The sequence below is a fragment of the Botrimarina mediterranea genome (assembly GCF_007753265.1).
Classification (GTDB): domain Bacteria; phylum Planctomycetota; class Planctomycetia; order Pirellulales; family Lacipirellulaceae; genus Botrimarina; species Botrimarina mediterranea.
In genome coordinates this window covers 1,654,325-2,577,070 of the sequence record NZ_CP036349.1, presented here as the reverse complement: position 1 = coordinate 2,577,070, position 922,746 = coordinate 1,654,325, and the positions used below count along the sequence as shown (strand labels likewise).

At 62.8% G+C, this 922,746-nt stretch carries 723 protein-coding genes, 5 tRNA genes, 5 pseudogenes and 2 riboswitches (2 of these 735 only partly in view); of the genes and pseudogenes, 349 read left to right on the top strand and 384 right to left on the bottom strand.

All coding sequences use genetic code 11. The features are described 5' to 3' along the window. The 3 genes from Spa11_RS10180 to Spa11_RS10170 form a co-directional block, all read right to left on the bottom strand. Positions 1–290 carry the beginning of a glycoside hydrolase family 28 protein gene (locus tag Spa11_RS10180; RefSeq protein ID WP_145111681.1) on the bottom strand. It extends 1,015 nt beyond the left edge of the window, so the window shows 290 of its 1,305 coding nt (coding positions 1–290); its start codon is at positions 288–290; its stop codon lies beyond the left edge, outside the window. Between the two features lie 95 nt (positions 291–385). Continuing rightward, the gene (locus Spa11_RS10175) at positions 386–1,111 is read right to left on the bottom strand and encodes a PEP-CTERM sorting domain-containing protein (protein ID WP_231933233.1); all 726 of its coding nucleotides are present in this window, start codon (positions 1,109–1,111) and stop codon (positions 386–388) included. Between the two features lie 123 nt (positions 1,112–1,234). After that, entirely contained in the window at positions 1,235–4,573 is a 3,339-nt protein-coding gene (locus tag Spa11_RS10170) for a beta strand repeat-containing protein (RefSeq protein WP_145111674.1), read from the bottom strand. A 633-nt stretch (positions 4,574–5,206) separates the two neighbouring features. Between Spa11_RS10170 and Spa11_RS10165 the strand changes: the two genes are divergently transcribed. The 5 genes from Spa11_RS10165 (at position 5,207) to Spa11_RS10145 (ending at position 10,744) form a co-directional block, all read left to right on the top strand. Beyond that, positions 5,207–6,742: an alpha-N-arabinofuranosidase gene (locus Spa11_RS10165; RefSeq protein ID WP_145111672.1), complete on the top strand. Its 1,536-nt coding sequence runs from the start codon at positions 5,207–5,209 to the stop codon at positions 6,740–6,742. A gap of 455 nt (positions 6,743–7,197) precedes the next feature. Next, on the top strand, positions 7,198–7,491 hold the full coding sequence (locus tag Spa11_RS10160) for an ArsR/SmtB family transcription factor (RefSeq protein ID WP_231933232.1): 294 nt from the start codon (positions 7,198–7,200) through the stop codon (positions 7,489–7,491). Positions 7,492–7,642: 151 nt separating this feature from the next. Then, positions 7,643–8,437, top strand: coding sequence for a sulfite exporter TauE/SafE family protein (locus Spa11_RS10155; protein ID WP_145111666.1), 795 nt, complete (start codon positions 7,643–7,645; stop codon positions 8,435–8,437). 46 nt (positions 8,438–8,483) lie between these two features. After that, positions 8,484–9,923: an MBL fold metallo-hydrolase gene (locus Spa11_RS10150; RefSeq protein ID WP_145111663.1), complete on the top strand. Its 1,440-nt coding sequence runs from the start codon at positions 8,484–8,486 to the stop codon at positions 9,921–9,923. A gap of 269 nt (positions 9,924–10,192) precedes the next feature. After that, entirely contained in the window at positions 10,193–10,744 is a 552-nt protein-coding gene (locus Spa11_RS10145) for a TspO/MBR family protein (RefSeq protein ID WP_231933231.1), read from the top strand. A gap of 37 nt (positions 10,745–10,781) precedes the next feature. Here Spa11_RS10145 and xylA read toward each other — a convergent pair whose 3' ends face one another. Next, complete coding sequence (gene xylA, locus Spa11_RS10140; protein WP_145111661.1) at positions 10,782–12,095, bottom strand: xylose isomerase; 1,314 nt, start codon at positions 12,093–12,095, stop codon at positions 10,782–10,784. 49 nt (positions 12,096–12,144) lie between these two features. Then, positions 12,145–14,241, bottom strand: a complete 2,097-nt coding sequence (locus Spa11_RS10135; protein WP_197529882.1) for an endo-1,4-beta-xylanase — start codon at positions 14,239–14,241, stop codon at positions 12,145–12,147. Between the two features lie 342 nt (positions 14,242–14,583). Between Spa11_RS10135 and Spa11_RS10130 the strand changes: the two genes are divergently transcribed. From Spa11_RS10130 to Spa11_RS10100, 7 genes are all read left to right on the top strand, one after another. After that, the gene (locus tag Spa11_RS10130) at positions 14,584–15,582 is read left to right on the top strand and encodes a LacI family DNA-binding transcriptional regulator (protein WP_145111657.1); all 999 of its coding nucleotides are present in this window, start codon (positions 14,584–14,586) and stop codon (positions 15,580–15,582) included. A gap of 153 nt (positions 15,583–15,735) precedes the next feature. Next, a complete protein-coding gene (locus tag Spa11_RS10125) occupies positions 15,736–17,112 on the top strand; it encodes a hypothetical protein (protein ID WP_145111654.1) in 1,377 nt (458 codons plus the stop codon). 125 nt (positions 17,113–17,237) lie between these two features. After that, entirely contained in the window at positions 17,238–18,359 is a 1,122-nt protein-coding gene (locus Spa11_RS10120) for a DUF1559 family PulG-like putative transporter (protein WP_145111652.1), read from the top strand. A 64-nt stretch (positions 18,360–18,423) separates the two neighbouring features. Continuing rightward, the gene (locus Spa11_RS10115) at positions 18,424–18,852 is read left to right on the top strand and encodes a hypothetical protein (protein ID WP_145111650.1); all 429 of its coding nucleotides are present in this window, start codon (positions 18,424–18,426) and stop codon (positions 18,850–18,852) included. Positions 18,853–18,942: 90 nt separating this feature from the next. Further along, the gene (locus Spa11_RS10110; protein WP_145111648.1) at positions 18,943–21,234 is read left to right on the top strand and encodes a glycoside hydrolase family 3 N-terminal domain-containing protein; all 2,292 of its coding nucleotides are present in this window, start codon (positions 18,943–18,945) and stop codon (positions 21,232–21,234) included. Positions 21,235–21,769: 535 nt separating this feature from the next. Then, positions 21,770–24,334, top strand: a complete 2,565-nt coding sequence (locus Spa11_RS10105) for an autotransporter outer membrane beta-barrel domain-containing protein (RefSeq protein ID WP_145111646.1) — start codon at positions 21,770–21,772, stop codon at positions 24,332–24,334. A 37-nt stretch (positions 24,335–24,371) separates the two neighbouring features. Then, positions 24,372–26,762, top strand: coding sequence for a glycoside hydrolase family 127 protein (locus Spa11_RS10100; RefSeq protein WP_145111644.1), 2,391 nt, complete (start codon positions 24,372–24,374; stop codon positions 26,760–26,762). 36 nt (positions 26,763–26,798) lie between these two features. Here the strand turns inward: Spa11_RS10100 and Spa11_RS10095 are convergent, their stop codons facing one another. The 3 genes from Spa11_RS10095 to Spa11_RS10085 form a co-directional block, all read right to left on the bottom strand. Further along, positions 26,799–29,498 carry a glycosyl hydrolase gene (locus tag Spa11_RS10095; protein WP_197529881.1) on the bottom strand — a complete coding sequence of 900 codons (2,700 nt, stop codon included), beginning with the start codon at positions 29,496–29,498 and terminating at the stop codon, positions 26,799–26,801. Between the two features lie 34 nt (positions 29,499–29,532). Further along, a complete protein-coding gene (locus Spa11_RS10090) occupies positions 29,533–31,221 on the bottom strand; it encodes a GH39 family glycosyl hydrolase (protein ID WP_145111640.1) in 1,689 nt (562 codons plus the stop codon). Positions 31,222–31,301: 80 nt separating this feature from the next. Beyond that, positions 31,302–33,809, bottom strand: coding sequence for an alpha-L-arabinofuranosidase C-terminal domain-containing protein (locus Spa11_RS10085; RefSeq protein WP_145111638.1), 2,508 nt, complete (start codon positions 33,807–33,809; stop codon positions 31,302–31,304). Between the two features lie 164 nt (positions 33,810–33,973). Here Spa11_RS10085 and Spa11_RS10080 point away from each other — a divergent pair, with 164 nt between their 5' ends. Further along, positions 33,974–35,395 carry a glycoside hydrolase family 27 protein gene (locus Spa11_RS10080; protein ID WP_197529880.1) on the top strand — a complete coding sequence of 474 codons (1,422 nt, stop codon included), beginning with the start codon at positions 33,974–33,976 and terminating at the stop codon, positions 35,393–35,395. A gap of 233 nt (positions 35,396–35,628) precedes the next feature. Here the strand turns inward: Spa11_RS10080 and Spa11_RS10075 are convergent, their stop codons facing one another. Next, positions 35,629–36,828, bottom strand: coding sequence for an AraC family transcriptional regulator (locus Spa11_RS10075; protein ID WP_145111632.1), 1,200 nt, complete (start codon positions 36,826–36,828; stop codon positions 35,629–35,631). Between the two features lie 545 nt (positions 36,829–37,373). Here Spa11_RS10075 and Spa11_RS10070 point away from each other — a divergent pair. The 7 genes from Spa11_RS10070 (at position 37,374) to Spa11_RS10040 (ending at position 46,436) form a co-directional block, all read left to right on the top strand. Next, positions 37,374–38,828, top strand: a complete 1,455-nt coding sequence (locus tag Spa11_RS10070; protein WP_145111629.1) for a LamG-like jellyroll fold domain-containing protein — start codon at positions 37,374–37,376, stop codon at positions 38,826–38,828. 56 nt (positions 38,829–38,884) lie between these two features. Then, complete coding sequence (locus Spa11_RS10065; protein WP_145111626.1) at positions 38,885–39,838, top strand: LamG domain-containing protein; 954 nt, start codon at positions 38,885–38,887, stop codon at positions 39,836–39,838. Positions 39,839–39,923: 85 nt separating this feature from the next. Further along, a complete protein-coding gene (locus Spa11_RS10060) occupies positions 39,924–41,402 on the top strand; it encodes a LamG-like jellyroll fold domain-containing protein (protein WP_145111623.1) in 1,479 nt (492 codons plus the stop codon). Positions 41,403–41,458: 56 nt separating this feature from the next. Continuing rightward, the gene (locus Spa11_RS10055; protein WP_145111620.1) at positions 41,459–41,884 is read left to right on the top strand and encodes a hypothetical protein; all 426 of its coding nucleotides are present in this window, start codon (positions 41,459–41,461) and stop codon (positions 41,882–41,884) included. Between the two features lie 114 nt (positions 41,885–41,998). Further along, positions 41,999–43,159, top strand: a complete 1,161-nt coding sequence (locus tag Spa11_RS10050) for a DUF1559 family PulG-like putative transporter (RefSeq protein WP_419184800.1) — start codon at positions 41,999–42,001, stop codon at positions 43,157–43,159. Between the two features lie 184 nt (positions 43,160–43,343). Then, positions 43,344–44,354 carry an arabinan endo-1,5-alpha-L-arabinosidase gene (locus tag Spa11_RS10045; protein WP_145111613.1) on the top strand — a complete coding sequence of 337 codons (1,011 nt, stop codon included), beginning with the start codon at positions 43,344–43,346 and terminating at the stop codon, positions 44,352–44,354. Between the two features lie 39 nt (positions 44,355–44,393). After that, entirely contained in the window at positions 44,394–46,436 is a 2,043-nt protein-coding gene (locus Spa11_RS10040) for a PQQ-dependent sugar dehydrogenase (RefSeq protein WP_197529879.1), read from the top strand. A gap of 19 nt (positions 46,437–46,455) precedes the next feature. On the opposite strand, the gene Spa11_RS10035 is transcribed toward Spa11_RS10040, so the two are convergent. The 7 genes from Spa11_RS10035 to Spa11_RS10005 all read right to left on the bottom strand — a co-directional run bounded on the left by Spa11_RS10035 (position 46,456) and on the right by Spa11_RS10005 (position 62,453). After that, on the bottom strand, positions 46,456–47,274 hold the full coding sequence (locus Spa11_RS10035; RefSeq protein ID WP_145111606.1) for a hypothetical protein: 819 nt from the start codon (positions 47,272–47,274) through the stop codon (positions 46,456–46,458). Continuing rightward, entirely contained in the window at positions 47,271–51,323 is a 4,053-nt protein-coding gene (locus Spa11_RS10030; protein WP_145111603.1) for a PQQ-dependent sugar dehydrogenase, read from the bottom strand. Before Spa11_RS10030 ends, Spa11_RS10035 begins: the two co-directional genes overlap by 4 nt. 170 nt (positions 51,324–51,493) lie before the next feature. Beyond that, on the bottom strand, positions 51,494–53,116 hold the full coding sequence (locus Spa11_RS10025; protein ID WP_145111599.1) for a hypothetical protein: 1,623 nt from the start codon (positions 53,114–53,116) through the stop codon (positions 51,494–51,496). 26 nt (positions 53,117–53,142) lie between these two features. Then, a complete protein-coding gene (locus tag Spa11_RS10020) occupies positions 53,143–53,664 on the bottom strand; it encodes a sigma-70 family RNA polymerase sigma factor (RefSeq protein ID WP_197529878.1) in 522 nt (173 codons plus the stop codon). 342 nt (positions 53,665–54,006) lie between these two features. Continuing rightward, positions 54,007–55,128 (bottom strand): DUF1559 family PulG-like putative transporter, encoded by a 1,122-nt coding sequence (locus Spa11_RS10015; protein WP_197529877.1) that lies wholly within the window; start codon positions 55,126–55,128, stop codon positions 54,007–54,009. A gap of 97 nt (positions 55,129–55,225) precedes the next feature. Next, entirely contained in the window at positions 55,226–57,142 is a 1,917-nt protein-coding gene (locus Spa11_RS10010) for a PEP-CTERM sorting domain-containing protein (protein WP_145382605.1), read from the bottom strand. 1,159 nt (positions 57,143–58,301) lie between these two features. Beyond that, positions 58,302–62,453 (bottom strand): CotH kinase family protein, encoded by a 4,152-nt coding sequence (locus Spa11_RS10005; protein ID WP_145111585.1) that lies wholly within the window; start codon positions 62,451–62,453, stop codon positions 58,302–58,304. A 335-nt stretch (positions 62,454–62,788) separates the two neighbouring features. Here Spa11_RS10005 and Spa11_RS10000 point away from each other — a divergent pair, with 335 nt between their 5' ends. From Spa11_RS10000 to Spa11_RS09985, 4 genes are all read left to right on the top strand, one after another. After that, positions 62,789–64,237, top strand: coding sequence for an alpha-L-fucosidase (locus tag Spa11_RS10000; RefSeq protein ID WP_145111582.1), 1,449 nt, complete (start codon positions 62,789–62,791; stop codon positions 64,235–64,237). Between the two features lie 216 nt (positions 64,238–64,453). Beyond that, complete coding sequence (locus Spa11_RS09995; protein ID WP_145111579.1) at positions 64,454–65,236, top strand: conjugative transfer relaxase/helicase family protein; 783 nt, start codon at positions 64,454–64,456, stop codon at positions 65,234–65,236. 2 nt (positions 65,237–65,238) lie between these two features. Beyond that, a complete protein-coding gene (locus Spa11_RS09990; protein ID WP_145111576.1) occupies positions 65,239–65,634 on the top strand; it encodes a hypothetical protein in 396 nt (131 codons plus the stop codon). Between the two features lie 57 nt (positions 65,635–65,691). Beyond that, positions 65,692–66,027, top strand: a complete 336-nt coding sequence (locus Spa11_RS09985; RefSeq protein WP_145111573.1) for a DUF1580 domain-containing protein — start codon at positions 65,692–65,694, stop codon at positions 66,025–66,027. Between the two features lie 56 nt (positions 66,028–66,083). Here the strand turns inward: Spa11_RS09985 and Spa11_RS09980 are convergent, their stop codons facing one another. Next, positions 66,084–66,356 carry a hypothetical protein gene (locus tag Spa11_RS09980; RefSeq protein WP_145111570.1) on the bottom strand — a complete coding sequence of 91 codons (273 nt, stop codon included), beginning with the start codon at positions 66,354–66,356 and terminating at the stop codon, positions 66,084–66,086. A gap of 641 nt (positions 66,357–66,997) precedes the next feature. Here Spa11_RS09980 and Spa11_RS09975 point away from each other — a divergent pair. The 5 genes and pseudogenes from Spa11_RS09975 (at position 66,998) to Spa11_RS09960 (ending at position 72,514) form a co-directional block, all read left to right on the top strand. Next, positions 66,998–68,116 (top strand): Fic family protein, encoded by a 1,119-nt coding sequence (locus Spa11_RS09975; RefSeq protein ID WP_145111567.1) that lies wholly within the window; start codon positions 66,998–67,000, stop codon positions 68,114–68,116. Between the two features lie 311 nt (positions 68,117–68,427). Continuing rightward, positions 68,428–70,485, top strand: a complete 2,058-nt coding sequence (locus Spa11_RS09970) for an AAA family ATPase (protein WP_197529876.1) — start codon at positions 68,428–68,430, stop codon at positions 70,483–70,485. Further along, positions 70,485–71,522 carry a 5-methylcytosine restriction system specificity protein McrC gene (locus tag Spa11_RS09965; protein ID WP_145111560.1) on the top strand — a complete coding sequence of 346 codons (1,038 nt, stop codon included), beginning with the start codon at positions 70,485–70,487 and terminating at the stop codon, positions 71,520–71,522. Before Spa11_RS09970 ends, Spa11_RS09965 begins: the two co-directional genes overlap by 1 nt. A 713-nt stretch (positions 71,523–72,235) precedes the next feature. After that, positions 72,236–72,289, top strand: a pseudogene (locus Spa11_RS23615) (Fic family protein); the annotation flags it as partial. Between the two features lie 45 nt (positions 72,290–72,334). Further along, the gene (locus Spa11_RS09960; protein WP_231933230.1) at positions 72,335–72,514 is read left to right on the top strand and encodes a hypothetical protein; all 180 of its coding nucleotides are present in this window, start codon (positions 72,335–72,337) and stop codon (positions 72,512–72,514) included. Positions 72,515–72,854: 340 nt separating this feature from the next. Here the strand turns inward: Spa11_RS09960 and avs2 are convergent, their stop codons facing one another. Next, positions 72,855–77,363: an AVAST type 2 anti-phage system protein Avs2 gene (gene avs2 / locus Spa11_RS09955; RefSeq protein WP_145111557.1), complete on the bottom strand. Its 4,509-nt coding sequence runs from the start codon at positions 77,361–77,363 to the stop codon at positions 72,855–72,857. A gap of 332 nt (positions 77,364–77,695) precedes the next feature. Between avs2 and Spa11_RS23450 the strand changes: the two are divergent. Both Spa11_RS23450 and Spa11_RS09950 read left to right on the top strand, forming a co-directional pair. Continuing rightward, positions 77,696–78,022, top strand: a pseudogene (locus Spa11_RS23450) (DUF4365 domain-containing protein); the annotation flags it as partial. A gap of 150 nt (positions 78,023–78,172) precedes the next feature. Next, entirely contained in the window at positions 78,173–79,558 is a 1,386-nt protein-coding gene (locus Spa11_RS09950; protein ID WP_315851348.1) for a tetratricopeptide repeat protein, read from the top strand. A gap of 211 nt (positions 79,559–79,769) precedes the next feature. Here Spa11_RS09950 and Spa11_RS09945 read toward each other — a convergent pair whose 3' ends face one another. Then, positions 79,770–81,680 carry an acyl-CoA dehydrogenase family protein gene (locus tag Spa11_RS09945; protein ID WP_145111551.1) on the bottom strand — a complete coding sequence of 637 codons (1,911 nt, stop codon included), beginning with the start codon at positions 81,678–81,680 and terminating at the stop codon, positions 79,770–79,772. Positions 81,681–82,210: 530 nt separating this feature from the next. Here Spa11_RS09945 and Spa11_RS09940 point away from each other — a divergent pair. Genes Spa11_RS09940 through Spa11_RS09925 form a run of 4 tightly spaced genes read left to right on the top strand, consistent with a single transcriptional unit; the run spans position 82,211 to position 92,338 of the window. Then, entirely contained in the window at positions 82,211–83,416 is a 1,206-nt protein-coding gene (locus Spa11_RS09940) for a M48 family metalloprotease (protein ID WP_145111549.1), read from the top strand. Beyond that, positions 83,413–88,563, top strand: coding sequence for an AAA domain-containing protein (locus tag Spa11_RS09935; RefSeq protein WP_145111546.1), 5,151 nt, complete (start codon positions 83,413–83,415; stop codon positions 88,561–88,563). The genes Spa11_RS09940 and Spa11_RS09935 overlap by 4 nt, the downstream gene beginning before the upstream one ends. Beyond that, positions 88,560–91,892 carry a DUF4132 domain-containing protein gene (locus Spa11_RS09930; RefSeq protein ID WP_197529875.1) on the top strand — a complete coding sequence of 1,111 codons (3,333 nt, stop codon included), beginning with the start codon at positions 88,560–88,562 and terminating at the stop codon, positions 91,890–91,892. The genes Spa11_RS09935 and Spa11_RS09930 overlap by 4 nt, the downstream gene beginning before the upstream one ends. An 8-nt stretch (positions 91,893–91,900) precedes the next feature. Further along, on the top strand, positions 91,901–92,338 hold the full coding sequence (locus Spa11_RS09925; protein ID WP_197529874.1) for a hypothetical protein: 438 nt from the start codon (positions 91,901–91,903) through the stop codon (positions 92,336–92,338). A 515-nt stretch (positions 92,339–92,853) separates the two neighbouring features. Here Spa11_RS09925 and Spa11_RS09920 read toward each other — a convergent pair. The 22 genes from Spa11_RS09920 to Spa11_RS09815 all read right to left on the bottom strand — a co-directional run bounded on the left by Spa11_RS09920 (position 92,854) and on the right by Spa11_RS09815 (position 119,003). Beyond that, positions 92,854–93,129 carry a hypothetical protein gene (locus Spa11_RS09920; protein ID WP_145111543.1) on the bottom strand — a complete coding sequence of 92 codons (276 nt, stop codon included), beginning with the start codon at positions 93,127–93,129 and terminating at the stop codon, positions 92,854–92,856. 252 nt (positions 93,130–93,381) lie between these two features. After that, positions 93,382–95,985: a polynucleotide kinase-phosphatase gene (locus Spa11_RS09915; RefSeq protein WP_145111540.1), complete on the bottom strand. Its 2,604-nt coding sequence runs from the start codon at positions 95,983–95,985 to the stop codon at positions 93,382–93,384. Next, positions 95,978–96,751, bottom strand: a complete 774-nt coding sequence (locus Spa11_RS09910) for a tRNA(His) guanylyltransferase Thg1 family protein (protein ID WP_145111537.1) — start codon at positions 96,749–96,751, stop codon at positions 95,978–95,980. Before Spa11_RS09910 ends, Spa11_RS09915 begins: the two co-directional genes overlap by 8 nt. Next, on the bottom strand, positions 96,741–97,190 hold the full coding sequence (locus tag Spa11_RS09905) for an AAA family ATPase (protein WP_145111534.1): 450 nt from the start codon (positions 97,188–97,190) through the stop codon (positions 96,741–96,743). The genes Spa11_RS09910 and Spa11_RS09905 overlap by 11 nt, the downstream gene beginning before the upstream one ends. A 7-nt stretch (positions 97,191–97,197) precedes the next feature. Then, positions 97,198–97,965 carry a nucleotidyltransferase domain-containing protein gene (locus Spa11_RS09900; RefSeq protein ID WP_145111532.1) on the bottom strand — a complete coding sequence of 256 codons (768 nt, stop codon included), beginning with the start codon at positions 97,963–97,965 and terminating at the stop codon, positions 97,198–97,200. Beyond that, positions 97,962–98,735 carry a DUF1559 family PulG-like putative transporter gene (locus Spa11_RS09895; RefSeq protein WP_145111529.1) on the bottom strand — a complete coding sequence of 258 codons (774 nt, stop codon included), beginning with the start codon at positions 98,733–98,735 and terminating at the stop codon, positions 97,962–97,964. Before Spa11_RS09895 ends, Spa11_RS09900 begins: the two co-directional genes overlap by 4 nt. After that, the gene (locus Spa11_RS09890) at positions 98,732–99,682 is read right to left on the bottom strand and encodes a nucleotidyltransferase domain-containing protein (RefSeq protein ID WP_145111526.1); all 951 of its coding nucleotides are present in this window, start codon (positions 99,680–99,682) and stop codon (positions 98,732–98,734) included. Before Spa11_RS09890 ends, Spa11_RS09895 begins: the two co-directional genes overlap by 4 nt. Continuing rightward, positions 99,679–101,811, bottom strand: coding sequence for a hypothetical protein (locus tag Spa11_RS09885; protein WP_145111523.1), 2,133 nt, complete (start codon positions 101,809–101,811; stop codon positions 99,679–99,681). Before Spa11_RS09885 ends, Spa11_RS09890 begins: the two co-directional genes overlap by 4 nt. Then, positions 101,808–103,220, bottom strand: a complete 1,413-nt coding sequence (locus Spa11_RS09880; protein ID WP_145111520.1) for a 3' terminal RNA ribose 2'-O-methyltransferase Hen1 — start codon at positions 103,218–103,220, stop codon at positions 101,808–101,810. The genes Spa11_RS09885 and Spa11_RS09880 overlap by 4 nt, the downstream gene beginning before the upstream one ends. A gap of 7 nt (positions 103,221–103,227) precedes the next feature. Beyond that, positions 103,228–104,574: an AAA family ATPase gene (locus tag Spa11_RS09875; protein ID WP_145111517.1), complete on the bottom strand. Its 1,347-nt coding sequence runs from the start codon at positions 104,572–104,574 to the stop codon at positions 103,228–103,230. Positions 104,575–104,681: 107 nt separating this feature from the next. Further along, complete coding sequence (locus tag Spa11_RS09870) at positions 104,682–104,849, bottom strand: SEC-C metal-binding domain-containing protein (RefSeq protein WP_145111514.1); 168 nt, start codon at positions 104,847–104,849, stop codon at positions 104,682–104,684. A 171-nt stretch (positions 104,850–105,020) separates the two neighbouring features. Continuing rightward, positions 105,021–106,247 (bottom strand): tyrosine-type recombinase/integrase, encoded by a 1,227-nt coding sequence (locus tag Spa11_RS09865; RefSeq protein ID WP_145111511.1) that lies wholly within the window; start codon positions 106,245–106,247, stop codon positions 105,021–105,023. Positions 106,248–106,829: 582 nt separating this feature from the next. After that, complete coding sequence (locus tag Spa11_RS09860) at positions 106,830–108,539, bottom strand: sialidase family protein (protein WP_145111508.1); 1,710 nt, start codon at positions 108,537–108,539, stop codon at positions 106,830–106,832. Positions 108,540–108,603: 64 nt separating this feature from the next. After that, a complete protein-coding gene (locus tag Spa11_RS09855) occupies positions 108,604–109,680 on the bottom strand; it encodes a M23 family metallopeptidase (protein WP_145111505.1) in 1,077 nt (358 codons plus the stop codon). 26 nt (positions 109,681–109,706) lie between these two features. Beyond that, positions 109,707–110,438 (bottom strand): glucose 1-dehydrogenase, encoded by a 732-nt coding sequence (locus Spa11_RS09850; protein ID WP_231933261.1) that lies wholly within the window; start codon positions 110,436–110,438, stop codon positions 109,707–109,709. Between the two features lie 170 nt (positions 110,439–110,608). Further along, positions 110,609–111,661, bottom strand: coding sequence for an NAD(P)-dependent alcohol dehydrogenase (locus Spa11_RS09845; protein ID WP_197529871.1), 1,053 nt, complete (start codon positions 111,659–111,661; stop codon positions 110,609–110,611). Beyond that, the gene (locus Spa11_RS23245) at positions 111,658–111,858 is read right to left on the bottom strand and encodes a hypothetical protein (RefSeq protein WP_145111499.1); all 201 of its coding nucleotides are present in this window, start codon (positions 111,856–111,858) and stop codon (positions 111,658–111,660) included. The genes Spa11_RS09845 and Spa11_RS23245 overlap by 4 nt, the downstream gene beginning before the upstream one ends. A 6-nt stretch (positions 111,859–111,864) precedes the next feature. Continuing rightward, a complete protein-coding gene (locus Spa11_RS09835; protein ID WP_197529870.1) occupies positions 111,865–113,349 on the bottom strand; it encodes a purine-cytosine permease family protein in 1,485 nt (494 codons plus the stop codon). Between the two features lie 206 nt (positions 113,350–113,555). Beyond that, positions 113,556–115,820 (bottom strand): beta-L-arabinofuranosidase domain-containing protein, encoded by a 2,265-nt coding sequence (locus Spa11_RS09830; RefSeq protein WP_145111496.1) that lies wholly within the window; start codon positions 115,818–115,820, stop codon positions 113,556–113,558. A gap of 52 nt (positions 115,821–115,872) precedes the next feature. Continuing rightward, entirely contained in the window at positions 115,873–116,337 is a 465-nt protein-coding gene (locus Spa11_RS09825; protein ID WP_145111493.1) for a hypothetical protein, read from the bottom strand. Beyond that, the gene (locus Spa11_RS09820) at positions 116,334–117,362 is read right to left on the bottom strand and encodes a DUF1559 family PulG-like putative transporter (RefSeq protein ID WP_145111490.1); all 1,029 of its coding nucleotides are present in this window, start codon (positions 117,360–117,362) and stop codon (positions 116,334–116,336) included. The genes Spa11_RS09825 and Spa11_RS09820 overlap by 4 nt, the downstream gene beginning before the upstream one ends. 192 nt (positions 117,363–117,554) lie before the next feature. Continuing rightward, complete coding sequence (locus tag Spa11_RS09815) at positions 117,555–119,003, bottom strand: hypothetical protein (RefSeq protein ID WP_145111487.1); 1,449 nt, start codon at positions 119,001–119,003, stop codon at positions 117,555–117,557. Between the two features lie 623 nt (positions 119,004–119,626). Between Spa11_RS09815 and Spa11_RS09810 the strand changes: the two genes are divergently transcribed. Together Spa11_RS09810 and Spa11_RS09805 are read left to right on the top strand one after the other, a co-directional pair. Further along, positions 119,627–120,721: a XylR family transcriptional regulator gene (locus Spa11_RS09810; RefSeq protein ID WP_197529869.1), complete on the top strand. Its 1,095-nt coding sequence runs from the start codon at positions 119,627–119,629 to the stop codon at positions 120,719–120,721. 81 nt (positions 120,722–120,802) lie between these two features. Continuing rightward, positions 120,803–122,023, top strand: coding sequence for an AraC family transcriptional regulator (locus tag Spa11_RS09805; protein WP_197529868.1), 1,221 nt, complete (start codon positions 120,803–120,805; stop codon positions 122,021–122,023). Here Spa11_RS09805 and Spa11_RS09800 read toward each other — a convergent pair. Continuing rightward, positions 122,006–123,367, bottom strand: coding sequence for a serine hydrolase domain-containing protein (locus tag Spa11_RS09800; RefSeq protein ID WP_145111478.1), 1,362 nt, complete (start codon positions 123,365–123,367; stop codon positions 122,006–122,008). The two genes, Spa11_RS09805 and Spa11_RS09800, sit on opposite strands and share 18 nt — an antisense overlap. Before the next feature lie 366 nt (positions 123,368–123,733). On the opposite strand from Spa11_RS09800, the gene Spa11_RS09795 reads away from it, so the two are divergent. From Spa11_RS09795 to Spa11_RS09770, 6 genes are all read left to right on the top strand, one after another. Further along, positions 123,734–124,789: a DUF1611 domain-containing protein gene (locus tag Spa11_RS09795; protein ID WP_145111475.1), complete on the top strand. Its 1,056-nt coding sequence runs from the start codon at positions 123,734–123,736 to the stop codon at positions 124,787–124,789. Next, positions 124,786–125,823 carry a dipeptide epimerase gene (locus Spa11_RS09790; protein WP_145111472.1) on the top strand — a complete coding sequence of 346 codons (1,038 nt, stop codon included), beginning with the start codon at positions 124,786–124,788 and terminating at the stop codon, positions 125,821–125,823. Before Spa11_RS09795 ends, Spa11_RS09790 begins: the two co-directional genes overlap by 4 nt. Positions 125,824–125,864: 41 nt before the next feature. Next, positions 125,865–127,625, top strand: coding sequence for a serine hydrolase domain-containing protein (locus Spa11_RS09785; RefSeq protein WP_197529867.1), 1,761 nt, complete (start codon positions 125,865–125,867; stop codon positions 127,623–127,625). Positions 127,626–127,763: 138 nt separating this feature from the next. Beyond that, positions 127,764–129,143: an L-serine ammonia-lyase gene (locus tag Spa11_RS09780; protein ID WP_145111467.1), complete on the top strand. Its 1,380-nt coding sequence runs from the start codon at positions 127,764–127,766 to the stop codon at positions 129,141–129,143. Positions 129,144–129,182: 39 nt separating this feature from the next. Continuing rightward, entirely contained in the window at positions 129,183–130,325 is a 1,143-nt protein-coding gene (locus tag Spa11_RS09775) for an aminotransferase class I/II-fold pyridoxal phosphate-dependent enzyme (RefSeq protein WP_145111464.1), read from the top strand. Positions 130,326–130,451: 126 nt separating this feature from the next. Then, a complete protein-coding gene (locus Spa11_RS09770; RefSeq protein ID WP_145111460.1) occupies positions 130,452–131,651 on the top strand; it encodes a DUF819 family protein in 1,200 nt (399 codons plus the stop codon). A gap of 566 nt (positions 131,652–132,217) precedes the next feature. On the opposite strand, the gene Spa11_RS09765 is transcribed toward Spa11_RS09770, so the two are convergent. Next, entirely contained in the window at positions 132,218–132,505 is a 288-nt protein-coding gene (locus Spa11_RS09765; RefSeq protein WP_145111457.1) for a hypothetical protein, read from the bottom strand. Between the two features lie 291 nt (positions 132,506–132,796). On the opposite strand from Spa11_RS09765, the gene Spa11_RS09760 reads away from it, so the two are divergent. Together Spa11_RS09760 and Spa11_RS09755 are read left to right on the top strand one after the other, a co-directional pair. Then, positions 132,797–133,864: an integrase core domain-containing protein gene (locus Spa11_RS09760; protein WP_145111454.1), complete on the top strand. Its 1,068-nt coding sequence runs from the start codon at positions 132,797–132,799 to the stop codon at positions 133,862–133,864. Between the two features lie 270 nt (positions 133,865–134,134). Continuing rightward, complete coding sequence (locus Spa11_RS09755) at positions 134,135–135,220, top strand: hypothetical protein (protein ID WP_145111451.1); 1,086 nt, start codon at positions 134,135–134,137, stop codon at positions 135,218–135,220. A 130-nt stretch (positions 135,221–135,350) separates the two neighbouring features. On the opposite strand, the gene Spa11_RS09750 is transcribed toward Spa11_RS09755, so the two are convergent. Then, complete coding sequence (locus Spa11_RS09750) at positions 135,351–135,623, bottom strand: hypothetical protein (RefSeq protein ID WP_145111448.1); 273 nt, start codon at positions 135,621–135,623, stop codon at positions 135,351–135,353. Positions 135,624–136,321: 698 nt separating this feature from the next. Here Spa11_RS09750 and Spa11_RS23240 point away from each other — a divergent pair. Continuing rightward, positions 136,322–137,362, top strand: coding sequence for a CHAT domain-containing protein (locus Spa11_RS23240; protein ID WP_145111445.1), 1,041 nt, complete (start codon positions 136,322–136,324; stop codon positions 137,360–137,362). A 165-nt stretch (positions 137,363–137,527) separates the two neighbouring features. On the opposite strand, the gene Spa11_RS09740 is transcribed toward Spa11_RS23240, so the two are convergent. Continuing rightward, a complete protein-coding gene (locus tag Spa11_RS09740) occupies positions 137,528–137,944 on the bottom strand; it encodes a DUF6876 family protein (RefSeq protein ID WP_145111441.1) in 417 nt (138 codons plus the stop codon). Between the two features lie 374 nt (positions 137,945–138,318). On the opposite strand from Spa11_RS09740, the gene Spa11_RS09735 reads away from it, so the two are divergent. From Spa11_RS09735 to Spa11_RS23610, 12 genes are all read left to right on the top strand, one after another. Next, complete coding sequence (locus Spa11_RS09735) at positions 138,319–139,245, top strand: ArdC family protein (protein WP_145111438.1); 927 nt, start codon at positions 138,319–138,321, stop codon at positions 139,243–139,245. Positions 139,246–139,361: 116 nt separating this feature from the next. Further along, complete coding sequence (locus Spa11_RS09730; RefSeq protein ID WP_145111435.1) at positions 139,362–139,580, top strand: MerR family DNA-binding transcriptional regulator; 219 nt, start codon at positions 139,362–139,364, stop codon at positions 139,578–139,580. 40 nt (positions 139,581–139,620) lie between these two features. Beyond that, positions 139,621–143,127, top strand: coding sequence for a helicase-related protein (locus tag Spa11_RS09725; RefSeq protein WP_145111432.1), 3,507 nt, complete (start codon positions 139,621–139,623; stop codon positions 143,125–143,127). A gap of 34 nt (positions 143,128–143,161) precedes the next feature. After that, positions 143,162–147,460 (top strand): sacsin N-terminal ATP-binding-like domain-containing protein, encoded by a 4,299-nt coding sequence (locus Spa11_RS09720; RefSeq protein WP_145111429.1) that lies wholly within the window; start codon positions 143,162–143,164, stop codon positions 147,458–147,460. 7 nt (positions 147,461–147,467) lie between these two features. Continuing rightward, positions 147,468–147,947 carry a hypothetical protein gene (locus Spa11_RS09715; RefSeq protein ID WP_145111426.1) on the top strand — a complete coding sequence of 160 codons (480 nt, stop codon included), beginning with the start codon at positions 147,468–147,470 and terminating at the stop codon, positions 147,945–147,947. Between the two features lie 22 nt (positions 147,948–147,969). Further along, a complete protein-coding gene (locus Spa11_RS09710; protein WP_231933228.1) occupies positions 147,970–148,221 on the top strand; it encodes a DUF1156 domain-containing protein in 252 nt (83 codons plus the stop codon). A 306-nt stretch (positions 148,222–148,527) separates the two neighbouring features. Continuing rightward, positions 148,528–149,007 (top strand): hypothetical protein, encoded by a 480-nt coding sequence (locus Spa11_RS09705; RefSeq protein WP_145111423.1) that lies wholly within the window; start codon positions 148,528–148,530, stop codon positions 149,005–149,007. 255 nt (positions 149,008–149,262) lie between these two features. Next, positions 149,263–150,621, top strand: a complete 1,359-nt coding sequence (locus tag Spa11_RS09700; RefSeq protein ID WP_145111420.1) for a replication initiation factor domain-containing protein — start codon at positions 149,263–149,265, stop codon at positions 150,619–150,621. Between the two features lie 67 nt (positions 150,622–150,688). Next, entirely contained in the window at positions 150,689–150,976 is a 288-nt protein-coding gene (locus Spa11_RS09695) for a DUF1580 domain-containing protein (RefSeq protein ID WP_145111417.1), read from the top strand. A 433-nt stretch (positions 150,977–151,409) separates the two neighbouring features. Continuing rightward, complete coding sequence (locus tag Spa11_RS09690) at positions 151,410–152,012, top strand: GNAT family N-acetyltransferase (protein WP_145111412.1); 603 nt, start codon at positions 151,410–151,412, stop codon at positions 152,010–152,012. A 46-nt stretch (positions 152,013–152,058) separates the two neighbouring features. Continuing rightward, positions 152,059–153,330, top strand: coding sequence for a GNAT family N-acetyltransferase (locus Spa11_RS09685; protein ID WP_145111409.1), 1,272 nt, complete (start codon positions 152,059–152,061; stop codon positions 153,328–153,330). Next, a complete protein-coding gene (locus tag Spa11_RS23610; RefSeq protein ID WP_145111407.1) occupies positions 153,309–153,953 on the top strand; it encodes an HNH endonuclease in 645 nt (214 codons plus the stop codon). Before Spa11_RS09685 ends, Spa11_RS23610 begins: the two co-directional genes overlap by 22 nt. Before the next feature lie 180 nt (positions 153,954–154,133). Here the strand turns inward: Spa11_RS23610 and Spa11_RS09675 are convergent, their stop codons facing one another. The 4 genes from Spa11_RS09675 to Spa11_RS09660 form a co-directional block, all read right to left on the bottom strand. Continuing rightward, on the bottom strand, positions 154,134–155,372 hold the full coding sequence (locus Spa11_RS09675; RefSeq protein WP_145111404.1) for a tyrosine-type recombinase/integrase: 1,239 nt from the start codon (positions 155,370–155,372) through the stop codon (positions 154,134–154,136). A 491-nt stretch (positions 155,373–155,863) separates the two neighbouring features. Continuing rightward, the gene (locus tag Spa11_RS09670) at positions 155,864–158,185 is read right to left on the bottom strand and encodes a S8 family peptidase (protein WP_145111400.1); all 2,322 of its coding nucleotides are present in this window, start codon (positions 158,183–158,185) and stop codon (positions 155,864–155,866) included. 187 nt (positions 158,186–158,372) lie between these two features. After that, positions 158,373–159,368, bottom strand: a complete 996-nt coding sequence (locus tag Spa11_RS09665; RefSeq protein WP_231933227.1) for an AAA family ATPase — start codon at positions 159,366–159,368, stop codon at positions 158,373–158,375. Between the two features lie 6 nt (positions 159,369–159,374). After that, complete coding sequence (locus Spa11_RS09660; protein WP_145111397.1) at positions 159,375–159,668, bottom strand: hypothetical protein; 294 nt, start codon at positions 159,666–159,668, stop codon at positions 159,375–159,377. 710 nt (positions 159,669–160,378) lie between these two features. Here Spa11_RS09660 and Spa11_RS09655 point away from each other — a divergent pair. The 9 genes from Spa11_RS09655 (at position 160,379) to Spa11_RS09615 (ending at position 176,229) form a co-directional block, all read left to right on the top strand. Further along, entirely contained in the window at positions 160,379–162,727 is a 2,349-nt protein-coding gene (locus tag Spa11_RS09655; protein ID WP_145111394.1) for a heavy metal translocating P-type ATPase, read from the top strand. A 170-nt stretch (positions 162,728–162,897) separates the two neighbouring features. Beyond that, positions 162,898–164,328: a TolC family protein gene (locus Spa11_RS09650; RefSeq protein ID WP_231933226.1), complete on the top strand. Its 1,431-nt coding sequence runs from the start codon at positions 162,898–162,900 to the stop codon at positions 164,326–164,328. Between the two features lie 27 nt (positions 164,329–164,355). Continuing rightward, positions 164,356–165,885: a copper oxidase gene (locus Spa11_RS09645; RefSeq protein WP_145111391.1), complete on the top strand. Its 1,530-nt coding sequence runs from the start codon at positions 164,356–164,358 to the stop codon at positions 165,883–165,885. Between the two features lie 110 nt (positions 165,886–165,995). Continuing rightward, on the top strand, positions 165,996–166,319 hold the full coding sequence (locus tag Spa11_RS09640) for a four-helix bundle copper-binding protein (RefSeq protein ID WP_145111387.1): 324 nt from the start codon (positions 165,996–165,998) through the stop codon (positions 166,317–166,319). Positions 166,320–166,438: 119 nt separating this feature from the next. Further along, on the top strand, positions 166,439–166,726 hold the full coding sequence (locus Spa11_RS09635) for a metal-sensitive transcriptional regulator (RefSeq protein ID WP_145111384.1): 288 nt from the start codon (positions 166,439–166,441) through the stop codon (positions 166,724–166,726). A gap of 1,417 nt (positions 166,727–168,143) precedes the next feature. Then, positions 168,144–170,057 (top strand): efflux RND transporter periplasmic adaptor subunit, encoded by a 1,914-nt coding sequence (locus Spa11_RS09630; RefSeq protein ID WP_145111381.1) that lies wholly within the window; start codon positions 168,144–168,146, stop codon positions 170,055–170,057. Next, a complete protein-coding gene (locus Spa11_RS09625; RefSeq protein WP_145111378.1) occupies positions 170,054–173,569 on the top strand; it encodes an efflux RND transporter permease subunit in 3,516 nt (1,171 codons plus the stop codon). The genes Spa11_RS09630 and Spa11_RS09625 overlap by 4 nt, the downstream gene beginning before the upstream one ends. Before the next feature lie 85 nt (positions 173,570–173,654). After that, positions 173,655–174,500 carry a hypothetical protein gene (locus Spa11_RS09620; protein WP_145111375.1) on the top strand — a complete coding sequence of 282 codons (846 nt, stop codon included), beginning with the start codon at positions 173,655–173,657 and terminating at the stop codon, positions 174,498–174,500. A 265-nt stretch (positions 174,501–174,765) separates the two neighbouring features. Continuing rightward, entirely contained in the window at positions 174,766–176,229 is a 1,464-nt protein-coding gene (locus Spa11_RS09615) for a TolC family protein (RefSeq protein ID WP_145111372.1), read from the top strand. Between the two features lie 345 nt (positions 176,230–176,574). Here Spa11_RS09615 and Spa11_RS09610 read toward each other — a convergent pair whose 3' ends face one another. From Spa11_RS09610 to Spa11_RS09590, 5 genes are all read right to left on the bottom strand, one after another. Next, positions 176,575–177,987 carry a PP2C family protein-serine/threonine phosphatase gene (locus tag Spa11_RS09610; RefSeq protein ID WP_231933225.1) on the bottom strand — a complete coding sequence of 471 codons (1,413 nt, stop codon included), beginning with the start codon at positions 177,985–177,987 and terminating at the stop codon, positions 176,575–176,577. Between the two features lie 116 nt (positions 177,988–178,103). After that, positions 178,104–178,769, bottom strand: a complete 666-nt coding sequence (locus tag Spa11_RS22900) for a YHS domain-containing protein (protein WP_197529865.1) — start codon at positions 178,767–178,769, stop codon at positions 178,104–178,106. Positions 178,770–178,828: 59 nt separating this feature from the next. Then, complete coding sequence (locus tag Spa11_RS09600) at positions 178,829–179,230, bottom strand: hypothetical protein (RefSeq protein WP_145111366.1); 402 nt, start codon at positions 179,228–179,230, stop codon at positions 178,829–178,831. 95 nt (positions 179,231–179,325) lie between these two features. Continuing rightward, positions 179,326–179,820, bottom strand: a complete 495-nt coding sequence (locus tag Spa11_RS09595) for a hypothetical protein (protein WP_145111363.1) — start codon at positions 179,818–179,820, stop codon at positions 179,326–179,328. 339 nt (positions 179,821–180,159) lie between these two features. After that, the gene (locus tag Spa11_RS09590) at positions 180,160–180,708 is read right to left on the bottom strand and encodes a hypothetical protein (RefSeq protein ID WP_145111360.1); all 549 of its coding nucleotides are present in this window, start codon (positions 180,706–180,708) and stop codon (positions 180,160–180,162) included. Positions 180,709–181,114: 406 nt separating this feature from the next. Here Spa11_RS09590 and Spa11_RS09585 point away from each other — a divergent pair, with 406 nt between their 5' ends. The 3 genes and pseudogenes from Spa11_RS09585 to Spa11_RS23235 all read left to right on the top strand — a co-directional run bounded on the left by Spa11_RS09585 (position 181,115) and on the right by Spa11_RS23235 (position 182,481). Next, positions 181,115–181,648, top strand: a complete 534-nt coding sequence (locus Spa11_RS09585) for an RNA polymerase sigma factor (protein ID WP_145111357.1) — start codon at positions 181,115–181,117, stop codon at positions 181,646–181,648. Further along, positions 181,645–181,749: pseudogene (locus Spa11_RS23605) on the top strand (anti-sigma factor family protein); the annotation flags it as partial. The gene Spa11_RS09585 and the pseudogene Spa11_RS23605, both read left to right, overlap by 4 nt. A gap of 267 nt (positions 181,750–182,016) precedes the next feature. Beyond that, positions 182,017–182,481, top strand: coding sequence for a hypothetical protein (locus tag Spa11_RS23235; RefSeq protein WP_231933224.1), 465 nt, complete (start codon positions 182,017–182,019; stop codon positions 182,479–182,481). 28 nt (positions 182,482–182,509) lie between these two features. Here Spa11_RS23235 and Spa11_RS09575 read toward each other — a convergent pair whose 3' ends face one another. Beyond that, positions 182,510–182,980, bottom strand: coding sequence for a peptidase MA family metallohydrolase (locus Spa11_RS09575; RefSeq protein ID WP_145111351.1), 471 nt, complete (start codon positions 182,978–182,980; stop codon positions 182,510–182,512). Positions 182,981–184,355: 1,375 nt separating this feature from the next. Here Spa11_RS09575 and Spa11_RS09570 point away from each other — a divergent pair. The 3 genes from Spa11_RS09570 (at position 184,356) to Spa11_RS09560 (ending at position 191,094) form a co-directional block, all read left to right on the top strand. After that, positions 184,356–184,601 carry a BON domain-containing protein gene (locus tag Spa11_RS09570; RefSeq protein WP_145111348.1) on the top strand — a complete coding sequence of 82 codons (246 nt, stop codon included), beginning with the start codon at positions 184,356–184,358 and terminating at the stop codon, positions 184,599–184,601. Between the two features lie 35 nt (positions 184,602–184,636). Beyond that, positions 184,637–187,033: an efflux RND transporter periplasmic adaptor subunit gene (locus Spa11_RS09565; protein WP_231933223.1), complete on the top strand. Its 2,397-nt coding sequence runs from the start codon at positions 184,637–184,639 to the stop codon at positions 187,031–187,033. A 92-nt stretch (positions 187,034–187,125) separates the two neighbouring features. Further along, positions 187,126–191,094 carry an efflux RND transporter permease subunit gene (locus Spa11_RS09560; protein WP_145111346.1) on the top strand — a complete coding sequence of 1,323 codons (3,969 nt, stop codon included), beginning with the start codon at positions 187,126–187,128 and terminating at the stop codon, positions 191,092–191,094. A gap of 499 nt (positions 191,095–191,593) precedes the next feature. Here the strand turns inward: Spa11_RS09560 and Spa11_RS09555 are convergent, their stop codons facing one another. The 12 genes from Spa11_RS09555 to Spa11_RS09500 form a co-directional block, all read right to left on the bottom strand. Then, positions 191,594–192,931: an APC family permease gene (locus Spa11_RS09555; RefSeq protein WP_231933222.1), complete on the bottom strand. Its 1,338-nt coding sequence runs from the start codon at positions 192,929–192,931 to the stop codon at positions 191,594–191,596. Positions 192,932–193,088: 157 nt separating this feature from the next. Beyond that, on the bottom strand, positions 193,089–193,298 hold the full coding sequence (locus Spa11_RS09550; protein WP_391503320.1) for a DUF5676 family membrane protein: 210 nt from the start codon (positions 193,296–193,298) through the stop codon (positions 193,089–193,091). Positions 193,299–193,365: 67 nt separating this feature from the next. Further along, positions 193,366–193,575 (bottom strand): hypothetical protein, encoded by a 210-nt coding sequence (locus Spa11_RS09545; protein WP_145111339.1) that lies wholly within the window; start codon positions 193,573–193,575, stop codon positions 193,366–193,368. A gap of 110 nt (positions 193,576–193,685) precedes the next feature. After that, the gene (locus Spa11_RS09540; RefSeq protein ID WP_145111336.1) at positions 193,686–194,093 is read right to left on the bottom strand and encodes a DUF1622 domain-containing protein; all 408 of its coding nucleotides are present in this window, start codon (positions 194,091–194,093) and stop codon (positions 193,686–193,688) included. Between the two features lie 14 nt (positions 194,094–194,107). Continuing rightward, positions 194,108–194,890, bottom strand: coding sequence for a cytochrome c3 family protein (locus Spa11_RS09535; RefSeq protein ID WP_145111333.1), 783 nt, complete (start codon positions 194,888–194,890; stop codon positions 194,108–194,110). Positions 194,891–194,901: 11 nt separating this feature from the next. Further along, on the bottom strand, positions 194,902–195,666 hold the full coding sequence (locus tag Spa11_RS09530) for a hypothetical protein (RefSeq protein WP_145111330.1): 765 nt from the start codon (positions 195,664–195,666) through the stop codon (positions 194,902–194,904). A 19-nt stretch (positions 195,667–195,685) separates the two neighbouring features. After that, positions 195,686–197,680, bottom strand: a complete 1,995-nt coding sequence (locus Spa11_RS09525; protein WP_231933220.1) for a 2Fe-2S iron-sulfur cluster-binding protein — start codon at positions 197,678–197,680, stop codon at positions 195,686–195,688. Continuing rightward, complete coding sequence (locus Spa11_RS09520; protein ID WP_145111327.1) at positions 197,677–199,026, bottom strand: Glu/Leu/Phe/Val family dehydrogenase; 1,350 nt, start codon at positions 199,024–199,026, stop codon at positions 197,677–197,679. Before Spa11_RS09520 ends, Spa11_RS09525 begins: the two co-directional genes overlap by 4 nt. Before the next feature lie 115 nt (positions 199,027–199,141). Beyond that, positions 199,142–199,612 carry a hypothetical protein gene (locus Spa11_RS09515; protein WP_145111323.1) on the bottom strand — a complete coding sequence of 157 codons (471 nt, stop codon included), beginning with the start codon at positions 199,610–199,612 and terminating at the stop codon, positions 199,142–199,144. Positions 199,613–199,669: 57 nt separating this feature from the next. Next, positions 199,670–200,512, bottom strand: coding sequence for a Spy/CpxP family protein refolding chaperone (locus Spa11_RS09510; RefSeq protein ID WP_145111320.1), 843 nt, complete (start codon positions 200,510–200,512; stop codon positions 199,670–199,672). 50 nt (positions 200,513–200,562) lie between these two features. Next, on the bottom strand, positions 200,563–201,222 hold the full coding sequence (locus tag Spa11_RS22895; RefSeq protein ID WP_197529864.1) for a YHS domain-containing protein: 660 nt from the start codon (positions 201,220–201,222) through the stop codon (positions 200,563–200,565). Positions 201,223–201,284: 62 nt separating this feature from the next. Beyond that, complete coding sequence (locus Spa11_RS09500) at positions 201,285–201,797, bottom strand: GNAT family N-acetyltransferase (RefSeq protein ID WP_145111317.1); 513 nt, start codon at positions 201,795–201,797, stop codon at positions 201,285–201,287. 484 nt (positions 201,798–202,281) lie between these two features. On the opposite strand from Spa11_RS09500, the gene Spa11_RS09495 reads away from it, so the two are divergent. Beyond that, a complete protein-coding gene (locus Spa11_RS09495) occupies positions 202,282–202,500 on the top strand; it encodes a transposase (RefSeq protein ID WP_145111315.1) in 219 nt (72 codons plus the stop codon). A 417-nt stretch (positions 202,501–202,917) separates the two neighbouring features. On the opposite strand, the gene Spa11_RS09490 is transcribed toward Spa11_RS09495, so the two are convergent. From Spa11_RS09490 to Spa11_RS09380, 23 genes are all read right to left on the bottom strand, one after another. Next, positions 202,918–205,377: a heavy metal translocating P-type ATPase gene (locus Spa11_RS09490; protein WP_145111312.1), complete on the bottom strand. Its 2,460-nt coding sequence runs from the start codon at positions 205,375–205,377 to the stop codon at positions 202,918–202,920. 74 nt (positions 205,378–205,451) lie between these two features. After that, the gene (locus Spa11_RS09485; protein ID WP_145111309.1) at positions 205,452–206,108 is read right to left on the bottom strand and encodes a cation diffusion facilitator family transporter; all 657 of its coding nucleotides are present in this window, start codon (positions 206,106–206,108) and stop codon (positions 205,452–205,454) included. Positions 206,109–206,745: 637 nt separating this feature from the next. Next, positions 206,746–207,279, bottom strand: coding sequence for a hypothetical protein (locus Spa11_RS09480; RefSeq protein WP_145111306.1), 534 nt, complete (start codon positions 207,277–207,279; stop codon positions 206,746–206,748). Positions 207,280–208,085: 806 nt separating this feature from the next. Then, positions 208,086–209,564, bottom strand: coding sequence for a trypsin-like peptidase domain-containing protein (locus Spa11_RS09475; protein ID WP_197529863.1), 1,479 nt, complete (start codon positions 209,562–209,564; stop codon positions 208,086–208,088). 58 nt (positions 209,565–209,622) lie between these two features. Then, positions 209,623–210,147 carry a hypothetical protein gene (locus Spa11_RS09470; protein WP_231933218.1) on the bottom strand — a complete coding sequence of 175 codons (525 nt, stop codon included), beginning with the start codon at positions 210,145–210,147 and terminating at the stop codon, positions 209,623–209,625. Positions 210,148–210,202: 55 nt separating this feature from the next. Beyond that, positions 210,203–210,889: a hypothetical protein gene (locus Spa11_RS09465; RefSeq protein WP_145111300.1), complete on the bottom strand. Its 687-nt coding sequence runs from the start codon at positions 210,887–210,889 to the stop codon at positions 210,203–210,205. 53 nt (positions 210,890–210,942) lie between these two features. Next, on the bottom strand, positions 210,943–214,125 hold the full coding sequence (locus Spa11_RS09460; protein WP_145111297.1) for an efflux RND transporter permease subunit: 3,183 nt from the start codon (positions 214,123–214,125) through the stop codon (positions 210,943–210,945). Between the two features lie 52 nt (positions 214,126–214,177). Then, the gene (locus Spa11_RS09455; RefSeq protein WP_145111294.1) at positions 214,178–215,587 is read right to left on the bottom strand and encodes an efflux RND transporter periplasmic adaptor subunit; all 1,410 of its coding nucleotides are present in this window, start codon (positions 215,585–215,587) and stop codon (positions 214,178–214,180) included. A 727-nt stretch (positions 215,588–216,314) separates the two neighbouring features. Continuing rightward, complete coding sequence (locus tag Spa11_RS09450) at positions 216,315–217,727, bottom strand: TolC family protein (RefSeq protein WP_145111291.1); 1,413 nt, start codon at positions 217,725–217,727, stop codon at positions 216,315–216,317. 90 nt (positions 217,728–217,817) lie between these two features. Beyond that, positions 217,818–218,960 carry an ABC transporter permease gene (locus tag Spa11_RS09445; protein ID WP_145111288.1) on the bottom strand — a complete coding sequence of 381 codons (1,143 nt, stop codon included), beginning with the start codon at positions 218,958–218,960 and terminating at the stop codon, positions 217,818–217,820. 2 nt (positions 218,961–218,962) lie between these two features. After that, a complete protein-coding gene (locus Spa11_RS09440; protein ID WP_145111285.1) occupies positions 218,963–219,673 on the bottom strand; it encodes an ABC transporter ATP-binding protein in 711 nt (236 codons plus the stop codon). Positions 219,674–219,707: 34 nt separating this feature from the next. Further along, positions 219,708–221,339, bottom strand: coding sequence for an efflux RND transporter periplasmic adaptor subunit (locus Spa11_RS09435; protein WP_145111281.1), 1,632 nt, complete (start codon positions 221,337–221,339; stop codon positions 219,708–219,710). Positions 221,340–221,381: 42 nt separating this feature from the next. After that, entirely contained in the window at positions 221,382–222,551 is a 1,170-nt protein-coding gene (locus Spa11_RS09430) for an ABC transporter permease (protein WP_145111278.1), read from the bottom strand. A gap of 48 nt (positions 222,552–222,599) precedes the next feature. Next, positions 222,600–223,151 (bottom strand): hypothetical protein, encoded by a 552-nt coding sequence (locus Spa11_RS09425; protein ID WP_231933216.1) that lies wholly within the window; start codon positions 223,149–223,151, stop codon positions 222,600–222,602. Beyond that, positions 223,148–223,819, bottom strand: a complete 672-nt coding sequence (locus Spa11_RS09420; protein WP_197529862.1) for a heavy-metal-associated domain-containing protein — start codon at positions 223,817–223,819, stop codon at positions 223,148–223,150. The genes Spa11_RS09425 and Spa11_RS09420 overlap by 4 nt, the downstream gene beginning before the upstream one ends. 1,194 nt (positions 223,820–225,013) lie before the next feature. Beyond that, the gene (locus Spa11_RS09415; protein ID WP_145111272.1) at positions 225,014–225,304 is read right to left on the bottom strand and encodes a hypothetical protein; all 291 of its coding nucleotides are present in this window, start codon (positions 225,302–225,304) and stop codon (positions 225,014–225,016) included. Between the two features lie 455 nt (positions 225,305–225,759). Next, positions 225,760–229,314 carry an RNA-directed DNA polymerase gene (locus Spa11_RS09410; protein WP_145111270.1) on the bottom strand — a complete coding sequence of 1,185 codons (3,555 nt, stop codon included), beginning with the start codon at positions 229,312–229,314 and terminating at the stop codon, positions 225,760–225,762. Between the two features lie 856 nt (positions 229,315–230,170). After that, entirely contained in the window at positions 230,171–232,753 is a 2,583-nt protein-coding gene (locus tag Spa11_RS09405) for a S8 family peptidase (protein ID WP_145111267.1), read from the bottom strand. 3 nt (positions 232,754–232,756) lie between these two features. Next, positions 232,757–233,764 (bottom strand): AAA family ATPase, encoded by a 1,008-nt coding sequence (locus Spa11_RS09400; RefSeq protein WP_145111264.1) that lies wholly within the window; start codon positions 233,762–233,764, stop codon positions 232,757–232,759. Then, positions 233,761–234,024, bottom strand: coding sequence for a helix-turn-helix domain-containing protein (locus Spa11_RS09395; RefSeq protein ID WP_145111261.1), 264 nt, complete (start codon positions 234,022–234,024; stop codon positions 233,761–233,763). The genes Spa11_RS09400 and Spa11_RS09395 overlap by 4 nt, the downstream gene beginning before the upstream one ends. Before the next feature lie 328 nt (positions 234,025–234,352). Next, positions 234,353–237,880: a YhaN family protein gene (locus Spa11_RS09390; RefSeq protein WP_145111258.1), complete on the bottom strand. Its 3,528-nt coding sequence runs from the start codon at positions 237,878–237,880 to the stop codon at positions 234,353–234,355. 3 nt (positions 237,881–237,883) lie between these two features. Continuing rightward, positions 237,884–239,125, bottom strand: coding sequence for a metallophosphoesterase family protein (locus Spa11_RS09385; RefSeq protein WP_145111255.1), 1,242 nt, complete (start codon positions 239,123–239,125; stop codon positions 237,884–237,886). A 101-nt stretch (positions 239,126–239,226) separates the two neighbouring features. Then, positions 239,227–245,640: a DUF3320 domain-containing protein gene (locus tag Spa11_RS09380; protein ID WP_145111252.1), complete on the bottom strand. Its 6,414-nt coding sequence runs from the start codon at positions 245,638–245,640 to the stop codon at positions 239,227–239,229. Positions 245,641–246,085: 445 nt separating this feature from the next. Here Spa11_RS09380 and Spa11_RS09375 point away from each other — a divergent pair, with 445 nt between their 5' ends. The 16 genes from Spa11_RS09375 (at position 246,086) to Spa11_RS09300 (ending at position 263,931) form a co-directional block, all read left to right on the top strand. Further along, positions 246,086–247,513 (top strand): hypothetical protein, encoded by a 1,428-nt coding sequence (locus Spa11_RS09375; protein WP_145111249.1) that lies wholly within the window; start codon positions 246,086–246,088, stop codon positions 247,511–247,513. Positions 247,514–247,529: 16 nt separating this feature from the next. Further along, entirely contained in the window at positions 247,530–247,928 is a 399-nt protein-coding gene (locus Spa11_RS09370) for a hypothetical protein (protein WP_145111247.1), read from the top strand. A 376-nt stretch (positions 247,929–248,304) separates the two neighbouring features. Further along, entirely contained in the window at positions 248,305–249,327 is a 1,023-nt protein-coding gene (locus Spa11_RS09365) for a DUF932 domain-containing protein (protein ID WP_145111244.1), read from the top strand. Positions 249,328–249,417: 90 nt separating this feature from the next. Beyond that, positions 249,418–249,684: a hypothetical protein gene (locus Spa11_RS09360; RefSeq protein ID WP_145111241.1), complete on the top strand. Its 267-nt coding sequence runs from the start codon at positions 249,418–249,420 to the stop codon at positions 249,682–249,684. A gap of 219 nt (positions 249,685–249,903) precedes the next feature. Then, on the top strand, positions 249,904–250,467 hold the full coding sequence (locus Spa11_RS09355; RefSeq protein WP_145111238.1) for a hypothetical protein: 564 nt from the start codon (positions 249,904–249,906) through the stop codon (positions 250,465–250,467). Then, positions 250,464–250,982 carry a DUF6933 domain-containing protein gene (locus Spa11_RS09350; RefSeq protein WP_231933214.1) on the top strand — a complete coding sequence of 173 codons (519 nt, stop codon included), beginning with the start codon at positions 250,464–250,466 and terminating at the stop codon, positions 250,980–250,982. Before Spa11_RS09355 ends, Spa11_RS09350 begins: the two co-directional genes overlap by 4 nt. 312 nt (positions 250,983–251,294) lie before the next feature. Then, positions 251,295–252,275 (top strand): tyrosine-type recombinase/integrase, encoded by a 981-nt coding sequence (locus Spa11_RS09345; protein ID WP_231933212.1) that lies wholly within the window; start codon positions 251,295–251,297, stop codon positions 252,273–252,275. A gap of 124 nt (positions 252,276–252,399) precedes the next feature. Beyond that, the gene (locus Spa11_RS09340) at positions 252,400–252,999 is read left to right on the top strand and encodes a restriction endonuclease subunit S domain-containing protein (protein WP_145111229.1); all 600 of its coding nucleotides are present in this window, start codon (positions 252,400–252,402) and stop codon (positions 252,997–252,999) included. Between the two features lie 13 nt (positions 253,000–253,012). Continuing rightward, positions 253,013–253,867, top strand: a complete 855-nt coding sequence (locus Spa11_RS09335) for a hypothetical protein (protein WP_145111226.1) — start codon at positions 253,013–253,015, stop codon at positions 253,865–253,867. Between the two features lie 21 nt (positions 253,868–253,888). After that, complete coding sequence (locus Spa11_RS09330) at positions 253,889–255,775, top strand: type I restriction-modification system subunit M (RefSeq protein ID WP_145111223.1); 1,887 nt, start codon at positions 253,889–253,891, stop codon at positions 255,773–255,775. After that, positions 255,765–256,991: a restriction endonuclease subunit S gene (locus Spa11_RS09325; RefSeq protein ID WP_145111220.1), complete on the top strand. Its 1,227-nt coding sequence runs from the start codon at positions 255,765–255,767 to the stop codon at positions 256,989–256,991. The genes Spa11_RS09330 and Spa11_RS09325 overlap by 11 nt, the downstream gene beginning before the upstream one ends. After that, complete coding sequence (locus Spa11_RS09320) at positions 256,984–257,982, top strand: CBASS cGAMP-activated phospholipase (RefSeq protein WP_145111217.1); 999 nt, start codon at positions 256,984–256,986, stop codon at positions 257,980–257,982. The genes Spa11_RS09325 and Spa11_RS09320 overlap by 8 nt, the downstream gene beginning before the upstream one ends. Positions 257,983–258,002: 20 nt before the next feature. After that, on the top strand, positions 258,003–259,517 hold the full coding sequence (locus tag Spa11_RS09315; protein ID WP_145111214.1) for a nucleotidyltransferase: 1,515 nt from the start codon (positions 258,003–258,005) through the stop codon (positions 259,515–259,517). Positions 259,518–259,520: 3 nt separating this feature from the next. Continuing rightward, positions 259,521–262,508 carry a type I restriction endonuclease subunit R gene (locus tag Spa11_RS09310; protein ID WP_145111212.1) on the top strand — a complete coding sequence of 996 codons (2,988 nt, stop codon included), beginning with the start codon at positions 259,521–259,523 and terminating at the stop codon, positions 262,506–262,508. Then, positions 262,505–263,251: a M48 family metallopeptidase gene (locus tag Spa11_RS09305; RefSeq protein ID WP_145111209.1), complete on the top strand. Its 747-nt coding sequence runs from the start codon at positions 262,505–262,507 to the stop codon at positions 263,249–263,251. Before Spa11_RS09310 ends, Spa11_RS09305 begins: the two co-directional genes overlap by 4 nt. A gap of 377 nt (positions 263,252–263,628) precedes the next feature. Beyond that, positions 263,629–263,931, top strand: a complete 303-nt coding sequence (locus Spa11_RS09300) for a hypothetical protein (protein WP_145111206.1) — start codon at positions 263,629–263,631, stop codon at positions 263,929–263,931. A 190-nt stretch (positions 263,932–264,121) separates the two neighbouring features. On the opposite strand, the gene Spa11_RS09295 is transcribed toward Spa11_RS09300, so the two are convergent. Beyond that, positions 264,122–264,817 (bottom strand): hypothetical protein, encoded by a 696-nt coding sequence (locus Spa11_RS09295; protein ID WP_145111203.1) that lies wholly within the window; start codon positions 264,815–264,817, stop codon positions 264,122–264,124. Positions 264,818–266,148: 1,331 nt separating this feature from the next. Between Spa11_RS09295 and Spa11_RS09290 the strand changes: the two genes are divergently transcribed. Continuing rightward, positions 266,149–267,216, top strand: coding sequence for an integrase core domain-containing protein (locus Spa11_RS09290; protein WP_145111200.1), 1,068 nt, complete (start codon positions 266,149–266,151; stop codon positions 267,214–267,216). A 321-nt stretch (positions 267,217–267,537) separates the two neighbouring features. Here Spa11_RS09290 and Spa11_RS09285 read toward each other — a convergent pair whose 3' ends face one another. The 25 genes from Spa11_RS09285 to Spa11_RS22890 form a co-directional block, all read right to left on the bottom strand. Continuing rightward, positions 267,538–268,740 (bottom strand): Wadjet anti-phage system protein JetD domain-containing protein, encoded by a 1,203-nt coding sequence (locus tag Spa11_RS09285; protein ID WP_145111197.1) that lies wholly within the window; start codon positions 268,738–268,740, stop codon positions 267,538–267,540. 6 nt (positions 268,741–268,746) lie between these two features. Next, a complete protein-coding gene (locus Spa11_RS09280) occupies positions 268,747–272,142 on the bottom strand; it encodes an ATP-binding protein (RefSeq protein ID WP_145111194.1) in 3,396 nt (1,131 codons plus the stop codon). Beyond that, positions 272,139–272,777 carry a DUF4194 domain-containing protein gene (locus tag Spa11_RS09275; protein WP_145111188.1) on the bottom strand — a complete coding sequence of 213 codons (639 nt, stop codon included), beginning with the start codon at positions 272,775–272,777 and terminating at the stop codon, positions 272,139–272,141. Before Spa11_RS09275 ends, Spa11_RS09280 begins: the two co-directional genes overlap by 4 nt. Positions 272,778–272,841: 64 nt before the next feature. After that, on the bottom strand, positions 272,842–274,317 hold the full coding sequence (locus tag Spa11_RS09270) for a DUF3375 domain-containing protein (RefSeq protein ID WP_197529860.1): 1,476 nt from the start codon (positions 274,315–274,317) through the stop codon (positions 272,842–272,844). Positions 274,318–275,391: 1,074 nt separating this feature from the next. Further along, positions 275,392–276,294 (bottom strand): aspartyl/asparaginyl beta-hydroxylase domain-containing protein, encoded by a 903-nt coding sequence (locus Spa11_RS09265; protein WP_145111175.1) that lies wholly within the window; start codon positions 276,292–276,294, stop codon positions 275,392–275,394. A 1,018-nt stretch (positions 276,295–277,312) separates the two neighbouring features. Beyond that, positions 277,313–277,936, bottom strand: coding sequence for a methyltransferase family protein (locus tag Spa11_RS23600; RefSeq protein ID WP_197529859.1), 624 nt, complete (start codon positions 277,934–277,936; stop codon positions 277,313–277,315). A gap of 390 nt (positions 277,937–278,326) precedes the next feature. After that, a complete protein-coding gene (locus Spa11_RS09255; RefSeq protein ID WP_145111170.1) occupies positions 278,327–278,815 on the bottom strand; it encodes a hypothetical protein in 489 nt (162 codons plus the stop codon). A 798-nt stretch (positions 278,816–279,613) separates the two neighbouring features. Continuing rightward, a complete protein-coding gene (locus Spa11_RS09250) occupies positions 279,614–280,702 on the bottom strand; it encodes a bestrophin family protein (protein WP_145111167.1) in 1,089 nt (362 codons plus the stop codon). A 69-nt stretch (positions 280,703–280,771) separates the two neighbouring features. Then, positions 280,772–281,455, bottom strand: coding sequence for an ATP-binding cassette domain-containing protein (locus tag Spa11_RS23595; RefSeq protein ID WP_145111164.1), 684 nt, complete (start codon positions 281,453–281,455; stop codon positions 280,772–280,774). A 214-nt stretch (positions 281,456–281,669) separates the two neighbouring features. Beyond that, positions 281,670–284,120, bottom strand: coding sequence for a heavy metal translocating P-type ATPase (locus Spa11_RS09240; RefSeq protein WP_145111161.1), 2,451 nt, complete (start codon positions 284,118–284,120; stop codon positions 281,670–281,672). Between the two features lie 76 nt (positions 284,121–284,196). Further along, entirely contained in the window at positions 284,197–285,660 is a 1,464-nt protein-coding gene (locus Spa11_RS09235) for a trypsin-like peptidase domain-containing protein (RefSeq protein WP_145111158.1), read from the bottom strand. Between the two features lie 122 nt (positions 285,661–285,782). Further along, positions 285,783–286,301 carry a hypothetical protein gene (locus Spa11_RS09230; RefSeq protein WP_145111155.1) on the bottom strand — a complete coding sequence of 173 codons (519 nt, stop codon included), beginning with the start codon at positions 286,299–286,301 and terminating at the stop codon, positions 285,783–285,785. Between the two features lie 82 nt (positions 286,302–286,383). Continuing rightward, entirely contained in the window at positions 286,384–289,560 is a 3,177-nt protein-coding gene (locus tag Spa11_RS09225; protein ID WP_145111152.1) for an efflux RND transporter permease subunit, read from the bottom strand. 18 nt (positions 289,561–289,578) lie between these two features. After that, positions 289,579–290,970, bottom strand: coding sequence for an efflux RND transporter periplasmic adaptor subunit (locus tag Spa11_RS09220; protein WP_197529858.1), 1,392 nt, complete (start codon positions 290,968–290,970; stop codon positions 289,579–289,581). Positions 290,971–291,735: 765 nt separating this feature from the next. After that, complete coding sequence (locus tag Spa11_RS09215; protein WP_197529857.1) at positions 291,736–293,136, bottom strand: TolC family protein; 1,401 nt, start codon at positions 293,134–293,136, stop codon at positions 291,736–291,738. A 95-nt stretch (positions 293,137–293,231) separates the two neighbouring features. Continuing rightward, positions 293,232–294,374 (bottom strand): ABC transporter permease, encoded by a 1,143-nt coding sequence (locus Spa11_RS09210; protein WP_145111144.1) that lies wholly within the window; start codon positions 294,372–294,374, stop codon positions 293,232–293,234. Between the two features lie 2 nt (positions 294,375–294,376). After that, complete coding sequence (locus tag Spa11_RS09205) at positions 294,377–295,087, bottom strand: ABC transporter ATP-binding protein (RefSeq protein WP_145111141.1); 711 nt, start codon at positions 295,085–295,087, stop codon at positions 294,377–294,379. 10 nt (positions 295,088–295,097) lie between these two features. Continuing rightward, positions 295,098–296,732: an HlyD family efflux transporter periplasmic adaptor subunit gene (locus tag Spa11_RS09200; protein ID WP_145111138.1), complete on the bottom strand. Its 1,635-nt coding sequence runs from the start codon at positions 296,730–296,732 to the stop codon at positions 295,098–295,100. A 31-nt stretch (positions 296,733–296,763) separates the two neighbouring features. After that, the gene (locus tag Spa11_RS09195; RefSeq protein ID WP_145111135.1) at positions 296,764–297,933 is read right to left on the bottom strand and encodes an ABC transporter permease; all 1,170 of its coding nucleotides are present in this window, start codon (positions 297,931–297,933) and stop codon (positions 296,764–296,766) included. 37 nt (positions 297,934–297,970) lie between these two features. Continuing rightward, positions 297,971–298,495 carry an AbrB/MazE/SpoVT family DNA-binding domain-containing protein gene (locus tag Spa11_RS09190; protein WP_145111133.1) on the bottom strand — a complete coding sequence of 175 codons (525 nt, stop codon included), beginning with the start codon at positions 298,493–298,495 and terminating at the stop codon, positions 297,971–297,973. Continuing rightward, positions 298,492–299,187: a heavy-metal-associated domain-containing protein gene (locus tag Spa11_RS09185; protein WP_145111129.1), complete on the bottom strand. Its 696-nt coding sequence runs from the start codon at positions 299,185–299,187 to the stop codon at positions 298,492–298,494. The genes Spa11_RS09190 and Spa11_RS09185 overlap by 4 nt, the downstream gene beginning before the upstream one ends. Positions 299,188–299,360: 173 nt before the next feature. After that, on the bottom strand, positions 299,361–299,825 hold the full coding sequence (locus tag Spa11_RS09180; RefSeq protein WP_145111126.1) for a hypothetical protein: 465 nt from the start codon (positions 299,823–299,825) through the stop codon (positions 299,361–299,363). 713 nt (positions 299,826–300,538) lie between these two features. After that, a complete protein-coding gene (locus tag Spa11_RS09175; RefSeq protein ID WP_145111123.1) occupies positions 300,539–300,982 on the bottom strand; it encodes a hypothetical protein in 444 nt (147 codons plus the stop codon). Beyond that, on the bottom strand, positions 300,975–301,691 hold the full coding sequence (locus Spa11_RS09170; RefSeq protein WP_145111120.1) for a ParA family protein: 717 nt from the start codon (positions 301,689–301,691) through the stop codon (positions 300,975–300,977). Before Spa11_RS09170 ends, Spa11_RS09175 begins: the two co-directional genes overlap by 8 nt. Before the next feature lie 352 nt (positions 301,692–302,043). Then, the gene (locus tag Spa11_RS22890; RefSeq protein WP_197529856.1) at positions 302,044–302,208 is read right to left on the bottom strand and encodes a hypothetical protein; all 165 of its coding nucleotides are present in this window, start codon (positions 302,206–302,208) and stop codon (positions 302,044–302,046) included. 553 nt (positions 302,209–302,761) lie between these two features. Between Spa11_RS22890 and Spa11_RS09165 the strand changes: the two genes are divergently transcribed. Beyond that, a complete protein-coding gene (locus tag Spa11_RS09165; RefSeq protein WP_145111117.1) occupies positions 302,762–304,099 on the top strand; it encodes a replication initiator protein A in 1,338 nt (445 codons plus the stop codon). A gap of 34 nt (positions 304,100–304,133) precedes the next feature. Then, positions 304,134–304,268: a hypothetical protein gene (locus Spa11_RS23445; RefSeq protein ID WP_261342290.1), complete on the top strand. Its 135-nt coding sequence runs from the start codon at positions 304,134–304,136 to the stop codon at positions 304,266–304,268. A 157-nt stretch (positions 304,269–304,425) separates the two neighbouring features. Here Spa11_RS23445 and Spa11_RS09155 read toward each other — a convergent pair whose 3' ends face one another. The 4 genes from Spa11_RS09155 to Spa11_RS09140 form a co-directional block, all read right to left on the bottom strand. Then, positions 304,426–304,761 (bottom strand): DUF433 domain-containing protein, encoded by a 336-nt coding sequence (locus Spa11_RS09155; RefSeq protein ID WP_145111114.1) that lies wholly within the window; start codon positions 304,759–304,761, stop codon positions 304,426–304,428. Positions 304,762–304,890: 129 nt separating this feature from the next. Beyond that, entirely contained in the window at positions 304,891–305,268 is a 378-nt protein-coding gene (gene ssb / locus Spa11_RS09150) for a single-stranded DNA-binding protein (protein ID WP_145111111.1), read from the bottom strand. A gap of 128 nt (positions 305,269–305,396) precedes the next feature. Beyond that, entirely contained in the window at positions 305,397–305,738 is a 342-nt protein-coding gene (locus Spa11_RS09145; RefSeq protein ID WP_145111108.1) for a hypothetical protein, read from the bottom strand. A gap of 34 nt (positions 305,739–305,772) precedes the next feature. Next, positions 305,773–306,390, bottom strand: coding sequence for an exonuclease domain-containing protein (locus Spa11_RS09140; RefSeq protein WP_145111106.1), 618 nt, complete (start codon positions 306,388–306,390; stop codon positions 305,773–305,775). Positions 306,391–306,856: 466 nt separating this feature from the next. On the opposite strand from Spa11_RS09140, the gene Spa11_RS09135 reads away from it, so the two are divergent. Genes Spa11_RS09135 through Spa11_RS09120 form a run of 4 tightly spaced genes read left to right on the top strand, consistent with a single transcriptional unit; the run spans position 306,857 to position 311,525 of the window. Then, positions 306,857–307,126: a hypothetical protein gene (locus Spa11_RS09135; RefSeq protein WP_145111104.1), complete on the top strand. Its 270-nt coding sequence runs from the start codon at positions 306,857–306,859 to the stop codon at positions 307,124–307,126. Next, positions 307,119–307,370: a hypothetical protein gene (locus Spa11_RS09130; RefSeq protein ID WP_145111101.1), complete on the top strand. Its 252-nt coding sequence runs from the start codon at positions 307,119–307,121 to the stop codon at positions 307,368–307,370. Before Spa11_RS09135 ends, Spa11_RS09130 begins: the two co-directional genes overlap by 8 nt. Before the next feature lie 7 nt (positions 307,371–307,377). After that, positions 307,378–309,855, top strand: coding sequence for a MobF family relaxase (gene mobF / locus Spa11_RS09125; RefSeq protein ID WP_145111098.1), 2,478 nt, complete (start codon positions 307,378–307,380; stop codon positions 309,853–309,855). Then, positions 309,855–311,525 carry a type IV secretory system conjugative DNA transfer family protein gene (locus Spa11_RS09120; RefSeq protein ID WP_145111095.1) on the top strand — a complete coding sequence of 557 codons (1,671 nt, stop codon included), beginning with the start codon at positions 309,855–309,857 and terminating at the stop codon, positions 311,523–311,525. Before mobF (Spa11_RS09125) ends, Spa11_RS09120 begins: the two co-directional genes overlap by 1 nt. Before the next feature lie 27 nt (positions 311,526–311,552). Here the strand turns inward: Spa11_RS09120 and Spa11_RS09115 are convergent, their stop codons facing one another. Continuing rightward, a complete protein-coding gene (locus Spa11_RS09115) occupies positions 311,553–312,260 on the bottom strand; it encodes a hypothetical protein (RefSeq protein WP_145111092.1) in 708 nt (235 codons plus the stop codon). Positions 312,261–312,400: 140 nt separating this feature from the next. Here Spa11_RS09115 and Spa11_RS09110 point away from each other — a divergent pair, with 140 nt between their 5' ends. Together Spa11_RS09110 and Spa11_RS09105 are read left to right on the top strand one after the other, a co-directional pair. Further along, on the top strand, positions 312,401–312,649 hold the full coding sequence (locus Spa11_RS09110; protein WP_145111089.1) for a helix-turn-helix domain-containing protein: 249 nt from the start codon (positions 312,401–312,403) through the stop codon (positions 312,647–312,649). Between the two features lie 371 nt (positions 312,650–313,020). Then, a complete protein-coding gene (locus Spa11_RS09105; RefSeq protein ID WP_197529855.1) occupies positions 313,021–314,121 on the top strand; it encodes a tyrosine-type recombinase/integrase in 1,101 nt (366 codons plus the stop codon). A gap of 243 nt (positions 314,122–314,364) precedes the next feature. Here Spa11_RS09105 and Spa11_RS09100 read toward each other — a convergent pair whose 3' ends face one another. Then, positions 314,365–314,589 carry a hypothetical protein gene (locus Spa11_RS09100; protein WP_145111083.1) on the bottom strand — a complete coding sequence of 75 codons (225 nt, stop codon included), beginning with the start codon at positions 314,587–314,589 and terminating at the stop codon, positions 314,365–314,367. Between the two features lie 492 nt (positions 314,590–315,081). Between Spa11_RS09100 and Spa11_RS09095 the strand changes: the two genes are divergently transcribed. Further along, on the top strand, positions 315,082–315,900 hold the full coding sequence (locus tag Spa11_RS09095; RefSeq protein WP_145111081.1) for an ArdC-like ssDNA-binding domain-containing protein: 819 nt from the start codon (positions 315,082–315,084) through the stop codon (positions 315,898–315,900). 81 nt (positions 315,901–315,981) lie between these two features. Here the strand turns inward: Spa11_RS09095 and Spa11_RS09090 are convergent, their stop codons facing one another. Both Spa11_RS09090 and Spa11_RS09085 read right to left on the bottom strand, forming a co-directional pair. Then, positions 315,982–316,452 (bottom strand): putative toxin-antitoxin system toxin component, PIN family, encoded by a 471-nt coding sequence (locus Spa11_RS09090; protein ID WP_145111078.1) that lies wholly within the window; start codon positions 316,450–316,452, stop codon positions 315,982–315,984. Beyond that, entirely contained in the window at positions 316,449–316,709 is a 261-nt protein-coding gene (locus tag Spa11_RS09085) for a hypothetical protein (protein ID WP_145111075.1), read from the bottom strand. Before Spa11_RS09085 ends, Spa11_RS09090 begins: the two co-directional genes overlap by 4 nt. Before the next feature lie 203 nt (positions 316,710–316,912). On the opposite strand from Spa11_RS09085, the gene Spa11_RS09080 reads away from it, so the two are divergent. Further along, entirely contained in the window at positions 316,913–317,398 is a 486-nt protein-coding gene (locus Spa11_RS09080) for a hypothetical protein (protein WP_145111072.1), read from the top strand. Positions 317,399–317,518: 120 nt separating this feature from the next. Here Spa11_RS09080 and Spa11_RS09075 read toward each other — a convergent pair whose 3' ends face one another. Next, entirely contained in the window at positions 317,519–317,902 is a 384-nt protein-coding gene (locus tag Spa11_RS09075; protein ID WP_145111068.1) for a hypothetical protein, read from the bottom strand. Between the two features lie 296 nt (positions 317,903–318,198). Then, positions 318,199–319,659, bottom strand: coding sequence for a hypothetical protein (locus Spa11_RS09070; protein ID WP_145111066.1), 1,461 nt, complete (start codon positions 319,657–319,659; stop codon positions 318,199–318,201). A gap of 226 nt (positions 319,660–319,885) precedes the next feature. On the opposite strand from Spa11_RS09070, the gene Spa11_RS09065 reads away from it, so the two are divergent. The 17 genes from Spa11_RS09065 (at position 319,886) to Spa11_RS08985 (ending at position 333,575) form a co-directional block, all read left to right on the top strand. Then, positions 319,886–320,212, top strand: coding sequence for a hypothetical protein (locus Spa11_RS09065; RefSeq protein ID WP_197529854.1), 327 nt, complete (start codon positions 319,886–319,888; stop codon positions 320,210–320,212). A gap of 50 nt (positions 320,213–320,262) precedes the next feature. Further along, positions 320,263–320,718 carry a DNA N-6-adenine-methyltransferase gene (locus Spa11_RS09060; RefSeq protein ID WP_145111060.1) on the top strand — a complete coding sequence of 152 codons (456 nt, stop codon included), beginning with the start codon at positions 320,263–320,265 and terminating at the stop codon, positions 320,716–320,718. A 62-nt stretch (positions 320,719–320,780) separates the two neighbouring features. Then, positions 320,781–321,092 (top strand): hypothetical protein, encoded by a 312-nt coding sequence (locus Spa11_RS09055; protein WP_145111057.1) that lies wholly within the window; start codon positions 320,781–320,783, stop codon positions 321,090–321,092. Continuing rightward, positions 321,089–321,829 (top strand): vWA domain-containing protein, encoded by a 741-nt coding sequence (locus Spa11_RS09050; RefSeq protein ID WP_145111054.1) that lies wholly within the window; start codon positions 321,089–321,091, stop codon positions 321,827–321,829. The genes Spa11_RS09055 and Spa11_RS09050 overlap by 4 nt, the downstream gene beginning before the upstream one ends. Positions 321,830–321,972: 143 nt before the next feature. Further along, positions 321,973–323,103, top strand: a complete 1,131-nt coding sequence (locus Spa11_RS09045) for a protein kinase domain-containing protein (RefSeq protein WP_145111051.1) — start codon at positions 321,973–321,975, stop codon at positions 323,101–323,103. Continuing rightward, complete coding sequence (locus Spa11_RS09040) at positions 323,100–324,434, top strand: nitrogenase component 1 family protein (RefSeq protein ID WP_145111048.1); 1,335 nt, start codon at positions 323,100–323,102, stop codon at positions 324,432–324,434. Before Spa11_RS09045 ends, Spa11_RS09040 begins: the two co-directional genes overlap by 4 nt. 199 nt (positions 324,435–324,633) lie before the next feature. Next, positions 324,634–325,020, top strand: coding sequence for a hypothetical protein (locus Spa11_RS09035; RefSeq protein ID WP_145111045.1), 387 nt, complete (start codon positions 324,634–324,636; stop codon positions 325,018–325,020). A gap of 95 nt (positions 325,021–325,115) precedes the next feature. Beyond that, entirely contained in the window at positions 325,116–325,784 is a 669-nt protein-coding gene (locus tag Spa11_RS09030) for a CAP domain-containing protein (RefSeq protein WP_145111042.1), read from the top strand. Positions 325,785–325,856: 72 nt separating this feature from the next. Continuing rightward, positions 325,857–326,609, top strand: a complete 753-nt coding sequence (locus tag Spa11_RS09025) for a hypothetical protein (protein WP_145111039.1) — start codon at positions 325,857–325,859, stop codon at positions 326,607–326,609. Next, positions 326,606–328,051 (top strand): hypothetical protein, encoded by a 1,446-nt coding sequence (locus Spa11_RS09020; RefSeq protein WP_145111036.1) that lies wholly within the window; start codon positions 326,606–326,608, stop codon positions 328,049–328,051. The genes Spa11_RS09025 and Spa11_RS09020 overlap by 4 nt, the downstream gene beginning before the upstream one ends. A gap of 386 nt (positions 328,052–328,437) precedes the next feature. Next, positions 328,438–328,704, top strand: coding sequence for a hypothetical protein (locus Spa11_RS09015; RefSeq protein ID WP_145111033.1), 267 nt, complete (start codon positions 328,438–328,440; stop codon positions 328,702–328,704). Positions 328,705–328,921: 217 nt separating this feature from the next. Continuing rightward, positions 328,922–329,122: a hypothetical protein gene (locus Spa11_RS09010; RefSeq protein WP_145111029.1), complete on the top strand. Its 201-nt coding sequence runs from the start codon at positions 328,922–328,924 to the stop codon at positions 329,120–329,122. A 431-nt stretch (positions 329,123–329,553) separates the two neighbouring features. Further along, positions 329,554–330,156: a hypothetical protein gene (locus tag Spa11_RS09005; RefSeq protein WP_145111026.1), complete on the top strand. Its 603-nt coding sequence runs from the start codon at positions 329,554–329,556 to the stop codon at positions 330,154–330,156. Positions 330,157–330,708: 552 nt separating this feature from the next. After that, the gene (locus Spa11_RS09000) at positions 330,709–331,449 is read left to right on the top strand and encodes a hypothetical protein (protein ID WP_145111023.1); all 741 of its coding nucleotides are present in this window, start codon (positions 330,709–330,711) and stop codon (positions 331,447–331,449) included. Positions 331,450–331,528: 79 nt separating this feature from the next. Continuing rightward, the gene (locus tag Spa11_RS08995; protein ID WP_145111019.1) at positions 331,529–331,876 is read left to right on the top strand and encodes a hypothetical protein; all 348 of its coding nucleotides are present in this window, start codon (positions 331,529–331,531) and stop codon (positions 331,874–331,876) included. A 179-nt stretch (positions 331,877–332,055) separates the two neighbouring features. Further along, the gene (locus Spa11_RS08990) at positions 332,056–332,910 is read left to right on the top strand and encodes a GP88 family protein (protein ID WP_145111016.1); all 855 of its coding nucleotides are present in this window, start codon (positions 332,056–332,058) and stop codon (positions 332,908–332,910) included. Positions 332,911–333,293: 383 nt separating this feature from the next. Continuing rightward, complete coding sequence (locus Spa11_RS08985; RefSeq protein WP_145111013.1) at positions 333,294–333,575, top strand: DUF1580 domain-containing protein; 282 nt, start codon at positions 333,294–333,296, stop codon at positions 333,573–333,575. Positions 333,576–333,903: 328 nt separating this feature from the next. Here Spa11_RS08985 and Spa11_RS08980 read toward each other — a convergent pair whose 3' ends face one another. From Spa11_RS08980 to Spa11_RS08965, 4 genes are all read right to left on the bottom strand, one after another. Beyond that, complete coding sequence (locus tag Spa11_RS08980; RefSeq protein ID WP_145111010.1) at positions 333,904–337,731, bottom strand: hypothetical protein; 3,828 nt, start codon at positions 337,729–337,731, stop codon at positions 333,904–333,906. Positions 337,732–338,070: 339 nt separating this feature from the next. After that, on the bottom strand, positions 338,071–340,548 hold the full coding sequence (locus Spa11_RS08975; protein WP_145111007.1) for a S8 family peptidase: 2,478 nt from the start codon (positions 340,546–340,548) through the stop codon (positions 338,071–338,073). Between the two features lie 27 nt (positions 340,549–340,575). Beyond that, positions 340,576–341,562: an AAA family ATPase gene (locus tag Spa11_RS08970; RefSeq protein ID WP_145111003.1), complete on the bottom strand. Its 987-nt coding sequence runs from the start codon at positions 341,560–341,562 to the stop codon at positions 340,576–340,578. Between the two features lie 436 nt (positions 341,563–341,998). Further along, positions 341,999–343,405 carry an IS4 family transposase gene (locus Spa11_RS08965; protein ID WP_145110998.1) on the bottom strand — a complete coding sequence of 469 codons (1,407 nt, stop codon included), beginning with the start codon at positions 343,403–343,405 and terminating at the stop codon, positions 341,999–342,001. Between the two features lie 384 nt (positions 343,406–343,789). Here Spa11_RS08965 and Spa11_RS08960 point away from each other — a divergent pair, with 384 nt between their 5' ends. From Spa11_RS08960 to Spa11_RS08940, 5 genes are all read left to right on the top strand, one after another. After that, positions 343,790–344,854: a hypothetical protein gene (locus Spa11_RS08960; RefSeq protein ID WP_145110995.1), complete on the top strand. Its 1,065-nt coding sequence runs from the start codon at positions 343,790–343,792 to the stop codon at positions 344,852–344,854. A 41-nt stretch (positions 344,855–344,895) separates the two neighbouring features. Then, positions 344,896–345,378, top strand: a complete 483-nt coding sequence (locus Spa11_RS08955; RefSeq protein ID WP_145110992.1) for a hypothetical protein — start codon at positions 344,896–344,898, stop codon at positions 345,376–345,378. Positions 345,379–345,411: 33 nt separating this feature from the next. Further along, a complete protein-coding gene (locus Spa11_RS08950) occupies positions 345,412–345,885 on the top strand; it encodes a hypothetical protein (RefSeq protein WP_145110989.1) in 474 nt (157 codons plus the stop codon). 539 nt (positions 345,886–346,424) lie between these two features. After that, positions 346,425–348,323, top strand: a complete 1,899-nt coding sequence (locus Spa11_RS08945) for an ATP-dependent nuclease (protein ID WP_145110986.1) — start codon at positions 346,425–346,427, stop codon at positions 348,321–348,323. Continuing rightward, positions 348,320–349,825, top strand: a complete 1,506-nt coding sequence (locus tag Spa11_RS08940) for a UvrD-helicase domain-containing protein (RefSeq protein ID WP_145110984.1) — start codon at positions 348,320–348,322, stop codon at positions 349,823–349,825. Before Spa11_RS08945 ends, Spa11_RS08940 begins: the two co-directional genes overlap by 4 nt. A gap of 329 nt (positions 349,826–350,154) precedes the next feature. On the opposite strand, the gene Spa11_RS08935 is transcribed toward Spa11_RS08940, so the two are convergent. The 4 genes from Spa11_RS08935 to Spa11_RS08920 all read right to left on the bottom strand — a co-directional run bounded on the left by Spa11_RS08935 (position 350,155) and on the right by Spa11_RS08920 (position 354,920). Then, positions 350,155–351,678: a PDDEXK family nuclease gene (locus tag Spa11_RS08935; RefSeq protein WP_145110982.1), complete on the bottom strand. Its 1,524-nt coding sequence runs from the start codon at positions 351,676–351,678 to the stop codon at positions 350,155–350,157. A 396-nt stretch (positions 351,679–352,074) separates the two neighbouring features. Then, on the bottom strand, positions 352,075–353,085 hold the full coding sequence (locus Spa11_RS08930; RefSeq protein WP_145110979.1) for a lipase family protein: 1,011 nt from the start codon (positions 353,083–353,085) through the stop codon (positions 352,075–352,077). A 372-nt stretch (positions 353,086–353,457) separates the two neighbouring features. Further along, positions 353,458–354,702 carry a tyrosine-type recombinase/integrase gene (locus tag Spa11_RS08925; RefSeq protein WP_145110976.1) on the bottom strand — a complete coding sequence of 415 codons (1,245 nt, stop codon included), beginning with the start codon at positions 354,700–354,702 and terminating at the stop codon, positions 353,458–353,460. Between the two features lie 144 nt (positions 354,703–354,846). Continuing rightward, a tRNA-Met gene (locus Spa11_RS08920) sits at positions 354,847–354,920 on the bottom strand. Between the two features lie 163 nt (positions 354,921–355,083). Between Spa11_RS08920 and Spa11_RS08915 the strand changes: the two genes are divergently transcribed. Then, a complete protein-coding gene (locus Spa11_RS08915) occupies positions 355,084–356,619 on the top strand; it encodes a prenyltransferase/squalene oxidase repeat-containing protein (RefSeq protein ID WP_145110973.1) in 1,536 nt (511 codons plus the stop codon). A gap of 33 nt (positions 356,620–356,652) precedes the next feature. Here Spa11_RS08915 and Spa11_RS08910 read toward each other — a convergent pair whose 3' ends face one another. Continuing rightward, positions 356,653–358,632 carry a hypothetical protein gene (locus Spa11_RS08910; RefSeq protein WP_145110971.1) on the bottom strand — a complete coding sequence of 660 codons (1,980 nt, stop codon included), beginning with the start codon at positions 358,630–358,632 and terminating at the stop codon, positions 356,653–356,655. 197 nt (positions 358,633–358,829) lie between these two features. Between Spa11_RS08910 and Spa11_RS08905 the strand changes: the two genes are divergently transcribed. Then, positions 358,830–359,576, top strand: coding sequence for a BON domain-containing protein (locus Spa11_RS08905; RefSeq protein ID WP_197529853.1), 747 nt, complete (start codon positions 358,830–358,832; stop codon positions 359,574–359,576). 35 nt (positions 359,577–359,611) lie between these two features. On the opposite strand, the gene Spa11_RS08900 is transcribed toward Spa11_RS08905, so the two are convergent. Together Spa11_RS08900 and Spa11_RS08895 are read right to left on the bottom strand one after the other, a co-directional pair. Beyond that, positions 359,612–360,388, bottom strand: coding sequence for a hypothetical protein (locus tag Spa11_RS08900; RefSeq protein ID WP_145110964.1), 777 nt, complete (start codon positions 360,386–360,388; stop codon positions 359,612–359,614). Continuing rightward, positions 360,385–363,798 carry a secretin N-terminal domain-containing protein gene (locus Spa11_RS08895; protein ID WP_197529852.1) on the bottom strand — a complete coding sequence of 1,138 codons (3,414 nt, stop codon included), beginning with the start codon at positions 363,796–363,798 and terminating at the stop codon, positions 360,385–360,387. The genes Spa11_RS08900 and Spa11_RS08895 overlap by 4 nt, the downstream gene beginning before the upstream one ends. A gap of 1,645 nt (positions 363,799–365,443) precedes the next feature. Between Spa11_RS08895 and Spa11_RS08890 the strand changes: the two genes are divergently transcribed. Continuing rightward, a complete protein-coding gene (locus Spa11_RS08890) occupies positions 365,444–366,361 on the top strand; it encodes a hypothetical protein (RefSeq protein WP_145110959.1) in 918 nt (305 codons plus the stop codon). 35 nt (positions 366,362–366,396) lie between these two features. After that, the gene (locus Spa11_RS08885) at positions 366,397–366,819 is read left to right on the top strand and encodes a hypothetical protein (RefSeq protein WP_145110957.1); all 423 of its coding nucleotides are present in this window, start codon (positions 366,397–366,399) and stop codon (positions 366,817–366,819) included. A gap of 379 nt (positions 366,820–367,198) precedes the next feature. Here Spa11_RS08885 and Spa11_RS08880 read toward each other — a convergent pair whose 3' ends face one another. The 10 genes from Spa11_RS08880 to Spa11_RS08835 form a co-directional block, all read right to left on the bottom strand. Then, a complete protein-coding gene (locus tag Spa11_RS08880) occupies positions 367,199–368,167 on the bottom strand; it encodes a hypothetical protein (RefSeq protein ID WP_145110954.1) in 969 nt (322 codons plus the stop codon). Beyond that, a complete protein-coding gene (locus Spa11_RS08875) occupies positions 368,164–369,786 on the bottom strand; it encodes a hypothetical protein (RefSeq protein WP_145110951.1) in 1,623 nt (540 codons plus the stop codon). The genes Spa11_RS08880 and Spa11_RS08875 overlap by 4 nt, the downstream gene beginning before the upstream one ends. 156 nt (positions 369,787–369,942) lie before the next feature. Next, the gene (locus tag Spa11_RS08870) at positions 369,943–371,568 is read right to left on the bottom strand and encodes a type II secretion system protein GspK (RefSeq protein ID WP_145110947.1); all 1,626 of its coding nucleotides are present in this window, start codon (positions 371,566–371,568) and stop codon (positions 369,943–369,945) included. Position 371,569: 1 nt separating this feature from the next. Continuing rightward, positions 371,570–372,472: a hypothetical protein gene (locus Spa11_RS08865; protein WP_145110944.1), complete on the bottom strand. Its 903-nt coding sequence runs from the start codon at positions 372,470–372,472 to the stop codon at positions 371,570–371,572. Beyond that, positions 372,469–372,939: a prepilin-type N-terminal cleavage/methylation domain-containing protein gene (locus Spa11_RS08860; RefSeq protein ID WP_145110941.1), complete on the bottom strand. Its 471-nt coding sequence runs from the start codon at positions 372,937–372,939 to the stop codon at positions 372,469–372,471. Before Spa11_RS08860 ends, Spa11_RS08865 begins: the two co-directional genes overlap by 4 nt. Before the next feature lie 5 nt (positions 372,940–372,944). Beyond that, positions 372,945–373,517 carry a prepilin-type N-terminal cleavage/methylation domain-containing protein gene (locus Spa11_RS08855; RefSeq protein ID WP_197529851.1) on the bottom strand — a complete coding sequence of 191 codons (573 nt, stop codon included), beginning with the start codon at positions 373,515–373,517 and terminating at the stop codon, positions 372,945–372,947. Next, positions 373,492–373,914: a type II secretion system major pseudopilin GspG gene (gene gspG, locus Spa11_RS08850; protein WP_197529850.1), complete on the bottom strand. Its 423-nt coding sequence runs from the start codon at positions 373,912–373,914 to the stop codon at positions 373,492–373,494. The genes Spa11_RS08855 and gspG overlap by 26 nt, the downstream gene beginning before the upstream one ends. Before the next feature lie 139 nt (positions 373,915–374,053). Next, positions 374,054–375,262 carry a type II secretion system F family protein gene (locus Spa11_RS08845; RefSeq protein WP_145110932.1) on the bottom strand — a complete coding sequence of 403 codons (1,209 nt, stop codon included), beginning with the start codon at positions 375,260–375,262 and terminating at the stop codon, positions 374,054–374,056. A gap of 180 nt (positions 375,263–375,442) precedes the next feature. Next, complete coding sequence (locus Spa11_RS08840) at positions 375,443–377,149, bottom strand: GspE/PulE family protein (RefSeq protein ID WP_145110929.1); 1,707 nt, start codon at positions 377,147–377,149, stop codon at positions 375,443–375,445. A gap of 165 nt (positions 377,150–377,314) precedes the next feature. Then, positions 377,315–378,094 carry a hypothetical protein gene (locus Spa11_RS08835; RefSeq protein WP_145110926.1) on the bottom strand — a complete coding sequence of 260 codons (780 nt, stop codon included), beginning with the start codon at positions 378,092–378,094 and terminating at the stop codon, positions 377,315–377,317. A 326-nt stretch (positions 378,095–378,420) separates the two neighbouring features. Here Spa11_RS08835 and Spa11_RS08830 point away from each other — a divergent pair, with 326 nt between their 5' ends. The 9 genes from Spa11_RS08830 (at position 378,421) to cdd (ending at position 386,749) form a co-directional block, all read left to right on the top strand. After that, positions 378,421–379,227 (top strand): AMP nucleosidase, encoded by an 807-nt coding sequence (locus Spa11_RS08830; protein ID WP_197529849.1) that lies wholly within the window; start codon positions 378,421–378,423, stop codon positions 379,225–379,227. A gap of 196 nt (positions 379,228–379,423) precedes the next feature. Next, positions 379,424–379,870 carry a DUF4198 domain-containing protein gene (locus tag Spa11_RS08825; protein WP_145110923.1) on the top strand — a complete coding sequence of 149 codons (447 nt, stop codon included), beginning with the start codon at positions 379,424–379,426 and terminating at the stop codon, positions 379,868–379,870. 111 nt (positions 379,871–379,981) lie between these two features. Beyond that, complete coding sequence (locus Spa11_RS08820; RefSeq protein WP_145110920.1) at positions 379,982–381,028, top strand: DUF1559 family PulG-like putative transporter; 1,047 nt, start codon at positions 379,982–379,984, stop codon at positions 381,026–381,028. 8 nt (positions 381,029–381,036) lie between these two features. After that, positions 381,037–382,047 (top strand): endonuclease/exonuclease/phosphatase family protein, encoded by a 1,011-nt coding sequence (locus Spa11_RS08815; protein ID WP_197529848.1) that lies wholly within the window; start codon positions 381,037–381,039, stop codon positions 382,045–382,047. A 162-nt stretch (positions 382,048–382,209) separates the two neighbouring features. Then, on the top strand, positions 382,210–382,911 hold the full coding sequence (gene deoC, locus Spa11_RS08810) for a deoxyribose-phosphate aldolase (protein WP_145110914.1): 702 nt from the start codon (positions 382,210–382,212) through the stop codon (positions 382,909–382,911). 132 nt (positions 382,912–383,043) lie between these two features. After that, on the top strand, positions 383,044–383,880 hold the full coding sequence (locus Spa11_RS08805; protein WP_145110911.1) for a purine-nucleoside phosphorylase: 837 nt from the start codon (positions 383,044–383,046) through the stop codon (positions 383,878–383,880). Positions 383,881–384,017: 137 nt separating this feature from the next. Then, positions 384,018–384,848: a purine-nucleoside phosphorylase gene (locus Spa11_RS08800; RefSeq protein WP_145110908.1), complete on the top strand. Its 831-nt coding sequence runs from the start codon at positions 384,018–384,020 to the stop codon at positions 384,846–384,848. Between the two features lie 186 nt (positions 384,849–385,034). Further along, positions 385,035–386,321, top strand: a complete 1,287-nt coding sequence (locus Spa11_RS08795) for a thymidine phosphorylase (RefSeq protein ID WP_145110904.1) — start codon at positions 385,035–385,037, stop codon at positions 386,319–386,321. Between the two features lie 23 nt (positions 386,322–386,344). After that, the gene (cdd, locus tag Spa11_RS08790) at positions 386,345–386,749 is read left to right on the top strand and encodes a cytidine deaminase (RefSeq protein WP_145110901.1); all 405 of its coding nucleotides are present in this window, start codon (positions 386,345–386,347) and stop codon (positions 386,747–386,749) included. A gap of 211 nt (positions 386,750–386,960) precedes the next feature. Here cdd and Spa11_RS08785 read toward each other — a convergent pair whose 3' ends face one another. The 7 genes from Spa11_RS08785 to polA all read right to left on the bottom strand — a co-directional run bounded on the left by Spa11_RS08785 (position 386,961) and on the right by polA (position 396,607). Beyond that, positions 386,961–388,388: a porin gene (locus tag Spa11_RS08785; protein WP_145110899.1), complete on the bottom strand. Its 1,428-nt coding sequence runs from the start codon at positions 388,386–388,388 to the stop codon at positions 386,961–386,963. Positions 388,389–388,706: 318 nt separating this feature from the next. Next, entirely contained in the window at positions 388,707–389,639 is a 933-nt protein-coding gene (gene ftsY / locus Spa11_RS08780; protein ID WP_145110896.1) for a signal recognition particle-docking protein FtsY, read from the bottom strand. A gap of 93 nt (positions 389,640–389,732) precedes the next feature. Further along, on the bottom strand, positions 389,733–390,146 hold the full coding sequence (gene nusB / locus Spa11_RS08775; protein ID WP_145110893.1) for a transcription antitermination factor NusB: 414 nt from the start codon (positions 390,144–390,146) through the stop codon (positions 389,733–389,735). Between the two features lie 312 nt (positions 390,147–390,458). After that, positions 390,459–390,935, bottom strand: a complete 477-nt coding sequence (gene ribH, locus Spa11_RS08770) for a 6,7-dimethyl-8-ribityllumazine synthase (RefSeq protein WP_145110890.1) — start codon at positions 390,933–390,935, stop codon at positions 390,459–390,461. A 189-nt stretch (positions 390,936–391,124) separates the two neighbouring features. Then, the gene (gene rho, locus Spa11_RS08765) at positions 391,125–392,678 is read right to left on the bottom strand and encodes a transcription termination factor Rho (protein ID WP_145110886.1); all 1,554 of its coding nucleotides are present in this window, start codon (positions 392,676–392,678) and stop codon (positions 391,125–391,127) included. Positions 392,679–393,096: 418 nt separating this feature from the next. After that, on the bottom strand, positions 393,097–393,708 hold the full coding sequence (coaE, locus tag Spa11_RS08760; RefSeq protein ID WP_145110883.1) for a dephospho-CoA kinase: 612 nt from the start codon (positions 393,706–393,708) through the stop codon (positions 393,097–393,099). Between the two features lie 166 nt (positions 393,709–393,874). Then, the gene (gene polA / locus Spa11_RS08755) at positions 393,875–396,607 is read right to left on the bottom strand and encodes a DNA polymerase I (protein WP_145116954.1); all 2,733 of its coding nucleotides are present in this window, start codon (positions 396,605–396,607) and stop codon (positions 393,875–393,877) included. Positions 396,608–397,222: 615 nt separating this feature from the next. On the opposite strand from polA, the gene Spa11_RS08750 reads away from it, so the two are divergent. After that, the gene (locus Spa11_RS08750) at positions 397,223–398,581 is read left to right on the top strand and encodes a hypothetical protein (RefSeq protein ID WP_145110880.1); all 1,359 of its coding nucleotides are present in this window, start codon (positions 397,223–397,225) and stop codon (positions 398,579–398,581) included. 20 nt (positions 398,582–398,601) lie between these two features. Here Spa11_RS08750 and Spa11_RS08745 read toward each other — a convergent pair whose 3' ends face one another. Next, complete coding sequence (locus tag Spa11_RS08745; protein ID WP_145110877.1) at positions 398,602–398,985, bottom strand: hypothetical protein; 384 nt, start codon at positions 398,983–398,985, stop codon at positions 398,602–398,604. Then, complete coding sequence (locus Spa11_RS08740) at positions 398,982–400,616, bottom strand: HEAT repeat domain-containing protein (RefSeq protein WP_145110874.1); 1,635 nt, start codon at positions 400,614–400,616, stop codon at positions 398,982–398,984. Before Spa11_RS08740 ends, Spa11_RS08745 begins: the two co-directional genes overlap by 4 nt. Before the next feature lie 246 nt (positions 400,617–400,862). On the opposite strand from Spa11_RS08740, the gene Spa11_RS08735 reads away from it, so the two are divergent. Together Spa11_RS08735 and Spa11_RS08730 are read left to right on the top strand one after the other, a co-directional pair. Further along, the gene (locus tag Spa11_RS08735) at positions 400,863–401,168 is read left to right on the top strand and encodes a hypothetical protein (protein ID WP_145110871.1); all 306 of its coding nucleotides are present in this window, start codon (positions 400,863–400,865) and stop codon (positions 401,166–401,168) included. A gap of 122 nt (positions 401,169–401,290) precedes the next feature. Continuing rightward, positions 401,291–402,109, top strand: coding sequence for a TatD family hydrolase (locus tag Spa11_RS08730; RefSeq protein ID WP_145110868.1), 819 nt, complete (start codon positions 401,291–401,293; stop codon positions 402,107–402,109). A 143-nt stretch (positions 402,110–402,252) separates the two neighbouring features. Here Spa11_RS08730 and Spa11_RS08725 read toward each other — a convergent pair whose 3' ends face one another. The 5 genes from Spa11_RS08725 to Spa11_RS08705 form a co-directional block, all read right to left on the bottom strand. Continuing rightward, on the bottom strand, positions 402,253–402,600 hold the full coding sequence (locus Spa11_RS08725; RefSeq protein ID WP_145110865.1) for a type II secretion system protein: 348 nt from the start codon (positions 402,598–402,600) through the stop codon (positions 402,253–402,255). 169 nt (positions 402,601–402,769) lie between these two features. Beyond that, entirely contained in the window at positions 402,770–403,996 is a 1,227-nt protein-coding gene (locus Spa11_RS08720) for a glycosyltransferase family protein (protein ID WP_145110862.1), read from the bottom strand. A 77-nt stretch (positions 403,997–404,073) separates the two neighbouring features. Beyond that, a complete protein-coding gene (locus Spa11_RS08715) occupies positions 404,074–405,801 on the bottom strand; it encodes a sugar phosphorylase (protein WP_145110859.1) in 1,728 nt (575 codons plus the stop codon). Between the two features lie 116 nt (positions 405,802–405,917). Beyond that, entirely contained in the window at positions 405,918–407,204 is a 1,287-nt protein-coding gene (locus Spa11_RS08710) for a glycosyltransferase family 4 protein (RefSeq protein ID WP_197529847.1), read from the bottom strand. Between the two features lie 161 nt (positions 407,205–407,365). Continuing rightward, a complete protein-coding gene (locus Spa11_RS08705; RefSeq protein WP_145110856.1) occupies positions 407,366–409,738 on the bottom strand; it encodes an HAD family hydrolase in 2,373 nt (790 codons plus the stop codon). 270 nt (positions 409,739–410,008) lie between these two features. On the opposite strand from Spa11_RS08705, the gene Spa11_RS08700 reads away from it, so the two are divergent. The 9 genes from Spa11_RS08700 to Spa11_RS08660 all read left to right on the top strand — a co-directional run bounded on the left by Spa11_RS08700 (position 410,009) and on the right by Spa11_RS08660 (position 425,869). Beyond that, positions 410,009–413,365: a golvesin C-terminal-like domain-containing protein gene (locus tag Spa11_RS08700; RefSeq protein ID WP_197529846.1), complete on the top strand. Its 3,357-nt coding sequence runs from the start codon at positions 410,009–410,011 to the stop codon at positions 413,363–413,365. Positions 413,366–413,567: 202 nt separating this feature from the next. Further along, entirely contained in the window at positions 413,568–415,463 is a 1,896-nt protein-coding gene (locus Spa11_RS08695) for a hypothetical protein (protein WP_145110849.1), read from the top strand. Positions 415,464–415,670: 207 nt separating this feature from the next. Further along, a complete protein-coding gene (locus Spa11_RS08690; protein WP_145110846.1) occupies positions 415,671–416,849 on the top strand; it encodes a DUF1559 family PulG-like putative transporter in 1,179 nt (392 codons plus the stop codon). Between the two features lie 110 nt (positions 416,850–416,959). Further along, positions 416,960–417,349, top strand: coding sequence for a hypothetical protein (locus tag Spa11_RS08685; RefSeq protein WP_145110844.1), 390 nt, complete (start codon positions 416,960–416,962; stop codon positions 417,347–417,349). A 77-nt stretch (positions 417,350–417,426) separates the two neighbouring features. Next, a complete protein-coding gene (locus Spa11_RS08680) occupies positions 417,427–418,572 on the top strand; it encodes a DUF1559 domain-containing protein (protein ID WP_145110841.1) in 1,146 nt (381 codons plus the stop codon). Positions 418,573–418,943: 371 nt separating this feature from the next. Next, positions 418,944–420,095: a PEP-CTERM sorting domain-containing protein gene (locus Spa11_RS08675; protein ID WP_197529845.1), complete on the top strand. Its 1,152-nt coding sequence runs from the start codon at positions 418,944–418,946 to the stop codon at positions 420,093–420,095. Between the two features lie 234 nt (positions 420,096–420,329). Next, a complete protein-coding gene (locus Spa11_RS08670; RefSeq protein ID WP_197529953.1) occupies positions 420,330–421,439 on the top strand; it encodes a DUF1559 domain-containing protein in 1,110 nt (369 codons plus the stop codon). A 132-nt stretch (positions 421,440–421,571) separates the two neighbouring features. After that, positions 421,572–422,336, top strand: a complete 765-nt coding sequence (locus Spa11_RS08665; RefSeq protein WP_145110831.1) for a hypothetical protein — start codon at positions 421,572–421,574, stop codon at positions 422,334–422,336. 296 nt (positions 422,337–422,632) lie between these two features. Beyond that, the gene (locus tag Spa11_RS08660; protein ID WP_145110828.1) at positions 422,633–425,869 is read left to right on the top strand and encodes a LamG domain-containing protein; all 3,237 of its coding nucleotides are present in this window, start codon (positions 422,633–422,635) and stop codon (positions 425,867–425,869) included. A gap of 29 nt (positions 425,870–425,898) precedes the next feature. Here Spa11_RS08660 and Spa11_RS08655 read toward each other — a convergent pair whose 3' ends face one another. The 5 genes from Spa11_RS08655 to serC all read right to left on the bottom strand — a co-directional run bounded on the left by Spa11_RS08655 (position 425,899) and on the right by serC (position 430,621). Further along, entirely contained in the window at positions 425,899–426,378 is a 480-nt protein-coding gene (locus tag Spa11_RS08655; protein WP_145110825.1) for a hypothetical protein, read from the bottom strand. A 65-nt stretch (positions 426,379–426,443) separates the two neighbouring features. After that, entirely contained in the window at positions 426,444–426,875 is a 432-nt protein-coding gene (locus tag Spa11_RS08650) for a hypothetical protein (RefSeq protein ID WP_145110822.1), read from the bottom strand. A 277-nt stretch (positions 426,876–427,152) separates the two neighbouring features. Further along, on the bottom strand, positions 427,153–427,398 hold the full coding sequence (locus Spa11_RS08645) for a BON domain-containing protein (RefSeq protein ID WP_145110819.1): 246 nt from the start codon (positions 427,396–427,398) through the stop codon (positions 427,153–427,155). A gap of 334 nt (positions 427,399–427,732) precedes the next feature. Continuing rightward, a complete protein-coding gene (serA, locus tag Spa11_RS08640; RefSeq protein ID WP_145110816.1) occupies positions 427,733–429,352 on the bottom strand; it encodes a phosphoglycerate dehydrogenase in 1,620 nt (539 codons plus the stop codon). A 129-nt stretch (positions 429,353–429,481) separates the two neighbouring features. Continuing rightward, complete coding sequence (serC, locus tag Spa11_RS08635) at positions 429,482–430,621, bottom strand: 3-phosphoserine/phosphohydroxythreonine transaminase (protein ID WP_145110813.1); 1,140 nt, start codon at positions 430,619–430,621, stop codon at positions 429,482–429,484. 293 nt (positions 430,622–430,914) lie between these two features. Between serC and Spa11_RS08630 the strand changes: the two genes are divergently transcribed. Beyond that, a complete protein-coding gene (locus Spa11_RS08630) occupies positions 430,915–432,852 on the top strand; it encodes a chloride channel protein (protein ID WP_145110808.1) in 1,938 nt (645 codons plus the stop codon). A 33-nt stretch (positions 432,853–432,885) separates the two neighbouring features. Here the strand turns inward: Spa11_RS08630 and rnc are convergent, their stop codons facing one another. Continuing rightward, entirely contained in the window at positions 432,886–433,617 is a 732-nt protein-coding gene (gene rnc / locus Spa11_RS08625; RefSeq protein WP_145110805.1) for a ribonuclease III, read from the bottom strand. A 176-nt stretch (positions 433,618–433,793) separates the two neighbouring features. Between rnc and mgtE the strand changes: the two genes are divergently transcribed. Next, positions 433,794–435,206 carry a magnesium transporter gene (gene mgtE / locus Spa11_RS08620; protein ID WP_315851347.1) on the top strand — a complete coding sequence of 471 codons (1,413 nt, stop codon included), beginning with the start codon at positions 433,794–433,796 and terminating at the stop codon, positions 435,204–435,206. Between the two features lie 129 nt (positions 435,207–435,335). Here mgtE and Spa11_RS08615 read toward each other — a convergent pair whose 3' ends face one another. Next, entirely contained in the window at positions 435,336–435,671 is a 336-nt protein-coding gene (locus Spa11_RS08615) for a hypothetical protein (RefSeq protein ID WP_145110802.1), read from the bottom strand. A gap of 352 nt (positions 435,672–436,023) precedes the next feature. Here Spa11_RS08615 and Spa11_RS08610 point away from each other — a divergent pair, with 352 nt between their 5' ends. From Spa11_RS08610 to Spa11_RS08595, 4 genes are all read left to right on the top strand, one after another. Further along, on the top strand, positions 436,024–436,770 hold the full coding sequence (locus Spa11_RS08610) for a pyridoxine 5'-phosphate synthase (protein WP_145110799.1): 747 nt from the start codon (positions 436,024–436,026) through the stop codon (positions 436,768–436,770). Between the two features lie 119 nt (positions 436,771–436,889). Next, positions 436,890–437,693 (top strand): UvrB/UvrC motif-containing protein, encoded by an 804-nt coding sequence (locus Spa11_RS08605; protein ID WP_145110796.1) that lies wholly within the window; start codon positions 436,890–436,892, stop codon positions 437,691–437,693. A 9-nt stretch (positions 437,694–437,702) separates the two neighbouring features. After that, a complete protein-coding gene (gene larE / locus Spa11_RS08600) occupies positions 437,703–438,551 on the top strand; it encodes an ATP-dependent sacrificial sulfur transferase LarE (RefSeq protein WP_145110793.1) in 849 nt (282 codons plus the stop codon). Positions 438,552–438,614: 63 nt separating this feature from the next. Then, positions 438,615–439,415: a 3-keto-disaccharide hydrolase gene (locus Spa11_RS08595; RefSeq protein WP_145110790.1), complete on the top strand. Its 801-nt coding sequence runs from the start codon at positions 438,615–438,617 to the stop codon at positions 439,413–439,415. Between the two features lie 204 nt (positions 439,416–439,619). Here the strand turns inward: Spa11_RS08595 and Spa11_RS08590 are convergent, their stop codons facing one another. From Spa11_RS08590 to Spa11_RS22875, 6 genes are all read right to left on the bottom strand, one after another. After that, complete coding sequence (locus Spa11_RS08590) at positions 439,620–440,090, bottom strand: hypothetical protein (RefSeq protein WP_145110787.1); 471 nt, start codon at positions 440,088–440,090, stop codon at positions 439,620–439,622. A gap of 7 nt (positions 440,091–440,097) precedes the next feature. Then, positions 440,098–441,648 carry a SpoVR family protein gene (locus Spa11_RS08585; RefSeq protein ID WP_145110784.1) on the bottom strand — a complete coding sequence of 517 codons (1,551 nt, stop codon included), beginning with the start codon at positions 441,646–441,648 and terminating at the stop codon, positions 440,098–440,100. 520 nt (positions 441,649–442,168) lie between these two features. Next, positions 442,169–443,278, bottom strand: a complete 1,110-nt coding sequence (locus Spa11_RS08580) for a DUF444 family protein (protein ID WP_145110781.1) — start codon at positions 443,276–443,278, stop codon at positions 442,169–442,171. A gap of 282 nt (positions 443,279–443,560) precedes the next feature. Then, positions 443,561–445,624, bottom strand: a complete 2,064-nt coding sequence (locus tag Spa11_RS08575; RefSeq protein WP_145110778.1) for a PrkA family serine protein kinase — start codon at positions 445,622–445,624, stop codon at positions 443,561–443,563. A 435-nt stretch (positions 445,625–446,059) separates the two neighbouring features. Next, positions 446,060–447,478, bottom strand: a complete 1,419-nt coding sequence (locus Spa11_RS08570; protein ID WP_145110775.1) for a hypothetical protein — start codon at positions 447,476–447,478, stop codon at positions 446,060–446,062. A 293-nt stretch (positions 447,479–447,771) separates the two neighbouring features. After that, a complete protein-coding gene (locus Spa11_RS22875) occupies positions 447,772–449,139 on the bottom strand; it encodes a DUF6666 family protein (protein ID WP_197529843.1) in 1,368 nt (455 codons plus the stop codon). Positions 449,140–449,464: 325 nt separating this feature from the next. On the opposite strand from Spa11_RS22875, the gene ade reads away from it, so the two are divergent. Then, on the top strand, positions 449,465–451,111 hold the full coding sequence (gene ade / locus Spa11_RS08550) for an adenine deaminase (protein ID WP_145110763.1): 1,647 nt from the start codon (positions 449,465–449,467) through the stop codon (positions 451,109–451,111). Between the two features lie 138 nt (positions 451,112–451,249). On the opposite strand, the gene Spa11_RS08545 is transcribed toward ade, so the two are convergent. Beyond that, positions 451,250–452,737 (bottom strand): cytochrome P450, encoded by a 1,488-nt coding sequence (locus Spa11_RS08545; protein WP_145110760.1) that lies wholly within the window; start codon positions 452,735–452,737, stop codon positions 451,250–451,252. A gap of 141 nt (positions 452,738–452,878) precedes the next feature. Further along, a complete protein-coding gene (locus tag Spa11_RS08540; RefSeq protein WP_145110757.1) occupies positions 452,879–453,301 on the bottom strand; it encodes a hypothetical protein in 423 nt (140 codons plus the stop codon). 159 nt (positions 453,302–453,460) lie between these two features. Between Spa11_RS08540 and hemB the strand changes: the two genes are divergently transcribed. Further along, complete coding sequence (hemB, locus tag Spa11_RS08535) at positions 453,461–454,471, top strand: porphobilinogen synthase (RefSeq protein ID WP_145110754.1); 1,011 nt, start codon at positions 453,461–453,463, stop codon at positions 454,469–454,471. Positions 454,472–454,534: 63 nt separating this feature from the next. On the opposite strand, the gene Spa11_RS08530 is transcribed toward hemB, so the two are convergent. Together Spa11_RS08530 and Spa11_RS08525 are read right to left on the bottom strand one after the other, a co-directional pair. Continuing rightward, positions 454,535–455,794 (bottom strand): NAD(P)/FAD-dependent oxidoreductase, encoded by a 1,260-nt coding sequence (locus Spa11_RS08530; protein ID WP_145110751.1) that lies wholly within the window; start codon positions 455,792–455,794, stop codon positions 454,535–454,537. A 69-nt stretch (positions 455,795–455,863) separates the two neighbouring features. Continuing rightward, entirely contained in the window at positions 455,864–456,445 is a 582-nt protein-coding gene (locus Spa11_RS08525; RefSeq protein WP_145110748.1) for a hypothetical protein, read from the bottom strand. Between the two features lie 86 nt (positions 456,446–456,531). Between Spa11_RS08525 and Spa11_RS08520 the strand changes: the two genes are divergently transcribed. The 4 genes from Spa11_RS08520 to Spa11_RS08505 all read left to right on the top strand — a co-directional run bounded on the left by Spa11_RS08520 (position 456,532) and on the right by Spa11_RS08505 (position 461,829). Then, the gene (locus tag Spa11_RS08520) at positions 456,532–457,011 is read left to right on the top strand and encodes a peptide chain release factor family protein (RefSeq protein ID WP_391503326.1); all 480 of its coding nucleotides are present in this window, start codon (positions 456,532–456,534) and stop codon (positions 457,009–457,011) included. A 105-nt stretch (positions 457,012–457,116) separates the two neighbouring features. After that, positions 457,117–457,809 (top strand): HAD family hydrolase, encoded by a 693-nt coding sequence (locus tag Spa11_RS08515; RefSeq protein ID WP_145110741.1) that lies wholly within the window; start codon positions 457,117–457,119, stop codon positions 457,807–457,809. A gap of 229 nt (positions 457,810–458,038) precedes the next feature. Beyond that, the gene (sthA, locus tag Spa11_RS08510) at positions 458,039–459,508 is read left to right on the top strand and encodes a Si-specific NAD(P)(+) transhydrogenase (RefSeq protein WP_145110738.1); all 1,470 of its coding nucleotides are present in this window, start codon (positions 458,039–458,041) and stop codon (positions 459,506–459,508) included. 530 nt (positions 459,509–460,038) lie between these two features. Then, positions 460,039–461,829 (top strand): hypothetical protein, encoded by a 1,791-nt coding sequence (locus Spa11_RS08505; protein ID WP_145110736.1) that lies wholly within the window; start codon positions 460,039–460,041, stop codon positions 461,827–461,829. An 83-nt stretch (positions 461,830–461,912) separates the two neighbouring features. Here the strand turns inward: Spa11_RS08505 and Spa11_RS08500 are convergent, their stop codons facing one another. The 3 genes from Spa11_RS08500 to Spa11_RS08490 all read right to left on the bottom strand — a co-directional run bounded on the left by Spa11_RS08500 (position 461,913) and on the right by Spa11_RS08490 (position 466,905). Beyond that, positions 461,913–464,417, bottom strand: coding sequence for a beta-propeller domain-containing protein (locus Spa11_RS08500; RefSeq protein WP_197529842.1), 2,505 nt, complete (start codon positions 464,415–464,417; stop codon positions 461,913–461,915). A gap of 373 nt (positions 464,418–464,790) precedes the next feature. Continuing rightward, positions 464,791–465,330, bottom strand: coding sequence for a CHRD domain-containing protein (locus Spa11_RS08495; RefSeq protein ID WP_145110730.1), 540 nt, complete (start codon positions 465,328–465,330; stop codon positions 464,791–464,793). A gap of 477 nt (positions 465,331–465,807) precedes the next feature. Continuing rightward, a complete protein-coding gene (locus Spa11_RS08490; RefSeq protein WP_145110727.1) occupies positions 465,808–466,905 on the bottom strand; it encodes a DUF4912 domain-containing protein in 1,098 nt (365 codons plus the stop codon). Between the two features lie 494 nt (positions 466,906–467,399). Between Spa11_RS08490 and Spa11_RS08485 the strand changes: the two genes are divergently transcribed. The 10 genes from Spa11_RS08485 (at position 467,400) to Spa11_RS08440 (ending at position 475,668) form a co-directional block, all read left to right on the top strand. Next, positions 467,400–467,822 (top strand): hypothetical protein, encoded by a 423-nt coding sequence (locus Spa11_RS08485; protein ID WP_145110724.1) that lies wholly within the window; start codon positions 467,400–467,402, stop codon positions 467,820–467,822. Between the two features lie 7 nt (positions 467,823–467,829). Then, positions 467,830–468,849, top strand: a complete 1,020-nt coding sequence (gene atpB / locus Spa11_RS08480; protein WP_145110720.1) for a F0F1 ATP synthase subunit A — start codon at positions 467,830–467,832, stop codon at positions 468,847–468,849. A 47-nt stretch (positions 468,850–468,896) separates the two neighbouring features. Beyond that, positions 468,897–469,250: an ATP synthase F0 subunit C gene (locus Spa11_RS23590; RefSeq protein WP_391503319.1), complete on the top strand. Its 354-nt coding sequence runs from the start codon at positions 468,897–468,899 to the stop codon at positions 469,248–469,250. Positions 469,251–469,343: 93 nt separating this feature from the next. Next, positions 469,344–469,928 (top strand): F0F1 ATP synthase subunit B, encoded by a 585-nt coding sequence (gene atpF, locus Spa11_RS08470; RefSeq protein ID WP_145110717.1) that lies wholly within the window; start codon positions 469,344–469,346, stop codon positions 469,926–469,928. Between the two features lie 57 nt (positions 469,929–469,985). Further along, the gene (gene atpH / locus Spa11_RS08465; protein ID WP_145110715.1) at positions 469,986–470,612 is read left to right on the top strand and encodes an ATP synthase F1 subunit delta; all 627 of its coding nucleotides are present in this window, start codon (positions 469,986–469,988) and stop codon (positions 470,610–470,612) included. Positions 470,613–470,774: 162 nt separating this feature from the next. Next, positions 470,775–472,319: a F0F1 ATP synthase subunit alpha gene (atpA, locus tag Spa11_RS08460; RefSeq protein ID WP_145110712.1), complete on the top strand. Its 1,545-nt coding sequence runs from the start codon at positions 470,775–470,777 to the stop codon at positions 472,317–472,319. Between the two features lie 90 nt (positions 472,320–472,409). Then, on the top strand, positions 472,410–473,309 hold the full coding sequence (gene atpG / locus Spa11_RS08455) for an ATP synthase F1 subunit gamma (protein WP_145110709.1): 900 nt from the start codon (positions 472,410–472,412) through the stop codon (positions 473,307–473,309). 114 nt (positions 473,310–473,423) lie between these two features. Continuing rightward, positions 473,424–474,863: a F0F1 ATP synthase subunit beta gene (gene atpD / locus Spa11_RS08450; protein ID WP_145110706.1), complete on the top strand. Its 1,440-nt coding sequence runs from the start codon at positions 473,424–473,426 to the stop codon at positions 474,861–474,863. 83 nt (positions 474,864–474,946) lie between these two features. Further along, positions 474,947–475,351: an ATP synthase F1 subunit epsilon gene (atpC, locus tag Spa11_RS08445; RefSeq protein ID WP_145110703.1), complete on the top strand. Its 405-nt coding sequence runs from the start codon at positions 474,947–474,949 to the stop codon at positions 475,349–475,351. Between the two features lie 14 nt (positions 475,352–475,365). After that, positions 475,366–475,668 (top strand): hypothetical protein, encoded by a 303-nt coding sequence (locus Spa11_RS08440; protein ID WP_145110700.1) that lies wholly within the window; start codon positions 475,366–475,368, stop codon positions 475,666–475,668. A 233-nt stretch (positions 475,669–475,901) separates the two neighbouring features. Here the strand turns inward: Spa11_RS08440 and Spa11_RS08430 are convergent, their stop codons facing one another. After that, positions 475,902–476,951, bottom strand: coding sequence for an ROK family protein (locus Spa11_RS08430; RefSeq protein WP_145110697.1), 1,050 nt, complete (start codon positions 476,949–476,951; stop codon positions 475,902–475,904). Between the two features lie 188 nt (positions 476,952–477,139). Between Spa11_RS08430 and pyrF the strand changes: the two genes are divergently transcribed. Further along, on the top strand, positions 477,140–478,048 hold the full coding sequence (gene pyrF / locus Spa11_RS08425; RefSeq protein WP_145110694.1) for an orotidine-5'-phosphate decarboxylase: 909 nt from the start codon (positions 477,140–477,142) through the stop codon (positions 478,046–478,048). Positions 478,049–478,123: 75 nt separating this feature from the next. Here the strand turns inward: pyrF and ggt are convergent, their stop codons facing one another. The 4 genes from ggt to Spa11_RS08405 form a co-directional block, all read right to left on the bottom strand. Further along, complete coding sequence (gene ggt / locus Spa11_RS08420) at positions 478,124–479,842, bottom strand: gamma-glutamyltransferase (RefSeq protein WP_145110691.1); 1,719 nt, start codon at positions 479,840–479,842, stop codon at positions 478,124–478,126. Positions 479,843–479,971: 129 nt separating this feature from the next. Then, positions 479,972–482,668 carry a CHASE3 domain-containing protein gene (locus tag Spa11_RS08415; RefSeq protein ID WP_145110688.1) on the bottom strand — a complete coding sequence of 899 codons (2,697 nt, stop codon included), beginning with the start codon at positions 482,666–482,668 and terminating at the stop codon, positions 479,972–479,974. A 150-nt stretch (positions 482,669–482,818) separates the two neighbouring features. Further along, positions 482,819–483,958, bottom strand: a complete 1,140-nt coding sequence (locus tag Spa11_RS08410; protein ID WP_145110685.1) for a serine hydrolase domain-containing protein — start codon at positions 483,956–483,958, stop codon at positions 482,819–482,821. Further along, entirely contained in the window at positions 483,955–485,475 is a 1,521-nt protein-coding gene (locus tag Spa11_RS08405; protein WP_145110682.1) for a sodium:solute symporter family transporter, read from the bottom strand. The genes Spa11_RS08410 and Spa11_RS08405 overlap by 4 nt, the downstream gene beginning before the upstream one ends. 130 nt (positions 485,476–485,605) lie before the next feature. Here Spa11_RS08405 and murQ point away from each other — a divergent pair, with 130 nt between their 5' ends. Both murQ and Spa11_RS08395 read left to right on the top strand, forming a co-directional pair. Further along, the gene (gene murQ, locus Spa11_RS08400; protein ID WP_231933209.1) at positions 485,606–486,595 is read left to right on the top strand and encodes an N-acetylmuramic acid 6-phosphate etherase; all 990 of its coding nucleotides are present in this window, start codon (positions 485,606–485,608) and stop codon (positions 486,593–486,595) included. A gap of 76 nt (positions 486,596–486,671) precedes the next feature. Next, positions 486,672–487,595, top strand: coding sequence for a BadF/BadG/BcrA/BcrD ATPase family protein (locus Spa11_RS08395; RefSeq protein WP_197529841.1), 924 nt, complete (start codon positions 486,672–486,674; stop codon positions 487,593–487,595). Positions 487,596–487,616: 21 nt separating this feature from the next. Here the strand turns inward: Spa11_RS08395 and Spa11_RS08390 are convergent, their stop codons facing one another. Next, positions 487,617–488,693 carry an anhydro-N-acetylmuramic acid kinase gene (locus tag Spa11_RS08390; RefSeq protein ID WP_197529840.1) on the bottom strand — a complete coding sequence of 359 codons (1,077 nt, stop codon included), beginning with the start codon at positions 488,691–488,693 and terminating at the stop codon, positions 487,617–487,619. Between the two features lie 326 nt (positions 488,694–489,019). Here Spa11_RS08390 and Spa11_RS08385 point away from each other — a divergent pair, with 326 nt between their 5' ends. Further along, positions 489,020–490,264: an AraC family transcriptional regulator gene (locus Spa11_RS08385; RefSeq protein ID WP_197529839.1), complete on the top strand. Its 1,245-nt coding sequence runs from the start codon at positions 489,020–489,022 to the stop codon at positions 490,262–490,264. Between the two features lie 29 nt (positions 490,265–490,293). On the opposite strand, the gene Spa11_RS08380 is transcribed toward Spa11_RS08385, so the two are convergent. Further along, the gene (locus Spa11_RS08380) at positions 490,294–491,082 is read right to left on the bottom strand and encodes a serine hydrolase (RefSeq protein WP_145110673.1); all 789 of its coding nucleotides are present in this window, start codon (positions 491,080–491,082) and stop codon (positions 490,294–490,296) included. A 115-nt stretch (positions 491,083–491,197) separates the two neighbouring features. Between Spa11_RS08380 and Spa11_RS08375 the strand changes: the two genes are divergently transcribed. From Spa11_RS08375 to Spa11_RS08330, 10 genes are all read left to right on the top strand, one after another. Beyond that, positions 491,198–492,913 carry a M14 family zinc carboxypeptidase gene (locus tag Spa11_RS08375; RefSeq protein WP_145110670.1) on the top strand — a complete coding sequence of 572 codons (1,716 nt, stop codon included), beginning with the start codon at positions 491,198–491,200 and terminating at the stop codon, positions 492,911–492,913. Positions 492,914–493,202: 289 nt separating this feature from the next. Continuing rightward, positions 493,203–493,919 (top strand): nucleoside recognition domain-containing protein, encoded by a 717-nt coding sequence (locus Spa11_RS08370; protein WP_197529838.1) that lies wholly within the window; start codon positions 493,203–493,205, stop codon positions 493,917–493,919. Beyond that, entirely contained in the window at positions 493,916–494,476 is a 561-nt protein-coding gene (locus tag Spa11_RS08365) for a spore maturation protein (RefSeq protein WP_145110667.1), read from the top strand. Before Spa11_RS08370 ends, Spa11_RS08365 begins: the two co-directional genes overlap by 4 nt. Continuing rightward, positions 494,473–495,423 carry a S66 peptidase family protein gene (locus Spa11_RS08360; protein ID WP_145110664.1) on the top strand — a complete coding sequence of 317 codons (951 nt, stop codon included), beginning with the start codon at positions 494,473–494,475 and terminating at the stop codon, positions 495,421–495,423. Before Spa11_RS08365 ends, Spa11_RS08360 begins: the two co-directional genes overlap by 4 nt. 224 nt (positions 495,424–495,647) lie before the next feature. Continuing rightward, complete coding sequence (locus Spa11_RS08355) at positions 495,648–496,709, top strand: DUF1611 domain-containing protein (protein WP_145110661.1); 1,062 nt, start codon at positions 495,648–495,650, stop codon at positions 496,707–496,709. An 85-nt stretch (positions 496,710–496,794) separates the two neighbouring features. Then, positions 496,795–497,850 (top strand): dipeptide epimerase, encoded by a 1,056-nt coding sequence (locus Spa11_RS08350; protein WP_197529837.1) that lies wholly within the window; start codon positions 496,795–496,797, stop codon positions 497,848–497,850. A 54-nt stretch (positions 497,851–497,904) separates the two neighbouring features. Beyond that, positions 497,905–499,971: a serine hydrolase gene (locus Spa11_RS08345; RefSeq protein WP_145110658.1), complete on the top strand. Its 2,067-nt coding sequence runs from the start codon at positions 497,905–497,907 to the stop codon at positions 499,969–499,971. 56 nt (positions 499,972–500,027) lie between these two features. Continuing rightward, positions 500,028–501,182, top strand: coding sequence for a dipeptidase (locus Spa11_RS08340; RefSeq protein WP_145110655.1), 1,155 nt, complete (start codon positions 500,028–500,030; stop codon positions 501,180–501,182). A 187-nt stretch (positions 501,183–501,369) separates the two neighbouring features. Continuing rightward, positions 501,370–502,788 (top strand): FAD-binding oxidoreductase, encoded by a 1,419-nt coding sequence (locus Spa11_RS08335; protein ID WP_145110652.1) that lies wholly within the window; start codon positions 501,370–501,372, stop codon positions 502,786–502,788. Positions 502,789–502,947: 159 nt separating this feature from the next. After that, a complete protein-coding gene (locus Spa11_RS08330; protein ID WP_145110649.1) occupies positions 502,948–504,348 on the top strand; it encodes a (Fe-S)-binding protein in 1,401 nt (466 codons plus the stop codon). A gap of 17 nt (positions 504,349–504,365) precedes the next feature. Here the strand turns inward: Spa11_RS08330 and Spa11_RS08325 are convergent, their stop codons facing one another. Further along, the gene (locus Spa11_RS08325; RefSeq protein ID WP_145110646.1) at positions 504,366–506,738 is read right to left on the bottom strand and encodes a hypothetical protein; all 2,373 of its coding nucleotides are present in this window, start codon (positions 506,736–506,738) and stop codon (positions 504,366–504,368) included. 557 nt (positions 506,739–507,295) lie between these two features. Between Spa11_RS08325 and hemQ the strand changes: the two genes are divergently transcribed. Together hemQ and Spa11_RS08315 are read left to right on the top strand one after the other, a co-directional pair. Continuing rightward, entirely contained in the window at positions 507,296–508,135 is an 840-nt protein-coding gene (gene hemQ / locus Spa11_RS08320) for a hydrogen peroxide-dependent heme synthase (protein ID WP_145110643.1), read from the top strand. A 243-nt stretch (positions 508,136–508,378) separates the two neighbouring features. Next, positions 508,379–509,764: a phosphatase PAP2 family protein gene (locus tag Spa11_RS08315; protein ID WP_145116946.1), complete on the top strand. Its 1,386-nt coding sequence runs from the start codon at positions 508,379–508,381 to the stop codon at positions 509,762–509,764. 113 nt (positions 509,765–509,877) lie between these two features. Here Spa11_RS08315 and Spa11_RS08310 read toward each other — a convergent pair whose 3' ends face one another. Then, positions 509,878–511,074 carry an endonuclease/exonuclease/phosphatase family protein gene (locus Spa11_RS08310; protein WP_197529835.1) on the bottom strand — a complete coding sequence of 399 codons (1,197 nt, stop codon included), beginning with the start codon at positions 511,072–511,074 and terminating at the stop codon, positions 509,878–509,880. Between the two features lie 114 nt (positions 511,075–511,188). Here Spa11_RS08310 and upp point away from each other — a divergent pair, with 114 nt between their 5' ends. The 4 genes from upp (at position 511,189) to Spa11_RS08290 (ending at position 517,630) form a co-directional block, all read left to right on the top strand. Beyond that, positions 511,189–511,818 carry a uracil phosphoribosyltransferase gene (gene upp / locus Spa11_RS08305; RefSeq protein WP_145110637.1) on the top strand — a complete coding sequence of 210 codons (630 nt, stop codon included), beginning with the start codon at positions 511,189–511,191 and terminating at the stop codon, positions 511,816–511,818. Positions 511,819–511,911: 93 nt separating this feature from the next. Further along, entirely contained in the window at positions 511,912–513,168 is a 1,257-nt protein-coding gene (locus Spa11_RS08300; protein WP_145110633.1) for a NupC/NupG family nucleoside CNT transporter, read from the top strand. A gap of 305 nt (positions 513,169–513,473) precedes the next feature. Further along, positions 513,474–514,031: a hypoxanthine phosphoribosyltransferase gene (hpt, locus tag Spa11_RS08295; protein ID WP_145110630.1), complete on the top strand. Its 558-nt coding sequence runs from the start codon at positions 513,474–513,476 to the stop codon at positions 514,029–514,031. Between the two features lie 128 nt (positions 514,032–514,159). Next, a complete protein-coding gene (locus tag Spa11_RS08290; protein WP_197529834.1) occupies positions 514,160–517,630 on the top strand; it encodes a beta strand repeat-containing protein in 3,471 nt (1,156 codons plus the stop codon). 203 nt (positions 517,631–517,833) lie between these two features. Here the strand turns inward: Spa11_RS08290 and Spa11_RS08285 are convergent. Then, positions 517,834–517,905: transfer RNA gene (locus Spa11_RS08285), tRNA-Gln, on the bottom strand. 160 nt (positions 517,906–518,065) lie between these two features. Between Spa11_RS08285 and Spa11_RS08280 the strand changes: the two genes are divergently transcribed. Both Spa11_RS08280 and Spa11_RS08275 read left to right on the top strand, forming a co-directional pair. Next, on the top strand, positions 518,066–519,787 hold the full coding sequence (locus Spa11_RS08280; protein ID WP_145110624.1) for a SpoIIE family protein phosphatase: 1,722 nt from the start codon (positions 518,066–518,068) through the stop codon (positions 519,785–519,787). A 224-nt stretch (positions 519,788–520,011) separates the two neighbouring features. After that, the gene (locus tag Spa11_RS08275) at positions 520,012–520,590 is read left to right on the top strand and encodes a hypothetical protein (protein ID WP_231933207.1); all 579 of its coding nucleotides are present in this window, start codon (positions 520,012–520,014) and stop codon (positions 520,588–520,590) included. A 392-nt stretch (positions 520,591–520,982) separates the two neighbouring features. Here Spa11_RS08275 and Spa11_RS08270 read toward each other — a convergent pair whose 3' ends face one another. The 14 genes from Spa11_RS08270 to Spa11_RS08205 form a co-directional block, all read right to left on the bottom strand. Further along, on the bottom strand, positions 520,983–522,629 hold the full coding sequence (locus tag Spa11_RS08270; RefSeq protein WP_197529833.1) for a phosphodiester glycosidase family protein: 1,647 nt from the start codon (positions 522,627–522,629) through the stop codon (positions 520,983–520,985). A gap of 473 nt (positions 522,630–523,102) precedes the next feature. Next, positions 523,103–523,423 (bottom strand): hypothetical protein, encoded by a 321-nt coding sequence (locus tag Spa11_RS08265; RefSeq protein ID WP_145110618.1) that lies wholly within the window; start codon positions 523,421–523,423, stop codon positions 523,103–523,105. Between the two features lie 20 nt (positions 523,424–523,443). After that, a complete protein-coding gene (locus tag Spa11_RS08260; RefSeq protein WP_145110615.1) occupies positions 523,444–524,343 on the bottom strand; it encodes a hypothetical protein in 900 nt (299 codons plus the stop codon). Between the two features lie 113 nt (positions 524,344–524,456). Next, complete coding sequence (gene leuD / locus Spa11_RS08255) at positions 524,457–525,074, bottom strand: 3-isopropylmalate dehydratase small subunit (RefSeq protein ID WP_145110612.1); 618 nt, start codon at positions 525,072–525,074, stop codon at positions 524,457–524,459. Positions 525,075–525,123: 49 nt separating this feature from the next. Then, positions 525,124–525,390 carry a hypothetical protein gene (locus tag Spa11_RS08250; RefSeq protein ID WP_145110609.1) on the bottom strand — a complete coding sequence of 89 codons (267 nt, stop codon included), beginning with the start codon at positions 525,388–525,390 and terminating at the stop codon, positions 525,124–525,126. Between the two features lie 252 nt (positions 525,391–525,642). Further along, on the bottom strand, positions 525,643–526,359 hold the full coding sequence (locus tag Spa11_RS08245) for a Uma2 family endonuclease (protein ID WP_145110606.1): 717 nt from the start codon (positions 526,357–526,359) through the stop codon (positions 525,643–525,645). 41 nt (positions 526,360–526,400) lie between these two features. Beyond that, positions 526,401–527,807, bottom strand: a complete 1,407-nt coding sequence (gene leuC, locus Spa11_RS08240) for a 3-isopropylmalate dehydratase large subunit (RefSeq protein ID WP_145110603.1) — start codon at positions 527,805–527,807, stop codon at positions 526,401–526,403. Positions 527,808–528,055: 248 nt separating this feature from the next. Next, positions 528,056–529,801 (bottom strand): serine/threonine protein kinase, encoded by a 1,746-nt coding sequence (locus Spa11_RS08235; protein WP_197529832.1) that lies wholly within the window; start codon positions 529,799–529,801, stop codon positions 528,056–528,058. Between the two features lie 221 nt (positions 529,802–530,022). Beyond that, a complete protein-coding gene (locus Spa11_RS08230) occupies positions 530,023–530,586 on the bottom strand; it encodes a hypothetical protein (protein WP_145110597.1) in 564 nt (187 codons plus the stop codon). 176 nt (positions 530,587–530,762) lie between these two features. Then, a complete protein-coding gene (locus Spa11_RS08225) occupies positions 530,763–531,308 on the bottom strand; it encodes a carboxypeptidase-like regulatory domain-containing protein (protein WP_145110594.1) in 546 nt (181 codons plus the stop codon). Positions 531,309–531,474: 166 nt separating this feature from the next. Next, on the bottom strand, positions 531,475–532,029 hold the full coding sequence (locus Spa11_RS08220) for a carboxypeptidase-like regulatory domain-containing protein (protein ID WP_145110591.1): 555 nt from the start codon (positions 532,027–532,029) through the stop codon (positions 531,475–531,477). 180 nt (positions 532,030–532,209) lie between these two features. Beyond that, positions 532,210–533,064: a hypothetical protein gene (locus Spa11_RS08215; protein ID WP_145110588.1), complete on the bottom strand. Its 855-nt coding sequence runs from the start codon at positions 533,062–533,064 to the stop codon at positions 532,210–532,212. Further along, positions 533,064–533,855 (bottom strand): tyrosine-protein phosphatase, encoded by a 792-nt coding sequence (locus Spa11_RS08210; protein ID WP_145110584.1) that lies wholly within the window; start codon positions 533,853–533,855, stop codon positions 533,064–533,066. The genes Spa11_RS08215 and Spa11_RS08210 overlap by 1 nt, the downstream gene beginning before the upstream one ends. A 237-nt stretch (positions 533,856–534,092) precedes the next feature. Then, positions 534,093–535,202: a M24 family metallopeptidase gene (locus tag Spa11_RS08205; protein ID WP_145110582.1), complete on the bottom strand. Its 1,110-nt coding sequence runs from the start codon at positions 535,200–535,202 to the stop codon at positions 534,093–534,095. A gap of 337 nt (positions 535,203–535,539) precedes the next feature. On the opposite strand from Spa11_RS08205, the gene Spa11_RS08200 reads away from it, so the two are divergent. Next, complete coding sequence (locus Spa11_RS08200) at positions 535,540–535,773, top strand: carbon storage regulator (RefSeq protein WP_145110579.1); 234 nt, start codon at positions 535,540–535,542, stop codon at positions 535,771–535,773. Between the two features lie 138 nt (positions 535,774–535,911). Then, on the top strand, positions 535,912–537,924 hold the full coding sequence (locus tag Spa11_RS08195) for an esterase/lipase family protein (protein WP_145110576.1): 2,013 nt from the start codon (positions 535,912–535,914) through the stop codon (positions 537,922–537,924). 131 nt (positions 537,925–538,055) lie between these two features. Here Spa11_RS08195 and Spa11_RS08190 read toward each other — a convergent pair whose 3' ends face one another. The 3 genes from Spa11_RS08190 to Spa11_RS08185 all read right to left on the bottom strand — a co-directional run bounded on the left by Spa11_RS08190 (position 538,056) and on the right by Spa11_RS08185 (position 539,914). Next, positions 538,056–538,490, bottom strand: coding sequence for a DUF6717 family protein (locus Spa11_RS08190; protein ID WP_197529831.1), 435 nt, complete (start codon positions 538,488–538,490; stop codon positions 538,056–538,058). Between the two features lie 169 nt (positions 538,491–538,659). Continuing rightward, entirely contained in the window at positions 538,660–538,812 is a 153-nt protein-coding gene (locus Spa11_RS22870) for a hypothetical protein (RefSeq protein ID WP_197529830.1), read from the bottom strand. Between the two features lie 100 nt (positions 538,813–538,912). Next, positions 538,913–539,914, bottom strand: coding sequence for a metallophosphoesterase (locus Spa11_RS08185; protein WP_145110573.1), 1,002 nt, complete (start codon positions 539,912–539,914; stop codon positions 538,913–538,915). A 246-nt stretch (positions 539,915–540,160) separates the two neighbouring features. Next, positions 540,161–540,383, top strand: a riboswitch (cobalamin riboswitch). 282 nt (positions 540,384–540,665) lie between these two features. Here Spa11_RS08185 and Spa11_RS08180 point away from each other — a divergent pair. The 6 genes from Spa11_RS08180 (at position 540,666) to arsM (ending at position 545,155) form a co-directional block, all read left to right on the top strand. Then, positions 540,666–541,661 (top strand): PEP-CTERM sorting domain-containing protein, encoded by a 996-nt coding sequence (locus tag Spa11_RS08180; RefSeq protein ID WP_145110570.1) that lies wholly within the window; start codon positions 540,666–540,668, stop codon positions 541,659–541,661. A 144-nt stretch (positions 541,662–541,805) separates the two neighbouring features. Continuing rightward, the gene (locus tag Spa11_RS08175; RefSeq protein WP_145110567.1) at positions 541,806–542,087 is read left to right on the top strand and encodes a hypothetical protein; all 282 of its coding nucleotides are present in this window, start codon (positions 541,806–541,808) and stop codon (positions 542,085–542,087) included. Positions 542,088–542,310: 223 nt separating this feature from the next. Beyond that, the gene (locus tag Spa11_RS08170; RefSeq protein WP_145110564.1) at positions 542,311–542,682 is read left to right on the top strand and encodes an ArsR/SmtB family transcription factor; all 372 of its coding nucleotides are present in this window, start codon (positions 542,311–542,313) and stop codon (positions 542,680–542,682) included. Beyond that, positions 542,676–543,101, top strand: a complete 426-nt coding sequence (locus Spa11_RS08165) for an arsenate reductase ArsC (protein ID WP_145110561.1) — start codon at positions 542,676–542,678, stop codon at positions 543,099–543,101. Before Spa11_RS08170 ends, Spa11_RS08165 begins: the two co-directional genes overlap by 7 nt. A gap of 36 nt (positions 543,102–543,137) precedes the next feature. Next, the gene (arsB, locus tag Spa11_RS08160; RefSeq protein WP_145110558.1) at positions 543,138–544,196 is read left to right on the top strand and encodes an ACR3 family arsenite efflux transporter; all 1,059 of its coding nucleotides are present in this window, start codon (positions 543,138–543,140) and stop codon (positions 544,194–544,196) included. A 71-nt stretch (positions 544,197–544,267) separates the two neighbouring features. Then, the gene (gene arsM / locus Spa11_RS08155; protein ID WP_145110555.1) at positions 544,268–545,155 is read left to right on the top strand and encodes an arsenite methyltransferase; all 888 of its coding nucleotides are present in this window, start codon (positions 544,268–544,270) and stop codon (positions 545,153–545,155) included. 64 nt (positions 545,156–545,219) lie between these two features. Here the strand turns inward: arsM and Spa11_RS22865 are convergent, their stop codons facing one another. The 8 genes from Spa11_RS22865 to Spa11_RS08120 form a co-directional block, all read right to left on the bottom strand. After that, complete coding sequence (locus Spa11_RS22865; protein WP_197529829.1) at positions 545,220–545,366, bottom strand: hypothetical protein; 147 nt, start codon at positions 545,364–545,366, stop codon at positions 545,220–545,222. A 7-nt stretch (positions 545,367–545,373) separates the two neighbouring features. Beyond that, positions 545,374–547,155, bottom strand: a complete 1,782-nt coding sequence (locus Spa11_RS08150) for an amidohydrolase (protein WP_145110552.1) — start codon at positions 547,153–547,155, stop codon at positions 545,374–545,376. 34 nt (positions 547,156–547,189) lie between these two features. Next, complete coding sequence (locus Spa11_RS08145; RefSeq protein WP_145110549.1) at positions 547,190–547,717, bottom strand: antibiotic biosynthesis monooxygenase; 528 nt, start codon at positions 547,715–547,717, stop codon at positions 547,190–547,192. Between the two features lie 230 nt (positions 547,718–547,947). Further along, positions 547,948–548,616, bottom strand: a complete 669-nt coding sequence (locus Spa11_RS08140) for a hydrolase (protein WP_145110546.1) — start codon at positions 548,614–548,616, stop codon at positions 547,948–547,950. A gap of 65 nt (positions 548,617–548,681) precedes the next feature. Continuing rightward, positions 548,682–549,380 carry a pirin family protein gene (locus Spa11_RS08135; protein WP_145110543.1) on the bottom strand — a complete coding sequence of 233 codons (699 nt, stop codon included), beginning with the start codon at positions 549,378–549,380 and terminating at the stop codon, positions 548,682–548,684. A gap of 70 nt (positions 549,381–549,450) precedes the next feature. Continuing rightward, a complete protein-coding gene (locus Spa11_RS08130) occupies positions 549,451–549,933 on the bottom strand; it encodes a MarR family winged helix-turn-helix transcriptional regulator (protein WP_145110540.1) in 483 nt (160 codons plus the stop codon). A gap of 156 nt (positions 549,934–550,089) precedes the next feature. Further along, positions 550,090–550,548 carry a DoxX family protein gene (locus Spa11_RS08125; protein ID WP_145110537.1) on the bottom strand — a complete coding sequence of 153 codons (459 nt, stop codon included), beginning with the start codon at positions 550,546–550,548 and terminating at the stop codon, positions 550,090–550,092. Positions 550,549–550,590: 42 nt separating this feature from the next. Further along, the gene (locus tag Spa11_RS08120) at positions 550,591–551,904 is read right to left on the bottom strand and encodes an APC family permease (protein ID WP_145110534.1); all 1,314 of its coding nucleotides are present in this window, start codon (positions 551,902–551,904) and stop codon (positions 550,591–550,593) included. A 253-nt stretch (positions 551,905–552,157) separates the two neighbouring features. Between Spa11_RS08120 and Spa11_RS08115 the strand changes: the two genes are divergently transcribed. Next, complete coding sequence (locus Spa11_RS08115; RefSeq protein WP_145110531.1) at positions 552,158–552,946, top strand: SDR family oxidoreductase; 789 nt, start codon at positions 552,158–552,160, stop codon at positions 552,944–552,946. A gap of 115 nt (positions 552,947–553,061) precedes the next feature. Next, positions 553,062–554,561 (top strand): alpha-amylase family glycosyl hydrolase, encoded by a 1,500-nt coding sequence (locus tag Spa11_RS08110; RefSeq protein WP_197529828.1) that lies wholly within the window; start codon positions 553,062–553,064, stop codon positions 554,559–554,561. A gap of 128 nt (positions 554,562–554,689) precedes the next feature. On the opposite strand, the gene Spa11_RS08105 is transcribed toward Spa11_RS08110, so the two are convergent. From Spa11_RS08105 to Spa11_RS08085, 5 genes are all read right to left on the bottom strand, one after another. Beyond that, on the bottom strand, positions 554,690–555,034 hold the full coding sequence (locus Spa11_RS08105) for a carbon storage regulator (protein ID WP_145110528.1): 345 nt from the start codon (positions 555,032–555,034) through the stop codon (positions 554,690–554,692). A 324-nt stretch (positions 555,035–555,358) separates the two neighbouring features. Then, entirely contained in the window at positions 555,359–556,165 is an 807-nt protein-coding gene (locus Spa11_RS08100; protein ID WP_231933204.1) for a UvrB/UvrC motif-containing protein, read from the bottom strand. 287 nt (positions 556,166–556,452) lie between these two features. Further along, entirely contained in the window at positions 556,453–556,911 is a 459-nt protein-coding gene (locus tag Spa11_RS08095) for a hemerythrin domain-containing protein (protein WP_145110525.1), read from the bottom strand. A gap of 671 nt (positions 556,912–557,582) precedes the next feature. Beyond that, positions 557,583–558,017 carry an alternative ribosome rescue aminoacyl-tRNA hydrolase ArfB gene (gene arfB / locus Spa11_RS08090; protein ID WP_197529827.1) on the bottom strand — a complete coding sequence of 145 codons (435 nt, stop codon included), beginning with the start codon at positions 558,015–558,017 and terminating at the stop codon, positions 557,583–557,585. Further along, a complete protein-coding gene (locus Spa11_RS08085) occupies positions 557,999–558,871 on the bottom strand; it encodes a sugar phosphate isomerase/epimerase family protein (protein ID WP_197529826.1) in 873 nt (290 codons plus the stop codon). The genes arfB and Spa11_RS08085 overlap by 19 nt, the downstream gene beginning before the upstream one ends. A gap of 306 nt (positions 558,872–559,177) precedes the next feature. Here Spa11_RS08085 and Spa11_RS08080 point away from each other — a divergent pair, with 306 nt between their 5' ends. Both Spa11_RS08080 and Spa11_RS08075 read left to right on the top strand, forming a co-directional pair. After that, on the top strand, positions 559,178–559,810 hold the full coding sequence (locus Spa11_RS08080; RefSeq protein WP_145110519.1) for a response regulator: 633 nt from the start codon (positions 559,178–559,180) through the stop codon (positions 559,808–559,810). Positions 559,811–559,980: 170 nt separating this feature from the next. Beyond that, complete coding sequence (locus Spa11_RS08075; RefSeq protein WP_145110516.1) at positions 559,981–561,570, top strand: AAA family ATPase; 1,590 nt, start codon at positions 559,981–559,983, stop codon at positions 561,568–561,570. A gap of 116 nt (positions 561,571–561,686) precedes the next feature. On the opposite strand, the gene Spa11_RS08070 is transcribed toward Spa11_RS08075, so the two are convergent. Together Spa11_RS08070 and Spa11_RS08065 are read right to left on the bottom strand one after the other, a co-directional pair. Beyond that, the gene (locus Spa11_RS08070) at positions 561,687–561,980 is read right to left on the bottom strand and encodes a hypothetical protein (protein WP_145110513.1); all 294 of its coding nucleotides are present in this window, start codon (positions 561,978–561,980) and stop codon (positions 561,687–561,689) included. Positions 561,981–562,150: 170 nt separating this feature from the next. Then, positions 562,151–562,603, bottom strand: a complete 453-nt coding sequence (locus tag Spa11_RS08065; RefSeq protein ID WP_145110510.1) for a ferritin-like domain-containing protein — start codon at positions 562,601–562,603, stop codon at positions 562,151–562,153. Between the two features lie 292 nt (positions 562,604–562,895). On the opposite strand from Spa11_RS08065, the gene Spa11_RS08060 reads away from it, so the two are divergent. The 7 genes from Spa11_RS08060 to Spa11_RS08030 all read left to right on the top strand — a co-directional run bounded on the left by Spa11_RS08060 (position 562,896) and on the right by Spa11_RS08030 (position 570,412). Further along, positions 562,896–563,453, top strand: coding sequence for a fasciclin domain-containing protein (locus Spa11_RS08060; protein WP_231933202.1), 558 nt, complete (start codon positions 562,896–562,898; stop codon positions 563,451–563,453). Between the two features lie 151 nt (positions 563,454–563,604). After that, positions 563,605–565,122 (top strand): deoxyribodipyrimidine photolyase, encoded by a 1,518-nt coding sequence (locus Spa11_RS08055; RefSeq protein WP_231933200.1) that lies wholly within the window; start codon positions 563,605–563,607, stop codon positions 565,120–565,122. A 158-nt stretch (positions 565,123–565,280) separates the two neighbouring features. Beyond that, positions 565,281–566,852 (top strand): cryptochrome/photolyase family protein, encoded by a 1,572-nt coding sequence (locus Spa11_RS08050; RefSeq protein ID WP_145110507.1) that lies wholly within the window; start codon positions 565,281–565,283, stop codon positions 566,850–566,852. Positions 566,853–567,146: 294 nt separating this feature from the next. Beyond that, positions 567,147–567,785 carry a peroxiredoxin gene (locus Spa11_RS08045; protein WP_145110504.1) on the top strand — a complete coding sequence of 213 codons (639 nt, stop codon included), beginning with the start codon at positions 567,147–567,149 and terminating at the stop codon, positions 567,783–567,785. A gap of 333 nt (positions 567,786–568,118) precedes the next feature. Then, positions 568,119–568,847 carry a GTP cyclohydrolase I FolE gene (gene folE / locus Spa11_RS08040; RefSeq protein WP_197529825.1) on the top strand — a complete coding sequence of 243 codons (729 nt, stop codon included), beginning with the start codon at positions 568,119–568,121 and terminating at the stop codon, positions 568,845–568,847. 154 nt (positions 568,848–569,001) lie between these two features. After that, positions 569,002–569,481, top strand: a complete 480-nt coding sequence (locus tag Spa11_RS08035) for a 6-pyruvoyl trahydropterin synthase family protein (protein ID WP_145110501.1) — start codon at positions 569,002–569,004, stop codon at positions 569,479–569,481. Positions 569,482–569,710: 229 nt separating this feature from the next. Then, entirely contained in the window at positions 569,711–570,412 is a 702-nt protein-coding gene (locus tag Spa11_RS08030; RefSeq protein ID WP_231933198.1) for a hypothetical protein, read from the top strand. A 201-nt stretch (positions 570,413–570,613) separates the two neighbouring features. On the opposite strand, the gene Spa11_RS08025 is transcribed toward Spa11_RS08030, so the two are convergent. Both Spa11_RS08025 and Spa11_RS08020 read right to left on the bottom strand, forming a co-directional pair. After that, on the bottom strand, positions 570,614–571,150 hold the full coding sequence (locus tag Spa11_RS08025; RefSeq protein ID WP_145110495.1) for an AhpC/TSA family protein: 537 nt from the start codon (positions 571,148–571,150) through the stop codon (positions 570,614–570,616). Positions 571,151–571,184: 34 nt separating this feature from the next. Then, the gene (locus Spa11_RS08020; protein ID WP_145110492.1) at positions 571,185–572,183 is read right to left on the bottom strand and encodes a sigma-70 family RNA polymerase sigma factor; all 999 of its coding nucleotides are present in this window, start codon (positions 572,181–572,183) and stop codon (positions 571,185–571,187) included. A 266-nt stretch (positions 572,184–572,449) separates the two neighbouring features. Between Spa11_RS08020 and Spa11_RS08015 the strand changes: the two genes are divergently transcribed. After that, positions 572,450–573,340 (top strand): cobalamin B12-binding domain-containing protein, encoded by an 891-nt coding sequence (locus tag Spa11_RS08015; protein ID WP_145110489.1) that lies wholly within the window; start codon positions 572,450–572,452, stop codon positions 573,338–573,340. A gap of 104 nt (positions 573,341–573,444) precedes the next feature. Beyond that, entirely contained in the window at positions 573,445–574,362 is a 918-nt protein-coding gene (locus tag Spa11_RS08010) for a PfkB family carbohydrate kinase (protein ID WP_145110486.1), read from the top strand. A 28-nt stretch (positions 574,363–574,390) separates the two neighbouring features. Here the strand turns inward: Spa11_RS08010 and Spa11_RS08005 are convergent, their stop codons facing one another. Further along, positions 574,391–574,885: a chemotaxis protein CheX gene (locus Spa11_RS08005; RefSeq protein ID WP_145110483.1), complete on the bottom strand. Its 495-nt coding sequence runs from the start codon at positions 574,883–574,885 to the stop codon at positions 574,391–574,393. 129 nt (positions 574,886–575,014) lie between these two features. Here Spa11_RS08005 and thpR point away from each other — a divergent pair, with 129 nt between their 5' ends. The 3 genes from thpR (at position 575,015) to Spa11_RS07990 (ending at position 578,714) form a co-directional block, all read left to right on the top strand. Continuing rightward, positions 575,015–575,599: an RNA 2',3'-cyclic phosphodiesterase gene (thpR, locus tag Spa11_RS08000; protein ID WP_145110480.1), complete on the top strand. Its 585-nt coding sequence runs from the start codon at positions 575,015–575,017 to the stop codon at positions 575,597–575,599. A gap of 279 nt (positions 575,600–575,878) precedes the next feature. Next, positions 575,879–577,018, top strand: coding sequence for a recombinase RecA (recA, locus tag Spa11_RS07995; protein ID WP_391503325.1), 1,140 nt, complete (start codon positions 575,879–575,881; stop codon positions 577,016–577,018). Positions 577,019–577,067: 49 nt separating this feature from the next. Beyond that, on the top strand, positions 577,068–578,714 hold the full coding sequence (locus Spa11_RS07990) for a trypsin-like peptidase domain-containing protein (protein ID WP_145110477.1): 1,647 nt from the start codon (positions 577,068–577,070) through the stop codon (positions 578,712–578,714). Between the two features lie 83 nt (positions 578,715–578,797). Here the strand turns inward: Spa11_RS07990 and Spa11_RS07985 are convergent, their stop codons facing one another. Further along, positions 578,798–579,526, bottom strand: a complete 729-nt coding sequence (locus Spa11_RS07985) for a hypothetical protein (RefSeq protein WP_145110474.1) — start codon at positions 579,524–579,526, stop codon at positions 578,798–578,800. A gap of 496 nt (positions 579,527–580,022) precedes the next feature. Here Spa11_RS07985 and thiC point away from each other — a divergent pair, with 496 nt between their 5' ends. From thiC to Spa11_RS07965, 4 genes are all read left to right on the top strand, one after another. Beyond that, entirely contained in the window at positions 580,023–581,360 is a 1,338-nt protein-coding gene (thiC, locus tag Spa11_RS07980; RefSeq protein ID WP_145116936.1) for a phosphomethylpyrimidine synthase ThiC, read from the top strand. Between the two features lie 29 nt (positions 581,361–581,389). Continuing rightward, positions 581,390–581,776: a heavy-metal-associated domain-containing protein gene (locus tag Spa11_RS07975; protein WP_145110471.1), complete on the top strand. Its 387-nt coding sequence runs from the start codon at positions 581,390–581,392 to the stop codon at positions 581,774–581,776. A gap of 159 nt (positions 581,777–581,935) precedes the next feature. Then, the gene (ppnP, locus tag Spa11_RS07970; protein ID WP_145110468.1) at positions 581,936–582,256 is read left to right on the top strand and encodes a pyrimidine/purine nucleoside phosphorylase; all 321 of its coding nucleotides are present in this window, start codon (positions 581,936–581,938) and stop codon (positions 582,254–582,256) included. An 83-nt stretch (positions 582,257–582,339) separates the two neighbouring features. Continuing rightward, the gene (locus Spa11_RS07965) at positions 582,340–583,002 is read left to right on the top strand and encodes a hypothetical protein (RefSeq protein ID WP_145110465.1); all 663 of its coding nucleotides are present in this window, start codon (positions 582,340–582,342) and stop codon (positions 583,000–583,002) included. A 67-nt stretch (positions 583,003–583,069) separates the two neighbouring features. Here Spa11_RS07965 and Spa11_RS07960 read toward each other — a convergent pair whose 3' ends face one another. The 4 genes from Spa11_RS07960 to Spa11_RS07945 all read right to left on the bottom strand — a co-directional run bounded on the left by Spa11_RS07960 (position 583,070) and on the right by Spa11_RS07945 (position 585,656). Then, positions 583,070–583,585 carry an Imm21 family immunity protein gene (locus tag Spa11_RS07960; protein ID WP_197529824.1) on the bottom strand — a complete coding sequence of 172 codons (516 nt, stop codon included), beginning with the start codon at positions 583,583–583,585 and terminating at the stop codon, positions 583,070–583,072. 35 nt (positions 583,586–583,620) lie between these two features. Then, a complete protein-coding gene (locus Spa11_RS07955) occupies positions 583,621–583,995 on the bottom strand; it encodes a DUF5615 family PIN-like protein (protein ID WP_197529823.1) in 375 nt (124 codons plus the stop codon). Next, positions 583,992–584,222 (bottom strand): DUF433 domain-containing protein, encoded by a 231-nt coding sequence (locus Spa11_RS07950; protein WP_145110461.1) that lies wholly within the window; start codon positions 584,220–584,222, stop codon positions 583,992–583,994. The genes Spa11_RS07955 and Spa11_RS07950 overlap by 4 nt, the downstream gene beginning before the upstream one ends. 75 nt (positions 584,223–584,297) lie before the next feature. Beyond that, positions 584,298–585,656 (bottom strand): MFS transporter, encoded by a 1,359-nt coding sequence (locus tag Spa11_RS07945; protein ID WP_197529822.1) that lies wholly within the window; start codon positions 585,654–585,656, stop codon positions 584,298–584,300. A gap of 337 nt (positions 585,657–585,993) precedes the next feature. On the opposite strand from Spa11_RS07945, the gene Spa11_RS07940 reads away from it, so the two are divergent. Then, positions 585,994–587,034: a hypothetical protein gene (locus tag Spa11_RS07940; RefSeq protein ID WP_145110455.1), complete on the top strand. Its 1,041-nt coding sequence runs from the start codon at positions 585,994–585,996 to the stop codon at positions 587,032–587,034. Positions 587,035–587,210: 176 nt separating this feature from the next. Here the strand turns inward: Spa11_RS07940 and Spa11_RS07935 are convergent, their stop codons facing one another. Then, complete coding sequence (locus Spa11_RS07935; protein WP_145110452.1) at positions 587,211–587,576, bottom strand: hypothetical protein; 366 nt, start codon at positions 587,574–587,576, stop codon at positions 587,211–587,213. 178 nt (positions 587,577–587,754) lie between these two features. On the opposite strand from Spa11_RS07935, the gene Spa11_RS07925 reads away from it, so the two are divergent. The 3 genes from Spa11_RS07925 (at position 587,755) to Spa11_RS07915 (ending at position 590,807) form a co-directional block, all read left to right on the top strand. Further along, the gene (locus Spa11_RS07925) at positions 587,755–588,630 is read left to right on the top strand and encodes a helix-turn-helix domain-containing protein (protein ID WP_145110448.1); all 876 of its coding nucleotides are present in this window, start codon (positions 587,755–587,757) and stop codon (positions 588,628–588,630) included. Positions 588,631–588,648: 18 nt separating this feature from the next. Beyond that, positions 588,649–589,593 carry an NAD(P)-dependent oxidoreductase gene (locus Spa11_RS07920; protein WP_145110445.1) on the top strand — a complete coding sequence of 315 codons (945 nt, stop codon included), beginning with the start codon at positions 588,649–588,651 and terminating at the stop codon, positions 589,591–589,593. Positions 589,594–589,811: 218 nt separating this feature from the next. After that, positions 589,812–590,807 (top strand): hypothetical protein, encoded by a 996-nt coding sequence (locus tag Spa11_RS07915; RefSeq protein ID WP_145110442.1) that lies wholly within the window; start codon positions 589,812–589,814, stop codon positions 590,805–590,807. Between the two features lie 118 nt (positions 590,808–590,925). On the opposite strand, the gene Spa11_RS07910 is transcribed toward Spa11_RS07915, so the two are convergent. Both Spa11_RS07910 and Spa11_RS07905 read right to left on the bottom strand, forming a co-directional pair. Further along, positions 590,926–591,873, bottom strand: coding sequence for a phosphatidate cytidylyltransferase (locus Spa11_RS07910; RefSeq protein ID WP_145110439.1), 948 nt, complete (start codon positions 591,871–591,873; stop codon positions 590,926–590,928). A gap of 89 nt (positions 591,874–591,962) precedes the next feature. Next, complete coding sequence (locus tag Spa11_RS07905) at positions 591,963–592,589, bottom strand: lysophospholipid acyltransferase family protein (RefSeq protein ID WP_145110436.1); 627 nt, start codon at positions 592,587–592,589, stop codon at positions 591,963–591,965. A gap of 289 nt (positions 592,590–592,878) precedes the next feature. Here Spa11_RS07905 and nhaD point away from each other — a divergent pair, with 289 nt between their 5' ends. Next, on the top strand, positions 592,879–594,198 hold the full coding sequence (gene nhaD / locus Spa11_RS07900; RefSeq protein WP_145110433.1) for a sodium:proton antiporter NhaD: 1,320 nt from the start codon (positions 592,879–592,881) through the stop codon (positions 594,196–594,198). A gap of 306 nt (positions 594,199–594,504) precedes the next feature. Here the strand turns inward: nhaD and Spa11_RS07895 are convergent, their stop codons facing one another. The 3 genes from Spa11_RS07895 to Spa11_RS07885 are packed head-to-tail and all read right to left on the bottom strand — an operon-like array spanning position 594,505 to position 598,203. Further along, a complete protein-coding gene (locus Spa11_RS07895; RefSeq protein WP_145110430.1) occupies positions 594,505–595,713 on the bottom strand; it encodes a glycosyltransferase in 1,209 nt (402 codons plus the stop codon). A 50-nt stretch (positions 595,714–595,763) separates the two neighbouring features. Next, entirely contained in the window at positions 595,764–597,296 is a 1,533-nt protein-coding gene (locus tag Spa11_RS07890) for a lipopolysaccharide biosynthesis protein (protein ID WP_145110427.1), read from the bottom strand. Further along, positions 597,289–598,203, bottom strand: a complete 915-nt coding sequence (locus Spa11_RS07885) for a polysaccharide deacetylase family protein (protein ID WP_145110424.1) — start codon at positions 598,201–598,203, stop codon at positions 597,289–597,291. The genes Spa11_RS07890 and Spa11_RS07885 overlap by 8 nt, the downstream gene beginning before the upstream one ends. A gap of 316 nt (positions 598,204–598,519) precedes the next feature. Here Spa11_RS07885 and Spa11_RS07880 point away from each other — a divergent pair, with 316 nt between their 5' ends. The 6 genes from Spa11_RS07880 (at position 598,520) to Spa11_RS07855 (ending at position 608,833) form a co-directional block, all read left to right on the top strand. Continuing rightward, positions 598,520–600,040, top strand: coding sequence for a GumC domain-containing protein (locus Spa11_RS07880; protein ID WP_145110421.1), 1,521 nt, complete (start codon positions 598,520–598,522; stop codon positions 600,038–600,040). A 133-nt stretch (positions 600,041–600,173) separates the two neighbouring features. Further along, positions 600,174–601,586 carry an O-antigen ligase family protein gene (locus Spa11_RS07875; RefSeq protein WP_145110417.1) on the top strand — a complete coding sequence of 471 codons (1,413 nt, stop codon included), beginning with the start codon at positions 600,174–600,176 and terminating at the stop codon, positions 601,584–601,586. Positions 601,587–601,638: 52 nt separating this feature from the next. Continuing rightward, complete coding sequence (locus Spa11_RS07870) at positions 601,639–602,472, top strand: WecB/TagA/CpsF family glycosyltransferase (RefSeq protein WP_145110414.1); 834 nt, start codon at positions 601,639–601,641, stop codon at positions 602,470–602,472. Positions 602,473–602,617: 145 nt separating this feature from the next. Then, positions 602,618–603,682, top strand: coding sequence for an alkaline phosphatase family protein (locus Spa11_RS07865; RefSeq protein WP_145110411.1), 1,065 nt, complete (start codon positions 602,618–602,620; stop codon positions 603,680–603,682). Between the two features lie 52 nt (positions 603,683–603,734). Beyond that, positions 603,735–607,493 carry a hypothetical protein gene (locus Spa11_RS07860; protein WP_145110408.1) on the top strand — a complete coding sequence of 1,253 codons (3,759 nt, stop codon included), beginning with the start codon at positions 603,735–603,737 and terminating at the stop codon, positions 607,491–607,493. Between the two features lie 29 nt (positions 607,494–607,522). After that, positions 607,523–608,833 carry a hypothetical protein gene (locus Spa11_RS07855; protein WP_145110405.1) on the top strand — a complete coding sequence of 437 codons (1,311 nt, stop codon included), beginning with the start codon at positions 607,523–607,525 and terminating at the stop codon, positions 608,831–608,833. Positions 608,834–608,903: 70 nt separating this feature from the next. Here the strand turns inward: Spa11_RS07855 and Spa11_RS07850 are convergent, their stop codons facing one another. Both Spa11_RS07850 and queG read right to left on the bottom strand, forming a co-directional pair. After that, the gene (locus Spa11_RS07850; protein ID WP_145110403.1) at positions 608,904–609,995 is read right to left on the bottom strand and encodes a tRNA dihydrouridine synthase; all 1,092 of its coding nucleotides are present in this window, start codon (positions 609,993–609,995) and stop codon (positions 608,904–608,906) included. Positions 609,996–610,109: 114 nt separating this feature from the next. Further along, positions 610,110–611,249 carry a tRNA epoxyqueuosine(34) reductase QueG gene (gene queG, locus Spa11_RS07845; protein WP_145110400.1) on the bottom strand — a complete coding sequence of 380 codons (1,140 nt, stop codon included), beginning with the start codon at positions 611,247–611,249 and terminating at the stop codon, positions 610,110–610,112. Positions 611,250–611,441: 192 nt separating this feature from the next. Here queG and Spa11_RS07840 point away from each other — a divergent pair, with 192 nt between their 5' ends. After that, the gene (locus Spa11_RS07840) at positions 611,442–611,906 is read left to right on the top strand and encodes a hypothetical protein (RefSeq protein ID WP_145110380.1); all 465 of its coding nucleotides are present in this window, start codon (positions 611,442–611,444) and stop codon (positions 611,904–611,906) included. Between the two features lie 202 nt (positions 611,907–612,108). Continuing rightward, entirely contained in the window at positions 612,109–612,453 is a 345-nt protein-coding gene (locus Spa11_RS07835; protein WP_145110377.1) for a histidine triad nucleotide-binding protein, read from the top strand. A 228-nt stretch (positions 612,454–612,681) separates the two neighbouring features. On the opposite strand, the gene aat is transcribed toward Spa11_RS07835, so the two are convergent. Together aat and Spa11_RS07825 are read right to left on the bottom strand one after the other, a co-directional pair. Then, positions 612,682–613,365, bottom strand: a complete 684-nt coding sequence (gene aat, locus Spa11_RS07830) for a leucyl/phenylalanyl-tRNA--protein transferase (protein ID WP_145110374.1) — start codon at positions 613,363–613,365, stop codon at positions 612,682–612,684. A 110-nt stretch (positions 613,366–613,475) separates the two neighbouring features. After that, entirely contained in the window at positions 613,476–614,621 is a 1,146-nt protein-coding gene (locus tag Spa11_RS07825) for an ATP dependent DNA ligase (protein WP_145110371.1), read from the bottom strand. A 268-nt stretch (positions 614,622–614,889) separates the two neighbouring features. On the opposite strand from Spa11_RS07825, the gene Spa11_RS07820 reads away from it, so the two are divergent. The 5 genes from Spa11_RS07820 to greA all read left to right on the top strand — a co-directional run bounded on the left by Spa11_RS07820 (position 614,890) and on the right by greA (position 622,076). Beyond that, on the top strand, positions 614,890–616,149 hold the full coding sequence (locus Spa11_RS07820) for a S1C family serine protease (RefSeq protein WP_145110368.1): 1,260 nt from the start codon (positions 614,890–614,892) through the stop codon (positions 616,147–616,149). A 227-nt stretch (positions 616,150–616,376) separates the two neighbouring features. Further along, positions 616,377–618,260, top strand: coding sequence for a DNA primase (gene dnaG, locus Spa11_RS07815; protein WP_145110365.1), 1,884 nt, complete (start codon positions 616,377–616,379; stop codon positions 618,258–618,260). Between the two features lie 266 nt (positions 618,261–618,526). Then, on the top strand, positions 618,527–620,257 hold the full coding sequence (locus Spa11_RS07810; protein WP_145116933.1) for a sigma-70 family RNA polymerase sigma factor: 1,731 nt from the start codon (positions 618,527–618,529) through the stop codon (positions 620,255–620,257). A 288-nt stretch (positions 620,258–620,545) separates the two neighbouring features. After that, positions 620,546–621,253, top strand: coding sequence for a zinc ribbon domain-containing protein (locus tag Spa11_RS07805; RefSeq protein WP_145110362.1), 708 nt, complete (start codon positions 620,546–620,548; stop codon positions 621,251–621,253). 343 nt (positions 621,254–621,596) lie between these two features. Then, positions 621,597–622,076: a transcription elongation factor GreA gene (gene greA / locus Spa11_RS07800; protein ID WP_145110359.1), complete on the top strand. Its 480-nt coding sequence runs from the start codon at positions 621,597–621,599 to the stop codon at positions 622,074–622,076. Positions 622,077–622,236: 160 nt separating this feature from the next. Here greA and Spa11_RS07795 read toward each other — a convergent pair whose 3' ends face one another. The 8 genes from Spa11_RS07795 to rimO all read right to left on the bottom strand — a co-directional run bounded on the left by Spa11_RS07795 (position 622,237) and on the right by rimO (position 632,232). After that, positions 622,237–622,830, bottom strand: a complete 594-nt coding sequence (locus tag Spa11_RS07795; protein ID WP_145110356.1) for an HAD family hydrolase — start codon at positions 622,828–622,830, stop codon at positions 622,237–622,239. Between the two features lie 71 nt (positions 622,831–622,901). Next, a complete protein-coding gene (gene ahr, locus Spa11_RS07790) occupies positions 622,902–623,906 on the bottom strand; it encodes an NADPH-dependent aldehyde reductase Ahr (RefSeq protein WP_145110353.1) in 1,005 nt (334 codons plus the stop codon). 263 nt (positions 623,907–624,169) lie between these two features. Continuing rightward, a complete protein-coding gene (locus Spa11_RS07785; RefSeq protein WP_145110350.1) occupies positions 624,170–627,391 on the bottom strand; it encodes an efflux RND transporter permease subunit in 3,222 nt (1,073 codons plus the stop codon). A 62-nt stretch (positions 627,392–627,453) separates the two neighbouring features. After that, the gene (locus Spa11_RS07780) at positions 627,454–628,743 is read right to left on the bottom strand and encodes an efflux RND transporter periplasmic adaptor subunit (RefSeq protein WP_145110348.1); all 1,290 of its coding nucleotides are present in this window, start codon (positions 628,741–628,743) and stop codon (positions 627,454–627,456) included. 149 nt (positions 628,744–628,892) lie between these two features. Then, positions 628,893–629,213 carry a DUF167 domain-containing protein gene (locus tag Spa11_RS07775; protein WP_145110345.1) on the bottom strand — a complete coding sequence of 107 codons (321 nt, stop codon included), beginning with the start codon at positions 629,211–629,213 and terminating at the stop codon, positions 628,893–628,895. Beyond that, entirely contained in the window at positions 629,210–630,067 is an 858-nt protein-coding gene (locus Spa11_RS07770; RefSeq protein WP_145110342.1) for a CPBP family intramembrane glutamic endopeptidase, read from the bottom strand. The genes Spa11_RS07775 and Spa11_RS07770 overlap by 4 nt, the downstream gene beginning before the upstream one ends. 3 nt (positions 630,068–630,070) lie before the next feature. Next, positions 630,071–630,691: a CDP-diacylglycerol--glycerol-3-phosphate 3-phosphatidyltransferase gene (pgsA, locus tag Spa11_RS07765; protein WP_197529821.1), complete on the bottom strand. Its 621-nt coding sequence runs from the start codon at positions 630,689–630,691 to the stop codon at positions 630,071–630,073. A gap of 152 nt (positions 630,692–630,843) precedes the next feature. Continuing rightward, complete coding sequence (gene rimO, locus Spa11_RS07760) at positions 630,844–632,232, bottom strand: 30S ribosomal protein S12 methylthiotransferase RimO (protein ID WP_231933196.1); 1,389 nt, start codon at positions 632,230–632,232, stop codon at positions 630,844–630,846. Between the two features lie 317 nt (positions 632,233–632,549). Between rimO and Spa11_RS07755 the strand changes: the two genes are divergently transcribed. Beyond that, positions 632,550–633,293 (top strand): hypothetical protein, encoded by a 744-nt coding sequence (locus Spa11_RS07755; RefSeq protein ID WP_145110333.1) that lies wholly within the window; start codon positions 632,550–632,552, stop codon positions 633,291–633,293. Positions 633,294–633,393: 100 nt separating this feature from the next. Here Spa11_RS07755 and Spa11_RS07750 read toward each other — a convergent pair whose 3' ends face one another. The 3 genes from Spa11_RS07750 to Spa11_RS07740 all read right to left on the bottom strand — a co-directional run bounded on the left by Spa11_RS07750 (position 633,394) and on the right by Spa11_RS07740 (position 634,951). Then, positions 633,394–633,822, bottom strand: a complete 429-nt coding sequence (locus tag Spa11_RS07750; RefSeq protein WP_145110330.1) for a helix-turn-helix domain-containing protein — start codon at positions 633,820–633,822, stop codon at positions 633,394–633,396. A 4-nt stretch (positions 633,823–633,826) separates the two neighbouring features. Further along, complete coding sequence (locus tag Spa11_RS07745) at positions 633,827–634,114, bottom strand: type II toxin-antitoxin system HigB family toxin (RefSeq protein WP_145110327.1); 288 nt, start codon at positions 634,112–634,114, stop codon at positions 633,827–633,829. An 87-nt stretch (positions 634,115–634,201) separates the two neighbouring features. Continuing rightward, positions 634,202–634,951 (bottom strand): sulfite exporter TauE/SafE family protein, encoded by a 750-nt coding sequence (locus Spa11_RS07740; protein WP_145110324.1) that lies wholly within the window; start codon positions 634,949–634,951, stop codon positions 634,202–634,204. Between the two features lie 101 nt (positions 634,952–635,052). Between Spa11_RS07740 and Spa11_RS07735 the strand changes: the two genes are divergently transcribed. After that, positions 635,053–636,402, top strand: coding sequence for an HNH endonuclease (locus Spa11_RS07735; RefSeq protein ID WP_197529820.1), 1,350 nt, complete (start codon positions 635,053–635,055; stop codon positions 636,400–636,402). Positions 636,403–636,473: 71 nt separating this feature from the next. On the opposite strand, the gene Spa11_RS07730 is transcribed toward Spa11_RS07735, so the two are convergent. The 4 genes from Spa11_RS07730 to Spa11_RS07715 form a co-directional block, all read right to left on the bottom strand. After that, positions 636,474–636,992, bottom strand: a complete 519-nt coding sequence (locus Spa11_RS07730) for a rhodanese-like domain-containing protein (protein WP_145110318.1) — start codon at positions 636,990–636,992, stop codon at positions 636,474–636,476. Between the two features lie 312 nt (positions 636,993–637,304). Further along, positions 637,305–637,694 carry a response regulator transcription factor gene (locus Spa11_RS07725; protein WP_145110315.1) on the bottom strand — a complete coding sequence of 130 codons (390 nt, stop codon included), beginning with the start codon at positions 637,692–637,694 and terminating at the stop codon, positions 637,305–637,307. 247 nt (positions 637,695–637,941) lie between these two features. Next, positions 637,942–639,096, bottom strand: a complete 1,155-nt coding sequence (locus Spa11_RS07720; protein WP_145110312.1) for a UDP-N-acetylglucosamine--N-acetylmuramyl-(pentapeptide) pyrophosphoryl-undecaprenol N-acetylglucosamine transferase — start codon at positions 639,094–639,096, stop codon at positions 637,942–637,944. Positions 639,097–639,666: 570 nt separating this feature from the next. Continuing rightward, positions 639,667–641,067 carry a hypothetical protein gene (locus Spa11_RS07715; RefSeq protein WP_145110310.1) on the bottom strand — a complete coding sequence of 467 codons (1,401 nt, stop codon included), beginning with the start codon at positions 641,065–641,067 and terminating at the stop codon, positions 639,667–639,669. Between the two features lie 257 nt (positions 641,068–641,324). On the opposite strand from Spa11_RS07715, the gene Spa11_RS07710 reads away from it, so the two are divergent. Continuing rightward, a complete protein-coding gene (locus tag Spa11_RS07710; protein ID WP_145110307.1) occupies positions 641,325–642,182 on the top strand; it encodes a hypothetical protein in 858 nt (285 codons plus the stop codon). An 11-nt stretch (positions 642,183–642,193) separates the two neighbouring features. Here Spa11_RS07710 and Spa11_RS07705 read toward each other — a convergent pair whose 3' ends face one another. Further along, positions 642,194–642,964, bottom strand: a complete 771-nt coding sequence (locus Spa11_RS07705; RefSeq protein WP_197529819.1) for an ImmA/IrrE family metallo-endopeptidase — start codon at positions 642,962–642,964, stop codon at positions 642,194–642,196. Positions 642,965–643,164: 200 nt separating this feature from the next. Between Spa11_RS07705 and Spa11_RS07700 the strand changes: the two genes are divergently transcribed. The 13 genes from Spa11_RS07700 (at position 643,165) to Spa11_RS07645 (ending at position 656,370) form a co-directional block, all read left to right on the top strand. Then, positions 643,165–643,881, top strand: coding sequence for an LON peptidase substrate-binding domain-containing protein (locus Spa11_RS07700; protein WP_145110301.1), 717 nt, complete (start codon positions 643,165–643,167; stop codon positions 643,879–643,881). Positions 643,882–644,146: 265 nt separating this feature from the next. After that, positions 644,147–647,086 (top strand): FAD-binding and (Fe-S)-binding domain-containing protein, encoded by a 2,940-nt coding sequence (locus Spa11_RS07695; protein WP_197529818.1) that lies wholly within the window; start codon positions 644,147–644,149, stop codon positions 647,084–647,086. Between the two features lie 125 nt (positions 647,087–647,211). Further along, a complete protein-coding gene (locus Spa11_RS07690) occupies positions 647,212–648,378 on the top strand; it encodes an aminotransferase class V-fold PLP-dependent enzyme (RefSeq protein ID WP_145110294.1) in 1,167 nt (388 codons plus the stop codon). 13 nt (positions 648,379–648,391) lie between these two features. Then, the gene (locus Spa11_RS07685) at positions 648,392–648,826 is read left to right on the top strand and encodes a YkgJ family cysteine cluster protein (RefSeq protein WP_145110291.1); all 435 of its coding nucleotides are present in this window, start codon (positions 648,392–648,394) and stop codon (positions 648,824–648,826) included. Between the two features lie 543 nt (positions 648,827–649,369). Then, the gene (locus tag Spa11_RS23220; RefSeq protein WP_231933255.1) at positions 649,370–649,927 is read left to right on the top strand and encodes an HU family DNA-binding protein; all 558 of its coding nucleotides are present in this window, start codon (positions 649,370–649,372) and stop codon (positions 649,925–649,927) included. Between the two features lie 207 nt (positions 649,928–650,134). Continuing rightward, complete coding sequence (locus Spa11_RS07675; RefSeq protein WP_145110288.1) at positions 650,135–650,392, top strand: hypothetical protein; 258 nt, start codon at positions 650,135–650,137, stop codon at positions 650,390–650,392. A gap of 147 nt (positions 650,393–650,539) precedes the next feature. Beyond that, positions 650,540–651,517: a dihydroorotate dehydrogenase gene (locus Spa11_RS07670; RefSeq protein ID WP_145110285.1), complete on the top strand. Its 978-nt coding sequence runs from the start codon at positions 650,540–650,542 to the stop codon at positions 651,515–651,517. 331 nt (positions 651,518–651,848) lie between these two features. Beyond that, a complete protein-coding gene (gene trpS, locus Spa11_RS07665) occupies positions 651,849–652,823 on the top strand; it encodes a tryptophan--tRNA ligase (protein WP_145110282.1) in 975 nt (324 codons plus the stop codon). Positions 652,824–652,907: 84 nt separating this feature from the next. Next, positions 652,908–653,204 (top strand): endonuclease domain-containing protein, encoded by a 297-nt coding sequence (locus tag Spa11_RS07660; protein ID WP_231933195.1) that lies wholly within the window; start codon positions 652,908–652,910, stop codon positions 653,202–653,204. Next, positions 653,098–653,325 (top strand): DUF559 domain-containing protein, encoded by a 228-nt coding sequence (locus Spa11_RS23215; RefSeq protein WP_231933194.1) that lies wholly within the window; start codon positions 653,098–653,100, stop codon positions 653,323–653,325. Before Spa11_RS07660 ends, Spa11_RS23215 begins: the two co-directional genes overlap by 107 nt. 58 nt (positions 653,326–653,383) lie before the next feature. Further along, positions 653,384–654,166, top strand: a complete 783-nt coding sequence (locus tag Spa11_RS07655) for a hypothetical protein (RefSeq protein ID WP_145110279.1) — start codon at positions 653,384–653,386, stop codon at positions 654,164–654,166. Then, positions 654,166–655,323, top strand: a complete 1,158-nt coding sequence (locus Spa11_RS07650; protein ID WP_145110248.1) for a trans-sulfuration enzyme family protein — start codon at positions 654,166–654,168, stop codon at positions 655,321–655,323. Before Spa11_RS07655 ends, Spa11_RS07650 begins: the two co-directional genes overlap by 1 nt. 132 nt (positions 655,324–655,455) lie before the next feature. Further along, on the top strand, positions 655,456–656,370 hold the full coding sequence (locus Spa11_RS07645) for a sugar phosphate isomerase/epimerase family protein (RefSeq protein ID WP_145110245.1): 915 nt from the start codon (positions 655,456–655,458) through the stop codon (positions 656,368–656,370). Positions 656,371–656,476: 106 nt separating this feature from the next. On the opposite strand, the gene Spa11_RS07640 is transcribed toward Spa11_RS07645, so the two are convergent. The 11 genes from Spa11_RS07640 to Spa11_RS07590 all read right to left on the bottom strand — a co-directional run bounded on the left by Spa11_RS07640 (position 656,477) and on the right by Spa11_RS07590 (position 670,346). Then, complete coding sequence (locus Spa11_RS07640) at positions 656,477–657,457, bottom strand: polysaccharide deacetylase family protein (protein WP_145110242.1); 981 nt, start codon at positions 657,455–657,457, stop codon at positions 656,477–656,479. A 221-nt stretch (positions 657,458–657,678) separates the two neighbouring features. After that, complete coding sequence (locus tag Spa11_RS07635; RefSeq protein WP_197529817.1) at positions 657,679–659,070, bottom strand: NAD(P)/FAD-dependent oxidoreductase; 1,392 nt, start codon at positions 659,068–659,070, stop codon at positions 657,679–657,681. 104 nt (positions 659,071–659,174) lie between these two features. Then, positions 659,175–660,020, bottom strand: a complete 846-nt coding sequence (locus tag Spa11_RS07630) for a glycosyltransferase family 2 protein (RefSeq protein WP_145110237.1) — start codon at positions 660,018–660,020, stop codon at positions 659,175–659,177. A 54-nt stretch (positions 660,021–660,074) separates the two neighbouring features. Continuing rightward, positions 660,075–661,127: a glycosyltransferase family 2 protein gene (locus Spa11_RS07625; protein WP_145110234.1), complete on the bottom strand. Its 1,053-nt coding sequence runs from the start codon at positions 661,125–661,127 to the stop codon at positions 660,075–660,077. Between the two features lies 1 nt (position 661,128). Beyond that, a complete protein-coding gene (locus Spa11_RS07620; protein WP_197529816.1) occupies positions 661,129–662,490 on the bottom strand; it encodes an O-antigen ligase family protein in 1,362 nt (453 codons plus the stop codon). Then, complete coding sequence (locus Spa11_RS07615) at positions 662,483–663,916, bottom strand: O-antigen ligase family protein (protein ID WP_145110226.1); 1,434 nt, start codon at positions 663,914–663,916, stop codon at positions 662,483–662,485. Before Spa11_RS07615 ends, Spa11_RS07620 begins: the two co-directional genes overlap by 8 nt. Further along, on the bottom strand, positions 663,909–665,210 hold the full coding sequence (locus Spa11_RS07610) for a lipopolysaccharide biosynthesis protein (protein WP_145110223.1): 1,302 nt from the start codon (positions 665,208–665,210) through the stop codon (positions 663,909–663,911). The genes Spa11_RS07615 and Spa11_RS07610 overlap by 8 nt, the downstream gene beginning before the upstream one ends. Positions 665,211–665,258: 48 nt before the next feature. Further along, positions 665,259–665,969, bottom strand: coding sequence for a CpsD/CapB family tyrosine-protein kinase (locus tag Spa11_RS07605; RefSeq protein ID WP_145110220.1), 711 nt, complete (start codon positions 665,967–665,969; stop codon positions 665,259–665,261). 63 nt (positions 665,970–666,032) lie between these two features. Beyond that, complete coding sequence (locus Spa11_RS07600; protein WP_145110217.1) at positions 666,033–667,607, bottom strand: GumC family protein; 1,575 nt, start codon at positions 667,605–667,607, stop codon at positions 666,033–666,035. Positions 667,608–667,631: 24 nt separating this feature from the next. Further along, on the bottom strand, positions 667,632–669,071 hold the full coding sequence (locus Spa11_RS07595) for a glycosyltransferase family 4 protein (protein ID WP_145110214.1): 1,440 nt from the start codon (positions 669,069–669,071) through the stop codon (positions 667,632–667,634). Positions 669,072–669,236: 165 nt separating this feature from the next. Continuing rightward, positions 669,237–670,346, bottom strand: a complete 1,110-nt coding sequence (locus tag Spa11_RS07590) for a sugar transferase (RefSeq protein WP_145110211.1) — start codon at positions 670,344–670,346, stop codon at positions 669,237–669,239. Between the two features lie 252 nt (positions 670,347–670,598). Between Spa11_RS07590 and Spa11_RS07585 the strand changes: the two genes are divergently transcribed. Both Spa11_RS07585 and Spa11_RS07580 read left to right on the top strand, forming a co-directional pair. Continuing rightward, positions 670,599–671,438 carry a GGDEF domain-containing protein gene (locus Spa11_RS07585; protein ID WP_145110209.1) on the top strand — a complete coding sequence of 280 codons (840 nt, stop codon included), beginning with the start codon at positions 670,599–670,601 and terminating at the stop codon, positions 671,436–671,438. Between the two features lie 276 nt (positions 671,439–671,714). Next, positions 671,715–674,747: a DUF4332 domain-containing protein gene (locus Spa11_RS07580; protein ID WP_145110206.1), complete on the top strand. Its 3,033-nt coding sequence runs from the start codon at positions 671,715–671,717 to the stop codon at positions 674,745–674,747. Positions 674,748–675,367: 620 nt separating this feature from the next. Here Spa11_RS07580 and Spa11_RS07575 read toward each other — a convergent pair. Continuing rightward, on the bottom strand, positions 675,368–676,123 hold the full coding sequence (locus tag Spa11_RS07575) for a Bax inhibitor-1/YccA family protein (RefSeq protein ID WP_145110202.1): 756 nt from the start codon (positions 676,121–676,123) through the stop codon (positions 675,368–675,370). Between the two features lie 207 nt (positions 676,124–676,330). Here Spa11_RS07575 and nth point away from each other — a divergent pair, with 207 nt between their 5' ends. The 3 genes from nth to Spa11_RS07560 all read left to right on the top strand — a co-directional run bounded on the left by nth (position 676,331) and on the right by Spa11_RS07560 (position 679,553). Continuing rightward, positions 676,331–677,041: an endonuclease III gene (nth, locus tag Spa11_RS07570; protein WP_145110198.1), complete on the top strand. Its 711-nt coding sequence runs from the start codon at positions 676,331–676,333 to the stop codon at positions 677,039–677,041. Between the two features lie 146 nt (positions 677,042–677,187). Next, complete coding sequence (gene dcd, locus Spa11_RS07565; protein WP_145110195.1) at positions 677,188–677,766, top strand: dCTP deaminase; 579 nt, start codon at positions 677,188–677,190, stop codon at positions 677,764–677,766. A gap of 242 nt (positions 677,767–678,008) precedes the next feature. Further along, positions 678,009–679,553 (top strand): SBBP repeat-containing protein, encoded by a 1,545-nt coding sequence (locus Spa11_RS07560; RefSeq protein ID WP_197529815.1) that lies wholly within the window; start codon positions 678,009–678,011, stop codon positions 679,551–679,553. Here the strand turns inward: Spa11_RS07560 and Spa11_RS07555 are convergent. From Spa11_RS07555 to Spa11_RS07545, 4 genes and pseudogenes are all read right to left on the bottom strand, one after another. After that, positions 679,509–679,913, bottom strand: coding sequence for a globin family protein (locus Spa11_RS07555; protein ID WP_145110189.1), 405 nt, complete (start codon positions 679,911–679,913; stop codon positions 679,509–679,511). The genes Spa11_RS07560 and Spa11_RS07555 overlap by 45 nt on opposite strands. A gap of 51 nt (positions 679,914–679,964) precedes the next feature. Continuing rightward, positions 679,965–680,180 (bottom strand): four helix bundle protein, encoded by a 216-nt coding sequence (locus Spa11_RS23585; RefSeq protein WP_391503324.1) that lies wholly within the window; start codon positions 680,178–680,180, stop codon positions 679,965–679,967. 1 nt (position 680,181) lies between these two features. Then, positions 680,182–680,340 (bottom strand): annotated as a pseudogene (locus Spa11_RS23580) (four helix bundle protein); the annotation flags it as partial. A gap of 68 nt (positions 680,341–680,408) precedes the next feature. After that, complete coding sequence (locus Spa11_RS07545; protein WP_231933193.1) at positions 680,409–681,875, bottom strand: ATP-binding protein; 1,467 nt, start codon at positions 681,873–681,875, stop codon at positions 680,409–680,411. 252 nt (positions 681,876–682,127) lie between these two features. Here Spa11_RS07545 and Spa11_RS07540 point away from each other — a divergent pair, with 252 nt between their 5' ends. The 5 genes from Spa11_RS07540 (at position 682,128) to Spa11_RS07520 (ending at position 690,848) form a co-directional block, all read left to right on the top strand. Then, the gene (locus Spa11_RS07540) at positions 682,128–683,066 is read left to right on the top strand and encodes an HDOD domain-containing protein (protein ID WP_145110186.1); all 939 of its coding nucleotides are present in this window, start codon (positions 682,128–682,130) and stop codon (positions 683,064–683,066) included. 89 nt (positions 683,067–683,155) lie between these two features. Next, positions 683,156–684,028 (top strand): formyltetrahydrofolate deformylase, encoded by an 873-nt coding sequence (locus Spa11_RS07535; RefSeq protein WP_145116930.1) that lies wholly within the window; start codon positions 683,156–683,158, stop codon positions 684,026–684,028. A gap of 190 nt (positions 684,029–684,218) precedes the next feature. Further along, a complete protein-coding gene (locus Spa11_RS07530) occupies positions 684,219–685,241 on the top strand; it encodes a S66 peptidase family protein (protein ID WP_145110183.1) in 1,023 nt (340 codons plus the stop codon). A 245-nt stretch (positions 685,242–685,486) separates the two neighbouring features. Next, positions 685,487–690,265, top strand: a complete 4,779-nt coding sequence (locus tag Spa11_RS07525) for a beta strand repeat-containing protein (RefSeq protein WP_145110181.1) — start codon at positions 685,487–685,489, stop codon at positions 690,263–690,265. A gap of 97 nt (positions 690,266–690,362) precedes the next feature. Beyond that, complete coding sequence (locus Spa11_RS07520) at positions 690,363–690,848, top strand: TraR/DksA family transcriptional regulator (protein WP_145110178.1); 486 nt, start codon at positions 690,363–690,365, stop codon at positions 690,846–690,848. A 156-nt stretch (positions 690,849–691,004) separates the two neighbouring features. Here Spa11_RS07520 and Spa11_RS07515 read toward each other — a convergent pair whose 3' ends face one another. Continuing rightward, the gene (locus Spa11_RS07515; protein ID WP_145110175.1) at positions 691,005–691,883 is read right to left on the bottom strand and encodes a peptidylprolyl isomerase; all 879 of its coding nucleotides are present in this window, start codon (positions 691,881–691,883) and stop codon (positions 691,005–691,007) included. Between the two features lie 239 nt (positions 691,884–692,122). Here Spa11_RS07515 and Spa11_RS07510 point away from each other — a divergent pair, with 239 nt between their 5' ends. Continuing rightward, a complete protein-coding gene (locus Spa11_RS07510; RefSeq protein WP_145110172.1) occupies positions 692,123–693,109 on the top strand; it encodes a DUF2608 domain-containing protein in 987 nt (328 codons plus the stop codon). Between the two features lie 17 nt (positions 693,110–693,126). After that, a complete protein-coding gene (rlmKL, locus tag Spa11_RS07505; RefSeq protein WP_145110169.1) occupies positions 693,127–695,376 on the top strand; it encodes a bifunctional 23S rRNA (guanine(2069)-N(7))-methyltransferase RlmK/23S rRNA (guanine(2445)-N(2))-methyltransferase RlmL in 2,250 nt (749 codons plus the stop codon). Positions 695,377–695,569: 193 nt separating this feature from the next. Here rlmKL and nadE read toward each other — a convergent pair whose 3' ends face one another. Both nadE and Spa11_RS07495 read right to left on the bottom strand, forming a co-directional pair. Next, a complete protein-coding gene (gene nadE, locus Spa11_RS07500) occupies positions 695,570–697,483 on the bottom strand; it encodes an NAD(+) synthase (protein ID WP_145110166.1) in 1,914 nt (637 codons plus the stop codon). Positions 697,484–697,649: 166 nt separating this feature from the next. Next, on the bottom strand, positions 697,650–698,837 hold the full coding sequence (locus tag Spa11_RS07495; RefSeq protein ID WP_197529813.1) for a competence/damage-inducible protein A: 1,188 nt from the start codon (positions 698,835–698,837) through the stop codon (positions 697,650–697,652). 83 nt (positions 698,838–698,920) lie between these two features. Between Spa11_RS07495 and Spa11_RS07490 the strand changes: the two genes are divergently transcribed. Beyond that, positions 698,921–699,709 carry an EF-hand domain-containing protein gene (locus Spa11_RS07490; protein ID WP_145110161.1) on the top strand — a complete coding sequence of 263 codons (789 nt, stop codon included), beginning with the start codon at positions 698,921–698,923 and terminating at the stop codon, positions 699,707–699,709. Between the two features lie 143 nt (positions 699,710–699,852). Here the strand turns inward: Spa11_RS07490 and Spa11_RS07485 are convergent, their stop codons facing one another. Further along, positions 699,853–702,822: a secretin N-terminal domain-containing protein gene (locus Spa11_RS07485; RefSeq protein ID WP_145110158.1), complete on the bottom strand. Its 2,970-nt coding sequence runs from the start codon at positions 702,820–702,822 to the stop codon at positions 699,853–699,855. Positions 702,823–703,189: 367 nt separating this feature from the next. Between Spa11_RS07485 and Spa11_RS22850 the strand changes: the two genes are divergently transcribed. Next, on the top strand, positions 703,190–703,906 hold the full coding sequence (locus tag Spa11_RS22850) for a DUF1559 family PulG-like putative transporter (protein WP_197529812.1): 717 nt from the start codon (positions 703,190–703,192) through the stop codon (positions 703,904–703,906). Here Spa11_RS22850 and Spa11_RS07475 read toward each other — a convergent pair. Then, the gene (locus Spa11_RS07475) at positions 703,791–704,534 is read right to left on the bottom strand and encodes a DUF2306 domain-containing protein (protein ID WP_145110155.1); all 744 of its coding nucleotides are present in this window, start codon (positions 704,532–704,534) and stop codon (positions 703,791–703,793) included. The genes Spa11_RS22850 and Spa11_RS07475 overlap by 116 nt on opposite strands. A gap of 367 nt (positions 704,535–704,901) precedes the next feature. Between Spa11_RS07475 and Spa11_RS07470 the strand changes: the two genes are divergently transcribed. Continuing rightward, a complete protein-coding gene (locus tag Spa11_RS07470) occupies positions 704,902–706,146 on the top strand; it encodes a trans-sulfuration enzyme family protein (protein WP_197529811.1) in 1,245 nt (414 codons plus the stop codon). Between the two features lie 147 nt (positions 706,147–706,293). Further along, positions 706,294–706,674, top strand: coding sequence for a holo-ACP synthase (gene acpS / locus Spa11_RS07465; RefSeq protein WP_145110152.1), 381 nt, complete (start codon positions 706,294–706,296; stop codon positions 706,672–706,674). A gap of 104 nt (positions 706,675–706,778) precedes the next feature. On the opposite strand, the gene Spa11_RS07460 is transcribed toward acpS, so the two are convergent. The 5 genes from Spa11_RS07460 to sthA (Spa11_RS07440) all read right to left on the bottom strand — a co-directional run bounded on the left by Spa11_RS07460 (position 706,779) and on the right by sthA (Spa11_RS07440) (position 711,504). Next, positions 706,779–707,219, bottom strand: a complete 441-nt coding sequence (locus Spa11_RS07460) for a TadE/TadG family type IV pilus assembly protein (protein WP_145110149.1) — start codon at positions 707,217–707,219, stop codon at positions 706,779–706,781. A 48-nt stretch (positions 707,220–707,267) separates the two neighbouring features. Further along, positions 707,268–708,455 carry a vWA domain-containing protein gene (locus tag Spa11_RS07455; protein WP_145110146.1) on the bottom strand — a complete coding sequence of 396 codons (1,188 nt, stop codon included), beginning with the start codon at positions 708,453–708,455 and terminating at the stop codon, positions 707,268–707,270. 55 nt (positions 708,456–708,510) lie between these two features. Next, positions 708,511–708,936 (bottom strand): TadE family protein, encoded by a 426-nt coding sequence (locus tag Spa11_RS07450; RefSeq protein ID WP_145110144.1) that lies wholly within the window; start codon positions 708,934–708,936, stop codon positions 708,511–708,513. A gap of 36 nt (positions 708,937–708,972) precedes the next feature. After that, positions 708,973–709,773, bottom strand: a complete 801-nt coding sequence (locus tag Spa11_RS07445; protein WP_145110141.1) for a DUF4114 domain-containing protein — start codon at positions 709,771–709,773, stop codon at positions 708,973–708,975. Between the two features lie 285 nt (positions 709,774–710,058). Then, on the bottom strand, positions 710,059–711,504 hold the full coding sequence (gene sthA, locus Spa11_RS07440; RefSeq protein ID WP_145110138.1) for a Si-specific NAD(P)(+) transhydrogenase: 1,446 nt from the start codon (positions 711,502–711,504) through the stop codon (positions 710,059–710,061). Positions 711,505–711,656: 152 nt separating this feature from the next. On the opposite strand from sthA (Spa11_RS07440), the gene Spa11_RS07435 reads away from it, so the two are divergent. Together Spa11_RS07435 and Spa11_RS07430 are read left to right on the top strand one after the other, a co-directional pair. Then, positions 711,657–712,163: a hypothetical protein gene (locus Spa11_RS07435; RefSeq protein WP_145110135.1), complete on the top strand. Its 507-nt coding sequence runs from the start codon at positions 711,657–711,659 to the stop codon at positions 712,161–712,163. Between the two features lie 437 nt (positions 712,164–712,600). Then, a complete protein-coding gene (locus tag Spa11_RS07430; protein WP_145110132.1) occupies positions 712,601–713,341 on the top strand; it encodes a BPL-N domain-containing protein in 741 nt (246 codons plus the stop codon). A 161-nt stretch (positions 713,342–713,502) separates the two neighbouring features. Here the strand turns inward: Spa11_RS07430 and Spa11_RS07425 are convergent, their stop codons facing one another. From Spa11_RS07425 to topA, 9 genes are all read right to left on the bottom strand, one after another. After that, positions 713,503–716,094, bottom strand: a complete 2,592-nt coding sequence (locus Spa11_RS07425) for a M1 family aminopeptidase (RefSeq protein ID WP_145110129.1) — start codon at positions 716,092–716,094, stop codon at positions 713,503–713,505. Positions 716,095–716,654: 560 nt separating this feature from the next. Beyond that, positions 716,655–717,884, bottom strand: a complete 1,230-nt coding sequence (argJ, locus tag Spa11_RS07420; protein WP_145110126.1) for a bifunctional glutamate N-acetyltransferase/amino-acid acetyltransferase ArgJ — start codon at positions 717,882–717,884, stop codon at positions 716,655–716,657. A 127-nt stretch (positions 717,885–718,011) separates the two neighbouring features. Next, positions 718,012–719,040 (bottom strand): N-acetyl-gamma-glutamyl-phosphate reductase, encoded by a 1,029-nt coding sequence (gene argC / locus Spa11_RS07415; RefSeq protein ID WP_145110123.1) that lies wholly within the window; start codon positions 719,038–719,040, stop codon positions 718,012–718,014. Between the two features lie 441 nt (positions 719,041–719,481). Continuing rightward, positions 719,482–720,108 carry a phosphopantothenoylcysteine decarboxylase domain-containing protein gene (locus Spa11_RS07410; protein WP_145110120.1) on the bottom strand — a complete coding sequence of 209 codons (627 nt, stop codon included), beginning with the start codon at positions 720,106–720,108 and terminating at the stop codon, positions 719,482–719,484. A gap of 373 nt (positions 720,109–720,481) precedes the next feature. Next, a complete protein-coding gene (gene pckA / locus Spa11_RS07405) occupies positions 720,482–722,077 on the bottom strand; it encodes a phosphoenolpyruvate carboxykinase (ATP) (protein ID WP_145110117.1) in 1,596 nt (531 codons plus the stop codon). A 233-nt stretch (positions 722,078–722,310) separates the two neighbouring features. After that, positions 722,311–722,808: a DinB family protein gene (locus tag Spa11_RS07400; RefSeq protein WP_145110114.1), complete on the bottom strand. Its 498-nt coding sequence runs from the start codon at positions 722,806–722,808 to the stop codon at positions 722,311–722,313. Positions 722,809–722,967: 159 nt separating this feature from the next. Continuing rightward, on the bottom strand, positions 722,968–723,372 hold the full coding sequence (locus tag Spa11_RS07395; RefSeq protein ID WP_145110111.1) for a hypothetical protein: 405 nt from the start codon (positions 723,370–723,372) through the stop codon (positions 722,968–722,970). A gap of 165 nt (positions 723,373–723,537) precedes the next feature. Further along, a complete protein-coding gene (locus Spa11_RS07390) occupies positions 723,538–724,215 on the bottom strand; it encodes a hypothetical protein (protein WP_145110109.1) in 678 nt (225 codons plus the stop codon). Further along, entirely contained in the window at positions 724,215–726,914 is a 2,700-nt protein-coding gene (topA, locus tag Spa11_RS07385) for a type I DNA topoisomerase (RefSeq protein WP_145110106.1), read from the bottom strand. Before topA ends, Spa11_RS07390 begins: the two co-directional genes overlap by 1 nt. A 497-nt stretch (positions 726,915–727,411) precedes the next feature. On the opposite strand from topA, the gene Spa11_RS07380 reads away from it, so the two are divergent. After that, positions 727,412–729,751 (top strand): hypothetical protein, encoded by a 2,340-nt coding sequence (locus Spa11_RS07380; protein ID WP_145110103.1) that lies wholly within the window; start codon positions 727,412–727,414, stop codon positions 729,749–729,751. Between the two features lie 869 nt (positions 729,752–730,620). On the opposite strand, the gene Spa11_RS07370 is transcribed toward Spa11_RS07380, so the two are convergent. Then, positions 730,621–732,078, bottom strand: a complete 1,458-nt coding sequence (locus tag Spa11_RS07370; RefSeq protein WP_145110100.1) for an ABC transporter permease — start codon at positions 732,076–732,078, stop codon at positions 730,621–730,623. Between the two features lie 32 nt (positions 732,079–732,110). After that, a complete protein-coding gene (locus Spa11_RS07365; RefSeq protein WP_145110097.1) occupies positions 732,111–732,380 on the bottom strand; it encodes an acylphosphatase in 270 nt (89 codons plus the stop codon). A gap of 638 nt (positions 732,381–733,018) precedes the next feature. On the opposite strand from Spa11_RS07365, the gene Spa11_RS22845 reads away from it, so the two are divergent. Further along, positions 733,019–734,170: a hypothetical protein gene (locus Spa11_RS22845; RefSeq protein WP_197529810.1), complete on the top strand. Its 1,152-nt coding sequence runs from the start codon at positions 733,019–733,021 to the stop codon at positions 734,168–734,170. A gap of 92 nt (positions 734,171–734,262) precedes the next feature. Here the strand turns inward: Spa11_RS22845 and Spa11_RS07355 are convergent, their stop codons facing one another. The 3 genes from Spa11_RS07355 to Spa11_RS07345 all read right to left on the bottom strand — a co-directional run bounded on the left by Spa11_RS07355 (position 734,263) and on the right by Spa11_RS07345 (position 737,188). Then, a complete protein-coding gene (locus Spa11_RS07355; protein ID WP_197529809.1) occupies positions 734,263–734,481 on the bottom strand; it encodes a hypothetical protein in 219 nt (72 codons plus the stop codon). 209 nt (positions 734,482–734,690) lie between these two features. After that, positions 734,691–735,362, bottom strand: a complete 672-nt coding sequence (locus Spa11_RS07350) for an HAD family hydrolase (RefSeq protein ID WP_145110091.1) — start codon at positions 735,360–735,362, stop codon at positions 734,691–734,693. A gap of 206 nt (positions 735,363–735,568) precedes the next feature. Beyond that, a complete protein-coding gene (locus Spa11_RS07345) occupies positions 735,569–737,188 on the bottom strand; it encodes a DUF6798 domain-containing protein (protein WP_145110088.1) in 1,620 nt (539 codons plus the stop codon). 466 nt (positions 737,189–737,654) lie between these two features. Between Spa11_RS07345 and Spa11_RS07340 the strand changes: the two genes are divergently transcribed. Next, positions 737,655–737,948, top strand: a complete 294-nt coding sequence (locus Spa11_RS07340) for an anti-sigma factor (RefSeq protein ID WP_145110084.1) — start codon at positions 737,655–737,657, stop codon at positions 737,946–737,948. A 99-nt stretch (positions 737,949–738,047) separates the two neighbouring features. On the opposite strand, the gene xylB is transcribed toward Spa11_RS07340, so the two are convergent. Next, entirely contained in the window at positions 738,048–739,592 is a 1,545-nt protein-coding gene (gene xylB, locus Spa11_RS07335) for a xylulokinase (protein WP_145110081.1), read from the bottom strand. Here xylB and Spa11_RS07330 point away from each other — a divergent pair. The 7 genes from Spa11_RS07330 to Spa11_RS07300 all read left to right on the top strand — a co-directional run bounded on the left by Spa11_RS07330 (position 739,552) and on the right by Spa11_RS07300 (position 747,064). Further along, on the top strand, positions 739,552–740,844 hold the full coding sequence (locus Spa11_RS07330) for a type 2 periplasmic-binding domain-containing protein (protein ID WP_145110078.1): 1,293 nt from the start codon (positions 739,552–739,554) through the stop codon (positions 740,842–740,844). The two genes, xylB and Spa11_RS07330, sit on opposite strands and share 41 nt — an antisense overlap. Before the next feature lie 191 nt (positions 740,845–741,035). Further along, the gene (locus Spa11_RS07325) at positions 741,036–742,280 is read left to right on the top strand and encodes a beta-ketoacyl-[acyl-carrier-protein] synthase family protein (RefSeq protein ID WP_145110075.1); all 1,245 of its coding nucleotides are present in this window, start codon (positions 741,036–741,038) and stop codon (positions 742,278–742,280) included. Positions 742,281–742,380: 100 nt separating this feature from the next. After that, complete coding sequence (locus Spa11_RS07320) at positions 742,381–742,641, top strand: acyl carrier protein (RefSeq protein WP_145110072.1); 261 nt, start codon at positions 742,381–742,383, stop codon at positions 742,639–742,641. Between the two features lie 99 nt (positions 742,642–742,740). Further along, positions 742,741–744,147 carry a phytoene desaturase family protein gene (locus Spa11_RS07315; protein WP_145110069.1) on the top strand — a complete coding sequence of 469 codons (1,407 nt, stop codon included), beginning with the start codon at positions 742,741–742,743 and terminating at the stop codon, positions 744,145–744,147. Positions 744,148–744,426: 279 nt separating this feature from the next. Next, positions 744,427–745,173: a hypothetical protein gene (locus tag Spa11_RS07310; RefSeq protein WP_145110066.1), complete on the top strand. Its 747-nt coding sequence runs from the start codon at positions 744,427–744,429 to the stop codon at positions 745,171–745,173. Positions 745,174–745,277: 104 nt separating this feature from the next. After that, a complete protein-coding gene (locus Spa11_RS07305; RefSeq protein ID WP_145110063.1) occupies positions 745,278–746,753 on the top strand; it encodes a phytoene desaturase family protein in 1,476 nt (491 codons plus the stop codon). Between the two features lie 14 nt (positions 746,754–746,767). Beyond that, complete coding sequence (locus Spa11_RS07300) at positions 746,768–747,064, top strand: hypothetical protein (protein WP_145110060.1); 297 nt, start codon at positions 746,768–746,770, stop codon at positions 747,062–747,064. Here Spa11_RS07300 and Spa11_RS07295 read toward each other — a convergent pair. Together Spa11_RS07295 and Spa11_RS07290 are read right to left on the bottom strand one after the other, a co-directional pair. Continuing rightward, the gene (locus tag Spa11_RS07295; RefSeq protein WP_145110057.1) at positions 747,057–747,374 is read right to left on the bottom strand and encodes a DUF5615 family PIN-like protein; all 318 of its coding nucleotides are present in this window, start codon (positions 747,372–747,374) and stop codon (positions 747,057–747,059) included. The two genes, Spa11_RS07300 and Spa11_RS07295, sit on opposite strands and share 8 nt — an antisense overlap. After that, positions 747,371–747,586: a DUF433 domain-containing protein gene (locus Spa11_RS07290; protein WP_145110054.1), complete on the bottom strand. Its 216-nt coding sequence runs from the start codon at positions 747,584–747,586 to the stop codon at positions 747,371–747,373. Before Spa11_RS07290 ends, Spa11_RS07295 begins: the two co-directional genes overlap by 4 nt. A 93-nt stretch (positions 747,587–747,679) precedes the next feature. Between Spa11_RS07290 and Spa11_RS07285 the strand changes: the two genes are divergently transcribed. The 4 genes from Spa11_RS07285 (at position 747,680) to Spa11_RS07270 (ending at position 751,932) form a co-directional block, all read left to right on the top strand. Continuing rightward, on the top strand, positions 747,680–748,114 hold the full coding sequence (locus Spa11_RS07285; RefSeq protein WP_145110051.1) for a 3-hydroxyacyl-ACP dehydratase FabZ family protein: 435 nt from the start codon (positions 747,680–747,682) through the stop codon (positions 748,112–748,114). A 56-nt stretch (positions 748,115–748,170) separates the two neighbouring features. Then, the gene (locus Spa11_RS07280) at positions 748,171–748,896 is read left to right on the top strand and encodes a 3-keto-disaccharide hydrolase (protein WP_145110048.1); all 726 of its coding nucleotides are present in this window, start codon (positions 748,171–748,173) and stop codon (positions 748,894–748,896) included. Positions 748,897–748,953: 57 nt separating this feature from the next. Beyond that, positions 748,954–749,778 carry an enoyl-ACP reductase FabI gene (locus Spa11_RS07275; protein ID WP_145110045.1) on the top strand — a complete coding sequence of 275 codons (825 nt, stop codon included), beginning with the start codon at positions 748,954–748,956 and terminating at the stop codon, positions 749,776–749,778. Between the two features lie 429 nt (positions 749,779–750,207). Next, positions 750,208–751,932: a serine/threonine-protein kinase gene (locus Spa11_RS07270; protein ID WP_231933192.1), complete on the top strand. Its 1,725-nt coding sequence runs from the start codon at positions 750,208–750,210 to the stop codon at positions 751,930–751,932. A 114-nt stretch (positions 751,933–752,046) separates the two neighbouring features. Here the strand turns inward: Spa11_RS07270 and Spa11_RS07265 are convergent, their stop codons facing one another. Further along, positions 752,047–753,075: a 3-oxoacyl-ACP synthase III gene (locus Spa11_RS07265; RefSeq protein WP_145110042.1), complete on the bottom strand. Its 1,029-nt coding sequence runs from the start codon at positions 753,073–753,075 to the stop codon at positions 752,047–752,049. Positions 753,076–753,707: 632 nt separating this feature from the next. Between Spa11_RS07265 and Spa11_RS07260 the strand changes: the two genes are divergently transcribed. Then, positions 753,708–754,451: a gamma-glutamyl-gamma-aminobutyrate hydrolase family protein gene (locus Spa11_RS07260; protein WP_145110039.1), complete on the top strand. Its 744-nt coding sequence runs from the start codon at positions 753,708–753,710 to the stop codon at positions 754,449–754,451. Positions 754,452–754,713: 262 nt separating this feature from the next. Here Spa11_RS07260 and Spa11_RS07255 read toward each other — a convergent pair whose 3' ends face one another. Further along, positions 754,714–755,295, bottom strand: a complete 582-nt coding sequence (locus tag Spa11_RS07255; RefSeq protein WP_145110036.1) for a DJ-1/PfpI family protein — start codon at positions 755,293–755,295, stop codon at positions 754,714–754,716. 96 nt (positions 755,296–755,391) lie between these two features. Next, positions 755,392–755,781, bottom strand: a complete 390-nt coding sequence (locus Spa11_RS07250) for an acyl-CoA thioesterase (protein WP_145110032.1) — start codon at positions 755,779–755,781, stop codon at positions 755,392–755,394. 222 nt (positions 755,782–756,003) lie between these two features. Here Spa11_RS07250 and Spa11_RS07245 point away from each other — a divergent pair, with 222 nt between their 5' ends. From Spa11_RS07245 to Spa11_RS07235, 3 genes are all read left to right on the top strand, one after another. Further along, entirely contained in the window at positions 756,004–756,504 is a 501-nt protein-coding gene (locus tag Spa11_RS07245; RefSeq protein WP_145110029.1) for an acetolactate synthase, read from the top strand. 79 nt (positions 756,505–756,583) lie between these two features. Further along, positions 756,584–757,288 (top strand): zinc ribbon domain-containing protein, encoded by a 705-nt coding sequence (locus Spa11_RS07240; protein WP_145110026.1) that lies wholly within the window; start codon positions 756,584–756,586, stop codon positions 757,286–757,288. A gap of 282 nt (positions 757,289–757,570) precedes the next feature. Continuing rightward, the gene (locus Spa11_RS07235; protein WP_145110023.1) at positions 757,571–758,905 is read left to right on the top strand and encodes an HD domain-containing protein; all 1,335 of its coding nucleotides are present in this window, start codon (positions 757,571–757,573) and stop codon (positions 758,903–758,905) included. Positions 758,906–758,927: 22 nt separating this feature from the next. On the opposite strand, the gene Spa11_RS07230 is transcribed toward Spa11_RS07235, so the two are convergent. Beyond that, complete coding sequence (locus tag Spa11_RS07230) at positions 758,928–759,329, bottom strand: hypothetical protein (protein ID WP_145110020.1); 402 nt, start codon at positions 759,327–759,329, stop codon at positions 758,928–758,930. Positions 759,330–759,953: 624 nt separating this feature from the next. Between Spa11_RS07230 and Spa11_RS07225 the strand changes: the two genes are divergently transcribed. The 4 genes from Spa11_RS07225 (at position 759,954) to Spa11_RS07210 (ending at position 763,856) form a co-directional block, all read left to right on the top strand. Next, positions 759,954–760,553: an RNase H family protein gene (locus Spa11_RS07225; RefSeq protein WP_197529808.1), complete on the top strand. Its 600-nt coding sequence runs from the start codon at positions 759,954–759,956 to the stop codon at positions 760,551–760,553. Between the two features lie 96 nt (positions 760,554–760,649). Next, positions 760,650–762,881, top strand: coding sequence for a 1,4-alpha-glucan branching protein GlgB (gene glgB / locus Spa11_RS07220; protein WP_145110014.1), 2,232 nt, complete (start codon positions 760,650–760,652; stop codon positions 762,879–762,881). A gap of 517 nt (positions 762,882–763,398) precedes the next feature. Further along, positions 763,399–763,593 (top strand): hypothetical protein, encoded by a 195-nt coding sequence (locus tag Spa11_RS07215; protein ID WP_145110011.1) that lies wholly within the window; start codon positions 763,399–763,401, stop codon positions 763,591–763,593. A 50-nt stretch (positions 763,594–763,643) separates the two neighbouring features. Then, positions 763,644–763,856, top strand: a complete 213-nt coding sequence (locus Spa11_RS07210; RefSeq protein WP_145110007.1) for a hypothetical protein — start codon at positions 763,644–763,646, stop codon at positions 763,854–763,856. A gap of 177 nt (positions 763,857–764,033) precedes the next feature. Here Spa11_RS07210 and Spa11_RS07205 read toward each other — a convergent pair whose 3' ends face one another. Then, complete coding sequence (locus Spa11_RS07205; protein ID WP_197529807.1) at positions 764,034–764,840, bottom strand: ABC transporter ATP-binding protein; 807 nt, start codon at positions 764,838–764,840, stop codon at positions 764,034–764,036. Between the two features lie 142 nt (positions 764,841–764,982). Here Spa11_RS07205 and polX point away from each other — a divergent pair, with 142 nt between their 5' ends. Together polX and Spa11_RS07195 are read left to right on the top strand one after the other, a co-directional pair. Continuing rightward, entirely contained in the window at positions 764,983–767,232 is a 2,250-nt protein-coding gene (polX, locus tag Spa11_RS07200; protein ID WP_145110000.1) for a DNA polymerase/3'-5' exonuclease PolX, read from the top strand. Between the two features lie 123 nt (positions 767,233–767,355). Further along, the gene (locus Spa11_RS07195) at positions 767,356–767,598 is read left to right on the top strand and encodes a hypothetical protein (protein WP_145109998.1); all 243 of its coding nucleotides are present in this window, start codon (positions 767,356–767,358) and stop codon (positions 767,596–767,598) included. 90 nt (positions 767,599–767,688) lie between these two features. Here Spa11_RS07195 and Spa11_RS07190 read toward each other — a convergent pair whose 3' ends face one another. The 4 genes from Spa11_RS07190 to Spa11_RS22840 all read right to left on the bottom strand — a co-directional run bounded on the left by Spa11_RS07190 (position 767,689) and on the right by Spa11_RS22840 (position 771,401). Next, on the bottom strand, positions 767,689–768,720 hold the full coding sequence (locus tag Spa11_RS07190; RefSeq protein WP_145109995.1) for a Gfo/Idh/MocA family protein: 1,032 nt from the start codon (positions 768,718–768,720) through the stop codon (positions 767,689–767,691). A gap of 143 nt (positions 768,721–768,863) precedes the next feature. Then, positions 768,864–769,673 (bottom strand): acyl-ACP--UDP-N-acetylglucosamine O-acyltransferase, encoded by an 810-nt coding sequence (lpxA, locus tag Spa11_RS07185; protein WP_145109992.1) that lies wholly within the window; start codon positions 769,671–769,673, stop codon positions 768,864–768,866. A gap of 46 nt (positions 769,674–769,719) precedes the next feature. Beyond that, entirely contained in the window at positions 769,720–770,628 is a 909-nt protein-coding gene (lpxC, locus tag Spa11_RS07180; protein WP_145109989.1) for a UDP-3-O-acyl-N-acetylglucosamine deacetylase, read from the bottom strand. A gap of 146 nt (positions 770,629–770,774) precedes the next feature. Next, positions 770,775–771,401 (bottom strand): OmpH family outer membrane protein, encoded by a 627-nt coding sequence (locus Spa11_RS22840; protein ID WP_197529806.1) that lies wholly within the window; start codon positions 771,399–771,401, stop codon positions 770,775–770,777. A 342-nt stretch (positions 771,402–771,743) separates the two neighbouring features. On the opposite strand from Spa11_RS22840, the gene Spa11_RS22835 reads away from it, so the two are divergent. From Spa11_RS22835 to Spa11_RS07160, 4 genes are all read left to right on the top strand, one after another. Then, positions 771,744–772,121, top strand: coding sequence for a response regulator (locus Spa11_RS22835; protein ID WP_197529805.1), 378 nt, complete (start codon positions 771,744–771,746; stop codon positions 772,119–772,121). Between the two features lie 136 nt (positions 772,122–772,257). After that, positions 772,258–774,069 carry an ATP-binding protein gene (locus Spa11_RS07170; protein WP_231933191.1) on the top strand — a complete coding sequence of 604 codons (1,812 nt, stop codon included), beginning with the start codon at positions 772,258–772,260 and terminating at the stop codon, positions 774,067–774,069. Continuing rightward, on the top strand, positions 774,066–774,839 hold the full coding sequence (locus Spa11_RS07165; RefSeq protein WP_145109984.1) for a biotin--[acetyl-CoA-carboxylase] ligase: 774 nt from the start codon (positions 774,066–774,068) through the stop codon (positions 774,837–774,839). Before Spa11_RS07170 ends, Spa11_RS07165 begins: the two co-directional genes overlap by 4 nt. 103 nt (positions 774,840–774,942) lie before the next feature. Next, complete coding sequence (locus Spa11_RS07160; protein WP_145109981.1) at positions 774,943–775,269, top strand: hypothetical protein; 327 nt, start codon at positions 774,943–774,945, stop codon at positions 775,267–775,269. Positions 775,270–775,413: 144 nt separating this feature from the next. Here Spa11_RS07160 and Spa11_RS07155 read toward each other — a convergent pair whose 3' ends face one another. Beyond that, a complete protein-coding gene (locus Spa11_RS07155; RefSeq protein WP_197529804.1) occupies positions 775,414–776,118 on the bottom strand; it encodes an MBL fold metallo-hydrolase in 705 nt (234 codons plus the stop codon). Positions 776,119–776,303: 185 nt separating this feature from the next. Here Spa11_RS07155 and Spa11_RS07150 point away from each other — a divergent pair, with 185 nt between their 5' ends. After that, entirely contained in the window at positions 776,304–777,251 is a 948-nt protein-coding gene (locus tag Spa11_RS07150) for a DUF1571 domain-containing protein (protein ID WP_145109978.1), read from the top strand. Positions 777,252–777,421: 170 nt separating this feature from the next. On the opposite strand, the gene Spa11_RS07145 is transcribed toward Spa11_RS07150, so the two are convergent. Next, a complete protein-coding gene (locus Spa11_RS07145; protein ID WP_145109975.1) occupies positions 777,422–779,506 on the bottom strand; it encodes an ATP-dependent helicase in 2,085 nt (694 codons plus the stop codon). 161 nt (positions 779,507–779,667) lie between these two features. Here Spa11_RS07145 and Spa11_RS07140 point away from each other — a divergent pair, with 161 nt between their 5' ends. The 4 genes from Spa11_RS07140 (at position 779,668) to mscL (ending at position 782,391) form a co-directional block, all read left to right on the top strand. Next, positions 779,668–780,552, top strand: coding sequence for a YfgM family protein (locus Spa11_RS07140; RefSeq protein ID WP_145109972.1), 885 nt, complete (start codon positions 779,668–779,670; stop codon positions 780,550–780,552). Next, on the top strand, positions 780,549–781,526 hold the full coding sequence (locus tag Spa11_RS07135; protein ID WP_231933189.1) for an RluA family pseudouridine synthase: 978 nt from the start codon (positions 780,549–780,551) through the stop codon (positions 781,524–781,526). The genes Spa11_RS07140 and Spa11_RS07135 overlap by 4 nt, the downstream gene beginning before the upstream one ends. A gap of 79 nt (positions 781,527–781,605) precedes the next feature. After that, positions 781,606–781,818: a DUF6199 family natural product biosynthesis protein gene (locus Spa11_RS07130; protein WP_145109969.1), complete on the top strand. Its 213-nt coding sequence runs from the start codon at positions 781,606–781,608 to the stop codon at positions 781,816–781,818. 150 nt (positions 781,819–781,968) lie between these two features. Beyond that, positions 781,969–782,391, top strand: coding sequence for a large-conductance mechanosensitive channel protein MscL (mscL, locus tag Spa11_RS07125; protein WP_145109966.1), 423 nt, complete (start codon positions 781,969–781,971; stop codon positions 782,389–782,391). Positions 782,392–782,425: 34 nt separating this feature from the next. On the opposite strand, the gene purN is transcribed toward mscL, so the two are convergent. The 3 genes from purN to Spa11_RS07110 all read right to left on the bottom strand — a co-directional run bounded on the left by purN (position 782,426) and on the right by Spa11_RS07110 (position 787,445). Further along, on the bottom strand, positions 782,426–783,076 hold the full coding sequence (gene purN, locus Spa11_RS07120; RefSeq protein WP_145109963.1) for a phosphoribosylglycinamide formyltransferase: 651 nt from the start codon (positions 783,074–783,076) through the stop codon (positions 782,426–782,428). A 135-nt stretch (positions 783,077–783,211) separates the two neighbouring features. Then, a complete protein-coding gene (ileS, locus tag Spa11_RS07115) occupies positions 783,212–786,790 on the bottom strand; it encodes an isoleucine--tRNA ligase (protein WP_145109960.1) in 3,579 nt (1,192 codons plus the stop codon). 388 nt (positions 786,791–787,178) lie between these two features. Continuing rightward, the gene (locus Spa11_RS07110; protein ID WP_145109957.1) at positions 787,179–787,445 is read right to left on the bottom strand and encodes a hypothetical protein; all 267 of its coding nucleotides are present in this window, start codon (positions 787,443–787,445) and stop codon (positions 787,179–787,181) included. Between the two features lie 383 nt (positions 787,446–787,828). Here Spa11_RS07110 and Spa11_RS07105 point away from each other — a divergent pair, with 383 nt between their 5' ends. Both Spa11_RS07105 and Spa11_RS07100 read left to right on the top strand, forming a co-directional pair. After that, the gene (locus Spa11_RS07105) at positions 787,829–788,554 is read left to right on the top strand and encodes a PIG-L family deacetylase (RefSeq protein ID WP_145109954.1); all 726 of its coding nucleotides are present in this window, start codon (positions 787,829–787,831) and stop codon (positions 788,552–788,554) included. 91 nt (positions 788,555–788,645) lie between these two features. Further along, positions 788,646–790,295 carry a Na+/H+ antiporter NhaC family protein gene (locus tag Spa11_RS07100; protein ID WP_145109951.1) on the top strand — a complete coding sequence of 550 codons (1,650 nt, stop codon included), beginning with the start codon at positions 788,646–788,648 and terminating at the stop codon, positions 790,293–790,295. Positions 790,296–790,345: 50 nt separating this feature from the next. Here Spa11_RS07100 and Spa11_RS07095 read toward each other — a convergent pair whose 3' ends face one another. The 3 genes from Spa11_RS07095 to hisE all read right to left on the bottom strand — a co-directional run bounded on the left by Spa11_RS07095 (position 790,346) and on the right by hisE (position 793,069). After that, positions 790,346–791,524 carry a serine/threonine-protein kinase gene (locus tag Spa11_RS07095; protein WP_145109948.1) on the bottom strand — a complete coding sequence of 393 codons (1,179 nt, stop codon included), beginning with the start codon at positions 791,522–791,524 and terminating at the stop codon, positions 790,346–790,348. A gap of 137 nt (positions 791,525–791,661) precedes the next feature. Continuing rightward, entirely contained in the window at positions 791,662–792,558 is an 897-nt protein-coding gene (gene hisG / locus Spa11_RS07090) for an ATP phosphoribosyltransferase (protein WP_145109945.1), read from the bottom strand. A 166-nt stretch (positions 792,559–792,724) separates the two neighbouring features. Continuing rightward, the gene (gene hisE, locus Spa11_RS07085) at positions 792,725–793,069 is read right to left on the bottom strand and encodes a phosphoribosyl-ATP diphosphatase (protein WP_197529803.1); all 345 of its coding nucleotides are present in this window, start codon (positions 793,067–793,069) and stop codon (positions 792,725–792,727) included. A gap of 225 nt (positions 793,070–793,294) precedes the next feature. On the opposite strand from hisE, the gene miaA reads away from it, so the two are divergent. The 4 genes from miaA (at position 793,295) to Spa11_RS07065 (ending at position 797,170) form a co-directional block, all read left to right on the top strand. Next, the gene (miaA, locus tag Spa11_RS07080) at positions 793,295–794,245 is read left to right on the top strand and encodes a tRNA (adenosine(37)-N6)-dimethylallyltransferase MiaA (RefSeq protein ID WP_145109942.1); all 951 of its coding nucleotides are present in this window, start codon (positions 793,295–793,297) and stop codon (positions 794,243–794,245) included. A 253-nt stretch (positions 794,246–794,498) separates the two neighbouring features. After that, positions 794,499–795,188, top strand: coding sequence for a hypothetical protein (locus tag Spa11_RS07075; RefSeq protein WP_145109939.1), 690 nt, complete (start codon positions 794,499–794,501; stop codon positions 795,186–795,188). A gap of 205 nt (positions 795,189–795,393) precedes the next feature. Beyond that, complete coding sequence (locus Spa11_RS07070; protein WP_145109936.1) at positions 795,394–795,762, top strand: PadR family transcriptional regulator; 369 nt, start codon at positions 795,394–795,396, stop codon at positions 795,760–795,762. 124 nt (positions 795,763–795,886) lie between these two features. After that, entirely contained in the window at positions 795,887–797,170 is a 1,284-nt protein-coding gene (locus Spa11_RS07065; protein ID WP_145109933.1) for a permease prefix domain 1-containing protein, read from the top strand. A gap of 20 nt (positions 797,171–797,190) precedes the next feature. Here the strand turns inward: Spa11_RS07065 and Spa11_RS07060 are convergent, their stop codons facing one another. The 8 genes from Spa11_RS07060 to Spa11_RS07030 all read right to left on the bottom strand — a co-directional run bounded on the left by Spa11_RS07060 (position 797,191) and on the right by Spa11_RS07030 (position 807,768). Continuing rightward, positions 797,191–798,219, bottom strand: coding sequence for a polyprenyl synthetase family protein (locus Spa11_RS07060; RefSeq protein WP_145109930.1), 1,029 nt, complete (start codon positions 798,217–798,219; stop codon positions 797,191–797,193). 454 nt (positions 798,220–798,673) lie between these two features. Then, entirely contained in the window at positions 798,674–799,246 is a 573-nt protein-coding gene (locus Spa11_RS07055; RefSeq protein WP_145109927.1) for a helix-turn-helix domain-containing protein, read from the bottom strand. Between the two features lie 783 nt (positions 799,247–800,029). Next, positions 800,030–803,686 carry a chromosome segregation protein SMC gene (smc, locus tag Spa11_RS07050; protein ID WP_145109924.1) on the bottom strand — a complete coding sequence of 1,219 codons (3,657 nt, stop codon included), beginning with the start codon at positions 803,684–803,686 and terminating at the stop codon, positions 800,030–800,032. Between the two features lie 84 nt (positions 803,687–803,770). Further along, complete coding sequence (locus Spa11_RS07045) at positions 803,771–805,522, bottom strand: flagellar basal body P-ring protein FlgI (protein WP_197529802.1); 1,752 nt, start codon at positions 805,520–805,522, stop codon at positions 803,771–803,773. Positions 805,523–805,734: 212 nt separating this feature from the next. Further along, positions 805,735–805,971 (bottom strand): membrane protein insertion efficiency factor YidD, encoded by a 237-nt coding sequence (yidD, locus tag Spa11_RS07040; RefSeq protein ID WP_145109918.1) that lies wholly within the window; start codon positions 805,969–805,971, stop codon positions 805,735–805,737. Positions 805,972–805,982: 11 nt separating this feature from the next. Further along, entirely contained in the window at positions 805,983–806,369 is a 387-nt protein-coding gene (rnpA, locus tag Spa11_RS22830; RefSeq protein WP_197529801.1) for a ribonuclease P protein component, read from the bottom strand. 29 nt (positions 806,370–806,398) lie between these two features. After that, entirely contained in the window at positions 806,399–806,725 is a 327-nt protein-coding gene (locus Spa11_RS22825) for a hypothetical protein (RefSeq protein ID WP_197529800.1), read from the bottom strand. A 23-nt stretch (positions 806,726–806,748) separates the two neighbouring features. Beyond that, positions 806,749–807,768, bottom strand: coding sequence for a DnaJ C-terminal domain-containing protein (locus tag Spa11_RS07030; RefSeq protein ID WP_231933186.1), 1,020 nt, complete (start codon positions 807,766–807,768; stop codon positions 806,749–806,751). Between the two features lie 107 nt (positions 807,769–807,875). Here Spa11_RS07030 and Spa11_RS07025 point away from each other — a divergent pair, with 107 nt between their 5' ends. From Spa11_RS07025 to Spa11_RS07015, 3 genes are all read left to right on the top strand, one after another. Then, positions 807,876–809,384 (top strand): CehA/McbA family metallohydrolase domain-containing protein, encoded by a 1,509-nt coding sequence (locus Spa11_RS07025; protein WP_145109910.1) that lies wholly within the window; start codon positions 807,876–807,878, stop codon positions 809,382–809,384. 281 nt (positions 809,385–809,665) lie between these two features. Next, complete coding sequence (locus Spa11_RS07020) at positions 809,666–810,661, top strand: lipase family protein (RefSeq protein ID WP_197529799.1); 996 nt, start codon at positions 809,666–809,668, stop codon at positions 810,659–810,661. Between the two features lie 636 nt (positions 810,662–811,297). Next, positions 811,298–811,762 carry a hypothetical protein gene (locus Spa11_RS07015; protein WP_145109907.1) on the top strand — a complete coding sequence of 155 codons (465 nt, stop codon included), beginning with the start codon at positions 811,298–811,300 and terminating at the stop codon, positions 811,760–811,762. Between the two features lie 69 nt (positions 811,763–811,831). Here Spa11_RS07015 and Spa11_RS07010 read toward each other — a convergent pair whose 3' ends face one another. Beyond that, on the bottom strand, positions 811,832–812,029 hold the full coding sequence (locus tag Spa11_RS07010; RefSeq protein ID WP_145109905.1) for a hypothetical protein: 198 nt from the start codon (positions 812,027–812,029) through the stop codon (positions 811,832–811,834). A gap of 217 nt (positions 812,030–812,246) precedes the next feature. After that, positions 812,247–813,761: a carboxypeptidase M32 gene (locus Spa11_RS07005; protein WP_145109902.1), complete on the bottom strand. Its 1,515-nt coding sequence runs from the start codon at positions 813,759–813,761 to the stop codon at positions 812,247–812,249. A gap of 219 nt (positions 813,762–813,980) precedes the next feature. On the opposite strand from Spa11_RS07005, the gene bshB1 reads away from it, so the two are divergent. After that, positions 813,981–814,688, top strand: a complete 708-nt coding sequence (gene bshB1, locus Spa11_RS07000; protein ID WP_145109899.1) for a bacillithiol biosynthesis deacetylase BshB1 — start codon at positions 813,981–813,983, stop codon at positions 814,686–814,688. 916 nt (positions 814,689–815,604) lie between these two features. Beyond that, the gene (locus Spa11_RS06995) at positions 815,605–816,522 is read left to right on the top strand and encodes a hypothetical protein (protein ID WP_145109896.1); all 918 of its coding nucleotides are present in this window, start codon (positions 815,605–815,607) and stop codon (positions 816,520–816,522) included. 297 nt (positions 816,523–816,819) lie between these two features. On the opposite strand, the gene Spa11_RS06990 is transcribed toward Spa11_RS06995, so the two are convergent. Together Spa11_RS06990 and Spa11_RS06985 are read right to left on the bottom strand one after the other, a co-directional pair. Further along, on the bottom strand, positions 816,820–817,431 hold the full coding sequence (locus Spa11_RS06990) for a hypothetical protein (protein ID WP_145109893.1): 612 nt from the start codon (positions 817,429–817,431) through the stop codon (positions 816,820–816,822). Next, entirely contained in the window at positions 817,409–818,176 is a 768-nt protein-coding gene (locus tag Spa11_RS06985; protein ID WP_145109890.1) for a ParA family protein, read from the bottom strand. Before Spa11_RS06985 ends, Spa11_RS06990 begins: the two co-directional genes overlap by 23 nt. Positions 818,177–819,029: 853 nt before the next feature. Between Spa11_RS06985 and Spa11_RS06980 the strand changes: the two genes are divergently transcribed. Continuing rightward, complete coding sequence (locus Spa11_RS06980; RefSeq protein ID WP_197529798.1) at positions 819,030–820,376, top strand: replication initiator protein A; 1,347 nt, start codon at positions 819,030–819,032, stop codon at positions 820,374–820,376. A gap of 36 nt (positions 820,377–820,412) precedes the next feature. Here the strand turns inward: Spa11_RS06980 and Spa11_RS06975 are convergent, their stop codons facing one another. Beyond that, entirely contained in the window at positions 820,413–821,627 is a 1,215-nt protein-coding gene (locus Spa11_RS06975; RefSeq protein ID WP_197529797.1) for a S1/P1 nuclease, read from the bottom strand. Positions 821,628–821,827: 200 nt separating this feature from the next. Here Spa11_RS06975 and Spa11_RS06970 point away from each other — a divergent pair, with 200 nt between their 5' ends. Continuing rightward, on the top strand, positions 821,828–823,003 hold the full coding sequence (locus tag Spa11_RS06970; protein ID WP_145109881.1) for a hypothetical protein: 1,176 nt from the start codon (positions 821,828–821,830) through the stop codon (positions 823,001–823,003). 8 nt (positions 823,004–823,011) lie between these two features. Here the strand turns inward: Spa11_RS06970 and Spa11_RS06965 are convergent, their stop codons facing one another. From Spa11_RS06965 to Spa11_RS06885, 17 genes are all read right to left on the bottom strand, one after another. Then, positions 823,012–823,440 carry a hypothetical protein gene (locus tag Spa11_RS06965; protein ID WP_145109878.1) on the bottom strand — a complete coding sequence of 143 codons (429 nt, stop codon included), beginning with the start codon at positions 823,438–823,440 and terminating at the stop codon, positions 823,012–823,014. Then, entirely contained in the window at positions 823,413–824,885 is a 1,473-nt protein-coding gene (locus Spa11_RS06960; protein ID WP_145109875.1) for a GNAT family N-acetyltransferase, read from the bottom strand. The genes Spa11_RS06965 and Spa11_RS06960 overlap by 28 nt, the downstream gene beginning before the upstream one ends. 577 nt (positions 824,886–825,462) lie before the next feature. Then, positions 825,463–825,789, bottom strand: a complete 327-nt coding sequence (locus Spa11_RS06955; RefSeq protein ID WP_145109873.1) for a hypothetical protein — start codon at positions 825,787–825,789, stop codon at positions 825,463–825,465. 75 nt (positions 825,790–825,864) lie between these two features. Next, complete coding sequence (locus tag Spa11_RS06950; RefSeq protein WP_145109870.1) at positions 825,865–827,439, bottom strand: type IV secretory system conjugative DNA transfer family protein; 1,575 nt, start codon at positions 827,437–827,439, stop codon at positions 825,865–825,867. Continuing rightward, the gene (locus tag Spa11_RS06945; protein WP_145109867.1) at positions 827,432–828,169 is read right to left on the bottom strand and encodes a hypothetical protein; all 738 of its coding nucleotides are present in this window, start codon (positions 828,167–828,169) and stop codon (positions 827,432–827,434) included. Before Spa11_RS06945 ends, Spa11_RS06950 begins: the two co-directional genes overlap by 8 nt. A 2-nt stretch (positions 828,170–828,171) precedes the next feature. After that, positions 828,172–828,798 carry a hypothetical protein gene (locus tag Spa11_RS06940; RefSeq protein WP_145109864.1) on the bottom strand — a complete coding sequence of 209 codons (627 nt, stop codon included), beginning with the start codon at positions 828,796–828,798 and terminating at the stop codon, positions 828,172–828,174. Between the two features lie 75 nt (positions 828,799–828,873). Then, a complete protein-coding gene (locus Spa11_RS23695; protein WP_449240233.1) occupies positions 828,874–829,713 on the bottom strand; it encodes a GP88 family protein in 840 nt (279 codons plus the stop codon). Positions 829,714–830,752: 1,039 nt separating this feature from the next. Then, positions 830,753–832,141, bottom strand: a complete 1,389-nt coding sequence (locus Spa11_RS06930; protein WP_145109858.1) for a hypothetical protein — start codon at positions 832,139–832,141, stop codon at positions 830,753–830,755. Positions 832,142–832,189: 48 nt separating this feature from the next. After that, positions 832,190–833,116 (bottom strand): hypothetical protein, encoded by a 927-nt coding sequence (locus Spa11_RS06925; RefSeq protein ID WP_145109855.1) that lies wholly within the window; start codon positions 833,114–833,116, stop codon positions 832,190–832,192. A 439-nt stretch (positions 833,117–833,555) separates the two neighbouring features. Beyond that, entirely contained in the window at positions 833,556–834,044 is a 489-nt protein-coding gene (locus Spa11_RS06920) for a hypothetical protein (protein ID WP_145109852.1), read from the bottom strand. 169 nt (positions 834,045–834,213) lie between these two features. Beyond that, on the bottom strand, positions 834,214–834,411 hold the full coding sequence (locus Spa11_RS06915) for a hypothetical protein (RefSeq protein ID WP_145109849.1): 198 nt from the start codon (positions 834,409–834,411) through the stop codon (positions 834,214–834,216). A 3-nt stretch (positions 834,412–834,414) separates the two neighbouring features. Beyond that, positions 834,415–835,488: a hypothetical protein gene (locus Spa11_RS06910; protein ID WP_145109846.1), complete on the bottom strand. Its 1,074-nt coding sequence runs from the start codon at positions 835,486–835,488 to the stop codon at positions 834,415–834,417. Between the two features lie 50 nt (positions 835,489–835,538). After that, entirely contained in the window at positions 835,539–835,898 is a 360-nt protein-coding gene (locus Spa11_RS06905; RefSeq protein WP_145109843.1) for a single-stranded DNA-binding protein, read from the bottom strand. A 144-nt stretch (positions 835,899–836,042) separates the two neighbouring features. Next, positions 836,043–836,795 (bottom strand): hypothetical protein, encoded by a 753-nt coding sequence (locus tag Spa11_RS06900; protein WP_145109840.1) that lies wholly within the window; start codon positions 836,793–836,795, stop codon positions 836,043–836,045. A gap of 137 nt (positions 836,796–836,932) precedes the next feature. After that, positions 836,933–837,427 carry a hypothetical protein gene (locus Spa11_RS06895; protein WP_145109837.1) on the bottom strand — a complete coding sequence of 165 codons (495 nt, stop codon included), beginning with the start codon at positions 837,425–837,427 and terminating at the stop codon, positions 836,933–836,935. Positions 837,428–837,522: 95 nt separating this feature from the next. Beyond that, on the bottom strand, positions 837,523–839,007 hold the full coding sequence (locus Spa11_RS06890) for a helix-turn-helix transcriptional regulator (protein WP_145109834.1): 1,485 nt from the start codon (positions 839,005–839,007) through the stop codon (positions 837,523–837,525). Positions 839,008–839,443: 436 nt separating this feature from the next. Further along, the gene (locus Spa11_RS06885) at positions 839,444–840,472 is read right to left on the bottom strand and encodes a dockerin type I repeat-containing protein (RefSeq protein ID WP_145109831.1); all 1,029 of its coding nucleotides are present in this window, start codon (positions 840,470–840,472) and stop codon (positions 839,444–839,446) included. A gap of 284 nt (positions 840,473–840,756) precedes the next feature. On the opposite strand from Spa11_RS06885, the gene Spa11_RS06880 reads away from it, so the two are divergent. The 3 genes from Spa11_RS06880 to Spa11_RS06870 all read left to right on the top strand — a co-directional run bounded on the left by Spa11_RS06880 (position 840,757) and on the right by Spa11_RS06870 (position 843,595). Then, positions 840,757–841,047 carry a hypothetical protein gene (locus Spa11_RS06880; protein WP_145109828.1) on the top strand — a complete coding sequence of 97 codons (291 nt, stop codon included), beginning with the start codon at positions 840,757–840,759 and terminating at the stop codon, positions 841,045–841,047. Continuing rightward, positions 841,047–842,192, top strand: a complete 1,146-nt coding sequence (locus Spa11_RS06875) for a tyrosine-type recombinase/integrase (protein ID WP_145109825.1) — start codon at positions 841,047–841,049, stop codon at positions 842,190–842,192. The genes Spa11_RS06880 and Spa11_RS06875 overlap by 1 nt, the downstream gene beginning before the upstream one ends. A gap of 113 nt (positions 842,193–842,305) precedes the next feature. After that, entirely contained in the window at positions 842,306–843,595 is a 1,290-nt protein-coding gene (locus Spa11_RS06870) for a hypothetical protein (RefSeq protein ID WP_145109822.1), read from the top strand. A 323-nt stretch (positions 843,596–843,918) separates the two neighbouring features. Here Spa11_RS06870 and Spa11_RS06865 read toward each other — a convergent pair whose 3' ends face one another. The 3 genes from Spa11_RS06865 to Spa11_RS06855 form a co-directional block, all read right to left on the bottom strand. Then, positions 843,919–844,362, bottom strand: a complete 444-nt coding sequence (locus Spa11_RS06865) for a type II toxin-antitoxin system VapC family toxin (RefSeq protein WP_145109819.1) — start codon at positions 844,360–844,362, stop codon at positions 843,919–843,921. Next, complete coding sequence (locus tag Spa11_RS06860) at positions 844,359–844,613, bottom strand: hypothetical protein (protein WP_145109816.1); 255 nt, start codon at positions 844,611–844,613, stop codon at positions 844,359–844,361. The genes Spa11_RS06865 and Spa11_RS06860 overlap by 4 nt, the downstream gene beginning before the upstream one ends. A 233-nt stretch (positions 844,614–844,846) precedes the next feature. Continuing rightward, positions 844,847–845,998: a DUF4062 domain-containing protein gene (locus Spa11_RS06855; RefSeq protein WP_145109813.1), complete on the bottom strand. Its 1,152-nt coding sequence runs from the start codon at positions 845,996–845,998 to the stop codon at positions 844,847–844,849. Between the two features lie 588 nt (positions 845,999–846,586). Between Spa11_RS06855 and Spa11_RS06850 the strand changes: the two genes are divergently transcribed. Together Spa11_RS06850 and Spa11_RS06845 are read left to right on the top strand one after the other, a co-directional pair. Continuing rightward, complete coding sequence (locus Spa11_RS06850) at positions 846,587–848,665, top strand: site-specific DNA-methyltransferase (protein ID WP_145109810.1); 2,079 nt, start codon at positions 846,587–846,589, stop codon at positions 848,663–848,665. After that, positions 848,658–852,077, top strand: coding sequence for a DEAD/DEAH box helicase family protein (locus Spa11_RS06845; RefSeq protein WP_145109807.1), 3,420 nt, complete (start codon positions 848,658–848,660; stop codon positions 852,075–852,077). The genes Spa11_RS06850 and Spa11_RS06845 overlap by 8 nt, the downstream gene beginning before the upstream one ends. 1,146 nt (positions 852,078–853,223) lie before the next feature. On the opposite strand, the gene Spa11_RS06840 is transcribed toward Spa11_RS06845, so the two are convergent. Beyond that, the gene (locus Spa11_RS06840) at positions 853,224–855,338 is read right to left on the bottom strand and encodes a hypothetical protein (protein WP_145109804.1); all 2,115 of its coding nucleotides are present in this window, start codon (positions 855,336–855,338) and stop codon (positions 853,224–853,226) included. 454 nt (positions 855,339–855,792) lie between these two features. On the opposite strand from Spa11_RS06840, the gene Spa11_RS06835 reads away from it, so the two are divergent. Then, a complete protein-coding gene (locus Spa11_RS06835) occupies positions 855,793–855,978 on the top strand; it encodes a hypothetical protein (protein WP_145109801.1) in 186 nt (61 codons plus the stop codon). A gap of 324 nt (positions 855,979–856,302) precedes the next feature. Here Spa11_RS06835 and Spa11_RS06830 read toward each other — a convergent pair whose 3' ends face one another. After that, on the bottom strand, positions 856,303–856,920 hold the full coding sequence (locus Spa11_RS06830; RefSeq protein ID WP_145109799.1) for a nuclear transport factor 2 family protein: 618 nt from the start codon (positions 856,918–856,920) through the stop codon (positions 856,303–856,305). Positions 856,921–857,008: 88 nt separating this feature from the next. Next, positions 857,009–858,004, bottom strand: coding sequence for a DUF1559 domain-containing protein (locus Spa11_RS06825; RefSeq protein ID WP_197529796.1), 996 nt, complete (start codon positions 858,002–858,004; stop codon positions 857,009–857,011). Positions 858,005–858,218: 214 nt separating this feature from the next. Here Spa11_RS06825 and Spa11_RS06820 point away from each other — a divergent pair, with 214 nt between their 5' ends. Further along, positions 858,219–858,923 (top strand): hypothetical protein, encoded by a 705-nt coding sequence (locus tag Spa11_RS06820; RefSeq protein WP_145109793.1) that lies wholly within the window; start codon positions 858,219–858,221, stop codon positions 858,921–858,923. Positions 858,924–860,074: 1,151 nt separating this feature from the next. Then, positions 860,075–860,893: an ArdC-like ssDNA-binding domain-containing protein gene (locus Spa11_RS06815; protein ID WP_145109790.1), complete on the top strand. Its 819-nt coding sequence runs from the start codon at positions 860,075–860,077 to the stop codon at positions 860,891–860,893. Between the two features lie 106 nt (positions 860,894–860,999). Here the strand turns inward: Spa11_RS06815 and Spa11_RS06810 are convergent, their stop codons facing one another. Further along, positions 861,000–861,212, bottom strand: a complete 213-nt coding sequence (locus Spa11_RS06810) for a helix-turn-helix domain-containing protein (protein ID WP_261342293.1) — start codon at positions 861,210–861,212, stop codon at positions 861,000–861,002. A 429-nt stretch (positions 861,213–861,641) separates the two neighbouring features. Then, the gene (locus Spa11_RS06805) at positions 861,642–861,989 is read right to left on the bottom strand and encodes a hypothetical protein (RefSeq protein WP_145109784.1); all 348 of its coding nucleotides are present in this window, start codon (positions 861,987–861,989) and stop codon (positions 861,642–861,644) included. 689 nt (positions 861,990–862,678) lie between these two features. Between Spa11_RS06805 and Spa11_RS06800 the strand changes: the two genes are divergently transcribed. Further along, positions 862,679–863,023, top strand: coding sequence for a methyltransferase (locus Spa11_RS06800; protein WP_145109782.1), 345 nt, complete (start codon positions 862,679–862,681; stop codon positions 863,021–863,023). Between the two features lie 256 nt (positions 863,024–863,279). Here the strand turns inward: Spa11_RS06800 and Spa11_RS06795 are convergent, their stop codons facing one another. The 6 genes from Spa11_RS06795 to Spa11_RS23210 form a co-directional block, all read right to left on the bottom strand. Further along, the gene (locus Spa11_RS06795; protein WP_145109779.1) at positions 863,280–864,356 is read right to left on the bottom strand and encodes a hypothetical protein; all 1,077 of its coding nucleotides are present in this window, start codon (positions 864,354–864,356) and stop codon (positions 863,280–863,282) included. A gap of 228 nt (positions 864,357–864,584) precedes the next feature. Further along, positions 864,585–864,839: a ParB N-terminal domain-containing protein gene (locus Spa11_RS06790; protein ID WP_145109776.1), complete on the bottom strand. Its 255-nt coding sequence runs from the start codon at positions 864,837–864,839 to the stop codon at positions 864,585–864,587. A 13-nt stretch (positions 864,840–864,852) separates the two neighbouring features. Continuing rightward, positions 864,853–866,478 (bottom strand): type IV secretory system conjugative DNA transfer family protein, encoded by a 1,626-nt coding sequence (locus tag Spa11_RS06785; protein WP_145109773.1) that lies wholly within the window; start codon positions 866,476–866,478, stop codon positions 864,853–864,855. Next, a complete protein-coding gene (gene mobF, locus Spa11_RS06780) occupies positions 866,478–868,958 on the bottom strand; it encodes a MobF family relaxase (protein WP_145109770.1) in 2,481 nt (826 codons plus the stop codon). The genes Spa11_RS06785 and mobF (Spa11_RS06780) overlap by 1 nt, the downstream gene beginning before the upstream one ends. Positions 868,959–868,961: 3 nt before the next feature. After that, the gene (locus tag Spa11_RS06775; protein WP_145109767.1) at positions 868,962–869,219 is read right to left on the bottom strand and encodes a hypothetical protein; all 258 of its coding nucleotides are present in this window, start codon (positions 869,217–869,219) and stop codon (positions 868,962–868,964) included. Positions 869,220–869,222: 3 nt separating this feature from the next. Beyond that, entirely contained in the window at positions 869,223–869,492 is a 270-nt protein-coding gene (locus Spa11_RS23210) for a hypothetical protein (protein ID WP_231933176.1), read from the bottom strand. A gap of 489 nt (positions 869,493–869,981) precedes the next feature. On the opposite strand from Spa11_RS23210, the gene Spa11_RS06770 reads away from it, so the two are divergent. From Spa11_RS06770 to ssb (Spa11_RS06760), 3 genes are all read left to right on the top strand, one after another. Beyond that, complete coding sequence (locus Spa11_RS06770; RefSeq protein ID WP_145109765.1) at positions 869,982–870,602, top strand: 3'-5' exonuclease; 621 nt, start codon at positions 869,982–869,984, stop codon at positions 870,600–870,602. Positions 870,603–870,671: 69 nt separating this feature from the next. Beyond that, positions 870,672–871,031, top strand: a complete 360-nt coding sequence (locus tag Spa11_RS06765; protein WP_145109762.1) for a hypothetical protein — start codon at positions 870,672–870,674, stop codon at positions 871,029–871,031. A 156-nt stretch (positions 871,032–871,187) separates the two neighbouring features. After that, entirely contained in the window at positions 871,188–871,574 is a 387-nt protein-coding gene (gene ssb / locus Spa11_RS06760) for a single-stranded DNA-binding protein (RefSeq protein ID WP_145109759.1), read from the top strand. A gap of 109 nt (positions 871,575–871,683) precedes the next feature. Here the strand turns inward: ssb (Spa11_RS06760) and Spa11_RS06755 are convergent, their stop codons facing one another. Continuing rightward, entirely contained in the window at positions 871,684–872,889 is a 1,206-nt protein-coding gene (locus Spa11_RS06755) for a tyrosine-type recombinase/integrase (RefSeq protein ID WP_145109757.1), read from the bottom strand. A 129-nt stretch (positions 872,890–873,018) separates the two neighbouring features. On the opposite strand from Spa11_RS06755, the gene Spa11_RS06750 reads away from it, so the two are divergent. Beyond that, positions 873,019–873,092 (top strand) — tRNA-Arg (locus Spa11_RS06750). Between the two features lie 122 nt (positions 873,093–873,214). Then, positions 873,215–873,288: transfer RNA gene (locus tag Spa11_RS06745), tRNA-Met, on the top strand. A gap of 225 nt (positions 873,289–873,513) precedes the next feature. Here Spa11_RS06745 and Spa11_RS06740 read toward each other — a convergent pair. Further along, positions 873,514–874,278, bottom strand: a complete 765-nt coding sequence (locus tag Spa11_RS06740; RefSeq protein ID WP_145109754.1) for a tetratricopeptide repeat protein — start codon at positions 874,276–874,278, stop codon at positions 873,514–873,516. Positions 874,279–874,604: 326 nt separating this feature from the next. Between Spa11_RS06740 and rpsD the strand changes: the two genes are divergently transcribed. From rpsD to mutY, 3 genes are all read left to right on the top strand, one after another. After that, the gene (gene rpsD / locus Spa11_RS06735; protein WP_145109752.1) at positions 874,605–875,213 is read left to right on the top strand and encodes a 30S ribosomal protein S4; all 609 of its coding nucleotides are present in this window, start codon (positions 874,605–874,607) and stop codon (positions 875,211–875,213) included. 261 nt (positions 875,214–875,474) lie between these two features. Then, complete coding sequence (locus Spa11_RS06730) at positions 875,475–877,448, top strand: hypothetical protein (RefSeq protein WP_145109749.1); 1,974 nt, start codon at positions 875,475–875,477, stop codon at positions 877,446–877,448. Continuing rightward, positions 877,445–878,575, top strand: coding sequence for an A/G-specific adenine glycosylase (mutY, locus tag Spa11_RS06725; RefSeq protein ID WP_145109746.1), 1,131 nt, complete (start codon positions 877,445–877,447; stop codon positions 878,573–878,575). The genes Spa11_RS06730 and mutY overlap by 4 nt, the downstream gene beginning before the upstream one ends. A 48-nt stretch (positions 878,576–878,623) precedes the next feature. Here the strand turns inward: mutY and Spa11_RS06720 are convergent, their stop codons facing one another. Continuing rightward, positions 878,624–879,556 carry a mechanosensitive ion channel family protein gene (locus Spa11_RS06720; RefSeq protein ID WP_145109743.1) on the bottom strand — a complete coding sequence of 311 codons (933 nt, stop codon included), beginning with the start codon at positions 879,554–879,556 and terminating at the stop codon, positions 878,624–878,626. A 154-nt stretch (positions 879,557–879,710) separates the two neighbouring features. On the opposite strand from Spa11_RS06720, the gene Spa11_RS06715 reads away from it, so the two are divergent. Then, a complete protein-coding gene (locus Spa11_RS06715) occupies positions 879,711–880,589 on the top strand; it encodes an Lnb N-terminal periplasmic domain-containing protein (RefSeq protein WP_145109740.1) in 879 nt (292 codons plus the stop codon). 143 nt (positions 880,590–880,732) lie between these two features. Next, on the top strand, positions 880,733–880,912 hold the full coding sequence (locus tag Spa11_RS06710; RefSeq protein WP_145109737.1) for a hypothetical protein: 180 nt from the start codon (positions 880,733–880,735) through the stop codon (positions 880,910–880,912). A 132-nt stretch (positions 880,913–881,044) separates the two neighbouring features. Here Spa11_RS06710 and Spa11_RS06705 read toward each other — a convergent pair whose 3' ends face one another. Both Spa11_RS06705 and Spa11_RS06700 read right to left on the bottom strand, forming a co-directional pair. Then, a complete protein-coding gene (locus Spa11_RS06705) occupies positions 881,045–881,563 on the bottom strand; it encodes a PDZ domain-containing protein (RefSeq protein ID WP_145109734.1) in 519 nt (172 codons plus the stop codon). A 185-nt stretch (positions 881,564–881,748) separates the two neighbouring features. Continuing rightward, positions 881,749–883,359, bottom strand: coding sequence for a S10 family peptidase (locus tag Spa11_RS06700; RefSeq protein WP_145109731.1), 1,611 nt, complete (start codon positions 883,357–883,359; stop codon positions 881,749–881,751). Between the two features lie 405 nt (positions 883,360–883,764). Between Spa11_RS06700 and Spa11_RS06695 the strand changes: the two genes are divergently transcribed. Continuing rightward, positions 883,765–885,126, top strand: a complete 1,362-nt coding sequence (locus Spa11_RS06695) for an SLC13 family permease (RefSeq protein WP_197529795.1) — start codon at positions 883,765–883,767, stop codon at positions 885,124–885,126. Here Spa11_RS06695 and Spa11_RS06690 read toward each other — a convergent pair whose 3' ends face one another. Further along, positions 885,127–886,209 carry a Gfo/Idh/MocA family protein gene (locus Spa11_RS06690; protein WP_197529794.1) on the bottom strand — a complete coding sequence of 361 codons (1,083 nt, stop codon included), beginning with the start codon at positions 886,207–886,209 and terminating at the stop codon, positions 885,127–885,129. 113 nt (positions 886,210–886,322) lie between these two features. Beyond that, positions 886,323–887,285, bottom strand: a complete 963-nt coding sequence (locus tag Spa11_RS06685) for an RsmB/NOP family class I SAM-dependent RNA methyltransferase (protein ID WP_197529793.1) — start codon at positions 887,283–887,285, stop codon at positions 886,323–886,325. 239 nt (positions 887,286–887,524) lie between these two features. Between Spa11_RS06685 and Spa11_RS06680 the strand changes: the two genes are divergently transcribed. Beyond that, positions 887,525–888,922 (top strand): POT family MFS transporter, encoded by a 1,398-nt coding sequence (locus Spa11_RS06680; protein WP_231933174.1) that lies wholly within the window; start codon positions 887,525–887,527, stop codon positions 888,920–888,922. A gap of 206 nt (positions 888,923–889,128) precedes the next feature. Here the strand turns inward: Spa11_RS06680 and Spa11_RS06675 are convergent, their stop codons facing one another. The 3 genes from Spa11_RS06675 to Spa11_RS06665 form a co-directional block, all read right to left on the bottom strand. Then, positions 889,129–890,472 (bottom strand): tRNA modification GTPase, encoded by a 1,344-nt coding sequence (locus tag Spa11_RS06675; RefSeq protein WP_145109719.1) that lies wholly within the window; start codon positions 890,470–890,472, stop codon positions 889,129–889,131. A gap of 145 nt (positions 890,473–890,617) precedes the next feature. Further along, positions 890,618–893,008, bottom strand: coding sequence for a YidC/Oxa1 family insertase periplasmic-domain containing protein (locus Spa11_RS06670; RefSeq protein ID WP_145109716.1), 2,391 nt, complete (start codon positions 893,006–893,008; stop codon positions 890,618–890,620). A 109-nt stretch (positions 893,009–893,117) separates the two neighbouring features. After that, a complete protein-coding gene (locus tag Spa11_RS06665; protein WP_145109714.1) occupies positions 893,118–893,870 on the bottom strand; it encodes a metallophosphoesterase family protein in 753 nt (250 codons plus the stop codon). A 234-nt stretch (positions 893,871–894,104) separates the two neighbouring features. On the opposite strand from Spa11_RS06665, the gene tsaB reads away from it, so the two are divergent. Further along, a complete protein-coding gene (tsaB, locus tag Spa11_RS06660) occupies positions 894,105–894,824 on the top strand; it encodes a tRNA (adenosine(37)-N6)-threonylcarbamoyltransferase complex dimerization subunit type 1 TsaB (protein WP_145109711.1) in 720 nt (239 codons plus the stop codon). Positions 894,825–894,842: 18 nt separating this feature from the next. On the opposite strand, the gene hemL is transcribed toward tsaB, so the two are convergent. Together hemL and Spa11_RS06650 are read right to left on the bottom strand one after the other, a co-directional pair. Then, entirely contained in the window at positions 894,843–896,144 is a 1,302-nt protein-coding gene (gene hemL, locus Spa11_RS06655) for a glutamate-1-semialdehyde 2,1-aminomutase (protein ID WP_145109708.1), read from the bottom strand. 141 nt (positions 896,145–896,285) lie between these two features. Next, positions 896,286–897,998: a serine/threonine-protein kinase gene (locus tag Spa11_RS06650; RefSeq protein ID WP_145109704.1), complete on the bottom strand. Its 1,713-nt coding sequence runs from the start codon at positions 897,996–897,998 to the stop codon at positions 896,286–896,288. A 267-nt stretch (positions 897,999–898,265) separates the two neighbouring features. Here Spa11_RS06650 and Spa11_RS06645 point away from each other — a divergent pair, with 267 nt between their 5' ends. Further along, positions 898,266–898,970 (top strand): hypothetical protein, encoded by a 705-nt coding sequence (locus Spa11_RS06645; RefSeq protein WP_145109701.1) that lies wholly within the window; start codon positions 898,266–898,268, stop codon positions 898,968–898,970. A gap of 28 nt (positions 898,971–898,998) precedes the next feature. Here Spa11_RS06645 and Spa11_RS06640 read toward each other — a convergent pair whose 3' ends face one another. Then, the gene (locus Spa11_RS06640) at positions 898,999–900,228 is read right to left on the bottom strand and encodes a hypothetical protein (protein ID WP_145109698.1); all 1,230 of its coding nucleotides are present in this window, start codon (positions 900,226–900,228) and stop codon (positions 898,999–899,001) included. 287 nt (positions 900,229–900,515) lie between these two features. On the opposite strand from Spa11_RS06640, the gene Spa11_RS06635 reads away from it, so the two are divergent. Beyond that, positions 900,516–901,343 (top strand): hypothetical protein, encoded by an 828-nt coding sequence (locus tag Spa11_RS06635; RefSeq protein WP_145109695.1) that lies wholly within the window; start codon positions 900,516–900,518, stop codon positions 901,341–901,343. A gap of 56 nt (positions 901,344–901,399) precedes the next feature. Here Spa11_RS06635 and Spa11_RS06630 read toward each other — a convergent pair whose 3' ends face one another. Further along, positions 901,400–902,317: an SDR family oxidoreductase gene (locus tag Spa11_RS06630; RefSeq protein WP_145109692.1), complete on the bottom strand. Its 918-nt coding sequence runs from the start codon at positions 902,315–902,317 to the stop codon at positions 901,400–901,402. 279 nt (positions 902,318–902,596) lie between these two features. Then, positions 902,597–902,947 carry a translation initiation factor gene (locus tag Spa11_RS06625; protein ID WP_145109689.1) on the bottom strand — a complete coding sequence of 117 codons (351 nt, stop codon included), beginning with the start codon at positions 902,945–902,947 and terminating at the stop codon, positions 902,597–902,599. Positions 902,948–903,147: 200 nt separating this feature from the next. On the opposite strand from Spa11_RS06625, the gene Spa11_RS06620 reads away from it, so the two are divergent. Next, positions 903,148–904,458, top strand: a complete 1,311-nt coding sequence (locus Spa11_RS06620) for an MFS transporter (protein WP_145109686.1) — start codon at positions 903,148–903,150, stop codon at positions 904,456–904,458. A gap of 153 nt (positions 904,459–904,611) precedes the next feature. Here the strand turns inward: Spa11_RS06620 and Spa11_RS06615 are convergent, their stop codons facing one another. Next, positions 904,612–907,728: a PEP-CTERM sorting domain-containing protein gene (locus Spa11_RS06615; RefSeq protein ID WP_145109683.1), complete on the bottom strand. Its 3,117-nt coding sequence runs from the start codon at positions 907,726–907,728 to the stop codon at positions 904,612–904,614. Positions 907,729–908,038: 310 nt separating this feature from the next. Here Spa11_RS06615 and Spa11_RS06610 point away from each other — a divergent pair, with 310 nt between their 5' ends. After that, a complete protein-coding gene (locus Spa11_RS06610) occupies positions 908,039–908,827 on the top strand; it encodes a dienelactone hydrolase family protein (protein ID WP_145109680.1) in 789 nt (262 codons plus the stop codon). Positions 908,828–908,950: 123 nt separating this feature from the next. Here the strand turns inward: Spa11_RS06610 and Spa11_RS06605 are convergent, their stop codons facing one another. Next, positions 908,951–910,822 carry a glycoside hydrolase family 13 protein gene (locus tag Spa11_RS06605; RefSeq protein ID WP_145109677.1) on the bottom strand — a complete coding sequence of 624 codons (1,872 nt, stop codon included), beginning with the start codon at positions 910,820–910,822 and terminating at the stop codon, positions 908,951–908,953. 141 nt (positions 910,823–910,963) lie between these two features. Between Spa11_RS06605 and Spa11_RS06600 the strand changes: the two genes are divergently transcribed. Next, the gene (locus tag Spa11_RS06600; RefSeq protein ID WP_145109674.1) at positions 910,964–912,547 is read left to right on the top strand and encodes a YifB family Mg chelatase-like AAA ATPase; all 1,584 of its coding nucleotides are present in this window, start codon (positions 910,964–910,966) and stop codon (positions 912,545–912,547) included. A gap of 87 nt (positions 912,548–912,634) precedes the next feature. On the opposite strand, the gene Spa11_RS06595 is transcribed toward Spa11_RS06600, so the two are convergent. After that, positions 912,635–913,933 carry an MFS transporter gene (locus tag Spa11_RS06595; RefSeq protein WP_197529792.1) on the bottom strand — a complete coding sequence of 433 codons (1,299 nt, stop codon included), beginning with the start codon at positions 913,931–913,933 and terminating at the stop codon, positions 912,635–912,637. A 159-nt stretch (positions 913,934–914,092) separates the two neighbouring features. Then, positions 914,093–914,165, bottom strand: a tRNA-Ala gene (locus tag Spa11_RS06590). A 232-nt stretch (positions 914,166–914,397) separates the two neighbouring features. Here Spa11_RS06590 and Spa11_RS23205 point away from each other — a divergent pair. Then, positions 914,398–915,288 (top strand): annotated as a pseudogene (locus Spa11_RS23205) (lysylphosphatidylglycerol synthase transmembrane domain-containing protein); the annotation flags it as partial. A gap of 53 nt (positions 915,289–915,341) precedes the next feature. Here the strand turns inward: Spa11_RS23205 and Spa11_RS06580 are convergent. After that, a complete protein-coding gene (locus Spa11_RS06580; RefSeq protein WP_145109665.1) occupies positions 915,342–916,829 on the bottom strand; it encodes a PQQ-dependent sugar dehydrogenase in 1,488 nt (495 codons plus the stop codon). Positions 916,830–916,970: 141 nt separating this feature from the next. Here Spa11_RS06580 and Spa11_RS06575 point away from each other — a divergent pair, with 141 nt between their 5' ends. Continuing rightward, entirely contained in the window at positions 916,971–917,633 is a 663-nt protein-coding gene (locus tag Spa11_RS06575) for a hypothetical protein (protein ID WP_145109662.1), read from the top strand. 432 nt (positions 917,634–918,065) lie between these two features. Here Spa11_RS06575 and Spa11_RS06570 read toward each other — a convergent pair whose 3' ends face one another. From Spa11_RS06570 to Spa11_RS06560, 3 genes are all read right to left on the bottom strand, one after another. Next, positions 918,066–919,349, bottom strand: a complete 1,284-nt coding sequence (locus Spa11_RS06570; RefSeq protein ID WP_145109659.1) for an EAL and HDOD domain-containing protein — start codon at positions 919,347–919,349, stop codon at positions 918,066–918,068. A gap of 309 nt (positions 919,350–919,658) precedes the next feature. Then, the gene (locus Spa11_RS06565) at positions 919,659–920,660 is read right to left on the bottom strand and encodes a DUF362 domain-containing protein (RefSeq protein WP_145109656.1); all 1,002 of its coding nucleotides are present in this window, start codon (positions 920,658–920,660) and stop codon (positions 919,659–919,661) included. Next, positions 920,657–921,541: a prenyltransferase/squalene oxidase repeat-containing protein gene (locus tag Spa11_RS06560; RefSeq protein WP_145109653.1), complete on the bottom strand. Its 885-nt coding sequence runs from the start codon at positions 921,539–921,541 to the stop codon at positions 920,657–920,659. Before Spa11_RS06560 ends, Spa11_RS06565 begins: the two co-directional genes overlap by 4 nt. Before the next feature lie 350 nt (positions 921,542–921,891). Beyond that, positions 921,892–921,972, top strand: a riboswitch (cyclic di-GMP riboswitch). Positions 921,973–922,219: 247 nt separating this feature from the next. Here Spa11_RS06560 and Spa11_RS06555 point away from each other — a divergent pair. Next, entirely contained in the window at positions 922,220–922,396 is a 177-nt protein-coding gene (locus tag Spa11_RS06555) for a Flp family type IVb pilin (protein ID WP_145109650.1), read from the top strand. 305 nt (positions 922,397–922,701) lie between these two features. Beyond that, positions 922,702–922,746: the 5' portion of an A24 family peptidase gene (locus Spa11_RS06550; protein WP_145109647.1), read on the top strand. The gene runs 528 nt beyond the window's last position; 45 of the gene's 573 nt are visible here — the first part of the coding sequence; its start codon is at positions 922,702–922,704; its stop codon lies beyond the right edge, outside the window.

Sequence of the window (922,746 nt, the reverse complement as noted above, 5' to 3'; positions counted from 1 at the left end):
TGGCACGTCGGGAAGTCGGAGATGTCGCCCGAGCCACGCAGCACGGCGCCCTCGGCGAGGTGCAGGTCCACGCCGGCCCGCAGCCACAAGGCGCCGCTGCGAAAGACGCCACGGGGGACGACGACCCGGCCGCCCCCCTGCTCCGCCGCCTTGTCGATGACGGCCTGGATCGCCGCCGTTTGCACGTCGTCGCTATTGGCCGTGACGCCGTGCTCGACGAGCGAGAAGTCCTTCGCGTCGGCGGTTAGGCTCACGGCAGAGAGGCTGAGGCCGAGCAGCAAGAGTCGCATCGTCTCCAACATGAATCACCCCAGGTGCAACGCAAAACAAAGAGGGGGCGGTGATCGCTCACCGCCCCCGAAGATCAATCCTGGCCCGATTGGCTCTAGCGACGACGAACGCCGAGGCCGAACAATCCGATTGCGGCCAGCAGCGCCGTTGTCGGCTCGGGGATTAATGTTTGCGGCAGCACGCCGAGCATTGGCTCAAGTAACGCGGCATTCTCCTTGGTGGCGATGTCGCCCGTCTGCGACGTATCAGAGCCGTCTTGGAACAGGAGGAAGGACACCAAGCCATTGGTGTCAGCCGACAGGACTGGTTCGAGGTCCAGCGCAGCCGGGTTCGAGATCAGCACGCCGCGACCACCGGGCAGGCCCCGGGTGTCTTCGAGTTGGATCGTACCAATCTGGAACGGGTTGGGTCGCTCCGGAGTCGGGGCGCCGGGAAAGAACAACTCGGTGGCGTCAAGGAAGTTGTTGCCAGCCGAGTCGTATGCCGATCCGCCCTGGTCCGGCTGGAGAATGCCGGGGGCGTTGGAGTAACTGGTGGTCGATTCGTCCCAATTGTCGAAGTCTTCAGCCAATGCATAAACACGCATCGTCCGGAGACGGTTGTGATTGTAATCGAAACGCAGAACCGCATCGGCGAACGATGAGCTGTCGAGCGTCGAGATGTCGAATCGCACCAGCAGCATCTTCTGGCGAGAGTCATCCGATCGCCGGAAGGGAACGTTACCGAAACCGCCGGCAACAACGGTGCTGGTGCCGCCGCTCTGGGAATCGTTCTGCAATGCCGTATCCGCGCCGTTGCCGTCGGCGGTGGTCACGAACATCGCGGCTTGGATTGAGCCTCCGCTCACGGTAGCTGCAAGCATGGCCAAGCCAAGCATGCTTCGCGTTAGGCGCCGTCTCATTGGGTCTTACCTCGGGATCACTAGAGGAGAAATCAAGAAGATTCAGCAAGCAACTCGACGGCGAACCGACAGGCCGGCCAGGACAAGAACGCCGGCGGCGATTCCTGCGGCGGGCTCGGGGACCGCTGCCGCAGTGGACACCGCGGGCGCTGCAGCGCCGTAGTTGTTGGCCCACGCCGTGTAGTCCGCCGCATCGACGACGCCTGGCGAGGCGGTCTCGTTCTGCAACGGCCCGCCGTCACGCCAGACGGTGTAGTCGGCGGCGTTCACCAGGCCGTCGTTGTTGTAATCGCCGGCGAGGACGAACGGCTCGAACGTCAAGACATTGAGCAGGCCGGAGCCCGTGATCAGTGAAGTCTGATTCGCCGCGCCCGATCCGATAGCGCCCCAGGTGCCAAGCACCTGGGAAACGCCGTCGATGAACAGCGAGTCGATGTCGTCCGTGCCCGCGAAGTCGAGGTCCAGCGTCGCCCCCGTCTCCAAGAACACGTCACCGATATCGGAGAGCGTCGCCGCATTGGTGCTAAGCGTGCCGCCGAGGACCGAGGTGTCACCCGTGTAGGTGTTGCCCGCCGCTCCGGTCAGGGTGAGCGTGCCGGCGCCGACCTTCGTGAAATTGGTCGTCGTGCCACCCTCGAAGATCGAACCAGCGAACTCAGAGGACGTGCCGAGGTTACCGATCCGCCAGGTCTTCTCCGTCGCCGTGCCGCCGCCGGCGAATCCCGAGAGGCCCGAGCCGGCGTCGCCGTTCAACTCGCCGACATCAACGGTCGAGACGGCGTTCTGCCGCAGGCTGACCGTCGCGCCGGCGCCGAGGGTTAGCACACCGTTAGGAATGCCTGCGCCAGCGCCCCCGGAGAACCGCGCGCCCATTGTCGTTGCGGCGCCGCTGGGGGCGATCGTCAGATTGCCGGTGAACTGGTCGTTGACGGCGCCCAAGTCAACCAGACGTCCTTCGACTTCGGTCGTGACGAGTAGGTCCCCAGAACCCGCGGCGTTGGGGAGCGAGATCGGATTGGTGGCTGTGTTCGTCGGCTCGCCGTTGGCGACGATCGTATTCGACGTGCTCGCCGTGAGGTTCATCACCGAGTTGGCCATGCCACCGGTGATCGTGTTCGAAGCGCGGATCGTGGCGCCCGACATTGTCAGCGGTCCCGAACCCAGCGCGCCGGGGTTGGCGCCGATATCGACCGTGCCGCCCTCGATGACCGTGGCGCCGGTGTAGTTGTTGTCTCGAGTGAGCGTCAACGTGCTGCTGCCGCGTTTGGTAAGCGTCGAGAAGCCAGAGATCCGGCCCGTCCCGCCGATCGTGTAGTCGGTCGTTGAATCGACCACGACCTCGGTGGGCAGAACGTCTTGCGGAAGGTTGACGGTGAAGTTGCTGGCCGTGTTGTCGAAGCGGACGCTATCACCGTTGAAGAAGACGTCGTTCGACGCGCTGTCGTTGTTAAAGAAGTTCTGCGTCGTCTGCACGTCCCAGTCGCCGCTGACGGTTCCCTTCCAAACAACTGAGTCGCCACTGGTAACCGTCGCATTGAAGACAAGGTCGTTGCCGGAGATGCTGACAGGCAACGAGCCCGACCGGCCCGGCCATGCGACCGACCAGCTTGCCGTCGATCCGGTGAAGCCGCCGGCCGAGTTCAGAATGGTGTACTGACCGGAGGTCGGGACCGTTCCACCAAGGAAGTTCGGCGTGATCAAACCACCGCCGGCCAGGTTGGTGGCGCCGTTGACCTGGATCAGGTCGTTGCCGGCGCCGGGCGTCGCGGCGACGTCGAAGAGGACCTCGCCACCATTGAAAGTCAGCGAGTCGGCGAAGGTCAGCGTGCCCGCGGTGCGGACGAGGTTCGCTGAATTGCCGGCGTTGTCGTCGCCGGGGGCGAGGCGGCCCTCGTCGTGGTTGAAGGCGCCGACAACCGTGCCGCCGCCGATGATCTGCTGCAGCGGCGCCGTCGAGTAGCCCGGCGAAGCCGAGACGTCCAGCGTCGCGCCCGGGCGGATATCGACCGTTGAGTAAAGAAGTCCCAACGCGCCCGTGTCGTCACGGCCGGCAGGCAACGAGGCGGCGCCCGCTAGCGCCAAGGTCCCGGCGTTGATCGATGTGACGCCCCCCCGGCGGTCGGCGTTGCCGGCTTGGCCCCCGTCGGCTGTGTTGACCGGCGAGTAGCTCAGCTCGCCCGACAGGGTCAGAGTGCCCGTCCCGACCTTGATGAGGTCGAGGCCGCCGTTGCCAGTGCCCGAGGCGATGTTCGCGGTGATCCTGCCGGCAAAGGTCGAGTCGAGGTTGTTGCCACCGATCTGGTAGCGGGCAACGCCGCCGGGGTTCGACCCGCCGGCGATCTCTGCGGTGCTCGTGCCGTGCAGCTCGGCGATGGGGATCGTGTTGCCACCCGAGTTCGTCCGGACGAAAAGCACCGCATTATCGAGATTCAGCACCGAGTTTTCGAAGCTGGCGCCATTGAAGCCACCACCGTTCGGGCGCAAGCGAAACAGGCTCAGTGGGTCTCCCGGCGAGGAGACACCCGAGACATTCACGGTGTCGAACCCCGACCAATTGCCGTGGGCCGAGAACTGTGAGCCGAGCACATCGGTCGTCTCGGAGACAACGACGTTGAGGGTTGAACCCGATCCCGCCGTTGAAGTCAGGTTATTGACAAAGGAGCCGGCGCTGCCTTGGACGGTGACGTTGGCGCCGGCCGGGACGGTGACGTTGTCGAAGCCGATGTTTTGTTGCAGGTCGAGAGTGGTTCCGTTCTGCAAGTTGATCGAGCCGATCGACTGTGCCTGAGGGTTCACTAGGTTCGTGAAGTCGTAGTAGCTGAAGCCGGTGGCGATCCGTAGTGTGCCGCCCGCCACGTTGACGACGCCCTTGAGGCTGTTGCCGGCGAGCTGCGCGGCGTCGGCGACGCCGCCGAGCGTCAAGACGCCGGCGCCCTGCTTCGTGAAGCCGTTGGCGCCGGCGAGGTACGGCGCGAAGAACACGTCATCAAAGGCCGTCGGCGTAAGCGCGTTGACGGTAATTGTCGGAGCGGCGCCCGCAAGCGTGACGGTCGAGATCGGGCTCGAAGTCGAGGAGACCTCGACCGTGCCTCCCGTGGCGAGATTCGTATCGCCGAATACTAGGTTGGTGAGGGTCCGGTTCGATCCGATGTTCACCGAGATATCACCGTTCAGGTCGATCTGGCTGAAGTCAGCCGTGGCGCCCGAACCATTGGCGATAACGCCACCGACCCAATTACCGCTGTCGTTGTAATCTCCACTCGTCGGCGCGGCCCAGGTTCCGTTCGTCTGTGCGGTCGCCGCTGTCGCCATCAGGGCCAGCGACGCCAGACTCGTGCCTAAAAAAAATCCATTCCGGAGGTTGCCAATCATCTTTTCCATGGGGCGAAGCTCGATCGACTCGCCGCGGGCAAGCTTCTATACGCACTCGCTCGAACTGGCGACGCCAGTACTGGAGACGCTTGCCGTAAGGCTGGGTGAAAAGATCGGAGGAGTGAACGTCAGATAAGGCCGGTGGAGCATAGCCGCAGCGGGACGCAGTTCAACGTCTTGCCGCACGGACCGCTGAGGCGCCTGGTCCCACCGACATTTCAGAGTATCGCCACGCCCCCTCGGTGCAACAGCCAGAACATTGTTTGCGGGATTCGGCTCTGCTTTTGCGATCATCCGGAGCGTTGACCACGCCACTCACCGACGCCGTCACGGGGCGAGTTTAGGTTTTTTTACGGCCATCAAGGAAGCGATCTAAATGCCTCAATCTGATTGGCAAGCAACTCGCACTCACCTTTGCAGACCGTCGTACGAGACTATCTCGAATCCCTTGCTCACGGCCTCGCCTCCCGTGCCCTGGCCGAGCGTTGCACGGAGATAAGGGGTGGACTAACCTCCATAAGGTCGCAACGGTCTCGCCGGGCGAAAGCGCGCCCGCTGCGACACTGCCCTCTTCGCGTCTGCTCTTCCTGCACGCCAACTGTCATCCGACGTCTCTGTCACCCCCGCGCCATGCAAGCATCGATGCGTAGCCTTCTAACTCTGCTTCTGTTTGTCGCCGGGATCGCTCGCGGCGAACAAGTCGCCTGCACGATTCACGCCACCGAGGACGGCGGGAAGATCAGCCGCCACCTCTACGGCCACTTCGCCGAGCACCTCGGCCGCTGCGTCTACGACGGCATCTGGGTCGGCGAGGACTCCGACATCCCGAACAAGAACGGCGTGCGGACCGACATCATCGACGCGCTCAAGGCGATCAAAATCCCCAACCTACGCTGGCCCGGCGGTTGCTTCGCTGACGACTATCATTGGCGTGACGGCATCGGCCCCGTGGAAGAACGCCCCAAGCGGATCAACATCCATTGGGGCCAAGAGGTCGAGACCAATGCCTTCGGCACCCATGAGTTCCTCAACCTCTGCGAAGAGCTCGGCGCCGAGCCGTACCTCGCCGGCAACGTCGGCAGCGGCACGCCTCAAGAGCTGCGCGACTGGGTCGAGTACATCACCTACGACGGCGACAGCGAACTCGCCAACCTGCGCCGCAGCCATGGCCGCGAAAAGCCTTGGAAGCTCAAGTACCTGGGCGTCGGCAACGAGAACTGGGGCTGCGGCGGCGATATGCGGCCCGAGTACTACGCCGACCTCTACCGCCGCTACGCGATGTTCTGCCGCGACTTCAGCGGCAACGAGCTCTACCGCGTCGCTTGCGGGCCGAGCGGCTTCGACAAGAACTGGAACCAAGTGGTGATGCAGCGGGCCCACCGCCAAATGCAAGGCTACTCGCTGCACTACTACACCCTCGCCGCGCCCTGGAGCGACAAGCGGCCCGCGACCGGCTTCGACGAGGAGGCTTGGTTCAGCATCCTCCGGGACTCGTTGCAAATGCGCCGCGCCATTCACGAGGCCGAGGACGCGATGGACCCGGTCGACCCCGACAAGCGTATCGGCTTGATCGTCGACGAGTGGGGAACTTGGTACCGTGGCGAACCCGGCACGCCGGGCTACGCCCTCTACCAGCAAAACACGCTGCGTGACGCGCTCGTCGCGGGCCTGACACTGCACATCTTCCACGAGAACAACGAGCGTGTCGTGATGGCCAATCTGGCGCAGACGGTGAACGTCCTCCAGGCGCTCATCCTCACCGACGGGCCGAAGATGGCGCTAACGCCCACCTATCACGTGCTCGACCTCTTCAAGGTCCATCACGACGCCAAGCGTCTGCCGGTCGATGTCGGCGCTGTCGATTACAAGTATCGAGATCAGAAGATCCCCGCGATCAGCGTCTCGGCCTCGACCAAGGAGGCGGGCGTCATCGACGTCTCGATCGTGAACACCCACGCCCGTGAAGCGGTGAGCGTCTCCTTCGACCTCGACGGCGCCACGGCAAAGGAAGTCACCAGCAAGGTCCTCAACGCCGAGGAGCTCGACGCCCACAACACGTTCGACGAGCCAGGGCGTCTTCAGCCTAAAGCATTCGATGGCGCCCGAATCGTCGATGGCGATGTCAAAGTGGATATGCCTCCGCGATCAATCGTGGTGATCGCCCTTCGCCTGGATTGATTCCGGATAGCTGCGCCGGTTGCTCGCTTACCTTCGAGCGCGCTCTCGGTCGAAGCCTGAGCCTGACCGCTACTGACGGCTGTTGGCTTCAAACGATGGGATGAGGCAGGAGAAGAGGCGCCGACGAGATTTACCAAGGGCTCCTCTACGCAGGTTTGCGCGGGCGCAGCCGGCGCCACGACCCCCTCCGCCGCCTGTGGGGCTGATCGATCGCGCCGCAGGCGAGGCTCCACTGCCCGCATTTTTCTGAAGCAGCGGGGACGGAAATCAACTTCGGCTGGGACCGGTGAGGCGTCGCAAACCGATTGACACCTCGTGACGTATCGATATTATGACGTCTTGCGATGTCCGATAGTCGAGACGGGCTGTCGCAACGGTCGGCTTCCCTCAGAGTCCTTATGCCAGATACCAATTCCACAAGGAACAAATCCGTCGAAATCGGGAGCCGAAGGCGTGTGCTCAAGGCTTTCGACTTGGAGGCGCTTGGACAAGCCGCGGAGTGTCTACGGACGCTGGCGCATCCCGTTCGCCTTCGCATTGCACAACTGTTGCTTCACGACCGGTACACCGTCGGCGAAATTGCCGCGGACTGCGGCGTGGCCGAGAACGTCGCATCGGAGCACCTCCGGCTGATGCAGCGGTGCGGCATCTTTGCGAGCGACCGGGAGGGCCGCCGCGTGTACTACCGGGTGGCGGAACCGCATCTCGGCCGATTGCTTGACTGCATCGAGGCGCGCTTTCAAACGTAAGCGGGCTTCATTGCGATAAACGCATCGACTTGTCGAGACATATCGACTCACAAGAACTGGCGGAGCGTACCCCAAGACCGCCTGCACGCACGCAGCCTTGGGTCGCAAGCGGTTTAACGATAATCCTCAGTCCCTAGCCCAGAGGCATCGAGTGGTTGGCATTGCCATCGCCGGCGGCGTCGCCATCGGGTTCGCGCTGGGGCTAACCGGCGGTGGAGGCGGCGTCTTCGCGGTTCCGCTGCTGGTTTACGGAATGGGAATCCCAGCTCGCGAAGCGGTTGGGGTGTCACTTGCCGCCGTCGGGCTGACCGCGCTGGTAGGCGCCACAGCGAGGTACTTCCGTGGCGAAATCGACGCTCGCACGGGATTGATATTCGCCGTCGCGGGAATGATTGGGGCGCCTTTAGGTTCGCAACTCTCGAAGTTGCTGCCCGAAGCCGCCCTGCTCCTGCTATTTAGCGGCCTGATGTTGATAGTCGCCGCACGGATGTGGCGTGCGTCGCGAAGTCAGGGGAGCGCCGCTGATGCCGCGGGCTTCGTCTGCCAGCGTGACGCGGCGGGGCATCCAAAGCTCGGTGGGCGATGCGTCGCCTTGCTCTTGGCCCTTGGGACCACCACAGGCGTTCTCTCCGGGCTGTTCGGTGTCGGGGGCGGGTTTGTGATCGTGCCGGCGTTGGTGCTCTTTGGAGGCCTAGCGATTCATACGGCGGTGGCCACCTCGCTGCTAGTGATCTTCCTCGTCAGCGCATCCGGCGTGACGGCCTACGTCGCGAACGGAGGCGCCCTTTCCTGGGTCCTCACGGGATTCTTCGCTCTGGGGGGTCTCGTCGGCATGCAACTGGGCGTTCGGCTATCGTCAAAGCTTTCGGGCCCGACGCTTCAGCGGACCTTCTCTGCTGCAATGGTTTTGGTCGCTGCCTTCATCGTCGTTAAGTCATTCGCCTAATCGTGGCCTATCCGGTCATTCAACTTTCGTTCTGCAGGTGCTCGCCATGTTACTCCGATATTTCTACGACCGCGCGCTCGCTCACGCCTCTTACTTGGTTGGTTGCCAGCAAGCCAAGCAGGCGCTCATCGTCGATCCCGGTCGCGATATTGGTCCCTACCTCGACGCCGCCAAGCGAGAGGGGATGGAGATTGTCGCCGTTGCCGAGACTCACATCCATGCCGACTATGTCTCGGGCGCTCGTGAGCTAGCCGAGCGAGTCGGCGCGAAGCTCTACGTATCCGATGAAGGGCCCGCTGATTGGAAGTACCAGTACCTCTCGCCCTACGATCACCAGTTGTGCAAGGACGGCGACAAGTTTCAGCTCGGCAAGATCCAGTTCGAAGTGCTGCACACGCCCGGGCACACCCCGGAGAGCATCTCCTTCGTCCTAACCGACCACGGCGGAGGCGCCGATAAGCCGATGGGGATCTTCACCGGGGACTTTATCTTCGTTGGCTCGATCGGTCGTCCTGACCTCTTAGAAAAGGCCGCCGGCTTCGCCGGGACGGCCGAGATCGGTGCACGGGAGCTCTATCGATCCGTCGAGCGATTCCATGAACTGCCCGACTACCTCCAGGTTTGGCCCGCGCACGGAGCTGGTAGCGCCTGCGGCAAAGGACTCGGGGCGATCCCCTCTTCAACCGTCGGCTACGAGAAACTCTTCAATCCGGCGCTTCAGTACAAGGACGAGAAGGAGTTTGTGCGATACATCCTCGCTGATCAGCCCGAATCGCCTAAGTACTTCGCCGTCATGAAGCGAATCAACAAAGAGGGGCCGGCAGTCCTCGGTGAGCAAACGCCACTCACGCCATTGAACGCGGTCGCGTTCGACAACGCCATCGCACAGGGTCAGGTCATCGATCTGTCGATTCCAGCGGAGTTCGCTGCGGGCCACGCCAAGGGCGCTCTGAACATCCCTGCCGGCATGCTCGCAACTTGGGCAGGGTGGCTGCTAGAGTACAACAAGCCCGTCTACCTCGTCGCCCAAGCTGGTCAAGTCGAGGAGGCCCTACGGGTGCTCAACAAGATCGGAATCGATGCGGTGGACGGCCTTTTCTTACACGAAGACCTCAGAGACGCCGGAAAACTACTCAGCACCTATCCGAACGCAACGCCCGAGGAATTGTCCGATCGAATCGCATCTGAAAAAGTTAACTTGATCGACGTTCGTTCAATTGGCGAGTGGAACGCAGGGCACATCCCTCAAGCTCAGCACCTTTTCCTTGGCGAATTGCCGGCGAGTCTTGACCAAATCGATCGAAACAAGCCGGTCGTGACCCAATGCCAAAGCGGCATGCGCTCTTCCGTTGCCGCAAGCCTGCTCGTCAACGCGGGCTTGGATGTGATCAATCTTGCGGGCGGCTACAACGCTTGGAATAGGGCCGGCCTTCCGACCCAGACGGCTTCTACCTCTTGCCATGGAGACGCTTGCCCATCGACTTGACCCTATCGCATGACAAGGATACCGCGACCAGCGCACCGATCACAATCAAACGGGCTGTCCGATCATCCAAGCTAGAGGGCACTGGTCGATCGCATCAGGTAGCGTGAAACGATACGGGCAAGGCTGTACACGACGGACGACTGCCACCGTCGTTTAGAGAGCTCGCCACCAACGGCAAAGGCTGCTTTGCCGAACGACACTCTCAGAAGAATCTCCCGCTACAATTCGGCAACTCGACGATGGCAACTTGGCGTTCGTCGAAAAGCGACATGAAAGACCAACCAAGCGCTACTGACGATCGAAGCTCGCCCGCCGCCGCGCAGAGCGAGAAGCACTCAATGCCGTCGTGGTTGCGACAGGTCGCAGCACTTGCGGGATTCCTCCTGCTCTGCTTCTCGGCCGCGGCCGTCGGCGGGATGCTGACGGCCTCGTCGGTCGGCGGCTGGTACCAAACACTTCGCAAACCGCCAATATCGCCGCCTGACTGGGTCTTTGGGCCCGTCTGGTCGGCGCTCTACACGCTGATGGCAATCGCGGCGTGGTTGGTATGGCGTCGCAGCGGTTGGCAAGCGGGGATACGACCGCTATCGCTGTTCGTTGTGCAACTCTCGTTGAACGTCGCTTGGTCTGGCGTCTTCTTCTTACTGCGAATGCCTGGAGGGGCATTCGCAGAGATTACCTTACTGTGGCTCGCAATCGCGGCCACCACTTGGCAGTTCTGGAAGCACTCGCACGGCGCCGCCCTGTTGATGACGCCGTACTTGGCGTGGGTGACGTTTGCGGCGTATCTGAACTTCGCAATCTGGCGACTTAATCCGTGAGCTCTTCGCCTGCGTCGTCGTCGGGTTCGTAACCCTGCTAGAGGTACTCGTTAATCACATTCTCAAACAACTCCTGCCGCCCGCTGGCGTTCGGCGCCGCTTCGCCCTTCTTTAGCATCAGCTCTTCGAGCGAAGCCAGCGAGTGCTTGCCGGCCTCGATTTCGGCCCCCAGGCCGCTGTCCCAACTCGTGTAGCGGTCGCGGACCATTCCTTCGATCCGCCCATCGGCGCGCATCGCCGCGGCGATCTTGAGGCCGCGCGCGAAGGCGTCCATGCCGCCGATGTGGGCGTAGAACAGGTCGATCGGCTCGAAGCTTTCGCGGCGGACCTTGGCGTCGAAGTTGACGCCGCCGGTCGTGAGCCCGCCCCACTTGAGGATCGAATGCATGCACTGCGTCGTCACGTAGATGTCGGTGGGGAACTGGTCCGTGTCCCAACCGAGCAAGAGGTCGCCCGTGTTGGCGTCGATCGAGCCGAGCGCGCCCGCCGCTCCGGCGACCTCCAGCTCGTGCTGCATCGTGTGCCCGGCAAGCGTGGCGTGGTTCGTTTCGAGGTTGAGCTTGAAGTACGGCAACAGGTCGTACTGTCGCAAGAAATTGAGGCACGCGGCGGCGTCCGAGTCGTACTGGTGCTTGGTCGGTTCCTTCGGCTTCGGCTCGATATAGAACGGCTTAGTGAAACCGATAGACTTGGCGTGATCGACCGCCAAATGCAGAAACCGCGCGAGGTGTTCTTGCTCGCGCTTCATGTCGGTGTTCCACAAACACTGGTAGCCCTCGCGGCCGCCCCAGAACGTGTAGCCCTCGCCGCCGAGCTCGTGCGTCACCTCGATCGCCTTCTTCACCTGCGCCGCGCCGTACGCGAAGACCTCGGCGTTGCAGCTCGTCGCCGCGCCGTGCATGTAACGCGGGTTGCTGAACAAGTTCGCGGTGCCCCACAACAGCTTCACGCCGGTGCGCTCTTGCTCTTCCTTGAGCACGGCAACGACCGCGTCGAGGTTCTTATGACTCTCAGCGAGCGTCTTCCCCTCGGGCGCCACGTCGCGGTCGTGGAACGCGTAGTACGGCGCGCCGAGTTTCGTAATGAACTCGAACGCGACCCGCACGCGGTTCTTGGCGTTCTCGACGCTGTCGGTGCCGTCCTCCCACGGCCGCACCATCGTGCCGGGGCCGAAAGGGTCGCTGCCGGCGCCGCGGAACGTGTGCCAGTAGACGACGCTGAACCGCAGGTGGTCCCGCATCGGCTTGCCCTCGATCACCGCTTCGGCGTCGTAGTGCTTGAATGCCAGCGGGTTGCGGCTCGTGGGGCCTTCGTAGGGGATCGACGACGCGACTTCGGGGAACGCGGGCATGGAGGTGTTGTGTAGGACTCTTACAAGGATAGGTGAAGGAGTTGAACGACTAGCTTCGATGATTGCGAAGCAAAGAAGCGATGAGAACGCTACAGGCGGCGATCGCTACGCAGGCCGGCTCGGGGATCCCCCTTACCGGGACGTCCGACGTTGTCGCTCCGAACCGCAATTGCCATAGCGCATAGTCGTTATCATCGACGACGCCGTTGTTGTCGCCGTCGGCGGCGAGGCTGGTCGTTGACCCGCGGTTGTCACGCCAGACGGTGTAGTCCGCCGCGTCGACGACGCCGTCGGCGTTGTAGTCGCCAACGAGTATCGGCACGGTGATCGTAAGGCTTTGGCCGCCATCGCTGAGCGTCGTCTCGACCGAAACACTCTGGCCGGAGGCGGACGCGGTCACTTCGTAGTCGCCGTTGAAGCCCCTGACGGCCGCGGCGCCGTCGGCGTCGGCGGCGGCCTGCTCGTCGGTCCACCACTCGTCGAACACGAGGTCGATGTACGCCTCGCCGTTGGGTTTGATCGACCAATCGCTGCGGAACATCGCGGCGTCGGGGCGCCAGTGACCGTCCTCCCAGAAGCCCCATTGGATGAAGGCGTTCATGCCCTCGTGCGCGAACACCGCCGTCATGAAGTCGCGGGTGTACTCGGCTTGGAGCTGCTCGTCGGTGGTGTTGAGGTCGAACTCGGTGACCTGCATGTCGAGGCCGAGCTGTTGAAACTGATCGAGGACTTGCCAGACCTCCTCGGGGCCGATGATGTCGCCCTCGGTGAAGTGGCCCTGGAAGCCCACGCCGGTCACGGGGGCTCCGCCAGCTTGCAACTCTTCGATGGTGTTGAAGTACTGGTTGCGATTCGCGCCGCGGCCCCACGTGTTGAGGATGCCGAAATCGTTGATGTAGAGCCCGGTCCCCGGCGCCGCGGCGGCCGCTTGCTGCATCCAGGTCACCATGGCTTGGTCCCCCTCGGCAAGTTCGCGCATCAGGTCATTGTTGGTGCGGGTCTCGTTGATGACGTCCCAGTCAACAACTCTGCCATTGGTAGCCGCTCCGATGGCGGCGATGTGGTTGGCGATCCGCGTCCGCACCGTCTGCTGCTCGGCTGGCGTGAGGTCGTTGTCAGCGAGCATCTGGCGGATGTCGTTGGGCAAATTATCGGCTCCCGGCCAGACCATGACGTGGCCGCGCGCGTCGATCCCTTGATCCGCAAGCCAATCGAGAGCGTTGATAGCGCCCTGTTGCGTAAACTGCCCTCCCCACTCGCCCTCCCAGGGCTGCCACTTGAGGTTGTTCTCGAGCGTCGCGACGTTGAACAACTCGGTGGTCTTGGCCTTGTATTGGTCGTGTTGTGGATTGTTGTCACGGAGGCGGAACGCCTGGACAGCCGTGCCGAAACCAAAATCATGCTGCTGCATAGCGACATGCACGGCCGCGCCCGGGACGGGGGCGCCCGACAGGTCGACGACGTTGACGATCAGGTCCGCCTTACGAATGGCGTCGATTCGCGACGCGGCCGTAGCGCGCCACGGCGCGTCGGCCTCGGCCCCGGGGTAAGCCGGCGGCGCCGCCGTGTCGGTTGAGACGGCGATCCGGTCGAAGCGGATGTCGAACGGGCTCGACGATCCGAACTGGCCGAGTACCTGCCACTGGCTCAGCTGGGAAAGGTTGAGGCTGCCGAAGTCGCCGATACCCGAAAGCGGCTGGGACAACGTCGTCGTCGAGACGAGCTGCGTCGGGACCCCGGCGGGCAAGCCGCCCACGGCAAAGTCCCACTTGCCGCTCTTGGTGGTCTGGCCGCCGCTTCCTTGTTCGATCAACTCGACCGTGAAGGTTGAGACCGAGTTGCCAGCCAATGGCGTGAAGTCGACGACTAGCCGTCCCTCTGCAAAGGAACTGAGGTCGAGCGGGACTCCAAAACCGCCGCCGCCCCATCCGTCGGTGGTGTCCTGGAGCCTAACCGAGGTGGGACCAATGGTCTGGCTGAAGTTGTCGAACGTGTACTCGAAGCCAGAGTTGTTGAAATCGCTGAGCACGTACTCAGCCGCCCTGCCCGCGGACGTCAGGCCTAGGGACACCACGCCAAAGAGGATCGCCAGCCTAGCGATCCGGCGAGACGTCAAGCGTCGCGTACTGCTCGGGATTCGTCGCATCGATGGCGGCTCGGGGGAGAAGGCGAGAGAAGGCGAGGAGAAGAGAAGCATAAGCGGGCCGAACGACCAATTGGGTGACCGGCGCCACCTACGGTACGGCACGACTACGACGCGGAGTTTGGCACAAATTGCCAGCGGTGTCAAAATTCCTTCGAGTTTAGTTGACATTGTTGGATAGCCGCCATAATCTCGGTATTGTGCGGCAGGGTGGCGTGAGATCCCCTAAAGCCCGCGCCAGCGGACTCGTTCCAAGAAACCTCTTCCCAAGCTTCCGGCCTGCCGACAAGTGACAGCGCCGCCGATTCGGCTTCTGACCGTCAACCATTATCCCGCATCGCGCTGATGGCCGTCACGATCGACGAAATCGCCGAACGAGCCGGGGTTTCCGCCTCCACCGTCGCGCGGGTGCTGCGCGGCGATGTGAAAGGCGTTCAAGAACGCAGCGCTCGCAAGGCGCGGGAGATCCTGCGGATCTCGGAGGAGCTTGGCTACCGCCCCAACTGGCGCGCCCGCGCCCTTTCGCGGGGGAAGACTCACACGATCGGACTGCTCTACTCGAACCCCAAATGGATCTTCGAAGACCCGATGAACGAGATCGCCTCTTCGTTCACGGAGACCCTTCAAGAAGAGAACTACGACCTTCGCTTGGTCCCCGTCACAGCGACGAGCGATTGGAAAGAGCTGGTGCTCGGCGGAGCTGTGGACGGCCTCGCCTTCCTGCTTCACGTCCCTGAACCGGCCCAGCCGCTGGTCTTGGCGGGTCGGCTCCCTACGATCCTGCTAGGCGAGAAGTTCGGCGGGCTCCAGCACGTCGTCGCCGACGATGTGGCGGGGGGCAAGCTCGCCGCTCGCCACCTCATCGGATTGGGGCACAAGCGGATCGCGCTGTACGTCAACGACTCGATACGCGACCACGTCAGCATCCATGAACGGCGCCAAGGCTTCGAGCAAGCCATGCGCGACGCCGGGCTCGAGTCGAAGGCCGAGGTTTGGCGGTGCACCACCGAAGACGCTATGCAGCGCATCCTCTCCGCCGACGCCCCCACGGCGGTGGTCTGCTACTGCCATGTCGAAGCGCTCGAGCTGACGCACGCCGCGTGGGTGAACGGCGTCGCGATCCCCACCGACCTGAGCTTGATCTCGTTCAACGACATTTCGGCGACACGCTACACCACGCCGCCGATGACGGTGATCGGATTCGACACGGCGGAGCTAGGCCGCATCGGCGCGCGGCGCCTCGCGGCACGGATTGCTTCGCCAGAAGAAGCGACCGATGAGAACACCGTCGTTCGCGAACAACTCGTGCTCCGTGGAACGACGGCGCCGCCGTCTTCACGCTAATCGATGCTTCTCAACAACTCGATGACGAAGGAGATTCCTTTAGCCGGCTTTCAAATAACTTCGTGACGCGATTCAGCGGCGTGTCTTTTCTGCGGCGATGCCTCTTCTCAACGCCTCTTCTCAACGCCTCTTCTACTCAAGCGGAGATCAACCATGCTTACCCGCATCGCAAAGCGCGCGGGCGTCGGCCTGTTGCTCGCGGCGTCTTGCCTCGCGAACAACGCCTTTGGCCTGACGTTCGCTACCCTGGACGTCCCTCAGTTCCAGGCGAATGGATTCCGTTTTGACGACTTTAACGACAACTTCTTCGGCAATTTCGACGTCAGCAACGGCTACTTCGCTCTCGATCTCACCGAAGACATCGATCTCGCCAATGGTCTCTTCGGAGGAGTCGGCTCCGATATCAGCGCCGATTTCGACGCCGAAACGACGCAGCTGGAGGTCCTGCTCCGCGTCAATCCAGACAACGTCGCCACCAACTTCCGCGTCGTGCTGGCGGACAACGACGGGGAGGGCGTCGGCGAAGAATACCAGTTCTACATCGACCTCAGCTCGCTCCCTATCGGCGAGTTCGTCACGGTCACGCAACAACTGACCAACCCGGGCCCCGTCTTCCGCCAGGCCGGCTTTGAACAAGCCGACGGCGACATGATCCAGAATTACGGCCTCCGGCAGGTGCAGATCCAGAGCGAGTACGGCAGTTCCGCCCGGCTGAATATCGACGTACAGCACGTGAAGGTCATCGACCCCGAGCTGCCCGAGAATCCATTGCTGATTGAGTTGACGCCCGCAACCTACACCACGCAAAGTCAGACGTTCACGTTTGGCACCTTTAGTGAGGAGGGCGTCGTCGATCAGACGAGTGGCAACTTTGTCATCGACACCACCCTGAGTCCGACGCCCGCAGAAGGTGGCGGCATCGGTTTCAACGGGCTCAACGTGTCGTTCGACGCGACGGAGTACCAGATCGAAGTCGAGGCTAAACTGCTGCCTAATAATACAGCAGACAGCTTCAATCTCGTGATGGGCGACAATGACGGCGACGATAGCGGGCCCGGCCTCGGCAGTGATGACTACAACTTCATCGTTCCGACTTCGGCGTTCAACACGGATGACTTCGCAACGTTCACGCTGCCGCTCGGCACCGGCAGTGAGTCGAGCATCGTCACGACCTTCGATTTTGAGAATGGCGGCGATGGCCTACAGAACTTCGGCCTCAGCCAGCTGCAGATCCAGGCCGATGCGGCCAACACCAACGAAGGCCTGGCGATCGAGATCGTCCGCTTCTCGATCGTGAAGATCCAAACGCTCGAAGGCGACTACAACGGCGACGGCATCGTCGACGCCGCCGACTACACCGTGTGGCGTGACGGCAACTCTCCGGACGACACGCAAGCGGGCTATGATCTGTGGGCCGCCAACTACGGCGCGTCGAATGCGTCGCCCGAAGCGTCGTCCGTTCCTGAGCCCGCTGGCGTGCTAATCCTGATGTCGATACTCGCCGGCGTCATGGCTTGCCGGCAGCGCTAAGCAGATGTGTGGCTGAAACTCTGCGGGGTGGTCGCCGCGGGATCGCCGGCTTGGCCTGGCGATCCCCGGCTTCCCCGCCCCACCGTATTCCTGCGCCTCCAACCTCTCGTTCTGCAGGGGACCCCATGCCTCCGATCCAATCGAAGCGTCCGTTCAACGGCTTTACGCTGGTTGAGCTGCTGGTCGTCATCGCGATCATCGGCATCCTGGTGGCGTTACTGCTCCCGGCCGTGCAGGCCGCCCGTGAGGCAGCGCGGCGGATGCAGTGTGTCTCCAACATGAAGAACCTCGCGCTGGCGACGATCAACTACCACGATCAAAACGGTCACTTTCCAGTCGATGAGAGCTATTACGACGGCGGAGATCGTGGCGCCAACGGCAACAGCGCGCAACGGGTCGATATCGGTTCGCTAACCTTTCAGTGGACATCGCGAGCCAATCTAGGTCTCCCCAAAGATGGGCTCGACGGAGGCGGCTGGATCGTTCGCGTGCTGCCGTTCATCGAAGAGCAATCGCTTTACGATCAATTTGATTTGCCGAACGAGGGAGTCAACGGACGGTGGAACGGTAGTCCTGGCAATCTCGGAATGAATAACACCGTCGATCTTAACTCTCCGTTCACGAGGGCGCTCGGTCAGCAGCCCGCGGTGCTCTCCTGTCCGTCCGACCCAAAGGCGGGCCCGGCCGCAGGCGAGCAGTTTCCCTACAACTCGGGGCAGGAGGCGCCTCGTGGCCCTCAAGTTCTCGTAGCGACAACGAGCTACAAGGGAAATGCCGGAGACGGCGTCTACGAGAATGAGCCGACACCTCTGGCCGATTGGAGCTACGTCCCCCGATTCTCTTGTTATGAAGGAGATGACTGTGTGGGACTGTTTTGGCGCGCGACCTATATCAACGGTGGCGTCAAGATGCGAACCATCACGGATGGAACAAGCCAAACCTTCCTGATGGGTGAAACCTCACCAATCGACGGCAACAGCGCCGCGTGGTCGAGCGATGGCGACTGGGCGGTTACTTCTATTGAAATCAACTTCGACTATACCACCGACGGGGCCTGCATCGACGGCAACGGCGCCGTCAACCCCGGCCAGTGCTGGGGCCTGATGCGGGGCTTCCGCAGCCTGCATCCCGGCGGCGTCAACTTTGCCCGCTGCGACGGGTCGGTCGGCTTCGTATCCGAGACCATCGAGCACGTTGTCTACCGTGCGTTATCGACGCGACAAGGTGGCGAGGTCGTCTCGGAATAGCCGTTGGCTTAGCTGATGCGGCGCCATGTCGCCGTCGAAACCGTTACGAAGTCGAGAGCCAGAAATGTTGAAGAAAGTCGCCCTCGCTGCCGGCGCGCTTTTGGTGAGCGTCGGCGCCGGCTGCAACCAAGGCCCCTTTAACGCCGACGTGAAGGGGACCGTTACCCTCGACGGCAAGCCGGTCCCCCCCGGAGTCGTCATCTTCTCCGCCGCAGGCGGCGGACGCAACTCTTCTCGTGGTCGGATCGAATCGGATGGCAAGTACTTCCTCGTGACGCGTCACAACCGCGGCATCGACGCGGGCGATTACCGCGTCGCCGTGCAGGTCTACGAGAAGGGCGACCCCCCGGGCCCCGGCGAGCGCGCACCCGCGAACCTCCCGCCGCTTGTTCCCGAGAAGTACCTGAGCGTCGATACTTCGGGCCTCGAGTACACCGTCGAACCCGGTTCGAACACCATCGACATTGCGATGACGTCCGATGGCGGGAACTAGCTGGCGTTCAACTTCGGTTCTGCAGCGCCACCCATCACCTGCCCGACCCGAACCTCCGTTCTCTCGATTCTCTGCCCCCATAGCGACCTGATGCACGTTGCTGTTGACCAACCGCGTTATCTCAACGCCACGCTGCCGATCTCGCAACGTGTCGCCGACCTGCTGGGGCGGATGACGCTCGAAGAGAAGGCGGCGCAGATGATCTGCGTTTGGAATGAGAAAGTCACCAAACTGCTCGCTGATGACGGGCGCTTCTGCCCCGACCGCGCGCGTGAGCACTTCGGGCACGGGCACGGGCTTGGACAGGTTGGCCGGCCGGGTGACGCCCACGGGGGCGCGCCGCCGGCAGAGTTCGCTGAGCTTACCAACGAGATACAACGGTACTTCATCGAGAATAGCCGCCTAGGGATTCCGGTTGCGTTTCACGACGAGTGCCTCCATGGACTCGTCGCACGGGATGCGACCAGCTTTCCCCAGCCGATCGGCCTAGCGTCGTCCTTCCATCCCGAACTGGTCCGTCGCGTCTACGAGGTAACGGCCAGAGAGGCGCGGGCTTGCGGCGTGCACCAGGCGCTAGCGCCGGTCGTCGACGTGGCGCGCGACCCGCGTTGGGGCCGCGTCGAGGAGACTTTTGGCGAAGACCCGTACTTGGTCGCCGAGTTGGGTGTCGCGGCGGTCCGTGGCTTTCAGGGAGATCGGGAGGTCGGCGCCCACGACCGAGTGATCGGCACGCTCAAGCACTTCGCCGCCCACGGGCAGCCCGAGTCGGGCAACAACTGCGCGCCGGTCAGCATCTCCGAACGCCACCTGCGAGAGACCTTCCTCTACCCCTTCGAACGCTGCGTACGCGAAGGGGGCGCCATGAGCGTGATGGCGTCGTACAACGAGATCGACGGCGTCCCGTCACACGCCAACACTTGGCTGCTCCGCAGGGTGCTCCGTGAGGAATGGGCCTTCGACGGCACCGTTGTCTCAGATTACTACGCGATCCGTGAGCTGTGGAACCGCCCCGATCTGTACGGCCACCACGTCGCCGCCAACCGTGACGAAGCGGCGGCGTTAGCGGTCACCGCTGGTGTGAACATCGAGTTGCCGGAACCCGACTGTTACGCCGACCTCGCCGACTTTGTCCGACGCGGCGTCATCGCCGAAGCCGCGATCGATGAACTGGTCGGCCAGTTGCTCGCCCATAAGTTTGAGCTCGGGCTGTTCGAGGACCCCTACGTCGACCCCGCCGCGGCGGAGTCGCTTGTCGGTTGCGAAGAGCACGCCGGCGTCGCCCTGGAGGCGGCCCGTCAAACGATCACACTGCTCAAGAACGACGGCGTACTGCCACTCCAACCCGGCAAGCATCCAACAGTAGCCGTCATCGGTCCGAACGCCCATCGCACGATGCTCGGAGGCTACAGCGGCAAGCCGAAGTCGTTCGTCACCGTGCTCGATGGCGTTCGCCAAGCGTTTGGCGCCGACTGCGAAGTCCTGTACGCCGAGGGCTGCCAGATCACCATCGGCGGCGGTTGGTTCGAGGACGAGGTCGTCCCCAGCGACCCCGAGACCGACCGCCGATTGATCGCCGAAGCGGTCGAGGCAGCGAAGCGGGCGGACATCGTGATCCTGGCTGTCGGCGGCAACGAGCAGACCTCGCGCGAGGCGTGGATGTCGAATCACCTCGGCGACCGTACCGACCTCGACATGGTGGGCCGGCAAAACGAACTGGTCGACGCCCTCCACGCGACGGGCAAGCCGATCGTCTCGCTGCTGTTTAACGGTCGCCCGCTCGCCGTCGCGAACCTTGCGGAGAAGTCCGCTGCGCTGCTGGAGTGTTGGTACCTGGGGCAGGCGTCGGGGACGGCTGTGGCCGATGTCTTGACCGGCAAGCAAAATCCCTGCGGCAAATTGCCGATCACGATTCCTCGCTCGGTCGGCCACTTGCCCGCCTTCTACAACCACCGCCCCTCCGCCCGACGTGGCTATCTCTTCGACGACACGACGCCGCTGTTCCCCTTCGGTTACGGGCTGAGCTACACGGACTTCGAGCTAAGTGATCCGAGGCTCGATTCGGCATGTATCGCCGTCGGGGAATCGACGCAGTTGCGTGTCACCGTCACCAACACCGGCCCGTACGCCGGCGCGCAAGTAGTGCAACTCTACATCCGTGACATGGTCAGCACCGTCACGCGACCCGTTCGCGAGCTCAAGGGATTCGCCCGGGTGGACCTTGCCTCTGGGGAGTCGCGCGAGGTGGTTTTGCCGATCACTCCCGACAGCCTTGCCTTCTGGAACATCGACAAGTTGTTCGTCGTCGAGCCCGGCGAGTTTGAGCTGATGGTGGGATTCGACTCACAGGCGTCTCAGAGTCTGCGACTTACCGTTTCGGAGTAAGACCGACGGCGGGGCCTCCAGGAGGTAAGCGCCGTTGCTGACAAGGCCCCCAACCCTAGGGAGTCGCCCTGTTGATTGTGTCTCCCCGCGCCCACGGCGTTTCCGAATGCGACGCGGAACGTCACCGTCGCTTGAGCGGGCTGTCGTCGGGTCTCCCCGCGGAACTTCGCTTCATCGGCCTTGTGAGACAAAGTCGCTTGCTTGCTGATGCCGTGCTACGTACACTGATGGAAGTATAAAAATACTTGCGTTTTCCTTCATCTTCTCCGAACGTCTCCACCACCACTTCTCGAGAACAATTGTCAGCGGGCTCGACCCAAGCTCCGGTGATGCGTCCAACCGCCGAAGGAGTCGCTGAGGCCGAATCTCTAATCTGGACTTCTGTGTTCAGTCGCGGCGCCAAGACCAACGGCCTTGGTGCCTGACAATTGATTCGGTTCGATGCGCCGCAGCAATGAAGTGACGCCGCTGTGTCCAACCAGCTTGACCGACGCCTTAAGCCCACGCCCTCCTATCGCTCGCGCCCTCTACAACGATGACCAATAGCCGTACGGCACTGCTGTCGATCGCGTTCGCCACCTTGATTGGTGGTTCGACTCAATGCCAAGCGCTGAGCTTCGGCCTCTTCGGCTCGTGGGACAGCCAAGCGCGGCGCGACGCGGCTCAAGCTTCGATGCAGGCGGTCGTCGATCGATTCAACGTCTACGGCGACTTCGACTGGGGCAGCGACGGGTACGTTGATGTCTATTACAACGCGGGCGTCCCCACGGCGCAGGCGAGCTACTACGGCAGCATCGACTTCGGCGGCACGTGGCCGAACGAACGCGTTACGCAACACGAATTGAACCACTGGCTGGGGACCGGCACCTTCGGCGGTTGGTACAATCAGTTCAGTGGCGGCGCGTGGACCGGGCCGAAGGTCTCCGCGCTGATGCAGCAGTTCGACGGAGAGGGCGCGGCGTTGCGGCAATCGGGCGTCCACTTCTACCCGTACGGGCTGAACTTCGACAGCGAGGTGCCCAACGACAGCATCTATATGCGGAACGTCGCGCTGACGTACGCGATGCGCCAGGACATGGGCAATGGCAATCCGGCGGACCCTTGGTCGGGCCGGCGCATCACGCTGACGGGCTCTGATCCAGTGGGGACCTCGGCATTCAACTGGTTCGGTGGCGGGTACAGCGGCAGCTACCCCGGTTGGAGCGACCTGCACTTCGCCCACGCCGGCGGCTCGTACTCGACGGGCGACTACCTGATACGGACGCCCCTCGACACCTACAACCCGGGGGCGCCGACGCCGAGCTTCACCTTCGCGGGCGACGTGCTCACGATCAACAACACCAACGGCGCCGCTGGTGGTCTTGTGTACAACGGCAAGGGAACCAGCGGCGTGGTGACGATCCCCAACCTGCAACTCAGTGATGGCTATGTCCGTCACGGCAGCGGCTCGACCGACCTCTTCCGCCTCGATGGCGCCATCACGCTGTCCGGCACATCAACCATCGACGCGGCTCAGGGCGACATCGTTGTCCGAGCGCCGATCGGCGGCGCCGGCGGACTCAACGTGACTTCGCCTGGCCGTACGGTAACGTTCGCCAGCTCGAACAACACGTACGCCGGCGCGACGAATGTCATCGGCGCCACTCTCGATCTCCAGGGCGCCACGGGCTACGGGACGACCACGCTCAGCAGCGGCGCTAGACTGTTGGCCATGGGAGCGGTCCGCGGAGCACTCGACGTGCAGCCGACATCCACAGTCCGGGTCGGACGCGCGGGCCTGTCGCAAGTCTTGCCCGGTGGGCGCGTGCTGGTGGACGACTTCGAGACGTACCCCGTCGGCGGCATCGGGGCGACGCCCAATTCAACGGGCGACGCATGGCTCGGCGTCTCCAACGGGACCGCCAACGCCGAGATCGTCGCCGAAGCCGGCAATCAGGCGCTGAGCGTGCGGGGGCTCAACGCCGCTTCCGACACTTGGCGAGGCGCTGTGTCGGACCTCAGCTCGGGCCGAGCGGGCGATGCCAGCCTGGAGAACGGCGCCACCGGCACCTATTTCTTCCGCGTTAAACGGACGACCCGCAGCACGATCGACGCCATCTTCGGTTTGAGCGATCAATCGGCGGCAACCACGACAGCGCCCGGCAACGATGTCGCCTCCCCTTGGGACGAGTACGCCGTTCAACTGTCGATCGCTGGCGGGCAAAGCACGTCAACCCTGAGGGCCTACAGCGACGGCGCGGGTGATGTTGTGGTGACGCCCGTCTCGAACGCCCAATGGCTGAATGTATGGCTGGTCGTCGATAACGACGCCAAGACTTTCCGTGTCGCCACTTCGAGCGGCGAGGACGATGGCGTCGATTCCGGGCAGAATTTTCTCTTCGGCCGCCGCACCGGAGCAACAGTTGGCGCCAGCTCGCTCACGACTTTCGGCATCCACGAAGCACTGAGCGCGCGAGCCGAGCTCGACGACCTGTACTTTGTCGACGGGGTAAACCTCTCCAATCCGCTGACGCAGACGCCGTCGTATACGGGCGAGACGCTGGCGGTCGGCGGAGACTTGACGCTGTCTTCGGGCGCCACGATCGAGATCGACCTCGCGGCCTCGGCAAGCGATCGCATCGAGGTCGTCGGCAACGCCGTTCTCGACGGGACGATCGCGGTCACCCTGGCGCCGGACTCCCCACTGACTCCGAACGAAGATTTCACCGTCCTCACCGCCGCCAGCATCGAAAGCAACATCTTACTCGGTGGGCCGGATGGCGCCTTGTTTGGCGTCGCCCGTAGCACCGACAGCGAGCTGATCCTGACTTCCCTCACTGGCCTTTCCGGCGACTTCGACAACAACGGCGTCGTCGACGCCGCCGACTACACGGTCTGGCGAGACAACCTCGGCGCCCCGACACACCGGCTCTTCAATGCGACGCTCGATGGCGTCGTTGGCTCTTTGCAGTACGACGCCTGGAACGCCAATTACGGCGCGATCGCCGCTGCGGCGTCGATGGACGGAGCAACCCCGGCGCCTGAAGCGTCGGCTTTCGCCCTTGCTTCGCTTGTCCTCGCTCTGAGCACGCTCGGTCGGCGGAGCAACGCCGATCGCTAGTGGCGCCCTGCCCGACACCTTCTGACTTGCAAGGACCATGCTTCGTCTTATCGATCGACTCCATGGGGTCTCGTCGGTCTTGCTGCTCCTGGCGGTTGCGGCGCCTTCGCTTGCCGCGGGTCCGGTGAAGCTGTTCGCCCTGGATCAAGTCGCGCTTATGCAAGGGCCCTTGCTCGACGCGGCCAAAGGGAATCGTGACCACCTCCTGCTGCACGACGCCGACCGGATGCTCGCGCCCTACCTCGAGGAGGCGGGGCTCGAGCCGAAGGCGCCGCGTTACCCCAACTGGGAGAGCACCGGGCTCGGCGGGCACACGGCCGGCCATTACCTCAGCGCGCTGGCGTGCACCGGCAAATCGCTCGACGACCAGGAGTGCCTGCGGCGGGTCGATTATATGGTCAGCGAACTGGCCCGCTGCCAAGCGGCCAGCGGCGACGGCTATGTCGGCGGCGTCCCCGACGGCCGCCGGATGTGGGAACAAGTCCGGCGCGGCGACATCAACGCCCAGCCCTTCTCACTCAACGGCCGCTGGGTGCCGCTCTACAACTTGCACAAGACGCTCGCCGGCCTTCGCGACGCCTACGTCATCGCCGGCAACGGGCAGGCCAAGCAGGTGCTGATCGACCTCGTCGATTGGTGCGAGGCCCTTGTCAGCGACTTGTCCGACGAGCAGGTCCAGCAGGTCCTCGTCACGGAGCACGGCGGCGTCAATGAGGTGTTCGCCGACGTCGCCGAGATCACCGGCGAGGCGCGTTATCTGAAGCTGGCCGAGCGGTTCTCGCACCGCACGCTGCTCGACCCCCTCGCCTCCGGCGTCGACCAGCTCGACGGGATGCACGCCAACACCCAAGTCCCCAAGGTCATCGGGTTCGAGCGGATCGCCGGCCTCGATGGGCCGGCGCGGATGCACGACGCCGCCGACTTCTTCTGGCGGACGGTTGCGCACCGCCGTTCGATCGCCTTCGGTGGCAACAGCGTCAGCGAGCACTTCCCTTCAAGCAGCCGATCGCTCGATTACATCACCAGCCGCGAGGGGCCGGAGACCTGCAACACCTACAATATGCTCCGCCTGTCGGAGGAGCTCTTCAAGGCAAACCCCCGGGCGGAATACGCCGACTTCTACGAGCGCGCCGTCTACAACCACATCCTCTCCGCCCGGCACCCACGGCACGGTGGGTACGTCTACTTCACGCCCGCGCGCCCGCGTCACTACCGCGTTTACTCACGCCCCGAAGAATCGTTCTGGTGCTGCGTCGGGACGGGCATGGAGAGCCACGGCCGTTACGGCGCGTTCCTCTATGCGCACGACGACGACGGCCTGTACGTCAATCTGTTCGCGCCGTCGTCCGTCGAGTGGGAAGCGAAGGGCGTCCGCCTGACACAACAAACCACTTTCCCCGACGGCGGCGTCTCGACACTGAAGATTGCCGTCGATACGCCGACGCGCTTCGCTCTCCGCGTCCGCCGACCGTGGTGGGCCCGGGGTGAGGCGTTTCAAATCTTGGTCAACGGCGCAGCGCACGACGTCGCGGCAGAGCCGACTTCTTATGCAACGATCGAGCGCGAGTGGCGCCACGGCGACGAGGTCGAAGTGCGTCTGCCGATGGCGATCACTCTCGAGCCATTGATGAACCGCGAGGAGTACGCGGCCGTCCTCTACGGCCCGATCGTCCTGGCCGCGGTGACCGGACGAGAGGACCTCGACGGCGTCGTCGCGGGCGAAGGCCGCATGGACCACGTCGCCAGCGGCGCGCTGCGTCCCCTCGACGAGGCGCCGATGCTTATTGGCGAACGTGACGAGTTGTCGGACCGGATTGCCCGCACTGAGGCCCCGGATCTCGAGTTCACGATCGCCGGCGCCGTCCGTCCCGACAAGTTTACCGACCTGCGGCTGGTCCCTTTCTATCGCGTCCACGACGCCCGCTACATGCTCTACTGGCGCACGGCGACGCCCGCCGAGTACGAGAGAGTGCTGGCCGAGAACCGCGCCGCCGAGGCCCAGAGGATGGCGCTCGACCGGATCACGATCGACCGCGTCGCGCCGGGCGAGCAGCAGTCCGAGGTCGAGCACGGCTATCGGGGCGAGAACACCTCGACCGGCATCTGGCGCGACCGCCGGTACCGCCATGCGGACGGCTGGTTCAGCTACACGCTCGACACTCGGGGCGAGCGCGACATCGCCCTCCGCTTGACCTACTTTGGGTCGGACCGCCGACACTTCGACATCCTCGCCGGCGGCGAGTTGCTCGAAGAGGTGCGGCTCGAGGCCCCCGAGCCCGATCGCTTCCTCCAGCGCGACTACCCGATCCCGGCGGACCGGCTCGACGCCATCGAGGGAGACGCGCTCACTGTCCGGTTCGAGGCGAAGCCGGGCTCGATGGCCGGGGGCATCTTCGAGGTGCGGCTGATCAAGAAGCCGACCGAGTAGGCTCGGGCAGGATCGAAGCCGCTCCCCGTGTCGCCGTCAGGCCGCCCTTCTCGCCGTCAGGCCGATGGCCGCCGCGACCAACAGCACGAGGCCGCTCGGCTCGGGGATCGCGGCAGCGGCTTCCCGCTCGCTCCCGTAGTTCGCCGCCCAGGTGGCGTACTGCGCCTGGCCGATCACGCCGCCGTCCGTGTCGTTGGGCAGCGAGCCGGGCGCCTCGCCAAAGCTGTCGCGCCACACGGTGTAGTCCGCCGCATCGACGACGCCGTCGTCGTTGTAATCGCCCGGCAGCAGCGTCACGACACCGAGCACGCCGTTCGTGTACAGCTGCGACGTGTCCCAACCCAGCGAACCGCCGAGAACGGGCAGGTCGAGCTCCGCGAACTGGCCCGCCGACGAGGCGAAGTCGAGGATGTCGAACGCGTCGCCGTCCTGCGGCGCCGGCGCTTCGGGGTCGAGCGAGACACGCAGCTCTCCGCCCGCGTTGAGGACGCCCGACACGATGAGCTTGTCGGAGTTCACCGGGTCGAAGAGGTCGATCTCCAACGCCGATTCCGCCAACCCAAAGTAGTCGCCCTCGACTTGCAGCACGGCCGCTTCGGCGATGACAGGCGGGGCCGTCGCGGCAAGCGGGTTGAGCAGGTTCTCGCCTGCGAGGAAGACCAGGTCATCGATCCGCACCGAGGCGGCGCCCGGGTTGGACCCCGAGCGGAACTCGGCGCCCGCAAACGTGTCGAGCGAAGCGCCCAGCGCGGGCTGACGCCCGAACGAGAACGTGTTGGGCGCCAACTGCCCGTCGTCGCCGCCAGTGGAGGTCGCGACCTGGTAAGTCTTCGACTCGTTGTCGACCACCAGCCAGACGTTAAGCCACTCGTCGGCGGCGACGCCGTTGGCGATCACGACGTCACCGCCGCCATCGCCGTCGAAGGCCCGCAGCGCCGTCGCGTCGCCGGCGCCGGTCCCTTGGAACAGCGAAAGGGTGATCGCCAGCTCCGACCAGGGGGCGTCGGTCCCGATCGCGGCGGCGTCGGTCAGTCCGAAGACGCCGTCGATGGTCTGCGTCCCCTGACGTTGGACGCGGAAGAAGTAGGTGCCGGCGCCCCCGTCCGGCAAGGAGTAATCCCCCGAGTCGAACGAACTGGCAAGGCTCGCCTGGGCGCCGCGCCAGGCCGAGCCGGTCCCGTAGAACTGGAGCGACTCGTTGCCGGCGGCGCTGACGACCTCGGCGTTGGCGGTCCCGTCGAAGACGCCGGTCCAGACGCCGCCCGTAGCGCCGGCGTTCAGCTTGCCGGCGGAGTAGCTCTCGAAGTTGTCGATGGTCGCCCACGCCGGCTTGGCGACGCCGACGCCGCCGACGCGGATGGTCGCGCCGGCGGCCGCGGTGAGACCTCCCTCGACGACGCCCTCACCCGACAGCACTGCGGCGCCAAAGGGAGAGACGGTGTTGATCGACGGCGCGGCGATCGAGCCGCCATTGAGTTCGATCGGGTGGCTGAATCGTCCCGGGCCGCCGCGGACCTCGCCATCGAACCGCAGCACGCCCCCCTCGTTGACTTGGATCGACCCAGAGCCGGTCAGCCGCGGGCCGCTGCGGAACACGAGCTCCCCATCGGCGACGACGATCTTACCGTTGTTCGTTGTGTCCGAGCTGTCGATGACGACGCGGTTGGCGCCGTCTTTGTAGAGCGTCGCCCCCGGTTGGACGCGGACCCAGCCCCCCGGCGAGACGCCCCAGTCCCCCGCTCCAGTGAGCCGACTCGCCCCCGACAGCGCGTTGACGTGGTCGAGCGTGGCCGCCGCCGAGCCGCTGTGCGTCAGCTCGCCGCCCGAGAGGTACGCCACGCGGTCGCCGAAATCGGCGCCCGCCAATTGATAGGTCTCGCCCGGCTTGATAGCGCCGACGTACTCCGCGCCGACGTTGGTCGGGTTGAGAGGGTTTCCTTCGATGAGCGTGGTCGCCGAATTCCACTGATAGAATGCGTAACGCTCGACATAGCTGCGGCTCTCTAGCCGTGGGATCACGTTCTCGAGGAATGTCGCGTTCGCGGCCCGCATCTGCTCGGGGGTGTAGTTGCCGCCCCAGTCGATGATGCCGAACTCGGTGATCCACACCGGCAGGCCATACTGGTTGTGGTACGAATCGACGCGGCTGATGAAGCTGTTGGCGGCGCCGATCGGGTCGTTGGGGGTGCTGGCGCCGTACCAGTGGAACGCGACGCCATCCATCTTGAGGCCCTCGGCGTTGACGCGGCCCATGAAGTCGGCGAGCCAGGCCTGCCCGCCATCAGCGCCCCCCGTGTCGGCGACGCCGGGGCTGATCAGCTTGATGTCGGTGCCCTGGAAGCCATTGGACAACGTCCGCCAAGCGTTGATCGCGGTGTCGACGGTGATGTTGGCTTGGTCGGGCCGTTCTGGCTCGTTGAAGCCCAGGACGTATTCGACGTCGTCGTAGCCGAGGATGCGATCGATCTCGAACTGATTCGCTTGGTAAGCGCCGAAGATCATTGGCACGAACTCGCCGTCGTAGCCGCCCGCGCCGGGCGGCTGATCGGGACGCCAGCCGTAGTACCAGCCCGCGTTCGTGGCCTGGAGGTAGTTGTAGCTCGCGCCGACGTCGGCGAAGCCGCGCTTGTTCGACAACGGATCGACCCCCAGCGCCGCCGGCGTGACGAGCGCCAGTAACGCGATGGCGCAGGCGTAGCGCGTCGCGCTCGTGGGGCGGGCGTTCGTCCTCTTCAAGAAACACATCGTTTCGCTCTCGGTTCCGCAAAAGCTACGGCCGCGTCAGCGCGACCTTGAGTAAAGCCACTCCCTGGCGAGGGAGGGTCAATTCGCATGTCGCGCTGTCGTCGGCGTCTGGCTTGGGCGCCTCGTACAATTCGGAAGCGGCCATCAGCTGCTGGTACTGCTCTCGATTGGGCGCGACGGGAGACCCCATCTCGATCCACGTCTCGTAGGCGTTCGAACGCTCTCGGTCCACGCGCCACATCGACTCGACGTCGCAGCGCTCGGCGTCTTCGAGCCGCAGCGAGACCTTGGCGTCGGGGCCTGCGACGTCGTCGTCGTGGTAATGCCAGAGCAGCACCCACAGGTGGTCGCCGTCGCGGCTCGCCAAGCAGCCGACGTCCGGCTTGTCGCGGACGCCGCGCTCGACGATCGCTTCCAACGCGACTTGCGAAGTGCTGGAGGTTTCGACGCGCTCGCCGCCCATCTTCGCCAGCATCCGGAAGACGTTCAGCACCGGCAGCGGGACGCCGTTCGAGGCCAGCTGACGGAAGCCGGCGAAGTAGGGCTGGTCCTCGAACTCGAAGGCCCACGTCAGCGCGCCGTCGAGTCGCACGCCGTGCTTGTCTTCGAGTTCGTACAGCCGCGCGAAGCTGGCCGCGGTGTAGCTGGAGTAGACCGACCCGTTGCGGTAGCTGAACTGCGATCCCTGGCAAGCCGCGCAGCCCTCGGGGTCGTACTCGCCGATGATGATCGGCGTCTGCTTGAGCTCATCGAACGACGCGACGATGCCAAAGCCACGATCGACCGTCGCGAGCTGCGCGGCGATCCCCATGCGGATGTGGCCCTCCTCCCCCTGCCCTGCCGTCCAACGCGGCGCGCCCTTGGCGTGGAAGGCGATGAAGTCGAGGGGCGTCCCCTTCTCACCGGTCGCGTGGTTCTCGCCACGCAAGCAGTGCTCGAGGAACGCCCGCGTAAAGTCGCCGCCGTCACCCGCCGTGTGTGGGCCGCCGACCCGCGCGGTTGGCAGGGCGCGGCGCACCGCCGTTACTGTGTGATCGTGCAAGGCGAAGAACTCGTCCCGCGTGCCGCCCCAGTAGCCGCCGGGGTGCATGTTCGCCTCGTTCCAGGTCTCCCAGTACCACGACGCCGCCTCGTCGGCGCCGTAGCGCTCCTTGCAGTGCGTGGCGAGTTGGTAGACGAGCTCCTCCCACTCCTTCATGTCCTCCGGCGGGTACCGCCAACCGGTCATGATGTCGCTGTAAGGCAGGCCCGGGCGCCACTCGTGGCGGTAGGGCTTCGGCCGGCTGGAGAGCGCCTCGGGCATGAAGCCGATCTCGACGTAAGGCTTCACGCCCGCCGCCAACAGCGTGTCGAAGATCCGATCGACCACTTCCCAGTCGTAAACCGGTCGGCCTTTCTCGTCCTCGGTGTAGACGTTGGTGCTCCCCCACTTCAGCGCCGGCGTCTTGTCGCCACTGGTGAGCAGGTTATGCGGGCGGAAGAAGACCTCGCCGGGCTTGAGACCGCCGAGCGTCTCGAGCAGCTTCTCGCCGTCCTTCATGTAGACGTAGTTCGGCTCGTCCGCGCCGAAGTACCGCCAGACGGGGCGCAGCGGGCCGATCTCGGCTGAGGCGTTCACCGTCACCTCGACCGGAAACGCCTCGTCGCACCGAGCCGCGTCGGCCCACGCCAACATGCCGGCGAACAACAGGCCGATCGAGGTAACGCGAATCATGTCGGACCTGGGGGTCGAGAAGTAAAAAGAGGAGCGGTGGACGGCTTCTGGAGCCGCCACCCACCAACAGCGATAAGCGACTACTTCGCCGGCTGCATCCGCAGGATTGTGAACGAGTTCGCCGGGAACTCCCGCTCGACGACGCCGTCGGACGCTTCGATCGACAGCTGCTTGGGCGCCACGCGCGTCGGCGCTTCGAACGAGTTCACGTCGCGCGGCGAGTCGGACGAGAGCTCGTAGGCGACGGCTCCCGTGACGCTCCCGCCGGCGAGGGCGACGCGCCCGGTCTGCGCGACCGCCGCGGGGTTTGCGATCGCGACGATCACTTCGCCCGTCTCGTCGTCGGCGCCGGCGGCGGCGTAGACCGGCGGCAACGGCGGCAGCTCGGCGCGGTGGATCTGTTCGCCATCGAGGTAGCAGGCGACCGACTGGGGGCCGACCTCGATGCGGACGTCGTACCAGCGGCCCTCTTCGACGCCGCCGCGTTTGCGCTCGAGTCCCAATAGCGGGGACTCCAGGCCGTGATCGACGTTGCCCCACCCGCCGAGGTTCCACCAGCTCGTCTCGCGCGGATCGGTCGAAGCGAAACTCACCAAGAACCCTTCGCGGCCGCGGAGTTTGCGGGCCTTGAGCGTGAGCGTGTAATCGGTCCAGTCCTCACTGCCGACGAACGCGCGGACGTTGGTCGCTTGGGAGGTCTGGCGCAGGACGCCGTCTTCGACGGTCCAGTCGCCGCCGTGTTGCTCCCATTCCTCGAGGTCGCCGCTCGACTCGTAGAGGACCTCGTCGCCGCGGGTGACCTTGATGTCTTTGAACTCGGCGGCGGTCTCCCACGTGCCGACGCCGATGCGGCCGCGCAACTGCGGCTGCGGGGCCGAGCCGGCTTCCACCGTGACGGGGAGCACCACGTCGGGGACGTTCTGGCCGTACATCGCCTGCACGTGGTATGAGGGCGTGCCGTAGCTCCTGGTGTTGTCGAACCAGATCAGGTCGGGCGCCCACTGCACGGCGCCTTCGCGGGCGAACAGCGGGGCGTAGCTCGCCATCGTCACGACGTCGGCGTTGCGCCACAGCCCCGTCATGAAGGCCGCCTCGGCGACCGCGGCGCGGAGCGTGCTCGCGCGGTCCGGCTCGTGCGCGGCGAACTCGCCCGCGAAGACCTTGGGCGCCGTGCGGTCATAGCCGTCGTAACGCTCGTGGTTCGACAAGAACCACTGCGGCGAGCGGTAGTAGTGCTCGTCAACGACGTCGGCCTTCACGTCCGATTGGAATCGCTTCCAGGCATAGTGGTAGTAATCGTCGTTGGCTTGCGGCCCGGAGGTGCTGACCACCTGGAGGTCCGGGTAGCGCTGCTTCAGCGCATGGTAGAAGACGAGGTAGCGCTCGAAGTAACCCTCCATCCACTGCTCGTTGCCGACGCCCAGCAGCTTGAGGTTGAAGGGTTCGGGATGGCCCATGTCGGCACGCAGCTTTCCCCACTTCGAGTCGATCGGCCCGTTGGCGAACTCCACGAGGTCGAGCGCGTCTTGCACCCAGGGGCCGAGCTCGTCCATCGGGACCACATCGCGGCCGCGAAATTGGCACCCCATCCCGCAGTTCACGATCGGGACCGCCTCGGCGCCGATGTCCTCACAGAACTGGAAGTACTCGAAGAAGCCAAGCCCGTACGTCTGGTGGTACTGCGGGTTTTCGCGGCTGGCCCACAGGTTGTCGTTCTGTTTCCGCTGCCAGACGGGGCCCACCGTGTCCTTCCAGCGGTAGGCGTTGTCGAGCGTCCTCCCCTCGACGATGCAACCGCCCGGGAAGCGAACGAACGCCGGCTTCAGCCCTTCGAGCTTCTCCGCCAAGTCCTTCCGCAAGCCGTTGCGTCGGCCACGGAAGGTGTCGGCCGGGAAGAGCGAGACCATGTCGAGGTCGTAGGCGCCGGGGCCGCCGAACTCAACCGACAGCTTCGCATCGCCTGCCGATTGCTCGGCAGTCAACTCGCCCTCAAAGCGGCGCCAATCGGACGACGCCTCGCCAAGCACGGCCCGAGCGATCTCCGCGCCCTCGCCGTCGCGCAGCACGACCGAGACCTCGGCGCCGGGCTGATCCGACCTGACATGCAGCGCCGCCAGGTATCGCTCGCCGGCCTGTACGGCGAAGCCATCGAAGCCGTCGTTGACAATCGCGCCCGATTCCGCCGACTCCGGCACACGCACCCGGGCGTAGGCGGGGTTGTTCTTGTGGAGGCCCTTCGTTGCGGCAACCTCGAGTGTGATCGAATCGTCGGAGACCGACCACGCATAGAGCGGCGCGCGGTGCTCGAAGCTCCGGTTCTGCACCATCTCCGCGTAGAGGCCACCGTCCGCCGCGTAGTTGATGTCCTCGAAGAAGACGCCGTGCATCGTGTCGCTGAACGCCGCGCCGCGCTCCCCGGCGTTGACGGTCAGCGCGAAGTCGGGCTTCGTCTCGGCGTTCGCACACGGCGTCAACGCGCTCCAACCAAGGCCCCAACCAAGAAGCGTCGAGAGACCAGCCAGGGCGAATCGCACGTTGAGCGTCGCGGCGACGCAACCGCGCGGACGCGGAAGTTCATGTGAAGTCATAGCTGCCGAAGAGAGGTGGCGTACCGATGAGAAAAGCTAAAAAACTTGTACATTTCCCGCACTCCGTCAGGCTATCATCGGGTCGCGACCGCTGCAACTCTTTTCACGCCGGAACCGCCGCTCTCTCCTCGAATACCTGCAACCGCTTGGGTTGTCTCGCACGCATGACCACACGCCTCCTATCCGCCCGCCTCGTCCTCGCCACGTGCCTCGTCGCGGTTGCCTCCTGTGTCTCTGTCGCGCGATCCGAAAGCTTCGCCGACTGGGCGCCGACGCCGCCGCGGGGGTGGAACAGCTGGGACTGCTACGGCGATTCGGTGACCGAAGAGGAAGTCCTCAGCAACGCCGAGTTCATGGCCGAGCGGCTGGCGGAGTTCGGCTGGGAGTATGTCGTGGTCGATATCCGCTGGACGGTACAGAACCCCGGGACGCGGCCGTACAACCAAACCGACCCGGTCTTCACCGTTGATGGCCACGGCCGCTTCATGCCGGCGCCGAACCGCTTCCCCTCGGCGGCGGGCGGCCGGGGCTTCAAGCCCTTGGCGGACAAGGTCCAAGACCTCGGGCTGCGGTTCGGCATTCACCTCATGCGGGGGCTCCCGCGCGCGGCTATTGAAGAAAGCCTCGGCGCGCCGGCGGGCGGCTACCCGATCGAGGGCTCGGCGTTCAAGACTTCCGACATCCCGCTCACCGATCACGGCGCCGTCTGGCTGCGCGACATGCGAGGCATGCAGAAGAGCGAAGCGGCGCAGGACTACTACGATTCGCTGATGAGGCTCTATGCCTCGTGGGGAGTCGACTTCATCAAGGTCGATGACCTCAACAATCCGTACGCCCAGCCCGGGCAGCCCAACTACTCCGGCGACGAGATCGAGATGCTCCGCGCCGCGATCGACCGCTGCGGGCGCGAGATCGTGCTGAGCACCTCGCCGGGGCCGACGCCGATCGATCAGGCGGAACACATCAGCCGGCACGCCAACCTGTGGCGCGTGTCGAATGACTTCTGGGACGAGTGGCCGGCACTCGAGCGCCAGTTCGAGCAGCTTCACCTCTGGACGCCCTACCGTTCGGAGGGCCACTGGCCCGACGGCGACATGCTGCCGCTGGGACGGCTCGCGATCCGTGGCGAACGCGGCGGCGAGCGCGGCACGCGCTTCACGCCGGCCGAGCAACGCACCCTGATGACGGCGTGGTGCATCGCCAAGTCGCCGCTCATCTTCGGCGGGGACCTCCCCTCAAGCGACGCCGCGACCATCGAACTGATCACCAACCCCGAGGTGCTCAAGGTCAACGACCACGGCGTGAACCCCAAGCAAGTCGCGCGCAGCGGATCCCGGATCGTCTGGACCGCCGACGCCCCCGCCGGCGGCAAGTACGTCGCCGTCATCCGGCTGAGTGAGACGGGCGAACCGTTCGAGGATCAACTCGATCCGCAGCTCGTCGGCCTGACGGCGCCGGTCCGGGCGCGCGACCTCTGGGCGCGGGAGGACCTCGGCGAATTCGCGGGCGCGATCCCCGTCGAGGCGGAGCCACACGGGTCTCGGCTGTTGCTGATCGAGGGCGCGGACGCGCCGGCCGGCGAGTGAGACCCTCCCTCGGATAGCGCCGCGGCACGGCGCCGATGCCCCTTCAAAAGCGGGCTTTTTGGGGACACCTCGCCTGAGCCGCCAGGAGCCACGTTGCGGCCCCTGTGGCGCGGGGTCGACGCTTGAGTCGTCCGAGTCATTTGGACGCGTTCTAGGGGCCTCTACGGCCTCCTGAACGGCTGTATATGACCACACCGCCCCGTCGTCCGCCCGGCTGCTCGCCCAGCGGTGGTTTATCGCAGCATCTCAGTCTCGGCGACCGTGAGCGTGCGGAGCTTCGAGCGGTACTTCGACGGCGTCGTGTTCAGCTCGCGCCGGAAGACCTGGATCATGTAGCTGGCCGAGCTGTACCCCGCCGCGTCGGCGACCGCGGGGATCGGCAGGTCGGTCTCTTCGAGCAGCCGCTTGGCGTTGTCGAGCCGCACCCGCTGGATCTCGGCCGAGACCGAGCGGCCGATGTTGTCGCGGAACAGCACGTCGAGCTCGCGCCGCGGCAACTCGGCTTGGTCGGCGACGTCGTCCGCGGAGATCTCCCGGCCGCGGAGCCGCTTGATCCAAGCCAGCGCCGACGCGACTTGGTGATTGGAGACGCCCGACAGGTCGGTCGAGGCCCGCGTCTCGACGCGCAGGACGTTCACCTGGATCCGGCGGGGCTGGTTCTTCCCGGTCCGCATCATCCGGTCGAGGTGGGCCGCCGCTTGATAGCCGCCCTCGACGCCGTTGAGCACGACGCTCGTCAGCGTCGGGCTGCAGAGCTCGCAGAGCAAGGAGTCATTGTCCACGCCGATGACGGCAACCTGATCAGGAACACTCTGTCGGCTCCGACGACATGCGTCGAGAACGTGCAAGCCGTGCTCGTCATTGCACGCCATGATGCCAACGGGCTTTGGCAGCGACTCGACCCAAGCGGTGAGGTTGTGGATCTCCCGATCCCAAAGGCCCACGGGGTCGGTCGATTGAGGCTCGAAGACATGCACCTCGTGACCGGCTTCGGCTATGACCTTCTTGAAGGTGCGTTGCCGGCGGTCGGACCATACCTTGCCCGGGGTGCCTACGAAGGCGTAGTGCGCGTAGCGCCGCTCCAGCAGATGCTCCGCGGCGATCTTCGCGGCGGCCTCTGAATCGACCTGCAGATCCGAGAACTTCGAGACGGGGTTGGAGGGGTCGAGTTGATCTTCGCTCTTGTCTAGCGCGATTGTCGGCAGGTCGGCCGCCAGCAGTTTCTCGGCAATGCTCTTGTTCGCTAAACGAGCCAGCACGCCGTCTCCCTGCCAGTACTGGGCCGAAGGGAAGTCTTGCTCAAAGTCACCCGGCGTCAGGTGGAAGCTCCACGGCCCGTGAAGCCGAGCAAATCGGGCGACACCAAGAGCCACATCGCGGCCGTAGCCGCGAGAAGTCTCAATTAGTAGGGCGACCAGTGGCGGCTTTCGCATGGGAGTCAGCTCTTACCTCTAACGCGGACAACTTGCCGACTTCTTTCTATCGACGATCTCTACTAATCCTCGACAAAGGAATTTAGCTTCGCGCCGAAGGAACTTAGCTTTTCGTCAGTATCTGAATCACAGATACCTTTCGCGACAAGAAGTGGTTCGGGAAGAAGGCTAAAAAAAAGTGAGAAGTCTGCTTGCCATCGTAACCAGCCGTGAGTAAGCTGGGAGACACTTCTCTAAATTATTTTGCTTCTTTCCCAAATCGCTCGCCGGCTCGGTCCTGCTCATCAAGGAGTACCGCCAGTCGATGCCGCAGCGATTGCGAGTGAAGCGGAGTCAACTCGTCTCGCTGTGTGTCCGCTATCCGGATTCTGAGTTCTGAACAAATCTGCCGCGAAGTAATGAAGCGCCGCGTGACCAAGCGTGCTTTTGATCCAAGACGCGAGAACCAACTAGCTTGTCGCTGTCGAACTCGGAATCGAATGTTTCGGCCCGTCGTGCTCTCTTCCATCCCTAGCATCGCGTGAAACTGCAACAGGGGAACCTGCATGTCTCGTCCACCTTCTCGTGTCCTGTCCCACGTCCTCTCAATCGCCGCGGTATTGTCCGGCGCGATCACCTCTCAGGCGGCGGTGACGCATAACTACCTCTTCAACTCGGGCGACGGGACTCAGATCCTCGACTCCGCAGGCGCAGCCAATGGCGTCGCACTCGACGGTGCGGTGGTCAACCCGGCGGAGAGCCGCTTGATCCTCAACGGGACCGGCGCCTACGGCGTTCTCCCGGGTCTCGACATCGCGATCAACACCTACACCGAAACATCGCTGGAGCTGTGGTTTACGCAGACCGGCAACACGGACGCATTCACCGCCGCGGCGATGCTGGGGCGCACCAGCACCGGTGAGAATGGTGAAACCAGTGGCCTCGGCTACGACTACCTGATGATGCAGCCGACGCGGGGGCCCACCGATCAAGGCAGCCGCGGCGCCATTTCCAACGGCACGTTCGACGCCGAAGCCGGCGTCACCGACGGCGCCCGCGACCTCAACGATGGCCAACTGCACCACATGGTGCTGACGGTCGACGCCACGAACGTCGGCTATTACGTCGACGGCGCCCAGATCGGCCTCGCGCCGCTCGGCGAGTTTTCACTGGCTAACGTCAGCAACGACTTGGCCTATCTCGGACGCTCGCTCTACAACGACCCGTTTTTCAATGGATCGATCTATGAGTTCCGCATCTACGACAACGCCCTGACCGACGTCGAAGTTCAAAGCAACTTCCAGGCGGGCTGTCTCGATAACTGCGGCAACCCGATCCGCCTCGAGGTCAATCGCGAGACGGGCGAGGCCGTCTTCATGAACGACCTCAGCATCCAAAATGTGGTCGCTTACTCGATCACCTCGGCGTCGGGCTCTATCGACGTCAACGGCTGGCGATCGATCACCGACTTTAGCGACGCCGACGGCGACGGCTCAATTGACGCGGACGACGCCTGGGTCATCGACTCGTCCCTTTCGACGCTCATCGGCGAGACCGACCCGCTGAACGCCGGCGCCGACGATGGCTTCCAGCTTGGCGACCCCGCGGACCTCGGCGCGTTGTTCGCCCGGTCGCCGTACGAGGACCTCGTCGTCGCCGCCACGGTTTATGACGGCTTCGTCGAGTCCACCATTAACATTCCGGTGATCTACAGCGGCGACTCCATCGGCCGCAGCGACTTCGACGCCGACGGCGTGCTCGATGCGGACGACTACGCCATCCTGCTCTCCAGTCACTTGCAGACGCTCGCCGGGACAACGGCCTACGAGACTTTCCTCGAAGGCGACGTGAATGGCGACGGCGTCAACGACTTCAACGACTTCCGTCTGTTCAAGAACGACTTCATCGCGGCCAACGGTGAGGCGGCCTTCGCCGCTCTGACCGCGATCCCCGAGCCGACGACGGCGGCGCTGGCGGCCCTGGCCTTCGCCGGGTTGGCGGGAATCCGTACGCGTCGCTGAGCTACCAAACTGTGCTGCTCTTCACAACCTGATTAGGCCTCTTCTGGAGTTGACTCGTGAACGTAAACCTTCGCCGTGTGCTTGCCGCAGCCGCGATGTGCGCTGTGGCCCCCGCCTCCCTCGCTGCAACGATCGCCCACTGGGACTTCGAGACCGATTTGATCGCCGGCTCCGCAGCGCCGGGTCAAACCGTCTCGCACCCCAGCGCCAACGGAGCCTTTGACGCCGCGATTGCGGACCTCTCAGGCAACGGCAACGAGTTGTCGGCGTTCACCGGCGCCGGCGGCTTTGCCGAGATGCGGTTCAGCGGCAACGTCGCCCCCAACGCGCAGACGGGATCGACCTTGAGCGTCACGGGCATCACCGACGAATCGACCGGCGCCAGCGTCTGCTGCGAAGTGCTTTCCACCGACGGCGACCTCGACTTCGGCGGCTCCCCTGTCGGCGAGCTCGCCGCCTGGACGATCGAAGCGTCGGTGAACTTCGCGGACGCCGGGGGCTGGCAGACCGTCGTCGGCAAGGACGGAGTCGGGCAGGCCACCAACGGCGACCTCAACCAAGCGCCCCTCTACTTCCAGAAGATGGGCGACGGCACCGAGCGATTCCGAATCAACTACGTCGATGTCCTTGGCAATGTCCACACCGCTTTCAGCACCACCACCGCGGTGGCTGACGAGTGGTACCACCTCGCCGCCACCAACGACGGCAGCACCATGAAAATCTTCGTCAACGGCGTCGAGGAACACGCGGTCGACCTGACGACGTCGGCCGACACCCGGATGGTCGCGCTCGACGAAGCGGGGCTGGCCGGCGCCGATCCCTACGGCTGGTCGATCGCCCGCGGCATGTACAACAACGGCCACGGCGACCGCGTCAATGGCTATGTCGATGATGTCCGCATCAGCAACGTCGCGCTCAGCCCGGGGCAACTGCTGTTCGTCCCCGAGCCGACCGCTGCCGCACTCGTCCTACTCGCTTCCGTCTTGAGCGTCGGCTCCCGCCGATCGTGATTCTCCTCCCCACCATCCACCGGCTGAATGCGGTCTTAAGCGCTTATCAACCAAAGGCCAAACACCTCTTGCGGAGACTGATGATATGACAATGCACTTCAGGCCCACGATGGCGAAGCGGATGGGGCTCGGCGCCTTGGCCGGCCTCGCAGCGCTGGCCGTTCAGACGGCGCCCGCTCAGACCGTGGCCTACTGGGACTTCGAAGACGGCGTCGATGGGCAGGAGTTCACTCCCGCCGAAGCCGAGCTCGGTTCGGGCGGCTCGGTGGACACTGTCAACAGCATCCTGATGCGCGGCTACAACGAGCAGTACGGACCCGCCTGGACCGCCAACACCGCCGACGGCGCTGGCTTGGCGATGAACCTCCAACTCAACGACGGACCAAACACAAGCTCCGACGGCTACGTCACCGAGGGCGCACTCCACAACTGGTCGCCTACCGCTTGGACCATCGAAACCCACGCGATGCTACGGAGCCTCGGCGGGTGGAACTCACTGATCGGACGCGATGGTTCCTCCGCCAGCGTCGCGGAATCGGATTTCTATCTCCAGAACAACGGCATCGACGACCAGTACCGCATCAACTTCCTCACCACCGGCGGCGCGCGGTGGGTCCTTGACGCGGCCCCCGCCGAGGGAATCCAGGCCAACGCTTGGTACGCCATCGCCGTCCGCAGCGACGGTCAGACCCTGAGCATGTGGATGGACGACGGCTTTGGATCCGGCTACCAGCAGGTCGGCACGCTCGACATGTCTTCGCAGACCGCCGCCAACAACGCGCTGGTCGGCTCCGAACTGGCCTGGACCTTCGGTCGCGGTTGGTACAACGGCGGCAACGTTGATCACATCAACGGCGTCATGGACAATGTCCGCTTCACCGAGGGCGCGCTCGACCCGAGCGAGTTCCTGCCCTTCGAGGTCGGCTCGACGCTGACGCTCGTCGTCAATCCCGACACGGGCGAGGCCAGCCTCCGCAACGACACCAACGAGGCCTTCGGCTTCGACTACTACCGCATCGATAGCGACGCGGGCGACCTCTCGACCGCCGGTTGGAACTCCCTCAGCGATCAGGGCGTCGACGCCGTCGGGCCCAATCCCGGCGAAAGTTGGGACGAGGCGACCGGCGCGAACTCGGCCAACCTGCTCGTCGAACAGTTCCTGTCGGGCGAGAGCGTCCTCGCTCCGGGTCAGTCGCTGTCGCTGGGGTCGCCGTACGCCGGCTCCGGCGAGGGGGACCTCGAGGTCCGCTACGCCCGCACGGGCGCCGGTCTGCAACGCTCGAAGGTCGTTTACTCTACGATCGAGCTGCCCGGCGACTTCAACGGCGACGGCTCGGTCAACGCCGCTGACTACACCGTCTGGCGTGACAACGAGGGCTCGACTTCGAGCCTCGCCGCGGACGCCAGCGGCAACGGCCGCATCGACCGCGCGGACTACAACATCTGGGCCGCCAATTACGGCGCCACGCTCTCGTCCTCGGCAGCGATCCCCGAGCCGGCCGCCGCGTTGCTGGCGTCGCTGGGCGTGGCCGCCTTGGTTGGCGGTCGTAGCCACCGCGGCTGAAGGTTTCCCACCTGTTTAACAACGACGGCAGACGTCGAATGAACTTGAGGAAGTTAATGCTGACCTCGCTCGGGAACGGCCGTCGAACCTACGCGACGCACGGGGTGGTCGTCGCGTGTTCGATCGCCGTTCTCGCGGCGGGGTGCGGCCCTTCGACGGCAGACTTGGCCGGAAAGGTCACGATCGACGGCAAGCCACTGCCCGACGACGCGAAGGGGACGCTTTACTTCGCGCCGACCAACCCCGACGCCGGCAAGGCCGTCGCCTCCGCCATCGAAGGCAGCGCCTACCAAGCCTCGGGCGTGCCGTCGGGCGAGATTAGCGTCAGCTTCGAGATCACCCAAGACGTGGGACCGAAGAAGGTCAGTCAGCGAACGGGGGCGGAGTACCAAGAAACCAAGAGCCTCGTCCCGCCCAGCGCGGCGGGGGGGCTGCGGATCGATGTCACAGGCGATAACGCGAACCAGGATTTCGATCTCTAACGGTCGCGCCGCGACGCGCGGCGGACCGGTAACGCAAAGCCCTGGGCCCTACCCCGAACGTCCATGAACGCTGAGCAGATCGCCGTACAGAACGTTGCAAAGGAGTTCCCAATCATGCTAGGCAAGAATCGGTGCGGCTTTACCCTGGTCGAGCTGCTGGTGGTCATCGCGATCATCGGCATTCTCGTAGCGCTGCTCTTGCCGGCCGTCCAGGCCGCGCGCGAGGCGGCGCGACGCGGGCAGTGCCTGAACAACCTCAAGCAGCTGAGCCTCTCGATGCTTAACTACGAGAGCACGCATGAGGGCCTGCCGCACGTCGCGAAGTTCTGGCTCACCCCCGAGGCGACCGCCTTCTACCCCACCGGCCTTGGCTTGCCCGATAACGCAGGTTGGTACGACGACCACGGGTGGTACATACCCCTAGCGCCGTTCTTCGAAGAGGCGAGCCTCGAGAATGCCGGCAACCCCGATGCCTCGCTTAGCCACGAGTCGAATCTCGCGGTTCGCAAAGCGTATGTCTCTATGATGGTATGCCCCTCCGATATCGGCCATCAGCCCAACGAATGGGACGCCGCCGACGCCCGCTACTGGGCACGTGTGAGAACCAACTACTTGGTGAATGGCGGCAACACCGTTTACGGGCAGCTCAACGTGGTCCGCGCCGACTGCCCCGCCGAGATCCCTGACTGCGGTCAGTTCAAGGGGTCGCCCTTCGTCCCCCGCAAGCCCGGCTCGATGGGAAAGATCACCGATGGGACTTCGAAGACCCTCTTGGCGTCGGAAGTGGTGGTGCTTCCGCAAACGACGAATTGGGGAGGCCCTTATTCGGATGCGCAAACCGCGCTGGGGGGTCAGGTCTTCACGGGATTCAACACCCCGAACACCAAGTCACGCGACGCTCTCGCTCGTCGTGGTGAATGGTGGGTCGCCGAGGTGCAATCGGCGTGGGCTCAGGCTCAGCTTCCCGGTTACGAGCCCGCCGTCGCCGGCGGCGCGCCGCTCGGACCGCTGCTCTCCACCTCGGTCATCCCCAACTACGGCGGACGCGGCGGCGGCGGTCCGCCGGCTGATTATGCGAACGACGGCGCGCCTGGAAACGGCGCTTCGCCGGGCAAAGAGCACAAGACGCAGCACATCGCCGCGCGGAGCCGGCACCCGGGCGGCGTCAACGCCGCGCGTTGCGACGGGTCGGTGGCGTTCTACACCGACAGCGTCAGCTTCGTCGTCTGGAACTCGCTCACCTCGTCGCGGGGCGAAGAGGCGTTCACCGAGTGAGTCGGTGATTGGAGTCTTTCGGTGAGGCGCTGGCCAAGCAGCGGAGGTTGGCTCGTCAGACGCCAACGTCCCTCGGGTTCCTCGTGATGCGTCTCTTCGTCTTCTCTATGGCCGCTGCGACCTCTCGCCGACCCGCGGCGCGCTCGCTGGCGGCGCTTCGCATCGCTCTAGCCGAGGGAGCCCGATGAGCCGCCTCGCCCGTCCGCTGCGTGTGGCGCTCGCCCTAGCGGCGGCTGCACTAACGATGCGGGCGAGCGGGTCTGATGTGGCGTCGCTGCGGGGCGACCTGCGGGCCCACGACCCCTCGTCGATCGTCAAGCAAGGCGAGCGCTATTACTTGTTCAGCACCGGCTGGGGCATGCGGACGAAGCACTCCGACGACCTCGTGAGCTGGTCGGAGGGCGCCCCGGTCTTTGCCCGTGACGCCGCGCCGCCGTGGACGCGGCAAGTCGCGCCGGGCATCCGCGGGCACTACTGGGCTCCCGACGTCGTGCGTCATGGCGACCGTTACCGGCTCTACTACTCGGTCTCGCGCTTCGGCAAGCAGACCTCCGCGATCGGGCTCGCGGAGTCCGCGTCGCTCGACACTGGCTGGGAAGACCGCGGCGTCGTCATCCAATCGCGCGCAGGCGATCCTTACAACGCGATTGACCCCTCGGTCCTGATCGCCAGCGACGGCCGGCACTGGATGGCGTTCGGCTCCTTCTGGGACGGCGTCCACCTGACGGAACTCGACCCCGCCACGGGGCGGCGACGCGACGCTTCGTACGAGCCGCGGCGGATCGCCAGCGCTAAAGAGATCGAAGCGCCGACGCTGCTCGAGCGTGACGGCTGGCATTACCTGTTCGTCAATCACGGGCTCTGTTGCCGCGGCGTCGATAGCACGTACCGAGTGCTCGTCGGCCGCAGCGAGCGTGTCGAAGGCCCGTACCTCGACAAGGAAGGCCGCCCGCTCACGGAAGGCGGCGGCGCGCCGTTCTTGGCAAGCGAGGCGCCGCGGATCGGCCCCGGGCATATCGCCCCGCTGGCGGATTCGCAGGGCGACCGCTTCGCCTTTCACTACTACGACGGCGACGACCGCGGCAGGTCGAAGCTCGCGCTGGCCCGCTGGCGCTGGTCGAGCGACGGCTGGCCCGCAGCGACCAACGTGCAACTGGCCAGCCCCGACGTGAACCGTCCCTCGCCAACTCGTTAGCAACCTCCTCTCGATAGCCCCCGCACCATGAGCCACGTTATGCGAACCTCTTCGATAGGGCTGGCAATGCTGCTGGCCGCGACTTGTTCGATGACCGTCCAGGCGGCCACCTACCACGTCTCGCGGCTGACCGGCGACCTGCACATCCCGGTGGACGCCGAGGTCGTACCGGGCTTCGAAGACAAGATCTTCATCGCCCAACTCGGCGGCGTCGCGTCCGACGGCACGGACGGCGACCCCATCACGAAATCCGAGGGGCGGATCGTCGTCTACGACCGCAACACGGGCGCCGTCGATTACGACAATCCCTTCTTGGTGATCAATGACACCAGCCTAGTCGATCCGTACGGCGTCCCGGAGGTCGGCCTGTTCTCGATGGCGTTCCACCCCGAGTTCCAGACCAACGGCAAGCTGTACGTTAACGCCGCCGTCAACCACACCGGGCCGGCGCCGACGGTGGACTCGCGCGTCTCGCCGTTCAAGACCGTGGTCCGCGAGTACACGGTCGACGTGAACAACCCCGCGTTGCCGGTCACCGGTTCGCGCACCATCCTCACGCTCGATCAACCCGCCGCCAACCACAACGGCAGCTGGATCGGCTTCAACCCGCACGAAAGTGCGCAGGGGATTCACAACCTCTACATCACCCAAGGCGACGGCGGCGATCAGCACGACCCTTTCAACTACGCGCAGAACCCCAACAACTGGTACGGGACCGTGATGCGGGTCGATGTCGACGGCGACGACTTCGCCGGCGACGCCGACAAGAACTACGCGATCCCCGCCGACAACCCGTATGCCGACGGCGTGGACGGCGCGCCGGAGGTCTGGGCCTGGGGCTTGCGCAACCCCTGGCGGGCGAGCTTCGACTCCGCGAACGGCGACATGTACATCGGCGATGTCGGGCAAGGCTGGTACGAGGAAGTGAACCTCATCCCCGCCGGCACGAGCGGGCAGAACTTCGGCTGGCGCCTCCGCGAAGGGACGGTGGCGACGCCGACCGGCGGCGTCGGCGGGCCGTCACGCTCGGCAGTCGACCCGATCTACGCTTACTTGCACTTCGGCCGACCCGGCGCCAACCCCGACTTCGCCGGCAACTCGGTGACCGGCGGCGTCCTCTACCGCGGCCCGATCCAAGAACTCGACGGCCGCTACATCTTCGCCGACAACGTCTTCGGTCAGATCTGGTCTTTCGACCCAGCCAACCCGCTCGGCACCGTGCAGAACATGAACTCGCTCTTCACGCCCGACGAGGGGCAGATCTTTGGCGTTACTTCCTTCGACCTCGACGAGAACGGCAACCTCCTGATCGTTGATGGCGCCGGCGGGCTCTACACGTTGCTAGCGAACGCGGCGCTGACGCTCACCGTCAATCGTGAGACGGGCGAGATGACCTTCAACAACTTCACGGGCGATCCGGCGGCGATTAAGTCTTATCAGCTGACCTCGTCGGTGGGAGCGATCGGCGTGACGGAGTTGACCCCCGTGACCGGCAACTACGACGCGTCTCCGGGCGGAGACGGCTCGATCGATGCGACCGGCGATTGGCAAATCCTCTCCGGTCCCAGCGACCCGTTCGTGTTCGAAGAAGGCGCGATCGGCGCCGCCCCCACCTTCGCCGATCAACAGGGCTTCCAACTCAGCGCGGCGGGAGGCTGGATTCCGTCGCCGAACGAGGACTTGGTGCTTACTGTGACGCTCGGCGACGGGACCGTCGTCCCGGCGTCTGTCGAGTACATCGGCAACGATGGCGTTCCCTACGTCGCGGGCGACATCGACTTCGACGGCGAGGTCTCCTTCAGTGACTGGGTGGTGTTCAATGACAATCACCTGACCGACATCGCCGGAATGAGCCCCGCCGCAAGCTACGGCCACGGCGACTTAGACGGCGACGGCGACAACGATTTCGACGACTTCCGCCTGTTCCAGCAGCTATTCGATTCGGCCAACGGGGCCGGCGCATTCGCCAAGGCTATCGGAGTTGTCCCGGAACCGAGTTCATTGCTGATCGGATCGGTCGCAATCCTGGCCGTTGTCTCGCGACCACAGCGACGCGTGTCCTTTGACGGCCTGTTGGCCTAGAGTCCTAGAGCATCGACGGTCACCAGCGATTCCAAAGGACTACTGCGTTCAAATCGCTTAGCTCTCGACGGCGCTTGCGTCGCTGACTTAGTAGCGCGCCGCCTACGGACGCGACCGCGAGGCAGGCGCCCGTCGGTTCGGGAATCGTTGCTAGATAACCTTCGAGGAACAGCGATGCGTGGTGAAGCTTGGCCATCGGATTGTCGCCGTCGGGGCTGAGAAGCACGTAAATGGTATTGCTTGGCTCGATCGCTGCCGACGAGGTCGAGAGAATAAACTCCAAGACGTGAATCTCATCGGCGGGGTGTGAGTTGATCTGGTAGAGCACCGCCACCTCTCTTGCCCCGCCAAATGGAACGGCTTCCATTAGCGTCACCGTGCCGAAGTCGATCGAGTCGGCCACCCCCATTGCGGCCTCAACGGTGATGAGATCCCCGGGCGCAAGCTGCGTCAGTGTCGGCGCCGTGTTCGCACCAGGCATCATCGGAGGCGATTGCCAACGAGTAACCCCTATCAACTCCAGAGACAGGCTATGCCCGAGTAGTGCTGTCGCGGCCGAAGGCGAGACATCGTACTCGGGGAGGGTGGCGTAAGCTTGATCGAGCCCCGGCGTATTTTTCCAGTGGTCGTGGATAACGTTGACGTAGGGTCGTGTGAGCGGCGCGCCATCGGATTCGCCGTTGTTTACCCCTTGTGCCTGTAGTTTGCCGTTAACGACCTCTACCGAGAAGCGGCGCCCGATGTGCGCGTCGGCAAGACTCGCTGAAAGAATCAACGCGGGCATGGCGAACAAAACCAGCAAGAAGCCCTGCTTCGGTTCTTGGTTCAAGACGCTCATTCGAACTCACCCCACACTGTTGTCAGGGCAGACTCAGACTCCGATTCAGGAGCCGACTCGGCTGCTTCAAGCCGCGACTCATGCGAAGAGTCAGACTCCATCGCAGGCGCGACGGACTGTGTATTGCTCATCAAGAGCAGTTGATCCCGGATCAACGCGTTGCTCGCTGCCAACAGTTCACGGTAGCGCGGGCGAAGAAGAGTTGGTTCAACCTCATGGCCGCCGAACAGAGAGCTCATGGCGGCATCGAGAGGCGCTAGCGGGTCTGCCCCGACTTCAGTGGTGGTTGGCTCCGGCGCGACGCCGGCAACGACCGACGGACCTGACGGGTCGATCGTCTCGATACTTGTGATCGAGGGCGATGCCGCAACAGCCGTCGCGATTGGCGCATTCAAGGCGTCAAAGGCGTCTCTCCAAACCGTGTAGTCGGCGGCGTTGACAACGCCGTCGCGGTTTCCATCCGCCCCAAGTAGCAGGTTGGACCCGTACGTCTCCTTCCATACGGTGTAGTCGTTCTGATCGATGTCGCCGTCGATGTCGTAATCGCCGGCAATCGGATTCACGTACCTCACCCGGTAGACCTTAGCCCCCGCAGCAGTAGCGCCGTTGGCGCCGCTATCTTCGTAGAGATCCGTGAAATAGAGACCGTCCGGACCGGCCGCGAGCCCCACCACGGTCGATCGCCCCGTGCCGACGTACTCGATCAGGGCGTCGGGGCCGTCAATGAGGACGCCTTCCGAATCAATGACGAACTCGGTGATCCGCTTGCCATTGGATTGTGGGCCACCCGCGTAGGTCGGTCCGGACTCGCTAACGAACGCGTGGTCCTGCATGTTGGCTGGAAACTGGCTGCCGCGAAAGGTCTCCGGCTGAACGAAGGTCACGTTGACGGGCGCCGTCGCCAATTGCCAGTTGTAGAGCGCGCCAACCTGCATTGAAGCGTTCGATCCGTCCCAACCGTAGTTCGCGCCGCGAATGACGCGGGCAAACCGGTCCACGCTCGGGCCATTCTCTACTTCGTAGTGCTGACCGTCCGAGGCGCGCCAGGCTCCGCCGAACGGATTGCGGAAACCATACGCATAAATGTAGTCCCGCGCGTTGATCCCATTGGCGGCGTTATAGAACGGGTTGTCCGACGGCGCGCTGCCGTCGAGATTCATCCGCAACACTTTGCCGCGGTACATATCGAGGTTCAATGCGGTCGAGGCGTCAAACCCATCGCCGTTGTGGACATAGAGCTTGCCGTCAGGACCGATAGAGATGTTTGATATCTGGTGGGACTGCCCCTGGGTCTCCGGCTGCATGTTCAGCAGCACCGTGCGTGAGTCGATCTCCAATCCGCCGGCGACGCTCGTGAGGCGTTCAACCTTAGGATAATGAACTGGGCCGCCGGGGGGGCTACCATTGTCGGCGAGCATGCCAACAAACAGGTGGTAGATTTCTGGATTGAGTTCGTCGCGCATCACGGCGATGCCCGTCAGTCCTTGCTCTCCCGATCCAGAGATGGGACCGGTCGGGTTGTAGTCGAGGAGACCCGTCGCAAACTCGTGCTTCGTCCCGTCGCGCGTCACGACTTGGATCGAGCCGTACAGCTCGGTAACGAAGTAGAGCGGGTCGTCCGGCTCGGCGCCGGGGTTGGGGACGAACGCGATGTTGACCGGCAACCGGTAGTCGGAACCAACCTCTTCGATCACAAAGCCGGGCTTGGTTGCGATGAAAGGCACGCTGAGGTTGGCTTCACGGGCGATCGAAGTGAAGACGGGCTCCGTCTGCCCCGGCAATCCGAAGTAGGTGCCACCGGACGATGCCACCCAAAGGATCAACTGCTCGCCGGCGGCCAGGTTGACACTCGGTAGAAACACCGTGAGATCTTGCCCATCGTCGGTGGTAACCATTAGGTCCGACGACAATAGCGACAGGCTATTCGACCCCGCGGAGATCACGATCTTGACCGACGCATGGGCGCCCAGGGTCGCGAAATTGGTCACCTCATTTCCTGAGGCGGAACTCCCGGCGATGCGAATGAACTCGTCCCCAGTGGCTCCACTAACGATCTCAAGACTGGGGGCTTCGCCGCCGGCCTCGCCCTCTCCATAGAATTGAATCTCGCTGAACTGGACCGAATCCGCCGGGCCTTCGTCACGAAGAGAAGTGAAAACGATTCGGTAGGAGGTGAACTCACCCGCCTGATTATCGACGTTGACCACCGGACCGGCGGCGAATCGAGTGATCGGCAAGTTGACCGACCCCGAATCGATGAACGTCCATGCCTCCGCCTGACCCGTGCCATGATTCACGGATTGTATCGCTTCATTCGTCCCATAGAGCGCCCATCCGGTAGGGTCGCGATCCGGTTCGTCGTTCGCAGTCCACAGCTGAAAACTTGTAACGGTCGATGGCCCCGACTCGGGGGTTACGATCAGACCGGAATTGACTTTGCCGTGGTTGATGTACTTGGTGGCGACCGAGCCGTCCACGGCGTTCTCGGGCCCTTCGCCCGGCGAAGAGTCGCTCTGTGGCGTCGCTTCAACGTCTTGGATCGGGATGATGAAATTTCCAGGCGCTAGGACATCCGGCCCCGTGCCGTTAGAGGACGTATGGAACGAGACCTCTGCAAGCTGCATGCTATTTGCGACGGCGCCATTCTTCACCGTCGGAAACACTAGCTTGTAAGACGAAAACGCCGTTGTGTTATTGAAGCTAGTCGGCGTCCCGCTGGTAAGTCGCGACGCCGGCAATGACAGTGCCCCCCCTGCGATTTGTGTCCAGTTCTCGTTGCGGCCGTTTCCGTGGGCGTTGGAAGTGATGGCGTCGTTCGTGCCATAGAGCACCCACGACGCCGGGTCTCGGTCGGCCGCGTCGTTGGCGGTAGTGATTACGAAACTGCGAACGACGGCAGGTGACGTGGGAGTGACGATGAAACCCGTGTTCTCACGGGCAAAGTTCAAGTACTTCGTCTCCGGGTCGTTGTCGAGAACATTCGACGCCTGCTCATTGGCGGGAGAGTCGCTGTCGGTACTCAGGTCGAAGTCGAAAGCTATTGTCGAATCATTCTGCCCCAAGATGCCACTACCCACGGGAAGCTCAACCGGCGCGCCGAGTGTCGTGGTCCAAACCGGCGGAGTCGCATCATCAAGGTCCTCGAACTGCATCGGGAAGATCGTCGATGCGGCGCCCGTCTGGAAAACCCGCGTCGAATAAGCGCTGACGGAACCGGCGTCGTCGCGGAACCGGACACGCAGTTCATACTCGGTATTCGCGGCCAGCTCCGTCATTCCGGCTTGAGAATTGACAAAGATGCCATCGCCCAGGTGCGTATGAAGGCGCTCGACGCCAATAATGCCAAGCGTTTGCCACACAACCTCGGCGCCCGGGCCGGTCGTCCAGATCTCCCAGTCGGTCGACTTGTGCTGGTCGTTGTCCGCATCGACAAACCCAACCGCCTCCATATGGACGTCCGCCGGGTTGGTGACCTGGCCAACGATAGACGGTTCGGTGATCGTCGGCGCCAAAGGCGAGGCGTTGCCGCCGCTTGATATGCCGACAATATGGACGAAATTGATCCGAGTCGCCTTGTCCGCTGCCCCGCCTGAGTCAATCGTCAATCGGCCGTCCGCCACGGTGACGTTGACCGTCTCGGTCAACGGACCCGGGCCGTCTGGAACAGCGTTGAAGGCGCTGACGCCTTCGACGTTAACGGTGTGAACGCCATCGTTGTTCGATGGGTCGCCCACCCCCACAGTAACCTCGTACGCGCCGTTGGCGAGCGCGAATTCCCACGACTGACCGGCCTCGATATGGATCAAGGTGTCGAACCGTTGATCGGCCGTGAGACTGCGTTCGCGCGCTTGGTCGGTATGATCGGAAGTCCACCCGTAAGTGAGGCCTCCGCCGCGAGCGCCGTAGTTCAAGCCGATGTCGCGGACATAGTGTGTCGGCGTCGTCGCTTCGTCGTTCTGAAAATTAACGAGGTAGGTGTCGCCAGCGAGTAGACGGCGTTCTTCGAGCCACTCGACCCGAGCGGCACGGTGCATTCGTGGATTGCGCATCGAAGGTGCAGAGATTGTTGCTGAGAGACATGTCAGTCAGCACAGCATGGGAGTAGCGGAGTTGTGACTTCAGTGTAAATGCCGCGGGGCCAAACGGGGCAATCGATCGCATGCGATCAACCGGCCTACCCCAATGGGTCGAGGATGCCGGTCTTCTTGGCGGCCTTCGTTTACTTGATCCAGTGGACGCGGACTCGAATCTTATCGTAGCTAGCCCGCTCGTCGCTTGCAGCGACATCGGGAGATTCGTACCCGATCTCGCAGTAGTCGGCGTCGCTTGCACGCACCTCGTGAACGAGTGGCGCTGACTCGCCCGTATCAGTCGATCCGGTCGACTGGTCTCCGTCGAGAGGGCGCCCGATGAAGCTCAGGTCCAATGGCTCGTCCGACCGATTGTCGATCGAATAGAGCCCGAACTTCTCTTCCCCCTTGCTCTCCTCGTAACGCCACCAGCGTTCCGCTCTGTTTGCGCAGAGAATGTCCAAACGACAAGGCTCGCCGCTAGGGCACGACACCTGGATCAGAATCGACTGCCGCGGCTCGACCTGAAGGGTGTAGCTATCGGCAGGCATGGGCGCTTTGATGGCCCTGACCTCTCGTTCGGGAGTGGCAACCACCTGTGACTTGCCAGACAGCTCGATGTCCTCCGGTCGGCGCAGACGGAGGATCACGCTGACGTCATTGAAGTCGCTGTCGGCTTCGAAGACTTTGTCCGGCGCCCCCGGTATGCCATAGATCGCGCCGTCATCCCACCCCAGAAACATGAGGTCGCGACTCACCGTGAGTGGCTTGAAGTCACTGTAAGCCCACTTACCGCCGTCAGCAAAGTTCGGGCCTTTGCTGACGCCACAGAGCAGGTAGTAGCGGGTCTGGTCGTACTCATTAAAGTCGACCCAATAGCCGATCCGGCCGACACGCCATGACGAACGAGGACGCGTCACGACATCGTGATTGTTGAACGAGAGAGAATGCCCGGTCAACGCTCCGTCGGCCGTGACGCGTTTGACGATCAGCGCATTTTCCTTGACGGACTCCACATCGACCAACAGCTCGATGCCGTGACCAGGCGGCAAGGCGACGAGATAGCCTTTCCCAGCGGCGCCGTTGAAGGGTTGAAGATCGACTTCGCCGGGGACCAAACGTCCATCGTGAAAATTGGCGGGGGTAATCCTTGGCTTGACTTCCGTCCACAAGCCCGCCGAGGTCGCTGGAAAGTGGCCAAGCAGATTTCCCTGTTCACTGCGTTTGGCTTCTAACCAACGCTCGGCTGCATCAATTTGCTCTTGGGTGTAGTCCGTGTCGGGTCGGCTCCACCACACCCGGTCGAGAGAGTACGCGACGATGGCGCCGCCCATGGCGGCGGCTCCCAGCGCCCCAAGAATCACCGCCGCGACCGCCACAGGGGACGGGGCACGCACCGGGAACCAGATTAGCCTCAAGAGCTTTCGAGCAAGCGCTGTCACCGCCGTCTCGGCGTCTTGCCGCGACCTACCCCGTCGGCTTTGGGAAAGCCGATTGCGGAGATGCGTCCCGGCGCCGGTTCCTTGGAAGGATGGCAACAGCTTCGACGCCTCGGATTCGCACAGCGACTCCAGCGGAGCGCCGAGGGAGTTCCACTCGACATTCAGGAGCGAATGCAGCGAAAGGTACTTGATGTACTCGTCCTGAAGACCGGGGTTGTCCCTCAGCAGCGCGTCGAGTTTGTCGAGCGCGGAGGGATCGCGGGCGTCCAGCAGTTCGGACAGCAGCGCGTCGAGTTCGCTCTGGCTTCCCGAGTTCGAGTTATTAGACATAGTGATAGTCCGTCCGATCTTGGACGTTAGTTCCTCACGTCGGCTAACTGCCGCTGCACACACGTCAGCAGGCCGCGACGAATGCGGTGCAAGGCAACCTTAATCGATGAGGAGCTCTTCCCCATCTTGCCCGCCATCTCGTCGATCGTGCTTCCGTCCCGATAACGGAGCTGGACCAGTTCAAGACTGCCCTTACTCAGCTGCGCGAGACAGTGTCGCAGCGCAAGGCGGTCCTCCGACGTGTCGTCGTTCAGTTCCGCTCGCTGCTCGAGTTGCCGCACCACCTCCTCACTGAAGACTAGCCGCTCGCGGCGCCGATCACGCACGTACGCCAGGGCCTGCATATAGGCGACGCTGCGGGCCCAAGCGACGAAATTAGTGCCAGGCGTGTAGTCTGCCCACTTCTTCAACAAGACGATGTTGGCTTCCTGGAGCACCGTCGATGCGGCATCACTGTCGCCGAGGATCGTCAGCAGGTACCGGTGCAACGCAAGCTGCATACCGACCAGTTGCTCGACGACCTCCTGGTACTCTTCCGACTTATCCATCGCTTGGTGGGGTTTCGCCACGGTCCTCATAACGTAGTCCGGAATAGGCGCGGGGGAATCAAGGTGTAACGGCCTGTGTGAAGAAAAAGAATCGGCCCCCCTGCAAAGCTGCCGCACCAGCGATCTGAGCTCAGCATGTACCGCCTAATGCTCCTGGTTGAAGCAAGATCGGCACAGGCAATCATTCGCGAATCTGCGCTGATCGCTGCAAAGAGACTTGTCGAACAATTCGCGGCGCCTGAAAGCTGCACTCGGCGACTTACGGGGTCCCTGTTAAGTACGTAGAGCTCCGCTTGCCGCCGCCGCCGGATTCGCAACGTGAAAGAGCGATCCGCGATCACGCTAGAAATCGCCGACGATCTCGCCATCACTACGGTGACCAAGGTGATTGAACAGCCGGTGATCCGTATCGTAGCTAATGTTGTGTACAGACCCATCGGCAAACCCGGCATTCATTCCAGCAGGATGGGCAGCCCCAAAACGATAACCCTGAAGGTTGCCGCTAGTCTCATTTCCGGGCGCATCACTCACAACGTCAGGTCCAAACTTGCATACACAGGAACGCACGGTGTCTGGGTCCCACCCGCCAGCCCAGCCGTGATCGTCATGCCACTCACCGCGATCGTAGTAATTGGGATTCAATTGCTTTTCTGCAACTACAAAAGTGTGGCTACTACCATCAGTGATTTTTGCGAAGTTCACTTTTGTGTAATAACCGGTTACTGTTCCTGCGGTTGCACTGGTCTTATAGAGATTACTACGTGTAATCACCCCCCAATACCCCACGTACCCCGGGCTGCCTTTCACCTTTCCACCTGGGACGTCGTGTATAGCTCCATTGCCAAGAAAACCCCATAGCGGGCGACGGGCGCACCCCTTCGTGTCTTGAGTTGTAGCGTCATCGTCGAAAAAGGGACTCGTGCCTATTTGAACATTGAATAGATCAAATAGTTGAGAGTCGCTTGGAAATGGCACCGCCGCTGCATAGTCAACTAGTGTCGGGTAGACAGGCCCGTTTGGGCTGGGAAAATCACTTGCACGCACGGCACGTGTGATTCCTCGCCGACTTGGGCAGTTGTAGCCGGCAACTGCGGTGTCCTCTAGCTGCCATTGCTCCGTGAGGTTTGTCACCGCGCCTTCTTCAAGATAGGGAAGTATCTGATAGGTCCACCCCAACCCTTGATTAGCGGTGTCTTCATCGCGATACCAATTGATGTTCGGCCACGGTATGACGCCCCCGGAAGGGAAAACCTTCTTGGCATCGACGTGATTATGCATCGAAAGCATGATTTGCTTTACTTGGTTGACACATTGCACGCGTCTGGCCGCTTCGCGCGCCGCCTGAACAGCTGGCAGCAGAAGCGCGACGAGGATGCCGATGATCGCTATGACCACGAGCAGTTCGACAAGGGTGAATGCAAGGGGTTGAATCCGATGATTTGTACGCAGGGGCGATACGCGCATCTGGCGCCTCGTTGGACAGAGCAGCCCGACCGCGGCCATGAGGGCCGCGGTCGGACCGCCAGTTAAGGTTTTGACAATCCGTACGTCAGGGGCCGCTTTAGTTTCGCTTCTGCCTCAGACCGAAGAGCGAGAGTAAACCCAGGACCATTGCCGAGGTACTTGGCTCAGGAATCGCCAACGATGCAGGCAGGCTGTAGTCCTTGCCGTAGTTCGCCACCCAAAGGTCGTAGTCCGACTGCGTAACACCGCCGCCGTCGCCGTTGCCATTCAGCGCCGACTCGTCCGGGTCGTTCAGGTTGTCGCGCCAGACGGTGTAGTCGGCGGCGTCGACCAAGCCGTCTGCGTTGAAATCGCCCAGGCTCGGCGCCGGGGTGACGATGTCGCCAAACAACTGGATGTCGGCTACCTGGAAGCCGTTATCCTGCTCGGGGTCCCGGAGGGTCGGGAACACGAACTTGTACGACGTGTACTCCGTCGAATTCGTCAGCGCCACAACGTCGCCTGTCACGTTGCGGTCCAGCGACACTTCCAAGTCGGAGAACGCCCCGGACGAGATTAGCGTCCAGTTCTCACCCTCGCCCTGGCTATTGTCCTCACTTACGATCGACTCGTTCGTGCCGTAGAGCTCCCAGGTCGCAGGGTCGCGATGCGTGGCGTCACCGCCGGTCGTGATCTCGAAGCCATCCACGATCGTGGTGCCAACCGCCGGGGTGATGATGAAGCCCGAGTTCGGGCCACCGGCGTTGAAGTTCTTGGTGGCGCCACGGTTCGTATCGATCGCTAGCAGACTTGGCGTTCCGACTTCGAGAATATCCTGGCCGGTGCCGTCGGCCGAGGTAAAGAACGAGGCCTCGGAAATTTGCATAAGACCTGCCCCGTTGGTCGTCGGGAACAGCATCTTGTAGGACGAATACGCGTTGGCGTTCGGCACCGAGACAACCGGACTGTCGGTGAACAAACCGGGCGGGACCTCGATCGATCCGCTACCAAGTTCGACCCAGTTCTCGGCATCGCCGAAGCTGTTGTCGAGTGATGTAATCGGGTCGTTCGTACCGAAGAGCTGCCACGATGTCGGATGACGATCGATTGCATCGTTTGCGCTCGTGACGATAAAGCTCTGCACCTGAGCCGGTGAGTCTGGCGTCACGATGAAGCCGCTGTTGGGTCCGCCGAAGTTCAGGTATTTCGTTCCCGTGTCGCCGTCAACAAGAAGCCCTGGATTCTCACCGGCGGGATAGCTGCTGCTGGCGGTATAGGCATAATCGACGATATTCGCGGGGGATTCATCGGCAAAGTAAAAAGACGCCGGCTGGGGAAGCTGATACGCAATTGCATAATCAGCGATGCCGAAGACGCCACTTCCACCCGCATCCGGAGCCGTGTATAGCTGGACGTCGGCTATCTGGATGCCATTAAATGCATCCCTACCGCCCGGGCCGCCTTTCGCACCTGTAAACTCAATGCGGTAATTATTGTAGGCGGTCGAGTTGGCGAAGTTGATTGCGGGCAACTGAGTGAGTCGGTCTTCCGGGAACTCGAGGGCGCCGTTCGCAATCTGGGTCCAGTTCTCCCCCCCATCGAGACCACTGTTGTCCGCACTCGAGAGAAAGTCGTTGCTGCCATAGAGTATCCAACCTGCTGGATCACGATTTACCGCGTCATCGGCGGTTGTGAATTGAATACTCTGAGCAATTGTGTTGCCAAACAACGGCTCAACCGCCAAACCAATTCCATTTGGCGGCTGGCCGAGATTCAAGTACTTGGTGTTGCTGATCCCGTCGATCGCCGAGTCCGCGCCTTCGCCCGGAAAATAGAAGCTGTCCGTTGCCGGGGGGCTGGTATTGATCGCCAGGACGGACGCGTTGGTATTCAACAGCGGCACGGCGTGGACGGCGGGCGCCGCCACCAGTAACGCCAGAGAAGGTAACAGCAAGTGTGGTGCAAAGCGAATGCAAGTCACGTCGAGAACTCCCTGTAAGAGATCGCCATAGTACGAAGGGTCGTGGGCCGCCAACGGGCTTTCGGCAAACCGTTGACCGCCCACCCAAAGGCCTATCGACAGCAACAACTAGCACCGGACCACTGCTGCGGGAGACTATCTCCTCGCCCAAGAGGTTGCGCTCGCTGACGTACCGATTGACCTGCCATGGAGCGAGCGTTTCCGAGGCGCTCGCCCCCTACTTCTCTGTCCCTGTCGCCTTTCCTCTTACCGCTTTCCACCCCGGCTCTTTCGCCTATTTAGTTGCTCAGCTCGCCCTCCGTTTTTGAATGTTTGTAAGGTCCCCACCAAGACACTCAACCCCAAAACGCTCGCTCGCCGACCACCCCGCTTCGAACAAGCGTTCCCCCGCCATCTCATCGACGCCGAGTTTCGCCGATTTGCCCGGGCGGATAGCGCGCCACCCCAACGCGCCGAGGTCCTCTCGCGAAGCGGCATTCGCCGATCCGCGACTCGCCGGACCTACCCGACCGGGCAAATCAGTGTTTTCGCCAAGCAGGACGCTTCGCAGCGGCCCCGATGTGTTGTCTGGCCTGTCGAGGCCACACGTGGTCGTACGCGACCCACCGGACCGGCGACGCTGCGCATCGTGAACGATACTTGATCGCAGCGTGCACACGCCGATGCGACAACGACCACTGGTGGCCAAGTCTCGATTGCTAAGCTGGCTAGCTGACATTCCGTCCTGGCCGTGGCGACGAGCCTCATTGAGTTACGAACACGGCCGACCTGCAAGAGGCTCAGCCGCCATTTGCGCACTGCCGCGCGCTCCGCCTCAACGAATCTGTCCCGATAAGCAGATGAGACCCACGAAGCGCAGGCACATCTGCGATTCAAGGGGGCGTAGGTTGCGACGTCGCCTAGCAAGCCGAGCAAGGGCGCCCCAAGAAGCATTCGCTGAACGCCCAGCAAGAACGAAGGCGATCCACCGTCAATTACTTGGGAAGCTACTGACCTCTCACACAAGGCAGACAAGTCGGCGACACAACTAGCCAGCAATAAATACCGAATCAAACGGCTTGGTTACGCGAATCTTGGAAAAAAACGGAACATGGCGGCCAGCTCACGCGTACATCACTCCCCTCCGGCGAGCGGCGAGTCGTAAATCGGCGCCATCACTTGCTCCTTACTCCCCAGCTGAACCGACCCCGAGGGCCCAACACGGCATCGAATCTCAATCGCTGCTGTCGAGACCGTATCTCAAGAGCCGGAATGCTCGCTCTGCCCCATCGCTGTCACCAAGCCCCGAGTCTCCGATTGACTCGAAGAGGTCGGCAAGGGCGGTATCGCGAGCGACGGCAGAGGAGATCTCTTCGTTGGATCGTCGATGATCATCCAGTTCGCGTGATCCAATCGTAGCGGGTCGATGGACGATAGCGTCCATCAAGAGGGCGAGCTCTTTGCTGCCATCCGCGAATTTCGATAGCGGTGGCCGGTATGTCGTCCTCGCAAGCCTCTCGGATGGACCGTAAGGCGGGAACGGCGTGGTCGCACCGACCGACAAGAAGGCCGCATCCAAGTCGGTACGCTCTGCCGGAGCAGGTGGTCGCTCGCTCGGACGGACCTCGGTGGCGGCCGCCATCAGAAACTCAGCGACCGGTGGTTCAGAAGTCGCCACTAGCTGTGAGAAGGTGAGGCTTTGGCCGAAGTTGTCGCGCCAGACCGTGTAGTCCGCGGCGTTGACGACGCCGTCCCCGTTGCCGTCGGCTGAAGACGAGGTCGAGCCGTACGCGTTTCTCCAAACCAGGTAATCGTTATCATTGACGACATAGTTGCCGTCGTAGTCTCCCGGCAAGACCAGCTGGTCGTAAGAAGCCTCGTTAAGTGCTGACCAAACTCCGCCCGACAGCGCCCTCGCCTTGATTGTCATGCCAGGGGCGATTGCAAACGGCCCGGTGTACGCGATCCCTGCGGGAGATCCGCTAGCGTCGCGGGGATCAGAGCCATCCGCCGTGTAGTAGATAATGCCGCTGGTGGAACTCATCCCGAGATTGAATCCGGTCAGCGGGATCGAACCGCCATGCTGGCTGAAGACCGGGGCATTGGTCGATGGGTAGAGGCCGGCGGCTCGCAACTGGTTGACGAAGACGCTTGTTCGACCGGTGAGAAAGGTGTCGATCACCGACTGCGACTCGGCCTCCCACTGAGCGGAGGTCAGCGGCGTCGAACGGTGCATATCACCCCATCGAGCGCTCTCGGCGACAATCGCTTCGTCCATCTCGGCCAACACGCTCTCGTATCGGGCGATAGCCTCATTGGGCGTTAGCGCGCCATTGTTGAAGAGGGCCCGCTGTGCCCGGTCCGCAAAGCGGAGGCGGAATTCTTCGTTCTGTCGAAGATAGCTGTACGGCTCGGCGGCTTCGACGTTTGCCCCCAAACGATTGGTGTTGACATTGGACCCGAACAAATTGAGTGTTGATTCGGCGTCCCACATGTGGAATTTGAAGCCGGTGCTCTCCGGGCCCCGTTCACGCGCGGCGTACCAGTTGCGGTGGGGCCAGTCGACGTTCCCCATGTAGAAGTTGACGATTAGGTAGTCGATGTAATTGTCAACATCCAGGAAGTCTTCGAAGGCTGGGTTGTTCGTTCCGTCCGGGTTGTTCCCTTGCAGTCTTTGGTAGGCAGCGGCCCTTGCCGTGGCGGAACCAGCGCCGGGACCGGCGGAGTAAGCAAGCGCGACCATCTCGTTCCAGGCGTCGAGGTTCCCGTCGGTCGCACTGCCGTCGTTGATGGCGTCCCAGTTGTCCTTATCGCCTCCGTAATACGACGCAGCAAACGAGGCGTCGGGCCGTTCATTCGGGTTATAGACGCCCCAGTAGACGCCGTTGATATAGAGGTGCACGCGGTTGCCGTGGGGCGCCACTTGGCCGAGCGCCGCGTGCGAACGACTGCCAAAGGCGTCGCGAGCGTATTGGGGCTGCGTCCCGGCGCCGCTCCACGCATAGCCGTCGTTGGACTCCATCCGCAGCGTGATGGTGTCGAAACTCGTGGAAGCGTCTTCACCGAAGAGCGGAAAGTTGAGCTTGGTCGGGCCGTAGTCGTCCTTGAACAAGAGCCGTAGCGAGTGCTTCTTGCTGAGGTCATGGCTCCGGAAGGCGCCCCCCTGCAAGCGGATGCCGGCGTTGATCTGGAAGCCCTCGGCGCCGTCGGGATAAATCAATTCGACCGAAGTGGCGCGTTCGTAGGCGACGCCGCCGTTGGTAGAGTTGGTGTAGATGCCGTTGGGACCGAACAGTTCGTCCGTATCCATCACGATCGACATGGTAGGGATCGATAGCAGAGAATCCTCGATCGCACCGGCATACTGCCCGCCGAAGAGATCGCCGCCGAGGGGCGCCCCGTTGGCGTCGAAGTAGCCGATCACGTCGGGGTCCATTCCGTAGTCGGGAGACACGTTTCCCCAACTTGTGGGGAAGCCTGCGGCCATCGTCGTCGAGGGGCTTTGCGAAACCACATCCCGCAGGAAGATGTACGAATTGGTGTCCGTCACCGAGTCGTAATAGTCCTCGCGAAAGGCGCCCGCCTTCACGACAGTGGTCCGGTCAATGGTGATCGGCCCCGTGTAGAGCAGCCCCGTTTCGGGCGTGGGGGCGTCACCATTCGTCGTAAAGTAGACTTGGGCGCTGGGCGTAGGCGTGGCGAGCGTTAGCGTGAACAATTCATCGTAGAAACCGTGTTCCACACTGAAGGTGGGCGTATCGACGAACCCCAACCGCCCCTCGCCGTTGGCGGCGCCCGGTGTGGGCGTCTGAAAGTAGTAGGCGGCTGGCGTTACCTCGGGTAGCAGCACCGCGCTCAGCCGCGGCGATGACAGCATCTCACTGCTGAGGTCGTTGTCATTGAGGGCGTGGATCGCCAGGACATTCGTCCCGGAGACCAACAGGCTGTGGAAGGCGCTGAGATCAAAGCGCTCGGGCGTGAACGAGTCGCCGTCGCTGCGAGGGGCGAGCGCGCTGGACTGCCAGCTGGGGCTGTCAGGACTGTTAGCGACGACGACCTTGACGCCGTTCAGATACGCCACAAAACCATCGTTGTACTGCATGTCGAGCCACATCGCGCCGAGCACGGCGGGGTCGGCGACATCAAACTCGACTCGCTGGTAAACGCTGCTCCGTCTGGTGTTCCAAGTCGCTTCGACATCGAGATCGATGATCGAGTCCATGCTGAGGTCTTGCGAGCTAAAAAGCTCGATCTCAGCCATCTGTAAGGCGACCGGCTGGTTATTGGCGGTAACTCCGTACTCGGTCTGGAAGTCGAATCGGTAATAGACGTAGCCGTCCGTATTGGAGAAGTCGTACTGCCGCGTCTCGAAACGGTCGGCGAAGTTTTGGGCGTCTCGTGTATCGACAACCGTGTAGTTGACGCCGTCGTTCGATCCGCTCAGCGTCCAGCTGTAGGGGTCGCGTTCGTCGGCGTCGTTCGCGGAGGTGATCGTGTAGTTATCAACGATCCGCGGCTGGCCATCCAAGAATCGCGTCTCGTAGAAGGTTCCCTCGGCAGTAAACGCCAACCATTTGGTCGAGCGGCTATTGTCCAGCGCCTTCGGGGGTTCTTCGCCCGTTGGCGAGTTGGTCGATGCTCCGGCCGAAATGGCGACATCTAGGACGCCATCATTATTCAGGTCGGTGAGGTCGCTGCCGCGAAGATTATTGAGTTCGATCCCGTTCGCCGGCCCCGGCTGGTGACCCGGGTCCGTGTCGAATCCCACCGCCGGTCCAGCCTCACTCTGCGCCCAGGACGCGTCATTGAACCCAATCTGCGTCCAAATCGGCGAGGCTCCGGTGTCTAGCGCTCCCGAGGTTGGCACGAGCGCCGAGGTCGTCGATGAATCGCCGATGAGGCTCACCACAGGTACGTTGACGCCGTAGGAGACATCGGTGAGTTGTTGCGGGAAAGCTGGGGCATACGACGAAACGATATTCTCGTTCGGGTCCGTCAGCCCCAGAAACTCCCCATCGGCGCCCAACGCAAAGTCGGCGTGGAGGTACCCGGCCGGGTCGATATAGGTCTCGGTCTCCTGGCTCGACGCGAAGACGATCAAGTACTCGCCCGGGCTCAGTATCGACTGTGGAACGCTCGGGAACGTCCACTTGTCGAGGTTATTGGCGCGGTCGGTCAGATGCCAGCCCGCCAAATCGATTGTCTCGCTTGTCGGGTTGTAGACCTCGATCCAGTCGCTGCTGTTGCCGTCACCATCCTCGAGCGAGTTATCGTTCGAGGCGACAAACTCTGTGATGATCGGTCCGATGTTGAAGACCATCCGGTCTTCGAGCCGCTCGAGCGATAGGGAATTGGCCTGACGACGGCGCAACGGAGTGGATGGCATTGATGACCACTCAAAGGGTGTCGATCTAGGGTGGAACCGACCGATCCTGTGGACTTCGATCAGCTCGCCGAACTTGAAGAGAGACGAGAATCCCGGAGTGAGCCATCCTTCGCTCACCGCGGATAGTCGCAGCGTAGTAAGCGAGAGGGGGGTTCGTCACCCCTTTTAGCCCTAGAAACTTTGCGTGTAACCAAGCCGCAGACTTTGGAGTCCGCCCCAATTCTCGTGTCCAGGCGAAGCCGCGACCAACTCGAATCATGCTTACGTGCGACTCGAGCGGGTTGCTATCATCGCGGAGAAGCCCCCCTCCCTGTCCACAAATCACCACTTCGACAATGCGCAATCCGATTTGGGCTGTGACGCTGGCCTTGGCAAGCTGCATGACGCATCAAACCGTGGAAGCCGGCCCACCGGAGCCGTACCGATCCGAGACTGATTTGCATACGCTGCAGCAGCGGTTTGTCGACCTGAGGTTCGGCATGTTCATCCACTACAACATGGCGACCTATCAAGACCGCGAATGGGGCGATCCCAAGGGACCAACCGAGGCCTTTGATCCCACAAGGCTCGACACCGATCAGTGGGCCGAGGCGGCGCGCTCCGCAGGCATGACCTATGGATGCCTGACAACCAAACACCACGACGGTTTCTGCCTCTGGCCGACAGAGTCGGGCGGTGACAGCGTTCGTGACACGCCAAAGAAGATCGACATCGTCCGTGCCTATGTCGATTCGTTCCGCGCAAAGGGCCTGCGTGTCGGACTGTATTACTCCATTCTCGATCTGAGGGGTGATATTCGTCACCACAACGTCGAACCGGCCGACATCGAACGCATCAAGTTCGAGCTGACCGAACTCCTCACCGACTACGGTCCGATTGACTTCTTAATCTTCGACGGGTGGGACGCTCCATGGAGTCGAATTACCTACGAGGAAGTCCCCTTCGACGACATCTACAGGCACATCAAGCGACTTCAACCCGACTGTCTCGTCGCCGAACTCAATGCCGGAGTCTATCCCTCATCAGCTCTCTACTACAGCGATATCAAAGCCTACGAACAGAACGCAGGACAGAATGTCCCGACGGACAGCCGCCTGCCGGCGCTTTCGTGCGTCACACTCAGCGACGGCTGGTTCTGGAAATCGTGGGACAACAAGGCCGAATTGAAGTCAGCCGAACAAGTCGTTGACGAGTGGCTTCTGCCGCTGAACGCACGGTTCTGCAATTTGATCTGCAACGCTGCGCCGAACTCCGAAGGTCGACTTTCACCGAATCTCATCTCGCGTTTGAAGGAGATCGGCGAACGCATCGCGTCCAAGGGCGATCTGCCACCGATGCCGCGCGCCACCCACGTGCCCGTGATTACGGCGAAGAATCTAGCGACCGGACGACCCATCCGCGCCAGCGACTCCCCCGACACAATGGGCCCCGATCTCGCCAATGACGGTTCGTTCGGCAGCACTTGGTATCCCCCCAGCGGCCAGACCGACGGCTGGATCGAGGTCGATCTGGCGCCAAAGTCTGAATTCAATCGGGTCGTGTTCGTTGAGCCCGTAGGGCGATGGGACGACTATGCGCAAAGTCGTATCGAGAGTTACAAGATCGAAGGCCTTAAGGGAGGTGAGTGGACAGAAGTCGCCGCAGGAAATTCGTCGGACACCGTCCGAATCGCCACCCTCACCCGTAGGCAGGCCGACCGCGTGCGCGTGTCAATCAAGAACAAGTCCAATCGCAACTCGGCACATATCTCAGAGATCGGCATCTACGATGAGCCGGGTCCGTAGCGGCACCCCCCTAGCCGATGGCCGATGACGGTAGCAGCAGGCGCCGCTATCAGACCACTATCGAAGGACACGCGGTGACGATGTACTTCCGCGAGAGACTGCGGCAGCGGGGGGGGCGATAGGTAAAGAAGAGCGCGAGCTGTTGAAGCTGAAGTCGCTGAACCTCAGCGACGCGGAGCGGGGGCGCCCGAGAGTTTCCGCCAAGCGGGTCTAGTCGTGCAGTTCCACCAGAACGTGAAGGGGGGCTACGTCCGCGGGGAGCGGTACCGTGTCGAGTCGGGCGAGCAGGGGCAGCCGGTGCTCGCCCCGCTCCGTGGCGGACCGAAGAAGCCCCTCCCACACGGCGCGCCGGAGCGCTTCGAGGTCTACCGCGAGGAGCGGCTCGGCCTAGCGGTTGGCGACCGGGTCCGCTTCTGCCTCGGCGGGACCGCCCTCGACGGCAAGCGACGCATCAGCAACGGACGTATCGACGAGGTCGCCGGCTTCGACCGGGCGGGGAACGTCCGCCTCAAGAGCGGGTTGGTAGTCGCCAAGGACTACGGCCACCTCGACTACGGCTTCGTCATCACCAGCCAAACCGCCCAGGGCAAGGACGCCCCCAAGGCGATCGCCGCGATGGGCGCGCAGTCGCTGCCCGCGATCAACGCCAAGCAGCTCTACGTCACCGCCTCCCGCGGCAAAGAAGACGTCACGCTCTACGTCGACGACAAGGCGGCGGTGCGGCGGGCGATCCACAGCGCGGGCCGGCAGCTCTCGGCCACCGAGATGGTTAAGGAGCAACGAGCAAGCCCGCAACAGGCGCCTTCGCGGCAGGCCCATCCGCGACGCCCCGCCCCGAAGACCATCGGCCACGCGACGTGGCGAGAGGCGGTCATCGACCGGGCGCGGCAGTGGTGGCGGCGGCGCGGGTCGTCCGTCGTGCGCGGGGCCGCCAAGCGAGCGGGCTTCCGACCGCCCGCCACGGGCCACCAGCCAACACCACAACTAGGGAGGATTTAACCATGGGCAGTCTGCCGTTTCCGTCCAACGAGAACCAAGCGAGCGGGCACGCCGTGATGGGTGGCGTCGGCGCCGCCCCCTGGCAGAAGACGATGCCGACCGAGGGGGCGCCGGTGATGTTCCAGGTCCGCTTCTGCCACGGCGGGGCCACCAGCTACGCCTACTGCGACCTGCGAGAGATCCGCGTGCGTGACGCGGGCCTCGTGCAGCTGGGATTGCTGGGGATGGAGAAGCTGTTGATCTCGATCAGCGGCCGCCACCTCACCGAGCTCGCCGAGTTGATCGCCGCGGGCAAGATCAAATCCTTCACCGAGCTGGGCCCCCGCACGTTCGACCGCCCCGAGGCGAGCCCGTCGATCGACAAGATCACCGTCGAGACGCTCACCGGCTACGAGTAACCCAAAAAAACCCTTCTTCCTATCGCCCTTCCTCACCTAACTTGCGAGAGCCGACCCATGAACAAGCCCACCCTCGACGGCGAGCAACTGGTCGCCATCAGCGAAGTCCCAACGCTCTTGCCCGCCCGCCACGGCAAGCGGCTGCACATGTCGACCGTCTACCGCTGGGTGCTCAAGGGCGCCCGCGTCAAGGTGCTCGACTCCGCCATGCTCGGGGGCGTGCGTTACACCAGCCTAGAGGCGCTACAGCGGTTCATGGGCACCAGCCCGGCGGAGCTGATCGAGGCCCGCCGGCTGGCCCGCATCCGCGCCACGCTCTCCGAGCGCGGCCTCACCAACCCGCGGAAGCCGGCCGACACGCGGCGCTCACCGCTCGACCGCCGGCAACGCTGACGCGCCAGAAAGAGCCGCCCGTCTCCGGGCGGCTCTTGGGGATACGAGGGGAGGGGTTACTCCTTGCTCGCTAGGTAGTCGGCTTCTTCGAGCTCGCGGACCTTCTCGTAGGCCAAGGCGTAGAGCCTCTGGGCCTGCAGGAGCTGGGTCCCGCTCAGAGAAGTCGTCTCTTGGTAGCTGCCGGCGTCGTCCTTGTAGCTCCGCTGCAGGGCCGAGGTCGAGTAGAAGGGGCGTCCGTTCTCGCTCTGGTTCTTCCAGATGGCGATCTGCAAGAGGCCGTCCTTGAGACGGGCGACGGGTTCGTTAGGGGTAGGGTTTTGGTTTGTCATGGTCTTACTCCTTTCATGGTTAGTTGACCTACGCATCCCCTTGGGTCCACCGCGAAGCGGGCGTGTCCAACGTCTGCCCGGAGGGACCACAAAAGAATCTCAAGCGCGAGCGTCTCGTGAGATTGTTTTTGGCGTTTGATGCGTCCGCTGCGGGGGACAGGATCGCGCTAGTCAACCTGACTTGAAAGCAGAAGGCGCCATGTCCAATCGCCTCCCCGTAGACCACTCGCGCACCGTAAGGCCCACTGGACGAGATCGCGAACGAAGGGGCTCGACCAGCCGCGTCGCCCCTTTCACGCCCTTCTGCCGCGGAGCGCGGAATACCTGCGGGGAGCAACCGCGGGTGACGGGTCCGGCGCGGAGCAGCGCCGCTGCCAGGAAGTGGAGTTATGGCCGACAGAGACCCCCGGATAGCGAGAGCCGTGTCGTCTGAAGAGCAATTCCGCCCTTACCCCCCATCCGCTGCGAACCGCCCGGCGAGGGCAGCGACCGCCACGGCGAGAGGGCCGCCGCGGTGGGAGTCCGTCATCCGGCCCGCGGAATCCCCGGTTTTCGCAGGCCCTGCGGGGTACCCCGTCCGCCCGAGCTTGCGCCGTGCGGCGAATCCGTGCTATAATCACCGCAGGAGATGCGGCGAATAGATGGCATATATCCATGAACAAACCGGCTGGCCCCAGCTGACCTGGGACAACGACGAGCTAGCGGCCCCGCTGGCGGCGGTCCGCTGCCAACAGGGCCGGCTGCTAGGCAAGATGGAGACGCTCGGCTTCGACCTGCGGAGCGAGGCGAGCCTCGTTGTGCTCACGGCCGATGTCGTGAACTCCTCGGCGATCGAAGGGGAGCGGCTCGACCCGCACGAGGTCCGCTCGTCGATCGCCCGCCGGCTGGGGCTCGACGCCGCCGGCTTGCCGCTGCCCAGCCGTAGCGTGGACGGCGTCGTGGAGATGATGCTCGACGCCACGCAGCGTTTCGATGAGCCGCTCACCGCCAAGCGCCTCTATGGCTGGCACGCCGCTCTCTTCCCGACGGCCCACAGCGGCATCCATAAGATCGAGGTCGCCCAGTGGCGGACCGACGCCGATGGTCCGATGCGGGTCGTTTCGGGGGCGATAGGGAAAGAGAAGGTTCACTTTCAGGCGCCAGTAGCGGACCGCCTACCAGAGGAGATGGAACAGTTCCTCGCGTGGTTCAACGGGAGGTCAGCGACCGACCCGGTTCTGAAGGCCGCGATGGCTCACTTCTGGTTCGTCACCATCCACCCCTTCGAGGACGGCAACGGGCGCATCGCACGCGCGATTGCCGACATGTCGCTCGCCCGCGCCGATGGTTCAAAGGACCGCTTCTACAGCATGTCGTCTCAGATCGAGGCCGAGCGCAAGGACTACTACCGACAGCTCGAACTGGCGCAGCGCGGCGAGCTCGATGTCACGTCCTGGCTGGCTTGGTTCCTGGGCTGCCTCGGCCGCGCGATCGATAGCAGCGACGAACGATTGGCAGGAGTCCTCAACAAGGCCCGTGTCTGGCAGCGGCTACAATCCCGCTCGGTCAACGAGCGCCAACGCACCGTTATCAACCGGCTGCTCGATGGCTTTGACGGCTACTTGAGCACGGCGAAGTACGCGAAGCTGGCGAAATGCTCCAGCGACACGGCTTTGCGTGACATCCGCGAGCTGCTGGAGCGGGGCGTCCTCGTGGCGAACCCCGGCCGCGGCCGCAGCACCAGCTACCGGATGGCGCCGCCGGAGGCGATTGTCGAGTGAGGCTCGGCTTGCCGATAGGTGTTCGCAGGACGTTCTTGAAACCGCGGGCGTGTTGCAGCGGTCGCAAATGCCCCTCGTACTGCAAGTGTGAGCGAGCCGTCCGTCTGTCATAATAGACGATCACACACGCTGACGCGCAGACGAAGGCGTCCCGCCAACGGGAGTTGCCTCACGCCTGAGCGACGGGACGCCCACTCTCATCCCCTCTGAGATAGCGAGACCTGCGGATGTTTTCCTGGAAGCCGTTGTACGTGGAGATTGCTGAGGCTCTATGCGGGTTTGAAGATCGACAAGGAGAGTTGGTCGCTCTGATGGCGGACTGGATTGACGCCGGTCTCAAGCCATCGGGCGTCACTGACAAAGACGTCGATGACGCCCGGTTCCAGCTGACGGAGATCGACCCTTTTACGTTCTTCGTCAACTTCAATCGCGGCACCAGCGATGACAACCGGCGGTCGATCCTCTCGGCGCTGAAAGAAGCGTGGGGGCTGCGGTCCGATCTGCCGACCGACTTCGACGCCCTACCGGTCATGAACCCCCAGAACAGCTGGTTCATGCCCTACAAGAAGAAGCGTGAGCACAACCACGTGGCGACGCTCTGGCGGTTCTATAAGCACTGCCAAAAGATTGATTCTGTCGAGCAAATGGACACCGAGTTATTCGATGCCTGCCGCCAGCTCCTACAAGTCGGCGTCGCGTCGCTGACAATGGGGATGTTTTGGAGCCGTCCCGATTTCTGGATCGCCGCGGACAGCAAGAACCGTAGCTACGCGCGGTCGCTTGGCGTAATGAGTGTTCCCGAAGACGGAAAGACGTATCTCGCCTGGCTGCGTGAGGTGAGGGATCGATCGGACAAATCGACGTGCGAATTCTCCCTTCAGGCGCATCTCAACACGCTTAAAGGGAAGGCTTCTCCGGAACCCAACGCAAGCGTGTCACCGAACGCCGACCAGGCCGATCTTTCCGACGATAGGGTCCGCTCCTACTGGCTGCTGGCGCCGGGCGAGGGGGCAAGGCTCTGGGACAACTGGTACGCCGAGGGGATCGGGGCGATCGGCTGGAACGCGATGGGCGACCTTCGAGACTACGACTCAAAGGAGGCGATGGCCGAGTATCTCCCTAAGGTCCTCGAAGACTCAGGCCCAGTTCATGTGGCCCAAATGCTTTGGGCATTCTCCCGTGAGATGAAGCCAGGGGATATCGTTTTCGCTAAGCATGGCCTCTGGAAGACCTGCGGCTGGGGGATCGTCACCGGCGATTACGAGCACGACGACAGCCAGGAGCCTTACCACAACCTCCGAAAGATTGATTGGAAGAGCGGCGTCGAAAAGACGATGCCGACAGGGGTCCAGCTCCCGCTGAAGACGATCACGCGGATGACTCCCAAAACGAAGTACCTTAGCCAACTGGCCCAGCAGTACGGAGACGTGCCAGGGCTTGAGTCGGAAAGCATCGCCACTGAACCGCCAAAGCCATCGCCTGCAAAGCCTACGCACGCCCCCTACGGCATGTCCGACGCGATGGACGATTTGTTCATGAGCGCCGAGCTGGTGGAAACATGCGTCGAACTCCTCCGCCGCAAGAAGAACCTCGTCCTACAAGGCGCCCCAGGGACTGGAAAGACGTTCGTCGCCAAGCGTCTTGCGTACTTGCTGATGGGCGAGAAGGACGAGTCCCGCGTCCAAATGGTCCAGTTCCACCAGTCGCTGACTTATGAGGACTTTGTCCAGGGCTTCAAACCGAGCGGGGAGGGGCACTTCAAGCTGGAGAAGGGGACCTTTCATAACTTCGTCGACGCGGCGCTAGCGAAGCCCGACATGGATTTCGTCTTCGTCATCGACGAGATCAACCGCGGCAACCTCTCGAAGGTCTTCGGCGAGTTGATGATGCTGATCGAGCCCGACAAACGCTCGTCGGACTTCGCAATCCCGCTGAGCTACTCGTCGGACCGCGACGCCACGTTCTACGTCCCGCCGAATGTCCACCTGATCGGGACAATGAACACCGCGGACCGCTCGCTCTCGATGGTGGACTACGCGCTCAGGCGTCGGTTCACGTTCGTGGAACTCGACCCGGGGTTTGGATCGGATACCTTTGGGCAAGTTCTCGTAAGAGCCGGCGCGTCCCCCGAGCTGATCTCCGACGTTCGGGAGAGGATGAAGCGACTCAACGAGATGATCGCGTCGGACGAGGCGAACCTTGGCCGCGGCTACCGCATCGGCCATAGCTTCTTCTGCCGCACGGACGGAGAGCCTACCGACGAAGCATGGTTAAGGAATGTCCTCTCCTATGAGATTAAGCCTCTACTTGAAGAGTATTACTGCGACGATCCCAAACTTTTGAGGTTGGCGCTCGAGGTCCTCGAGTAATGAGCGTCTCAAAGATTCCGATCCAGAACATCTACTACCTACTCGCCTACGCGTGGGACCACTTCCACGGCGGTGAAGAGTGCGACATCGATCCGACCCAGTGCCCGGATATCCACAACCTGCTGGCGATGCTGCTGGGCAATGGCGTTCGCAGATTAGCGACGCGCGGCATCGATAAGCACTACCACGCCGTTCGGGAAACGACCGCGAAGCTACGCGGGCGGGTCGAAGTGCTGGAGAGCCATCGCCGGATGACGCACGTCTCCGGCAGGATGATCTGCGAGTTCGACGAACTAACCGCCAACACGCTTCCCAACCGGATCCTGAAGAGCACTTGCGAGCGACTTCTCGCGTCCGGCTCGCAGCTCACCGTCGAGAACCGGCAGCTCATCCGTTACTCTCTGCGTCTCTTACACGACGTTGAGCCGGTGCGGATCGAGTCACGGCTTTTCCGTCGGTTCCAGCTGCACCGCAATAACCGGCACTACCGCTTATTGATGCACGTCTGCCGGCTACTGCACGACGTCCACCTTCCTTCCGAGCAGGCGGGCGGGCGCCGCTTCAAGAACATCCTCGAAGACGAAACAGTCATGCACCAGCTGTTCGAGAACTTTGTCCGACAGTTCGCAGTGCGGCATTGTCGTGATGCGAAGGTTAGCGCTATGCAGATTGTTTGGGATGGCGAGTGGGAGGAAGAGGTGGGAGCTGTACTGCCAATCATGGAAACCGACGTGACCCTTAATCGACCAGATCGCAAGACGATCCTCGACTGCAAGTATTACAAGCACGCCCTGGTCTCTAGAAATGATCGGTACCGCTTGCATTCCTCGCACCTCTATCAGCTCACGGCATATCTGCAGAACAAGTCCCGTGATCAGGGGTGGGCAACAGTTGAGGGGATCTTGCTCTACCCTGCGGTGAATCACCAGCTCGACTTAGATTTTGAGTTGCTCGGTCACCGGATTGGTATCAAGAGCATCGACCTCGACCGGCCATGGTCAGACATCCACAACGGGCTGTTGCGTCTCCTGAGTTAGAGCTGTCCTGCGATAGCTCAGTACTTGTAGACAGCGTCGTGGATGAGAGACTTCATGCCGACCCGCCCCTTGGCATGGAGCCGACATCGATAGATTGGGTGCGGTGCAAAGTAGGAGAGGCGTCGAAAAAGCGGAGGTAGGCAGACGCGGCATTCGGATAAGAGGCAAAGTCCCTACGCGATCGGCTCAGCCGCGTCGCTCTTGTCCGCCGCCCCCTGCACCAGCTCGGCGTCGTAGGCCTTCTCCATAGGCAGCGCCGCGTGGAGGAACGCGGTCCCCGGCAGGCACTCCGTGCTGTGCCACTCCTCCTGGGCGTCGCGGTAGCTCTGCGTCCCTTTGCCAGAGTAGCGGGGCCGGTCCCCTTCTGCTTGGGCTCGTAGTAGAAGATGGCGATCCGCATGCCGCCGTCACGCAACGCGCGGACGGGTCAGTTGTTGCTATTGCTCTATCAGTCGCTTCTTTCAATGTTTCAGATGGCGATCTTGCACGCGCTATCGCGAGCGGCCGGCAGGAGTCAGTCGATCCTTACCGCTGCGCTGCCCTGTCGATGTGCCGATGACCGGTCGACCGGCCAGGCCACGTCCTCAGTCAGCCTCCTCAACTTAAAGCAGCATCAGGCAGCAGTCCGGGAACGGTTCGAAGACCTGTGCCGCCTTACATCGCGATGAGCCGTTGCGGCCGGACAACGTGCGGCCCAGGCGTCCTTCTGGCTCGCTATCCACCCCTTCGGGGACGGCAACGGCCGGATCGCCCGCGCCATTGCCCACCTGTCGCTCGCCTGCACCGACGGCGCGAAGGACCGCTTCTACAGCATGTCGTCTCAGATTGAGGACCAGTGCAAGGACTCCTACTTGCAGCTCGAAATCGCGCGGCGCGGCGAGCTCGACGTCACGAAGTGGCTGGCTTGGTTCTTAGGCTGCCTCGGCCGCGCAATCGACAGCAGCGACGACCTACTGGCCCCCGTCCTCAACAAAGCACGCATCTGTCGGTGACTACAAGGCCGACCGGTCAACGAACGGCAACGTTCCGTCTTCAACCGGATGCTGGATGGCTTTGAAGGCTTTTGAGCCCGGTGAAGTACGCGAAGGTGACGAAATGCTCGGCCAACACCGCGCTGCCCGACACCCGCGATCTCGTAGAGTGGGCCGCCCTGATCCAGAACCCCGCCCGCGGCCGCAGCACCAGCTACCGAATGGCCTCGCGCGAGAACATCAGCGACTGTCGACCCCTCAGTCCGGGGCGGCTCGGCAGAACGAGTGCGACCTCGAAACTCCCGAGAAGTTTACGACCTGTGCAGATCGCGACCGCAGAAGAACCTTCTAGCTCGCATAATCACGATCCTGAGCCCCGCGTATGGAAGGTCGTGTCATAGCTACCTGTCAGCTGCTCATCTTGAAGAAGATAGACCCCACGGATCGACGTATGCCCGAGGTATTCCGTATGGGGGTCAGGGCCTCCCGACCGTCCCCGCTTGCCGCTCAGCGCCCAGAAAAGCACAAGGTCTCCTTCCCGAAGAATACGGTGAAGGCTGTCCTCTCGGAACAGCAGTGTCGAAGCCCCTTCGTTGGTAACTGACGGGTCGAAAGCCACTAGCAGGCCGTCCTTGTCGTACCAGTGCCCATCTTCCCCACCCGTCGATAGACCCAGTTGATCAACGAGGTACTTGCACGGCAAATCGAAGTAGACTCCATCGTCTAGCGCACAGTCCGACGCTGTATGCTCCTGTTGGTAGCGAGAGGTCGCAATAATGACTGGCACCGGGCAGGAATCGAAGCTGCCTCGAGTCCAGCGTTCGTCCTGATCTTCTTCCCAGGCCGAGTAGGCATAAGAACGACCCCAGTAGATCTCGCCAAGGAAGACGCTGTAGTTCCAGTTGTCGCGACTTGGCATCGCGTCCGCCTCCCATTTCTTCGTTTTCGACCATTCAAGCAAGTTTGGAAGGTCTGCTTTCCGGACGAAGTACCCCCGCACTTGGTACCAGACGTGACGCGTAGGCAATTCCCAGTGGCGATAGCCAGGGCGAGTCGGCTGCTCCCACTCGTAATATCCGTCAAGCGTCACCCAACGCACTCCGTCTGGGCCGACAACCGTCAAAAGGTCCTTCGGATCAGGTAGGTTACCGGTCGTTTCCAACCACTCGACATCGTCGACGGGCGATTGCCAAGCATCGAAGGGGACATCGAACCACCACGTCCGGGTGAAGTTCTGATAGACCTGCCGTCCGGTCGAAGCAACCAGCAAGGAGGGGTCGATGTCGCGACAATAGCCGATCTCCCACGGCCCCTCGCAGACACCGCCATTATCAAAGTTCTGATCCTTTCTTTGGTACGTGTCTGCGCATCGCGCCTGCATTTCGTAGAGGGCAATCCAGCAGTACTTTTTCCCGATGCTTTCGCGCGAGTTAACCGCTTCGATGTCAGTGCGAAAATCCTGATCGAACAACTGGAACCGCTTCGCCGTCCAGCCAAGTTCTGCGACCCGCTTCACCATCCACCGGCGCGCGGCCTGATAGTTGATCTTTCTCGCGTGATCAAAGTCCCACGGGGCTTCAAAGTAGTCAGCCAAATAGGCTTCAAACCGTAGTCGCTTTTTACTGCCGAGGCGAAGCGTGGCAAGGAACGTTTCCAGTGCTGCTTCAAATCGCTTCTCTGCTCGCGATTCTTGGCGGAAATCCGCTTCCGTGGTGGACCTCCGCCGCTGTATGCGCCGGTAGTTCCTGTGAACTCGGAGCAAGAACGCGAAACTATCGGCTTGCCTGCTCGTTAAAGACGCCTGGAATTCCTGTTGTTCACGCTTAGGGAGCCTTGGCTTTGAACCATCGAGGGGCGTATTGCACCATTCGCTGAAGTCGGTCACATATTTCGCAAAGTTGCCGTAGTCGCTGTAGATGTGGGCGTGGAACGATGTTCCCGAGAGTTTGGCGACCTCTTCACGGGAAGGAATCTCAGAGTCCTCGGGCCAACGACTGTTGTAGGGCGGTCGGAGAAGACTCAGGTTAACTTCGAAGTCAGCTCCGCGAAGGAGCGCCAGCTCGACCGTTTGGCGAGCATAATCGCGGATGAGTATGTGGACAGGCGGCTCCCCGTCCGCAAAGACTCGCTCGTAGAGATAGCGAGCCAAGCCCCAAAGGTCCTCATTCGCAGTGCTGCGAGAGCCGGCCCCGAATGTGACGGCCATCAGCCTTTCGGTGACGTAGTCATCATCGACATCCGCGAAGTGCTCAATGAGCGGCTTCAGTAACGCAAGCCGGCACGAGAACAGTCGCACAAGACCTTTCGTCGCCCTGTCTCGTAACCGCCGGTCCGAGGAGGTCAAAAACCACGTCAAGGCAACGGCGGCCAAACGGACCACTTCATTCCCAAAGGCGAGTGCGGCGCCGCGATTCTGTGCCCAGTCGATCAGCCGCTCAACGGCTCGCTTCTCGCCCCATTCGCCATTCAGGAACAGCGACCACTGCGCATCTCGATCAGGCATCGGCATCGAAGCAAGCACGCGATGGAGCCGGTCCGCGTTCAGAGGATGGCCGGGAATTGGTGCGAGCGAAACCATCGCGTTGAAAACGTCGCCTTGGCGGCTCGCCATCAACGTACCGTTGATGTAGTCAAAGCTCTCATCGCTAAAAGCGTTGGCGTTTCGCCAAACGAGGCTTTCGAGCATCGCGGTCTGCACAATGTCATTCGTCGCGACCTGAGGAGCAAGATTGGGCAACTCCCGACCGCAGTGCTCCGGCAGCTGAATCGCCAACGCCTCAATGATGCCACCGTGGTCCCAGCAAGCGTCGTCCTCGCTGACGTATTCGTCCAAATGCCCGCCTTCGCGAAAGGCAACTTCCGGTTCGTGCCGATCGACATAGTTAGTGAGGACCCGCTGCACGAAGAAATGGTCTGACATTCGCTGATAAGCAAATCGCACCACCTCTTCCGGTGACTCAGAGTTCCACGCCTGCCAGTCGGTCGTCACCGTCAGCAACGATTCCGCCGACAGCCGGCCAAGGAGTGAATTGCTGTGCCCGACACGTGGCAGCAAGTCGTCAAGCAGCTGCCTAGCAACCGCCTTGGGAACGTGGTCGTCACCAAGCTCTACCATCTTGTCGGCCAAGCGATCAACCGCTTGGCGCACGACGCGATCCTTTGCGTCGTAGTCGAGGCAGTCGGGCTGCGAGAGCTTCCGGTCCAACGCATCGACGAGGAAGCCAAAAACCTCTGATACCCCGCGGAGACCGGTAGGGACGCGTGTCTGACCCGAGTCGCGGATGCCTTTGCAAAACAGCTTGAGAAACAGCGGGTTGTCAAACTCGGGCTCCAGGAGCGGCGCTGAGGGTTCGATTCCAAACACAGCGAAGAAGTGGCTCGCTGCGGCATATGTGTTCTCGGAAAAGCCTTCGTGCTCGATCCGACAGCATCGTTTGGCGACCTCGTCAGGGACCACTTGTCCCTCGTAAACGTCTCGTACCGACAAGCACAACTGGAGCCAATCCCAAAGCTCGATCTCAGCCGCTAGGCCGGCCAAGTGCTTCTTCCAAAGACGCAGCCCTTCACCCTCGTTCAAAGCGTCGAAGTAGAGAATTGCCGGCTTGCCACTCGCTTGAGCGGCTGCTTGCAAGGCGCCGAGGAACTGCTCTCGGTCACAGTTCAATCCGGCCAAAGAGATCATCTGTCCCCAGGGGTCGGAGTTGTTGAATTGCTCTCCGAGGAAGAGAATTGCAGGTCGGCCCTGCTGGATATCCCTTAGAAGCAAGTCGCACAAGAGATGTGTCTTACCTTGGCCAGCTTCTCCAACCAACAGGTGATTCGTACTGTTGACGCCGCAACGTTCGGCATTGATGACAAAGTTGCGAAAGCCGTATACGGCAGTACCAAACTTGCTCAAACGGTGTGCTGCGTCGCGGAATGGATTGCCGTGCGTTTCGGGGCGTTGCGACGCTCCCTGTTCCGCCTGTTGCTTCTCCTCAGCTTCACTTAAGCTGGAGCGACAAGTGTCGATGGCATCGAGTGTCTCGGACACAATCTGTTCCCAATCGTCTAGCGAGACGTTTCCGATCTGTGTCCAGGTATCTCCTTCATGCTGCGCTAGCGTCCACTCGCTCAATGAGTCGACGAGGCGTTGGAACACGCTACGCAGCTGCTCGTAGGCTACGTCAATAGATGGATGCTCCCCAATATGGCTCCCAGATGGTTCAGTCGTCCGCAAGTCTCGTAGGCTATCCGAAAGCCCTTGCCAGAACGGCTCCGACCTCTTGCCAACTTCAAGACTGACTTTTGTCTGCGTATCGACGTTGAGCCATGGCGTGTATCGGTCGTGGGCGTTGGCGACGCTCTGCTCGGCAAGCTTAGCGAACCACGCCGGCGTCATCACCGTAGCATTGAACCAGTACCAATGAGCGCCGCGGGCGCTTGGCTGGGTGAGCCGCGCCGTCAACTGGTGAGAGCCCCATAGTTCGAACTGAATCTGACGCCCTTGCTTCTCAGCGTAAGTCGTCCATTTTTTTACCCACGCCTCCCACTTAGTTTGTGCCGATTTCTTCCCCTGGCCACGGGCGTCAGAAAAATCCTGCGGCAGGCAAACGTAGTACCGTCGGAGCCTTGGGTGCTTCTCAAACGCCGTCTGGAACGAACTGCTTAGCTGGTTCCACTGGCTGCTACCCAGGGAACTGAGAAACCATTTGGCCTGCCAGCACCATTCGTCGCCGGTGGCGAGGCGCCAATAGCACTCGACGCCCGCGTCTGGGGTTCCGTTACGGATAAAGCGAGCTCCATCGGCTACCGGCTCACAAGCGGCCAGTTGGCAGCAAAGCTCCTCGAACGAATGTTCTTGCGGGGCACGTAGCTGGTTCCATTGCATCGCGGAGATTCCCTTCACCTGAATCGAACGCTAGTAGAGATACCTAAATCCATCGGGTCGAAGAAGACACCCCGTCCGGATTAAGATGGCCAGCCGAGGTGCTAACGCACGAACCTTCGTCGGCGCGACCCAGATCGACCACCAGTGACAGTCACCTGTCAGGCCTGCGGTGGGATGGTCGGATATCTGACGCAATGATCGAGAGTTGGCTGCCCTTCGAAACGATCACCCTTCAACTCAAGCCGCCAAGCAGACCAGTGTCGATCAATGACCTTCCAGCCCGGGACAGCAACCACGAACTTGAAACGGAAGCGTAGCAAGCGTTCGAGAACGCGGTAGCGACGACCGGGCTGTTCTTAACACAGCAACGAGATCGGAAAGACTATGGAACGGACTTCCAAATCGAGGCCAGCCGTGAAGGGCGAATGACCAACTCCCGTGTGCACGTGCAACTAAAGGGAACCAACAAGAAGGCAAACCTTGACGGCTCGATCAGCATCTCCGTCCCTCGCACCAACCTGAACTACCTTCTGAATCAGCCGCATTCAATCTACGTCTGCTACCACGCCCCGACTGGCAGGCTCCTTGCACGCACGACCATGGACGTATTCCGGGAAGCCGAACACGCTGGGGTGGAGTGGCGTACGCAGGACAGCTTGACGGTTCGCTTCTACGCTCCTTTCGACGCAGATTTTCAATCCAGTCTTCATGCACAAACGCTTGCAGGAGTGTCAGCAAACCGTGACGAGCGGCTGGCATGGGCAGCGACGCCCTCAGAAAGGTTTCCCGAAGCGGTCGTTATTGGCGTAATGCCGATAAGCGTGCCAGAGTCACGAAAGGAAGCCTTTGCTGTGCTGAAAGGGCTATACGACAAAGGGCAAGACGCCGTCATATCCAAGTCATTTGAGCAATTGCGAGCTTGCCTGGGGCCGGACGAACCTGGGCTGGTCTTTGCCTATTTGGCCGAGATCAATCTCGGCATGCGCGGAAGCCACTTTAATCGTGATCGTGTTCTCGCCGGCATCCAGTTCATTAGAGCGTCGGGATCGGACGACTGCTGCGATGTGCTCTATTGCCTCGCGAATGCTCACAGCGCTTTGGGAGAAACCGAAGTCGCGAAAAAGCTGTATACGGACGCGATCCGAAAAGGTGGCGAAGAAGACTCTGAGTTGCTGGCGCAATGCTGGAAGAATTATGGAACCGCCCTAGAGAAGCAGGGAGACCTCGCCGAGGCCAAGCGATGCTACGAAAACGCGATTGAACTTACGCCTGATCTGCTAGAAGCCCGCATGGCGCTGGCCTATTCGGAACGCACTTCCGGCAACTTAGAGAAGGCTCTAGGCCACTACGATCAAGTGATATGGGCAGTCGATGACATTGATTCGATCATAGCGACGAGAGGACATCGTATCGAGATTTACTTCAAGCTTGGCATGATGGACAAGGCGTACGACGACATAGCGTTCATTCTGCCGCATAGTGAGAGACACCCTTGGATACTCGAACGGTGCGCGCTGCAAGTCTACAACTACGCCCGGACTGACGACTCATCGGTACCGCGGGCAATTACGTTCTGGCAAGCGTATCTAAAAAAGAGACCTACGGACAGGCGTGCTCAGAAGGAACGCTTGCTCTGCTTAGCGCATTCGAAAATGCATGGGCAACCGGTGTCGATCGACTACGATCGCTTCCTAAAAGAAGTGATGGAATACCTAGAACCCAATGACGCCAACGCTGCTCACCTGTGGGACCGCGTGGGCCATTGGGCTCAAACGGACGGCGATTGGCAAAGAGCCGAAGAGCACTACCGCAAAGCATACAACCTTGAGCCAAACCGTTATGGCTATTGCTTAGGAGCGGCCCTGAACCATCTAGATCGATTCGATGAAGCATTGCCTATCCTTCAAGAGCAGGCGACAAAGCACCAGCCGGAGGCGACGAGTTGGTTCCAAGTCGCCGTCGCTCAAGAAGGAGTTGGCGACACAGATGGCTGCATAGCTTCTTATCAGAAAGCTACCGAGTTAGACCCCGACTACGAGCTCGCGATGTTCAACCTCGGTGGCGTTTGCTGGAATTATGGATCAAGAAAGAAAGCGATTCAGTTGTGGACCGAAGCGATTGAGAAATGGCCTTCACATCCCTTGAGTGAGAAGGTCCGGAGAATGCTATCAAGTGCCGCAAACGGAACTCTATGACTCAGTCCGGATGCGTGTTTTACCTACGAGTCAAAATCGCTGAGGTGACCAAGCCACTGCGGTTTCGATTCGATTCGAATCTGCGTCGGCCCGACACGCCGAGGTCTTCTCCAAGTCCGTTGATCTCTGCGTGCGATTACGTAATCGGAGGGGCAGGATCTAAGGGCGGAATCTCGCTACTCGGAGCCTTCTGCAGTGCTTCGACGTCCAGTCACGGCTTTCGCTTGACCGCCAAGTCCCACAATTCCTTGCCGTTTTGGTAAGACCGCCGCACCACGTCCATTCGCATGACATCCGTCGTTCCGTCCGCAATCCGCAGGCCGTTGAGGTCCTGTAACCTTTCGCCGAGATCGACGTTGCCGGAGTAGCCTTCCGCGCCGAACGCTCGCGTCGCCGCGTCAACTGCCGCTAAGGCGATCTCTACGCCCTCAGCCTTCAGGCCGTTGATCAGCGGATCGGCCGCTTCGCCATCGCCGCGGTCGAGCATTTCTGCAGCTTCCCTGGCTAACGCCTTAGCCATTCGTAACTCGGTAGTACGCTGACCGAGCTGCTGCTGAAGGTGCGTAAAGCGGCCTATGGGACCTCCGTAGGCTTCGCGGGTCGTGAGCCGCTCTGCCATCTGTTCGAGCGCCTGCTCGGCAGTTCCCAAGGCCGCGGCAACCTGCATTAGCCGCCAGCAGCGGAAATGCTCAATGAAGAGGCGACTGCCCTCTCCGTTGCCCCCGAGCATTTGCCAGTTCTCCACGCGGATATCCTTGAACCGCAATCCTCCGAAGGAGTTGCCCTTCAGACCGTGGGCTTCGAAAGAGTATCGCTCTAGGCCCGGGGCGTCGATCGGCAGCACGAACGCGCTGAGCCCCTTCTTTAGACCGTTGGCCGGCTGCGTGAAGATAATGACGTGGGTCGCTTGCTCCAGTCTTGCGACGTAACGCTTCTCGCCGGAAAGCAGGTACCCGCCATCCACTTGCCGGGCGGTGCTCTTGATGGCGTAGTAGTCGCTGCCCGCGTGCGGCTCGGTCATGGTGATGGCCATGTAGCCTTCGCCTCGGGCGACCTGCTTCACAATACCGCGTACGCGTTCGTCCTGGCTTACCAGTAGTGGGCGGACGTGAGCGCCGCCGACCACGTCGCGAGAATTGAGGTTGTGCCGTCCGGCGTGGATAAAGACTTCCAGCATTTTTGAGGGCGGCCATGCCGAGCCGCCCAGCTCTTCCGGCAGGTCAAGCCCAGGGAGGCCGAACGCGGCGCTCCGCTTTCGCCATTCACGCGGCGAACGGAGATTCCCCTCCTCACGGAGCGCATAGGCGGTTCGGTCGATGCTCGCCCTGAATTGTTCCAACGTAGCGGGGGCGCCTACCGTCGCTTCCGACTTCCGCATCAAGAGCGTGAAGACGGTGTCGAGTTCGTTCGTACTGGTCGCGTTTGCCTTCGCCGGTGGGATCAGGAAAATCCGATTACCCCACTTCCCAGTGTCGCGAGGCTCTAAGGTGAAGCTTGTGCTGCGTAGCGGACTTTGCGGATCGACTGCGTAGAGCGTGTCGCCATCGACGCTCTTCAGCAGAACGAAGTGACGACCGAGCAACTCACCTTCGCTCGTGGTAACGTTGTAGGTGACAATTTTGAGCGTGCCGGGCTCAAGCGTCAGGTCTGGCGCCTCGTCTGTGGCCCATGGCTCCGCTTGAGGTGAGAAAGGCCGATGCGGCGTGGACGCCACTTCGACGCGAAGCTCCCAGCCACGCAAATGCTTCTTGGCGTAGCCTTGCAGCAGCCTGATCAGCTGCTCGTTTGTCACCCGGCCGTTCAGTAACTCATCTTGAACTGCAAATGCTTCCAGTGCTGCCCGGTGCGGGTTCTCAATCGGCTCCAGCCCCGCCATGAGTCTTAGCGCCTGTACCGCGTCGATCGCCGCCGCGCTCGCACATGCCCCGCCGCCGCCTTGCCGTATTACGGCATTCAGATCGCTTTGGAGGACGAACGCGTCGTCACCGCGTCGCTGTCGGTCCTGCAGCGAGAGAAGCGCCGCCTCACTGTTCCCGCCGCCCAGGTCTGTCTGGGCGTTCGCAGGCAAGCACGCCAAAGCGATTAGTAGCAGGCCTACACCTCCGCAAAGCTTTAACCGCATAGCTCATCCTCGGAATGAAGCGTCGAAAACATAGTCATTGTAGCGGGTACTTGCGGAGCGCGTTTCACCTGCACGGTTGACAGACGGCTGTCACCGGCGTCTCGTTCAAGTGGGAAGTAAATTGAGAATCTTGTACGCCAACGACTCACCTACAAGCGGCCGCCGTGGGTGGTCTTAAGAAAGGTAGAACGCAAACCCGCGAGACGCGCGGCGAGACATGAATCGACATGAATCGATGATGAGACCTACGATAAATCGCTGCCTGCCACGACAGAGATTGCCATGGACATGTCGCGGTTTCAGCGGCTCACAGGCGCCCGTCGCGGCGAGGTCGCCGTACTACGGACGCCGGGCTTCAACGGAGTGGCGACGTCTCGGTCTCCGGGTCCGCAGGGCACAAGGACAACGGCCGCGACAGACTCGCGGGGATTGATGAAGGGCCGACTAACGCGGCTTTGAAGACAAATAGTCGCAAGCCCGGTTTTCTGGCTATCCTATGGGCTCCAATCGCCACGGGAAGCAACGCTCTTATGTCGTTCGACGCCTCGATCCTGCCATATCACGCCGACGTCCTCGCGTACCTGCGGCGCGAAGAGAGGCAAGTTTGGGACTGGTTCGCGTCCAATCGCGTCCAAAAGGAGCATGCCGAGGCAGTCCGGTTCGACCTGCTAAAGCGCACCTACCGCATCGGCCGAGACAACCATCCGGACCTCTACCGGATCGCAGAGTCGGCGGCCGAAGCTCTTGGCGTCGAGCATGAAGTAACGCTTTATCAAGCGCAGAATTCCGAGGGACTAAACGCCTCCATCGCCTATCTACCGGAGGAGGCCCACATCGTGCTGGCGGGGCCCGTGTCGACTCGGCTCAACGAGCAGGAGCTGCAGGCGCTGTTCGCGCACGAGCTGGGGCACGTGCTGCTCTACGAAGTTGAGAACGGTGACCTGCTGGTGGCTTCGCAGGTCCTCACGGCGATGACCAACGACCGGTCGGCCGACACGCCTCACTATGAAACGATGCGGCTCTTCGACCTCTACCAGGAGGTCTATTGCGACCGCACGGGTGCGAGAGCCGTCCAGGGCGACACCGACACCGTCATCTCCATGCTCGTGAAGGTCGCCACCGGGCTCGACTCGGTCGACGCCAGGGGATACCTGAAACAGGCGGAGGAGGTGCTGAGAAGATCGCCGGGGGCGTCGGAGGGACAGACGCATCCGGAGCAGTACATCCGGGCGAGAGTGCTCGATCTCTGGAGGCAGGACCCCGCTGCCGCCGACGCCAAAATCGCCCAGTTGATCCAGGGTTCGCCGCCACTGGGACGACTCGACTTCACGGCCCAGCATCGACTGGCGGGGCAAACCAGATCGCTGCTCGACGCCTTCTTCATCGAGAAATGGGCCCGCACCGACCTGCTGCTTGCTCACGCCCGCCTCTTCTTCGACGACTACGAGCCGGCGGCCACGGCTGCCGGGCAATTCGACAACGATGTGGTGGCGGATTGCGATAGCACGGTGCGTGATTACTTCTGCTACGTCCTGATGGATCTCGCATCGGCTGACAGCGACCTCGAGGAGGCGGCCCTCGCGTACGCGCTGTCGGTGGCGGAATCGCTCGGGCTCGCCGACCGGTTCGGTGAAGTCGCGATGAAAGAGTTCCGGCTGCGAAAGAAGCAATTTGAAGAGCTCGCCAAGAACCGCGACAAAATTGTGGCCGTGGCTAGAACGGAGGCGTCGAAGTGAGCGAGTTTACTCAGTTCCTAAACGAACGCCTCGACGCAGGCGGCTTCTCGACCGAAGACGCGCTCGCCAGCTTCTTGCCGCTGGCTCGAGAGGTCGCGGAAACCCACGCGGGGGGGTGGGTGGCGCCCCTCTGCGGGGTCAACGATCTCCGTGTCGACGGCGTGCGGCTTTGGTTTGAGGAGTCGAAGCGGCGACGCCCTACGGCCGGCGAGGGCCTCGAGCGCGTCGAGCGGTCTGGGCGGGCGGTGTTTGAAGTGGTCGCGGAGCAGCGCGTCTCGACGAGCGTTGATGACGGCGTCACCCAGGTCCTAGATCTGGCGGTTGACGATGGCGAAGGCCCTGTAACCCGGCCTGTCTACTTGCCCGCCTACGAGGCGTGGGAGCACCGGCTCGGCAGGCACGACCCGCTAACGGACGTCTTCAGTCTCGGCATGCTGCTGGCGAGTCTGGCGTGTGGACTCGACCTGGCGGAGAAAGAGTCGCTGGAGCGGTTTGTTGCTAGCCGCAAGAACCTCTTCGCCTTGGCGAGTGGCCTGCACCCCGTGGTGGCTCGCGTTATCGTCCGGATGACGGAACTCGATCGTCGCCGGCGGCCCTCGGACTTGGCGTCGCTCGTTGGGGCGCTCGAAAACTACCGCGATCAAGAAATCGACTTCGACTACGACTTAGCGGCGACCGACGGGTTCGCCGAGCGGCCCAAGCAGGATAAGCGGACCGTGGTGCTGACCAAGCTCCGCGAGCGGCTGTTCGAGCTGTCGCGTCGCAATCGGTTGTTGCACTTCCAGCCCACGATGCAGAGCGTGAACCTCACGCACGCTTCGGTGCCGTTGGCGTTCAATGTCGAGAGTATTCGACCCGATCAAGTGCTGACGTGGAGCAGCCAATTCGAACGCGACGTCAGCAAGGGGGCGACGGTCTCCCTGAACAAGTACCTCAACTTCTCGGAGGTGTTGTACCTGCCGAGCCAGCTCGAGCGGCTGATCGCCGAGGCGCGCCGCGACCGGGCCGAGTTCGGGTTCGTGCAGCTGCGATTGGTCGTCTGCTTCCTCCACTGGGCGAACCTGAAGGAGAAGCCGGTCGAGCAGTACGAATCGCCGCTGGTTCTCGTGCCCGTCGAGCTGAAAAAGAAGAAGGGAATCCGCGACACCTACTCGCTGGAGCCGATCGGGACCGAAGCCGAGGTCAATCCCGTCGTCCGGCATCAGTTTAAGCAGCTCTACGACATCGATCTGCCGGAAACGATCGACCTCGCCGAAGCCCGTCTTGACGATTTTTACGAAGACCTTAAGCGACGCGTTGAGGCTTCGCAGGCCGCCGTCTCGCTCGGCAAAGTCGACCGCCCCCGCATCCAGCTGATCCACGAGAGAGCGAAACGCAAGCTCGACCAGTACCGCAAGAAGGCCCGGCTCGCTGGCCGGGGCGTCAGCAAATTCCTCGACCTCGACTACAGCTACGACGCGGCGAATTACCACCCGCTGGGCGTGAAACTCTTCAGTGCGATGGTCAAGCCTCCCGCGACCCACCTGCGGACCATTGTCGAGGAATCGCCTCGCCCGAGGACTTTCGCCGTCCCCGACTCGACGCCATCGGCCGAGAAGGAACGCCAGACTTATGTCCTCCAGTCGGGCGCGGAGGCCAGTCCCTACGACTGGACCTTCGACCTGTGCAGCGTGACCCTAGCGAACTTCAGGTATCGCCGGATGTCGCTGGTCCGGGATTACGAGGCGCTGCTGGCGACCGACGACGAGAACCCCGCGTTCGAAGCGGTCTTCTCGCTCGTGCCGCGCCCACGGAGCAGCAAACCAACCGATCCCAGGCCGCTGGGCGACCGCTTCGACGTGGTCCCTTGCGACCCAACGCAGGCCATGGCGATCGCGGACGCAGCCGGCGGCAAGAGCTACATCATCCAAGGCCCGCCGGGGACGGGTAAGTCGCAGACGATCACCAACCTCATCGCCGACTTCGTCGCCCGGGGCAAGCGCGTTTTGTTCGTGTGCGAAAAGCGGGCGGCGATCGATGTCGTCTACGCACGGCTGAAGCAGGTTGGCCTCGACGACCTCTGTTGCTTGATCCACGACTCCCAGGCGGACAAGAAAGCGTTCGTGATGGGTCTCAAGCAGACCTACGAACGGTTTGCGTTGGCAGGCGGCGCCGACGCAGGCGGCAAGAATCGACGTGACGCCACGCTCGCGGCCGTGCACGACAACCTGGCGCCGCTGGAGCGGTTCGACCGGGTGATGCAGTCGACTCCGGACAGGATCGGACTCACCGTGCGGCGTTTGATTGACCGGTGTGTCGAGATGCGGGGGCTGGCGCCTCCACTCGATCTGCTGGCGGCGGAAAGGCTCCCTACCTACGCCGAATGGTCGCAGAACTCGGCGGTAATTGGCCGGTTCGTCAATAACCTGAGGTACGTGGGAGGCGGCGCGGTGTTGGCGACGCACCCCTTGCGTCTGTTGAGCGGCAAACTGGCCGACGAGGAACGTCCTCTCGATCGGCTGCTGCAGGCGGTCGCAGCCGCCGAGCCGTGCCTAGAGCGGGCGGAAGCGGAGCTCCAGCGTTGCGGCGTGCCGAGGGAGCAGTGGGAAGGGGTGCGGCAAGCCGGACTACTGACCGACTACTCGGTGCGTCTGACGCCGCTAAGCGAGGTGGGGGCCCAGTGCGTTATGGACCCGGTACACGAGCGATCATTGGCATACCAAGAGGTCGCCAAGCGGCTCGCCCAAGCGAAGGCGGCCCTCGCAGCGAAAGAGTCGGCCAACGCCAATTGGACCGACCGCCTCAGCACTGATGAGACCGATGTAGCGCTCGATCAGGCCAAGACGCTAGAAAAGGCGCTACTGCCCTGGCTTCGGCCCGGGTGGTGGCGTCTGCGTGGCGTCCTGAAGAAGTGCTACGATTTTAAAGCCCACAAGGTGCGTCCGACGTGGTCACGCGTCCTCACGCAACTGAAGGAAGAGCACGATGCCCGGCAGGTCTACGATCGCAGCCTCGCCGAGACGGGCGACGCGCTAGGAGTGGCGCCCGGCCGGGCGGCCGATTTATCGGCGACGGTGCAGCAGGTCGCTGAGTGGTTGCTTCGTCAGCCGCCCTGGCTCCAAAAACTGCACGCCGCCGTGCTACGCAACCCGCGGGGAGGGGAGATCATCGCCCGCGTGAACAAAGCGGCCGCTCCTTTCGCCTCGGCCTTGGCGGAGCTGGACGGCGTCGCCGAAGGGCTCACTGAGATGACGCTCTCGGAGCTTCGTCATTCGCTGCGATTCGCCGCTGAGAACGCGGGTGTCGTCCCCGATTTCCTCAAGGCGCTGCGCGACCTGGAAGCCGTGCCGCCGTCCATGCGCGGCGTCCTTCGCGAGTTGCCCCACCCGGTGGCGGAGATCGAGGCGGCGGTCGCCGAACGCAGTCTTGCGGACGCCCTCCGCTTGGACCGCGAAGCGGAACGATTCAATGCGGCGGCGCTCCGCGGGCACGCGTCGGAGATCGAGTCGCACTTCGACCGCTGGCTCGGCGAGAACGCCCGCGAGGTTTGCTCACGGGTGCAGCGGCGCTTTCTCGACAACCTCGCCATCTCCGAGACGTCGGCGGCGAACCTCACCTCGGAGCAGAAGGAGTTCAAAAAAGTCTACACGCGTGGCCGCCGCGAGTTGGAGCACGAGTTTGGCAAGCAGATGCGTTACAAGCCGATCCGGGAGCTGGTGTCGGGCGAGTCCGGCGAGGTCGTCAATGACCTCAAGCCGGTCTGGCTGATGAGTCCGCTAAGCGTGTCGGACACGTTGCCCCTAGATGGCGGGCGTTTTGACGTGGTGATCTTTGACGAGGCGAGTCAGGTGACCCTCGAAGAGGCCGCCCCCGCGCTGTGTCGCGCCCCGCAGACCATCGTGGTTGGGGACGAGATGCAGCTGCCACCGACCGACTTCTTTTCCGCCAAGCAATCCGCGGGCGAAGACGATGAGACGCTTGTGGAGTCCGACGGAGAGCTTGTCCGATACGACCTCGACTCGGGAAGCTTCCTGAGCCACGTCGCCAAAAATCTCCCGTCGACGATGCTCGGCTGGCACTACCGCAGCCGGAGCGAGTCGCTGATCAGTTTCTCCAACTGGGCCTTCTACGATGGCCGACTACTCACGGTTCCCGAGGAGTCGCTGCCCGGCACGCAGCGAACGCCGATCGTCGCAAGCACGGCGACCGATGGGCGGGCCGGCGCCGGGGAGATACTGCGGCGTCCCGTCAGCTTCCACTCCGTCCCTTACGCGACCTACGACAAGAGCCGTAACCGGGGCGAGGCGGAGTACATTGCGGAAATGGTTCGCGGCCTGATCGGCGACCAAAGCCCGACGATTGGGATCGTCGCTTTTTCCGAGGCGCAGCAGGACGAGATCGAGCAGGCGCTGAACCGGCTCGCCGAAGAGGACAACGAATTTGCCAAGCGCCTGGAGGCGGAGTACGAGCGCGAGGAAGGCGGGCAGTACGTGGGCCTCCTGGTAAAGAACCTGGAGAACATCCAGGGAGACGAGCGGGACCTCATCATCTTGAGCGTCTGCTATGGCCGCCCGCTGGCCGGCAAGATGCGGATGAACTTTGGACCGATCAATAAGAGCGGTGGCGAAAAACGGCTCAACGTCGCGTTCTCAAGGGCGAAGCGGCACATGGCGCTCGTGAGCTCGATCGCCTCGGCGGAGGTCACCAACGACTACAACGATGGAGCCAACTGCCTGAAAAATTACCTCCGCTACGCCGAGGCCGCCTCCGTTGGTGACGTCGAGACCGCCAAACGCATCCTGGGCGGCTTGAGCCGCTGGCGAGACGATAGCAGCAGCGAATCCGCGGGGGATGGCGCCGTCGCCAGCCGTCTAGCAGAGGAGCTGAGAGAACGTGGTTACCGCGTTGATCTTTCCGTTGGACAATCGCACTTCCGCTGCGACTTGGCGGTTGCTTGCGAGGGAGACGAAGGCTATCGGCTCGGCGTGTTGATCGATTCGGACGCCTACTACGAGCAGTCCGACCTGATCGAACGGGACATGATGCGGCCGCGTTTGCTTCGCGCGTTCGGCTGGCGCATTTCGCAAGTGTTGGCCAAGGACTATTTCGAGAAGCCTGGCGAGGTCGTCGCCGAGTTGGTTCGTGAGCTTACGGAGGCCCGGAAATGAGCAAGACGCCCAGGATCGAACCGTTTGTGGCGGACGCTGGGGACGATCTGGCCGATGAACAGGCCCTGATCGCGGCATTCATCGAGCAGGTGAACGCCACCCGTCAGCGCTACTACCAAGACCTCGACTTGAAGAGCATTGCAGCCGGGAGGTCGCTTTTAGGCGCAAGCCCCGAGGCAGCGCGGAAGTTTGTGCTCGCCGCCGTCCAACAAGTGCGTCATTGGGACCGCATGGCGGAAAGGGTTCGTAGCCAAGGGGAGAATGAACTGGCGCGAATCAACGCGCACCACCTGCCAGGATGGGAAGAGGTTTGGGGGAAACGCATTGCCGCCGCGACGGTCGTGAAGACGCTGACTCGACGCAAGCTCCCTTTCGAAAGGGCTGACCTACTGCTGGCATTGCAGTGGTGCGCCGAAAGCAACCAGCTGAACTCGCGTTGGTACCCGATTGGCAACATTGTCCGCGCCTTGCAGCGGTTCGCCGAGGAGACGGAGCTCGACGCTGAGTTCATCAGCGCCTTGCAGGGCTTCGCGAGCCAGTTGCGCGGGGTCTACGACAAAGACACGAAGCGCTACGCAACCGTCGTGGAGCAGATGGCTGCTTCCGCAGCGGACGACGAAGAAAGCGAGCCGAACATGGCCGAGTGGCGGCCGACGCCGCGGCCCGCTCCCGTTGGGACCGAAGCGGTCCTCACTCGCCTCAAGCAGCATCTTGGCGTCCTTCATGCAGACCTCCCGTGCGAGACGTCACCGACCGGCCCCGACGCATTTGCCTTGCGGAGCGACTCGCCGCTGGCGGACGAGCACCGCCTCCTGACCGGCGTCTTAGAAGAAGTTACTGGAACCGGTGATTACCACAGCCCCAATCCGCAGAAGCTGAAGCACGGCAAGCAGCTCTCGCACCCTCCCGATGACCGAGCCGCCTCACTCTTCCTGGCGGCTGCCGAGAGGCAGATGGAGACCTTGCTCGAGCCCGAAGGTGATCTGGGAAATCCTGCCGAGTGGCAGGCCCGCTATGCCGCCAACGCGATGATCGGCATTGTCCGAAGGCTGCGTATTCCCTGGACACGTGGTGAGGCATTCGACGCCTTGCTGTACCTGTCAACGAGAAGGCCCGAGTCGCGACCGGTGGGCGATCAGACCCTCGGCGAGCTGATCGAGTTGGTAGAGCGTTACGCCGAGGAAGAGGCGCTGACTGAAGGCGAGCGGTTCGCACTGCATCGCTTTCGAATGACGCTTGTCGCTGGGCCCGCCCTCGGAAGCGTCTCGGACCATGTGCGACGCGTGACGGACCTAGTTGGCGATGGCGCTGCGTTCTGCTTAGCGCCCGGAGAGGCGTGGTCGGACGCCGTCAATCAAGATTTTTCGCGGTGGTCGCTGCGTGAACAGAAACGGTGGGTTTCCTTCTTTTCGCACCTGCTGACAGCGACGGCTTCGAAGCCATCGAGTAAGTGGCTGAAGAGCGCGTCCGAGGCGGTCGCCTTGGTGGGAGAAACGCGGCTCTTGGAGCACCTGTCGAGATGGCTTCCCGAGGTGGCGCGGGGTCGGACGGTGAGTCAGTTCGGCTACTACGCGGGCGACGCCCGCGGGGCTGCGGATACGATGCAGGACGAGAACGCCCTAGCTCTCCGCGGACTGTTGTGGCTTATGCCAACCCTCGGCGACCGCGAGCGACTGACGCGGTTGATTTCCGAGGTAACGCTCTCGGCCTACAAGAAGGTCCCCGGCGTCGGGCCGAGGGCCGTCAAGGTGGGGAACGCCGGCGTCTATGCGTTGTCCGAGATGGGAACCATCGACGCCGTTGGTCAACTCGCCGTACTGAAAGTGAGGGTCAAGTTCGGGACCGCCCAGAAGGAGATCGAGAAAGCGTTCACAAAGACCGCCGCGTCCCTCGGTCTGCCACGGGACGAGATCGAGGAGATGGGCGTCCCGTCCTACGGCCTGACGGAGGTGGGACGCCTTATTGAAGAATTCGGAGAGTATGAAGCCGAGATTGAGGTCACCGGTGCCGACGCGTGTCTGGCGTGGCGCGACCGCCATGGGAAACCATTGAAGTCCGTGCCAGCGAAGGTGAGTAAGGAGCACGCGGACGAGTTGAAGGACTTGCGGCAGTCCCTTAAGGACATCAAGGCGATCCTACCGGCTCAAAGAGACCGGATCGATTCGATGTTCCTCGCCCAGCGGACGTGGCCGATCTCGGCGTGGCGAGAAAGGTACCTCGAACACCCCCTGGTAGGGACGATTGCCGGGCGTCTGATCTGGTGTGTCGATGGCGAGCCGGTGAGTTTCATCGAAGGCGTCGCGACCGACCTCGACGGCTCGGTGGTTGGCCACGGCGCCACGGCCGAGATCACCCTGTGGCATCCGGTAGGGCGGCCGGTCGAGGAAGTGGTTGCTTGGCGGCGACGTCTGGAAGAACTGCGGATTACGCAGCCGTTTAAACAGGCGCACCGCGAGGTTTACCTGTTGACGGCCGCCGAGGAGAACACCCGCACGTATTCTAACCGATTCGCGGCGCACGTCCTTCGGCAGCACCAGTTCAATGCTCTGTGCAGCGCCCGTGGTTGGAAGAACCAATTGCGGCTGATGGTGGATGACAGCTACGCGCCGCCGACCAAGCGGTTGCCAGGTTGGGGCTTGCGAGCGGAGTTCTGGGTGGAAGGGATCGGCGAAGAGTACGAGACGGACACGAACGAGTCGGGGAGCTACCTCTACCTGGCAACGGATCAAGTCCGTTTCTATCGGGACGGGGCCGCCGAGAATTGGGCCCACGCGGGCGGCGGCGGCTACACGACAGCCGCCGCCGACGCCGGCGAACAAGGCGTCAACGAGCCCCTGCCGCTCGACCAGATTCCTCCGCTGGTGTTCTCGGAGGTAATGCGCGATGTTGACCTCTTCGTTGGCGTGGCGTCTGTTGGCAACGATCCGAACTGGAACGATGGGGGTCCCGATGGGCGATACCAGAACTACTGGACGTCCTACTCGTTCGGCGACCTGTCCGCGACTGCCGCCACTAGGAAGGAGGTGCTGGAACGCCTGGTTCCTCGCCTCAAGATCGCAAGCCGGTGTTCCTTCACTGATCGTTTCCTTGTCGTCCAAGGCGACCTCCGTACCTACAAGATCCACCTCGGTTCGGGGAACATCTTGATGGAGCCGAACGACGAGTACCTCTGCATCGTCCCGGATTCCCGGAGCCGAGCAAAAGAAGAAGAGGTCTACTTGCCGTTCGAGGGAGACAGGACGCTATCGATTATCCTGAGTAAGGCGTTGATGCTGGCGGCCGACAAGAATATCCAAGACACGACGATTCTCCGACAAATCAATCGTTAACTAGCGAAATGGCGCAGGCCTCAAGGGGTGTCCAGATGGCTATCGAATTGACGGTTCGTGACGAGACCGCTGTAGGAGAGGCCTACAACGAGATTCCGCTCGTGTTTCCGAGCGAACGAATCACGGTCCGCGACCTCATCCGAGAACGGGTGTACCAGGAAGTGCAAGACTTCAATCGCACGCGTGACGCCGAAGTCTTCCGCGGCTTGGTGCAACCAAACGACACCGAGCGCACTTTGAATGGTGCGAGAGCCGAATTTCGATTCAAAGGGCGTCGTCAGATTGACTGGAAGGATCAATACGAGAAGGCGCTGGGTGGTTTCCAGGCGAACGGCTTTTTGATCCTGGTAAACGACCACCAGGTCGAAGATCTCGACGAGGTGCTCATTCTCGGACCGGGGTCGCAAGTGGCGTTCGTTAAGCTGACCTTGCTAGTCGGCGGCTAGTTTCAAGTACGCAGAAGTCGGTGCAGGTCTAGTTGGGCGACTTGCGCCGACTTTGGAAATCACGTCCATGACTTAAGACCGCCATTATTCATGCACAGCATGAGTCTAGGCTTGCTCGGGTCGGTAGCCGGGGAGCCAGCAGGTTCGATGAGTTGCACATATCTGGCGCTCGCCCTCCCTATAGTCTCGCCACGCTGTGACTGCCCACGGCGACGTGACTCACGCCGAAAGTCGCCCCGCAACTAAGAGAGAGGAAGTGAGTAAGCGGAGCACGCCAAGTCAACTTCGGCCGATGCTATCAGAGCATTGTCATTCAAAAATAGGGCTAGCCGTTCGCCGATCCTCACGTGGCAATTCGACTCATGCAGCTGTGCAGACTTAGAAGTTCCCAAGGCGTATACGGCCTTGGCTCGCCGCTCAGACCTGCGTCGAACCGACAAGCCGAAGTCAGCTTGACGCTCAATGAACGGCGCTCGTCACGGCTGTTTCGCGGTTGAACTCAACGGTGTGTGCCGCTACGCGGTCGGTTCGGGCGGTTCCGCCTTATCGGCTGCTTTCTGAGCCTGCTCGGCGTCGTAAGCCTTCTCCATGAGCCGCGCCGCACGGAGGAACTCGGTCCCAGAGAGGTACTCAGTGTCACGCCACTCCCCTTGAGCGTCGCGGTAGCTCCGCGTCAGCTTGCCCGAGTAGCGGGGGCGGTCTCCTTCTTGCTTCGGCTCGTTGCGGAAGATCGCGATCCGCAGTCCGCCGTCGCGCACCTCCTGGACCGGTTGATTGCCGTTGTTGCTCATCACGTCACTCCTTCTGTTTTTGTGGTTATAGCAGAAGGGGTAGCGCAGGGAGCCATCGAGAGTCAAGCGGTTTCTCTTCTGCCTCCACGCTTGTGGTGCGAGTTGCCGAGTACGCGAAGCTGGCAAACTGTCCAAATGGCGCCGCCTTGCGCGTCTTCCGCGAGTTGCGGGAGCGGGGGGGCTGATCCATGAACCGGGCTGTGGAAGTAGGATGGGTCACCGGCTGCCCCCCTGAAGAAATTGAGCGATCGCCTATAGCCGAGGGTCCACCGGTTCGCTCTCTAAGGCGAGCACCCCAAAGACGCACTCGTGAACCCGTCGTAAAGGCTCGCGGCGGACTAAGCGTTCGAGGGCTTCGATGCCCAGGGCGAACTCGCGCAGGGCGAGGGACCGTTTAGCGCCAAGCCCACGGCTGCGGAGGCGGGTCAGGTTGGCCCCGCTCGTGTAGTCGGGGCCGTAGATGATTCGCAGGTACTCGCGGCCGCGGCACTTCACGGCGGGTTGGAGCAGGCCCCGCTTGCCGCGGGAGATGAAGTCGAGCGGTTTGACGACCATGCCTTCGCCGCCGGCCTCGGTCAGCTCGGTCCACCACCGCACGGCCTGGTTGACCTGCTCGGGGTCCGTCACGTCGATCACGCGGTAGGGCGTGGCGAGTAGCACTCGCGGGTCTTGCCGGCAGACCTTGGCGAGCGACTGCATGTGCCACTCGTGGTTCTGCTGGACGTGGACCCGGCCCTCGGTCGCGAGGAGGTGGAAGGGCGCCAGCCTGTAGTCCTCGACCGACTCGACCGGCCAGCAGTAATGGCGATAAGCGTCGACGAAACGGCTGGCCGCTTGCCGCTGCCCGCCAAACTTCTCCGCGAGCCCCTCGAGCAACTCCGACGCTTCGCCGTTGAGCCGTTTGGCGGTCGTTCGCAGGGCGTCAACCACCGGCGGCAGCGCCGCTTTGGCGGCGGCGCCCACGGCGGCGTACTGCGACTTCACCAGCTCTTTGGCCTTGGCGGACCAAGGCATCAGCTCGCAGTCGAGCACGACCCATTCGGTCTGGTGCTCTTCCCAAAAACCCGCGGCCGACAAGGCAGCTCGGACTCGTTCGAGCAGAGCCGCTTCCATGGCCAAGTCGTTGAAGAAGCGACGCCCGGTACGAGTGGTGATGACGCCGGCCTCGCCCTGAACGCCGAACCGTTTGGCCGCAACCTCTTCGTCACGGCAGACCACGACCACGGCTCGTGAGCCCATGTGTTTCTCTTCGCACACGACCGTCGGCACGCCTTGGCTGCGGAAGTATCCCAGCGCCTCCTCGGGGTATTCGAGGTAGCCCTCCTTCGTGCTGGTTTCCGATGGCGACATTGTGGGCGGCAGGTAAACGAGCCACCGCGGGTCGGCGGCAAATCGGCTCATCACCTCGAGGGCGGCGACGCCGTTCTCTTCGCGGATCGTGATGTTCGGGCGCAATCGGGTCGAGACGATCCGCTTGCCGGTGACATCGGCCAAGTCGAGCAGGTCGTCGTTTGCTTGCTGCGACGACTGCGCGGGCGATTTGGCATTGTCTTCCAGGAATGGCCGCGAGGGCTCGCAGTAGGTCCGCTTCGCTTTGACCGAGACCGTTTCCAGCTCAGGATAGCGCAGCGCCGTCAGGGCTCCTCCGAAGACGCAGCCGGTGTCGATGTTGATCGTCTTGTTGAGCCACTCGGCCGTCGGTACGGGCGTGTGACCGTAGACGACCATCGCCCCGCCACGGTACTCGCTCGCCCACGGGTAGCGGACAGGCAAGCCGAACTCGTCGGTCTCACCGGTCGTCTCGCCGTAAAGGGCGAACTCGCGAACCTTGCCCGAGCCGCGGCCCTGCATCGACTCCTTCATCCCGGCGTGGGCGACCACGATCTTGCCGTCGTCGAGCACGTAGTGGCTGACTAGGCTGTCGAGGAACGTCGAGAGTTCATTGCGGAATGCGTCTTGCTCTTCTGCGGCGACCGCCTCGATCTCTTCCATCGTCCCGGCGAGGCCGTGCGTGAGCTGCACGTTCTTGCCGCGGAGCTTGCGGAGCAGCTTGGCGTCGTGGTTGCCCGGGACGCAAATCGCCGAGCCGGCCGCCATCATGTTCCGCACGAGGCTTAGCGTATCGAGCACCCGCGGCCCACGATCCACGAGATCACCGACGAACGCCGCCTTACGGCCCTCGGGGTGCGCAAAGCAGTAGTCGGTCCATCCTGGGCCGGGGTCGGCAAGCGGTTGCGGTTCGTAGCCAAGACTAACGAGCAACTCCTCGAGCTCGTCGCAGCAGCCGTGAACGTCGCCAATGAAGTCGAAGGGACCCCGCTCGGATCGCTTGTCGTTCCAGAGAGGCGTCCGTTCAATGACGGCCGCTTCGACCTGCTCGGGGGAATCGAAGACGAAGATGTGCCGAAATCCCTCCCGCTTCAACGCTTTGAGCGATCGACGCAGCTGCGAACGCTGGTTGCGGATGACGTGGGGGCCGAAGTCCCGGTCGGATCGTCCCCGGTTGCGTTCTTGGCAGACGTCCTCGGGCAAGTTGAAGACGATGGCGACCGGAAGCGTGTGGTAAACCCTCGCAAGGGCGACCAGGGGCTGACGTGATTCTCGCTGCACATTGGTGGCGTCAACGACGGTGAGCCGACCTGCCCCCAGTCGCTTGGCAGCGATGAAGTGGAGCACGTCAAAGGCATCGTTTGTCGCCGCTTGATTGTTCTCGTCGTCGCTCACCAGGCCACGGCAATAGTCGCTCGACAGCACTTCCGTAGGCAGGAAGTGCTTGCGTGCGAACGTGCTCTTACCGGAGCCACTGGGGCCGATCAGGACAACCAGAGACAAATTCGGGATGGAGAAACTAGGCACGTTGGTCTGCGCCTCTCAGCAGCCCGTACACGAAATCGCTGTAATCGTCTCGCATCGGTAGTTCCAAGATGGTCTCTAGCCGTCGTCGAGTCGTTGTCACGGGCTCGCCCGTCATCTGATTAACGGCTTGCTTCTCGAACTCCCGCCACACGACACCGATGCCCCGCTTCTGCCAGCCTGGCAGATCGTTGAAATTGATCCCCCGTTGGAAGAGCAACTCGTTCTTATCGGCAACCGACAACTTCATCAACGCTGTTGTCGCTTGGTTCGCGTCCTGACCTTCCTTGCGGAGTCGCCAATAGCAGTGGGCATTGAGGGCATTGCGGTGAGCGTCTTCGTTCCGCCAGCGGAAATAGTCCACGACATCGATGGCTCTCGGCAACTGTGAGAGGCGGCAGTCGAAGCAAGCGATACCGCCCAGCAGCAGTGAGAACTTAGCACTTGCTTCGCCTGCCAGAACCGAATTGAGTTTACGAGTCTTTCTGCTGAACGCGTCGGCTTCGAGGTCCAAAAGCAATGAGATCTCATCGCTCTCCGTGTAGCCGTAGACAATCTGGAATCCGCAGTCCATCAGGTGTTGGACCGTCTGGACCATCAAATCGCGGAACCGCACGTCAAACGGGGCTTCGAATTTGTGGACCTCTTTCGTGAGCCGGGTGAAGCCTCTTCCGTCGAGACGTGCGACAATGTAGATGCCCGGAAGCACACAGTGGTCGTGCCCGGTCTCGAAAACACGCATCCGGGTGTCGAGGTCGTCAAACTTCATTGGACCAAACGCTTACAGCGAATCCCCCATCTTCTGCGATCGATACGTAGTGCAGCTCATCGAATCCCTCCTCCTTCTCTGGCAGTTGGAGCTTGCTGAAAGTACCCAGGAGCCCTTTGAGCGGCACGATCTTCGTTGCTGGTCGACGGCTGTTCCGAAGCTTGCAATCTTCGACCTTCGATGCGAAGTAGTACCCAGCCACGCGGAAGCCCGCTGCTTTAGCCGCCTGAATGTAGCCGACACGTTCAGCGCGCGTCGGGTTCGTATTGTCGACGACATAAGGCTGTTTCGCCTCGTGGCAGGCGGCAATGAGCAGCTTCTCTCGATACCGAGTCCGAAGCATGTCCATGTTGATTCGGACGTGCGATTCGAACAGATATTCTCTGCAGAAGGACGACTTGCCCGAAGCTTGTAAGCCGATGAGCACGACAGTTTCCATGCCTTCCTCACTTATTTTTGACCCGCAATCGCACGAGCAGGTCATTGAGCGCCGGCTCGCTGCTTGGTCGATCCGGCAGCCTTGACTCTTCCATCGCGACTTCCAAATCCGCGACCAATCGCCTGTACTCTCTCTCGTGGAAGGCGACGTCAGCTTCGTCGAGTCTTCCCTTCTCAGGACCAGCAAGCTTCCGTTCCACGAGCTCGACGATGTAGGGGAGCTGAGCCGTCTCGTTGAGCTTCAGAAGATTGGCTTCGACCTCGCCGGTACGCATCAGGTGGATGCCGGTCAGCAGCACCCGATAGACGTACAGCAGCGGTTTGACGCGAGGCGGCTTCTCCTTGAGTAACAGACGCCACTGGGTCTCTGCGAACCCAAGATAGTGGTGAGCGTGATGGCGAGTGATGCAGTCCTTCGCAATCGCCTTCAGTTCCTCAAGCTCGGGTGTCGTATGGACGACCAGAGGTGAGAGCAACTGCTCAAGCACATAGCCGTTCTTCTTTAGCATCAGGGTGAAGAACTTCTTGGCGTCGTGGGTCACGAGGTCCATCTCGAAGCCTTCCCTCACCCCCGACTTCTCGACGGTCTCTTCACCCACTTCAAGACCGACGACCTGGTCGAGCGGCAGTAGATGCACGCCTCGGAGGTCGAAGTCGGAGTCGGCGGATGGGAAGCCATACAGGTGAGCACCGCTGATCGTCGCGAAGACGAGCGGGTACGGGTGGGCTTCGACCTGCCGCTGAAGCAGTTCGTGCGGGATGATTTGAGCGTTCATGGCAGTTCCTCGTCAGCATTTGCAGCCTGACCGTCGATGCTAGCGAGCCGATTGACTTCATCCACACTCATATCGCCGGCTAGTACGCCCAACCTGCCACTGAGCGTGATGTAACGGATCACCCCACCGTGTGGCTTCAACAATGCTATCGAGTTCAACCGACTAGACTTGGATAGCTCGCTAACCGAGAGGTCCCTCGGCTCTGGCCACTCGATATCCGAGCTGGATATTTCTATGACCAGAATCGGGTCCACATTGTTCGGCAGCTTTGAGGCGGATACCGTGCCGCCCGGAGGAAAAAGCGTGTTGCCGCCTACGATTACGACGTAGCTCGTCAGCGTAGTGTCTTCTTCAGGACCGCAGGGACAAGCGAACCTGCTCTGTGCAACGAGCTTAAAAAGTCGACGATTGCCGGGAGCGTTCCATTCCTCGGCCATATCGTAGGCTTCATAGATGGCTCTGCCGTCGATTCCCCAGGAATCGAGGTAAGGAAGTATCAAAACTCTCCAGCTGTGAGCCGTCTTGCCATCAGGCCCTGGAAGGACTGCTGGCGGTAGTGAGCCGTGCACAGAGGCGTACTCCACCAGCGCATGCCGTAGCTTAACGAGGTTCGAATGGCACAGCGTCTCATCAACAGAGTGTCGAGCGCTCGCAATCATGGATGCGGCGACAACTCCAAGAAGAACAAAGACGAGCAGCCCTACGACGACGGGTAGAACTCGCGTTAACTTCCCTCGGCTGCTGTCTGGCACAACTTCATTAGTCGTCACGGCAGTTTCTCCGCCACGGCGAGCCGTCGTGCCTTCACGAGAAACTCGTTCGCACGTTCGTAGTCCGGCCGCTCTGGCAAGTTGGTCTCCTCCAACGCCCGATCGAACTCGGCATGCAGCTGCTTCCGCCACGCTTCGATGTCGTCCCAAGCCATCTCTTCATTCTTGATGGCGAAGAGCCGCTCCCGGTGCTGGCCGACGTCGACGGGGACGAACCCCTCACGGAGCACGTGAATGCCCGACAAGAGAAGCCGGATCAGATGCATCACATGCTTGGGCTTCACCTTGCCCTGATTACGCAGATCGGCCTCCATCCGCTTGAATTGCGACATGACGTAGCCGTTGTACGTCTGGTAGACCAGCCGAGAGAGGAACGCCTCCCGCATCGCCAGAAGTTCTTGTCCAAGCGGCGTCACGAACTCAATCAACGGCGTGTAGAGACATTCAAGAATGTTTGGGTTTCCCTTCAGGGCCATGACGAGAAACTTCTGCAGCTCCCAGTAGCATTCTTCCGTGCGTTCGTTTTCGAGCTGCTCAGGCACGCCGTACAGCGACCAGTGGAGGTCCGCTGACGGAAGGTAGACCCCACGGCGGTCGGTATCCGATTCTTCAGTCCCAAGTCCAAAGGCACGTGACCCCACCACGCAGCGGTAGATGACCCGGTCGAAGAGACCGTGGGTCGAGAGGACTTGGTTGGTGTCGTTGATGGCTCCTTGCTTGTACTCGGCCAGCAGCATCAGGTTGTCGTGATGTAACGCCGCCTCGAAGTCGTCCACGAACCGAACGCGGTAGGAGTGATGACGGTCCTGCGGCGACCGCACGATCACGCCGACGGCGCCGGCGGGGTGGGCGACTCGGCCGTTCGAACCCTGGACCGACTTAAGGACGACGACTTGAGTCCCCGCCGAGTAGATGAGGTTCGGGCTGTTGTGGACGCGGGACTTCATACGGACTCTTGCTGCGTTCGGTTTCTGCAACGATGCCAGCTGATTGCAAGGGCGACGCCTATCTTCCCAAGCCACGTGTCCGAAATTTCACCAGCCATGGTCGGATGCTTTTTGGCGAGATCCTCAGATCCAAGACAACGGAGAGCCAGTGACTCAGAAACTCTTTCGAGGTCCAAGCTCAAGACGTGACCGACCAGCCTCATCAAAAATGCTGATGGAGCGAGCTTTGACCAAGCCAGGAACAGCTGCTCCGCGAACAGAACGCCGGGGTCGCCCTCGGCTGAATCGAGCAAGCCAGGTATCAGGAACGGGTTGGACTCCAGCCGGTTGGCGACCTCTGGCCAGCACATGTTCGCCGCAACGGCCAGTACCTCGCCGTCACCACCCCAGTTCCACTCCCAGCACTCATCGGCCCACTGCAGTGCTGCTTGTCGCCACTCTTCGACTTGAGAGGCCCCAAGAAATACGGGGACCAGATTTGACGGAACCCACTTCAGGACACTTGGTACGGGGCTCTCACTATGTCCGCGTGGCCCGATGCCCCCAAGGACATAGCACGCGGCAATCGGGTCTCCGAGCCGAGCCCTTACCTCTGCGTACGGCGTGTCTTCATGCTGTCGTGGGCCGAACCACTTTTCTGCGAGCTCTGGCGACTCATGACGCAGGTTCCAAACCATTTCGACCTCTTGGTCCCAGACTTCATGGTGCGGTTCCGCAACTTGTAGCTTTGCCATGAACCGCTTACGAGCTGCTGAGTCGCCGTGATCGATGAGAATCATCTCTGCGTCGCAACGAGGGTAGTCACCACGCACGTGCTGTTGGGCGAGTGCTGTCCACTGACCGGCGTCCGCCCAACTGTCGGACCGAGCATCCCACATCAACGGGTTGCCGTAGGCGAGCAGGGCGTCGTCCGACTCCATAAACTTCTTGAGGAGCATGTCGGCATGCTTATCCAGCAGGGAGAGCTGCTCGGCAGACGGGACCGGCAGCTCTCGCTTAGGGGGGACTTTGGGCCTAAGCGGACGCTCATCAAGACGCCAGATGTCTCCCGAGTTGCCCAGGAGTTCGACGGCTTTGTCGGCAAGCTTCTCGTCGTCAGCGAGAGCTCGGCGTACGGCGTCCTCCTCGCCAGACTCGATGATCGCATTGGTGACGCTTTCCCCAAGCTCCACGGCGAACTCTCGAACGTTCCGTCCCACCATTTGCTTGGCCTCCAGGCCGACCAGCACCGTGTTCGAGTCGAGGTAGTATCCACGTTGGCTCAAGCTCCCGAAAACCGCTTTGAGAACACGGCTTCTGGAAGAGTTCAGCCTTTCGTACTGGTCTGCAAGATGGTCGCCGGCCTCCTCTGGAGTCATGGCGTGAAGTAGGTCGCGAAGCTCCCGCGACTTCGGAGCAATCTTGAACGAGTCGTACTCGTCGCTGAACTCAATCAGCATCGAGCCATCCGGCAGCTCCATTGAGGCCTTACTACTAGGCAGGCGTTGGGCGACCTTCAAGAGTGCCCGTCCGATGCGACCTTTCGGCTCGACCGCGGCGGCAAACGCTTCGGGGGACTCAAAGCTGGACTCGTTCTTCAGGGCTTTGCAGAGCCCCATCCAGCCGAGTGCGGTGAGCGGTGAATCAGAAGTCGCACCAATAGACTCCTCGTCATCCGGCCACGGCCGCTCCTCGAACGGCTCACCGAACTCCCCCAAGTGCCGCTGAGCACGTCGTTCACTCGGACCACGCAGGTAGGTGCCTTCGAACGCACGCCGCATGATTGCGACTAGGTCAGAATCAGTTACCAAATCTTGTGTGAGGTTCGCTCCCACCGAGAATTCGCTCGTCGCCCCTTCACGCATGCACAGCCAGTTTCCGTTCGGCATTCGCTGAATGGCTACCTTCTGCTTTGCCAAGTAGCGACGAATCGCGTCGACAACACGCTCGCGTCGCTCGTCGAGTACGGACAAACGACCCGCATCACCGGTAGCATCGGACCGTTGCAAGTAGTGCCATCGCTCGTCCGGCAGCATCCAATAGACGTCGTAGCCGTCGCTGAAGCGTATGCCCCAACCGCCCGGAACCTCGAAGAGGTTAAGACCGTGTTCGCGGGCGTAGTCGGCATAGGCACTATCAAGCTGATTCATGACACCCCCAGCACTTCGAACACCGCCATCTGCGAAGGAGTACCAACGCCTGCCTCCTCGGGACCGACCGGCAGATACCGAACGGCGTATCCAAACTGTTCCGCGACACCTCCGGCCCAGGCTTCAAACTCCGCTCGTGTCCACTCGAATCGGTGGTCGCTATGCCGCATCTCCCCTGCGGCGAGCGATTCCCAGATGACGTTGTAATCACGGTTGGGCGTCGTCAGCACGACGGTCCGTGGCCGCGCGTGCTCGAAGACGACCCGCTCCAGCGCGGCCAGCCGCGCCGGGTCGAGATGCTCGATGACCTCAACAAGGGCCGCGGCGTCGAAGTTGGCGAGCCGCTGGTCTCGATAGGTTAGGGCTCCGTGAATAAGCCGGATCCGCTCCCGTTGCCGCTCGGGCAGCCGATCGAGCTTCAATCGCCGATGGGCGATCTCGAGCGAACGCACCGACACGTCCATCCCGACAATCTCCGTAAACTGCTTGTCGGCGAGCAACTCCCGGAGCAGCTTCCCTTCACCGCAGCCCAGGTCAACGACCCGTTTGGCTCCCGACGATCGGATCGCGGCTAGCACGGCGCCGAGCCGCTGTTCGTGCAAGCTCAACTCGCGCTCTTGCGACGGTGTCGGTTGGTTCGTCTCAACTTTTTGCTCAAGGGCTTCCTCCTCGACCGCTTCTTCGGGAACAAGCTGCGCCAACGCTTGGCGGATGAGGCTATATCGCCTAGGCAGGTAGCGTTGGGTAATGAGGTCACGCTCGGGATGGTCCGCCAGCCATGACTGTCCCTTCGAGAGCAGCTTCTCGACCTCATCGGGCCCGATGTAATAGTGCTTCTTGCCATCGAAGACTGGGATCAGCACGTAGAGGTGCTGAAGCAGCTGGGCGACGGTGGTGGTCTGCGAAAGCGTGACCGAGTAGTAAGGGCTTTCTCCCCATTCGGGAAACTTCTCGTCGAGCGGATGCCGCGCGGCGGTGACCTCGTAGCCAAGCGGCCCGAACATCCGCTGCAGCAGCTCCACACCCCCACGAACGGGCAGCACGTCAATCCGAGCTGTCAGCGGGATGGGCGTCCCCAGCAATTCGGGACGCTCCTTTGATCGCCCCGCCAACGCCGAGCCGAAGACCTGCGAGATCGCCACGCTCATCAGCGACGACGCGACGTAGGGCCGGTCGTTGACATACTGGTCCAGCGGCCCACTCTTCCAGTTGCCCTTGCCCCGCACCAGCCCGACCGGATCAACGTCCAGCAGCAAGCACGCGGCACAGCGATCCGCGCTCGCTTCCGGGTAGAAAACGTGCGCCTCGCCGAAGCTGAGGTCAAACGACTGACAGCGGTCCGGGTGCTTGTGCAGCAGGTAACCGAGATCGGCCGCCGGCTGGTGCGTTGTAGAGATGGTCAGGAGCATGGCGGGTTCAATTGGCGGCGGGCTCTTTCGGAGAAATCTTCGCGCCCAGCAGCGTGCGTGTGAGTGAGCCACCGGCGACGAGCAGTTCACTGAGCGCCCGGTCGAGGCAGCCGTAGTCCACGACGATATCCGGGCCGTCGTGTTCTTCGGCGGACAGCACGGCCGCTTTGCGGAGCAGTTCCTTGATGAAGGCGGCGCTGGCGCCTTCGAGCCGGCGGACGAAGTCGGACCGGTCGTCGATGGCGAGCGTTAGTCCCTCGGCGTAGAGTTCAATAAGCCGCGACCGGCACGGTTCGCCAGGGAGCGGAATCTCAATGGCTTGATCGATCCGACCGGGCCGCGCCGACAGAGCGGGTTCGAGCACATCAGGCCGGTTAGTCGTGAGGATGAAGAGGACGTCGCAGTCCTCGTTGAGACCGTCCATCTGGTTGAGCAGCTCGAAGAGCAACGCGTTCGCCCCAACCGTTTGGTTTTCCCGCTCGGCGCCAATCAAGTCGACGTCTTCTAGAATCACCGTCGTCGGGGCGAGCAGCCTCGCGAGATGGCAGGCCGCCTCGATCGAGCCCATTCCTCCTCCGGTAAGAAGGATGACGGTGCGGTTCTCCAGACGCGTCGCCAAGTACGTCGCGCAGAGGGTCTTGCCGGTCCCCGGGGGGCCGTGCAAGAGGAGGCCTCGCTTCAAGTGCCTACCGCACTTCTGAAGCCGTTCGGCGTGGCGTGAAAAACTGATCGAATGACGCTCAATCCGTTCCAGTAGCTCGTTGGGAAGGATGATCTGCTCGCGAGAGATCGCCGGGAGCCGATGGAACTTGACCTCGACCTCGCCGTAGCAGTTGCGTTCCAACGAGAAGACACGGCCGCGATACGCCTTGCCGTGCTGGACCGCTTCGGTGACGCGACGGAGGAATTGCTCGGCGACGGCGCGCTCGTTCGCCATCACCTCAACGAGGATCTTGGGCGGGTACGAATCCCCGTCGCTGGCGATCAATAGCGCAATCGGGCGTCCGGCGTCGTCGGCGGTCAAATAAAGCCCACGCTTCACGCAGGCGATGCGTTCGCCGTCACCCAGGCTGACATCGACGTACTCGACGGGCCCAATGGGAAAGCTCGTCCCGAAAGTCGAATGGACGATCTGCGACAGAGTCGCGCTCGTCTGTCTCTCGACGAGGCCGATCGGCGACGGGGCTTGGGACTTCGCCAGAACCGCCTCAATCGCCAAGTGCAGATTGGGGCGTTCGTACTCTTGGAACACCTGACGGACGACAGGCGACCGAGCGGCCTCACGGCCGAGATGGGCGAACAGGCGCACTCGCGCTGAGCCGGCGGCAAAGAGTGGTGAGAACCAATTGGTCATAGCGCCGGCCTCGGATCGCTCTACGAAAGAGGCCCGCGCCTGCGTGGCGCGGGCCTCGCGAGGGTTTGTCTACCCGTCCCTAAAAGTAGTGGTCCCGCAGCGACCCGTCAAAAGCGGCCTCGCTTCAGGCAGCACCGCTTGAAGCGTTTGCCGCTCCCGCACGGGCAGAGGTCCCGCCGGCCGAGCTTCTCTTCGAGCAGCTTGTCGCCGTGGACGACGCGGACGCCGATCTTGACCTTGCTCTCAGAGGGGTAGCCTCGACGTCGCTTGCTCATCGGCTCGAAACGATGGGCTCCCTTCGATGTAAGGTCGCATGGCACACCTCCTGACTATTTTGGATAGGGTTCAGAGCCAAGCACGACCGCCTTTGACCAGGCCAGGTTCGCTCAACTTTTTTGGCGTTGAGACGGTTGCCGTGGAAGCCACGGCGCTGCCGATCGCGGCCCTCAACCAACGGAGCGAGCCACTTCTTTGGCCAAGGTCACGTCTCGCTCGGCGTAGATCTGCGTCACGTCCGTCGACTGATGCCCACAGATCACCTGAGCGGCCTCTAATCCAAACTGCTTTCGCACCTCCGTCGCCGCCGTGTGCCGCAACTGGTTGGGCGACCACTTCGCATGCCCCGCCTTCTCGCACGCCCGGTGGATCGCGATCCGGTAGGCGTTGACGTTGTAGGGTTCGAGCTTCCCACGGCCGATAGCGAAGCGGTGGGCTCGCTGCATCAGGTCGCTGTTGAGCGGCATGTCGGCTTCGTCGCCGCGACGCCGGGAGAGCCAGACGGTTTCGTCGCCGAGGAAGCAGGGGGCCATCGGGTGACGGTCGAGGTACAGCGTGAGCAGCTTTTGGGCCTTGGGGCCGATCATCACCAGCCGGCGGGTGTCGTGGTGCTCCATCTTGTGCTCGCCGGGCTCGTAGACCCAGACGTCGGCCGACTGGTCGAGGTCGCACGGGCGCAGGGAGCACACCTCCCCGGGCCGCATGCCGGTGAGCCGCTGCAGGCGGACCATGTCGGCGACGATCCGCGGCAAGTGGGGCAGGGTTTGGGCGACCACCGCGTCATCGACCGGGAGCACGGGCCCGGTCTCCCGGGCCTCGCTGCGGCCCCGCTTGAGGCCGGGGACGGTGGTGAGAGCCTGATAGACCGTCGGGCCAATCAACTCGTTCGACACGGCCCATTTGAACATCCGCGTGAGCCGCGAGACCTGCTTGTTGATGTGCTTGCGGCACCAATCGACCTCGTCGATCATCCGCTCGCGGACTTCCTTGAGCTTCACCGGGCCGAACTCGTCGGCCGCTTCGCCGCTGTGGTGGCGGACCAAGACGCGGAGCGCGTCGCCGATGATCTCGGCCTCGCGGGTGACGCGGCCGTTCTTCTTGTAGTAGCCGCGGGCGAAATCGAGGTACGCCAGGGCCAGCTCGTCGATCGTAACGGGGTAGCCGCGGAGGCGGCGGGCCTGCAGCTCCTTGAGCGAGACCTCGGGCTCGGCGGCCTCTTCGACGCAACGCTTCTGCCGGGCGGACCGCCAGTTGGCGATCTCTTCCTGGTAGCGGGCGTGGCTCTTAGCGGAGCCGAAAGGGCCCAGCTGGATGACCCTGCCATGCACGGAGACAACGGCTTGGCCGGTGCTCTTGTGGAGGCGGTACTTGGGCGGGCGGCTGAGGAGTTTGGGCACGGCGGAAACCTGCTGATTGGAAACCAAACAGCGACGACCTCGAGGTTATGAGACAGCCCTTAATTAAGTCCTATCTGCCTTGCATGAACGTGTTTCGTCGCATCTTACACCCTTCTATTCTTGTTTGCAAACACCCGCAAAATCTCGCAAGTTGACGCAATCGCTCGCACTTTTGCGAGCGAAAAAGAGGTAGTAGAATTAATACGCGATAATATCGTTTGTTTAAGTGCGGTAGCTACCGTTCTACACAACGCGCCGAAGAGCCGCTTGCAGAAGTCGATCTAACCTTATGTAGCGAGACGCCTTTGCGTAGCTCTGTTCTTGGCAGGCAGCTTTCTGCTGCTTCGTCCCGTCGATGGTCGCCCATGGCGTCGAACCGCGTAGTAGAGACGCCCCGCTGAGGCACAGCGAGGTGTGGCGGAGTCCTTGCAGCGCTAGCTGGCGAGGTCGTGGGCGTGGGGGACGGCCTCGTGCTCAAGTCGCATAGTTTACCGCCGTGATACGATCGTTTTTGGCGATCTTCCCGCCATTCGGACAGCGTCAATAACGCCAAGTGAGTGGAGCCGAAACCTGTACCACCGGCTAGAACCAGGCCAGTGATCGAAAATCCTTGACGCGATGAAAGGTCGACAGATTCGCGTCATGGAAGTGGCCAGACTCTCTACCGGTACGTGAAAGGATGGCCAGATCATTCCCGTCTATCACCATCGAGGGGTACATGAATGACTGACTGGGCGTGGCAGTGAAAGCGACACACCCCGCCGGCAGCCAGTTCTTGCCGTCATGCCCGAAGTAGAGCATCAAAAAGCGCCGATCGGGGGACACACCTTTCTTGAGAGGCCCAGCCGCCACGTTGCACGTCATCCAAAAGAGCTTCGTAACCGGGTCGTGCAGGATCGCGAATTTGCTCTGACCGCCAGGCCAAGGGTAGTGCTGGTCGTACGCGAGGATCAGATGGCCGTCTTTGTCGGTGAGGTCAAAGAGCGCCGCAATTCCAGGTGTGTCGCCAGGGCTGGGGTTCACCCTCGCGGCAATACGCAAGCGGTCGCCAACCAGCATCATGTTGCCTTCAAGATTCCAGTCGTGGAAACGTTCACGTTCTTTTGTGGCGTAGAGGCGAGTCCCCGAGGGGCGGAATTCGGGAGGGGTCATGACCGCTTCAAGAACATTGGACGCCCTCCAGGCCTTAGGGTCGAGCAGGTCTTCCGATAGATCCCCGGCGATGGCCACGACGCCTTGATGTCGTTGGTCGAGAACCCAGTAGATGTAGCCATCTTTCTCGACGAAGTTAGTCTGGCAGTTCCAGTAAGGTCCTTCTAGCACCTTCACGGGCTTGGCCCACGACTCGCCTCCGTCATCGCTCCGAGTGAAATAGACATCCTCGTGTTGCTTCATCTGGGTGAAGAGGTAGAGTTTGCCCTGGGCGATGAATGGGGTCGCCTCGGCGTAAGGGAGGTCAGGCAATCGTCGCCAAGTTCCTCCGCCATCCGTACTCTTCGTGATAATCAAGTAGCCGCCTTCGGCCTTTCCAACGCGAGATGGCCGTTTCCAGCAGGGGCTAAATGAGAGCAGGTCTCCGTTGGGTAGCCGTATCATCCCCGGATCGTGGATGAAGTAGGCCAGGTTTGGCGTTTGCGCAGCGACGGTGTAGTCTTGAGCGAGCGGCGGGCTAAATAGAGAGCGGGGTTCGGGCGAAAGGTCTCCAATTTCTCCGTTCGACCGTGGCGCATTGGCAACAAGTACAACCCACTTATGTCGCTTGTACGGAACCGAACGGACATCCTCCTCGGGCGGATAGGACTTGAGAACAATCTGTGCCGAAGGAATATCGATCCGCTCGCCCTCGGCAATCTCTTTGGAGTAGACAGAGCATGGGAGTTCTTCCCACTGTCCCTCAAACGCGTTGAACTCAGCAATGCTTTCGACACGGCGGAAGCCGAGTTGTTCGAGAGCGGGCGCCTGAGTGTATTCCTTGACCGTCGGGCTAGGAGTAATGGCATAAACGATTCCCGCCTGAAGACAGACTTTGCGTGTCCCTAGGAGATGGGTGCGTAGAAAGCTCTTTCCAGCAAGTTCTTTCGGCACGCTGTTGAAGCGGAGGTCAACATCCAGGAAGGCTCTTGCGCCCTCACGCAGTGCATCAGTTTCCCATTCTAAAGGAGCTAGCACGGCCAGCGGGCTCTCCGCCACGGGGCTCTCGGTGTCAGACCCTCGTGCTTGACCGGTAGAGAGGATGAAACCAATGAGTGTCACAACGAGAAAGTTGGCGTGACGTCTAGAGGGAATACTCATGCAGAAGTAGCGTGTGTTGCTTGGAATTGAAAAGGGGCAGAGGGTCGCGCGACAGATGCGGCGTCTAAAAACAGCTACGCCTATCATTCAGACGTCGAAATCGACCAGATGCCAAACACGAAAACAAAATTGATATCGTTCCGACCAGGGTGATCGATACTGGCTCTGGGATGGCCGGAGCCAGTAAGAACTGCTTGTTCGATATCACTATCCCGTTAACGCGTAACTCGGCGTTCCACGTCCCTACTTGCGATCCGGATATCACCGTGCCGTGCTGCCAGTAGCCGACACCGAGGGTGCGATCCTGGATCCAGGCGTAGTTGGCGTGGATGCCGCCGTCGGGGCGCCGGAAGACCACATTGACCTGGGATCCCTCCGAGACGCCGTGGACGTAGTTCCACATAACGGCAAGTCGCCCCGTTGATCCATCTGACGCCAGAAACGCTTCGTGAACGACGCCGTATTCGATTTCCGCTTGGGTCGGCCACTCACTCGCCACACCCGAATCGAGGACGCCGGCGACATCGCCAGTGTAGGGGAGCGGGTTGTCCCACCATTCGTCCGGCGATTCAAACGTCTCAACCGCCTTGCCGTTTTGTCGCACGGTAAAGTGCAAATGTGGGCCTGTCGACTGCCCAGAGCTGCCCACCTGACCGATCACCTGCCCCGCGGCAACGATGTCGCCCACGTTTACTGCTACGGAATCCTTCTTCAGGTGGCCGTAGAGAGTCGTCAGACCGTTCCCGTGATCGATGACAACCAGATTTCCGGCCTCGCCGGGGGGGGCTGGGTTCATGGCTGACCAGCGGTCATAAGCCCCGTCGTTTGCAGAGGTGATGGTCCCCGACTTGGCCGCATAGACATCGACCCCTTCTTCCATCGCACGAAAGTGGGCAAGCCCGATGTCCAAGGCGTCGTGCCCGTCGTAGGTAAGCTTACCGCCGCGGTAGTCACCTCGGGCTATAGGACGAGTATCGATATCGACGTAGTTGCCAATGACCCAGTCGTGGAAGGGAGTTCCTCCCATAGGCCACACCAGTTGCGTCTGCGCACCTGCACCTTGTGTCCCTGCCGCTAGAAGCGTAACCAACGTGGCGAAGGGGTAGGCAAACTTAAGCTGCTTGATGCTCCGGAGTTGCATTCTTATCAATCCTGTGAAGGTGTTCTTCAGGCGATGAGGTAGCCACCGTCGATAGGCAGCGTGACGCCATTGATCATTTCGCTCTGGTTACTGAGTAAGAAAGCGACCGCTTGGGCGATCTCATTCGGCTTGGCAAAACGACCGAGCGGTATTTTTGCGAGCATCCCGTCCCGCTTGGCGGGGTCTTTCCACGCCTCTTCTCCCATCGGAGTCAGAGTGACAGTTGGGTTCACAGCGTTGACCCGGATGCGGTGAGGGCCGAGCTCTAGGGCCATTACACGCGTGAGCTGGTCGAGCGCGCCTTTCGATGCGCAGTACGCGGCGTGGTCCGCTATGGCGACCAGGGACGCCTGGCTCGACACATTGACGATGGAGCCGCCAGCGCCGCGTTCAACCATGCCCTTGGCGACGATCTGACTGACAATCAGAACCGAACGCAAGTTGACAGACATCGTGCGATCGAACGCGTCGATCGTCGTCCCGAGAAACGATTGTGGTATCGAGATCCCTGCGTTGTTGATCAGCAAGTCGATGTCCCCCGCCTCTCGAGTCGCCTGAGCCGCCGCCACGGGGTTCTCCAGGTCCACCACGAGGGTTTCGCAAGAGATCTCTTCTGCCAGGGAGTGGAGGTCCTCTCCGGTGCGACTCAGCGCAACCACTTCCGCCCCGCACGACGAAAGTAGACTGGCGATGGTTCGCCCGATTCCCTTCCCGGCGCCGGTAACCAACGCCCGCCTACCCGAAAGGTCAATTGTCATGCCGCTGGTTCGGGGAGCACCCTGGGGGCGGGGGGCGGCGTGCGTTTGGGCGCATTCGGTGAGCTTGATGGACATAGCAAGGGAAGGCGGGGGAGGGAGAGTCTTGTCTTCTGGCTGAGCAATGGCGCGCGAGCCTGAAGGCGCCACGCTTGGATAGAGTCGCGACGGAATTACTGGAGGGAAATCTGCACTTTTACGCTGCTTGCCGGCATGCCGACGGCATAGTCGAAGGCTTCGACACTCTCGGCGAACGTAAACCGGTCGGTGATCAGCGGTTTTACGTCGATCCTTCCGCTGCCTAACAGAGAGAGGGCCTGTGGATAGACGTTCGCGTAGCGGAAGACATGCTCGACTCTCGCCTCTTTAACCGAAGCGCCAATCACGTCGTAGGGAATAGGGCCTGCGGGCATACCGATGTAGACCACGCACCCACCGGGTCGCAGATAGTCAAACACGCTTGCCGCTGCGCGCTCGTTGCCGCTCGCTTCAAACACCGCGTCAGCGCCCCAAGCGTCCGACAGCCGATTGACCTCTTCGGCAAGTGAGACTTCTGCAACATTCACGGCAGTGATTGGGCCTAGCGTCTCGGCGAGGTCGAGCTTTTCTTGCTGCACGTCTGAGATAATCACGCGGCTCGCTCCCGCTGCGATCGCCGACAGGGCGGTCACGATCCCAATCGGGCCGGCCCCAATTACAACGGCTAGGTCGCCGGCTCGTAGGCCGGCCTTGTTTGCAGCGTGAAGACCTACAGCCAGTGGCTCGACCATTGCCCCTTCGGCAAAGCTCACGTTGTCCGGAACCTTGAAGGTGTACGCGGCAGGATGCACCACCGATGGCCGCAAGCAGCCATGCACTGGCGGGGTTGCCCAGAACCGCACCTTCGGGTCGAGGTTGTACATCCCCAGTCGAGCCGCACGGCTCTCGGGGTCCGGGATACCCGGCTCCATGCATACCCGATCGCCGACACCGAGATGCTGCACTCGCGAGCCGACCTCGGCAACAACACCCGATGCCTCGTGCCCGAGAACCATCGGCTCTTCAACGACGAAGGGTCCGATCCTGCCATGCTGATAGTAATGAACATCGGAACCGCAGATCCCAACGGTATGGATGACTATCCGCACGTCGTTCGGCCCGAGTTCTTCGTCGATCTCGAACGGACGCAGGCTAAGTTCGCCCGCTCGTTCCAAGACGAGCGCCATAGGAATTTCCGAACCACTCATGCTTCCTCCTGGTATCCGGAAGGAGCCGTGCTCTTCAGCCCCATCCACAGCGGTGCGACTACGAACCAAGCAACCGTACCAATCAAGGTGAGAGACTTGACTTGGGGCAGATCGATAACGTTAGTGAAATACAACATCGATGGCGCGAGGACCCCGCCTATGGCGACCAGTGACAGGAACTGGGAAATAGTCTTCATAGGTGATTACGCGTTAGCGGCGGCGTGCGCTGCCTTGTCGCTCTGATAGAGAATTCGGCTCATAACGGCATAGAGCACTGCCGCTATTAGCCAGCCGGGCAGGCTGATGAAGTAGATCTGGACGCCACCCCAGATGACGCTCGCAAAGCAGAGCAACAACGTGAGGATCCACGCGATCGCTACGGCAGGATTGAAGGACCTGCCGGTCCGCTCGGCATAGTTGCTCCGAAAGCCGAGTCGGTCACTGAGCCAGAAGTCGACAAAGATTACGGCGCCAACAGGCATCAGCAGCAATCCGTACAATGCTATGAACTCTAGAAACCGCATCGCGATCGCTGGGAACATACCGGCGACGGTCGCGAGGGCGCCTGCGAACAGGGTGACTGAGAAGCGGGACGCCCGGGGAACAATCGACTGAAAGGCGAGACCCGCTCGGTAGATCGTTGGATTAGCGGTCGTCCAGCCGGCGAGCACCACGCATATCACCCCCGCGACGCCAAGCACCTTGTAGGTCATGGGGCCTGGCAGCACCTCGGTGTTACTTGGATCCTCATATAGCTGCAACGAATACAAGAGCGAAGCCGCGATCCAGGCGACGAAGTGACCCAGGTACATCCCCGAGGCCGTTGCAAATCCGTACCACGACTTGCGTGCAAATCGCAAAACTGTCAGATCAGACATTCCCAGATGCATGGCGATATTGCAAAACCAGGCGAAGAACATCACATGCCAGAACGTAAACTTTGTCTTGCCAGCGAGCGGTTCGCCTCCTTTCCAAATATCGTTGTTTGCTAGCGCCCAAAGGTCGGAGAATGACCCGATCTCGGTTCCCGTAGCGGTGATGAACTGCCGCAGCGCGATAATCCCTAAGGCAAGAAAAACCGCCACTAGCCAGGGCGCTGCGATGTTTGCAAAGTGCGATACGGTCTCGTATCCGTAGGCGGCGACGGCCGAGATCAAAGCCCCAATGCACACCACAGCCAACACCCAGCCGAGGCTGTTGGGGTAGACGTCATCCAGCTGTGGCATCGAAATATTGGTCGCTACACCCACCGCCGTTGCGGCGACGGTAATCATCGAAGCCGCCAACAAGCAGAACATGACGCCGTTGACGCAATTGTAGACAACGACAAGCTTGCGACCGCAAATCCGCTCGAGTTGGTAGTAGAGCGTTAGTCGTTCACGCGTGGCAATCGGCGCCGTGAAGAGAACCCAGGAGAGGACCGCTAGAAGATTGCCTACCAACAAACCAAGAAGCATGTCGAAGGCACTAACGCCAGCCGCGACGAACAGAGGGCCAATCATCAATTCCGTGCCAGCCGTATGCTCTCCCGCATACATGCCGACAAAGTTCTTGAAGCCTAACTGCGCTTTCTCCGGGACCGGAGTCCGCTGGTAGTCGGCGTCAGCCAGAGTAGCGTCAACAGCTTGGTGCATAACGTCCGCGTTTGTGCCAAATGGTTCTTTCCGGGACGGGCCAAACAGGCTCATCTCGGTCGATAGGCTGATTTAAAGGATGTTCACGGAACAGCCGAGCAGTCGCGCAGCTGATGCCGAGCCGTACTCAAGCAATCGCTACACAACTGCCTGGGAGCTGCTTGGGTTGTTGTCGGCAGCAGTTTTAACGGCTTCCCGATCTCCTGGCTGTAATCAGGCGGTGCGCCACTGGAGGAGAAACCGTTCGGGCGACCGCGTCCCTACGGCGAAATCGTCGAGGTGCGTGACGGGTTGTCGCTGCTGAAAGGCGTCTCCGGTAGGCCCACGGCTGGGAGCCATGAGAAGTAGGATGCGCCACCCTGACCAACGGTGGCGTAGTCTCTCAACTGCACGGTAGCAGTCTCACCGCCGCCTACTTCAAGCAGTAAAAATCCTGGGCGAGAAGGTTTGACCACGCACTTCGAGAGTGTGGACGCGTCGAGAGGGGGGATATCAGCCGTTGACTTCAGATCTTGAACGTTGATCCAACAGCCCTTTGAATCGGTGGCTTGTTCGGCGAGGACCTCGATTCTGGCGACATGTTTGCCAGGACCTAAGCCATCAAGCTTCCACTCAAAAGGCCGATCTCTCTTGGGGCCGTACTGATCGACAACGGCGACTTCTTTACCATCCACCGTTACTTTCGCTTTGCCAGCATCGTCCATATAGAAGCCACGCCATTCGAGGGTTTCGCCTTGGAACGCGATGCTGACGCTCGCTCCTTTTTCAGCAGCCGCTCGGAAGTGCCCGTAGGCCTGCCAAGTCTCGCTAAAATCAACCGCCGCCGAATTGGTTTCTTCGTAGGCCATCAGGAGAGGGCCGCGATAAATCGACGCTTTTCCATCGTAGGCCTTCTGTCCTGTCCAGCACCGGAGCGACATGTCCAACCCGACGTCGATGACGTCTCCCGAGTTCCATTCCCGATCGATCTCCAAGTAGGCGCCCGGCTCAACCGCCATCCGCTCGCCGTTGACTGAGACTTGCGTCTTCGCCGACCAGTGGGGAATGCGCAGCTTTAAACCGAAGCGGCTCGGTTCTTGCAAATCGATGCGGACCTTGACCGATCCATCGCGTGGGTAAGTGGTGTCTTGAGTGATCGTGACCGTCTGCCCGTTAACCTCTTCCGCAAACTTGGACGGTCCGTACCAATTGAGCACCAGGCCACCGCGGTCGCGCATCAACGCCCAATCAGAGATCATGCCGAACATCCGCGCGGCGTTTACGCTGCAGCAATTCAATCCCTCGCTCCCAGGGCGCACCTGGAACGCGATGTCGATGGTGCTGGGGATGCGACGACCATCCATCGGCGTGTTATAAGTGCTCCACTCGCCGCTGGGGGCGTGTGTGGCAAGTGCTTGGTTCAGTGTCGAGAGTTCCAGCTCGTCCGCGACCCGTGAATCACCGCTCATTTTGAGCATCTCGACGCTCATCGCCATCCACGCGACGGTGCAGCAGGTCTCGATGGGGCCGGGGTGGTATGGGTCGCCGTGGGCCCGCTCACCAGAGGAAAAGCCGCCGTTGTTGTGACGATCGAGTTTGACGATGCTCCACCAGAAGTGTTCAAAGACGTCGCGATAGTCCTTGTTGCCACCGTTCCAGTAAAGTTCCGCCATGCCCATCAGCGAGTGCAAGCTTTCCCATCGCGGCTTGGGGATCTGGTAGAACTCCAGCCCTTCCAGTCCGGCCTCCAGGTAGTTGCCCGCGTTCGGCGCCGAGAAGTCCAGGACGATCTCGTTGGCGAGATCGCGGTACCGAGGCTCTCCTGTACGCGTGAAGAGCATCGCCAACGAATGGACCACGGCTTGGTTCATCTCGGCGCTCCCAATGGACGAGATTTTCTCGTCCGCGCTCTGGAACTTCTCACAAAACAGGTCTCCGATCCGGCTTGCGCAAGCGAGCGCCTTCTCATCACCGGTGCGGTCGTACCACAACAACAGCCCAACCATCACGTGGTAGTGGCCCCAAGCGTCCCAAGTTCTTCCTCCCTCGGCGTTCACGCCGGTCAGCTGGCATGACTCAGGGAAGGGACCTAGGTAGCCGTTCTCGGCTTGGAGGGAAACGAGTTGTTCAACAAAATCGCCGCCTAGTTCTTCTAATCTCGTGTCATCCGAGAGACGGAGCACTTGTGACAGGCATGTCAGGTATTTGCCCGCGAACTCGCCAGACCAAGGTAGTAGGTTGCGGTAGGGACGTTGGTCACGATCGGCGAACATCGTCAGGATGGCGGGGTTGTCGCGGGGAACCCGCAGCAGCCAGTTCTCGACGACCGCCTGCACAAACTCATCGACCGGTCCAGAAAGTTCTAGCCGAGCAGTTTCCGCCGGCGTGAAGACGGGCTTCGTCTCCGCGTGCGCGGGGCTAAAGGCCGAAGCCTCGGCAATCACGAGCGCTCCGGCGATGAGCCATCGCGCTGCGACGAGCCTCGAACCAGCCGGGGTATTCTCCTGCCGAGCGATTCGCGAACACGACTTATCGGTCATAAACATTGATTGGTAATGCAGTACGCGGCAGAGCGTCAGGCTCAGTAAGGCTGGCGCCTTATTCGGCTGATGAAGTAGTGAGGGGGAAATCAAAAGTGTTGTCCGAGCTACTCGAGGCGACCGTTATCGACAGAGTCGATCCCGTGCTGTAGCGATCAGGAACGATGTTCTCGAGCAGTTCACGTTGGCCCGTCGGCGAATTGGGATCAGGCGCCATACGTCCGCTGGCAGCCATCGATGTGATCGAAACCCGATACTCGCCTCCGGCGCGTACTCCCTGCTCGACGGCTGGGACGACGTATTTGCCATTGGAGATCGAGGATCCAGCGGTGGGACCAACACTCCCGGCCGTTGGCGTAAACTGGATCTCGCCGGACTCCAACGGCTGGCCGTCCAAAGTGACGACCCCTTGTATCTGCCGTACCGGTGAGCCGCCGCAACCGATGATAGCTGAGAGCAGAGCGGCGCCCAGAAAGCGCTGAACGGTCGTGGAGACAACTACTAGTGGGTGTCGTACGTTCATAGGCTGGTGTCGGCCTCGCCGCCGTTGATGCTCCCTAGCGCGATCCAAAGTTGTGTGTCGACGCTGTCGGACACAAACGCGACCGAGCCATCCACACGGGCGCCGTTTACGCCACCTGGATGCAAGCTCCGCGCCGCCCAATAGGCGGTGCCAAAGCTTGGCGATCTGGAGCAAGGGGCCTCGGGACGCTTCTGTGTGGGGCATCCGTAGGCGTCCTTGTCGTCGAGGGTCGAATTAGGACCCAAGCGATGGGTGTAGGCGACGCCGTGGTCCACCGCCCATGTGCCGCGGAAGTCCGGCTCGCCGTCAGCGCCGCTGATTACTTCCGAGAAAGCGAACGTGTGCGATGTGCCATCTACTACGTGCTTGGTGGACCGTCTGCGGTTGAAGTTGAACAGTGCGCGTAGTTGTGAATCGACAGAAGGGTTGTAGTAGGGATGGTTGATGTTGTTGTCGGCCGACCAGCCTCCCGGCTCAACCCACGAACCGTCCGCGCTAAAGCAGGCGACGTAATTGGAGTGTGACCAGCCCCAGTCCTTCACGTAGCCGTGCTGGTCGCTGGGGCACTGCAGCGCCTTGATGTCGGTCCGGAATAGTGGACCATTCCTATCCGCAAAGCCTGCACTCCGATCGCCGTAGTCCCAATCGTAACGATCGGCGATTGCGGCCTCCTCCAGATAGGGCATCAAGTAGATCGTCCATTGATGGACGACGGTACGTTCCGCCTCGTTGTCTGCCTGCGAGCCTGGAGGAAAGTGCTGCTTACTGGCGTGGTGGTTCTGTAGAGCTAGGCCGACCTGTTTCAGAGCATTTATACACTGCGTGCGTCGGGCGGCCTCACGCGCGGCTTGGACGGCGGGCAAGAGCAAGGCGACCAGGATCCCGATGATCGCTATGACGACAAGCAGCTCGACAAGAGTGAACGCCATCGCCCTCCGACGCCCGCTGGCGGCTGGTGGTCTTGCAGCAGGCAATCGCTCGTGCTCGCTCCAGAACTGTGTCGGAGTCTTGCAAGTGTCCTTCAAGGTAACTCTCCCTTCGGCATTTCGTGGTAGACGTTGCCCCGCCCCCGACGTTACGCGCCGGGCAACTCGGGCAATCGCATGGTCTCTACGGCCACCCCGAACCGCAGAGACCAGCGATCGCGGCAGATGACGATCTTAGAAGTCGCCCGGCTGCTGGACGACGACTCCGCCAAACTTGAATCGATCGAAGTATCAACGGCGGCGGTATCCGACCATCGTCAGCATGACGATCGAAAGCGTTGCTAATGCGGCCGGTTCTGGGATACTGATCTCCCGTGACTGAACCGCCGCAGAGGACCCGTAGTTCGCCTGCCACACGGTGTAGTCGGCCGGGTCGACGCCATCGACGCCGTTGCCGGCGCCGTTGATGGCCGCTTCATCGGCGGCTCCTAGATTGTCACGCCAGACGGTATAGTCGGCGGCGTTAACAAACCCATCGCCATTGAAGTCGCCTGCGAGGGGGCCTGCCGAGGCGGGGGCGTGCTCAAGTCGGACATTGTCTAGCAGATAGATCGCCCGAGGGTCGTCGGCGAGGGGGTTGGATCCGCCGTCGGCGCCGGTGGCCAGGAGGACTAGGCGGAGCGTCTCGCCGATGTTCGGCAGCCCCTGCGGGATCTCGAGTGTCGCGGTCAAATCAGTCAACTCGACGCTGTTCGCCGCCCCCACGGCGAAAATGTTCTCACCTAGCAGGGTCACACTGCCGTTGGCCGCAACGGACTCGAAGTTAATTTGGAATGGCGAGGTCGTGGGCTCGTAGCCCGGAAAATGGGCGACACCGACCGTCAAGCTGTAAAGGCCCTCCTGGATGGTCGTCGTATCTTGGTAGAACGCCGCGCCCCAACCGCTATCAGCGCGCACTGTTAAGGCGCCAAACTGATCTCCATCTTGGTTGCTGAAAAGTGGCTCAGCGGGACGATACTGCGTTGCGTTGGCCCCACCGGATGCCGGCACTTTCCAATCGAGTGGATCGAAGGAGTGCTCGCCCACTTGGACAGATCGTGCGGGGCCGGAGGTTGGAGTAAAGGTAGCCCGCACGTTATCCATCATATAGCTAGCCCGCGGATCCTCGGGATTAGACCCACCATCAGCCCCCGTCGCGAGTAGGACAGGGCGTAAGGTTCTCCCGATCTCCGGGTGACCCGAAGGAAATTCCAATTCGACCGTGACGTCTGTCAAAGCGGTGCTGTTAAATGTACCAGTGGGAAAGGAATTTTCTTGCACCAGCACAGTGCCAAGACCATAGCCGACTGCTTCGAAGTTGATGTTGAAAGGAGCGGTGGTCGGTTCGGCTCCCGGCTCGTGTCCGACACCGATGGTAAAGCTATAGGTGCCCTCTTCGATCCGGGCGACATCCTGGTACAGAGCGGCGAATCCCGCTTCTGCCGTTACAAAGATATTGCCTAAGTAGTTGCCATCCTGATTGGCGTAAAGCGGGCTAGGGGTCTCGAACAAGGACGCAAATCCGCCTCCCCAACCTCTTCCCCATTCCCTTGGACCATCGATCACCTCGGTATTGGGATCGACAGTGACAGACTCGAAGGAGGCGTCCAGGATCGAAATGGGGTTCGCGGCGTCGGCTGCTGGGATTGCCGTAAGCAACAGGGTCGCTAGTGACCCACAGCGAAGCGTTTCTCGAAGCATCGAGGACTCCTAGTTGATTAGTCCGAAAAGAAAAGTAGCCGACAGCTCCGGCGCTAGCGGGCCGTTTTTGAAATAGCCCCCTCACCGGTCACCGCCGAACGCGGCGACATGGCCAACTCAAGCCCGGCGAGCGTCTCTATCCATGCTGGATCGCAGATGGACGCCCGCCATGAGATTGCGTGTCTGGAAAAGCGAATGATCTTGGCAGACGTGCGTCACGCCCCCAACCGTATCAAGCGACCTGGAGAAAGCAAAGGAGCTTTTGTGCCCGGGTGCATGAGTTTCTTTGCAGAGGTGCCAGGAAGGAGATGGAGCGGATCGCCGGGCAGCAACTGTCACGATCGTCCTGTAAAAAGCAGCGTATATAGGCGGGTCGCGGCTTGGGTGGCTGGCGTGCTCGGGCTGGCCGCTCGGAATGCATTGCTATGTCAGCGGAGATCTTTTACTCTCTTCGCTAGAGAATTATTCTCCCGGCCGCATCTGATCCAGGAATGTCGCCGCACAGCGTCTAGGACGCGCGACAATCCCCCTTCGTAAGACTTGGCAGAGAGACCACAGCAATGGCTCCACGTCCCCGCGTTGCCCTTGATGTCGAGACTTCCCGTGTTTATGGACGAGGAATCTTGAAGGGGATTTCCAGCTATCTCGTTTCCAGCCGACCCTGGTCGATCTACATCGAGCAACACGAGATCGGTGGTGATGTGCGCCGTCTTCTCTCACGCTGGGGCGGGGACGGGATCATCACCCGTCAGCTCACCAGCGACGCAAAAGAGGCCATCCAAAGCTTAGGAATTGCCGCCGTCGATTTGAGCAATTTCCAGCCGAGTATGGGTCTTCCTCGCATCTGTTCGGCCGACAGCGCGTGCGGGCGTGTGGGAGCCCAACACTTCATCGAGCGGGGCTTCAAACATTTCGCCTGCTGCAGTTACCGGGGGCAGTATTGGTCACAGCAGCGAGCCGAGGGATACGCCCGCGAAGTAGCCTTTTCAAACCACGACTGCGCTGTCTATGAGCAGCCGTTCCGAGTCCAGGCGCAGAAATGGGACCAAGATCAGAATCGGCTCGCCGAGTGGCTTGCCGAATTAGAGAAGCCCGTTGGAGTGCTCGCCACAAATGACCTACTAGGGCACCACGTCCTCGATGCTTGTGGGCGCGCTGGATTGATGGTTCCCGAGCAGGTCGCCGTCCTAGGAGTCGACAACGACGAACTCTTATGCAATCTAACTAACCCCCCCATGTCGAGCATTGTCCTCGATCCAGAACGTATCGGCTTTGAGGCGGCGAAAAAACTAGATCAGATCATGACCGGGGGGGGCGCTGATGCTGCAGAAGAGGAAGTAACAGAGATACCATCACGCGGCATTGTGGTGCGGCGGTCCACGGATATCTTCGCGGTGCCCGATCCCGAAATCGCCCGTGCACTGCGCTATATCAGAGAGCACGCTTGCGAGGGCGTCACCGTCCAGGACGTTCTGGATTACATGAACGTCTCAAGAAGCTGGCTCGAACGGGGATTCCGAGAGCATTTCGGCCGCTCACCCAAAGCCGAAATAAGGAACGTCCAGATCGCCAGATGCAAGGAGCTTCTACGGATGACCGATTTGTCGCTAGAAGGCATCGCGAGGCTGGCCGGCTTCAAACACACAGAGTACATGGGCGTCATGTTCAAAAGGGAGATGGGCTTGTCACCAGGTAAGTACCGCAACAGCTACAGCTAACCTACCGGCGCACATTTCTTTCCTTGCCAATTAGCCGTGATCCCATCGCCCAGGTGTTGACTCGATATGTCGAGGCATAAGATGACTGACTCGCAATCTCCAGGCCCCTCGTCGGGCATGAATGCTGACGATCGCAAGAGACAAATCACCGTCCTGATCGAAGCCGATGACGCGTGGGGAAGAAGCGTACTTCAAGCGATCGCCCGGTTCGCAAGCCAGGCAAATTGGGAGCTCTTAATTGCGCCGCGGGACGCCGAGCGCCGCCTGCGGATACCAGAGGAATGGAGTGGCGATGGCGTGATCGCTCTCGTACGAGACGTCTCACTGTTGAAGCACTTACGGCGACGAGGAATGCCTACCGTCAACATCTCGGGTATGTTCCACAACGCTCGTTGGCTGGGGCACGTGGCGACGGACAATTTTGCCAGGGCCCGTCTGGCTTACGAGCACTTCTCAAGTTTGCGAGTGACGCACTTCGCCACCTATTGCCCCTCGCTTCGTCGGGAAGCGGACCTTCGCGGGGAAGAGTTTGTGCGTTATGTGCACAGCCGAGGTTATCCTTGCGAAGTCCTCGTCTCAGAAGCAGATGCGGCGAGAACCGAAAGGTCAAGTGATCGTCAACGTATCGCCGCCAAGCTTAGCATCCTGCCGAAGCCCGTCGGGGTCTTTGTGTCGGACCCGTACCCGGCGAGAGAGCTCGTCGAAACCTGCCAGTCGCACGGTGTCGATGTCCCGGGCGAAGTCCTTGTGCTTTCTGGCGACGAAGACGATCTCTTGTGCAACCTGATTCTTCCATCGGTGTCTAGCATTGAGCTGGCAAGCCATCGGATCGGGTGGGAAGCCTGCAAGATCCTTGACTCGATGGTTCGAACGGGAACTCCACCGAGCCAGCCGCAGCTGCTGGCGCCGCTTGGTATTTGTGCGCGGCGATCGACCGACCATAACGCGATCGGCGACTCCTGCATGGAGTCGGTTCAACGGTATATTCAGCAACACGCGACGGGGCAACTCCAGATAAGAGACCTGGTACGCGTCGCCGGGATGTCTCGGCGTTCCATGGAGTTGCGATTTAGAGAGGTGTTCGGCCGAAGCCCGGCTGAAGAGATCCGGCGTGTACGAGTCGAAAAGGCGCGTCAGATGCTGCTGAATTCGTCGATGAGCGTTTCGGGGGTAGCCGCTGCATGCGGATTCTCGAGTGGCCCCTACCTAACGAGCGTCTTCCGTAAAGTTTATGGAAAGACGCCTAGCGATCTGCGAGCAGGGAGATCCGTTAAGTTGCACGGTCTATCTCGGACTAGTTGACGCCGGAAGCTCTGCAGGAGTGGGCCAGTCGGTTTCTTGCACCAAGGCGACGAGGTCGTCGAAGATCGAGTTGCAGAAGTGATCTGTGTATGGCGATTTCCTCGCATTGCAGAGCAGCGCGTAGCAGACGCCATCTCTCTGGCAAATCAGCATGGTGCTGGAGCCCGGCAGGGACCCAAGATGGGTGAGGTGCGTCCACTCATGTTGATCGTCGGTGAGAATCTTCCACCCCAGTCCGTAGTACGCCTTGGTCGGCGCGCCCTGAGGATCGTATCCCGCTGCGCCCGAGGGGCGGGCGACGGTCGCGTTGAGCAACGCGTTTGAGCGCGGAGGGCCAACCGCGTCGGCATAGTAGGTCGACGCATACTTCGCCATATCCGTGGCGGTCGCAATCCATCCCCCGTGGGCATCCATCGCTTCCAGGTTCCACACCCCATAGGGTTCGGGAACTAGCGTCTGACTATCGGGGTCAAAGACCGACGGGCCAACCCCGGGGTCGTAGTACTTTACTTCTCGCGGATCTTTGCCTTGTGACAAAGTGTGTCCTATCCGCATGTCGGTGACGCCTGCCGGAGCAAGGATTTCATCTCGCACAAACGTTTCGTAATCCATGCCGCTCACTTGCTCAATGATCCTTCCGAGCAGTAGATAGCCAAAGTTGGAGTAGCAGTACCGCTCGCCCGGCTCAAAGTCGAGTGGCTTGCTCAGCACGTAGCGAATCGTGTCGATTTGACTCGCGGGTGGTCGCTTTCGGAATGCCTGAGCGACACGGGCCGACTCGAACATAGGATCTCCCGAGATGCCGCGGTCCCATCCTGCGCGGTGTTGAAGGAGGAGTTCGACCGTGATGTCTTTGAGACGTGCGTCACTCAAGGCGTTCTGTTGCGGGAAGTAGTCGGTATCTTCCAGCAAGGGAAGCACAGGGGCGTCGAGATCCAGCTTCCCCGATTCAGAGAGACGGAAGATAGCCGTGGCCGTCAGTGGCTTCGAGAGGCTGGCGACTCGGAACAGGCTGCACGACTGAACCGGTGTTTTGTTTCCAACATCGGCCCATCCAAAGTTTCGCGCGTATAGCACCCTCCCATCGCGAACGACCGCCATCGATGCGCCGGGGATCTGGTGCTTGGCGAACTGATTGAGAAGATACTTCTCGAACGGGGGCTCCCAATCATCGGGTATTTCATTCCAGATGCGTTCTTGTGGAGTCGCGGTAGTCGAGTCCCTGGAAAGCGGCGACGGAGTATCGATGTTCTTGTCACTCTCTTGATCGCCCAGGCATGCCAGCGGCGCTAGGGCAGCCAGCAGGATGACGGAGAGTCGAAACAGCCTCTTGAACTCAACCATAAAGCATAAAGAGGGACATCGAATTCTTGATAGTAAAGCACCGCACGTGACTAGGCTGAGATTTGCGAGAAATCCGACGGGGAAAGTCGAGGTGGGCTCCCCGTGAGAGCGAGCTTCCCCGCCATAGCGTGTCCCCAGTCTTATAGCACGGTGCGATGTCCTCGCCGTGTAATGTGGGCGCGGATTACAGGAGATTTGCGCTGCAGCATAGCGTCCTCGCCGTACGGCTCTGCTAACGTCATCTTCAAGGATATCGACGGCGCCGCGTATAGGTTGCCCCGTGTCTGCCCCCCTTCGAAGTAATCACTGCGAATGTCTCAGATAGTCGGTAACGCGCCCCTTAGGACTTGTGCTGAGTCAGGCGTTATGGCGGAGGTGCTCCGCAACTACCAGCGAATTATCGTTTTCACCGAGGGGCAGGCCAACTCGGGATTCGCGAAGACCGCCATTAGTTTGTTGCGCTATCGTCAAGAGCACGTCACTGCCGTCCTCGACAGCAGCGTCGCTGGGAAGCGTTGTCAGGAGGTATTTGGAGCCGGGGGTGAAACTCCGATCTGTGGTAGTCTTGATGAGATCCCCCCGGCAGATGCTCTGTTCATCGGTATCGCCCCAGCCGGCGGAAAGCTCCCCATCGAGTGGCGGCCTGCGATCGCTGGCTGCCTGCGGCGTGGGATCGACATCGTCTCCGGTCTTCACGAGTTCGTCTCCGAAGATCCGGAGTTTGCTGAACTCGCACAACGGCACGATGTTCGGATCATCGACATCCGCAAGAACGGGCATTCGCGGGTAGCTGGCGGCGTCGCCTTCCGCAGGTCTAATCTGCGTATCCACACGGTCGGACAAGACTGCAGCGTTGGAAAAATGGTCTCGGCGATCGAAATCGACCGTGAACTTAAACGGCGCGGCCATGATTCTAGCTTTGTGGCCACGGGCCAAACGGGAATCATGATCGACGGCGCAGGCATACCTGTCGACGCCGTGGTCGCTGACTTCATCAGCGGGGCGATCGAATCGCAAGTCGTCGCGGAACAGCATCACGATTTTGTACTGATCGAGGGGCAAGGGAGTCTGGCGCACCCGAGCTTCTCTGGTGTGACGCTCGGACTGCTGCACGGCTGCGCGCCGCAAGGGCTAGTGATGTGCTACGCGCCCGCTCGGAAAGCGGTTCTCGGTCTTCCTCACGCGCAGCTTGTGCCACTGATCCGTTTGGTGGAACTGTACGAGAGGATCGCGAGCGTACGCGCCGCCGCCAAGGTCATCGGAATAGCAATCAACAGCCACGGCCTTAGTGAATCCGAAGCCGCGCATGAATGCGTCAGGGTCTCTGAATCGCTTCAGCTTCCAGCATGCGACGTGTATCGAGACGGAGCGGGTGTGCTAGTCGACGCTGTCCTGAGTTACCGAGACGAGATACTCCAATGAAGTTAGAAATCCAGGTCCTCGATTCACCCCTGGCGCGCCCCTTCACCATCTCGCGTGGCACGATCACTAGTCAGCGGACGGTGATCGTTAGGCTCGAGCTGTTGGGAGTCGTCGGCTACGGCGAAGTCAACGAAAGCGACTACTACGGGCATAAGGTCGAATCGATCGTCGCTTCGCTTAAAAGCGTCAATCGAGAGGTTGAGTCGTGTTCACTTGCCTCGGGTGATCAGCTTTGGAAGGAGCTGAACGAGACTTTGGCGGGCGATCTGTTCGCGTTATCCGCTCTGGACATGGCCGCACACGATTTGTTTTCCAAGTCAGCGGGGCAGTGCTGCTGGGAAACCCTAGGGCTGTCGTGGGGCAGTCCTCCGCCTTCGAGTTGGACCTTAAGCGTCGGGACTCCTAGTCAGGTCGTCAGAGAGTTTCAGCTCAATCCGGGCTGGGGAATCTACAAGGTCAAGCTGGGAACTTCACAGGATTTGGAGGTCATCGCCGCATTGCGTGGGCACACGGACGCGCTCATCCGTGTTGACGCCAACTGCGCCTGGAGTTCAAGAGAAACGGTCGAAAAATCGGAGGCGCTTAGTCAATTGGGGGTGGAGTTCATCGAACAGCCGCTCCCCGCCAACGCCCCCCCCTCCGAGCATAAATGGGTGCGAGAGGAATCCGCATTGCCGATCATCGCCGACGAGAGCTGTTGCGTTCCCGCCGACATCGAGCGCTGTGCGGAACTCTTCCACGGCGTCAACATCAAGCTTTGCAAGTGCGGCGGATTAACGCCGGCAGTACAAATGTTGCAAGAAGCACGATCGCTTGGCCTCCGGACGATGGTGGGCTGTATGGTCGAAAGTTCGATTGGCATCTCCGCGGCGACGCAGCTCTTGCCGCTCCTGGATTATTGCGATCTAGACGGCGCCCTGCTACTTGCGTCCGACCCGGCGGTTGGCGTGACCGTCGAGCAAGGCGTGGTTTCCCGGCCACGGCGGGCCGGATGTGGCGGGGTGCTCCGAGACGAGACGTGTTTCACTATGTGATCGGGTGGCGACCAGCAGCACCTACCTCTACGGGTTGGATTATGTTTTCTGACAAAGAATTCATCGGTCGAGTGCCTTACCACGTCGGCGTCTTTGCGGGCGTCATTCTCATGGTCGGCACGCATCTCCCGGCGGCGGAGCGCCCGGTGGATTACTCGCCCGTGATCGACCAACTGAAAACTTTCATCCGCGACGAGGTCGCCGCCAAGGACTTGCCGGCGACCTCCATCGCCCTCGTGACGGGTGATCACTTGGTCTGGTCCGCTGGGTTTGGTTCGGAGAACAGATCCAACAATAATCCTGCGTCTGCAAGCACGGTCTACCGGGTGGGATCGGTCTCCAAGCTGTTCAATGCCTTGGCGGTGATGCGGCTGGTCGGTGAGGGAAAGCTTGACCTGGATGAGGACGTGAGGACCTATCTTACCGAATTCGCTCCCGCAAATACGTTCGGCACGGCGATTACGCTTCGGTTTCTCTTGTCGCATCAGTCGGGTGTTGTGCGGGAGCCGCCAATTGGCAGCTACTTCGATGCGACGTCTCCGTCGCTCGCCGAAACGGTGGCGTCGCTCAACGACACCCGTATCGTTTTCGAACCGGGCACGCAGACCAAGTATTCCAATGCGGCCGTGTCAGTCGCGGGCCTCGCCGTCGAACGGGTAGCGGGAGAGCCCTACAACGACTACTTGCAGCGCGCGGTTCTCGATCCGCTGAAGATGAAGGCGAGCGCCTTCCGCCCGACGGCCGCGATCGAGGAGCACTTACCTGAAGCATGGATGTGGGCCCACCACTACGGACGGTTTCCTGCGCCCGCGTTCGAAATGGGCATTCTGCCAGCCGGCAATCTGTACTCCACGGTCACCGATCTCTCGCAACTACTGATCACGATGTTCCAGGAGTCGCCTCCCACTGAACTTGGGATTGACCGAGACGTGCTATTGTCGATGGTTCAGTTTGACAGCCCGGAACACCAACCAGGACACGATTACGGCATTGGATTTCGGCTCGGCGACCTAGATGGCCATCCCAGCTTTGAGCACGGCGGGGCGGTCTATGGTTACGCGACGCTCCTCAAAGGTATCCCTGAAGAGAAAGTAGGCGTCGTTGTGGCGATAGCTCTCGATGGCGCGAACGGTGTCGCAAACCGCATCGGCGACTACGCCCTACGTTTGATGCTGGCGCAGAAGTCCGGGCATCCCTTGCCGAAGTATGAGACGTCCCAATCGTTGGCGTTGGGCCAAGCCGACCGGTTGGCCGGGCGTTACCGATGCGGAGAACAGTCCATAGTAGTGGTCGGTAAAGGAAGCAAGGCATTTGTAATGTATCGCAACTCGCTCGGAGAGATCAGGCGGGAAGGCGAGAACCTAGTCATTGATGACGTGCTCAGGCACGGTCCCGCCCTGCAATGGAACGAGACGGCGGGGACGATCAAACTCGACGGACAGATCTGGTCGCGCCACAACACTCAGGATTCCCCCGAGAAGAGTCGGGCGTACCCTGACCTTGTGGGTGAGTACGGATGGGACCACAACGTCCTCTACGTCTACGAGGATCACGGAAAGTTGCGGGCGCTGATCGAATGGTTCTACGATTACCCGATGACCGAACTGGGGAACGATCGGTTCGGCTTTCCCGACTCAGGACTCTATAAGGATGAGCAAATCGTCTTTGTTCGCGATGCCTCGGGGGACGTCACGCAGGCGATCGCAGGCGGAGTACGGTTTCCGCGCCGACCTACTACTGCGGTAGACCCCTCCGAGGCGCCAAGCGGTGAGCTTCGGCCTCAGGTTCTCGACACGGAGTAGTCCTCCCCGAGAGTTAGCGAGGATTACAGCTGGCCCTTCCTTCGAAACAATCCGTGGCGCCACCGAGCCGTTTGCAATCCCCGCGCCGCCTGTCGACTCCCATCGGACAGATTTCGCCTACCCCCATGCGGATAAAAGATGCCCCTTAGTGTGCTTGACTTGTTTACCATCGGAATTGGGCCCTCGAGTTCGCACTCGGTCGGTCCCATGCGGGCCGCCAACCAATTCATTGTGAGTCTCAAGGAAGCCTGTCACCTGAGTAACTGTGTTCGCATAGAGGTTCGCCTGTATGGCTCCTTGGCCCTTACAGGCAAAGGACACGGCACCGACAAAGCAGTGCTACTAGGCCTTGAGGGAGAGCGGCCCGAGTCGGTCGATCCCGACACTATGGAGGGCCGCGTCGCAGCGATCCGTGAATCGCAACAGTGCCAGCTGCCGGAAGGGCCGACGATCGCCTTCTGCGAAGAAACGGACCTCCTCTTTCTCCGGAAGGAGTCTCTGCCATTCCACCCCAACGGAATTCAGTTCTCAGCTTTTGGCCAGCACGGCCAGCCGTTAGCGGTCACGAAGTGCTACTCAGTCGGGGGCGGCTTTGTCGTCGGTGAAGACAAGGCTCGCGCCGACTCCGCTACGCCCTTGGTCAGCGGTAGTGCTTATCCGTTCAAGACGGGGAAGGAACTGCTGCAACTCACCTCCGACAAGCAACTCTCGATAAGCGACTGCATGCTCGCTATTGAATCGACGTGGAGAAGCGAGGCGGAGACTCACGCCAGGCTACTCACTATTTGGAAGGCAATGCAGGATTGCGTGACGCGTGGATTCCATCAGCGGGGGATACTTCCCGGCGGATTGAAGGTCCGCCGTCGAGCGCCGGAACTCTTTGACTCCCTCGCACGTCGAGAACGCGAGAATCAGGCGAGTCAGACCGCCATTATGGAGTGGGTCAACGTGTTCGCCATGGCGGTGGCTGAAGAGAACGCCGCTGGCAGTCGCGTGGTGACGGCGCCGACCAATGGAGCCGCTGGGGTGATCCCCGCCGTGCTCCACTACTACGTCAAGTTTGTTCCTCAGGCGAATGAAGAAGGGATCGTGCGATTCCTGCTCGCCGCGGGTGCTATAGGGATTCTCTACAAGTTGAACGCCTCGCTTTCCGGAGCCGAAGTTGGTTGTCAGGGAGAGATCGGCGTCGCCTGCTCCATGGCGGCGGGAGGGTTGGTTGAGGCGCTCGGAGGAACCCCTCAACAGGTAGAAATGGCGGCTGAAATTGGCATGGAACACAATCTCGGACTCACCTGCGATCCGATCGGCGGTCTAGTTCAGATCCCTTGCATCGAACGCTGCGCCATGGCGGCGGTCAAGGCGATCAACGCCTCTACGATGGCGCTCAACAGCGACGGGACCCATCATGTAAGCCTCGATCGGGTGATCCGAACGATGCGTGACACGGGACGAGACATGTTGACGAAGTACAAAGAGACTTCACGCGGCGGACTCGCCGTCGCCTTCACTGAGTGTTAGCCCGACGACACGCGTACCGCCATAGAGGGAGATCCCACGATGCATCTGATGCACGGCGCTCCGGGCCGACGAAACACTATCGACAACGGGGAGTATCTCTACTTCTGCGGCACCGGCTACCTCGGCCTCCAGAATCACCCCAGGCTCATCCAGGCGTCATGCGAGGCTGCACGACAATACGGCATGGGGACCGCTACGTCGCGTACGGGCTACGGGACCGCGCCCCCCGTCGCAGAGGTAGAGAAGAAGTCGGCTCAATTCTGGGAAGCCGAGGACGCCTTCTACTTCGCGTCGGGCTATCTGGGCAACCAGGTCGTATTATCGGTCCTGGCGAAGTCGGCTGGAGTCGTCCTTCTCGACGAACACTCTCACTACAGCATTATTGACGCCTGTAAGAGCTCTGGATTGCCTGTCGTCCGGTTCGCCCACAACGATACGCAGGCGTTGCAAGAGGCTCTACGAGCGAACGCGGAGCCGGGGAATGCGCCATTGGTCATGTGCGACGGTGTCTTTGCCACTAGCGGCGAGATCGTTCCGATTCGAGAGTACATCGAGGTGCTCCAGGAGTACGATGGAGCCATGCTCTGCATGGACGAATGCCACGCGTACGGGGTGCTCGGCGAGACCGGTCGGGGCGTTTATCAGCAGTACGGCATCGCGTTGAGCCGGGTAAACCAATCTCTCTCCGATCTCGACCCACCAAGCGGGACGCGACTGTATTCGCTTGGCACGCTGAGTAAGGCCTTTGGGGGGTACGGCGGAATCGTCGCCGGCTCACGTTCTTTCATCAAGGAAGCAAGAAACTCGTCACGCTACTTTAGCGGTGCGAGCGCGCCGCCTACTCCTGTGGCTGCGGCGAGCGCCGCAGCGCTCGAAATCGTCGCCGCGACACCCGAGTTGGTCACGCACCTCCAGCATAATGCGAGATCCCTCCGTCAAAGACTCCGTTCCCTGGGCCTCGAAGTTGACGACATCCCAACACCTGTCGTCGGTCTCTCAATAGGGGACGAAAACAACATGCGGCGAATACAGCAGGGAATGGCGGATGACGGAGTCTTAATCGCCTACGCAAGAGAATATTCCGGCCTCGGTCCCTGCGGGGGCTTGCGGATCGCGGTCTTCGCCACGCACACAGAAGCGGACCTGCGTGATCTATCTGGATGTTTGGCCCGGCGCCTTTGACGAGCGCCGCCTACCTGCGGGCGGGCGCCGTCCGTCATCGGCGTGACAGCAATAGGCGGATTGGCTCAGCAAGCATGCTGTTGTCCGTTAAAAACCACTCATTCCACCCCCTTTCGGTTGGCGCCGATGCACCCATTGATCCATCCCAACGACGCGTGGACGCTCTGGGCGGTGATTGTCTCTTGCACGGCAGGGGCGATCTGGCTCGAGCAGTCGTATAGATGGGCGGCGACGATCAGCGGCCCCGTCCTGGCGTTGGTCGCCGCCATGCTGCTCTCCAATGTAGGCGTCATGCCGGCGGAGGCTGCCAGTTATGAGTTTGTGGGTGACTATTTGGTGCCACTGGCGATCCCGCTTCTGTTGATGCGTGCGAATCTCGTCCGTATCGTTCGGGATTCTGGCTCGATGCTTTTCGCGTTCCACTTCAGCGTCCTCGGAACGATACTCGGCGCGGCGGTTGCTACTCTCCTCTTGCATCGAAGAATCGAGGACGTCGCCGATGTCGCGGCCCTGATGACGGCGAGTTACATAGGCGGAGGGGTGAACTTTTTTGCCGTGAAGGAGACTTTTGGGGTCAGTGAGAGCCTAACGAACCCGCTGCTGGTGGCCGACAACTTCATCATGGCGGGGATGTTCCTAGTGCTCATTTCGATCTCTGGTAACGCTTGGATTCGACGCCGCTACGCCACGTCACCGCTCGTTGATCAGGTGAGACAAGTAACTCCACAAGAGTCCGATCACGACAAAGCCGGCGAAGGAGAACGAGGGGGGAGTCGGCCAATAGGCATACGCGATATCTCCGCGAGCATCGCCATCGCGTTGATCGTGGTCGCGCTGGCGAACCAAACCAGTGGCCTCGTCGTGAGGTGCTTCGCACCGTCCTTTGTGGCGTCGATACTCGGCAATCTATTCGTGATGATCGCCGTCTACTCGATGCTGGCGGCCACGGTGCTCTCGACGGTGGTGAGCCGTATCGTCGGCTATGAAGCGATCGGCGGCTTTTTGCTGTACCTGTTCCTTTTCACGATTGGACTTCCCGCGGATATCCCCGCGGTCATCCAGAATGCCCCCGTATTGCTGCTGTTCTGCCTTATAATTGCGACGACGAACCTTGTCGTGACGCTAACCCTGGGGCGAATTTTCAAGATCGACCTAGAAGACTTGGTGATCTGCGTGAGCGCCACTCTAGGTGGGCCGCCGACGGCTCTCGCGCTGACGATCGCAAAGGGATGGCATCGACTGACAGCGCCGGCGTTGCTCGTAGGCATCTGGGGTTATGTGATCGGAACGATGCTAGGCATCACGGTGGGGGAACTGCTTCGGTAGAGCTTCGGATACTGCTTATCGAGTATTAACATGTCCCGAATAGTAGTACCATGCGAGCGATTTTTGTTCGCGATCGTGAAAGCATAGCCGCGCTCGGAAGCGGTGACCGGCAGTCCGATAGTTCATGTCGTACTCTCGGACCGCCTGGCGGCGGCTCAGCTCACCCGTCAGAACGCGGCGACGGACTTCGGCCACAGCTCAATATCGGTTAGCACTACTTGCGCCTCGCTCGCCAGAGGAAGCAGAGATAGCCCTCGGGAGGAGGCTTTGCGCCCGCGCCACGGCTAATCAGCTGCCTGCGAATGGCTCACTCAGAACAGCTGCGGTCGGCAGCCGAAGTGGGCACCACCCGACGACCTCAAGGTTATGGGACAGCGCTTAACAGTGCGATGAATAGCCGCATACCGATGTCCTGCCGACCTTCTGTAGCGGGATGCCTTCGCGTGGCTCTCATTTAGCGGACTGGTGTTCTGGCGCTTTGCCCGTCGATGGTAGCCAATGGAGTTGAACCGCGTAGCGACGCGCAGTAGAAACGCCCCGCTGAGGCACAGCGAGGCGTGGCAGAGTTAGTAGCGCCGGTCACAGACGACCCGGCTCGAACACGAGGCATTGATCGTGCAGCCCTGGGATGAACGACGATCGGTAAACCCCGTCAGGTGGGGGAGCGGCTGGAAGACGCCGCGTTCGCTGTAGCCGCCGATCAAGACCGCGATCTTTCCGCGACGCGTCAGCACGCTCTGGCAGTTGCGTAGCACCAGCCGTAGCCTGCCGAAGAACGCGTCGAGCGTTAACGCTGTCGAAAGACACCGCGGGTCGTCGTTGTAGACGATCTGCCGCCAGTAGGGCGGGTGCATCCAGACGAAGTCGATGTCGCCGACCCGACGACCTCGAGGTTATGAGAAACTGGCCCGCGCGCGCTGATACCCCTCGATTCATAGCGAAAAATGAAGCTTACTACGGAGCCAATTCGCATGCAACGGATGGCAACGATTGTCATCCGTTAGCAGGTTTTCGCATCTCTTGCATCGAAAACCCGTAGTCGCTTGCGGCGCTCACCGAGAAGGTGAGAATGAGTAGAACACCAGGGGTTCGCAAAGGTTGTCACCCCTAATTCTTCGTCTGTTCTTCGCCGAGTTGGGGCGCCGATGTCGAGCTGGTTCTCTCCACTATTGTTCCTCCTCGCCGGCTCTAGCGAAGACCAACTGCGTCGCCAGGTGGAGTTCCTCAAAGCGGAGAACGAGATGCTCCGCAAGCGCGTCCTCAAGGACCGCATCTTCCTCGACAACGAAGAGCGAGAACGGCTGTTGAAGCTGGGGGAGGCCATAGGAAAAGCAGTGCTGCAGCTCATTACTATTGTCAGCCCCCGAACCTACCAGAGGTGGCAACGGCGAGTAAGCCAGGGCCAGCAGCCGGCGAAGAAGATGGGCCGCAAGGGAACGCCCGAATCGATCCGAGCGATCGTCCTCCGCTTGGCTAAAGAAACCGGCTGGGGGTACGGCCGGATCGTCGGCGAACTGAAGAAGCTCGGCGTCCAGTGCGCGGGCCGCTCGACGGTGCGGAAGATACTCAAGGAAGAGGGCCTGCAGCCCAGCCCGGATCGGGGAGGCGGCACCTGGGCCGAGTTCGTGAAGGTCCACGCCGACACGCTCTGGCAGGTCGACTTCTTCTCCAAGATGGTGGTCACCAAAACCGGCTTGCGGCAGTCGTTTGCGCTGGCGTTCCTACACATCGACTCACGGCGGGTGGTGTGCTCCCCGGCCACCTTCCAGCCCGACGAGCAGTGGGTGGTCGAGCAGGCCCAGTCCTTCCTCGAAGAAGCGGAGCAGGCCGGCCTGCCGGTCCGCTACCTCGTCCGCGACAAGGACTACAAATTCAGTCAGAAGTTCGATGAAGTCTTTGAACAAGCGGATGTAGCGGTCGAACCTACCGCCCCACGCGCGCCCAACCAGAACGCCTTCGTGGAACGGTGGATCGGCTCGATCAAGCGGGAGTGCCTGGACCGCTTCATCGCGTTCGGTCTTGGGCACCTCGATTTCCTGATAAAGGAGTATGCAGACTTCTACAACGAGGTGCGCCCTCACCAACGCAAAGACAACAAGCCGCTCCAGGGCATCTGGCCAGATAAAGACGACCCGCCGGAGAATGCGGAACAGGTGGTGTGTCGCGAACGGCTAGGCGGCGTACTCAAGCACTACGAGCGAGCAGCGGCTTAGCGTCACCCCAAAGGAGCTGCTCAAACGCCTCCACGGTGAATGCCGTCTGTGCGTGGCGTGCTCCTTCGTTTGGAACCGCTATGTTCTTGCGCCGCAGGCAGCACCGCCGAATATCACGACCTGTGCTGCGCCCGAGCGACGCACCCAGTAGGCTCAACCCGCTCATAAAGATCGGATACAATCCGTCAAAATGAGGCGAACCTGCACAGGCATGTCTTGGTCAGTGGGTCATGAGGAAGGCCGCTGCTAGCAGAGAACGGATTGAGCACGATGAATGTTGTATGGGTGCCCCCAGTAAACACCGACGACCTTGACCAATTATCAGCCCTGCTCAGGGGCAAGCCGCCAATCGTCTCCACGCTACCCGACTTCGGCAACGGCGAATGGGAAGAGTTCTTCCACGAGCACGTTCGGCACGGGACTGAGTTTTTCGCGCACCTTGACGCGAACTTCTTGTCACAATTCTTGCGAGTCTTCACCCCTGGCCCGTTATCGCAACCGGCCAAGGAGGCTGCCGCGCTGATGTGCCTGGCGATCACCTTCGACATGAAGGTGAACCCAACCTTCGCGAGTCACGAGTACGCTTATACTGGCTCAGACGACCCCGATATCCGATTGGCAGCCTTCTACCATCTCGACAACCTGCACCCGCAGCAGCTCGCAGACATGGCTCTGGGTCGTGGTCGAAAGCCGCTTCCGGCCCCCGCCACGCTTCCACGCACGAAGCACGACAAGACCCACCAACAGCGGCTGCGAATGTGGGGGCTCACCTATGCAAGTCTGCTCAAGATCGTCGAATTGCACCGCTGTACTCCTGGACTATCAGAGAAGCGCGATCTTGCAACCCGCCACGCAAGAGCTTCCGCGCTCTTGGATTGGATGTACGACGACTTTCTGTTCTGCGCCTCGCCTCTTTTGGTTGCGGATCAGCTTTGGGGGTCACGTCGCACGAAAACAGTCCTCAAGGGGATCGATCAATGCGACAGGAACACCGTGATTCCTATGTGCCAAAACGCCGCCTGGGACTTGGTGTTGGCGGAGAACTGGGCGGAGAGCGAAGGGAAGCGAAATCCCGGCGACCCGTTCCACTTGATCTTCACTTTCGATAAGGTGTTGCGGCAAGTGGCGGGAGAACTACTGGCGAAGCCGGGCGACGCATCACTCAAGCCGGCACAGTGGGTGCGTAACAAGTACGCGCGTTCGTGGCCGTCAGAAATGGCCTCGTCACTCGCGAAACGCTACCTGGCCTACGAAGCCGATCTAGATTCGCCGAAACGCGGCTGGTTCCAAGACGATAGACCAACAAACGAAGAGTTCATCGAGGACTTGGAACGCCGAGTGTGCAGCAGCTTGTAGTTTGCTGTGTAGGGGCACTCTGGTTGGCGGCGAGGTTTTACTAGCGGGCTTCTCCCGCCGGCGGGACCATACTTGCGCAGAAAAAGAGCCGCCTGTCGCCAGGCGGCTCTCGGTGTGTCGGCGAGGTGGGTTACGCCTTGCTCGCCTGGTAGTCGGCTTCCTCCCTCTCGCGGATCTGATCGTACGCCAGGGCGTAGAGTCTGGCCGCCTGGAGCAGCTGGGTACCACTAAGGCTGTTCGTCACGTGGTAGTCCCCCTTGTCGTCTTTGTAGCTCCGCTCCACTGCGGAAGTCGTGTAGAAGGGGCGTCCCTGCTCGGTGGAGTTCTTCCAGATGGCGATCTGCAAGAGGCCGTCCTTGATGCGGGCGATGGGTTCGTTCGAGGAAGTAGTTTGGTTCGTCATGGTCATTCTCCTTTCATTGTTAGTTGACCTACGCAGCCGACCGTCCACCGCGGAAGCGGGCGTGTCCAACGTCTGCCCGGAGGGACCACAAAAGAATTTCTAGCGCGAGCGTCCCGAGAAATTGTTTTTGGCGTTTGACTCGACCGGTGCGGGGGACAGGATAGCGCTAGTCAATCTGACATGAAAGCAAGAAATGCCTACGAGCCAACTACCTCGAACGCACCCGGCCGCGTGAAAGGCGGGGCGATCGCTCTTCGGGATAGAACGAGGCCAAAGGGACAACCTTCTCGACATGCGCGGAGCCAGCAGACGCCAGAACTACCACCGAACAAAGAAGTGTTTACAGTTCATTAAGGCTGGCTGGCAGCCGGGGCGATAGGAAGCGAGGGAGAAGCCGCACCGGCGAGGAATGTAAGCCCCTTCGACCAGAGAAACGCCTGGCGTGCAGGCGGCTGCGGATGGGCACGTCGCCGGAGGAGGGCTGCCATTGAAGCATTTCCAATGGTTCGGGATCGTGATAGATTTCAGTTCTTCGAGGGCATTCTCGGAAGTGCCGTGGATACACGTCTGTGTGTTCTCGGCGCCGACGGCATATAGCCGCTTCAGCAAAGGATTGATAAGAAGGGCCCTTCGTCTGCGAAGAAATTTCCGGCAAGAATATGCCGCTCATGTAAACATCATTCGCACGGGGCATTTAGGTGTCATCCGACCACTATCGCCGCAAAGCAGAGCAGTCTCGTTCTCGTATTGCGCAACTCAACAAAGACAAGTGTCGGCTCGCAACCAAACGGGCGTCGTTGACGACCAAAATGAACAGCGCGAACGAACGCGCGGCTAAGGCGTCGACCCCGTCGACGCTGAAATCGAGAATGCGGGAAGCAGAGCGTGCGGCAAAGGACCTCGCCAAAGTGGAGAGCGACATCGGAAAGATCGAAAGCAAGAGCGCCCAAGAGTCGAAGAAGCTCAGCGACGCAGAGAAGGCACTCGCGAAAGAGCAAGCAAGGGAGGCGTCAACCCGCGAGCGTGCTATGCAACGCTCCGCAGACAGTACGAAACGAAAAATCAACCAGATCGACTCCACTCTAAGCTGCGCCTTGGAAGACATTGAAGCATTGAAGCGACTGCCAGAAGTTATTGCGGTTCTGTTCCTTGCCGCCAATCCATTGGACGAAGATGAACTGCGACTCGATGAAGAGGCGCGTTCTATTCATGAGATGATCCGCAAGTCGCAGCACCGAGACTCGGTCCGGCTGGAATCACGATGGGCGGTTCGTCCGCTCGACGCCCTGCAGGCAATCAACGAGGTAGAGCCGACCATTGTTCATTTTAGCGGCCATGGCTCGGATCAAGATGAGATTGTCTTTCAAGATGAGCAAGGAAACGCAAAGATCGTTTCGTTGGCCGCAATCGTCCAAATGATGAAAGCATCCTCGGGGAAGATCCGGCTGGTGTTCTTCAATACATGCTATTCACGCGGGCAAGCGGAGGCCGTCGTCGACCACTTAGAAGCAGCAATTGGGATGAACGACTCGATTGGCGATGACGCCGCGAGGGTGTTTGCTTCACAGTTCTATTCTGCTGTCGGGTTTGGCAAATCTGTTCATACTGCCTTTGAGCAAGGCAAGGCCGCCTTGATGTTGGAAGACATACCAGAGGACAGCATCCCCGAGTTGTTTGTAGCCGATGGCATAGACGCCACGCAGTTGATCATCGTTCAGCCAGCTAGGGTACAAGAGTAATCCTGAATGCGCGTCTCTAACGCCACCGACTACCGCGGCGGTGCCTGAGGGGGCTTTTTCAGAACTGACTGCAAGCTGGGTAACGCTGCTATAGTGTCTTGGTATGAGTCCTACTCAGGACTGAAGAAACGACCGAGCCCGCGAGGGGCCCGGCCGCTCCGCCGGTCAGTGCTCGCTCGGCAGGTACAGCGTCCAGTGCTGGCCATCGAAGCCGGCCCACACGTCAACGCTCGCTAGCGGAAAGTCCGTGAACGGGATGCGCTGTGTGATGAAGGGCGGCTCCCCCGAGTCGGCTACCGCCGCCAAGAGGGCGGACCTCTCGTCCAGGTCGACCGAGAGTTTCCAGAAGTGCAGAGACTGTACCCGCTCGTCCTCTCGAACTGCGACGTTGAATGGGTGGCTCCCAATCCAACTGGCGATCGAGTCGATCAGCCAATAGGCTCCGGCCCGCTCGGCGAGGTGCTTGACGCCGGGAGTGTAGATCACCCGCCGGTTGATCGGGTGCCGGTAGCGCTCCAGGTCGCCGGTGAACTGGCCGAGTTCGTACTGCAGGGTCGTTGCTGAGGGTTTGTGTTGAGACATCGTAGGTTCCTCCTTTCTGAGGGGTTGTTTGAACGATGCCTGCGAAACAAGCGAGCGGCCCGAGCGGCGGCGTCCAGGGTTTGCCAACGGCACGCCGAAGATGCCCCCGTGCGTCTGCAGGCGTCCCTTGACGCCCGTTCGCGACGCTCGCTTATCGTCCGGCGTCTGTTCACACACACCGGTAGAGGAGAAGAGCCGAGGGGCTCAGGCTTCCCGCAAGCACACCCGCAAGAACGAACGGCAAGAGAAACCGCTTGACTTGCGTGCCGAATCCATGGCAACCAAGAGGGAGAAACAACTGAGTAGCAAGGAGCGTAGTCGTGCCACCAATTATCGACAATCAAACGATCACGCCCACCTTCGGGTAGGCCGGCGTGCAGCGGGGCGATAGGAAACAGAACGGGCACAAGCCTCGTCGAGACATCTACCAAGAGGTGACCAACCGCATTTTGGAGCTGCTGGAAACTGGGGTGGCGCCTTGGAGGCAACCGATTAAGCGATCCGCGAACGGCGACGGGATGCCCAAGAGCCTCTCCACCGGCAAGAACTACCGGGGCATCAACGTTTTCTTGTTAGCAATGACGAGCTGGGCTCACGGCTACGAGTCGGACTATTGGGCGACGTTCAACCAAGTCACCAAGCAGCAAGGCAAGGTGAAGAAGGGTGAGAAGTCGACCCTCGTCGTGTTCTGGAAGCAGGCAGCCACCAAGGACAAAGAGAGTGGCGAGGAGATCACCATCCCGGTCCTGCGACACTACAACGTCTTCAACGCCGAGCAGTGCGAGGGTGTCGAGGCACCGGACCAAAACGCTGATGGAGGCGACGCAGAGCCCTTCAAACCGATCGAAGAAGCCGACCGCATCGTCACGAGTTACCCGGGCGGACCGCTCGTGATGCACACCGGCTCGGCTGCCATGTACCTCCCGAAGACCGACACCGTGCGAATCGCTGCACCGGAGCGGTTTGAAACCCGGGAATCCTACTACGCCACCCTGTTTCACGAACTGTCGCACTCAACCGGGCACAAGTCGCGACTTAACCGAGGCTTCGACGAGGCGCCGGCTCCGTTTGGGTCGCCCGACTATTCGAAAGAAGAGCTAGTGGCCGAGATGGGCTCGGCGTTCCTGTGCGCATCCGCCGGCATCAGCCCACCGACAATCGAGCAGTCAGCCGCTTACATCGACGGTTGGCAGAAGAAGCTCAAGGATGACAAGAAGCTGGTCGTCCAGGCCGCCGGGCAGGGTCAGCGGGCGGCGGATCATATCTTGGGCGCAACCTTTGATGAGCCCGCTCTGAAGTAATCGTGAGGCTGGGGGACACCAGGCTGACACCGATGCCCGCCTGATTCTCAAGCGTGGCAGGATTTGGTAAGGTTGAGAACCTGCATTTTGCCGTAAACCACCCAGGCAATCCGGCCATGACCAAACTCGACGAGTATCTCCGCATAAGCGAAGCGGCTGAGTATGTCGGCGTTGCTCCGAACACTCTCCGCAATTGGGGAAGATGTGGAAAGCTTATGGAAAGGCGTCATCCCATTAACGGCTACCGCCTATACGCCAAAAAAGATCTCGATCGGCTTCTCCACGAGGTAGACCATCCGACACAGCGTCAACCTCGGACCAGAAGGCCTCGCTAGTTCAGATGACCTAAGGGATCAACACAGAAGAGGGCTGATCGTGACACGACTGGAAGATATCACCAAGAACTCGGCGGTCCGAGGCATACTCCCGAATGTGACGGTGAAAATCATCGATGCACAACCGTTTGGGAGCGGGGCACTCAAGATAGTCTACGAGACGCCGGAGGGAGCCACGGATCAAGAGATTCTCTATCGAGATCGCGAGCCAACACTTGAACTAGTAGAGACTGGTCGTCCTTGGAGTTTTACCGGCGATGGCGAATTGCTACGGCTAACCTCGGAGGCTTTGCGAATACAACTGGCGTACCTCTTTGACCCGGTTCTTGCTGTGCACACGTCAATGGTCGAGCCATTGCCTCACCAGATTACCGCCGTCTATGAGGAAATGCTGACTAGGCAGCCTCTTCGGTTCCTACTTGCTGACGATCCGGGTGCTGGCAAGACCATTATGGCCGGGCTCCTGATCAAGGAGCTAATTGTTAGAGGCGACCTGAAGCGGTGCATGATCGTAGCGCCTGGAAACCTCGTTGAGCAGTGGCAGGATGAGTTGAGCGAGAAGTTTCAGTTGCCGTTCGACATTATGACGAACGACAAGTTCGAATCTGCCTACAGTGGAAACTGGTTTACAGAGAATGACCTCGTCGTATGCCGCTTGGATAAACTCAGTAGGAGTGAGGCCGTCCAAGACAAGCTGCAGGTGACCGACTGGGACCTCATCGTCGTAGATGAGGCGCACAAGATGTCGGCGTCGCTATTCGGAAACGAGGTAAAGGAAACGCAGCGCCACAAGCTAGGGCGTCGACTCTCAACGTTGACTCGGCATTTCCTTCTTATGTCAGCAACTCCGCACAACGGCAAGGAAGAGGACTTTCAGCTGTTTATGAGATTGCTCGACGCCGATCGTTTTGAAGGTGCGTTCCGACCAGGCGTGCACACGTGCGACGCAACAGACATGATGCGGCGAATGGTCAAAGAGGATCTTCTACGCTTCGATGAGACTCGCCTGTTTCCTGAACGCCGTGCTTATACCGTCAACTACGAGCTAAGTCGCGAAGAAGCTCACCTCTACTCGGCAGTCAGCGATTACGTGCGACAAGAGTTTGATCGGGCGAAGGCATTGCAAAACGAAGGTCGCCAAGGCACCGTTGGGTTTGCACTCACCATCTTGCAGAGGAGACTGGCGTCGTCTCCAGAGGCAATCTACCAATCACTACGACGGCGTCGCGAGAGGTTGGAGGGTCGCAGAAGCGAGATCCAACTCATGAAGCGGGGCGCTTCGGAGCGACTGAACTTTAACGACGCACTGCCTAGCCTGAGCGAACCCGACGACATTGAGGACTTCGAGGATCGACCAGGCGACGAGTTTGAGGCAGCCGAGGAGAGCATACTTGACCAAGCAACTGCCGCACAGACGATCGCAGAACTTGAGCTTGAAATCGAGAGCCTTCGCCAGCTTGAGACACTCGCACAACAGGTGCGAAGCAGTGGCAAGGACAGGAAATGGGAAGAATTGTCCTCGCTTCTTCAAGACAATGAACACATGTTCGACGAGCACGGCAACCGTCGGAAGCTTGTGATTTTTACTGAGCACCGTGACACGCTGAATTACCTGCATTCCCGGATCACAACACTTCTCGGCTATCCCGAATCCGTTGTAACAATTAGCGGCGGTATGCTACGAGAGCAGCGGAAGGACGCACAAGATCGCTTTACCCACGACAAAGAAACTCTTGTGCTACTCGCCACGGACGCAGCGGGTGAAGGCATCAATCTCCAACAGGCGCACCTGATGGTCAATTATGACCTTCCTTGGAACCCTAATCGCCTAGAGCAGAGATTTGGCCGTATCCATAGAATTGGTCAGACCAACGTTTGCCACCTGTGGAACCTTGTTGCCGGTGAGACGAGAGAGGGCGATGTTTTTAGGCGACTACTAGAGAAACTGGAAGTCGAACGCGACGCTCTCGGCGGTGCTGTTTTTGATGTTCTAGGCCAGGCAATTGAAGGGCGGCAACTCCGAGAGCTTCTCCAAGAAGCAATCTTCTATGGAAGCCAGCCCGAAGTCCGCGCGCGACTGAAGGAACGGGTTGAGGGGGCATTGGATCACAGCCGATTGCAGGCCCTCATTGAGAGCCAGTCTCTTGAGCGAGAGACGATGGACACCTCCCGAGTCAGGCAGATTAGGGACGAGATGGAGCGAGCCAACGCCCGCCGTCTGCAGCCTCATTTTATCGCCGCGTTCTTCCATGAGGCATTCGCCCACCTAGGAGGCAAGCTACGCGAGCGTGAAAGTAAGCGATACGAGATCTCGCATGTTCCCGCAGAGATCCGTAACCGTGACAGGCAGATCGGGACTCGCAACACACTGCAGAAAAAATACGAACGGATCACCTTTGAAAAAAACCTTGTCAACCTTGAGGGTCAGCGGCAGGCGGCGTTCGTCTGCCCTGGTCACCCGCTGCTGGACTCTACGATCGATCTCATTCTGGAAAAGTACCGGGACCTGCTAAAGCAGGGTGCTGTACTAGTAGACGAGACAGATGCCGGGGAGGCGGCGCGGGCCCTCTTCTATCTAGAGCACTCGATCCACGACGCTCGTCCAAATCCCCGAGGGGGTAGGCATGTTGTGAGTCGCCAATTGCAGTTCGTGTCGATTGACAGTGGAGGCAGCGTGTCGGCGGCTGGCTATGCTCCCTACCTTGATTATCGCGCCGCTACCGAAGAAGAGACAAAGCAGCTGCAACCACTGCTCGACGAGGAGTGGCTGAAGCAAGACCTGGAGGAGCGAGCCGTTGCTCACGCGATCTCTGAATTGGTGCCGCGACATGTCCAGGAAGTGCGAGGACGCAAGGAAGAGCTGATCGAGAAAACTATTTCCGCCGTTACTGAACGATTAACAAAAGAGTACATGCACTGGGACAATCGAGCTCAGCAGCTCAAAGCACAAGAAGAGGCGGGGCGTACTCCAAAGCTCAACTCACGTAAGGCAGAGCAACGAGCTGATGAGTTGCAAGGCAGGCTCCAGAAGCGTCTGGAAGAGCTGGAGCAAGAGAAGCAGCTGTCTCCCAAAGCACCGTTCGCAATCGGGGGTGCGCTCGTAGTGCCCATCGGTCTTCTTCGCCGACTGCAAGGAAATCCCGTCGCGGAGCCGGCGCATGCAAAAGAGACGAAGCGAATTGAAATGCTGGCCATGAAGGCCGTGATGGACGCTGAGCGGCAGCTGGGACACGATCCTCGCGACGTCAGTGAAGCGAAGTGCGGCTACGATGTTGAGTCGACTGACGGTCAGACCAAACTGCTGCGGTTTCTAGAAGTGAAAGGACGCGTGGCGGGCGCAGATACCGTGACGATCACCCGCAATGAGATCGTGACCGGAATAAACACTGCTTCAAGTTACATCCTTGCCGTGGTGCAAGTTGATGGGGACGTTGTCCACCCACCGGTCTACGTCAGAAAGCCTTTCGAGCGAGAGCCCGACTTCGATGTGACTAGCGTCAATTACAACTTACGGGACCTGCTGGCAAAGGGCCAACCACCCACCTAGGCCTGCCTATCGAACCTAATCAGCTGTCTATTCAATGAACCCGCCAGACTACTTTGCGCCAATTTGCGACAAGGCTCGCAGCCGATGGGACCAGCTTGAGCAGGACCCAGAGCTGGCAGGTCCTTGGCATCAGCTCTTCAAGCAGGTGCAAAGCCCACGGCACGTCGTCTCGGAGCTCCTACAGAATGCGGATGACGCAGGGGCAACGAGAGCTTGTGTCCAGCTAGAAGGGCGAGACTTCGTTTTTCGTCACAATGGCGGCGACTTTGTGGCGGAGCATTTCCAGTCTCTCTGTCGTTTCGGGTACTCCAACAAGAGAAACCTTCACACCATCGGCTTCCGCGGCATTGGCTTCAAGAGCACCTTTAGTCTCGGTGACGAAGTGAGGTTACGGACGGGCACCTTGTCGGTTGCGTTTCAACGGAGCCGCTTTACTGAGCCTCGATGGGTGCCCGCATCACCCATTGATGGCACTGAGATTCGAGTTCAGATCAGAGATGAGAATCACCGTGCAGAGATTGAGAAGAACCTCGATGACTGGCTGAGTAGTCCTGCATCTCTGCTATTCTTTCAAACAATTCGCTCGCTAAAGGTAGGCGAGACCAAGGTCGAGTGGGTTCCGGATGGGGCCGGTCCGGTTGCTCGCTCACAGTGGATGAAATTGAAGGACGACCGAGAGACGCGATTCTTACTGCTGCGTTCTCCCGATGCATCAATTCCAGACGAAGCTGTTGAGGAAATCCGCCTAGAACGGATGGTGTCCGCGGAGGATGAAACGCCGCTACCCGACTGCCGTGTGGAAATAGTGCTGGGCATGGAGGGAAGGCTGTACGTAGTGCTGCCGACGGGCGTGAAGACTCATTTGCCGTTCGCATGCAACGGGCCGTTTATTCAAGACCCGGCGCGGATGAAGATCAAAGACCCAATCGGGTCCCCCACGAACCGCTGGCTACTCCAGCTGGCCGGACAGACGGCTAGCGAGGCAATGCTGGAGTGGCTAGGCAACACGGCGCTCAGGCTCGAAGACCGCGGAGGCGCTTACGGCTTGATGCCCAACATTGAAGAACACTCACAGACAATCGAGGGAGCGTCGGCATCGATCGTCCAGAACGCATTCGCGCGCACGCTTGATGACCAGGCGGTACTACTGACTGAAGAGGGAAAGGTAGTACCAGCTGGAGCTTGTGTAGGAGCTCCCCGGGAGATTCTTCGGGTCTGGAGCCCTACTCAGGTGTCGCAGCTCTTTGATGGCGCGGCTCGACCACTTCTATGCACCAAGATTAGCGCTATCGATCGAGCCAAACTCACTGAGTGGGGATTGTCGGAAGAGATCGAGAAGAGCTCAGTCCTCGATAAACTCGAGAGCCGTCATCTGCCACGTCCCGACTCGTGGGGAGGGCTGCTTGCCCTATGGTCCTATGTTTCGTCCGACGTCCGTGCCGAGAGCTACCTCGCTCGCGATCGCACGAAGATCCGCATTCTACCCGTGCAAGGTAAGAATGTGCTCTATGGAGCAAACGAAGTTGTTCGCTTTGGCGAAAAACGACTGCTTCAGCGTGATGAGGACTGGGAGTTTTTGTCCAAGTACCTCTTGGTGGTCAATCAGAATTGGCCACGGTTCCTTGCTGAGCAGCGACGCCAAGCGGATGAGTCCATGGACGATCGCCTGCGGAATGACTGGCTTGCAGCAACCGGCTTGCTGAACAAGCTAGGGCTCGACGGAGCGAGCGACCCGGGAAAAGTCATTGAACAAGTTGCAAGTAGCCTGCCAAAAGACCCCGATTACTCCACCAAGGATGATGTTCGCCTTGCCCAAATCGCCGCCAAGTTGGGTGCGAAGGTTGGTGGGAGTTTCCATTTTGTAACCCGCGATGGAACCTGCCGCGCCGGTGGTCATCCCGTGATTGCTGATGTTCATGGAACGTTCGACGACTTCGTAGATGAGCAGTGGTACGAGGAGCACGTGTTGAGTGAGGAGTACTACAACGGATTCATCTCCTGTTCTCACAGCGACTGGGAAGATTGGATCACCTCCGGCAAGAGTGGCTTGCAAACGTTTATTCCACTGACGGAGACGTCTAAGTGGTTCAGCGGCAGGAAGGAAGCAGCAAAGTTATTAAGCGAACGGGGTGTCGACGGCGGACCGTATTATCCCTACGTAACTAGCCAGTTCGTCCTGAAGGATATCGATTTCGATCCACAGCATTGGATTCATTGGGAAGAGCTATCTGACGAAGATCCTACGATCTGGCAGCGACTTATGGAGCAGGTATTCTTGCAGCCGTCTACGTATTGGACCAAGGCTCTAAATGCCGGTGTCTACCAGATCGCCACCACTGGCACGCAGCAATCGATCTCAGGAACTCTAAGTTCCAACTGGATACGTCGACTGAGAAGCCTCCCATGCTTGCTCGATAATCGCGGCCAGCTACGTCAGCCGGGCGAGCTGCTTCGCCGTACGCCTGAAACCGAGGCTCTGCTCGACGTTGAGCCCTTCGTGCGCGCTGAAGACGACACGGAAAGGAACCGGCCACTACTGATCGCGTTGGGGGTGGGCGATACGCCGACCGGACCGGATCGCCTGCTGGAGCGACTTCGCAATTTTTCGGGGCATGAAGATCCACCGATTTTCGAGATTGAGAAGTGGTGCACCCGGCTGGATCAGCTGCTCAACAAGTGCTCTACCGATGAAGCAGAGGCTATCCGTGCGGCCTTTTCTGAGGAGCGTCTGTTGTTCACGACTAGTGGCGAATGGGTCACCTCTCGGGAAGCCTTCTTGAATACCGCGAACGAGGAAGTCCCCGACGCGGCGATTGTGCATCCAGCTCTGCGGCGTCTGGCGATCTGGTCGAAGATAGGCGTTGCCGATCGACCTACCGCTGAGCTCGCCCTGGGATGGCTGGATCGTCTCGAACCCGATCAGAAACTCACCGCCGACGAGCTGCGTCGCGTTAAGCCGCTACTACCTCGCTTCGCGCAGAGGATTTGGACTGAGTGCGGGCATTGGCTCAACCTGGAAGGCCAATGGGCTCCGGTTGACAAGTTTCGCTACTGCCTGACCATGCAGTCCCTCACTGGCCACAAGCATCTTTTCGGACGGATACGCCAGGCGACGGCCGACTTTCAACTCCTGGACTCCGACACATGCCAGCAGCCGCCATTTAATCTCCTGCCAACCCTTGCAAGTAAGCTCACGGAGGAGTTCGAGGAATCCGTCGATGAACTGGCTGAAGCCGAACCACGCCCCTGGCTGCGGTCGCTTGGTCAGGGAATTGCCCGTATCGAACTGGAGGACGAAGCAAAGCAAGCTTCACTCCGCGAGCTTGGGCTGCGACTGGCCAATACGCATTGGCAGGTGGCCAACGGTCTGGAGTCTGTCCCCTACATCGATGGCGTACCTGCGGGGACGTCGCGGCCAGTCGATGCCGTCTGGCGTGACACTCGGCTGTTCGTGATTGACCGGCCGGTCGCGCAGCTCTTTCGTTCCATCGCTCGCGAACTGGCGAGTGCGTTCGACTCAGCGGACGTTGGAGCCGCTATTCACGCCTGCATCGATCGCTCAGATCGCTTTATCGAAGACTACCTGGACGAAAACTTCACGCTGTCCAGCCAGCTGCCCACGGCAACCACTCAGACCGACTCAGGCAGCACTAGCGAAGCCCAGTGTTCAGCTCAACCGATCGATCGCGAGCACTCTACCGAAAGCCCCAGCAGCACCGCTGAGTGCAATGGCGATGAGCAAGTGGAACGGGGCGATACCTCGGACGATGTCGACCCCGTGATCGAACTCGCGGGCTCAGCCGGGTCTGACGACGCCGATAGCCTTGATGAGTATCTCTCTGTGAGAATCGAAGGAGGAACTGCGGAAGTAGACGCAGTTGAATCACCCTCAGGCTTAAACGGCGAGACCCTCGCGCCCACCGCGGCGGCTCCCGATCCGCCCAAGGCTGCCAAGCCGAAGCTCATTAGCCTGTTCGCTTCGGAGCAGGGGTACGCGAAGGACGGTACCGATCGCTACTACCGTGACGATGGTGGCTCACTACAGAAGTCTCCAGGGGCCGTCTTCGCCTGGGACGAGTATGCGGTTGGAGGCCAGCTGATCCAGAGCTACTGGCCCAAAGAAAGCTGCCTTTTCAAGGACTCACTCGATTTGCCGGCTGAGGTCTGGAACCTTTGCGATCGCTACCCCGAGAAGTACTCACTGCTCCTGCGGAATCTCGACGACTCGGTCCATGTTCTGGCGGGTGTCGAGCTCAAGCGTTTGCACGCGGAGGGGCACGTGACACTGCACCCCGCCAATTACCGCCTCGTTCATTGCGATACGGAGAACTGATCGCACCATGGAAAGCTCGATTGATTTTGCTTTGTTGGCGCCCGTGCCCGAAGAGCATCTGGACGCCGGTCCCGAGGTGGTCGCCGCTTCGGGGTTTGTGGCCTATGGCTCGCGAAAGTGGGAGCTGTTCCGCCAAATCGACGACCTCCGTGGCGACCAAACGGTGCCAGTGTTAATCTATCCTTCTCACGATCATGAAGAGGGCAAGCTCGACTACCTGATTAAGTGGACCGGCTGGTACATCGGGTCGGTCGAATCCGACTCTGGCGAACACCCGGACGGCATGAAGCACCGTCCGGAAACCACGCTGAAGTACGAGGACGACCAAGCCGGCTACTGGGCCGTTTACTGGCACGTAAATGAGCTTGCCAAGCTGAGTGATTCCGAAATCCGAGCAATTTCCTCCCTGCAGAGTTACAAGTCTGGCCAATATTGGAAGGCGGGCACGCCGCCACGAGGCCCCGAAATTGTCGCTCGCCCCGCATGAATTTAGCAGAGCCGACCGCGACATGAGCACTTACCGCAAGAAACTGATCGAGGTGGCGCTGCCACTGGTGGCCATTAATGCCGAGTCGGCTCGTGAAAAGTCGATCCGCCACGGTCACCCTTCCACCTTGCACCTCTGGTGGGCTCGCCGGCCACTCGCCGCATGTCGGGCGGTGCTGTTCTCGTCGCTTGTCAACGATCGTCACGCCCGAGGAAGTCGACGCCGCCCTGCAGAAGGAAAAGGTCATCCACCGCCGACGACCTCGAGGTTATGAGAGGCTGCCGGCCCTAAGTCTCAACTGCTTTGCTGGAGCTATGATTTTGGGAGTGTATTACCTCGCGTTGAGCAGTGCAAATGTGCGTTTCGAATCGTGACTCAACGCAAGTCAAAGCACGTCTGCGAATGCTCCCGAGGCAAAGCCCCGCACGCATTCGCTCTGTCGGAATTGATGGCTCGCGATGACAAGCCTGGCTCTCGCTAGCGGCGATCACCAAAAAGGTCGCCATTCTTTTTTGTCCTTGCAGAATCTTTTCCGATTCCTTAGATTCCGTATGCACTCACCGCGAATCAGAGGCATACCATGGCTAAGCGCGAATCCGAACTCGACGACAGCATCAAGCTGCAAATCCCCGTCACGCGCGAGCTAGCGGACGAATTGCAGCGATGGGCGACCGCTCTCCATCTGACGCAGGCTGAGCTGGCGAAAACGCTACTTAGCTTCGCCCTGGACGATCTCGACAATATCGGGCGATGGCTAGCGTTGAGAGTCAGCAGAAAGCGAGTCAAAGGAATCAAACGCGGCTGGCTGCAACGCGGGGGCGGAGAAGAAGTGCGGTTGCAGGTGCCCATCCCTGCTAGCCTCAAATCCCGCCTCGATAGCACGGCGGACGATCTCAATCACACACCGGTTCGCATGGCGGCGCTGCTCATCGACTTCGCGCTCGCCGACGAGGCATGGGCCATGTCACTGCTAAGCACCAAATTCGGCCAGATGTTCCTGAGCTTGTTCGGCAGAAAGCCCAAAGCCTACGAGTCGGCCGAGATGCCGCCCAAAAAGTAACCCAATCCGCCCAGTGCTACGGCCGTCGTAACCTACCGGTCCCGCTGAGCCCCTTCCGTCTTCACCGTCGCGTCGGCCTTCACGTCAGCTGAGGCCGACGCGGCGGTGAAGACGGATGGGGCGACCCCCCTTTTGTCGAGCCCGAGCAGAGGTCTTTTTCCTTCAGTAACTAGCCCTTCAACAAGAAGAGGCCACCGAACGCCTGTCACTTGTTTGGCGACGAGGCAGGCGCCCGGGGCCCCAGGAGTACGCAGAATGGATTCTAGCCATGCGCCCAACGAGCGCGAAGACAACGACCACGATAGCAACGAAGAGCAGAACGACGCCGCAGGCGGCGAGGAGCGCCGCCGTTCCGAAGGCGCCGCACCGCAGCCGACTGCGGATCCCGGGTGCCTTAGTAACACCCGGGATCCAAGTAGCCTTATCGAGATTGAGACAGAGGGCTGCCAGACACTGCGCGTCTCCGGCGGCATCGATTGGTTCGAGTGGTTCGCCTACTACAATTGGGAAGACACCAAGACTTTCGAAGCGGCAATTGCGCTCTTTCAAGCGGCGAAGAAACGCTGCCAAGAAAAGCGCATCCCCTTCGTCGAGGTAATCGTCCCCGGCTACGGACCAGTGCGAGTCCACCGGCACGGGTTCAATCGCGGCGGCGATCGCGGCCAGCACTACGAGTACAAGATCGACATCGGCGGCGCCATGTTGGGTGTGGCGACGCGTAATGTCACCCCTCAGCAAGCCGAACATGCGATCTGGAAGCGACAACCCAACGTTGCCTACCAGCAGACCGGCCGACACTGCCTCCTCGTAGGCGTCTATGAGGGCTACGAGCGAGCGCAAGCATTCCTCTCCGCCATTGGCGGGCGCCGGCTCAAAGAATGCTTGAGCCGCGTTGACCTCTGCCTCGACATCCCCGACCTACCAGTTCAAGAACTGCTTGCTCTGGTCGAACGCCACTGCGTCATTACGCGCGCAACTACGGTTAGACCCCACGAGAATCTTCTCAACGGGGAGCGGTCGGGATTCTCGGCTGGAAAGTCTCCGCTCTACCTTACCGTCTACGACAAGGTCCGCGAGCAGTTTGGTAAGGCCGACGCGCTCTACCTGCAAGCCCTCGAACAACGACGTTGGGGCGGCAGGTTTCCGACGACGGCGGCCCGTATCGAATACCAGCTCGGACGAAATAAGCTCCGAGACCTGAATATCGACTCGCCTAGCGACTTCCTCAACCAGCGGGGGAGGCTGACCGGTTACCTCACCGACGAATGGTTCCGTCTAACCGCGGAGCCCGTCGATTCGGAAAACAAGCACCAAAGTCGAGCGACGGTCCACCCGCTTTGGCAATCCATTCAAAAAGCCTTTGCGGCGATCTTCGGACCGCCAGAAGCACCGTTGCCCCCGCTCGACCGGACTAAGGTCGAGCCCATTCAGCTTGCCGCCCAAGCCCGCGGCTGCCTCTTGGGCTGCCTGCTGCAAATGGGAGTTGAGTTCAGCAGCTACTCCCAATTCGCCACGAAGGCAGGCGATCTTCTCTTCTCGCTCTTCCTATCGCCAGAAGGCCGTCAAGAGTTCATGTACCACGCCCACAAGCGCCGCATGGACTTCGAAGGATGACGAACTCCGCGCACGAGACGCTATCCACCTCAACCAAATCTACCCCCTCTCACTCGTCCAAATCCACATGAAACCACAATCACTCAATGGCGAGCAGCTCGTCTCTCTCCAGGAAGTTCCCGACTACCTGCCCACCCGCCGCGGCAAGAAAGTCCATATCACGACGATCTACCGCTGGGTCCTCAAAGGGGTCCGCGGCAAGGTCCTGGAATCGGCCCTCCTCGGCGGTATCCGCTACACTAGCCTCGAAGCCTTGCAGCGATTCCTAGGAACTACAACCACCAACGTTCAAGAATCGCATCGCAAAGCTCAAATCGACGTCATCTTATCGAACCGTGGCCTCACGATGCCGTGATAACATACTCGAGTGGCCGCCTATTCATGCCCGCAGTACTATAGCTCGGTCTCAGCAACACAGCTGGTCCGCCCTTCACCGTTCTCCCCGTCACATGCTACTAAGCTCCATGTATTCGGACGTACGGTCACGACAGTTGGAAGGAACTTTTCCTGGCGACTGCATGAAGGGCGTTTGGCCAATCTCAGCCAGACGCATTGCCAAGGGTTGGGGAGCAGTTCCGCAAACCGCCTGGCGGAGCGTTACGAAGGAAGCTTGGCCTGGTCCGGAACCTAAAGATCTGGATGAGCAGGCCAAGCATCTAAGAATCGGCCACTACCAACGTGTGCGGACTTCACTCGACGCGAGAATCGCTCTCTCGTACAGAGTGGAAGTACCGGTGGGCCTTGAGATAACTCGGCAGTGGGCGACGGCTGAGATGGGATGTATAGAGATGCCTCCGCTCGACGAATCGATTGCGGCTGCGCATCACGTACGACTAGTTGGCTTCGACTTGATCAACGAGAGTTTCGTCTTTCAAAACACATGGGGTCCAGGATGGGGAAATGCGGGCTTTGGAACCATGCCATTTGAATACTTCGATCGCTACTTGATTGATGCCTGGATTACTCAGCCGCTACGACCCGAAGAAAGATACCAGATATCTGAGCCCTCCCTCCTACGTTGGAATGAGGCAGACATCCTCGCTTCACCTCGGGCCGATTTCCACAAAGTATTTTGCATGGAGCATTTCGATCCGCAGGCAAATGAGTCTCTGGGATGGGCGTTTTTGACCGTTCGCGGCACGTATCTCGACGTCGAAGAGCTCTTCGTCAAACCGACATTCCGTCGGCAAGGATTGGCAACAGCGATGGTTGCAGACATATTAGGAATAGCTGCCTATCAGAAGCGACGGGTGCGAATGTGGGTGTCATTCTCTGACTGGCTGGAAAACGAGAGTAGTGTTCGCGCTATTGCCTGTAAGCTTCATCTAGCCCTAAAGGCATCGAACAAGCGTTGGGCGGCTGTAGTCGGTCTCCCTGGCCAGGGCTTCTAATCCACACGCACTTCGTACTCACCTTTGAAATCCAGATAGCAAAGCCATGGCTGATAGCATTAGCTACTATGTGGCGCGGCGCACGCTGGTGGAAGGGAGCGATGCCCTAATAGACGGTGCGTGGCCTATCACATGGTTCAGAATTTCTAAGGGATGGGGGATGCTCCCTGAACGATTCTGGCCTGATAACGGCGATGTCACAGAGGCAGCGAAGCACGAGCCGGCCAACGTTGATAAAGTATCTAAGCGGTTCCGCCTATTTCACTACCAACGGTTACGCAGCGAGCGGGAATGCCTTTACGCAGTCTCACAATCTCGGATCTGTAGCGTCGCGTTGGAGATAACGTCCGCATGGCAAAACCCAGCCCGGGGCAACATCCCAGACGATTACGACTTGCCCGTGACTGGCGTGCATTCGTTGCCGTTGCTCGATATCGACTTCGCCACAAGTTCTTTCGTATTTGTGAACTCCTGGGGCGGGGAATGGGGAGATAACGGATCGGGAAGACTATCTTTCGACTACCTCGCCCGTAGACTGGTTGAAGGCTGGACCGCGGACCTATCTGGTTTTTCTCCGCTTGCTCTTGAGCCAGGCATTAGCCTCCGCGTCCTCCCCGGCGCGAGGTCACATCTAGGGACTTCCTGGATTTTTGAGTTCTGCGACGGTGACAACGATGTACTCGTTGCGTGGGCTCACGTCCTGCAAACGTCTACAGCGATAGACGTTGAAGAGTTATTCGTGCGACCCGATTATCGCCGTCGTGGGCTTGCCACCCAATTAGTGCAGGAAATTAGAGACGGAGCCCCAGAGGGGTTGCCCATTCGCTTTTGGATTCCCTGGGGCGACCACTCGGAACATAATTCCGCTGCCTTGGTGAACTGGGCTCGCCGCTCGAATATCACGCTATCGCCTTCCGGTACGCGATGGGCTGCATTTGTCGGCCTGTCTGGTGTTGCATCGAGCGAACTACCTGCGCTGAGCTGGATTCCTGCCAAGACTTCGTCGCCGCTAGTGCTTGAAGCAGAAAGCGATGTGCAGGCCAAGGGTGAAAGCAGCGCTCAAGAAGCTAACGACATTCAACTTCCCTGGATTCCGGATAGGCCTGCCGCTCACCTAGCAGAGCTGATCGCCGCTACCCAGGAGCATGAACAGCTTGTGGATGACGGTTGGACAGAAGAGAAGTCCAGGCGGCGTGCAATACTTGTGGATAAGAAGTATCGCTCTGGCCTGACTCCAGATGAGTTGACTGAATTTCTACAACTCCAGAGTGAGTTTGGAAGTTATCAACACGAAATATGCCCCCTCCCGGGCCAATGACTATGTCGTGTGAGACAGGACGATCCGTCTTTGCATATCCGACCGATGCCCACATTCGGCGCCACGGTCCCATCGGATATACCCATTACCCTTCCTTCAAGCCCTGGTTAAGAGACGAGTTTTCCTTTCGGTGCGTGTACTGCTTACTGCGAGAGCGTTGGTATCCCAACGGTCCGGATAGTTTTGGCGTCGATCATGTCGTTCCCAAGAGCGTCGAGCTAACGCTGGTGTGTGCGTATGACAATCTTGTGTACGCTTGCAACCGTTGCAACTCCGCCAAACTGACTGCACAAGTGCTTGACCCTTGTGTTGATGGATTGGGAAATCATCTGCGGATTGAAGACAACGGAGTTGCTACGGCTCTGACTAAGGAGGGAGAGTATGCGATAGATGCATTCAACCTTAACGACGCTCGCCTCCAGAAGTACCGGCGAGAAGTAATAAACAAGATTTGCCGCTGGGAGGAGAATGACGATCATGAATCGTTGACATGGGACCTAGGATATCCATCGAGTTTACCGCGTCTGGATATATTGCGATGTAAGAGCAACGCTCGCCCAGAGGGCATTTCCGAATCGCACTTTGATCGTCATAGCCGTGGCGAACTGCCCGACAGGTATTAGTTCCGTACCGGCAAACAGATCGGCAGAATGATGTGTTGCGCCGCGGCTAGTCTTCCGATCGATCTGAACGGTTCGGGGACCGCGGCGGTCTCCTACGCATTTTCGACTCTGCCAATCTTTGTAATAGCTCTTGGCTGCGAAAGTGTCTGTGCGCGACTTGGCAGCAAAGACCGGATTAGCTTACCCGAGTGATTGAGCTACCTTGATCGCCAGTGCCAGATCGCGCTCCGCGTAAACTTGCGTGATGTCCGCGCTTTGATGCCCACAAACCACCTGGGCCGCCTCGAGCCCGAACTGCTTCCGCACCTCGGTCGCCGCCGTATGCCGCAACCGGTTCGGCGACCACTTTTCGACACCGGCTTTTAGCGCGGCCCGATTCACCGCCAGCCGATAGCTTCCCGCGTCATAGGGCTTCGTGGCGCCGCGCTTCCTGGCGACGAAGTGGGCCCGCGCGAGGATTGTCTCGAACGACTCAGCCGCTCCCTCGGCGCCCCGCCGGCGCTTGGCCATCCAAGCCGTTTCGGCCGGGACGAAGCAAAACGTCTTGTCCGCCCTTTCGAGGTAGGGCCGCAGCACCGCCTGGCTCTTCGGCCCGATCATCACCAGCCTCTGAGTGCCGTAGTGCTCCATCTTGTGCTCGTCCGGCTCGTAGACCCAAATTTCGCCCGTGCGGTCGATGTCGCAGGGGCGTAGGTTGCACACTTCGCCCGGCCGCGTTCCCGTGAGCCGCTGAAACCGCACCATGTCGGCGATGATCTCCGGCGCGTGCTGTAGCGTGGCGGTGACGGTCGCGTCATCGATTACGGTGACGCGCTTCGTCTCTCGGGCGTTGCTCCGACCCTTCTTGAGGCCGGCGACCGCCTGCAACGCCTGGTGCACGGCCGGCAAGACCAACTCGTTCTCGCAGGCCCAGGCGAACAACCGGCGGATGCGGTTGACGTTCTCGTTGATGTGCTTTCTAGACCACCCCTTCGGGTCGATCATCAGCTCGCGGAAGTCTTTGAGCTTTACCGGCCCAAACTCAGCGGCGTCTTCGTCGCCGTAATGCCGCAGGAGAAACCGCAGGATCTCGCTGACCTGCTCACCCTCCCGCGTGATCTTGCCATTCTTTCGGTAGTACGAGTGGGCGTGCTCCTCGTAGACCAGGGCCAGCTCGTTGAGCGTAACCGCATGACCTTCGCGCAGCCGTGCACGGAGCTGCTTGACGGTGACGACCGAGTAGGGGTCGAGCTCGGCGAGGTCGGGGCGCTGATCGTCTCGGCGACGGCGCCAGTCCTTGATAAGCTCCTCGTAGCGCTCGAAACTGCGCGACGAGTTGAAGGGCCCCAGCTGGATGGCTTTGCCGTCAATCGAGACGACAGCCTGGCCGGTGCTCTTGTGAAAACGGTACTTGGGCGGACGGTTAACGAGGTTGGGCACGGCGGAAACTCACTACGAGTTACCAAGCGAGGTAGTTTTACCTCGCTTGGGCTCCAGCAAGCCGCTCGGCCAACCTATGGCCGGTAACCTAAAGTACGGTTTCAGCAGGACTTAGAGAAAGTGGCGGGGGCCGGATTCGAACCGACGACCTCGAGGTTATGAGGGGCCGCCAAGCCAAGCGATGAAACTACTACGTTTATAGCCTTTTTCTAACGTTACTACTAGTTTGCGAGGCTTGCAAGGGACAGCAAGTTTGCTCGTAGTTTGGCGACCGTTAGCGGAATTTGAACCTCAAACTAGTAGCTGCCCAGCACAGGGCGATCACCTCACGCGAAGCATGCTGTTGGCGCTCACGGGTCTGGACATGAAGTTCCTCCAGTGGCACAGGCTTCCCGTGAAAATGCACCTTGCATGGGCAGGCCCATTCGATAGTGGAGCCATTACGCTGATCCCAGGGCTGTCAATCAGAGCGTGATACTCTGGTAGGCAGGCTAAGTCTCAATATCGATGTCTATATCTGAGGCAATCGGAACCTGGGCCGCGATCTCTGCCTGGATTGCCTGCACAAGATCTACATTGCTCGAATCGGTCGAGATGCTCACGACGAGTGCGTACCTCGTCTTCTGCTCGACGACGCTCGCGTCACGGCGGTAGCGCCACCAACCAGTAACCGGGTAGACACCGACTAGCGCTGAATCAGCGAGTTCCGCTGCTGTTCCACGCCAGTAGTCGGAATGGACCGAACCACGCACGGCGACTGACTCTGGCCCCAACTCCCAATGGCGTTCATCCTTGACGACGCTCTCGTCACGACGTCTTCGAAGCCGTTCCCCATCCGACCACGCGGCACGCGACAGTCGTTTGAGCATCTGCTCGTAGGACTCAGTCGGTCGCTTTACGGAAAAACGCAATCCGTGGGAGGCGTACTGGTACTTGGCGACCTCACCACGGCGCGGTGGGTTTGGCTCGATGTAGTACGATAACGTGACGCGCATCTTGACCGACGTGTTGCCTAGCTCTTGGAGTACTTTCCGCGGCAACGGCAGATCGTGTAAGTGCATCTCGTGCGACTTCCCTTGGCTCCCCTCCATGCGGAAAGGCTGGATAATGCCCTGGACGACCATCGTCGCGTAGCCGCTTGCCGACCGACGGGCGCGGGCCATGTTGGGCACCCCCATCCCGTAGACCCGCAGGCGCTCCTTGCGACGGCTGTGAGGAAATTCCTTCCGCATCTGTCGTGTCCAATCAGCCGAGTGGACCATCAAACCCCGAATCGTCTCCGGCCAGAACGTGGGATACTCGGCCATAAGCTGCGCCGCCATCCGCGCCGCAAGCGCCGTCGCCGCGGAGGTGTCGCGGACCGTTCCCAGCAAGGCGTCCCCCTCGGCCGACGACTGAGTCGTCAGCAACTCAAGGTCCTCGCTGCTCGTAACAAACCCCTGCTCGTTGACCGCGTAGTTGCCCCCTTCGAAGACGACATCCGGTTTGTACGGCCAAGCCGAACCGCTCCAGCAATACGACGTACGACTCGCGGGCGACAGACCGCCCGGCTCCGCCACCGGTCGGTATCCCGCTAGCCCGTCTTCGTCGAGCCATGCAAGCTTCGTGTACGCCCCTACGGTGAGTGCGTTCCACGCCTGCGAGGGGTCCTCGACGCTGCTCAAGTAGTTCTCGTTGGGGTAATTCTTGCCTACCTCTTCGCGGACATTCCCAGCGGCCAGCACCACCAGTCGCCGCTCGCCTTCCTCGCCGCCAGCCGTTGCTTGATCGATCTGCGCCGACCACAGTGTTGGCCACCACAAGTCGCCGCCATCGGCGGTGACCGCCATGCAGAACACCCGTCGCCGCTTCGGCTTGCGCAGCTCGGCCTTCGCCATCCCGCCAACCGTGATAGGGCCGTAGTCGGGTGGCTCGTTCTTGCCGCTCGGGGGCAAGACCTTGACCGCTTCTAGTCGGTGCCGCAATTGATAGCGACGGTCGCTGGCCAGTTTCTTGGCGAGGTCTCCGTAGAGGGCGACGCCGGCCATTTCGGTGCCGTGTCCCGTGTCATCGCTTGTTCGCCACGACGAGACGTACGCTTGGTTGTCGCCGCTCGCCAGGGCGGGCGCGAGAAGCGGATGGCCTCGATTGACGCCCGTATCGAGCAAACAAACCGTCGGCGCCTGGGCGTCGGCGAACCGGACCCGCTCTAGCAGATCCTCTACGAACTCAGCTTGACTGCTCGGCGCAAGGCGGGTGAATTCGCTAGCGACAAGGTTTGCTCGACGGAACTCGGCGAGATGGCGGAGCAAGCCAGGGAACGCTCGCCACTGGTCGAGCGACGCGAACGCGAGGACCACGACCCGTTCGGGAAAGGAGACCGCCCGGTCGCTTAACAGAATCGATTGCGTTTTGGCGACCCGTCGGAACCATTCCTCCACCCCTTCGGCAGACTCCTTTTCCACCTCATCCCGGGCGTCCTCGTCAAGCCAGACTTCCCACCAAAAGGTTTCGTCGCCTGCGGGAAGACTCTCGCCCACCTCGGTCCAGTAATCGGCCAAGTCACCGGAGCCGATGGAAGCCGTCCCCGCCGCCAACGGCTCATTCTTCGGCTTCCCTTTGGCCGTGTCGTCGGTCTGATATTCTCGGAACTTCTTGACGAACTCGGCAACTTGAGAATCGGGGACGGCGACCAAGTAGCGACGCTGGTCCCCCTCCACTCGCATGTTGACGACGCGTACGCCGTTACGCTCGTCCTCCAAACGCTCTAGCGGCAGCTCAAACTCTTCGCTCTCGCCAAACACCAGCGGCAGGAACTGCAATCCCTCCCGCACCGGCTCAGTAGCTAGCCGCTTTCGCGCATCTTTCTCCGCCCGGTCTAGATCCCCGAGCAGCTTGGACCCATGTGACGTGCGCTCGGGCTTGGGGGGACTCGTAAAGTCTCCCCCTCGCGTACCCGCGTAGGTATACGCCGCCGACTGGGGCGGACGCTGAATCACAATGTGGGGGTACTTGGCGATGTTAGCCTCGGCTCAGTGAACGCTTCCGCTCTAGTCGAGATGTGATCGCGTCGCCCAGGACCTGCACGACTATGGTACGGCTATCGGCGAGCACAGCCCCCTTAGCCGCCTCGTCTGCGACGCGAGCGACTTCGGCATGGCTCAGGCCCACCGCCTGCTTCCCCAATTGCTCTAGCGAAGTTTGATCAACGGTGAACGCCGCCAGGCGATTGGCAAGCAGATTGGCGATCTCGATCGCGCCAGGGAGGTGGTAGGTGATGACTTCGTCGAACCGTCGGAACAGCGCTTCGTCTAGCAACGCTTCCAGGTTTGTCGCCGCGATGACAAGGCTATCCGAATCGTCCTGCTCCAAAAACTGCAAGAACGAGTTTAGCACGCGGCGGATTTCCCCCACATCGTGCTGACTACCGCGCATCGCGCCGATGGCGTCAAACTCATCAAACAGATAGACGCCGCGGGTGTGACGCATCGCTTCGAACACGGCGAACAACTTGGCGGCCGTCTCGCCCATGTATTTGGTGATCAGCGAATGGAACTGCACAGTGAAGTGAGGCAGTTTCAACTCGCCCGCCAGAGCCCAAGAGGTCATCGTCTTGCCGACCCCCGGAGGTCCGACGAGCAAGAGCTTGCGTTTGGCCTCCAGGCCATGCTCGCGGAGCTTGGATTGTTGTCGGTACTCGACGAGCACTTGGTGAAGCTGCGCCGCTTGGCTTTCCCCCAAAACCATCTCACTTAGGTGGGTTCGCGGGTAGCTCGCCGCCAACAGGGTCGCCAGTTCGCCGTGAGGCCGGGCGATTGGCACGGAGCCCCCCGGTTGCACCGAGTGCTGCTTGTTTCGTATCTCGTCCACGAGCCGCTTCAGCTCGCTCGCCAGCTTCCCTTTCCCGCCGCGGGCTTCGTGCGCAGCGATCTGGAGCGCCACGGAAACGAAACGCTCGTTGTCGGCGTCGCCGTAGCTCTTGAGGAGTGATTTGATCTGCTGGGCGGTCGCCATCATTGGCTCCTACGACTCGGATACTGCCGAGGCGTCCTGCCTCAGCGACTTCGCAAATGCTTCGGCCTTCTCCTCCACTAACAAGGCGGCGACCTGCATCGGACTGACCTGACGCTGGTCGCTGCTGAACCGGGCCGCCAGTTCTTCCAATGCTGTAAGCGTCGCCGGACTCATCGGCAGCTTACGCTGGACCGTCCAGGTTGGGTCCGTTGGCCGGCCCGGACGCTGTCCGGTGCTCGGCGACAGGCGCGTACGCAGGCGACGCCCGAGGCGCTCTAAAGGTGATTGGATTGCGCTTGCCATCGGGATTGCCTCCCTGCGGAAATCGACCTTACTTTCTACACCGAAAGTACAGGTTCGGGTCGATCTTCGCAAGGGATATCGTCGCTCAGTGCTCCTGCGTGGACTTCGGTTCGGGTGGAACAGGTCGACTCGTTTGAGGCGAAGAAAGACTGCGACGATGAGAATAGCCCGGCACTTCGCCAATGGACGGTGCGGTTGCTTCGGGAACGATCGAAAGAGTGACCGTTCTTCTATGGCAAGTGATCTCGTTGGGTTCTTTGTTCCAAACCCCATCCCCACGAGTTTGAATACCCGACCTGGCTCGGTGACGAGGGCCACCAGAGTCTGCTAAAGAAAGCAGCGCTGGCGGTAGGTCAAGGCACGAGATGCCCTGACAGGGACCCAGGTGCTTGCTGGTTCACGCGAGCCGCTATGCTTGCTTCCTTCCCTTCCTCCGCACGGCCCCAATCGGCGGGGCGAGGGCCATACGGAGGAAGGGAAGGAAGCAGCCTCGATCGGCTACATTTTGCGCCGATTCGCGATTCAGACTCCTCTGTCCGACTGTCCAGATCAGGCAGCTACTTCTCGCCGTGGACATCAGACATCGAGTAACTCTATTGAGGCGTTTTCCCAAGCGACGCCAACCCCTACGCACTCGCCCTATACCCCACGTGGGTATACAATAGCGACTCCGTACTCGAATCGAGCCCCAGTCGTTGGAGGCATTTGCAATGCAAACCGAGTTGGACCCCGTCTGCGGGATGACAGTCGATCCCAACACTGCGATCTCGCTCGAATCAAAAGGAGAGACGCACTACTTTTGCAGCGAGAGCTGCCGTGATCGCTTCGCCGCGCAGAAGAACGAGTCTGATTCAGCGGAATCCAAAACGGGAAGTTGCTGCGAACCGAGCAACAAGCCCAGTCCGAAACAAAGAGCTGAATCGTCTCCTCAATCCCCAGCAGGACGCATCTACACCTGCCCGATGCACCCCGAGGTGGAACAGATCGGCCCAGGGAGTTGCCCGAAGTGCGGGATGGACCTGGAACCGAAGACCATTTCGCGTGACGACGGCGAGGAATCGGACGCCACGGAAGCGGACATGACACGGCGATTCTGGGTGGGCGTCGCGCTGAGCTTGCCGCTGCTGGTGTTAACGATGGGACCCATGGTTGGACTGCCAATTCGTGGTTGGCTTTCGCCGACTGTCGAAGGTTGGCTCCAACTGCTGTTGGCGACCCCCGTTGTGCTATGGAGCGGCTGGCCCCTGCTGGTGCGTGGATGGCAATCGGTGCTCCATCGCAGCCCCAACATGTTCACGCTCGTCGCGCTCGGCACGCTCACGGCGTTCGGGTTCAGCCTGCTGGCTGTCATCTTTCCGACACTGATCCCCACCGCGTTCTATGAAGCTGGCCGCCCGCCGCTCTACTTCGAGGCGGCAGCAGTGATCATCACGCTCGTGCTACTGGGTCAGGTCCTGGAGCTTCGTGCCAGGAAACGAACCAGCGGCGCGATCCGCGAACTGTTGGAGCTTGCGCCCGATACGGCCCATCGCGTCACCGACAGCGGCGAAGAGGATGTGCCGCTCGACGCGGTGCAAGCCGGCGACCGACTACGCGTGCGACCCGGCGAGAAGACTCCGGTCGACGGCATCGTGCGTGAAGGGAAAAGCTCGGTCGATGAATCGATGCTCACGGGAGAGCCAACCCCAGTCGAAAAATCTGTGGGAGACAAAGTCTCTGCCGGGACACTGAACCAAACAGGCACGCTGCTCATCGAAGCCGAGCAGGTCGGCTCGGAGACGGTGCTGAGTCGCATCGTCGATATGGTGGCTGCGGCACAGCGGAGCCGCGCGCCGATTCAGAGTCTCGTTGATACGGTGGCCGCATGGTTTGTTCCGATCGTCATTGTTACTGCCATCGTCGCGTTCGGTGTGTGGGCGACGATTGGACCCGAGCCGCGGCTGGCGCACGCTCTCTTGGCCGCCGTCTCCGTCCTGATTATCGCGTGCCCCTGCGCCCTGGGATTGGCGACGCCGATGTCGATTATGGTGGGTGTTGGTCGCGGAGCCCGCGAGGGCGTGCTAATCAAAGACGCCCAAGTGCTGGAGACGATGGAGAAGGTGGACACCATCATCGTCGATAAGACCGGTACGCTGACTGAGGGCCGACCCCGCGTGACGGAGGTGATCCCCGCCGAGGGAACCAGCGAAGCGGAGTTGCTTTCGCTCGCGGCAGCCGTCGAACAGTCGAGTGAGCATCCGCTGGCGCGCGCTGTCGTTGAAGGAGCCAAGGATCGCGAACTAGACGTGCCTGTCGCCGACGGATTCAACAGCACAACAGGCGGTGGAGTAGAAGGCACGGTAGAAGGACGACGCGTCTTGGTCGGCAAACGCGGTTTCCTGGTGAGCAATGACATCAAACTCTCTTCCGACCTTGACGAGCGAAGTCAGTCGCTTCAAGAGCAGGGACGGACGGTGGTGTTCGTCGCGGCGGAGGGTCGCCAACTCGGGCTGCTGGCCATCTCGGACCCGATCAAGCAATCGACGCCCCACGCGATACGCCGTCTGCACGAGCTGGGTTTGGAACTCGTCATGCTTACCGGCGACGCCGAGGCGACCGCCAGAGCGGTGGCCAACGAGCTGGGCATCGACGAGTACTCGGCGGGCGTGTCGCCCGAGGATAAGCACGACTACGTCCGCAAGCTCCGTGAGCAAGGCAAAGTCGTCGCAATGGCCGGTGACGGCATCAACGACGCCCCCGCACTCGCGGCGGCCGATGTCGGCGTCGCGATGGGCACTGGCAGCGACGTCGCGATCGAGTCGGCGGGCGTGACGCTTGTTGGGGGCGACCTGCGGGGTGTCATTAAGGCGGCTGCGTTGAGTCGCGCCACGATGCAGAACATCCGCCAAAACCTGTTCTTCGCGTTCGGCTACAACGCCCTGGGCATCCCGATCGCGGCCGGCGTGCTCTACCCCGTGTTCGGTTGGTTGCTGAGCCCGATGATCGCCGCCGCGGCGATGAGCCTCAGCAGCGTTTCGGTCATCGGCAACGCCTTGAGGTTACGGGGGGCAAAACTCTAGAGTGCTGGCGCTCCTACCGGAGTCCGGTGATGGCTACCTAACCCGCAAGGTTTGACATCATCGGCCCGAATGATTTGCCTACCCGGAACAGGCGGCTGTACCCCACTGGGGTATTCGGCCGATATCAGAATAGACGACTATCGACAACGGAACAGCAGGCGGGCCAATCGATGCTCCAGACACTCACAAAGTCGATCACTGCGGCGCTACTGCTAGCACTCCCGGGGAGTGTCTTGGGCCAAGAAATGCTGCGTCCGCCTGCGGCGATGATTCCCGCCAGAGCGGGTGACGAGTATACGTCTCCGCCACGAATCCCTTCGTCGCTCGACGAAATGGCCGCGCTGGACCGCTCCGCGTTATCCACGGCCTCGGTTACCTATCAACTCGACGACCTGCTTACCCTTGCAGCGAACAACAACCCCACGCTCGTGCAGGCAAGACTGCACATCTCTTCCGAATTGGGCAAAGCGTTGCAAGCAGGCCTCTACCCAAACCCAGTTTTCTCTTACGAAGGCGAACAGATTTTTCTCGATGTCGCGGGAGACAAGGATTCGCCGGGTGAGTTTCAAGGGGGCGTTCTCCAGCAACGGTTCGTGACGGCAGGCAAGCTCCGCCTGAGTCGCGAGAAGTACCTGCGAAGGGCTCACGTTTCGGAGCATCTGGCGATGGTCCAGCAGTTCCGGGTCTGCAACGACGTGCGGATTCATTTCTACAACGCCTTGGCGGCAAGTGAGACGCTCGCCATCCGTCGTGAGCTGGTAAGAACCGCCGAGGACGGAGCAGTGACCGCCCAAGAGTCGTACAACATGGGCCAAGCGCGGCGACCCGAAGTGCGTCGTGCAAACGTCATGCTGCAACGCGCTCGGCTCGACTTGCTAAGTGCTGAAAACACTTACAACGAATCGTTTCGCCGGCTGGCGTCGCTAGTGGGAACACCGATCGAGGTTGGCGTCCTGTCAGGTGAGTTGCTCCCGCAGTGTCCGCCACTTTCGTTCGACGAGGCGTTGGCTCGCTTGGTGGCCGAGAGCCCCGAGCTGGCCGCCGCACGGGCTAAATTGGCAGTCGATCAGGCCACCGTCCAGCGTGAACGTGTCCAGTGGGTTCCCGATGTCGTGGTGCGTGGCGGTACGGGCTACAACTTTGATGCCAAGGAGACCGTGGCCGTGGCGGGCGTGTCGCTCGAAATTCCCTTCTACGACCGCAACCAGGGGACGATTCGCCAGGCACAGGCCGATTACATGCGTCAGCGACGGGAGATCGAACGTGTTGAACTCGACCTTCGCAATCGCCTCGCTATGACCTACCAGCAATACCTAACCGGCTTGCAGCACGCCGCGGAGTACGAAAGCCTCATCCTCCCCGAGCTGAAAGCGGCTTACGCCGAGCTGCTGCAAAGCTACAAGGAAAACCGTGTCGATTGGCCCGACGTGCTAATGGCGCAGCACGACTACTTTGACGGCCGATTGACCCAGGTCGATAATCTGCTACACGCCCGTACCCAGGAAGTGCTGATTTACGGCTATCTGCTTCACGACGGCTTGATGGCCGCGCAAGGAATCACTCCGCCCGGCCATATCGATTCGGTGCCGAAGCCGCGCTAGTCACGTCGTTTCAAATGAGGAATCACCATGAGCACGTCTTCCAACAATCACGATCAAAATCCGCGTCGGCAGTTCCTCAAGACTTCCGCGATGGTCGCTGGCGGTTCGCTGCTGAGCGGACTTGCGGGAAGTCAAGCGGATGCTCAAGAGATGGTGGCGATGCCGGGCATGAAGCACGAGGGAGGCTTGCCCAAGCCGATTGGCGACGCAAAAGCCGAACGTCCCTCGGGCGATCGCGACTCATTCGACGGCTACTCTCGCTACAAGCCCAGTCGTGGGAACAGTCCCGACTCGGACTATTACCTCGGAAAGCTAATGCCCGGTTTCCGCAGTGCGGAGGCCGAGTCGGTTCCCTTTGTAGCTCCGGACCTGGAAAAGCTGCCGTGGAAGATGGTTGACGGGGTCAAGGAGTTTCACCTCGTCCCGATGGCGGTCGAGCGCGAGTTTCTGCCTGGGTACAAAATGAACGTCTACGGCTACAACGGCAGCATGCCCGGGCCGACAATCGAGGTCACGCAAGGCGACCGTGTGAGGATCGTGGTCACCAACGAGCTGCCCGAACCGACCACCGTCCATTGGCACGGGCTGGAACTTCCCGTTCAGTGGGACGGGGCTTCGGAGCTGACTCAAAACTACATCGAACCAGGTGGGACTTTCGTCTACGAGTTCGATGTCCACGAAGAAGGCACGTACTTCTACCACTCGCACGTGCCGATGCAGGAGGCGAACGGCGCCGTAGGTTGGTTTATTATCCACCCCAAGAAAGCTTTCGAACCGCCTGTTGATCGCGACTTTGGGCTGATCTTCCAGAACTTCTTCATCGAGCCTTCGCAGACAATCGCCGACTCGTGGAAGATGGATTGGAATTGGCACACCATCAATGGACGTAGCGGTCCGTATACAACGCCGCTAGTGTGCAAGCACGGTGAGCGGGTCCGCATCCGCATCATGAACTTTGCGCCGATGCAGCACCACCCGATCCACTTGCACGGTCACACGTTCTGGATCACCGGCCATGAAGGGGCACGCATTCCTAAGAGCGCTTGGGTGCCGCGAAACACCGAACTGATCGGAATCGCTCAGGCAACGGACTTTGAATTCGTCGCCAACAATCCGGGCGACTGGATGTTCCATTGCCACATGGTCCATCACATGATGAACCACATGACCCGACAGGTCGGTCCGCGAGTCCGCGACACTACGGTTGATCGCTACATGGCCAACCTGGACGTTCATCCGTCGGTTGCTCTGACGAAGGAAGACCCCGGTTTCCGAACCCCCGGCTATCCCCAAAAGATGCAGGGGATGAGCATGTCCGACGAGTTCATGCGGACGATTTGGAACCGCCGCGAAGTGCAGGGGATGCGGTCCATGTGGCCGATGGCGGTCATGGGCCTGATGACGGTGCTCCGCGTGCTGCCGGAAGACCTTTACCAGATTGTGATGGAGAGCGACGACGAGGTGGAGAAGGGGGCCGTGTTCGCCGAAATCGTCCGCCGATTCGGGACGCCCGGCCGCTACGAGGCTGCGCCGGTGATGATGAAAGGGATGATGTAGTCCACACAGATGTAAACCAAGAGTGAGGATACCCCATTGGGGTATAAGATTTGCAGGATGAGTTCAGACATCGGTTCTGTACTTCCCTTTCCCTCACACCGGAGACTCCCATGGCATCCAATCCTTCCTACTCGAAGTGTGTCGAAGCGTGCCAAGAGTGTGCGACCACTTGTTTGGCGAATGTCGTCGCGATGCTCGGCAAAGAGAGCAAGAATGCCTGCCCCAGGTGCTGCTTGGAGTGCGCTGCGATCTGCACGCTCTGCGTCCATGCGATGACCATCGACGCGAAATTCGCGAGCGATTACTGCCGCCTTTGTGCCGAGGTTTGCCAGTGGTGCGCCGAGGAATGCGCCGCCCACGATCACGACCACTGCCAGAAGTGTGCGGAGGCTTGCCGCCGTTGCGCCGAAGCGGGCCAATCGGTTGCAGCTTAGGCAAACAGGCTGATTTGCAGCATGCCAGTGCGACTAGTAGCCCAGTCAGACGAGGGCCGGTAAGATGGGGTATAAGCCAATGCCCCATCTTTACCGGCTTACGCGTCGGTGAACCATCTATGCTGTCCGACGAAGAAAAAACGAAGCTCGGCAATCGTCTGCGCAGAATCGCGGGTCAGGTAGCGGCCGTCCAGCGGATGATGGACGAGGACGCCTACTGCGTAGAGATCCTCACCCAGATCGCCGCTGCGAGCGGGGCCCTTGGTAAAGTGGGCCAAAAGATTCTTGAAAGCCACATCAAGTCCTGCGTGGCAGGCGCGCTGGAAAGTGGCAATGCCAAGCAGCGAGATGAGAAGCTGGAAGAACTGATTAAGATCTTCCGAAAATACAGTCGGGTAAGCGAATAAGTGAAGGCGCACGCCGTTAATCCACGACTCAATCGGCAGAGAAGCGGCTTGCCGCACAGTTTGTGCAGAATCCTGCCTTCGAGCCGCTCCCCCTATGTTTCCCCACTTACCTCACTGCTGCTATTATTGAATGTTAGGATCTAGATAGCGGTTGACGGCAATCCGAAAGTCTAGGACTCTTCACGAATGGAAGTCCCCGTGAAACTTCGCTCGTCGCATTGAGCCCAGGGAATTGGCTTACAGACGAAATCCGTATCGGACCGATATTTAAGACAATAGACTTCACGTAATCAGAGCCTAGTCCGCTCTGAACAGCACTTATCATGCGTTTTGTACATCACATCGCCGCCCGAACCCTTGTTTGGCTCGCAGCCATTGCGATGCCGCTGCAAGGGGTTCAGACATCGGCATGTGGATGTACGAACAGTTCCACGCAAGCTTCTAACGCTACCCATTCCGGCGGTCCCGCGCGATGCTGTGGAAAGCCTACTACAGGCGCGTGTCCTTGCACCGGCGCGGAACTGTGTCGTTGTGGGAAAGACAGTTCGTGCTGCCAACCCAAAGCAAGTTGTTGCTCTACCGCTTTGCCCAAGTGCTCAGGCGCGTCCTGCTGCCATGGGCGTTCATGCTGCTCCGGCGGCTCCGAGGAGACTAGCAACAATGGCTGCTCCTGCGGCGATAATTGCCAGTGCGGCCAAAGTGACTCGCCGTCGCAACCGTCAACTCCGCCTGCAGAGGACACACCGACTGAGAGAGTGTTGTTGGCGTTGACCATGCCTTCAGCACCTAACGGTGTGGCACTCTCGCTACCTGAACGATGCCGCTTTGATTTCTTGGCCTTGGCAGCCTCTCTGCCCGCCGTGGATCGTTGCGTTTCTCTATGTCGGTTCACGCTCTGAACCACTCTCCACGGCACCTGTGCGCGCTCTCATTAGCGTCGTAATCCGCTAGCAGCCGTGCGTCTTCGCCGCTCTCTTTCGCACCAGTTTCGTTGCGAGAAGAATCCTGCCCTTCGCTGCATCAAAGAGCAGAGTGGCTTCTTCGCGTGCTCAGGTGTTTTCCATCAGCATGGATTGTGTGCTGTCAGTGGGCGTCGCCAACGCGAATGAGAGTCCCCAAGCGTACCTGGCGATGGTCGCCAGGCATGCACAATCGGAATTTACAATGACTCGAAAGGAATCGAGGTAGACCATGTACACAAAGATTCTCTGCTTGCTTGCCCTGGTTGTTTGTTTGTCCGCGGTTGGATGTCGTTCCACACCTGGCAGCCGCCCCGCACCATCGGGATACTCTGCGCCAGCATCAAGCGGTGGCTGTTCACATTGTGGTTAGATACCGACGTTGCCTGCAATCAGCGGCAGGCGTGAAAGCCCCTGCCGCTTGAGGAGCGTCGACTGAACGATAAGAGAGACGCATTATGAATGACAAGAAGAACCTGTCGGACGAAGCTCCCAAGCCAAAAGAGCCGCCTGTGAAAGAAGCAGTCGACACGCCCGAATCGACGATCGAGAAGCGTGCTTCGCGTGGCTGGTGGGTACAGCTGATCGCCGGGCCATTGCTGCTGGTGGCGACAGGCGCAGCGCTTATCGCCTCCTTAGGCGTCGCCCAGCGACTTGGCTGGATCACGGCTGGTGATGGCGGTGGAAACAATAATCTCGCCACGAGTGGTGGCGCCGACACGCGCACCTACATTTGTCCGATGCTATGTACGCCACCACAGGTTGGTCCGGGAAGGTGCCCGGTCTGTGAGATGGAACTCGTGCCAGCCGCTTCGGGTGGCGGTCCGTCAGATGGGAAGTCGGTACAAATCGACTCGGCTGGTCGAAGGGTGGCCAATATCCAGACCGCGTCCGCCAAATCGATTCCGCTCACACGTGTGATCCGTGCTGTGGGTGAGTTGAACTACGACGAAGGATCGCTCAAGACAATTTCCGCCTACGTCGACGGACGCCTTGATCGCTTGTACGCGGATTTTACCGGGGTCGTTGTGGAAAAAGGTGACCACCTAGCCCTGGTCTACTCACCTCGACTTTACTCGGCGCAAGTTGAGTTGTTGCTGGCAATAAGGTCGCGAGAGAACAGCCGCGACGCGACGCTTACGCGGGTCCACGACGCTAACCGCGACATGTACCAAAGCTCTCGGCAAAGATTGATCGAACTGGGAATGACCGAGGAGCAAATTCAGCAGCTTGAAGCGGCTGGCGAGGCGAACAGTCGCTTGCATCTCTGTGCTCCAATCAGCGGAACGGTCATCAAGAAGTACGCGACCGAGGGACAATACGTCAAAGAGGGCCAAGCGATTTATGAATTGGCTGACCTGTCGACGGTCTGGCTAATGCTGGAGTTGTTCCCGGAAGACGCCTCCTCTATGCGATACGGGCAGCAAGTCAAAGCGGAGGTGCAATCGCTTCCGGGTCGTACCTTCACCGGACGTGTCGCGTTTATCGACCCCGTAGTAAATACGGACACACGGACCGTAGGCGTCCGGGTCGTTATTCCCAACGAGGACGCAATGCTGCGAGTGGGCGACTTTGCGAAAGCGACTATCGATACACCAATTGGATCAGGACCAGATTCAGGACTCATCTATGACCCACAGCTAGCCAACAAATGGATCAGTCCCAGGCACCCCCATGTAGTGGAAGACTCGCCCGGCAAGTGTCGCGTGTGCGGAGTCGACCTTGTGCCAGCTTCCCGGTTTGGATTCACCGATCAGCCAGACGCTGCTGGCAGCGTGATGGTCGTGCCGCGCAGCGCGGTCCTAGTCGCGGGCGATAACGCAGTGCTCTACGTCGAGACCGAACCGGGGCGGTTCGAGATACGCAAGGTGGTCCTCGGCCCCCGGAGTGGGGATCAAATCGTCGTGCTCGACGGTTTATCTGAAGGTGATCAAGTAGCCGTTTCGGGCAACTTCCTGATCGACTCGCAAATGCAATTGGCTGGGAATTCTTCGCTCATCGACCCCACCAAGGCGGAGTCAGTTATCGAATTTGAACTTGACGAACTAGACATGCCTCCAATCGGCGCGCCGATGTTGATAGCCGGTGACTCAGTGACTACCCCGCAGATCGGGTTTGTTAGCCCTGTCGAGGAAGACAGCAACGCTTCAGCCGAACTATCCCCCGACGACGCCAGATTGGCTAAACGACAAGCACTATGTCCGGTCGCCGACATGAAACTCGGATCGATGGGAACACCAATCAAAGTCATGGTCGAAGGAAGGCCCGTCTTTATCTGCTGCGAGGGTTGCCGCGAGCGGCTATTGGCTGAACCTGCGAAGTATCTTGCCAAGCTGGATTCAAATTCGACTGAAGAGGAGGCGACCAAATGATCAATGGACTGATTGATTTTTGTCTCCGAGAACGATTGGTCGTGGCGATCGCCGTTGTTGGCGTTATTGCTTACGGCTGGTACGCCACGAAGAAGGTCCCCCTCGACGCGATCCCCAATGTCGGCGAGAACCAGGTGATCGTGCTGACCGAGTGGCCAGGGCGTTCACCCAAGGATATTGAGGACCAAATTACCTACCCCTTATCGGTCGCACTACAGGCGGTCCCCGGCTCGAAGAGCGTGCGCGGTAAGAGCATGTTTGGGTTCAGCTTCGTGCAGGTGACGTTTGAAGACGGCGTCGACTTCTACTGGTCACGTTCACGCGTCGCTGAGCAATTGACGACCGTTTCGGGCATTCTGCCCGAGGGCGTGTATCCGAGGCTTGCTCCCGATGCGACTGCGCTGGGTCAGATCTACTACTACGTCTTAGAACCACCGCCCGGCATGAACCTTGCCGAATTGCGGTCGAAGCAAGATTTCTTCATTAAATATTCGTTGCAGTCGGTCGACGGTGTTGCCGAGGTCGCGTCGATCGGTGGTTACGTCCGGCAGTATCAGGTTGAAGTCGATCCTGACTCGTTGCGGTATCACAACATCCCGCTGAGCAGCGTCATCAGGGCTGTCAAAGAGTCGAACATCGACGTCGGCGCCAAGACGGTCGAGACCAGCGGCATGGAGTTTCTCGTCCGTGGCCTGGGATTCATCGGCTCCGGAAAGACTGAGGAGGAAACGCTTGAGCAAATCGAGAATACGGTCGTGATTTCGCGCGACGGCGTGCCGATCCGCGTGCGCGATGTCGCCCAGGTGCAGATAGGCCCAGCCTTTCGTCGCGGTGCACTCGATTTTAACGGGCAGGAAGCAGTCGGCGGCTTAGTCGTGATGCGGTATGGTGAGAATCCCCGCGACGTCATCGAGCGAGTAAAGCAGAAGATCGCGTCGCTCGAGTCAGAACTCGACGGCATCACAATTCGGGGAGTCTACGATCGCACCGAGCTGATCGATGAGACCGTCGCAACACTTACCGGTGCCTTAAAGCACGAGATCGCCATTACCATTGCCGTGATGGTGATTTTCTTGCTGCACGTACGAGCCAGCATCGTAATCGCCATCACGCTGCCACTCGCGGTATTGATGGCGTTCATCGCGATGAACCTGTTTGGTGTCGACGCCAACATCATGTCGCTAGCGGGAATCGCGATTGCCATCGGCACGATGGTCGACATGGGAATCATCGTGCTGGAGAACATCTATGGTCACTTGGCTGCTTGGGAAGCCAAAGGCGCGCCAGGCGGCGAGAAGAAGCGACTAGCGGTGATCCGTGAATCGGCTAGCGAAGTCGTCCCTGCCGTAGTTACGGCTGTGAGTACGACCATCGTCAGTTTCTTGCCGGTGTTCTTTTTGACAGGCCGTGACCACCGGCTATTTGCGCCTCTTGCCTGGACAAAGACGTTCGCGCTGGCTGCCAGTTTGATCGTCGCGGTCGCTGTTGTTCCCATGCTTTGCCGAGTCTTTCTTCGAAGCTCGCGGGCGAAGCAGCCTACCAGCATCCTTGCCGGAATCAGTTTAGGCGCGCTACTGGCAGGGCTCAGCTATTTCGTCTGGGGAGACGAGTTCCAGCACCTAACATCACTCCCGCCATTGGTGTCGGCGCCCCTAGCTGGTGCAGTCGGCCTGTTCATTGGATGGTGGATGACTTGTGAAAAAATTCGTCCGCTGGAAGAGAATCCCGTAAGCCGTTTTGTGCTATGGCTCTACGCCGGCCGGTTACGGCTCGCCTTGCGACACAAAGCGCTCATGTTGTCCATCCCAGCAATGATTTTTGTGCTTGGACTCGGAGCATGGATTGGCTTACCGACCGTGTTGCAACCGGTGGAGAGCACTTTCGCGATGCTCGGCGCCGACCTGAATGCGGTTCCGGGCTACGTCAAAGCCAAGCATTTGTTCACCGGCCTCAAAAGCGACGACTGGATTGCGCTGGATGAAGGAAGCTGGTTCTACATGCCGAGTCTTTACCCGGCCGCCAGCTTTTCGCAGGCGATGGAAGTGCTTCAAACGCAGGACGTGCTGATCAAGAGCATCCCCGAGGTGGCAAATGTCCTTGGTAAGATCGGTCGTGTGGAGTCGGCGCTCGACCCGGCGCCCGCCGCGATGGTTGAGACCTACGTGATGCTCAAGCCGCGCGACCAGTGGCGTGAGGGAGTCACCGCCCGCGACATTTGGGACGAAATCAACGCTGTTGCGACGCTGCCTGGCGTAACGCCCGCCTCGGCACTGCAACCGATCGAAGGCCGAGTCGTAATGCTCCAAAGCGGCATCAAGGCGTCAATGGCCGTAAGGATTTACGGCGACAGCCTCGAAGGACTCGGTGAAGCCGCCATGGCAGTCGCCGAGCGCCTGCGTGAGCATCATCTCGTGAACGCTGGGACGGTGAACCCTGACATCGTGATGGGCAAACCCTATTACGAGTTCGAGGTTGACCGTGAAGAGTCTGCCCGCTACGGCATGACGACGATGATGGTCAATCAGATTGTCTCGGCAGGTCTTGGGGGGGTGGATGTGACGACCACTGTCGAGGGCCGTGAGCGTTACCCCATCCAAATCCGGTTCCACCGTGGCGTCCGAGAGCAGCTTGAGGACCTGCAAAAAGTCTCTGTCGTGACACCGAAGGGCGAGGTTGTGCCACTGGATCGGCTTGCGGACGTGCGGACGACGTGGGGACCGGGCGCGATCAATAGTGAAGACGCTAGGCTAGTGGCCCACGTATCATTCTCGCCTTCAGGCGGCGCTGGTGACATCGAAACGGTTGAGGCCGTCATGAAGTCCCTTCGCTCGGCCCGCGAAACTGGCGAACTCACGTTCCCGGATGGCAATTTCGAGTTGCAGTCCGTCGGGTCGTTCCAAAACCAGATCGAAGCCAACCAGCGACTAATGTGGATCGTCCCCATGGTGATCCTCATTAACCTGCTGCTGCATTATTTGCACTTCCGCAACTTCGCGATCTCGCTAGTGGTCTTCTCTGGTATCCCTGTCGCAGCGGCCGGGGGGATGATTGCGGTGGCGGTGATGGGCGTAGAGATGAACACTGCCATGTGGGTGGGCTTCATCGCCCTCTTCGGCCTAGCCGCCGACGACGGCATCGTGATGGCCACCTACATGCGAGACACCCTGAACAAACGGACAATCCATAGCGTGCGCGACATCCGCGAGGCGATCTACGACGCCGGGCTTAAGCGAATCCGCCCGTGCATGATGACCACCATCACCACGATCGTGGCGCTTGTCCCCGTACTCATGTCAACCGGTCGCGGCGCCGACGTCGCGCGGGCGATGGCCTTACCGATTTTTGGAGGAATGCTGATCGAACCGTTTACAACCTTTATCGTTCCCACGCTGTATTGCGCTTATGTCGAGTTCAAGATGCGTGCCGGATTGCAAGATGACTACTGGGCAGAGTCCGCCCAGGAAGATACGGCGTCAACATCAGCAGGGTCGCCCACTACGTCTGCGGCCTAAGAGGCATACGCCGTGCGTTTGTTGACTGGGAGCTTCCAGTGCACAATCCGTGCCACTCCCTATCTTTCTTTGAAAGGATTTTGAGATGAATCGGCTAACAGTATTCGTGGCGATGGTAAGCGTCATCGCACTTTCACACGTGGCAACCGCGCAAGACGCGAAAGAAGCAGCGCAGCTCCAAAAGCAGCAGGACAAGCTGCGGGTCGCCGTGCAGGAGATCTGCCCCGTGTCGGGCGAGAAACTTGGCTCGATGGGCGAGCCGCTTAAGGTGCAAGTCGGCGAGGAGACCGTGTTCCTCTGCTGCAAAGGATGCGCAGGCAAGCAAGTGGATCCCGCGCACTGGGCGACGATTCACACGAATATGGCCAAAGCGCAGGGCATTTGCCCCGTCATGAAGAAGCCGCTGCCTGAAGACGCGAAATCGATCGTTGTGAATGGGCAGGCAATCTTCATCTGCTGTCCTCCGTGCGAGGACAAGATCACCGCCGAGCCGGAGGCCTACATCGAACAGGTCAGCGCCCTCTACACGACGTCTGTCCGCGATCAACTTCGTATTGCGGTTCAGGATATCTGCCCCGTATCGGGCGAGAAGCTCGGCTCGATGGGTGAACCGCTCAAAGTGCAAGTCGGCGAGGAGACCGTGTTCCTTTGCTGCAAAGGCTGCATGGGCAAGCAGATAAAGCGGGAGCACTGGGGGACGATTCACGCCAACTTCGCCAAAGCTCAGGGCATCTGTCCTGTGATGGGTAACGATCTTCCCAAGACGCCTAAGTGGACGATTGTCGAAGGGCAAGTCGTATATGTCTGCTGCCCGCCCTGCACCAAAAAACTTGCTGCCGAGCCGCAACTGTACCTGCGAAAGGTGGATGCACTCTATACCGCGCACCTTGATAAGAAAGCGAAGGAGGACAGTCAGCGTGCCCAGCGTTAATGCGACTGCCTTGCGTTTTTTGGCCGGCCTCGGGCGTCTCGCCTCCCCCCGCATCAGGGGCGCCCGGGCCGGCTCTTTCCCTACTCATTAACGAAGACTCGCAGATTTGTTGAACGAGAGAAATTCCCTAACTGGTACGACCCGACTCTGATTCCGGGCAGTCTGGTCGTAGCAACAATAACAGCTGTAATCATGATGCCGCATTGGCCGATCACCTCAGGGAGTGACTGCCAACAGGGCTGTGCTAAACGACAGGGGGCCAAGGATGGCCAGAAACCAAGCAATTTTCTACGCGCTAGCAACGATCGCGGTTGTTTTCACACCCGGATGCCGCGGCACTCGTCAGATCCGTGACGCCGAGTACGCCCGCGTGGCCGATGCGGTCACGTATGCGAACACGACACTCGTTGCTGCCGATTCGGCAGTTGCCCCCCCGACGCCGCAGTTTGAAGGACCGCAACAGGTCGAAGAACTGATCCAGTTTGCCCTTGCTCAGAACCCCGAAGTTCAGGCCGCTCGCAAGCGAATTGAAGCGGCTGCTCTCATGGTCCCAGTGGAAGCCAGTCTTCCTGACCCGATGCTCGGAGTAACAACCTTCCCGGAGCCGGTGCAAACGGCGGCTGGACAACAAGAACTGCTGCTAAACGTCAACCAAAAGTTCCCTGCCCGCAGGAAGTTGGGATCGCGAGCTGGAGTGGCCGAATCAAAGGCTGACGTGGCAAGGGCACGACTCGCCGCCGTAGAGCTTGCGACCGTGGAACAAGTCAAGCAGGCCTATTACGAACTTTATTTCATCCAGCAAGCCATCTCGATCACGGAATCCGAGGAAGAGGAGTTGGTTAAGATTCGTGATACGGCAAACGCTCGTTACAAAGCAACGCTTACCAGTCAACAAGACGTTCTGCGGGCTGAGTTGGAGCTTTCCAACATCGCCAACGAGTTGATTCGCCTGCGCCAGCAGCTCGACAGCACTCAGGCAAGGCTTGCCCGAGTGCTACACGTATCGCCCCAGACCCGTTTGCGGGCCGTTGATCGACTAACCAACGAAGCGGCGCCGCAAGACTTAGCGTGGCTGGAGCGGCGCGCGGTCGCAGCCAGGCCAGAGTTACACGCTCAGCTCGCCGCTCTTGAGCGTGACCGCCGGGCGGCGCAGCTCGCCCGGCTGGATTACGTGCCGGACGTCACGCTCGGTGCTACTTGGATTGATACGGCCAGCGCTGGGATTAGCCCAGTCGCCAACGGACAAGACGCCGTGCTCCTGACAGCAGGTGTAAACCTGCCGATTTATCGCAAACGTCTTGATTCGGCAGTCCGATCCGCTGAGGCCAGCGCCGTGGCGACAGCTCGGGACTACGACGCCTTGCGCGACGCGACGCTTGAACAAGTGGCAGACCTGTTCGCCAAGGCCCGAAGTCAGCAAGACCTGCTGCTCCTGTTTCGCGAAGACATACTTCCTAAGGCGCGGCAGACACTGGAAGTCTCCAACCGCGCCTATTCTGTCGGTGAGGTCGACTTTCTGCAGCTTATCGACAACTTCAGATTGCTGCTTCGCTACGAAGTCTCCTACCGCCGTCTCGAAGCGTCATTGCGGCAAACAACCGCATCGCTCGAACGTGTTGTAGGAGGTCCGCTACCCCAATCGGCCGAAACCGTCCCGCCGCCACAGCAGGTGGACGATGAGAATGACGGCGAGCCTAACCAGCTGCCAGCGCCGACCGAAGCGAATTAGGCGAAGGAAATTCTTGGCCTGGAACGAGGGTCTGCATTCACTTTTGGGACGAAAAAATGAGAATACGTCAAATTACAGTGAAGCTATTGCTGCTGTCGCTAGCAGCGGCAGGTGGATGCGCTCCTGCATATCACTGGTACGACCAATGTCGCATTCCTTGCAAGTACTGCGCCCCCAGTCCGCTACCTTACGAAAGCTACAACGGATGCCCCTGTCACTCACGTGCAGCAGAGCCCTACTTCACGGGCCCATCGCCGCAGTTGATCAATCCCTCGTCGCCTCCAGACGCCAAAGATCATCAGGCGTCTGAATAAATCGTGAGCTAAACCGACGTACGGCCATCAGTTAGCAGTTGCTGCCAGGATTCCTTTCGATAAGTAGTGCGGTCACGTCATCAGTTTGTCGAGCTGCACCCCTGTGCTCGTTCAACGCCTGATTCAGCAGATTGATCACCCCATCTGCAGGAGCATCGCGGTAATGAGCCAGTAGTTCGCCGATACGATCTCGTCCGAACAGGCGCCCACTGGAATCGGAGGTCTCGCAAACGCCATCTGTGGCAATCAACATCCTGTCTCCTGCGGCAAATTCACCGGTCGGCTCTTCCCAGGTGACGTCCTCGTCTATCCCGAGTATTAACCCAGTGGATGGCAGTTGCTTTAGGTTGGTACCTTCCGTGAGCAGCCATCCGGGATCATGTCCCGCGCTGGCGTAGCTGAAGCGGCCCGCGCAGGGATCTATCCGGAGCATGAAGACCGTTGCAAAGTCTCCTTCGAGGCTCATCGAGGTGAACTGCTGATTTGCTTCTTGCAGTATCTGGGACGGAGATACGAGAGTTTTTGCAGCTTGCATCACGAGCGTCTTCAGCATCGCGGCGTTCATGGCCGCTGGTATGCCGTGCCCGGATACATCGGCGACACAAACCAACCATGATCTATCGCAGAGCATGAGTATGTCGAAGAAATCGCCGCCCACGTCCTCTGCCGGTTCAAATAGCTGCGCAACCTCAAAACCATCGGCCTCGACCCCGTTCGGCAACAGATTGCGCTGGATCTCACGGGCTTGTGCCATTTGCAGCAGACGTGTCTTCTCGGACGCCGCCAATGATTGACTCATGGAGTTGATTTCGTCCGCCAAGTACCCTAGTTCGTTGGTTCGAAATGAATCGGATTGCAAACGAAAGTCGCCCTCTCCGATCTTCTTGACCGTTCCCACGAGAACCTGAAGGGGCCTGCTGACCACACGGAAGAGCACCATGTTGACAACCGCGGCGGCGACGGTGGCCATGAAGAGGAAGCCTACGAGACGACGCATGGTATCCCCCGTTGCCGAACGGCGTAAATTCTCCAATGATTCGGAAACGTACACCGTAGTTCCCTCGCTTGCGTAAGCGCCCACGACCAACTCCGCGTTACCCAGAGGAGCCCTATAGAGGGGGGACTCCGCCGCCTCCTGCATCGCCAGCAGCATTTCTCTCGAATCGCGGTGATGAGCTGATGCTTGAAATGTATCGCCTTCTTTCTCAACAGCGATGTGGTGGCCGGGAGACTCTGCGTCTTGCATTCGTACACATACCTCGTCAATGAAATCTTGCACGCTCTCTGGACCGCGGCCACTAAGTCGGATAACTGCTGGAAAGAGGGTTTTGGCTTCTTCTTCCAAAGCGACCCGTTTGATATCGATTCGCCGGGCAAGCTCATGAGAATAGTCGTAGGCCAAGAATACCGCCGCCAGCATGGCCAACGGCAGATTGACGGCCAAGAGTAGACGAGAACGAATCGTTGGCCTCTGCCGCGCACGAGCGGACGCACTCTTTTGTTCACGGTCTTGAGTGAAAGTCTCCTGCACCATGGGCTTCCATCGTATTCACTGACTTACTACATCGTCTTGACCTGAACGTAATCAGTCGGATCCTTTTCAAACTCAGCAAGGCAGTCCTCCGAGCAGAAGAAGTAAGGATGCCCACAATAAGAGCCGGTTGCTACAGACGCTGATTGAAGAACCTGCATTCCGCACACAGGATCGATGGCAGACAGCTCACCCAATGTCCCACCAACCGCATCGATCCGTAGATAAGTGTCTATGAATTCTAGGAGTCTCTCTTCGACCCAATCGGCGACTTCTTCGTCATCCACACCGTCCAGCGGCAGCGGCAGGTTATCCTGCTCGTTGAACAACACAAACACCGGCATCAGGCGCGTACGCGTGTGGAGAACAACGTTTTCAAACCGCACGTCGTGTTCAACGGAGAATTCGATAGTTGCGAGCGCCGGAAAGCGGTCGCAGTACTCGAAGAGGCAAGTCACCGAGTGCGGCGGTTGCTCATCAGACATCGTAGCGTTCGGAAACAACATCGCTACGGTTGTGAGTCGCGGGCGAACGACATCCTGACACAGGTGGCGAGCCAAGGCCTCCCACTTGGCGCGCCGCTGGCCGACCTTGGCCATGTACTTGTGAGCCTCCCCCGGCTCCCAGCGACGAATCCTGAAGGCATCGTCGACCACCTCTTGAACGTGGCTGGCAAATGTGGTGAGGTCAGACATTCTGTAGATCCTTCCGCAACGAGATAGCGCAACCTACAACATGCTTTTACGATGGCCGCTCAGTTCTTCAACTTGGCCAGATAGTCGTCCGGGTTTGCAAGCAGCTTCTCTCGGCAGCCGTCACAGCAGATCCATACTTCTTGCCCCTTCAAATCGATCTTGATGGGTGCGCCCATCGTACCGAGCATCTCACCGCTTACCGGGCAAATGTGCTGCTTCTCAGCTGAGGTGGCGTCTGCTGGCGAGAGATTTGCCAACTCAGCTTTCATTTTCTCCATGCCAGTCACACCGTTATCGCCCTCGTCGACATGGTTTCCGTGTTCATGATCCGCATGAGCGCTGCTACCGTCTTGGGCAGAAGGAGAGCTTGATGGAGCCGGCGTCGTGGAGTCCTCTGATGTGCTGCATCCATAGACGCCCAACGACAAGACAGCAACAGCCAAAATAATCACGCATTTCATAACGATCCTCGATAAAAGATTAGTCGTGCATCGCGAGTCCCGACCATGAGGGCGGGACGACACGAGTCTTCTCCAAAAAATACTAGCGGATGGCATCAATTGTGCTCTCGTTTCTCCTCTTTTTTCTCCCGCTGTTTCTTCTCTTTGATGTAGGACGCGTAGAACTCGTCAACTTGGAGGAGGGCTGCCTCTGGTTCTGCCTGAACCTCCTCAATGCTTGCAAGACGAGCGACATAGATGACCTGGCCTTCGACTACTGTCGACTTTGGCTTCCTCGGAAGGTCCTTCTTTGAAATAGGGCACTTCCCCTGCGCTTTAGCGATACTGCGGTGGATTGTTCCCCAGAGCTTCTGATCGATCTTTCCATTTGTGCATCCCTCGCAGCAGAGGTAGACCTCTTCTTTGGAATCGCCGGCCGCTACCTTGATTGGCGTCCCCATCGCGCCAAGCTTTTCGCCCGAGATCGGGCAGATCTCCTGAACGGCGATACGCAATTGTTCGCGTCGTAGCTGATCCTCCGTCTGGTGATCTTCTTCGTGTGCCCGGACGGACTGGCCTGTCAACGCCACGGTCACCAACACCATCGTCATCGTTCGAGTTCTCATCGTCTTCGTCTTCCTACTTTTTTTATTCACCAAAACACCACTGGGCCTCGTACAGCCGAAGCACAATAATCCACTATTCGTCTTCGAAGGCGAGACAAAAACTTTGACAGCCCTCGCTATCCCTTCAGCTGCTCACATACATGCTTAGGCATGTACTTCATGGGGGCTCATCCACAAAGACAGCAGCCACAAAACCAACATCTGTCGCTTCATGATGATTGCACCTTGAAATGACGAGTTAGGTAGCCCCCGCTGGCATATGCGAAATGAACCAGCGCGGGCTCTTTGGTGTTGTCCTTGCGTTGAGCGAAACGGCAAACACGTTTATTCCGAAGTCATCTCTTTTATTTCCATCGATCGCATCAACGCATCATGTTCCGCCTGGGCTTTGTCTAGTTGCAGCAGAATCTGATTGCAGTGCTTCATACAAGCTAGGCCGTCGACTGACTCTTTGCAGCATTCCTCGAAAAGCATCGCGTGCTGTTTCTCGGCGGCGGCAAGATGTTGATCGATTGACTTTAGTGGCGCCGCCGCGGCGGCATCGCTACCGACTTCTTTGCGGACAACGGCGAGTTCCTTCTGTGCGCTAATGATGTTGCGTCCAAGTTCTTCTGCCTCAGACTTGGCAACGCTCGGCTCGATAGTCTGGGGAGTTCGTGAGTATTGATAGATGCCCCGAGAGTAATCGCGAGCGTGACTCATACTCCGAGACGCTCGTTGATTGCTGTAAGTAGCCTGAGGCCGCAAGCGATCTCCGCCCGTCAGTCCTCCTGGACTCTTTCTTTGGGCAACTGCAATGGCCGGTCCTGCCGCGACTGCGGCTGTCAGAATGACCACACCCAGATTCAACAGCCTCTTACGATCGTAAAACATGGCTCAATACATCCTCTGAAAAAATGCTCGGAAACCGCGATCCCAAGTCTAGGGTCTAGTTGCTTCGAGCGGTTGCATGGATGGCGAGTATCAGAATTGTCGCTAATGGCAACTCCTCCCGCCTACGCCCCTTCTGATGCCCGGCCCGAGCAGTTTCTTCACGTGTTTCCAAGAAACTAAGCAGTCACACCAACGGTTCGACGCTTTGGTATCTCCGGGTCCGGAGCCCCGCGATACGCCACTGCAAGCCCGCGACCAAAACTGCTAAACTAGCGACCCTGAGTCCCCAGACGCTGTTCGCAATGGTTGCGGACCCGCCGGTTGACCTCCTCGACTGGAATTGTCGCGAAGAAAGCTGCTCCTGGCTGCATCATAAAGAGTGCAGGAGCGCCGAATTGCATGAAGCATGGATCCAACGGACGCCAAACTCGTTGCCGCTTGCCAGCAGGGAGACCGTTGCGCACAGCAACAGCTATTCGACGAGAGCCATGGTCGTATCTTCCGGCTGATGGCCAGAATGGTCGGCGAGCAGGACGCGGCGGACGTTACGCAGCAAGTGTACCTACAGGTCTACCGACAACTCGGAAAATTCTCCGGACGTTCGCGATTGAGCACGTGGATCTATCGCTTGGCAGTCAATGAGGCATTACAGCACCTTCGACGAAGGAATCGAAAGAAAACACAGACGTTGGAATACGAACCGATCGATCACGTGGAGTCGCACGAGAGTAGGTCTGACTTAGCAGAGGTGCTGGAAGCAGCCCTCGCTGACCTTGAGTTAGAGCTGCGAACGATCTTTCTCCTTCGCGAGGTTGAGGAATTGCCCTATAACGCTATTGCTGACGTGCTCGATATTCCAGAAGGGACGGTAGGCTCGCGCCTTAACCGCGCTCGCCGGGAATTGCAGCAGCGTCTAACGCAACTTGGCTGGGGTCCATGACGATGAATTGTTCAGAACTACAAGAGCGATTGTCAGCCTTCATAGACAATGAACTACCTGCTTCGCAGCGTGAACTGATCGACAGTCACCTAAAGACGTGTCCGGCTTGTGCGGAAAGCGTTGTTTTTACCAAGTCCCTTTCTTACCAGACACGATTGCTTGTTGATCCGACACCTCCCTCGGATTTGTGGAGAGGCGTCGATTCCGCGTTGCGGCAAGAACATAAACCATCGGTAGAATTGGAGTATCGGGCCCCGTGGTGGAGGCTGCCTTCTAAAATATGGGCCCTCGCAGCATCAGTCCTTCTATTGTTAGGCGCGGGTTTCTGGGCTTCCCACAACCTATCGGGAGAACACGGGCATGAATCGATGGCTGCCAATTTCGACATCTACTTGGCAAAATTCGCCGTTGATCCCGAGCAGGCGCATCAGGCTCTAGTCGCCACCTATGACGGGCAGCCGGTCACACCTGATGAGGTTGAGAAAAGATTCGGTTACCAACCGTTGAGTTTGGAAGGTCGCGCCGGCGTGACCGTCGAGGAGATGTACGCGCTCGACATGCCTTGCTGTCAGTGCACACTTTCGGTCTGTCGTCGATCCGACGGTGGCGTAATGACGGTATTGGAGCATCTAGAGCCCCAGCCAATCTGGTTCGGAAGTCGGTCACGTATCGAGTGCCTTTGCGACGGAGTGCCAACCAGCGTCGTGCAGTTGAACGGCAAGTTGGCAGCAAGTTGGCGGCAGGATAAGCGACACATCACGATTATTGGCGTGCGTGACCTAGAAGAAGTGACGCGGATTGTGGCCGATTTTAATCAGCAATCAAACGGGTAGGTTGCACCCTTCTCGATTGACCACTGTTCTACCGCCGCTCAAACGCCTGCAAGGTCGCACTCCGGGCGTTGGAAAGTTCATGATTTAGCCAAAGCCGATGTAGGGCTCCTATCCCATCGATCCCGTAGACCTCACGAATGGCGCTGTCGTATCCGCTCGCCGTTGCCAGATCGACAAAAGGCAAAAGTTTCTCCGGCTTGTCACACGCCGAAAGATAACTCACTAGCGACAGGCTTTGACCGTAAAACGCCGCGGCTTGGTCACGGGATGACAGCTTCCGAAGCTCCACCAGTTCCACCAATTGCATCGCGCTCCCGTTCGCCAATGCCCGCCGACAATCGCGGCAATGGAGAGACTGCTTTTCCTCGGAGTCGGCAAGCGTTGCGATCCCTTCGTCAACCCAAGGCGGTGGCTGACGGCCCCCGAACCAGTCGGCAAGCACAACGTGCGTCAACTCGTGCGCAAGTGCGGAATACCCTCCTGCTTGATCAACGAGCAAGTCGATCCGGCGCTTTGCAATGCCGTCACCACTCCTCTCAATCAGGCTTGCTCCCGATGTCTTAGAGCCGGAAGGTCCCACGTAGCGGAGGTAGCTGGAGCGATTTGAATGAAGGACAATCTCACATCGTGGCTGCCATGAAGCCCAAGTTTTCTCCGGCATCCAAAGCTCGTGAGCTTTCCGCCGCAATTCCACAGACTTCCCGATTACCTCCGCAGCATCAGGTCCGTCTTTGAACGATCGGACTAGGAAGCTTGGCGCAGTCGCTGTGAACGCGTTGCGAGTCGCCGCCCCAGACTCGGTAGCGAATGCTGTCGCCCCGAGGGCCATCGCAGCGAATTGCGACACTAGGGTCCGCCTTGAGAGTATCCGCATAGAGCAGCGATCCAGGAGGAAGGTGCGAGGTGGTGCGGCCGCCGACGCTGCCAATCGCAGATTGAAGTGAGCCGATGGAAACGGGATATGCACGTAGAATCAAATCCCGCGCCAAATCTGGACCTGTCTCTACGAGATCCTGGCTAGCGAACCTTGAAACGGCAACATTGTGGGGAAATCAGTGGATCGATGGCTCGTAGTGGCACTCACGAATCCGCCTCGCGTAGGCCAAGGACTGCCTCCAAATCTGGCAAACTTTGCAAAGGAATCAGGCAATGCTCGTGTACGCCTATGCTCCACACAAACGGCTCAAGCAGTTCCTAGAAATCGTGTTGGCATCAGTGAAGAAAAGCCATCCGTCATGCATCAAACAGGGTAGAAGAGGCAAGTTGGAGCGGTGGGAGGCGGCCACCGCTGTTTCTAAGCAGGATGCCACACATTTTGCGGCTCGCAAGGGCCAGGAGGCGGAAGATGTTCAAGACAGTTCTAACGGCGGCCGCGGTCATGGGGATGTTACTGAGTTCCGACGCGCTCGCGCAACGTGACGCCGGCGCTAAGGCACGCGGCGAGTTTGGGAAAGGGTTCTGGAATTCGGGTTCTAATCGTGCATCTACACGTGTGGTTCAAAGAACGATGGTTCCGCAGGCACGGCTCTATCAAACAGAAAGTCCTCAAGCTGTCGATAGCTACCGCAGTTTCTCCTACGAGCCAACTCCTGGAGACACCGCTGACGCACAAAACATAGAGGAGCCAGCGGCTGTGCAGGTCGATACATCCGCGTCCCCCTGTCAGAAAGTGCCCAACGTGACCTACCGGAGGTTTTCGTATGAGCCGGCTGCCATTCTGGCTCCCGAGCGGGGCGTCCGTCGCAATTCTGCCAATCGCCGCGCGAGTCCTCCGGATGTGAGACTTCACCCCGGCTCGCGAAGTTACTGATGCACTCGGCAGGAAGGCTTGGAAGTATTCGCCAACTGAACGCGGCCGCAGGTAGTTTGGTCCGATGGACAACAAGCAGCGTGTGTTAGCGGCCATGTTCCAAAGTAGCGGGTATGCTGAACTAGGTAAGCTCGAAATCGATTTCACCGAACACGGTCGCGTGCTGGTTCTACGCGGCCGTGTTTCTTCGTACTACATTAAGCAGCGGGCACAGGAAATCGGTAAACTGATGGAAGGGGTTCAGCAGATTGTCAACAAACTCGGAGTCGTTGTGCGAATGCCACTTGCGGAAACGGGTCGGCGTTCTTAGAAGTCCTGGATATCAAGAGGGAAGAGGGTAGCAGCGTGAATGTAGATCGCAAGTCAGGACTTCTGTCGAAACTCATTGCCGAGCACCGCTGGAAACTCTTGGTCGTACAGGCCGTTTGTTTCCTCGCATTGGGATTCGCTTTGGCCTGGAGCTTTCGCGGAGCGCCAACAGACGGGACCTCAGCGTCGGAGCCAGGCGTTTCCGCACCAAAGGACTCGCCAAGCATCTGGACCTGCTCAATGCATCCGCAAATTCGTCGTGATGGACCGGGTAGTTGCCCAATTTGCGGTATGGATTTGGTTCCCGTTAAGAAGTCCGTCGGTGGCATCCGCACCGTTTCGATCAGTCCTGATGTAAGAAAGCTGATGAATATCGAAACGGTCCCGGTTGCTCATCGCTACGTCACCGCGGAAGTGCGAATGGTTGGAAAGGTAGAATACGACGAAACTCGTTTGGCCCACATTACCGCATGGGTATCGGGCCGGTTAGATCGCCTTTTCGTCGATTTCACGGGTGTGCAAGTCGACAAGGGCGACCACATGGTGTCGATTTACAGCGAAGAACTTTACTCCGCGCAGGAAGAGCTTATCCAGTCGCTGAAGTATCAATCCGAGCGACCAAGCTCAACTCGCTTCACGCCGTCTGTTGACTTGGCCGAGTCGGCTCGCGAAAAGTTGCGACTGCTGGGGATCACTGACAAGCAGATTCAAGAGATTGAGCAGCGGGCCCGTCCGAGTGATCATCTTACGATTTACTCGCCTGTAAGCGGCATCGTAATTGCGAAGCTCAGGCAGGAAGGTGATCGAGTTCGCACCGGTGACAGAATCTATTCGGTAGCTGACTTGACGCAATTATGGGTGCAGTTGGATGCTTACGAGTCTGACCTGCCTTGGCTGCGTTATGGGCAGGACGTCGAATTCACCACAGAAGCCTATCCCGGTGACGTCTTCCATGGGCGAATCGCCTTCATTGATCCGGTTCTCAACGCTGCAACGCGGACGGTCAAGGTACGAGTCAACGTATCCAACAAGGATGGTCGGCTGAAACCCGAAATGTTTGTGCGAGCGATCGTTCGCTCAAAGATTGCTGCTGGCGGTCGAGTGCTTGATGCGTCGCTGGCGGGAAAATGGATCAGCCCAATGCACCCAGAAATCGTGAAAGATGGACCAGGAAATTGCGACATCTGCGGGATGCCATTGGTTCGAGCGGAGACGCTGGGCTACGTTACAGCCGAACCCAGCGACACTGCCAAGCCATTGGTAATTCCCGTTTCGGCGGCGTTGCTAACAGGAACGAGGGCCATCGTCTATGTCCAGGTTCCCGATGCGCCAGAGCCAACCTACGAAGGCCGAGAGATTGTGCTTGGCCCGCGTGCCGGCGACTACTACCTCGTCAAATCGGGGCTTGAAGAAGGTGAGCTGATTGTTACTAACGGCACTTTCAAGCTCGACAGTGCCCTGCAGATTTCCGCAAAGCCCTCAATGATGACGCCCGAAGGCGGCGGGGGAGGTGGCGGCCACAACCACGGCGTCGATTCGGAGCCGACCGCTAATGGCGAGTCGATGCAAATGGCGGGGCCGCCCGGTATGTCACTCCCACCCGCGTTGCAAGCGCAGTTGCATCAAGTCTTGGGATCCGTGGCTTTCGTTGGTGAGGCAATTGAAGAGGCGGAGCTGCAAGCGATTCGCAATGCCTACTCACAGCTTGGCACGGCCGTGTCTTCATTAGACGAAGGTCTATTGTCTGGTGACATGCGCGCCCAACTCGAAGAGTTTGAGATGCTGCTAAGAAATGATGCCGTGGAAGGCAAAGAAATAGACTCGTTACAAGATGCGGATCGCATCTACTTGGTCACGAAGCGTCACACCGAGCGGCTTCAGGCAATGTTTGGATTGTCGCACGGACAACATCAGATGGAAGAACAAAGTCTCGATATTCCGGCTGAGTTTCGCAATCAGTTGAGCCAGATTGTTCGCCCATACCTTGCAATCTCCAACGCTCTGGCGGCTGATGACGCACGTGCTGCGGCGGCCGCGATCTCCGGCCTTCACCAAGCGGTAAGTTCCCTGAATTCCCAATCACTCGACGGAAAGGCGGCTGAACGTTGGACGGCCGAATTGAGCAGCTTGTCGACAATTGCTGCCCGTTTGGCGACGGCCAACGACCTCGAATCCCTCCGTTCGGCTTTTGCTCTTCTGTCGGAGGAGTTGCTGACGCTGCAACGCACTTTCGGCCTGCCGAATAGCGATCAACTCTATGAGTTGCATTGCCCGATGGCTTTCGATGGACGTGGTGCAAGTTGGATTCAAACCGACGCCGCCGTTCGCAATCCTTACTACGGTGCATCAATGCTGAAGTGTGCCGATAAGGTCGCGCCGCTTGCTGATCAAGAGCCTCCACCCGAAGAGCACGCCGGGCACAATCGAGAGTAAGAAAACTTCGTGCGGTTCAGTCCAGAACCGCAGCACTTCTTCAAGAATAGCATCGAGAACTCACGGTTGTGATGACTAATACTTCCAATGGCATGGCCCCCGATATCGAAATCGGTCGCCGCACGATCCTCGGCGCCGTCATTTGGTTTTGCCTGCAAAACAAGCTGGTTGTCTTTCTTCTCGTATTAGCGATTGTAGGCTGGGGCATCATGGTCGCCCCGTTCGATTGGCAAGTCGGTAGTCTCCCTCGTGATCCCGTGCCCGTCGATGCGATTCCTGACATTGGCGAAAACCAGCAGATTGTTTTCACTGAATGGATGGGGCGTAGCCCGCAGGATGTGGAAGACCAAATCGGTTATCCGATGACAGTTGCACTACTGGGCATCCCCGAAGTTAAGACAATTCGCAGCTATTCGATGTTTGGCTTCTCGACGATCTACGTGATTTTTAACGAGAAGGCCGAATTCTATTGGTCCCGCTCAAGAGTCCTTGAGAAGCTCAACAGCCTGCCTGCCGGTACGCTCCCTGAAGGTGTGCAACCGACCTTGGGTCCGGATGCCACTGCACTCGGCCAAATTCTCTGGTACACGCTCGAAGGACAAGACCCCGATGGAAATCCAACTGGCGGGTGGGATCTGCATGAGCTGCGAACGATACAGGACTGGTACGTCCGCTACGCAATCGCGTCTGCGGAAGGCGTCAGCGAAGTCGCGTCCATTGGCGGCTTCGTTCAGGAGTACCAAATCGACGTTGACCCTGATGCGATGCGAGCCGCCCGGGTCTCGTTGGCCGACGTGTTTCAGTCCGTTCGCATGTCGAATGTCGACGTCGGTGCGAGAACGATCGAACTCAACAAAGCCGAATACGTGATTCGCGGTCTGGGCTTTATTGAGCGAGTGGAAGACATTGAGAAAGCCGTCGTCAGGGTCACCGACAATGTTCCGATTACGATCAAGGACATTGGAAACGTCACTCTTGGTCCGGCGTTGCGACGCGGCGCATTGGATAAGGCGGGCGCTGAGGCAGTTGGCGGCGTGACGGTCGTTCGCTACGGATTCAATCCACTCGAAGCGATCAAGAACGTCAAGAAGAAGATTGAAGAGGTCTCGCCGGGCCTTCCGAGCAAGGTCGTCATTGACTACACGCAGACGACAATCGCTGAAGTAGAGGCCTACGCCAAGTCTTTTGACCTACCACTCATCACCACGACTTCTCAGCAATATGACTCTTGGGTCAAACATTTGCGAGGCACACCGAGAGACCAGTGGCCACACTGGATCACTACGAGCCAAGTTCGTGTTGTTCCTTTCTATGACCGCACCGGCGTCATCTACGAAACACTAGGCACGCTCAATACGGCTCTCAGCGAAGAGATTCTCGTTACGATCATCGTCATCCTCGTGATGGTGATGCATTTGCGAAGCTCGATACTGATTAGCGCGTTGCTTCCCTTAGCCGTGCTGATCGTTTTCATTGCGATGAAGACGTTTGGTGTGGACGCCAATATCGTTGCTCTCTCGGGTATCGCGATTGCGATTGGCACAATGGTCGATATGGGAATCATTGTATGCGAGAACATTCTCAAGCATTTGGATGAAGCTGATCCGAACGAGGATCGCGGTCACGTGATCTTCCGGGCATCCCATGAGGTCGCGGGTGCAGTGCTAACCGCTGTGTCGACAACGGTCGTCAGCTTTCTTCCAGTGTTCACAATGATTGCCGCCGAAGGCAAGCTATTTCGACCGCTCGCATTTACTAAAACATTTGCACTAGCGGCATCCGTCATCGTTGCCTTGACGATTATTCCTCCCGCAGCTCATATTCTGATGGGAGGCCGAATAAAATCAGGCGTGCTTCGCAGGTACATGATGATGGCTCTAGTCGCTGCCGGAGTGCTGGCCATGTTCTTCGTCACATGGTGGGTTGGTGCCATCGTAGCTGGCTTAGGTCTATTCAAACTGATGGAGGAAAAGATTCCCGCTGCCTATCACAAGTTCGCTCCGTACTCCGCCAGTGCAGTCGCCGTCTTAGTTGTTGGGGTCTTGCTGACTGAACACTGGCTACCGCTTGGGCCTCAGAAGGGACTGTTGCGGAACTTCCTATTCGTGGGACTGCTTATTGGCGGACTACTCGGTTTCTTTACCGTGTTCCAGCGTTTCATCTACGAGCCGTTGTTGAGGTGGTGTCTCAATCACAAGCTGCTGTTCTTGACGCTACCCACGCTGATCCTATTGTTAGGCGCCTGTTCATGGCAGGGGTTTGATAAGCTTTTCAAGTTCGTTCCAAAGACGATTTCGATGGTCGGTGTCTCCGAATCGGCGATTCGCGATTCGCGCCCCTGGCAATCGGCCAGCAACGCCTTCCCTGGGCTCGGCAAAGAGTTTATGCCGCCACTGGACGAAGGCTCATTTCTCTACATGCCGACGACGATGCCTCACGCGTCGATTGGCGAAGCGATGGACGTACTGCAACTGCAGAACAAATTCCTAATATCGATTCCCGAAGTCGAATCAGTCGTCGGTAAGATTGGTCGAGCCGACAGCCCTCTCGACCCGGCGCCGATCTCCATGATCGAGACCTTTATCGCCTACAAGTCTGAATACAAGACAGACCAAAATGGCAACCGACTGAAATTTCGTTATGACGAAAAGGTCGGTGAGTATGTACGCGATGAGCTGGGTGAATTGATTGAAGACCCGCTCGGCCGCCCGTTTCGTCAGTGGCGAGAAGAGATCAAGTCGCCTAATGACATATGGGAGCAGATCACCGAGGCGGCAGACATTCCCGGCACTACCTCCGCGCCGAAGCTGCAGCCAATCGCGGCGCGCATCGTCATGCTACAAAGCGGTATGCGTGCCCCAATGGGCATGAAGATCAAAGGCCCGGACCTCGAAACCATCGAGCGGGTCGCTCTTCAGATCGAGGGATTGCTCAAGCAAGTCCCTTCCGTTCAAGCGTCGGCAGTGATCGCGGACAGAATCGTCGGCAAGCCCTACTTGGAAATCGACATCGACCGCGACGCAATCAAGCGGTACGGACTGCATGTTCGTAGCGTCCAAGATGTCATTGAAGTTGCAATCGGCGGTCGCCGCATCACGACGACGGTAGAAGGCCGGGAGCGCTATCCGGTGCGCGTGCGTTACGCTCGTGAACTTCGAGACGACGCCGAGTCCTTGGAGCGCATTCTTGTCCCCACACCGATGGGCCAGCAAATTCCGCTCGAACAATTGGCCGATATTCGATACGTACGTGGTCCGCAAGTCATTAAGAGCGAGGACACTTTCTTGCTCGGGTACGTTCTGTTTGACATGAAGGCCGGAAACGCCGAAGTCGATGTGGTCGAAGATGCTCAGGCGTTCTTGCAGGAAAAGATTCAGAGCGGAGAGTTGGTCTTGCCCGCAGGAGTTAGTTATTCGTTCGCCGGAAACTATGAAAACCAGCTCCGCTCCCAGAAAACTTTGATGGTGGTTCTTCCGTTAGCCCTTGGCATTATCTTCTTGATTCTTTACTTCCAGTTCAAATCCGTCATCACGACTTCGCTTGTATTCAGTGGCATCCTGATTGCATGGGCCGGTGGATTTATCATGCTGTGGCTCTACGGCACGGAATGGTTCTTAGATTTCGAGGTTTTTGGGACGAATATGAGGGCGTTGTTTCAAGTACACACAATAAACCTCAGTGTGGCTGTCTGGGTTGGTTTTCTTGCCCTGTTTGGGATCGCGAGCGACGACGGAGTGGTGATCGCTTCTTACCTCGACGAGAGTTTTCGCAAAGACCGGATCGCCAACGCCAAGCATGCCCGCGAAGCAACTGTGACTGCCGGCATGCGACGTGTTCGTCCCTGCCTGATGACAACCGCCACAACGCTGCTGGCGTTGATCCCGGTCTTAACTTCTACCGGACGCGGTAGTGACATCATGGTGCCGATGGCAATCCCCAGTTTTGGCGGCATGAGTATCGAAATTATGACGATGCTTGTCGTCCCAGTCTTGTATTGCTGGGCCATGGAATGGAAGCTCAAACTTGGGATCGACGACCCAAGGTTCGCCAAGGATGCGTAGTTCGATTGACCGAACAAGCTCTATTGCCCATCGCCGGGATCCTCACCCAGGTCGCCGAGATTTCATCATGCACTCAAACGCCATGTTCTCCCGGGACGCGATAAGCTGGACCCAATGAAGAGTCGTAGGCCCAACTTGGAGTCAATCGCAGACACTTAACCTGACGCTTCTCTATTAACTCCCTCATGCGTCGAGGTTATATGGTCGATGGTCAGGAACTCAACTAGCGGAGTCGCAATGCTAATCGACGACTGCACAACCAAGTTGACAGGCCGACCAGCGGGACTGTCGGCTCTCAACGAACAACAACTTCGGTCAACGTTACCTTGCTGGCGCGTCCATCAACAAGAGCGGCGAAGAACCTGTTGTCATGACGGCGCTCGCTCGGATAAGCATCAGCAACGCAGCAACGACCCTGCGTGCGTCTTCATTCCTTGAGGTCCAATCGCGTGAATCGTGACCTGAGAAGAGTGGCCCGCCCGTGCAACCGGGAGGCTGCTTATTCTCGGTTGCCGTCGGCGTGAGCCTCCTGATCGTCATCCTTCCAGCTCAGGAACACCCGCTCTCCAACGAATATGACCACCATGCCGCCTAAGGCCACCCATATCACCAGCATGTCGCTGGTGGCCTTCAGCCAGAGAAATGCCCCCAAGATGGTCACGTCCAGCACTATGGCCGTGATTGGCACCCATCGGTTCGCCTTAACTTTCCCGTGCACGTGCCTAAGCACACCCCAGTGAACCGCAATATCCATCACGATGTAGAAGATAGCTCCCAGAGATGCAATTCGCGAGAGGTCGAATAAGATCGTCAGTGTAATCGCAAACACGACCGTATAGACAAGCGTGTGCTTTTGGATGTCGCCGGGCAAGCCGAAGTGTTTGTGCGGAACGAGCTTCATTTCGCTTAGCATTGCGAGCATTCGCGACACGGCAAACGTACTAGCGATCAGACCCGATATCGTGGCCACAATCGCAAGTCCAACCGTGAAGTAGGTCCCCCATTGCCCGAACGCCGGTCGAGCCGCTTCGGCCAACGCGTAGTCGCGGCTCTCTATGATTTCCGAGATGGACAAATTGCCCGCGACGGCGAGTCCAACGAGCAAATAAACAACCAGACAAATCGCTAGCGAAATAATGATCGAACGACCAATGTTCTTGTTCGGGTTTGTGATCTCCGAGCCACTATTCGTAATCGTCGTGAAACCTTTGTAGGCCAATAGCGCCAGAGCGGTTGCGGAGAGAAAGCTGCCAGCCGATGTTCGCTCTGTAACCCCCACGCTTTCAAAAGTCAGACCCGAAACCCATAGCCCCGCACCGGCAAAGATGAGGATTCCAGCGATCTTGATGACGGCCGTTACTGTCGAGAAGGTACCGATGAACTTGTTGCCAAGGATGTTCACGATAAACGCGGCCACGAGCAGCCCCACACCAAGCGCAGGCACCAAAAAGGCATTGTCCTTCGCATCAAACAATTGCAACGTGTAAGTTCCAAACGTCCTCGCCACGAGGCTCTCGTTGATGACCATTGAAAAGTACATCAGCAACGCCATGCCTGCGGTCACGGTTCCTTTACCGTAGGCTTTCATGAGGAACATGGCGATTCCACCCGCCGACGGATACTGTTCGGCCATCTTCACGTAGCTATAGGCGCTGAATCCTGCCACGATCGCCGCCGCTAGAAATGCCAACGGAAAAAGTCCTCCTGCTTGTTCGGCAACTTGCCCGGTCAGCGCAAAGATTCCTGCCCCGATCATGACACCGGTACCCATAGCGACCGATCCCGTCAAAGACAGGCTGTTCTCTTCGTACTTTCCGGTTTCTTCTGAATCGCCCACGGTGTGAGATTACCTCCTGATTTCCAGTGCGTTTCGTCTGTCGCTATTTCAAATGGCAAATACCGCGCCAGGGTATCACGGCACCAAGCTGCACGGGAAGGAGTCCCCGCTGCCGCTGCCTGCTGCGCGACCACTCTGCTCGGGAAACTGCCGCGCGTCAGCGACCGGGCTTTGAAGCTGACTTTTCACAGCAGTTATAACAGCCCGCAATCAAGGCTCCGAACAACCATCCAAGGGCGAAAATGTCGACTACGCCGAGGACTGTTTCCCACCACGGCATGTCCCACCGCATGATCGTCGTCACATCGACGCCGTGCATCAGGCTGTTAAAGAAGCGGATCGCCACATCCTGCGGTACGGACAGCATCACGAAAACGCAACCCACGTAGGCAATCGCACAGGCAACGCCAACCGCAAAACCAAATCGGGGAATGCTAAGTCTGTTCACGGCGGTGCTCCTGATGCTTGGATTGTTGTTCTGAATGAGCGGTCATGTGTCCTCGCTTCATCAACAGATGACACACGAGCATCAGGACGATGAATACGGTCAACGTGATTCCTTCGCTGACGCCGAATAGTGGCAAGACAAAAATCAGCAGCATCGGCAGGCCGCAACCGATCAGCATGTGCAAAAAGTGTTTCATACAAGTCTCCCTAGTTCCGTTCTCACATTAGATGCTCAGTTTCCTCGTTTCTTCACTGCGCAGCCCAAGCAATAGCACGACAGACGCTTGACGCCACGAAGCCAGCCGCATCATGGCTCGGCCTCTGTCGGCCTTGCTTCAATTAACCTCGACTTCGCTAAGTCGTTGTTTGTTGGGGCCTGAGCCTTCATTTCCATCATGAGGAAGTAGTTCAAGCCGGTGCGGATGACAGCTACGGCCGCAAGCTTTCCAATGTGGTCCCAGCTTGGCGACACCGCTGTCCCGAGAATGTCCGCCCCAAGTTGGAATTCAAGAGCCAACGAAAGGTATCGAGCGAGAATAAGCCGTGTCTGGGCGAAGTCTTGCTCCTTTCCACTCCTAACCGTGCGAATCCAGTGAACGATTGCCACACACACGCCAATCGTCACCAGCGTCGCCCCGAACACTTCAATCGCCAGCTTCACCCAGCCGACAATCAAGATGACGTTATGTTCAACGATGGTGGTGGTTTCAGGCATAGCTCATGGTCTCCTCAATGATGCTTGTACCAGCCGACTCGTTTGATGTCGTTCCACGATGTTGTCTGGTGGCATTGGCTGCACTGATCGACTCTGGCGTGCGGCTTGCCCGCCACACGGGCGGAGATCATGTTGAAGTGCATCATGTAGTGGCTCGGCGGAGCCTGATGACATTGGCTGCAATCATTCGACTTGGCTGACGGGTGTTTGTACTCCGGTATCGTCCAGCGGTCGGTTGCATGGCACTGAGCACAATTCGCCCCAAACAGGCTTTGGTGTCGATCATCGTTCGAGTGACAGGAGGCACAATCCAGAACGGATTCTTCAAGTCCGATCCGCGAATGTGGGGCAACACTTGTCTCCAGCTTCTCGCTAAGCCGTAAGTAGGCCGCCAGTTCTTCGCTACCGGACTCAGCCTTCTGCATCTGTTTCATTCCGATGCCGGTCAGCAACGAGTGGTCCATTTGCGACAACTTCGCGTCGAGGCCTCGATGTTCGAGATGACACTCCTTACATGTATTGACACTCGAATGAAACGCAGTTGGTTGCCTTTGTAGGATCGATTCGTTGTTCGCGTGACACAGGATGCACTTTGCCGTATCGACTCCCTTCACGGGTGTGTGACAGGCTTGGCAGTTGTTCGCCAGACTTGCGTGAGCCGCCGAGAGATCGCCGGGATTGACGGCTTGATGCATCGAATGCGCAGCAAACTCCTTCGCTTCGTTCGGAATCCAACCGGCTCCGTAGGCAATTGCCGCGGTGATGAGAACAAGAGTAACGATTGTCCAGCGAATCATCCGATTTCCTTCTACTCGAACCAACGCAAGCCGAAGTAGACGGCGTAATTGACATGGATAAACATCAACCCGTACAGGATGAACGAAATGGCAATGTGAAACTTCAGCCACTTGCCGAACCACGTTTTGAAATCTTCGTGAGTCCGAATCGCGTATTCCACGTCTGCTATGGACTCAGCCAGACGGACCAGCGTGATCGAATTGGCTTTGGCAACCGACGGCTCCGTAGTCGGTTCCGACAAGAAGAAGCCAGCCATCAAGCGGCTAAAGAATCCAGAGAACGGCCGCAGGGTATTTGCCGCCTCCGGATTGGACCCGACAGCAACACTGGCTTCATCATAGGCTGTTTGCAATTCCGTCAACATCGCCTTCCTCTCGCGAATTTCCTTGGCGAAACCAGACATCAGGTAGCGTCCGATGAACCCACTCACGACGACCAGCAGGGTCATTGCCGTCAGCGCAATACCTACGACGCTTTCGTATTTATGTCCGCTGTGAATGATGACCAAAATCGGACCAAGCACTCCCGCGTAAATGTGCCAAGCCAACAGCGTTCGCATCGAAACGTGTTTGGTGACGGTCTGCTTGAGTTTCTTGTTTCGCTTGACGATTAGGTAGGCCAACGGAACGAGCATCAGGGCCGCTCCGGTTACTCCGAAGACTCCTCCCCAGAAACTCCCTGCAAACCGATGAGCGTGGTGCAGCGGAAAGCCAAGCCATGCAAGCAACATCAGCATGACCAAGCCCGTGACGACGATCTTTTCCTTCTCTTTCATCGAATCGGCTTCTCCAACATCACGCTTCGATGCTCACGTCTTGCTTCGCTTTCGCTTGGCAACACAGAATCATGCCAGCTTTGCGGTCTTCCGGCTCCAAGCCGTCATCGACTTCCATCGTCACATCGCCGGAGAGCAACTTCGCGAGGCAAATGCCGCACGTCCCGACACGGCAGGAATAGTCGATGCCTACTCCGACTCGCTCAGCCGCTTCGAGAAGCGTTTCATCGGCCAAAAGTTCAGTGGACTTATCAGACTTCGCGAACGTGATTTTGGCTCCCGTCGCCTTCGGCTCATGGGCTTCCTGACCCTTGGCAACTTTAGCCTTGGGCTTTTGCGTGGAACCGAAGTTCTCTGTATGGATGTTCTCAACCGGAACACCGAGTTTGGACAGCATGGCTTTGGTGGCGTCCATCATCGCTGGAGCGCCACAGATGTGAACTCGATGTGATGCTATATCCGGCACCCACTCGGCCAGCAATTCCTTAGTAAGTCTTCCCTTGCGATAGCCGTTGATTTCCTGATCAATGCGACTCATGGCAACGTGAACGTGCAGGTTGTCGTATCGTTCTTCAAGCCGTTTGATTTCTGACTCGAAGATAAAGTGCTTTGGATCGCGGCAGGCGACGATGAAGTGAATCTCACCGGGCCAGCACATATCTGTTAGCGCTCGCGTGACACTCATCATCGGCGTAATTCCAACTCCACCAGCGATCAGCACCACCCTGTCCGACTCCTCGCCTGTGAACGTAAACCGCCCGCTGGGGGCTTTAACTTCCAGTGTGTCACCGACTTTAAGTTCATCGCAGAGGTACCGTGACCCCGCACCCTTATCTTCTCGTTTGACGGTGACTTCACAGTAGTATGCTTGGGTTGGAGCCGACGAAATTGTGTAGCTGCGTCGTATCGGTTTTTCGCCAACCGGCAGCGTAAAAGTCAGAAACTGGCCGGGTAGGTAGTTAAACGGAATTCGACCGCCGTGGCAGGCCACAAGGCGAATGGTTTTCACGTCTTCGGTTTCCTGCGTGATCTTTGCGACTCGTAGTCGACAGAGAGTTTTCTTGGCGACTGGAATCAACCCGCTGGAATCAATCCCGTCGGCGGGAGCTTCGGTAGGACAGCCGTCGCCGGTCGCACAACAATCAGCAGGTTCTGAAAGTTGAGTTGCCGTTTGTTTAGGCGTCGTTTCGACTGACGAGGCACTCTCGGTCGATGGGGCCGTACGACCGGACCCGCTTTGGACTCCGACACCTTCGGCGATGGCGTTTGGAGTGGACAGCTTTTCCAGCAGTGACGCCGCGCGTCGCATCTTGAAGAAGTACATCCAGATCATGGCGACCGCAAACGCGATTAAGACAACCATCACGCTGGCATGAAACGGCGACATTCCCCAGAGTAGTGCCTGAGATCGGGCTACATTGACCGAGTCGTCGATGTTCAGTTCGCGTTTGAACCACTGCAAAGCGACGTCTCGCGGTGCCTTCCCTTCTCGCAAGGCACGATGTGCGGCCAGCCCGCTTTCAAAGTCGCTCAAGCCTTCGCGAATCTTGGCCGTGGCAGACTGCATCGCCGCAAAGTCATCGCCGGCAGCAGAACGAGATAACTCCTCAAAGCCTTCGCCCAACAAGCGAGTTCCGGCGATCATTCGGCCATGAGCTTCCTGCTCAAGTTCGCCCCGACGCTCTATCGGCAGGTCAGGCAGCTCCATCAAGGACGGGTAGAGGTCCTTGGGCTTGGGCGCAGCCATTTTCTCCATCATGCCATCCATCATTCCGCCCATACCGCCGCCCATGCCATTTTGCGGACCGGCACCTTCGGGTGGGCCTCCCATTCCGGGACCGCCTTTTGCATCCCCGGTTTGCCCCGGATGATGCTGGGCGTGTTCTTCTTGGGAAACCTGAGCGTTTGTGGTCGAAGCAGCCGTGAGAAGCAACAACACGATGGCAAACAACGTGGCAAGCCATGTTAGACCGGGTGTCGACTTGCTGATTGTGTTTCCATTCTTTTCGTTCATGTCACCTTCATCACTGAGTTGAAGTATCGACTTGTTCCCTGCGATTCCATCGCTTCGCCGATACGATTGAGTGCGTGGGCATAGGCAGCAGTTCGCATGTCGATTTCGGCTTCGACGCTCAAATCGTGAACAGCTTCGAATTCTTGAGCCATGATCCGCTGCAACCGCTCCTGCACTTTCTTCTCGCTCCAGTAGTAGCCCGCTCGATTCTGAGTCCACTCGAAGTAGCTGACTGTGACGCCGCCAGCATTGGCCAAGATGTCGGGAACAACTGTCGCCCCCAGTTCTTTCAGGATGTTGTCGGCTTCCGTCGTTGTTGGACCGTTGGCAACTTCGACGATGTAGGGAGCCGTGATTCGCGAGGCATTTTCGCCGGTGATCTGGTTCTCTAAGGCAGCCGGAATCAGCACGTCAACGTCCAACTCAAGTAGCTGCTCATTCGTGATAACAGCACCACTGCCAGCATCATTTGATTTGCAATGACAGTCCACACATCCACATTCCGGACAGTCACAAACACTTCGTTCGTCGTACACGTTCGAGATGGACGTTTGAGACTGCTTAAGTTCGATCGCCCGCGGAATATCTATTCCATCTTCGCGATAGATTGCGCCTTTGGAGTCACTGATGGCCACACACCGGTAACCGTCCTTATGAAGCAGGCGTGCTACGTGCTGACCAGCGTTTCCGAATCCCTGAACGGCAACTCGCACGTTTCCGCGAGTCCAGTTGTTGAACCGCTCCAATTCTTTGATGCAGTAGTAAGCGCCGCGTCCGGTGGCATCATCGCGACCAAGACTGCCGCCAAGTGGGATCGGTTTGCCAGTAATGACATCCGGGGTGCGTTGCCGCTGGATCGTGGAATACTCATCCATCATCCAGCCCATAATCATTGAGTTTGTATAGACATCAGGAGCCGGAATGTCTGTGTCAGGACCAATGAAATCGGCGAGCTGCTGGACGAACCCGCGACTGAGTCGCTCCAGTTCCATTCGGGAAAGCTCTTTCGGATTGACAATTATGCCTCCCTTTCCACCGCCAAAAGGAATGCCCGCAACCGCACACTTGCAGGTCATCCAAAACGCCAGTGCTTTGACTTCACCAAGATGCACCTGCGGATGAAAGCGGATTCCTCCCTTGGTCGGTCCGCGAGTGTCGTCGTGTCGGACACGGTAGCCTTCAAAGCTTCGCAGTGATCCGTCGTCCATCCGAACTGGAATACTGACATGCACGACCGACTTCGGATGTTTCAGGCGCTCCAGTGCTTCTGGATCAATCTGTACAAACTGAGCCGCTCGGTCGAGTCGAAGAAGCGCGTTCTCGAAGATGTCGTCATGGTCTGACATGGCAGCCTTTCAGATTCCCGTTCAGCAAACAACACGCGGCCCGAACACCGAGCGCACCTCCGTGAGCTTTGATGCACGAGCCACGCGGTTCTTCAGGGCATTCCAACAAGTCAAACTACTTGTGCTGACTGTGCTTGTCGTGATCGTCCGCCTTCGTCGCAACCACAAACATCGCATCATCGCCGCACTTGCCGCAGACATGCTTTACTTCTTGATGCTTGCCCTTTCCTTTGCCAGTACCTTCAACCGTCACCTTGCCGTCGCAAGCGGAACAGGTATGCTTGTTACCGACCGTCATCATTTTCACGTGTGACTTGTCCTTGCCGACAGCATGAACGGTCACGATTTTGCACATACTGCATACCATCGCGATCGAATCGCCCGGCTTGAGTGCTTCCGCTTCGGCCTGCGTCTTGATCTGCGTCATTCTCATCATCTTCATTTCGGGACCGTGATCGTGCGTCCCGCTGTGCGAATCGTGACTCTTGTCCTGAGCGTGTGCCAGTCCGGTGAATGCGATCGCTATGCAAAGAGCGATTGCCGCAACCACACTGACTCCACCAATACATTTGGTTTTCGTTTGCATGAGGGTCTCCTGCTTTCTGTTAGGTTCAGTAACTATTTGTCCTGTTTGGTTTCGGCACTACTCCTTTCCTTCTCCAATCAACGCTTGACGTTGCTCTTTCGTCAGTACACTGGCGGCTTCTCCGACAGAGCGGATGAATGCAATCCGAGTAGCGACTTGGAGCTGGGCAATCTCTTTGGCTTTTGCTTCGATTTTCTTGATGTCTGGTTCAGCGGCAGCCGTCAGCTTCCACAATTCCTGTTCGGCTTCTGCGATTTCGCGCTGGGCCGTTGAAGTCGCCAGCAACGATGACTCCTTGATCGAGTTGAGTTTCTTTTGTTGCTCGTCGGACAGCGTGATGTGCTCGGGGTGATCGAGAAAGAACCCGGTCTGGCCGATGTGATACACATGCGACGCTCCGGGGAATCCGGGCAATGCCGATGGCATGTCCATCCCGGCCATTGAGTCCGATGCCATGGCAGGGTTCATTCCCATCATACCCATGCCCATCATTCCCTTCTTTCCTTTCATCATGGACATCATTCCCATGCCGCCCATGCCTTCGTCCATCATGCCCATTCCCATCCCTGACAGTGAGCTGTCCGAATCCCTTGGCATGGCTTGCGTTGCGGCCTTACCCTGTGTCGCCCCCACCCCCATTCCGCCGATTTGCTGCATAGACGCAGTAGAAGAATCTGTCGAAGTTGGAGCCCCGTAGAGAGATTGATGCTGTGTCTCCAGCGCAGCTTCCAGGGCCGCCACCTTGGCATGGAGGTTTTGCAGTTCGGCTACAAGATCTGCTTGGTCAAGCGACGAACGACTCGCCGTATTCTCTTGAGCATACGCGATAGAGGCGACTACAATCGCCATCAAAGCAGCGGCAATAGCGATTGTATGTTGATAGCGAATCATAGCGATCATTGAGCACTCCTGTTGAAACAAGGGAACACTGGCGATCTGGTGAAGGCGCGCTATCGTGTGTCCACGTAGCGTTTGGGGTCGCTAACAAACGTGTCCCGGCACCCCTCCACACAGAAATAGAACGTCGCACCGTCGTAATTTGCAGTCGCTGCGGCCGCCGACTTGCGAATTCGCATCCCACACACCGGGTCGGTGCATAGGCTCCCCTGCTGGTATTGATCGACTTCTTCGATCCGCAGGTAAGTCTCCAAGAAACTGACGAGGTGCGACTCCACCCAAGACGTGAACGCTTCCTCGTCCACGTCATCCAAATCCCAGATCACCTGGTCGTGTTTTTGAAACTTCATGAATATCGGTAGGATGGAGAGATCGTAGTAGACGACCACTTTTTCGATCCGTTCGTCGGGAGTGACGCCCATCTGCAACTCTACCGTTGCCGGAAAGCGTGCCGAGTGGCGGAACCGACAACTCACCAGGCACCGACCTTCTACATGCTGGACTTCGGCATTCTCAAACCGGCTGGCGAGTGCCAATACTCTCGGCAGAAGCGTTTTCTCAATCAGCTTGCTGGCGAGTACGTCGTACTCTTCGTGGCGGGCAGCTAAAACTGCCATCTCTAAGGCCAGCTGAGTCTTCTCGTCGCCCTCCCGTTCTGTTGCTTTCGAGAGGCGGCGGTCTACCTCTCGCTTAAATCGGTCCATGGCGTCCATGACGTTCCTCCGTAATCAAGGTTGTTACGTATTCGCCTATGGCGATCGATGATACTCTGCTCTTAGGCGAATCCTCGAATCGGTCCCTCTGGCTTAGGGTACGATCCCCACGCTTGTTTCCCGATGCCGTAACGGAAGTATTGGCCAACCTCACGAAACCCGCTCTTGAGGAATCCGGCTCGCGCCGCATCGTTGGTTATCTCCGTGGTCGTCACGAGCCATCGGACGCCACGTGTCCGGCGCAATTTCGTCGCTGCGTGTCCAAGAATGGCCGGCATAAGCCCCAACCCGCGCGATTCAGGTGTGGTAAAGACGTTGAACACAAACGCTGCGTCCGCCGAAAGCCTGATTTCTGTGGCCGTTGCGGAATGGTAGCCTTCGTTCATTTCCTTCTCTGCGATTCCTTCGTGCAGCCACGCAAACGATTGAAGTCCCTCTGCGGACTCGGCTCCAACGCACCACATCCGATCTTCGTCGATTCTCTCCAGGTAGGCTTCCGAATAGAGAAGCTGGCCACTGGCCGCGTACTCCGCTGCTAACCCTGGTGACAGGAAACGAATTGAGTGAGTATCCATGCTTCGCGTAGTATCTTGCGTATCTACGTCTAGTACCAACACACGCACCGCCTCCATTGGAATCACCCGTTGGGCAAATAGGTAGGGAATTCGGAATAACTTGCGAGTTAGCACTTGGCGCTCTGCAGCAAATCGCATCTGAGTGGGGCGGCGACTACCCACGTGTGATTCTCACACGCTCTGCCGTGGTCGATCAGAAATCGCTGTGTTGTTGGTAGGCATGGTCACAGACTACTTGTTTGGATGCAAAGCTGCCCTGGCTTCTTCACGCGAGCCGATGAAAAACTGGGGATTTCCAAATGGCGCAGAGGGGCCGTGGCTCAAAAACGTTTGCAACGGGTCGCAGATCGCTGACCAACCGCTAAGGCGTGGATTGCGGGCGTGAGTGCGCTGCTAGTGCGACCGGTTGGATGCGAATCCGCGGTAGGTGGCTCTCAGATGCCCATCATGCTCCTTGCCTACGACGCCTTCTCGTCCAAGTTGAATGCGATTCAACGCGCACGGCACAGTATCGCGGACGCACGACGCCATGCAAGTGAAGCCACTCTGGGAGCAAGTCAAGCAAGAAGTCGAAGCGTTCTACGGCGACGGGCCGTACGACACGTGCGGCGTTCGCGATCACTTGGAAGAAGAGAAGATGTGCCAGATCATCCCGCTACGCGGCAACGCGAAGAGCCGTCTACACGGCAACTCGAAGGTTTAACCGCTGGAGCGAGACGAGTTTCTCCGGCAGATCCGCCGTGACGGCAAGCCGGTATGGAAGGAAGAAATCGGCTACCACCGACACAGTCTGGCCGAAACCGCCATGAGCCGCTTGAAGATGACCTTCGGCACCCGTCTCAAGAACCGCGAACCACCCAGTCAAAAGACCGAAATCGCCCTCCGCACCTAGTTCCTCAACGCCTTCGTCACTCTCGGCATACCTCTCTTAAGCTGGATTTTCGCAGTATGGCCAACCCAGGATTGAAGTGGCCGACGAGTACAGCAGAAGCGATCCATAGATTGCGGTCTGACTTGCAAATGGTGTCGAGAAGGTAATTGATGAACAAGTGCCAGACGACGCCTTCGAGCAAGCCGAGGAGAATATGCCTGAGTTCCACGGCTAGTTCTCCTACTAGTTTTAGGGGCTGTAGGCCAGTAATCGAAGTGCATTGAAGACCACGACCAGCGTGCTGCCTTCATGAAGTGCGACTGCCGGGCCGATGCTGAGACCAAAGATGGTCGCCGGTACGAGAAACGCGACCATCCCCAGACTCATCCAGAGGTTTTGGCGGATGATGCTGCGTGTCGCGCGGCTCAGCCCGATTGCCAGTGGCAGGTGGTCGAGGTTATCGGCCATCAAGGCCACGTCGGCGGTTTCCAAAGCCACGTCGCTTCCGGCGGCCCCCATCGCGATGCCGACTGAAGCCGAGGCCATCGCGGGGGCGTCGTTGACGCCGTCGCCTACCATTGCTACGCCAGCTTCACTGTTCAGCTTCTTGATTTCAGCTACTTTATCTTCGGGCATCAGGTCGCCACGCGCTTCGTCGAGTCCGACGGCTTTGGCCACCGCATCCGCAACTTGCTGATTGTCACCGGAAATCATGATCATCCGCTTGATGCCGAGTTTTCTCAGTCGGGCAATCGTCCGCTTGGCCGCTTCACGCGGTGTGTCCATCAGTCCTATGACGCCAAGGTAGCGGTCGGCGTGGCGAACGATCATAGTCGTGCGACCTTCACGCTCTAGTGACTCGACCAATTCGCGAATCGCGTCCGGCAGCGGCGGGCCTTCGACTTCGCCAAACAGATCATCTTTGCCGATGTGAGCCAACTGACCCTCCACTTCGGCTTGGATACCTCGGCCCGTGATGCTTTTGAGGTTCATTGCCTGGGGTACTTCCATTCCCTCAGTCAGTTTATCTCGTCCGTCACGCACCACGGCTTTGGCCAGGGGATGCTTACTGAGGTCTTCAACTGCAATCGCGATGCGAAGCAGCTCAGATTCCTCGAAACCTTCTGCTGCACGAACGTCGGTAACCCGTGGTTCGCCCTCAGTCAGAGTGCCCGTCTTATCGAACGCGACAGCATCGAGTTGGCCAAGACGCTCTAGCGGTCCACCCCCTTTGACGAGCACGCCCCCGCGGGCCGCACGAGCAACTCCGCTGAGCACCGCACTGGGGGTCGCGATCGCCAGAGCACAAGGACTCGCAGCAACCAGAACCGCCATGGCCCGGTAGAAGGATTCGGAGAGTGTCTCGTCAATCACCAACGGCGCGAACAGCAGCAACACAACCGTCGCGATCACGGACGGCACGAAGTACCGTTCGAATCGCTTCGTGAACTGCTGTGTTGGCGAGACGCGGGTTTCCGCTTCGCTGACCATAGTGACGACGCGAGCAAGCGTATTCTCTGCCGCCGTCTTGGTGACCTGAATCTCGATAGCCCCGGCCTGGTTGATCGTGCCAGCAAATACCCGACTCTCCGCTGCAATCGACTCCGGGTCTGCCGCTGCCGCTTCGAGATCGGTGACGGGCTGCTTGTCGACAGGAACGCTCTCGCCAGTAATTGGCGCCTGGTCGACGCTCGACTCTCCTTCGATCACAAAGCCGTCCGCCGGTATCCGCTCGTCCGGCTTTACGATAACAACGTCACCGACGACCAGTTGTTCGACAGCGACTTCGGCTTCAGCGCCGTCGCGGCGCACGCGAGCCGTTCGCGGCGCCAGTTCTGAGAGGGCTTCGATGGCCCGCTTGGCGCGCCCCATCGCATAGCCTTCCAAGGCGTGCCCAATGCTGAACAAGAACAGCAGTAGCGCGCCCTCGGCCCAGGCCCCCAGAGCCGCCGCGCCGACAGCGGCGACGATCATCAAGAAGTCGATCTCGAACTTGCTTGCCCGAATCTTCTCGACGGCTTCGGTGACGGTGTAGTAGCCCCCGAAATAATAGGCCGCAATGAAGCACGCCAGCGGAACCCATCCTGACATCTCCGTAAATGTCTCAAGCAGCCATCCAACGAGCAAAAAGGCTCCACACAGGACGGCAAAGATCAGTTCGCTTCGAGGGCCAAAAATTCCACCGTGGGCGTGGTCATGCCCGGAACTATCATGAGCACCCTCGTGGCCTTCATCGTCATGCTGGTGACCGGCATGATCTTCGTCCTTCCGCACTGCCTTCTTTGACCACTCACCAAGCGTGGAATCTATCTTTTCCTCGTTGGTAATTTGGCGATCGAATTCCACACGCATCGTGCCATCGGGCGAGACGACGGCTTCAACGACCCCATCGATACGCGATAGCCTAGCTTCTATTGCAGAAGCTCTGCGTGCATGCATCGATCCGATTCGCGTGACAAGGTGTCCATAGCAGTCGTCGAGTCGCGCACCCGCTCGCTGCGCCACTTCACGAACATCGGAGAGCGAAATGACAGATGGATCAAAATGGATGCACAACTGATCCGCTCGACTCTCATCGGCCTCAATGCCATGCGCGTCACTGATACCGCCTCTTATCTTGAGTTGTTCAGCGATTCGCCGGACGCACTCATCACGGACGTCCGGCACGCCGGGCAGGAGCAAGCTGAGTGAAATCTTCGTCTTGTTCATAGGTCGCCTTTACTTCTCAGGGATTTGGCTGCCTTCTCGGCTTGAGTTCCAGCACCGCATTCTTTGACGAGGAATCAAGCCGAAGCATCGTTGCCTACAGCCGCATCCTCCGGGTGTACGTTCCAGGCATCGCGCCCAGCATGAAAGGCTTCCCAGGCGACGTAGGGAACTATCAGCAGGGCCGCAACAGGGTCGGCCCACCACCACCCTTGCCAATGCACTAGTCCGATTCCTAGCAACACCACGATCGTTTGATACTCACAGATCATCGTGTCGATAGCGTCGTACTTCAGTGACGGCGAATCTGTCTCCATCCCGAACCGGTATTTTCCCCATGCCAGGATCGGATTAACGACCAAAGACACCATCAGAATTCCAATTCCCCACCAAGAAATAGATGATGTCTCACCACTGACAACCTTGCTGATTGATTCGTAAAGTATGAACAGCACAGCGATGGCGAACGCAACCGACAGAACGCTCAGCGCAATCTTCTTCCGTTTCAGAACATTGCGTTGGCCGATGCCCTTCTCTTCACCGTGAAGCCGCCATATCATGAAAGCCGCTGAATTGCTCTCCACAATGCTGTCGATCCCCCAACTAATCAGAGCCGAACTGCCGGTTGCAAAACCAGCGGCCAAGGAAACGCCGACTTCCAGCAGGTTGTAGATCAGGCTGACGGTCTCCAGATGACGTCCTTTGCGAATCTGGTTAGCTTGTTCATCGCTCATGCTGTGTCCCTCCTATTGCAGCGAAGCAACCCTCTTTCTGATTTGGACGACCTCATACTGACGCGTAAGCACGCCTTGGACTCTGGAGACATCCACATTCTTGGTGCCTTGATCATCGCTATCCACGGTGTCATCAAATTGGGCAAATCGAGCGTGGCCATCTTCCGCCTACGGTAATGTCGAGTAATTGGATCAGGATTTTACGACGACACTTCCCTTGAACAAGCTGCTAGCAACAACGGCCCGCACATCGGTAGCAGGCCACTCTCGAAACCGTTCACACGCTGATCTTTCATATTGCTATTCCTTACCCATATGTTCGAAGGGTCGGGTTAGTACCAGAGTGGCCGGACGGGGCAGCTCCCCGCCCAACCACTTCGGGCAATTCGCTCTTATCTAGCAAAGCGTAAGTCGCCAACTTCTAAGGTCCACAACTGGGGCACCCTCCTCCGGGACGATGGTTCTTGTTGGTTGATTGACAACCCGTCGCAGTGATGCAAAGCAAGACTGCAACGAGCAACGCTGAAATACCTATACTTGGCATCTTCGGCATCCTCCATGAGAAAGTCAACTTGATAGCAACGCCCACAACGGGCAAAGCAATTAGGTTACAGTAGGTCTTGTTTTAAGAAATGTATTAAGCAGAGATTCGGCTTACCACTTTTCTTGTGGTGCGGCCGCTTCCTGTCGCGCGTGACGCGAGGCGATGCTGCAAAGCGTCAATCAGCGAGTGAAGTATGCCCCCGTAAACGATGATGTCATCGGCACCGGCCATACTGAGCCACTCGTCGATCGCACTAGGGCCTTTCGGCGTGTAGATCCACACCGATCGGTAGGCGTCAATGATTCTCAATTTGGCGGACGTGAGCCAAGCACTTTCGTCTGGTTGTGTGCCATTGATTAGAACTAGCTCCGCCTTATGGCGCACTAGCTTGTCCGCGAGTTCCGTCGCGCTCTCGGCCCGGTCCATGACCAAGCCATGTTGCTGGAACAGTGTCTCAATCGAGGCATAAACTTCATCGCGAAACTCGACGACGATCACAGATCCAATCGTCTCGCTGTTCAGAATAACTTCGCGAGGCTTAGGCTGCCTTGCTTTGCTGGGGCTGCAAAAGCCCGTGGTACTAACATGGCCTTCAACGTCGCGCGGCGCGCATTCAGAGGCTAACATGGCTAACTCCTTTTATTGTACTTGGCTTGAAATGTAGACAGCGTGCCGGCAATGCCCGTCAAAATGGGAAAACCTATCGCACCAACGGTGGCAGCGATGCAAGCGGACACGAACGGTATCAATCGGCTGAGTGGATACCAATCAACGAGAAGCTACGCTAGCGACACATCGAAAGGCTCAGAGCCATTTTCAAGTCAAGAACCGGCAGAGAAGTATACATGTCTCCAGCGGCGACCAAGAATCGTTCGCCCGATGAAAGCGGAGAAGCCTTAGCGACGAAGGCTTAGGCACGATCGGCCAATAGGGCACATAGAAGTCCGCATGGTCAATTAGTTCATATAATCCCGCCCATATATCTGAAGGGAGTGGGACGACACCGAAAGGAGCCTGATGGCACTGGCATGAGCAGGGCTGCGAGGGAATCGAGCCGTCGTCGCTACTGACGGGACAGCATATTGCGGAACATTCTGAACAGCCAACCGTGTTGTGAGTATCGCCTTGGTCATAACAACAAGCACAGGATGACGAACCCGTCGTCGGGCACGGTGAACAGACGCATTGCTCCGCCAATGCCGTCTGGCACAAAATCGCGACGGCCAGGCATAACGCGACAGCCTTTCGAACAACAAGATTGATACGTCGGAACATTCTAACGCCAGAATAGTTGAGTTGTGATGGCTGGCCATCGTTCATTAGATATCTATCAATATCGCCCGCATGACTTCAATACATCAACTGCTTCACACTCACAGGGGACAGTGTTCCAACTCTAGTGTTTATCGACACCTATACGTACGCTAAGCAGACTACTGAACGTCAAACACGACAAGATGATTGCCTTTACTTGAGCGAACAAGCATAAGCACCGGTCGGTCGGCAGGCGCACTGCTCGCCGCTGTTTCGTAGAGTTTCGGATCGACCGTTGCGTGCTCGTTGTAGCGTACGACGACCATTCCCGCAGCAAGCCCTTCCTTGTAGGCCGGGCTTGCGACCGCAACCTCAGTAATGAGGGTGCCCTTCTGGTCTATCGGGATACGCAACTCCCTGGCCACATCTTGTGTCAACGTGGTAAGCCCCATCCCGAGCGCCTGATCAAAGTACTCGCAAGGGGTTACGGCGTGTTCCGCAGCTAAGGCTTGAGTGTCCATTCTTTCGTGGGGATATCCAGTCATCTTCACAACCATGGCAATCGAACGTCCACCACGAACAACTGAGAATGCGTGCTTTTCCTCTGGTTTGGGCTCGTCATGCAGTTGCTCAGGCCGGAAACCTTCGTCGATTGGCTGGCCATCGAAATGAGTGATGATGTCGCCTTCGGAGAGGCCCGCTTTCGAGGCCGGAGAACCTTCTTCAACGTCTTTAACGTAGAGTCCACCTGCAACAGGCAGCTCAAGCTGTTTCGCCACTTCTGGAGAAAGCTTCTGAGTTTGGCAGCCGAGATACGCCTGCATCGGTGGCCGCTCGTTGTTCCTGGAGCCGATAAAGTCCGTCACTAGGTTGACAGGAATTGCCAATCCGATGCCTTGAAACTCTTCACGCGAGCCGAAAGCCCCGGTGATGATGCCAATCACTTCTCCATCGAGATTGAGCAAAGCGCCCCCAGAACTACCAGGGTTGGTTGCAGTGTCGTTCTGAATCATGGGATGTGGAATGCCTGGCACCCATCGGTCCATTGCACTGACTATGCCCGCGCTGACCGAACGCTTGAGTTCGTAAGGATTCCCCAACGAGACAACCCAGTCACCGACTTCCAACTCATCCGAGTTGCCCAGGCGAACGGCAGATAGCTCTCCTGCTCCCTCAATTCGCAGCAGCGCCAAGTCCGCTTCTGGATCGGAATACACTTCGACTGGCTCGAATCGGCGACCGTCCGGCAGGACAACGAATACAACATCAGCCGCTGCAACGACGTGGTGACACGTCAGTATCAAACCCTGCGAATCGACGATGATCCCCGACCCTTGCTCGTCGGGAGACCCCGCATCGGGGTAAGCAGCAGGCCCGGACGTTTTTTGCGTCGAGGGATGCGTACCCCCACGAGCCTCCATGCTCCGCCATTCCGGGGTCTCGTGAGGGCCCCGCATCGTGTAGATCGTCACGAGCCCCGGAGTCGCCCGTTCTGCCGCTTCGCGAAACTCAGTCGAAAGTTTCTGCGCAGGCGTCTCGTCCTTTTTCTCCGCCGTCTGGTTTAGCTCAGCAGCGTAGGCTAGGTCATGAACGCAGGAAAGTGAGGCGGTCGCCAACACAGCAATCGCCACCGCTCTAGCTACAAGGAACCCGTTCATAGAGATCGCTACCTTTCCCATATTGACCAAGTCAAATCCACAAAGTTGTTGTTAAGTATTATTGGTCATGCTCTTCATGCGATTCTCCGTCGTGGTCGTGAGCAATGTTGCCACGGAACTGCTTTCCGCCAATGGTTACTACGAGCTGGGCTGCTGCTCCTTCATGGTCTAGGTCTTCAGCGAGTTCGGCATCGCTTGACGTGAATCGCGAAGACTTACCGACTGGATCGCTCGCTTCCGGGCTCGCGACCAGTTTGAACTGCTCCGCGTTTCCGTCATGGCTGAGATTAACGAGCAGCTCAGGCGCCTCAGTTGGAACGGCCGCTTTTGCAGCCGAGTCGAGCAGATAGACCGTCACGGTTCCCGCTGCGTCATCATGCACCAGCTCGGCGTGGTACTCTTCATTGCCTAGCTCGATTAGCCCACCGTGATGGGGACCTTCACTTGGGTGATCATGCGAATCGACAGTCGCGGGTGGTGCGGTACCAACAACGCCATCTTGAGACTGGCCACAGCCAACTACTGTGAGCAAGAGAGCGGAAACGCTGGCAATCGTTCCGGCAAGTAAACGTGAAATGTTCATGGTTCTCTCCGAGGTAAGTGGGGTGATAAAGAACAAGACTGTGAATAAGAGGTAACTAGTGGTCGTGGTAGTCTTCGTGCTTGACCTCGAACCCAGCCGATTCAAGCCATTTTATCCAAGCTTCAGCTACCTTGTGATTGGGGAATTCAACAGCGGTCCATTGAGGACAAACGAAGCGAATATCCGTGTGTCCGGCGTGGCCTGTCGTTTCGATTTGACAACGTAGTGCCTGAGTGAGGATGACAAACTCGTCGGCCTTCCCCGGTTGATCAAAGTGCTGAGCGCCCCAAGCCGGGGCACGGTACAGGACGATATCGCCATCAGATGCCGCATCGCCCTGCTCATGGTCATGCCCTTCGTGATGAGCGTGCTCATCGTGGTCAGGACTGTGCCCGTGGATCGTCTCAAAACCCGATGCACGCAGCCACTCTTGCCACTGGTGAGCGAGCGTATCCGACTCAACTCGCAGAGGTCGCCAAGAGGGCGAGCGATAGGTGACATCGATGTGGCCCTCATGCTGGTCCATGCGGACTTCAGCGCCGAGCCTTGTGAGGGTCTCCGAATGCTGTTTTGCTTTTGTCTGGTCATCGAAGTGCTTGGTCTGCCACTCCACCACGCGATGCGCGATCACTAGTTCCTGATTGCCGTCGTTGCGGTCTGCTTGAGCATGGGCACCACTCGCTAGCGAAACGAGTAGGAAGGGGGCCAACAGTAACATCTGCGTTAACATCTGCGTTTTCATGGAAGGCTTCCTTAGGTTAATGGCCGAATGGCCGCACAATTCGCACATCAGCGTCAGCCGACTGCGACTATTTCTTCTTCAACAAGCTCGATCTGTTCTTGCCCCGCTTCAACGACCTGCTTGGCGGCCGATATACCCATGGTCCAGAAGAGCGCCGGCCTAACGAGGAACTCCAGAAGCGTACTTGTCACCAGTCCGCCTATGATGACGGTCGCTACTGGGTAGAGGATCTCCTTACCCGGTTCACCGGCCGCCATTGCCAGCGGCACTAGGCCGATACCCGAGGTCAACGCGGTCATCAACACCGGCGCGAGGCGATCCTTACCGGCATGAACAACCATGTCTCGCGTCCACCCTTCCCCTTCGTACTTCACGAGGTGGAGGTAGTGGTTGATCAGAAGAATGCCGTTGCGAGACGCGATCCCGCACAATGAGATAAAGCCGACCATGCTCGCAACGGTGAGTGTCTGGTCGGTTAGGTACAACGAAGCCACACTGCCGATAAACGCCATTGGCAAAGCGACCATCACTTGAAGCGCTAAATTCACCGAATGAAACATCTTGTAGAGCACCAAGAACATGCCGACGAGGGACACGGCGAACAGAATAGCAATCATCCGGGAGGCCGATTGCTGGCTTTCAAACTGCCCACTGAACTCCATGAAGTAGCCGGTTGGAAGCTCTTCGCGTACAGGCTCTAGCCGTTGCTTCATGTCGTTGACGACATCCACGAGTCCCCGTCCCGAGACGTTGCACTGCACGACAATACGTCGGCGCACCTGCTCTCGATTGACCGTATTAGGACCACCCGCCTTATAAACCCGGGCAACGTCTTCCAGCTTAACGCTACCGCCATCGGGCAGGTCTATTTGGAGGCGTTTCAACGCTTCCAGGTCTTCTCGGAACTCTTCGCCCAGACGAACCATCAGGTCAAACGTCCGCTGTCCGTCAAGCACTTGCGAAATGACCGCGCCTTGCATCGCCGTCTCAACAAATTCATTCACATCGCTACGACGCAACCCAAACGTCTTGAGCTTCTTTCCGTCGGCCTCGATGCGAAGTTGTGGGATAATGACCTGCTGCTCAACTTGCAAATCGCGAATGCCCTCGATATCGGCAATCGCGGCTTCAATCCCTTTCGCTTGACGACGCAGTTCGTCGAGGTCGTCGCCGAATAGTTTGATGGCCACCTGGGCCTTAACTCCCGAGAGCATGTGCGAGATAAGGTGGGCAAGCGGTTGCTCGACGGCGGTGACAATGCCGGGAATGTCGGCGAGCGCCTCACTAATCTCTTCGATGACCTCTTCGCGAGACCGCTCAGTATTCGGATCAACGGTAGCCACGAACTCGGAAACATTGACTCCCTCGGCATGTTCGTCCAGCTCGGCCCGACCCGTCTTTCGCACGAAAGCGACGAGATCGTCGAGCTGGGCGAGGCGTTGCTCAACGCGTGCGGCGACCTGGTTCGACGTTTCCAAGGAGGTCCCGGGTGGGAGTAAGACATTGATCTGTACGGCGCCTTCGTTGAACGGGGGTAGGAAGTCGTTTTCGAGCCGTAGGAGACCCCACCCTGAAATACCAACGGCAATCGTTGCGAGTATGAGGATAGGCCAAGCAACCCGCAGGCTGAGACGAATTACCACGTCGGCAATCGCCTTGAGGCCACGCAGCAGGAGTCCGTCACGTTCTTCGCCTTCGGTGCTGGAACCTTTCAGTAGCCAGTAGCTGAGAACCGGCGTGACCGTCAGAGAGACGAGCAGCGAGGATGCAATCGAAACGATGTAGGAGATCCCCAGGGGCGTAAAGAGCCGTCCTTCCATTCCCGTGAGGGCAAATAAGGGAATGAACACCAGCATGACGATAACGGTGCCATAGACGATCGAGTTACGGATCTCCACGCTTGCTTGAAAGACAACGAGTAAGGGAGCTTTCGGCTTCTCCGCGTGTCGGTTTTCGCGCAAACGCCGGAAGATGTTTTCGACATCGACAATCGCATCATCGACCAACTCACCGATTGCTACCGCCAGACCGCCAAGCGTCATCGTGTTGACCGATAATCCGAAGAGCGTGAACACCATCGCCGTAATGACGATCGACAATGGGATAGCCGTTAACGTGATTAGCGTCGTTCGTACATTCATTAAGAAGAGAAAGAGGATAATGACGACGAGGATCGCACCATCACGAAGCGCTTCGACGACGTTCTCGATCGCCAGATCGATGAACTCTTTTTGCTGGTAGAGTTCCGGAAGAATCCGGACGTCAGCTGGCAGCGACGCACGCATTTCTTCTAAGGCGGCGGTCACCTTGTTGGTCACTGCGCGGGTATCGGCATCGGGCTGCTTGAGAATGGTCAAGACCACCGAACGACCCCCGACCATTTCGCCCTGTTCGTTTCGGGCAAACGCGGAGCTATCGCCACGCTTCACCTGAGCCCCCTCGACGACTCGGGCGACCTGGGAGAGGGTGATCGACTGACGATCTCTCTGCTTGATGACGATGTCGCCAATCTCTTCGACGGTTCCGACTCGACCCAAGGAACGAACTAGAAACTCGTTAGGTCCTTGCTCATCGAGATAGCCACCGGCGGTATTCTGATTGCTGTCCTGGATGGCCTGCTTCACCTCGTGAAGCGTGACGCCAAAGCGTAGCAGCAGGTCAGGATCGACCAGCACCTGAAACTGCTTACGGTCCCCTCCCATGACAATGACCTGGGAGACGCCGGGGATGGTGAGCAGGCGTTGCCGGATGACCCAGTCGGAGAGTGTTCGCAACTCCATCGGAGACGTTTCCCCTTGGGCTGTCACGCCTACCATCATGATCTGCCCCATGATCGAGGAAATCGGCATCAGTTGTGGCGACACGTCTGCCGGCAAGATATCGCTTGCCAGGGCCATCCGCTCGGCAACAATCTGGCGGTCGTTATAAATGTTGGTGCCCCAATCGAACTCGACGTAGACAACCGACAGACCGATCCCCGAGGAGGTGCGTACGTCTTGAACACCGGTTGCCCCGTTGAGCACGGTCTCAATCGGAAACGTCACCAGCGTTTCGACTTCTTCAGGCGCTAACCCATGGGCCTCGGTCATGACCACAACGCGAGGGCGATTCAGGTTGGGAAAGACATCGATTGGCAACTGCGTCGCCTGCCATCCACCATAGCCGAGCAAGAAAATCGCCGCGGCGATCACCAAGAGGCGATTGTGAAGAGCGAATCGGATGATGGCATTGAGCATAGAAGGTATACCGAAAGGAGCGATCGAGCTGGATTGTTGCGCTGGCGTATCGTTAGTGGTTGTGTCCAGCGTGGGGGTCGATACCGCCGCCCGCCTTGTTCTTGAGAGCAAGGTGCATCTGGAACGCGCCGTCGCCGGCAACAACGTCTTGAGCGTAGAGCGCCCCATCGTTGGCGATGACAACCGACTCTTGATCGCGATAAATCACATGTACCGGCACTTGGTCGAAGTGGTCACCGTTTTGACGGTAGGCATAGACCTCAGCTCCTTCGTCGACGACTGCGGTCACTGGCAGCACCAGTTGGTCCTGCCAAGTCTCAACGGGGACGCGAATCTCCATTCGTTGCCCAGGCTTGTACCTCCACTCAAGAAACCGCTTGCTGTCGCCCTCGGTGCGATCCAAGGCCACTTCGTTGGGTAGACTGAGATAGACCTTCAACGCACGGGACGTGGGGTCGATCTGGTCTGCGACGTAGCGGATCGTTAGTCCACGGACTAGCGATCCTTGAGAATCGCCCCTCAGAAGCCGAGCGCTCACTTCTTTGCGTTCTCGTGCCGCTTCCCGTATCTCAGCAGCGTCGTCTTCAAACGCGATACCTTCCACGTGCAACTCGCAATGGTCGGCCAGCACCGCCAGTTCGCGGCCGACTTCGATTTGCTCGCCTCTGGCCACCCCTAGCCGCTGGATCGTAAACAAGTGCGGCCCCCGACACGCTTCCTCTGTGTCGGTATGCTCGGGGGCGTAGACAGTAAGGTTACGAAAGAGCTGCCCTGTCTGGCGGATGGCGGCCACCTGCTCATCGCTGAGACCGTGCAAAAGCATCGCTTGTTCGTTCGCACGCAATGCGACTTCTAATTTTTGTCTTTCGTATTCCTGCTCCAGGATACGCTTCCCGGCGATGACCCCCTCACCTAGTGATTCAAGACGCTTGATTTCACGATTGACGATTTCGAGATTTGCGTTAGTTGTGAGGTAGTCACGCTGGGCATTGACGATATCTTCTTGCGTTAGTCGAAGCTCAAAGAGTGGCTGGCCCGGTTCTATTGCTTCGCCGTTCGCCGCTAGGATCTGTGTCACGATGCCGGTCAATGGCGCGGTGATGTGAATCTGCGAGCCTCCCGGCCGCTCGACCACAATTGCCGGTAGCGTAAGAACGCGTTCATACGGAGTCGGCTCAACGACAAACGGCTTGAATCCGATGTTCTTGAGCCCTCTGTCGCTCAGTTCAATCGACGCGGCCTCACTATGACCCGCCTGGCCGTGGTCGTGCCCCGCGTGCGGATCGGCGGCGTCCTCCTGCAATGAATCGGTGCCGGCCATGCCCGGCACGTTCACCAGCGGCATCCACTGGCTTTTGGTTGCAAAGGCAGCGATGGCAATCACCAAGAGGCAGCCGATTCCGAGCAGATAGGGACCCCACCACCGGCGGGACTTCTGTGTTTGCTTTTGAGGGGCCGACATAGCCGATGCTCCACGAGTCCACCCCTACGCATGACAGCGTGGATAGACGCGATGTTGGACGGAGGATACTACGCGGACAGAAAACGTCAGCGTAGAAAGAACCACACAAGAGGGATGAGACATGCTACGGACGCCTTGATTAAGGCGTGCAGCGTCTCAAGAAGTGGCTCAAATCCGAATGACACTCAACGCAAGATGCGAGCGCACCGGTAGCGCAAAGTGGACATCATCGACTGAGGAGCTTTGCAGAGGTCGATGAAAATCGAAGCCTTTTGACTGATCCACCCCGCAGTTGCCGAGCGCAAACCAAACGGTTAGCTGCGTTAGATCGAGTCCACTATCGCTGTGCGTGGTCCACACACAGCTATTGTGCTGGCAGTTATGCGGCGCCTCGGGCGCCGGTTCGTGCTGGCAGTCGCTAGGACCTAACTCCAAGATGGAATACGCCTCACCTTGCCCAGCATGGTCCTCTACGCTCGGTTGCTCAACCCTATGTGAGCTGGCATTCGCGATCTCACCATGCCCCTGACCGCAATCTGCGTGGTCGGCTGCATGGGCTTCGTGCGCGCAGCAGCCCAGTAGGGCATGGGCCAAAATGGCCACGGCTGTCAGGCTACGAAGGATGCGACTCAAAATCGGGACTACTCAACTGGCACAAGGGAAGTGGCTAGAACCTTAATCTTACTCGACGACTACTTATGGGTCTACGTCATCCGGACAGGCGTCTTCAACGGGCATCCAGGCTGCCCTCAAGCAGCAAGCCTTCGATCCGGACATAACTCCGCCAGAGGTTTCCCAGGGCGTCGAGGTAAATCAGGTTGGTTTGCGAGTAGGTCTGCTGAGCGACCAAGAGGTCGAGGTATCCGACCTCCCCTTGCTGAAAGCCGCGTTGGACGAGATCGAAGGTTTTCTGCGACCGGGGAAGGAGTTCTTCGGCGTAGCTGGTAGCGGTGACTTGAGCGTCCGAATACTCTCGAAAAGCATTGGCCAAGCGTTGGTTCAAGTTCAACTCAACGCGATCGACGTTCCGCACCGCCTCGGTAACCTCGGCCTGCGCCTGGCGAATCCCTCCCTGATTGCGGTTCCAAATCGGGAGCGGAATGCCGACTTGCACACCGGTGATTGTGTCGGTTGTCGAGGCATCGTACTGCACCGAGACCTGAGTGCTGATATCGGGGATTGCTTCGACACTAGCCCGATCCAATGCGCGCCGGGCACGCTCAACGTCGGCCATCGCTGCAGCCATCTCAGGGCTTTCGTTGCTAATTCGGACTAGCTGCTGTTGCCAGTCGAGGGTCTCGGGTAGCAGCGTGACGTCGCCGTCGAGCGGCTGAAACGGTAAGTCAGAGCCGCCGACCACCGCACTGAGTTGGCGCCAAGCTTGCGAGAGCCCATTCGCAGCGGTTCTCGATAGCACAATGGCGTTTTGCTGTTGAACTTCGGTTTGCAAGAGGCCCGCGAGCGGGATTTCTTCGGCCTCAAGAAGTGACTTGGACGCCGTGACCGCTTCCGAAGTCACACGCACCAATTGGTCTGCTAGTTCCACTCGGCGTTGGGCGAGAAGCGCTTCGTAGTAGCTCCGCCTCACGTCGGTTTGCACCCGCTGCTGAATTTGGACGAGTTCTTGCTCGGCGCGGGTGATCTCAGCGGCAACGACTGCTCGGTTGCGCTGGAGCTTGTGTGCGGTGATAAACGTCTGACCCGCAAAACCGCCCTGCTGACCCGCCTTTCCATCATTGCCAACTTCTCCGGCACTGTAGCCCGCCGTTGGGTTTGGCGCTAAACCGACTTGCACCCACTTGCCCCTGAGCGCCCGCACCCGCGCTTCGGACTGGGCGATCGCTGGATTACTCCCAAACGCCATCTGCTCCAGAGCGGTCAACGTCAGTCCGCTAGCAGACGGTAAGCGTTCAGGGGCGTTTGTACTGGCTTCGAGAGCAAGCCCCTCGGCGACCGTTGGCGGTTGAATCAGCTCGGGCGTCATGGCTTCTTCATAATCCACCTTGGTGATTGTGGGCTTATTCAAGACGACACTCTCTGCGCCCGGCGTTTCAGTTTGCGTAGCGATGTGCTGTGGTCCTGAGGCACACCCTGTTGCTAGCAGCAGAACCACCGCGCTGTAGATTCGATATTGGGTCATCCTTGACCTCCTTGACGAAAGTTTAGCTATCTTGTGATTTCTATCGGGTTTGTCACTCGACGTGGCCTAGCTAAAACCGAACCGCGTCACTTACGCGTGGCGCAATGCCGAGACAATCTCCGTCCGCGACGCCTGCCATCCCGGCGCGAGCCCCGCGAGGATGCCAACGACGACGGCCACAGCGACACCTTGGATCGCTAGATTGACCGAGGGCTCAAAGGCGATCGTTACCCCTTCGGCTGCTATCGACATCCCGCTGAGCGACAGCAAGAGCACGCTCCCGGCGACGCCTAGGACGCCCCCTAGCGTGCTGAGGAGCAGGCTCTCGGTCAGCACGAGGCCGAAGACACGCAGCGGGCGCAATCCCAGCGTTTGGAGTACGGCGTGTTCCTTGATTCGATCTTGGACGGCCATGACGGTCGTCGTGGCGACGAGCGACAGCACTAAGCCAACGCAGGCGTAGCCGAGCCAATGGACAAAGCCAATCAGTTCCGCGAGGTCGGCAAGCGTATCGGCTTGGAACATACCCTTGGTGCGAGTCGTCGTACCGACAGGGCCAGCGTGAAACGCCTGGTCAATCTGTTTCGCCAGGGCTTCGGGGTCGGCCGTGTCGTTGAGATGCACTTCCAGCATGGTCACGGTGCCGACGTCGTTCGCCCCCCGCGCCCGTTGCAGAAACTCAAGCTGAGTGAAAATAAGGTTGTTATCGGCGGCAGTGGCGGAGTGGAACACGCCTTGCACCACCACCGACACGTCACCAATGGTGAACTTGTCGCCAACACCTAGGCCGCGCCGTGTCGCGACATCAACGCCCACGAAGGCGGCATCGTCCTGACTTGAAAACGCCGACCAGCTACCCGATTGCAAGTCGAGATCGCGCCATGCCTTCAGCTTCTCCGGCGGCATTCCCTGGAACACGATGGCATCAAGGCTGGCTCGGCAGTTGTTCGTAAACACCTTAACCGGCACGACATCTTGCACGCCCGAAAGCTTCGCGATGTCTCCCGCGTAATCCTGCGGCAACCGGCTGCTCTGCGGACAGAAGCGGTTCTCTTGAAAAACGATCAACGTCCGGCCAGCGTCGTCACCCGAGGTCAGTGCGAGCAGCCCCTGCTGCACTGCGCCGATAAAGCAGAAGACCAGCAGCGCCACGGCCGTGCCGCTCACGGTAAGCAGTGTCCGGGCGCGGTGCCGCCAGAGGCTCTTCAAGACGTAAGGGATGAACTTGAGCATGATTAGGCGGTCCGTAAAGTAGCGATATGAATCTCTTTGCCGTTCTCGATCAGGCGACTGCGTTCCAAGCGGATGCGTCGCTTGGCGCGTGAACCAGCGTCGGCGTCGTGCGTGACCATCAAGAGCGTCATGCCGAGTTCGTTGTTTACTCGTTCTAGCAGTTGCAGAATCTGTTCAGTCGTCTCGTCGTCGAGACTACCGGTCGGCTCGTCGGCGACGACAACCGTCGGATTGGCGACGATGGCCCGCGCGATGCCGACCCGCTGTTCTTGACCGCCCGACATTTGACGCGGGTAATGCGTGGCCCGCGAAGTCAGGTCTACCGCTTCGAGAGCAATTTCAACCCGCTTGCGGCGCTCGGCCGCCGACATCGGCAGGAGCAGCAGCGGCAGCTCGACGTTCTCGTACGCCGTTAGCACGGGGATCAGGTTGTGGGTCTGAAAGATGTAACCGATATGGGCGGCCCGCCAGTCGGCCAGCTTGCCGCGGGAGAGTTTGGTGATATCGGTATCGGCGACGACAATCTCGCCCGAAGTGGCCCGGTCGATGCCGGCAATCAGGTTCAAGAGCGTGCTCTTTCCCGAGCCGCTGGCGCCCATCAGAGACACGTAGTCCCCTTCTTCGATGGTCAAGCTGACGCCGTCGAGTGGACGGATCGTCTCCTCGCCGTTGGCGTACTCTTTGGTGACATTGGATACTTCAACGAGGGGCATAGTGAACCTGCTTTCGGAGGTTAGTGTTTCGGAGCTAGTTGACTTCGCTAACGGCTGCTTGAGCGGTCAGGGGGGCGGGGCGTGTTGATTGCGAATTCCACGCGCCCCCTGCGAGGCTTTTGTCTTCGCCAGATACACGAACACGCGAGCCCTCGGCGACCGATTCGCGACCTGCGACGATCAACTTGTCGGTGGGGAGCAGGCCGCTCGTGACCTCAACAAGACCGTCCTCAGTCGCGCCATGTCCCACTTCGACCGCTTTGCGCTTCGCGACCCCCGCTGTCAGATCGACGACCCAGACGTTCGCGCTACCTTCACCCGTCGAAACCAAGGACTGCGGCACGAACAGCTTCAGCGGCGACTCGCTCGGCTCGCCCTCCATCACTGGGGATGGGGGCGCGAGGAAGGTCACTTTGCCCAACATTTCTGGCTTGATGACCGCCGGAGGGTCTTTGATCGCCACTTTGACTTGGAGCGTGTTTTTTTGGATGTCAGCGAACGTGGTAACCGAGACCACCTCTCCTTCAATGGGTGCGCCCAAGGCGGCGGTTTCGATTTGAGCCGGTTGACCAATCAGCACTTGGGGTACGTCTTCTAAGCGGACATCCACCCGGACTTGCAGACTTTGGGGATCATAGAGCCCCGCGACGGCGCTCGTGCCCTGCGCCGAACCGATGCCAGAAAGCCACTGCCCAGGCCGCGCGTCGAGGCTGAGGACGCAACCGTCAATGGGTGAGCGAACGATCATCCGCGCCATGGTCAACTCGGCTACTTCTACGCGGAGGCGGGTTTGATCAAGTCGCGCCATTGCTCCCGCTAGATTCGCTTTGGCTTCGGCGACGGCCCGCGTCTCATTGGTCAGCAGCCGAAGCTGCTCACCCAGTGCATCCCGTTTTTCTCGGAGCGATCTGGCTTGGGCTTCGAGCTTCGGCTCGCGAGCGACCAACTCGGCAAGCGTGTTTTTCGCCGCCGCCAGCTCGGCGCGGGCTTCGCGTAGCACCCGCCCAGAGATTGCCTGGCCGGCCAGCTCTTTTCGACGCTCGTTCTCCGTCGCTAGTTGGAGCCGCGAGCGTGCGGTTTCGATTGCGTAGGGCAGGTTGCTGATGGCGACTTCCGTTTCGTGAAGCCTCGCCCCTGCCTCAGCAAGAGTCGCTTGCGACTCGGTAGGCCGCGCAAAGTTCGTCCTTGCCGCAGCGAGCGTGGCTTCGGCGCGACTCACCTCGGCTTCCTGTAAGGCATGAGCAGCGCGTGCCTGGGCAAGCGCCAGCTTGGCGTCGGCGTCTATGAGTCGGGCGACCGGCTCGCCTTGCTTCACGTGCTGTCCTTCGATCACGAACAACTCCTCAATCACGCCCGCAGCAAGCGCGGAGGCCATGACTGGGGTTGGCCGCGGTTCGATCCAGCCCGCCGCCTGAAACAACGGCGTTCCTTCTTGCTTGACCTCGGCCCGACTAACCACCACCGGGGTAATCGTGATCGATTGGGCGGGCAAAAAGCTGTCTCGTGCAGCCCAGCCGAACAAACCGACGAAGCCCGTAAGAATGCCCAGCGGTAAAACGTATTTCGTGAACCAAGAGCGCTTGATCCGGATGCCCGATTTGTTGGCCGCACCGCTGCGGTCAACGGCAAGTTGGCTGAGATCGAGTTGTGAAGATTGTTCTGACATAATTCTTGGATGCCTCTCGCATCGCTGCGTTACGGACGGCAACTAAATGGATTTGATCGCTTCAACAACTGGCAGGCGCATCGCTTTAATCGCGGGGGGCAGCGCGCCGACTACTCCCAGCAGCGCGGCGACTCCGCAGGCTACGGCGATGCCGACACTATCGACCGAGAGCATAAAGGCCCCCATTGTGAACCGAACCGCCGTCCCATCGACGACGAGCAGCCCAGCAAGACACGCCATGATGGCGGCGGCACACGCCAGCAGCGTAGCCTCCTGCACAAGCGTCAGCAGGATGGCTCGGCGACGGAAGCCCAGCGCCTGGAGCGTCGCCAGCTCGCGTATCCGGCCGACCACCGCGCCGTACATCGTATTCAGTCCCGCGAAGATGCCCGAGCCGGCCACTAAAGCCACCACGACCCAGCCCAACATGCGGACCGGTTTGTAGTGCTTTTGCATCGCGGCGTAGTAAGAACTTTCGGCCACCGCCTTAAGTTCCAAGTCGATCCGCTCGCGGCAGAACAACTCCACGTCGGCGGCACCGTCGGGCGATTCCATGCTGACGGCGACCATACTCAGATCTTGACGCTTGAGCACCGTCTGCAACTCTTCCAGCGGCGCCCAAATCTCCGACTCGAACGCCGACCCGGCCGCATTGAACAGGCCGCTGATGTTCCAGGTTTGACCGTCGAACGTCACCTGCTGGCCGACTGCCAAGTCTTCCTTGCTCGCGCTAAGCTTCGAGTGCGCCAGCCGACCTACCATCACTTCGCCACGTTGGGGCCAGGCGCCTTCGACGATTTGCACCTGCCCGCGTACGAGCGGCGCGGTCGTCGTGACGCCACGCACGAGCCCCATTCCCGGTTCGGTCGTGCCCGTCGTCGTGATCCGCGTCCCCAGGTAAAGCTCTGGCGAAACGTACTCCACGCCGTGCTGACGACGGACCCCATCGACGCTCGCCGACAACAAGGCGGGCGTCCGTCCGGGGATCGACGAGTTCTCGATGTCGGCGCCCGACGAGAGCGCGTACACGAGCACGACGTTGGGATTGCCGGTCGCGGCGAGCGACTTCTCTAGGCCACGGATGAACCCGACCACGACCAACACGAGCAGCACGACAATCGTCAGGCCGCCGAGTGTTAGCGCACTCCGGGACGGACGGCGGAATAGATTCCGCACGCCGTAGTCCCAGGGGAGCAGTTTTTGACCGAGCATAGGTTCTTCCTTGTAGCGAGCCCGAAGCGAGCGGTTGCTTGCGGCCGCTTAGTTACGGATATAGACACCACTGGCGAGCATCACGAAGTTGCCCGACTTGTCCTTCTGCGCGGTCCCCTTCACCACAACCATGTCGGACTCTTTCACCCCGAGCAGTTCGCGTGAGTCAACCGCCACCAACTTGCCTTGGCCATCGACGACTTTTACGAGCGTCGTGCAGTTCTGCCGATCAACGGCACAACAGTCGTCCAGGCACAGCTCGGTCTCGCCTGAATCTTGGCCGTTGGCGACGACCGACATCGACGGATCGAGCAGCGTAAACGCGGCTCTGCCGTCAATCCAAGGATTTGCCGCGCCGCCGATTCGGCCCACCAGCACCAGCGGTGCGCCGTCTTCGGCCGATTCACGGGCGGCGATCACGCCAACCGCGCCCTCGGGCTCTTCCGCGAGCTTGTAATGGCTCGCGTCGATGCTCGCCGCGGCGTTCGAAACACGAGTTGTTGTGGGAATCGACTTCCCAGAATCCGCCGCCGTACCGCAGCCGACTGCGGTGACAGTTCCTAGTAAGCCAAACAATAGCGTCGAGTGCATTTTTGTCATCTTTGAATCCCTTGTGCGTTGGGTTGTGAAAGGTTTGCTTGCGTGTTCGGATCGTCGGTTTTGGGCGCAGCAGGGGTGGCCCAAGCGATCGATAGCTCACCCTGCTTGCCGGTGACGCTGAGGGGCCGCTCTCCCGCTTTGAAGACCGCGTCGACCAACGCCCACGGCGACAAGCGCGAGTCGGGCCCGGCTTCGACGTGGAGAAGTCCCTGCTGCATATCGACGCTTACCTTGTTCACGCCCTTGGTGGCATACAACTGGGCCGCGATCTTCTGCGCACAGCCTTTGCAGTGCAGGTTGTCGATGGCGATCGTCATTGGGGCCGCAGCAGCGCGGCTAGGGTCATTCTCGTTCGCGCTGGACTCCGCGCGGGAGAAGGAAAAGGTTGCATCGCCAATCACCATCGTCGTCGGACCGCCGTCCCCCTTTTCTGCCGCGTCCCAGAGGCTGCCAAGCGCCACAGCGCTGGGCTGAGGCAGGGTCACGGTAAGGGTGTGCGTCGGCATATCGACACTAACGCTCTGCACGCCGCGAGCCGCGTAGAGTTGCGCCGTGACCTTGCGGGCACAACCCTGACAACACATTTTCTCCGCGACGATCTGCACCTGCTGCGCAGGCGCAGGATTCGCCGCCAGGGCTGTCGTCGTTGGACCTACGAGGCATGACATGACGGCCGCGAACAAGAAATTGCACTTCGTGCGCATAGCTTCTCCTTCATAATCGGTGGTTGTAATAACGCCGCTTCCCTACTGCGCACGTCATCGCGCAGCGGGTAACAACGATCAAACGGGAACGGACCTCTTCCCCGGCGGTGAATAAGGCGTTCGCCAAATTCAAAGGGGTGCGTCACACGCAAGCAGAGGGCTTGCGTCGAAGAGAAATCAAATCAGGAAGCGACAGAGCAGAGCGCAGCGCTCTGCTGAGGTGACTTGTACTAAGTCGCTAACTGATTGAGCGCCCGGGAACTTCGCCCCAGGTTCAAAGGCGAGCAGCGCCGACGCATGGCTAGGCGAGACGCCAGCCAGCTCAAGTTCGGAAGTTTGGGCTCCATCCCTCGGCAGTTCCAACGGCTGTGGCGCTTGCTTGCACCAGCAGCTTGGAGGACAGGGGCATTTACTATCGTGGTGACGCTGAGTGTCACACGACGGCTGTTCCGACGACTTCTCGCAGGAGACGGAACACCCGTGCGAGTGTGAGCAGCCCCCAGCAGCGACCTCGTCGTGGTGACCACTAGAATCGTCCGCGGCAGCCACTGAGCAGGCGCCTAGCTGGCAAAGCCAGTGTCCCTGCTCCGTGCTCGACAACAAGGCGAGCAGCACCCCAAGCAGGGCGACTCCTCGCTTCGTGTTGTGGTAGCAGCGGAACAAAGGTCATTTCCCTGAATCGATAATGCAAGAGCGCATCGTCTGCCTCTTGTTCTTTTCAATCGGGTCGGATCAACCCTAAGTTTAGCCAAATCGCGATCTTGGGGCAAACCCGCTTTGTCCGCGGAAACGCCGCATCCTGGCCTACTCTGACTCGAACGGACGGACAATGGGCCACTCTGTCCGTGGCGGCTGTCGTCTGAAGGGTTTCGCCGTAATCCCTCAGCCTACCAGATAGCTGGCAAGGCTCGTCAATTGAGAGGCGCGGACACCTGACCTCAGCTCCGGCTCGGCAGAAGGGGCATGACGCCACCTCCCGCCATCCCCCTCACGTCGGCCCATACGGCGGGGCGAGGCCGACGTGAGGGTGACAGCGGAAGGGGCGCAGGGCGAGGCATAGGCTGGGGAGGGGCTTGGCATGCCTGGATGGCCACAGGTGGGCTGGTCGGCTGATTGAGTGTCAATCATGCCCCGACTACAATTCGGGTTGCTGTAGAGCTAAGCACCCATGCTGAGGGCCACCCTATGCTTCGTAGTTTCGAATGCTTCATCGGCAGTCGAAAAGTGTAGCGCCCGGCGGGTATGCGATGAGTGCTCGAGTGGCAGGTCGGAGAGGTCGTCGTTTTCGAAATCGAGGTCCCACAGGAACCGCTCGTCGTTAGCGTCCAACAGACCAATCCAGCCTTCTTCGGATTCAAACCCCGTGACATCTTCGTGCGCGTCCAGGGCGTCCACGACCGTTCGTCGCAAGTCGTCCCGCTCTGCCTCCTCAACCTCTCTAAGGATCATGGTCCTGACCTCGTAAAGCACGCTTGCGAGCGTCGCCTGCGACCAAGCTGTCAGCGGCAGGCACTCGGCCGTCTCGTGGAAGAGATGCAGGGCGACGATTTCAAGCGAAGCTAACTGTTGGGACCCTGCTCATTCGGTCGAAAACCGTGGCGCCTTCGAAGCACGACTCTTCGTCGTCAGCCGCACCGACGCTGAGGTCGCACATGAAGAGGATTGCCTCCCGGTATAGCTTGGCTTCGTTGCCTGAGAGAACCAGTTTCCCAGATTGAGCGTGCCACGTCATTGAATTCTTCCCTCGTCAGGTGTCATGGAGCGAGTCCTGACAATCGCCAGCGGCTTGCCGCCTTCCAGCTCATTGTCGACGGAAGCCGAAACGTCCCGACTCTCATGTGCAAGGACATCAGATGTTGCTTCTCAGAGAAGATTCTGCGGATAGCCATTATCCCCATCGACACTTAGTGCCGTGCAAAGCCTGCGGGGGGTGTTTTCAGTTTTCTAGGCGGATGTTCGCGCATCCGCTGGTAGTCGCTGAGGTCGATCTCGACAATCGATATCGCGGCCTGGAGACCTCCGTGGTCGTGCTTGAGCACCCGCTGATGCCTTTCCCTGTAAGGAGCACTGACAACCGATCCGCCAAATTCGCCGCTGTTCACGATGGCGACGTGTTGAAACATGTGCCAGCTGAGCGACGTCGCCATCGTGTCAAACGTCGGCACGTCTTTATTGTTCGCCGCCACAATCAGCATATCGGTTTGGTCGCGCAGGTCGGCGGCGAGTGAGAGGTCCGTCGCGTCGAAGCAGATCGCCGCGGAGATCGCGAACGGTTTCTGATTCGCAAGGCCACGGACCTTGAGAACATGTTGGTGGGGGCGGTGGGGGAGCACACCCAGTTTCGTTTCTTCCTCGGTGAGGTGGTGCTTTCCCTGCAACAGCCGACGAAAGCTCCGGCCCGATTTCCGGCGCTCGGGGATAAGCCACAATCCACTATTAACGAGGCCGCCTCGCCGCGCGTCGTTAAAAAACGAGAGGCCGCAGAAAACAATCGCTTGCGTCGCGTCGATGAAGCGTTCTACGAGGTCTAAATCGTCTAGGTGAACGCTCAGTTCGGGGAGCACCACGAAGTCGACGACTGCCTTCTTGTCGTAACTAGGACGCAGCGCCAAGTGCTCGTAGGTTAGGCGGAGCATTGAGGCGAGGTGCCCCCGATGCACGGGCCGGAAAGCGCTCGACCCGAGATCGGCCCCGTGTGCTATAAAATCGTCACGGGTAGGTCGGACGGTCTGCACGAGCGCCATCGACAGCGTTGGCGGAGACTTAAGCTCAAGGCGTAGGTCGCAGTCATACACGGGAAGGTCGGTCGCGCGACCAAACATCTTTTTGAGCACCGTTAGCCGCGAGCTGACTACTTTCAGCAGGCCGTCCACGGTCCGGAGTTGGGTAAACTCGCCGTCCGGATCAACGCGGCTGCCTGGCCAGCTAAGCAGATGCGCTACCAGGGAAGCGAACCAGGGAGACCGGCTGGTCGTGTCCCATTCCGAGGCCGATAAGTCGGTCGATAGGCCGTGCTGGCGCTTGAACCAAGAACTCTTGAGGCCGGAGTAGCCGTCACGATACTGCGACAGCTCGAAGCTCGAAGCAGTGAAGTCATTGGAACCCAGAACAGCGGACCGGAGGAGCCGCCCCAGCGCGTACAGCTCCCCCCGTTCCCCGTTGGCCCACGTCGGATTGACATAGCGAGGGTCGGCATGTTTGCTGTCAATTTGATGCACGCCGAGAGTCTGCTTGCGACGAGGATTTTTTAGGGTCCGCCAGGGCGCGTTGATACTGAGCCGCAAGCTTTGCGGTTGCAGTTGTTCTTGGTGGATCTCGCCCACTCTCAAGGCTTCCGCGAGCTTTTTCAGGAGCTGCAGCGCTGCCGTTTCCTGTGCGAATGGGTTGTCCCGCGCCCCCATTACTTCGCCAAGAGTTGCGTTCCTGCCAAGATCGGTGGTTTCGTGTTTGTCGCGCTCGTCGTCGTTGGGTAGTGTGGCAATCAGCGGCACATACTTCCGTTTCGAGGAACGCTTCGCAATTAGATGCGCACGAAGATCGATCGCAATCTGAAGATTCGCGAGCACTAGTCGTTCCACCTCGTGCGGCGCTTCTTCAGGCGTCAGGGACAAGAAGTACTTTCTGAGTCTCGTGAGGGTTTTCGACCGATGGTTACACAGTTGGTCGAGTACGAGAAGGAGTGGCAGCAAGCGGCTGCCGTCGCCTGCTAGAGAAATGCCGCCTTTCGCAACTTTGAGTAGAGCGATATAGTCGTTGCCGATCGTTTTGCGGAGTGCGGTGGACGGCAACGGTATGCGACCTACAGACAGCAGGAACACAGCCGCCTGACGCGCGACAAACCATGGCGTGCGAGCCTCTCTCAACAGCTCTTCAGAAAAATCCGCAAGTGACTCCCGGTACCCCTCTAAGTCGGCCTTCTCCGGCAGCTCGGAAGGAGACGCCTCGAACCCCGTCTCAATCACCCCCGCCTTGAGCAGCTCGCCGGCGGTGTACCACGCAGCGGCCTGGTCAAATGCCTCCTCTTTACCGTCCTGCTTCTTGAGTCCGTCCGGCCCTATTACCGACCGAAGCGCTTCGAGCACCGGCTCGATCAGCTCTGGCGTAGGGCAAAGGTTCATCGCATGTCGTAGGACGATCACAAGGGAAGGATCGCGACTCCACATCCAAACCATCCGCCGCGCCGAGGACTCGACCTCCGCGTCGAGCCGTCTTAGAGCCGTCGAGCGTACTCCGGCCGGCTCAGCCGCAAGCAAGAAACGGCGAGCCCGGAGTGCCTTGAGCTGTCGAAACGCCGCGAAGCGCGCTACGGTGTCGTCGCGCACGCTGTGGCGAGGGGCGTGTATCCGCTCCAAAGCAAGCGTCTTGTCGTGCTGGTCGTCCTGCGGCTTTGCTTCCGTAGCGCCTCCGACGGCTTCACTGTTACCAACGGTGTTCAGTAAGCCGTCGAGGGCTAGCCCCGCCTCTTCGAGCGACTGGAGATCGATCGGGCCACTAAGCTTGTCCTGGATCGCCGCCATCAAGACCGGTCGCATCGTCCGACTCTCCACCTCTTCATGCGTGGCGAAAGCCGACTTTCCATCATTACACTGCTGCCCTTTGATATACTTCGTCAACTGCTTGTTTATCCAGTCGCCGCACAACCGTGGTATGTCTTCTCCATCGGAGGCGATCGGTCCGGCGACCACCAGTCGGATGTCATCGACGTACCGGCAGTAGTCGAGGATACGCCACCCCTTTCCGACGTCCGGCTTTGCTCGCTTAATCGTTCGGGCCAGCCTGCGGTCAAAATCGACCATGTACGCGTTGCTAAAGAACCCGGCGGCGACGAGCCCCTGGGGAAGCCCAGACGGCAGCTTCTTGCTCTTAAGCAACGTTTTAGACTGGGCGTCCGACTTGTCCCACGTCCAGGCAAAGCAACTCTTAACGGCCTGCCAGAAGCGAAGGTCGTTTCTATGCCCCGCTTCCTTGGAGAGGTTCTTCAAGGCGGCGATTGCCTCGTCGACTGGAATTGCGTCGTAGAAACCTTGTAGGTCGATCGTAACTACACCAAGCTCAGCGTCCTCCGGCGTAAGTGAAAGTTGCTGACGGCAGATGTCGATGGGGCGTTTTAGGAACGCTTGGTAGTCTAGGTAGTACTTGCGATAAAGTGCTGCATTGCCCCACGTGAAGTGACCCGATTGCGGCGTTGCGTCACCGCTGACCCAGTCGACCAAAAGTCGATTCCCATAGCTTGTGACACCCGCCTTCCTCGCGTCTGCGGTCGGTAGGTCGCTGTCGCCTTGAATGGTCTCGACACAGTCCGCCAAACAGATCATTACCGCCGTCGCGAGCACCTGGTCGCGTAAGGCTAGGTGCGCCAGCGGTCGGACGAACTTCTTTGTCTTTGGCCCCGGTTGCCACGCCCCGTCTTTGAACACCCACGGATAGAGGTCCGACTTGGGCGCCGGTACCAGTCGCATGGGCGAGGGAGCAAAGCGCTCTGGTCCATCGCAGATATCTTGACGGAGCACATCGATATACTCCTTAAGATCGACTGCCGACAAGTCGAGCTCAAGTATGTCCGCAAACCAGCTCTTTGAACGAAGGTAACTGTGTGTCTTCTTCCAGGCCTGCACCAGGAGCGCGGGGTGCGTCAAGCACTCCCACGTCGGCTGTGGCCGGGTGAATGGGTCCCAGGTTGGTCGGCGTTTTTTAGCCAAGGCGGCAGACCCTCCAGTTACGGCTTTGAATTCGGCATGGGCTCATTGACCTTGCCGTCGTCGATCTATCACCCCATCGTCGTGGTTCTACACCATCGTTTTAGTCCGTACGACGGCGACAGCGAGGTGTCTTCTCGGAAGCACACAGTTTAACCTCTGACACGCGACTGGTGTGGAGGTCTATTCGCCCTCGGGCCAGTAGCCTCGGCTAGAGCAAGCCAAGGCGGGGGTAACGCACGCCTGCAACGACGGATTTGGCGGCTCCCTCCCCTCTGTATGCTCACTCCGGGACGGGGCAGGGCCAAACCGACAATGGGACGGTGGGAGGATGCGGTGGCGTACAACCGACGAGTCCCACCGAATCAGAAATCGCGTTGCTCGACCCATTCCGAGGAAAACACCGATTAGTCTCGCACGAGGTCGCTCCTGCGTACCGGCGGGGTAAAGTTGTGGCCTCAATTGCAAAACGCAGGGACATAAACCCTAATCTGCTTGCAAGTACGGAGATTGCCGCAAGGGGCGTGTTCACTCCTAAACCGCGGGAGCTGGAGGTGCGAAATCATTGAAACATCCTGTAACAACTCTGCCCTTGATCTTGTCCGCTGTCTTATCTCAGCTAGTCGGATATCTCTACCTCTTGCTCAGCTTGCACAATTAGTTCCAGCACCTCGGCCCTGACTTCTTCGTAGACCGATAATTCGCCGCCCGTCGCTTCGAAGGTTACGGCTAGCGTATAAGCGGCTGATGAATCGGGCGAGGTGTTCCAGCCCTGGTGCCCCCGCACCGCGATGCAAAAATCCCTCGGCAGGTTGTAAGAATTGATATAGGCCCAGTCCTTTTGCAGTGTGCCCGCACTGCGGTTGGCGCCGCTCAGACCATACTGCACTTGCGGGTGTACCGTCCAATTGAACGTCTCGCGCCCCTGGTTCGCATACTCGGCTTCGCGCTTAATCGCGCGCTCCACGAATGGTTCCAACAACTCGTCCCGTCGGTTGGTCACCCAGTCGAGCCAAGTCGCCTGATAGGCGTGCTTTCGCCGCGTCCGCCGCGTCGCGGTGGAGTAGGAGAGCGTCACGTCAATCCGTATCTGGTGATCTTCTCCGGGGCGCCGCAACCGCTCCGGGACCGGCACCTGATAGATGTGACAGCCGCCTGCTTCGAGCTTCGTCTTACCGCTGGTGATGAGCGTGACCCGCTGATCGGTGTTGGTTGTCGCCCGGTCGAGGTCGGGGATGCCGTATCCGATGCGTCGCAAGAGGGCGGCCTGCTCGGCGGGCGAGAGGCCGTTTGCCCAGGCCGGCCACCGCGCCGACTGGGCAATCAGCGCTCGGTAGAGCAGGCAAGGTTCTTCGGGCAGCACCGCTTGCAGGCGGGCCGCAATCCTGGCGACCTGCGGCGCCGCGAAAGAAGTCCCTACGCAGTCGCGGGCGTGTGCGGGTCCGCCGTTTCTTGTCGACCGAACCAGTTCTGTATAGCAGTTGGCGCCCACATCAGGAGTCGCCACGGCCGGCGGAGCGCCATCGCTCACCAGAAAATCGCCACCCTGCTCGACGACCTCCGGCTTGATCACGCCCCAAATGCCCGGCCCCGAGCGACCAAAAGCCGAGGGAGCGCCGCTGGCCGTAGCGATGCTCCGCCAACCGTCTTGTTCAAGCGTCTCGATCGCGACCGACCCGACGGTCATCGCCTGCAAGCTCTGCGCCGGGTTGGCGAGCCGGCAGGCGGGCTGATCGAGATAATCCGGGTAGGGCCTTCCCGTCTCCAAAAGCTGCGCCACCCCAGGGCGTGGCGCGGGACGATCGGTCTTGAGATTGCCCGTGCTTTGAACGACGAGAATGTCGTTTTCGTGCGAGAGGCGGTCGATTTCCGCCGCCCAAGCCGACATATGCGTGGTGCGGCAGGGGCTGTCGGCGTTTACCGACTGATTAAAGAGTCGCGTATTGCCGACTCGGTGGAAATGCTCGACGACTTGCTCCAGCACTTCAGGCGGAAACATCTCGCGTGGCATCTCGCAACGACCGTTCAGCACTCGAGCGTTCTGGAGGCGAGCTTCGAGGGGCACGACCCCCGACTTGGGAATTGTGCGGCCGTACAACACGGCGCCGGCGACCCGGGTGCCGTGTCCGCCGCCAGCGACATGGTCCGCCACCGAATCGGCGTCCGGCGCCGGCAAGAAGCTCTTCGACACGCTCCCATCGACGGCCGCCGCCAGCCAGCGGTGTTCCTCCTGAATGCCGCTGTCGATCACGCAAACCACCGGGGCGTCGGGAGCTGGAGCCTGGAACTCTATCTCCGCCAGTTGGTCCTCCAGGTCGCGGGCCTGCTGCTGCGGCGTCTCGATCTCGTCCGGCTCGGTCACCTCGAATACATAGGGGTAGCTGAGCACCAGGTCCTTGAGCCCCCGAGCTGCGATACGCACGCGGAGCGTGAAGCTATCGGGAACAGGCACGGCCTTCTCGTACTCGCCGAGCACCTCGGCGCCGTAGTGGTCCGTGATCCGCTTGACCTCCGCCCGACGGTCCTCACGCAGCTCGTCCCAGCGGTCGTAGGCTGCCTGAACCTCAGCACGATTCTTTTCTTCGTGCCGCTGGTTCGTCTCCGCTTTCCAGTGAGCGCGTGGCTTGAACGGATTCGGGGCCGCCCAGTTACCGGTGCAGGCGATGCCGACGTCGCAGATGTATAAGGCGTCGTCCTGCATTTCGGGCCACTCCGCGAAGAGGCGCTCGGAGAGCACGCGCCGAAGCCGATCTTCTTGCGTGTCGCTGTCGAGCAGCTCGTGGACCTTCGCGATGTTTCCCGATCCGGTCCCCCCTCCCGCAAAATCCTTCACCTTCTGCCGAAAGAGAGCCAGATCGACGTCTTCCGAAGCGACAATCACATAGCCATCCTCTTCCTCCGCCACGACCTCGAATGCGAACTGCCGACGCAGGTCGTCCAGGTCCAAGGACGTATCGACCTGGAGCACCAGGGGGATGCCTGCTTCCACCTCCGGCGCGTCCTGCTCACGTCGGGCCACCTGAGTTTTTCGCCATGCGTCGGACGCCGCCGTCAGGCTCGACAGGAGTGTCGTCGAGTGGCTCTTGCGATTGCGACGGAATTCTTTGGTGAGGTCGGCGTCGGAGCCGCCTCCGGTGAGGCGCGCCGGGCCGTGATGCTTAAAAACAAGCGGGAGGTGCTCGAACTGGTGGTCGGGTGGCATGACTTAGGCGCCTGCTGCGTCCTCTCCTTCGCAGCGCCGATCGGCGATTGCCCCTTCCAGCAGCGTCTGTGTGACCACCTTCTTACCCTCGAGCACCGCCGCTTTGGCCGCGTCGCGCGCGACTTTCACGACGATGGCCGCCGAAGAGCCGGCTAGTTTGCCCACCAAGGGACGCCACTTGACGCTCGGCGAAACCTCGACCGCGCTGAGCGTCATCTTCAGGAGCTGCTCGATTTCGGCCGGACCCGGGGGAGGGACCTCCAGGATCTCGTCGAAGCGGCGGAACAGGGCGTTGTCGAGCTCGGTGTCAATGTTCGTGGTCGCCACCAACAGGCCCGGGGCGTCGTACTCTTCCATCAATTGCAGGAGCGAGTTGACGATTCGGGAGGCCTCGCCAATGTCGCGGCCGCTGGTGCGCGAGCGGGCGATGAAGTCGCACTCGTCCAGCAGCAGCACGCAGGGACGCTCGCGGGCGGCGTCGAACACGGCCCGCAGGTTTGTGGCCGATTCCCCAAAAAACGACGAGATCAGGGCGTCGAAGCGGACCTTCAGCAGCGGCAGGCCGGTGTTCCACGCCAGCCGCTGGGCGCCGAGGGATTTGCCGCAACCGGGGCGGCCGTAGAGCAGGATTCTCTTGCGATTGCGGAGACCATAGGCGCCCAAGCGTTCGCGTGCGGCGTACTCGCGCTCGACCCGCGCAAACCGCTCCTCGACCGCTGGCGGGAGCACCATGTGGTGTTCGAGCGACTCGCGCGGGAGTACCGACAGCAGCAGCTCGCCGCTGCGCCGGCTCAGCGGCAGTTCGCGGAGATGACTCCCCGGGTCCTGCGTAGTCGGGCGGGATGGTTTGGCGGATTTGCCCCCCGCGAGGATCTGCGACAGCTCGCCCGCCAACCGCTCGTGGCCGCGCTCCCGCTCCGTCTCGACGACCCGCTGGGCCAATCGCGACAAGTCCTCCTGCGACCCGTCAGCGATCGCGCGGACGATCCTCTTGATCATCTCGGCTTTCATGCGTGGGCGCCTTTCCGGGGTTGGGGGGTGTCTTTCTCGGCGCCGGTGGTTCCCTCTAGGACGTACCGCCAGCCATCGCCTCGCTTCTCGGAGCGGATGGCGTGGCCGCGTTCGCGTAGGGCGAGCACATTGCGCGAGACGGTGGGCACCGACACGCCCAGCTCCTCGGCGATCTGCGGGGTCGAGTAGCTCCCCGTCGCGATGCAACGGAGGACCGCTTTGAGGCGCTGTTCAATCTCGTAGGAACGCTCGTAGGGCATGGATTGGCTCTCCTCGGGTTTCCGCTCTGCTGGTTCCTCTCCTCAGTACTCTATCGGTCGTTGATAGACTTACGATTAATTTTCCAGCAGCCGGGCGTGGGAGTCAACGGGCGAAGGATTATAGCGATGAGGGGCCACCGGAATCTGCTAAAGAAAGCCGGTGCGGAGGTGGCGGGTGTGTGCGGGCTTCTTCCCCTTCCTCCGCACGGCCCCAATCGGCGGGGCGAGGGCCATACGGATGAAGGGAAGGAAGCCGAAGCGAGATTTTGCGAATCTAACGTTTCAGCAACCGGACTCGCGTCCTCGAAGCCGAAGGATACGGCCTTGTTCAACTTTGGCCGTTCCAAGCCGTCACGACATGCACGCTCGAATCGCCGCTGTGGATATCGCTAACTTTCCTTGCCAGGGAGACGAGGTGGTCGTGGTGGGTGAAGAAGAGCACTTGCGTGCGAGCCGACAATTCTATCAGCGCCCCCAAGGTCGCTTCCGCCCGTGCATCATCGAAGCTCAACAAGACATCGTCAACAATGAAGGGGACGGGCTCGTGATGGTCGAACCAGTGTTCAAGCGTCGCCAGCCGCAACGCCAGATAGAGTTGATCCCGTGAGCCTTCGCTCATCCCTTCCACGCGTAGCGGGCTACTACCATCCGCCCGTACACCGACCAGAATGTCATTCCCGGACTCGTCGTAGTCGGCTTTCAAGCCTGCGAACGCTCCGCACGTCAACTGCTGGAAGCGATCGCTCGCCAGGGATAAGACGGGGCCTTGCGAGCGTTCTTGGTACCTTTCGATGGCGCGCCGTAAGAGATTCGAGGCCACCGTCGTTACAACGTACTCGCGCACGTCTTCTTCTACCTGCGTAAGCAACGACTGCCGCAAGGCTTCTTTCTCCGCGGCCGCATCGCCCCCGTCGAACCTCGTCAGCGCACTCGCTTCACGTTCCGCCGCCGTTAGCGACGCCTCTCGCTGTTCTCTCAGCCGAGTTACAAGGCCTTCCACCTCTGCCATCTTGCTCGCTAGGCGGTCGGGGTCTTCCGTCGTCGCGTCCTCCTGGAACTCGTCCAACGTCTGCCCACCGCAATGCGGCGCGAGTTGTGTCTTAAGCTCCTCGACTTGCTGTTGCAGCGCTCGCTTTTGAGCAGAACGCTCGATTGCCTTTGACAGTTCCTGAGTGTTCGTGCACCCCGCTTCGCTGAGGAGGCCATCCAAGACCGCCTGAGACTTCGCGGCGCTCGCCTCGGCGTCACGCACCAGCCCTTCCTGCGTTGCACGCTGTTCGGTTAGCGTCTTGACCTGTTGATCGACGCGACGCGCTTCGCTGACCCGAGTGTTTAACGTGGCGACCAGCTCTTCTACCGGCCGTCCCGCGAGGTCGGGGGCGATGACGGACGCGAGTTCTTGGGCGGCCAGGGAGAATTCTTCGGCAGTCTTGTCGATTCCGTAAACCCTCCCCCGAAAACCGTCCGCCTCGTCCAGTTCGCGGAACAGCTGATCAAGATTCGAGAGCATGGACTCGGCTTCTTCGGGTAACGCGTCGGCCGGCAACTGGAGCAGAGCCATCGCTTCAGCCCAAGAGACCCGCCACGCGCTTAGAAACTCTTCCGCTTCGCGCAGCTCCTCGCCAGCTTCGTCCGATTCCACTTTCACCCGCTCGATGTCCGCCGCTAGCTGCTCTCGACGCGCCCGCTCGCTCCGCAAGCTCTCGATGTGGTGTTGCGCGAGGTCGGCGAGCCCATCCAGGCCCGTTCCCTTAGCTTCCGTGCCGACGGCCGACAGCTCTTTCAGCAAGTCGGTTCTTATCGACTCGCATCGTCGCTCGTCCGCGTCGAGCGCCTCGGACTGCGAAGTGACCTCGCTAGCCGACTCCAGCAGCTGGGCGTGCTGACGCAGCCACGAACGCATCTCGGGTGGCGAAAGGGGAGTCAGACCGCTTGAGGCCCATCGGCTGTTCCACTCCTCGGCGTAGCGACGCTGCTCGGCTTCGGCTGCCTCAATGCTCGACGTGAGGTTCTGCCTCTGACGGCTAAGCGAGTCTCGCTGAGTGACCAGTTGGGCCTTCGCCGCAACATGGTCCGCCTCACGCCGCAGGCGATCGACCACCTTGTCCGCCCGCAGCACGCTCGGCCCGAGGGCCGACGATAAAGCTTCTCCCTCCCGGACCTCGCCGATGAACTTCTCAATTTCCCGCGATTCCGGCGTTCGCCCCTCAAGGGTGTCGACCGCGAGCCGCACGCCACGATCGCGGATCGCTCGGGCTTCCAGAAGCTCTGCTTCGGTGGGAACCACGTCCCCTTTTTCGAGAGCCGCCAGCTTTTCCAACAGGCTGGCTTCGCTCTCGGTATTCTCTTGCATTCGTTCCTGAAGGGCGCTGAGTCGCGTCGTGATGTCGCGTCGCCGCTCGTCGAACTCTTCGACAGCCGCCTCTGTCGGCGTCTTCATCCGTCGCAGCTCATCCAGCGTGCCACTCCACAACGGAAGACGAGCGAGCGCCTCGTCCGCTTCACGCCGGAGGCGATTTATCGTGTCCCGTCTTGCCTCGAGCCCTGCGAAGACATCGAGCAACGAATTCGCTTCCGCCAGTGCTTGCGTGAGCCCCTTGGTTTCGCTCCCGACAGATGCGCCGGTAAGCTCCTGCTCAAGCGTTTGGAGTCGCTTGCCCGACTTGGCGTTCAGCTTCGTCGCGCTGCTGAGCCGCTGCACGATCTCGCCGTGTTGTTTCGCCAGCGTGCGGATCGTGACCTTCTTGTGGTCCGCTAAGCGACTCTTCTCGACTTCTTCTAGGGAGACGCTCCAGCCGAGCCTATCGACCGTCTGCCGGGCGTTGTTTCGGGCCGCTCGCCTTCTCGCTTCCAGCGTGCCGCGGTCTTCGGCGTTCTTCTCGTGGCTTCCGAGTCGTCGGTAGAGCTGGTCGATACGTTCTTGCTCTCTCAGGACCGCCTCGGGCGTCTGAAGTTCTGCCAATTGTTTATTGACCCGCTCCAACTGCGACTGTGCTAGCCGCAGAGTTGAATGAGCTAGACTCAGTTGCTCGTTTGCCTCCGTGCGCCGCTTCTCGGCGTCCACGGGCAGCAAGACGGCTTCCTCCAACGCCTGGAGGTCTGCGCATTTCGCTTTCCAACTACTGAGCGTTGGCCACGCCGCGCTGATTCGTGACAGCCGCTCCTTGGTCGCTTCGGCGTCGGCTAGTTCAACTCCCAGTCGCTCCGCTTGCTCCAACAGCCTGGTTCTCTCAGCGTCGTGCCGTCCCCATTCCTCTGAAGAAACCTGGGCTTCCCGCACCTCGGCGCGGAGCTGGTCTAAGCGCGACACTGCGCTGTTGATGCTCGGTTGTTGGGCCCGAGCCCTGAACAATTGCGACGTTTCCGTTTCGAGCTTCTGCTGGATCTCGCGCAGGTGGGAGACGCCGCCAGCGGCGAACAACAACTCGCCGACCCGTCCTTCCCCGCGAATCACCTCTTCTCCCCCAGCGCGAAGCCGCTCGTGGTCGATCCCGAAGACCGAACGGAAAAACTCCGCGTCGACCGCTCCCAGAAATCGGTCGAGCACGCTCTCGTCCAGCTGCTTGTCGTCCTCGCCGTCCCGCAGCGTCGCCTTATTCCCTTTACGCCTCACGCACTCCAGTCGCTGGTCATCTCCCCGAACCAGCACGCCGCCAACCCGGAGTTGCCCGTAGCTGTGCAGGAAATTGTCCGCCGTCCTCGAGGGGACGCCGAATAGCAGCGAGTGGATCGCCCGCAAGGCCGAACTCTTACCCGCCTCATTGGGCCCGTAAAGAATGTTGAGCCCCGGGCGTAGACTCACGGAGCATCCCGTGAACGGCCCGAACGCCGTGAGTCGCAATTGCTCAATGTGCATCGTTCACCCCTTTAGCTCCGCCAGCAGTCGCGACCGAGCCTCGCCCAGAACGTCCCGCCACCAATCCGAGTCAGCCGTCCTGAGTGCGTCCGAAAGTTCGCTGGGTAGTTTCTGCTGGAGGTCGCTGAGGTCCACGCCGATGTCCGCGCCGGCAGTCGCCGAAGCCAGCAGATCCCCCACCAGCGAGGCGACTTCCGCCCGCGGCGTGTCCTCTTCTGCCGAAGGCCGCGAATCGACCGGCGGGGTCGTCTCGTTGACCACCTTTTCGAGCCAGAGCCTCTCGGCGCCGATGTCGAGCGCCAACGCCCGGATGTCCGCCACCCACTGGCGACCCGCGGCAGCAATCGCTTCGGAAAGCGAAGTCGCCCCCTCCAGGACCACGCGAACGGCTACGAAGCGGCCCTCGGCTTGTTCAACCACTTGGCTGAGCGCGTCCCCCACTCGGCCAAGGGCGTCGCTGTGACCTTCAGCGCCCTCCAGCTCAACTCGGGCGACTTCCCACCTGAGTACGTCGAGCGGCTCAAACACCGGGTCGGCGGCCAGGTTGTCATCGACGTGTACGACCAGGCAACCCTTGGGACCCGTTTCACGGATGTGACGCCCCTGGATGTTGCCCGGATAGGCGATCGTCGTTGCGCCGGATAAGACTTCCCGTTGATGAATGTGGCCCAACGCCCAGTAATCGTAACCTCGGTCGCGAAGGCAAGCCTCCGAACAAGGGGCGTAGCTGCCGTGACCGTCTCGCCCCGTCATGCTGGTGTGCAGCACGCCGAGATTGAAAACGCCGGAGACGGCCGCCGGATAGTTCTTCGCCAAGTCCTCAGTCGTGCATTGCTCCGCAAAACTCTGGCCGTGGATAGCCACGTCGACCCCTTCGAGGCGAACCGTCGTCGCCTCCCCAGTCGGGAATACATGGACGTTCTCGGGCAAGGGGAGGCGGCGTGTGATCCGGCTCGTCGCGTCGTGATTGCCGCTGACTGCATACGCAGGGATGCCCGCCTCCTTCAATCTCGCCATCTGTTTGACGAAGAAGAGCCCCGTGTTGAAGTCCCGCCAATCCCCGTCGTAGAGGTCGCCAGCGAGCACCACCAGCGCAACCTCTTCCCGCAACGCGACCTCGACCAGGTTCTCGAAAGCCCGTCGGGTCGCGCCGCGGATCTGGTCGGCCGGCGCGCCTTCGTACCGGTCCAATCCCCTCAAGGGGCTGTCCAGATGGATGTCCGCCGCGTGCAAGAACTTGAACACCGGTAACTCCTTCCGCCCTTACGCACTGCAAGTGATGACGATGAACTCGCGGTACTGAATGAAAATGTGCGTCCTGCCCATTGCGGGCCGAACCAGCGTCGTTACCCATCGGAATGACAAGACTCCAGGGCTTCCTCCAGCCGCTCCCTCGCCGAGCGGGCGAGCCGCGCTAGCCCGATCTCCCGAGCCAACGCGAGCGCCGGATCGTCGCTGGCCACGAGGTCGGGACGAGCACGAACTAGGCCGACAAGCTCGGGCATCGCGACCTCGTTGATGCTGCGACGCTCCGCGTCGTCAGCCGAGTACCGAAAGGGGATCGACTCTTGGGCGCCGGCCCCGGGCCACAGGAACGTTCCCACGGACTCGACGGTGGAGATGACGCCGGGCAGCAGCTCCAATACCCGTTGTTTGATCCGGGCGCCCGTTCTGCCAAACCCGTGTGCCCTGGCCAACTCGCGCGCCAAAGCGTCGTCGAGAATCGGTCCTTGCGACTCAAGAACGGCCTGCGCCATTCTCTTGAGCGTTTCGGAATAGTCGTCATCAAAGAAGCGGTCTTGATGGACCGAGGCGTCCGCCAACGCGGCGCGGACGTAGAGCGGCCGGGCTGCCTGGGCGGCCTGCTTCGCGACAAGCTGCGGACGGGCCTTCAGCTCTCTCGATCGCTCTTCCGCCAACTCGTTGACGCCGTCGTCCGCCGGCAAGTCGTCCAGCTTGCAGCCGCCGGGCGCCTCTGGCAACGAATCAAGGGGCTCCGTCGTGTCGTCGCTTAGCGGGGTATCGAGACCGCCGGCCGAGGCCTCGCCAGCGGCTTCCTTACGTGTCAGGTCTAGTTGCTCATTGAGCGCGGCGTGGAGCTGCTCAATGGCCGACTCCGGGTCGTACCACCAGTCGGTCGACCAGACCCGTAGGATCGTCCATCCCAAGTTCTCCAAGACCTGTTGCCTCGTCTTGTCACGATCCCGCGCCACCGCCGAACGATGGTACGTCGCGCCGTCGCACTCGACGCCTGCCAGGTAAGCCCCTGGCTTGTCGGGATGCACGACCCCCAGATCGATGCGGAAGCCGGAAACGCCCACTTGAGGGTCGATGCGCCAGCCCCGCTGCTCCAGCGCCGCAGCGACCGCCTCCTCTAGCGGAGACTCGAGCCCCCCCAGCGACCCCTCGACCCGTGCGACGATCGCTTCGGGCCCCTTCTCGGCGTATTCCAGGAACGCCTTGAGGTCGTGAACGCCGCGGGCGCCGGACCGCTCGGCACGGAGTTGGTCGGGCAAGAAGCATGCGAAAACAACCAGCTCTTGCCGTGCACGAGTCACCGCCACATTGAGGCGGCGTTCGCCCCCGTCGCGATTGATCGCCCCAAAATCAACCGGGAACTTCCCCACGGCGTCGAAGCCGAACGTGATCGAGAACATCATCACGTCCCGTTCGTCTCCCTGCACGTTTTCCAGGTTCTTGACGGCCGTCGGTTCGATGCGATCGTCGGAGAAGAACCACTCCAGCTCGGGGTGCTGCCGCTGCGCGTCGTCGAATAAGTCCTGAATCAACTCCTGCTGCTGGCTGTTGAAGGTCACCACGCCATAGGTAAGCCGCTCTGTTTCTGGCTTGCGTAGGCACCGCCGCATCCGCTCCACCGCGTCTGCTACGATTGCCTCGGCCTCCTGGCGATTGGTGCGGCTTTTGCCTCGATCGTACAGCGCCCCCTTCACGTGCTTCAGCGAGACCCCCCGGTGCTCCGACTCGGCGGCGGGGAACGTCACGAGCTGGTTGCCGTAGTAGTTCCAGTTGGAGAAGGCGATCAGCGATTCATGGCGGCTGCGGTAGTGCCAGTTGAGCTGAAGGGTGGGCAATCCCGAAGCCTGCGCTTCGTCCAGGATACTCTCCAGGTCCTTTTCATGGTCCTCGAGTTCCGCACTGTCCTCATCACTGTCGGTCCGGCCAAAGAAGTTGGTCGGCGGGAGCTGCTTGGGATCGCCGACAATAATGGTCTGCTTGCCGCGGGCGATGGCGCCGATCGCATCCCAGGTGGCAATCTGCGACGCCTCGTCAAACACCACCACATCGAACAGGGCCTGGTCGGCGGGCAGGTACTGCGCGATCGACAGGGGCGACATCAGCAAACAAGGGGCCAGCTTCCCAAACGTGTCGGGCATGCCCCCAATCACTTCGCGGATCGACTTGCTCGGGCGCTTGAGGCCCATCTGATGACGCAGCAGCCCCAGCTCGGACTTACGGGGAACCTGATCGGTCGGCGGCAGGCCATGGAGCACGGCGTGCCGAGCCCTCGGCGCCGCGGCTCGGCGTGCCTGGTCGTCCAGGCTACAAAACTCTTCGATGGCGTCTTCCTGAAGGAACTTTTGAAAAGCTCGCAGCGGCTCGCGCTTGTCGACCACCGCGGGGAGCCACCACCGAGCGTAGGCCAACTGAAACTGCGCCGCGGCTTCTGCCGCAGTCATGTTTCCGTTCTCGAGCGCCTCGACAAACGACCCTAAACCGAGCTGCTCCGACCGCTTCTTGACCGCCACCCAAGCGGTCCACTGTCTCAGCGCCGTGCGACGAGCAAGCACCTGTTGCGCTTGGGCGGCCGCGTCGGCCACCACGGTCGCCGACGCGGATGCGACCGGCTGAGAGGCGGCTTGTTTCGTGTACGCCACCCAGGCGACTTGAAACGCCTTGGCCGACCGGCAGCAGTCGGCGGCCGCCTCGCGGCGGGGCTGCTCTTCCGCCCTTAGAATTGCTTGCAGCGTCTGCGACCGGCGGTCGCCCGAGAAGCCCAGGGCGGTGGCCGCTTCACGAATGCTCCGAACCGCTTTCACCTGCGCGTCCAGGGCGCTAGCGTCCCGTGTGACCTCGGCCTGAAGCTCGGAGGGCAAGCCGAGCGCAGCGAGGTTCTCCGCCAGGCTCACGCGGAGAGTTTCCACCTCCCGCCCGGGTGGATAGAGGCGCCGCGCCGCCTCGATCAGGGGTTCGAGAGCGCCCTGCGAAGTCTTGCCGACTCCGTCCGGGGTGAGTCCCGCCGCGATGATCGCTTCCCGCAGACGCACGGCCAAGGGGAGCTGGGAGTCCAGCGCGCCGGCGTCTTTCTCAACGGCGGCTTGCAGGTGCGGCGGGAGGCCCAGCGCTGCGAGGTTCTCCGTCAGGCGCTCACACGCACTTCGGTATTCGCCGAGCAGGGGCAGGTCGATTTCGGGTTCGGCAGTTCCTCCCGCCTTCATGTACGCCTTCAACTTCTTCTTCACGCCGCTCTTCTTGAGCAACGAGACGGGCCAGAACGACCCTGAGGCCTTCCCCCACTCGGCTTCCAAGTCCTGAACCTTGATGCGTTCGATGAGAGCCGGGTTGAACGAGCGCGCTTCGATTGCGTCGAAGGCCTGATCGCGACCCCGCAGTTGCGCCGGCCGCTCAGCAAGGGCTAGCGTCAATTCATCGAACTGCTGGTGGAATACCAGTTCGGGTGGCGGAAGTTCAGGGCGCACCAACTCGTTCGCTAATCGGTAGAGCCGACTCTTCATCGCTTCGGGAACCGGACCCGCCGCTGAGACGCCGAGCGCTTGGCAGTAGCCAAGCAGTGCGTTCTGCAGCGAGTCATTCGCTTGGTCCCTACGCTCAACCAGACCACGTCGTTCGTCCAATGTCGACGGGAGCGCGTCGAGACTTTCGTGGAGCAGGATTTCGGCGGCGGGAAGACTAGGGCGTGTCAACTCGTGACCCAACCGGTAGAGGTGGGTCAGTTGCGCCGAGGAGACGTCCGCCAATTCCGGAGTTTCAAGTTTCGCTGAGAGCGCGGTGATCGAGGCCGCCAGCGAGGCGGACGCCGATTCGAGCTGACGACAGGATTCCAACAGCCCCGTCTCCCAAGCCATCGACCACTCGGTCGCCTGCACCCGCGACAGCGCCGCCTCAGCCGGAACGGCCTGGAACGTCGAGGCGAGTTCCCCGACGGTCGTCTGGAGCCGCGTATACGCCGCTTGATCGTGGCGGACCGACGCGGGCCAATCGAGCCGGGGCGTCTCCACCTGGCGGCCCCGCACGCATTCCCCCATTGCGCGATAAGCGGTCCAGCCGTTGGAGTCGGCCGTATGCACCGCCGCGGCGTAGGCGTTAAGTTGGTCACGGCGGACTTGCAGCCGCTCGTTGATCGTCACCCACTCGGACGCCTTCCCTTTGCCACGATGCTTCCAAGAAGCCTCGAGCTGATCGAGGAATCGCCGTCGCTCAGCTTTGTTGGAGTGGAGTTCGACGCAGCAGTCGCCGAGCCCGTGCGACTTGAGCCGACGGTGCACCACATCGAGGGCCGCCGTCTTCTCCGCGACAAACAGAACCGTCTTGCCGACGGAGAGACACTGCGCGATAAGATTCGCGATCGTCTGACTCTTCCCCGTGCCGGGGGGGCCGACAATCACCATGTCATGCCCTTCGGAGGCGGCCATCACCGCCGCGAGCTGCGACGAGTCGGCCGGCAGCGGGTGGACGATCTCCGCCGAGGCATACCGCGTATCGATCTCGTGCGGTTGGGGCATCGGGCCGACGCCGTCCGCCGCAAACGCTTTGTCGGGCTCGTGGATCAAGTGACGCACGACGCGGTTGTGCTCTAGTTGTCCGACCCGATCGACCAAGTCCTTCCACATCAGGTACTTGGCGAACGAAAAGGGCGCAATCGCCGCTTCTTCAACCACCTCAAAACCCGGGATGTCACGCACCGCTTGCCGCATCCGGTCTAGCACCAGCGGCACGTCGACGCCGCTGTCGTCCATTGGCAAGTCTGACTCGAACTCCGTGAGGTCGCAGTCGAAGTCCTTCTTTAGCAACTGGAGCAAGGTGGCATTGAAGCGGACCTCGTCTTCATGGTTGGCAAGGTAGTAGGGAGAAGAAGCGCTGCGCCGCGTCAACTTCACCGGCACCAACAGTAGGGGCGCCCGGTAGGTCTTCTCGTCGGTGGGGTTTTGCTTCCAGCGCAGGAATCCGACCGCCAGATATAGGGTGTTCGACCCACCTTCCGCCAAGTCGCTGCGCACCTTCCGGTAGAGCGCCGTGAGCCGTACATCGAGGTCCCGCAGATCGACCGGAGAGACCACCTCGTCCCGGTCAAACGCCTGCCGAGCGAACTCCCAGTCGATGTCCTTCTTCGTTCGTTTCTGGTGCAGCTCCGCGTCCCGCTGCCCCAGGGGGTTCCCGTCGGCGAGAGACACCAGCCGCAGGCGAGCCCCGTCGGCCAGTCGATCCTCCAGCCGCGACACATCGGGGCACAAGATCGGAACGGTCTGCTTGGAAGGGCGAAAGTTGAGCAGCCTGTTGCGTAACGACAGGTCGAGCAGCTTCCGCTGCCAGCGCTCGATGCGGCCAGCAGGACTTTGGGGACGCTCTTCGGTTTCGGTCGCCGGCGCCGAATCGTAACCGGGCGACGCCGGCAACGGAGGCGGACCCGACTCCAGCTCATCGGGGACTTCTTCTTTCCGGGCGGAGTGAGAAGCCAGCGGCAGGACCTGGGACATCCGGGCCCGCGACACGTCGACGACCGCGACGAACTCGTGTTCTTTCTCCTCGGAAATGGCGCCGGTCGCCATCGTCACCGCATCGGGGAATCGCCCGGGCGGTTGGTGGGTCACCATCGTTGTTTCGAAGACCAGCAGCTCTTTCGCGGCGATTGCTTTGCGCGGCTCGCTGCAATCCCGTTCGACGAGCCGCTTGAACGACCTCTCGACCAGCCAGACGCCGGTGAAGCAGTGTCCTTGGGTCATCACCAGAACGGGATTGAGCCCCACCGCTTCCAGGGCCGATGCGAACAACAGCGACGTATCAAGACACGTCGCTAGTCCGTCGCTCAGCACTGTCCCGACACGACGTGTCTTTTGCCCGACTTGCTCGAAACTCCCCGGCGGGTTGGCGTAGATAAGAGACCGGCCTGCCACGGCGGACCAGAGTGACGCGGCAAGCAGGTAAGCGCGATTGGGGTCGCCGGACTGATAACCGTCCAGAGCGGTCGGGTGACCGTGTTGGCCGAGCAGCGTCGCGGCCGACCGGAGCAGCGTGGCCAGCGCGGGGTCGTTAGGGGTCACAAACGCCGGCAACAGTTCCCCCATCGTCGACATGCCTCCCCACTCGTCGCGGGCGAGCACACGCAGCACGTGCGTTGTCTCGTGAAGAGCTTCGCCCTTGCGTATCAGTCGAAACGTCAGGACGCCTCGCTCTGCCTCGTCCAGGCCGTCGAGATAAGCTGGGTCGATTTCGAGATCGACGTCTTTTAGCGTGAGCGTCTCACCCGCCCCGACGCGATCGATTGTCCACCGCCGGTCGCGGGCGAAACCCGGCGAGGCTTTCAGCTCGACGACGAGCGAAGAGAGTTCAGGGCCACCCGAGTTGTCGATCGACACACTTCGCAGCAGCGGCACGGCGTTCTGCCAGGCGGCGTAGTTGAACGAGTCGGCCGCCTCGATGGCAAGGTGCGGAGCCGATTCGCTTCCCGTGCGCTCGGCATCTTCGTCAGGGCTAGTAGGAGAGGCCGAGCCGCCGTCTTGCATCTGTCAAACCTTTCATTCAAAACATCCGAACACCGCCATCTCCCTACGAACACTTAGCGGGAACGCCGCCGTGGCAGGAACCGACAAGAACCTTATGGTAAACCAGCGGGGTTCCGCTTGGAACTAGCGTCGGTCGCTCTAACGCGTTCATGGGCAATAGATAGGAACTAAACCGCGGTTTGGACGTGACGCGACCTCAGTTCCGGCTCGGCAGAAGGGGGACCGCGCCGCCTCCCGCCATCCCCCTCACGTCGGCCCATACGGCGGGGCGAGGCCGACGTGAGGGTGACAGCGGAAGGGGCGCGAGGGAGAGGCGTTGATGGGGGCGAGCTTTGAGGGTGCTTGGATGGGCGTCGGTGGGCTGGGCGGCTGATTGAGAGTCAGTGGTAGCCCGTTTATAATCCCGTCCTTTGTCGAGCTATGCACCCATGCTGAGGGCCATCCCATGTTTCGATGTTTCGCCTGCTTCCTCTTGGTTAGTTTCGTAGCTGGTTCCGCGAGTGCGGAGTACTACACACTCCGTGTTCTCAGCCGCTCGGGTAAGCCCTACTCGGCGAACGTGTTGCAGTTCACGCCCGACAGCAAACAAGTCCTGTTCTCATCGGGAAAGGGGGTGATGGTCGTTGCCGTCGATGGCTTCCGGGTCCAGCATGAGCAGTCGATCACGCCCTTCACGATTGCCGTGACGCGCGACAGCAAGCAGGCGCTCATGGTATCCACCCGCGCTACCCAAGCGATGAACCTGACGACGGGGCAAGTCGCGAACATCCGCTGGCGACTGCCGCCAGGGGTCGTTGGTTTGCGTTACGATGAAGAAGGGGGGAAGCTGTTGGTAAGCAGCGTCACTCCTGGCAGTCCGGCCGACGAAGCCAAGATCAAAGTCGGAGACGAGATCGTCGCGACGCACGAGTTTGGGGAGCGGCGTAATCTCCTGGGGCGAGGTGAGAAAGCAACCACTGCCGCCCTCCAGGGACCGGCCGGCACCAACGTCGGCATCTCCATCATCCCCCGAGGCCAACGCGGTGAGAAACGCATCGACATGGTGCGCAGCCGTGGAGAAATCGTCGGTGACACCGTTCGCCTCTTGCCGCCACTCGCGAGGCGGGATGGCGTACCGGTCACTATCTTTACCAAGGATGATTACTACGTCTTCCTCGACGCGGCCAGCGGCGAAATTAATTCGATTATCGCCACCGAAGAAGTCAAACCATCCGGTCTGAGGGGCGTCTCCCCGGATGGCAAGTGGTTCGCTGTGGTCGCAGAGCGGCGCCAGCGCGGTGACACGCGATTCATGGTCGAGGTGTTCGACCTGGCCACGCGGCGAAGGGTCTTCTCGATCCCATTCGACGACAGCTTTCAAGAGACAAAATTTTCCGCTGACAGCCAGCAGTTCCTCATTGGAAGTCACGACTCCATCTACGTGCTCGACCTCGGGGAGCGTGAATTCACCAAGCAGATCAATCTAGGATGGAAGCCGACGATGCGAATCGACGCCGATTCGGAAGATGGCGATTCGCCGAAAGGCCCCGTCGGTTGGTGGTTCAAGGAGTCCTCGGGCCGCTCTCCCCATCCGCTCTTGACGACCTTCGACATGACCGCCGACGGGGTGCTGGCGATCGGCGCCCCCAGCGGTGAAGTGACCCTCTGGTCCGCTACCGATGGGTCGAAGATCCGCCAAGTCGAGCCACCGGGGGAACACGCGGTCGAGGAGGTCCGGATCAGCCCCGATGGCAAATCGATTGCCTATTATATCAACGGCACGCTGACGCTCGACTCGGTGGCAGTTGACTCAGTGACAGGCGAATCGGACGAGGACGATGCTTCCCAGCCAAAGTCAGACGCACTGCCCGATGACGCGGCGGCGAAGGAGTGACGAAACCACGGAGCGAATGCTCCGCCTGTTTGTCGTTTCCAATGTGCCTTCTGCGTGGCGAAGCAGCCGGCTACGGATGAGCTTGCGATTGGCTAGCTCGGCGTGGTACGTCTATCGCATGAACGATTGCTATCTTGTCGTGGTATCGGTCGAGGGTGTCGAGTTAATCGCTCCCGAGCATCACCACACCTCCTTATTTCTGTTACGCCGCTGTTTTTCGATGCGTGCTGGCAACGAAGCCTGTTACTGGGCGCTGCTGCCGTGTGAGAAGGCCGAAGCAATTCGCTGGCTTATCAGCCACCAAGAACGGCGGACGGCCTTGTGGCTGCTAACCGAGTCGACGCTCGACTCAGGGGCGATCCTGCCGGACTACGACCAGTTCCGTGTCGATGAACCCACCTTTTCTTGTTTCTAACAGCACACCCGCGTGACATTCCGGCATAAGAGTGGTATGGAACTTGGCAGGCAGCCTTTCTGACCGGCCAAAGCCCACGCTCTTTCTTCCTTCTCGCTTCGAATAGATGGGACCCTAGTCGCCTGACCCTTGCGACGCTCCTGGCTCGTTCACCCACGAGCCACCGAGCTGCGCACGGAGGAGGCGGCGGCGTAACTACTCAGGTTTTGTTGAGTGCGTATTTCGTGCGAGTTCGTGCGTCCCGACTCCTCCATCAGCATTGCTTACTCCAGCAGCCGACCCGGGGTTGAGTCGTTCGTTGCCTGTCACCGCAGCGTTCGGCTCAGCCCTGTGTCGGCTGTTTCTTTCCCTTTCATTCTTTCCTGGAGTAATCACGATGGCTACCCTTACCCGAGCTTCCCAGCAACTGTTCGAGCGGTCTCCCGACGAACGCTTCAGCTCGCTCGTCGAGCTGCGCGACCACTGTGGCCAAGAAAAGCGATTCTCGACGGACCACTGGCAACCGCCGCAAACGCTGCGACCGCAGGTGGTCGGCGGCGAGGTGACCCTCGCCCTGGACGACGACATCCATCGCCTCAGCGACTGGTCGTTCTCCCAGCTCTGCCGGCTCGCCGGCGTGAGCAAGGAGACAATCAATCGACTCTCGGCAGAGACGGCGAGTCAAGCGTTGCGGGAGACGCTTCCCGCCAGCGACAAGCCGCTCCAGCTGCTCGCCACCGGCAAGTCGATTCGTTCGCTGCATGGCGTCAGCTACACGCGGCTCTGGAACGACGACCTGTTGTCAGTTGTTAGTGAGTTCGCGAGCGACTTCGAGCCCCCGCAAGTGGGCATGAACGGCGCGACCGGGCTCTACTGCGGCGAGCAGGACCTGTTCGCGTTCTTGATCGACCCTACCGGGTGGATTGAGATCGAGGGCGAGGCCTTCGCGCCGGGTTTCTTTGTGTGGAACTCGGAGGTTGGCAGACGGTCCTTGGGCATCCAGACGTTCTGGTTCCAGGCCGTGTGCCAGAACCACATCGTGTGGGACGCGGTCGAGGTCGTCGAGTTCACCCGCAAGCACACCGCCAAAGTGGGCGACGGGCTTTCGGAGATCCGTCGGCTTATCGAGCGGCTGGTCGCCAAACGTGACGAGCGTCGCGACGGCTTCGTGAAGGTGATCTCCGGCGCCATGCAACAGACGCTCGGCTCCGCAGCCGATGATGTTCTGAAGACACTGGCCAGCGAAGGAATCCCCCGCGGCCTCGCGGCCAAGGCGACCGAGCTGGCGCAGCAGAGCGGGCGGTTCTCGATCTTCTCGCTGGTCGATGCGCTCACGCGTCTCGCCCAAGAAGTCCGCTACGCGGGCGACCGGGTCGAGATTGACGCAAAGGCGGCGTCGCTCTTGGCACTCGCCGCGTGATAATCGCGACGAGCTATGTGGTGTGTTCGCGGTGTCGTGTGTTGCGGCTCCGTGATGGTTTCCTGTTCCTTTACCAAGGAGAGTTTTGCGATGGCTACTCAAGCGAAGAAGATGCGTCCGGTTCACGAAGTCCGTGTTGGCCGAGTCCGCGCGGCAATCTGGGAGAACGATACTCAGAACGGCCCCCGACACAATGTCACCCTCAGCCGTCTCTACAAGGAGGGCGAGGAGTGGAAGGACTCGGGCAGCTTCGGCCGTGACGACCTACCGCTCGTGGCGAAAGTCAGCGACCTGGCGCATAGCTGGATCTTTGGCGTCGCTGCCGAGCAACTGGCCAGTGCGGCGACCGAGTTCTGAGCCGCCGCTGTAAACTGACACGGTGAGACGATCGCCCACTCTGGGCAAGGAGAGGTTTTGCGAAGGTTTTACCTTCTTACGCCGTCGCAGGCCTCTCTTCATGGCGAACTCATCTGAGCAGCAGACCGTCTGCCTTGTTCCACCAAGCAGCTCGTCAGTAGACTACACCCATAAATACATTGCCTTGCAAACTAGCGACGAACTTGCGACCGCCCTGTCATGCGAACGACAGTCCCAGAAAAACTGCTCAAAATTGCTGACGACATCAGCGAGACCGGCTCCGCCAATCTCACCCGACTCACCGTGCTCAAGAAGTGGTTCGAGACGCCCGGGCGCCTGGGACCATTTGCCATTTGGGTCGCCGACCGGGCGACGTCTCGCAGGGGGAAAACCAAGGGCGAAGCCGGCAAACTCTTCCGCGATGCGCGTGCACTTCTTACCGACCTCGACCGGGTGGAACCGACGATCAACGCGGAGGCGGCTGAGCTGCTGCACGCCAAGCTCGTCGCCTACCAAGACGACTACCGCACCGACCGGTGGGGTCGCATTCGTATCGTCAACAATTGGCAACTGCTGCTGATTGAAAAGGGGCTTGCGATCGCCCTCAGCCGTCGCCCGCATCCCTCCGAAGGATACAAGCTGGCGGCGGCCTACTGCCAGCACTACGACCCCAAGTATGGCAATACGCTCAACGGTCCCAGTGGCACGAAAATCCATGAAATCGTCCGCTGGATGTTCACGCACGAGGCGCTTGAGGAAGTGAAGGAGTCCCTGGAACGATGACGCTAATTCGCTGTACCGCCAGGCTGCGGAAAGAGATGGGACTCAAGCCAGCCGACCTAGCTACGACGGGAGCGGCCAAATCGCTTCTTGGCGACTGGTACGCCCACCTGTTTTTCTTCGACCGCAAGAAGTGCGTCCTGTTCGCAGCCGAAAAGTCTTTGCTCTGCTTCACGCGGCTGGCCGTCACCCGCGCTGAACTCCGCCGGCTCGACGACCTCTTCCGAGACGGACTGTTCAGGCTGCTGCTCGACGAAGGCTTCGCTAGCGAGCAGGCAACGGGGCTTTTCGACCAGTGCCGAGACGTCAGTTATGCAGTGGGTGTAGACCGGAGCATGACCGGGTCGGTCACCGAGCTGATCCGTATGGCCGACCATTGGCTTAACAGCCGCGGCGGCCTCAAGGGAATTGACCTCGCCGAGTTGAATCACGACCTGAACACCGTGCCAATGAGTCGCACGAACTACGAGCGAGCCGTCCCCCTTTCCATGCGATTGCTCGCTGGAGCCAGTGATTGATTGATGACTCAAACTGGTTGCCCGAATCTAACAACCTGTGTTAGGTAGTGACTGATAAAGGACGTAATCAGGCGTTAACGCGAGCGGTCGTCAGGCCTTTTAAAAACTAGTCGGGCAGCGATTCCTGACCGGTTCGCTGCGGGATGAAGCTGCTCGGGATAGCGAGCAGCTATCGGAACAAGCCAGCAAGAAACGTCTTGACGGAGCCGATGCAGGCGCAACCGCCAAAGACTTTACGCAGTCGGCTCGTCAGTAATGAGTGGCTGCCGCCCAACTTGGAGAAGAGTGAGAGACGAGAGCCCCCCGAAGAACTTGCCGATCGCGGCTGCGGAGAGGACGACGAGTCGATTCGTCGATGACGCGCCCCCGCTGATTGCCGCGGCTGGCGCCGCAGCAGTGTTCGCCTGGGAAGAGTTTCTGTACGCCGCGGTGCGGAACCCGCACACACGCCGCAGCTACGAGCGTGCGTCAAGGCGTTTCCTGACATGGGCGGATGCAACGCGAAAACCACTCCACCGAATCACTCCCGCCGACGTCGGTCACTACCTCGACGGGCTGACTGGATCGGCTGCTTCCAAGAAGGTCTACCTCGCCGCCATCCGTCACCTGTTCGACCGACTCGTACAGCGGCACGCAGTCGCGCTCAATCCGGCCGCGTCGGTCCGGGGCGACCGGCACAGCGTGGTCGAGGGTCGCACGCCCGAGATAACGGTTGCTCAGGCTCGTCAACTGCTAGCGAGTATCGACGATCGCCGGCTCATTGGGCTGCGTGACAGGGCGGCCATCGCCGTGTTGATCTACACGGCCGCTCGCGTCGGCGCAGTAGCTCGGTTACGCATCGATGACTTCTGCGAGATGGGGGATCAGTTCTGTCTTAGTTTCTCGGAGAAAGGAGGGAAGGTACGTGAAATCCCTGTTCGCCACGATCTGCAGAGATTGCTGTCCGGCCTTATCGAAGCCCGGCATTCGGCAGGGAATCTTGGCGGGCCACCGGGTAGCGGTTCGCCCTTGTTCACCTCGGCGATTCGACGTACCGGCAGATTAAGCGACCGACCGATGTCAGCAGACGATGTCAGTCGCATGGTGCGGCGACGCCTGAAGGACGCCGGACTGCCTCGGCGACTGACCGCTCACTCGTTCCGCGTGGCAACGATTACCGACCTGCTGAGCCAAGGCGTCCCACTCGAAGACGTGCAGAATCTCGCCGGGCACGCCGACCCGCGAACCACTCGGCTCTACGACCGCCGCGGCCGGTGTGTGACGCGCAATATTGTCGAGCGGATTTCGATCTGAGTAGCCAACAACGACTTACGAACTAACTGCCAAAAGGTCGTATAGTCGATTTCGTAACACAGAAACTCGCAATTTCACGACTTGTACTGCGGCGGCGATCCGCTACAATGCTGGCATATCCCAAATGCCTCGGGCTGTACTTGCCTTGATCGTCTCTCGCCGCCAACTCGCTGAAATCGCGAAGATCTTCTCCGGAATGCCGGTGAAGTCGGACCTGCTTGTCGTCATCGGAAGGGGCATCCCAGTCCTGACTGTCGGATCGATTGAGGGCGGCGGCGTCGAAGCGTCGCTATCACTGCCAGCCGAACTCTCTGTGCAGGCGACGCCCCGATACCAGGTCCTCGCCGGCGACCTGTTGCTGTCCGCTCGCAGCACGTCTTTGAAGGTCGCAATCGTGCCTCCGGAACTCGACGGGGCGGTTATCGCCTCGACCCTGCTGGGGGTCCGTTCGCGGCCTCGATTGGCGCCCGCCGTTCTCGCGGCCTATCTGCTCAGCAGCGAGGGGCAAGCGGCCCTAGAAGCGACCTGTCAGTCGGGCAGCGTGCAGATGAACCTGACCGCGTCCGCCCTAGCCAAGCTAGAAGTGCCCGTTCCGTCGCCCGCTGAGCAAGAAGAACTCGTCGAGTTGCTGGCGGCTTCCGACGCCGCGTACCACACCGCACTAGCCGTTGCCGAGTCGCGGCGGCAGGTTGTCGCTCAACTCGTCTCCAACAAGCTCCGCTAGGAAGGAATCACCGATGGCTGAGCACACAATCGTTTACGTTCACGGCATTAGCGACCATGACGATGGATACTCGGATGCATGGTTCGAGTCACTCCGGTCGCATCTATCGCGGCCACTTCTCAAGCAAGAGGTGCTCTGGAGCAATCTCGTCAACGCAGCGATGACCTACGGGGATGCTGGCCCCGAAGCCGACGCAGCGGCGGCAGAAGAACAGCGGCTACGCGAAGAACTCGAACAAGAACTGAATCGTCGGAAAGCACGCAACGGACAGGTCCGGGCACTGGCTTCTTCGGGGCCCCCCAACGCGCCGGCCATGTATGGCGGCAGCGGCTTGGCGATGGACGACTTTGTCCGCTACATGGCTTGGGAATCAACGCGCGAAGCTATCCTTGCACGTTTCGACGAAGTTGTCCGTCCACTCCTGGCCGACGGTCACACGCTGCACATCATCGCCCACAGCTGGGGGACGGTGGTCAGCTACGAGGGACTTCGCCGGCTCGATGACCAGTCCTACACCGGCCGCGTGGCGAACCTCTTTACCCTCGGCGGCGCGTTGTCGATCGGCACCGTGCAACGGAACCTCTTTGGCCGGGTCAACGATGGCCGACTGCCAGCGCATGTCGTGCAGATCGTCAACATCGACGCCGGTGGCGACGTTGTCGGAGGTACAATCTCACCACCGTTTGCGGGAGTCGAGCAACACCTCGACCTTGTCCCAACGGGATGCTCGACTTGGCGGATACGGCGCCTGTTCGGCAAGCCAATCGCTCGCAACCCAGCCTGCGCACACAGCTCTTACTTTCAAGCTGATAACCTCCGCGTCAATCGCGATATCCTCGCCCACCACATCAACCGCTCGCTCACCTGAGCCGCCGGAACAATAAACCGCATGCCCGAACCCAAAACCAAAGCCGCGCCCGGCCATCGCATCGTCACGCGTGACGAACTGAACCGCCTGCTGTGGGGCGCTGCCGACATCTTGCGAGGCACCGTCGATGCTGGTGACTTCAAAAACCACATCCTCGCCCTGATGTTCCTTAAGCGTCTATCCGACGTCTTCAAGGAACGCCGCGGCGACATCATCGACGAGTGGGTCCGCGCCGGCAAAACCCGCGAAGAAGCCGAAAAGATCGCCGAAGACCCTGACGAGTACACTTCGGGTAGCTACTACCTGCCCGAGGGCGCCCGCTGGGACGACCTGATGGCGGTCGGCGAGAACCGAGCCGAAGCGATCGACAAGGCGCTGCACGCCATCGAGGAGCATAACGCCCAGTACCTCGAAGGGGTGCTCGCAGGTGTGCGGTTCAACGACGAGCGCCGTTTCGGCGATGTCCAGACAATGGACGCCATGATGCAGCGGCTGCTGACCCACTTCGGGTCGATCCCGCTCGGCTCACGCAACCTGGCCGAGCCCGACGTGCTGGGCAACGCCTACGAGTACCTCATCGAGCGATTCGCCGAAGGCTCGGGCAAGAAAGGGGGCGAGTTCTACACACCGCGGATGGTCGTGCGGCTGATCGTTCAGCTGCTCAAGCCGGCCGAGGGGATGCGTATCCACGACCCGACTTGCGGGTCCGGCGGCATGCTCATCGAGTGCGGCCACTACGTCGTCGATCACGGCGGCGACCCACGCAACATTACCTTGACAGGCCAGGAGAAGAACTACGGCACGTGGAGCATTGCCAAGCTCAACATGCTGCTGCACAACTTTCCCGACACCGACATCCGCGCCGGCGACACCATCGGCCGCCCCCGGTTCGAGACCGCCGGCGTGCTCGACGTATTCGACCGCGTCATCGCCAATCCGCCGTTCTCCCTCAAAGAGTGGCACGGCGTCACGCCCAAGGAAGGCAAAGACGGCAAGCCTGGCAAGGTCGACAGCAAAGAGGTCCAAGAGAAGTTCAAGGCCGACCCGTTCCACCGCTTTACCCGGGGCGTCCCCCCAACGACTAAGGGGGATACCGCCTTCCTTCAACACATGGTCGAGGTCGCCGGCGACCATGGCATGGTCGGCGTCGTCATGCCGCACGGCGTGCTGTTCCGCGGTGGGTCGGAGGCCAAGGTGCGGAAAGCCCTGCTAGAAGAAGACCTCTTCGAGGCCGTCATCGGCCTGCCCGAGAAACTCTTCTTCGGTACTGGCATCCCCGCTTCGGTGCTGATCCTCAACAAGAACAAGCCCAAAGAACGCCAGGGCAAGGTGCTGTTTATCGACGCGTCGCCCGACGGGCTGTACCACGAGGGGAAGAACCGCAACTACCTGCGGCAGGAAGACCTGCTGCGGATCACGGCCGTGTTCAATTCCTGGAATGCGGACGGGCTCGCAGAAGAATCGGTCGCCAGCGCCGCCGACGCGACCGCCGACAGCTGGCTCGCGGCGATCGACGCTCACGAGGCTCGCCAGCTCGCCGCGGCCGAAGGTCAGCCGGAAGAGATCGCCGACCGCATCCGGGACGAGGCGACCCGTGGACGCACCGAGCTGGATGAGGCTCGCCGCCAAGTCGGCTACTGGCTCGGAGGACTGACACGGGAGGGGACTGAGGGGCCCGCGATGCAGCGGATGCCGCTGAAGAAGTTTGCTACGGTCGCCACGCTCGCCGAGATCGCCGAAGAGAACGACTACAACCTCAACATCAGCCGCTACGTCGATTCGTCGGAGCCACCGCCGCGGCTCGACGTGCAGGCCGAGCTGGTGAAGCTCCGCGAGCTAGAGCAGCTCCGCAACGAAGCCGAGCAGCGGATGAACCGGTTGCTTGAGGAGGTGGGGTATGTTGTCTAGCAATGGCTACCCGCCTGAAGGGTGGCGTGTGCAAGCTCTAGGCGACGTCGCCGACGTCCGATTTAGCAGCATCGACAAGCATACGAAGTCGGACGAGACGCCAGTACGCCTGTGCAATTATATGGATGTATGGAAGAACGCGTACATCCACAACGGCCTTCCGTTCATGGAAGCCACAGCCACGGAAGAAGAGATTGAGCGTTTCACGCTTCAGGCGGATGACGTTCTCATTACGAAGGACTCGGAAACCAAAGACGAGATCGCAGAACCGTCCGTTGTTCGTCAAGACGCTGCCGGCGTTGTCCTTGGGTATCACCTTGGACTGCTCCGTCCTTCGCCTGAGTTGGCCTACGGACCTTTTTTGGCCGCCCAACTCCGAATTCCGGAGTTTCGGGCTCAGTTCATCAAGAAAGCTGCCGGGGTGACTCGCTATGGCCTCGGGCTTGATGTCGTTCGTTCCGCAGAAGTTTGGCTTCCGCCAGTTCCTGAGCAGAAATTGATTGCCGGTGCTCTTGGGGCAGTGGATGACGCGATTGAGCTGACCGAAAATGTGATCGAGCAGACACGCAAGTTGAAGGAGGCCCTGGTGCAGAACCTGCTTACCGATGGTCTACCTGGGCGGCATACGGAGTTTGTTGAGGTTCGTCTTGGTGACGTATTTCAGCCACGCAAGGAATCTGGTGTCGACGCCCTGCCACGCGTCGCCGTGACGATGCACAACGGACTCGTCAACCGCGAAGAGATCGAACGCCGGATGGAGACCAACCTCCGCGACGACCAGCACTTGCTCGTTCGCAGCGGCGACATCGCCTACAACATGATGCGAATGTGGCAAGGCGTGTTCGGGCTCGCCGAGTTCGATTGCCTAGTCAGCCCGGCCTATGTCGTTGTCGAGCCAACTGGCGGCCTCCGATCCGACTACGCGGCACACCTGTTCAAGCTGCCGGCAACGATCCGCCGGTTCCATCTGTTCTCGCAAGGACTGACGGAAGATCGGCTACGTCTCTACTTCGAGCAATTTGCTCCGATCAAGGTCAGCATTCCACGTTCAGTCGATGACCAAGCTCGCATCGTGGAACTGTTAGCGACACTTGACTACAGGATTGCAAGCCAGAGCGATGAGTTGACTCAGCTTACCGAAGCGAAGTCAGCTCTGAGCCAGGCGCTTCTGACCGGGCAAGTGCGCGTCCCGACCGTGGAGGTGGCCAGTGCCTGACGAGCAAGTGCCACCGTGGGAAGGAGATTTCCGAATCCTGTCACTGGATGGCGGGGGCATTCGTGGTCTCTTTGCTGCTGCCGTGCTCGCTCACCTCGAACAAGACTTGCAGATTCAGATTACCGACCACTTCGATCTGATCACTGGTACATCCACCGGAGGGATAATCGCGATTGGCCTAGGCCTTGGGATGCGCCCCAAAGCATTGGTTGACTTCTACACCGGTCACGGGCCGGCAATTTTTCCATCGAGCGGCATTTGTCTGCGACGATGGCTCCGTTTTCTTTACCGAACGCTCTGGCGACATCGTTACGACAGTAAGCCCTTGGAGAGCGCTCTGCGTACTGCCATTGGCGAACGTCTTTTCGGCGAGAGCACCAAGCGGCTCGTTATTCCGTCATACGACCTTGGCCACGATCAAGTGCGTGTTTTCCGAACCCCGCATCATTCGAGGCTACGCCGTGACTGGCAATTCCCAGCTTGGAAGGTGGCGATGGCAACAACTGCGGCGCCCACTTATTTCCCCGCGTGGAAAGGCATTGAAAAGACGCGACTTGTAGATGGCGGAGTTTGGGCGAACAACCCGACGCTTGTCGGACTGGTTGAAGCCACCTCGACGCTGAATGTGCCGTGGGACGCAATCCGAATCTTGAGCATCGGAACTTGTGATGACGTTACGAGGCACCCGGATCGCCTAGATTCAGGCGGCCTTATTGCCTGGCGTACTGCGGGCGTGAACGTGGCGATGCGAGGTCAAAGCGTCGGTACAAACAATATGGTCGAGCTTCTGCTCGGGCGTGATCGCGTCCACCGATTAGACCCACGCGTGCCGATGGGCGTCTTTGCATTGGACAAGTGCAACACCGATGAGCATCTAGCAATTGCAGCAAGAGAGAGCCTGCACTTCTGCCCAAGGTTCAACGAGGTCTTTCGGCCTCACATCGCGAAGCCGTATTACCCGAGCTACCCCGTTCCTGACTATTCCATTTAGCCGATCACACGGAGGTTCCAATGATTACCACTCAACAACGCCAGCTCGCCGAGTTGCTTGAGGCCGTCGCTGCTTCCTTGGACATCCCCGATGCCGTCCATCAAGAGGCCGTCGAGAAGTACGAGCACATCGGCCACTGGCTGGAGGAACAGGACGAATCCGACGGACGTCGTGAGCCGACAATTTACCCGCAGGGGTCGTTTCGTCTTGGAACTGTTGTAAGGCCCTGCTCAAGGGAATCCGGCTACGACATCGACTTGGTCTACGAACGCGACCTGCGTAAGACGGGTATCTCTCAGCAAGAACTGAAAGACGACCTTCAGAAGCACCTACGGCTCTACGTCGCCGACTGCGAGAAGTCACACGTCGATGTTCCGACGCTCAAAGAAGGGCGTCGCTGCTGGACCCTAGATTATGACGATGGCTTTCACATGGACGTCTTGCCTGCAATCCCGGATGACGACGGGCGTCAAAGATTCAGGGATTACGCCGAATCGAGAATCTTGATTTCCGATCGCAAACTTCATGATTGGCAACACAGCAACCCAATCGGCTATGCCGAGTGGTTCAAGAGCCGGATGGCAGTTCGGTTCCGCGAGAGGCGGATCGCGCTTGCACAAGGCATGCTCAAAGCGTCGGCCGAAGATGTGCCCGAGTACAAGGTCAAGACACCGCTTCAGCGGTCGATTCAGATCCTCAAGCGTCACCGTGACGTCCACTTCGCTACCGACTACGACGACAAGCCGATTTCCGTAATCATCACTACGCTAGCGGCAAAGTCGTACAACAACCAAGGCGACCTCATTGAATCACTCCTGGCGATTGTCCGAGGGATGGGTCAGCACATCGAATATCGGATGGAGGGAGTCAAACGGGTTGCTTGGGTGCCGAATCCTACCAATGACGATGAGAATTTTGCCGATAAGTGGGCTGATCACCCAGAGCGAGAGGTCAAGTGTCGTGCTTGGCTGCGAAAAGTAGAGGAAGATCTGACAGCCGCGCTAGAATCGGGGAACGCCGACGACTTGCTTGAGATACTCGGTGAGTCCTTCGGCAAGCGGGCAGTGGCGAACGCAGCGAGGTCTGCCGGTATATCGCATCCCGGCGCATCAGCCTCTGCCAGAGCGCCCACTGCGGTCTCCGAGATTAGCACTCGCCATTGCACTCTTCCACCTTGGACTATGGACCGGCGATATCACGCGTCGCTATCGGCCACGGTGCATCGCTCCAAGAACAGTGCTCGAATGCACGACCTGACTGAACGCGAAGTCCCCAAAGGCGTTCATCTGCGTTTCGAGCTGACCACGAACGCTCCGGCCCCGTTCGACTTGCATTGGCAAGTTGTAAATACGGGCCTCGAAGCGGAACGCGTCGGCGAGCTTCGTGGAGAAATCATTCCGGCTGACCATGTTGTCGATCGGGTCCGATGGGAGCACACGGCATATGCTGGCGCCCACTGGGTCGAAGCCTTTCTTGTAAAAGGCGGCTACTGTGTCGCACGCACTGGGCGTAAGTATGTTCGAGTTGAGGCGTAAGTGATGGCAAGCAGTCGCGGCCCCGAACACTCCGAAGTCCAGCAACCCGCCTGGGAACTGCTGCGCGACCACCTCGGCTACGAGTACGCCGATGGTCGCAGCCCAGTCTTCGCCGCCGAGCGGGAGAGCGAGACCGAGGTGCTGCTGCTGGGCCGACTGGAGCGCAAGCTACGCGACATCAATCCGGGGCTGACCGACGACGGCGTCCGCCAAGCGGTCGCCGCACTGCGGCAGCCGCTAGCTGCGAACCTGATCGACGCCAGCGAAACCTGTCATCGGCTGCTGAGCAGGTGGGTGACGGTCGAAGAGATCGTTCGCGGCAAGCCGGTCGGGCGGAGCGTCTACTACGTCGACTACGACCAACCCGAGAATAACGACTTCCTGGTCGTCGAAGAGCTATCGGTAAAGGGACCGCGGTACACGCGGCGGCTCGACCTGGTGGTCTACGTCAACGGCATCCCGCTGGCCTCGATCGAGTGCAAGCGGCCCGACGACGACCACGGCATCGCCAAAGGGGTCAGCGACCTGCTCGCGTATCAAGACCCCGACAAGGGAGTGGTGCGGCTGTTCCACACGGTGCAGCTCTGCATCGCGATGCGGAAGTATGGCGCCCAGTACGGAGCGATCGGCACGATGCTCAATCGCTACGCCGAGTGGAAGACGTTCTATCCAGGTGATGAACACGATTGGCAGCAGCGACTAGGACGTACGCCGACGAAGCAAGACGTCCTTGTTGCTGGTATGCTGTCGAAGCGGAATCTGTTGGACCTGACGCGCAATTTCGTGGCGTACGACCGCGACGGCGGGAAGCTCGTTAAGAAGCTGGCCCGCTATCAGCAGTTTGTGGCCGTTAACAAAGCGGTTGGGCAGATCATCGACCCCACCAGCCCGCTAGAGCTAAAAGACCGCGGTGGCGTCATTTGGCACACCCAGGGGAGCGGCAAGAGTCTGACGATGATGTGGCTGGGGCTGAAGCTGCGCCGTCAGAAGTCGCTCAACAATCCCACGTTGCTGGTCGTGACCGACCGGACCGACCTAGACCGCCAGATCACGCAGACCTTCCAGAACTGCGGCTTCGAGAACCCGGTCCGGGCGTCGCGAGTACGGGCGCTACGGAAACTGCTCAGCGGCCCGCCGGGTCAGACGGTGATGACCACCGTCCAGAAGTTCCGAGACGAGGTCGATCTGTCACGCGGCAGCAAGCATCCGGTGCTGTCGGACGCCCAGAACGTGTTCGTGCTGATCGACGAGGCGCACCGAAGCGAGTACGGCCAGTTCGCCGCTCATCTGCAACGGGCATTGCCAGGCGCTTGCCGGCTGGCTTTCACCGGCACGCCGATCGATAAGACGCAGGCGACGTTTGGCAACTACATCCACAAGTACACGATGCCGCAGTCGGTCGCCGACGGCGCAACCGTGCCCATCCTCTACGAGAGCCGGCTGCCGGAGCTGGCGGTCTGGGGGCGGCGGATCGACCCGCTGTTCGAGTCCGAGTTCGCGGACCTGACAAAAGAACAGCGCGAGAAGCTCAAAGCGACCGAGGTCACCGAGCGACGTATCGCCGAGTCGCTCGACCGCGTCGAGATGGTCGCCGCCGACATCGCCGAGCACTACAAGGCAAACTTCGAACCTGACGGCTTCAAAGCGCAGGTAGCGGTGTGCTCGCAGAAGGCCGCCGGCCTGTACTACCAAGAGCTGTCGAAGCACTTCCCGGACCGCGTGGCGCTGTTGATCTCCGATCCCGGCTCAAAAGACAGCGAACTTTGGACTTTGAAAAAGCCGTTCGATGACGAGCCCGAGGTCGTCCGCCAATTCAAGGAGGAGCCGGTCGATAGACTGGCGATCCTGGTGGTCCACAACAAGTACCTCACCGGCTTCGATGCCCCGATCGAGCGGGCTTTGTACCTCGACCGGCGGCTTACGGACCACAACCTGCTTCAAGCTATCGCCCGGGTCAACCGACCTTTGCCGGAGCGCGACAAGCAGTGGGGGCTGATCGTCGATTACTGGGGCGTCTCGGGCTTCCTGGATAAAGCCCTTGAAGTCTTTTCGCAAGACGTGGCGGTCGATGACGTGCTGCAACGCCGCGACGACGAGGCGGCCAGCCAGGCGCTCAAGCAGCGTCACGCCGATGTCTTCGCCATGTTCATTGAGGGGCTCGACCGCTCGGGTGTCGAGCCGTGGGTACTGGCATTGGAGAAGGAGGATACTCGAGCCATTTTCCAGGCCCGCTACCGCTCGTTCTTCAAGGCGCTGGAGCAATTACTGCCCGATCCGCGCGCGCTGAAGTACCTGCCTGACTTCGCCTGGTTGCGTAAAGTTCGCCGTGAGGCACGAGCCTTCTACGAGACAGAGGACACCGATCTTCCCGATTGCAGCGCTAAGGTTCGAGCCTTGATCGATAGGCACGTGAAAGGCGACGAGGTCCGACAGCTCGTTGCGCCGGTGTCGATCATGTCGGAACGATTTTCTGAGGAGGTCGAGAAGCTCAAGGACCCGCGTGCGAAGGCGAGCCGGATGGAACACGCCATCAACCGTACGATCACGGTCAAGCTGCACGAAGACCCGGTGTTTTATGAGTCGGTCAAGGAACGACTAGAGCGGATTATCCAAGAGCGGCGCGACCAACGCATCGACGACGCTGAGGAGTTTTCGCTTCTGATGCGGGTGCGAGACGATTTGAAAAGCGGCCGGCCTGACGACGCGGCCGTGTTAGGCATCTCCGAAGCGGTGGCGCCATTCTTCGGCTTGCTCCAAGCGAACGCGGGCAGTGGTGACGAGACCGCTAGTGAAAAGCTAGCCGAATTGGCCGAAGCGGTCTTCGATTCGCTCAAGCAAGAAGCGGTGCTCGATTGGTTCCAGAAAGAAGACGTGCAACGTGAGATGCGGCGCAAGGTAAAACGACAACTACGACTCGCGGACTACCCGGAGAAACAAATTGAAACCGCCACGACCGCCATCATGGACCTCGCGAGGGTGAGACTGGGATGAGCCAAAAACCGACGGATCGGGATGGGGTGCAGTACGGAACGACGCGGATTGAGTACGCCATCGAGCGAACCAATCGCAGGAAGACGATCGGCATCACAGTCCGGCCGGACCAGTCCGTGGTTGTTGCCGCACCGAAGGGGACGCGTCGCACTCGCATCGCTGAGAAGGTGCGAGGCAAGTCGGCGTGGATAGTCCAACAACGCGAGCGGAACAGTGCTTGCCAGCGAAACGCCAGCCGGCAGTTCCAGAGCGGCGAGACACTGCTTTACCTCGGCAAGCAGTACCAGTTGAAAGTGACGGTTACCCCCACGGCAGACCCCGTCTCCGTTCTCTGCTACCAAGGGAAGTTTCTGGCGCAGGTCAATTCGAGCCTTGGCAAATCAGAACGCGCCGGCGTCGTTCGCAAGGCGCTGGAAGCCTGGTATCGTGAGCGATGCACGGCGCGTCTCGATTCTTGCATCGAGAAGCACGCCAAGCAGATCGGCGTCACTCCCGTCTCGGTCCAGGTGCGAGAAATGAAGTCGCGTTGGGGCAGCGCGTCGGCCGACGGACGGTTGCGATTCAATTGGCGAATCGTGATGGCGCCCAAGCCGCTCTTCGAGTACGTCGTCGCCCACGAACTTTGCCACTTGAGGCACCCCTCGCACGGCAGAGACTTCTGGCGTTTATTGGCGATCGCGATGCCCGACCACGTATCCCGTTGTTTGCGATTGGAAGCAATCGGCCCAAGTCTGACGATCTAGGTCGTCGAGCGGCGACGCCGCAGACCTTCGCGACTTTGTCTCGCCACGCCGGTTCTCTTACGACGAAAATCAGGGCGTTCCCCTGCGGGTCGGGCTGCTCCGGACTACGCTACCGCTCCGGTCCGCCACGGCGGACTGCTGCGCACCCTGCGAATCCCTAACGCGGTAGCGAGTACGCCAAGCACTAAATTCTCTCCCCGATTCCCTGATTCTATCACGCAGTTCAAGGGCCGGCCGCCGTTTTCCCCTGTCCGGGACGGCCTGCTGCTTCGCGCGAGCGCGAAGGCTCCCCCTTGACCGCGCGTGCTTATTCATCAGGTGAAGTCGAACGAACGGCTTCACGTACAATAAGACAATACTTCAAGGAGGACACAATCATGAAAGCCAAACCAACAAATACCGTAAATCATGAGCAGCAGTCGAACAGAACGACTCCCGCCGAGCAGCAAAGCACGATGCCCACGAAGGCGATCTATCGCGTCGTGGCTTCATCGACGGTCCACTATGCCATTTATGTGGAAGCCGCCTCGGAAGACGAAGCCTTGGACATTGGCGGAAAGGCGGACCGCTCGTATTGGAAGTGGGAGGCCGAAGGGGGCTGGGAGGTGGACTTTGCCGATCCGGAGCCGAATGCCTCTCCGGACTGTCTGCTACCGCAGAGGGCCTACAAGACGCTTTAGCCAAAGCGACTGCACGTCGGGGCCGTGTGCTGATGATTCCTCGCGCCTAGGGAGATCGGCAGTGGCGTGCAGTTTCACTTTTTCCACCTGACAGCCAACAGCAACGTAACGAACCATGCTACCTGCTCTGGATGAGCCGCTGCCACAATGCCGACCACCAAGAAGTAGAACAGAAACATCGCCGCCGGCATCAGGCGACCTCCTTGATGTTTGGACCTCTGGAGGATTGCACCTGCGCTGTCTCAAACGGCGTGACGATCTGCCGACGCAGTCGTAATGCCGTGTGGGGTACCGCAACGAATCCGGTCCGTGCCCGCGCATGGTTCACTAACCGAAGCAACATCAATAACTGCCGCCGGACCGGCGCATACCGTGCATACGGCACTCGGGCGAAATCGATTCTTAAGTTCTCGACGCTCCGATGACACGCCCGCTCCAGAAAGAATGCTTTCAGGTCGCGATAGGTGTCGTTGTCGATCCGCACCGAGGCGTGCCACTTAGGTTGCCCGCCGCCGGCTGGCGTTACGCCACTACGGCGGTAGCTGATCGAGTACCCTTCAAAGCGAATAGGAACCCTGCGGCAGTCGCGGATCTGGTTTCGCTCTTGTTGCTTGAATGGGTGATGACCCTCGGTCGCCAGGAGGAGAAACCAGCTACCGAAGCGGATGTACTGCATATTGGCGACGCCACGTCGCTTGCGCCGCGTGCGCTCGCGCTCGCTGATCGCGATTCCGTACTTGTCAATCAGCTTCCGGTCGATCGATTCAGGCTGCTTGCCTGACTTGATTCGACCGGAGACGTAGAACCAGTACCCGTGCCGCAGGTAGCTTACGGCTACTTGCTGGACGAGTCCCTCGGGTGATGTTGCGACGCACCGATACTGCATGGGCCTCCGCTGGTACTTCGGTTCAAAATGGTGTGGGGTTAGTTTTCGGCGAACCCCACAAATGCCGTTCCTTGCGGAAATCCTTGCTGGCAGTAGAGCGGACGCCACGACTGCCAGCAGCAAGACCAGACAAAGGCCGTTGCTACTGAGCGCGTCGTGAGCATCCCCTCCGGTGCGGGCCCTCGGGGTGTTTGCAGTCACTAGTTTCCTCAGTGACCACGCCCAATCCATAGTGCCCGCACCCCAGAACCTTCGCCGGACGCTTCCCCTTGCGCAAGACGCACGGGTAGCGTCCGTCGTCAGACCGCCGCCAGAGGAAGCTGCTCTTCCGAGCAGCCACCTCTAGCCGCTTACTGCCAGCCAGGTTGACCGACATGCCACAACAGCACGCCGGTCGCACGTCTCTTGACGGGGTCTTCGTTCGCACGAGGCGATCTGTTTACCCCTCAGCCCTTTCGTTACGACTCGCTGGAACATCACTCCCAGGTCAATGTCGACGGGTCGCGACTGCCTTGCCGCGCACAATTCTCTGCGGAGAATCGTGTCTGAACCTTCGCCCAGAACACCGCGAGCGCTTCCGCGCTCCTTCTACTCAGGCCACTCTCCCCCACTACGGCGTTTGGCACGACAACCGTGCTACTTCTACCTCGTTGACCCAACGAGGCGCCGAGCTTGCCAAAGCCCGGAGGCCGCAGTGGTTCCTGCGTTAGCGTCGATCTTCGACTTTGAGGTCACGTTGCTAGGGCGTGTCACGGCCCGATCCGTAAGGGTAGGTGAAGCCTTCCGGCCAGTCCTACTTTCCCAACCCAAATGGTCGGATTTCCCCCTACGAAACTAGAAGCTCGGGGTACCGAGCCCCTTACGGAGATTCGCGATTCGGCTCCGTCTCCTCAAAATCTTACTGGCAAGCGCTCCCATACCTGTTCGGTTGCGCCGTTCGTAGTTGAGCTTTTCATGGCCGGGCGTTTAACCCGGTCCCCGGAGCGGTCAGACTCCGGTCCCGTTTGTCGCCAAACGACGACCTCGAGGTTATGAGGCGACAGACCAGCCATCCCTGAATCTTGCTGAAACCGCTTAAAAACAAGCCTTTGCCGCGATCTTACTACACCGTTGGCAAACGACAACCATGATCATCCATGATCACCCATACGCATCCATGAGCACTCTTCGGGAGCCAACGGTGTAGTCGGGAAAGTGGGAGCGATGCGGGCCCTTCTCGCTTCACGATCTGGTTGATTCGGGCAGCCAGATTCCGAGAATCGGGGCAACTCAGGGGTGCGGAAAGTTTGTCACTCCAAGATCGCCCATAATCCTGCAAAGAAGCCGCACCGATGCCGCCGTGGTTTTCGCCGCTGTTCTTCCTCTTCGCCCGCTCCAGTGAAGAACAGCTCCGTCGGCAAATCCTCTTCCTGAAGGCAGAACTGGAGATGACGCGGGCCCGCGTCCCGCAGAGCCGGATCTTCCTCAAGGACGACGAGCGGCAGCGGCTGCTGGAGCTGGGGGACGGCATCGGTTCGGACGTACTGAAGCTGGTATCGATTGTTCACCCGCGAACCTACCGCCGCTGGCTAGAGCGGAGAAGCCAGGGGAAGCCGCCCGCGAAAAAAATGGGCCGCAAAGGAACCTCCGAGACGATCCGGCAGATCGTCGTCCGGCTCGCCCGCGAGAATCAGTGGGGCTACGGCCGGATCGTCGGCGAGCTACGGAAGCTGCGGATCCGCTGCGTTGGCCGTACGACGGTGCGAACGATCCTCAAAGAAGAGGGCATCCACCCGGGCCCGAAGCGGGGCCCGGGGACCTGGGACGACTTCATCAAAATCCACGCCGAGTCACTCTGGCAATGTGATTTTTTTAGCAAGATGGTGATGACGAGCACCGGCCTCCGGCAGGCCTATGTGCTGGCGTTCCTGCACGTCAACTCGCGGCAGGTGATCTGCTCGCCGGCGACATTCAAGCCGGACGACGCGTGGGTCACCACTCAGGCCGAGTCGATGCTGCAGCAAGCCCGGTCAAAGGAGTTGCCCGTTCGGTACTTGGTCCGCGACCTCGACTTCAAGTATTCAAACCGCTTCGACCAGATCTTCGCCGAGGCGGGCGTCTCGGTTGAGCCGACGGCGCCGCGGGCGCCTAACCAGAACGCGTTCGTCGAGCGTTGGATCGGCTCGATCCGCGGGGAGTGCCTCAACCGGTTCATCGCCTTCGGTCTCGGCCATCTCGACCACTTGGTTGCTTCCTACTTGGACTACTATCACGCATGTCGCCCACACCAACGCCTGGAGAACAAGCCGCCGACCGGGGTCTGGCCTGAAGTTGATGACCCACCAGAGAGTGGCGAAGAGGTCGTCTGCCGCGAGTGGCTTGGCGGCGTGCTCAAGCACTACGAACGCATAGCGGCCTGATGCGAAGCGGGACAATCGCTCGGCTTGGACCTGTCACTGATTCTCCAGCCCTGCCCCGTTGGCAGTACGGCAGTGATTCGTGATAACCCGACCTGGGAACGCGAGCGCAGTGACGGGCGCTTCAACCTTCCATCTGTGGAAGTTCTTCACCGGACAACCTTGTTGAATAGGACGCCAAACGACGGGGATGAGGTCGTCTGCCGTGCGTGGCTCGGAGGCGTACTCAAGCATTATGAACGCAAGGCGGCGTAGCGCCCCGTAGAACGACGCATCGACTCGACTCCGCTCTCGTCGCGATCTCCTGCGACGCGGCGCCGACATCTACTGACAACCTCCCTGCGAACCACGAGGCTCGCCAATCTCTTCCACCATTGCCGCCACGGCGCGGGCGACCTCCGGCGATGGGAAACGTTCCTGTTCAATCCAAAACGCTTCCGCCACGCAGCGGTCGTGTGTAGCGAGTTCTTCCTGGTATAGGTTAGAGATGATCGAGTTTGCTGCAAAAGGCTTCGGCTCGGACAGGGCTTGCCCCCACTCATCGAGGGTTGAAGCGTCCATCAACAAGCTCCTTACGTGCGGAAACGAGCGGCGGAGATTCGACAGCATCACGAAGCCAGGCGGGTCGATGTCGCCCCAGTAGATAAGCGACACATCGTTCAGCCATCGGACGGCCTTGAGGATCGTGACGGCGTGTCCCAAACCTCCCAGCGCCATCACGCCAGGGCACGGCGGCAGCGTCAACAGGCTTACTTCGTTTTCGACAATCACCACGCAGCGAGGCCGGACCTGCAGCGACTCTACTGCCGAGAGCGGTAGCGCAAGCTCGCGGCACGGCAGACCTGCCTCCGCCACCAAGGCGTCATCCAGCATCCGCACCAGCACAAGCGTCCCTTTGCGGCGGAGCCCAAAACGCAACGCGAAGTCCTCTTCTGTCTCGTCCACCGCTTCGGGAGGTAAGCAGAGGTCCAGCCACCGACGGAGCGTCGGCTGGTTGCGTTCAATGAACTTCGTGTCAACGGATAGGGGCAACTCGCGTGCGAATCGATCCGGGCGAGGGTGTTCGCGTAGGTAGCTCACGACTTCGATAAGCCCCGCAGTCTCTTCGCACACCTTCAGATAGGTCTGCGCGCGATGGCGCACCCAAGGCAAGACCTCGGGCAACTTCAAGCGGAGCGAATCGACCCCGGTGGCGAACCGGGCGAATTCTCGTTGCTTGCCGATCAAGCGGAGCAGGTCGCTGCGAGTCTCGAACTCTACACGAGCAGGAATGTGGTTTTTGCCACGCATTGGAGAGTTGACGCGACGCCAGCCAACGGAGTAGCCGAAGCCGCGCCGCTCCTTTGCGCCGCTTCGCAATCGGTCGACCTCGGCGATCTGTGTCGCCAGATCTTCCGACAGCCTCAGGTCGCAGGGCATCCTAAGGGGGAATAGCAATGAAGGGGCGTCGCCACAGTCCACATAGTCCCGCAGCACGTCCGGATACTTGCGGCTTGCCTTGCGGAGTATTTCTTCGGGTGAGATCATCGCCCGTCACTTCGGCGCGGGTGGCCTAGCTGCCCATGAACCGTTGCCGCCCTTCTGTGCAAGGACCACGTCCTGGAGTTCTCGGGCGGTGACGTGGAAGACCTCCGATTTTTCCGTCGCCTCGTCCTTGCTCACCAGCAGGTAGCACCCGACGTATGGCTCGGTGACGCGGGCCTTTGCGTCCAGCGGCGCCGCAATCAGCAGCTGTAGTCCGAACTCCTCGAACAGGTTCAGGGCGTATTCGGCGTTCTGATCGTCGACGTTCTTGAACATCTCGTCGACAACCAAAAAATGAAACCGGTCGCTCACGGGGCGATCTGGCTCGATGTCGAACTGGTAAGAAATCGCCGCCGCCAGCACCGTAAACGCCAACTTCGCCTTTTCGCCGCCCGACTTGCCGGAGCTGCCCTCGTAGTAGGCCCGTTCTTCGCCGGTGGCGTCGTCCAGCTCGCGGGCGGCGAATGACATCCATTTGCGGACATCGGTCACCCTATCCCGCCACGCCGTCTCGTCGCGGAGGCGGTCCAGCAGCTTACGGATACGCAGGAAGCGAGCCTCGGCCGCCTCGAAGCTGTCGTCCAGCGCGTCGTCGAGGCATCCCCGCAGCTCGGCCCGGAACTGTGCGATTTCGGCGTTCTGCGTGTCGGACGCCTCGAGACGCATGTGCGTGCCCTCTCGGTACGGCAGCTTGCCGAGCGAGCGGTTGAGCTCCTCGACGCGCCCTTTGATCCCTCGCCTCTCGTTTTCGAACTCGCTCCGCAGCAGACCGATGTCCTGCGTCACCTTCTCGTTGAGCCGCTCCTTGAACCGGCGCTCATGGCGTGGCAGGTCTTCTTCTTCGATGCGCTGGCGCCGCGCGAGGAACTCGTCCCGGTACTCCACGCTACAGCTCAGGTCCGCCTTCTCCTCTGGGAACTCACTCAAGTAGTCGCCCATCACACGAACGAGGCGTTCCCCAGCGGGACGAGCACGCCCCTCAAGGTCCGCTCGGCCGTGGCGTAGACGCTTGAGATAACTCTGCTCCCGCACAAAGAGGTTGTCCGCCGTCAGTGGCGGGTCTACCAGCTCGGCGGCGATGGCGTCGAGCACCTCCTCACGCGTCGCCTCATTGCTCTGTTGCTCAAGAGCAGACCGGGCTATTTCGACGAGCGACACAGCGTCGTCGCGTTCTTTTTCGGCGAGCGCCCGGCGGGACGTGCAGGCGTCTCGTTGGGCCTCAACTGCCACTACGGCCTGTTCGACCGCGGAGAGCGAACGCTTGAGCTGAGAGACGGTGTCATCCGCTTCTTCGAGTTGTCTCTTCTCACGCCGCAGCGTCTCGGCCTGCCGCTCGTGTAAGAAGCAATCGACCTCGTCGAACGCCTTCACGTCGAGCGCCATGTCCGCCGCCGCGAGCCGCCCGCGCGATACTCTAAGTCCTTCGTCCACCTCGTGTAGCTGTGCATCCACCGTGGCGAGGCGTCGCTCTGCCTCGGCGACCGCTTGCGTAAGCCTGTCAATCTTCTCCTTGTTGTCCCAGCCCAGGACAAACCGCCTCGGGTCGACCGCCTCGCTACGGTCGTCCTTCTCGTGCCTCCCCCCGCCCGACTTCAGATGTCTCTGCCGCGTCATTGCCGGCCCGCGCGTCTCTTGAAACTCCTCCACCGTCTCACAGCAGCGGTAGTCGTGGCGTTCGGCTAGTTCAGCCCGAACCCATTCAGACAACGGCCGACCCTCGCGGAACCGGAGCTTGGTCACGAGCGAGTCGCTCCGGCCTCGACCCGCCGGCGGGACGTGTGTGAATAACGGAACTCGCAGGTACGTCAGGCGCTGTCCCGCCCCGACGCCGTCCTCCAGTCGCGTCGCTTCCACGTATCGGCTGACGAGGGCGTAGTGGTCGCCAGGCGCTAGCATGCTGTGGGCGAAGCCGCGGAGGGCTTTTTCGATCGAGGCCTCCCAGTCGCGGTGCTCCGGCGAAACGGCGATCAGCTCCGCCACGAACGGCAGTTCGCTTGTTGCAATACGCAGGTTGCGGCACATCCGCTCGCGCAGCTCGACGAGCCTGCGGGGCATGTTACCTTTCCGCTTGCGGAGCGACTCGAGTTCTCCGCGATCTCGATCCAACCCCTCATGGACACGGGCGCGCTCGACCAACAGGTCGGCTTGGCGCCCTTCGGCCACAGCGACCTCACGGCGAGTCTCCGTCGCGAGACGTGACAGCCGCTCACGTAACGCAATGAACGTCTCCGAGTCCGTCGCCCGGCCTTCGACCCCAGCGCGCCTAAGCGACGCCGCGTACCGTTCATTCGCGGTCCGCTTCACGCGGGCGAGTTCTTCCTGGATAGCGACAAGGCCGGGCAGTTCGCGGAGCCGCTCCCCGCCCGCTCGGTCGATCTCGTTGCGGAGCTTCCGGCATTGCTCTTCGAGCTCGCGACGGCGGCGACCCAGCTGGTCCTTTCGGCTGTCCAGCCCTTCAATCTCCCGGCTTAGCTCCTCAACACGGGGGCCTACCAGCTCTAACGTCTGACGCCGGAAGAACACGTCGGCAGCCGCCAAACGCGCGTCGGCCGCCGCCAACTTGTCCGAGAGTTTTTGGTGCTTCTTCGCCGCCTCGACGACCGGGCCCAGCAACTCGCTCTGGCGGCGTGCGCGAACCAGTGTCTGGTGCGCCTCGCTCAGCTGGGCGGTGTGAGCAAGCAGCCGCTCCACCCGGTCGTTCCACGACCTGCCGTCGAGCATGTGCTTACGAATGAAGTCGTTGAGGTTTTCGATGTCCCGCACCGCAACGGTCTGGTTGAAGACGTCCATCGCCTTCGGCCGCCAGCGGGTTTTTGCCGCGAGCCACTTTTCGTACTCGGGGTGCGAGCGCGTCGCCTGCATCCCCCGTCGTTTCAATTCGGCGACCAGACGGTCGGTCGCCGGAAGGTCGGCGAAATCTGCGCGGACCGACCGCTCGCCCTCGGCGAAGCAGTAGACCCGCTCGGCGCTCTGGTCGGCCTTCAAGTAGAGGACCTGGGCGACGGTAAACGCCTCGGCGACGTCCTCGTTCGCGAACGTCGCCAATAGAATTGAAAAGCCACCCGCTCCCGGGCGCAGCCGCCGCGTCTCGGCCGACTCCCCTTCGCGGCTCTGCAAGTCATACGCGCCGGTGACGTACGAACGTTCGTCACGCTCACGCTTTTTGGCGCCGGCGGCGACGTTGTAATTGCGTACGCCCGGACGGACGAGTAGCGTCAGCAGGGCGTCCACCACGGTCGACTTGCCATGACCGTTCTTGCCCACCATCAACGCCGAGCGTCCCTCTGGCCGCAGCTCATGCACCTCGCCCCCGGTGCTGTCGAAAGAGCCCCAGTTGAACAACTCCACCCTTTGTAGGCGGTAGCCGGGTCGAGGCGAGCGTTCGAGCGGGAGGTAACCGTTCATGCCCGCTCCTCGCCAGACCCTGTCGACTGCGACGCCTCGTCCTGGACCTCGGCGAATTCGGAGAGCCGATCCCGCAGCGTCTCGAGTTCCTCTGCCCGCAGCCGCTGGCGCAGCGCCCGGCTGACCAGCCAGCTCGGCCCGTCCATTCCGTCGGCCTCCAGCGGTTTGACGAACCCCGCGTCACGGATCGCCTTCACGGCGCGGTCGTAGTACCGCCGTTGTTTCTTTTCGTCGCTCGCCGGCGGGAAAAACGCCACCCACTCCTCGTGCAGTTCCTCGTCGGTGATCACGCACCGCTCGTTCCTCAGGTCCTCTTCCTCGTACCGCCGCAGAGAGTCGCGTAACAGCACGCACAGAAGTGTCGCCCCATAGCTAAGAGGCGCCGCGTGCATCAGCTTCGGCAGCCGCTCGTAACCCTCGGCTAGCTCGTCCTCCTCAAGCTGTCGCAGATACGCCACGCCGTCGGTCTCGTCAACCACTAGCCGCAGCCCGATTCGGGCGAAGTACTCCTGAAGCGTCGAGCGGGCGCCGAGGACTAGCTGCCAAGTAGCAGGGTCGTCGAACTCGACGGCCCCCTTCAGGAGCCGCACCGCTGCGATGCTCCACTCGCGGAAGGGCGGCAATTCTTCTGTCATGGTCTTAGAGGCGGCGGTGGAGTGGCGGCTAGCGGCGACCGACTGGTTGCGGAACGACGGATCGCTACGACGACTGGAACGTGACGAGTGGGACGCTGACGACGACCTTCTCCGATTCCACGCCGCGACCTCGAACGGCGATCTCTTGCGTCTGGCTGGTGTCGATCGTGTGCCCCTCTTCCTTAGCGAGGCGTAGGTAACCGAGCAGCTCGACGACCCCTGCCTCGACCGGCCTGCGCTCCACCACGTCGGCGAGCGTCGCGTAGCCGAGGTCGCTGACGACCCGGCGGAGGTGCTCGCGCATGCCGCGCCAATCGATCCGCTCCAGCGCAGCTAGCTGCTCGATGGCGTCTCGCCGCGACGCTTCGTCGATCTCAGCCGGCGTCAACGTGATGCGGTCGAAACACTGCGGCGCTGACCAAAACGGGCGACGAAAGGGCGAGTCGATGGCGGCGACGGAGGCCGAACTCAATAGCCCCTCGGCCTGCGTGGGAGGCTCGCTCGCGAGCCGCACGCCTAGTCCACGGAGTTCAGTAAGCAGCTCCGCTACGCGTCGTCGCTCCTCCCGCGCCCGCGTATCGAGCACCCGACGCAGCGTCGATGAGAGTCGACGGTTGGTGGCCATCACCTGCTCCGCTTCTGCGATGAGTTGGTCCTCCAGCCGGCGGACTGTCTCGAGCGCATCGGGCATCGAGGCGAGGTCTTCCAGGGCGGCGAGCTTCTCGACCGCGTTCCGCAATCGGTCCTGCTCGGCCGGACTCAGCACGAGCAACCGGTAGAACTCGTAAAAACTCTTGCCCTGGTCTTGCTCACGGAGCTCGTCCTCGGAGTCAAGGACGAACTCTAGGATCCCACCCCGCGAAAGGCGCCGGCCCGCCTCGCGTTGCTGCACGCCGCGGGTGATCTCTCGGAACGACTCCTCCACCGACCGGAAGTCGCTAAGCAACTCCCTGATCAACCCCACCGCCGAGGCGAGACGCTCGCGGACCTGCCTTGGCCCAAGGGTGGGCAGGTCCCCATTTTCCTCGACCTGGGAAATCTTCTCCTCGAGGCGTTGCCGCTGTTCTTGGAGATGAGCCAGGCGTTCCTCCGGCGATTGGGAGGCGTCCGCCGCCAGGTCGCAGAGGGCGTCGAGGATCATCCGCAACCGCGACTCGGTGGCGACGAATCCAAGCTCCCGGTCGCGACTCCGCTGCAGAAACAGCAGCACCTGTTCGGCGTGCGGCGACAGCTGCAGGACCCATTCGCCACTACCGGCCTCCATCCGCCGTTCGAGCCAGTGCGTCTCGGGCGAGCACCAGTCGGTTAAATAGTCACGTGCCACGCCTGGCAGCAGCTGCGAGTCCTGCTCGTGCAGCTCACGTTGGAAGTCGGCCAGAGCCGCGTGCGCTTCTGAGAACGGAGAACCGACACGGCCGGCCTGCTTGAAGTGTTCGTCGAGGAAAGCCACGACGTAGGGCGCGTTGCCAGCCCGCAGCAGCCGGACCGCGGGAGACGAATCGAAGAAGACTCTGAGGTCTGCTAGGCGGGTGACGTTCAAGACAAGGCGACGGCGAAGTTGGCTGAAAGTAGAGACCGCACCCAGTCTGACTCACAGGCAACACGGAAACAACTACTAAGGAGGCCTTGGCGGGCCACTCCGTCACGGCTGGTAGGCAGAGTAGCATCCAACCACCCGATTCACTCATGCGGCAGTGGATTGAGTGGGGAAGGTCAAGTGTGCCATCAGCTTCTCAATCCCCACGCGTAAGAGCGACTAAGTATTCGTCAGCGCAAGCGAAGGAAACCTGGGCCGAGTTCATCCATATCCACACCGACAACCCTTTGGCACTGTGGCTTCTTCTCGAAGACACTCGTCACGAGACGTGTCCAACGGTAGACGTACATCTTAGCGCTCCAACACTTCAATTCGTAGCGGTCATCTACTTCTCTAGCGACACTTAAGCCCCAAAGATGAATGGGCTATGGCACAGACCGAGTTGATGCCATAGCAGATTCACGGGATCGAGCTTCCGATCGTCGACCTAGTTCGAGACCTTGACTTCAAATACCGCAGGGGGCTCAGCCAGGCCTCTACGGACGCCGACGTCTAAGTCGACCCGATAGTGTCACGGTCACCGAACCAGAATGCGTACGTTGAACGCTTGACCGGATAGAGCTGTGGCGAGTGCCTAAACCAGTTCTTCTCCTTCGGCATCGAGCATCACAACCGTCTCGCGAACTCAAACTAGGGATACTACCACTGGGCGCCGCCGCGTCAGCAGAGTGACAACAGACCAACGCTAGCCGTCTCGCCCGAGGTCGCCAATCCTCCGAGTAGCGGGGAGAAATCGTCTCCGGTGAGTGGCTCGGCAGCGTTCTTAAACGCTACAGACGCGGTGCGGCCTGCCAAGCCGTAGTCCAAAGGAGAGACTTCATCCCAGCCCCCCTCTTCACTGCCTTACGCTGCTGACAGGACACGCCCAACTACGTGACAATCGCCTCCACTGATAGTGACGCTTTGCAGCAACATTCAGCCTTTGCTCATCGGTCGTTCTTCGATGCCACCAATGTTGCATAGGACATCAGCGGACAATCCTGATGAACACCACGGTTGACGACACTCTCGCCTTCGCTATTTCAAGAACTCCCAGTTCTTATAGAAGATCCTTCGTACCGGCGAGACGGTCACTCGCACGCACCACACTGCAACTCTCAGCACGAACGGCGCCATCGATGGACGAAGGACATCCATGAACAAGCATAAACGCAACTCTTCGCCCTCGTTCACAGAGCGGTGCTGGAGTGTGTCATCAAAGATGAACAACCTACCGTCGGCCCAATAGTGCCGTGTGGGACCCACGTCAATATAAGCGTTGCGAGCACTGACATCCCCAATATTATACAACACTCGGACGGTTGCCCTCAATGGTCCGAAATGCAAGCTTGTCGATTGTCGGCCGTTGAAGACCGACACCCCGATAGTCTGAACAAACCGAAACCGCCTGCAATACGCTGGTAACTGGAGTGACGTAGGATAGTTACGGCCGTACCATCTGTACATAAGCATGCCTCGCTGCTGCTCCCCGACTAGATCAGACACTCGCGCGGCAAGCCCCTCACGCAATGCATGTTCGATAATGTAGTCGATTTCCTCGCGATACGCCTTTGGGAGTTGTTCAAATGTAAAAATACCTGGGTTGCGATAGGGAAGACAAAGTAAATCTAATGCAACGTTGAGAGGCGACAACGTCCAGGTAAGCAATCCGTTGCCAAAAAAATACCGATTGACTACGCCCCGCGACAGATTTCGGTTCCGACAGAGGTCCAGGACACCAAACACAACCAGACAGGCGAAGGGAATGGGAACAAACACAAGCGCCAGGATCGGGATGCAGGCCCGCTTGCCAACTTTACGAAATAGCGTCCAGCAATTTATCGCACTGCCAATCGAAGTCGGCGAGTCGATGCCATCACCTAACCGACCTTTAGCTTCATCTTGCGTATCATATTCTGCACCTCTGCATTCCTCGCTCATGACATATCCGATGCAATTGGTATTAGGCGAGATATAACAGTGCGGACTGAATGTGTGCAGGAGAGGAAAGCGATCGCACGCGACAATGAGGCTCCGCCAGAGATGCTTTCCCTACAAATGAGACTACAGCAGTAGCAACACCATGACGCTTTGCCTCAGGGACCTGCCCGATGCAACGGGCATCTACAGCAGGCTCAGCAGTTCAGGCAAGCATGGCTCTCCTCTGGATTGTGATGCGGCAAATAGCACAAGCTGCCTCTGCCACGCTTCGCTGAAGACGATGAGGTAATTCCCGCCGGATAAGGAACCAAGGCCACAGGAGTAAGCGATCCCCTAGCTGGCAGCAATTCATATACGTAGCAAGACGCCCGCCGAGACCAAAAGAAACTGCAGGTTCGCCATCGCATTAGCCCACGGATGATCAGACTGATATGAGCACGCGACGTTGGTGCAGTTGGGCAGCAGAACCTAGCACCCGCCCCACTATTCACACCGTAAGTGAGATCATTCTCTCTAGAAGAACAGGCAGAGACAGACGTGTCGCAATCTGGGCAACCATCGTACGGCACAGGCGCTGGAGGGACGGGGTGCGGATCGGGCTGATCGGTGTGATTGTGTAAAAGGCACCCGGAACACGTACGGCACACGAGTGCGGCTCCTCATGCGATGGTGAAACCAGTTCCACACGCACCCACACTTCTGACAGCGATCAAAGACAGTCGCCAGACAGCTGCAACCACAGTGCTAGAAGCACGACCGTCGGTGGAGCGTCTGCCTTCATAGGATCGCGATCCGTCACTTCGATTGCTTGTATGCATAAGTGGCGATGAATGCCTCGCACACAAAGTCGGCTTAATACAATAGGCCACACTTTAGCCTTAGTCTACACAAGAATCGCTCAGTCTGCCTCCAGTGCAGCGCAAAGGATCTACGGGTGTGACGCACCAGTTCGACCTAGGGATGAAGCACCTTGGGGCGTTCCTTAATCACAGACAGCCTTCAGTAGCGACACAGGCAGCTAGCGTCCGGGGGCCTCTAGCATTCCGGTATGCTTCTTAATCGCTCGCAGCATCACGTACACACTTAAGCTAGCCAAGCACACTAGAATAAGTCGCAACTCAATAACGAATCGCCTCTCCACCACCCAGTGCGCATAGGTGTGCACAACCGTCCAGCCGCAACCAATCCCTAAAATTCCAGTGTACTCCCTACGAAGCATCGCTTTGATAGAGAAGGGCAGACCTGGCGAGACCCATCTGCGATAATCCGGCCAGAAAGCAGGCGTCCGCCCCGCCCATTCGCGATAGATGTCGTCAAATCTGTCCAGCAAGAACTCCTCTTCAGCCAGCACTATCCGCTCATAATAGAGCCAAAACGCGAGAGTGAACGCCAAGATGTAACATAGCGCCGGGCAGAGCAATACAATCCCTAGCCACATAAAATAGTTACCGAGATACAGTGGGTTCCTGGTTATTGAGTATAGCCCTGTTGTGTTTAGACACTCTGCTTGCTGGCCTCTTGTATTGCGTCCTGACGTGCCATGCGGCGCGTGGCCAGCAACATAGCAACGCACGGCTAGGCCGCCGGACGCAATCGCAATGCACACACACTCCCACAACACCTGCAGACTATGGCTAGACATCGGCCATCTATAGAATTGCAAGTCGTACGCAAATGGCGCAATAGCGACAAATGGGAGATAGCTCCGCCATCGAAAAAGCCAGCGCCCCTGTGACGCCATTGTTTCATGAAGCATCTTAAAAAGAATGGATTTAAAGTGGAGCTGAGTGGTGCCGCCACCAGCTTCTTGAATAAGAGCATTGCTCGGAACTATGGCGTGATATGCACAGCCTTTGCTGGGCTCAGCATACCGCCGTGTATGGGTAGTTTCACGAGCTAGGTCTACCCAAAGAGTCGCGTCCAAATCACATCCGGACGCCTTATGCTCGCAGAGTCACTTAACTCCACAGCCTGCAGCGCATGCCAGGCGAAGGGCCGCCCCTCGCCTGGCATGCACGAAGGCGTGTAACTATCAATGGCTGTGCCCACCATGATCATGATGGAGCGACGCCGAGTAGGCCTTGCCTGCAATCTTGACGACAACCCTCACAACCGCATTATGTGAGTGAATGGCTTGCATCAATTCCGGGCTCACTATTGCGTACATGGCCGCAGGTCCACCACTTTGCCCCTCAGGATATAGTGGAACCAACTTGAACTGCTGTGGCTGCCCATCACTACGGACGTTCACGAGCATATGCGGCTCTTCGATTGCGACCAATTGCTTAGCAGCGCTATCGAGTAGCACGATCGTAACTTGACCTCTTTTTTCGTCGAGAACCAACTCTATGTGATAGTCCTCATCACCCATCGCGAAAATCGTTCCACCATGCGGGCCCTTCTCCGCGTGGTCATGAGCTTCATGGCTCTGGCCGTCGTGCAGCGCTGGGGCGGCTGACGTAGCCAGTGGGTAACATGCAACTAAGCCTGCATACAGCGCAGCGGAAATCATTAGACGCATACCGTTCCTCCGGTGCATCGAGTATGAGATAATGCTGCCACGGCCGTTACTAGCGAAGCCTAGCAACCACCTCCGTCACTTGACGGGGCAAATAGCTTACACGTAGGCGCCTCCAGAAGACGCCCTGGGGCAGAGAGCCCGGAAACCGCTTCAAATGCGCAAGAGCGTGCCGCGATCCAGAAGTGACTGCGGACCACCCCACACTGCAGATGGTTGGCAAGGGATTAGAAGGTTCTGCGAAGCATAAGCCCAGCCAAACAGTAGCGTCCTCACGATACACGCGCAATCAAGATCGTCCTGCAAGCTTGCTCTGGCCGGGAGGCATAGCGGACCTACCGCTTGACACTCCGGGCATCCGTCGCACGGCCTGCAAGGACTAGAGGTCGGCGGCCCGTGGTCATGGATGGCATCATCGAGGCCGCCATGCCCTGGGTGCCTAGCCGGATGCCCAGGGAATGCATCGACGTGACGGCACCCGGCGCTAGCCTGTTCCGACGCGCCCCCGTGAACGCAATGGCAGTCAACGGCAAGCTGTGGGTGCAACACCGTCACGATCAGGATGATTCTGGCTGCCATATGCATGTCAATATCCTTCACTCAATAAGTCGGGCTGTCAAGCCCGGTACTTTATACACTTCCTATCGCGGTACTAGGATGACTGGAGGCAGGAAGTCGCCTGGTAAGGCAGAAGCTCATAAGATTTGCACGCGTGAATCCAAATTAAATCTCTCGGCAAGGTTGCCTGCGAGAACCAACCCAACCCAAGTGGGCCTCTGCCGTCCGATACGATCCCCCCCTCTAAAGAACAACGCCGCTTTCCCATAGTATCTTCTCCGGGATGTCCGTGCAGTCAACCAACTGGCAAATGTCAATCTCAATGCTGCGCGACAAGTCTGTAATCGGCACATCGTTTGGCCCACCCTCGAATGGATTCTCTGAAAGCTCCCCGACGATCTCCAGTGCATAGAACACCCACGTGATCACTGCGCTGAACGGAATCGTAAGCCATACAAAGCGAGACCCTGCAAATTGCACAAATGCATCAAGGGCACCCGTCGATGCGTTATCGCTTAAGTGTTCCGCAATAATATGGTCACCTACCCTTTCAAACTCCTCCATGACGCCGTACGGGAGAAGAAGTATGAATAGCCAGACGAACACGTAATTTAAAGTTGCAAACTGACGGGGGTATGGGAAGTTTTTGATACGCTCGGATTTCCCTTGCAGTGCGTACAACTCGACAACCATACGCTCTATCTCCACATGCTCGTATGCCCCGAGCAGACCGGCCTTTCGAAGCTCGCGTAAACGCCGAGACTGTATACCAAGAATCTGAGTCGCTTGATTGGCTTTAGAGAAGATTTCTCCCAGTTCATCCGTCGGTATATATTTGGCAACAGCGCACTCCATTGGAATCTCGGATTCATGCAGACGGAAGGGCATTCCATGGAATCTGCGGTTGCCAGGTGAGGCTCGCTTGTTTTCCCAGGGGCGAACTGTACGCAACTGATACCTCAGTGCGGTGAGCCAACCGACGTGGCGGTAAACAAGCTCGCGATGCAAGTCAAGCAATTTGTCGCCCGGGATATCATCATGCCTGACAAAATCCTTGACCATGACAGTGAAGGAGCGGGATGCATTCACAATTCCGCCCCAAATCTTACGGGCTTCCCACATGCGATCGTATGAGGCGTTGTTCTTGAAGCCGACAATGAAAGCAACTGCTGTGCCCACGAGGCTAATGGGCAGCCATGGCACATGAAGCCACTTGCACCCAAGGATGTCGTACAGAGCGACGGGCACAAAAGCTAATGCAGTGAATAAAGCGAGGTGCCACCGTGTCCACAGCAGGATGCGACGAAGTGGGAGAGTTTTTCGGGTATACATCTCTTTCCTGACTCTCGTCAGTATCAACTGCCTCGGACATGCACCTGAGCATCGCTCTAGGGTACGAAACTACGCCGCAGCTCTCCTAAAGAAATCACGCCTGGGGCGTTTAATCGGCGAGACCGCCCGCTGCGCGACTGCTGCAGTTGAGCTATTGTCGGTAACAATCACCACAGTGTGACCCTTCTTGTGGAGATCGCCTAGTATGCGGAGCATTTGTCGCCGTACATCCGGGGGCAGTGCATTGTGCGGAACTTCAACAAGTAGCAGACGCGGCTTATGCACGATTGCTCGGGCCAATCCAACTTGCATTTTTTGCACCGAGCTTAGCTCGCAGTTTAGGTGGTCTGTGTGATAAGAGATTCCAACTTGCTGCAGCGCCTCTATCGCGAGGGCCCTGCGTTCCCATGCGTGTATGCCTAGTGGGATTAAGGGGGCCTCCACGCTGCGGCATGCCGAGATGCTTCCACGTAGGCCCATCGTGTGAGAGAAGCGTCCAATCTGCGTCATGCGAATATGCTGCAGCCTATGGTGAGGTACGTCGTACAGAGATACACCTTCGATCACGACTCGTCCCGCAGTCGGCGCGCAACCCCCACCCAGGATCGAAAACAGGAGCGTAGTTGGTGTGCCGCTAGGCTCAAGGATGGCCACGAATTCATTGGAGGCGATATCGAGACTCAACCCTACAAGCTCGCAAGTCAATGAGCCAGATTGCTCGAAGGCCTGTGTGAGGAAATGTATTTGATGCATAAGAGCGTCTCCGTGGGATGGTGGCGCAATGGTAATTAACCAATTAGTCGCAGCTAGGTGAGGTGAAGGCGTCCGTGCTGCGTCCACCCCGCGGGACAGGTACAAGTATGATTCTCAGTGGGCGTTTTTTGTCTTACGCGAGGCGTATTCCACAATTGCTTGCGGTAGCTATTGGGAGTAAATGAATGGGTAGCAGCAGGGTGCTGTTCCGAGTTCAGCTCTTGGGCTGGTACGCTAGCAACCGCAGCGCATTCACGACCACGACGAGCGTGCTCCCCTCGTGCAATGCGACCGCCGGTCCGATATTGAGACCTACAACTGTTGCGGGCACGAGGAAAGCAACCATGCCAAGGCTCATCCAGAGGTTCTGACGGATGATTTTGCGCGTGGCTCGGCTAAGTCCAATCGCTAGCGGTAGGTGGTCCAGGTTGTCGGCCATCAAGGCGACATCAGCGGTTTCGAGCGCGACGTCACTGCCGGCCGCCCCCATGGCGATGCCGACCGATGCCGAAGCCATGGCGGGAGCGTCGTTGACCCCGTCTCCCACCATAGCTACGCCCCCTTCGCTGCGTAACTTCTTGACCTCGGCGACCTTGTCATCCGGCATGAGGTCCCCTCGTGCTTCGTCGATTCCGACCTCCCTCGCAATCGCATCTGCGACTTGTTGGTTGTCTCCAGAAAGCATGACCATCCGCTCTATGCCCAGTGCCCGCAGCCGTGCGAGGGTCCGCTTCGACGCCTCGCGAGGCGTGTCCATCAAGCCGACTACGCCTAGGTAGCGGTCGCCACGCCGAACGACCATGGTTGTACGGCCCTCCCTCTCGAGCGACTCGACCGACCGAAGTACCGCGTCTGGAACCGGCGGCCCTCCGACCTCGGCAAACAGGTCGTCCTTGCCGATATGGACGGCGTCGCCCTCGATGTCCGCCTGGACGCCTCGCCCCGTTATGCTCCGCAACCCGGTGGCGTCGGGGATAGCTGACTCACCGATCCTGGAGCGCCCATCCCGGACCACGGCCCGGGCTAGTGGGTGCTTGCTCAGCTTCTCCACCGCGACAGCGGTCCGCAAGAGCTCGGCCTCTTCCACGCCTTCGACGGGGCAGACGTCGGTCACCTTGGGTTCCCCCTCGGTTAGGGTGCCTGTCTTGTCGAAGGCGATCGAGGCGAGTCCGCCAAGGCTTTCTAGCGGGCCGCCACCTTTAACCAAGACACCGCCACGGGCGGCTCTCGCTACACCGCTGAGCACGGCACTAGGGGTAGCGATAGCGAGAGCGCACGGGCTAGCGGCCACCAGCACCGCCATCGCCCGGTAGAACGATTCGCTGAAGCTTTCACTCAGCACCAGTGGTGCGAGCATCAAGAGCAGGACCAAGGCGCCCACCGAAGGCACAAAGTACTTCTCGAACCGCTTTGTAAACCTCTGGGTTGGCGAAACGCGGGTCTCAGCCTCACTGACCATCTCCACGACACGAGAGAGCGTGTTCTCCGCGGCGACCTTTGTAACCCGGACTTCGAGAGCGCCAGACTGATTGATGGTGCCCGCGAACACACGGTGCTCTGGAGGCAACGACTCCGGATCGGCCGCAGCTCTCTGCTTGTCAGCAACAGGTCGCTTGTCGACGGGCACACTCTCGCCAGTGATCGGGGCTTGGTTGATGCTCGACTCGCCCGCCACGACAAAGCCGTCTGCGGGCAGGCGTTCGTCGGGCTTAACGACGACCGTGTCTCCGACAACCAGCTCCTCCACCTGGACTTCCGACTCGATCCCGTCACGGCGGACGCGCGCCGTTTTTGGGGCGATTTCGGCTAGCGCCTCGATCGCTCGCTTGGCGCGCCCCATGGCGTACCCCTCCAGCGCGTGCCCGAGGCTGAACAGGAAGAGCAGCAAGGCGCCCTCGGCCCAGGCGCCCAGGACGGCCGCGCCGGCGGCGGCGATCAACATCAAGAAATCGATTTCGAATCGGCCGGCGCGGATCTTCTCGATGGCTTCCCGCACGGTGAAGAAGCCACCGAAGAAGTAGGCTACGGTCAGTGTGCTGACCGAAACCCATCCCGCCACGGTCGTAGTATTCTCAAGCTGCCAGCCAATCAGCAAAAAGAAGCCGCAGAGTGTCGCGAACACCAGCTCGGATTGTTGCCCAAAAGGGCCGCTGTGATCGTGGCCGTGCTCCGAGTGGTTGTGTGCGTCGCCGTCGGCCTCACCGTCTCGTCTCCTAACCGTGGCGGTATGCGTGTCCGACCAACCGGCAAGAGCTTGCAAGATCTCGGGGGCTTCGGTGATCTGTCGATCGAACTCGACACGCAAAGCGCCTTCCGCGGTCACAGCGGCCTCTAGTACACCCTCAATGCGCAGCAATCGCGATTCGATTGCGCTTGCTCGCCGCGTGTGCATTGGCTTCAACTGCCGGTAAAGATGGCCGAAACGCTCTCCAAGTTGCATCCCAGCCCGATTAGCGAATTCACGTACCTCGGCAAGCGACAGCACGCGGGGGTCGTAGTGGATGCAGAGTTCCCCGCCTGCTCCATCGGGCGAATCGACAACATGGCTGGAGGACACTCCCCTCTTGGCTTCTAACAATTCGACCAGCCGGCTGACGCACGCATCGTGGTCGTCAGGAACGTACGGCAGTGCAAATTGAATCTGGACCCGGGCCTTCTCTAGCATCGTCCGTCTCCTGCGTGACTTATCGTCCTATCGTGTCTCTTGAAGCAAGGACCGAAGGAGCGGTCCCGCAGCCCCGTCACAGCTCCAGCACAGTCAGGTAGCGTCTGTCAGGAGATGCGATAAGCATAAGAACGGGCTTTTCGGGCGGCAGGTCCTTGGTTGTTCGGTGGAAGTCATCCGGGTTCTCAATGTCGTGGTCATTGACGCGGACAACTAGCATCCCAGCGGCGATCCCGTCCTTGTAAGCGACTCCGCGAAGCTCCACTTCAGTGATGAGCGCCCCGGTGGTCGTGGGCGGGTAGCCCAACAGCCTCGCCGTGCCGGGCGTCAGCGGGCCGACGCTCATACCTAGGAGCTCACAAAAACCTTGGAGGGACGCGCGACCTCTTCGCTCCAGCCGCTTGGCGTCGCTTGCCGTCGGTGGAGAGTTCATGGGCACCCGCAAGTCTTCGTGTCGTCCCTGTCGATAGACGGTCAGCTGGCGCGACTGTCCGGGCAGGACCCCTTCGACAACTTGTCGTGGAGGCGAGCCCGCATCGATAGGCTGACCGTCTACGCGCGTTATAAAGTCACCCACCCGTAGGCCGGCCTCCGAAGCCGGTGTGCCCTCCCCCACGTAGAGCACGTAGAAGCCGCCCGCCTTAGGGAGGTTGAGGTGGCTTGCTTGGAGGGGCGAGATAGGCTGCAAGTCACATCCCAGATCGAAATGTTCACGCGATCCCTCCTTCATCAGATAGTCCGCGGCTTGCTGTGCTTCCTTGATAGGGATTGCCAACCCAACGCCTTGAAAGCCGTCATCGACACCGATGCTGCCCGAGAGCATTCCCACGACTTCTCCTTGTAAATTGGCTAGCGCTCCTCCAGAACTGCCGGGGTTCGATGAGGCGTCGCTCTGGATCAACGGGACGGCGTTCAGGGGAGTGTTCCGCCTAGGCGCAGCGACTGTCCCTACACTAACCGACCTCTCCAGGCCGTAGGGATTCCCGACGGAGACCACCCAGTCTCCCACCTCCACCCCATCGGAGTCGCCCAGCTTTGCCACCGGTAAATCAGTGTTCACAGGAAGCAAGAGAACCGCTACGTCGCGGTCGGGGTCCGAGCGGATCTCAAGCGGCTCATAGCGACGCCCGTCCGGAAGTGTGACGAAAACGACATCTGCCCGCGCCACGACGTGATGGCAAGTGAGGACCACCCCCGATCCATCGATGATGACCCCAGAACCACGCTCGTCGCGGGGCGCCGATGACGGCTCGAACGGCGGGGACGAGGACTGGCCGTCCGGGCGTTCTCCATGATGTGAAAGGTTCCGCCACTGGGGAGTTTCACGCGGCCCCCTCAGGGTCTCGACCAACACTACCGATTGCGTGACCCCCTCTGCGGCGCGACGGATCTCCCGGGAGAAGCCCCTGGCGTGAGAGACCTCGCTCTCCTTGGCAGTACGGGCAGGCTCTTCCGCGGTTGCTCGTTGCAGCAAGAGCGACGCGGCCACGGCCGCCACCGTGAGAGACCTGAGAAGCTCTTCTATTGTCGTTCTATTCATCCCTGACGCTCCGTTTCCTGAGGTCTTTGGCGTAGAAATGGCGGCTGCGGAAAACCGTGGAAGCTAGGCCTTCGCTGCCACGCCTTCCCCGAGGCATTTGTGGTTGCATCCAACGCAACGTGTCAGTGGTCGTGATCGTCGTGGTCGTGGTCATGAGCCACCACGCCCCGAAACTGCTTGCCGCCGATCGTCACGACGAGTTGCGCGTCGGCGTGCTCGTGATCGAGTTCTTCGGCAAGGTCGGGGTCGCCAGAGGCGAAACGCGACGATTGCCCGGGGGGATCGCCGGCGTCGGGACTGGCGGGCAGGCCGAACTGCTCGGATTGCCCGTCGTGGCTTAGGTTGATCGTCAGCTCGGCGGCGTCGGTAGGTACGGCCACTTTTCCAGCTGCGTCCAGGAGGTACACCGTGACCGTCCCGGCGTGCTCGTCGTGCACTAGTTCGGCGTGGTACTCCTCTTCGCCAAGCTCGATAAGAGCCCCGTGATGCGGGCCTTCCTTCGGGTGCTCGTGTGAATCGCCCGAGGCGGCGGCTTGCGGCGAACTCTCGTCGCTCGTGCCTTGGCCGCACCCGCTAATCGATACGGAGAAGGCGAGTACTAAGTACGCAGCCTGTGCCGATATTTGGGAGCAGATCTTCATGTTGACTTCCTTTAAAAACAACTTTTGAAAACAGCAGGGGGGTTCGATTCGCGGACTCACCCTTTGAAGGGGCGGCTCTCTCTCAGTTCTCTTCTTCCTCAACCGCTAACACGACTTGCCGCTGGCCGACTTGTACGACCCGCTCCGCCGCTCGGACGCCCAGCGACCAGAACAACGCCGGCCGTACTAAGAACTCCAGCAGCGTGCTCGTGACCAACCCGCCGATGATGACGGTCGCGACGGGATAAAGGATCTCCTTTCCCGGATCGCCCGCCGATAGGGCCAGCGGGATTAGGCCGATGCCCGACGTGAGGGCGGTCATGAGGACCGGCGCAAGCCGGTCTTTGCCGGCCCGCACCACCATATCCCGGGACCACGACTCGCCCTCGTATTTCACCAGGTGCAGGTAGTGATTGATCAACAGGATCCCGTTGCGAGACGCAATACCGCACAGCGATATGAACCCCACCATACTGGCGATGGTGAGCGTCTGGCCGGTTAGGTAGAGCGAGGCGACGCTGCCGATGAAGGCCATCGGAAGGGCCACCATGACCTGTAGGGCCAGGTTGGCGGAGTGGAAAAGCTTGTAGAGCACTAGAAACATTGCGACGAGCGAGACACCGAACAGGACCGCGATCATCCGCGACGCCGACTTCTGGCTCTGGAACTGCCCCCCGTACTCGATGAAGTAACCAGTCGGCAGCTCCGCAACGATGGGACGCAGCTCCCGCTGGATATCCCCCACCACATCGACAAGGCCTCGTCCCGAGACATTGCACTGCACAACGATCCGGCGGCGCACCTGCTCGCGGTTGATAGTGTTGGGGCCCGCGGCCTTGTAGATGCGGGCCACATCCTCGAGCTTGACCGTGCCGCCCTGTGGCAACTCGATCCGCAGCCGCCTCAACGCTTCGACGTCTTCCCGCGAGTCTTCGCCTAGCCTCACCAGCAAGTCGAACGTGCGTTGGCCGTCGAGCACTTCGGAGACTACCTCTCCCTGCATCGCAGTCTCGACAAACTCGTTAACGTCCGCACGCCGCAGGCCGAACATCTTCAGCCGCTCGCCGTCCGCCTCGATGCGGAGTTGCGGGATAATGACCTGCTGCTCAACTTGGAGGTCGCGGACGCCATCGACGCCGGATATGGCGGCGCGTACGCCTTCGGCCTGCCGGCGCAGCTCGTCCAAGTCGTCTCCGTATAGCTTGATCGCGACCTGGGCCTTGACTCCGGACAGCATGTGTGAAATTAGGTGCGCCAGGGGCTGCTCGACGGAGACAACGATTCCTGGAATCTCCGCTAGCGCTTCGCTCACCTCTTCGATGACCTCCTCTCGCGACCGCTCTGAGTCGGGCCTCACCGTTGCGATCACTTCCGTGACATTCACGCCTTCGGCGTGCTCGTCTAATTCCGCACGCCCCGTTTTACGTACAAACGTCTTGAGGTCATCGAAATCGGCGAGCCGCTCCTCCACTTTCGTCGCGACTTGGTTCGACGTCGCGAGCGATGTCCCCGGAGGCAAGAGCACGTTTATCTGCACCGCCCCTTCATTGAACGGCGGCAAGAAGTCGCTCTCCAAGCGAAACATCGCCCAGCCTGCGACCGAAGCCGCCGCTACGGCTAGGACCAGAACCAGCCAAGAGAGACGCAGGCTGGCCCGGATGACGACGTCGGCGACGGCCTTGAGCCCCCTGAGCACCAGCCCGTCTTTCTCCTCTGCGGCATCCCTCCCGCCGCGGAGCAGCCAGTAGCTAAGGACCGGGGTGACTGTCAGGGAGACCAGCAGAGACGAAACGAGCGAGACGATGTAAGAAACACCCATTGGGCGGAACAGCTGGCCCTCCATCCCTGTGAGCGCGAAGAGCGGTACGAACACGAGCACGACAATCAATGTGCCGTAGACGATCGAGTTGCGGATCTCGACGCTCGCCTGAAACACCACCAAGAGCGGGTTCTTCGGCGATGGCGAAGTCCGGTTTTCACGCAGACGACGGAAGATGTTCTCGACGTCGACGATCGCGTCATCGACAAGTTCACCGATAGCGACCGCCAGGCCGCCGAGAGTCATCGTGTTGACCGAGAGGCCGAACGCAGCAAAAACGATCGCCGTAATGGCGATAGACAGGGGGATCGCGGTGAGAGTGATCAGAGTGGTCCGGAGGTTCATCAAAAATAGGAATAGGATGACCACGACCAGGATGCCGCCATCGCGGAGCGCCTCAAAAACATTCTCAATGGCCAGATCGATGAACTCCTTCTGTTGGTAAAGCCCGGGCAGGACCCGGACGTCGCTGGGCAGCGACGGAGCCATCTCCGCTAGCGCCTCGGTTACTTTGTCCGTGACGACCCGGGTGTCCGCCTGGGGCTGCTTGAGGATGGTCAGGACGACAGCCGGCCCGCCGGTCATCTGGTCGGCCTCGTCGCGTTGGAACGCCGCGCTGTCTCCCCGCTTGACCTGCGGGCCTTCGACAACGTCGGCCACCTGAGACAACGTGACGGATTGGTTGTCCCGGTGTTTGACGACCACGCCCCCGATCTGCTCAACCGTCCTAACGCGTCCGAGCGACCGGACCAAAAACTCGTTGGGGCCCTGCTCATCGAGGTAGCCGCCAGCGGTGTTCTGGTTGCTCTCTTGAAGCGCACGCTTCACCTCGTGGAGCGTCACGCCGTACCGCAGCATGAGGTCGGGGTTGACCAACACCTGAAACTGCTTCCGATCCCCCCCCATCACGATGACCTGGGAGACGCCCTCGATCGTCAGGAGCCGCTGCCGGACCACCCAGTCCGCCAGGGTGCGGAGCTCAAGCGGGCTCGTGTCTCCCTCGGCGGTCATCCCGAGTATCATGATTTGGCCCATAATCGAAGAGATGGGCATGAGCTGGGGCTTCACGTTAGGCGGTAGCCTGTCGTTAGCGAGCGCCAGTCGCTCGGCGACGATCTGCCGGTCGTTGTAGATGTCGGTTCCCCAATCAAACTCGGCGTAGATAACTGACAGCCCGATGCCGGATGACGTGCGGACGGCCTGTACTCCCGTCGCACCGTTGAGCACGGTTTCGATTGGGAAAGTGACGAGCGTTTCAACCTCTTCCGGAGCCATACCTGGCGCCTCGGCCATGACCACGACCCGTGGGCGGTTGAGGTTGGGGAAGACATCGATTGTCAGCCGTGAGGCTTGCCAGGCTCCGTACCCCACCAGGAACATCGCCAGCGCGGCGACGAGCGCCCGGTTGTGGAGCGAGAATCTGATAATCGCGTTGAGCACGGGTGTAGTCCTTCCCGATCAGTGGTTGTGGCCTGCGTGGGGGTCGATCGCGCCGCCCGACTTGTTCTTGAGCGCGAGGTGCATCTGGTAGGCGCCATCGCCAGCGATGACGTCACCACTGAACACCGCCCCGTCGTTGGCGATCACCACCGCGTTCTGATCGCGGTAGCGGATGTGGACCGGCACGCGCTCGAAGTGGTCGCCGTTCTGGCGGTAGACATAGGCTTCAGCGCCCTCGTCGACCACCGCCGTAGTCGGCACAACAATCTGGTTCTCCCAAGTCTCCACCGGGATGCTGAGTTCCATTCTCTGGCCGGGCTTGAACGCCCATTCGAGGAACCTCGCCCCGCGGGGACCGGTCTTGTCCAGGGCGATTCGGTTCGGCAGCCGGACGTAGACCTTGAAGGCCCGGGACTCCAGGTCGATCCCCCCAGCGACGTAGAGGATTTCAAGGCCGGTGGGTTGGTCGCCCGAGGAGGTCCGACCAAGCTGCTTCGCCTCCACGGGGAGACCCGCCTCTGCGGCGTGTCGGATCGAAGCGGCGTCGTCTTCGAAGGCCAACGCCTCGATCAGAAGCTCGCAGTGGTCGCTGAGCAACGCAAGCTCACGCCCAAGGTTGACATGCTCCCCCAGCGCGACGCCGAGGTTCTGCACGGTAAAAAGATGGGGTGACTCGCAGGACTTGTCCGTCGCCGAATGGGCGGGCGCCCGAACCACGATCTCCCGGAACATCCGCCCGGAGCGACGGACCTCTTCGACTTGCTCTTCGGTGAGTCCGTGCAGCAGCATGGCTTGGCGAGAAGCGTCGAGCGCTACTTGTAGCCGGTCTTGCTCGTACTCTTGTTCGAGTATCCGCTTGCCAGCTACGACGCCCTTATCGAGTGCGCTAAGTCGTGTAAGTTCTCGCGCAGCTACTCCGAGCTTGGAGAGCGTTTCGAGGAATTCACGCTGCGCCGAGACGAGTTCTTCGTGGGTGAGTCGCATGCGGAACAACTTCTGCCCGGCCTCGACGGCCTCCCCCTGCGAGACGAAAACTTCCTCGATTACCCCGGTCAGGGGCGCCGTGATGTGGACCTGCGACCTGCCCGGCACTTCGACCACCACGGACGGAACGTTCAGACGACGCGCATACGCGCACGGCTCGACGGTGAACGGCTCGAATCCGATGTTCTCAAGCCCACTCGGGCTCAGCTCGATCGACGACGCTTCGCTGTGCCCGGCATGATCGTGGTTATGGCCCTCGTGGGACTCTTCTGCGGGCGATCCCGCAGGGCCTTCACCCACTTGTTCCACGGGGTTCAGCCGCGAAATCCAGGCGTCCTTGGTCCACATGGCCGCCGCTCCTGCCGCCAAAGCCGCAACAGCAATGACGGCATACAGCCATAGCTTTGTGTGGTTTCTTGTCGACATCACTGCGCTCCAGGAAGCACTGCTACGCAGCGGCGCATGCGCGCCGGGCAGACAGGTGCATTGGTCGGGCTGTTCTCCTCGGCGGTCGGACAACCTGACGAGGGTTGTGCGCCGAGAACCCGTGGTACGAAGCAGGCAAACGCCCGCTACATTGAACCCGTAGAGGGGGCTCAGATAAGAAGCACGCTCTTGGCGAGGTGCGTGCGCACCGGTAACGGTGGGGGCCCACAATTGGCGAATCGCCATTCAAGATGGCATTGCCGGACTCTCAAGTCGATCAAGAAGTCGGAGGTCGCCACCCAAGCGTTGAGCCCGGGCTGAGGCACGTCGGCAAGCTCTAACCCCGCCTCGGAGGGCAGCCAATTGCACTGCTCTCCGTCGCACCCATCGCGAGGGACGTCGGAATCGTGCCGTCCCTCACCCCCCGTGGTTCTGGTCGGGTCCTTCTCTTCGGTTGAGCAGACACCGTCGTCGAGAGCATGAGTGTGAGTGTGAGCGGCCGCCCCATCTTCAGCAGAACTCGCGTGAAGGCAGCCCTGATCGCACGATGAATCTGCGGCATGCCTATGGTGAGCACAACATCCCATCAAGGCGTGCATCAAGACGGCGATAGCGACAACGTGACGAATGCTAAGCTCAGTAGAGAGGCGGCGGACCGCAGGAATGATGGCCGAATAATGGGCCGGATAACAGATTTTGAAGTATACGTCGTGTTTTAATATGGGGCAATTGCGGCTTGCCACTGCAGCCTAACGTCACTCGAAGTCACAGGGGGGCGTTGGCAAGACTCCCGTCCAGCATCAGCCCGTCGATTAGTAGGTAGCTCTGCCAAAGCTCCCCCAGTGCGTCCAAGTAGGCGAGGTTCGCCTGTGAGTACGTTTGCTGGGCGGCTAGCAAGTCGAGGTAGCCCACTTCCCCCTGCTCGTATCCCTTCCGGACCAGGTCGAGTGTTCTCTGCGAGCGGGGCAGAATGTCGGCGCTGTATTTCGCTGTGGTGACCTGAGCGTCCGCGTAGCTGCGGAAGGCGTCCGCCAGGCGTTGACTTAGATCCTGCTCGACTCTTTGGATGTTCCTCTCGGCCGCGGTGACTTCCGATTGAGCCTGGCGGATCCCCCCCTGGTTTCGGTTCCATAGCGGGATCGGCATGCCAACCTGCACACCCGCGATCGTGTACTCCGATGCGGCGTCATACTGCACGCTGATCTGGGTGCTAATGTCGGGCACAGCCTCGACGCTCGCCCGATTGAGGGCGCGCCGAGCTCGCTCCATCTCCGCCAGGGCGCTGGCGATCTCTGGGCTCTCAGCTTGCAGCCTTGCGAGCTGTTCCTGCCAGTTCAGTTCTGTAGGCAGTCTGGTGACGTCTCCTTCGAGGTCCTGTTGCGGCAACTGTGGGCCGCCAACCACAGCTGAGAGACGGCGCCAGGCCTGTTCCTGAGCGTTCCTAGCCGTTTGCAAGAATACGTGCGAGTTTTCTTGCCTGATCTGGGTTTGTAGTAATCCCGCTACCGGGATCTCCTCCGCATCAACGAGCGATTTCGAAGCGTCGGCCGCATCGGTTGATACCTGCAACAAATCCATGGCTAGCTCGACGCGACGCTGCGCGAGCAGCGCTTGGTAGTACGCATGCCGAGTGTCGGTTAGCACGCGTCGCTGCGTCGCCACGAGCTGCTGCTCGGCCCGTGTGATCTCGGCGGCGACGACCGCTCGATCGCGCTTCAACTTGCCCGCAGTAATGAATGTTTGCCCGACGTAACCACCTTGCTGCCCCCCGCGTCCATCATTGCCAACTTCACCCGCGGTATAGCCGGCGGTCGGGTTGGGAGGGAGCCCGGCCTGGACCCATTTCCCCCGTAGGGCGCGTAGGCGCGCCGAAGACTGGGAGACGGCTGGGTTGTTGGACAAGGACATCTGCTCAAGGGTCTCGAGACTAAGCCCCTCGCCCTCCGCCAGCGGCGCAGGCGCAGACAGCTCTTCCGCCGCTGCGGCGTCTCCCTCCAGGCTCGGTGGCAACGCGAGATCGACGTTGTCGCCCTCTACCTGCGCGTCGCCCTCCTCTTGATATGCCGTGGTGACAACTCGCTCGGAGTCGCCGCGCGGTGGGGAGAACTGGGGTCCCCGTGCGAAATCGCGAGGCCCGGATGCGCAGCCGGCTGTAACCAGCAGCATGGTCGAGATCGATCTGGCTATTAGGCGACTGGTCATACTTGACCTCCTTACCTCTGTTATCGGCGCCGCCAAGACCCTGCGGCCACCGTGTCCTATTAGGCTTGCCGCAACGCGGGGACAATTTCGGCCCGAGCGGCGTGCCAGCCGGGCGCAAAGCCAGCGAGGATGCCCACGACGATAGAAACAGCAACCCCTTGAACCGCGAGAGTTGCAGAGGGCTCGAACGCGATTGTCACCCCTTCGGCGGCGACGGACATTCCCGTCGATGAGAGCACCAGCACGCTCCCGGCAACCCCGAGGACGCCGCCCAAGGTGCTGAGCACGACGCTTTCAATCAGCACGAGGCGAAATACACGCAGTGGTCTCAAACCGAGTGTCTGCAGCACCGCGTGCTCTTTGATGCGGTCCTGGACCGACATGACGGTTGTCGTCGCAACAAGTGATAGCACGAGGCCGACGCAGGCGTATCCAAGCCAATGAACAAACCCAATCAGCTCGGCCAGGTCGCCGAGCGTGTCGGCCTGGAACATGCCCTTCGTCCGTGTCGTCGTCGACACCGGGCCGGAGCGGAACGCTTGGTCGATCTTTGCGGCCGTCTCATCCGGGTCGATCCCGTCGGTGAGGTGGACCTCAAGTTGCGTAACCGTGCCTACGTCGTTTGCGCCGCGGGCCCGTTGCAGGAACTCCAGGTGTGTGTAGATGAGGTTGTTTTCGGCGGCGACGGACGACCGAAAGACGCCCTTCACGACGACCGAAACGTCACCGATGGTGAACTTGTCCCCCTCGGCCAACCCCCGACGTGCCGCGACGTCCGCTCCCACAAGCGCTCCGTCGTCTTGCTGGGTGAACTCCAGCATGCTCCCCGAGGCAAGCGAAAGGTCCCTGGCCGTCGAGAGCTTCTCGGGTGGCATCCCTTGGAAGACGATCGCGTCGAGGCTTGCCCGGCAGTTGTTGGTGAAGACCTTAATCGGCACCACCTCGCGCACCCCGGGGGTCTTGGCGATCACGTCGCTGTAGTCCTGCGGCAAGCGGCTACTTTGCGGGCAGAACCGGTTCTCCTGGAAGACGATCAGCGTACGGTCGGCGCTGGCGTCGTTGGTGAGCGCCAGCAGGCCCTGTTGCACCGAGCCAATGAAGCAGAACACCAGTAACGCGACCGTCGTGCCGCTCACCGTTAGCAGCGTACGCGCACGGTGCCGCCAGAGGCTCTTCAGCACGTAGGGAACGAATCTAAACATTACTAGGCCGTCCTCAGGTGAGTGGATCTCGTCTCCTTCCCGTTTTCCAGCAGCCGGCCTCGCTCTAGGCGGATCCGACGCTTTGCCCGCGCACCCGCGTCGGCGTCGTGTGTTACCATCAGCAGCGTCATCCCGAGCTCGTCGTTGACGCGTCCGAGCAGTTGGAGAATCTGCTCGGTGGTTTCGTCGTCGAGGCTGCCGGTTGGCTCGTCGGCGACGACAACCGTCGGGTTTGCTACGATCGCCCGGGCGATGCCGACTCGTTGCTCCTGCCCGCCCGACATCTGACGCGGGTAGTGGGTGGCGCGCGACGTGAGGTCGACGGCCTCCAAGGCGATTTCGACGCGCTTGCGCCGCTCTGACGCCGACATCGGCAACAACAGCAGCGGCAACTCTACATTCTCGTACGCCGTCAACACCGGGATGAGGTTGTGCGTCTGGAACACGTAGCCGATGTGCGCCGCCCGCCAGTCGGCCAGCTTACCTCGCGACAACTTCGTGATGTCAATGCCCGCCACGCTGATCTCGCCCGAGGTCGCCTGATCGATGCCGGCAATCAGGTTCAGCAGCGTGCTCTTACCCGAGCCGCTCGCGCCCATCAGAGACACGTAGTCGCCTTGCTCGACCGTCAGGCTGACGCCGTCCAGCGGACGGATTGTATCTTCGCCGTTGGCGTACTCTTTCGTGACATTTGTCACTTCCACTAGGGACATACGGTACCTCCTACTTCGAATAGCCGTTTGTATCAGCCACTTGCGCAGTTTTCGCAGAGCCGCTGCCGGGCGGCGACCACCGGGCACCCGGGGACCGGTCTTCTCCGGTCACCTTCACACGCATGCCGTCGGACAATGAGTCTCGACCACCGACAACCAGCTTGTCCGTGGGCACGAGCCCGCTGACGACCTCCACCAACCCTCCCTCGGTAGCCCCACGCCCGACCTCGATGGTCCTCCGTTCGGCCAGACCGGTGGTCAGGTTCGCGACCCAAACCGTGGCTGTGCCCTCCGCGGAGCCGACGAGGGACTGGGGAACAAACATCCGAAGCGGCGAATCCCTCGGCCCCTCTGTTGCGACCGGCGAGGGAGGAGCCACGAACGTGACTTTCGCGAGCATTTCTGGTTTGATCAGCAAGGGCGGGTCCTGCACAGCCACCTTGACCTGCAGCGTGTTCTTCTGGATGTCCGCTTGCGTGGTGACCGAGATGACCTCGCCCGCAATGGGGTCGCGTAACGCCGCGGTCGCGATCTGCGTCGGCTGGCCGACCTGCACCAGGGGAACATCCTCGAGTCTTACATCGACCCGCACCTGTAGACGCTGCGGGTCGTAGAGCCCCACAACGGCGTTCGACGCCTGCTGCGAGGACATGCCCATCCCCGAGAGCCACTGACCGGGTCGTGCCTCCAGGCTTAGAACGCAGCCGTCAATGGGCGACCGCACTGTCATCCGGTCGAGCTGCAGCTGCGCCGCCTCCACCGCAAGGCGACTCTGTTCGACGCGGGAGTGGATGATGGTCAGCATCGCTTTCGCATCGGCCACCGCCCGCTTCTCCTCGGTAAGCAAGGACAGTTGATCGGCGATCGCGGCCCTCTTGCGTTGCAGGGACTCCAGCTGTGACTCGAGCGTCGGTCGCTTGGCGACAAGGGTTTCAACTGCGTTGTTGGCCGTCGCCAGCTCGGCGCGGGCCTCTCTCAGCACCCGCCCCGTGACCGCCTCGCCGGCCGATTCTTTGCGCCGAAAGTTCTCGGCGGCCAGTGACCGTCGCGTCTCTGACGCCTCGATGGCGAAGGGGAGGTTCTCAAGCTCCCGCCTCGTCTGGGCGAGCAACGCGTCGGCATCGGCTAGCGCCGCTTGCAAGACAACGGGCCTCTCGAGGTTGGTTTGAGCGGCCACCAGCGCGGCTTCCGCGCGGGCTAGCTCGCCCTTCTGCATCTCGAGACGAGCCTCCGCCTCCGCCAGGGCGAGCTTTGCGTCGGTGTCGATCAGCGTCGCCACGGGCTCGCCCTCCTTCACCCGCTGGCCCTCGACGACGTGCAACTCGCGGATGACGCCCGGGGCGAGCGAAGAGGCCAGCACGGGGGTTGGGCGCGGCTCGACCCAACCGGCGGCTTGGAACAGTGGGGCGCCTTCCTGCTTGACCTCCGCCTTGGTGACAACCACTGGCGTGACGGTGACGGCCTGCGCCGGGAGGAAACTCTCACGAGCCGCCCAGCCGAATAACCCAATGAAGCCTGTAATGATCGCCAGCGGCACAACGTAACGCGTTAGCCACGGGCGTCTCGTCTTCAGTCGAGCCGCCTTCGCGCCGCCGCGATCGACGGCCAGCTGGCTGAGATCGAGTTGTAGTGATTGTTCTGACATCGGGTCTCCGTCTGATCGTTCCCTAACGCCTCTAGATTGCTTTGATCGCTTCGACGACCGGAAGTCGCATCGCCTTCGCCGCCGGGGGGAGGGCCCCCACGACTCCCAGCAACGCTGCGACCGCGCAAGCGACCGCAACACCGACGCTGTCGACCCGCAGCATGAACGCGCCCATCGTGAACCGCACCGCGGCGCCGTCGACCAGCAAGAGCCCTAGAACGCACGCCGCGAGGGCGGCGGCGCAGGCGAGCAGGGTTGCTTCCTGCACTAGCGTGAGCAGGATCGCTCGGCGTCGGTAGCCCATCGCTTGCAGGGTCGCCAGCTCTCGCACGCGGCCGACCACAGCGCCGTACATCGTGTTCAAACCCGCGAACACCCCGGAACCGGCCACCAGGGCGACTACAACCCAGCCCAGCATGCGAACCGGCTTGTAGTGCTTCTGCAACGCGGCGTAGTACGCGCTCTCCGAAACGGCCCTCAGCTCCAGATCGACCCGTTCTCGGCAGAACATGTCGACGTCGGCGGCCTGCTGGGGCGAATCCATCCCAACAGCGACTAAGCTGAGGTCTTGGCGCTTGAGGGTCGTCTGAAGGTCCGCCAGCGGCGCCCACACCTCCGACTCGAACGCCGACCCCGCCGCTGTAAACCGCCCGCTAACGGTCCACGACCGGCCGTCGAACGAGACCTCACTACCAATCGCCAGGTCCTCTTCGTTAGCGCCCAGCTTCGAGTGGGCAAGCCGCCCCACCAAAACTTCACCCGCCTGCGGCCAGTCGCCCTCCACGATCTGCACGCGGTCGCGTACGAGGGGCGCTCTCGTCGTGACCCCCCTGACCAACCCCATGCCTGGCTCCTTCATGCCGGGCGCGGTGATCCGCGTGGCGAGATACAACTCCGGCGAGACGTACTCGACGCCGTTGGCCACACGGACCCCGTCCACACTCGCCGACAGCAACGAAGCGGTGCTGCCGGGGATCGACGAGTTCTCAACGTCCGCGGCTGACGACAGTGAGTAGACGAGCACCACGTTGGGGTTGCCGGTCGCGGCTAGAGACTTCTCCAGGCCGCGTATGAACCCGACCACCACGAGCACCAGCAACACGACGATCGTCAGTCCTCCAAATGTGAGCACGCTGCGGGAAGGGCGTCGGAGCAAGTTCCGCACGCCGTAGTCCCACGGAAGTAGCTTTGTTACGAGCAAGGCGATGGTCTCCCGGTGGCGGGCGCGGCGGACGCCCTTAGTTGCGAATAAAGACGTGGTTGACCAGCATCGAGAAGTTGCCGCTCTTGTCCTTCTTGGCCGTGCCCTCGACGACGACCATGTCGGACTCCTTCAATCCGAGCAACTTCCGTGTATCGACCGGAACCACTTGCCCGCTGGCGTCCACGACCTTCACCAGCGTCGTACAAGCCAGGCGTTCGGTGGCGCAGCAGTCGCCCGTGCAGAGCTCGCCCTCGGCCGATTCCTCCCCTTCGGCGACGACGCTCATCGAAGCGTCGAGCACCATGAAGGCGGCGCGGCCCTCGATCCACGGGTTGGCCGAGCCGCCCACACGACCGACCAGCACCAGGGGAACGCCGTCCTCGGCCGCCTCGCGTGCAGCGATCACGCCCACGGCGCCGTCGGGCTCTTCGCTGAGCAGGAAGTCACTCCCCTTTATGCCAGAAGGTGCGGTTGCCTCGGCGGCCGGGGCGCTGCCACAACCTGTCAGTGAAGGCAAAGCCGGCGCGACCGCGATCAGTGCTAGGAAAGTCCACCTCATCTCTGGAATCCTCCAAGTACAGGTTGTTGGGCTTGATGGCTGGGCTTCGGAGCGGCTTCGACCGCCCAGGAAATCGACAGAGCGCCGTAGTTGCCACGAACCGCGACGGGGCGTTCATTCGCTGCCAATACCGCCTCGACGACGAGCCATGGAGAGACCGGCTCTCTCGCGTTCGTCTCGACAATCAAGGTCTCACGCTGCATGTCGACGCTCACCTTACTGACTCCCCTCAGGGCATATAGCTGGGAGGCGATCTTCTGAGCGCATCCGTTGCAGTGGAGGTTGTCGACCACGACGTGCTGCGTTGAGCCCATCTGCTGGACGGCGCGCAGCTCGTGCTCACTCTCGGGTCGAACCAACCGATACGCGGCGGTCGCGGTGCTCAACTCCGTCGGGCCCCCGTCTCCTTGCTCGGTGGCTTGCCAGACCCTCCCCAGCGTCGAGGCGCTTGGGGTCGGCAGCGTCACCGTCACGGTGCGCGCCGGGATATCCACCTCTACCGACCTGACTCCTTTCAGTGTGTAGAGCTGTCCGGACACCTTCTGAGCGCAGCCCTTGCAGCACATCTCTGGAGCCGCGACTTGGACCTGGGCGTCGGCCGCGTGCGGGTTCGGCGACTGGGCGGGAGCTGTCGCCGACGCGGATGCGTAGACGAGCGTGAAGACAATCAGCCTCGATATTGCTGTGCGCATACCTCTTCCTTGCACTTGGGGTGCTACCTGACTGCTACCGCTGTGTACCGCGCAACCGCGCGCAGGCTGCCAGCGTGTAACGGAACCTGGGTGAGCCTGAGCAACACGGGTCGCCTCTCAGCGACAGCTCAGACGCGTACGCGGAGGCAGAAGGCCTCGCGCTTCGAGAGAATTCAGATCAAGAACCGGCACAGCTTCGCGCAGCGATCGACAGCCGACTGTTCGGACAGGCCGGGCGGGACGGACCAGGCGATGTTCGCCCGAAGATCCGACTCTCTGTCGCCAACAACGTCGTCGCAGACAGCCAGAACGCTGAGGAAAGCCAATTCGACCGGTTCGCCAATCGACTTCGGCAACACAGAAGGCTGCGGCGCCTGCTGGCACCAGCAACTGTCTGGGCAAGGGCAAGGCTCGTGGCGATGCTGACTGCGTCCGCCCTCTCGTGGCTTCGGCTCCTCGTCCGCCTTGCACGTGTGGCTATGGCAACAGCCGCCCGAGGCGGCCTCGCTTGCGGCTGGGCCGGCTTCGCAAGCCCCGAAGTAGCAGTAGATCCCAGCGCTCTGGGCCATCGCCGACAATGACAGCAAGACCGCCACGATGGCGACCGCGTGCTTCAGGTTGTCGGCGATGCGGAGCATACGGCCAGCAAAGGGTAAGAAGGGCTCTACCGCGGTTAAAATCGGCAACCCCATGTCAATCAGATTATCCGAAATGGCCGATGCCCGCAAAGTCAACCCAGCCCTCCCCGATTGGGGGTCCCGCCTTGCAACGCACGAATATCATGTTTGGGCCAGCTTCTCGTGATCCATCGGCCCCTGCCGCTGGCCACAGGCGAACGTTCGAAGCGGGCCAGCTCCGACTGGCGCCTAGCACCCCCAGTTGGTGAATTTCGACACGCGTTACTACATCACGAGTCGTTGGCTGTGCGGAGAGAAGTTCACCACGGTGGTCCGCGGGCACTAAGGCATCGAGAATTCGTTGCACTGGCAGCTCGACGTGACGGCGAGGACCCGTCCCGAATACGTAAGGGCCACGCCGACACCAACTTCAGCCTCTGAGGCGAGCGGCTCTCAGCCTCTTGAAGAACCACACCACAGCGAAGGTCGGCGTCAAAAAACAAACGCCTTAAAGCCGCACGGAGCGACGACTACCGCTTCCAAGTCCTTACCGCCATGTGAGTTGACGCGCGATCGCACTGGCCTTTCCAGCGATCTTATCTCACCGTTGGGGAGTGGCAACCATGCTCAACCATGAGCACCGTCGGGAGCCAACGGGGTAGTCTGTCGCGCATACCCCCGAAGCCGCACCACCAGCTAGCACACGGCCGACGGCGCGGCTTTTTTCGCCTTATTTAGCTTTCTGGCTTCGCCGTCGAAGAGTATTTGTTTTCTAGCATCGCCAGCCCCTCGTCAAAAAACTCCTGCTTGGTGCCCCGGAACTCGCCATCCGCTTTAAGCCGAAAGAAGACCCTCTCAAGAAACTCGACCCTTTTTTCGCGGACCTTGTGTCCGGCGGTGATCCAGCGGCTCTCGCGGAGTTCCAGCGCTCGTTCTTCTCGACGACGTTCTTCGTCTTGCCGCTTCTTCTTCGCGGCAGCATCGGCCCGATTCTTCGCAGCAGCTTCGTCGCCTGTCCGTGAGGTTGACCTTGTTGAAGAATGATACGAGTCGATGCTGTCGGCGCTTGTTTGTCGCTGACGTTCGAGGCGTCGCCGTTCGAGCTTCGCCTGGACCTCGTCGATCCTTTCGACCGGGTCGATCTCCGCCGAGATGTCGTAGGCCACCGTCTTACTCATTGGCCGCCCTCTCAAGCTGTGGCAGCCGGCGTAAGATGACCTCATACACGAACGCCGCGATGTCCATCGCACACTTGTCGCTGCTCTTCTGAAGATTGGCGCTCGGGTCGCGGGTCACGAACTCACAAAGCCGGTGCCACTCGTAGAACCTGATCTCGGACCGGGCGACTTGGTACCCAGCGTCCGAGAGTTGCCGTCGGTAGCTCGCAGCGCTTCGGCTCCTCCTACCCTCGCCCAGCGGCCGGACTTCGTTGAATACTATAGCCGATTCGGGCATGCCATTTTGACGGAGCTGGAGTCGCCGGATCATCCGCAGCACCGAGTTGCTCCCGCGAACGTCTTTCAGCGAGAGCTTGATGGGAACGACAACCAGGTCCGCCACCGAACAGATGGTCGCAACCTCTTCGCCCGATGTCTGTCCAGGGGCGTCGAAGAGGACGACATCGTGATTCTGGCCTAGTTCCTGGATGGCGTCGTCGATCTCGAAGGCGGTCTTCGCCTTGCGGGTCTCGATCCTCGGCTCAAAGCGGCTGAGCGCCCCGGCGTTGATACCCCCTTCTTCTCCGTCGATGAAGGCGACGCGGCGGCCCTGGTCAAAAAGCTCGACCGCCGAGTTCAGGGCAAGGGTCGTTTTGCCGGGTCCCCCTTTGCCGTTACAGAATCCAATCACGAAGGCTTGCCCGATACCGGGCTCAATCACTTTGCTCACACGTCGACGCTACCACGCCTGCTAGCAAAGTGGCAAGTAGCTTTATTGGCAAAGTTCGCAACCGGCGACGGACTTGTTTTATCAGTCACCAGAGTACTCACGCACGCACGCGCGAAGCCGACAAGTTGACTGGAGGTATCGAGACAAACTCGCTCGCTGCTTGAAACACAAGACAGGCGAGAAGGGCCCTGTCTTTCCCGTAGCGGGACGATAGTGGGTTGGCCTAGGGGAGAGGAAGGGTCGGTCGAGAATCGCTTCCTACGGCGTCAAGTGGAGTTCAGTCGATCTGGCGAGCGAGCGTGACATCGGGCATGAGCCGCAAGGAAATCTCGTCGCAGAAGATAGACGGCGTCTAGAAATACTCTTCGCTCTCGCCACATCCGGCGCACCGCATCCGCCGTTGCTGCTCAAGATAGCGTTTGCGGAGTTCTTCCTGAGACGGTTCGACGCGTTCCGCCGGCTCGGCGGCGCCGGCCTTCGGTTCTGGCGGCTGGTTGGAGTGGGCTTGGTCAGACATGGTGGCTTGTGTTTGCTGAAAGGAGGAAGACGACACCCTCACCCTACGGCTGGGGCGTCGTCTTCCTCCTTTCAGCAAACGTGGCCACCGCCAAGACCCGCGAAGACTGCCGACACGAATCGAGCTCGGACTGGAAGGGGCGCATGTCGGTCGCCGTCACCAAGCGAGTCCGATGACGAGACGACAATTAAAGTCTTGCTGCGAAACCCAAAGCCGATCTATGGTTGCTTTAAGGGAGTTTAAGCAGAGACGCCTCTGGCGCTCAGCGAGAACTATAGGTGGCGTTATTTGACCGACAGTTCTGGCGTTGAACGGCCGCCAATCAGCGTTATCTGGCCGACGGATGCTTCGTTACTTGACCGACAGTGGCTCGTTGGACGACCGACAGTTGGTCGTTACCTGACCGACAGAACGGCCCGTATTCTCGAGTCGTTTCAGGCCGTTAGAGACCCCTTATCTAGAGATCTAGAAAGTTAGATATCTAGACGCGACGTAGAAGAACTTTTTTTGGCTTTGACAAAGGAGGCGTGTGCGACCAACGAAAAGACCCCAGATGATTTCTGACGAGATGAATCTCGCCGAGTTCCCGCTCAGCATGATCGGCGAACGGGTCCCCGAAGGCGTTGATTGCTTGGTGTTTGAGGACGAGGCTACCGACCCCAAGACCTGCCAACGGATTGTTCAGCGGATTACCGTCCGCGGCCAGGCGCCGTTCGGGCTCCCCACTTCGGTCGATGACGAGGTGCTGATGGGCTGCCTGAGAGCGACCAAGGAAGCGGGCTTTGTAAGCCGCCGCGTGGACTTTGAGCCGGCCTCGTTTCTTCGGGCGATGCGCTGGAAGACCGACGGCCCCGCTTACGCACGACTCCGCCGAGCGCTCGACCGGTACTCGACTCTTTCGGTGGTTTCCGAGGGCGCCTATTGGCACAAGGGCAAGCGCAAGCCGGTCCGCGACGTGGTCGGGATCCTCGACCGGTGGCAGTCGAGCGGCCGCGACCCGGACACAGGGCTCCCCGAGAGAGCATTTTTTGTGTGGGGAGATTTTATGTGGGAGAGTTTTGAGGCGAGGAATCTTCGGAACCTCGACTACGACTTCTTGCTGGGACTTGAGAGCGCCGTGTCGCGGCGGGCCTACCGATTCCTTGGCAAGCGGTTCTACCACGCCAAGTGCGTCCGCATGGGTCTCAAGCACTACGCGGTGAACAAGATCGGCCTCAGCGATAAGAACCACAACGGCCAGATCAAGGCGACGCTCAAGAAAGCCCACACCGAGCTGGAACAAAAAGGGTTCTGCCGCGCAGAGTACGTCGGCCGAGGCCCCGAGGCCGAGGTCGTCTACCACGCGATTGAAACCGTCAGGGAGAACAGAGACCCTCTCGTTGGCGAACTACGCCGCCGCGGCGTTGGCGGCGCCGAAGAACTAGTCACTAAAACCAACCGAGATCAGATCCATCAGGCCATCGCCAACTACGACCACCGCCGCGACAGCGGTGAACGGGTCGGCCCCGGATGGCTCCGCAACAGCATCACCACCGAAAAGCCCTACAAGTTCCGCGACGACTACGTCTCCTCGGAGGAAAGAGACCGCAAACAAAAAGCCTCGGAAGCGGCCGAGTCACGGCGCATGCGTCGGACAACCCAACTCACTTCGAGCGATGAGCAAGAACGCCAGCAGCAAAAAACCGCGTTCCGAGCTTTCATGGAGTCTTTGGACGAGGAGGCGTACACACGGTTCCGCGAAGAGGCGGTCGCGAGGAGTACCGCTTATAGCAAGTCGCTCCGCAGCGCGGACGCCGAATCGTCGCCGCACTACGCCACTTACCTCGAAGCGGCTCTCTTTGAACACTGGCGCCGCATCAACGCCAAGAGAGAGCCGAGCGCCGCCGCATAACCTCATTCGTCGCACTTCTTTACAGGTACTCGACTTGCCCTCGCATCTCTTCGGGCTCAAGACACTGTCGTATCAGGTCGAGGTAGCGGATCACCTCCCCGAGCGTGCGGGCGTCCTGTTTGGCGTCGACGACTCCGCCGTGTGGCGTTCCGGCCTGGTACAGCCGTAGGAAGTCGTCGTCTTGGGTAAAGAGGACGAAGCCCTCCCGCAGCGCGAAGGCGTCGATTTCTTCGTCCCCGGCCTAGAGCAGCCCGAGGTCGGCGGTGGTCACAACCTCAGCGCCGCAGAGCCGCAGCCCGCGGGCGACGGCTTGGGGAACATTCTCGTCAAGAAGAAATCGAATCACTGCCTTCGTCCATGCTGGCGAGCTTTCTCGCCAAAGAGCCCGGCCCAGTCGTATTGCGGAGCGTCTCGGCAAACTCATCCGCCTCACGCATCTCGCGGTCGATCGCGTCGTGGTTATCCCAGTAGTGAGCAAGCGCCGCGTGAACTTGGGCGAGCGTTAACCCCGGATACTGGGCGGCGATCTGGTCTGGGCTCTCGCCACGAACCTCCGAGGCGACGTAAATATCCCAGACCCGGACACGGGTGCCGGCGATGCAAGGCCTGCCGCCGTAGACACTCGGGTCGAAGGCGATGTGTTGGGTGTGCGTTAGCTTCATATCATTAATTCTATCGCGACTTAGAGCGAACGGCCAAACCAATTCGCACGCCGCTTGGCCCCCTCAGAGAGAGAAGGCCCTGGGCAGAGTGCATGCTTTGGCAGGAACCTTCGTTAGAAAACGACTCGCTTAGAACGCGGCGGCGCCAGCGGCGACCGTTTCTTCCTCTTCCTCCGGCTGGGGGCGGGGGCCGACGAGCGTGAGCCTATCGGCGATGACCTTGATGCGCGAACGCTTATGGCCGTCTTTCTCCCACCGTTCTTGCCGGAACCGTCCCTCGATGAGCGCCGGGGCGCCCTTCGAGAGGAACTCGTTGACGATCTCCGCCGTCCGGCCGAAGAACGTCACGTCGATGAAGCTCACCTCCTCGACGACCTCGTCATCCTTCTTGTAGCGCTCGTTGACGGCGATGCCGACGTCGACGACCGCTTTCTTGCCAGCGGTGTAGCGTAGCTCCGGGTCGGCGGTAAGATTGCCGAGCAGGATCACACGGTTAAAGCTAGCCATGGGAAACCTCTCTTTGGTTGACGTGAAATACGACAAAAAAGAAAGGCCCTGAACCTTCAGCGACGCACTCTGCCTGGGCTCTCGCAAGCGACCCGGCGGTCGCCTCCGAGAGCCATGCCGAGGCGAGGTTAGGCGAGTTTGAGTTTGAGGGGTTCTTCCGATGGTGAAGGTAGCGCCTCGCCCTCCAGCGGCGACACCGACTGCGCAGCGGTATAGACGCCGTGCTGGAACTGGGCGCGTTGAAGCTCATCAAGTTTCTGGGCGGCAAGCTCCGCCGCGGCGACGTAGTCGCGGGTCGCCGCCCCCTTCATCTGCGGGATGATCTTAGTGACGCCGTTCTGTCGGTTGGTCCAAGGTTTGCCGATCTCCGCAAAGTACTCGATCCGTCCGTAGTAGACGCGTGAGTAGAGCTGCACGGCGACGGCGCCCACGAGGGCGATCTCACCGATGGGGGTTTTTTGTTGGGTCATGTTGTTCTCTTCTCCTCTTCGTAAACGGGTCGGCTTACGCCGTCCGGGTGTTAGTTATTCGGTTGTACTCGGCAAGCCGGCGGGCCAGCTCAACCGTGGCCCGCACGTCGTCGAGCGCGCTATGAGTCGGCCTCGCCGAAAGGCCCAGATGCTGGGCAACGGTCGCAAGTTTGAAGTCCTCGGGCGGCGCCAGCCCCTGGTTCTCTTCAAAGAACCAGAGCGTCCGCTGCAACACGCAGAGCGTTCTCCTGCGTATGGGCAAGTAGACCCCAAGTCGCGTCGCCCAGTCACGGAGCCGGACGGCGTCAAAGTCCCCGTGGTAGCCGGCGAACCTCGCCACCCGGTGGCTCATCGGCGGCTTCTTGCTGAGCACTTGCTTGGTTGCGTGTCGATGCAGGAAGACGGCGAGTTTGGCGGCGGCGTCCTCGGGCGGCAGCGCGTAGCGCTGCCATGCCGAGGGCGAGAACTTCGTGACGCCGAGTGAGCGCGGGCTTGCGTCCTTCATCTCGAAGGCGACCTTCATCTCAAGGGCGTCGAGCTCGCGATAACTGCCCGACTCGACGGCGACCGCCGCCAACTCGATGATCGGGGCCTTGGGTCCGATCCCGGCCGTTTCGATGTCCACAAAAATAAGCGTCTCACGTTGCTTCATACTCGTGGTATGGAGCCGAACGCGCGGAGCGTCGCATAAGGGACTGCCGACAGAGAACGCTAGGCAGCCTCTTCGTGGCAGTTGCTCGTGACGCCGACAGCGAAGCTATTTGTCGCTCACGATCACGGCGTTAGTTGCGAGTGCGTCCCGAGATTGCCGACAACAACAAACTAGCGGGATCGTTGGATTTCTTGGCGTCTCACTCTAACCCGCGCCGCTCCGCGCTCTAGCCCTATGAGGCCTTCAGCTTGTCGCTCCAAGGGAGCACAGGTGTGGAATCTAGGGTTCAAGGGGGAGAGGGACTTGTCGCGAGATCGTTCGCTCGAACGAGGGTTTTGGGGGGCGAGGGTCATGTCGCTCGTTTGAGCGAACGAGGGTTTTTCCGACTTTTGTAAGAAGGTTGGGGCCTCTCGAAAAAGGCGGTCGTGGGCTTTGACTAAGAATCGAAGTCGTGGCACTTTCGGCTATGACCCGGAAGAACCCTCCAACAAAGAAGAAGACCAAGACTGCCCAAAGCGTCGCGCTTTCGGTCGTCATCCCAACCCCGCCGTCAGGAACCGAAGAAGAGAAGCTAAGCGTCGATATCCCAAAGCAGCTCTGCTGGCGTCTAAAACTGGCGCTGCTGACGATGGAGTCGCGCGGCGTGAAAACGCCAAAAAAGAAGTTCGTCGAGCAGGCGATCGCAGAGGCCCTTGACCGGCTCGACCGCGAGTGGGAGGTCGCCCGGCATGGCTAGACCCACGAAATCCCTCGTCGAACAGTGCGAAAAAATCACCATCCGCTTCGCGAGGCCCCAGGCCGAGAAGATCGCTGAAGAGTGTCTAAAAAGCGGCGTGCGCCCTGGGCAGTACCTGCGGATGGCGGGGATCGCGTTTAGCGACCATAAGTACCTCGACCTCAAAACCATGATGCAGCTCGTGGTCGACGAGACGATCCGGCTCCGCCGCGACTTTAACGACGCCGTGGTGGAGGGGGAGTAAGAAGAAGATGCTCTCCCTCAAACCACTGGGCGCCACCAATAACGAACTCACCTACTACGCGAACCTTGGCGAAGCCGAGAGCGCCGACTACTACAGCGAGGACGGCGCTCGGCCCGGCAGGTGGCGCGGCGCCGGCGCCGAAATGCTTGGCCTCAGCGGCGACGTGGACCCCCTCGTCTTCCGAAATCTTCTGGAAGGTAAGAACCCTGATGGCACAAAGTCCTTGGTCCAAAACCAGCGGGGCGTGCGGGGACGCCGGGCCGGGTTCGACCTCACGTTCTCACTCCCGAAGAGTTTTAGTGTGTTGTGGAGTCAGGCATCCGAGGCCGAGCGGAAGAAGCTGGACGCTGTCGCCGAGCTTGCCATACTCCGGACGCTTGGGGTGGTAGAGGAGCTTTGTGGCAAGACGAGGCGTGGGAAGGGGTCGCAGGTCACCGAAAGCGCCAAGATCCTCTTCGCCGTCTTCAGCCACGACACGGCGCGCGGCATCCCGGGCGAGGCGCCCGACGCCAACCGCCACTACCACTGCGTAATGCCAAACGTGGCGCTACGCGTCGATGGCACGAGCGGGTCGGTGGACGCGAGGCCTCTCTTCGCTCGTCGGATGAAGAATGCTCTCGGAAGTCTCTTTCGTGCCGAAGCGTCGATGTTGCTCCGAGAAGAACTTGGCGTTGAAACTTATCGCCCGCAGAAGGAAGGCCGAGACGAACCGGTCAGCTGGTGGGAGGTCACGGGCGTTCCGCTGGGGCTCGTAAAAGCGATGAGCAAACGCCGCACCGAGATCGAGGACTGGCTTCGCCGAACCGGCCTCTCTGGCGCCCGGGCCGCCGAGAAGGCGGCGCTGGTGACGCGTCAAGGGAAAACCAAACACACACGCCGCGAGCTCGACGTCGCCTGGCGAGAGCAAGCAAGCGTCTGGGGATTCGGCGCACAAGAAGTAACCAAGCTGTTCGGCGAAGCTCGGTCTCTATCGGCCGACGAAAAGCTAACCGGATCCAAGAATGCCGTTGCCAGGTCTCTTTCGATGCTACTTGATCACCAAGCCCGCTTCACCCGCAACGAACTTTTAGAACTTGCGGCGATCGAAGCTCAATGCCAGGGAATCGGGATCGACGATGTTGCCGATGCGGTCGAACAAGAACTCACAACTAGCCGGGAAATCGTCAGGCTCCAAGATAAAGATCGCGTCCCCAGCTACACCACCCGCGAAATGGTCCGCTTGGAGCAATCCACGGTCGAGAGAGCGACTCGGCTCGCCGGTCGACGCGGCCACGCTCAGTCGCATTCCCAAGTCGAGGCATGCCTTTCCCAGCACAAAACCCTTAAGAGCGAACAATGCGAAGCGGTTCGCCAGGTCACTAGCGGAGGCGACCTCGTCTCGATCACGGGTTTTGCTGGGACGGGCAAGACCTACATGCTGGGCGTGGCGAAGGAGCTGCTCGAAGCCTCTGGCTACAAACTCCTAGGCACGTCGCTAGCCGCCAAAGCGGCCAAGGTGCTCGAAGCCGACTCCGGCATCCCGTCCACCCATCTCGACCAATTGTTTCTCGACCTGGAGCGTCGCTACCGAACCCTCGACGACAAAACGGTCGTGGTCGTCGACGAAGCAGGGACGGTGGGCACGCGCCATCTCGCTTCACTATTGCAGCGGGTCGAGAAGGCTCGCGCCAAGATCGTCCTCGTCGGGGACGAGCGGCAGACGCAAGCGGTCGCAGCCGGCGCCCCGTTCCGAAAGATCTCAGAACTGGTCGGCACCACGGCGATGACGCAGATCGTCCGCCAGCAAGAACCCTGGGCGAGGCGGGTCGTGCTCGACCTGCGAGCGGGGGAGGCGGCGTCGGCGCTCTCGGCTCTCGACCGGCGGCGCCGGCTCTTCATAGAGCCCGAGCGCGAGGACGCCTTGGAAGGACTCTGTGAGGAGTGGGAAAGGATCGCCTTCAGTGGCGGCGGCGTCGCCAACACGCTCGTGATGGCGTCGACCATTCTCGATGTCCGAGAGCTCAACCGCCGCCTCCAGGACGTGATGCGTCGTCATTGCCAACTCGGCGACTACGGCGTCGAAGTCGATGGTCTTTGTATTCATCTTGGCGACCGGGTGATGTTGACCCGTAACAACCGGCTCTTGGGGGTCGAGAACGGCTCGACTGGGGAAATCACGGGGGCGTGGGGGACACGACTCTCGGTGCGGCTCGACAGCAGGTTTGAGGTCGAGATCGACGTCGAAGAGTTCCCACACCTAACGCTCGCCTACGCCCAAACCGTCCATAAATCGCAAGGGTCGACCTGCGAGAACGCCCTCTACTACATCGGGGCGATGTCGACCGACCGGGAACTCAGCTACGTCGCCGCCAGCCGAGCACGCCACGCGACTTATCTCTACACCTACGAAGCGGCCGCTCTCGACATCGACGGACTCGCCGGAATGATGAGCCTAAGCCGCCCGAACGAGATGGCGATCCAGCACACGCTAGAAGGGACTCGCTGATGGACGGGCTCCGTGTCGCGGCGCTCGTGATCTTGGTTGTCGCTGCGCTCACTCACAAACCGATCGCCCGCTGGGTGCGGGCAAGGCGGTACCTCCGTGGACGCACGCTCAAGAACCCTAAGCGGCTTGGGGCGAATCATCGCTGCTATCCGGGCGCCCTCGTCTGGGGAACTATGGTGCTACCAGAATCGGCCGCCACGCAGCATTTTCTGGCGGCAGGCGCTACCGGCTCGGGGAAATCGCTCGTGCAGCGACGATTGATGAAGGAGGTGCTCCTCCGGTTGCACGAGACGCCCGACGCGCGCGTCCTCATCTACGACGCCAAAGGGGATTCGGCCGCTTATCTTGCCCACATCGGCTACGCCGGTCCCGTCTATTCTCTCAATCCCTTCGAGAGCCGCGACGACCGCCCCAAAGCCGTGGCGTGGGACATCGCAGCCGACGTCACAAGCCCCACCGACGCGCTGAACCTGGCTTGTTCCCTTATTGAGGGCGAAGAGGGGACGAACCGCTACTTCTCAAACGCCGCCCGGCTGGTCGTCCGCGCCGTCATCCTCAGCCTCATCAAGCACTCGCCCGGCGAGTGGACCTTCGCGGATTTGGTGCTGGCGACGACGAGCCGTGAGCGGCTAGAAGCCGTGCTCTCCCGCGACGAATTTGGGAGGGACGCCCTGGAAGGATTCTTGCCCGACAGCAACACCGGCCACTGTGTGGCCTCGACCATCTACGCGAGTATGGTCTTTTACGAGGCGGTCGCCGCCCAGTGGCAGCGGGTTTCGGGCCGGCTCTCTCTCAAAGACTGGCTTACCAACAACTCGGTGCTGCTCCTCGGAGACAACGAGGCGGCCTCGGCGTCGCTAGAGGTCATTAACCGAACCATGTTTCGGTTCCTCGCCGAGCAGATCGACGTGCAGCCCAACTCGGGCGCCCGTCGGACCTGGGTCTGGGTCGATGAGCTTCGGCTCGCAGGGTGCATACTCTCTAGTGGCAAGCTCACAATGCTCGCCGACAAAGGGCGTTCGCGGGGCGTGTGTCTCGTGCTCGCCTTCCAGGACATCGAGGGTTTTCAGGAGGCGGCCGGCGCAAAAATCGCAGGCGAAATCATCGCCCAATGCGGGAGCAAGGCCCTCCTTCGCTGCCAGTCAAAAGAATCCGCCGAGTGGGCCTCGGGGCTCGTTGGGCAGTACGAGTGCCTCGAAGTTTTTCGTTCGGACAACTCGCGGCTTGGGAGCGGGGAGGGGAGGAGCGAGCAGCGGGTGATCAAAGACGCCGTCTTGCCGAGCGAGTTCTACGGGCTCCCCGTCACAAGCCGCTCGCACGGCCTCACCGGCTACTTCCTCACCGCCGAGCACGGCGCCCACAAGTCTCGGATTGCTCCGACGGAACTGGAGGGGATCGTCGTTGCGGAGACACAGGAGTGTTCCGAAGCGATTCGGCTGCGCCCCGTATCGGAGCAATGGGTCTTCCCGTGGTCGGATGGCGATCGTCGCCGGCTACAGCTGGCGCCGGGTGAGAATGCCGGGGAGAACACCGGCAGCCAGCGGCTACGACTTCGGAAACGGAGCGACCTTCGTGGGGAGGGGGCCCAGACACGCCACGCGCGGAGTGGCGTCGCCCGCTTGGAGGAGAACGCCTTGCCGAAAGCAATTGCCTCGTCGCGATCCGACTGACCCGCAAGGCGTCAGAAGCCGGCCGGCTTAGGCGCTCGGAAACTCAGTCGATGAAGACGCTTTCTCCTGCTCCTCTTTTGCCGTCTCTAAGACGGGGAGGGCAGAGCTGGCCTGGTCCACCGCTAGTAGTACTCCTGCATCGTCGCCACCTTCGCCACAAGCATCGTGGGGTCCACCGTTGGTCATCGGTTCGTTCCTATCGGAGTTCAAGGAATCGGGAAACGCCCAGAGGGAGGGCGTACGGGAGTAACATTTTTCGAGCGTGTCGCGGGAGGCGGCAAGAAAGAGCGAGGCGAGCGCCACAAGCCACAACCGGCCTGATGCGGTTCGCAGCGCCGCGCCCAACTCGCCACCCGGAGGCGACAGCAGCAAGCCGACAGCCAGCAGCAAGAACGCCCCGTAAAACTGGTAGTAGCGGTAGTGGAGGTCCACCATGAGTTGGTAAACGCCAATCGCAGGCCCATCCTCTGCGCCCCGCCACTTGGGCGCCGTCAGCCCTGTGTGGTGGTGGAGCCGATCGACAATCGCCCAGCGGAGGGTGCTTAGCACGAGCCCGACCGCCACCGACGAAACGGTGACATAGAGGAATCCGCCAACGCTCGGCGAATGCTGCGGGGCAGTCGCCAGCCAGCTGTTGATCGCGGGAACGCGACGCCCCCACAGCCACAGCGCCGAGAACCCCGGCAGCAGGTAGGCGATCAACAGCCCAAAACTCCGGTCGGTGACCGGAGTCATGCGTCGGCCTCGGAAACAAGACGCCTTCGGGCATCGGGCGAGTGGGTGATGGAAGGTGCTTTGCGCCTCATTAGTCCTTTTTGGAATAATCCAGTCCGGACTATAGCATCCGGCGGCCTTGCCGATCAAGCAGCCGTCCGATGGAAAAAACCCCTTTCACCCGCGAGCACCGATTGTTGGTGACCCTGCTCCGGGAGCGGCGGGAGGCGGCGTCGCTGACCCAAGCCCAGATGGCCAAGAAGCTGGGGGTCAGTCAGTCGTTTGTCAGCAAATGGGAGCGTGGCGACCGTCGGGTCGACCTCGTCCAACTCCGCCAGTGGTGCCACGCGACAGGCGACACACTGCCGAAATTCGTCGCTGCCTTTGAGAAGCGTCTTGTTGCGAGATAACTCGAGAACGCTCGGCTCGCGACGCACGGGCTTAGAAACCACTCGCGGCACAAAAGACATCGCCCCGTGAACGCGTATGGCGACTGTTCACGGGGCGATGTGTTGTCGAGGCCACCCGACGTCCTAGAACCTCGGGCTCGCTGGGCTAATGCCATTAAAGGCGACGCCTCCCCCAGCGATTAAAAACCGGCTCGTTAGAGCTACTTGCATCCTATCGATTTGGGGATCGTGGTCAACAATTCTTCAGGAACGCCGTCGGTCGCGAGTTTACCTCTACTGCCATCGTGTCCCTTGCGCCTCGACTGCCAGGCATGATAATGTGCTTTATAGGATGTCAAAGTGACGTCCTATTTCGGCGAAGTGGAACACGTTTGAAGAAGCGAGAAGAGAAAGAACAAGCAGGCCTTACCGCGAATCTCTCGGCCAAACTGGTCGGTCCGCCAAGTCATGCGAACGGTTCAAGTTCCTTCGGCGAGCTCGCTATCCCCGAGGACCTCTCTACTGCCGCCCGAGTGGCCAGTTGTCTCCGTCGTCTAATTCCGGCACTGGGTGCTCACGACCCGCTTGCGGCGGTCGTTCCGTGGCTTTGCGACAAGTGCCCAAGCGAACACAGCCGCCGGGCGTATCTCGGTGACCTAGCGACGTTTCTCCGGCACTTCTCAGCGCTTGGCGTCCACCCACTCGAAGTCACCGCGGACCATGTCGCCCTCTACAAGGAGTCGCTGTCGCAAGCCGGCAAAAAGCCAACGACCATCTGCCGAGTCTTATCGGTCATTCGCGGGGCTTATCAGCAATTCGGCCGCAAGGGCCTAGTCGACTGGAAGACGGTCGGCGACATCCAGGCGGTCGAAAGCCCACGGGTCAAGAAGAACACGACCCCGGCTCTCACCGAGCAAGAGGCCAGGAATCTCCTCCACACGCCGGACACCAAGACGCTTATCGGCTGCCGCGACCACGCGCTACTCTTCACCTACATCATGACGACTTGCCGGGCGAGCGCCGTCGCTCACGCCACAGTCGGCAGCCTCGACCGCAGCGGCGCCGACTGGTTTTTGACGGTGACCGAGAAAGGAAGCAAGGAAGAACGCAAGGCGCTCATCGACGCTTCGTCCGCCGTGCTCGCTTGGGTCGAACGAGCGGGCATCGCCGATAAGTCAGAATTTCCCCTCTTCCCGCCAATCGGACGTGACGGAAAAAGTGTCGAGGACCGGCACCTCACGACGCACCGCATCCGGAACATCGTCAAGAAGTACGCCCGCCTGGCGGGCATCCAGGTCGTACGACCTGGCCGCCGGGCGGTCTGCACGCACTCGCTGCGCAAGACTTCGATCACGAGCGCCCTTAACAACGGCGCCACGATGCAACAGGCCAAGTCTCTCGCTGGGCATTCGTCGATACGGACCACGGAACTCTACTACCAGGAAAACGAAAAAGATGCTGAAGAAGCCGCGAAGCGGATCCAGATCCGTTGATTTTGATAATCACTAGCTGGTTGACGCGGCGACCCTTAGTCGCCCTTGTCGCATGGCTCAACGATCGGAGATCTGCGGTATTCCAGCAGCCGCCAGGCGATACGTTGCCATTGGTTAGGTCTCACCACGCATTTGCTGGGCAACACGATTGTGGACTCAACGAGCATCACCACGCCAGGGTGATGCCGCATTCACTTTGCTGGGTGACGAGTGCGGTAGCCCAGTACTTTCGCCACAGCGTCGTCAGGTCGTCCCCTCTCCGCGGTCGGTCGTCTCCGTCCCCACAACAACGGTGACCTCAGCGCCGCAGAGGTTCGTGACCAACTCGTCGGCATCGAGTAGGCCGCGCAGGTCGCGCACGCCGATCGCCTCGGCGATTGTCGTAGCGTAGACGTCGTGAATGGCTGTTACTTCATACTCAGTGAAGATACGATAGGTTTTCTTGGCGTTGATTGTCTTCCCGGACATGGTTGGTTCCTTCTGATACGGGCCATTTAGGCCGATTGCAATCGATGTCCCCTATCATGCTCTAGCAGAGAAGTCAAACAACAGTGGGAAGACAGTCGGATTCTTGAGAGCCGTCTAAGGGCACGTTAGCGTTCACGCGCCTATCACTCTGGGTCTTACTGTGAAGCTGGAACGCAAGCAGCGAGCGGCGCGCCGCGTTGTCCGATGCCTTGTTGCAGCCATGTTGAGTACCTCCGCCAACGTGGTAGTCTGAAGTCCTACAAAGCGTTCACGCGCTCACGCTCTTTACGCCTTCTTTCTGGGTAGACGGACTCGCAAGCCGCGGTTGCCGGGACTGGTTTCGTTGTGGAACCGGCCCCCGAGGCGGGCGGCGTGCAGCATCGCTAGCAAGGTTTTCTCTACCCCATTTTCTTTGGCTCCCCTGCTTCTCTCAGGGCGAGCGTTTCCCCAGCCACAGCCTTTCTGGTTGTTGGCCCAGCCATGGAGACTCACATGAAGAAGGAAGAAGCGAAGTCGCTTTGCGACTCGGCGCTGTCGGAACTGGCGGCGGCCCTCGCGGCCGGCAAGAGCGAGGAACTCATCAAGTACCTCGACACGATGAGCCGCTTCCACAACTACTCGTTCGGCAACTGCCTGCTCATCGCCCGCCAGCGACCGGCCGCCACTCGGGTGGCCGGGTTTCAGGCGTGGAAAAAGCTCGGCAGGACGGTCAAGAAGGGCGAGCGAGGGATCTGCATCCTCGCCCCGATGGTCGGCAAGAAGGAAGACGACGACGGCAACGAAACCAAGGGGGTTTTTGGTTATCGGGCGGTCCACGTCTTTGACTTGGCGCAGACCGAGGGGGATGAGCTTCCCGACATCAACCGCATCGCCGGTGAGCCGGGCGACCGGCTCGATAGGCTTGCCGCGTTGGTCTCGTCGCTTGGCATCGAGCTGGGTTACGAGGAGCACCTCGACGGGGCCGACGGGGTCTCGGCCGGAGGCCGCATCTACTTACGGAAGGGGCTCAGCCCGGCCGAGGCGTTCAACACCCTCGCCCACGAGCTGGCCCACGAGTTGATGCACAAGGCCGAGGATCACAAGACGCTCTCGAAGACTGTCAAGGAACTCGAAGCCGAATCGGTGGCCTACGTCGTCTCGCACGCGGCGGGCCTCTCCGGGGCCCTCAAGCAGTCGAGCGACTACATCCAGTGCCACCAGGGAGACACCGAGCGGCTCACCGCTTCGCTCGGACGCATCCAGCAGACCGCGACGCAGATCCTCGCCGGGCTCGAACGCCGCGAAGTCGGACTCACCGTGGTCACGGTTTAACTCAGAGGAGGTTCTCGCAAGAGGCAATCGGTTCGCTGCACGCCGCCCTTGCCTCTCTCTTACGCACGGCGGCAGGGTCCTTTATGGATTCCTCACGAGCGCCAAAGCTTCGGGAGGCGTCAGGATCGTCAGCTCAGGGAAACGGGCGACTAAATCACGGCCCGCCTCGGTGCCGGTGTCGCGAAGCGACAACAAATCCTCGTCCCGAGAGACAACTAGACGGGCCTTGGCGGCGACCGCGAGGTCGATGTAGTGAGCGTCGTCGGGGTCTCGCGGGAATTCGAAGACATGCGGCGGGTTGTCGATCATCGTTGCGATCTGACGCAACTTGTCGGCGAACGCCTGGACGCGTTGAGCGTCGTAGCGGAACTTGGCCGCCAGGTGGGGCCGGTTCAGGACGTCAACGACCTCGCCGAGCACCACCTCGGAGACGTATAGCGCTAAGGAGCCGCTCACCGCTTCGGCGAGCAGCGCCGCCGCGGGGCCTCGTTCAGAGACGAAGGCCTGGAAGTAGACGTTGCAGTCGAAGACGACACGGAGCGGCGTTTTCATCCGGCGACGGCGTCACGGCGTTCCTGCCGGAGCGAGTGCTTCTCGTGCTCGAACTCCTCGACCGCTTCGTCTTCAGTCATGCCGGTCTCGGCAAACGCCGCCCTCACGGGGGCTAGCAGTTCGTTGAGTTCATCGAGTGGCGCGACCTTCGTCGCGACCGCCTCGATGACGACCTGCTCTTCGCTCTTACCCAACGACTTGGCGGCTTCCGCCACCTTGGCCGCCAACGCGTCCGGGATTTCGACATGGATAGCCATCGTTTTCTCTCCTCCGACAAGTATACCACGGTCCGGCGTCACGAGTCACGCTCTTTCGATGGCGTCGAAAAAGCGGTTCGTTACGGGGCGTCAGGGCGAGGCGATTGCGGTCAAATCCGAGGCTGTCGTGTGGACGCCAAATACTATGGTTGGGTTGACGAATAGATTTGCTTTTCGAAGCCGATCCGTGGCATGGTGAAACCATGCAGACCCCTCTTCCCCAACCCTTCGACATCAGCAACCTAGAACCGGTCCTCTTGCAGGCCACCCTAAAACTACCAAGTTTGTCGCCGGCCGATGTGCGGGCCGGCTCACATCTCTTCTCGTCCGCGCTTGCCGACGGGGGTTATTGCGACGCCCGGCGGAACCCAGCCGTGCTGACCGAGCTGCTAACCCGGTGCTTGCTGGCGGTCTCGACCGAACTGCTAGAGCAACCCGATCGGGTGCTTGCGTGTTTCGATACGGACCGGTTTGGCCCACGCTCTGAGCGTTCGTGTGACCTGCTGGTGGCTTCGGGCGCCGGGGCGACCAAGAACGCTTTCTGGATCGAGAGACGCGTCCGTCGTTGGAAGATGAGCGATGAGTGCTGGGCGGCGGTCCGGGCGGGCATTGTCACGATGGCTGTCGGTTCGCTTGTGACGATCGGCCGCTTGCCGCTCACCACCTTCTCGGAACCTGCTTTGCACTAGAACGAGTGACAGCTAGGCCGGTTTTGCTTCAAGCTTTCCATTTCGCCATGTCGCTGATGGGCGGGCGCCTATATCGAGATATCTGGCATCGAATCGAGCGACTACTACTGTAGCTACGCCCTATTCAACCGCGGCCGCATCTAGCGCCGGGATCTGAACAAGGTATGCCGGGGGAAGGTACAAGCAGCGGAGCAGCTGGGCGCGGTTGAACGTCGTGCGGTCGAAACGAAAAAGGCCCTCGGAAGGATGCTCGTTCGGGCAGAGCAATCGCAGTTCCCCCGTCTCACGCCAACGCTTCATCAGAGCGCCGCACTCGGCGGGAGCGAAGCGCAGTCCCTCGACGACAGCGCCAGCGGTGGCGAGGGCGATGTTCTGACCGACGAGATAGACCTCATTGACAGGGCTCGCCGAAGCGTCGAGGTAGATGAGGACCGTGTCAAAGTCGGTCGGGTCGATCCGAGTCTTGTAGGCGGTTTCTAGTTCGGCGAGTCTTTCCAGAAGCATAGAGCATCAGTAGCACGGATTGCTCACTCTGTCGACCAGTGTCTTTCGACTATAGCTTACGGGCGGCTAATGTCAGCGTCGCAGTGGCGACCAAGGGTGATGTCCTCATCAACACGAGCTAGGCGCCGAGCCGCCGGACGCGTCGAGCCAAAGCGGCGCCTTCGAGTAGGCGGTTGGCTGCCTAGAAGGATTATTCAAGGGGTTGAGCTCCGAGGACGGCGTCACCAACGGCTATCATGTCGGAAAGTTCGTTGGTAAATCGCTTGTACTCCGCGGGCAAGTGTCGCTCTCCATTCTCACTCTGGATTGCGGGGAATCGGTCGACAGACCTCGCGGGCCTCGGCCCGTTCGGGGGGGGCTCCTTTGATATCATCCAGCGATCGTTTCATGTCGGCTTTGATCCGCTTGCGGTCCTTGGCGTCCCTCGCAAGCCGCAAGAGGCGGAGCAGGCAGCGTAGTTCAAAAAGCGAGGCGCCCTGGTCGCGTGCGATCTTCGCTCCTTTCCGATAATGTGTGGCGGCTGCCACTTCGTCGTCGAATCCCTCAAGCAGAACGTCGCCATAGAGGAGCTGAGTACAAGGCGCATAAAACGTGTCCTTGATGCGTTCGACCTCGGTCTCGGCGTCGCGGACCTGCAATCTGGCGAGGTAGGTCTCGCCCCACTTGTGGGCCGCCTCAGCGACAAGGCTTCGCCAAAATGGCAACGACACTCGCATCGGCGTCTCCCTGTAGGCGACGAATTCTTCGAACAATTCGTCAAGTCGTTTCGGATGGCCCCTCATCGCGTCGGCCCAGAGGCGGATGATCCGGCCCAACGCCACGAATGCCGGGATATGAGCGTCTCGCGCTGTCACAATCTCTTCATCCGCGTAACCGGCCGCGCCGTCGGGGTCGCGTAGGAACACCCGTAGGACAGCGGCGCAGTGCAGCGCGAACACCCGCGAGGGATCCGACCGAGCAACTCTGGACTGCTCGATCGCCTTCGTACTGACCTTCATTGCTTCGGGCGTCCTTCCGATCGCGGCGAGCGACAGGCACGCGTGTCCATAGGCGGCGACACGGGTGTCGAGCGGCGATCCGAGGCGGTCGATCAAGCCACCATCGAGGCGCCTAATGCTACTTGAGCAGAGCAGCGCTACGGCGCGGACGTGCTTGCCCGTATAGAAGTGGCATTCCCCAAGCGCCCGCGCGGCGAACGCCTTTTCGGACGGTGTCGATCGGGTGCGGCGCATTATCCGGGCGATCGCCTCGGCGGAGTGGTAGCGACCCGAGGTGATATAGAACTGCCAAAGGATCTGATTGGCCTCGGCAATCGTAACATTTAACTCGTCCGCCATGGATTTCAGCCGCCGTCCGATCTCTGCAACGCGCGCGTGGGCGAAGGAACGGCTTGTCATCGCGTGTTTGCCGTCCTCGACGAGCACGCTGGGGTCAAGCGAAGCATCAGCTTTTTTCGCGATATAACCCACGCGATCGTAGTACGCCTCGCGGCTCGCGTCGTCGAGCAGGTCTTCGAAGGAAACGCCTAATTCTTTGGCGAAAGTACGAAGCGTGCTCTCGTGCGCGCACCCACAGGAAAGCACGCTCTTGATCGTATTGCGACTGAATTTCAGCCCGCTAAGTTCTTCGTCGGTGACGCGGCTGAGCGACTGGTAGCGAACGAGACGATCTTTGTCGAAACGGTAACTGCCGGGATTGCACGGCTTCGGACCCGTTTCGGTCTTGTCGTTTTGCTCGGACGCAGAATGACGCTTCATGTCGACTCCGCTTGTGGTAATTGACTTGGTTGAATCCCACGATGGGGCTCATGCACTCGGGCTCGATTGGTCCGAGTGACTCCGCATCTTGCATGGTGGCATAGACCTCGGATTCTGCAACTTTGCGTCACGGGGCGACGGCCTGGCCACCAAGCTCCCCGGCACGGGCGAAAAGCAGTTCCCTACCCCTAACGAGCAGAGGACGGCTGTAGATATGAGGCACAACGTGACGAGTTACGAGTTCGGCGACCGCTGCCGCATGAGCTTCGAGGTGGACGGCGAGCTGGTCGCCATCGAGCCGACCGAGGGGGGGAGGCTGTTGACGTTGCGGGTGCTCCGAGTTTGCGGCGGCAACGGGGCCCAGGCGCTCTGGAGCTGCGGCGCCGATGGCGTCCTTGAGCTGGTCGCCGAAGCGAGCGAGAGGCAGCGCATCCTCGCGCTAGGGCTGAGCGCCCGTCAGCGCGCCGCCCTTAAGAAGCGCCTGAGCGGGCTGTCGTGCGAGGAAGCGGACAAGCTCCTCAGCGAGTTCTCGAAAGAGGCGTCCGTCAAGTAGCTGACGGTCGTCACCCGTTGAGCATCGCCTTCCAACCGCCCTACATAAACATGAAGAACGCCTCCGTCCTGTTCTCGTCGAAATCGTCGGACTGGGAGACTCCGCAGTTTTTGTTCCAAGGCCTCAACGCCGAATTCGGTTTCGACGTCGACGTCTGCGCGACGCCGGAGAACGCAAAGTGCGTCCGCTACTACAGCAGGGACGACGACGGCTTGAGCGTCGATTGGGGCCAGGATGCGTGCTGGATGAACCCGCCTTACGGCCGGCAGATAACGCGTTGGATGGCAAAAGCGTACGAGTCGTCCCAACGCGGCGCACTGGTTGTCTGCCTCGTCCCCGCCCGAACCGACACCGTCTGGTGGCACCGGTACGCCGCCCGCGGCGAGGTCCGATTCTTGCGAGGCCGGCTTCGCTTTGGTGACGCGAAGAATTCCGCGCCGTTTCCGAGCGCTATCGTCATCTTCCGCCCGCCCGGCGGCGGCTTACGCAACCGCCCCGGGGCGTGAGCCCCCTGTAAAACGGAACTTCAGCGCAACAAGCACCCACCCCTAGCCCTAGGAAAGAAGCGATGCCAACCCAAGCACCCAACGGCCCCGCCGCGGAGTTCGTCTTCAGCGCCATCAAAGTCACGGTCTGGGCCAACGAGTCGGAAGACGGCCAGGTCCGCTACAGCACCTATGTGAGTCGTTCCTACTGTCTGCCGCCTGAGCAGCGGCAGGACGAAAAGGACAACGGCTGGAGGAAGACCCATTCGCTGCGGTCGGAGGATCTTCTTGAGGTATCCAATGCTCTCATCCAAGCGCACGCCAAGATCGCCGAGCTGCGCGCCGCCGACCGGCAAGCCCGCAAGGAAGCGAAGAAGAAGGAGGTGGGGCGATGAGCGTTCGCAAGTTTTCGTTCGCACCGTTCTCTGAACGGCCTCGTCTGTCAGGACCGGAAGAGTCTCGTCGCCACGCTCCCGAGCGTTCGGGTCGCCACGCCATCTGCTTTGGCTGGGACAATAGTCCGTCGACTTACATCAACGGTGGCCAGGAAGAGATCAAAGAAGGTGTGCGGCGGTTCTCCCAGCAGATGCGCGCCGATCCACGTTTGGCGGGTCGCGTCGACGTTTCGGTTTGGGCGTTTACCGACAGCGCTGAAACCAAGTGCTACGTCGACTCGAGGCCCGCCGAGGGGCTGCAGATGCCAGAGCTGCCGACATCGGCCTCAACACCCCTCTATGGCCTCTACGCCGACATAATCGAGCATGCGATTACGGAACGCAACGCACGGCAGGCAGAGTGCGACGTAGACATTGCGAGCACATGGATCTTTGTCCTCAGCGATTACTGGGCTAACGACCCTGGTCGACGCCATCGCGCCCTGGAGGCGCGTGACCGGAGCCTCGAAGAGGGCATCAACGTCTTCTTGCTATTGGCCGGTGAGAACCCTGACTCCGCCATCGCAGAGGAGCTCGCTCACCCCAGCCGTCGGCCGATGGCGATGCGGGGTGTCAAAGACTTCGTCAACTTCTTTGATTTCGTCTCAGACTCACTGTCGCTGAAGGCGCGATCCGTGGCGGGTCAAGTCCTGCTTCTGGAAGACCTGACCGGCAAGCCGATGCGGGCGGAGGGTTAGCGATGACAAAGCGCGTCACTCTCGAAGTGTCCGACTACGCGCTTGACCTAGGGCGGCCCCTCGGTTCCGGCGCTTACAGCGACGTATTCCCGCACTCGACGAATCCTAGTCGAGTTTTGAAAGTGCTAAGGGGGGAGGCCGATGTGCAAAAGCTCCGCTGGCTGAAGTCGGTCTCCTTAACGCCGAGCGACCCGGAGCACGATTACGCCTTACCGGGAGACCTGGCGATCGACAGCGAAGGCCGCGTTGTCGGGTACGCCATGCCCGCCGCCCCCACCGGCGCCCTCGACCTGGAGTACGTCTTGGGGGCGTCTGGCTGGCTGCCGATGTCATACCTCATCCGCGTCGCCCGCAACCACGCCCGGTCGGTCGCGGACCTGCACCGGGCTGGCTTGGTGCGTGGCGACTTGCCGAACTCGTTGGTGACGGACGCGGGAGCAGTGTTTGAGGTCGACCTCGACTCCGTCGCGTGCTACGAAAACGGCCTCAACTATAGCTGCAATACCGGCAAGTGGGAGTACGCGGCGCCGGAGCTTATTCCGGTCTTAGAGTCTTGTAACTTTCGCTCGATGACAGGGCACGACGTCTGGGCTTTAGGAGTCGTCATCTTCCAGCTTGTCATGGCGGGGGTGCATCCGTTTGATTGTCATTGGCTCGGCGCAGGCGACCGACCGAAACTGACCGAACGCGTCCAGAGTGGGCTCTGGCCCTACGGCCGCCGTCACGCCGATGTCGAGCCGAAGCGCGACGCCCCCGATTACGACCAACTGCCGAGTGAGCTGCGTCAACTCTTTGGCCGCCTCTTCGATCGTGGCGCGCTGGCGCCGGAGAAGCGGCCCGACATCGAAGACGTTGTCGATGTCCTCGACGCCCTCGACACCGGAGACGACGTCACGCTGAGCCCCGAAGCATGGGAAGTGGTCCGTATTGGTGGAGGCCCGCCGGCCCGGCGCCACTCACGGAGTGATGTTAGTCGCCTCGAAAAACCTTTGGCGGCCGCGTCGCTCTTAGCCGCCGGGGCGGCTGCCGTGTGGTCCGGCGTCGTCTCGGCGCCGGTCGCTCCCGTAGGAGTGGTTTCGGAATTATTCAGCGGCCCCAACTTTGTTTCCGGCTCCGGCCAAAGCCCTCGCGACAACCTGGGCGAGGAACAGTGGCTCTCTTCGGTCTCCTCCTCTACGCCGCCGCCGTTCCCCGTGCATCTCTACGAACTTGAGGCGGCGGCGAGTGGCGAGACCCCCACCCTCTGGCAAATCCTTCGGAGAAGAACCCGATGACGATCCGAGTACTGGTATCGCTGGGGTTGCTGGGACTGCTGGCGATGGCGCTTTATGGCGCGGCGCTGACGAAGGACACTCCTGCCCTCCCCGTCGAAGCCGAGAGCGTAGCGACGGCGGAGGCTAAGGTCTTTGAACGCGGACTCCTGTGGCGCAAGGAAGTCGAACGCGACGAGAAAGCGATGCGTTTGTCGCTTGACCGGCTCGACAAAGCGATCGCCCTCATCGCGGACGACAACTTAAACGGTGAGCGGCTGACGATCGTTGAGCTGCGGGCGGTCGTCCGTCAGATGCAGCGGCGCACGCCCGAAGTTGCCGCTGCGCACAAGGAAGCGCGTGCGGACACGCTGCGGTACGGCGAGACTTTGTGCGAAGCGGCGCCCGTCTTGTCCGCGGCGGCGAAACGGTTCGAGGACTACGCCGCCGATGAGCCCTACGAAGAACTAAGGGATGACTACCGGCTGTGGAGCGAGTCGTTTCGGGCGATCGCCGAGAAGTACCTCCAGCAAGAGACTCTGGTCGGCCCCACGGTCGAAACCATCACCGACAACCTCGACTTCGTTGAACGGGTCGATACGCAGCTCAAAAGGGTCGAGGCGCTGCTTGAAATCGTGCCCGAAGAAAGCGCCGAGACGGAAGAATTCCTTTCGCGTTTGGCCGCCTACGTCCGTTCGTTCGCAGACTTTCGCGAGCGGCTGCGGTCGTTGCACGGCCGAACGACGGGCCAGCGACTTGAGCAGGAAGCCGAGCAACCTGCCGTCAAGATTACCGTGACTTCGCTCAAGGCCGACGCCCGTCAGAAGACCTTCGCGCAGGACAAGCCGCTGCTGCTCCCCCAATCACTGAGTGCGCTGTCCAATGTCCCCGCGGTCCGACGAGAGGCGTGGTCGCCGATCCCGACGCCCGACATCTCTTTCACCAGCGAGCGGGCAAAGCCGGAACCAAGGGTTAACCCGCGGAAGGCTGAAGCGAGGGCGACCACGCAAAGGCGGGCCGAGCGATTCGCAGGCGTCTGGGCGGCGCCCGACTCGAACTTCGAGATCGTCCTGGAGCGTTCGGGCGACGACCTGCTGGCGAGCATTGGCCGGCGTGGCGTCGTCACCGAGGTCTCAGGCCGGCTGCGCCAGCGAGGCGAGGCCGATTCGTTTGTCGCCGAGCGGCTTGTTTACACCTTCGCTTCGGGCGAGTCCGTCGACCTCGCCGGGACGGTCCTGACTTTCACCGACGACGGCCACGCCAGCGTGACCGGCGTCCGCTACGGCTTTGCGACGCGTAGCGACAAGGTCGTGCGCCTTGGCCTTCAGAACTACGAGCTCCGCCGTGTCCGGTGACGCAGCCGGCCCGCCCACTCCCTCAAACCAACTGGAGTTTTTGTTGATCGTTTAGTCATCCCTGCGAGTTTTCGTCGCCCTCCGCCCGTTGTCTGCCGCGTGCTGATTGCTTGATAGCCGTCAGCAGGAAGCGGATCAACAACCGCGAGCCTCTCTCGCTTCCTCGTTGTGAGAGTCTCGCTATTGAACGGAGGAAAGTATGTCACTTTTTGGCAACAACAAGAACGGGAGCCGCAACAGGGAAGGTCGTCGTTTCACATCGACCGAATCGGCTCGGGTTAATGAGACGACCGAGGTCGATCTGTTTGTCGCGGACGACGGCGCCTTCTGGGGCCTGAGCCGCACGAACCCCAACGGGGGCAGGTCGTATCGGCTGTTAAAACCCGAACAGTGCCGGGACGCGGCCGAGGCGGTTGGGTTCATGGCGAGTGTCTTCGCTAAGGACCCGAACTGTCCTATCGACCTTCAATCGGAGCTTAGCGAGCTGAGCAAACGGATTGAAGCGGTTGTGTCCGAGGTGAAAGCGATGGCGAGGCCGAACGGCGCGACCAAGCCCACCGGGCTGCTCGCGGCGATGGCTGGCTAAACGTCAACCCCGGAGTCCGGGCCCTCACCTAAAGGTGAGGGCCCGGCTCCTCTTTCCGGCTTAACCGCCTGACGCCCTAACCACTTCGTACGCCGATGCCCCCAAAGAACACCGAACCGACCCAGCGACGCATCGTCGTGCTGCCGCTCCCGCTGCTTGCCGTCTGGCTCGTTGGTGAATGCGTCTGGTGCGCGGCAAGAGAGGTCGCTCGGCTTGCGAGCAAACGAAAGCGCACGTCGCCGGCTCACAAGGTCGTGCCAGCGGCCTGCGCCGTCGCCGAGAGGCTTGGCCGCCACCACCAAGACAGCGACTGTCGATGGATCGCCGAGAAGCTGTTTGAGCACCTCAACGCCTACCGTATTGAGCAAGGCTGCCGCCCCGTGACGTGGAACCTGCAACTCGAGCTGTCGTCCCTTTACCAATCGACGCGGATGGGCGAGCTAGAGGAGTTTGCGCACGTCTTGAGCGACGGCGTCGTCCTCCCCGAGCGGCTGGAGCGATTTGGCTACGAGTACGAGCGGTACGCCGAGAACCTCTTTTATGTGCTCGCCCCCGGCAAGGGACTCGGCGCCCTCGCCTGGATGATGCACGACGGGTGGGTCCATTCGCCGGGGCACCAACGGAACCTCGTCGGCGACACGGCCGAGGTCGGCATCGGGGTCATCCGCGACACGTCCGGCGGCTACTACGCCACCCAGAATTTCGGCACGCCCCAGCCAACGAGCCACTTCGCGCCCCCAACACGCCGAGCGCGCCACGCATGACGCAAGTCGCGTCCTCACGCCCAGTTACCAGCTTTCCATCGCCGTCCCTCGCCACCCGACCATCCCCCCCCAATGTCCACCGCCGCCGACAACCCGAACCGCCGCCGGAAAGCCGAGGAGTACGCCGAACGCGACTTGGCGGTGCTTCGTCATGTGCTGCGCTACCAGGCGGCGGTGGCGGCGACGGTGTCGAAGCGGTTCTTGGAGGGAAAGCAGGCGGGCCACGTCTTGCGGCGTTACGAGGCGAAGGGCTGGATCACTCTCCAAACAGCGGCGATCCCGGGCGGCGTGTCGTACGCGACGCTGACGCCGGCCGGCGGCCGTGAGATTGGCGTGACGGTCCGGCCGAAGGCGATGAGCGGGGCGGGTCTCGACGCGGCTATGGCGGTCGCTTGCTTCTGCGTACTGGAGGCTGCGGAAGGCGTGCGTCGAACACGTTTGAAGCCGCAAGAGGTCAACGAGCTGGACGGTGGGTTTGCGGCGAATACACCGCATCTGGTTACCGACGAGTTCGATGATGGAAAGGAGGAAGTGCCGCGGATCGTCTTGCTTCGAGTTCTTGTCGCCGCCTCTGGAAAGCCCAAGACGATTCGTGACAAGGCCGACGAAGTCTTTCGCAAAACGCTTGCGAACGCCAAGGTGCGTCCGTGGGTTCAGTCGCAAGACTTCGGACTGGCGGTCGTCGGGCACACGCCCGAGCGCGTCGAGCAGTTGCAGGACGCCTTCGACGGCGACCGACGGTTTGACGGTCGTCGGGTGGTCATCGGCCTCGGTCCGACGACCGCGACGCTCGCCAAGGTCCTACGACGCGGGAGCCAGCCATGACGCCACCTCTTCAACCCGTCCGTCCTGGCTTCATCCGCCTAGGGATGACCGACTCCGGCCCGCTCGACGTCGCGCTGGACCAGCTGCGCGAGAAGCACTTCGCTATCACCGGTCCCGTCGGGCAGAGAAAGACGCTCTTCCTGCTGTCGGTATTGAAGCAGTTCATCATGCTGCCAACGGATGGCTGCTTCTTCATCGACCTCGGTGGCGACCAGGCGGCTTTCTGGATCCTCAAAGAAGCGGCCGAGCAAGCCGGCAAACCTTTCTACTTCCTCTCGCTCGACAACGGGCACGACGGCTGCTCGTGGGACCCGATCCAGGGGACGCCCGCTTACGCGGCGGACGTGACTCTCGCCGAGTCGGGGACGGCCTCGGGGCTCTCGCTGTTACACGGCGAGGGCTACGGTCGGAAGTTCTGGGGCCGCATCAACTTCAAGGCGATCACGCAGGCCTTCGCGACGCTGACGACGACCCTGGGGCGTTTGCCGAGTTTCCCCGAGCTGGCGCGTGAACTGAGCCGGATGGGTGAAGCGTGCAAGAACTCCCAGCACACCAGCGAAGCCTACCTCGCCGCCGAGACGCTGCTCAGCTTCGACGCGCTCACCGGCAAGGGATCGAAGAAGCTCGACATCGGCGAGGCGATCGAGTCGTCTGCCGTCGTTGTCGTCTATATCCCGTCGGCGCTCCGCGTTGAGTCGGCGCGAGCTGTGGCGACGATGATGATTTGGTCGCTGTTAGTCCAAGCCGCCCACCGATATGAACAAGGCAAACCAGTTCGCTACCTCCACGTGCCGGTAGACGAGTACGCTCAGGTCGCGTCTTCGAGGAGTGCCGTCGACAGCGGCATGGTGCTCGCCAGAAAGTGGAGCATCGCCTACTACACGGTTTTTCAGGACGATTCGCAGCTTATCAATCCCGAAGGGGACCTCCGGCCGATCATCCGCAGCCAATGTCAGCGGATCCTCTTCGCCCGCGAATCCGAGGAGGAGATCAAGGAGCTTCAAAACCGCAGCCTCGACGTGTTGCGTCCCGACAAGAGCCAGTCGCTTCGCGGCATGTCGCTTACGACCTCGGTCCGAGAGACGCGCGAGCCGGGACTCACTCGCAACGAGATCCTTGAGCTCTCCGGAGTCGCCATGAAGGCGTACGCCGTGCTCCGGCTGGGCGACAAGCATCGCGACCCAATCCCGTTCACGGTCATCCCCCCAACCGCTTCACCGGCAGAGCACACCAAGCTCAAGAACAAGCCGCTTCCCTCGAAGCTGCCTGCAACTCCAACGCTTTCGACACCAGCAAGCTCGCAAGTCGCCGCGACGCCCCTGGCAGCCGACGACCTCCACCGCTCGGACCGCGTGGGTCGGCTGCGAGACCTCTACCGCCGTCTCTGCGATGAGCAGTCATGGCGGATTCGTCAAGAAGCTCCGCAGTCGGAGAGCAAATGAAGGCTCTCGCACGCTCAACACCCGGCTCTGCGACGACGGCTCAGCTGATCACCGTCCAACCAAGCCTTCTCGCAAGCGAAGGCCGGGTTGTGCGGTGTTCCGAAGGGTTTTGTCGCTACGACGTCCTATCCACTTGCTCACTCCTGTTCTCCGCTCGCTCGCAGCCGCGGCCGCGAGCGAGGGGCGAAGCTAACGAGCCCTCGCCGCCCCGGCTAACTGGCGAGGCTCTATCCAAGGAGATGAGTATGGGCATGGACGTTCACGGCAAAAAGCCAGCCGATGAGAGAGGGGTCTGCTTCCGCGCGAGTGTTTGGGAATGGCACCCGTTAAACGAGGCGATTAAGCACTGTTGCTCCGACCTGCTCGACAGGGAGACCCTCGTCGGCATGTCATCCAATTGGGGGGCGGGCATTGACGACCAGCCGACCTGCAACGAGATCGCCCGTCGGCTGGAGAAACTGCTGGAAACCGACGACTGGTGCTTCATGGTTGATTCGGCCCTCCAAGTCGACGCTTGGGGATTCTATCTCACCGACGGGGAAGTCCAGACGTTGCCTCCTGATCAAGTCCGGTCGCCTTTCCGGGCCAGGACGGAATTGGTGCGGGAGTTTTGCGACTTCCTCCGCCACTGCGGTGGATTCGAGGTTTGGTAAGCCTCTTCGGACACCCGGAGGCTCTCGCGATTGCGAGGGCCTCCTTTGATTCAGAGTGTTTCAAGTCTTGACCGCTTCCATGAAACGACCGCCGCCAACCATGGCCTACGCCGCGTGCCCCGACGAGCCCTTGGGCCGGCGTAACAGTCCCCTATCTAGTTGCACTGCTCACCCTCCCGCTTACCCGCTCGGACCCTGACCCTAATGAGAGTCAACTATGACAGAAGAGATAAGAGACGGTGAGATCGCACTGTTCGATGCGCTGAAAGAGCTGATGCACGACATGCCAGCTGACCAGAAGAAGGCGGTCGGGACCGTGCTGGTGTTCTTGCTGGCGTGCGCCGAAGACGACCGCCTGAGTATGAACAAGGTCGCCGAGCTAACCAGCGCATTGGGGATTGGCTTCTCGTTCGAGTAGGAGTCATGAGTCGTCGCCCGGAGGTCACCAAGCAGACTTCCAAGCGCGGCAAACGCGGCGTCGGCCGGACGCCAGCGGTTGTGTAGTCGGACAGTCGCCCGGCGGCCTCGCGAGGACGGCCAGGGGCCTTTGCGATTGCGTAGTTCTCCTGCGGATCCTTCCTATTTGTTTCATCAACTCTCTCCATGGGACGACCGCCGCCTACCGCGACCTACGCCGCGTGCCGCGACTGCACCGCCAAGTTTTTCTGCGTAGTTGCGCCAGAACATTGTCCCCGCTGCGGCGGCGGGCTGCTCGCCCTCGTCACGGCGGCGCCGCCCTGGTTGGGGGATAGTCACGCTGCGCGCGGCGAGACCGAAGGACGCATAACTCCGCGCCACGACGCGCGTTACGACTTGCGCGCTGCGCCCGACGCGTAGGCGTTAGAGACCATGCCCCCCGAAACCCGGCAAACGATCGAGACCCTCGCCCGCCACTCCCGCGTGCTTACCGTCCGTCAAATCGCTAAGGCGTTTTTTGGCACGCGGCGTGACCCGCTCGACTGCGCACGCCGCGGGGTGAGAACGCTTGTCCGCCACAAGCTTGCTGTCGCCGACTCGCTAAGCCTGGGCGTTGTAGCCGTTGAAGGCCCACTCTGTCGTTACCGCCCAGGGGATATGAAGCCGAACCTTGCCGCCGTCAGTTGGCGGAACCAGCAGCGCTGGCGGGCCGCCTTGGCTCGGCAAGCGGTCTGCGTCCGGGCGACGGAGAACGGCCTCGCCACCTTTGGTGGCGCCTGCCGTCCGCCGCGCCCAAGAGAACTCGAACACGACGCCTCGGTCGGAGCGGTCTACCTGCGCTTGCTAGCTGAGGGTCGTGCCGACGCTTGGCGCCACGAGGACGCTTTCCCGCCCCAGGCGGGTGAGCGCCCCGACGCAACTTACGAGCGCGAGGGCGAAACCGTCACGGTCGAAGTCCTCGGCCGCGGCTATACGCGACAGAAGATTGAATCGGTCTGGCGGGCCTACCGCGAGGGCCCGCTCGAACTGTGGTGAGGTGTTTTATCCGGCTCGCGTGAGATTCGCTCACCGACCGGCTTAACGCGTGGCGGGTTCTTAAGACGCATCGACTGCGGTCGTGTCGGTCCAAAAGTCCCGCCCCTATCAGAAGGATTGTCTATGAGGACTTACCAAGGAAGAAAGCGAGGCCTGTCCACCCGTGTTCGGCTTCTGCTCGTGGCGTTTGGCGTAGGCGACGTTCTTGTGGGACTCGCCCGGCTGCCCGACGAGCTGATGCGTGAGGCGGTTCTCGGCGCAGGACACCTGCTCGCTCAGTGCCTCCCCTGGTGACTGGGCCGCGGCCTGGTCACATCCCCTCCTCCCCATCGTCCCAAGTCACTGCGGTGGCTTGGGCGACGGGGCCCTCAGGGGGTGAGAGACCTCGCAACGCCTAACGCCGCAAGACGCATCAAACCACAACCAAGCCTGAGTAACGCCGAACACCAGTCGGTCGATTGGCCTTGGCGGAAACAACCGCCAGCGGAACGTCAGGCCAATCACTCCCCCCAACTACCAATCTGCACCCCCATACCGTCAGGAGCCGAAGCGATGTTCTGGCCCGCTAAACGCACCCGCGGCGACGCCGGATTGACCGCGCCCAACCTCGGCGAGTTTGAGACGCCACGAGGGAGGTTCCGCGTCGAACCGAGCGTCCGCCAAGCCGGCTCGGCGGCGGGCGTCGAGTTCGGCGTCTTGGTCGACGCGACCGGTAGCGGGCAGGAGTTCTCTGACGGGGTCACGCTCGCTACGCGCGTCATCCTCACCGAGGTCGAGCGGCGGGTTGGCCGGCTGTCGGTCTGGGTGCAAACGCACCGCGACGAGGACTACGACGAGTTCCCCAACGTCATCCGTCAAGACGCGGACGCGAACGCAGCGAGCGCGGCCGTGGCGGCGGTGCGTTACAAGGGGGGCGGCGACGCGAGCGAGACGCACCTCAGCGCGTTCGAGTCGGCGTTCCTCCGCTTCGACGAGCGGCAGAGCCGCCCCGCCGGCGGACGGGTGATGCTCGTCTTCATCAACGCCGACACCAAGCCTGCGCGGTCGGGCCGCTCTCCCGAAGCGATCGGGATGGAGGCGCGAGAACTCGGGTTGTTGGTCTATCTCGTCTGCGAGCCAACCCCTGCACTCGGCGCCTTCTGCGAGGCCGCCGGGGGGATGATGGTCCCGATCACCAACACCCCGTCTGAAGAACTGATGATGTCGGTCGCCGACCGCATCGCCAGAAGCGTCACCTACTCGGTGTCGGTGCGGAGCGTCACGCCGCTGGAGGCGCCGGCCTCCCTCCGCTGACCTACATAGCCAGGTCCCTCCACCCGAGGAGTGCAACCCAACACCCCTTGCCGCCCAAACCCGCGAGAGCAACCTCACGATGCCGCCAATACCGACCCGCATCCGCTGGATGTCGATGCCGCTGAACGACACAAACGCCGAGCACCAGCCCGACCGCGTCGTCATCGACGGCGTGCTGACGCTCTTCGACTCGGGCGCGGTGGTGATCCACGACCGCTGGTTCGAGGGCAACTGGCTGTTGGGCCGGTGGGGCGCCGAGGCGGTCGATTACGCGTTCCCGGGGGGGCACGCCTTCCGCGACAAGGATAGCAACCGGCTGATTGTCCGCACGGCGGGCCCCGACCGGCGGTCGCTCGTCTACAAGTTCTGCGGGCTTACGCCTTTCTTTGCGGGCTTTTGGGTGCGGCTCGTGCCGCAGCACCGCTGAGTCGTTCCCCGAACCAAGGAGTTTTTAGTTCGGTGATGCCCACGTTGGTTATCTGTCCGCCGCGTTCTCTCTCCACGCCCATGCCCTGGCCCCTCGCGCTACGCGTCTGGGGCGAGGGAGTTGGGCAAGGCGGCCGCCTCCCCTCGGTGGACCAAGGCCGCCAAAAGGACAGAACGCTTATGACCAGACAACCAACCGCTTCACGGCTCCGGGTGCTCCGTACGGGGGACCCGCAGTCGATGTTTCACTACCACCACCCCAAGGAAATCCTCGAGCGACTCGGGCGGCCAAGCCGGCTCTTGTCGTCGTCCGCGAAGTCGGAGAAATCTCGCTCGGTCGATGTCCTGTCCCGGTCGATGTACCTCACCCCCGGGGTCTTCTGCCCCCGCGCTAGTGAGGGCTGCCTCCGGGCTTGCCTGGGGCATACGTCGGGGCGGATGACGATGCTGCAATCGGCTAACGCCCGAGACCGCCGCACGGCGCTCTACGCGGTGGACCAGGAGCACTTCATGGACCTGCTGCGCTGCGACTTGCGGCTGCTCAGGGAAGACGCACGACGGGAGGGGATGACGCCCGCCGTGCGGCTCAACGGAACGAGCGACGCCCAGTGGGAGACTTTGCACGGTGAGTTGTTCGTCGAGTTCGATGACATCGACTTCTACGACTACACCAAAGTCCCTTCACGGGTCCGTCAGTTCCTGTTGGGCCGACGGGGGCTGTCCGACTTCCCGTTCAACTACCACCTGACGTTCTCGCTCAGCGAGACGAACGCGGCCGAGGCCCGTTCGCTCCTGGCCGAGGGCGCCGGGGTGGCGGTCGTCTTCTGGCCGAGTCTACCTGAGACGTACTGGGGCTACCCCGTCATCGACGGCGACAAGCACGACGCGAGGTTCCTCGACGACGAAGAGGCTCCAACAAGGGGCGGCTATGTCGTGGGGCTGCGCGCCAAGGGCATCGCCCGAGAAGACCTGTCGGGGTTTGTGGTGCAACAGGCCGGCGAGCCGGCCAGCGTGAAACGAGGCGTAGCGGCGTGACCGAACCGGGGGAGGGAGTGGACTCCCTCCCCCACCTTTCAATCCAAACAAAGAGCCCTGTCCCAACAGAGTCCCGTCGAGCCCCTCCGCCGTCGCCGTCGCCTCGGCCCTCCACCCCACGGCTGAGGGCCGCGGCGAGGGCAGAGGCGCGAGGGGCGGCGTCCCCTCTGTCGAGCCCGAACCGAGGTCCCGAGCATCGCACAAGAGACACGCGTCACAGCAACTTCAGAGCGACCCCCAGAATCACACCGCGACGAGCATGACACCCTTCCCCACCGACATCTCTTTAAGCGCAACGACACGGAGTCCAAGCCCCGATCCCCCAACCGCCATCCCACAAGGAACCGGGCTGACGGCCGAGAGCAGACCAAGAGGCGAGGCCGATGACCGGCGAAATCGACCTACACAACGAGACGCTGTTCCCGCTGAGCGAGGTCCCCGCCCGCCTGCCGCGGCGGCGGGGCCGCAGGGTCCACCTGCAGTCGGTCCACCGCTGGGCCCGCCGCGGCCTCCGCGGCGTCGTGCTGGAGACCGTCCGGGTGGGCCACTCCCGCTACACGTCGGCCGAAGCGCTGGGGCGTTTCCTGAAAGCGACGAATCAGCCGACGGCTACAAGCGACTACAACGACGCAATCGAAAAGTTGCTGACGCAGCGCGGAATGTGATGCTTCACCCCCCCGACTAGCTCCTCACAGCCTGGATCCAACAAAAATGTGATGCTTCAGAAATAAGACGCCAGTGCGAGCGGCGAAGCTCTGACTGTCCCTCCCTTGCGTTAACGCAGCCTAAATGTCCACGTCTTCGCAAAACTGCGCTGGATTTATCCTGATCGCCGCGTATCCAAATGACATCGACCGCGATAATCGGCAGTGCATACAAGACGCCCCAACGGCACTCTATGCTCATTTAAGCATGTAGGTCTAGGTACGATGCAGCCCGACGCAGGTTCCTTGTATCTGCAGAAGCAACAAACGCATTCCAACTACTGACGCGTCATCGACCGAGCCTTCTCCTAGCAGCATCTGAGTCATCACGTTCCGCGGTTGCCTCGGAGTGAGCGGCCAAGTCGCGTAGGATGTCGGCAACATTCGGATAGTCGGCCTGCAGACTGCTAGCTCTCAATCGATAGGACTCTGCTTTCCTGCGGAGCGGATCACCGCCTTCTTGGGGTTTGAAGCAGACACCCTTGCTATTAATCACTCCGATCACAAACGACTCCCTCAGAGGCATAGTAGCAATCGACTCTATCACACGGCAAATCTCCTGCGGTGGCCATGCCTGCAGGTCGTTCGAAGGATAGTTGGCGAGGAGGTGGCCTATATTACGGTCGGCGATGTCGGCGCGGTGAACTTGCGCGGCCAGCCTTCTCGCTTCGTCAACCCATGCCTGCAAGGCGGCTTCATCAATCGCATCGTCCTCTCCAGTTCCGGGAATGGTCTTGAACGCATCCAGTAAATCGTGAGCGCGTTTCGCTTGCGCGACGGCGTTCTCATCCAATCGCTCTTCAGCAGCATCATCTTCGTCGCTTCTGTAGACCAGCGTCAGGAGCTCTATATACAGCTGCGGATTCTTCGACAGCTCAGCAAAGAGGGTCTTAGGCTGAGTCCGCGACGTATGCCGGTCTAGTAAGGGCAAGTACCCGTACTCAATCTTCGCCAATCGCGCTTGATCGAACGCATCCTGCTTTTGGAGTTCACCGATAAGCTCCTGGATTGCGTAGCTATCTATCTGATCGACCGGTTCGACATTGGCATCTCGTACGAAGCCGGCTTCAAGGACACGGGCCGCGGTTTCCGCATCGATCGGGTTATTGTGAGACGCCTGATGGACGTGCGAGGACGCAGAAAAAGCTCGCTTCGCCTCAAGAAGCCGTTCAACAGCGAACGAGACGTCGTCTTGCGGCATTTGCATCGCCCATCCTCGGCATTTGTTCCAGTAGAGGTCGGCGATCTGCGGAGATAGATGCTGGTCAATCCAATCCCAAGTAGAGCGCTGGTAAGGTGCGGCGCATGCGAGCGCAGCCGCATGCGCCGGGTCCATGGTCCCCAGCTCGAGAGAGTCCAAGAACGCCAGCCCAGCAAAGCTAACGGATGAGAAGATGTAGTCGTGGGAAAAGACTCGCCTATTCTCGTCGTCACTAGTGAGTGCCCCAATCAGATTAAAGTCAGTCGGCTTCAAGAGCTGGTTTTCGCCGACCGTCCATCCGATACCATGCACTCGCTCCACATTCGCGATGAGCCGCTCAACACCTAGCCAGCCCGCTTCTTGAACAATCTCTCGGAGAGCCTGCTTCTGTTTTTGACTCAGCTCGTGTTCGTACTCACTGTGGTCGGAGCCAACGCCGGAGAAGCCGGGTAGTTCAACGTGTCGGTCGAAGAGCCACTGGTGCCGAACAACTGGATCGGAGGGCTCGATTCTGCTTCCGACATCTTCTACTCGCGACAAAATCGCTTCTGGGTATGCCCAGTCCGCCTCGGCAAATGAACGGTGGGAACGCACAATCCGACCCATGGCGGTCCACAAACGGCCGCTAGGGTCCACTTCCGTCCCAGAATCGGCGATTCGATCAAGCGTAGAAAGGGCCCTTTCGGTTACCGAATCGCCGCAACGAAATACGCCATTGAGCACCTGAGCCCAACGCTCTGGGACCAAGCCGGCTTCTTCGATTAGCAGGTCTATCAGCGAAAACGCATACTCCCGCCAATTCGATTGATTCCTCTCTTGTGACCAGCCTGCGGCCCAGTTGCGCCACTTGGGTCTGGCGGTCGGGTGAGAGGTAGAGTCGATGCCGTCTGGAAGCTGGGAGACAAGAAACCTCCAAATAACGTCTTGGTGTGCGACTCTAGCTCTGCGAAGCACGGCGAGCTTCTGCTCAGTCGTAGCGTTGGTTTGAGGATTCCATGACAGGAACACCTCGCGCAGGCTGTTCGAAGGCCTATTTGAGTAGTTTCCAGGTATCTCTTGCTCGCGCTCTGCTAGAAGACAGAGGATCTTCGTGACGCGTTCGAGATAGGCGGGCTCCCAGGCGAGGATTTCCAACGCCCATAGCAACCCGCAGTGGGTCCAGGTCGGAAACACCCCGTCGCTACGCTGAACCAGGAGCTTAGGCACCTCGGGTTCCGCTGATCGAAGGTCTCCCTCGAGTCGCGACAGCAGAAACTCTGGGTCGGCTTCGGCGATCACTTCAAGCTGGCGGTCAAAAGTAGCCCAGCGACGCCACGACGATCCCTCCGGCAGACTCTTCACGAGGACGCCACGGATAATCGTGCTGAAATCAGGATTGGTTGTCTGATTGGACGTTGGGATAGTGGCCATCAGCGCAAGCGACTCGACAATCCCTCTGCGAAAGCCGGCGGACAAACTAGTGGTTTTCCCGTAGAGATTGGCCAGCCACCAGTCTTTTTCCGGGAGCTCGAACGCGGGGTTGTCTTCGGACAAGACTAGCGAGGCGAGCTCCTCGAACCGACCCAGCACCGAGGGGGTGATCAGAGGACCAAGTCGATGCCACGCGTCTTCTCTGGAAGCGAGGACCACGCTTTCTCCAAACCGGAGAAAGAGAGCGTCGTCGCAGTCGGTCCAGCGAACTAGCAGCTCGTCCAGTTGCTCGCGGCTAACGCCCGCCAGGTCGCATACGCAGTCGACGTCCAATGGGAGATGAATTGGAAAGAGTGGTTCTACAGGCGGTTCGGCCGTAGTATGCCGCCAGCCCCCGAGGAGCGCAAAAGGAGCCAGCCGCTCCCGAACCTCGCCCCCGGCCCATCCCGGAATCGTGCTAAAAGGGTGTTTCGCCGCTAGCCGCTTGAAGATCGTTGTGCTGCCCCCGGCGGAGCGTGCCAACGCCGCCGCGGTGGAGGCGTCAAAGCCGCATTGAAGAAGCTCCTGCTCGACCGCATAGGCGTCTTGTCTGGGCAGGACCATCTCGCGATTAGCGGTCCCCCCTCGTGACGCGGCGATGATCAGCACATGGTGGCCAGAGGCGATTGCCCCCGCCACGTCTTCCGCGCTCAAAGGCGCCGCCACCGAGGCGGTCAGAATGAGCGGCCTGTGACTAGCCGCCAGTCTGCGCCAAGCAGAGACTTCGTCAATGACGACAAGACGCTCAAATCCAGCTTCAGCAGCGTCGGCATGAGACCCGACAGCGGCGCACAAGAAATCCAGGCCTTCCTCGACGCTCGACGATCGCAACAAAAGTGAACCGGGCGGGGAAGCGACCCACTCGCGGAGTTCTGTGACTGCTGACTCACGACTGGTAATGAACACCTCGGGTAAGAGTGGGTGGTCTGCGACCTCCCTTAACGCCTTCCATCGCAAACTGAGGTCAAGCACACCCTCCGGGCGTGACCCCGTCTGGTGTGAGAACCAAGCGTCCACATGGGGCAAGGTCTCCAGCCAGTGTTCTAGGTCGTTGGCGTCGAGGGCCACAACGCCCTTCCAGTCCGTTGACAGCTCTTGCTGCTCGGCCCACTCGTCTTTTTTCCGCCACTCCCGAGGAGTTACGAAAACAAAAATCGACTCTCGACGTGTCTCGGCCGACTCAGAAGCGGTGCGACTATCAAAGTCCTCTTTCGCCTTCTGGGCGCAGCCCTTGTTCACACCTGCTTCCCAGCAGCTCTTGCCTGTGGGCACAAACTGGTTGCCCCGGCTGGTTACGACTACGCCATCAAAACCAGGACGACCTATTTGCTCGCCGGCCGGAAAGAGAACCGTGGCGTCGTCGGGAACGGTGGACCTCACCAAACGGCGAAGAAGCAAGGGCAGCTCACCGCGTGAGGCCAGAGTGTCGGCCCAGTGCTTAAGGTCGATTGCAGACGTCCAAGACATCGACGGAAGCCTCCCGCATCTGTTGGGGTGAATCGAAAAGCGATTCATTTTAGCAAGCAACACGCCCCCTGTACTTGGGCACGTTGACACGGTCGCCTTTATGCGTGGCGTCGCTGAAGCTGCGTCGGCGCCATGCAATCCGACAGCCTCGGCGTTTCTGAACCCGGCAGGTTCACACGGCGTCGACCCTGCCGAAGCCAAAGCCTTCGACGCAGATTCGAGGCCTGCGCTGCCCGCTTAACTCAATGATGCCGCGATTGCTATGATTCGAGCGACGGAAGTATCCATCCTCCTGAATGCCATGAGCATGTTGGACTTTCCGGAGGACGTTACGTCAACCTAAGGTCCGCCGTAACCATCGATCGACACAGCTACCTGGTTGACGATTGGCGTGTAGAGGTCGACGTCGACCGCGTCCGTTTCGATCGACACGACGAGCGAGTACGACGCCCGCTTGTCGAACCGATTCAAGTGAGGCCGTTCTTTCCACCACCCCGTGACCGGGTACACCGCGATGACGCCCGACGCCGCCAACTGAGCGGCGGTGCCGCGCCACATGTCGGAGTGAACCGACCCCTTGCAGCGGAGTTGCTTGCCGATCGACCACTCCCGGTCGTCACCCCCTCCGTCGACCTGCTCGTCCTCGTCGCGTGCCGCTTTGCTCACCCGCTTACGGAACCGGTCCAGGGTCTCCTCCGGCCGCTTGACCTCGAAGCGCAAGCCGTGCGATTGATAGCGGTGCTTCCGCGTCCAGCCGCGCCGACCAGGGCTAGGCTCGATGAAGTAGGAAAGCGTGACCCGCATCCTGACCTCCGCGTCCACCAGGCCCCGCAGCACCTCGGTGGGCCACGGGAGCCGGTGAACGTCCATCTGGTGGGACGTGTAGCTGACGGACCTCTTGTTCTCCGCGCCGGACGTGACTTTCTTCCTGAAGGGTTGCAACGAAGACTCGATGACCATCGTCGCGGCGTTCGCGGCGCTCCAACACGCCCTGCCGAAGTCCGGCGCGCCGTATCCGCAGCAACGCAAGAGCGTCTCCTTGTTGCCGTCCGCGAACTCGAGCATCGGTTCGGTCCAGCGGGCCGAGTGAACCATCAATGCGCGGACCGTTTCGGCGCGGAGCGACGGGTACTCCGCCCAGAGGCGCGCAGCGAAACGAGACGCCAGGGCGGTCGCTGCGCTAGTGTCTCCGGTCGTCGTGAGCTGGGCGCCGCTGGCGTGGACCCTTGTCGTCAAGAGCGAGAGGTCGTCGATAAAGTCGGCCCTCCCCGTCGCGGGGTCGATGGCGACGTTGCCTCCCTCCATCAGGAGGTCCGGCTTGATCGGCCACGACCGGCTGCTCCAGATACGGGAGGTCCGGCTGGCGGGGCTCAACTCGCCCGACCGCGAGGCGACCGGGCGCCAGCCGCTGTAAGCCGATTGCCGGACCGACACCAATTCCGTGAAGGCGCCGACGGTCAGGGCGTTCCACGATTGCCCCGGGTCCTCGACGCCCTCGACAAGATTCCGGTTGGGGTGCTCATGCCGCAGTTCGAGCGGCAGGTTGCCGGCGGCGACAAGAACGAGTCGCCCCGGCGCTTCCTCGTCGACCGCCGCGCACATCTGGTCCACCGCCGCCGACCAGGAGGAGGGCGCCCCATCGTCCCGCGCCTCGGCGGTGACGGTCAGCGAGAACGCCCGCTGGCTCCGCTGGGGAGCGGCGATCTCGATACGCGCGGCCGCCTGGATCGTCAGACTCCCCCACAGGTCCGGGTCATTCGCCGCCCCGTCGGGCATGATTTTCACCGACTCGACGCAGTGCCGCAGAGTCATGGGTTCTTGCGACCCGAGCAGGCCGGTGAGGCATCCGTAGAGGGCCAGGCCCGCCATCTCGGTCCCGTGCCCCTTGGGGTCGGCTGGCGACCAGGCGGGGTCAGCCGAGAGGACATGCTGGCTGCCGATGGCGACTTCGAGGAGCGGGTGTCCTCGGTTGACGCCCGTGTCGAGGTGGCAAACCGACGCCGAAGGAGGCGTCACGGTAACCCGGGTGACGGCCTCCTCGACAAACTCCCCCTGGCCTGTCGGCCCGAGGTCGATGAACTCCCCGGGCAGTAGTTTCGCCAGTCGCAGCTCGGCCAGCATGTCGAAGAGGTTTTCGATCGCGGAGAGCTGGAGCCTGGTCGCCTTGGCCAGCACCACCCGCCGTTCGGGAAACGCCAGGTCGCGGTCGGTCACGGCGACCTCTTGCGCGGCGGCCCGCTGGCGGAACAGGCCGACGACCTCCCCGTCACGCCCCGTGTCGGAGAGCCAGATTTCCCACCAGACCGGTTCGTCGGCGCTGGGCATCTCGCCGGCGTCACGCCAGAACGACTCGAGCGTCGCCAGCCGGATCTCGGTGATGCTCTCGACAAGCTCCTGGTTCTTCGGACGACCCTTCTTGGTCTCTTCGCGCGCGTACTGCTCGAACCGCTTGACGAAGTACCCGGTCTTCCCGTGCGGAACGAAAACCGACGCGTGCATCACCCCGGTCGCGTCGGTGCGGGCGCTGCGGAGCTCGATCCCACTCTGCCGAAACTCCAGGCTGTCGAGCTTGAGTTTGAAGCCCGGGTCGCCGCGGAAGTCGAGAACGAGGCCTTCGGGCGCCGCCTCCCCTTCTTGCACAGGCTGCGACGAGGCGGCGTTCTCCGCGGCCTCGACTTGAAGGGTCAGCGCTTCGGCGTGGGGAACCCGGTCCCTCGGCGGGACGTCGAAAGAGCCGCTGCCTCGGACATCGTGCGGATACTGATAAGACTCGGCGGCGTCTCGGACCGAGGGAAAGAGATGCCGCAACGGGTCCATGAGTCAGCCGCCTTAACAGGTCTCCAGTCAGTCCGCAGCCGGGTGGGTGCGGCGCCTCTCGACGAGTAAATCCACCAGCCGCTCGTCGGTGACCGCATCCTGGTCGTCGATGATACAGGTTTTCGCCGCGTCGTCGCAGGCGCGGGCGATCTCGGCGTGACTAAGGCCTGTCGCAGCGTTGCGGATCAAGTCCCAATCAGGCTCTTTCTGCAAGAAGGCCCGCAGCCGGTTCTGGATGAGGGCGACCGTCTCGGTCCCGGTCGGGTGGTCGTAATGGACGACGTCATCGAATCGCCGGAACAGGGCGCCGTCGAGCATCCCCACGTAGTTGGTGGCGGCGACGACCAAACTGTCCGAGTGGTCCTGCTCCAGGAACTGCAAGAAAGAATTCAGGATGCGTCGGACCTCGCCGACGTCGTTACGGCCCCCACGGTCCGCTCCGATCGCGTCGAACTCGTCGAAGAGGTAGACGCCGCGGGTCTGCGCCATCGCCTGGAACACGAGGTGGAGCTTGGCCGCCGTCTCGCCCATGAACTTCGTGATGAGGCCGTGCAGCTGGACGGCGAGCAGCGGGAGTTTGAGTTCGCCCGCGAGCGCCGAGGCCGTCATCGTCTTCCCGCAGCCGGGGGGGCCGACGAGCAGCAGCTTTCTCCTCCCGGAGAGCCCGTGGCTCCGCAGCTTGTCTTGATGCCGGTACTCGTGGATGACCCGGCGCAGCTGGCCGGCCGTCGTCTCCGCCAGGACCATCTCGGCCAATCGGGTCTTGGGATAGCTCACCGCGAGCAGGCCGGCAAGGTCGCCGGTCTGCTGGGCGATCGGGACGGCGCCGCCGATCCGCCCCTCGCTCTGCCGCCGCTTGATCTCGTCGACGAGGTCCCGCACCTCCTGCGCGAGTTTCGCGTCCCCCTTACGGGCCGAGTGCGCGGCGATCTGCAACGCCACCGAGACGAACTGCTCGCCGTCGGCGTCGCCGTAGCTCCGCAGCAAGGATTTGATTTGGGCGGCGGTCGCCATCGTCGGGGTCCCGCAATTCTGCTAGAAGCCTCTTGATCAACAGGTGCGGCGGTGACTACCAAACCACCGCGGGGGCGTCAAACTGGGTTGGCTACGCTTTTGGCAAGCTAGCGTCCCCCGTTTACGCTAATTCTAGCAAAATACAGGCCGCGCCGCGCTCGTTCGTGCAGCCGTCCGACGGGGGCGTCCAGGCGCTACTTCATATTGCCGGAACGCGAATGGCGTACGCTCGAAACGCCCAAGGAGGCGCGCCCAGCATGCCCCCGGCAGAGCACTCAGAAGGTTCGTGACCAATCAATTCGATAGGAGACGGACCTGGCGGCTACCAGGATGTCGAGACAGTCTGCGATGCGCGGGTAACTAGCTGTCACCGCTTGGTCTAGGTGGTAGGCCAGCCCCCCCCCGAAGACGCAGAGAAGTGTCGGGCGAATGGCACTTAGTTGACGATAACCCCTTTGGCCATCAGGGATTTGAGCACGTGGCGTGGACGGGTGAGGAGGTCGTAGCGTTTCTTGCGTCGCTTTAGGTGGCGGGGTTCGTAGCGATCGGGTCTGTCGCCGACCCGGTGGGCCGCGACGGCGGCGAGGAGTTCGTCGTAGAGCTGGCGTCGGCATGAGCGACAGGCGGCGAACAGCGGCTGGAACGCTTCGAGCGTCTGAACCGCCCCCTTGAAGCTAATAATTCTCGGCTGGGCGCCATGGCGAATCGCGGCCTGAGCCATCACGGTGCGGATCAGGTTGTACGCCAGCACGTGCGTCCAGATCTCTTTGCGCACCAGTTCGGGCGTCTTGCACCGCAGAACGTCCATCTGCAGCGTCGTCTTCACCGACCGCAGGTCGAGTTCGGCGTTCCAGCGGGCCCGGTAAAGTTCGGCGAGGGCTTCCTTGGGATAACGCTTCGCGTCCAAGAGCGTGGTCGCCAGCACGAGCACCTTCGAGCGGAAGCCGGGCCGGGCGATCCTTACCCGGCACTCGCGGACCCGGATCGAGTCGGGCATCGCCATGAACTGCTTCCACGGGAACAGCCGATTGCTCGAAGGCCGTGGCCACGCGACGACGTGGTCGCTCGGGCCGAGTCGTTCACCGAGACGGAAGTCGGTGGCTCGGTGAACCGTGAAGTGGAAGACGGCATCGACGCCCCGCTGCTGAAGCAGCACGAAGTTGTTCCACGAGCACATCAACCGATCGCCGAGCACGACGCTGTCCGAACAGAAGACGTCGAGCATGTTCAAGAGCAGCCGCAGTTCGCTCTGGCCCTTGCCGGCGTAGCGGCAGACGCCGACATCGAGGATCGCCCCGCACGAGAGCGAGAAGACGGCCGCAATGCGTGCGATCGGGAATCCGATGCCGGGCTGCTGGTTCGAGACCTGCGGGTAGGCGGCTTGGTTCTCGGGAGTGTCGGCCATCTGGACGGTCGAGCCGTCGTAGATGTAGACGCGCCGACCCATCCAGAGCCATTCCTTCTTCGCCCGCGAGTCGAGCGAACGCCCACTCTCCCGGGCCGCCTCGGCGAAGAACGCCTCCGGCAATCGCTTGCGGGCCTGGCAGTAAGCGCCGGTCTCGGCCGAGCACCTGCTCTGGCCCTGCGCGGTCCGGTGGGCGATCAGCCGGGCGACGGCGGCTCGGCACGAGTGGTCGGCGCTGAGCACCTGGCCGAGGAAGACCCACAGCGTCGTCAGCGGCGTGTAGATCCGATCGACCCAACCGCCCTCAAGCGTGGCGAGGGCCCGCGATAGAGTCGCTGCGCTGAGCACATCTCCGAATGGCAGGCCATCGTCCTGCAAGAACTGCCGCCGTAGAAAGCTGATCTGGCTGCGACAGCGTCCGTCGGTAATGCTTCGCATCGCTGGGCCTCCTTGCCTTCGATGGGGAAGTGACAACTCCCATCTAGGCGAGCGAGGCCCTTCTTCGTAGGTCACTTCTCGGAAACGACTTGCGACGAACTACGTGCCATTCAAGTGTCGGGCCGAAGCACCTAAGGTCGCCCTGATTTACCTCGGAATGAAATGTCTCAGTGTGCTGCCATCGGCAAAGATGGTCGCGTCAAGTACACGCAGGAGAGCAAGACGGGCTTCCAGGTCGAACCGGTAAGCTGTCCGGTAGATGGAACACTCTGTGAGAGCGGCCAGGGCCAGTTGCCCATCTCTCCTGACGAAGTTACGGGATTTCGGGTCTACTGTGAACGATGCGACTAGGTGTACCTTCGCCCGCGAACAAGCGACATTATTATGACAGCTGTCGATGCCACGGACGATGACGGGCCGAAGGCCAAGCGGAAGTACCTCTCGGAAGGCTGCGTGAATATGTTCTGCAGCCGTCCGGTGCTGGTGCAGCGGCACCAGATGGACGGTGCCGAGTTCTTGAAACTGGCAAAGGAATCGCCGTTCCACATCTACATGATCTGCCGCCGACCTCGGATCACCTTCGACCCGACGTCTATCTCCTACGGCGACATGACCATGACGGCGCGATTTGTTGTCCACGAGCGAACTGGCCCGGTCTACGTCCCGTTCACCACCGAAATGTCTGTGGAGCCGGAGAAGCGGCCGATCAAGTGCGATTACCCGCACAATGAGGTTCGGATTCTCGACGACAAGGGAGAGTTGGTCGTGGGTTTACACGCCGGCTACATGATGAGCATGATTGGATCAGACCTCCACGACCCCACTCAGATTAAACACGTGGATCTGGAGGTGTTGTACGTCGGCCAGGCGTACGGGAAGGAGGGTGAACGCACTGCCCCTGACCGATTGAAGAACCACGAGACTTTGCTGGCCATATACGCGGAGCTTGCAGCTAACGCGCCAGAGGACGAAATATGGCTGGCGCTGCTCTCGTTCGAGCCGCCGATCACGATCCTGTCATTCGACGGGCGGCAGCAACACACCGCCGAAGTCACGGGCGACGCGGACCTGGCCCACATGCTCAGGATGTTGGACAACCCGGTGACGGAACGGCAGCGGGTCTGCTTCGCAGAGGCGGCGCTCATCCGACACTTTCAGCCGAAGTACAACGACAAGTTCAAGTACAACTTTCCGAACCCTTCACACGAGACCTATTCGGCGTGCTACGACGTGGATCTGAACGCCGTGGCCGTCGAAATTCGTTTCGAAGAACTGTGGCACCGGCTGTATTCTCAGGCGCAGCCACCGCAATACAATATCGTCGTGACGTTCCCGCTGCATAGCAAAGAACTGCGCCAGAGCATGTTCGATTTGCTGCGGGTCGTGCCGCCTAAGACCGATGGTCCGGTCAAGGCCTACGTCACGCCAACGCCGATCGAAGAAGTCTAAGTCTGCGACGGCACAGACCTGACCCCAAAGATAGGTGAGTGATGACGACACCCCAGACGTTCGCCACCGCGGACGACTTCCTTGCCTACTTGCGTGTGTTCTACGCTGCCCCGGCCAGCGGCGACAACCCGGACACGGAAATGGTTGCCCGGACGCAGGCCGACATGCAAGCGCTACAGCCGGGTGCTGCTTACACGCCGGAGCAACTCAATATGATGTCGGTCGTTGGAGAACAACTTAAGGCGGAGGTCTACGGTTCGCTTTCGCCGGAGGTTGCGGCCCGCGTCCACCCGTGCATTGCCCTCGGCGTCCTGGATACCGGCGAGGCGAACGCCGCAATCTACAAGAGCTCGGACGGGAAGTACGCGATCCTGATAAACACCGGTCTAATGCAGCTTTTGAATAAGTTCGTGAAGATCATCATCGCGTGGGATGATCCGCGGCTGGTGACGTACTGCAACCTTACGCCGGCCGAGGACTTAACGGTTGCCCAGCTACGCGAGTATCTCCCGGAGCTGGTCTAGACTTATAAGCAGCTCGGCGCGCCCTATGGAGCCATGCTCAAACTTCACCCGTCCGTCGCCGGTCGCCAATCTGCACTCTTGCATCTGGCCGAGCTGTTCATTGTCTGCCACGAGCTCGGGCACTTCCTGAACGGCGACCTGGAAAACGAGACCCGCTTCTGCGCGGTCGATGGCAATCCGTGGCTTCAGCGTTTCGAGGAGAACCAGGACCACGCAATCGAGTACGCCGCCGACGCCACCGGTTTTGGGCTGCTGCAAGAGGTACTGACGACCCTGCCTACCGCATACACCCCGCAGAACGCTCTCCAGAGCGTCATCATCGTGTTTAACCTCTTCTACCTTCTCACTGAGGGCGAGTCGCACTCACACCCCAACCCTCGTAGCCGTAGCGTCAACATTGCCCGCAAGTACTTCGGTGAGGAGTTCGCCGACACCGTTCAGAAGTCATATGACGACCCGGAACTACTCCGCTCGCTGTTTCCGCAACCGGAAAGCCGATCAGCTTGACTCGTCCAGCCCGTGCTACGGCCGCTCGCCTACGAGTTGGCCGGCTTTGACATACTGCCTTTGATCCCTATCGCCTTTGCGGCACTCCGAAGATCGCAGAATCGAATTGTTTCACGGTGCTGTGTGCGAGTCGGTCACAACGTTCGATGATACGTGCATGGGTCGTAAACGCCGAGCGACGGATTGCGCGCAGCGGAGAACGACGCGACCAAGCTCGTCGCAAGGGTGACAGATGTATGTCCCTGGAAACTGATGCGTGTCGGACCTACGCAGGCCCGGGTTGGCTAAGATGCTCAAGAACGTCCGCGGCCCGATGCCTATCTCGACACGTTGCTAAGGTTGAGCGCGGGTGCTGGCTCTTTGGAAATCAACGGCCTGTTGGGTCAGGGTGGCTATTGAGACCGGCTTACGCGAGAACTTCGGTATGGACGATCCGTCCCGAACATCCGTCTGTACGGTAGGCCCGCACGGAGCAAGAGTTGCATCGAACGCAGCGCCTACTTCATCAGCCTCAGGTGGCTTCGCCAGGACTAGTCTGAATGCACATTTCTCAGCTGACGATTCGCGGGTTCCGCAACTTCTCGGAGGACGGATTCGAGATAGCGCTTAAGCCGTTCACGCTCATCCTGGGCGAGAACAATATCGGTAAGACAAACATCGTCGCTGCCGCATCGCTCATTTTCGGGCAAGAAATCTCGACATCGCAAAGCAGGCGTCTCGGCATCGACGACCTGAACTACCCCGCGGTCCAACGCTTCAAGCAGCAGGTGGCCGCCGGGGATCTCCCTCCGGACAAGGTTCGGTTCCCCGAGGTGTTCGTCGAGGCCAAGCTGACCGGTATGAACGAGGACCAGCACGCGGTCGTCGGTGATTGGTATGTCGATGAGAAGCTGGAAGTCGCGAGCGTCACGTACCGCTACGCGTTGCGGGGTAACTTCAACGCCACTAAGTGGGTCGAGGAGCAACGGGACGCGCTTGACGAGCATCTGAAAGGCGGCGCTGCCAAGGAGACGCTCAAAGACTATGTGGGTCTGCCTATCGGCGACTACAGGCACATGCTCTACGGCGGCGGCGTCCAAGCCAACGAGTGCGAGGCCAACCTCCTCCGGATGCTCCGCGGCGAGTGCCTCGACGCGCTGCGAGACGCGAATCGAGAGCTTGTGGCTGGCGGCGAGCAACGGCTGCTGTATCGTGTCCTCAGCAGTTTGGGTGAGGCCGAGTACGCCGACGTTAAAGAATCGCTGGCGCAGCTAAGCGCGGCGGTCGATACCAACGTCGCGTTGTCGGGATTGCGGAAACGAGTGGCTGACCTGCTCGGAAGAGTGTCCTTGCTCACGGAAGGGTCGAACAACGACATCGCCTTCAGGTTCAGCGCCCCTGATTCGAGCGAGCTGCTGAAGAAGGTCGGAATGCTATACGGAGCCGACCCAGTGAGCGTCGATCGCAACGGACTCGGGCGAAATAACCTGCTCTACCTGGCGCTGGTGGTTTCTCAGATCGCACGCACCGACGACCCGGGCGACGGTCAGGAAAACTACGCCTGCTTCCGCTTGGTGTCGGTCGAGGAGCCAGAGGCGCATCTGCACCCCCACCTCCAGGACCACTTGGCGGGTAACATCGAGAGCGTCAGAAAGGAACACGACGAGTCGCTTCAGCTGCTGCTGACATCGCACTCGACGCACCTCGCAGCGAGGCTCGACTTGAAGAACACCGTTGTCGTGTTCCGCGACGAGGGAGGCAAGCTGGCGAGCCGCTACGTGCTGCAAGACATTGATCCCGAGACCGAAGCGGACGCGGTCCGCTTCCTATCGCTCTACCTCGACGCGACCAAATCGCGATTGCTCTTCGCGCGGAGTGTCATTTTGGTCGAAGGCATCGCCGAGCAAACGCTCGTCCCGCTGCTGTTTGAGAGGACGTACGGCGAGAAGCTCGAACGCCACGGCTGCTCGGTGGTGAACGTGAACGGCGTGGCCTTCAAGCACTTCCTAACCGTGTTCCGGCGAGGGCTCTTCCGCCGCTGCGTGGTGCTGACCGACAGCGACGCGGGGGCGAGAACCGAGAACCGCGCCTACAAGCTTGTGGAGGAGTTCGGGGGCAGCGACTCGATCGACATCAAGGTTTCGGAGACCTCGACCTTTGAGAAGGACCTGGTGCAAGCCAACCGGGAAGGGCCGGCACGGGAACTTTTGTTAGACGCGCTGGTTGCCGCGAGGCAGCGGAAAGGCAAGGGGTACGCCGAAGCCATAGGAGACGGCCCGCACGACCCTGACAAGTTCTACGAAGCCCTCGGACCCGAGAAAGCGGCATTCGCCTTTGGTGTCGCCACGGCTTTACGGGAGCGCCCCGACATTGAGTTCGCAACACCGCCTTACATCCAGCAGGGCTTTGAGCGTCTGGCGGGCGAGCCGTCCCAGAGACCGTCAGGGGCCGCTCCATGACCCGCTCGCCCATCGCAAAGCCGTGCTACGAGGTCGCCGGAGCGGGGGCCGGCAAGACCCACGGTATGGTCGAGACGGTGGCGGCCAGCCTCGATAGCCTGTCGCCCTGCCGGTCCCTGGCGGTGGTGGCGTTCACCCACGCCGCGACGCGGGTCATCCGGGAGCGCCTCGCCAAACGGGTAGCGATACCGCCGAACGTCTTCGTCGGCACGACGCACGCGTTCGTCGCCCGGTTTATTCTGAGACCGTTCGGGCGGCTGCTGGGAGATATCCCCGAAGGCGTCATCTACTCAGAGGTCGCGGCAAAGCCGGGCATGAAGCCCCGGGCGCTCGTCGCCTACCGGAAGGCCGTGCTCAAGAAGGGTGTGATGGACTACTCGGACATGCTGAGCAAGTCGGCGGCCCTTGTTGAAAAGCCGCTGGTGCGGTCGCGGGTTGGGGGCCGTCTGCAGTTCCTGTTCGTCGACGAGTTCCAGGACATCTCGCCCGCGTTGCTGCGTACGCTCGAAGCGCTCCGCAAGGAGAAGAAGACTGCTATCCGTGTTGTTGGAGACCCCGAGCAGTACATCAACGGCTTCACCTATAAGGACGCGGGGACCAAACGACCGGACGCCGATGTCCTGCCATTCGCGAAGTTCGCCAAGAAGGCCACGACCGAGGAACGTTGCGAGAACCACCGCGCCAACGGTGAGCTGGTGAGGTTCTCCAATCAGTTCCGCAGCGACTTCAATCAGCAGAGCGTGGCTGGAGACCGGGGCGAGGACGCTGTGTACTTTGTCCGTCCGACAGATCTGAAAGAGGTCGTTGAAGCGTTCCGTTCGTTGACCGACGATGTTCGTCTAGCCGGGGACGCCAGGAAGCGCTTGTACCTCGCGAGAAAGAACAAGTTCTTCGACGAGGTGCGGTCAGAGTTCGACATCGTCCACGTCGGCAAAGAGGCCCAACGCGGCAAGTCTCTTCACGCCGACGCTCGCGATTTGCTCAGCGTGGCGGTCGGCAAGCAAGAGCGCGACTTGGTGCGGGACCTGGATGGCGGACTGGTCGGTTGGCGTCGGACTGCCTGTCGCTTGCTGTTCCGTCTTGGCGAGAGAGAGATGGGGTTCGACGAGTTCAAAAGCTTCGTGAAGGAAGAACTTGGGATGAAGGTCAGCGAGTCGCGTGAGAAACACTTGCTGTCGATGGTCGCGGATCTTCAAGGCGCCCTCGGCGGGTGCGGACGAGGGAGCGAGGCGGTTGAACTGAGCGCGTCGCTCAACAAGGCGAAGGGTCTCGAAGCAGACGCCGTGCTATTGGTGGCGGAGACCCAAGCGCAGCTCTTAAAGTTCTTCGAAACCGACGCCGACGCTCGCCAGTCCGACAAGTCCGATGTTTGCCGCTTGGGCTACGTGGGGGCAACCCGTGCGCGGGAGCGACTGGTGCTGGCGTGCGTGAAACCGATCGACAGGAAGGCTGAAGGGTTCCTGGCAGGCCTCGGGGTGAAACTGCAGCTCGCCGACGACTGATAACGATACTGTGAATTTGCGATGGCCCAGCACTCTCGGACACTGTCGAGGTCTAGATAGTCGATCCTCAGGAGGTCCGAGATGACCGAAAGCAACGAAAGGAAGCCGACGTGCACGACTAATGCCGGCTAGGTTACGTGGCCTCAACGCGTGAGAGAGAACTGTTTTGCTTCAGGTGCCAGAAGGCAGCTACCACCGGCACGCGGGACTTTCTCGAAAAGATGGGGGTCGTCGTTCGCGGCTGAGAAGCGTCGATAGCATTCGATGCGATTCGGGGTTGTCGCAGCTGTTCTCCAAGGGATAAACCTGCTTCGGTCTCTGGCTGATGGCTACTGCCGATAGAAGCGGTCGATAAGGGCCGCAAGGCGAGGCTGATCAATCTCCTTCAGCCAATTCCCAACCGTTTCGCCTGCCCACACTTTGCAGGAGATCCCGTGGCTTCTCTTGGTTGCGTCCGCGTATGCACGCGCTTCAGGCGAGAGTACGCCCGTTGTGATGAACAAAGCTTCTACATTGGCGTAGCCCCCAGTAACGTCCCAGCCGTACGGGTCCGCCGAAGCCTTGCAGCGACTGGCGAAGTGACGTTCAACGTCGTCCCTAGATTCCTCGTACCCTGCGTGCCTTCCCTTGCACTCGATTAGCTTGCAGACCTGGTCCGCCTTGATGCAGACAACATCGATCTCATATTCTTGTAGATCTTCTTTCGACTGCACCATCTTTTGAATGACAACCTCGAACCCTTGTGACCTCCACGCTAGGGCGACGATCAATTCAAATAGGGCACCCTTGAGATTCCCTATGATGCCGTCATTGATCTCGGTGCCTCTTGCGAGAGCGAGTGTGTCTTCAAGCTTGGTCAGCGTTGAGTCGGAAGGCGTATCTTGCTTAAAGAGATCCCACAGCGAGTTCAGCAGCTTCTCGACATTGCGGCCGAACACGTCGTGGAAGACGACGGGCGTAACGCCGCTGGTCCGCAGTAGCTGCCAGGCCGAAGCTGAGAACACCGGTGCGATCACTACGGGAACCACCACAACTGTCTTCCATCGCAGCACCACTGACCGATAGCGTTCCAAGAGAGCAGTCGCGTCGTTGATGTCATACTGGCGGTACGCGAGGATGTCGCAGACGAGAAACGCCTCCTTGGCCGTTGTCCGTCGCAGCTGTTGGTTCGCGGTGAAGGGCCCGAAGTAGACCGGTCCGTGGACGTCCCATACGGCGTCGTTGAATCCCTCGCAGAGATACGGCGAAGTTCGGAGCCGGTGCTTGTCATAGGCAAGCAGATAGCAGTCGCGCAGCCAGTCGCGAGCTTCCTCAAGGAGCCCCTGCTCAATCCTGAGTTTGTGTTCGAACAGACCCTTGCCCACACGCGGTGTGCCGAACTCTCTGCCTATCCGGAAGAGATCAGTAGCCCCCACGACAGGCTCAAGAACCCTGAGGTGGAGTAGCTGAGAGACCGTCTCCGCTAGACGGTGCCGTCCGCCCGCGTTGGTTTGGGCGCTGTCGGGTAGGCTCCCGGACGATTTGCCAATCTGACCGGCTGTAATCCACCCGCGGTTTGCAAGCAGAGTCTTGTAGACCCGATCGAAGCCGGGCTTCTTGGGGAGGACCGCCCTTACTGCTCTCGCATACTTCTCACCTTCGTGCGACGAGAGGTAGTACAGATAGACACGGTCGAACCTGACCGGGTGCGTGGACCTAACGCGACTCGCAATTTGGGCACGACTGATAGCCTTCCGAGCGGCTTCTGGAGTCTGAGATGGATGCCGTCGGACTAGCTCGTCAGCCAGCCCGCCCGAATCCATGGGGCCGGTTTCTTCGAGCAGTGCTTCGATCGTTGTCTTCGATTTGCTCATGCCGATTGGCCGCGTGACGTCAAATTCGGACTCTGGCCGGGGTCCGGCGGTGTCGCAAACCCTTTCCCTCTTTGATCTTACGGCGAGAAGTGTTTTTTCGCGATAACTCGCAACCGTATTTAATTGAATTTATAGTATGGGCCGTGTGACATCTTGATTGGCATTGCCCACGCCTGGAAGGGCCTGGCGGTAGCGCCCAGAGCGCTGAGCCTTCGCGTTCGAAGTACTCGAACGATCGACGACCAACCTGTCGGGAAAGTCTCTGCCGCTGTTTTCCGTGCGGTCCAAATCTGCGTCGGTCGTAAACGCCGGCGCGGATTCATTCTTTAGGTTCTCCCGGCTGGCAGACAAAACGCGCTCGGCTGCGTAAACAATCTGACCAATCATCGGAGAGTCTTACTCCGCACTGAACTCATTCAGTCGCCGAAGGTATTCCGTCATGGAGTGATCGTTGATCCGCTTCTCCAGGAAATGGACGACTCTGTCGACTAAGCCAGGAGCAGCGGCTGAGCAAGCCATCGGCTGGCCTGCACTACCATCGGCCGTGCCCTCCACCTCTGTCGGACGCTCCTCATCAAGACCGCTCTGCTTTCTGACTTTTAAGTACCCCTTGATCTCCCGTAATTCTTCTTCGGACAGCGAGTCTTCTCCATCGGGTGATACAGGCTGAAGCTCTCCCTCTGGAGCATCCTCACCGGCGGGTGCGGAACACGAGAAAACCGCCAAACCTTGCCGTCGGTCGAGCTGTTCGTCCCGAAATCGAATCCGGCTACCGCAATGCCAGTAGTTCCAGAGCAGCCCCGGAGGCGCTAGCGGCACCGCATCGTCTTCATTGACGAATCGCATGTAGCGGCCACTGGTGGCAAAGTCGAGCCGCCTCGCCAGCACGTCATTGCCGATTCGTGGCTGTCCGAAGGTCACGATCCCAGAAAACGGAATATCGCTGTCCACCAAATCGACAGCACAGCATGCCGCCATTGCGCCCCCAAGGCTGTGCCCAGTGACCCATAGTCGATTCGGCGCCCAATCCGCGAGCACTCGTTTTACTTCATCGGCGAATACGTTGTAGTACGCTTGGAAGCCGCGGTGGACCGTCCGCCCGTCCGAAAGCTGCGTTTGCTCACGAAAGTCGAAGTTGGCAAACCAATCTTCGAGATCATCCGTGCCCCGAAACGCGACGATGGCCGCATCTTCCGCCATCGCCACCAAACCACTACGGGGTCCATCATCGAGCAGACGGATTCTGTCAAAGCCCAGCAAGCGGAGAACCAGCTCTCGGTTGTGGGGGGTGGAATACGCCAAGGTGCTCATTTCGGCGAGCGTGATCGCCGTGGCCCAAGGCACCGTGTCGCATAGCGTGTCCCATTCCGTTGTAAGATGTTCCGCGGAGGGAAGCAGACCGCTCATGTTTCTTTGCCCCACAAGGCAGTGGAGGATCTTTGATTCCGAAACGCTATTCCAATCAGCCAGTTGCTTTCACACTGAGAGTCACGGTTCAAGCAAACCAAGCGACCGACAAGCATACCCGTTCAGCCTTCATGCAGTCCTTACAACAGTATACTGAAAACTTGGCGTCAGCTTCTCACGGAGTAACCATGAGTGGCGGGCGACGCCGAACCCTGGCCGAAACGTCAACTAGGAACGGTTGACCACGCTCTCTCGCGATTGACGGAGCGGGATGCATGCCGCGTCGGCTGTAAATTCTCAAGACCTATCTGTCCCTACAAACCGGGGATTGGGTTGGCACATGTAGTCATCGTTGCGAAACTACGGCTGCGTTCAGCCAACCTCGCTAGCGACCTTCCGTGCCAACTGGAGGTCACGCTCCGCGTAGACCTGGGTGACGTCCGCCGACTCGTGGCCACAAACCACCTGGGCGGCCTCGAGCCCGTACCGCTTACGGATCGCGGTGGCCGCCGTGTGTCGCAGCTGGTTGGGCGACCACTGCTCGACCCCCGCCCGGCGACAACCACGTTGGACGGCGTGGCGGTAAGTGTCGGCGGAGTAGCACGGGGCGTATTCCCGGGCGGCCCGCCTAGCGGCGCCAACACGGTCGCGGCTGCGTAGCGGCGACTTCCGCTGCGCCGCAAGGGCTTCGTATCGTTTCTTCTCCGACTCTGAGGGAGTAAAGCAGTAGGCGTCTTCGGCTCGCAACAGATACGGAGCAAGCAACTTCTGGGCCTGTGGCCCGATCATCACGACCCGGCAGAGCTCGTGGTGGTCGGTCTTGTGGGCCAAGGGGGTGTAGACCCACACTTGGCCCGTTCGGTCGATGTCCCCGGGCCTCACGGCGCAGACCTCACCGGGCCGCGAGCCGGTGAGCCGCTGAAGACGCACCATGTCGGCGATGACTTCAGGGAGACACTTGACCGTCTTGGCCACAACGGCGTCATCAACGCAGCAGACGCCCGTCGTCTCTCGGGCGTCACTCCTCCCCTTCTTGAGCCCGGGCACCGCGTTGAGCGCCGCGTGGATGTCGGGGGCCAGCAGCTCGTTCTCGACCCCCCACTTGAACATCCGCACCAAGCGAGAGACCTGTTTGTTGAGGTGCTTCCGCGACCAGTCGAGGTCACTGATCATCGCCTCCCTCAGTTCTTTGAGCAGCACCGGCCCGAAGCGTTCGGCGGCCAGCCGCCCGTAGCGCTTCCGCAGGAGGCCGAGCACCTCCTCGATCATCTCCGCCTCACGGGTAACCTTGCCGTTCTTGCGGTAGTACCGCCGGGCGTGGTCCACGAAGACGAGAATCAGTTCGTTGAGGGTGATCGCATGGCCCCCTACTCGCCGCTCCCGGAGGGTTTGGACCGTGACCTCGGCCGCAGCGGGGGGGCCGTCGCTGGGAGGCTCGGCGCCGGCGGGCTTGCCGAGCGAGTCTCGCCAGCGGGCGATCTGCTCGGCGTAGCGTTGGTGGCTCTCGGGGGAGCCGTACTTGCCGAGGTAGATCCGGCGTCCGGCGACCTTGACGACGGCCTGACCGGAGGGCTTGTGCCGCCAGTATTTGGGCGGCTGATGCAGGAGACGGGGCATCGGGCGCTGGGCTTGTTCTGGAAGCCAACGGTGTAGTTTCCGGTGGGTTACACCGTTGACTACACCGTTGCGCTTGCTTTCAAGCCGCGCCGCCAACCGTTGGCGGGATACCTAACGCTAGGTCTCAGCTAGACTTAGAAAAAGTGGCGGGGGCCGGATTCGAACCGACGACCTCGAGGTTATGAGCCTCGCGAGCTACCTGGCTGCTCCACCCCGCGATTGGAATATCAGAAGATACTCCGTACGAATCGGCTCGGCAAGGCGCCCCGCTGCAACCTTTTCTCCTCCACCTACGGCACACCGTTGATTGCTCGCCGGCGGGGCGGCCGATACGGTTCCTGGGTAGTTCATAAACAACTCCTGCGAATCCCTCCCAACCACTTGGCGCCCTCCAACGCCGCCGCCGCCGTGCCGCCCCCTCCGCCGCCTCGACTAGGCCGCGACGAGAAGCCTCCCACGAGCGACGGCGACTCCGCCAATGATGGCAATCGGGCTTTGGGGCTGAGCCCGCGCGCCGGGTGGCTCGATGACGCCCCGGCGTGGCTGGTGAGCGGGATGCTTCATCTAGCGGCTCTCGTGCTGCTCGCGTTATTGGCTATGGGTGTCCATCGTGACGATCCGCTTTCGCTAACCGTTAGCGTCACCGACCAGATCGGCGAGCAACTCATCGACGAGCCGCTCACACTCGACAACACGACCGAGATCGACGTCCAAGAGCAGGTCCTGACGCCCGACTTCCTGCCGGAGGTCCTCGATCCTTTGGCGACGCCGCCCGACACGCCGATTGACCCGACGGGGCTGGCGTTCGCCTCGCAGCTGCCGAGCGTGACGCCGGGCGTGGCGCTCTCGGGGCGAGAGCCGGGGCGCAAAGAAGCGATGCTCCGCGCGTTCGGCGGCACCGCGGCCACGGAGTCCGCGGTGCTCGAAGGGCTCCGATGGCTTCAGCGCGTCCAACAGAGGGACGGCGGGTGGAGCTTGCTTGGGAATTACTCCAACCCGGCCGCCAATGAGAACCGTGAGGCGGCCACGGCGATGGCGTTGCTCGCGTTCCAGGGCGCCGGCAAGCTGCCGACGAGTTCGCGGGCCGACTTCGGCCAGACGGTCACGCGTGGCTGGCGGTGGCTGCTCGAGCGGCAGAACCCGGACGGTTCGTTCTTCAACAGCGGCGGCAGCAACCACCGCTTCTACACCCATGCCCAATGCACGATCGCGCTGTGTGAGTTGCTGGCGATGACCGGTGATGAAAGCTACCGCAAACCCGCCGAGAAGGCGGTCGCGTACTTGATCGAGACGCAGACGGACCTCGGCGGTTGGAAATACAACCCGATGGTGCAGAGCGACCTGTCGGTCACGGGGTGGGTGTTGATGGCGCTGAAGAGCGCGCGGATGGCGGGCATCGAGGTGCCATCGCCGGTCTTCGCCAAGATTGAGGGCTTCTTCGACCTCGTCCAGCGATCGGACCCACTGGTCTACGCGCCGCTTGGGTCGCGCTACGTGTACGAAGAGCCCGACGTGTTCAATCGTGAAGCGGTGCCGACGCTCACGGCTGTCGGACTTCTCGGTCGTCAGTACCTCGGCTGGCCAGCGGACGATCGGCGAATCGACAAAGGGCTCGAGTTTCTGCTCACGCACAAGCCCGAGTGGCGGCGTGGCAAGACCGACGTCTACTACTGGTACTACGCGACGCAGGCGCTGATCCACGCCGGCGGCCCACGTTGGCCGGAGTGGAACGAGGTCATGCGCGAGCTGCTCCCTGCCAACCAAGTGAAGGACAACAAGGAGCGCGGCAGTTGGGACCCACGCGAGGACGCCTGGGGCGCGTCGGGGGGCCGACTCTATATGACCTGCCTGTCGATCTACACGCTCGAGGTGTACTACCGACATCTGCCGCTGTACCAGCAGCGGGCGACGCGGTAGTGGAAGGGTGCGTGACTCCCCTTCCTGACGCCCTTACTCCTTCGCGCGTTTGAAGCTAAACGCGACATAACGAAACCCGCGCGGCGTGTCGTAGATCGCGGCGCCGCTGGGGGTGGCGTACTTCATCATCGCCTCGGCCGAGGGGACGCCCGAATCTTCCAGCGCGTCGCGCAGCCAACGCATCGGCGGGGCGAACTCGGCCATCTGGTTGAGTTGCTCGCGCGAGGCGTCCGACGAGCCGGCGGCGTGCCATTGGCGGAACTGTGCGACGGGGTCTTGATACATGAGGATGCGTCCCTCTTCCCCGCCCACCGTCGCGGCGCCGAGACGATTGATGCGGTTCGCCATCAGTCGGAACGGCAGATGCTCGGCGAGCCGGTCACCTTCGCCGGCATGGGTGTCTAGGAGCTTTTGCATCAGTTCATATGTTTCGCAGAACACGACGTCGTCGCCGATGAGCGCGAGACAACTGATCACCATTGGCGCTTGGCCGGGTCGTGGCCCCTCCTCCCGTTGCTTCTGCGCCATCTCCTCAAAGAACGGTAGGACGAAGTACGGATGACCGTTGTGGTCACGCTGTTCCAAGTTGGCGCCGACCTTATTCAACACGGCCTCAACAACCGTCAGCGCCTTCTCGGGTTCATGGGTCTCAAGAAAGATCGCCCGTGCTGGGGTCACGCGAGGCGCGGCGCCCTCGCGAGTCTCACCAAAAGCTTGCAGCGAGACGAAACGACCCGTGAAGTGTTCGATCAAGGTCGCCGGCGAAACTCCCGCTCTCTCCGTGACGAACTTTTCGACATCGTCGGCGAACCGCCCCTCACCGCGGATGCGATCGTAAAGTTGCGAGGCGCCGTCCAAGGTCCCCGCAAAGTCAACCGCTCCGCAGGTGTAGGCGGCGACCTCCGAGGGGATCGCATCGACCGGAGTCGGGTCGCACGGCAACAGGCGGGCCATCTTGAGCACGCCGGCGCGCGGGTTGTCGAGCAACAAGTGCGCGCGGAACAGCGAGTCCCACTCGCCCTCGTTGATCCACACCGAGCCGGCGGCGCCCTCGACGCCATCGATCCCGAGGATCGGCAGCGTCGCCAACGCGATCCGCGCGCCGGCGTTCTCTTGGGCGACCGCGCGGAAGATGCCCACCGGGTCGATGAACGCCACGAGTTGAGGAGGCGACTCATCACCGGCGCCGAGCCGCTCGCTGACGCATTCGCGGAGCGACTCGGTGAAGGCTTCGTTGTCCGACAATGGTTCCGCGTAGCGTTGCCGCAGCCGCTTCGCTCGCTTGGCCCGATCTTCGTCCTCGGCGGGCTTCTCTTCCTCATCCTCGGCTTCCGCTTCGACCGCGGGGACGAGTCCCTCGGCCTCGTCCCACTTGGTGACGACCGATTCGAGGAGGATGCGATCGTTGCAGATGATCAGAACGCCGTCGCGCTCGACGGCGCCGAACGTCTCATTGGCGTTATCGCCGCGGCGGATGACGGTTGCTGTCGTCGAGCCGACGGGCTCGCTCGCGATCTGCTCCCCGCGTCCCGACGCGTATTCCTTGATGGAATCCAACAACTTCGTCGCCCGTTCTTGCCCGTCGGCGAGCGCCATCGGCTCACCCGCCTTGCGGTTGGCGCCGCTGACGGTATCGGCGAGGAAGACAACGCCCGGCGGTTCATTGCGCCGCGGCACAATCCCCAGCGCGACCTCGCCCTCGAACAACGCCAGCATGTCGGCCAAGCCGCCGCCGGTCGCCTTGCCGGGCCCTTCGCGGTACGACTCGTCGATGCGGTTGAACAACGCCTTGAGGAAGGGCGATATCTCGGGATCGTTCAGCAGCTCGCCGCCGCCGCCGCTGTTGAAGCGGTCGGAGAGTTCGGTCGCGTCGGGCGTGCGGACGAAGAAGACCGACCGGCCCGGGAAGAGCCGCATCGACGTGGGACGCTCGGCCAGCGCCGCGACGGGCGCCAGTACGACCAGGGCCAGGGCGACCCGGAGGGTCAGGCAAACTAGACGGATTCGATACACAATGCTCCCCTGTGTTTTTAAGACCCGTATTTTACCCCATCGCGCGGCCAAAACCGAACACAAAACATCCGATCCCGACAGCTCAAAAACGCTTCTTGCACGCGGTGGTGAAAGCCCACCGTCGCTCGCGCCCGGGCGTTCCCTACGTGGTACACTTCAGGATGCCCAAACCGCCCACCCAACGGGGGACGATCCCGATGTTCCGCCCTGCCCTTCCCTTGTTCGTCGCGGCCGCGACGATCTTGCTACCCGCCAACGATTCATTGGCTCAGGGCGGTCGAGCCGGTGGCGGTGGATTGGGCGGCGCCAGCTCCTTCGGGAGCTCGAGCATGGGCGGCGGCTTCGGTGGCCAGTCCGCCTTTGGCGGCTCGTCGTTCGGGCAAAGCGGACTGGGCCAATCGGGTTTCGGCCTCGGCCAATCGAGCTTTGGGCAGTCCGCGTTCGGCCAGTCCGCTTTTGGTGCCGGACAACAAGGGGGCTCCTTCGGCGCGCAGGGCGGCAACCAAGCCTTCATCGGCCGTAGCGCCGCGGACATGGCGAGCTTCTTCGGCGGGGCCGCCAATCAAGCCGGCCAAAACACCCAACGCGGGCAACGCTCTGGGGGTGGTAGCAACCGCGGCAGCTCGAGTTCGTCGTCGAGCACACAGACCGAGGTCCGCGTCGCCATCACCGCGTCGCCCGAACTCCAGCGCTTTGTCGCCGCGAATTGCCCGCCGGCCGCCGTCGCCATCTCCAACGTCTCTAGGGCGTTAGAACGCAAAGGCGTGGACGGCGTCACCCTCATCGCCGCCGATGGCGTCGCGGTCCTCGAAGGGTTCGTCGCGACCCCTGCCGACAAGCTGCTGGCGGAAAAGCTCGCTTCGATCGAACCGGGCGTCCGCCGCGTCGATAACCGCCTCGTCGTGCAGGCCGTCGCCGAAGAGATTCTCCCCGAGCCGCAGTGATGCGAAAACAGAAGAACCGGGGCTAATCAAGCGACTCAACGATTCAACTTGATGGTCGTCGTCGTGAGCCGCTTACGTGGTTCCTCTTCTTGCGCCGGTACGGTCGCCGGCTTGGCGCCAGTACGCTCCTCGAAACCGGCTTGCCGGACAGTCGTCGCCTTCGTCGATTCGGCGATCATCGTCTCCCCCACCGGCGCCAGGCCGTTGCCCGGTAGCCGCTGCCGCGCTTGATCGCTCACCACGAGCCCGCCCCCCCGGACTGGCTCGAAGCGTGCGATCAAACTCACGTGTGTCGGCGCGGCGTCTACCGTTCCCCATGGCAGCCAGACGCTGTACGAGGGACCGATCTCCGAGACGCTCATGTTCTTCGGCAACTGGTCCGGCGGGAACACGAACCGCCGCGTCGGGCGGTGATCGGTGGGATCGCGGCCCGATTCGTCGAACGCGTACACTACCAAGCGACCGTCGACCTCGATCGGATCGGCGCCGTGGTCGTAGAAGTAGAGCCGCCCCCCAAACCCGCGTTCCGCCGGCTCGCCCGGCGTCTGCCGCACGGTGTCGGCCCAGGTGGCGACAATCCGCTCCGGCTCTCCTTTGCGCGGCTCGTCCGGGTTGGCGCCCCACTCCATCGGGTTGGGCATCTTGAACGGCGTTTCGGTCTTCGCCACCGTCGACGACGCGCCGCGGCAACCGGCCAGCAGGCAGATCGCTAGCCCGACCGCCGCCATGCTACGAAGGGGAGAAGTCATCTCGACGCCTTGGCCTTGTTTCAATCGTGGGACTTCGAACTTGCGGTTTCGGTCTCGGTTCATGGGGCGACCGTTGGCAGTCGGCGCGGCGGAATGAACGGTTTGGAGTACGACGCCGCCTCGACACGGCTGGCGACTTCGGCGACGGGCTCTTCCGCTTCGCCGATGGGCGCCGCGGTCTTCACCTCGCCTAAGACGGGGCCGCCGGGCGGCAGCTCGGTCGGAAAACAGCCGGGCACGTCGTCCCACGCGTCGCCCCGCGTCCGCAGGCCCGATGGGCCGTGCATCTCGATCACGTCCGACAGCACCCAGCTCATCCGCGACGACTCGACTTGCTTGAGCATCTCGGCGTCGAGCTCCGATCGGATCACGCGCGGCGTCAGGATGATCAGCAACTCGGTCCGCCCCTGCTGCACCGCGTCGTAGCGGAACAGATCGCCGATCAGCGGGATGTCCGCCAACAGCGGCACCCGCCGGTGGATGTCCAGCGTCCGCTTGGTGAGCAGACCGCTCAGCACGATCGTCTGTCCGCTGGCGGCGCTGACGGTCGTCGTGGCTTGGGTGGTCTTGATCTGCGGCGCCCGCACCACATCGCCCGTTGTGGAGATGTTGATGGCGACGCCCTCTGCTTCCGGCCCCAGTTCGGACTTCTCCGCGGCGACGTTCATGATCACCTGGCCGTCGACGCTGATGCGAGGTTGCACCTCGAGGATGATGCCGACGTCCTCGTACTCGACGTTGTTGGTTTGTCCGAAGTTGTTCTGAGTCACGCCGGCGATCCGCGGCACGCGGGCGCCTACCTGAACGCGTCCGACTTTGCCGTCGATTGTCGTGATCTGCGGGCGACTCAACACCTCGAGGCGCCGGCTCTCCTGCAACGCTCGGAGCAAGAAGTTGACGTTGCTGCTGCTGGCGGACATCACAAAGCCGCCGAAGTTGAGGTCGCTGTTAACCCGGCTCAACGCGAAGCTCGAAAGCGCCTGCGCGCCGATGTTGCCGGCCTGCGCCAGCGACGTCGTCGAGCCGTTATTCCCGAGCGGCTGGTTGTTGAAGTTGTAGCCCGGCGTCAGGTTGCTGGAGATGATGTTCTGCGTCGTCGTCGAGATCGCGGCGCCGCCGGGCGATTGCTCGTTGGTGGTCGTCGTGATGAACTGCGTGTCGGACAGCAGCGAGCGGTCGAACAGCAGCGAGTCCTGCAAACCTAGCTCAACGCCGAACTCGTCGGTGTCGTTCAGGCTCACCTCGGCGATCAACACCTGCACCACCACCATCGGCGGACGCTCGTCGAGCTCTTCGACGAGCCGACGTAGCTCCTGCTCGTAGCGCGGCGTCGAGCTGACAATCAGGCTGTTCGTGGCCGGCTCGGCGACGATGATTACCTCGCGCTCGATCAACTCGCGCGGGCTGAACCCGAGTTCCGCTTCCGCCTCGGCGCTCCGTTCGTTCTCCAACCATTCGTTGAGCACTTGCGAGACCGTTGTCGCGTCGGCGTTCTTCAGGCGGAAGACCGTCGTCTGCCGCGAGCGCACCTCGGCGTCGTCGAGCCGCAACAGGATCGCCTCGACCACCGCCAAGTCCTCCGCGGTGCCCGCGGCGATGATGCTGTTCGAACGCAGGTCCGTCGAAACGCTCAATCGGGAAAGGCCTCCGGACCCGTACCCGCCGGGATCATCGCTGTCTTCCTCCGTCGCGAAGAGCGATCTCAACATATCGGCGAGCGCCGCCGCATCGCCATTGGCGATCGTAAAGACCTTCAACTCGGCCGAGGCGTCGGGCGTGCGGTCGAGCCGCTCGATCAGCGCGGCGATCAGGCCCATGCTCTCCGCCGGGGCGGTCACGACGAGCGAATTGGCCCGCGCGTCCGCCGACACACGGACGCTGTTGAGTACGCCCGATTCCAGCGCTGTGGGGTCTCCCTCGCCGACGCTCAGACGCAGCGCCGCGACGCGTGGCGTCGCGTTCTCGGCGTCCGACTCGGTCGAGGGTTGGATCGCTTGCAGCAACACTTCGGCGAGGTCCTCGGCAAGCGAGTTCTTCAGCGGGAAGACCCGCACCTCATCCACGGCCTCGCCGCGAGCGGCGTCGACTTGCTTCAGCAGCGCACGGACCTCTTCCTGGTCGCGTGGGGCTGCGCTGACGATCACCACGTTGCTGCGGACGTCGGCGACGGTGAACGCCCGCGAACGCAACAGCGACGCGGCCTGGTCATTGTTCTGCGCCGCTTGCTGCTCGAAGTAGCTGTCGATCAACGCCTTCGCGTCGGTCGCCGAAACGTGCTTCAGCGAGTACGCCTCGAAGCGGTAAGTCGGCTCCACCGGCTGGTCGAGTTGCTCCACGAGACTGACCGCGAGCCGGACGTTCTCAGGCCGACCCACCAGCAACAGCGCGTTAGGCTTCGCCAATCCGGTGACGCTCAGGTCGCCCACCCGCGGTCCGAGCACCTGGTCGTAGACATTTGTCAGCAACCGGGCTAGCGAGTCGGCGTCGATGTGCTCGAGCCGCAGCACCTTGATCTCGGGCGTCGTCTGTGAGCTGAGGCTCTCGATCTGATCGATGATTTTCATGACGCGATCGACGTCTTCCTGATCGCCACGGAGGACGATCACGTCGAGCCCTTCGACGAACTCGATCTGCACCGGCCCGAGGATCGACTCGTCCTCCGCGACCCGCGCCTGCGGCGCGTCGCTCGGCTGATCGCCCCCCTCGTCTTCGGCGGCGACTTGCCCAGCCACCGGCCGAGCGGCGATCGGCGCCGCGACTTGGATCGCTTGCAGCGCGGTCTTCACCCGTTCGGGCGGCGCAGCGGCGGTCGAAAGGATGCGGACGCTGCTGCCCTTCGACCCCGCGACGCCGGCTTGCGCCGCGATAGATTCTTCAATCGCCGCGACCACGTCGCGCCAGGCGGCGACCGCGTCGGCCGGGCCATCGATCGCGACTTCGCCCGATTTGCCGTCGACTCGGAAGCGCACCCCCGCGCCGTCACCGAGCGAGGCCGGGAACGACAGCACCGTGTGTCCCGCGTCCCAAGTGGCCGGCAACGGCCGCCGTGCGAGCGACTCCAGCCGCCCGTGCAACTCCGTCGGCGAGAGTCGTTTCAGGGAAAGCGTCGAGCCGACGCCGACGCCATCGGCTTGCGGCCCGATCGCCTGCGGCTGGGCGCCCTCGGCGCCGGTAACCAGGCGCATCAACTCGGCGTGCGTCTCCAGCGGCCCGAACAGCAGCAGGCGTCCCGTGCGGTCGTCCCACACGGTCCGCACGTCGGCCGGCAGCGTCTTGCGCCACGCCTCGACCGCGCCACGGCGTTCGGCCGGAATCGAGTGGGCTTCGAGCGCCGAGTCGGCCGCGACTTGCGCCAGCGCGTTCGGCGACGGAACGAGAGCGACAATCGCCATCACGCCCATGACCACCGCCCTAGCTAGGGGAGCGATACGTCGGGTCGGTAGTGGCGTCGTCGGCGTTGCGTGAATAAGCATCGGTCCCCCCGGATCGGGCTCGCGGGCAGCGCCCCCACGGCGGGAGCGGTCGCGGCGCACGATGGCAGCGCCAACCGATACGATCGGCGTCATCCGGATCATCGGCAAGGTTTGCCACGGGTCGCCAAGATTTCCGCCAGCATCCGCGGCCAAAGTAAGGGACCACACTGCTAGCAGACCGCCGCTGTAGGGTCCGCTGTGCGGACCGTGGCTCGCGGTCAAAATCTCCCTCGCCGCGCCGCGTTCAATCCAAGGTCCGCCCAGCGGACCCCACCGGCCAAATGCCAGCCCAAAGCCGCGATCAAGCCGAGGAAATCACCGCGCCGTCAGAGGCTCTGAGAGGCCCATCTACGCGTCCTCTCCGCCTGACCCACAATGAACGCCTGGACACACCAACGCCCGCCTACGAGGCCCCTAGGGCCCTCAGAATCGATGCTGTGACCACCGTCACCGGCTAGGCCGGGAGCATCCCTGCCAAAAGCCTCTCAGGCCGCCAACTTCATCCATCGGCGAGCCGTCGAACGAGGATGGCTCATGGGTGAGGTCGGCGCTTCGCCGCCGAGGCGGTTAAGCTGCGGGCCGCCCGGACTACCAGCCCGCCATCGAAACCGCATCACGGATGAACCACGCCACGAAGGGCCGACGCGCTCGGCGCTCTCGCCCACACGCAGCCGCATTGATGGCGGCAATGCTCACATCGGCAATCGCGTTCACTGCGCCGTCGGTCGCCACGCCTCGGTTTGATGATGCTGCGATGCCGTTAGAGACAGTCGTCGATCTATTAGGTGCCCCATTGGCATCGGACAATCGAGAGAGCTTTTATGCGCAATTCATCGGAGCTGGTCCTGGCGACACTGCTGACACTGACAGCATAAACCCGGTAGCAATGCGTGCGAGGTTCATCGTTGACCAAGATGATTCCGGAGTTTTTGTTGAGCGGTCGCTGCAGCGCACACTCCCGACAGATTGGTATCATTCCATCGGTGTCTTGCAGTATTTGCCAGATCGACAATTTGTATTCACTAAACCAGAGTGGCGTTTCTGTCTCGATGCGAACATAGAGGAACCCATACGCATTCTAGAGCGATACGATCCGCAACAAGCCTACTCCGCTTCAATTGAGCTCAGAGAGATGGCGACCAGCATGCAGCCTCTGGTGTCGCCAACTGGGCGATGGGATGCAGTGACGCGAACTTTCTTGACGACCGGAGAAGGGAAGAGACAAGTCTTCATCCGATTCCGCACGCCTGAGGACACATGTACGTACGGGCATCCTCTTGGGGCCATTTACATTAAGTACCGACTTGGTAGTTATTTCGAGATCTCTGCGATCTGCACCAACGATTCAAAGTACTTGAGATTACGACGGCCTGACAAGAAAAGGCTGATAGCCTATTCCAACATTCTTCGCAGGAAAGGGGTGAGTTTCGAGGGGGAAGCTGAGGACGTGAACTTGCGAGACCTCTGGCAGACATTTCGTCACACTCCTGGCCCCGAGTGGGACCGCTCAAACATCGGTCTCCACAAGCTTCTCAGCTATACGGCGCATTCTGTATCGTCCCCCCCCGAGACACTCAGTGAGCCCGATTCGACCGGCTTTGTGGCGTCTTGCTGTGCTCACATCGAAAGCCATCTTGACGACTCGATGCGTCTAAATGCGGACGGAACGCGGCTCCCCGACGACCCGCACCTGACGTGGCTCCGCGGCGAGTACCTCACCGCGCCGGACCACTGGCGGACGGTCTTCGACCGCTGCAACGTGCTGCTCCGCTTGCCGAAGACCAACCTTACCGCGCGCGTCTACCTCGCCTCGGTCATCGGCTCGCTCGGCACGCCGCCCGGCGAGCCGATCTTCGACGCCATGCCCGACACGCCGCACGCCGACTACCTTGAAGCGGTCATCCGGTCGGCGTGGTCACAGCCGTGCGAAGAACGGCACGCCCGCGCTTGCCACGAGCGCCGCGAGCTGGACCCGGAGTGCCGACGCGACGGGGCCTTTGCGGTCGACGCGCTGGTGCGGATGGGCCGCACGGGCGAGGTTCCCGCCGAACAGCTCGACGAGTGGCTCGAGCAGCGCGTCAACCGCGCCGAGGCGCCGCGCCGTTGGCGGAACCTCTGCTGGATGAGTCGCGACGCCCGGCTCCGCCAGACGCTGCGTGCGAAGCTGTCCGCGGAGGCCTTCGTCCGCGAATCCGCCGACGACGTCAAAGCGATCCTCGACGCCCGGCGTTTGAGCGACTTGGAAGAGCAACGGGGCGTGAGGGATGTGGACGATTCCGTTAAGCCTTCTTCGATTGAGTCTCCAACGCCGCTTGACGGCGCAGCGGCGCCCATGTCGCTCGACGAGTCGATTGCTCCCGGCGCGGCAAATGCGGTCGCCCTTATCGTCGCCAGCTGCGACGTCGCCGACCGTCTTCTTGATCGCTCGATGGCCAACGTTCCGGTCGGCACGCTCTTGCCAGACGATCCCCACGAGGCTTGGACTCGCACTGATCGCTTGTACACACAAAGCCCGCTTTCGAAGGCCTATGGCGTCATGCTCGCCCTGCTCGAGCGCCGATAGAAAACCTTCCTCCACGATCCTTGGTCGCCACAACGATGGCTTCTTGCGGCGCCCCTCCGGGCGAGGATGACTTTACGCTCCCACCCACGGCGCCCTCGCGCGACTTGATCGAGGCGATCGTCCGCTCGACCTGGCTACAGCCTTGCGAAGAGCGGCACGCCCGCGCTTGCCACGAGGCTTTGGAACAGGACCACAAGTGTGAGCACGAAGGGCTCCACGCCGTCGATTCGCTGGTGCGGATGGGCCGCACCGGCGAGGTCCCCGACGAGCAACTCCAGGTCTGGCTCCGGACCCGCCTCAACCGCGCCGAGGCGTTCCGTCGCCGCCGCGACCTCTGCTGGATGACCCGCTACGAGCCGGTGCGGCAGCTGCTGCGCGAGATGCTCGAGCAGAACGACCTCGTGCGCGAGGCGGCCGAGGACGTCCGCGCAACGCTGGCGTCGCGTTCAGAAGACTGAGCGCGAGTCGGTGAGCCCTAATCGCCAAAGCCGGGAGGGCGCCGGCTGTCCGCTTCACGACGGGCGCCGACGCTTAAGTCATGGTCGCAGAGTCCGACCCCCTGTAGCGTACTTTATTTTGCCGTAGCGTCTCGCTTAGAGACGCGGAGACGCCGAGGGCAGGCTGCGAAGACTCACGCAAAGGCGCCAAGGCGCAAAGACAAAGTCGTTGAGAAATGAGCGTAGCCGCAAACGATCACAGAGCAACACGTTCTTTGCGGCTTAGCGCCTTCGCGTGAGTCTTGAAGGCATCTAACTCTGCGTCTCTGCGCGAGACTTCCCCAAGTTGCTCCGTGGATCAGAGCGAGGCTAGAAACGCTACGGCCAAGTGAAACACGCTCTACGCGGCGTCGCGCGACGCCTTCTGCGCTTCGCCGATCATCTCGCCCAGATCGACCGTAAACTTCGCCCCGTCTTCGGCGACGACCGTCATCTCCCGCTGGCTGACCGATTCGACTTTGCCCTTGAACTGGCCCACCTCCAGGGCGTCGCCGTCGTGCAAGCGGAGCGTGACGCCGGTCGTGCGGACCACGATCCAAGCCTCGTAGGCGTCGCCGTAGCCGACGATGCCCGACAGCGCGGCGTGCTCGGCGTCGTCGAACGGCGGCGGCGATGGTTTGGGCTTGGGCGTTTCTTTCACAACCTCGACCGGCGCCGGCTTGGGCGGCGGCGGGGGCGTGTAGCTTGCAAAGAGATTGCGGCCGCCGACGCTCTGCACGTAGTCGCCCGCCGACGGCTTCGCCAGCCGCGCGGGATCACGGGGCGTCTCGGGCAGGCCCGTCTCGCGCGGCGCGCCGTTGACGATCAACGCGACGCTAGTAAACGTGACGTTCCACTCATCCCCCTCGTCGTCCGCGGGGCGGAGTTGGAGATTGGTGATCTGGTGCAGAACGTCCAGCCGATAGTAGGCGTCCAGCAGCTTGACGACGGCCTCGGGTTTGCCGCTGGCGACCGAGGTGAACGATAGCGACGTCGAAGCGTCTTCGTTCTGCCGCACCGAAGCGAACTTCACCGAGCCGAGCTCGAGACCCGAGGCCTGGATCGTGTCGATGAGCCACGCCGTATAAACGCTCCGCGCGACGTCGGGGTCCGCCGGCAGCGACTGCTCTTGGAACTTCTCCAATTTTCGCAGCGACTGCCGCGCACGGCGGGCGTCAACGCCTGTGTTGAACAGCGTTTCGTCGAGCTCGGACAACTCCCGCATACGGCGGGCGTAACCGTCCTGGTACGAGTCGAAGAAACCCCAACCGAACCACGCCGCGACGATCAGCAAGACGCCGGCGAGCAAGAACTTCTCGCGCTGGTTCATGACGACGCCTCCTCGGAGTCAGAGGCAACTTCGGCAGGAGCGTCTTCGGTGGGCTCGTTCGTTTGTTCTGAAGGCGCCGCTTCATCTGGTTTGGCCACTGGCTCTTCATCTAGCGAGCCTTCAACCGACTCCACAGGAGCCGCACCCGTCTCCTGCCCGTCGGTATCGCCAGCGGAGGACTCCACTTCGCCGGCCCCTTCAACGTCCTCGTTCACCGATTCGTCCGCAGGCTCCTCATCGGCGACGACGCCGGTGTCCGGCGGCACGCGCAACAGGGCGGTGTACTTGTAGCGGTACTCGTCTTTCGCCGGCGTCTCCGTCGTGGAGATCGGCTCGACCGGATGATTCCCATCACGCAGCCGCGCCTCGAGTTCACTCGATGACGAGCTGCGCGCGACGGCTGTCAGATCGATCCGCCCGCCCGGCTCGTTGCCTCCGAGCATCGCCGTCGCGATCAACTGGGTCGCGCGGATATCGGACGCAACCGGGAAGTCCTTGGCGTCGAGCGGCGCGGGGCGGAGCTTCTGGCTCAGCCGGTCGAGTTCGTCGAGCCAGTTGACGTCGCTCTGACGCCACTCTTCGATCTCGGCGACCTTCGACTGATAGGGCTCGAAGGCCTCGACGTCGGCCTCGGCGGCGGCGATCTCCTTCTGCTTTTCGGAGATCTGCCGGTCGAGCTGCGCGACGCGGTCGTACGCCAACCACGCGGCGGCGGCGATCACCGAAGCCGCGGCAGCGCCGAGCAGGACCTGCCGACGGCGGCCCGTCTCCGCGACGGGCGGGCGCCGTGGGTCGGCGAGGTTGATCGTCGGTTTGTCGCCGCGGGCGGTAAGGATCGCCAGCCCCGTTGCGGCGAGGCACTTGTCGTACGCCGTCGCATCGATGAGGTCGGCCGCCGATGTTTCCGGCCACATCGAAAGAGCGATGTCCTCACCGGGGATCAAGTCGTCGTGCAGCGGCAGCACCTTCGGCGCCTCGACGCCATCGGCGGAGAGCGCAAGCAACGTGCGTCGAAGCTCGCGCTGGGCGTCGGCCTCGCCGACATGAGCCGAGCGGACGAGCACCGGCTGATTCGCAGCGAACGAGACGAAGTCGATCGAATCGCCGGCACGGGCCAAGAAGATGACGGGCTCGCCCTCTCCGGTCGAAGGCGCGATCGCCAACGGCCGCGGCGTCGCGACCGCCAACCTGCCACCCAGGTCTTCGGCGACCTCACGCCAGAACGCCAGGGCCTCTTCGCTCGCCCAGGCGGCGAGCACCGTCGGAGCCCCTTCTTGTCCCGCCTGCGGCGGCGAGAAGTCCGCGACGATCGACTCGACGTCCGCGGCCGCGTCACGCGCCGCCTGCAGCGCGACAATCGGCGGCAACTCGGTTTCGGGCGCCGGCGGTACAGCGAGCCGCTTGACGCGGACGTCTTCGGGCCCCAGCGCAACGGCGAGCTGTGCCTTTCCGCCGCGCAGTTTCGGCAGCGCCGCACGGAGTGCCTCCGCCAGCTTCTCCGCCGACGGGGCGCGTTCGACCGTGGCGTACCCAGCGAGCCGCACCGAGCCCCCCTTCGGGCGGTCGGCGAGCACGGCGGTGACGCCACGGCTGTCGGTCTGGAGGGCGAGGGTCAGCAAGGCGGGACTCGATCGTGGGGAAAGCTGGGACCTTTCAGTTTAGTCAGCGGGCGACTCCGAACGCCAATCGCAGCCGCTTATTTCACCCCGGAGTTCGCGGAGAATGTGCAGCAAGTAGCCTCTTTCACCGCGTCCTCGGCGCACTCCGCGGTGAATCTATTGCGGTACGCCAGCCCCCTCGGGGACCAGCGTCAGCGCGGGGTCGAAGCCAGCGCCCAGCGGGCTCAAGTCGCGGCGCAGCACCACCCGCGGGGGCAGCGTCGTGGCGTCGAGCACGACTTCCATCCGACGGATCGGGCCGCCCGCTTCGTAGCCCCCAACGACCTGGGTGCGGTAGACGGCCCCCTGCCCCGTGACGTACGGCGCCAAGGCCTTCATCTCTTCGAGTTGCAGGTATCCCTCCGTCAGCAGCCAGACGGCGTTCAGGCGGTCGGGGCGGGTTGAACCGGCAGTCGGGTCGCGGTTGGCGACGATGGCGTCGGCCACGTTCGGTGGCATGCCGGGGAGCCCTATCAGCACGGCTCGCGGCGCCTGGTTGATGTTCACCCGTCCGGGGATCGACGTGGCGTCGGTCGTCGTCAGGGTCGAGACCATCTGGTTGATCGTGGTGTCCCCTTCCTGCCACGGCGACGTGACGATCGCCGGTTCGAGCTGTCCCGCCTCGACGACGCGGACTCTTACTCCCACGAGGTCGAGTGGGTCGGTAATCGCCTCGGCGGCGGGGGCATTGAAGTCGATGGTGATCGCGCCGGCGGCTTTCTCCTGCATCTGTGTGCTTCCGCCGCCCTCCCCTCCCCCTTCGCCGAGCGCCTCGACCTCCTCGGGCTGCTCCGGCTCGGTCGCTTCGTCGTCGAGGGCGTCGGGGTCCTCTTCGGGACCGCCCTGGCGGTAGGCGACCACAAAGTTGGCCGCGTCGATCCCGAGGACCGACTCGATCTGCGTGTGCAGCTGCTGCAGGTCGTCGCCGTTGACGTTGATCTTCGGAGTGCCGTCGGGCTGAACATTGGCCTCGGCGCTATAGAGCGTCAGCATCGAGGCCCAACCCCCGCTCAGTTCTCCCGTGGAGTTATCGACCGGCAGCGCGACGCCGGCGGCCTCGGCTGGAGAGACTTCGTAGTTGCGGTCTTGGTCGAGGCCCCACAGCAGTTCGGGCGTGACGCCCTTGACCTGCAACAGTTGCTCGAGCGTCGAGATCGGGCCGTTCATCGGCAGGATCGGCGGTTCGAGCGTCGAATAGTAATCCCGCTCGGCGCCGAGCGAACGGACGTCGTCGTCTTCGTCCATCCAGTCGAGGATGGCGTCGGCGATCGCCTCGGTCATGCCAGGCAACGCCATCAGCTGGGTGCGTGCCGCGCCCTCTTCGCGCGTCTCGGTGACCAGCAGCGTGTTGAGATTGAGGCGTCCCGAGTCGTCCTCCAGTCCGAAGCGGGCGCCTTCGAGCTGGTAGTTCCCCCAACGCGGCGCGACCGCCGCGGCGCGGACACGCAGTTCGGCGGCGGGGTGGTCGGCCACGAGCACCGCGCGGAACCGCGCCGGGTTCTCGTACCAGCCGCCGTCCTGATCGATCGTCGTTGCGTCCTCTGAGAGATAGACGCGTAGCATCTCGGTGGCGGACTCGGCGGCGTGGTAAGCCTGCTCGCGTCGCACCGAGGCGTCGGCCGCCTTGCGTTCGGCGAAGGTCCAATCGAAGTACGACAGGTTGGCGATCGCCATCAGCGCAACGACGACGAGCACAACCAACAGCAGCACGCCGCGACGCTCTCTCCGATTGCGATAGCGCATGTCAGGTTCCCCCCGCGCCAAAGCCGCCTGAAGCCCCAGAGCCCGAGCCCATTCCGCCGGTCGAGGCAGACGCCGAGCCCGCTGCGGCGCTCGCTCCAGCAGAAGCCGTTGCTTCGTCAGCAGCAGCAGGGAGGCGGACCACTCGACGGTAGATTTGGGTTTGCTGCCGAGCGGTGCTGGTGTGGTCGGCGTCGGTCGCGTCGATTGGCGCAAGCTCGATGCGGACCTCCACTGCCATCGGCAACGCCTGCTGCTCGGACATATCCCACATGTCAATGAGCTGTGTGCCGTCCCAGTAGCGGAACTGGATCGCCCTCACTTCCGGAGCGATCGGCTCGGTCACGGGCGTTTCGACGCCCTGCTCGGTCCGCCAACGCACTGCGTCACGAGGCGCGACGGTCCGGACCAAGCCCGGCGTCGCGGCGACGAGAGACATGCCATAACCGATCTGCGTCCAACCCACATCGATGCGAGCGACGGGGGCCGCGCCCTCCGCAACCGTCACCAGGGTCTGCGTGAGTTGCCGGCTGTCGATCGTCAGCGAATCGACATCGCCGTTGAGGCCGGTTGGAATCTGGTTGGTGGCGGCGGTTGTCGTCGATTGCGATTGAGCTTCGTCCTCGGCGCCCGAATCGACCTCGTCAACGTCGAACTGCGCCGCGGCGTCCGCCGCACTCTGAAGTTCCGTGACGTCCTGCGAGGGAGCCGTGGTCGCCGCGCGGAGGTCGGCCGTGATCAGGTCGAGAATCGAACGCGCGATCTGCGCTTGCTCGATCGACGTGCGGCTGCTGTCGAGCCGCACGAGGTGCAGGTCGATTGCCATCCCCAACAGCGCCGAAAGGGCAATCGACAGCGCGATCGCCAACACCAGCTCGATCAAGGAGAAACCGCGGCGGGTCATCATAGCGTTCCCCCCGTGCCGGATGAGCTCGTGCTCGAAGCGCCTGCCGAGGAGGTCGAAGCCGACTCCGTGAGAGCAGGGTCAATCACCCAGCGCACCAGCTGAACCGTATCGAGCTCGCTAGCCAACGGGTCGTTCGGTCGCGCGCTAGCGTAGAGCACCAGCACGCCATCGAGGGGACCGTTCTCGATCCGCAAAGACACCAACGCGACGGGCGGCGCCGTGGGGTCGAGTGGGTCAGCGACCGGTTCGCTGTCCACCGCAACCAATTGCCGTGAGCCGACGATCACCTCGTCGAGCAACGAGGCGGCAGCGAAGCACAACTCGGCTTGGTCCGCGGCCCGGCGGGCGTTCTGATGGGAACGGCCCACCGCTTCGCCAAGCGTCGCTAGCGCAAGCCCGAGGATCGCCAGCGCGAGGATCACCTCGAGTAGCGTGAAGGCGCGGCGTTTGGTTCGCTGGCGACGCATGGCCGTTAGGTCCCCTCACTTGCTGAGACCACTTCAACCCGCGCCGCGCCGGTCAGGCTACGGAGCGTGATGCGTCGCCGGCGTCCATTCGCCGACTCGATGACCGCCCAAGCGTCTTGGGTCGCGCCGTCGGGGCGGAACACCAAGCACGCCGCAACCGCCGGGTCGACGACCGCCGTTAGTGGGTTGCCCGCCGACAGTTGGACGAACTTTACTTCGCCGAGGTCTTCGTGCTCGTCGTCAGCAAGTGTGGTCGAGCCGGCGGCGTCCTCGTCGGCGGCGACCGCACCGGCTGCCGACGCGTCGATGAGCTTCGAGACCGTGTACCGACCCGTTCCCAACTGGCACTGGAAAACGATCGGCTCGCCGCTACGCATCGCCTCAAGCCGCGCGTCGACCCACGCGGTGCGCACCGCGTCGGCAGCCGCGTCGAGCCGCACGCGGCCAAGCGTCCCCGTGAGCGACGGCGCGACCATCGCCGCTAGCATTACCACCAGCGAGAGGACCAGCAACAGTTCAACGAGCGTGAAGCCCGTCGGTGACCGCCGGCGTTCAAGCCTCATCTTCGGACGTGACATCGTCATCGGTCCCGTCGCTGCCGTCGGGTCCCACCGACCAAACCCTAGCGGTGTTGTCCTTCGCCTCGTACTTGTACTCGTTGTCCCACGGGTCGAGCGGGATCGACTTCTTGTTCAGGTACGGGCCCGCCCAACGGTCCGCCATCTTCGAGTCACTGGGCTTCTCGACGAGGTCCTCGAGCGACTCCGGCATCTTCTTCATATCGAAGCGATACGTCTCGATGGTGCGGCTCAGCAGCTGCACCTGGGCTTTCGCCGAGTTGCGGTCCGCTTTGTCCTGCTGCCCAGTGATGGCAAGCGTCGCCATCGAGCCCAGCACCACCAGGATCACCAGCACCAGCAAGACCTCCAGCAGCGTAAACGCCGCCAGAGCACGCCGCTTGCTTCTCAAATTCATTCTCTTACGCCTGTCCATGCAAACCTCTCAATCTCAAGAAAGTTATGAACCACAAAGGAACGAAGGAACGACGGGAAGCCGCGTCGGTTCTCGTCTTACTTCGTTCCTTAGTTCCTTTGTGGTTCCTCTTGTGGAAGTGTCATAGGGTGCCGCCGGCGTTGATGATTGGCATCAGTAGCGCGATCACCACCACCAAGACGGCGCTCGCTAGGAGCACCAGCATCAACGGCTCGATGAGCCGCACCGCGAGTTCGATCTTACGCCACGTGGCGCGTTCGAGGTTATTCGCTACCTGTTCGAGCACGGTCTCGAGGCTGTTGGATTGTTCGGCGACGGCGATCATCTCGCAAACGTCGCGCGGGAAGTCTCCGCTGGCGCCGAGCGGCGCGGCGAGCGACTCGCCCGACTTGATATTCTCCGCTGCGTCACGCACGACTCCCGACAAGACGCGATTGCCGGCGGAGTCGGCCGCGATATCCAGCGCGCGGACGATCGGCACGCCCCCCTTGAGGAGCGTTCCCAACACGCGGCACAACCGCGCGACCGAAAGGCTGCGACTGATCGGACCAAACACCGGGGTGTTGATACGGACGCGGTCGATGATGTCGCGGGCGCGCGGCGTCACCATCCACTTCGACACGCCATACCCGATGCCGCCCAGCGCCGCGAGCACCAGGATGCCGTAGCGGCCGAGAAAATCGCTGAGGTTGAGCAGCGCGTCGGTGACCCACGGAAGCTCGCCTCGTTGGCGCATCTTATCGAAGATCTCCGAAACCATCGGCACCGCGAAGACCACGAGTCCCGTCACCACAAGCACGCCGATCACCGACAGGATCACGGGATACGCCAAGGCGCCGACGACTTTGCCGCGAAGCTCAGCTTGTTGCTCCGTGAACGCAGCAACCCGGTCGAGCGCGTCCTCGAGGAAGCCGCCCTCGCCGCCAGCGCGGATCATACTGACGGCCAATTCCCCGAACGCCCGCGGGTGGCGGGCCATCGCTTCGGCGAGGCTCGATCCCTGCTCGACCTGGCCGTAGACGTCTTCTAGCACGGCTTTGAGCGCCTTGTGCGACGCCTGATCCTTCACGACCGCTAGCGATCGCAAGAGCGGCACGCCGCTCCTCAACAACGCCGACAGTTGGCTATAAACCGGCGTGACCTTCGCCGTCGGCACGCTAATCGATCCACCAGCCCCAGCGGTGATAGAGCCCTTCGCAGCCTCAACCTTTACCGGAAAAAGATCCTTAGCCGAAAGCTGAGCCATCGCCTCGCGCGCAGACCCAGCGCTGAGCGTCCCCGTGAGGAGCTCGCCGGCGAGACTGCGGGCGGTGTAGGCAAAATCTGGCAAGGTCTTTCGTTGGTTCTTTTGTTAACCACAGAGCCACAGTGGGCACTGAGGACGCACTGAGACGCGAATGTTGAAGAACTGCATGATTAGAAAAACATCCCGTCGATCCGGTTCATCCTGTCCAAGAAAATCCTCTGTGCTTAACTCCGTGCCCTCCGCGCCTCTGTGGTTGACCCGTCTCTAAGTCCTATCACCACGAGTAACGCGCACAACCTCATCGACGGTCGTCACGCCGGCGATGCATTGACGCCAGGCGTCTTGACGCAGCGTGCGCATGCCCGAGGAGAGGGCCGCTTTACGGATCTCCCAGCTGCTTGCGCGGTCGTGCGCTAGCTGCCGGACGGGGTCGGTGGTTTCGCACAGCTCGAAGATGCCTTGACGGCCGGTATAGCCCAGTTCACGGCACGCGCGACAACCCTTAGCGCGGAACAGCTGACCGCCCGCCGCTTCAAACTCGTCCCACGGAAAGTCGTGCGGCAGATCATCGGTGGTGGGCGTGTAAGCTTCGCGGCACTTGCCGCAAAGGCGACGCACGAGCCGCTGGGCCATCACCGCCTCGATCGTGCTGGCGACGAGGAATGGCTCGATCCCCATGTCGATGAGCCGTGTGTAGGCGCTCGGCGCGTCGTTGGTGTGTAGGGTGCTGAACACCAAGTGACCAGTTAGGGCCGCTTGGATGGCGTTCTCGGCGGTCTCGTGGTCGCGGATTTCACCGACGAGCACCACGTCCGGGTCGTGACGCAGGATCGAACGCAGCGATGCGGCGAACGTCAAGCCGATCTTCGGGTGCACCTGGATCTGCGCGATGCCGGGAAGCTGGTACTCGACCGGGTCTTCGGTCGTGATGATCTTAGTGTTTTCGTCGTTGATCTCGGTGAGGGCGCTGTAGAGCGTCGTCGTCTTGCCGGAACCGGTCGGGCCGGTGACGAGGATAATGCCGTGGGGCGCGCGGATCAGTTCGTTGAGCTTGTCGTCGAGCACCTCGCCCATGCCAAGGGACGCCAGCGAGAACTTCATGCGTCCCTTGTCCAACAGACGCATGACGATCCCTTCGCCGTGGATCATCGGGATCACCGAAACACGCACGTCGACCTCGCGGCCTTCGACACGCAGCTTGATGCGGCCGTCTTGCGGGAGGCGTTTTTCCGCGATGTTCAGATGCGCCATGATCTTCAGGCGGCTGGTAATCGCGGCGCGGAAGTGATTGATCTCCGGCGGGGTGGGCTGTTCAACGAGGAGGCCGTCGATGCGGTAGCGGATGCGGATGCCGACCGCCTCGGACTCGATATGAACGTCCGACGCGCGGGTCTGGATCGCTTCGAGGAGGATCTCGTTCACGAGCCTAACGACGGACGCCTCTTGGGCGCCCTCGGCGAGTTCGGCGGCTTCGGCGTCGATTTCTTCGAGCAGCTCAACGCCGCTCTCTGCCTGCCGGGCGGCTACCAAGCCTTCGACCGTCTCGCTGCCGACGCCTAGGTGGGCCTTCAGCCGTTCGGCGATCTGCCGGCGGGTCGCCAGGAGCGGCTCGATCGAGAGACCCGTGATGGCGCCGATTTCGTCGAGCGCCTCGAAGTCGAGCGGGTCGCTCGTGGCGATCGAAAGCGTGCCATTTTGGCGGCTGACGGGGAACATCCCGTGGCGGTGCATCAGCCGCTGTGGGAACGCGTCGAGCAGCGATAGGTCGGGCTGGCAGTGGTTGAGGTCGATCAGCTCGGCGCCGATCTCCGACCCCAGGGCGGTCAAGACATCCTCCTCGGCGGCGTAGCCCCGCTGCACGGCGACCTCATGGAGCGGCTTACCGCCGGCCTCTCCGTTGAGCGCACGGAGCTCGTCGGCCCGCTCTTGAGAGAGGACGTTGTGTTTCAGCAGGACGGCGACCGAGTCCACGCTTGTCTTTCCGCAGGTAAATGGGGGTCGAAGAGCCCCTGATTATCAATGACCAGACGCCGGGCGGCAAATGAGAGCCGCCCGGCGCTGGTATTCGTCTTCACAAAGCCGTTGATTGGCCAGAATATTTAGGCGATTCCGTTGAAAATCGCCGTCGGCGCCGGATCAAAGCTCCGGCTCATCGGCAGGCGCGGGACGTCCGCCACCACGTCCTCCCCGGCCCCGCCCGCCTTCGCGGTCGCCACGACGGCCACCCCGATCTCCGCGATCGAAGCCGCCGCGGCCGCCGAACTGTGGCTGCTCGCTCATGTTGAAAGGCGTGCCGGTCATCTCCTCCAGCGTCGCCCGCTGCTCGCTGGTGAGGACTGTCAGCAGCTCTTCGCGGGCCTCGGCACGGGCAGCGGCCATCTTTTCCCGCATGGCGGCCTCAACCTCCCGAGCTTTCTCACGCATCTGCTGCTTCTGCTCGTCGGTCAGGCCGAGCTTGTCGGCCAGCGGGCCGTTCATCAGCGAGCGGGCGCCGCCGTTATTGATCTGCTGCTGGGTCTCGATCTGGCGGAGGCGGTCCATCTGCTGGGTGGTGAGGACTTCACCGAGCTTGGTCTCCACTTCCTTCCGCATCTCGTCGAAAGTGGCCCGCATGGCCTCGAAATCAGGCCGCCCGCCGCCGCGCCGACCGCCCATTTCCTCACGGATCTTGTCGCGCATCTCCTCTTCGATCGCTTGCAGTTTCTCGACTTGGTCGTCGACGAGTTCGAGCTCAGCCCGGACCTCGTCAGAACGGAGGAGCATCCCGATGCCGCCGCCGGGGCCGCCACCAGGACCGCCGAAACCACCCCGCCCACCGCCAAACCCGCCCGGCGGCTGGGCCGTCGCGGCGGTCGCCAGGGCAAACACCAGCGCCGCAGCCGGCGCAAAACGGGTCAAAACTCGTGAAACGTCCATGGTCGTCGTCATTCTCCAGAAAAGTCGGGGCACGGGTAACGTCTCGGCAGCCGCGACGCGGGGCTGACCGTCTCTAAGGTACTAAACCCCGGGGCCCAGCGATTGGCGCCGCTGAATCCCCGGTGTTTTCGCTCGAGGACCGTTTGAGCCGCGCCCGTTAGGTAGCGGAGTCGGAATGGGGAATTCCGCTTCCTGACGGGCGCGGTTCAAAGACACGACCGATCGTGAAAAACACCGGGGTTTTGCGGTCGGGATTGCGGTAAGGCCGCCCGACGCCGTAGTTTGCGCAAAACAGGCCGCCATCACTGTGCTGTGGACCACGCCCCATGGACCCCGTCTTGCCGACCGGCAGCGATCAGCTGATCACCAAGGAGAAAATCGCCCGCGACTGGCTCACCCGCTACACGGGCATGCCCCTCTCGGAGTTCGGCGACTACGTCCTGCTGACCAACTTCCGCGATTACGTCCGCCGCTTCGCCGACCGGTTCAGCTGCGAGGTCCGCGGCGAGGACCGCCCGATGCAGGCCGCCACCAATAGCGACGGGCTGACGATCATCAACTTCGGGATTGGGTCGCCCAACGCCGCCACCGTTATGGACCTGCTGACGGCCCACCGGCCAAAGGGGGTGCTCTTCCTGGGGAAATGCGGCGGGCTCAAGCACTCGACCGAGATCGGGCACTTCATCTTGCCGATCGGCGCCATCCGGGGCGAAGGAACCTCGGACGACTACATGGACCCCCTGGTGCCGGCCCTGCCCTCGTTCAAGCTCCACAAGTACGTCTCGCAGAAGCTCGTCGAGCGCGGCCTCGACTACCGCACCGGCGTCGTCTACACGACCAACCGCCGCGTCTGGGAGCACGACGAGAAGTTCCGCCAGCGGCTCCAGTCGTACACGCCGATCGGGATCGACATGGAGACGGCCACCCTGTTCATTGTCGGCCACGCCAACCAGATCGCCCGCGGGGCGTTGCTGCTGGTGTCGGACGTCCCGACGACCCCCGAGGGGGTCAAAACCACCGCCAGCGACGCCGCCGTCAGCCGCGACTGGGCCGTCACGCATCTCGAGCTAGGGATCGACGCCCTGACGGACATCGACGATCAGGGCGAGGAGATTAAGCACTTCCGGTACTGAGATCCCGCAGGTTTGCTGAGAAGGCCTCCTGGTTTGCCAAAAGGCCCGACCTGGTTGTGGAAAAACCGTAGCGACATGTTGGACGGCGGGGCTAGCACACGGCTATGATGCCCGGACCCTCGGGTGTGTCCCCCGCCGACCGGGGGCCCCGCCTTCCCCCCATCCGCGACGTCCACACGCCGAGCCCCCGCCCCCCGTGTTTGATCGCCGCCCAGCTGTTTGCCGTTCTGTCACTTGCCTCGCGCTTGCCGCGCTCGCCTCCGCCCTCACGGGCTGCGGCGATGGGAAGATCAAGACCTATCCTGCGACAGGGACCGTCACGGTTGGCGGCAAGCCCTACCCGGGCGCCAAGGTCATGCTCGTCCCGGTTGGCGGCAGCGAGTCCTTCCAGAAGGAACGCCCCTTTGGCATTACGGGCATGGACGGGCGATTCTCGATGAAGACCTTCGTCGATAGCGACGGCGCCCCCGCCGGGGATTACCAAGTGATGATCCGCACGGCCAAGCCCGACCCGCGTAAACCTGATCAAGCGGAATGGGGTCGGCGTCCGCCGATTGATTCAAAATATAGCAAGCCCGACACAAGCGGCCTTACCGCGACGGTTGAAGAGGGTGCGACCGAGATCCCCCCATTCGCACTCTAGAGGGTCGAGTTCTGACGGGCGACAACGCCCGCTCTCGCAACAGGCGACAATAAGCACAGGCGTTCAAGACCTCCATTCCCGATGCAGGGACCGCTCCTTATGCAATCCGCGATGAACCGCCGCACCGGATTTACTCTGGTCGAACTCCTAGTAGTGATCGCCATCATCGGCATTCTGGTGGCGCTATTGCTGCCTGCGGTGCAGTCGGCGCGCGAGGCAGCCCGGCGAATCCAGTGCACCAATCAATTCAAGCAGCTGGGGTTGGCGATCCTAAATTACGAGTCGAGTCAAAAAGAACTGCCACTCGCCTACACGCCCAACTACGTGCCGACGACCGGTCGAGTAAGGGTTGACGGATTGGATTGCGGTAGGGAGGAAGTCGGCGACTGCGACAACGCCTCGATCGGCGGACCACTGATTTGCCCGAATCGTAAGCGTCAGCACAATCTCATCTCGTTCATTCTCCCCTACTTCGAGCAGCAGGCGATCTACGACGAAATCGACTTCAACCGGCATTGGTTCGACAGCACCGGATACGCCCAAGGCACGGGCAATTTGAAGGCGTGCACCACCCCCATCGGTGAGTTGATTTGTCCATCGGCGCCAAGCGCTAGTGAGCGGGCCGGATTTCAAAAGGTTGTGGGCAACCTGGACGTGTACATCGGGGAAGCCACCAGTGACTACGCGGTCTGTGTAGACATCCTTCAGGATGCATTCTGCGAAAATGTCGACGCCAATTTAGTGAACTCGCGCGGGATCGAAGAGTTGCCGGGGCTGCTCCAAGACAGACCAACGAGTCTACGAAAAGTCACGGATGGACTTTCGAAGACGTTCATGCTCTTCGAAGACGCCGGCCGCCCGTTGCACTTCGTCAATGGAGCCCGCGACTTGGTCACTCCTGTGATCTCAAGAACCAATGGCGGCGGCGGTGGTGGTTGGGCGGACCCCGACTCGTACTTCGTCTGGGGCTTCTCATCGTCATGTGGCGCCACGACGGTGATGAACTGCAGCAACTGGGACGAGATCTACGCCTTCCACCCTGGCGGCGCAAACTTCCTGTACGGCGACGGTTCGGTCCACTTCCATGGCGAAGACCTCAACAACGAGCTGTTCGTAACGCTCTTCACCCGCGCCGCAGGCGATACTTCGAACGAATAGCTCGCTCTATGATCCGCTACTTGATTCTCACCCTGATCGTCTTTGTTTCGCCGGGCCTCGCCGACGACACCACCCCTCTCCGCATCGTCACCTTCAACGCCGAGATCCTCACCGCTCCCGGCGTCCGCGCGGGGCAGTTGCAGAAGTTTCGCTTCGACTTCGCGCGCAAGGGTCACCTCGAGCGCGTCGCCGACGTGATCGAGACCCTCTCGCCCGATGTGCTAAATTTCGTCGAGGTCACTAGCCGTGAGGCCGTCGACCAAGTCGTCGATATCCTTCACGAGAAAGGGATGAAGGATTACCGCGGCTACCACGTCGAATCGAACGATGGCTTCAGCGGTATGGATGTCGGCGTGATCTCGCGATTCCCGCTCGACGAGATTGATGGCGAGGAGATCCGTACGATCTACTCGCCGAAGGGGGACCCGACCTGGAGCCAGGCGTTCTCGTTCACCGAGCGCGGCGAGAAACGCAACGGCGGCACGTCCCTCTCCCGTAACTCGATGTACTTCGCGACGGTGAACGGCTGGAAGCTCGGCTTCTTCGGCCTGCACCTGAAGTCGAATCCCGACGACGCCTACTCCAACGGCAAGCGTGGCGCCGAGGCCGAGCTCGTCGGTCGAGCGATCCGCGGCGAGATCGTCCCCCGTGGCTACCTGCCTATCGTGCTGGGCGACCTCAACGACTACGACCCCGACGTCCCCGACCGCGACGACACCCGCGACACCAAGACGGACGTCATCAAACGGATCAAGGACTACGACACGAAGAAGCCCGGCGACGAACTGGTAAACGCGGCCCAATGGATCCCCCGCAAGACGGACCGCTACACATCGCACTGGGATTGGAACGAGAACGGCGCCGCCGACGGAGACGACGTCTACACGATGATCGACCACGTGCTGCTGCCGAAGGAGCTCGCCCCGCACGTCCGGCGCGTCTTCATCAGCCATGTCGTCGGCCTCGACACCTCGGACCACTTCCCGATCGTGGTCGATCTCGCCCTCCCTCCGAAGTAGTGCCCGCCGCTCCTTGAAGAATGGGACACGGATCTAACGGGGTTTAATGGATTGACGCGGATGACGACGAAAGCCCTTCTCTTTTTCCATCCTCGCCAATCCCGTCAATCCACGTAAATCCGCGTCCTATTCTTTGTCGCCGGTTCTATTTATCATCCGGCCATGACCAACGTCGTATCGCTGATTGACCACGCCGTCCTGCACCCGACGCAGACATCCGCCGATGTCCGCAGCGCGTGCGAGATGGCCGTCCGGCTGGGGATCGCCAGCGTTTGCGTGAAGCCTTCGTACGTCGCGCTGACGACGGAGCTGCTCGCCGGCTCCAACGTGCTGCCCAGCACCGTGATCGGCTTCCCCCACGGCGGCGCGAGCCGCGCCGCGAAGGTCGCCGAGACTCTCCGCGCGTGCGAGCAGGGGGCGAAAGAAGTCGACATGGTCGTCAACATCGGCCGCGCGTTGGAGGGCGACTGGGGCTACGTCGGCGACGACATCGCCTCGGTCGCTGCCGCCGCCAAGCAAAATGGCGCGATCACTAAGGTGATCTTCGAGACCGGCCTGATGCCGTCCGACGAGCACAAGCGGAAGCTCTGCGAGTTAAGCGAAGCCGCCGGCGCCGCGTTCGTGAAGACTTCGACCGGATTCGGCTTTGTCAAAGACGCCGCGGGCGCCCTGGTCTCGACCGGCGCGACGGTTGAAGACATCACGCTGATGCGCGCCACGTGCAGCCCCGCCGTGCAAGTCAAAGCGTCCGGCGGCATCCGCAGCTACGAAGACGCGCTTCGCATGGTCGAAGCCGGCGCCACGCGCCTCGGCACCAGCGCCACCGAAGCGATCGCCAAAGGCGCCTCCGGCGACTCTTACTGAACAGGAATGACGAAGCCCGAATGACGAGTGACGAATGACGAAGCCTGTCGCCTGCGTTCGTCATTCGTCATTCGGGCTTCGTCATTAGCGCACCTACCAACTCCACAGTACGGTTAACGACACCCTCGCCCTATGCTGCATTTGTACGAACAGATCCAAGAGGCCGTCGCCAAGATTCACTCCGTGTGGGACAAGAAGCCCCACGCCGGCATCATCCTCGGCACGGGCCTCGGCAATTTCGCTGAGAAAATCACCGTCGAGGCGACGCTCGACTACGGCGACATCCCCCATTTCCCCGTCTCGACCGCCACGAGCCACCGCGGGCGTTTCGTGTTCGGCACGCTCAGGGGCCTGCCGGTGATGGTCATGGAGGGGCGGTTCCACGCTTACGAGGGCTACCCGATCAGCCAGATTACGCTGCCGGTGCGGGTGATGAAGGCCCTCGGCGCCGAGCTGCTCGTCGTATCGCAGGCCGTGGGGGGAATGAATCCCTACTACAAGCCCGGCGACGTGATGCTGATCGATGATCACATCAACCTGCTCGGCGACAACCCGCTGGTCGGCGTCAACGACGACCGCCTCGGCCCGCGTTTCCCCGACATGTCCCAGCCGTACGACTTCGAGCTGCTGGCCGAAGGCCAAGCGATCGCGCGGCGCGGCGACTTCGTCGTGCATCGCGGCGTCAGTGTCGCGGTATTGGGCCCTTGCCTCGAAACGCGCGCCGAGTACCGCTTCCTCCGCAACATCGGCGCCGACGTGGTCGGCATGTCCACCGTCCCGGAAGTCATTACCGCGATCCACTGCGGCCTGCGTGTCTTCGGCATGGCAGTGGTGACCGACATGTGCCTCCCCGACGCGCTCGAGCCAGCCGTCGTCGAAGAAATCATCCGCATCGCCAACTCCGCCGAGCCCAAACTGCGGGCGCTGGTGGAGGGGATCCTCGATTACGAAGCAAAGAAGAAGGGCTGAAGACTCATCGCCTAAATGTAGGAGGCGTCTCCAGACGCCGATTACGATCACTTGGCCGGATACGGCGTGGTGCGCGTAATCGGCGTCTGGAGACGCCTCCTACACGACTGGGGCTCTGTGGTTAACAAAGGAACCAAGTGGAAGGACTAGCCGATCAGATCGACGCCGCGGCTGACGCGATCTGTAGTGCCGCTCGCGGCTTAGCGGCAAAAGTCGGCGTCATCCTCGGCTCGGGACTCGGCGCGCTGGCCGATCGCATCGACGACGCCACCGCGATCCCCTACGCGGACCTGCCTCACTTCCCGCGCTCGACCGCAGCGGGACATGCCGGAAAGCTGATCGTCGGCACGCTTCGCGACACGGGACGGCAAGTTGTCGCGCTACAGGGGCGTTTCCACCTCTACGAAGGTTGGACCGCGCAGCAGGCCGCCTTCCCGGTGTGGGTGCTGAAGCGGCTCGGTATTGAAACGCTCGTCGTCTCCAACGCCGCCGGCGGGCTCAACCCGTCCTACGAAGTCGGCGACGTGATGTTGATCGACGATCACATCAACTTCATGTTCAAGAACCCGCTGACGGGCGTGAACGACGATCGCCTCGGGCCAAGGTTCCCGGACATGTCGGCGCCGTACGACCGCGCACTGATCGAATTGGCCGAGTCCGTGGCGCGGCGTGCTGGCTTCTTCTGCCCGCGGGGCGTTTACGTCGGCATGCTCGGCCCGACCTACGAGACTCGGGCCGAGTACCGCATGGCCCGCCGCCTCGGCGGCGACGCGGCCGGCATGTCCACCGTCCCCGAGGTGATCGCCGCCCAGCACTGCGGCGTCCGAGTCCTCGGCCTCTCCACAATCACCAACGCCTGCTCCCCCGACCAACTCAGCGAAACGTCGCACGAAGAAGTCGTAACCGCCGCCGCCTCAGCTGGCAAAAAACTCCGAGCGATCGTCGAAGCCGTCGTTCTGCTTAAGTGAACCACAAAGGAACAAAGGAACCAAGAAGGACGGTAGGTGGGTAGTCCGATAGACCGTTAGAGTTGTTCGGCAAGCTCTTTCCTATCGGTCTACCAGACTATCGGACTAACCACTTCCTTTATTCCTTCATTCCTTTGTGGTTAACAAAATCTGTGTTCATCCCCGTCCATCTGTGGTTCCCTCTGAATGAACGTCGCTCAGTTGATCGCCAAGAAGCGTGACGGCGCCGAGCTTTCGCGCGACGAGATCGGCGGCCTGATCGCCGCTTACGCCGCCGACGAGTTGCCCGATTACCAAATGGCCGCGTGGGCGATGGCCGTCTTCATCCGCGGCATGACGACGGCCGAGATCGCGGCGCTCACCGAGGCGATGCTCGACTCGGGCGCGAAGTTCGCCGGCTCGCCCGCTGGTGGACCGCCGAACGCCGATAAGCACTCGTCGGGCGGCATCGGCGACAAGGTCTCGATCCCGCTGGCGCCGGCGCTGGCGTGCTGCGGAGTACGGGTGCCGATGATCAGCGGCCGCGGCCTCGGCGCCACGGGTGGGACGCTCGACAAGCTCGAATCGATCCCCGGCTATCGCGTCGATTACGACCTCGAGGACGCGCAGCGTTTGGCCGACGAAGTGGGCTGCGTCATCGTCAGCGCGTCGCCGCGGCTCGTGCCGGCCGACCGCAAGCTCTACGCGCTGCGTGACGTGACGGGGACCGTGCCGTCGATCGCGCTGATCACCGCGAGCATCATGAGCAAGAAGCTCGCCGAAGGGCTCGACGCCCTGGTGCTCGACGTGAAGTGCGGCAGCGGCGCTTTCATGAAGACGCTCGACGACGCCCGCGGCCTGGCGCGGTCGCTTGTGGACACCGGCAAACGGATGGGCGTCGCCACCGCCGCGTTGATCACCGACATGAACCAGCCGCTCGGCCGCCTGGCGGGCAACGCCGTCGAGATCGACGAGTCGGTCGCGTGCCTCGAAGGGGGCGGTCCTGCCGACCTTCGCGAACTTGTCATCGCTCAAGGCGCCGAGGCGCTGGTGCTCGCCAAAGTCGCGTCCTCAACGGAAGAGGGACGCGCGGGAATCGCCAAATCGCTCGATGACGGCTCGGCGCGCGAGAAGCTCGCGCAAATGGTGCGGGCCCAAGGCGGCGACCTCGACGCCCCACGGCCGCGCGCGGCGGAGCAGATAGTGAAAGCAGATCGCGGTGGTTACGTCACGGCGATCGACACCGAGGCTCTTGGGTACGCGATCATCGAACTCGGCGGCGGACGCAAGCAGAAAGAGGACGAGCTCGACTACTCGGTCGGCCTGGAGATGCTCGTACGGCTCGGCGACCGCGTCGAAGCGGGCCAGCCGCTAGTCAAGCTCTTCGCTAACGCCAAGGGCCGCGACGCAGCTAGCGCGATGACAACTGGCGCCATCACGCTGTCGGATGAGCCACGAGAAGCTCCGCCGCTGATTGTTGAACGCGTTGACTAACCTTCCCCCGAAGCGATGACGCGATGGCTGAACCGACTCAAGATCAGATCGACGAGCTCGTCGCCGTCGCGATCGCAGTTCGGGGAATGGCGTACGCCCCGTTCTCGAAGTTCTACGTCGGCGCCGCGATCCTCGACAACGAGGGCCGCGTCTTCAGCGGCGTCAACGTCGAGAACAGCTCGTACGGCCTGACGATCTGCGCCGAACGCACCGCCGCCGGAACCGCGATCACGGCCGGCGCCAAGGAGTTCGTCGCCGTCGCCGTCGCAACCCCCGGCGCCGCGGCGCCGTGCGGGGCTTGCCGCCAATTCCTGTACGAGTTCGGCCCGCGATGCACGGTGCTGCTGGTGGACAGCGAGACGGGCGCAGTGAAACACACCGCAACGCTCGATGAGTTCCTGCCGAGTGGGTTTCGTTTGAGCAGTTGATGCCGAGCCGCGACCGTCAGGGAGCGACCATCGACGTTGCTACTCTCTTGGTCGCTCCCTGACGGTCGCGGCTCGGCGATTACCAAACAAAAAACCGCGGGCCGTCACTTTGACGGCCCGCGGTGGTTTCACTCCGATTGCCAACTCTTTTCCCGCGTCTCTCAACCAACCCCCATCATTTGATCAGACGATCGCTTAATCAGACGCTGGATCAGAACGTGAAGATCGCGTCCATGCCGAACTTAGCGCTGTTGAACTCTTCGGCGTCCGCGAAGCCGACGTTGTTGGCGGCGGCGTCGCTGGCGGTCCAGTCGTAGCGGATCTCGGGGCGGATCACGACGTTGGCGTGCGGGCGGTAGTTGAGGCCGTAGGTCATCTCTTGGTACGAGAAGCCGTCGGTCTTCCACCACTCGAGCCGGGCGCCAACGGCCCAGCAGTCGTTCATCGTGTAGAACAGGTACTGGTTGATGCCGACCTGATCGTTCGCCGTCACGTTGCCGTTCTGGTCGTCGATGTCCACCAGGTCCGACTGCAGGACGTAGTTCAGGTCGTCGGTCAGGGCGAAGTCCACCACCACCGAGTGGCTGTAGCCGTCACCACCCGCCGAACGCTTGCCGAAGTTGCCGGCGGTCAGCATGTAGGTGAAGGTGATGTCGTCGGTGAGGCCGGTGCTGAAACCACCGAGGAAGTTGCTGCCGTCGTTGAAGCTGTCGAAGCCCGTGTCCCAGCCCGCGGTCCAACCGCCGTACAGCGTGACGTCGTCGAAACCGTTGTAGGTCGCGATGGCGCCGGTGTGCGTGAACGGCTCGCTGTTGAACATCGTGAACGCGTGGCTGTAGAAGAAGTTATCCGGGGCGGTAACGACTTCGTAACCGATCAGCGTGAAGAAGTGGCCGACCTTCACCGACCAATCGCCCCAGGCGACTTCGCCGTACAGCTGCGGCATGGCCCAGCCGTAGCCGGCGCCCTCGTCCCAGCCGTTCTGGAAGTCCCACGAGCCGGCCGGGTTGCCGAACGACTGGGTCTTCACCGCGTCGGTGCCGTACATCAGGTCGGCGCGGAAGCCCCAGTCGACGCCGCAGCAAGGCGCCTCGGCGACCTTCTCGGCGTAGAACCACTGCTGGTGCAGGTTCAGGCGGCCGGGGTGGTCGTTGAACGCGAAGGCGTCGTTGTCGTCACGCGAGAAGCGGGTGTTCTGCGTGTGGAAACCGATCTGGGTCCAACCGCCGAACGTAATCGGGCTGCAGCCGCACGGGTCGAGGTAACCCTGGAGCGTCCAGGGGTCGCCCAGGCAGCAGTCGCCCAACAGGCCGCACGTCGAGCCGCAACCGCAGGCGTCGCCGCAGCAAGACTCGAGGCCGCAAGAGGGCTCCGCGGCGCAATTAGGCTCGACCGCACAGTTGGGTTCGGCCGTGCAGCTCGGCTCGTAGCCGCTGCTCGGCGCAATGTTGTACGCCACATCGCTCGTCACGGCGGGATTCGGCGGCGTGACCGACGGCAGCGTATCGACCGGCTGGTTGTAGTAAGTTTCGTACTGCAGCGGGGCGGGGGCGACCGAGGCCGGTTGGGCGACTTGGTCGGCCGCCGCATACCCGGCGACGGCAAACGCCGTCAGCCCGGCAAGGGCGTGACGCTTCATAGGACTCGCAGCTCCAGGAGCGGGTGGGCGGGGGCTAGCTGCCAAGAGAGGGAATCGGGCGCAGACCACCGCAAGGCCTGCGTCGCTAGCTAGCACAGATATCGCCAAGCAGCGGGCCACGGATGAACCGAGAAGCGGAGTCGCCTGCTAGAAATGCTGGCGCCGCGTTAGACCTTGCCGGAGCGCGAAGGGCTAACGGTTGGGCAAAAAATGTGGGAGGGGTCTCCAGACCCCGATTACGCGCACCATGCCGTTAAAGCATGGACACCGTAATCGGGGTCTGGAGACCCCTCCCACAATTTGACCTCACCAACGCGTCTACGCCGTGGCGTTGAGCACGTCGGCGAAGAGGGCATCGACGAACTCGTCGGGGTTGAACGGCGCCAAGTCTTCGTGGCTCTCGCCGAGGCCGACGTACTTCACCGGCAGTCCCATCTGTTGGCGGATCGAGACGACGACGCCCCCCTTCGCGGTGCCGTCGAGCTTCGCCAAGACAATGCCCGTGCATCCCGCCGCCTCGGCGAACTTGCTCGCTTGGCTAATGCCGTTCTGGCCCGTCGTGGCGTCGAGCACCAGCAGCACCTCGTGCGGCGCGCCGGGGAGGGCCTTGGCGAGCGCCGCGCGGATCTTCGTCAGCTCGGCCATGAGGTTCGACTGCGTCTGCAACCGGCCGGCTGTGTCGATGATCGCCACGTCGATCTCTTCGCCGAGCGCCTTCTCGACGGTCTGATAGCCAACCGTCGCCGGGTGGGTGCCGCTCGGGGCGGTGACGATGCCGGCGCCGAGACGCTCGGCCCAGATCGTCAGCTGCTGCACGGCCGCCGCGCGGAACGTGTCGCCAGCGCCGAGCAGCACGCTCTTGCCGTCCCGCTTGAATTGGCTGGCGAGCTTGGCGATCGAGGTTGTCTTCCCCGCGCCGTTGACGCCGCAGACCATCACGACCGTCGGGCCACTCGTGGCGAACTCGATCGGCGATGCGGGCTGGTGCATCAGCTCTTTGAGCTTCGCCTTGAGGACCTCGACGACCTCTTCGAGTTGCACGACACGGCCGCGGAGCTGTTTGCCGATCTCGGCGACGAGGGCCTCGGTCGAGTCGTAGCCCATATCGGTTCGGAAGAGGATGCCGCGGATCTCCTCCAAGAACCCCTCGTCGATCAGCCGCCCCTCGCTCTTGAAGAGGTCGCGGATGTCCGTGTTGAGGACGGCGCCCGTCTTTTTGAGACCGGCTTTGATGCGGCTGAAAAAGCCCATGTGGAGGGGGTGAGGCTTGAGGCGACAGGCTTGAGGACGCGCACCGATGGCGAAGCCCTCGATTGTCTTGCCTCAGGCCTCAAGTCTCAAGCCTCAGGCCTTCCCCTCAGCCTCAACCGACTTAAGTCGGTCCAAGATCCCGTTCACAAAGCCGCCCGACTGGGCGCTGCCGTAACGCTTTGCTAGCTCGATCGCCTCGTTCACGGCGACAGCGAACGGCGTCTCGCCGTGAATCACCTCGTAAGCGGCGATCCGCAGGATGTTGCGTTCGGCGCCCGCCATCCGCTTGAGGCTCCAGTTCTGGGCGATCTGGCCGAGCCGCTCGTCGAGGGCCTCGCGGTTCTGCCGGACACCGAGCACCAGCCGCAGGGCAAAGTCCTCGCCGTCCTGGTTGTTGAGCCGGCCGTGGAGGAACTCGGTCAGCTCGGCGGCCGTGCCGCGCGGGTTCACGTCGTCCTCGAAGAGGATCTGGAGGGCGACTTCACGGGCGCGGCGGCGTAGGGACATCAGCGTGGGGGCAGCGGTTTTCGGAGCGGCGGCTTAGTCTTCCATGATAACCGCGGGGGAGCGGAGAACGCCAAGGGGCGGGGGCGCGATGCTGCTCAATGGCTTGCATTTCCCGCGAATCGCCGAATCGGACTTTGTCCACCGGCAGCGCAAACGTCCGCTAGAACGCATCCTCGGCGATCTGGCGCGGGTCTGGCGCGGTCCGACGCAGGCGAGCCGTCAGCGTGAGCGCCCGGAGTGCGTCGGGGGTCACGGCTGGCCAGGGGGGTACCCGCTTCACTCCGGTCGCTGACGCTCCCGGCGAACCGGCAACTACGACGTGGGCAGCGCCTTGAGGATCGCCGCCATCCGCAAAGCGGCTTCGGCGCACTCGACGCCCTTGTTGCCCACGGCGCCGCCGGCGCGGCTGAGGGCTTGCTCCATCGTGTCGCACATCAGCACGCCGAACAACACCGGCAGCGAGTGCTCGGTGGCGATCCGCATCAGGGCTTCGGTGACGCCGTGGTTGATCCAGTGGTCATGGGCCGTCTCGCCCTTGATGACCGCGCCGAGGGTCACGATCCCCGCATAGCGGCACGTGTCGGCGAGCCGCTGCACAACGACAGGGATCTCCCAAGCGCCCGGCACCCAAACGACATCGACCCCCTCTTCCGCAACGCCCGCTTCCTTAAAGCTCGCGACGGCGCCGTCGGCGAGCTTGGCGGTGACGGCCTTGTTCCACTCCGAGACGACGACCGCATAGCGGGCGTTCTTGGCGGCGTCAGCGGCGGGTTCAATCACGTTCGGCATCGGGTCGCAGACTCACTCGTTGGGGCTGTTTAGGGAACCACGACGACACAAAGAGCACAAAGGACGGTGAAAGGAAAGAGCCCACGAATTCCACGAATTATCACGAATCCGTTGCATAAGATTCGAGTCAATTCGTTTGATTCGTGGGCTCTTTGTTCTTCGTGTCCTTCGTGTCTTTGTGGTTCTCTTCTAGTCCTTCAATGACATCAAGAACTCCGCGTTCGACTTCGTCTTCCCCAGACGCGTTGTCAGCAGGTCCATCGCTTCGGGGGCGTTCATCTCCGAAAGGACGCGGCGGAGGACGTTGACACGGCGGTGCTCTTCGGGGTCCATCAGCATCTCTTCGCGGCGCGTGCCGCTGCGGTCGATGTCGATGGCGGGCCAGATCCGCTTATCCACGAGCTTGCGGTCGAGGAAGATCTCTTGGTTGCCGGTGCCTTTGAACTCTTCGAAGATCACCTCGTCCATGCGGCTGCCGGTCTCAATCAATGCCGTAGCGATGATCGTTAGCGAGCCGCCCTCTTCGACCTTGCGGGCCGAGCCGAAGAAGCGCTTGGGGCGCTGCATCGCGTTGGCGTCGAGGCCGCCGGAGAGGACCTTGCCGCTCGGCGGGCACTCGGAGTTCCACGCCCGCGCGAGCCGCGTCACCGAATCGAGGAAGATCACGACGTCGCGGCCGTACTCGACCATCCGCTTGGCCTTCTCGATAACCATCTCTGAGACCTGCACGTGGCGGGACGGCGGCTCGTCGAAGGTGCTGGAGATGACTTCGCAGTTGGGGCCTTTGACCTCGCGCTCCATGTCGGTGACCTCTTCGGGCCGCTCGTCGATGAGGAGCATCATCACATAGGCGTCCGGGTAGTTCTTCAGGACGCTGCGGGCCATCTTCTGCATCAGGATCGTCTTGCCGGCGCGCGGCGGGCTGACGATCAGGCCACGCTGGCCGAAGCCAATCGGCACGATCAGGTCGATGACCCGCATCGCGACCTCTTCGGGCGTCGTCTCCATGGCGATCCGCACGTCGGGGTGAACCGCCGTCAGATCGTCGTAGGGGATCTTCTTCGTGAGCTTGTTCGGGTCCTCGCCGTTGATCGACTCGACACGGAGCAGCGCGAAGTAACGCTCGTTCTCCTTCGGCGGCCGGATCGTGCCGGAGACCGTGTTGCCGTTGCGGAGGTTGAAACGGCGGATCTGGCTCGGCGAGACGTAGATGTCGTCCGGGCAAGAGAGGTAGTGATAGTCGGGGCTGCGGAGGAAGCCGAAGCCGTCCGGCAGGATCTCGAGCGTCCCCTGCCCCACCATCATCCCCTGGAGCTTCACGCGCTCTTTGAGGATGCGGAAGATCAGGTCCTGCTTCTTGAGGCCGGCCGTGTTCTCGACGCCTTCGCTCTCGGCGATCTCCAGCAACTCTTGCGTGGAGAGCTGTTGCAGCTCGGCGATGTGGATGTTCTGGTCGGGCTCGGTCGCCTTGGCGATCGCGCCGCCGCTACGCCGGACACGCTCGGCCGCCTTGTCGAGCTCTTCGGCGATCGACAGGGGCTCTTCGTTGTCGAGTTGGCGGAGCAGTTCCTTGTCGATCTGCTCGCTCGGGGCGCCGTGCCGCGCGGGGCGACGCAGGTGGGGGCCGCCGGTGCCGGACGGGCCGCCGCCGCGGTTGCGCATACCGCGTAGTGGTCCACGGCCCGACGACGTTGTGCCGCCGGACTCGTAGTCGGATTCTTGATCGGGAGCGTTATCGGCCATGATGAGGGCTCCAGTCGCCGCGCAGTCGTCCTAGATCGACGGTTCTACCTACCGGGAGGCAGGAAAAGAGCTGCACGGGGACATCGGGAAGGTCCAGCAGACGGGCCAGGGCGAACGCCGAGGGCCAGCCGAGCCGGAGAGGTCGAGGTGGGATGTAGGAGTAGGAATGGTTCGCCACACGGGCGGGCAGGACCACCGAAACGAAGCGGGTCGCGTCAGTGGGAGCAGCGGGGGTCACACCCCAGCGGCCATCGCGGTGGGCGAAGGCCTGTCGCGGGGCGTCCGGGCGGCAAGCGAGAACCGTCCGCCGACCGGACCGTCTCAGTATGCCAAACCCGTGCTGCCGTTGGTAGCGAAATCGGCGCTCGAAGAGTCCGATTTGAGGGAAAACGCAATCGCCCGGTTTGGTAGGGCTGGGTTAACCCTGGGCCTCACCGGTAACCCAAGTCCGCCAGACCCGCTCCACCGCCTCCCGGGCGGCGGTTTCGCTATCCCCCGGGATGATCTCGTCAGCGGCCGCCCGCTTCTCCTCGATCGGCATCTGCGACGCTTCCCGACGGGCCAGTTCCTCCGCCGACCAGCCCCGCACGGCGGCCCGCTGCCGGCGAATCTCCAGCGGCGTCTCGACAAACAGAACCGCGTCGCACTCGTCGGCCCAACCGGCTTCGAACAGCAACGGGATGTCGAGCACCGCGACCGCGACGCCGCGCTGCGCCGCATTGGCAAGCTCCGCCTTCAGCCGCTCGCGGACCCGCGGGTGGACGAGCCCCTCCAAGAACCGCCGCTCGGCGATCGCTTCGGGGCTATCGCCAAAGACCTGCTTGGCGACCTCACTACGCCGCAGGGCGCCATCCTCCGCCAAGATCGAGTCGCCCCAACGCTCAACCAGCGCCTCAAGGACCGCCCGCTCACCAAGCACGGCGTGTGCGTGGCGATCAGCGTCGAGCACAACGGCGCCGCGCTCGGCAAGCAGCCCGCCGGCGAACGACTTCCCGCTGGCGACGCCGCCGGTGAGGCCGAGGATGATCATGCCCGCGCTTTATTCAAAGAAAGTGAACCACAAAGGAACGAAGGAACAAAGGACGTTATAAGAGCCCACGAATCACACGAATAAGAAAGCTAAGTGATGATTCGTGTGATTCGTGGGCAATTGCTTCCTTCGTTCCTTAGTTCCTTTGTGGTTAACTAAATCTGCGTCAGCACTCCGCCCAGTTGTCCGCTACGCCGATGTCGACCGCCAGCGGCGTGCGGAGGTTGGCGACGCCTTGCATCTCTTCGGTGATCAGGGTGGTCAGCTGTTCGACTTCTTCTTCCGGTGCGTCGAACACCAGTTCGTCGTGGATCTGAAGGATCAGCTTCGTGCGCAGGCCCTCGTCCTTGAGGCGGCGGCTGACGGCGAGCATTGCTAGTTTGATCAGGTCGGCCGCAGTGCCTTGAATCACTGTGTTGACGGCGGTGCGCTCGGGGAGGTTCATCTGGAGCGGCTGCGGGCGGTCGTCGAAGAGCGCGCCCTTCGGTGGTCCCGGTTTGCGGACGCCGGCGATCGCCCGACGCCGACCCAGCAACGTCTCCACGTATCCCTGCCGCGCGGCTGTGTCGAGCGTGTCGAGCATGAAGTCCATGACGCCCGGGTAGCGCGCGAAGTAGTCGGCGATGAATTGCGCCGCGACTTCTTTGGGGATGCCGAGCGTCTTGGCTAGGCCGAACGGGCTCTGGCCGTAGATGATGCCGAAGTTGACCGCCTTGGCGCCGCGGCGTTGCTCGGAGGTGACCTCGTCGAGCCCGACGCCGTTCACCTGGCTGGCGACGAGCGTGTGGATGTCCTGCCCCTCGGCGAACGCCTTGCAGAGCGTTTCGTCCTCGCTGAAGTGGGCCAGCACGCGCAGCTCGATCTGCGAGTAGTCCGCCGCGACGAGCTTCCAACCCGCCTCACCGGCGGTAAACGCCGAGCGGATCTGACGGCCTTCGTCGGTGCGGATCGGGATGTTCTGCAGGTTCGGGTCGCTGCAGCTCAGCCGCCCCGTCGCCGCGACGACTTGATTGAACGAGCAGTGGACGCGGCCCGTCTTGGCGTTCACCAGCTGCGGCAGTGCATCGACGTAGGTGCCGCGTAGCTTGGCGTACTGGCGGTGCTCCACGATCAGCCGCGGCAACGGGTGCAGCGCGGCGAGCTCTTCGAGCACCGCGGCGTCGGTCGAGGGGCCCGTCTTCGTGCGCTTGATCGGCTTGAGGCCGATCTCTTGGAATAGCACCTCGGCAAGTTGCTTCGGCGACGCCAGGTTGAACGGGTGGCCGACGATCTCTTCGATCTGTTCGGCAAGCTCCTGCGAGCGCAACGCGAACTGCTTGCTCAGCTCGGCGAGGCGATCGACATCGACGCGGACGCCGTTCCACTCCATCTCGGCGAGCACTTCGACGAGCGGCGTTTCGAGGTCGTCCGACAGCGGCAGCAGCCCGTCGCGGTCGAGCCGTTCGTGCAGCATCGGCCAGAGCCGCAGCGGCACGTCGGCGTCTTCGGCGGCGTACTCGGCAATCTGGGCGACGGGGACCTCGTCCATCCGCTTCTGGTTCTTGCCCGAGCCGATCAGCTCGCTGATCTTGACTGTCGTGTGGCCGAGGTAGCGGTCGGAGAGCACGTCGAGGTTGTGCGTCCGCTCGCCGGCGTCGAGCAGATAACTGGCGATCATCGTGTCGAACGACAGCCCGCGCATCGTCACGCCGGCGCCGCGGAGCACGATCATGTCGTACTTCAGGTTCTGCCCGATCTTCTTGATCGACTCGTCCTCAAGGATCGGCCCGAGCACCGCCAGGACATCCGCCAGCGGCAGCACACGGTCGCCCGCCGGCCCGCGGACGGGGACGTACGCCGCCTCGCCCTCGGCCCAGGCGAACGAGAAGCCCACCAGCTCCGCCTCGCGCGGGTTGACGCTGGTGGTCTCGGTATCGACCGAGATCACCTCGCAAGCGGCGAGCGTCTTCGCCAGTTCCGCCAGCGCCTCGGGCGTGTCGATGGCCCGGTAGTTGGCCTCCCAGTCGCTCGGCGCCGTATCTGCCGCGCCGCCGCTAGAGAGGGCCGCCATCCGTTCGGCGATGCTGCGGAAGCCGAAATCAGCGCACAGCTCGGCGAGACGTTCGGCGTCGAAGTCGCCGACCCGCGCCGCCTGCCAGTCGATCTCGACGGGCACGTACTGATCGAGCCGCACCAGCTGCCGTGAGATCAGGGCCAGCTCGCGGCCCTCTTTCAGGTTCTGTTGCCGCTTGGCGCCTTTGACACGGTCGGCGTTGTCGAGCACCCGATCGAGCGTTCCGAACTCGTCGAGCAGTTCCTTGGCGATCTTCGGCCCGATCAGCGGCACGCCGGGGATGTTGTCGATCTTGTCGCCCACCAGCGACTGGAAATCGACGACCTGATCGGGCCGGACACCCCAGTCCGCCAGCAGCGCAACCTCGTCGTAAACGTGGTCCTTGCGGATGTTGTAGACGGCGACGTGGTTCGTGATCAGCTGGCGGGAGTCCTTGTCCCCCGTCACCAGCCGGCAGAAGACCTGCGACTCGTCGCACAACCGGGCCACGGTCGCAAGCACGTCGTCCGCCTCGAACTTCGGAACCGAGATGATCGGGATCCGCAGGGCCTCAACGATCTGGTGGATCTTGGGGAACTGCGACCGCAGCTCGGTCGGCGTCTCGCTGCGTTCCCCTTTGTAGACCGGGTAGAGCTCGTGACGGAACGTGTCGCCGGGGGGGTCGAACGCACAGATCAAAGCGTCGGGCCGCTTGTCCTCGATCAGCTTCAGCAGGTCCTTCGTAAATCCGAAAACGGCGTTCACCGGCTCGCCCCGGGGGCTCGTCATCTCCGGGATGGCGTGGAACACCTGGAAGATGAGCGAATGGCAATCGACGACGTAAACGGTCGATCCGGCGGGGAGCATCTCGGACAAGGCGGACGAGGCGGGGGTTGGTGGAAGAACTTTGTCGAGCCGCTTCCGTAAGGAGGCGGAGAGAGTGGTTTTTTGAGCCTCGTCCGTTAGGAAGCGGAGCTTGGACGTGGCTGGAGAGTTGTCGGGTAATTCAATCCGGGCGCTGACGCCGACGGCTCGCCAAAAGTGTGAAACTGAACTCAAAATTGCGCAGCGAGCCGGAACTCGTCAGCGCCTGGAGTGACCCACCAACCCGCCCAACCCCAATGATTCGACCCCTATCGGCCCCGCTGGTTCCGGCGGCGCCGGTTCTGCGGCCCTCTGGGGGGGACTCTACCCCGTTCGTTGACAGGCGTTAATCCCCTAACTAGTTTCGACTTAGGTCTTCATCACCGACGCCCCCGGGCGGACCGGCTGGGGAAGCCCTACCAATACCCAGAACCGCGCCTTCGGGCGTGACGCTAGTTGTGTTTGTCGGCCCCGCAGCCGACACTCACTCCCACCGCAGACCCCACTCCTTACCGGTTCACCCCGGTCCCCCTAATCCGCCGCGTCTCTTCGGACGCCCGGCGACGCTGGGGAGACCGCACGACTCGCTACCGCTCGCAAGCGTTCGAAGGACTCCGCATGGCCGCTCGCCAGGACCAAAGCCAGACGATCATTATCGTCGTCTGCTCGATTCTGATCCTCGTCCTCGCAATCGTCGCCTACCTCACGTGGAGCGAGGGCAAGAAGGCCGCGGCTGAAGCCGCCGAGCTCGCCACGCAGAAGACGCAGGCCGAGAACGCCGCGCGGCAGAAGGTCCAAGAGGCGGAGCAGATGCTGCAGATGCTCGGCATGGATAGCGGTGCGACCTTCACCGAGGTCCAGGAACGCTACGAGGCCGACAAGAAGCAATTCATGTCGACCTTCGAGGAAGGGACGCAGACCTATCGCAACGCGCTGGACTACCTCTCGACCGAGATCGCCAAGACCGCCCAGCAAGAGAACGAGGCGAAGAAGCAGGTCAAGTCGCTCGAGCAACAACTCGTCACGCTCGAAGCCGAGAAGGACGCCCAGATCAAGGAACGCGACGACGCGCTCAACAAGGCCAACCTAGACCTCGCGTCCGAGCGGGCCCGCTTCAAAGAAGAGCGTGACAACATCGACCGCCAGAAGAAGCAGCTCGCGCAGACTCTCGCCGAGAAGGAAGCGCAGTTCAGCCAGCAGGTCGCCGCGGCACGGTCCTCGCAATCACAAGCCGAAGACGCCCTGACCAAGGCCGAGCGTTCACGGGCTACGCTGCTCGCCGAGCGCAAACAAGAGACCCCCAGTTCCGAGGTCGCCGATGGCGAGATCACCTACGTCAACCAAGGGACGCAAACCGCCTGGATCGATCTGGGTGAGGCCGACTCGCTACGCCGTCAGGTGACATTCAGCGTCTTCGACTCGGCCCTCTCCGACGCCGCCAAAGCGGAAAAGAAGGGGAGCGTCGAGGTAACACGCCTCTTGGGCGACCACATCGCCGAAGCGAAGATCACCTCTGACGACCCGCGGAACCCCATCCTGCCCGGCGACCGCATCTACAGCCAGGTGTGGCAACGCGGAAAGGCCCTGCGGTTCGGCCTGACTGGATTCATCGACATCGATGGCGACGGCGTCAGCGACCTGCAACGCGTCAAAGACCTGATCGCGATGAACGGCGCCACGCTCGACGTGTCGCTTGAAGAAGACGGCACGGTCGACGGCGAGATGACGGTCGACACCCGCTACCTCGTCCTCGGCGATTCGCCCGACCAGCCCAGCAAGGCGATGTACCGCGACAAATATCAGGAGATGAGCCGCGAAGCGGCCACCCTGGGCGTCGAGACGATATCGCTTACCGAGTTTCTCAACCGGATGGGCTACAAGCCGGCCGAAGGAACCGTTCGATTCTCGGGCGGATCGGGCTCGGCGGGCCCCGCCGCGGGCGCCGCGCCGCGTAGCTTCCGCTTCCGGACGCCGTAAGGCCTGCCAGCCCCGGCTGCTTAGCAAAACAGTCGTTCGGCAAGCGCCCGGTCACGTGCTGCAAGAACTGGGCGCGCCGTCTCGGGACGCACGAACAACTCCGCCGGATCGGTTAGGCCCAACTCGGCCGCGACTTGCTGGCACACGCTGCGTTCTCTCCGGCTGAGTCCGTGCGCACGCACCAAGGCGCTGAACAGGTTCCGCGGCGTGACGGCGCGGGCGCTGTGGGCGCGGTGGAGGCGCTGCCACTTACTGAGGAAGGCGAGCAGCCAGAACCCGGCGGCGAGCCCCACCGCCAGCAGCACCAGGCCGACGATGTCGCTGGTCTGCACACGGAGGTGTTCGCCGGAGAAGCGATCCCCAAGATGCTTCCAGGCGTCGATGCCGTTGGCGAGCAGTTTCATGACCGGGGTCCCGTTAGTTCGGCGAGTGTTTGACCCGTCAATCTCTGGAGGCTCTTCTCGGCCGTCGCCCGGAGCGCTGTCGACCGGGCGCCGGTAGCCTCGACGAGCGCCTCGACGGCTTCGTCGCGCAGCGTCAACTCGCCGAGCAGCCCGGCAGCTTCGACCCTGACGCCAAGGTCCTTGTCATCCGTCACGCAAGCGATCAGTTCTTCGGCAAGGTTATCGGCTAGACCCATCAGGCCGATCAGCTCCAACGCCCGCAGCCGCCGCGCAACCGCGCCCGAGCCGAGCTCAGCGCGGAGAGATGGCGCCGCCATCGGGTCGGCTTTGCCGACGAGCTTGCCAACCACCGACCGTGATGATTCGGGGAGCTCTGCGTAAGAGTCACGGAAAGTGGCGAACGACAGCTCACGGAGCGACTTGCCGGCGGCGCTGCGGACTTTCGCGTCCGGGTTGTTGAGCATCCCGACCAGCAGAGCGGTGGCGCCGGGGTAGTTCTTCGCCCGCACCATCTTGACCGCGAAAGCGACGACGGCGGGGTCGTCGGCGTCGAGCGCGCGGCGGATCGGCTCAACCGCGGCCCGCTGTGGCAACGCCTCGATGGCCCGACAAGCGGCCAGACGCGCAGGCGCGTCGTCGCTGTCGAGCACCAACTCGATGACGCCAGCGATGTCGCGGGGATCGGCCTGCGACGCCGCGGCGAGCTGCACCGCCGTCGCTTGCAGCGGCCCCGGCAGCTCGCAGATCACGCCGCGACGACTCTCTTCGAGCCAGGCAAACGACGCCACTCGGCGGCAGTTCTCACGGATGCGCAGCCCAATTGGGTAAGTGAGATGCGCCAGCAGCGCCTCAAGTCCTTCGCGGTCACAGCGCTCGGCGGCGATCTCCAGCAGCGGTTGCGGCGAGCGTAGATCGACCAACGCGCTGGCCAGGACCTCGATGACGCCGCGGCAACGGCTGGTTCGGATTGCCTTAAGCAACGCCTCATGGGCGGAGTGCCCCTCGTCACCGAGCGCCCGCAAGAGCGCCGGCTCATCGCCGGGCGTCAGAAGCAGCAACGCCTGCAACAGGTCGAGCTGACGGTGGTCGCCGTAAGTTTCTAGCGCTGTCACGAGAGCGTTGACCGCGGGACGCCGAGCGAACGCGGGGTCGGGTTGGTGCTGCCCGCCATCGACCTTGGCGAGCGGGTCGTAGAGGTCAACCGCTTCGGTCAGTCGACAAGCAAGCTGGTAGGCGTCGGCGGCGAGGATCGCGGCGCCCTCCATCCGCGGCCGGCTCGCCGCCTCGACGATCGCCGGCAACGCGTCCACGATGTTGAGCGTCGCGGCGATCTCGCTGGCGCGACGGACCTGCTTGGGCGTGCCATCGCGGATCACCTTCGAAAGGGTCGCCGTCAGGCTCGACCGCGGCGGCAAGTCGCCCAGCGCCGCCCGCGCATCGGCGGGGAGTTTGGGCCAATCGTCCACCAGCCGCCGATGGCCGGCTTCGTCGTCCCGTATCGCCAAAGCCCGGACCGCCCCGAGCCGCAACGCCACCTCCGACGACCCCAGCGCGATCGCCAGCAAGTCGGTCGCCCGTGGGTTGGGAGAGCCGAGCAGCGTCCGCAGCGTGAGCTCGATCCCGACAGCCACAACGCCGGTCCGGGGGGGGGTCGTTGCCTGGCGCGCTGGCCATCCGCTACGGCCGCGCTTCGTCAAGTAAGTCGTCCGCCAGAGGGGTTGGAATCAAGCGGCGCTGGTAGCGCTTACCGAACGCGTCCGACCGATTTGGAAGAGTTGGCGGAGTTGTCGGATGACGCCGACACGAGCACACTGGTTGTGCCGATTGTTCCGCTATCACGATTGTCCGCTGTCACCCTGCCCGCCACAAACACCGCCGTGCCCGAAGCCCCCGCCCCCGCCGCTCCCGCTACCCTCTCGGCTAGCGAGCTGGCTGCCCGCGAATGGCCCGCCTTGCGGGCGTCGATCCTCGATATCGCCGCAACGCTCGACCGCCTCGACCGCCTCGACGCCGCTGCAGGCCCCACCGAAGGCCCCTCTGAGGCCCGTACGCAAGCGGAGACGCTGCTTCGCCTGCTCCTCGAAAACAACGACGGCAACCGCGCCCGACGGGTCCTGGAGCGCCTGAGCCGCCCCTACGACCCCAACTGGCGCGACGCATTCGCGATCAGCGCGGATAGTTGAGTACGCATACCTGAAGTGGGTGATTGTCTCCGCTTCACTCCGGGGGCTGACGCCATCCGGCTCGCATGCAGCCGCCTTTGTACCCTTATCCCCTCAGCCCCTAACCCCTGTCCCCTCCCCGAATGGACTTCTTCGACCCGCACCTCCACATGGTGTCGCGCACCACCGACGACTACGCGACCCTCGCGCGGATGGGCTGCGTCGCGGTGAGCGAGCCGGCTTTCTGGGCGGGGTACGACCGGGGGAGCGTCGATGGCTTTCGCGACTACTTCTGCCAGCTCACCGAGTTCGAGCCCTCCCGCGCCAAACAGCACGGCATCGCCCATTACACGTGGCTCTGCATCAACGCCAAGGAAGCGGAGAACGTCGCCCTGTCGCGCGAGGTGATCGCGATGATCCCCGAGTTCCTCGACCGCCCCGGCGTGTTGGGGATCGGCGAGATCGGGCTCAACAAGAACACGCCCAACGAAGCGGTCGTCTTCGCAGAGCACGTAGACCTCGCCGCGCGGCTGGGCGAACTCGTGCTGATCCACACGCCGCACCTGGCGGACAAGCTACAAGGGACGCGCATGATCCTCGACCTGCTGCGTGACGACGGCCGCCTCGCGCGCGAGGACGTGCTGGTCGATCACGTCGAGGAGCACACCGTGGGCTACGTCCTCGACGAAGGCTACTGGGCCGGCATGACGCTCTACCCGACGAGCAAGTGCACGCCCGCCCGCGCGGCCGACATCATTGAGAAGTACGGCCCCGAGCGTTTGTTTGTGAACTCCGCCGGCGACTGGGGGCCGTCGCGCCCGACAGCGGTGCCCGACTTCATCTTCGAGATGCGCGCCCGGGGCCACTCCGAAGCAACGATCCGCCGCGTCGTGCTGGAGAACCCCTTAGAGTTCTTTGGGCGCTGCAAGCGGTTCACGCCACCGGCGCGCGTGGCGGGTTAGCTCACCCAATTATCAACGTCACCACCACGATTGACGGCGAGCCCACGATGTTAATCGTGGGTGGACCTTGGATCGCGCAACACACCCACGATTAACATCGTGGACTCGCCAAGTGCTCGTGTGCACGAAACCCACGTCGAAACTCAATGATTGCCGTCGGTGTGTCCCTGCACCCGGTAGACGTCGCCGGTGACATTCAGCGTGTAGGCCGCGCCCGAGACGGGGCAGACGGGGATGCCGTCGGGGAAGTACTCGAGGATGTCGATCTCGTGCAGGTCGGCGCTGGGCCAAGCGCCGGTGGCGTCGCGGTAACGCTCGACGGCCGAGTGGATGTGGCCGCAGTTGTAGACGCAGGTCTTTTGCTTGGCGACCTCAGAACTCGCCGCGACGCGCGGCACGATGATCGCCGCGATGATCCCGAGGATCGTCACGACAGCGAGCAACTCCATGAGGGAGAAGCCGCGGCGGTTGGACGGGGGTTGGTGGCGCATCGCGGGCCAGCTGCCGATGACAACGATCGCGGCGCTACCGACACGCCGGCTACTGAAACGAATAGCACACCGGGATGGCGCGATTGCGGTTCCGTCGATCGGTGCGGCTGGTCGTACAAGAGCCAGGACCGCTGGGAGCGATTGCGCGGCTTGTGAGGCTTGCCAGTCGCTAAGAGGCCGCGAACTCGTCCGCGTCGGCGTCGGCGATCTCACGGAGCCGGCGCGGGAAGTCGGGCATCGCCGTCACGACCCGCGTCCACGTCGGCAGCGACGGCCGCCCCGACGGGTCTTGATAGACCGCTTCGCCCGTCTCGGTGATCAGTTCGGCGAACCCTTCGACGGTCTGCTCCTCGACGTGGCGGTCGTACTCTAGGGCGTTCATCAGCGAGTCGGCGTGGTACTGACGGATCGCATCCTGCGCGAGCCGCAGGTACGCCGTCTGGATCGTGATGAAGTGTCCCTTGCTAAAGACCATGCCGCGGCTGGCGAGCGTGCGGAAGATGTTCGCCAGGATGTCCTTCGCCATCTTCATCAGGCCGCCCGACTTGTCCTCAAGCGACAGCGGTTGGTGCTTATGGTCGTACAGGCGGGCGATATCGACCTGCGCGACGCGTTTGGGGGACGTGTTGCGGAATACCTCGCTGAGCGTCCCCATCTCGAGGCCCCAGTCGCAGGGGATGCGGTTGGAACGGGCGAGCAGCGACGAGATCGCGAACTCACCGGCCAGCGGGTAACGGAAGCTCCGCAGGAACACCAAGTAGGGATCGTTCCCCATCACCGAGATCAACGCCCGCAAGAGCGGCACCACCAGCAACCGCACGACACGGCCGTTCATCTTGGTCGTGCAGCGGGCGTAGTAGGCCTTGCAGAACTGGAAGTCCATGCCGGGGTGCGCCATTGGCAGCGCGAGCCGCACGAGCATGTCGTTGTCGTAGTTCTCGATGTCGCCGTCTTGGAGGACGAACGCCTTGAGACGCGGATCGGCGAGCAAGAAGCCGAAGGCGAACCAGACCGCCCTCCCCTTTCCCGGCACGGAGACGTTGAAGCCGCCCGCTTCGAGGTCCGCCAGGGCTTCGCTGCCGCGCGGCCCGTCGGTCCAGAGGACCTTGGCGCGGTCGCCCAACGGCGCGAGCAAACGCTTGGCCTCGACATAGTCGTCAACGGACTCGGTGCGGTTGAGCACCACGACGGTCGTGGCGACGTAGTCCGCCTCGGCGAGCTTCTCCGCCATCTGCGCGAAGGGCGCCGCCCGCATGTCCGACGCAGTCAGCGGCAGTACGAGCCCCAGCGGATACTCTCGCACCGCCTTACGGAGCATCGCTTCGAGCCGCGCCGAATCGGTGAGCCCGAGGTCGTGCAGCGTGGTGATCGGGCCGCGTTGGGAGAAGTCGGGCATGCGCTTGCGGATTGGGAATTTCGGATGGCAGCCGCTTGCGGCTTAGAGGTGATTAGCCACGGATGAACGCGGATGTCTTAACTTGGGGTTAGCCATACGCACTGCCCTCCTTGCAAGACAATCTGTCCCCCCGCCGACCTATCGCCAGTGATCAGGTCTCTCGAAGAATGATAGGGAGGAGGCAGCTCGAAATCGAATGAGTCGTCCGTCACATTGACCGCGACTAGGACGGAACGCTCTGCGTCATGTTGCTTTCGTTCGAACGCTAGCAAGGCGGACCCTGATTGGATGACACGCTGATCGGCATCGGGATGGAACGCGGGTTCATCGATGCGTTTTGCCAACAGATCGCGATAGCCTTCGAAGACACGCCGTTGAAGTGTCCCCTCACGAAGCAACTCATCGAGTTCGCCACGCTCGTACTTCCGGCGATTGATGCGGCGGGCGATGCCGCTCGACTCGGCGCCGGCGATGTCGTTGGGCGTGCCGACGAGGCTGTGGAAGTAGACCGCCGGCATGCCGCGGAGGGCGAGCATCACCGCTTGTGATGAGAGGAAGCGGCGAAGGTGCAGCTCTTCGTCGAGGGTCTCTGGAGAGAGCGCGCTGAAGTAGGCGACGCAGAGCTCGTAGGGCGAATCGCTGCCGTCGGCTTGGCGGCGCGTGTTAACAATAGCGCCGCGGCGTTTGACCGCTTCGACCATTGCGGCGAGGCGCTCGTCGGACACGAGGCCCTCCAGCGGCCGCACGCCGACGCCGTCGTGCGACGCGGTGAAGTTGAAGAACGTGCAGCCCGGCGGCGGTGGATCGAGGTTCGTCAGCCAGTCCCGCAGCGCCGTGGCGTCACCCGACAGGAACGCCTCCAACAAGAGTGGCGGCAGGCTGAACTGGTAGACCATGTGGGCCTCGTCCGCCTCGCCGGTGCGCGGGTCGAGTTGCCCGAAGTACGAGATGTTCTCGACGTGCGGGACGTTGGTCTCGGTCAGCACCAGCGTCTGGGGTGAGTACGCGGCAAGCACGTCGCGCATGAGCTTCACGACCTCGTGGGTCTCCGGCAGATGCACGCAGGTCGTGCCGAGACGCTTCCAGAGGTAAGTGATCGCATCAAGCCGCACGATCCGCGCGCCGCGCATCGCGTACTCGACGAGGATCCGCAGCATCCGCGCGAGCACCAAGGGCTCGCCGTAATTGAGGTCGATCTGATCATCCGAGAACGTCGTCCAGACGTGCCGCGGGCCGCGGCTGGTCTCGACGGCGGTGAGCAGCGGCAGGCTCCGTGGCCGCGTCACCTGCGTGTAGTCGAGCGCCGGGTCGGCCTCGATGAAGAACCGGTCGTAGGGCGATTCGCCCCGCTTGTAGGCGGCATACCACTCGCTGTGCTGCGAGATGTGGTTGAGCACCAGGTCGAACATCAGCTCGAACGGCTCACCCAGCGCGGCGATGTCTTCCCACGTCCCCGAGTCGGGATCAACCGCCAAGTAGTCGATGACCGAGAAGCCGTCGTCCGAAGAGTACGGACAGAACGGCAGCAGGTGCACCGTGCTGAGCACCTTTTCCAAGCCGTTCTCGACGAGCCACTCCCGCAGCGCCACGAGTGGCGACTGCGCGCCTTCGTCGCTGCGGAGTTGGTCGGCGTAAGTGATCAGCACCACGTCACGCTCGTTCCAGCGCGGCCCCGCCTCGTCCGTGGGAGCGGCGGAGAGGTCGGCAAACTCCGCCTCCATCGCCCGCAGCGCTTCGTCAGCCCTGTCGCCGTAGATGCGGCGGAGTCGGACGGTGAGCGACGTGACGCGGTCGGCGAGTGACAATCCGTTGTTCCTTCGTAGATGGCGATCCGGCGGCGTTGGCCGTCGGTGTTTAGTGTAGCGGCGTTGGTTCGTGGTGCGCCGGGCGCTGCCGCCCTCGGCTGAGAGCCTTTCGATCGTTAGAGGTCTTCCATGCCCGTCACATTCGTTACGAGCGCGCGGAGTTTGCGGCGCAGCACCGCGTAGCTGAAGAAGCGTTTGCCGAGTTCGTAGTTGTGCTCGACCATCTGTTCGCGGTACTCCGGGTCGTCGATCACGGCGCGGACCTTCTGGACCACATCGCGGGTCATGTAGCCGTTCATCGTGATGACTTTGAAGCCCTTGGGCTCGATGTCCGATACGAAGATCGAGTAGCGGTTCACCAGCACCGGCTTGCGGTAGTAGAAGGCTTCGATCAGGGCGTTGCCGAAACCTTCATAGAGGCTCGGATAGGTGATAAAGTCGGCGTGGGCGTAGGCGTCGCTGAGCAGATAGAGCTTTTGGCCGTGCTCGTTGTAGCCCCGCTCCTCGCCGATCCGCGCCGGGATGTAGCGCATGTCGACGCCCTGGCTCTGCGCCAGGTCTTGGAGCATGTTCAGGTAGTCGTTCCCCTCGTCGCCCGACTCGTGCGAGACGACGAGCTTGCACTTGGGGTTGTCGAGCGCCCGGATCAGCGCGATGGCGTGTTCGATCCCCTTCCGCGGAACGACGCGCGTCGGTTGCAGGAAGATAACGTCATCGGGCTCGAGGCCGACCGACTGGCGGAAGTCGGCGTTGTAGTCGTCGATGGCGTGGGGAGGGCTCTCGAAGTCGAGCACGTTGGGGACCAGCACGCTCGAAGTGCCGCGGCGGTGCGACAGGGCGCGTTGGGCCTCGCTGTTGATTGTCACGTGCTGGATGCAGGGCACCGTGCAAGGGAACGCCATCCGCAGGATGTCGCCGATGGCGTTGACCGTGAAGCGGTCGCGCTCCCAATAGAAGTCGTGGTGGTGGGCGATCGTCGGGAAGCCCGTCTCGGCGCAGAACGTCGCGATCGCGACGCCCAGCGGCACATTCATCGGGATGCAGCTGGCGTTCTGGACGCAAAGGATCTCGATGTTGTACTTGCGGACGAACTCGTAGAGCGAGCGCTTGAGGTGGTCGGCGATCGCGTAGATGCGTCGCGTCACCTCGGGGTCGCGCGTCGTGCGGCCGTAGACGCGGTCGTTGATCCACTGGATGTCGGGGTGCCCGAAGTAGGCGTGGGGCACCAGCATGCTGACACCGGGGTCGGTGTCGAGCTTGCCAGCGAACCAGTAGCTGACGTGCTGGTAACGCCAGAGGACCGCCGCCCACTTGGAGGCTTCGAGCGAGACGCCGTCGGTCCCGGCGAAGCGGGTGCCGACGAAGCCGATGTTGTGGCCGATTTTCTCGGGCGAGTCTGGCATCGGGGCAGATCAGGCGGGGAGCGGGGCGGACGGTGGGGCGGGAAGTGGGGGCGGGCGGCCCCTCTTGAGGCGGGTTCGGCGTCCGAAGCGTACCGCCTACACGTCTGGCGCCGACATGACAAAATGGCTTCCAAACCGGGGCCGGGCAAGCCACAAAGGCTCTACAAGGCAATCTCCAGCAGCTGGTGCAGCTCGGTCACGACCGCGTCTGGCCGCACCTCGGCCAGCCGCTGGTCGTCACGCCGCCAGCGCAGACTGCGTGCGTCGCCGGCGAAAAGAGCGGTCCGCATGCCGACCTCTTGGGCAGGCCAGATGTCGTTGCGAACGTCGTTGCCGATATAAAGAATCTCCTGCGGCGTGACGCCCTCGTTCGCAAAAGCCTCCACGCACTTCTCGTAGAGGAACTTGCCCGGCTTCGCCTCGCCCCACCGATACGACCAGTGGCAGTGCCGCGTCTCAAAGCCCCAAACCTCGAGCGGCTTGCCGCTCAGCGCCGCGATCGCCAACGGGGTGTAGAACTGGGCGTTGCTGATGATCCCGAGCGTGAGGCCCGCCTCGTTGAGCTCGCCGAGCATCTCCGCCACCCCGGGCATCGGCCCGACGGGGTTCGCCCGGACCTCGAACTCAACGGCAAGCCGCCGGACTTGAGCCTCGGTCCCGGCGATCGACAGCTTGGCGAGGACGCGTTTCCAGATTTCGACGATCTCGACTTCGGGATGCGCGCTCGACGACTCGGAGTGAGCAGTATGGATGGCGGCGTGAAGGTGCTTGACGATCTCATCACCGAAAAAGCGCGAACCGGCGCTCGCGCTTCGCGAGCCATACGCGTCAGAGCGCGGAGTGAAGCCGGCGCCCTGCGCTACTCCGGGCGCTGACGCTTGCAGCTCACCTGCTGCTCGCATTGGATCGCCGAAGACCGCTTCAAGCGCAGCAAGCGCCGCCGCGCCACGCGCCCCTTCACTCGCCAGCGAGATGTCGCCGCTCGCGCTGATGAGGAGCGTGCCGTACACGTCGAAGACGACGGCGCGGATGCCTGGCAGCTTCGGCAGGACGGACTCTTCGCCGGTGGGCTGGGGGTCGAGCGGCCGCCGGCTGTGGTGGACGATCGTAACGAGGGATTGCTCCTCGGCGGCTGTGGCGCCCTCAATACGGATGGCGTGCTGCCGTACTGGCTTCTGAAAGTAGTCGAGGATGGCGGCGCCACTAATGGCAGCGTTCACCTCACTGTCGTCGGCTTGAACGCGGCCATACACCTCAGCAAGCCGTTCTCCCAAGCGCGTGACGCTGTAGACATCGCGGACCACCGCGGCGTTGGCGGCGACGTCAGCTGCGGCGGTTTCGATCCCAAGGTCCAGCGGCACGGCGGGGCGCGTCGTCTGGCGGATAACGTTGGCCTGCTCGGCGGGCGTGAGTTGGGCGAAGTCCGCGTCAAGGCACGCCGCGGCGCGGAGCTCGGCCCACAGCGATCGGAACCGCATCCCAGCCGCTTTGAACTCGCTGGTGATCTCCGGCAAATCGCGACCGATCAGCGGCTTGCCGGCGAGCCAGGCCTCGAGGAAGACCATCCCAAACCCCTCGGCGACGCTCGTGGTGAGGATCGCATCGGCGGCAGCGAGGGCGTCTTTGAAGTCGCAGCCGTAGCCTCCTTCTTCGCGCGGCGAGCCGATGTCGAACCGGCACGGCAGGTCGAGCGACTCCGCCAACAGCCGCCAGCGGTCGAACGACGCCGCTTCGACGGGGTTCTTCGGCCGCAGCGTCACGGCAAAGTAGGTCCCTTCCGGCGCAAGCGCCGAGAGGAGCAGCATCTCCCCCAAGTTCTTCCGCCGAATCCCCCGCACCGGATACACGACGAGCCTAGCCGTGGACGGCAGCCCAAGGGCCCCAAAGACCCGCCCCCGCGCCTCGTCCTGCGAAGGCATCTCGCCAAACTCCGCCGCGGGATTGGGTAGCGGATGAACGCGCTCCGCAGCGACGCCCGCCGACAGGAGGATGTCCGCGTCGCGTTCGGTGAGTGTTGCGTAATGAAGGCCGCTCCCCTGCGGATAGACCACCTCGCCGAGGCGATCGGGATCGGTCTCGCCAATCGCGTCTTGCAAGTGGCGGTAGTTGTCGGGCCGGTTGTCCTCGGCGAAGTCGTGGACCTGGAGCAGCATCCGCCAGCCATCGCCGGCCAACCGTTGCAACGCGCCAGGGAGCGACGCGTTCTTACCGAGAGAATGGTTGTGGGTATGGAGGAGCGTGTTATCCGCCGCCAGGCCGCAATCGGCGAGGCGTTGGGCGAGCGTCATGGCGAGCTTGGCTGGGTCGGCTTTCGCATCGAGTGGGTCGTAGGCGAGGGCCGGTTCGACGACCAGTTCGATCGGGAACTCGTCTGGCAACGCGTCGGGCCAGCCGTCGCGCTGGCCGTCGTAAAGGACCACAACACGTTCCGGCCGCCGCTCAGCCGGGAGCGTTGCCAGGCTGCGGAGGTGGTTGACGATGACCGACGTGACGCCCCCGCGGTTGAGGTGGTGATGGACGATTGCGAGGCGCATCGGCGGGTCGAGGGCAGGAGTGAGGCAATTGTTTCGGGCGTTTCCCTAGCACGTTGCGGGCCGATCCGGCAACCGCCTTCACCCCGCTTCGGAGGGCGCCGCCGGCCGCTCACGGCCGGCCTCTCGACCCTGAGACGTGACGGGCGTGCGCAAAAGCGTGTGCGAATTCCGTTATCCTGACTACTCTAAAGGTACCGCCACGCGGGCCAATTAGTGGGCTACTTCTACCGGCTCGCTCTGTCACGGAACATGAGATCAAGGCGCCTCTGGATGTTTTCGCTTTTTGTATCGTTGTTTGCTGCGCCCGACACGCCGCGTTCGAAGCACCGCGTGCTCGCCGCGGAGCCGCTTGAGAAGCGCGAGCTGCTTGATGCCGCTGGCCTCGTCCCCGTCGGCGCCCAGCCCGATGGCGCCCTAACGGGCAAGGTGGTCTACCTCCATGGCGGCCACGGCATCACCAACAGCGGCAACGGCTGGGGATACCAGCGTCCGCTGCTGCTGGACATGATCGAAGACCACGGCAACCAGGACCAGATGTCCGAACTTGCCGAGTCGCTCTGGAACGCCGGGGCCACGGTTGTGCCGCTGCGACCAGTTGGGCACCAACTCAACGAAGCGGTGCTCGACAACGACGACGCCGGCGTCACGTTTTCGGGCGGCTGGAGCAACAGCACGTCCTCGATCTACTTCGGCGACGCCGGCGACGTGCCGTACAGGTACGCCTCGACCTCGCTGACCGAGACCGCGACGGTGCAATACCGCCCCGACCTGCCCGAAGCAGGTTTCTATCCCGTCTACACCTGGGCGCGGCCTGGCACGGACCGGGCGACGGATCAACTCTACCGTGTTCACCATTCGGGAGGCGCCACCGAAGTGAAGGTCAACCACCAGATGGTGGGCAACGGCTTGGTGTATCTCGGCACTTACTACTTCGACGAAGGGACCGAGGGGTATGTCGAGATCTCCAACAAGTCGAGCGAAGCGGGCAAGGTCGTCATCGCCGACATGATCCGCTTCGGCAACGGCATGGGCGACATCGCCGTCGGCGGCTCGATCTCCGGTGAGTCGCGCGAGAACGAGGCTTCTCTCTATTGGCTCCAGTGGCACGTCCAGCGCAGCCAGGGCATTTCGTCGAGCACCCACGGGACCTCGACGGTTTCGGCGCCGACGCGCTACGCGACCTTCATGAACCAGCAGGGCATCGGCTCGCTGTCCGACCGGGTCTTTATCAGTTACCACTCCAACGCCGGCGGCGGTCGAGGCACGGTGAGCCTCCACAACACGGGTAGCGGCGGCGCCACGCCGAACCAGCTCCTCTTGGCTCAGCTGACCGGCAAGGAAATCAACGACGATCTCGTGGCGCAGAACGGCGAGTTCGTCGCCAACTGGTTCAACCGCAACAACAACATCACCTATCAGGCCGATTTCAACTACGGCGAGATCAACAACTCCGTCATCAACAACGAGTTCGACGCCACGATCATCGAGGTCGCGTTCCACGACAACGCGACCGACGCCTCGCTGCTGCGCGACCCGAGTCTACGCGAAGCCGTCGCCAAAGCGACGACGCAATCGCTGGTGAATTACTTCCGCGCCGTCGATGGCGCCACGACGCCAGACATCGACGCCCCGCCGACGGTCGCGTCGCTGAGCGCCGAGTCAAACAACCCCGGAGAGGTTACGCTCCAGTGGTCGCCCGGGACGCCCTCCAGCTTCGCCGGCGGCGCGCCCACCGGGTACATAGTCTACGCCTCGACCAATGGCTACGGCTTCGACGGAGGGACCTACGTCGCCGGCGGCGCCACGACCACGCACACGCTCACCGGCCTGACGCCGGGCGAAACGTACTACTACCGTGTCGTCGCGGTGAATGGCGGTGGCGCGTCGGCGGGCTCGGAGGTCGTCGCGGTCAAGCCGTCGGCCTCGACCGAGCGCGTGCTGATCGTCAATGGCTTCGACCGCGAAGACAACTCGATGGTCGAGAAAGAGCAGTACCGCAACAGCCCGACGCTCACGTCCGATCGGGTGCGGCTCTACGGCGGCAACACGCGCGACTACGTGATCGAAGTCGCCACCGCAATGAAAGCGGCCGGCTCGACCGCCGCGATCGCCAGCGCGTCGAATGAAGCGGTCGGCAGCGGTGCGGTCGACCTCGACGACTACGACGCCGTCGTCTGGATCGGCGGCACGGAGTCTTCCAAGGACCAGTCGCTCAACGCCGCCGAGCAGTCGGCCGTGGCGGCGTACCTTAGCGGCGGTGGCAAGCTGTTCATCTCCGGCGCCGAGATCGCCTGGGACCTCGACAACCTCAACAACGGCCGCTCCTTTTACAACAACTCGCTGAAGGCCGACTATGTGGCCGACGACGCTGGCACATACAGCGCCGCGGGCGCGGTGGGCTCGATCTTCGAGGGCCTGAGCGTGCAGTTCGACGACGGCTCGGCGTCGTTCGACATCGCCTACCCCGACGTGATCGCCCCGCTCGGCGGCGCGACCACAGCTCTGGGCTACAACGGCGGGGCGGGCGGAGCCGCGGCGATTCAGTACGGCGCCGTTTCCGGCCAACAGCTCGTGGTGATGGGCTTCCCGTTCGAGTCGCTTACCGGAGAGAACAACCAGCGCGACGTGATGGCCCGAGTGCTCGACTACTTCGGGTTGTCTACCGAAACGGTAGAGACTGTCTCCCAGGTGCTCGACAACGACAGCGGCATGCCGGTGTACGTCGAGTCGTCCCCGTGGAACACGCTCGCCGAGCCAGGCATCGGCGGTGGCGCCCAGAAGTTTACTCTCATCGGCACGCCCACCACCGCCACCTGGTCGGGGATGCTCCCCTTCGCGGGGGAAGCGGAGGTCTTCGTCCAGTACGACGCCGGTTTCAACCGCGCCACCGGCGCGCACTACACCGTCACCGTTGGCGACGAGTCGCGGAGTGTCGTCATCAATCAGCAACAGAACGATTTCACTTGGGTTTCGCTCGGCACATTTTCAGACGCGTCGGGCCCCGTCACCGTGACGCTCGACGCCGCGGCGTCGACAGGCGCCAACTTTTCAATCCTGATTGCCGATCAAGTGCGGATCGATGTCAGCGGAGTCTCCCCCGACCCTAATGGCGACTTCAACCGTGATGGCGTCGTCAACGCCGCCGACTACACGGTGTGGCGCGACACGCTCGATCAGTCGGTCGTCCCGTACTCGGGCGCCGACGCCGATGGAAGCGGTTTCATAGACGCCGCTGATCGCCAAGTCTGGCTCGACACCTACGGCATGGTCATCTCGCCACCTGCCGCCGTGACCTACTCGAATTTGTTAACTTCGTCCACGAGCCAAGCATTGCCGGTCGCCGTCGAAAGTTCGGCGACTTCAACGCCTATCGCTCGAGTCGTGGTTGGCGCCCCCGTAGATGTCGACTCGACGTCTGCGGCGACACGCATGGGCCGAAACCACTATCAGCCGACAGCTCGTCCTGCGGCATTCGATGCGGCCTTGCTGCTGCTCACCGACGACGGTGACGCCTCGCCAGCTTTGCCTTCTATTGAGACGCAACGGCGCTCCGGCACTGCGCATTTCGAGGAGATTGCCTCGGAAGGACTTACCGAAATCTGGTCGGCGTTCGAACGGAAGTTCTGACGTGACAAGGGTTTCTGATCGTGGGTATCCGCTGCGCACTTCGGTGATAGTGCTGCGCGGATTAGATGAAGAGTTTGGGAACTTTCTCGTTAGCCTAAGGAGTGCTGGCTTTTCTTTTCTGCTGCGAGACACCGTCACCCCCCCGACGGCCTGCCACAACCTTGACCCCCCCCTGGACCCCCCCCAGCAGGAACTTCCAAAGATGAAGCGACAATTCATTGCCTTTTCGGCCGCGGCTGCGGCCGCGGTAGGCCTAGCAAGCGATTCGTTTGCCGCCTCCTACGCCTCAGGCCTGCGGAACACGGGCGGCAACAACTACGAGTTCGTCCTCAACGAGGCGGCGACCAACGTCACCATTAACTTAGGCGGCGGCGGTTCGACGGACCTCGGCGCACTGCCTGCCGGTCGGCACACCTTCAGCGCCGCCGGCGCGTTTGACATCGCCGTCGCGAGCAGCTCGACCCCGGGCTTCACCCGTCTCGACGATGAAGCCAACCTTTTTACGCATTTCGAGCGTCCCGGCGGTTTGGCCGTCAACACCAACCCGGCCAGCCCGTATTTCGGCACGATCTACGTCAACCAAAACCGTAGCGAAGTCTCGGCTGGTGTCCCCGTGCTTACGGTTTCAGGACGGGAGATGGGCAACGGCGTCTACTCGCTGACAGCTGACCGCCTGGGTGTGAATCTGACCGACTGGACCGTTCCCGCGGACGCGAACGACCCCACGCTCGCCAAGCTCCCCCCGGGCATTCAAACCTCCACCACCAGTTCCAGCTCGATCTACCGTATCGGTATGGACGACGGCGGCAACCTGCTGCTGTCCGACTGGACCGATGCGACCGGTGGCCTCAAGGTGATGTCGGCCGACCTGACAACCGGTGGCGTCTTGCTCCGTGGTGAAGGCGGCACCCGGCCTACCATTCCGCTGAGCGATGACTCGGACGAGTTTGGCCTGCTGCCGCTACACGGCTCGATCAATGGTCGGCCGAATGCTACCGGCACCTGGGGCGTTGACCTCTCCGTCGCCGCGATGGACGAGGACATGGACGTCGATCTGGTGCTCAACACGGCCAACGACGGCAACAGCGTTTGGCGGTGGAACGTTGGTTCGACCCTGACCGACTTCGCCGGCGCCCCGACCCTGGAAGTCGGCGTCGGCTCGCTGACGTCTCCTGGCGCCACGACCGGTCAGCACACGGACGGTTCCCCCGTGTTCCTCAACCTGAACGTCGGCGTTACCGCGAACGCTCACTACAATGAGCACTTTGACAAGTGGTACCTGTCGGGTTCCCGCTTCAATGGTGACGATTCTTCAAGCCTTGTCATCCTTACTCCGGAAGGCCCTGGCGGCGATGGCAAGGACATCGTTGTCGATTGGTCCTCGAAGCAGTTCTCGATCGACAACGGACTGGACGGCTACGTAGACGTAACCGACCCGATTTTTGCAGCCTCAGAGGATGTCGCCAACGACATCTTTCGCAACGCGCACAACGTGTGGTTCTCGCCTGACAACACGAAGATGTATGTTCATCGTCGTCAGGTTCTGGGTGAGAACCCGATCCTCGGCGCCGATAGCGGCTTGGGCGCGAAAATCCTCGAGATCCCGCTGGATGAGAACGGTCTGCCGGTCATCGGCATCGACGACAACGGCACTCCTGAAGACACCTCGGATGACTTCCTAACAGGTATCACCCCGATCTTCACTCTTGCTAACCAGGGATCTGCCGGTTCTTTCAGCGATATCCAGACCGATGCAGCGGGCAACCTCTACTACTCGGAGAACGTCTCCGAGCGGCTCGAGTACTACTCGCGCGGCGGCAGCTTCATCGCCACCACCGGCAGTGGGGGCACCTTCTCGCTCCTCGAGCTTGAAGTGTTGGCCGGGGACTACAACGGCGACGGCACGGTCGATGCGGCCGATTACACCGTCTGGCGTGACAACCCCGAGGCCAATGGCGGCGATGGCGGTTACTTGACCTGGGCCAACAACTACGGCGCCACCTCGGCTCCTTCGAGTTCGGCGGCCGTCCCCGAGCCGACCGCCGCGCTGCTGTGCTTGTTTGGCTTGGCGGGTCTGGCGACTCGTTCACGCCGCTAACCGATTGAATGTGACTTGACGACGCGTGGCGGGCGCTCCGCCCGCCACGCGTTTTGATTTCTTCTCGCCTCTTTGGCTACAGGACATCGATAAGCTTCGCTGCAGGAAAAGAGTACAGGCGCGCTACCCGGCATCGGCTTCGCTCATCCGAAGTCGAATCACGACAGGCCTTCAGAGACCGAAAGGTTCCTTCGCTAGGAGAGCGGCATGCTGCATCGAGAAATGAAAATCTCGCGCGCCACATCTGCAAAACGTCTTGCTTTCACTCTTGTCGAGTTGCTGGTGGTGATCGCCATCATCGGCATCCTCGTGGCGCTGCTCTTGCCGGCCGTCCAGGCAGCTCGAGAGGCCGCCCGCCGCGCCCAGTGCATGGCGAACATCAAGAACGTCGCGCTGGCGGTTCTAAATTACGAGTCGGCGAGGAAAGAGTTTCCCGCTGCGATCTCGCAAGAAACTCCGATCACCAACCTCGGCGTCAACGTCACCTACGACAGCACCTGGCTGATCGACACGCTGCCGTACCTCGAATCGCAAGCGGTCTACGATCTCATCAACCCGGCGCAGAATATCCCCGGCGGGACGCTCGCGCAAACGACCGCGGCCAACTACACGAACATCCAGGCTCGCAGTTCGGAAATCGCGGTCCTCAAGTGCCCTTCGGACCCCAACAACGCCGTCCCCTTCAGCAGCAACACGCTGGGCTCCGACTGGGCCCGTGGCAATTACGCAGGAAACATCGGACCAGGTGAGACCTACAACTGGGCGGGTAGTACTTCGCAAAGCCCAGGAGCCATTCTGTCGAACGGAGCCAATGGGACGACAGCGGGTTCGCCAAACCCGATGTGGAAGGGAACCTCAACCAACGTCAACTGGCCTACCAATGTTAAGGGTGTGTTCGGGCCCAACTCGACCGTAACTATCGCGAAAGTATCGGACGGCACAAGCAAGACCATGATGATCGGTGAGGTCCGGGCCGGCGTCGCTGTCGGCGACCCGCGCGGCGTCTGGGCTTTACCGTACGCGGGATCGAGCACCCTCGCCGGACACGGCTCGGGCGGCGACGCCAACGGCCCCAACAATTGCTTCCCCCAGGGAAGCGCCGACGACATGTCGTCAACCCTGCTCGACAGCAGCTTCGCCTGCTCCGCCGCACTCCTGGACGAGTGCATGACCTGCACCAAGCAGAGTGACGCCTATGGATTCTCTCAGGCAGCTCCGCGCAGCCTGCACCCCGCGGGCGTAACGGTCGCCATGGTCGATGGCAGCGTCAAGTTCCTCTCGGACGACATCGAGACCACCGGCTTTTTCGGCCGCTGCTGCGCTGCCTGGGATCACATGATCATGATCTCTGACGGCGAGTTCCGGCCGGCGACTGCGGGTCGTTGAGAAAAAGGGAGTGTCGAGGGCTTAATCGAGACCGAACTGTCACGTCCTCAGTGCGTAGAACTTAATACCAATCCGTAGAATTGAGCCCCAATAGCCTCACTCGTTGCCGCTTGCTCTGTCTCGGCGCGGTCATCTCCGTGGCCGTCGGCTGCGGCGGTCCTACCGCCCAGGTGAGCGGCCACGCCCGATTCGATGACGGCTCGCCGATTAAAGGGGCGGTCCGCTCGATCATCTTCGTGCCGACCGACGACACGACGGCCGAAGTCCGCCAGTCGGCGTCGGGAAGCATCGCCGATGACGGCTCGTTCACCCTGGTGAGGCGGAAGGCGGGCGACGGCGTCTACAAGGGCAAGTACGCCGTCACGTTTATGATCCTCAAGGACCCCAAGGCCGGCGGCCTGCTGGTCCCCGAAAAATACACCTTCCGTGACGACACCCCGTTCACGGTCGAGGTCACAGGCGATCGCGACGATTTGTTGTTTGAGTTGGAGAAACCGTAGCCCGTCTCCCCGCCACACAGGTGTGGCTTGGCGTGGCTTTCCTTGAGTGCGAATTGAGAAGGGCTTAGGAGCGATCGATGCGTAAGACGGACCCCCACAACACAACCGCCCGCCGCGGCTTGACCCCCTTGAAGGGCTTCACCCTCGTGGAGCTCTTGGTGGTGATCGCCATTATCGGCATCCTGGTGGCGCTACTCTTGCCGGCGGTCCAGGCCGCCCGCGAAGCGGCCCGGCGGAGCCAGTGCAAGAACCAGCTCAAGCAGATGGGCTTGGCGTGCTTGCTGCACGAAGACACCCACGGGTTCTTCCCATCCGGAGGCTGGGGGACGCGTTTCTCGGCCGAGCCCAATCGCGGCTACGGCGAAAAGCAGCCCGGAAGCTGGTACTACAGCGTCTTCAGCTACCTTGAAGAGAACGGCCTACGTGATCTCGGTCGCGGCCAAGCGGTAGGCAGCCCAGACTGGCAAGCGTCGTTGCGTCAACTGGTTGCGACACCTGTTGGCACGTTTAACTGCCCAAGCCGGCGGGCGGTTGCCGTTGGCGTCGCCGGCGGCCACGGCGCTGAGTTCGCGTTCTTGAATGGGGAGCCCGCCGCGAAGGGAGACTACGCCGGCAACAGCGGCGACTCGAAACGACACGCTAGTTCGGGTCCCACATCAGCCGAGAATATCCCCGTGCCAGGCAGCTTGGCGACGGCCGCTGCTTTCGATTGGCCCAACACGTCTGCAATTCAGATTGGGCTTTCTGAAAATGGGAACTATCAAAACGGTGTCATCGGTTTCCACAGCGAGGTCAAACCCGCTCAGATCGTTGACGGCTTGAGTAAGACGTACTTGATCGGTGAAAAGTTCGTCGCGCCGAAGGTTTACGCCGATCCTTCGGCCTACGGCCCGAACAGTGTTGGCCGCTACGGCGACAACCAATCGATGTACTCCGGATACGAATGGGACAATCAGCGAGTTGCTTACCGTCCTCGCCATTCATTGTCGGTCTACGGCGCGAACGATCCAGAAGACTTTCAGCCCTCCGCCGACAACGACGCGGATGAGATCAAGACCGTGTCAGCCTTTGGCAGCGCCCATGCCGGCGGCCTTAACATGGCGTTCTGTGACGGTTCGGTACAGCAAGTCTCCTACGACATCGATCCGACCTTCCACCGGGAGCAAGCGATTCGTAACGACGAGGGCGACGTCAACGCCCATATCATCACGGCCGGCCGCTGAGCGGTCGCCTGCCCTGCCGTATTGGCAGGGATTGCGGGTATCACGATCGATTGCGGCGATAACTTCTCAGAGCCTGCGGGGAACCTCTCCCCGCAGGCTTTTTTTGTCGCGCGGACGGGATGACCGGTGTCAGCAGCTTCGGAAATGCGCGAAGGGGCGACAGACTTGCGCAGTAAAAAGGGCGCGGATTTTGGAGCGGCTGCTTACGATGGGAAGTGTTGGAGAACGCCGGCGTCGTCACCCCTCGCCGCGATCCAACCGACACCTCATCCCCTTAAGCGTCAGCGATGACACGCCCGACCGGGCGGCGCGGTCGAGGCCGACGCTTGACGACTTACCCAGGCCACCCGAGAAACGCCAGGACCCCTCCTATGAAGATCGGAACATTGAGTCGTGCGGCCTTCGCCCTTGTTTGCGGAGCCTCCCTTTGCGGCGTGGCCCCGGCTGTCAACGTTGTCCTCCTCAATGAGGACTTCGAGTCTTACAGCGACACGTCGGCTATGAAAGCCGTCTGGTCGATCAACGGCGCCGATAACGGGACGCTCGTCGACGAGACCTTCACGCAATTCGTCAGCCTCGATGATATCGAGCCGCGTCCGATTGGCGCCCAGGCGTTCCCCGAGGGGGGCAAGGGCGTTGAGCATCTTGGCCAAGGTGTGCTGGAACTGGACCTAGCGGCCCTCAACGGGGGCTCACCGCTGGTCCCGACCGCAAGCCAGTCGATCGTCCTCGAAGGGGACATCTTCGATGTCGGCGCCCTCGGCAACAAGCGCCTAGCGGTCGGCATCCGCAACACGTCGCCGGCCGAAAACATCATCGAAGCCGGCCTCTACAACGGGGACCTCTCCGGCTATCAGCACCGCGGCATCCTCTTCCCCAGCACGGTCGAGAACCCCAATCCCAACTGGGCGGCGTGGGAACTGCCGATCGAGCTCGACCGCGTTGACGACGCCGACGAGATCGTCTCGATCGCCGACATCGGCCAGGCTTGGCACAACTACCGGGTCACGGTGACGCCGGAAACGATCACCTACGAGATCGACCTGAAGCGCGACGGCATTAACGCCGCTACGGGCGAGGCCGGTTACGACGGCACGGTCACCTACGAACTAGCCTCGACGGCGGGCGGCTACAACAACGTCCGCTTCGGCGGCCCATCGAATGTGTCGTCGCTCGGCAACGGATTCTACGGCGGCGCGATCTTCGACAACATCAAGGTGTCGCTCGTCGACGCCGCGGCGGAACCATTGGTCGGCGACTTCAACGGCGACGGCGCCGTCGACGCCGCGGACTACACCGTCTGGCGGGACACGCTGAACACCTCCGTCACCGCGGGCACCGGCGCTGACGCCAACGAGAACGGCATCATCGATGGGCCGGGCGCCGGCTCGGATTACGAATTCTGGGCGACCAACTACGGCGCGACTTCGACTCCGGCCGCTTCGGGTTCGGTCACGATCCCCGAGCCGACAAGCCTGGCGCTGGTCGCTCTGGGCCTCGTTGCCGTGGCGCGGCGCCGCTGAGAGAAGTCATCGTCCGGCGTCGGGAGAATGCCTCCCGGCGCCGACGACGGCCTCCATTCGGAACGACCGAGGCGGCGCTCTCGAAAGAGATTGCGGACAACCTCCCCGGGGGGTTCAGACGTACAGAGAGGAGATGAACGTGTTTCTGCGGGGTGGACCCAGGCGGGCCAGCGGAAACACGCCATTAAGAGCGTGAGAGTGGAACAGGCAGCGGCAGCGTCACAAGGAATCACTATGCGTATGAACGGAGCAAGCGATCGTCCCTCCCGCGGGGGTTTCACTCTGGTGGAGCTCTTGGTGGTGATCGCAATCATCGGGATTCTGGTGGCGCTACTGCTCCCGGCGGTGCAGGCGGCGCGCGAAGCGGCGCGGCGCAACTCGTGTGTGAACAACCTCAAGAACTGTGCGCTTGGGGCCATCACTTACGAGGGCACCTTCAAGAGGTTCCCTCCGGGCATGCGTTACTCGACCCGTCCTGAAGTTGGCTACAACGGCTTCAGCTGGCAAGTCGAGGTGCTCCGCTATATGGAAGAATCGGCGATCGCCGATTTCATCGACAACGAAAAGGCGAAGGCGCTTGCTGCCGACCCTGCACGCCCCTTAAATCCATACGACGACGTCCTGGATCCGGCGACCTTCGAGGTCAGCAGTATCTATGAATGCCCCTCTGACGGTGACGCCACGGACAACGTGCCCGGACTCGGCGCTACCGGCCGCGGGGACCCGGCGTCGAACTACTACGCGGTCATGGGTGCTGGGCGTACTCGCAATCTCGACTTCGATAGCGATCCCCGCATAACGGCCGAAGCGGGAGTCGATTACAAGGGGACGCAGCCGCTCGACGGCATCATGCTGCCCGCTAAGGGAGCGCGTACTGCCGAAGTCTCGGATGGATTGAGTAAAACGCTACTGATGGGCGAGCGCTGGTACCAACTTCGGAAGTGGACCGTCGGCGGATACTGGGCTCTGACGACGCTAGACGCAGCCGATCGAGCTTACATGATGGCTCGCCGTACCAATGGCGTTTTTGCTGAGCCGGACCGCCCCATCGGCGGGTCGATCTTCTCCACCACCGCTGTCAGAGGCCCCTACACGCCGAGCGCCCCGCTGAGCAAGATCGGTTACTACTTCGCTCACGAAGATTGGAACCGGCCGGGTCCAGTTCCGCCTGGGGTCGCCCAGGATATGACTACTAACGAGCTGCCTTTCGGTAGCTTCCACCCCGGCGGCGCCAACTTCGCTTACGGAGACGGCAGCGTCCATTTCCTGCGGACGGATATCGATCCGGCTTACTGGGTATCGCTCGCCACTCGCAACGGCGGCGAAGCGATCACCGACAATTGACCCCATCGGCGGGCGTCGCCTTTTATTGGCGGCGCCCGCCGAAGCTGTTTAATCTGAATGGAGCGTTGCGGATCGGAAGCCCCCCTCGCCTTTACTTCCTTGCCTGTTCCCCTTTGATCCTGAGGTAGACTAATGAGACGCATCCTTGCTTGTGCCGTCGCCGTCATGGCGACCCCGGCGCTCTCCAGCGCCGCTGTCATCTTCGCGGACGATTTTGATTCGTACGCCGACACCGCCGCCCTCGGCGCCGTCTGGACGCTCAGCGAAGGCACGCTCGATGCCGCCAACGGCAACCCGAGCCAGTCTTTCAACCATCCCGGCACCGCGGGTGCTTTCACCGGTGGCAACACCAATACCGTCAGCTTCCCGACCATGTACCCGGGTCCCGGCGAGAAGCTGATCCTCTCGGGTGACTTCTACGACGACGGGACGAGCGAGAACAAGCGCGTCTCGATTGGGCTCCGCGACGCGGCCGGCGCCAACATCATCGAGATGGGCATGTACAACAGCCCCGCCCACTACGCTATCCGCACCGTTCTGTTCGGCGCGGGCAGCGACGCCGCCTGGGTCGCCATGCCGGGCACGCCGACGTTCGAAGGCGTCAACGTCTCGGTCGAGGGCTGGCACAATTTCCAGGCCGAGATCACCGACTCGGACGTGACCTTCATGCTCGACTTGGGCGATGACGGGTCGATCGACTCGACATACACGGCGACGATCCTCCAGAACGGCGCCTTCGGCTTCAATCAAATCCGCCTCGGCGGCCCCTCGGACCTGAGTTCGGCTGGCGGCGGGGTGAAGTTCGACAACATCAGCCTAACGCTGGTCCCAGAGCCCACCACGGCCCTTCTGGCGGCCTTTTGTGCCGTTGGGGTAGGAATGTGCCGTCGGCGCTAATCGACGCAAATTCAAGCCATTAAACGCTATCTGACGACGACGCCCCGGCCCCTGCGGCCGGGGCGTTTTTTTGTTGGGGGACGGGCGCGGTAATTAACCCCCGGTCATTGACCGGGGGCTAAATGGGGTGTTCGGGACCGCAAAGCGAAACGCGTACTCCAAAGGCCGCAGGACCGTCACAACCGGCGTTTCCGGCCCCTGTGGCGGCGGTAGCTTTTCGCGCCCGGACGGGGCGCCCCGCCGGCGGATCGTAACCTTCCGTGGACCCCACCAAGGCCTCGGAACGACGACGATTGATGATCCGCTACGCTGCGCTCTTGCTCGCCCTCCTAGCGGGCGCCCTCCACGCCCCCGCCGCCAACGTGCTGCTGGTGACCGGCGCCGGCACGCTCACCGGTGACGAGTCGGATCGCAGGCTCCAGATGCAGTCCTGGGGCCATGCCGTCACGACGATCGTCGATAGCGACTCGCAGGCGAACTTCGACGCGGCGCTCGCGAACGTCGATGCGGTCTATATCCCCGTCACGGTTCAGGAATGGGAGCTCAGCACCAAGCTCAAATCAACCACGAAGGGCGTCGTGTGCGAGGAGCGTTACATGGATGTCAACATGGGGTTCTCCACGGCGCTGGGTTGGAACAACAACTACACGCAAACCGAAGTTCTCAGCAACAGCCACCCCGTGACGTCGGGGCTTCCCACCGGGTACGTGACCATCGTCAGCTCGAGCCAACCGCTGGCGCTGATGAACGACACGATCGCGCCCGGGATGATGGTGCTCTCGAAACAGAATCTGGCTGCGGGGAACATGCTGGGCGTCATCGACGCCGGCGGCGCGTTGGCGGGGGGCGGTTACGCCGCGGGGCGGCGGGTGCGGCTGCCGTGGGGCGGCGACAGCTTCAACATTTACGCCTTGAACTCGTACGGCGCGCAGATCGGCCAACAGGCGATCGCCTGGGCCGCGACGAAGCCCGGCCCACGGCTGCACTGGAGGCTCGACGAGACGGGCGGCTCGACCGTCAACGACAGCTCGGGCAACAACTGCCACGGCGCGATCACCGGGTCGATGACCTGGGTGGACGGCCGCCGCAACGGCGGCGTCGATATCGCTTCGGGCGCGAAAGCGACCGTCAGCAGCCTGCTCGGCGAGCCGACGAGCTTCACCGTGGCGGCGTGGGTCGATTGCGACGCGGTCGGGGCCGCCGGCGGCGTCGCGCTGAGCGTCGGCGACCACATCGCGCTGGTGATGGACGAACCAACGAATGGCGGCCGACCAGCGATCGCGTTCAATCACTCCGGCAGCAGCTTCCGCTGGTCGAGCGGCGGCGCCGCGGCGGTCGGCGGCGGCTGGCGGCACTACGTCGGCGTCTTCGACGACGCGGCGAACACGCTGAAGCTCTATATCGATGGCGTGCTGGTGGCCACAACCAACACGACCGACTCGATCGACTGGGCCGCGAACATCGGCGCGACCACGGCCGTCGGGGGAACGAGCTACCCGATCGCCTCATACAACCTCGACGGCCGCGTCGATGACGTCCGCGTTTACGGCCGCGCTTTGAGTGAGTCAGAGATCGCCGAGGTCTACGGCCTGATTGCGCACTGGAAGCTTGACGAGTCGAGCGGCGCGACGGCGAACGACAGCTCGCTGGCGAACAACGACGCCACACGCACCGGCACAGTGGGTTGGACCGCGGCGAAGGACGCCAACGGGCACAGCTTCTACTACCCCGACGGTGAGGAGTACTTTACGGCGCCAACCAACACGGCCCTCAACGACGTGCAAGAGGGGGACTACACCGTGATGGCGTACTTCAAGCCCAACTCGACGCCGCCCGGTACGGGTAGCGCGAATGACTCGACCTATACGGTGGTTGCGAAGGAAGGTTGGCACTCAGGCCTCCTCTACAACAACGCCGGTGAGTTCCAGATGGACCACTGGCGTTCGGGCGATATCTGGTCGGGGGTCGGTACGGACGGCGAGGTCTATGCGCCGGGGACCTTCCACCACGTCGCGGGCGTCGTGAATCGCACGGCCGGAACCGTGAAGGTCTACGTGGATGGCGTCTTGAAGAACACCACGAACTTCACGCCCGGCGCCGCAGCGCGTGAATACGGGTCGGCCCCTTGGCGGATCGGCGTCGGCGAGCCGGGCGGTTACGACTGGGGATACCCGTGCGACGGCGTCATCGACGACGTTCGGATCTACAACCGCGCGGTGACCGACGAGGAGCTCGCCGCGTTCGCGTCGCCAGGGCTCGTCGGTCACTGGCGACTCGACGAGACGAGTGGCACGACCGCCGTCGATAGCTCGTCCACCGGCAATGACGGGACCTATACGGGCGGCGTGACGCTGAACGAGTCGGGCCCCTACCCGGGCGACGGCGCCGTGGCGGCCGACTTCGACGGCGCCGACGACGCGGTCGAAGTCCCTAACGAAAGCCTCTACGACATCACGGGCCCGATCACCGTCGCGGCGTGGTTCAAGATTGACGCCTTCGACCACCACTTCCAGACAATCATCGCGAAGGGGGACAGCGCGTGGCGTATCTCGCGCGACGCGAGCACCAACTTCCTCCACTTCGCCTGCACCGGCCTCAGCCACGTGAGCCTCTACGGCGATATCGAGGTCAACGACGGCGCCTGGCATCACGTCGCCGGCGTTTACGACGGGAGCGAGATTCGGTTGTACGTCGACGGCAGGCTCGACGTCTCGCACACCAGCACGGGATCGATCAGCACGAATGATCATCCCGTGACGATCGGCAGGAACGCCCAGGTGTCGCAGCGCAACTGGGAGGGGGGCCTGTTCGATGCCCGCGTTTACAACGTCGCCCTCTCGCACGCCGAGATCGCCGAGCTGCACGGCCTGGTGGGTCAGTGGAAGCTTGACGAGACCAGCGGCACGGTCGCGACCGACTCGTCCGGCAAGGCGCGCCACGGGACCTACCAGGGCTCGCCGACGCTCGCCGCGGCGGGGCCGGGGTCGGGGTCGCTGGCGGCTTCGTTCGACGGCGTCGATGACCGGGTGTCTCTACCGACGATCGATGACACATTCGAGAACGGCGTCACGATCGCCGGTTGGATGCGTCCGACCGCGGCGAAGAACTTCGCCAAATTGATGCAGCTGTCGATAGGGACGAGCAACGCCATCGACCTCGGCCGCCGGGGAACGTCGTCCGACCTGCGTGGGATCGTCGATCCGGGCTCCGATCACGTTCGCCCCGGTGCGCTGCACGACAACGCGTGGCGTCATTACACAATGACGATGGACCCCAGCGGCGAGATGCGCCTGTACCGCAACGGCGTGCTGCTCGGTTCGGCGACACGAGCGCCCGTGCCGATCGCGGTCCGCACCACCAACTGGATCGGCGCCAGCAGCTGGGGGTCCGACGAATTCTTCGAGGGGCAGATGCACGACGTGCGCCTCTACAACCGCCCGCTCTCCGACGACGAGGCCACGGCGCTGTACCTCGGGGCGAATGTTTACCCGAGTGTGCGGATCGTACGGTGGGAGGAGGCAGCCAATCCTTAGCAACGGGCCAGGGATTGAGGGGCCCGGCGTTAGGGAAGGTGAGGCGTGAGGCTTTGGCGGTAGCGCTTCAGCGTTTGTTCGGGCGAGTGGTTGAAGACGGCGCGGCCTTCGGTTTGCCAACAGCCCTCACGCCAGTGGAAGACGGCGGTGGCGTCGCGAAGATCGCCGACCGCCTCGACCTCTTCCATCCCGCCGCCGGGTATCGCGGCGAACGAGATCGTCACGCCCACCAGCGCCACGAGCTCACCGGTCGCCTTGTCGATCGCGACCAGCGGCGCCCCGTCGGCGAGCTCGCACCGCTTCCAGGCCAAGCCGCGGGGTTTGCCGGTCGCTTCGGCGGCGACGCGGAAGGACTCGGCGAGCTCGGCTCGGTCGCGGTGGAAGGCGGCGAGGGCGATGGCGCTCGTTCGCTGTGACTTGCGGGCGCGGCGGACGCCGAGCACCAACCAACCAAACGCCAACGCCACCAGCGCTGCCACAACCGCGATGCAGAACAGGATCCAAAACACAATCGATAGCGGCGCCGAGTCGGGCTACGGGGTGGGGACGCCCCGATTCTACCGGGCGGCGGGTTCTACCGGGCGACGGGCGCCGTCGCGGGGAGGACCCGGACGCCGCCGCCATAGCCGCTACCGACGATAGAGCCACCATCGACGATGGAGCCCCTGCCGATGATCGGGCCACTACCGGCGAATGGCGACGCTTGCGTGGGCATCGCGCCATGCGAGGGCTCGACCGAGAGGACTTCTTGGGGGGCTTCGCTCCAGAACGTCGGCGCGTCGAACCCACAATCCGCTGGCGGCGCCAGGGCGGCGGGGATGCGCTGCACCGGCTGGGCGGCGATGCCGGCCTTCATCTTCGGCCCCAGCACCAGTGGCGCGTGGTAACCCGGACCGAAGCCCATGCCGAGACACTGCGGCAGCGAGGTCGGCATGTTGTAGTAGCCGGCGCCGAGCGTGGGCGTCGCCAGGGCCGCCGCAGCGATCGCCAAGATGTAACCGCGCACTTGCAGTCCCTCCGTGCCAGTCCCTCAATGGAGGACGATAGACTCGCTCCGCCGCCTCTTGTCAGAGGATCGGCAAACGGGACGACCGTTATCGATCGACGATACCGAGAGACTCGCCGGGCGTGGTCCGGTGGCGCCGGTTATGGCGACAGCGGCAAGCTTGCCGGGATAAAACAAGCGGCGGCCGTTCCGCACGGGCTTTGCAGGCCCCTACACGGTCCGACCGCCAACAGTCGAACCGCTATCAGGCAGAACCCTTAACGCACCAAACCGATGATCAAGTCCAGGCGACTTGGAGCAGGTTCTCGACCTGTTGCACCCCGTCGATCCGGCGGACGACCTCTTGGGCCATCTGCTTCTCGAAGAAGGTGCCGACGTCGCCGTGCAGGCGGACACGGCCGTCGCCCGCCTCGATGCGGAGCCGAGCCGTAGGGGCGACGTAGGGGCTCGACGCCAGGGCGGCGGTGACGGCGTCGTGGAGCGGACAGGCCGCCTTAGCGGCCGGGTTTTGGAGAGCGACCATGTCAGAGAGACGGCGAGAGGCCAGTGGGGAGGGACGCGCCATCTTTGGGAGAGCAGCGCGGAAGCGGACTCTCGAAATATCGGTCGCTGTGGCGCGCCCGCGACACGGCGCAGCCGCCTCCCGTCGCGGATTCGCCGCCGAAACGTGCGGGTCGCACAACTCTTGCGGGGTGGAACGCCAACAGACAAGGCCGGCGGCGGCAAGACGCGCAACCGCTCGTTCAAAGGCGAGCCCCGCGACGTTAGTCCGGGGAGGGTCGTTGGCGCCCGCTGCCCTCCCCGGACTAACGTCGCGGGGCTCACCGCTCTTCGATTCGCAGAATTGGTTGTGGCTCTCAGCCCAGCCAAGGGGGCACGGTTCCCGCTTCGGGGAGCCGAACGACGCGGGCGCTGGTGATTGCCTCGATGCCACGGATCGCCTCGATGGCGGCTTCGGAGGGCTCGCCATCGACGTTGAGGACGCCGACCGCGTCGCCGCCCCGCTGGTTCCGGCCGACCGCCATCTGGGCGATGTTGACGCCGTGCTTACCCAGAACAGTGCCGATCGAACCGATAATGCCGGGCACGTCCTTGTGAGTGAAGATGATCAGGCAGCCGTCGAGGAACGCCTCGAGGCGGTAGCCGTCGATCGCCACCAGGCGGGGCATGTCGGCGCCTAGGAGCGTGGCGGTGAGCTGGTGCGAGGCCTCGCCGGTCGCCACTTCGACCGACATCGACGCCCGGAAGGCGCCCTGCTGCGCGCTCGACTCGGTGACGAACTGGATGCCGCGCTCGGTGAGCAGCGACTCGGCGTTGATGAGGTTCACCTCATCGCCCATGGCGTGCTCCAACAGGCCCACGGCGAACGCGGCGGTGAGGATCTTGGTGTCCCCCTCGGCCAAGGTGCCGCGGTAGATGATCCGGCACGAACCGACGCCGCTGGGAGTGAGGCCTTCGGCCAAGCGGCCCAAGCGGTGCGCCACGTCGATATAGCCGCGGAGCGAAGCGAGCGTCTTCGGGTCGAGAGCGGCGGCGTTGACCGCACACCGGATAGCGCCGGTCTTGAGGTAGGCGGTGAGCAGCTCGACGGCTTCGACGGCGACCTGTGTTTGCGCTTCCTCGGTGCTCGCGCCGAGGTGCGGGGTGCAGACGACGTTCGGCATGCCGAACAGCGGGCTGTCGGTGCAAGGCTCGTCGGGGTAGACGTCGAGGGCGACGCCGCCGAGCTTGCCCGACTCGAGGCCCTTCTTGAGGGCGGCCTCGTCGAAGATGCCGCCGCGGGCGCAGTTGATTAGGCGGCAGCCCGGCTTGATCTTCTCCAGCGCCGCGTCGCTGATCAGGCCGCGGGTCTCGTCGGTGAGCGGTGTGTGAACGGTCAGGTAGTCGACACGCGGCAGCATGTCCTCGACCTTTTCCACCAGCTCGATGCCGAGCGACTTCGCCATGTCGGCCGACATGAAGGGGTCGTAGCCAATGAGGTCCATCTCCATCGCTCTTGCGCGCGAGGCGACGGCCAGGCCGATGCGACCGAGGCCGACGATGCCGAGCGTCTTGCCGGCGAGCTGGGCGCCCATGAACTTCTTGCGGTCCCAGCGGCCCTCGACGAGCGACTGGTTCGCCGCCGGGATGTTGCGGCTCAGCGCGAACATCAGGGCGATGGCGTGCTCGGCGGTGCTGATCGTGTTGCCGGCCGGCGTGTTCATCACGACGATGCCGGCGCGCGTGGCGGCGGTCTTGTCGATGTTGTCGGTGCCGACGCCCGCCCGGACGACCGCCCGCAGCCGCGTGTTCCCTTCGAGCACGTCGGGCGTGAGCTTCACGCCGCTGCGGCAGATGGCGCCGTCGAACTCGTTCAGCGCGCTCTTGAGGGCGTCCCCCTTCAATCCGGTGCGGACTTCGTACGAGACCCCCTCGGCGGCGTCCAACAGCGCAAGGCCTTCGGGCGAGAGGTCGTCAAGAACGATGATGCTGGGCATGTGGGGAGGGGCGAGGGGTTAGGGACGGGGGACGAGGGAAAGCGGCATCAGGCTTCGCCTGAGTAGGACGAGCGACCGCGAACACAGGAACCCTCGTCCCTCGTCCCCCGTCCCTCGTCCCTCAGGGCGTCAGCCTTGCTGGTTCTTGAACTCGAGCATGTAGTCACGCAGGCACTCGACGCCTGCGACGGGCATCGCGTTGTAGATCGACGCCCGGGCGCCGCCAACCGAGCGGTGGCCCTTGAGGTCGCTGAGGCCGCGCTTCTTGGCGCCGCTGAGGAACGCGTCGGTCAACTCGTCCGACGGCAGGCGGAACGCGACGTTCATCAGGCTGCGACACTCGCGCCTTGCGTGGCCGATGTAGAAGTCGGGCGCCGCGTCCATCACGTCGTACAGCAGCTTGGCCTTCATCTGGTTCTGCTTGTAGACCGCGTCGAGGTCGCCGAACTCCCGCAGCAGCCATTCGGTGACGAGCTTCACGATGTAGATCGAGAACGTCGGCGCCGTGTTGTTCAGCGACTTCTCGGCGATGTGCGTGTTGTAGTTGCAGTAGATGGGCAAGTTGGGGCTGGCGTCGGCGACGAGCGCCTTATTGACGATAACGATCGTCACGCCCGCCGGCCCGGCGTTCTTCTGGGCACAGGCGTAGATCAGCCCGTACTTGGTGACGTCGAGCTTCTTGTGCATGAAGTCGCTCGACGCGTCGCAGACCAGCGGCACGCCGCCCGTGTCCGGCTCGCTGGGGAACTGAACGCCCTGGATCGTTTCGTTGCAGGTGTAGTGGACGTACGCCGCGTCCGGGTCGAGGTCCATTGCCGGCTCGCCCGCACAGAAGGGCGCCGGGAGGCGGTCGTAGTTCGAACCGGACGAGTCATAGGCGACGCGGACCGGGGCGACCTTCTTGGCCTCGGCCATCGCCTGCTTTCCCCACGAGCCGGTGAGCAGGTAGTCCGCACTCTTGCCCTTGAAGGCGCCGAGCTCGCCGATCAGGTTTGCCGCAGTCATCCAGAACTGCAGCCGCCCGCCGCCCTGGAGGAACAGTACGGCGTAATCGTCCGGGACGCCGAGCAGCTTGCGGATGTTGGCCTCGGCCGCCTCGATGATCGCTGTGAACGCGGCGCTGCGGTGGCTGATCTCGAGGATGCTGGCGCCGACGCCGGGGAGGCAGAGCATCTCGTCGCGGGCCTGCTCCAGGACCGGGACGGGGAGCACCGCCGGGCCGGCGGAGAAGTTGTAGACACGCTGATCGGCGGCGGTGGCGGTCGACATCGGCTTGGGCGTTAGGTGGGGTGGCTCGCTAGTGGGTGGACGCCTGGCGGCACTTCTGAGACCCAAAAGTTTAACGGTGGGTCGCCGGATTGACGATGGGCGGGCGGTGGAGGTTCGCTGTGGCGAAACGCCGCGGCAGTGGCGTCCTCCTGGCGAGGGATTGACGACAACGCGGCCAAACTCCGACGACTTACACCGCCGCCTCGCCTATCCCTGCGGGCCGAAGCCGCATAGTTTCATACGCATAGCTCTCTCGCGCCCGCGCACCCTAGCCAACGAGTCCATCCCCACCCGTGTACGCCCGCTTCATCGACTGGTTTCGCCCCCTCGCTGGACGTGGCGTAATCTCGGGGGATCACTTGACGATCCTGCTCGCTGGCGTCGTGGGTTTGGCCGCCGGCGTGGGAGCGGCCTTTTTTGGGACGCTGATCGAGTTTTTCACCGACCACACCTTCGGCTTGGCGGCCGAGTCGCGGCTCGACCCGGCTACCAGCTGGTGGCTCTGGACGCTGGTGATCGTTCTCAGCCCGCCAATCGGCATGCTGGTGGTGGCGTGGGTGACGCGGACCTTCGCCCCCGAGGCGATGGGCCTGGGGGTGCCCGAGGTCATCGCCGCGGTGGCCCGGCACGACGGCGTCATCCGGCCTCGGGCCGCGGTCGTCAAAATCCTCGCGAGCGGCATCTCGATCGGCATGGGCGGCTCCGTCGGGCGTGAAGGGCCCATCGTTCAGATCGGCTCCGCCGTCGGCAGCGCAGCCGGCCAGCTGATGCGGCTCTCGGCGAAGAACATCAAGGTGCTCGTCGCGGCCGGCGCCGCCGCAGGCATCAGCGCGACGTTCAACGCGCCGCTCGCCGGGGTGATCTTCGCCAGCGAGATCATCCTCGGCTCGTTCGCCGTCGAGTCGCTGACGCCGATCGTGCTCGCCAGCGTCCTCGCCGACGTCGTGCAGCAGCATATCGGCGAGCACCGCTTCGACCCCGCGTTCAAGGACCTCGAGTTCCAATTCGCCGGCGCCTGGGTGGAACTGCCGAGCTACCTGCTCTTGGGCCTCGTCGCGGGCGTCGCCGCGGCGGGCTTTATCAAGGTGCTCTACGGCCTCCAGGACGTCACCGAACGCTGGATTCCCGACTGGCGCAAGCGCGCGCTTGCGCTCGGGGCGATCGTCGGGCTCGTCGGCGCCTTCTATCCCGTGCCGCCTCCGGCGGCGTCGGAGGACTCGCAAACCGCGTCGCTGATGCACTTGCCGCCGATCATGGGCGTCGGCTACCCGGTCGTCGATCACGCGCTGCACCTGACAATCGAGGGGCACGAGAAGCCCTCGTCGAAGAAGGAGTTCGAGTTCTTCAGCGGTATGTTCCGCATGGCGCCCGAACGGGCGGTCGTCGTGCCGCAGGACCGACTGTGGAACGAGTTGCTGTGGTTGGCGCCGTTGGTGCTGTTGAAGCCCGTCATGACGGGCCTGACGATCGCCGGCGGGGGCTCGGGGGGCGTCTTTGCGCCGTCGCTGTTCCTCGGCGCCACGCTCGGCGGGACGTTCGGTTTGCTGGTGAACCTCGTGATGCCGGCCTACTCCCACGCGCCGGGCGTGTACGCGATTGTCGGCATGGCGGCCGTCGTCGCCGGCGCCACCCACGGGGTGCTCTCGGCGATCCTGATCGTTTACGAGATGACCGACCAGTACGAGATCATCCTGCCGATCATGGCGGCCGCCGGCGTGTCGAGCGTCGTCACGAAGATGCTTGAAACCGACAGCATCTACTACAAGAAGCTCAGCCGCCGCGGCGAATTCATCTCGCGCGGGCACGACCTGCACAACCTCGACCACGTGATGGTCCGCGACGTGATGGTCCGCCACTTCCCGACGCTCCGGCCCGGGGACAACGCCGCGCAAATCATCAAGATCGCGCGCGAAAACCCGGCGATCGAGAGCCTGCCGGTGCTCGGCGCCGACGGCAAATTGATTGGCATCATCCGTGCCGAGGACCTGCACCGCGTCCTCGACAGCGACCTGACGCCCGCGCTGGTGAACGCCGAAGACATCGCTCTCCGCGCGCCGCTGTCGGTGTTGCCGTCGGCAAACCTGATCGAGGCGATGCGTGACTTCGGCGCCCGCGACGTGGAGACGCTTCCCGTCGAAGTCGGCGTCGGCGAGAGCCGGCGCCTCGTGGGGCTTCTGCTGCGAGCCGACGTGATGCGTCGCTATCGGCAAGAGATGCTCAAGCGGCATTGATCCAACAGCAACACTCGCCGAGCCTTGCCGGCGTTACACCTCGGCGCCAACAAAGGGAGGCTCTTCGTCTTCCATCTCCGCCAGCGCGTTGGCGGCGGCGCGTTGCTCGGCTTCCTTCTTCGTCTTCCCCCAGGCCGGGGTGTACCGCTTGCCGCCAACCTGCACGGCGACTTGGAACGCCTTGCTGTGGTCGGGGCCCTTCTCGTCGAGCAGGCAGTAGTTGGGCGTCGTTCCCTCTTCGCGTTGCACAAGCTGCTGAAGGAGTGACTTGTGGTTCTCGCCGCCGACGCCCTCGGCGGCCGCGTGCTCGATCTCTCGGAGCGTCAGCGGCATGACGAACTCGGCGGCCGCGTCGCGCCCGCCGTCGAGGTAGATCGCCGCGACGAGCGACTCGAACACGTCCGCCATGACGCTAGGCGGCACCGTGGGCGAAGTCGTCATCCCCTTGCCGAGGATCAAGAACGGCTGCAAGCCGAGGCGCTTGCTGAGCTTCGCACAGGTCATCCGGCTGACGACAACGCTCTTGACCTTGGTGAGGTCCCCTTCGAGAAAGTGCGGGAACCGCTCGTAGAGCTGCTCGCAGACGATGGCGCCGAGGATCGCGTCGCCGAGGAACTCCATCCGCTCGTTCGATCCCAGCCGGTGGTCGGCGCCCGAGGCGTGCGTCAGGGCCGACTCCAACAGGGCCCGGTCGCGGAATCGGTAGCCCAATGCCGCCTCACAGGCGTCAAAGTCCACGACATCGGGGGTCAGTTCTTCGGACACAGGGCGAGGGAACGCAGTGGAAAACGGCGGCCAATGGGGCAGGCTAGCTGGCGGGGGTGGGGGCGGTCAATCCGCGCCGCACAGAGAAGGAAAGCCGGCGAGAGCACTGCCCAGGCGGCGGCGCAGCTTTTACAGTGACGGCTCGCCCGAACCGCTCCGCCTGCCCCGGCCGCCCTGTGTCCTCGTCCGCCTCCACGTTGAACACGCTCTACCTGCCCGAGTTGAGGGAGATGATCGCCACGGACGACGACGCGTCGCTCCGTGAGTTCGTCGATGCGCTGATGCCGGCCCGTGTGGCGGAGTTCATGGAGGGGCTCGACGCCGTCGAGTCGTGGCGGGTGCTCCAAGTGGCCGACCCCGAACGGCGGGTCGAGGTCTTCGGCTACTTCGAGCCCGAGAAGCAGACCGCCCTTGTCCATGCCCTCGTCGGCGCGGGCGACGCCGACGCCATCAGCGGGCTGGTGGCGGACCTGCCGGCGGACGACCGGGTGGACCTCCTCCGCGACGTGGACGACCACGTCGTCGAAGAGTTGATCCCGCTGCTGCCGCCCGACGACCGCCGCGAGACGCTGCGGCTGCGGGGCTTCCCGGAGGGGACGGCCGGCTCGGTGATGACAACGGAGATGGTCTGCCTCCCCGAACACCTGTCGGTCGCCGAGGCGCTCACCGAGATCAGCAAGCAGGCCCAAGAGGTCGAGACCGTTTACTACACCTACGTGGTGGACGACGACCGGCGTCTCCTGGGGCTGCTCTCCGCGCGGCAGCTGGTGACCCACTACCTGAACCCCAACCAGTTGATCAGCGAGCTGATGCAGCGCGACGTGGTCACGGTCCTGGCGATGGACGACCAAGAGGCCGTCGCCGAGAAGGTCGCCGACTACGACTTCCTGGCGATCCCCGTCGTTGATGAGAACCGCCGCCTGCTGGGCATCGTCACGCACGACGACATCATCGACGTTTTTCGGGAAGAGGCGACCGAGGACGCCCTGCTCGCCGCCGGTGTGGCGCCGCTCGAGAACGGCTACCTCAAGACGCACTGGTTCACGCTCGCCTACAGCCGGGGGATCTGGCTGGGGGTGATGTTCTTCGCTGCGCTGCTCACAGCCTACGCCCTGCTGCGGTACGAAGAGGGCTTCGACAAGGTCTGGTGGCTGGTCCTCTTCATCCCGCTGGTGATTTCGAGCGGCGGCAACTCCGGCAGCCAATCGGCGACCCTCGTCATCCGCGGCCTCAACGACGGCGAAGTGAGGCTCGAAGACTGGCGCCGCGTGCTGTGGCGAGAACTGGCGATGGGGCTCTTCCTGGGCGCCGGCCTCGCGATCGTCGGCTACGGCAGCGCCCTCCTGCTCACACGCCAAGCGCCCGAGCCACACCTCTCGCCGACCTCGTACGAGATGGTGGTCGTGCCCGTAACGATCCTGTTGGTGGTCGTCTGCGGCACCCTCTGCGGCGGCGCGCTGCCGCTGCTGTTCCAGAAGCTAGGGCTCGACCCGGCACTGATGAGCAACCCATTCGTCGCGGGCATCATCGACATCGCCGGGATCGTCATCTACATGACCGTGGCGACCGCGATGATCGCAGGGATGTGAGGCGAGCCGGGAGCGTCAGAGACCGGAGGAAAGCGGGTACCAAGCACACTCCGGTCGCTGACGCTCCCGGCTCGCCAGTTATCCCTCAGCCCCTCGTCCCTAACCCCTCGTCCCAGCGGCGTAAGCCGCTCAGACATCCAGCACCGGGTGCCCTACATACATCTGCAGGACTTGGCTCTGCACTTTGATCGCGCGGATCAAGACCCAGACCTGCTCAGGCGAGAACTCTTTCGGGTCCGAAGACGCCAGTTCCTCGAGCTCGCCGGTCATCGCGGCGTGCTGGTCGGTCGCAAGTTGGAGCTGGAGCCCCACCTGGCGCCATGCCGATTGGAGGTTGCGCGAGTCGGTAAGTTGGTCGATGTCGCGTTGCGTGTTAGTCAACAGCAAGCAGAGCCGGGCGACATCCTGAGGAGTCGCTTCGGGCTGGAGCTGTTGGATACGCTCGGCCAATTCGTGGCAGGTCATAGCAGCGGGGCCAAGCGGCCGGGCTCGTCATTCGTGGCGGCTTGCCACTCGGGATTCGGTTGACCCCCAAACGTAGCTCGGTCGTCCTGCCTCACGCTGTGACAGTTTTCACAATGACGGCTTAGGACGCCCCCACGGGTCCGATTGTGCCGACGAGGCCAGTCGCCCGACCCCCGCTTGCGGATTCGCGCGAGAATCCGCATCAATTGGCTTCAATTCGTCCACCTATCGGACCGAACCGCCTCGATCACGCAATGGTCTTACGGCACAAGCGGTATCGCTGCCGGCTCAGGGCGAATCTCGATAGAATTGCAATACGAACAAGTTCCTTCCCTTCAACCCAACCGATCCCGTGGCATTCCTCGGCGTCAATATCGATCACGTCGCCACCGTCCGCGAGGCCCGTCGCACGACGGAGCCCGACCCCGTCACGGCGGCCGCCCTGGCGGTGCTTGGCGGCGCCGATGGCATCACGATCCACCTCCGCGAAGATCGCCGGCACATCCAGGACCGCGATCTGGAAGTCCTGATGAGGACCGCGTCCGCGCCGGTAAACCTGGAGTGTGCGGTCACGGACGAGATGATTGAGATCGCCTGCCGTGCCCAGCCGCGCCAGGTGACGCTGGTCCCCGAACGCCGTGAAGAAGTGACCACCGAGGGGGGCCTCGACGTGGTTGGCAACCGTGACCGCGTCGACGCCGCCTTGAGGCGTTTGGCTCAGGCGGGCATTCTCGTCAGTCTGTTCGTCGACGCCGATCCCGCGCAGGTCGAGACGTCGGCGACTTTCTTGGGCGGGGTCAATGGCGTTGAACTGCACACCGGACCCTATGCCCATGCCTTCGCCGACGCTGGAGGATTACGCGGCGCCGCCGTCGGACAGCTCGACCGCCTCGCCCGCGCCGGCGAGATCGCCCGCAACGCGGGCCTCCTCCTCCACGCCGGCCACGGGCTCAACTACCTGAACGTCCAGCCCGTCGCCGCCCTGCCCGAAATGCGCGACCTCAACATCGGCCACAGCATCGTGTCACGCGCCGTGTTCACCGGCATCGAACCCGCCGTGCGGGAGATGAAGCGGCTGATCGTCGATGCTAGTCGGTGATTTAGTCCATCCCCTTCCGAAACTACTGCCACCGCTGGGGTCACTGTTGAGGGCCCAATCCGCTAAGATTGGGGGCACAAGCAAACCGCCCCACGAAATCTCGACAACAAGCAGCGGCTGTGAGTCTCGACATCGGCACGATCCTCCGCGGTTGGGACTTCGATCCCGATGGCGTGACAGTGCGAACTATTCAAGGCGACGACGGACGTGAGAAGGTCCAGCTGCGCCTCGATCTGGGCGTCATGCAGATGGAGCTAGACGGCCGGCCCGACGGCGAGCGGGTCGAGGGCTACCCCTCTTGGTTCGACCTCCACATGGCTCGTCAGCAAGAGCACGACGCCGCCAACCCCGACGGCGCCCCGTACCAGCTCCAGTCGGAGGACTGTGCACTGCTGCTCCGTGAGGGAGTCCAGTACTACCACCGCTACGTGACCTTCTGGGCATTGGAGCGCTACGAGCTGTGCGCACGGGACACCGAGCGCAACATGCGGCTGATCCTCTTCGTCCGCGAGCACGCCCGGCTCGAACGCGACAAGCTGCAGTTCGATCAGTGGCGGCCCTACGTGGCGATGATGCACGCCCGGTCGGTGGCGACGCCGCTGATCGCCTCCGGGGCCCTAGATGCGGGCTTGGCTTCGATCGACAAGGGGATCGAGCGGATTGAGCGGTTCCTAGCCGACTACGGCCGCCAGGAGCAGGCCGACCAGGTCAACGAGCTGAGCTTTCTTAAGCGGTGGCGCCGCGAAGTGGCCGAGAGCGGTAAGCGGACGCTCCCCCGGCCTGAGGACTACGAGCCGGACGACCCCGTCGATCAACTCCGGGCCCGGCTCGCTGACGCGGTCGCGGCGGAGCGTTACGAAGAAGCAGCCAATCTCCGTGACGAACTGAGCCGACTTGAGAATCCGCCCCCGCCGACTGGGTAAAATGTGGCGATGCCCGAAACACTTTCCGTCGCCGCTGCCGCCGACAAGCTCGTCGCCACCATACACAAGTTCGGCTCGTGCGCCGTCGCGTTCTCGGCGGGCGTCGATAGCACGGTAGTCGCCAAGGCGGCGCAATTAGCCCTCAGTGAGAAAGCGATCGCGGTCATCGGCGTCGGCGCGGCGCTGCCCGCGGGCGAACTCGACGAAGCCCGGGCTATCGCCGCGCAGATCGGGATCCGTCTCGTGGAACGGGCGACGCTCGAAATCGAGAACGCCGACTATCAAGCGAACGCCCCCGACCGCTGCTTCCACTGTAAGACCGAGCTCTACACGCACGTCCGCCAAGCCGCCGACGAGCTGTCGCTCGCAACGATCCTCAACGGCGCCAACGCCGACGACACCGGCGACCACCGCCCCGGTATGCGCGCCGCGGAGGATTATGCGGTACGTAGCCCGCTACTCGAATGCGGTTTTGGCAAACAGGAAGTGCGTGACCTCGCTAAGTACTGGGGCCTGCCCGTCTGGGACAAGCCCGCCGCGCCCTGCCTCGCCAGCCGCATCGCCTATGGCCAGCAAGTGACGCCCGAACGTCTGGCGATGGTCGACGCCGCCGAACGCCGCCTCAGAGACCTCGGCCTGCGCGAGCTGCGCGTGCGTTACCACGAGGGCGACCTCGCCCGTCTCGAGGTCCCCGCCGACGCGATCCCGCTGCTCGCCAGCGACGAGGTCCGCAAGTCGCTCGTCCACGACCTCCGCAAGCTTGGCTTCAAGCGTGTGACGCTCGACCTCGCCGGCTTCGAGTCGGGCAACCTCAATACGTTGGTGCCGGTCGAGGCTCTCTCGATTCGCCGGTCGTAGTTGCGGCGGATTATGGTGGGAGGGCTTTTCACACCGGTTGGCTATCTTACCCCGCGGCTCATCATGATCTCCTCTCGCTTCCTAGCTGCTGCAGCCCTCCTCTTGTTCGCCGCCGCCGACGTGGCGGCACAAGAGACAACCGATAAGCCCTGGCGACAGCTCTTCAACGGCCGTGACCTCGATGGCTGGGTCGTCAAACTCCACGGCCACGATCTCGGCGACAACTACCGCGACACGTTCCGCGTCGCCGACGGCATGATCCAGGTGCGTTACGACAAGTACGACGCCGGCGATTTCGGCGACCGCTTCGGGCACCTGTTCTACGACGAGCCCTTCTCGCACTACCACCTCGCGGTCGAGTACCGGTTTGTCGGCGACCTGTTCCCCTCAGCGCCCGACTACGCCCGCCTCAACAGCGGCGTGATGCTGCACGCCCAAGACCCGCGCAGCATCCTCCGCGGCCAGGACTGGCCGATCAGCGTCGAGCTCCAGTTCCTCGCGAGTGAGGGTGACGGCCGCCCCCGCGCGACAGGCAACGTCTGCACGCCCGGCACGCACGTCACTTACGAAGGCTCCCAGCGCGACGACCACATCCTGCCCTCCACCGGCCCGACCTTCGCCCCGAATGAATGGGTCCGCGCCGAGGCGATCGTCCGAGGCGACCACATCACGCATCTCATCAATGGCGAGAAGGTGCTCGAGTACACGAAGCCCGTCATCGGCGGCGGCGTCGTGTCGGGCTACGCCCCCGGCGAGTTCGTCGAAGGCAAACCGCTCACCTCGGGCTACATCGCGCTGCAAGCCGAGGGGAACGGCGTTGATTTTCGGAAGGTGGAGCTGCGGGAGTTGCAGACGACAGAGTAGTCGGAGAATCTCTAACCACAGAGCCACTGAGGGCACGGAAGACGCACAGAGACAACTCCTCAGTGCCTTCCTCAGTGCCTTCCTCCGTGTCCTTTGTGGCTCCGTGGTTAAAATATGGGAGGCGTCTCCAGACGCCGATTACGGTGTCCAAGCCGTATACGGTATGGTGCGCGTAATCGGCGTCTGGAGACGCCTCCCACATTTTCATGAGAGCGCAATGACGAAGTCACTGACCAGTCGCGCTAACACCTCGCGCGTCACTGTCGCGTCAATTGGTTCACGCATCGCACCGCGCGGTTTGCGGTAGCGCCGCAGAGACAGCGCGCCGCCTGTCCGCACAAGCAGCTCGTAGTACGCGCTCGACTCGTTGTCCTGCTGTGGCGTGGTGCTGCGCAACTGGACGACGGCGAGTTCGCGGTCGATTTCGACTGGCGTCAGCGCTTCGAGCAGGTAGGTGACGCGTTGCGTCAGCTTCTCGGCGACGGCGCGGACGCGTTCAACCGTGGCGTCTTTGAGTCGCGGTGTTTCGAGTCGCAACTCGGTGAAGGCGACCGCTAGGCCATCCGCGTGAGAGACGCCGAGCGACAAGCGTTCTTCACCATCCGCAGCGGTAGCCGTGCCACCTCTTGGCGTTGCGTCGATCGCTGTCAGTAGTTGTTCAGCTAAGCCACTCATAAACGCATCAGTTGCCTTTCCCGTGTCCGAGAAGGTCTTCGAGGCTCGGCGACGAGTCCTCGGCCTCCCCCTTCTCGATCTCAAATTCTTTGCCGTCGAACGACAGCACCGCGTGGGCGCCTTCGAGCGCCGTCGCGATGTGGACGGGCCGCTTCCACAGCAGGTTCAGGTTGCGGAGTGTGTCCTGGGCTTCACGAGTGTCGAGTTCGACGCCCGTGTAGCGGTGCTCCAGGTATAGCTCGCCGCGGTTGCGGTAGTTGCCATCGACAACATCGATGATCGGCCGGCCCGCGTTGGTGAGGCTCGCTAGCAGCTGGGCCTTCACCTTCGGGAACGCCCGGCTCTCGATCTCGTACTGCTCGGCCGACTCATTCCAGCCGAACTTGAAGAGCCGCTGCTCGCGTACGAAGTCGAGCGTCAGGAAAGTGTCGATGAACGTCAGGTCGTTGTGCGTGCGGCGCACTTCAAAAATCTTATCGCGGCCTAGTCCGGCGTGCGTGTTCCACTCGCGGCGTTCCCGGGCGTCGTCGCAGTCGTCAAAGTCTTTGCCGAAGGCGCCGCGGTTCCAGCGGTCTTCGATGTCGCGGAAGAGCTCGATGCCGAGCTTGTAGGGGTTCAACCGATCGGGCGACGAGGCCATCGTCCCCGAGTGGTGGTCGCAGTAGCAGATGAAGTCGGCGGGCGAGAGGCCGTGGCGGGTCATGATCGTTGAGTGCCAGTAGCTGGCCCAACCCTCGTTCATGATCTTCGTTTGGCCCTGCGGCGCGAAGTAGTAGGCCTCTTCGCGGAGGATCGACAGCACGTCGTGCTGCCACGCCATCAGCGGCGCCTGCTCCAGCAGGAACAGCAGCACGTCTCGCTCGGGCCGTTCGGGCACACGGCGCGGGCCTTCCGGCTCCTCCTGCGCTTGCTCACCGCCGCGCGGGTTGATGAACGAGTCCATATAACTCTTCGCCGCGAAGCGCTGGGCGGGCTTCTTCCGCTTCTCTTCCTTCTCGGGATCGAAGTCGTACCGGCAGCACTCTTCGCGGCGTTTGATGTGCGGCGAGTGGATGTCGATCAGGTTGTCGAGGCTGCTGCACGCGTCGATGAACTCCTCGACGGGCTCGACGCCGAACTCGTCCATGTACCGGCGGATGCGGCTGCCGTGGTTCGCCGTCTCGTCCATCATCTTACGGTTGGTCTTGGCGAACCAGGCATTGCACTTGAAGAAGTCGCAGTGCCCGTAGACGTGCGCCATCACCAGCCGCTGATCGACCGGCATATTGCTCCGCATCAGGTACGCGTAGCAGGGGTCGTTGTTGATGACCAGCTCGTAGATCTTGCCGAGGCCGTAGTTGTATTGCTTCGAGAGCTGGTCGTACTCCATCCCGAACCGCCAGTGCGGGTAGCGCGTCGGGAAGCCCCCCTTGGCGGCGATCTCGTTGAGCCGGTCGGCGTCCACGAGCTCGAACAGCGTCGGAAAGAAGTCGAGCCCATACGAGCGCGCAATCCCCTCGATCTCCACCTGAATGGCGGCAAGGTCGGGCGGCAGCGGGGCTAGCTCGTGGAGGGGCATTTTTGTTTAACCGCCAAGACGCCAGGAGCGCCAAGGATCGCCAGGGAAGGATTCACCGCGTTCGCGGAGGACGCGGAGCTTTCAGCCTTTGTCTTCTCGTAGTCGATAGTCACCTAGATGATGAACACGCCAAGATTGCGAGTTTGAATAGCTCTATTACATCGTTTTGAGTAGCGACAATCTGAACATGAGAAACCGACGACTCTGGATCATCCGCAAAGCGAAGCGCAAGCCTGCGCTTCTCGCCGACCATTTCGTATTCAAACCATTCGTCTCGCTAGTCATCGGTTCCGTGGAGTCCTGAAACGATCACTTCAAGGTCCCAGTCATTTTTTGCTCCTGCGATGAATGCGAGTAGCTCAACAAAACCTGGAAGCTTGTCCTTTATAATCCAACCTTGCGTCATGCTGGGTTCATCGCTTTGAAGCATTCGAATGGATGATTGCCTGATACTTTGTTCCTTCGTTCCTTTGTGGTTAATCTTCCTGGCGATCCCTGGCGCTCCTGGTGTCTTGGCGGTTCATCGTCCCTTCCCCAAGAACGTCTTGATCGCTGCGTAGATCGCTTCGCGGTCTTCGATCTCGCAGCACACCAGGTTCTCGTGTTGTGAGCCGAACTTGGCTTCGATCTGGCCGAGCAGTTCGCCGCTGCCGTAGGGGCTTTCGACTTGGCCGTAGGCGAACTGGTTGACGTGCGGCAGGATGCGCTCGCCGAGCAATTCGAAGGCTTGGTTGTTGTCTTCACCCCAGTTATCGCCGTCGGAGAACTGGAAGACGTAAAGGTTCCACTCGGCCGGCGGCAGTTGCTGGGCGATCAGCTCGGCGCAGACGCGGTAGGCGCTGCTGACGCGGGTGCCGCCGCTCTCGCGGGTGTGGTAGAAGGCGTGCTCATCGACCTCCTTGGCGACCGCGTCGTGGATGATGTAGCGGCGTTCGAGGCCCGTGTACTGCGACTTGAGCCACGTGTCGATCCAGAACGCGGCGTTGCGGACCAGCGATTTTTGTTCGTCGGTCATCGAGCCGGAAACGTCCATGATGTAGACGGCCGCGGCGTTCACCAATGGCTCATCGACGGTCGTCCACGAGCGGTAACGCTTGTCGCTCTTGACGGGGATGATCGCCGGCCGATCGGGCGAGTAGCCGCCGGTCGAGATCTCGCGCTGCAGGGCCTTGAGATAAGTCCGTTTGTTGTGCCGTAGCGACTCGGGGCCGGTCGAACGGACCGAGTTGTACTTCGACTTCTGCGCCTCGATCGTCGCCTTGCCGCGCGGCTCGATGTGCGGCAGCTCGAGCTCCTCGCCCATCAGCGCCGCCAGCTCTTCCAGCGTGACATCGACTTCGGTGTAGTGCTCGGCGCCAGCGTCGCCGCCGGCGCCCCCTTCACCCGACTGGCCCTTCCCCTTGCCGACCGCGTCCCCCTTCTCGCCCCGCCCCTGCCCGACGCCGCCGTTACCGTTATCGCCAAACCGAAACCGCGGTGTGTTCAGCGAAGGAACCGGGATCGAAACGACACCCTTCCCCTTGCGCCCGAGCATCTCGCCGTGGGCGACGTACTTCTTCAAGTTCTCGCGCACCTTCCCCTTCACAATCTGCCTGAAGCGTCGTACGTCTCTGTCAATCGGTAGCGACATGGGGGGCGTTTAGTTTGGAAGGAGATAGGGGGATGTTGGTGATAGGGGGGATCGCAAGCGGGTGGTTTGCGGGCTGTGGGCTTGGCTTTCTTCGATGGCAATGCCGTTCTAGGGGACTGTTGGGGATAAGTGGGCAGTCGCTTTGCGACTGCTTATGTGTCCCCCTTTTGCTGAATCGGTTGATTCGCTATGCCGTTCGAGCATGCCGATAGCGTCGCTCTCTCGTCCGCTTGCGATCCCCCCTATCACCAACATCCCACTCATCTCCTTCAAATCAATCGACTAAGAGTCTCGCTTTGCGTCGCCACGGGCGAAGATGCTGGCGACGTAATGCAGGACGTCGGTAGCGGACTCCTCGTCGTAGCCGTAGTTCTTGATCAGGCGGGCCTTCACCACGTCGATTTTCTGCTGCGTGTCGGCGTCGACGACATTCGACACGAGGCTCGTCAGCTTGATCGAATCTTTCTGGTCCTCGAAGAGCTTGAGCTCGAGCGCTTTGTGCAGGCGTTCGTTTGACTTGTAGTCAAACCGCTTGCCGTCGATCATCAGCGCGCCGATGTAGTTCATGATCTCGCGGCGGAAGTCGTCCTTGCGGCTGTCGGGGATGTCGATCTTCTCCTCGACGCTCCGCATCAGCCGCTCGTCGGGCTCTTCGTACGAGCCCGTGAAGGCGTTCTTGACCTTCTCACGCTGCGTATACGCCTTGACGTTGTCGATGTAATTGCCGCAGAGGCGCATCAGGGCCTCCTCGTCGGCGGCGATCGCGCGTTGGACCTCGTTCTTCACGATGTTCTCGTACTCCTCTTTGACGACGCCCAAGAGGTCACGGTATTCCTGCTTCTGCTCCTCGTCGTTGATGAGGGAGTGGTGCTTGAGGCCCGCCTCGAGTTCGTTGAGCACCATGAAGGGGTTCACGCTCCGCGCGTCGGGATGGGCCACCAGGGCGTTGGACAGCTTGTCCTGCACATACCGCGGCGAGATGCCGACCATCCCCTCGGTGGTGGAATGCTCGCGCAGTTCGTTGATGTTCTCCTCGGTGAACCCGGGGAGAGTCTTGCCGTTGTAGAGCTTCATCTTCTGTAAGCGGCTCAGACCCGCGTGCTTCGGCTCTTCGAGGCGTGTGAGGACTGCCCACATGGCGGCCATCTCGACCGTGTGCGGTGCGATGTGTTTGCCGCGCACGGTGTTGTTGTTGTAGTCCTTGTCGTAGATCTTGATCTCGTCGGCGAGCGTGGTGACGTACGGCACGTCGATCTTGACGGTCCGGTCTCGCAGCGCCTCCATGAACTCGTTGTTCTGTAGACGGCGGTACTCGGGCTCGTTGGTGTGGCCGAGGATCACCTCGTCGATGTCGGTCTGGGCGAACTTCTTCGGCTTGATGCGGTGCTCCTGGCTCGCGCCCAACAGGTCGTAGAGGAAGGCCACGTCGAGCTTGAGCACCTCGACGAATTCGATCAGGCCGCGGTTGGCGACGTTGAATTCGCCGTCGAAGTTGAACGCGCGCGGATCGCTGTCCGAGCCGAATTCGGCGATCTTGCGGTAGTTGATGTCGCCGGTGAGTTCGGTGGCGTCTTGATTCTTCTCGTCTTTGGGCTGGAAGGTGCCGATGCCGACGCGGTCCTTCTCGCTGAGGATGACGCGCTTGACGCGGACATCCTGCGTGACGCGGGTCCAGTCGCCGTCGTACTTCTTCAGGCGCTGCTGATAGATGAACCGGCAGAAAGGATCGAGCTCGCCCTCGATACGCACGCGGTGGTCGTCATCCCCCGCGCGGCCTTCATTGAGGCGTGCTTCGACATCCGCGCGGAAACGCTGCGGGATGAGGTGCAGCGGCTCTTCGTTCATCGGGCACCAGTGCACGAGGTCCGGGTTGTCCGGCTCCTTCTCGTCGGCCCAGCCCAGCGTATAGAGCGCGCCCTCGTCGGTGGTGCTGTAGCGTTCGAGGCCCTTCTTGAGCAAGCGCGCGATGGTGCTCTTCGAACTGCCGACCGGCCCATGCAGCAACAGCACGCGGCGTTCGATGCCGTAGCCCTTCGCGGCGCTCTTCAATGCGTTGACGAGTTGGACGAGCGTGCCGCCGAGGCCGAAGACCGCGTCCTTGCCGCCGCCGTCGGGGTCGTCGAAGAAGTTGTAGTGCGTGACCGACTCACGGCCGACACGCATCTTCTCGACGCCGTACGAGAGGATCATGTCGTACAGCCGCTGGTACGCCGTGCGCGTCACCTCGGGGTGGGCTTGGACGATGTCGAGGTACTCTTCGAACGTTCCGACCCAGTTCTTGCGACGGAACTGGTCGCGGTCCTGGCGATCCGACACCAGACGAATAATTTCGCTTCCGTTGGCCATGTGAGGGCTACCTGCTCCGTGAGTGCTACGTGACTCGCCGAAGGCTAGGCCCTTTACATTCCCTGCAAGGGTGAACCCGACCAACGCATGAGAGAGGGAGAAGGCGCCTGCGCGCCGCGGCCCGAGAGAGGGGCCGCAAACTCCCCCCAGATAGCCGAGGGGCTCACCGTGCGGGATTGGCAAAGAGCGGAGGGCGGCGAGTGGCGGGAGAAGGGGGCGGGCGTCCTGCCGGCTGGCAATGCCGAAGCAACTCCTGCGTGCCCCTTCCTTACCCTAGTATCACTCGCGTTCCGACAAGGCAGCAAGAGAAATGTGACGGGATAAGCCGGTTAAGCCCCCGCTGCCGGGTGGACAGTTCGTCCCCAGCACGTAGAAACCGCCAAGAAGACCCCACCCATCCGAGCGGGTCTGCGACGCCTCAAGGCGTCGAGCCATTCAGTTGCCGCTTTCGCTGCTTGAGCCGTTGGAGGAAGCGCCCGACCCACCGCGTCGGCGCCGGCCTCCGCGCGAGCGACCGCCTCGACCGCCGCCATCGCCACCTCCACGGGCACTTTCGCCACCGCTGCGGCCGCCACGGCTGGGACCGCCGCGGCTGGGGCCCCGGCTGGTTGTCGGCCGGCGCTCAGACCGTGCGGCAATGTTGGCGTCTACGACGACGCCAATGGCTTCGTTCCACGAAGTGATGTTCTTGTGCGAGATCGCGGGAACATCGTCGTCTTCGTCGTCGGAGTCATCACTCCCCTCGACCTCGAAGGCACGCGACGAGCGGGCAGCCGCTTCCGAAGCGGGGCCGTCCCCACTGTCGGGGCCGTCCTCGTCCTCCTCTTCCTCTTCGGGCGACTCGGAAGTGGATAACTCTTCGCTCTTAGCGGAGCGGCCACGCCCGCGGCGGCGGCGACGGCGGCGACGCGGCTTGTCTGACTCGTCTTCGCCTTCCACTTCGCCGGAAGACTCATCGGTCTCGGTTTCGTCGGATTCGTCGCTTTCGGAAGCTTCCAGTTCGCTATCGTCGGCGTCTGCCTCACCTTCCGACTTCTTTCGGCGGCGACGTCCTCCACGGCGGCGACGGCGACGCGGCTTGTCGGAGCGTTCTTCGTCTTCTTCGGTCCTCGCCTCGTCGGCGTCTGCGTCTGTCAACTCGGCGCCCTCGACGACTTCCTCATCGTCATCGGCAGCGCCGAAGAGGTCGCGTGGAAGTTCGGGCTCTGCAGGAGCAACCGGCTCTGGTTTGGCACGACGAGCAGCGAAGGGGAACCAGCCGGTAAAGCCTCGGGGCTTCGGCGCCGCCTCTTCCGCGGCAGAGTCTTCGACGGCATCAGAGACCGGCGCCTCGACCTCGACAATCGCCTCGTCAACGGCGGCCGGCTTGGGGGCGTCTGCCTTCGATTCGGTTCGAGAGCGCCGAGGCTTGGCGCCCTCTTTCTTTGACCGATCGGGCCGGCCCCGTTCGCCGCGGGCAGCCCTTGGCTTCGGCTCTGCGGTCTCCTCCGCTTCCGAATCCTCGCCGATCGGCGCCTGGGGCGGCGATTGAGGCGTTGCAGGTTGCGGACGTGTCTGCGCCGGGACCTCTGCCTTCGCCTTGGGAGGGGCTGACTTGGGAGGCGCCGACTCTGCTCCGGGAACGCCTAGTGAGACGGCGAGCGCGTCCCAGGCGCTGGGCTTCGGTTTGGGATAGTCCGTGGGCAATTCGACATCCGACTCAGCCGCCGGCATAGCGGGCGCATGCGTCGGAGACGTGGGCTGACTTGCCTCAGGAGCCGGCTCGGCTACGGGCGCCGGTTCGGCGGTAGGGGCGGAATCGGCGGGGTTGGCGCCGAGGTCGCGGAGAAGGGCGTCCCAGTTGTCAGCAGCCATAGGGTGCGTGCTTTTGGTCAATTGGAGCGGCGAGGCCGCCTGCTCGTGACCGCCGGCCTCGACAAGTTCCGCCCCACCACCTGGTGGGCAAAGGGACTCGGAGGCGGCAGCCGGTGATTCGGTAGGTCGGCCATCCGTGCGGCGACCGTAAGCCTGCCAGCATAGAGGGTTTTGTACGTTTCCGGAAGTCGGCAGGTCATTGGCTTGTCAGCCATAAAAACGAAGCCCCGGACCTATCGGTGCGGGGCTTCGTTGCTCGGTTCGTCGTTAGCTAGCTACTCAGTTACCACACCCTACGGGCGGTCGTCGATGATCAGCGACCCGTTATCGGCCACTTCGAACAGCGGGCGGTACTGGCCGTGGAAGCACTGCTTGGCCCGCTTACCGTAGTGCCAAACCAAGTTCATACCGAGGTTCCAGGCTTCTTCTTGGGCGCCGAGGCCGGCGGCGTCTTCCTCGGGGATGACGTAGGTGAATCCGGAGACCATCGAGAAACGGTCGGTCAGCGGAATCGCCGTATCGAGCCCCAGAATTCCCTTGCTGTCATCGTCGAACCCACCGAACACCCGCAGCTCCCCGCCCTGGCAGCCGTGGAAGCGGTAGAACAGCAAATACTGATTAGTGGCGTGGTAGTTAGTCGCGACTTCCTGAGCGTTGATTACCGTGTTCTCATTCGTCTTGGACGCGAACTGGAAGCCGATCTCATGACCACACGGGTTGGTGATGCTGATCAGGCCGCGGATCTGGCCGAAGTCCATCGATCCCTGACGCTCGTCCTGCAAGAGGTCGTAGACGACGCCGTATTGCAGGCCGACGGGCTTGCGGTGGAATAAGCCGCCGGTGAAGAACTGCTGCGTGTGGCCGTCGGATGTGGCCGAGGACGAGTCGCCGTGTACCTGGCTTTGAGCGGCCCTGTAACCGACCTGGTAACCGATCGCTGGCACGCCGAGCCAACCCATCGATCCGCCTAGGTTGATGCTCTGGTTGAAGCCGAAGTTGCCGCGGTCACGGTTCGGGCCGTCGAGCGGGTTCTTGAACGCCTGGACGCCGCCGGAGATCGTCAGTTCGCGGATCGGGGGCAGACAGAGCATCACCGGCACGCAGCCATCTGCGCAGCCCACGGTGCTGCTGCAACCAACGCCGCAAGTGCCGCCGCAGCCAACGTCTCCGCAGCCGCACGTCTCGCCGTACGTGAGACCGCAACCGGGATCGACCCCGCAGCCGCAGTCTGGGACGCCACAGCCCGGGTCGGCGAAGCCGCAACCGGGATCGACAACCGAGTACCCTGGCTCGCTGATCGGAAAGCCTTGTTCCTGGTAGTAGGGCGTGCCGCAATCACAGCCGCCGACGCCGCCGCAATGGGCGCAAGCGGTCCGCACCGCCGCGTCAATGCGCGGTCGAACAGCGGACGAGCCGGCTCGTTGCGGATTGGGAATCGACGCAATCGCCTGACGGACGGGCGCTTGGGCGGCCGCTTGTTGGACCTTCGCTGGCTTGGCGGGCGTCTGGCGGACGACCGACGGCGCCTTGGCCTGCGGCTTGACGGGAGCGGCGTGGCTCACTTGCTGGACGCCGGTCGATTGCCACTGCAACTGGGCGAGCGCAGGGGTCGACGCCGACACGGCGAGAAGACCAACAAGGGCGTGCATCAGATGACGCATCGCAGTTACCTCAAGGGGGCGGGTGTCTTTCGGATCGATGGCGTGCTGTCACGTACCGACCGCCCCGCGGTCAGCTAGCAAGCAGCACACGCCAGGCCCCCCTGGTCGCAGCTAAGAGGAGGTATCGACGCCGGCTCACCCGGACTTTCATCAAAGTTGACGTAATCGTTAGGGTCGTTGCTGGCGCCGTTGGCGCCAAATCCTGGCGTGCTCAGGGCCCTGACCGCTCGCACGCCATCGACATCTCCCCCTGACGACGCCCGTGAGCCAGCATCGCTATACTCGGCTCCCGCAAGATCTTCGCCTCTACCGACCCAGCCGCCGTATGCCCCCCTTGTTCTCTGTCCGCTCCAACGTCGTCAATCTCGCTGCCCGCACGGTGACGCCCGCCGAAGTCCGTGTCGTGGACGGGAAGATCGCTGCGATCCAGCCGCTGCCAGATGGCGAGGCGGTCGAGGGCTATCTCGTGCCCGGGTTCATCGACGCCCATGTCCACGTCGAGAGCTCGATGCTCGTGCCGACGGAGTTCGCCCGCGCTGCGGTCGTTCACGGGACGGTCGGCTCGGTGAGCGACCCGCACGAGATCGGTAACGTCTTGGGCGTCGCGGGCGTCGAGTACATGCTTGCGCAAGGTGACCAGACACCGTTCAAGTTCTGCTTCGGCGCCCCGTCGTGCGTACCCGCCACGACCTTCGAGACCGCCGGCGCGACGGTTACCGTCGCCGAGGTCGAGGCGCTGCTCGATGATCCGCGTATCGGCTACTTGAGCGAGATGATGAACTTCCCGGGGGTGCTGCACGGCGACCCCGAGTGCCTGGCGAAGATTAAGGCGTCGCTCGATCGTGGCAAGCCCGTCGATGGCCACGCGCCGGGGCTGCGTGGCGAGCAGGCAGCGAAGTACGTCGCCGCCGGCATGACGACCGACCACGAGTGCTTCACGATCGACGAGGCGCGCGACAAACTCGCCGCTGGGTGCAAGATCTCGATCCGCGATGGCTCCGCCGCCCGCAACTTCGACGCCCTTGCGCCGCTGATCGCCGAGCACCCCGGCATGGTGATGCTGTGTAGCGACGACAAGCATCCCGACGAACTCGAGGTCGGGCACATCAACTTGTTGCTCCGCCGCGCGGTCGCCGCCGGCGCCGACGCCTTCCACGCCCTCCGCGCCGCATGCCAGACGCCCGTCGAACACTACTCGTTGCCGATCGGCCTCATGCGCGTTGGCGATCCGGCGGACTTCGTCGAGATCGACTCCCTCACGGCGTTCAATGTCCGCCGCACCTGGATCGATGGCGTGCTCGTCGCCGAGAACGGCAAGACGATGCTGCCGCGCATCGAGCCGGCGGTCGCCAATAACTTCGTCGCCCGCGAAGTGCGTGCCGAGGAACTCGCCCTACCTGCGGAAGGCGTTTCGCAGCTACGCGTCATCGAGGCGATCGAGGGGCAACTCATCACCAACTCGCTCAATACAAAGCCAAAGGTACACGCCGGCCACGTCGTCTCCGACGTGGCGAACGATGTCCTGAAACTTGTGGTCGTCAACCGCTACGCCGACGCCGCGCCGGCGATCGCCTTCATCAAGAACTTCGGGCTCCAGCGCGGCGCGATCGCGTCGAGCGTCGCGCACGATTCGCACAACGTCATCGCCGTTGGCGTGGACGACACCGACATCTCCACCGCGATGAGCCTCGTAATGGAGAACCAAGGCGGCCTCTCCGCCGCAAGCCACAAAGACGGCGTCGCCGAGGCACTGCCGCTGCCGGTCGCTGGTCTGATGGCGACGGGCACGTGCCAAGAAGTCGGCGCCGCATACGGCAAGCTCGACAAGCTCGCCAAAGCATGGGGAAGCCCCCTCCGCGCACCCTACATGACCCTGTCGTTCATGGCCCTGCTGGTAATCCCCTCGCTCAAGTTAAGCGACAAGGGGCTGTTCGATGGGGATCGATTCGAGTTCGTCTCCTTAACGAGATAACCACAGAGACACGTAGGGCACGGAGGACGACACCGAGAAGCCGTAGGGTGCGATTCCGCTCCGCTGCATCGCACCCTACTCCGGTCAAAAACTTCTCTGTGTCGTCCTCCGTGCTCTCAGTGCCTCTGTGGTAGACTTCTAACGAGGCTTACGCGGCGGCAGCGGGTCGCGGCGGGTGACTTTGACTGGGCACGGCGTAGCCGGCCGGACCGCTAGTTCGCGGTGCGTCGTCATGTCGTCGAAGCCCGGTTGGGGCTCGAAGCGGAAGCGCTGGAGCAGGGTTGCGGTGATCAGCGGGAGTTGCACCATCGCCAGTTGCTGGCCGATACAGACCCGTGGGCCGTGGCCGAACGGGAAGTAAGCGCCCTTGGGGATGTCGCCCTCTCGCTCGGGCGAGAACCGGTCAGGATCGAACTTCATCGGCTCGGGGAAGAATCGCGGGTCGCGGTGCGTGACCCAGGGCATCGTGATCATCCAGCCGCCGCGGCAGACCCGGTAGCCGCCGAGCTGTGTGTCGCGGATCGGCATCCGTGCGAAGAGCACATACGCCGGCGGGAAGAGCCGCATCGTCTCTTTGAGTGTCTGCGTGAGGCACTCGAGCTTCGGCACGTCGGCAAAGGTCGGCTCGCGGTCGCCAAGCACCCGATCGACCTCTTCGGTGAGCCGGTCGTAGAGTTCGGGCCGGCCGAGGACCAGTTTCCAAAACCAGCCGAGCGTCGAACTCATCGAGTGTGCGCTGGCGATCAGAATAGTGGCGGTTTCGTCGCGGGCCTGCCGATCGCTCATCCCCTTGCCGTCGCCCTCTTCATCGACCGCCCGGAGCAGAACCGCCAGCAGGTCGTGGTAGGTGTCGGGGTCGGCGCGGCGGATCTCGATCGCGCGGTGGACGTAGGCGTCGATCGCCTCGATCGCTCGGCGTTTGCGGCGGCTGCTGGGGAGCGGCAACCATTTCGGCGGCGTGATGGGAATGCCCATCTCGCGGCTCATCTGATCGGCGCCCTCGATGATCGCGTCGGACAGTTGTTCGGGCGACGGGCCACCAATGACTTCGGGGTTGATGCCGGTGGTCGTGCGGATGGAGATGTCCATCATCAGCGCCGCCATCTCGTTGACGAGATCAACTTCCCCCGCCGACTCCCACGCGCCGACCCGTACTTGCGTCGTGGTCAGCGTGACTTCGGAGTAACGGGGCAACAGCGCGCCGCGGAACGCCTGCTGGATGATCCGGCGCTGCCGGGTCCAGAGGTCGCCTTCGCTGGTGAGGATGCCGTTGCCCACCAGTTGGCGGAGCACCCGCATCTCCCAGGGCGCGCGGATGTAGTCGTCACGCCGCCGGACGAGGTACTCGTGGATCAGCTCGGGGCTATTGACGACGTAGGCCCGCTGGGTGAACAGCATGAAGCTGCACAGGTCGCCGTAGCGATGGCCAAGCTTCGTGATGTACCGCAAGGGCGACAGCCAGAACTCGGCCGCGTGCCGCCAAGTGAGGCCAATCCATTGATTGATATTCTTCGGGCCGGGCGGATGGGGCAGTTTCTCGGGCGGCGTCTTGTCCGAGACGACCTGGCGCGCCAGACGGGTCGGGCGCGCAGCTTCGCCAAGCGTTCTCTCTAGAACAACAGACATCGTACCTGAATGTAGCCGTACCGGCAAAAACCTCGCATCCTAGAGGTTTTCCCCTACTTCAGTCGTGCCCGGTCCCCGGGTTAAGCGGAGATTACAATATAGTCATCCTTGGATTTTAGCGAGTTAGTTCTGGTAATTTTCTTACGCCTTGAACCGCCGGGCCTCGACGCGGAGCTCTTCGCTCGACCAGCCGTTCTGCTCCGCTAGGCCGAGCAGCTTCCGCTGCCCGGCTTCATTGAGCCGGGCGATCGCGGCGTGCGCGCTCCAGCTCAGATTGGGTCGGCGGTTGCGGATCGGGACTCGGCGGGCGACCGAGGCGTAGCGGTTGAGCTGATCACCCGAGATGGCGCCCTCGCACATCGCGTAGAAGGCTTCGCCGAAGGCGTCGTCGCCGGCGTTGAGCAGATCGCCGATCCACCACGGGCCGGCCTTCTGGCACCACAGGGCAAAGTGCAGCGGGCCCTTCCAGGCCTCAACCGACGGCTTCCCATCAATGCGCACCCCGACCGAGGTGAACCGGAAAGGTCCGACATGCATCTCCGGCGGTTTGGAGTTCTCAGGCATAGCGACTCGACCTAGCAGGACCAGGAAAGCAAACCACGAAGGAACGAAGGAACAAAGGGGGGCCGTTGGGATTCTTTGCTAGGCCTTGTTGCGCTCCCTTGGTTCCTCTGTTCCTTTGTGGTTCAAATCGTTGAGAACCCTCTCCAAGAAAGGCATGGCATGCAATACGGATCCTTCCCCACGACACGCCTGCGCCGGCTGCGGCGGCATGATTGGTCGCGGCGGCTTGTGAGTGAGTCGCGGTTGTCGGCGGCGGACCTGATTTGGCCGATCTTCGTTTGCGAGGGCTCGAAGCGGCGCGAGCCGATCGGGTCGATGCCTGGCGTCCAGCGATTGAGCATCGACCTGCTCGAGGCAGCGGTCGCCGAAGCCGTGGAGCTGGGCATTCCGGCGATCGCTCTCTTCCCGGCAACGCCTAACGACCTCAAGACGCCCGGCGCCGAAGAGGCGTGGAACTCCGATAACCTCGTCTGCCGCGCGATCCGCGAAGTCAAGCACCGGCTCGGTGAAGCGGTAGGCGTCCTCGCCGATGTCGCGCTCGACCCGTATAGCTCGCACGGGCAGGACGGCTTGGTGGTGGACGGCTATGTCGCTAACGACGAAACGCTCGACGCGCTCTGCAAGCAAGCGATCGTCCAGGCCGAGGCGGGCTGCGACGTCATCGCCCCGAGCGACATGATGGACGGCCGCGTCGGCCGCATCCGTACGGCCCTCGACGCCGAGGGCTTCACACAAGTCGCGATCATGGCGTATGCCGCCAAGTACGCGTCGGCGTACTACGGCCCGTTCCGCGACGCGGTCGGCTCGGCCGGCTCGCTCGGCAAGGGGGACAAGAAGTCCTACCAGATGGACCCCGCCAACGGCGACGAGGCCCTCCGTGAAGTCGCGCTCGACCTCGCCGAGGGCGCCGACATGGTGATGGTCAAACCGGGCCAGCCTTACCTCGACATCGTCTGCCGGGTGAAGCAAGCCTTCGGCGCGCCGACGTTCGCGTACCAGGTCTCGGGCGAGTACGCCCAGATCGCCGCGGCCGCCGAGCGCGGCTGGCTCGACCGCGACGCGGTGATGCTCGAAAGCCTGATGGCGTTCAAACGCGCCGGCGCCGACGGCGTGTTGACGTACTTCGCGGTGGAAGCGGCGCGGAAGCTGCGCGACGCCGGTCTTTCGTGATCGCGCCGCGTCGGCGAGCGATGGGCCTGCGGCGCCATCTTAAGAATTGCGTCAAGCGCGAGACTAATCCCCAAGCGACCGAGCGGTCGCGTCCTCGATCACCGCTTCAGCGGCGCGGCGGCCGGCGGCCATCGCGCCGTTGATGGATGCCGTGTCGCAGTAATCGCCGCAGCGGTAGACGCCCTCGGCGAGGCGGGCGCCCTTGGCCACGGGGTCGAGCGCCGGTGGCGTCTGGCGCGGCAGGGCGTACTCAATCGGGTACGTCCGCAGATGCCGCCACGAGTCAACCACCGGGCCGAACCACTCGCGAAGTTGGTCCCGCACCTCGCCGTGCAGCGTAGCCGCGTCGGTCCACTGAAGGGCCGTGACGGAAATGAGCGATTGCCCTGGGGGGGCGTAAGACGGCGCCACCTGGCTGGGGACGCAGACGTTGTTCACCGGGCCGCGACCCCCGCCGTTAAGCAGGAGGATCGGTTCCTCCAGCGGAGGCCGATCCGCTGCGAAGTAGACGCACGCCGCGCGATTCGATCCGCCCGTCGATTGCTCGCCGGTGAGGCGGGCGGCGATGGGCTCCTCGGTCGCGAGCACGGTCCGCTTTGCACTGAGCCGTTCGCCTGATGCGAGTTCGACCCTTCCCTTGCCGGCAGACTTGACGCGCGTCCCCAGCCGGAGCACGCCGGCTGGGAGGCGGTCGGCAAGCTGGTGCGGGAGGGCCCGCATACCGCCCGCGGGGAGGGCGGCGTCGCCCGAAGAGAACATCCGGAACACGAACTCACACAACCGACTCGACGTGGTCAGGTCATGATCCAAGAACACGCCGCCCAAGAACGGGCGGAAGAACTGTTCGACCACGATGGGCGAGAACCCGCGCTGCCGGAGCAGGTCGATCGTAGGCAGTTCGGTTCGCTCGTAGAGGCGCGCGAGGTCTCCGCGAGTCGTATCGCGACGCAGCTTCGCTAGCCGCAGTTTGTCGGCAAAGGTTGCTACCGGTGAGAAGGCCGTCGCCAAGAGGTGGCGTGGCCGTCGCCACGGATCAGAAAAACGGTGAAAGGTCCCGTCGCGCCAAACCAGGGCGCCCGGCTCAAAGTTGTGGAGTCGAAGCTTCCCGTAGTCCAGCTTGCGCTGGGCCTCGGGATAGGCGGTCAAGAAGACCTGGAAGCCCCGATCGAGCAGGAAACCGTCCAGTTCGTCGGTCGAAATTCTTCCCCCCGGAGTCGGCTCCGACTCCAGGACGAGCACCTTTCGCTCGCGCGAACAGAGTTCTTCCGCGCAGGTCAACCCGGCGATGCCGGCGCCAACGATGATTGCGTCGAGTTCTTCCATTCCTGTTCATCCCGCCCGCAGGCGCGGGTTCCGACTTAGTTGGGTGGATTGCTCTCGATAGGCCCCCAACTAGATAGCGACAATCACTTCGTGCCCGGCTTGCCTAGCGGCGTCTTTCGCCGGCCGGTTGATCGCCGCCGCTTGCTGTGTCTTCATCACCGTTCGCATGAACGGCTCGGGGCGCGGGACGCCGGCGAGGCGCAGACGCTCGACGCCGCGCTCGAGCAGCACTACGTCGGCGGCGTGGTACCAGTCCTGGCCCGGTTGGACCTCGGCTTTCACCTCGTCGAACCCGTCGAGCGGCAACGCGGCGACGGGCGTCGCGTCCTTTTCAAAGGGGTTCTCGATGAGCAGCCGCTGTGTGGTGACGCGATAGCGGACGCCGGCTGTGTTCACGGTCCCGACGAGCACCAGCGGCCACCTCGGCGCCTTACGGACCAGGTAGAGAACCGCCCCGATCGGAGCGGTGAGGAGCGTCATCAACCGGCCGAGCGTCAGCGGGACGCCGCCGATCGGAAAGCCGAACCGACTCGAGTACAGCCGCCCCAGCCACTGCCCCCACGGCCCTGCCGAGATCGACGGCCACACAACGGTGACGGTCCGCTCGTGCGAGCGGGTGGAGTCTTGCGGCTTGAGGGGTGAGGCTGCCATGCCCTAAAGCATAGACTTAGGTCGCAAACTTACTCCAGCCACCTGCGCCCCCAACCAGCTACACGTCGCCGATGCACCCTGCGCAACTGCCGATCGACGAACTTCTCGCCGAGTGCGAAGAGCGGCGACAACGGCGCTCGGGGCCCGGCGGGCAGCACCGTAACAAGGTCGAGACCGCGGTCATCCTTACCCACAAGCCGACGGGCGTCCTTGCTGAGGCCAACGAACGCCGCAGCCAACAGCAGAACCGCGAGGTCGCCATTCAGCGTTTACGCGTACGCTTAGCAGTCGAGCACCGCGACCCGCCCGCCGACGCGGCTTCGCAACTCTGGCAGAGCCGTACCCGCGGCGGGAAGCTAGCGATCAACCCCGAACACGCCGATTACCCCGCGCTGCTCGCCGAAGCGCTCGACCACATCGCGGCGGCCGATTGGGACGAAGCCGCCGCCGCCACCAAGCTCGGCGTCACCCGCACCCAACTCATCAAACTACTCCGCCTCGAGCCGGCGGCCTTTGCCATACTCAACCGGCAGCGCGCCGACCGCGATCGCGCGCCGCTCAAATAAATGAAGCACAAAGGAACGAAGGAAGACTATTAATTGGCCCAATCGTTGCCCATCGCCTACAAACCATAATTCCTTCGTTCCTTTGTGGTGAATTCATCAAAGCCCATGAAAGCCTGCCTCTTTGACATCGATGGCACTTTGGTCCTCACCGGCGGGGCGGGGATGTTTGCGTTTGCCGAGACCTTTGCCGAGGACTTTGGCGTGCCGGAGATTTCGCGAGAGGTCCCCTTCGCGGGGCAGAGCGATCGCGGCATCGCCGGCAACTTATTCGTCGCGCATGGCATCGAGAACACGCACGAGAACTGGCGGCGGTTCCGAGAGGGGTACGTCGCCCGCATCGAGGATCATCTGCGCCGACGTGAGGGCCTCGTCTTGCCGGGCGTGTTCGCGTTGCTCGATCGGCTCGAGTCGCTCGGCGACGTGCACATCGGCCTGCTGACGGGCAACGTCGCCGCCGCGGCGGAGACCAAGCTACGCTACTACGACCTCTGGCATCGCTTCGCGTTCGGCGGCTTTGGCGACGACCACCCCGACCGCAACGACATCGCCGCCACCGCCGTCGCAAGGGCGCGGGAGCGTCACGGCAGCTCTCCCAATGGAGCGGCTTCCGCCGACGAACGGATCGTCGTCATCGGCGATACGCCCAACGACGTGCGCTGCGCGCGGTCGGTCGGCGCCTACGCCGTCGCCGTGCCGACGGGGCACATCACCGCCGAAGAACTCGCCACGACGAAGCCCGACCTTTTGGTCGAGACGCTCGAAGACGCGGATGACATCGTCGCGTTCCTGTCCGACTGAATCGGTCAAATGGCTCAATTGTGGGAGGGGTCTCCAGACCCCGATTTCGCGCACCATGCCGTTTCGGAATGGATACCGTAATCGGGGTCTGGAGACCCCTCCCACAGCTCCGTCGCTAAGAATCGACACAACCGTCACAGCCGGCGCCCCTTTGCTGCAAACCCGCCGTGCCGGTCGCCGGCACGCCACTCGGCTTGCCGTACGCTTACGCGGACCTTTCCCTCCCGCAATGAAGCGAGCGACCGCCGTGAACTGTTTTGACCTCGTCGTAGTCGGCAGCGGCCCCGGCGGCCAGAAGGCGGCCATCTGCGCGGCGAAGCTCGGCAAGCGTGTCGCGATCGTCGAGCGGCAGAAAGAACTCGTTGGCGGCGTCTGCCTGCACACCGGCACGATCCCCTCCAAGACGATGCGCGAGGCGATCCTCCACCTCACCGGCTTCCGCCAGCGCGAGGTCTACGGCGAACAGTACCGTTCGCGCAAGTCGATCACGATGGACGACCTGCGGCACAAGCTGCAGCACGTCTCGCGTCGCGAATGGGACGTCATCCAGGACCAGTTCGACCGCAACGGCGTCGAGACCATCGTCGGCGAGGCGAGCTTCGCCGACACACACACCGTTGAGGTGCTCACGCCCGAGGGGCCCGTGCACCTCGCCGCGGACAAGGTGCTGCTCGCCCCCGGCACCAAGCCGGCGCGGCCCAAGCACATCCCGTTCGATGGCCGCACGGTCTTCGACTCGGACGAGTTCCTCGATCTCGACCGCATCCCGCGTTCGATGATCGTCGTCGGCGGCGGCGTCATCGGCGTCGAGTACGGCCTGATGATGGCGACACTCGGCGTCCGTGTCACGATCATCGACGGCCGCGACCGGCTGCTCGACTTCTGCGACCGTGAAATCGTCGACTCGCTTGTCTACAACGCGCGCTCGATGGGTGTGACGTTCCGCTTGGGCGAGAACGTCGCCGACGTGCGGCGTGTCGGCCTCAATGCGGCGGCGGTCGAGCTCGAGAGCGGCAAGCGACTGCTCGGCGAGACGGTCCTCTTCAGCGTCGGCCGCCAGGGCGACACCGAGTTCCTCAACCTCGAAGCCGCCGGCCTGGCTCCCGACACCCGCGGCCGCATCGTCGTCGGCGAGGGCTTCCAGACCGAGGTCCCGCACATCTACGCCGTCGGCGACATCGTCGGCTTCCCCGCCCTCGCTAGCGCCTCGATGGAACAAGGCCGTCAGGCGGTCTGCCATGCGTTCGGCGTCCCGGCCCGCGACATGGGCGAGATCCCCTACGGCCTGTTCACCGTGCCGGAGATCTCGTCGATCGGCAAGAGCGAGCAGCAGCTCACCGCCGACCACGCGCCTTACGAAGTCGGCGTCGCGCGGTTCTCCGAGATCGCCCGCGGCCAGATCGCCGGCGACGAGACCGGCCTGCTCAAGATCCTCTTCCACCGCGAGACGCGCCAGCTGCTGGGCGTTCATGCGATCGGCGAATCGGCGACCGAGATCATCCACATCGGCCAAGCCGTGATGGCGTTCGGCGGCACGCTCGACTACTTCCGCGACACGGTGTTCAACTACCCGACGATGGCCGAAGCGTTCAAGGTCGCCGCCCTCGACGGTCTCAACAAACTCGCCGCGTACGACGTCACCGCCGGCTGCGGCTGGGGCGACGCCGAGCTAGCCGACGTCGCGGCGCTTGCGGTTTAGGATCCAGCGGGCGGTCTGCCAACAGGGTCCGGGGAGCACACACCTCCGGCGCCAGCGTCCCGAGCAGAAGCTCATCGCGCTTGCATCCGGCGGGCGGTGACCACGTAGCATCCGCTATGGGGCCATGGAATCCGATCCGGTAATTTCTTCACCAGCGGCGGCGCCCGCGCTTCGCTGTCCGCTTGCTTGAGCGCGACGCGAGCTCAGGAGAATTTCGATAAGGTGAGGAAGCGAACTGTCGAATCTTGCTTCGTCCGGTGAATCCCACTGATTTTAGAGTGTGTCGTCCGCTCAACCGTGGGCCGAGTGCCGCTCGCTCTTCCTCATGTGAGATGGCGTTTACGTTCTGTTGGAAGCGCGTCGTTAACTGAGACTGCCGGTTGGCACGCTCCTTGCGGCCATTCCGCGACAATAGGCCGGTCAGGTTCTTGCGCCGCTTGCCCCGCACTGTTCCAGCCCGAGACGTCGGGACCCGTGGGCATCTCGACGGCGTACCCGTTTTGAATCTCAATCCCGAAGGAATGAGAACGATGACTTTATCTCGATGGCGACTGATTCTTGGCGCCCTTCTGGCGCCGCTACTCGCAATGCCCGTGCTCGCCGCGGACGACTACAGCAACACGCCGTACTACGAGGAAGAGCCGTGGTACGACATCACTGAATGGTTCGACGGCGACGATTACCGTCGGACGGACCCTAGTGAATGGAACGACGACGAAACGGACTACGAGTACGACTACGGCTACCATTATGATGTCGATGGCGATCTCGATTATGGGGGCCATTACGACGAAGAGTACGGCTACGACTCGGACTATGGCTACGACGACCTCTACGCGAACGACGACTGGTTCTACGACTACTGGTACTGGAATGACGGCCAGTCCTACTACAGCGACTGGGACTCCGACGGGATGTACGAATACGTCACGAAGTACCGGGACTACGATAATGATGGTTTTTATGACGCGTACCTGACCTATCGTGACTGGGACGATGACGGCATCTACGAAGACATCGATTACTACAGCTTCAATGATGTCTCTGCCGGCGATCAGTCCGCCGACAGCAACGATGGTCGTTCGATGCAAGCGAAGGCGCGGCGAACGCAAGGCACGGTCGCTAAGGTCAAGAAGGTGAAGGTCCGTGGTAACGAACATCTGCTGGTCCGCCTCGATGGCGGTGAAGGCAAGCAGAGCACCGTCGATCTCGGCCCCGCCAAGGCCCTGAAAGACCACGACATCGCTGAAGGGACCGAGATCCAAGCAAACGGTCCTGTCGTGAAGGCCGGTGAGAAGCGCCTGCTCGTCGCCAAGTCGGCAAAGATCGACGGCGAGACCTTCAAACCCAATCGCAACCGGGCCCAAGTGAAGGGGACGATTGTCAGCACCCGCAAGTTCGAGAACCGCGGCGACAAGCACGTCCTGGCGACGGTGAAGACCGACCGGTCGGATGCCAAGAAAGGCGAAAAGAGTAAAGGCGGCAAAATGCTCGTCGATCTCGGGCCGGCCAGCAAGCTGGACATCGACCTCGCCGAAGACGATCGGGTGACGATCGAAGGGGCGCCGGCCAAAGTGAACGACCGTCCCATTCTCATCGCAAGTCGCATCCAGCACGATGGCGAGTCGATTGCGATCGATCGCCGGTCGGACCAGCGGGGAGATAACTCGCAACAGGCCAGCTCGCAACAGGCCAGCTCGAATCAGGCCAGCTCGAATCAGGCCAGTCGCGACCGACAGCAAAGCAGCGAGTCGCAGATGACGAAGGCGAACAAGTCGCCGAGCTTTTCGGGGAAGGTCGCTTCGATGCGTAAAGCGACGGTTCGAGGCCAAGAGCGCCAGCTGATGGTGCTGCGATCGGACGCCGGCCGCAACGTGCTGGTGGACCTCGGTCCTGCTGAGCAAGGCCAACAAGCGTGCGAACCGGGCGACGAGTGCCGGGTTCGTGGCCCCGTCGTGAAAGCGCGCGGCGGTCAACCGATTGTCCTATGCCGGATGCTCATCATCGACAACGGCGAGCGCACACGGGTCAGACCGCAGCAGCCCAATACCGAAGACCTGCGTGAGGTGACCGGTGATATCCGTGCGTTGACGACCGTCGAGGTGCGAGGCACGGAGCGTCAACACGCCCATGTCAACACGCAAGACGGCAAGAAGTTGATTGTCGATCTTGGTTCGCCAGAAGAGTTGCCGATGAAGCTCTCCAAGGGCGATCAGATCTCGGCGAGAGGACGGATCGTCAAGGCGAACAACGATCAACTGATCTTGGTCGCCTTCGAGGCCAGCAAGTCGGGTGGCCAGTCACAATCGATCGAACGCTAGCCGCGGCAATCGTGATTGTCACTTCTGACAACGCCACCGCGTCCGCTGGGCGCGGTGGCGTTACTTTTTGCAGCCCTCAAGGCTTAACTGCGTACGCTGGGCCGCCACGAATGGCGCACGCCGGATTCGGTCGTCTGGGAAGTCTCTTCTACCCCGGCCTCGAAGCAGACGGCGGGATTGAACGGCGTCTCGTCCGCGTCGGAGACAACGCCACTCGCTAAGAGCAGCAGCGCCTCGTCGCTCGCCGCAGGGCTCAACCGTAGCGGGTCTCTCTGGATTTCCGTGCGGATCGACGGCTCCGGCGGTCGCATGGCGGGAGCATAGATTTCACGGCCACCGGGCCGCGGCGTCGCGGCGACGTCTTGGCTCGGTGACACCGCCCCCCGCATCGCAGGTACGTATCGCTCACGGGCGACGCGCTGCGGCATCTCTCGCATAGAGTTGGCGGCTTCCTGCTCGGCAAGGAACTCGGTCAGCACGGCCAGACCCGCTTCACCTGTCGGCAAATCGATAGTATCGATCGAGTCAGCGGGACTCGTCAGCTGATGAGAGCTGACCTGTGTCGCCGAGATCGCGATCAGCGTATCGCCAACGCGAACCGAGCGTAGGATCGGGGACTCGTGTTCGATGAGGGCGAGCTTCTCAATGCCGTCGGCGACATCGACCGAGAGGACCAGCAGGCCGCCTTCGCCCGGCTCGTAAAGTGCTTCCGTGCCCCCCCAACTGTACTGGCCCTCGATCGGAAGGGTCAGGACGCCCGCGTCGGCATAGTAGGCGGTCGCGTGATGATCGCCGTCGCCTTCGATCCCCTGGTGGCCCGTGACTGTCGATGTCGTATTTCGACCGCCATCGATCGAGTAGCGATGCAGCAGCGTTGGGTCTGTAAGGTCGGTGACGTCGAAGATCGAGACCTGCATCTCCTCGTAGTAACCCGAGTGGATGTCGGCGCCACGGCCAATCCCGAGCAGATATCCCTCGCCGATCGGATGGAGGTAGTCCGAGTACCCCGGGATCTTCAACTCCCCTTCGACAACCGGCGCGGTCGGGTCGCTGAGGTCGATCGTGAAGAGCGGGTCGACCACCCGGAAGGTGACCACATACGCCGTTTCACCCACGAAGCGGACGGAGTGCAACTCTTCGCCGGGCGCCAGCCCACTCACAGAACCGACGACAACCAGCTCGTCGCCCTGCTGTTGGAGGATCAAGAGGGCTTGGCCCTCGGAGCCATTGCTGGTGGTGACAACGCGGAGGTATCCGTCGTACTCATCGACGGCAAACTGATTAAGAAGGGTTCCTGAGAACGTTCCCGTCGCATCCTCATGGATAGCGCCATCGTCGCCGAAGGAGAACTTGGTGACCTGGGTTGCGGGAGGGAAATACGCGCCGGTTGCCCAAATGCCGTTCGAGTTGTGGGTCGGCATCTTCTCGAAGACGTACAAATTGTCGCCGTCGGCATACACCGTCGTGGCGCCGGACGTGCGGATGGTTTCGGTGTCGGACGGCCCCTCTGCGTCATCTAGCACGTCGAACGTCGAAATCGTCGTGCGGACCCGCCACCTCGACGTGCCGTTGAGTTTGAAGGGATCGGCAGGAATCTCGATGTCCATCGGATCGACGAGCAACCCCTCGCTGATCACCTCGCCATCGACCGACAGCGTCCGGTAGGTCGGCGTCCATTCGGCGAGGACGCGGTCAACGTACTCTTCAAGCGACTCGTATTGATAAGTCATCGCCTGGGGGCGCCAGTCATCGATGACGAAGAGACCGTCGATAACCCGCATCGGCTGGATCGCTACCGTCGCTGGCTCGAGTTCCGTCGCGAAGTCAACCCCTATCACATCGATTGCCGTGACGAGTTGGATCGCCGGCGCGCTGTAACGAGGCGGCGGCAAGTAGCCGCCACCCGATTGTTGCGTCACGAGCCGTAATTCGCCGTCCACCATCCGTGACGAGACGAGCGAGCCATCAATCTCGGTCTGCTCGACCTGTGTCGGCGCTTCGCGATCGCTGACATCGAGCACCGTTACGGTCACCGTCGGCTTTCCCGTGTTGTACCCATAGCTGTGCGTACTCCACCGGAGCGAGCTCAGACCAGGCGATCCGGAGGCGCCGGTGGAGACGAGGGTGAGTCGATCGCCGGTCAGATAGATGCCCGCCGGCGTTTCGCCCAGTTGCACGCGCGACGCGACCGAGAGATTCTCGGGGTCGCGGATGTCGATGATCACCAGCTCGCTGCCGGCAACCATGTAGAGGAACTCGCCATCGGTCTCGACGAGGTCCGCTTCGTCAACGCCTTCGACCTGAACATTCGTCTGGTCGGCAACGGCCATCAGGGTCATGGCGTCTCTGAGTACCGTCGCTTCGATCGTGATGCCGTCGAAATTGACGAACCCTCCATCGTTGTCGTTGAAGTAGTAAGGCGGACGCTCCAGCGTGGACCCGAATAACTCGCCGTACTGGGCTGTCGCTTGCTCGGTGATCCACTGACGCAAGTCGTCGAGCGACGCGAAGGTGGCCGCGGCCGGCGCCGGTGTCTGCACGAGCTCGTCCGCAACCGGCGTAGCGCCCAGCCCGTCAGCGCTCATCATGGCTCGAGATTCGAGACTTTCGACACTGCGAAAGCGGAATGTGCGACGACTGCGGCGGCTTTTCATCGAAGAGAACCCCAGGGGACCGAATCGCCGTCGCCTGATTCGCGACGACCGCCTCGGGTCCCTAGGCCGTTCAAGAGTCAGAGCCGTCACGCACAATCCCCGGAATTCTTTCTCCGTGAGTGTTGGACGTGTCAGCAATGGCGCGCCGCTTGTTAACCACCAGCTCACGCCCGTGCCGCAGCGCAAACCCTCGGAATGACCCCAGCGCCAACGTCACTCCGAGGCCCTTAGACAAGAGCGTCTGACGTTCTTGTGCGGACGGCGACTGCCGATTTAGCCCACCGCCTAGAGCCGGTGGTCTTTGGTCTCAACGCCGGCGATACGTCGCTGCGGTGGCGATCAGGCTCAGCGCCGCGACGATTGATGTTGGCTCGGGGACGATTTGGCCGCGGATCTCGCCGCTCGTGTTCTGGGCCGTGTGGATGTTGAAGTAGAGCCGTCCTGCAAACAACTCGCCGACTAGCATGTCGGTCAACGGATTGGACGCGTCATCATAACGCCAGTCACCCGTGAAGACGCCGGAGGTCGTTCCGACTGCGGCAGCGATGTTGTCCAGGCCATGAACGACGGGACCGTTCATCCCGGCGGCAGCGTTATGGATGTGCGCTCCCGGCGGATTGACGATCGGACTCAGTAGATCCGAGTAGCTGAGTGAGTAAGTCGCCACCCAAGCCCCAGGGCCGCCCGTTAGGTCCAACGTCCCGATGCCGGTTGCCGGGGTGGCTACCGGCCCAACTTCTTGATCGCCAGACAAGAACGCCGGAAAGCTCTGTGCCGCAGCGAGTGAGCCCGACAAGGCCGTCATGCCACAAACCAGCACCGAGGCCAAAACAAGACGATGTCGCATGGTGGACTCCTTGATGTTGTTGAGAAGAGGGACACCAAGCGTACGGCTGTTCTATCCTTTTGGATTCACCGAGATCAACGTTTAGCTTTGCGGCGAACAGGTAAAATCATTCGCCGTGCCGACTCCCTACCTCCAATGGGTGGCGCCAACGCAGCTAGGTGGCTGCAGAATGGCTGCACAAAGAGTCCCGCCTGGGGTAGGCCACAGCATCGATTCTAAGGGCCCTAGCAGCCCCGCTGCTGCACGCGTAGCCCTCCTGGCTCTCAATGACGGGGGTCGCGTGAAGACGCGACAGCGAGCCTCTCAGCGGCTCGGCGCGGGGGTCGCTATTTCTGGGCTGTTCGTGGCCTTCTAGCGGCTTTCTGCTTGTAATTAGCCAGAGCGTTTCACTTGAGCTGGTCTGGCTGTTGGCGCCGCGCAGCAACACAAGTCTTGCCGTCAGCCCTACCCCACACCGTGGGCAATTCAAGGCACGCGCTAAGCGGTCACCGTGTCGCGGCGGCGGGGTTCGAGCGCCTTGGTGTTGCGCTCGACGCCCAGGATGATCGTCCGCTGGTGCATGCCGTCGGCGCTGCTGGCGACGACGGGGATCACTTGGCGGCGGTCGGGGAACGGCAGCTTCACCGCGAACGCCCCGTCCTCACGCACCACGACCGGCTCGCCCTGGATCGTCAGGTGCGTGTGCGGCGCCGTCGAGCCGCGGACGACGAGCTCGGCGTCGATCTGCACGTCCAGCTGCGCGCCATCGGTGCGGGCCTCGGTCGCTGTGAAGCGGGTTTCGGTCGGCCGGCCCAGCGGGCGACGCAGCCGCTCCTCGAGCGCTTGGCGGAGCTCCTGGCTCGGGCCGTCGGCCGAGTAGCCGCCCGACAGGGCGAACACCCGGTCCGCGTTGCGGGCCACGTCGGTCCAGGCGTGCTCGCCGACTTCATCGACACTCGCCTCGGGCGTCTGCACCTCGTTGCTGCGGGCGATGCTGTAGAAGCCCCCCGACAGATCGAGGTAGCCGATCTCCGCGCGGAACCGCCCCGGCGGGTCGGTGACATCGACGTACCAGTGATTGACGCCGCCGTGGACCTTGACCTGACGGACGCCGCCGACCGCGCCGTCGTCGCCGAGCTTACCGAGTCGGAGTACCGGCTGCGCGCCATGCCAGTGCTGACCCAAGGCCGTCCGCGCCCGGGTGACGCTGCTGGGAGTGACCTCCCAGGTGACCTGGAGCCAGTAGGGGTCGCGCACCAGCAGCAACAGTCGATCGGCGCCGGCGGTCGGCGTGGCGGTGCTGAGGTCCTGCAAGCGGGCGCGTTGGCGCTGCATCTCGGCCAACTGCTTCTGCGCGGCGGTGGGCTTGGGGCGGCTGGCGGCGGCGCGGGCCCGTTCGGCCCGATTGGCGAGGGCCTCGGCCGCCTCACGGTCCGTCTGTCTGGGACGCGGGAGGGCGTTCTCTTGGACCCCGGCGGCCGCCAGGGCCTCGATCAGCTCGTCCTTCCGCATCGAGTGCCATTTGGCGAAGCCACGCTGGCGCGCCATCTGAGCGAGGTCTTTGGCGGTGTAGGACCGCAGCTTGGAAGAGTTCATATCTTGGCCAATCGGGCGGATGGCGCCGGGCTAGCAACCGCAAAGGCGTGTATCGATAGCGCGGGAAGGAGAGACCTTCACGATACGCTAGATGGGGTGTTTACGCAACTTATTCCCGACGTGGCAAAGAGGGCTTGTGATCACCCCTAAACGCTTATCCAGAAACGATTTGCGTCGCAATGGAGCCGCCGTCGCCGCGAACGCCCCTCCTGCGTCGGGTGACCCGCCTTCGGGCCCTGTCGCCCCCCACCACACACCCTTGAATGATCATAAACCCTTTCCATTAAAGGCTTTATCCGATCATTGCGAAGGCGATGGAAACTTTGTGAAAAATTGCACGAATTGAATCTGCGCCCGTTGACGATTGCTAGTCCGGCGGGCACGATGTGCGGTCTCACGAGCAATCGGTGGCAGCACAGGAAGTGTTCAGCACCCCCAGATTGACTCCCGAGACGCCCTTCCGCCCCCCCCTCCGCAGGGGTTGGCGATTCCCGATGACCACCACCGCCCTCGACCGCAACACGCTACTCGGCGTCGCCCCCATCCTGGTGGCCGGCGCGATTGTGCTGCCCGCGGCGGCGATCTTTGGTGGCCCCACGGCGGCGGTCGTCGCGGCCTGCGGCGTGTGTGCGACCTTCGCGATCTACGTTGTCGCCGAGTCGATCGCCAAGCTGTCCCGGATCGAACGACCGCTCGAGAGGATGCTGCTGACGATGGGCGTCCGCGGGATGCTAGCCGCGATCGCCGTGCTGGCGAGCATCGCCACCAGCGGCGTTGAGCCCAAGGTCATCGCCCTGGTCGCCGTGCCGCTCTACCTGAGCCTGATCGCGGGCGAGGGGATCGCTGCAACGACGTTAGGTCAACGGTCTTTGGCGGCGCCGAAGCCGGACCGACCCGCCGCCCTGGAAAGGAACTGATCCGCCGATGGCCGCTGGAAAGAACCCGCTGTCTCCCGAGGTGCTCTTCGAGCACGTTCAGGACGCGCCGTACTTCCACGTGCCGCGTGGGATGGCGCCGGAAGGCTCCGACGGCCACCTCTATCTACCCCAGCCGCTGGCGACGCCTCTATCGACCGCGAAGCCTAGCGACGACCACGATCACGACCACGACCATGACGCCGCCGCCGTCGGTGGAGATCATCACGACGGCGGACATCACGGCCATGTCGAGTACAAGCCCGTCGTCGAACTGAAGACGGGCGTCTCGGTTCTGGACAAGTCGCTCTTGCCGATGGACTTCGTCTTCACGAAGTTCATGGTGATCGAGCTGTTGGTGCTGGTGATCAGCGTGCTGCTGTTCGGCTGGCTGGCGACCAGGATCAAGGCCGGCTCTGCCGCCAAGGGCTGGTTCGCCAACCTGCTCGAGACCTTCTTGCTGTTTATCCGCGACGAAGTGGCCCGCCCGACCATCGGCGAGCACGACGCCGACGATTACCTGCCGTTCTTGTGGACGGTGTTCTTCTTTGTGCTGGGCTGTAACCTGTTCGGCATGTTGCCGTGGTTCGGCTCGCCGACGGCGTCGCTCGCCGTGACAGGAGCGATGGCGTTCCTAACGTTCATCACCGTCGCTGGGGTCGGCATCAGCAAGTACGGGTTCGCGGGCTTCCTGAAGGCCCAGGTGCCCCACATGGATTTGCCGACGCCCATCGCCGTTTTCCTTGTCCCGATGATTTTCTTAATTGAAATGTTCGGCCTGTTTGTTAAGCACGGCGTGCTTGCTGTGCGTTTGCTCGCCAACATGCTTGCTGGCCACATCGTGCTGGCAGTGATCATCGGCTTCATCAGCTACACGGCCGCCTCGGTCGTGTGGTGGGGCGTCATGCCCGCAAGCATTCTAGGCGGCACTGCACTGAGTCTTCTTGAGTTGTTCGTCGCCTTCCTACAGGCATACATCTTCGTGTTCTTGTCCTCGCTGTTTATTGGATCGGTCGTGCATCCGCACTGACCTCAGAAACGGCAGAAGACGCTTTACTCAAAGTGGGAGATCCAACTGTGGCTAACCTGATCCGTATCGCCTGCTTAACGCTGGCCGTCTTGTCGCTACCCTCGGTCGGGTTCGCTCAAGAAGCCGACGACGAGGCAGCGCAGCTCATCCACGATCGTCAGGTCGAGGTCACCGAAGCGCAGACCAACGGCTACAGCCGTATGGGTCTTGGCATTGGCGCCGGGCTTGTGATCTTGGGCGCCGGCCTCGGTATCGGTCGCATCGGCGGCCAAGCGGTTGAAGGCATGAGCCGTCAGCCCGAAGTCGCCAGCAGCATTCAGACGGGCATGATCATCGCTGCCGCCCTCATTGAAGGCGCCGCGTTCTTCGCCCTGATTGTGCTTGGCTTCATCATCTCTTGAATCGGTCGAGTCGCTTCGGAAACGGCCGGCTGGACACACTCCGGCCGGCCGTAACGGAGCAGGCCCCATGCAATTGAGTAGCTGGTAAGAACCATGATGAAGGCTCGACTATTTCTGTTCTCGTTGCCGATGCTAATGTCGGCTAGCGCAGCGCAGGCGGCTGAGGGGTCTACCGACCCACTGGCGACCGATCCCGACTTGGCGATTTGGACGTTCGTCGTCTTCCTCGCCATGCTCGCGATCCTCAGCCAAGTGGCTTGGAAGCCGATCATGGAGGCGCTGAAGGCCCGGGAGGACAACATCACCGGGGCGATCGCCGCGGCGCAGCGTCAGCACGACGAGGCCAAGGCCTTGCTGGCGGAGCACCAGGCAAAGATCGCCGGCGCCGCCGACCAAGTCCGGGAGATGCTCGCCGAGGCGCACCGCGACGCCGAGACGACCATCGCCAAGGCCAAGGCCGACGCCAAGGCCGAGTTCGACGCCGAGCGTGAGCGGGCCACCCGCGACATCGAGCAGGCCAAGGACGCCGCCGTCCGCGCCCTGGCCGAACGGACCGCCGGCTTGGCGATCGACCTCGCCGGCCGCGTGGTGAAGCAAGAGATCACCCCGGCCCGCCAGAGCGAGATCGTCCGCGAAGCCCTCGGCCGCTTCGGCGGCAATGGTCCCAGCGCCAACTGATTGTCTCGCTCGCAGTTCCCTCAGCCCCTTCGCCCCTCAACCCCTAGCCCTTCTCCCATGGCAACGGAATCCCGCGCACCGAAGCACGAGACCGTCATGGACGTGACGGCCGAGCGGATCGCGCGGACGTACGCCCAGGGCTTCCTCGGGGCGGCGGGCGACGACGAGTCGGTTGTCGCCGACCTCGAAGCGGTCCAGGCCGAGGTCTTCGCCCAGCACCCGCAGTTCGCCGAAGCGATGCGATCGGCGTTTGTCGATCACGACGTGCGGGTCGGCATGATCGACCGGGTGCTCGGCGGACGAGTGGCGCCGGTGGTGGTGACGCTGCTGAAGGTGCTGAGCGATCACGATCGGATGGAGCTGGTCGGCGAAGTCGCCCGTCAAGCCCGCAAGTTGTACGAAGAATCTAACAACCGCGCCCGGGTCGTGATCCGTCTGGCGCACGCGGTCGATGACGGTTTGCTCAAAGAGATCGAGGACACGATCCGCCAGGCGTCCGGCTTTGAGCCGATCGTCTCGGTCGAGATCGACCCCGATCTGGTCGGCGGCCTGGAGGTGCGGGTCGGCGACAAGGTCTACGATGGTTCGGTCCGCACCGCGTTCGCGAAGGCACACAAAGCGATCGTCAACCAGACGGTCGCCGCGATTGAATCCCAACCGCAGCGTTTCACGCTGGCGGACTGAAAAGCGATTAACCACAGAGTCACGGAGAACACAGAGATAAGCACTGAGTAGGTTCCGGGGAAAATCGGCACGAGTCCTATCGTTGAACTCGGTGCTTCCCTCCGTGTCCTCAGTGCCTCTGTGGTGAATTTATAGAGGCCAAAGGCCGCCCGGAGAAACGCGATGAAGTTCAACAGCGACGAGATCGCTTCGGTCATCCAGCAAGAGATCGCCAACTACAGCGCTCAGGTCGACGTCCGTGAGGTCGGTCGGGTGCTGGAGGTCGGCGACGGCATCGCCCGGGTCTACGGCCTGAAGGGCGTGATGGCCGGCGAGATGGTCGAGTTCGCCAGCGGCGTGACCGGCCTGGCGTTCAACCTCGAAGAGAACTCGGTCGGTGTGATCATTCTCGGCGACTACCTCAAGATCAACGAGGGCGAGGAGGTCAAGACGACCGGCCAGCTGCTCTCGGTGCCGGTCGGCGACGAACTCTTGGGCCGCGTGGTGAACGCGCTCGGCGAACCGCTCGACGGCAAGGGCCCGGTCAACACCAGCAAGCGCCGCCCCGTCGAGGTCATCGCCACGGGCGTGTCGGAGCGCCAGCCGGTCGGCGAGCCGATGCAGACGGGCATCAAGGCCGTCGACGCGATGACGCCGATCGGTCGCGGCCAGCGTCAGCTGATCATCGGCGACCGCAAGACGGGCAAGACCGCCGTCGCCATCGACGCGATCATCAACCAGAAGTCTTCCGGCGTGAAGTGCTTCTACGTCGCGGTCGGTCAGAAGGAATCGACCGTCGCCGGCATCGTCGAGAAGCTCCGCGACTCTGGCGCCATGGACTACACGACGGTCATCGTCGCCGGCGCCAGCGACCCGGCGCCGCTGCAGTACATCGCCCCCTACTCGGGGACGGCGATGGCCGAGGAGTACATGTTCAACGGCGGCCACGCGCTGGTGGTTTACGACGACCTCTCGAAGCAAGCCGTCGCCTACCGTGAGCTGTCGCTGCTGATGCGGCGTCCGCCGGGGCGTGAGGCGTTCCCGGGTGACGTGTTCTACTGCCACAGCCGCCTCTTGGAGCGTTCGGCCAAGCTGTCCGACGCGCTGGGCGGTGGTTCGATCACCGCGTTGCCGATCATCGAGACGCTCGAAGGCGAAGTGTCCGCTTACATTCCCACCAACGTCATCTCGATCACGGACGGCCAGATCTACCTGCAACCGGACCTGTTCTTCCGCGGCGTGAAGCCGGCGATGAACGCCGGTATCTCGGTGAGCCGCGTCGGCGGCGCCGCCCAGATCAAGGCGATGAAGAAGGTGGCGGGCGGTCTGCGTCTGGACCTCGCGGCGTTCCGCGAACTCGAGGCGTTCGCGCAGCTCGGCACCGAGCTCGACCCAGCCACGCAGGGCAAGCTCGACCGCGGTTACCGCATGGTCGAGCTGCTCAAGCAGGGCCAGTACTCGCCGCTGGCGACCGAGGACGAGGTGCTGCTGATCCTCGCCGGCACCCAGGGCTACCTGGACGACGTCGCCGTGAGCGACGTGCTGGCGTTCGAGAAGCAGTTCCTCACGTTCCTGCATGACCAGAAGCCCGAGATCGGCGCCGAGATCCGCGACAAGAAGGACATCAGCCCCGAACTCTCCGAGACCATCAAGAACGCGATCGCCGAGTTCAAGCTCCAGTTCCAGGCGCCGTCGAAGGCGACCGCCCCGGCGCTGGCAGGCGCTTAGGTATTGCGGATAGCGGATTGGGGATTGCGGATTCCGTAGTCCCTGGCCGCGTCCGATCATCAATCCGCAATCCGAAATCCCCAATCCGCAATGGCCAACCCCCGTCAACTCGACAAGCGACGCAAGTCCGTCAAGAACATCCGCAAGATTACGCGGACGATGGAATTGATCGCGACGGCGCGCTTCAAGAAGGCGATGGACCGCGCGTCGGCGGCGACGGCCTACACGGACCGCGTCACGCAGCTCGTGTCGGACCTGATGAAGTCGGGCCTCACGGTCAGCCACCCGCTGCTCGAGAAACGTGAGAAGACCCAGAACGCCACGCTGCTGGTGCTCACCGCCAACCGTGGTCTGTGCGGCGGCTTCAACGGCAACCTGATCCGCGCCGGCCTGCGGCAGTGGGACGTGCTGGAGACGGTCGCCGACAACGTCACCCTCGAGGTCAGCGGCAAGCGTGGCGTCGGCGGCATGAAGTACCGCGGCCTCACCGCCAGCCAGCAGTTTCTCCACTTCGAAGACAAGCCCCGTTACGACGAGGTCGAGGTCATCGCCCAGCGCTACCTCAACGCTTACGCGGCCGGCGAACTCGACCGCCTCGACGTGGTCTACACCCGCTTCATCAACCCGGCCAAGCAAGTCGTGGCGGTCGAGACGCTGCTGCCGCTAGGGTCGCTCCTCGGCGACGCCGGCGAATCCAGCAGCGAAGCCAGTAGCGAGGAAGCCGCGGCCGGTTCGATCTACGAGTTCCTGCCGTCGCCCAAGAGCATCCTCGAAGAGGTCGTGCCGACAAGCTTCAAGGTGAAGCTCTTCAAGTGCTTCCTCGACTCGGCCGTGAGCGAGCAGATCGCCCGCCGCATCGCGATGAAGGCCGCGACCGAGAACGCCGACGACCTGATCAAGTCGCTCAGCATGCAGTACAACCGCGCCCGCCAAGGCCGCATCACTAACGAGTTGATGGACCTCATCGGCGGCGTGAACGCGATAAGTTAGTTGGGAGGCGCTGGGCGCTAGTCGCTAGGCGTGAGTACCGACAAGAGACCGAACAACCACAACCGCGTCCTAGCGAGAACTAGCGCCTCACAACCAGCGCCTAGCGCCTCAAGCATGTCTACCGCTACACAAAACATCGGTCACATCACCCAAGTCATCGGTTCGACGTTCGACGTCGTGTTCCCCGAGGACCAGCTGCCGGCGATCTACAACGCCGTCCGCATCGAGACCGAGACCAAGGGCGTCTCGATCAAACTGACCGGCGAGGTGCAGCAGCAGCTCGGCGGCGGCCGCGTGCGGTGCGTCGCGCTGGGCTCGACCGACGGCCTGGTCCGCGGCGCCGAGGTGCTCGACACGGGCGGCCCCGTGTCGGTCCCCGTGGGTATCGAAACGCTCGGCCGCGTGTTCAACGTCACCGGTGACACGATCGACGGTCGTGGCCCCTGCAACGCCGCCCAGCGCTGGCCGATCCACCGCGACGCGCCGGAACTCAAGGACCTGACGACCGACACGCAGATCTTCGAGACGGGCATCAAGGTCGTGGACTTGCTGACGCCGTTCGTCCGTGGCGGTAAGGCCGGTCTGTTCGGCGGCGCCGGCCTGGGCAAGACGGTGATCCTCACCGAGTTGATCGCCCGTATCGCCACGCAGCACGGCGGTTACTCGGTCTTCGCGGGCGTCGGCGAACGGACCCGTGAAGGGACCGACCTCTGGCTCGAAATGCAGGAAGCCAAGATCGGCGACACCGGCAAGAGCGTCATCGACCAGACCTGCATGGTGTTCGGTCAGATGAACGAGCCGCCGGGGTCGCGTCTCCGCGTCGCGCTGTCGGCGCTGACGATGGCCGAGTACTTCCGCGACGAGACGGGCGCCGACACGCTGCTGTTCGTCGATAACATCTTCCGCTTCTCGCAAGCGGGTTCGGAGGTGTCGGCTCTCTTGGGCCGGATGCCTTCGGCGGTGGGTTACCAGCCGACCCTCGCCAGCGAGATGGGCGCCCTGCAAGAGCGGATCGCCTCGACGACGAAGGGCGCCATTACTTCGGTGCAGGCCGTGTACGTCCCGGCGGACGACCCGACCGACCCGGCGCCAGCGACCGCGTTCGGCCAGCTCGACGCGTTCCTCTACCTCGAGCGCTCGATCTCCGAGAAGGGCATCTACCCGGCGGTGGACCCGCTGGCGTCGTCGTCGCGGATCCTCGACCCGCAGTACGTCGGTCAGGAGCACTACGACGCGGCCCGCCGCGTGCAGACCACGCTCCAGCGTTACCGCGAGCTGCAAGACATCATCGCGATCCTCGGTGTCGATGAGCTGTCCGAAGAGGACAAGCAGGTCGTGCACCGCGCCCGCCGCATGGAGCGGTTCCTGTCGCAGCCGTTCTACGTGGCCGAAGTCTTCACCGGCAAGCCGGGCGAGTTCACGTCGATCGCCGACACGATCCGCAGCTTCAACGAGATCTACGAAGGCAAGTGGGACCACCTGCCCGAAAGCGCGTTCATGTACGTCGGCGCGATCGAGCAGGCCGAGGCGCAGTGGAAGAAGAGTCAGAAGTAGTGAGTGGGCAGTCGGCGGTGAGCAGTGGGCAGTCAGATGCCGACTGCTTCGCAGCCAGCTAGCGATTGACCGTTGAGTAAATTATGGCCGCTTCTGAGATGACCGTCACCGTTGTCACGCCCGAACAGACCGTCCTCGAGACGACGTCTTCCAGCGTGGTGCTGCCGCTGTTTGACGGCGAGGTGGGCATCCTCCGCGGCCACGCCCCGATGATCGGCCGCCTCGGCTTCGGCGAGATGCGGCTCACGACCCCCGCGGGAACAACGACGCTGTACGTCGATGGCGGCTTCGTTCAGATCGCCGACAACGTGGTCAACGTGATGACCAACCGCGCGATGCCGGCCGCCGAGATCAACGCCGCCGCCGCCGAGGAGCAGCTCAAGGCCGCCCTCACCCAAACCGCCAGCGGCGAAGAGAGCATCGCCTCGCGTCAACGCACGCTGGATCAAGCCCGCGCGCAGCTGCGGCTGGCGAAGAAGGGCCGTTAACTCAGCGACTAGACTTGAGTAGCCGACTGCAAGAACCGTTCTTACGCGACGTGGTCGCTTCATTCAGGGCGACCTCGCAACGGCTTGTCGCGAAAGTCGAAGCGGCTAAAGATCAGGATTGTAAGTCAATAATTGACCAAGAACTGGCCGGATTATTTCACGGTCTGCTTGTAATCCTAGACGGCGGCAGTGCTCTGGCTGACGAAGGTCTGATTGCCATTGTTGACGAGGACGGCGTGTCTTTTGACCGCGGCCTTCATGAAACGTATCTTTTTTATTGGCAGGCTGTGGACAAAGTGCCGCATCGGCATGAGTGAAGCCGGCTCCTCAAATAAAGTACGTGATCTGCGTCAACAACATCGACTACGCGCCTCTGTGGAAGTGCGTAAGCCCTACGAGTTGCTGCCGGACGAAGACGCGGCTCAGAACGGTTAACTTCGTGTGATCGACGAGGGCGGCGAGGATTACCTTTATCCCGTCGGCTATTTTGTCAGTGTCGAACTTCCTGCCGATGTCGAGAAGTCGATTGCCAGCGACGGCGTGATAGTCATCACGGCGTCGCCCAGGCCAGGGCGCCGATCACCGGCGCGTCGTCGCCGCAGACGCTGAACTCGAGTCGGTCGAGGTCGCGGAAGCCCTCTAGGGCGTGCTCGTGGTAGGCTGTCTCGGCAATCTTGCGGTAGCGCTCGCGGAGCTCCGGGGCGAGGTCGCAGACGCCGCCGCCGATCACCAAGCGGTCGTAGTCGCCCAGGTAGTTCGCGCACAGAAGCGCTATTCCCAACGCCCGCGCCTGGTCGTCGAACAACTGTCTGGCGAGCGGGTCGCCCGCGGCGGCGAGCTCACGGAGTTTTTTGGCTTTTTGCTTTACGGTTCCTTCGGCATTGTTCAGCGGGTGGTCGCGCCATTCGTCGAGCGACAGGCAGTGCCCGAGCTGGTGCGCGAGCCCGGTGAGGGAGATCGCCGATTCGGCGGTCGCCAGGGCGTTGCCGACACGCAGCTCGCGATACTGCGCGTGGCGGAAGGCGTATTCGGGGAGCAAGATATGGCCGAAGTGACCGGCGCGGCCCTGGCGGCCGCGGATCGGCTGGCCGTCGATCACGGCGCCACCCCCCAGTCCCGTGCCGACGATTACCATAAAGAGCGAGGTGAGTTCTTCCTCGCGCAGCGAGTCGGCGGGGAGGCGATCCCATTGCACCGACCGGCTGCGGACCATGTACTCCCCGTAGGCCGCGGCCTGGCCGTCGCCGATGTAGCGGACGCTGATCTCCGGGGCGTGTCGTTGGAACCCCTTCTCAAGCTCGGCGCGAATCGGGAACTGGTCCCAGTGCTCGACCTTCAGGTTCGGCGTCATGTGCAGAACGCCGTCGTGCGACGCCGGCCCGGGCGTCGCCAGTCCGACCGTCGCGATGTCCGAGAGCGACAAGCCAACGCGGCCTGCTTCGGCAGCCGCTTGCTCGACAATCGCCTCGATGACGGGCGCTGGTCCCTCGTCGGGTGACGTGGGAAACTGACCGCTGACCGCGATCACCCGGCGAACTTCGTCACCGATAGCAAGCGTACTGGTAGTTCCGCCGATGTCGACGCCGAGATAGTGGGGCATTGCTTTTCCGTTGGATAAGGGGGGGGCATTGATTGTCAGCGAATCCCCCGAGTTCAGCCTAGCCCCATGATCTAGCCAAGCCCAATATCGTAGCCAAGCCCCGTGACCTAGTACTCGTGTTCGGTCCGTTGCGCTTGGGCACGGCGTCGTCTTCGCAGTAGAATCTGCCGCCCTATTAACCCCCGCCAATGCCGATGCCTTCGCTTGAGACGCCTTTCTTCGACCGCCTCGCCGCCGCCATCCTTGCCAAGCGTAGCCCGCTGATGGTGGGGCTCGATCCGCGGTGGCAGCAGTTGCCGGAGGGGTTGCGCCCGGCGGATGGCGCTTCGCTGACGGAGGTCGCCGAGGCGTTTCGCGCACACTCTTGTGGCGTGATCGACGCGGTCGCGGACCTGACACCAATCATCAAACCGCAGGCGGCGTTCTTTGAGCAGCTCGGCCCGGCGGGCATGACGGCGCTGGCGGCGGTGATCGACCATGCCCACGCGGCGGGTTTGTTGGTGTGCATCGATGGCAAACGCAACGACATTGGCTCGACCGCCGAGGCGTACGCCGACGGCTGGCTTGGCGCCACGAGCCCTTGGAAGGGCGACGCGCTGACGGTGAGCCCCTACCTCGGCGACGACAGCCTTGAGCCCTTCACCAACATCGCGGCCGAACGCGGCTGCGGCGTCTTCATCCTCGTGAAGACCTCGAACCCGGGCGGCGGGCTCTTCCAAGATCAGCAGTCGGGCGGTCAGCCGCTCTATCGACAAGTCGGCAACTATGTCGATTCGATCGCCAAAGCAACCGTAGGCGAGTGTGGTTACGGCGTCGCCGGCGCCGTTGTCGGAGCGACCTATCCCGAACAACTCGCCAAACTCCGCGCCGCGATGCCGCACACGTGGTTCCTCGTGCCCGGCTTCGGAGCTCAGGGCGGCGCGGCGACCGATGTGGCGGGCGGCTTCGACGCCAAGGGCCTCGGCGCCGTGGTCAACAGCTCACGCGGCGTGATCTTCGCCTACGAGAAACGCCCCCACGCCGACGGCTGGCAGGCCGCCGTCCGCGTCGCCGCCGAAGAAGCGGTGCAGCAACTTCGCGAAGTCATGCCTGGATGAAGAATGTCCAATGACCAATGAGTTGGGCGCGGCCGCTCCCCCGGTTATTGGGGCTTGGTCATTGGGTTTTCTGCGTCAGCGAGCAGCGGCTTTGCCGGGCACGCGCGGGTCGCGCACTGCGGTAAGTTTGCCGTCGTCGTTGCGGATGACGCCTTGCGAGACGCCGCCCGAGCCGAGCGTGCCAATCGTGTGGCCCTTCTTTTGTAGTGGAAGCGCGTCACCGAGTGGCGTGGCGTCTTCGAAGCTTAGCTCGTCGGGGCGCCACTGGTGGTGCCAGCGGGGCTGGGCGATCGCGTCGGCGAGCGAGAGCTTGGCGTCGACGACGCCGATAATCGCCAGCAGCACTTGGGTGATGATCTTCGGTCCCCCGGCTGCGCCAACCGTCATCAATGGCTCGCCAGTTTGATCAAGAACGATCGTCGGGCTCATACTCGACAGCGGTCGCTTGCCGGGGGCGACGCTGTTGTTTTCCATGCCCACGAGGCCGAACGCATTGGGCACGCCGGGCTGGGCAGAGAAGTCGTCCATCTCGTTGTTTAGCACGACGCCCGTCCCCGGCACGATCACCTTTGAGCCGAACGTGGTGTTCACCGTTGCTGTGATCGCCACCCACCAGCCCTTACTGTCGGCGGCGGCGATGTGCGTGGTGTGCCGCCCGAACAGGTCCTGGCGCCATTGCGGCGGCGTTCCCTGCCCTTCGACAGCGGTCGATTTATTCGGGTCGATCTTCTTCGACAAGCCCGCGATGTAATCGGCGTCGATCAGCCCCCGCGGCACGTCCACAAAGTCCGAATCGCCGAGCCAATAGGCCCGGTCGGCGAAGGCCAGCTTCATCGCTTCGGCCACGAGGTGGATCGCGTTGGAACGGTCCTTCTTGAACGCCGCAGCAAGATCGAACGGCTCAAGCATCCCCAGCATCTGCGCGACGTGGACGCCGCCGCTGCTCGGGGGCGGGAAGCCGACAATCGTCAGCCCACGGTACTTCGAGACGATCGGCGTCCGTTTCTTTGCCTCGTAGGCGGCGAAGTCGTCGGCGGTGAGCACGCCGGCGTTCTCCGCCATCCACGCGCCAACGCGCTGCGCCACGGGGCCGCGGTAGAAGTAGTCGGTCCCTTCGCGCGCGACGCCTTCGAAGGTCTTGGCTAGGTCGGGTTGCTTGAGCACGTACCCGACAGGGTGCGGATTGCCCTCGGCGTCGAGGAGCTGAGCCTTCGTGCCGGGGAAGCGGCGAAGCGACTTCGTGACGGACTTCAGCCGATTCAAGTAGGTCCGGTTGAGCGTGAAACCATCTCGTGCCGCTTCGAGGCCCGGTTGGAGAAGGCGTGAGAGAGGCTTTGAGCCACACTCTTCGAGCGCCATCGCATACGCCGCCAGCGCGCCGGGCGTGGCGACCGCTAACGGCCCAACCTGACTCAACTCGGGGTCTGCCTTGCCGTCGCGGATGAACATGTCGCGGCTCGCGGCGGCAGGCGCCATCTCGCGGCCATCGATCGCAATCAGTTCCCCCTCGGGCGAGCGAATCAGAATCAGGCAGCCACCGCCGATCCCAGAGTTGAAGTTATCAACGACACTGAGCGTGAGGGCGGCGCAAATAGCGGCGTCAACAGCATTCCCCCCTTCGGCGTAGACGCCCATCGCTCCGTCGGTTGCGATCGGATGCACGGAAGCAACGGCGTAGTCGCTCCCCGTCGCGGTGAACTCGGCAGGCTCAGCGCCCACCATGACCGACGCGGTCAACAGACATGTGCTCAGCAGGAGCGAAAAAAGACGCGACTCGGCTGCGGGATGTTTCATCGGAGCAATCACTAAGCGGCAGAGGGATAGTGGGCCTCAATTCGAATCGGCAAGCAGCAAGCGAACTTACCAATCGTGCAGTGCTTCGGCACACCGCATCATCGCCAGAGCGGCCGCCCGATGCGATCCTCAATCCTCCGCAGGAGACTCTTCGATTCCGTCGCCGTCGGCTTTCGCCAACCAAGCGAAGAGGCGTTCGAGCTGCGAAATGTCGGCGGGCTTCACCATGTGCTCGTCGAACCCCGCCTCAAGAGCCGTTTCGCGGTCAGTCGCCTGGCCGTAGCCGGTCATCGCGACGATATAGACTCCGTCGGCGTCGTGACGCGAGCGGAGGCGCCGCACCAACTCGTAGCCCGACATGCCGGGCATCGAGATGTCCGAGAAGACGACCTCGGGCCTGGACTCGCTGAAACGCCGCAGCGCCTCCTCGCCCCCTTCGGCGCCCTCGACGCGATGCCCCATCTTCTCCAACAGCTTCGACAAGACGATCCGTAGCGGCGCTTGGTCTTCGACAATCAGCACCTTGAAGGAGCGGCCGAACCCGGCCTGCTTGTTGGCGGCGTCGTGCGTCGCCGCTTGGGGCTGGTTGGAGAGCGGCAAGGTAACGGTGAACACACTGCCGCGCCCGCGGCCTTCGCTTTGGGCCGAGACCGTGCCGCCGTGCATCTCGACGAACGATTTCACCAGCGTCAGCCCGATGCCGAGACCCGCGGTGCCGCGTTCGAGCGACTGCTCGAGCTGCGAGAACATCTGAAAGATGCTCTCGAGCTTGCCGGGCTCGATGCCGACGCCGTTGTCGCGGACCTCGATAACGGCGTTGTCTTCGCTCGCCCGTACGAGCAACTCGATCTGACAGCCGGCGCCGCTGTACTTGGCGGCGTTATTGAGGAGGTTCGACAGCACCTGCGTGAGCCGGGCGTGGTCGGCATAGACGACGAGGCTGTCGGCCAGATACTCCACACGCAGCCGCTGGCCGTTCTCTTCGATCAGCGTCGAAGCCGCCTCGACGGCCGCGTCGATCGCTGATTTTAAATCGACATGTTCCTTCCGGAGGGCGATCTTGCCGCGGCTGATACGCGACACGTCCATCAGGTCGTCGATCAAATGGACCAACTGCTCGACCTGCCGGGCCATCGTCAGGCGGAGAGACTCGACCTCGGGGTCGAGCGGCGACATGCCGAGCAACTGCACGGCGTTCTTGATCGGCGCCAGCGGGTTGCGCAGCTCGTGGGCGAGCGTCGCCAGGAACTCGTTCTTCCGTCGGTCCGCCTCGATCAGGTCAGCCGTCATCCGGGAGAGCGTCTGCTCATTGAGCTTGCGGTCGGTGATGTCGGCGATCGTGCCATCGAAGCTCACAATCTGCCGTTCGCCGTCTTGTTCTTTGAAGTGGGCGGCGCCCTTGGCGCTGAGCCAACGGACCGCGCCGTCGGGGTGGACGACACGATACTCTTGGGCATAAGGAGCCGGCTCATCCGCTCGTGTCGCTGCCGCGACAGCGCGCCGGATCCCCTCGCGGTCGTCGGGATGAATTGCTGCGAAAGCCGCCTCGTAGTCAAGAGCCTTCTCCGAGCCTGTAAACAAGCGCCAGAACCGCTCGTCAGCTACTAGCTCGTTGGTTGCTGGGTTGATATTCCATGCCCCCAGCTCAGCGGCATCCATCGCCAATCGATACCGCTCTTCGGCCGCGCGCAGGTTGCCGAGGGCGGCCTCGAGGTTCCTCACGTCAAGCGAGCGTTGCTGGGCGGCCTCTTCGAGCATCCGCTCGGTGTCGCGGCGATCGGCGACGTCGCGGAACACAAGGACGACGCCGCGGATACTCTCATCATCGCCGCGGATTGGCGCCGCGCTATCGTCGATCGGCGTCTCCGTACCATCGCGATTGATGAGCAGGGTGTGGTTTGCAAGACCGACAATCACGCCCTCTCTCAAGGCGCGCGTGGCGGGGTTTTCGACCGTCTGGCGCGAGGTCTCGTTGATGATGACGAAGACGTCTTCGAGGGGTAAACCCCGGGCTTCAGGGGTGGTCCAACCCGTGAGCCCCTCCGCGACAGCGTTGAGGAAGGTGACGCGTCCCCTCTCGTCGGTCGCGATCACGCCGTCGCCAATGCTCGAGAGCGTCACCCGTAGGTCGTCGCGTGCGGCCTGGATCGCCAGGGCAGCTCGCAGTGATCGTCGTCGGCTGTGCTGCAAGAGATAGATGACGCCGCCCACCAGCAGCAGCGCGGTGGCGGTCGAAATAACCGAGGTTGCCAACCCATTCGCGTACGAGCGATTCGCAATATCTTCGGCTTTATCGATCTGGCGGGTTTCCGATTTACGGAATTCGGCGACCGTGCGACGGATCTTGTCCATCGTCCGCAGGCCAACATTGGTCTGAACCTCGGCGACTGCGGCTTCTCGTCCGTCTTCCTTTATGACACGGACTACCTGTTCCATCTCGCTCAGCTTCGTATCGACGAGATCGCGTAGCACGAGTAGCAGTTCGTCGTGCCGCGTGTCATCGATAACGTCGGCTTCGAGATCACTAAAGATCTGATCAAAGCGAGGGACGGTCGTTTGATAGGGGACCAGATAAAGCTCGTCCTCGGTGAACAAGTATCCCCGATGCGAGCTCTCCGCCTCAGTGAGCGCGGACAACATCTCTTCGAGCTTAATCAGCACTCGCTTACTGGCGCGGATACCCAGACGCGTCTGCTGCATCAGCTGGAAGTTCTTCACTTCCATCACACCGTTGACGATCAGCGCGGTGATCGTCAACGCCACCAGCACCGGCTCAACGAAGCGCCGGGGGCGCAGCTCTTGATCGATTGAAGACTTTGCAGCCATGCAAGGGAGGCGAGAGGGGGCGCCGTCCGCGGCGCTATAGCGAGGGATTCACCAACCCGTCGCGCCGTTGCGGGGCGACGATGTGGATAAAATACCATACCGCTAGCGGGGGAGAACTAGCCGCTCGGCCGAGAATGCCAAACTGTGTGCTTAGCGATCAGCCTCAGCCGCCGCAGCGGCGATGGTTCCGATACGACCAGCCAGATCGTTAACGCTGCCCTTGCCGTCCGGGTGGAGCCGATTCGACAGGAAAATCACGTAGAGATCGAGACCGGGGTCGATCCAGAACGCGTTACCCGTAAAGCCGCCATGGCCGTAGGCCTCAGCGGTCATCAGCTGGCCGCGGTTGGACGAGTAGCTCGAACCTTTGTCCCAACCCCGCGAACGGCCGAAAGACGGGTCAGACTTAGGGAGCGGCTCGGTCATCAGCTCAAGCGTCTTGCGGTGCAGCACGGGCACGCCGCCCTTGAGCATCGCCTCGGCGTAGCGCGCCAGGTCCTCGGCGGTGCTGAAGAGCCCCGCATGCCCGGCGACGCCGCCCAGCAGCGCGGCACGGGGGTCGTGTACCTCCCCCACTAGGGACGGCTCGCCTGAGGCAAAGCCATTCCGCGGCTCCGTCGCGGCGGCGCGGGCGGCGAGTTCGGGCCCGGGGTTGTAGCCGGTCTCCTTCATGCCGAGCGGCTCAAAGATGCTCTTCTTGGCAAAGACGTCGAGGGGCTCGCCGCCAACCCGTTCGACGATCTTGCCAAGCAACTCGAAGTTTACGTCGGAGTACTTAAACTTCGTGCCAGGCTTGTCGGTTGGCTCCAGCGCGAAGAGCCGCTTCCACGATTCGTCCACGCCGTGTTGATAGTCACCGATCGGATTGTCGGGGATGTATCCCGAGCGGTGCGTTAACAGGTCATTGATTGCGATCCGGCCGGCGTGCTCCCCGGTGATCTCGGGCAAGTGCTTGTTGATGGGGTCAGTGAGCCGCAGGGCGCCGCGTTCGAAGAGGACCATGATGCTCGTGGCGGTGGCCACCGGCTTGGTGACGGACGCCATGTCAAAAACAGTGTCTGTTGTCATCTCGATGCGTTCGGGAATGACCTGCCGATCTCCAAAAGCCTCGAGATAGACGAGCCCGTCGCTCGTGCCGACCGCCACGACACAGCCGGCGAACTCACCCGCTTCGTGGGCTTCGTGAACGCGATCGGCAATGTGACGAAGGTGATCGACGTCGATCTCGGTCTTCGCGATCGCTGCGGTCGCGCCAAGCAAGAGGCATAACGACGTGAGTTGGCGAATCATGGTTGTGGCTCCAGAACTTTCGCCGCGGCATAGCCGGCGCCGAGGGTCGATGAAGAAGCGATCAAGGCGTTCCAGGTCCAATGGATCTGGTGGTTGGGCGACCCCATGTTGCTCCAGTTCCAGCCGAACAAGGCAGCGCCAGCGACGACCCCCGCGATCAGGGCGATAGCTGCGGCCAGCGGTCGGCAACGTCCGCAGATCATTCCCAGGGCAAAAAGCCCAACAAGGACTCCTGTGGTGAAACCGGCAATTGCCAACACGTCGTTGATCACCGACGACCCCAGCACGGTCCAGTGGGCCGTGAGAGCGACCGCGCACTGCAACAGCGCGAAGACGATCGTTGCGAGTTGAGCGACGCGCACTGAGTTCGCGCCCTCGACGCCAAGTAAGGGCTTGAACACGTCCCGCACCGCGACCCCCGCTGACGAATTGAGCGAACTCGATAGGGTGGACATCGCCGCCGCGATCACGGCGGCAAACAAGAAGCCCCGCACACCTGTTGGCACGTGGTTAGTAATGAACGCGGCGAACGCTTGGTCGCCGGCCAGACCCTCGCCGCCAGGATTCGTCGCGTAGAAAGCGGCGAGCCCGACACCGATTAGTAGGAACAGCAGAAACTGCAAGGCCACAACTGGCCCGCTAAGTCCCAGCGCGATCGCCGCGCTGCGTTGCGAGCGGGCGCAGAGATAACGCTGCACCATCAGATGATCGACGCCGTGTGTCGCCAACGACAGGAACGCGCCGCCGATCAGGCCTGACCAGAAGGTCATCTTGCCGCCGAAGAATCCGAAGTCCCAATCCAGGAGATGCAACCGCCCTGTCTCCACCCCGAAGTCTACGATCGCCGTGGCGCCACCGGGGACCGCTTGCACGATGAGCCAAGCCGCGAGGGCGGCGCCGACGAGGTAGATCGTCAGCTGTACCGCGTCGTTCCACACGACCGACGAGACCCCTCCCAGTGTGGCGTAAATCGCTGTCATAACGGTGATCGCTGCCACGCACGTCGGCAGGTCCCAGCCGAGCGCCTGCTGGAGTGCCAGACCGGTGAGGAAGAGCCTTAGCCCATCGGCCAAGGTCCTACAGACGAGGAACAGGACCGAAGCGGCCTGCCGAATGCCTGGGCCGAACCGGTCTTCGAGCACTTCGTATGCGGTGAACGCTTGGCCTCGGAAGAATTCGGGCAATAGCAGGGCGATGACCACGAATCGTCCAACAACATAGCCAGCGGTGATTTGCAGGAAAGTGAGGTCACCACCTTCCACAAAAGACTGACCTGGGAGACTCAGAAACGTGACGGTGCTGGTTTCGGTGGCGACGATCGAAAGCAGCAGCAGCGGCCAAGCAAGGTCGCGACCACCGAGCAAATAGCGTTCAGCGGATTGGGTCCCCTTCTTGGGCCACGACCCCCAAACGACAGTGACTAGGAGATAAGACCCCAAAATCACCAAGTCGAGGGGCGCCAACACTACACCCAGCACGGGAATAAGGGGAATCGGCGGCAGTAGCGGGGGAATCATGTTGGCTGGGTAGAGGCTAGCAGCTAGACCTGTACGGTCGGGACAAACAGCGCAATCCTGTCACGCTCCTGCGCACTGGAGCACCCATGAAGACCTGTCGATCGGTAAAGTAGCAGACGTGGATACTCATTTGCGAACTGCCGGAAACGACGCCGCCTTCCGCGGGGGGATCGCCCCTGCACTACAGAAGGGGCTCAAGAACCATGGACCTCACTTCGAGCCCGTGCAGCTCGACCACCTCACCACCGAAGCCCGCAATCCAGCGACTGAGGGGCTCGACGGCCTTTCATCGGTGGAGATCGTGCGCGTCATGAACGCCGAGGACGCCCGCGTCGCCGAAGCGGTCGGGCGTGAGGCGGAGGCGATCGCCCGCGTCATCGACGTCGTCAGCGAACGCATCCAGAAAGGCGGGCGGCTGATTTACACCGGCGCCGGCACGTCGGGACGCCTCGGCGTGCTCGACGCCGCCGAGTGCCCGCCGACCTTCAACACCGACCCCTCGATGGTGGTCGGCATCATTGCTGGCGGCCGTACGGCTCTCACCACTGCGGTCGAAGGCGCCGAGGACAGTCCCGAACTGGGGGCCAAGGACGTCGCCGCGATCAATCTCGGCCCCAACGACGTGCTTGTCGGCATCGCCACCAGCGGTCGCACGCCTTACGTCGTCGGCGCCTTGCAGTACGCCAAGTCGGTCGGCGCCTACACGGTCGCCCTGAGTTGTAACGCGGCCGCCGAGATCATTCCGATGGTCGATACGGCGATCACGCCGGTCGTCGGCCCCGAGGTCCTCAGCGGCTCGACACGGCTCAAGGCGGGCACCGCCACCAAGCTCGTCCTGAACACGATCACCACCGGCACGATGGTCCGGCTCGGTAAGACGTTCGGCAACCTGATGGTGGACCTACGGCCGACCAATTCGAAGCTGCACTCCCGCGCGGTGCGGATCGTCAAAATGGCGACCGGCCTCGACATGGATCAGGCGCATGCGGTGTTGACGGCGTGCGGCGGCGAGGTGAAGTTGGCGATCGTCGCCCAACTGGCCGGCGTCGGCCCTGACGAGGCGCGGGAGCGTCTGGTGCAGAGCTGCGGTCACGTCGGGCGTGCGATCGGTCAGAAGTAATCGCTGACTCACCAAGCCCATTTTTGATACGGCCCCTCTTTTGTGACGGCCCCCTTTCTTGACGGCTGAGTTCCCGGTGAAGCACGTTCTCGGGGTCGACGGCGGCGGCACGAAGACCACCGCACGGGTGTTGGGTATCGGTCCTAACGGCCGGCTGTGTCTGCTTGCATCAGGCCACGCCGGCGGCTCGAACCCGCTCAGTGTCGGCCGGGATGCTTCCCATGCGGCTGTCTCGGCTGCAATTAAAGCCGCCGCAGATGGCGCGGGCGTCCCGATTGACGCCGCCGTGATCGCCGTCGCCGGCTGTGGCTCGCCAGCTGCGCAAGAGCAACTCGAAGCGTGGGCCGAGAGCCAGGCCTTCGCATTGCAAACGAAGGTCGTACCGGACACCGAGCCGCTGCTTGCCGACGTTCCCGCCGGCGACGTAGCGATAGGCCTGATTGCGGGAACCGGCTCAGCGGCTCTCGTACGAGGCCCGAATGGCGCCACCGAACTTGTCGGCGGCTGGGGCTACCTCATCGACGACGCCGGCAGCGGCTACACCATTGGCCGAGACGCGTTGCGGCACGTCGCCCAACGTTGGGACCGCGGCGAGTCCGCCGACGCCCTTTCCGAGGCGATCCTACAACACGCCGGTATCGAATCCGAGTCGCCTCTCGCCCTCAAAGGATCGCTCTACGGCGGTCCCGACCCCCGCGGCTGGACGGCGACACTGGCCCGCATCGTGCTGGGTCTTGCCGAAAAGGGCGACCCCGCCGCTCAACGGATCGTCGCTGACAACGCCGCGGCGCTAACACAGCTCGCGACCTACGCAGCATCGCGCATCGGCCCAAGCGATCGCCCACGTATCGCGCTCGCTGGAGGCGTGGTGTTGGGGTCATGCTACTACCGCCATTTGCTATTCGAGCAGCTCACCGCAGCCGGATGGCGACGGGACCAGATCACCCTGGCGGCCGACGCCGCATGCGCGTGCGGCCTGCTGGCGGCGCGATTGTGCTAACCGAGCGACTCGACGTGTGAACTAAAGCGTCAGCGTTCCTCCGCACAGCGGCTGGCGGCAGCCGGTCGTCTCCGGCACCGTGATCGGCAGTTCACGTAGCCGTCGGACCGCTAGCCATGCAAAGCACTCGGCTTCAAGAGTTTCGCTGCTGAGCTTGCGCTCTTCGACGCGGCGGACTTGGTCGAAATGCTCGGCGAGCATCGCCATGATCACGGGGTGCTTAACGCCGCCACCAGTGACCCACAGGGATTTGGGCTTTTTAGGTAGACGGGCGACAGCACCGGCCACGGCGCGGACCGTAACCGCGCAGAGCGTCGCCGCGCCGTCTTCGACAGCCAGGGTCGAGACATCAACATGGTCGAAATCGTATCGGTCGGCGGCTTTCGGCAGGGGGCGGGCGAAGAACGGCGCTGAGAGCGCCTCGGCGACCATGGCCTCATCGACTTTGCCCGCGGCCGCGAGCTTGCCGTCCGCGTCGTGGGAGACTCCGGCCATCTCTTGCGCCCATTCGTCGAGCAGGCCACAGCCCGGGCCCGTGTCGCCGGCGATCAGGGCGCCGTCCTCGCCGAGCCAAGTGACGTTCGCCACGCCGCCCAGGTTGAGCACGACGATCGGCTTCTCGTCCGTGTCAAATAGGGCCCGGTGGAACATGGCCGCCAGCGGCGCCCCTTGCCCTCCGCTGGCGATATCGTTGCGGCGGAAGTCCGAGACGACCTTAATGCCGGTGGCGTGGGCGAGTTGCCAGGCGTTGCCGATCTGGCAGGTCAGCCCTTCGTCGGGGATGTGCCGCACGGTGTGGCCGTGAAAGCCAACGACTTCGGCTTGCTTTCCGTCGTCGGGAAACTGTTTGACGAGCTGGGCGACCGCGTCGGCGTGGACCTGCGTGACATCCTTCTCAAGCCGCAGCAGATCACTGGTGGGCATATCGTGCTGCGACGCCTCCAGCAGCCGGTAGCGCAGGTCTTCCTCGTAGGGAAGCGTCAGTCCGCCGATAACGGTGATCTTGGCTTCGCCGTCGGTTTTCACCAAGGCGGCGTCGACTCCATCGGCGGACGTTCCGCTCATCAATCCGATGGCGGTGAAGGTTTTAGCGGACAACGGCAGCCTCGTTTTCGCGGTGTCAGGCCCAATCCCAGTCGGCGTTCCGCGGGGCGGAAACGTCCGAAACTGGTGCAGATATGCCGTGTGGTCGTGTCGATCCGGCCAGGCAATCCGCAATTTTCAGAGAAAGTGGCGTCGTTCTGCGCAACTCGGCCCCCCACCGGTTACGATAGGAGTTTGCTACTAGGCGCAATGCGCGGCAAGACGTGCATCCGCAAAGGGCGCAAAACCGAGGTTTTTAAGCGCTGGTTTTAGGGGGCATCGGCCTGCCATCCAGGCGGATGAGACCGGCGACACTGTCCGTTCTGCTACGGGGCGCTGTCGTGATCCGCGAATCTGCTACTGCTTTGCTTGCTAACCGCACTGCCGCCCCCGTGGCGTCGCCGCCCGAGGCTCTCAAGCGGATCGCCGTCCTCATCGAGACGGATTCCAGCGCCGGCTGCCGCATGATCCGCGGCATTTCGAACTACGCCGAGCGTCACGGCCAGTGGCACCTGCTGCTCGACCCCCGTGACCACGAGCACCGCTCGGCCCTCCCGGACGGCTGGCACGGCCACGGCATTATTGCCCGGATCACATCGCAGAAGCAGCTGGAGCAGCTCCAGGCCCGCCGCTTGCCGCTGGTTAACGTCGATGATGTCATCGATCCGCCTAGTGGGATCGCTTCGGTTATCACCGACGAGAAAGCGTTGGCCGAAATGGCGCTTGCGCACCTCTTGGACCGCGGCTTCCGCCAGTTTGCCTATTTCGCCCCGCCGAGTCTCGATTACTCGAAACGCCGCGGCGAGGCCTTTGCCCAACACGTTAACGCGGCCGGTTACGAGTGTGCCGTTTATAAGCCGGGCTACCGGGCCGGGCGGCGGCTGGGCTGGGGCGAGCGGCTGAAGCGGGTCGAGCGTTGGATGCGGACCCTGCCCAAGCCGATCGGTGTGCTGGCGGTGGACGCCAACCGCGGCCGGCAACTCTCAGAGATCTGCCACCTGTCGGGCGTCCGCGTGCCAGACGACGTGGCGGTGCTCGGCGGCAGCCTCGACGAACTGCTGTGCGACGTGGCGTCGCCGCCGCTGTCGAGCATCAACGTCGCCAGCGAGCGGATCGGCCACGACGCGGCACAACTGCTTGACGCGATGATGGTCGGCCACGAGCCGCCCGCCTACCCGATCGAGGTCCCGCCGCGCGGCGTCCAGAGCCGGCAATCGACCGACCTGTTGGCGATCGACGACGAAGAGATCGTGGACGCCCTCCGTTACATCCGCCAGCACGCCTGCCGCGGCATCATCGTCGAAGACATTTTGCGGCAGGTCCCCATCTCGCGCCGCAGCCTCGAGATCCAGTTCCGCAAGTACCTAGGACGCTCCCCGGCCCGTGAAATCCGCCGCGTGCAGCTGGAGCGCAGCCGCGACTTGCTAGGACGCCGTGAGTTGTCGATCACCGAAGTCGCCTTAGCGTGTGGCTTCGCGAATGCAACGCGGTTTGGCGTGGCGTTCAAGAAGGACACGGGCAAGACGCCGCACACGTTCCGCAAGGAACTGTTGGCGGGCCAGCGTCAGACGACGATTGGGGTGTAGTCGAAGCGAGTAGAACGCGCCGCTGGCGACTAGCTGGTCGGCGAGGCGCCTAATGCCTCGAGTCTCACCGCCACGGCGATTTCGCGCACGAGGGCGTCGATCAGAATCTCGTCGCCGCCGTCCACCATCAGGGCCATGGCGTAGTTGACGCCTTCGCGCTCGACGATGGACCATTCCGTTCGGAGCCCGTCGAGCATGCCGGGCTTGGTCGCCAGACGTGTGTCGCTGGGCAGCACGGTCGTGACCGGGCTTTCTTTGCGTAGCCGCAGAACTTTGAGAACGGCGGCGGCGACGGGGTCGCCCGCTCCTTCGGCGTCGTGCAGCCGCCGCATCAGCCGAACGGCTTCGGAGGGAGTCGAGGTGTTCTCTCGACCGGCCTTCCGGGCCTCAGGGTCGATCATCTTGCGGCGCAACCGGGTTTGATTGGCGCCCTGGCTGACCAGCAACGCGTTGACGGCGTCGAAGCCTAAACGGTCGATCAGCAGGTTCGTGGCGACGTTGTCGCTGAGAACGATCATCGCGACGCCCAGGTCCCCTAACGCCATCTGCGACGCGCCCGGGAGGAAGTTCTGCAACATACCGCAGCCGCCGGCGCCGTTGGCGGGATCGACCGTCAGGCGTTCGTCGAGCGACAGCTCACCGGCCGCGGCCGCGCGGTGCAGCTCCCAGAGGATCGGGACCTTGATCGCGCTGGCCTGGGCGAAGACCTCGTCGGGCAAAACCGAGTAGCTCCAGGCGCCGTCGAGCGACTCGACCGCCAGGCCGACGCGGGCGGGTGTCGATTGGGCGAGATCGAGAATTGGCTTGGGGGCGTCCATACCGCTAGTTTCACGCTACGCCGTTAAGCCGCAAGCGGTTGACGCCTTTGCGCGTTCGCTCCTTTGCGTGAGACTGAGCGGTTCACCACCAGCGCCGCCCTCTCCAAAGCCCGCCATGCTTGCCTGGGACGATCTCGTCGCCCGTTCGGTCATTACCAGCCCCGTTGGGGGTTGGAAGCCTCTGGCGATCGCCGCGGCGGTCGAGGCGGTTCTTGCCGGGGGCAAGCATAAAGTCGAGCGGCGCGAGATCGGGCGGTCGTTCGAAGGCCGGCCGATCGAGATGCTCGTTCTCGGCAACGGGCCCAAGAAGGCGATGATGTGGTCGCAGATGCACGGCGACGAGCCGACACACACGGCCATGCTGCTAAATCTGTTGAAGTTGTTGCTAGAGGACGACACTCCGGCCGAGCGGGTCCTCCGCGGCCTGACGATCGGCATGATCCTGCCACTCAACCCGGACGGCGCCGAGCGCAATACTCGGCAGAACGCCCAGGGGATCGACGTCAACCGCGACGCCCTGGAGTTCGCCACGCCCGAGGGCCGGGCGTTCCGCGACACAATCCTCGATTTCAAACCCGACTACGGCTTCAACCTCCACAACCAGGGCCGCCGCACCGCGGTGGCGTCGCCATTGGGGCCGGCGTCGGTGTCCCTGCTCGTGCCGCCACTCGACCCCGAGGACTCGCAGACCGACTCGGTTCAGGAGGCCAACCGCGTCGCCGCGACGTTCTTCGAACGAGTCCGTGAAGCCTGCGATGGTCGCGTCACGCGCTACGACGCCGACTTCATGGCCCGGGCCTTCGGCGAGTGGGTGCAGCGGCAGGGCGTGTCGGTGATCCTCGTCGAGGCCGGCGGCTGGCCCGACGCCGACTTCAAGCGGATGGAAGAGGTCCACTTCGCCGCGTTCGTGCAGACGCTCGACGCGATCGCCGCCACGGCGCTCGGTGAGCCCGGCGGACTGGAGGACTGCGACCCGCAGAACTACCTCACCTTGCCCCGGTCGTCGTCCTACCCGCAGTTCGACCTGCTCATACGGGGCGCGGGGGTCGCGCAGCTGTCTGGCGAGAAGGCGGTGGTCTCCAAGGCGGAGCTGGGCGTCGACTTCCCCGGGCGGATGGCAGGCTGCGCGGCGATGGAGGGGGGGACGGTCGCGGCGATCGGCGACCTCCACGAGAACGGCGGCCTGACGACGATCGAGACCCCCGCCGTCATCGCCCCGGGGCGGATCGTCCTCGCTGAGCCGACCGACGACGCGTTCGACGAGAGCCCCGCCGATTGGGAGACGCTCTCCGCAAAGGGCGCGACGACGGTGCTGATCCCGATTAACCTCGGCGCCGGCGGCGTCGAGGCGCAGGTCGCGGCCGCCAAGCGTCTGTCGCCGCCGCTCAACGCGGCCCTCGTCGCCACGTGGGACGGCGAGGCGCCCGACAAAGGGCTCGTTCTTCGGCGGCTGACGCAGGGGTTAGCGGGCGGCGTGGTGGCCACGCTCGGCCCGCTGCCTGAGAAGCTCGTCGAAGCGTGTTGCCGGATGGGCATCCCCGCGCTCGACCCGGCGACAACGCCAACGCGCAGTGCGCCCGTGCCGGCGACGCTCGATGCCTGGCTCCGCGAGACGCGGAGCGTGGCGAGTCAGCTCGGCTGGAACACTCGTGGCGAGGTGATGCTGAACTACCCGGCCGACTTAGTCTTGATCGAGACACCAGCGGATCACGCCATCGCGCAGGATTGCTTGCGAGCGGTTTACGTGGGCGGTACGGTCGTTCGCGACGCCGCCGGCCTTCACCACGACTCCCCCGGTAAGTGGATCCCGTGGGGCGGGCCCAGGGGATGAGCCCCTCTGCCTACCTTGTAGACATGACAGGAGAAGGAGATAGGGATGGGTGGCGATAAGGGGGATGGCTTCAGTTGCTTATGTGGGAGGGGTCTCCAGACCCCGATTACGGTCTCTTAGCCGAACACGGCATGGTGCGCGTCATCGGCGTCTGGAGACGCCTCCCACAGTGGGCTTCGCCCACGGATTGAATTGAGTGTTCCAAAGGCATTATCCGTGGCGGCCACGATCCCCCCCTATCACCAACATCCCCCCATCTCCTTTCCTAAACGTCGCCACCTGAGGCGCCATGCTCAATAAGATTTGGTTCTGGCTGGTCGCGATCGGCATCCTCTATGCGCCGGCGAAGGCGCTGGTGCGGCCGTGGTTGCCGTTGCCGCCGGTTGAGGCCGTTGTGCTGGACGATGGCGAGGAGCCGGCGACGCCGGTGACGTTTGCGGAACTCGGCAAGGAGGTCACGCAATCGGCCATCGATGGCGCCAACGTTGCGGTTGACGTCTCACTGAACTTGATTGGCATCATGGTCCTGTGGCTGGGGCTGATGCAGGTGGCGAAGGACGCCGGCCTTGTCGATGGTTTGGCCTATCTCTTGCGGCCGCTGATGCGTTGGCTCTTCCCGGATATCCCCGACGGGCACCCGGCGCACGGCGCTATCTTGATGAACATGTCGGCGAACATGCTGGGCCTCGACAACGCGGCGACGCCCTTCGGCCTGAAGGCGATGCAAGAGTTGCAAGAGCTCAACCCCGACAAGGAGACCGCCACCAACGCGATGGCGACCTTCCTAGCGATCAATACGTCAAGCGTGACGCTCGTGCCGATCGCGGTGATCGGCTACCGCATCGCCGCTGGCAGTGAGAATCCGGCGGGGCCGCTGGCATACATCATGGTTGCGACGATCGTGAGCACCGTCGTCGCCGTCACCGCGGTGAGGCTTCTCGCCAAGCTGCCGCGTTACTCCGTGACGCCGGTGGCTGTCGCTCCTGTCGAAGGGGCATCGTCATGAATACCGCCGATGTCTTCGAAGTCATCAGCCAGTGGACGGTGCCGGGGGTGATCCTTCTGATCGTCTTCGCCGCGTGGTGGCGGGACGTGCCGATGTACGAGTCGTTCATCACCGGCGCCAAAGAGGGTTTCGGCGTGGTGATCATGATCATCCCATACTTGGTGGCGATCCTGTTCGCGATCAAGGTCTTCCTCGCCAGCGGCTTGTTCGACGACGTCAAGTGGCTCGGCGAGCAGGCGCTGATGGCCGTCGGCCTGGAACGGTTCGCGGAATCCTTCGAGTTGCTGCCGCTCGCGCTCACCAAGCCGCTCAGCGGTGGCGCAGCGCGAGGCGTGCTGGTTGACTTGCTCGACAAAGACCGCTTCGGGCCCGACTCGTTTGTCGGCAACACGGGCTCGATCATGATGGGGAGCACCGAGACGACGTTCTATGTGATGAGCGTCTACTTCGGCGCCGTGGGCGTGAAGCGGTTCCGCCACACGCTGCCGGCGTGCCTCCTCGCCGACTTCGCGGGCCTGACGGCGGCGCTAGTGCTAGGGTGGATGTTCTTCGCATGAGCGATACTCAGCGCAAGCCGCTCGCGATTCCGCCGGCGCTAAGACCCGGCGACGCGATCTCGATCGTCGCGCCCGCCAGCTCGCCGCAGCGCGACCGCTTCGAGGCGGCGATGGCGAACCTGACGGCGCGGGGCTATCGGCCGAAGACCTACCGCGACTTCTGCACGCCGCACGGCTTCCTGTCGGGAACCGATGACGAACGCATCACCGAACTCGAAGCCGCATTTCGCGACCCCGAGACAACGATGGTGCTCGCCGTCCGCGGCGGGTATGGCTGCGGGCGGATACTGGATCGCGTTGACTTTGGCCTGCTCGCTGCGCGGCCGAAGATCGTCTGCGGCTACAGCGACCTGACCGCGCTGCACGCGGCGATCCAGCGGCGCTGTGGGCTGGTGTCCTTTCACGGGCCGAACCTTGTAGCGGGATTGGGCGCCGGTGGCGAAGAACAAGGCGCCGAAACCGAGGCGAGCTTCGCGATGTTTTCTGGACAGAATCTACGTGATTTAGCCGCGCCGGCTCGGTATAATGTACGCATGCTCAGTATCGGAGTCGCGGAGGGGGAGATGATCGGTGGCAATTTGGCGGTGCTGATGGGCTTGCTCGGCACGCCCGATGAACCCGACTTCGATGGCGCGGTCCTGCTGATCGAGGACACCGGCGAAGAGCCGTACCGCGTCGATCGGATGCTGACGCAGCTCCGCACGAGCGGGCGGCTGGGCCAGATCGCCGGGGCGGTGCTTGGGTACTTCAGCGATTACGACAAGGAGAGCCGGCCTACCGTCGACGAGGTGCTGGCCGAATTCTTCGGGCCGCTGGGCGTTCCGGTCATCGCCGGAGCGCCGTTTGGGCATGAACACCCCAACCTGCCCCTGCCGATGGGAGCGATCGTGCGGCTCGACGCGGACGCCCCGGGCCTCGAACTGCTGCAGCCGGTCGTGTTGTCGTGAGTCTTCTGCGCGGGACCGATGGTTCCCTGCGGGTGGACCGCTAGAGTGGCGGCGTCGTTTGGTCTAGCTTCGGGCTTAGCGTCACAGATGATTTCAAGTTGGTTGGTGGTTCACTCCGGTCGCTGACGCTCCCGGCTCGCCGGCGAGCCGGGAGCGTCAGCGACCGGAGGAATAACCAACAAACTCTCCCCCACCTTCCCCTCCCCACCCGAGCATCCGCCACGATGGCTAGCTCCACTAACACACCGATCGGCGGCAGCCGCATTGTCATCCTCACCGAGGGGAAGACCGACCCGCTGACGGCTAAGACCGCCAACGTGATGCTCCGCTGCCGCGGCGAGGACGTCGTTGCGGTGCTCGACTCGACGCAGAAAGGGAAGACGGCCCAAGAGCTGCTCGGCGTCGGCGGCGATACGCCGATTGTTGGTTCCTTGGATGAAGTAGAGAAGCCCGACACGCTGCTCATCGGCGTCGCCACCGCCGGCGGCAAGATCCCGGCCGAATGGCGAGCCCTCTGCCTCGACGCGGTGAAGCGCGGCATGAGCATCGTCTCGGGCATGCACCAGTTTCTGTCGGACGACGCCGAGATCGTCGCCGCCGCGGCCGAAGCGGGCGTCACGATCCACGACGTCCGCAAGAACAACGAAAAGGACGTCGCCACACGGCTCGACCTGACCGATGATTGCTTCCGCGTGCTGACGATCGGCCAGGACTGCTCCGTCGGCAAGATGCTATCTGCCCTGGAGATCTCACGCGGGCTCGAGCGCAAGGGCGTCGATTCGAAGTTCGTCGCCACCGGGCAGACGGGCATCATGGTCGAAGGGGACGGCCTGCCGATCGACTGCGTCGTCTCCGACTTCGTGAATGGCGCTTGCGAGAAGCTCGTGCGGCAAAACCTGTCGCGCGAGGTGATGATCGTCGAGGGCCAGGCCACGATCACGCACCCGCGGTTCTCTGCCGTGTCGCTTGGCTTGCTGCACGGCACGAATCCGCACGCCATGATCTACGTCTACGAAGCCGGCCGCGAGACGATGCGCGGGATGGACTACCTGCCGCTGCCGTCGCACAAGAGCGTGATCGACGCCTACGAGCACATGGCCGCGTTCGGCAACCCCGCGAAGGTGATCGCGATCGCGATGAACAGCCGCAAGCTGTCGGACGCCGAGGCCGAAGCCGAGCGCGAGCGGATGCGGGCCGAGTTCGGCCTGCCCATTGCCGACCCCATCCGCCACGGCACCGACGAACTAACCGACGCGATCCTCGCCGCTAAGAACGCTAGAAGCTAACCACAAAGGAACGAAGGAACGAAGGCTCGTAGCCTTGGTCCTTCCTTCGTTCCTTAGTTCCTTCGTGGTTCAAAAATTTCTTTACATGATCCAAGTCTCGACGCAGCACTACCGCCTGCCGCTCAAGCACGTCTTTACGATTGCGCGGGGGTCGTCGTCCGTGCGGGACACGATGATCGTCTCGCTCACGGTGGACGGCGTCACCGGCTATGGCGAGGCGACCTCGAACTCGTACTACAAGGCGACCATCCCCGAGATGGTCGCCGACGTCGAGCGGGTCACGCCGTTGATCGCGGGGTTTAACTACTCGTCGCCCGACGCGCTGGTGAGCGAGTTGATCCCGCAGCTCGCCGCCCAGCTCGAAGGCCGCCCCTTCCCGCTGTGCGCGCTCGACATGGCGATCCATGACCTGTGGGGCAAACTCCGTGGCGAACCGGTCTGGCGGCTGTGGGGGCTGAACACCGCCAACGCGCCGACCTCGAACTACACGATCGGCATCGACACCATCCCGAAGATGGTCGAGAAGGCCGCCGAGGTCGCCGACTGGCCGGTGCTAAAGATTAAGCTCGGCACGAGCGAAGACCTCGAGATCGTCCGCGAACTGCGTCAACACACGAAGGCCCTATTCCGCGTCGACGCCAACTGCGGCTGGACCGCCGACCAGACGATCGAGTACGCGCCGGAGCTGAAAGAGCTGGGCGTTGAGTTCATCGAGCAGGCCCTGCCGGCCGAGGACCGCGAGGGCGCCCGCAAGGTGTTCCAGCACAGCGTGCTCCCAGTGATCGCCGACGAAAGCTGTATCTCCGAGTCGGACGTGGCCCGCTGCGTCGATCACTTCCACGGCATCAACATCAAGCTCGTGAAGTGCGGCGGACTCGCGCCCGCGCGGCGGATGGTCGCCGAAGCTCGGAAGCATGGCCTCAAGGTCATGGCGGGATGTATGACGGAATCAACCGTCGGCATCTCGGCTCTGGGTCAACTAGCGCCGATGCTCGACTACGTCGATATGGACGGCGCCGCGCTGCTGGCGGACGACTTGGCGGACGGCGTCAAAGTCGTCGCCGGCCGCCAACAGTACCCCGACCGCCCCGGCAGCGGGATCGAGCTCTATGATCGCGCAAGTGAGTTGGCGGTCAACTAAGCTGCACTGTTAACCGAAGAACGGCCCGTGCTTCACACCTGGAGAGATCGCGTCATGTGGCGACAGCTACTTTGCCTGGCTCTAGTTGCCCTGGTTTCGACCGCATCGCTGGCGAAGCCGACGGCCCAGCAGGCTCTCGGCAAGGCGCTGCGGCCGATGCTCGAAGGCCATCAGGGCGCCGTCACGGTCGCGATCAAGCACCTCGAAACGGGCGAGACATTCACATTCGACGCCGACCGGCCGATGCCCTCGGCGAGCATGATCAAGCTGCCGATCATGCTCACCGCCTATCGCGCGGAGCTGAGGGGCGACTTGTCGATGGATGACAAGCTCGAACTAAAGGAATCGGACAAGGTACCCGGCTCGGGCCTGCTGACCGAGCACTTCACTCCCGGGACGGAACTCACGCTGCGTGACGCGATCCGCCTGATGATGGGCTGGAGCGACAACACGGCCACCAACCTCGTCATCGAAGCGATCGGTCGTTCCGACGACGAGGCGGAAGGTGATACGCCCGCCGCCAAGGGGATCCGCTCCGTCAATCGGCTGATGGAAGGCCTCGGCTACGACAACATGCGGCTGAACTCGCTGGTGTTCCGCGGCGACACGACAATCGCCCCCGAACGAAGTAAGAAGTTCGGTCTGGGCGTGATGACCGCGGCCGAAACGATCGACCTCTACGAGAAGATCGTGAAGATGACGCCGCCGGGCTTCGACGAGGACGAAATCGAGGAGGCCCGCAAAGAGATGCTCGACCACCTCCGCGCTTGTCAATCGAAGGACACGCTGCCGCGGCTGTTGCCGAAGGGGACCACCGTGGCGCACAAGGGAGGGAGCGTCTCCGCCTCGCGCTGCGATGGCGGCGTCATCGAGTCGCCCACCGGGCCGATCGCCGTTTGCGTGATGACGACGGACAACAAGGACACCGGCTGGGGCGCCGAGGCGGAGCCGATGACGCTGATCGCTCAGGTCGGCAAGGCGGCGTTCGACTACTTCACCGAGGGCGCCGGCGCCGTGGACGCGCCGCAGGTCGCCCGCGTGCTGCGGATGGGGCAAGAGGACCCGCTGGTCGAGCCCTTGCAACGGACGCTCAACGAACGCCTCGACCCGAGCCCCGACCTGTCGGTCGATGGCGACTTCGGCCCCAACACCGACTCGGCGGTCAAGGCGTTCCAGAAGAAGAACGGCCTCAAGCCGACCGGCGAAGTCGATGGCGCGTTCTGGAAGGCGCTCGGCCCGCTGGTGATGGAAGACAGGCCCGCGCCGGCGCCGGAAGAGGCAATGAAGGACCTGCCGCCGCTGAAGCCGCAGGACCCGGTCACCGGCCCGCCGGTCGTCAGCTGCGCGGCGTGGGCGATCGCCGACGGCGAGACCGGCAAGCTTCTCTGGGGTTACAACGACGCCGGCACGCGCGACCCGGCCAGCACCACCAAGATGATGACGGCCTACGTCGTTCTCAAGATCGCCGAAGAAGACCCGAAGGTGCTCGACGAGGTGATTACTTTCAGTGAGCGCGCCGACAAGACGGGCGGCTCGACGTCGGCAGTCAAAGCCGGCGAGAAGGTCACCGTCCGCGAACTGCTCTACGGCCTGATGCTGCCTTCGGGGAACGACGCGTCGGTCGCCTTCGCCGAGCACTTCGGCGACCGCTTGCCCGGCGAAGATGACGAATCGGCGTACGACCGCTTCATCGCCAAGATGAACGCCACGGCCAAGGAGCTGGGCATGGACGGCACCGGTTACCGCAACACGCACGGCCTCACCGCCGAGGGGCACGTCACCACCGCGCAGGACTTGGTGAAGCTCGCCCACGCGGCGATGCAGAACGAGCTGTTCCGTAAGGTCGTGGCGACGCGGCGTTACGCCACGACGCTCAGCTCGACGGCCGGCTACGAGCGGAACATCGTCTGGAACAACACCGACTCGCTGCTGGGGACCGAAGGCTTCTACGGCGTCAAGACCGGCACCACCGGCCCAGCGGGGGCGTGCCTCGTCTCGGCCGGCAAGCGCGGCGACAAGCCGCTGTACGTTGTCATCCTTGGCGCTTCGACGGGCGCCAACCGTTATCTCGACGCCCGGAATCTGTACCGCTGGGCTTGGAACGAACTGGGGGTCGAATGATCAGTTATCGTGTGCTCCGCTTCCTAACGGGCACGGCTCTAGTTTGCGCTGCTGCTATGTCGAACGCCGAAGACCGTGAGCCCATCGTCGTCAGCGACGAAGCGCTCGAGTTGCATCATTCGGCGCTGATGATCGATGGTCACAACGACCTGCCGTGGGAGATCCGCACCAAGGGCTCCAGCGATTTCTCGAAGATCGACATCGCCCAGCCGCAGCCGAGGTTGCAGACCGACCTGCCACGGGCGCGCGAGGGGGGGCTCAAGTGCCAGTTCTGGAGCGTCTGGGTCCCTGCCGAACTCGATGGCACCGGCAAGGCGCTCGCCACGACGCTCGAACAGATCGAACTCGTCAAGCTGATGGTCGATCGCTACCCGGGCGACCTCGAGCTCGCGCTGACGTCCGACGACATCGAACGGATCGCCGGCGAGGGGAAGATCGCGTCGCTGATCGGCGTCGAAGGGGGCCATTGCATCGAGGAGTCGCTCAGCACGCTGCGGCGGCTGCACGAGCTCGGCGCCCGGTACATGACCCTCACGCACGGCAACACGATCTCGTGGGCCGACTCGGGGACCGACAAGCCTCAACACGGCGGGCTCACCGAATTCGGCAAGGAGGTCATCCGTGAGATGAACCGGCTGGGGATGATGGTCGATATCTCGCACGTCTCGGTCGAGGTGATGCACCAGGCGCTCGACACCAGCACGGCGCCGGTGATCTTCAGCCACAGCTCGTCTCGCGCCGTCGCCGACCATCCACGCAATGTCCCCGACGACGTGCTGGAGCGGCTGAAGGAGAAGGACGGCGTCGTGATGGTCAATTTCTTTAGCGCGTTCGTCGTCCCCGCCGCGGCGGACAACTACGCCGCGACGTTCCAGATCCGCCGCGACCTGGAAGCGGAGGGCGCCGACGAGGAGACGATCGAGCGCAAGCAGAGAGAGTATCGCCGCGCCAACCGCATGCCCCGCGGATCGATCCATGACCTCCTCGACCACATCGACCACATCGCCGAGGTGGCGGGGATCGAGCACGTCGGCATCGGCTCGGACTTCGACGGCGTCAGCGTCCTCCCCGAGGGCCTCGAGGACGTGGCCTGCTACCCACGGATCACCCAGGGCCTCCTCGACCGCGGCTACACGCCCGAAGAGATCCGCGGCGTACTGGGCGGGAACCTGCTGCGCGTGATGCGGAAGGTGGAAGCGGCGAAGGAGTAGCCATTCAAGATTTTGGCGAGCCGGCGACGTGAGTCGTCGGTGGAAAGCGGGCACCAAGTTCCCACCGACGATTAACATCGCCGGCTCGCCAGCCTCCCCTGATTGCTCAATTCGCGCCCATTCGCGTCATTCGCGGGCCCGCTGTTTTCGACTAAGCTGAAAGGCTCTCCCTACCCGAGCCTTGCGAATGATTGCCGCCTCTCCTGCGACGCCAGCGAACTACAACCGGGCCGACGCCGCGCTGATCGATACGCTGCGTGGCGTCGTCGGCGCCGACAACGTGCTGACCGAGGCGATCGACGTCGCGCCGTACGCGTTCGACGGGACGGCGATGCTCAAGCAGCGGCCGGCGTGTGTGGTCTTTCCGACCGAGCGTTCGCAGGTCCCGGCCATCGTGAAGGCGGTCACGTCGGCAGGCGTGCCGCTGGTGACGCGGGGGTCGGGGACGGGGCTTTCGGGCGGGAGCGTGCCGCTCGACGGCGCCGTGACGCTGGTGATGACGCAGCTCGACAAGGTCATCGAGGTCGATACGGCCAACCTGACGATCCGCGTCGAGCCGGGCGTGATCACGATGAAGGTCGATCAAGAGGCCGCCAAGCACGGCCTCTTCTATCCGCCCGACCCGGGGTCGCAGAAGATCAGCACGATCGGCGGCAACGTGGCGGAGAACTCCGGCGGCCTGCGCGGCCTCAAGTACGGCGTCACCCGCGACTATGTGATGGGCCTCCGCGTCGTGCTCGCCGACGGCGAAGAGGTGTGGCTCGGCAATCAGTGCGTAAAGGACGTCGCCGGCTACAACCTCCGCGACCTGTTCATCGGCAGCGAAGGGACGCTCGGCGTCGTCACCGAAGTGTTACTGAAACTGCTGCCGCGCCCCCAGGCGCGGCGCACCATGGTGGCGACCTTCGCGACGCTGGAGTCCGCTGCCCAGGCCGTGTCGGACATCATCGCGCGAAAGATCGTCCCGTGCACGGTTGAGTTCCTCGACCAGACGACGATCCGCTGCGTCGACGACTACGCGAACCTCGGCCTGCCGCTCGACGCGGCGGCGCTACTGCTGCTGGAATCCGACGGCCACCCGGCGGTGGTGGAAGAAGAGTCCGCGGCGATGCACCAAGCGCTCATCGACAACAACGCCACCAACGTCGAGACGGCCCAGACCGTCGAAGACGCCGAGCGATTGCTTACGGCGCGACGCGCGGCGTTCTCGGCGCTCGCGCGGGTGAGTCCGACGACGATCCTTGAGGACGTGACCGTCCCGCGCAGTGAGTTGGCGGCAGTCGTAAAGTTTATCGCCGGCTGCGCCGAGCGGCACAACGTACGGATCGGCGTCTTTGGGCACATGGGCGATGGCAACCTCCACCCGACGTTCCTTGTGGATGAACGCAACGCCGACGAGATGCACCGCTTCGAGGCGGCGCTCGAAGAGATCGTCGACGAAACGCTCCGCCGCGGCGGCACCATCACCGGCGAGCACGGTGTTGGTCTGGCTAAGAAGCCCTTCCTCCGCCGCCAACTCGGCGACGGCAGCTTCGAGCTGCTGCGTAAAGTAAAGCAAGCGCTCGACCCGCAGTGGCTGCTCAACCCGGGCAAGGTGTTCGACTAAAGAATGGGACGCGGATTATCGCGGATCGAAGGGATTGCCGCGGATTTCTTCCATTTCACTTTTTATCTGCGTTCATCCCTTCAATCCCTTTAAATCCGCGTCCCATTCTTAAAAGCAGAAGTGGCGAATAAAGAACACGGCCTGAACTTGCTCCAGACAATGGACTACTCCGTTGTCCAGCAGTGCATGCACTGTGGCTTGTGTTTGCCGACGTGCCCGACGTTTGTCGAGACGGGGCGTGAGCGGTCGAGCCCGCGCGGGCGGATCGCGTTGATGCGGTCGATCGCCGATGGCGAGCTGCCGTTGTCGCGCGAGTTTGCCGAGGAGATGGACTACTGCGTCGGCTGTTTGGCTTGCCAGACGGCTTGTCCGGCGGGTGTGCAGTACGTTTCGCTGCTCGAGAAGGGACGGGCGGCGAGCGAGAATGCCGGGCTGCTCGACACGCCGATGCGGCGGGTCTATCGATGGCTGGGCCTGCGGCTATTGATGACGCGGCCGTGGCTCTTACGCTTGGTGGCGCGAGGCGTCGCCGTGCAACAGATCCCATGGATTCGCCGGACACTTTACATGATCGGCGCGATGCGGCTGGCGCCGAAGACGCTGCGCGACCTCGAGCCATCGGCGCCGCCGATCGACGCGCCATTCAGCGACGCACGGATCAAGACCGTCGAGACGCCGCCCGCCGAGTGGTGGAGCGGAAAGCCCCGCGCGCGGGTCGCGGTGCTCACCGGCTGTGTGCAAGACATCTCGTTCGCACGGGTGAACCGGGCGACGGTCGACGTGCTGCTCGCGGCGGGTTGCGAAGTCGTGACGCCGCGTTCACAGCCGTGCTGCGGATCCTTGCACGCCCACAACGGCGATCTCGATCAGGCGAAAGAACAGGCACGCCGAACGCTCGATATGTTCGACTGGCAAGGCCTTCGTGCCGGGCCTTTGGCGTTCGATAGCGTTGACGCGGTGATCAGCAACGCCGGCGGCTGCGGCAGCCATCTGCGTCACTACGCCGACCTGCTCGCCGACGATCCTAACTACGCGACGCGCGCGAAGGCGTGGGATGCGAAGGTGCGCGACGTGCAAGAGTTCGTGTGGCAGGTAGTGGGCGGTGGGCAGCAGGCAGTCGGCAGTGAAGCGACGCCGCAGTCGCGGCTTGAGCGAGTACTAACCCGTGAGCCGTCGGCGCTAGCCGCGGGTGGCGCTACGAAACGCGTCACCTACGACGCCTCCTGCCACCTTTGCCACGGCCAGAAGGTCGTCAGCCAACCGATCGAACTTCTCAAGCGCGTGCCCAGTTACCAGTTCGTTCCGCTCGCCGAGTCCGATTGGTGTTGCGGCGCGGCGGGGGTCTACACGATCACGCAACCCGAGCAAGCAGGCAAACTGTTAGAGCGAAAGCTCGGTCACGTCAAAGCCGCGAATCCCGACGTGCTCGCCACCGCAAACCCCGGCTGTATGCACCAACTCAACCTGGCCTGCCGGGACGATGCGTCGCTAGCCAACGTGCGAGTGGCGCACCCGATGGAGCTGCTCGCCGAAGCGTGTCGCGCTAGCGACGCGTCCTAGGTTCATCGTCAGAAAACTCAACGGCCACGGCCACGACCGGCGCCGCCTCCGGCGCCACCGCCGCCGCCACGGAAGGACGAGCCCCCACCGCCGCCACCCCGGTTACCACCGAAGGCCGGGCCGCCCCCACCACCACCGCGGTTGCCCCCGAACGAAGGTCCGCCACCAGGACGACCGCCGCCCGGGATCGCCGAGCGGTTGATGCTCGGAGTGCTACGCTGCTGGGGGCTGACGCTGGGCCGATTGAACGAACGGGGGTTGCCCAAGTTCGGCGTCGGCGAAGGACGACGCTGCGGCGAGGAGTTTATTCCCTGAGGATTGCCCTGCTGGATGGGGCCGCGGAAGTTACTGCGTTGCTGGATGCGGTTCTGGATCGCTTCACTCGAAGGGCTGCGGAGATTGGGTTGCCCCGCAGCGCCCGGGCCGCGCGAGCTTGGATTGCCTTGCTGGTTACGGAAGCGATTGATCGCGTCCTGACGGATTTGGTCCCGTTGGTTGTTGCCTGGAAGGGCGTTGGGATTGCCCTGCCGACCGGCGCCGTTGTTGGGACGCTGCTGCTGGTTGCGGAGGCGGTTGAGCGCGTCCTGACGGGCGCGATCCGCCGCGTCGCCGCCGGGCTGCGCATTAGCGCCGGGCTGAGCGTTGGGGTTGCCTTGTCGACCGGTGCCGTTGTTGGGGCGACCTTGCTGGTTGCGAATTCGCTGCTGAAGGTCGTCGCGATTGAGGTTAGGCCGATCGTTATTCAGCGGGTTGTTACCGCCGGGGCGGCCGGCGTTCTCTCCGCGGTTGCGGGCGCGATCGAGCGCCTGCTGGCGGACCTGCTCGGCCCGGTTCTGCGATTGGGCTTGGTTGTTCGCCGCGCGCTGGCGGGCGGCTTCGACCCGTTCGCGACTGACGCCGAAGTCCTCGAGCGGCACCCGCATCACTTCGCGGCGTTCACCGCTGGGACCGCGGCCATCGCGGTCCAGACGTGCGCGGGCGTCGGCGTTGAGGTTGGCGCCGTCTCGGCCGGCGCCGCCACGGACACGAGCCGCGATGTCGCCGCCACCTTCGATCTCCGCGCGGCGGTCACGGAAGCGCTGCATCTGATCGCGGTTGCTGGTGATCCGCTCACGCGCCGCGTCGTCGAGCTGCCGCATCGAGGGGCGGCCGCCTCTTGAGTCGAGGTCGCCGATGCTCGAGGCAATCAAACCCTCGATCCCACGGTCACGTCCGTCACGATCGCGTCCATCCGGACCACGGCCGTCGCGGCCACGACCGTCCCAACCGGGTCCACGCCCGCCGGGTCCGCGATTGCCGTCCCATCGGTCGTTGTCGAAGCGGGCGTAGTCACGACGTAGTTGGTTGAAGTTCGGTCCGAAGGCGTTGCGCCCGCCGCCGTACCGGTAGAAGCTGAAGAGCGGATCGTAGTAGCGGAAGCCGCCGCGGCCGAAGCCCGCGTTGCCGTAGACGCCACTCGAGAAGCCGAACCAGGGATAGAGCCCCTGGTTGCGGAAGCCGGGGCCGTAAGAACCGTAGTAGTAGTGGTGCCGGTACGGGTTCACAAACAGGCTCGAGACCAGCAGCGACGTGTTAACAACCGATCGCGGACGATAGGCGAAGCCGGGCCGACCATAGACGGGCGAGTTCCAGTAGACCGGCGCGTAGAGCACGCCGCGGCGGTAGAGAGGCATGTCCCAGTAGCCGTTCACGAAGATATAGCCACGGGGCGTGTAGTTGTAATAGGACGGCACCCACACCCAATTGGGCTGCGAGCGATACCAGTAGCCGGGGCGCCACTGGTAGTTTTGGTTGGCATAGGTCCAGCAGCCGGGGATCCAAAAGTGATCGTCGCTCGGCGCGGGGCTCGAGGGGCCTTCTTCGAGGCTCTCGGGCGGCGCGGGTAGGTAAGCGACCTCCGTCGTGGCCGATGAGGCCCAGTAACCCGCTGACCAAGCGTAACCGCCCTCGACTTGAACCCAGCTGCCCGGCGTCCACTCACGTCCCGGCGGGACATCGCGCCATACGCCGCTCACCCAGACGTAGTCTTCGCGATCCGGCGACCACATCCAGTAGCCGGGGATCCACTGAACGTTCTCTCCTTCGGGCTGCTCGGCGGGGGGGAGCTCGTCGATCGTCGCCGGCGGCTCTTTTTCAATTACTGTCTCGCTCAACTCCTGCGAGGCGGCGCCAAAGTCGCCAACCGGAGCGGCAAAGGCCTCGTGGACCGGGCCCTGTTCGAGAGGCATCGCCTCACTTCCCACGCCCGCGTCCTCAAGAGCGGCATCGCTTTGACCGCTCGGAGAGGTCGATTCGACCGCCGATTCCGGAGAGGCGAGTTCGGGAGACGGCGGCTGCCCGGGAGCGACCGTCGCGGCGCCGAGGAGGCCGACGAGGGCGAAGGAGCCCAATAGGGCGTAAAGTAGCTGAGCTGGTGTGCGCACGGTTAACCTCGAGCGGCTCGAGTAGCGGGGGTGCATATCAGGACGTCGGAGTTAGAGGCAACTTGGGCGCCAAACGCCCTAATCGACGGGTTACAACCATTCCTCGGGCGTGGTGAAGGCGGCTCGACCAGTGGTAGGGTCGGCGAACAGCCAGGCAGGAGGCTTTGGGCCCGATGCCTTCCAACCGACGACTGTGATAGGCTTTGTTCCGGCCTCTCCGGATTGGGTGAACAGCGCCAGCAGAAAACCACCCGAAAGAGGGGTTTTTTGATCCGGCTGCTACACCGGCAACCTGGCGAGGCTGTGAACAGACGTCTAGAGAGCCATAGAGGCCCCCTAGACGCGTCCCTACAACTCGCTAAGGGTTTGCCAAGCCACCCGCGTCGACCGCCTTAGACGGCCTCCTAGGGCCTCCTAAGTGGGTAAGGTGAAATCCACCCAAATGGGGGGCTCGCTCGTGTGTCGGATTGCGTTGAGCCACCCGCTGCCCTCCCTAATCTTTCGCCGAACTCGCTGACCCTGCGATGAATCCTCACGCCGCTGGCTCTGCCGACCCGCTCGCCCCTTACGACGGCGGTTGGCATTGCAGCCATCTCTGGTACTCGTTCGATCGAGAGCGGCTCAACGCCCTGGCTCCGACGCAGCGGGAGGCGATCGCCCAGGACCTGCGGGCGGTCCTCGACCCGGCGGCGGAGCACGCCACCGTGCGGATGCAGCTATCGATCACCAGCGGCCTTAAGGCCGACTTCGGGGTGATGATGCTCGACCCCAACCCCCTGCGGATCGACGCGGTCCACCAGCGGCTCATGGCCGGCCCAGCGGGGCCGGTCCTGCGGCCGGGGTACTCGTTCATCTCGGTCACAGAGATCAGCGAGTACGTCCCCAGCCCCGAGGAGTACGGCCAGCGCCTGATCGCCGAGGGGGACGCCGAGGGCTCGCCCGCCTACAACGCCAAGCTCAAGGCCTACGCCGATCGGCTGGAAGGCATGAACCGGCAACGACTTACGCCCGAAATCCCCCCTTACCAGTCGGTCTGCTTCTACCCGATGAATAAGAAGCGGGAGGTCGGCGAGAACTGGTTCACCGTACCCAAGTCCGAACGCAGCAGGATGATGGGTCAACACGCTCGTAGCGGCATGGCCTACGCCGGCAAGGTCAGTCAGCTAATTACGGTGGCAATTGGCTTGGATGAGTGGGAATGGGGGGTTACGCTGTGGGGAGCGAACCCCGCTTATCTCAAGGACATCGTCTACGAGATGCGGTTTGACGAGGCGAGCGCCCGCTACGCCGAATTCGGACCCTTCCTGGTTGGCTACGTCTGCGACGCCGACCGCCTGATCGACCACTGCCGCGTGAGACGCTAACGAAGCGATCGCACCCCTTAACCGACGCCGCCATTCGCAAGCGCGTTTGCGGCTGAATCGGTTTGGCAGGTCTGACCTTTTGTCTCCCCGAAGAGCTTCTTCACCGAGCACTGCTGCGCGCCTGCGTAGTGAAGCGGTGATGGCGAGGATCGATTCGGCTCGGCCTTGGATTGGATTGGTGCGATCGGACTGTGCTGGAAGCGTTCCCGACCCACAACAAGCACCCATGAAGTCCCGCTCCAAATGCCGTCTCCTCTTCGCCACCTGTTGACCGCCGCCGTGCTGGCGATAGCGGCGCCGATGACGCCTGCCTCGGCGGACGTCATCCTTGACTGGAACGCCGTCACCACCGAAACGATCGTCAACAACTGGGCTTATCAAAACCCGGGCATGTCGACGCGCACGATGGCGATGGTCAACCTCGCCATGTACGACGCCTTCGCGATGACCGATCCGGGCGGCACGATGTACTACGACTACGGCGGCGGGAACGCGTCGCCGGGTTACGTGGGTTCGCCCAAGGCGGCCGCGGCGGTCGCCGCGCACGCGGTGCTTACATCGGTCTACCCCGAGCAGTCCGCGCTGCTCGACGCGCGCCTAGCGACGAGCCTCGCCGGGATCGCCGACGACGCCGAGAAGGCGATGGGCGTTTCGGTCGGCCAGATGGTCGGCTCGTCGATCGCCAATCACCGGCATTACGACGGCCATGACAAGAGTTCGCAGTATGTCCCCAGCGGGCAGCCGGGTGGTTGGTCGCCCGATCCGATGAACCCCAGCCAAGAGGCTTGGGGGCCGTCGTGGGGCGAGATGCCGACCTTCATGGCCCCGCACGGCATGCACACGGTCCCACCCCCGCCGGCGATCGACAGCGCCGAGTACGCCGCGGCCTACAACGAGGTGAAGTCGCTCGGCGCCGCGGACAGCACGACGCGCACCGCCGAGCAGACCGAGATCGGCCACTTCTGGGCCTACGACCGCGTCGGCACTGGCTCGCCGCCGGTGTTGTACAACGAGATCCTCCGCACCCTCGCCGTTCAGCAAGGGAACACCGACAAGCAGAACGCACAGATGTTCGCCAAGGCGTCGGTCGCGATGGCCGACGCGGGCATGCTCTCGTGGGAGTCGAAGTTTGAATACGACTACTGGCGACCCGTCGTCGCGATCCGCGAAGGGGACGCCGACGGCAACGCGCTGACCGAGGGCGACGACGACTGGGTCCCGCTCGGCGCCCCCGGCGGCATGCACCCGGATGGCGAGACCGTGATCAACAACTTCACGCCGCCCTTCCCCGCCTACGTCTCGGGCCACGCCACCTTCGGCGCCGCGGCCATGCACACGATGGCGCTCTTCTTCGGCGACGACAACATCCCGTTCACGGTGGCTTCGGTCGAGCTCCCCGGCGTCGAGCGGAGCTTCAACTCGTTCAGCGAGGCGATCGCCGAGAACGGCCGCAGCCGCGTCTACCTGGGCATCCACTGGAACTTCGACGACATCGAAGGGCAGGCGCTGGGCCGCTCGATCGCGGAGTATGTCTTCACGCAGCCGTTCACCTCATCGGTGATGATCCCCGAGCCGTCCTCGCTCGTGCTTGTGGCGGTGGGGCTGCTCGGGTTCGCGCGGCGGCGTTAAGAGTTGCTCGATGATTCACTCCCGGCGCTGGCGCTTTGGGCTCGATAGCATTTAGCCCCCGGTCCATTTAGCCCCCGGTCATTGACCGGGGACTAATTGAAGTGCGCCGCGCTTCAACGCTCCACCGATTCCACATCGACCCATACGAGCCGGTGGTCCGACGCCCCCGCCGCGCCGGCGCCCGCTTCGCCGGGCTTGGGCCAGTAAACGCCCGAACCCACCACACGCAACTCCTTCGACGGCAACGCGTAGTCGATCCGCAGGTTGTTGTGACCGTCGGCGCTGAAGTCGCCGGTGTCGTTGGCCGCGTCGCCGGTTTGGTTCTGGTTGAGGTCGGCGTGGGATGCTGACGACGCGACGGCGCCTCCGCTGCGGGGTTGCGGGTCGGGCGCCATCTGCGGGCCGGCGATTAGGTCGCGGATCGCTTCGCGGATGCCGTCGCCGTCGTTGGGGTCGGCGTTGAGGTCGCCGAGCACCACGAAGGGCTGCCCCGCGGGGATCGCCCCGGCGACGCCCTTGTCATCGACGAAGTAATCGCCCATACGCCCCGCCGCGTATTCGGTCACCAGACGCACCTCGTCCGCGTTACGCAGGCCGTTGCGGTCCTCGGGCCCATCGAACACCGGCGGCGTTGGATGCGAGCAGAGCAGCCGCAGCGGCCCCTGAGGTGCGCTTACGGCCACGTCCATGAACGTCTTCGACGGCAGCCGCAGTTGCTCCCAAACCTCGGCCGAGTAGTACGGCTCACCGGTCGCCGGGTCGATCGGCTGGCGGGCGTCGGGGAGCTTGCTCCACAGCAGCTTTTGGAAGGTCCGCGTCGCCCCCTCGTCGATTGGCCAGCGCGACAAGACCGCCATCCCGTACTGCCCCGGGTAGCGCCCGTAGCCCCAGGCGTCGGCGGGTCCGTCGGTCCGCCCATCGTTGTCGAGGTCGAGGCCCGAGGGTTCCCCCGTATTCACTGGCGCCGCAAAGCGATACGGATACGACAACCCTTCCAGACCAGCGGCTTGCGGCTTAGCGGCGTACATCTCCGCAAACATCCTCGCCGGATCGTTCTCGGAGTCGTAATCGATCTCGCAAAGCAGCACTACGTCGGGCCGCACCCGCTGCAGGACCTCCGCGATCCGCTTCGCCTGCTGCGAATTGCCCGACCGCAGCTCGGCGGCGAGTTGCCCCGCGCGGCCGCGGTACATGGCGATGTTGTACGAGGCAATCCGCATCGTTCCCTCTTTTGGCGCCGCCGGGTCGGCCGCAAAGCCGGCCTGACCGCCAAAGATCGCCAGGATCGCAACGAGAACTCTTGAGAACACGCAGAACCTCATCCGGGAAATTGCCTATCTTCTTCCGTTTCACCTGCCCCCCCGTTAGACTCGGCCGCCACAGGCGACGCAACGGTTCACCCGCGAATTCGAGGTCAAGAAAGCGTGAGCGGCGTCATTGAAGTCCAGCACCCGCTGATCGACTGCCACCTGACGCGGCTGCGCGACGCGCGGACGCCGTCGGACGAGTTCCGCAATCTGATCCGCCGGCTGGCGACCCTCTTGGCGTACGAGGCGACACAGGACCTCGTCGTCGAGAAGACCCAGGTCACGACGCCCCTGACGACGACCGACGGCTCGCGGCTCGCCGAGCGGATCGGCCTCGTGCCGATCCTCCGCGCGGGGCTGGGGATGATCGACCCGGTGCTCGACCTGATCCCCTCGGCCGAGGTCTGGCACCTGGGCCTCTACCGCGACGAAGCGACCGCCGAGCCCGTCGAGTACTACAGCAAGCTCCCGCCGGGCCGCCCGGTGGACGTGGCGCTGATCCTCGACCCGATGCTGGCGACCGGCGGCTCGGTCACCGCGGCCCTCGAGACCCTCAAGCGCTGGGGCGTGAGGCGCGTGAAGATGCTCTCGGTCCTCGCGGCGCAAGAGGGGATCGACAACGTTTCCCGGGCCTTCCCCGACTCGCAGATCTACGTCTGCCGGATCGACCCGATCCTGAACGACTCGAAGTTCATCGTCCCCGGCTTAGGCGACGCCGGCGACCGGATTTTCAACACCCCGCGCTGACGCGTGGCTGTCTATCGGCTGTCAGCGATCGGCTATCGGCTGACGATAACAAGCACCTAGCTGATAGCCGACAGCCAATCGCCGACAGCCTTTATGGATCGCTTTTCAAGCCTGCTTGGACTCATCGTCATCATCGGCCTGGCCTGGCTGATGAGTTCGCACAAGACGAAGTTCCCGCTGCGAGTCGTCATCGGCGGCGTGCTGCTACAGTTCGCTTTCGCGCTGGTGATCCTCAAGACATCGTTCGGTCAGAGCGTCTTCGTGGCGGTCGATAAGGTGTTCGTTGGCCTGCTGAGCTGCGTCGATGCTGGGACAGTGTTTGTGTTCGGTGAAGACTTCGCCGAGCACTTCTTTGCGTTCCGTGTGCTGCCGACGATCATTTTCTTTTCGGCGTTCATGTCGATCTTCTACTACTACGGCGTCATCCAGAAGGTCGTCGGCCTGCTGGCGATCGTCATGCAGAAGACGCTCGGCACGTCCGGCGCCGAGACCCTGTCTTCGGCGGCGAATATCTTCGTCGGCCAGACCGAGGCGCCGCTCGTGATCAAGCCGTACATCGCGACAATGACCAAGTCCGAACTCAACGCGGTGATGGTGGGCGGCTTCGCGACCATGGCGGGCGGCGTCCTCGGCGCGCTGTCGGCGATGGGCATCAACGCGGGAAACCTGCTGGCGGCGTCGGTCATCTCGGCGCCGGGCGCGCTGCTCCTGGCGAAGGTGATGCAGCCTGAGGTCGATGAGCCCAAGACCCGCGGCCACGTCGGCGTCGAGGTCGAAGACGAGAGCGTCAACGTGCTGGAGGCGATCTCCAATGGCACCACCGGGGGCTTATCGCTGGCGCTGAATGTCGGCGCGATGCTGATCGTGTTCCTCGCGCTGATTGCGGTCGTCAATTCCATCTTCGGCCTCGCCGGCGACGCCTTTTGGCACGTCGCCGAGTTGGCCGGGCAGAGCGTCCCCGAGGACCCGGCCCGCTGGTCGCTCGAAGGCCTCTTGGGCTGGCTGTTCTGGCCTGTGGCGTGGCTCATCGGCATCGAATCGGCCGACTGCTCGGCGGCGGGCCAGCTGATGGGCCTCAAAATGGCGACCAACGAGTTCGTCGCCTACGGCAAGCTCGCCGAGTGGCAATCAACCGGCGCCGACGCCGTCATCAGCGAGCGCACCCGCCAGCTGATGACTTTTGCGCTTTGCGGGTTCGCGAACTTCAGCTCGATTGGCATCCAATTGGGGGGGATCGGCAGCCTCGCCCCGGAGCGCCGCGGCGACTTGGCGAAACTCGGTCTACGGGCGATGATTGGCGGCACCCTCGCCTCGTTCCTCACCGCCTGCATCGCGGCGATCCTCCTGTAGTCTATTCAGTTAAGGAGATAGGAAGATATTGGTGACAGGGGGGATCGCAAGCGGCCGGTAGGCTGCTAAATGACTCGCACAACGAATGACGCAGTGAGTCTCACCGGGCGTTGTTGGAGATAAATGCCAGCCGCAGAGCGGATGCCCACCCTTCCCCAAATCACCTACCAAACGGCCCACGACGACTCAACGGCCTTAATCGTCGTTAAACTCACTCGTCCGCTTGCGATCCCCCCCCTATTACCAACATCCCCCCTATTACCAACATCCCCCCATCTCCTTCTCCCTATTACGCTCAACGACCCATGCGGATTCTCTACTCCAAGCAGCAGCTCCAAGACGGCGTCCACAAGATGGCCGCCGAGATCACCGCGACTTACGGCGACAAGCCGTTGTCGATCGTCTCGGTGCTCACCGGCAGCGTGGTGCTGGTGGCGGACCTGATCCGCGAGCTCGAGATGCCGCTCCGCGTCGGCGTGATCGAGGCGTCGAGCTACGGGGGCGAGACCACCACACGCGGCGAGCTAAGCGTCAACGCCGAGCTGATGTTCGATATCAAGGGCCGTCACGTGCTGCTCGTGGATGACATCTTCGATACGGGCCACACGCTGGTGAAGGTGATCGAGAAGATCAAGGAGTTCGGTCCCAAGTCGGTGCGTTCGGCGGTGCTGCTCCGCAAGCACGGCCGCCAAGAGGTGACCGCGCAGCCCGACTTCGTGGCGTTCGAGATCCCCGATGAGTTCGTCGTCGGCTACGGCCTCGACTACGACGATCACTACCGCAACCTGCCCCACCTGGCGGTGATGGAAGAGGACGACCTCGCGCGGCACAAAGAACTGATCGCCGCCGACGCCGCTGGCTAAGCCGAGCGCGGCGTTGGTCTCGCAAGAAACTTCTTGAATCGCTGTCGGGCTGCGGCCACGGCTCCTGATCGGCTCGGATACGAGCGCCCATCGCGGGTGCTTCTCCCTTCTGAGCCGGAGCCATGGAAATGCCCCTCCCCCGTCAGCGCCGTCAGGCCCGTCCGCGCCGTCAATCAAAGACCCTCACCACTCTCGTTTGCCGCTTCGGCCTCGCCGCTCTGATCGGCGGGGCGTCATATAGCGCCCACGCCGTCACGCTCCGCTGGGACGACGCCGGCAACAGCGCCAGCAAGCTCTGGAGCGATAACGGCAATTGGAGCCCGGACTCCGCGGTCAGCACGAACGACGACATCATCATCGGCGACCTGGCGAACGCCGCAAGCGACCAGACGATCTTCGACATCAACGAGCAAATCGCCTCGCTCAGCCTTAGCAGCGCCACCGGCGTGACCAACAGCTCCGACAGCGGCGCGTCCGCTCCTAATACGCGCGAACTCATCGTCAACGGCGCGACCACTCTCAGCGGCGCCGGCACGAACCTTACGCTCTACGGCCGCGCTGGCGACGCCTTCGACACCAACACGCTCGACCTCAGCGGCGGCGCCCGCGTCACTCTGAACTCTCAGGCAGGCATTGGAACGGCCATTCTGGAGGTGGACTCTGGCCTCTTCGACATCGGCGCCGACTCTTCGCTGACGGGGAACGGCCGTGTTGACCTCGAAGACGCTAGCCCCGGCGGCGCGCACGTCGTCCTCCGCAACGACGGGACGATCTCCGCCGGCAATATCGGTCTCGTCTTTCTGAGCCCGCCCGCGCGGACTCTGCAGCTCACCGCCACCAGCGTCGACGCCCGCTTCGACTGGGACGGCCTCTCCGGCAACGGCGTGATCAACATTAACGGCAACGCCACGCTCGACGTTGACGTCAGCACCGGCACGGACGGCTTCGGCGGCGTGATGAACCTCTCAACCGGTTCGACGCTCGACATGGCCCACACCTGGACGCTCGACGCGGGCGTGATCAACGTCAACACCGCGGCGTTCGGCTTCACCCTGCCGGGCAGCGACCCCAATCCCGGCCCCGCCGCGCGGCTTGCAGGCGCGGCTTGGACGATGACCGGCGGCGAGATCAACATCGACGACGCTTGGGATTCGCTGCAGCTGGACTCGTCGATCACCGCCACGGGCGGCGTCGTCAACAATAACGGCACGATGATCTTCAACGCGAACGCCACGTTCGGCAGCGGCGTCGACTTCAACATGATCGCCGGCAACGACTCCGGCGCCTCGCTGGTGATCAACGCGGTCGTCAACATCGACACAGCCGACTTCAACCTCGACGGCCAGGGCCTCGCGCCGAACGTCACGACGATCAACGCCGGCGGCAACCTCGATCTCGACCTCGGCGCCGGCGCCGACGAGGACTTTGACCACACGATCAACCTCAACGGCGGCGAGCTCGACGTCACCACGGCCGACAACACCTGGAGCGTCACTTCCGGCGGCGAGATCAACGTCGGAGGCGGCGCAACCTCGACGATTAACGGCGAGACCTTCAGCATCAACGGTGATGTCAACGTCGCTTCCGGCGCTAGCCTGAACGTCAACGCCGTAAGCGAGTACGGCTTGTCTTCCGCCGTCGTCATCGACGCTGGTGGAGAACTGAACCACAATCTCACGAGCTATAACGGCGGTTCGTTCACTGGCGGCGGCGTCTTCCGTAAAGGAAACGCCACCATCGCCGCGGACACAACGTGGGGCGTCGCCACGCTCGACCTCGACGATGGCGCCACGGAGGTTCTCAACAACGCCAAGCTCACGATCAACGCCACGGCGATCGATAGCGCGGGGGACGGCGTCGATGCGGCCGTCAACGTCGCTAATCTCGGCCAATTCGAGGTCAACCTCACCGGCGGCGGCGATGTCGTCTTCGAGGCTGGCAGCCTCAACTATGCGGGCGACGCTTCGGCCAACACGTTCGTCACCGCATCCACGACGGGCTCGGCCCTGCGTTTCGACGCGGGCTCGCAACTCAACGTCACCGGCGACGGCTCGATCGCGTCGCGGGTGAAGCTCAACGGCGGCGCGCTCAACAACGTCACGCTTGGCGAAGGCGTCCGCCTCGCCGGTGGGTCACAAGTCGCGGGCGACACCAACGAAATCACCGGTGGCGTGGTCAATGGCCCCGGCAATCTTGTGATCGAATCCGGCGCCGCGCTGCGGGGGCATGGCGCCATCAACGCCCCGGTGGACGGCAACGGGACCGCGCAACTGATCGCCACGGGCGGCCAGCTCAATGTCAACGGCGGCATCGTCGACGCCGGAACGGTTGGCACAAACGGCGCCGGCTCGGTGCTAAACGTCACGACGCCCTGGAACACCAACGCCATCGGCCTGGTGGTGCTCGAAGAAGGAACCGTTCAAGGCTCCACGGTCACCAACGACGGTAACGGCTTCCGCGGCCGCGGCGCGATCCTGTCGCGGGTGATCAATAACTCCGCGATCATCTCGACCACGCCTGGAACCCTCGTCGTTGACAACAACACGAACGACTGGGACGGCGCCGCCAACACGGGCACGCTCCGCGCCACACAGGGGACCCTCGAACTGCGTGACAACGCCGCCTTCCTTTACAACGGCACAGTGATCGCCGATGGCGGGACGGTCTTCGCTAACGGGTTCGAACTCGAATTCGATCCCGCCTCGCAACTCACGTTCTCCAGCGGCGTCTACCGCTCGACGCACGCCACCGACATCGGCGGCACGGTCACCGTCATGGGAGGCGCGTCACGGATGGAGGTGGCGGGGACGGTCGTGTTCGAGACCGGCAGCAACACGACCCTTACCGGTGACCTGCGGCTCGCCAACGCCGCGACGCGGATTCAATCCGGCGCCGTCTTCTCCGGCACGGGCGAGCTGATCAACGACAGCGGCAGCTCCTTGGGCTTCGATGACGGCGCGCTCGTCGGCGCCCAGGTCACCAACCAGGGCTTCGCGGCGATCGCGGCGGGCGCGGCGGGCCGAGTCGATCTCGATGACTACCTGCAATCCGCGTCGGGCGTGCTACAGATGGACATCAACGGCGACGCGCTCGGGCAGTTCGACCGCTTGGTAGCCAGCGGTATCGCCCAAGTCGGCGGCGAGCTGCGCGTGATGACCGGCGGCTTCGGCCCGACGCTCGGCACAACCGTCCAGCTGATCACGGCGGCGGGCGGCGTCCTCGGCACGTTCGCCGACGTGGTCGATGGCTCGGGCAACCTACCCGCCGGCACGCAATGGGAAGCCATCTACAACGCCAACTCGGTGCAGGTGGTGCTCGACCTCGTGCTGCCGGGTGACTTCAACAACGACGGCTCGGTCGACGCGGCCGACTACACGGTCTACCGCGACAACTTCGGCGCCGCCGTCACCTTGCCGGGCGACCCAACGCCGGGAACGGTCACCGCAGCCGACCACGCCGTCTGGGCCGCCAACTACGGCGCCACGGCCCCTGCCCCGTCGATGGCCTTCGCGATGGCGTCGGCAGTCCCCGAGCCGACGACCGCGGCGCTGGTGGTGCTCGCCGCTGCCGGCCTCGCCGGCGCCCGCCGTCGGGATTGAAGCGAGGTAATTAGCCCCCGGTCATTGACCGGGGGCTAATTGGGATTGGGGGCTAAATCGGGCAGGGCTAACAAACTGTGCCGAGACCGCAGAAAGCCAGCCGGCGCGTGGCCAGATCGTGGCTTCGCCACGTCGAGACCGCAGAAACCCGCCGAGCGAAGTCTTGGCGTAGCCAAGCTGAGCCGGCCCAGAAACGCAGCAAGCTGGGGATCAGGGACTTGAACCCCGACTAACGGAATCAGAATCCGTCGTGCTACCGATTACACCAATCCCCAGTAGCTCGGGCCGCGAGAAGGGCCACGAAACCAAAGATTAGGGCCCCACGGCCCGGCGATCAAGGGCGGAAGGCTTTCGGCCTTTTTCGGGGCGCCGTAGACTCTCTCTGCGGCAGGTAGGATCGCCAGCCGCCGCCTCCCCGCACCCCGCCCCGCACCCATGGCAACGCTCCGCCTCGTTCAAGGCGTCGAACCGGGCAAGCGGTTCCCGCTCACCGCCGAGCGCTCCACCATCGGCCGCAGCAGCGACTGCGAGGTCTCGCTCGACGTCGCCGCCGTCAGCCGCCGCCACGCCGAGGTCATCCGCCGCGGCGCCGACTTCGTCGTCGAGGACCTCGGCAGCCGCAACGGCACCTACGTCAACGGCCAGCGGATCGCCGGGCCCACCGTGCTCGCCAGCGGCGACCTGATCGGCATCTGCGACCAAGAGTTCGCCTTCGAGGGCGACGACGCCCCCGGGCGGACCGGGCTGACCGGCATGCTGGTCGGCAACCTCAGCGACGCCAAGTCGTCGCTCGTCCAGATGGTCGACGACCGCAAGACCGAATCGAGCGAACCCGCCACCGACTTCCAAGCCACCATCGGCGTCGGCGGCGGCGCGGGCGGCGCCACGGGCTGGTCGATGTCCGCGCGGCCCGAGGTGAAGCTCGCCGCGCTGATCGAAATCGCCAAGGGCCTCGGCCGGGCGATCTCGATCGACGAGGTCCTCCCCAAACTGCTCGACAGCCTCTTCAAAGTCTTCACGCAGGCCGACCGCGGCTTCGTCGTCATGCGGCCCGCGCCCGACGCGCCGCTGGTGCCGGTCGCCGCCAAGACGCGCCGCGGCGACATGGAAGAGGGCGCGCGGATCAGCCGCACCATCGTCGAAGAGGCGATGACCGGCAAGAAGGCGATCCTCTCTGCCGACGCCGCCAGCGACGAGCGGTTCGGCATGGCCGAGTCGATCGCACAGTTCCAGATCCGCTCGATGATGTGCGTCCCGCTGATCGACAGCGAGGACGAACCGATGGGCGTCATCCAGATCGACACGCTCAACCAACGCAGCCGGTTCGAGCAAGACGACCTCGAGGTGCTCGCCGCGGTGGCGAGCCTGGCGTCGGTCGCCGTCGACAACGCGCGGATGCACGACCAGGTGATCGCGCAGCGCGCCCTGCAGCGCGACCTCGAGCTCGCCACCCGCATGCAGCGGGCGCTGCTGCCCGCGGCGCCGCCGACGGCGCTCGGCTACGCGTTCTTCGACTTCTACGAGTCGGCCCGCCAGGTGGGCGGCGACTACTACGACTACGTGAACCTCCCCGGCGGCCGCTTCGCGGTGGTGCTCGGCGACGTCGCCGGCAAGGGCGTCGCCGCGGCGATCGTCATGGCGAAGCTCTCCAGCGACGTGCGGTTCGCCCTGGCGACCGAGCCTGACCTCGCCAGCGCCGTGAAGTACGTCAACCGGGCGTTCTGCGCGCAGGGCCTCGAAGACCGTTTCGTGACGATGATCTACACCGTCGTCGATCCCGCCACTAATGAAGTCACGCTCGTCAACGCGGGCCACATGGCGCCCTACCTGCGCCGGGTGAGCGGCGAGGTCCTCGACGTCCACGAAGAGATCACCGGCCTGCCGATCGGCGTGATGGACGACTACGACTACGAGCTGGCGAAGATCACGCTCGAGCCGGGCGAGTCGCTCACGCTCTTCACCGACGGCTTCAACGAGGCGATGAACGCCACGCGCGATCTCTACGGCCTCGAGCGCATCGCCGCGCAGGTAAGGCTCCCGGCAAAGACGATCGCCGACCTCGGCAACAACGTGATCACCGATGTCCGCAAGTTCGTCAACGGCTTCGACCAGTCGGACGACATGTGTCTGTGCGTATTCGGGCGCGACGCGGATTAGCGTGAGGTTTCGCGCAGAGACGCGGAGGCGCAGAGAAGACTCACGCAAAGACGCCAAGGCGCGAAGGAAGGACGCTAAGGGTTGTTCGTATCCGAACCGCGACCGTTAGGGAGCGACCATAGCGATTCGCAATTAGGTAGGTCAGGCTGTGCCTGACGACCCACCAGCTCCCTTAAGTCAGCCGCGTCAGGCGCAGCCTGACCCACTAATTGCTATAACAGCCCATGCTTTGGCCTCTAATCCTGCCGCTACAGATTACTGCCACCGGCCTTGTCGTCGCGGTGATCGCCTTCACCGTGTTGGCGCCTAAGACTGGTAGGAAGCGGACGACTGCTTTTTCTCTTGGCGTCCTTCTGGCAATTCTTGCCTTCGTGCCGTCATGTACGGGCGTAATGCTTGCTCTCGATAAGATTCGATTCGGGAGATTTGAGTATCAAAGCTACAACGAGATCACGGACTTCCGAGCGCAGCGATACCTGCCGCCCTCTGCCGTGGCGATTTCTATGTTCACATACCCAAATGGGTATCTTGCCAAGTACTCCATCTCGGTAACTGATTTTCACAATTACCTAGATGAGCTCTGGGAAAAGTACGGTAAGCATTCAGCAGTCCCGCGCCACAAAATGTCTGGGGAGGACGTACCTCCTTATCCAGACGAGTTCGACGAGTACGTGGAGCAAGGCTGGCCGCCGCTCAAAAACGCCATTACGTACTACAGCCCTCACGAGGACGATGGCGGCGGAGCTAAGTACTTGTTCGACAAAGATGCCGGCGTTGTTTACCAGCGAACTGGGTACTGGTGAGTTGTACGGTGGGAAGTAATCCATCGACAACAGTTACACGCCGCTTGGTCGCTCCCTAACGGTCGCGGCTCGGTTGCCGGATTCGCTTCGCGGATTCCTTCATGCCTTGGCGTCTTTGCGTGAGACTTCTCAACGAATGGTGTGGCCAAAAGCCAGCGAAATGCCGGCAGAAACCCGGGAAAACCGGCCACCTCGCCTGGACCCCATAGAGGGCCCTCTGACGCGTTCGCACCTGGGGTGCGGCTAAACCTTTAGGAGCGCGCAAGAAGCGATTCTAGGGCCTCCTGAGGCCCTTCAACGCGATGCTGTGGGCCGGCGCCGCCCACAGGCGAGCCGACTCCTAGTTCGCTTCGCGTCGTCCTTAGCGGCTTGGCGTCTTTGCGTGAGACTTCTCAGCGTCTCCGCGTCGCAGCGCGAGACGTCAGCGACATGAGCAACATCGACGCGACGAGCGTCGCGTTCGTCGGTTCGGGGATCGCCAGCAGGGCGAGGCTGCCGTACGGGTTGTATGCCACCGTGTCGATGAACACGTCGAACGTGGTGTTGGCCGTGCTCGCGCCCGGGAAGAGCATGATCGAGTCGATGTAGGCGCCGGGGCCGTTGATCGTGCCGTTGCCGCCGGCGAAGTTGTTCCACATAGCCGCGTCGCTGAGGTCCCACTCGTAGAGGTGCCACTCGCCGTCGGCGATCACGGGGAGCGAAGTAGCGATCTCGGTTCCGGTGACGCCCTGGGCGAAGCCGTCGTCGAGGCCGAGCGAGACCATCAGGTCGGGCTCGGTGGTCTTGAGGAAGTAGCCAACGAAGCCCTCGGTTCCCATCGCCCGCAACTCGCCGTCCTCGATTTCGCGGTTGTTGAGAGGGTTGGCGCCGCCGGAGACGTGGCGGACCCGGGCGCCGGTCGTGCGGCTGTCGCGGACGAGCGTTAGCTTTTGGCGAGCGTCGCCCATCTGAGCGTCGCCCGTAACGCGCTCGGCGGTGCTGGCGGCCGTGATGCCGAGAGTCGAGCCGCTAAAGGTGGGCGCCTGATTGAAACGGCCTTCGTTCGCTTCGAAGTCGTCGAAGATCGTCAGGTTAACCAGCAGCGGATCGGTGTTGGCCACCGGCGGACGCGCGGGCGCCGGGATCGGGACATAGGCGGGATTCGGGATCGCCGCCACGCCGAAGTGGTTGGCGACCAAGCGCTCGCCGCCGGGGCGTTGGGGCGTGGCGTTGTCGCTGGGGCTGTTGACGACGCGCGACGCGCCGCCAATGCCGTCGGCGAAGACAAGCGTCGAGCTGCCGCCGCCGTCGAGGTTGATCGCGTTATCGACGCCGAAGTCGATAAACAGGTCGGCCATTTCGTCGGTCCGCATGCCGCCCGAGAAGTCGCCCTGCCGGCCGTCAACCAGCATGAAGAAGACGTTCCCTGTTTCCGCATCGACACCGACAGCCGTATGCGGATTGAGCGTCGTCGTGTAGCTGCCCGAAGGGGTGACGTTGAGACCGTTGTTCACGAGCCGCTGATTGCCGCTGACGGCGTTCCACGCGCCGGCGGGGATGGTCGAGCTGGTAATGATCGACGCGGACTGATCGGCGAAGGTCACGAGTGAGTTGCCGCTGCCGCCAGGGCCCGAGACGATGTCCCCGTTGCTGACGCCCAAGCCATTGACGTTGGCGGTGATGCCCGTGTTGGTTGTGAAGAAGTCGCCGTTGATGCCAACGGCCAAATCGTTGTTGGCGACAAACGTGCTCGTCGTGGTGCGTGTGTACTCGTTACTCGTCGCGCCGTTACCGGGCGTCCCGAGGAACTCGATCCCGGGCGCCGAGGCATCGATCTCCACCAAGTGGATGGCGACCTCCCGCGGGAAGGGCGCCGACGCCGGAGCGTTGTACGGCTGAAAGATCTGGTAATGCGTGATGCCGTAGAAGGGCTCGGCGACTTGCGTGTAGGGGAGCAGGTTGGTCGGGATGACCGCAGCGGGCGTAGGCGAAACGACGCCCACCAAGAGAACGACCCAGGCCGCAACCAACCCCAGCGCGCACTTCGATCCGTTAGCCATTTCCCTGTCTCGTTGTGTTCCGTGAATCGAGCCCGAGCGACGCCGCCCCGGCCGGCCTTCTTTCCAGACCGAGGCTAAAAGGGGGCGCCCGTGACCGCAATCACCTCTGCGGAGAGGCGAGACAAGTGGGACCGGATGGCGAGACGATCCGCTTGCCGCGTGCTCGATTGGTCGAAGCGCATGCGCAATCGGCTGATCACGCTGCATAACGATGCACGGGAAGGGGTCTCGCACAGAGACGCGGAGACAGCCGAAAGGACTCACGCAAAGTCGCTAAGGCGCGAAGGAAGAACCCTAAGGCCTTATTTTGCTGAGTCACGACTGTCAGGGGGCGACCAAACAACTCTGACATCGAACGCGTCTGGATCGCTCCCTGACGGTCGCGGCTCGGCGGTCGGAAATGCTCCACCCGTCCCTTGCGCCTTGGCGGCTTTGCGTGAGTCTTCTCCGCGTCTCCGCGTCTCTGCGCGACGCTACTCGCCTGCCCGCCCAAGCGACGCCAGGAACTCGCTCATCTCGCCCGCGGCGTGGGCATCGCCTTGGCGGCGGGCTTCCTCAATGCCGACGCGTAGGTAGTCACGGGCCTCGTTGACGCGTTCCAAGCGGGCGAGTTGCTGCGCCGCCATGAAGAACGCGGGGACGTAAGGCGTGGCGTCTTTCGTGAGGCCCGCTAGGTGCTCGAGGCTCGCTTCGTGCGAGCCTTCCTTGTCGAGCTCCATCGCCAAGCCGTAGCGCAGAAAGGTGTCGCTGGGGTCGTCGGTGAGCATCGCCTCGATTCGTTCGCGTCGCGACATGCGATTAGCTCCCTGAGAGATTAGAACTCTCCGGCGGTACGCAGCACCACACCGGTGCGCGACTCGTCGGCGGTGACGATGTATAACGCGCCGTCGGGTCCGAACGCCATCGCTTTCGCCTCGGCGATCTCCGCGACGCGTCGCGCCGTCGCTAGCGACGGGCCCGCCGCGTCGATCCTATAGACGCCGTCCGCTTGCAACGCGTACAGCAGCGGCTCGCTCGGCCGCGTAACGGCGCCGTACGACATGGCGAACGGCTCCTCGAGCCCCGTGACGGGCGTCGCGTCGCCGGGGGCTTCGGGACGCTCGGGGTCGAGGAAACGCAGCTCGTGGCCGAGGCGTGTGCTGACGAGCGATGCCAGATAGCCCCGCGGGTTGAGTGCCAAACCGACGATCGCTTCGTCATGGCCCTCTTCATGCTGAGTAGCGACCCGGGCCTCGGTTAGTTGCTCCGCCAACCGGCGCGACCGCCAGAGGCCGCCGTCAAGCAGCGCGTACACGTGCCGATCCGTGGCGACGAGCGACGTAAAGGCGCCGCGTCCGGGCGTGGACTCTGCCGCAGAGGCAAGTTCCTTGGCCGGCAGGTCCGGCCGCTCGCAAGCGTAGGCGGTGATTTTCTCGCCCGCAGCGAAGAGCACCCCGTCGGCGGCCCACGCCACGGCGTGCGGTTCGGCGCCGAGGCCCTCGACGAGCGTCACCGCGTTCTGCCGCTCTTCGCCGAGCAACGTCACGGAGGTAAGCCGCCCGACGCCCGCCTCGGCGATCGCCAGCTCCACCCCGCCCCGCGGCCCCTCACGCACCGCCAGACCCGTCGGCTGCGACAGACCATCGATGACAACGACCGGCTCCGCAGCAGATGCCGACAGGCTCGTCGCAGCAATCGCTAGGAGAAGAGTTCCGAGTAGCTGACTCGTTCTCATAGGCGCTACCGAGATTGAACCACGACGGACACGAAGTACACGACGGCTCTAGTACTTGGGCCAACCCTGCCCCGAAGAAATGGCCGTCTGTCCGTCGTAGGAAACTTTCTTGCTTAAGCACTCGGCGCCAAATGGACGTGCTTCGCCTCGAAGGCGGCGATCTTGTCCTCGTGCTCCAGCGTCAAGCCGATATCGTCCAACCCGTTAAGCAGGCAGTGGCGACGGAACGCGTCAACGTCGAACGACGCCCTGAAGCCGTGCTCGTCGGTGAGCGTCTGCGTGTTGAGGTCGGCCGTCAGCCGGTAGCCGCCCGCGTCCTTCGCATGCTGAGCGGCCCGCTTAAACAACTCCTCGACCTGCTCTTCGCTGAGGACGATCGGCAGCATGCCGTTCTTGAAGCAGTTGTTGTAAAAGATGTCGGCGAAGCTCGGCGCCACGATGACGCGGAACCCGTAGTCCTCCAGCGCCCAAGGCGCGTGCTCACGGCTCGAGCCACTGCCGAAGTTACGCCGCGCGAGCAGCACGCTGGCGCCCTTGGCCTCGGGCTTGTTGAGCTCGAAGTCGGGGTTCTCGTTGCCGTCCTCGTCCGCGCGCCAGTCCCAGAAGAGGAACTGCCCGAAGCCCGTCCGCTCGATCCGCTTGAGGAACTGCTTGGGGATGATTTGGTCGGTATCGACGTTGGCCCGGTCCATGGCGACGACGAGACCGGTGTGGGTGGTGAAGGGATTCATCCGAAGGCGGAAAGGGGAAGGCGGAAGGCGGAATAGAATGAAGGCCGCGCTAGTTGGCAGCGGGTTGCCAAGTGGTGGCGCACCACTCGTCGTGGCTGAAATAGGCGCTCTCGTGGTTGCCCAAGTTCAGTAGGTGCAGGTCCCAGAGCTGAAGAACTCCCATGATGCACCAAGCTTCGAAGTCTTGCAGGTCCCCTGGCGTGCACAGTAAGTGCGGCGCTTCGATCAACGGGCGGCTTTCACCACACGACTTTCGGAATCGCTCGACCACCCGAGGGAACTCGCCGTTCCACACCCCCCAGCCGAGCGTTCTCACCAGCAATCGTGAGTCTCGATTATTGGCGTGAAGCCCTTGCACGATCTCACACGCAAGTTGGGTACGGTGATTTGCATCGGCAGGTATTGCGAGCCGGCAAGAGGACTGCGACTTCTCAAGTAACTCCGTCAGTGAAAGGTGGGATAATTCAGCACTCGAGTTGATTTCGGTATCGGAGAGAAACTGCATTCCACTCCCCATCAATGTTGTGGCTGGTGAAGGGATTCATCCGAAGGCGGAAAGCGGAAAGGATTATTTCACTTCAAGTGACCACTCGACGTAACCGGCTGCATCTCGCCGTTGAGTTAATCGGAAGGCGCGTGAAAACACTGTCGAGGTAAGCCAACCGTCTTGCGGCTCGATTGCGACGAAGCCGGCGTTGTCGCGGGTGAGCAGTTCGAAGTCGACTTGATCACTCAATGCGTCGATCAGCCAGTACTCCTGCACGCCGGCGTCGAAGTAGGCCTTCCGAAGCAGTTGCTTGTCTTTCCGAACGGACGACTTGCTAACGATTTCGACCACCCAGTCAGGCGAGCCCACTAGTTCCTTGCTGTCGTTCGGCCGGGAAACGCCCTCGGTTAAGCGGCAGCGACCTGAGCGGAAAGACTCGTGACTGACGAAAGTAGCGTCGGGCTCGCAGGAGAGGGCTGCTGCTTCGTTGGTAATGAGGGCCCCGTCGCTGAAGAACCGTCCCAACTTTTCTTGTCGCACGATGCCGTAGATGACGGCGCTGATCTCGGTCTTAAGAAAGTTGTGGCTCTCGAAGTACTCGGGGCTCATATCAACGAGGATCTCTCCGGCAATGAAGGTCGCTCGGACGCCCTGGGGAAAATCATCGGAGACGGCCCACGCACGGAAACCGTCGTGCGTGTGGGCGGTCGCCGGGACTTTCACGCCGGTCTCCGTGTCACCCGTGTAGCAGGTCACCGGGACGAACACAGTTGCGGCGGTGTTGCTGACTAGGTCCATGGCGTCCTTGGATGGCTGAGGCCCTCTCTAACGAGTCTAACTCAACTCCACTCCCGAACATCGACGAAGTGCCCCGCACAGGCGGCCGCCGCCGCCATCGCGGGGCTCACCAGGTGGGTGCGGCCGCCGCGGCCTTGGCGGCCTTCGAAGTTGCGGTTGCTGGTGGACGCGCAGCGCTCGCCGGGGGAGAGCTTGTCGGGGTTCATCGCCAGACACATGCTGCAACCCGCCTCGCGCCACTCGAAGCCGGCTTCCTTGAAGACCTTGTCGAGGCCCTCCTCTTCGGCCTGCTGTTTCACGACGCCCGACCCCGGCACAACCATCGCCGAGACGTGGCCCGCGACCTTATGCCCCTTCGCGACGGCGGCCGCCGCACGGAGGTCTTCGATGCGGCCGTTGGTGCAGCTGCCGATGAAGACGCGGTCGATCTTCAGATCGGTGATCGGTTGGCCCGCCTGGACGCCCATGTAGTCGAGCGCCGCGGCGGTCGTCTTCTGGTCGGTTGGGTCGCTGAAGTCGGCCGGGTTGGGGATGCGGCTGTTGACGCTCGCCACCTGGCCGGGGTTGGTGCCCCAGCTGACCTGCGGGGCGATTTCAGCGCCGGCAAAGACAAGCGACTTGTCGTACTTCGCGCCCGGATCGGTCGGCAGTTGCTTCCAGCGCTCGACCGCGGCGTCCCAGTCGGCGCCCTGCGGGGCGTACTTGCGGCCCTTGATGTAATTGAAGGTCGTTTCGTCCGGGGCGATCATGCCCGCACGGGCGCCCGCTTCGATCGACATGTTGCAGACCGTCATGCGGCCTTCCATCGACAGGCCCCGGACGACGTCTCCTGTAAACTCCAGGCAGTAACCGGTGCCGCCGGAGGTCGTGAGCTCGCCGATTAGGTAGAGGACCATGTCCTTGGCCGTGACGCCCGGGCCGAGCTGGCCGTCGACGCGCAGCTCCATGGTCTTGGGCTTTTGCTGCAACAGCGTCTGGGTCGCCAGGACGTGCTCGACCTCGCTGGTGCCGATCCCAAACGCCAGCGCGCCGAACGCGCCGTGCGTGCTGGTGTGGCTGTCGCCGCAGACGATTGTCATGCCGGGCTGCGTGTATCCCAGCTCGGGGCCCATCACGTGGACGACGCCCTGGTTGAGGTGCCCGAGGCCGTAGTAGGTGATGCCGAAATCGGCGCAGTTCTTCGTCAGCGTGTCGATCTGCTGCTTGCTGATCAGGTCGACGATCGGCAGGCTGCGGTCGGTGGTCGGCACGTTGTGGTCGGCCGTCGCGACCGTTCGTGCGGGCTGGCGGACCTTGCGGCCGGCGAGGCGTAGGCCCTCGAACGCCTGGGCGCTGGTGACCTCGTGAACGAGCTGGAGGTCGATGTAGAGAATCGTCGATCGGCCGGCTTCGGCGTGGACGACGTGGTTGTCCCAGATCTTTTCGAACAGCGTACGGGGCGTGGACATCGGAGAACGCAAGCGGAAAGGGAGAGCGGCTGGGCAATGACGCCGGCGGCGCCGCAGGGAGCAACGGCCAAGACAGCTAGTTTAAGGCGCCGGTTCGCCCACCGGTAGCTGCGGAAAAGCGAGAGTTCAGCGCCGCGCCGCGGATTTGGCGACGAGCCTCCGACGTAAGTCGGTGGAGGAATCGGGCCCAACTCCCCCAATTAACATCGGGAGCTCGCCAAAATGCTCAGAGCAGAGCGCCGCCGGTCTCACACGGCGGCGGCTTCAATCGCGGCGGCGGCCATCGCCTTGCGTTGGGGGCACGCTTTGCAGTTCCACCACTCGGCGGCGCGTTCCGGGGACCAGCTGTCCTCAAACTGCACGTCCATCAAGGCCCGGCGGAGTTCGTCCACCGTCTGGAAGCGGTGTTCGGGGTCTTTCTCCAAGCACCGCAACACGATGTCCTCTAGCTCGATCGGCAGCAACGGGTTGTGCTGCCGGGGCGGGAGGACTTCCTCCGAGGCGTGGGCGATGATCACCTTCACCACCTGCTCGTACGGGAACGGCGACTTGCCCGTCAGCAGGTAATAGAGCACGCAGCCCAGCGAGTAGATGTCGCTGCGGACGTCGGCCTCCCGTTCGGCCGTCGCTTGCTCGGGCGACATAAACATCGGCGAGCCGGTCAGCGCCCCTTCTTGCGTGAGGAACGCGCTGGCGCCGTCCCCTTCGACGGCGACCGTTGGCTTCGCTAGGCCGAAGTCGAGTAGTTTGGCGACGTCGAATTCGCCGCCGCGGTACGAGCAGAAGATGTTCGCCGGCTTGATGTCGCGGTGCACCAGGCCGATGCCGTGGGCCTCCGACAACGCGCGACAAACCTGGTCCATGAGGTAAACGACCCGCGACGGGGGCAGCGCTCCTTCAAGGTCCACCAATTCGCCCAGGTTGTGCCCCGGCAGATACTCCATGACGTAATAGAACGTCCCATCGGGCGTGCTGCCGTAGTCGAAGATATCAATCGAGTTCCAATGCGACAGCTTGGCGGTCGAGCGGACCTCGCGCTCGAAGCGGGCCAGATTACGGCGGTCGCCCGCCTTGTCGGGGCGGATCACCTTGATCGCGCAGGGGCGCTTCATCATTTGGTGCTCGGCCAGATAGACTTCGCCCATGCCGCCCGAGCCGAGCTTCTGCTTGAGCCGGTACTGCCCGAGCTGCTTGGCGGCGAACGCCTCGTGCCGCAGCGTATTGATCGTGTGGACGCCGACAACCGCGATCGCCAGCGCGAAGAGCATCTCCAACGCATGCTCGGTGAGGTAGTCGCTGTAGGCGCCGTGGGCGTAGCAATCCTGGAACGCGGGGCAGAGCGCCTTCTGGAAGAGGATGACCGCGATCGGCGCCAATGCCGCCGGGGCCAGGAATCTTAACGCCCGCCGCCAGCTGTTCGGGACGAACAGGGCGTAAGTGAACAGCAGCAGCAGCCACGGCGCCACGACGTTCGGCAGGTGGGCGCCCTCCTCGAGTTTCGCCGAGTGATCGATCCGATTCTGAGTCACGAACAGGAAGAAGACCGCGGCGCCGCCGAAGATCGCCCACTCAGCGATCCGGAGCGGAGTGAGCGTCAGCGACTGCGCCTTCCACAGCCAGCCGGCGATCGCCCCGGTGAGCACCGTCGCCGCGCTGTGCACCCAGAACATGTGGCTGCCGGCAACGCCGTAGGTGTGCTCCCAGTAGAACAGTCCCCGGATGAGAAACGCCGCGTACCCAGTCGCCAACAGGGCCGCGGCGAGCAACAGCCGGCGTTGCAAGATGCCACGGGTCTCGCTGCTGAGGTGGACGCTGCCCCCTTCGACCAGCCGCACCAGTCCGCGGGCGGCGGCGCTGATGGCGCCAGAACCTCTCGATCCCGACTCCTTCGCGCCCGTGGCGGCTCCTGCGGTTGCGGAGTCCTCCCGGATCGCCGACAGCATGCTGATGGGGGCGGCGACGGTCTCTGCGTTCTCGATACTGCTTCCGATCACTACCGCGGCTCCCGATCTGGCCGGTCCCCGCCGAGGTCCGTTCGTCCTCGGCATTTCGGGTCCTGCAAGCGAGCCCCCCCACATACGGGGGCAGACCGACGCTAGCCAGTTCCCGTTGGACGCAACCAAATGGTAGTCGGTTCGCCAACAAACTGGCAGCGATCCCCCCGCCAAAAGCGTCGCGCTCGCGATACCGTGCGATAAGTCACACGATTTAGAGATCAAGCAGCGCGGCGAGCGGGCCGGGTTGCAGCCCAGGCGGAGATCTCCGTAAGCGGGATCGTCTGCCACTCGCCGGCGGCGTCGGCCGTCTCGCCCTCGGTGCGGCGGAGGACCAAAGTCCCGGGGTGACACATTCGCGGCACATAGAACCAGGCATGCGCCAGGGCCTCGTCGGTGGCGTCCCCCGATAGCAGCAGGAGGTCGGTATCTGACAGGCTGTTTGCCTCCGCGGCGAGTGACGCCGCCAAGTCGCCTGGCGTCAGCCGAACCTTGGCGCCGGTGGCGATGAACCGCCGGTACACGCCCACCAGAGGCGCGTCGGGCGTCCCCTCCGGCCGGGCGTCGAATAGGTCGAGCGCCGTGTACTTTACCGGGGCGTCCTTCGCCTGTTTGACGAGGACGTCGAGGAGTTGTGCCGTCGAATCGACCGAGTCGATGCCGACCTCGACGACGCGGCGGATGACGTGCTGCTTCGCGATGCGTAGCAGCTGCTTCTCCGGCGTGGGCGTCGTTTTAGAGAAAAACGCGCGTGCCGCGTACCTGAACAGATCGCCGACCGCCATGGCGCCTTCCGTGCGTGCCGATCCCGTGAATATCGCGTCCTTGCGACTACCTCATGGATCGGCCAACGGGTGGCGCCGGAACAGCAGAACCGCGGGCGTCAGCGCCGCGTCGTGCCGCCGGCTGACAAGACGTGACGCCTGCAGCGACATGGCGAGATCGATCGATTGGGCGGCGGTCAGCTGGCCGGGTCGTCGTCGTCGGCGTTGTGGATCGCAACGGGGATCGCCACCGCCGTGCCGATGACGCCGGCGAGGAACAGCGGGTTGGCGAAGAGACGCTTGGTGTGGCTTACCGTGCTATTGGCGACGGGGCCGGCGTAGTGCTGACCTCGGGCGATCTCGCTCCCTTCCACCAGCAACACCGCCGGAGTCGCGTTGGGAGGGGCCGCTCCGCCGGTCCAACTTCGTACTAAGAGTGCGGATTTGTCGCTTTCGAGGCGGGCGACTCCCCGCACGTTCTTGAAAGCAAAGCCGCCGTCGGCGTTGGTCTTGGCTTCCGCCTTGCGGCCATCGGCGAGCGTCAGCCGCACCGTCGCGTCAGCGCTGGGCTTGCCCGAGGCGCCGACGAGCTGGCCGATCAACAGGCCGTCCTTGTGCAACGCCACGTCCACCGCCAGGGCGTCGGCGGCCTTATGTTCGGCGGCGACGGCGTTCTGGGCCCGGGCGAGCGTCGGGCCCATGGCAACCGCCAAAGCCACGGCGCCGACCAGCGGACGGGACATCAAATTACGGCTACGCATCGAGGGCTCCGCTATCAATTTGTCATGGAGTGACAAGCGAGCGGGACCCTAGCGAACTCTCGGACGTCGGCAAATAGCAAACCCCGCCCTCCGGCGAACCGGCGGGCGGGGTTTGTGTTGTTCAGTCATCGCGAAGTCGTGGACGCTATCAGCTGGCCGGGTCGTCGTCGTCGGCCAGAGCGAGCGGCACGGCGATCGCCGTCGCGACGCCAGCGGCGACCAGCAGCGGGTGCTCACGCATCCAACCGAGAACGCCAGCGCCCTTGCTCGGCGTGGGCGGGCACGGCGCCATCGGAGGGCAGTACTGGCCATTGACGACGTCGCCGCCGGTCACGATCAGGGCCGACTGGTTGGCGGCCGGGGGAGCGGTGTTCTCCGCCCAGAGACGGTAGGACACGACGCCGCCTTCGGAGACCACCTGATACAGTCCGCCACGCAAGCCTTGCACGGCGAACACGCCTTCGGCGTCGGTCGTCGTCTTGGCGACTTCGTTGCCGGCTTGTTGCAGCGAGACAGCAACCTTGGCGAGCGGTGCGCCCTGGGCGGTCACCACTTTGCCAACAAACACCCCGCCATTGCTCAGAGCGATATCGGCAACCGCCGGCGCCGATTCAACGATCGGGGCGCCCGCCAACGCGGGCTGAATCAGCATGCCGAAACACGCCATCGCCGCGGCGATGCGTTGGGCGACAACAATCTTCATGCTCGTCCTCTCTCCGTAATGACGGGACTCGTCCGTGAGGCGTTCGGTCGAGACCGAAGGAATAGTTCAAAGCTCCTGCGCAGGGCAGCAGCGTCAGAGAACATTTTCATCCACCACTGCTGCGATCGGCGAGCGGAAGCGACATTCTCCAGCTATTCCTGGACTACTTGTTCGGAAAAGTCACCGGCTGGCGCCAGCATGCTGGCGCGAAGCGCGCAACACGCGCGGCCAGGCCCGGAAATGCTCCGCAAACGCTGTTTCCGGAGAACCGAGCGTCGCGGCAAGCCGCTGCGACATCGGCGTTGGCGGCTCGTAACGCCGCAGCGCCGCCAGCGTTGCCCACAACTGCATCGAGGCGGCAGCCGGGCCGTGAAGGAGGAAGTGCGTCCACGCCCAGGCGTAGCGGTAATCAATGTCCGCCATCTCGGCGAGGTCGTGCTTGGCTTCGAGCGTCGTTAGCGCTACCAGCCGACCCCGCGCCGCCTCCGACACTACCCCTTCGAGATGATCCGGCCCATGAGCGCGGTCGGCCGGACGGGGTTCGAAGTACTCCGCCAACCCCTCGTCGAGCCACAACGGCACCATCGGCAGGTCGGCGTGAAGCAGGGCGTGCGTGCACTCGTGTCGCAGGTCGATCGCCAGCTCGGAGTGCCGGTAGGCGTAGATCACGGCCCGCTGCTTCGTTTGGTAATACAGGGCGCGCCGGTAGGGCGCCGTGGGGTGACGTTCGGCGATGTAGCGGCGGTGCTGCTGGGCGTCGTTGAGCAGCACCACTTCGACTTGGTTCTTGCAAGGCCCGAGCGCCAGGACCCGTCGCAGTTCGCGTTCGAGGCTCGCAAGGTCGGCGTCGGCCAACAACGCGTCATCCAGAGGAAACGCGGAGCGACAAACGAACGGACCGACGCGCCGTTGATCGACCCATGTCGGCTCGACCGCAGCGCGGGCGCGCGATGAAACGGACCAGGCGGCGCCGGCGACGATCGCGGCGAGCGCCTGGCGGCGCGTTAGCGGCGTAGCGGCCGCGCGCCCCGCCATCAGGCCGCACCTCGAGAAAACAGCGACCAGCCCCGCCGTGGCTTACGGACCACAATCGGACCAGGAACGACCTCACGGCCTTCAGCGACCGCCCGGGGGTTCTCGCTGCACCACAGGCGGGCGGCGTCTTCACCGACGAGTTCGACCGCCCTCGTGTACGCCTCGCCAAGCCGTGGGCGGCGTCGTTTCGGGCTGTGCCCGTCGGTTGAGAGGAAGTGGATCAAGCCGCGGCTCGCCATCCGCTCGGCCATCGCTTGGCTGTCGGGTCCGAAGCCGCCGACAAGGCTGCCCGCCGTCACCTGCATCAAGCAGCCGTCGTCGACGAGCGACTCGATCAAGTCCTGGCGCGCCAGCAAGCCTGCGTTGCGTTCGGGGTGCGAGAGGACGCCCGCCATGCCGATCCGCTTCAGACCGTTGAGCACCGGCTCCAACGGGAAGTACAATTCGTGCGGCAACTCGAGCAGCACGTGGCGGCGATGATCGCCGAGCGAGAGGACGTCACCCGACTGCAGGCCAGCGATCATGTGGTCTTCGATCCGTACGTCGGCGCCCGGCAGCACCCGCAGCGGGATGTCGTGCCGCGTCAGTTCGGCTTGCAGCTCGGCCGTGCGACGACGGATGTCGTCGCCGCGATTGCACTCGAAGGCGCCCAACTGGTGCGGCGTGACGACGATCGTCTCGACGCCTTGCTCGACCGACATCCGCGCCATCGCCAGCGACGCTTCGAGGTCCGCGGCGCCGTCGTCAATGCCCGGCAGCAGGTGGCAGTGGATATCGACAAGGCCGTTCATCCTGGCGTGCTCCGTCGTGTCATCAGCGCAGGCGGCAAGGCGCCCAACGCGCGGCGGAGTGTAGGGAGAGACTCTCGTTCGCGGAAGCCGAATGCGTGCGGGCGATACTAGTGCACGCTTCGCCAAACCGTTGCGTCTGAGCCGTGGGCGGCAGCCCTCGGAGTGCAGCGCAACCCGCCCTCCACTCCGAGGGCTGCCGCCCACGGCTCAGACGTTCACGGATGGGAGCCGCTACGCCTAGGCGAGCCCGTCCTGAAGGCCCAACGGCCAATCCGTCAGCAAATCGACGCCCGTCTCGGTGACGACGTAATTCTGCTCGAGCCGCAGGCCATGACGCAGGTCGTCGTGGTAGAGCCCCGGTTCGGCGGTGAAGTAATCGCCGACCTCAAACGTGTCGTCCCAGTTCGGGTTGAGGTGCGGCCCCTCATGCGGCGCGAGACCGACGCCATGGCCGAGGTGGTGGTTGAACACCCACGGCGCCGCGACCGCTAGCATCGCCGCCGACTCGTCGAAGACCTCACGGCACTTCACGCCCGGTCGCACCTTTCCCTCGACCATCGGGAACACGGCGGCGAGTTGCTCCCAGGCCGATCGCTGGGCGTCGGTCGGCTCGCTGACGGCGATCGTGCGGGCGTTGTCCGTGTAGTAGCCGCGGTAGCCGACGCCCAGGTCGAGGACCCACAGCTCGCCGGCCTCGGCGGCGCGGTCGCGGGGCGCCCCGCCGCGGGCGTTGCAGCGGAAGTCCTGGCCAAAGTACGTCAGCGGCTCGCCCAGCGTCCGCACGGCGACGCGGTGCATTTCGCTGTAGAGATCAAGCTCGTTGAGGCCCGGCTCGATGATCTCACGCGCCCGAGCGTACATCGCCTCGTTGGCGCGATTGGCGGTCGCCATCATTGCTAGCTCGTCGGCGTCCTTCTTGCGACGCAGGCGGAACATTACCGAGTCGAAGTCGATCCAATCGCCGTGCAGCGCGCCGTACAGCGACTGCGGAGCGAGGGAGAACTCGCACCCGGCCCGACTCGGCGCCGATCCGAATGAATCGAGTAGCACCAAGATGGCTTCGTGGCGCTGATCGCTGGCGTCTCGCATCGTCGAGAGCCGCTTCTCTTCGTAAGTCCGCACGTTGTCCGCTAGCACCGGCAACTCTGCCTTGCGGCTTGGCAAGACGAGGGTGACGGTCCCCTGGTCGTCGATGGCGGCGACGGGTTGGAACAACGGACCGACGTAGGCGCCGGTGAGCCACTGGATCGACTCGGGTCGCAACAGGACCGCCATCCCGCACTTGAGTCGTTGGAGTTCGGCGACGAGGCGGTTCTGCCTGCCTTTCAGGGCGTTTTTGTCAATCACGTCGGGTCACTCAAAGGGGTGGAGCGGCGGTCGCCTACCAGAGGAAACGACCCAGGCCTGGCGTGCAACCCGGCCCTGGCGGGCTCCGGAATCGTCTCAAAGCGAGACTTGCCGATACGAAATTCGTCCCATACAGAGACGCTCAAACAACTCTTCATCGGCAGGCGTCGTGGGGGTGGCTCCAAGTAATCTCTTTGGCAGGCAATGAAAACGACGAAAAAATCTGCTCAATCGCTCTAAAGCTCGAATTAGGCACGCCGTGTGCACACCCGTATGATCGTCTACTTCACAATCGGCGGCGGAGTCGCCCCTTAACCGCGCACAGGAGAGCCCAGCGATGCTAGTTCTTAGCCGTAAGACCGGTGAGCAAATCCAGATCGGACAGGATATCACGATCGAAGTCCGCCGTGTCTCGGGTAACCGTGTCGCGCTGGCAGTGCAGGCGCCTCGCGATGTGCGTATCCTCCGCGGCGAGTTGAAGGAGTCCGTCACCGAGTTCGAGATGGACGAAGACTCCCCGATTTCGTTGATGCTGATGAACGCTGACTGCCGCGCCGCCGCGTCGGCTTGATGCGGTTTGACCGCGGAAGACACTCGCATTGACGCGTTGGCGTGATCTCCGTAGCGTGCCTCGCGTCCGGCAGAGTGTTCTAACTTGAGAGGCCCGTGCGTAATCGCGGGCCGACGCGTGCCGGGAAGATCTCGCCCGATGCGTGCCGCAGTGGCGTTCAGCCGATTGACTCAATCGCCGGCTCTCGCTGCGGTGATCCTCACCGTTGTCGCCCTCTGTACAGGGTGTGCAACTAGTGAGCAGTGGATCGAACGCCGACCCGCCGACCAAGCCTATGCGGCGCGGTTGCTCTGGTCTCGTGATGGGCGCGCCGCACTGTCGGACGCCACACTGGCGGTCGCCCAGCCAAGGGGGCTTGATCCCACTAAGCCCGACCAGCGCGCCAAGCTGCTGGAATTGCTTGAGCAAGAGGCGCACAGCACGCTGGCGCCCGACTTGGAGTTCGCCCTCGCCGAGCTTGCGGCGACCGAGGCGGATAGCCTCGTCAAAGACGACCCCGACGCGGCCGTCGGCTTCTACGCCGAATCGCTGGTCCACGGCTACCGGGCTCTAGCGGCCGATGAGCGGCAGCGCATCCCCGGTACGACGCGGCGGTACAACGACTCGCTCAAGGCCCTGCTACGGCTGCTGAGAGAGCGGGATCAGGTCAAGCCCGGCGCGCTCGTCCCTCTGCCGCTGACCCATGGGGCTTGCTCGGTCGCTATCGAGCTGCACAGCCAGCGCTGGACCGAGGCTGACTTCCAGAGCTTCGAGTTCGCCAGCGACTTCCAGGTGCTCGCCCTCCGGAACCACTACCACACTACCGGCATCGGCACGCCGCTAATCGCGATCCGTCATCACCCCGACCGCGATCAGCCCCAGGACAAGTTCTACCCCCGCAAGCTCTGCTACCCGCTCACCGCGGTGGCCCGCGCCGAGAGCTACGAGCCGACGCCGGCGCGTCCCGAGGGGGGCGTGCGGCTGGTGCTTGAGCTGCACGATACGACCGACCACAAGACCTTCCAGCTTGCCGGCCGCCGGGCGCCGCTCGAGACCGACCTGACGACGCCGCTGGCGTACTACCTCGATCAGCCCGACCTCCAAGACCGCGACGTCTCGACGATCGGCTTGTTGAAGCCCGACAGCGTCAAGCAGCAGGAGGGGCTCTACCTCCTCGAGCCGTACGACCCCAACCGCATCCCCGTCGTCATGGTGCACGGCCTCTGGTCGAGCCCTGCGACGTGGATGGAGATGTTCAACGACCTCCGCAGCGATCCGCGCGTCCGCAGTCGCTATCAATTCTGGTTCTATCTCTATCCGACCGGCCATCCCTTCTGGGTCAGCGCCGCGCAGATGCGTAAGGACCTTGCCGAGCTGAGGCAGACGGTCGATCCCACGCACACCGCCTACGCGCTGGATCAGACAGTGCTCGTCGGCCACAGCATGGGGGGGCTCTTGTCGCGGCTGCAGACGGTGGACAGCGGGCAGGACTTCTGGCGGATCGTTACCGACCGCGAATTCAAAGAACTCGACGCCGACCCCGAAGTTCGGCAGTACATGTCGAACCTGTTCTTCTTCCAGCCGAACCCCTCGGTGCAACGCGTCGTGACGATCGGCACGCCGCACCGCGGCAGCATGTTCGCCAACGGCTTCACGCAGTGGGTGGGCGCCAAGCTGATTGCCTTCCCGATGCAGACGATGGCGCGGCAACAAGAACTGTTCCGTCGCAACCCCGGCTTCTTCCGTCCGCAAATCGCGGCGCGCGTGATGACGAGCATCGACTCGCTGTCGCCCGAGTCGCCGATGCTGCCGGCGCTGCTGGCCGCCAAGTCGGGGCCGTGGGTGCGGTATCACAACGTCGTCGGCGACGAGCCACGCAGCGCGTTCACCAGCTGGTTCACGACGCGCGGCGACGGCGTTGTGTCGCTCGACAGCGCTCGCCTCGACGACCTGCCGCAGCTCGCGTCGCAAGTGGTCGTCCCCGAGGACCACGTCATGCTGCACCGTCACCCACAGACGATCGCTGAAGTGCGCCGTGTGCTCATGGAACACGTCGCCACGCTCGACCCGCAAGGCTACGCCCAACACGCCGCCGAAATCCGCACCCTCCCACCAGTGATCGACCAACAACCGGTGCGTCTCGCGAGCGGCGTCTTAGAAAGTGTCCGTTAACGAGAGCCAACTCGTTCGTTGAATCTGCGCCCTCGGTAGGAAGGCGGCGCCCGATGTCCGCCGAGGGTTCGCGCCCAAGGCTCAGACGAATCGGTAGGCGTCGATCGATGGTCCGAGCGAACCGGAATCGATTAACTGCGCGACGGGTCGGCCCTCACGTACAACTCTGCCGGCGCCGCGTCGTAGTATTTGAACAGCGCTGGGCAGATCCAACCTTCCATCGGCGGCCCTTCGATTGTCGGGTCGTCGAGCCGGTAGTAGTTGCCGACGCCATCGCTGCGCGTGCGGGTCAGCTTCTTCTCATAATCGGGGAAAGGCTTGGCGGAGAATGTCAGCCGGAACCCTTTGTCGGCGTCGGGAATGTCGGCCACCAGGACATCGATCATCTCAGGCACCCCCGCGACGAAGGGCTCGCGCACGAGGCCGACACGCTCGTCGTCGAACACCCACGTCCCGTTGTAGCGGTACGGAGCGAGGACCATGATCGAGTTTTGCGGCAACCGCATCGGCGCCGCTGCAACCGCCGACCAGTAGGCGTAGGCGCCCGCCGCCAAGAGGAGAACCACCACGACGGCCGAGAGCCGTCTGAGCGAGTAGGGCCGTTTATCGAACGCCTCGCTTAGAAGAGAGACAAGTCCACGCCTCCGGCGATCGCCAGGAGCCTAGCGGCATCTTATACCAGAAGAGCCAGCGAGGCGAAAATCGTTGGCTTCTGAATCTTGTTGAAGGAATCTGCTACGGAGAGTTCTTGCAAGCGACGCCCTCGTTCTTGATAAACCCTTTCGCCTCTAAGAAGTAGGCGAGCAGTCCAAGACCCACAACAAGGCCAAGCAAAGCGAACAGCCCACCGATGATCGTTGCAGCCGCGTAGAAGAAGATTGTGGTCATGGCTCGCTGTTCTGGTCGAAGGATTCTAGGTTGCGTATTGGCTCGATAGCTGGGCGGCGGAGACGCTCTAGTCAGGGAAGCTCCCCGCCGTCCGGACCTTCTACTTCCGCCCCAACTCGTCTAGCCGGATCTTAAACTCTTGGTCGTCCGCGCGGTCGTGGCGGTCGAGGACGGGCGAGTAGGTCCTCACGGCCACGTCGCCATCCTGACTGAACTCCAGCAGCCGCAGGTCGCCCTGGCCGCCCTCCTTCTTGAACTGGTAGTTTGCCAGCATCTGGTGGACGATGTTCCCCTCAATGCCCTTGGTGCTACGGTAGCCCGTGCCGTCGTTGAGGACGTGGCCGTTGAACACCAAGCGGAAGTTCTTGTGCTTCGAGACGAGCTTGTCCCACAGCTCTTGCCCGTCGTTGACGGTCTCGCCGGGCTGCTTGGCGACGCCGTAGGCGTGGGGGTTCCACGACTGCTTGGCGCCCTTCGCCCGCCAATCGTAGATCGTGTCGTCCGAGTACATGTAAGCGTGTGTCACGAGGATCGCCGGCAGGTCGGCGTGCTCGGCGACGATCCTGTCAGCCCAGACGACGACTTCATCACGCGGCGCAAACTCTAAAGCAACAACGAGCCACTTCTGCCCGTTGGCATCGAACGTATGCCAAGTGTTATCCGTCGTCGTCTCTTCGTAACGCCCGCCGAGGCTCGGCTGGATCGCGTACGGCGACACGGGGCCGAAGTATTTGGATTCGTTGAAGAAGCTCACCCGATCGGCCGCGTTCCCGCCCGGGCCGTAGTCGTGGTTGCCCGGTGCGATCGCGTAAGGCAGCTTGCCGTCGAGCAGCGACATCGACTTCCGCGCGTTGTCCCACTGCTCGGGCGTGTTCTGATTGGTGACGTCCCCCTCGTGGAGCACGAAGCGGATGTTGTGCGAGTCGGCGTGCTCCACGAGCCAACGCGTCTGCGCGTCGTAGTGCTGCGGATACGCCTCGGCGTAGATCTGCGTATCGGGCAGAACCGCGAGCGTCCAAGACCCCTCGGCAATCGGATCGGCCTCGCCACGAGCAAACGTCGGCGCGAAGCCGATCAGCAGCAACAAAAGAGTTCTCGTCATCGCATCCAACCAAGTCGAGGGGCCAAGAGTTTCTGCCCTATACTGACCACTGGCGTAGGCCCATCGCAAGCGCCAAGAAAGGGTAGGGAACCACAAAGGGCACAAAGAGATTGCCAATGGGACAGGCGTAGCCCCGCCAAGTTGGCCGTCGTGTCCTTCGTGCCCTTCGTGGTTCAATCTTCCCTTTTTTAGGCGCCAGCAGGATTTCGCAAGCCGACGCTAGACAACCGCCGCATGGCGGTCTACAACGCTGGGCAGTGTGTTGGTGGTCGGTCTCGCCCCTTGCGAGGCCGACGTAACAGGGAACCCGGTGTGATTCCGGGACGGCCCCGCCGCTGTAACCGGGCGACACACGCCGAGCCCCTTCTTCAGAGCCATTACCCACCTTTCGCATCAAGCGAAGGTGAGTGAGAAGGCAGGGCACGGCGAGCCCGGGAGTCAGAAGACCTACCAACGCGTGGCATCGGATCGGCTTCGAGGGAAAGCCGCCGTCGCATTCATCGCTGCGTTGTTCCCGTGTCTCCGTGCTGTGACGGCGTACGCCGTTGGGTGAAGGGCTCCTGCCCTGCGCCACGGCTGACGGTGCGCGAGTGCTAACGCCGCTTTCATTCTCGCTCGAGTCCCATGCGTCTCCATCTCCTCTGCGCCACCGGTGCGCAGCGGCGGGCCGGCGTTCGCTCTTCCGTATTTGACAGCGGTTGGCGACGTCGCTATCCGCGTTTCCTTCTTTTGACTGCAGGAGTTGCAACTCATGATCCGCACCAGTCTCCCTTTAATCGCTCTCGGCGCCACGATCGGCGTCGCCCAAGCGGGTCCCTACTCGAGCTACTCTGGCGTCACCGCCGGGGCGCCGGACAACCCGATTGCCCGTGCGAGCATCACAACGTTCGAGTCTTCGGTCGTCAACTACGCGCCGTCGCCCGGCGTTGGCGCCAACTTCAGCAAACCCGCTACCGCATTGAGTTCCTTGGGTGAACTCTACAGCCCCGTCGCCGCGCCGGGTGGCGCCAACGCGCCCTTCAACAAGCTCTACGCTCCGCAAACCGGCGCCGAACCCAACAACTTCCATGCCGGCTCGGCGGTTAGCGATCCGTTCAGCGGCGATATTGACAGCACGACTGACACCTACGGGTTCATCGGCATCGACGCCCCGGGCGCGATCACGCTCGGGTTCGCCAAGCCGATCACCGACGGCGCCGGGCCCGACTTCGCCGTGTTCGAAAACGCCTTTGCATTCGGCGGCGCCACGAGCCTGCTCGCTGAGCTTGCCTATGTCGAAGTCTCTAGCAACGGTGTTGACTTTCTCCGCTTCCCATCGGTCTCGCTGAACACGGTGCCGACCACGGTCTCGGGAGCTTTCCAAGCCTACGACGCCACGAACCTCTACAACCTCGCCGGAAAGCACACCGCGAACTGGGGCACGCCGTTCGATCTCGCCGAACTGGCGAGCGACCCGCTGGTGACCGGCGGCGTCGTGGATATCACGGCGATCGACTACGTGCGACTCGTCGACGTGGTCGGCAGCGGCGACCTCTCCGATGGCGCCGGCGGCACGCTAACGGGCGTCGCCCGCGATTCGCTGGGCAACGCGATCCTCGACAACTGGCTAACCTACGACTCGGCCGGCTTCGACTACCTCGGCCTCCCGACCGGCGCGGTGGGCGTGCTGAACTCCGTGCCCGAGCCGACCAGCGCATTGCTGACCCTTGTCGGCCTCGCCGCAATAGCGGCGCTTCGTCGCAGCTAAACCTTTTGCATCTCCTGTGGGAGGCGTCTCCAGACGCCGATTACGGCATCCATTCCGATTAGACATGGTGCGCGTAATCGGCGTCTGGAGACGCCTCCCACAGTTCCTTTTTTCGATCGCTCATATTAAAGCCAGGAGGGCCCGATGCGTTGGTACAGCGCTTGGTTGGAAACGGAGTTCACCGTGCATCACTCTCCCGGCGTCGCGCGGGCGTGGCTGCGGATGGAGCCTACGGGGGATTGGTACCTCGTCACCGACCCTGGCGGCTACGACCTGCCCGAACGCGACGGGCCGTTCGTCGTCACGCATGTCGCCCGTGGCCCCGAGCACGACGAGGACCCGCAGCTCTTGCCGCACCGTGCGGCGCTCGCCGCATGGCTGCGCGACCGGACGACGTGCCGCATCCCGACGGACAGCCGTCTCTAAACGGATGAAGTAAAGAGAGCTCACCACGACGGACACGACGAGCACGACGGCCTGCCACTAGGCGTCACGTTGTCTCGGCAATTAGGCCGTCGTGTTCTTCGTGTCCGTCGTGGTTCAGTCCTTTGGCACATTGCGGACTTTTCGTCTCCGAGCACAGTTGACCGGAGTCCGCTGTCGATCTAATATTTCGTTAGTTGGCGAAACGTAAAATCCACCGGCGATCATGAGAGACCTCCTCGCTGTCACCAAAGCCCTCTCGGACGAGAACCGCGTCCGCGCGCTGGGGCTATTGCGCGACCGCGAACTGTGTCTCTGCCAGATAGTCGAGGTCCTGGCGTTGGCGTCATCGACCGTGTCGAAGCACATGTCGGTGCTCCACCAGGCGCGGCTCGTCGAGTCGCGTAAGGAAGGCCGCTGGGCTCATTTTCGGCTCGCGGAAGAGGATTCGCCCGTTGAAGCCCGGCAGGCGCTGGAATTGGTGCTCGCAAGCCTTGCCCGCGACAAGCAAGCCAAAGCCGACCAGCAGACCCTCAAGGTCGTCCTCAAAATGCCCCCCGAAGAACTCTGCCGCCAACAGGCGAACTGCAAATGCTAAAGGTGCTCTTTCTCTGCACGGGCAACTCGTGTCGTAGCCAGATGGCCGAGGGCTGGGCCCACCATCTGAAGTCAGACACCCTGGAGGCCTACTCGGCCGGCGTCGCCACGCACGGCATGAATCCGCACGCCATCGCCGTCATGGCCGAGGCCGGCGTCGATATCACGCCGCAGCACAGCAAGCACGTCGATGAACTAGCGGACGTCGAGTTCGACTACGTCGTCACCGTCTGCGACAACGCGGCCGAGTCGTGCCCGATCTTCCGCGGCGCCGCAAAAGTGGTGCATCGCCCGTTCGACGACCCGCCGCGCTTGGCGCGCGAAGCGGCGAGCGAAGTGGAGGCTCTTGGGCATTACCGGCGTGTCCGTGACGAGTTACGTGACTACGTCGCGACGCTGCCGCAATCACTGCAAGGTTGATCGCTGACAGGCGCCAACGCGCCTTAGGAGATTCAGATGGACCAGAGCACGGCCACGATCGGCTTCTTCGAGAAGAATCTGACCTACTGGGTCGCCCTCTGCATGGCGGCGGGGACGCTGATCGGGAAGTACCTCCCGGCAATCCCCGAGTTTCTCGGGCGATTCGAGTACGAAAAGGTCTCGATCCCGATCGCGGTGCTGATCTGGCTGATGATCTTCCCAATGATGATGAAGGTCGATTTCGCCAGCATTCGATATGTCGGCGCGAACCCGAAGGGGCTCTACGTGACGTGGGTGGTCAATTGGTTGATCAAACCTTTCACGATGTTCGCGATCGCCGCTTTTTTCTTCTTTGTCGTCTTCAAGTCATTGATTCCGCACGACCTCGCCAAGGACTACCTCGCCGGCGCCATCCTACTCGGAGCGGCGCCCTGCACAGCGATGGTCTTTGTCTGGAGCCATCTCACACGCGGCAATGCGGCATACACGGTAGTGCAGGTCGCCACCAACGACTTGATCATCTTGGTCGCGTTCACCCCGATCGTTGCGCTGCTGCTCGGGGTGAGCGGGGTGGCAATCCCGTGGGGCACGCTGCTGCTGTCGGTGCTGCTCTTCGTCGTGATTCCGCTCGTTGCCGGGATCGCAACGCGCGCCGCTGTCATCAAGCGACACGGCCTTGACTACTTCAACCACACGTTCCTGGCCCGCTTCAATAACGTGACCATCGTCGGCTTGCTGCTGACGCTCGTACTGATCTTCTCTTTCCAGGGACACGTCATCCTCGACAACCCGCTGCACATTGCGCTGATCGCGGTCCCGCTGGTGATTCAGACGGTGCTGATTTTCTTCATCGCTTACTTGACCTGCCAGAAGATGCGGTGCCCCCACAACATCGCGGCGCCGGCGGGGATGATTGGCGCTTCGAATTTCTTTGAACTGGCGGTCGCGGTCGCCATCACGCTTTTCGGCCCCTCGTCGCCCGTCGTGTTGGCGACGGTGGTGGGCGTCTTGGTGGAAGTCCCGGTGATGCTGGCGTTAGTGGCCTTCGCCAATCGTACTGAGGGATGGTTCTCCGCGTCGCCCGAACACGTTTAACACCGAGCGATATTTCCCACGGCTCAGATCAAACGGCAACGCAATCCAACAACTACCTCCGGAGCCCAAGCATGAGCGCCTCGAACGAAGTCATCGACCAAGTCCGCACACAGTATTCTGCCGTCGCGACGCGGGGGCTCTCGAGCGACCACGCCGGCGTGAAGGCCGTCGCGGAAGCCTTCGGTTACTCGGCTGAGGAACTCGCCTCAATCCCCGCCGAGGCGAACATGGGCCTCTCGTGCGGCAACCCCACCGCGACCGCTCGGCTGCGTGCCGGCGAAGTCGTCGTCGATCTCGGCTGCGGCGGCGGGCTCGACGTACTGCTGGCGGCGCCGAAGGTTGGTCCGACCGGTAAGGCGATCGGCATCGACATGAGTCAGGAAATGATCGACCTGGCCCGCCGCAACGCCGCCAAGAGCCGGGTCGAGAACGTCGAGTTCCATCTCTCGACGATCGACAAGCTGCCGCTCGAAGAGGCAACGGTCGATTGCGTCATCAGCAACTGCGTCATCAACCTCGCCCCCGACAAGGGCGCCGTGCTGCGGGAGGTCTTTCGGGTGCTCAAGCCGGGCGGCCGCGTCGCGGTGAGCGACATCGCCTTGAAGCAAATGCTTCCCGAAGAGGTCGCCGCCAATCTGTCGGCGTATGTCGGCTGCATAGCGGGCGCGATCCTCATCGACGAGTACCGCCAGACGCTCCGCGACGCGGGCTTTGAAGCGGTCGAGGTTCTCGACACGGGCGCCGACCTCAACGCCTACGCCAAAGCCGAAAACGCGGCCTGCTGCGTCCCCGCGCCGGCGGAGGATGGCCTCCCGGTGGTGGAGCTCGGCGGCTGCTGTGGCTCAACGCCGCCCGTCGCGACTTCCGAGATCCATAGCCAGCTCGTCGATCTTTTGACCCGCTACAACGTCAACGCGTTCGCCGCGAGCGTCCGCATCTTCGCGGTAAAGCCGGCTTAGAACTCGGGAGGGAACTCCGGCTTCGTTTGGGCGACCAAAGTTCTATCGCAACAACTTCCCCCCCTTAGCAGCCTGTTGAACAACCGGCTGCTTGATCGAAGGATACGATCATCAAAAACAGCGGCTTTGAAAAAGCCGCTGTTTTGCGAGCCGCGACGAGCTTTGCTCCGAGCTTGGCGAGGTTGAAATACGCCACGATGGCGTATTTCAACAGGCTGTTAGACGCCGCACCCACAGCCCGTCTCCCATACTCGCCCATCGGCGGCCATCACCGGCAGGTGCTGGTGCGCCGGTGGCGTGGGCTTCGTGTTGTCGTAACCGCCGAACTTCGCGACAGGCGACCAGTCGGGACTTACCGGCGGCGTTGCGGGGGCAAGCGACGCATACTCGCTTGCGCCGTATACCACACGGCCGCCGACGATCGTTAGTAAACTCTCAATCGCGCGGATTTCGTCCTCTGCGACGGTGAAGTAATCGCCGCTCAGCACCGCCATGTCGGCGTACGAACCCGGCGTGAGGCGACCCTTGCGGTCGTCCTCGCCGCTGAACCACGCGCTGCCGTGGGTGTAAAGCCGCAAGGCCTCTTCGCGTGTTAGCCGGTCGGCCTCGGCGTGGAGCACCGTGCCGCCGACGGTTTTGGACGTCACCATCCACCACAGACAGGTCCAGGGGTGATAACTCGCCACGCGCGTCCCATCGGTGCCGGCGCCGACCGGGAGCCCCATCTCGAGCATCCGCCTCAGCGGTGGGCGGCGTTTTGCCGATTCGATCCCGTAGCGGCGGATGTAGTACTCGCCCTGGTACGCCATGCGGTGCTGGATCGCGACGCCGCCGCCGAGCGCTTGGATACGGTCGAGATTGCGCTCGCTGACGGTCTCGGCGTGGTCGATGAACCAGCGCAGTTTGTCGATCGGCGCGTCGCGATGCACGCGCTCGAAGATGTCGAGGAAGCGGCCGATCGATTCGTCGTACGTCGCATGAATGCGCCATGGCCAGCGCGCTTCAGCCAGCGTCCGGACGACGGCTTCGAGCTCTGCTTCCATCACCGGCCGTAGGTCGGGGCGCGGTTGCAGGAAATTCTCGAAGTCCGCGGCGCTCCAAACGAGGTTCTCTCCGGCGCCATTCACTCGCAGCAGATCGTCGCCGTCGCCGGGGTGGGTCATGCCGAGCCAACGGCGATAGTCGGCGAGCTCGGCGCCCGACTTTTGCGCGAACAGGCTATACGCGATCCGCACGGTCAGATGCCCCTCGTCGGCCAGACGTTTCACGACGGCGTAGTCGTCTGGGTAATTCTGACCACCCCCACCGGCGTCCGACACGCTCGTCACGCCGAAGCGATTGAGTTCGCGCAAGTAATGTCGGGTCGAGTTGAGCTGGTCATCCGGTGATAGCGTCGGTGCGTTCGCAATTGTCGAGTACAGGATCAACGCGCTGGGCTCGGCGATCAGCAGGCCTGTTGGATTGCCCCGGCCATCGCGGGCAATGAGTCCGCCGGGGGGATTTGGCGTATCGGGCCCGAATCCCAGGGCCCGTAGCGCCGCGCGGTTCAACAGCGCCGAGTCGTAGAGGTGGAGCACGAACACCGGCGTGTCGGGCGCTGCCTCATTGATCTCTTCGAGCGTCGGCATCCTCCCTTCGGCGAACTGGAACTCGTTCCAGCCGCCGATGACGCGTACCCATTGGGGCGGCGGCGTCCGCTCGGCCTGTATGCGTAATTGTTCAAGGGCTTGGGCGACGGACGGCACGCCATCCCAACGCAGCTCGAGGTTGTAGAACAGCCCGGCGCGAATGACGTGCAGGTGCGAATCATTCAGTCCTGGGATGACACGTCGCCCGCCGAGGTCGATCTTTTGTGTGCCCGCTCCCGCCAGGGCGAGCACATCGTCGTCACTGCCGGTCGCCGTGATGCGCCCGTCGGTTACCGCCACGGCAGTCACCTCCGGACTAGCGGGATCGAGCGTCGTTACCTTGCCGTGATAGAGAACGAGCTGCGGTTCCATGCGGATTGCCTCGTCTATGGATTTGCTTTGTAAGTCAGTGCTTGTGCAGCCAGCGGCTCAGCAGCTTGGTCAGGATCGGCATCACGCCCCAGGTGAGCGTTACCACCGTTAGGGCGATCGTGACCCCTGTCGCGACGACTCGATGCACACTCGAAAGCGGCGCCGCCATCAGGGCCGACCAGAGGAGCACCGTCGGAAAGACGCCCATCCACGTCACGATCGCCATCTTCCACCGCGGCGGCGCCGAGCCGCCACGGCGGAAGAAGGCTTCGAGCCCCGTCAACTCACGCCGCGCCCAGCCCTCTTCGGCTAGCGGCGCCACGCGGCGCTGCCAGTCGGCGAACATCTCCGAGTCGTAAAACGCGTCGCAAGCTTCAGCGCTCTCGAACGAGCGCATAATGCCGTACTCCCCGGCGACCCCGGACACGGGACCGATCAGATGGATGCCCGTGGCGCCGGGATGGGCAAGCGACTCACGGGCGAACTCCCGCAGCGCCGCTTCGAACTCTGCCTCTTGACCGGGGCGTGCTTTGCGGGTGATGGCGATGTGGACTTGGGGCATGGGTAGTTCGTTAGAGTTCGGCTTCCGTCAGTCCCCCTCCCCTTTTGGGAGGCCCTCATTCCGAAGAATGGGGGGGGAAGGTTTGAGCTGTCCGCTAGGCAAAACAACTTTGGCGACCTACGGCGTGAAGCGGATCAGCCAAACAGCCGCACTCCGATCGACGCCTCTCACCCTCCCCTAGCCCCTCCCTGAAAAGGAGGGGGACTTCTACGACTTACGTCGCTACTCGTTCACTTCACTTTGCGTGCCGGCGGGGCGCCGTGCACCATTGTGTACGCGTACTCGATCCCGGCGCCGTAGGCCCCGCCGTATTCGCGGAAGAGGTCCATCAGCGCGTCGTAATGGTCGCGGTTCACCCAGTCACGCTGCCACTCGAGCACCGTCGCAACGCTCGTCATCCGTACGGCGCCGGCCTGCGTCATCCGCGACAACGCTGCCTCGTGCGCCGCAGGGGAAGTGCCGCCGACGGCGTCATCGACGACGTAGATGTTATAGCCTTCGGCCAGCATCTGCAGCGTCGGCCACGTGATGCAGACTTCGGTCCACAGGCCCGAGAGGAGGATGTTCTTCCGGCCGGTCGCCTTGATCGCTTCGCGGAACTCGGGGCTGTCCCAAGAGTTCATCCCCGTACGCTCGATCGGCGTCTGCTCTGGGAAGACATCAAGCAGTTGCGGCCACATCGGCCCGCTGAAGGACTCGGTCTCGACCGTCGTCAGAATCGTAGGCACGCCGAACTCCTTCGCGCCGCGGGCCAGTAGCAGCACGTTGTTCACCAGCAGCTGACGATCGATGCCGCTGGCGACGCCGAACAGCATTTGCGGCTGGTGATCGATGAAGACCAGGACCGAGTTGTCCGCGGTGATCAGGCCGTTGTCGGTGTTGGGGAGAATGTTTGGCATTTTCGGTGTCCTAACGTCAGAGTTTGGTGGACGTAAGCCGTGGAATCAGCAGTGAATCAACAATATCAAGCAAGGTCAAACAGCATCACTTCGGCGGGGCCGACAGCTTCGATCGTCAGTTGCGTCTCGTCGCTAACGGCGGCGCCGTCGCTGGTCTCTAAGCGGACGCCGTTTAGCTCGGCCGCGCCACGCAGCACTTGCAGCCAAGCATGACGGCCCGCGGCGACGTTCGTCGTCACCGCGCGTTCGGCTTCGAGGTCCGCCAAATAGATGCGGGCGTCTTGGTGGATCGTCAGCGAACCGTCGGCGCCATCGGGCGAGGCGACCAGTTGCAACCGGTTGCGGCGACCGGCCGCGTCGAAAGGCTTCTGCTCGTAGCTCGGCTCGTGACCCTCGCGGTCGGGCAGCAACCAAATCTGGTAGAGGTGGACCGGCTCCGTTGGCGAGTCGTTGAACTCGCTGTGGCGGATGCCCGTGCCGGCCGTCATACGCTGGAACTCGCCGGGGCGGAGCACCTCGCCGTTGCCCATCGAGTCCTTGTGCGCCAGCGCGCCCGACAAAACGTAAGTGACGATCTCCATGTCGCGGTGCCCGTGGGCGCCGAAGCCCTGGCCGCCGGCGACATAGTCTTCGTTCATCACCCGCAGCGAGCGGAATCGCTCGTGGGCGGGGTCTTGATAGCCGCTGAACGAGAACGTGTGGTAGGTGTTGAGCCAGCCGTGGTCGAAGTGGCCGCGTTCGTTGGCGGGGCGGAGACGGATCATCGAAGGCTCCCTTTTTGATTTTAGGTGAATTGTTGACACATAAACCATTTAGACAAATAAAAAGCCGCCGCTAAACCTCCGCCGCTTCGAACGACTCCCTCGCCCGGCACAGCAGGCGGATCAGCTCGGCGAGTTCCTTACGCGGCATCTTGCCCAAGAGTTTGCGGTGCAGCTCATAGAGCGGATCGTCGATCTTCGCCAGGACGGCGAGGCCCCGCTTGGTGATCTCGACGTACACGACGCGGCGGTCTTCGGCGCTACGCTCACGAGAAACGAGGCCCTGCTTTTCCAGGCGGTCGATCAACCCGGTGATCGCCGGCACGACCTGGATCATCCGGTCGGCGACCTCCAGCGACGGCAACGGCTTCCCCTCGCCACGGAGGATCCGCAGCACGTTGTACTGCGAGCTCGTCAGGCCGTACTCCCGGAACAGCCGCCCCAACCGGTTCGAGAACCGGTCGCTCAGCCGCAGGACGCTCAGCATGGCCTCTTGCTCCGGCGAGTCGAAGCCGTCTCGCTTGCGGAGGTCGGATTTGAGGCTACTAGCGGGCATCGCTAAGGGTTGGCTGGTGAGTGAGTGAGTGAGTGAGTGAGTGAGTGAGTGAAAGCCACAGCAGTTGGGGACCATTTGTGCGGCACGCCAACACTTTACATGTGAACTATCTTCTCGTCAACAGGCTTGCGGTGAGTTTTTGGAGCGGAAGGGAGACTACGCGTCCTCCTTCCTTGCGTCCGGCGGGTCGGGCGCCGTCAGTTTCGCGTCCATCGACAGAGGGCCCGCGCCGACGATGAAGAGGAAGATCGAACCCAGCAGCATCGACCAGTCGGTCCGCGCGTCGTGGGCCATCTGCCAGAAGCCCGCGTCGGCAAGCACCGGCAGTTTGGTCGTCACGATCGCCACCAGCATGATCGCGATCGTCGGCAGCGACGCCAGCCGCGTCAGCAGCCCCAGCATCAACAGCACGCCGCAGGCGACTTCAAAGGACGCGACGAAGTACGACAGAGCCTCGGGCGAGGGGAGCCCGATCTTCTCAAAGCGTCCCGCTCCTCGGGAGGCCGGATAGAGAAACTTCTGCACGCCCTCCGAAAAGAACACAAAGCCGACCATCAAGCGGATCAGCAAGACCGACGCCGGCGCGCTGGTGCGGAGCCAGGGTTGTAACCACATAGGATCACTCCTTCTCACGGATTTCGAGGGGCCTTTATACCGTCATCGAGGGGGACGCCGCGACGCTATCCAGCGTCCCACGAGCCCCAAGGCAATCAGCCCGACGCCCGCCAGCCAGACACGCGGCTCGACCCAGAACGCCAAGAACAAACAACTCGCCAGCCCCGCCCACGCCGTCCAGACAGGATAGAGCCGCTCATCGGGCCGCAAGCGGAGGGCGGCGAGATTCGTTAACGCATAGTAACCGAGCACCGTGAACGCGCTGAAGCTCCAAGCCGCTTTGACGCTGCCCAGCGCCGCCAGCCCTGCGATCACGACGCCAGTCGTCATCACGGCCGCTGTCGGCGACGCGGCTTCGCCATTGACTCTCGCCAGGACGCGGGGCAGATCGCCGCGGCGCGCCATCGCCAGCACGACACGCGACAGGCCGAGGATCAAGTTCAGCAGCACGCCCCCCATCGCGGCGACGGCGCCGACCGCCACGACGTTCGCAACAGCAGGCCCGGCGAAGGCGCGGGCGGCGGTCTCTAACGGCGCCGGCTTCTCGTTCACCCCTGCAGCGAGCGCCTCGGCGCCAACCGCCGCGATCGCTACGAAGCCGACCGCGGCGTAAAGCAGCGCCGAGACGACGAGCGTCGTAACAATCGCCCGCGGGATGTTTCGTCGCGGTTCGACGACCTCTTCGCCAAGCGTCGCGATCCGACCGTAGCCGGTGAACGCCACGAACATCAGCGCGCAGGCCTCGAGAAACCCGGCGAAAGGCGCCACGTCGGCCTCCGCCGGCTGAAACAACGGCGTCAGATGCTCTCCACCACTCCGAAGAGCGTTTGGCTGGCCTGCGATGCAGAAGACCGCCAGCGCGCCGATCGTGAGCGACACCAAAACCACATTAGCCCAATTCGCACGCCGGAGGCCCGACAGCACCAGCGAGGTCAGAAGCACGACGACCGCGACCGCGACGACACTGACGGGGACGTTGGTTGGCATCGCTGTCAGACCCAGCGCGTAGCCGGCAAAACCGAGCGCCGCCGTGGCCGCTGAGGCGCTCTTCGCGCAGAGGAACAGCCAGCCGGCGACAAACCCCAATGTGGGGCTGAGCCAGCGGTAGCCGTACTCGTAGGTCCCCCCGCTGACGGGATGATTGGCGGCGAGCTGCGCGCTGCTCAACCCGTTGCACGCCGCGACCACGGCGGCGACGCCGATTGCCAACACCACCGACGGCCCGGTCGCGGCCGCCCCGAGGGCGATGCTCACGAAAACGCCCGTCCCGAGGATCGACCCGAGTCCCATTAACGTCGCCCCGGCGACGCCAACCTGGCGGCGGAGCGCGGAATCGGGGCTCGGTGGGTCGCTCATCAGCGGCGAAGGCTTAGTCTTGAAGAGGGCTGCTGAGTGCGGTTCCGGCAACACTGCTGAGAGCAAGTGCCCCGGGATCAATCGTGTCGCCGCATTCTGTCGCGGCTGGCGGGCGGATTCTAGCGACTGGCGCCGTCGTCGAAGTCGCGATCGCATGGCACACAAAGTGCAATCGCCCGAGGGCTAACGGCGCTCCCTCGATACTTTGAGAACCCCATCCTCGCTTCACTCCATGCTTTCATGAGCGGACGATATGAAGATCTCGCTCTCAAACAAGTCCGCCTGGATCACCGGCGGCGGTGAAGGCATCGGCCGGGCGATCGCGCTCAAGTTTGCCGAGTGCGGTGCGCGGGTGGCTTTGACGGCGCGTGACAAGGACGAACTCGACAGCGTGGCGGATGAGATACGCCAAGCTGGTGGTGAGGCGATCAGTGTGGTCGCCGATGTGACCAAGCATGACGAGGTCGGCGCTGCTGTGAGGCAGATCGTTGACCGGTGGGGACAACTCGATATGGTGGTCGTCAACGCCGGTACGAATGGGACGTGGGCGCCCATCGATGAGCTCGGCTATGACGAATGGTCGCAGACCGTTGCGGTGAATCTCACCGGCGCTTACTCGACCATCCATCACGCCGTGCCGCACCTCAAGGCCCGTGGGGGCTCAATTACCATCGTCTCGTCGATCAACGGCACGCGCGTCTTTAGCAACACGGGCGCCACGGCGTACGCGACGACCAAAGCGGCGCAGCTGGCGATGGGGCAGATGCTTGCCCTGGAGCTCGCGCCGGCGAAGATTCGTGTCAACATCCTCTGCCCCGGCGCGTTCGACACCCACATCCACGAGAAGACCGAGCGGCATCACCTCGACGAGATCAAGGCGCGCGTCGAGTATCCCGAGGGCGAGGTTCCACTAACGCACGGCGACATGGGCGAGCCCGTGCAGGTCGCCAACCTGGCCGCATTCCTCGCCAGCGACGCCGCCGCTCACATCACCGGCACGCCCGTCTGGATCGACGGCGGCCAATCACTTCTCGTGGGATAACCAGTCACTTCTCATGGGATGACCAGTCACCACTCATGGGTTGAAAAGTCGCTGCTAACCGCGGTGAACGCTCACCCCGCTTTCTTGTTCCATTCCCAGATACCGATATTTCATCGTGACCGATCAACCCAAGCCTCTCGCCTCGCCGCCCGGTGAAACGCCGATCCAGACGCCTGACTGGGTAAAGCACGCGGTCTTCTACCAGGTCTTTCCCGATCGCTTCGCGCGGAGCTCGCGCATCAAGCACCTGCCGGGGCTCAAGTTCAAGCCGTGGGGGAGCGAGTCGATCCACGACGGCTTTCAGGGGGGCGACCTGCTGGGCGTCGTCGATAAGCTCGGGTACTTAGAAGAGCTGGGCGTCAACGCGATCTACCTGACGCCGATCTTCACGTCGGCCTCGACGCACCGCTATCACACCTACGACTACCTGGAGGTCGATCCGCTGCTGGGCGGCGACGACGCGCTGCGTGAACTGATCGACAAGGCCCACGAGCGCGACATGCGCATCGTGCTCGACGGCGTCTTCAACCACACAGGGCGCGGGTTTTGGCCCTTCCACCACATCCTCGAGAACGGCGGCAACTCGCCCTACATCGACTGGTTCACGGTCCACGACTGGCCGCTCCAGCCCTATCCCACCGAGAAGGACATTCCGCCGAACTACTCCTGTTGGTGGAACTTGCCCGCGCTGCCGAAGCTCAACACCAATAACCCCGCCGTCCGTGAGTACCTTTATGAAGTCGCGCGGCACTGGATCAAGTTTGGCATCGACGGCTGGCGGCTCGACGTGCCGCACGAGATCGACGACGACGACTTCTGGCGCACCTTCCGCCAGGTCGTGAAGTCGGAGAACCCCGCCGCCTATATCTGCGGCGAAATCTGGAGCGAGGCGCGCCGCTGGCTCCAGGGGGATCAGTTCGACGCGGTGATGAACTATCTCTTCACCGGCCCGGCGATCAGTTTCTTCGCCGCCGAGACATACCGCAACGACTACATCCACCCGCACCTTCCCTTCGAGCCGATCGAAGCCGACAAGTTCGCGTCGCTGATCGACCGGATGTACGGCTACTACGACTGGGAGATCAACTTCGCCCAGATGAACATGCTCGACAGCCACGACATGGCGCGGGCGAAGTGGATCACGCAAGACGACTCTGCCCTCAGGCTGTGCGTCCTGTTCCAGATGACAATGCCCGGCGCGCCGTGCATTTACTACGGAGACGAGGTTGGCATGACCGGCGGCCCCGACCCCGATTGCCGGCAGGCGTTTCCGTGGCACGACGAGTCGCTATGGGATTACGACCTGCTGCGGTTCTATCGCCGCGCGGTGGCGTTACGCCGGACGCACGAATGTCTGCGTGTCGGCGAGTTGACGACGCTCCACGCCGAGGGACCGGTCTACGCGTTCAGCCGTAACCTCAATGGCAGTCAGGCGGTGGTCGCGTTCAACACGTCGCACGAGCGTGTCCCCGTGAACCTGAAGCCCCGGCACTTGGAGGGCCCGTTCAAGCAGGTGTGGCCGCTGGAGTCGCACGAAGGGCACGAGTTAAGCGGCGACGAGTTGAGCTGCACGATCCCGCCGCGCGACGCCGTGGTGCTGGTGAGAGGCGAATAACTGGCCGCCTCTCACCAGCCGTTCCACGGGGGATCGCACCTCGATCCTTGAGCCGGCCTTCGGTTGCCGCCGGCTGATCCTTGTACGCGTCAATCCTTGCCGCATAAGGTTCAGTCCTTAAAGGGTGGCTAAGCGCCGGTCGTCGCACGACCGGCCATCATCGCCCGCAGCGGGCCGGGTTCGCCGAGCAAGTTCGGCAGGACCGACGGGACTCGCGAACGCTTGACGCGGGTGAACTGCACCTCGCTATCACTCTTCGCTTGATTCGTAGCCGCATCGGGAACGGAGGCCTCGTCGGTTTCCGTCTTAACGAAGCTATCACGGGCGGCGAGCAACTCGCCACGCAGCACCGGCACGTCGGCGGGCGCCTCAATGCCGAGGCGGACGCCCGAGCCCTTGGTCTTGATGACCGTGATCGTGATCCCATCTCCGATCCGGATCTTTTCCTGAGGCTTCCGTGTGAGAACCAACATCTGTCACTCCCTTAATTGATGGTGATGAGCTAGGCGAGAGTCCCCTCGCCCCCGCGACACGTGTACGGCCATTCGCCGGTCGCCGTCGCGGTGGGAGGCGAATCGGGTCGTCCGTTCGCCTCGCCAGCCGTATTACGCACGGGCCGTGCCAGAGTTCGCGCAACCGAGCTCGGCGGAGCGCTAAGTGCTACGCGCCACGCCACTTGCAAGAACGGCTCAAGAAACCACCGCTAGCAGCCGGGCGCCAAAAATTACAAACCCGCTCCCACCCAAGGAATCACCCTCCAGCCGCTAGCGGCTTAGCGGCGTCCAACGGGGCAGCCCTCAACTCTGCCGGCTGCGCGTGCGGCGAGCCATCCGGTCGCGGATCTCGGCGGCGAGTTCGTACTCTTCGTGGGCGATCGCGTTGGCGAGCTGCTCATCGAGTGGCGCCTCAAGGTCGTACTCGACCAAGATCGAACGCCGCAGCTCTTCCAGCTTGGTGCTGAAGTCGTAGGCCTCGTCGTCTTCGAGGTCCTCGCCGACGATCGCTGCTAGGTCCGCCAGCGATTCCCGCAGCTGCCTGAAGCCTTCGTCGATCACCAATACCGCCGCCTCGGGATCGGTCCGCTGCAATTCCGCCAGCGCGGCTGCTTGCGTGCGGTGGAACAGCACGAATGGGCGGTACTGCTCGTGCTCCTCGACCCAGTCGTCGTTTGGAGCGTGGGCCGAACTGAAATCCATTAGGGCCAGTGTGTGGTCGGCGTCGGACACGACATGGTCGAACTCCCGTAGCGCCAGCCACGCCACGCGGCGGTGGTAGTACTGGACGAATTCACGATCGATCTCAACGCATTGATCGTCGTCGAGTTCGAAATCCTCGCCGGCGATGGCTTCCTCCGCGCGAAGGGCATCGAGGTAGGTGTCATGACCCAATGGCCTGACACCGTCGGGCCGTCCGTCGGCTTCCATCTGCAAGACGCCCAGGTCGATCCGCAGTTGGAGCACAAGCCGCCCGTCGGCTCCATGACCGCGGCGGGCAGAGACCTCACCCGGCACGTAGGACCAACTCTTGAGCAGAGAATCGAAATCCGGTGGAGACGGTTTCATATGCCAGCCGACAATGAGAAGCTGCGTTTGCTCTACGGGCATTCTACTACGCAGCCCGCCTGTATGGCGAGACGTCTGCTCCCCTCCGTTGAGAAATCGCGGAAGTCCGGTGGTGGCGGTCGCAAGCGGAGACGACCACCTTTACGTCGCGCCAACCCGCATACACACCCGAAAAAGTTGCTGCCAGAGGCAGCTTACGCACCGACCGCCGTGTCGGTAGGTAGAAACCGAATGGCGGCGCCGGCGTATGGGGCGGCTAAATAAGACGTGGTTGGATGCAACTTGGACAGTTTGGTTGGGCAATCGCCAAGGACGGTCCAGGCGTCGCCTCAGCCCTCCCCACCTTCGTCCAGGGTGTGCGTCTCTTGCAGCAGCGTGATCTCGTCACGGTCGTGGCGATCAACCTCGGCGAGCAACTCGCGGATCGCCCGACAGGCCGACTCGAACCGTTCCGATTGCCACACGCCCTCATCATCGATCTGGGGCGAGAGCCGGTGGATGTGTTCGCGGAGCTTCTGGTGCTCGGCGCGGAGCAGATCGACGCGGTGCTCCCAGTTCGGCCGGGCGGTGGTGACCGTCGGCAGGTAGCCGCCCTCTTCCTCGAAGTTCATCAGTCGCTCAAGGTGGCGACAGAACGAGCGTAAGGCGAAGCGGACGCTTGAGCGTTTGCGGCCTTGGCTGACGGTCGGCGCGTGCCACTCGACCATGACACGGAGCGCCTGTTTGATGTGTGAGAAGATCTGCTGTTCTGACGATAGCGCCTGCGGCGCGACTTGATCGGCGAGCATGGTTTCCTCCCTTCAAGACGTGAGGTCTTCCCAATAACAAAGATAGCTTTTTCGCTATCCCGACGGTTCTGCTGTCCGGCGGATTCATGGTCCACCCGGGCGCCTGCCGCTGTTCCGCCTCCAAACTTCAAGGCCTCTTCGGGCCCGAATGTCACGCACCGACGATCAATCTGTTACTTACCACTACTCCGGCCGCTTCTCTGGCGAAGGCCTTCTACAAGGCGATCGCCCCCGTGACGCGGCTCGACTTAAACGTGACGCTCCGGCAATGACGTGACGCTCCGGCGAAGAAGAGAGGATGCAAAAAACCGATGACGGCCGGAAGCATCAAGCGTGCCAATGTTTTCGAGCGCCTGCAGTGTAGCCGTCACGATCCGGAAATCAAAAACATTCTGAACAAGTCAAACAGCGTAATCTAGAGCGACCCGCGGGACACTTCGTGAAAGAAGGCACGATGTCCCGCGGCCGGCCTTATTGCCGAGGGTCTTGAAGGCGCCCTCTGTGAGGCCCAAGAAGGCCCCTAGCAGGCGCTTGGAGGCGCGGCCGACAAAGGAGTCGAACGGGCATCAGAACGCGTCGTAAGGGCCCTCCTGGGGGCTCTAGACAGGCGTTCAGGGCATCGACCCGTCAGGTCCCAGAGTCGCGGCGCGGTTGGGTTGATCGCCAGGGGCTCAAGCTTCGCCATCCGCCGGCGATTGCCGCGACGCCTTCTTAGCCGCTTGGTTTCGCTTGGCGTTGAGGCGGCGTTGCTGCGACGCCTTCGTGGGCTTCGTGGGGCGGCGGACCTTGGGGCGGGCCGCGGCGGCGGCTACCAGGGCCCGCAGCCGCTGCAGACAGTCGCCGACATTGCGGCCCTGTTCGCGGTGCGTGTCGGAGGCGATCACCAGCTCGCCCTCACGGGTCAGCCGCCCGCCATTGCGAGCCAAGAAGCGTTCCAACACGGCCGGCGAAAGGGCGGCCGACTCAGCGGGCTTCCAACGCAGCACGGCCTTGGTGTTGAGCTTGTTGACGTTCTGCCCGCCGGGGCCGGCGCTGCGGGCGAACGAGAATTGGAGCTCGCTCCGCGGGATCGCGAGCCGGTCGTTGATCACCAGATCAGTTTGCACGAATCGATGGGGGACGGTGTGGGGGCGGCGGCGTCTCGAGGGGCGACCTCGACGGCGGCGATCTCGTCCGCGCCGAACGCGACGAACGCCTCGCGCGACTGCCGCAACAGCCGATCATAGTCGGCTTCGTCGAACGCGGGGCCCAAAAGCTTCACATCGAAGAAGCCCGCGTAACCGGCCTCGGCGAGCGTCTGGACGATCCCCGCCAGCGGAGCGGCGCCCTCGCCGAGGGCCGCACGGCTGTGATCGACGCTGTGCGGCGTCTGGACATCGCCGAGATGCACGACCGCCAAGTAGCCGGCAAGTTCGCGCAGAATCGGCCAAGCCTCTTCCGCGAGCGGGAAGTGGTAGGTGTCCAGTGCGAGCCGTAGCGCGGGCGTGTCGTACTCGCGTACCAGTTCGAGGGCGTCCGGCAGGCTCGTGACAATCGTCCAGTCGTCGGCACAAGCGGGGTGCATCGGCTCGATCGCCAGCGGGACGCCCGCCTCTTCGGCGAACGGCAGCAGCCGGTCGAGGGCGGCCCGCAACAGGCGGTTGGCGTGGCGGCTCGTGTGGCCGTTGCGGCCGCCGCTGTAGATGGTCAGGCAACCGGCCCCGAGCGCCCCGCAGAGGGCCAAGGTGTCCCGGGCGGCGGCGAGATTCTCGCGGGAGGTCACGGCGTCGGCGCCCGTGAAACCGCCCTCCCAAGAAACGTTCGAGACGGCCAGCCCGCTGTCAGAGATGAGCTCGGCGGCCCGCTCCTCGCCGAAGTCGCGGAGCTTGCGGACCCAGACCGCAATCCCGTCGTAGCCGGCATGGCGGCAGTGGTGAAGGTCTTCCTCGAACGACCACCGGTAGGTGGTCAACTGGTTCATGGACAACCTCGCCATAGCCGCTCCGTAGCCGTGGGTGTCGATGCCGTCGCCGTGCGGCGAGTCGTGAGGGGAGGGAGTATGGCCGAAGTCGGCGATTTAAGTAAACCTTGCTAGCGTCAAGGTTTTTGGCGACTTGCGACCGGGGTCCAGAGCGGACGCGGCGGCCCGAGTGGAAGTTCCTTCCCAGTATGTTGCTTTACCCCGGGCCGAAGGTGGGCATAATCGCGATTGGAACGAGAAGCCCCTCGCGGGGGGCGCCTGGAACGGCTTGCCGAGCGCGTCCCGCCCCGCCCCGCCCCAAAACCTATGCCTACTACCGTCCTGCTGGCGGACGACCACCCGGCGCTGCGCGCCGGGTTGCGCGCCTGGTTCGCCGACTCGCCGATCGAAATCGTCGGCGAGGCCGAGAATGGCGCGCAAGCGCAACAGCTCGTTGAAGAGCTGCGTCCTCAAGTGCTGCTCCTCGAGGTGCTGCTGCCCGGTGTCGATGGGTTGCAGTGCCTCGCCAGGTTGCGTGACGCGGGGATCGAGACCCCGGTCCTGTATTACACCGCCCACACGAATCCAACGTACGCGGCCAGGGCCTCCGCCCTCGGCGCCGCCGGGTTCTTGCCGAAGTCGACAAGCCGCGAGGAGCTAACGGCCGCCATTACGACGATCGCCTCAGGCGGCACGAGTTGGCCCAGCGACCTGGCGCGCCGGCTCAGCGGCCCGGCGGCGACGTCGCAGTCGCTCAACGGCGTGGCCTCTCCGCTCACGGCCCGCGAGGATGAGGTGCTCAAGCAGCTCGCCTTCGGCCTCAGCAACAAAGAGATCGCACAGGCGCTGGGGATCAGCTATGAGACGGTCAAGGAGCACGTCCAGCACATCTTGCGGAAGCTGAACGTCGCCGACCGCACCCAAGCCGCTGTTTGGGCGGTGCGGCAGGGCTTGGCTTAGGCGCTACGGCATGTCGCTAGAATCTCCTGTTGGTGGGAGGCTGAGTCTTTCTGCGGGAGGCGTCTCCAGACGCCGATTACGGTCTCATAGCCGAAACGGTATGGTGCGCGTAATCGCCGTCTGGAGACGACTCCCGCGGACCGCCCTGCCCCTTTAGCCGACGAGCACCGTTGCCCGACACCGTTGCGAGCGTCGAATCGTACCGCGAGCTCTTGCAGCAGACGCGCGAGCTGTACGTCTCCAGCGCTCAGCAGATCGTACGCGAGCATCCCGAGCTGGTTCCGGCTGGCGGTGATTATGTCGAGCTGCTCGACGACCTGCACCGCGGCCTCGTGATGCGGGTCTACCTGATGGTCTGCAAAGCGGACCACCACTGGACCGCGGGCGAGACCCAGCTCGGCGTCGAACTGGCGGAGCACCTCTGGGGCCGCCGCCTGCGCGGCGCCGAACTCAACGGCATGCTTTCCCACGCCGCCAAGAAGGTCGAAGAGCTGCCGTGGGAGACGCTCGTCCGGCCGTTCGCGAAGCTCACCCCGTTACGCGACCGCGCGGCGGACCTCGAGACGCTCGTCGTCCGGCAGTCGAACATCGTCGCCCGAATCGACGGCGTCGTCGCGGCAAGCGAGCTGGCGGCGATCAAGACGATCACCAAGCAGCTCGAGAAGTGCTTGGCGACATCTCAGCATACTTCGAAAGAAAGTCCGGAATCGCTGACACGGATTGAGACGCCAAGCCCGCTGCCGGGGCCATCACCGACCGCGACGACGACCGCAAAGCCGCCTAGCGACCGGTCGCTCGACGACGTGATGGCGGAGATCGATTCGCTGGTGGGGTTGCGTTCGGCGAAGCACGAGCTGCGATCGCTGGCCAACTACATCGCCTTGCAGCAGCGCCGCTCGGCGGCGGGACTTCCCGCGACCGAGATCAGCCTGCACCTGGTGTTCACCGGCAATCCCGGCACCGGAAAGACGACGGTCGCCCGGCTCTTCGGCGAGGCGATGCGGGCGATGGGCGTCTTGCCGGCAGGGCAGCTGATTGAAACCGACCGCTCGGGTCTTGTCGCCGAGTTCGCCGGTCAAACGGGCCCGAAGACCAACCGCAAGATCGACGAAGCCCTCGGCGGCGTCTTGTTCATCGACGAAGCCTACAGCCTCGCCGACGCCGATTCGCCCGACGCCTACGGCCGCGAGGCGCTGCAAACGCTGCTCAAGCGGGCCGAGGACGACCGCGCGCGGCTTTCGGTCGTCCTCGCCGGTTACCCCGACGAGATGACGCGGCTGCTAGAGACCAACCCGGGGCTGGCGTCGCGGTTCTCACGCACGCTGCACTTCGACGACTACGACCCGGTCGAGCTGTGCCAGATCTTCGGCCGGCTGATGGATGTGCACCACTACCGCCTGACGCGCGACGCCCGCCGCCGGGTCGTTGAAGCGGTCCACGGGATGCACTGCCAGCGCGACCGCCAGTTCGGCAATGGCCGAGCCGTTCGGAACCTCTTCGAGAAAGCGATCCTAAGGATGGCGAACCGCTTGGCGACCATCGCCGAGCTATCCGACGAGGGTCTCGTCACCTTCGAAGCCGACGACATCCCGTGGGACGCGGGGCTGGGTGAGCCGGTGGCTCAGGCGAGCGTTCGCGTCGCGTGCCCCTCCTGCGGGCTCACCAAGACGGCGGACGCCGGCGTCCTCGGCGCCGCGGTAAAGTGCCCGCAATGCGGCTGCCGCTTCGAGGTCGAGTGGTGCGGACTCGCTGACGATTAGAAGCTGACGACTAGAAGAAGCCTGAGCCGCGGGCGCGAGCCCTCGGTGTGAACCCTTGTACCAGGCGCACACCGAGGGCTCGCGCCCGCGGCTCAGACGTCAACGAGTGGTTCGATCTACCAGGCGGGCACGAAGACCGGCGCGGGGGCGAAGCCGTAGTGGACTCGCGTCACGCGCCGGCCGAGCAGCGGCCGATAGCGCGTGGTGGTCGTCACCACGGGGCTGCCAACAACGACCGGCGAGCCGACGACCACCGGAGAGAACGTCGTCACCGGGCGGTGCACCACCATCGGTTGCGACACGACCACCGGGGCCGGGGCAAAATTGGTGACGTGGACGAACTGCGCCGACGCCTCGTTAGTGAGGCCGAGGGCGGCGGTGGCAACAGCAGCGAACAGGACGGGTCGCATCGGAGGGTCCTTAACGGGAAGGCAACGGTCAGAGTGGAACGGGCCGCAGACACAACGGGTCCCCCGCCGCGCTCAGGCGTCAGAGAACCAGCTCAAACTTACAACGCGAATCACTCGCAAGCGCGCACGCGGGTTGTTGCTTTTTCGCCACAGACGCCCTGCCGCTGGGTTTAGCGGTCGTACTCCTTGAGGAAACCGCGAAACAGTACGAGATGCTCTTCTTCGTCCGCCATTAGCTGGATCGAGAGGTCCTGCGTGATGTAATCGTCGCCGTCGGTCGCCTGGGCGATCTTGCGGTAGTGGGCAATGGCGGCCTCTTCAGCGGCGATCACCGATTTGATGACGCCAACCACGTCGGTCGTGTCGTCGGGCGGCTGGATCTGGTTGCCGAGCTTGACGCTCTTCGAGCCGGGCGCGACGCCGCCGAGCTGCTTGATCCGTTTGGCGAGCATCTGGGCGTGGCCAAGTTCTTCGGTGATGTCGGCTGAGAGCGACTTCTTGATCTCTTCGGCGCGGACGCCGTCGAGGTTGGTGCTGTTCGCCAAATAGTTAATGACCGTTTCGAGCTCCATGCTGTAGGCGGTCGTCAGCAGCTGAACGATTTCTTCTTTCGAGGCGGCCATGATCTTGGCTTCCCTATGGTGAAGGGTGGCTGAGGCGGTTTGAGGGACGCGGGGGCCTCCGGCCGCCACGCGCTCCGAGAGGATTCTCCGCTTTCCGAGCGGCAGCGGCAACTACCCCCGTCGTTTGGCGGCGACTCGGCGGTTCGGTGAAGCTTTTCACCGTTCGGCGGTTGTCGGATTTCTTGGACCTCCTAGAGACACAGGTAGACGCGACTTCTGTTCAGACCGGCGTTGTCAGTTTCATTGACGGCCGCGCCGGCACGACCGCCATAGTCTTTCCGAGGAACAAAAGATGAAAACCCAGTTGCTGATTGCCGCCGCTGTTTTGACCACCGCCCCGCTGGCTCAGGCCGGCGAGACGTGCCCGATGCAGGCCGCCGCCGCTACGGCCGCCAACGCCCAAGAGACGCTCCACCCCGTCGCCGCGGTCGCCGCGAAGAAGGACATCGTCGACACCGCCGTTGGCGCCGAGGACTTCACGACGCTCGTCGCCGCGGTGAAGGCCGCCGGCCTCGTCGAGACGCTCAAGGGCGAAGGCCCGTTCACCGTCTTCGCCCCGACCGACAAGGCGTTCGCCAAGGTCGATAAGGCGACGCTCGAGTCGCTGCTGAAGCCCGAGAACAAAGAGAAGTTGACCGCGATCCTCACCTACCACGTCATCCCCGGCAAAGTGATGGCCGCCGACGCGGTGAAGCTCGCCGGCAAAGAGGCCGAGACCGTCAACGGTAAGAAGGCCAAGATCGAAGTAAACGGCGACGTCGTCACCATCGCTGGCTCGAAGATCATCGCTACCGACATCGAGTGCACCAACGGCGTGATCCATGTGATCGACACCGTGATGATGCCGTAAGCGTTGCGGAGTTAATTTGTTAAGCTGCCGGCCCTTGGCGATCGTCGCCGAGGGCCGGCTCTTTTTCTTTATGAACCACGAAGGAACGAAGGAACAAAGTAAAGGCTCGAACCAAGGCCTTCGTTCCTTCGTGGTTCAAATCTACTGAACTATGCCTACGATCGAATCCGCGGTCCCGAAGATCCGCCTCAGCTCTGGCCACGGCGAGCGGTTGGTCGATGTGAAGGCTGACGGCGACTACATCCTTTACTGGATGACCGCGTTTCGCCGGCCGCGGTGGAACCTTGCGCTGGAGCGTGCGGTCGATTGGGCGCGGGGGCTTGAAAAGCCGCTGGTGGTCTTCGAAGCGTTAAGGGTGGACTACCGGTGGGCTTGCGACCGATTTCACACGGTCGTCGCCGAGGGGATGCGCGACAACCGCGAGGCGTTCGCCGACATCGATGGCGTTTGCTACTACCCTTACCTCGAACCAGAGCCCGGCGCCGCCAGCGGCTTGCTTGCGGCGTTTGCGGAGCGGGCGTGTGTTGTCGTTGGCGATGACTTTCCGAGTTTCTTCCTGCCGGCGCAGGCCCGAGCGGCGCGGCGGGCGATTGGTTGCCGTTATGAACTCGTCGACTCCAACGGCCTCTACCCGCTCCGCGCCACCGACAATGTCTTTTCGAGGGCGTTCGATTTCCGTCGGCAGTTGCACAAGGACTTGCTGCCGCATTTGAGCGAGCTTCCCAAGCCCGCGCCGCTGCAAGGGACGCGTCTGCCCTCGGCGCAGGGAGTCGTCGATGCGATTCAGAAGAAGTGGCGTCCTGTCCAAGACGCCGACCTCGAAGCGCCCGCGAAGTTGATTGCGTCGTTGCCGATCGATCACTCGGTAAAGCCGGTGGAGAAAGAGCCCGGCGGTTACATCGCAGCGGGTAAGGCGCTCGATCGCTTCATGGGAAAGCGATTCGAGGTCTACGGCGAGCGCCGCAACCAGCCCGAAGAAGACGCCGCCAGTGAGCTGTCGGGCTACTTGCACTGGGGGCATCTGTCGGCGCACGAGGTCTTCGCCGCCGTCGCCGAGCATGAGAATTGGAACCCCAGCAAAGCCGCTAAGAAGCCTACTGGCGCGCGGGAGGGCTGGTGGAACATGAGCCCGACCGCCGAGGCATTCCTCGACGAGCTCGTCACGTGGCGCGAAGTCGGTTTCAACATGACGAGCAAGCGACGCGACTACGACCGTTACGAGTCGCTGCCCGACTGGGCCCAAGCAACGCTTGCCGAACACGCCGGCGACCAGCGCGACCCGCTCTACACGCTCGAAGAGTTGGAAGGCGCCCGCACGTACGACGAGCTCTGGAACGCCTCGCAGCGGCAACTGGTGCGCGAGGGCCGCATCCACAACTACCTGCGGATGCTGTGGGGCAAGAAGATTCTTGAATGGAGCGAATCGCCCCGAGCGGCGCTCGACGTGATGATCGAGCTGAACAACAAGTACGCCCTCGACGGCCGCAACCCCAACAGCTACTCGGGCATCTTCTGGGTGCTCGGTCGTTACGACCGCGCCTGGGGTCCCGAGCGCCCCATCTACGGCAAAATCCGCTACATGACGAGCGAGAACACGGCGCGGAAGGTGCGGGTGAAGGACTATGTGAGGCGATATGCGGCGGACGCCGAGCGGTCGTTGTTTGATTGAGCCAAATGACGAAACTCGAAGCTCGAATGACGAATGACGAATGACGAACCTGCCGGAGGGCTCTAGCCGCCCCGTCAGGTTCGTCATTCGTGCTTCGTCATTCGTCATTTCCACACGGCCTCTGTCCGCGACCTCCGCGAACTCCGCGGCAAATCTCCATGGTATTAAGTACGCTCGCCCTCATCCTCGGCGATCAACTCGACCGGCAGTCGCCAATCTTCGAGGGTTTCGATCCCAAGCGTGACGTCGTTTGGATGGCCGAGGTCGCTGGTGAATCGACGCACGTCTGGTCGCATAAGGTCCGCACCGTGTTCTTTCTCACGGCGATGCGGCACTTTCGTGACGAGCTGAAGGCGGAAGGCATTCGTGTTGATTACCGCGAGTTGCCCGTGAAGTCGGAAGGTCGCACTCGCGTCGGCGGCGAAGAGACTCTTGCAGCCGCGTTGCGCGATGCGATCGATCGGCTGAAGCCGCTACGGCTTGTCGTCGTTCATCCCGGTGAGTGGCGGGTGCGCGAGGAGTTGCGGCTGATCGCCGACGAGGCGGGGCTGGAGCTCGTTGAACTCGACGACACGCACTTCTACACGACGCCCGACGACTTCGCTCGTCACGCCAACGGTCGCAAGCAACTTCGGCTCGAGTTCTTCTACCGTGAACTGCGGAAGCGTCTCGACATCCTGATGGAAGACGGCGCGCCGGTTGGCGGAGAGTGGAACTACGACAAGGAGAACCGCGGCGCCTTCGGCAAGAAGGGACCGGGCAAGGTCCCCGCCGCGCGGCGTTTCAAGCCGGACACAACGACGCAAGCCGTCATCGACCTCGTCAACGAGCGTTTCGCAGAACACCCGGGCACGCTCGACGACTTCGACTGGCCCGTCTCGGTCGCGGACGCGCGGCTTGCGCTGAAGGACTTCATTCGCCATCGCTTGCCGAGCTTCGGGGAGTATCAAGACGCGATGTGGACGGCCGAGCCGTGGCTGTACCATTCGCGGCTGTCGGCGGCGATGAATGTCAAGCTGCTCGATCCGCGCGAAGTGGTGGACGCCGCCGTCGCCGCGTACGAGTCGGGCGCCGCGCCGCTCGAAGCGGTGGAGGGATTTGTTCGGCAGATCCTCGGTTGGCGTGAGTACGTGCGCGGGATCTACTGGACGCAAATGCCAAAGTACCTGGAACGCAACGCGCTCCGCGCGAACGAACCGCTACCCAACTTCTATTGGACCGGCGAGACGGACTACGCGTGTCTCCGCGACGCGATCGGTCAGACCCTGCAATACGGCTATGCCCACCACATCCAGCGGCTGATGGTGACGGGATTGTTCGCGATGATGCTGGGGGTCGATCCACAGCAGGTGCACGAGTGGTACCTCGCCGTCTATATCGACGCGGTCGAGTGGGTCGAGCTCCCGAACACGCTGGGTATGTCCCAGCACGCCGATGGCGGCCTGATGGCGAGCAAGCCGTACTGCGCGACCGGCAAGTACCTCCAGCGGATGAGCAATTACTGCGCGGGTTGCCGGTACGATCCAGCAAAAGCCACCGGCGACGACGCGTGCCCGTTCACAACGCTCTACTGGGACTTCCTCGCCCGCCACCGCGACCGCCTCGCCGGCAACAACCGCATGGCGATGCAGTTGAAGAATCTCGAGCGGAAGCCGGCCGACGAGCTATCGGCCATCCGGCAACAAGCAGCGAAGCTGCGCGAACAGCTCGCCGCAGCGAATGATCAATAACCAAGCCCTTATGACCCTCGAGGGGCTAGGGGCTGAGGATTCGAGGGGCTGAGAGGCTAAGGGAAGGTCCGTGCAGTAGCACGCTATTGGTCATTGGGGCTTGGACCTTGGTCATTCCCACATTGCATGCCCCGCATAGAACCTATGCTATTTCCGCATGGCTTTAGCGTCTTGCTCACGCCCCCAAGCCGTCTATAACTGTGTGCTATTGGCCCACCCCAACTGGCCCACCCCAACCATGGCCGCCCGGATGGGGCGGCTCCTGCCCGCACAACGGAATCTCTGGAGCACGTAATGAGCGATCACGATTGTTTTGAGGACTACCAGCTTCCCCCCGCCACGCTCGTTCAGAAGCAGGCGCCCGACTTCGCCGCTCAGGCCGTGATGCCGGACGGGTCGTTCAAGGAAGTGAAGCTGTCGGATTACGACGACAAGTACGTGCTGCTGTTCTTCTGGCCGCTCGACTTTACGTTCGTCTGCCCGACGGAAATCATCGCCTTCTCGGACGCCGCCTGCGAGTTCGAGAAGCTCGGCGTGCAGATCCTCGGTGTGTCGGTCGACAGCCACTTCACGCACCACGCGTGGACCCAGGTCCCGCGTTCGCAGGGCGGCATCGGCAAGACGGCCTACCCGCTCGTCGCCGACCTCACCAAGGGCATCGCCGAGTCGTATGGCGTGCTGCTGCCGGGCGGCATCGCCCTGCGTGGCTTGTTCCTGATCGACCAGAAGGGCGTCGTCCGCCACCAGGTGGTGAACGACCTGCCGCTGGGCCGCAGCGTGGACGAGGCCCTGCGGATGGTGAAGGCGTTGCAGTACTTCGAGAAGAACGGCGAGGTTTGCCCCGCCAACTGGAAGGAAGGCGCCGCCACGATCAAGCCAACCGTCGACGCGTCGAAAACCTTCTTCGAGAGCGAGTACTCGACGACGGCGTGACCTGTCCGTTAGCCGCGGGGCCTTAGCCCCCGGTTAGCGTGAGAGGCCCCCACGGCCCCTACAGATTGCCCGAGCCCGTCCGACGGACCACCGCCGGACGGGCTCGTGGTTTTTTGGGGCCGCGGGCTCCCGCCTTTGTCCCCAGGGCGCCAGTTGTCACCGGGGGCCGTTTCTCTACAGTTACCTGGACGCCGGCGGTTCACTTTGGGCGAACTTCGGTCGCCTCCCGCCGCGGCGCCACACACCTCCGACTCTGCCCCTCCGGCGGACCGGGCCTAATTGAAAGGGACGGCCAGGCGGCCAACGGTCCCTCTAACACACGGAGTCCCCGGCATGTCGGTGGCATTGGAAATCGGCGCGATCAAGAACGGTCACACCGCGGCGGGCAATCGACACGACAAGCCCGCGGGGCCCGCCGATCTCGATGCGTCCAAACACCCCACCAGCGTGAGCAACGAACTATCCGCGGCTGAAGGTCTGTCCGCATCCGAAGACAAGCCTCCGGTGGATCTTGAAGCGATCAAGGGCGCCGTGCGAGCAATTTTGCAGGCGGTCGGCGAAGACCCCGACCGCGAGGGCCTGCTCGAAACGCCGCGGCGTGTTGCGAAGATGTACGCCGAGATGTTCGAGGGCCTGACGCTCGACCCGGGCCGGCACCTCGACGTCACGTTCCCCGAGTCGTATGACGAGATCGTCCTGGTGCGCGACATCCGCTTCACCAGCATGTGCGAGCATCACCTGCTGCCGTTCAGCGGCGTCGCGCACGTGGCCTACTTGCCCAACGGCCGCGTCACGGGCCTGAGCAAGCTGGCTCGCGTCGTCGAAGAGGTCTCGCGCCGCCCGCAGGTGCAAGAGCGGATGACGCAGACGATCGCCGACCTGATCGAATCCAAGCTCAACTCGAAGGGCGTCGCCGTCGTCGTCCAGGCCGAGCACTCCTGCATGTCGATCCGCGGGATCAAGAAGCACGGCGCAAGCACCGTCACCAGCGCCCTCCGCGGCGTCTTCAAGACCAACCAAGCGAGCCGCGCCGAGGTGATGACGCTGATCACGAAAGGCTGACGCCGAAAGGGGAAAGTGGAAAGGCGAAAGGGGAAAAGAATTAGTCTTCCCATGGCCTCTCAGCCGGCATCAATACTCAATACGTTTCCCCTTTCCCCTTTTGCATCACAACTAACAGCGAACATCCGAAGCCGCTCACCGTACGAAGCCCCCCGTGATTATCCAAAAGCAATACAAGTTCTACGCCGCGCATCGCAACGAGCAGCTCAAGGACAAGTGCCGCAACTTGCACGGGCACCGGTACGGGTTGGTGTGTCACTTTGAGGTCGAGCGCACCGGGGCGCTGTCGACGCTGTTCGGCGACTTCGACGCGAAGATCGAGCCGTACCTCAAGGAGCATTACGACCACGGCATGCTCATCAACCGCACCGACCCGCTCTACGAAACGCTGCAAGACCATGAGCGCCGCACGGGCGAGCGGTTCCGCTTCAAGGTGTTCGACGCCCCGACGACAGTCGAGAACCTGGCGTTCACCCTGTTCAGTGAGATCACCGAGATGGGCTTCCGATTGGCGCAACTCGAAGTGCGCGAGACCGACTCGTCAGTCATCACCTACACGCGCGAAGACTGGATCGCCGACAACCGGGATGCATCACGCCTGACCGGCGGGAAGAAGTCGGCTGTCACCGAGTAACCAAGTGCGAACAACGACTTGGCACGACGCCCGACAGATGCGGCGAGCCGCATGTGACATGAGGTTAATCGCAAGCTTCCCCGGCAAAATCAGTTGCCATGGCCAGCAAGGTCGGTAAACTGGGCAAACCTGCGCGAATAAAGCGATTCTTCGACGTGCATCAGATAAGTCGTACTTCCCGGAGTTCTTGATGGCTTTCGGTACTCTTTGTTCAGTGGTTCAAGACTCCTTGAAGGGTCTCGTCCGAGCTCGCTTCGCCCTGTGCTCGCTGATTGCACTCCTGGGTTGCGTTGGCGTCGCGCAGGCTTCGGTGCAAATCATCAGCGCCCCGACCGACGTTCTGAACGGAGCCAGCGGCACTGGCGAATCGGACACCACAATTTTTGGCTTCCAAGAGCAGACCGGCATCCTCACCGACCAAGCCGTTAATCACTTGGTGAGTGGCACGCAAACCAACATTCCTGGTGGCCAATCGCCTGGGATCGTGACGGCGACTTTCGACTCCTGGTTCTTCCACTTTGATCCCGTCAGCGCGACTGGGGATGGTAATCCCGTCCGAAGCGCGACGGGCTCGATTACATTCACTCAAAACATTCTCGGTCTGATTTTTCTTAGCGCGGACTTAACAGCTACCGATGCGACCTTGGGCTTGTCGCCGACGACGACGTATCCCAACACTCCCGCAACCGGAAGTGCATCGCGGGGATTGGAGTTGAGTGGCGCCAATATCGATCGGCTCATTGCATCCGTTGGCAACGATCAACGGACGCTCGACTTTGACATCTTGCTGGCCAACAGCTCCGGCGTTGACCAAGTCCGAGTGCTTGTCGCTACCGGCGCGGGCGTCGTCCCCGAGGCGACTTCGCTAGTGGCTTGGTCGCTCCTCAGCCTCGGCGGAGTGCTCGGTCTACGGCCGGCTCGAAACGCTTGATCGGCATGCGACAGCTGCTGTTAACCGAGAACTTGGCCATCTGAAAATGCGAAAGCCGTCTAGATTCTCTAGACGGCTTTCTCTTTTGCGTCCGCTTGCCGAAGCGGCGAATCAACAGGTCAGAGCGGCACAAGTCTGCCGCGCTCCCACCCTGAAGCAGTCGAAGATGTACAGTGCGTAGAACCGGCGTACCAACGCTTTCTAAAGAGCCTTAAGAGCGTCCCGAACTTCCACGACATAGTCGGGCCTCTCGGACGCGCGCTCGAGCGGACGTTTCCAGACAACTTGTCCCTTGTTGATCAGCGCCAGCCCGCCGAGCTGCAAGCCGTCGCCTTTCAGGACGCCGACACCGTGGCCTTTGAGCAGGCAAGCACTTGCGCCTCTTGAGAACTCTTGCCAACCGAGCAACTGACTGAGGCGGCCGCGGGAGATGCCCAGCTCTTTGTAGAGCTGCTGGTCGGGGTCGGCGACGTGCGTTGCGCTGCGGAGGTCGTAGCGCTCGGCGGACTCGATCGAGTTGTCACCGGCCCCCATGTGGACGATCGCCAACCGCGCGCCGACGGCGTCGATCTCGGGCTCGACCGCTCTGAGGTCCGCCAGGGCTTCGCGGTGGAAAGTGCAACCGGCGTGGCGGAGCAGCACGACAAACACCGGCCGCTCTTGGGACAGCTCGGCGAGCGTTGCCCCTTCGGTCGAGGTGGGGAGCGAGGCGATTGCAGACGAAGATGGCTCGGACATCGGCTTATTTCCCCGTGGAAAGGACTGACCTACGTCAGCTTACCAAAGCCTCGAGTCGATAATCGGGCGCCCATTCGCGCAGCTTCTCCATCGCCCGGTTGGCGAGCTGCCGAACGCGTTCCTTCGAGATGCCCATCCGCTGTCCGAGCCGGTTGTAGGAGGCCCGCTTGGCGCCGTCGCCGAGGCCAAAGCGGTGGGTGACGATGAACCGCTCGCGCTCGTCGAGGCGCTGAATCATCTGCACGAGAGACGAGTTGAGTACGCCCCACTCGGGTTCGCTGAGGTGCTGGGCGTCGCCGGGCTCGGCGCCGACGTCGTTGAGCAGCAGGTCCGCGCCGGTGCTGAACCGCTGTGAGTCTCGCCGCTGCGTCATCACGTGACGGCAGAGGTCGCGCCGCACGGCGCACGTCGCGTAGGTGCTGAATCGATAGCCGCGGTCGTAGTCGAACTTTTCGATGGCGTGCATCAGCGAAACGATGCCGTGGCTCAGGAGGTCGTCGAAGGAGTTCGAGCTGTTGGCGAACCGCCGGGCGATCGACATCACGAGTCGGGTGTTCGCCTGGATCAGGTGGTTCCGCAGCCGCGTCACACGCCGCAAGCAATCCTCGATCTCGGCGACCCGAGCCGCCGAGGGCGCCGTGCGGCCGAGCTTCGATCGCAACGCCTGCGCCCGGAACTTGCAATAGTTCATCCGGCGGAAGAGGTCACGTTCCTCCTCTGGGGTGAGCAGTCGCGTCGCAGACATGCGGCCGAGATGCGCTGGCAGACCCGCGGCGAGGGCTTCGGCAGGAGCGTCGCCACGCTCGACTTCGGCGGCTAGGCCAGTCGGCTCGTCGTTGGCCAAGCAAAAGCTGTCGTTGGGGATGTAATCGATCTCAACACGCCGGAGCTCTTCGACCCGGCGATCCAAAGCCGTCGGGCGGTTGGGACGCTTGCTTGAAGGGCCTTTCGGTTTGGTGGCCGCTTTGGCGGACTTCGCCTTGGTGACGGTGGCAGACGGGGCGCGGCGGACGGGAGGGTTGAGCGTTGCCATCGGGGATTTCCTGGCGGAAGAGAGCTTGGCGGTTCGCCCGCTGTCTTGCGGGCCTTAATAAATCGTCCAAATCGTTCACCTGAAACCCTATCGCCACTCCAGCCCCAGATCAAGCACAAAATCGGCCAAATCGTTCACTGCCTGGATCAGCTAGGCTAAACTGAGGTGCAGTGAATTCCTGCCGACCTGGACAGCTACCCGTGCTTGGCCGGGGCGCTAGAGTCTTTCCAGACCTGCTTCGACGGTCGACTACCCGCGGTTACCACATGCAGGAACTCCTTAGCCCGAAACAAGTTGCGGCCTCGATCGGGGTCAGCGAATCGTCGTTGAAGCGTTGGTGCGACCAGGGCGTCATCACTACGGAGAAGACCCCGGGCGGCCACCGGCGAATCCGAATCCGCGAAGTCGTGCGGTTTCTACGGGAGCAGAGCCACCCGCTGGTGAGCCCCGAAGCGCTCGGCCTGCCCGTCGGGGCCGGGCGGCGCGTCGCGACCTTAGAGTCGTCCCGTGAGGCCCTCCTGGCCTCGTTGGAGGCCGGAGATCACGCCGCCACACGTCGGGTCGTCCTGGACCATTACTTGGCCGGAGAGGGCGTCCTGGGGCTCTGTGAGCGGCTTCTAGCCCCGACACTGCACACCATCGGCGACCGCTGGGTGTGCGGTGCGACCGAGGTCTACCAGGAACGCCGAGCCTGCGAGTCGATCAACCGGGTGCTGTTCGAGCTGCGGTCGTACCTCCCCGCTCCCAGCCCCGACGCCCCGGCAGCGATGGGGGGCTCTCCGACCGGTGATCACTACCGGCTGGCGACGCTGATGGTTGAGGTGGTGCTCGCCGAAGAGGGCTGGGACGCCACGTCTCTGGGTAGTTCGCTCCCCTTCGCGACGATGGCCACGGCCGCGGTGCGGCACCAGCCCCAGCTCTTCTGGCTGAGCGTGTCTCACGTCCATGACATCGAGGAACTCCGCGGCGGCTTCAACGAGTTTCTCGAAACGACCACGCCCACGATGCCGGTGGTGGTCGGCGGCCGCGAAGCTCGGGCCGTGGTCGGGGCTTCACTGAATCCGCGGGTTCATATCGGCGCCAACCTGACGTCGCTCCTCGAGATCGCTCGCGGCGTGCATCCGATCGCGAAGGCGACTCCGCCGCGCGGGCACTAGCCAATCGGCGGCGCGTACGGGACGATCAGGGCTCTTCAGCCGCCGGCGCCGCTTGCATGTGGCCCGGTCGCTTCCCAAACGCTCACCGCTTGAGGCTTGTCCGGATGTCGCTGCTCGTTGTTGGCTCAGTCGCGATCGATAACGTCGAAACCCCAGTGGAGCGTCGCGACGACCTCCTCGGCGGCTCGGCGACGCACTTCTCCTACGCGGCCAGCTTTTTTACGCCGGTGCGGCTGGTGGGCGTCGTCGGCGATGACTTCCCGGCCGAACACGTCGAACTGCTCGAGTCGCGCAACGTCTCGACCAAGGGCCTGGAACGAAAGGCCGGCGGGCGGACGTTCCGCTGGACGGGGCGTTACCTCGACAACATGAACGACCGCGAGACGCTCGACGTTCAGCTCAACGTCTTCGGCGAGTTCGACCCCGTGGTCCCCGAAGAGCACCGCGACGCACGCTACGTGTTCCTCGCCAACGGCGTCCCCGCGGTGCAAGCGAAGGTCCTCTCGCAGGCCCTCGATCGCAAGATCGTTGTCGCCGACACGATGGACCTGTGGATCAACGAGCACCGTAAGGACCTCGACGCGTTGATCGGCGAGCTCGACGGCCTGGTGCTCAACGACAGCGAGGCCAAGCTGCTCACCGGCCAACAGAACCTCGTCAGCGCCGGCCATGCGGTGCTCGACATGGGCCCGCGCTTCGTGATCGTCAAAAAGGGTGAGCACGGCGCGATGTTCATCGGACGCGACCTGGTGGGCGCTATCGAGGTGTTCACCCTGCCGGCTTTCCCGACCGAGAACGTCGTCGATCCGACCGGCGCCGGAGACAGTTTCGCGGGCGGCATGATGGGCTACCTCGCCGAGCAAGACGCCGTCGATCCGGCCACGCTCAAGACGGCGATGGCCTACGGCACGGTGGTCGCCAGCTTCAACGTCGAGGGCTTCGGGCTCCACCGCATGACCGAGGTGACGCGCGAACAGATCGATGAGCGCCTCGAAGCGTACAAGCGGATGCTGGCGTTCTGACACTGATTGGGCGGCCGGTTTACAACCCTTACAAGCCGCTGACCACGAACCCGAAATCGACGAAGAACGGTCCGATGTCGGAGTCGAAGTGCAGCCGCATCGGGTCCGAACCGCTCGGGAAACGGATGCAGAAGTTCTCTCGGCGGACGATCGCCGGAAGTCCCATGTTGAGCCCCATCTCGAGCTTGCTCTTCGCCGAGCCCGCGACAACGTTCGCGATCTCGCCAACCGCATCGAGCACCGCGGGCGTTAGCTTCCAGTTCGACCCGCCTAGCAACCGCGCGCCGATCTCTAGCGCTGTCAGCCGATCGAAGCTTAGGCAGATCACGCCCTTGGTCCCGCCCGATAGCGCTATCAACGCCGATATCTCGTAGGGCTCGGCGTCAATGCCGCGTAGTTCAAGCGCCCCCCGCCGAGCCTTGCTGCCCAGCATCGTGTTGAAGGTCTCGACCACCGAACCCAACAAGGGGTTGATGACTGCCACCATGACGTCAGAGGTCGGTTGGACGAAGGTGGCGGACATCAAGCCGTGGCAGTAGCGGAAATAAGGGATGGCGGCGTCGGGTACACTTCAAATCTAGGGCCCAGCCCCCGTAGTTGATCCCCGCCGCTTCGGATTTCCGCGATCCCCTTCCCCTTACCACGTCACTCGATGGGTAAAACCCGCACCTTCGTCGCGATCGAAGCCGATGACGCCCTCCGCCGCCGCGCCAGTGGGCTGATTGGCCGACTCCGCCCGCACCTCGGTGGCGCCCGCTGGGTGAGCGAGGAGAATCTTCATCTAACCCTCATGTTTCTCGGCGAGCTGTCGGACACCGAGATCACCGAGGTCTGCAGCCGGACCGAGTGGGTCGCCCGAGCGAACGGGCCCTTCTCGCTCCGCGTTGCGGGTGTTGGCGCCTTCCCCGACGCCCAGCGCCCGCGAGCGGTCTGGCTGGGAGCTCGGGAGGGCGGAGAGGCCGTTTGCCGGCTGCAAGCGGACCTGGACGACGCCCTGAGTGACTTGGCGCAGCGGGGTGAGAATAGGGGGTTTGTCCCCCACTGGACGCTGGCCCGCCTGCCGCGCGGCGCGGGTGGCGGTTCTCCGCATCTGGTGAGCGTCCTGGAGGGCCTTGCCGATTACGACGCCGGCGAGTTGGCGGTGGACCAAGTCGTTGTCTATTCCAGCGAACTCTACCGGGGTGGTCCGGAGTACTACCCCCTGGCGACGTGTCCGCTGGGGATGGAAGGAGGTTGAGGCAAATTCCCGGAGATAGTGGCCAAAAAGTGTTGCATGAACACCCGAACACCGATACACTGTTCCTGCGTACAGTTATCCGTAATCCACCGACGGATTGCCTGAGGCCGGCTCGTCCGGCGTCCGCTTGCCATTCGCTAACTCTCCCCGCATAAAGGGGCCCGGTCGCCGCCGGGCCGAAGCCCGATGGTCGCCACCGCCACGCTTAACGGTTCCGCTGCCAAGACTACCGACAGCGCCGCCGCCACCAAGAACGCCCCCGCTTCGAAGAACACCTCGATGGCTAAAAAATCCGCCGCTAAGAAGGGCAATTCCAAAGAGAAAGGCCCGAAAGCCGACGCCAAGAAGTCGGTCATGGACCTTGTCCTGGAGAACAGCGACGACCTGCGTCACACCGTCGCCGCGATCGAGAAGCAGTTCGGCGAGGGCGCCATCATGCCCCTCGGCGCCGATTCGGACCGCCGGATCAACGGCATCTCGACGCAGAGCCTGTCGCTGGACATGGCCCTCGGCGGCCAAGGCATCCCCGAAGGCCGGATCATCGAGGTTTTCGGCCCCGAATCGAGCGGCAAGACGACCCTCGCCCTGCACGTGGTGGCCGAGGCCCAGAAGAAAGGCGGTATCGCCGCGTTCATCGACGCCGAGCACGCCCTCGACCCCAGCTGGGCGAAGAAGCTCGGCGTGGACCTCGAGACGCTGTTGGTCAGCCAGCCGAGCCACGGCGAAGAGGCGATGCACATCACCGAGATGCTCGTGAAGAGCAACGCGGTCGATGTGATCGTCATCGACTCGGTCGCGGCCCTGGTGCCCAAGAAGGAACTCGACGGCGAGATCGGCGACTCGCACGTCGGCCTCCAGGCCCGGCTCATGAGCCAGTCGATGCGGAAGCTCACCGGCGCCATCTCCAAGAGCAAGTGCGCGGTGATCTTTATCAACCAGATCCGCGAGAAGATCGGCGTCATGTTCGGCAGCCCCGAAACCACCCCCGGCGGTAGGGCCCTGAAGTTCTACTGCTCGTGCCGGATCGACGTCCGCCGCATCGGCCAGCTGAAGGAAGGCGAAGAGGTCGTGGGCCAACGGGTCCGGGCCAAGATCGTCAAGAACAAGGTCGCGCCCCCTTTCCGGGTCGCCGAGTTCGATATGATGCACAAGGACGGGATCAGCTACGAAGGCGACCTGATCGACCTGGGGACCGAGAAGAAGGTCATCACCAAAACCGGAGCCTGGATCCGGTACGGCGAGATGCAGCTCGGTCAGGGGCGTGAGAAGGCCCGGTTGTTCCTCCGTGAAAACAAGGACATCGCCGAAGAGATCCGCGAAAAGCTCCTCGCCACGGGCGGCTTCGACGACCTCCTGCGGGTCGATAAGCCATCCGCCGAGGAGGCCGAAGCGGACGACGACTTGGACGAGTCGCTCTGAGCCGCCACCGACGCGGCGCCAGCGTAACGCCAACCGAAAGGACCTCCGCGTGGGGCTAGCCGCTATCACTCAACGCCGTTGGCTGAACGCCCGCCTCGCCGCGATGCTTCTTGGCGTTGTGGTGAGTGTTTGCCCGCTTTCCGCGTGGGCACAGACGGTGGGCGAAGGAGCTGCTGCGGCTTTGGCTCTCGAGTCGTCGCTGGTCGATCTCATCGAACGCAGCGAGCGGTCGGTCGTGTCGATCACCCGTCACACCGAGTCGCCCGAGCTCGTCGCGGGCGCTGCCCAGCAACCCGGCGGCGTGGCGATTGGTGGCGGTGTCGTGCGAGGAAACGGTCTCCCGTTCGGCCAACAGGCGGGCCAACCGCGGTTCTTCATCCAGGGCCAGCCACTGATCGCCGGTAGGCTCGGCAATCTGCAGATGGTCACCGACGCCGCTACGCCCCCTAGCGGCGCCGGTGTGGTAATCGATCCGTCGGGAATCGTGCTGACACAGTTCGCGGTCGTTGGGCTCGATGACCACCATGTCGTTACGACGCCCGATGGCGTCCGCTACTTGGCCGACCTCCGCGCCGCCGACGGCCGGAGCGGCTTGGCGGTGCTGGCGATCCGCAAGCGGCTCGAGGCGGGGCAGGCCGGCGACGATGGGGCGGCGCCCGAGGCCATCGACTTGCCCGCTCTCCCAATCGGAAAAGCAGAAGACCTGCGTAAGGGACGGCTGGTGGTGTCGATTGGCAATCCCTACGCGATCGAGTCGGACGGGCAGCCGACCGCCAGTTGGGGCTCGATCACCAACACTGCCGCCCGCGTCCCGCAGAACGAGCCCCTGGGGGGCGAGGTGGAGTCGGACGGCCAGTTCCGCACGACGCTGCACCACTTCGGCTCGCTGATCCAGACCGACGCCCGGCTCGGCTGGAACGCCAGCGGTGGAGCCCTGGTGAACCTTGCCGGTGAACTAGTAGGGATCACCACGACCGCTTCGACGATCGCCGGCCACGAGCAGCCTGCCGGCTACGCGATTCCGCTCAACGCGGCGATGCGTCGCGCGGTCGAGACGATGCGCGATGGCATGGCGCCGGAATACGGCCTGCTGGGCGTCAGCTTCGATCGGGTGGCGTCTCGAAACGCGAAAACGGGCCGCATGGGCATCGGCGTCCGCGACTCGTACCGCGGCGCCCCGGCCCAGGTAGCGGGCCTGCTCCCGGGCGACCTCTTGCTCGAGGTCAACGGCAAATCGATCAAGTCGCCTGACGCGCTGCAGCTGGCGGTCGGCAGCCTCCCTCCCGGCGCCGCGACAGACATCGTGTACGAACGCCAGGGCCAACTGCACAACACGAGCGTCGTGCTCGGCAAGGCCTACCTCGATGGGGGAGACCAGATCATCAGCGCCGAGATGCCTTCGTGGCGCGGCATCCGCGTCGATTACCCCACGGCGGTCCCGCCCGAGGTGCTCCGCGTCAAGACGGCAGAAGGGGCAATCGATCCCGAGGGGTGCGTTGTCGTCAGCGAGGTCGAAGAGGGGAGCGTCTCGTGGGAGAGCGGCGTGCGGCCTTACGCGTTCATCAGCCACGTTGGCGGCAAGCGGGTCCGCTCTCCAGAAGAGTTCTTCGATGCGGTGCGTGACGCTTCGGCCAATGTGAACCTGAAGTTCACCCGACCGCTGAACACCAAAGCGCCGGCGTCCTTCGCCGAATAGGCCTCTGACTGGCGTCTAGCGTTTAACCAGCCCCGTACGCACACGAGGGCGTGCGTACTCTTGGACGTAGGGCGTCGCGAGCTCTACCGAGCCCGGCGTCGTAGGCAGCAGGCGAGCAGCTGTGCTGCCAGTAGAACCGCGGCAGGCTCCGGGATGGTCACGACCCCGCCCGGCGCCGCTTCCACGAAGCCCGGCAGCGAAAGCCCCGGGGCTGTAATCGCCGGCATCGACGCGAGTGACAGCTCGGGCGAATCTCGCCACACGGTGTAATCGGCGGCGTCGACGACGCCATCCCCATTGCCGTCGGCGGCAAGGCCGGCGCCGGTCGAGCCGTAGGTCATCTGAAAGACATCGTAGTCGCCATGATCGACGACGAGGTCGCCGTTGTAGTCAGCCTGGAGGTTGCGGTAATCGCCTGCAACGACGATCGTCTGGTTGCCGGCACTGACCGTGACGGCGAGGCCTTCGAGCTTCGCCAAGTCGAAAAACAGGCCCAGAGACACCACCTGCCCGGGGTCGAGTGAACCACTCTCTTCGGTTAGCGAAGCTTCGCTGACCGTCGTGGCGGTTGGCGTGCCGATGACAAACCAATCGGAAGTCGAGTCCACGGACTGGTCGCCCGAGGCGTCGTAGTTGCCGGCGATCGGCGTCCAGCCACTGATAATCAACGCGTCCGACGGCGAGAAGATGGTGTAGCCGTCGATGATCGACGGCGTGGCGCCGGAGTTCTTGATAAAGACCCCGCCATCGACGCGATCGACGACGAACTCGATCGTCTCCGCTTGCGAACAAGCGGCTAGAAGCCATGCCACCAGACAGGCCGCGGAGCGACGGGCACGGGTGAAGCCGGTGGTCGATCTGGCGGAATTCAAGAAAAGGCCTGCGTAGGGTCGGGGCATCGATCGGACGCCCGGGGGCGACGCTGGTGTCACAGCTTCCAGTTTAAGCCTAAGCCGACGGGTTTGGCGCGACAATCGACGCGGGGTTGGGTCGGTGGACGTTCGGTCGGCGCCACCGGCACAACCCGGACCAGCGGCCCGTGACGCACGCCACCCGTCGTCGGGCAATCGACGACGGCGCCGCGTTGACACCCCCCCCGGCCCCGATACGATGACGGTGAAACCTCTGCCGCTGCAACGGTTTGCGGAAAGTGAGGACACCCCCATCCAGCAAGTCTCAACCGACCTCCCTATCAACGGCGGCCACCACTTGATTCGCCCGCCGCGGGCCCCGCGATTCCCTCGCCCGGCCGCGGATGTGACTAAACTCTGGCCGTCATAACGTTTCAGGAATCCGATGCCCGCCCCGATTACGCAGTACGAGTTCGCCCGCGCTGGCGAGATCACCCCCGCCATGGAGTACGTGGCGAAGCGTGAGCGGTTGTCCGCCGAGACAATCCGCGACGAGGTCGCCCGCGGTCGGATGGTGATCCCCGCCAACACCGTGCACCTCGCCGGCGCGCTCGAGCCGATGGCGATCGGCGTCGGCGCCAAGTGCAAGGTGAACGCCAACATCGGCAACTCGGCCGTCACCAGCGACATCGACGGTGAGCTCGAGAAGCTCCATACGGCGGTGCACTTCGGCGCCGACACCGTGATGGACCTCTCGACTGGCAAGAACATCGACGGGATCCGCAAGGCGATAATCGGCGCGTCGCCCGTCCCGATCGGGACGGTGCCGATCTACCAGATGCTCGAAGAGCTCGGCGGCGACATCGAGGACATGACCGCCCAGCACTTCCTCGACATGGTCGAGCACCAGGCCAAGCAGGGCGTCGATTACATGACGGTCCACTGCGGCGTGATGCTCGAGCACTTGCACCTAGCGATGAACCGGGTGACGGGCATCGTCAGCCGCGGCGGCTCGCTGATCGCCAAGTGGATGATGGCCCACCGCCAGCAGAACCCACTCTACGAGGCGTTCGACGACCTCTGCGACATCATGCGTCAGTACGACGTGACGTGGAGCCTCGGCGACGGACTGCGTCCCGGCTCAATCGCAGACGCCAGTGACGCCGCGCAGTTCGCTGAACTCGACGTGCTCGGTGAGCTCACCAAGCGCGGCCGCGAACGTGGCACGCAGGTCATGGTCGAGGGCCCGGGGCACATCCCGCTCGACCAGATCCAGATGAACATGGAGCGGCAGGCCGAGGTCTGCGACGGCGCGCCGTTCTACGTGCTCGGCCCGCTGGTGACCGACATTGCGCCGGGCTACGACCACATCACCAGCGGCATCGGCGCCGCCCTCGCAGGCTGGCACGGCGCGGCGATGCTGTGCTACGTCACGCCAAAGGAGCACCTCGGCCTTCCTGAGAAAGAAGACGTCAAGCAGGGCATGATCGCCTACAAGATCGCCGCCCACGCCGCCGACGTCGCCCGCAAGCGCCCCGGCGCCCAGGACCGTGACGATGCGCTGTCGAAAGCGCGGTTTGAGTTCGACTGGAACGAGCAGTTCCGTCTGGCGCTCGACCCCGAGACGGCCCGCGCGTACCACGACCAAACGCTGCCGCAAGACACCTTCAAGAGCGCCCACTTCTGCAGCATGTGCGGGCCGAAGTACTGCTCGATGAAGATCACGCAGGACATCCAGAAGATGGCGGCCGACGGCGAGCTCGTGCAACTCGCCGCGCCCGCCACGGCGGAGTGACCTCCCTTCCCTACAAGAGTGAGTCGAACATGAAACGCCATCTCGTTTGGCTGGTAATGGCGGCCATCGGTTGCGGCGGCGCGCCGTCGTCGAGCGTCACGACGTCAGGCACCTCGGAGATGACCACGAGCGTGGTCTTCAACGCCGAGGACGCGCCCGTCGTTGAGTTCGAAGCGCCCGTCATGCACTGCGAGGCCTGCGCCGCGACGATCGTCGAAGCGTTGAAGAACAAGCCGGGCGTCGTCGACGCCAAGGCGGACCCCGAGTCGAAAATCGTCACGGTCGCGGTCGAGGAAGCGTCCTTCGAGCCGCAGACGGTGATCGCCGCGATCGAAGACGCCGGCTACGGCGAGGCGACGCTGGTCGAAGAGGTCGCGCCGATTGAAGGTGAGAAGCCGTCGGACAACGCGGGCTGATCAAGAAATCTCCAACAACGAAACTGTTGTGGGAGGGGTCTCCAGCCCCCGATTACGCGCACCACACCGTTTCGGAATGGATACCGTAATCGGGGTCTGGAGACCCCTCCCACAGGAGCCTTCGGCTCTTTTTAACCTCCAGCCCCTAGCCTCTCCCAAATGCCCCAAGAGTTCTCCGGCGTCACCGTCGTCGTCCCCGCCAACGTCTACTTCGACGGCAAGGTCACCAGCCGCACGATCAAGTTCGCCGACGGCACGACGAAGACCCTCGGCCTGATGCAGCCGGGCGAGTACGAGTTCGGCACGGACAAGCCCGAGTTGATGGAGATCACCGCCGGCAAGCTCGGCGTGCAACTAGCGGGCGAGATGGAGTGGAAGGAGTACAACGGCGGCGAGTCGTTCAACGTGCCGGGGAATTCAAAGTTCCAGGTGCGGGCGAGTGAGGTGACGGATTATGTGTGCTCGTACTTGGAGGGGTGACGAAAAATGTCACCGTACGTAGGGTGGGTCAGGGCCCAACCTACGTCTGCTCAGGTTAGATCGGACCTTACCGCTAGACCGAGATGAATGTGGGACGATGGGAATGGCTGATAGCCCTTTCGTTGTTGGCCGTTGTTGCCATCGCTAGCCATCCTGCAGGATTGATCGCATTAGCAGGCTCGCTCTTGTTTGTGACTTGCTTCTCGCTGTCGTCGCGGCATTTTGGAGCCTTCTCCAACCGCTACGTGTGGGTTGCATCGTCTCTCCTGGCTGTCGGATGCATCATGCCGGGGCTCTTTCTAGTTTGGGGTAGTTTCCGCATCGCCGGCTCACCGAATGCTTGGCCTCTTGGTTTCCCTTTTCCCGACGACGTCGTCTTGGCGATCCACGGAATCGTCAACGAGCCATCCTTATCACCGTTCGACAACTCTCGCACGCTCACAGCGATTGGGCTTTGTGTGGCGACGCTAATGTCTCTTGGAGGGGTAGCTGCTGGTGGCGCTATTCGGAGCAGTCGCATCGCCTTGCTAACTTCGCGTCCGTTCCTTGGAGGGAGGACCTACGTATCCACAGCACTCGGAGCTGGTATTGGGGTGTGGATTTCTGTATTCGGAATGCTGGCTATTTTCGCGAAAAGTTCTCCGCTACCGCCTGCGTTACTCGTCCTGCTGGCGGCGATTGCTGGCGGCATGGCCGGTCGCTCGCTCGGCGTATACTGGGCCGCACCATCGCGAAAAGATATTTGAGGTAAGGAAGTAGGGTGGGTCATGACCCACCGAATTACAAGACCGCACGTTTCGACTAAACGGTTGGTCAGACTAACCGGTCTACCAGGAATGCCGTTTGTTCGTCCGCTTCTACCATGTAGGTGCGAATCGATTCGGCAGGGTACTCGATTTCGAATGTCGCGCCGCCGTGATCAGCTGTCCCGTCGTAGGCTGAGTCAAAAATAACAAGCGACCCAGGTCGGCAAGCCAATTCGATCTCGCACGCAGGCACAGATTTAGAGTCGAAACGACTCACCCAATCTGCTGCCGCACCCAAGAGTTCTTCATCAGACTCGGCATACAACCAGCGAATCAGTAGGGTTGAATCATCAACATTCGCAGCGATCGTTGGCAAGGGCAAGTCATTCAGCACAGCGAATTGGTGGCCCTCAATGAGGATGAGTCCGGTCCACCCCTTGACGTTACACGCCGCGCGGTAATGTGACGACTCGTCTTCCCAGAAACCTCCGCGCCAAGCTTTGGCGTTCTGCGTCGAGGTGAGAACCAACGGGCCGCCGTTCGATTCAATCCAATCGGACAACAATCGAAATTTGCTTGGCATAGACATAGATCTGTCCCGATATCGCAATTCCCGCGTCAGTCGCCTAACGGCAAGATCCGCACACGAAGCCGTGTCTCGTCGATAACAACCAGTGCGCCAGCCTCAATCTCAGCCGCGTACTTCTGCAAGACCTTGACGACAGTGGAACCGGCTTGCGACGGCAAAACGTCGCGGCCTCGTAGCTGGATGACGCTAGGACCAGCGGCGCCGGTCAGCGCGAGCGCAGTTCCAAAGTCGAGGTCGTAGGTAAAGATGGCGGCGTGATTGATCCGCGCCCATTCCATCAGTTCGGTGTCGGGCGCCGCTGGATCGCCGACGGTGCTCCAGTGAGTGGAGTCGATTCCATGCGTGGCGAAGTACCCAACCCAGTTGGGTGTGAGATTCATATCAACCAGGACATGAACGCTCATGGGCCGACGAGCACTTCTTCACGCTCTTCGAGGCGCCACGCGGCGTACGAGAGGCACGCGTCGAGGTCGTCCGCCGTCAGATACGGGTAAGCCGCCAGCACTTCTTCGCGGCTGTGTCCTGAAGCGAGCAGCCCGAGAACCGTGGCGACGGTGACACGGAGGCCGCGGACGCAGGGCTTGCCGCCCATGACAGCCGGGTCTAGCGTAATTCGCTCGTGATGATTCATCGCGCGTCTATCCGTTAGGGAAGCCTTCCGCTGGCATTATAGCTCCGGCATTAACCTGGGGCCAAAAGCAGACTCTCAATCACCCAAACTCCGCTCCTTCGGCCGGTAGAACAGCGCGATTGGCAGCATCACCAGGGCGCCGACGGCGAACGCCGTGTTGCGGGGTTGGTTCCAGGTCTCGCAGAACGTTACCGACGCCTTGAAGATCACGGCGCCGAGGATGATGCCGATCCAGTTCACTTGGTTCATCAGGGCGATGATCCGGCCCTTCTCGTTGGCCGGCGGCAAGGCCTGCACCGCCACTTGGATCGGCACGATGAAGACGCCCGTGCTGATGCCGGCGATGATCAGCACCGGGATGCTGCCGTAGAAGCCCAAGAGATGATCCTTCTCTCCGCCGCGAAGGCTCATCAGCCCGAGGCTGATTACGATGCCCATGGCGCCCACCGCGACGACGCGCGGATTGATGCGGCCGGCGGACAGCCTGCCGCCGATCAGGCAGCCGATCGGGATGCCCACGCCGAGCGTCGCCGTGAGAATGCTGGTGTGTAGATCGTCGAGGCCCAACTGCGACTTGCCCAACGAGTTCACCGCCTGCGATACAATGCTGCTCAAGAGCCAGAAGCTGCTCGTGACCATTAGCGCCATGAGTAGTTCCCGGTCCTTACGCAACAAGGCGATCGACTCGGGCGGCACGAGCCAGTCGTACCAACGCATCTGCATGCCGGGGTTCGCGGGCGGCACACGGCGTGTCAGCAGGCTTGTCGCCGTGCCGAGTACGGCGATGAGGATACAGACAGCCGACCCGCGCCAGACCGTGGCGGGGTTCGACCCCAGCGCTCCTGCGAGCACGGTGCCGAAGATGATCGCCACGAAGGTGAACATCAAGAAGATGCCGTTGGCGGTCGGCAGGTCGCGGTCGTGGATCGTCTCGGGGAGGATGCCGTACTTGGGAGGGCCGAAGAACGCCGTCTGCATCCCCATCAAGAAGAGCACGACAAGCATCCCGCCGAAGCCTATCGAGCCGTACATCAGGAAGCCGATCATGCCGATCGCCATGACGACGATCTCGGCGACCTTCGAGCCGATGATCAGCGTCCGCTTGCTCGTCTTGTCAGCAAGCCACCCCGCGATTCCGGTGAAGAGCAGGATTGCGGTGGCGAAGACGATCATCGCCTCGGCCTGGCGATCGGGCTCCGTCTCGCCGCGGGCGGCGGCGGCGGCGATCTCGACGGCCGTTGGCGTCGCCAGGAGCAGCATCAGCTGCTTGAAGAGGTTGTCGTTGAAGGCGCCGAGGAACTGCGTCGCGGTCATGCCCCAGAACGATCGGTCCTGCATCAGCGGGGGCAGGGCCTCGGCTACGCGGGTCGAGGTCGGCAGCGCCTCGGATTCGGAAGGGGCGGCGGGCGGCAGCGGCTGGTCGTGGTGCGTCATGCGGCGGATTGTCGGCGAGAAAGCCGTTTGCCGGAAGACGAGTCCCCCCGATCGACGAACCACCACATTCGGTCTAAGCCGTGGGGGGTAGCCCTCGGTGGCGCCGGAAAGGATTGAACCACGACGGGCACAAAGGACACAACGGCCGGCTACTGGGGTGACGTTTGTCCCAATGACAGGCCGTCGTGTCCTTCGTGCCCGTCGTGGCGAGAATTTCTCAGCGGTCTTCCCTCCTGAAATGGCTCCAATTTTTCTTGCTTGCGAGGTGGAACGCTGTGGCGGGCTACTGCGTCCTTTGAGGCATCCGTCAGTACAGAACCGCAAGGACTCCTGATCCATGACCGCAAGAGCGTTCTCTTCGCTGCTTTTCTACGGCGTTCCAACGCTACTGGCGGGGATTGCATTCGCAGCCGCAGGTACGTCGGCAGCCTTCGGCCAGTCCCCTTCGCCTTCGGCAATCGATTTTCCGGCAGGACGACGCGCGGCGGCACAGTACAAAGTCTCGGCGACACCGCTGAGCCTCACGGAGGTCGCACCCGCGAGTCGCCACGAGTCCGAGCGGTTCCGCAAGACGCAGCGAGCGTATGTCGAGTCCCCTTTGGTTCTCAATGCGGCCCTCGCTCAGCCTGGTGTCGCCGCGCTGTCTGTCTTCCGCAATTCAACCGACAAAGTTGGCTGGCTCAAAGAGCGCCTGCTGGTGACGTTCCCCGGCGATGGCGACATCATGGAAATCACAGTCGCCGACGACAAGGCGCCGAAGGAAGACCTCGTCGCCTTGGCGAACGCGGTGTCGAAGGCGTACTACGACGAGGTCGTCTTCTACGAGCAAAGCCAACGCACGATGCCGCTGCAAATCCTGCAGAGTTCTTTACGACGGCTCAGCGGGAGCGTGCGGGACAAAGCGGAGACCTTGCATCAACTCGAGGTCGATCAAGGCTATGACGCGGCTAGCTCAGCGAAGCGGCAATGGCTGAAGGACGAGGCTCGGCTGCTTCGCAAAAGGATTGAAGACCTACAGACCCAACACTTCGAGGAGAAGCTGCGGAGACTGCGGACCGATGCAGATGCCCAAGAAGACGACGCTTCAGCCAAAGAAACCGAGGCGAAGTCAACGGCCATCGACGAACTGTTTGCCGCCGAAGAGAAGCTGTTGAAAGATCGACTCGCAGAGACGCTCGCGTCGCCTGCGGCCAACGCACCGGCGCCGAGCACTGACCTGGAACTACGCCGAGAAGAACTCGAATGGCTCAAGGAAACCGAGAAATCGCTGACACGCCGGATCCAGCTGCTCCAGATCGAAATTCAGGCGCCAAACCGGGTCAGCGCCATCGGCCAGAAGGGCGACGAAGTTGCAGCCGTCCAGTTCTACGAAAAGTGACGTCTATCAACGGATCCGTTTGAGCCGCGGGCGCTAGCCCTCGGTGGTTCAGGAAATAACATAACCACGACGGACACAATGGACACGACGGCCGGCTACTGGGGCGATGTTTGTCCCAATGACAGGCCGTCGTGTCCTTCGTGCCCGTCGTGGTGAATATTAATCGGCTTCACGGTTCAATCTTGATCGCGCAACTGCGCTAGGACCTCCGGTAACGGGTACTCGACGATCGGCAGGCCCGACTTCACCACCTCTCGTAATCGCCGCCATCCGCGGGTGACGAGCTCTTCGCGCTGGCGGACGTAGTCGGGGTCGAGTTCGCGTTTGTCGAAGGGGCCCTCGCAGACGACCGGCGCAAACTTCTCGTCCACGATGTACTGCGCCAGCGACGGATTGCAGCGCTGGTGGCGTTCGCGGGTGGTGTGCAGGACCTCGGGGTCGAGCATCCCGATCACGTAGCGCAGGTAGAGGTCCGAGTCGGTGATCGCCCCGACGTCGTCGCCGCAGACCTCGCAAAGGTATCCCTCGTCGCACTTCGCCACGCCGATGGCTCCTGTCGTTTCGTGGATTTCCTAGACAACCATTAGAACGGCGCGACGCTCCGTTCGCGATGGGCTGGGGGATGCTACAATCCGCGGAACGCCGCCCGTCCTTCGCTTGGCAAACCGGGGACGGCGCCGGGCCTACTCGCCGCCCCCGTCGCGCAGATCGCATCGCCCCATGTCCACGGCGGTATTCACCCCGAAGCAGATCGCCCAAGCGCTCGGCGTCAGCGAGTCGTCGGTGAAGCGGTGGGTCGATAGCGGCCGACTGCCGGCGGCGAAGACGGCGGGCGGGCATCGCAAGGTGCCGCTACCGAGCATCGCCAAGTTCATCCGCGAAACGGGCCATCAGCTCGCCGAACCCGCCGTGCTCGGCATGGTGGCGACCTCGCGCGGGGCAGCGCTCGAGTCGGCCGTCGACGAGCTTTTCGCGGCGATGGTGGTGGGCAACGAGCCGGCGTGCCGTGAGTTGGTGCTGTCGTTCTACCAGCGCGGCGAATCGATCGCTGCGCTCGGCGACCGGTTGATTGGCCCGGCGTTTCGGCGCGTCGGCGACGGCTGGGCTGCGGGCACGGTCGCGGTGCATCAAGAGCGGCGCAGCTGCGAGGTCATGATGGCGACGCTGCACGAGCTGCGTCGCTGGCTCGCAGCGCCGGCGGACGACGCGCCGCTCGCGCTAGTGGCGACGCCGTCGCTGGATTTTTCCGAGGCGCCGCCGCGGCTGGTCGAGTTGGCGCTGCTGGCCGAGGGCTGGCTGGTCGAGATGGCGGGCAGCGGCCTGCCGCTTAGCGAGATCGCCGACATTGTCGACAAACGCAAGCCGCTGCTGGCGTGCCTGAGCGTCACGCACCTGGAGAGCGACGCCGACGCGTTCGTCGCCGAGCTCAACGCCATGGCCGAAGCGGCGCCGATGATCGACGGCCGACGCTGTCAGTACGCGGTCGGCGGCACGGCGATCGATGACGACGTCCGATCACGGCTGCGCTGCGGCTTAGTCGGTTCGTCGCTGCAAGAGCTGATCGACTTTCAGCAATCACTCCACGCCAACCATTAACGACGAGAACCTGAATCCATGCCGCCCCCCTCCCCTATCGCGAACCTCGGCCCAGACGCGTCCATTGGCCCTGTCGCGTACATCGGCGTTGGCATCATGGGCGCCGGGATGGCGCGGAACCTGCTCAAGGCGGGGGTGAGCGTCTACGCCGCGAACCGCACCCGAGCGAAAGCCGAAGCCCTCGTTGGTGACGGCGCGAAAGTCGTCGATTCGGCCGCCGAGGCGATCGCTGCCGGTTGCCGGGTGGTGTTCGTCAACGTGCCCGACACGCCCGACGTCGAGGCGGTTCTGTTCGGCGAGACCGGCGTCACGGCGGCCGACGCTTCGCTGGTGAAGGGCCTTGTGGTTGTCGATCATTCGACGATCTGCCCGGTCGCGACCAAGGGGTTCGCCGAACGGCTGGCCGAGCATGGCGCCACGCTGATCGACGCGCCGGTCTCGGGGGGCGACGTGGGCGCGTGCGAAGGGACGCTGTCGATCATGTGCGGCGGCGATCGGGCGGCGTTCGACGCGGTGCGGCCGCTGCTCGAGCACGTCGGCAAACGGATCACGCACCTCGGCCCCGCCGGCAGCGGTCAGGCGTGCAAGGCGTGCAACCAAGTGGCGGTCATCGGCGTGCTGTCGGGCGTGTGCGAGGCACTGGCGCTCGCGAAGGCGAGCGGGCTCGACTTGCAGCAGGTTGTTGAGGTCGTTTCGGCGGGCGCCGGAGGATCGTGGCAACTGGCGAACTTGGGCCCGAAGATCGCCAGCGGTGATCACGCCCCCGGCTTTATGATCGACCTGTTGCTCAAGGACCTGCGGCTGGTGGCCGGCGCCGCGGGGACGCACGACTTGCCGCTGCCGATGACCAAGCTCGTCGAGACGCTCTACCAATCCGCCGCCGCGGCGGGTGCGGGGCGTGAGGGGACGCAGGCCCTGGCGACGGTGTACGAACGGCTGGGCGGCTTTCAGTACAGCGAGTGAAGGCTGGATCGCAGGCGATCAAACCAGCGAGCCCTCCCCCAGGGGAGCGGGGCGCCAGCACTCCGCGGCCGGCCGGATTTTTCCTGATTCTGGCGACATTCCTCTGGGTCGGCGCGAACCGATCGTGTTAGGTTCGACGTACCCGCACTGGCGGAAGCGACCGCAGGACGTGGTTGCCCCGCAATAATCCCACCCGACCCATCTGAGGGTTCTTGAGCATGGAAGCTCTTGTGACACGGCGCCGCGGCGCCACGGCTGTGGCTCTGCTTGTCGCAACCACGATCGTCGCTGCCGCCAACGCGGCGCCGCCGATGCAGAACGTCTCGTTCCAACGCGCGGCCGGCTACCGCACGAAGAACTTCATCGTCCAGGCGCCGACGGCGCAGCTGGCCCGCGAGATCGGCGAGACGGCCGAGGCGTGCCGCGAAAGCCTAGCGATCGAATGGGTCGGCAAGCCGATGCCCAACTGGTCGCAGCCCTGCCCGATCAAGGCGCAGGTCTCGCCGCGGCTCGGCGCCGGCGGGGCGACGACGTTCGTCTTCGACCGCGGTGAGGTCCACAGCTGGGAGATGGAGGTCCAAGGGAGCCGTGAACGCGTGCTCGACTCGGTCTTGCCGCACGAGGTCACGCACACGGTGTTCGCGAGCCACTTCCGCAAGCCGTTGCCGCGGTGGGCGGACGAGGGCGCTTGCACGACGGTCGAGCACCGCAGCGAGATCGCCAAACAAGAGAGCATGCTGATCGACTTCTTGCACAACCGGCAAGGGATCCCCTTCAGCGCAATGTTCGCGATGAAGGAGTACCCCCAAGACATCCTGCCGCTGTACGCCCAGGGGCACTCGCTGACGCAGTACCTGATCGAGAAGCACGGCAAGCAGGCGTTCATGGCTTTCCTCACCGACGGCATGAGCGACGACAACTGGCGCCGCGCCGTGCAGCAGCACTACGGCCACGAGAACCTCTACGCCCTGCAGAACGACTGGCTCGGCTGGGTGAAGGCGGGCCGGCCCGTGCTGAGCAATCCGGGTATCGACACACAGCCGCCCGTCACGCTGGCGTCGGCTAGCGAACCGGTGACGCGGACCCGTGACTTGTCCGAACAACAATTGCCCAGCCGTTCGTCGATTTACGCCCAGCAGCTCGAAGGGGTGAAGCCCGCGCGGACGGCGAGTGTTTATGGGAGCTCGACGGTGATGCGTAAGCCGGCGGAGTGAAGACCGGTCGAGTAAAGGGGCGTCGTGGGATGGTGGGTTGTTAGTGGCGCACCGTGGGCTACCGCCCCCGACGAAGGTCCTCTGCGACGACCAATCTCCAGACTCCCGACCCCTGTCGTCACGAGAGGAACCACTTGGTGACGTGATAGAAGACCGGGGCCGCGAAGCAGAGCGCGTCGGCTCGGTCGAGCACGCCGGGTTGGCCCTCGGTGAGGGCGCCGTAGTCCTGGACGCGGCGGTCGCGTTTGACGGCCGACAGGGTCATGGCGCCGGCGAAGCCCATCACCGCCACCAAGAGCGACGCCACCGCGGCTTGCCACAGTGTCTCGAAGGGCGTGGCGCCCACCGAGTGCAGCGCCGCCCCCACCAAGGCGATCGTCGCCGACGACCCTAGGAAACCCTCCCAGGTGCGGCTCTGGTTGATCGCCGGTGCGATCACGTGCCGGCCGTAGAGCCGGCTCCAGGCGAACTGCACCGCCTCGGAGAGCAGCGACAGCAGCACGAGTAGGAATAGCAGCCGGGCGTTCTTGCTGTACGTCAATCCCTCGGCTTCGAGGAACAACAGCGCCGGCGCATAGCTCAGGTTGTAGACGCAGATCAACAGGCCGACCTGGATCTTGGCGACTCGTTCGAGGAATCGCTTCGGGTCGCCGGCAATCGCGATCCGCGTTGGGATGAACACCAACGCAAAAACCGGAATCATCACCGCGAACGCGTCATACGCGTTGTAGGCGACCAGCACGTACTGCAGCGGCAGGAAGAAGAAGAAGACCCAAAACAACGCACGGTGGTCCGAGTGCCGGGTAGGGGTCAGCGTGATGAACTCGCGCAGGCTGGCGAAGCTGATCAGCCCGAACAACACGACGGTGATGGTCGGGCTCAACAGCGCGATCGCCAGCAGGGTACAGATCACCCACCAGCTGCGCACGCGGCGGTTGAAGGCTTCGATGGCCGCGGGGTTGAGCCCCCACTGCGGTTGGCGCCCGAGGCCCCAACCCACGAAGGTCGCCATCCCCAACAGGACGACGACGACCGCGGCGAACGCCCAGTTGGTGAGGTGAGGCATCGGGGGAGGGGATAGGGGTTAGGGGCGAGGGGTCAGGGATTGCGTTAGTGGCCCTGTCCTCTGGCCCCTGGTCCCTCACCCCTCCAATCTCATTCGTCATCCCCCGGCGCGAGTCGCAAGACGGCTTGTCTTGCTCGGGCCAGGAAGTCGGTTTTGGATTCGTCTTGTTCGAGCCAGATCGGCGGGCCGAAGGTCACCGTCGCCAACAGCGGGATCGGCAGGTACTCGTCGCGCGGCAAGACGCGGTGCATGTTGTGGAGGTGGACCGGGACCAACTCGATGTCGGGCCGTTTCTTGCCCAGGTAGTAGAGCCCGCTCTTGAACTCGCCGACGCGCTGGCCGTCGGAGCGGCCCCCTTCGGGGAAGATCACGACCGAGTACTTGTCGCCCATCTCCTTGAGCATCAGGTCGATCGGGCTCTGGTGGACTTTAACGCTCTTGCGGTCGATCAGCATCGCGTTGAACGCCTTCGCCAAATGCGGCCTGAGCCAGCCCTGGCTCCAGTAGTCGTGTGCGGCGACGGGCTTGGTGACGGCCCGGCACTCCGGCGGCAACGCCGTCCGCACCAGCACCATGTCCACGTGGCTGGTGTGATTGGCGAAGTAGACGCGTTGGCACGTGTCCGGCTGGCAGTCGATCCAACGCACCTGCGGCCCGCTGAGCAAGCGCGCGAGGCCCGTGAGGAACCAGTCGGTGAGCGTGAGGGCGAGGGACATCGGCGGCGGATCGGCGGGCGGCGGCCCCGGTGGGGCCAGACCCGCTAGTATGACGCGCAGACAGGGGGACTTCGAGCGGCCGGGGTCGCCCCGTAGGGGTCGGGAAACCGCGGCAGGGGGCAAAAACGGCCTTCCCGAAACATTTCGACCGCAATTCTGCGGCCGTTCTTAGGGCGTTCGACGACGACGCGAGCGCAACCCATTGACGCGCCAATCCGGGCAGGGGTTAATCGTTGCCTAAATCGACTCCTTGGCAACTGACTGAGACCGGCCCCTCCCCGCTGAAACTATGTACTTCCTCGTTGCGGCAATCTTCATCCTGGGATACTTCGCCATTGTCTTCGAGCACCAGCTCGGCATCGACAAGGCGGCCGCGGCCCTAGTGACGGGCGTCCTCTGCTGGACGCTGTACATGTTCAGCGGCGTCACGCCCGAGGACGGCCACCACGCCCTGCTAGAGAACTTCTCGGAGATCTCCTCCATCCTGTTCTTCCTGCTGGGGGCGATGACGATCGTCGAGGTCGTCGACGTCCACGGCGGCTTCAACGCGATCACCGACCGCATCCAGACCAAGAGCCTCCGCACGCTGCTGTGGATCGTCGCTTGGTTGTCGTTCTTTCTCTCGGCGGTGCTCGACAACATGACGACCTCGATCGTCATGATCTCGTTGCTACGGAAGCTCATCGCCGATAAAGAGCAGCGGTGGCTATTCGCGGGCGTCGTGATCATCGCCGCCAACGCCGGCGGCGCCTGGTCACCGATCGGCGACGTCACCACGACGATGCTCTGGATCGGCAATCAGATCACCACCGGCGCGATCATCTCGAAGGTCTTCTTCCCCTCGGTGGTGTCGCTCGTCGTGCCGCTCGTGGGACTGTCGATGGTCATGAAAGGCGAGCTCCAACGGCCAAAACGCGCCGACAACACCGAACACACGCCCCCCCTCTCGAAGACCGACACCCTGATGGTGCTCATCGCCGGCGTCGGTGGCCTGCTATTCGTGCCGGTCTTCAAGACCATCACGCACTTGCCGCCATTCATGGGCATGATGCTCAGCCTCGGCGTGCTTTGGCTGTTGGTCGATACGCTCCACCGCCGCAAGACCAGCGATCTCCGTAAGAACCTCGCCATCGCCCATGTGCTCCGTCGGGTGGACGTGCCGAGCGTGCTGTTCTTCCTCGGCATTCTGTTGGCGGTCGCCGCGCTACAGACGGGCGGCCAGCTAAGCGACCTGGCGACCCTGCTCGACCAGTCGGTCGGCACCGAGACCGAGACGGGCGTCCTCATCATCGGCGGTCTGATCGGGGCCCTCTCGTCGATCGTCGACAACGTGCCGCTGGTGGCCGCCGCGATGGGCATGTACCCAATCGACGAGGCCGGCTTCTTCGCCCAGGACGGGCTCTTCTGGGAGTACCTCGCTTACTGTGCCGGCACCGGCGGCAGCATCCTGATCGTCGGCTCCGCGGCGGGCGTCGCTGTGATGGGCCTCGAGAAGATCCCGTTCCTCTGGTACCTGCGGAACGTCTCCGCCCTTGCTCTGGTGAGCTACCTCAGCGGCATCTCGGTTTACGTAATCATGCACGGCTTCTGGGGCGTCGCCGCTCCGTAGCGAGCCGAAACGCGCCGGTTCCCGCAACCTCTCGGACGGCCCTCGGGAAGGGACCCCCAGGCATCGATCCTAAGGGCCCTAGCGGGCCCATTTAGCGGCTCCCAGCCTCCCCTTTGGATCTCCGTCGGGTCAACGCTGCAGAGCCGCCTAGGGGCCTCTATGAGCCTCACAGAGCACACTATTTCCCCCAAGGTTTCGGGGCTTTACGCTTGCTTTTGGCCGCGCTGTTTCACCGGAAATGGACGGGTCGCGCGACCGTGGCGAGATGTCCTCCGCGGCTCGATTCGCAAGCGGCGCCGAAGGCCCTCACACGGCGAGCGCGACCTTCTCGGCCGGCGCCGTTCGTTCCGTGACTTGCACCTCGCGCCCCGTCTTCTGGCGGTACAGCTCGGCGATCAATCGCTCGTAACCGCCGACCATAACGTCGAGCGACGAGCGTTCGACCACACGTACGCGGCCCGCTTCGCCCAGCTCTTGCGCGAGCAGCGGCTCGTTGAGCAACTCAATAACACGGTCAGCCAGCAGCCGCTTGTCGCCGGCCGGGACGAGGTAGCCCGTCTGGCCTTCGATAACCGACTCGCCAACCGAGCCGACGTTGGTCGCCACCACCGGCAGGCCGCAACTCATCGCTTCGAGAATTGAGACCGGGTTCGCCTCGTTGTGCGACGTGAGCGTCAGCACGTCGAGCGCCGCCAACACGGCCGGCACGTCGTCGCGATTGCCGAGCATCCGCAGCGGCGACGCTTCGGGGTCGAGCGGGTCGTAGAGACCGAGCATCGTCGCCGTCTCTTCGATATGGCGCCGCTCGGGGCCGTCGCCAATGACGATGAACTTCGCCTCGGGCACGGCGTGGAGGACGCGGCTCGCGGCGGCGAGGAACAGGTCGTGGTTCTTCTCCGGGCGCAGCGCCGCAAGGATTCCCACCAGCGGTGTGGTTGGTCCTACGCCCAGTTCGTCGCGGATCGCCATGGCGTGCGGCGTGGGGGTGAAGCGCTCGGTATCGACGCCGTTGGGGATGACGCGGACCTTCGACGCGGGGAACTTCTCAAAGTCCACCAGGAACCGGCCGTGCGGCTCGGCGACGGCGATGAAGGCGTCGGTGATCGAGGTGAGCATCCGGTTGAGGCGACCAACGCCATCGGGCCAGCCCGTGCTGTGCAGCGCCGCGGCGACGACCGGCACGCCGGCCGCCCGCGCGGCAAGCCGTCCCCAGAACATCTTGTCGCCCGCGCCGACGGTGACGACCGCGCCAATGCTGCGGTGACGCATCAGCGCCGTCAGCCGCGGCAAGACCCGCAGGTCGAACTTGCCGGACAGCAGGTTGTAATGAACCGGCACCCCCTCTTCGGCGAGCCGGTCGCCAAGCGGTCCGCGCTGCTTGAGGCAGACCAGCTCCGGCGCGAACGCTTCGCGGTCCATCCGCCGCACCAGATTCACCAGCAGCGTCTCGGCGCCCCCGACCGGCATGCTGGTCTGGACGAAGAGGACGGGCAGCGGGGAGGCGACGCGGAGCATGCGAAAGGGGAAGGCGGAAGGCGGAAACGGGAGAATCCGTGGGCGGCCGATTAGGGGCTCGTCCCAAGTCTTGTGGTGAAGCGGCTCAGGCGTTCTAGCGCTGTCGCGGTGATTTGTTGGCGTTCGTGCGGCGTTAAGAGCCAGCCGCGGGCGATCGCGAGCACGAGGATCGCTAGGGCGCCGATGGCGGCAGGAACTGGTCCGAGGATCAGCAATGCGGGGGTTAACATCGCCAGGATAGTGCCACGGTGCAGTTGCATCCCCGTGCGGTGATTGACGTAGAGCTGGCCGAGCAGAGTCAGCAGCGTCGCGGCTGCGGTGGCGATGACGGCGCCGAGCAGCCCCAGGGGCGGCAGCAGGATCAGGTTGAGGATCACGTTGACCACGAGGCCGGCGACAAGCGGCGGCGTCGCGCGGTGCGACTTCTCCGCACACCACACGTACTGCTGCGCGACTAGTAGCAACGAGAACCACACGCAGTTGGCCATCGTCCACGGCAGCACGGCGAGGCCCGTATCGTACTTGTCGCCGAACGCCAAACGGAACAGCACCGGGCAGACCGTCAGCAGTACGACGCCGGCGGCGAGCATCGTCATGGTCGCTAACTTGAGGATCAGATTCAGTCGGCCCGACACCGCGTCGCGGCGGCCGGCCTCCCAGTCGTGGCTCAGGTGCGGCGTCATCGCCCCCACCAAGAGGTTCGCGAACGAGATCAGCAGCACCGGCACGATGTTGCTGGTGTGGTAGTTGCCGACTTGGGCGAGGGCCTCGTCGGTGTCGAAGCCGGCGAAGTGGATGATCATGTAGCGGTCGATCACGCCGTAGACGTTCGTCAGCAGGTTGGTGACCCACACCCACACCGCGAACCGCATCAGCGGCGGCCAGAACTCGCTATGGGCGACAGGGTCGCCGGCGTCGTCCGAACGGTCCACGCGCAGCGCCGCCCACGTCAGCACGCCGACGATCGACAGCAGGCAGGCAATGCCGTAGCCGAGCACGACGCTCGCCGTCACGTCGCGCCAGAACGCTAATAGCGATAGCGAGACGAGGGCGAACGACATGCTCTGCGTGAAGTGCATCGCCGAGACTACGCGGAACATCCGCAGCCCCGCGAACACCGCTTCGAGGAAGTGGTGCAAGATCACCGTCGCCAAGCAGCAGAGCACGCCGAGCATCAAGCCAGCGCGGTCGGCGCCGCCAAAGACCAGCTGCGCCATGTCGGCGCGACGCCACGCCATGACGGCGATCGTCGCGCCGGCGAGTGTGAACGTCCAGAATGTCGTTCTGCGCAGGAACAGCCACAGCTGCCCGCGTTGGCGGTAGCGTTCGAGATAACGACCAAACGACCCCGGCAGCCCGAGCACCGCCAGCGGCGCCGCGAGCAGCAGGAAGCTGTACGCCATCTCCCAGTGGCCCAGCTCTTCCGGGTCCATCCAGCGACAGAACAGCACGGCCCGGCCAAAGCCAACGCTGCGCTGCACCAGGTTAACGACAAGCACCAGGACGATGCTCGACAAGAGCGTCTCGGGGCTGAGCCCGATGCGTTGTCGCCGCTGCCGCTCTTTGACGACCGACTCAGCCACGACAGGCCTCCATCGGCAGCGTCGCTTCCTGATCGGCGTTGTCGCTCGAGAGGTAGGCGTCGTCGTTGATCGGATCGATAGCCAGCAGCTTCCGCGGGTCGAACGTCATCCAGTTCGCGAACCGCACCCATTCGGCATCGGCATGGATGCGTCGCAGATGGAACGGTCCCCACTCCTTCGAGACTTGCTCCGGCAGATTGTAGGCGCCGTAAGCCGAGCAGACGACACGGACGCCCGCCTCACGGGCGACCCGCATCGCTTCGGGAGTGAGGTTGTCGGTCTGGCCATAGGGGAACGCGAACGATTGCGGCCGGCGGCCGGTCCACTGCTCGATGTCTTCGATCGATCCGACGATCTCGTCGCGAAGCCATTCGGGATCGGTGCACTTGCCGAGGTCGGCGTGAGTCCGCGTATGCGCGCCAACATCAACGCCGGCGTCGGCCATCGCGCGGAGCTCGGTGATCGTGTTCGGCCGCAAACGCTGGCCCGCTTCGAGGTCGTGCGGGAACGCTGTTTGGTCGCGGATGATCCGCGTCGAGACGAAGTAGGTGAACGGTATCCGGCGCTTCAAGAGCAGCGGGATCGCGGCTTCGCAGTTCTCGCCGTAACCGTCGTCGAACGTGATCGCCACGGCGGGGCGGCGGCTCTTGCCGTCGGCGAGGCGGCGCTGCGCCTCGCTGAGCGACACGAAATCGAACCGCTTCGCGAGCCAGTTCAACTGCCGACGGAACTCCGCAACCGGCAGCGTCCACTCGTTGGGGTAAGTGTCCGCGATACGGTGGTAGAACAACACGCCCACCGGCGCCCGTCCTGCTTCTGCCAACTGCCGAACCGAGCGCATCCGCAGCGACGCGGTGGCGCCCTGGTAGAGACTCAGCAGCGAGCGGCGAAGCATGTTCATAGGCATCGGGGGGGCTCCTCGCTTCGGCGCAGGTTTTCCGGTCGCCCGGCAACCGGGGCGAGCGTCCGCAACTCTGCCTTGCGGGGCGCGATTAGCAAGCGAGCCCCGTGGAAAGTCCAAGGCGTTGCCCCGCCACCCCTTGTGTTGCGTTTTGGCAACGCGCGCCTACGCCGCGCTACATCCCGTCGAGCCCTCGTTACCCGGCCAGACGACGCCAGAACCCGGGGTTCTCGGCGTTTCCCCGCAGCGGGCGCGCCGTCCGGCACTAAGGTTGCTCAATAGGTCCGCGCGATCTCCCGTGCGCCCCACTTGCTAGACGCCCATGCCTACCGACAACGCAACCCTGACGCCCGCCCGACTGGTGCAGTTGTTCCAAACGCACCGCACGCTGCTCGTCGCCCCGGCGATCGCGGGCGCCGTGCTCGCCGCGCTGAGCACGTTCGTCCTGCCGCGCGATTGGAAGGCCGTTCAAGGCCTCGTCATCCGCAGCGACGCCGCCGGCTACACCGAGCAACGCCTCGGCAAGTTCACCGACTTGTCGGAGATGAAGACCGTCCAAGAGACGCTGCTCGAGCTGGCCCGCAGCCAGAGCGTCGTTACGGCGGTGCTGACCGAGGTGCTCGGCCAAGAGCCCTCGCGCCAAGACATCGCCGACTTCCGCGACAAGCTGCGCCTCACGCCCCCCGGCGGCGCCGAGTTCGGCAAGACCGAGGTCTTCTATATCGGCGTGCTCAACCCCAACCGCGACCTCGCCATCGCCCTGGTGAAGGCGCTGACGCGGCAACTCGATCTGCGACTCAACGAACTGCGTGACGAACGCGCCGGCAGCATGGTCGCCGAAGTCGAACGCTCGGTCGACATCGCCCGCCAGCAGCTGCACCTCCAGGCCGAAAGGCTGGCGGCGTACGAGGGGGGCATCGGCGCCGACCTCATCGAATTGCGTCACCTCACCAGTCCCGGCGGTGGGCAGAGCGAACTCAGCCAGAAGGTCCTGGCGATCGACGCCGACCGCCGCCGGTACGCCGAGCGCCGCTCGCAGAACGAAGCGTTGCTCGCCGAACTACAAGAGGCCAAGAACGACCCGAAACGGTTGCTCGCCACGCCCGACGCGTTACTCAACAGCCAACCCGCGCTGCGGCGGCTGAAGAACGGCCTGGTGGACGCCCAGCTCGCCGTCGCCCGCACCGCCGGCACGCGGACGATGGACCACCCGCTGGTGGTCTCGGCCCGTCACGCCCAAGAGGCCGTGCAGCGCGAGCTCGTCCTTGAACTGCCCACGGCGATCGCCGGCGTTGAACTCGAGCTCGAAGTCGCCGAGCGCCGCGAGGCGGAGCTCGCCTCGCAGATCGAAACGCTCCGCGCCCGTTCGGCAAGCCTGGCGTCGCAACGCTCGCAGTACGCCGAGCTCGTCGCCACCGTCGAGGGCCAAACCGCGGTGCTCGAGAAGTCGCTCAAGCAACTCGCCGACGCCAAAGCCGCCCTCGCCGGCGCCAACTCGTCGAGTCTGCTCGCGCCGATCGATAGCGTCGATACGGGCGCTCACCCCGTCGGCGCCGGCCGCACCACGGTAACAGCCGCCGGCGGCTTAGCGGGGCTGCTGCTCGGCGCCACGCTGGTCTTCGTCCTCTACGCCCCGCGCCCCGAGCCAGCGCCGGCCACCGTCAACCGCACGGCGGCGACATCCCCCGCGGCTGCCGCGAGACCGAACCCCACGTCCACGACCAACGGCCGTGTCACCCCCGCCGCCGCCCCGGCCCCCGATCCGCGGACGCGTCGCGAAGCGCTTCCCCTCACGACCGTCTCGACCATCGTGACCCCGCAGGTCCGCAGCCTCGGCGCTTGAAGCAACATCGGCAGAGGTGGTCCCCGTTTCGCCGCGGCTTCCGCCCGCGATTGAGGCCGAGGGAGGGCGCCCGACTTAGGTTTGAAAAACGCTCGGCGATCGTCGGGCGACTACTCGTCTCACTACTCGTTCGATGCTCGTCCCTGCGCTACTCGCCGGCCTGGCGGTCGCTCTGCTGTTGGCAGCGCGGGCGCCGAAGCTATCGGTCGTCACTCAGGTCGTGGGCGTTGTCCTCGTGGGTTACGTGCTCGGCTACGACTTCTGGCACGCCGACGCCGGACCGATCCCGCTGACGCTCGAGCGTCTGGCGCTCGTCGCCGTCGTTGGTCTGGCGGCGTGGCGGCTCTGGGTCGGCCAGGCGCCCCGTCCCGTGCCGATCGGCCTCGACTGGTCGATCGCCCTGTTGTGCGGCTACCTGACGATCAGCTGCCTGCTCAACAAACCCGGTGATAGCGTCGAGCTGCCCACGTCACCACTCTTCCGCTTAGTCGTTAGCTTCTGGGCGCCGGCGGCGCTGTACGCGGTGCTGCGGACCTCGGTGATCGACGGCCCCGCCGCGCGGTGGCTGATGACGCTTTTGGCGTGCCTGGGCGTTTATCTCGGCGTCACGGCGTTGCTCGAAACCGCCGGCGTCTGGTCACTCGTCTTCCCGAAGTATATCGCCAACCCCGAACTCGGCCTCCACTTCGGCCGCGCCCGCGGCCCGGCGCTCAACTCGGTGAGCCTCGGCGTCCATCTCGTCGTCTGCTGCACCGCGGCGTGGCTGCTCATCCCTCGCGCCAGCCGCCCGATGCAGCTCTTCTGGTTCGGAGCCTGTGGGTTGATGGCGTTGGGAGTCGTACTCACGTTCACACGCTCGACGTGGCTTGGGCTGATGGGCGCGGTGCTCGTGGTGACGTGCTTGCAACTGCCACGGGTGTGGCGGAAGCCGGCGTTCGTCACGGCGAGCGTCCTCGGCGTGTTGTTACTCGTCGTCGGCAAAGACGCCATCGTCGAATTGAAACGCGAAGACTCCGGCGCTGTCTCGGCCCACTCGGTCCAGCAGCGTGAGGCGTTCGCGTACGTCTCTGCGCAGATGTTTAAGGACACGCCGCTGTGGGGGGTGGGCTTCGGCCGTTTCTACGACAAGAAGCTGCCGTACCTCACCGACCGCCGGCAGTCTTTCGAGCTCGAATCGATCCGCCCGCTGCACCACCACAACACGCTGCTCGGCCTCTTGGTCGAGACCGGCATGCTCGGCCTCTTCGCCTTCCTGGCGGTGCTCGCCGGCATGGCTTGGGTCGGTTGGCGCCTCGCGCACGACATGACGCTGTCGTCCGACTGCAACCGTCTCGGCCTGTTGTGCCTCGGCGCGGTGGTGAATTACCTGCCGTCCGCATTGTTCCACGACTTGTCGCTGATCCACAGCGAGCAATGGCTGCTCTTCACCGTCGCCGGCGCCGCTACGGGGTGTTGGCTCAACGCCGACCGCTCGGCGATTGAATCCGACGACGCCCTCCCCTTCCCGTCTGTCGCCGACGCCCCGCCCCAACAAGCCGTCGCCTAACACGGCGGCACACTCCTCCTCTCCGCTCAGTTCTCTCTCAACAGTGAACTCCATGATCTCCGAAGCAACTAGCGATGACGGCGCGAAGGATAGGGTCAAGCTGTTCGGTATGACGATCGATCGACTGAACCTTTATCAAGCGACCCAGCGCGTACTCGACTGGGCGCTCGATGATTCGTTCGACGGTCCGTGCCGTTACATCGTAACTCCGAACCTCGACCACGCCGTCATGTACCAGCACGACGCCGCGCTGCGCGACGCGTACCGTGACGCCGCGATGGTCGTCGCCGACGGCGCGCCGCTGGTGGCGGTATCGGGGCTGTTCGGCAAGAAGCTTCCCGAGCGCGTCGCCGGCAGCGACCTCGCGCCGGGCCTGATCGCCGCCGCCGACGCCGCCTCGCACGAAGGCGAGCGTCGCGTGCGCGTCTTCCTGCTCGGCGCCGGCCCCGGCGTCGCCGACCGCGCGGCGTTCCGCATCGGCCAGCAGTGGCCGGGCGTCGATCCCGTTGGCACGTACTGTCCGCCGCTCGGCTTCGAGAAGGACAACGCCGAGTGCGAACGAATCCTCGCCCTGATCGCCGAAGCCAAGCCCGACGTATTGCTCGTGGGGCTCGGCGCGCCGAAGCAAGAGCTGTGGGTCAGCCGCTTCCATCAGCGAATTGAAGCGAAAGTGGCGTTGTGCGTCGGCGCGACGATCGATTTTCTTGCCGGCGAGAAACGCCGCTCGCCGCGGTGGATGCAACGCTGCGGTCTCGAATGGGCCCACCGCCTCGCCAGCGAACCGCGCCGCCTCGCCGGCCGTTACGCCCGTGATGCTTGGGAGTTTCCCCGTCTGGTGTGGGGTGAGTACCGGCGGAGCTATTCGGTGGGTCGCTCCGGGAGCTGACGCTTCCCGGCTCGCATGAAGCGAGTACCGTGTGGCGAAATCGTTTGAGCTGCCTGCGAGCCGGGAAGCGTCAGCTCCCGGAGTGCGCCAGGATCAACGTCCCACGGCCTGATCGCTTGCGCCCCGATCGGCTAGACTCCCCCGCATGGAAGCGATCCCCACTATCGTCGTCGCCATCGACGGCCTCCGCGCGTCGGCTCTCGGCGCGTACGGCCAAACTGCCTACGAGACGCCGGCGTTCGACGCTCTCGCCGCCGAGGCGTGCACTTACGAGTGGGTGTACGCGCGGACGCCCGACCCCGCCGATTTCTACGCCGCGTTGGCGCGGCAGGTGACGGCGGAGGGTTCGGTGCTCGTCACGAACGACGCATCAACGACGGCGCCGATCAGCCAGCGTTTCGGAAAGGTGGTCGAGATCGACCCGATCAACTTTGGTGAAGTAGCGGCAAGGATCGAAGACACCCAAACGGCGGCGAGTTGGGCGGCGATGATCGAGCCGATCTTCGACGCCAAGGAAGCCGGCGCGCGTCTCATCTGGCTGCATGCACGTGGGCTTTACGGCCCCTGGGAGGCGCCTGCGGAACTCATGGCGCCTCTGATCGATGACGATGATCCGCAGGTCGTTCCCTCGGTCACACGGCCCGACTTGCATTCCGATGACGACGACGAGCGTTTCTCCGCTTCGTGTCGCTACGCCGCGGAAGTGATGACTCTCGACCCAAGCGTTGGTGGATGCCTCGAGCTGATCGAAGGCCTCTACGAAGGCGAAGACTATCGGCTCATTGTCTTCGGTCTGCGTGGTTTTCCGCTCGGCGAGCACGGCCGCATCGGCGGCGTCGATACGCGGCTCTACAGCGAGCAGCAGCACGTGCCGCTCCTGGTGCGTGAGCCCGACCTCAACTCCCGCTTCGCTCGCTCGGCGAAGGCGACGACGCTCGACGCGGCTGTTGGCGCCCTGCTAGCACGGGCTAAGCCGGCGAGCGGCGTGGTTATCCTAGACTCGCCAGGTTCGCGCGCTGTGCTTGCTGGCGAGTGGATGCTGAGGGCGCCAGCTGACAACGCCGAAGCCGCTGAACTCTATGTCAAACCCGACGATCGTTGGGAGCAGAACGACGTGGCGTCGCTGCAAGAAGAGGTCGTCGCCGAGTTGCTAGCGTTGCAGAAAAATCCCGCCGAATCCGGCGTGGCCCCGCCGGGCGGCGACTCCTAAACTCCGCGGCTATTGCCGACTGACCCCCTCACCGCTTGGGCAAGGAAGTCCGATGCGGTCCGCACCTCGCACGGACAGCAACGCCGCGTCGCGCAAGCGACGTCGCCAACGCCGACACGCCCCCTGGGGCGTGCGTGGGGTCGCGGTATGCCTTCTCTTGGCGTGTTCGATCGCCTCGGCCGGCGAGCCTTTCGTCGCCCGATTCCGTGTCGAGATCGACTCCCCGAAACCCGTCGCTTGGCGTGGCGAGTTGTCGGTCACCGGCGGATCGCTGGAACAGCTACAGCCGCTCAGCCTTGATCCCACTGCCGCCGCCGGGTCGTCACTCGACAAGGGCCGTGTAAGGCTCCATCACCGCAGTGCCATGGCGCGCGACGTCTTCGACGTCACGGTCCGAGCGACAGACGAAGACGCTCTCCAGCTCAAGCTCGCCGACAGCGATTCCGTGGCGGCAACGATTCCTCTCACCCAAGCCCGCATCGCCACGCCCGCGACACGGCTCACCGTGCCGCTTGGCGAGAGCGGGGCCTCCGTCACGCTGTCGCGACTGCCAGCCGATCGCATCCGCCTGGAAGCGCCGCGCGAGTCGTTTGTGTTCCAACCAAGCGAGCGATTTGCGTGCGACGTGTCGCTCGAACCCGAAGGGCTTCAGCCCGGCGATGAGTTCGAGTTCGTCGCCGCTTTATCGCGCGGCCGCAGCGGCGCCGAGGTGTGGCGAAGCGAACCGTCACGCGTTGCGGTCGGACCAACGGGCGTCGCGAAGTCGTTAGTCGAACTAACGCTGCCAACAACCGAAGGCGTTTACCGATTGACGCTGACCGCTAAGAAGCCCGCCGGGTTCCGCACGAAGTTCCTGCCTACATCCCCACTGCTCAACAACTCTGACTCACCGCTCGCGCAGCGGACAGTGCAACTCGCCGTCTTCGACCCACAGCGTCGGCCGTTGCGGCCAGGCGACTGGCTAGAAGCCTACGCCTTCGACCCGCGGTCCGTCGGCTGGGCCGATCGGCTGCCCGAGCGGATGCGTTGGCGGCGGCTGCCATGGTTCGCGGCGGGGCCACGCAGTAGCGAGGAGGGCGTCGATGCGCCGCGCGACGGCGCCATCGAGATCGCTCCCAGCCCGGGTGACGGCCGCGTCCATTGGCGTGCTTACCCACTGTCCGTTGACCAACCGGGCGGGACGTACGCCGTCGAGGTCGAGACGCTCGGCGCGCCGGGTGACATGCTGACCATCGCCGTACTCGAACCCGACGCCCTCGGTGACCTGCGGCCCGTTAGCGGCGTCGTCACGCACGTCACGCCACGCTGGAATCGCGATGGCGATTCCTCGCCGGCAAAACTACTCATCCGACCACGGACGAACTCGCCTCTGCTGGTGCTCAGCAATCCGAGTGAAGAGACCGTCGCTAGATTTGGCAGAGTCCGGCTCCTGAAGTCGCGGGGTATCGAATCGCCAACACCTGCGACTGAGCGTCTTGCAACCGGACGTATCATCGCGCTCGACTGGCCAGAGGCCAACTTGTCGCATGCCCTCGGCGCCAGCCACGTGCGGAGTGAATTGGGCGCGTTCGAACAGCCCGACCTCGTCACCTACTGGGAGACCGCGACCGCGTTGGCGGACCGCGTCCAAGCCGCCGGCGCCAGCGCCGCCGCCGTTCCCGTCAACCAGTCCGGCGGGGCTCTTTACCCAAGCCGATTGTGGACCACGCCCCGCTACGACCTCGGCGTCTGGTCCGACGGCTCCGCCGACACTCCGCGGCGTGAGCTCCTGCACCTGATTGCGCTGGAACTCGATCGCCGTGGCTTACAACTATTGCCCGTGTTGAGATTCGACGCTCCAACTCCGATTATTGAGCACCGGAATGGCTCGTACGACGCCGCAGGGAGCGACGCCGCGGTCGCTCGGAGACTCGCGGTCGAAGAGGTACTGGACACTGTTGGCAAACGCGATGTCATCGCTGGCGTCGCTATCCGCCTCACGCCCGGCAGCTGGGCGCTTCGTCACCCCTCGGCAGCAGATTCCGTCGAAGGGATCGATCCGCTTGTCGCCGCTTACGACGAGCTGGCCCGCGCCGCCTCGGACATGGTGGGAAGGCCGCTGCCCCTCGTGATTCTCTCCAGTGAGTTGACGACTGCGCCCGAAGTGTCTCGACATTTACTCCCGAAGCTTGGGGCTTCAGCCGATGGAGCGAGCGCGTACATCGCTAAGAGTGGATTGACGTCTGTCGCCAGCGACTCAACGGCGACGATCGTCTCGGCCCCCTTCGGCGCAGTCGCGCCGGAGGCCCGACAACGCGGCGACTTGGCGACCGACATCGTGCTAACGGGGTTACGTCGATCCCTGCCAGCTGAGGTTGGCCGTGTCGCCCGATCGCTCCGCACGAGCAACTTCCCTCTGCGGCTGATCGAATCGGAGAAACGGCTCCGCGGGGCAGGCGGATCGACCCTAGGCGAAATCCTGCTCCCCGCGATCGCCGTAGCGCCAACGGCGGAACCCGCGTTACTCGCGTCGGCAATCGACGACGGCGTGCGAATTGTAACGCTCGACGGCGAAGCCTCGGCCGGCTGGCTCGACAACGCCGCTATCGAACGCCGGCAACTCTATGCATCGATCCCCGCCCTCCCGGCGCCCGAAAGCCAGATAGCCGCCGACCTCGCAACGTCCCGCGACATCAACGCTTACGCATACGATATCCGCGATAGTGGTTCCCTGGCGATCGTTACTAACCAATCGGCTTGGTCTCGTCGCGCCCAAGTCACCATCCAGACGCCGCAGCGCCTACGTGGGCTTGCGGTTAATCCAACGAGTCTCGCCACGCCACTTGCAGTGGCCGGCCAGTGGTTCGACGCAGGTGAGCATGTGCTCGACCTCGAGCTTGCGCCCTACCAAAGCGCCGCGTGGCGCTTCGCCGCAAGCGGGGTGCGCGTCACCGGCGTACGCGTCGATCCCGAACCAGCGGCGCTGCGTGAACTCGCCGAAGGGCTCGCCGATTTGCAGAGCCGAGATACGACGAAGCGACGTCCGTTCGCGCGTGTATTGAATCCGTCGTTCGAGGAGCGACAGACCGGCGTCGATGACGGATCCCAGCCCGTCGGTTGGCGTCTTGGCGAGGGCGCTTCGGTTGACTCCACCGTCGCCGCCGATGGCGCCACCTCGGTGCGGATGCAGGCGACAGCTAATCAGCCCGCGACCTTGAGCAGCGAAACGTTCGCGGCGCCTTCCACGGGTCAACTTGCCCTCGGGCTGCGGGTGCTTCCCCACGAGCTACAACCGGGCTGCGAGCTGCGGATCGAACTCGAGCAAGTCGATGGCCCCTATAGGAATCACGCCCGGGCGGCTTCGGATCGCCTTTCGCCCCCAACCGGAGACGCATCCACTTCCGCCAAGTGGTTGCCGATTGTGTTTCCGATGGATGACTTGCCGCTCGGCACTCCCGGCGAGATGCGGCTGCGGTTCACTCTGGTAGGCGATGGTGAGCTCAGCATCGACGACTTGCGGCCCGAAGACCTCGTCTTGCCGCTCGACGGGCAAGGCGGCATCGACATGCGCGCCGAGCGATTCGCGATCGTCCGGTTGCTACAGACCTCGCAGACGCTTCTCGATGAGGGCCGTCTCGAAGCATGCCGCACGCAGCTCGACAGCTACTGGGCTCGCTTCCTCATCGAGAATTATCCCCGACGCGAGGCGTCCTCTACAGTCGTCAATGAGTCCGCGCCGACGAAGCCGCCACAGGATGCGACCCCAGAGGAAGAAGCGACGCCGACGCTGAGCGAACGCCTAAGGGGATACATGCCACGCTGGTGGCGGTAGGCCAAGGCTCGTCGTGGTAGTCTAGCGGGATGACCAAGCGACAGCTCGCCGCCGACCGTATCACCGCTCTGGTATCCGCCTGGTCCGGCACGATCGTGGTGCTGCTCGCCGCCACGTGGCGATTGTGGACGCCGTTGCGCGGCACGCCACGCCTCGCGCCGCTGGAAGCTGTTGAAGCGATCCCGCCGGCGATTGATTTCGCGCTACTTGCGCTACTCGCCTACGGCTTGCTGCGGACGCTCCGTGCAGCATTCACAAGCGAGCTTAAGGCGAGCCCCCGATGTCAATCGGGGGTGGAAACTCAGTACCCAGTTCACACCCACGATCTATATCGTGGGTTCGCCATCAATCGTTTGGGCGTTCTCATCGCGACGGTCGCACTAACCGCTCTGATGCTCCTCGACCAACTGCGTTGGCAGCCCTGGGCGTACAACGCGGTGATCGTGGGAGTCATCCTGTCGAACTCTGCCTCGACGCAAGCCTTCCGCTTGTTACGGATCGTCGCCATCGCCGTTTATGCGTACTCTTCCATCGCGAAGCTCGACGTCGAGTTTGCCTCGACGCTCGGCCAACAGATGCTCGCCGCCGCCGGCCTCGATCTGACGAGTTGGTCGGGCGCCAGTCGCGTTGCGATCGCGCTACTAGTTCCAAGCGTTGAGCTCGCCGTTGCCGCGTTGCTCGCTGCGTCCCTCCGAGTGGATCGACTACGCAAAGTTGCCTGCATCGCCGTAATCGCCATGCACACGGCGACGATCGCGGTGCTCGGGCCTTGGGCGCTGGGACATTCACTCGGCGTGCTGCTTTGGAATGTCGGCTTCGCGGCGCAAACCGTGATCCTCTTCTGGCCAAGGGCCGACGAGAGTAGCGAGCGCGTAACCCGATCATCACGCTTCGCAATAGCCGCTTGCGGCTTAGCGGTGCTCGCCCCCGCCTTGACCCCTCTGGGCCTCTGGGACCAATGGCCCGGCTGGGCCCTCTACGCCCCCCGCGGCGAACGAGCGACGCTCTTCATCCATACCGGCTCCGTTGAGCGACTGCCCAAGTCACTCAAGCCCCACATCGAAGAGTCGAGCGAGGGGCCTTGGCGTCGCGTCCGCCTCAACGAGTGGGCGCTCGCCGAGACCGGCGCGCCGATCTACCCACAGAACCGCATCGTCGCTGCGATCGCCATGGGACTGTTGGAACGCTATCCGCTTACGGGTCGGGTCCGCGTTATCGAAGAGTCGGCCGCGTCACCGCTAAGCCGCAAGCGGCGAGTCGCGGAGCACACTGGAACGCCCGCCATCGCCAATGCCGCCAACCTCATCGGCTTGCAACCGGGAATCACGTGGACCAAATAACGCCCTGCCCGCTTTCGAACCACAGATTCCACGATGAGCCGGCGGCAACTCCATCCGTGCTATCCGAGGTTCATTCAACTGTCGCCAATTCAGGCGTCGTCGCCAGCGGGTTCGGCTCTTCAACCGCTGGATGCACGCCCGGCAGGTCCTCGGCGTACCAGCGGTCGAGCACGGTGCGCCACTGGCCGGCGCCTTTGACTTTCACGAAGTCGGCCCGCACTTCGAGATGCTGCGGGTGGAGCTGCGCGTACTTGATCGCGAACTTCCGCATGTCGGGCACGCAACGCTCAGCGCCGTAGAGCTCTTCCGCCAACCGGTAGTGTTCGGCAATCACGTCGCGCTGCTCGTGCAGCGACGGCGGGTCGGGGAGCGGCCGACCGGCGGCGAGTTCGGCGGCTTGCTGGAAGACCCACGGGTTGCCGATCGCGCCGCGCGCAACCGTCACACCATCGACGCCCGTGTAGGCGATCATGTCGAGACACGCCTGCGCGCTAAACAGGTCGCCGCTGCCGAGCACGACTCGGTCGCCGGCGTGCTGCTTCAGCTCCCGCAAGAAGTCCCACCGCGACGGGCCGATGTAGCGCTGCGTCACCGTGCGGCCGTGCACCGTGACCGCTGCGACCCCAAGCTCGTAGGCACGGTCGAAGATCGTGAAGAACTTGTCACGGCTTTCGGGTGTGTCGTCAACGCCGCGACGCATCTTCACAGTGACGGGCTTCTCCGCCGGAACCGCATCGCGGACGCGCTGGATGATCTCGATCGCCACGTCGGGCTGACTGAGATGGAACCCGCCGCGGCAGCGCCCGAGCACTTTCTTCACGGGGCATCCGAAGTTGATGTCGATCACATCGAAACCCGCGTCCGACAGTCGCTGGGCGGCGGGCCCGAAGTCCTCCGGCTCGGCGCCCATGAGCTGCCCGCCAACGGGGTGCTCTTCGGGCGAGATGTGCAGCAGATGTCGCGTCTTGTTGCGGATCTTGATGTGAACGAGGAACTGGTCCAGCATCACCTCGCACAGCGAGTACGACGCCCCGTGCCGCCGGGCGAGCGTCCGCATCGGCGAGTCGCTGTAGCCCGACAGCGCCGCCTGGACGATTGGGAAGCCGATTTCGAGGTTGCCGATTCTTAGCGGCTTCAGGGGGGTGGGCGCGAGGGTCGTCATACCAGCGATTGTTTTTGCCGTCTCGAAAGCGTCAACCCGTAAAGAAAAGTCTTAGCCGAGGGCGGAAGCCCACGGCGGTAGCTGAACTGGGCCCGCTGCGCCGTTGGCTGCCGCCTACCGCCGGGGGGTCTTGTTGACGTCGAGCGCTGCGGAAATCTCGTCGCGGACGGAATCGTCTCCTTCGAGCAGTGAATGTCGATTCAGCGCCGAGATCGCCGCTTCGGTACCCAATCGTCCCAGCGCCCAGGCCGCCGCCGCCCTAACCAGCGGCTCGCTGTCGCGTAAACCGCGGGCGAGGGCCGCCTCAGAACCCGCCGCGCGGGTGGCGCCGAGCACCAGGGCGGCGTTGCGTAAGAGGCCCCGTCGCTTCGGACGCCAGAGCGGCGTCTTCAAGAAGCGTCGGCGGAACGCGTCGTCATCGAGCTCAAACAGCGGCGCCAGCTCAAGGGGATTGCTCTTTTCAAGTGGCCAGAGTGCCTGTTCGGTCGCCGGTTGCGAATGCCGGTTCCAAGGGCAAACGTCTTGGCAAACGTCGCAACCAAAGAGCCATTCGCCGAGACCTTCACGCAGATCGGGCGATGGCAGGTCGGGATGCTCGATCGTCAAGTAGCTGATGCAGCGTGACGCGTCCAGCAGCCGCGGCGCGACAAACGCCTGCGTGGGGCAAGCGTCGAGGCACGCCGTGCACGTGCCGCAGTGGTCGGTCTCGTGCGGCGTGTCGTAATCGAGCGGCGTGTCGGTTAGCACCGACGCCAAGAAGAAGTAGCTACCCCGGCTCTTGTTGAGCACCAGCGTGTTCTTGCCGACCCAGCCGAGGCCGGCAAGAACCGCAAATTCGCGTTCGAGTAGCGGCGCTGTGTCGATGATACAGCGCGTGTTCGATCCCGGCCGCCACTCTTTGATCGCGTCGGCGATCCTGTAGAGCTTCTTGCGCACGATGTCGTGGTAATCACGGGCGCCCCATGCGTAGCGCGAGACGCGTCCCTCACCCAGCTGCGGAGCTTGCGGCTCGGCGGTTCGGTAATCGAGCGCAAACATCAGCACGCTCCGAGCGCCGTCGAGCAGCCGCTCGGGGTGCGCATAGTCTTCCAGACGTTCGGCGATGTAATGCATCTCACCCACGTAGCCCGCCGCGAGCCACTCGCCGAGCCGAGCGAATCCCGTCGGCGTCACCGCGGGGGCCACGCCAGCCATTGAAAAGCCAGCCTCCCCCGCCAGGGCCTTCACGCGTCGGGTCAACTCGGCGTCGTTCATCGGGCTTCGTAAGAGGGCGACGCGGGCCGTTTGGAGGGCTTACAACCGGAATTGGCGGGTCTAGGCCGCGTAATCGGACCCCGGCGCCAAAATTATTTGGACCCGGCCGCGGCCGCAATTAGCGTGGAGTGAGCTAACCGGCTCCCCACCTCACCGCTCACGAGCCCTCCTCAGCTTACGAGACCGCCCGCCATGCGTTACCCCCTCCTGCTCGCCGCCCTCGCCTCTTGCGGCATCTTCTCGTCATCCGCCGCCAACGCCTACTGGTGGACTGGCGCCGGCATCGGCATCGGCCAACTGTACCGCTCGCTCGACTACCCGATCGAACGCCGCGTCCCGTACTTCGCCGCCCACCCACCTGTCTACTACAGCACGCCCGTGCCGCGGACCTACGGCTACAGCCCGTTCGCGTACACGCCGGACACCCGCACGCCGGAAGTCGCCGGCGGCTGCGTCCAACCGGTTGAGATCATCAACCCCTACGTGCCGAGCTCGACAGAAGAGTCGGCGCCTAAGAGCAAGACCACTAGCAAAACGATCCGCAACCGCACGATCAGCCACGGTGAAGATGGCCAACGCGGAGCGGTCAAACAGCTGCCAACCGGCCCGCTGATGATCATCAACCCCTACGTATCGGCCACGTCGCGGACGATCTGACGCGTTACGAACTCTGAAGTTAATTCCCATCAAGGGCGTCGCCGACTCGTCGGCGACGCCCTTTTTTGCTTTGATGGGAGGTGAATACGCAGCGCGTTCGTCGGGAGGCCGGTAGGTGTATCCAACGTGGTTCACTCCGGTCGCTGACGCTTACGGCTAGCCTTCATCCTGCCCACTGCCTTCTGCCCACGGCCCACTCCCCATGCCCCGCGAAACGCTCTTTACTAAGATCGTCGCCCGTGAGATCCCGGCCGACATTGTCTACGAGGACGACCTCTGCCTCGCTTTCCGCGATATCGCGCCGCAAGCGCCGACGCATGTGCTCGTAGTTCCAAAAGAACCCGTCGAGTCTATCGACTCACTCACGGCCGACCACCAAGAGCTGGCGGGCCACATGATGCTCGTCTGCAAGAAGGTCGCAGCGGCGGAAGGCTTGTCGGCCGGCTACCGCGTCGTCATCAACAACGGCAAGGACGGCGGACAGTCGGTCGATCACCTGCACTTCCACGTCCTAGGCGGTAAGTCGCTGAAGTGGCCGCCGGGCTGAGCGGGGAGATGATCGATGGCAGATGACGGACGATTGAGATGACGGCGAGCCGTAAGCGTCAGCGACCGGAGCGAATCACCGTCCACGTCACCATCACGATAGACGCGGAGCCGTAAGCGTCAGCGCCCGGAGTTGTGGTGGGTACACGGATAACCCGGCGCTGCTCCGGGCGCTGACGCTTACGGCTCGCCCCTCTCTATCCTCTGCCGTCTATCGACTGTCATCTCTTCAAAACGCGACTGGCAAATCCACCACCCGCGCCAGCCGGTCCAGGTAATCGTCCCGCGACACCTCCGCCGCGCCGAGACTTCCGGTGTGGGCGGTCCACTGCTGGATGTCGAGCAGACGGAAGCCCCGCTCGTTGAGATGCTGTACGAGAGACGCTAGCGCCACCTTCGACGCGTCGGTCTCGCGGTGGAACATCGATTCGGCCGCGAACAGGCCTCCCACTGCGACGCCGTAAACGCCGCCGACGAGCCGGCGCGAGTCGCCCTCCATGATCCACGTCTCAACGCTGTGAGCGTGACCGAGCCTGTGCAGCCGTGCATACGCGGTGCGGATCGCCTTGGTAATCCACGTGCCCCCCTCTCGACCGGGGCCCGTTGCACAGCCGTGCATGACGCCGGCGAAGTCCTGATCGAAAGTGACCGCGAAGCGTCCGCTCCGCATCCGCCGCCGCAACCGCGATGAAGCCTTAAACCCATCGAGGGGCAAGATGCAGCGAGGGTCGGGCGACCACCACAAGAGCGGGTCGTCCTCGCCGGTTGGCCACGGGAACACGCCGTGCCGGTAGGCGTCGAGCAGCCACTCCGGCTCCATGCGCCCGCCGACCGCCACCAACCCCTCAGGATCGGCTAGTCGAGGGTCCGGAAACCGCGAGCCGGGTTTCGCTTTTGAGCGCGACGCTGCCATGCGGCTAGTGTACGCGAGGCGAAGAGCATTGGCATTAGGAATCGGTCGCGCAGGGGATTAGGCCTCGCGGCTGATGGCCCTTTCCCTGGGGCCCCTACGCCCCTCTCCCATCACCACGGCAGCTTCACCTCGTCGAGCATTTGATCCCACTGCAAGTCCTTCGGGCGGGCTCCATTGGGCCACTCACGATACGTCACACGGCACGTGAATCGCGGGCGGAGCCACACGGCGGACTCGGATGTCTTTACGAACGGCCGCGTTGCGAGGCTACGCTCAAACTTCTTCAGAAGCTCGATGGCCTCGGCGGCTTCGATCGCGGGAGTGACCTGGCCGACGTACTGCAACTTGCCGCCGGAATCTGTCGCGAGCAATAGAGACTGGATGCCGCCCGACTTGCCGGCGTGGTAGCCGATGATCAGGCACTCAAGCTTCTCGCGAGGCTTGACCGCCGCTGGAGGCTTGCCGGCGGCGTCGCCGCTCAGTTGATCCACGCCGGCATCGCCGGCGAATTCGTTGACCGCTTCTTCGAGGCTCTTGTTGTCGTCTCCCTTAGCCTGAGAGGCGGCGCTAGCGATGGCGCCCACGAGCGATTGCTTTGGCGGCGCCTTGAAGCCCCAGTCGAGCAGCCGCTCGTACGGCACGCCGCCCACGATCAACGCCGCCGACAGGGCCAGCGAGACGCCGAAGTTGCCGCCGTTGGCGATGGCGATGTACTTGGGAAGCCCGCTAGCAATCTGCTTCCAAGTCTTCAGCGGCTTGATGATGAGATCAGCGACGCCGAAGTTGGCGTCTTCGAACGAGCAGAGCACAAAGGCCACGACGTGGCAGACCGCGGCGATCGACAGACCGCCGACCAATCCACCAACGCCGCACCAGGTTTGCAGCGTCGGGTTTCCTAGCGTCGCAAGGCGCGCCGCCACGCCGGCGGCGACGCAAGCGAGCGTCGTGCCGACCATCAGCCAGCCCCACCACGGGATCAGGCTCGCCCAGACCGCAAGGTGCTTCTCCCAACCGGGCTGCTTCGGCGCCGCAGCGCCCTCCGCGACTGCCGCCTGGGGGCCGAGCATGACCGCCTCGTAGGCGTCGTCGATTTCGACATGGATCCCCAGCACCGGGTACCAGCCACAGTGCTGACAGGCGGCGGCGGTGTTCGGTCGCCCGCATTTCTCGCAGGCGGGCCCGAGGGCGGCCGGAAACGCGGTCTCTGGGGCCAGGGAGGGTTCAATCGGCTGCTCGTCGAGGGTCGCTTGGGACACGGCGGCGGGCTCCACAGCGGGCGTTTAGTGAGGCGGGTGTCCCGCGAGTTCGGCGCGAACCGGGGCGTCTGGGAAACGTAGCTCACTCTGGGGGGAACCACGCCCCGCTCGGTGCGCGGATAAGACCGGTCGTACCGGTCGCTCCAGGTGCGTGCCCCGACTGGGGCCCCTCGCTATACTGACAAGTAGTGCGGCGGTTCTCGCTCCCGGTCGGGTCGGCGGCGCCAAGTCCCACAATCTCTACCGCGTCCCCTCTAGGCCCCACGGAATGGAGAACGACCTGCACTCGGCGGCGGACGACCCCACCGCCACTGCGCCGGAAGTCTCGACGCCGGCTGTCCCCAGCGAGTCGTCTACAGAGCGGCGGATGTTCGACAAACCGAACCTCCAGCTCCACGACCCCGACCCCTACGCCTTCGCCAACCGCATCCGCAAGCTCGTGGTGATCGCGAGCCTGCTGGCGTGCTTGGCGGCCGCGCCCTTCTTCTCTCGGGTCTTTGCCTACCAGGTCCGTCGGGGCCAGATGCAGGCCGAGTACGAAACGGCGACGAAGGCGCTGGGCGAAATGGCGCCGCAGCTCAAGGCCTTCGAAGAGGCCTCGCGGTCGATTGCCCGCAAGGTCGGCCCCAGCGTCGTCAGCATCAACCGCCTGACCCTCTCTCGCGGCGGCCGGACGATGTTCCAAGGGATCGGCTCGGGCTTCATCGTCGATCCTGAGGGCTACGTCATCACCAACTATCACGTCATCAACCAAGCCGAACGGCTCATTGTCCGCTTCAGCAACGGCGAGAGCTCCGATGCATCGATCGTTGGCGGCGACCAGCGCACCGACCTCGCGGTGCTGAAGATCGACGGCGGCAATCTCCCAGCGCTCGAGTGGGCCGACAGCGACCAGCTCCAGATGGGCGACCTCGTCTGGGCCGTCGGCAGCCCCTTCGGCCTGGAAAACAGCATCACGTTCGGCATCGTCAGCTCAACGTCGCGCCGTCGTGACAGCGGCATCACCGAAGATATCTACCAAGAGTTCTTCCAATCCGACGTCGCCATCAACCCGGGTAACTCGGGCGGCCCGATGGTCAACCTCGCCGGCAAGGTCGTTGGCGTCAACACGATGATCGTCGGTGAGTCGTACGCCGGCGTCTCGCTGTCGATCCCCAGCCGCGTAGCGCGCGACCACTACGAGCAGATCCGCGAGAAGGGCTTCGTCGAACGCGGCTTCCTCGGCATCGACCCCTCGGCGCCCACCACGACGCTGCGTCAGAAGCTCGGCCTGGAGCGTGGCGAGGGCGTCGCCATCAACAACCTCCGCACCAACACTCCTGCCGCCGACGCTGGCCTCCGCAACAACGATGTCATCCTCCAGTGGAATGACCACAAGGCGGTCGATCCGAGCCTCCTCAGCCAACGTATCGCCGCCACCGAGGTCGGCTCCGAAGCAAAGGTCGTCGTCCGCCGGTTGGAGAACGGCGCTCCCGTGGACAAAGAACTGACCGTCCGCGTCGGCCGCCGAACCGATGTGGGACGCTGAGGCGACCCCCAAATAACAGGCGAGCCGGGAGCGTCAGCGACCGGAGTGAAGTAGGTACACGCATTCGTGTGCGGGAAAGCGCTTCACTCCGGTCGCTGACGCTCCCGGCTCGCCATTTGGTAGGATAGCGTTCTCACATTCGAACCGCACGTATCGCCTGCGATCACCCCGATCACCAACATCCCCCTGTCTCCTTTTGAAAACGCAATGCCAAGGAAGAATCACCTGTGAGCTTCGCCGGGGCTGACGACGCCAAGGAACGGGTCCGCCAAGCCACCGACATAGTCGATCTGGTCGGCAGCTACTTGCAGCTGCGCAGGCAGGGACGCGGCTACGTCGGCCTCTGCCCCTGGCACGACGACTCGAAGCCCAGCTTCCAGGTGAATCCCGACCGGCAGTCGTTCAAGTGCTGGGTCTGCGATATCGGTGGCGACGTCTTCTCGTTCCTGATGAAGATGGACGGCCTCGAGTTCCGCGAGGCGCTGGAGCAACTCGCCGACCGCGCCGGCATCGAGCTACGTCCCGCCCAGCCAGGGCAGCGCATCGAGCCCGGCTCGCCCGGCGACAAGAAGACGTTGCTAGCCGCGATGGCCTGGGCCGTCGAGCGGTACCACCACTGCCTACTCGAAGCCCAACAAGCCGAGCCCGCGCGGGCCTACCTCGCCGAGCGCGGCGTCTCGGCTGAGGCCATCCAGCGTTTCCGCATCGGCTTCGCGCCGCAGGGCTGGGATTGGCTTCTCAAGCAGGGCCCCGGCGCCGGCTACTCGCCCGCCGTGCTGGAACGCGTCAACTTGATCGCGTCGCGCAGCTCGGGCGACGGCTACTACGACCAGTTCCGCGGCCGCGTGCTCTTCCCGATCCGTGACGTGCGCGGCCGGCCCGTCGCGATTGGCGGGCGGATCATTCCGCAGCTAGCAGAGGCTGAGGCGCGCCCCGATTACAAACCGGCCAAGTACGTCAACTCGTCGGAAACGCCCATCTACTCCAAGAGCCACACGCTCTACGCCCTCGACTTGGCGAAAGAGGGCTCGTCGCAGCTTAGCGAGCTGGTCGTTGTCGAGGGCTACACCGACGTCATCGCCTGCCATCAGGCGGGCGTCACGAATGTCGTCGCCTGTTGCGGCACCGCGATGGGCGAGGGCCACCTGAAGCTCGTCCGCCGCTTTACCGACCGCCTCGTGCTCGTGCTCGACGGGGACGAGGCCGGCCGGCGCCGTGCTAGCGAGCTGCTGGAACTTTTTATCGCTAGTCCGATCGATCTTCGGATTCTGACCTTGCCTGGAAGGCTCGATCCGTGTGATTTTGTAGCGTCACATGGAAGTGACAAGTTCGCGGACCTGGTCGCCCAGGCCCCGGACGCCCTCGAACACAAACTGCAGAGCGTGACCAACGGAATGGTCCTCTCAGCTGACAACACGCACGCCGCGACGCGCGCCGCCGAGCAAATGCTCGCGACGCTCGCGCGCACCCGCCCGCTGCTCGGCGAAGCGCCCAGCGCGTTCTTCTTGCGTGAGCAGTCGATCGTCGGCCGATTATCACGGCGCCTCCGTCTCCCCGAAGAAAGCCTCCGCAAGCGGCTCAGCGAACTGCGTCAGTCGGCTGACTCCAAGCCGCTGGTCGCCGCCCGCGTCGAAGCGATCGAAGACGCCGCCCCCCGCCGCGTCCGCGCCACGGAGCTTCCCTCTTGGGAGCGAGAAGCGATTGAGCTGATGCTGCTCGGCGACGACTTCGCTCAGAAGCTCACGCAGGACCTCGACGAGGTCGACTTCCACGGCGCTGCCCGCGAGCTGTTTGTCGCCTTCCGCGACGCGGCCCTCGCCGGCGAGGCCACATACGAACACCTGATGTCAATCATCGAGGACGAGCCGCTAAAGATGCTGCTCATCGAGATCGATGAGCTTGGTTCGGGACGCACCACCAGCGACCCGGTCAAGCGACTAAACGACCTTCTGCTCATCCGCCAGCGTCGCCATGAGGGCGCCGCTCGCGGCGAGCAGATATCGGCTCTCCGCAGTGGAGAGCTCTGCGAGAGCGAAGCGGACCAGGCGGTCGCCGCCTTGTTTGCTTCGCGAAAACGCCACGAGACAGGTTCCCCGTCCACGGAAGGATAGGGTGTCTCGTCGGTGAGGCCCGCCGCGTTGTGCACGCCCCCGCACCGCACACCGCGATCGCGCCGCCCGTTGTCACCTCGAATGTGCGCACGACGCGCGCCAGGGAGTGTTGACCCATGCCTCCAGTTGCAACCACCACCGAGCCGCAGCTTTCGCTCTACACCGGTCCGGAAGAAGACGTCGTCGAAGTCGCCGCTGACGCGCCCGACTTGCTCGACGCCCCGGCGCCCGCCGCCGAATTTACGCCCGACGGCCGTCCCTCTCGGATGGATACGCCCACCGGACCGCCCGCGGGCATCCCCGGTGGCGTTGACGCCGCGCTGCGTCGCATCGTCGCCCTCGCCCGTCGCCAGGGCTGCCTGTACTACCACCAGGTCTACAACTACCTGCCGGACGAGACCTACGGCACCGACCAGATCAACGCCCTGCTGTCGGCCGTCGAAGGCCTCGGTGTCGAACTGCGTGAGCCGCCCGGGACCAAGCCCCGCTTCGAAGAGACGCAGGTCTACGTCGAGGGCGATCGCTCGTCGCTACTGCGTGACGGATTGCCGACATCGTCGAGCGACCCAATCCGCATGTACCTCTCGCAGATGGCGGAGATCCCGCTGCTAACGCGTGAGGAAGAGATTAACCTCGCCAAGAAGATTGAGCTCACCCGCAAGCGGTTCCGCCGAAATCTGCTCCGCTCGTTCTACGCCCTCGAGGCAACCGTCAAGGTGCTCGAGAAGGTCCAGGCCGGCGAGCTGCCCTTTGACCGCACCATCAAGGTGTCGCTCACCGAACGGCTCACCAAGGAGCAGGTCTCTGCCCGCCTGCCGCACAACCTGCGGACGCTGCGGGCGCTGATCGAGCAGCAACGGGCCGACTACGCCTTGATGGTGGACCGTCGCGTCACCGAGCCCTCGGCGAAGAGCGAGGCCCGCCAGCGTTACGTCCGCCGTCGCGAGAAGATGCTCTCGCTGGTCGAAGAGCTGAGCCTCCGCACGAAGCGCGTCAGCCCGCTGATCAAGGAGCTGCGTGACTACGCCGACCGCATCGACGAAGTCCGCCGCGAGCTGGCCGAGCTGAAGGCCTCGGGCGCGCCGGAGGACAAGGTGCACTCGGTGCGGGCCGAACTCTTGCAGATCACCAAGCGTGTCTGCGAAAGCCCGGCGAGCCTCCGCCGCCGCGCCGACATGGTCGCCCGGCAGTACCGCGAGTTCGAGAACACCAAGCGTGAGCTCTCGAGCGGCAACCTGCGGTTGGTCGTCTCGATCGCCAAGAAGTACCGCAACCGCGGCCTCTCGTTCCTCGACCTGATCCAGGAAGGGAACACCGGCCTAATGCGGGCGGTGGATAAGTACGAGTACCGCCGCGGGTTCAAGTTCAGCACGTACGCCACTTGGTGGATCCGCCAAGCGATCACCCGCGCTATCGCCGATCAGGCCCGGACGATCCGCATCCCGGTGCACATGATCGACGTGCTCACCAAGCTGCGCAATACGGCGAAGAAGCTCCAGCAGGAGTTGGGCCGAGAGCCTAGCTACGAGGAGATTTCGATCGCCGCAGAGGTGTCGATCGAAGAGACCGAACGCGTGCTCGACATCGGCCGTCATCCGGTGAGCCTCGACCGCCCCGTCGGCGACGGCGACGACTGCTCCTTCGGCGACTTCGTCGAAGACCATGGCACCGACAACCCGTCGAAGCTCGCCAACAACGGCCTCTTACGTGAGCGCATCGAAGAGCTGCTCAAGACGCTCACCTTCCGCGAGCGTGAGATCATCCGCCTGCGTTACGGCCTCGCCGACGGCTACAGCTACACGCTGGAAGAGGTCGGTAGGATCTTCAAGGTGACGCGCGAGCGTGTCCGCCAGATCGAGGCCAAGGCCGTTGCAAAACTCCAGCACCCAGTCCGTAGCGGGATGCTCGCAAGCTTCGTCCCCGAGGCGCCGGAGGTCGAAGGCTTCGTGATTGATCCGATCGACGACGAGGCCGACACGCTGCAAGAAGCGGCGTGAGTGCTTGAACGTTGCTGTTGACCAACAACCCCGGGGCCGGCGACGCGATCGCGTCGCCGGCCCCGGGTGCTTTCTAGTGGCGCGACAGACACACTGTACCGATAGTCCGTGAGCCCACGACGCGAGTCGTGGGAGTGCCCTGGCGCCCGCTTCCCTCCCACGACTCGCGTCGTGGGCTTGCTGTCAAACGCGGGACCAACCCCGTCCCCGGGGCTTGCCACCCCGCCGCCAGCGCCGCATAACCCTAAAGAGCCCTGCACCCGCTTCCGCTACCCGACCTTTTCCAATATGTCATCGTCCGTCACCGCCGCCGCCCTGCGCGAGTTGCACCGGCTGCACAGCCAGCTCTCCGACTTGCGGGGGCGGCTCGACCGTGGGCCGAAGCAGATCACCGCCCACAAGGGGAGCGTCGCTCAACTCGAAGCGGCCCTCGACGCCGCGAAGGCGCTGTCGCTCGACACCCGCAAGGCCGCCGACCGCAAGCAGCTGGACGTGAAGGCCCAGGAGGACAAAATCGCCAACTGGGAGAACCAGCTCAACAGCGCCAAGAGCAACAAGGAATACCACACCTTTCAGGAACAGATTGCCGCGGCGCGGATGGCGGCTAGCGTCCTCGAGGACGAGACGCTTGAACTCCTCGGCCGCATCGACGAGACCGCCGCCGAAGTCCACCGTCATGAGGAACGCCTCGCCGCCGGCCAAGCCGAGCTCAAGAAAGTCGAGACGAACGTCGCCGCCAACACCGAAGTCCTCAAGGCAGAGGTGGCTCGTCTCGAAGCCGACCTCGCTGTCGCTGAGAAAGCACTGCCGGATGACTTCAAAGCCGACTACCGCCGCGTCGTCGATCGCAAAGGCGCCGAGGGCCTCGCCCCCTGCGAAGAGGGCGTCTGCCAAGGCTGCGGCCAATCGACCACGCTACAAATGCAAGCCGACCTCCGGGCGTCAAAACCCGTCTTCTGCAAATCCTGCGGTGTGCTGTTGTATTTGCCGGAGTAGGTTTGAAGTGTTGAGGGGTCAGGGGCTAAGGGAAAAGCAGCGTTTGAGCCACGCCCGTCAGGAAATGGCGTTCACCCCGCGAAAGCCATTCACCACTCCGTGGATGGCGAGCCGGGAGCGTGAGCGACCGGAGGGTTGCAGGTACTTCAGTTCGCCGCGCTTTTCCGCGCCGCAACTCCGGTCGCTCACGCTCCCGGCTCGCCACGCGCCTTTACTTCCCCTCTCAAAGCTGAAACAATACCGACCCAACAGCAGGGCCCCCCACGGGCCCTGCTTCTTTTACATAGCGAAACGGGAAATCCCCGCGTCCACCGTCCTCAACCCCTAGACTGTCCCCACTTCCATGTCCGACATCATCCCCATGACCCGCGTCGGTTACGACAAGTTGCGGGCCGAACTCGACGATCTCGAGAACGTGAAGATGCCGGAAGTGTCGCAGCGCGTCGCCGACGCCCGCGCCGAGGGAGACCTCAAGGAGAACGCCGAGTACCACGGCGCCCGCGAGTCGCAGGGGATGCTCCAGGCCAAGATCAACTACCTGAAGGACAAGCTCTCGCGCGCGGAGATCGTCGATATGTCGAAACTGCCCAAGGACGAAGTCGTTTTCGGCTGCACTGTGACGGTCAAAGACCTCGACTTCGGCGACACCGAGCAGTTTACGCTCGTCGGCGCCGGCGAAGAGGATTTCGATGAGGGCAAGATCAACGTCACCAGCCCGCTCGCCCAGGGCCTGATCGGCAAGAAGGTTGGCGACACCGCCGAGGTCGAAGTCCCGGCCGGCGTCAACAAGTTCAAGATCCTCGAAATCGCGTTTGAGGAATAGCGACTCGACACAGCTCGCCACGCCAAGCGACAGGGAGCCGGAACGCGTTAGCACCCAGAGTTGAAGCGGAGAGACGCTAAGCTGAGCGTGTACCCGACGCAACTCCGGGCGCTAACGCGTTCCGGCTCCCTGATTATTCCAAGTCGAAGTTGATCGTGCTTCAGGCCGCTTCGTTCGCAAGCACAATCCGCACGTCGGTCACCGTCATCCCAGCGCCCAGCGCCGCTTGCAGGCCTGCGTCGGCGTCTTCGAAAGCGTGGCATTTCTTCGCCTCGACGCCCATCATCTTCGCGGCGGTGAGGAACAGGTCCGGGGCCGGCTTCGGAGCGATCGGGTCGTCGGCCGTCAGGATCACGTCGAACCAGTCGAGCGCGCCGATCCCTTCGAGGGCGCCGACGACGTTCAGCCGGCAACCACCCGACACCACCGCCATTGGCAGCACGCCGCGGTAGCGCCGCGCTGTCTCGACCACCGGCTCGATCGCGCCGACCTCGCTGAGCCGCTCGCGGAAGCGGCCTTCTTTCGCGTCGAGAAACTCCAGCGCGTCGATCGACACGCCGTGCTCGGTGTTGATGATGTCGAGGATAATGTCGGTCGGCTTGCCGGCGTGCACGTCAATGAAGCCCTTCGGCAGCTTCACGCCGAAGGGCAACAGGCATTCGTCCCACAGCAGCGTGTGCAGCGGCATTGAGTCAACCAGCGTGCCGTCACAGTCGAACACCAAGCCAGCCGTGCCGGCGGGGATTTCAATCATCTTTTTACTTGCGCGCTTTTTGTTGCGAGAGAGTCGCGAGGTGGGGTAGGTGGTGGGACCAAAGTATACCCCTAGCCCGCCGCCAGGACGATGCGGTACCGGGCCTTGCCCGACTCCAGGTGCTCGAACGCTGCGTTGATCTCGCTCATCGGGAACTCTTCGATCGTCGGCTTGAGGGCGTGGCGGTCGCAGAACTCAATCATCTTGCGGGCGGTGACAATCCCTCCCGTCGGCGAGGCGGTGATCGCCTTCTGGCCCAAGATTAGAGGAAAGACCGTCGCCGAGACTTTTTCCGCCGCCCCCACCAGGTGCAACTTCCCGCCGGGACGCAGGGCGGCGACGTACGCGTCCCAGTCGAGGGCGACGTTCACCGTCACCAAGATCATGTCGAAGCTCCCCGCGGCGGCCGCTAGCTGCGACGCGTCACGGGTGTTGAGGAAGTGGTGGGCGCCCATTTCGCGGGCTTCCGCTTCTTTGTCGGGCGACGTGCTGAATGCGGTCACCTCGCATCCCCACGCCCGGGCGAAGCCAATCGCCATATGCCCCAGCCCGCCGATCCCGACCACCGCGACGCGGTCCGTCGGGCTGATGTTGTTCTCGACAAACGGCCCAAACACGGTAAGCCCGCCGCAGAACAGCGGCCCGCAATCTGCCAGATCGACGCCATCAGGGACCGGAATCGCCCACGCCGCCTGAGCGCGGACGCGATCCGCGAACCCGCCGTGTCGCGCCACGATCGTCCCCTCGGCGTCGGGGCAGCGGTTTTGATAACCCGACAGGCACTGGTCGCACCGCAGGCACGACCCCGAAGTCCAACCGACGCCAACACGCTGGCCAGCCTCTAAACCCTTCACCCCCTCGCCGAGCGCCACGATCTTGCCAGCGACCTCGTGTCCGCCGACGAACGGGTACTGGGTCATCCCCCAGTCGTTCTTCAGCATGCTCAAATCGCTGTGGCAGATGCCGCAGTACTCGACCGCGATCTCGACCTGGTCGTAGCCGAGCGGGCCCGGATCGAATTCAAACGCCTCGAACGGGGCGTCAGGGCCAGCAGCGGCGTAGGCATGAATCGTCATGGCGGGGCTCCGGAGGGAGGGCGTGCAGGCGGGACGCCCCTGATTCAACGCCAAGCGAGCCGCTTCGACAAGCGTCCCAGCCAATCTGTAGGAGGCGTCTCCGACGCCGATTACGCGCACCAAAGTGTTTTCGGAATGGAGAACGGAATCGGCGTCGGAGACGCCTCCTACATAAAAGAAGCCCGCGAATGACGCGAATTAGCGCGAATGAATTTCTGGATATTTCATTCGCGGGTATTCGCGTCATTCGCGGGCAACTGAAACTAGAACGTCGCCGCCATGTAGGCGATCGCCACAAAGCCGGCGAACACTCCTCCCTCGGCTAACGTTGGGCGGTGGTAGCACAGGCTGTAGCAGCACGGGATTACTCCCAGCGTCAGGATCGTCGCGAACGCCAGCCCGAACACCACCGCGCCGGTGAGTGGCTGCCAGAACTCGGCGCCGCCGGAGATGTTAAGCATCAGCGGCAATAGTCCGCCGATCGTCGTGACGGTCGTCAACAAGACAGGCCGCAAACGGTTGATGCCCGCCTCGAGCAGCGCGTGATTGACGCCCATGCCGCGTGCGCGGGCTTGGTTGGTGAAGTCCACCAGCACGATGGCGTCGTTGACGACAATGCCCGTCAGGCTCACGAGGCCGATGAACGTCGCCAGGCTGAACGGGAAATCGCACACCCACATGCCGAGCACGACGCCGACAAACGACATCGGCACGGTCGTCATCACGACAGCGCTCTGCCGGAAGCTGTTGAACTGGATCGCCAGAATCGCCGTGATCAACACCACCGCGAGCAACATGCTCCACAAGAGGTAAGCGAAGTTCTTGTCGCGTTCCTCGTTCTCGCCGGCGAACTCGGCTTGCAAGCCCTCGGCGGGCGTCGCTGAGCCGCCGATGTACGCCGTGCTGAAACCCTCGAGCGTCTTCGGGGCCCCCTCGATCGGCTTGAAGCCCAACTCGGGAAGGATTTCTTTCGAGAGCCGTGAAAAGACTTGATCGGGAGTTACCGGCTCGTTGACGTCGCACTTGGCGACGACGGCTCGGTTGCGGTCGTAGCGGTTGATGCTGAAGAGGCCCGTGTCGCGGCTCAGCTCGGCGACCGAGCCGATCGAGGTCTGCTGGCCGCCGGCGCCGGTGAGGATGACTCGGCTCAGGTCACGGGGGCTGCGTTGGAACTCGGGCGCCAACTGGATCCGCAGATCGACGTCCTCGTCGTCGAGCGTGACCTGGATACGGTTGTCGCCGGCAATCGCGATCTGCACCGCCTCGGCAACCATGGCGTCGGTCATGCCGAACAGACCGATGATGTCTGACTTCGGCTCGACCACCAGCTCGGGTGCATCGGGACGGTAGTCGGTTGAAACGTCGGTCGTGCCCTCGAGCTTTTCGAGTCGGGTGTTGATCTGCTGGGCGATGGCGCCGAGCTGATCGATGTCGTTGCCGGTGATCCGCACCGACACATCGGCGCCGCCGGGCGGGCCGTCCTCGACTTCCTCCACGGAGAACTTCATCCCCGGAACCGGCTGGATGTTCTCACGCAAGTAGTGGATGACGTCGGCCTGGGAGATGTCGCGGTCCATCGGCGGCAACATCTGCACTTGCACCTGGCCAAACTCCGGCCCCGCGGCGGCGTCTTCATCGACACGCATCGCCAGCGCGCCCGACGAGCCGACCGACGTGACGTAGTGCTGCAGCGCCCCGGTCTTCGCCCAGCGATCGAGCGGTTCGGTGATGACGCGTGACGCGGCGAGCGTTTGATCGATGCTGTAACCCAGCGGCAACTCGTACTTGACGATGAACTGCCCGCGGTCGCTGGTCGGGAAAAACTTGAATCCCAAGTGCCCGATCAAGAGGCCGGCGCCCCAGCAGGCAATCCCCATCCACACCAACACGAAGGCCCGATTCTCTAACGCCATCCGCAGCGTCGCCGCGTAGGCGCGCGTGAACGGGTCGAGCTTCGGCCGCACCCGCAGCGCGACGCCGTCGACGCCGACGACCGGTGCGTGCTCGATCTCGCGTTTCCGGTACCACCGTGCTGCCAGCGTGGGGATCACAAAGTGATCGACTACGATCGAGCCGATCAGTGCGACGCTCACGACCTTGGGCATGACGCCCATGAAATCGCCCATGATGCCGGGCACCAGCAACATCGGCAGGAACGCGGCGACCGTCGTCAGGTCGGCGGCGATCACCGGAACGCCCACCTCCTCGATGCCGACCTTCGCCGCGTGGACGGGGTCTTCACCACGCTCGATGTGTCGGTGGATGTTCTCGGCCACAATGATCGCGCCGTCCACCACCATCCCCAAAACGAGGATGAAGCTGAACACCACCATGTTCGAGACGGGGATCCCCGCGAAGTACAGGAACAGCAGCGCCACCGCCATGCTGAACGGGATCGCAATCAGCACCAGGACCGACATCCGCAGGCCCATCGTCCAGGCGAGGATCACCAGCACGAGCATAGCGCCGAAGATCGCGCTCGAGCCCAGCACGCGGAACATCACCCAGATCTCGGCCGACGCGTCGCGCGTCGTGTCGAAGCGCAGGTCGGGGTACTGCTCGCGCAGATTGACGACCATCGCCTTCACCATCTGGGCGGCTCCGAGCGTGTTAATGCCCGACTCTTTGTTGACGATGATCACCGCGCCCGCGTCGCCGTCAAACTCGGCCGAGTTGAGCACCCGCCGGTAGCCGTCCACCACCTCGGCCACGTCCTTGACGCGCACGACGCGACCGCCGTCGCTGCGGACGACAGCCTCGGCGATGTCGTCCACGCCGCGGAGCTTCGTCTCGTTGCGGACCGAGCGGTTGAAGTCACTGGTCTCGAACGCCCCCGCCGGCAGCTTGGCGTGGAAGGCGCCGAGGGCCTGCCGCAATTGCGGCAGCGTGACGCCGTACTCGTGGGCGAGGTCGGGATCGACGTTCACCTGCAGCTCTCGCTCTTTGCCGCCGAATAGCTGCGTGTTCGCGACGCCATCGACGGTTTCGATCTGCTCCTGCACGTCTTCGGCGATCACCTTCAGCGTCCGCTCGTCGAACCCCTTCGGCGCGCGGATATTGAGCAGCATCAGCGGCAGGTTCTCGAAGTCGATGTCCGTGACGAACGGCTGCACCTCGCGCCCGGCGGGGAACTCGTTCCGCACCCGGTCGATGAGGTCCTTTACCTCACGGCGGCCCTCGTCGGGCGTCACGCCGTCGAGAAAGATCACCTGCGTCACCGCCGAGCCGCGCGTGCTGGTCGAGGCGATGAAATCGACGCCCTGCAATTCGGTCAGGGCTTCCTCGACCTTGCGGACGATCTCGTTCTCGCTCTCGGTCGGCTTGGCGTCCGGGTAAGGGATCGCCACCAGCACCACCGCCTTGGTGATCGCCGGTCCTAACTGCACCGGGGTGTAGAACGCGGCGTACAGCGACAACAGCAGCACCAGCAGCGTCCCAACGAACACCATCCGAGGCCGATCGATTGCCGCATCGCTAATCTTCATGCGTGGTTAGCAGTTTGGTTCGTTGAGCGTTAGAAACCGCGCCGTGCAATCGTACTTGGGTTCTACAGTCGCTGCTTGTCTGTCGTGGCACTGGCTCGGGTGATCTCGGCGCCGGCGTCCTTCGGTTCCACCATCCTCACCAACTGCCCATCACGCAGGCGTTCCTGCCCGCGTACGACGACTGCCGACAGGTCCACCGCGTCCACCGGCAGCAGGATCGTCTCCCCCTGGTCGATCCAACGCGACAGTTCGACCCGCCGCGCTCGTTGCACTTGCGACTCGCCGACTTCCCAGAACATCACGGGCATCGCCGCGGGGTCATCTTCAATCGTGTAGAGGTACGTCTGTCCCTGCCGAAACAGTACGGCCGCCTCGGGCGCCGCATAGGCGAGCACCCGGTCGGTGACGATGCCCGCGGTCGCCACCATGCCGGGGCGCAACAGTCCCGCGCGGTTGTCGATCGCCACCTCGACCTCGAAGAGCCCCGTCGCCGGGTCGGCCCGCTCGGCGATGCGGTAGACCTCCGCGTCGATCGGCGCCCATTGCTTGCCATAGAGGTCCTTCCCCTCGAGCTGCACTCGGGCGCGGAACACGCCCCCCTCTGGATCAGAGCTGCCGCTTGCCTGCGCTTCGGCGACTTGCCGGCGGCGTAGTTCAAGCTCCCGCACCCGCGCTTCGGGGATGTTGACCACCAGTCGCAGGCGATCGTTCTCGACGAGTTCGTAAACGACCTCGTTGGCGGCGACGGTTTCGCCCGCCTCGACCATCCGCCGCGCGATCGTGGCGTTGATCGGCGAAGTCAGCAGCGAGTCGTCGAGGTTCTTCTCCGCGATCTCCTGGGCGGCCTGCGCCTGCGCCCGGGAGGTGACCAAGGTTTGGAACTCGGCCTCGGTGATCACGTCGCGCGCCCGCCGGCCGCGTTCGACATCGGAAGCCGCCATCTCGAAGTTCGCGACCGCCTCGGCCACCCGCGCCCGGAAGATGCGGTCATCGAGCCGCGCGAGCAGTTGGCCCTTCTCGACCCGGTCGCCGTCGTCGAGCGGTTCCCCCTGGGCGTTCTTTCCGAGCGACGCCACGCGGCCTGCGACCTCGAAGCCCAGCGAGTAAGTCTCCCACGCCTGGATCTTGCCGCTGTAGCGGACCACCACATCATGCACCGCTGGCTCGACCGCCAGGGCCTGCACCAGCGTCCGCGGCTGAGCCGCCAACGCCGGCGGCGCCACGTCGGCCGCGGCGGCGATCGCGTCGGCCTCGTCGGTCTTGCGGCTCGACCACCACATGACGCCGCAAGCCACTAGCGTCAGCAGCACCAGGAACGTGAAACGGCCCAATCGGACCAATCGGTGAGTCATCGGCGGGCGGGCGAGGGAGCCGTTAGGAGGGAGGCAGTGGCGTATCGTTCGAGAGCAATGATCGTAGGCGGCAATCTTCAAACCAGCAACGCGGCGCCCCGTCGCGGGACCTTGCCACTCGCATTTAGCCCCCCGTCATTGACCGGGGGCTAAATGCGAAGACCAAGCACCGCGCGCAACGCATCGACGACACCCACCACCGTCACGCCATCGACCGCCAACCGCTTATGACGGTTCGTCTCGCCGCTGAGAATCTTGACCCGGGTGCGGGGCACGCCGATGGATTTTGCTACGACCTTAACGATCGCGTCGTTCGCGCGTCCCTTGTCGGGGGGCGCCGTCACCGCGACGCACAACTCCGCTTCGCGCACGCCCGTCACGCCGTTGCGGCGGGCGCCCGGCTGGGCGCGGACGCGGATCACGACGCCCTCGGCTGCCGCCTCTACCGTCGATTGAACCGTGTCGCTCATGGCGCCGGCGGCGGAACGACGTCGGCTTGCCCTCCCGTCGCGATCGCCATGGCGAGCCCCAGGGCGTTGAACGCCATGTGCATCGCGACGATCGGCACGAGCCGGTGTGTCTGCCGATAAACGTACCCGATCCCCGCGGCGAGCACCGCCAGTGGCACGGGCGCCCACCCCTGACCCGAGTGCGCCAGGGCGAACAGCGCCGCACTGACGAAGACCGGCCACCACGCCCGGCGTCCGCCGATCCGCTCGAGCCAACCTTGCAGCAGCACACGGAACGCCAGCTCCTCGAACAGCGGCGCGATCACCACCGCCATCAACGCGGCAGCGACGATTGTTTCCAACGTTGGGTTGGTGAGGAGTTGCTCAATGGTCGGATGGCTCGACGGCAAACCGATCACCATCACTAGCAGTAGTTGAACCACATAAACGGGCACGAGCATCGCCAAGCACGCCCCTACGCCGAGCACCACGTCGCGGCCGGCCTCGGCGGCCGAGCGAGGCAATCCAAAGTCGCTCCGCTTCGTGGAGTAGGTAACACGAATCCACAGAATCACGAAGCCAGCCATCAAGAACCACGTTAAGCCGAGGCCCGCCGCCGACGTTAGGTCAATCTTTGGCGACTCGTAGGCCTCAGAACGAGGAAGCAGGCTGGCAAGAGAGCCGAGGAGCATGACCGCCGCAAGCACCAAGCTCTCAGCGCCCCACGGCACACGGCGCCGACCTCGCGACTCAATCACCGGTTTTCCTGAAGCGATCCGCACCGCTCCATACCACGCCGACGCTACCACCAACGCCGTCAGCAGCGTCAGCGTCGGGAAAGCGCTCTGCCAAAAGGGGGAAACGCCGACAGGCATCGTTCATTCCAAGGTCGGCTGACTCGACCGCATCGCCGCGATCGCCGCACGAGTGTACGTCACCCCCGAGATCGCCGTCACGATCAGCATCGCCCACACGAACGCGTCAACGAGTCCCGCGCCCAGCGTCACCGGCGTCGGCCAGCCAGCCGTCCGCCATGGCGACACGTAGAGCAGGCTGAGCGCCGCGGCGATCACCTGCAACGTGAACTTCCACTTGCCGATCCACACCGCCGAGAAGTCGCCGCCCGCCGACTCCACCATCGCCCGCAGCGTCGTCACCACGAACTCGCGCGCGAGGATCAGCACCGTCATCCACGGCAGCACGCGCGAGTCGGGGATCGCCGCCAGATAGATGTAAACGCCACAGATCAGCAGCTTGTCCGCCAGCGGATCGAGCACGCGGCCCAGCTTCGTGATCGGCCCCCACCGCCGCGCCCAGTAACCATCCGCCCAGTCCGTCGCCGCAGCGAGCACAAACGCCACGAGGCCCGCGCGGTACCAACCAAGCGACAAACACACAAAGCAGGCCACCGTCACCACGAGCCGCGAAGCGGTAATCGCGTTCGGCGGATCGCTCAGCTTCCCTAGGGGGACTTCCGAATTGGAACCACGGATGGACACAGATAAACACGGATAAAGATTAAGCCCACGAATAACGCGAATAGGCGCGAATCATGTTGCAGGCAATCCGATCAAAGTTCATTTCATTCGCGATTATTCGCGTCATTCGCGGGCTCTTATCTGTGTGCATCCGTGTCCATCTGTGGTTCCCCTCAACGAGGCTCCCCAACAGCAACGGTCACCAGATCGTAATCGTTCCGCGCCACCACTTCGCACGGCACGATGTCGCCCGGCTGCAAACCTTCGCCCGTGACGTACGCCACGCAGTCCACGTCCGGCGCGTCCGCGGCGGTGCGGCCGATCCAGGCGGCCCGTTCGCCCGGCACGGGGCTGTCGATCAGCACCTCCATCTGCTTGCCAACCTGCGCGTCGGCCCACTCGAACGCCAATCGCTGCTGGATCGCCATCAGCTCATCGCGGCGCTGTTCCTTGATCTCTTCCGGCAGGTGGTTCGGCAATCGCGCCGCGGGCGTGTCGGGCTCGAGCGAATAAGTAAACACGCCGAGCCGCTCGAAGCGGAACTCCTCGACGAAGTCGCACAGCTCCGCGAAGTCTGCGTCGGTCTCGCCGGGGAAGCCCGTGATGAACGTCGTCCGCAGCACGAGGTTCGGGATGCGGTCACGCAGCTTTTGCACGAGTTCACGGGTCGGCCCGCTGGCGACGCGGCGCTGCATCCGCTTGAGCATCGCGTCGCTGGCGTGTTGCAGCGGCATGTCGATGTACGGCACGACCTTCTTGCTCTGCGCGATCGCGTCGATCACGTCGTCGCTGAAGTACATCGGGTAGAGGTACATCAGCCGGACCCACTCCAGGCCCTCGACCTCGTCGAGCTTGTGGATCAACTCCGCGAGCCGCGGCTCGCCATACAGGTCCATCCCGTAGTAGGTCGTGTCCTGCGCGACGACGACCAGCTCACGCACGCCGTCGGCGGCGAGCTGCTTCGCCTCGGCGATCACCTCTTCGATCGGCTTCGTGGCGTGCTTGCCGCGCATCTTCGGGATCGCGCAGAACGTACACAGCCGGTCACAGCCTTCGCTGATCTTGAGATACGCGAAGTGTCCCGGCGTGATCCGCAGCCGCTGGTCGTCGTGCAACGGCCGCGCCGGCGCCGGCTTGAACACCAGGCGCTGCTCTTCGAGCCCGCCCAAGAGCCGGTCCGCAACCTTCGTCACCTCGTCACGCCCAAACACGCCCACCAAGTGATCGATCTCGGGCCGATGCTCGAGCAATAGTTCTTTCTGCCGCTCCGCTAGGCAGCCGCTGACGATCACGCCGCGCAGCTTGCCGGCCTTCTTCAACTCGATCATCTCGTCGATCGACGCGAAGGATTCATTGCGAGCGGCCTCAATGAAGCCACACGTATTGACGATCGCGAAGTCGGCGCCCTCCGGGTCGGCCACCAGTTCGTAGCCGTCGAGCTGCAAGAGCCCCAGCATCCGCTCGCTATCGACCGTGTTCTTCGGGCAGCCCAGGCTGATAAACGCGTAGCGTCCCTTGGCTTGGTCGGCCTGACGGATGTCGTTGGTGAAGTTGGTGGGCAAAGGAGGGACGCGGGACGGGGGGGCGAGGGACGGGGGAAGCCCCTTATTGTGGCGAGCTAGGCACACTCCGGGCAAGCGGTTAAGCGGCTGAAGCAGGGGGCAATTTCCCGCGAAATGACAGAGATGAACGCCTAAATGACGAATGACGAAGCACGAATGACGACCCTGTCGGACGCGGTCGGAGCCCTCCGACAGGTTCGTCATTCGTCATTCGTGCTTCGTCATTCCCCCTGTTTCCTCGCTTTTGACGCCCCCCACAGCCCCGCCCTATACTTCGGAATTGCCGCCAACCTCTCCCCCTCGGGCGAATCTTCCGGATGAATCGTTACGCGTCGCTCTCCGACGACTTCTACGTCAACGTCAATCTCAGCACCGAGATGGAGCTCCCCAGCAGCCGCGACGTCGTGCTGCACTTCGCGGAGCAGATGCAGAAGCGTTACCCAGAGATGCGGAACTTCTACGCCCGCGACCGCAATGACTTCATCCTCGAAGAGGACAAGGACAAGGGCTCGTACCGCTGGTGCTCGATCGAGCCCCGCCGGCTCTCCTCGGGCCACGTCAACCCGCCGCGGATCGAAGACGCCCTCGAGCAACACCGCCAAGCGCTCGAGCTCGCGCCCTACGAGCTGTCGGTGAGCCCGCTCGACTGCGAGGCCCTCGACCTCATGTGGGGCTTCGACTTCAACTACCGCGGCAACCACAACGAGCTCGTGGCCGAGGCCCTCGGCGTCTGCCCCGGCCTCGACCGGCTCACGACGATCCCCGGCGCCAAGTTCGTCCAGTACGAGCCGACGGTCACGATCGCCCTCGACGACGAATGCCGCACCCAGTGCCGCGTCGGCGTCGAGTCGCGCACCACGCCGTACCAGGTCCGCACCGGCGAGTACCAAGAAGAACAGCTGAGCGTCTACGTCACCGCCCGCCGCTACGGCAGCCTCGACCCCGGCCAGTCCCTCAACGACGCGCTCGACGGCCTCACGAAAGTCGCCTACGAAGTGCTCGACCACTACGTGATCGAATCGGTGCTCGAACCCCTCGCGCGCACGATCTCACTCGATTGATTTGTAGGTCAGGCTGTGCCTGACGCCCCACCATTCGAGATAGTTGTTTCGCGCAGAGACGCGGAGACACAGAAAAGGTGCGGCTCGAGGCAGACAACAGTCATGGCGTACCTGCCGGCGAAAGAAATGCCACTGGCGACACCCCAAAGTAACTGGCGACTTGTGTCACTTGTTCGCGTGTCAGCTTCCGCTTGCCGTTGCGAACCGCCGACAGCGTGGAACCGACAACGCCGGTCGCCTCGGCCAGTTGTCGAGCGGTGACGCCCCGTTCGTCCATCAACAGCGCAAGCAGTTCCGCGTCGCTCGCCGGGGCGACGGGCTCATGCGTCGCCTCATAGTGCTCGATGAGCGACGCGAGCACGTCGAGGTAGTCAGCTGCCTCCTTCGACAGCCGTGCACGGTCCATCAGTTCCCCGGCCATGGCGAGGGCGCGGCCGTGCGCCGCGGCGGTGACGATCGGGCGCAGCGGGCACGCCGCCACCAGGTCGAGATACTCGTCGCCGGCCTTGGCGGCCTTGGTAGCGGCCATTTTGTCACTCCTGCCAGTTGCCTTGGTCGTAGTCACGATGCGTGAGCACCGTCCGCACGTAGAGAATCCCACGATTGAAGTGGATCGACGCCACCAGCCGGAATTTGTTACCGCCGATGTTGAAGACGATCAAACGACCGACCTTGTCGGCGCTGGGGAACGCGGTGCGCAGCTCCGCGAAGTTCGCGAAACGCGTCCGACTGACGACCTGGAACCACGCCCGCAAAGGGCCCTCCGCCTCGGGATGCCGCTCCCAGAACTCGCGGAGTGATTTGCGGGAGATGATACGCATTGCCTCGCCCAGAGATCTCTTCAAGCCGATTTTAGCAGAATGCGAAACGGCGGCAAGGGGCAATTTCGCATTTTGCTAAACCTGGACCTAGGTCAACAACAACTTCAACGCCGCGATCACCAGCACCACCGCCAAGAGCCGCCGCAGCTTCGGCGTCGCCAACCTTCGGGCGCCGAGCTCCGAGCCGATCCAGCCGCCCACCAGCACCACGACGATCCACACCGGCAAAAGCGGTGGCCACTCGATCGCCTTCGTCGCGAGGCCGGCGAGGCCCGCTAGCGAGTTCACCAGGATGAACAGCACCGACACGCCCGCCGTCGTGCGCAGGCTCGCCCAGCCGCTGAGCACGATGATCGGGCTCAGGTAGATGCCGCCACCGGTCCCCGTCAGCCCGGCCACCAGACCAATCGCGGCGCCGCAAAGAATCGCCACGGGCAGCGGCGGCGGATGCACTTCATCGAGCGGCTTCGTATCGCCATCGGGCAGCGTCTTCGGCGCCAACCACAGCCGCCACGCGGCCAGCAGCAGCGCCACGCCCACCAGCGCCCGAAACAGTTGGCTGGGGAGCTGCACAGCGCCCCCCACAAACGCCATCGGCGCCGCGGCGAGCGCCAGCGGCCAGAAGAGCCGCCAAGAGAACCGCCCCGCACGCACGTAGCGCACCGACGCCAGCGTCGCCACAAACACATTCAGCACCAACGCCGCCGGCCGCATCGTCTCCGGCGCAAGCCCCACCAGCGCCATCGCCGCCAAATACCCCGAAGCCCCCGCATGCCCCACCGACGTGTAGAGCATCGCCGCCAAGAACAACAGCAACAAGAGAACGGCGTCGGTCACTTGGTTTATCGTCTGAGGTTCGCCGGTTTGACCGAAGCGAATAGATGACTATGCTGCCAGCTCTCGTCGTGTCAACTCAAGCGGATTGGGACGAAACCACTATGTCCAAAATCAAAGGCCTCTTCCAGAAGGCATGGGCCGCTGTAGCCAACCCAGGACAAGACGAACGGGTCGCAGTCCTCGTTTCGGCTATCGGACATGCCTTCACTACTCAACGAAGAGCGTTTGATCTCGACAAGGTGCTTGAGCCGATCGACTGCACCGTAACGGATGTCCGGGTCGCCTCGAAGAAGTACTACGAAGGGCTCTTGCAACGATTTTGGATTGAGGGTGTCCCAGACACAGGTAAGCAAAAGACGCTCGCGTTTGTCGAAGAGCGACTGCGACTCGATGCTCGCGAAGTTAGGCAGTTGCGCGAAGATGTTGCGGTCTCCGCCTTCGGATCAAAAATCGGTGAGTACTTGGCGGACGGATCACTTTCTTCGGTCGAGCTTCAATCCCTCTCAGAGATATCATCCTTTCTTCACCTATCGGTGCCGCAGTTCGTACAGCAGTACCTATTGAGCGAAGGACTAGGATTGCTTCGCGGGCTGTTTGCCGAAGCAGTCGCGACCGGACATCTGAAGGAGCAGACCTGGAACAACCTACGGATTTCTGCTCGTAGTCTTGGCATTCAGGAAGAGCAGCTGAAGTCTGCTTCTCGTTCGATAAGCAAGTCATTTGCAGAGCACGTGCTTGCGGACACCAAAGCCGACGGTGTACTAACACCTCAAGAGGAGACGTATTTGTCATGGCTCGTATCGACCTTCGAGTTCGATACGCAGTTCACTATTTACCTGCGAAAAGAAATCCAACTTCTGAAAGATCGAGCAAGCCTAGAAAGCGGACATATCGACACCATTCCAGTCCCCGTGGGCATCAATCTGAAAGCAGGTGAGCTTCTCTACGTTTCCGAACCTTGCTTACTACAAATCACCAAGAGCATGAAGAATGGTGATCGGATCGACGAGCACGAAGGGCGGATTATGCTTACGGATAGCCGATTGCTCTTTGAATCCGTGAGCAAAACGATCCCGATCGCCTACCCGAAGATCGTTTCGTGGCGAACTTCAGGCGAGGCAATCCTGATATCCGCTGCGAATAAGCCTGAGCTTCGGTTTTACTTCGCGCAGAATCCTTACTCTCTACTCCCAGAGAAGTTCTCAACCATACTCCGACTACACAGCCAACAGCTCACTCGTAAAGTCGAAGGGGTCGTAAACCGACACATCCCAAGAGATGTTCGCCAAAGAGTCTGGCAAACCTACGGCGGCATGTGCGTTGAGTGCAGCGCCACTGACTATCTGGAGTTCGATCACATCGTCCCGGTCGCGCGAGGTGGTAGCAACTCGGAGCAGAACGTCCAACTCCTATGCCGAAAGTGCAACCTCACCAAATCAGACAAGATTTGAACAAGGGGCCTTCTTCTTCGCGCCTTCGCGTCTTTGCGTGAGTCCTCCCCCTTTGCGTCTCCGCGCGAAACCTACTCCGCTGCCACCGCGTCCTCCCCCGCCTCCATTTCAAATCCCGCCCCGCTCTCCACGATCTCTTCCGGCCCCGGCTTCAGCGCCCGGGCGTCATACCCCTCGCGCACCAGGATCGCCGCGGCTTGCTTCGAACGCATGCCGATCTGGCAGTAGAGGTACAGCGGCTTGTCCTTCGGCAACCGCTTCGCGATCTTTTCCGCGTCGTAGCTGTGCTTCCGTAAGGAATCACTAGGCACATGCACGGCGCCCGCGACGCGGCCCTTCACCCACTCCTCCTTGGTGCGGACATCGACCAGCACCGCTTTCTCTTCCTCGACCAGCTCGTGGATCTTCGCGAGCGAGTCCTTGGTGTGCTCGACACGGATGCGCGTCCGCGCGCGGGTGGGCTGAGCCTCGGTGGGTTGGGCCTCGGTGGGTTGGGCCTCGGTGGGTTGGGCCTCCGCGGCCTGGACTTCCACCAATGGAGCTGCCGCGAACGGGAGGCAGAGGGCGAGAACGAGCAGCAGGCGGATCATGTTGAACCCCGGGGGTCAAATGATGGTGGCACGAAGAATGTGGGAGGAGTCTCCCGACGCCGATAACGCGCTGCCTGCCGAATCGGTGTGGTGCGCGGAATCGGGGTCGGGAGACCCCTCCTACAGGCCTGCCATTTTAAGGGATCCGCCCCTGCGTCGCGAATCGAAATAGCCACTATGTTGGCGAATCTGAATCGAGGGGGATCGACGCTCCCAACCACAATGAGGTCACCCCCACCGTTGGCCCCGCGTCGCGCAACTAGCCCCCATCGCAATTAGCCCCCCGTCATTGACGGGGGGCTAAATAATCGCTCAACCGCCCACCAGCCGCTTCACGCTCTCGAGCAGCTTGTCCATCGGGAACGGCTTCCGCAGGTACTCGTCCACGCCGAGCATCTCGGCGTAGGCCTTGTGGCGGTTCCCCTCGTTGGCCGTGATCATGATCACCGGCGGCGAATCTTCCTGCGTGCGGCGCAGGCGCTCGAGCACCAAGAAGCCCGACCGCTTGGGCATCATCATGTCGAGGATCACCAGGTCGGGGTTCTCGCGCTCGGTCAGCGCCAGGCCCTGGTTGCCGTCGCGGGCCACGAGGACCTCGTAACCGTTGGCTTCGAGCGCGAGGCGGAGCGACTCGATGATCTCGGCGTCGTCGTCCACGAGGAGAACGCGTTTGGCGGTCGTGGCTTTCTTAGCGACTGGCATAACGGGGCAGCCCGGGGGACGGGCCGACGGTAACAGGCGGGGTGCAGCAAAACCCCCGGTATACCGCCGGCGCCCCCGTTTGCAAAGCGACCCAGCCGCCGGACACCCAACCTCGAGCCAAAGAAAAAAAGTTCACCACGACGGGCACGAAGAACACGACGGCCTGCCTTCGGGACTAGCTGTGCCCCGCCAAGACGCTCGTCGTGTCCTTCGTGCCCGTCGTGGAGAATAACTTGTCTTGAGAAGACTATGCCGCCAAGCGTAGGCGCGGCGGCTCGGCGACTGCCAGCACGCCCAGGGCTTCGCAAACGGCGTCCGCGACCAGGGCCGACGCTTCGGGGCGGGCCATTTTTCGCAGCCGCTCGGCGATCGTGTCGCGACGAGCCTCGTCCTCGAGCAACGGCCGCAAGCAGCCGGCGAGTGACGCGGCGAGGTCGCCGTCGTTCTCGTTAACGGTCGGGCAGCCCGTGCGGAGCGCCGCAAACTGGGCGTTGGCCTCGTGCAGCCCGTCGCGACGCCGTGAGTCGGGCACGAACACCGCCGGCAATCCGGCGAGCGACACCTCGGCGAGCGTCGAGCCGCTCGGGCGGCAGACGATCAGGTCCGACGACCGAGCGAGATGGGCAAGCTCGTCGATGTAGGTCACCACGAGCGCGTTGACGCCGACGGCCGCGTAGCGGGACTCGGTCGCGGTGAGCCAGCCGTCGCCGGTCTGATGAACGACTTGCCAATCGGCGGCCGCGGCGCCGAGACGCTTGATCGCTTCGGGCATCGACTCATTGAGCGACGTCGCGCCCGCCACACCGCCGAGCACCACGAGCCGCGGCCGCCCGTCGTCGCCGGCCATCGGCAGGCGTCCGCCAGGGCAATGTCCGAAGTCATCCTCAAAGCCAGGCCGACCCACCGGCCCGGTCCAACGCACCGGCGCGCCCATCGGCAGCCGCGCGGCGGTCTCGTCTTGGGCAAGACACACCACGCTGGCGTCGCGAGTCGCGTCGCGCGTCGCCGGGTACGGGAGGCAGTCTTGCTCAACGATCGCGTAGGGGACGCCGCTCGCCCGTGCCGCGCGAACCATCGGTCCCGCCGCATGCCCGCCGAGCGAGATCACCAGATCGATCTCCTGCTCCCGCAACAGCCAATGGGCGACGCACCAACCCGCCGCATTGCGCAGCACGTACCGCGGCGCCTCGAGCATGCACGTTGGAAAGCGGCTCGAAGGAACCGTCGAGTATCGAAGCCCCGCCCCACGCACGGTGTGCCGTTCAATCGCACGGCCATCGCCCGCGATTGTCACCCGCGCCCCGGGCATCCGCTCCTGGAACTGCCGAGCGATCGATAGCCCCGGGTAAATACTCCCCAGCGACCCACCGCCAGCAATCAGGATGTGAGGAGCACGAGCCATCGAATATACCCCAGCGATATCAACAAAGGGGAGCCGGAAGCGTCAACGCCCCGAGATGAAACGGAGACGTGGGTTCTAATAAATGGAACCACGGATGACACAGATAGACACGGATGGTTTGTTGGTCGTGACCGAAGCGAGCCGTATGTCACCCTCCCTCCCCACAAGTGGGAGTGGAACAACGCCTCGCTTCGCTCGCTCAACTAAACAACAAATCCGTGTTCATCCGTGTCATCCGTGGTTCCACTCTTCCAGAACCCGGGCGCCCACTTCAACTCAGGTCGCTAACGCTCCCGGCTCGCCGTCACTCAACACTTCCAACTCGGTCAGCGTCCCAGCCTGCACGCTGCCAGCTGCTGTATCCGCTGAACGCCGGGGCGACGGTTTCGTCGGCCCCGACGTTCAGACGTAAGCTTCACCGTGAAACGCCCGCGACAGGCGGATGACCCAGAATCCACCGGCGCCGCGAACTGTTTGTTTCACCCCGGGGGGGGTAGCCGCCTAGGACCCCGCAATCTTCGGCGGCCGACGATGAAACTTGGGTGTCTCCGTTGTGTTGGTTAATTAAATTCAAGCCGCCGCGCGGCGGTCTTCGCACTCCAGGCGACGACGCAGCAGCTTGGTGATCAATTGGCGGTCGCTCTTCTCGTCGTGACTGCCGGCCACGAGGACCGAATCGCCTTCGTCCGCTAGGCCAATCGCGACGGCGATCGCCGACAAGCGGTCTTCAACGACCGTGACGCCAGCAGGCGTGTCGTCCTCGAGCTCGACGCGGCCGTGAGCGAACACCCGGTCGGCAAGTTGCGACGCCGCCGACAACTGTCGCAGCGCGACGATCGCCGAGTCGGCCAGCTTCACGACTGCGAGTAAGCGGCCTTTGCCCCGCGCGCCGTCGAAGGCGTCGGCGAGGTCCGTCGGCCGCACCGCATTGTCGATGTAAACCGAGAACGCCTGCCCGCACGGCACGGGGCTCAGCGCGCCCGGCACGCACGGCGACAGGTCGACGCCTCGCACCGCGGTCTGTAAGTCGAAGCCAACGGCAAGGGCGGCCGCAATCGCCGCCGCCGCATCACGCCGAGCGGCGCGACCGGGCGACCCGATCGCCACGCAGGCCGAGTCACTACCAACCGCAACAATGAGCGTCTGCCCCGCGGCGTGGGACTCGACCGGGACGACGCGGATGTCGGCGGTCCCCGACTCGCCAAACGTCAGCACGCGGCCCGTGTGAGTCGAAGCGACGCGGATACATTCAGAGTCGTCGGCGTTGACGACGAGCGTCACGCCGGCGTCGAGTTCGCCGAGCGAATCGACAACCGCACGGCGATGCGCCGCGTTCGATTCCCAACACGGCCGGCCCAAGTTGTCGAGTCCGTCGCAGCGCAGCGACACGAGGCACGCCACGAGCGGCGTCGCCCCGGCTTGCTCGCCCGCAACGGTCTGGGCAATCGCCGTCGTCACGTCGCCGAGTTCGCAGCGGCGGAGCCAACGGCTCGCGGCGTCTTTGGATCGTTGGTCACGAGGCAAGCAATGCTCGCCATCGTCGTCACAGGATTCGGTCAGCAGGCCGACGCGTTCGCCCGCATGCGCATGGATCGCGGCGACGATCGTCGCGACTCGGCAGGCGCCCGTCACGCCGCCGACGCTGACAATCGTGGGAAGTGTCGAGCGAATCGGCGCCATCGCCGCCGTTAGCTCGGCGCACGCGGCGAAGCCGTCGTCGACCAGCACCAACGGGACGGGCACGTCGGGCAGCAACCGTTCGGTGATGACCGCCGCGGCGCCGCGGATGACGGCGATCTCGGCGTCGGTCGAGTCGAACGGGTCGAGGTGGACATAGAGGTCGCCGGGCTGGACCGCCGCGGCGTCCGTCCGGACCGTGGTCAGCGCGGGGTCGCTGTCGGCCGGGAGGTAGATCGCCCCCGGCAACAGGTCGCGCAGCCGCGTCAGTTTGGCATCGTTGCCGGGCGCCATCGCCTGGCCTCCTTGCCAGTCGTCGTGACGAAGAGCCGGTCGAATCCTTCCGACCGAGCGGGCGGATACTTCAAGAATCGCCGCCCCCCGTCAAGGCGTTTCCCGCACGCCGCCCCGAACTTGAGGGAATGTTGGCGCCAGCATCCAGAAATCGCCCCGCAACAACCGTCCGTCGCCGCAGCAATCGCCATAGCCCGGCAATACTGTGGGCTTTACGCTGCGCGTTTCAGCTTTCCCGATTTGCCACGTTTACCCGCATGTCCAATTCCCCCGCCAATCCGACCGTCCACAGGCCGACCGCCCGCTGGATCGGCCCCACCGGTGGCGACGATATCGGGCCCTGTTGGCGGCGCTTGAATCGCGACGTTCACTTCGTCGAAGCCGCCACGGACCAACGCGGCATCGACCTCACCGTGCTCGCTTGCCCGCGACCGCTGGTTGATACCGACAAGGCCCAATTGCTGCTTGAAGAAGCCGGCGCCGACCGCTTCGTTCAACTCCTCGGCGTCTGGTGCGAAGGCGAAGGCCGCACCGGCAAACCCGTCCCCGGCGCCGAGCGCGTCTTCTGGCACGCCTGGCCCGCGTGGCAACGGCGTTGGCTCGAACGTCTGTCGGCCGACTCGATCTCGCCGCTCCCGCCGCGGCTGCCCCAACTCGTGCGGATCGATACGCCCGACGGCGAGCTCGCCAAAGCCCTCATCGCCGCGCTCGTCGACGAGGACATCGCCGCCGTCTGGTCGCGAACGTCGCTCGCCGCCGGCGCCGATGCGATCCTCTGGGACGGCGCCCAACTCAGCGGTAGAGAGGCCGACCACCTCGCCGCCGTCTGTTCGGCTGGGCGTTACGGGCAAACCCCCGTCATCGCCCTGCTCGACTTCCCCCGACCCGAGACCGTCGCCGCCGCCCGAGCCCTCGGCGCCGCCGACGTGCTCGGGAAACCGTTGACGACCGAGCTGCTGCTCGAGTCACTGATCGCCGCGATGCGTCTCACGCGTCGAAGCCGCGTTTTCGACTCGCCATCACGATTCACGGCGAGCCGGCGACGTGAGTCGTCGGTGGAACCCTGGTACTCGCTTCACACCGACGACTTACGTCGCCGGCTCGCCACACACTAGGTGGTTAGCGTTCACACCCACTCCGCATCCGCGTCCACCAGCTCCGTGAACGTGATCTCGCGCCGCCAATCCGATTCGTGGATCGGCCAGCAGCGGACCCGTTCGATCGGCGCGCCGCCCGCGCTGTGGGGTTCGTCGCTGCCGTCGCCCCACGCTGGCTGGCCCGTTTCGTGGGCGTACTGCTGACAATCGACCTCGAGCCGTAGTCTTGGCGGCGGCGATCCCGAGAAGTTCCAACGCCGCCACGTGACGCGGCCGTGGTCGGTCACCGTCACCACCAGCGGGGCGCGGACGCATTCCAGCAGCCGCCTGGCGATCAGCTCGTGGCTCGCCGTCGCCAGGACGTGCTTGATCTCAAGCAGATCGCCGTCGAGGTCGCGCCACAGGTTCACCAGCCACCGCCGCGGCGCGAGCAGCCGGCCCGCCAAAGTGTTGGCGATCGACTCACGCATCGACGGCGCCGCCTCGCGCGGATCAACGCCGAGGGCTTCAAAAACGCGGTGCGCCTGGGACTCGCCGATCTCGTGGGCGACCACGAAGTGTCGGCGTTCGCTGCGGTCTTCGCCGGCAATCAGGATCGCCTCCAGCGGCCGCCCGCCCGCCAGCCGCGCGAAGCGCCCCCGGCCCACGAGCCCCTGGTCCTGCGCGACGACCAGCCCCAGATTTTCCGCGATCACAAAAGCGTCCACCGGCGGGCGATCGACGCTCGCCTCCCACAGCAGGTCCAGGGCGCAGCGGTCAAGGGTGGCGTGGAGCTCCTCGGTCGGGATTTCGGTGAGCATGGCGGCGCAACAGGGGTGAAGGAGCAGTCGGCACAAAATCCAGGTAGTGAACATACGGCCATTATATCGATGCCAGTGGCCATTTCCAAACAAATACGGCCACGCACCAGTGCCGCCTGTCTGTCACCGAGAAATCCCGGTGACGGTTTGCTCCGGCTGGCCTATGGTTGGGCAAGCCCCTATCTCACCGACACGCAACCATGACGTCGCCCCTGGACCTCGAGTTCGACCCCCAACGCTTCGACGGCGTCGCACGGCTGTTCCCGCTCCCGGCCCCCTCGCTCTACCCGCGCGTCATCCAGCCGCTGCATGTGTTCGAAGAGCGCTACCTCGAGCTGATGCGGGACGCCCTCGACAGCGACGGCCTGATCGCGATGGCGGTGCTCAAGCCGGGCTGGGAGATCGACTACGCCAGCCGCCCGCCGGTCGAGCCCGTCGCCTGCCTCGGCAAGATCGTCACGCACCACCGCCTCGACGACGGCCGTTACAACGTGCTGCTCGCCGGCGTGTCACGTATCCGTGTCTACGACGAACTCGAGCCGCCGCTGGCGTTCCGCCGGGCGCGGGCCGAGCTGGTGGAAGAGACTGAACCCGCCGCGGGCCATCCGGTGGGAGTGGACCTCCACAAACGGCTCGTCGAGGCCTTCCGAGCCGCGCTGCCGCACGGCGTGCCGCCCGAGCCCCTGCAACGCGTCTTCGAAGAGGACACGCCCCTGAGCCTCCTAGCGGACTTGGCGGCCTACACGCTGCCGCTGCCGCGCGACGTCAAGCAAGCCGCCCTGGCGGAGTTTGACGCGGCAAAGCGGGCGGCCCTGGTGATCGGCGCGATCGACGCGGGCGCCGTTGGTAGGCGACCCTCCGGCAACGGCAGCGACGGCGACGCGGCGGGGTTTCCGCCGCCGTTTAGTGAGAATTGAGGGAAGAACCCCAAGCTTACGAGTGACGGCGAGCCGGCGATGTTAATCGTCGGAGGAACCCTCGTACCCGCTTCCCACCGACGATTAACATCGCCGGCTCGCCTACAGCCGACTGGACGCAGGGGCGTTACAACCGCGCTGGCCCGCAAAGCCCCGCGGTGCGGGTCGCCGGTGGGGGGGCGGCGCCGATAGAATCAAGAGATCGCGGGACATGGTCCGCGGCCCTGGTCCACGCCTCCCCCCGCTCTCCGCCGTCCCGCGACGAATGGCTCTCCCCTCCGACCGCATCGCTGAAGACCTCCGCGGTCAGGTGTCGGGGGACGTGCTGCACGACGATGTCACGCGGTGGCTCTACGCCACCGACGGCAGCCTCTACGAGATCACGCCCGCGGTCGTGGTCCGTCCGCGGATGTCGGCCGACGTGGAAGCGACCGTTCGCTACGCCGCCGAGAACGCCATCCCCGTCCACGCCCGCGGCGCCGGCAGCGGTCTGGCGGGGGGCTGCTTGGGCCCGGGCATCGTCGTGGACTTCTCACGCTACATGCGCCGGCTGCTGTCGGACGACGGCGACACCGTGCGAGTGCAGCCGGGCATCGTTCACGCCGAGCTGAACCGCCGGCTAGCCGCATCGGGGCGCGTCTTCGGTCCCGATCCGGCGATGACCGAGGTGACGACGCTCGGCGGCGTTGCTGCCGTCGATTCGAGCGGCAGCCGGCGATTGGTCTACGGCTCGGCGCGGAAGCAGATCGTTGGCATGAACGTCGTCCTCAGCGACGGGCGGACGCTGCGCACCGATGCGTCGGGGGGCGAGGACCGTACGGCGTCGGAAATGGCGGGCCGGCTGTTTGGGCTGCTCGATGGCTCGCGCGACTTGATCCGCGAGCACATCCCGCGCGGCTGCGTGAACACGAGCGGCTACGCGCTCGACAATTCGCTGACGCATGACTGGGTCGATCTCACGCAACTCATCGTCGGTTCGGAAGGAACCCTCGGAATCGTCACCGAACTGACGCTCAGCACATCGCCGCTGCCCCAGCGGGTCGGCTCGGCGCTGCTGACGTTTCCGAGCCTCGAGCTCGCCGCCGAAGCGGTGCAAGTCCTGTTGCCGATCGGCCTGGCGGCGTGCGACCTCATCGACCGCCGGCGGTTGAGCCTCGCGCGGCAGGTCGATCCGCGTTTCGAGATGCTGCTGTCGGGCGCGGCCGAGGCGATTTTGTATGTGGAAGTCTTCGCCGACGACGACGCTGCGCTCATGGAGCGGATGGATCGGATCGTTGAAGCGATGCGTGGCGAGGAATCGTTCGCGGCCGAGGTGATCGTCGCCGAGACCGCCGAGGACCGGCAGCTCTTCGCCGAGGCGTCAAAGCAACTCGTGTCGGCGCTGCACGGCCTCAAGGGCGTGCGGCGCGCGGTGCCCGGCGTCGAAGACATCGCCTTACCGCCGGCGGCGCTGCCGCAGTTCTTCTTGCGGTTGCAAGAGACCCTCAAGCTGCGCGAGGTGACGGCATCGGTTTACGGGCATGCCGGACACGGGCAGTTGCACCTGCGGCCCCTCCTCGACATGACGTCGCGCGCCGACGTGCGGCGACTGGAAACGCTCGCCAGCGATCTCTACGACACGGTCTGGCTGCTCGGCGGCACCATCAGCGGCGAGCACGGCGACGGCTTGAGTCGTACGCCGTTCACGTCGCGTCAGCATGGGCCGCTGGTCAATGTCTTCCGCAGCGTCAAGAACGTGCTCGACCCGGCGGGCGTTCTCAACCCGGGCAAGATCGTCCCCGCTCCCGGCGCACGGATGACGCACGCGCTGCGGACGACCGGGCGCGAGCGCTTCCTCGCGCCGAAGCCAACAACGCCACAAGCAAAGCCGCCTGAGACGGTCGAGCTGCAACTCGAGTGGTCTCCGCTCGAGGCAGCCGACGCGGCGCGGGCGTGCAACGGTTGCGGCGCTTGCCGCTCCGTTGGGTCCGAAGTCCGGATGTGCCCGATCTTCAAGTACACGCCGCGCGAAGAGGCGTCGCCGCGGGCGAAGGCGAACCTGATGCGGGGGGTGTTGTCGGGCGAGTTGTCGGCCACGGAGCTGCTGCTCGACGACGCGAAGAAGGTCGCCGACCTCTGCGTCAACTGCCACCAGTGCCGCCTCGAGTGCCCCGCCGAGGTCGATATCCCCAAGCTGATGCTCGAAGCCAAAGCCGCTTACGTCGCGACCAACGGCTTGCAACGCGACGCTTGGTGGTCGGCCCGCATCGACACGCTGGCAAAATACGCCTCACGCTGGCCGAGGCTGGCGAACCTCGTGATGCACAACGGCGCTGCGAGGTGGGCGCTAGAGCAGACGATTGGGTTGGCCGCGGGTCGCAAGCTGCCCGACTTTGCGGCACGCACCTACCTGCACGACGCCGCGACGCGCAAGCTACACAAGCCGCCGCTAGAAGACGAAAAGATCTACTACTTCATCGACACCTACGCCAACTCGTTCGACACGCAGCTGGCGATGGCCTTCGAGCGCGTGGTGCGGCGCCACAAGGTCGGCTTCTACGCGCCCGGTGATCAGCTCCCCAGCGGCATGGCGATGATCAGCCAAGGGGCGCTCGAACTCGCGCGGCGCACCGCGGCGCGGAACGTCGCTAAGCTCGCCGAAGCGGTGCGCGATGGGTACGCGATCGTCTCGACCGAGCCGACGGCGGTGCTCGCGCTGACACACGAGTACTTGAATATCCTCCCGGACGACGAAGACGCACAGCTCGTCGCGGCAAACACCTTTGAGGCTTGCCACTACCTGTGGCGCAGGCACGTCGAGGCGCGGCTACAACTCGACCTCGCGCCGCTCCCGTACCAAGTCGCCCACCACACGCCCTGCCACACCAAGGCGCTCGACATCGGTTCGCCCGCCGAGAATCTGTTGCGGCTGATCCCCGAACTGAAGCTAACTCGGCTCGAAAAGGGGTGCAGCGGCATGGCGGGCACCTACGGCCTCGCCCGTAAAAACTATCGCAGCAGCCTGCGGGCCGGGCTGCCGCTGCTGACCGAGCTTCGCAGCGGGAGGCACCAACTCGGTTCCACCGAGTGCGGCGCCTGCCGAACGCAGATGGAGCAGACCGCGGCGATCCCAACGATCCACCCCATCAAGCTGCTGGCGGCGAGTTACGGATTGATGCCGGAAGTGAAATCGCAGCTCGCGGCGCTGCCGGCGGCGGTAGGATGACGGCCAACACTCTTTGCAATTCGGTTTCAATGTAGGAGGCGTCTCCAGACGCCGATTACGCGCACCACGCTGTTTCGGAATGGACACCGTAGTCGGCGTCTGGAGACGCCTCCTACAAGTAAGTTATGCCACGCATCTACCTCGACAACGCCGCAACAAGTTGGCCTAAACCGGAAACGGTTTACGAAGCCGTCGATGATTGGCAGCGCCGTGTTGGGGCTTCGTACGCGCGCGGGACTTCTTCGGCAGCCGATGAGACGCGGGCGGTGGTCGATCGCGCGCGGCGTGGCGTGGCGAAGCTTCTCGGCGAGAGTGATCCGCGGCGTGTGGTCTTAACTTCAGGCGGCACCGACTCATTGAACGTCGCGATCTTCGGGCTCGTGCGGCCCGGCGATCACGTGGTTGCGACGGTTTGTGAGCACAACGCCGTGCTGCGACCATTGCAGCAGTTGGGCGAGTCGCACGGCGTGGAGACGACGTGGGTCGGTTGCGAGGCACGAGGCATCGTTGACGCCGACGAGGTCATCGCCGCAATCCGTCCCGAGACGCGGCTGGTCGCGATGATCCAGGCGTCGAACGTCACCGGCGCAATTCAACCCGTCGAACCAGTCGCGGCGGCGACCAAGGCGCACGGCGCGCGGCTACTGGTTGACGCCGCGCAGTCGATGGGTCGCATTCCAATCGATGTAAAGCAGTTCGGCGCTGATCTCGTCGCCGCGCCGGGGCATAAGGGGCTGCTGGGGCCGCTGGGGACGGGTGTGCTATGGCTCGCTCCCGGCGTTGAACAGGACCTTCGCCCCTTGCATTACGGCGGCGCGGCTAGTGGCGGTGATCGGCTCGAGATGCCCGACACCGTGCCCGATCATTACGAAGCGGGGAGCGTCAACATGCCGGGCATCGCCGGGCTCGCGGCGGGGGTTGAGCACGTGCTCACTACGGGCGTCGATGCGATCCGCCAGCAGATCGCCGCATCGCGGCAGCGGCTCGCAGACGGGCTGGCGGCGATTGAGGGTGCAACGGTTTACGGGCCGAGCGACCCCACCTTACAGGCGGGCGTTGTGAGCTTTGCGGTCGAGGGCTACGATCCCCACGAGCTAGCGTCGTTGCTCGCCAGCGTCGCCGGCGTCGAGTGCCGGGCCGGCCTACACTGCGCGCCGCGGTTGCACCGGGCGCTCGGCACCGACGCACGAGGCGGGCTTGTGCGGTTCAGCCCCGGCATGACGACATCGGACAGCGACCTCGACGCCGCTATTGAAGCCGTCCGGCAGTTCGTCCAATCTCCCCTCACCTAGCGAGCTAGCCCGCATGGCGAAGCCCGACCCTCAAAAATCGCTCCCTTGGTACCACGCCGGCTTGCAGTTCACCTGCACCGCTTGCGGCGACTGCTGTTCGGGCGAGTCGGGCTACATCTGGGTCAACAAGGCCGAAATCGAGGCGATGGCCGAGCAATGCGGGCTATCGGTCGAGGAGTTCGAGAGCAAGTACATCGAGACCGTGGGCGTCCGCAAGACGCTCACCGAGCGGCCTGGCGGCGACTGCGTGATGCTCGACGCCCAGACCCGTAAGTGCAGCGTCTACGAGGCCCGCCCCCGCCAGTGCCGCACGTGGCCCTTCTGGGACTCGACCGTGCGGAGCCAGAAGGCGTGGGCCGAGACCTGCGCGGTCTGCCCCGGGAGCGGCAAGGGGAAACTGCACTCGCTGGAGGAGATCGAGGAGCGGCGGAAGGTGATCCGGATTTGAACGCTTAGGCGAGCCGGGAGCGTCAGCGACCGGAGGGCGGCGCGGATCCGCTTTCTCAAGATCGCAGCGTGTACCCGCTTCACTCCGGGCGCTGACGCTGACGGCTCGCCTACACTCGCGGGGCTAGCAAATCGCCGCCCGACAAACTTTGGCGAGATGGCTAAAGCTTGCCGGTTATGCCGTCGATAACGATCGTGACGGCGCCTTCATGCCCCGAGCGTGGGGAACGTGTGCTGGCGGCCGTCGGTTGCGAAGTGCTTATCCAGCAAGGGTTTACACCGATTTGGCGGAAGTAGCCGGTCGGGAGAACGCCTTAAATCGCCGTAAATCGTTCAACAAGTGTCACTTACGTCGCCATCGCCGCGATCCCCCCAAGCCGCCAACGGGCGTGTTTGGGGGCGGTGTGTCGCAGCGGTTCGGACCGCGAATGTTGACACTACTCGTTGCCAGACTTACACTTGGGACGACAGAGGCAACCCTAACAAGGGTCCTAGAAAGGGTTCGTCGAAGCCTACCCACGCGGTCCTCAGCCACCCTTCGGTGATGGGACCTCGATCGACGGGCGACGCCTTTCCAGCCGGGGAGTCGGTCGTGACCAAGAAAGAGATCGTCAGGACGATCGCCGATGAGATCGGCCTGACCCAACTCAAGACGAAAGAGATCGTCCAAAAGACGTTCGACGCCATCGTCGAGACGCTGGTCGAGGACCGTCGCATCGAGCTGCGGAACTTCGGCGTCTTCGAGGTCAAGCAACGGGCCGCCCGCAAGGCGCGGAACCCGCGGACCGGCGAGAAGGTCTCGGTTCCCGAGAAGTTCGTCGTCACGTTCAAGCCCGGCAAAGAGATGGAGGAGCGGGTCCGCGAGCTGGAACGCCGCGCCGCCGAGGAGTTCGCCGAGCGCGAGCGGCTTGCCGCCCTTGAAGAGGCTGCCGCCCAGCGCAACGCAGGCGAAGGCCCCGGCTACGGCCAGCCGCCGTCCGCCAACGGCGGCCATTCATCCAGCGACCACTCATCCAGCAGCCCGTCGTCCAGCGGCCAGGCATCGCCGCCGACAAGCTACGCCGGCTACGACCGCCCGTCCCACGATTCGCCGGGCACTTGAACCACCGCTGATCGGCGATCGACCGCCGCTAAACGCCTTTTCTGTAACGATTTAAGACTGCTACAACGCGAACCGGACCGAGCACGGAAGCCCGACCGACCGCAAAGAGACCGAGGCCGTAGACCACAAGAATACGGCAGAGAGCCCCACTAAGTCTGGAAGCTACCGACGCCCACGCGGCGTCGCACTCAAGGAGGAGTGACCCCCATGCGACCTGTCTCGCCCCTTCGCAAGCGTCTTCTGCGTCCTCAAGCCTGGGTCTTAGGCCTGCTGGCTGCGTGTACGATCACGTCGAGCACCGGCTGCCTGATCCCGATGTACTCGGCCGACCCGGCCCGACGTGCTCAGCAGCTCCTCTACACGTCGGAAGACCTCCGCACGTTCCTCGACGAGTGGGAACGCGTCTGGTTCCTCGACTCGCCGAGCCATATGAAGCCGTACCGCACGAGCGGGCTGGTGCTTTAACGTCTGTCGGCCATCGGCTGTTGGCTCTCGGCTAGGTGCTCCGCGTCGGACGACGCCGGATTGCTATGCCGCTAGGACGCGTCGCGCGGGCCGGGTAGGCTTTTGGGCTCTCGCCTACCCCGCCCGACGCGTCGTTTTCCTGCCAGCATGTCGCCCGAAGCCCCGTCCGCTCCGCCTGCTTCGGACCCCGTCGCTCCGGCGTCGGTGGACTTGTCCGTCACGCTCGGTCGCCTGCGGCTGCCGAACCCCGTGCTGGTCGCCTCGGGGACGTTCGGCTACGCCCGCGAACTGGCGTCGCTCGTGGACGTCTCACGGCTCGGCGGCATCCTGCCGAAGACCGTCACCGCCACGCCGCGGCAAGGGAACGCCCCGTGGCGCACCGTCGAGACGACCGGCGGGATGCTCAACGCCATCGGCCTCGATAACGACGGCGTTGACGCGTTCATCGAGTGCCACCTGCCCTATCTGGCGTCGGTTGGCGCGCCGATCATCGTCAGCGTGGCCGGCAAGGCGCGCGACGAGTTCGTCGAGTTGGTCCGTAAGTTCGATGTCGTTGATAGCTCGCTCCGACCGGCGGCGATCGAGCTGAACGTCTCGTGCCCGAACGTGTCGGGGGGCGTCGACTTCGGCAGCGACCCGGCCCTCTGCGAGGCCGTGGTGCGCGAGTGCGTCGCCGCGACCGACCTGCCGATCATCGCGAAGCTGACGCCCAACGTGACGAGCATCGCCACGATGGCCCGCGCCGCCGAGGCGGGCGGCGCCGACGCCCTGAGCCTGATCAACACAGTGCTCGGCATGGCGGTCGATTGGCGCAAACGCAAGCCGCTGCTCGCCAACACGGTCGGCGGCCTCAGCGGCCCGGCGATCAAGCCGATCGCCCTCCGCTGCGTCTGGCAAGCCAGCCAAGCGGTCAAAACCCCGATCATCGGCGTCGGCGGCATCGCGAACATCAACGACGTGATGGAGTTCCTCGTCACCGGCGCGTCGGCCGTGCAGCTCGGCACCGTGAACTTCTACCGGCCTCAAGCGTCGATAGAAGTGCTAGAGGCGCTACCGGCGGCGCTAGGAGAGTTAGGCGCGACGAGCGTTAGCGAAGTCGTTGGAACTTTATGTCTTAAGATTTAGGAGATGTGGGGATGGCAACTTGGTAAGGACGCCGCGGAGTTACTTCGAGCCGCCGGTTGCTGGCAGTCTGGCTTCTGAGGAGATAATGGAGATGGTCGAATGGCAAGGCGCAATGACATCGATCAGTGGGTTGTTCTGAATTGAATAACTAATTCTTAGTTCACTCTACTTGGTCATCCCGCGTTGCCCCGCAAAGGCTCCATCCCCAATATCTCCTCAGTAGTCGCTCACCACCAATCGCCGGCCCGCATCGCCCACGCCCCCACTGCACCGATAGACCATCCCCATATCTCCTTCTTCGTAAAACCATCCCCCTAAAGACAGCGGCAAGATGAGAGCTCTCTCCGGCATTCAACCCACCGGCCCGTTTCACTGGGGCAATTACTTCGGCGCCATCCAGCAGTACATCCAGCTGCAGGACGAGTGCGACGACGGGTCGTATTACTTCATCGCCAACCTCCACGCGCTCACAACGGTGCGCGACCACGAGAAGCTGCGCGAGTACACGCTTAACGGGGCGATGGATCTGCTCGCGCTGGGGCTCGATCCGGCCAAGGCGGTGATGTTTGTGCAGTCGGACGTGCCGGAGGTGTCAGAGCTTTGCTGGCTGCTGCTGACCGGCACGCCGATGGGCCTGTTGGAGCGTTGCGTCAGTTACAAGGACAAGCTCGCCAAAGGCCTGAAGGCCGACGCGGGGCTCTTTACGTACCCGGTGCTGCAAGCGGCCGACATCCTCGCTTACGACGCGACGGTCGTGCCGGTGGGCGAGGATCAATTGCAGCACATCGAGGTCTGCCGCGACATCGCGCAGAGCTTTAATCATCACTTCGGCGAGACGTTTGTTCTGCCAAAAGGAAAAGTGCTCGATCAGTCGGCGCGCGTGCCGGGGACCGACGGCGAGAAGATGTCAAAGAGTTACGGCAACACGCTGGCCGTGTTCGACGACGTAAAGGCGCAGCGCAAGCAGATCATGCGCATCCAGACCGACAGCCGGCCGATGGAAGACCCGAAGGACCCCGCGGGGGACGTGCTGTTCGACCTGCTCAAGCTCGTCGCGAACGCCGAAGAGCTCGCCCACTGGGAAGGCGTCTACCGGAAGGGGGGCTTCGGCTACGGCGACGTGAAGAAGGCGCTCGCCGACGCGTCGGAGCGTTACTGGGGCCCGGCGCGCGAACGCCGAGCCGAGTGGGCCGCGAAACCGGGCGAGGTGCGCGAGATCCTCGCCGCGGGGGCCGCGAAAGCCCGCGAGCGCGCCGCCGCAACGCTGAAGCGGGCGCAGGAAGCGTGCGGCGTCAAAGGCTGGTAGAATCGCGGGGGATAATCCTCGACGGCGAAGCCGGCGAATAAGTCCCCCTCCCTTTAAGGGAGGGGCTAGGGGAGGGTCTAACGCATGCCACACCACCACCGCATCCCCCCAAAAACAACCACCAACGCACGCACCCTCCGCCGCAACGCCACCCACCCCGAACGAGTCCTCTGGTACGCTCTCCGCAACCGCCAAGTTGCAGGTCACAAGTTCCGCCGCCAGTATCCGGTCGGCTCGTTCATAGTCGATTTCTGTTGTATCGAGGCGGGTTTGGTTGTCAGAGGTCGATGGCCGCAGCCACGAGGGGCGGCATGCCGCGGACGCGGCGCGGCATGCGGTGATCGAGACGGCGGGGTTTCGGGTGCTGCGGGTGGGGAATGACGACGTGCTGGAGAACTTGGAAGGGGTCGTTGAGGTGATTGCGAAGTTGCTCGGTGCGGAGAGCGGTTCACCCTCCCCTAGCCCCTCCCTGAAAGGGAGGGGGATAAAACGACCTCGCTGACGCTGGTCGTTAGTAGCCTTACTCAAGATCTAACACATCAATTGATGGAAACTCTGCAATGGTCGTTGATCAGGGACGCGACTACGCAATTCGCGTTCTGCAACGTCTAGGATTAGAAGTCGAGGCTATACCTGAGGGATCCTCGAAGACTGCCGACATCCGAGCCGCACACTCAGGTGACCATTACCTCATCGAATGCAAGCAAAAGCACCACGACCTTGACGAAGAAAAGAGAACACTGGAAAAAATCGTCAAAGGCGAAGTTGTCTTACATTCTGAGACACAAGATGGGAAGAACTCCATAGCAAAACGCATCTACGAAGCTGCGAAACAGATCGAATCCAGCGCGGATGATGAAGAGACTTTTCGCTACATTTGGATTGAGGTGACGGGCTTAGACAAAGACCTGCGATGGCAGCAAGTCGTTCATACGTTCTACGGTGCGACTTACGCTACTACCTACCAGGACAACACTTTGTTTACCGCGTTCTACGTCGCTAAGTCTGCAGCGTTTCGCCATCCTAGCATCGACGGATTACTGCTTATTGACCGTAGCGGACTTTGCCTTCTTCTGAATGAGTTTTCTCCTAGATACGAAAGGATCAAGCTAACGGCCCTCTGTAGACAAATTGGCGCAGGGGTTCTAGACCCACGTGTTCACATTCGTGAAGGATATGCGATCGCCCTTGATGGCGACGCAGATCGGTCATCCGAGAAATCTATTGAAGCTGCGTTGACTGCACAAATGGGCACAAAGGTCGGCCTAATTCCGATGACGCAGTATTCTGCTACTTCATTTCTGCCTAACAAACTTCGTCACGGTAAAGGACGCGAGGAGTAATGCACTTCCGCACGCGCGCTATCCACATCGGCCAAGAACCCGACCCCGCCACCGGCGCGGTCGTGCCGCCGGTTCATTTTGCTAGTACGTTTGCTCAGCCCGGCGCCGGTGAGTGGCGGGAGTACAACTACTCGCGTAGCGGGAACCCCACGCGGCATGCTCTTGAGGTGACCGCCGCTTCGCTCGAGGGGTGCGGGCCGGAGGGTGGGGCGCTGGCGTTTGCTACGGGGATGGCGGCGATTCATTGCGTGATCGCTTCGCTGCGGGCGGGGGATCATATCCTGGCTTCGAGCGATCTTTATGGCGGCGCCTATCGGCTGTTGCACAAGGTCGCCGACCGCGCGGGGCTGACGGTGACGCTCGCCGACGCCACGGACCTGGCGGCGTTTGAGAAGGCGATCGAGCCCAACACGCGGCTGGTGTGGGTCGAGTCGCCTGGCAATCCGCTGATGACGATCATTGATCTTAAGGGAGTGGCCGAGATCGCCCATCGCCACGGCGCCCTGGCGGCGTGCGACAACACGATCGCGACGCCCGTCCTGTCGCGGCCGCTGGAGCTGGGCATGGATATCGTTATGCACTCGGCCACCAAGTACTACGGCGGCCACAGCGATCTGATGGGCGGCCTGCTGGCGATGCGCGAGAAGCACGTCTACGACGACCTCGCTTTCCTACAGAACGCCACCGGCGCGATCATGGGCCCGATGGAGTCGTTCCTCTGCTCACGCGGCGCGAAGACGCTCGAACTACGAGTACGCGAGCAGTCGCGCTCGGCCCAGAAGGTCGCCGAGTGGCTGTCGCAACGCAAGGAAGTGAAGCGCGTCCTCTACCCCGGCCTGCCAACGCACCCGGGCCACGAGCTAGCGAAGCGCCAAATGGACGGCGCCTTCGGCGGCATGCTGTCCTTCGAGCTGAACGCGACCGACGCGCAGACGAAGGCTTTCGTCAAAGCCACGCAGCTGTTCAGCATCGCGGTGAGCTTCGGCGCGGTCGAGTCGCTAATCTCGCAACCCGCCAGCATGTCCCACGCCTCCTACGACCCGGCCGACCGCGCGAAAGCGGGCATCACCGACGGGCTGATCCGGCTGTCGATTGGTCTGGAATCGGCGGACGACCTGATCGCCGACCTCGAACGCGCACTCTTCTCTACTACTTGAAGAATTGGACGCGGATGAACGCGGATTGAAAGGATTGACGCAGATAAGCTTTTTTGTTTTTGATCCGCGTTCATCCCTTCAATCCGCGTTCATCCGCGTCCCATTCTTACTACGTTTCAACTGGTGATCGCCATGCAACTTGGTTTTGTCTCCGCCATTCTGGCTGATCAGCCGCTCGATGAGGTGCTGCGGTTTGCGGCGGGCGAGGGGTTTGATTGTGTGGAGGTGCTTTGTTGGCCTCCTGGGGGGCCGGACCGGAAGTATGGGGGCGTGACGCATCTCGACGTGACGGCGTTCACGCAGGCGATGGCGGACGATACGCGGGCGCTCATCGATAAGCACGGCGTCGCGTTCTCAGCGCTGGGGTATTACTCGATCCCCTTATCGGCGGACGCGGAGCAAGCGGCGGCGGCGATCGCGCACCTCTACAAGGTGATCGACGCGGCGGCGCTGCTGGGGCTGTCGGGCGTGAACTCGTTCGTTGGCGCCAATCAGTACCTGTCGATGGACGACAACTTCTCCAAGTTTCTTGAGGTGTGGCCGCCGATCATCAAGCATGCCGAGGAGCGGGGCGTGCGGATTGGGATTGAGAACTGCCCGATGCTGTACGCGAAGACGTGGCCGTTCGGGCTCAACTTGGCCCACTCGCCGGCCGTGTGGCGGCGGATGTTCGAGGCGATCCCTTCGCCGAACTTCGGGCTCAACTACGATCCTTCTCATCTGCGTATGCAGTTGATGGACCCCGTGGCGCCGATCCGCGAGTTCGGCCCGCGGATCTTCCACACGCACGCCAAGGACATGCGGATCGATACGCATCGACTCAACGACGTGGGATCGTTGGCGCCGCCGATGGACCGGGCGACGGCGAAGCTGCCGGGGCTCGGCGATATCGACTGGGGGGCGTGGATCGGCGCCCTCGGCGACGCGGGCTACAAGGGGCCCGTGTGCATCGAGGTCGAAGACGAGGCGTACACCGGATCGCTCGCCGAACGGCAGCGGTCGCTGCGGATCAGCCGGAACGTCCTGCGACCGCTGATCGCGGGTTGACCACTATTGACAAAGTAAGAACGGGACACGGATGACGCGGATTTAAGGGATAAACGCAGATAAAAAAACCTAAAAACTTATCTGCGTAAATCCTTTCAATCTGCGTTCATCCGCGTCCCATTCTTACAAGCTCTCTTGACGAGGTCTCAGTTCTCACCCAAGTAGGTCCGACGGCGTGCTCCGCGATGGTCACAACTTGTCGGTTGTAGGCGAGGTCGGCGAGCACATCGCTCAAGAGTTGGAGTTTCACGCTTCGAGTCAGCCGCATGCCGGGGAAGTAGGCTAGTTGGAGTTCGTCTTCTTCGCCGAGGAAGTCGAGCGGGTGCAGCAGGAGCGAGGGGCCGACGTTGCGCACGCGGCAGAGGCGCATCGCGGCGCGCCAGTAGGCCCGCGCGGCGGCGGGGGACTTTTGGGCGAGGAACGAGACGTACGTGAAGTGGATCGGCGCGCGGGAGATCGGCATCGTCGTCACCGGCAGTTCAACGATCGAACCGGCGGGCGTCTCGATACGGTGCGGCCGCAGCGTGCGCAGCGCGTCGCCGAGTGAGCTGAAGCGCTGCACAGGCGTTTGGTCCGCCGCTTGCGGCTTAGCGGCACGGAAGCCCGACAGCTTCACATACAACCGCGCCGCGGGGCCAACGAACGTCGGAAAAACACTCGCGTCGTACCGATAGCCGCGCCGCACTAAGAGTTCGAGAAGCTCCGCCGACCAAGAGAACCCCGGCGCGCGGAAGCCGATGGGTCGCTGACCCGTGACGTTGTAAATCGCCTCTTCCGCCGCGGCGACCTCGGCTTCGAGTTCGTCGGCGGGCATCTTGTCGAGCCACGGCAGGTGCTGCTCGCCGTGGTTGGCGACCTCGAACCCCGCGTCGGCGATGCGCTCGACCTCCCGGGCGCCCTCATGCCGAGCGGCGTCTTCACCAACGACGAAGAACGTGCATTGCAGGCCACGCTCGCCGAGGAAATCAACAATCCGCGGCGTCACCTCGGGCAAGTAGCTCGGCCGCGCCTGCCACGCCGCGTCGCCCCGCGAGCGCAGGTACGCCCACTTGTCGTCGAGGTCGAGGGAAAGGCTGGCTAGCTGCATTGGAGTTCAGCGAAGGAAGTTTACCACGGAGACACGGAGAGCACGGAGGACGCACTGAGATAAGGATTTGATTTGTTTGTGGGAGGCGTCTCCTGACGCCGATTACGCGCACCATGCCGTATTCGGCCAAGACGCCGTAATCGGGGTCTGGAGACCCCTCCTACATTTACTTCTCTCTGTGCTTTCCTCTGTGCTCTCCGTGCCTCTGTGGTTAATCGACTTCAAACCAGAGCTGCGGCGAGGGGCCCGGTGAGGGCTTCGTCGGCGACTTGGATCGTTTCGTTGACGTTGAGGTTGCCTTTGAGGATGTGGGCCGAGTTGACGGCCCACACGCCCGGGACGCTGGTCTTCATTGGCGGCAGGCGTTCGCTGTAGTTGAGCGTTGGCAGGGCCATCACGCTGCGAACGCGGCTGAAGCGCATCGCGACGACATCGGCACGCGAGAAGTGCGGGTGCATTTTTTCGAGGGCGGAAAGCCATTCTTCTCGCAATTCATCGTCGGTGCGGTCGAAGAGCCTATCGTCGGCGGGGCAATACTTTGGCAGGTAAACCAAGTAGCGGCCGCCGAGTTCTTCGGGATCGACAATCGTCGTCATCTCGATCACCGCGGTGAGCGGGACCCAGCCGTCAGTGATATTGGTGACGTAGTACTCGGTGATCGGCTTCTTGAGCAGCAGCGACGCGCAGACGATGCCGAGGTAATCGACGCCCTGGTGGCGGGCGCGCTCGTCGTCGCTGAGACCGGGCACGGCGCGGGCGATGACGGACGATGGCGTCGTGAAAGCGACCTCGTCGAAGTGCATCGTCGAGCCGTCGGCGAGCTTTACCGCGACGCGGCCGTCGGCTGTGGCGGTTGCTTCACTTACCGGCGCGTCGGTGAGCAACTCGACGCCGCGATCTTCGAGCGTGTCGGCGAGCGTTTGCAGGATGCGCGGGTAGCCGCCGCGGACGTAGCCGAACATCTCTTTCTTGTGGCCCGTGCGGCGGGCAGCGTACATGCGGCTGATGTGGGCCCAGATGAACGCGGCTGAGACGCGCGTGTGGGCGTCGCCAAGCTTCGCCTTCAGCAGCGGCAGCCAGACCTTCTCGAACGCGCCGGCGCCCGACCACTTGCGGAGCCAGTCGGTGACGGAGATTTGTTCGAGGCGTTTCCAGTTCTTGATCTTCGACGCGCCGAAGATCGTCATGCCGAGACGGAATTTCTCCCACAGCCGCAGCGGCGGGAACGTGAGGAACTCGAGCGTCGAGGACATCGAGTACATCTTGCCGCCGCTGTAGAAGCCGGTCTTGGTTTCGATCCAGCGCATGTCCTCAGCGAGGCCGATCTCTTCGAGCAGTTGTCGGAGCCGCGTGTCGGAGAGGAGCGTCACGTGGTAGTGGCGGTCCCAGGTGACGTCGCGGCCGGTCTCGGCGTCGTGCAGCTCCCAGGGGCTGGCGAGGCCGCCGAGCTCGGGGCCCGCTTCGAGGACCGTGACGCGGACGCCGCGTTTCTGGAGCTCGTTAGCCAGTGAGAGGCCGAGCATGCCGCCACCGACCACGCACCAGTGGCGGCGTTGGTTGCTGGCGCTGGGGCGCGGCGTGGTGGGGGGGGTGGTCTGGAGGGTGGTGGGCACGGCGGGAGGGGGTTGCGGGGGTCTCTCTTGGCGCCGCTCCGGGCGCTGACGCATTCTGGCTCCCTGCCAATCGTTGCTTCCGTGCCTTGCGAAGCGTTTTCGCTTCACGCGCCGCCGACGGTGCGGCGCGCAACTAACGACAACGTTTGGCGGATGGTGCGGAAGACCCGCATCTTGCTGACGCCGCCCTTTTGATCGTAACGCAGAATCATCGGCGCTTCGCCCATGACGATCGGGCCGCCGTTCACTTGAAGACGGCGCATCTTGAGCAGTACATCGACCATGCAGGAAAAACCCTGCTCGCTGACGAAGCGCGGGCCGTAGTGTTCGATCGTGGCGGCGAGGGCTTCGACGCGGTACGCGCGGAAGCCGCACGTATAGTCGCGGACGCCGGGGATCGGTTGCAGGACCTTGAAGACCCAACGCGCCGCGATGCTGAGCAGCACGCGTTCCAGCGGGACGCCGATGACGCGGGCGCCGGGCTGGAAGCGCGAGGCGATCACGACGTCGTGCCCTTCGGCGATCATCGTCAGCATCCGCGGGATCAGGCCGGCGGGGTGCGTGTTGTCGGAGTCCATTGTGACGACGATGTCGCCGGGCGCCGCATGATCCACCGCGTCGGTGAGGCCCGTCCGCAGCGCGGCGGCGAGGCCTTGGTTGCGCTCGTGTTGCACGAGGCGCACTGGCATCATGAACGACGCCTGGCTGGCGATCAGGGCGGTGTCGTCTTTGCTGCCATCATCGACGACGACGATCTCGTGCGGCAAGCCGGCGCGCACAAGGGTCGCGTGCAGCGACTCGAGCAACGGCAGCAGCGCTTCGGCCTCGTTGTAAGCGGGGAGCGCGACGCGGATCGTGGGCTGCGTTACAGCGTTGGGAGCGAGATCGCTTTCTGGATCGGACGTGACCGGACGATCGAGAGTGACGGCGCCTGAAACGTAGGTGGGCATCGAGGAAGGGAGGGTGGCGAGGGGCAGCCGCCGCTCGCTGGAAGGATTGGGGACTCAGCCGGCGCCCGAGGCGCCGTGGATCAGCTTTTCGCGTCCCTCACGCAGGTTGAGAGACGCATCGTGGCCGCCGGCCTCCGCGTCCCCCTTGCGGAAGAGCGACCACGCCCGAGCAAGGTAGGCCTGGGATCGCCACAGGAGAGCCCGCTTTCCGAGGGCCTGCTCACGCTGCTGGGACAGGATAGCTACGGCGTAACGCGGATAGTAGTTACAACCGGCCTGAAGTGCGCGAATTATCAGCATCCCGCCGAGCTTTGCGCGTCCCCATTCCTTGTACTCCCGCAACGCCAGGTGCTGGCCGTGGCGGGTGGCGGTCCATTTCATGTAGCCGTCCGCCAGCCGCGGCCTGGGGATAAGGTGGTAGACGATCGCCTCGGGCGTGTACCACGCCTCGTGCCCGGCCGAGCGGACGCGGCGGTAAAGGTCGGCGTCCTCGCCACCGTCCGTGATGCGGGTGTCAAAGACGCCCACCTCTTCAAGCACCGAGCGGTGTAGCATCAGGTTGTTGGTGCCGGGGATCCGCTTTCGCGTGTAGGGCTGCTCTTGGTCCCAGCCGACCTTTTCACCGAGCAAAACGCGGCACTCAGGCGCCAGGACGCGGATGTTGTCCTCGGGGAGCGACAGATGCACCGCGCCGCCGACGACCTTGAGATGGCGGCGGCGAGCGAGCTCTTGAAGCTTCGCAAGCCACTGCGGATGGGCGCGTTGGTCGTCGTCGTGGAAGGCGATCCACTCGCCGGCCGCTTCGCGCAGCCCGCGGTTACGGGCGTGAGTGACGCCAGGCTCGCTTTCGTAGAAGCCGCGGACACGCTCGGCGGCGCCGCGCAACGCGGGGTCGGCGTAGCGCGCGAGCACGGCCTGCGTGTCGTCGGTCGAGGCGTTGTCGATCGCGACGACTTCGTAGGTAAATCGCCCGCCGCCGGGGAGCGACGTGTCGAGCGCCGTCAGGCTGTCGATCGTCTCGGCGAGCATCGCTGAGCGGTTGTAGCTGCCGACAACAACGGTGACATCGACGGGCGGAAGGTCGGTATAGCGCGGGAGGCTGTTCATGCTAAAACACCCGCCGTTGAGGGAGGCGTGACTCGGGCTCGTCGCTGCTGGTTAGCGGGTAGTAAAGTGCGACCATCAAGAGGCCGATCATCGCGATGACGGGCGAGTAACGGAGCTTGACGAACAGCGACTCCAGCCCGCTATTGAGCACGCCGAACATCACGACGCCGAAGGCGAAGGCGTAGCCCGGGTCGCGCGTGAGCGTCGTCGCCGCGGCGAGCGTGGTTGAACCGGCAATCAAGAACCAAATCGCCAAGAAGAGGCCGACGTACCCCAGTTGCAGCAGGATCTCGAAGTACGAGTTGTGCGCGTTCTGCAGCGACCATCCTTGGCTGCGCATGATCGCGGCGATGCGCTTTTCGGTCCAAAAGCCCTCGTAGCCATAGCCGAGCAGCGGCTTGTCGGCGGCGTGGTCGAGCAGCTCGTCCCACAGCGGAAGACGGCCGGTCAGTGAGCCGGCCTGCTGGCTGCGACCCAAGAGAGCCGTATCGACGACGCGGCTGCGGGCGCCGCTGCCGACGCTGAAGTAGGCGACCACCAGCAGCGTCGCGCCGGCGATTCCGAGGGAGAACCCGGCCCAACGCATCCCCGGTGGGAGCTTCACCATCCATGTCAACACCAGCGCCGCCACGGCCGCCATCAGGCCGGTGCGGGATTCGGTGAGGACGATCAGCCCCAGCGCCGCGGCGATGATCACCAGCTTCAGCCAGCGGCGACCGAAGCCGAGCCGCAAGCAGTTCGCCGCGATGGCGAGGATCGCGCAGTAGGTCGCTTGAGCGTTGGGGTGGAGCGTCCCGCCGAAGCGGTAGTCGCCCGACCAGGGACGGCCGCCCGCCGCCATGTCCACGGCAATGCTGCCGCTGATAAAGAGCAGGAGCGTCGCCAGCGAAACGCCGAGGAACTCGCGCGGGGTGAGGATTCGTGCGAGGCCGGCGCAACCGGTAAGCACGCACGCCAACACGACCAGCCGTTTGGCTGTCACGACGGGCTGCGGGGTCCACGCGATGCTGAGGCACGACAGGGCAACCAACACGACCAGGGGCGCCAACACACTCCAGCGGACATTCCATGGCTTTTCGCGCGAAGACGCCATGCCAGCGACGCCCACGCAGCCCAAGGCGAGGAGCGCGACTTGGCGCAGCGCGTTGCCGCGCTCCATCTGCTCGATGAACAGGTCGCGGATCTCTTTCTCGCTCATCGTCGTGATGGCGGCGTTCGCGTAGAGCGTGTCGTGCTCGACCGCGCCGAAGACCGCCACCAGAAAGAAGACGAGGCCGACGTTGCGCGCCAGTCGCAGCCAAGATCGGTCTTGAGCGTGGGAGGTAACGACGGACGTCGTCGGAATGAGAGCGGCGTTAGGCAATCTGGCGGCCCTCCCTCGCATGGTCCCGGCCGGCGGCGCCGCGACAGGGCGCTGCGTCTCGTCGCCGGCGGAACTTGAGGTAGGGGACCTCGTAGGAGTCACTCGCTGGGTAGAAGGCGATCACGCCCAGCACGCCGATCAACGCGATGACGGTTGGATACTTGAGCTTAGCGAAGTTTGACTCGAGCAGGCTATTCGCCATCCCGAAGCCGAGAACGCCGTACATATACGCGTAGCCCGACGCGCGGGTGTGCTCGTAGGCGGCCTGCGTCAGGTTGAAGCTCGCCAGCACCATCACGCACGCGAAGACCAGGCCCGGCAGGCCGAGTTGCAGCACGGTCTCAAAGTACGAGTTGTGCGCCGACTGGAGGGCCCACTTCTGGGACCTCATCACGGCGTCAATGTTCTCGGGCGTCCAGAACGACTCGAAGCCGTATCCCGTCAGCGGGCGCGCCGACGCGAAGCGCGTCAGCTCTTGCCAGAGCGGCACGCGGCCCGAGAGGGTGCCGGATTGTTCGGTGCGGCCCATGAGGGCGGCCTCGGTGAGCCCCTTACGCTGGCCCTCGCTGAAGCTAGCGATCGCGATGGTCGTGATCGAGACGACGAGCAACAGCAGCAACGCGGTTTGCCACCGTAGCGTCGATGACAGCTTGACCAGCGACACCATCCCCAGCGCCGCCAGCAGGGCGAAGAGGCTCGTTCGCGACTGTGTCTGAATCAGCAAGACGATTCCCATGAAGAATAACGCCCGGGCGACCCATTGGCTGCCGTACTTCTTAGGCGTGCAGTAAGCCGCCAGGCAAAGCATCGCGCAATAAGTGGATTGCAAGTTGGGATGCAGCGTCCCACCGAAGCGATAGTCGAGGTCCCACGGCTTGCCGCCGTTCACGACATCCAGGAAAAAGCTGTTGCCGATCAGGAGGGCGAATGTCGCCAGCGACACAGCCAGCAACTCGTCGGCTCGTAACAGGCGGGCATACCCGAGCGATCCGACGAAGACCATGCCGAACGCGACGATGCGTTTGAAGGTCAGGCCAGGATTGAGCGACCAGAAGACACTGAGCAGGATCCACGCCATCAGCGCGCACGTCGCGAGCGCGGCGAAGCGCTGGACGTTCCATTCGCGGTCGCGGCATTGCATCAGGCACCACAGGCCCGTGACGCCGTAAGTGATCAGCACCAGCTTGCGGAGCCCGCTCCCCCCTTCGATCTCGTCGACGTATTGGTCGGCGATATCGTCTTCGGTCTCGTCGGCGACTTGCCGGCCCGCGAACGCCTCGGCGTCGTGGTCGATGTAATAGAAGACGGGTAGGAAGAAGGCGACGACCCACAACACGCGGCCCCAGCGGATACTTCCGGCGTCGGTAGGTGTGTCGTCGTACCCACCGAAATCAGCAAAGCCCGACATGGCGACGGAGCTACTCATCGCGGGCCTCCTGAGCGAAGGCCGCCCACTGCCACGCCAGCGCCACAAGGCTCCCCAGCAACATGCCGACGCCGATCGCCTCGGCGCCGAAGAGACCAACCAGGCCGAAGCCGATCGACCCGTTCACCACCAGCCGCATGATGGCCGTCTTGAACATCAGCCGCGTGCGGCCGAGGTTGACCATGGCGTATTCGATGGGGATCAGCAGCGCCTCGGACAGCAGTCCAGCGGTCAGCGTCACGAGCAGCAGCGTCGTGACGCCTTCGGCCGCTTTGCCAAAGATCAGCTGCACGATCGGCACGCCCACCACGGCGACGCCCAACAGAAACGCGCCGATCGACGACGCCATGACAGCGGTCGTGCGGACCGTGTAACGCCAGAGCCCCGCGACGCCGTTGTCGGCATGAACCTTGGCGCTGACGGGGCCGAGATAATTCGAGACCCCGATCACCAAGGGGTTGGTCATCTGCACGATCACCCGCGCGGCGCCGAGCCGGCCGAGTTCCGCGATGGACGCGATCACCGACAGGAGCCAGTTGTAACCCTCCTTGCCGAGGAGCACCGCGGTGGCGCCGCCGGCGAGCCACTTGGTGATCGACCAGTTCTCGTTCCAGTCGGGAATTACACGGCGCCAGTCGATACGCCAGGCGCCGCTCTTCAGCAGCAGCCACGGCACGGCGAGCATCGACGTCACCGCTAGAGCAAGGAATGCGTCATTCGCGCACACGGTCCCACGCACCGCGATCCACACCAGTAGCAACACCTGGGCGATCGACACCACCGCGTCGAAGAGAAAGACATCGAAGAAGTCGAACCTCGCCAGCCCGAGCCGGCGCACGTGCTCGCGCAGCAGCATCGCGGCGGCGCAAGGGCCGACAAGCGTCAGCAGCCAAGCGTAAAGGCGGTAGCCCAACGCCCACGCGCCGGTAGCGACGAGCAGCGTTAGGCCGCACGAGACCGCGGCGAAGACGAGCAGGTGGACCGTCGCGCTGCCGGCGTAGGCAGGTCGATCGGCCACGTCGAGCTGCGGGGTGCGGCGTGTGAACGCCGTCCAAACCATCGCCCGCGCCAGGCCTAGCGTGAACAGGTAGATAGAAAACCCGAGGACGAAGTACCCCAGCTCTTCCTGCCCGGCGGAGCGCCCCACGGCGATCGGCGCCGCAAAGTTCGCCAGGCTGACGACGGCTTGATCGATGAAGACCCACAGGCCGCGCGGGACCATGTCAATGGCGCGCCGCCCCCCCGAACTCGTCGCCCCACGGGCCACAACGGTTTGCGGGGCGTGTAACGACACGTCAGCGGGCCTAGGGAAAATTGGTGACAACGAGATTTACGCAGCGATTCACAGCCGGCGACGCAACCAGTTCGGCACGTACTGCTTGTGCGCGGTCACCACCGAGCCAATGAGATTGACGCGGTCCGCTTGCAGTTGGTCGGCGACGCGTTCGAGCATCGCGGCAGAGGTCGTCTCGTGGCGGATCGTCAGCACGACCGCATCCAACTGACGAGCCACGACCAGCATGTTTCGCAGCTCGCTGACTTCGGGAAGGTCGAAGATAACCATCTGGTGCGATTCGCGGAGGCCGCCGATCATCGCCTCGACCTGCTGGCAATCGAGGCCGACGCGGTCCATTAGGCCGGCAGTCCCTAGCGGCATCACGTCGAGGCCATCGACGCTCGTCTGGTGGATCGCCTCAACGAATGAGCAGCGACCCGCCAACGCGTCGGAAAGCCCCAAGGCGTCACGCAGGCGGAACTTCCTGCCGACGGTGGGCTGTTGACACGCCGAGTCGATCAGAAGCACCGGACGCATCTGGTGATCGGCGGCGCGGATGGCGAGGTTCGCCGCAACCGTGCTCACGCCGGCTTTGCGGTCGCAGGCCGTGACGCCCACGAGGAAACCCGCACCGTCGCTCTTGACGCGTGACTCTTCGAGCCGCGGTTGCAGACGCCACAGCAGCGTGTCGTACGCGTCGGCGCCGCGGCGACGAGGGACGGGGCGGACCACGCTCTCGGGCGAATCGTAAACGTCGATCGAGTTGACCTGGTGCATCGTGAGGGCCGTGGCTTGATCGGGGGACGCGCGGTGGGAAAGGGGGATCGCAGCTGAGGACGACTAAGAGACAAGCACGCGGCCGTGGGCGGACGAGTCGGGGATGGTCGCTAAGACCGGAACGCCCGTCACCTTCTCGATCGTGCGTTCGTCACGGATCTTGTCGCTGATCTGCTCGAGACCGAGCACCGTCGCTGCCGTGCCCGCGAAGGCGAGGACGATCGATCCCAGCGCTACGATCAGCTTCGAGGGGCTCACCGGCTTCTCCGACAAGGTCGGCGCCTGGGCCGTGCTGATGCTCGACACGGCTTGCTCTTCGAGTTCTTGGTCGATGCGGGTCTGCTCGAGGTTATCGACATAACGGGTGTGCTTGCGACTGAGGTCTGCCTCTTCGCGTTCGAGCAGAGCGATCCGCATGGCGTCGGCGTTGAGTTTTTCGAGGTCGGCGCGGACCGTCTTGTCTTGGTCGCGGAGCGACTCGAGCTTGGCCTCAAGGCTCGCCAACTGGCTCCGCTTCTGGTTGGCGGCGAGGGCCAATTCGAGATGAAGCGGGTTGACGTCGTCCGTGGTCTCTTCGCGGACATCCGACTGGCCATCAACCACCTTCTCCGCCTCGTTGATCTGCTGTGAGATCGCTACCACCAACGGGTGGCTGCTGCTGTAGCGCGCCTTGAGATCGGCCTGCTTCACCTGGAGCGTGTAGAGCTGCTCCCGCAGCAGGTCGGCGCCCTGGTTCGGGATCGACTTCTTCGACGCGATCAACCGTTCGGGCAGGGAGTCGAGTTGGAGATTGAGGTCTTTGAGCTCGGCGACAAGGGCGTTGCGATCCGATTCGGCTTCGAACGCCGACATCGTGATCGCCTGTAGCTGGTTCTCGAGGTTCTGGCGGCGGGTGTCGACCGAGGCGACGCCGATCTCGTCCTTCGCCTGGCGGACCCGGTCCATCGCCGCGTTGAGCTGCTCACGGATCAACCCTTCCTGCTCCTGGAAGAACTCCCGCGAGTCTTGGTTGCGGTTGATTCGCAAGTGTTCGTTGCGATAGACGTCGATGAGCGTCTCGAGGATGGTCTTGGCGCCCACCGGGGTGTCGGTGCTGTAGCTGACCAACAGCAGCGTTGAATCGCGTTCCGAGTCGGCGACCAGATTCCGCTCGATCTCGATCACCGCTTCTTCGTCTCGGCTGATCGGGTCGATGCTCTTGAGCGTCGTGATCGCACGGTTCGCTGCGGCGCCGATGGTGGAATCGATAAACGAAGCGACGACGTCCGCGGGCTGGTCGTCTGCTTCGGCCTCGGGTCCGCCTCGGAGGATGTAATCGGCGCCGAGCTTCTCGACCACCTTCGAGATCACGCCGCGGCTCTTGATGAGGTCCAAGGCGGTAATCACCTCGGCGTCGCGGCCGAGCTGCTGGATGCCGATGATCTGCTGACCGGTTTGAGCGGTCGGGTCGAGGTTGACGCTCTGGCGGCCCATCTGCAGGGCGAGCTTGGCCTCGGACTTGTACTGCCGCGGCGCGAACAGCGCGATCGCCAGACCCACGCCGAGGACGAGGGTCGGGATCAGCACCACCTTGATGCGGTGACGGAACAGCATCTCCGCCATCGACAAGACCGTCGCGTTGTTGGGGCTGGCAGGCATCGTTAGTCTCACAGGTTCGGCGATTTAACCGACGGAGGGTTGTTTCGTTGTTCTGACAGCGGCGGCCGCCGGACGGTGTGCGGCGGCCGCCGCACGCGCGGCTGCTGCTTGCGGCGTAGCGAGCGGCGCCACAGCGGACTCATACCACCCCAGCAATACGTCGGCTTGCCCATCCCAGAGCCGCTCAGCCGCCACGGCCCGCGCGCCTTCACTGAGGCGGCGCCACAAGTCGGGCTCGCGCGCTAACCGCGTCAGTGCGACCGCCATCCCGCGCACGGTGTCCTTCGGGGCGCCTACCGCGACTGGGACCGCACACTCGGGCGTCATGATGTCCGCAGCGCCTTGGTGATCAACGCCGACGATTGGCGTTCCCGAAGCCAAGGCCTCCAGCAAGCCGGTGCCCGACGTGTCGCGCATGCTGGTGAACGCGAGCACGTCCGCCCACTGGTAGTGCGGCAGCGTCGAGCGATAGTCGGGCCAACCCAGCCACTCGATGCGATCAGCGACGCCGAGTCGCTCTGCTTCACGGCGCCAAGCCTTCTCGCTGGGACCAACGCCGAGAATCCGCAATCGCCAATCGACATCCGGCGGCAACAGCGGCAGCGCCTTGAGCAACAACGGCAAGGTCTTCCACGCCCGCAGCCGGCCCGACCAAAGAATCCGCAACGGTTCGCCCGGTTGACGCGGCGCGCGTGCGGGGACGATCGGGACATCCAGCGCCGTCTCCAGCAACACCGGCGTCATGCGGCCGGTCGCCTTGCGAAGGTCGTCGGCGGCCTTCTGGGTCGCGGCAACCACCACCGAGGCTCGGCGGATTGCCCCGTGAACGCGCCGGCTGAAACGCAGCTGCCAGGCGTTGATCGCGTTGCGGCACAGCTCGATCCAGGCGTCCCGCGGCGCGAGCTGGGTCAGGTACGCCGTCGGAAACGCCTGCGTTCCGCCGACCGGCCCCCACACGAACGGCACGCCGAGCCGCCAGGCTTCGCCGGGCTCGCGGTAGCCGCAGTAGGTGGTTTGGTGCGCGAGGTCGAACGGCTTCTCGCTGTGCAGCCGCCGCGCCTCTTTGAACGCACAACGGTGCCAGAGCCGATAGCCGACGTAGTAGGTGGTCGCCCAGCGGTTGAAGAACTCCCCGAGGCCGCAACGATCAATGCCCACGAAGTGCATCCGGTCGCCGATGCCGAGGCGCTGGGCCTCGTCACGCAGCAGGGCGTCGTTCGTGGCGTCGCCGTGCAGAACCGTCACGTCGTGGCGGCGAGCGGCGTGGACCGCGCGGTACCAGCCGATTCGTGACTCCATCGACTGGTGCGGGTGGCAGGCGTGGGCGACCTGGAGCACTCGCAGGCGGCGACCCTCGACCGGCTCTGTCATCGCAACCGACGACTGGGGGCCGTTCGACAACGATCGTACGGCATGATTGCTCATGTCGTCGTCCACCAGCGGCAAGGGCGCGATGCCAGGCATACAGGGAGGGCGCGTTTTAACTCGAAGGAAGAGGTCGCCGGGCGGGCATCGCAACCGGGCGGCGAGTCCGGACGCGGGTCGGTGGGGTGGGGGCGGTCACGCACGGCGTTGTCTCGAACATTGCCTCGACGGCAACGCGTCTCGATGACAGCCCCGCACGCGGCTTCAGCGTCCCTTCCGCAGCAGCACGCAGGGCCCTGTCTTGGCGACAAGAACGAGGTCGAGCCACGGGCTACGACGGTCGGCGTAGTCCAGGTCCATCCTAATCCAGTCGTCGAAGAGCACCACATTCCGGCCGTGGATTTGCCAGGTGCAGGTCAGGCCCGGTTTGACGTGCAGACGCCGCCGTTGCCAGGGCTTACAGGCCCGTGACTCGTCCACCGGCAGCGGCCTTGGGCCGACCAGCGACATGTCGCCGCGCAGCACGTTCCACAGCTGGGGCAGCTCGTCGAGGCTGGTCTTCCGCAAGACCCGCCCAATCGGCGTAATCCGCGGATCATCGACCATCTTAAAGGCGGGGCCGTCTTGCTCGCTCATCAAGCGGAGGCTGGCTTTGAGCTTCTCGGCGTCGGGCCGCATGGTGCGGAGCTTGTAAATCCGGAACCGCCGGCCGGCGTAACCCTCTCGCTCTTGGATGAAGAATGCCGGGCCCTCGCTGGAGAGCTTCACCGCCGCGGCGGCGAGCGCAATGACCGGGGCGGCTACCAATAAGCCCACCGCGGCCCCCGCGATATCCAGCGACCGCTTCCAAGCCGGCGTCGGCCGCAGGAAGTAGGCGTCGTAACGGCTCAGCGCGTCTCCGGCGCCCCCCTCAAGCGATTGAGCCGCGCCGACGAGGTCGGGCGGGACGGTGTCGCCGGCGGGATTGCCCTCGGTGCGGTCGCGGTCGGGATAGGTAACGACTTCGCAGTTGGGCCTGCCCTCACCCACGGGGTACTGGTCGCAGATGTCCTCGGCCACCTTCCAGGCGCCCGACTCGGGGGTGTCCGGGAGCAGCACTCCCAGCCGACCGTCACGCATCCAGCCGGCCGTGTCCGTCAAGCGGAGCCGGGCCGCCAGCAGGCGTTCCAGGTCCTGGATATCTCGTGGCGAGTTCCGGGTCGCTGACGGCTCAATAACGAGCAGCGAGATGACGGATTGATTCCGGTCGACCCGCATCCGCTCGGCGGAAGCGGCGAGGTCAAAACGTTCTGGGGACAAGAGATAGCCGTCGGCGAGCCGATGTCGGTTGCGTCCTGACGTAAGCTCTACAAAGGAGCGAACAACGGAGAGCATGGCGGATGGGAACCGTAGGGGGCGAATCGGCGGGCGGGGGGCTCGAAAGCCGGAGCGATTCGGCGGGGGGGTTGGTAGGAGCGTCGTTGACGGCCTGCCGCCAAACAGGCCGCGGGTTGACGCCACTCAAGCGTGCGGGCTTCCGAAGCGCCCAAAGCTCGGTCCGAGTATAGTCAGTGCAAGGGTTGTGTCGATTTTTCCTTTTCTTTTTTTCTTAACACGAGCAGAACTGTCCAAATCCTCACCAGCCCCGTGCCGAATACCCTGCTCTCCACCGCCGACCTCGCCACGCTGGTCCTCGACGCCACCGCGGCGGCCTACGCCGTTTGCAACCCCGTCAGTGGCGAAGTGGTGTGGGCGAATCGGCGGTTCTGCGGGCTCTTCCCCACCGGATTCGACGCCAATGACCTCCTCAAGGGGCGGCGGGCGCCGGACGGTTGGCGGCTGGAGACCCGGCCTCTCGACCCCACCGCGGAGGGCGCCAGCCAATCACCCGAAGCCCTGACGCCCGGTTCCCTGACTCCAGAGTCCCTAACGCCGGGGCGATCCGCGCCCGAGCGGCTGGTGCTGGTGGAGCTGACCCCCGTCGGCGGCGAGAATCCCCCCGACCCCCGCCGTGAAACCGACGCGGTCACCAACGTCCTGGCGCGGGGCGTCATCATGGCGACCGTCGAGCAGCGGTTTGCCGCCCGCCAACGCCGGCCCTTCGCCCTGGTCTTCCTCGACCTGGTGGACTTCAAGCTCGTCAACGACCGCCACGGCCATCTGGTCGGCGACAAGTGCCTGGCGGAGCTGGGCTCGCGGCTACATCAACTGGTGCGCGCCGCGGACGCGGTGGGCCGCTATGGGGGCGATGAGTTCCTGATCCTCCTCGACGGCGTTCACGACGCCGCGACCTACGCCCCCATCCGCGACCGGGTGATCGAAGGGATCGCCGAGCCGATCGCGATCGGTGACCTCGTCCTACGGCTCGGGGCGAGTCTCGGCGTCGCCTACTCGACCGACGGCTACGACGACGTCGAAGCGATGCTCCACGCCGCCGACTCGGCGATGTACGCCCAGAAACGCGGCGCCTCCTTGAGCGGGGATTGAATCGCAACGGGCAGGAGGGGAAATGACGAAATCCGAATGACGAATGACAAATGACGAACCTGTCGGAGGGTTTAAGCCGCCCTCCGACAGGTTCGTCATTCGTGCTTCGTCATTCCCTGTAACCGTCCAAGTCTTATTACCTGCGTCGAGCGATCCGGCCGGGGGGCCGCCGTTGCCGAAACGGCCCTCTTTGGCTAGCTTCACCAATCCACACAGACTTTCGTCGGCCCGAATACTGCTCCTTGTGTCACGCGGATTCCTAGGGAGGGGAACGCCATGCGGCTTGTTGAACTCGTCACCCAAGGCGACGTGCCCGGCTCGAAGGGCTGCGTATTGGGGTCGATCTCGCCCCGGATCGCCGCGTATCGCGCCGACTCGATCGATGCGAGCGGGTCCGTCACCGGCCTGTTGGCCGAGCTGCTGCTGGGGACCGAGGACGTGCGCTGGGCCGGCGCTCCGTGGGTCGCTGGCGAAGCGACGGTCGGCGTCTCTCCCAACTCAACCGACGCGGGCGACCTCAAGCTCCGCCGCAACGGCAGTCGCCGCGCGTCGAAGCTGACGCTCGCCGCCGTCGGACAACTGGCCAGCGAAGCCCGCAACCTCGGCCCCGCCGATTGGCAGCAAGGCGTGCCGGCCACGGTGCTCAGCGCGGTCTTCTTCTCGGCGCCGGGCCAGCGCTCGCCGCTGCCGCCGCTCCTATCGGCGCCGGTCGCCGAAGAGTTCACGCGCCTCGCGTCACGCCGGCGCCGCAACGAGACAACCACCGCAGCGGCCGAGCCGCGTCGCTACGACGAAATGCTCCGCCGCCGCGACGAGTTGGCGGCGCGTATCGAAGGGCTGCTCGCCACCCGGCGCCAAGAGAGCAGCTCGCTCGATCGGCGTCTGGCGGAGCTCGATGAATCACGCAGCGAGTTGGCGGACCGCGTCGAAGAACTGCGCCTTCGCGTCCGCGCGCTCAACGACGAACTCGACGCCGCCGGCGCGCGGGCGCGTTACGAAGAGCTGACGCGCGTCGCCGCCGAGGCCGAGGGGCGTCAGGCCGCCGACGAGTGGGCGCCGCGGGTCGAAGAACTCGACGAAGAGGTCGCCCGCTGGCGCTCGACGCTCGCCGAACTCGAAGCCCGTGAGTCGTACCTTCGTGGCGAACTGGCGCGCGTCCGCCCCGACGACGCGGCGCCGCAGCTGGTGCTCGCCGATCAGCGCGCGAGCGTCGCGGTCGCCCAGCGGCTGGTGGCGGACCTCGAAGCCGAGGTCGCCCGCTTCGCCCGCTCGGGAGGCTCGCCCCACTGCGTCTGCCAAGACGCCCACCCGCGGTTGAATCCCCTCGTGGAAACGCTCGGCCGCCACGTCGCCCGGCTCGCCGACCTCGTCGCGCAGCAGGACCACGCGCTGCGGACGCAAGAACTGATCGCCGAGGCGGCGCAGCTCGATCGGTCGCAGACCGAATTGCGTCGGCAGCTCGAACACCTCTTGGAGCGTCGCCAGACGCTGTGGCGCAGCAGCCGCGCCCGGACCGCCTGGACCGAGGCGCCCGCCGACCACGCCGTGCGTTACGACCGGCCCAGCGCCGAGAGCGAGCACCGCCGCTATGCCGAAGAGCTGGCGGTGCTCGAAGCGGAGTTGGCGTCGCTCGACCGTGAGCGGCGTGACGTCGCCGAACGCCGCCGGCGGCTGCTCGACGCGGGGCAACTCGGCCAGTGGCAGCGCGAACTCGACGCCTTGCAGGCCGAGCTGTCGCGATTCGCCGACCAACCGGCCACGCCAGCGAACGGCTCGCTGCGGGCGTCGGACGTGCTCGCGCGGCTCAGCGACGGCGAGTTCAACGAGCTGCGGCTCGCGCCCGGCGGCCGCTCCGTCGAGGCCCGTGACCGCAGCGGTCGCCTCGTGCGGCAACAGGACCTGACGCCGACCGAGCAGCGTCTCGTGGCGTGGGCGCTGAGGCTCGCGCTCGCCGACGCCTGCCACGCCTCGGACATCGCGTTCCCGCTGGTGCTCGACCAACCCTTCGCCGACCTCGATCAGCGCCACGCCGCCAACCTGGCGACGTGTCTCGACGACTACGCCCGTCGCGGCCGGCAGGTGTTCTTGATCGCCCGCCACGGCGCAGGGCTCGATCGTCTGCGCGGGCTTGGCGTCCCGGTCGCGGACTTGCAGGGCTCGTTTCTCACCGAGCCTGTCCTTGCCAAGCCCGTCGTCGCCCCCGAGCCAAAGCCGCCCGTCGTCCACAATGTCGTGCGTGAAGAGTCCGTCGAACGGTCGCTGCTGCTCGACGTCGACGACGCGATCGAGCGGTTCCCCGTCCGCATCCCGGGCGGCGCCGAGGCGTTCGCCCGCGCCCGCGTCCGCACGATCGGCGACCTCATCGGCGGCGACCCCAGCGCGATCGCCGAGGAGATGCAGATCGAAGAGGTGACGGCCGAGTTGGTCGCCCTCTGGCAAGCGCACCTGGCGCTGGTGTGTTTCACGCCGGGTCTCGACCTGGGTTCGGCGAAGCTGCTCACCGAGTGCGACATCCTCTCGGTCGAAGAGCTCGCCGACGCCAACGCCGAACGGCTCGGCCACGCCCTCGAGCGTCGTGGCGCGACGCGGGCCACGCTCGACCGGGTCGAGGAGTGGGTCGAAGCGGCGAGCGACGAGCTCGAGCGGTGGCGTTCCACGGGCTACGCCAAAACTTGGCGCCGCAATCGTGACGAGCGACGCCAGCGGATCCGCGACAACGCCGGCCGCCGCGGCTCGAAGGGCGAGCGCTCGCGTCGCAACGAGGACGACCCCCAGCGCCGCTCGCGCCGTGATCGCCCCGAGCGCACGCGCGGCCAGTCGCAAAAGGGCCAGTCGCAAGAGGGCCAGTCGCGAAAGACCGAAGAGAAGGGCCTACGCTTCTACCTCGACGTCGATCACGACATCGAAGCGGCGCCGTCGATCGGCCCCGTCCGGGCCGAGCAGCTGAAGGCGATCGGCGTCGAGACGGTCGCGCACCTGCTGGCGGCGGACCCCGAGGACCTCGCCGAGCGGCTCGACGATTCGCGGGTAGACGCCGCCACGATCGTCGCTTGGCAGCACCAGTCGGGCCTGATGTGCCGCATCCCGGGCCTGCGGGGCCACGACGCCCAGGTCCTGGTAGGGAGCGGCTTCACGTCGGCGGAGGAGATCGCCGGGATGAAACCGGCCGACCTTCTGCAGTTCGTCGATCCGTTCTGCGACACGCAGGATGGCCAGCGCGCGCTACGCGGCTCGGCGCGGCCCGACCTGGCGGAGGTCACGCAGTGGGTGCAAGGCGCGCGGCAACGGCGCGCCGTCGAGGTGGCCTAAAGCGCGCCTCGCCAAACCGTCGCGTCTGAGCCGTGGGCGGTAGCCCTCGGTGTGCAGCGCAACTCGTCCTTCACTCCGAGGGCTACCGCCCATGGCTAAGATGCTCACGGATGGGAGTCGATACGCCTAGGCGCAAACCCCCCGACAGAGGTATGCCCCGTGAAGGCCCCTAGCGGCCGTTCTGTTGCGTCGGGAACAACCCCCCTGGTAAACCCTGAGCGGCGCCCAAGAAGGCCCCGCATGGGCCCTCTATAGCGATCTAAACGCATGTCCAGTGGCCCCGCTGGCGGAACCGGCGGCGGAGGGCCCCAGCGGGTCGATTTTGCGCCCGCCGGCGCGTGGCTCTGAGCCGCCGGAGTTAACCGGGGGAGTGCATCTCGCTGCCCTTCGAGGGCTAGCGAGCATCTGGCAGGTCTTTATCCACGGCTTTGGCGATCAAGAGGTTATGCCAAACGGTAGGCAAAGAACCGGGGGCTAAGGCCCCGCGGCTAATACGTGCTAGCCAGCATGATCAGCCGGCACGCCCTAGCGTCCGGTTCTTCGACTTACGACGTTGGATGCAAAATGCTCTCACGCCCCCGGCTCAGACGGGTTCCCGTCGTGACTTAGTACAAGACCGCTCAGTCGCGGCTGGAAAGGGCGATGAACAGGCGGAGCACGTACCAGAACAGCAGGGCTACCGAGGCGAACAGCGCCAGCGACGCGGCGACGTGCTGTGTGGGGCGGTAGTGGTGCATCACGTTCGACGTGTCGTAGAGGATGTACGCCGAAGCGAAGACGATCATCGCCACGGAGAACCAAATGCCCAGGTTGAGGCCGCCGAAGAAGAAGCTGGCGACGATCAGCGCAAAGATGCCCATGCCTGCGATGCCGAGGCCGTAGCCGAGGAACGAGAAGTCCTTGCCGGTGAGCCAGACGATCGCAGTGAGGCCGCCGAACATCACGAGCGTCACCAGGCCCGCGGCGCCGATGACGTTCACGTCCTGGCCGGGCGCCAGCTGCATCGTCTTGTCTTGGGCGAACCAGAGCATCGGCAGGATGAAGATCGACTGCGCGACGACATAGCCGACGAGGCCCGCGTACTGCTTCGCGACGGACGTCTCGCTCATCGCCCAACGGTTGGCGACCCAGCTCACGACCATAAACCCGCCGAACGACGCCAGCAGCAGCCAGGGCGCGGCCTGTACCTGGAGCATGACCCAGTCGGCAAAGCCGGTCTGGAAGTAGGCCCACAAGAGCGCCGCGAAGGCGTAGACGGCCATCGCCAGGTGCGTGTACGTGCGGCGGATGAACGTGACGCGGTCGGCGGGCGCCGCCTCGGCGACGGTGTAGCCAAACGACGCGTAGGGATTGCCAGAAAGCGTGTCAGCGGCCATGTCGATCCTTGCCTTGCAAAGGGGGAGGGGCGGCGAAAAGTCGGCGACAGCGGCGCCACTTGCTGAAAGCGTAGAACCGCTATCGCCCCGTAGCAAGCTTGTTCGGCTGAAATGCCTGCGCAAGACCACCCGCTCGCTGTCAGGGGGGCGAAAGGGCAGAATGTCTGTAGTGGATTTGCCTCAATTTCCTGGCGACCCCGAACCGACATGCCGTCCCGCCCCGCCCGCCCTGCGTCGTCCGACCGGGCCGACTTGCCCCGCCCGCCGGCGCCGGAGGGCTTCGCCGAGCGCAAGGCTCAGGCCGGTCGCGTCGCGCGGCGACTGGCGGCGGACCACGGGGACGCCGTTTGCGCGCTGGAGTACGACTCGCCCGTCCAACTGCTGGTGGCGACGATCCTCTCGGCCCAGTGCACCGACGAGCGGGTGAACCTCGTCACCCAGAAGCTGTTCGCCGATTGCCCCACCGCGGCGGACCTGGCGGCCCTGCCGATCGCGAAGCTCGAGGACTACGTGAAGAGCACCGGCTTTTTCCGCAACAAGGCGAAGAACGTCAAGGCGTGCTGCACCGAGCTGGTCGAGAATCACCACGGCGAGGTCCCCCAGGACATGCCGACGCTCGTCAACCTCGCCGGCGTCGGCCGCAAGACGGCGAACGTCGTGCTGGGGACGGCCTACGGCATCGCCTCGGGCGTCGTGGTCGATACGCATGTCGGGCGTATCAGCCGCCGGACCGGTTTGACCGAACACGACGACCCGGTAAAGGTCGAGCGCGACCTGATGGAGCTGCTGCCCAAGAGCCGGTGGGTCGATTTCGCCCACCAGATGATCTATCACGGACGCCGTGTCTGCGACGCGCGGCGGCCCAAGTGCGAGGTTTGTTCGATGCGGAAGTTTTGTCCCCGGGTGGGGGTTGAGTGAGGGACGAGGGGCTGAGGGACGGGGGACGAGGGATTCTGTATTTCCCCCGTCCCACGTCCCCCGTCCCTAGCCCCTGTTTGCTGCACGCCGCCGCATCGAACCTTCCCCCGCAACCCCCTCACCACAACGCCATCCCCCCTCTCCTCATGATATTGTCAGGCCAAGAGATCCAGCGGCGCCTCGGTGGTGACATCGTCATCGAGGGTTACGACCCCGCGCGACTCAACCCCAACAGCTACAACCTGACGCTGCACGACGAGCTGATGGTCTACGAGGAAGTCGTCCTCGACATGGCGAAGCCCAACCGCGTTCGCCGGCTGACGATTCCCGAAGAAGGGATCGTGCTCAGCCCTAACCAGCTTTACTTGGCGCGCACGGTGGAGCGCACCACGACGCACAACCTCGTGCCGCAGATCGAGGGGCGCAGCTCGATCGGCCGTTTAGGCTTATTCGTCCACGTGACGGCTGGCTTCGGCGACGTGGGCTTCAGCGGCTACTGGACGCTGGAGATGTTCGCGGTGCAGCCGGTGCGGATTTATGCGGGCGTACCGATCTGCCAAATCTTCTATCACGAGATCACCGGCGAGATCACCGAGTACGCCAGCAAGTACCAGCACAACCGCGACATCCAACCGAGCCTCCTCTTCGAAGAGCTCCGCCGCGGCGACGAAGCCGACCCGCAGATGCCGCTGAACTTCGGGATGGAACGGCCAGTAGGGCGCTAGCGCGCCGCATAACGTGAGCCGTCGGCGCTAGCCGCGGGTGGTCCCGGGCGCCAAAGTCCCCTGCCACCCGGGCTGCTCCCTCATGGTGGCGATATCATCTTGATGCCCGAAGAACGTTGGCCTTTGTGTTCGGAATCGGCCGCGCGATTCGGTAGAATACGCATACATGAAGGGGTGGCCATGACTACAAGTCTGGTCACCGATTGCCCGGTGGTTACGACACCTCGAATACTCAGAAGACCTTGAAGCCCACGCCAACGATCGCCCGCGCTGCAGTTGTCTTGGTGCTCCTCTTGCTGCCGCTGCCCAGTTATGCCGTGGCGCTTGAGTGGACCCAACAACTCGGAACGGTCCGCAACGATGTGGCCTATGGCGTTTCGGCTGACGGGTTGGGAAATGTCTACCTCTCGGGATATACGTCCGGGAGCCTGGGAGGCCCCAACGCGGGCGACTTCGACGCGTACGTTAGCAAGTACGACACGGCGGGCACGCTCCAGTGGACCCTGCAACTCGGAACAGTCAGCATCGATATTGCCCATGGCGTGTCGGCTGACGGGTTGGGGAATGTCTACATCTCGGGAGCAACCAATGGGAGCCTGGGAGGGCCCAACGCGGGCTTCACCGACGCGTTCGTGAGCAAGTACGACGCGTCGGGCACGCTCCAATGGACCCAGCAGCTCGGAACGTCCGACCACGATCGTGCCTTTGGCGTGTCGGCTGACGGGTGGGGGAATGTCTACATCTCGGGAGAGACACGCACCAACGCGTTCGTGAGTAAGTACGACGTGGCGGGCACGCTCCAGTGGACCCAGCATCTCGGAACGGTCGGCAACGATTCTGCCAATGGCGTGTCGGCTGACGAGTTGGGGAATGTCTACATCTCGGGAGCAACCAACGGGAGCCTGGGAAGGCCCAACGCGGGCCTCACCGACGCGTTCGTGAGCAAGTACGACGCGGCGGGCACACTCCTCTGGACGCAGCAACTCGGAACGGTCAAACACGATAGAGCCCGTGGCGTATCGGCTGACGGGTTGGGAAATGTCTATCTCTCGGGATACACGTCCGGGAGCCTGGGAGGGCCAAACGCGGGCGGCGGCGACGCGTTCGTGAGCAAGTACGACGCGGCGGGCACGCTCCAATGGACCCAGCAGCTCGGAACGGCCAGCTCCGATGAAGCCTATGGCGTGTCGGCTGACGGGTTGGGGAATGTCTACATCGCGGGATCCACCTGGGGGAGCCTGGGAAGGACCCACCCGGGCAACAACGACGCGTTCGTGAGCAAGTACGACGCGTCGGGCACGCTCCTGTGGACGCAGCAGCTCGGAACGGTCGGCAACGATGAAGCCCGAGGCGTGTCGGCTGACGGGTTTGGGAATGTCTACCTCTCGGGTGCAACCAACGGGAGCCTGGGAGGGCCCAGCGCGGGCAACCATGACGCGTTCGTGGCGAAGATTTCTGATCCGACGCCAAACCCCGGCGACTACAACGTCGATGGCGTCGTCGATGCGGCCGACTACACGGTGTGGCGTGACAACGTTGGCCAGCCAATCGGCACGCTTCTGAACGATCCATCGGTGGGAACCACCACGGCGCCGATTGGCGCCGCGCAGCGAGAAACCTGGCGCGCTAATTATGGCAGGAGCTTCAACGTCGGGCCGCTGGGGGCGAATGCGCTACCCGAGCCGGCGGCGCTCACGCTTCTGGCCGGCGCCTGCCTGGCAACACTCGTCCGGCGCCGGCGATCAGGCGATCGCCAGCTCGAGCTCACCCATCGCGACGGCGTATAGCGGCGCCGCTGCTGGCGTTGAGAGCATCGTGCGCCAGGCCTTGCGGGTGGCGATCGGCGCCTTGCGGCCGAGCTCTTGGCGGAGCGTCCATGTCCAGGCCTTGGCGATCGCGTCGGCGTAACGCGGGTCGATCGAGGCGGGGATTTCGCAGGGCGTCTCGCCGCTAACAAGCGACTCCGTCAATTCATCCAGCGCGGCGACCAAGTGATCGCCCTGCTCCGACATCGAAGTGCGGAAGCGGCTGCGCAGCTCGGGGACGATCTCGAACAGGCGACGGTAGAACAAACGGACGACGGTGTCAGCGACCGGCGCTGCTTCGTTCCAGGATGCGCAAACCAGCTTGATCTCGTGCGGAGACATGATATCGGGGAGGGGAGAGGGGTTGGGGGCTAGGGGCGAGGGAAGAGCACTTCAGCTTTGCAGCCGGCGGGCTAGTGATGCTCGCAGGGCTGTCAGCATGCGGCTCTCTTCCTCACATCTCGCTAGCAGTTGGTTACTGGACTCAGCGTCGAAGTAGGTCAAATGTTTCGCGATCGTCGTTTGTGTTTCCAGCTCGGCAAGCGAGCCACGGGCGATCGCGATGAAGCGTAAGTAGTCTTTGGTGGAGTCGCGGGCGTTGGGCTTCAGCGATATTGGATGGGATCGATACGACGCAACGCCGCATTTGCGCAGCGAGCCCGTACCGTTCTTCCTTTGGAAACCGAGCCGTGAGTCGGTAGACGTCCAGACAAAGCTCAACGCCCCGCTGCCAGACAACGAGATCGCGATAGCTACTAACGCTACCCACGCTATCCCCTTACTCACCCAAGCTTCGCTTCCTCCATCCCTGGCCCCTGGTCCCTGGTCCCTCCGCTGTCACATCACCGCGAAGTAGTTCTCGACCGCGAAGTCGAAGTTCTCCCGTGACATGACGATCGGCCTCTTGGTGTATCGGCAGTAGTTCACGACCTGCTGGAGCAAGTCGCGCGGCTGGCACGCCCGGTAGGGACGGTTGACCGACTTGTAATGCTTCTCGACGAGGTAGTCGACGGCGGTTTGGTCATAGGTAATCCCGAGCTTCTTCGCCATGATCACCAGCAGCTTGCGGAAGGCCGCTTCGCTGGGGTCGATCACCTCGATCTTGTACGGGATCCGCCGGAGGAACGCGTCGTCCACCAGGTCGCGGGGTTCGAGGTTGGTGGAGAAGATGATCAGCTGGTCAAACGGGACCTGGATCTTCTTGCCGCTGGAGAGGTTCAAGAAGTCGTAGCGCTTCTCGAGCGGAACGATCCAGCGGTTGAGCAACTCGTCGGTCGTCATCCGCTGGCGCCCGAAGTCGTCGATCACCAGCGTGCCGCAGTTGCTCTTCATTTGCACCGGCGCCTCGCTGACGTTGGTGACGGTGTTTAGCGTCACCTCGAGCGAGTCCATCGTCAGCTCGCCGCCGACGACGATCGTGGGCCGCTTGATGCGGACCCAGCGGTGGTCGAGCTTGCGGTCGTCGAGCAGGCCGCCGGAGCCCTCGATCGGCGCCTCCTCGTGCATGCTGGGGTCGAACAGGCGCATAATCTCGCCATCGACGCCCAGCGCGCGGGGGATCCAGATGTGTTCGCCGAACGCTTTGGTGACGCGCTCGGCGATTGACGTCTTGCCGTTGCCCGGCGCGCCGAAGAGGAATAAGCCGCGGCCCGAGTTGATCGCGGGGCCCAGCCGCATCAGCATCCGTTCGTCAATGAGCAGGTCCTGAAACGCCCGCTGCAAGTCGACTTCGGTCGGGTGCTGGTCAGAGATCGTCTGCGCGCTGACGCTGGCGATGTAGTCCTTGAGCGGCACCGGCGCGGCGCCGTAGTAGGTGCAGTGGTCGGCGAGCTTCTTCGCGCGGTCACGCCCCACGCCGGAGAGCGTGAAGACGTAGTCGTTCATCATCGCCGCGCCCTTATGGGCAAGCATCTGCTCGTCCTTCATCGACTGGAGCAGCGGGTCGATGAGCCGGAAGGGCAGACGCACCTGTTCGGCGAGGTCGCGGCCCGAGGCCTCGGCACGGGCGTTGAGGTACTTGAGGATCAGGTGTTCGACTTCCGACTCCGACAGGCCGGCGGCGCGGAAGCTTGTCGGTTCGGCGGGGTACCAAGCGGCTCGTTGCGAGGGCGTGTCGAGCATCGCGGCCGGCAGCGGCTGCGCCGCCGGCGTGGCTGGGGGTCGAGCGTCCGCCGGGTGGCTACTGGCCTCTTCGTTGGTGAGCTTCTGGATGCGATTGAGAAGCTCATCGAGCCGCTTAGCGCCCATCGGCGTAGCGCTAGCGGGCTGGTCGGTAGGTGGATTGCCGGGCGAGGCGGGTTGCATGTTCGGGTCGCCGGTCGGGGTTTCAGTCGCGTCCGAAAATCTAGGCCGCCAGAGCGGGCCCGTGAGGCGTCGAGAGCTTACGCACACTAGGCACGGTGATTGCGGGTCCCGTTGAACCGGTCGTAGCGGTCGCGACACTTGCGACGTGGGGCCGGTCGAAAGCCGCCGTGACACAACGCCACGGAACGCGCGGCGTCGCGGTTGCGAACTACGCTTCATCCAGTGCGTCACCACCCCTGGTAGAGTTGCTCCGTGTCGTCGACTTCCGCCACTGCCCCATCGCTCCGAGCCGCCTTCGAGGCCGACGACCACTGCTTGTCGCTCCGGTCAGGCGAGCGCGCGATCGACCCGTCGATCGAGCCGATGTTCGAACAGCTGACGGGCTTGTGCACGCTCCCCTCGGTCGCTCAGCGAGTGATCCAGATCGCGGACGACCCGAACGCCGACACACAGGACCTGCTGGAGGTGGTTGAGACGGACCCCGCGGTCGCGGCACGACTGATGCAGGTCGTGAACTCGGCGTATTGCGGGCTGCGCAACCCGGTCGGCGACCTGCGGTCGGCGCTGACGCTGCTAGGCATTGAACGCGTCCGCAGCCTCGCCCTAACGATTTCGATCGGCGGGACCTTCGGGAGGCCGACTCCCGTTGGCTTGCTCGACCCGCAGCGGCTGTGGGACCACTCGGTGTGTGTCGCGACAATCAGCCGGCAGATCGCCACCCGCTGCAACGCTTGCCAACCCGAAGAGGCTTACCTCGCCGGGCTGGTGCACGACATGGGCCTCTTGTTCATCAATCAACATCTGAACAGCCTGGCGCCGCGGGTGCTGGCTCACATGCAGTCGGGGATGTCGCTTCCGAATGCCGAGCGGCATGTGCTGGCGTTCGACCACGCCCAGGTAGGCGCGTACGTCGCTTGGCGTTGCGGATTCCCCCGCGACATCGTGGCGGCGATCGACTATCACCACGCCCCCGCGGCTTGCCCCGATGAGGCGGTCCCGCTGGTGCGTGTCGTCACCATCGCCAATTATCTTTCGACACGGTACGGACGCGGTTCGTTAGAAGGACGCCGCCTGCCCGCTCCGAGCGAGGGCATCCTGACGCCGATGGGCCTCGACTTGTTGTCGCTGCGACAGCTGTGGGAAGAATTGCCGGAAACGGTCGCCAACGTCCATGAGCTGGCGATTGCCTGAGCCCCTTCGCAGAAGGCGTCGGCCCGCAGAGAATCGACGGGCGAAATGGATCTCTTATGCCGTCCCCGATGCGAAGCGATTCCACCACTATGCAAGCCGTGATCACTGCCGTTGGCCCCGACCACCGCGGCCTGGCGGACCCGATCGTCCACTCGGTCACGGAACTCGGCGCGAACATCGCCGAGATCCAGATGTACGACCGGGACGACGCGCACGTCTTCTCGATGATGACGCGCATCGAGCTCGAGCCCGCGCGCTACGCCGACCTCCGCGACGCGATGGTCGACGTCTCGAAAGAGACGGGCCTGTCGATCCGCACTTGGTCGCCCGACCTACCGAAGCTAGAGAACCGCAAGCCGCGACTGGCGATCTGCGTCACCTACCGGCCCGAGACGCCGCTCGCCGTGCTGCGGGCGATCCGTGATGGTCGAATCCGCGGCGAGGCGACCGTCGTCCTCAGCAACCGTCGCAAGCTGCAAGGCGTGGCCGAGCAGTTCGGCGTCCCGTTCCGGCTGATCGGCGACGACGCCGGCGAGCCGAATGACGACGCGATGATCGACATCTGCGACGAGCTGTCGATCGACTACGTGGTGCTCGCCCGTTACATGCGGGTGCTGCCGGCGGCGAGCTGCTGGAAGTATGCCGGCGGGCGGATCATCAATCTGCATCATGGCCTGCTGCCGAGTTTCCCCGGCATGCGGCCGTACCACGAGGCCTACGCCAGCCGAATGCTCGCCTACGGGGCGACCTGCCACTTCATCGTCCCGGAGCTGGACGCGGGCAACCAGATCATCAATCAGTCCACCTACTCGGTCTTACCCGGGACGAGCCTCGACGAGGTCGTCCGCCGTGGGCAGGAGGACAACGAGCCTGACTGCTTGGTCGAGGGGGTCCGCCGCGTTGTGGACAACGAGGTGCGTCTGCACTTTAACCGAGTAGTCGCTGCGCATAGCGTGGGGTGAGCGGCGGCGGGTGGCGGATTATCCTGGTGAACGAAGGGAAGGTCTTAGCCGGGGGCGGTAGCCCTCGGTGTGCAGCGCCTGCTCACTTCACTCCGAGGGCTACCGCCCACGGCTAAGGCGTCGATGGAGTGGATCGGCGCGCTAAACAGCTCGCAGTCCTCGCCAACGACCTCGCTCAACCCGCCTCACGATGATGACCCGCACGCTCTTGGCCCTGGGCCTCAGCTTCGTCTGCCTCGCCTCCACGGCGGCCGAGCCGACCACCAAACCCGCGGGTCTTAAGCCCGGCGACACGGTGATGATTGTCGCCCCCTCGGGCGACCTCGATGAGGAGCGCATCGAGCTGGCCGTCGAGCGGCTGAAGGAGCTGGGCTTCAAGGTCATCGTCCCGGAAGACGTCTACAGCCAGTGGGGCTATCTGGCCGGCAGCGACCAGCGTCGGGCAGACGAATTCATGAAGGCGTTCACCGACCCCGAAGTGGACGCCGTCTTCCCTGGCACCGGCGGCTACGGCGTCATGCGGATGCTCGACCTCTTGGACTTCGACAAGATCCGCGACAACCCCAAGGTCCTGATCGGCTTCAGCGACATCACGGCGCTCCACATGGCGCTGGCGAAGAAGTGCAATCTGGTGACGTTCCACTCTCCCAACCCGCAGTGGGGTTTGGGGAGCGACGAAGGCTTTCCTGCGTACAACGCCAAGTACTTCTGGCGTTGCTTGATGGCGGACCAAAACGACGGCGACGAAGGCTTCACTTACGAGACGCCCGACGGGGCGCCGCTCCGCGTTATCGCCCCGGGCGTCGCCGAGGGGACACTGTGCGGCGGCAACCTGACGCTCGTCGCCAGCCTGACGGGCACGGAGTACGAGCTCGATACCGAAGGTCGCGTTCTCTTCCTGGAAGACGTCCGCGAATCGCCCTACCGCATCGACCGCATGCTCCGCCAGCTCAAGCTGTCGGGGCAACTCGACAAGCCGGCGGCCGTGATCCTCGGTCAGTTCAGCAAGTGCGAGTCGGACGGCGACGGCTCGAGCCTGGCGCTCGCCGAGGTGCTGCTCGATTACTTCGCCGACGCCACTTACCCGGTGGTCTACAACTTCCCGGCCGGGCATGTAAAGGACAACGCCACGCTGCCGCTGGGAGTGCGGGCACGAGTCGACGCCAATCAGCGTCGGGTCAGCGTGTTGGAGAACGCTGTATCGGCGCCGTGACGGGCCTTTCTTTAGCGGCGTTTTTCTTTCCGAGAGACGCCAAAACCCGGTGAAACTGGGGTTGCTTGGGCCGCTTGGGGCTCCTACTTTCCCGCCGCCTCGGGTCGAGTCCCGGGGTTGGTCTCTTCTACCGGACCAAACTAGCAGGAGCAATCTGCGCCGATCGCGCGGCCTACGGGCCGCCGTCGTTGCGGTGCGCTGACTGAACGCACTAGCTCGGGCCCACCTCGATAGGGAAGTCAGGGATGCCAAGCCGTTTCGCCCCCATGCTGGCGCTCGCCGCATACGCCACGCTGCTCGCCGCGAACTCTGCCCCCGCGCAGCAGCTCGAGATGCCGAGTGACCCGCTCGCCGGGACGGTCATCGAAACCGATGGTCCCTCGCCGAGTGCGACGACGCCCTCGATGAGCAGCGCCAACGTCGTCCCTTCGGGCGGTGACATCTCCATGAGCGGCGGCTCTCCGAGCTCCATGTACTCATCGGGTGCGTACTACAACCCGACGCTCGGCGCTCACCTCCGCGCCACCTACACGACGCAGAGCTACGGCCAAGAAGATGGTCAGTTGTCGCTCGGCACAATGAAGCTGTTCGGTGCGGACGGCGGCATGTCGTTCATCGACGGCCAAGTCACGATGAACGACGCCTCGAACGTCGGCTACAACCTCGGCATCGGCTACCGCTGGATGACGCTGCCGCTCTTTCCGTTCAGCCCCGACAGCCAGAAAATCGGCGGCGTCAGCCTCTGGTCGGACGGCCTGAGCAAGGGTGACGGCACCTTCTTCCCGCAGGTCGGCGTGTCGCTCGAACTGTTGGGCGACCACCTCGACTTCCGCGCCAACGGCTACATGCCGGTCGGCGAACGCACGCAGACGCGTGACTTCTTCCAGACGGGGCAGCTGACCTACTCCGGCAACTCGCTCGCCACGCAGCTGCAGGGCGTCGCGGATACGGCGCTGAACATCGGCGAAATAGAACTCGCCGGACGGATCGCCAACTACGACGCCTGGGTCTTCGGCGGCGGCTACGGCTTTAGCGGCGGCGAGTTCGAGGGCGGCGGCGGCAAGGTGGGTCTGCGTGGCTACGCGACGCCCGACCTGATGGTCTCGGTCGCGATCGCCAATGACAGCGAGTTCGACACCAACACCCTCGTCAACCTTACGTGGTTCATCGGACGCACCCGAGCGGAGAACTGCCCGCGGGGCGAGCTCAGCGACCGCTTCCGAGAGCCGGTCCTCCGCAACAACTACGTCGCGTTGCAGCAGTCGACGGTCTTCGAGGCTGGCGGGCCGTTGCTTGATGAAGACGGCCAAGCCTTCCGCATCGTCCACGTCGATAGTTCCGCCGCGCCGGGCGGCGACGGCTCGTTCGAGAACCCCCTCGACTCGATCGGCGACATCCTCACCAACAGCCAGACGGGCGACATCGTCCTCGCTCACGGCGGCAGCGTCTTTAGTGGACAGTCGGCGGTGCTCCAGAACGAGCAACTCTTCGTCGGCGAAGGCGGCAACAACCCCTTCACGGTCACGCAGTTCGGCGGTCGGATGTTCACGCTGCCCGAGACCGCGCCCGGCGCCCTGGCGGGCCCCGTGCCGCAGATCAACAACCCCACCACCGCCGGCGTCGTCCTCGCTGACGACAACACGGTCCGCAACTTCTCGTTCAACGGCGGCGTCAACGCGATCACCTCGGACACGGTCAACGGCTCAAACAACGCGACGCTGCAAGACCTGACCATCGCCAACACGACCGGCAACGCGATCAACCTCGTCTCGGTCACGGCCGCCGACGTCGATGACCTCGACGACGACGACGACACCTCCGAGACGGTCAGCCTGCTCGGCGCGGTCGCGATTAGCGATGTCACGTTCTCTGGCAGCGGCGGCAGCGACATTTTCATCGATGGCGAGGCCGCCAGCGCCGACAACATCCGCGCCCAACAGATCGCGATCTCCAACATCGAATCGAGCGGCGCCGCCAACGCGAGCGTCGACATCCGTAACACGACGAATGTCACGGGCAGCTCGACGAGCATCACCAACTACGACTACGACGGCGGCGCCACCGGCGGCGGCGGCCTGCTCTTGACCAACACCGGTTCGAGCACCGTCGTCACCGAGTCCGACTTCACCGGCGGCACGGGCCCGGCCATCCGCGCCGACGGCACGATCGGCAACGTCGTCTTCGGCTCCACAAACTCGATCAGCAACATCACCGGCAACGCCGTCGAGATTGAAGGCAACACCGGCACGGTGAACGTCAGCTCGGGCATCGAGACCGACGCCACGGTCAACGGCGGCACCGTGCAGATTGTGGCCAACGAAGGATCGGTGACCATCGGCGGCAGCATCGAAGCCAACGAAGCCTTGAGCCTCGACATCCTCAACGCGAAGTCTTCGATCAACGTTGGCGGCGTCAACACCGGACCCGGCGGCGGCAACACGTTGATCACCAACACGGGTGCGGTAGACGCCATCCGCATCGTCGATGACGGGACCGACTCCGACACCAGCAGCGAGATCGCCGTCACCATCAACGGCGACGTCACCAACGAGGGCGGTCGCAGCCTCTTCGTCGACAACATCAATGACACGGTCCAGTTTGCCGGCGACATCACCGACGACGGGGCCGGCATCCGTATCGAAGACCTCGCCTCTGGCGCCCAGGTCAACTTCGGACCGCAGGTGACGCTGAACACCGGCACGAATGCGACGGCGGCGGTCTCGCTCAACAACAACGACGCCGACTCGGTCGTCGATTTCATCGGACTCGACATCACGACCACGACCGGAGACGCCATCGTCTCCAACGGCGGCGAACTGAATGTCAGCGGCGCGGGCAACACGATCAGCGTCGCCGACGGCCAGGCGATCAACATCACCAGCACCTTCAGCCAGTCTTCGGGCGGCGCAGGCGCCTCCGACGGCCTGAACTTTACCGAGATCGACGCCACCGACGGCAGCGGCGCCGCGCCGATCAGCATCGTCGACTACGACGGCCGCGTTGTCCTCGGCTCAGCCGGCGCCGCGAACGACAGCACCCTCAGCTCGACCGGCACGGCGATCGTCCTCACCGACGTCACCAACGCCACCATCACCAACCTGACGATCGACTCGTCGACCGGCACGGCGATCGACATCGACAGCGACAACTCGACGGCCTCGAGCGTCACGCTGACCGACGTCACCACCAACAACGGCGTCGCCACCGCGGTCAACGCCACGCAAGGCGCCACGGCAGGCAACCTGAGCCTGACGATTAACGACAGCACGATGAATCAGACGACCACCGACGGCCTTGTGCTCGACGGCGTCGATGGAACCGTCGCGGTCAACGACACGACATTCAACGACGGCGCCGGCAACGGCGTCCGCATCGTCGGCGGCGACGGCACGTTCACCTTCGACGAAGAAGTCGAGATCACCGGCAAGACGGGCACATCGTTCGGCGTGAACGGCGGCGCCGGCTCGATCACCTACGACGGCTCGATTACCAACTCCGTCGGCAACTCGGTCCGGATCGAGAACCGCACCGGCGGCAGCGTGACCTTCGGTCCTGATTCGACGATCAACGACACGGGCGAGGGCATCGTCGTCACCGGCAACACCGGCGGCAATCACAGCTTCCTCGGCGAGACCAACGTCACCTCGACCACCAACGACGCCGTCACCGTTACGAACAACACCGCGGGCTCGACATCCTTCGCCGACCTCGACGTCGAGACGACGACCGGCCGCGGCATTGTGGTCGATGGCAATACCGCATCGACCACCTTCACCAGCGTCGACGTGACGACCACGACCGGCAACGCCGTCGAGGTCACCAACAACAACGCGGGCTCGACGACCTCGTTCTCGGACCTCGCCATCGCGACCGGCAGCGGCGCGGCGTTCACCGCTTCTGGCGGCGGCACGGTCGGCGTCAGCGGGACCACCAACACCATCACTACCGAAACGGGTGACGGCATCGAGATCAACGGCATGGCGATCGCCGCGGGCGGCGTCAACTTCGACGAGGTCAACGTCGGCACGACCGGCCCCGCCGCCAGCGCCGTGTTCCTGCAGGACAATACCGGCGGCATCGTGTCGATCGGTAGCGCCGCCAGCACGACCGACGGCGACGGCGGCGAGTTCAACACCACCGGCACGGCGGTCACCGTCACCAACTCGTCCGGCTTGACGATGCGGAACGTCGATATCACCGCGTCGGGCGACCCATCGATCGACATCAACAGCACCAACGGCACCGACATGAACGTGCTGCTGGTCAACGTCGACACGCCAGACAACGTGACCATCGACCACACCGGCGACGGCGACGTGGTGTTCACCTACAACAGCTCGACCGTGAACGGCGACATCATCGCCAACCACAGCGGCGATGGCACGTTCGACTTCAACAGCTCGAACCTCGACGTCAATGGTATGGTGGACGTCAACGCCACCGACGGCGGCGAGTTCGACTTCTTCGCCAGTAACTTGGATATCAACACGGGAGGCGACGTGGTGGGCCTCGCGATCGACATCGGCGGCTCGGTCCCAGACGCGGACATCTCGCTGACCGGCTCGTCGACGTCGATTACCACCGGTAACGCCTCGGCGATGGTGCTCAACGCCACCGACGCAGACGTCCGCTTCGCCCTCTCCTCGGCCGAACTGACCAACAACAGTGCGGACCAAACGTTCTTGCTCCAGGCCCAGGGCACGGCGGGCATCGAGGCGACGCTCACCAGCAACTCGATCGACAACAACGGCGCCGGCGACTCCTTGCTAATCGACAACTTCTCGTCGGCCTCGACCGACCTGAGCTTCAGCAACAACTCCGGCTCGAGCGGCGACGGGTTGGTCCTCCGTAACCGCAGTGCGTCGATTAACCGGTTCCAAATCATGTCGGACGACCCGGCGACGCTGGACGACGACAACAACAACGACGTCACCTTCCGTGACCCGGCTAACGCCGTTCCGGCCGACCCGACGACGGTGTTCGACTTTGATCCTGACCTGAGCGTCACGGCCCCGTCGAACTGACCGAGTCGGCTAGAAACGACAAGCAAAGCGGCCGGCGTCGGAACCTTCCGACGCCGGCCGCTCTTTTTATTCCCGCTTGCGGGTTAAGCTGAGCGGCATGCTTGCCAAGACCCTTACTTGTGGCGCCTGCGGTTGGCGGACTGTTTGCGGGCCCGCCGACATCGCCTCGCGGCTGCGGCTGGTGGGGATGCTGCGTCGTGACGGCGACCCCGACGAGGCGATCATGGCCGCGCTGCTGCCCGAGGCCGCCGCGCGGATGACCTGCCCGGGGTGCAAGCGGATCGGCCTGGTGGTCGGCGACGCCGATGAGGCCGATGACGATTTCGGAGACGGGGACGATTGGCAAACCGCCGTCCTCTGCGACCGCTGCCGTCGGCCGATCGACCCCGAACGGCTCGAGGTCTTCCCCGACACCCGCCGCTGCGTGGCCTGCCAATCGAAGGCCGAGGCGGGCGAGCCCGAACCCGACGAACCCGAGTACTGCCCGCGCTGCGGCTCGCTGGTCGAGCTACGCGTTAGCCGCGGCGGCGGGCTGACGCGCTACAGACGGTTCTGCACGGGGAACCCCTCGTGTCGGTTGTAGACTTCGCTACCGTTTCGTGGCGAGCCGGGAACGTCAGCGACGGGAGTAGAAGTGAGGACGCGGGGTCACTCCGGGCGCTCACGCTTCCGGCTCGCCGTCTGTCCGTAAGGATTGGTCGGTCGCGGCGCCACCCGCCGCTAGCGCCGACGGCTCAAGTTAGCGGCGCGTTGCGGCGGCTAGGCCGATCATTGCCAGGAAGAGCGCCGTCGGTTCGGGGACCGCGATCGAAGAACCAGAGCCCGCAGCCATGTTGCTCGCCGAGAAGGGGTCGAGCGAGGACGACGACGAGAACGACGAGGCGCCGCTCGTTGAGTCGCCAGCCATCGGCAGGTCGTCGAGGCCAAACGCGTTCCGCAGCGGACCAACAAACAGCGTGTTGTTCTCCGAGATCACGGTGGCCGTCTCGATCAAGACGAGGTCGCCGTCCGAAGCGAGCGGCACATCGGTGTAGGCGAGGCTCCCTTGCTGACCCACCGCCGCGCTAAGGTCGATTTTCTCGAGCCCCATGATGCGGTCGATCACTGTCATGTCGGCGATCTCTGCGAAGGGGACAAAGCCCTGGTCATCGAGAAACGAGTTGTCGGTGAGATTCACGAAGAAGCTCGCCGAGCCGCTGTTGGGGCCAGCCGACGAAAGGGCGAGCGAGATCGTGCCGCGGGTGTTGGTCAACGCGCTGGTGTCGAAATCGACCTGCCCGTCGTTGTTGGCGTCGACGACGACCGGGTCGAACGAGTTCGTGCCGTCAAAGCCAAACTGCGGGGTCTCGCTGAGCTGCCGGCTGTCGCTCGTGAAGCTGCCGATCTGGAGAACGAAGTCCTCGACCGCTCGATTCACCACCGACTTGCGATACACGCCCGCCGCGACGTTGGCGAGCATGTTATCGACGAGCGGCTGGAGGTTGGCGTTGTTGGTCGGGTTGAGCAGCATGTCGAACGCGCCGACGCTGGTCTGGAAGCGGACCGTCTGGGCCGGCGCGACCGAGGCGGCGGCCAGGACTAGCAGAGCGAGCGGGGCGAAGCGTTTAGCGCTGAACATGTCGAATCGATGCCGGGCAACGTAGTGGAGGGCGTCCCCTCAAGCCTTGGAGGGGTCTCTCCAGCCTAGTCAGAACGTCCCGGACCGTCCCGCCATCGACAAGGTTTTTCGCCCCTCCGTAGGTCGCCAGCCCCTACAAACGGCCCACGGGGGACCTTCCGACCGGCCTAGAACTGGTGGCCTTTGGCCTGCCGGGTGGGTATCATCCTCGTTCCCCCGCCTTCCCAATTGCCGCCGTAATGCCCCCCTTTCGCCGTTTTGCCCCCCTCCTGACGCTGCTCGCCGCCGGCTGGCTGTCTGCCGTTGCCGGGGCCTCGGAGTTCCGTGAGACCGAGCGGTTCGCCGACGCCGTCACCGCGGTGGACAGCTATGTCGCCCAGTATGGCGCCGAGAACGTCTGGCTGGTGGTGGACATCGACAACACGCTCCTCGCCATGCAGGGCGATCTGGGGAGTGACCAGTGGTTCGAGTGGCAGGAGTACCTCGTCTTCAACGAGCCCGACTCGCCCGAACTCGTCGCTGAGGACTTCGACGGGCTGCTCGACGTGCAGGGCCTCCTGTTCACGCTCGGCAAGATGCGGCCGCCCGAGGCGGACCTCCCCGCGATGGTGAAGAAGACGCAAGACGCCGGCGTGGCGACGTTCGTCATCACGTCCCGCGGCGATGCGTTCCGCGCCGCGACCGAGCGCGAGCTGAGCGCTGCCGGCTACGACATCGCCGGCCACGCCCCCGCGATGAGCAAGGCGCCGCAAGGGGAGTTCCTCCCCTACGAGCTCTCGTGCATCGAGAACTACGGCATCCGCCCGAGCGAGGCGAAGCTGTTCGGCCTCAAAGAGGCCAGGCCGATCTCGCTCGAAGGGGGCGTCATGATGACCGCCGGTCAGCACAAGGGCGCCATGCTGCTGGTGGCGCTCGAGTTCGCCGACCATCCGCCGAAGGCGATCGTCTTCGTCGATGACCACGCCCGGCACGTTCACCGCATCTACGACGCGATGTCGCGGCACGACATCGAGTGCACCGCCTTGCAGTACAAGGCCGAAGACAAGAACGTCGCCCGCTTCCGCTACTGCGACAAGCGTGAGGTGACCGAGAAGTGGCGGCGGCTCGAGTCCGCGCTGAAGGAAGTGTTCACCCTCCCCGGCGCCGACGCCCCTGTCGATGAGGCTGTCGAGAATCCCGCCCACGCCACCGCCGACGCCGCCCCCGAGCGGGCCGCGTCGCACTAAAGCGGACATACGCGGCCGTGGCCGAATACGATTTGATTGCGACCGCCGCCTTCGGCCTTGAGTCCGAAGTGCGTCACGAACTCGAGACGCTCGGCTACCCCGCGCGCATCGCGAGCCCGGGGCGCGTGCTCTTCCACGGGGACGAGCAGGCGATCATCGAGACGAATCTCTGGCTGCGTTGCGCCGAGCGGATTCTCATTCGCGTGGCCGTCGGCCCAGCGAACGATTTTGGTCTGCTCTTCGACCTCGTGCGTGGGGCGCCATGGTCCGACTGGATCCCCGCCGACGGGCAGTTCCCGGTCCGCGGCCGGTCGTACAAGTCGCTGCTCACGAGCGTGCCGGCGTGTCAACGGATCGTGAAGAAGGCGGTCGTCGAGCAACTCCGCGCGGGTCACGGAGTCGAGGAGCTTCCAGAGACGAGCGGTGACTACGCCATCGAAGTCGCCATCGCGAACGACGAAGCGTCGCTGTACCTAGACACCACCGGCGTCGGTCTCCACAAACGCGGCTACCGACCGCTGGTGAGCGAGGCGCCACTCCGTGAGACGATCGCCGCCGGCATGGTGCGGTTCAGCCGGTGGCGTCCCGACCGGCCGTTCTGGGACCCGTTCTGCGGATCGGGGACGATCGCGATCGAGGCGGCGATGATCGGCCGCGACATCGCGCCGGGTTTGCGACGGACATTTGCCTGTGAAGCATGGCCCCGCATCGGGGGCGAGGGCTGGCGCGCCGCGCGCGAAGCCGCCGAGCGTCGCGTCAAACCGGCGCTCGAAGAGCGGCTCTCCGCAACCGACATCAGCGAAGACGCCCTGAAGATCGCCCGTCGCAGCGCAACCGCCGCCGGCGTCGCCGACGACATCCACTTCCAGATCCGCGACTTCGCCGATCTCTCCAGCAAACGCGACTACGGCTGCCTCGTCACCAACCCCCCCTACGGCGAACGCATCGGCGAGGCCGAAGAGGTCCGGCGCCTCTACCGCTCGATGCCGACGGTATTGCGACGTCTCAAGACTTGGTCGCACTATCTGTTGGCCGCGAACCCCGAGTTCGAGAACCTCGTCGGCCAAGGCGCGTCGAAGCGGCGGAAGCTGTTCAACGGGCGGATCGAGTGCGCGTTGTATGAGTTTCATGGACCGAGGAAGCCGAAAGACGGAGGACGGCCGAGGAGGGACGAGAGACGGGGGACGGGGGACGAGGGGAAGGTGGCGGTCTCGAGCGATGTGGCTACCGAGTCGGACACGCCTGCCGAACCCTCAAGCCTCAGGCCTCAAGCCTCACCGCCACGACCGCCGCAGGCGTTCGGCGGACTTAGGCCGGAGGCGGAGCGACAAGCCACCGAGTTCGCCGCGCGGCTTGGCAAACGCGCTCGGCATCTTCGTAAATGGCCCACGAAGCGCGGGATCACTTGCTATCGGCTCTACGACCGCGACATCCCCGAGCTGCCGTTTGCGGTCGATCGTTACGAGGACGCGGTCGTCGTCGCCGAGTACGAGCGGCCGCACGAGCGGACGCCGGCGGAGCACGCCGACTGGCTCGATTTGATGATGAAGACGATCGCTAAGACGCTCGAAGTCCCGCGCGCCGAAGTCTTCCTCCGCAAACGCGAACGCCAGCGCGGCGAGGCCCAGTACGAACGTGTCGCCGACGAGGGGGCGTTCCGTGTCGTCAACGAGGGCGGCCTACGGTTCCGCGTTAACTTGTCGGACTACCTCGACACGGGGCTGTTCCTCGACCATCGCCAAACGCGCGGCATGGTCCGCGAAGCGGCCGCCGGCAAGCGGGTGTTGAATCTGTTCGCTTACACCGGCTCGTTCACCATCTACGCCGCCGCCGGTGGCGCCGTGAAGACAACGACGGTCGACCTTTCGCAGACCTACCTCGACTGGACCGCCGAGAATCTCCGGCTCAACGGCTTCGAGCCGGGCATGACGCACTACCTCGCCCGCGCCGATAGCCGGGCGTATGTCGATAGCCTGCCGCGCGAACCGCAGTTCGACCTCGTCGTGGTCGATCCGCCGACGTTCTCGAACTCGAAGCGCCTCGACGACGATTGGGACGTGCAGCGCGACGGGGCGCCGCTTCTGAACGCGATCCGCAAACGCCTCACCGACGGCGGCCTCGTCTACTTCAGCACCAACTTCCGCCGCTTCAAGCTCGACGAGTCGGCGCTGACGGGCTACGCGGTGCGTGAGATCAGCAAGCAGACCGTGCCGGAGGATTTCCGGAACGAACGCATCCACCGCTGCTGGCGGTTGACGGCGGTTTGAATGCGGCGTGTCGCGGGTTCACTCCGGGAGCTGACGCTTCCCGGCTCGCATGTAGCGGGCTAGGGATTGCTGAGCCGTTCGGACTGCATGCCATTTGTAGGAGGCGTCTCCGACGCCGATGACACGCACCATCCCGTTTCGGAATGGATACCGTAATCGGCGTCGGAGACGCCTCCTACAATCGCTGGCGTGATCACCCCTCGCCGCTGAGTATTGGCCAGCGCCGCCACGAGCGCGAATCAACGTTGTGCGTGTCGATGTGAAAACTCGGCGCGAGGCGTTCGCGTTTCCATTGGCTCGCGCGCCACAGGCGCCAGAAACGGTCGGTCCACTTGGCGAGCTGCGCGGCGTCGTACTGTGGGAACGCCTCGCCGAGGCGGCGTAGGGTTTCATCGCGCGGGTCGAGGTGAGCGATCATCGAGCGCTCGATGGCGTCGAGCACCGGGTAGGGCATCAGGTCGGCCTCGTCGGTCTGATGCGTCGCCAGGGGCCGTAGCTCGGCGGTCGGTTGCTGGGCGTTGACGGCGTGCAACTCTGGCAAGGGACCAACGCCCTCGGGTCCTTCGGTCTCCATCCAGCGGAGCCACTCGCGGATGAACGCCTTATCGATGCCGGCGATCGGGGCGAGGCCGCCGGCCGTGTCGCCATCCATCGTTGCGTAGCCGACCGACGCCTCGCTGCGGTTGCCGGTGGTGATGAGCAGGGCGCTCTTCAAGTTGGCGAGCATCCACACGCCCGGCGCGCGGACACGGGCCTGGATGTTCTGCAGGGCGATGTCGTCCGTCTCCCAAGTCAGCTCGCGCCCTACGGCCGTTGCGGCGAGCTTGACGCAGTCATCGACGAGCGCGTCGATCGACCACTTGTGATGCTCGGCGCCGACGGCGTCCGCAACGGTCGCAGCGGCGCTCCGCGTCACGTCGGACGAGTTCTTCGTTGCTTGATAAACGGTCGTGAGCAGGCATCGCACCGCCGAACGGACCTCATTCGCACCGTCAAGAGTAGGCGTGTTGGGCAACCGTTGGGCGAGTCCCGCGAAGCCGACTTCGTCGACAACGCGCTTCACTATCAGCCACACCAGCGCGGCGCAGGCGGCCGAGTCGGCGCCGCCGCTGAGCGAAATCACGAAACCCTTGGCGCCGCTCTTCCGCAGATAGTCAAGGAGACCCAGCGGCACGGCGCGGCTGAACTCTTCGAACTTGGAGAGCCGCTCGCCTCTAAGCGTGGGCGTTTGCCTCTGAACCGATTCGTCACTGGCAATCGACCAGCCGGTCGCGATCCGACCCTCACCGGGGCGGGCTTCGACATCGCCGTCGACCAGGCTGACGACAAAGTCACGGCACGAGAAGGGCGCCGCGCCGGCGAGCAGTTCGGCCTCACCGTCGCCTGTCGCCCTCGCGAAGAACGGCCCGCCGTCGAAGATCGCGCGGCCCGACTCGTTGCCGAGCAGGTTCGTGTAAAGGAAGAGACCGTTGACGATTCGCGCGCCGTCGAGGGCATGGCCGTCGCGGATCGCTTGCTTTCCGAACGCGAAGTGGCTCGCCGAAGGGTTCAATAGCACCGAGACGCCGCGTTTGGCGTAGCGATGCGCCGGGCGTTCGGCGCCGACCCAAGCGTCGCGGCAGATTTCGACGCCGAGGCCGACGCCGTCAAATTCGAAGACGAGTTCGCCGACGGGGATTGTCTCGCCATCGACCTCGACCGTTGTTCGCCCCCCCGCGGGCCACGGGGTGAACCAACGGGCCTCGTAGTGCAGCCCGTCGTTCGCCAAGTGTTGCTTGAGCGACATCCCCAGAAGACGCCCATCGACAAGCATCGCCTCGGCGTTGTAGAGCTTGCCGGCAATCTCGAGTGGCAGGCCGACCGTGACGGCGACGCCACGTGTCTGCGGCTTCAACTCGATGAGCGATCGCAACGACCGCTCTCGCAGGTGCTTCGCAAAGTACAGGTCTTCACAGCCGTAGCCGTTGAGGCACAGCTCGGGCAGACAGACCAGCCGGGCGCCGGCGTCACGGGCGGCGTCGATCGCGGCGACCACGCGGCGCAGGTTCGCCTCCCAGTCGAGGGGCGTCTGATTGATAGCGACGGCGGCGAGGCGGATCAGTGGCATGGGTACGTTATTGTTTCGCGCATAGACGCGGAGACGCAGAGGATTCGATGGCTACTGACTTGGCGGCTTTGCGCCTTTGCGTGAGGCTTGACGAGATGTCTCACGCAAAGGCGCGAAGGCGCAAAGTGAACCGATGGCTCTGCGTCTCCGCGGCTCTGCACGAGATCTATTGGCTTTGTTTCAAGAGTTCTAAGCGGAGCAGGTTGAGGGCGTGTTTGGCGACGAGCGGGCGTTGGATGGACGGGTGGCCGACGAGTTGGATGTCTTTTTGAACAGCGCCTTGTGGTGTGATGACCTCGATCGGGACAACGCCGTCTCTTGCGTTACCGATTGCTAGATGGTGCGTGAAGGACGCTCTTGTCGTCGTCACGGCGTTGGCGGACCAGGAAGTGGAGGTGAGGATGTTGCGCCCCGCATCGGCGTCGATGAGCCAGTGCGCGAGGAGGCCGCCGGTCATGCCTTCGGTGACGGCGAGCATTGCGTCGCGACCCACCAGCAGGCGCATGACGACGGTCGACAACTCGATCTCGACATCGCCGCCTGGTTGCTCGGCATAGATGAGGTCGCCGAGTTTGGTACGGATCTCTTCAAGCGTGGGTTCCATCGCTGCGAGACACGCCGCTTCGTCAGCGCCGCTGGCGGTGACCCGGAGCGTGATCGTCGCTTGGCTCGCGGTGATGCCTACCAGCGGATAGCGGCCGCGGGCGATGAGATCGGGCAGCATCCCTTCGACGGCGCTCTCGCCGGCGCCGAAGCATTTGACGAGCCAATGGCAGGTGACGCGCGAGCGGGTCGTCTTAGCCGCGATCGCCGGGGCGACGGTCGCGGTCCACATGTCGACCATCTCGGCGGGCACGCCGGGGAGGGCGAACAGGCGACAGCGTCCAACGGTTTGATCGACGCCCGGCGCCGTGCCGCCGGGGTTGGGAATCGCGCGGGCGTGCTCGGGGAGCTGGGCTTGGCGGCGGTTCTGCGGCGGCATGGCGCGGCCGCGGGAGGTCCAGAGACGCTCGGTATGCTCGACCAACTCGGAGTGCTCCACTAGCGGCACGCCTGCCGCGGCGGCCATCGCGTCGCGGGTGAGGTCGTCCGCCGTGGGGCCGAGCCCGCCGGTGGAGACCACCACATCGGCCCGCCCGGCGGCGTTCTGGAAGACCTCAACGTTGGCCTGCAGGTCATCGGCAACGGTCGTATGGTACCGCACCACGAGGCCCAGGTCGGTGAGCCGCTGGGCGAGCCACTGGCTGTTGGTGTCGAGCCGCTGACCGGTCGTCAGCTCGTCACCGATGGCGATGACCTCGGCGACCAGCGGGGTTTCGTCGGCCTCTTCGGGCGGTGGGGCTTCGGTGGCCAATTTGCGGAACCTCTGGGTGGTGTGTGGGTTAGAATGTAGTGGTCCCTTCGTTCCGCAGCGACGCCCCCCGCCTAAACCGTCCGATGCTCGCCGATCGTCACAACGAATCGTTCGCCCGCCTGCTGATTGGCCTCGTCGCGGCCCTGATGCTAGCGGTCCCGGCCGTCGGTTACGGGCAGGAGGACTCGGGCGACCGTGAACGCCGCGGCCGCTGGGGACGTTCGGAGGACGGCGATCGCGAAGATCGCCGCGAGAGAGGCCGAGATTGGCGCCGTGGCCGTGACCGCCGTGAGGATCGCGACGACGAGGACGAGAGGGCGCCGACGGTTGTCGCGCCACCGCGAAGCCTCTCGCCGGCGAACGAGTCGATGGGGTTTGGCAAGCCGAAGGCGGCGACCGAAGGTCGGGGATTTGGGTCCTCGAAGCCCAATGAAGCCGCACGGCCAACAGCCGATTCGAGCGATCGAGATCGTCAATGGGCCGACGCGGCCATGAGGCGGTACGACACCAATCGCGACAGTGTTATCTCCGACGAAGAATTGGATCGGTCCAAGATCGCCAAGTACGACAAGAACAACGACGGGAAAGTCGACCTCAATGAGCTCGTCGATTTCAGCCGTGGGGCGCCCAAATCACCGACTGGCGCGCCCCTGACCATGAGGTCCTACCGCATCGCCACGCCCAGTGAAAAGCTGCCAGCGGAAGGCCTGCCGAGCTGGTTCAGCCAGCGTGACCGCGACGGCGACGGGCAGGTCGCCATGCACGAGTGGAGCCGTTCGTGGAACAGCTCGACCGTGCGTGACTTCACGTCGAAGGATGCGGATGGTGACGGGATCATCACCGCGACGGAAGCGTTGGAGTCGGGGCGCTAGGTCAAACCCCGTACCGCGCTGACCCCCACGTGAGTAATGTCTTAGCCGTGGGCGGTAGCCCTCGGTGGGCAGCGGGTACGCGGGTTCCCACCGAGGGCTACCGCCCACGGCTCAGACGTTAGTGGAGGGGCGAGTGGAGTGCGTTAGCGGCCACCTCGACCGCCGCCCGGCGGGCCACCACCGCCACGGCCTCCGCGGCCACCTCCTCCGCCGCCGCGCATGCGTTCGATCGTGCGTTGGAAGTCGCGGAATCGCTCGATGCGTTGCTGCATCTCGCGGCGTTGGCGATCGGCGTCGTCGTTGTTGTTGTTGCTCTCGCCGCGGCCCGACTCTCGACGGGATTGATCATTCTGGGCCGCCGGCGTTTCGCCGCTGACGACCGCTTTGTCGCCCAGCAGCGAGACGAGCGTCTCTTTGAGGGCCTCGCTCCCCGTGTTGCGGAGCGACACGACGCGCGTCGAGACCGGGCGCTCGACGCCGGCGCGGTCGAGTTGTTCGACGAGCGTCTTTACCTCTTCGAAGAGCGGCTCGCTCGAACGGACCACCAGCGAGTTGCTGCGCTCGTCGATGCCGATCGACATCTTCTCGGGCTCTTGGTCATTGGCGCCCTTCTCGCCGCCCTGCAGGGCGCGGAGCAGCTCTTGCGGGCTGGGTTGCCCGCCGCCGCCGGCGGACGAGCCGATACGGTCCTCGAAGACTTGCCTCACCACCGTCGCGACGTCGGAGACTTCGGTGTTGTAGAGCTTGATGAGCCGCGGCACGCCAACGGACTCGATGCGGTCCGGGCCACGCGGCTGGTCGATGACGCGGAGCAATCGATTGACGGTTTGCAGGTCCTGCGGCGTCGCATAGACGTACAGGGCGTTGAGGCGCACGTCGGGGACGATATCAACCGAGACGGAACTGAAGCCGACGCTGTCGGTCGCGCCGCCCCCCATGCCTAGCAGGTCGCCGACGAGGTCGCCGCCCGCTCCGCCACCCATCGCGGCGCCGGCGAGGTCGCCCATCAGGCTGCCGCCACCGCCGCCGCTGTCGCCGCCGAAGATGGTCGTGAGCAGCGCCGCGGCGGTCGTCGCTTCGGAAAACTTGAGGTAGTAGACCGCGTACTCCTTGCCGCCGGTGGTCTGCATGTCGAGCACCGAGGCGAGCAGGTCCTCGAGCGCGTCGAGCGCCTCGGCGTCGCGGCTGGCGATCACCGTCGAGCCGACGCCCGGCGAGATGTAGATCGGCTCGGCGCCGTCGGTCTCTTCGGCAACCTCTCCTGGCTGGGCCGCGAAGCGAAATGGCGAGCCCGTCGTCGGCGCCGAGGTCGTCCGGCTGTTTGGCTTGGTCGATCGGCGCGGCGGCTGCTCTTGCGAAGCGGGTTCGCCGTAGAGCATGTCGAGCGGGTCATCGCCCTGCTCGAGCTCGCGCTCGACTTCGGCGCCGGGGCGGAAGCTGGGGATGCCCTGCCCCGGGTTGGTGACCCGTAGCGGGTTTTCGCGGTACGTCGGCCAGAGGGTCTCGATCTGCTCGAGGGCTCGCTGCAACTCGGGGCCGGAGATCGGCAGCGTCCGCACCGGGCCGCGCGCGGTGGTTTCGGCGGACGTGTCCGACTCGTCGAGCTGGCTCACCAGTTCGCGGACCTGCCGCACCTGGTCGGCCGTGCCGCGCACCAACAGCGCGTCGGAGTAGCGGTCGGCCTCGATGACGGGGGCGTTGGGGTCGCGTGTCTTCGCGTCCCCAACGGTCGGGTTGAAGAGCCGATTCACGAGCGCCGCGGCGGTCGTCGGGTTCACCTTCTTGACGGGGATCACGTCGACACGTCGGCCATCGGTCTGGAGCTTCTCGAGCGTCTGCTGGATCGCCAGGTGCTCGGACGGCGTGGCCAGGGCGATCAGGCTGCCGGTCTGCTGATCGACCGCCAAACGTGCGGAACCGGTCCCTTCGAGCAGCGTCTGCAGGATCGCCAGGGCCGTCGCACCGTCGGCGCCGCCCAGCGGATAGGAACGCAGTTCGGCCTCGGCGTTCATTACGGGCGTCGCGGCGCGCTTCATGGCGTCGATGACCGCAATCATCGTGCGGATCCGCCCGGCGGCTTCGGTGATCTGCAGCATTTTGGCTTCGGGGAGCACGACCACCGCCCCCTGCGGACCCACTAGCCGCAGCAGCGAGTCGGCCGCCGTCGTGGCGTCGACATCGCCAAGCTCCACCAGCACCCGCACCAGCTCGTACTCGCCACGCTCGTCGAGCTGCTCGAGCGGCACGTCGGTGACGACGTTCGGCGGGATCACGTCTTGTTCGAGGTCGATCACCAGCAGCATGCGGTCTTTGCGGACGAGCGTGTAACCCTTGGTGAGCAACACGCCATTGAGCACGTCGAGCGCCTCGGCGGGCGTGTAGCGGCGGTCGTCGCGATAGGTAAGCGTCCCCGGAGGCGTCTGATCGACGATCAACGACAGGCCCGCTTGGTCGGCGAACCAACGGATGACGTCGGCCCAGGGTTGCTGCTTGAAGTTGAACGAGAGCTTGCCGTCGTTGGGGATCGTAGTGGCAACGGCTGGCGTTTCGCCGCTAAGCGGGCGAGCCGCGGATTCCTCCTCGGCAACTTCGTCCTGTTCGCTTTCCTCTGCGCTTTCCTCTTTGCTCGGATCGGACGATGGCGCCGTAATCACGGTGTCCCTTACCTCCGCGTCCTCCGCGGTGGATTCTTTCTCAACCGGCTCGAGAGCCGCGTCGTCCCGACCGCGGGCCACGTCGCGCAGCTTCGCTGTCTGCTCCGCCGTCAGAACCTCGAACGCCATCCGCTCGCTCTCCGCCCGAAAGTCGGCGAGCTGGGCGACCTGCTCGTCGCGCGGCAGGTTGGCGACCTTCATCGCCTGGGTCATCCCCTTCATCTCGCGCTCGTCGGCGAGCGCCTGGAGCTTGCCGAGTTGGTCGTCGGACAAGCCCAGGTCCTTGGCGACGGCGGGCTCAAGGGCCACCGCCAGCAGGCCGACGATCTCCGACTCGGCCCCCAGGGCAGGAACAGCAAAAACCGCGACCAGGAGGGCCGTGGCGAGGCGGGTCAGCAGTTGGCGGCGGAGGGGCATGTCGTCGGGCGTCAGGAATCCAAGCGGGGGACGATCCTTCATCCTAATCGCCCACCATCCTAGTCGTGGGGCAAAGCGGGGTCGCGTCCGCGCAGACGGCCCCCCTTGGGATAAAACCCCGCCACAGAGGGCGGGCGCCGCGGATTTGGGGGATTTTTTGGGGATGGATGGGGCGGAGTTGCGCGGTTGTAGGGAGCGGTTTGGCGGGGCGCTCCGGGAGCTGACGCTTCCCGGCTCGCACGGAGCTGGTTTGGGGTGGAGCACGTTTGGCCCGCCTGCGAGCCGGGAGCGTCAGCTCCCGGAGGAATCACCCGACCGCTTTCCACCCGCTACCGCTCACACTCCCAGCGACCCCGCCGCCGTTTCCGTTTACGATGCGTTCACCGGGGTCCCCGTTGGAGAGATAGCCATGCTTCGCAACCGAAACGCGCTGACGATCGTTGAGGGGTTAGTCGTCGTTGCCATCATCTTCTTGTTGATTATTTTCCTAAGCCCTTTCTATAGAGGCGGCGCCCGAGAAGCGGCTCGGCATAACCTGTGCCAGAACAATCTCAAGCAGATCAGCTTGGCTCTGCGCAACTACCACGACGTACATGGCCATTTCCCGCCCGCTTATACGGTCGATAGCGAAGGCAAACGACTGCACAGTTGGCGGACGCTCATTCTTCCCTACATGGAAGAAACACAACTAGCTGAGTCGATCGATCTCACCAAACCTTGGGACGACCCGGCGAATGCGAAGGCAAGAGACACGTCAATTTCTTGCTACGATTGTCTCGCGTCAGACACAGAACCCGGATTCACGACGTATCTAGCTTTAGTTGGCGATAACCGGGCGTTTGCGGGTGAGAAGCCGCGTTCGCTTGACGATTTCGACGACGGCGCAGCGAAAACAATTCTCATTATCGAAGTCGATCAGAAGCGCGCCGTCCACTGGATGTCGCCTTACGATTTTGAAGAGGCCGATGGACTGCCGTTCGGCAAGGAGACCAAGGGCGCTCATCCCAACGTCAATCTAGCGACGTTTGCAGACGGCCACGCGTCCTCAATTCACCGCGATGTTGATCCCGAGGTGCTGCGCGGGATGCTGAAGATTGCCGGCGGGGATAAATCCGAAGAAGACTGATTCGCCACAGCTCCAGCGCTGCGAGCGGCGCGAGCCAGCTGATCCACACGGCGTACGGATACGTCCCTTCGACGCCGGCGACTTGGGCGGCGCCGCCAATCATTCGGATCACGATCGCCGAGCAGAGCAGCACGTAGCTGCGCTGCATCCAGCGGCGGTGCTTGGCAAACTTGCGTTGGACGGCCGACCGCCAACCGAGAGCCGTCGCCACCGCGGTCATGACGGCGAGCAGCGCCAATCCAGCGCCCGCGACGGGGCCCGTTGCGGCATAGAATGCCATCCACAGGCCGCTCGGCGCAACGACGAAGAGCACGAGCAGGCCTTGCAACTTCCCCAGTTGGCGGTGCCACAGGGGCCAGCGCTGACGGATGCCCTCGCTGAGCAGCACGAGGCCGAGCCCGAGCGTCAGCGGACCGGCGATGATGTGGGCGTAGAAGGCCGCGTGGTAACCGTTGAAGAAGTAGCCCTCACGCCCCAACAAGAAATCCGAACGGAAGTCGGGCGGGAAGTACGACGGCCAGTTCGCCAGCGTCGCGGCGATCGTCTTGCCAACCACGAGAACGATAAGCACCCGCAGGGTGAGGAGCAGGCGGCGGCGGAGGGCTGAGGGGTTGATGGGCTCCGTCATCTCGCTCGTCAGCATACACGCAAGGTTACCGGGTTCACTGCCCTGCCCGCCGAGTCACCTTAGCCGCTAGAACCCCGCCCCCAGGCCGGAAATCCCCGCCGCCGCCCTCCCCCACCGCTTGCCTCTCGGCCCGGCGCCTGTTACCGTCGGAGGTAATTCGGGATTTGTGGCCGCTTGCAGCCGTGTGACTGCTAAAGAGCCATCGCAAGACCGCCTGTCGCCTTTCATGGCCACAGGTGGCGGCGATCTTTAGTTTTTCACGCATTGCATCCGCCCGGCTCCTGATGGCCGTTGGCGGTTTTTTTGTGCGCTCTCCACGACCGTGGAGAGGCCGCGGCGGCCGGATCGCTTGTAGGACGACGCGACAATGGCCTCGCTCGACGCTGTGATGGATTCCAAGGATCGCTCGAAAGCAGAACCTGCCGCTAAGCCGCAAGCGGCTGGAGTTGGTACGGGGACGCTCGCCGTTCATGCGGGCGAGGCTCGGCAGAAGGGGGGAGACGCGGTCACCGACGCCATCTACTGCACCTCGACCTACACGTTCACCGACACGCAGTCGGTCATCGACTTCATCGAGCAAGGCCACGCCCGCGAAGAGTACGGCCGCTACGGCAATCCGGGCGAGAAGGTCGTCGAGAAGAAGCTCGCCGCGCTCGAGGGCGCCGAGAGCGCGGTGTTGTTCTCCAGCGGCATGGCGGCGCTGGTGGGCGTGCTGATGGCGAAGCTCGGCCAGGGGGACAATGTCGTCTTCACCGACGAGTGTTACCACCGCAGCCGGCAGTTCTGCCGCGAACACCTGTCGCGGTTCGGCGTCGAGACCATCACCGTCAAGACAGGCGATTACGACGCGGTCCAAGCGGCGATCACGCCGTCGACGCGGATGCTCATCAGCGAGTCGCCCACCAATCCGCACCAGAGCTGCATCGATCTCGAGAAGTTCGCCGAGATCGGCCGCAAGAATGGCGTCGAGACGCTGATCGACGCGACGCTCGCCACGCCGTACAACCTGCGGCCGATCGAAGCGGGCGTCGATTACGTGCTGCACAGCTGCACGAAGTATCTGGGCGGGCACAACGACCTGTTAGCGGGTTCGGTCGCGGGCTCGGAAGACCAACTCGCCCAAGTGCGCGAGCTGCGCGGCATCATGGGCGCCATCAACCAGCCGCACGCAATGTACCTGCTGCAGCGTGGCCTGAAGACGTTCGAGCTGCGGATGCAGCGGCACAACGAGAACGGCCTCGCCGTAGCGCGGTTCCTCGAAGAACACCCGCGCGTCGAGAAGGTCTACTACCCGGGCCTAGAATCGCACCGCGACCACGCCCAGGCGAAGAAGTACATGCGCGGCTTTGGCGGCCTCGTGACGTTCCTCGTGAAGGACGCCGACTGGCGGGCGACGGCCGACGTGGTCGACCGCTCAAAGCTTTGCCGCATCGCCCCCAGCCTCGGCGGCGTCGAGTCGCTGATCGAGCAGCCGCTGGTGATGAGCTACTACCAACGGACGCCCGAAGAACGCAAAGCATTCGGCATCCCCGACAACATGATCCGCCTGGCGTGCGGCATCGAGGACTCGGCGGACTTGATCGCGGATTTGGAGCAAGCTCTGCGGGCTTGAGAGGCTAGAGGCTAGAGGCTAGAGGCTAGAATAAACGTGGGCGACTAAAGCCCCCCTCCCTAGAAGGGAGGGGGATAAAGACGGCTCGCTCCGCTCGCTCATCGAACATCTTCCTGCCCACTGCCGTCTGCAATTGCTTCTCCTCCCATGTCCACTCTCGGCGTCGGCACCGACATCGTTGAAGTGCTGCGAATCGCTCGGATGATCGAGCGGCATGGGGAGCTGTTTATCTGCCGCGTCTATACCGAGCACGAGATCGAGTACTGCGCGAGCCGCAAGGCGGCGACGCAGCACTACGCGGGGCGGTGGGCGGCGAAAGAAGCCGTGCTAAAAGCCTTGGGAACGGGCTGGGTGCGGGGCATCTCGTGGCGTGACGTCGAGGTCCGAAACAGCGCCGCGGGCGTCCCGCAAGTACGGCTGTACGGGGGCGCCCGCGACGTGCTGGAGCGTTCGGGGATCGAACGCATCCATGTCTCGATCAGCCACTGCCGAGCGTACGCGACGGCGTATGCTGTCGCGGAGGGATGAGGGGCTAGGAAAGAATGACGAAGCACGAATGACGAACCTGTCGGAGGGGTCTAGCTCCATCCGACAGGTTCGTCATTCGTCATTCGTCATTCCCTAGCCCCTCCCTAATTGAACGCCACATTCTCGTGGTCCAGCGTCATCTCCGCGACGACATCGACGCCGGAGAAGAACTTCGGAAGCGTCCAACTGTTTTCGTTGTACGGCGCCGCGACGTGGACGGTGACGGCCTGCGTGGATGTATTGATCACCGGTGGCGTCACGGTGATCGTCGCGCCGACGACGCCCGCCATCGCCAAACGCTCGGTGACGGACTGGTTGACGTCGGCCGCGGTGGCGCCGGGGACAATGCCGACGCGGGCGCCGGCGTAGACGGCCTGGTCGAGCGAGTGCCGCACAATATGGAAGCGGGCGACCTCGATCATTGTCAGGAAAAAGAAGAAGACGATCGAAGCGCAGAACGCGAACTCGACCGCCACCACGCCGCGCCGCAAGAGCGAGGCGTGGCGGCGGCGAGTCCGTGTCGCGGGGAGCTTAAGGGGGAACATCTTGGCGCCTGACGGGTACTGGCACGGGGCGGTTATGGGGGCTGGCGACTATTGGATTAGGACCGCGGGGAGTTCTTCGGCGATCTGTTCGAAAGCCTCTTCGAGTTCGGCGCCCGAGTTGGCGTGGTAGTGATTGCCGCCGGTGATAGCGGCGATCTGTTGCATGACGTTCTGATCGGCGCCGTCGCCGAACGACACCGCATGCACCGTGATGCGTTGCCCAGCCGCGAGCTGCGCGCGTCCGATCGGGTCGGCGCCCTCAGTGCGGCGGCCGTCGCTGAGCAGGACGATCGTGCGGTTGGCGGTCATGCGGCTAAAGGCCGGATCGGTGATGACCGAGACCCCGCGGTCGATGCCGGCGCCGATATTCGTATCGCCGATGATCGGATTCAGGCTGATCGCCCGCGCGGCGTCGACGAAGCGATAGGTATCTGGGCTCATGGTCTGGTCGGTCGTCACGGTCGCCGAATGGAATAGCCCGAACGTGTAATTGCTCGAGTAAGAGACCAGCCCGATCCGGGCGTTCAGGTCCCGGCGATCGACGACCTGCCGAAAGACTTCCAGCGCGTCGATGAGCTTCGCCCAGCGGCTGCCGGTTGGGTGCGGCGGGCGGAAGTAGTTCTGGACGGTCGAGTCGTCTTGGTACTCATCCGGGTAGCTGAAATCGACGCCCGTCAGGTCCCAGGCCATCGAACCCGAGCGGTCCACCACGACACAGACGTCGTGGTCGTAGCGTCCTGCGACGGCGTCCTTCTCGAGATTGAAGGAGTCCTCGGGTAAGAGGTGAGCGAAGAGCACCGGCACCGCGGCCGTCGCCGAATTGCCGCCGCACTGGCCGACGACGCGGGCGCAATTGAGCGGCAACTGGCCGGCGACGAAGTCGTAACCGCCGGAGCCGTCGGGCACGCCGTTGCCGAACTCGATGTCGCCGTCGGAGAGAGTGAGCTGCTGGCCGCCGATACGGTACTGAGCGGCGATGGCGCGGGCGGCGTCGCGGGCGTCGTCTTGTTGCTGCGTCTGGCTAAGCGCGACGACGGCGGCCTTGGCGGCGGCGTCCGTGGCGCTGCGGAGCTGGGTGTTGGTGAGCTCGATGTACGACCAGTTGATCACCAGCACGCCCAGCGACACCAGCGCCGACGACATCACGGCGATCAGCACCAGGGTGGCGCCACGACGATCCTTGGACGCGACACGGGCCGCGGGCGCGCGTCGGGCAGAGTGACAGAAGAGGTTCATAGCGAAAGCCTTCGGCGACGCGTGAGAGACGGCGGCAACGGGGCGCCGGCGGTCGTCATTCACGGATGACGACCACCGACTCGACGATGTCGGGGATGTTGAAAAGGACAAGGTGGGTGCTGTTGTTCGACGACACGGGGGCGGTGACGTCGATGCGGATCGATTCTCCAACCGCCACTCCGTTAAGGTCCGCCGGCGTCATCGTGAAGTTGGCGCCCTGCAACCGACGCGCGGTCGCGATCTGGTTGAAGCGGTTCAGCGTCGACTCGGTCGTCCCGTCGGGGCGGGCCGCGACGCGACCCGCCTCGTACGCCGCCACGGCAAGCGATTGCTTAGTGAAAAGCAGCTGGCAGGTCTCGAGCGTACCGAAGGTGATGATCGTCAGCACGGGCAGCGAGATGGCCAGCTCGGCGACTTCGATCCCCCAGCGGCGCGAGTCGCGGGAGCGGTTCGAACGGCGTCGGAAGCGTGGTCGCGTCATGGCTGGTTCCTCCCGGGGAACGGATGGACACGACAACTAACGAGGCAAGAGGCCTTGCGGGCCGGGGCCGAGGTCGGGGCTGAGATCCACCACGCAGACGACGTCGTTGTAGTCGAGATCGCCGCCGTTCAAGAGGTCCTCAAAGCCGAGCAACACATAGCGGTCGCCCAACAGCCACGCCGCGAGGTGCTGAATCCCATCGGGGTTGAGGTGATCCTTGTTCGTGAAGACGTGGCGGCCTCCGTTGACGGCGTCGCGGACGATGAAGAACTCGAACTGCGTGCCGGCCTGGAAGTCACCGAGCTCAACCCAGTCGCCATTCTGAAGGATGACCGGACCGCCGATGTTGCCGTTAGAAACATCCGGAAAGATGATGTGGCGGGAGCCGGGCGAGGTCGAACCCGCCAGTGAAGTCGAGTACCCGAGCGTATTGCGGTAGCCCGCGCCTTCATTGATGAAGTAAACACGGACCGGACGGTCCGAGTCGCGCAGCAGGTAGAGGGCGTCCTCGTCGAGCCGGGTGACGCCGACGGCGAGGAATTGCACGCCTTCCTTCAGGTTCGCTTCGACCAGCGCGTTGGCGCCGGGGAGGATTTCTTGGTTGAACTCGCACGCTCGCTGATCGCTTCCGCTCTCTTGAACCAGCCCGGCGATGTTCATGCCGAAGACGCGGAAGCTGGATTGGACGTCCTTCTGGTCGGCGTCCCCTTCGCAGACGCAGCCGGTGCAGTCGCCGCCCCCGCCGCCCCAGTCGGCCTCGACCGTCGTCGGGCCTACAAGCCAACACAGTGTGAGAGACGCCGCAGCCGCGGCGCGCAGCGATCTTGGGGCGGACATTTCGCCGACTCCTGAAGGAGAGAGGTGGCAGGGCGCTCCCCAGCAAACCCAACCAGAACCGAGAAGAATGCGAGACTAGGCGGACGGAAGCGACCCGGTCTGGTCCTTCGCGTCATTGAAAGGCTAGGTCACGCCTTGAGGGCGCGCCGGAAAATTTTCCGAGAAGCGAGAATTCCACAAGAGGTGGGGGGAGGGACGAGGGGCTCGGGACGAGGGAAAAACAAGTCGATGCGAAGCGTCGCCAATCTCTCGTCCCTAGCCCCTAGCCCCTCAGCCCCTCCATTCTCACACGTGATTCAACTTATTCAGCCCGTTGTACGCCGCCACTTTGTAGCACTCGGCGAGCGTCGGGAAGTTGAACACGTTGTCGATGAAGAACTCGGCCGTCCCGCCGAGAGCCATCACCGCCTGGCCGATATGGACCAACTCGGTGGCCTCGGCGCCGATGATGTGGACGCCGAGGATGTGGTGCGTCTCTTGGTGGATGAGCATCTTCATCATGCCCAACTCGTCGCCGAGCAGCTTCGCGCGGGCGATCTCGCGGTAGTGGGCGATCCCCGTCTCGTAAGGGATCCCCTCGTCGGTGAGCTGCTCTTCGGTCTTGCCGACCATCGAGATCTCCGGCACGGCGTAGATGCCGTAGGGGAACAGCTCGGTGTTGTAGTTCCGCACGTCGCAGACGCCCAGCGCGTGGCAGATGGCGCGGCGGCCCTGCTCCATGCTGGTCGACGCTAAAGCCGGGAAGCCGATCACGTCGCCCGCGGCGTAAACGTGCGGCACGTTGGTCTGATAGCTCTCGTTGACGTTCAGGCGTTCGCGGTCGTCGAACTCGATGCCCACCGCGTCGAGCCCGAGCTCGCCGCAGACGCCCTGCCGACCGACCGAGTAGAGCAGCACCTCGGCGCGGAGCTTCTTGCCCGATTCGAGCTTCGCCTCGACCAAGCGATCGGGCCGGCGGTCGCGGCCGCCGAACGAGTTGCCAACCTCGGCGTTCTCGGCGTCGACTTCGTTAATCGACTCGACCTTCTCGCCCAGCCGCAGCGTGATGCCCTTCTGACGCATGAAGTACTGGAAGGCGCCGGCGATCTCTTGATCGAGAAAGCCCAGCACCTGGTGCCGGCCTTCGACGAGCGTCACCCGCACGCCGAGCGTCGCCATGATGCAGGCGTACTCGCTGCCAATGACGCCGCCGCCGACGACGATCATCGTCCGCGGGATGTGGTCGAGGTGCAGCAACTCGTCGCTAGTGACGATGGTCTGCTCATTGAAAGGGATGTGCTCCGGTCGAGCCGGGCGCGTGCCGACCGACACGAGAAACTTGTCGGCGGTGTAATGCTCGGGGCCGTCCTTGCCGGCGACGACTATCTCGTTGGGGCCGACGAACTTCGCCTTACCCCAGATGAGGTCGACGTGGTTGCGCTCGAACTGGCTGCCGATCAGCTCCCACTCGTGGCGGATGATCTGCTGCGAGAATCCGACAAGGTCGGCGATCGTCACGTCCTTCTTCGGGCGGTACGACGAGCCGAGCATGTTCCGCTTGTCGGCGCCGGTGAGCGTGATCACCGCCTCACGGAGGGCTTTGCTGGGGATCGTCCCCGTGTTGACCTGGGCCCCGCCGACAACGGGATTCTTCTCGATCACCGCGACGGTGCGGCCGAGCTTGGCGGCCTGGATGGCGCCCTTCTGGCCCGCGGGGCCGGTGCCGATACAGATGACGTCGTAGTGCTTCATGGCGGCGGGGCGGGGAGGCGGGGCCGATCGGGGGATGCTCAGCCTACCACTATCCCGGCCCGCTGAGAACGCGGGTCGCCGCCTCCCGCCCGCTCGGCGGGTACAATCAGCGAGGCGTTGGCAGGTCGCGTCCCCCGCAGCAAGGACAACTCATGTCTCCATACTCCAGAATCCTCTTCGTCGTCGCCAGCAGCGTGGCGTTAGCAACCGCCATGGCGCCCGCACGCGCGCAAGAAGCCGAACCAGTGGAACTCAACGAGGCCGAGAACGCCTTCGCCAAAGCGATGGCCGGCGCGACGCTCGTCGGCAGCTTCACGCTCGGAGAAGCGAACCCGGACGAACCGCCGCAGCTGCACGTCGAACGCTACGAGCTTGGCGACGTCCACAAGCTCCCCAACGGCCAGTGGCAGATGCAGACCCGCATCCGCTACGGCGACAAAGACCTCAAGCTGCCCCTCATGGTCCCGGTCGAGTGGGTCGGCGCCAACGGCCCGCACCCGACACCCGTTGTGGTGATCGACAACCTCTTCTTTCCCGGCGCAGGAACCTACTCGGCAAGGGTGCTCTTCCACGAAGGCCACTACGCCGGCCACTGGTCCAGCAAAGAGCACGGCGGCGTGCTGTTCGGCAAGATCCTCAAGGCGAAAGAGAAACCATGAGCATCCAGTAACGCCACGAACGACGACGCATCGAGAACAAAGGCGAGCCGGGAGCGTGAGCGACCGGAGTGAAGCGGGGACGCAGGGCGGACTCCGGTCGCTGCCGAGCATTTTGCAGGTCTTTATCGAAGGCTTTGGCGATCAAGAGGTTATGCCAATCGGTAGGCAAAGAACCGGGGGCTAAGGCCCCGCGGCTAATAAGCGCTAGCCCATAAGATCAGCCGGCACGCCTTAGCATCCGGTTCTTCCACTTACGACGATGGATGCAAAATGCTCGCAAGCGACCGGAGAAAAGCGGGGAACCGGGTCCAACTCCGGTCGCTCACGCTCCCGGCTCGCCTTTGCGAGATTCCTCTGCTTAGAAAGTAGAACTCGCATTTTGCTCACTGGCGTTACATTGTGAGCCGTCAGGTCCGCCAACCCCACGGGTCGCCGCCATGCGTCAGTTCGCTCTCGTCCTCTGTCTTTGCGTCTCGCTGCTCAGCGCCGCGATTGCTGATGACGTTCTGCGGGTCGCGATCTACGACCGTACCGGTGAGTCCAAGGGCCCGACGACGCTGGCGAAGCTCCTCACGCAGGAGAAGGGATTTGAAGTGACGCGCGTCAGCGGCGAAGCGATCCGCGACGGCGCCATCCGCGACGCCGACGTCGTGATCTTCCCCGGCGGCTCGGGCAGCAGTCAGGCGAAGCACCTCGAAGAAGTCGGCGGCGAAGAGGTGCGGCGGTTCGTGCGCGAAGGGGGCGGCTACGTCGGCATCTGCGCGGGCTCGTATTTGGCGTCGGCCGAATACCCCTGGTCGCTGCGGCTGATCAACACCCGCGTCATCGACCGCAAGCACTGGGCCCGCGGCACGGGCGCCGTGACGCTGTCGCTCTCGACCGAGGGCCGCAAGGTCCTCAACGAGCCGTCCGAGCGCGTCGAGGTCTACTACGGCCAGGGCCCGTTGCTCGCGCCGGCGATCGACCCCGAGCTGCCGCCCTACACCCCGCTGGCGGTGTACGAAACGGAGATCGCCAAGAAAGACGCCCCGTCCGGCGTCATGGCGGGCACCACGGCGATCGCCGCGGCGCCGTTCGGCAAAGGCCGCGTCCTCTGCATCAGCCCGCACCCCGAGAAGACGGGCGGGCCGAACCACATGATCGAAGCCGCGGTGCGGTGGGTGGCGGCTAAAGATTGAACCGACCGCGCTAGAGTCGGGCGGCATTACGAGCGATCCACCAACACGATTGACGGCGAGCCGGCGACGTTAGTCGTCGGTGCGCGCCGGGTACCCGCTTCCCACCGACGACTAACGTCGCCGGCTCGCCGTCATTCGCGGGGGCGCGAGTCTGTGGCGCGTCACGTCGCCTGCAGCTGCTCGACCTGCTTCTTCAACTCCTTCTGCTCGTCACGCAACTTGTCGAGTTGCTCGCGCAGGTCCTCGACCGCTTCGGGCGGATCGCTCGGCGCGGCGTTGAGGCGCTGGAGCGCTTTCTTGGCGGTGGTCGCTTCTTTGCCCGAGGTGGCGGCGAGGTCGCCCAGCAGCGGCTTCGCGCGCTTGTCGCCGAGTTCGCCCAGCCCTTCGATCGCGCCGAGTCGCACCGCGATCACGGGGTCCTGGAGCAGCTCCGCAAGGAACTCGCGTACGATCGTCTTGTCCTCAAGTTCACGCCCCACTCGACCGACGCCAACCAGCACCTCGCCGTAGCGACGCCCCGGCAACTCAAATCGACGGTCGCGGAGCGCCTTCACGAGCGACTCCGCCAGCGCCGGGTCGCGCCGCTTGCCGAGCGCCCGCGCCGCGGCAATGGCGAGTTGGTTCTGGAAGGATTCGCTATCGAGCGCCTTGGCGATCGCCTCGCCGGCCGCCGCTTCGGGGTACTTGGCGAGGCCGCTGAGCGCCGCGGCGACGATGTCGGGGTTCTTCTCGTTCGCCACAACGGCATTCAATACTTCGTACGCCTTCGTATCGAAGAACTTGCCGATGTCCTCGACCACTTGCAGCCGGATGCGCGCGTCGGACTGCTCGCGACCGGCGAGCAACGCGTCGAGCGCGTCGTCGGTCCCCTGCTCTCCCAGGGCTTTGCTCGCCGCGATCCGGACGCCGTAGAACTTGTCCTCGCCCAGCGCCGCGGCGAGCGCCTTGGTCGCCGCCTTGCTGTCCTTCTCGCCGAGGGCCTCGGCGGCGAGAAGCCGGCCGATCATGTCGTCGGCGAGCTGGAGCTGCTTCTCGAGCATCTCTTCCGACTTCTCGTGCTTCACCTCCGCCAGCACGGTGAACTGCGGGTCGAAGCGGACGACGTCGGGCTGTGCGTCGAGCTTAAAGTAAAAGTCTTGCTCGGTCTTGGTGATCTCGACCTCGTGATCGACGACTTCGTCGCCGACGTGGGCGCGGAGCATTACAGGGAACGTGAACAGCATCGTCTTCCCCTCGATCGGCTCGCCTTGCTTAACCGTGACGCGGAGGAGCTTCTCCTCGGGCTTCCAATCGTGCGACACCTCGAGCTTCGGCGCGCCGCCGTGGTAGACCCACTGGTCGAAGAACGCGTCGAGCGGCTGGCCCGACACCTCTTCGAGCGCCTGCCGCAGGTCGTCCGTCACGACGCTCGACAACGCGTGGCGCTCGAGGTACTTCTTGATCGCTTCGCGATACAGGTCCTCGCCCAGCCGGCTGCGGAGCATGTGCAGCACCCAGCTCCCCTTGGGGTACGCGCGGTAGTCGAACTGGTCGAACGCCTCGGCGTAGTTGCGGTAGACGATCGGCTTCGTGTCGCCGTTCTTGATGATCGCCGGCAGCACCGAACCGGTCGCGTCACGCCACAGACCATAGAGCAGCGCGTCGCGGCCGTCCTTGTGGCCGGCGTAGAGGTGCGTGTAGTAGGTGGCGAAGCCCTCGTTGAGCCAGATGTGGCTCCAATCTTTACAAGTGACGTAGTCGCCGAACCACTGGTGGGCGAACTCGTGGGCGTCGAGCCCCTGCGAAGAGCGGACGTTCTCGGTGGCGTCGGAGTAGACCGTCTCGTGCGTGAGGGTGGTGAGCGTGGTGTTTTCCATGCCGCCCCAGTTGTAGTCCAGGATAGTGACCTGGTCGTACTTGTCCCACGGGTACGGGACGCCGATCTCCTCCTGGAAGAACTCGAGGATCGCGGCCGTGTCCTGGAACGAGTTCGGCGCCTCGTCGATGAAGCTCGGCTGCGTGTAGAAGCCCAACCGCACGCCCGACGCTTCCTTCTCGAGCTTCGCGAAGTGCCCCGCGCACAAGCAGACGAGGTAATTCACGTGCGGCTTCCCTTGGCGCCAGTGGACGGCCTTGAGGCCGGTCGCTTCATCAACGGTCTCGTCGATGAGCTTCCCGTTCGAGAGCGCCGTCATCTCTTCCGGCACACGGCAGATGACCTCGGTTGTCGAACGCTCGTTCGGGTAATCGAAGCAGGGGAACCAGTGCGGCGCTTCGTGCGTTTCGCCCTGCGTCCAGATATGATCCTCACCCTTGGGGTAGCCCATGTCCTCGGTGCGGAAGTAGAGCCCCTTCTTCGGTTCGGCCGTGTAAGTGATGGCGACCTTCACCGTCTCGCCGACGGGGATCGGCTCTTCGAAGAGCAGCTTGAGGTGTTCGCCCGTCGAAGAGTGCTCGGCGAGCTTGCGGCTGGCGTCGATCTTCTCGACGCGCAGGCCCACGGCGTTGAGCGTCACCAGCCGCGCTGGCTTAGCGATCGGGGCGAACTCGAGCGTCGTCGTGGCGTGGATCGTCTTCGCCGCGAAGTCGGGCGTCACGTCGATCTCGATGTGCTTCACATCGACCACACGGTCCGGCGCGTAGTGCGGGCCATGCTTGGCGGCCTCCGCCGCGGCGTCGGCCTGGCAGTAACGACAGACATGCTCGGCGAAACCGTACGACGCCGCCAACACCAAAGCGACAACTAGAGCGCAGCGAGTTACGACCGATCGCATCGATGGGGCCTCGTCAGTGATGAAAGCGTGCCTGTGGTTGGACTGGAAAGTGTAGTCCACGGTCGCCAACGTTTCAGCCCGCAGAATCGGTGCGAACAGTGCTTGGTAGGGTCCGCTGTGCGGACCGTAGCGATCGTTCTAACCTGCCGATCGATTGCCCTTCAAAGACCAGCCAAACCCAGGACCTGCGCGTTCGACCCCACTGGCCAAAAGCCAGCGAAAAGCCGTCAAAAACCCCGGAAAAAGGCGTCCCACGCCAGACGCTCTGAGAGCCAATTTAACGCGTCCGAAGCCCAACCCTACAGTTGGACCAACCGACACATCAAACGGCCCGGCATGGGCCTCCTAGGGCCCTTAAAATCGATGCTGTGGGGTCGCCCGCCCCGGGCCCATCTGCGGGGGCGTCCACACCCCAAAACCGGCTCACTTTCGTTTACGTGAGAGGCGCGGGTACCCGGCGCACTCCCGGCGTTGGCGCTTAGGGCTCCCAAGATCGCGCAATGGGTAAAACCACGCCGCCGCATCAATCCGCAATCCGAAATCCCCAATCCGCAATTCAACTAGGTCCGATAGTCGGCGTTCAAACGCACGTACTCCGCCGTTAGGTCGGTCGTCCAGAAGCGCGCGGTCGCCGTGCCTTCGCCGAGGATCAAGAGCAGCAGCGTGTCGCGGCTGCCCGCGATGCTGTCGGAGACTTCTTTCTCATCGAACTCGACCGGCGCGCCCTTCTCGTAGACCAGCAGCCCGTTGATGAGGAGCGTTACCTCTTCAGGGTCGAACGGAATGCCCGCGTAGCCGGCTGCCGAAACGATGCGGCCCCAGTTGGGGTCGGCGCCGGCGATGGCGGTCTTCACCAGCGGGCTGTCGGCGATCGTCTTGCCGATACGGATCGCGTCGTCGCGCGTCGCACAGCCGTGGACTTCGACGGTGATCAGGTGCGTAGCGCCCTCGCCGTCGGCGGGGATCGCGATCGCCAAGTCTTCGCACACCTCCAGCAGCGTCGCGTTGAACAACGACAGGTCACGCCCGGCGAACGGCTCGCCACCCGCGGCGCCGTTGGCGAGCAGCAGCACCGTGTCGTTGGTGCTCATGTGCCCGTCGACGCTGATGCAGTTGAAGCTCTCGACGACCGCGTCCGAAAGGGCGGACTGCGCGTCGGCGGGGAGCACCGGCGCGTCGGTCATCACCACGGCGAGCATCGTCGCCATGTTCGGGCCGATCATCGCGGCGCCCTTGCCGATGCCGGTGACGGTAATTGTGCGGCCGCCGATCTCGACGGTGCGTGAGCGGACCTTGGTGACCGTGTCGGTGGTCATGATGGCCCGCGCGGCGCGTTCGATGGCGGCCTCGTCGGCGCCGAGGTCGGCGATGACCTTCGGCACGCCGGCCGTGAGCTTATCGATCGGCAAGTGCTCGCCGATGACGCCCGTGGACATCATCAGGACTTGTTCGGGACCAATTGAGGAAGAGCCAGCCGCCTCGGCGCCGCTGAGGTTCTCGGCGACGATTGCCGTCACGCGCTCGGCGTCCTGTCGGCCGCGTTTGCCCGTGCAGGCGTTGGCGCAGCCCGAATTGGTGATGACCGCGCGGATGTGGTCGCTAGGGGTCCGCTCACGGTCGAGCTGAACCGGCGCGGCTTTGACGAGGTTCTGCGTGAAGACGCCGACGCCCGTCGCGGGCCGGTCGCTGACGACCAGCGACAGGTCGAGCTTCGAGGCGTCACTCTTCACGCCGCTGTAGACGCCGCCAACCGAGTAGCCCTTCGGCAACTGGTGCTGATTTTCCGACATTCGCAGGGGTCCGGCTTGGCCGCGACGCTCCTGCGTCCGCGGCGTGGGTCAGTGTTGGTTGTGTCTTCGCTGTTTTTCTCAACTACTGCCACCCCTGGCGAGTCGACGACGCTTATCGATGTCTCTCCTACCTCAGCGCCGTCGTTTCGTCGAAACCGCACATCAAATTGAAGTTCTGCACCGCCGCGCCCGAGGCGCCTTTGATCAAGTTGTCGATCACACTCACCAGCAGCACCTTGCCACGGACCACCGTGCCGTAGACGTGGCAGCGGTTGGTGTGCGCGACGTGCTTCGTCGCCGGCGGCGCCTCGACGGCCGACACGAACGGCTCGTTCGCGTAGGCCTCCTTGAGCGCCGCCATCACCGAAGCCGGCGTCGCGTCGCCCTTAGGCGTCGCATAGATCGTGCTGAGGATGCCGCGGTCCATCGGCACGAGGTGCGGCGTGAACAGCACCTCGATCGCCTTGTGGCTGGCCTTTGATTGGTCGCTCGCCATCGACAGGACCCGATCGATCTCCGGCATGTGCCGGTGCGTTCCAACGCCGTACGCGCTGAAGCTCTCGTTGCACTCGGGGTAGTGAGTCAGCAGCTTGGGCGTACGACCGGCGCCGCTGACGCCACTCTTGCTATCGACGACGATCCCCTCACGCTCGATCAGCCCGGCGCGCAGTAGCGGCGTCAACGCGAGGATCGCGGACGTCGGGTAGCAGCCCGGGTTGGCGATCAAGTCGGCGCCGATGATCTGCTCACGGAACAACTCCGGCAAACCGTACGGCGTCTTGCCAAGCCGCGCGGCGTCGGGGTGTTCGTGGCCGTACCACTGCTGATACGTGCCGGCGTCGCCGAGTCGATAGTCGGCGCTAAGATCGACGACCTTTACGCCGCGCGAGAGCAGGTCGGCACAGACCTCCGCGCTCGCCGCATGCGGCAAGCAGGTGAAGGCGACATCGGCCCGCTCGGCGACCTGATCGACCGAAAGATTTTCGAGCCGCAAGTCGAACGAGCCGGTGAGCTGCGGATGGATCTCCGACAGGTGGGGCGCCTCGTCCTGACGGGTCAGCAGGGCCGTCACCTGGGCATGCGGATGGCGGGCCAAGAGCTTTAGCAGCTCTAGACCGGTGTAGCCGCTGGCGCCGTAGATCGCGACCCTAGCCATCGTCCCCTTCTCGCCTGAAAGAACGCTCTCGTTCGCAAAATCTTAATCAACCCCGCCCGGGGTCGCTACCACCCGAAGGGCCCGTTCCGTAGGGTCCGCTGTGCGGATCGTGGTTTGGAAACCTCCCCCCCTGTATCAACTCCCCTAACGAGTCAGACGGCGAGCCGGGAGCGTCAGCGACCGGAGGGACCCCGTGTACCCGCTTCCCTCCGGTCGCTGACCAGGATTATGCAAGGGCTAGCAGTTACCACGTTCAGATAAGGACTTAAGCGTCGTCGGACTGCTATCGCAGCAGTGCATCATCGACGTAAGTCCTTTGTTAAACGTCCATTTGCTAGCAGTTGCATAATCCTGTGACGCTCCCGGCTCGCCTGAAATCGCTCAGCAAGCAGAATATTTCCACCGACCGTCAATCGATCGCTAGGTCCGCCCAGCGGCCCCTTACCGGATCAGCCGCTCGGCGATCACTGCTAGTATCCCACGGGCGACTTCGTCCTTCGGTCCGGAAATCTGTCCGACGACTTGGCCGTCGGGCGTTAGCACCTCGACCTCGTTCTCCAACGAGTTCATCGCCGCGACGCCGTTGCTGACCATCAGGTCGCAGTGCTTGCGTTCTAGCTTCGCAAGCGCTCGCAGCCGGTGGTCCTCGGACTCCAAGGCAAAGCCGACGACCCAGCGGCCGCCCTTCTTCGCCCCGAGCGTCGCCACCACATCGGCAGTTTCGACAAGCCGTAGCTCCAAAGGTTCACCCGTCTTGGCGATCTTGCCAGGCTCGATCCGCACCGGGCGGTAGTCGCACGGCGCCGCGGCGCCGATCAGGCCATCGCAAAGCTCAAACTCCGCGGTTGCCGCCTCGAGCATCTCCTCCGTCGAAACCACTGGCACGACGCGGCAGCCCTCTGGGTACTCGACCTCGACCGGCCCCGTGACAACCGTGACCTCGTGCCCCAGTTCCAGGGCCGCCAGCGCCAGCCCCCGGCCCATCCGCCCGCTGGAGGCGTTCGTCAGATACCGCACCGCGTCGATGTACTGCCGCGTCGGCCCGGAGGTGATGAGGATTCTCGCCATGCGACGCAGCGTAACACGCCGGCGGGCTGTCGTTTAGTCACGCGCAGAGACGCGGAGACGCAGAGTTTTCGGGCCTCACGCAAAGGCGCAAAGCCGCGAAGGATTCACGAGCGGAGGCCTTTCCGACTTCGCGCCTTTGCGTGAGGCCTTACGACTCTGCGTCTCCGCGCGAGACCTACAGAGTAGGCCAAGAAAGAAGCCGCGGGGCGCGCGGCGGGCGCGGAGACTGGGGGATGGTGATCGGTGTCTCCGACAGGATCGTAGGGGTTCGCGAGACCCCGCGGATGGCTGTCGGCCGTTATTGAAAAGAATCCCCACCGTACTCCGCGACCGCCGCGACCCCGCGGCTGTCTCGTCGCAGTCTAGCAAATCCCTACACCGCGGCGCCAACAAAAGGCCCGGCCGCGACGATTTCTGGCGAAGCGACGTCTTCGTACTTGCGGAAGTTGTTCACGAACAATCCCGCGAGTTTCTGGGCCGTTTCGTCGTAAGCGGCGCCGTCGGCCCAAGAGTTGCGTGGCACCAGAATCTCCGCCGGCACGTGCGTGCACTCGGTCGGCACCGAGAGCCCGAAGAAGGGATCGACCTCGGTCGGCGCGCCCGCGAGCGTGCCGTCGTGGATGGCGTTGATGATCGCCCGGGTATAGCCGAGGCTCATCCGCGAACCGACGCCGTACGACCCGCCGCTCCAGCCGGTGTTGACGAGGTAGGCCTTCACGTCGTGCTCACGCATCTTCTTCGCCAACAGCTCGGCGTAAACCGTCGGGTGCCACACAAGGAACGGCGCGCCGAAGCAGGCCGAGAAGTTCGGCTTCGGCTCGGTGACGCCCACCTCGGTGCCGGCGACCTTCGCCGTGTAGCCGCTGATGAAGTGGTACATCGCCTGCTCGGGCGAGAGCAGGCTCACCGGTGGCAGCACGCCGAACGCGTCGCACGTCAGGAAGATGATGTTCCGCGGGTGCCGGCCGCGGCACGGGATCTGAGCGTGCGGGATGTACTCGATCGGGTAGCTCGCACGGGTGTTCTCCGTCAACGAGCTGTCGTGAAAGTCGACGACGCGCGTCGCCGGGTCGAGCACTGTGTTCTCGAGCACGGTGCCGAAGCGGATGGCGCCGTAGATCTCCGGCTCGCTCTTCGCCGAGAGGTCGATGCACTTGGCGTAGCAGCCGCCTTCGATATTGAAGACGCCGTCTTCGCCCCAGCCGTGCTCGTCATCGCCGATGAGGTCGCGGTGCGGGTCGGCCGAGAGGGTCGTCTTGCCGGTGCCCGACAGGCCGAAGAAGAGCGACACGTCGCCCTTCTTGCCTTCGTTCGCCGAGCAGTGCATCGAAAGGACGCCCTTCTTCGGCAACAGATAGTTCATGATCGTGAAGACGCCCTTCTTCATCTCGCCGGCGTATTCCGATCCGAGGATCACGAACTCGCCGAGCGCGAAGTTGAGCGCGACGCTGGTCGTCGTTTCGACGCCGTCGACCGACGTGTCGGCCGGCTGCTGGCCGGCGTTGAAGATGACGTAGTCGGGCTCGCCGAACTGGTTGGCTTCTTGCGCCGATGGCCGGATCAGCATGTTGTTCATGAACAACGCGTGGTACGGCCGCGAGCAGATTACCCGCACCTTGATGCGGTCCTTCGCGCTCCAGCCGGCGAACGCGTCGATCACGTAAACCCGGTCGCAGCGATTGAGGTAGTCGATCGCCCGCGCGCGGTTCTTCTGAAACGAGCTGGTCGAGAGCGGGATATTGACCGAGCCCCACCACACGTCGTCGCGGCTGGTGGTTTCGTCGACGATCCGCTTGTCGAGCGGGCTGCGACCCTTCTTGTCGCCCGAGTAGACGCACAACGCGCCGCTGGCGGCGATCTGGGCGCCATCGTGCTTCACGGCGTGCTCGTAGAGTTCCGCCGCCGACAGGTTCCGCAGGACCTTGACGTTGTGGATGCCGTAGCTGTCGAGGTTGATGTTGTAGGGCATGCTGCTCTCCTGTGGGATCGGCGCGGTGTTGATCGACGCGGTGGGATAGGACCGGGGCGATCGGAGGGGCTCGGCGCCGCGCCGGTCTGCGGCGACGCCCCTGCTAGCGTCGCAACGACGCCCGCTTCTGGACTTATGACTCTCTAACTCTCTTCATCGGCAAGTTTAACCACCAAGAGCAGTTTGGAGGATGCCCAATCGCCGTGGCATTCCGCCGCAGGGGAGTCTATCGCTTAGATCACCACGGGCTTACCCAACTCACGCCGCACGGGGACGAACTGCCCGGCGTGCATCATTGGGTGCGTTGCGGCGAGCAGGTACATCGAGCCAACCGTTGGGAAGACTTCTCGGAAGCGCTCGAAGGGGTTCGGCGCGTCGAGGTCGGCTTCGCTGATGCCACCGAGCACTTCGATCGTCGCGGTACGGGCGGCGTCGTACAGCGCGAGGTACTCGTCCTTAGTCCAGAAGCCTTCCGGGTTGTTGCGGTCCGTATTGTCGCGTGCGTGCTTCTCCGCAAATCCGGCGGGGAGTTCGGGCGGCACGACGTCGGGCTTGAGCATCTTGAGCAGGCCCCACTGAGAGACCACGAGATGCCCCAACTGCCACGCGATGCAGTTGCATTCGGCGTGCGGACGCTCGAGCAGCTCGGCGTCGGTGAGGTCGCCAACGTAAGACTTGAGGACCCGGTCACTCGAAGCCGCCGCGGCCTGGATCGCTTGAATGGCGTTCATCGCGTTCTCGCTCGTCGAAGGAAAGAAACCCGTGATGAGGATAAGCGATTTCGATGACTGTTGTAGGAGGCGTCTCCGACGCCGATTTCGCGCACCATGCCGGATGCGGCCAAGACACCGTAGTCGGCGTCTGGAGACGCCTCCTACAAATCGCGCGAGTCAGATCGACAGCATTAGATGCCGCGCCGCCATCGCGATAGCGAAGCCGACCACGAAACTCAGCAGCGTGCCGATCGTGATGTACTCCGCTTCGAGGCGGTGCTGTTGCTGGCTCAACTCGCCGAAGCGGAACACGCTCTTGGCGGCGATCAGAAAGCCCACCGCGCCGGCTTGGTCGCTCATCACGAAGAGATAGATCAAGAGCCGCTCCAGGCAGCCGATCACGGCCCCGCCGTCAACGAAGCCGCGCTGCTCTTGGCGGAGGACGCCGTCGGCGGTGGGGAGTTGTTCTATTTGCTCGGTCTTACGCCGCAACACCCGCGCGACGAAGCGGCCGGCGGGGGACGTTGTTAGCCACGCGCCGAGAAGAAAGACGGCCGCGATTACCAGCGTTTGTGCGTTCATGGCTCTGCTGGGGGCGTCGGTCGATCGAAACGTTTGCTTTCAGCGACGCACGATAGCAGGCGAACCGGGGGCTAAGGCCCCGCGGCTGATAATTGGCAGCCTGACGGTAAGCGCTATGGCGCTTACTTTGTTGAAGTAAGCGCTGGGGCGCTTACTTTGACGGTGTCAGCCTTCTGGCGCTGACTGGCTGAAGGCGGCTTCGTATTCCGTCACCGCACGTTCGAGAGCCTCCCAGGCGCCTTCGGTGAGGTGGCGGCCGGCGGTTTGCTTCGTAATCGGGGTGGACCAGAGCTCGCCGATCTGGACGCCGGTGAGGCCTCGCAGGGCGCCGCTAACGGCGCGGGCGCGGTTGGGGGTCCAGTTGGTGCGGACGAGGGCGTCAATCAGACATGCCACGAGGTCCCAGTGCCGTGACAGCGACGGGTCGTGGCACTCGAAGCCCATTGAGACCGACCGGCCGGATAACTCGCTAAGCAGCCGGCCCGACATCCGCAGGGCTTCGCCGTCGGCCTGTTCGATGCCCGCCTCGGGAACGAAATCGATGCCGCCGATGGCGATCGCTAGGCGTGTGTCGATCTCTAAGGGCGACGCTAACAGCGACGCCCGCATAAACAGCGCCGCGCGTAAAGCGTCAGCCGGTTTAGCGAGTAGCAGTTGCCACGAGTCGCCGCCGAAGATGGCTATCGGCGAGACCTGATCGGCGCGGAGCCAGTCGGTCAGCGTCGCGGCGATCGACTCGATCGTCGCCGGCAGTTCTTTGCGCCGCGCGGCCTCGAGGTCCGACGAAGCGATCACGTCCCCGGTGATGACCGCGTAGTCCTTCCCCGGCTCGATCGCGAACATCAGTCGGCCTTCTTCGGGGCGCGCTTGGTCGTGCCCTTGGTGGTCTTCTTCTTGGCAGTCGATTTCTTTGTCGCCGCCTTCTTGGTGGTCTTCTTCTTGGCGGGCTTCTTTTTCTTCGACCCGCCGGCGGCCGCGCGGGCGGCGAGCAGCTCGAGCGCTGCGGCGAAGGTCAGTTCCTCAGGGCTCTGTGCCTTGGGGAGCGAGGCGTTCGATTCACCGTCGGTGACGTACGGGCCGTAGCGGCCGTCCATGATCTGGACGACTCCCTCCGTGACGGGCGACTTCTCCTCGAAGACCCGCAGCGGCGGCTTCGCGGCCCCCCTGCCCCGTTGCTTCGGCTGGTTGAGCAACTCGATCGCTTGTTCGAGCGACACGTCGAGCGGTGAGATGTCGCTCGGTAGCGAACGCGTCTCGCTTCCGCACTTCACGTACGGTCCGTAGCGGCCGTTGAACGCCTCGATCTTGCCTTCCAGCGTCGGGTGGACGCCCAACTCGCGCGGCAGCGACAGCAACTTCAGCGCCGTCTCGAAGTCCACGTCCTCGGGAGCCATCCCCTTCATCAGCGAGGCGTTCTTGGGCTTCTCTTCGTCCTCGGGAGTGCCCCGCATGACGTAGGGCCCGAAGCGGCCGATCTTCAGATAGACGGGTTTGCCGGTCTCGGGGTCGTAGCCCAGCGGCTCCTCGGCCTTCTCGGCCTGCGACAACAGGTCGAGCGCGTACGAGAGCTTTACCTCATCGGGAGGCAGTTCATCTGGCAGCGAGGCGGTCTGCTCGCCCTTCTCGACGAACGGCGAGTAGCGGCCGACGCGCACGAAGACCTCTTCGCCGTCGTCGGCCTTGCCAAGCGAGATGCGGCTGATCGAGCGGGCGTCGATCTCTTCAACCTTGTTCTCGAGTTGCCGCTTGAGGCCCGGCTTGCCGTTGCCGAAGTAGAAGTTCTTGAGGTAGTCGAGGTTGTCGCGCTCGCCGCGGCTGATGGCGTCGAGGTCGTCCTCCATCTGGGCGGTGAACTGATAGTCCACGAGGCCCGTGAGGTGGTCTTCGAGAAGCTTCACGACCGAGAACGCGACCCAGGTCGGCACCAGCGCGCCGCCCTTCTTGAAGACGTAGTTCCGTGCGAGGATCGTATCGATGATCGACGCGTAGGTGCTCGGCCGGCCGATGCCCTTCTCTTCGAGCGCCTTGGTCAGCGCCGCTTCGCTGAACCGGCTTGGCGGCTGGGTGGTGTGGTCCTTGGCGATCATCGACGCCACGTCGAGCGCCTCGCCTACCTCGACGCTCGGCAACGCCTTCTCTTGGTCCGCGAGTTCGGCGTCGGGGTCGTCGGAGCCTTCGACGTACGCGCGGAGGTAGCCCGGGAAGTCGATCGTCTTGCCGCTGACGGTGAAGACGCAGCCCTCACCCTCGATGGTGACGACGATCCGCCGCCCGCGAGAGTCTTCCATCTGGCTGGCGATGGTGCGCTTCCAGACGAGGTCGAAGATCTTGAACTCGTCGGCGCCGAGCTGCGCCTTCAGCACCGAAGGCACCGCGAACGGCGTGCCCGCGGGGCGGATCGCCTCGTGAGCCTCTTGGGCGTTCTTGACCTTCGAGCTATAGACGCGCGGCGCGCCGGGCAGGTACTTCTCGCCGTACTCACTGCGGACGAGGTTCCGCGCCTCTTCGACCGCCAGCTTCGACAGGTTCGTCGAGTCGGTACGCATGTAGGTGATGTGGCCGTTCTCGTAGAGGGCCTGGGCCACCTGCATCGTCCGCCGGGCGGTGAAGCCGAGCTTGCGGTTCGCTTCCTGCTGCAGCGTGCTGGTCGTGAACGGCGCGTACGGCTTCGTGGTGTACGGCTTCTCTTCGACGCTGGCGACGCGGAACTCGCCGGTGCGGAGCTTCTCGGCGAGTTTCTCGGCGGCGGGGCCGTCGAGCAGCAGCATCGCCGTGTTCTTCAGCTCGCCGGTACGGTCGTCGAAGTCTTTACCACTCGGCAGCCGCTTGCCATCGACCGAGACGATTGTCGTCTCGAGGCGCTGCTTGGCGTCGTTCTTCTTGGTGAAGACGGCTTGCAGGTCCCACCACGTGGAGGAGACGAACAGCATCCGCTCACGCTCGCGCTCGACGATCAACCGCACCGCGACGCTCTGAACGCGACCCGCCGACAGCTTCGGCCGCACCTTGCGCCATAACAGCGGCGAGACCTCGTAACCGTAGAGGCGGTCGAGGATGCGGCGCGTTTCCTGTGCCTTGACGAGGCCCGTATCGACGCTGCGGGGCGAACGGATCGCCTCCTGGATCGCGTCCTGGGTGATCTCATGGAACACCAGACGATGGACCGGCACCTTCGGCTGGAGCAACTCCAAGAGGTGCCAGCTGATGGCCTCTCCTTCGCGGTCTTCGTCCGTCGCCAGATAAAGCGTGTCCGCTTTCTTCAGTTGATCCTTGAGCAGCTTGATCTGCTTGGTCTTGCCGGGCGAGACGACGTAGATAGGCTCGAAGTCCTTCTCGACGTTGACCCCCAGGCTTGCCCATTTCTCCCCTTTGTACTTAGCGGGGATCTGCGCGGCGCCCTGCGGCAGGTCACGGACGTGGCCCACCGAGGCCTCGACGGTGTAGCCCTTGCCGAGGTACTTGCCGATCGTCTTCGCCTTGGCGGGCGATTCGACGATCACCAGGGCGTTGCCCTGACCGGCGGCGGCTGCTTTCTTGGCCATTGAGGATTCGTAGACGGGAGTAAAAGTAGCGGTGCTAAGTCGGCGGGAGTTTTGGCGGTATGGCTGTCTATCTGGCAGCAAGCCGACGTCACCCCAGCCGTTGGCAAAAACGACCGGTTGCCCGGGTTGTGCCGACACACCTCACCACAAGGCAGCCGGCAAAACTGCGCCAATCGCGCCGAATGCTACGCGGTTGGCGGGCCGGTGACGATGGCTAGCACGCTGCGGAGGGGCCAAAATCTGGCTCGCTCCTCGACGACACTCGCTTGCTGGGATTGCGTTTACGTCGAAAACGCCGGACAATCCCCCGCTTCACTTGTCGCCGAAGGCCGCAGCAAGGTGCGGCGACTCCCTAACGTCTGTCAAGACCGGCGCCGCCAGCTTCGCTGTCGGACGTTGGCCGCTTGCGTCGCCGGATGCGACGCACCAACCAAGATAACGACGCGGCCTCACAGCCCCCCTGGGTGGGGGAATCAGCCGCCAGGAGCTAGCTACCGATGGCCACGCCCCTCACCACGTTCAGCAAGTACAGCGGCGCCCTCATGGCCGTTTTGTGCGTGCTGCTGATGTTCAGCTTTGTCATCGGCGACCCGCTGATGCAGTACGCGGGTGGGGGGTCGGACGGCCCGAGCGGCGGCAACGAGGTGGTCGCTAGGTGGAACGGCGGCAAGATCAACGAACGGCAGCTCGACCAAGCGGTCATGCACCGCAACATCCTCGCCTCCTTTCAGCAAGCCGTTTACGTTCTCGGCGCCCGCGACGCCGAGGCCGATGGCGTCCAGGACCTCGGCCTGCGTGTGATGCCGATCGAGTTCCCGCGGACGCCAGAAGAAGGCGTCGAACGCGATGTGGTAGCGATGAAGATCTTCGCCGAGCGCGCCCGCGAAGCGGGCATGGTGGTCAGCGACGAGATGATCATCGACTACCTCCGCGCGCTGGGCCGTGACCGCGTCAGCAACAATCAGATGCGCGACATCCTTTCGAATATGAAGTTCAGCGGCGGCCAGCGGGCGACGATCGCCTTTATCTTCGATCTGCTCCGCGAGTCGATGCTCGCCAATAACTACCGCCGCAGCTACTTGTACGCCTTCCAAACGATCCTCCCCGAAGAGCGTTGGGAAGACTGGAAGACCGTCAACGAGCGCGTGGTCGTTGAAGCGGCGCCGCTGAAAACGGAAGACTTTGTCGCCGAGGCGCCCGAGCCGACCGAAGCCGAGCTGGAAGAGTTCTTCGAGCTCTACAAGCTCCGGACTCCCACGACCGAACCCGTGCTTGGAGTCGAGCTGCCGTCCGCGGTTCCGGCGTTCGCGACCCCCGAGCGGGTAAAGCTGGCCGTCCTCCGCGCTGATTTCAACGCGGTCGTCGAAGAGGTCACACCGGAAGTCACCGAAGAGCAGATCGCCTCTTTCTACGAAGAGAACAAGGAGAGCTTCATCCAAGCCGACCGCGCGCTGTTTGGCGATGACAGCCTGTTCGGGTCCGACGACCTGACAGCAGACGAGCCATCCGACGAATCTAGCGAGGCCCCCGCCACCGAAGAAGGCTCGGAAGAGGGCGCCGAAGAGGCCACCGACGAGGAGTCGGCAATGGAAGAGCCTGCTGCTGACGAGCCTGCCGCTGAAGAAGCCGCTGAGGACGATGCCGAGAGCGAAGAGGCCACCGCCGCCGAAGAAGGCGAGGAAGCCCCGCCCGCCAACCCCCTCCGCAGCGGCGACGCCGCGGGCGAAGCGGTTGAGGAAGAAGAAGAAGAGGAAGAGCAGCCAGCCGCTGACGAAGGCGCCGCTGACGAGGCCGATGAAACGGCTGACGATGGCCCCGAGGCCGACGACACCAATCTCTATCAGCCGCTCGACGAGGTGAAGGAAGAGATCCGCCGCCGCTTGGCGATCGACCTCGCTGTCCAGCGGATTACCGAGAAGATGAACCGCATCAAGCGCGAACTCGATGACGCCTTCTACGCCTACGAGGACGAGTTGCTGCGTGTCGACGAGAAGAACGCCAATGCCAAGAAGCCGGCCGTTCCCTCCAAGCTCACCGACCTCAAGCCGCTGGCCGAGGCCGAGCAGCTCGAGCTGATTGAGGTCGATCAGGCTTCGCGTATGGAGTTGCGCGAAACGCCGGTTGGCGGTTCGTTCACGATCGACGCCGCCACGAACTCCGCCATCCCGCTGTGGTACACCGCCTTCCTCAGCGAAGAACTCCCGCTCTACCAGCCGCTGCTGACCCGAGATCCGGAGGGCAACAACTACCTGACGCTCGTCACCGAGCGTTATCCCGGCGTCACACCGAAGCTCGAAGACGTCCGCGAACAGGTTGTCGCCGCTTGGAAGCGGCAGAAGGCCGCCGAGTTGGCGCTCAAGAAGGCCGAAGAGCTTGCCAAGCAGGCGTCAGATAAGGGGGGTTCGCTAACCGACTTCTTCGCCGCGATGGAGAACCCGCCGGTCGCCTCGGACGACATCAAAGAGACCGACGCGTTCGCCTACCTGACGATCGGCCGCATCGCCCCCAACAGCCGGCAGGTGCCGCTGCAGATGAGCCAGCCCGAACCGCTCGTGGCGGCGGGCCCCGAATTGCTGCAAGGCGTCTTCGAACTCAAGCCGGGCCAAGTGGGCGCCGAGTTGAACCACGACCATTCGCTCGCCTACGTGCTGCGGATCGCCGAGCGGATCGGCAGCGAAGAAGAGCTCCGCCGCGAGTTCCTCCGCGACGGCGACCGCTGGCTGGGCGCCGAGGCCCTCAACACCCAGCGCGCCCGCACCAAGGTGATGGCCCTGGTGGGCAACCTACTGGAAGAGTCGGGCCTGGAGTGGGAACGCACGCCGGACGAGCTGCGCTGATCCAGGGATGGGTTTCCCGTTAGGCTTCTGACGCCGAGGGGACTCGTCGCTGTCGTCGCCGCGTTCTTGATGCAGCGGGATTCGTCCCAGACGTAGCATACGTCGTATTCGATTTGGTAACACTCGAGGATCGTGCGGTACTCGTCCTGACGAGTACCGCGGCGGTGGTGCTCGTGTTGGTTGGCGAGGTAGCGCCGCAAGTCGGAGAGTTGCGATTGGCCGACGGAGTAGACGCCGCAACCGTTCTGCCACGCAAAGGACTGGAAGGCGTCGCCGTGCTCTTTTTCATCCAATTCGACGAGCCCTGCTTCATCGCTTGGACGAGCTCGGCGATTGTCACCGTTCACGATAGTTCGCAAGCGACGTGCACGTGGTCTTCGACGCCGCCAACCGCGAACGGCGTGCAACCAATAGTCTTGGCTACGCCGCTATAGCGTACTTTATTTTGCCGTAGCGTCTCGCGCAGAGACTCAGAGGGTCGGCAGCGAAGACTCACGCCAAGCCGCCAAGGCGCAAAGACAAAGTAGAAATGAGCGTAGCCGCAAACGATCGCACAGCAACGCGTTCTTTGCGGCTTAGCGCCTTTGCGTGAGTCTTGAAGGCATCTAACTCTGCGTCTCTGCGTCTCTGCGTGAGACTTCCCCAAGTTGCTCCGTGGATCAGAGCGAGGCTAGAAACGCTACGGCCAAGTGAAACACGCTCCAGGTAGGCGTAGAGCTCAGGCTCGATCTCGGCGTCAATCCACGGCTGCCGGTGCTGCTTCGAACCGACGACATGCGCCATCACATCCGCCAACGATTACGGCATCGAATCACCTAACGAGATTGCCTCGCCAATCGCGCCACGATAGGGCAATCAGCACGCGGCCCTTACGCCAAGTCACGATCCTCAAACAACAGTAGCGCCACCAACATCGCTACCGCGATGTAGATCAACGTGTACAGCGCGGCCCACGCTAGATAGACGTACGGCACCGGGTTGCCGCCGGCGATGGCGGCTTGGATGTTGAGGTGGTCGAGCATCGGCAGCACCACCGATAACAGCCGGCCGAAGAACTTCACGAACTCGTTTTGCCCCACGCCCGACTGCACGATCAGCGGCGTCAGGTGGCCTAGCACGTACACGGCGCCGCAGATCAGCAGGTTCGCCAGCATCGGCAGCCGCGTGCTGATCGCGACGGCGATCGCTGCGAGGACGCCCGTCTCCATGATCGCCAGCACGAGGCCCGGCGTCGTCGAGACCATCTGTTCGTTGCAGACCTGCCAATCAGGGGTCGGGTTGCTGGTCTCGCGGGCGTCGTAGACGACTTTGTACGAGACGCTCGCCAACAGGACCACGCCGAGGATCACGTACAGCAGCAGCACGGCCCACATGATCCCCAGGTACTTGCCGAGGATGAAGTCGCGGCGGCTGATGGGCTTGGAGAGGAGCGTCAGGGCCGTCTTGCCATCAATCTCGTCGGCGATCGAGGTGCTCGCCGTCCAGACAGCGAACAGGATCGACAGGACCATGATCGTCGCCAGGCCCGAGTCCTTCAGCATCTTCACGTCTTCGCCGAACGTGTTGTACGGGATGTAGATGTAGGCGATCAGGGCGATGGCGCCGACCACGGCGAAGAGCAGAAACAGCGGCTGCGAGATCGCCTCCTTGGCGGTGGCGGCCGAGATCGTCGCGGCCCGTGGGACGAGCCAGTGGACCCCCAGAAACGCCAAGAAGATCGCTACGAACGACGCCGCGGTGACCGGGATCTGCCGCACCTCGGGCGTGCGAGCCTCGCTGGTGAAGGCGAGCGTCACCTCGGTGGGGGCGTCGCCGTCGTTGGTGAGATAGACCGCGTCGATCTTGCCAGTCAGGCCGCGCTGCAGTTTGCTCTTGGTGTTCCAGTTGTAGGTCTCGCCGCCCTGCACCACAGCGGCGGGACGGGAGTAGGCCAGCTCCGGCGCGCCGGCGACGCGGATGTCCTGGTCGCTTTCGATCCGGTACGAGACCACTTCCTCCGCCACGAGCGACACCGGGACCTTCACGTCCTCGCTACGCGGCTCCAGGTCCACCGTGACGGACTGCGTGCCCATGGACGGGAGGCGTCGCAACGACTCCAGCACGCGGTCGGTCGGCATCTGCGGGAACGCAAACGCGAACAGCGCGACCATGCCCACGGCGATCCAGAGGATCGGCATCAGCACGCTTTCCCGGACCGCCGCCCAAACGCCTTCGGCCGCTTTGCGATTGATGAGCCACAGCAGGCCGAACAGCACGGCGAGAATCGCCAGACCAACGGTCACGCCAAGGGCGAAGAGCCACAGCGGGGTCAACCAGAGCGTGAGCATGTCGTCGCGAGCCTGTTAGCTGGTTCGAGTCGTCACCGGCGGATGCCGAAGCCGACGTACTCGCCCGTGGCGGGCTCGGTCGTGCTAGCGGCCTGGTGGATCATGTCGCCGAAGTAATCCTTCAAGTCACGGACAAGCGCATCGAGCAGGTCGGGCCCGCCTTCGGCGACGAGCTCGACGCGCCCGTCGGGCAGGTTGCGGACGTAGCCCGTGACCGCCCTCCCCGCAACGAGCCGGCAGGTCGTGGCCCGGAAGCCAACGCCTTGCACCTCGCCGCTGAACAGGACCGTCCGCCGCTGCATCAATCGCCCACCCGTCGTCGTGCGACTTGTTGTAAGCCTCGGCAGGCGCAGGGTTTGCGCCCGAGTACGTCAGCATAATAACTGGGCCTTCTCTTGGCCAGTGTTGGGAATAGCGCAGAGACTCGCCAGAGCTACGGATATCAGCCGGAACGCTTTTGTGCAGGCTACGCCTAGGCGTAGCGGCTCCCATCCGGAAACGTCTGAGCCGTGGGCGGTACAGGATTATGCAAGGGCTAGCGGTGTGAAGTGGGTTTAGGTGGTTTCGTCCACGAAGCGTTAGCGCGTTGTGTCCCCCTCCTTCTTCAGAGGGAGGGGCTAGGGGAGGGTGCTGAAGCGGGTACCAGGGTTCCAACCCCCTCCCCTAGCCCCTCCCCCGAAAGCGGTGGAGGGGGACACAACGCGCTTACGCTTCTTCTATCTGCCCAACGTCGAACTGCTAGCCCTTGCATAATCCTGTACCGCCCACGGCTCAGACGCGACGGTTTGGCGAAGCGTGCGCTAGCGTCCGGTTGTGGCGCTACGAACCGGGGGCTAAGGCCCCGCGGCTAATGCCACGGCGATCCCTGGCGCTCTTGGCGTGCTGGCGGTTCTCTCTTCGCTGTTGACGCCCCGTGCGGCCTCCCTGTAGCGTCCCTGCCGTGTCTTCCTGGCCCCGATCCGCCGCCGCTGCGCTCGCACTGCTGACAGCGGGGCACGTCGGGGCCGAGGTCGTGCTCTTGCACAACGGCGGGGTCTTCGAGGGGGCCGTCGAACGGTCCACCGAGGCGATTAGTGTTGAAGGCCAGGGGTCGCTGATCCGGTTGCGGTCCGCCGACGTCGCCTATGTCGCCGACTCGCTACTGGCGGCTTATGAATGGAAGCGGGGGCAGATGGGGCAAGGCGGGCTGACCGCCATCGACCACCTTGAGCTGGCCGACTGGGCGATCGAGAACCGCCTGTGGGAGCAGGCTGCCCGCGAACTGCTCGACGCCCGCCAGCTCGTGCCCCAGAGCGGCCGCCTGGGGCTCCTGGAGCGTCGCCTGGACGAGGTAATGCGGCTGGAGGCCCAAGACGCCATTGCCGAAACCGATGCGTCTACGGGGCCTTCTGAGGCTCCTGGTGGGCCCCTAGCGGAGGCCCTCGCCGACGACCCCGACCGCCCCAAGCTCCCCGACGGCGCACTCGAACAGTTCACCCGCCGGATCCAGCCGGTGCTGCTTAACAGCTGCGCGGCCACGGGCTGCCACGGCGCCGAGCCCGCCGGCGGCTTCGCGCTCGACGTGGCGCCGCTCCGCGGCTACGGCGACGCGCGATCGACCGAACGCAACCTGTTCGCGTCGCTCCGCCTCATCGATGTTCATCGGCCGCTCGACAGCACGTTGCTGACAACGGCGCGGGGACCGCATGCGGGCGTGTCGCCGATCAGCGGGCCGCGACGCGACGAGATGCTCGAGCGGATCGCGATCTGGGTCGGGTCGATCGCCAGCTACAACGCCCCGCCGACGCCAACCGAATCACCGGCCGTTACGCCAGCAACCGCGGCGCTGCTGCCATCGCCACCCGCATCCGCCGCAGCGGCGTTACCGACGCCGCCTGCCGCTGCTCAGCCGACCTCGGCAGCGACGCCTGCTGCCGCCAACGAAGCGTCCGAGGAGCCCGATTGGGAAGCGATCGTCGCGGCGGCCGAAGCGAAGCCGCCCGAGCTGAAGCACGGCGCGCAACTCAAACGCGTCGGTCCGCGGGATGAGTTCGACCCCGCCGTGTTCAACACCCGTTACCGTCGTCCTCAGGACGACGAGCCGCTGGAGTGAACCGACGGCTGTTGGAGGCCTGCGTGGGTCGCACCTGCGTGGATCGCAGAGTAAACCGGGGGCTAAGGCCCCGCGGCTGATTGAGCGCTGCTCTAGCGCATCACTTGGCCGGTCGGCGCCTCGGCGACGACGGTGTGGCCGCCGGCTTGGGCCGCGGCGTAGGTCCCGGCGCGGCACTCGTTGCAGCCGCCGCAGCTGGCGCCGGCCACGGGCGAGCTGTAGTCGTAAGGATTCTGGCAAGCCCGGCAGCCAAGCTGCGCGGCGCCAGCAAGAGCGGCGAGAACCACCACAACAACCGAAGGTTTCCGCATGACGCCCACACTCCGCTAGCAGCTGCCGACGGCGCACCGCGTGCGCCTACGTTAGCGTGGTATCGGTTGGGGCGGTTGTAGGGTTTGAAGGAAAAGGGAATGTGGAAAGGGGAAAGGGGAAAGAAGCGCTAGCGGAGCTTGAGGATCGCTTCGCGCTGCATTCCCACATTCCACATTCCACTTTCCACATTCCACTTTCCACTTTCACCTCACCACCCCAGCACCGCGGCGATTCGCGGATCGCTGAGCGTTTCCGCCACAAACGCCGCCCCGGTGAAGTCGTGGTGGTGCGTGTGCGGGCTCGGGACCGCGACGACATACGCGCCGGCGGCGACGGCCGCCTTACAGCCGTTGGCGCTGTCTTCGAAGACGATCATCTCCGCCGGCGTCACGCCGTGCTGCTCGGCCGCCATCAGGTAGGGCTCGGGGTGGGGCTTGCCGTGCGTGACGTCGTCGGCCGTGATCACGAACCGCAAGCGGTCACGCACGCCGATGATCGTGAGAATGCGTTCGGCGTAGTTGCGGGCGCCGCTGGTGGCGACGCCACGCGGCAAGCCGGCGGCGTCGAGGCGGTCGAACGTCTCGGTAACGCCGGGCATCGGCAACAGGTCGTCGCCCGCCAACTCCCAGAAGGTCTGCTCCGACTCCTCGGCCAGCATGGTCAGGTCGTCTTCCAGACCGTGGAAGTCGATCATCGTCTGCAGCGCCACGAGCGTGGGCAGCCCCATCATCTTGTGCCGCAGGTCGTCCTCGAACAGCCGGCCGCGGCGGCGAAGCGTCTCGGTCCCGACACGCAGATAAACGTCCTCACTGCTGGCGAGCACGCCGTCCATATCAAAGGTGACGGCGCGGATCGGCTTTTGCGGGAGGGGGTGGGACATGCGGAGTGAGCGGTGGGCAGTCGGCTGGGGCGGGACAGGCCAAGGTGGGAACTTTGTTCTAACGGACGCGGGAGCGGCTGCCAGCCCAGGTTGCGTAGAACCGTCGCGGGTCATCACCAATGACGGCGAGCCGGCGACGTGAGTCGTCGGTGTCGTTTCGGTACCCGCCTCACACCGATGACTCGCGTCGCCGGCTCGCCAACAACCTACGGGTCCCCGACATCCGCCAACCCATACAGCGTGTACGGCCCCACCCGATGCACGATGGGCAAACTCGCGCGGCGGCGACCGATGCGGCCCGACTCGACGTCGCCGCGGGGCTCTTCGCTGAGAACGTAAGTGGCGCCGTACTCCTCGCCGAGCTCTCGCAGCCGCTCGGCGCCGAGGGCGGCGAGGCTCGGCGTCCACCGCGTCGAGCCGTCGGCGAACTCGCCGGCCTTGAACACGTCGAAGTAACGCCGCCGCCACTCGACCATGCTGCGGGCGTCTTGCGGCACGTCCTTGTAAGTGACGACCTCGCCGCGTTCGGCGCGCCATTTGAAGGACTGCGATTGCTGCGGCACGAGGAACACCGCGTCGGCGGGTGTGTTCTCACGGACCCAATCGCACATCTCGATCCACGCCGCCGGGTCGTCCATCGCCGCGTCGGAGGCGGCGACCGGCTGACGCGCCCGCTCGACGACGAGGTCGCCCATGTACCAACCGCACAGCGCCACCAGCGCGACGGCGGCGTAGGCGCCCGAGCGGCGGCGCTCGGCGATCGCGACGCCGATCCATTCGACCGCCAAGATGCTAGCGGCGACCGGCGCGGCGATGTCGGCCAATCGGAACCAGTAATACTTCAGCAACGACGCGGCCCACGCCGGGTGATTCCACAGCACGAGTTCGATGGTCAGGCCAGCGAGGCTGATCGCTTCGGCGGCCCAGGCGAAGTAGGTCACTAGCCGTAAACCCGGCCGGTCACGCCGCACCCGCAACGCATGTAGCACGGCGAGCACCGCCACCATCCGCAGATGATGGCCGCCACGGTTCTCGATCCACTCCCACGGCTTGGTGAGCGGCGACAGGTGATGGGAGAGGCGGGTGAAGACATAGATCTCGTTCGCCTCGCTGACGACTTCGGCGGGCGTGCCGACATTTAGCAGCAGCGCTGGCACGACGCCCGCCATCGCCAAGCCGCCGCCGAGCGCGAGCGCCGGCAGCATCGACCGCACGGGCGGGATTTGCCGGCTCACGAGCCCCGCCACGCCGAGCGCGACGACCGACCAACCGCCCACCAGCGCATGCAGCGCGCTGGCGACGCCCAACAGAATCCAGGCGCGGTTCCAACGCCCGTCGATCGCATCGGCGATGGCGAAGAAGACAAACCCGTAGGCGAGCGTCTTCGCCTCGAACCCGCCGATGAGCCACTCGCCGGCGAAGTGCAGTTGGCGCGTGCCGTAGACCACCAGCGCAGCCCCCAGCGGCGCCAGCAGCGTCCCCGGCATGACGCGATGCACCAGCCGAGTCCACCCCGCGGCGATCAACGCCCACGACACCAGACGCCCGATCCAAGCGGTCGCTTCGAGCGAAAAGAGCTGAGTCACCCAGCCGAAGAGCCAGACCACCGTGAAATGGGCGTCGGGAGAATCGAGGAACAGGTCTCCCGGGCAGTAGCTGGGGTCCCAGAAGTGCCGCAGCCGACAGAGGTAGTGGGGCTCGTTGACCCCCGGCGAGGGGTCCCCGCCGGCGACGAAGAACACGAGGAAAACCAGCGCCCCGTCGAACCAAAACCGGCCCGACGGCGTCTTGGAGGCAGGCGGCGCCAGCGGCGGGCGATCGGGCACGGTGCTCGTGAGCTAGGCTTGCAGTGGCGTCGGCGACGCCAAGCGGAACATTGGCGAGCCGGTAGCGTCAGCGACCGGAGTGAAGCAGGTTCAGGGCTCCCTCCGGTCGCTGACCAGGATTATGCAAGGGCTAGCAGTTACCACGTTCAGATAAGGACTTAAGCGTCGTCGGACTGCTATCGCAGCAGTGCATCATCGACGTAAGTCCTTTGTTAAACGTCCATTTGCTAGCAGTTGCATAATCCTGTGACGCTACCGGCTCGCCATTCGTTTCTGTGGTTGAGCAGCGACCGTACCGAAACCCGCTCCACCACGCCAGCACGCCTGACCGCTAGCACACATGGCCGCAAGGTTTGCTCACAACGCCGTTGCTCAGAATCCGATCAGTCCTTAAGAGGACAGCTGAACCGTTTGTGCCCAACAAACCGGTCCCCTCCACGACTCCCTCCCTCCCGAGTCACGACCGATGCCCAAGCAATCGAACCACGATTTCACCGATCTAAACGACGTCGCCTGCGACCGGCTCGACGAGCTGCTGTCGCTGTTCTTCGACGACTGCCTCGACGACGGCGAGGCGGCCGAGCTGAACGCGATGCTGCTGGCCGACCCCACGGCGCGGACGCGTTCCTTCGAGGCGGCCCAGTTGCACGCCGACCTCTACACGTACTTCCGTGAAGAGAAGCAGGCGAAAACTGGCGGCGCCATCGCGCCGGCGCTGCCGCTGCCAATCCCGGGCGTCGGCTTTTCGCTGTTCAAGTAGTCGCGATTTAGGTCTCACGCAAAGGCGCGAAGACGCAAAGGTCTCTGCTTACGATTTCTTTGCGCCTTCGCGCCTTTGCGTGAGTCATTGTCGTTTGAACTAGGTTAACGTCGCGATGCGATCGAATGCCGGCTTAAGCTGCCCGTAGAGGTCGCGGTAAACGCCGACGCGGGCGTCGTGGGCTTTCTTTGCCTTGGCGCTTGGCTTGGTTTCGCTCGCTGTGCGTACGGTGGCGTCGCAGGCTTCGGTGATGCTCTGGTACTCGCCGCAGCCGGTCGCCGCCAAGAGCGCGACGCCGTAGCCGGGGCCTTCGTCGGCTTGCATGGCGTGGACCCTGGCGCCGAGGATGTCGGCTTGGAGTTGGCGCCAGAAGGGGCTCTTGGCGCCGCCGCCGGTCGTGCGGATTTCGTTGACGGGGACGCCCAGCTCTCGCATCAGGTCGAGGCAGTCACGCAGCGAGTACGTGACGCCCTCGAGCACCGCCCGCACCATCGCGCCGCGGTCGTGCGACAGCGTCAGGCCGACAAAGGCGCCGCGGGCGTTGGGGTCGGCGTGGGGCGTGCGCTCACCGGCGAGATACGGCAGGAAGAACAGCCCCTCGGCGCCGGGGGCGTGCTCGGCCGCTTCGGCGACGAGCTTTTCGTAGATGTCCTGCTTGGCCTTCTTCGCCAGCTCCTTGTCGGTCTGGCAGAGCGCGTCGGCGAACCAGCCGAACGAGCCCGCCGCCGCGAGCGTGACGCCCATCTGATGCCACTTGCCGCGCACGGCATGGCAGAACGTGTGCAGCCGACCGGCCGGGTCGAACTCGGGCTGGTCGCTGTAAGCGAACACGACGCCGCTCGTGCCCAGCGACGTGTTGACGAGCCCCTTCCGCACAATGCCGTTGCCGATCGCCCCCGCCGCACAGTCGCCGGCGCCGCCGACGACGACGCAATCGGTCGAGAGGCCCAGCAGCTCGGCCACTTCGGGCGTCAGCTTGCCCGTCACGTCCTCCGATTCGACGACGCTCGGCAAGAGCGCGGGATCAAGCTCCAGCTTGTCGAGCAGCGGCTTCGACCATTGCCGCTTCACCACGTCCAGCAGCAGCGTGCCGCTGGCGTCGCTGACCTCGGTGACCAGCTCGCCCGTCAATCGGCGCCGGACGTCGTCCTTGGGCAGCAGCACGTGAGCGAGCTTGGCGAAGTTCCGTGGCTCGTGGTTGCGGAGCCAGAGGATCTTCGGCGCCTGGAAGCCGGTGAGCGCGGGGTTCGCCACCAGCTTGATCAGCTTCTTGCGACCGCCGGCCCGCTCGGTGATCTCGTCGCACTCGGCGGCGGTGCGTTGGTCGTTCCAGAGCAACGCGGGGCGGAGCACCTTGCCCGACTTGTCCAAGAAGACCGACCCGTGCATCTGGCCCGAGAGGCCGATGCCGCGGACCTCCTGTTTCTTTAGCTTCGCCTTCTTGACGACGCCGCGGACGGTCTCGACAACGGCGTCCCACCAGTGCTGCGGGTCTTGCTCGCTCCACAGCGGGCGCGGATGCTCGCAGGGATACGTCGCACTGGCGCCGGCGAGCACTTGGCCCGCCGCGTCGATCGCGATGGTCTTCGTGCCCGAGGTGCCGATGTCGATGCCCAGAAAGACATTCTTCGCAGAACCGCTCATACGGAGTGTGCTCGTTGGCTTACTTGTCGTCGTGGCGGCGGGTTGCCCCGACGCGCCAGAGAAGAAGGAATCAGCTGAAAAGGGCGACGCGGGGGCGCTGCCGCGGGCGAGTGTAACCTTGCGGGTCGCGGTCGTCAGCGATGAATCCCTCGGCCGGGCGATCGACCGCCTGCGGGGCGAGTGGCGTGAACAGACCGACGGCGAGATCGAGACCTTCGATGTCGCCAAGGACGCCGACCTCGTCGCCGCGGCCAAGGAGGCCGATCTGATAGTTTTCCCTAGCCGGGCGATCGGCGAGCTGTGCGAGGCACGGGCCCTCCTGCCCGTGCGGCCGAGCGTCCTCAAATCGCCCGATCTGCGGTTCGAGGACTTCCTGCCGCTGGTCCGCGACCACGAGGTGGTTTACGCCCAGCAGGTGATGGCCCTGCCGATCGGCTGCCCGACACCGCTGCTGCTGACGGCGGAGGGTAAGGCGTCCAATCTGTCATTGCCGGATGACGACATCGAGCTGGCGCTGGCTTATCTCGCCTGGGCGGCCCCGTACGCCGAGCACCGCAGCCGCATCTCGACGCTGATCGAGAGCGACACGTTCCGCCCCCGGTTGGCGGCGCCGCCGTTCGTCAGGGCGCTGGAATCGCTGGTCGCCGCGGCGGGCGACGGACCCGGCACGATCGCCTGGCCTCAGCGCGAGTCACCGGCGCCCGCAGAGGCCTCCCCAGAGCCCCTAGGAGGCACCGAGAGCGTCTTCAATCCGATCTCCGGTGAATGGGAGCCACTCGGCGCCGAGGCCCGTAGAGCGACGCTGTTGGCCTCCAGCGGCCGCCTCCTCGGTATCTCCGCCACGAGCCGCAACGCGGCCACGGCCTTCCGCTACGCCGCCTGGCTCGTGAGCCCCGAGAACAGCCGGCTGGTTTCCACGGCAAGTGACAACGTCGCCAACTGCCGCGGGTCACTGGCCCGGGCGCCGGACGCCTGGCGGGCTTCGGACAACCGCGACCTGGGCCGCCGGTTCGCCGAAGCCCAGGCCGCCGCCCTGCGGACGCCCCGCTTCCTGCTGGCCCCCCGCCTGCCGGGGTCGGAAGAGTACCTCGAAGTCCTCGGCAAACGCGTCCGCGAAGCCCTCGACGGCCGCCCCCCCGCCGAGGCCCTCCAGCAAGCCGCCGACGAGTGGGAAGCGATCCACCACGCCCGCGGCTGGGACGAGCAGCAAGCCGCCTACGCCCGCAGCATCAACGCAACGGGGTTTCTGTAGGGTCCGCTGTGCGGACCGTTCGTTGGAAGCCGCGCCGCCACGTGGCTTTCTACCGCCAACCACGGTCCGCCCAGCGGACTCTCCGAACGCTTGCCAAGCCGCCGCCGCGCCGGTAGCTTCAACAGCTTCCCTTTGGGCCTGACGGACCGACAAACGTAGCGCCCACCCCCACTCGCTGCCGACCCACCGCGATGACGAGCCAGGCCAGCCCGACCGACCGCATCGTCATCACCGGCATCGGTCTCACGTCGCCCAACGGCAACACGCTTGCCGAGTACCGCGATGCGCTGCTGAACGGCCGCAGCGGTGTCCGCGACTACGAGATCCGCTACGTCGGCAAGACCTTGGCGGGCGTCTGCGACTTCGACGAGCTCAAGTACCAGAAGCGGCGAGAAGTCCGCCGCGGCACGCGCGCCGGCGGGGTCTCGATCTACTGCTCTAACGAGGCGATCCAGGACTCGGGCATCGATTGGACCAACGTCAATCGCGAACGCGTCGGCGTCTACATCGGCGTCACCGAGCACGGCAACGTCGAGACCGAGAACGAGATCAACGAGATTAAGGGCTACGACTACGACACGAGTGTCTGGTCGCACCACCACAACCCGCGCACCGTCGCCAACAACCCGGCCGGCGAAGTGACGCTGAACCTGGGCATCACCGGCCCGCACTACTCGATTGGCGCCGCTTGCGCTGCGGGTAACGCCGGCCTGATCCAGGGCGCCCAGATGCTCCGCCTCGGCGAGTGCGACCTGGCGATCTGCGGCGGCGTCTCGGAGAGCATCCACACGTTCGGCATCTTCGCCGGCTTCGCCAGCCAAGGCGCCCTCGCTAGCAACGCGGACCCGACGAAGGCCTCGCGTCCCTTCGACAAAGACCGCAACGGCATTGTCGTTTCCGAAGGCGGGGCTATCTACACCTTGGAAAGGTTCCAGGACGCGTCGGCCCGCGGCGCAAAGATCTACGGTGAGATCGCCGGCTACGCGATGAACTCCGACGCCAGCGATTTCGTTCTGCCCAACCCGGTCCAGCAAGCCCGCTGCATGCACATGGCTTTGGCGAAGGCGGGGCTCAACGCCGACGACATCGACCTCCTCAGCACCCACGCCACCGCCACCCCCAGCGGCGACATCCAGGAGTGTGAGGCGGTCCGCAAGGTCTTCGGCCAGAGCACCCGCACCGCGGTCAACAACACCAAAAGCTTCATCGGCCACGCGATGGGCGCCGCCGGCTCGCTCGAACTCGCCGGCAACCTGCTGTCGTTCGTCGACGGCGTGGTCCACCCCACGATCAACGTCGATGACCTCGACCCCGACTGCGCCGTTCCGGGCCTCGTGATCAACGAGCCCCGCGAAGGCCACGAAGTCAAAGCGATCCTCAACAACTCGTTCGGCATGCTGGGGATCAACAGCGCGCTGATCGTAACCAAAGTCTAAATACGTTAAGAGCCCACGAATCACACGAATCCTCACGAATCTTATTCGCGTCGATTCGTGCGATTCGTGGGCTTAATAAGAGAAGGAAGTAGGTAATTCAATGACGCGTGATGAGATTCGCGACGAGATCCTCGACATCCTCGGCGACATCGCTCCCGACGAGGACCTTTCGGAGCTGAAAGACGAACAGTCCTTCCGCGAGCAGATGGAGCTCGACTCGATGGACTTCCTCGACATCGTCATGGAGCTGCGCAAGCGTCACCGCGTGCAGATCCCCGAGGACGACTACGTCGAACTGGCGAGCATGAGCTCAACGGTCAACTACCTCGAGCCGCTGATGAAGGATATCGCCAAGGCCTGACGGCCGAGGATAGGAGTTAGGGGCTAGGGAAGTTTCGCTTCGCCGAGCCGGCTGGCGCTCGTTTCCCTCGCCCCTCGTCCCTAGCCCCTAACCCCTCCTGTGTACGACACCCTCATCATCGGCGCCGGCATGAGCGGGCTCGCGGCCGGGATTCGGTTGGCGATGTACGATCAGCGCGTGTGCATCCTTGAGAAGCACACCACCATCGGCGGGCTCAACTCGTTCTATCGGCTGCGCCGACGGGATTACGACGTTGGCCTGCATGCGCTGACGAACATCACGCCGAAGGGGACGAAGAAGGGACCGCTCGCGCGGCTCTTGCGGCAGTTGCGGTTTAGTTGGGACGACTTTCAGATCTCGCCGCAGATCGGCTCGCAGGTGGTCTTCCCGGGCCATCGGTTGCAGTTCGACAACAACCCCGAGCGGCTCGCCGAGTCGGTCGCCCGTGAGTTCCCGGCGCAGGCCGACAACTGGCGGAAGTTCATCGCGTCGATCGCCGACTACGACGATCTGACCGACGAGCACCAGCAGCAGTCGGCCCGCGCGGTGGTGTCGAGCTACCTGACCGAGCCGCTGCTCGTGGAGATGCTCTTCTGCCCGCTGATGTTCTACGGCTCGGCCCGCGAGCATGACATGGACTGGGGCCAGTTCTGCATCATGTTCCGCAGCATCTTTCTTGAGGGACTGGGCCGGCCTCATGCGGGTGTGCGGCTGATCCTCAAGAACCTCGTGAAGAAGTTCCGCGGCCTCGGCGGCGAGTTGAAGCTGCGTAGCGGCGTTGACCGGATGCACGTCGAGAACGGCCGCGTCGTCGGCGTCGTGCTCGAGAACGGCGAGGTCATCGAGGCGAAACGCATTCTTTCGTCCGCCGGCTGGTGCGAGACGATGCGGCTCTGCGACGACGGCCAGCCCGTCGAGGTCGCCGGCTCGCCGCAGCGTTCCGCGGGGCGGCTCTCGTTCTGCGAGACGATCAGCACGCTCGATATTGATCCCAAAGAGATGGGTTACGACCGCACGATCACGTTCTTCAACGACCACGACAAGTTCGACTGGACCGTGCCGAACGTGCCGTGCGACTTGCGTAGCGGCGTGATCTGTAGCCCTAACAACTTCGAGTACACGGAAGCTTTAGACGACGGCCGCGGCGGCCGCGGCACGATGCGGATCACGGTGCTCGCCAACTACGACTACTGGAACGGGCTCGACAAAGAAGCCTACGAGCTCGAGAAGCTCCGCTGGTTCGAGCGCGTCAACGAGTCGGCCGTGCGGTTCACGCCCGACTTCCGCGGGCGGATCGTCGACACGGACATGTTCACGCCGACGACGATTGTCCGCTTCACCGGCCACGACAACGGCGCGGTCTACGGCGCCCCCGAGAAGCAACTCGACGGCACGACGCACTTAGAGAACCTCTTCATCTGCGGCACCGACCAAGGCTTCGTCGGCATCGTCGGCAGCATCGTCAGCGGCATCGGCATGGCGAATCTGCATTGCTTGAAGGAGTAGGCAGTGGGCAGTGGGCAGTGGGCAGTAAAAAAGGGCGAACGCGAAGCGTCCGCGAGTCGCGTCGTGTCGACGCGGTACGGCTCAACCCACTTCACCGCATCGACACGATGCGACTCGCTCAACGGTTCTGCAAAACTCCCCGCGTCGCACGCAATCAAGTTGAAGAGGAACACGAATCAACGCTAATCTCCGCAAAGCGCACAAGCGAAGCACATTAGCGTAAATTAGCGCCGATTAGTGTTCCCAACTTCTCGCCCTCAAAAGCAGAGCCCCGCCGCGATGGAATCGCCCGAGCCAAAGCCCCGCCTGCGGCCACGCATCTCGCTGCTGAGTTTGCTGCTGCTGACGGCAGTGGTCGCGTGCTTGATCGTCGTCACCCTGCAAGCTCGCGAACTCGCACCGTTGCGAATCGAGAACAAGCGACTGCGGAGCGAGGTTGGTGAGCTTTCAGTAGAGGACCCGAATCGCCTACATGGAATTCGTGTCGCCACCACGGATGAAAACCACTGGCGATTCCGAGTCTTGGTGCCAGACCAACGAAGGTACTGGTTCGGCTGCATGAGTGACCTCATCCCGAAGGGAAAAAGCAGCGAGACTTGGGTCATTGACGAGGGGGAGGCAATCCGGCCATCCGGCGGAAGTGGAAGCCTTATCGAATCGGGCGAGCATCTGATCGACGTGTACTTCTCGGATGACGACGCCACAGATCAGATCGAGGTGAAGATTCTGCTGGATGGAGCAATTACCTCGATTCATGTTCTTGACGAACTGAACCACGACTGGATTCGGCACGACGGTTGGCAGCAACGCTTCGCCTCGCGCGAGTTTCTAGACTTCGAAACGGTCTCTCCTCGGCTTGATGAGGCACTTGTCCTTGTGCGGTACCGGGCTAAACACGTTGACCGAGAGTCGCGAGGCCCTGATTTTACGGTAGGTAATTTCGTTGGCTCGTATGGGAATCCTTTGATTGAAGAAATCGAAGAACCCTGTGAGGGATTGCTAGTTTGGATCGCTCCTCAGAAGTAGCGTCTAGCGGTTGGCTGACTTGACCGCTCCCCACCCCGCCCCCTCCCCGGTAAACTACAGGGTCCCCTCCCGCCCCCTGCCGACCGCCCACTGCCCACTCCCCCATGCCCAAAGACTTCCTCGCCGGCGCCCAGGACCACTACGACGTCGTCGTCATCGGCGCCGGGCTGGCCGGGCTCACCTCGGCCAACATCCTCGCCCGGCAGGGGCGTTCGGTCCTGCTGCTGGAGCAGCACTACAAGCTCGGCGGCCTCGCCACGTGGTTCAAGCGGCCCGGCCACCACATCTTCGACATCTCGCTGCACGGCTTCCCCGTCGGCATGGTGAAGAGCTGCCGGCGGTACTGGTCGCAGGAGATCGCCGACTCGATCGTCCAGCTCACCGGCATCCGCTTCGAGAACCCGATGTTCTCGCTGCAAACCGACTTCACCCGCGCTGACTTCTCGAAGAAGCTCGTCGAGAACTTCCGCGTGCCGCAGGCGACCGTCGATGCGTTCTTCGACACGGCCCGCGGGATGAACTTTTACGATGACCAGACGACGACGGCGCGCGAGCTGTTCGACAAGTTCTTCCCCGGCCGTGAGGACGTGATTCGGCTGCTCATGGAGCCGATCACCTACGCGAACGGTTCGACGCTCGAAGACCCGGCGATCAGCTACGGCATCGTCTTCAGCAACTTCATGTCGAAGGGCGTCTTCACGTTCGAAGGGGGGACCGACAAGCTCATCACGTCGATGGAGGCCGAGCTGCGGAAGAGCGGCGTCGATATCCGTATCAACGCCGACTGCGAGCAGGTGCATGTGGAAGGCGATAAGGTCGTCGGCGTCACCGTCAACGGGCGCCGCATCAAGTGCGACGCGGTCGTCAGCAACTCGAACCTCAAGGCGACGATCTTCAAGCTCGTCGGCGAGGACAAGTTCTCCGACAGTTTTGTTGACGAGGCCCGCGCGGTGCGCGTGAACAACTCCAGCACGCAGGTCTACATCGCGCTGAAGCCCGACGATCCGCTCGAAGAATCGACGGGCGACCTCTTGTTCACCTCGACGGCTCCGACGTTCAACACCGAGCAGCTCCTCTCGCGCGACATCACCAGCCGCACCTACTCGATGTACTACCCCGGGACGCGTCCCGAGGGCCGCCCGCAGAAGCTGATTGTCAGCAGCACCAACGCCCGTTGGGAAGACTGGGCCGGCCTCTCCGAGGAAGAGTACCAAGCGAGTAAGCGTGACCTCTGCGAGACGACGCTCGACGCGCTCGACAAGTACGTCCCCGACGTGCGTAGCCGGGCCGTCCACGTCGAGGCCTCGACGCCGCGGACGTTCAACCACTACACGCACCACCTCAACGGCGCGAGCTTCGGCACGAAGTTTGAGGGCCTCGCCGTGAGCCGCGCCCTGCCGCAACAGATCGGCGGCCTGTACCACGCCGGCAGCGTGGGCATCATCATGTCGGGCTGGCTAGGAGCGATGAACTACGGCGTGATCGTCGCGAACGAAGTGGACAACCACCTGATGACCAACAGCAGCCACAGCACGGCGGGCGCCGAGGCCACGGTCGCCGCCGACATGGCGGCGGGTTAAGGATTTAGCCACAGATGTTCGCAGATGACCGCGGATGGCGATTCGAAGAGATCGGGGTAGTCGCTGAAGGCGGCGAGATCCTGGTGGACGGTGTCGATCCGTGGACGAATGAGTGGAAAAAACTCCGTGAAGGTTTCGTGCAGTTGCCGCACCCACAGCACCGAAATCAATTGCATTCAATGGATGTCTATTCGATTTCAACCAACAGCGAGCGTGAAGTGCATTTCGCTGCTGGAGAAGTCTCGGCCGGTGTTTGGGCGTTCTACCATGCAGAGAGGGGCGAGTGCGTTCATGACCGCCCGCTCATTTGACGACCGTGACCGCTTTGGGCGTCAGGTTCTCAAGAGCTTTGAGCAGCGCCGCGATCAGAGGGCGGATGTCATCGAGCTTGTTGCTCGGCGCGCTGAGCAAGACGACCGACAGCGGCAGCTGGGCGGACTGCTGGTAGTGGAGATTGCCGTCTTTCGTTAGCAGAGCGTCGAAGCCGGCGGCCGCAGCCAGGGCAAGCAGCTCACCGTTTTCCTTCCCACCCCAACCCATGTAGGCTGTTGTCGCTACGTCATGTCCCACGATGAGCGGTCGTAAGCGATGCGGGAGGTTCTCGTCGAGTAGCAGCTTCATACCGCCGGGGCCCCGGAAAGGGCCATCGACTGCGCCTCTTTGAGCAGCGTATCTACCTGCTCCCGCGAGACTGTGGGGAAATCTTCTAGGAAGTACTCGATGGAGTACCCACCCCTCAGGTGGTCAAACAACGACACGATCGGCACCCGCGTCCCCTTAAAGACCGGGGTGCCGCCGAGAATTTCCGGATCGACGTTGACGACGGTGCTCATACCCCCATCCTACCGCGCGGAAAGCCAATCGGCCATCTTATATGGCTTAGCCTACCAAGCAACATCTGCGTCCATCTGCGGCTAGATTTTCCCATGTCCAAAGAACAAATCCTCGCCGCCATCCCGCACCGCGACCCCTTCCTGCTGATCGACGAGGTCACGGAGCAGGGCGAGGCGCGGATCGTGTGTCGCAAGACGTTTAGCGGCGATGAGTTCTGGTACCGCGGGCACTACCCCGACTTCCCGATCACGCCCGGCGTCATTCTCTGCGAAGCGAGCATGCAGGCCGGCGCCGTGCTGCTGTCGGGCTTGGTGACCGATGCGGCGGGCAAGGTTCCCGTCGCCACGCGGGCCAACAACGTGCAGTTCCGCGACATGGTCCGCCCCGGCGATACGGTCGAGATCGAGGTCGAGCTGACCGAACGCCTCGCCGACGCGTTCTTCATGAAGGCGAAGGTGACGAACGTGACCCGTGGCAAGTTGGCGTGTCGGTTCGACTTTGCGTGTACGCTGACCGCTCGCCAGTAAGGTTCTGCCGATGTCGGCGCCGCTCACCCCGTAGCGTTACCCCGCAGAGTTACACCATGAGAAGGCTTGCGGTTTTTGCGGCGTTAATCGCCGGCTCGTGCCTATCGTCGCTGGCGATGGCGGAGGACATGCCGGAAGGCTTCGTGTCGATCTTTCCCGCGGCGAGCCTCGCGGGCTGGGTCGGGGGGACGACGATCGACCCGTCGACGATCACGCCCGAGCAGCAGGCGAAGTGGGACGGCGAGCTCCACGACCACTGGCGCGTCGAGGGGGACGATCTGGTGAGCGACGGCCACAGCCCGCACCTCGTGACGGCGCGGAAGTACGGCGACTTCGAGCTGCTGGTCGATTGGAACCTCGCGCCCAACGGCGACAGCGGCGTCTACCTCCGCGACACGCCGCAGGTGCAGCTCTGGGACCCCTGGAATGAAGCGGCCCACAAGCACGGCGCCCAGAAGGGCTCCGGCGCCCTTTGGAACAACAACGGCCCAGGGAAGTGGCCCCTCGAGCCGGCGGACAAGCCGACCGGCGAGTGGAACACGATGGCGGTGCGGATGGTCGGCCCTTACGTACGGGTCGTGCTCAATGACAAGCTCGTCGTCGACGACGCGCCGCTCGAAAACTACTTCGACCGCGCCGCGCCGGTCTTCGACGAAGGCCGGATCCACCTCCAAACGCACGGCAGCGAAACCCGCTTCCGCCGCCTGCTAGTGCGCGAGATCGAGCCCACCGAGGCCGAGTCGCTCATCGCAGAGATCGAGTCTCGCCCCAAGTCAGACTAAGTCTGGCTTGCCGTCACTGCCCACTGCCGACCGGCCCCTGCCCCCTGCCCACTCCACATGCCCTCCGACTTCCTCCAACTCGCCGGCAAGACTGTCCTCGTGGCCGGGGTCGCCAACAAGAAGTCCGTCGCCTGGCACATCGCCCGACTGCTGACCGAGGCCGACTGCCGCGTCATCTACTCGGTGCGGAGCGAGAAGCGGCGCGACGAGGTCCAGCGGCTCGTGGGGCCCGACGCCCTGGTGCTGATCTGCGACGTGGAGCACGAGGAGGAGATCGAACGCCTCGGCGCCGAGGTGGCGGCCGAGTGCGAGCGGACGGGGCAGAAGCTCGATGGGTTGGTCCATTCAATCGCCTTCGCGGACTATGAGGACGGATTAAAACCGTTCCATGAGACGACCAAGCGGGCCTTCCTGCGGACGTTCTCGATCAGCTGCTACTCGCTGGTGGCGATGGCGGGGGCGTTGAAGGATTCCCTGGCGGAGGACGCCTCGGTCGTGGCGATCTCGATCTCGACGACCGAGATGGCCAGCGAGAACTACGGCTACATGGCCCCGATCAAGGCGGCCCTCGACTCGTCGCTGGCCTTCCTGGCCAAGTCCTTCAGCCAGTTCAGCCGGGTGCGGTTCAACGCCGTGGCGCCAGGCTTGCTCAAGACTTCGGCCTCGGCGGGGATCCCCGGGTACGTCGATTCGTACCTGTTTGCCGAGAAGGCGACCCTCCGTGAAGAAGCCGTGAAGACCGAAGAGGCCGCCGCGGCGGCGGTTTTCCTGCTCAGCCCGCGGTCTTCGGGCATGAACGCCCAGCGGCTGGTGGTTGATGCGGGGATGCGCACCAACTATTTCGACTCGGACATCGTCCGGGCCGTCGTCGAACGGGAATAGCTAGGTTTCCCACCCTACGGGGGGCGGTGGTAGGGGCTGGTGTTTTTTCCGGCACGACCGGCCCTTCGGGCTGAGACTCGTTCGCAATTAGGACCAACCGCAACGGAAAAACGGTGGTCCCGTTTGACTGGCCGTGATACGCTTAACTGGTGTAGCTAGCGACGGTTGCGGCGATTTCGTCGCGATCGGCGCCAGCGGCTGACTCTTCTCAGGCGGGCGGATGTCGCATTTCGGCGTTCGTCAGGAGTGTCAGGAAGACTCCCACTCGGAACAAACGAATAGCTCAGGCTGGCCGGACGACGCGTCATGCGTCACGCCGGTCGGTTGGGCTTTGGCACTTTCCTAGTATCGCTCGCGCTAACGCGCCGACGCCACAACTTGGCGTACGCGCGGAGGCCGCAACGGTCGGCAACGGACCCAGCAAGACGGATGTCTCAGGACGCCTCCGAAAAGCTGATCGACCTGGTCAAACGGAGCGACCTCGTAACTCCGAAGAAGCTCGATGCGTTCTTAGAGAAGAGCGCGCAGGAGCCCGGCGGGATTCCCGTCGAGCAGGAGAAGGTCGCCGACATGCTCGTCGCCGACGGGCTGTTGACGCGTTGGCAAGCCGACAAGCTGCTCGCCGGCAAGCACCGCGGGTTTCGACTCGGCAAGTACAAGTTGCTCGGCCAGATCGGTAAGGGCGGCATGAGCCACGTCTATCTCGCCGAGCACGTGCTCATGGAACGGCGGGTGGCGATCAAGGTCTTGCCGCGGCAGCGGGTGAAGGACCGCTCGTACCTGTCGCGGTTCCAGCTCGAAGCCCGCGCGGCGGCCCGGCTCGACGACCCCAACATTGTCCGCGTCTTTGACATCGATAACGAAGGAGACACCCACTACATCGTCATGGAGTACGTCGATGGACGCGATCTCCATCAGACGGTGAGTCAGAACGGCCCGCTGCCGTTCGTCACCGCGGTGCGGTACGTCACGCAGGTCGCGACCGGTCTTCAGCACGCCCACGAGATGGGCCTCGTGCACCGCGACATCAAGCCGGCCAACTGCCTGCTCGACCAGCACGGTACGGTCAAGCTGCTCGATATGGGCCTGGCGAAGCTCAACGACGACGAGACGTCGCTCACGCTCGCCAACGACGAGAACGTCCTCGGCACGGCCGACTACCTCGCGCCCGAGCAGGCCCTCAACAGCCACGCCGCCGACGCGCGGGCGGACATCTACAGCCTCGGCTGTACGCTCTATTTCCTGCTGGTGGGCCGCCCGCCGTTCCCCGACGGGACGATCTCCGAGCGGCTCCTCAAACACCAAGTCGAAGAGCCCGAAAGCCTGCTGAAGCTGCGGCCCGACACGCCGCTCTCGTTGGTGGACCTCTGCGCGCGGATGATGGCGAAGAAGCCGGACGATCGTCCGCAGACCGCCGGGGACGTGGCTCGACTGATGAACGATTGGCTCGCCGAACGCGGCGAATCGACCGTCGGCATGGGATCCAGCGGCAGCGGTGTCCGGGTCGGTGAAGGGCTCGGCAGTGGCGTCGGCAGCGGCATCCTCAGCCGCTACTCACAAACGCCCCCGCCTGGCGCGCTGTCCAAACCGGGCAGCGGGAGTGGCCGCGTCCCTCCTGCCGCCAGCGAAACGGCCAAGCTCTACTCGACGCCCTCCGTCGATACCGATGAGGACATCGGCCTCGCTCCCCTGGACGAAGAAGAAAAGGGCCCCGCCGCGCGCCAAGCCAAGAAGGCTTCCGCGTCGTCGGGCGTCCTCTCGGACGAGAGCAACTCGAAGCTCGGATCGAAAGCAAACGTCGCCAGCAAGTCGGGCAAGGCCTCGTCAGCGAAGTCTGTCGCGAAGCCTGATCGGGGCTCGTCCAAGGTGACGAGCTCAAGCGATAGGGTCACCGAAGAGACCGAAGCCGCGTCGCTCAGCTCGCCCTCGAGGCCGATCAAGCCGAAGTCGATCTTCGACGAAGAGTACGCCGCCGCGACCGAGGACGACCCAATCAAACGTCGCGCGCAACGCGCCGCACAGACAGAGTACGACCCGCTCCACCCGCCGGGGTACGTGAACCCCTATACCAGGACGCCGGCTTGGGTGTGGGTCGTTGGCGCGATGTTCTTGGTGGCGGTGATCAGCATCGTGGCGTGGGTCCACAACAGTTGACCCACCGCCGCGTGTTTGGGGCGCCACCGTCTTGAGCGCTCGTCCCCGCACTTAGCCCCCGGTCAATGACCGGGGGCTAAATCATGGTGGGATGCCCAATGGTGGCCCTCCGCGCTAGCAATACTCCACCGCCATCATCAGGCAATTGACGCCCGAGCCGATGCCCAGCAGCGCGACGCGGTCGCCACGATTCACCGCGCCGGCTTCTAGGCCCAGCGACAAGGCGCTGGGCAGCGCCGCCGAGCCGGTGTTGCCCAGCCAATCGACGGTCGAGTAATCACGCTCCAGCGGCAGGCCCAGTTCGCCGAGCATCATCTTGCGGTGCGCGGCGCCGACCTGATGGCAGAATGTTCGGTCGATTCGTTCGCGCGTCCAGCCGGCGGCGTCGAGCAGCCGCTCGAAGTTCGCCGCGCCGGCGGCGACGCCGGCGCGCATCAGGCGTTCGCTGTCGGTCTGCATGACCTCGGCGAGGCCCTCGCTCTGGCAGAGGTCGTGGTGCGTGGTGTCGGCGTAGACCGTCGACGCACGCAGCCGGGCGCCGGTCCGGCTCAACCGCTGGTGGCAAAGCACCATCGCGGCGCTGGCCGAGCCGATCGTCAACGACGCGAACGAGTTCTTGACCGAGTCGCGCGTCAACGACGTGTCGGCGTTGAGCTTGTCGATGGTGTTGTCCACCAGCTGCCGGCCGCACTCCGTGCCGACGACGATGCCGGCTTCGATCATGCCCAGCTCGATCATCGTCGCGATCTGCAGGGCGCCCGAGAGGATGCCCAGGCAGGCGTTCGACACGTCCTGGACGATGCACCCGTGGGGCAGCCCGAGGGCGTGATGGACGCGACAGGCGGTGGCGGGTTCGAGGCAGTCGCGGCACACCGACCCGTGGAGGCACGCGCCGAACGCCTCGCGCGGCACGCCGCTCTGTTCGATCGCCAGCTCGCCGACACGGCAGCTGATGTCGCCGGGCTTCGTGCCGGGCGGGAAGAACCGCCGTTCACGGATGCCCGACATCAGCTCGAGGCGGCCCGGCGGGAGCCGCAGTCGGTCGTAGAGCGGGGCGAGCCGCTCCTCGATCGCGTCGGAGGTAACAACCTCTTCGGGGAGGATGTGCGTGACCGCCTCGACAAAGACCCGATCGAACCACACGCCAATAGCCCTTGTCTGAAAGTGCTGGTTTTAAGCCGGAACACGCCCGAAACTAGCCGATTGACGCCCCGGCCGATACCTGCCCTTGGAGGACTTCTTGGACAAGGTGGCCTGAGCTGGATCTTACGGTTCTTACGTTAGCGCCGCCGTTCTAGCACGCCATCTTGTGCTAGCAGTCTTGTCGGTGGCCAAAATCTTCTAGCGTCTACCGAGAGGCGTTACGACTCGTTAACTTCACCGCCTACTTGCACCCCACCGATCACCAGACCGCTGACTACGGTCGTCACCAACAGGGGCCGCGCCGAGGGATCGAGCGACAACCAATGTAGCGGCGTTGAGCCCGCAGGGCGCTATCGAAGGATGGCGCCCGGTGAGCGAAGCGTCGAATGGCGTGCTAGGGAAGGCACGTGACGCCGCAAGGTCTCTTCGGAGACGCCGGCGTCGTAGGCACGCCCCTGAGACTGCTGACGACTCCGCCGGGCCAGTGACGGCGCGGTGTGGGGCTCGCCGATTGGCGAGAGAGGGTCAGTCGACTCATCGCTACTGCGTTTGCCAATCGATGCTTCTTGCTCGTCGATACGCTCGTGGCGCATCGCACGACGGCCCTCTCGCCGCAGGGAGTGCAAGCGAAGATGTCGAAGCCGATTATCGCGTTGAACGCAGATTTCCGAGTCGCCGCCGGGGACAAGCCGGCCGTTTCCTACGTGCCCGCTGGGTACTACGACGCTCTGATCGAAGCCGGCGCTCTGCCGGTGATCCTGCCCCCGGTCGAATCACAAGAAGACCTCGACCAGGTCCTGCGGATGGTGGACGGCGTGCTGCTCGTTGGCGGCGCCGACCTCGACCCGCGTCGCGACGGTTGGATGCTCCACCCGGCCGTGCGTCCGCTCGCCCCGCGCCGTGAGACGTTCGACCGCATGCTCGCCCGCACCGTGTGCGAACGCCGCATGCCCGTCTTCGGCATCGGGCTGGGCATGCAGCTGCTGAACGTCACGATGGGCGGCAACCTCTTCCTGCACCTGCCGGAAGACCTCCCCGAGGCGCTGCCGCACCACGACATCCTCGACCCGGCGCACCGACACACGCTAGAGCTCGCCGCCGGTTCGATCATGGACCGCGTTTACGGCGACGGGGAACTCCGCGTCAACAGCCGGCATCACATGGCCATCGACGAGCTCGCCGATTGCTTCACAGTGACGGCGAAGTGCCCGGACGGCGTCATCGAAGCGATCGAATCCAACATGGAAGACTGGTTTGCGATGGGCACGCAGTTCCACCCCGAGGCCGAGACCGCTTCGGCGCTCGACCTGCGGATCTTCGAGGAGTTCCTCACCGGCGTGAAGGAAACCACCGAGCCGATGCGGCTGGTGGCCTGATCGATTCGAAGCACATTGGTTGGCAAGGACGCCGATCAACAGACAGCGCACGGAAGCGCTGCACGACGCGGCCCGGCGCTCAGCGCCGGGCCGCGTTGTTTTGTTTGTTCACCACGAAGGACACGACGGCCCGCTCGGCGAGGTTAGAGATGAACTTGTAGGAGGGGTCTCCAGACCCCGATTACGGCTTCCATCCCGAATCGGCACGGTGCGCGTAATCGGGGTCTGGAGACCCCTCCTACAGACAGCCTTCGGCAATTCACTACGGACGCAGTTCGCCGCCGAGGGTTCGCACGAACTCGCGCAGCCAGGCGGGGTGGGCGGGCCAGGCGGGGCCGGTCACCAGCACGCCATCGACGCACGCCGAGTCGAGGCCCGCCGAGGGCTCGTCCCACACGCCGCCGGCGGCGATCACGTCGGGCTTGCATGCGGGGTACGCCTGCATCCGTTTGCCGGAGATGACACCCGCGGTCGCCAGCAGCTGCGCGGCGTGGCAGACTCCGGCGATCGGCTTGCCGGCGGCGGCGAACTCACGCACGATCGCCAGCACCCGCTCGTCGAGCCGCAGGTACTCCGGCGCTCGGCCGCCGGGGATGACGAGGCCGGCGAAGTCGGCGACGTTCACCGCGTCGAAGTCGCCGTTGATCGCGAAGTTGTGGCCACGCTTCTCGCTATAGGTCTGCGCGCCGTCGAAGTCATGGATCGCGGTGGCGACCGTGTCGCCAACCTTCTTCCCCGGACAGACCGCGACGCAGTCGTACCCGACCATCGCCAGCGCCTGGAACGGGACCATGACTTCGTAGTCTTCGACGTAGTCGCCGACGAGGAAAAGGAGTTGCTTCATTACTTGTAGGGTCCGCTGTGCGGACCGTTCGTTGGATTGAATGTGGCGAATTGGCTCGTTACTTCATACCGCCTAGTACGGTCCGCCCAGCGGACCCTACTCGTCGATCTCCAATTCTCGCGGCAGCCGTTGCACGCGGCCTTCGCGGTCGATGCAGGCGATCGTCGTCTCGGCTTCGGCGACGATCCGTTCGCCGACTTTGATGACGTACGTGTGGTCGATGCGGGCGCCGAAGGCCCGCTCGGTACGGAGCCAGATGCGGAGGACATCGCCGTAGCGCGCCGGGGACTTGTAGCGGACGGTCGCTTTGGCGACGACCAGCAGGATGCCGGCCTCCTCGATCTTCGCGTAGTCGTAGCCCGTGGCGTTGAGCAGCTCGATCCGGGCCAGCTCCATGTACCGCAGGTAGTTGGAGTGGTGGACGACGCCTTGGCCGTCGGTCTCGTAGTAGCGGACGGGGAGGTCGAACTCGTGTTCGCGGGGCATCACGGCGGCAGAGGCAAAGGCTGGGGGCCGTCTGGGGAGAGATCGGCTGGGGAGGCGAGGTGAGCGTCCCCCGAGGCTACCGCCCCCAGCCGGTAGGGGCAACGGAGCCTCCTTTCGGCGAGTTGCAACAAACTGTTGTGCTGTCTATCTTTACGGCTTCTAGCGGCCGCGGCGGGCGGACCGCTCACCTGTCGTGCTAGCTACCCACTCGACGGACCTCGCATGAGCATCGGCGACGGCTCGGCCACCCAGGACCTGACCGCCCGCGGGCACGATTATCCCGCCATCCGGCAGTTCACCGTGTTCCTCGAGAACCGTGTGGGCCAGCTGATGAGCGTCGTGCGTCGTTTCGAAGGGAGCAACGTGCGGATCGTCGCCCTGACGATCAGCGACTCGACCGAGTGCGCCCTGGTGCGGTTCCTGCTCAGCGACCCCGAAGCGGGCCGCGAAATCCTCGAGCGCGCCGGCTTGGCGATCGTCGAGTCCGACCTGATCGGCGTCGAGCTGCCGATGACCAATCAGCCGATGCTGCAAATCTGCACCGCGCTGTTGGCGGCGGAGATCAACATCACGCAGGTCTACCCGCTGCTGGTGCGTCCCAACGGTAGGCCCGCGGTGGCGTTGATGGTGGACAACATCGAGCAAGCGGTCGATACGCTGCTCTCCAAGGGGTTCCACACGATCAACGAGGACGAACTGAAAGCGTTCGACCCGATGGCCTGAAACTCTGCGGATTCTTGACCGCATCGACACGACGCGACTCGCTTAACTGCCCTCTGCCTGCTTCCCGCTGCCTGCTGTTATGGCGATCAATGTCACTTGTCCGAGCTGTTTGAAACGTTTCAACGTCGCCGACGAGCACGCCGGCAAGACCGGGCCGTGCCCCGCTTGCAAGAAGCCGATCACCATCCCGAAGCTCGACGAGCAGGTGGTGATCCACGCCCCGAAGCCGGAGGGGCCCACCGACTCGAAGGGGCGTTCGGTCCTCAAGACGGTCCGACGCAGTGACGGCGCGTTCGACCCGCTAGTGGCGACCGGCGTCGCCGGGGTTGCTCTCCTCTCGCTGCTGGCGGCGTTCCTGCTTCAGGGTGACGATAACGCCATCTGGTGGTGGGCGGGGATGTGCGTGCTGCTAGGGCCGCTCGTCGCTTGGGCAGGCTATGGCTTCCTCCGAGATTCCGAGATCGAACCCTACACCGGTGGCATGCTGTGGCTCCGCGCTGCCGCCGCTGGCGCCGTGTTCGCGCTGTCGTGGTACGTCTATTACCACCTGGCTGGTGTCCTCGGCGAATCGGACTGGCTGACGACGGGCCTCGAGACCTGGCAGATGCTCGTCGCCGGCGGCATCGCGGTAGGCATCGCGACATTCGCGTCGTTCGTCGCGCTCGACCTCGAACCCTTCATGGCGTTCTTCCACTGCTCGCTGTACTTCGTCGTCACCGTGTTGCTACGGGTGGTGATGGCGCTGCCGGTGCTGCCGGGGTTGGTGACAGGGGATGCGGGGTAGACGTTTTCAGCGAGTGGTTAGCGTTTTGTGGCGCACTCCGGGCGCTGACGCTTACGGCTCGCCTTTGATTGAGTTGGCGAGCCGTAAGCGTCACAGGATTATGTAACTGCTAGCAAATGGACGTTTAACAAAGGACTTACGTCGATGATGCACTGCTGCGATAGCAGTCCGACGACGCTTAAGTCCTTATCTGAACGTGGTAACTGCTAGCCCTTGCATAATCCTGGTCAGCGCCCGGAGTGAACCAAGAGCTCGCTCAACGATTCCCAAAGGCCCCGCCTCATGCCCTCCCTCCTCGACATCGCCGAAATCCGGGGCCTCTACGGTTCGGCGACGGGGATGGTGCGGCTGCCGCCGGGGATCGACGTGCCGATCACGCCGCGCGTCAGGCAGCTGATCGACACGCCCGAGTTCCGCCGGCTGTCGCGTATCAGCCAGCTCGGCCTCGTCGCGCAGGTTTATCCCGCCGCCAACCACACCCGGCACGAGCACTCGCTGGGCGTCTACCGCACGGCGATCGAGTACCTGCACAGCCTAGCGAGCGACGAACGTTTCGCCGCGCTGATCAAGCCCGAAGACGCCGAGCTGTTCCTCGTGGCGGCGCTGCTGCACGACCTCGGGCACTGGCCGTTCTGCCACCCGATCGAGGACATGGGGCTACCGCAGACGCCCGACCACGAGTTGTTCGCCAACAGCTTCTTGCTCGAGGGCGAGATCGCCGACGCCCTCCGCGACGATTGGGGCGTCAACCCGCGCGACGTGGTGGCGATGCTCTCCGGCAAGCCGACCGACCGCCGCGGGCGCGTGCTGCGGTCGCTGCTCTCGGGGCCGATCGATGTCGACAAGGCCGACTACCTGGTGCGTGACAGCCTGCACGCCGGCGTCCCGTACGGACAGCACTTCGACCGCGCGCGGCTGGTGCGGAGTTTGTGCCTGAACGAGACCGGCGACGGCGTCGCGATCAGCGAGAAGGGGAAAACCGCCGCGGAGATGATGGTCTTCGCCCGCTACGTGATGTTCAGCGAGGTCTACTGGCACCACGCCGTGCGGTCGGCGACGGCCATGTTCCAGCGGGCGTTCTTCTTGACGTACCGCAACGTCGATCTCGACGCGCTGTTCCGGATGACGGAGCAGCCGTTCGTGACGACGCTCACCGAAGCCGCCGGCGACGGCCCCGCGGCCGAGCTCTTGGGCGGCCTCTTCGGCCCGACGCGGCGGCTCTACAAGCGGCTGACGCAGCACAGCCTGTTCGAATCGCCCGAGCTCTATCAGAGGCTGGCGCGACGGCCGTACCCGTGGCTGGTGCGTTGTGCGGAGGAGTTCGCCGCGGTGATGAGCCGGGCTCTGTCGCGCGTCGTCGCGCCGCACGAGGTGCTGTTCGACGCCCCGCCGACGGAGCTCGAAGTCGAGTTCGACATCGACGTCCGCGACTCGCACAGCGGCGTCTACCGACGGTTGGGCGAGATCTCGCCGATGGTCCGCACCCTCGCGCGCGAGCAGTTCGACGACTACGTCAAACGGGTGCGGGTGTTCGTCCACCCGCGGCTGGCCGATGACGCGCGGTCACTAAGGTCGCTACCGGACTTGATCCACGAAGCGATCGACCGCGTCGATTGACGCTTGCCACTCGAGGCGGGTGCTAGGCGAGCGCGGGTTCTGCGACCGATTCGTCCGTGGGATGGTCGGGGCTGTTGAGCCGAGCCCCCTTCTTGGCCGCTTGGGCGATCTGTTCGTAAGTGACGCTTCCCAGTTCCACGAGGTGATCGATCACCGGCCGTTGGCGCTGCTGCTGGTGCATCAGGAGCGTGGCGACCTGGGCGCTGGTCAGGTAGCCCTTCTCGACGGCGACCTCACCGAACTTGCGGTCAGATTGGAGCTGCTGGGTGCGGATCACTTCGAGCACCTGGCGGACACCGAGTAGCCCCTCCTCGATCGCCACCTGGCCGAGGGGGGGGCGTTCCTCCTCCCGCCGTCCCAGCGCCTCGACATAGTCGTCGGCGGAGACCAAGCCCGATCGGACGAGTGAGAGTTCCAGTTCCACCGCGGACGCTCTGTCGCAGAGGCCTTGTCAGGCACGGAGCAGGGGCAAACGGCGGGGGCCCGCCTTTTCCCAAGCTTGAAAAATCTAGCCCGCCAAGTGGGGGTAAACGCCTACGGATGCCCACGATCTGAAATCGGGCCGCCAGGGCCGCCACCCCCCTAACGGGTGACTTCCCTAGGGGCCCTCCAGGAGCCCCCAGGAGGCCGTTCAAAGCGTTCGGCGGCGGTGGCCTTAAAACCCCTAGCGACCCGCCAGAAGGCCCTAAATGACCCCTCCATGGCGATGTGGACGCATGTATACATTCAGTCCACTCCGCTCCCACCATCGGTACTCGTCTGAGCCGGGGGCGCGAGCCCTCGGTGGGCACCGGGTATCGCTTCCCACCGAGGGCTCGCGCCCCCGGCTCAGACCCAACTTGGGACCCAGATCGGAGCGTACTTGGGACCCAACTTCGGCTCGATGAGGCCCGCGCGATCGTTGCAACCGTGTTGGTAAGGGGTAACGCCTAGGAAGTCTGGAGAAAGGGTGTCCGCTGCGCCGATGTTGCTAGCACGGCAAGCTAAGGCGGCACGCCCGCCCGGCGACGGTCTCTCCCTCCCCCTCCGACTGAAGACGGCCCCCACGATGCAGGCTTCGCGTCCAAGGTACGTGCTGATCGCCGAGACCGAACCTGCGGCGGAGGGGTCGCTGTGGCGGTTCGCCCTCCACGCCGCCGACGCCTCGGTGTCGGTCGCTGCGTGCGACTCCGAGGCGGGCGCCGACGAAGACCGACTGGTGCTGCTGGCGGTGGTCCGCGGCCTCGAGGCCCTCGACCAACCGGCGGACGTGACGGTCGTGACCCGCTCGGCGTCGGTCCTCAAGGGGCTGACCCGCGGGCTCTCCGAGTGGCGTAACAACCACTGGCGCTGGGAGAGCTTCGGCCGCATGATCCCGATCCGCGACGCCGACCTCTGGCGGCGCGTCGATCAGGCCCTGCGGTTCCACACCGTCCACTGCCGCAGCTGGCGGTTCGATCAACCGAGTCCGCCCTCCCAGTCAACGCAACGCAGCGGCCCGCCAAAGCCCCACTTCAAACCGAAGCGCGTGGCGGCGGCCGGCGAGCGGCTCCCCGAAGCCGAGAGCTGGATCGAAGGCCGGCCCGACTCGCCCGCGATGGTGATCGTGCGGACGCCGCGATCCCGCCGCCGGGTGCGGTTCCTCGAGCCCGTCGCCGTCGCCGGCTGAGCCCGCCGCGTCTCAGCCAACCGAACAACTCCCCCTCCCAGGCCCCGTCTCTCCCCGACGCAGTCCCTGATAGCCAACCGCGAAGGACCCCTCCCCGTGCGTACGCAAGTTTCCCTCGACGCCATCGGCGCCCTGTCCGATGGCCGGCACGAGAACCCGTTCGACATCCTCGGCCCGCACGAAGTGGTGGACCAAGGCCGCCGCGCGCTGGCGGTGCGGGCGTTCCGTCCCGATTCGCAGCAGATGTGGCTGGTGGACCCGGCCGCTGGGAGTTCGCGTCCGATGCGGCGAATCCACCCTGCGGGGCTGTACGAAGCGATCTGTCCCATTGAAGATGGACTAACTGGGAAGGCCACGAAGGCCAGCGACTATTTGATCCGAGTTTCCGATTCCCGAGGCGGGCGACAAACGATGCACGACCCCTACGCGTTCCAGCCGCTGCTGACGGAGTACGACCTCCACCTCCTCAACGAGGGGACGCACTACGACGCCTACGAGCGGATGGGCGCCCACCTGCGGGAGATCGACGGCGTCGTCGGCGTGAACTTTGCCGTCTGGGCCCCCAACGCAGAGGGGGTCAGCGTCATCGGTGAGTTCAACGGCTGGAGCCGCACCACGCACCCGATGCGCAAGCGGGTCCCCAGCGGCATCTGGGAGCTGTTCATCCCCGGCATCGACGCGGGGACGCTCTACAAGTTCGCCGTCAAGCAGCCAGGCGGCCACGTCGTTGAGAAGTGCGACCCCTACGCCTTCGCCGCCGAGGTGCCGCCACGCACCGCCAACATCGTCACGGACCTGGGCGCTCACCAGTGGGCCGACGGCGACTGGATGGCCAGCCGGGTCGAGCGGAACGGCCTCGACGCGCCGATGAGCATCTACGAGCTGCACCTCGGCAGCTGGCGTCGCGACCCGGCGGACCCCGACCGCTGGTTAAGCTACGGCGAGATCGCCCCGCAACTGGTCGAGTACTGCCAGCGGATGGGCTACACGCACGTCGAGCTGATGCCCGTCAGCGAGCACCCGTTCACCGGCAGCTGGGGCTACCAGACCGTCGGCTACTTCGCCGCCACCAGCCGCTACGGCACGCCCGAAGACTTGATGGCGTTTGTCGATACGCTGCACCAAGCGGGCATCGGCGTGATCGTCGACTGGGTCCCGGCCCACTTCCCGAAGGACGACCACGGCCTGCGGCGCTTCGACGGCACCGCGATGTATGAGCACGAAGACCCCCGCCAGGGCGAGCACCCCGATTGGGGCACGCTGATCTTCAACTACGGCCGTAACGAGGTGTCGGGCTTCCTGCTCGCCAACGCCCTGTTCTGGTGCGACAAGTACCACATCGACGGCCTGCGTGTCGACGCGGTGGCCTCGATGCTGTACCTCGACTACAGCCGTGAGGGGAGCGACTGGATCCCCAACAAGTACGGCGGGCGTGAGAACCTCGAGGCGATCGACTTCCTCAAGCGGTTCAACGAGGTCGTCCACGAGCGGCACCCCGGCGTGCTGACGATCGCCGAAGAGTCGACCGCCTGGGGCGGCGTCTCGCGGCCGACGTACCTCGGCGGCCTCGGCTTCAGCCTCAAGTGGAACATGGGCTGGATGAACGACACGCTCCGCTACATGCGGCACGAGTCGATCCACCGCAAGTACCACCACGACGAGCTGACGTTCTCGCTGATCTACGCCTTCACGGAAAACTTCTGCCTGCCGTTCAGCCACGACGAAGTGGTGCACGGCAAGGGCTCGCTGATCGACCAGATGCCGGGCGACCTCTGGCAGAAGTTCGCCAACCTGCGTTTGCTGTACGGCTACATGTGGACCCACCCGGGCAAGAAGCTCACCTTCATGGGGAGCGAGTTCGGGCAGTGGAACGAGTGGAACCACGACACGTCGCTGCAATGGGACCTGCTCCAGTGGCAGACCCACCAGGGCCTGCAGAACTACGTCGCCCACTTGAACCACCTCTACCAGAAAGAGGCTTCGCTGTACGAGGTGGACTTCGACGGCGCCGGCTTCGAGTGGATCGACTGCCACAACCACGAGGACAGCATCCTCGCCTTCATGCGGAAGGCGAAGGACCCGAGCGACTTCACGATCTCGGTCAGCAACTTCACGCCGGTGCCGCGCGTCGGCTACAAGCTGGGCGTCCCCGAGGTCTGCTTCTACGAAGAGATCAGCAACAGCGACTCGACGTACTTCGGAGGCAGCGACCTGGGCAACTCGGGCGGCGTCATGGCCACAAGCCGCGGCGCCCAAGCCCGCCCCGCATCGATCGAGCTGACACTGCCGCCACTGGCGACCGTGATCCTCAAGCCGCGTCGTGGGTAGGCTGGCCCACTCGGCATGTAGACCATGTTACCGGTATTCGCGCCGCGGGCCCACGACAGGGAGTTCACCGACCTGTCAACGGCCCCGGCGCGACGACGTTCCGCGCGGTAGCAGTTGGAAACGTTAGCTTGCTGGGCTACCCGTCTAGGATCGAGACGCTGGGCCGCGCGGGCGGAAGCGTCCACCATGCTCCTTTGTAGGGCCCCGCGTGTTACGTCGATTTGCCCCTACATTCTTCGCATTCCCCGCCATTTCTGCGGTGGACCGTAGCATCGTCCCTGCACGTCGCGGCGAATTCTGGTAGACTACTGACATACGCGAGGCGGCGTTCGGCACGCCCCCTCGCCTCGCCTACCTCCACTCCGGCCGAAGCGCCGGGTCCGCGGGCTCTAGGGAAGCCGTTATCCCGCGGGCATTTTCTAGTTCAAGGGCTATTCGAGGGGCGCGGTCCAGGCCTGCCCCGCGGCTCGCTCTAGCCGGTCCCAGGATGGGAAGCGGCGATACAATAAAGGAACCCATGGCAAAAAATCAAAACACGTTCGAGAAGATGCGCCGCGAGGCGGACAAGAAGCGCAAGGCGAACGAGAAGCGCGCACGCAAGCAGCTCAAGAACAACGACGGCGCCGAAGTCGCCGCCGAGCCCGCCACGCAGCGCCAAGCTGTCCGTCGGCTCACCGACGCGGAAATCCTCCGCATGGCCCGCAACGCTTAGGGCGTCGCCCCAGCGGCTTAATATCTCACTACACCGCGAGGAGGCCGACGATGCTCACCAACTCGGAACAAAAAGCCCTGGGGCAGTTCCGCGAGTACCTGATGACCCCCAATCAGATGCTCTGCTTCTCCGGCCCGAGTCTCGACACCAACCGCGCGGCCCTCGAGTCGCTTGCGGATAAAGACCTGCTCGCCCGCGAACGCCCCAAGGGAGCGTACTCGCTCACCAATCGCGGCTACTCCGCGATGCGCTCCTGCCGCTGACGCTGACGCGTTGGGATTAGGGGCTGAGGGGCTAGGCGAGGGTGTGAACGCACGTCTTCGACGCTGTTCTTCCGCAGTATCTTTCTAAGAATTGACGCGCGAAGACTGCCGAGCCAGGAGCGTAGCGCCGGAAGCATAGCGGGGACACGCCTGTGTGCCACTTAGGTGTTGCGCGCGTTAGCGCCGCTCGCCCCAGATCGGCCAGTGGCGGCCGCCGTGCTCCACGAGTTGCGCGACTCCTACGCCGTAGGTTTTCTCTAGCGACGCCGCCGTCACCACTTCGCCCGTCGCGCCGACGGCAACGATGCGGCCTTCACCGATCAACAGCGCCCGCTCAAACTGCGGCAGCACTTCTTCGACGTGGTGTGTGATCATCATCACGGCGGGTGTCGAAGGCTCGGCCATCAACCCGCCGAGCCACATTAAGAAGCGCTCGCGTGCTGCAGGGTCCATGCCGGCGCAAGGTTCGTCGAGCACCAGCATCACCGGCTCGGTCATCCGCGCGCGGGCGACGAGGACCTGTTGGCGTTCGCCTTGAGAGAGCACCCGTAACGGCTTCTCCGCGAGTAGGCCGACGCCCATCGCTTCGAGCAACTTCCTCGCATCAGAAAAGTCGGCTTCGGTGACAGTGCGATCACTCATCGCCCGCAAGCCCATCTGTCCGAAGCGGCCCGAAACGACAAACGAGACGGCCGACTCTTCGGGCGGGGCGTACGCGAGCACCTCGCCCGACACCCAACCGAGGCGTTTCCGCATCTCGACAAGGTCGGCTAGCTCTTCGCCGAGCCGTTTGACGACGCCGCTGGTGTGCCAGCGATAGCCGCAGGCGACCCGCATCAGCGAGGTCTTGCCCGAGCCATTCGGCCCGAGGATCGCCCAGTGCTCGCCCGCTTCGACCCGCCAATCGATGTCGAGCAGGATGTCGGTCTCCTGCTGGCGGAACCCGGCGCGGCGCATCTCGATGAGGGGAACGGGGTTGGGCATGGGAGGTTGGCTTGAAGTGCTGGCTTCCGCGGACTGGCATGATCGCCGGATGGCTGGAAAGTCGAAAGGGGAAAGTGGAAAGTGGAAATGCACGCAGCGATTCCCGACCTTCCGCATTCAACTTTCCCCTTTCGCCGTTCAAATGACCAATCGCGAGATCGCCGCCGCGCTCGAAGAGGTCGCCGACCTGCTGGAGTTCCAAGGCGCCAACCCGTTCCGTGTGCGGGCATATCGCAACGGCGCGCAGAAGGTGAAGGACGCGCCGAAGTCGCTGCTGACGATCGTCGGGGATTCGGGCGCGGAGGCGCTGACGGCGATCGATGGCGTCGGCAAGGACTTGGCGGAGAAGATAGCCGAACTCGCTACGAGCGGCACGCTGGCGATGCTCGACGAGTTGCGGGCCGAAGTGCCGGCGAGCGTCATGGCGCTAATGCGAGTGCCGGGCATGGGGCCGAAGAAGGCGGCGACGCTGCACAAGGAGCTGGGCGTCCAGTCGCTCGACCAGCTACGCGCCGCGTGCGAAGCGGGCGAGGTGCAGAAGCTCAAGGGCTTTGGCAAGAAGACCGAGGAGACGATCCTTGCCGGCATCGAGCACGCGGCGAAGGCCGGTGAGCGTGTGCGCTGGGCCGACGCCGACGCGATCGTGCAACGGCTGCTCGCGCACATGGACGGCGTCGAGGCGATCAAGCGTCGCGAACCCGCCGGCAGCTATCGGCGTGGGAAGGAAACGGTCGGCGACCTCGATTTGCTCGTCGATGTTGGCGCCACGATGGACGCCAAGACCGTCGCGACGGTGATGGATCGCTTCGGTGAGTTCGAGGGAGTCGCCGAGGTGATCGCGCGCGGCGATACGAAGATGTCGATCCGTTTGGATAGCGGCTTGCAGATCGACTTGCGGTGCGTGCCGAGCGAGTCGTTCGGCGCCGCCCTGCAATACTTCACGGGGTCGAAGGAGCACAACGTCGAGGTCCGCGGCCGTGCGAAGGCGCGGGGGCTCAAGGTCAGCGAGTGGGGCGTTTTCAACACGGCTGACGACACGCGTATCGCGGGCGACACCGAAGAAGAGGTCTACGCGGCGATTGGCCTGCCGTGCTTTCCGCCAGAGCTGCGCGAGAACCGCCAGGAGTTTGCTGCGGCCGAAGCGGGCGAGCTGCCACGGCTCATCGAGCTGTCGGACCTGCGAGGCGACTTGCACATGCACACCTCCGCGACCGACGGCCGCGGCACGCTTAGAGAGATGGTCGCCGCCGCCCGCCAGCGTGGCCTCGAATACATCGCGATCACGGACCACTCGAAGCGCGTCACGATGGCCCATGGCCTCGACGCCGACCGGCTTCGCGCGCAGTGGAAAGAGATCGATCTCGTCAACGAAGAGCTGCAGGCCGAGGGTGCGGAGTTCGTCGTCCTCAAGGGCATCGAGTGTGACATCCTCGAAGCGGGCCCGATGGACCTGCCCGACGACGTGCTCGCCGAAGCCGACTGGGTGATCGCCAGCCTGCACTACGGCCAGAATCAGCCGCGAGCAAAGATCATGGAACGGCTGCTCGGCGCGGTCGCCCACCCGAGCGTCTCGATCGTCGCCCACCCCACCGGCCGCCTGATCGGCAAGCGCGCGTCGTACGACGTGGAGGTCAACGAGCTGATCGCCGCGTGCGTCGAGCACGGCAAGCTATTAGAACTCAACGCCAACCCGATGCGGCTCGATCTCGACGACGTAAACTGCGCCGCGGCTAAAGCCGCTGGCGTGCCGATCGTGATTTCCAGTGACGCCCACAGCACCGAGGGGCTTGATGTGTTGCGATACGGTGTGCTGCAGGCGCGGCGGGCGGGGCTTGAACAGTGGGATGTTTTCAATACTCGCCGCTTTAATTTCTGGGAAGCCGACAAGGCGTCTGGCCTGTTCCCCCGTGCCAGCGTTGCGTGGCGCAACAAGCCCGTCACGGAAAAGATCGCTTACTTCCTTGCACGCCACCGCGCAGCTCTGACAAAAGGTGACAACAAAGCTGCGGCATTCTGTAAGCAGGATATTGGATACTCGATCGGATGGTTAGTTGAACAGAGTTTCAAGAAGGACAAGGTTACTTGGCCAAATGTTTGGATAGATGGTGGATGGTATACAAACCTTACGATTGGGAAGGACAGATGGACTGCTGAAGGGTGGCTAGTTGCCGTCCAGGGACAAGAGAAGTGGAGGTTGGCGCCCTTCGTTGGTCAGTTTCAACTTAGCGAAACGACTGTATCGCCTTACAAAATCGACATCGGATTGCGTCCCAGCGCCTTCGAAAAGCACGACGAATGGTCGATCCCCTACACTAGAGATGCGTCGCGTGATGAAGCGTTGCGCAAGGCGCTCGCGGACCGCGAGAATTGGCCGACGCATTTCGCGGGCTGAGAAGTTAGGCGAGCCGGCGACGCAAGTCTTCGGAGGACGCTTGGTACCCGCTTCCGCTCACTCTCCGACTAGCATCGGAGGCTCTCACAAATCATGCGTAGAGTAACTGGGCCTCAAATCGAAATGGTGCGTCCCGTCCTTAATAAGTGGGACCCGATAGGGGTTTCGCAGTACGTCGCTGATGAGTACGACGCCTACATCGCTGATGTCGTCAGCCTATTACTTGATGGCCGTAGCCGCGACGAAATTGCGGCTTATCTCTATCGACTTGGAACCGAACAAATCGGTTTGAGTGGTGATCAAGATCGGTGTCTGGCTGCCGCCGATAAATTGCTCGCTCTCGATCTTCCCACTGAAGAGTATTGAAGTTTCATCGGCGCCACACGAACCGCCTTCACGCCCCCAGTAGATGAAACCGCTTCACTCCGACGACTAACGTCGCCGGCTCGCCTAAAATTACGCAGCGCGGTGCAGCGTTCTCTCTACCGACGCGTTTCTTGCGATCGACGCCAGGATGCGTTCGGCGACGGCGACCGCGTCGCGGCCGGCGGCGCCGGGGACGCGGGGCTTCGCGCCGGTTTGGATCGCGGTGGCGAAGTCGAGCAGTTCGAGCTCGATTGCGTTGACCGGCGGGGCTTCGTGCTGCGTTTTTACCAGCACCTCTTCAAAGAGCTTGCCGGCGAAGAGCTCGGCTTTGCGTTCGGCGGGTAGCGACTCGCCGTTGAACTCGCCGCGGAGGACTTCGTGCGTCGGCGAGACGGTGGTCGCCTTACCGGTTGCGAAGTCGATTGCCGTGAAGCCGCGGGCGGTGACGACTTGCATCGTGCGGCGCAGCTCGTAACTGACGCGTGACGCGGTGAGGTCCGCCACGCAGCCGTTCGCGAACACGAGGCGGGCGCTCGCCATGTCTTCGTGGCCGCCGAGGACCGAGAGGCCCGTCGCCCAGACTTCGACGACTTCCGAGTCGGCAAGGCTCAGCACGAGATCGATGTCGTGGATCATCAGGTCCAAGACGGCGCCGATGTCGGTCGAGCGGAACGTGTAACCGCTAGTCCGCTCGGAGCGGATGAAACGAGGTTGCTTGACCGCATCGCCGGCGGCGACGAGGGCCGGGCTGAAACGCTCGACGTGGCCCACCTGGAGCACGACGCCGGCGCGGTCGGCGGCGGCGACGAGCTTCGTCGCTTCGGCGGCCGCGGGGGTGATCGGCTTCTCGACCAGCACGTGCTTGCCGGCGGCGAGGAGCCCCGTCACCACGTCGTAGTGCGTCGCGGTCGGCGTCGCCACAACGGCGGCGTCGATACGGTCGAGCACCTCTTCGACCTTCGCCACCGCATGCGAGCCGGTCTTCGCCGCGAGCTTTTCGCACGAAACGGGGTGCGGATCGGCCACGGCTACCAAGTCGAACGCTTCGAGCTTCGCGGCGAGGTTGGCGTGGTAGCCGCCGAGTTTGCCGGCGCCGATGACGGCGAGTCGAACGGGTTTCATCTTGCTGCTCCTCGATTCAAAAAACTGTGGGAGGCGTCTCCAGACGCCGATTACGCGCACCACGCCGAAACGGATTGGATGCCGTAATCGGGGTCTGGAGACCCCTCCCACATGTTTGCAATTCAATTGTTATTGCTGCGCGCTCACGCCGCGACGCGGACCACGTCTCGGCTGCGGCCGTGGCGGCCGGACGATTGGCAGCTGATGAAGTCGAGCATCTCGCGCACCGCGGGGGTGTCGCGACCGGCGGTGGCGAGCATCTCGCGCGCGGCTTGCAGGCCGATCTTCGAGCGGTACATCAGGCGGTGGGCCTCGGCGAGATTGTCGACCTCGACCGGATCGAAGCCCTTGCGACGCAGCGCGACGATGTTGATGCAACGCGCCTTGGCGGGGCTCCCTTCGTAAAGCATGTAGGGCGCCACGTCGTGCAGCACGCGGCTTAGGCCGCCGACGAAGGCGTAGCGGCCAATCGTCGTGCAGTGGTGGACGACAACGCCACCCGACAACGCCGCGTGGTCCTGCACATGGACGTGCCCGCCGAGCAGTGTCGCGTTCGCAACGACGATGTGATCGCCGAGTGTACAGTCGTGCGCGACGTGAGCGGCGGCCATCAAGAAGTTATCCGAGCCGATCCGGGTAACGCCCTCTTCCTTGGTCGTGCCGCGGTTGATCGTGACGCTCTCACGGATCGTGTTGCGGTCGCCGATCTCGACGCGCGTTTCACCGCCCGTGTAGCTGACATCCTGCGGCTCGCCGCCGAGGACGGCTTGCGGATAGACGACGTTGTCACGGCCCATCGTGACATTGCCGAGGATCGTCACCGAGCTGAGCAGTTTCGACCCGGCGCCGATCTTAGCGCCGGCGCCGACGACGCACAGCGGGCCGATCTCGACATCCACGTCCAATTCAGCACGGGGATCGATCCATGCGTTCGTGGCAATTTTTGTTGACATGGTTTGGCTTCGACTGGCAGGGGTGAATTGTGGAGGGCCGCGTCGCTCAGGCCGAGCGACGGCGCCGGAGCCGATCGGGGTGCGTGGCGACGAGGGCCTCGACCAAGTCGCCGTTGAGTTGGTGGCCGCTGCAACAGGCCACGATATGACCGATGATCGGGCGGCCGGCGAGGGCGAGGTCGCCGATTACGTCGAGGATCTTGTGCCGCACGCACTCGTCCGCGTAACGCAGCGTGTTGCCGATCGGCTGGCAGTCGCCGTCCGCGTCAACCTCGTCCCTGAAGACGAGCAGTTCGGTCGCGGCGACGTGCGAAGCGAGGCCCTGCGAGCGGATCGCGGCGGCTTCCGATTCGAGCAAGAAAGTTCGGGCCGGGGCAATCTCGAAGCGGAACGAGTATTCGTCCACCTGCACGACGAGCCACTGGCGGCCGATCGACGATTCGGGGCCGTAGTCGAGGCGGTACTCGATCGTCAGGCCGGGGCCCATCGGCGGGCGGGCCTCGATCCACGTGTCGCGGTCGCCACAGCGTACCGGACGGTTGATGACGAGCGCGTCGCTGATCGCCTGCTGCTCGGCGACGCCGGCGGCGTCGATTGCTTCGACAAACGGCGCGGCGGAGCCGTCGCAGCCGGGCATTTCGGTCGCGTTGACGCCGACCTCGCAATTGTCGATGCCGAGACCGGCGAGCGTGGCGACAACGTGCTCGATCATCGCCACCTCGGCTCCGCCGGGGCCGCGGAGCACGGTCCGACGCGAGGCGGGCTGTCGGAAGGCGACCGAGACCGGCACCCGCGGGTCGTCGAGCTTCTTGACGAGGTCGTCGCGGACAAAGGTGACGCCCGATCCCGCCGGCGCAGGGCGGAACTCGACGGTGACTTCGCTACCAGTCCAGTAGCCACGTCCAACGACGCGGGCGGGACGAGCGAGTGTGCGTTGCAAACGCGGCGGCGACATGGCCGACTATCTCCCTGGAGGGGCTTGTCCGTGGCGGACAGGGCGGCCTAGGCCTCAGCTCGCGTCTGCATGACGCGGGCGGCTTAGCCGGATACAAGAAAGCCGCGGCGGACCACGAGGGTCCGCCGCGGTCTTTGATCAAGCGATCAGCGGGGCGTGGCCGCTGCACCACCGGCGGGGCGTTGCGTGACCGCCGAACGGTTCAGGTAGGCGAGCACGTCCGGGGTGATGTCGATCGAGTTCTGGAAGTGAACGGCCTTGTTGATCGACCGGAGAATGCTCTCACGGTTGTTCTGGTCCGCTTCCTCGCCGTTGAAGCGTAAGACCAGGCCAATGCCCTTGTGCTCGGCGTACAGCTTGATGGTGTCGGTCACTTCGACGTAGGTGTCGAAGTAGATCTTGGCTTCACGATCGACCAGCTCCTTACGCTTTTGCGTCACATCCACTTGCAGACCAGCCGTCATGCGGACGATCTGCTCGTCGAGCTGCTTGAACTCCGGCGATCCGGGCGTGAAGGTCTTCTGCTGCTCTTGGGCCTGCATGATCTTCTGCTGCTTGCCCTTGACGTCCGCCTCGACAGCTTGGAAGTCGGTCTTCATCGCGTCCATCGCCGTGATGAACTTCTGGTGGTTCTTAAAGATGTAGTTGATGTCGACGACGGCGACGCCGTACTTCTGGGCGTTCGCGCCGGCGGCGTTTTGGGCCAGAGCCGGCGAGCCGAGAGCAGCTACCGCCACGAGGGCCGCCAGTGCGGCCATAACCTGAGTCTTCACGTCAGCACTCCTTGCCGAGTTTTGGTTGTTGGTCGTCCGTGACCTGAAACGATTTGTCGGCGCGGGAATTCGCGGGGGGACCGCGACCGGACATCTCGTGAAACGCGGCGGCATTCTGCCGAGATAACGAACGGGCGTAAATAGCGTTCTGCGATCAAAACGCGATCCGTCGCCAAAGTGTGTAGTAAATGACCAAAGGCCAATGAGCTTGAACTGCAAGCATTGGGCATTGAGGCTTGCGTCATCGAGGTTTGGGATTTCTTCTCCCTTGCCTTTGACGCCCTGCCCCACACCCGCTACCGTTCGCCGCCCCACCTCTTGGACCTTGCAGGAACCGTCGCCGTGCCGGCCGCCACTACGACTTCGCCGCGTGTTTTGGTCCTCGACCCGTCGGCGGAAGGTCGGCTGGTGCTTTGCGAGTTGCTGGGACGCACCGGCGTCGCCACCGCCGCGGCTCAGGGCGTGGGCGACGCCCTGGTGAAGCTGAGCCGCACGGCGGTGAAGGTGCTCTTCATCGACGCCGACGCCTTTGAGCCGACCGAACTGTCGCCACTGGTCGAGGCCGCCGCCCGCAGGGGCGCCGCAACCGTTGTCGCCGGAACCAATCGCCCGGCCGGGGAGTTCGGCTTCGTCCGCAAACCCTATCACTACCGGGAGTTGGTCCATAAAATCTGGACGGCTCTCGAAGCAACGGAGAACCCGGGTAGGGCGGCCGCCTAGCGTCGCCCACTTATCAGGGTTCAAGCATCAGCTTTCCAGGCGGGAAGTAGCGTCAGCGGACGCGATTCGTTGCGGGGCGGAGCCGAGCGTTTCCCTCCACGAAACTCGTCCGACCGTCCCCCCGCCGCGCTACGCAGTGACGCGTAGCCCCCCCAACGTGCCGTCGCTCTTCGTCATCCAAGGCCGCGACCAAGGCTTGCGTTTCCCGCTTGACGAGCCCCTCGTCGGCGTCGGACGCGTCGGTGGCAATGCGATCCAGCTGCACGACACCGAGGTTTCTCGCAAGCACGCCGTTTTCGAGCAGACGGGCGACGAGTTCGTCCTCCGCGACCTAAACAGCTCGAACGGCACCTTCGTCAACGGCCAGCGGATCCGTGAGAAGCGGCTGCTCTCCGGTGATCAGGTCCAGATGGGCCGCACCCTGCTGCTCTACACCGGCGCCGCCGGGTCGGTCGCCGACGCCGAGGGGGATGTCAGCATCGTCGGCTCCAGCGGCTACGACGATGGCTCACGGATCCTCCACTCGATCAGCCAATCGGAAGGGAGCGACCTGCTCGCCACCCCCGCGGACCAGACGCAGAGCCCTTGGCTCGCACGGGCGCGGAGCAACTTGCAGCTGATGTACCGCACGTCGCTGGCGGTCAGTCACACGCTCGATATCGATCAGCTCATCACTCGGATCATGGACATGATCTTCGAGTGGGTCGACGCCGACCGTGGCTGCATCATGCTCAAGGACGACGAGTCGGGCCGCCTCACTCCGCGCGTGCGGCGGCTACGCCGCGGCGTCGCCCCGGCGACAGCCGATGGCTCCGAGAGCGACAGCCCTAAGATCGCCATCAGCCAGACAATCCTCGACTACGTCATCGGCCGCGGCGAGGGCGTCCTGACCAGCAACGCCGGCGATGACAGCCGTTGGGACCCCGCCGGCAGCATCATGTCGATGGGCGTCCGAGAGGCGATCTGCGTGCCAATGCAGGGACGCTACGGCTTGGTAGGCGTGATCTACATCGATACGTCGATCACGCCGAAGCAGATGCTCGAGATGCAGAGCGCCAACAAGTTTGGCGAAGAGCACCTCAAGCTCATGGTGGCGATCGCTCACCAAGCGGCGCTTGCCGTCGAGGACACGTCGCACTATCGGGCGATGGTCCAAGCCGAACGGCTCGCGGCGGTCGGGCAAACGATCGCCACGCTTTCGCACCATATCAAAAACATCCTCCAGGGCGTCCGCGGCGGCAGCTATTTGATCGAGCTTGGTCTCGGCGACCACGGCAAGGCGTTCAATAACGGTGAGATAGATTCGGACGCGGCCGTCAAATCGGTGGAGACGATCCAGAAGGGCTGGGGGATCGTCGAGAAGAACCAGGAGCGGATCTCGTCGCTGGTAATGGACATGCTCTCCTACAGCAAAGAGCGCAAGCCCGACCCCGAACCAACCGACCTCAACGCGGTCGTGAGCGATGTCATCGAACTGATGCAGTCGCGGGCCGACGAGCAAGGAGTTGATCTCGCTTGGTCACCGGGCGCCGACGTATCAACGATCATGGCCGACCCCGAGGCCGTCCACCGTGCGGTGCTCAATGTCGTCACCAACGCGATCGACGCCTGCGAGGAGAGCCCGCGCGGCCGCGTCGTCATCACTTCCAACACCGATGCGGTTCAAGAGATCGCTACGGTCACGGTGGCGGACAACGGCTCGGGAATCCCGCTCGATCGCTTGCCCACGATCTTCCGGGCGTTCGAGTCGAGCAAGGGCGCCAAGGGAACCGGTCTGGGCTTGGCGGTGACGATGAAGATCGCCGAGGAGCACGGGGGCACGGTCGAAGTCGAGAGCCAACTCGGCCGTGGCAGCGTGTTCCACATACGCCTGCCGATCGCTGGCCCGCCGAACGATGGGAATGAGGAGGCAGAGCAAGAAGACTTCATGCGACCGCCGACGCCGTGAACGACGCCTTGGACGTAGCCGCGCTGCGTGACGCGCCGTTGGCTAGAACCGTTGAGGTACACGCCGAGCTTGGCTCTACGAACGATCGCGCCCGTGAACTTCTCGCAATTGGCGCAGGGCTCCCGGCCCTCGTCGTGGCGGATCGGCAAACCGACGGTCGTGGCCGCGGCGCCAACCGCTGGTGGACAGCGGACGGGGCGTTGACGTTCAGCATCGCTGTAGACGCCGCACTGCGTGGCCTTTCGCCGTCGCGGTACGGTCTGATATCGCTGGCGACAGCCGTCGCTATCAGCGACGCCGTCCGCGAGACGACCGGGCTGGTCGCTGGCGTGAAGTGGCCGAACGACGTCTACCTCGACGGCAGGAAACTAGCTGGCGTGCTGATCGAAGCGCCACTGCCGGGAACCCTAGTGGTCGGTGTAGGGATCAACGTGAGGAACCGGTTCGATCAGGCGCCGGCCGAAGTGCGAGCCCGCGCCACCTCGCTTGTCGAGTATGCGGAAATAACGCGGCAATCGGTGCTCGCCGCGTTCTTGTGGGCGTACGACGATCGCCTAAGGCAAATCGAGTCGGGCGACGCGTCCCCGATCCAGGCTGCTCGCTTCGCTTGTGTGCTCACGAGCAGAATCGTCACCCTCCGTGTCGGCGAGCTCGTCACGACTGGCGAGTGCGTTGGCGTCGCCGACGACGGGGCGCTACGACTGAAGTCAAACGGCGGCGTCGCCAACTTCTACGCTGGAACGATCGAGCATATTGCCGAGAACGCCTGAGTCGCGGGCGCGAGTCATAGGTGGGCAGCGGATGCGAGTTTCGCTCGGAGGGCCGTCAACGCTATACACGGGCAACGAACTGGACTAAACCTTCTGGCGTCGAATGGACCAACCTACCGAACCGGCACAACGATTTCGTTGGTGGCTTATCCCAGCACTCATCGCCGGATTCATCGGAAGCATGGCAATTATTGCCGGTGTAATGATTGCCTGCTCGATTGTCTACGAGCTGGCAGTGCGACACCGTACGGATGATTTTCACTGGATGGTGATGTCCAAAGGTTTCACCGTCGTGATGTCTTACCTGACGCTCGGCGGCTGCCTTCTCGCCGCCGCCAGAAAGTTCTGGACGAAGAAAATGAATTCCGGGCTAATTCTAGCCGCAACAGGGGTGCTCGTTATGAGCCTTGCAGTGATATCCGTCTCGTAGATTCGGGCAAACTCTAGACGTACTATCCAAGCCCGAGCGTTCCGTCTGAGCCATGGGCGGTAGCTCTCGGAGTATGCCGGGTATCCGTTTGGCTCCGAGGGCTACCGCCCGCGGCTCAGATCGAACGAGTAGGTTTGACCTTCGTTACGCTTCGATCCAACCCGCCGGCGCGCCGATGAACGGGTTCGAGCGTTTCTCTTCGGCGATCGTCGTTGTTGGCCCGTGGCCGGGGTAGACGATCGTGTCGTCGGGCAGCGTGAAGAGCTGCGAGTGGATCGATTCGCGGAGCGTCTCGAAGTCGCCGTCGGGGAAATCGGTTCGGCCGACCGAGCCGCGGAAGAGCACGTCGCCGGCCACCGTGTGCGTGTTGCCGTCGGGCGATTCGATGACGAACGACACATGCCCACTCGAGTGGCCCGGAGTGTCCACCACACGCCATTTCATTCCGGCCGCTTCGTAGAAGTCGCCCCCCACCACGGTGTGGTCGGCCGCGGGGCTGATGATCTCGAATCCGAAGGCAGCCGAGAGATTCCCCACCGGGTCGGTGAGCTTCGACGCGTCCCCCCGGCCGATGACCAGCGGCGCATCGGGCCAGCGGCCCTTGAGGGTCTCGTTGCCGGCGATATGGTCGCTGTGGCCGTGCGTGCAAAGAATCGCCGCGGGCGTGAGGCCCTGTTCGTCGAGCAGTTTGACGATAGCGGCCGGTTGCAGCCCCGGATCGAAGACGATGCAGTCCTGGCGGTCCGCCAAACGGAAGATGTAAGTGTTCTCGTCGAAGGGAACGGAGATCACCTTCGCGACCACGAGCCCGCTGGCGCCGCTGTCGGAATGGGGGATGGAATCGGCCACAGGATTACTCTTTCGACGCTTGCGAGGCTCGTCTAGGATCGCCGCAGGCGCGATTCCCGGGCTCTCAAATCCCAAGGTCGACCGCCGCCCGCCTGCTGCGTAATGTACCGGAGTCGTCCCCCCGCGACGACTGCCGCCCGTTCACTACCGAACCCGCCCTTCGCCCCGGCGAGGAGACCCGCAAGATGCCCGCTACCATCTTCCCTGCCCTGTTTCGGATTGCCCTTGTTCTGCCGCTGGCAACGACAGGCGCCCTCACCGCCGAAGCTCAGCAGTTGACGCGGCCCGTGTATCACGTCGCGGAGAACACCGCCAGCGAAGGGCAATCCGCCACGGAACAGCAAGCCGTCGCCACCGCGCCGGTTGACGTGCCGCCGATGCGTGATGTCGCCGTCACGCCAGCGAGCGGGCAGATCGACTCGCCGTTCGACCTCACGCAGCAACCGGGCGAGCATCCCCTGATGCCGTGCCTGCGACTCGCGAAAGGCGCGCTGGTGGATATGGACCAACGCATCCAGGACTACTCGGCCACCTTCACCAAGGTTGAGCGTCTCGACGGCCAGCTCGGCGATCCGCAGAAGATGGAGATCCGAGTCCGCCACCAGCCCTTCAGCGTCTACACCCGATTCATCACCCCCAATCCGGGTCAGGAAGCTCTCTATGTCGAGAACCAGAACGACGGCAAGCTCGTCGCGCTGGGGTCGGGCTGGAAGCGTCGCTTCGGCAAGGTGAACCTGCCGGTCGACGGCATGATGGCGATGAATGGCCAGCGCTACCCGATCACGAAGGCCGGCATCCGTAACCTCACCGCCGAGCTGGTGATGATCGCCGAACAGGACGTCAAATACGCCGAGTGCGAGGTATCGTACGGCAAGGCGACGATCGATGGCCGCGACGTGACGATGATCCGCGCGATCCACCCGACGCCGCGCAAGAACTTCCGCTACCACAAGGCGGAGATCTTTATCGACAACGAACTGCGAATCCCGGTCGCCTACCAGGCGTTCAGCTGGCCCGCCGTCCAGGGCGGAGAGCCAATCCTGGAAGAGAAGTACATCTACACTAACATCAAGCTGAACAACGGCTTCACGGACAAGGACTTCTCGCCGGAGAATCCGGAGTATTTCCAGTGAGGTGAGGCTTAGCCCTGTAAGGGCAGCCCAGGGCAACGCCCTGGGTGAACATCGCCAAAGAAATGAACGACGCCCTGGAGAGGCGATCTCTTCAGGGCTTTTCTTTTGTACCCGTATCCGTGACCCCAGGGCGTTGCGCTGGGCTATCCTATTTCGGCCCTACAGGCCGATTAGCGCTTGGCGTTCTTCGAACCCTTCCCGTGCGGGGCTGGCATCTTCCGCCCCGTCTTCGCCTCCAGGTACTTCGGGTTGTCCGCCTGACCCGTCATCTCCCAGAGAAACCGGCTGGGGATGGTCTCCTTGGCTTTGCCCCACTTGCGGCGCGTCAGCGCTAGCGACAACGTCAGCCGGTCGCGTGCGCGGGTAACGCCGACGTACGCGAGGCGTCTCTCTTCGGCGATCGCGATCTCTCCACCGTCGATCGAGCGCTTGTGGGGAAGAATGCTCTCTTCCATGCCCACGAGGTAGACGTGCGGGAACTCTAAGCCTTTGGCGGCGTGCAGGGTCATCAGCGCGACGGCGTCCCTGTTGAGCTGTTTGTCCTTGTCGCCGTCGTCGCGATCGCCGGTGGCGATGTCGTCGAGGAATTGGGCGAGAGTCGCCTTGCGACTCCGTGAGGCGTACGAGTCCGCGGCGCTCACGAGCTCGCCAATCGCCGCGACACGGGCCTCTCGCTCCTGCGCGTCGGGATAGAGCCGTGTTAGCTCGTCGAGGTAGCGGCTTTCGTCAATGACGCGTTGCACCGTAACGGCTAGGGGCTCAAGTCCTACCGCGGCGCGCCAGTGCTTCACCGCGTCGCGGAGGTCGCTGAGACCCCGCCGGGCCGGTTCGCTCATGCCGGGCCAGTTGGCGGGGTCGTCCACCACACGCCACAACGGCACGCCTTTATCGACCGCCCGTTCCATCAACGCCTTGCGCGCGGCGTCACCGAGTCCACGCGGGGGCGTGTTGAAGACCCGCAGGAGCGAAGGCTCGTCGTCGGGGTTGGCTACGAGCTTGAGGTAAGCGATCACGTCGCGCACCTCGCGACGATCGTAGAAACTCATTCCGCCGATTAGCACGTACGGCACCTGCTGCGCTCGCAACTCTTGCTCGAATGCGCGGGGCTGCTCGTTGGTGCGGAACAGGATGGCGAAGTCCGACGCCCGCAACGGCTTGCCGCCCGCGCGGAGGAACTTCTCCCGGTCTTCGCCGCTTAGGCGCCAGCCACCCGCCATGAGCAGGCCCTTCAAGTCGGCGACGACTTTCTTGGCTTCGTCGGTCTCGTCCTTGAATTGCAAGATGCGGGGCCGCTCGCCCCCCTCGCCCTCAGCTGGCCGCTGCGGGATCAGCCGCTTCTCATGCCGCACCGTGTTGAACGCGATCAGCGTATTGGCGAAGTGGATGATCGGGCTCTGGCTGCGGTAGTTCTCCTCGAGCCTTACGACCTTGGCGTCCGGCCAGTCGCGCTTGAACGACAGGATGTGCGTCACTTCGGCGCCGCGCCAGGCGTAAATCGACTGGTCGTCGTCCCCCACGACGCACAGATTGCGGTGCCCCATCGCCAGGCCACGGACGATCTCGTATTGGCTGTGGTTGGTATCTTGATACTCGTCGATGAGGACGTGATCGAAGCGGCTCGCCTCTTCGCGCCTCGCGTCGGGGTGGTGACGAAAGAGCTGCTCGGTCAGTAACAACAGATCGTCGAAGTCGACGACGCCGGCCTTCTTGAGGCTGTTCTGATAGCGCCGGTACGCCACCGCGGCTAGATGCTCGCGGTCGCTCTCGGCGTGCGAAGCGGCGACATCGGGCAGGATCGACGACATCTTCCAACGGCTGACGAGCGCCAAGAGATCGCCTGGCGTCAGGGCGTCGGTCGGCGCCTTGATCTCGCGCAGGGCTTGGCGGGCCTGCGACTCCTGGTCGCTGCGGTCCGCGATCGTGAACCGCTCGGGGTACCCCATCCGCTTGGCGTGCCGCCGCAGCACCCGGACGCAGAGCGAGTGGAAGGTGCTGATCTCCGGCTTCGGGAGATTCTTGGCCTGTCGCTTGCGGCCGCGGGAGAGCAGCTCGACGGCTCGCTCCTGCATCTCGCCCGCCGCCTTGCGGGTGAACGTCACGGCCAGGATCCGCGGCGCCGGGACCCCGCTGCGGATCAACTCGGCGATCCGAAACGTCACGACGCGCGTCTTCCCCGTCCCGGCGCCGGCCAGCACCAAGAGCGGCCCCCGCAGGGTATGGACCGCGTCGTGTTGGGCGGGGTTGAGACCGTGCACGAGAAAGGGGAATGCGGAAAGGGGAAAGTGGAAATAGCAAGTGGGGGGAGGAAACTAATGGGACGACATTCGGCATTCCCCTTTCCGCTTTCCCCTTTTTGCCCCTACCATACCGGTTTCCCAGCTCCGCCCCAGCCCTTGCCCTTGCGGGCCTTTTCGATATGGACAGCCAGCACCGTCACGAACTCGAAGAAAACACGCTCGCCTCTTGGCTGGCCGACAAGATCGAGGTCCTCAAGCCGCAACTCCCGGCAATCCTGCTGGGATTGGTGGTCTTGGTGGCGGCGATCATCGGCGTCAATAGCTGGTCGGCGTCCAACGCCGCAGCAAAGGCCGACCGCTGGACCGACTTCGCCGTGGCCCTCGAGCAGGGGAACCCCGACCTCGTCGACCTCAAGACAGCCGCCGACAACAACCCCGGCACACCGGTCGCCGAGTGGGCCGACGCCACTTGGGCCGACGGCAAGCTCTACCGGGCGTCGCAGATTTTCTTCAGCAACCGCAGCGAGGCCGACAAGGCGATCGAGGAAGCAATCGCGGTCTACGAGCGGCTCGTCAAGTCGAGCCACCGCGACATCGCCGAGCGGGCCACCTACCAGCTCGGCCGCGCCCTTGAGCTGCAAGGCAAGCTTGACGAAGCGATCAAGCAGTACGGCCGTGTCACCGGCGCCTTCGCCCTGGTCGCCAAGGACCGCATCCTTCAGCTGGAATCGGAACCTGTCAAAGAATCCTATGAATGGATCACGGCCGCGAAAGCCACTGGCTCGACGACGGTCGGCGGCACGGGTGGCGTGCTCGACAATCTCGATCCGGACAACATCCCGTTGCCGGACATGACGTCCGAGGAGGCGGAATCGACGCTCGACGCCATGCTACAAGACGTTGACTCCGAGGAAGACATCGCCACCGAGGAGACCATAGAGTCGGAAGGAGCAGTCGAGTCGGAAGAAGCCGCCGAAGCAGAAGCGTCGGCCGATGCCGAGGCGCCCGCCGCGGACGAAGCTCCAGCGACCGAAGCGCCCACCGACAAGCCGGCCGACGAGTGAGCGAGCCGCTGCTGGAACTGACCATCGATGAAGCCGACATCGGTCGGCGCCTCGACGTCCTGCTCGCCGAGCGCCTGCCGCAGTTCAGCCGCACGCTCATCAAGAAGTCGATCGACGCCGGCGGCGTTACGGTCAGCGGCCGGGCCGAGCGTCCCGCCTATAAGCTCGAAGCCGGCGACGTCGTCCTCCTGGCTTCACTGGTGGCGCCCGCCGAAGGCCCGACGCCCGAGGCGATCGCGCTCAGCTTGATCTACGAGGACGACGATATCGTCGTCGTCGATAAGCCGCCCGGCATGGTCGTGCATCCCGCCAAGGGGCACTGGGCCGGGACGCTCACCGCGGCGCTCGCGCACCACTTCGGTGAGGGGCTCAGTAAGACCGGCGGTCCAACGCGGCCGGGGATCGTCCATCGCCTCGACCGCGACACCTCTGGCGTGATCATCGTCGCGAAGCACGACCAAGCCCACGAACGCCTCGCCGACCAGTTCCAGGACCGCACCACGGAGAAGGAGTACTTGGCGATCATGGTCGGCGTGTACGACCGCGACGCCGACATCGTCGATGAACCGATCGGCCCCCACCCGCACATCCGCGAAAAGAAGGCGATCCGCCGGGGCCACCCCGACTCGCGCGACGCGGTGACGACCTTCGAGATCATTGAACGATTCCGCCGCTTCGCCCTGCTTCGTGCGAAGCCCAAGACGGGCCGCACGCACCAGATCCGCGTCCACCTGGCGCATATCGGCCACCCGATCCTCTGCGACAAGCAGTACGGCGGCCGCAGCCGCATCACGGCGAGTGAACTGAACGGCGGCGTCGCCAAGCCCGACGAGCCGGCCCTCTTAGAGCGGCAAGCCCTACATGCCCACCGCCTGACGCTCAACCACCCGACGACGGGCAAGCGGATGACGTTCGAGGCGCCGTTGCCGGAGGATATCGAGGGCGTGTTGCGTTTCCTGCGGGGCGATTCTTGATGGCGACTCACTCGGTGAGTCACACGCGGCTAGGCAGCGTATTCCTTCGAGGATTCTTCCAAACTCATCGGAGGCCACAATGATCGAACTGCTCGTCTTGTTGGCTCTTATCCTCTTGGGATTCGGCTTCGCGATGATGCTTTTTCCAAAGATCGCCTGGCGTTCGGCAGAGGGTTGGAAGTTCGCCAATGCCGAGCCATCGCAAGCAGTTCTCTCAATGTATCGCGTCTTCGGGTTCCTTTGTGCGTCGGGCGGGTGTGTGTTGCTCTGGTACGCCTCGGTTCAAGGCTAAGCAGGCTCACGATAAGCGGCCCACCGCATTGGAAAGGTTTGCACAGCAGGTCCTGCGGCCTTCGCCAACAGCTTTCTGTTTGCGAATCGGCCGCAATCCGCTAGCATGCCGCGCTGAAGACCGCTACACGCCCCACGAAGGACCAACGCGATGGGACTGATTAAAGAGTTCAAAGAGTTCGCAATGCGCGGCAGCGTCGTTGACTTGGCGGTCGGCGTCGTGATCGGCGCCGCGTTCGGCAAGATCGTCTCGACGTTCGTCTCGGCGATCATTACGCCGATCCTCGGCTTCTTGACCGGCGGCATCGACGTTAAGGACTGGAAGTACACGCTCCCGCTCCCGGACAGCATGCCCGAGGGGGTTTGGAAGGCGCCTACGCTCGCTTACGGCGAGTTCCTGCAAGTCGTGATCGACTTCACGATCATCGCCTTTGCGATCTTCCTGGCGATCAAGGTGATGAACTCGCTGACGAAGACCAAAGAAACGGCGCCCGACGCCCCTCCTGCACCGCCGGAAGACATTCTGCTGCTGCGCGAGATCCGCGACTCGCTCAAGAATCGCCAGAATATTTAACCACGGATGGCACGGATAACACGGATACGATTTCTTATCCGTGTATATCCGTCTCATCTGTGGTTCTTCTCTTAGCTCTTGACGTGCGTACACGTCCTTCTTCGAGCCGGACGCGGCCCGTGGCGAGCATCTTTAGCACGTGCGGGTAGGCTTCGAGTTCGGCCTCGAAGACGCGGTCGGCGAGCGTGTGTGGCGTGTCGTCTTCGAATACCGGGACCGGGGTCTGCCAGATGATCGGGCCGGCGTCGTACTCGTTATCCACGAAGTGGACCGTGACGCCCGTCACCTTGCAGCCGCGCTCGATCACCGCGGCGTGGACGCGGTCGCCGTACATGCCGTGCCCGCCGAACGCCGGCAGCAGCGACGGGTGGATGTTCACAACACGGCCCGCAAAGTCTTCAGGCACGGGGCAGAGCTTCAACCACCCCGCCATGACCACGAGCTCGACGCCCGCCGTCCGACAGCGCGAGAACACGGCGGCGCCGAACAACTCGTCCGTCGCATAATCCTTGCGATTGACGACCGAAGTCGGTAACCCCGCTGCCGCAGCGTGCTCCAGCCCGCCCGCCGTGGCGCTACTGGAAATCACGAGCGCAATCTCAACCGGCAACTGATCGTCGGCGATCAGCTCGATGAAGTTCTTCAGCGTCCGGCCGCTACCGGAGATGAGCACCGCGATCTTCAAAGTCTTCTCACGAAAAGTCTCTTACAACGACGAACACGAAGGACACGACGAGCAACTACCGGGGCTTACCGGACACGATTTGCCTCGTCGAGAAGGCCGTCGTGTTCGTCGTGTTCGTCGTGTCCGTCGTGGTTACTATTTCTTAATACGAATGTAGAGCTTTGCTGTTGCATCAGCGATTGTGACATCTACAGCATCTGAATCATCTAACTTCACCGGATCATTCATTGTCGCAAGAGTCTCAGCGGCAATGTGAACTCCGAATCGTTGGAAAGCTCTCTCTAACAATTCTGATTCCGTGCTCAATTGGAGGTGGATTCGGTCGGTGAATTCACAACCCAACTCCTTTCTACGGTCTTGAATTACACGGATCAGATCTCGAGCCATACCTTCTTGAATTAGCTCATTAGTCAACTCCGTCGCGAGCACCACGACGACGCCGCGGTCGTTTGCTGCGGCCCAGCCGGGTTTGGCGGTGATGCGGACTTCCACCTCTTCGGGCGTCAGCTGCACGGCTTGACCCTGGACGGTGAGGTCGATGAGGCCGTTGTCGCGGAGGTTCGCTAGGAGTTCGGAGCCGCTCTGCTTGCTCAGCTCTTGTTTCACCAGCGGCATCAGCTTGCCGAGCTTCTTGCCGAGCAGTTTGAAGTTGGGCAGCACCTCGTGATCGACGTACTTCTCGGGCGCGTCGGAGAACTCGACCGCCTTCACGTTCAGCTCGCCCGCGATCACCTCGGCGTGCGCTTCGAGCCACGCCTGGTGCTTGTTGTCAGCGAGGATCACCTCGACCTTGGCGAGCGGCTGCCGGACCTTGAGGGACGCCTCTTGCCGGGCCCGCAGACCGAGCGACGCGATCAGCCGCACGAGGCCCATCCGCTCGGACAATTCGGCGTTGACGAGCGACGCATCGCACTCGGGGTAGTCGCAGAGGTGCACGCTGGCCGCAGCCTGATCGCCGAAGACACCGGCAAGGTTCCGCCACATCGCCTCGGCGATGAATGGCGTGAACGGCGCGATCAGCTTCGCGGTCTCCACAAGGCACTCGTAGAGCGTCCAGTAAGCGTCGAGCTTGTCGGCTGAACGCTTGTCCTTCGCCCAGAACCGATCCCGGCAACGCCGCACATACCAGTTCGAGAGGCCGTCCACAAACTCGGTGATCGCTTGGCCGGCGCCGAAGTTGTCGTAAGCGTCCATCCGCTCGGTGACGTCGGCGATGGCGCCATGCAGTTCGCTGAGGATCCAGCGATCGAGTTCGTCACGATCGGCGACGGGGCGATAGGAAGCGGCGCCAGCCATTCCCCTCCCTTTTAGGGAGGGGTTAGGGGAGGGTTTTACGTCTCCAGCTACATGACGCTCTGCGCTTCTGACCGGCTTCGTATCTGCGGAGTTCCCTCCACTGGACGCCGTACCCCCTCCCCTAGCCCCTCCCCCCAGGGGGGAGGGGGATTTTATTGCGGCTTCGCCTTCTTTCAGTTCCACCGCTGGATCGAAGCCATCAATATTCGCATAGATCACAAAGAAGCTGTAGCAGTTCCACAGCCGCAGGAGGAACTCGGGGATCGAGTCCTTGATCGCTTGCTCGCTGTAGCGGATCGACGACCAGGGCGGCTGGTTGGTGAGCAGGTACCACCTCAAAGCATCGGCGCCGTAGAGGTCGAAGATCTCCGACGGGTCGCGGTAGTTGCGTTTGCTCTTGGACATCTTCTGCCCGTCCTCGCCGAGCATGAGGCCGAGGACGATGCAGTTTTTGAAAGGATGGGGGTAAGAGGCTAGAGGCTGGAGGCTAGAGGCTAGGGATTTCTGCCCACTGCCGACTGCCGACTGCCCACTCCAAAGCATCGTCGAGATCGCTAGTTGGCTGTAGAACCAGCCGCGAGTTTGGTCGAGGGCTTCGCTGATGAAGTCGGCGGGGAATTGGCTGTGAAACTGCTGCGCAGCAGCGGCGTTCTCTCGTCCCTCGTCCCCCGTCCCTAGCCCCTCTCCCTTGTATCCCCATTGCGCGAAGGGCATCGCGCCGCTGTCGTACCAGCAGTCGATTACCTCGGGGACGCGTTGCATTCGCGCGCCCTTCTGGCAGCCGCAGTCGAACTCGATGGCGTCGATGTAGGGTTTGTGGACGCGTAGGTCGTCTGGCAGCGTGGGGTCGGCCTGCTTCGCCTTCTCCCACACCTCGACGCCCGTAACGCCGGGCTGCGCGAGCAGCTCGTCGCAACCGCCCACTGCCCACTGCCGACTGCACACTGCGCACTCCCAAATCGGCAATGGAGTGCCCCAGTAGCGTTCGCGGCTCAGGGCCCAGTCGACGTTCGACTCGAGGAACTTGCCCATCCGGCCCCCCTTGATGTGCTCGGGGAGCCAGTTGATCGCCCCGTTGTTCTCGAGCATGGCGTCCTTGAACGCCGTGGTCTTGATGAACCAGCTCTCACGCGGGTACTGGATCAACGGGTCCTCTTCCGCCCGCCAGCAGAACGGGTAGTCGTGCAGATACTGCTCTTGATGAAACAGCAGTCCGCGCTCTTTCAAGTTGCGCGCGATGTCCTTATCGCAGTCCTTTACCCATCGGCCACGTACGAACTCAGGGGCTTCGTCGGTGAACTTGCCGTCGGGGCCGACGCAATTGATGAGTGGCGGGGCTTTGTCGCCGAGCGATTCGCGCTCACGTTGCAGGACGTTGTAGTCGTCCTCGCCAAAAGCCGGGGCGATATGAACGATACCGGTGCCGCTATCCGTAGTCACAAAGTCAGCGGAGAGGATGCGCCATGCGTTTAATGAACCTTTCTTAGAGTAGCAATCGTAAGGCGGCTCGTATCGCAGCCCTACAAGCTCCGACCCTTTGCAAGTCTTGGCAACAACGTATTCCTGCTTCTTCTTCGCGCTGAGCGCTTCTAATAAATCAGATGCAACGATGTACTGCTCCGAGCAGATTCCGTTTTGAGCCTCGCAAACAAAAGAGTATTCAATGTTTGGATTTATAGCGGCAAACTGATTGCTGGGAAGAGTCCAAGGCGTTGTCGTCCACACCAAGAAAGACGTGTCGGTCCGTTTTCCCGCATCATCAAGCAGGATGAATTCTACAAAGACGCTCGGATCCGCGACTTCTCGATAACCCTGCCCTACTTCGCCCGCCGAGAGGGCCGTGCCGCCCTGGGCCCACCACCAGACGATCTTGTGGCCCTGGTACAGCAGGTCCTTGTTGAAGAGCTCCTTGAGGCTCCACCACACGCTTTCGACGTACGACTGGTGGTAGGTGACGTAGGCCTCGTCGAGGTTGACCCAGAAGCCGAGCCGCTCGGTGAGCCGTTCCCACTCCTGCATGTAGCGCCAGACGCTCCGCTGGCAGCGCTGGATGAAGGGCTCGACGCCGTAGGTCTCGATGTCTTCCTTCGAGTGGACCGGCCGGCCGAGCTCCTTGGTCAGCTCTTTGCAGACCTCGACCTCGACGGGGAGGCCGTGCGTGTCCCAGCCCGCCTTCCTTTCACATCGAAAGCCTCGCATCGTCTTGTAGCGGGGAAACACGTCCTTGATGGTCCGCGTCAGGCAGTGGCCCGGGTGGGGCATGCCGTTGGCGGTCGGCGGGCCCTCGTAGAAGACGAACGGCGGCGCCCCTTCGCGGCGATCGAGCGACTGCTGGTAGACCCGCTCCTCACGCCAGAAGCGGACGATCTCTTCTTCGAGCTTCGGGAAGCTGACCTGGCCTTCGAGGGGGGAGAACATAGGGGGCGGGGCTGTCGGCTATCGGCTTTCGGCCGTCGGCTGCGGAGTTTGAGGGGAAACGCCCCATTGTGCCCGGCAGGGGGCCCGACGCGAAGGCCACCAGGGCCCCGGAGGGGCCGGTGGTCAGCTGTCAGTTGTCAGCTGGGTAGAGGCTAGGGACAGCCCCGGAGGGGCGATAGCGCGTAGCCAGGGGCGCGAGCCCCTGGAAGGCGTGCCGCAAGAAAAATCAAAGCCCCGGCAGGGGCGGCAGCACTCGACTATCGCCGAGCTGCTGTCGCCCCTCCGGGGCTTCGTGAATTGCGTTGTCCAGGGATTCAGGGGCTCGCGCCCCTGGCTACGCGCTGCCGCCCCTCCGTGGCTCGTCTAGCTTCTAGCCTCTTCCGACCGGCTACTCATCAAAATCCTCGTCGTCCGAGAACGAGTCGCCATCGTCGGACTCTTCTTCTTCGTCGGCGATGATCGGGATGTCTTTGTCGAGGTCGTCGTCTTCGTCAACGGCGTTGACATCGAACTTCTCTTCCTCGGTGTCCTGGAACTCCTGGCCGAAGCCATCGTCCTCGGGCTCGTCGTCCCACTCCTCCTCGAAATCGTCGTCGAACTCGTCGTCGAAGTCGTCGTCTTCGAAGTCGTCGAACGGGTCGGAAGAAGCGGGCATCGAATGGGTCCTCAGGAAACGGCTGGGGGAGCAAGCCCAGTATCTTAACCACCAAGTGGCGGGTCTAGAAGGAGAAGGAGATGGGGGATGGCGGCTTCTGTGGCGGACCGCGGATTTTGTTCCGAGGCGCCGAGCGAGAATTACACGGCTTCTGGGGGGATAATGGGGATGGCGGGCCTGCGAGGTGAGCGGCCTCCGCCAAACGACATTCGAGAACGATGATAGATTATTTTTCAGCCCAACCCACTTTGCCGCCCGGCCCACCCCACAGAGGCGACATCAATTCTCCCCTCCGATGGCCCGCAGCCGCCCCCGGCAGCCCGCAGCAAGTCCGTCGCCCCTGTACCGTCCCGCCATCCCCTTGTCCCCTTCCCTGAGAGACCATGCCTGACACGGACCCCTTCGATGTCGTCGCCGTTGGCGCTCACCCGGATGATGTCGAGATCGGTTGTGGGGGGACGCTCGCCAAGCTCGTGGAGCAGGGGTACCGGGTGGGAATCGTCGATCTAACGGACGGCGAGCCGACGCCCGTTTCGCCGGGACCGGAGGTGCGGCTCGCCGAAGCACGGAAGGCGGCGGAGATTTTGGGGGTCCACGAGCGTGTGACGCTGCCGCTCACCAACCGCCGGCTGTTCGACGGTTTTGACGAGCGCGTCGCCCTGGCGAAGATCTTCCGGAAGTGGCGGCCGAAGCTGGTGATGGGCCTGGGGGATCGCACGCCGATGGCGTCGCCCGACCACTGGCAGGCGATGCAGATCACCGACGCGGCGGTCTTTTACTCGCGGCTCACCAAATGGGACGACCACTTCGACGGCCTCCCGCCGCACACCATCAAGGCGCAGGTCTACTACGCGTTGACCTTCTACACGCTCCAACCACCGCCAACCGCAAATGACTTCGTCACGGACATCGGTACGGTGCTGGAAAAGAAGCTGGCGGCGATCAAGGCGTACGAGACGCAATTCCCGCCCGAAAAGGGGGACATCTTCGAACGCGTCCGGGCGATGAACGTCTCAATCGGCAACGCGGCCGGCTTCGCCGCCGGCGAGCGGCTGGCAAGCCCGAGGGCGATCGGCGTGACGGACCTCATGCAGAGCCTGCGTATCTGAGTGATTTTTGATTGCGGATTGGGGATTTCGGATTGCGGATTGGGTGCTATCAAGGCCAATCTGCAATCCGCAATCCCCAATCCGCAATCGAATGCACCCCTACGGCATCCTCAGTCTTGCGCCGCCCGTCATCGCCGTTGTCATGGCGATCGCCACCCGGCGGATCCTGCCATCGGTCCTTGTCGGGCTCTTCGCTGGGGCGTTGCTGACGACCGGCGGCGACGTGGTGCAGGCCGTGATCGACATGGGCGAGGTGCACCTCTGGCCGACGTTTGTGGAGCCCGGCAAGTTACGGCTGTTCACCTTCACGATGGCGATGGGGGCGGCGATCGGGCTCATTAACGCCTCAGGAGGCATGCTCGGGCTGGTGGGTCTGCTCACGCCGCTGGCGAAGGGCCCCAAGAGCGCGCAGGTCACCGGCTGGTTCATGGGGCTCTTGGTCTTCTTCGACGACTACGCTAACACCCTGCTCCTGGGTGGCGCCCTGCGGCCTGTGTTCGACCGGCTGAAGATATCGCGGGAGAAGCTTGCCTATGTCGTCGACTCCACAGCGGCCCCTGTGGCGGGCCTGGCGGTCGTTTCGACGTGGGTGGCGGTTGAGCTCTCCTATATCGAAGAAGGCCTCGCCAACCTCACCACGGGCGTCCCCGAGGACGTCAGCGCGTTCTCGCTCTTCGTGGCGTGCCTGCCGTACCGGTTCTATGTGATCCAAGCCCTGGTGTTCGTGCCGCTGATCGCCATTCTGGGACGGGACTTCGGCCCGATGCTCGCCGCCGAGCGCGCCGCCAAAGACCGGGCCGAGGAGGACCTCGTCGAAGACAGCGACCTCGCCGGCGCCCCCCAGCCGTCACACTGGTCCAACGCCGTTCTGCCGCTGGGGCTGACGCTGCTGGTCGTGCTGTGCCTGCTGTGGGCGACGGGCGTCGCGAACCTCGGCGAAAAGTACGACCCGGCCGCTCCGGCCCTCGAGAAGTTCCGCAACGTGTTCGGCGCCGCCGACTCGGGCCTCGCTCTGATGTACGGCGGCCTGGCGGGGCTGGCCGCGGCAATTCTGATGGTCCGCTGGAAGCAGTTGCTGCCGCCGCCGGAGATTTCGCAGGCCCTGGTGCGGGGCGTGCTCACGGTCCTCCCCGCGGTGGCGATCCTCTGGCTGGCCGGCGCCATGTCCCGCATGACCGGTAACCGCGACGTGGATGGCGCGCCAACCACCACTCCCTACGAGTTTGCCGCAACGCGGCTCTATACGGGCGAGTACCTCACCCAACAGCTCCTCGGGACCGAGGGCGCCGCCCCCACGGCAACGCTCAAGGCACTGCTGCCAACCGGTGTGTTCCTGATCTCAGCGGTCGTCGCCTTCTGCACGGGAACGAGCTTTGGCACGATGGGCCTCGTGGTGCCGATGGTGGTGCCGATCGCCTTCGCCGCCGCAGGCGACGGCGCGCCGGGTGATCCCACAACAACGGCGTTGTTCTTGGCGTCGCTCGGCAGCGTTCTCGCCGGCGCCATCTTCGGCGACCACTGCTCACCGATCTCCGACACAACGATCCTCTCCTCGATCGCCAGCCGCTGCGACCACATCGCCCACGTCCGCACACAACTGCCCTACGCGATGACCGTTGCTGCGGTCGTCGTGCTGCTGGGGACCCTACCACTGGCGCTCGGCGTCAATGTCTGGGTTTTGCTGGCGTTACAGTCCGCGGCGCTGGTCGGGATCGTCTGGCTGTTGGGCGAAAAGGCTTAACGGACGAATGGGGCGCGGAGTAGGCAGGATTATATCGGCGTCCCCTCTCCTTAAAGCCCCGCAGCCACAGCCGCTGTACCAACAGCCGCGACTGTGGCGATCACCAGCAGCAGGCCCATGCAGCCTTGCTTGGGCTTCGTCGAGGACGCTGCGAGTCGTTGCGACAAGCCCTGTGGTTTTGTCGGCTTCTCATCAAAATCGTCATCGTCATCGTCGGATTCGATCTCGTCGGTGAGTTCGCACCCCGAGAGGCCTCCGCTGCCGGTGAGCGAGCCCTCCTCGTCGTCCTCGTCAATCGGCAAGGGCTCGATCTCGGCGGCCGTTCCATCGAGCAGGTCTTCGAGCGATTCGACCTCGCCCCGCTCCGAGGCCACAATCGCCGTCAGTGCGTCGCGTACGACGTGGGCGTTCGCGGGACGGTCGTCCTTTTCCTTCGCCAGCAGGTTGTCGAGCAACTCCTCAAGCGACTTCGGCGTATCGGGCGCGAGGGTCCGCACTTTCGGAGGCGCCACCTCTACATGCTGCTGGAACACGACCATCGGCTCCATCGACGGGAACGGCGGCCTGCCTGTGAGCAGCTCGAACAGCAGGCATCCCAGCGCGTAGAGGTCGCACCTCCCGTCGATGTCAGAGCGGCCGCGGACTTGCTCGGGCGCCATGTAGCGGACCGAGCCCACGGTCTGTCCCGCGGTCGTCAGCTCGGCGCCATCGTCACGCCGCACCAAGCCGAAGTCGCCAAGCTTCAACGCCCCATCCTCGGTCAGAAAGACGTTCTCGGGCTTGAGGTCGCGGTGCACGACGCCGTTGTCATGCAATTCCGATAGCCCATCGGCTACGTGCGTTGCGCTCTCGGCCGCGTCACGCCAAGGCAGGCGGTGTCGCTTCTGGATCACTTCACGGAGCGACCCGTACGGGGCAATCTCCATCGCGTAGTACAACAGGTCGCCCGCCAACCCCGAATCGACGAAGCGCAGGATGTGCGGATGGGCGATCTGCCGGGCGACGCCGATCTCACGCACGAAGCGTCGGAAGACGCCCTCGTTGGCTGCGGCGCTGGGCAACAGCAGCTTCAGCGCGACTTCGCGCGGATGGTCCGCGGGGGCGTCGGCGCGTTCTTCTTCGTTAGGGTCGAAGACGGCCCGAAAGACCTGGCCTGCCCCCCCGACGCCCAAGACGCCGACGAGTTGATACGGACCGACCCGGTCCCCAACCTCTTTGAGTGACGCCATCGCCGATCCCTGCGGTGAACGAGTACCCGCCCGCCGCAGTATCCTCGCACGCCTCCTAGAGGGGCTAGGGTGGGTCTGTCGTAGCGCCACCCGCGGCTAGCGCCGGCGGCTCAAGGCCATAAGTCATCCCACGGACGCTAGAGGCGGCAATTCTTGATCGCCGTTTCGAGGATCGCCCGGGCGCCGAGCTTCTCCAGACGCTCCATCACGCCGATCACTTCGCCGCGCTTGACCATTGCCCGCACCGCGCACCAGCCCTGCTCTTCCAGGCGGTTGACGGTCGGCGAGCTGAAGCCCGGGGTGATCTTTTCCGCCTCGGCGAGGCTCTCTTCAGGGACGTTGTACTCCAGCAGCGAGTAGCCGCGGGCGATAATCACCCCCTCGATACGGCGAGCGATCTGGTCGCAGAGGGCGCCGTGCTTGGTGGCCGGGTTCTGGATCAGCACCGTCTCGTAGCTGCCGATCGTATCGAGGATCCGCAGCTTGTTCGCCGCCAGTGTGCTGCCGGTCTCCACCAGATCGACAATTGCGTCCGCCACCCCCAACGCGATCATCACCTCGACCGAACCGGTGAGCTCGACGATGTGGCACGACACTCCGTGCGAATTCAAGTAGGCCCTGGTGACGTGCGGGAAGCTCGTCGCGATGCGGTCGCCGGCGAGGTCCTTCGGTGTGACCACAGGGCTCGCGTCCGGCACACAGACCGCTAGCCGGCACCCGCCCATCGACAGCGGCATCCGCGTCACCACCGCGGGGCGATCGGCGACCGCCTTGTTGACGCCGGCTTCTTCGACAAGGTCGCTCCCCGTGACGCCGATATCGATCGCGCCCTCGGCGCAGAGCACGGGGATGTCGTCCGTTCGCAAAAATGTGACATCGATCGGACCGTCGAGCCCCCCTCCGGCCTTCACGCGCGCGAAGAGGTCACGGTCCTGCCGCCGGTACTTGAGCCCCGCGTCCGCAAGCAGCTCAGCGGCGAGTTCCGACAGTCGGCCCTTGCTAGGGACGCCGATACGAAGCGGTTCATTACTCATCGATTCAACTTGTTAATAGACGAACCACAAAGGAACGAAGGAACTACTAATAAGTACGGTAGGTGGCTAGTCGGGTAGACCGGAAGAAACGGTCGGCTCGCAATTCCTAACTAACTATCAGACTACCGGTCTAACCGCTTCCTTCGTTCCTTAGTTCCTTTGTGGTTCAACTTGTCTTAGGACGGCTTTCTTTCTCGGCGATGCCCGACGTGCCGAAGCGGCGGGCTAGTTCGGCTTCCACCTCCGACAGGTCCACGCCGCGCCAGCGGCACAGCACCAGCGTGTGGTACAGCAGGTCGCCGACCTCGTAGACGAAGTGGGCTCGGCCCTCGTCGCCCGGCTCGGCGGCGGCTTCGACGACCTCGCCGGCCTCCTCGGTCACCTTCGGGCCGATCTTCTCGACGCCACCCGCGAGCAACTTGGCCGTGTACGACTTGCTGGCGTCCGAATCGGCGGCGCGCTGGCGGACCGTCTCTTCCAGGGCGTCGATCGGTCGCGTCGGCTGGTCCACGGCGGTGGGTTGTGTGGGGGGAGGGGGCTGCGGTTAGGCTGTTGGCCGGACGCTCGTAAGTAGCCCCATAGCTTAAGCGCCCGGAAACCGCCGAGCAATCGAGTAAAGGCGAGCCGGGAGCGTCAGCGACCGGAGGGATGTGCCGGTAACTGAAATCAAATGGCCGGGTTCCCTCTGGTTGCTGACGCTCCCGGCTCGCCTGTGAATCATCGTTATACTCTCCCCATGAGCTTTGATTTCGCCACGACCTGTTGGTTCATCACCGGGGCCACCGCTTCGGGCAAGACCGCCGTGGGGCTGGAAGTATCCGACCGGTTGGCGGCCGCTGGCGGTGGGGCGGAAATCCTCTCGCTCGACTCGATGGCCGTCTACCGCGGCATGGACATCGGCACGGCCAAGCCCGGCGCCGCTGAGCAGGCCCACACGCCGCACCACCTGATCGACCTCCGCGACCCCGACGAAGAGTTCAGCGTCGCCGACTACCGCGACGCGGCCGAAGCCGTGGCCCGCGACGTGCTCGCCCGCGGCAAGACACCCGTCTTCATCGGCGGCACCCCGATGTATTTGAAGTGCCTGCTGCGTGGCCTCTTCGAAGGCCCCGGCGCCGACTGGAGCTTGCGGCACGACCTCGAAGCCGAGCTGTTGCAGTTTGGCGTCGAGGCGGTGCACGAACGTCTTCAACTCGTCGACCCCGTCGCCGCGTCGAACATCCACCGCAACGACGCCCGACGCATCGTCCGCGCGCTGGAAGTTTTTCGCACGACGGGCCAGCCGATCAGCCATCAGCAGCTCGAGTTCGACGACGCCCGCCCCGCGTCGGAGTGCAAGGTCTTCGTCCTGCGGCGTGACCGCACCGATCAACACGCCCGCATCGCGGCCCGTGTCGATGAGATGATGGCCGAAGGTCTCGTCGAAGAGGTCCGTGGCCTCACGTCAGACGGCAAGACCCTCGGCCGCAGCGCCGCGCAAGCTGTTGGCTACCGCGAAGTGCTCGAACATCTAGCGGGCGAGTTCGATCTGCCGTCCACCGTCGAGCGCATTCAATCCCGCACGCGGCGGTTCGCTAAACGCCAAGGGACCTGGTTCCGCAGCCTCAGCGAGTGCCGCTTCATCGACGTCGCAGCCGACGAGACGGCCGGGACGATCGCGGACCGCATCGTAGCCGTAGCGGGATAAGCCGTCCGCGCAAATGGGACTGTGGGAGGGGTCTCCAGACCCCGATTACGCGCACCATGCCGTCCGTATTCGGAATGGATACCGTAATCGGGGTCTGGAGACCCCTCCCACATAGGCCTGACGGCCTTTTTCGGGTCTGGTTCAAACACCCCGCCCAGAAAAACTCAAGCGATTCGCCGGTCCCTACAACCGGCCCCGACTCTTCCGGCGGCGTAAACTTGGGCGGTAATTCCTCACCCGCCCCGCTCTCGCCATGACACGCCGGCGCTTCGCGTTCTGGATCGGCATGGGCCTCTTCGGCATCGCCGAACGGCTCCGCGCGGAAAGTCTCGACACGGTCGCCGCGTCGCTGATGAAGGCGACCGAGGCGCCCGCCGCCCCGCCGGCGCCCGCTGAAGCCATTGCCGAAGAAGCCGCGTCGGCCGAGATGCCGGTCCATTGGCAGATGACCCACAACAACACGTGGCGGTGGGTCCAGCGCGAACACTACCTCGATGGCGAGTGGCGCGTCAGCGGCATGACGACGCCCGTCCGCCGCGACAACGGCGAACCCCTTGAAGACCCGGTCGAAGGTTATCTCCCCGACGACGAAGTCCCCGAAGAGTTCCTCCAAGCCTACGACAAGATCACCGACGCCAACGGCGAACCCGCGACGCCCAAAGGGGACGACGGCATTGCCGCTACCGAAGACGCCCCCGGCCCCGACGCCGCCGCCTATCGCCGCGCCCGCCACGGCCGCCCGCCGAGCCGCTGGCTGCGAACGCTTAACGCGCCGGAACTCTCCGTCTGGCTCGCCACGATCACGCCCCCCGAAGCGGGCGTCAGCGGCATGACATTCACCGAGCACCTCACGCGCGACCACCACTTCGACGAGGCCCGTATCGCGGGACTCAGCGACGCGGAGTTAGAGAAGCTCCACGCCGCGGCGCATTATGGGTATTGAGCCCGGCATCGCGCTAACGCTCCGCCATCACGAGTGACGGCGAGCCGACGACGTTAGTCGTCGGTGGGAAGCGGGTACCATGGTTCCACCGACGACTAACGTCGCCGGCTCGCCACAAATCGTCGTTGCGACCCCCCCACCTTCCCCTTGACGCTCTAGGGGAGCCGCCCTAAACTCTCCCCTAGACAAACAAGGGGAGAGCCCAATGGCGACCAATTCTGATAACTCACTTCCGCAAGGAAGCCTCGATCTACTCGTCCTTCAGTCCCTCGCCGGCGGCAAACGGCACGGCTATCAAGTCGCGAAGCACATCCAGTCCACCAGCGGCGACGTGCTGCGCGTCGAAGAGGGGTCGCTCTACCCCGCCCTGCACCGCATGGAACGCCGCGGCTGGATCGCCAGCGAGTGGGGCCTCAGCGAATCCAACCGCCGCGCCAAGTACTACGGCCTCACCCGCACGGGCCGCGCGCAACTGAAGGTCGAAGTCGCCAGTTGGCGCGCGATGGCCGAGGCGATCGGCAAAGTCATCGACGCCGGCGCCGTCACCCCGCGTCTAGGTCTGTCCCTCAGCTAATTCAAAAAGAATGGGACGCGGATGATCGCGGATTTAGAAGGATTATCGCGGATCCAACGGAAAGCAAATCTTCTTTAATCCTATTCAATCCGCGTCATCCGCGTCCCATTCGTCCGAAGCCGCCATGCCCGCCCTCCCCTACTGGCTTTTCCCCGGTGACGACCGGCCGACGGACCAGATCGACGACGAGATCGCCGAGGAGTTGCAGTTGCACCTTGACCTGTTGGCCGAAGATCAAGAGCGCCGTGGCCTCTCGCCGGAGCAAGCGAAGCAAAAAGCCGCCGAACGCTTCGGCGACTTCAACCAACTCCTACGGCGCTGCCGCCGTGAAAAGCAAGGAGATGTCCCGATGCTGAAGCGCGTTCAGGCGATGTTAATTGGGCTCTTACTACTTGGTGTTGTTGCGATCGGCTGGAACCAGATCGCCATGTCGGCGTCCGTAACCGCCAATCAGAAAGACATTGCCGATGCTCTTGCAAGTGTGCAGCGGCAGCTAGAACAGATCGTTCCTAGAGCCGCCAATGCAGGCAGTTGGGTGGACGACTCGAACTCCGTCTACGTTGCTGGTCAGGATGGCAAGCCTCTGCTTGCAGAGAAGTCTTTTGGGCTTCAACTTGCAAAGACATCTGACGGGCTGCATCGACAACTTGTTGCAATCGATCCAGACAATCCGAATGCTGCAGTTGTTGTTTGGACGCCTCCTGAGAATCCCGATCCACAGAAAATAAAAAGCGAGGCGAGAGCGGATGCCAAGGCGAAGCGGTACGACATCGCCTTGGCGAAGCATGTGTGGTACCACGAGAACGTTGAGAGTATTCAGCCAAGCCAGAGCGCCGTTCGATTGTCTTTCGCTCTCTCGGAATGGTACGACCTTGGACTCGAATACCCGCCAGCACTCGAAGTGCTCCGATCGATACGTGACAACCTTGAAAAGCAAGTTCTACGGGGAGAAGACATCGGAAGGCGCTTTCATGATTTCGCGGCGATCAACCGGGTGCTTGATGAGAGCTCCAAAACCACCAAGGCATTCGCCGCCCTCGATAGTCAGTCGCCAAAAGCGGCCAAAAGTGCCTTCCACTTTGCCAAACTCGATTTACTTGCAAACGAGGCGTACGAACTTTACGCAAAGCATGTCGATAACATGCGAGGCTACGAATTGATCTCGCAGACAGTTGATGCAATTCAACGCAGATCATATGAGTCACCGCAGGAGGGCGAGGACCCTCTCTCACAAGACCTTCTTGAACACTTCCATTCAGAGGCTGCGAATATTGTGGCTGTACTGACAATGACTGACCGCAAAGAAGAAGCGGCAAAGGTCGCCGAGCTGTTTATGCTGAAGCTGGACGACGAGCAGTTTCACAAGGAAATAGACGCCGCGCTCGAAGGAACACTACCCGCAAAATAGCGGAAGCGTCGCCAACTACGTTACGCGTCCCTACGACTCGCAAAAAACGCAAGCGTAGCGAGCGAGTGCTTAAGCTCGCTCTCTTCGAGCACCGCTAGATCGGCGACCGCGCGGTTGGCGTATTCAATCGCGGTCTTTTGCGCGAACGCAAAGCCGCCAACCGCTTCGACGAGCTTGGCGACTTCGGCGCGAGACTTGGACGACGGGTCTTTGAGCCACTCTTCGAGCGCTAGGCGTGGGCCGTTCACGAGGCTGTCACGGGTGTAGATCAGCGGCAGCGTCATCTTTTGTTTGGCGAGGTCGGCGCCGGTCGTCTTGCCGGTCGTTGCTTCGTCGCCGGTGAGGTCCAAGAGGTCGTCGGCGATTTGGAACGCCATGCCGAGGTTGCGGCCGTAGGACTCCATCGCGTCGGCGACTTCGCTCGAAGCGCCCGCGTACACCGCGCCGAGTCGGCAGCAGCACGCGCACAGCTCGGCGGTCTTGCCGTCGATGATGTCGAAGTAGTCGGCTTGCGAGAGCCCGAGGTCGCCCTCGGCGAGCGTCTGCCGCAGTTCGCCATGGCAGACGCGGTTGGTCGTGCGGCCGATGAGCTGGCACGCCGTCGCCGCGTCGCGATCGACGGTCGCCGCCAAGTAGAAGGCTTGCGAGAAGAGGAAGTCGCCCAAGAGAACGCTCTTCTCGTTCCCCCAGCGAGCATTGACCGTATCGACGTGGCGGCGGAGCTGGGCCTCGTCGAGCACGTCGTCGTGGACGAGCGTCGCGGTGTGGATCATCTCGACCACCACGCCGAGCAACTCGTGCGCACTTGTCAATTCGCCGACGGCATTTCCCACCAGCAGCACCAGCGCAGGCCGCAGCCGCTTGCCACCGAGGCGGTAGCCGTGCCGGACGACCTCGTCGACCAGCGGGTCGCTGCTGGTGAGCTCGGATTGGAGCCGGTCTTCCACACGCCGCAAAGCCGGCAGAATGGGGCCGAAAAGGTCGGCAACCACGGCGGAGGGCGGTCGCGTTGCGGCGGTATTCACTGAGGTCGTTGTCGAGGAGTCCATGGGTTCGCCGCGTTCGATCCGTTCGTTGGGACGCCGCCGGACGGACGCCTCCCTGGCAGTTGTCCAGTTTAAGGCCAGCGAGCCGCAAGGGGCAGGGCTCGGTCGGTAGCGGGCTAACCGCAGTGGGGAGCTGTCCTTAACGCCCTCCGGTCGCTGACGCTCCCGGCTCGCCTCAATTCGGCTGGCGAGCCGGGAGCGTCAGCGACCGGAGGGAAGCGGGTACAAACCTTCCACTCTGATTCGCCCCCCTCACAACGACCGAAGGCCCGGCCGCCACTTGGGCGACCGGGCCTTCGTTGTCAGTTGGGGCGACCGCCGAGGGGCTGGGATAGCCGCCTCGGCAGCGACCGCTTCTTGCGGCCGACCCCGGTTATTGATTCCGCCTCTTACGCCCAACGCGGGTTGGGCGAGGCCGGCGGTTTGCAAGCCGGGTTGTCACGACGCCTTACGAAGCTCAGACGAGCTCCTTCTTGGCGCCGATCAGCGTGCGAAGCCGTTCGGCAAGCAGGGCCGAGTCGAAAGGCTTCTTGAACGTCTCGTTGATCGTCGAACGGTCGAAGCTGATGCTCGAGCCGTCGTCCGGCAACAGGGCGATCAGGATCGTCTCGGCGAAGTCGGTGTTGCGACGCAGGTTCTGGCAGATCTGCAGCGCCTCGACATGACCGATCGAGAAGTCGCAGATGATGCAGTCCGGGTGGAAGCTCTCCGCCTGGATGCCCGCCTCGAAACCGCTGGCGGCGGTCTGCGTGCGGAACGACTTGTCGGCGGGAAGCTCCCGCTTGAGGTTCTCGATCAGCACCTGGTCCTGAGCGACGATCAAGACCTTGGCCATGGCCTCGTCTTCGAGGTCGCCAAGGGGCATGCCGTGCTCCTTGAGGAACTTGATCAGGTACTCGCGGGGGATCCGGCGGTCCTGGGAACCGGGGATCCGGTATCCCTTGAGACGTCCCGAATCAAACCATTTGCTGACGGTGCGCGGGGCGACCTTGCAGATCTTAGCGACCTGACCCGTCGTGAAGACCTTCATCGGGCTCTCCAATTCTCTGTCTGAATGTCCGCTCGTCGCGAAGGCTGCCGCTGGGTCACGGCAAGCTGCGCCTTGCGCCCCTCACGTATGTTTCTCAACGGCTGGGTCACCGCGAGACGCATGCGTGTCTGGGTCGGGGTAAAGGGGGTTTAATCGTCGCTGGGGACCGGGTCAGGTCTGACTGAACCGTTCCTTCGTTACTGCTTCACGGATCGGCTGCGAGAGTCGCGTCGGGATTGTCAATCACAAGGTTTCTCCAGCCGTTTGGAGCGTGTCGCTCCGTGCAACCGGCACAACCCTTACAATCCCGCACGACTACCGCACCCGCGCCGTCGTCAGCGAACGCCATCGTTAAGGGAACGACGCCGCTAACGAGACAGGTCTTGCGCGAGGGGAACCCACACTCCTCACCGTAGCCGCCACCACCGGCGCGGTCCTTCCTTTGGAAGGGTTTCGCCCCGTCAGCGCGCAACGACAGCAGGTCCAGCGGATGGATGCGTAAGGCAGGCTCCCCCCTGCGTGTCCCCCGGGCGCCGCCCGCAGGCCCGTTGCCTGCGTTCGGAGGGGAACAACCCATCCGATGCTTATCTTCGTTATTTCTGGGGGGGTGACTTTAGAGCCGGATTCGCAGTTCCTTAGCGCAGCCGCGCAGGCGCTTCTGTTGGTATGCCTCAAATTTCTGTGGGAGGGGTCTCCAGACCCCGATTTCGGCGTCCATCCGCAACGGCATGGTGCGCGTAATCGGCGTCTGGAGACGCCTCCCACAATTACACCTAGCGCCGTCTATGCCGCCCGGCGTAGCGGCGTGGCTTCGGCTTCCCGCCGGCGGAGATTAATGTGGCCGTCCTCGGAGACGTCCTCGAAGCGGACCGACACCTGCTTCGACACGCCCGACTCTTGCATCGTGATGCCGTAGATCGTGTCGGCGCCCGACATCGTCCGCTTGCTGTGCGTGATGACAACGAACTGCGTCGAGCCGAGGAAGTCTTTGAGGACGCCGCTGAACCGCCCGACGTTCGCCTCGTCGAGCGCGGCGTCGACTTCGTCCAAGAGGCAGAACGGGGACGGACGGCTGCGGAAGAGTGCTAGCAACAACGCGACGCACGTCATCGTCTTCTCGCCGCCCGATAGCAGCGAGAGGCTTCGTAGTTCCTTGCCGGGCGGGCAGGCGACGATCTCGACGCCCCCCTCCAGCGCGTCGTCCCCCTCGGCGGCGCCGGTGGGCTCAACCATCAACAGGTCCGCCTCGCCGCCACCGAAGAGGCGCGTGAACAGTTCGCGGAAGTGCTCGCGGACCGTCTCGTACGTTGTCTGGAACAGCTCGCGGCTGTCTGTGTTGATCCGCGCGGTAAGTCGAGCGAGCGACTGCTTCGCCTGGCTGAGGTCTTGGTACTGGCCGGAGAGCTGAGCGAAACGGTTCTCGAGCTCGTCGAGTTCCTCCAGCGACTCGAGGTTCACTGGGCCGACCGACTGAACCTCTTGGCGGAGCGCTTCGATCTCTTCACGCAGGGCCTGACGCTGGGCTTGGCCGAGGGTTTCCCCTTCCTTGGCCGCGGCTGCCGCCACGTCCACGCCGTAGTCGTCGCGGAGGCGTTGGGCGAGGGACTTCGACTCCATGTCGATCCGCTGGCGACGCAGGTCGACTTCGCCGAGACGCCTCGCTAAGGCGTCCGCTTCGGCGCGGGCTTGGGCGACCGCCGACGCCACCTCGACGCGGATGCGTTCACCGGCGCGACGAGCGGCGCGGGATTGGGCGAGCTCGTGCGCCGCGGCGGCGGCTTCAATAAAGAGCACGGCGAGCTGGCTGGTGGCGCGGAGCGCCGCCAATTCGGGCTGCTGGCGCTCGACGACGAGCGACTGGAGGTCGGCCGCGAGGCGATCGACCTTGTCGCTGAGCCCCGCGTCGGCGCCGCCGCTGCGGCGGGCCTCGACGCGTAGCGACGCCAACAACTCGTTGTGCTTGGCGGCGGCGGCCGCGAGTTCCTTCGAGCGAGCCCGCTGCGCGGCGATCTCGGCCTCGGCGGCGCGGACGGCGGCGGCCGCGTCGGTTGCCGGTTCGGCCTCGCGGTGGGCGTGTTCGGCGATGGCGTCGCGACGCCACGTCAGGCTCGCGACGCGCGCCTCGACGCGGTTCGCTTCGGCGTTCGACGCGGCGAGTTGCGTTACGAGGCGCTCGGCGCCGGCGTCGGCTTGGCGGCGCCGTTCTTCGAGCGTGGCGGCCCGCTGCGCCGCGGCGGCGAGTTGAGCGCGGAGTTCATTCGCCGACGCCTGCTGCGTGACGAGTCCGGACTCGGCGTCGGCGATGCGCTGGTCGGCGGCTTTCGCGTCGGCTTCGGCCGACTGCACGGACTGTTCCGCCGACGCGATCTGCCGCTGCAACGCGACGCCGTCCTCGCGGCGGGTCAGCACCCGCATCGCGGTGTCGTTGGGGCCGCAGACGAGCGAGTCGTCGGCCCCGAGCGTCTCGCCGTCGAGAGTTACGAAGTTGAGCCCCTTGCCCACCGAACCGGCGAGCCGCTTTGCTGTCGCGAGCGTATCGACGAACCAAGTGCGGGCAAACAGCCGTCGCACGAGCGGGGCGTAACGCGGCTCGACTTCGATGAAGTCCGCCGCTCGTCCGAGGACGCCGGGTTCGCCCTTGAGGTCGATCTGGTCGATCGCCGTTAGCGACGCCGACGCCTCGAGCGATTGGAAGCCCGCGCGAGTGGTGAGCGTCTCGGAGGTGCGGCCCTCGCCTAGCGCTTCGAGCAACGCCTCGCGCGAGTCGATGACGACGTGCTCGGCCCGGGCGCCGAGGGCCGCCTCGACCATCGCCACAAAGTCTTCTTCAACGTGGATCAGGTCGGCGACCAAACCGTAGACCTGCGGCGCCGCTTTGCCGGTCGCGGCGGCCCGATGGACCAGACCGCCCACGTCGTCGTTGAGCCGTTCGATACGCCGCTGCTCTTCGACGAGCGTCTCGAAGCGATGCCGCAATCCGACGAGCCGTTCGCGCGCCGCCGCCGCGTCGCGCTGGCGATCGATGAGCGTGCGACGGAGCTGCGCCAGCTCACGCTGCGTTTCGGCGATGGTGTTGTCGATCGCCAGCAGCGCATCGGCGCAGCTGTCTCGCTCTTCGGTCGCCATGGCGAGCGCCGAGGCGGAGTCGTCCACCAAACCACGCCCGGCCGCGAGCTGCGTCTGCAACTCGGCGAGCGTCGCCGCAATGGAGGCGCTTCGCCGCGTCAAGTTCGCCAGCCGATCGTCCGAACGACGCAGCACCGCCGCGAGGCGGTCGCGTGACTGTTGCTGTTTGGCGTGCAACTGGGCGGCTTCTTGAAGCCGGCCGGTCGCCGCGATGACACGGGCCTCGACCTCCCGCAGCGACGTGGTGTATTCCGCGGCGGTCTCTTCGGCGGCGGTGAGCGCAGCCCGCGCGGGGTTCTCCACCGCCGCGGCGAGCTCTTCTCGCCGGGCCTCGAGCCACGCGGAGCGGGTGTCGGACAGCTGTTTGTCGATCCGCGTCAACTCATTGCGAGCAATCGCCTGGGCTTTCTCGTGCTTGGCGATGCGTTTGCGCGCGTCGGCGAGCACGCGCTCGGAGCGGTCGTCCGTCGCGGCGTCGTCTTGTAGGCGCGCAAGGCGCTCTTCCTGCTCGGCGATCTCGGCCTGCGACGCTTCAATCCGCTCGGCGAGCGACTGGCGTTCGGCGTCGAGGCGACGCCGCTCGTCGGTGAGCTGGCGCCAATCGGCGGCGGCGAGTTCGGTGCGGGCTTCTTTGAGCCGCAACGACGCCTCACGGTAGCGCCGCGCTTTGCCCGCTTGTGAGCGCACACGCCGCAGCCGGCCCTCGACCTCGTCGACGATGTCGGAGAGGCGCAGCAGGTTCTGCTCGACACGCTCCAGCCGTTTGGCGGCTTCGCGTTTTTTGAGACGGAAGCGGCTGATACCCGCCGCCTCTTCCAGTAGCAGCCGCCGCTCAAGCGGCGAGGCTCGCAGCGCCGCATCGACGCGACCCTGCTCGATGATGCTGTAAGAATCGGCGCCGACGCCGGTCCCGGCGAGCAATTCGCGGAAATCCTTGAGCCGGCACAAGCGGCCGTTGACGAGGTACTCGCCCTCGCCGCTGCGATGTACGCGGCGGGTGAGGCGGATCTCTTCTTCGTCGAGGTCGAACAGCCGCCGCCCGCCCTCTTCACCGGGTCGGTTGTCGAACGCTAGCGTCACCTCGGCCGAGTTGAGCGGGCCGCGCGACTCGGAGCCGTTGAAGATGACGTCCGTCATCTCGGCGCCGCGGAGGCTGCGGGGGCTCTGCGACCCCAGCACCCACTTCACCGCATCGACGACGTTCGACTTGCCCGACCCATTCGGCCCGACGACGACCGTCACGCCAGCAGGAAACTCAAGACGCGTCTTCTCCGCGAAGCTCTTGAAGCCGACGAGTTCGAGCGACTTGAGCATGCGAGGAAAGTTGAATGTGGAAAGGGGAATGCGGAAAGGGTTTGGCAAACTTCCACTTTCCCCTTTCGCCTTTCCCCTTTCGGATCACTTCTTGTTCGAGAACAGATCCGGTAGCGGCGTGCCGACGCGGTAGTCGGCGTCCATCGACGCGCCGGCGGCGGGTTCTTCGTCGGCGTTTTCGTTGTCGGGGTCGGACTCGCCCGCGACTTCGTTGTCCGGGTCGTACTCGCGGCCCGAACGGGGGATCGCGTCGACGTCGAAGCGGCCCGGCAACGCACCGTCGCGTTTGGCTTGCTGAAGGGCTTGCACGACGTCGGGGTACTCGCCGCCAACTTCGACGATCGCGCGGATCACGTCGTCGATCGCTGTCGTAACCGTGCGGCGCCGGTCGGGCGAGTCGGCGCGGAATCGGCTGACCGTGATCTCGTTGCCCGACAGGCCGTTGACGAGAATGTCGTTGCCCGCGTCGAGCACCAGCGGGAGCTTGAACTTCTGGTCGGCGCCGAAGAGCACAATCTCCGGCCGGCCGCTGCGCGTGGCGTGCACCATCGGCGGGCCGTCGGTATTGAGGGCGTGGTAGCCAAACTGGCCGCCGAGCCGCTCGCCGCGGATCATCGGGTCACTGGGGTTCATCGCCCACAAGGCGCGGAAGGCGCCGTAGCGGGTCTCGGCGCTCTGGCTGTTGAGCAACGAGCGCAAGCCCTCGTAGGCGGTGACGTCGTCCATCGCGCTGAGCGCGGCGAGGGCGTGGGCGCGGAACGCCGGCTCCTCGCTGGCCGCGTCCACCAAAGCCTGGACACCGTCGGTCTTGTCGAGGTACGCCAGGGCCTCGGCCGAGTAGAAACGCACCTCGGCGTCTTGCGACTTGACGCCCTCTTGGAGCTTAGCGATCGCCAACTCGTCGCCGATTGCTTCGAGACGCAGCGCAGCGTTGGCGGCGGTCAGCGGGTCGAGGAGTTGCTTCTCGAGCAGGACCAGCCGTTCTTGGAGTTCAGTCGGTGTTTCGTTCACCGCGACGCTCCGCACCACCCGCACGAATCGACCGATGTTGTCTTTGTAACGCGGGTGGAGCTTCAGCTCGATGAACTCGGGGGTCTTGGCTTCGGCGACACCTATTTTCTGACCGCCTTCGTAGGATTGGAAGCGGTAGCTGATCGCCTTGGCGACCGCGATCGATTTACGGAACGATTGGTGGTTCTGCGCGAGCACCAAGCCCAGCGGACGCGACTTGATCGCGACGCCGCCCCCGAGGATGCGTCCCCGGGTCGAGGCGGCGATGTCGCGTTCGCCATCGGCCGAGGGATCGACCAGGATCGGCCCTTCGCCCTTAGCGAGGACGTGGCCAGCGTGGATCTGCTGTCCCATCACCGCCAGCTCGGTGAGGCGGGCTTCGAGCACCCGGCCGCCGCGGAGACTTGTCGTCTTGCTGCGGCTCGGCGAATGGACTTCGAGGTCGAATTGGTCGCCCTTCTGAACGCCCGGCGGCAAGAAGCCTCGCAGCAGCACGATCGCCGTGTCGGGCGAAGCGAGCACCTCGTTGGGCTTCTCGATCTGCCGCCGCGCCATCTCGTCAAGCATCGTGGCGCGCTGCGGGGTCTGCGGCGGGTCTTCGCCCGTACCATGCAGGCCCGTGACGAGCGCAACCGCCTCGACCTTCACATAGTTCAGACCGTACGGATGCGCGTAGTCGGCCACCAGCGGCGTGCCGCTCTCGGTGACCTCTTCCAGCGCCGCCTCGGGCGTGCGGTCGCGGAATAGCGATGAGGCGCAGCCGGTCGTCACCGCCAAGGTGGCGACGAACAGCCAATGAGAAGTCCGATAGCAGCGAGGCCTCATACGAGCGCTCCGTCGCGCAAGCGTCATGCGCAAACCGTCCCTGGTTCGCGCGGCGGCGAAGAGTAGGAGCTTTCTACCGGGGGGGCAAGACGGGTCGCGGGGCCGCAACGCGAATTGGAGTGTCGGCGTGCTAAGGGGAGGGGCTGAGGGAAGATTGGGGGACGCGTGCGCGTACTCTTAGCCCTTATCCCCTCAGCTCCTAACCCCTCCGCCTACGGCGGGTCGTATCCCCCCCGTCCCCAAGGATGGCATCGCGAAATCCGTCCCGCGGTCTTCCACATCCCCCGCAACGGGCCGTAGCGCCGCACCGCTAGCACCGCGTACTCGCTGCACGTCGGCTGATAGCGGCACGCGTTTGGGAGCCAGGGGCTTATCAGTCGCTGGTAGCACCGCACCGCCAGCACCAGCGCGAGCGACGTGAGGTCGCGGGCCGCGGCGAGTAGGAACATCGCGATCCGGATCACGAGCGGCCCTCGGACGGCTGCGCCTGCTTGGCGGCTTTCTTCTCGAGCCGACGCGCTAGTCCCCGCAGCGCGGCGTCGACAACCGCTAGCGTCGGCTTGTCCCGGAGTCGGGGCAGGCACACGAAGTCGAGCGCCGGCAGGTCGTGCTGCGATAGCCGGAAGGCTTCGCGGAGGCAGCGTTTCCAGCGGTTGCGTCGCACGGCGCCGCCTACCTTGCGCGATACCGCGAGGCCGAGACGCGCGTGCCCGAGCCCGTTCGGGCGGGCGTGGATGACAAGCACGCCATCGCCCGCGGAGACCTTCGCCTTGAAGACGGCGTCGAACTCGGCGCCGGTGCGCAAGCGGAGCTCTTTGGGGAACGAGTATCGCTTCGCGTCAGACAAGGGCGGCTCGCAGGAGGCAATCAAAACGTCTAGCGCGAGACCGTGTCGGCGCCGCCGTGGTCCGCGGCCTGCGTGTCGCCACTCTCTTGCCAGGGGACTCCGCGGAGCATGGCCGGCAGCGGTTCGCGCATCTCGGCCGCCGAACGGCGCAATGGCAGGGGCTTTCGCAGGTCGACACTCCCCAACCGTCGCACCCAGCGGCCGCCGAGCATGGCGCCTGCCATCAGGCCCAGGCCCAGCAGTATAAACGCCAACAGCGACATTAGCAGCACGGCCCGCGTCGGCGGGTCGAGCAGCGGCACAGCGGTCGCCTGCGCCAGAAACATCGGTTGAGCCTGCAATCCATCGATCCACATGGGCGACCTCCGCTCGGCAAGGGTCACCAGCGCAGCTCACGCCGGGGCTGCTGAGTATAGCGACTCGAGACCGATGCTAGCAGACCCCGGTCCTCCGCACTGAGCCCCTCGGGGAGGACAATCTGGACCTCGGCGTACAAATCGCCGGGGTTTTCGCCGCGGGGATCGACGCCGTGGCCCTTCACCCGCAGGCGTTTTCCACTAGAGGTTCCCGGCGGGATGGTGAGGGTGATTGTCCCCTTGGGGGTGGGGAGATCGACCTTGGCGCCCTCGGCGGCCTCGGCGAGCGTGATCGGCACCGTGACGTCGAGCCGCCGGCCATTGCGGCGGAAGATCGGGTGGCTCGCGACCCGGATCGTCAGCAGGATGTCGCCGGCGGAACCGCCGCTGGGGTCGGGGTTTCCCTGTCCACGGAGGCGGATCTTCTTGCCGTCGTCGATGCCGGCGGGGATTTTGACGGTCAGCGTCTCTTGCTTGCCGCCGCCGCGGGCGACCGTGATCGCCGCCTCGCCACCGGTGACGGCCGTCGCGAAGGGGACGGTGATCTCGTGCTCGATATCGTCGCCGCGCGTTGGCGGCTGAGCGGCGCCCCGTCGGGCGCGGCCGCCCGGCGCTCCGCCGCCGAACTGCTTGAAGAGGTCGGCGAAGCCGCCGGCCCCTGCCCCGCCGCCGCCGAACAGGTCGTTGAGGTCGAAATCGACGGTCTGTCCGCCGCCGGGCCCTCCACCGGGAAAGCCGCCGCCGGGATAGCGCTGCCCACCACCGCCGCCGCGGAATGGCCCGCCTGCCGCCTCGAAGTCGGCGCCGAACCGGTCGTACTGCTCGCGCTTCTTCGGGTCGTTGAGGACCTCGAACGCCCGCTGCACTTCCTGGAACTTCTTCTTGGCTTCCGGGTTGTCCGGGTTGCGGTCCGGGTGGTGCTTCCGCGCGAGGTCTCGATACGCCTTGCGTATCTCCTCTTCGCCTGCCCCGCGGGGAAGGCCGAGCACTTTGTAGTAGTCGTCTGCCATCGATCTTTTGCGGCTGTCGCTGGTGGTGGGCATCGTAAGCTTATCCTCCGACGGTCACGATCCAGAGGGGCCATCCGAGAGCCCGCAGTCCCAATGCAGAGGGGCCGCCCGATGCACCCCTCTGTGTGCTAGGTTTCCGTATGCTCCTGTTTGACCGAAGTTACCGATTGGGCTGGCTCGCCGCGGCGGCGTTCGCGCTCGCCTGTGCCGACGCCTCGGCCCGCCGGCCCGACGGGCAGCTTGAGCTGTCCGTCGTCGACGCCAAGAGCGGCCAACCGGTCGCCGCCCGGCTCCACCTCCGCGACGCCCGTGACAACGCGGTCTCGCCCGCCCGTGGGGTCGATCCCTGGGGCGCCGCTCCGTTGGGCGATTACGTCTACGTCGATGGCGAGACGCTGCTCGGCCTGCGGCGCGGCGTCTACCGGTTCGACCTCGACGCCGGGCCGGAGTTCCGTACGCAGCACGGCCACTTCGAGATCGTCCGCCATGCGGAAGATTCCAAGCGGGTCGAGATGACGCGTTTCGCGGACCTCGCCGACGAGGGCTGGGCCGCGGCGGACCTCGCCACGTGCCGCCCCGTCGCCGACCTGCCGCTGCTTCACCGCGCCGAGCAACTCGCCTACACGCCAACGGTCAGCGCCGCTTGGGACGGCAAGGCGTGGGCGCCGCCCGAACTCGCCGAACGTCGCCGTCGCGACAAAGTCTCGCCCGGAGCCAGCGCGCTGTGGGACGACGCGCGCGGCGTCGTGTGGCTGATCGATCCGGACGAGTCGCGCACGCTCGAAGCGTTGCCGCAACCCGGCGAGTCGTCTGTCGCGTTCTTGAACGAAGCGCAAGAGCGCGGGTGGCGGGTGGTCGCGTCAATCACCAGCCGTGAGCTACCGCTGTGGATCGCGCACGATGTCGTTGACGCGGTTGTTGTCATCGACGGCTGGGCCGAGTCGCCGGCCGGCAAGGAAGCCGCCAAGCGTGGCCGCCAAGGGGACGGGCTCCGCTACCCCGGCGCGCAGGGGCCGGGTCGTTGGCGGCGCGTGCTTTACGAATCACTCCTCGACGCCGGTGTTCATTTGCCCGCCGTCGCGGTCAGCGGCTCGGGCCTCAACACGGCGCCGATCGGCGCCGCGCGCGTCTACGCTTACACCGACGGCGACGCGTCGCCCGGAGCGTGGTGGGACGCCGCTGACCGCATGGCGACGGTCGTGACCAACGGCCCGCTGCTGCGGCCCTTCGTCGAAGGCGCGCCGCCCGGCGAGACGTTCCTGCTTGTCAATGGAAAGCGCTCGCTGACGATCGGACTCAACCTCGCCACGCGCACGAAGATCGACTACGTCGAGATCGTCAAGAACGGCGCGACCGTCCACAACATCCGCATCGCCGAGCTCGCCGCCTCGGGAGGTAAACTCCCCAGCATCGAGTTCGACGCCCCGGGCTGGCTCGCGATCGTCGCGGTCGCCGAATCGCCCGACCACTACGAGATGGCGATGTCCGCGCCGTGGTTCGTCGAAGGCAAGGGCGGCGGACGAGCCGACAGCGAAGACCGCACGCAGTGGCTGAACGCTCTAAAGGAAGCGCAGGCTGAGTTCGGCGCGAGCGACGCCAAGGCCTATGCCGAAGCGGAAGCGTTCTGGAAAGCCCCGGAGGGGCGATAGCGCGTAGCCAGTGGCGCGAGCCCCTGGAACCTTGCGGCGATCGGTTGTTCAGCCCCGGAGGGGCGACAGCACAACTCCCTACCTTAAGTTGCTGTCGCCCCTCCGGGGCTTACGTTTATGCTTGGCCTTTTACTCCAGGGGCTTGCGCCCCTGTCTACGCGCTGCCGCCCCTCCGGGGCTATTTGATTCGCTTGCGCTCATCATCTTTGCTTGAGCGGTTACCCCATTGCCGGTTAGATTCCACCGGCATCGCCCCCCCCGCCCTCTGTGAGTTCGTAAGCGTGCCGCTCCCAACGCCCCAGGACGTCAAGCCACTTGCGCCCGGCGCCGAGCTGGTCGCGATGACGCGGCTCGAGGGGCGGCCCGTCTCGCAGCTCACCTTTCTCGAGAAGTCGCTCCTCTTCGCCGAGCTTTCGCGTGCGAGCTACTTCAGCCGCACGATCGCCGGGCAACTCGCCGAGGACGTCGGCTTTCCCGAAACGCGGTTCTACGACCGTGACGGCGCGCAGGCATATTTGTTCGGCAACGAGACCGACGCGGTCATCTGCTGCCGCGGCACCGAACCCAACGAGTGGAACGACGTCCGCGCCGACCTCAACGCCTTCATGGACGCCGCCGAAACGGTGGGCCGCGTCCACCGCGGCTTCAAGCGCGAGGTGGACGACCTCTGGCCGCGACTCGAGAAGGCGCTGGTGAGCAACGAACGCGTCCTCTGGTTCGCCGGCCACTCGCTCGGCGGCGCGATGACCGCCATCTGCGCGGGGCGCTGCTACCTGTCGCACATCAAGAGCTCGCCCGAGGCGGTCTTCACGTTCGGCTCGCCGCGCGTCGGCAACCAGCGTTACATCAACCACGTGAAACTCAACTACTACCGCTGGGTCAACAACAACGACATCGTCCCGCGCGTGCCGCCAATGTGGCTCGGCTACCGTCACGGCGGCGTCGAGGTCTACGCCAATCGCCGCGGGCGGGTGTCGGGCGTGCGAGGCATCTTGCGGGTCCGCGACCGCTGGTGGGGTTTCTGGCGGACGCTCACCAAGGGCCGCATCGACCACTTTGCCGACCACCTGATGGGCGAGTACCTGTGGGTGATCGACAAAGCGCTCGACCAAGAACGCGCCGGCCTCCACGCCCCAGCGCTGGAGCGCCTCTTGAAGAAGATCGGCTGCCCCTCGGTAGTCGAACAACACCCACCCGAGGCGCCACACTTTGTAACGATGCGTGAGGGGGAAACGGACGACGTTACGGAGGTGGTGGAGGTGACGGAGACAAAGTGAGAGACGCCTGTCGGCAGCCCAACGAGTCGGCCGGAACAAGCACGGCGTGGGCCGTGGCAAGGCGTCATCAAACGCGCCGCCTGCCGGACCCACGCCGCGATCGCCCCCACTAGAGGGGGGGCCTTCCAGGTCGACTTTCCACCACACTAATCGGCGCCCTATGGCATCGATTCTAAGGACCCTAGCGGCCCCGTAGCGGGCCTCTTGTGCCCCCAGTCGACATCTCAACCGCCGCGACCAACGAACGCGTCAGAGGGCCCCACAGCGGCCCCGACGCGGCAGCGGCTTTTTGCTGCTTTCTGCCGAAATTTCGCTCGCTTTTGGCCACGCAGTTGTCATGGCAATAGACGGTCGGATGGCTCTAACCGTCGTGAGCAAAAAACTAGCTGGCCATTAGACTATCTCGAACGACAGTCGCACGTTGCGAAGCAACAAGGGCCGATTGATTCCACATGCCCTCCTGTGCTGCGCGCCCCGACAGTCGTTCGGCGATAATCAAGCGATTGCGAAGTCACTTCTTCACGACAGTCGGGGCCGCCCGCGCAACGGTGTGAAAGCCGTTAGACTTCGACCGGAGATTGCGAAGGCATTTGCTTGAATAGTCGAGCCCATACGCTTACGGCGGAGCCCAGGTACATGTCGCGCAAGAGTTTGAGAGTTATCAGGTGGGAGCTAGTGATTGCCGCGGCGATTCCGTTCGCGTACGTAGCCTACCTCTACACGGCTCCCCCCCCTCCGGGGAGGACCGGCGCCCTCCGCGAACTTCCTGACTACGCAAAGCTGCCCTCAGTTTTCGATACGTTGCGGATTAGTGGCGATTGCAGCTACTGCATGAAGAGTTTCGGCACTTACTTTGTTGTCGTTGCACCCGTCGAGCTACGGGATGTCGCCGACTGGCTACAGACGATCGAATCAGAAGATCAGATCATAGGCGCATGGAAACCCGAAGACACACCGATGCCTGCCGCTGTCGATGTCGATTCAGACGTGCTTGGCAACCTGCCAGTGCTATTCGAAGTGCGTGATGAATATGGTTTCGGCCGACTATACTTGGGAGGGACCAAATGGGTCGTCGCAGAGGGAACTAGACGGTCCAATTGACTTATTTGGTGGCCAGTTCAATAGGTCAGGCTGTCCTGACCTACGTTTACTTGCTCACAACAGCCGGGATCAGCCACGAGGAAGAAATCTATCGCCCAATGCATTGACGCCCTCTTCGTCGAGCGCGCCACCGCTAATCTCCGACCAACCTAGAATCTCTTGAATCGCTGGCAACGGCATGTCAAACGCTTCTTTTATGTAGAAAACTACCCGAATCGGAGAGAGCCCTTCTTCTTTGCTCCGCAGGTATCGGATGATCGATGACATGCTGGCTCCCTCTCTAGCCATCCTTTGCATATCGGTGACCGTATCGCGATCGGTACTAATTTGCGCACCTACCTTTTGAGTTATCTCAGTAGTGGGCCATCAGGCTACCGCGTTGCTGCTTGGTCGCTCCCTGGCGGTCGCGCCTCGGTGGTTGGGTTGGTTGTGGTTGAATTGGCTCCGCGGCTCTCTTTGCGCCTTCGCGGCTTTGCGTGAGTCTTCAACCGAACCCATACAGCTCGCCGAACTTCGCCTTTAAGCGACGCATCAGAGGCTCGTGCGACAGCGGTTTGCCGGTGACGCGCTCGACGAGTTGGCTCGCTGACAGGCGCTGGCCGACCTGGTGGATGTTCTTGCGGAGCCAGCCCAGCAGCGGGTCGAACTCGCCGGCGGCGAACATCGCTTCGAGGTCGCCGAGGTCGGCTTCGGCTTGGTCGAAGAACTGGGCCGAGTAGAGGTTGCCCAGCGAGTACGTCGGGAAGTAGCCGAACAGGCCCGCGCTCCAGTGCACGTCTTGCAGGCAGCCGTTGGCGTCGCTTGGTGGTGTGATGCCGACGATCGAGGCGTACTTCTCGTTCCATGCGGCCGGCAGGTCACTAGGAAGCAAGTCGCCCTCGATCATCGCGCGTTCGAGTTCGAAGCGGACGATCACGTGCAGGTTGTAGGTGGCCTCGTCGCTCTCGGTGCGGATCAGCGAGGGCTTCGCTTCGTTGATTGCGAAGTACCACGACTCCGGATCGACGCCCTTCATCGCCACAGGGAACGCCTCGCCCAGCGGGCCGAAGAAGTGGCGCCAGAAGCCGCGGCCGCGGCCCACCAGGTTCTCCCACATCCGCGACTGCGACTCGTGGATGCCCAGCGAGATCGCCTCGCCCGGCGGCAGGCCGAACCACTCGCCGGGGAGGCCCTGCTCGTAGAGGCCGTGGCCCGTCTCGTGGAGCGTGCTGAAGAAGGCGTCGGCGAAGTCGTGTTCGTTGTAGCGCGTCGTCATGCGGACGTCGTTCGGACCGGCGCCGCCGCAGAACGGGTGCGCCGTCACGTCGAGCCGCCCGGAGGCGAAGTCGAAGCCGATCGCCTGCGCGGCCGCCTTGCCGAAGATGGCCTGCGTCTCGACATCAAAGCTCTCGCGCAGGACCTCGCTCGGCGCGGCGACGCCGCTGCCGACGATCGCCTGCACCAGCGGCGCGAGTTCCGCGCGGAGCCCCGTGAGCACGCTGCCAACCGACTCGGCGGTCTCGCCCGGCTCGTAGTCCTCGATCAACGCGTCGTACGGCGACGCCTCGTAGCCGAAGGCCTCCGCCTTGCGGCGCTGCAGCGCTAGCATCTGCTCGAGCCACGGCCGGAAGATGGCGAAATCGTCCGAACGGCGCGCGGTGGTCCAGGCGTGGTGCGCCTTGCTGCTGGTGCGAGCGATCTCTTCGACCAGATCACCGGGGAGCTTTGTCTCGCGCTCGTAGCGTCGCGACAGCTCGCGCGTGACGCAGCCGATGTCGCTCTCGGGGTCGCGGGCTTCGTCCGAGTCACGCAGTTCAGCGAGCCACTCGCCTAGCGCGGGCGCCGTGCTGCGGGCGTGAACGACGCCGGCCAGGTAAGCCTGCTGCTCGGCCCGCCAGTCGCCGCCACTCGGCGGGAGGTAAGTCTGCTCGTCCCATTCGACAAGGCCCCCGATCGACGCCACCAGGGCGGTCTCACGGGCATGAGCGCGAAGTTTGGCGAAGGTCTCGGCGGCGGACATGATGAAGCCGTTAGCGGTTAGTCGTTAACTGTTTGGAAAGAGCTTTATGTGGGAGGGGTCTCCAGACCCTGGTTACGCGCACCACGCCGTTTCGGAATGGATACCGTAATCGGGGTCTGGAGACCCCTCCCACAGTCGATTGATCGACGACTTGTTAGATTAGGACACACGCCGATGCGTCCCTAGCCCCTCGCCCCTCAGCCCCTGGCCCCTCCCCCGATGCTCGACGCCCTCGTCATCGCCCCGCATCCCGACGACGCCGAACTGGGCGCCGCGGGCGTGATCCTTAAGCTGCAACAAGAGGGCAAGCGTGTCGGCGTGCTCGACCTCACCTCGGGCGAGCCCACGCCGCAAGGGTCGCTAGAGATCCGCGCCCGGGAGACAGCAGCCGCCACCAAGGTGCTCGGCCTCGAATGGCGTGAGAACCTCGGTCTGCCGAACCGTTCGCTCGAAGCGACGCTCGAGAACCGCGCGAAGCTCGCCGCCGTGTTCCGCCGTGTGAAGCCCAAGTGGCTGTTCGCGCCGTACTGGGAAGACGCCCACCCGGACCACACGGCCGCGACCAAGCTCGTCGAGGACGCCCGCTTCTGGTCGAAGCTCACCAAGACTGACGAACCGGGGCAAATGGCCCTAGCGGGCGAACCCCACCACCCGTCGCGGGTCTATTACTACTACTGCGTTCACCTCAAGCTGGCGCCGCAGCCGGCGTTCGTCGTGGATATCAGCGACGTGTGGGAAAAGAAAATCGAGTCGATCCGCTGCTATGAGAGCCAGTTCGTCACGGGCAGGCCAACGACTTCGCCGACGTTCTATGACCGACTCCGCGACGAGGCGGCCTACTGGGGCAAATCGATCGGCACGGCCTACGGCGAACCGATCGAGACGCGTGAACCGCTCGGATTAGCGAAACTTGGAGGGCTGGTTTAACTGAGATTTCAGCCGCTTGCGGCTTAGCTGCTTAGCCGCCATAATCTGCGATTCCCTCACTCAGCCGGGTTCGCCTATCGAAGCGAGGGACGCGACGCCGATAGGCGGCGTACGGAGCACCCCTAGCTCAACTGGATAGCCGCCGCACGCTTCTCTAAAGCGTTTGCAGGCAAGGCCTTAGGGCTCGAATTTTTTTTCTGCGGTTCCCTTTGTGTGCCCAAAAGTGCCGGTGATTTCGGCTCTTTGCCTGCCACTAATTGCCAGATTAATTGCCAACGCTACCGGATGCTTGACCGCACCGCGGCGGGTTATAGCGCAGTGGGGAAGATACAGGTCCGGCGACGAGCCGAGTACCCCTTAACGAATAGATTCAGGGTTGATCCACGGCAGGTCAGCGTCATCGAATCGACAGCTGGCATCTGCTTCCCGAATTGGAGTCGGTGAAGACGACCTCAGCGACTCATTCGGAGCCCGACCAGAGCGAGGTCGATGCTACCTCGTCTGATTCGCTTCCACCCAAACTGTGCACTCTGCGTGCCACCCGCTGCGACTTAGCGAATAGGTGATTCCACCCAATTTTGACATTGCCCAACCGCATCCAGTACCTTCTGGCGTCCTGTTCGGTGGGACAGACCGCTTAGGTGCTGAGGTTCTGTCGCCAACAATTGCAACGGCCCGAAGCACTTGCATCCAAGAGCCGTTCTGTGCTTGCGATTGACGCGGAACAACTGAATGCTAACCAGCTGCAATAGTTGGGCGACTTTGGAGCATAGCGTGGTCCATGGTGGCACAACTGACTTCAAAACCAAACTCGATAAGGCTGTCCTTCAACAGCCCGCACCTTGGCAACCAATAGAGCTAGAGATAACGTCGCGATAGATAGTAATTGATTGGCCCACAGTCCGAGGAAGTAGGCATGAGTCGGATAGAGAAGGAGCCACCGATCAGAGAGGTTTCTAAGCCTGTCGACGGTCCAGAACCATCGGATTCTAAATCGCTGCGAGTACTACTTGGGTACGACCAAGTAGGCTATTTGCAGCTATTGGCTATCATTCCGGCCTTGCACGTGATTGGGAAGCTGAACAAGCAGTTCAAGCTGACCGAGTTCCTACGCAGGCTGGTAGTGGAGTTCCAGGAAGCAACCAGGATCTTGTGGAGGCGTGTTCTTGATTGGATGCCATTTGATGTCGATGTTCACAATCATGAACTGGACGCTCTGACTTTAGTTCTCTTTGGTGTTGGCGCTGTGATCGGTACGGCCTCCTCCAAAGCCAGTTGCTGGGTTTCGCACTACTTGGAAGGGTGCCAAAAGTTGGAATGGGGACGAAAGTGGCTTGGCATAGCTATATTGCTCTTCACATTCTTTTTCTTTCTTACTGCTCTCGGCCTGCCGAACTTGCTAGACAAATTATCTACCGCTGGTGGACTTGGTCGTATCTTAGGAGAAGTATTTATATTCCTAGTCATCCTCCCCGTTTGGGTACTCGTCCGGTACGCACTTGGGCGCATTGGATGGAAGGGCAAGAAGTTGGCCCGACCGATGCCCAAGGGTTATCTCATGTCGATGGCAATTGGTTGGGCTTACTTCTGTACGCTGTTCGCAATGTTCTCGCGGCCGACGAGCCCAGACATCGACCCACATAGATTTGTTCCCCTTGTGCTGATAGCCATCCTTGGATTTGGATATGCGGGCACGTTCTTCTTCGCCTGGGGGACATACCGCAATATTATGATTACTTCGATTGGCATTCTGGTGGTCGATGCTTTTGCACAATCGATAGTTCCATTGATAGAGTATATCGACGAGTTGCTTAGGGAAGCAGAGGCCGCATGACGTCAAGCCAGGGGTCTCTGCCGTCGCATAATGACTTCTGGTTTATTGTTATGAAGTCATGCATTTCCCAAATGCGATAGGTGGCCCCAACCGCTCGATCTTACGGGCAGAGCGGCCGCCGACCTCTGAGGTCGGTCGGTCGATTCGACCGCAAGGCAGCTTGCCCGACCGTCGGGGTCGCCGAATGCGAGAGAGTGGCTTTGTGCCGGTCTGCAGAAAGCTGCCGGGATCGTAAACGCTCAGTAGTCTCGGACGGACATCATTCACATCCTCTACTACGGTAGGCTGAAAATGGCACTAACGGCTCGCTCTCCCAGTCCCAAGCCAGGCCGTGATTGCCTCTTCGACGACCGCGAGGATCGTGTGCGACGGGTTGCCCCTCATCTTCCGTCGGTGGCTCGCTTCCATCAGCATCCGCTTTAAGTCGACGCGTATCTGATTATTGAACGGCTCACGCGGCACGCGACTAGACGCAGTTGGCTGGCTCGCACCGGACGAATGAGGTTGGGCCCCCGTCTTTTCGAACTTCAGCCAACTTTCGACGGCTTCCTCAATGAACTGCTTGAGTGTGCAGACTGGGTCGTTCGCCATCACGCGTTGGTGCCTAACTTCGGCAAGCCTCCGCTTGATTTCCGGCCGAATCTTGGTTGAGAGCAGGACGTAGTGAGTCGGTTGCGACTCAACGGGCTTGGGCTGCTGACGCGGCCTACGTTGACTCTCGGCTCGTGCAGTTCTCGTTGGCTGATCCGGGCCACCCGTTTCCACCACTTCGCCGCCTTCAGCAGCGCTCGTCTTCTTTGTTTGTGTCGTCACCGGCTTCTTTGGGTCGCCAACGCTACCCTTGACGAAACGCAGTGCAGCTGCTGACGGCATCGCGTCGTCTACTTTAAGTTCTGGATCCTGCGGCATGCCCCTCCTTTTCTGCTGTCTGCTTTAGTTTAGTTCTTGGTGTTACTCGTTCTAGGATGAGACGCGGGTTCTCTTGGCAAGCCGCGGCAAACACCTCGCGAAAAACGGCGTCGATCTCAAGAGCCGGTTCTCTGACCTGCTTCCTCCGGCCAAGGTCCCAGACAAGGCTCGGTGGTATCTTCCAACCGTCGTTGCCGGGCGAGCGTAGCCCCGCTGATTGGACGATGACCTCGCGGTAGGGAATCGTACTTTTGGTGATCCCAAACCGCATCGAGCTTGCGTGCTGCCGAAGACTCTCGGTGGTCTTTCTCCCCCTCCCCACTCGGGTCGGGATGATTGCGGTCTGTGGCAGGCCGTCCCTCAGCTTCTGGATCTCGTGGATCGTCTCCGTCGTCCAATCGAGGGCCATAATGTCCAGCTGACTGGCCCCTGTCGGGATGAGGGCGGCGTCGGTGACCTGGAGGATCGCCCCGGTAATTTCGCTAAGACCTCCTGGAGCGTCAACGACTACCGCGTCGTGGCTGACCGAGGCTTCGCTGACCTGTTTGACGATCTCTTCTGGCGTTTGCGGGGTAAGCACTCGCATTTCCGGCCTCGCTACCTTGAGCCACCTGGAAGAGAGGCGTTGAGCGTCACAGTCAAACAGCACGACCGAGCAGCCATGAAGTCTGAACCAGTCTGCTAGGTGAACAGCCAACGTCGTCTTGAGAACGCCCCCTTTTGAATTTGCAAATGATACGATCATGGTTAATGAGTTATCACGATTCCCAGCATGACACAACGAGTTATTTCGTGATGGGCAGCCGGCTAGCGGGTTGGCGAGTTGGCTGGCCTGATGGAACAAGGCCTTGCCAGAAGTAACGCCAGCTGGCCAGCGTGATATCACGAACGGGCTTAAAGGGACGATGGCGACGAAAGTAATCTGTAGCGTTATCCCACAACAGCGGAGAAAGGGCCTGGGTGGCCACTGAAGCGTCGATTATCGCCCGCGAGGCCATCGGGTAGGGTTCGCTGCTCCGGGTCTCTCAGGGCGATTTATTGACGCGGCTCTACTTGCCGTCAGAGTTGAATCTGCACGGCGGCAGTCGCATGCGAACGGCTTCATTCGTTAGCCCTGCAATCCGCACAGTTGCACAACCGACCACGCAGAGCACCTCTCGCGGCAGACCTCAGAGACCCTAAAGAAAGTTATTGCCAATCAACGGCATCCGTAATAGTTTCCTTTAAGCAGTTTGAACCAAGCCAGGACGTTGGTCGGGAGCCTTGGCGGACGGCCTACCTGCTAGGAGCGACGCCACATGGCCAGCTAGTGTGATCTGACCGACAGGCGGCACGTGATTTGACTGACGACACACGTGATCTGACTGACAGTAGACACGTGCTTTGACTGACAAGGGCACGTGATTTGACCGACCGATCCATGTGATTTGACCGACACGGGATCGTTGAAAGACCAATGATGTCAGCAGGTTGAGTGGGGCCTAAACTCTATAGACTTATTAGATAACGTCGTAGAGGAAGTGCGACGAGTTTGTTTTTGGAGGAGAATGGAGAGAGAAGAGAGTACAGCCAAACGCACCAGGCGGGTCCCTGACGAGATGAACCTCGCCGAATTCCCGCTGACCGTGATGGGGAAGCGGCCCCCTCGGGGAGTTAAGACGCTCACCTTCCGCGATGAGATCACCGACCCTGAAACCGCAGAGCGGGTACCGAGGGAGCTGACCGTCACCGGGTCCGACCTCTTGGGTTTGCCCACCTCATACGACGAGGAGGTGCTGATTGGCCTTGAAGAGCTGACCCACCAAGCCTCATCCCCAAGCCGCCGGGTGTGCTTTACGCCGTACGCCTTCTTGGAGCAGATCGGCTGGGAGCGGAGCACCAGGAACTACCGCCGACTGACAAAGAGCCTCGACCGTTGGGCGAGCGTCACCATCATCTCCAAGGAAGCGTTCTGGAGCAAAGGCAAGCGGCAACGGGTGCGGGATGTCGTTGGGATCCTCGACCGTTGGCAGGTGGTCGGCAAGAACGCAATGCCGGACGCCGAGACCAAGACAGCGTTCTTCGTGTGGAGCGATTTTGTTTGGGAGTCTATCGAAGCGGGTTATGTCCGCGGCCTCGATGTCGATTTCTGGCGAGGCCTGGAGAACCCGATCTCAAGGAGGCTCTTCCGGTTTCTTGGCAAGAAGTTCTACGCGAGAAGCGAGGTGCCGTTTGAACTAAAGCAGCTCGCCTTTGAGAAGGTCGGCGTGAGCAGGAAGCACCACACCGGACAGATAAAGGAGTCGCTGGAACCGGCTCACCACGAGCTAGAAAGAAAGGGCTTTTGTCGAGCCAACTACATCGACCGGGGACAAAGCGGATGGGAAGTTGTCTACACCGACCTCCGGACTGAGACGGGCAAGAAGGCAGCGGTCAGGGATTCGCTGCTCCTCAAGCAGCTGCAAGAACGTGGCTGCACGGATGCTTCGCTTCTTTTGCGAAGGCAGCGGAATCGATCGCGAATCGAGCGCGCCATCCTGAACTTTGACGACCGGCTGTGTCACGGCGAGAAAATTAGTCACCGGTGGCTTGCTGGAGACATCCTCAGCAAAGACGGCTACGACTTCCGTGAAGGCTATAAGTCGCCCGAATGCCTTCGGCAAGAAGCGGAGGCGACGAGGGAGGGGGAACAGAAGAGCCTCGCTAGAAAGCAAAGCTTGTTGAAGCAAACGATTGACCGGAAGGCGAGCGCCAAAGCGGCCTTCGCTGAGTTCTGGACGGGTCTCTCAGAGGTCGCCCGCAAAGACTTCCAAGCGGAGGCGATCCGATGCTCTCGCGTTCATGGGAAGCTGCTTGCGGCGGAGAACGCCCGCACGAACAGGCATTTTCAGGTCTACCTCGACACGGCGTTGTTGGAGCACTGGCGGCGTACGATTAACGGCGCACCCCAAGCGGGTGCTGCCTAGCCACTCGAGGCAAATCGCATTCGGCAAAGAATCGGCTCAACCTCCACACTGCCCACACGGGTGCCCTTCGTTTGCCGTGCAGTACCTGCCTTCTTTGGTCTTACCGTACCACTTGCACGAACGGTTGTGTCGGCTGCCACTCTTGGTATTGATCCAATGAGAAAGTTCTACCGTTGCTGAATGTGTGGAGTTCCCAAGCTCAACCTCCGGAACTTCAACTTCCGGATCTACTACGGGGCGTTCCAGTCGGTGAGTTGTTTGAACCGTCTCAGTAGCTGGCGGCCGTCCGTGCAAGAGTGTCGCGATTCGGTAACCGGCTTGGACGGCTCGCAGGTCGGCTGCTTCGCCCGCTTCTCGGTGATAGGCCGCTGGCAAATCAATCCGGCCAAGCTGCTCGCCTTGTTCTTGGATCGCCGAGAGCAACTGGGGCGTGTAGACTCGTTGCTTCGCGAGTTGGTAGCTTTCCAGTAACCAGGCCTCGGGCGCCAGCGAAGAACGAGCGGCGGTTCCAGTTTTACCGTGCTCATCGCCAAGCTCGAATGCCTTACGTCGGATACGGTTGTAGTTTGAACGTGGGAGAATGGCTTGATCCCACAGGGCGTGGAGTTTGCCCCCGGCTCCACGGACCGGGACTTCGTTCCCACCACGATCGCCCTCGGGAAATCGGTCCGCACTGTAGAGGGCTGTGGCGTGGCACGGCTGATGCAAGTCAGCGGCAAGGTGCAAAAACCAGGCGAGGTGGACTGCCCGCACCGCCCTGGTCTCACGAGGGTCTTCAAGCACTCGCAGCGAATTGGCTACCGCCTGGGCGACGTTCATTGATGGATCATCGCGGTCGCCTGGCGGTTCGATTCGGCGGTTGGTGCTTAGCGTTCTCAACAAAGCGTCTCGGTCGGATGGCGATGCCCAGACCGGCAGGTTGATGTAGTGCCACCGCGGCCGATTGAACCGACGGACATCGTCGGACGTGACCGCGTCCGACTGGTTGCGGACGAGATCGGGCCATGTTCCCGCGAAGGCGAAGACCCACTGGTCTTGTTCGGCGATGCTCGCCTGCCAAACTTCTTCAGGAATACGCCGCAGAAAGTGGGACTCGAATCTTGGGTGTTCCTTCAGCAGCTCGACCGCCGCCATGCGGTCTCGCTCGCCAAGCTGTTGCCAAGCGACTAGGCCAATCACCTCATGCCCAGCAGCATTCCAGCCGTGGCAGAGGGCGGGAAAAGCGGCGATCAAGAGAAGAATCCGAACCACAGGGTCGCTCCGCTTATCTGCTACAGGGGGACCGGCACGCGAGACGGCTGATTGACGCTTCCCAAAAACCCGTCGCTCAATTCTATCACGGATTGGACCGGTTTTTTACTCTGCTGGCGGTAGTTAAAACTTGGCTCTTGAGATGTCTTGTGCGACACTTGCCGCGTTGATTTCCGGTTGTCCACCGAGCCAGTCTCACGATGCCCGACCGAGCCCTCTACTACCCGCAAACAACGATTTGGGACCCGCGATTCCTCGTCGATGCGATGTTGTACTGGGACAACGTCGCGTGCATCGTTCCTGTCGAAAGCTACCGGGAGCGTAGACGCGGCCATCCAGCCGAGATGCAAGCCGCGATGCGTGGCGCCCTCGATGAGTTCTCATCGAACTTGGTACCGAGCGACAATCAGAAACGCCAAGCCCACGAGTGGCTCAGAGAAACTCTGATCGAAGGCCCGGCACAACGCGGCGAGACGATTCTATGGACCGACTTCTTTGCGGATAAGGCGTCCCCGCAAACCCTCGAACTACTGCTGCACGGGGGGTGGCTCAAGGACTGCGATAAGCCCGCCCACGAAGTCGAGAGGTATGTCGAACAGCGTAAGGCGGGAGGTAAACTCTCACCGGAGTTCGGTGGCTACACGCTGCGTCTCCCAAAAGGCATCACGAGCCTTGTCATGTCGGCCCTCGCCGCTGCTTGCAGCTCCGAGCACATGCCACCGGTTACCGACGACGAGTACCTGTTCCAAGACACCATCAATTCCCTGCTGAATCATCAGTCGTCAGCAACGGGAGTGACGCAGGTGTCGTTCGAGTACAAACCGGACAACGAGCCAGCTGACATCGCCGCATTCTCGCCAAGACTAGGTGAGGCTCTTATCGGGAGAGACCTCCGTTGCCTGTTTGCAACCGTTCCGAGACTGGGTCAAGCCGTGGGACAAGAGGTCACCCCCGAGACGCTAAAGAACCTGACCGAGGCCAGGAAGAAAGACGATGTCCGAGAGAGGCAGCGTGCTTTCCGTGAGGTCGTCGACCGCTACCTTACCCAGCTTCGTGACGCTGAAGACAACGAACGTGACCTTATCGTCTCGGACTTCAAGGAGGCTGCCCGACGGGACCTTAGCGTCTTGAAGAAGGAACTCAACAAACTCTCACTCTGGACCCTCACCGCTAAGGAAGGAAGCGTCGGCCTCGGGATCGGGTACGCTTGCGGAATGGCCGCCGCTACCAACCTCCCAGAATCGATGCTTGTGGGGTCTATCCTTGGCCTAACCCGTTCGCTCATCCGCCACGCTCGGGAGCGTGACAAGGTCCTCGGCCAACACTGGTGCACGTGGGCGATGACCGCCGACAACCGTCGCTTCCGAATGGCGTAAGGCTGCATTTACGCGGCGTGCCGACGGACGCGGTCGAACTCGGTCGCGTCGAGGTAGCGAAGGCTTTGTGGAGCCTTCATGCCCCGCGAGATTTTTGCCAAGTCTACTGGTTGGCTTAGCCGCGTGACTTCGGCGATCTGGATCGCTCGCCCCTTTTCGCACCCCTTGTAGTATTCGAAGAACGCCTCGCGCTCGATCCCCGCGACTCCCCGAAACTGCCGCCACAACTTGTCTGGCGGGGCAGTGACAACGCCGCTCACTGAGAAGTAGGCGACGACCCGTTGAACAGGGGCGGTGCAGTAGACCACAACCGAGGCCACTGTCTCCGGCAGTCCCGTCCGGCGGAACTCGACCGCCTTTTCTCCACTTAGGATGCGTTCGACGAACTGAGGCCTTATCGACAGCAGGACTACGTTTCGACTCGGGACCGAATCCATTCGATTCCTTTGGGAGTTCGGACCTTTGTGATGGACTGCGGGGCGCCCTTGAGGACCCCCGCCCGCACAAGCTCTAGCAGCGGAGTATTGTCGATCGATTGGGCCTGCCGAAACAAGACCGCTAGCACCCCCTGGTTCGACTCCGCCGCCATCGCCTCTACCTCCGCCTCGCTGTAGACCGTACGCGTACCCACGTAGCGGATGATTTCGATGGGCTCGCGGCTTCGGACCGAGGCCTCGGCTATTCCCACCGCCTGAACACAGGACCGGTCCTGGGAGCGGTAGAACAGCAGGACGGACCCCGGCTCAATCGTTTTGGTCATGCTACGGCAAAGATACGCCTTCCGGATGCTGTTGCCGTAGGGCGTTTGGCCAGCGAAGAGCCCCATCTGCTCCTCTAGCTCCGGGAACAGCTGCTCGTGCCAACGCGGCTGAACCGGCACTACGAAAGCGGCCGCCCCGGCCGCCTTCACGCGGTAAGGGCCGAAGCGGACGTGGTACGCCAACGGGTCGAGTTCTTGCCGTTCGTGATCGGTCGGCTTGAATCGCTTTACCAAGACCAGCTCCTGGCCCTTCCGCCCGACGAGCTCGAAGCCAAAGCGGGAGAGATGAGAGACCAGCTCTTTCTCTTTCGGGAAGCACGTGCAGAAGACCGCGTCGAATCCGCCGACACGGCAGTGCTCGAAGACCGGTTTGAGGATCAACTCGCCGTAGCGGTTCCCCCGAAACTCGTCCGCGATCTTCATCGTGCAGAGCTTCAAGAGCCTCCCGCTACTCCCGGCGAGCGGCTCGTTGTCGTCTTCCTTGAGCAGAGCCAAGCCGGCAAGCCGCCCGCCGACTTCGATGCGGTAGGCGGGGCGGTGCTCCCGCTTGGCTTGCTTGATCCAGTCGTCGAACCCATCGTAACCCGCTCGGAGAGAGTCGAAGAAGGGAGCGGTGTGATCCAGCTCGTGGCAGAAAATCTTCGAAACCGCCGGAAACTCCAGCGGAGCCTCGGCCGCCAGCTCTCGAAGCAAGAACAGGGCGTCCGAGACGCTGACAACTCGTTGCTCTAGCCCGACCCGCTTGGCGCGTCGGTGAATGCCGAGGTCGCTGGTGACCAGGAAGTCCACGGCGTCACCGGCGACGGCCGCGAGCATCTTCGCATCGATTTCGTGATTCGAACCAGGGACCAGTGGCCCCAGTTCCTCGATGAGTGCTTGCCCGATTGCAGGCGGAGCGGGCAGGCTCGGATACTTCGCCACCAGCGTCTGCCGCAACTCGCGTCGCGCCGGGTCGCGGTCACTGCCGAGTTCTACGAGCGAGTCCGGGTGGCAGTACAACTCGCCGCCATGGGCCAAGACCGCTCCGACCAAGCGGGCTACGGCGCCGGTTGCCGGCTCGACGTTCTGGGCGTCGGTCGGCTCACCGGCGATCAGGACGTTGGTGTCGATTAAGAACTTCACGTCTTGCTGGGCTCGCTACTCATCTTTGACCTCGGGCCGGAAGCCTACCGCGTTCTGGACCGGCGGCGGAAGGCCACGCGTGCTGCCGCGAAAGAATCTCCATCAGAACGAGTAGTGCTGCTCCGCAGCCAGGTCTGTCGGTGAGGTTTTTTTGGGGGGGCATGGCTCACGACAAAGAATTTCCGGGGCAGCCGACCGATGTTTCACGCTCTTTGTTTGCCTAAGAATTCAACTTGTCCGATAATGGGCTTACCCGGGGAAGCTTGAGTCGCGGCTCTGCTGAGGAGCAACCGTGGCAGGGGAATACTCGGGGGCTCGCGGCGGAGAATCCGCTGACGGTCGAGCGGCTCTCATCATCACAGATGGGGGCCGCTCTGTTTTTACCCTCGGTGGAAGGTTCTGTGCCGGAGCCTTGTGCGGCTGCTTCGGCAATAAATCCGCAACGAACTGAAGCCGCACTCTCTCATCGCAGCCTTTACCTATCGCCACCTGTACCATCGCCCTCCCTAACCTCAAAGAATGGAAACCAAGCGGCGGGCAGTCAGGCGCCTGGCGAGCAGGGACGTGCTAGAGCCCCTCAGGAGTCGAAGTAGGCTTCATCCAAACCCGAGTTCCCAACCGCTTGAGACACGGTCAAGCGTGACGCTTTTCGTTGCCTATCCTTGTTCGATCGAGCGTACCCACGAATCGTCGGATCGACCGTATTCTGCTCAACGAATTCGTCTAGCCATTCGAGACGGAACATGACCTTGCCGCGTCGACCCGCTTGGAAGAACTTCACGACAGGGCCACGCACCTGCTCACCGCGCGCCGCCGCACGCGATCGATCAACGATGTTCCTGAGCCCCTTGACCGTGTAGCCAAGGTAGGACGCCGCTTCGGTGATGCTGAGTAGTTGGGCCAAGGAAGGTCGTAGTGGAGTGTCGCATCGTCCCTGACGCGTTCGGGTCGTTCGGTTACTCTTGGGCGAGGCCTGTCATCAACCCGGCCCAAACTCGGCTTCAAGTTGATTGCGAAGCGAGCGGAGGCGTTCGAGGCGGGCTGTGAGTGCCGGACTCTTCGCAGGCTCCAGGTGCGTGCATTGCCAGGCAGGAAGGCTCGACAACAAGGCCGGGTTTACCGAGTCGTCGTAAAGTTGACTCGTATCGGGGAGTGTCTGAGAGCGGTACTTGAGGAACTCTCCTCGCGTGAGGTGGTACTTGGTAATCAAAGGGATTGGCTCGCGTTGGCCCTTCCCGTCATCGACGATGGCGAACATCGCACCTTCAGTGGCGCTAACCTCTTGAATCTCCCGCTTACTCAGAAGAGTGGTGACCTGTTGGCTATAGCTCTCGGTGCCGAACGCTCCTTTGCCCTTGTACCGAACGCTCTCTTTTGCCTTGGTGCTCTTGAGGATCCGCGTGGCTTCTGCAGAAAAGTTCTGAAGCTCGTCGAAGTCCTGCTTGCCCGTTACGGTCTGGTAGAGTCTCAGTCCGCAGTTGTCTCTGACGACACTGCTCAAATCGATGTCCCGCTTAACGAGCGACTCCGTTGTTTGGTTGGCGAGGTACATGCTGATGCCGTACTTCCTGGCCCCGGTCAAGAGGCTCTCGAACGCAGTGCCTGCAAGCGTGTGAAACTCGTCGATGACGACATGCAGGTGCGGCTGCGGCCGATCGAACGAGCTACCTTCGCTCTCCTCGTAGAGTGACATGGCGGCGTTTACCGTCACGTACAGCATCAGGCCGGCTATTTGCCGTGCCGTCGTCGCTTCAGAAATTGACGGGAGGTAGGCGTAGACAACGTCCCGGTTGAGGATGCTCTCTCGCATGTTGATCGAGTCATCAGCAGCACACGGTTGCAGCTGGCCGTAGCGAAGCAAGAAGCTAAAGATGCCGCGGATCTGCTCAGCGTCCTTGATGTTGCCGTTGTTTGGGTCGGCGAGGTATCGGTCAACTTCACGAAGAGAGATGTCTTGCCCACTCTGTTTTCTTGCAACCAGGCGTTCACAGATGCTCAAGAGCAGCAGAAGGTTACGCTGGCTATACCACGAGCCACCGTATGCCAAGCCATGGTCCAACGAAAACGCTTCCAAAAAAAGATTGCACAGACGGATAATTCGGTGGCCGTCAGCCTTGATGGACTGGAACGGGTCAAACTTCTCGGAGTGGTTGGAATCGAGAGAGAGAAAACGGAACCTGCGACCGAGCTCTTCAGCCCGCTTCCTGGTCGCATGAAAAAGCGACTTGTCACCTCCAAGGTCAATGACTAAAAACGCATCTTGTTCAGTGATGGTGCGTGTCATCCCGTCATCTGATGTCCACTCGATCTTGTAGGGCTCCATGAGCTGCATCAGCAGTGGGAGCAGAACGCGCGAGGACTTTCCGGACCCCGTTTTTCCCCGACAATGTGTATGTACGCCCGACCTAAAGAACTCGCGAGGCAAGCTAAAAGCTTCCCCTGCCTTGCCCAGCTGGTAAGCTAGCTGCTCGGGACGCCACTGATCCTGCAGAGCAAGTTCTGGAACTTCCTTCTCGTCGTAGAGCCATTCCCCCAGAACGATCTGGTCAGTCATCGCTAACTTCACAAACTGAAGTTGGCGAATCGTGAAGAGCCTTTACCGCAGACGCATACCCTTCGTGGTCTGGAACGACCGAGACCGTGATGCGTGCGACGGCGTTAAACGGCGCCTTGCCGCGGACGGGATCTTCGAGCACGCGGCGAAGCTCAGCGGCCTTGCTCTCGGTGTGAACGAGGATGGCGACACCAAAGCTGCCGTCATCGACCCAGCCGCGGTACGACGTAGACTGCGTCGCAAGGATGTTGCCCAGCTGAGTACGGAAGCTCTTTAACGTTGTTGCCTGGCACCAGTAGATGCGAAAGAGGGCGTCACCACCTGGCTCCGGGGAAATCGCGTGAGCGTAGTTCTGGTGAGGAGGCTTTTGACCCTCGGCGTGGAACAGCCCCTTAAGCTCTTCGTAGGTGAGAAGCTGCTTAGGCGACTCCGACATCGTGCAGTACCAGAGCCTAGCAAGGTCGTAGCCCTCCTTGATTTGTGCGTCGGCGAGGATGTAGGTCTCCTTCGCAAATCGGGAGTTGCCTTTGAGCTTGGTTACAGCCTTCGCCTTGAAGAGTTCTTCAAGTGCCTCTTTTGCCGCAAGCAAGCCGTCCACGAGCGGGGTGTCCCTAAAGAACGTCTTGGCGACACACGGCGGGTTGGCAATCCGATAACGTTCGATGAACGACAACAGCCGGGCCGAAAGGCTTTCGCTGCTGAAGTCTTTTTTAAAGAGGATGTCTGCCATTGCTAGTAGATGGAGTAGGGGTAGCTCTTGTAGGCCTGATGGATCGCTTGCAGCTTTCGGACGCAATAAGAGCCGCCTCCTTCGATGAGGTGAGACACGTTTAGTGAACCGTCAAGTAGGGCCGCATCAGGCACGTTCTTTCCAAACTCGCGTGACAGCCCCTGTGCCCGAAGCCAATCGCCGGAGCGCCAAACGCCAAAGCCGTCCAGCAGCGAGTTCAGCCGCCAGGCGACGAAGAGCGAGGCCATGTGCAAATCGTGAGACATCTCGGAAGCTCTTGGGCAAACATTGGTGCCGCCATAACGCCTGCAAGCGTTATCCGAAGCAGAAACCAGAGGCAGTTCCTCTTTGGGTTGCTTCCAACGACTTCTAAGCCAGTAAGCAGCACGGCGAAAGTCGGGCGGGAGATTCCCTGGCTCCCAAGAAACGGTAGCCGAGAGCGAATCGAACTCGGGGTGAACAAGATGGGTCTTGAAGGTCACCAAATTCACGCGACGAAGGCGGTCCAGGAATGCGGCTGCCTCGGTGGTATCATCTTCAAACCAACCGCGGGCGACTTGACCGATCGAGAAGATTCGCACCGAGTGGGTTAGCGCCACTAGGATGTCATCAGCGATCGAGTGGGACACAACAGAGTCTTTTCAGTTGGTGAGAAAACGGCACGGCGCAACACGAGTGTTGCGCCGTGCCGAAGGTCTTTGACCCTACACAGATGACTTTGTGCGTGTCGTCCAATTTGGACGTACGACAAAACCTGTCTGGTCGTATTGGGCAAGCCCTTTAGCGGATAAGCCCACCACACAAGGGTTCGGGTCGAGCCACCTTGCGTCGTGTTGATCACCATCGATCACTTTGACACCGAGCCATTGACTCGGGAGTCCGCCGGAAAACACCACCGACACGTTGACGCCAACTTCCAGCATCTGAAGAGCACGCTTTGTGTTGTGCTCGGCAACAGAGAAAGTAATGGCGTAGTTCGTCGGCCATGAGCTACCACTATCGCCCCGTGCCGCATAGCGAAGCGCTATGCCGGGGACTTTGGAATAGTCGTAGAACATGCAATCGGAGTGCCTGCGGAAGATCTGGGGAGCGACCTCAGACCAGTCCACATCACTGGATCCATTCAATCGAACGCATGGAACGAGTCCCATTGCTCTAGCCTCGTCGGCATGCTCAGCGATCTCGCTGTTCAGCTTCGAAAGGAACATGTCCCGTTCGTGAATGAATAGCGAGGTACGCCGATCACGTGCGAAGCTAGCCTGCTGAAGGCTCATCCGACCAGAGCTAAAGCCCAAGCAGGCAGCAACGCAACCGGGTGACGCCGCCGGACAAAGGGCGCCAGGGGTTAAATACATCACCTTGGTGCTGACCCCGACTGATCGTCCTTTCTCGGTTTTCCTGCTCGTGCTGAGTAGCGTTCGCGGATAGCCAATTCGGCTAGGAGTCACCTCCTCCGGGTTAAGTGGCGAGTCGAATCGATAAAGACTCTTAGGGTCTCCCGTACGAAGTAGCCCTTTGAGCTTGTTGTTAGTTCTTGTATCCATATAGTTCACCATTAGTTGCCGCAAAGTTTAGCCAAGGAGGCTGCGGCAAAAGCCTTCCTCGCCAAGCACCACGTGGATGCTTGGCCAAGCAGGCGGAGGTGAACGTCAGGAAAGGAAAGACGCGGCATGCCCCAGGGAGGAGCACACCGAGATGCTCAGCAAACAGAGAATCCGCCCCGGACCTTAAGGAAGGTGGCAAAGTCTCTAATCTCGTCGGCAGTCACTTCGCAACTAGCATCAACGACCTGTGTGGACTCGTTGTCGCGTAAATCAAGGCGGCCAACAGAGCCTTTTGCGAAAATTTCGCTCGCAAGTGTCACCGACACGTGGTCCGTGGCGAGGTAGTCTTCAAGCAGCCCCGCAAGCTTCTGACGGGTTACAGGGCATGTGACCCCGACGCCGTCATTAGACAGCATGGCAACTATTAGTTCTTGGCTTACAGGTCTCCGCATAGTTCTATTACGAGAACCATGAGTGTCGCCACGTAGAGTGAGAAGCTCTGAACTACTCGCCACTACGACTCATTGCGCTGTGTCCAAATACGCCCATTCCCATGCTTCTTCCTTCGGAGAATGCAGCAGCCATAAGCTAAAGGGCTTACTGCAATTTGATGCTCCCCCTTTAGGGGAGTCGGGCTCATCCAGACAAAAACACCTCGGAAGGAGTTGGGGGGGCATTTAGGGATCGGAAATAGGCACTCCGGGGTTTACGGAATAAAGTTGCCTGCTCTCCAAAGTGAAGAGCAGGCAGAACTAACGAGCGACGTAGTCACTGTTAGCCCGACAACAGAGCAAAACGCATGAGACCCGAACCAATCAGAACCAGGCCGGAGGCGAGGAGTACTGATTGGACAACGATAGCGAAGAGGATACGAACACAATGTGTCAGCTCGCTCAAGTCGCGTTGTCGTCTGTTAAGTTTACTGCGTTGCTCTGGTGCCGTACGTCTCCGACGTTTCATTCTTCTACGATCGTCCATAGAAGCCCTCCTTGATAAAAATGTTCTTTGTCCTACCTGTTGGTACGCGGCAAAGAACAAGTTAGCGAAGTGTAGGGGCATTGGCCGTGCTCGGTCGACCCGGATCACCCAGGGGGAGTTCGAGCTTGAGCCACGATTTGCTTGTGTCTCGGATGGCGGTGTCGCGACGGCCATCGCTTACCGCGGCCTTGAACGTGATGGCTTGGGTAGTTCGCACGCCGCTGCGAATTTGAATAAGTTCCGCCTCGATGCGGCCGGACCCCTTAAAGCAGTTGATCCAAAAGTCGTGCGGCGCCGAGTTCGCGACCTTGACGATCTCAAAGTTGGAGCCAAACGAGCGGCGATCGGAATGACCCTGGCCGTAGCGAATGTCGCGATAAAGTTGAGCCGACGTGCCACGGGGATGGGCGAAGAAGACCTCCTCTCCCGTGGCCTTGTTGACGACCGCCCAATCGAGGTCGCAGTACGAGCTCACTTCCTCGTCCGCCGTCCAGCGGAGGGCGTAGGTCGTGTAGTTCTGCCACGACATCGCTTGGCTTAGAATAGCTTCGACATCGACCGCGGGGACAATTCTATTCAGTGGGGGCTTTCGGTGTTCGCCACCAAGAAAAATGACCACCGGTTCACCGAAAAAGTCATCACCCAATGATTCGGCAGTCGCTAACCGCATGCCTTGATTGCCAGGCACGGCCACTACCGGCGCCGGTGGATTATTGCGTTCTGCGTGGTCAAGTGCCGCTTCGACGGAGGCCGTCACTTTTAGGAGCTTGGCTCCGCCATTTACCTGGAAGAACAACCGCCAGAAGCGCTCTACCCCATGGCGGTAGACATGGTCGGCGCCAAAATCCTCTCGGTGAGCGAGAAGGGTAATGCTTGTATTAGCGGGCAGATCGACAACGCCACGGTTGAACGGAGAGATGCTTCGAGCCTGCTTTGTGACTGAGCTATCCGATGGGATGTTGCGACCCCGCATGCTCCAGCCGTCGTGCAGAGTGTTATTGTAACTCGGATCCCCGATGAGGATCACTTCCGAGCGATAATCGGTCTTCCGAACGCTCGCGACCGACTTGCCAATCTCAGGGATGTTAAGTTCCAAAGACTTGCGCTCAGAGGGCGCTGCTCCGAGCCACGTAACAAACGGCTTCACCTGCTTCTTCATCTCTCCACGATTCTTGCGGACGCCAAACGTGCCGGGCGGAATTGTGCAGGTACCCACGGGTTTGTGGCCAGAGCCACAAGAAAACAAGTGGAAGACATCACCGGGGAGAGCCTCCTCGTGCATTCGGTGAAGTAGCTTATCAGAGAGCACTTTCCGTGTTGCTGAGTCGGTAGCTTCGGCCGCGAATAGGAAGACTTCTGTGCTTGCTTGACCTTCAGGCTCCTTGGCAAGTGGCGAAGCGACAGTAATTCCTTGTACGGCTAGCATGACGAATGCTAAGAGCATGGGCATCGAACATGGCATCGGCTTGCGTCCTTAAATCAAAAGAGTACGAGAAAGCTAATTGGCAAATGCTTGGGCTTGGGCGGCGGCAACACGGGCTTGAGCCGCGGCAAGCGACGCCTGATATGAATGGCCGAGATGCTCCCCAGCAGCGTCAAGGGCGTTCTGAGCTGCCCTGGCTTTCTGGAGTACCGAGTTGCACGCTGCGATCGAGTACGAGCAGGCACTCAAAGAGGCATCAAGAACGATATAGGATTCTGACCGCACCTTTTGGACATCGAGAAGATCCGCGTACGCCGACTCGACGAGGAAGGACGATCCGGTCGTCATGAGGAGGCAGCCGTATAGCCCCCCCAGCATGAACGCGATCGTGCCCGGGGTAGGCAACTCGTCCTTCGTGCCGCCCATCACCCACGAATAAATGACGGGGAGAACGAGAGCAGCAACGCCGCCAGCAAGAGCGAACACGTTGAGACGTGCCTTATAGATCTCGGGCGGCACATCGAAGAACAGAACCTTCGCCGCGATAAACGGCGCCAACACGTAGGAACCGCAGATTGCAAACGCCGCAAAGAAGTCGATGGCGCCCGTCATCGGGTCCAACACAAGATCCGGCATGCAGGCCACGACGTAGATCTCCATCGCCTTGAACTCCAGGCCAAGCCCGAGAACGAAAACAGTAGCGAAGAAACAGAGCTTCAACGTCTTGCCGATATTCCCCGGCAGGAAGCAATCAGCGTAAGATCCCCGACGCGTCATCACGTATTCAGGTGTTGCATTCGCTCGCCTTTCCTGGGTCCGCTTCTTCTTTTCGACCTCCGCTTTTATCGGAGGCACCTCGGCGTTGACCGACTCGATAACGAGACGAATCGGGTAAAGCTCCGGCGACCGCTTGCCTTGAGAGGCCGCAATCAACATCGCTTGGGACGCCCCGGCATTCGGGTCACGATTCTTGGCGAGAAGACCCGTCAACTCCGCTGACACGGTGTCTTCGGCAGGCAGCGAACTGAGACACGCTTCGGCCTCATCCGTAAGCTCCGGAATTGGGACGCCACTGTTGGTTCTCCAGATTAAGGCCCCTGTAGTGATCGAGCCCGAATGCAGAGAAATGGGGGTAGGGGCATCTCTGAGAGCAACGTTACCCTTCGCGGCAGAATCACCGGGGTCCGGAAAGGTGAAACGAGGAGCACCGCAAGTCGGTTGAGAGTCGAAGGCGTCCTCTATAAGAGGAGTGTCACCGTTACTACCCGGCGGGCTCTTGTCGTCGTTACCGTTGTTACTAGAAGTGGTGGGATTCAACATAGGTATGGATTCCTATCCAGAGGATTTAAAAGGTGATTCTAAAGCCACGGGAACGTGATAATTTAAAGTGGTGGCCGGGGAGGACGCGAAACGTCTCTCCCCGACCACCGAAGGTGCCTTTCTAGCTCAGCAAGCTCGAAACCTTGGAGTTAATGCCCACCCGTCCGTTTGCTGGTTGTGCAGCAAGGGCGGTAAGACTCATCTCTGGCTTCATTTTCGCCTGGGGCTTGGCAGGATCCATGGCGACAGCCACGGCCGCACCAGCTTCCTCAGCAAGTCGCAAGTAGCAGCTACGCAGGTTGCCCGGGAGCGTTTCGTCTTGAGCAGCTAACTCAAGTGCCCCGATGACGCCCAGTAGCAGCCCGACCAAGTCCTCCGAGCGGGAAAACCGAAACGTACGGTTGCGGCGTTTAGTGCCGTCAGAGCCGTACGTCACGCGGTCGAACCCCACCGAAGTTTGCCCGGCGTTTTGGCTCCCAGCCGAGGCAGTCCAAATCGAAAGTTCGATTTCTGTGCCAGGCACTGTGAGCAGCCGATCCGGATTCCGGCCAGCGACACTCGTTGTTTGCTGATTAGCGAAGTTATTCCTCTTGTTTCTAAAGTAAGTCATGACGACCTCCAAAAAGTAGCCGGCCGAAACTACGAGAGAATCTCGGAGCAGGGGCGACCAGCTGTATCCAATTCCCCAACTCATCACGCGGCGCGATCAGTTGAAAATTGGAACAGCGACAAGAAAAATAACGCTTGATAGCTAAAAAACACCTCCTAAAAAAACGGGGTTAGAAGCCGACGCGATCCAGAAATAATTCGAGAATTTGACGGCCCCAGACAATGAACGCAGCAATAAAGTAAATAGCAGCCACCCACGCAATGACGCGTTCGACCGAATCGGCGAACCCGTACACATTGCCACTAACGAGGGCGAAGAAGACGAGGACTATACCGGTCAAGAACACTCGGCGGAGAATCGCGGACATCGGTCACCATGCGATGAGTCTGAAGGAACGAATGATGCTGAAGGCCGTGAGGCCAGCGCAGAACGTTGCACAGAGCACAGCACTTGCAGAGGGGACGAAGAGAGATAGGCACGCAACTAGGAACATCACACCGAGCAGAGCAGTACGGAGCGGTTTGGTACCGGTTGTGCCAGTGGGGAGTGAGTTGTTGGCAGCCGAGAACAACCAAGCGTCGTACCTTGTCTCGCCGTCCTTCCCAACGACTGATTGCGGCTGGTACCAGGCGAGGGCAGACGGATTCGTCAGCGAGTCTTCGTAGACCCGAAGCAGGTCGCTTCCGACCGAGCGGCGTATCAGGATGAAGCCTCGGTCGCTCGGGTCACGGTACGTTGCCTCCACCTCAGCAAATCGACCGAAAGCTTGAGTGCCACATAACTCGACGGTGCCGTTGGAGTACAGTTTCACCGAGTCGAACAGCACCACCGAATCCGAACCCTCACTGTTGAGCACTCGGCCCCAGCTCCACTCCCTCGCCACTGTGAAGCATTCCCGCCAGCCGTTGCGGCCGAGGTAGCGGAAGCATTGAACGCCACGAGACGAGCTTGAAATCGCTACCAGACCGGACTTCCCGTCGGCGACAGCAACTGTTCCGTCCGACAGCGCGAGGGCGAACGGCTCGCCGACGGAGAAACGACTGCAGTCGACGCGAACGGAGCCGTCTTCACCGAGGCGAAACCTGGATCCGCAGAGTTTTGCTCTGGTGACTGCACGACACAGGAGGTGCTGATGATAAGTACCCCCTGCAAAGCGAACGCTCAAAGTGAACCCGGCATCCGTGACAAGATCGAACCACCCCGGGGATCGAACAATCAACTCGCCAGCCTGCCCGTCCACCAACCGTACGCGGAACGTGCGACCGAAGTCTTCAGTGAGAATGACCTCAAAGGCGTCACCATTCACATCGACGGCGCCCAGCACGCCACCGGCACCAAACCGAACGCCGAGGCCAAGCACCGGCATGCCGTGAGCGATCGGAACCCATGTGGGAACCTCGGCGGCGTCGATTGCTCGGAGCTTGTTAGCGATGGAGCGAAACATTGAACTGTGGTGTTGGGCGTTGTCTCGCGAGAGTATGGAGTAGGAGTGGACTACTTGCTGGCGACGGCCTTCGTGGCATGCGTATTCTCGACCTTGGGCTCGACGCGAACCGTGCGAGCGATAACTTTGTGCTTCGAGCGTTTCTGGCCGTCTTGCTCCCAACGCTCAAAGCGGAGGAAACCTTCGAGACGGACTCGGTCACCCTTAGCGGCATCGCGAAGGGCCGGAGAAATCGTGACGCCGAACGCGGCGAAGTCGATAAACATCGGTTGGTCGATCCAACCCTCTCCGCCGCGAACGGCGCTATTCGCGACGACGGTCCCTTCGCCGACTTCGCCAATGGTGGTTTGTTTCACCACCAGCGGCGAGACCAGGCGACCCTCGATCTGGATCTCGGCAAAATCCAACATGTTTCTTATCTCCGGGGGGGGTCGGGGGTCATAATCTTCTGGAGGAACTCATCTAACGTTGGCTATAGACGTGTCTGTTGCAGCAATGGTCGCAGCTCCGCTTGCACGCGGTAGCTCAATACCAGCGAACGAATGTAAGGTGAACTACTTTGCCTTAAGAGCCATAATGGCCTTCAGGTTCTCCGGGGGATTGAGATTGCCTAGCGCGTTAAAGTCGCAATCATAATCAGGAGACTCCGGGTACTTGGGGGCTTCGTCTTCGCGAACGAAAGCAATCGCAATCCCATAGCTCGGATCGTCGCTCCTAACGAAACATTTGTAGCCGCCAGCTCGCAAGTAGTGCCGCACGACCTGCACGGGAAGTGACTCGTGGTGTCGCGACGATTTCACCTCGTCTAACCTGACATCCTGGTTAGTAAACAAATATACTGTCCTGGGCATTACTCGCTCACCGCTGGCGGCCAAAGTCAAGAGCCGCTCGAGCAGTTCATCACTAACTCGCTTGGGATCGCCAAAAGCATAGAAAGCCGTCTGGCTAACGTTTGACCACCATTGTTCAATTTTCCCTCCATGGTGCTCCTCGATGATTGGCCACAAACGCTCCCAACTTTTGCGAATCCTCGTTGCGGTCTTGTATTCCAGTGGTGTCTCTTCCTTTATCCAACGCCCGTAACGACCGTCTCTGCCCCGGTTAAGTAGTTCGCGTGCCTCATACAACCAACGACCGATCTTCAGGTAGTGAATTACAACCTTCGAGCTATCCTGACAGACTCGCTTGGAATATAGATTGAGCTTGGCACGGTCAGACGGCTCTAGCCCCCACTCCGTATCCGCAACGACTTCCCCGTCGTGAGTGGTTTGGACACTATGTCCAGACCCAGGCTCAAGTAGAGACATGGCAATAACCTCGATAAGGAATCTATGGCAAGAACTGAAGGAGGGTCTGGTACAGGAGGCGGTAGGTATCTCGCGCGATGTTCAGTTTTGACCGGCACCCGTGAGGGTGGGTGGCCATGAGACCTCGGCTAACTTAATCAGGCATGCTGCTCCCCTTCCTTCGCCGCGTCGCACGAGGCGGCCGCTCCGGCGATCGCAGGAGTGACCGACTTCGAGCGGCGACCGAGAGTTCTTGCCCGGTGGTCAATCAAGTGAGCCAGCCCCAGGGCGAGTGGGAACCATGCACTGACCGGACCGCGGTCATGAAAGCGCAGCGGCAACTCAGTCCGGCCTTCCTCCGCTGAGTGAAGCAGAAGCTGGCCGTATCGCTCCGCGGCGTTGACGATAACGGTCGGCATCAGAATGCGGCGGCGAGCAAGAGCCTCGCCACGGCGAGGGTCGCCGTGGCCGTAAGCCTCGATGCCCGCCACGAGTCGAGCCTCGATCGCAAGAATCTCGGCGGCCAGATCGCCGCCGCTGGCGACGTCCGAACCCGTGCCATCGTCCGAGACGGCTGGAGCGGACTCAACAGTGACCCGACGAGAATCTGGCTCGGGCACCTTGGGCTGGTCGGCGGCATAATTCAAGGGCATCGTATCCTCCGGGGGATACACATGGATCAAAAAAACACTGCTGGAAGGCATTACAACCCCACTGTATCCCTTCGGGGATACGTCGTCAAGAAGATTCAATCAGATTCTTGGAAATCACCTTCGACGAGACTGGAGAGCAATTCGGTAGGCACTTCAAGGGCTTTGGCTATCAGCACCATGCTCTTCAATGATGGGAGCTTTTGTCCGGTTTCCCAGTTCGACAACTGTCCGCGAGTCCTGCCAATGAGCTTCGCGAAGTCGCTAGCGTTCTTCTTGCCCTTAAGTTCACGAAGACGCCTTATCTCCTTGCCGACAGCGACTGCCACGGGGTCTCTGGAAGCTCCGGCGGGATTTTTGGCAGAGGCCGTTGCGGTACTCGCGGTACTCTGTGCAGACGAACCGGTGGACTCTGTTGGATCGGATGACGACGCCTGGTCGGCATAATCGAGAGCGATGCCCTTAGCTCGAGCCTCATCGGCAACAACACGGCTTAGCTCGCCCAAGGCTTCGTCATCCAGCCCCTCGGCAATCGCCCGGAGGGTATCCTTCAGGAGTTCGCCTTCGAGAGTCGAAAAAGACTCAATGAGCTGCTTTACACTACCACTTACTCTTGCCAACCGCTGTTTACCTTTAACGTAGCCATCAAGCCAAGCCCTACACTTCGCTTCCAGGTCATGATGCCATGAACGCGTGCCTAAATCAAAACTAGACGCAGTCTCTGACAACGCATCCTCTACCGGATCCACGGCATCGATAAATCGAAGCTCAACCGCTCCCCAGACATAAGACTCTCGGGAATCAATCAGACGTATGGCACGCCCGCCACTCTTCTTAGCCATCATCACGCTAGGCCATGTGAAGCAATTGGAAAAAAGTGAACTGACTTGGCTCCGATACTTTAGGGCGTAGGATCTTAACGTCGAAGAGCGTGCTCTTGGGAGCTTGCCACTGGCCGCTTCCCCTGTTAACCGCTTGTATTCGTGAAGTACATCATTTCCACTTCGATAGGCCTTGTAAGCCGTTAGTTTGGCAAGGAGAAACTCCTGACGATTCAAGCCATGCTCATCGCAGTAAGCGGCTATACTCTGCAACTCGTAGTGCTTCCAAGTCTTCTCCAACGTCTCATGGTCGATAACGATACGTCCTACGATCAATGCAGGAAGGGCTTCGCTCTTGTGGCTACCACGAGGTCGCCCATAATCATGGAAAGTGGACAATCCGATGCGAACAGCTTTGGCGAGCGTGTTGCTAGCTTCCTCCAACCAACACTCCTGCCGTGTGTTGGTGTATTTCCCAAATACTTTCCAACGCTCGGGACCGTTGGCTCTTAAACCAGTAACAAGAATAAACGATTCTTCCCAAAGAGAGCTAACCTCCCCAACAGCCTTCCACGGAGCCGCGATTAAGGCAGCACGTGATAACAAGGCCTTCCCCGGGTCGTCGCCTATCCGTCTTGTAGTAGGAAGTCGGCTTATAGTTCGCTCATCGGCAGTTATCTTGCTGGACGACTTATCAGCGGAATCTGGGGAAACCGGTTCTTCTCGCTCGGCACTCTGCGGCTTTTCTGACTTGGCGGCCATGGATCACGACTTGGTATGCCGGAAGCTACGAGAGCTACACGAGGCTAGGTGGACTAAGAGCTCTGCGGCAAGCGAGGGAACCGCTCACGCGAACGTAAAGAGTAGCCTACCAGCTTGTAGCACGATCCTGCTCCAAGAAACCTGGGCAGACGGACAGCACCACGGTAGCCTCTGGGCGGCGCCCTCGTTTGTTTAGGGTGAAGGTTCGGAGCCGCCGTATTCGAGCGGATGTCTCGGAAACGATTTCCCTTGATGGTGGTGGTTGCCCCCAATTCTTGCGAGGGGCAACCACCACCATCAAGGGGAATCTCAAGATGATCACGCAAACGAACCACGAGCCGAATCACCAATCCACCTGCCCCCACGGCAATGCCCCCAGCCAAGCTCCTGAGTCAACGACCGAACACGACCGTCAGCAGGCCAGGCTCTACGAGGCTTACATCGAGCAGCAACGCCGGATGCACTGCCCAAGCTGCGGCGAATCGCCGCAATTATTCTGAGAGCATGTCCCAACGTATTCGCCAAGCTCTCGCACGTTGCGGCAACCGACGGCAGCGAGCGTACCGAGGGCTAGCAGAACCGCAGTGGTTGGCTCAGGTACGCTCTGCAACACAGTAGACGTAACGCCGCTGGAACTGCTGCCGTAGTTTGACGCCCACACTTCATAGTCGGACGCATTAACTTGCCCGTCGCGATTTGCATCGGCTAGGGACGGGTTCGCCGTTCCGACCGCATCACGCCACACCGTGTAGTCCGCCGCATCAACGAGCCCATCTCCGTTGAAGTCACCGGGGCGAAACAACAAGTCACCCGTCACAAGAATATTGTCGATTCTCCACGCAGCATCAGGGCTGTAGGCCCCGCCAAAGGAGCGGTAGAAGGTCGAATTAAAAGAGGGGTAAAAGTCGGACACGAACCGGAAACCGAAATTTGGGTTGTTTGACGCGGCATTCTGATTCGACGTGCCAAAACTATAGGACATAGATAAGGGGTCTCCCCATTCCTCCTGCTGATAGGGGTCTATGAAGTCACTACCGAACTGACGAATACCGGTGTAGTTAATGCCGTCATATGTCACCTGAAGTAGCGATTCGAGAGCACTTCCGGCGCCAATGAAGTGGTCGAGTCGTATCACAATATTCGAGTATCCGAGCGTCGGAACTCGAAGCTCCACCCCAGCTGTCTCCTCCGCGGTACCCTGGCTTGGGAAGTCAGTCAACTCCCACGCCAAACCAGCTACTACATCGTCGTACCCCGTTCCCTCAGCTGCCCGCCCAGATACGCCCCCTATCGTGGTTCCCACTCCCTGACCAATGTCAGCGGCCACCTCGGAGACGGTGGCATTTCCGATATCGTTGAATGACCAGAAAGCGACTGTCTCAGCACGTGCGCTGGAAGAAGCAGTGAGAAATTGCACGGCTAGCAACTGAAGTACCACTGACAGAATCGTGCGGCGGTTAATCATGATTCATTTGTCTCAAGCGGTTTTCTGAAAGGCCAATCCAGCATTCAAGAACCGGTCTGGCGGAGTCAAATCCCGCAGTGATGCTACCTGATTCTGATGACTCAGCCAGCATGCGTCCGCGGGATAATTCTGTTGACAAAAAACGGTCAATAATGTACCTTATTGACCGATACTTAAACCTCAGACTCCCTGTTACGCACCAGAACCCCGGTTCTCGGGGCGAATCGGGGCGATAGTTTGCGGTCAATAAGGTCCGGCGGGTCAGCCGGGCATAAAGGAGGCGAGTGAAGAGCGAGCAAATTGAAGAACGAGAGGAGGCCCTCCGCGGGGCGAAAGTCATCGGCGTGCAAGAGGTCGAGTGGCTCGACAACGAGTACTCGGCGGTCGAGGTGGAGACCACTACGGGCGAGACCGTGTTCTTGCTCGCCGTCCATTGGCGGCATCGCTGGAAGAAGGACCGTAACGGAGAGTTGACCGGCGAAGGCTCGGTCACCCCCCAACCGGCCTCCCTCCACCTAGTCACCGAGAACGTCCGTGTGCTGACCGACAACGAGAGAGCATCGAGCGAACCGTGATGGCGAAGAAGCGGCGAGTCACCCCCGTGCATCCCGTAACCGCCCAGGTCGTGGTCCCTAAGGCCCCCGGCAACAAGAAGCCGTCGACCAAGTCGGTCGCCCCCAAGAAGGCCTCGCGGCCGTCCGTCAGCCCGTCACCCAAGGAGGGGAAGCTCGTGCTCGTCACCGCCTCGGCCGAAAAGCTCATCCCGACCAGCCGCCGCAACTCGCTCGCCGCCTGGTTCTCCCTCTACCTCACTCTCGAAGTCGGGGCCCCCGCAAATGGCGAGGAGGCCACCAACACCTTCAAGGCCAAGCGGGCCGACCTCGAACGTTTTATCGCCTTCTTTACTGAGTTCACCGGCGACGACGACCCCGACCAATGGACGGTCGCCACCTCGAAGAGCTTTTTGAAGCGGCTCACCGAAACCACCGGCGCCAGGAGCGGCAAGCCGCTCGCTCCCACGACGATTGACCGGGTGCTCGCCACGCTCCGGACGGCGGCCAAGTGGATTGCCCACCAGCGGCCGTTCCTCGCCGGGTTCCCGATGGCGAAGGTCAAGGACACGACCCCCAAGCGGCGGCCCGCCTGGCGGGGGCTCCCGGAGCTCGCCGAGGGGCGGCTCCGGAACGCTTCGCTGCAACTGATGAAGACCAACACCCGGGCCAATCAACGCCCCTACCGCAACCACGCCCTGCTCTACGTCGGGCTCAACTCGGCCCTCCGCCCCTCAGAAATCCTCGGGCTCGACCTGGCCCAGTTCGACGGCTCGGCCCTCGTGAATGTCCGCTGCAAAGGGAACCTGATTGTCGAGCGGGTCCCGCTCGGAAAGGACGCCGCCGAGGCCCTTTCGGACTACCTCACCGAGGAGCGGGGCGAAGAACCAGGCCCCCTCTTCCAGAGCAAGACCGGCAAGCGGCTCACCCTCCAAAAGTACGCCGACGCCCTCAAGGCGATTGCGGCGATGGCCAACCGGAACCTCCCCGAGGGAGAGAAGATTGACGTAAGCCCCCACGTCCTCCGGCACCACACTCTCCGCAAACTCACCCGCGAGAAGGGCATCGAGTTCGCGAAAAAGCGCTCCAACCACATCTCTGACCGCCACATCTGGCGGTATGTCGAGCCGTCCGAGGATGAGTTTGAGAAGGCGATTGAGGGGCACTAGGCATTGACTGCTAGGCCGGGGCAACCGTGCAGCTCACAGGCTCGTACCGGGTTCTTTTTGCTTCTCAGCTCAAGTGGTGCTAGCGTGTCCTCACCACTTCCGAGGATGCACCCATGGCCGACCCAATTACCGAGCGGATTGTCCGCACCACTGATGGCGAATTGGTCGCCGCACTTGTCGAGATTACGCGGTCAGACGCCGCCAAAGAAGTTGCACAAATCCATCTCGGATTCGTCGATGGCGAGCCTATCAGAATCGCCAGGAGCGAACTGGATGAGCACGAGATAATCGCTCGGCTCGCTGGTAAGGCGTCACGCGTAATCAGATCCGCCCATCTGTACAACGGCCAGAATCAGGCTCTTGTTTCCGTCCAACGTCACATCGTACGGCCAGCAAACTCAGAGGTAGCCTTCTACGACGACCTGACGCTAAACAAGCAGCACTTTAGTGGCACGTCCGAAGAGTTCATCGACTTCGCAGCAGTAGTCCAGACTCGGCTTCGAAGCTCGGTCTCGATAGACCTCGGCTCACTTATCGGAACCCACGCTAAGGAGCACTTTGCAGCTCGAGAAGAAGCGCTCAATCGCCTCGAATTGCTGGTCGGACGACAGAACGAGCATCTAAACGCACAGCGAGAGCTTCTCGACGCTCAGCACTCGAAGCGTCTGGCAGAACTCGAAGAGAGCTTCGCTTCTCGTCAATCCGACGAGGACGAGACGTACCAACAGCGGAACTCCGACCTGGATGCCAGAGAAAAGGCTCTCGAAGAACGAACGAAAGAGGTAGATGACCGAGCGGCAACTCATGCTCGCCGCGACGACCGAAAACAGCTCCTTGAGACCATCAAACAGGCCGACCGGCTCAAGCTTAGCCCCGAAACTACCTGGCGTCGCGGTTTCGTTGTCGTCGGCTATGTTGGCCTGTTGGCCTTCTTCGTGGCCGTGGTGGTCGCATTGTTTCGCCTCGACCCCGGCACGGGCCAAGCCGCCTCGCTCATCATCCTGTCACGCATCGGGGCGACTGTTGGCGCCATTGTGACGGCCGGATTCTTCATCAAGTGGCTCAACGATTTCGCCTCTCGCTCGGCAGCCGAAGACTTCAAGTTAAAACAGCTGCACCTCGATGTTGAGCGAGCAAGCTGGCTCGTCGAGCTCTACTTCGAGTCCCTGGCAGCCGGAGACAAAACCGAGTTTCCTACCGAGTTAATCGAACGCCTGAGCAAGAACCTGTTCGTTTCCGAAGAGCACAATCCGGGCTCGGTCACGGCGACCGACGCCCTCGCGTCGGCTCTGTTGGCATCGGCGGCTAATCTTCAACTTGACTTGCCCGGTGCAAAGATCGACCTGACCAAAAAGGGCTTGAAGAAGATGGGGAAAACCTACGTCAGCACTGACGACGTGTAAGTTTTTTCAATTGCCCGCCCGTGCTGCTTTCTGCATGCTGACGTTCTCAATCCGCGTTCTTCCACTGCTGAATGGCGGCCTCGACCTCATCCAAGTCGGGGCTTCCGCCAATCTCGATTAGGTCTACCCCGGTCGCAGCCTCTACCGGAGAGGAGACGCGAAACCCCCTCTCTCTCAGGAACCCTTCTAGTTCCCCCGAGCACTCCGAACCGATGAGAATGTCTTCGAATTCTCGGTTTAGACTTGGCCGGCACTTCTCACGTCGCCGAAGTTCTCGAATCGTCGCCATATACTGTCGCCTTATTGGTTTTTCCGATTGCTTCTCAAGAGTCAGCGACCGTTTGCGGATTAAGCACTTCGACGCCGCTGTACCGATTGAAGTCTCCGCCGTTGAAGGTTAGCAAACGACTCATGCCGTGCCGCTGCATGGCGGCTACCAGCCTTGCATCGTGTGCGTTCTTGCCGAGCACTTTGTGCTCGACAACTAGCTCGTGCCACCGTTCGAAGACGCTCCGCTCGTCCCGCAGTAACCGGAACCGTTGGATAAGCTTAGCGACATCGGCGTCTGCCTCTTCGGCGGTCAGCCCCAGGCCGTTCACGTCGGTCGGGCGGGTGGCGACCACCCAGTACTCGTAGAGGATTTGGGGAACGACCGCTAGCAGCTGGCTGCCCTGCCGCAACCGGGAGAGCGCCTCCAGGGCTACCGGGTGCATCGAGTGACTCGGTTGCACCAATCGAAGCAGAACGTTCGCGTCGACCAGAATCATTCACCGCGACCCGCGTAGATGCTCTCGCGGCTATCATCCGCCTCTTGGCTCAGCGTCCGATGGCTCTCGGCCCAAGAACGGACATCCGACACCCAGTCGTCTGCCGACAATGAAGCAGTAGCGAGCGTCTCGTCAACTAGCTGCTCTTCGAGCACACGCAGTGCGATCTCTTCGGGGTTCTGACCCGTCGATCTGGCTTGCTGGGTGAGCCTGGCTTCAAGCTCTGGCGGTAGGTGCAGCAGAAGGTTCATGCCTCTAGTTTACCACGTAACTCGCAAAAAGGCACGAAGAGATTCGACTTCCCTGGGGGCAGCCGAAAGCAGCACGGCAAGGCAGGGCAAGCGCACACTAACCCGTTGCGAGGTCAAGGACTTGCGACCAGAAGCGGACATCAACTCGAACCGATTGTTCTGTTGCATTCGACTTCCGATCGCATCGAGCTTACTACCGCACGGAGAAAACAATTCAGTCACCCGGCCTACCCTCATGGGGTGAAGAAGGCCCCTGCTGCCTTGAAAATACGTGTCCACCGGTCAACGAAGTCGGAAGCGATCGCCACGCCCTCAAGCGTCTGAGGAAGCGATACCTTGATGGGGCCATCGGTCGCGTAGATCGCGTTTCCTAGTTGATGCGTCGGCATGCTCATCGATTTTGGTGGCGTGCTAGGCCAAGGCCCGAACTGCTTCTGTTCGACTCCCCGCAGCTCCGCCAGAGCAAAGAACGTCGCCAGGCGATGGTCATTCAATAGCTGATAGTACTGCGCGGTGCTCTGAATCGCAGCCATAAGCCTGACGCGCGTCAGATCACTGTCGATGACGCTGCTGAGCATCATCGCGTATTCCATCCCCCTCTCCGGCCCCGTGAGATCGCAGCCAAAGACCACACTTCCATCAGAGTACAGACACACCGAGGAGAAAGTTCCTCGCCTCCCATCGATCTTCTGAAGGAACTGCACGTAGTCCCTACCTTCCTCGATGGTAGTTCCTAGCGAAGCGTCGAAGAAACGTGGCTTATTGCCGAACAGTAGCAGTTGAGAAATCTGCTCGTGGAAATCATCTTCTCCGAGCTTCTTCGGGCCGATTACCTCGCTAAGTTTCTGCGTTGGCGTGATGCTAAAGACTAGCGATGTTTGGTGCCTACTCGCTGGCATGGCACCAGCATGCGACTGCAGCTGACGCATCGCCTCTTCGCCGGTCTTCTTGCCGGTATCAGACCGTTCGAGATCGTTTAGCCCTTGAACCACTCGTTCCTGTAGCTCCGCTGGGGTGGAGTAGCTGCCGTAGAAGTACCCATTGTTGTAGTCCCCAACTCGTTTCAGAAAGGCGACTTGATTCGCCTCTTTCTCCTCTTTCGAGACGTAAACCAGAATGCGGAGACCACGTCGACGAGCCTCTTCAAACTCCTCTTCGCAGACAGCCATCCCCGAAGGCGCCACTTGCCCGTATCGACGACCAAAGATGCCTATGAAAACGTCACTGCTCCGTACTCTTTCGAGACAGGAAGACTGAGAGCTTTGGGGCTGCGCCCCAAAGCTCTCAGCCATGACTGCATCGTGCCGAAGCAACTCTATCGCCCTACGAGCAGCCGCTCGCTCTGCCTCGAATCCTTGCATCACAGAACTTACGAACACACGCATGACATTGCTCCTGTCAAAAATGGTGCTAACGGGGGCGCTTCGGCAAACGACGCTCCCGAAGGCGATCAATGTAGACGCTTTGACAGGCAGGACAGCGAGCGGAAGACGTGGGTGCTCGCTGCTCTTCCGCCTCACCCTTCTCGAAGATCTCTGCTTCAAACCGATTCCCGCAACGCGTGCAAATGAACTCGACCAGCAACATAGCAAGTCTCCTAGTGCGTCTGAGTGAGCGACTAGTCGTGCCACACTACGCGAAATGCGGAGAGTGGGTATCGCCGAATCGTCCCAATCAGACGTCGACGGCCCTGGCCCAGGCGGGACAGAGGGGCCGCGTGCCAAAGTTCTCGCCCCTGGCGAGCACGCTGCCTACATGACAGACCATGAGAGTGATGAACGCACCCGAAGGTGTCGGGGTTCGCGCGGAAGGCAAGAAATCGGGGAAAAATCGGTCCGTCTAGGATAAAAGACCTACGCGAATTGCCTCTGCGCCGACGCCATGTCTCGCTACAATGCCCGCAAACCGTTCCCGGGTATGCTCTTACGTCACGCCCGTCCATCTTCTCCGCTTCCGCAAAAGCACCACTTTCAATGGCGCAACCGAAGAAAGAAAGCCAACCCAACGGCACCAGTCCTGCCCAGTACGGCCCAGACAACCCCCACCCGCTCAGCACGCTTCGTACGGAACTGGTTTGGGAGGGCAAGTACGACGAGTGGGGGAACCGCCGTGAGGTTGATGCGGCGAGTATCGCCATGCCTCTTCAAAAAATTGAAACAATCGACGAGCCACGGGCCCGTGCGAAGGCTCAAGGCCTGCTCTTTGACGAGTCCACAGCCCATCTGGACGACTTCCGGAACATGCTGATTTGGGGTGACAACAAACTTGTCGCATCGTCCCTGTTGGCCAATTACCGAGGGAAGATCGACCTCATCTACATCGACCCACCGTTTGATGTAGGCGCAGACTTCTCGATGAACGTCCCGATTGGCGAGAAGAATGCTGTAGTGCACAAGGACCAGTCCACGCTCGAAATGGTTGCTTATCGTGACACCTGGGGGCGGGGGCGAGATTCCTATCTGCAAATGATGTATGAGCGACTTGTTCTGATAAAAGCTCTGCTATCGGAGAATGGTGCGTTGTATGTGCACTGCGATTGGCACGTGGATGCTTACTTGCGAGCTATGCTTGATGAATTGTTCGCACCACAGAACTTTGTCAACGAGATTGTTTGGAAGAGATCTGACGCGAAGAGCGACGCAGGTCAGGGCAGCCGGCATTACTCGCGGATACAAGACACTATACTATTCTATCGCAATTCCGAGAACGTGACGTGGAACCCTCTGTACGTTCCGCTGAGCGAAGACTACGTCGAGGGTTTCTTTAGGTACAGTGATGAAGACGGGAGGAGGTACAAGCTCGAAAACATGCTTGGTCCAGGTGGGGAAGCAAAGGGCAATCCTGTCTACGAAGTTAAGGGAGTAACGCGAGCCTGGCGATACTCCAAGAAGAAGATGCAGGACCTCATCGATAGAGGGTTGGTGGTGCAAACTAACCCCGGAACAGTTCCGATGCGTAAGAGTTACCTTGAGGACTCCAAAGGCGTACAGATTGGAACTTGGTGGGATGACATCAGTATGATACGCGGATGGTCGCATGAGAAATGCGGGTATACGACGCAGAAGCCTGAGGCTCTCTTGGAGCGAATCATATTGGCATCAACTAACCCAGGAGACTTGGTAGCAGACTTCTTTTGTGGATCCGGCACCACGGGGGTGGTGGCAGAAAAATTAGACCGGCGCTGGATCATGGCAGACTTGGGTCGGTTTGCTATACACACAGCTAGAAAGAGGATGATAGACGCTCAACGTAAGCAACACGACGGCGACCGCCCGTACCGGGCGTTTGACGTATTTAACCTTGGGCGCTACGAGCGGCAGTGGTGGCAGAAAGAACGCCTCAAGGGGGCTGACGACGACCACCGACGTGTGGTGCTTGAGTTCTACAAGGCGGAGTTGCTTAAATCTGCTCCCTCCCCACTCATTCATGGCAAGAAGGGTCCTTCGTTGTGCCACGTCGATGGCATCGACGGCATCCTCACTCGCAGGGAAATTGAAGCCGTCGCTAGTGCCGCCAAGGAGGCCGGGGCGAAGGAGGTGACGTGCCTGGCCTGGGAGTTCGAGATGGACTTGCGCCTCGAGTGCAATCGTCTGGAGAAGGAGCTTGGGGTGAAGATCAAGCTCATCCAGATTCCGCGTGAGATCATGGAGAAGAACCGCACAGAACCGCCGCCGTTTCTGGAGGTGGCGACGCTTGAGGCGAAGGCGGTCTACCACAAGAAGGGGAAAGAAAAATCTGTTGACATTAAGCTGACCAGGTTCCTCCCCTCGCTTGCCGAGGTCCCCAGCAAGGAGCTGAAGGCCCTCCAAGAGCGAGCCATCAAGAACGGGTTCGACTTCATTGATTTCTGGGCGGTCGACTTCGACTTCCAGCATGGCGGGCCCTTCAACCACCACTGGCAGGACTACCGCACGCGAAAAGACCGGTCACTGAAGACCGCGTCGGAACAGCGCTATCAGTACCCGAAGAAGGGCGTCCACACCGCGTGCGTGAAGGTCGTCGACATCTTTGGATGCGACACGTCCATCACCGTCGAGATAGACTATGAGTAGCGAACCAGTGGTCAACCTAGGGGCGTTGGAACCGCTCTTCGGGCCTTCCGATGTTCCCAACCGACACCGCGTCCGGGGAGAACACGACGGGGACCCAGCCCGCATTATCAATGGGCGCCGACCAAGCCCCGTCGTCATCGCGCAGAACCTACGGCGTTACTTGGCGGACTGGCGTGAGGCCCAGTACGGCGGGGCTTCCGACACGACGCGGGAGTTGCTCCACCACTGGTTCTACTGTGACCACTACATCGAAGGTCCCGACGGGGCGAGCTTCCCCTTCAACTACTACTTCTGCCAGCGAGAGGCGATCGAGAGCTTCATCTACCTCTATGAGGTGCTGGGTGTCCGCAACTTGTCGGCTTTGACGGCTGAATTTGGGGGCCCCGACAGCGAGCGGGCGGCTCTGGGCATCAACCCAGAAGAAGACGCCTGGGCGAAGTACGCCTTCAAGGTCGCTACTGGGGCCGGGAAGACGAAAATCATGAGCCTCGCCATCGTGTGGAGCTACTTCCACGCGCTCCGCGAGCCCGACTCAGAGCTGGCGAAACATTTCGTTGTAATCGCCCCGGGCGTGACCGTCTTCGAACGTCTAAAGGACGACTTTGGCGATGGCCGGATCTTCCAAAATGACCCTCTTATCCCCAGCGCTTGGCGCGGGGATTGGAACCTCTCGGTGGTTCTCCAAGACGAGGCAGCCGCGGCTACGACCGGCGGCGTCTTGTACCTGACTAATATCCATCGCCTCTACGACTCGGCGAGACGCTCTCGGGGGGAGGCTGAGACCTATGACTGGATCGGGCCTAATGTCTCCAAGGCCAAGGCGCTCGACACGAGCCTCGCACTGAGGGAGCGTATCACTTCCCACCCACGGCTCATGGTCCTCAACGACGAGGCACACCATGTCTGGGACCCCGACTCGGCGTGGAACGAGGCGATCAGCCACATCCACAACAGCACACGCAGGCGTGGAGGGGGTCTGGTCGCTCAACTCGACCTCTCCGCCACACCAAAAGACAGTAAGGGGAACGTCTTCCGTCACGTTGTGATTGACACGCCGCTAGGCGAGGCGGTGGACGCGGGCATCATTAAGACGCCCATCATCGGTCACGGCTCACAGCTCGTCGAGCGAGCCCACGACGACGCTGCCTACAAGTACGAGCAGCACTTGACGATTGGCTACAATCGCTGGCTCGCCTCCAAGGACGAGTGGGAGAAGAGCGGTAAAAAGCCGTTGATGTTTGTGATGACCGAGGACACTGAGGCGGCGGACCAGATCGCGGGGCGCCTGAACTCGGACCCGTCGTTCGCGGAGCTGAATGGTAAGACCATCAACCTCCACACGAACCTCAAAGGTAAGCTCAAGAAGCGTGGCTCCGGAGTCAACGCCTACTATGAGTTCGTCGAGAACGAGAAGGACATCAGCGACGACGACCTCCGGGCGCTTCGAAAGCTTTCGAGGGAGCTCGACGAAAACTCCAGCCCTTACCGCTGTATCGTCTCGGTTCTGATGCTCCGCGAAGGGTGGGACGTGCGGAACGTCACGACCATCGTTCCACTCCGTCCGCTCACCGCGGCGTCGAAGATTCTCCCGGAGCAGACCCTCGGCCGCGGGTTGCGACGGATGACGCCGCCCGGACAAGCCGCCGAGGTGGTCACCGTCGTTGAGCATCCTTCTTTCATTGGTCTCTACCGAGAGCAACTATCGGAAGAAGGGGTCCCGATCGAGGGCATCGACGTTGAAAAGATTCCCCGGACCACGGTCACGATCTATCCAGACGGGGAGAATAAAGATCTTAAGGCGCTGGACTTGCGGATTCCCCGGCTTTCGCCGGGATACCGCGTCGAACCGGAGTTGGGACTGATATCCATTGAGGACATACGCCGTAGCTTCGGTACTCTCGCACCTTTGCCGCTGGGAACGCCCGAAGAGACGGAGATCCAGTACGAGGGTCGCCACCTCATCACGAACGAGGTCGTCGAACAGATGACGATCAAGCTCGACCTGCTGGCGGACGGCGTCGGGGCCATCTCATTCTTCCGGGAAGAGATCGAGCGGGCGGTCAAGATTCGCGGAACACACGCCAAGCTTGCGCCCCTTCTCCAGGAGTTTCTCGAATCGGTTCTCTTCGAGAACCAGGTGACGCTCTACGACCCGCGTCTGCTGGCTCGGCTGGCAGATGCGGACGTTCGCGAGCACATCCGCGCGACTTTCGTTCCGTTGGTCCTCTCTCGTATCACCCACAAAGAAATAAGACTCCCCGAAGCGGAGGCGCAGTCGATGACCGCCTGGAAGTCGTTTCAGGCGACTCACTCCGAACGTCACCCGGCGGAGATCGCAAGCCGCACGCCATTCAACCTTGTTCCCTGCAACCGGGAACTCGAAGTCGCTTTTACGGAGTTCGCAGACCGTGCGGAGGATGTCGCCGCGTTCGCGAAGAACGCTGGACCGCAGGCCCTCCGAATCGACTACCTGGCCCGGGACGGGCGGCGCTCGATCTACACAGCCGACTTCATCGTCCGTCTCTCAGACGCTCGCTATTATCTCGTCGAAACGAAAGGGCAGGTTGACGTGGAGGTCGCCGCCCGAGCCAGGGCGGGCATCGAATGGTGCAAGGCTGCCTCGACCAAGGCGGTCCGCTGGGAGTACCTGTACGTCCCTCAGGATGTCTTTCAACGCGTCTCTCGTCGGAGCATGCGGGAACTGTCCCGGGCATGCGAACCCGCGCTAAACGAGCTGCTACGCGACTCGGGGCCTCAACTAAGCTTTCGCTTCGAGCCTTCTGACCAAGAACGCATCGCCGGACAGGTGCTGCAATTCATTTCGGCCGAGGAACTTGACAAGCTCCCCCTTCGTTTCCGCAAGGCGATCGAGCACGCAGTCACTTTGTACTTCTTCCACGAGAACAAGGACAACGTCTCGTACGGACCCATCTTCCAGCCGCTCCTGGGGCCTGTCGACAACGCAGCCGAAGCGTTGATGCTCGAGCGTCTCACCGGCGATGTTCCCGTCATCGATGCGGATCAAAAGGACTTCTTTAATCCCGATATGGGCGAGCCTGCCAACCGTAGGGAGAGGGATAAGGCGGAGTTTCTTCGCGAGCGAGCAAAAACTTTCAAGCGACTGCTCGTCCATCGAAGCCCGCTGATGCCCACCGGGCTCCTAGTCTTCTGCCTAGACTATGCCGCCAAAGACTCCGAACCTCTCGGGGGGATATTCACGAGCGTTCGCACGCAATTCCGAGGCCTTGCGAAAACCAATCTCGGCGAACTCGTCACGCGAGTATACGACTTCCGAAACGACTACATCGCCCACGAGAAAAAGACCCTAGAGAATTGCGACCATGCCAAAGACGCGGTGCTTCTCTGGGTCAAGACGCTCAATCTGCTCCATAAGTCACGGCTGAAGTATTAGTCGTCGTTGCATTACAGGTGCCGCCGCAAGCTCCTCGTCCTCCGCGTTGAGCAATGTCTTAATGCACTACGTGCTAAACTCTGCTATGTCGTCTTGCACGCGGCGGAACTCTCTAGGTCGCTCAAGAAGTCGAGCGACTACATCCAGTACTATCAGGGAGTCCCGAGCAGCTCACCGCTTCGCGCGGAAGGATCCAGCAGGCGGCCTCGCAGATTTTCACCGGCACATGGTCGCTCCTAAACGTCAGGTCCGGACGAGTTGAGGAAATCTGCGGAGAGCCTCCTGCTTGCGGCAAAGGGGGGTGGGAGATTTGAGTAGCACTCCTTCTTCTCGATGGGTTGTACGCATTCCAATCTGAAGTAGCGCGTCGCTAGCAGTTGCAAGTTCTTTCGATGCATCAGGTTGCGTAGAGTGCTAGCCGTCAGTTCAGATTGGAACGCGTAATACTCGTCCCTTCCTTCGCCCCCACGCAATCAACTCTCGCCAGAACTGCTCTCGGTTTGATTCTACCGATGGAGGTTCTAACGAAGGCATAGCCCCGCTGCACGCCCCCCCTACCTTCGTCTATGCATCAAGAAGCCAAAGTCCATGCTTCCACGCTCAATTCGGTAGGGTGGTCTCTCGCTGTTCTCCCAGTTCTTCCAAGCAACCAAGGCGAAGAAGTTCTTAGCCCTGGTCGCAACAACGCAGTCGCTAGCGTAAAGCTAATGCCACAATCCCCCTGCTGCTGCAAAGCCTATTTCCTAACTCCTCGATGTATGTTACGCGTAGAACATGACTCGTGGAATGCTAGTACACCTTATTCTCTTTACACTCACCTGCACGAAGTTGTTAGCCGAAGCATCGCCAGAGCCATCGAGCAAGCTCACGCTTTCTATGCAGTGCGCAATCGGGTTCTCAATGGACTTAGTGCCTATTTCCATTCCCGAGCAGAAAGACTGTGACCGCAAACGTATGCTTCTTTTTGCGGCCTCGCTGGGAAAATGCAACGGGCACGCTCCTTTCCCAGTAACAGGATATTACGAGCATCGTCCTCACGCACCGCTTATTGCTAATTGGCTCATCACTACGACCCTCGACAGAGACAAGGACGAGTGCGTCACTTGCAACGACCTAGCTGTGTGGCGGCGAGAAGCTACAGAGCTGTTAGCGCGCGGCCATCGCGTCACCGGCAACCAGGCGTTCGCTATGAACAAATGTGTGGTTCCGGAATCCGAACATGCCAACAAAGAATAGTAGGGCTATTAGGCTCGCTGCTGTTGGTTCAGGCACTGCGACACCGACATCAGAAAGGTTTCGGAGCAGCAGCTGGTACCCTCGGCCAGCGGTACCGCCAGCTGGGTTGCTTGAGTCAAACTGGCTTAGTACGCCCGTGAGGCTGATCTCTCCGATGGGAATACGAGTGCCTACAAGGTCTATGTCTGCCGTACTTATCCTGACAGTCGCCTCAGCGATGCCGTCGGTGACCACGTAGTTCGTCCCTGCGGCAAACACACCTTCTTCTAAGAACCTAACGCTTCCGAGTTGAACGACAGTGCTTTCGAGCCTCTCTGCTTGCTCGCTGTAGTCTTGTAGATCACTAGCGCCGACCATTCTTGCGGACACTCCGCCCGACTCACCCGTCGGCAGAAGCGACGTTCCGAAACCAGAGCCCCCCCCGTCGACAATCTCTGCTAGCCCATTGAACTTTGCTTTCTGAAAGCCAACGGGGATTACATAGTCGCCGACTTCGATTCCCACTAGAAGGCCATCGATAAAGCTGTTGCTACCAAAGACGGTGATGCCGCCTGTCTCGTCTTGCAGCTGGAATGACTTTTCCGTGGGGCTCGCTATAGTGTCGACCAACGAAACCACCTGCACCTTTCCGGTCCCTATTCCAGGCACGACGTCTCCGTCTTGCATAGCACTGACATCGCTTAGAGTGGGTGCGTCGACTACTGCACCCGCTTGCCCGTCCGAAGAAGCAAGTCCCGAGATCCTGAGCGGTGAATTGTAGCTCGCAAGCACGTCAAAACTCACAGTCAATTCTTCGGGCACCCATGCGTACTTTCCCAACGACGGAATCGCCACAAAGTCTTGCGACGCAACTGGGTTGCCTTCGACGTTCTCGATAGTGATGTAGTAGAAGTTCGCTTGTGCGACCCCGATGGTCGTTTGCTCGCCTAGCGTAGGGTCGTCTACCGTCCTTGTTGCTACCCCGGCAAAGCTTCCGGGCGTGACAAAGCTGCACGCCCCTACTTCAGGGCATGGGAAGACAAGATTGTCGAACTGAACGCTTCCCAGCGAAAAAGGCCCGACTATCTCTGTGGCGGCTTCCGAGAAGCTTAGCTCACTTCCCCTAATCGCGAACACACCGCCGGTGAGCGAGGCGGGTTCCACAGACGTTCTCCATTCGGAGCCGAGCATACCGCTCGCAAGAACGTAGTCAATGCTCTCAACGAGAGTCCCCAACTCCGCCTGTCTGGTGCTGATCAAAGGCGTCAGCGCGTCCACTCGCCCACGTGTTGTCGCGAGTTGACCGGCCCGAAGCCCCGCGAGGTCGCCAGAGGTCGCAACCAAGTTTACGACGGTGTCTTGCACAGCATACGCGCCGGGCAGTGTGGCGATGTAGCCAGCAACGTCGTAAGAGATATTACTTCCGGCCATCAGTCGGTCAGCAAATAGCGACAACTTGCTTTGTACTTCCGTCACATTAGCCGCCGACATTCCTAGCTCTTCGAGCCGGGTGACGGCGTCCGCCCTGACGGTCTCCATTTGACTCCGGGCCGCAAGGCTCGTTGCTCCCGCCAGATACCACTCGCTGTCTGGTTCTGGAATTGAGTCTGACAGCCCTGCCTCCAATGCGATTATCTGCGTGTCGAAAGATGAGAGGCCCGTTTCTATTCCCGTTAGGTTCAACAACCCGAACGGCGAAGTCGAGCTGCCAACTTGGTCGGACGCCGTGAAAGTCAACCATGGCATAATCGCATCCGTAAATCTATCGACAGTAACTGTGCTCTCGATAGCCTGCCCCAACAATCCATCCGTGACCGGGGCGAGTGTGTTGTTCCAGTCGATTGTCGCCTGGATACCTAAGCCCGTCAGGTCCAGCTCAGCAAGAACCGGCAACGCTCTCAAACCGATATTTCCAAGCTCGGCATAATCGGCGAGCCCAAGATCAAGCGTTGACTGCGCGCATGCGCTCGACCCAACTATTGAGCAGAGGGCAATAACACCCTTTGCTAGCAAGTCCCTAGAAGAGGAAAGCGCTGCGGTATTCATGGAGACGGTTCCTAGGTGGTTGGTGGTGCATGGGGAAAGGAGTGATTATGCCTGACGAGACCGCGCAAGCAATGAACGCACCATGAACGCAATAGAGCAGCCTGACACTCCATTCTTCTCGAACGGACGGAACGAACGATGACGCAGGCCGCAGGCAAGCCAACGAGGCTCGCCTACCGGGTGACGAACTAGCTTAATGACAACGATTCGCTGGTCGACCGAGACGCTGCCGACGATCAGCGAGCTGTTCCACTTGCCCTACAGCCAGAGAAAAGTGTTCGGGCGAGCGCTCCAAGCTGATGCAAGCCGACGTAGCGATCCCGGACTATGACTCCAATGGTCTTGCTGCTTTCGACTTCATGTTTGATGGCCTTTCTGACTCGACTCCCCTTGGTGTTGGTGACCCCCCCAGTTCTTGCGAGGGGGGGTCACCAACACCAAGGGGAGTCTTACGATGTCAATGTCAGCAAACGATGCATTGAGTCAAACAACCAATAGCCCCGAAGGCAGCGCCTCAGACCAATCCGATCACTCGGCCATCGAACACGAACAGCAGCAAGCTAAGCTCTACGCCGCCTACGTCGAGCAGCAACGCCGGATGCAATGTCCCGGCTGCGGCGAAGATTCCCAAATCTACTGATGCGACCGTGTAAGGCTTATGTTCGATCGGTCTGGCTCAAAGCCTCTTCGATTTGTCAACGACGCAAGAGAGCTGCAGTGGACACAAGACACCTTTGTTCCGGTAGCAGCCACGTGACGGATTCCATCGGATCTGACCTCTCCTCGCTTAGAACGATCTCGCAGCTGATAGCTCGATTGAGTTGGTCAAGCCTGTCACCGGATTAAAAAATGATCTGTTAGGGCAAGTTCGCGCTGTCTGGTCTTGCCTTGGATTTGCGACCAATCTGGAGCGATACGTGCAACACGCTCTCAAGCTGACCCGCCGTAGAGCATTTTTTACCTCTCAACCAAGCCCCCGCATCTTGCGGAGCTTTTCGTACCCGGCGGTCGGGTCGAAATGGTCTTCGAACCGTCTGAGCTTTCCCGCCTCGAACTCCATCACAAATGCGATGGGAGTGACATTGGGCGGCGCCGGGTCCCCCTTGGCGGAGGCGTACTCGCTCGTGAGAACGACGACCTCGTTGCCCTCGGCGATGATCCGCATCGAGTCGACGATTCGCTGCTTGTCGAGCCGCTCCATCATCCCAAAGAACTTGCCCCAGAAGCGGTCGAACCCGTCCTTGGTGTGGTGCTCGCCGCAGAAAGTAAAAACGTCTTGAGGGCCTGGTGCGACGACAACGATGTCGTCGGCCAGCAAGTGATGCAGATGCTTGGTGCACTGCCGCTCGTGGCGCGCGTACCCCTCGACAATCGCCCGGGCCAGCTGCTTAGGTGATGAGACGAGCTCGTCGGGGAAGACGTGGATTTCGGGCGTCGTGAGGGCGGCGGCAATCGCCTCGATCGAGTCGGGGTGCAGGCAGCCTCCCGCCTCGGCCTTGGCGATGAGCCGGGGGGTCTTGTTGACGAGGTCCGCCAAGTCCTCTTGAGTCCAACCGAGGCGGTGGCGGTGGTAGCGGAACATCTCCCCGTTACAGGGGATCGATCGGCCCTGCGGTCTCTCTCTCCAAGTCAAAATCGTGTCCCCCGAATTACGTGTCGATTCACAAGCGCTAGGTCTCCCCGCCTTGCATCGTCGAGGCGGCTCGGTAAGCGTCGATGTCGGTGTCCGTTGCGACTAGGCGAGCCGAGCCGTCGAGCCATAAGAAGTGGACCCCCGCCGGATGGCTGCTCCGAAAATTGCTCGTGCTGTGTGGACCGCCGTCTTGGCTCGAGCGGCAATCCCCCAAACCAGCAAGGCTGATCGAAGTGTCGGTGACGGGCGTCTTGCCGAGCGGCTCGGCGGTCGAGCCGTAGGCGCTCCCGACCATAAACCCTTGCGTCACGAGAACATCATAACCGGGCTCGCCGCTCATCCAGACCTGCACGGCGACCTGGTCCGCCGAAGCGGCCTCGGTGCAACCGGCGCCGTGGCAGAGCGGCAGCGAGGTCGCGGCCTCCCCCATCGCGAAGGTGTGACTCGCGCCGTCGGTGACGTCTCGGAAGCGAGTGGAGCGGTTGAGCTCGAAGGGCCCTCGTAGCTCAGGGCGGACCGCTCCGGACAGGCACCACGCGTCGCTCGCCCCTTTGTTGTAGACGAAGTGGTTGACGGCGTAGGCGTCGCCGCTCGGGAAGTTGAGCCCCCCTGGGCCGAGGAGCGGGAAGAGGTGCACCGTCTCCCCCGGTGACGACGGGCAGAGAAACAGCGGCACCGATGTCCGGGCCACCGCGGGGGTCTGGTTGTGCCAGGTCCTTGTCGTGTCGTAGAGGTCACGGAGCGACTGCTCTTCGAGGTACGGCATTAGCAGGACATGGTTGCTCGGACCAAAGTCGAGACCCGCAGCCGAGGGGGTCGCCGTCGGCGCCTCCGGGAGCGCTCGGGTCGCGTCGTGGCACGAAACCAGGGCGATCCCAAACTGGCGAAGGCGGTTCACGCACTGCGTACGCCGGGCCGACTCCCTGGCGGCCTGAACGGCCGGAAGCAAGAGAGCGACGAGCATCCCGATGATGGCGATGACGACCAGCAGCTCAACGAGCGTGAAGCCGTGCCGATTCGAGGGCGTTTCCAACGGAGTCGATCTTGTTAGGGCAAGGCGTCCCGTTCGCTGACAGGTCGGCATCTTACCCAACCAGAACGCAGATTGCACGCTGGATCTTCACGCTCGTGCGTTCAGGTTGCGTTCGTGGACCTCACTACGGCCTGTACCTAGATTGCCAAGCCTGTGTGTTGCCAGAGTTTGCGACTCCGTGCCTCGTCCCGCCTACAACTGGAGTGACCTACTGATGCGACTGACTCATATCGCCACGGCCATCATCATGTGCTGCGCCCTAGAATACTCGTCTGCTGGTACCGTGACGCTGTCCGATGGAACGTTCAACGACACTGCGTGGGATGTGGTCACCAACCCGGCGGTCTACGGCTATTCGACGGCGACACAGTTCCCCTTGGGCGGCAGCCCGGGAATGTTTCGGGAGATTCGCACCGTATCGACCGCTACAAATGGCTTCCAGGTCTACGACGTAACTGGTTGGCATTTCAACACAGCGCAGGTCTACGACCCCGCAGACGGAGAGATTCTTTCTCTCGACTATTCTGAGGACGCCCTCTTCATACAGGGTACTCAACGCTTGTACGGGCGTATTGCGATTAGGCAAGACGGTTTCCTGTACCGCTCTAAGGCTGAGTACTTAAGCGGTTTTTCAGACAGTCAATGGCGGCACTTCGAACTCACCGGACTAACAGCTTCGGACTTCGAGGTCTTTTTCAACGGCATTTTCTTGCCGACTGGCAACCCTGACTTCAGCGAGACAGGAAGCCCGATAGAGTTCGGCGTCTATCGAGAGCTATTTGATGGATCAAACGCTCGCGATATTCGGATGGGTCTCGATAACTGGCAAGTAGTCCTTACGACGACCGGTATTCCAGAACCAACGTCAGTCGTCTTGGCGGCTACTGGCGCACTATTGGCACTTCGACGGCGCTCATAGTGCTACGTACGGCTTTAGCAAGGAAGCGGAGAATCGCACTCAAGCCTCTGGAAGCTGCGGCGGCCCCCATGAAGCCAGCAGCTACGCCCCTTCGCACGCACATTATGTCACATCGGCGATCGGTCTCCTCGGCAATCGGCTCTGGAATCTCACTGCTCGTTCGCTTTTCACTAGGGCTGTTTGCGACAGCAATCACCGCGACCAGCCCTGCCGAAACGGTTGAGTGGCGTGGTCACCAAAGCGGTCCGTTTTCCGTGCCGGTCGATCGCAGCATCGTGCGACCCTTCGTAATCAACACGAAGCACCGCTTTATATTAAACCTCATATGTGGCGTTCGTCGTTAGTGTTCCATCACTGCAACGTGCTGAGAGCAAGTGATCGGCCGAGGGAGAGCGATTTTTCGATCCCAAAGTGAGAGGCGTTACAGTTGGGCACGCTAGGCGTGATGATTCGCTTGATGGGCCTGTGCGTCCTATCGGCAGCAATCTGCTATGAGTCATTATGACCTGAATCGTGGTAGGATCGCGCCTTTGAGGGTCTCCCCAACTCCACGCTCCACGGCTGCGGCCTTTTACCGCAAGTCGTTCTAGCTTGCCGCTTTGCAGAATTCCCTCTGCGAGCCGCACCTCATCGACCCAGAGCCACGTCCGCCTCGTGGACGAGTTCCCTTGGAGGTCGATGTCTTCCGCGAGGAGCCTAAAGACAAGTTCGTTGAGTACGTTGAAGGACTAGACATCGTTGCATTACAGGTGCCGCCACAACCGAATTTGAAGGTGGTACGACAACACCAAAGAAGGCCGCTTCTGCACTGCCAATGAAGGGCATCCATGAGGGGAGTGCGGCGGCTATTCCTCGGTGAGCAGGCTCACTCCGCCGCAAGTTGAGTAGCTCGGTGGACGTGATAATCTGAAGGTCTCGGAGCGCTCTCTCGTTCCCGCTCTTTCTCGCCTTCTTCTTCTGGGTAGACGGACTCGCAAACCGCGGTCTCAGGGACTGATTGCCTAGCAACCGGCCCCCGAGGCAGGCGGCGTGCAGCATCGCCAAGAAGGTTTTTCTACCCCGTTTCTTTGGCTCGTTCCCCATCTCTCGGGGCGAGCGTTTCCACGGCCAACAGCGATTCTCGCTGCGTTGGCCCAGCCATGGAGATTCGCATGAAGAAGGAAGAGGCGAAGTCGCTCTGCGACTCGGCGTTATCCGAACTCGCGGCCGCCCTCGCGGCGGGCAAGAGCGAGGAACTCACCAGGTACCTCAACACCATGAGCCGCTTCCACCACTACTCGTTCGGCAACTGCCTGCTCATCGCCCGGCAGAGGCCGACCGCGACGCGGGTGGCCGGGTTCCAGGCGTGGAAGAAGCTCGGACGCTCCGTCAAAAAGGGCGAGAAGGGCATCTGCATCCTCGCCCCAATGGTCGGCAAGAAAGAGGACGAAGAAGGCAACGAGACCAAGGGGGTCCTTGGTTACCGGGCCGTTCACGTCTTCGACCTGGCCCAGACCGAAGGGGACGAGCTCCCCGACATCAACCGCCTCAGCGGGGAGCCGGGAGACCACCTCGAAAGACTCGTTCAATACGTGTCGTCGCTCGGCATCGAGCTGGGCTACGAAGAGCACCTCGACGGGGCCGACGGGGTCTCGATGGGGGGCCGCATCTACTTGCTCAGCGGGCTCAACCAGGCCGAGGCGTACAACACCCTCGCCCACGAGCTGGCCCACGAGCTGATGCATAAGGCCGAGGACCGCAAGACGCTCTCAAAGACCGTTAAGGAACTCGAAGCCGAATCGGTGGCCTACGTCGTCTCGCACGCTGCGGGGCTCTCAGGGGCCCTCAAGCAGTCGAAAGACTACATCCAGTGCCACCAGGGAGACCCCGAGCAGCTCACCGCTTCGCTCGGACGCATCCAGCAGGCGGCCTCGCAGATTCTCACCGGCATCGAAGCCCAGCAGCTCGAACCGGAACCGCTTTCCGCTTGATTCAACCCACGGAGGTTCTTACGAAGGCATTGGCCCGCTGCACGCCGCCCTTGCCTCTTTTGTGTTGCAGCAGTGGCGTACGCTGTCGCCACGCCAGGTCGAGAGCCTAAGCCACCTCGGTCCCGTGCAACTTCTTGCGACTCTTCGCCATCGGCTTCGCATCGAGTTCGACGTTCACGCCCAAGCGGTAGAGGTACTTCGTCAGCTTATCGACGGTCATCTTCGAGACCTTGCCTGTCAGTAGGTCGCTCACCTGCGGCTGCTGGATGTCGAGCACCTGGCCGAGCTTCTTCGGCGTCAGCTTCCGCTTTGCGGCGATTTTGAAGTCGGTTTTCAGTTGCAGGATAGCCGCCTCTTCGAGCGGAAACCCATATCCTCAAACACTTTCCCGTAGCTCTCAGTCGGCTTTTCTATACTTGGCATCTCTCTTCTCCTCCAGTCGCCTCAGCCATTGAACGGCTGACCCGACGAGGCAAACGCTCGGCAACAGTGCTATCCATCTGGAGCGTCTCAGCCTAGGCAGTCTGTAACAATGGGCGATTCTACTCACTCTTGTCGCCGTGCCGTAGCAACTCTCTGTTCCAGGAAAGTTGAGTAGCTCGGTGGACGTGATAATCTGACAGTCTCGGAACCAATCGTTCGATGGCCGATGGAAGAGCAAGCAAAGGCATTCGGCGTCGGATGCGTCAGCAAACTTGCCGCGAGAAGCAGGCGGTACTCTTCTAGTGCAACGCGGACTCCCAAGCGGTCAATCGAGCTTTTTTAGCGCTGCTAGAAGCATCGTCGCCTGATCAACACCGCCGACCTTTTCAGCGAACTGCTTAGCGTCGAGCAGCAATGAAAGGCTGACCTTCGTCTCGGAACCAGACGCCGCTGGAGCACGCTTCTTGGCCTTCTTCTTTCCGGCCTTAGCACGTGCCTGAAACAGCACCGTTGATATCTGTTGTGGCGAGATCTCAACGCCGTGCTTTTTCTTGATCCCCTCAGCGATCGCCTTAGGCTTCTCCTTAGGGTTCGCCGCAGCGTGCTCGCGAACCAGTTCGCTCTTGTTCACCGCCTTAGCGGCTGACTTCTCCGTGACCTTCTTTTTAGCCATCGCTGCTTCTCCTAGAAGTCGTCTTTGGTGTACTTGGCACGTGAGTAGCCTTCAGAGCGAACATGGCTGCTCGGTAAGGCTCGGATGGGCAGGCAGTCTAGCTTCTCGGCAAGACAGATTCGAGAGCTTCTGTGTGCTTTTCTAGGCGTTTCTTACTACCCCAAATGAGGCCTCAAGCAATCAACAAAGGATAGGGGCAGCCTGCCGGAGAAAGGGGATCGCCCACTGCCCGTCCTTCATCGCTCACCACCGGCCCCGCTGAAGGTGAGGCCGATGGCGATCGACGAAGGACGGGAAGAAAGTGAGGTGGTCTGTGAGTGAGAGTTTACTTATTAAGCTTGCCACCCTCCTAAGCAACATCGACCTCGCACCGCTCCATAACACGGGGCATGAACGCGGTACAGAAACAGTTCGACTTCGACGCCGCCATCACAGAAACTCCCGAAACCTTCAAACGCTCTTCGTAGCCGACCAGGCGGTAGTCACAGAGACCAAAGATATCCTTGCGCTACCAACGCCTTCAGCGAGCGAACATCCACACGCTACCAGAGCTTCTAGCAGCCCTCAGAGAGTTCTTGCCGTACCGAGCAAGGCAACAGTAGGACTCTCCGGTAAAGGCAGCCGAGCGAGATCTCATCGGCAAGAAGCTTCCTGGCTTCTTTCCTACTCCGCTTTCAGTCATCGACCAGATGCTGGACCTTGCAGACATCCAAGCAGACCACCAGGTGCTCGAGCCGTCGTGCGGCATGGGCTCGATTGTTGACTCTCTCTACGAGCAGCTCCCCGAACTCGATGTCACCGCCATCGAGATGAACCGGACGCTAAAGCCGGTGCTAGACGCCAAGGGCTACGCCGTCTACTTCGGTGACTTCTTGGAGCACCAAGGGGAGTACGACCGGATCGTGATGAACCCGCCCTTTGAGCGTGGCGAGAACTCCGACATCGACCACATGCGGCACGCCTATACGCTACTCAAGCCTGGCGGCAAACTCGTTTCGGTAATGGGCGAAGGTGCGTTCAGTAGAAGTGATTAGAAGTCCGAAGCGTTTCGTGCCTGGCTCGATGAAGTTGGAGCTGAAACCCACGCACTTCCCGAGGGGGCGTTTGAAACCGCCGAGGCCTTCCGGCAAACCGGTGTGAGAACTCGGTTGGTTTCTATCGAGAGGGGCGACCGGTGATGAGTTGTGAGCCCAAGATGCCCGAGAAGTACCGTCTCTGGAAAGAAATCCGCACAAGGCTCAGGCTATCGGACGAGCTCGTCTGCATGGCAATCAGCCCACCGCATAGCAACTACTGCCTTCCCGTGCCGCCGCAGTAGGGACAGAGCGCTTGGTCGTAGAAGCGACGACCCATGAAGCAGTGGGGGCAAGTTTTAGGTTCATAGCTCGGAGGAGTGACGGCTGCTGGCTGCTGCTGTCCATCGCTGAGCAAAGCCTCGATGGCCGGGGCGGCAATTGCCGCGGCGACGATCGCTCCAAAGTAAACGACGACGGGATCGATGTCACTACGCTCACCTCGATTGGGGTTGCGATACCCGACGATGTCGCGTGTCACCGGATTGACTTGGCCGGGATGCAGTCGACGAAGTCGGGCCAAACGATGCGGATCGGGAAAACGGCGTTCAAGCTGATCGTAGGCCGCCTTGCCATCGGTAACCGTGTTGCCGAAGAACGAGAGGGCAGCGGCGTTGCTCTCGGCGAACCAGATTTGCCCCTCGGTGGCGAGTGATGATTGTCCTTGATTGGCGGCAGCGTATTTCAGGAGGTCGTCCGCACCAGCGATACTCCCGTAGTCGCTTCGCGACTGTTTGGACAGCGGCACAAGAAGAAGATTCTTGAATGGCACCTTGTTGGAGGAAAGCAGCCGGAACAAGTAATGGCTCTGCTTGTCACCCTCCCAGGTATAAGCATCGGCGAAAAACGACTCCCCTACTTTGTGGACGCTGCACCGCCAACCGTAGGGTATCTTGATCGGCGATGGGAAGTTCTTATTGCCATGCGTCACCAAAAGATCGAAACCTTCAACGTCGGAGCGGTCAAAGACCGCAATCCTCATCAGATTCTCTTTGAAGGAATCCAGTCGGAACGATATGTGCCCGACAACCCGGTTCTCAAAGCACGGGATATAGAAGCCTTTGAGGTTCTCCGCTGAGACGGACGTCGTGGCAGGAAGTCCGAACGGAAGGGGGTCGTAAGCAGGGAGACGCTGAGCTGCCGCTGGCTCACCCGCGGACTCGTGCGGAACGCCCAGACAGAGGACGGCAGCCGCCGCCAAGCTACAGAAGTGTGTGCACCATCCGCAGTGAATTGAAGCAGTCATGTCTGCCGGCTTTCGTTGAAAGGCAAAAAGAAAAATGCCGACCACCATAGGCCCTCCGTTGGCTACCTTCACTAGGGCGGGCTGGTTCCGGTCTCCACACTAAGCCGCTGGCAGTAGCCCAGCTTAGTCCTGCACAAAACAACCAACAATGGGGAAAACCGGCCTTGTCGAATGACCGCGAGAAACGCCGCGTAGATCGGGTTGGGACGTAGTCCCCCCTCTTCTGGATCGGAGCGGCACAACCTAGGGATCAGGGAGACTGGCGGAGCGAAATCCTCAGTTGGCCAGAACGTAGGGCAGACTTTCGATGCCCAACCGTCGAGCCACCCGCACCCGCTTGTCACCATCGATGACGCGTAGCTCCGCTAGCCCGCTGATGGGCTCGACCACGAGTGGTTCTGTGACCCCCTTCTCTTCAATGTCTATGTAAAGGGACAGGAGATTCCCGACATCTTCAGCCGAGACTTCTCTTTCCTTGTCACCACGTAGCACCAAGCGGCTCGTTGCAACATACATTACGTTCTGCCTCATCCCATTCTCCTTCTCACAATCCTACCGCCTTGGGCAGTGTCACCTCTTCAAGCCCATCCGGCGTCCGGAGCCTCAGCTTAAGCTTCTTGGACGTCGGCACAGGCTCTTGCACGCCTTCTTGGACCGCTCGCTCGATACCGAGTCGCTTGTAGTCCTTGGGGTTCCACCCTCGCAGCCACTGGTCGGCGTTCGGTCTCACCACGACCGCGTCGCGTTGTTCTTGCTCGGTCGTCACAACGACTTGCTGAATGCACTCGGGTGCGATCCGCACAAGCTCGGCGCCCCGTTCGGTTGAGATGAAGAGACCCTGCAGACCGTTTTCCGGGTTGGTCTGTGGGAAGCCATAGAACTCTGACGGAAGCATTGTGTCCTTAGTAACTCGTTGCTCGCTCCGGGTCTCGGCTCCCAGAAGCCTTGTTGAGTCCGAGTGATGAACCTCAATGGTCTCATACTGCCCAACGAGCTTTGACGCGAACTGTCCCCCTTCTCCACTCATCCTAAGAAGGGCGATGTTCGAGCACTGGGCAACTATTTCGTCGGCGTTCTCTTTTCCAGCGGCAAGTCGGAATCCCTCAATGTCTTGAAACGCCAACACGAGACAACATCCTCTCGACCTTCCCTTCACGGCAAGTCGCGGCAGCATCCCGCTATTGAGTATGCCGCCAGCAAGCCGCACTTCGTCTAGCCATAGCCACGTGCGTCTCGTGTCCGACTGTCCTTGCTTGTCGATCTCTTCGGCCACCACCGCGAACATCACGGCGTTCAACGCATCGAGTGTTGCGGTGGCCGTCTCGTTGTCTCCGAATAACAATATCGAGTTGCTAGAACACCATTCGGCCAAGCTTATCTTGTGTTCGCACCTTTGCCACATGGCGGCTACTGGTGAGAAGTAGCGCATCTTGCTAGCCACCGTGCTTGCCACGGCGTAACCGGTTCGGTCGTCACCTAGAAGACTCTCGATGACCGCCTTGCCGTGCTCGTCTCGGCCGAGCACTTGCTCCATCCGAGTCCGCGTGCTTGTAGCGTTCACCAAGTCCGACAGCGTCCAGGCGCGCCCGGAGTGCTTGATAAAGCTCGTGATGATGCCGTCAAGAACGAGCCGTGCCGCGTCGGTGAAGTAGCCGTTTGCCCCGCCGTGCTCTTGCTTGATGAAAGCGGCTGCAAGGTTGAGCGACCTCGCAGGTGAAGTGATGTCTCTCGCGATATCCCAGGCGACTGCCTTACAAATCTCGTTGCTCCGCTTCTCAAACGGGTTAAGCGAGTAGACCTGTGCCGTTACTCCGATCCTTCGGAGATACGCGCACGTCTCGCCCTTGGCGTCGTAGATGAGGGCTCGGTGGTCACTGCCTACTTGGATCCGCAGGAGTGGCTCTCTCATGAACAGTCGCTGCACCTGGCTCTTACCAGAACCTGTCGTGCCGACTACTAGCGTGTGCTGGGTCGCTGCGCTCGCTGGAAGGAAGGCGTTGCCAAAGCGAAGTCCTGTCGCGGCGTCTCCAGAGACCTTCTTAGTCGCCCGCTTGCTACGGAGTTCGCGGCCGCGGGTGTAGCTCTTGATGCGGTGACTTCTAGCAAGCGGCCTAACTACAAGTACTCCCGCTCCCACGCCCAAGATGCCTAGCCCGACTAGCAACTCCATCACACCCTCCCTAATTCGTACTCTGTTGCCATCTCGTTTTGCCGTGACTGGCTCATCATCGCAGCAAGCCCTTCAACCGATTCCACGGCCGACACGTGTGAGTAGATAAAGGTCTTGTCTCGTGCTCGGCTTCCTGCCACGTAACTCGTATGTAGGTCGGTCATCACATCGCCCGCAAGAAAGAGCGTGTGCTCGACCGTTTCTCCTTGGCTGCGATGGATGCTCTTGGCGTAGTCGAGCGTAACGTGTGCGAAATCGTCGGTGTCGATCTCGATCTCAAACCCCGACTTCTCAAACTTGACCCAAAGCGTCTTACCCCTTACTCCGACGACTTCACCACGCTCTCCATTACGCACACCCAGCATCCGGTCGTTCCTGGTAATCGCAACTCGGTCACCGAGACAGAACTCCAAGCCGTCAAGCTCAAGCCGGTAATCTCCAAGCTCCCCTCGTTCTCTCATCACCGCTTGAAGTCTTCGGTTAAGGTCTCGCACGTCCTCGTTCATGCCGCAAAGAACGGCAATATCGCTAGCTGGCACCTTCTTCTTGAACACAATGTCTTCCCAGTCTTTGACGAGTTGGTCTCGTGCAAGCTCCGACTCTTCTGCAATGGTGACCTGGCCACGCTTAGCAAGCTCTGCCAACGCCTCCTGTGCTCTACCCGCACGAAGGTCTCTTACGACTTGCCTCGCGTACCCTTCTCGCTGCCTGATAATCTCAACAAGCTCAGCTGTTCCTATCTCTTCACTTACCTTTCTAAACGGGGCTCCCGAGTCGACAGGCTGGATCTGCAAGGGGTCTCCCACCATCACAACCTTGGCTCCGGCTTGATGGATGCGTTCCAAAAGGTCTGCCATCTGCCTGGTGCCAACCATACCCGCTTCGTCGAGAACGACGACCGTGCTCGCGGACAGCTCTCGGTTCTTTTCGTTCAGGTCGTAGAGCAGTTTGTGCAGGTGCGTTGACTGAATTCCGGATCCCTTCTCAAGCTCTTTGGCAGCGTCTGCTGCGAGGGCCGTACCTATGAGTTCGAAGCCTCCGCCTTCGAGCACTTCGCGGGCGACACCTAGCACGAAGGTCTTACCACTCCCGGCAACACCGGTGACGGAGACGCAGTCACCACCGACGCAGATGGCCCTTACGGCTTCCGCCTGGTCTATCCGGATGGTCTCGTAGCGAAGGATGACTCTCGCAACATCACCAAGCTCTACTGCGTGATTACTCTTCTTGCTGAGACTCGTTGCACGAGCCAGAGCCCCTTTCTCTAACCGCAGCATCTCTCTTGTCGTAAAGGTCGGTTGGCCCTCCTTGTCCTGCAGCCTCACCACTTCCTTGGTGCTGGCAAGCGTTTGGTCAACGGCTACTAGCACATCGTCGATTCCAAGCCCTGTTGTCTGTGCCTCAATCGCAGCTCGCTCCATCAGCTCGTTCCGCGTAAAACGTGCTCGGCTACTCATCAGCATGGCAAGCGATTGCTTGGCTAACTGCCCGGTCGTCTTGGTCGTGCCTCCGACATCGAACGGCGTCCCGATGAGTTCATCGGCCTCGCTCCGAGACCAGCCGAATTCTCGGCCGAGCCTTAGCCAAGCGTCGCTCAGCGTCTTCCACGGGAAGGTGCTCTTCTTCGCTCGCGTTCCGAGGTTTGCCCGCTCGCTTGCCTTAGCTCCAGAGAGACCGTGTTCATTGAGCCACCTCTCGATTGCAGCCCGACGCTTGCTCATCGCCGTCATCAGCGTTTCTGGAACACCCGTGACCTCAAACCACGAGACCTTCTCGTCTCGTCCCGGCTTTCTTGGCCGATGCGTCTCGATGCCAAGGTCGCTCCTTAAAAGTGCTGTGAGTTCCGCTCGAAACATCGCGCCAAGAGCTATCTTCTTCCTCCGCTCAAAGAGCGTTCGTGCGTCGAGCGCTCCGTGCGTTCCGTCTTCTCTAACGACTAAGTTTGCGAGCACGCAGTGGTAGTGAACGTTGCAGTCAGGCAGTTCGCCAGGGATACCGCGAGCCGTATCATGCTTGAACATAGCCCCGATAAGTTTCGCATCTTGGGCGATGACGCCATTCTTGCCGCGGCGGGTTCTGCCGCATTCGGCTTGGACCAAGTCGAGTGTTCGGTAGAGAGCCCGTTCGGCGATGTGGTCGAGTTCGGCACGACGTTCATCGGAAACTTGCGAGTAGAGAACGGAGAAGCTCTTGGGGACCGAAAACGTCAGATCAAATCCGGCTCGACGCTTTAGCTGCTCTCCATTTCGCTGCTGCACCAGAACCGTCCTGCCGTCCGGTGACTTCCCTTCCAGAAGGCTCTTGAAGGTCTCTCCGTCCACAGCACCACCGAGCCCTAGTTCTGCCGCCCCAGTTCCAAACCAGACGCCTTGGCGCTTCCCCTCTTCGTCGTAGTAGCTACCAACAATGCCCTCGTGCTCGTTCAAGTTGGCGTAGTAGGCCGTGGCGTCACCGCCTCCAATCTTACTTATCGAAAGCATCGACTAATCGTCCCCTCTCACCAACGCATCGGAGAAATCTCTCCGCAGCCTGATAAGCTCGTCCAACACGGTCTGCTGCGTGGACTTTAGATCGAGCATCTTGTGGTCGACAAACGCCACACTGGCAAGCCTTAAGAACGCACTAGGCTTGATGCCTGACTTCAAGCACTCCACAGCAATTTTCTCGGCCTGGCCATCGGTAAATCGAATGGTCACCTTCTTACACTGCTCTAGGAGCGGCTTCTGCGTCTTCTTTGCCATCGGTTAAGCCCCCCACTCCAGATCGAACTCGTCTAGGGCACTTGCGAGGGCTTGCTCAACGAACTGTCGCTTGGTTGCTTTCTCTCCCTTGGCTTCCATCTGCAGCAACGCGACTTTCAAGCGAAACGATATCTTCCGCGGGATATCGACCGAGAGTGTCACCGCGTCTTCTGACGGTGGCGGCGTTGGCAACAACTCGCTCGGGCTCACCGACTCTACGGACTTCGCCCTCGATACCTTCTTCCTTGTTGTTGCGGTTTTCTTCCGTACCATGCTTCGAAGATATAACGCCCTCCACCGCTAATCAAATCTTTCTACACTCACCCGCATATTGCTCGCCACCAACCCTGCAAACTCCGCCGACATCCCCAACGCTCGCCACCCAATAACCATAGAACCTTTATAACCCACAACCTTGGAACCAAGCTTGGATCCTTGGATCCTTGGAACCTTGGAAACCCAGAACCTTGGAACCAAGGTTAGTAGCTAAGCCTCGTGGCGGCTTCCAAATCTCAAGCAAAGAAGGGGACACACCCGTGCATCTCCGAAGCGACGATTGGGGCCTGACTCGTTGCCTGCGATACCGCCGACACGCGATGCGTAGAGCCTTTGGTTCTGCAGCCGTCGCCGTCACTTACACTTGTCGCTCGCGTACTCCAGCGCTCCGCTCTACGCGTCGTATCGTTGCTGCCAGCTCGCCATCCATGTCGCTACCTGGCTTAGCTGATTTGCTTACCTCTGCAGATCGCGTAACCTAAACGGATGGAAGTTGCCGACAAACGCATCGTTTATATCGACACCGAACGAGCGGGACGCTCGATTAAGTCCCCAATCATCGAGCTTTCGGCGGTCGCCGTTACCTCGGGCTTGTACCGAGAGCTATCCCGCATCGAGATGAAGATCGAGTTCAACGTCAAAGAGACGAACGTGAAGTTCTTGGGCCTTTCGAAATTTCGGCCAAGCGTTTGGGAGAAGTACGCGATTCCAGAAAAGGAAGCCGTTAAGAAACTCGCACACTTTCTAAGAGCGAACGCCACCGATGAGCGGAACAGTAAAGACGGCACTCCCTACAAGCTTGCTACTCTCTGTGGCCACAACGTCGAGCACGACGCATCGACCCTGAGGCGGTGGTTTTCTGAGCACGGCGAGTTCTTCCCTGCCACCAGGTCACCGCTCGACACCATCCAGCTCACCAGGTGGTTCTTCGAGACCAACCCGGCACTGGTGCCGCCGCCGGATTTTAAGCTTACAACTCTTGCCGAGTACTTCTCGCTTAGGACGACTCCAAGCCACGAAGCCCTGTCAGACGCCTTGTGTTGTGTCGAGTTGACAAGGCTGATTGCTCAATACACCCGTGTTGGAATCCACAACGCAGCTTATTAAATACTTTTGCTTAGCGTTTCTGTCTGTGGCCTAATAGTTGGTGAACACGATTGCCACAAGGAGGACGCAATGGCACAGAACAAGAAGCCGATAGGCGACATGATGCTCGTAGGTGCAGTAGCCTACCAACTCTACAGTCGGATTTATTACGGGCAGGTTGAGTACTACGCTGAGATTGGTCGCCCCTACACCGATAAGTCAACCGGTCGGACATCGATCATCCCGCAGATGAAGGCGGTTGCTACCAGAGACTTTCTCGCCGCAGCAGAACAAGCGGGATCAAAACTCGACGAACTGCGTTCGGCACAGTTTAAGCACAGCCTAGCGATCAACGCCCAGACGATCACTCCACTCGCTGCAGGTCTGGAAGCGGTGAGCGACCCTGAGCCAGAGACTTACCAAGAGCCACTCTCACTCAAGCTCGCGTAGCGTCGGAGCTGGAGACGTGGTCTCCGGCTCTTGGAACTTGGAGAGGAAGCTCCTGGTTGCAAGAGCCCATGCAGAGAGCAGCGGTAAGCTCACAAGGTTTTTTGGCGAGAACGCTTCTTGCCTGCCCCGTTCCCCGACACAAAGTGAGAGACGACAATGCCCGCTTACAACAAAGTGACGCTCGTTGGCAACTTGACTCGCGACATCGAACTCCGCTACACGCCAAACGGCAAGGCGGTGACCGAAGTCGGAGTGGCGATCAACGAGCGGGTGAAGACCGGCGACACCTACAAAGAACAGACTGTCTTTGTCGATGTCACCTTCTGGGGTCGTACGGCCGAGGTCGCCGCCCAGTACTTGAAGAAGGGAGATGCGACCATGATCGAAGGCCGCCTGGCGTTCGAGCAATGGCAGAAGGACGGTCAGAAGCGAAGCAAGGTGTCGGTTACGTGCGAGAAGCTCGTGCTGCTCGGCGCCAAGGCCCCCGCGAACGCCGACGCCGAGCACGAGTTGGCGGGTGCTGGAGGCGACTCAGGCTTCTAAGAGTTACCTTCTGACGACGACAACAACGAAAGGTTCCAGGCTTACAGAGCTGCTCTCTGCTGGGACTTTTCACCACCTACGGATAGCCCGACAGCCAGCAGGCAGTGTGCTAGCAAGCCTCCCAGAGCCGCTCGTTGTCGATCTCACTCCACTGCAAGTAGTGGTCGCGGCAGACCTGCGGCGAGTTTCCCATCAGCCCGGCAACCGTTTCGATGTTGACCATCCTACCGGTCCAGTAGCCCTGGAGCGTTCTTTTCGCGAACGTGTGCCGGCACGAGTACATGCAGGCGTCCCGATCGAACTCGACCCCTTGCTTCTCAAGACGGCGTTTGAGCGTGCGGAACCCGCCCGACAGGCTCTGCCGCGTCCAAGGCTTGCCGGTAGTGTTGCGAAACAGCGGTCCTTTCGGATGGGCCGCCATCTGCTGCTCGACGACCTGAATCATCTCGGGATCGCGGATTCTCAGAACCCGCAGCTTCTTGGTCTTCGACTCGTCCTTCGAAAAGGTCCACTCCATCCGGTCCCCGGCGATGCGGACGTGCTTCCTGGTGAGCGCTGCGAACTCGCAGCCGGGACGAGCCCCGGTGCGGATACAGACCTGGATGGCGAGGGCGAGCGGCCGGTTGGCGTGCTTGAGCAGGGCTGCTTCTTGCTCGGGGCTGAGGTCGGTGACCCGCCCGACGGCCCGCGGCGTGCTGTAGCCAACGATGGGGTTGGCGGCTACGAGACCGGCATCCTTGGCGTAGTTGAGGGCCCGTTTGACCGCTTGGATCCGAGACCGCCGTCCCCCACCCCAGCTCGGGTGGGCGTTGAGCCATTGGTCGATATGCAGCGGGAGCAGGTCGGTGACGAGCATCCGGCCGTAGCCATCGTGGATGCGGCTGGCCGCCATCGCTTTCCTCTGGTTGGCGGTCGGCTTGACCGGTTTGACGCCGTCTTTGGGGCGGAACTCGGGCGGCAAGCCGAAGCAGAAGTCAAACAGCGTGTCGGCCCGGTCGTGGTGCGTCTTGGCGGCGCCGGTCGCCTTAGCGTGGGCCAGGTAGGCTTGGCACACGGCGAGGAGTGTGACGCCTTCATAGCGACGCTTCTCGTCGCGGAGCCGCTGCTGGTCGGCCTGTGTCTGCTCGGTCAGCCAACGGGCGTGGCTTTCTCGCGCGACCCTCTCGGGCAGTTTGGGGTCCTTGTGGTGGACCCCATCGGCGTCGAGGAGTGGATAGGACTTGCCGTCCCGCAGGGCGTACCAGCCCCGCCCTGAGCGGAAGTAGAAGCCGCGGCTCGACTTTCCACCCTTGCGTCCGGCACGCTTTTTCGTCATTCTGTGTGGCTCGCTTAATCCCTAGGCGTGGGCGGAAGGCGGTCTGGCAAGCACATTAATTGCCAGATTAATTGCCAGAGCCCGTTAGACGGCCATTTTAGCCGCTCTTTGCCGGGGAAGAAGCACTTCGCACCCCTAGCTCAACTGGATAGAGCATCGGACTACGAATCCGAAGGTTGCAGGTTCGAATCCTGCGGGGTGTACTGCGTTTGATTTGGAAGATGGTTTGATTTTGAAGATGAGTGAGGCTTGAGGCGTAAGTCCTCAGACTTGAGCCAATTTTGTGAGCCTCAAGCCTGCGGTCTCAAGCCTCAGGCCTCTCTCCGGCGGCGTAGCTCAGTCGGTTAGAGCAGCGGAATCATAATCCGCGTGTCGGGGGTTCGAGTCCCTCCGCCGCTACTGCTTTCCTAGGTCTCGGCTTCGCTAGCGCCAAGACCTCGCCACGCCGCGTTTCTTGGCGGTCTCGACGTGGCTAGCGCCACGATCTCGCCACGCGGAGGCAAGTCCTTCCGCGAGCCCACGACACAAGCCGTGGGAGTTTGCATCTCGCTACGACTTGTTCTCGATCAAGCGTGAGCCCCGCCGTCCTCGGCCGGGCCGCACCATCGAATCAGGGCCCGCCCCCTACTCTGTCGCGGACCTGCGTTGCATCAAGCGCTCGAGCTGTTCGCTCAGAATCCCCCCCCGTTCGGCGTCTTTCGCCCATTCGCAAAGCTGCACGAGCAGCTTCACCGAGCACGCACACGCCATCGATTCGATCGCGTTGATCGACGCCTCACACAAGTGAGCGTACGCTTCTTCGAGCCGTTGGCACCGCGTTAGTTGTAGGGCGAGGGAGACGCAATAGACGTCGCGGTCGGGCGCCGCTTCGACCGCTTTCTCAAGCACCGCGGCGATGTACGTCGCCGAGTAACGCAGCGCAGCCATGCAGTGGGCCATCGCGAAGTAGGCGGCGTGGTCGTCAGGGTTGGCCCGCACGGCCGCGCGGCAGCACTCGATCGCCAGGTCACGGCGTTGGCAGTGGACGAGACCTCGGTAGATGGCGGCGTAGGTCTCGGGCGGATGGTCGCCGCGGGTCAGCAGGTGCTCGTACGCGACGACCGCCAGTTCGGGCTTGCCGGTGAAGGCGTAGCCGTCGGCGAGCACCAGCTGCGACTCGACGCCGAGGGGCGCCAGGAGCTGGGCGTGCTCCACGTCCGCCAGGGCGGTCTTCCACTGCTGCATGGCGTGGTGAACGGCCCCCCGGAGCCGCCAGAGGCCCGCTGCGTCGCCGTCGCGGCAGAGGGCGACCGTCAGGACGGCAATCGCTGATCGATGCCTGCCGCGGCTGTGGAGCCTCTGAGCGCGGGCGGCGGCGTCTTCCGTGCGGAGTTGGGGATTTCGGTCCATCGCTTTTTTACCTTTTTCCGCCAGCGGGAGCTTGCAAGAGTTCGCCGGATTGCCAAACATATCGACACTGAGACGCAGTCGCAATAAAACCGTTCCGTTTTTTGCCGCGGGGTCGCTAAGCCACCCCGGCCGCGCCTCGGAAAGAACCCAAGCTCTCTCCCAGCAGCCCGCCACGGGGCCACGAGCCCCGCAGCTAGCCACTCCGGCGAAGCCGTTCTCGCAAAGGCGCTGCGCGCTGTCCCCCACCAAGGGCGACGGCTACACGATGCCCGTTGCCCCTGTGGCGGCGACTTTGGCGTCATCCACCCCGAAAAGGAGCTAACCGCATGTCGCGTTACACAGGGCCCAAGGCCCGCATCAACCGCCGCCTCGGGCTGGCGGTCTTCGAGAGTGCAGGGGCCATGAAGGCCATGGACCGCAAGCCGAATCCGCCCGGCATGCAGCCGCCGCCGCGCAAGCTCACCGAGTACGCGCTGGCGATGCGCGAAAAGCAGAAGATCAAGTTCTACTACGGCCTGCACGAGCGCCAGCTCCGTAAGCTCTACGACCTCGCTTCGCGCGGCAAGGGCGACACGGGACGCAGCCTGCTGGTGCTCTGCGAACGCCGCCTCGACAACGTCATCCGACTCGCCGGCTTGGCGAAGACGCGTCCGCAGGCCCGTCAGGGTGTCGCCCACGGGCACTTCCTGCTCAACGGCCGGGCTCACGACATCCCCTCGGCAACGGTCAGCGCCGGCGACGTGATCGACGTGCGGCGCAAGGCGCACCTGACGGACCTTTACGCCGCGATACGGTCGGAGGCCGAGGGGACCACCGCCGACTGGCTGGCGTTCGATCCGGAGACCCTGCGGGTCATCGTCCACCGCCTCCCGACGCCCGACGACGTGACGCTGCCAGTGGACGTGCAGTTGGTCGTGGAACTGATGTCGCGCTAAGCCGGCGAGCGGCGGGTGGTGCGGGAAGTCGTGGGGGGCTTCCCGCACCGCGCGGCCGCTGCTGCGAGCTTGTCTCGAGCGGTGAATGTGGCAAACCTTGCCGGTCGTGCCGATGGCGCTGCTGGCGCCGGTCGGAAGGGGTGTCGCGATCTTGCCAATTCGGGGTGTTCTACGGACGGAATCCGGAGAGAATGGGCGGCGACGCAGGAAGTCGTCCCCACCCCGCCGGCTCATTGAGCTGGCCCGAAGGATTCGCACGCCATGCCAACCGCCGCCCCCGCTCCCAATCCGACCGCCCCGATCCGCGTGGCAGAGTGCCGTCGCTGTGGGCAGCTGTTCGCCGTTTACGCGACCGAAGGAGAGATCGCTTGTCCGGCGTGCGAGGCGGCCACGAGTGTCGCGTCGCTCGAGATTGTCGAGCTCAGCGTGGCCGTCCCCGTCGAGCCGAAGAGCAGGGAAGTGAAGGTCGATGCGCCCGCGGGTTCGCTATTGCAGCAACCCGTTGAGCAAGAGGCCCTTGAGCAGCAGCACTTCGAGCCACGTATTGAAGCGTCTGAGCAGGCGGCCGTTCCTGTTGAGGAGCAAGCTGTCGAAGAGCAAGCCTTGACGCCAGAGCCTGTCGACGTCGAAGCCCCTACCCTGCCGGCGTCTACGTCGCAGGAGGAAACGTCTCCAGAGGTTGCCGAGGCGCCTCTCAAACGGCCGACGGTCGCCGAGTGGCTCTTGCAGAGTGAGAAGAGCACGCCCCGTGCAGATGTGGAGCGACCCGCTGAAGGCAAGCGTTCGCTGGCCGAATCGCTGGGGTGGACCCCGGGGAGTTTCGACGCCGAGTCAATCACTTCGTCACGCGACGAAGCGGGCGCCGATTCGAACGAGTCACCAACGGACCCGCCGGGTGATACGCCGGAGTTCGCCACGACGCTGAAGGACTTCAAGTTCGACTTCGGCGCGACGCCATTGAGCGAACCCGAAGCGAGCGACGCGAACGACGGCGTTTCGCTCGAGCTCTCGACGCCGGCCGAAGAGGCGCCGCAGCCGCTGCGGCTCGACGAGTTCGCCGCATCGAAACCGCGTTCCCGCGGTTGGGGCAACTTCATCGGGATGGCCGTCGGCCTGATGCTCGTCGCGGGGCCCGCGGCATACTTTGCCGTCACTTGGGAATCGGGAGACCCCGGCGCTGAGTTGGCGAGACTCAATGAAAGTACTGAGGCAGCGTCCGAACCCTTGTCATCCGAAGAGCCTGACGCCTTCGCGTCGAACGCCGCGGCGGACCCGTTCCTCGATTCCTCGACGAAACCGGTGAGCTTCGACAAAGGGGGGATGGAGGAACCCGAGATTGACTTGCCGGCTTCGGCGCCGAAGCCGGATTCAGAGCTAAAGGAGGTGACGGCGCCTGCCGACGCTTTTGCCGCTGAGGCCGATCCGTTTATGGCTAAGCCGCAAGCGGCGACGACGCCTGTCGCCGGCGAAGATCGCTATGCGGCGACGCCGGCCGAGCCGGCTGCGTTCGCGCCGCCGGAAGAGGCAGCCGCGACGACGCCTGAGAGCAATGCCATGGCGCCGGCGCCGAACCGCGATGAAATGATCGAGCCCGTCGCGGCGATCGCCGAGCCGCGGGAGTTTGCGATGGCGCCACCGACGAGGCAGATCGGTTTGGTGAACGCCCCGAGGTACGGCGCCCGTGAACTCGCTGAGGCCTTCGCGCCTGCCGAGGCGGCCGCAGTGGGATTCGCGACAGGATCGCTCGACGATCCAGAGCAAGTCTCAACGATGGGTCAGCATTACGCCCACCTTTGTCACCTCGCGCAAGTCGTGACGCTGCTCGACACCAGCGACCCGGGCCTGATGACCGCCGAGCTGCAGGCTGCCGATACGTTCAAGCGGGTGCTGCGTGACGGAAGGTCGCGCGACCAGTCGCGGCGCATCGCAGGGCCGTGGATCGCCTGGACCGGACGCCCACACGGCGGCGTCTTCTTTGCCGGCATGCCCGCCGACCTCCGCCGCGCCGGTGAGTTGATCGAGTACCAATTCAGCATCGGCGAGAGCATCGTCCCCGTCGTCATGGCTAAACCAATCGACCCGAAGCGGTTTGTGCAATCGGGCGCGAGTGAAGTTGGCGTCATCGGCGTGGTGGTTGAGAACCCGATGCAGTGGATCGCCGGTTACGAAGGGGACGCCCAGCGCGTCGTCTGGGCACGGAAGACATTGCCCCTGTCGGACGCTGGAACTCCGTGACGCGTCGATCGGCGCCATCTGCGAACGAGGACCCACTCGACGCCGAATGGAAGCGATCGTTCCGGCGCCGGCTGCTCGCTTGGTACGCCAAGCACGCCCGCGACCTGCCCTGGCGGCGTTCGCGCGACCCGTATCGCGTCTGGGTCAGCGAGGTGATGCTGCAACAGACGCAGGTCGAGACGGTACGGCCCTACTTCGAGCGATTCATGGCGGCGTTCCCCAACGTCGCAGCGCTCGCCGAGGCCGATGAGCAAGCCGTGCTGCGGCTGTGGGAAGGACTCGGCTACTATCGCCGCGCGCGGTCGCTGCACGCCGCGGCGAAGCAAGTCGTCGCTGACCATGCGGGGCAAATACCCGGCGACGTGGCGACGCTGCTGACGCTGGCGGGCGTCGGACGCTACACGGCTGGCGCGATCGTCTCGATCGCTTACGACAGGCCAGCGCCGATCCTCGAAGCCAACACGATCCGCCTGCTCACACGCTTGATCGCGTACAACGGCGAGCCCACCAGCACGGCCGGTCAGAAGCGATTATGGGCCGTCGCCGAAGAGTTGCTCCCCGCCAAGGGCTGCTCGACGTTCAACCAAGCGCTGATGGAACTCGGCGCGCTCGTCTGCACGCCCGCGGCGCCGCGCTGCGAGACATGCCCCGCAGAGACACTCTGTCGCGCGCGAGCCGAGGGGACTGTCGAGCGGCTGGCGCCAACGACGAAGAAGCTCAAGTTCACCGACGCGCGTGAAGCGGCCGTCGTCGTCCGCAAAGGCGCCATGGTCCTCCTCCGGCAATGCGGGCCGGACGAACGATGGGCCGGCCTGTGGGACTTCCCCCGGTTCGCGATCGACGCCGAAGGCCCGCTCTTCGCGAAAGACGAACTGCGTGACAAAGTGCGCGGCCAAACCGGCGTCGCTTGCGACCCCGGCGCGTTGATTACGACCATCAAGCACGGCGTCACCCGCTTTCGCATCACGCTGGAGTGCTACGAAGCGACCTACAAGAGCGGCCGCCTCAACGGCGCTACGAAGTGGGTCCGGCCCGCCGACCTGACCGAACTGCCGCTGAGCGCGACCGGCCGCAAGCTGGCAAAGCTACTTCAATTCACCACAAAGGAACGAAGGAACAAAGGATAGGACGAAAAGCACTTCCTTTGTTCCTTCGTTCCTTTGCGGTTCCTATTTTCATGCGGCGCGGCGGGCGGTTTGTTGGGGTGGTTCGCTGACGTGGATCTGCATCTGCGGGAACGGGATGCCCACGCCGGCGGCGTCGAGCTGCATCTTGACCGAGCGGATCAGCGCCTGCTTCACGTCGCCGAAGTCCTTGGAGACGGCCCAGCCCTGCACCCGCCAATCAACGCTTGAAGCGCCGAGGCCCAGCAGCACGACGCCAGGCTCGGGATTGGCGAGAACGCCCGGCGTCGTCACCAGCGCCTGCTCGAGGGCCATCCGGGTCTGATCGATGTCGGCGGCGTAGTCGGCGCCGACCAGCACGTCGATGCGCCGATACGGGTGGTAGGTGACGTTCTCGATCGTCGCGCCGAACACCGAGCCGTTCGGCAGGATGATGCGGCGGTTGTCGAACGTGTCGATCGACGTGGTGAAAAGCTCGATCTCATCGACCTTTCCGAGTTGCCCGCCGATGTTGACGACGTCGCCCACCTTGAAGGGTCGGAAGAGCAGCAGCATGGCGCCGGCGGCGAAGTTGGAGAGTGTCCCTTGCAACGCCAGGCCGATCGCAAAGCCCGTAGCGCCGAGCACCGCGGCGAACGTGGTCATTTCGACGCCGAAATAGCCCAGGCAGTTGAGCCCGGCGAGCAGCAGCACGCTCCAGCGGGCCATCTTCGCCAGGAACTTTGAGAGCGTCGGGTCGAACTTCATCCGCGTCAGGCTCGTCCGCACCGCGGCGGAGGCCCAGCCGGCGAGGGTCAAAGCGACGAACAGAATCACGAGCACCAACGCGACGCGCATGCCGCCTTGGACCGCAACAAGTTGCCAGTCGGCGGGCGTAATGCCCCCCCACTGCCCGGCCATCAGTTGGTCGAGCAAGGCGTTGAATCGCTCTCCCGTTGTTGGAAGAGGCGGAGCGGCGGCGACAGTTTCAAGGGCGGGCGCCATCGCGGCGGTCCTGCATGCAACGGGGAGATGGGTCTTTTCTCAGCAGTACGTAGCAAAACGAGCGCCGGCGACGCAACGGCGACGCGGCTCGGCCAACGCAAGCATCCCTGATTGTCTTGCGGTGAAGCGAAGTGACGCGTAGCCTCCGCCCACGATGCCCCCCCTCCCTTTCGATCGCCGCTGGCTAGCGACGCTTGCGGTCGCCGCTGCGCTGAGCGGCGCAGCGACTTTGGTGGGGTGTCGGACGATCGAGGACCGGGCGGCGCCGTCGAACCACCGGAATTGGGCGCCCGATATGGCGGTGCTGCCCACGGCAAAGGTGAGCGGCGACCGGCTGCTGGTGAAGAACGTCCGCTACTGCAAGCACCTCGGGCCCGGCGAGTACGTCGTCGATCACGAGGACCGCAGCTACGACCTGCGACGGGTCCGCGGCGTGGACTTCGTCAATATGCCATTCGGCCCCGTGCCGGCGCTGGCGCACACGATGGTGAGCTTCGAGTTCGCGCCGACGCCGCCGCGGAAGGACCCCGAGTACCTGTCGGTGAGCGTCGAGGTCCGCAAGGAGGTCGGCGAGGAGAAGTTCAACCCGGCGCTCGGTCTCGCGCAGCAGTACGAGATCATGTACGTCGTCGCCGACGAGCGCGACCTGCTCTACCGCCAAGCGGTGGTGAACGACGGGCCGGTTTACCTCTACCGCACGACCGCCTCGCCCGAGGCGTCGCGCGAGCTGCTCGTTGATATGCTCCAACGCGCCACCGACCTCGCCGAGAACCCCGAGTTCTACCACCTGCTCACCAACAACTGCACGACAAACATCTTCGATCACGTCAACGCGATCCGCCCCAACCGGCTGATGTTCGACGCCGGCGTGCTGCTGCCGGGGCTGTCGGGCGAGAAGGCGTACAAAGAGGGCCTGCTGGTCACCAGCGGCTCGTCGTTCGAAGAGTTGCAGGCCAAATCCCTGATCAACACCCGCGCGCGGATGGCGGCGAACGACCCCACGGCCGATTTCAGCCAGGCGATTAGGCGTTAACGGCTCTCGGGCAGCGGCGGCTTGCCGCGGGCGGGGGATTTGATTGACTTCCGGCCCCTGCCTCGCCGTATAATGGTGTGTAGGGCCACGCGGGACGTGGCGGCGGTCGCCGACGGCTTGTGTGGCCGCGGAGGGCCCTCATCATGAAGCTCCAGACTTTCTCGACGCAAGCGGTCACGCTGCTCAGCCATGGCGCCGGCGCCGGTTTGGCGGTCGTCGCGGCGGGTCTCTTCTTCGACTCGTCCACGGTGGTCATCATCGGCCTACTGGCGATGATCCTCGCCGTCTACGCCGCGATCGTGTCCGGCGAGCGGGCGATCTGAGCGACGACGCAACAGGGATCTGGCGAGCCGGCGGCGTTAGCCGTCGGCGCCATTCATCTATAGCGGGGGCTGATACCCGCTTCACACCGACGGCTAACATCGCCGGCTCGCCGTCAGTTCAGCTGCGAAACGTTACGGCAGGATCACGTTCCCTGGCATCTGGGGGAAACGCTGTGGCTTGCAGCGGTCGCCGAGATCGACCGTTTGGTCCACGACCTGGGTGGTTCCCGCGCGGATGAAACGGACGGTGGTGAGCCCGTAGTGCCGCTCGAACTGCGGCAGCATCCAGTAGCAACCCTCTTGGTTGGGCCAACGTCCCGTGTCGATCTTGGTGCCATCGAGACGGGTGACGACATCGCCCACCTTGAGGCCGAGGCGATCAAGTGGTGAGTCCTCGTCGATCTTTACGATCCGCGCACCGGCGAAAGCGAGCCCCTGAAATTGGGGCAAGAGCAGGGCCTCGTCGAGATGGAAGCTCGCCCGCCAGCGCTGCGACTCGTAGACCTCCCCGCGCTTCAGCCGCGCGAGCGCCGCGTCACGGGCCTCGACCGAGTTAATCGGCACACCGTACTGCGGAGCGGGCGCCGCTTGTTGGGCGGACGCGACCGCGGGGAGGAAGGCAACAGCGGCAACCGCTAGCAACGACTTCATGGCGCAGGCTCCGAGACGCGGGGGTCGAATCGACCCGTGAAGCCTAACGCGTTGCTACGCCGTGACAAGAACGGGCGCCCGTGTGAATGACGAATGCGAAGCTCGAATGACGAACCCTTCGGAAGGCGGAGACCGAAACCGGCAGGTTCGTCATTCGTCATTTGTACTTCGTCATTAATTCCTCACTACTCTGCCGCCGCCTCGAACCACTCGACGAGGTCCTTCCGCAGCTGCACAAGCGACGGCTCATGGACATACATCATGTGGCCGGCTTCGTAGTGCTTCATCTCGAAGCGGTCGCGCAGCGCTTCGGTGTCGAGCGTGTGGTCGCGGGTGTACTTCATCGCGAATGGGGGCGTCGCTAGGTCGTAATAGCCACAAGCAGCGAAGATCTGGAGCTTGGGGTTGGTGACCATCGCCTCGCGCAGGCGCGGGGCGGTGGTGACATAGCGGTTGACGAACGGCTTGTAGCTCCAGGGCTGGACCGAGGTGAGCGTCTCGTAGACGCGGTCGTCTTGGTAATCGAGGTCCTCGGCGAGGTAGGCGTTCATGCCGGCGCAGAAGATGCCCTCGATCGCCGCGTCGCTGGGGTCGTAGTCCATCGACTCACCGACGCCGTCCATACCGGGGCCGACGTAGCGGCTGTCGTAGCGGCCGATGATCTGGTTGCGGTCGCGGAGGAGTTCTTTGCCGAACCGCCACATGCTGACGCGCAGCTTCGACGCTTCGAGGTACTCCTCCGAAAGGCCCGTGAGGCGTGACGCTTCGGCGAGCACCTCCTTACGCTTTTCCTCGGGCATCGCGGCGCCGTGCAGCAGGGCGTCCGCGAAGTCGCCGTAGGCAAACTTCTCCGCCTTGGCCACAACGTCGGCGAGCGGCTTGCCTTGCAGATCGTCGTCGAGCGCCTTGTGACGCCAGGCGGTCGCGGCGTACGTCGGCAGGAAGAGGATGTATGGCAGGTCGTTGTTGTCGGCAAAGCTCAGCGTCGTGAAGTCGAGCACGCCCGAGATGATCACGGCGCCGTTGAGGTACATGCGGTAACGGTCTTGCAAGAGGTTCGACAGCCCGCCAACGCGCAGGCCCCCGTAGCTCTCGCCGAGGATGAACTTAGGCGACTCCCAACGCTTGTACTTCGTGGTGTAGTCGTGGATGAACAACGCGATGCTATTGAGGTCCTCTTCGAGGCCATGGAACTGCTCACGCGCTTCGCCCTCGGCGGGGCGGCTGTAGCCGGTGCCGACGGGGTCGATGAAGACCAAGTCGGTCTTGTCGAGCAGCGAGAACGGGTTCGCTTCGAGCTTGTAAGGCGGCTCGGGGAACGACGCGTCGTCCGGCATGCGGATGCGCTTCGGGCCGAGCATGCCGAGGTGCAGCCAGACGCTCGCCGAGCCCGGCCCGCCGTTGAAGCAGAACGTAATCGGCCGCGACTTGTCAGTGACGGGCTCGCCCTTCGCTTCGCCGTCCTCGGCGAGCTTGCCGCGTGTGTAGGCCACGAAGAAGATGTCGGCCTTCGAGTCGCCGCCGTCGTGCTTCTGCGGCAGCTTGCCGGCGGTGGCGACGTACTCGACTTCCTCGCCATCGACCGTGACCGTGCCGGTGGTGATCGAGAGCTTGGGCTCCTTATCCTTCTCGTCCTTCTTGTCGTCGGCGTCTTTCTTGTCGTCGGCGTCTTTCTTGTCGGCCTTCTTGTCCTTCTCCGCCTTCGCGGCGGGGGCGTCGTCGGCCCACACGGGGGCGGCGACCGGCCCGGTCAACAGGCAAACGGCAAGAGCGGCGGCAAAAAGTCGGTGCGTCATCGGTGGGGCGACTCGAAAAGGGGCTGGATTCATGAACCCGATAGTTTAGGTCAAGAAACGGGGTCGTACGACCCACAGAAAATGGCGAGCCGGCGATGTTAATCGTCGGTGGAATTTTGTACACACTCCCCACCCCCGATTAACATCGGGGGCTCGCCTCGGCGCTGGTGGCTTGCCGTTCCCAACGGGCCCACAACAGCGGTGAATCGTCGCGGCGGCGATTGTTCACGTTGCGTTCAGCCGATAACCGCGTAAGGATGGCGTTCCGAGGCGGAAGGTTAAGATGCTTACGTTCCGCTTCGCCACTTACCCCTCTCTGACAAAATGATCCCCACCGGCCGAAACGAGTCCCGGCGTTTGCTTGGGCTGTTTCGTTTCTCTCAGGTCCGAACGCTCACTACGACGTTGACCTGCTTCGCGATCGCGCTGGTGATCGCGTTTGTCCCCGAGTATCCCGGCCTCAGCGACGCGGGCCACCGGACGCTGTTCGTCCTGGTGCTTGCCGCGGGGATGTGGGTCAGCGAGGCGATCCCCGCTTTTGCGACAAGCCTCCTGGCGATCGGCTGCTTGATCGCGTTGTTGGGGCGGCCCGACGGGGTCTATGCAAACGGCGAACACGACTGGGAACAGTTCATCACGCCGTGGGGGAGCCCGCTAATTTGGCTCTTCTTCGGTGGGTTCTGCCTCGCCTTGTCGGCGGAGAAGACAGGCCTCGACCGCTGGCTCGCCGCGCGGGCGCTGGGGCTCTTCGGCCAGCGGCCCGGCATGCTGCTGTTGGGCATCATGCTCGTCACTGCGGTGCTCTCGATGTTCATGTCGAACACCGCCACCGCAACGCTCGTGCTGGCGATGATGACCCCGATCTTCGCGTCTCGCCCCAGTGGCGACGGCGTCTCGAAGGCGATCTGCCTTGGCGTCGCGTTCGCGGCGAATATTGGCGGCATGGGCACCATCATTGGCACGCCCCCCAATGCCATCGCCGCCGGCTTGCTGGAAGGGCAGTCCGCCGTCAACTTCGCCGAATGGATGTTGCTGGGTGTGCCGCCGGCGCTGCTGATGCTGGCGATCGCTTGGTTCTACCTGATCTTCGTCCATCTCAAGAAAGACGCCTTCAGCGACGAGAAAGGCATCCTCTTCTACGCCGGCGTCGCCTCGGACCCGGCGCCGATCCACAAGCAGTACGTCGTCGTGACGACGTTCATCGTCACCGTTGGCCTGTGGATGACAAGCCCGCTGCACGGGCTGCCGACGACTCTCATCTCCTTCGTGCCGATCGTCTTTCTAACCACTACGGGCATCCTCTCCGGCCCCGACATCCGCACGTTGCCTTGGGATATCCTGCTGCTGATCACCGGCGGTCTTTCGCTCGGCGTGGCGATTGAGAAGACCGGCCTCGCCACTTGGGCGGTCGGCTACCTGCCGATCGAAGGCATGTCGCCCGTCGCGCTCGCGTTGGGCTTCTCCTACGCGACGCTGTTGATGGCGAACCTGATGAGCCACACGGCGTCGGCGAACATCATCCTGCCGATCTCGATCGCCGTGCTCACGGCATCGAAGGCGACCGGAGGCGACGCGAGGCTAGCCGTGCCGATCGCCCTGGCGGCCTCGGCGGGCATGTGCCTCCCGATCTCGACCCCACCGAACGCCATCGTCTACAGCGGCGGCCACCTTAAGGTGACCGACATGTTCGCCGGCGGGCTGCTGATCGGCCTGATCGCGCCCTTGATCCTGGTGTTCTGGGCCGAGTTGGCGCTCAACTGGCTCTAGTCATCTTGATAGCACAACTCGCTGTCCGGTCTTCGCCGACTGGCGCGCCGCGTCGAGCACCTCGACAACTAGCAAGTTGTTCTCGACTGACGACAGGGCGTTGGGCTTGGCCTCGCCACGGACGACGGCCGCCAAGTGAGCGAACGGGTCGCCTTCCCACTCTGGCAACTCCGGCGCGCGCGACGTGGTCGGCCGGTCTTCGCCGTGCCGCCAACCGCTCACCTCGCGATCGCCCTTGCTCGATAGCTCACCCGTCGCGCCGTAGACCACCGCGTCCTTCACGTTGAAGGGCCAGTTCCATGACGCCTGCACCACCGCGACGGCGTCGGCGTACTCGATGGTGATCGTCGCGTCGTCGTCCACGTTGGGATAGCGCCGCGGCTTGATACGCTTCGTCACGCAACTTACCGCGATCGGTCGCTCGCCATTCATCAGCCACGTCGCCAGGTTCGCGCCGTAACAACCGAAGTCCGTGACCGCCCCGCCGCCGTTCTCCGCGGGGTCGAGCAACCACTCCAGGAACGGCTCGCGACAACCGATCTCAATCGGCCCCGCATGGCCCATCCGAAAGACCATCCGTCGGGTATTCCCCTGCTCGTGAGCGTCCACACGGCGCTTGATTTCATGAAGGTTGCGGTACCAAGTCGTTTCGTAATTCGTCAACAACTGAACGCCTGCCCGTTCGGCCGCGTCCACCATCGCGCGAGCATCGGCAAGGTTCGTCGCCAGCGGCTTCTCGACCATCACGTGCACACCAGCGCCGGCACAAGCAATCGCCTGCTCATGGTGCGCGCGGATGCTGCCGAAGAGAACAGCCGCTTGCGGCTTAGCGGCCGCCAACGCTTGCTCGAGATCCTGATAGTAAAGCTTCTTGTCTAACCCCGCGTTGCTCATCCGCCCCATCGCAAGCTCACGGTCTGCATCTACTACCGCAACGATCTCGATGTCGCCGATGTCTCGCGGCCGACCCAACAGACCAAACACATGGTCGTGCGACACGCCCACGATCGCGACGCGAACGGGGTCGGCCGCTATCGCGGCGATGGCTTGGAGCAACAAGAAGAGAACGAGAAGGCGTCGCATCACGAGAAGAAGCATTTGCAAGAGAAAAGGCGAGCCGGCGACGTTAGTCGTCGGAGTGAAGCGGGTACTCCGGTTCCTCCGACGACTTACGTCGCCGGCTCGCCACCAGTCAATTAGTCGATCTTCCTCAGCATAGCCAAATAGAACCCCGCCAGGCGATCGTCGGGGACGATCCGCACCGTTTCGGCGATCACATCGGGTAGACGCTTGCCTTGCCATGCCGTGAGCCCCGCCATCTGGCTATCGCCAATGGAAAGGTCGATTGGTTCGATCTCGACCACACCGGCGAGCCGTCGCAGCGTGTGGGCCACCACCAGCTCGTTCTCTTCCGGCGCGAAAGAGCAGGTGCAGTAAAGCACCCGCCCGCCGGGTCGTGTGGCGTCGAGGGCCGACCGCAGCAGAGCTTTTTGCTTCCGGGCCGACTCGGCGAGCTTGCGCGGTCCCCAGTAGGCGAACGTCCCCGGATGCTGGGGGTCGAACCGCGCCTCGCTCGAACACGGCGCGTCGAGCAGCACCGCGTCGAAACGCTCGGGCGTCTTGCGGCCCACATCGCGGCCGTCGTGCGTAAAGGTGCGGACGAATTCGCCGGCGCCGCAGCGCTCCAGGTTCTGCCTTAACTTGAAGAAGCGGTCGCGGACGGGCTCGACCGCCGCCAATTCGCCTTCGAGCCGCATCCGCGCCGCCAGATGCAGCGTCTTCCCGCCCGGCGCCGCGGCGAGGTCGAGCACCGTCTCGCCCGGCTGCGGATCGAGCACCAACGGAGCGAGCATGCTCGAAAGATTCTGCACATAGAGCCGACCATCCGCCGCAATCGCCGACTCCGTCACCTTCGACTTGTCCGCCGACTCGATCGTCGCCGCCTCGGGGAGCCACTCGCAACGCCGACCCTCGACGCCGACCTCCGCCATGAGCACAAGCGGGTCCGCATCGTCGCTTCGAAGTGGGTTCGCCCACGCGCCCGGCCGCCGCGTCTCACCAAACGTCCGCAGCACCTCCTCAGCCCTTTCGCCAAACACGGCGCGCAGCCGCCCAACGAATTCGCACGGCAATCCGTAGGCGTCGTCGATCTCGATCAAACTCAGCTCCCATTCCTTTGCACTGCCTCGTTGTGGGAGGGGTCTCCAGACCCCGATTACGCGCCGCAATCGCTAACGGCATGGTGCGCATTATCGGCGTCTGGAGACGCCTCCCACAGAGTAGGCTTAAAAGTCTCACGCAAAGGCGCTAAGACGCAAAGGCGCCGGCGCAGAACCGAGCGGCTGGTTCCGTTAGACTCGGCGGGCCGACCCGTCGCCACTCACGCAGGAACCGCGCCTTGGCCAGCCATCGCACCGCCCCCGACCCGCAGCAAACTCAGATGCCGGGGGGCATCCCTTACATCGTCGGCAACGAGGCCGCCGAACGTTTTAGTTTTTATGGGATGCGGGTAATTCTCGCGGCCTTCCTTACCAAGCACTTGGTGGGTCTTGATGGCGAGCCCGACAACCTCACTGAGGAGCAGGCCACAGCGGCGATCAGTTGGTTCATTGCAGCGACCTATACGACGCCGTTCGTCGGGGCGATCATCGCCGATCGATACTTTGGCAAGTACCGCACCATCCTGTGGCTATCGCTCTTCTATTGCGCGGGCCATGCGTTGATGGCGATGGTCGATACGCCGCTGGCTGAGACAATCCGATCACGCTACATACTATATATCGGGCTCGCGCTGATCGCGTGCGGCGCAGGGGCTATCAAGCCGTGCGTCACCGCGCACGTCGGCGATCAGTTCGGGACTAGCAACAAGCATCTGCTGCCACGCGTCTACAGTTGGTTTTACTTCTCGATCAACCTCGGCGCGATCGGGTCTCAGCTTCTCACCCCGTGGCTCTTGAATCACCCGTCGTTCGGCCCTGCATGGGCCTTCGGCGTGCCCGGCGTCTTGATGGCGATCGCAACCTTCATGTTCTGGCTCGGCCGCAACAAGTTTGTCCATGTCCCGCCATCTGGTTCCGCCTTCTGGAAAGAGACCCTCAGCCCCGAGGGCGTCAGAGCGCTATTGAACCTCCTGCCACTACTGCTCTTCGTCGCGATGTTCTGGTCGCTCTTCGACCAGACCGCGAGTGCCTGGGTGTTTCAGGCCGATAAGATGGACCTGCGTCTGCCGCTGTTGGGCTTCTCGCTGGACCCGTCGCAGATGCAGGCCATCAACGGCATGTTCGTGCTCACGCTTGTGCCGCTGTTTTCGATCGTGGTTTACCCGTTCGTCGATCGATTCATTGCCGTCACCCCACTACGGAAGATCGGCGCCGGGTTATTCATCACGGCCGGATCGTTCGCCGTCTCGGCCTTGATCGAGCAGCGCATCACCGATGGCCAAACGCCGTCGATCGGTTGGCAGATTCTCGCTTACTTCATCCTGACCGCGGCCGAGGTGCTGATCTCGATTACGATGCTCGAGTTCTTCTACACCCAGGCGCCGCGGCGGATGAAGTCTTTCGTCATGGCCTTCTGCATGATCAGCATCTCAATCGGCAACGTCTTCACGGCCCTAGTGAACACGTTCATCGAACGCGAAGACGGCACGGTGCTGCTCCCTGGGGCCAGCTACTATTGGTTCTTCGCCGGGTCGATGTTGGTGGTCGCGATCGCCTACCTGGCATGGGCGCCGTTCTACCGGGGAAGCACCTACCTACAGGGTGAAGAGGAAGTCGTCGCCGACGCGCATGGTTAGTGGTGAAACGCTTCCTTATCCCCCTCCCTTTTTAGGGAGGGGTTAGGGGAGGGTGAAACGTGTTGATCGAATTTACGGCTTGTGCACCATCACAACTCTGTGCGGTACTCGCCAAATACGCGAGACGTAACGGATAACGCCGACCCTCCCCTAGCCCCTCCCTAAGAGAGGGAGGGGGACACCCTCAGGTGCCGGACGCTGGCTTTTTACTTCCCAATACAAAACTTCCCAAAGATCTCCCCCAGCACCTCGTCGGTCACGACCTCGCCGACAACGCGGCCTAGCCCGTCGAGCGCCGCGCGTAGTTCGAGCGACACCAACTCGTCGCCGACGTCTGCCGCGGCGAACGCTCGAACCAGTGCTTCATGGGCTTGGACGAGTCCCGTCCGCGCGCGGTCGGCGGTGACGCCGAGGGCGTCGTGCGTTGTTTCAAGGACGCGGACTTTAATCTCAGCGGCGAGTTCCTCAAGGCCTTCGCCACTCGTAGCGCTAGTCCTTAGCCAACTCGTTGGCGTCTCAACCGGTGAAAGATCGGCCATCGTCGCAACGCCGATCCGTTCGGGCGGCAGCACGCCGGCGATGCGGTCGGCGCGGCGGCATTCGACGAAAACGTCGGCGTCGCGAAGCACGGCCGACAGGCGCTCGCGGGCGACGCCGTCGATCGCGTCGATCGCCGCCGTCTCGTCGGCGCCGGCCGTGTCGATCAGTTCGACGCGCGCGCCATCCAGATCGACCGTGGCGGCGAGCAAGTCGCGCGTCACGCCAACCGCATCAGCCACCAACGCCTGCGGTCGTTGCGACTCGACGCTGTAGCGATCCACTAGCGCATTGAAGAGCCGGCTCTTGCCCACGTTCGGCGGGCCGATGATCGCCACGCGCGGCAGCCGTTGGGCGGCGTCGCGCGCGGTTACCTGTTGGAGCGTCGCCTCGACAAGCTCGGCGGCCTCGGTCAGTCGGCGGCGGAGCGCTTCGGGTTCAACAAAGCGAACGTCCTCCTCCTCGACGAAGTCGAGTCCCGCTTCGAGATCGGCGAGCAGGCCCAGGAGGTCGGCTCGCAGCCGGTGCAGCGGCGTCGAGAGACCCCCGGCGAGTTGCTCCAGCGCCGCCGCGAGACGCTCGTCGCTGCGGGCGTCGATCACCGACAGCACCGCCTCGGCCTGCGTTAGGTCGATCCGTCCCACAAGGAGCGCCCGCAGCGTAAACTCGCCCGGCTCGGCCAGCCGACAGCCGCCCGCCAGGCACGCCCGCACGATCGCGTCGAGCACCGCCGGCGAACCGATCGTGTGGACCTCGACGGATGGCTGCCGAGTATAACTGCGTTCGTCGGGCCAGACGAAAAGGTCCACCGGGACATGACGTTGCGTCCCGGCCATTTCAATCGATAGAACGCGGTCGCCTAATCGTCGAGGAGCGCTACACGTCAGCGGCTCGCCGCTTAGCGCCGCAACGATCGCGAGCGCCCTCGGCCCCGACACCCGCACCGCGCCGCGCTCGCTCGCGCCGCGGGCCGTTGCGATGGCGACGATCGTGTCGTTAACGTCGGGCGTCACGGTGATTCACTCCCGGCGCTGGCGCGCTCATGGCTCTTAGGAGCCTCGTAGGATGGCGCCGCAGGCCCATCACTCGATGGGTAAGATGGGCCTGCGGCGCCATCCTACGCGAGTCAAGTTCAACGCCACCCCCGACCCATCAACCCTACTTCCGCTTCTTCCCCTTCGCTCGCTTCGCAGCGGCCTTCGCCTTCGCGGCGCCGTTGCTACTCGGCGGCGTCTTCACAGGCGATGTCTTCGGCGAGATGGCGCCTCCTGCCGGTGGCGTGGGCTTGGGGAGCATCTTCCGCTCGGCTATGCCCCACAGGCTCGAAGCGATGAAGTAGATGCACAAACCGCTGGGCACCTTAAAGAACATCAGGCCCATGAACAGCATCATGTACTTCATCATCTGCTGCTGCATGCGCATCTGGTCGTTGGTCGGCTCCGGCATGAACATCTTCTGCTGGAGCAGGAACAACGCGACGGTGACCAGCGGCAAAAGGTTGAAGTACGGCCCGAAGCCGAAGATGCCGACGCCGTTGTTCATCCACTGCGGCATATAGGCCGACCAGTCGAGGAACATGTCCGGCGCGGCGAGGTTGCTGCAGAAGCGGATCGCGTCGCTGATCAGGGGAGCCTGTCGCAGCTCGACATCGACCGCCAGGGCCCGGTACAGGCCCATGAAGATCGGCAGCTGGATGAATAGCGGCAGACACCCCGCGGCCGGGTTGTAGTTGTGCTTGCGGAACAGCTCCTGCTGCGCCTGTGACCGCTTCTGCATGTCTTCCTTGTAGCGCTCGGCGATGCGGTCGATCTCCGGCTTCAGCTCCTGCATCTTCACCATGTTCTTCGCCGTCTGCCGGCTGATCGGGAACATGGCGCCGCGGACGCAGACCGTCAGCATGATGATGGCGATGCCGTAGTTGCCCACCAGGCCGTTGAACGTGTGCAGTAGCCACAGCATCGGCTTCGCTGCCCAGCCGAACCAACCGTAGTACAGCACGTCGTGGAGCGTGTGGTTGGGGTCGTCGCCGGCGGCGTAGGCCTGGAGCAACTCGGGCAGCTTCGGCCCGGCGAAGACGCGATAGTCATCCGTCACACTGGCCGAGTCGCTTTCCGCCGCGCCGAGGATTGTCGGCTCACTTTCCAACACGACGGTCACGTTCTGCCAACGGCTCTGATCGCTGTTGGGGAGCTTCTCGGTCGCCAACTCGGCGCGTACCTCGGCGGTGCGGACGTCGGTAAGGTTCGCCTTCCGCGGGATGACGATCGAAGCGAAGTACTGCGAATCGACGCCGGCGAACGCCAACGGGCGGCCCTGCCCCATCGGCTTGACATCGCCGTCGGCGACGGTCGATGAAGCGAACTGCGTCAGCCGGTCGTCAACGAACCGCACAACCACGTCGCGCAAGCCAAAGCTGCCCCAGTCGCCGAAGAAGCTGCCGTCGCCGCGGCCGATCTTGTTGGCGAACCAGAAGCCCTCGATCGGCATCCCGTTCGGGCCTTCCAGCTCGTAAGCAACTGTCTGCGACTCAGTGCGTAGGTTGCGAAGCTCGACCGAGATGTCGAAGTGATACGACGGATGCGCCTCGTTCTTCCGCTCGGCCTCCGGCGTCTGGACCACCGTGAAACGCTTCACGACTTCGAGCCCAAGCTTCGGCAGCCGTTGGCGAAGCGTAACGGCTTCGTCGTCGCGCTGATCAACGGTCCAGGGCTCTTCGAGAAGTTCGCGGTTCGCCTCGACAACGGCCGCGGCGTTGCTGCCGCTCACCGACTTCAACCGCACGAAAAACGAGGGAACCGAAGCATATTCTTCCGCTAGGTTCGGTGAGTGCAGGCGGACGTTCTCGGCCTCGGGCCGCATGAGGTCGAGCGGCTGGCGGCGGAGCTTGGCGGTCAGCGAGAGGTCGTCGCCATTGCGATTACCGATGAGCGAGATTGTCTGTCGCGGCCTAGCACGATCGAGCAGTCGCAACAGGTCGTGGGCATCCGCGATCGGTTGTTCTCTACTTGCCGGCGAGGACGAAGCGGAGCTGTTGATGATGCCCTGGGTAATGATATCTCCAACTTGCAGCCCCGCTTCGGCCGCGGGCGTTCCCGGGCCGACGTAGTTCACCAGCGCGCCGCCCCCTTCCGCGTCGGTCAGCGCAAGCTGTCCGAGATAGCCACTGCGGTCGTCGAGGTCGCGGAAGTTGTCGCTGGAGAGTTCGACGCGTTCGATGGCGCCGCCGACGTTGTTGACCGTCAGCAGCATCCGGTACGCGCCGGCGGGATCGACCGACCCCAACGCGATGTGCTCCGCTCTAGCGGGGGCGTCGTCCTCGATCGTGCCGGCGTCGTCGGCGGGGATGTCGGGCTCGGCCTCGGCGTCGCGCTGCGGGCCTTCAACGATGTCGGCGGCCTTATCGTCTGGTTTCTCTTGCACCGGCGCCGGGGCGAACATGCTGTTCATCAGCATGAAGATGCCCAGCGACATGAGCAGGATCAGAAAGAACCGCTGGTCCTGCGGCTGCTGGCCGCCGCGGGGCGTCGGCCGGCGTTGTTGGATGTCCATTCGCCTAAGAGGGGTGTTCGTGGGGTGGCGCCGCTAAGCCGCAAGCGGCAGGCCGCTTGCGGCTTAGCGGCGCGAGAACTCGCGACCGACCAAAAGAGTCCTTCGCTCGTCAGCGACCTTGCTTGATGCGGTCGCCGAGGAAATTGTCGAGTTCTGGCGTTGCGTAAATCAGGTTCGCCGTGGCGTCGATGTCGTACTCGACCCGGTGGAACGTGATGCGGTCGTCCTCCTGCACCACGTAGCACGCCCGCGGGTCGCCGTCGCGCGGCTGGCCGACCGAGCCGACGTTCACCATGAACTTCTGGTCGTTGACTTCGTAGACGTAGTTCGTTTCTTCGGGCGTGACGAAGTTGCGGCTCTCGGTGAAGACGCCCGGCACGTGCGTGTGGCCCTGGAAGCAGCCGTGCGGCACGAGGCTGAACAGCTTCTCCATCTTCTTCTGGTTGTAGATGTCTTCGGGGAAGACGTACTCGTTCACCGGGTTGCGGGCCGACCCGTGAACGAAGAGCCAATCGCGGTCGCGATGGACCCGCGGCAGTCCGCCGAGAAAGTCCCAGCGTAGATCGACCTGGTCGCGGTCGCCCTTGATGGCTTCGAGCTGGTCGCGGGTCCAGAAGATGGCCCGCTCGGCGCCGCTGTTGAAGCCCTCGGGATCGAACAGCGCGCCCTGGTCGTGGTTGCCCAACAGGGCCACTTTGCAGTTGGCGATCACCGCGTCGAGGCACTCGCAGGGCTTCGGCCCGTAGCCGATGACGTCGCCGAGGCAGAAGACCTCGTCGATCCCCTGCTCCTTGATGTGCGCGAGAACCGTCTCGAGCGCCTCAAGGTTGCCGTGGATGTCGCTGATGATGGCGCGTTTCAAGGCGGCGGCCCTCCCGAGGGCGGCCCTCCCTAATCAGGGGGTTGGGCTGTTAACGTGGTGCGACAGGGCGAATCGGCGCGCGGAACCGACGCCAGACGTTCCCACCCCCGGCGCGCACACGGCAAACGCGGGAAAGGCAGGCGCGTTTGGCCCGGCCGGCCCCCTCGCGCGAAGCCAAAAAACTAAGCGGGGCTTCAACTTCGGTCAAGCCGCCCGGTCCGATCACCCCCTCCGATGATGTCACAACCGACCCCTTCCGACCAGCTTTCCACCGCGACCCCGGCCGAGTCGGGTCGCTGGCTCGCCATCGAGACCTCGGGCCTCTTCGGCTCCGTCGCCGCGGGCGTCGTCACCGACGCAGGCTGCGAGCTCGCCGCCGCGAGGCCGCTGCCACGGGACGCCCGCTCGGCCCGGACCTTAGCGCCGGCGATCCAGTCGTTGTTGAGCGAATTGGGCTGGGCGCCTAGCGAACTTGCGGCGGTCGCCATTGCGGTCGGGCCGGGATCGTTCACAGGCCTAAGGGTCGGCGTGACGACGGCCAAGACGCTCGCCTGGGCCGCCGGCGCCGCGGCAATTGGCGTCGATACGCTCGACGCCCTGGCCGAGGCCACAGGACCCCCTCAGGAGCCCACAGGACGCCTCTGGACGCTGCTTGACGCCCAACGCGGGGAAATGTTCGTCGCCGATTTCGATGCCGTAGAAGGCGCCTGGGAGCGTCACAGGGGCACGTGGCGTGCGACGACCGAAACCCTCAAGGCAGAGCTCCGCCCCGGAGACCGCGTCGTCGGCCCCCCCGCTGCGGCGTTTGGCGGCGAGCCGATCGAACCGACCGCCGGAGCCGTCCTCCAAGTCGCCTGGCGCCGCTGGCGCGACGGCGCCGCCGATAGCGTCTTCGCACTCGCTCCGCAGTACCATCGCTTGAGCGCCGCCGAAGAAAAACTCGTCATAAAGTGACGTTTGAGCCGTCGGCGCTCATGCCGACGCGGCAATCGCTTCCTTTGCGGCGGCGACCGTGGCGTCGATGTCGGCTTCGGTGTGAGCCGCCGAGATGAACAGCGCCTCGTACTGGCTGCACGGCAGGTAGACGCCACGGTCGAGCATCTCCCAGAAGTAACGGCCGAAGCGGGCCGTGTCGCACTCGGCGGCTTCGCTCCAAGAACGGACCGGGCTATCGTGGAAGAAGAGCGTCACCATGCTCCCCATCCGCTGCACGACATGCGGCGCGCCGGCGGACTTGGCGGCGTCGACGAGGCCTTTCTCGAGTCTCGCACTCAGTTTTTCAAGCTTCTCGTACGGCGGGTTCTCGCGCAGCGTCCGCAGCGTCGCGCACCCGGCTGCCGTCGCTAGTGGGTTGCCGCTAAGCGTGCCGGCCTGGAAGACGGGACCCTCGGGCAACACCTTCGCCATGATCTCCGAGCGGCCGCCGTAGGCGCCGACCGGCAAGCCGCCGCCGACAATCTTGCCGAGCGTCGTCAGGTCGGGCTCGAGGCCCAACCGCTCCTGCGCGCCACCGAGCGCCAAGCGAAAGCCCGTCATCACTTCGTCGCAGACCAGTAGCGCGCCGTTCTCGCGCGGCAGGTTGGTGAGCGCTTCGAGGAAGGCGGGCGTCGGGACGACGACGCCCATGTTGCCGCACACAGGCTCGAAGATCACCGCGGCGATCTCGGGGCCGTGGTTGGCGAACGCCTCTTCGAGCGCCTCGGCGTCGTTGTAGTGCAGCACGATCGTGTCGGCGGCAGTCCCCGGAGTGACGCCGGGCGAGTTCGGCACGGCGAGCGTCGCCGCTGCGCTGCCGGCCGCCACGAGCAGGCTATCAACGTGGCCGTGGTAGTTGCCGGCGAACTTGACGATCCGCGGCCGCCCCGTGTAACCGCGCGCTAGCCGGATCGCGCTCATCGTCGCCTCGGTCCCCGAGTTCACGAGGCGCACGCGTTCGACGCTCGGTACGCAATCAACGATCAGCTGCGCGAGCTCGCTCTCGCCCTCGGTCGGCGCGCCGAAGCTCGTGCCGCGTAGCACGGCGGCGGCGAGCGCCTCCACGACCACCGGATGGCCGTGCCCGAGAATCATTGGCCCCCATGAGCCGATGTAATCGAGATATCGATTACCGTCGATGTCCCACAGCCACTGTCCTTCGGCGCGGTCGATGAAGAGCGGCTCGCCCCCCACAGCGCCGAACGCCCGCGCGGGGCTGTTCACGCCACCGGGCATAAGGGTCTTCGCCCGGGCGAACGCGGCGTGGCTCTGGGAGTAACGGGGGTCGGACGAGGGCATGAGACGGAAGCCGGTCAATCGGACGATGGGAGGGGTCTCCCGACCCCGATGACCCGCACGATACCGTAATCGATTGCAACGCGTAATCGGCGTCGGAAGCCCTGAACGCAGTGGATTGATCCCGACACAACTCAATAGGCCCTACGGCAAGGCCTGCCCACTCGACAGGATCGCTCGCGACTCCTCAATCACCGCCTCGGTTTCTGGCGAGGGCGGAGCGAGGGCAATCACCGCGGCGGCGACGGCCGCCCTCTCTTCCGAACCGTCGGCCTTAGTGAGCCGTTCACCGAAGTACTCGGCCAGTTTGCGACGCTCGTCCGACGACTCCGTCCGCAATCGCTCCGCTTCGCGTTCCGCAACTTCCGCCAGCGCGACGGCCTCGGGCGTGGGCTCGTCGCCGGATCGCAACAGCTTACCGAGCGCCGTAAACGCTTCGGCGCCGGCGAGAGGGTCCTTCAGAGCCACATCGTTGGCGTGCCGCATGAGGAGCTCTTCGGGTGAGTCCCCCGCGCCGCCGATCCAGCGTTCGAGCCGCATCCGCCGCCGGCGTTGTTCGGACTCGATCGAGCGTCCCCAGTCGGCGACTTCCTCGACACGTGGGTCGTCGGGAAAGTGCCGGAGAAAGCGATCGATGTCGGACTTCGCGGACGACGACGTCTCGCCACTTTCGACGCTCTGCGCGATACGCTCGTAGGCTTCGTCGGCGGTAGGCTGCCGAGTGAATTGCCAAGCGAAGAAGCCGATCATCGCCGCCGCCAAGAGCGTCAACGCCGCGGGGGCGAGCAAGGCAAACCAGCGTGAAGCGTCGTCGCCGCTGTCTTCGACTTCGACATGCGTGTAACGCGTATCGGAAGGCGGCACGAGCGACTTTGCCGGTGCGAAGGCCGAGGTCCGTTCCATCCGCGACTGCCGTGGCGCCTCGGCCTCGGTGGCGTCGCGCGTGACGGCTTGAGACAGCTCGTCCTCTTCGACTTCGGCGACGACGGCTTTGGCCTGGGCCGTCTGGTACAACTCAAAGTCATCCGCCGCCACGCGCGCCAGCGCCAGGCTCATCGCCTCCAGTCGGCGGGCGACGATCCGCGTATTCGGGAAACGATCCGTGGGGTCCTTCTCGAGCAGCTTGCCGATGATCCGCTCCAGGTCTTGCGGCGTGTCGGGCGCGAAGCGACGGACGGGCTCGGGGATCGCGAAGCGTTGGAGCTGGAGCATCGCCGCCATGTCCGCGGCGCGGAACGGCGGCCGGCCGGTGAGCAGCGCGTACATCACGCCGCCGAGACTGTACTGATCGCACCGCGCGGTGACGGGCGTGCCCGCCGCTTGCTCGGGCGACATGTAGTCGGCCGTCCCCAGCACGCCGCCGGCGATCGTGACGCCCGACGAACCAAACATCCGTGCGATGCCGAAGTCGGCGAGCTTGGCGGCGCCGCTCTTGGTGAGCAGGATGTTCGCCGGCTTGAGGTCGCGGTGGATGATGCCGTGATCGTGGGCGTGCTTGAGAGCGCGGCAGACCTGGATCGCGATCTGCGTCGTCTCGCGCCAGTCGAACCGCCGGCCGTTGCGCAACTCTTCTTCGAGACTCGGTCCGTCGATCAGCTCCATGGCGTAAAACAGGACGCCGTCCTCTTCGCCGTAGCCAAACAGCCGCACGATGCCGGCATGCTTGAGCGCCTTGAGCGATTCAATCTCCGCCTCAAAACGATCGCGGAACCCCTCGGCGACCGCCAGGCGCGGGTTCAAGACTTTGACCGCGACAATGTCGCCTGTGTCGCGGTGCTTGGCCCTGTAGACCGACCCCATGCCGCCCTTGCCGAGCGGCTCGCCGAGCGTGTAGGGGCCAAGAGTATCGGGCTGCATGCGACCGGTGCGTTGTTAACGGAACTCTCCAGCGTAAACGCCGCAGCGATTAGCAGCTAGCACCGGATCTCTTGTGAGATAACCCATAGCCGCGGGCGGCAGCCCACGGCCGGCGCCGGAAACAGGGTTCTGCCGTGGGCGGCCGCTTACGGCTGAGAGCCCTCTTGCTAGCTGGTGATTTGGGTTGCTGCGAACGCTGCTTTCTCGCTACAAGCCGCGGCGGGTCCGTACTCCGCGGGCCGTTGTGCTGCTGCGAGAGGAATTGCGATGAACGTCCTGTTGATGGTGCTAATCGCCGCGACCGCCGACGGTGCGACGCCCGCTCGCTATGAGACGGCGCCGCCCGAAGTGACGCCGACGCCCGTCGAAGCGGCGACGCCCGCCGCGACGCCCTCGGCGTCGGCAAAGCCCGACTTCGAGCAGCGGCTGATCGCGTTGGAGCTGGCGCTCTCAACGATTGTGGTCGAGCGCCCCAGCCTGTGGCGTTTCGATCGGCTCGACTCCGAAGCCTCGGAGTTGCTCACGCTCGCCGCGAACGACGCGCAACGGAACGCCGTGCGTGACGCCGCCGCAAGGATTGATAACTTCCGCCGATTGGGCGCCAAGCTGCGAGGCGGCGTCGAGGACACGGGCGGTTGGCGGTCGCCTACCTCGCAGGCCGTCGCGCAGTCGATCCCACGCCTGGCTCCGCCTACACAACTGACCGCAACGCGAAGCAACAGCGGTCACGACGCCAGCGGCGTGCTGCGGCCCGTCGTTTCGCAGCGGCCCGACGCGCCGAAGTACGCGGTCATCGACGACAACGGCCGCATCGCCGCCCTCGTGACTCCGACGCCGGAACTCGACGCGCGTCTCAAAGGGATGGTCGGCCAGCGTGTCGGCCTCGATGGGCAGCGCGGGTACCGAACCGATCTGCGTCGTGAGCACGTCGTCGCTGAACGCGTGACGCCGCTCGAGACGCTGCGGCGGTAGTCGCCGTTTGCCCGAATCGTGATCGGCGTTAGCGCAGCCGCTCTCGGATCGGCTCGACTAATCGGCCGACCCTTAAGTCCTGATCTCGCATCGCTAGCTCGAGCGCCTTGGTGACGAGCGCTCGGTTTGACGAGCCGCCGAGTGCCGAGATCGCGGCGGCACGGACTTCGGGCGACTCATCACCGGCCATCAGCAGCAGCACCCGCGCCGGGTCGCCACTGCGGTCGGTGAGCAGGCTTTCGACGAACGCCGCCCGCTCACGGGCGTCGGGCAGCAGCAGCCCTTCGACCTGTTGGCGTGAAACGCCGGCGTAGCCGCGGGCGACGAGCTCGCGACGGACCGCGTCGAGACGACCGCGCGTCTCCGCCTCATTCTCATTGAGCGGCATCGGGACCCGCGACGGGCCCATCGCCTGCGGCGAGCCATCGGCCGACATGGCGAGCAGGCTCTCGATCCGCAGCGCCTCGCCCAACAGCTCGCGGTCCTCAAGGTCCGCCGGCGCCACCGCGGCTTGGTCGAGGGGCGCCGGCTCGGCGGGTTCGGTTGGCTCGGTCGGCAACTGGCGTTCGGGCCGGCGCCATTGCGACGCAACCTCTCGCAGCGAAGGCATGGCCGGCAGGGTCTGCTGCGCTTGAGGCGCTGGCGTCGGTTCCGGCGGCGCCGGACGGACAACCATCTCATAAGCCGGCGGCGCTGCCGCCGCCGTAACGTCAGCCGCTTGCGGCTTAGCGGCGACCGGCGGCGTCTCCACAATCGCTACTTGCGGCGCCACCGGCTCGAGCCGCGGCGTCTCCGAGAGCACCACCAGCGTGTCGTCGATCTCCTTGAGCAGGGCCACCCGCTCGCTGAGGGGCAACGCCTCGATCGCCGCCGACATCCGCCGCAGCACCCATTCGCCCCAACGGCCGCCTTCGTCCGTTGGCGTTCCCTCGATCGCTCGGATGGCGGCGAGCACTTGGGGCGCGAGTTGGCGCAGTAGCTTCTCGTCGCCCCGCGTCGCGCGCGAGACGGCGTAGTTGAGTCTTGCCGCCGCCGCTGTACGAGCCGCGTCGCCTGCCTCGCCGGGTTCGGTGATTGCGACCGGGACGACATGCTGGCACCAATCGTCCCGCATCGCCACGACCGCCGCACTCTCGCCGGCGAGCGTCTGCCGCGCCGCCTCGGCCTTGAGGTGGGCGTCGGCGAGACGCCATACGAAGTTGCCGCCCATCGCTGCTAGCACGCCGCCCACGACCAGCCAGCGCAATCGCGTCCGCAACGGAGCGGGAAGTCGGGGGATTCGAAGAATGCGGGGCATCGCCGCGGAGCATCCCGAACCAAGGCCCGCGCAGGCAAGACCGATCCGTCGCGACCGCGTGCTGGCGCCTCACGAATCCTTCACGTCGCGGCGTCCCTACAACCGAACTAAACGGCTGAGTTGATACGATCATTGCAGGCCGCCCCTCAACGGCGCGCCTGCACGGACGCCAATCCTGGGGGGGAGTTATGGCGTTCCGACCGGGGGGGTCGGGCCGCGCGCATCGAGAACGGAGAACACTGGGGCTGATGGCCCTCGTGCTATCCGTGTGTCTCTTGCCGGCCCCGCTCCGCGCCCAGGATGGCGGAGGGAGCGAGTCGTCCGACGCACGACAAGCGGCGCTCCGCGCCATCCCGTGGCAATCGCTCACGGCCGCGGACCGCCCCGAGGTCCAGCGCATCGTGACCGACGCCACGCTCTACCGGCAGATGCCGACCCGTGTCATCGATTGCGACGACGAGTTGTTCGCCTACCTGGTGGACCACCCAGAGCTCATCGTCGATTCGTGGAACGTGATGGGGGTGAGCCGCCTGCGGCTCGAACCGATCGCGCCGGGACGGTACCGCGTCGCCGACACGGCGGGCGCGGCGGGCGACATCCGTGTGCTGCACCGCGAAGGGGGGGGCGCGGCGCCGCTACGGATGTTGCTCTTGGCTGAGGGATCGTATCAAGCGCCGCCGATGCCCAGCTCGATCGACGGGCAAAGCGTTATCTTGCTCCGCGCCGAGCCCATCGAAGAACGCAACGGCCGTTGTTATCTCACGACGCGGCTCGATACGTTCATCCGCTTCGAGGGGCCCGCGACGAAGCTGGTGGCGAAGACGCTCAAGCCGCTCATCCTGCGGACGGCGGACCACAACTTCGTCGAGACGATGCGGTTTGTGGCGCTCTTCTCACGCACGGCCGAGACGAATCCGGATGGCATGGTCCGACTCGCTGGCAGGCTCGAACAGGTCGATGCGGCGACACGCGACGAGTTCGCGGCCCGGGTGCGCGTCACCGCGGACCGCTACGCCGAGCGACGACGGCTGCGTGAGAACGTGGCGCTAGAGCAACCGGCGACGTGGGTGCGATAACGCCATTTAGCCCCCGGTCATTGACCGGGGGCTAAGTGACTCGTTCACACCCGTTTCTATAGGGGCGTCGAACCACCCGTGGCGCCGTAGACCTCGCCGGTGACGTAGCTCGCCTCGGGCGACGCCAGCCAGACGTACAGCGGCGCCAACTCGGCGGGTTGAGCGGGCCGGCCGAAGAGCGTGTGGCCGCCGAACTTCGCCGTCTTCTCGGTCGGCATGGTCGTCGGGATGAACGGCGTCCACACCGGGCCGGGCGCCACGCCGTTGACCCGCACGCCGCGCTCGATCGCGAGCTTTGCGAAGCCCTTGGTGAGACTCGTCAACGCCGACTTCGTCGCGGCGTACGCCAGCAGTTGTGGAGACGGGCGGAAAGCCTGGATCGACACGGTGTTGATGATCGACCCACCCGCGGGCAGGTACTCGAGCGCCGCCTTGCTGAGGTAGAAAGGAGCGAAGACGTTCGTCCGGAAGGTCTTCTCGAACTCCTCATTCGAAAAGTCCTCGGCGTCATCGCCCGTGCTTTGGAACGCGGCGTTGTTCACCAGGATGTCGAGCTTGCCAAACTCACGGAGCGCCGCGTCGATGAGATGCTCCGCCATGTCGGGGGCGCCGAGGTCGCCCCGATGAAGCGCGATCTTGCCGCCCTCTTGCTTGATCAACTCGGCGACCGATTCGGCGTCCCGATCTTCATTGAGGTAGGAGATCATCACGTCGGCGCCTTCACGGGCGTAGGCGATCGCCGCGGCGCGGCCGATGCCGCTGTCGCCGCCGGTGATGATCGCCGAGAGGCCACGGAGCTTGCCGGCACCGACGTAGGACTTTTCGCCGTGGTCGGGCGTGGGGTCCATCTCCTTTGTCAGGCCCGGGGGCGATTGCGACTGGTCCGGGAACGGCGGCTGCGGATAGAGGTCGCGCGGGTCGGTGAGGGTAACCGCTGCCTGCGATTCAACACTTTCGGAAAGCGGGAAGGTCATGGCGACGCACTCCTGGCGGCAAGGTGAGCGAATGGCTGCCTGCGAGGAAAGCAACAACCGCGCCAGCGAGCAAAGCCGGTAAATCGTTCGGAACGTCGGCGTCAGGCTTCCCTGTTTTGCTCAGCCGCACGCATCGGTTGAGTGATAAACAACCGAAGAGGTCGGTTGGCGAACGACTGTGCGGCTGACTGCGCGGCTGTTGGTCGTATCGCGGCGAACTCCCACGGCTGGCGTGGTGGGCTCTCGGCGATTGGTGGTTCAACAGCGGTGCTTCGCGACTCAGCCGCCGGCGGGTTTCGCTCGATAGCCGAGCGCTGCCAGCTTTTGCAGCACCTTGTCGCGGCAATCGCCCTGCAGCACCAGCTCACCGTCGCTGACGCCACCGCCGGCGCCCAGTGCGCTGCGGAGTTCTTTGAGGAGCGACTTTTGGGTTGCGGCATCCGATTCGAGACCCGCGACCACCGCGCACCACTTGCCACGGCGGCGCTCGCGGCGGACGCGCAGCTCGAATTCTTTCGGCGACTTCGGTGGCGGCGCTGCGGCGGGGCAATCGCACGCGGCGACCCCGCGCCCGCAGCGGTCGCATGTCACGGGGCGTTCAAACGGAGTACCGGCGAAGAGTCCAGGCATGCAGGCGATTGTAACCTGGAGGAGCGCGCCACTCCGAGTGCTGGGGAGCCGGCGTTTGCGGTTCGCCCAAAAGCGATCGCTACGTTAGGCGGTTCACTGCTTTCGCCCTACGCGGCGCGAACCCTGTTGCGTAGGATGGTCGTCCCCACCTCAGCGACTCCCCCGCTGATCCGCCAGCGCCTGCTGACCCGCCTGAATCGATGAAGAGCCCCGCCCTGGATGGCGCTAGCGCGACAGCGCGTCTCGACCGAGTTCCCCGCGACGGGGACCCCCCCTACGCCTGGGTCATGCTGCCCTTGGCGATCCTCATGCAGTTGGGGACCAGCCCCGGGCAGACGTTCGGCGTGTCGCTGTTCAACGAGCCGATGCGCGACTCGCTCGGCCTGTCGCACACGGAGCTCACCGGCGCCTACATGCTCGCCAGCGCCCTGGCGGCCGTGCCGCTGATGTGGATCGGGCGGCGGATGGACCGCGTCGGGCTGCGGCGGGTCTCGCTGGTGCTGGTGGCGGTCGTGGCGGCGGCATGCTTCGTGATCTCCCGCGTCAACGGGATCGTCGGCCTGACGCTGGCGTTCTTCTTGCTCCGCGCGTTCGGCCAGGGCGGCCTGTCGATGGCGTCGGGCAACACGCTAGGCATGTGGTTCTCTCGGCGTCTGGGGCTCGCCTCGGGCATCGCCGGCATCGGCGCCGCGTGCGGCGTCGCGGTGACGCCGTTCGTCTACAACTCGCTGATCGAGTACTTCGGCTGGCGCGACGCGTACACCGTCATCGGCGGCGTGCTGCTGGTTCTCTTGCTGCCGCTGATGGTGCTCACCTACCGCAACAACATCGACGCGATGGCGGAGGCCGCTGCTCCGGCGCACGCGACGCGGCCGAAGGGCGGCGTCTCGTTCACGCTCCGCGAAGCCGTCCGTACACCGGCCTATTGGACCGCCACGGCGTGCGCCGCGCTGACAGGGCTCCTTTGCACGGCCATCTTCTTCAACCTCGACCCGATGCTCACCCGCAACGGCCTCACCAGCGGCCACGCCGCGGCCGTGTTCCCGTGGGTCGCGTCGGCGATGGCGTTGATGCAGCTCAACGGCGGGATGCTCGCCGACCGGCTGCCGCTGCGGGTGCTGATGGCGGTCGCCATGGCGCTCTTGGGCGGCGGCGTCTTGGTGATGGGCGAGGGGACAACGCCGCTGGTGGTCTACGCCGGCGGCGTGATGCTCGGCGCCGGGCAGGGCCTGATGGCGGTGACAGGCAACACGCTCTGGCCGCGTTACTTCGGCCGCCGCGAGCTGGGATCGATCCGCAGCAGCGTCTGGACCGTGACGGTCGCCGCGTGCAGCGTGGGGCCGTTCATCATGGGCCTCACGCTCGACCTCACCGGCACCTACGAGCCCTCGCTATGGGTGTTCGTCGCGCTGGCGGCGGTCACGTCCGCGGCGACGTTCGTGTGGGGTGGGCCGCCGGAGGTGGTCGAGGCGTCGCAGCCGTGCACGTCGGCGGCGCTAGCGGCGGGCTAAAAACTTGCCCTCAAGAACAAGGCGAGCCGACGAACAAGGCGAGCCGGGAGCGTCAGCGACCGGAGGGAACAACGTACCCGCTTCCCTCCGGTCGCTGACGCTCCCGTCTCGCCGATGATTGAGATGGCGAATCCTTCGTAGCACAACCCTCGGCTAACGCCGACGGCTCAGGTTGCCGGCCGCAACCGCGGCGATCATCAATAGCGTTGCCGGCTCGGGGACGGCTGTGGCGGGTAGGCCGGTGTCGGTGGCGCCGTATCGCTCGGCCCAGTAGAGATAATCAGCGATGTCGTTGACGCCGGGAGAGACTTCTTCGTTGGGGAGGGGCGCCGAGCCGCTGTCACGCCAGACGGTGTAGTCGGCCGCGTCAACGACGCCGTCGTCGTTGTAGTCACCAAGCACGCCGCCGTAGGTGACATCGAAGTCGAGTCTGGCGGCGAACGTGCCCGCAGGTCCGGTGAGGGCGCTGGTCTCCGTCGCGGTCGCTTCGCGCGACGCGATCCGCCACTGGCCGTTGGCCGAAGCGCCGTAAGAGACGAGCAGCGTCAACAAGTCGTTGTCGCCCATCGACTGCACAAGATTCGTCAGCGACGCAGGGTTGATGACGCCAACGTTCCCTTCGCCGGTGTAGCCCGAGTAGCCGAAGTTGCCGAGGTCCACCAAGGGCCCGCCCACGTTGAGAAGATTCGTTGTCGAGAAGCTGTCGAACGTGAACCCGGGCATCGCGCCGTAGGTGATCGTTGATTCGTTCCAGTCTTCTCCGGCCGTTCCAGGAGTGAGGGCGTAGAGGCGGAGCGTTTGCGAGTTGTTCGCATTACCGCGGAACATGGTCGGCCGCAGCGAGACGTTGTTGAGCCGCGACTTGTCGGCGTAGGCGCTGAGGTCGAACTTCAGGGCGATCCATTCGTTGCGGTTGGACGGCGTGCTGGCGTAGTTCCAACGGGCGTTGAGCGAGGAGCCTGTGCCGGAGCCGCTGTCGGTCGCGTCGCCAAGGCCAGTTGTGCCGTTCTCGCTGAGCTGGGCGTCGGCGATGGTTGCGATGGTGACGGCTTGGGCTGACGCGGTGAGCGAGAGCGTAAGGGCCGCCGCTAAGCCGCAAGCGGCTGTGGGACGGCGGCGCGCGACGAGCAGCAGAGTGGCCGCACCGAGTACGAGCACGACGCCGGTCGTTTCCGGCACACTCTGGCTCGCGCCGGGTCCGGCGACGAGCCAGAGGACGTTGTCGATTTCCTCTATCGAAAAGCCCGGCGTCACCGACTCGAAGGCGCCCGTAAGTGACGCGCCGCCGAGGATCGCCCACCTCGCGCCGTTTGCGGGGACGTAGGACCCAAGGGTCGTCACGTCGAGGACGCCACCGAGAACGATGTCGCCACTCACCAGCAGCGCGTCCGCATTGCTGGCTGAATCAAGCTCAACCGCCAGAACGCCGGCGCTCAGAGCCAGGTCGCCGTTGAGTATCGCCATCGTTGCGCCGGCGGCGCCAATCTCAAGCCGGCCGCCCTGGTTGAGGATGTCGCCGTCAATCTCGTCCGTCGCCAGAACGCCGCCCTTGAACTCGAAGTCGGCGGTTGAAGAAATCGTCAGCGATGGCGTCGAAAGTTCGCCGCCGAGGAGCCGGTAAGCGCCCCCTTCGACCTCGACGCCGCCATTGAGAACGCGAGTCTCACCACCGTGTTGCTCGACGCGCCCAGCGCCGGAGACGACGAGGTTATCGGTCACTTCAATCCAGCCGCTGGTAACGTACAAGCGGCCATTGCTACTCGGCGCGCCGCCGATGAAGAGCGAGCCGGCCTTCTGCCCCACCGCATCAACGAACGCGGCGCCGGTGGCGACGCGGACGTCGTCAAGCCGCGAGGGCTCCCACTGCCGCGTCCAACGGCCCCAGTCGGCGTAGCGGCCGACGCCGCTGAAGTCGAGCACGCCGATAGCCTTCGAGGCGGCGATGTCATTCAGGTACTCTTCAAGATCGGTGTAGCCGTCTTGATCGAAATCGCCGTTGTTGTTCGGGGAGAGCGGATTCGTGCCGTGGCGGTTTTCCCACTCGTCGGGGATGCCGTCGCTGTCGCGATCGTTCGGCGCAGAGCCGGCGGCGAGTGTCCCAAAGCCCCCGTTGGAAATCCCAGCCAAGTCGCTCTCGCGTGTGATCAGCGAACCGGTGCGGTTGACGACGTTGTCGTGCGTTCGCTGGTCGACCTCATCGCGGTTCCATGGCGTGGCGCCGAAGTTAGCAAGGACGCGCTCGTAGGCGTCCTGCGGCGTTTCGCTTTGCCACACGTCCTTCGTGCCGTAACGCGTTTCTGACCAAGTGTACGTACCTGTCACCACGTTCGTTAATGTGCGGCGATCTTCGCCGGTGTAGATCACGCCGTCGTGCTGGGCGTCGCCGTCGTTGTCGTAGGCGTTCGTGCCGAAGTAGAGGCCGTAGTTGTGTTCGCGGCCGCTGTTGATCATGGGGCGGCCGCCATCGCCGGGGCCGGTGATGTAGTAGTTGCCGTCGAAGTTGACCTTCCAGAAGTAATCGGTCGTGTCCGAGTCGCCGGCGATGAAGCCGTTGTTGTAGTCGTAGACAACGTTGTTGACCCAATCCATGCCGTCGCCTTCGACGCGGGCCTTGGGATTGCGCGTGTGGTTGTGGGCGTAGAGGTTGTGGTGGTAGCTGAGGTTGTTGACGTTCTGGATTAGCGAACCGGCCGAGTGGTCTTCGAGGCCATACGCGATGGCGCTGTGCTGGAAGGTGAGGTTGTAGACGCCGCCGCGGCTGGTGGCGTTGGCCGAGGCGTTCTCGTCGTAACTAAAGCCGGCCGAGATGTGGTCGAAGATGATGTCGTGGCCGCTGGAGACGCTGATCGAGTCCACACGGCCCGCGCCCTTGCCGGGGCGGAAGCGCATGTGGCGGACGATGATATTGTCGGCGCCGACGGAGAACTGATGCCCCTTTACTCCGACGCCGCCCCCCGGCGCCGTCTGGCCTGCGATGGTGATGTTGTCGCGGGTGACGCCAAGCTTGCTATTCAGGTTGATCCACCCGCCGACGTCGAAGACAATCGTCCGCCCCGCGCCGGGAGCGTTCTCGATGCCGTAGCGCAACGTGCCGACCGAACCATCGTCGTTGAGCTTGGTGACGTGGTAAACGTCCCCGCCACGGCCCCCACGGGCGTTCTCACCGTAACCCTCGGCCTGAGGGAAGGCTTTGATTTGCTGCGCACGCAATCCCGGGGTCCAAGCGAGGAGAGCGACTAGCGTAGCGGCAACACGGACGAGGGTTGTCATCGAGAAGAACGGTTCCGGAAGAGGGGTCGCAATCACGCCATTCTAGCCGCCCCCCTGCCCCGCCCACGACGCAAATGGCTGCACAAGGACCCCCGTTGTCCGAAAACGAGGCGGCGAGGGATACTCAACGGGCGTAAAGCAGCCCACTCGCCGCTGCGAACACGACCCGAGAAACGGTTATCGTAGACGGAGCCGTGGCGAGCCGGGGACGTTAGTCCTCGGAGGAACCCGAGTACCCGCTGCACACCGAGGACTAACGTCCCCGGCTCGCCTGCTTGTGCCACACAAACCGTCTCAGGAGATACGCGCTATGTTCCGATCAGCGTTGCTCGCCTTCGCCCTCACAACTTTCGCTTCAACAACTCTCGCCCAAGAATGGGCCGCCGCGCGGCTTGAGACATCGCCGCGCCACCTCGAGTGGGTCGAAGCCGAGCACGACGGCCGCACCATCGAGTGCTTCCTCGCTTACCCCGAGCGGGCCGATAAGGCGCCGGCAGTGATCGTCATCCATGAGATCTTCGGCCTCACGGACTGGGTCCGCGGCGTCGCCGATCAGCTCGCCGAGAACGGCTACATCGCCATTGCGCCCGACCTCATAAGCGGAACGGGCCCCAACGGCGGCGGCACGGAGGACCTCGGTTCGGGCGACGCGGTGCGCCGCGCAATCCGTGACCTGCCGAACGATCAGATCGATGGCGACCTCGACGCGGCCGCGGCGTTCGTGAAGTCGCTGCCGGCTTGCGACGGGACGATCTCTGTCGCCGGCTTCTGCTGGGGCGGCACGCAGTCCTTCCGTTACGCCACGCACAACGCCGACCTCAAGGCCGCCTGCGTCTTCTACGGCTCGGGTCCGACCGACGTCGCCAAGATCAACTGCCCCGTGTACGGCTTCTACGGCGAGAACGACAACCGGGTGAACTCAACGATCGACGAGTCGAAGCGTTTGATGGCCGCGGCGGGAAAGACCTATGAACCGGTGATCTACGACGGCGCCGGCCACGGCTTCCTGCGCGCGGGCGAAGACCCGGCTGGGTCGGCGGAGAACAAGCAGGCCCGCGAAGACGCCTGGAAGCGCTGGCTGAAGATATTGGGCGAGTAGGGCGAGGGGTCACTCCGGGGGCTTACGCTACCCGGCTCGCAGGCAGCGCTAGTACGGTTAGCGACTCCCGCGCGCTTCATGCTAGCCGGGTGGCGTTAGCCCCCGGAGTGCGCGACGAACGGTTCACCGATCCCTCCGCTCCTCCACCAAGAACACCGCCGCCTCGCGCTCCGGCAGCGTCAACCGCACGCCGCCTGGGGTCGCATCGACGCGCACCCGGTAGGGCTGCCCCGAAGCGGTGAACACCTCGCGCAGCGTCTTCCCTGGCGGCAAGTCAACGTCGCCGGACCACGGCCCCTCGCCGCGATTGACGGCGACGATGATTGACTGACCCTCCTCGCTGCGGCTGAACACCAGCACCGACGCCGCGTCATCGACGCCCACGACCGCAAACGCCCCGCGAGTCAGCACCGGGAAGAGCCGCCGCATCGCCAGCGCGTGGCGATAGAAGAGATAGAGGTCTCTGTCAAAGGCGACGGCGTCACCGCGCTGGCCAGCGCTACGACGGGGTTTCGTTTCGTCATCGTACTGAAGATCGGGCCACATCATCGGCTTGCGGCAGTCCGGGTCGTCGGCGCCCCACATGCCGGCTTCATCCCCGTAGTAGATCATCGGCGCGCCGACACAGGTCGCTTGCAACACGGCGACGATGCGCTGCAAGCGCTGGTCTCGTGGCGTCGGCTTCCCGGTGTCGTACGCTTCCCAGCGGCGCGGCGTGGCTTTCTCGCCGGCGTCGTAATCGAAGCGGTCGGGCTGTGAGTACGGCAATCGCTCCTCGGCGTTGACGATCATCGACGCCACGCGCTCGGTGTCGTGTGAATCGATGAGGTTCCACAACGCGTGTCGCTGAGCGTCGCCGTAGGTGTTGGCCCGCTCGATGAGCAGGCTGGCGAACTCGCTGGGCTGCAGCTCGTCGTCAATCACGAATCCTTTCACCGGCAGCGCGAAGCCCTGGTAGTTCATCACGCCCGTGAAGCCCGCGTCGGCGAGGAACCCGGCGGCGTCGCCCCAGTGCTCGGCGACGGTGATCGCCTCGGGATTGAGCCGGCGGACCTCTGCGTTCCATTCGCGCCAAAAGCCGATCGGTACGTCCTCAGCCACGTCGAGCCGCCAGCCATCGACGCCATCCGCCGGGTCGCCGTCACCGTTGGGGTCCATCCAGCGCCGGGTGGCCGCAAGGACATACGCCTTCGGCCCCGCCGCCAAGTCATTGCCCAACTCGTTGTCCGCAAACAACGGCAGCGATTGCGTCCCCCACCATCCCCGATAGCGGAACTCGTCCTCGGGCGTCGTTGGATCATCGAAGGAATCGATCACGTACCAATCGCGATAACGCGACTCGGCGCCCTGCTCACGGATGTCGCGGAAGGCAAAGAAGCCGCGGCCGGTGTGGTTGAACACGCCATCGATCACGACACGGATCTGCCGCCGTTGGCACTCGCCGAGCAGTTCGAGGAACAACTTGTCGGCAGCGGTCCACGTCCACGTCGCCGGGTCGTCGGTCTCTTGCTCAATGGCTTTGGCGTCGCCGGCAGGGTCGGGTCCGAAGTGCGGGTCGATGTGATGGAACGAGTTGCCGTCGTACTTGTGCAGCGACGCCGCCGCAAACACCGGGTTGAAGTAGATCGCGTTGACGCCCAGCCGCTGCAAGTAGTCGAGCCGGTCGATCACCCCTTGTAGGTCGCCGCCATAGCGCCGGCTGAAGACCGTGCCGTAGAAGTCATCGGTCGCTTCGCGCTCCCACTCGGCGCGGCCGTACCAATCACTAGTCCACGGGGTCACCGCCCACGAGTCGGGCGTACGCCGCGACGACTCGAGCGACGCGCGCGTCGGATCGTTGCCGGGGTCGCCGTTGGCGAAGCGCTCGGGGAAGACTTGGTACCAGACCGCCGCCCCCGCCCATTCTGGAACGGCCGGCTCTTCACCGCCGGAGAGTCCGCCACCCAGCAGCCAAACGACCGCGGTGACAAGCGTATGGCGCCGAGACCCACTCATTCACGACTCCGAGAAAAGACGCCGAAAGTGGCCAATAAACGCTTGAACACTAGTGGCGATTGTGTTAGTATACGCCCGTTCCGGTAAGGATCGCGGGCAACGACTGCACTCTGACATTCTAGGCCAACGGGAACAACGACCATGCTCGCCAAACTCCTTACTTACAGCTTGCTGGGAATCGACGCCGTCCCGGTCGAGGCCGAGGTCGATGTCTCGCCCGGGGCGATGCCCAAGACCCTCCTTGTAGGCCTTCCCGAGGCCGCTGTCCGTGAGGCGACTCACCGCAGCGAGCGGGCCATCGTCAATAGCGGCTTCATCCGGCCTCAGGACCGAATCGTCATCAATTTGGCGCCTGCCGAACTCCCTAAGCAGGCCGCGTCGTTCGACCTGCCCATCGCCTTGGGGGTCCTCGCGGGCTCGGGGCAGCTCTCGGCCAAGTTGGGCCGGCGCGACGACTCGTCGCTCGACGCCGCCAGCGAGCGGTTTCGGCGTTACGCTGTGGTTGGCGAACTGGCGCTCGACGGCACGACGCGTCCGGTGAAGGGCGCCCTCTCCATGGCGATGGCCGCCGCTGCGCAGCCGGGAGTCGTCGGCCTCGTCCTACCGCGCGAGAACGCCCGCGAAGCGGCGGTTGTTGAAGGCGTCGATGTCATCCCTGTTGATAGCCTCGCGCAAGCCGCCGGCTTCTTCGCGGGCCAGCTCGACATCGACCCGCAACCTTGCCTCGTCGCCGATCTGGTCGCCGACGGCCAAGCGTACGAGATCGACTTCGCCGACGTCCGTGGACAAGAGATGGCCAAGCGAGCGATGATGATCGCCGCGGCCGGCAGCCACAATCTGCTGATGGTCGGCCCGCCGGGCAGCGGCAAGACGATGCTCGCCAAGCGGGCGCCGACGATCCTGCCCGACCTGTCCACCGACGAATCCGTCGAGACCACCCGAGTGTACAGCGCGATGGGCCGGCTCGGCGCCGGGCAGAGCTTGCTCGCCCAACGGCCGTTCCGTTCGCCGCATCACACGATCAGCAACGCGGGCCTCGTTGGCGGCGGCTCCACGCCATCGCCCGGTGAGATCAGCCTTGCCCACCACGGCGTCTTGTTCCTCGACGAACTCCCGGAGTTCAATCGCCAGACACTCGAGGTGCTCCGCCAACCGCTCGAAGACGGCGAGGTCACGATCAGCCGCGCGCTGGCCACCACGACCTTCCCTGCCGACTTCATGCTGATCGCCTCGCTCAATCCCTGTCCGTGCGGCTTCCGCAACGACCCGCGGCGAGAGTGCAAGTGCGGCGTCGTGCAAGTCGAACGTTACATGAGCAAGATCAGCGGCCCGTTGCTCGATCGGATCGACCTGCAGATCGAGGTCCCCGCGGTGGCGTACGACGAACTGCGCTCGCCGCGTCCGGGGACCGACAGCCGCTCGATTCGCGAGCGCGTCATCAACGCCCGACAACGGCAGGCCGGCCGATTCGAACGGGGCCAACGCGTCAGGCTCAACGCTCAGCTCTCTTCACGCGACGTGCGGCGGTTCTGCGAACTCGACGCCGCGAGTGCTGAGCTGCTGCGGACCAGCGTTGAGCAACTCGGCCTCTCGGCTCGCGCGCACGACAAGGTGCTGAGGGTAGCCCGCACGATCGCGGACCTCGCCGAGTCGGAGGTGATCCGACCCGAACACGTCAGCGAAGCCGTGAACTACCGACTATTAGACCGCAAACTTTGGGCATGAGCCTTCGGCGCTAGCCGCGGGTGACGTCACGACATGGTCTAACTTCGATAGGACGCTCCCTCAGGTAACGTCATCGACTACGAACGCCTACGGCTCGGGTAGTGGCGAGGGCTCGACCGCGATCGGCTCGACGGGGCCATGGTGGGGGCGTTCGAAGAACGTCAGAGCAAACAAGATGGCGACCGACAGCCCGATGCCGACCGGAATGAGCCAGAACGGGACCCAGTTGTAGGGCGGCGGCGTTACGCCGGTGGGGGTTAGCAGGGTCGCCTGCATCTGCCCGCAGAGGCCGGCGCCGAGCAGGTGTCCGATCCCGCCCGTGGCGAGGGCGTGCAACCCCTGCGCCGCGCCGCGGTTGGTGGGGTGCACCAAGCGATCGACGTACATCTGACCCGCTAAGTAGACAAACACATACGAGGGGCCATGGAGCAAGATCGCGAACGTGACGGGGTAAGCCGCCCAAGAGTCCGGTGCTCCGAAAGAGCCGATCGCCAGCAGCGTGTATCTGGTCGCCCACCCGAGCACGCCAATCAGAAACAATGCTTTGAGCCGCCACCTCGCCAGCAAGAAAGGCATCAAGAAAAGACACATCGCTTCGGTGAGCTGCCCCATCGTGAGCATCGCAGCGGGGCCCAGGTATCCCTTCTGGTTCAAGAAGATGATGGCGAAGTTATACGCCTGCGAGGGGATCGCCGCGAGCAAAGACACCAGCAGAAAAAGCATGAACGCGCGGTTGCGATGGAGATTCCCTTTGGGCTTGGGCTCAGTGGCGTCCGGCCGAACTGGCGGGGTATCCGGCAGAGTTAGGCTCCACAGCGACATCACAATGTGCGACCCTAGCGCCATCAGGATCGGCGCCCGCGTCGCTTCGATCGAAGCGTCCATGTACCACCGGCAAACCACCCCGACGAACACCCCGGCGCCCATCCACCCGACCGTGCCGAAGAGCCGCACCACCGGGAACTCACGGTCCTTGTCCCCGAGGAGCCGTAGCGCGATGGTGTTGGTAACCGCCACCGAGGGGGAATACACCTGGAAGTAGGCGATCATGCCGACAAAGAAGGCCGTCTGCGAGGTCGCCAGGTACATGCCGCCCAGCGCAAGAGCAGCGCCCACATGGAGGACGGCCACGAGATACTTCGCCGAGACGAAGCGGTCGGCCAACCAGCCACACAGCGTGGGGGCCACGAGGCTGCCAATGGCCGAAGCGCTGGCGCTGTAGCCGACGAACCCCGGTGTGAAGAGCGCGCCGTCGCCGGTGTTGGCGGCGATAAAATTCCAGACCGTGACGTACCAGATCCCGAGGGCCCAGTACTGCACAAACATCATCGCCGCGAGGCGGGCGAGGAGCCCGGGCGACGAACGACGCGCGAGCTGATCGGGCATCGGGTGGGGGCGATCCGGCATAGCCGGGTCGCAAGACGAGCCCGGGTTATCGCCCCGAAGGGCGCTATCGGCGAATGAATGACGTCAAATCGACGGTGAGCCAAAACAAACGACGGCGCCCGGCCCTACCAGCCAAACGCCGCGTTGCATCGTACTGAGTGGAGGATAGCGGGTTCGAACCGCTGACCTTCTGGCTGCCAGCCAGACGCTCTCCCAACTGAGCTAATCCCCCGTGCTTCCTCGCCTGAACGATTACCGGCAGGGCTTGGGAACCTTGCCGATAGATTGTCTCGGTCGATTGCGGCGCCCGCCTTGAGGCGACAACCGCTAGCGAGCACTATAAATTGACGGCATAAGCCCGGGCTGTCAACACCGGGCAGCCGGGCGTTTTTCGCCGATCGTCCTGTTTGCGTCTCCTGCGTTCTGTCCGCCGACATTCGCCCCCCCTCCTACCTCCCGCCCGAATGTCGCGTCATCAAGTCTCCGGCTGGCTCCGCATCATCTGCGGGCTGGGCCTTGTCGGCCTCCTGCTCTGGCATGCCGCTGGGTCGGACTCGTTAGCTCAACTCCGTGATCACCCACCGAGCGTGACCCGGCTCGCCGTCGCATGGGGCGCCGTCATGCTGGGTAATCTGATTGCTTTCTTGCGGTGGCGCAGCGTCGTCGCCGCGGCGGGGATCCCGATGACGATCGCTGAGGCTTTGCGGCTCGGCGCGATCGGTTTCGCCTGCAATTTCGTGGCGCTCGGAAGTGTGGGTGGCGACGTTGTCAAAGCGACCCTGCTCGCTAAGCCCCGACCTGGCCGCCGCGCCGCCGCGGTCACCACGGTGGTGGTCGATCGGGTGCTGGGGCTTGTGGGCTTCCTCGCCTACGCCGGCGTCGCGGTTCTCGTGCTGGGCACGGCGTTCGGCGAAGAGGCGACTCCGCTGCGTCTTCTCTCACGGTCGGTGCTCATCGTCGCGGGTATCGCCGTGGGCGGCCTGTTGGCGTTCTTCGCGCCGGGCCGTCCGCTGGAACGGATCGCGGGATCGTTACGGAACGCGCCTCTCCTCGGCGCCATCGCCGGACGCGTCGCGGACTTAGCGGCGGTCTATCGCGATGGATGGCGAAGCCTGCTGGCGGCGCAGGGCCTCGGCTTGATGATGAACGGCGTCTTCATTCTGTCGTTCTATGTCGCGGCAACTTCCTTGCCGCAACCGGCGCCGTCACTGGCGGATCACTTCTTCGTCGTGCCGCTGGCGCTGTGCTCTGGGGCCTTGCCGATCTCACCAAACGGTCTCGGCACCATCGAGGCGACCACCGAGTTCCTCTACCGCTCGATCGATCCGGCAACGGCGGTCGGCGTCGGGACGCTTGCGGCACTGGCGCATCGAGGGGCGATGCTCGCGGCTGGTGTGGCGATGGCCTGCTACTTCTTCGCCGCCGGCGGGCGCCGCAGCGAAGTTGAAGCCGCCGCTAGCGAGAACACAAGCATGAGCGATGACGGCTCCGGGACCGCCGCGGACGGCGACGACGACGCGTTGTCACGCCAGATTGTGTAGTCCGCGGCGTCCACCACGCCGTCGCCGTTGCCATCGGCGTCGAGCATTTCAGAACTGCCATACGCTGTCGCCCAGACATCGTAGTCGGCGGTGTTGACGACGCCGTCCCCGTTGTAATCGCCCGGCATGGTCGTATCGATGCGATAGAGGTCGCCGCCGATGGTTAGCACGTAGAGGTTGCCTTGCAGGTCCTCGGCAAACGAGACCGGGCTGCTAGGGGCCCCCTCGGGAAAGAGCTGCGAATTGACGTTGGTGACGACGCCCTCGGGGCTTCTCGCCCAGTAATTGCTGGAGACGAAATCGGCGAAGAAATAAGTGCCGTCAAGGCTCGCATCCTCTCCACGATAGACGTATCCCCCGGTGATGGAATTGCCTTGCATCGATCCAAAGCCGTGGGTGTACTCGTAGATCGGGTCCGTTGCGCCGCGCGGCGCAGGCCCGCCAACTCCACCGGACGGCGTCGCAATGGTCCCTTCGCGCAGTCGCCACCCGTAGTTCTCTCCTCCGGCGCTGGAGGCCGATTGAAAATTGATCTCCTCGCGGACGTTCTGGCCGACGTCGGCGATCCAGAGGTCCCCCGTTTCTCGATCAAAGCTATTGCGGAACGGGTTACGAAGGCCAAAGGACCAGATCTCGTCATCTCCAGCATTGCCGACAAAGGGGTTGTCGGATGGGATGCTGTAGTTGCGTGCGTCATCGGTTGGAAAGTCGTCGCCGTGAGGATCAATCCTGAGGATCTTACCGAGCAGGTTGTTGGTGATGTCCTGCGCGTTACCGGTGCCCGAAGTATGGCCTGTGCCGGTATCATTGCTGCCGCCGCCATCGCCGAGGGCGATGTACAGCAACCCGTCGTTCGGGCTGACGCCGATCCACCCGCCGTTGTGGTTGTTCTGCGGCTGGGCGACCGACAACATCGGGGTGATGCTCGAACTCAGCCCGCGATCGGGGTTGTCGGGGTCGCGGGTGAATCGCACGATCCGCGACGTCAACGCCGAACCCGCTGTGCCCGACGACGTGTAGTAGGCGTAACCGACGCCATTTGTGGCGTAGTCGGCGTCGAGCGCGATCCCCAGCAGGCCCCCCTCTCCCGACGTACTTACGCCCGGGAAAGTAATGTAGGGGGAGACAGCGCCGGTAGTCAGATCGATTGCGTTGATCCTTCCCGACCGTCCAGCGACCAACAGGCGGCCAGGATCGGTGGGGTCCGGGATCGCGGTGATCGATGTGCCAGTGTTGCCAATTAGTGTCGCGCCAGTGAGGGCCGCTTTCGCCGACGGCGTGAGACCTACCAATTGAAAGGCTGCGAGCGTTGTTACGGCCCGAAGCGTTCTGTGTCGATGGATGCTGCGGATCATCGTGTCTCGCCTCCTGTTCCGAAGAAGTGAGTTGTTGCGTCCCGGCCGCCAGCGATCGACAGGACGGAGCGCTCCAGGCACACTAAAGGGCTGGCGTGATAATTGTCAAATGAATCCCGTGCGAAACGGCGGCAGAAAGCGATGGCACGCGACTCTCAGCACCTCGCCCGCACTGCGGCGCCACTGGTAAGGCTTGCGCAGAAGAAACTTGGCGTCGTCGGTTTGCTCGGCGTCCTTGCAGCTGCGTTCCTGTATGCGGCCGTCATCCAGCCCTGGGTAGAGAAGCGATTTGGCGTAGCGTTGCCGACGCTCGTCGAAGTCGATGACTCGGCGGCGACCAAGCCGGTTCCCTCCGAGGCGCCCCGCATCGAGAATCGGGAACCCCGTGCGCCCGTCGATAATAGTGAATTGTCTGGTGTGCTGACCGAGGTTGGTCGCGACACCTACCTATCCCCTGCGGGGCTGCGCTACACCCGCGGCAGCGAGCACGGTACACGGTTAGCGCACGTCATGTCGCATACCCGTGACGATCCCGATCGAGTTGGCCAGCATGGCGTGTTTGACTCGGGCGATCCGGCGACCGTCCTAAGACTTATCGATGAGGCGTATGAAAAGGCCCTCGCGGGCGAGGAAGTAACGTCCGAGCGTGAAGGCGATCAGGTCGTCTACGACATCGACATGCGTCGCCGCATCGGCTACGTCGGCGGGCAGTCGGGCAATCGGCGCGGCAAGCCGGCAGCGCGTCAGATAAGGCTCGTGGTGCAAGGAGATCGCTTGATTACGGCCTTTCCGCGGCGGCCTTGAGTCACTGCCCCACCGTCGGACAAAGTCACGTGGGCGCCCCTAGGACCGATTGACAAGAGTCATCACTCGCGACCCAATCTGCCAACAACCTATGCCGAGCCTCAGTACTTGTCGACTTTGCGGCGCCGGAGCATTGGCCCTCAGGCGTTGCGGCGTCTGCCGACGCGTGGTGCTACTCTGCCTGGAGTGTGACTCGGCGTGGCTGACGAGTGACGTGTCGGCGCGTCCGAGTTATTCGTCGGAGGACGACATGCCGTGCCCCGGTTGCCACGCCTCACTGTGGTCGAACGGGGCGCGAGAAGCCACCGAGGCAGAAGAGTCCGCGTTCATGCGGATACGTTGAGAGCTTTCTGTCGTTCTGGCAGTCCTACACCTTTTGGCTCCCACCTCAATCCTGCCACGACACTGAGAGAAATACGCAATCTCGTAGCATCAGCGCTTGGGAGAAGCCGCGTGGGGTCGCCTCAAGATCTCGGCGAGGTCGGGGCCGGACTTTTCCGATGGCAAGAGCGAGGCCATCCCTTCACCGGTCTCAACACTTTCGATCGCTCTGGAGTAGGACTGTAGGCTTGCGTCGTCGCAACCATTCAAGGCGCGTTCACAGGCGATAATCGATTGGAGACACGCGCCGATCGGTCCCTCACGGCCGACTAGCGCTTGCTTGAGCTCGTTGGTGATTGGCAACTCGGCGACGATCATCTCCATCGGCTGGTCGAGCAGGGCGTCGAGCATCGACATCAGGCCAGCGGTAAAGTAGGCGTCGATATTCGCGGCGCCCGACTCGCCGGCGTACCACTTGCACGCCAACGCCCTCACTAGCGCGGTGCGGATCAACACGGCTGGCTTGTCATCGATCGACGTGAGGAGTAGCAGCGTCGCCAAAGACTTAGTCGTCTCACGGCCGATATAGGCAATCGCGTGCTGGACGCTGTCGATCTCATTCCGCAACCCGACCGCTGGCGAGTTGACATAGCGTAACATTTTATGAGTCAACAACGCGTCGCTCGAAACGGCAAGAGCGACGCCATCGGCGTCGGCGCTTGGATCGTTGACCGCGGCGAGGGTCGCCAGTAGTGCGTTGACGCTCGCGGGCGCTCGCTTCTGCTCGACCACGCTGGGCTTGGCGAAGTAATAGCCCTGGAACATGTCGAAGCCGAGATCGGCGCAGAACGAGTAGGTGTCGTGATCCTCTACCTTCTCCGCCAAGAGCTTGCAGTCAAAGTCGCGTAACAGCATGACATGCTCTGAAACCGTCTGCCGATTCATCGCCAGCACGTCGAGCTTGATGATGTCAGCGATCTCGACACAGGGGTTCCAGTTTCGCGTGTAGGCGAAATCGTCGAGCGCGATCTTGTAGCCCTTCTCCGAGAGATCGTGGAGCCCTTTGATGACCGTCGTATCGACATCGACGCTCTCTAGCACCTCGATGACGACTTGGTCCGTGTCGAAGGGGATGGGGAGTTCGCCCACCAAGAAGGACTTGGTGAAGTTGACGAACGCCGGAGCGTCGCCGACGAGCCGCTCAAGCCCGATCTCCACCAGCGAGTTGACGACAACACTGGACGTAGCCAAGTCACCGTCCTCGACGTTCGCCACTCGGCTTTCCAACCGGTCACGGTACAAGAGCTCGTATCCAACAACCTGCTGCTGACGGCCGAGGATCGGCTGCCTGCCGACTCGGGTCAACTCGGAGTTGGGTGATGCTATGCCGATCATGCTGGAGAGGCTCGTAGAAGGGGGAGTGGTTTCCCACCGGGAACTATGGCCCTCCCTCCCACACAAGCAAACAAAACCTGGCGCCCTCGCTGCGCAATCCACAGGCCTCCGTCAACACAAACGTCGCAATCAGCGGATGCGGCCTCACGGCTTGCGGACGACAGTAGCCTGCATCCAGCCCCGACCTTGCTGCACAGGGAAGTCCACTTCGGGTTACCTCAGGACGGTGCGCACTCACGCGACACGTATGGCGGCGGCGTTTCGGACTGAATAGTCAACGCCGGCCCGATTCGCTGTGCGCCGCTCAACTCAGGTGACCATTGCCCCCGCGCGGAGTTCCTGCAACGCAGGCTCGTCGAGGATCTGGAAGGGGTCCACCAACGGCCGCCAAGCTTCGCCACGCTGGTCGATCTGGGCGTCATCGATCACGCCAAGGCGTTTCGACGCCAGTTGCAGGTAAGTGATCCGTTCGGGGGCGAGGCCCATGATGCGGGCGATGGTCGCGTCGAGCGCCGCCAAGTCGATGCCAACAGCAACCAAGCCCATATGCTTGAGACTGCCGAGGATCGGGCCGTCGCCCTCCATGCAATCGATTCCATCCACGATGCCGACAACCCGGGGGAGGGTCGCGTTGATATCGGTAACCGTCTGCGGAATGCCGTTGTGATGGAGGACGTTCTTCGGCCAGCCGTACTTTATTCCGGGAATGACCCCGTAGAAGTTTTTCATCGCTGCGGTGACGCCAACCCAATGGTGGGTTTTCATCTTCGGCATCGAGACGACGAGGTCGGCCGAGACGACGCTCTCGGGGAGCCAAAGCCCAGGCAATCTGCTGAATCGGCCGCGGTTGCGGCGCCAGGCGACTCGTTCGTAGTTGAGGTCAGCGAAGCGGAGGCCGGCGCCGTCGAGGGCCTCGCCCACTCCCGACTCGATCAATGCTGCCTCGGTGTCACGGACATGACCGGGGCCCTCGCCAACGACGACTTCTGCGCCCCAGCCGCGGAACACCTCGGCGGCGGCGATGATCATTGCCGGGTGAGTCGTCATGTGCGGCCGCTCGCGCGAAGGCTCAACGAGATTCGGCTTGAGCAAGACGCGTTTACCAGCGAGTTGGGGCCCGTTGACGCCGACCGCCGTCAGCCCGTCGCGGATCGTTTGAGCAAGTTGTCCATCGTAGCGTTGGCTCTTGGCTACGAAGACAGGCGTCTTCGAGCGTTTCCAAGACAGCGAGAGCAATCCGGCCGCGATGAGACCGCCCGCGGCGAGAGCTGTGCGCCGGCTGACCTGAAGCGATCGTGTGGATTCAATCATCGCGCACCCGCGCTCTGCTTGAGGATCTCTTGGGCGGCGAGAGTCAGCAGCGCTGCCTTGTGAAGGCCCTTCTGCTTCATGACGGCGGCGGTAAGTGTAGCAGCGACTTGCACGGCGGTTGCGGCGTCGGTTTGCTGGTGAGCCGCCAATCCGCGAGCGGCCCAAGCGAGCGACGCGGCGCCGGTGGGGCGATCGGCGACAAGCTTGAGTCTCTGGATCGTCTTCTTGAGACGCTCGTCACGAACGTCCTCGGCGGAGAGTGCCCATGCGACGACGCCGCTGGAATGCGTGTGCTCTAGCAGTTCTTGGTCGAGAACAACCGTGTTGCCATAATTCGCGCCACCAGAAGGGAGGAGGCGATCAACCAACAGCCGCACACCTTCGAGACGGCGCGCGTTATCAGCAAGTCCCGCCGCCCTCAGGGCGACGACAAAAAATGCCGTAGGCTCAAGCCAAGAGTGCGTTGCGGGGGCCCACGACCAACCGGCTAATGCGGTGTCATGACCGAACTTCGGGTCGCGTGGCCGAGTCCACGGCTGTTGCTCTAGAGCCCATCCAACGCCGCCTGAGATGCGATCCGCGTAGGCAGAAGCATCGACGGCCTGCCATGCGATCATCGCGAGCGCGGTCGGCCAATAAGGGGCGTCTTGTGACTCCGTCACTCCGACGGCCCCGTCCGGGGCTTGTCGCTCCGCGAGCCACTCGGCTGCAACATTGGCAGAGTCGTTACGACCCGCGTTTGCGAGCGCAACGGCCCCCCAGGCGATTGGTTCGCTCGCCGCTTCGCCACCCGGGTGATAACCCCCGATCGGCGCTGCCGCGAGGTGATCGACGGCGAGGTCGATGGCAGCGGTGAGTTCGGCGGTAGGGAACGGGAGCATAAGCAGAGTATTGCCCCCGGATAGGTGGCATGAGGCGCGCGGTAAGTAGGTGACTAGCGAATTAGCGGAGTCGCTCTGGGCGGCTACGCCCTCGGTTCCTTTTCGTGACGTGGCTTGCCAAACGAGGGTCCCGAAGGATTCGCGGAAAAATATTCTCTCTCAATTTGACTCGGACGGAAGCTGACATAGGTTTGCTGTGAAGTCAGAGATTCACGCCCAATGCGACGCTTCTCTGACCCCCTCCTCAAATCGACTCCTCCAGCTTCCCTCCTTCCTTTCGAGCTTTTGCCCGCTGTCACGCCGCGTGCGTTACCCCGGGAATAACAGCAAGAGCCCGCCGCGTATTCCTCCACCGAGAAAGGCAAACCCGTCGCAAGGCGGGGGCGCAAAGCCAAGGGCCCCTTTTGTCGAGGGGCAGCCTGGCTGCCGATGGAACCCGCGATCAGTTTGCTCGCCAAACGTCGCGGACGGAATGGAAACACCTCAAAAGGTTGATACGCACAATTCCGTTCTAACCGACCAACGCGCGACGCCCGGCGGGCTCGCTTCATGCCTTCGGGCATGGAGGTCGCGAAGAGGTCAGCCATCGAGGGCTCCGACGCCCTCGTCACTAGCAGGGCCACGCCCCGCCAACCCCACACCGTGCGGGTCGGGCCCCTAAATCCGGAGAGGATTGTGATGAAGAATTTCGCTCAAAAGGTTCAACGTTTCCTCACCTCGGAAGACGGTCCCACGGCTGTCGAGTACGCGGTCATGCTGGCGCTCATTGTGATCGTCTGTTTGACCGCTATCCGCTCGATCGGCACCAACGCGACCGCGACGTTCAGTGAAGTCGCCGGTCAGTTGGGCAGCTAAACGGCAATCGACAGCTACGGCGACCTGGCCCTGCTAGGTTGGCGTTATCTCGCAAGCCCGACCGGTCCCTCTGGGGCCGGTCGGGTTTTTTTGTGTGTGGAAAGACGCCTGCAGGTTCGGTTCCTTCTCATTCCGGTGACACCGATTATCCGGTCTAGTGAAAACACGCCCCCAGCTACGGCGTCTCCGCGCCGTCACTCACCGCGGGCTACGTTTCGACGGCTCGCCATTCTCTCCGAGGCGGCGAGCTCCGCAACAACGCCTTACTAGCCTCCCTTCCGACAACGCCGCGCAGGCCCTCGACCATGGACTTCGCTAACCTGGCAGACGCCCTACAAGCCAACTGGCCC

Coding starts and splice junctions, on each gene's coding strand:
- Spa11_RS09850 (WP_231933261.1), bottom strand. CDS start 110,438: ATGACAATTGACCTTTCGGGTAGGCGGGCGTTGGTTACCGGCGCCGGG.
- Spa11_RS09950 (WP_315851348.1), top strand. CDS start 78,173: ATGCCGATAAGCGTGCCAGAGTCACGAAAGGAAGCCTTTGCTGTGCTG.
- Spa11_RS08955 (WP_145110992.1), top strand. CDS start 344,896: ATGACGACACCCCAGACGTTCGCCACCGCGGACGACTTCCTTGCCTAC.
- Spa11_RS09495 (WP_145111315.1), top strand. CDS start 202,282: ATGCGATTCAACGCGCACGGCACAGTATCGCGGACGCACGACGCCATG.
- Spa11_RS07240 (WP_145110026.1), top strand. CDS start 756,584: ATGGCGATCAATGTCACTTGTCCGAGCTGTTTGAAACGTTTCAACGTC.
- nusB (WP_145110893.1), bottom strand. CDS start 390,146: ATGTCCCTACGCCGCCGCGCCCGTGAAGTCGCCCTCCAGATCCTCTTC.
- Spa11_RS08950 (WP_145110989.1), top strand. CDS start 345,412: ATGCTCAAACTTCACCCGTCCGTCGCCGGTCGCCAATCTGCACTCTTG.
- Spa11_RS09355 (WP_145111238.1), top strand. CDS start 249,904: ATGCGAACGACAGTCCCAGAAAAACTGCTCAAAATTGCTGACGACATC.
- Spa11_RS10115 (WP_145111650.1), top strand. CDS start 18,424: ATGTTGAAGAAAGTCGCCCTCGCTGCCGGCGCGCTTTTGGTGAGCGTC.
- Spa11_RS07330 (WP_145110078.1), top strand. CDS start 739,552: ATGTCGATGCCCAGAAAGACATTCTTCGCAGAACCGCTCATACGGAGT.
- Spa11_RS07130 (WP_145109969.1), top strand. CDS start 781,606: ATGATCGAACTGCTCGTCTTGTTGGCTCTTATCCTCTTGGGATTCGGC.
- Spa11_RS09375 (WP_145111249.1), top strand. CDS start 246,086: ATGTTTCGATGTTTCGCCTGCTTCCTCTTGGTTAGTTTCGTAGCTGGT.
- Spa11_RS09300 (WP_145111206.1), top strand. CDS start 263,629: ATGAAAGCCAAACCAACAAATACCGTAAATCATGAGCAGCAGTCGAAC.
- Spa11_RS09945 (WP_145111551.1), bottom strand. CDS start 81,680: ATGCGGTTAAAGCTTTGCGGAGGTGTAGGCCTGCTACTAATCGCTTTG.
- queG (WP_145110400.1), bottom strand. CDS start 611,249: ATGAACGACGCCGAGTTGACCCGACGCGTGAAGGCCCTGGCGGGGGAG.
- Spa11_RS08995 (WP_145111019.1), top strand. CDS start 331,529: ATGCCGCCAATACCGACCCGCATCCGCTGGATGTCGATGCCGCTGAAC.
- Spa11_RS06915 (WP_145109849.1), bottom strand. CDS start 834,411: ATGTCCGCGATTCTCCGCCGAGTGTTCTTGACCGGTATAGTCCTCGTC.
- Spa11_RS07205 (WP_197529807.1), bottom strand. CDS start 764,840: ATGCCCAACCCCGTTCCCCTCATCGAGATGCGCCGCGCCGGGTTCCGC.
- Spa11_RS07690 (WP_145110294.1), top strand. CDS start 647,212: ATGCCACGCATCTACCTCGACAACGCCGCAACAAGTTGGCCTAAACCG.
- Spa11_RS08410 (WP_145110685.1), bottom strand. CDS start 483,958: ATGATTCGCCAACTCACGTCGTTATGCCTCTTGCTTGGCGCGACCGCA.
- Spa11_RS08010 (WP_145110486.1), top strand. CDS start 573,445: ATGTCGCTGCTCGTTGTTGGCTCAGTCGCGATCGATAACGTCGAAACC.
- Spa11_RS07190 (WP_145109995.1), bottom strand. CDS start 768,720: ATGAAACCCGTTCGACTCGCCGTCATCGGCGCCGGCAAACTCGGCGGC.
- Spa11_RS10110 (WP_145111648.1), top strand. CDS start 18,943: ATGCACGTTGCTGTTGACCAACCGCGTTATCTCAACGCCACGCTGCCG.
- Spa11_RS06995 (WP_145109896.1), top strand. CDS start 815,605: ATGAGTCGGATAGAGAAGGAGCCACCGATCAGAGAGGTTTCTAAGCCT.
- Spa11_RS09760 (WP_145111454.1), top strand. CDS start 132,797: ATGTCGAGCTGGTTCTCTCCACTATTGTTCCTCCTCGCCGGCTCTAGC.
- Spa11_RS06595 (WP_197529792.1), bottom strand. CDS start 913,933: ATGCCCGATCAGCTCGCGCGTCGTTCGTCGCCCGGGCTCCTCGCCCGC.
- Spa11_RS08360 (WP_145110664.1), top strand. CDS start 494,473: ATGAGCGATACTCAGCGCAAGCCGCTCGCGATTCCGCCGGCGCTAAGA.
- Spa11_RS09390 (WP_145111258.1), bottom strand. CDS start 237,880: ATGCACATTGAGCAATTGCGACTCACGGCGTTCGGGCCGTTCACGGGA.
- Spa11_RS07615 (WP_145110226.1), bottom strand. CDS start 663,916: ATGAGTAGCTCCGTCGCCATGTCGGGCTTTGCTGATTTCGGTGGGTAC.
- Spa11_RS06970 (WP_145109881.1), top strand. CDS start 821,828: ATGCCCGACCGAGCCCTCTACTACCCGCAAACAACGATTTGGGACCCG.
- Spa11_RS23210 (WP_231933176.1), bottom strand. CDS start 869,492: ATGGTACGGAAGAAAACCGCAACAACAAGGAAGAAGGTATCGAGGGCG.
- Spa11_RS07880 (WP_145110421.1), top strand. CDS start 598,520: ATGCCTACCGACAACGCAACCCTGACGCCCGCCCGACTGGTGCAGTTG.
- Spa11_RS09010 (WP_145111029.1), top strand. CDS start 328,922: ATGACAGAAGAGATAAGAGACGGTGAGATCGCACTGTTCGATGCGCTG.
- Spa11_RS08335 (WP_145110652.1), top strand. CDS start 501,370: ATGATTGCCGCCTCTCCTGCGACGCCAGCGAACTACAACCGGGCCGAC.
- Spa11_RS09020 (WP_145111036.1), top strand. CDS start 326,606: ATGACGCCACCTCTTCAACCCGTCCGTCCTGGCTTCATCCGCCTAGGG.
- Spa11_RS09025 (WP_145111039.1), top strand. CDS start 325,857: ATGTCCACCGCCGCCGACAACCCGAACCGCCGCCGGAAAGCCGAGGAG.
- Spa11_RS08745 (WP_145110877.1), bottom strand. CDS start 398,985: ATGAAACTGCTCGCCAACGGCATCGACGCCTGGAAGCATCTTGGGGAT.
- Spa11_RS08805 (WP_145110911.1), top strand. CDS start 383,044: ATGCTGCATTTGTACGAACAGATCCAAGAGGCCGTCGCCAAGATTCAC.
- Spa11_RS08945 (WP_145110986.1), top strand. CDS start 346,425: ATGCACATTTCTCAGCTGACGATTCGCGGGTTCCGCAACTTCTCGGAG.
- Spa11_RS08340 (WP_145110655.1), top strand. CDS start 500,028: ATGTCGAACGCCGAAGACCGTGAGCCCATCGTCGTCAGCGACGAAGCG.
- Spa11_RS08695 (WP_145110849.1), top strand. CDS start 413,568: ATGAAGCGACAATTCATTGCCTTTTCGGCCGCGGCTGCGGCCGCGGTA.
- Spa11_RS08865 (WP_145110944.1), bottom strand. CDS start 372,472: ATGATGACCCGCCGCGGTTTCTCCTTGATCGAGCTGGTGTTGGCGATC.
- Spa11_RS08940 (WP_145110984.1), top strand. CDS start 348,320: ATGACCCGCTCGCCCATCGCAAAGCCGTGCTACGAGGTCGCCGGAGCG.
- Spa11_RS09380 (WP_145111252.1), bottom strand. CDS start 245,640: ATGCAAGACGGCGGCTCGGCCTCTCCTACTAGCCCTGACGAAGATGCC.
- Spa11_RS07235 (WP_145110023.1), top strand. CDS start 757,571: ATGCCCTCCCTCCTCGACATCGCCGAAATCCGGGGCCTCTACGGTTCG.
- hemQ (WP_145110643.1), top strand. CDS start 507,296: ATGAATCCTCACGCCGCTGGCTCTGCCGACCCGCTCGCCCCTTACGAC.
- Spa11_RS09340 (WP_145111229.1), top strand. CDS start 252,400: ATGCCTCGGGCTGTACTTGCCTTGATCGTCTCTCGCCGCCAACTCGCT.
- Spa11_RS07715 (WP_145110310.1), bottom strand. CDS start 641,067: ATGGCGCCCGGCAACGATGCCAAACTGACGCGGCTGCGCGACCTGTTG.
- cdd (WP_145110901.1), top strand. CDS start 386,345: ATGGCTGAACCGACTCAAGATCAGATCGACGAGCTCGTCGCCGTCGCG.
- Spa11_RS09095 (WP_145111081.1), top strand. CDS start 315,082: ATGAAGAAGGAAGAAGCGAAGTCGCTTTGCGACTCGGCGCTGTCGGAA.
- Spa11_RS07805 (WP_145110362.1), top strand. CDS start 620,546: ATGTCATCGTCCGTCACCGCCGCCGCCCTGCGCGAGTTGCACCGGCTG.
- Spa11_RS07810 (WP_145116933.1), top strand. CDS start 618,527: ATGGATACGCCCACCGGACCGCCCGCGGGCATCCCCGGTGGCGTTGAC.
- Spa11_RS06555 (WP_145109650.1), top strand. CDS start 922,220: ATGAAGAATTTCGCTCAAAAGGTTCAACGTTTCCTCACCTCGGAAGAC.
- Spa11_RS08290 (WP_197529834.1), top strand. CDS start 514,160: ATGCCCCTCCCCCGTCAGCGCCGTCAGGCCCGTCCGCGCCGTCAATCA.
- Spa11_RS08495 (WP_145110730.1), bottom strand. CDS start 465,330: ATGCGACATCGTCTTGTTTTGGCCTCGGTGCTGGTTTGTGGCATGACG.
- Spa11_RS07640 (WP_145110242.1), bottom strand. CDS start 657,457: ATGCAGCTAGCCAGCCTTTCCCTCGACCTCGACGACAAGTGGGCGTAC.
- Spa11_RS07430 (WP_145110132.1), top strand. CDS start 712,601: ATGCGTCAGTTCGCTCTCGTCCTCTGTCTTTGCGTCTCGCTGCTCAGC.
- Spa11_RS08860 (WP_145110941.1), bottom strand. CDS start 372,939: ATGCGTCGCCAGCGAACCAAACGCCGCGCCTTCACGCTACTCGAGGTG.
- Spa11_RS09590 (WP_145111360.1), bottom strand. CDS start 180,708: ATGTTTTACGATCGTAAGAGGCTGTTGAATCTGGGTGTGGTCATTCTG.
- Spa11_RS07670 (WP_145110285.1), top strand. CDS start 650,540: ATGTCGCCCGAAGCCCCGTCCGCTCCGCCTGCTTCGGACCCCGTCGCT.
- Spa11_RS09450 (WP_145111291.1), bottom strand. CDS start 217,727: ATGACCCAATATCGAATCTACAGCGCGGTGGTTCTGCTGCTAGCAACA.
- Spa11_RS07530 (WP_145110183.1), top strand. CDS start 684,219: ATGATGACCCGCACGCTCTTGGCCCTGGGCCTCAGCTTCGTCTGCCTC.
- ileS (WP_145109960.1), bottom strand. CDS start 786,790: ATGTTCTCCCCCCTCGAAGGCCAGGTCAGCTTCCCGAAGCTCGAAGAA.
- Spa11_RS09005 (WP_145111026.1), top strand. CDS start 329,554: ATGCCCCCCGAAACCCGGCAAACGATCGAGACCCTCGCCCGCCACTCC.
- Spa11_RS09180 (WP_145111126.1), bottom strand. CDS start 299,825: ATGCTCCGCATCGCCGACAACCTGAAGCACGCGGTCGCCATCGTGGCG.
- Spa11_RS06795 (WP_145109779.1), bottom strand. CDS start 864,356: ATGGTGGTCGGCATTTTTCTTTTTGCCTTTCAACGAAAGCCGGCAGAC.
- Spa11_RS10150 (WP_145111663.1), top strand. CDS start 8,484: ATGTTACTCCGATATTTCTACGACCGCGCGCTCGCTCACGCCTCTTAC.
- trpS (WP_145110282.1), top strand. CDS start 651,849: ATGAGAGCTCTCTCCGGCATTCAACCCACCGGCCCGTTTCACTGGGGC.
- Spa11_RS10105 (WP_145111646.1), top strand. CDS start 21,770: ATGACCAATAGCCGTACGGCACTGCTGTCGATCGCGTTCGCCACCTTG.
- Spa11_RS10020 (WP_197529878.1), bottom strand. CDS start 53,664: ATGGATAAGTCGGAAGAGTACCAGGAGGTCGTCGAGCAACTGGTCGGT.
- Spa11_RS09310 (WP_145111212.1), top strand. CDS start 259,521: ATGGCAAGCAGTCGCGGCCCCGAACACTCCGAAGTCCAGCAACCCGCC.
- Spa11_RS07705 (WP_197529819.1), bottom strand. CDS start 642,964: ATGCTCACCGAAATCCCGACCGAGGAGCTCCACGCCACCCTTGACCGC.
- Spa11_RS09645 (WP_145111391.1), top strand. CDS start 164,356: ATGAGCACGTCTTCCAACAATCACGATCAAAATCCGCGTCGGCAGTTC.
- Spa11_RS06945 (WP_145109867.1), bottom strand. CDS start 828,169: ATGGCAGACATCCTCTTTAAAAAAGACTTCAGCAGCGAAAGCCTTTCG.
- Spa11_RS06870 (WP_145109822.1), top strand. CDS start 842,306: ATGGCCGACCCAATTACCGAGCGGATTGTCCGCACCACTGATGGCGAA.
- nadE (WP_145110166.1), bottom strand. CDS start 697,483: ATGCCACTGATCCGCCTCGCCGCCGTCGCTATCAATCAGACGCCCCTC.
- Spa11_RS08050 (WP_145110507.1), top strand. CDS start 565,281: ATGGTATTAAGTACGCTCGCCCTCATCCTCGGCGATCAACTCGACCGG.
- Spa11_RS09585 (WP_145111357.1), top strand. CDS start 181,115: ATGGATCCAACGGACGCCAAACTCGTTGCCGCTTGCCAGCAGGGAGAC.
- Spa11_RS09130 (WP_145111101.1), top strand. CDS start 307,119: ATGGCTAGACCCACGAAATCCCTCGTCGAACAGTGCGAAAAAATCACC.
- Spa11_RS06845 (WP_145109807.1), top strand. CDS start 848,658: ATGAGTAGCGAACCAGTGGTCAACCTAGGGGCGTTGGAACCGCTCTTC.
- Spa11_RS08370 (WP_197529838.1), top strand. CDS start 493,203: ATGCTCAATAAGATTTGGTTCTGGCTGGTCGCGATCGGCATCCTCTAT.
- Spa11_RS09395 (WP_145111261.1), bottom strand. CDS start 234,024: ATGCCCTACGAGCGTTCCTACGAGATTGAACAGCGCCTCAAAGCGGTC.
- Spa11_RS09540 (WP_145111336.1), bottom strand. CDS start 194,093: ATGCCTGAAACCACCACCATCGTTGAACATAACGTCATCTTGATTGTC.
- Spa11_RS08140 (WP_145110546.1), bottom strand. CDS start 548,616: ATGCCAAACATTCTCCCCAACACCGACAACGGCCTGATCACCGCGGAC.
- Spa11_RS08170 (WP_145110564.1), top strand. CDS start 542,311: ATGAGAGACCTCCTCGCTGTCACCAAAGCCCTCTCGGACGAGAACCGC.
- Spa11_RS08180 (WP_145110570.1), top strand. CDS start 540,666: ATGATCCGCACCAGTCTCCCTTTAATCGCTCTCGGCGCCACGATCGGC.
- Spa11_RS07225 (WP_197529808.1), top strand. CDS start 759,954: ATGCAGGCTTCGCGTCCAAGGTACGTGCTGATCGCCGAGACCGAACCT.
- Spa11_RS09175 (WP_145111123.1), bottom strand. CDS start 300,982: ATGAGTAAGACGGTGGCCTACGACATCTCGGCGGAGATCGACCCGGTC.
- Spa11_RS09055 (WP_145111057.1), top strand. CDS start 320,781: ATGCCAACCCAAGCACCCAACGGCCCCGCCGCGGAGTTCGTCTTCAGC.
- Spa11_RS07095 (WP_145109948.1), bottom strand. CDS start 791,524: ATGGCGTCACTCAAAGAGGTTGGGGACCGGGTCGGTCCGTATCAACTC.
- Spa11_RS06560 (WP_145109653.1), bottom strand. CDS start 921,541: ATGCTCCCGTTCCCTACCGCCGAACTCACCGCTGCCATCGACCTCGCC.
- Spa11_RS06920 (WP_145109852.1), bottom strand. CDS start 834,044: ATGACTTACTTTAGAAACAAGAGGAATAACTTCGCTAATCAGCAAACA.
- Spa11_RS06710 (WP_145109737.1), top strand. CDS start 880,733: ATGAAGCTCCAGACTTTCTCGACGCAAGCGGTCACGCTGCTCAGCCAT.
- Spa11_RS07445 (WP_145110141.1), bottom strand. CDS start 709,773: ATGTCCGCCCCAAGATCGCTGCGCGCCGCGGCTGCGGCGTCTCTCACA.
- Spa11_RS22890 (WP_197529856.1), bottom strand. CDS start 302,208: ATGTCTGACCAAGCCCACTCCAACCAGCCGCCAGAACCGAAGGCCGGC.
- Spa11_RS09720 (WP_145111429.1), top strand. CDS start 143,162: ATGAACCCGCCAGACTACTTTGCGCCAATTTGCGACAAGGCTCGCAGC.
- Spa11_RS06815 (WP_145109790.1), top strand. CDS start 860,075: ATGAAGAAGGAAGAGGCGAAGTCGCTCTGCGACTCGGCGTTATCCGAA.
- Spa11_RS07295 (WP_145110057.1), bottom strand. CDS start 747,374: ATGAAGCTGCTACTCGACGAGAACCTCCCGCATCGCTTACGACCGCTC.
- Spa11_RS08070 (WP_145110513.1), bottom strand. CDS start 561,980: ATGCGACCCGTCCTGTTCGCTGCTGTTGCCACCGCCGCCCTCGGCCTC.
- Spa11_RS08815 (WP_197529848.1), top strand. CDS start 381,037: ATGATCCGCTACTTGATTCTCACCCTGATCGTCTTTGTTTCGCCGGGC.
- Spa11_RS06730 (WP_145109749.1), top strand. CDS start 875,475: ATGCCAACCGCCGCCCCCGCTCCCAATCCGACCGCCCCGATCCGCGTG.
- Spa11_RS08855 (WP_197529851.1), bottom strand. CDS start 373,517: ATGTCACGTCCGAAGATGAGGCTTGAACGCCGGCGGTCACCGACGGGC.
- Spa11_RS09730 (WP_145111435.1), top strand. CDS start 139,362: ATGACCAAACTCGACGAGTATCTCCGCATAAGCGAAGCGGCTGAGTAT.
- Spa11_RS06740 (WP_145109754.1), bottom strand. CDS start 874,278: ATGGACCGAAATCCCCAACTCCGCACGGAAGACGCCGCCGCCCGCGCT.
- Spa11_RS07355 (WP_197529809.1), bottom strand. CDS start 734,481: ATGCGGAAACCTTCGGTTGTTGTGGTGGTTCTCGCCGCTCTTGCTGGC.
- Spa11_RS07820 (WP_145110368.1), top strand. CDS start 614,890: ATGGAGAACGACCTGCACTCGGCGGCGGACGACCCCACCGCCACTGCG.
- Spa11_RS09220 (WP_197529858.1), bottom strand. CDS start 290,970: ATGTCGACAAGAAACCACACAAAGCTATGGCTGTATGCCGTCATTGCT.
- Spa11_RS10070 (WP_145111629.1), top strand. CDS start 37,374: ATGTCTCGTCCACCTTCTCGTGTCCTGTCCCACGTCCTCTCAATCGCC.
- Spa11_RS09650 (WP_231933226.1), top strand. CDS start 162,898: ATGCTCCAGACACTCACAAAGTCGATCACTGCGGCGCTACTGCTAGCA.
- Spa11_RS08615 (WP_145110802.1), bottom strand. CDS start 435,671: ATGACCTGCCACGAATTGGCCGAGCGTATCCAACAGCTCCAGCCCGAA.
- Spa11_RS08870 (WP_145110947.1), bottom strand. CDS start 371,568: ATGCGCTATCGCAATCGGAGAGAGCGTCGCGGCGTGCTGCTGTTGGTT.
- Spa11_RS09560 (WP_145111346.1), top strand. CDS start 187,126: ATGGCCCCCGATATCGAAATCGGTCGCCGCACGATCCTCGGCGCCGTC.
- Spa11_RS09000 (WP_145111023.1), top strand. CDS start 330,709: ATGTTCTGGCCCGCTAAACGCACCCGCGGCGACGCCGGATTGACCGCG.
- rpsD (WP_145109752.1), top strand. CDS start 874,605: ATGTCGCGTTACACAGGGCCCAAGGCCCGCATCAACCGCCGCCTCGGG.
- Spa11_RS07245 (WP_145110029.1), top strand. CDS start 756,004: ATGAGCATCGGCGACGGCTCGGCCACCCAGGACCTGACCGCCCGCGGG.
- Spa11_RS07485 (WP_145110158.1), bottom strand. CDS start 702,822: ATGAAGGATCGTCCCCCGCTTGGATTCCTGACGCCCGACGACATGCCC.
- Spa11_RS09835 (WP_197529870.1), bottom strand. CDS start 113,349: ATGAGCCTGTTTGGCCCGTCCCGGAAAGAACCATTTGGCACAAACGCG.
- argJ (WP_145110126.1), bottom strand. CDS start 717,884: ATGTCGGAAAATCAGCACCAGTTGCCGAAGGGCTACTCGGTTGGCGGC.
- Spa11_RS09135 (WP_145111104.1), top strand. CDS start 306,857: ATGACCCGGAAGAACCCTCCAACAAAGAAGAAGACCAAGACTGCCCAA.
- pckA (WP_145110117.1), bottom strand. CDS start 722,077: ATGCCCTACAACATCAACCTCGACAGCTACGGCATCCACAACGTCAAG.
- Spa11_RS10100 (WP_145111644.1), top strand. CDS start 24,372: ATGCTTCGTCTTATCGATCGACTCCATGGGGTCTCGTCGGTCTTGCTG.
- Spa11_RS09535 (WP_145111333.1), bottom strand. CDS start 194,890: ATGATTCGCTGGACAATCGTTACTCTTGTTCTCATCACCGCGGCAATT.
- ssb (WP_145109759.1), top strand. CDS start 871,188: ATGCCCGCTTACAACAAAGTGACGCTCGTTGGCAACTTGACTCGCGAC.
- atpH (WP_145110715.1), top strand. CDS start 469,986: ATGGCAACGGAATCCCGCGCACCGAAGCACGAGACCGTCATGGACGTG.
- Spa11_RS09190 (WP_145111133.1), bottom strand. CDS start 298,495: ATGAGGTGGACTTTCCTAGCACTGATCGCGGTCGCGCCGGCTTTGCCT.
- Spa11_RS08505 (WP_145110736.1), top strand. CDS start 460,039: ATGACTTTATCTCGATGGCGACTGATTCTTGGCGCCCTTCTGGCGCCG.
- Spa11_RS08120 (WP_145110534.1), bottom strand. CDS start 551,904: ATGAGCGACCCACCGAGCCCCGATTCCGCGCTCCGCCGCCAGGTTGGC.
- Spa11_RS09780 (WP_145111467.1), top strand. CDS start 127,764: ATGCCCCTTAGTGTGCTTGACTTGTTTACCATCGGAATTGGGCCCTCG.
- Spa11_RS09825 (WP_145111493.1), bottom strand. CDS start 116,337: ATGAACGTACGACACCCACTAGTAGTTGTCTCCACGACCGTTCAGCGC.
- Spa11_RS07340 (WP_145110084.1), top strand. CDS start 737,655: ATGCCCAAGCAATCGAACCACGATTTCACCGATCTAAACGACGTCGCC.
- Spa11_RS08580 (WP_145110781.1), bottom strand. CDS start 443,278: ATGTCGCTACCGATTGACAGAGACGTACGACGCTTCAGGCAGATTGTG.
- Spa11_RS09530 (WP_145111330.1), bottom strand. CDS start 195,666: ATGAAAGAGAAGGAAAAGATCGTCGTCACGGGCTTGGTCATGCTGATG.
- Spa11_RS09665 (WP_231933227.1), bottom strand. CDS start 159,368: ATGATGGCGACCGCCCAGCAGATCAAATCACTCCTCAAGAGCTACGGC.
- Spa11_RS07270 (WP_231933192.1), top strand. CDS start 750,208: ATGTCTCAGGACGCCTCCGAAAAGCTGATCGACCTGGTCAAACGGAGC.
- topA (WP_145110106.1), bottom strand. CDS start 726,914: ATGGCCAAGAAAGCAGCCGCCGCCGGTCAGGGCAACGCCCTGGTGATC.
- Spa11_RS07775 (WP_145110345.1), bottom strand. CDS start 629,213: ATGAGCGACACGGTTCAATCGACGGTAGAGGCGGCAGCCGAGGGCGTC.
- Spa11_RS07275 (WP_145110045.1), top strand. CDS start 748,954: ATGCCCTCCGACTTCCTCCAACTCGCCGGCAAGACTGTCCTCGTGGCC.
- arsB (WP_145110558.1), top strand. CDS start 543,138: ATGGACCAGAGCACGGCCACGATCGGCTTCTTCGAGAAGAATCTGACC.
- Spa11_RS07645 (WP_145110245.1), top strand. CDS start 655,456: ATGCAACTTGGTTTTGTCTCCGCCATTCTGGCTGATCAGCCGCTCGAT.
- Spa11_RS07840 (WP_145110380.1), top strand. CDS start 611,442: ATGCGTTACCCCCTCCTGCTCGCCGCCCTCGCCTCTTGCGGCATCTTC.
- avs2 (WP_145111557.1), bottom strand. CDS start 77,363: ATGCAATGGAACCAGCTACGTGCCCCGCAAGAACATTCGTTCGAGGAG.
- Spa11_RS23220 (WP_231933255.1), top strand. CDS start 649,370: ATGGGACCTCGATCGACGGGCGACGCCTTTCCAGCCGGGGAGTCGGTC.
- Spa11_RS08540 (WP_145110757.1), bottom strand. CDS start 453,301: ATGCCTGAGAACTCCAAACCGCCGGAGATGCATGTCGGACCTTTCCGG.
- folE (WP_197529825.1), top strand. CDS start 568,119: ATGTCGGTGGCATTGGAAATCGGCGCGATCAAGAACGGTCACACCGCG.
- Spa11_RS09230 (WP_145111155.1), bottom strand. CDS start 286,301: ATGAAGATCTGCTCCCAAATATCGGCACAGGCTGCGTACTTAGTACTC.
- Spa11_RS10125 (WP_145111654.1), top strand. CDS start 15,736: ATGCTTACCCGCATCGCAAAGCGCGCGGGCGTCGGCCTGTTGCTCGCG.
- hpt (WP_145110630.1), top strand. CDS start 513,474: ATGCGGATTCTCTACTCCAAGCAGCAGCTCCAAGACGGCGTCCACAAG.
- Spa11_RS08135 (WP_145110543.1), bottom strand. CDS start 549,380: ATGATCCGTCTCCGCCCCGCCAACGAACGCGGCCACTTCGACCACGGC.
- Spa11_RS07875 (WP_145110417.1), top strand. CDS start 600,174: ATGCTCGTCCCTGCGCTACTCGCCGGCCTGGCGGTCGCTCTGCTGTTG.
- Spa11_RS10055 (WP_145111620.1), top strand. CDS start 41,459: ATGCTGACCTCGCTCGGGAACGGCCGTCGAACCTACGCGACGCACGGG.
- Spa11_RS09255 (WP_145111170.1), bottom strand. CDS start 278,815: ATGCGTCTAATGATTTCCGCTGCGCTGTATGCAGGCTTAGTTGCATGT.
- Spa11_RS06615 (WP_145109683.1), bottom strand. CDS start 907,728: ATGACAACCCTCGTCCGTGTTGCCGCTACGCTAGTCGCTCTCCTCGCT.
- Spa11_RS08365 (WP_145110667.1), top strand. CDS start 493,916: ATGAATACCGCCGATGTCTTCGAAGTCATCAGCCAGTGGACGGTGCCG.
- Spa11_RS06800 (WP_145109782.1), top strand. CDS start 862,679: ATGCTGGACCTTGCAGACATCCAAGCAGACCACCAGGTGCTCGAGCCG.
- atpA (WP_145110712.1), top strand. CDS start 470,775: ATGAAGTTCAACAGCGACGAGATCGCTTCGGTCATCCAGCAAGAGATC.
- Spa11_RS07700 (WP_145110301.1), top strand. CDS start 643,165: ATGACGTCGCCCCTGGACCTCGAGTTCGACCCCCAACGCTTCGACGGC.
- Spa11_RS09965 (WP_145111560.1), top strand. CDS start 70,485: ATGAGCGTCTCAAAGATTCCGATCCAGAACATCTACTACCTACTCGCC.
- Spa11_RS06755 (WP_145109757.1), bottom strand. CDS start 872,889: ATGACGAAAAAGCGTGCCGGACGCAAGGGTGGAAAGTCGAGCCGCGGC.
- Spa11_RS09795 (WP_145111475.1), top strand. CDS start 123,734: ATGGCGGAGGTGCTCCGCAACTACCAGCGAATTATCGTTTTCACCGAG.
- Spa11_RS09640 (WP_145111387.1), top strand. CDS start 165,996: ATGGCATCCAATCCTTCCTACTCGAAGTGTGTCGAAGCGTGCCAAGAG.
- Spa11_RS06830 (WP_145109799.1), bottom strand. CDS start 856,920: ATGTTCCGCTACCACCGCCACCGCCTCGGTTGGACTCAAGAGGACTTG.
- leuC (WP_145110603.1), bottom strand. CDS start 527,807: ATGTCCACGCCCCGTACGCTGTTCGAAAAGATCTGGGACAACCACGTC.
- Spa11_RS07310 (WP_145110066.1), top strand. CDS start 744,427: ATGGAATCGCCCGAGCCAAAGCCCCGCCTGCGGCCACGCATCTCGCTG.
- Spa11_RS09185 (WP_145111129.1), bottom strand. CDS start 299,187: ATGCGCACAGCAATATCGAGGCTGATTGTCTTCACGCTCGTCTACGCA.
- Spa11_RS07280 (WP_145110048.1), top strand. CDS start 748,171: ATGAGAAGGCTTGCGGTTTTTGCGGCGTTAATCGCCGGCTCGTGCCTA.
- Spa11_RS06850 (WP_145109810.1), top strand. CDS start 846,587: ATGGCGCAACCGAAGAAAGAAAGCCAACCCAACGGCACCAGTCCTGCC.
- Spa11_RS08705 (WP_145110856.1), bottom strand. CDS start 409,738: ATGCGCCTCGCAATCGTCCATCACCACCTCAACCGCGGGGGCGTCACG.
- Spa11_RS07140 (WP_145109972.1), top strand. CDS start 779,668: ATGGACAGCCAGCACCGTCACGAACTCGAAGAAAACACGCTCGCCTCT.
- Spa11_RS10050 (WP_419184800.1), top strand. CDS start 41,999: ATGCTAGGCAAGAATCGGTGCGGCTTTACCCTGGTCGAGCTGCTGGTG.
- Spa11_RS09875 (WP_145111517.1), bottom strand. CDS start 104,574: ATGACCAATTGGTTCTCACCACTCTTTGCCGCCGGCTCAGCGCGAGTG.
- Spa11_RS09885 (WP_145111523.1), bottom strand. CDS start 101,811: ATGAATCAGCTTGATAGTGCCTATGCCGACTACGCCCGCGAACACGGT.
- ssb (WP_145111111.1), bottom strand. CDS start 305,268: ATGGCTAGCTTTAACCGTGTGATCCTGCTCGGCAATCTTACCGCCGAC.
- Spa11_RS09250 (WP_145111167.1), bottom strand. CDS start 280,702: ATGTATACCCGAAAAACTCTCCCACTTCGTCGCATCCTGCTGTGGACA.
- Spa11_RS06705 (WP_145109734.1), bottom strand. CDS start 881,563: ATGAAGTCGTTGCTAGCGGTTGCCGCTGTTGCCTTCCTCCCCGCGGTC.
- Spa11_RS07920 (WP_145110445.1), top strand. CDS start 588,649: ATGCCGCCCCCCTCCCCTATCGCGAACCTCGGCCCAGACGCGTCCATT.
- Spa11_RS07045 (WP_197529802.1), bottom strand. CDS start 805,522: ATGAGGCCTCGCTGCTATCGGACTTCTCATTGGCTGTTCGTCGCCACC.
- lpxC (WP_145109989.1), bottom strand. CDS start 770,628: ATGTCGCCGCCGCGTTTGCAACGCACACTCGCTCGTCCCGCCCGCGTC.
- Spa11_RS07625 (WP_145110234.1), bottom strand. CDS start 661,127: ATGAACAGCCTCCCGCGCTATACCGACCTTCCGCCCGTCGATGTCACC.
- yidD (WP_145109918.1), bottom strand. CDS start 805,971: ATGTTCCTACTCGCCGCGGCCCGCGACCTCACGTCGCTCGCGCTGGTG.
- xylB (WP_145110081.1), bottom strand. CDS start 739,592: ATGAGCGGTTCTGCGAAGAATGTCTTTCTGGGCATCGACATCGGCACC.
- Spa11_RS09910 (WP_145111537.1), bottom strand. CDS start 96,751: ATGAAGTTTGACGACCTCGACACCCGGATGCGTGTTTTCGAGACCGGG.
- Spa11_RS08485 (WP_145110724.1), top strand. CDS start 467,400: ATGACCACCACCGCCCTCGACCGCAACACGCTACTCGGCGTCGCCCCC.
- Spa11_RS08105 (WP_145110528.1), bottom strand. CDS start 555,034: ATGTTGGTTCTCACACGGAAGCCTCAGGAAAAGATCCGGATCGGAGAT.
- Spa11_RS08970 (WP_145111003.1), bottom strand. CDS start 341,562: ATGGCGACCGCCGCCCAAATCAAATCCTTGCTGCGGAGCTACGGCGAC.
- Spa11_RS09685 (WP_145111409.1), top strand. CDS start 152,059: ATGGCTGATAGCATTAGCTACTATGTGGCGCGGCGCACGCTGGTGGAA.
- Spa11_RS07365 (WP_145110097.1), bottom strand. CDS start 732,380: ATGCAGCGGCGGACGGTCCTGTTCAGCGGCGAGGTGCAAGGCGTTGGC.
- Spa11_RS09500 (WP_145111317.1), bottom strand. CDS start 201,797: ATGGATACTCACTCAATTCGTTTCCTGTCACCAGGGTTAGCAGCGGAG.
- Spa11_RS06820 (WP_145109793.1), top strand. CDS start 858,219: ATGCGACTGACTCATATCGCCACGGCCATCATCATGTGCTGCGCCCTA.
- Spa11_RS09845 (WP_197529871.1), bottom strand. CDS start 111,661: ATGAGTGGTTCGGAAATTCCTATGGCGCTCGTCTTGGAACGAGCGGGC.
- Spa11_RS07915 (WP_145110442.1), top strand. CDS start 589,812: ATGGAAGCTCTTGTGACACGGCGCCGCGGCGCCACGGCTGTGGCTCTG.
- Spa11_RS09295 (WP_145111203.1), bottom strand. CDS start 264,817: ATGCAGTATCGGTGCGTCGCAACATCACCCGAGGGACTCGTCCAGCAA.
- Spa11_RS09115 (WP_145111092.1), bottom strand. CDS start 312,260: ATGACTCCGGTCACCGACCGGAGTTTTGGGCTGTTGATCGCCTACCTG.
- Spa11_RS23235 (WP_231933224.1), top strand. CDS start 182,017: ATGGCTGCCAATTTCGACATCTACTTGGCAAAATTCGCCGTTGATCCC.
- Spa11_RS08415 (WP_145110688.1), bottom strand. CDS start 482,668: ATGGCTGCAAAGTCTTCAATCGATCAAGAGCTGCGCCCCCGGCGCTTC.
- Spa11_RS07685 (WP_145110291.1), top strand. CDS start 648,392: ATGGCGAAGCCCGACCCTCAAAAATCGCTCCCTTGGTACCACGCCGGC.
- Spa11_RS10130 (WP_145111657.1), top strand. CDS start 14,584: ATGGCCGTCACGATCGACGAAATCGCCGAACGAGCCGGGGTTTCCGCC.
- Spa11_RS06930 (WP_145109858.1), bottom strand. CDS start 832,141: ATGCCCATGCTCTTAGCATTCGTCATGCTAGCCGTACAAGGAATTACT.
- Spa11_RS22825 (WP_197529800.1), bottom strand. CDS start 806,725: ATGTGGATCGATGGATTGCAGGCTCAACCGATGTTTCTGGCGCAGGCG.
- Spa11_RS08210 (WP_145110584.1), bottom strand. CDS start 533,855: ATGAACGGCCTTGTCGATATCCACTGCCACCTGCTGCCGGGCATTGAC.
- Spa11_RS08960 (WP_145110995.1), top strand. CDS start 343,790: ATGACAGCTGTCGATGCCACGGACGATGACGGGCCGAAGGCCAAGCGG.
- Spa11_RS07710 (WP_145110307.1), top strand. CDS start 641,325: ATGTCCAATTCCCCCGCCAATCCGACCGTCCACAGGCCGACCGCCCGC.
- Spa11_RS08055 (WP_231933200.1), top strand. CDS start 563,605: ATGCCTACGATCGAATCCGCGGTCCCGAAGATCCGCCTCAGCTCTGGC.
- Spa11_RS09290 (WP_145111200.1), top strand. CDS start 266,149: ATGCCGCCGTGGTTTTCGCCGCTGTTCTTCCTCTTCGCCCGCTCCAGT.
- Spa11_RS09110 (WP_145111089.1), top strand. CDS start 312,401: ATGGAAAAAACCCCTTTCACCCGCGAGCACCGATTGTTGGTGACCCTG.
- Spa11_RS10135 (WP_197529882.1), bottom strand. CDS start 14,241: ATGCGACGAATCCCGAGCAGTACGCGACGCTTGACGTCTCGCCGGATC.
- Spa11_RS08275 (WP_231933207.1), top strand. CDS start 520,012: ATGCTTTGGCCTCTAATCCTGCCGCTACAGATTACTGCCACCGGCCTT.
- Spa11_RS07435 (WP_145110135.1), top strand. CDS start 711,657: ATGTCTCCATACTCCAGAATCCTCTTCGTCGTCGCCAGCAGCGTGGCG.
- Spa11_RS06785 (WP_145109773.1), bottom strand. CDS start 866,478: ATGGAGTTGCTAGTCGGGCTAGGCATCTTGGGCGTGGGAGCGGGAGTA.
- Spa11_RS07160 (WP_145109981.1), top strand. CDS start 774,943: ATGGACCAACCTACCGAACCGGCACAACGATTTCGTTGGTGGCTTATC.
- Spa11_RS08835 (WP_145110926.1), bottom strand. CDS start 378,094: ATGGACGTTTCACGAGTTTTGACCCGTTTTGCGCCGGCTGCGGCGCTG.
- Spa11_RS08490 (WP_145110727.1), bottom strand. CDS start 466,905: ATGAACTCTTCCAAGCTGCGGTCCTACACCGCCAAAGACCTCGCTCAG.
- Spa11_RS07895 (WP_145110430.1), bottom strand. CDS start 595,713: ATGCTCCGCGTCGCCTCCCCGCTGCCCGTCCTCTTCGTCCAGACCAGC.
- Spa11_RS10025 (WP_145111599.1), bottom strand. CDS start 53,116: ATGTCTAATAACTCGAACTCGGGAAGCCAGAGCGAACTCGACGCGCTG.
- Spa11_RS09740 (WP_145111441.1), bottom strand. CDS start 137,944: ATGTCTCAACACAAACCCTCAGCAACGACCCTGCAGTACGAACTCGGC.
- Spa11_RS06635 (WP_145109695.1), top strand. CDS start 900,516: ATGGCCCTCGTGCTATCCGTGTGTCTCTTGCCGGCCCCGCTCCGCGCC.
- Spa11_RS09755 (WP_145111451.1), top strand. CDS start 134,135: ATGAATGTTGTATGGGTGCCCCCAGTAAACACCGACGACCTTGACCAA.
- Spa11_RS07105 (WP_145109954.1), top strand. CDS start 787,829: ATGCCTGACACGGACCCCTTCGATGTCGTCGCCGTTGGCGCTCACCCG.
- Spa11_RS07260 (WP_145110039.1), top strand. CDS start 753,708: ATGTCGAAGCCGATTATCGCGTTGAACGCAGATTTCCGAGTCGCCGCC.
- Spa11_RS08195 (WP_145110576.1), top strand. CDS start 535,912: ATGCGTGCCGCAGTGGCGTTCAGCCGATTGACTCAATCGCCGGCTCTC.
- Spa11_RS09235 (WP_145111158.1), bottom strand. CDS start 285,660: ATGAATAGAACGACAATAGAAGAGCTTCTCAGGTCTCTCACGGTGGCG.
- Spa11_RS06910 (WP_145109846.1), bottom strand. CDS start 835,488: ATGTTTCGCTCCATCGCTAACAAGCTCCGAGCAATCGACGCCGCCGAG.
- Spa11_RS09360 (WP_145111241.1), top strand. CDS start 249,418: ATGGCTACTCAAGCGAAGAAGATGCGTCCGGTTCACGAAGTCCGTGTT.
- Spa11_RS09775 (WP_145111464.1), top strand. CDS start 129,183: ATGCATCTGATGCACGGCGCTCCGGGCCGACGAAACACTATCGACAAC.
- Spa11_RS09485 (WP_145111309.1), bottom strand. CDS start 206,108: ATGAGCGATGAACAAGCTAACCAGATTCGCAAAGGACGTCATCTGGAG.
- Spa11_RS06770 (WP_145109765.1), top strand. CDS start 869,982: ATGGAAGTTGCCGACAAACGCATCGTTTATATCGACACCGAACGAGCG.
- Spa11_RS09420 (WP_197529862.1), bottom strand. CDS start 223,819: ATGTCATGCCTCGTAGGTCCAACGACGACAGCCCTGGCGGCGAATCCT.
- Spa11_RS08430 (WP_145110697.1), bottom strand. CDS start 476,951: ATGCCCCACTATCTCGGCGTCGACATCGGCGGAACTACCAGTACGCTT.
- Spa11_RS09155 (WP_145111114.1), bottom strand. CDS start 304,761: ATGAAGCTAACGCACACCCAACACATCGCCTTCGACCCGAGTGTCTAC.
- Spa11_RS09460 (WP_145111297.1), bottom strand. CDS start 214,125: ATGCTCAATGCCATCATCCGATTCGCTCTTCACAATCGCCTCTTGGTG.
- Spa11_RS06860 (WP_145109816.1), bottom strand. CDS start 844,613: ATGAACCTTCTGCTGCACCTACCGCCAGAGCTTGAAGCCAGGCTCACC.
- Spa11_RS08230 (WP_145110597.1), bottom strand. CDS start 530,586: ATGGCGGTCGGCGATCTGTTCAGGTACGCGGCACGCGCGTTTTTCTCT.
- Spa11_RS09805 (WP_197529868.1), top strand. CDS start 120,803: ATGACTGACTCGCAATCTCCAGGCCCCTCGTCGGGCATGAATGCTGAC.
- Spa11_RS07650 (WP_145110248.1), top strand. CDS start 654,166: ATGCACTTCCGCACGCGCGCTATCCACATCGGCCAAGAACCCGACCCC.
- Spa11_RS07425 (WP_145110129.1), bottom strand. CDS start 716,094: ATGCGATCGGTCGTAACTCGCTGCGCTCTAGTTGTCGCTTTGGTGTTG.
- Spa11_RS09975 (WP_145111567.1), top strand. CDS start 66,998: ATGGCATATATCCATGAACAAACCGGCTGGCCCCAGCTGACCTGGGAC.
- Spa11_RS08405 (WP_145110682.1), bottom strand. CDS start 485,475: ATGATTCCCCCGCTACTGCCGCCGATTCCCCTTATTCCCGTGCTGGGT.
- Spa11_RS09285 (WP_145111197.1), bottom strand. CDS start 268,740: ATGATCTCACCCGAAGAAATACTCCGCAAGGCAAGCCGCAAGTATCCG.
- Spa11_RS09525 (WP_231933220.1), bottom strand. CDS start 197,680: ATGAACGAAAAGAATGGAAACACAATCAGCAAGTCGACACCCGGTCTA.
- Spa11_RS10120 (WP_145111652.1), top strand. CDS start 17,238: ATGCCTCCGATCCAATCGAAGCGTCCGTTCAACGGCTTTACGCTGGTT.
- Spa11_RS07940 (WP_145110455.1), top strand. CDS start 585,994: ATGACCGCAAGAGCGTTCTCTTCGCTGCTTTTCTACGGCGTTCCAACG.
- Spa11_RS09215 (WP_197529857.1), bottom strand. CDS start 293,136: ATGCTGCTGGTTACAGCCGGCTGCGCATCCGGGCCTCGCGATTTCGCA.
- Spa11_RS06765 (WP_145109762.1), top strand. CDS start 870,672: ATGGCACAGAACAAGAAGCCGATAGGCGACATGATGCTCGTAGGTGCA.
- Spa11_RS06570 (WP_145109659.1), bottom strand. CDS start 919,349: ATGATCGGCATAGCATCACCCAACTCCGAGTTGACCCGAGTCGGCAGG.
- Spa11_RS10075 (WP_145111632.1), bottom strand. CDS start 36,828: ATGCGAAAGCCGCCACTGGTCGCCCTACTAATTGAGACTTCTCGCGGC.
- Spa11_RS09440 (WP_145111285.1), bottom strand. CDS start 219,673: ATGCCCCTCGTTGAAGTATCCAATGTCACCAAAGAGTACGCCAACGGC.
- Spa11_RS06950 (WP_145109870.1), bottom strand. CDS start 827,439: ATGACTGACCAGATCGTTCTGGGGGAATGGCTCTACGACGAGAAGGAA.
- Spa11_RS06645 (WP_145109701.1), top strand. CDS start 898,266: ATGAACGTCCTGTTGATGGTGCTAATCGCCGCGACCGCCGACGGTGCG.
- Spa11_RS06630 (WP_145109692.1), bottom strand. CDS start 902,317: ATGACCTTCCCGCTTTCCGAAAGTGTTGAATCGCAGGCAGCGGTTACC.
- Spa11_RS07460 (WP_145110149.1), bottom strand. CDS start 707,219: ATGTTCCCCCTTAAGCTCCCCGCGACACGGACTCGCCGCCGCCACGCC.
- Spa11_RS09655 (WP_145111394.1), top strand. CDS start 160,379: ATGCAAACCGAGTTGGACCCCGTCTGCGGGATGACAGTCGATCCCAAC.
- Spa11_RS07655 (WP_145110279.1), top strand. CDS start 653,384: ATGGTCGTTGATCAGGGACGCGACTACGCAATTCGCGTTCTGCAACGT.
- Spa11_RS07320 (WP_145110072.1), top strand. CDS start 742,381: ATGACGCGTGATGAGATTCGCGACGAGATCCTCGACATCCTCGGCGAC.
- Spa11_RS06715 (WP_145109740.1), top strand. CDS start 879,711: ATGCCCCCCCTCCCTTTCGATCGCCGCTGGCTAGCGACGCTTGCGGTC.
- mobF (WP_145111098.1), top strand. CDS start 307,378: ATGCTCTCCCTCAAACCACTGGGCGCCACCAATAACGAACTCACCTAC.
- atpF (WP_145110717.1), top strand. CDS start 469,344: ATGATGAAGGCTCGACTATTTCTGTTCTCGTTGCCGATGCTAATGTCG.
- Spa11_RS09080 (WP_145111072.1), top strand. CDS start 316,913: ATGCAGACCCCTCTTCCCCAACCCTTCGACATCAGCAACCTAGAACCG.
- Spa11_RS09050 (WP_145111054.1), top strand. CDS start 321,089: ATGAGCGTTCGCAAGTTTTCGTTCGCACCGTTCTCTGAACGGCCTCGT.
- Spa11_RS07725 (WP_145110315.1), bottom strand. CDS start 637,694: ATGCCAGTCGCTAAGAAAGCCACGACCGCCAAACGCGTTCTCCTCGTG.
- Spa11_RS06985 (WP_145109890.1), bottom strand. CDS start 818,176: ATGATCGTATCATTTGCAAATTCAAAAGGGGGCGTTCTCAAGACGACG.
- Spa11_RS09695 (WP_145111417.1), top strand. CDS start 150,689: ATGAAACCACAATCACTCAATGGCGAGCAGCTCGTCTCTCTCCAGGAA.
- Spa11_RS09425 (WP_231933216.1), bottom strand. CDS start 223,151: ATGACAAAAATGCACTCGACGCTATTGTTTGGCTTACTAGGAACTGTC.
- Spa11_RS07515 (WP_145110175.1), bottom strand. CDS start 691,883: ATGTTCAGCGCTAAACGCTTCGCCCCGCTCGCTCTGCTAGTCCTGGCC.
- Spa11_RS08350 (WP_197529837.1), top strand. CDS start 496,795: ATGATCCAAGTCTCGACGCAGCACTACCGCCTGCCGCTCAAGCACGTC.
- serC (WP_145110813.1), bottom strand. CDS start 430,621: ATGTCGACCGCCACCGCCGCCGATCAGCGTGTCTACAACTTCTCCGCC.
- Spa11_RS09415 (WP_145111272.1), bottom strand. CDS start 225,304: ATGATCCTTAGAGAGGTTGAGGAGGCAGAGCGGGACGACTTGCGACGA.
- Spa11_RS07745 (WP_145110327.1), bottom strand. CDS start 634,114: ATGCGTATCATCTCCCGCAAATCACTCCGCGAGTTCTGGGAGCGGCAT.
- Spa11_RS08935 (WP_145110982.1), bottom strand. CDS start 351,678: ATGAGCAAATCGAAGACAACGATCGAAGCACTGCTCGAAGAAACCGGC.
- Spa11_RS08315 (WP_145116946.1), top strand. CDS start 508,379: ATGCCGTCTCCTCTTCGCCACCTGTTGACCGCCGCCGTGCTGGCGATA.
- Spa11_RS08680 (WP_145110841.1), top strand. CDS start 417,427: ATGCGTAAGACGGACCCCCACAACACAACCGCCCGCCGCGGCTTGACC.
- Spa11_RS07525 (WP_145110181.1), top strand. CDS start 685,487: ATGCCAAGCCGTTTCGCCCCCATGCTGGCGCTCGCCGCATACGCCACG.
- Spa11_RS09980 (WP_145111570.1), bottom strand. CDS start 66,356: ATGACAAACCAAAACCCTACCCCTAACGAACCCGTCGCCCGTCTCAAG.
- Spa11_RS10045 (WP_145111613.1), top strand. CDS start 43,344: ATGAGCCGCCTCGCCCGTCCGCTGCGTGTGGCGCTCGCCCTAGCGGCG.
- Spa11_RS09140 (WP_145111106.1), bottom strand. CDS start 306,390: ATGAAGCAACGTGAGACGCTTATTTTTGTGGACATCGAAACGGCCGGG.
- Spa11_RS09890 (WP_145111526.1), bottom strand. CDS start 99,682: ATGAAGTCCCGCGTCCACAACAGCCCGAACCTCATCTACTCGGCGGGG.
- Spa11_RS07150 (WP_145109978.1), top strand. CDS start 776,304: ATGCCCGCTACCATCTTCCCTGCCCTGTTTCGGATTGCCCTTGTTCTG.
- Spa11_RS09815 (WP_145111487.1), bottom strand. CDS start 119,003: ATGCTTCGAGAAACGCTTCGCTGTGGGTCACTAGCGACCCTGTTGCTT.
- Spa11_RS07470 (WP_197529811.1), top strand. CDS start 704,902: ATGGCCTCGCTCGACGCTGTGATGGATTCCAAGGATCGCTCGAAAGCA.
- Spa11_RS07290 (WP_145110054.1), bottom strand. CDS start 747,586: ATGAGCACCGTCGTCAACGTCGATCCGGAAATTCTCGGCGGCACCCCG.
- Spa11_RS07905 (WP_145110436.1), bottom strand. CDS start 592,589: ATGTCCCTCGCCCTCACGCTCACCGACTGGTTCCTCACGGGCCTCGCG.
- Spa11_RS07395 (WP_145110111.1), bottom strand. CDS start 723,372: ATGAACGCACAAACGCTGGTAATCGCGGCCGTCTTTCTTCTCGGCGCG.
- Spa11_RS09120 (WP_145111095.1), top strand. CDS start 309,855: ATGGACGGGCTCCGTGTCGCGGCGCTCGTGATCTTGGTTGTCGCTGCG.
- Spa11_RS07755 (WP_145110333.1), top strand. CDS start 632,550: ATGAATCGTTACGCGTCGCTCTCCGACGACTTCTACGTCAACGTCAAT.
- Spa11_RS08280 (WP_145110624.1), top strand. CDS start 518,066: ATGGCAACGCTCCGCCTCGTTCAAGGCGTCGAACCGGGCAAGCGGTTC.
- Spa11_RS08145 (WP_145110549.1), bottom strand. CDS start 547,717: ATGCCCCAAGTCCACATCGCCATCACCCGCAAAGCACGCCCCGGTCAA.
- Spa11_RS10145 (WP_231933231.1), top strand. CDS start 10,193: ATGAAAGACCAACCAAGCGCTACTGACGATCGAAGCTCGCCCGCCGCC.
- Spa11_RS22895 (WP_197529864.1), bottom strand. CDS start 201,222: ATGGACGCCATGGACCGATTTAAGCGAGAGGTAGACCGCCGCCTCTCG.
- Spa11_RS08355 (WP_145110661.1), top strand. CDS start 495,648: ATGGCTAGCTCCACTAACACACCGATCGGCGGCAGCCGCATTGTCATC.
- mobF (WP_145109770.1), bottom strand. CDS start 868,958: ATGCTTTCGATAAGTAAGATTGGAGGCGGTGACGCCACGGCCTACTAC.
- Spa11_RS09480 (WP_145111306.1), bottom strand. CDS start 207,279: ATGTTAGCCTCTGAATGCGCGCCGCGCGACGTTGAAGGCCATGTTAGT.
- Spa11_RS06865 (WP_145109819.1), bottom strand. CDS start 844,362: ATGATTCTGGTCGACGCGAACGTTCTGCTTCGATTGGTGCAACCGAGT.
- Spa11_RS09920 (WP_145111543.1), bottom strand. CDS start 93,129: ATGAGCAACAACGGCAATCAACCGGTCCAGGAGGTGCGCGACGGCGGA.
- Spa11_RS09630 (WP_145111381.1), top strand. CDS start 168,144: ATGAATGACAAGAAGAACCTGTCGGACGAAGCTCCCAAGCCAAAAGAG.
- Spa11_RS09085 (WP_145111075.1), bottom strand. CDS start 316,709: ATGGCTATCCATGTCGAAATCCCGGACGCGTTGGCGGCCAAGGTGGCG.
- Spa11_RS06775 (WP_145109767.1), bottom strand. CDS start 869,219: ATGGCAAAGAAGACGCAGAAGCCGCTCCTAGAGCAGTGTAAGAAGGTG.
- Spa11_RS08015 (WP_145110489.1), top strand. CDS start 572,450: ATGCAGGAACTCCTTAGCCCGAAACAAGTTGCGGCCTCGATCGGGGTC.
- Spa11_RS08585 (WP_145110784.1), bottom strand. CDS start 441,648: ATGCCCCTCCACGAGCTAGCCCCGCTGCCGCCCGACCTTGCCGCCATT.
- Spa11_RS10015 (WP_197529877.1), bottom strand. CDS start 55,128: ATGCGCGTATCGCCCCTGCGTACAAATCATCGGATTCAACCCCTTGCA.
- Spa11_RS09070 (WP_145111066.1), bottom strand. CDS start 319,659: ATGAAGCGTCATTCTGCGTCCGAGCAAAACGACAAGACCGAAACGGGT.
- Spa11_RS07580 (WP_145110206.1), top strand. CDS start 671,715: ATGCGGCTTGTTGAACTCGTCACCCAAGGCGACGTGCCCGGCTCGAAG.
- polA (WP_145116954.1), bottom strand. CDS start 396,607: ATGCTCCCCGCCGGATCGACCGTTTACGTCGTCGATTGCCATTCGCTC.
- Spa11_RS09705 (WP_145111423.1), top strand. CDS start 148,528: ATGGCTAAGCGCGAATCCGAACTCGACGACAGCATCAAGCTGCAAATC.
- recA (WP_391503325.1), top strand. CDS start 575,879: ATGGCTAAAAAATCCGCCGCTAAGAAGGGCAATTCCAAAGAGAAAGGC.
- Spa11_RS08570 (WP_145110775.1), bottom strand. CDS start 447,478: ATGGCTGCTGACAACTGGGACGCCCTTCTCCGCGACCTCGGCGCCAAC.
- ribH (WP_145110890.1), bottom strand. CDS start 390,935: ATGCCGAACGTGATTGAACCCGCCGCTGACGCCGCCAAGAACGCCCGC.
- Spa11_RS07590 (WP_145110211.1), bottom strand. CDS start 670,346: ATGCTCTCCGTTGTTCGCTCCTTTGTAGAGCTTACGTCAGGACGCAAC.
- Spa11_RS09635 (WP_145111384.1), top strand. CDS start 166,439: ATGCTGTCCGACGAAGAAAAAACGAAGCTCGGCAATCGTCTGCGCAGA.
- Spa11_RS07390 (WP_145110109.1), bottom strand. CDS start 724,215: ATGTTCGCGATCGAGCCGGGGAAGGACTACGCGGTCATCACCGGGGAC.
- atpB (WP_145110720.1), top strand. CDS start 467,830: ATGGCCGCTGGAAAGAACCCGCTGTCTCCCGAGGTGCTCTTCGAGCAC.
- Spa11_RS08200 (WP_145110579.1), top strand. CDS start 535,540: ATGCTAGTTCTTAGCCGTAAGACCGGTGAGCAAATCCAGATCGGACAG.
- Spa11_RS06885 (WP_145109831.1), bottom strand. CDS start 840,472: ATGATTAACCGCCGCACGATTCTGTCAGTGGTACTTCAGTTGCTAGCC.
- Spa11_RS08575 (WP_145110778.1), bottom strand. CDS start 445,624: ATGGCCAACGGAAGCGAAATTATTCGTCTGGTGTCGGATCGCCAGGAC.
- Spa11_RS07575 (WP_145110202.1), bottom strand. CDS start 676,123: ATGGCCGCTGACACGCTTTCTGGCAATCCCTACGCGTCGTTTGGCTAC.
- Spa11_RS06650 (WP_145109704.1), bottom strand. CDS start 897,998: ATGCAGCCCGATACTCTTGGCCCCTACACGCTCGGCGAGCCGCTCGGC.
- Spa11_RS07860 (WP_145110408.1), top strand. CDS start 603,735: ATGCGGTCCGCACCTCGCACGGACAGCAACGCCGCGTCGCGCAAGCGA.
- Spa11_RS06600 (WP_145109674.1), top strand. CDS start 910,964: ATGCTCGCCAAACTCCTTACTTACAGCTTGCTGGGAATCGACGCCGTC.
- Spa11_RS08665 (WP_145110831.1), top strand. CDS start 421,572: ATGAGACGCATCCTTGCTTGTGCCGTCGCCGTCATGGCGACCCCGGCG.
- Spa11_RS08065 (WP_145110510.1), bottom strand. CDS start 562,603: ATGGCCGCCTCGAAAGAAGAAATCGTTCAGCTGCTGACGACCGCCTAC.
- nhaD (WP_145110433.1), top strand. CDS start 592,879: ATGTACTTCCTCGTTGCGGCAATCTTCATCCTGGGATACTTCGCCATT.
- Spa11_RS07370 (WP_145110100.1), bottom strand. CDS start 732,078: ATGCTCACGCTCTGGTTGACCCCGCTGTGGCTCTTCGCCCTTGGCGTG.
- leuD (WP_145110612.1), bottom strand. CDS start 525,074: ATGAATCCCTTCACCACCCACACCGGTCTCGTCGTCGCCATGGACCGG.
- Spa11_RS08215 (WP_145110588.1), bottom strand. CDS start 533,064: ATGGCGGGGCGCGCGGCCGCTACGCCGCTAACGCGCCGCCAGGCGCTC.
- Spa11_RS09455 (WP_145111294.1), bottom strand. CDS start 215,587: ATGTCGGCCCCTCAAAAGCAAACACAGAAGTCCCGCCGGTGGTGGGGT.
- Spa11_RS08245 (WP_145110606.1), bottom strand. CDS start 526,359: ATGGACCTAGTCAGCAACACCGCCGCAACTGTGTTCGTCCCGGTGACC.
- tsaB (WP_145109711.1), top strand. CDS start 894,105: ATGATGTCACAACCGACCCCTTCCGACCAGCTTTCCACCGCGACCCCG.
- Spa11_RS09570 (WP_145111348.1), top strand. CDS start 184,356: ATGGACAACAAGCAGCGTGTGTTAGCGGCCATGTTCCAAAGTAGCGGG.
- Spa11_RS08905 (WP_197529853.1), top strand. CDS start 358,830: ATGTTCCGCCCTGCCCTTCCCTTGTTCGTCGCGGCCGCGACGATCTTG.
- Spa11_RS06670 (WP_145109716.1), bottom strand. CDS start 893,008: ATGGACATCCAACAACGCCGGCCGACGCCCCGCGGCGGCCAGCAGCCG.
- Spa11_RS09830 (WP_145111496.1), bottom strand. CDS start 115,820: ATGTTTATGACCGATAAGTCGTGTTCGCGAATCGCTCGGCAGGAGAAT.
- Spa11_RS08515 (WP_145110741.1), top strand. CDS start 457,117: ATGAAAGCCTGCCTCTTTGACATCGATGGCACTTTGGTCCTCACCGGC.
- bshB1 (WP_145109899.1), top strand. CDS start 813,981: ATGCTCGACGCCCTCGTCATCGCCCCGCATCCCGACGACGCCGAACTG.
- Spa11_RS09930 (WP_197529875.1), top strand. CDS start 88,560: ATGAGCAAGACGCCCAGGATCGAACCGTTTGTGGCGGACGCTGGGGAC.
- Spa11_RS09265 (WP_145111175.1), bottom strand. CDS start 276,294: ATGAGCGAGGAATGCAGAGGTGCAGAATATGATACGCAAGATGAAGCT.
- Spa11_RS07100 (WP_145109951.1), top strand. CDS start 788,646: ATGCACCCCTACGGCATCCTCAGTCTTGCGCCGCCCGTCATCGCCGTT.
- Spa11_RS07490 (WP_145110161.1), top strand. CDS start 698,921: ATGCTCGCCGATCGTCACAACGAATCGTTCGCCCGCCTGCTGATTGGC.
- Spa11_RS10040 (WP_197529879.1), top strand. CDS start 44,394: ATGCGAACCTCTTCGATAGGGCTGGCAATGCTGCTGGCCGCGACTTGT.
- Spa11_RS07025 (WP_145109910.1), top strand. CDS start 807,876: ATGCTCCTGTTTGACCGAAGTTACCGATTGGGCTGGCTCGCCGCGGCG.
- Spa11_RS07960 (WP_197529824.1), bottom strand. CDS start 583,585: ATGCCAAGCAAATTTCGATTGTTGTCCGATTGGATTGAATCGAACGGC.
- Spa11_RS09280 (WP_145111194.1), bottom strand. CDS start 272,142: ATGAACGGTTACCTCCCGCTCGAACGCTCGCCTCGACCCGGCTACCGC.
- Spa11_RS08330 (WP_145110649.1), top strand. CDS start 502,948: ATGGACTACTCCGTTGTCCAGCAGTGCATGCACTGTGGCTTGTGTTTG.
- Spa11_RS07350 (WP_145110091.1), bottom strand. CDS start 735,362: ATGTCCCACCCCCTCCCGCAAAAGCCGATCCGCGCCGTCACCTTTGAT.
- polX (WP_145110000.1), top strand. CDS start 764,983: ATGACCAATCGCGAGATCGCCGCCGCGCTCGAAGAGGTCGCCGACCTG.
- Spa11_RS09770 (WP_145111460.1), top strand. CDS start 130,452: ATGCACCCATTGATCCATCCCAACGACGCGTGGACGCTCTGGGCGGTG.
- smc (WP_145109924.1), bottom strand. CDS start 803,686: ATGCTCAAGTCGCTCGAACTCGTCGGCTTCAAGAGCTTCGCGGAGAAG.
- argC (WP_145110123.1), bottom strand. CDS start 719,040: ATGGCTAGGGTCGCGATCTACGGCGCCAGCGGCTACACCGGTCTAGAG.
- Spa11_RS07950 (WP_145110461.1), bottom strand. CDS start 584,222: ATGAATCATCACGAGCGAATTACGCTAGACCCGGCTGTCATGGGCGGC.
- Spa11_RS09855 (WP_145111505.1), bottom strand. CDS start 109,680: ATGCAACTCCGGAGCATCAAGCAGCTTAAGTTTGCCTACCCCTTCGCC.
- Spa11_RS08530 (WP_145110751.1), bottom strand. CDS start 455,794: ATGGAAGAACTCGACGCAATCATCGTTGGCGCCGGCATCGCCGGGTTG.
- Spa11_RS10005 (WP_145111585.1), bottom strand. CDS start 62,453: ATGCCATCCACTCCGTTGCGCCGTCGTCAGGCCAATTCCCTATCGCTC.
- Spa11_RS09305 (WP_145111209.1), top strand. CDS start 262,505: ATGAGCCAAAAACCGACGGATCGGGATGGGGTGCAGTACGGAACGACG.
- Spa11_RS07850 (WP_145110403.1), bottom strand. CDS start 609,995: ATGACGACCCTCGCGCCCACCCCCCTGAAGCCGCTAAGAATCGGCAAC.
- Spa11_RS06965 (WP_145109878.1), bottom strand. CDS start 823,440: ATGGATTCGGTCCCGAGTCGAAACGTAGTCCTGCTGTCGATAAGGCCT.
- Spa11_RS07060 (WP_145109930.1), bottom strand. CDS start 798,219: ATGGACTCCTCGACAACGACCTCAGTGAATACCGCCGCAACGCGACCG.
- Spa11_RS06605 (WP_145109677.1), bottom strand. CDS start 910,822: ATGAGTGGGTCTCGGCGCCATACGCTTGTCACCGCGGTCGTTTGGCTG.
- Spa11_RS09335 (WP_145111226.1), top strand. CDS start 253,013: ATGGCTGAGCACACAATCGTTTACGTTCACGGCATTAGCGACCATGAC.
- Spa11_RS06610 (WP_145109680.1), top strand. CDS start 908,039: ATGTTCCGATCAGCGTTGCTCGCCTTCGCCCTCACAACTTTCGCTTCA.
- Spa11_RS07600 (WP_145110217.1), bottom strand. CDS start 667,607: ATGCCTGCCAGCCCCAACAACGCGACGGTCTTGTCGATGGCGGAGATG.
- Spa11_RS09510 (WP_145111320.1), bottom strand. CDS start 200,512: ATGATCGCTATGATTCGCTATCAACATACAATCGCTATTGCCGCTGCT.
- Spa11_RS08720 (WP_145110862.1), bottom strand. CDS start 403,996: ATGCCCGACTTCTCCCAACGCGGCCCGATCACCACGCTGCACGACCTC.
- Spa11_RS07885 (WP_145110424.1), bottom strand. CDS start 598,203: ATGCCTATGAACATGCTTCGCCGCTCGCTGCTGAGTCTCTACCAGGGC.
- Spa11_RS08890 (WP_145110959.1), top strand. CDS start 365,444: ATGCGTCTAAATGCGGACGGAACGCGGCTCCCCGACGACCCGCACCTG.
- Spa11_RS10090 (WP_145111640.1), bottom strand. CDS start 31,221: ATGATTCGCGTTACCTCGATCGGCCTGTTGTTCGCCGGCATGTTGGCG.
- Spa11_RS07210 (WP_145110007.1), top strand. CDS start 763,644: ATGCTCACCAACTCGGAACAAAAAGCCCTGGGGCAGTTCCGCGAGTAC.
- Spa11_RS07780 (WP_145110348.1), bottom strand. CDS start 628,743: ATGACTCACCGATTGGTCCGATTGGGCCGTTTCACGTTCCTGGTGCTG.
- dcd (WP_145110195.1), top strand. CDS start 677,188: ATGATATTGTCAGGCCAAGAGATCCAGCGGCGCCTCGGTGGTGACATC.
- Spa11_RS07015 (WP_145109907.1), top strand. CDS start 811,298: ATGTCGCGCAAGAGTTTGAGAGTTATCAGGTGGGAGCTAGTGATTGCC.
- Spa11_RS08095 (WP_145110525.1), bottom strand. CDS start 556,911: ATGCTCGCCGATCAAGTCGCGCCGCAGGCGCTATCGTCAGAACAGCAG.
- Spa11_RS08265 (WP_145110618.1), bottom strand. CDS start 523,423: ATGTCGCGACGCGAACGAATCGAGGCGATGCTCACCGACGACCCCAGC.
- Spa11_RS23600 (WP_197529859.1), bottom strand. CDS start 277,936: ATGTCTAGCCATAGTCTGCAGGTGTTGTGGGAGTGTGTGTGCATTGCG.
- Spa11_RS08150 (WP_145110552.1), bottom strand. CDS start 547,155: ATGGAACCGCAGCTCGTTCTCTATCACGGCAAGGTAACGACGCTCGAT.
- Spa11_RS08725 (WP_145110865.1), bottom strand. CDS start 402,600: ATGCGCCACCAACCCCCGTCCAACCGCCGCGGCTTCTCCCTCATGGAG.
- Spa11_RS07010 (WP_145109905.1), bottom strand. CDS start 812,029: ATGTCATCGATCATCCGATACCTGCGGAGCAAAGAAGAAGGGCTCTCT.
- Spa11_RS09615 (WP_145111372.1), top strand. CDS start 174,766: ATGGCCAGAAACCAAGCAATTTTCTACGCGCTAGCAACGATCGCGGTT.
- Spa11_RS09435 (WP_145111281.1), bottom strand. CDS start 221,339: ATGTCAGAACAATCTTCACAACTCGATCTCAGCCAACTTGCCGTTGAC.
- Spa11_RS07870 (WP_145110414.1), top strand. CDS start 601,639: ATGATCTCCGAAGCAACTAGCGATGACGGCGCGAAGGATAGGGTCAAG.
- Spa11_RS10170 (WP_145111674.1), bottom strand. CDS start 4,573: ATGGAAAAGATGATTGGCAACCTCCGGAATGGATTTTTTTTAGGCACG.
- Spa11_RS07305 (WP_145110063.1), top strand. CDS start 745,278: ATGCCCAAAGACTTCCTCGCCGGCGCCCAGGACCACTACGACGTCGTC.
- Spa11_RS09075 (WP_145111068.1), bottom strand. CDS start 317,902: ATGCTTCTGGAAAGACTCGCCGAACTAGAAACCGCCTACAAGACTCGG.
- Spa11_RS06720 (WP_145109743.1), bottom strand. CDS start 879,556: ATGGCGCCCGCCCTTGAAACTGTCGCCGCCGCTCCGCCTCTTCCAACA.
- xylA (WP_145111661.1), bottom strand. CDS start 12,095: ATGCCCGCGTTCCCCGAAGTCGCGTCGTCGATCCCCTACGAAGGCCCC.
- mscL (WP_145109966.1), top strand. CDS start 781,969: ATGGGACTGATTAAAGAGTTCAAAGAGTTCGCAATGCGCGGCAGCGTC.
- Spa11_RS08820 (WP_145110920.1), top strand. CDS start 379,982: ATGAACCGCCGCACCGGATTTACTCTGGTCGAACTCCTAGTAGTGATC.
- Spa11_RS08080 (WP_145110519.1), top strand. CDS start 559,178: ATGCCTACTACCGTCCTGCTGGCGGACGACCACCCGGCGCTGCGCGCC.
- Spa11_RS07865 (WP_145110411.1), top strand. CDS start 602,618: ATGGAAGCGATCCCCACTATCGTCGTCGCCATCGACGGCCTCCGCGCG.
- ade (WP_145110763.1), top strand. CDS start 449,465: ATGCCCCCCTTGTTCTCTGTCCGCTCCAACGTCGTCAATCTCGCTGCC.
- Spa11_RS08990 (WP_145111016.1), top strand. CDS start 332,056: ATGACCAGACAACCAACCGCTTCACGGCTCCGGGTGCTCCGTACGGGG.
- Spa11_RS09925 (WP_197529874.1), top strand. CDS start 91,901: ATGGCGCAGGCCTCAAGGGGTGTCCAGATGGCTATCGAATTGACGGTT.
- Spa11_RS06875 (WP_145109825.1), top strand. CDS start 841,047: ATGGCGAAGAAGCGGCGAGTCACCCCCGTGCATCCCGTAACCGCCCAG.
- Spa11_RS06700 (WP_145109731.1), bottom strand. CDS start 883,359: ATGACGCACCGACTTTTTGCCGCCGCTCTTGCCGTTTGCCTGTTGACC.
- Spa11_RS08730 (WP_145110868.1), top strand. CDS start 401,291: ATGGACTTCTTCGACCCGCACCTCCACATGGTGTCGCGCACCACCGAC.
- Spa11_RS09765 (WP_145111457.1), bottom strand. CDS start 132,505: ATGCACCCGCCCTACTGGCGGCAGATCGTCTACAACGACGACCCGCGG.
- Spa11_RS07720 (WP_145110312.1), bottom strand. CDS start 639,096: ATGGCTCGTGCTCCTCACATCCTGATTGCTGGCGGTGGGTCGCTGGGG.
- Spa11_RS09515 (WP_145111323.1), bottom strand. CDS start 199,612: ATGCAAACGAAAACCAAATGTATTGGTGGAGTCAGTGTGGTTGCGGCA.
- Spa11_RS08925 (WP_145110976.1), bottom strand. CDS start 354,702: ATGCCCCGTCTCCTGCATCAGCCGCCCAAATACTGGCGGCACAAGCCC.
- Spa11_RS08980 (WP_145111010.1), bottom strand. CDS start 337,731: ATGTCTTGGACGTCTGCAATCGACCTTAAGCACTGGGCCGACACTCTG.
- Spa11_RS08125 (WP_145110537.1), bottom strand. CDS start 550,548: ATGTGGTTACAACCCTGGCTCCGCACCAGCGCGCCGGCGTCGGTCTTG.
- Spa11_RS08965 (WP_145110998.1), bottom strand. CDS start 343,405: ATGCGAAGCATTACCGACGGACGCTGTCGCAGCCAGATCAGCTTTCTA.
- Spa11_RS09015 (WP_145111033.1), top strand. CDS start 328,438: ATGTCATCCAATTGGGGGGCGGGCATTGACGACCAGCCGACCTGCAAC.
- Spa11_RS08185 (WP_145110573.1), bottom strand. CDS start 539,914: ATGACGAGAACTCTTTTGTTGCTGCTGATCGGCTTCGCGCCGACGTTT.
- Spa11_RS08660 (WP_145110828.1), top strand. CDS start 422,633: ATGATCCGCTACGCTGCGCTCTTGCTCGCCCTCCTAGCGGGCGCCCTC.
- Spa11_RS09475 (WP_197529863.1), bottom strand. CDS start 209,564: ATGAACGGGTTCCTTGTAGCTAGAGCGGTGGCGATTGCTGTGTTGGCG.
- Spa11_RS23595 (WP_145111164.1), bottom strand. CDS start 281,455: ATGCATCAAATACATTTCCTCACACAGGCCTTCGAGCAATCTGGCTCA.
- Spa11_RS09060 (WP_145111060.1), top strand. CDS start 320,263: ATGAAGAACGCCTCCGTCCTGTTCTCGTCGAAATCGTCGGACTGGGAG.
- Spa11_RS09690 (WP_145111412.1), top strand. CDS start 151,410: ATGCCTCCGCTCGACGAATCGATTGCGGCTGCGCATCACGTACGACTA.
- Spa11_RS07055 (WP_145109927.1), bottom strand. CDS start 799,246: ATGAAGGTCTTCACGACGGGTCAGGTCGCTAAGATCTGCAAGGTCGCC.
- Spa11_RS08590 (WP_145110787.1), bottom strand. CDS start 440,090: ATGAGTGGCTTAGCTGAACAACTACTGACAGCGATCGACGCAACGCCA.
- Spa11_RS06690 (WP_197529794.1), bottom strand. CDS start 886,209: ATGCGACGCCTTCTCGTTCTCTTCTTGTTGCTCCAAGCCATCGCCGCG.
- Spa11_RS09750 (WP_145111448.1), bottom strand. CDS start 135,623: ATGACGAACCAAACTACTTCCTCGAACGAACCCATCGCCCGCATCAAG.
- sthA (WP_145110738.1), top strand. CDS start 458,039: ATGAAGCGAGCGACCGCCGTGAACTGTTTTGACCTCGTCGTAGTCGGC.
- aat (WP_145110374.1), bottom strand. CDS start 613,365: ATGGCAGCGTCGCGCTCAAAAGCGAAACCCGGCTCGCGGTTTCCGGAC.
- Spa11_RS07070 (WP_145109936.1), top strand. CDS start 795,394: ATGGCGACCAATTCTGATAACTCACTTCCGCAAGGAAGCCTCGATCTA.
- Spa11_RS08260 (WP_145110615.1), bottom strand. CDS start 524,343: ATGAGAACGAGTCAGCTACTCGGAACTCTTCTCCTAGCGATTGCTGCG.
- Spa11_RS09700 (WP_145111420.1), top strand. CDS start 149,263: ATGGATTCTAGCCATGCGCCCAACGAGCGCGAAGACAACGACCACGAT.
- Spa11_RS08005 (WP_145110483.1), bottom strand. CDS start 574,885: ATGTCCGCCACCTTCGTCCAACCGACCTCTGACGTCATGGTGGCAGTC.
- Spa11_RS08670 (WP_197529953.1), top strand. CDS start 420,330: ATGCGTATGAACGGAGCAAGCGATCGTCCCTCCCGCGGGGGTTTCACT.
- hisG (WP_145109945.1), bottom strand. CDS start 792,558: ATGAGTAATGAACCGCTTCGTATCGGCGTCCCTAGCAAGGGCCGACTG.
- Spa11_RS10085 (WP_145111638.1), bottom strand. CDS start 33,809: ATGACTTCACATGAACTTCCGCGTCCGCGCGGTTGCGTCGCCGCGACG.
- Spa11_RS09145 (WP_145111108.1), bottom strand. CDS start 305,738: ATGACCCAACAAAAAACCCCCATCGGTGAGATCGCCCTCGTGGGCGCC.
- Spa11_RS06900 (WP_145109840.1), bottom strand. CDS start 836,795: ATGTCTCTACTTGAGCCTGGGTCTGGACATAGTGTCCAAACCACTCAC.
- Spa11_RS09470 (WP_231933218.1), bottom strand. CDS start 210,147: ATGAACATTTCACGTTTACTTGCCGGAACGATTGCCAGCGTTTCCGCT.
- Spa11_RS07455 (WP_145110146.1), bottom strand. CDS start 708,455: ATGAACCTCTTCTGTCACTCTGCCCGACGCGCGCCCGCGGCCCGTGTC.
- Spa11_RS06620 (WP_145109686.1), top strand. CDS start 903,148: ATGAAGAGCCCCGCCCTGGATGGCGCTAGCGCGACAGCGCGTCTCGAC.
- Spa11_RS09325 (WP_145111220.1), top strand. CDS start 255,765: ATGTTGTCTAGCAATGGCTACCCGCCTGAAGGGTGGCGTGTGCAAGCT.
- thpR (WP_145110480.1), top strand. CDS start 575,015: ATGGGTAAAACCCGCACCTTCGTCGCGATCGAAGCCGATGACGCCCTC.
- Spa11_RS07005 (WP_145109902.1), bottom strand. CDS start 813,761: ATGTCCGCCGCCGAGACCTTCGCCAAACTTCGCGCTCATGCCCGTGAG.
- Spa11_RS09465 (WP_145111300.1), bottom strand. CDS start 210,889: ATGAAAACGCAGATGTTAACGCAGATGTTACTGTTGGCCCCCTTCCTA.
- Spa11_RS10175 (WP_231933233.1), bottom strand. CDS start 1,111: ATGTTCGTGACCACCGCCGACGGCAACGGCGCGGATACGGCATTGCAG.
- hemL (WP_145109708.1), bottom strand. CDS start 896,144: ATGCCCTCGTCCGACCCCCGTTACTCCCAGAGCCACGCCGCGTTCGCC.
- Spa11_RS08985 (WP_145111013.1), top strand. CDS start 333,294: ATGACCGGCGAAATCGACCTACACAACGAGACGCTGTTCCCGCTGAGC.
- Spa11_RS07925 (WP_145110448.1), top strand. CDS start 587,755: ATGTCCACGGCGGTATTCACCCCGAAGCAGATCGCCCAAGCGCTCGGC.
- Spa11_RS09030 (WP_145111042.1), top strand. CDS start 325,116: ATGCCCCCAAAGAACACCGAACCGACCCAGCGACGCATCGTCGTGCTG.
- Spa11_RS07075 (WP_145109939.1), top strand. CDS start 794,499: ATGACACGCCGGCGCTTCGCGTTCTGGATCGGCATGGGCCTCTTCGGC.
- Spa11_RS09595 (WP_145111363.1), bottom strand. CDS start 179,820: ATGACGATGGTGTTGGTGACCGTGGCGTTGACAGGCCAGTCCGTCCGG.
- Spa11_RS07770 (WP_145110342.1), bottom strand. CDS start 630,067: ATGCCTGTCGGCGTTTCCCCCTTTTGGCAGAGCGCTTTCCCGACGCTG.
- Spa11_RS08545 (WP_145110760.1), bottom strand. CDS start 452,737: ATGTCTGTTGTTCTAGAGAGAACGCTTGGCGAAGCTGCGCGCCCGACC.
- Spa11_RS07255 (WP_145110036.1), bottom strand. CDS start 755,295: ATGAAGCAACTCCTTTTCCTCGTCGGCGACTACGTCGAAGACTACGAA.
- Spa11_RS07785 (WP_145110350.1), bottom strand. CDS start 627,391: ATGAAGATTAGCGATGCGGCAATCGATCGGCCTCGGATGGTGTTCGTT.
- Spa11_RS09900 (WP_145111532.1), bottom strand. CDS start 97,965: ATGAACGCTCAAATCATCCCGCACGAACTGCTTCAGCGGCAGGTCGAA.
- nth (WP_145110198.1), top strand. CDS start 676,331: ATGCCGTCCCGCCCCGCCCGCCCTGCGTCGTCCGACCGGGCCGACTTG.
- Spa11_RS10000 (WP_145111582.1), top strand. CDS start 62,789: ATGCGCAATCCGATTTGGGCTGTGACGCTGGCCTTGGCAAGCTGCATG.
- Spa11_RS08175 (WP_145110567.1), top strand. CDS start 541,806: ATGCGTTGGTACAGCGCTTGGTTGGAAACGGAGTTCACCGTGCATCAC.
- Spa11_RS07955 (WP_197529823.1), bottom strand. CDS start 583,995: ATGAGCGTTCATGTCCTGGTTGATATGAATCTCACACCCAACTGGGTT.
- Spa11_RS08380 (WP_145110673.1), bottom strand. CDS start 491,082: ATGGACGCCCCCAAGCCAATTCTCGATCTCGCCCAATCGACACCCGCC.
- Spa11_RS08525 (WP_145110748.1), bottom strand. CDS start 456,445: ATGGCAGCCTCACCCCTCAAGCCGCAAGACTCCACCCGCTCGCACGAG.
- Spa11_RS09940 (WP_145111549.1), top strand. CDS start 82,211: ATGTCGTTCGACGCCTCGATCCTGCCATATCACGCCGACGTCCTCGCG.
- Spa11_RS08795 (WP_145110904.1), top strand. CDS start 385,035: ATGAACGTCGCTCAGTTGATCGCCAAGAAGCGTGACGGCGCCGAGCTT.
- Spa11_RS08270 (WP_197529833.1), bottom strand. CDS start 522,629: ATGGCTAACGGATCGAAGTGCGCGCTGGGGTTGGTTGCGGCCTGGGTC.
- Spa11_RS06580 (WP_145109665.1), bottom strand. CDS start 916,829: ATGATCCGCAGCATCCATCGACACAGAACGCTTCGGGCCGTAACAACG.
- Spa11_RS23610 (WP_145111407.1), top strand. CDS start 153,309: ATGCCCCCTCCCGGGCCAATGACTATGTCGTGTGAGACAGGACGATCC.
- Spa11_RS06805 (WP_145109784.1), bottom strand. CDS start 861,989: ATGGCTAAAAAGAAGGTCACGGAGAAGTCAGCCGCTAAGGCGGTGAAC.
- Spa11_RS06835 (WP_145109801.1), top strand. CDS start 855,793: ATGTCAATGTCAGCAAACGATGCATTGAGTCAAACAACCAATAGCCCC.
- Spa11_RS08700 (WP_197529846.1), top strand. CDS start 410,009: ATGTTTTCGCTTTTTGTATCGTTGTTTGCTGCGCCCGACACGCCGCGT.
- Spa11_RS07250 (WP_145110032.1), bottom strand. CDS start 755,781: ATGCCCCGCGAACACGAGTTCGACCTCCCCGTCCGCTACTACGAGACC.
- rho (WP_145110886.1), bottom strand. CDS start 392,678: ATGGCCGATAACGCTCCCGATCAAGAATCCGACTACGAGTCCGGCGGC.
- Spa11_RS07410 (WP_145110120.1), bottom strand. CDS start 720,108: ATGGCGAGAATCCTCATCACCTCCGGGCCGACGCGGCAGTACATCGAC.
- Spa11_RS07555 (WP_145110189.1), bottom strand. CDS start 679,913: ATGTCTCCGCACGAGATCAAGCTGGTTTGCGCATCCTGGAACGAAGCA.
- Spa11_RS07520 (WP_145110178.1), top strand. CDS start 690,363: ATGCTTGCCAAGACCCTTACTTGTGGCGCCTGCGGTTGGCGGACTGTT.
- Spa11_RS09200 (WP_145111138.1), bottom strand. CDS start 296,732: ATGTCAGAACAATCACTACAACTCGATCTCAGCCAGCTGGCCGTCGAT.
- Spa11_RS22900 (WP_197529865.1), bottom strand. CDS start 178,769: ATGTCTGACCTCACCACATTTGCCAGCCACGTTCAAGAGGTGGTCGAC.
- Spa11_RS07630 (WP_145110237.1), bottom strand. CDS start 660,020: ATGCCCACCTACGTTTCAGGCGCCGTCACTCTCGATCGTCCGGTCACG.
- Spa11_RS10030 (WP_145111603.1), bottom strand. CDS start 51,323: ATGCGCAATCCACGAATGCACCGTGCCGCTCGGGTCGAGTGGCTCGAA.
- Spa11_RS08975 (WP_145111007.1), bottom strand. CDS start 340,548: ATGGACCCGTTGCGGCATCTCTTTCCCTCGGTCCGAGACGCCGCCGAG.
- Spa11_RS07750 (WP_145110330.1), bottom strand. CDS start 633,822: ATGGCCGCTACCAAGGCCGCCAAGGCCGGCGACGAGTATCTCGACCTG.
- Spa11_RS22870 (WP_197529830.1), bottom strand. CDS start 538,812: ATGACCACAATCTTCTTCTACGCGGCTGCAACGATCATCGGTGGGCTG.
- Spa11_RS06840 (WP_145109804.1), bottom strand. CDS start 855,338: ATGAATACCGCAGCGCTTTCCTCTTCTAGGGACTTGCTAGCAAAGGGT.
- coaE (WP_145110883.1), bottom strand. CDS start 393,708: ATGATCATCCTCGGCCTCACCGGCGGCGTCGCCAGCGGGAAGTCGTTC.
- Spa11_RS10080 (WP_197529880.1), top strand. CDS start 33,974: ATGACCACACGCCTCCTATCCGCCCGCCTCGTCCTCGCCACGTGCCTC.
- Spa11_RS08895 (WP_197529852.1), bottom strand. CDS start 363,798: ATGCTTATTCACGCAACGCCGACGACGCCACTACCGACCCGACGTATC.
- Spa11_RS08060 (WP_231933202.1), top strand. CDS start 562,896: ATGAAAACCCAGTTGCTGATTGCCGCCGCTGTTTTGACCACCGCCCCG.
- Spa11_RS07660 (WP_231933195.1), top strand. CDS start 652,908: ATGCCACACCACCACCGCATCCCCCCAAAAACAACCACCAACGCACGC.
- Spa11_RS23245 (WP_145111499.1), bottom strand. CDS start 111,858: ATGAAGACTATTTCCCAGTTCCTGTCACTGGTCGCCATAGGCGGGGTC.
- Spa11_RS07695 (WP_197529818.1), top strand. CDS start 644,147: ATGGCTCTCCCCTCCGACCGCATCGCTGAAGACCTCCGCGGTCAGGTG.
- sthA (WP_145110138.1), bottom strand. CDS start 711,504: ATGAAGCACTACGACGTCATCTGTATCGGCACCGGCCCCGCGGGCCAG.
- Spa11_RS09550 (WP_391503320.1), bottom strand. CDS start 193,298: ATGCTGTCCGTACCGCAGGATGTGGCGATCCGCTTCTTTAACAGCCTG.
- deoC (WP_145110914.1), top strand. CDS start 382,210: ATGACCAACGTCGTATCGCTGATTGACCACGCCGTCCTGCACCCGACG.
- Spa11_RS10165 (WP_145111672.1), top strand. CDS start 5,207: ATGCGTAGCCTTCTAACTCTGCTTCTGTTTGTCGCCGGGATCGCTCGC.
- Spa11_RS08115 (WP_145110531.1), top strand. CDS start 552,158: ATGAAGATCTCGCTCTCAAACAAGTCCGCCTGGATCACCGGCGGCGGT.
- Spa11_RS09880 (WP_145111520.1), bottom strand. CDS start 103,220: ATGCTCCTGACCATCTCTACAACGCACCAGCCGGCGGCCGATCTCGGT.
- Spa11_RS09905 (WP_145111534.1), bottom strand. CDS start 97,190: ATGGAAACTGTCGTGCTCATCGGCTTACAAGCTTCGGGCAAGTCGTCC.
- Spa11_RS06565 (WP_145109656.1), bottom strand. CDS start 920,660: ATGATTGAATCCACACGATCGCTTCAGGTCAGCCGGCGCACAGCTCTC.
- arsM (WP_145110555.1), top strand. CDS start 544,268: ATGAGCGCCTCGAACGAAGTCATCGACCAAGTCCGCACACAGTATTCT.
- Spa11_RS09600 (WP_145111366.1), bottom strand. CDS start 179,230: ATGAAATGCGTGATTATTTTGGCTGTTGCTGTCTTGTCGTTGGGCGTC.
- Spa11_RS08930 (WP_145110979.1), bottom strand. CDS start 353,085: ATGAGCGGTCTGCTTCCCTCCGCGGAACATCTTACAACGGAATGGGAC.
- atpG (WP_145110709.1), top strand. CDS start 472,410: ATGGCCAACCCCCGTCAACTCGACAAGCGACGCAAGTCCGTCAAGAAC.
- Spa11_RS07910 (WP_145110439.1), bottom strand. CDS start 591,873: ATGCCTCACCTCACCAACTGGGCGTTCGCCGCGGTCGTCGTCGTCCTG.
- Spa11_RS07450 (WP_145110144.1), bottom strand. CDS start 708,936: ATGACGCGACCACGCTTCCGACGCCGTTCGAACCGCTCCCGCGACTCG.
- Spa11_RS08375 (WP_145110670.1), top strand. CDS start 491,198: ATGCTTGCCTGGGACGATCTCGTCGCCCGTTCGGTCATTACCAGCCCC.
- miaA (WP_145109942.1), top strand. CDS start 793,295: ATGAGCTTTGATTTCGCCACGACCTGTTGGTTCATCACCGGGGCCACC.
- Spa11_RS08710 (WP_197529847.1), bottom strand. CDS start 407,204: ATGCCAGACTCGCCCGAGAAAATCGGCCACAACATCGGCTTCGTCGGC.
- Spa11_RS07475 (WP_145110155.1), bottom strand. CDS start 704,534: ATGACGGAGCCCATCAACCCCTCAGCCCTCCGCCGCCGCCTGCTCCTC.
- Spa11_RS09710 (WP_231933228.1), top strand. CDS start 147,970: ATGAGCACTTACCGCAAGAAACTGATCGAGGTGGCGCTGCCACTGGTG.
- ftsY (WP_145110896.1), bottom strand. CDS start 389,639: ATGGGCTTTTTCAGCCGCATCAAAGCCGGTCTCAAAAAGACGGGCGCC.
- gspG (WP_197529850.1), bottom strand. CDS start 373,914: ATGAATTTGAGAAGCAAGCGGCGTGCTCTGGCGGCGTTTACGCTGCTG.
- Spa11_RS07535 (WP_145116930.1), top strand. CDS start 683,156: ATGCAAGCCGTGATCACTGCCGTTGGCCCCGACCACCGCGGCCTGGCG.
- Spa11_RS08045 (WP_145110504.1), top strand. CDS start 567,147: ATGAGCGATCACGATTGTTTTGAGGACTACCAGCTTCCCCCCGCCACG.
- Spa11_RS08020 (WP_145110492.1), bottom strand. CDS start 572,183: ATGGCAACGCTCAACCCTCCCGTCCGCCGCGCCCCGTCTGCCACCGTC.
- Spa11_RS09330 (WP_145111223.1), top strand. CDS start 253,889: ATGCCCGAACCCAAAACCAAAGCCGCGCCCGGCCATCGCATCGTCACG.
- Spa11_RS07795 (WP_145110356.1), bottom strand. CDS start 622,830: ATGATTGAAATCCCCGCCGGCACGGCTGGCTTGGTGTTCGACTGTGAC.
- Spa11_RS08645 (WP_145110819.1), bottom strand. CDS start 427,398: ATGGTCGCTCTCCAAAACCCGGCCGCTAAGGCGGCCTGTCCGCTCCAC.
- Spa11_RS09545 (WP_145111339.1), bottom strand. CDS start 193,575: ATGAAACACTTTTTGCACATGCTGATCGGTTGCGGCCTGCCGATGCTG.
- atpC (WP_145110703.1), top strand. CDS start 474,947: ATGGCCGCTTCTGAGATGACCGTCACCGTTGTCACGCCCGAACAGACC.
- Spa11_RS07400 (WP_145110114.1), bottom strand. CDS start 722,808: ATGAACGCCATTCAAGCGATCCAGGCCGCGGCGGCTTCGAGTGACCGG.
- Spa11_RS09205 (WP_145111141.1), bottom strand. CDS start 295,087: ATGTCCCTAGTGGAAGTGACAAATGTCACGAAAGAGTACGCCAACGGC.
- Spa11_RS09400 (WP_145111264.1), bottom strand. CDS start 233,764: ATGAAAGCCGAGATGATCAAGAGGATCGTCCGCGCGATCGCTGACGGG.
- Spa11_RS09985 (WP_145111573.1), top strand. CDS start 65,692: ATGAACAAGCCCACCCTCGACGGCGAGCAACTGGTCGCCATCAGCGAA.
- Spa11_RS07065 (WP_145109933.1), top strand. CDS start 795,887: ATGCCCGCCCTCCCCTACTGGCTTTTCCCCGGTGACGACCGGCCGACG.
- Spa11_RS09520 (WP_145111327.1), bottom strand. CDS start 199,026: ATGTCAGACCATGACGACATCTTCGAGAACGCGCTTCTTCGACTCGAC.
- Spa11_RS07965 (WP_145110465.1), top strand. CDS start 582,340: ATGAATGTGGGACGATGGGAATGGCTGATAGCCCTTTCGTTGTTGGCC.
- Spa11_RS07110 (WP_145109957.1), bottom strand. CDS start 787,445: ATGCCCGCTTCTTCCGACCCGTTCGACGACTTCGAAGACGACGACTTC.
- Spa11_RS07605 (WP_145110220.1), bottom strand. CDS start 665,969: ATGCACCAGGTCAACTCGATCGACGTTTACGATTCGCCCGAGAGCGTG.
- ppnP (WP_145110468.1), top strand. CDS start 581,936: ATGCCCCAAGAGTTCTCCGGCGTCACCGTCGTCGTCCCCGCCAACGTC.
- Spa11_RS06625 (WP_145109689.1), bottom strand. CDS start 902,947: ATGCCTGGACTCTTCGCCGGTACTCCGTTTGAACGCCCCGTGACATGC.
- Spa11_RS09210 (WP_145111144.1), bottom strand. CDS start 294,374: ATGTTTAGATTCGTTCCCTACGTGCTGAAGAGCCTCTGGCGGCACCGT.
- Spa11_RS08880 (WP_145110954.1), bottom strand. CDS start 368,167: ATGAACCAGCGCGAGAAGTTCTTGCTCGCCGGCGTCTTGCTGATCGTC.
- greA (WP_145110359.1), top strand. CDS start 621,597: ATGTCCGACATCATCCCCATGACCCGCGTCGGTTACGACAAGTTGCGG.
- Spa11_RS23695 (WP_449240233.1), bottom strand. CDS start 829,713: ATGGATACAAGAACTAACAACAAGCTCAAAGGGCTACTTCGTACGGGA.
- Spa11_RS09660 (WP_145111397.1), bottom strand. CDS start 159,668: ATGGCAAGCGCAATCCAATCACCTTTAGAGCGCCTCGGGCGTCGCCTG.
- Spa11_RS09430 (WP_145111278.1), bottom strand. CDS start 222,551: ATGCTCGGTCAAAAACTGCTCCCCTGGGACTACGGCGTGCGGAATCTA.
- ahr (WP_145110353.1), bottom strand. CDS start 623,906: ATGACGATTCATGCCTACGCCGCTGCTGGCCCTGACGCCCCGTTCGAG.
- Spa11_RS08165 (WP_145110561.1), top strand. CDS start 542,676: ATGCTAAAGGTGCTCTTTCTCTGCACGGGCAACTCGTGTCGTAGCCAG.
- Spa11_RS09970 (WP_197529876.1), top strand. CDS start 68,428: ATGGCGGACTGGATTGACGCCGGTCTCAAGCCATCGGGCGTCACTGAC.
- Spa11_RS09800 (WP_145111478.1), bottom strand. CDS start 123,367: ATGGTTGAGTTCAAGAGGCTGTTTCGACTCTCCGTCATCCTGCTGGCT.
- Spa11_RS07510 (WP_145110172.1), top strand. CDS start 692,123: ATGCCCCCCTTTCGCCGTTTTGCCCCCCTCCTGACGCTGCTCGCCGCC.
- Spa11_RS07545 (WP_231933193.1), bottom strand. CDS start 681,875: ATGCAACCCGCCTCGCCCGGCAATCCACCTACCGACCAGCCCGCTAGC.
- Spa11_RS09785 (WP_197529867.1), top strand. CDS start 125,865: ATGTTTTCTGACAAAGAATTCATCGGTCGAGTGCCTTACCACGTCGGC.
- Spa11_RS07300 (WP_145110060.1), top strand. CDS start 746,768: ATGTTCGCAGATGACCGCGGATGGCGATTCGAAGAGATCGGGGTAGTC.
- Spa11_RS09410 (WP_145111270.1), bottom strand. CDS start 229,314: ATGCGACTGGTACCGGCGCCCAAGTCGGACCTCTATCCGTGGGTGTTC.
- Spa11_RS06905 (WP_145109843.1), bottom strand. CDS start 835,898: ATGTTGGATTTTGCCGAGATCCAGATCGAGGGTCGCCTGGTCTCGCCG.
- Spa11_RS08675 (WP_197529845.1), top strand. CDS start 418,944: ATGAAGATCGGAACATTGAGTCGTGCGGCCTTCGCCCTTGTTTGCGGA.
- Spa11_RS07595 (WP_145110214.1), bottom strand. CDS start 669,071: ATGCCTGGCATCGCGCCCTTGCCGCTGGTGGACGACGACATGAGCAAT.
- Spa11_RS07855 (WP_145110405.1), top strand. CDS start 607,523: ATGACCAAGCGACAGCTCGCCGCCGACCGTATCACCGCTCTGGTATCC.
- Spa11_RS08595 (WP_145110790.1), top strand. CDS start 438,615: ATGATCTCCTCTCGCTTCCTAGCTGCTGCAGCCCTCCTCTTGTTCGCC.
- Spa11_RS07215 (WP_145110011.1), top strand. CDS start 763,399: ATGGCAAAAAATCAAAACACGTTCGAGAAGATGCGCCGCGAGGCGGAC.
- Spa11_RS09990 (WP_145111576.1), top strand. CDS start 65,239: ATGGGCAGTCTGCCGTTTCCGTCCAACGAGAACCAAGCGAGCGGGCAC.
- Spa11_RS07030 (WP_231933186.1), bottom strand. CDS start 807,768: ATGCCCACCACCAGCGACAGCCGCAAAAGATCGATGGCAGACGACTAC.
- Spa11_RS08830 (WP_197529849.1), top strand. CDS start 378,421: ATGGACCCCGTCTTGCCGACCGGCAGCGATCAGCTGATCACCAAGGAG.
- Spa11_RS09090 (WP_145111078.1), bottom strand. CDS start 316,452: ATGAAAACGCCGCTCCGTGTCGTCTTCGACTGCAACGTCTACTTCCAG.
- Spa11_RS09275 (WP_145111188.1), bottom strand. CDS start 272,777: ATGACAGAAGAATTGCCGCCCTTCCGCGAGTGGAGCATCGCAGCGGTG.
- Spa11_RS22875 (WP_197529843.1), bottom strand. CDS start 449,139: ATGCGTCATCTGATGCACGCCCTTGTTGGTCTTCTCGCCGTGTCGGCG.
- Spa11_RS08100 (WP_231933204.1), bottom strand. CDS start 556,165: ATGCCCGTAGAGCAAACGCAGCTTCTCATTGTCGGCTGGCATATGAAA.
- Spa11_RS09040 (WP_145111048.1), top strand. CDS start 323,100: ATGACGATCCGAGTACTGGTATCGCTGGGGTTGCTGGGACTGCTGGCG.
- pyrF (WP_145110694.1), top strand. CDS start 477,140: ATGCCGATGCCTTCGCTTGAGACGCCTTTCTTCGACCGCCTCGCCGCC.
- Spa11_RS08345 (WP_145110658.1), top strand. CDS start 497,905: ATGTGGCGACAGCTACTTTGCCTGGCTCTAGTTGCCCTGGTTTCGACC.
- Spa11_RS07380 (WP_145110103.1), top strand. CDS start 727,412: ATGGCCACGCCCCTCACCACGTTCAGCAAGTACAGCGGCGCCCTCATG.
- Spa11_RS08885 (WP_145110957.1), top strand. CDS start 366,397: ATGGCTTCTTGCGGCGCCCCTCCGGGCGAGGATGACTTTACGCTCCCA.
- Spa11_RS06575 (WP_145109662.1), top strand. CDS start 916,971: ATGGCACGCGACTCTCAGCACCTCGCCCGCACTGCGGCGCCACTGGTA.
- Spa11_RS09370 (WP_145111247.1), top strand. CDS start 247,530: ATGCTCCGCCTGTTTGTCGTTTCCAATGTGCCTTCTGCGTGGCGAAGC.
- Spa11_RS09490 (WP_145111312.1), bottom strand. CDS start 205,377: ATGAACAAGACGAAGATTTCACTCAGCTTGCTCCTGCCCGGCGTGCCG.
- Spa11_RS09035 (WP_145111045.1), top strand. CDS start 324,634: ATGTCACTTTTTGGCAACAACAAGAACGGGAGCCGCAACAGGGAAGGT.
- Spa11_RS08900 (WP_145110964.1), bottom strand. CDS start 360,388: ATGAACCGAGACCGAAACCGCAAGTTCGAAGTCCCACGATTGAAACAA.
- Spa11_RS08025 (WP_145110495.1), bottom strand. CDS start 571,150: ATGTCCGAGCCATCTTCGTCTGCAATCGCCTCGCTCCCCACCTCGACC.
- Spa11_RS07975 (WP_145110471.1), top strand. CDS start 581,390: ATGAAACGCCATCTCGTTTGGCTGGTAATGGCGGCCATCGGTTGCGGC.
- Spa11_RS08500 (WP_197529842.1), bottom strand. CDS start 464,417: ATGATGAGCGCTGACGGGCTGGGCGCTACGCCGGTTGCGGACGAGCTC.
- Spa11_RS09240 (WP_145111161.1), bottom strand. CDS start 284,120: ATGCTAGAGAAGGCCCGGGTCCAGATTCAATTTGCACTGCCGTACGTT.
- Spa11_RS10035 (WP_145111606.1), bottom strand. CDS start 47,274: ATGAGCGTCTTGAACCAAGAACCGAAGCAGGGCTTCTTGCTGGTTTTG.
- Spa11_RS06890 (WP_145109834.1), bottom strand. CDS start 839,007: ATGGCCGCCAAGTCAGAAAAGCCGCAGAGTGCCGAGCGAGAAGAACCG.
- Spa11_RS07325 (WP_145110075.1), top strand. CDS start 741,036: ATGACGAGCCAGGCCAGCCCGACCGACCGCATCGTCATCACCGGCATC.
- Spa11_RS08300 (WP_145110633.1), top strand. CDS start 511,912: ATGGATCGCTTTTCAAGCCTGCTTGGACTCATCGTCATCATCGGCCTG.
- Spa11_RS08225 (WP_145110594.1), bottom strand. CDS start 531,308: ATGTCCCGTCCGCTGGTCGGCGCCGTGGCTTTGGCGGTTGCCATGGGC.
- Spa11_RS08750 (WP_145110880.1), top strand. CDS start 397,223: ATGGCCGCTCGCCAGGACCAAAGCCAGACGATCATTATCGTCGTCTGC.
- Spa11_RS06990 (WP_145109893.1), bottom strand. CDS start 817,431: ATGCCGCAGGATCCAGAACTTAAAGTAGACGACGCGATGCCGTCAGCA.
- acpS (WP_145110152.1), top strand. CDS start 706,294: ATGTCCACTCTCGGCGTCGGCACCGACATCGTTGAAGTGCTGCGAATC.
- Spa11_RS09625 (WP_145111378.1), top strand. CDS start 170,054: ATGATCAATGGACTGATTGATTTTTGTCTCCGAGAACGATTGGTCGTG.
- Spa11_RS09365 (WP_145111244.1), top strand. CDS start 248,305: ATGGCTACCCTTACCCGAGCTTCCCAGCAACTGTTCGAGCGGTCTCCC.
- Spa11_RS09315 (WP_145111214.1), top strand. CDS start 258,003: ATGATTACCACTCAACAACGCCAGCTCGCCGAGTTGCTTGAGGCCGTC.
- Spa11_RS07285 (WP_145110051.1), top strand. CDS start 747,680: ATGTCCAAAGAACAAATCCTCGCCGCCATCCCGCACCGCGACCCCTTC.
- Spa11_RS09100 (WP_145111083.1), bottom strand. CDS start 314,589: ATGTCCGGGAAGACAATCAACGCCAAGAAAACCTATCGTATCTTCACT.
- Spa11_RS07730 (WP_145110318.1), bottom strand. CDS start 636,992: ATGATCCGCCTGCTGCTCGTTCTCGCCCTCTGCCTCCCGTTCGCGGCA.
- Spa11_RS07675 (WP_145110288.1), top strand. CDS start 650,135: ATGCGACCTGTCTCGCCCCTTCGCAAGCGTCTTCTGCGTCCTCAAGCC.
- Spa11_RS22850 (WP_197529812.1), top strand. CDS start 703,190: ATGCTTCGCAACCGAAACGCGCTGACGATCGTTGAGGGGTTAGTCGTC.
- Spa11_RS06855 (WP_145109813.1), bottom strand. CDS start 845,998: ATGCGTGTGTTCGTAAGTTCTGTGATGCAAGGATTCGAGGCAGAGCGA.
- Spa11_RS09715 (WP_145111426.1), top strand. CDS start 147,468: ATGGAAAGCTCGATTGATTTTGCTTTGTTGGCGCCCGTGCCCGAAGAG.
- Spa11_RS09620 (WP_145111375.1), top strand. CDS start 173,655: ATGAATCGGCTAACAGTATTCGTGGCGATGGTAAGCGTCATCGCACTT.
- Spa11_RS06980 (WP_197529798.1), top strand. CDS start 819,030: ATGAACCTCGCCGAATTCCCGCTGACCGTGATGGGGAAGCGGCCCCCT.
- larE (WP_145110793.1), top strand. CDS start 437,703: ATGCCCGAAACACTTTCCGTCGCCGCTGCCGCCGACAAGCTCGTCGCC.
- Spa11_RS09790 (WP_145111472.1), top strand. CDS start 124,786: ATGAAGTTAGAAATCCAGGTCCTCGATTCACCCCTGGCGCGCCCCTTC.
- Spa11_RS08690 (WP_145110846.1), top strand. CDS start 415,671: ATGCTGCATCGAGAAATGAAAATCTCGCGCGCCACATCTGCAAAACGT.
- Spa11_RS07945 (WP_197529822.1), bottom strand. CDS start 585,656: ATGACGCACCACGACCAGCCGCTGCCGCCCGCCGCCCCTTCCGAATCC.
- Spa11_RS07735 (WP_197529820.1), top strand. CDS start 635,053: ATGTCCAAAATCAAAGGCCTCTTCCAGAAGGCATGGGCCGCTGTAGCC.
- serA (WP_145110816.1), bottom strand. CDS start 429,352: ATGCCCAGCATCATCGTTCTTGACGACCTCTCGCCCGAAGGCCTTGCG.
- Spa11_RS07195 (WP_145109998.1), top strand. CDS start 767,356: ATGGTGCGTCCCGTCCTTAATAAGTGGGACCCGATAGGGGTTTCGCAG.
- Spa11_RS09405 (WP_145111267.1), bottom strand. CDS start 232,753: ATGCCACCCGACCACCAGTTCGAGCACCTCCCGCTTGTTTTTAAGCAT.
- Spa11_RS06895 (WP_145109837.1), bottom strand. CDS start 837,427: ATGCCCTTGAATTATGCCGCCGACCAGCCCAAGGTGCCCGAGCCAGAT.
- atpD (WP_145110706.1), top strand. CDS start 473,424: ATGTCTACCGCTACACAAAACATCGGTCACATCACCCAAGTCATCGGT.
- Spa11_RS09165 (WP_145111117.1), top strand. CDS start 302,762: ATGATTTCTGACGAGATGAATCTCGCCGAGTTCCCGCTCAGCATGATC.
- Spa11_RS09860 (WP_145111508.1), bottom strand. CDS start 108,539: ATGAGTATTCCCTCTAGACGTCACGCCAACTTTCTCGTTGTGACACTC.
- Spa11_RS10060 (WP_145111623.1), top strand. CDS start 39,924: ATGACAATGCACTTCAGGCCCACGATGGCGAAGCGGATGGGGCTCGGC.
- Spa11_RS08130 (WP_145110540.1), bottom strand. CDS start 549,933: ATGCCCGCTAGTAGCCTCAAATCCGACCTCCGCAAGCGAGACGGCTTC.
- Spa11_RS09960 (WP_231933230.1), top strand. CDS start 72,335: ATGTCGTCTCAGATTGAGGACCAGTGCAAGGACTCCTACTTGCAGCTC.
- Spa11_RS07835 (WP_145110377.1), top strand. CDS start 612,109: ATGCCCCGCGAAACGCTCTTTACTAAGATCGTCGCCCGTGAGATCCCG.
- Spa11_RS09870 (WP_145111514.1), bottom strand. CDS start 104,849: ATGAGCAAGCGACGTCGAGGCTACCCCTCTGAGAGCAAGGTCAAGATC.
- ggt (WP_145110691.1), bottom strand. CDS start 479,842: ATGAAACATCCCGCAGCCGAGTCGCGTCTTTTTTCGCTCCTGCTGAGC.
- Spa11_RS09350 (WP_231933214.1), top strand. CDS start 250,464: ATGACGCTAATTCGCTGTACCGCCAGGCTGCGGAAAGAGATGGGACTC.
- hemB (WP_145110754.1), top strand. CDS start 453,461: ATGCAATACGGATCCTTCCCCACGACACGCCTGCGCCGGCTGCGGCGG.
- Spa11_RS08220 (WP_145110591.1), bottom strand. CDS start 532,029: ATGAAGATTGTTGTCGCCCAACGCATCGCCGCGGCGATGGCGTGTTTC.
- Spa11_RS08785 (WP_145110899.1), bottom strand. CDS start 388,388: ATGAAGCGTCACGCCCTTGCCGGGCTGACGGCGTTTGCCGTCGCCGGG.
- lpxA (WP_145109992.1), bottom strand. CDS start 769,673: ATGTCAACAAAAATTGCCACGAACGCATGGATCGATCCCCGTGCTGAA.
- Spa11_RS06790 (WP_145109776.1), bottom strand. CDS start 864,839: ATGAGGCAGAACGTAATGTATGTTGCAACGAGCCGCTTGGTGCTACGT.
- Spa11_RS09445 (WP_145111288.1), bottom strand. CDS start 218,960: ATGCTCAAGTTCATCCCTTACGTCTTGAAGAGCCTCTGGCGGCACCGC.
- Spa11_RS08085 (WP_197529826.1), bottom strand. CDS start 558,871: ATGAACCAGTTGACCACCTACCGGTGGTCGTTCGAGGAAGACCTTCAC.